This is a genomic window from Staphylococcus hyicus, from assembly GCF_000816085.1.
In the GTDB taxonomy this organism is placed as follows: domain Bacteria; phylum Bacillota; class Bacilli; order Staphylococcales; family Staphylococcaceae; genus Staphylococcus; species Staphylococcus hyicus.
In genome coordinates this window covers 115,344-1,038,089 of the sequence record NZ_CP008747.1, presented here as the reverse complement: position 1 = coordinate 1,038,089, position 922,746 = coordinate 115,344, and the positions used below count along the sequence as shown (strand labels likewise).

Here is a 922,746-nt window from a genome sequence, read left to right as displayed (position 1 = left end):
CTCTACTGGTGGATTACAATATTCAACTCGCAAAGATGAATTATTAGTTATTGGTTTTTATCGCCAAGTTGAACGTTGGCTTAACAGAAAGATACGATTTGGAAATCTAACAGTGAAAAATCAATGGAGAATATCTTTACTTGATGTAACTGGGATGAATGAAGACAGATATCTTGAGCAATTAACAAAATCAGGTACTCTTGGATTTGCTGTACGTGGAAGGATTGCTGCCATGCACGGTCAAGATTATCACACCCTACTTACTTCACTTGAACTTGAAAATGAAGTTTTAGATTTAGACACAAAAATGATTCCTTTAGCAAGTTCACATACAGGTGGTATAAATCAAGCAATCGAAAAACAACAAAAAAATGAAGAATCAAAAGGTGGAAGACCTCAAAAAGATAGTAGTGAATTAACAGACAGTGGCCAAGCAAATAAAGATTCATCTGACGGCAAGGCACCTGATAAGTCAATTAAAGGTGGTGAAAAATCAGATGAATAACTTTTCAAACTCTATTTCTATGTCAACCCAAGTGCTTAATGTATTTGAAGATGCTCAATATGATATTAGATTTACCAAAGTAAAAATATGGTTAATGCATTTAGGCGAGAATAGAAACGGTTCAGTTTTCACTAGAGAAGTAGTTGAGAATGCCATTCCTACCCTAGCCAATACACCAATCATGGGTAGCATCGGTTTAAACAATTATGGAGAAGAAGATTTCTACGGACATGAGTCAGATCTCGAAATTACTGAAGATGGTGAACTTAAGTTTATTAATAAAACTATTCCATTTGGTGTAATTCCTGAAAGTAATAACGCTAAGTTTGAAAAACGTATTGGCGACGACATGATTGAGCGAGAATATCTTACAGTTGAAGGTATTTTATGGAACAAATGGGAAGATGCCATTAATCTCATTCATGGTAAGAATGGCGTGACTGGCCAGTCTATGGAACTTTCTGATAATTATACTGGCTATTTTGACGGTGAATTATTTAAGTTTGATAGCTTTGAATTCTATGGTGCATGTTTATTGGGTGATGATATATTACCAGCTATGAATAATAGCACTGTTGAATTAAAGTATTCAGTTGATACTAAAAATTTCATTGATGAGAAAATAAGAGAGTTCAATACTAAATTTTCATCAATTGAAGGAGGAACAGTATTGGAAAAAAAGAAAACTAATTTCGACAACGAATCTACTGAAGATTTTGGTTTAGATCTAGATAATGTCGAAGAAGGTTTAGAAATTATTGAGAGAAATAAATCAAAAGAAGTCGAAGAGACTAGTGAAAATAGTGACTCAGATAATGAATTAGAAGAGTCAAATCAAGATGAAGAAGAGCAAGACGCTAAAGAAGAATTACATGATGAAGAAACAGAATCAAGCGATGTTGAAGAAGAACAAGTAGAAGAAACTCCTTCTCCAAAAGAAAAGGAAGTTCCAAAGAAAAAACCAACTAAAAAGCAATCTCCTCAAAAACAAGATTCTAAACAAGATACCCCTACTATTTCAGACAAAGTTGTAGAAACTATCAATAACGATGTAGAGACCCTTGATGAACTTGGTAATGTTCATGACAAGATTCGAAAGGCGCAAGAAAATTTACCAAAACCTTCTGAGTTAATTATTGTCGGGGACGCAAAATACTCTGTTGAAGATATTCAGGAATTACTTGAGAAAGCTAAAAAGCTTGATGAAGTTTCACAAGAATTTGCAGCTCTAAAAGAACAAGTTCATACCGAAAAAGTACAATCATTATTTAATAAATATTCAGACCAACTTACTTCTGAAGAAATCAATACTCTTAAAAGTAAATCAAGTGATATCACAATTGAAGAATTAGAAACACAAATTTTTGCTGTGATTGGTAAAAAATCTTTTTCAATTAAATCACATAAAAACAATGAATCTGTTTCAATCTCTAAAATTGGATTAAGTTTTAGCAATGCAAAAGCTAATACTCTAGATGCAATTTTGGAAGAATTATAATATATCAAAAATATCGGAGGAAAAATAAATGGCTAAATTAAATTTAGATCGTGTTTTAGGACACTACGTTGAATCAATTAAGGCTGACAAAGAATATCATAACGGTGCTTTAGTAGGCAAAGGTGATTTAGTTGAAGGTGAAGACCGATTATATACAGCTAAAGAAGCTACTGCTGAAAATCATTATTTAGTATCTACGCCTGAAGTTGATTTTACTAATTCAAGTAAATCTATTGACTTTAAAAATCCTTCTGGTTCTGTAATGCGAGCTCACCAACTTGAAAAAGGTGATACTTTTACAGTTGAGCAAGCTTTACATACAGAATCTTTAGAAGCTAAAGCTCAATTAACTATTGAAGGCGGTAAGTTTGCAGCTGGCGCTGGTGACTATGTATTAGAAGCTGTTACAACAATCGGCGCAGATCGTCGTCCAGCTTATCGTATCCGCAAAGTAAAATAATTTAATCAAATCGGAGGAATACATAAATGACTTTATTAAATGCTGAATTAAAAAAAGTCGCAATCGCTGCTGGCCGTGGTGATGCAACAACTAATTTTTCTAACAATGATTTATCTAATACAATTCGAGAAAAAATGATTGAAGAGTTTGGTACTGATACTCTTGATTATCGCACATACCGTGCACATAAAGTGCAATTATTCGAATTTATCGAAGACACTATTGCACCTGTAGTTAATGACCGTACATCTGAAGTGTTTGGTCAATTTGCAGAATACAAAAACCTCGCTTTTGGGGATACTAATAAATTTATCGTAGAAGATATTCAATTATTCCCTGTAGCTACAATTTCTTTAGGTAACGGTAACGTGTTACGTAAACGTTTGGATACTGATGAATTGGTTGTTCCAATGCATACTATTGGCGCAGGTGTTTATGAAGAATTAGTTCGCTTCTTATCAGGTCGAACTGACTGGGCTAAATTAACAACTCGTTTAGCTGATTCATTTGTTAATGACATCGCTCAACGTATTGCAGAAGCGCTCTATGGATCTGTAGATAAATTAAATTCTACATACAAAGGTAACGTTTCAGGTAAAGATGAAGACGTTAAAGCAAAAGTTATTGAAATTGCTGACCATGTTGAAGCCGCTAACGGACAAGCTATTATCGTAGGTACTAAAGCTGCTTTACGTAAATTAAAACCTGAAGTATCATCAGATCAACAAAAGGGCGACAAAAATGTATCTGGTTACTTTGGCCATGTTGACGGATACGAAACTATCGCTTTACCACAGTTCCATAAAGCTGGTACTGATGACTTCGGTATTAAAAATGATGTTATCTTTATCTTACCAAACACAGATGAAAAGCTTGTAAAAGTTGTTCAAGATGGACATTACATTGTGCGTGAAGAAAATGGTTCTGAAGGTTACCGCACTGATATGCAAGTAAGCTTTGATGTAATTACTCGTGCTGGTGTTGCAGTAATTACTGGAGCTAAATATGGTGCTGTAGAATTAAGCTAATAAAATAAAAACTATACATAATTCAAATTTTTAAGCTCCCTACTCTATGGGAGCTTTCTTTAATTTCAAAGGAGATATAATATGGCTATTCGTAAAAATGAAGATATTGAAGTTGAAGAAGTTAAAGCTACACCTAAAAAAACAACTCGAAAATCAACGACTACTAAACGTGCCACTAAAAACACACGTCCTAAGGTTGATTTATCTAAAGAAGTATTAGTTATTAATATGGCACAAGCTTCATTTACATATGCAGCAAAAAAAGGAAATGGCTACCTTGATTTAGGTGAATATTTAGACTCTGATTATATGACTATTGAAGACTTACAAATCATGAAAAACTCAGCTCGTTCCGTTTTTGAAAAAGGTTGGTTATTTGTTGACGATGAAGAAGCCGTAGAATTTTTAGGTATTAAGAAGTATATGAATAAAATTGTTTTACCTGAAGAATTGGAAAACATTTTTGAAATGAACCCTGCTAATCTTAAAGTTGAATTAGCTAACTTTTCAAGTTCAATTAAAGAAAATATTTATCAAGCAATGAAAAAGCGATATGAACAAGGTGAATTATCAAATGCTCATACTATTAGAGCGATTGAAGACTCATTAAATATTGATTCTAGTTTATCAGTTTTAAACGTTTAAAAGGGTTAGGAGGAATTACTCTTGACTGACTTCAATTTAATTTATGACAAATTTTTATCAAAAATCACAGATTTCTCTTATGCACAACTTGAACAAGAAGTTTTAGAAGAGGATTTGAAGAATAAATTACTACAAGCTCTAGCTTACTTCCCTCAGTTGGATGAAGAAAAAACTGAAACATTTGAGAGTATGTTCGTAAATGAATTAACAAACGTAGAGCAAGAAATTATAGCAAATCTAATGGTTATTAATCACTTGGACAAATTTATAATTTCTGAAGACAACATGAGAATATTATTAAATTCAAAAGACTATAAACAGTATTCTCAAGCGACTTTATTAAAAGAGCTTAAAGCAACTAAATCTGAATATCAGTCTGATGTTGATGCTATGATGAATGCTTATAGTTTTAGAAATAAGTTTAGGATGTCCAAATAATATGAATTATTTTGATAGGTATAAAAAAATTAATACGCCTTATGGTACCACATTAAGCTCTCATGTATTAGAAGCTAGTAAACAAAGTGCATTACGTTCATTCCTATCTTCCCCTACTCTATCGAATGTAGAAGTGAATGGAGAAGAATCTTTGGCGGTAGTTAGCGTTTATCAAAAAGATTTTTATGATAGAACATTCTTATTTAAACCAGATGCAAAAGAAGCAAGAGTTGGAAATTACATCAGTCATCGAGGTTTTACATATTTAACTCTTAAATCAAACGATAACGATATATATCCTAACCTACTTGCCAAATTATGTAACGAGGACTTTAAACTTCCGACAGGTAAGAAGAGAGTTAAGGTAAATGGTAGAAATGGCAGTTTTACTTATCGTGATGAGTATACATTCAAACATATACCTATAGTTGTAGATGTTAAAGGTTACTCAATCGCTGACAATGCAATCTTACCATTAACAGAAGGTCGAGTAATTATTTATTTAAGGTATGAAGAAGACTTCTTAAAATTCTTGAACCTAAACTATGAATTCGAAATATTTAATGATGCTTATAAAATAACTGATATTCAATTAGATAAAGTTATTGACCATGAAGGTTATATTGTACTATCTGCACAGAAAGCAGTTGAGGTTGAACATGCAAATAAAGTATAAGGTATCCAATCGTGGAGACATTAAACAAAAATTTATTAATGTAATGAAGAATGATGAACATCTACTAAGACTACTTCATTACAACCCATTAGATGATAATGAAAATTTTGTTGATTTTACTGATGAGAATTTACCAAATATTACAGAATTACCAGAAGACGAATACGACGAAATCATATTTGACCATATACGTACATCACAAAAAACTGATGATATAGAAGAATATAAGAAAACTGTTGTATTTGTATATTATGGTAAATCAAAAGCTAAATTTGGTAATTATTCTTTAGTCGATCGAGAAATTATATTTCAAATTCTATCTCATAATGACTTTTCTTTTGCAGGTAGAATTGAAGAAATTTGTGATAGATTAGATGCCCTTTTCGTTAACAAAAATATAGCAGGTTTAGGCAAAACAAGGCTTGCAAACTCGTTTCCTCGTGAAGCTCCAAAAGAATATTTAGCTTATGAGCAAAAGTACTTAGTAACAGATAAGGCTTGGTGATTTTATGCTAGATGCCAATATTATCGCCGATAGAGCTGTCTTAGGCTTACCTATAAACACTCCATACGGTGAATTCAAACCGATGTCTATAGAGGAATATATGAGACGTGTTCAATCTGTAGCGATACTATCATACGGAAAAAAGAAACTACTAGCTGAACTTGGTAAAGCATATAAAGCAGAAAACCCTCAAGCTAGTGATGAAGAAATACATAGCATGCTTAAAAATCTATATGAACTCCCCTTCTTGCAACTCATGTCAGAATACTTTACTGAATATTTAATACACTACATCATTCTTTTAAGATTTTGTTTATTTTACGACCTAAATCCTGACAATGACCAAGACAAAGAAGACGAGTGTTTACTTAAGGTGCGTGATTTCATTATAGATTTGTCTAATGAAGACTTTGATGAAATCAGAAAAATTCTTATGACTTTAAATAATCAAACAGAGAAAATAGCATTCTTAAACCCTAAGATACAACGAGGGCAAGATAAGAAAGAAAAATATTTTAGTGGCGGATCTGAAGACGCTCCTAATCTATCGACAATGATTACAACTTGCGTTACATATTCTGGTATTGATTTTAGCGTTGTTGCCAAATGGAACGCATTTCAATTACAACATGCTTTTCAAAGAATTGCACAAATAATTAGTTATGAAACCTCAAGATTGTTTGCCACAGTGGCTACTGACGTTGAAATTGAAAATTGGACTAAAAATATTAGCCTTGAACATGAGGAAAAAAATACAGATAAAGAATTCAACGAGTTCAAAAAACAACTTTCTGGTCTACGCAATTCTAAATAATATATAAAACAATTACATAGGAGGAACATAGTTTATGTACTATATCCAAGACGTTGCTGACGTATTACTTACTCGTAAGAGTGATGGTTTTAAAATTGCTACAGGTACTGCTCAATCTACAAGTATCTCTCAATCTGTAGATGAAGATCAAATCAAAGGCGGTATCGGTAACCGTACATTATACACAATTAAATCTAATAAAGAGTTAGAAATCGAAGTTAAGGACGCCGTATTTAACCCACAATGGTTAGCTGCTACTCAAGGTGTTAAGGTTGAAAACGACCAAACTCTTAAAGTTGAAATGGTAGAAACTGTTGAGATTGGTGCTCAAGGTAAAATTACTATTCAAGATTCTAAATTCACTGGTAAAGGTGTTTTTGTAGATTCTAAAGGTGATAACCATGAGGCAGATATTAAATCAGGTGTTGTTACAATTGATAAAGTAAAAGACCAAGCAGGTAAAGAGGGTCAAATCGTTTATGAAAAAGAACGTAAAGGTAAATCTATCTCTATCCGTGCTGACCGTTTTGCTGAGAAGTATAAAGCTCAACTTAACACAATTATTTATGAAGCTGAAACAGAAGCTATTGTTGAAGACTTATTCGTAGTGTTCCATAACGTAACACCTTCTGCTGAATTTGAATTAGGTTTAGAAGCTGGTGAAGCTTTAGCTCCAGAAATTAAGTTAGTTGCTTCTGCTGATCCTAAGACGAAAGAAATTGGTAACTGGTTCATGTCTCCACATGAAGAAGGAAAAAAGGACTAGAACCGAAGATGGAAGATGAGGAATCGTCACCTTCTGACCAAGATTTAAATGGTGATGACGACTCAGAACCTGAAGTTGAATCTTCGGTAAAAATTCAAGGGAGAGTTAAGACTGTAGTCGTTGATGGAACAGTTCAACTTTCAGTTACACACACTCCTAAAGAAGCTTCAGTAACTTATGATTCTTTACAAAAAGATATTGCTACTGTAAATGAATCTGGTCTCGTTACAGGTGTCAAAGAAGGATTGGCTACTATTACAGCTACTGTTAACGACAAGATAGATAAGATTACAATCAATGTAAAAGCTAAACCTGAGGAAGAGCAAGAAGATCCACATCATGAAGAGCGTTTAGAGGAGAACTTAGCTTCTCACAGTGATTCATCTGATTCTGAGTTAGAGTCTAGTGTATAAATTTTAGGGAGATTAAGTTCTCCCTTTTTTATTTTCAATTTTATAAGGAATAAAAGGAGAGTTTTATCATGAAAAATGCCGATAAAAACACAAAAAATTCAAATAAGAACATCTTAAATATTGCTGAGGTTGTTGATAAAGCATCTAAATATGATGAAATTCAAGATTACACACTAAGTAATGGAAAAGATATTCAATTCTACCCATACTTCTCACGTACAAAAGTTAAAGAGATTATTGAAGAATTTCAATCATACACACAATCAGACGACAAAGATGACCAAGCATTTATGGAACTCATTAACAAAAATGACTTTAGTACAATCCTGTTTTGGTATTTCTTATGCGTTAAAAAATTCACTCACTTCGGTGAACAAATGAAAGAATGTAAGCAAGTTAAAGATTTAGCACCTTATTACAATGCTCTACTTGAAACAGGTGTTTTAGAAGAAATCATTAATGATGTATTTATTTATGATGAATTAAAGAAAATTAACGATATGTTTGCCAATGATTCGGCAATTATGGTTAGTGCGATGGAATTCTTGAATACATATGAAGATAGTCTTGAGGATGCTCGCTCAAAGTTTAAACAACAATTCAATAAATAAGTAGTGATTTGAATGGCTAAAAAAGTTTTTAAAAACCTAAATGATTTAGAACAAGCATTTAAAGCTGCATTAATTGATGTTATTAAAAATGAAGTGTTTGAGGTAATACGTGATGAACTAATTGATGAAGTCGAGAATCGTGTATATTCGACTTACTCCCCTACTAAATATCAACGAAGAGAATCGCAAGGCGGTTTAAGTGATCCTAAAAATTATGCTATAAGTACACCACGAATAACAGATAAAACAGCTAGATTTGTTATTGAAAACATCACAAAAGGTAATGGTTGGGATGAATTTAACGGCAGATTAATCAATGATTTGATTGAAGGAACAAGTGGATTCGCTGGTGACCCAAATACGAACATGCCTGCTAGACCTTATACTGAATATGCTTATGCAAATTTAATATCTTCAGCAAGCAAGAATGAAATGAAACGTGCACTTGTAGACGGACTACGAGTTCATGGATTTAATATAACAATTAAATAATTAGAAATGAGGTTATTTACGTGACTATTGTAAACAAAAATATGTTGCGTGAACGAGCTAAAAAGTTACCTGATATTACAGATGAATTATGGGAAAAAGTAGACCCTGTTTACAAAGAATTAGTTGAAGAATATTTAACTTCTGTAGATTTATCAACTCAATCAAAAAAGCAATATCGTTCCGCTTTAAGACAATTTGGTTTTTTCTTATATGATAGCTTAAATAATAAGCCACTTTATAAAATTAAAAAACGTGACGCTATGCGTTATGTGAACTTTCTTCGAGAGCACAGAAAAATGTCCTCCTCTGGCATTAACCTAAAAAAATCTGCTATTTCTGCTTTTTGCCAATGGATTGAAAACTACATCGCTGATGATTATGAAGATGAAAATGGAGTACTCGTTTTCGAGACTTTTAGAAACTTCATGAAAGGCTTACCCCCTGTTGTTAAGAATCAAGTATATCAAAAGATTAAAATTACATATGATGAATATCGTACTATGATGGAAGCATTAGAAGATGATGAAAATTATCTTGGCATGGCATGGCTAGCTGTGGCATTTAATGTAGGTGCACGACGTGCTGAAATTATTCAGTTTAAAACTGAAATTGTAGATTACGAATTTAATGATGAAGGCGGATATGTTCTTAGTCATAATTTGCGTGGTAAGGGTCGAGGAGAAGACGGTAAAGTTCTTCAATATATGATCAATGAAGAAGCCCTCTTATATCTTAATCTATGGCTCGATAAGCGTGGATATGATAGTGAATACATTTTCACCGTGGGTAATGAAAAACGCAATCGTCTAATGGGCATAACATGGGCTGACTACTTCTGTGAGAATGTCCTATCCCCTATTTTAGGAAGACGTATTAACCCACATATCTTTAAAGCAAGTTGTATTACATACCTTTTAGAAGAAAAAGGTTTAGATATCAAACTAGTTTCTAAATACATAGCTCATCATGAATCTGTAGAAACTACTCAAATATACGATTTACGTGATTTTGAAGACGAGCGCAAAAAGATATTCACCTAATTCTATTTTTGAATTCTCACGACAATATAGTTTTTCGTGAGACTTGAAAGATAGAATTTTTATTTTATGTACGTGATGCAAGGAGTGAAAAAGTAATTGGCAGATTTTAATATAGGAATTTTGTCAACGTTAGATGTTGATTCAAGCTCCTCACAACAGTCGATTAACAAAACACTTAAAGATATCGAAAAGAATATCAATAATATTAGTGTAGGTTTAGAAGTTAATCAAAATAAAGGTACATCTGAGAGTGCTAGAAAAAGCGCAAACTCAGTAGTCGATACAGTTAATAAATCAAGTCAACTCAAGATAATTAAAGTTAATCTTGATGTAAACATTACTCAAAGTAAATCCAACATACGAAAAGCCATCTCGAAAATTTCAAATGAAATGGCTAAACAAAAAGTCAAAGTAAACATTGAAGCGAATGTTGATACCACTTCTGCTAAAAACGCTGGTAAGACTTTAAGTAATGCTGCTCAAATGGGAGCAGATTTAAAAAATAGTTTAGGTAGTTCCTCAACACTTAGTGATGGGCAAGAAAAGTCTAAACTACAAAATTTAAAAGCTACAGTAGTAGATTTAGGTAAATCATACCAAAACGTTGGAGCACTTAAATCTGAAATCAGTAAAATTACAAATGCTAACTTGCGAAGTGAAGTAAAGCAGATTAAAGATGCAGATGGTGCTTTAAAAGCTTATCGTGTCACTTTGCAACAAGTCAGTAATACAGGAAAAGCACTAACCAAACATAATTATGATTTTAAACCTAATGATGATGGTTCTTTAAGTCTACAAAAAATAACTGACCTTAATTCTATAGATAAGGCACGTAAGCAAACACATGACCAAATAGTAAAATCAATTCAGTCCGAAATTGCTGCAATTGATAAACTGAATGCTAAAGCTAAGCTTACTACAGACCAAGCCGATTTGCTAAAAAGCAAATATGCTGAATTAAGTAGATTTAAAAATGCTGGTGGTATTCTCGAGTCTGACCAATTTAATCGTGTAAAAAATGAAGTGAATGGTACTTTAAAAGCATTTGAAGAACAAAATTTAGCTCTTCAACATCAAAAAGCCATTCAAAAAAATATTGCTAAAGAGATAGACCGTATTAATAAGTTAAACACTCAAGGTAAAATCAACTCTTCTCAATCTAAAGAAATCCAAGGACAATTGCAACATCTTGCTAAAATGTCAAAGGTTTCATTTATTGATCCTCAACAATTTGAAAAAGCTAAATCAGAAGTAAACAAACTGACATCTGAGTATTTAAATCAAAATAAATTATTGAGACAGCAAGAATCAATAATGGCTCAAATCGAACGTAGTGAACGTAGACTTGCTGATTCTATAAATAAACGTGCTACTGGCCAACTTAAGAAGGAACTAACTGGATTAAATTCTGGCGGCTTATTTGGTAAAGATGCTGCTTATCAGATGAATAATATTCAAGGGCAAATTAGAACTATAACTGCCGAAGCTGAAAGAGCTACTCGATCTCAAATGGGATTTGTAGAATCATTTAGACAAGCAATGGTAAAATTCCCTATCTGGATGGGAGCCTCTACCCTATTCTTTGGTGCTATCCAAAGTGGTAAAACATTTTTGAGTATAATTACTGACATCGATAGTAAGATGATTACTTTAGCAAAAGTTATGGGTGACGATGCAGACTTAGAATCTGTATTTAATAGAGCAAATGATGCTGCGCAACAATTTGGACAGACAATCAGTGGTGTTCTAGATGCCTATGCAGAATTTGCACGCCAAGGGTATAACGAAAATGACACAGCCATGTTTGGTAATGCAGCTTTAATCGCATCTAATGTTGGTGAAATTGATGCAAAACAAGCTGCAGAGTATTTGACTTCTATGTCGGCTCAGTGGGAAACACAAGCCCATGATGCTATGAGACAAGTTGATTCACTCAACCAAATTTCTAATGAATATGCTACGACTGTCGATAAACTAGCACAAGGTCAAGCTAAAGCAGGTTCTACCGCTAAATCAATGGGGTTAACCTTCCATGAGACTAATGCAATTATAGGTTCATTAACTGCTAAAACTAAACAATCTGGCGACGAAATTGGTAACTTCATGAAAGCAGTTTTACCTAAACTTTATGTAGGTACAGGTAAAAATACTATTGAAGGCTTAGGAATCGACATGAAAGATTCTAATGGCAATTTAAAAAGCGCAATTACATTATTAGAAGAGGTTTCTCAAAAAATAAAAGGTATAGATAAGGATCAACAAGCCGCAATTATTCGTGGATTAGGTGGAACTTATCACTACCAACGTATGCAAGTATTACTTGATGATTTAGGTAAAGCTAATTCGTTATATAAACAGATAAAAAATACTTCTGAAAATAGTGCTGGTTCGGCTATTGCCGAAAACCAGAAATATCTAGAATCTGTCGAAGCTAAAATTAATAAAGCTAAAGTTGCTTTAGAACAGTTTGCACTGGCAATCGGTGACGCTTTTGTTAAAGCTGGTATGTTAGACGGTTTACGTATTTTTACTAACCTACTGACTGGATTAACCCAAGCATTACAAAGTCTAGGTACTACAGCCCCACTTATAGGTACAATTGGTGCAGCATTATCTTTATTTTCTAAAAATGTAAGAAGTGGCTTTGAATCAGCTCGATTAAGTGTAGCAGACTTTATAACTCAAGCAAATGATCTAAAGAAAGTAAGACAAAATATTGATGGTATCTCACAAGTTACTGCGGTACAAGGAGCTAAAGGTAAGTTCGCAGATAACCAAACGGGTGCCGCATCATCATTAGTATTTGATACTGCAGGCAGATATGATAAAAATGCTTCTAAAGCCCAAGCAGCCACAACATCCACCATCGCCTTGTCTAAAGCACAAAAAGATTTATCAATTTCCTCTCTCTTATCTAGTAACGCATTGACAGCTACTAATATTAAAATGACTGCTACTACCGCTGTTTCTAGAGCTGCAACTGCTGCTATAGCTGGATTGAAGATGGCATTTAGAGGTCTCCTAGCTGCTACTGGTATAGGACTAGTAATAACAGGAATATCTTTTGCACTTGAAAAATTAATAGGAAGCGCAGATAAAGCTTCATCTTCTATAGAAAATTTTAAGATGCAACAAGAGACCCTTAAACAATCTATTGAGAGCATGGGTGGCACTACTCAAATTAAAGAATTGATTGATGACTACGACATGCTTCAACAAAAGATGAATAGTGGTAAATCATTTAATACCGAAGAGGCTCAAAAATATAAAGATACAGTTTCCCAACTTAAAAATATATTCCCTGATTTATCATCACGTGAAGGTCAATATGGAACTGTTCTAAACGCTAACAGTAATATTCTAAGACAGCGTATAGATTTAATGCAGCAACAAATGCAAATTGAAAAAGAGCAACTTGATATTAAAAAGCAACAAGAAGCTGTTGAAGCTGCTAAAAATGCACGTGAACAAGCAGATAAATTACAAACTGGTGGTTTTTGGAAACCAAACCTTGAAAACGCACTTCATGCTAAAAACATGACAGTTGGCGGTGCGATACATGGTGATGATGCCGCACTTGATAGTAAAATACAAAAGGTAAAATCATTAACTGATGCTCAAAATGTACTTAAGCAAGTCAATGACAGAGTTGCACAAGCAGAGCGAGATGGCAATTCAAAAGAAGCTAGCCAGTGGAATCAAAAGAAACAATATATACAAGATTATATTAATAAGAAAAATGAAGTAGCAATGCTTGAACGTGTTCAAATTGATGCTGAAGCTACAAAATTTAATACTCATGTTAATAACATGAAAATGAAAAACTATGAGTTAGGTGCATCTGGACAAAGTGTAATGCAGACATTAACTATGTCTGTACAAGGTATGATTACAAGTGGTAAACAAGCTGAATCAGTATTCAATCAATTTACCTCTTCACTTGCTCAAGACAAAGGCTTTATCGCAAAGATGCAAAGTTATGAAAATGCACTTGATAAATTTAAAAATGCCAAGTCTGATGCAGAACGAACAGACAGGCTTCCTCAGCTAGAAGCCGCCTATTCAAAAGTTAGTGCCGCTATTCTAGATGCAGCTAGAAGTGCTAACATGAGCAAGTCAGAAATCAACCAACTTAAGCAATCTCTTGAAGGAAACATTGAAGCAGAAGCAGGTTATAATGCTGAAGTTACAAAAGGCGGTAAAGTTACGCTTGATTTGACTAAGAAAATGAAGCAAAACTCTGGCGCTGTAGATGAAAACTCTCAAGCTAAAATGGATAATGCTGATGCTACTGATAGAATGAAAGAAGCCAATGAGGAAGCTGCTAATGCCATGCAGGAGGCAGCTAATAAACAAGAATTACTTGGAAAAGCACTTGGCGAATTAGATGCGGGTAATCTTGGTTGGGATACAAAAACGGATTTAGTACGTGAGTATGGCAAAGAAGCTGAGCAAGCAATGCTTAATGAAGCGTCTATGCGAGACTTCTTAATGGCTAAATCTGACGAAGAAAAAGAAAAATACATTTCAGACCAACAAGAAAAATATGCCACAAGCGAAGAGTTTTATCAAAAAGTAGCTGGACGAGGCACCGAGCTTCAAAAGCATATGATGGAACAATATGGAATCGATACTACTAACTATGCTGACATGAAAAGTCTTCAAGACGATATTAATAAAATCTATAATGAAGGCACTGCTGAACAACAAGAAAAATTAGTTAATAGTATAGCAGATTCTTACGGAATTGACTTATCAAACTTTGGTACCTTGGGCGAAAAGAAAGATGCACTTGAAAATCAATTAATGCAAGCCCTAGGAAGCAAATGGAATAACTATATTATTGCTATTGCTGAAACTACTGAGGGCATCATGTCATCACTTAAAGATACTGCTTTAGGTATGATTCCAGGGTTCGATAACTTTGCCGATGGTTTAACTGACCGTGTTAAAAGTGCTGCTAACAAATTGCAAATCAATGCTTCTCAATTAATTCTAGATAAAGACGATAAGTGGAAAAAATATGCAGATATCACCGCTGGTAAAAATGGCGGCATAGGTCAAAGTTTAGACGATATTAAAAACAAAGCTTATGGTGCTTCTAGTGGAATGGATGGTTTAGGCCGTAGCGGCTCTGGTGCTGGTAAAGGCTTAGACCGTGCTAAAAAATCAATGGATGATGCATCAAAAGAAGCTGAAAAACTAAATAAAGAAGCTGAAGCTGCAGGCATTACTGTTGAAAAGTTATATAAAACTTTCACTGTTACTACATATGTTGCAGACGAACTACAAATGGCTCTAGATAAGGTTAATCATCAAATTGAAAAACAAAAGTTACACACTCAAAAGTATGCTACTTGGTCACAAAAGTATCGAGATTCTTTAAAAGAAGAAAATAGATTAATCGATGAAAAAACTAAAAAGTTAAATGAACAAATACGCTCTATGCAAGATCAAATTGCAGCTGGCCAAGTTATAGAATATGGGCTAGTTGATTCAAGTGTTGATGTCCCCTACTACCGATATTCTGCAAATGGTTTAAGTGGTGGAGAATATGGTTCTATATCTGGATTATCAGGTTCTTCTAATCAAGCTAAGGTTTGGAATTACCTTAAAGCTAGAGGATTATCAGACCACGCAGTAGCTGGAATTATGGGTAATATTGAGCGTGAATCAAGATTTAATCCCGCTGCTAAAGAGCAAGGTGGTACTGGTATCGGCATAGCACAATGGTCATTTGGACGTGCTAACAACCTAAGAAACTTTGCTAAACGTAAAGGTAAAGCTTGGTCAGATTTAAATACGCAACTAGACTTTTTATGGCATGAATTAACAACTACTGAAACTAATGCACTAAGAGCTTTAAAAAGTTCAGGTTCTGTAGTTGCAGCTGCTGATGCGTTTCAACGTAAATTCGAACGTGCAGGAGTAGTAGCACAAGGTCAACGTAATTCTGCTGCCAAAAAATATTATAACCAATTTAAAGGTACAGGCAGTAATAAAGCTATAAAAGGAATGGCTGGTAAAAGTGTTGTAGCAGATCCTACAGCTTACTTATTTGACTCTACTTTTGGTAGATATACTAAGGGCGGTTTATCAGGTGCTCATTATGGCTTAGATATTACGAGTGCAAATATTAATAATTCAGCAATCCGTGCTGCTAAATCTGGTGTTGTTACATTCAAAGGTTGGACTGGTGGAGGTAACACTATATCAATTTTTGACGGTAAAAATACATATACATATATGCACATGATTAGACCTTCTAAACTAAAAGTAGGTTCTACTGTTCAAGCTGGGCAACATGTAGGTAACGTTGGTTCAACATTTGGCAGAGGTGGACGTAGTACTGGCCCCCACTTACACGTACAAGTTAATAAAGGACGAACTCCTACTGGTACTTTCATGGATACATTCAAAGGTGCTCACGCCGCTATTGATCCTAGATTAGGTGGATATTTGAAAGTATCAGGTGGCGGAAGTATAGATTTCAATAATCTAAGCACTGGCTCAATTGCTACTGGTTCTATTGATGCTGCAATGGCTGATGACCTTAATAGAATTCAAGAAGAACGTTTAGCCGAAATTGAAGCTGCCATAAATGAACATAATGAAGCTGAAAAGATGAAACAAAAAGTTGATGAGCTTCGTAAAAAGCTTATGGACACTCAACTTGAAGCTATCAGAAACTCTCAAGCTAAACGTGAAAATCTGTACAACATACACAAGTCTCACATTGAATCATTCGACCGTTCTAGAGAATTACAAGCTGCTAAATCTGCTAAGTATGAATATCAGCTAAACAAAATTGAGTTTGAAAAAGGCAGAAACACGGCGGCTTGGCGAAAGAAAAATGAAGAATTACAAATTTCTAAAGAATTAGAGCAAAAATGGGAACAAGATAAAATCACTTATATTAATAAGGCTCTCAAAAGCAATAAAGACGGCATTTTCGGTAGTCAAACTGTTTACAGAGATGAAATGGAAAAAGCTAAGCGTGAAGCTGAGCAAAATATTCGAGACATCGCAAATGGTGTTATGAGAGCTAGAGGTGAAATAGCCGCTTCATTAGTAGACCAAATAATTGATGATTATAATGATGATGCTGACAAAATCCAACGTATTATAGATGGCTATAGCAAACAAAAGAGTCATTTAGATGCTATGGATGTAGAACAAGCTACAGAACTTGTTAGGCTTACAACTGAGCAACACAAAGAAGCTAAGAAACGTGCTGACACAACACAGTTCTACATTAGTCAATTAGAGGAACAATCTAAAAAAATTGGTAAAAATGCAGAATTACAAAAGCGTATTAAATCACAATTAAATGAGATGAAGACTGCATATGATGATGCTGCCCTATCGGCACATGAGTTTTTAAAAGAAGCTGCTGAAATAGACATTGAACGTCAATTAACTATTAACTTACGTAGACTTAAGGATTTCCAAAAGGACTTACGTACTTTTGAATATAATGGTGCATTTATTTCTTCTGAATATCAGATTGATTTATTCAGAGATAACCAAGAAAAAATGATTAAAGGTTATGCAAAAGAGCAAGAGGCACTACGTAAGAATAAGAAAGAACTTGAAGACATGTTGGAGCTTTATAAATCTCTTCCTTCTCAAGCTCAGAAAATAAGAGATTCCATTGACGAGGTAACTAATTCGCTTCAAGAAAGTAACAAGGCTTTACACACTGTGCGTTCTGAAATGGCAAATGCGATGATCCAATCAATTAAAACAATTTATCAGAAGCAGCTTGAAGTAGCTACTAAAGCTTATGATGATGAATACAAGCAATTCGAAAAGATGATAAATAAAAAGATTCGATTATTAGATGATGAAGCTAAAGATGAGACCTTCCAAAAAGACGTCAAGGATAAAACAGAAGCTCTCAATAAAATTCGTGAAGAGATTGCTAGTCGCATGGGCGATGACAGTTTAGCTAACCAAAAGAAACTTAAAGACTTGCGTGAACAACTTCAAAAAGGCGAAGAAGAATACGAGGCATATTTAAGAAACAAAAATCGTGAAGATAAGAAACAAGCTTTACAAGATGAATTACAAGACAAGAACGACCAATTACAGCAGCAAAAAGAAGATTTAAATAAAGCCTTTACTGACTTACTTGAAGACACTCGTAAGTACAATGAAATTCAAGAAGAACTTATGAAAGGTCAAGTTGATAAGTATAAAGTTATGGTTACAGACCTATCCAAGTTTGTTTCGGATAATATGAAAGATATCGGTAATTCTATAGGTCAAAACATATTAGACGCTATAAATGAAACATTCAAAAACTTAGTTGATGTAGCAACTATTCTTAATGAAAACAACAGCTCTGGTAATATCCCACTTCCTACATCTAACCTTAAACCGAAGCCATTAAGCGAGGCTACCGCTGCGGCTATTAAACAACTAAACGCATTAGCCCCTTCTGCTATACTGAATGGTTTAAATATTAAAGATGTTATGAAGCCTAAAGATATTAATAAAGCGATATCTAACGTTACAACAAATAACAACACTCAAGCTAAAGCTTTAGTTAACATAGAAAACTTCAATGGATCTCAAAAGGAAGTAGACAATCTTGTTAACAACCTTGAAACCGCCCTACGCAAGAGTGGTACTTTATAATGACAAGGAGATGAGTATTAGTGAGGGATATATACTCAATGGAATACACTGAGTTAAGTAATGCGCCCCACTTCATCTTTAACGGTCAACATACAAAGGATTTCTTTGTAATGAATGTTCAAGCAGACTCAGGTTTGGCAAAAGAGACATTTTTGCCAGACCGAAGCTTAATAGTAGAAAAAACTAGATACAGCGATAAAAGTTACCTGCTTGGTTTCAATGAAGAACCTTTGAAATTTAAAATTAGATTGTTATTCGATGAACATAAATTACGTCAATTAGACTTAATGGCGTTACGTAGATGGTTACACACCTCTACCTACAAAGAATTAAAGTTTGATACCAAAGAGGAAGCCAATATGCATATAGTTGTGTATGCGATGGTTACAGGAGCTTCCGAGCTATCACATAATGTTATAAATGATGGTTATGTTGACTTAGAATTTACTACCAATAGCTCTCGTCGCTATTCGGAAGTAATGGAAGAAGAATATGATTTTACACGTAGCGCATCAGAAAAAATACGTGATGAATATAATAGTGAATTTTCAAGCCTATCATTGACTTCTAATAATATAGGAAAATCTTTAAAACAGTATGTAGCTAGAACAAATTATGCTAACGTTGAAGAATTTTTCAAGGATAAAAATAAAGATAAGTTACCTGATGGCTGGAAATTGGTATATGGAAGCTTAGATGATATTCAGCTCGATGAAAAAGGTAAATTAACGCTTAACAATGTCCAATTGCGAAAGCGATTCAATGGTAATTATAAGCGCAATTATTACATGAGAGCTCATGGTAAAGGTGGAAAAATTCGAATCCATGAGAATGATTACAAGATTGATGATACCCCTGTTCACGAATTTGTATTCAGAAGAAATCTCATGGGACATTCAGGAACTTTTGATTTAGATAGTTCTAAAGATGGCATAGGTGAAGGATGGACTAAAGTCGGTGAAACAGGTTCATTTGAGATAGATAAAGATACTGAATTTCAGTTATTAAAAAACCACGGTAAACTTTCATCCCCTATCAGTATTATAGACGGTGTAAAATACGTCATGATATCTGAAGATAGAAATAAGAATTCATCTATTACAATTGGAGCAAATACTAATACCAACACATCTAGTAGCATTAACAGAATGAAGTTTATTGGTTCCAAATCTGACAACTCTATAATTATATCTTCTAGTAATAATAATGATGCAAAGTTATCTTATATACGTGTATATAGCGTAAATGATAAAGAATATGAAGAATTCGATAACTTAAGTGATGATGAAGTGCTTGTAAAATATCCATACTTTGATTCACATGCTTATATAGAGTTAGATTTTAGAAACACTAAGGGTCACATTGATTATATAGACTTATGGGAATTAAATGACCTTAATAAGTCTAAATTAGATAAAGGCACACCTATTGAAAAACTTGTGTATTTTGAATACGGCGATTATTTAAATATGCTAGAGAAGTACAATGATAAAGTAGTTAACATTTATAATGAACTGCTTGAATCCTTTGACAAACTTAGTAAAGTTGAAGGCATTAACATCTCAGATTTTCAGGATAAAATTGATATTTTATTTAATGATTTGAGGACTGAAATTAGCTCACTAGTCAAAGGTGACAACATGAAATTGTATCAATGGGATGATATACAACCTCATTATAAGCGCTTTTTGGAGTTTGCAGCACGCTCTCAAGAAATTAACAATCAAGTAGCCGATTTTATTGAAAGGAATCATCGCTTAATAGATGGATCATATGAGATAGGCGCTGATAAAATTACAGTTTTCAACTATGGCGACAAAGCTGTATACCCTACTTTCTTATTTGAGTCTAGAGACGGTTCAGATATTATGGTTAGGAATCTAGATACAGGAGAACAAACTATAATTACAGATAATATTAGTGGGGAGCAAATTAAAATGATTGGTTCTTCAGAGCAGATTTATACATCTAGACCAGCACCCTACTATAAATATAATTCACATGATGATAATTTTATCAGACTTAAACGTGGATACAATGACCTAGAGTTTTTTGGAAACTATAGGTTAAAAATTACATATCAATTTGTTTTATTATAGCCATGGCTTTGTGCCGTGGCTTTTTTATATAAAATTAGGAGGAAAAACAAATGGCTTTAAATAAACATTTTACTTATGATTTTGAAGATAGACCTAAACCTAAACTTTGGTTATTAAAGCCAGACTTTACAAGAATTGAGCGCATAAGTGGTATTACCAAGCTTCAAGGTACCTTTAAACATAATAATATTAATCAATTATCATTTCAGGTTGCTCCTGTTATATTCGATGAGTCAGATCATGAGTCAAGAACTAATTCGATATATAACATGATTAAAAACAAATATATAATTGAATATCATTATAACGGGTTCAAGGATTTATTAGTAATTGATGACATAAAGAAAGTTTCTAATGAATCCGATTCTATTCAAGTTGTTGCTGATTCATTATGTACTGAACTTAATAAAAAATCTGTTAACGAGATAGAATTATTAGGTACTGAGCTAAATGAAATGATTAACAAGATATTTGAATCTTATGCCCCTCTCTGGTCTATTAAATACGTTGACCCTAAACTACGTGAAGTTAAGCGAGAATTACAAGCAACTAACTCGACTGTAATGGGGTTAATTGACCAAGTTAATACTCAATTCGACTCTGTAGCTATTTTCAATAATTTGAGTCGTGAAGTCTCGTTTTATCATAAAGATAACGTTGGTACTAACCGTGGTTTACGTATAAGAGAAAATAGTTATTTAAAATCATTTGAAGATCAAACTCTTTCCAAAGATATTATTACAAGACTCTACCCGTTCGGAAATAACGGATTAACTATTCAAGGCGTTAACCCAGCTGGTACAGATTATATAGAAGACTTCTCATATTTTATGCATCCTTTTAAACGTGATGTTAACAGAAATGTTATTAAGCATAGTGATTACATGTCTGATAATTTATGTCATGCTTTATTAGACTATAAAGATTACTATGACTCTAAAAAAGAATATGCAGAACAGCTAACCAAAAAATATAGTGATTTACTTGGAGAATTTACTCAAGAACAATTTAAGTTAAATCAACTAAGCGCTATTCTAGACAGACAAAATCAGCGTAAAGAAATTTTAACACCTAAATCAGAATACATTGACCTGGGCATCAAGAAGCAAAGTTTTGACATCATTGTAGAAAAATCATCTTATTATGTACTTATGATTAAAAATAATGGAAATTTAGCTAGAATCAAGTTTCAAGGTAATAGTTATGACATTCAAAAGAACGACTGGTTATACTTAAAAATAGATTCTGGAGACTTTCAAGATGCTACTAAATACAAAGAAAAATTAACTTACAATATAAAGGCTTTAAGCAGCAATGTAAACTTACACGTTGTTTTAACAAGGTCATCTAAGGAAGATTTTGAAGATGAGAATACTAAACATATCGAAGAAAAGTATAACTATGAAAAGTATAAAGTTCTAGTGTCTAATCAGTCCAAAGCACTAAGCGTTGTTGAAAAACGAATGAAAGTCTTAGAGAATGAGAAAAAATCATTAATAGACTCTATGCACCCTAAAAATTTCTTATCTGAAGAATTATACAAAGAACGTGAGCAGTTTGTTTATGGTGGTATTTGGCAACAAGAAAATCACACTGAAGCTAAAGAACTATATGACGATGCTATTATACAAATGAAGAAGCAGAAAAAACTCAATCGACAATTGACCATAAGTGTTGTTAATTTTATACAATCTCTTGAAGATAAGCACAACTGGGATAAGTTAGTAACTGGAGATATTATTACTTTCTCTAATAAAGTTTTTAATGAAAAACTAAAAGCATATATCACTGATATGACTATTAATTTTGATGACAATAGCGTAACTCTTACTGTTAGTGATGTAATTGATTATAAAGACATGAGTGAAAAAGTATCTGAACTTATCGCTTCAACCGCTTCAAATGCAGGTCAAGTTAACTTTCATAAGCAACAAATACGTGACCAAAAAGGTAAGCTAACTAAGATGAGCAAGCTTATTCAAGGTGAATGGGATGCTAATAAAAAACGTATTATGGCAGGTAATGAAACTGTCGATATTGGCTCGCATGGTGTTAAAGTTGTTTCAAACGAGAACCCTAATGAATACGTAATAATGGTTGGTGGCGTTATTGCAATGACTAAAGATGGTGGTGAAACGTTTAAAACTGGTGTTACCCCTAGCGGTATTAATGCCGAAATGGTCATTGGTTCTATGATTATTGGTGAAACATTGACACTTGAAAATGAGTCTGGAACTGTAAGATTTGATAAAGATGGTTTAACTGCTAACGTTTCTAATTTTAACCTTCTAGCAAATGACGGTAATGATTATTTTGAAACACTGAAAAATCAAATGCGTGAAGAAAATAAAGTTCAAAATGACATAATTAGAGATGAGTTTGCACGTAAAATTGATGAAGCTATCAGTGAAGCAAATGATGTGGATTATATCGTCGAAACAACCTCAAAAGTTCTACAAGAGACCTTTAAAGACGGTATTATAACTGATGTTGAGAAACGCTTAATTGAACAAACATTATCAAATCTCGAGAAAGAAAATGCTGAATATATGCAACAGGTCGATTCGGCCTACAATAGTCCATATATATTACTAGATGACATTGTTAAATTGGATGAAGCTGTACTTATTTACAATGGTTTATACCAATCATTAGTTATGAATATAAACGAGACTGTTAAAGATAAAGAAATAACATCTCAAGAATCTAAAACTGTTAATGAGTCGTTAATTCAGTTCAAAGATGAAGTTAAAGAATTAATGCTATTGGTACAAGAAATTCTTGAACGCACAAAAGAAAACCAATTGAAACAAATAGTAGAAGATTCTAAAAGCTATGCTGAACGTATTCAAGCTGATATGAAAGATGAGATGAGCGATCTCAAAACTTCTATTCAAAAAGCTAACGACTTAATCGAGCAGTCATCAGCCGACAATATTTTTGATTCTATTGAAATTGAAAATATTAAAACAGTACTCATGATAATATCTAGTGAACTTGGTGATATTACTAATAGATATACAACAGTAATTCAAAATAAACAACTTGATAAAGAAGATAAAGCCCCTTTAGAGACAGCATATAATAGTTTATTCAACACCCACAAAGCTTTTATAGAATATGTTGAAGATATGATCGAAGATGGTAAATCTGATGATCAAGAAAAATTTAATTATAAAACTAAGTATCAAAACTACAAAAATCACTTAGCATTATTTGAGGAAAAGTATACTGAAGCCGTTCTTAAAATCTCAGAAAATTATTCTAAAGACAATGAAGGATATATTTTAGGACAATTTAATAGCTTAAAAGAAGAGATTAACAATGACTTAAAGGACTTAAAAGACAATATTGGTGAGATAGAGAATGTTGTGAGCGAATCGTTTAAAGACGGAATAATAACGTTACAAGAAAAATCTAGATTAATGGTACATCTTGATATGTTAGATCGTGAATTTAAAGATGTTGAAGAACAATATGCTACCCTAATGAGCAATAAATATATTAATGATGAAATTCGTCAATTAGTTAGCAATAAGCGTTCAGCATACACCACTACTCACACTAGGCTTAGAGAATTAATTAATAAAGTCATTGCCGATGAAAAGATTGACGCTCAAGAAAAGCAAGATGTAACTCAACTCCTAAACGATTATAATAAAAAACTTAGCGAATACACTTCTGCAATTACAGATAGCTTAGCTATAATGTCAGTAAACGCAGCTAGTGATATTGCAGCCCAACAAGCCGAAAAGTTTAATGCACTTATTTCACAAGTTAATTCAGAAGTTGAATCATTGCAAAAGCAAGTTGATGGTGCTATAGAAACACATTATGTATCACATAAACCAACGCTTAGTAATAAACCTGCTAGTGAATGGACTACTAATGATATAAAGGATGCTCATATTGGGGATTATCTATTGGATACTAAGACTGGGCTAGCTTATAGATTTATAAAAACAGAAAATGATTACACGTGGCAATTAGTAGAAGACCAAATTATAACTAATGCATTAACAAGTGCAAAAAATGCTCAAGATACAGCCGATGGTAAACGACGAGTGTTCGTTAGAGAGCCAAAACCGCCCTATGATCCTGGTGATATATGGACTCAAGGAAGACTTGGTGATATTTTAGTTTGTAAGCAAGCACGTACTTCAGGGCAAGTATATGTTTCAAGCGATTGGATTAAAGCTAGTAAATATACTGATGATACTGTTGCAAATAAAGTACAAGCTGATTTAGACGCTTACAAAGATAAAGTAAGTAAGGATATTGAAGGTTTAAAAAGTTTAACATCTGAAATTGATAAAAAAGTCCTAGATGCATTTGAAGATAGATTAATTTCTATTGAAGAAGACAGCTCTTTAAAAGCTATATTAATGATGTTAAATGTCGAACGCAATCGTATCAATAAACAAGGTGAAACTATTTCTAATAACTCACAATTATCACGAAACCTTAAAACCAAAGTCTCACAGAAATTAAGAGTTTTATTAACTAACCTAAATAATGTTACTAACTTAATTAAGAATTCAATTTCAGACAAAAAAGTAAGTGAAGAAGAAAACGCTTCTGTACAACAATCTTTAGAACTTTATAAGCAATCCATTTCAGATTATGAAGCAACTATTAATGAAGCTCTTCAAGATATTATTGCTAACACTGCAAAACAAGCTGGTCAGATAGTACAAGAAAGATTTGACGAGTGGAAGTCTTCAGAATTCACTACGACAGCAGAACAAATAGCTTCACGAGTTAGCGGTACTCAATGGCGTGATTCATATCTTCCCGAAGTAGAGTCTAAATTACAAGAGCAAAACACTAAAATTGAAGCTAGCAACTCATTTATCCAACAAAACAAAGATAAAATTACTCATGCAGTAAGTAAAAGTGAATTAGATGCTCAATTACAAAAGGTATCTACTTATGAAACTACTTACCAGGTACAAAACAAACAAGCTCAAGTTTTAAGAGAAGTTAATGGAAATGAGTTTAATGATAACTACTCTTATGAAGTAACAGCTAAAACAAGATCCAATACTACTGTCACTGGAGCAACTGCCCTATTTACTAGTAAGGGCACAGGTAAAGGATTTAATTTAACAATTATAGATGAAAAAGGCACGAACACTGTACATCCTCTTTTCGAATTAAATGAGCGTGGTAAACCAACAATAAACCTTTATCAATCTTATAGTAGAACTGCAGATATAGATGTAATCTATACAAAGTATCTAGGTACTACTACTAATTATGAACGTTTAGATTCTAAAATAGACCAAACTTCAAATAATATTACTCTTGAAGTTAAAGAACTTGCTTCTAAAAATCAACTCAACAATTTGATACCTAATACCGACTTTGGTTCAGATGAACTGGGTTGGACTGATAGTTATAGTTCAAGTAGAAATTTTCGTGTACCTAAACTTTCAGAGATGAGTATTAACTCAGATGAAAACCTGCTATTAGATAGTGGATATAGAAGTAACTTAGTTGGATATAATGGCCAAAGTCATATCAACTATAAATTAGCTAAACCATTGGAACCTAATAAGAAATATACATTACAATTTGAATACGAATCTGATGCATACTTGAATGGGTTAACAGTAATGCCATCGGCACCTCAAGGAAATCAAGAGAGAGTAATATTAAATAGAGATGAAAAGAATGTGCTTACATTTACGGCAAATTCTCAAAGCAAAGAATTAAACATATATTTTGGATATATTGGCTCTACTATCTCTAACAGTAAATTATCAATTCTAAGAGCGACTTTAGTAGAAGGTGAAAATGCTCTAGATTATAGAGGTAGTAAATCACATAGAGTTGCAGAAATGACTTTTTCTAATAATAACAGTTATCCTACTTTCTCTACTCCTTTTTCTATGGTTGGTAAAAGTGCTGACTATGCAGTTGGTGATATTTTAACCTTCTCAACATACATCTACGTACCGTCAAGTGCTAAGCCATATTTAAATGGAAATATTTATATTGAAGTAGCAACTTATGAAAATACTAAACAGATAAGTAATCCTTATTTCATGAGAGCTAGCATAGCACCACATGAAGTTAAATATGATGAATGGTTCAGAATCTCTTGCACAGGTACTGTACCTTCACAATCCACAAATGGTGAAACTAAATATTTAAGAGCATTATTAAGATATAACGGAACTTCTTCTTATGCCAATTCAAACTTAAAAATATACTATGGTTTACCTAAATTAGAATTCGGTTCTGTTGCGACTCCATGGGCTAAAAATAAGTCGGATTCATTAGACATGGATCATATAACTTCCAGAATAGCAATTAACCCTGAAAGTATTGAAATGATTACACGTAACCTTAGAATAAACACTGATATGACAGTTATTGAAAATACTAATGGCAACCTCACATTTTCAGGCGATACTCTTTCAATTACTGATAAGAGTAACAACGACTCCCTTACCCTATCACCTAAAGGCATTACACAAATTAAAGATGGAGTTACCAAACTAGAAAATGGTTACGACATGAACTCAGCTAATGTCCAGGCTTATGAACCTCAATTTTATTCTACAAACTATGTTGCAAGCGAACCGACTAACGCTAAATATAATAATAAACCTCATGTAGATATATCTGTATTTACAGGGGTGTATGTATTAGACTGGGGCACTTATGACTATGGTAAAAGACATAAGCAGTTAATAGAAAACGGTGGTACATTATGGGCTCGTGTAAATAGATATACATACGACTATACTAAACGATACTTAATGATTGAATTATCATGTATTAATAATGTTGCTGATGTGACATTACATTTAAGATGGAGAACTACTACAGGTGGTACTACATTGCATGAAGAAAAAATCAAATCAACTTCCTGGGTAACCCCTACTATTGTTATAGATTTAGAGAAAAAATTAGGTATGAAACCTAATAATAAAACTAGAATATTTGAATTACAAGCCGCTCTTACGGGAGCTAAAGCTACCTTTCACGCAGGCACTTTTCGTATTAAACGTACTGTGTTAACAGATATTAAACCATAAGGAGAGATATATTATGACTTTAAAACCTATCAAAACATATGACTCATTAGTAGATCAAGATGGCTATTACATCATGGGTCTCTCAGTACTAGCTATTGGAGTTAATACTATCGATGAAGATGGTCAATTTGGACGTTGTTCAATCGGTACTGATAACATGTTAGAAATCCCTTCTATTACTTTTATTATTGACGATAATATTCATGAGCAGATTGATGATTTACGTGTTAAGTTAATCGATAATAAATTCCACCTTGTCCCTAGAGAAGGATATGAATTTAAAGAACGTGAACTAGAAACACCTGAGCAAAGAAAGATTAGAGAGTTAGAAGAACAACTAGCTTTACTAAGAGCAAAACGATAACAAGGAGATATTTAATTGAAACAACAAACTTCATTAGAACAATTAGAAATGTCTTTAGAATATATGAAAGATAAATATTACAAAGCGCTTGAAACGATTAAAAGACAAACTGACTACACAATCGAATTGGAAATTGAAAATCAGGCTTTAAGTGTGCAATTAAATAAGATTAAAGAACAGTCACAGGACTAATAATCCTGTGGCTTTTCTTAATAATAAGGAGTGTTAAATAGTGCCTAAATTTGATAATACATATGTATTAAAACTTGATGTAAAACAACAGAACCCTAACCCACAAATCAAATTTGTACAATATGACTCAGCTTATTTATATATAGAGTTGTATGATGGTGGAAGAAGAATGGAATTGAAAGAAGGAGAACGTTTTACTGTAAGTATCGAGCATGTTGAAACTGGCACACGTAATACAGGCTTAGCCCATTATGATGGGAAGCAATTTGTAGTTTATGAACTTCGACATGCAGATATGAAACTCACAGGCACATATAAAGCACGATTTGCTTCTTATAAAGATAGAGAAAGAGTTACATCGCTTGTATTTAGATATGAAGTTTACGAGGACTTTGAACAAGTTGGCGATAAAGAAGAGCTAACTATGTTACAGGAATTATTTAATGAAACAGAAGAAAATGGAAGAGTTACACAACGTCAAGGCGAATATGCTGAAGATCGTGGAGACTATGCGAACGCAGCTGGTGACTATGCAAACACTGCTGGCGACAGTCGTATGATGAACTGGATTCCCTATGTAAAAACTATTCAAGAACGTAGTGAGAAATACCCTAATCCAAATAACGGAGATACTTTGTATGTTATTGAAGAAAACAAAGTATTCAGGTATGACGGTATTGATGCTCTAGATTGGGAAGATATAGCTGGCTGGGACACTTCTGTAATACAAGATATATATAAAACTAAAGAAGATAAAGTAGTAGTTAATAAACTAACAGATGATTTAAGAGATGAAATGAGAGCAATTACTGTTGGTGCACGTAATTTACTAGGTGGAACAGAATTCGAAAAAGATTTTAAACTAAAACAGCCTAGTAATGGATTTGATGCATCAACTGATTTAAGTCATAAAACAGTCAATATATCCCCTAACGACTCTTATTTATCAAGCTCTAGTTATTCCCTCGAATTAGAAGAAGAAGTTACACCTGATAGTTATGCTAGTATCACTTTTAAAGCAAAACCTTTAAAAGAAAATGGCACATTTAAGTTTAAAATCGGAAATTCTGAGTGGTCAGAAGAAATTAAATTAGACAATAATACTAATGATTTTAAAAAGTATAAGTTATCGACGTCAACTAAAGGTTTATCTTCAGAAAAGAAAGTTATCCATATTGCCCATAGTGTTGGATTAACTATTCAAGCTAATTCCTTAAAAGTTGAAGAAGGAAATCGTCCTACTACATGGACACCTTCATACAATGATGTTTACCAAAAGATTAAAGATTTAGATGTTAAGCTAACTCAAAAAATTGAAGACAATTCTAAGACTATTAAAAGTAATACAGGCCGAATTCAAATTTTAGAAACAGAAATGAGTACTAATGTTGTAAAGAAATCTCTTTTTGAACAAAATATGAAAGATAATGAAGAAAAGTTCTCAAAAATTACTCAAACAGCTAATGAATTTACATCTGAGGTAGGTAAAAAAGTTGGCGCCGAAGAAGTTAAATCACTGATAAATCAATCAACTGAGCGTATAAAAATTAAAGCAAATAATATCGATTTCAATGGAGCTGTATCATTTAAAAATACATCAAATAAATTAGATCCTAATGCTTTCCTCAGTATTGATAATGGTTCATTGCGTACTCGTGGTTATTATGAAAGACAGTGGCGTGATGGTAAAAATAGAAACCGTATTCAGGAAGTTAACTTGTCAGATGGTATGTTACGTATTAGTGATCCTCAAGGAGCATTAATAGACTACCCAGAATTGGCTGACACTATTAGCCCTGACAATACAACTTCCTCTACATGGAGGTCACTATATTATACATCTGACGGTATTTCAACCTTCCGTGATGGTTCAGGTAAAATTTCTGACCCTCAAGGAAGAGTGATATCTTCTGGTACAATAGAATTCTTTTCACACGCTTACTCAAAAAATCGTGGTGTTACTATCTATTCAGCTGGAGGTGCTATTGGATTACAAGCCACAGGCGGACAAATTCATGTCGACGCTGCTGCTACAGTATTTAATAGATCACGCCAATCTAATGTAGTCATTAAACCACATGAAAACCTTAGAGCTGGCACTAATGAATTCTCATTTGGTGTTAGTACAGATAATTCAGGTAGATTTGTATATGGAGATGAACAGTTAGGATTGGGCTCAGGTTTAAGATTTATGAAGTCTAAGGTGCCTACTATTTACGGCCTAGATGCTAAAGGCGATCCTTCTGCCAACGTAACACTTAATATCGGTAAGATTCAGACCGACAGTATTACCACACGTAATGGTAAGCATTCAGTATATTTCAATGGCTCTGGTGGAGGCACATTAAATACTACGTCAGCCCTTACATCAGGTGGTATTAAATCTAGTGGTCATAATTTTTATGCTGGTGTAGATGGTGAGTTTTGTGTAACTGATAAACGTGGATTTAATAGTGGTAAAAAGATTTCTTATAAACCTATTAAAGCTAGTAAATTAAACTCTGTTTCTTCGAGAAAATACAAAACTAATATTGAAGATTTAAAAGTTAATTCTCTAGAGTTACTCAAGAAAACTGACATCAAACAATATAATTTGAAGTCCGATTTAGAAAATAATATTAAGAAGACTAAATATGGCGTTATCCTTGAAGATGTAGATGAAGTGTTACATGAAGGTGATGCAATCGATGTGTATACTATGACATCTTTATTGTGGGATGCAGTTAAAAAACAACAAGCAAAAATTGAAGAACTTGAAAATGCTATTTCAAAGTAGAGGGATAAACTACTCCCCTCTACTTTTTTAATACATAATTTTAAGGAGGCTAAGCATGTGCAAAGCTTAGAGGTTAGAGTCTCTGTTGTTGAAGATGACATCAGAGACGTCAAATCAGATTTGAAAGAACTCAAAAAAGAAATGTCGGAACAAGATGAAAAGATAGAGAGAAAGATTGATGAAAAATTTAGAGAAATTGAAAATAAAATCGACAGAAATAATGATGTTCAGACCTCTAAAACAGACAAAATAGCTGATGGAATAGATTCAATCAAAGACGCAATGCACAGGCAAGAACTAACTAACCTTGACCTTAATAATAAAGTCAGTGCAATTACGAAAGACCGAAACGATGAGGTGAAGGAACGTAATAAAATGAAATGGGGAATTTACGGGATTGGTTTCTCCTTAGCCAGCTCTTTTATTTTCACGTGGTTGAAAATTACTCTAGGGTTTTAAATAAATTCTTGAACCCCTCTTTAAAGGAGGTGAAGAACAATGTTGAAATTCGCTAACCGTTATTCCCTAATTATGGGCGCAACTTTCTGGACTTGTTTTTGGTTTGGAATTTGTAAGTAATATTACTGGGTGGTTGATTCCACCCTTTTTATTTTGACTAAAATTGGAGTGAATTTAATGGAAAAATCAATGATTATTAGAACTACTCTTTTTATATATGCAGCAGTAAACCAACTTTTACTGACACGTGGCTATAGCCCTCTACCTTTTGTCGAAGGAGATATTGAACAAATTATTAACCTAGTAATAGGAATTTATTCGTCATTTGAAATTTGGCGAAAAAACAATAACTATACTCCCGAAGCTAAGCGTGCTCAAGAAAAATTAAACAAATATAAAGCTGAAGCAAAATACGCAAAAGCTACTGGTGGAACATTGTCTGTTATTAAAGATCAACCACTTGGAGCAGATATTGATATACGTGAAGAAAACTACTAATAAATGCTCGAAAGGTAGATTAAATTGAAGAAATCAAACTTACGTAATAAACTTAACTTCGCAAACAATAATAATTCTACATACTTACAAATTAAACAAGGCGATCTATCACCTATTCTCTTTAATATAGACCAGTTTGTAATTGCTGGGAAAGATAATGTCGAAGCAACTTTATACCTTAAGTCAGCTAAAAGTAAAAGCGTTGCCTATCAAAAAACATATAAGATAACTTCAAGCACACTTGCCGTGATTATCGATGTTGTCCTACCTACAGGAGTATATTTTGTTGAATTAGATATTGAAGGTAGAAAATACCCATCTAATGACTCTATAAAGCTTGTAATTAACCCATCGTCTTCAGTAGCACCAAGTGAGTTACAAGACCTTTTTACTACTGAAAAAATCACTAATAACATTATTAAAGAAGCCCTTGAAAAAATTGACGGAGAAATTAGAACTGCCAAAAAAGAAGTTGCAGTAATGTACATCGATAAAGTTGATACCGATGATGAAAAAACAACTATTAATTTTTCTGGAGGTCGTACAATTGTTATTCCTCATGGGAAAAATGGTACAGATGGAAAAGACGGAGAAAAAGGAATTAATGGTAAAGATGGTAAATCTATTACAATCGTTAAACAGGAACAGAATAGTGACTCAATAAAGCTCACCTTTTCAGATCAAACAGTTGTTACTATACCTAAAGCAAAAGATGGTGAGCGAGGTCTTAAAGGTGAAGATGGTGAATCACTTCGTATTCAACATGTTCAGAATGAAAATAATGGAGACAGAAAAGTATTTTTTAACAATGGAGATTCAGTAATTATACCTAAAGGTGATAAAGGTGATTCCGTTACAATTAAGGCTGCTATTTCTAAAGATGACAGAGTTTCTATTGAATTTTCTGACGGTAATTCTATTGACATTTTATACGGGAAAAATGGTAAAAATGGCGAATCTGCATATGAAATTGCATCAAAATATCATAATTATGATTCTGAAGATGCTTGGTTGAATTCCCTAGTTGGTAAGCAAGGAGAACCTGGTGTCGATGGTAAGGCAGGCGAAAAAGGTTTAGATGGTAAAGATGGAAAGTCAGTAAGCATAAGCTCCGTAGACTATAACTCAGACGAAGATAATGTCAAAGTTATATTCTCTGATCAAACATCAATTAGTATTCCAAAAGGTAAGCAAGGGGCAAAAGGTGAAGAAGGTGCACGTGGGCCTCGTGGATACAAAGGTAAAGATGGAAGTATTGTAACAATTAACCAAGAAACAGGCTTTTGGGAAATTGACGGCGTTCAAACTGAAGTAAAAGCACGAGTAGAATCTGTAGAAAAAATTGAAATCGATGGTGTTAATGGTCTTGAAGAAAGGTTACAACAATTACTTCGTGACGCTAAAGTTCAAATCGAAAGCTTAAAAAACAACGACATAAAATCATTATCACAAAAGCTAGATTCATTTGAACCCAAAGTTAAAGAAGAAAATAAAGCCTATATTGATAAGAAAATCGAAGAATTAATCGATAGTGCTCCCGAAAATCTTAATACATTGAATGAGTTAGCTACTGCTTTGCAAGAAAATCAAAGTTTGAGTGCTTCGGTAGTTCAACAAATATCATCTAAAATTTCTCAAGAAGAATTAAATCAAGGTTTAACAAAAAAAGCAGACAAATCCCATAAACACAATATAAATGAAGTAACTGGCTTGGACGATTGGTTGCAAAACAGTAAAACAATATTAAATGAAGAGTATAATTCTCAACTTCAAAAATTTAAAACTGAAGTTAGTGAATCATATGCTTCAAAAAAACATTCTCATGACAATAAGTACTCTCCCCTTTCACATAGACATGAAATTGATGATATCACAGGATTGGAAGAACGATTACTAAAGATTTCCCAAGGACAAATTGGTAAAGATGGTAAATCAATTACTATACAAAGCAATCTTGTAGATTCTCAAGGAAATACACAAATCACGTTTAGCGACAATACTAAGATCACAATTCCTAAAGGTCAACAAGGTGAACGGGGAGCCACAGGCGAACGTGGTCAAGATGGTGCTAAAGGTGATCGTGGAGAAGATGGTAAATCAGTAACAATCCAAAATGTTGAAGAAACTACCGTAACATCTGGTGGCAGTTGGTGGTGGGGTTCTTCTACTACAACTAAGGTTATGCGTATAACTTTTTCAGATGGTAAAACTGCTGATATTCCATTTGGCCAAGACGGGGCTAAGGGAGAAGCTGGAGCACCAGGTAAATCTGCTTATGACATCGCAAAAGAAAATGGATATTCTGGTAATGTTAGCCAATGGCTACAATCGCTTAAAGGTAAAGATGGTACCGACGGAGTTAAGGGGGAAAATGGTAAGGATGGTACAAGTATAGGTATTTGGACAGGAACACAATCTGAATATAATGAAATATCTTCTAAAGATTTCAATACCTTATACTTAATTAAGGGGTGATAAATTGGAAGCAAATTTTAACGGAGTCCGTAGGCTTATTTATAAAGGGAGAGAATATGACAAAATATACGCTGGAAACGTAAAAATATGGAGTAAACCCATCTCATTTGTTGCAAAACCCCTTCCTAGAGGCCAAACACCTGATAAAAATATAGGTGGTACAGCTCAATGGACAATTACTGGTGTTAGACCAAATAGAACATATCAAGTACAAATAACTGGAGTACAAAATGGTGTGCTAAAAGCCTCACAGGTAAAGCTAGGTGATAGCGAATTAGCTTTAGCTGGTGCAAGTGGTGGCACAGTATTTACAAGTATCACCTTCACTAACCCTGAAGGTATTTTATACATAACTATGAGCAATGTATTTACTGGTAACCCTGAGCTAACAATTTCATAAACTACTAAGTCGACTAATAATTTAGTCGGCTTATTTTTTTACAAGGAGGAAACAAATGAAAACTCAATCTCAAATAAATGATAGACTTAGAGCCTACTTTAATAAAACAGTTGATAGCCCATATAAAGTAACTAAGCCGACAAGTTATGACAAAAGATTTGCTCCTATGGAATATGGAGCTATCGACTTTGATAAACATTACCACGCTCAATGTGCTGATCTAGTTGTAGATTTTGCGTATTGGCACTCTAACGGTAATGTAAGATTACTGGGTGATGCTAGAAATTTAATTAATAATGATTTTAAAGGTTATTTTAAACTTGTGCCAAATACTAAGGAATATCTTCCTCCTGTAGGTGCTATTGCTATTTATAGAGAAGGTACGCCAGGCTATGAAAAGTTTGGTCATACTGGTTTAGTGTATGGTAATGTAACTCAATCCACATATACAATTCTTGAGCAAAACTGGAATAATAAAGCCAACCTCCCCCCTCTTTTGCGTCAAGATAACTATTATGGATGTACTCATTTCATTGTGCCTATCGTTAAAAGTAGCAATGATGGTACTAAAGTATACAAAAAGAGACGTATTTTATTAGTTGCAGGTCATGGACTAGGATATTGGTCAAATGATAGTGGAGCAGCTGCAAACGGCTATACAGAGCGTGATTTCATAAGAAAAAGTATTGTACCTCGTGTAGCTAAACATTTACGTGCATGTGGTCACACGGTTGAGCTATATGGTGGAGAATCTATGAACCAAGATTTATTCCAAGATACACGTTATGGTGATATGGTTGGTAATCATAGAGATTATGGCATGTATTGGGTTGCTAATAAAAGATATGATTCAGTAACTGAATTTCATCTCGACGCAGCAAGTCCACAAGCTTCAGGCGGCCATGTAATCATTGGTTCGGGTCTAGCACCTGATAACTTAGATAAAGCTTTACATAAAACTATTTCACAGTTCGTTGGTACTATTAGAAATATCGATCCACGTAATAACCTTTTAAATGTTAATGTCGCTAAAGCTACAGGTGTAAATTATCGATTAGTTGAACTAGGATTTATAACAAGTTTAAAAGATATGAAAAACATTGTAGACCAAATTGATGGATACTGTTTTGGTATTGCTGAAGATATTCATGGGGGCAAAATTGTTAAATCATCTTCTCCATCCACTTCAAAGCCTAAAAATATTATTAATAAGATTATCCCTTCCAAAGCGAAACCCGCTGGAAAAGCACAACCCGTATCTAAACCTAAACCTAGAACTGAATTTGCTTGGTCAGGAGTATTTACAACATTTGCTAGAAACAGTCAACCAATTGTTGTTCGTAGAGGCGTTGGGTTAAAAGCCACTCAAGTTGATAGTAGCTCTTGGATTTATCCAAATCAATATGTGGATTATGACAGATTGTACAAGAAAGACGGATATTGGTGGATTAGATTTACGTATCCTACTAACCCATCAGCTGGTAATTTCTATATGCCTATAGGCAAGATAGGAGCTACTGAAAAGATTTTAGTGGATAAAACTTTATGGGGAACTTTAAGCGTTAAATCTAAAAAATAAATAATATTAACACATAGCAAAATTGAATAGATTATTAGCGTAAGTAATTACGTATTTAATGTCCTCAATGCATTATTGACATTTAACTCTCCAATAAGAAAAACCCAATTTATTTTTAAATTATAGTAAATTATTTTTCCTAACTATTACTATTAAAATTTTTATAATTTAACTATTTATATTGCACCTAATATATGTTAAAGTATGTTTGGAGGTGCAATATGAATAAAACAATTAAATTCATAACTTTTTCTATAATTTTCTCTTTAGTTTTGACATTCGCAACTTCTGGATTTGTTGAGGCAAAGGAATACCCTACTGAAGATCAATTGAAAAATGATCCTTATACTATTGAGCTTTCTAAAGATGAGATAGCTTCTGAGAAAAATATTGTTTTTGATGACACAGACGAAGCTGTTATGATACCTAGAGCACTACCTTTAATACCTTTTGTTGGTGGTGCTGTCTTTAGTATTTTAGCTAAGCAAGGTGTAAAAACTTTTATCAAACATATTTCGAGGCATGCCCTTGAAAGAGCTGGTCAAAGAGGTATAACTAAGCACATGATGGCTAATACCATCAAAAATGGCGCTAAATACACTGACAGAAAAACAGGGGCAAAAATTTTATATGATAGAAAAACTGGAACTACATTAGTAATTAAAGGCAATAAAATTGTTACTACTTATATACAAAAATCACCTAAAAAAGTGTGGAGAAAGGGTCATTAGTTTTGGATTCTAAAAATATAATTTTAAAAGATGCTTTTTACAGTAATAGCAAAAGCTCTTTAACTTTAAAACCTTTAAGAAATACTACTGACGATGAAGAAAAGATTATTTATTACGAGGTTATTGTAGAATTTGAAAATCAAAAATTTAAAAGTGAATTAGCTATATTCGAAGAAGACATTGAAAACCTAAAAAACTTTGAGTATACATTTCCTATGACTGACTTCTATTTTATTGAGCCAGATATTACTTTCACTATTTTAGATTATGAAAGTGAATACTTAAGCTTGTATGTTAATCTCGATTCCGGATTAAGATATAGTAATGAATGTACTGAATCAGGTTTATCAGTTAGACTAAATGTTACTAAAGAAGATATTGATAGATTCATGAATAAAATTATTACAATAGATAATATATAGAATATAAATCAGGTGAAGATTAACTCCACCTGATTTTTTTGTATTTATTCTACATACATATTCCCTTTTAATTTACGCCCTTCTCGCTCAGACAAGATTAATGCACACGCTGCGTCACCTGTAATATTAACCGCTGTACGAGTCATATCTAACAAGCGATCAATACCTAAAATGATACCTATTGCAGCAGGATTTAACCCAACAGCTGTTAAAACCATCGCTAACATGATAAGACCTACTCCAGGAACACCCGCAGTACCTACAGAGGCAATAACTGCAATTGCAACTACGGTAATTAATTGCAATATAGATAAATCAACACCTGATAATTGTGCAATAAACACTGTTGCAACACCTTGTAAAATGGCTGTGCCGTCCATGTTCACTGTTGCGCCAAGAGGCTGTACGAAACTCGCAATTTCAGGACGAACCCCCATACGTTTCGTACATTCCATAGATACAGGTAATGCGGCGTTTGAGCTTGAACCCCCAAAACCTACTGTAATCGCTGGTAAAAATCCTTTAAAAAATTCCATTGGGCTTTTACGTGCTAGGAATTTAACTGCTCCTCCATAGACAACAAAGAAGTGGATAAATAACGCAGCTAAGACGACGATAAAGTATAATCCGAGTTGTCGTATTGCACCAAACCCTGCTTCTGTAAAAGCATGCGCGACTAAACCAAAAGTACCAATTGGCGCAAAAACGTTCATAATCATAGAAATAATAAACATGAGCACTTCGTTAAATTGTTCAAAGAATTTATGTACAATTTTTCCTTTCTCACCAACCATCATAATTCCAATACCGATAAAGATAGCGAAAGTGATGATTTGAAGCATATTCCCTTCTGTCATAGCTTGTACTGCATTTTTCGGGAAGAAATTGATTAAAGTTTGATCAAAAGTTTGATTCATTGGTGAGTCAGCACCAGCTTTTTGACTGTCCAGTTGCTTTTGATACGTCGCAACTTCTTCGCCTTTTAATAAATCCGAATGTCCTTCACCAGGTTTAACCACTAGAGCAATAATCATTGCTAGAGTAATCGCAAGCGCTGTCGTAGTTAAAAAGAAAATCATTGTTTTTAATCCTATTCCACCTAGTAATTTAGGATCACCCACACCAATTACACCGAGTACAATAGAAACAAATACGACAGGTACAACAAGCATGAAAATTAAATTCAAGAAAATTTGTCCAATTACATTCAGAATATACTTGTCAATTAACTTAACCCATTGTGCCCCTTCAAAAAAGTTTAATAATGAACCTAGTATAATACCTACTACCAAAGCAATAACAATCTTCATTGTTAATCCTTTAAACTTCATAATATATCCCCTCTCTTCTTAATATAGTAATTATAATCTGAAAATTAGGAGAATAGCAATACGAATTTTCTTTGTTTTCGGTTATAATTTATCTTTTTAATATACACTTTTAAACCAAAAATTGAGATAAAATAATACTTTTATCGCTAAAAATCATAAAAAAACACCCCTAAACAGTTAGCTTAGGAATGCTATTATGTATGGTTTTGTCAAAGTTTAATATATTTTTACTTTTTAGAACTTTTGACGGATCATTGAGTTAAGTTTGCTCTCTTCAACTTTTCTAGCAATTATAGATGCACTTTCATTTACAGCAGTTATTTCATTTATGTTAGTTACCTTTAATATTTTTGACTCCCCAAACTTATCCCTTACCATAATCACTACGTCCGCCACATTATATATATCCAGATTATTAAATGTCGTATTATCAAACATACCTTCAATTTTAATTAAGTTTTTCATAAAAGTTTATTCTTTCCCTTCAAAAATAAATTGAAATATATATTCAATACCGCCTGCGAACTTTCTTCTTTTCTCCTAACTATAAACACACTTGTTGAACCCCTTTATAGTCCATTTTTTAATCATGGCAATAGAAGCTATTTATACTCTGGCATTAGAAAAAAATACTCGCTTAGGTAAATCCACATCTTCCAGTTGTATAGTCTTGTTGCTAGTTAAAATTATAGCATAACGCAAGGTAATTGCTAACTATTATTTGACCCATTATATAATTTATTTTATTAGTTGATTCTTTCAAATTGAACATTAACATCTTTAGTGTTTTTCAACACTAAACTCTCTCCATACTGATTCCTAATAATTGTTACAATGTCGAATACGTTACCTTTTTCAAACGAATACTTATCCTTCTCATTTACTGTGTTATCAGTTTTTACTGTAAGTTTATATTGTTTCATAAAGATCCTCCCACCATTAAAACGCGAACGTGTGTTCTATATTTATATCTTACCCTCATACCAAAAAAATGTCAAAGATTTTCTAAAGATTATAGAATATGTAGCTATTTATTGTTATATTTATAATGAGTTGTGCACATAACTGATGCATTTTAATTATTATCTTTAATGTAAAACTACTCATCGGATATTATATTAAAATAATTTCTTTTTGTTGTACGACTGATACATATTAATAAAAAGGGATGGTTTTAAGTGAGGAAATTTTTTCGAGTATTTGTAATCTTATCAATTTGCTTAATTGCTTTGTCAGCATGTGGTAATGACAAATCATCTAAGAAAAAAGAAGACGCTAACAAAGATAAAGATGTTAGAGTGACGCTTGCCGATGTGTTAAATGATAAGTCAGAACGTAAAATCATGCTTGCTCATGATAAAGGATATTATGAAAGTCCAGAAATAATTTGGGCTGGTACCATTGGTAATGGTAAAGTTGAAGCTCATCCTTACACTAATTATGATGGGTTCACGGTTGGCGATGTTATTGATTTATCAATGGACGATTATAAGAAAAAACTTAGTGAGATAGATGAAGAATATCGTCAATATGGAAAGAATCCTAAAAAGAAAATTGATTTCAAACCTGTACCAGCAAAAGTACTTTTACTACAATCATGGGATAAACAAGATAAAGCTAAAGCTGTCGGCCTCTATCATGAAGGTGAATTTTATGATAAAGATGACGAATATGAATTAATAGGTCGTGGATACGATCAAGTTAGAATGGATGTACCTAAAGGTTGGTTAGGATTAGCTATGCAAGAAGAAGATAAGAAACAACCATATTTTCTATATGTGGAAGCTAAAGATAATGAAAGTTCATTCGAACTAGACAATATTGAAAAGACTAAAAAGAAATATAAAGATGTAGAAGTTTATAAAGAGAAATAAATAATAAAGGCTCATTCCATAGTTGGATGAGCCTTTTACTTTTGGGTTTTAATTTATTATGAAGTTTGATAAAGACTGTCACATCAAGGGAATAAGCCATTTAAATATTGTTGCAGACCACTGGGTGTTTAAATCCAGTACCGTCCATATTCACAGTCGCGCCAAGAGGCTGTACGAAACTCGCTATTTCAGGACGGACACCCATACGTTTAGTACATTCCATTGATACGGGTAATGCAGCGTTTGAACTTGAACCTCCAAAACCAACTGTAATTGCTGGTAAAAATCCTTTAAAAAATTCCATTGGACTTTTACGTGCTAGGAATTTGATTGCACCACCATAAACCACGAAGAAATGAATAAACAATGCTGCAAGTACAACGATAAAATATAGACCGAGCTGTCGTATTGCACCAAATCCTGCTTCCGTAAAAGCATGTGCCACTAAACCAAATGTCCCGATGGGTGCGAATACGTTCATAATCATTGAAATAATATACATGAGCACTTCGTTAAATTGTTCAAAGAATTTATGTACAATTTTACCTTTTTCTCCAACCATCATGATTCCTATACCGATAAAGATAGCGAAAGTGATGATTTGAAGCATATTCCCTTCCGTCATAGCTTGTACCGCATTTTTAGGGAAGAAATTGATTAATGTTTGATCAAATGTTTGATTCATTGGTGAATCTGCGCCTGCTTTTTGACTATCGAGTTGCTTTTGATACGTTGCAACTTCTTCACTCTTTAACAAATCAGAATGACCTTCACCTGGTTTTACAATTAACGCTAACACCATTGCTAATGTAATCGCTAGAGCCGTTGTCGTTAAAAAGAAAACCATTGTTTTTAATCCTATTCCACCGAGTAATTTCGGATCACCTACGCCGATTACCCCCAGTACAATAGATACAAAAACAACTGGTACAACAAGCATGAAAATTAAATTCAAGAAAATTTGTCCGATAACATTTAAAATATATTTATTAATAAATGTAACCCATTGTTGACCTTCGAAAAAATTAAAAAGCGACCCCAATGTGATTCCCAAAATTAAGGCAATGACAATTTTCATTGTTAAACCCTTAAACTTCATAATATATCCCCCTTTTCCTAATAAACATATTATAATCAGAAAATTAGCAAAAGAGCAATATAAATTTGATTAAGCATCATTAAAACGCAAACGATAAAATAATGTTATTGTCATAAAAATGATTAATGCGTGATTAAATACTTTATACGGATATGCGCGCAAATATTTTAACCCGATACCGTGCTACATCTATTTATGAAAAATTAAAACGCCATTCATTTAATGGTAAAAACCTAAATATTACTTTTCCAACAATTTGATCCTTTCGTATTAATCCCACACCCTTATCTCTACTATCTACACTGTTTTCTCGATTATCACCTAGGACTAAAAAGTGATTTTTAGGTATCGTACTTCCCTCTGCACCATTTATATCAGATAATATAAAATCATTGGTGAGTTGATTGCCCAATTTATTCTTTTTATTCGTGTCTAAATAAGGTTCTTTGACTTCCTTATTGTTGATATATAAAACATCATCTTTGTAAATAACTGAATCACCTTCTTTAGCAATCACTCGTTTTATAAAATCTTGATGTTTTTTTTGATGAAATACTATAATATCTCCATGTTCAATATGATTAAATGTTTTAGATATTTTACTCACAATTACTCTATCTTTATCATCAAATGTGGGATACATAGACAATCCACTAACATTATAAGTTACGAATAAATATTTCATAATTAAAAATACTGCAAGAACAGCAAGTAGTATTGAAATAATCCACTCAAACGTTTCTTTTTTCATATTTTCACCTTTTGCCTTATCATTGTTGTTAATTTAATAATGATTATGACCTATATGTTTTATAACAATACAAGCCATATGTATAATATCTCGTTTTTTCTATCTACTTTAAAATTTATATTGAATGATATGATGCCCTTGTTTGTATTCCTTTTAAAAGGGATACAAATAATGAAAACACTATTTTCATTATTAATATTTTCTCTATGCCTATACTCTTTTGTTCAAAATTAAATACATAACCAATTTATAATATTATAATTAATGATTATAAAAGTCCATTAAAAATCCCTCTCTATACAAATGTAATTAGAGAGGGATTAATAAGACTTATATCATAAAGCGAAAATCATACTTTTTATTTGTTGGGATGAATGTGTAAAAGCATCTATTTCCACTTACTAATATTAATTTTTAGAATCTTTACGGCGTTTAATAAATGCTGTTAATCCTAAAAATGCTAACAATACGCCTAATAATGTTGTAGGTTCAGTTGATGTTGATTGTCCTGTTTCAGGCAACATTGTATGTCTATTTTTTTCTTTTTCTGCATGAATTGGTCGATGTGGTTTCATCATAGATTGATCTTTAACAGTTGGTGGCGTAATCATATGATGATCCTCTTTCATTTTAGAACCTTTAGACTTTTCAGATTTCATATCCTTTTCTGGCATAGGCATTTTATGCTCTGGTTTTGGCTGTGGTTTCTTCATCTCATCTTTATGTTCTGGTTTTGGCTGTGGTTTCTTCATCTCTTCTTTATGCTCTGGTTTCATATGTTGATTTGAGTCTTTTTCAGGTGTAGGTTTATTCATTTCACCTTGCGGCATTGGTACGTTTTCTTTATCCTTAGGTGTCATTTTGTTGTCATTTTCTGGCTTTGGCTGTTGTTTTTCTTCACCTTTAGGTTGTTCTTTATTTTTTTCCTCTTCCATTTTTGCATCTTTTATGTCTGATGTCGCAGAACCACTACCAGTCACATTATCTTTGAATACATTAATTTGGTTACTCCAAGCAACGTGCGCTACTTTTTCTTCTGTAATTGGATTTTTAAAACCTAATAGTTGCGTTTCAAATTTTATTGTATTCGCATTTTCATTAAACGTACCATTAAATACAATAACATATTGTCTATTTAATGGTGTCATTTCAACATTGTATCCGTGATTACTTTTGAATAATTTTCCATCAAATAAATACGTTACATCTTTAAAGGCAGCACCATTTGAAAGATTATAACTTAAACTTGGATTTACAGTGCCCTTTCCTATATATTCATATATTTTTACAGAAGGATCACCTTTGAACACTTGTCCATGTACTAACATGCCAGATAGCAAGCCACTTTTTGCCGCTTCTGTTTCACTCGTAACAAATGTGATATGTTCAAATGTTTTCTTTTCTGGATTGATATGACTAAAAGTCCCATTCACTTTTACACCTTTTTGTGACACGCCTTGATCATACTTCACATTTATATTGCGTTCTGTTTTCATAGAACCAATCGTTGCAGTTACAGTTTGTTTACCTTCATTCGGTACATTTTGACGATTGATATATAAATCTAAATTTAATGTCGCTTTTATATTTGTGCGTTGCGTTACATAATCTGTAAATGTATATCTAAATTTATGGTTATCAATGAGTTTACCAATTGCTACAATGTTCGTACCTTCTTTGATATTAGGAAGCGTTCGATTATCAACAACTCCTTTAGTATTCACATTTTGAGAGATGTAAACATCTACGTAATCTCCAGATTGAACATCTTTTCCTAATTGCCATTGATATTTTAATTTTAATTTATCGCCTTTATGTGGGTTTACGTGTTTCGTATCGCTTTTGTCCGCATTCGCAGAGTGATCTACCTTGATTTCTGCCGAACGTACGGTAACTTTTGACGAAATATTTCTTTTATCTACAACAGATTGTGATTTTTTTAAAGTGTCTACATTTTTACCGTTGGCTTTAGGTTGACTTGTATTATTTTTTTGTAATTTTGATGAATTAGATATGTTAGATGTAGATGAATGTTGCTTATCTTGTGGTTTTACTTTAGGAGTTGCGTTATCTTTGTTTACATGCGTTGAAGTGTCTGTTGGCTTTGCAGTGTTTGGCATGTTTTGTTCTGTGGTAACTTGATTTTGCGTACTTTTATCAACTTGAGTTGATGTGTTTAAAGCGGGTTGTGATACGGTTTCATTTTTTAAATTTGTATGCATTTCTGTTTTCGAAGTTGGTGATGTTTGCGTATCTTTTTCAACTTCTGCAGCTTGTGCATCACCAGTACCGATGTTAGCTAAAAAGATAATCATTCCTAAAACGACAGATGCTGCACCAATTTTGTATTTTCGAATACTATGTGTGTGTTTAATCTTGTTGTTCATTCGACTTTCCTCCAATTTAAAAAATTTTTTGAGTGTCATTCTGCTTAAAAAAGTACTGCTTAAATAGAACATAACACCTAATTTTATAAATAAATAGTGCTAGATACTATATTTAAGATATTTTAAAATTCTTTTTAGATTACTTATGATAGCCTTAAGGTTTCGATGGTAAATATCCATCTTTATTCTAATTTTACATAGAAATGCCCTAGAGGAGAACTTAAACTAAATAAAATGACTAGCATTTAAATGTTTTTAATAGGATAATAAAAGAACGTTATATTTTTGGAGTGTTGTGTGTGCAAATTGAATATAAACTTTCCCAAGCAAAAAAAGGTGCTTACTTAAGTATTGTGACCTACACTGCTTTAACAATTTTAAAAATTTTATATGGTTGGATCGCTAATAGTCATGGTTTAACAGCTGATGGTATTAATAATGCGACGGATGTGATAAGTTCTGTTGCCATACTGATCGCCTTATACATTTCTCAAAAACCAGTGGATAAAAATCATCCTTATGGGCACTACCGATCAGAATTTATTGCGTCACTGATTGCTGCATTTATTATGTTTGCCGTAAGTATTCAAGTGATTACCACTGGTATTCGTCATTTTTACGAAGGATCATTCCAAGAGCCTAGCCAATCAGCTGTCATTGTCGGTATCTTATCAGCAATCGTAATGTTTGTTGTTTTTATCTATAATCGCAACTTATCGAGACGTGTGAACAGTAGTGCATTAAAAGCTGCAAGCTATGATAATTTGTCAGATGCGTTAGTTTCAATAGGTACAGTAATTGGAATTGTCGGCGTTTATATGGGGATACCTATGTTAGATACGATTGCCGCTATCATTATCGGCTTACTCATAATGAAAACGAGTATCGATATTTTTAAGGAAACAGCCATTACACTTACAGATGGTTATGATGAAGATGCCTTAGATGAAATATACGAAATTATTTCTAAAATTAAAGGTATTTATGAAATTAGAGATATTAAAGCACGGAGTCACGGTGTCATGTCGTTCATCGATGTTACCATATCAGTTAATCCGGACTTGAATGTTGTTGAAAGTCATGAAATTTCAGATTACATCGAATCTGAACTACAACAACACCTAGGAGAAGTTGAAACAATCGTGCATATTGAGCCACATATATCATAAATTTAAGCCCTAACGTTCAAAATGAATGTTAGGGCTTTTTGGTATTTTATATGAAATGATTATTTAGCATTGTATCACTTATGATTTATCTTTTTGTTTACGACGTCTAAAGACTAAAAGTATTCCGAACATTGCTAACAACGTTGCTAAAATTCCTGATGGTTGTTTGGATTGACCCGTTTCTGGTAAGGCATGTTTACCCTTGGTCTCTTTAGCGTGGTGAGATGTGGCCGACTCTTTTGCTTGTGTTGTAGCTTGATTACGATTAAACTCATGTTTCATTTCTGTTTTATCTTCAGTAAGTTGTCGTTCTGAATCGTCATTTTGCATTGACGTTCCTTCACTTGGTGATTGTTTCGTTAGTGGTGTCGTTGTTTCAGTGACATTTGATACATGTTGATCGCTTCTATTTTCCGGTTGTTGAGACGTCGTTATTTCTTCCGTTTGCACCCATGCACTAGGTTGCGCTTGATTGAAATGATTCGGGTTATCAGTTGGTTCATCCTTCCTAACAGTAGAAACTACTTTGTCTTGCTTTGAATCATTAGAAGGTGTTTCATTCATATGATTGTCCATTGCTTCATTTTCAGTAGCTTCTGTAGTAGATTGATCTCTGCTATCAACATGATTCGTTTCCATGACCTCATCGTTCGTTTCAAACGTACCAAGTACATTGTTCTCAAGTGTTACTTCATTCAAAATAGGTTCACTGTCATTCTCTATAGCTAGTGTTTCCTTGGTTTTATTCTCATCAAGGATAGGCGTGTCTAAATCTTTAGAAGTTTCTTCATTTATAACATCATTAAATATAGGTGTATTGAAAAAGTTGAAATGGTTTGAACTGTTTGAGCCAATACCAGTGATACGTGTCATTGGATTAAAATGAATGACGTTATTGAGGCTGAATGATGGCGTAGATGCTTTAGGCGCTTCAGTTATTTCCTCGTCAACTAAAGTCTCCTCAATTTCTTCTGTTACGCCTGTGTTTGACCCTGCCATACCTTCTGGTGTTGTATCTTCTTCGTAGTCGATGACGTTACTTTCTTCAATTTCTTCTGTTACGCCTGTGTTTGACCCTGCCATACCTTCTGGTGTTGTGTCTTCTACGTAGTCGATGACGTTACTTTCTTCAATTTCTTCTGTTACGCCTGTGTTTGACCCTGTCATACCTTCTGGTGTCGTGTCTTCTACGTAGTCGATGACGTTACTTTCTTCAATTTCTTCTGTTACGCCTGTGTTTGATCCTGTCATGCCTTCTGGTGTTGTGTCTTCTACGTAGTCGATGACGTTACTTTCTTCAATTTCTTCTGTTACGCCTGTGTTTGATCCTGTCATGCCTTCTGGTGTTGTGTCTTCTACGTAGTCGATGACGTTACTTTCTTCAATTTCTTCTGTTACGCCTGTGTTTGACCCTGTCATACCTTCTGGTGTCGTGTCTTCTACGTAGTCGATGACGTTACTTTCTTCAATTTCTTCTGTTACGCCTGTGTTTGACCCTGTCATGCCTTCTGGTGTTGTGTCTTCTACGTAGTCGATGACGTTACTTTCTTCAATTTCTTCTGTTACTCCGGTGTTTGATCCTGTCATGCCTTCTGGTGTTGTGTCTTCTACATAATCCACAATATTTGTATCTTCATAAAATTCTACTGCCCCTACATATGAACCTGTTACAGGTTCTGGCACGGTGCTTTCTTCAAATTCAATCGGTGTAGTGTCGGCAATCTCTTCTGTAATCGTTGATTGACTGCCCGTCATGCCATCTGGTATCGTATTTTCTTCATATTGAATTGGGGCACTATCTTCAAATTCTTCAATCACAGTATTATTTACGCCACTAATCGTTTCGGATACAGTATCGTAGCTGATCGACATAGGATTTTCTTCTACTTCAATCATCGAACCATTATATTGACCACTTATCACACCATTGCCAGTGTCTTCTGTAAACACGAAGTTGTTTGATTCGATAATGGGTTGATCTATTCCACTACCTGTTCCTTTATTGCTATAAAATACAACACCATTGTCCCACTTAACTGATGTGTAATAATACGGATATGTTGCAGGATAACCTGCTAATTCAGTTCTAAAATTTAATTCATTCGCATTATTTAAATATTGCCCTTCATACGTAACGACATACGTATTTGAAAGGTCATTCATATCTACGTAATAACCACCACTATTAATAGAAAGTCTATCTTTAAAATCAGAAGTGACATCTTTAAACATACTTGAATTATTGGTATCAACATATACACTTTGATTTAACGACTCAGTACCTAAATATTTATATATTTTAACTGTTGGTTGATTTGTCGTCGGTGCACCATTCATAATATTACCAGTCAATCTAGAATTATAAACGGTATTTTTAGAAGGGTTTACATATGCAATGTGTTTAAATGTATTTTTATTTTTATCTAAATACTCAATTGACCCATTGATGTTTACCCCCCTTAAATTGATGCCTTCTAAATAATCTATATTCACAGTTTTAGTTGTAGTTTGTCCATTCAATGTAGCCGTAATCGTTTGATTACCTTCATGTGTTACAACTTTAGGATCGATAAATAAGTTTAAACTTAAATTACCTATCACATTCACTTTATTATTAATATAATCTGTAAATGTATACCGAATTGTGTTGCCATTAATAAGTTGACCCGTTGCCATCACTAATGAACCATTTTGAATACTCGGTAATTTTCGAGCTGTAGAAATACCAGCAGTGTTCACATTATTCGATAATATAAAATCAAAATAATCACCTTGTTTCATACCATCAGGAAATTTCCAATCATATTTTAAAGTTACGCGCTCAGCATTATGTGGATTAACCGTACTATTCCCTTCAATGGATGAAGAAACAATTTGAACATTTTTTGTGATGTCTGAACCACTAGTTGGCGTCGTCGTAGCGGTTGGTGATGTCGTCAGTGTGTTGTTTGTAGTAGTTGAATACGTTGTTGTCGTCGTAGATGGTTGAGTAGACAGTTGTGCCGATATTGTTTCAGTTGCTGTCATTGAAGTGGTAGCTGTAGATGTATCAGTTTGAGTCGATGTAGGTTCAGTTGAAGTTGTTTCAGTTGATGAATTGGAAGTTGTTGTCGTAGGTGTTGTCGCAGGTGTCGTCGTGTCAGCTGGTTTTGTTAATGTTGCGTCTGACGTATCAGTCACAGAAGCGTCAAACGTAGTTGTATTTGTAGATGTCGTAGTATCGGCTGTATCATTATTCGGTGGCGTGGGATATATTGCGACTTGATTTCCGGATACATCTGTCGCATTCACGCTTGGTTCTGTAGTCGATTGACTGATTGTAGCGGTTGTATCAACACTTCCAGAACTTGTGGAAGCACTTGTACCACTTTGATTCGTTGGAGCACCTTCATTTTTCTTTTTACTTGTTTCGCTCTGTCCAGGTAGTATTTCTGCAGCACTAGCCTTTTCTTCAGTAATAAGTCCAAAAAAGACGAAAAGTCCTAATAATACAGATGATGCCCCCGCCTTATATTTACGGATGCCGTGTTTTTGTTTCATTTTTTTATTCAAATAAATTCCTCCAATATTTCCCTTAATGTTTACGTATTTTTCAGCAGCACTGAGAATCATATCACTTTTGGACATAAAAAAACATCATAAAATTTAATATTTAAGCGAGATTTAAAGTTACACTTTAAAGTGTAGACAACCATAATATTGTTATATTACACCGAAGTTTAAGTCATTTCTATTAATTTGCTCAAAATTATAATATGCACCATAAAATAAGGTTTATGCATAAATGATTTATAGAGATACTTTAATAATATTCATATTTAATATAGGAGACTTCAAATTTACGTTGTTATATACTATTTACCATCATTTTCTCTTTTATAAACCACACTGTCTTGTCAAAAAATAAAAGCGAGACTGAATGAAATCACATACACTTCATCGTCTCACTTTGACATGACTTTATTTAAATCAAGTTATTTTCCATTGCATAAATTGCAGCTTGCGTTCGATCAGAAACTTGTAATTTATTAAAAATATGACTCACATGGGTTTTGATTGTTTTTTCAGATACAAACAAATGTGCCGCAATTTCTTTGTTGGTTTTGCCTTTCACCATTTCTTTTAGCACTTCAGTTTCACGTTTCGATAATTTATTTATATGATGGGGTTTTGTAACAACATTATTCATTACCGCTTCAGCCGCTTTATGGACGACACGTTTTCCAGCTAAAACTTGGTCAATCGCACTAATTAACTGTTCCGCTTCAACATCTTTCATTTGATAGCCATCTGCCCCTTCTTCTAATGCGGACATCACATGTTCATCATCTACATAACTCGTGAGCACTAACACCTTTACGTTTGGATAGTGTTCTTTCAATTCCCGAATTAATTCGATGCCATTCATTTCAGGCATCACTAAATCTACGAGAATTAATTGTGGATTAATATCGTTGGCTTGAAGCGCATCAAGCAAATCTTTACCACGTCCAAAACTTCCAACCACTTCAAAATCATTTTTAGTTGAAATTAAAAATTCTAAGCCTTGTCTTACAATAAAATGATCATCTACAAGTGCTATGGTTTTCATTTACTCACTTCCTTTATGATGTAGTGGAATTTCAATATTTATTTTGACGCCTTGATTTGCTTCAATAGTTAAGCGCCCATTTAATAACGCCACACGTTGTCTAATATGTGATAATCCATGTTGCCCATTATCTGTTACGTCTTGAAGGTCAAATCCTTTTCCTTCATCATAAATTCGAACAACGAGTCGCTCACCATCTTGATTTAAATCTACATACACGATGGTCACGTCTGCATGTTTTTTACTATTATTCATCGCTTCTTGTATCATACGATACGTATGGATTTCAACTTTACGGTCTAAATCAATTAAACCATGTACTTTGATATCGACATCAATATGAATAAGTTGTGCGTATTGCTTAATTGCATGAACCAAACCTTGCTCTAAGCCCGCTGGTTTTAGTTGCCAAATGAGTGCACGCATTTCATTCACAGCATTTTGACTTGTTTGTTCGATTTGATAAAATGCTTTTTTTGATGTCGCTTCTTTTGACATTTGCCCTGCCGCATGCGCCGTCAACTTTAAAGAAAACAACATTTGGTTCACTGAATCATGAAGATCACGCGCAAGGCGATTTCGTTCATTAATAAGGGCGGCTTCTTTTTCTTGATCTGTCAGAAAAATACGCTTAATTGCTGAACCAATTTGAAATGCAACGGACTCAAGCAATTCTAAATCTTCATCAGAATAATGTGTGGTATGTGGTGTCGCTACATTCAACAAACCAAATTGTTCATTTCCAGACCGTAAAGGTACAGTTGCGTGATGTGTAATATCTTCTGTATCGTCAATAAATTCTTGACTAGCCAAATTAATTCTTGAACAATTAATAATGTTTGAAGCTTTAGTTAATTTCTTATTATGATAAGATTGCACACACCAACATGAGCCTTCACTCATATATTTACAATCATGACTCGTTAAAGCACGTGGCAATTGATATTCTGCTTCAAGTGTATGGGTACCTTTATCATCGATAAAAAACACCCACCCTGTTGTAAAATCACTGCCTTGAATTAATGATTTTAGTGCACCATGCAACATGGATTCTAATTCAGTTTCTTCATTTAAAAATTCAGCAATTTCTTTTAGTAATGCGAGACGCGTCGGTTTCTCCATAATATCACTCCAAACTTTCGCTTACCTCTTAGTATACACGTGAATAATTGTCTCGCCAAAGTCAAAGTGTTGCTAAAAAAGAATGGTGTAAAATTTCGGATATAACATTTAATAAATGATAAATTTTAAAATACCTAGCTCATAAATGTGGTATGATGATGAAGATAAGGAGGCTATTATGAAATTTACTGTAGCAGAACCGTTTGATCAAATGTCTTTAAGAGATATCTTTAAATCATTAAAATTACCTAAAAAAGATTTACATTTACTCAATATGTCAAAAGAGATTTTAGTCAATGACACAACAACACAATTGAACCATATTGTACATACTGGAGATATAGTTACGCTCCCATTCCCTATTGAAAAAAGTCAATATGTGCCAAGCTATCGCCATGCACATATCGCGTACGAAGACGATTATTTAGCTGTCGTTTTCAAACCAAAAGGTGTAAAAACACATCCAAATGACTTAAAAGAAAGCAATACATTAATGAATCATGTAATTTATACGTTAAATGTCGATTATGTAGAACCTATTCATCGATTAGATCAAGAAACAATAGGATTATTAATTGTCGCTAAGCATCCCATTGTTAAAAAGATTTTAGATCGTATGTTAGAAGATAATGACATTCATCGTATTTACCGTGCCGAAGTGAATAGTTTACTACCACTCAAACCGCAAACCATCGATCAACCCATCGGTAAAGATAAGTTCCATCCGAATAAACGACGTATTTCGCCGACAGGTCAACGTGCCATCACTCATATTTTAGATTCTAAAATGATTAAAGAAGGCGTATGTGAAGTCCATTTAAAATTAGACACTGGCCGGACGCATCAAATACGTGTGCATTTAGCATCATTAGGATATCCTGTTATTGGCGATCCACTTTATGGAACATCTAAGCTGAGACAACTCAAACTTGAAAGTTTCCAAGTACGTTTCAAGCATCCTATTTTACAACGTGAAATCAATGTTTCTTTAGATGATATTCAATCTTAAAAAACATCTGTCATGTGACTTACATGACAGATGTTCTTTATTATTTCCTATTAAATTTTTTCTTAAAACGATTCACCCAGTTGGATTTCAGCCTCACGGGTTGACCTGTTTCAACAATATTTTCTTTTTTCAAATTCACACCGTATTCAATGGCTTCATTCATGAGTGCTTCTTGAGAATTAATCGGCGGTTGGTCATTTTGCATGTAATGATACACACCATAACGGTCTTGATAACGTCCTTTTTGATTATCTGATAATTGTAATTCAAGATACGTAACAAGACGACGCGCGATTTTTGGATTAAGCACCGGGAACAATATCTCGACGCGTTTAATCATGTTTCGCGTCATCATATCCGCAGAGGATAAATACACTTTTTCATTACCATTATTATAAAAGTAATATATACGAGAATGTTCCAATAGTCTACCTACAATACTGACGACTTCAATATTTTCACTCACTCCTGGAATACCTGGTTTTAAGCAACAAATCCCTCGAATAATCAATTTAATTTTCACACCTGCTTGTGAGGCTTCAAATAACTTTTTAATTAGTGCTTTATCAGTAAGTGAGTTCATTTTCATCATCATTTTACCATTTCCGTGTTTTAAATGACTTTGAACTTCTTCATCTATACGTTCAATGAATAAATCACGTATTTCATATGGAGAGACGTTTAATTGCTGGTAATCCGGTTTGATTGAGTAACCACTTAAATAATTAAAGAAGCTCATCGCATCCTTACCAATATCACTGTTTGTAGTAATAATGCCCATATCTGTGTACAGTTTGGCAGTTTTATCATTGTAGTTCCCTGTACCAAGATGAACAAATGGTACTAACTGTCCTTGAATACGTTTAATAATTAACGTAATTTTACTGTGCGTTTTTAAATGGGTCATCCCATACATAACATGACACCCTGCATCTTCTAACATTCGGGCCCAATGAACATTGTTTTCTTCATCAAATCGTGCTTTCAACTCAACTAATACCGTGACTTGTTTACCATTTTCAGCAGCATTTTTAAGCGCCTCAATGATTGGTGAATCACTGCTTACTCGGTATAATGTCTGTTTGATTGCAATTGTATCTGGATCTTCTGACGCTTCTTTAATAAAGTCAACTATTGGATCAAAAGATTCATATGGATGATGAAAGAATATATCACGTTTCATTGCTAAGTCGAAAATATTATTATCACCCAAAGACTGAGGTACTTGTGGTGTATAACGTTGATATTTTAGATGTTTTAATTTGTTAGACAAATGATCCACTAGTGCAAACACCATCGTTAAATCTAATGGTCCATCTGTTAAATAGACATCTTCCTCTTTTAATTCTAAAATATCAACTAACCAATCTAAATTATTTTCTGGATGGGAACGATGATCTATTTCTAATCGGACCGCTGCGCCACTCTTCCGTTCTTTCAAAAATCGTTCTATTTCAATGAGTAAGTCTTCTGCTCCATCTTCATGAATGGTTAAGTCAGCATTTCTCGTAATACGAAAAGTATACGTGTTTAATATTTCATAACCTTGAAATAAATGACCCATGAAATAACATATTAAGTCTTCAATTAAAATGATGAAATGTTTATTCCCTTCATTAATTGAAATAAATCGTTTTAAAAGTGCAGGTATTTGTACAATGGCAGAATTTATTTCATTGCCAGTATCGATATCAACGAAAATATTTAGTGTTTTATTATTAAGTTTCGGAAATGGCCGATAAGCATCGATGCCTAACGGTGTTAATGTTGGAAGAATTTCATTTAAGAAGATTGTCTCAAGACGTTCAATTAACGTTTCACTTAAATCCTCAGGTTGACTTAAGTAAACATCATACGCTTTTAATTCTTCTATCAATTCATTATATCTTTGATATTGAAATGCAACATTTTTGCGGTTTTTCTTTTCAATCTCAGCTAGTTGTTCTAAAGGTGTCATTTGTGTTTTATTTTCAGGTTTATCAAATCCCATTTTAACTTGGTCTTTTAAACCTGCTACTCTAACCATAAAGAATTCATCTAAGTTAGAACTGCCAATTGCAATAAAATTTAATTGTTCTAACAATGGATTTGAAGGATCGCACGCTTCTTGAAGCACACGATAATTAAAATCTAACCAGCTGACTTCCCTGTTATTGTAGTAACTTGGGTGATTAATGTCTATTTTAGTATTCATATTTGTCACTTGTTCGTTTCACCTCATTAATAAATCCCAAAGGTCTTTTCATATTCAATTTCAGAATAACATATCATGGTTTTCAGTAAACATAGAGCCACGGTTAAGATTTTGTAAAGTTAATTTTTACATTGTCTTTGAGTACTTTTTCTAGATGCTTTTTTTGACGTAATGTTTGGTATGCTTCAGCGATAGGTTCCCCATGATAATAAACATCTAGTTGGAAACCGGCTTTGTCTTTTCTTAGCGTAAGTCGATTCACAGTATTTGTGTTAGAGATATTCATGGCATTCACAAATTTAACAATACCACCTAATGTTTGAATATCGCTTATTTCCTCTGAATCAAACCAACCTGTTTCATCACTGTAAAATTTTAATAACGATTTATTTTTAAAGCTAGCGAGTAACGCCAATGTGACGCGTTCTTTATGTGTTAAACCATTAATGCTAGAATTGGCAATCAAGTAATACGTATGTTGCGAGCTTGAGTCTGAATCTATAAATTTACCAAGGTAGTATAGGTATGCTGCTTCTAAAAATAATTGTTCAAGTGCCTCATCAATATCAAGTTGCTTTAATTTGACTATTTGATCAAATAATGATGATGCGAGTTTAACACGTTGTTTCGCTCCACTTTGTTCAATGTGGTACTCATTCGCAAGATGTTTAAGCGCATCTTGACGCACATGATTTCGAGAAAACTCTCCAGGGTACGCATTGGCAATTTGGTTCATTATAAATCCTTCACGTATCCCTTTTCTAGAAAATGTAAAGGCACTAGCATCAATGATGTCATATAACAGGTTGAATACAGCAACTGCAGGCAAAATGATATCGGCACGATCGCGACTTAATCCATCTAGATGTGTTAAATCATCCCTTGAGGTTTTTTTCAACAATTGATAAACCTCTTTCAATCCTTCATTTGTCATTGTATAACCATGAACGCCTGCGATTGGATATTGATGTGATGATTGGTGAATTCGTGCACAGTTACGTGCAGAACCGCCAATACCTATTAAAGGGACATGTTGTTGATTAATCCATTCTAATTTCCCAAATTCATGTTTCAAGAACTTTTCCATTTTTTTGACTGCTTCTTTATCATTGTGATCTTTATTTTCAAAGAACATTCTAGAAAGTGTCACTACACCAAATGGAAAACTTGTTGCTTGCTTAATTTTACGATTTTCAAAATAAGTAAGCTCAGTTGAACCACCACCAATATCTACTGTAATTCCATGATTGATTCCGGTAGTATGTGTTACGGCATAAGCCCCATAAAAAGCTTCATCCTCTTCTGGAATCATGATGATTTCGAGACCAACTTTTTTCTTTATGTGCTTAATGATGTCTTTTTGATTTGTAGATTGACGAATAGCTGCTGTAGCTATAGGAAACAAATTGTCAACTTTAAATTTGTCAGCCACTTTTTTAAAACTATGCAACGCTTCGGTCAAAACTTGAATACCTTCCTCAGACATTTTTTGCTTTGCATCTAAGTATTGACTGAGTCGCGCAGGTGTTTTAATATTTTGAATTTCATTAAGTCCGGTATCTGGGTGATATTGAAAAATAACGAGACGAATCGTATTCGATCCGATATCGATTAAACCGTTTCGCTCCATTGCTGCAAAAATCCTCCTTAATTACTTAGGATGTACCATATCTTCTGGTTTAATCCATGCATCAAATTGTTCTTCAGTTAAATGGCCAGATTGTATCGCTGCTTCTTTTAAAGTTAAGCCTTCTCTATGTGCTTTTTTAGCAATTGACGCTGCATTTTCATAACCAATATGTGGATTTAATGCAGTTACAAGCATCAGTGAGCGATTTAAATAACGATCGATATTATCTTCAATTGGTTCAATACCAACAGCACAATTTTGATTAAATGTGTTCATACCATCGGCTAATAAATAAATGGATTGAAGGGTGTTATGGAAGATGACCGGTTTAAATACATTGAGTTCAAAATTACCTTGAGAACTTGAGAAACCGACGACAGTGTCATTCCCCATCACTTGTGCTGCGACCATCGTTAACATTTCACATTGCGTTGGATTTACTTTACCTGGCATAATCGATGAGCCTGGTTCATTTTCTGGAATTGAAATTTCCGCAAGTCCTGCACGTGGACCTGAAGCTAACCATCGAATATCATTCGCGATTTTCATTAAATCGCCTGCTAATGCCTTTAAAGAACCATGTAATTGAACCACTTCATCATGTGCTGTTAATGCATGGAATTTATTTTCTGAGGATACGAATGGATAACCAGTATTTTCTGAGATATAATGTGCAACTTTATCACCAAATTCAGGATGCGCATTAATTCCCGTTCCCACTGCCGTTCCTCCAATTGCTAGATTAAGAATATGTTTTTTCGATTCAGAAAGAAGTTGTTCACATACATCTAACATATAACGCCAACCACTAATTTCTTGACCTAATGTAATCGGTGTGGCATCTTGAAGATGCGTTCGACCAATTTTAATAATATCTTTATAGGCATTTTCTTTTTGATAGAATGTTTCTCGTAAACCTTTTAATGCCGGCTCTAATTTAGATTCAATCTCATGATATAATGCCACATGCATCGCTGTTGGAAATGTATCATTCGAACTTTGTGATTTGTTCACGTCATCATTTGGATGGATGTGCTCGTCACTACCATTTTCTTTTAAATATTCATTTGCAACGTAGCTCACAACCTCGTTGACGTTCATATTACTTTGAGTACCGCTTCCAGTTTGCCAAACAACTAATGGAAAATGTTCATCTAATTCGCCTTTTAAAATACGATCACATGCGTGTACAATCGCATCTTTTTTTGCTTCGCTTAATTTACCTAACGCATGGTTTGCTAAGGCAGCACCACGTTTTAACTGTGCAAAACCATATATTACTTCAATAGGCATTTTCTCTTTACCTACTGGAAAATTTTGCTTACTTCGTTGGGTTTGAGCACCCCAATATTTATCTGATGGTACTTCAATTTCACCGAAAGTGTCGTGTTCAATTCTTACTGACATATAAATTCGCTCCCCTTTAATCAATATATATCTTCAATTAAATTATAGCATTAAACAAAAACAAGGTTCAATTGCGTGTATGCTCGCAACGCAAAAAAGATGAAAGCGCTTTTCGCCTTCATCTTAGTTAAGATCAATAATTAAGCATGTCATGTGATTATTGAGAAGCAAATTTTTGCTTAACTGCTTGAACAATTGCAATTGCAGACAGGATGTATAGTATAAAACCAATCGCTAATGTCACTGGGCTAAACATAATTAGATAGCTAAATAGACCTGTTAGCGAAGCATAAAAATCTTTAAGATAGACAAATAATGCAGCAGTAATGGCTGTGCAACATAATACGCTGATAATGATACCCTTTTGGTTGTTATGTATAAATACATTGGCATTCACCTTTTCATCAAACAATCCGTCTGACAGATTCATCTGCATTTGGACAACTTTAAAGAGTATTGGTAAATACAACGTCCCTAACGCAAGTGGAAATCCTTTAATAGATAAAAGATTAATACATGTTGAGGCGATGAGAAGTAGCACCCATTTATGATAAAGTTTCATAGCGCGTCACCTTTCGAAAAATCATTGATGACGTATATTATAATTTATCTTTCTATATAAAACAACGGAACCTCTAACTTATATTTGCGTCACTATAACGTATTAAATAAAAAAATGAGACACTCATGTAAAAGGAGTGTCTCATTTTTAGCGTATTATTGATTTGAACGTCCCTCAGAGTCATGTGATTGGTTCAATTTGTCTTGATCATTTGTTTCAGAAATCTGTTCCATTTCTTTGCCTAATTGCACAAGATCATCGAAATTATCTACCATCTCATTTTCATGTTCGATATGTTTTTCTTCAGACATTACATCACCCCAATTCTTTTATGCATAAAGTGAAGTGAAGTACGCTCTTACATCATCAGGTAACCCTTGCGCAGCAGCTTCATCAAGAATGACATTGACCATACGGTGAGCTTTTAAACTTGAAGGAATAAAGCTTGTATTACCATTGTCTTCATATAATTTTTTAATGACATCCGCTTTTTCACTTCCTGTCACAACAACAAAAATTTCACGTGCAGGCTTTAAACCATTCGTAACAGGAATACCAAATTCACCTTTATTATTGATTGAAACAACTTGCAATGTAAGTTTGCCTTTATTGTCTTTCGTTTTCGCTTTACGTTCAATAAATTTTTCAACTTCATCTTCTTCTGGAATTTCATGAATTTGTTTTTCTGGTACACCTAATGCTTTAAAGTATGATGTTTGTTTATCGTAATCTAAAATATGAATTTGACTAAAATCAACCGCATGATCATCAACATTACGCTTTAAATAATCAAGCACTGGTGCCGCTTCCTCATTTAAATGAAACCCTGCGATCGTTGTTGGATTATTATTGAATTGTTTTCTAATGATATCCGCCGCATAAATCGCTGCAGTATCTTTGTCTTTAAAAACTTTAAAGTTCATTGCCATATTCGTACACTCCTCTATTATGCATTCTTGTCATTAACATTATTAAATACATACCCCATCTTGATTGTTTTTAAAACATTTATATCGTCATCTAAAATAACGATATCCGCGTGTTTACCTTCACGTAAACTTCCTTTTTGATGAAGTATATTTAATGTCTTAGCTTGATTATAACTTGTTACACGCCATAAATCTTCTAAGGACTGTTGGGTGAATTCAATTAAATTTTTTAAGCCTTCATTCATTTTTAATATACTACCTGCAAGTGCCCCATTTTCAAGTCGTGCAGTTCCATTGGTAACAGTCACATTTTGTCCGCCTAAATCGTATACCCCAGGCCCTAATCCTTTAGCACGCATTGCATCAGTGATTAAATACATATGCGATGTGCCTTTCATTTTAAATGCAATATCAACAGAAGCTGGATGAGAGTGTATGCCATCTCCTATGAGTTCACAACGTAAAAATGGGTTTGTCCATGCTGCTCCAAACACACCTGGATTTCGATGCGTATAAGGCGTAGCAGCATTGTACAAATGTGTCACATGTTTAACACCACATTGAACTGCTTCATTTGCTTCATCAAAGGTCGCTACCGAGTGTCCTATAGAAAAAATAATATTTTGACGAAAAGCTTGAATAACGTCATGCGCACCTTCTACTTCAGGAGCAATTGTAATAATTTTAATTAATTGATTCGCCGCTTCTTGAAAAGATTCAATTTGAGCAATCGTAGGACGTTGGACATATTTAGGGTTTTGCGCTCCTACCTTATTTTCTGAAATAAAAGGTCCTTCCAAATGTACACCTAGGATTTCTGCTTCTTGTGCAGTTTGATGTTGTTGATAGTGTGCAATCGTATGTAAAGCATCAATAATAGCATCATTGGATTGCGTCATCGTTGTTGCAAGATAACTTGTTGTCCCTTCCGTCAATAAATTTTTAGATAAGTGTTTTAACCCTTCTTCATTCGCATCCATTGCATCTTGGCCATATCCACCGTGAATGTGAACATCAATAAAACCAGGCAAAATATGACTTCCTGAAACATTAATAACTTCAAGATTACCTTCGTATGGCTCATGACCAATTGACACAATAAGGTGATCTTTAACTTTTATATAACCGTTTTCAATGACACCATCTTCAGTATAAATCTTGCCGCCTTGAATAATGTACTCTACCATAGCCGAACTCCTTTTTTATTGTAAATTAGGATATCCTTGTTGTCTTAAAGCTTCATAAATTAAAATTGCAGCTGTATTTGATAAGTTTAGTGCTCTCACATTATCATTCATAGGAATACGCATTGCAGTGTTTTGATACGTTTCTTTAACCCAGTCTGGTAAACCAGTCGTTTCTTTACCAAATATAAAGTAATGATTTGTTTGTGTGTCAGAAAAATCTAAAGACGTGTGGTTTTTCGAACCAAATTTTGTTAATAAGTAATATTCTCCTTCAGTGGATTCGAAAAAAGCTTCTATACTATCGTGATATGTAATGTTTACAAATTGCCAATAATCTAACCCAGCACGGCGCAACATTTTATCATCCGTACTAAAACCTAACGGGCGAATTAAATGTAAGTGGGTATCTGTAGCTGCACACGTACGTGCAATATTTCCTGTATTTGCAGGTATTTCAGGTTGATATAATACAACATGAATTGTCATTTTTATAGTCTCCTCATTTCTAAACCTTTTTTCATTTCTAATTGAACTTCCTCTAATTCATTATCGTACTGCGACATAATAAAGTCTTTAGCCGCATCCCCCAATATTTGACCAATCGCCCAATAAGCTGTCCCTCTTATCATAGGGCGGGGATCATTTTTGGCAACTTCTTTTAATTCTGGTATAGCAGACGTTTCATTGAAATGTGCTAAAGCTATGATTGCATTACGTTGAATTGGTTTTTTTCCACGCCATGCTCCAGCTAAGTGTCCATACGTCTGTTTAAATTCTTTATTAGACATTTGTAAAAGTGGAACTAATTTAGGTTTCAATATTTCTGGCTCAAGAATAATATCTTCTTGTTCTGTATTAATCCCTCTATTTTTTGGACATACTTGCTGACACGTATCACATCCATAGAGACGATTGCCTATCTTATATCGATATTCATCTTTTAAATAACCTTTTGTTTGGGTTAAAAAGCTAATACATTTTTGACTATTCAATTGACCGTCACCAACCAATGCACCAGTTGGACAACGATCAACACAAATGGTACATGTACCACAACTATCCAAAATTTGCTCATCAGGAGGGAAAGGTAAGTTGATTAACATTTCGCCAAGATACGTCCATGTGCCGAGCTCAGGATTAATGACAAAACCATTTCGACCCGTAAACCCTAAACCAGCACGTTCAGCTACAGCACGATCTGACAAAACGCCAGTATCCACCATAGACATCATTTCTGCTTCAGGGACTTTCGATTGAATAAATAGAGCTAAATCATTTAACCTTCGACGCATTATGGAATGATAGTCTTGACCCCATGAAGCACGCGCAAACATCCCTCTTCGCTCACCCCGAACACTTTTCGGTGCACCTTTAAGCTTATTGGGATAACCCACTGCAATCGCTATAATAGATTGCGCTGAGGACATGGACAACTTAGGATCCACTCTTAATGAAATGTCGGATTCTTCAAAACCAGACGCATACCCTTTCTCATGGTATTCAATCAACTTGTTTTTCAGTTCATCAAATGGATCAGCCGTGGTAAATCCAATATCATCAATGCCAATTTGATGTGCATAGTCTATAATTTCTTGTTTTAACTTAACATAATCCATTTCATTCACCTCACAAAGTCACGCTATTATTTTACCATAATTTTATAAGGTCTCTTCAGAAAAATGTTTTTAATAATTCATAATTACTTCATTAAAGCAAGCTCACTAAAAAAAGTGTTCCTTAGAAAACTCTCATCTAAGAAACACTTGATTTTAGTGCCATATTTACATTACACGTTTTAAGAAATTTTGTGTACGCTCATGTTGTGGCTTTTGAAAAATTGCTTCAGGTGGACCTTCTTCTATTACCACACCATCAGCCATAAAAATAACGCGATCACTGACATTTCTTGCAAAATCCATTTCATGCGTTACCACAACCATTGTCATCCCTTCTTTTGCTAATGATTTCATTACATTTAATACTTCTCCTACAACTTCAGGGTCTAAAGCTGATGTAGGTTCATCAAAAAGCATAACTTTAGGATTCATTGCTAATGCACGTGCAATTGCTACCCGTTGCTTTTGTCCACCAGACAACTGACTCGGATAAGCATTTGCCCTCTCCTTAAGGCCTACTCTATCTAATAAATGTAAAGCCTGCGTATTTAAATTCGATTTCGTTCCCTTTTTAAGAAGACTAGGAGCTAAAATAATATTATCAATTACTTTTTTGTGTGGAAATAAATTGAAATTTTGAAATACCATCCCCATGTCTTGACGTAACATATCAATTTTAGTCCCTTTATCTGTCAAATCTTTATTTTCAAAGATAATACGTCCTTGGGAAGGTGTTTCTAAAAGATTCATGCAACGTAATAGCGTACTTTTCCCACTACCTGATGGACCAATAATGGCTACAACTTCACCTTTATTTATATTTAAGTCTATGCCCTTTAAAACATCTTGTTTACCAAAAGATTTGTATAGTTTTTCTATTTTAATCACTAACTTTCAATCTCCCTTCAAATACATTCATAAGTCTAGACAAAGTAAATGTTAAAATGAAATATAAAATTGCCGCTACTAATAATGGCGTAAATGGATCAAAAGAAGCTCCTTGCACAACTTGTGCATTAAACATAATTTCACTAACACCAATGACTGAGATTATGGAAGATTCCTTAATTACTGTTACGAATTCATTACCTAATGCAGGCAAAATATTTTTAATTGCTTGAGGCATAATGACACTCTTCATCGTTTGAGCATAATTTAAACCTAAACTACGTGATGCTTCCATCTGACCTTTATCGACTGCATTAATACCAGCACGGATAATTTCAGCAATGTATGCTGAGCAATTAATGACTAATGCGATTGCCCCACATATAAAGGCAGAAATGTCTAAGCCTAAAACAGCAGTTGTACCAAAATATACAAGAAAGACTTGAACTAATAATGGTGTTCCTCTAATAAATTCAATATACGCTGAAGCAAACCATTTTAACGGTTTAATAGAACCAATTTTCATTAATGCAAATAATGCACCAAAAACTGCCCCGAATACTACACCGATCAATGAAATTAAAATCGTATTTGTTAAACCTGTAACAAAAAAGTTTCCATATTTTGTAAAAAAGTTCCCTTCATCTTTCATAGCGTCTGCAGCTTTGTCTTCAAATTGAGAAATTAAATTCTTTTCGTCCACTTCTTTAATCGTGCGATTCACCTTATTTAATAACTCAGGTGAATTTTTAGGTACTGCAATCGCAGTTTCCCTCTTAGAATCAGCAAAAGAGGCTTTAGAAAAAGTTAAGTCATCATTTTGTTTTAAATAAGCAGTCCCTACAGCACTATCTAGCACAATAGCATCCAATTTATTACTTTTAAGAGACAATATAACTTCTGGAACACGTGTGAGCGATTGTACCTCCGCATCTTGAATTTCAGAACGTGCTAGCTCTTCTTGTGTAGTCTGTTTTTGTGCTCCAATTCGTTTTCCTTTTAAATCATCTAACGTTTGATATTTCTTTTGATCTTTTTTCCGTATAATTACTTTTTGATCAACAACCATATAAGAATTAGAAAAATCCACTTCTTGTTTACGTTCATCTGTTGGCGTCATACCAGAAATAATGAGATCAATTTTTCCAGTCTTAAGCGCCCCTAGGAGACTATCAAATTGCATATTCACTATTTTTAGTTTTACCCCATTATCATCCGCAATTTTCTTAGCTAGTTCTATATCAATACCGGCATATTCACGTTGACCATTCACTGTTCTTTCAAACTCCATGGGCGCGTAATCAGCTGACAAACCAACACGCAATTCCCCTCTCGCTTTAATTTTATTCCATTGATCATTTTGCGATGCTTGTGATTCTGGAATCAACATCGTTGCGAATAACACCATGATGATAATGACAACAGTGATGCACTTCCCTAAGTATTTCATTGAATAACCTCCCTTTAAATAATATTCATTATTATACATTTATGTGTAAGTTTATGCAATGAAAATTTAAAAAAAGAGATAACGCTTTTTTAACGTTATCCCTAAATATAGTTAGGTTCTAAATATTAAATAAAGATATTTTATTGTTTTGGTATTTCAAAACGATAAATATCATCAGAATAACCTGGTATCCATTTTTTACACACTTGATGTACGAGAAATCCTAAGGTAAAAGGAACAATTAAATAACCAAAAGTTAATAATAAAATATTCATTACTGGATCACCTGTCATACGTGAGAACGCATTAAGCGGACCGACTAAACCAGTATAGCCAAATCCTGCAGACATAGGTGTTCCTTTAATACCTATTAAATATGTGAGTGTCCCAGTGATTGCACCATTAATAGCTAAAGGAACCATAATTATGGGATGCTTTAAATAAACTGGAATCATCATTTTAGCAGCACCAATAAACAGTACGATATTAACACCTAATTTATTAACACCTAATGAGCCAAATATGAATGTTACACATGCAGCAACAATCCCCATATTACCAGCACCACTGCCAAGACCATCTAATGAAATTGCAGTGGCAATGGCTACAACTGAAATTGGTGTAACCATGAGCAATGCAAATGTCATAGAAATAAGAATACACATCATTAAAGGATTTAAATCAGTAAATGATTGAACCATAGCACCTATAGCTTGAGTGACTTTACGCACATGTGGTAAAACTGTTAATCCTACAACACCACTAAGTACAGGAATTAAAACAGGTAAAATTATCATCTCAAGTGAACCAAATTTATCTTTTAAAATTAAAAATAAAAAACAAGCTAATATCACTACTAAAATAATATTAATGATATCACCAATACCTTGAAGAAAAATTTGGCCATTTTTATATTGAATTGCACCTGATCCTAACATCGCGGATATGCCAGTTATCACAACACCAGGACCCGAAAATTTAAACGCATGAGCAGCCAGTGCGCCAATAATAAAAGCCATAAATGATTGTATTATTAATACAAGTTGATACATCAGTTCTAATGTAGGTTGACCTTCTTTAAAAAACTTCAAAAATTCCCCTAGTAAGGCATTAGGCAGCAATGCAATGACGACACCCGCACCAACAGCATTAAGAATATTCGTAAAAAATTGCTTTTTTTCTTGATTTGATTTTGGCAATGTTGCCCCTCCTAAAAAATTAATATATCCATCATAATATATTCAAAGTCTCTTCACAATCACAAGTGTACTATTTCTCTATATTAATTGTAGAATTCCACACCATTAACAAACATATAAAATAAAAGGCGAATAAAAAAAGCCGCAGTAGCTGCGACTTTTAAATAATGGAATACCGGTGGTCGGGGTCGAACCGACACGTCTGTAAAGACACAGGATTTTGAGTCCCGCGCGTCTGCCAATTCCGCCACACCGGCAATGTACAAAAAAACTCCCATTTCTTTGGAAGCAAATTTTGGAGCGGAAGATAGGATTTACACCTATACCTCTTTCCGGGAAGGAAAGTGTTCTGAGAGTTGAACTACTCCCGCATGTTTGATAATTATAAATATTATGGAGCGGAAGACAGGATTTACACCTGTACCTCTTTCCGGGAAGGAAAGTGTTCTGAGAGTTGAACTACTCCCGCATAGTTAGAATTAAAATGGAGGCGGCAACCGGATTTGAACCGGTGAATAGAGGTTTTGCAGACCTCGGCCTTACCACTTGGCTATGCCGCCAAAAGGAACTGGGCTAGCTGGATTCGAACCAGCGAGTGACGGAGTCAAAGTCCGTTGCCTTACCGCTTGGCTATAGCCCATTAATTTAAAATAAAGGGCGGCTGATGGGAATCGAACCCACGAATGTCGGAACCACAATCCGATGCGTTAACCACTTCGCCACAGCCGCCATGGCAGGGGCAGTAGGAATCGAACCCACATCAAAGGTTTTGGAGACCTCTATTCTACCGTTGAACTATGCCCCTATGCATATATGGTGGAGGGGGGCAGATTCGAACTGCCGAACCCGAAGGAGCGGATTTACAGTCCGCCGCGTTTAGCCACTTCGCTACCCCTCCATCATGGTGCCGGCCAGAGGACTTGAACCCCCAACCTACTGATTACAAGTCAGTTGCTCTACCAATTGAGCTAGGCCGGCAAAATAAAAAAGTGGTTCAGGACGGAATCGAACCGCCGACACAAGGATTTTCAGTCCTTTGCTCTACCGACTGAGCTACTGAACCATTTTTTAAATGGCGGTCCCGACGGGAATCGAACCCGCGATCTCCTGCGTGACAGGCAGGCGTGTTAAACCGCTCCACTACGGGACCTAAAAAAATATTGCGGGAGGCGGATTTGAACCACCGACCTTCGGGTTATGAGCCCGACGAGCTACCGAACTGCTCCATCCCGCGTTAATAGAAATGTAAATACAAATGGCGGAGGAAGAGGGATTCGAACCCCCGCGAGCCGTTAAGCCCCTGTCGGTTTTCAAGACCGATCCCTTCAGCCGGACTTGGGTATTCCTCCAAAATTATATGGACCTTGCAGGACTCGAACCTGCGACCGAACGGTTATGAGCCGTTAGCTCTAACCAACTGAGCTAAAGGTCCGAATAATCATTTCTATCAACTAGTAATAGTGGCGGCGGAGGGGATCGAACCCCCGACCTCACGGGTATGAACCGTACGCTCTAGCCAGCTGAGCTACGCCGCCGTAAAAAGTTGGTTGATATTAATTTTAAATGGTGGAGACTAGCGGGATCGAACCGCTGACCTCCTGCGTGCAAAGCAGGCGCTCTCCCAGCTGAGCTAAGCCCCCATATAAGTATTATGATAAGAAGTCGGGAAGACAGGATTTGAACCTGCGACCCCTTGGTCCCAAACCAAGTGCTCTACCAAGCTGAGCTACTTCCCGTAAAGCTATGGTAGCGCGCCCGATAGGAGTCGAACCCATAACCTTTTGATCCGTAGTCAAACGCTCTATCCAATTGAGCTACGGGCGCATATTTAAATCATGGTGCCGAGGACCGGAATCGAACCGGTACGGTGATCTCTCACCGCAGGATTTTAAGTCCTGTGCGTCTGCCAGTTCCGCCACCCCGGCAAAATAATGGAGCAGAAGACGGGATTCGAACCCGCGACCCCAACCTTGGCAAGGTTGTATTCTACCGCTGAACTACTTCTGCTAAATGCGGGTGAAGGGAGTCGAACCCCCACGCCGTAAGGCGCTAGATCCTAAGTCTAGTGCGTCTGCCAATTCCGCCACACCCGCATAAATGGTGAGCCATAGAGGATTCGAACCTCTGACCCTCTGATTAAAAGTCAGATGCTCTACCAACTGAGCTAATGGCTCTCACATGGTGCCGGCCAGAGGACTTGAACCCCCAACCTACTGATTACAAGTCAGTTGCTCTACCAATTGAGCTAGGCCGGCTATTAAAATGGTGGAGAATGACGGGTTCGAACCGCCGACCCTCTGCTTGTAAGGCAGATGCTCTCCCAGCTGAGCTAATTCTCCAATATGTATGCTTGGCAACGTCCTACTCTCGCGGAACGTAAGTCCGACTACCATCGGCGCTAAAGAGCTTAACTTCTGTGTTCGGCATGGGAACAGGTGTGGCCTCTTTGCTATTGTCACCAAACAATGTTTTACTTCGTGTCAAACGTTCGCATTCGTCTTCATCGCTACGTCATCACTCAGTTGTTTACGGTAAGTAAACGCCTTCGATCTTTCTTGCGATTCATAGACTTCAAACGTTTTCACTTCGTAAAATACGGTGTGTTAAACGTTCGTATTCGAACATGTCACTTCGTAAAATGAATGATTATACATTCAAAACTAGATAGTAAGTATTGTTTCACAAGCATCACCTTATGAACTAAATTGATTAAGTCTTCGATCGATTAGTATTCGTCAGCTCCACGTATCGCTACGCTTCCACCTCGAACCTATTAACCTCATCATCTCTGAGGGATCTTATAACCGAAGTTGGGAAATCTCATCTTGAGGGGGGCTTCATGCTTAGATGCTTTCAGCACTTATCCCGTCCATACATAGCTACCCAGCTATGCCGTTGGCACGACAACTGGTACACCAGAGGTATGTCCATCCCGGTCCTCTCGTACTAAGGACAGCTCCTCTCAAATTTCCTACGCCCACGACGGATAGGGACCGAACTGTCTCACGACGTTCTGAACCCAGCTCGCGTACCGCTTTAATGGGCGAACAGCCCAACCCTTGGGACCGACTACAGCCCCAGGATGCGATGAGCCGACATCGAGGTGCCAAACCTCCCCGTCGATGTGAACTCTTGGGGGAGATAAGCCTGTTATCCCCGGGGTAGCTTTTATCCGTTGAGCGATGGCCCTTCCATGCGGAACCACCGGATCACTAAGTCCGTCTTTCGACCCTGCTCGACTTGTAGGTCTCGCAGTCAAGCTCCCTTATGCCTTTACACTCTATGAATGATTTCCAACCATTCTGAGGGAACCTTTGAGCGCCTCCGTTACTCTTTAGGAGGCGACCGCCCCAGTCAAACTGCCCGCCTGACACTGTCTCCCAACTCGATAAGAGTTGCGGGTTAGAAATCCAATACAATTAGGGTAGTATCCCACCAATGCCTCCACGTAAGCTAGCGCTCACGCTTCTAAGGCTCCTACCTATCCTGTACAAACTGTACCGAATTTCAATATCAGGCTACAGTAAAGCTCCACGGGGTCTTTCCGTCCTGTCGCGGGTAACCGGCATCTTCACCGGTACTATGATTTCACCGAGTCTCTCGTTGAGACAGTGCCCAAATCGTTACGCCTTTCGTGCGGGTCGGAACTTACCCGACAAGGAATTTCGCTACCTTAGGACCGTTATAGTTACGGCCGCCGTTTACTGGGGCTTCGATTCGTAGCTTCGCTAATGCTAACCACTCCTCTTAACCTTCCAGCACCGGGCAGGCGTCAGCCCCTATACGTCACCTTACGGTTTAGCAGAGACCTGTGTTTTTGATAAACAGTCGCTTGGGCCTATTCACTGCGGCTCTTCGAAGCGTGAACCTCAAAGAGCACCCCTTCTCCCGAAGTTACGGGGTCATTTTGCCGAGTTCCTTAACGAGAGTTCGCTCGCTCACCTTAGAATTCTCATCTTGACTACCTGTGTCGGTTTGCGGTACGGGCACCAATCTTCTAGCTAGAGGCTTTTCTTGGCAGTGTGAAATCAACGACTCGAAGAAAACATGTTTCTTCTCCCCATCACAGCTTGACCTTAATGAGTGCCGGATTTGCCTAACACTCAGTCTTACTGCTTAGACGTGCACTCCAACAGCACGCTTCGCCTATCCTACTGCGTCCCCCCATCGCTTAAAACGAATCATGGTGGTACAGGAATATCAACCTGTTATCCATCGCCTACGCCTGTCGGCCTCAGCTTAGGACCCGACTAACCCAGAGCGGACGAGCCTTCCTCTGGAAACCTTAGTCAATCGGTGGACGGGATTCTCACCCGTCTTTCGCTACTCACACCGGCATTCTCACTTCTAAGCGCTCCACATGTCCTTGCGATCATGCTTCAACGCCCTTAGAACGCTCTCCTACCATTGTCCTAAAGGACAATCCACAGCTTCGGTAATATGTTTAGCCCCGGTACATTTTCGGCGCAGTGTCACTCGACTAGTGAGCTATTACGCACTCTTTAAATGATGGCTGCTTCTAAGCCAACATCCTAGTTGTCTGGGCAACGCCACATCCTTTTCCACTTAACATATATTTTGGGACCTTAGCTGGTGGTCTGGGCTGTTTCCCTTTCGAACACGGACCTTATCACCCATGTTCTGACTCCCAAGTTAAATTATTTGGCATTCGGAGTTTGTCTGAATTCGGTAACCCGAGAGGGGCCCCTCGTCCAAACAGTGCTCTACCTCCAATAATCATCACTTGAGGCTAGCCCTAAAGCTATTTCGGAGAGAACCAGCTATCTCCAAGTTCGATTGGAATTTCTCCGCTACCCTCAGTTCATCCGCTCACTTTTCAACGTAAGTCGGTTCGGTCCTCCATTCAGTGTTACCTGAACTTCAACCTGACCAAGGGTAGATCACCTGGTTTCGGGTCTACGACCAAATACTCATTCGCCCTATTCAGACTCGCTTTCGCTACGGCTCCACATTTTCTGCTTAACCTTGCATCAGATCGTAACTCGCCGGTTCATTCTACAAAAGGCACGCCATCACCCATTAACGGGCTCTGACTACTTGTAAGCACACGGTTTCAAGTTCTCTTTCACTCCCCTTCCGGGGTACTTTTCACCTTTCCCTCACGGTACTGGTTCACTATCGGTCACTAGAGAGTATTTAGCCTTGGGAGATGGTCCTCCCAGATTCCGACGGAATTTCACGTGCTCCGCCGTACTCAGGATCCACTCAGGAGGGTATATGTTTTCGACTACAGGATTATTACCTTCTATGATTAACCTTTCCAGGTTATTCGTCTAACATATTCCTTTGTAACTCCGTACAGAGTGTCCTACAACCCCAACAAGCAAGCTTGTTGGTTTGGGCTCTTCCCGTTTCGCTCGCCGCTACTCAGGGAATCGATTTTTCTTTCTCTTCCTCCGGGTACTAAGATGTTTCAGTTCTCCGGGTCTACCTTCTCACATGCTATGTATTCACATGCGGATAACACGACATAACTCGTGCTGGGTTCCCCCATTCGGAAATCTCTGGATCACAGCTTACTTACAGCTCCCCAAAGCATATCGTCGTTAGTAACGTCCTTCATCGGCTTCTAGTGCCAAGGCATCCACCGTGCGCCCTTAATAACTTAATCTTTATGATGTTTTGGCAATCGTTTGCATTCGGCTTCATCGCGGCACAAATCACTCAGTTGCTTACGGAAGTAAGCGCCTTCGCTCTTGTTTGCGATTCATAGACTGACAAACGTTTTCAAAACATCTGTCATCCGAAGTAAACATTAACCAACATCCACCAGTTATTAATTATTGTGAGTCGTCTGTCGACGACTAGCGATAATTTTTTGTTTCAAGCTTTTCGCTTGTCACTCGGTTTTGCTTGGTAAAATCTATACTTACTTATCTAGTTTTCAATGTACAATTTAAATGGTGGAGACTAGCGGGATCGAACCGCTGACCTCCTGCGTGCAAAGCAGGCGCTCTCCCAGCTGAGCTAAGCCCCCAAAAATTATTTAAATGGTGGGCCTAAGTGGACTCGAACCACCGACCTCACGCTTATCAGGCGTGCGCTCTAACCAGCTGAGCTATAGGCCCCTGTTAAACAACCATTCAAAACTGAATACAATATGTCTTCGTTATTCCGTATCGCCTAAGGCGATATTCCGTATATTATCCTTAGAAAGGAGGTGATCCAGCCGCACCTTCCGATACGGCTACCTTGTTACGACTTCACCCCAATCATTTGTCCCACCTTCGACGGCTAGCTCCAAAATGGTTACTCCACCGGCTTCGGGTGTTACAAACTCTCGTGGTGTGACGGGCGGTGTGTACAAGACCCGGGAACGTATTCACCGTAGCATGCTGATCTACGATTACTAGCGATTCCAGCTTCATGTAGTCGAGTTGCAGACTACAATCCGAACTGAGAACAACTTTATGGGATTTGCTTGACCTCGCGGTTTTGCTGCCCTTTGTATTGTCCATTGTAGCACGTGTGTAGCCCAAATCATAAGGGGCATGATGATTTGACGTCATCCCCACCTTCCTCCGGTTTGTCACCGGCAGTCAACTTAGAGTGCCCAACTTAATGATGGCAACTAAGCTTAAGGGTTGCGCTCGTTGCGGGACTTAACCCAACATCTCACGACACGAGCTGACGACAACCATGCACCACCTGTCATTTTGTCCTCCGAAGAGGAAAACTCTATCTCTAGAGCGATCAAAAGATGTCAAGATTTGGTAAGGTTCTTCGCGTTGCTTCGAATTAAACCACATGCTCCACCGCTTGTGCGGGTCCCCGTCAATTCCTTTGAGTTTCAGTCTTGCGACCGTACTCCCCAGGCGGAGTGCTTAATGCGTTAGCTGCAGCACTAAGGGGCGGAAACCCCCTAACACTTAGCACTCATCGTTTACGGCGTGGACTACCAGGGTATCTAATCCTGTTTGATCCCCACGCTTTCGCACCTCAGCGTCAGTTACAGACCAGAAAGCCGCCTTCGCCACTGGTGTTCCTCCATATCTCTGCGCATTTCACCGCTACACATGGAATTCCACTTTCCTCTTCTGCACTCAAGTTTTCCAGTTTCCAATGACCCTCCACGGTTGAGCCGTGGGCTTTCACATCAGACTTAAAAAACCGCCTACGCGCGCTTTACGCCCAATAATTCCGGATAACGCTTGCCACCTACGTATTACCGCGGCTGCTGGCACGTAGTTAGCCGTGGCTTTCTGGTTAGGTACCGTCAAGATGTGCACAGTTACTTACACATATGTTCTTCCCTAACAACAGAGCTTTACGATCCGAAGACCTTCATCACTCACGCGGCGTTGCTCCGTCAGGCTTTCGCCCATTGCGGAAGATTCCCTACTGCTGCCTCCCGTAGGAGTCTGGACCGTGTCTCAGTTCCAGTGTGGCCGATCACCCTCTCAGGTCGGCTACGTATCGTCGCCTTGGTAAGCCGTTACCTTACCAACTAGCTAATACGGCGCGGGTCCATCTATAAGTGACAGCAAGACCGTCTTTCACTGTTGAACCATGCGGTTCAACATGTTATCCGGCATTAGCCCCGGTTTCCCGGAGTTATTCCAGTCTTATAGGTAGGTTACCCACGTGTTACTCACCCGTCCGCCGCTAACGTCAAAGGAGCAAGCTCCTCATCTGTTCGCTCGACTTGCATGTATTAGGCACGCCGCCAGCGTTCATCCTGAGCCAGGATCAAACTCTCCATAAAAGAAGTAAGCTTGATATAGCTCGTTGATTGCTTAAGCCAATCACTCTTGAAAGTACGTTACGTACTCAAAATTATTGGAATTAACGTTGACATATTGTCATTCAGTTTTCAATGTTCGTTTATTTCTTTTTAAACCGTTACAATAATCAATTATACTTCGTTTTAAATTCTGTGTCAAGAAAAATTTTAAAACTTTTTAATTGGTTTGTTTTCAGTTTGTTGTTTCAACATTATATATTTTATAATGTTATCTCTAAACTTACAAGCGTTAATTTTACACTTTTAATACTTTTTTCAAAAAGTTAATGCGTGATTAACGTTGTTTGCTTGTCGTATCTTAGCGACTTTTATATCTTACCAACGGATCCCTTTCCCGTCAACATAAAATACCAAGAAAATATACTAAAAATCACTCTAGATTGGAAATGTAACACCAAAAGTGTGAATCATTGTTTTTTTATTGTAAAACTCCTTTACTATATATTAACGAAATAAAAAAGAATCTTAAACGCGTTCCCGTTTAAGATTCTATATGTTTCAATGAACTGCCTATTCATCATTATCTTGACTTTCTTTGCATTCTTGACAAATACCATATATTTCCATTCGATGGTGTGTAATATTAAAATCCGTTACGTGTTGTGCAAGTTTTTCGATTTCACTTAAAGAAGGATAATGGAAATCTACTATTTTGCCGCATTTTTCACAAATAACGTGATAGTGGTTTTGTGTATCGAAATCAAAGCGACTCGATGCATCGCCATAGGTTAACTCTTTAACAATACCAGTCTTTTTAAAAACTTTAAGATTATTATATATGGTTGCAACACTAATATTAGGAAAATCAGGTGATAATGATTGATATATTTCATCAGCAGTTGGATGTGTTTTTGAATGTATCAGAAAATTTAAGATTGCTTGGCGTTGAGGTGTAATGCGGACACCCGCTTCACGCAACGTCGCAAGAGAGTCATTTAACTGATGTTCATAAGTTTCCATTTCTGCAGCCATTGTATTCACCCGTCTTTCTACATAAGAATAATTATTACTTAATATTAATATAATGGTTGCAATTTGCTTATGTCAATGATTTCGTTAATATCCTTTATTTAAATCCACTATATTCTCAATTAGCTCTCCTTTATTGAGAAAATGAGTGAGATTACGCATAAATATATTCGTTGCTTGTTTTTTATTATTATCACTATTTCCTGTAATATGACTTGTCAAAATTACGTTATTTAAATCATATAATTCCGAATGTGATGGCAGTGGTTCTTCTTCAAATACATCTAAATAGGCTTTTCGGATCAAATCCTTTTTCAACGCATGAACAAGTACATCTTCTTTAACAATGCTGCCACGACCTAAATTGATAAATAACGTATGGGGTTGCATCTCCTCAAAATCTCTGGCAGTAAGCAAATATTTCGTTTTTTCTGTTTCTGGTAAAACATTTACGATAATATCAGCTTTTTTGTAACAACCCATTTTTTCATGAATCGCATAGGTTTCATCAAAACCATTCGCTTCATGGCCAGATGTATTTAAACCAATGGTTCTCATGCCAAATTGTTGCGCAATATTAGCTGCTTTTTGTGGGATTACACCTGTCCCTAAAAACAAAATCGTTTGATTTTTAAGCGTTGGTGTCATTCGTTTATGGTTATAAGTTTTATTTTTCTGCTCTTCATACGCTTCTTTTAATGCTTTATAATCATCTAATATAAATGCAAACATAAATTCCGTTAACTGTTGGGCATGCACACCTTTTGCATTCGTGAGTAAAATATCCTTTGATTTCAGTTGCTTCAATGGTAGCGCATTTACTCCCGTCGCATACCACATAATCCATTTCAAGTTTTGCGCACCTTCTAAAAATGCTTCGTTAACATCTGCATGATACGATAACAGCACATCCATTTTCGCTTTGGACTCTTCTGGCAAAAAAGATGGATGTTTATAGAATTCAAAGTTTACATCAGGAAATTGTGTTTTCAATCGCTCCTCTTCCTCACCTAAACGCATTAAGCTAACTACACGCACATCAATCACCCCTCAAGAATAGATTTCAACTTGGCCATTTGTTCTTTGACCTTTACTTTTTCAATCACATCAATCACATCGCCTTTTTCATCAATGACAAAGGTCGTACGTACGATACCCATCGTTTCTTTGCCAAATGTTTTCTTCAATTGATACACGCCCGCTGCTTTTGATAATTCAAAATCCTCATCCACCAACAAATCAAAGGTCAATTGATGTTTCTCAATGAAATTTTGGTGTTTACGTTTAGAATCGCCACTTATACCTAAAACTTTAACATTTAAATCGTTAAAATAACTTAAATTGTCTCTGAAATCGCACGCTTCCGTTGTGCATGTAGGTGTATTGTCACGTGGATAAAAGTAAAGTATTACTTTTTTACCTTTTAATGAAGCTTTTGTAATTTTTTCTCCTTTTTGATTTTCAAGTTCAAACTCTGGAAATTGTTCACCTTTTGTTATCATAATACGCCCTCTTTCTTCAATTGTTTTATTTTATGATACGATATGAAATGAAAATATTAAATAAAAGAGGCTGATAAATTATGAAGTTTACAAATAGTGAAGCTTTGCAACATGAATCAAACGAATATATTTTAGGCGGTGTCAATTCCCCTTCCCGCTCTTATAAAGCAGTCGGAGGTGGCGCCCCTGTGGTTATGAAAAAAGGTGAAGGTGCTTATTTATATGACGTAGATGGCAATCAATATATCGACTACCTACAAGCATATGGTCCTATCATCACCGGTCATGCCCATCCTCATATTACAAAAGCCATTCAAGAGCAAGCAGCTCTCGGTGTACTTTATGGAACACCTACGGAATTAGAAATTACTTTCGCTCGTAAATTGCGTAGTGCTATTCCGTCTCTGGAAAAAATTCGTTTTGTTAACTCTGGAACTGAAGCAGTTATGACCACGATACGTGTGGCACGTGCGTATACAAAACGTAACAAAATCATTAAATTTGCAGGTTGCTATCATGGGCATTCCGATTTGGTATTAGTGGCCGCAGGGAGTGGACCTTCTCAACTCGGCTCTCCCGATTCTGCAGGTGTTCCTAAAAGTGTTGCACAAGAAGTTATTACGGTACCTTTCAATGACATCAACGCATTTAAAGAAGCAATGGCTCATTGGGGCGACCAAGTAGCAGCTGTACTTGTAGAACCAATTGTCGGAAATTTCGGTATGGTAGAACCTCAACCCGGATTTTTACAAAATGTGAATGATATTACGCACGAATATGGCGGTCTAGTCATTTATGATGAAGTTATCACAGCGTTTCGTTTTCATTATGGCGGTGCGCAAGATTTATTAGGTGTTTTTCCAGATCTTACAGCTTTCGGAAAAATCATAGGTGGCGGCCTGCCTATTGGTGGTTACGGTGGCAGACAAGACATAATGGAGCAAGTTGCGCCGTTAGGACCAGCCTATCAAGCAGGTACTATGGCAGGTAATCCATTATCTATGCGTGCAGGAATTGCATTGCTTGAGGTATTAGAGCAAGATGGCGTTTATGAAAAATTGGATCAACTCGGTAAACGTTTAGAAGATGGTCTGCAGGCGGCTATCGATAAATACGCCATCAAAGCGACTATAAACCGTATCCGTGGTGCATTAACAGTCTATTTCACCGATGAAAAAGTAACGCATTATGATCAAGCCGATCAATCAGATGGCGCACAGTTTGCACAATTCTTTAAAGCGATGTTATATCAAGGCATTAATCTTGCCCCTTCTAAATATGAAGCTTGGTTTTTAACGACTGAACACACTGAAGCCGATATTGATAAAACAATTGAAGCAGCTCATAAAGCTTTTCAGCAATTGTCTCGCAAATCACAATAAATTGTAATATGATTTGAATAAGAAAATGATTGACATAGAATAGTCGGTAAACCATCTTACAATAATACAAAGCGTTGTATGTGTCTACTTTAATTTTAAATCTATGTCAATCCTCACATTTATTGTCATAGTATAAGTATTTTGTAAATTTATTGAAACGGACATGATAAACGTCTATGACCATTCCATACATTTGAGTCCGTTACTGTAATGGTACGATTAGTACATGCTGTATAACATCGTCAGTACTTTAACAACTACCTGTGTAAATGATGGTTTTTCAATTGAATACAATTGGCTTTATTATGCAACTATATCGTCTAATTAAAGGAGTGCATAATTTGAAATTAGGTGCAAGAATATTAAAAACCGGAATTGCCATCATTCTTGCAGTCTCAATTGCATCATTACTCCCTTCGTCAGCAGGAATGAAAACCGTAGCCGGTATTGCTGCAGTTGTAGCTATGCAACCTAGTGTTTATCGAACGTTTAAAACGATTGTTGATCAATTTCAAGGGAACATCATTGGTGCATTGTTAGCAGTCACGATGGTCACTATTTTTGGTAATAATATTGTTATTATGGGTGCAACAGTAATTTTACTTATTGCGATTTTATTTAAATTAAACATTGCACATGTAGCCACTTTAGCTACTGTTACAGCATTAATCATTATGGGTCAACACGACGGTTCATTTTACATGTCAGCGTTTTATCGATTTGTACTTGTGATGATTGGCGTATTAAGTTCATTTATTGTAAACTTAACCTTTTTACCCCCAAAATTCGAGACTAAAATATACTACAATTCACTCAATATCACCACAGATATCTTTAAATGGTTTAATTTGGTTCTAAATGATGCGACAGAATTCAACTATGTAAAACAAGACTTGGAACAGTTGCGCCAACGTGTTGTTAAATTAGAACAACTATTTGAAATTTATAAAGAAGAACGCTCTTTAATACCTAAACATGCGCGTGCACAAACACGTAAAAAGATACTATTCAAAGAATTAGTACTTTCCACTCGAGATGCATATGATGTTTTGCGCCGAATGAATCGCTATCAAAATGACTTGTTGAATTTGAGCGAGTCTTTGTTTTTACAAATTAAACTTGAAGTGGATGAATTGAGTCAGTTTCACGAGCAGATTTTAATTAGTATTACAAAAAAAGCTAAATTCGAAAATCCCGAATTCCAAAGTCACGTTACAAATCCTTTAAAAAAAGATTTGCTTACTGCCTACCAAGAAGCGTTTCAATCTAACACTTCTTCCGAACAAAAAGATTTTAATACAAATGTTATTCATGTTATTGCAGCTTTAGAGGAATACCGTTATAACCTTGAGCATTTAAATCGTTTAAGAAGTAGTTATTTTAAATATCATAGCAATGACCCTGACATTGATATTATTAAAGAAGATTTTGATTTATAACTATAAACACCTCGATCATACACATCATAATGTACGATAGAGGTGTTTTTCATGTTTTTCTATGATTGAATGAGTTTCAATTGATAGTCATGTATGGATTGAATCGTCCCGCTTTTATTTTTTATCGTAACATGTTCTGGCCCGATTTCAGTTGGACTGGAAACACCTACTGCAGCAGCAATATTAAATAGCCCTTCATGCAGCGATGTAATATAGTTCGTGACACGATATTCCTTTTCTTCAACGACCAGTGCCCGCTCTTTTTTAGGGTCTGTTGTTGCGACACCAACGGGACATGTATTTTTATGACATTGTCTACTCATGATACAACCTACACTAATCATCATACCACGTGCAATATTTACTAAATCAGCACCTAATGCAAGTGCAATTGCCACTTTATCTGGAGTCACTAGTTTACCTGAAGCGAAGATTTTAACTTTATGACGTATGCCGTTCGCTTTTAAAAGTCCATCTACTATTGGTAAAGCAGTAAATAATGGAAGCCCTACACCGTCTTGAAGTTCTTGAAAGGTTGATCCTGTACCACCTTCACCACCATCAACAGTAATAAAATCAGGGAAAATATCCAGCTCAATCATCGTCATCACTAGTTTTTTCACATCATCGGGATTACCAACGACTATTTTAAAACCAATCGGCTTTTGACTTAAATCACGCAATGTTTCAATCCACTCTAACAAATCTTTTGGGCTATTGATAAAATCAAAGCGGTTTGGTGAATTAATCGTTTCATATGGCCGAACATTTCGTATTTCAGCAACTTCCTCAGTTACTTTTTGACCATCGATATGACCACCTCGTGTTTTAGCACCTTGCGCAAGTTTAATTTCAAACATTTTTATACGTGGATGGTGTGCTTTTTTTAAAAACGCCTCTTTACTAAATGAACCATCATGATGTCTCACACCGAAAAGTCCAGGTCCTATTTGAAAAATAATGTCTGCCTCCCCAGCCAAATGGTATGACGAAAGACCACCTTCTCCTGTATTCATCCATGTGCCTGCACGACCTAAACCTTTTGACAATGCTATTATAGCTTTACTACCTAATGCACCAAAACTCATTCCAGACTGCCCAACGAGACGCTTTGCAAAATAAGGATGTTCGATGTTTCCACCAATTTTTATGTAGTGAGCTTCATCTAAATAATAAGGTGAAATATCAGTAGTTTTTAATGTTTCCTTGCGACTAAAAAGCGATTCTCTTTGAATTTCATAAACAAATGTTGATATTAATGTATCGTTATCAATTGCTAATTCCGTTCTTTGTTTAGGAAACATTGCATTGTTCAAATAAAATCCGTCATCGTAATTTAATTCCGAACCAAAGCTTGTAGCCCTTGCATTATATTTCCCAGCTAAAACAATATGTTGATACTGATCTCTAGAAAACGGCTTATCTTCGTTATCATTTAAAAATAAATATTGACGTAATTCTGGTCCAATGCTTTCAAAAAAATATCTTACACGCGCTAAAACAGGATAATTACGTAATACACTATGTTGTTTTTGTCTCCGATCAAAAATCAAAAACGACACACAGGCGATTGCTATAACCACAAGTATTGTTACAATCAAAATATTTACAATCAGTTGTAATATTGTTAAAAATGTCATGATTTCATCCCCCTTTAATATCACTATACCCCTACACTAATCATTTTATAAGTCATATTACTTCATTTAATTATATTTTAATATTTCGTGTATATAAACAAAAAACCTGTTTAGTAAACTGAAATCAAGTGATTCCAGACTACTAAACAAGTTAAATATTTAACCTATAAATTTTGTATATTGTAAAGCCGTTGATAAGCGCCCTGTTGATTCATTAATGTTTGATGTGTGCCCATTTCTACAATTTGACCATTTTCTATCACAACTATCTTATCTGCATGCGTAATTGTAGATAGCCTGTGTGCGACAATCATCGTAGTGCGATCTTTACTTAAAATATTTAATGCTTCTTGAATAACAGCTTCACTTTCTAAGTCCAGTGCACTTGTCGCTTCATCAAGAATTAAAATAGGCGGATCATTTAAAAATATACGCGCAATAGATAACCGTTGTTTTTGTCCTCCGGATAATTTAACACCTCTTTCTCCGACTTCAGTGTCATAGCCTTTAGGCAATGCCATAATAAAATCATGCGCATTCGCTTTTTTAGCAGCTCTAATTACCTCTTCTTCGGTGGCATCTGGACGTCCCAATAAAATGTTTTCTTTAACAGTGTCGGAAAATAAAATATTATCTTGTTGTACCATGCCAATTTGTCTTCTTAAACAACCGATTTCAAACGATTTAATGTTATGTTGATCAATTAAAATCTCACCTTCTGTAACATCATAAAATCGTGGGATTAGACTAATTAAGGTTGACTTACCTCCACCACTCATACCAACAAATGCGACTGTTTCACCATGATGAATATTTAAGTTAATCTCTTTTAAAACATCACGCTCATCATCATTGTATTTAAATGATACGTCTCGAATTTCAATATTGCCTTGTGTAATAGAAATGTCTTTTGCATCGTCTGCATTTTTTATATCATAAGGCTCATCGAACAACTGAAACACACGGTCCATTGAAGCAAAACTTTGCGTTAAAGTTGTAAACGATGATACTAAACGACGTAATGGTCCATACAATTGCTCTAAATAACTCACAAACGCAGCTAGTGTCCCTACAGTAACAGATCCTGAAATCGCTAAATATGCACCAAAGCCAATCACTATTAAAGGTCCAATATCAGTAACCGTATTTATCGCTGAAAATGAATATGCATTCCATCGTGTATGCATAAAGGCTTTTTGTAAAAAGCCTTTATTGCGTTTATCAAAGTTTTTCGCTTCATTCTCTTCAATCGCAAAACTTTTAATAACAGACATGCCATTGACACGCTCATGCAAAAACCCTTGTGTCTCTGCCAATTTTTGAGATCGTTGTCGTGTTAATGCGCGTAAACGACCAAAAAAGAAATACACTGTTAAAATGTAAAACGGTAAAATGACAATGGCAGCAACAGTTAATTGGACATCTAAGAAAAACATGACGGAAAGTGCAATTATAATAGTGATGCAGTCCAACCAAATATTCATTAAACCTGTCATGATGAAATCTTTTGTTTGTTCTACGTCGTTTATCACACGCGAAATGACTTCGCCTGCTTTATTATTCGCGTAAAAACGCGCACTTAACGCTTGTAAGTGACCATATAGTTTTTTTCGAATGTCATATAAAATTTTATTACTTGTCCATTGCGCCATGTATTGCCTTAAAAATTCAATAGGTGGTCGGACAATAATGAAAATAAATGCTGCAATCAGCATGGCATAAAATAAATACATATATTTGTCTGACAGACTTAACGCACCATTATTAATCACATCATCAATAACAAACTTTATTAACAATGGTATAAGTAATGGAATACCGAATTTTAATATACCTACAAAAATGGTACCTATTATGAGCCATTTATACGGCTTTACGAACTTTAAATAACGTTTAATCACCGTCATATCCCCCTTTCAACATACAAGAAGAGTGAAACAGAAAATGGCATCACCTTTCTCTATCTCACTCACAATTATTAATTTATTTACATGTTGAATTCTTAGTTGTCCATAAGCTCTTTACATTCTATTTCGTAGTTTTTGAAAACGATTACGCCAAACTTTAATAAAGTCTGGTGCAAAAGGTCCTTTTTTGTGTTCAATCCATTGTTGTAGTATATCCACATTTCGTCTTAAAATGACGTCAATATCTTTTGGGTAGTTCATTTGATTCATATGTTGTTCATATTCGTCTTCATCCAATAAATGATATTTCCCATTAGGATACACCTTTATATCTAAATCATAATCAATATATTTCAATGCTTCCTCATCACATGCAAACGGTGACGACAAGTTACAATAGTAATAAACCCCATCTTCTCTGAACATGCAAATTACGTTGAACCAATATTCAGAATGAAAATACACGATTGCTGGTTCGCGTGTAATCCATGTACGCCCATCGCTTTCAGTAACAAGTGTGTGGTCATTACCACCAATAATGACATGATCCGTTCCTTTTAATATTGTTGTTTCAGACCAAACGCGATGGATATTTCCATCATGCTTGTAGGACTGTATTTTAATTGTGTCGCCTTCTTTTGGAATGCATGATTTAACCACTTGTCTCACCCCACTAAAAAATCTCACTTATTTATTATATCATATTCCAAGTGCCCTAATGCGCATTTCGCTTACAAAATGCTTCATAAATTTTAGACATTGAAACTGGAAATGTATATTGGTTCCGATCAAACGGTCCTAACCACTGTGTTTTATCACTTAAAGCAACATCATGTGATGAGACGTTTGCTTTATATATGTTGAGCACCCACGTCATATGCGTAAATTGATGTTTAACTACGCCACTTTTAGTGTTACTAATTTGAAGAGACGCACCATACATCATCTTAAGTTGAGAGACATCTGTATCAGATAAAGCCATCGGGAACTGCCACATTTGGTTCAATAATTTCTCATTTCTTTGTTCAATAAGATATTCTCCATTTTCATTTTCAATGAGATATACATTATAGTGCATGATTTTTTTCTTTGTTTTCTTTGTTTTTACCGGTAACATTAACACCGTTCCTTTGTCATAACTTTCACAATGCGTCTGAATTGGACAAAAGATACACAAGGGTGATTTTGGGGTACATATTAATGCGCCGAGTTCCATCATAGCTTGGTTGAATGTTCCTGAGTCTGTTTTCACATAGGGTAGTAGTTCATGTTCAAAGCGTTTGCGTGTAGCTTGTAACGCGATATCCGTATCATCATTGTTTAATCTCGCCCATACTCGAAACACATTACCATCCACAGTTGGCAAAGGATGATCAAATGCGATACTCATAACAGCCGCTTGTGTATATGGACCCACACCTTTTAATGTTTTAAAAACGCTAGGATTTGAGGGGACGATACTATCATAATTTGCTACCACTTCTTTAGCAGCTGTATGAAAGTTTCGTGCACGACTATAATATCCTAAACCTTCCCAATATTTTAAAACCTCATCGGTTGTTGCATTTGCTAAAGCTTTTACAGTGGGAAAACGTGCTATAAATTTTAAATAATACTCTCTTACCGTATCTACTTGAGTTTGTTGAAGCATCACTTCACTCACCCAAATTTTATACGGATCTTTAGTTTCGCGCCAAGGCATTTGGCGTTGATTATCTTCAAACCAATCAATAAGATCCTTTTTAAAAGTGCTTGGAAAATGCATAAATTTCTCCTTCAAATTGTTGATTGTTTTAGTTCAATTCAATTATAGATTATACTAGATTTAACTTAGTTAGAAATGAGTGACGCTTATGGATACTGCTACACATATCGCTATAGGTGTCGGATTGACGGCAATCGCTATGACTGATCCCGCTTTAAGTCAAAATGTGGGCGCTACAGCTACAATTTTAATAGTTGGTTCGTTAATTCCAGACATCGATACTGTTTTAAAATTAAAAGATAATGCAACTTATATCTCAAATCATAGAGGGATTACACATTCTATACCATTCACATTATTTTGGCCAATACTATTAACTTTACTTGTTTATGGGGTTTTCAATCATTTAGACCCGCTTCATGTATGGTTGTGGGCACAACTCGCAGTGTTTTTACATGTATTCGTCGATATTTTTAATTCATATGGCACGCAAGCGCTTCGGCCAATTTCAAATAAATGGATTCAATTAAGTGTAATTAATACGTTTGATCCTATCATATTTTTTATTCTAATGGTCGGTATTGTCCTTTGGGCAATGGGCATCCATCCTTATATTGTATTTGGTCCTATAGTCTTGATTTTAATCGGCTATTATATCTTAAGATTTGTAATGCAACGTTGGCTTAAAAAACAAGCATTGAACCAAGTTGAACATTTGGGTACCCCTATAAAAGTTTTTGTCGCGCCTACGATTCGTTTTTTTCAATGGCGTATCGCAATTCAGACTGAAAAACATGATTACGTCGGCCGCAGTTATGGGCGTAATATTGTATTTAGCGATAAAGTGGAACGCCAACCTTATCCAAACGAGTATATTATGCAACACGCACAGAACGATCCAAATATTCGTGCATTTCTAGGTTTTTCTTCTATATATCGTTGGCATATTAAACACGTCGATAACAAAACGACAGAATTACGCTTTATAGATTTACGCTACCTTAAAAACGACCACTATCAATTTGTGGCAATCGTACATTTAGATCAACAAATGAAAGTGAAACATTCGTATACCGGTTGGGTCTTTACTGAGGACAAATTAATGAAAAAGTTATATGCCAATTAGACACAAGTTCTATACTACTACAGATAAATATTTTTAAGCCATCAAAATTCTTGTGTAGAAACAATGAATTTTGATGGCTTTTGTACATGTTTTTACGAAAAGAAGAATTAAGCCCCTTTACCGAGGATTGCACTTTCTTAGCATGTTTATTGTATATGTTCATTTGGTCGTAATTGTGAGACGTAATCATTTAATGCAAAAGCGATGACAGAAATAAACCCTAACCAACAAATAAAATAAAAATGATAACCCATATGATTAAATGCTTCAGAACCAACGATAACAGATTCTTGAAATCCATTAACAAGATAATATAGCGGATTCAACATTAAAATATGGACCAAACTGCCGTGTAAAGTTGCACGGATTAGTATAATTGGGAGTAATACAAACGCGATGCCAGCGATAACAAAATATATTTTGTCTAACTTTATATAAATCACACGCACTAATCCAAGTAAATAAGACAATAAGACAATAAATATATATGTCATCACAGTATAAAAAATAACACCTTTGATTAACGTATCCGCATTCACAGGTTTTACACACCCTATTACAGCTAGCAATATACTTAATATTAGGCTATAAACGGCACTTGAAATAAGAATGTGTAACATCGGATTACTATTAAAATGACGTGTCACGTAATAATCTCTGGGAAAGTTTTTATAATTCATCCAAATTGCTATAAATATCACACTAAATGCAATAAGTCCAACGAGACGATACATCATAGTTGCTTGGGTAATTTCTGCCACAGCAAATACATTTAACACGATTTTTAATAAAACAATTAACATCAATGCACTGAATAAAGTCAATAGCAACACCTGACGTTGCTGAACAATGCGATAGCGACTATGTCTCATATGTCTAGGTATGTTTTTGAAAAATATGATCAATTGTTCTAACATAATTTCACCTACAGTTTAATATATATCCATTGGTCATTTTGAACATCAGCTATAAAAAAGCCTTCATCGGATTTTCCTACCCAATATTTTTCATCAGGTTTAAATTTTTTCTTAAATTCCTCCGTTTTAACCATAGGAAAAGTGTAACCGATTAATTTATTACGATCATCATACAACATTGAAATAGGTTGTTGTGTGATAGGTTCAACAAATCGATTTTTCAAACCTGGAACTAAAGTGTCATTAACAGCTTTATGAGACTTATGTAATTCACCATTAAAATAATCCACAGAATTAATGTAGTTTGACTTCATATACGTCGCGATTTGCTCCCGTTCAATGCGGTTATAGAGTGCGGCAGGATTGATATATTTAAATTGTGATTTGGTGGTTGTATACGTCTGTCCGTTGTTTTCAACACGATAAGACGTCTTATTTTCACCAGTAATTGTAGCAACTGCATAACGTGGTAATGTTATATCCTTTTGTCCTGAGGCCCCATTCAGTTTTACATCTTTAGCATCTACAATACCATAGGCGAGTTTTTCAATGTATGGATCTTCATTATTTTTAGCAATAGTATCTTCTGTTGTAACTTTCTGTGTATCTAACTGTCCAAAATTTGTAAATACAAACAAACTCCCTAATATTATGCCTATAAAAAATATAGCCAACCACGTCCAAACACGTGCTAAAAAAGCAGGTGGCTCTGAGTGATGATAACGTTCAATTCTTTTAAAATTATAGGTGAGTTCTGGCATCCTTGAACGATTTCGCTTCCAATCTTCATCGAAATACGCCAATGCTTCTTCGGATTTTATAGATGTACGGTCTTTTTCATGTGATGTATAAGCCGCAATGACTTGCTTGACTGGTCCCTCTTGGCGTAATTGACCATGGGATATCCAAGCAATGTAATTACTTACCGCTTGGATTTTTGCAATATCATTGTCAATCGTCACCCAAGTTAAACCTTCCTCGATATACTCACGTGCCATTAAGGATGCTTTAGCCATAAAGTCTTCATTCAAGTATGATAATATATGGCTTAAAATTATTATTTTAGCTTTTGCAGCGCGTGCGAGACTAAACAATAACTGTGCGTATTGTTCATCTAACAAATTTTGAATTGTGTCATTCGCTTGATCCATTAAATGCGCATACTTTATTATCTGCTCCACTTTATGAGAGGAAACCTCATATTCATATAATTGAATTACATCTTCCACGTAATCACGCACAGACATTGTTTCTACTGTTTTTTGATTCATGTTCGCATAAAATAAAGATGCGGTTCTGACCATACGTCCTTTATCAGGTTTTACTGTCCCCGCTAAAATTTCCCCTACAAGTGATTTCGAGGAATCTGCTTCACCAATAATACCAAGCGCTTCTCCTTGATAAATATGTAATGTAATGTTATTTAATTCAATGTCTTCGGGCTGATAACTAAAAGGTTTTAAGATATTTTGTTTCTTTTGATTACGATAAAAATGTGTCACGTTTATAATCTTAAGGACAATTGCACTCCCCATTCACTTAAACCCCTTTATAATTGTAGTAATGACAGTGGGATACCCTCTTCTTGAGTTGTATCATTTCGGTAACCCCACGCAAAAACACCTTTTAATCTTTCAACTGTAAATGTTGAATGCGATTCATCTTTCAAAGTATAACACTCACCAATGTTAATCTGAGAAGCATCTACGAGATAACTTTCAGCTATAATGATTTTATTTGCATAAACATCATATTCATTCATAATGCCGTTCATCTCAGCTTTACGCATCTTTTCTTTATATTTTTGAATTTCTTGATAAATTTCATGTCTTTCCATCTCACTCAATCGTTTACGATTCATCAATAATACCACTTTCTTCTAATTTTTTTGATATATCATCGTATAAATATCCTTTACGCATCAATGCTTCAACCGTTTTCACTTTCAGATTATAGCCTTCATACTTTCTAACATATTTATTATAGACTTTCTCTAAATCACGTTGCAATAATTGTTCTAACATCTCTTGATCATCTGTAAAATCCAACTCAGATAAAACGATACGAATTGTATCTATCGTATACCCTTTTTGAATTAAAGCTTGATGCACTTGTTGTTGTACCTTTTTAGACGGTCCTTTTTTTCTCATTTTTATCTTATTGGCCAATGTAACGATAGAAGACAGGGATTGCTCTTTTTCATACTGCGCAACACCTTGTTGAATGAGCATGTCTTCGATTCCGGCTTCTATTAACTTTTGCCTAAATATTTCTGGTCCTTTGTCCGTAGTTTGTAATAACGTATTTTTTAGACTCTCAACATAATCTTCATGATCAATCAAACGTTGTTCCTTACAAAATGAAATTGCTACTTCGATGATAGATTCAGGAAAATCTTGTTTTTTTAAATAAATTTCAACTTCTTTTGTAGAACGTTTACGATACGACAAATAATGTAAAGCTTGTTGAATCGCTTGCTGTTGAAATTCTTGATGTTTTATTTTTTGAAGGTCACCAGCAGAAAGGACGTCGCCTTTTTTTAAGTTCAATTTTACTAATGTGTCCTCTGAAACACCAAGCTCAAATTGATCATCAACATAAATATTAAACCGTGACATATTCTTTTTTTGAACTTCAATTTTAGTAATTTTCGGCATAGTTTCACCTCACTTAGATAAAAAAACTGGAAGGCCTTTTTAGACTTCTCCCAGTTCCCTCATATACTATATTATGCCATAGAAATGCTTACCCACCAAGTTGTTGTAATGCTTCAGTATATTGCGCTTCACTAATGTAATTTTCTTGTTTCATTTTTTCTAATGTCATTTTAGTTCGATTAATAAATGAAGGTGACATGTGATGCACATCATATACTGATGGTGCATTGATCTTACTTGCTAACATGGCGCTTTGTAATACCGTGATTTGTGGCAAGGCGGACTGTTGTGTATTTACAGTCGCACCAAAATAATAATTGGCTGCAGATTCAATCGTATAGTTATTATCTCCAAAGTAAATGTTATTCAAATAATAACTTAAAATCTTTTCTTTATCGTATTCATTCTCGACACGTTTGGCCACAAACATTTCTTTTAATTTACGTGTAATGGTTTGTTGATTATCGTAATAATAGTTTTTGACAAGTTGCTGTGTAATGGTACTTCCACCTTGTAGGCGGTCTCGATCTTTTAATGATGCAAAAATGGCACGAATGCTTCCTCTATAGTCCACACCATTGTGATTATAAAAACGTCTATCTTCTAAAGCAATAAACGCTCCCTTCGTATAATTAGGCATGTGCGTCGAGTCAACATAAGTTGATTTTTTCTCGATACTCGATAAATCTGATACATCCGCTTGTTGAGATAAAAAATACATGACACCGATAAATAGCAAAATAATCAGACATGCGATTAAAAGTACCGTTCTAAAAATTTTTCTTGGCCGTTGTTTTCGTGGGGGTTGACCTACTGGTTGATAATACGTGTTGTAATACGGTTCATTCGAAGGAGGTTTTGTGTTGTTGGTTTTATTACGGTCAGTACGTTTCATAAATATGACCCTACTTTCTCATTATAAAATCTTTTAATGAAAGTGTATCAATTCAATTGAAATTTATCTATACGTTTTCATCAAAATCAGTCCACAGCATGAGTGCATGATAAAGAAATTTTGGGGTATAACGTTTAGAATACATATTTAAGAAAGGGTTGAATTATATGGCACGTATGAAAGCAAATTTAGCATTAGTTAAAGCTTTAGAAGCTTGGGATATCGACCATGTTTATGGCATTCCTGGTGATTCCATAGATGCAGTTGTAGACGGTTTAAAATCAGCGGAAGCGCACATCAAATTTATACATGTTCGCCATGAAGAAGTCGCAAGTTTATCTGCAGCAGCATACTCGAAATTAACTGGTAAAATTGGAGTTGCTTTAAGTATAGGAGGACCTGGTGCAATTCATTTATTAAATGGTATGTATGACGCAAAAATGGATAATGTCCCTCAATTAATTTTAGCTGGTCAAGCTGACAGTCATACCTTAGGTACAAAAGCTTTTCAAGAAGTAAATTTGCCACACTTGTTTGAAGATGTTGCTGTCTATAATTATCAATTGAAAGAAAGTGATGCCTCACGTATTTTTGATATAATTGATGAAGCGATTCGTACAGCTTATGCGCAAAAAGGTGTGGCTGTTTTAACGTTACCTAATGATATTTTAAATCAAATAATCGATGTAACACTTCCATCACAAATTAGTCCATTTATACCAAAATCACCTCGTCCAAACATTGTTGACATTCAAAACGCCGCACAATTGTTTGATAAAAGTAAAAACCCAGTGGCTTTAGTAGGTTTAGGCGCACAGCATGCCAAAGAAGAGGTGCGTGCATTTATAGAAAAAGGTAAGGTCCCTACGATGGTGACATTGCCTGCTAAAACCATTATCCCTTATGATCATCCGTATTTACTTGGAAATATTGGCAAAATTGGAACGAAACCTGCTTACTATGCCATGCAAAATGCGGATCTACTGATACTTATCGGCACAAATTATCCCTATGTAGATTATCTACCGCACAAAGATATCCCCGCGATACAAATTGATATCAATGAGAAAAACATAGGTCATCGTTTTAATATAAATGCTCCCATTAATGGAGATAGCCAACAAAGTTTAGAAGCTTTAACCAATGCGATTGAACCTGTATCAGAACGTGACTTTTTAAATACAGTACTAAAACGTAAAGATACATGGGATCAATGGATGATTGATGATAAAAAGAGCAATGCAAAACCGATTCGTCCAGAGCGGTTGATGGATGCGATTAATCAGGTGCTTCACAAAGATACAGTCATAGCTGCAGATGTAGGTACTTCAACAGTTTGGTCAACACGTTATTTAAATTTAGGTATTGACAATAAGTTTATTATTTCAAGTTGGCTCGGTACGATGGGGTGTGCTTTGCCTACTGCAATAGCCTCCCGAATTGCCTATCCAGGTAGACAAGTAGTGGCAATCACTGGTGATGGTGCATTTGAAATGGTGATGCAAGACTTTGCCACTGCTGTACAATATCGTCTGCCGATGGTCATTTTCGTTTTAAATAATCAGGAATTATCATTTATAAAATACGAACAACAAGCCGCTGGAGAATTAGAATATGGCATTGAGTTTAGCGATATGGATTTCGCAAAATTTGCTGAAATATGTGGAGGCGTCGGATTCACGTTGAAAGACCCTAATGAGATAGATGCGGTTGTTCAAACCGCAATGCAACAACATAAGCCGACCATAGTTAATGTTTATGTAGATGTTAATGCCGCTCCCCTCCCAGGTCAAATTGTTCCTGAGGAAGCACGAAATTATGCAAAATTTGCATATCGAAGTTTGACCGAAGAAGGCAAATTTGTCTTTAAAGACATGCCATCATTATCAACTGCGATAAAACGTTTTTTATAATTTTTAATACACGCTAAATTTTTAAATAACCACTTAATAATGCTAAAAAAGAAAAACAATATATGGATATCATTGCTCCTATAAACATACTAAGATTAGCGGTGAGGAATTTTATGACGATAGAATTCTTCACCGCTATTTTTTATAGTGGTAGAGAGAAGTAGATCGTCCAGCTCCTTGGTTAATTAAACCGTACTATAAACTGATCAGCTTCACTCTCCTTTTGAAATTCGTTTAAGTATGTTGGGTTCTTGAAACCGTGTATAGGAAAAAGAGATGAAAAAGGTCATAGTGAAGAGAAACTTCTCAAATCCAAAAATGAGGTGATTTTCTATGCATTATTTAGGGCTTGATGTAAGTAAAAATCAGAGCTACATTGCACATTATGAAGACCAAAAACTAATTAATGAATTCTTGCTCACTCATACGAAACAGTCATTTCAAAAATTTCGAGTTTATATATCTTCGTTAGATAATCCAATCATTATATACGAATCTACAGGTGTCTATTCTAGACCAATTTGTGATTTTTGTACGAATAATCGATTTAAGTTCTACGAATTAAATCCTCTAGAAGCTAATTTTAAAACGAAATCACTCCGAGCTAATAAAACAGATAAAGCGGATGCACATAAATTGGCACTCTTAGGATATAGTTTACCTTCATTAACGTCTAAACATCAAAATCGTGAGCTATATGACGAACTAAAGGAGTATGCTCGCTTTTATTTGGAACTAGAGAAACAAGAAAACGTTCTTAAAGTTCAATTACTTGAAACAATGCATCAAACTTTCCCCTTTTTTGAAAAATTATTTAAAAATAGATATTCAACTATAAGTCTGAATTTAGCTCATGTTTTTCCGCATGCTTCAATGGTGAGTGACTTGACTAAAGAAGAAATCACAGAAGTGATTTCCAATGCTTCCTTAAAGGGTATGAGCGCTATTAAAATTGAAAACTACGGAGACAAGCTTATTCATTTAGCTAATGAAAGTTTTCCGTGCGTATCTAAAGATCATTTTTTAGTTAAAAAAGTAAGATTCGTAGCTAAAAGCCTTTTACATCTTCAAGAAGAAAGAAAACATTACAGTCAAGAAATGATTAATTTAGCCCAACAACTTCCGGAATTCGAAATTCTTCTTTCTATTCCTGGTTTTGGAAGACTAACAACAGCTTTATTTATCGGAGAATTAGGGGATATTAGAAGATTTTCTAGTCATAAAAAATTAAATGCTTACGTTGGTATTGATATTCGTAGATATCAATCAGGACAATCACATTATAAAGATACTATTAACCGTAGAGGAAATAAAAAGGCAAGAAAGTTATTATATTTAATTGTTCTGAATATAATTAGAGGGCAATCTAGATTTCGAAACCACATCAATGATTATTACTATAAATTAAAATCGCAGCCTTATGGAAAGCCCCACAAGACTGCAATAGTAGCGTGTATCAACAAACTACTTAAAACGATTCACTACTTAATTATGAATAATTGTACATATGATTATGAAATGTCACCACATTGATTAATCATACGAACAATTCAAGCATAACACCTTATTAAAATTTTTAAAATAATAAGGTTTATTTGAGTATGCTTAAAATAAGTTGAAAACACTTGACTAATTGTAGGAAATCAAGGGGCTGGGACATAATTCCCAGTCAAAAAAGTGGCTAGGACATAAATTGAAATGATTTATGTCCTAGCCACTTATATGTCGTCTTATCGGTTTAATAAATTTGTAATTTCTCTATTGAAATCATCTAAATCATCTGGAATACGACTTGTGACAATATTTTGATCTACCACTACAGATTCATCTTTGACTGTAGCACCTGCATTACTTAAATCTTTACGGACGTTAAGTACAGCGGTTAACGTTCTGCCTTTTAATTCATCTGTATCAATAAGAATTTGTGGACCGTGACAAATAGCAAAAGTTGGTAAATTTTCAGTTAAGAAATGTTTGGCAAATTTACCGTAACGTCCTTCTTCATCTCCACGTAAATGGTCAGGTGAGAAGCCACCAGGTAACAGTAAACCATCATAATCTTGGGGTTTTGCGTTTGCAATACTCACATCAACTTTAACTTTTTTACCGTGTTTTCCTTCAACTTCTTTATTTTCTTCGTCTCCAATAATCACAATGTCGTGTCCTGCTTTTTCAATAGCCTCTTGTGGGCTTGTTAATTCAATATCTTCAAATTCGTCAGCGAGTAATACTGCGATTTTCTTTGCCATGAATATCACCTTTCTTATTTAAGTGTCTATCTAATGTATATCCGAAAAAGTGATATTTAAACAAAAATTACTTGCGTAGTTGGTTAACTTTCATTTCAAGTTGATCTAAAAGTGATATCCACTCATCTACATCTTTGATATCTACATCATTTGGATTAACTTGGTCGATATCCTCTAAAAATTGCGTTAACCTTTCTTTTACTTGATTCATTGTACGAGGCTCTTCCATAGAATTAAATTCTCCTTTATAATTGCATTTATCAATGCTATCATAACATGATTTTGATATTCCTCAACGTAAAATATCAAATCAAACTTAGTTTTAGAGGAGTCTTATAAAATGATTCATACCAAAAAACAACCTATTTCAATACACAATGATCCATGGGAAGCGCATACAGATGTTGACACATATGGACAACTTACGCTAAGCAATATTGAATTTACAACGACAAATTTATGCAATATGCGTTGTAGCCATTGCGCAGTTGGATATACGCTTCAAACGACTGATCCAATCCACTTACCTATGTCATTAATTACACAGCGACTAGATGAGATTCCACATTTAAAAACGCTCTCTATTACGGGCGGAGAGCCGATGTTTTCAAAAAAATCTATTCGAGAAGTCGTTAAGCCGCTTCTTAAATACGCGCATAAACGTGGCATATATGTTCAAATGAACTCTAATTTAACACTCCCACTTGACCGCTATTTAGACATTGCAGAGTATATTGATGTCATGCATATTTCACATAATTGGGGGACCATTGACACATTTACCTCTGTCGGCTTTGGTGCAATGGAGAAAAAACCCCCATTGAAAGCTAGAGAACGATTATATGAACAAATGATTACTAATGCACGAACTTTAAGTGAACAAGGCATGTTTGTCTCTGCTGAAACCATGTTAAATAAAAGTACTAAGCCACATTTGGCACACATTCATAATGAAGTCGTCAACGACATGAAATGTCAACGTCATGAAATACATCCAATGTATCCTTCAGATTTCGCTAGTCAACTTGAAGTTCTTTCACTCGCCGACATGAAAGCTACAATTCATCACTTACTAGACATACGCAATGAAAACATATGGATGTTATTCGGTACGTTACCTATTTTCCCATGTATTCAAAATGAAGAAGATCAGCAATTAAGGCAAAGGTTATTAAATGCTCCTAACGTTTCACTCCGCAATGACCCTGATGGTCGTAGTCGACTTAATGTGAATGTCTTTACCGGCAATGTCATCGTCACTGATTTCGGTGATGAAACTGGAACAATCTCAAACATTCAACACGATAATTTAAACGATGTATTTGAAAAATGGCTCAAGTCGCCTCTTGCTCAATCATTAAATTGCCATTGTCCTAAATTTCATTGCTTAGGTCCAAATGTTTTAGTTAAAAATATGTATTACCCTAATATTGATTTCAAACAAAAAGAAATTGAGATGCATCATCCATCATAAATGGTTAGCTTTAAAAGTAATTTTCTAATGACGTACAATTTTAAAACGCTATGAAGTTGATAATGGTTTTAGCAATTAACAAAATGTTTCAAGACTAATTCCTTATTCCTTCAATAGCGTTTTAATTTTAACGTTTCGATTTTATGTTTTCTAAAAATGACAGTGTGTTTTTACTTTCAAATCGGCGTTCTTTACGCCTTGCTACACGCGTATGTGCTGTTTCATGAAACCATTTTTCAGTCTCAGATTCAGGAAAAACTTCTGGCACCTGTGTCGGTTTCCCATCGTCATCAAGGGCTACGAAAGTCAAAAAGCTAAGCGCAGCTAAATGTTCTTCATTGTTATAAACATCTTCTAATAAAATTTGAACGCAAACTTCCATAGAGGATGTCCCTGAATAAGTCACCATTGCTACATAATTAACAATATCCCCCGTTTTAATAGGACGAATGAAATCAACGGAATCTGTAGAAGCCGTCACCACTTGTGTATTCGCGTGTTTACATGCGCAGATTGCCGCAACCTCATCTATATTTGCCATCATTGTGCCACCAAATAATGTTCCTAAATGATTGGTATCTTGCGGAAAAACTTGTCGCGATTTATAAGCTTTCGAGTCTTTCATCGATTTTTGAGTTACTTTCATCTTTTACACTCCTCTATACTTCAGCCCAATTTCCATTTTCGAAAATCGCAACTTCTTCACCTTGATCTGTCACACCGTAAATATTTAAATCACTACTTCCAATCATAAAGTCGACGTGTGTTAATGAGTCATTTAAACCATGTGCTTTTAATTCCTCTTCTGACATCTCTGTTCCACCTTTTAAATTAAATGCGTACGCAGAACCTAGAGCAACATGACATGATGCATTTTCATCAAACAAAGTATTATAAAAAATTGTATTACGGTTTGAAATTGGAGAGTCGTGAGGAACGAGTGCCACTTCACCTAATCGTTTTGCACCTTCATCTGTATCAAGTAAGGATTGCAATACTGCTTCCCCTTTTTCTGCACTATAATCCACGACTTTGCCATCTTTAAATGTTAATTTAAAGCCATCAATAATCGTACCATTATAACTCAATGGCAGTGTATTAGAAACATAACCATCTACACGATGTGCATCTGGTGCAGTAAACACCTCTTCAGTTGGAATATTCGCAACAAAAGCTTGACCTTTTTGCGTATAACTTGTTGCATCTTCCCAAATGTGCCCCTTAGGTAAACCGATAATTAAGTCCGTACCTTCGGATTTATAATGTAAAGCAGTAAACGCCTTGGCATTTAGCATATCTGCTTTCTCTTTTAATAAAGCGGTATGTTGTTTCCAATTTTCAACAGGATCATTGCCGTCCACCCTTACGATTTCAAGAATATCATCTAAAAATCGATGAAATGCTATATCTGGATCTAAATCTGGATACACACGTTGTGCCCACGCTTTAGAAGGATAACAAGCTACGAGCCATGGAAACTCATTTTTTTGTGATGCCATCATATAAGGTTTAAATGCCTTACTTCTTTGAATTTGAGCTGCTTTTAATTTTTCAGAATCTATTCCATTTAATAAATCTGGATCTTCTGTAATGAGCGCGAGTGAACAAGCACCGCGTTGCACATAATCCATACGTTCGTCAATATCATATGTTTTCACAGGTTGATTAAAGAACGCCACACCTTCATTTTCATAACGCATGCGTGTTAATATTGGGTCCCCATATTGCACGCGTACATCAGATGCACCTAATTGATATGCTTCTTTAACAATCATTCTAGTAAACTCGACTGCATCTACCGTAGTACGAATGAATACTGGTTGACCTTTTTGAACATTTAACCCTACTGTCACTAACAATTTTGCATACTGTTGTAATTTATCATTTAAATTCAAATTTCTCTCCCCTTTTCTATTTTGGTTGACGTAACGCACCTAATGCTTCTGTAATACCATTCATCTCACTAGGGGTAAAATCTTTTTTCGACATTACAAAGTCATGGATTTCTTCTATTTCTTCATGATGTGACTCACTAAAATTTGCAGGATCAATCAATCCTGGATTTACTAAATTTAATTGCTCTCTAATATCTATTATCATCGTTTCAATATTTTTTGACATTTTTTTCATCCTTTCACTTCTATCATTTTAGCAAAGTCATTCAATTTTTGAAAAATTTTTGTCGAATTCACTTTAGAGTTGTTTAAAAAAGCGATAAAATGGGCATATATACTAAGACATGGAGGGAACAACATGACAACAGTCGCATTTGTATGTCTAGGTAATATCTGTCGTTCTCCAATGGCAGAGGCAATCATGCGTCAACGCCTCAAAGAACGACAAATAACTGACATCGACGTCTTTTCTAGAGGAACTGGTCAATGGAATTTAGGCCAACCCCCTCATAAAGGGACGCAAAACATTTTGACGCAACATCATATTCCTTTTAATAATATGATTAGTGAATTGTTCACAGACCGTGATGATTTTGATTATATTATTGCAATGGACCAAAGTAATGTGGATAATATAAAACAAATCAATCCTCAACTTAAAGGTAAATTATTTAAGTTGCTTGATTTTAGTGATATGGAAGAATCCGATGTTCCGGACCCATATTATACAAATAATTTCGAAGGTGTCTTTGACATGATACAATCATCATGTGACAACTTGATTGATTACATTTTAGAAGATATTAGGAAGGGGTAACAAATCATGCAAAACAAATTAATTCCTGGCGTTTTAATTGGAGCAATTGTTGGAGGTGCGGTTGCACTTATCGACAAAAATACGCGTGCATCTGTAAAGTCACAAGTTCAAAACATTAAATCTGGTCAATCCACTGGTCAAGGTTCTAAAGTTTCTCAACTTACAGATGAGTTCAAATACTGGAAAAACACAATCGAAGAAATTCGTCGTAACAATCCAGAATTAGAACGTTCTTTACGTGATGCAAAAGAAACATTTCAAAAACGTAAAAACAATAGATAAACGCTGAGATCAGTATTTATGATAAAACAATCTAAGCAATTTCGTGGGAAGGCTTGAATTATTTTGCACTCCCCCATTGAGATTGCTTTTTTTATACTAATTTATAGGGGAGTCACAATATGTCAGATAATAAACAACATTCATCTGGGATTGTAAATAAAGCAAAAAACAAATTCCATAATGATGACGCTAATCAAAAAGAGCACGGTCCCAATCCTGACCGCCAAGGTGATGCAAAAGGTGATATTCATGAAGAGCATAACTTCGTAAAACCACAACCTTTCCAATCTAAAGAAGCAAAAAAAGATAATCAAACCTTTTTTGTATCTCGTATTAATAAACCAGCAAAATATACCGATCGTCCAAACTTTTTCACCTATTTACTTTATCGTATCGGTAAAGATGATGCATCTGGTCTAGCAGCACAATTAGCATATTACTTTATGTTATCATTATTCCCAATGCTCATCTTTATTTTGTCATTGATACCATTGTTTAATATCGATCAAAAATCGATCATTAGTCAAATTGAATCAAATGCACCAGCGCAAGCATCGTCCATTATTACAAATATATTAACTGATGTGATGAGTAATGCGAATGGCGGAATCTTATCATTCGGTTTAATTCTTGCGTTGTGGACAGCATCTAATGGTATGACCGCTTTAATGAATTCATTTAATGTAGCTTATGATGTTGAAGATAGTCGTAACTTCTTTATATCAAAGGCGATGGCCATTTTCTTCACATTACTGATTGGTATAACAATGCCTTTAACATTAGTTTTATTTACATTTGGACAACAAATAGGCAATCTATTATTCGGGCCATTAGGTCTTGATGAGGCTGTGAAATGGGTATTTAGCATTATACGTACTGTACTACCTGTTATTGCAATTTTCATTGTTTTTACTTTACTTTATACAATGGCACCAAATGTTAAAATTAAAATGAAATCCGTATTACCAGGTGCGCTATTTGCTACAGTAATTTGGATTTTAGGTACACTTGCATTTGGTTTCTATGTCTCAAATTTTGGGAATTATTCTAAAACTTATGGTAGTATCGGTGGTGTCATTGTTTTAATGTTATGGCTATACATCACTGGCTTTATATTGATATTAGGTGCTGAAGTCAACGCTATTTTCCATCACCGAAAAGTTGCAAAAGGCAAAACACCTGAAGAAATCACATATGATGAAATGGATGCACGTGGAGAAGAAGATTTAGCAGATGCATATAACAATATGGGGGATGAGTCTGAAGCACATCCTAATACTCAAAATCCTAATCACCAAGTGGATTATCAAAATCATAGCCAATACGATTCACCAAAGGCTGTAGAACGTACGAATGAAGGACGTTCTCATCACATTAAAACAAAAAAATAAGTTGAAGTTTACCTGATGATGGAGGATTATATGTATGACTTTGCTAGATAATATTTTAGAATTTAATAAATCTTTTGTTGATAATAAAGAATATGAAGCCTATAAAACAAGTAAGCAACCATCAAAAAAAGCTGTTTTACTTACATGTATGGATACGAGACTTCAAGATTTATCGACTAAAGCACTAGGATTCAATAACGGAGACTTAAAAGTCGTTAAAAATGCAGGAGCTACGATATCTCACCCATACGGGTCTACAATGCGAAGCTTAATCGTAGGGATATATGCATTAGGTGCTGAAGAAATCATTATTATGGGCCATAAAGATTGCGGCATGGGTAATTTAAACGTTGATCATGTTATCGATACGATGAAATCCCGTGGTGTGAATCAACAAGTTTTTGATATCTTAGGTCACTCTGGTATCGATGTCTCGCACTTTTTAAAAGGCTTTGATGATGTCTATGAAAATGTGCGCCAAAATATTCAAATGATTTATGGTCATCCATTATTTGACCTTAAAGTGCCTGTGCACGGTCTAGTTATTGATCCTCACACAGGTGAATTAGAGCTTGTTCATAATGGGTATGCACATTGTGACTAAAAAGTAGTAAATATAAAAAGAAGCGGTGATAACGACGCATGTCGGGTTAATCACCGCTTCTTTTTATTCAATTAAGCCATGTTGAAAGGCATAAATAACTGCTTGTGTACGGTCTTGTACTTCAAGCTTACTTAAAATGTTACTGACATGCGTTTTTACCGTCTTTATCGTAATATGAGAGGCACTCGCAATTTCCTGATTTGAGTAACCTTTGGAAATCAGTAACAATATTTCCATTTCACGTTCCGTTAATAATTCATAAAGTTCTGCTCTTTGTCTCATACGATTTCGCATTTTCACTAGCACTTCAGCTTCAAAAACAGATTCACCTTTATGTGTTTTACGAATTGCTTCGGCTATATCGCTTGCACTTGTTGTTTTTAATATATAACTGTCCACCCCTGCATCTAACGCACGGTAAACTTCTTTATCTTCAATATAGCTTGTAAGCATCACGACTTTAATACGTGGTAAATCTTTTTTAATTTGAGTCGTCGCTTCTACACCATCCATATCTGTCATCACTAAGTCCATTAAAATCAAATCCGGTTGAAGTTCATGCGCCTTCGTAATCGCTTCTTTACCCGATGCTCCTTCACCAACTACTTCAATATCTGGTTGAGTTGAAAGATAACTTGATATTCCAATTCTTACCATTTCATGATCATCCACAAATAATACTTTAATTGTCATTGTGCCCCTCCTTGTCTAATGGTGCTTTCACTTCAATTCTCGTTCCTGAGTCAGGTAAAGATACGATATGAAATGTAGCGCCTATTTCCATTGCGCGCTCACGCATATTTTTCAAGCCATAGCTTTGTTCCATTTTTTCATCAACATTAAAGCCAATACCATCATCTTGAATACGTAACAGTATGTAATCTTCACGTTGTAATAATTCTACGGTCACTTCAGTCCCTTTAGAATGACGTAATGTATTAGAAATGGCTTCTTGGGTAATTCTAAACAAATGATCTTCCATACCTTTTGGAACATCAAACTCACCAATATCTTGCACGACTTTTAAAGGTACCTTACGCTGAAGATCACTAACTAAAGTTTGAATGCCTTCTCCTAATGACTTGTCCTTCAATCCTATAGGTCGTAAATGTAACAAGAGTGCGCGCATTTCAAGTTGTGAATCCTGGACCATTTTTTCAAGTGTCGGTATTTGCTGGTTCAAAGGTGGATCTAAAGGTGTTTCTTTAATTGCTGAAAGCATCATGCTTGCCGCAAATAATTGTTGTGACACGCTATCATGTAATTCTCTAGCAAGGCGATGTCGTTCATCCTCAATAATTTTTTGTACTTTTGAGTCATTCATATTGTAAGACTCATTCGTTAAATTTTGTGTTTTAATGCGCATGCGATGTAATTCTTGATTAAGTGGCACTAATGCTTCATAAAGTTCTAACGTTTCTAGATAAATTTCGATTTGTTGATCATTGACACCTACCGTTTCACCTTCAATGGCACGCTCAATTTGCGCCTTCAACCAATCGCTTTGTTGATTGTTTTTATATGCAAGCACACTTCCTACGATAATACATAAAAATATAGTAATAAGATTTAAAAACAAAAATACTGGAATCCCAAATATTTGCGTATAAAACATGCCTTGGAAAAAAATGATATTTGTGAAAACATTGTCGATAAAAAAGAAAGCTGTAAATAAACTATACACAAGTATTAGCATTGAACCTATCGATCGTACATATTGATTCATCGTGCTATCACCTCAACATCTCCTATAAAGGTTGAGACGAATACATTGACAGTATAGCGATCAGATTTTTCGGCTGATTCTGATTCTAATTTAATATTGTTATTTTCAAGTCTAAGTCGTTGATTTTCGAAATGTACATTCCCATAAAAAGCCGAAACGTTAAGTTTAACGTTATAATTTAGTGGCACAACAACTTGTACTTTCCCTACGATATGGCGTACAACAATGGTATTTTGTGATTTTAAATTAGCCGCTTTCGTCATATCTATATATATGTCACCTATACCATGTTGGATTTGGACATCTTCCCATTTATAAACATAAACAGGTGTTTTTTGTTCGCCAAACCACTTTTGTTTAATAAAAGCTGGTGACGTTTCGATTGCTTCTGTTGACATCACTTTTAAAGGTTTACGTTTATAAATAATGTATCGTATCGCAACAATTATCATAAAAATAAATAAAATCACTAACGTATATTTATTAGATAACAATGTAAATAACACCATTAGTGCGCCAATCCAAAAACATAATAGACCCCGAACTTTATGAAAATAAATATATCCTACATACATTAATATACTTCCTAATAATAAGACGAAAAGGAAACCAATTTTCTCAAAAAATATATAGTAAAAATTGGCTATAATCATTAATGCTGTAAAAATGATTAAAAGCTCAGTCGAAATATATTTCTGTGTCATATTTCCACCTTTCTAGTATGCCAATCTTAAAGTTAATAATAAATCACACTCCTGTTGTGTACACTTGCGCTCATTGTTGAGATGATTTAAAAAACGTTCTAAATGCGCATACTCATATTCAATTTCATTCAAATCTTGTTTCATCATTGTAATGTCTTTATCGTGTATTTTTTCAGGACATTGCATATGTTGTTCATCTAATAAATCGATATATTTATTTTCTAATGCGATGGTCTGTCTGTCAATTAACAACTTTAATTGTGTTTTCTTTTGTTGTAAATAACGTATCATCGCATCAATATCGTGTATTTTTGTATTCAAAGACGTTAAGCATATCCCAATTTGATTCATGTATATCGATTTTAAAACGCGTTCAAAATATAATTTAAGTTGTTTCATAATAGAATCACCTCATTTAACGACTCTATTATAAAATGGTTCCACAACCTTTATAATAGGCTATGGAACCATCTTTTCTTAAGACTAAAGTCCGAAGTTTATTCTATCTCTGATCGTGTTGTTAATAATGGACCATCTTTCGTAACAATCACAGTATGTTCAACTTGTGCAACGTAACTTTTATCTTTTGTTTCAAATGCCCATTCATTTTTACCTTCTGTAACATATGAGGCATTTGAAGAAATAAACGGCTCGACCGCTAACACCATACCCTCTTTCAATAATGTCTTATCTTGAGGTTCATAATAATTCATAATGTGTGCAGGTGCTTCATGTAAAGATAAACCGACCCCGTGACCAGTTAAATTTTTAATGACTTTTAAATTATTTTTACGTGCTGTGGCATGCACTGCTTTACCAATTTGGCTCAGTTTTGAACCTGGCTTAATTTTAGTCATTGCAGCATCAAAAGCTTCTTGAGCTGCGTCACAAACTTTTTGTTTCATAGGTTCATTCGATGTCCCCACTACAAATGAAATACCTGTATCAGCATAATAGCCATTCTTTAAGGCAGAGACATCAATATTGACTAAGTCGCCTTCTTTTATGACACGTTTACCAGGTATGCCATGCGCCACTTCTTCGTTTACACTAATACATGTTTGACCCGGAAAATTTTCATCGTGAATAGGTGCGGAAAGTGCGCCTTCAGCTTCAAACATTTCTTTAGCAATGTTATCTAATTCTTTCGTTGTTACCCCAGGCACTGTAGCCTTAACCATTGTATCTCTAATTTTGGCACATATGGCACCAATTTCTTTTAAAGCCTGAAGTTCTTCATCTGTTTTAACAATCATTTAAAATCCCGTTCCTTTTTTATTTTCTTATTTTACTTTACTATATCATTATTTTTCAAATTTGCCATGCTCTTATCTTGAATAATTTAAGTGTTAATAAAACCGTGTTGAAATGTAATGCGTGTTTCTGTTATTTTGTATCAAATTCATATAAATGCCCGATCACACGTTTTAAACGTACTTAGTCCCGTAAAATGCAACAACACTATTTTATAAAATTGACCAAAATTTCTCGTTTCGCTTTGTGAAAAATTTGTTATACTAAATTTAGCATATTTACAGGAGCATATCAGATGACCGAGACACGCATTAAAAGCGTCATTGGCGCTAGAACAATTAAAACAGGCCTTGCTACATTTTTAACTGCTTTATTTTGTTTATGGCTTAATCTCAATCCTATATTTGCAATTTTATCAGCTGTTGTTACCATCGAGCCGACTGTAAAAGCTTCTATAACAAAAGGATATAAACGTCTTCCTGCAACAGTTATGGGTGCTTTTATTGCTGTTGTGTGTACGTATATCTTTGGAGATGACTCTGCATTAGCCTATGGAATGACAGCAACATTAACCATACTTTTTTGTATTCAATTTAATTTACACGTTGGGATTACAGTAGCAACTTTAACAGCGCTTGCAATGATTCCTGCCATTCATGAAGACTATGTGTTTAACTTCGTTTCTCGTCTCATTACTGCTTTTATTGGATTAGGTACAGCAGGATTGGTAAATTTCATCGTATTACCACCAAAGTATTACACACAAATTGATGCATTAATTGATCAAACTGAATCTCAAATCTATGCGTTATTTACACAGCGGATGAAAGAACTACTTATAGGACAATATCATTCAGACAAAAGTGATAAAGCTGTAGAAAAATTACATATTAACAATGCACGTGTTGAAGAATTATTAGGCTTTCAACGTGATGAATTAAAATATCATAAAGCCAAAAATCGTTCGGAGGAATGGCTCAGAATTAGAAAGCTAACTAACCGTGCTCATGAAAATCGACTTTTAATTACACATCTTTCAAATATCATTTATCTTCCAGAAGACGACCTTATTTTATTTAATGATGATGAAAAGAAAGCTATCATTGCAATCACAAATAAAATAAGTCAAATTAATGTGAAAGGAACATTCGAACCCGAACGAAAAGCCGCGACCACACTGAAAAATTCTGTAAAAGGCTTGAACGAGTTTGATATAAATCAAGTTAAAAGTCACACAATTTATGAAATTTTATTAATATATCGCATTTTACTCTTACGTTTCAAAAAATTACATTTAAATAACCCGCAAAAATCACTTTAAGTGAACATTGCGGGTTATTTTTTAATTCTCTGTATCATTTCAATAAATATATTAACATCTCTCTTGGATGTAAATGAAGTTTCATCAATACTAAGAAGCTACAACTTGGCATTATGATGACTGATTATTTTTACGTGCACGATCAATCAATACTTGTTTGGCTTGCTCTTCAGCCGTATTATCGATATGTTTCGGTTCGAAAGGTATGCCTTTTCGTTTCGCTGCCACTTCTAATAAATAATCTGTCATTTCATGGTTTTTAGGTAAGACAGGACCATGTAAATACGTTCCTAACAGATTTTTATAATGAATCCCTTCTTTTTTGTCCGTCGCATTATTGCCGTAACCATATGTGACATGACCTAACGTATCAAAATGATGATATGTACGTCCGCCATGATTTTCGAAACCAACGATTGTCCCGAATGTTTCACTTTCAATAACGACATCACCGGTTAAACGTTCAGTTTGAGACTCCGTGTAAAAATCGAGGATATTTAATCCTTCTAAAACTTCGCCATCTGGTGTAATATATTTTTTGCCTAAAAATTGGTAACCACCACATATAGTTAACCCTGGCAGCCCATCTTCAATCGCCTCTTTTAACTGTGTTTTTATTTTAGCTAATTCTTTCGTCGCTAATGATTGTTCACGGTCACTGCCACCGCCAATAAAGAAAATATCTGCCTTCGAAAGATCTATGCCATCCGTTTCATTAATATCTATAACATTCACCTTAATGTTGCGTTGTTTTGCTCTGTATTTCAATGCCATAATATTTCCAATATCACTATATAAGTTTAGTTTGTCCGGCATAAAATGAAAAATTGTTAATTCATACATCTATTTCGCCTCCTTAAATGAACGCACAAGTTGGTCCAACATCGGTGTAAGAGACGTATAATTAGGTATAGCTACAGTAAAGCCCTCGAAATCCATCGAACGCGCAGTTGCTTTATAAATATCTTTTTCTAAAATAATAGGGACTTGAATTTCTGCCAATTTAAGTCGAAGTTGTAACTCTTCAGCTCTTGACCCAGTTACGATAATCGCTTCGATATCTTGACTGGCTAATTTTTCAAAATCGGCATCATAAATCCATGATGTATCGCGACCATCTGCTGCAAAATCATTTAGACTCATCACGTATACTTTACGTTCTTGAAGTTTTTCTCCCATTGAAATGGAAGCATTCATACCAGCTGGATTTTTAGCTAAATTAATAAGGGCTTTTTTTGAACCTTGTTCAAAATATTGCATTCGTCCATTATCTGAAGTGTAGGACTCAAACCCTTTACGGATTGAAGCATCATTTAAACCGAGTTCTTTTAAAACGGCATATGCACCAAGCGCATTATACGCATTAAAATCACCAGCAATCTTCATCTTAAATGTCTCATTAGCAAAATGCAAAGTTAGGAATGGGTTAATTTCAAAATGTATAATTTCATATTTCGGAGCCACTCTATTAAAACCGCATTGGCATGTATAATGACCAAGTTGATTATAATGAATGTAATGATAATTCAACATTTTACCGCAGTTTGGACAATAACGACTTTCATTCATCGTTGATTGTTCAAATGGATAGGCATCTTTTGCCATACCATAATAAATCACGTCATCACTTGCTTTTTTCAAACGACTTACGAAAGGATCATCTGTATTTAAAATTAAAGCTATCCCTTTATTTTCAATGGCTGAAATAATATTATTCACCATGATATCAATTTCACCGAAACGGTCCATTTGATCACGGAAAAAATTTGTGAATACCATTTTCGTAGGCGTCATTTCTTTAAGTACTCGTGGAATTGAACCTTCATCAATTTCAATAATTGCCATTTTAGTATTGGCTTTAGATTGAACGATAAACGCAGACGTAATGCCCGCTGCCATATTGGCACCTTCAGTGTTATGAATGATTGGAATATCATTCGCTTTCAAAGTGTGTCCAATCAAGTTCGATGTCGTCGTTTTCCCATTGGTGCCACTTACAAAAACAACTTCATCTACATTCTCAGCTAATTTCCGTAAAATATTTTGGTCTATTTTTCGGGCAACTTGACCTGGTAAGTCAGTCCCTTTTTTACCAATAGCACGACTCGCTTTTCGTGCTAATTTTGCCATATGAATCGCAGTCCATTGTCTCATACCAATTCTCCTTCAATTTTCACTTAGCATATTATACCATGCTCACCATTAATTCAAAATCAAAAGCTTAATCCAGATCTTATTCTTTGCATATTTAATGCCATTGGGTACAATGGACTTGAAGGATGACATCTTTGGAGGGATAATATGTTAGATAAACAATTATTAGAAGCTTTAAATGACCAGATGAATCATGAATATTTTGCCGCTCATGCATATATGGCTATGGCCGCATATTGTGATCATAATGCCTACGAGGGTTTTGCGAATTTCTTTATTCAACAAGCGAAAGAAGAACGTTTCCATGGTAAGAAAATTTATGATTATATAAACGACCGTGGTGAACAAGCCGTTTTTTCATCCCTAGACGCACCTAAAGTCGAATTTAATTCTATTTTAGAAACGTTTGAAGATGGATTAAAACAAGAACAAAATGTAACGCATCGTTTTTATAAACTATCTGAAATTGCCAATGACAAAAAAGACTATGCGACGATTTCTTTCTTAAATTGGTTTTTAGACGAGCAAGTTGAAGAAGAATCCATGTTCGAAAGACATATTGACTACTTAAAACGTATTGGTGATGACTGCAATACGTTATACCTATACGAAAAAGAACTTGCAAGCCGTTCATTTAATGAAGGAGAATAACATCTTCATAAATTGCGCCTCGATATCATTCGATGGCGCTTTTTTTACTGTTATGATAAGATATGTCTTATTTCACACTTAAAGTGAGGCGTTAAAATTGGCTCAAAATAGTTTTGTAGCATTAGACTTTGAAACTGCAAATTATAAACGAACAAGTGTGTGCGCCGTAGGTATGGTTAAAGTTATAGACCATGAACTAACAGAAACATTTTATACGCTTGTAAATCCAAATGATTACTTTTCACCTAAAAATATAGACGTTCATGGCATTCAACCTGAAGACGTTTTAAGCGCTCCAAATTTCAAATATGTTTTTCCATATATGCTTCAATTTATTGATCAAATGCCGCTTGTTGCGCATAATGCTGCTTTTGACATGTCAGTTTTACATGCATGTTTAAAAGCACACCATTTTGAAACACCAGACTTAACTTACTTTTGCTCATGTCAACTCTCAAAAAAGACAGTACCTTCAGAACGCAATGGATTAAAACATATGATGCAATATTATCAATTAGATTTTCACGGTCATCATGACGCCCTGAATGATGCAAAAGCTTGTGCGATGATTACGTACCGTTTACTTCAACATTATCCAAGTTTAGATAATGTATTGCGTATATATGGGAAAAATTTAAAGGATAAGGATTTATTATAGAAAATCATATATTGTCATATTTCGATAAAAAGCATTTTCCAAACCACCGACAGTCACACCAATTAAACGAATAGGTATCTCGGGTGCTTTTAACTCATAATATAAATCATATGCAATGTTGTAAATTGTTTCAGCATCATTAAGTGGTGCTGATAAACTTCTTTGTTTCGAAGCATTTTTATAGTCATTTGTTTTAATTTTCACGGTTACCGTTTTCCCGGCTTGATTAAGCTGATTTAGACGCCGCTCGATGATACGGCTTAATTCTTCTACCTTTCTTAAAATTTGTTCATCATCATTCGTATCTATAGAAAACGTGCGCTCGGCACCAACACTTTTTCGAATTCGTTCTGACTTTACTACCCGATGATCTATACCTCTCGCCCGTTGATATAAGTGTTGTCCTTTTTTTCCAAATAGATAGATTAACTCTCGTTCACTTTTTTGATATAAATCCGCACCCGTAAAAATCCCATTTGCATGCATTTTTTCTTTAGAGGCACTTCCGACTCCTGGAAAAGCTCCAATATCTAAAGTCATAAGGATGTCATGAACATTGTCATAAGTTATGACAGTAAGGCCATTGGGTTTGTTCATACCACTTGCCAACTTAGCTAAAAATTTGTTATAAGAGACACCCGCACTTGCAGTTAAACCCGTCTTTTCATATATATCTCGCCGAATAAATTGCGCAATTTGAGAAGCTGACAAGTCAGGTCTCACGAGGTCTGTAATATCTAAATAAGCTTCATCTAATGAAAGGGGTTCAACGTCATCTGTATAGCTTTTAAATATTGTCATTATCGCATTAGATACGTTTTTGTACAATTCAAAACGAGGTGTGATGTAATAACCGTCTGGACAAAGTTGATGTGCACGAGCCATTGGCATCGCAGAATGAACACCAAATTTTCGCGCCTCGTATGATGCAGTGGCCACGACACCTCTCCCACTCGCTTTGCCACCGACAATCACTGGCTTACCTTTAAGATTAGGTTGCTCTCGTACTTCAACTTGAGCAAAGAAAAAGTCCATATCAATATGAATAATTCTTCTTTCTCCCAATATACACACCTCCACATTTAACCCAATAATTACGATACGTCCTACTCAAAATTTGAAACGATCCATTATTATAGGTTCGTTCCAAAAAATATTGATAACCATTTATATAAAGAAAGGCCGGGACACATGTCCTAGCCTTAAGTCAATTTTACCTACCATACCTCATAGTTCTCAATACTTCCAAATATTAATTCATATGACTCGACTCATCACAACAAATAGATAACCCTTCTTCAGTAAGTTCGACGGACTGTGCTTGCTTATTACTAAATACAAGTATGACAAGATAAACGGATAAAAAAGTATACCCCATATAAAATGAAAAGATAAATATAATATACGTATTCGGTACATTTATAAAAATTAGAAGTAACATCATACTCATCAACATACTTGGTAGTAACATTACCGTGCTAAATGTTTTGCGATTCATTTTGACATCGGGCAAATAACTAAGTACATAACAATAATCGAACTTGTATTTAGGCGTCGCTTTTGTATACAACAATCGTAATAACACATAACGAATCAATTCTTGAATGATGACGACCATAACTAACCCAACAAAACCTACAGTAAGATTCGCAATGATATTTTTTTCCTCTAATCCCGTTAATGCCATCGACCACTTATAACTCAAGACAATAAATACTAATGCGACGATACATTGTGTGAGTAAGAGTCGTTTTCGTATTTTAGAATCCTCAAAAATATTAATGGTATACATCGTAACACACCCTCTTACACCTAGGCTTATTTATAGTATACCGGATTCATGAGAGATAGTGTAGCACTCACGCTTCACACCATTCTCATAATCCATTTTACTTAATGATAGTGATGACCTCTTTAGGTTGGGTGATTTCGATTTTGCCATGACGTGCAAAATCTCCCCACACTTTCTTCATAATTTTTCCAGCATTGTCTATTCTTTCTTGTGGTAATAATGCAAAAAGTGGCGATCTCAAATAAGGTTTAGGATCGAACAATAATCCGAGCTCTGAGCAATGGCCAGCTGCAAAAAAGTGCTCATTTTTTAACCAATTAAAACGATAATAAAAGGCACGCCCTTGATGATTTAAAAAATCCCGATAAAAAGCGTAAGACGGTCGCGCATAAATCAACCGTGTCAAAATATTTACAATTGCTGCAAATATCCACTTTAATACAGGCAGCTCACTCAGTTTGCGTTGAAACGCATTAACATATATAAATACGTTAACCTCTCTATAGGCATGACCTATAAGTAGATCTACATATTTCGCACGTTGTTCAATAATCCTGGAAAGTTCAGATTCATGGGGTAGCGGATATATGCCATAATGTGGTCCAAAAGGCATCAGTTTCATAAATCCTTTGCCTGGATTATGTTCTGTCAAAAACGTTTGCATTGTTTTAAACTCTTTTAAATCAGCATCAAATGAGACTGATTTTAAAATTTCCAACATTTTGGATGTCATTTGATGACGCCCTTTCATGAGTCCAATTGGCGCACTTTGAATAATTGCTCTTTGGAACAATTGCTCGGTCCCTTTAGCTACCAATAACGCTCTAACCGATTCTCCTCCAGCAGATTGACCAAAAATTGTAATATTATTTGGATCACCACCAAAATCCTCGATATAGGCTTTCACCCATTTTAAACCCTCAATTTGATCTAATAAACCTAAGTTGGCAAGTTCACCATTGGAATTATACATGAAACCTAACACACCTAAACGATAGCTTAAATTAACAACGATGACTTGCTCTTGTTTGACTAATGGTGTTGGATCATATTCAGGATTTTCACCACTACCATTCACAAAGGAACCTCCATGAATCCACACCATTACGGGAAGTAATTCCTTATTCGTTGGTTTCGGACGTGTAATAGATAAATATTGTGGAAATTCAGTTTGCGTTTTCGTATCATAATCAGTTCCTAAATAAAAGCGCTCAAAAAAAGACTGTGACTGCCAGGCAATTGGGGCATGCGCTGTCGCTTGAATACTATCATTTTGATATGAATACGGTTCGGGTTGTGCAAATCGACGGGCATGCGCATAGCGTATTCCTAAAAATTTTTGAACATCTTGATCCACTATACCCGTTACTTGTCCGACACGCGTTTTTATATGAACTTCCTTTACAGTCATGCATAAAACTCCTATTCATCATTTTGTTTACGTGTTAACAGTGCTACTGTTTCAACATGCGTGGTATGTGGAAACATGTCTACTGGTGTTATTTCAACTAATTCATATTTATTTAACAAAAGCTGAATATCTCTGAGTTGCGTACTTGGGTTACAAGAGACATATACTATTTTAGCTGGTTCTAATTGATTTAAGGTCTCAATAAATGTAGTGTCACACCCTTTGCGAGGAGGGTCGACTGTGACTACATCTGGGCGAATACCTTGTTTTTGCCATTCTAAAATAACTTTTTCAGCAGAACCAGCAACAAATGTCGTATTCATAAAATGATTTAATTGTGCATTACGTTGTGCATCTTCAATCGCTTCTGGTACAACTTCTACACCATAAACATGTTGCGCTTGGTGTGCCATAGATAACGCGATAGTTCCTATACCGCAATACGCATCTAAAACTATTTCTTTACCCGTCAGTCCCGCATACATGACCGCAGTACGATAAAGTTTTTCTGTTTGTAATACATTAATTTGATAGAATGATTTATCATTAATTTTAAATTGCAATTCACCTAATGTATCTGAAATTGTGTCTTCGCCGTAAAGTGTTTTGCTTTTAGCACCCATGATGACATTAGTCTTTTCTTTGTTAATATTTATTTTAATACTTTTAATTTGAGGGAATGTTGTTACTAATGTATCAATAATCTCTCGTGCATATGGCAGCTCAGTTCCATTAATTACAATAGTCACCATAATCTCATCACTATGGTACCCTTTGCGTATAACGACATGACGCACCAAACCTTTGTGAGACATTTCATGGTAAGGAACAATATCAAATTGATTCAATAAATCTCGCAATAAGACCATAATGCCATTTTGCGCGTGATATTGGATTAAACATTTTTCCATATTAATAATGTCGTGACTACGTTGGCGATAATACCCCATTTCTACATGCTGCGCCTCGCCCCCTACAGGTATTTGAGACTTATTTCGATAAAACCATGGATGATCCATACCTATTGTTGGATGTATCGTCACATGTGACATCTTCCCTTTTCGATGAAAAAGATTTACCACTTGATTGCGTTTCATTTCTAATTGGGCTTCATAACTTAAGTGTTGGAGTTGGCATCCACCACATTTGTTGTAATAATCACATGGTGGCAGTACCCGCGTCTCGCTCGCTTTTTTAATCTCCATTAATTTACCTATAGCGAAATTCTTTTTTACTTTAATAATTTTGTAATTAATGTGTTCACCAATTAGTGCTTGTGGAATAAATATAGGATATGCATCAATTTTAACAACACCATGCCCTTCGTGCGTTAAATCGACCACTTCCCCTTCCAACAACTGATTTTTATGGACTACTGACATCATACTTTCCCCGTTTCTTAAACATTAAATTTGTCATCATAATTGAAGGGAGGAGGTCAACAAGCTTATGCATATACATTACTTGTCGACCTACTCCCTGTTATTCAGATTGCTTAGGTTTGTCTATTAATAACTCATTGTCTTTTTTCGATTGGGAGAACACTTCGATATGACGCACTAGATTTAAGAAGTTTGCAGGTAATTGACCACCATATTCACCGTCAACATTTAAAGCCATATCGCTATAAGATGAAATATTGACGGATTGCGCTTTATAATAGTGCACTTTAGGATGATTAATATGTTCACCTCGTGAGGCTAAAGTCATGATATGCCCCATCTCAGCAAGATTACATTTCTCTACAATTAACAACGTAAAATTACCATCATCTAGCTTTGCATCGGGTACAAGTTTTTCAAAACCAGCCATCGAATTCGTTAAACCTAAGAGAAATAACATAATTTCTCCTTCAAAAACATGCTCATCATATTCGATTCTTACATCTACCGCATGCATCTGCGGCAACATTTCAAAACCTTTAACATAATAAGCAAAAGAACCGATCATTGACTTAAGTTTACTAGGTGCCTCATAGGACACTTCAGTCGGTTTCCCGCCCCCGGCTAAATTAATAAAATAACGGCTGTTCATTTTACCAATATCTACTTGAACGGTTTTCCCTTGTATAATTACATCTACTGCTTCAAAAATATCATTTGGTAAATGTAAGGCACGCCCGAAATCATTAACGGTTCCCATTGGGATTAATCCGAGTTTTGGTCGGTTTGGTTTTTCTGCAATTCCATTGACCACTTCATTTAATGTTCCGTCTCCCCCAGCAACAATGAGTAAATCATAATTTCGATCAATAGCACGGGCCGCTTCTTCTGTCGCATCGCCTATTTTTTGTGTCGCATAAGCACTTGTTTCATAACCAGCTTGTTCTAATTTAATTAAGACATCTGGTAACGCTTTTTTGAACAACTCCTTACCAGACGTTGGATTATAAATTATTCTCGCACTTTTTCTCATTTAGATCCCTCAATTTTTGTATACTCACATTTATATTATAGCAACTTCACTTCTATTAAAAGTTATTTACATTACTATTTTATAATCGAAAGTGATTTTTGTATACACCACTGTTGTACAAGTGTTGGCACTATTTATAAGACAAAAATACCCTTCAAAAGACATCGTTCTAGTGATCGATTCTCTGAAGGGTATGCTTTAAATGATATTGATTAAATTATTTTTGAGTCATGAATGCGATTAAAGTTTGTCTAGTTCTTCTTTTAATAACTTATTCGCAAGTTGTGGGTTCGCTTGACCTTTAGACAATTTCATTATTTGTCCAACTAAGAAGCCCATCGCTTTACCTTTACCATTTTTAAAGTCTTCAACAGATTGAGGATTTTGTTCAATAGCTTGACGCACAAATTCAAGTACTGCACCTTCATCAGAAATTTGAACAAGACCTTTATCTTTCATGATTTGTTTTGCATCTCCACCATTTTTCGCAAGTTCAGGGAAGACTTTTTTTGCAATTTTACTACTCATCGTACCATCTTCAATTAACTTAATCATTCCTGCTAAGTTCTCAGGTGTTAAACCTGTATCTTGAAGCTCAATTTGGTTTTTATTGAGGTACTCATTAACACCACCCATTAACCAGTTTGATGTCATTTTAACATCTGCACCTTCACGTACTGCCGCTTCAAAGAAATCTGACATTTCTTTCGTTAATGTTAAAACGTGTGCATCATATTCTGGAAGGCCGTATTCTTTAACATATTTTTCTTTACGTGCATCTGGAAGTTCAGGAATCGTTTCACGTACACGTGCTTTCCAAGCTTCATCAATGTATAAAGGTACAATATCCGGTTCTGGGAAGTATCTGTAATCATCAGATGCCTCTTTCACACGCATGAGAATTGTTTTTCCAGTTGATTCATCAAAACGACGTGTTTCTTGTAAAATTTGCCCACCGTTTAACAATTCTTCAGCTTGACGTTTAACTTCATATTCAAGCCCTTTTCTCACGTTGTTAAATGAGTTTAAGTTTTTAAGCTCAGCTTTCGTACCAAATTCTTTTTGACCATATGGACGTAAAGAGATATTGGCATCACAACGCAATGAACCTTCTTCCATTTTACCATCAGATACACCTGTATATTGAATAATCGCACGTAGCTTTTCAAGGTAAGCGTACGCTTCTTCAGGAGAACGCATATCTGGTTCTGAAACGATTTCAACTAATGGTGTCCCTTGGCGGTTGAGGTCGACTAACGAATAACCATTTTTATGTGTCGATTTTCCAGCATCTTCTTCCATATGAAGACGAGTAATACCGATACGCTTAGTTTCACCATTCACTTCGATATCGATGTAACCATGCTCACCAATCGGTTGGTCTAACTGAGATATTTGATACGCTTTTGGATTATCTGGATAGAAATAGTTTTTACGGTCAAATTTAGATTCTGTCGCAATCTCCATATTTAAAGCCATTGCTGCGCGCATTGACCAATCTACAGCACGTCGGTTTACAGTTGGTAACACACCCGGATATCCTAAATCGATGACGGATGTATTCGTATTTGGCTCTGCGCCATAGGCAACAGGGGCGTTAGAAAACATTTTCGAATCTGTTTTCAGTTCTACATGGACTTCAAGTCCAATTACGGTTTCAAAATGCATTTATTGCCACTCCTTATAATTTATGATAATGATCATGTAAATTGAATTGCGTTTCAAATTGATATGCCACTCGGTATAATGTTTTTTCATCAAATGGTTTACCGATTAATTGTAATCCGATTGGACGACCATTTTTAGCTAAACCACAAGGAATTGAAATACCCGGTAAACCTGCTAAGTTTACAGGTGTAGTTAATAAGTCGTTCGCATACATTGTTAATGGATCATCAATTTCAGAACCTAAATCAAATGCAACTGTTGGTGTTGTTGGACCAATAACTACATCATAGTTTTCAAAAACATTTTCAAAATCATTTTTAATTAGTGTTCTCACTTTTTGTGCTTTTTTATAATATGCATCATAATAGCCTGAACTTAACACATATGTCCCTAAGAAGATACGTCGTTTAACTTCCTCTCCGAAGCCTTCACTTCGAGACATTTTGTAAAGTTCTTCTAAATTAGTTGCCTCTTTAGAATGGTAACCATAACGAATACCGTCAAATCGCGCTAAATTTGAAGAAGCTTCCGCAGATGCAATAACATAATATGAAGGAATGCCATAAGGCGTACGTGGTAATGACACTTCTTCTACTGTTGCACCTAAAGCTTTAAAAGTCTCAACTGCTTGTAGTACAGATGCTTTAACTTCTTCGTCTACACCATCACCAATGTATTCCTTTGGTAATGCGATTTTCATACCGCTAATATCTCTACCGATATCCGATGTAAAGTAATTTGAAACATCTGGAGCACTTGTAGAATCAAGTTCATCTTCCCCAACGATGGCTTCTAATACGATGGCATTGTCTTTTACGTTACGTGTTAAAGGTCCAATTTGGTCTAATGAAGATGCAAATGCAACAAGTCCAAAACGTGAAACACGACCATAAGTTGGCTTTAACCCTACCACACCGCAATATGCAGCAGGCTGACGAATTGACCCACCTGTATCTGTTCCTAATGTAAACGGCACTAAACCAGCAGCAACCGCAGCAGCTGAACCACCTGAAGAACCACCTGGAACCGCATTATGATCAAATGGGTTTACTGTTTTTTTGAAATATGATGTTTCAGTAGACCCCCCCATGGCAAATTCATCTAAATTAACTTTACCAATTAACACACCATTTTCTGCGTGTAATTTTTTCATTACTGTCGCTTCATATATTGGTACAAAACCTTCTAACATTTTACTCGCACATGTCGTTTCTAAACCTTCAGTAATAATGTTATCTTTAATCCCCATAGGGATACCGAACAATTTACCTTCAATCTCACCTGCAGCTTGCTTTTGATCTAATTCTTCTGCTTTTTTTATTGCTTGCTCTTTATCAAGTGCTAGAAATGATTTAATGTGTGGATCAGTTTCTTCAATTGCTTTATATATATCTTTAACAATTTCTGAAGGCTTAATTTTATTTTCTTTAATTAATGTTTGTAAATTTTCAATTGATTCATAACGGATGCTCATAATTATGCGTCCTCCCCATTCATCACTGCAGGTACTTTAAATTGACCTGCCTCTACCTCTTTGGCATTTGCTAATGCTTTTTCTTGTGGTAAACCTTTATGTGCCACATCATCTCTTAAAACATTTTGCAAATCTAATACGTGATTCGTAGGTTTTACATTTTCTGTATCAACTGAATCAATTTGATGACAAAAATCTAACACACCTGCTAACGTCTCTTGAATTTCTTTTGACTCTTTATCTGACACATTTAAACGTGCAAGGTTAGCAATGTGCTTCACTTGTTCATGTGTTATTTCGGTCATGACTAAATTAGCCTCCTTAAAAATACTCTTTTATCTTAAAATTGTACCAAATTTCAAGTTAAAAATCTAAGTATTTTCTGAAACGGTCAGATGAAAACGCAACACATTTAAGAGATATTTAAAGTTATTATCAATTAAGATTGAAATGCTAACTCTATATATTTGATCCATGTTACTCAAATACACTTTTAAGCTATAAAGTTACACAAGTATGTTATAAACTTGCAAATACTTTCATATCATTCACTTCTTAAAATTTTTTAAAATACAGACATACGTCTCTAAAAATAGCAAAAAGCAACATTAAAACGATAATTAATTAGCAATTTTTAACTTTCGAATAAAAATACACTTTTCAACCCGGGATATTTCTGTATAATTAATTTATGTAACAAAAAGGGGGATATATTTATGTATATTTTTGGGTCTACTTTATCGAGCCAAGTCAACCCAGACTGGCAAACGTACATCATGATAGCCTTATACTTTATTATTTTACTTGGTATTGGTTATTACGGTTATAAACAAGCCACAAGTAACTTAAGTGAGTATATGCTTGGCGGACGTAATATTGGACCATGGGTCACAGCACTTTCAGCCGGTGCATCTGACATGAGTGGTTGGATGATAATGGGGTTGCCGGGTGAAGTTTATTCCACTGGTCTTTCCGCTGCTTGGTTATCTATAGGATTAACATTAGGTGCTTGGATTAACTATTTACTCGTCGCACCTCGATTGCGCTTGCACACTGAAATCGCTGGAGATGCAATTACATTGCCTGACTTTTTCAAAAATCGTTTAGATGATAAATCTAATTTAATAAAAATCATTTCCGGTGGTATTATCGTTATTTTCTTCACGTTATATACACATGCTGGTTTTGTATCAGGTGGTAAGTTATTTGATAGTGCCTTTGGTCTAGATTATCGCTTCGGCCTATTACTTGTTGCTGTGATTGTAATTGCCTATACATTCTTTGGTGGTTATCTCGCTGTTTCAATCACAGACTTTTTCCAAGGTGTTATTATGTTAATTGCGATGATTATGGTGCCAATAGTAGTCATGCTCAAATTAAATGGATTAGATACTTTTCATACTGTTGCAGAACTTAAACCGACAAACTTAGATTTGTTTAGAGGAACAACTGTTGTAGGTATTATTTCATTTTTCGCATGGGGCTTAGGATATTTTGGACAGCCTCACATTCTAGTGCGATTTATGTCCATTCGTTCAATCAAACTTTTCCCATTTACACGACGTATTGGTATTACATGGATGGCAGTTGGTTTGATTGGTGCGGTGTTAGTTGGATTATTAGGTATCGCATTTGTACCTGCTCAAGGGGTTCAAATAAAAGACCCTGAAACACTTTTCATCTTAATGGGACAGATTTTATTCCATCCATTAGTAGGTGGTTTCTTATTAGCCGCGATTTTAGCAGCAATCATGAGCACCATTTCTTCACAATTATTAGTGACATCTAGTTCACTAACTGAAGATTTTTATAAATTAATTCGTGGTGACAAAGCGAATACAAAAAAACACGAAAAAGAATTTGTATTAGTGGGTCGTTTATCCGTAATATTAGTTGCCATCGTAGCTATTGCCATCGCATGGTCGCCTAACGATACCATCTTAAATTTAGTTGGAAATGCGTGGGCTGGTTTTGGAGCAGCATTCGGACCACTTGTCATTTTATCACTTTATTGGAGAAATTTAACACGCACAGGTGCCATTAGTGGTATGATCGCTGGAGCGGCTACTGTAATACTATGGATTATTTTTGCATTACCACTTGGCAAAACATATGAAATTTTTTCTTTATATGAAATTGTTCCAGGTTTTATCATGAGTTTAATTGTAACGATTGTAGTTTCCAAATTCACTAAAAAGCCTGACTCATTCGTTATTGATGATATGAATGAAGTTAAACGTAGATTGGAACTTAATGAATAAATTTTAGAACCATTCGCTTTTTATTTTGATTTTAAAAATAGCCTTCAAAATTCATTTTAAAATGAACTTTGAAGGCTATTTATATATTAATATAAAATTCCTTTACCACACATCACTGCCCTCTCAAAGTGTTATTGATTGTAAATGTGTACTTTAGGATTTCGGTCATCAACAGTTTTAGTGATAAGTGCACGGGGTTCATTGCCATCTTTAATATGTATTTCATATTCTTCGACATCCCCAAAATCTTTTTCAGCCAATTGGGTTACATACTGTGTTATACCTATTAATTCTGCTCTACCATAATAATCAATTGGTAAATCAACAGAGAGAGATTTAATTTTTTTATCTTTGAATTTTGCTTTTCCTACTGCTTGTGTAAAATTTGTAAAGTATGATTGTAAGTTATCATTGAAATCTCGAAATTTTGAATTAAGTTGTTCATTTAATTCAGAAGCTTCACTTGAAGGCATCAGTACAGTTTGTTCTTTTACTCTATTCCATTCTTTCAGTTCAGCACCATTTTCATCTGACGTAGCATAACTCACAAACGCACCTGGTACTATTTGGTCTTTACCCGATTGCATGTATATTGCAAATGTAATAGGAATATCTTTTAACTGATCATTTTCACGTAAACGTGATAACATTTCATCAGCAATTTCTCGGCCTTGTTTTTCAACTTTTTTCTTATCTAAATCAACACTAAAAGTTTCACCGTATTTTTCTTTTTGATAGTAATATACTTGATTCATAGCAAGACCTATCGTCAGCCCTTTTATTTTCTTACCACTTGTATCTCCATTATCATAAAAGTTTTGTTCGAGTATATGTGATAACACTTGTGGTGAACGTTTTGCGATTTTTTCTTCATCTTTTTCGCCATGAACAGAAGGGTTTAAGCCAAGATTTTCAGTAGCTTGTTTATCTTCTTTTTCCTTGTCGCTCATTTTATTTAATTCCTCTTTAGTCAACTTAGGTTTTAAATAGGCTTGAATCGTTTTTTTATCTAAAAACTGACCATCTTGATATAAAAATTCATCAGTAGGATATATATCTTTACTAATTTCAAGTAAACCCGCTTCAAAATCTTCTCCATTAAAATGATTCGACATTTTTTCTTGTGTTAGTCCACGTGCTTGACTTTCTTTAAAAGGTAATATTGTTCTGTAGTTATCACCTTGAACGTTTTTATCCGTCGCAATGTGTTTGACGTTATTTTCTTTTTTTGAAGATGCATCGTTTGAAGATTGGTTTTCTGATTGATTTGGACCACATGCAACTAAAACCAATGATAATCCAACTATGATAAAAGATCTTTTTTTCATAGGCAATCTCCCTTTTTAATTGATTTCCTTTTGTTTATCAATGAATTCTTGTTCATTCCAAATTGGTGTTCCTATCGACTCTGCTTTCGCTAATTTCGAACCAGCATCTTTACCTGCAATAACAAGATCGGTTGATTTTGTAACACTACTTGTCACCTTTGCACCTTGATTTTTTAACCATTGAGACGCTTCAGTTCTAGTCATTTGTTCTAATTTCCCAGTAAGTACGATTGTTTTATTTAAAAATTCAGGATGCCCTTCAATTTGAGATGATTTTTGACCCGTAAATGTCATGTTCACTTGTTGTTGTGCCATTTTTTGAATTAACTTTTGAATATCTTCATTTTTCATATAGGTTACAAATGATTGTGCAAGCTTTTCACCAACATCATATATTTCAATGAGCTCTTCTTCCGTCACTTGCATTAAACGCGCCATAGTCTCATACTTTTCAGCTAAGACTTGACTCGCTTTAACACCTAAATGTCGGATACCTAAACCGAATAAAAGATGTTCTAATGATTGTGTTTTAGATTTTTCTATCGCATTTATAAGATTTTCTACTTTTTTTTCACCCATACGTTCTAACGGTAATAAATCTTCTTTTTTAAGATAAAAAATATCTGCCACGTCTCTAATTAAATGATGATGATAAAGTTGTTCAATAATTTTCGTACCTAACCCATCAATATTCATCGCTTGTCTTGATACAAAATGTTTTAATCCTTCAATAAGTTGCGCTTGGCATTTAGGGTTAATACACCTTAAAGCAACTTCTCCTTCGATACGAACAAGCTCATGATCGCAACTCGGACAATGTGTCGGCATATGATATGGTGTTGTATTTGCTGGACGACGGTCTAAAATCACTTTAACAACTTCTGGTATAATATCTCCAGCTTTTTTCACAACTACCTGATCACCGATTCGAATATCTCTTTCATGAATTAGATCCTCATTGTGTAATGAGGCCCTTGAAACCGTAGTTCCAGCTACGTGAACCGGCGTTAAAATTGCGGTCGGTGTAACAACGCCTGTACGTCCAATACTCAATTCAATATCTTCTAAGGTCGTCACAACTTCCTCTGCCGGAAATTTATAAGCAATTGCCCATCTTGGTGATTTTTGTGTGAAACCCATATCCTCTTGATGCTCAATTGCATTAACTTTAATAACGATTCCATCAATATCATAACTTAATGTCTCGCGCTCTGCTGTCCACTTTTCTATATAATCAAGTACATCTTCTATGGTTTTCACATTCATTCGCTCAGGATTCGTTTTGAATCCTAGTCGATCTAACTCTAATAATGCTTCACTTTGAGAAGTGGCATCGAGCTCTGTGAAATCATTAATACTATATAGAAAAATATCTAATTTACGTGCTGCTGCGAGTTTAGAATCTAATTGACGTAATGAACCTGCAGCGGCATTCCTTGGATTTGCAAACAGTTGCTCACCCTTTTTTTCTTTATCTTCATTTAGCTTCAAAAACGATTTTCGTGGCATAAACGCTTCACCGCGAACTTCAAAAGAAATTGGTTGTTTTAATGTGAGTGGAATCGCGCGAATCGTTTTTAAATTCTCAGTTATATCTTCCCCTGTTGTACCATCTCCACGCGTTAAACCCTGTACTAAACGGCCATCGACATATTTTAACGATACTGCCAATCCATCAATTTTCAACTCACACATGTATTCGACTTCTCCTACAGCATCTCTTACACGTTGATCAAAACGGCGTAAATCTGCCTCATTAAAAGCATTTGATAAACTAAGCATTGGGGTATCATGGCGTACTTTTTCAAATGTCGATTGCGCTTCTCCACCTACACGTACTGTTGGTGAATCTACTGTTTTAAGTTCAGGATGTTGTGATTCAATAGCTATTAATTCATGCAACAATTTATCATATTCACTGTCCGGAACAGTTGGATTATCTTTAACATAATACTCATAATTATATTGATGTAACTGGTCATGTAATACTTTCACACGCGCTTTCAAATCCATATATATTAGTCCTCCTTTTTCTCAATCGGAGCAAATTGCGCCAATAGTCGCTTAGGTCCTTGTGATTTGAATATAATATCTAACTCAACAGACCCATTTTTAACGTTCACATTTGATACCATACCCTCTCCCCAACTTTTATGCGTCACTTTATCTCCTACATTCCATTCGGATGTAGATGGTTTAGCGTTGTTTACCACCGTACGTTGACTGTACCCTCTTTTAGGCGCTGTGCGTTTCTGTCCTATTTGCGTTGTCTGTTTTCGTTCTGGCAATGCTAATAAATCATCGGGAATTTCGTTTAGAAAACGTGAACGTGGATTTGATTGCGAACGTCCGAATAATGTACGCGATGAGGCATGTGTTAAATATAGTTCTTCTTCTGCTCGAGTAATCGCCACATAACTAATACGACGCTCTTCTTCCATTTCATGATCATCATCACTCTTTATAGCTCTAAGATGCGGGAAAATCGATTCTTCCATACCTATTATAAATACAACTGGATATTCCAAACCTTTAGCAGAATGCATTGTCATTAACGTAACACCATCTTCTAAGTTAGCTTCATCAACATCGGCAACGAGAGATAAATCCGTTAAAAAGTTAATGAGTGATTGTTCTTCTAATGGCGTATTTTTTTCGTAATCTTTCGGTACAGACATAAATTCATCTATATTCTCTAATCGGCTACGTGCTTCTAATGTTTGTTCACGCTCTAACATGTCACGATAACCAGACTTAATTAACACTTCTTCAACAATTTCACTTATTTCTAAAAATTCTTGTTCCTGCATTAAATGATTGATTAATTGATAAAATTCAGATGCAGCTTGTGTCACTTTTTTGGATAATCCAATAAAGTCGACCTCAGCTAAAGCTTCAAACATACTGATACTATTTGATGTTGCATAGGCAGCAATTTTATCGACGGATGACGGACCAATACCTCTTTTAGGGATATTAATCACTCGGCGTAAACTAATATCATCTGCACTATTAGCAATCAAACGTAAATAACTCAACACATCTTTAATCTCTTTTCGGTCGTAGAACTTTTGTCCACCTACCATGACATAAGGCACATTCGATTTTAAAAACGTCTCTTCAAGTACACGTGACTGCGCATTGGTACGATACAACACTGCGATATCTTTCAATTTACGTCCCTTTTTTTGCTGTTTAAATATTTCTCGAACCACATATTCAGATTCATCTCGTTCGCTAAACGCTTCGTAATATTTAATTTTTTCTCCGTTGGCATTTGCCGTCCATAGCCCTTTAGGTTTTCTCTCAGTATTGTTTCTGATTACTTCATTCGCAGCATTTAATATCGTTTTTGTTGAACGATAATTTTGTTCGAGAAAAATTGTTCTTGCATTAGGATAGTCTTCTTCAAAAGATAATATGTTTTGAATATCCGCGCCACGCCAACCATAAATAGATTGATCCGAATCACCCACAACACATAAATTTTTGAACTTTTGTGCTATTAAATTTACAAGCGTATATTGCGCTTTGTTAGTATCTTGATACTCGTCAACATGTATGTATTGAAATTTATTTTGATAGTAATCTAATACATCAGGGACACGTTCAAAAAGCTTAATCGTTGTCATGATTAAGTCATCAAAATCTAATGCTTGGTTACGAATGAGCTGTTTTTGATATCCTTCATATACTTTAGCGACCATTTGTGTATAAAAGTCATTTGCCGATTCCAATGCATCTTGCGGTGTTTTTAATTCATTTTTTAAATTGCTAATGGCGCTGATAAACATGCGCGGTTCATAACGTTTTGGATCTATATTTTCACGTTTTAAAACATCTTTAATGACTGATTTTTGGTCAGTTGGGTCTATTATGGTAAAGTTCCGTTCGATGCCTATGCGATCGGCATCACGACGAAGAATACGAACGCACATTGAATGAAAGGTTGACATCCAAATCACTTCTGCTTCTTCACCTACTAGTTTTTGAACACGTTCTTTCATCTCTTTCGCAGCCTTATTTGTAAAGGTTATCGCTAAAATGTTATAAGGAGATACACCTTTTTCATCAAGCAAGTATGCAATACGATGCGTTAATACACGCGTTTTTCCAGATCCAGCACCCGCCATAATTAAAAGCGGTCCTTCAGTCGTGCGTACCGCTTCACTTTGTTCTGTATTCATATGCTTTACAAGTGGATTCATTATGTTCTCTCCTTTATTTTAGTCGTTTGTATCGCTTTTTTGATATCCTCATACACTAAATTACCAACTACAATAGTATCTGCAACAGAAGCATAAGATGAAGCACTTTCATAGCCATCAATGCCACCACCATAAAACAATTGTGTAGTGCTTAAATTTGATTTTGCTGCTTCAACATCTTCAAGGGACCCTTTTGTACCGCTATATTCTAAGTATAAAATTGGTAAGCGATACATCTCGTTCATCATTTGAGCATAAGCTTCGATATCTTCAGTTGTTAAGTCCGTATTCGCTTTCGTATGTTTAGCCACTTTACTTTCGGGGTTCAGTACAACATACCCTTCAAAAAGAATTTCTTCAAAATGCATCATATGTCCATACATTTTAAGTGCTTCAAGTAACAACCCATTATGAAATGAAACATCAGTACTGTTCAGAACTGTCGGGACAAAATAGAAATCAAATCCAGGTACAATACTTTCAATATTTGAAATTTCCAAAACTAATGGTAATGGATAGCGTCTCACACGACTCATTAAATGCAACACATTATCTTCGGTAACGTTATCTGTCCCTCCAATAATGATGGCATCTGTTTGCGACATACATATTTTTTCAAGATCAGAATCAGTTATTGCCTTAGCTGGATCTAATTTAAAAACATGGCGCCATTGTTTTATATCATACATAACCGAATACTCCTTTAAATATCATAGATAATATTATAGCATTTTTAAGGCTGATATTCTAAGTAACACCCTGGGATTTAAAGGAAAAATTACATAAAAAAAGCAAGCGTTAAATGTACGTTTCACGTGCATTTTATCGCTTACTTTTTCACTTTATTTTTAATGTTTCGTCTCAATATCCATTCGTTCTAAAATCATTGTATATGCATCATTACCCCACTGCAGTGAACGTTTCACTCGAGAAATAGTCGCAGTAGACGCGCCGGATTCAGCTTCTATCGTTGCATAAGTGTAGCCTTGCTTAATCATCTTCGCAACTTGCAGGCGTTGCGATAACGACTGAAGTTCATTCACTGTACATAAATCATCAAAAAATTGATAACATTCCTCGCGTGTTTCTAATGTTAATATTGCATCGAACAATTCATCTAATGCTTGTCCACGTAACTTTTCAATTTGCATGGTATACAACCCCTATTTTTATGTGTTTAAGGATATTTTAACGAATTAATACATTAAAGTGTAGTATTTTTATGCTAAACCTACTCTTTTAAATATTGTATCAACTTGATTCAAGTGATGTCTAGGGTCAAAACATGCATTAAGTTCATCTTCTGATAATTTTTCTGTGATTTTCTCATCCGCTTCAACGAGTGTTCTAAATGGCGTTTTTGTTGCCCATGATTCCATTGCTTTTGGTTGAACAGTATCATACGCCTCTTCACGAACCATCCCTTTATCAATCAAAGCTAATAACACACGCTGTGAATAAATAAGGCCAAACGTTTTATTCATGTTTTCTGTCATATTTTCCTCATACACGGTTAAACGATCCACAATATTCGTGAAGCGATTTAACGCATAGTCTAGTGCTATCGTCACATCCGGTAACATAATACGTTCAGCAGATGAATGTGAAATGTCACGCTCATGCCAAAGAGCAACATTTTCATAAGCTGTTGTAATATATCCGCGAATCACACGTGCAATTCCCGTAATATTTTCAGAACCTATTGGATTACGTTTATGTGGCATAGCAGATGACCCTTTTTGCCCTTTTGCGAATGCTTCTTCAACTTCACGCGTTTCTGTTTTTTGTAAGTTTCTAATTTCTACTGCAAATTTTTCAAGCGACGTTGCGATTAAACTAAGTGTTGCAATATAATACGCATGGCGGTCACGTTGCAACGTTTGGGTTGAAATTGGTGCAGTACCAATACCTAAGTGTTTACACACATATGCTTCGATTTCAGGTGGAATATTAGCAAACGTTCCTACTGCGCCACTCATTTTACCCACTTCAATTTCTTCACGTACACGTTTGAAACGTTCTAAATTACGTTGCATTTCTGCATACCATAACGCCATTTTCAAGCCAAATGTTGTGGGTTCAGCATGAACACCGTGCGTACGACCCATCATGAGCGTATATTTATAATTTTTCGCTTTATTCGCTAGGACTTCTATAAAACGTTCCAAGTCTTTTTCGATAATATCATTTGCTTGTTTCACTTGATAGCTTAACGCTGTATCCACAACATCTGTTGACGTAAGACCATAATGCACCCATTTACGTTCTTCACCTAATGTTTCAGATACTTGGCGTGTAAATGCAACTACATCATGACGCGTTTCTAACTCAATCTCTTTTGCACGCGCAACATCCACTCTCGCATGTTCACGAATTTTCTTAACATCTTCTTTAGGAATATCTCCCAACTCGCTCCATGCTTCGCAAGCTAAAATTTCAACCTCTAACCATGCAGCATAGCGATTTTGATCTGTCCAAATATTCGACATTTCTTCTCTTGAATAGCGTTCAATCATTATAAAATCTCCTAACTCGTATTTTAGTATGCTTCCGCTTAAAAAATAAAATCGTATTCAGTCACATTATAGCAAATGAATTTCATATGTACATTAACTATATAAACAGATATATCGTTCGGAATCAATGTGTAATTCGATATTTTTCAAATAACTAACATAAAATAAAGGTCTAAAAACGAACATTAATGGTTTAACCGCCATAAACATACGCTTTTAAGAAGTTAAAAGAGACGTTGACGATAGCGTCAACGCCTTCCTTTATTATGATTCCCGTTCGATTTTCTTTCCAGTAAAGATAATTTCTTGTTTCAAGACGTCAATACTGCCGTCTTTATTTTCTTTAAAGATAGGTTTTTCAAAACGTTTAATAGGCATATAACCTGCCGCTTTCATACGCAATAAACACGCTTGAACCGTTTCATCGTCTTCAACTTTGAATTTCATCTGTATCATACGCCTTCACTTTTTTACTTCGTACACCTTTTACCCAGAATCCACCATGAATGTTACGTGGTTCATAAGCAATAATAAACGCTTTAGGGTCAAGCGCTTTAATGGTATCCATCAGTTTAAGCTCATATCGTTTTGGTGTTAAAATTTGCATCACGAGACGGTCACCATCACGACCATGTGCAGCAAAGTGAGTGACACCATAACCTAAATCTCGAAGTTGTCTAGGGATATCCAATTCATAATCAGCGGTCGTTACATTGACTACCGAATACCCTAACGCTAATTTCTCTTCAATTTTCATGCCAACAATAATACCAACTGAAAAACCTAATGCATAAGCGATAACATTTTGAAATTGATCTAGACCAGACATAACCATACCTAAACCAATGACATATACTAAGACTTCTACAAAACTTAGCGCCGCCGCGTAATATCGATACCCTTTCAAAGTTAAAATCAGCCGCATTGTCAACGCAGTAACATAAGCAACATTTATAAGAAATATTGCCAAAATGAGTAGTAATGGATTGTCATTAATTGCACTCATAGCTTACCTCACTTCTTGAAATTTAGCTCATTGTATCAAGAATCATTTCAAATGTCATTATAATTTTTATTTCGGCCATGTATAACGTGTATATGCTAACTCACGTTTATGAGCATTTTGAATATACAATTTCTCAATACGTTCAGCAGCAGCATGTGAAACAGGCTTTCCTTCTAAATAATCATCAATATCTAAATATGTGACACCTAAAGCCTCTTCATCCGGTAATTGGGGTTTGTCATCTTCTAAATCAGCTGTAGGTGTTTTTTCATATAGGTGCTGAGGTGCTTCTAAATATTGTAACAGTTGTCGCCCTTGACGTTTATTCAAGCCAAATATAGGTGCAATATCCGCAGCTCCATCTCCATATTTTGTAAAAAATCCAGTCACATTTTCCGCAGAATGATCAGTCCCAACTACAATACCACCAGTATTTGACGCAATAGAATATTGTACTTTCATTCTTTCGCGCGCTTTTTCATTACCTTTTTGAAAATCCGTCAATGTAATTCCAGCGTCTTTTAATGAGGCGACGCTTTGATCAACTGCCTCTTTAATATTGACGGTTATAATTTTATCTGGTTGTATAAATGCAAGTGCATCTTCAACTTCATCTGCATCCCGTTGTACACCATAAGGTAATTTTACAGCTATAAATTGATATGTTTTCGTGCTATTTTCATTCAGTTCATTAACGGCAAGTTGTGTTAATTTACCAACTAATGTAGAATCTTGTCCCCCCGAAATTCCCAATACAAGCGTATTAATGAATGGATGTGACGTCACATATTGTTTGATGAATTGTTTAATATCTTCGATTGTTTGAGCAACATCAATATCTGGTTGTACTTTCATTTCATTCACAATGATGGATTGCATTCTACTCATGTTCATGTTCTTCCTCCATTTCTTTCACATGTTCAGCCACTTCAAATATACGTCGTTGTTTATTTTCCCAACATGCCGTACTTAAATCCACAGGATATTCTTCGGGATTTAAATAACGTTTGTTTTCATCCCATAATAACTCCAAATTCTGTTGCAGGAATTGTTTCGCCTCATTCTCACTTGGTATGTTATAGACACACTTACCGTTTACGAAAATATCATGGTGTAAATCAATTGCTTTAAACTTTTTAATGTATTTCATCTTATACGTGTGAATCGGATGAAACATTTTAAGGTTTGCTTCTTCATTTGGATTCTCACTATCTAGCGTGATGTAATCTCCTTCAGACTTGTTTGTTTTAGTGTTAATAATTCGGTATACACGTTTTTTTCCTGGCGTCGTGACTTTTTCAGCATTGTTAGATAACTTAATGCGGTCTACAAGCTCACCATTATCATCTTCAACTGCAACCATTTTATACACGGCACCTAATGCAGGTTGTTGATACGCTGTAATTAATTTCGTACCTACCCCCCAACTGTCAACAGCAGCGCCTTGTGCTTTTAGACTAGAAATCGTTTCTTCATCTAGATCGTTAGACGCAATAATTTTAGCATTAGGAAAGCCTGCTGCATCAAGCATTTTGCGCGCTTCCTTTGATAAATAGGCAATATCTCCTGAATCAAGTCGTATTCCTATAAAATTAATTTTATCCCCTAGTTCTTTTGCGACACGAATCGCATTGGGTACACCCGACTTCAATGTATGGAAAGTATCTACGAGAAAAACACAATTTTTATGACGTTCCGCATATTTTTTAAATGCAATATATTCATCACCATAAGTCTGAACAAAAGCATGCGCATGGGTACCAGATACTGGAATATCAAATAATTTCCCTGCTCTCACGTTACTTGTCGCATCAAAACCACCAATAATTGCAGCTCGCGCGCCCCATAATGCCGCATCTAATTCATGCGCGCGACGTGTGCCAAATTCCATCAATGTATCGTTCGGAGCGACTTGTTTAATTCTGCTCGCTTTCGTAGTAATCAACGTTTGAAAATTAACGATATTCAATAACGCAGTTTCAATTAGCTGTGCTTGAATTAATGGTGCTTCAATACGCATGAGCGGTTCGTTACCAAAGCACAGTTCCCCTTCTTGCATTGAGCGTATATGCCCTGTAAATTTAAGTTCTTTTAAATAATTTAAAAAATCCGCTTCATAACCAATATCTTTCAAATATGCTAAATCAGTATCCGAAAAATGAAGGTGGTTAATATAGTCAATAACTCTCCTCAAACCATTAAAAACCGCATAACCACTTTCAAAGGGCATTTTTCTAAAATAAAGGTCAAATACAGCTGTACGCTCATGAATGCCATCATTCCAATAAGATTCTGCCATATTTATTTGATATAAGTCGTTGTGTAACATTAAGCTATCGTCATGGTATTGATACATATAATTTCTCCTCGTCCTTTTAGTTATACCTCTATGATATAACACTTTTAGCCACTGTTTTCCAACTTTTAATGAGAACATCGACAAAAATATGACAATTTTTACTTTTTTTCTAAAGATTTTTCATTTATACATTATAATTGATATTGAGGTGGTACGATGTTAAAAGAGGCAATTGCATTCATAACGCAATACTATGAAGAAACGAATCAACCTAATAAAAAAAAATTAGAACGGATTCTTGAAATTGAACACGAAATTGAAACACTTGGCTATTATCAACATACATCAGAGGAGTTAATTTATGGCGCCCGTTTAGCTTGGCGTAATTCAAATCGATGTATTGGAAGATTGTTTTGGGAGAGTTTGAAAGTTCAAGATGCAAGACATATCAAAGATGAAAATGCTTTTTTAGACGCAATTACTACTCATATCGATAAAGCGACGAATCATGGTAAAATCGTACCTTACATTACAATTTTCGCCCCTTCAAATGAAGACACACCTAAGATTTTTAATAATCAGTTGATTCGCTATGCAGGTTATAAAGAAAACGGAGATCCAGCAGAAAGACAAATCACTCAACTTGCTGAACATTTAGGTTGGCGTGGAAATAATGGTGACTTTGATGTCTTGCCTCTTATTTATCAACTTCCAAACCAACCTATCAAATATTATGACTACCCTAGCTCCCTTATTTTAGAAGTTCCAATTCAGCATCAGTCATACCCAAAAGTAGCACAATTAAATTTAAAATGGTATGCCGTACCAATTATTTCAAGTATGGATTTGAAAATCGGAGGTATCACGTATCCAACTGCACCATTTAACGGTTGGTACATGGTTAACGAAATTGCGGTACGTAATTTTATTGATCCATATCGATACAATTTAATGGAACCGTTAGCTAAAGCAATGGATTTTAATAATTTAAGAAATAGTAGTTTTAATAAGGATCGCGTATTAGTTGAAATTAATGACGCTGTGTATCAATCGTTTAAAAATAATGGCGTGTCAATGGTCGATCATTTAACAGCTTCAAAACAATTTGAAAAATTTGAAGCTGTGGAGGCAAAAAAAGGGCGCACGGTAACTGGAAAATGGTCATGGCTCGCTCCTCCTTTATCGCCAACACTGACATCTAATTACCATCACGGTTATGATAATACTATGCGTGAAACGAACTTTTATTATAAAAAAAAGGAACCGACTGGGTGTCCTTTTCATTAGATTTGTGTAAAATAAGGACAAACATTCACGAATGAGGTGAGGTTATGTCCTTATTTTACTTGGGACCCAAAGGGACCTTTTCATATTTAGCGGCTTTAAAATATACTAACAATCAAGAAGAATTAGTACCTAAAGAAAACCTTTATGAAGTTATTCAAGCAGTGCATACACATCCGAAATCAACAGCCATTGTACCTATTGAAAATGCAATTGAAGGTACGATTAATGTTGTCGCTGACAATTTAGTAGAACATTCTTTATCAGTCATAGCAGAAGTTCATTTAGATATTGAATTCTCCTTATATGGGCAACACACTACAACTTTAGATGATATTACGCACGTCTACTCTATTGGACCGGCAATTAGTCAAACTCAAAAATTTATTCACAAACATCAGTTGGCATATTCTTATGCGCAAAGTACGGTTGATGCCTTAAAGTATATTAATACAACCACTGCGGCTATCGCTCCTAAAGGAAGTGGTGAAGCTTATGGGTATGTCCCACTTATTGAAAACATTGAGGACTTCCCTCATAATATGACGCGTTTTCTTGTGTTAACGAATGCGGACATACCACCGAGCGATGGTAAACAATGCCTTATGATTATTACTCCTAGCTATGATAAACCGGGTTTATTGGCAAGCATTTTAAATACTTTCGCTTTATTTAATGTGAACTTGAGTTGGATTGAATCTAGACCCTTAAAAACACAACTAGGGATGTATCGATTTTTTGTCCAATGCGCTTATTCAAATGATGAAGACATGCATAAAATCAATAAAATTTTAGAAACACTTGATTTTGAAATACGTCACCTAGGGCGCTTTAATTAATAGATGTGTAAAACTTTTGATTTGTATGTTCAAAGAGGCTAAAATATCAATCAAAATGATATTTTAAATTCCTCACAATTGCCATCCGAGATACTAAATTTATATATAAATATAATCAACAAAATTCATGTACGAAGAATTTTGTTGGTTTTTTTGTGCGATAGGGTAGCTATTGTCCCATACCGCTAACCATAGTATATTTTAAACGTTTTAATGGGTTTCGCTTTAATTTTGAAAAAGGTTTCCAACCGTATTTTGTTTTATATGTGGTAAATTTTCATTATCGTAAATATACACATCATTCGAGCCAGTAATTTGTATCGGATTATTTTCACCTGAAAATGTATTATTTAGTATATTAACGTAGCGATGTGGTGCATCTTTATGACTTCGTATATGCAATGTATCCAATGTTGTTGTATTTTTAATCGTATTATGGATAAACACTAAATGTTTGCCCCCCTCTTTTCCTTCTATACGACCATCTAAGGAAGCCATATGTTTTCCTTTGTATACACCTAAATACCGCAGTACACCTGCACAATTTAAAAACGTATTATAAGCTATCATCACATTTTTAGACTTTAACGGCGTGAGCGCATATTCTTTTGTATTTTCAAAAACGTTATGTTGTATCACTATATTTTCATAAAAATGGAACAGTCGACTCGCATGCGACCCAATCGCTCTATTCCATGGTCCCATTTTCCCTTCACCAGAATTACCAAAATAACATCTTTCTATCACTACATTTTTTGTAATGGTACCATCATTCACTCCAAATTTTGGAAAAGCGCCTTCAATAAACAAATCAAGTTGAATCGCTTCTGAAAACCATCGATCGCCTTCATAATCGGCAAACCCTAAAAATTGACAATCATGAATATGAACGCCATCTAACCCGCAAGCATCGATGCCATGTCCACCTACTATATTTTTAAATGTGACATGTGATACTTCTATTTCACGTGCATGCCCTAAACACATTGCGGTATTATTATACGGATATTCCGTCCCATTCATATCAAACGTACCGCCTTCTATTTTGATAAAGCCATTTCCTTCATATCTGTAATAGTGTTTACGACTGGACCCATTTTTTAATAAAGCGTCACGCCCTTTACGCAATAATACGGCTTCAGGATCTAATTTCAAGGTCGTATTGCGATATATTTTTAAAGCTTTCGCAATGTGATATTCCCCTTTTGGAATATAGACCGTCCCCCCACCTTGTTTAGCGACAACATTTAATGCCCGTTGTATTCCAATCGTATCAAACCATTTATTTTTTGTTTTTGCTCCAAATTTTTTAACATTTTTCAACATAGGTCTAGTATCCTTTCATATTTAGGTTATACTATAAACATCTCTGATTTATAAATAGTATACCCAATTTTAGGAGGACATTATGTCAAAAAAAGCTTTAATCGTAGTTGACTATTCTAATGACTTCATCGCAGACAATGGAAAATTGACTTGTGGGGGCGCTGGTCAAGCCATCGAAGGGTACATTGTAGATCGAATCCAACAGTATCATGAAATGAGAGACAATATTTTTTTTATGATGGATTTACATTTCGAGAACGATCCTACCCACCCAGAGTCTAAAAGTTTTCCTCCACATAACATTATAGGTACTGAAGGACGAAAGTTATATGGTCGTGTAGGTTCTATTTTTCAGAAGATAGAACATGAAGAACATGTTTTTTTTATTGATAAAAGACGCTATGATTCTTTCTTTGGCACACCTTTAGATACTTTATTAAGAGAAAGAAAAATTGATACTTTAGAAATTGTTGGGGTATGTACAGATATCTGTGTCTTACATACAGCTTCAACTGCTTATAATTTAAATTATCAATTAATTATTCCTAAAGATGGCGTAGCTTCATTTAACGAATTAGGACACGAATGGGCACTTGCTCATTTTAAAAATACTTTAGGCGCAACAGTGGAATAACACTGATGTGCCGTGCTAAAATATGAATTAAATTAACAGTAAAGATATAAGGAGTTTATCAAAATGACAACATACATTTTCGGACATCAAAATCCAGATACAGATGCCATTACATCAGCGATTATTATGGCAGACTTCGAACAACTTCACGGCAATAAAGACGCTAAAGCATATCGCTTAGGCGATGTTGCTCCTGAAACGCAATATGCATTAGATTATTTTAAAGTTGAAGCACCTGAGCTTTTAACTGATGATCTCACAAATCAAGAGGTTATTTTAGTCGATCACAACGAATTCCAACAAAGTGCTGAAACGATTAACAAAGCAAATGTCAAACATGTCATTGATCATCATCGTATAGCTAACTTTGAAACAGCTGGTCCACTATACTACCGTGCTGAGCCAGTTGGATGTACGGCGACTATCCTTTACAAAATGTATAATGAACGTGGTTATGAAATCAAACCTGAAATTGCCGGCTTAATGATTTCTGCCATTGTCTCTGACAGTCTTTTATTTAAATCGCCAACATGTACAGAACAAGATGTAAACGCAGCGCGCGCACTAGCAAGCATTGCTAATGTAGACGTTGACCAATATGGTCTTGATATGTTAAAAGCAGGTGCTTCTACAAAAGATAGTACTGAAGCGCAATTACTTAATAAAGATGCAAAATCATTTGACATGGGTGAACGTACCGTACGAATTGCGCAAGTTAATACGGTAGACATCGATGAAGTTATGGCCCGTCAAGAAGCATTAGAAAATGCAATGAATAAAGAAATCGCAGAGCACAATTATACATCATTCATTTTAGTTGTCACTGACATTTTAAATAGTGATTCTAAAATATTAGTGACAGGTGCTGATACTGACAAAATCGCAAATGCTTTTAACACAACGCTAGATAATAACACTGCATTTTTACCAGGTGTCGTTTCACGTAAGAAACAAATTGTTCCTCAAGTTACTGACGCATTATCATAAACGTAGTGAAGGTGATATTATGTCAATTTTAATTAATGAAGGCCATCATAAATTTTACGTCGGAAAAAATGAAACATCCCCCGATGCTGAAATCACTTATACTTTTGTAGATGCGAAAACGATAGATGTAAACCATACCTTTGTAGATCCTTGCTTAAGAGGTCAAGGTGTCGCGAAACAATTGTTTAATGCCATCATTAAAAAAGCACAAGATGAAGATTTAAAAATCATTCCATCTTGTTCATATGTCCACGCACAATTTGAACGTGAACCATCATTATCACACTTAAAAAAAACATAACACGAACGGTTGAGACATAAAGGGTTAAGAAATGTCTCAACCCTTTTTTATAACTTTTAAGGAGGGATAGATTTTGAATTATCAAATGCTTTTTGATGCATCAGAAACTTATTTTAAATCACAAGCAACAAAGCCGCTTGCATTTAGGAAACAAAAATTAAAAGAGTTGAAGAAAAATATAAAACTTCATGAGAAGGCATTGTATCAAGCGTTAAAAGAGGATCTAGGCAAACATTCTGTAGAAGCGTTTGCAACAGAAATTGGTTACATTTTAAACTCAATAAATCATTATCGTAAAGATCTCAAAAAGTGGGCTCGAAAGCGTGCTGTGGAGACACCCTTTTTCTTATTCCCAGCAAAAAGCTTCCTAATGAAAGAACCCTTAGGCACCGTGTTAATTATCGGTCCTTTCAACTACCCTTTCCAACTCGTGATGGAACCATTAATTGGTGCGATTGCTGCTGGCAATACTGCCGTCGTTAAACCCTCAGAGTTAACACCAAATGTATCAAAAGTGATTCAATCCATTATAGAAGCCACTTTTGAAGAAACACACGTGTCAGTGATTCAAGGCGGTAAAGATACCATTCAATCTTTATTAGCTTTACCTTTTGATCACATCTTCTTTACAGGGAGTACGAAAGTGGGTCAAATCGTGTATGAAGCAGCAAGTAAACACCTTACACCCGTCACTTTAGAGTTGGGTGGCAAATCTCCAACAATCATAGATAAAACCGCAAATTTAAAAGTTGCTAGTGAACGTATTTGTTTTGGTAAATTTTTGAACCTTGGTCAAACGTGTGTCGCACCGGACTATGTACTTATTGATGAGTCAATCAAAGATGATTTTATCGATGCCATGCGTACAACACTCAAAGAATTTTATGGTACAAACCCTCAAAAAAGTCACGATTTAGGTCGCATTGTGAATGATCAACATTTCCATCGTCTATCGACATTGTTAGAAACTCATAAAGATCAAATCGTAATTGGTGGCGCTAAAGATCAATCATCAAGATTTATTGAACCCACAATCCTCGATAATATTCATCCATCAGACGACATTATGCAAGAAGAAATTTTTGGACCATTACTGCCAATCGTTACTTATCAATCTTTTGATACTGCATTATCATGGTTACAGTCCCGGCCTAAACCGTTAGCATTGTACGTTTTTACAGAGGACGAAAATTTTTCTACCTTAGTGTTAGACACCCTTTCATTTGGAAGTGGTGCTGTAAATGATACACTTCTACAATTGGCGAACCCTAAGTTACCTTTTGGCGGTGTCGGTGCATCGGGAATAGGTCGTTACCACGGAAAATATACTTTTGACACATTCACTCATGAAAAACCCTATATTTTTAAAACGACAAAGCTTGAAACAGGCATTTTATTTCCACCTTATAAAGGAAAATTTAATATGATTAAGCAACTTTTTACCAAAAACAAATCATGACTCCGAAAAAAGCCTTCAAACTTCACGTTAGATGAACTTTGAAGGCTATTTAAATATGCATTTTCTCAAAATCTATTATTTAATCATCGATTCTGCAATTGCCATTCTGCCACGAAATCATTTATCTAAAACTCACTTCAAAAATTTTACACAAACGCCTTCTTGAGCAGAAGTTGAATCATCACTTTTTGTAAGCATGCCATTCTCTATATTACGTACAAATACAACCACTTGACATTCCTCATCTTGATGCGCAACGACCAGGTGTTGTCCTGTTGGTGAAAGATTAAAGTCTCTAGGAGACACACCCCCTGTTGAAACAATATCCACAAATTTTAAATTAGCACCATCATTTCGTATTTCGAAAATCGCAATACTATCGTGACCACGGTTACTAATATACATAAAACGCTGATCTTCAGAAATGTGCACTGCTGCTAATTTAGTTGGCTGTAAATACGCTTTGGGAATAGTTAAATGGCGTTCCATTTCTTTAAATTGGCCATCATTGTATGCCATCACGACAACAGTATTAGATAATTCATTAACAACATAAGCGTAAGCACCTGTTTTGTGGTAAGCAATATGACGTGGGCCATCTCCAGGTAGCATTTGGGTACGATGTGCGACTTCTAACCCATGCTGCCCATAATGATATGCAACAATTAAATCTGAACCTAAATCCACCGCAACAGCATATTTTTGTTCAGGTGTCACTTCCAAGTAATGTACATGTGATTGATCTTGACGATCAACATTGGGGCCTTTCGGATACTCATGAAACACTTCTTCAATTAATCGAGTGACCTTTTGTGTAGTTTTATCAAATTCATAAATACGCGCAATGCCATCACCATATACCGCTTCAAAAATAAACTCCCCATCTGGCGAGAAGGATACATAGCAACCTGATCCCTTTACAGACTCTAAACATTCGCTTACTTTTTCTAATTGACCATCTTCCTTAATGTTAAATGTAGCGATGCCACTTCGTGTATCATTTTTTGTAATAGCAACAAGTGTATGCTCATAAATGTCAAAATATGTAGATGCATTAATTTCATATGCTGTATCAATGTTTGAAATGCGATTGGCCTTTTCATCTAATTCAAAATAATATAATCCCTTACCCTCTTTTTTCGTATATGAGCCAATATAACCTTTTGAAGCCATACCGTTTCCTCCTTTATTGTAATTAATCCTTGATTATAGTTTATCAAAAAGATGGTAAAGGCGATATTAAGAAGTTAATATTTGTATTTCACCTTGATTGACATGCCATGATCGTCCTGAAGGGGTTACACCTTTCATACCTTCAAAGTATTTTTCTCCCATAGTGTGGAGAAGAGAGTTTGAACAAAGGTTACTTAAACAATATGTTCGAGATGCATCAAAATACTCATTTCGATATAGTCGTTTGAGCAAACGTGAAAAACCTAATGCATTTGAAAAGACAAACCAAAGATCTGGTTCATGTTCAACAAATGCACGCTCAAATTTTTTCATATTTTTGCTATGGTCATTCCAAGTTACAATTTTAACAATGAAAGGATAAGCGCCTTGTTTATGTAAGTAATCTTCCAGCTGCGTTTTAAACCGCTCTGCACTCGATATCATTATAGAATCTTGACTAACACCGATGATAATATTACGCGCATACACATGTGTTTGAAAAATTTGATCAATGACTTTGTTAGGCATTGGTCTTTCTAAATGATGATTTCTAAGTTGGCAATCCAACTCTTTTACTTGCATAGATGTCTGGGCATTTAATTTATAAGAAATTAACACATTTTGACTTTGATACAAAATCATCACCTTACCCTTAAATATGAAATTATTCAACAAAACTCAATCAATGTAGACTAATAATTATGCATTTGAACAAATTTAAAATGAAAAATAAAAAACGAACACATAATTGTGTTCGTTTTAGATTACGTTTGATTAGATTCAATATCTGCAATAATTTGTTTCGTTTTGTTTTCAATATCTTCAAAATCTTTTTTAAATACAAACGCTAATACTGCAGCACCCAAGCCTATGAGCACAGTCATTACAAGCATTAAAGCAAAGAAAACTTTGAAGATACCAGCAATAAATTTACACATAAATTTTCACCTCAAAATCCCAATGTTTAGTCTATCTATGTATGATTATAACATAATCATTATGTCACGATAAACTTATACCCCTTTCTACTATGATTACTCCTAAATGTTCATATCGTATTCGAAATATGTTACATTAAATACAATAATAGTATGAAAGAGGTAACGCCAATGCCTTATATATCATTTCTAAATTCTTGGAAAAACCATGATCTTAAAAGTGTGACAGACATGATTGATGATGCGGTTTCTGCATATTATATCAATGATTTTGGGGATCCCATTGCTTTAAATAAATCACGTCTTATACATTTGTTAGCAACTCGAATGTCAGCCGTTGAAGCTGACCCCCAATTACAGTGGAATTTCGAAATGATTCATCGCGCACACATCCACGGCAATCAAATGATTATGTTTTATACTTACACAAACGAAGATCAAGATTACAAGAAAACGACGAAAACATTAGTAACAGTAACATTTGGCGATAACGCCAGTAAAAACAACCAAATCAAAACCGTTTACATCACACCGAATGTTACAGACGTATAATAAAAAAGATTGTTACCCCACTTGAAACGGTTGCCTCAAGTTTGTAACAATCTTTTTCGTTTACACTGATTTAACTGTAAAAATTGCGATAAAACCATCGCTTCGTCCGTAAATATGCCTCAAGCCACATTATAATCACTCCTTAACCGAGCTATTCAATAATTATAATTGTAGATAATGTTATTATATGAGTGTTTATAAACAATTTCCATTAATGTAGTATTACAACATCGTAACAAATTGTGTTAAATAGATTTCAGAAAGGGTTATGACCAATGCAAGATGTGCATATTGATATACAAACTTTTGAAGGATCTCATTATGAGTATGGCGTTTTCGTTGCACATTGGATGCAACAAACTAAAATGCTAAAAAATAGAGAACAAGAATGGAAAAAACGGGTACCTCGTTTCGACATTGATATAAATGAAACCTATCTCATTTTTCAAAAATACGCTCCAGCCATTTGGGAAGAAATCAAGGGCATTCAAGACACTTTAAATATCTCTACTAAACAAGCTATCTTAAATTTTGCACATTACCGGTTTACAGAGTTACCTGAAAGTGGCTGTACAGTGTTTGTTGGTTCTGATTTCCTTGTTAGAAATTATGATTACCATCCAGCCACATACGATGGTCGCTATCAATTATATCGCCCTTCGGATGGTGGCTATGCACAAATAGGACCGATGTCACGTACGACTGGCCGTATGGATGGTATGAATGAACACGGACTAGTTATGGCATATAATTTTATGCATCGAAAAAAACCAGCAAATGGTTTTGTTTGTTATATGGTTGGTCGTCTCGTTTTAGAAACATGTCGTAACATTGATGAAGGCATTTCATTACTGAAATCCATCCCCCATCGAAGTTCATTCAGTTATATTTTACAAGATCAATCAGGCGCCCATGCTATAGTTGAAGTGACGCCAAGAAATATTGAAGTACGCTACGACCATACATGTACCAATCATTTTAAACTATTAACTCATGAAAACAGAAACTACACTAAAGAGTCTGAAGACAGATTAAACCGACTAGAACAAAACTTACAATCAGCGGTTGATCGTTTTGAAGTGTTCAAACGTTTTAATGACCCAAAATTCGGTATTTATAGTAAATTATTTAAGAGTTGGAGTGGAACCATTCATACCACCATGTATGAACCACAGTCACTTACAGCGTGGATAAGTTTAGGCGAGAATCAAGCGCCGATTGCTATCAATTTTAAAAATTGGCTTCAAGGCGAACCAATCTTATATACACATTTAAAGGGTAAAATAGATACAAATATTCCATTTGCAACACATTAAAACGCTATTCCCAATAACTAATCGAAAAGGAACGCACCCAAACTTTACATGTTGTTTGAGTGCGTTTCTACATACATTAATTTATGTTTATGTCACCATGATTTGTATAAAGTTCGATTAAATGCGTACCTTTACCATTTTTACCTTGATGTAAATGAGATGCATTCACATTTATATTTCCTTTCTCAGGGGTTAACTTCAACATCACGTCTTTAGGTGGCTTTACATAATGCATGGAAATATCCCCGTGATTCACAGACCCTTTAAAATCACATTCTGGTTTCATATTGTTCAGAACCATACTTCCTTCATTCACTTTAAATACACTTTTTCGTACTAGCGTTTGATTGACAGTAATTTTTCCTTTTAAAACTGATATATCAGAATCCGAAAGATTACTATCAGAAATATTTACAAGTGAGTCTTTTGCCTTAATACTATTACGGTCAAAGTAACAGTTATCTATATTTATCTGACCAGTAGATTCATACCAAATCATAACATTTCTACTTTTTACATCATTAATATACGCTTCTCCTACTCGAGTGGTTATATTTAATTCATTGAGTTCTTTATCCGGAATTGTAATTTCTAAGCGCTCTTTCGATTTATTAAATGGATTGACATCTAACATACGTTTTCTAGATGCTTGACTATCAGAGATTTGTAATGTTTCATTTTGTTTGGAAATATTAATTTTGGCTTTACCATCATAATTCACATGAAAATGCTGCCCCTTTTTTATATACACATCTGCATTATTTGCATCGACATTTAATCTTTCAATATTGCCACTCTTATACGCTTTTTCAGTAGTTTGTGTTTGACTATGATGCGCTTCAAACAAAAACCATACGATTGATCCCAATGAAAAAAAGACGAGAAACATTGTTAATCCTGTTAAAAATAATCGTTTCATGATTGAAATGTTCCTTTTTTAATAAAATTTATATTCCATTTTAAATATTTCAATAATGCTTTGCGTAAGAAACACACTATTTTAATAATGATAACTAAAAACATTAATCCTAAACCTGTATACGCAAAGCTAAACAGATAATTACTCAATGAAAATTGTGATAATCCTGAATATATATGCGCTAGAAACACAATAATTGGTGCGAGAATCATCCCCAATGAAATAAACAGTGACATAATAATAAGTAACAGAAGGAAAATTAATGGGACTACTACAAAAAATAATGTAACGATACTCATACCAATTGTTGCGAGAACAGCGCGTCTTAAGTGATCGAAATCAGGTTTGTTTTCTGCATCTGTCACGGCATATTTTGCATATTTTTTCTTCGCAATATGTTTAGGCTTATTAAGTGACAAAATAATCTCACGATCCGTTTTACCTTTTTCATTTTCTTTATAAAAATGCGTTTCATATTGGTTCATAATATCATCAACGACATCATTAGGTAAACGTTTTAGCTGATGCTCTAGTTCATTTAAAAATGTAATTTTATCCATTAATCTCCCCTCCTTTTCAGATAATATTTTCAACACTTAAAATTATAATTTGAGTCAATAAAAATTTAAACCTTGTACCATTATTTGTATTGTAAATGTCACATTCTTAATTTGTTGTAATCTTTTTAATTTTCTTTCAATACTGAGCTTGGTATAATAAATTTAACGAAGGAGGGTGTTTTTTATGGCGCATTTAAAAACGTATTATCAACAAGCTAAACCTATTGATCAATACATTGAAGATATGCATGTTAATAAAGAGGGGTTACTGAGTATCTACAATAGTTTTGATTTACCTAAGGATAGCGAAAGTTTAGAACGTATTAAAAGTAAGGGGTATAAGCATGTACTCATCATAACTGAAGATTGGTGTACGGATGCAATGATGAATAATCCTATATTAAAACATATTTCTGAACAGTTAGATTTAGAGGTGCGTGCCTTTTACCGTGATGAAAACACGGATTTAATAGACCAGTATTTAACGAATGGAAGAGCACGATCAATTCCAATTTATATTTTTATGAATGAAAATTATGAACAGATGGCTGTTTGGGGTCCGAGAGCTTTATCTGTGGAGAAATTCGTAAACGCATTACGTCAAAACTTACCTGATAAATCAAGTGAGTCTTATGACGATAAAGAAAAAGAATTCCATCAAACTATACGTAATCGATATTTAACTGATCATACGTTTTGGAATGATGTTTACACTTCCATTATAAAAACGTTATAAAGATAAATATAATAGCCAACAAAGTTTTGAACATCACCCTTTAAAGTTTTCACTTTTTAAGTGTCTGCTTTACAGGGTGATGTTCATTCATCAATAAGTGAATTTTGTTGGCTTCATTAATTTAAGGCACTGAGTATCTCCGTCACTTTTATAATATTAATCTTTTGTATGCGTAATGACATGCGTATTTTTATTTTTTGCAATCTCCTGAGCACGTTCAATTGCTTCTTTTTTTGAATCAAACGTATCACTCGCTTGTTGTGCTGTCTCCGTTTTAACTTTCCAAACGTTATTTTCATAGTAAACATGTACATCGTGCTCATTTAAATCAGGGTTTGTAGATTGATCATTTTCATGCTGCGTAATATTTTTATGTTGTAGCTCATCTTTCTCTGATTGTGATGCGTTTTTAAACCATTTTTCAGCTTGTGATGTTGCTATTGGTATGACATCTGATTCTTTATAACCTTCTTTCAACATCGCATTACCGATATCAATGGCTTTTTTGCGTTCTAGTGTATCTAAATTTTTCCAACTATTGGGATAATCTGACATCGTCCACGGCATAATATTCACCTCAAACATATTTATTATGTTATACCCTTCGTCATATCACTTTACACTAAAAGGCTTAAAAGAAATACGAAAACAAACCCTGTTACAGAAATAATCGTTTCTACCATTGACCATGTTAAAAATGTTTCTTTAACAGTCAATCCAAAATATTCTTTAAACATCCAAAAACCTGCATCATTCACATGAGAACAAAATACACTACCCGCACCGATTGCTAGAACGACTAACGCTAAATTAACATCAGAGGTTTGCAGTAAGGGAAGTATGATGCCTGTAGTTGAAATTGCTGCAACTGTTGCAGACCCTAGTGCAAGCCTTAATAAAGCTGCGACAAGCCAAGCAAGTAATAAAGGAGACATTTGTGCGCCGACAAAAAAATGTTCTATCGATTTACCCACACCACCATCGATTAAAATCTGCTTAAACGCTCCTCCACCCCCTATAATTAAAATCATCATCCCTATAGGATATATGGCTTGAGTCACTGAATCCATTATATCTGACATGCGTCTTTGTTGTTTTAACCCCATACTATAAATCGCGAATAATACTGCAATAAGCATTGCTGTTCCTGCAGAACCTGTAAAATATAGAAATCTTTCAAACACATTTGTAGCACCTTGCTGATGACCAGAAACAAGTTGCCATATCGTTGTCATTAACATTAAAATCACGGGTAACAACGCTGTAAACGTACTCAATTTAAAACTTGGTAATTCCGTTTTATGAAATGTCTTTGTCGCACCTAATGAAGAAATGTCGCCCTCCCTTTGAAAAGCTTGTGGTGACAAGCGTGGTGCCAATTTCACGAAAAACGGCCCTGCGATGATTGTAACTGGAATCGCTACGATAAATCCATATAACAATACTTCTCCAATATTTGCATTTAATTCTTTGGCAATAACAACCGGACCAGGATGCGGTGGTAAAAATCCATGGGTCACAGATAGCGCTGTTACCATTGGTAAACCAATCATAAGTTGAGATATTTTCATTCTTTTCGCTATAGTAAACACAAGTGGAATTAAAAGCACGAGCCCTACTTCAAAAAACAATGCGATTCCGATAATAAATGATGCGATAACCATGGCCCACATTACATACTTTTGACCTAGTTTATAGATGAGTGTATCCGCTATTTGTGTCGCACCACCACCATCTGCTAACAATTTACCTAACATCGCACCTAAACCAAATATCAATGCAATATGTCCAAGCGTTCCTCCCATACCGGTTTCAATTGTGGCAATAATTTTATCAAGGGGCATGCCTAACAAAATTCCTGTCAGTACAGCTGTAACAATTAATGCAATAAATGTGTTGAGTTTTAGTTTCATAATTAACACTAACAAAAATAATATCCCAATCATAACACTTAATAGTGGCCATATATCATACATCATTACGATCCCTCTTATCTATTGTATTTGTGAATTGTTGTTGCAAAGCGGCAATACTATCATACGTGGGTAATAATCTCTCTTGTATATCCATAAAAATTAAAACAAGTGCTGCATATTGTTTTACATGCTTGTCCTGTGGATAATGACAAAATGTACTACCAACCCAATGCGATAGATTTTGATAAATTTCTTGATAACCTAAAGCTTTCTTACCAAGAATTACAGCACCCAGACACGAGCTTTCATAATCTTCTGGAAAAATAACTTGGCAGTTAAATATGTCTGACATCATTTGTCTCCACAATACATTTTTTGAGAACCCACCTGTCGCTTTAATTACGGTTGGTGTGACATTTGAAATTTGAGAGAGCGTCATGAGAACCGTGTATAAATTAAATAATACCCCTTCCATTACTGCTCTGACTAAATGACCTTGATGATGGGCTAAAGTTAAACCGATAAAAGATCCTTTCGCATTTGAAGACCAAATCGGTGCACGTTCCCCCGATAAATATGGATGAAAGATTAACCCATCTGACCCTATAGGCACAGAATTTGCCTGTTGTAACATGTCCTCATAATTGATGCAGTCATCCATGTGGTGTGGATTGTGAAGCACTTTTTCACCTAGCCATTGTAAAGTAACAGCGCCATTATTTACGGGTCCCCCAATAACATAATGCGATTCATCTAATATGTAACAAAACGTCCGTCCAAGAGGATCAAGCACTGGTCTTTTAACTACTGTTCTAATTGCACCCGACGTGCCAATGGTAACCGCTACCTCACCAGGTTGGATGCTATTGACACCTAAATTTGAAAGTACGCCATCACTAGCACCGATCACAAGTGGAATTGAATCTTGTAAATTTAATACATTTTTGACTTGCTCTGTCAATTTAAGACAATGCGTCGTTGGAACAACATGAGGTAACTTATGACGTTCCAATTCAATAAGACTGAGTGCGTCCTCATCCCATTCTTTATGATGAATATTAAAGAGTCCTGTAGCTGAAGCAATAGACATATCCATGACACACTCTTCGGTTAAGTGATAAATGATATACGTTTTAATATCAATCATTTTATACGCAGATTTGAATAAATCAGGATACGTTTCTTTTAACCACAACAATTTACACAACGGTGACATCGCATGAATTGGCGTCCCAGTATTATGATAGATTTGCATACCTTTTTGATGAATTTTCAATCTTTCAGCACATTGTTTTGCCCGATTATCCGCCCAAGTGATTGATTTTGTAATTGGAGCCATTTTATTATTAACTAATATGAGACTGTGCATTTGTGCACTTAATGCAATAAATGATAATGAGCCAACTTGATGAGACATACGAATTACCTTTATCAATACTGTCTTTACAGCTTCTAAAATATCATCTGGATTTTGTTCCGCGATATCGGAATCTGGAGTTAGAAGCGAATAGGTAGCTTGCGCATGTGCTAACGAACGTCCATTCTCATCATATAACACTGCTTTTGTATTCGTCGTTCCAATATCTACACCTATACTTAATCTATTCACACAATTCTCTCCTTTAATATAATCTCCAAAATGCGCCAATATTATCATTTAAATCACTAAAATTTGCTTTAAATGCTTGATACATTTTCCCGTTATGTCTATCTTTGACTGCTTCAATATACATAAGATGATTGTCAATAATACGGTTAAAATCTTCAATATCTGTTGCCATTCGTGTCGCCATGCTTATATAAACTGTGCAAAGTAACTTTTGACGAATAGACTGCCATATATGCATGAGCGCCTCGTGGTGGCATGCGAAAACAAGATGTTCATGAAATTGTAAATCGTATTCTGCAAATCCAACAGCATCCTTGAATTTCACACAAACACGCATCATTTCGAGCGTTTGATACATATCTTGAAGGAGCACAGTTAAATCTTGTTTCGCAATCACTTTTGTAAACGCAAAAGATTCAATCATCAATCGTATATCAGTTAATTCTTGTCGATGCGTTGTCGTAAATGGCACCACTTCAGCACCCATTCTTTCTAAACGAATGAGGTGCTCTTGATTGAGTAATTTAAAAGCGTCTCGCACTGGTGAACGACTCACTTTAAATTGTTGAGCAATTTGATTTTCTGTTAATACGGTATGTTCAGTATATTGACCATTTATAATATTAAAACGTAAGACACTAGCAATTTTTTCACCTGTGTTTTGTTGATAAAGCCATTTCTCCGGTACATTCATAGCATCACCTCATACTTGTATACAAGTATTCTAATACACAACCATTAATATGTAAACGCTTTCTTGAGTAAATATAAAATTTATTAATGTTACACATGTCTTCAAATGCTTTAAAAGTCAAAAGCCCCCTCCACAATGTAACATCCCAGCACTTGTACCAAAAATAGCCAACAAAATTCATTTATTCATGAACTTTGTTGGCTATTCAAATTAAAGACTATCGACAAGCACTAAGTGGTGTAGGCAAAAGAAAAGTTAAATATATAGTGAATACATTATTTTGATTGATTCCTGAGCTGAGTCTTTTGAGTCATTATGATGAAAAACATCCATTTAGAGATCGTAATCGCATGCTGATCCAGCTCAGAAGACAAATCAACAACTAAATATCTCGTTTTCTAATAATCATAATATTAACGATAAATAACACAATAATAGTCAGTGCATTGATGAACCATTGCCATTTAGTAAAATCTAAATCTGTCTGCATCGACATTTCACTTAAATAACTGAATGGGATATATTTTAACGCATCATTTATATTATCCCCAATTTCAGGAATTAATGGGATAAATGGTTTAATCACTGGTAATATTAATAGGAGTAAAATACCTAATGTATACACTAAAGCGGGTTTTTGCACAAATAAATTGATTAAAAAAAGCACCAGCCCATATATAATAAACAACATGAGATAAAATACAATTAATTCCCAAATGTATTTTGCTTCAAATGATGGCCCTTTTGTTGTCCACGCAATAACGTATGTCATTAATGCGATAACGCCTGTCATCAATAGTGATATAAATAAAATGGATATAAACTTAGCAATAAAATATCTTACACGATTTCTCACATTGTTGATGAAAAGTTGAATAGTTCCTTGGCTAGTATCTCTCGTAATCGTTTTAACGACAAACATGAGTCCAATAAGTGAAAAGAACCATTTTCCGACACTAAACATAATGACTGGATTAACATCTTTATGATTTCCAACATTGATCCCCACCGCTATAAGCACGGGTGCTATGCCTAATACTAGCGCAATATAAGTTAAAGGACTTTTAAAAATACTGATGATATCATATTTAATTAATTGCATTATATTCATGATTGGCCACCTCTTTGATTAATGTTGAAATACGTATCCCTTAGTGAAGCGCGACGTGTTTCGATAAAATGAGGGTAAATATGATGCGTCGCTAACCCTTTTAAAAGAGGTTGATAACTTTGTTGGGCATTTAAAATGATTTCACCATTTTCTTTTATACTTTGTACAACATTGAAGTTCGATTGCAAAAATGCCATGGCTCTGTCAAAATCATTGATGTCTATATGTACAATCGTTTGATCAGATGTTTGGCCATCTGCCATGTTGATATCTTGTACAAAATGACCATCTCTTAGAAAAACAGCACGGTCACAAATTAATTCAATATCTTCGAGCTTATGACTTGATATTAGGATTTTCATATCATACTCATGTACAAGTTTTTCAATGGTTTTTAACACATCTATAGAACCATCTGGATCCATACCATTAGTTGGCTCATCAAGTATTAAATATTTCGGTTTATTCATTAATGACACCGCAATAGCTAACTTTTGTTTCATCCCCATCGAATATTTTCCTACTTTACGTTTTATGTATGTTTCCATACCAAACGCACGTATAATTGATTCTGTGTACGCTTTGTCATAGCCTTTACCTAATACATGTGCAAAGAGTTTTAAGTTATATAACCCGCTTTTATTATCATATAATTTAGGATGTTCGATTAAATAACCAATATTTTCATCTTTACCAATTTGAACTTCTCCAGAATAATTTACAATATTTCCATTCATAATTTTCATGATGGTTGTTTTACCTACACCATTTTTACCAATTAAACCAACGATTTTACTATCATTAAATGCAAAATCTATGGCGTCTAATACAGTTTTATCACCATACCGTTTTGTGATTTTTTTTAATTGCATGTCTCGTGTCCTCCTAATTTTTCTTTTAACGTCCTTATTTTATTTTCAAGCCGTTATCGATGTCTTGAGTGTCAACCAAAACCAAATTATCTAAACATAACCTTATAAATAAAGACCATGTGTACAGCTTATGTCATCTAAAAATAAGACTCATATCATCATAATAAATGGTATTTAGTTGTAATACATTTTGCTGTATTGAGGAAATTCAAATTAAAACTAAATAGAATAACTGTAGTAAACATCCACATAAATAACAATTTTTCACGTCCATAGCACATATCTATCTTGTGTCAATATTTCTACACTGATAACTCCCAAACTATGAAACCAGCAATCAACATCTTGATGATATTTTTTACGAAGTAGCAAGTTCATGACTTCATTGCTTCAAAGCATATAAGAATATTCATACGTTAAAAATAAATTGTTACTAAAAAAAGTTGGTATTTGGTAATCAAGTACCAAGGTAACAATAACAAAGTTATCAAATAAAGCGCAACTGTTCTGAATACAATATAAAGGTTATTTCATTTTAATATCACTGTATTGAACTGGACATATTAAAACCTAAACTTAAATATAATCACCATTACTTTTTCACTAAATCCTCAGACAAAAAATCTTAAAAACAGTGCTTTCATTTTCATCAGGAAAATAAATGTCACTTCATACATTGTATGTTCATTTAAAAAATTCTTTAACCACCCTCTTAATTAAAAATACAAAAGTGCTTAAAAACCATTCGGAAAAATTTGTCATTGCATTATCTCTCTCTTTTACGGTCGTTATGACGACTGATAAATGCACAAATCATAAACATGATGGAGGCTAAAAACAACTTAATTGCTGAAGGTTCTTCCCCTTGATATTGAAAAAACACACCAATAAAAAACACAATAATTGCCAACATCAAAAATATTTTTGTCAGATGTTTAATCATGATTTCACCTCAATTATTTTCAGTATATCAAATTAATGTTTCATAATTCTATCGATTTTTTCAAGTGTGATATTCATTGAATACGCTTTCCATCTCTTTAATTTTTACGTATTTCAAGGTATAGTAGGAGTATCTATAATATGGAAAGGTTGACGTATATGAACCCGCTAGCACTCTCTTTAAATGACGCATTAAATCGTTCAAATCCTATCGTATTAGACATGCTTTCTGATTTAGGTAAAAGTATGTACTACCCTAAAGGGATTTTAACGCAATCAGCCGAGGCGAAATCAGCCGATTATAACGCTACGATAGGTATGGCCACTACAAAAGATGGAAAAATGTATGCAAGTGCTTTGTACGATATGTTTAATGACATGTCGACGGATGAAGTATTCTCTTATGCACCACCGCAAGGATTAGAACAACTCCGACTGTTATGGAAGCAAAAAATGTTGAAAGAAAATCCTGATCTTTCTGAAGACCAAATAAGTACACCAGTAGTGACAAATGCACTTACACATGGGTTATCATTAGTTGGTGATATGTTTGTTAATGAAAATGATACCCTTTTATTACCAAATCATAATTGGGGAAATTATAAACTCGTTTTTGGAGTACGCCACCAAGCTAACATTGAAACATATCCAATATTCACTAATGAAGGTCATTATACAACGGAAGGTTTAGTTAATAAACTTGAACAAGTTGAACAAGTTGATCAAGAAAAAGTGATTTTAATTTTGAATTATCCTAATAATCCTACTGGATATACACCGACACACTCAGAAGTTCAAAATATTGTTAACGCAATTGATAAACTTGCACAACGCGGTGTAAATGTCATTGCTGTAGTTGACGATGCATATTACGGTTTATTTTATGAAGATGTTTATGAACAATCTATTTTTACTGCATTAACTCAACTTCAAAATGAACGTGTTTTACCTATACGTTTAGACGGTGCGACTAAAGAATTTTTTGCATGGGGATTCCGTGTTGGTTTCATGACTTTTGGCTTGTCAGATGATGAGACGAAATCTATTTTAGAAGCTAAATTAAAAGGATTAATTCGAAGTAATATATCAAGTGGCGCCACACCTTCTCAAGCAGCAGTTCAGTATGTATTAGAAAATAACAAAACATTTGATGCACAAATACAAAGCAATATTGAAACATTACGCGAGCGATATAATATTACGAAAGAAATCGTCTATAGAGATGAGTATCAATCATTATGGCAACCATACGACTTTAATTCTGGGTATTTTATGGCCCTCCAAGTATTTGGTGTAGATGCTGAAACATTACGACAATATTTACTCGAAAAATATTCGATTGGTATTATCTCTTTGAATGAGCAAGATATTCGTATCGCATTTAGTTGTATAGTAAAAGACGACATTGAACATGTATTTAGTAAAATTGCATTAGCCATTGAAGAACTACAAGCTTAAGCCAACATAGACGAAACACATATCAGACGACGAGATCAAACAAGCATTTGATTTCGTCGTTTCATATTAAGGAGGCTCTAGCATGGAAATCTCATTTCGACAACCTAAACAATTTCTAACTAAAGCAAGTGGTTTTTTATCCGATTATACCCATACACTAAACCCTTATATGGGTTGTCAATTTGGATGTCATTATTGTTACGTAAGAAAATCTCCTATATCGCTATTTTCAGGTAAAACCTGGGGCGAATGGGTCACCGTTAAAGAAGACATATCTCATCAATTTAAGAAAGAATTACTGCGTACACAACAAAAAGGGCCCACAACAATTTTTATGTCTTCTTCAACTGATCCATATCAACCCATTGAAAAAAAGTATGAAGTTACACGTCAATTATTAAAAGTGATGCGCGAATCACCACCAGATTTTTTATTTATACAAACAAGAGGCACTTTAATTCAACGTGATATTGACATTTTATCAACATATAATGGAAGGTATATAGTGAGTATGACGATAGAAACTGACCGAGAAGACATCGTACGACACTTTACACCGCATGCGCCAAGTATTCAATCGCGATTATTAACGTTGAAAAAATTAAAACAAGCACATATTCCTGTACAAGTGGCAGTAGCACCGGTATTACCTTGTACTAATCAATTCGCTCAAACACTTAAGCCTTATACAAATTTAGTCACTGTGGACGACTATTTTATGGGTGATGGGTCTAATGGGCGGAGAACACAGGCTTTAGGGATTCAATCAATGTACCAACAAATAGGTGAAGATCATTGGTATCATCCAGAAGCATATGTTTATGTTTCAAATTTAATGAAAGAAACTTTTGGTGAAAACCATGTCGCAATCAGTGTTGATGGATTTCGACCGAAAAGTTAAGAGGCACTTTAAATGAAGTTATATTATAAAGATTTTCAAACCCCCTTAGGAGACATGCGCGCCGTTGCAAACGATGACGCAATTGTACTTTTAAGTTTTAAAGATTCAAAAGATTTTCTATCAGCTCAGAATAAAATTCAACAATACTATACGCTCATACAGATATCCAATCATCCTATTATTTCTAAGCTAATATATGAAATTAGTGCTTACTTTTATGGAGAATGCACAACGCTTAAGACACCTATCCAATATGTGTTTGGTACGTCATTTCAACATAGTGTTTGGGACGCCTTACAAAAAGTTAAAACAGGTGAAACAGTTCATTATGCTACAATTGCTGAGTGGATAGGTAAACCAAAAAGTGTACGTGCTGTTGCGACAGCTATTGGTTTAAACCCTTTATCAATTATCATACCGTGTCACCGTGTAATTAGAAAAGATGGAGGCTTAGGTGGCTTTAATAGCGGTTTATATCGCAAAAGACATTTACTTAAACTCGAAACGTATATTAAAACAAAACATCCACCTCTTAAATAGTAGAGTTGGATGTTTTCTAATCCATTTTTGAGTCAAGATATGTATACAAACATTTAAATTCTTCACACACCATAATTTCTGTTTCTGACCATTTTAATCCGTGCAATTTGAATTCTTCAAAGAAAAATTCGTGATGCGCTTTCTTCCAATATTGCAATGATAAATCTCCTTCCCCTTCCTTATAGGCATGGCTTTCGGAAATTTTCGTATAGGGTGATAAATATACGTGTGTTGTAATTATGACACATTGGGGTTCATTGGTGTGATTTAAGACGATACTCAAGTCTCCAATTTGAGGGAGAGGTTCATCGTCAATTCCATACAATTTATACGCACTCGTTGTAGCCGTTTTAACTCCAGTTATAACTAAATCTGCCAAATGACTTGGATTTACACCAAATTGCCAAGCTGTATAAGTATCCCCTTTAAAATCAGGGTATGCTTTGATAAATTGATCCCAAAATGCTTTAATGTCCATCTAAATCCCCTCTTTGTTACTAAGTTGCCAAAATGTATTAATAATTCCATGAATGATTGATCGCACGCTAACCTTTTATCGATTATAAATAATCAATTAATCCAAAAATGGAATGCCAAAAAATAAATAAAAAAAGATTAAAGGACTGATAACTATTAGATTAAATATCGCCAATCCCATACTAAACAGCCAGTCCTCTCTCTTGCTTTTATGAAACACATAGCATACAGCTGATATTATTAATAATATAAGACTTATTTCAAAATGAAAAATACTAATATCACCACCGTCGTAAATATGCATAAAATGCTCTTCATAATAAGGGTTAATAAAAGCAATCACATTGATAATTAAAAAAACGATATATGTACAAATAATATATTTTTTCATTCATCCATTCCCCTAATCTAAATTCAATACATACTGCATAATACAACGACACTTTTATAATAATTTTACTGTGTATGATACCTTGTTATTTCATTATATATTTAAAAAAAGACGTTTTCAATTATTCTTAAATAATCGAAAACGTCTATAAAGATATATTTTTAAATGACTAAACTATGACCATCATTCACTTTTAAAGTTGACTTAACAGTATTTAATACTCTATTTACATCATACCCGGCATGCCACCCATTTGAGGTGCATCATTGCCTTTTTCTTCAGGAATATTAGCAACAACAGCTTCAGTTGTTAAGAACATAGCTGCAACACTTGCTGCATGTTGTAATGCAGAACGCGTTACTTTCGTTGGATCTACAATGCCTGCTTCTAACATGTTTACCCATTCATTAGTAGCCGCATTGAATCCAACACCTGGATCTGCATTTTTCATGCGTTCAACAATAACAGAACCTTCTAATCCAGCATTTTCTGCAATTTGACGTACTGGTGCCTGAAGTGCTTTCAAGACGATATTAATACCTGTTGCTTCATCACCTTCCGCTTCGATATCACTCACATTTTGGTATACATTCATTAAAGCGGTACCACCACCTGCAACGATACCTTCTTCAACTGCAGCACGCGTCGAGTTCAATGCATCCTCAATTCGTAATTTACGTTCTTTAAGTTCTGTTTCTGATGCCGCGCCAACTTTAATTACCGCCACACCGCCAGCAAGTTTAGCTAGGCGTTCTTGTAGCTTTTCACGGTCAAAGTCAGAATCCGTTTCATCGATTTGCGCTTTTAATTGATTTACACGCGCATCAATATTTGTTGGATCACCGTCTCCATCAACAACTGTTGTGTTATCCTTCGTCACTTCTACTTTACTTGCAGTACCTAACATATCAATTGTGGCTTCTTTTAGTTCAAGACCTAAATCATCTGTAATGACTTGAGCACCAGTTAGAATGGCTAAATCTTCTAACATCGCTTTACGACGATCACCAAATCCAGGGGCTTTCACTGCAACAGCTGTAAATGTACCACGCATACGGTTTAATACTAAGTTTGTTAATGCGTCACCCTCTACTTCGTCTGCAACAATAAGAATTGGTCGATTCGATTGAACAATTTGCTCAAGTAAAGGTAAAATATCTTGGAACGAAGAAATTTTCTTATCCGTAATTAAAATATATGGTTTTTCTAATTCCGCTGTCATTTTGTCAGAATCAGTAACCATATACGGAGATTGATAGCCACGATCAAACTGCATTCCTTCTACAACATCTAATTCGGTATTAAATCCGCTAGACTCTTCAATAGAAATAACACCATCATTTCCTACTTTTTCCATAGCTTCAGAAATATAACGACCTACTTCTTCATCTGCTGCTGAAATTGATCCAACTTGTGCAATTTCTTCTTTATTTTCTACTTTTTGAGAAATATTGTGTAACGATTCTATTGCAACAGCTACCGCTTTATCAATTCCTTGACGAATGCCAACTGGATTTGCACCACTTGTAACGTTTTTAAGGCCTTCTTGAATCATGGCTTGTGCAAGGACTGTCGCAGTTGTCGTACCATCACCAGCAATTTCATTCGTTTTGTTTGCGACTTCTTGAACAAGTTTCGCCCCCATATTTTCATAAGGATCTTCTAATTCGATTTCTTTAGCAATAGTTACACCATCGTTTGTAATTAATGGCGCAGTAAATTCTTTATCTAAAACTACATTTCGCCCTTTAGGACCAATGGTTACTTTAACTGCATTCGCAAGTTTGTCAACGCCACGTAACATTGATTGACGTGCATCTTCTGAAAACTTTAATTCTTTAGCCATATTGTCAAACCTCCAAAGTTGATTTCAAATTCATGTACGCTTGGTACATATAAGACTTGCTTTTAAAGCATAATTTATATTATTCTTCTATAATTGCTAAAATATCTTCTTCTGTTAAGACTAAATATGTTGATTCTCCTCGTTTAACTTCAGTACCAGCATATTGTTGAAACACAACACGATCTCCAACATGAACTTCTGGTTCTATGCGTTGACCATTATCAAGAATGCGCCCAGTACCTACAGCGATGACTTCGCCTTCATTAGATTGCTCTTTTGCAGAATCCGTTAATACGATACCGCTTTTAGTTGTTTGTTCTCGTTCTTTCTTTTCAATAACAACGCGGTTTCCAATTGGTTTTAACATGTGTTGTTGCCTCCTTAAATTGATGCATAATTTAGCACTCAGGAGTTCTAAGTGCTAATCTATCATTTATAATAATCAAACTTAGTCAAAACTTCAAGTATAATGATTGCCTTAATTGTAACAAAAGGAAGGATAAGATATGATAATAATACTTAGAAAGGAGGGACATCATGAATCGAATTCTTGTTTCCGTTCTAACTGTTGCACTCTATCTTATCGCTCAATTTGCACCAGCAATTTTGAACAAATTAAATTTATTACCATCAACAACGCATCAGTTAGATGAAATGAAGCAACTTATACATATTCAATTAATAGGATTTGTCATCGTTGCAATACTGATTATCGTCATGCAATTTTTTGTTAGAAACCCATTACAACTTGAATCAGGAAAAAAAGAACCTAAACGTTATATCATTCCTTGGATTCTCGCTGGTTTGGGTATAGTATTTATTGCTCAAATTATTGTTAATGTGATTAGTGTATTTTTACTCGGTAACAATCATGCCAGTGAGAATACATTACGTTTAATTAAAATCGCAAGACAAATGCCTATATTTTTTCTATTAATTACATTTATAGGACCTTTACTTGAAGAATTTGTATTTCGAAAAGTATTGTTTGGTGAATTGTTTCAAATAATTAAAGGATCAAGAGCATTTCGCTTTATTATTGCTAGCGTAATAAGTTCTACTATCTTTGCTGTGGCTCACATGGATTTTTCACATTTCTTACCCTATTTTGTCATGGGCATAATATTCTCAGGATTTTACTGTTACACTAAACGTTTAAGCGTTGCCATCGGCATCCATATGGCTCAAAATGGTATTGTGGCTTTAATTCAGTTCTCACTTCCCGAAAAATTAGTTGAACAATCATTAAAACAAACGCAATTCATTTATCACCTAATAACGCTTTTATAAATCCCTACATTATGATACACGCATAAAACTACAACATTACTTTAAAAAAACGACTCCCCTATTCGAGGGAAGTCGTTTTAATTCATTTTTCTTATTCTTTTCCAAATAATCATACTAAAAACTACAATAAATATGATACTCGCTAGAGCCACACCCATATACTTAATCATGTTTAAATTTCCATGGTTTCCATTATTTTGCTTACCTTGTTGCTGTGATTCCAAATTTTCACCATTTTGATTAATTTCACGTACTTTATCTTCATTATGATGATTTGACATGTACTTATTAAATAATTTTTTTCGATAGTCATTAGAACCCATCTCTCCGGACATGAGTGCTAGCATTTTCCGGTCCAAAATCTGATAGTATTCTTCTGAAAGTAAAAAATAATCATTAACGGCTGTTTTGTCATTACGGGAAGCATTGCTTTGTAAACCTGATAACCATTCATGCTGATATGGATTAAGCATATGATGATCGTTTTCAATTAAATTACCTTGCTTCATATACGTCCCATTTGTGTTATCATTTGACACGTTATTTCCATTATGATTCCCTGGATAATTCGAATCAGGAACGGTAGGTCCAGATTGATTATTATCTCCTGGTTGATGAGGCGGGGCTTGGTCACTTCCCTGATTTGTTCCTCCAGAGCCCCCAGATGATGGGCCATCCGGTTTAGGTGGTTTGGGTGGTTGTTCTGTTGATGGCTCTTCTGTTGACGGTTGTTCTGTCGACGACTCTTCTGTCGATGGCTCTTCTGTCGATGGCTCTTCTGTTGACGGTTCTTCTGTTGATGGTTGTTCTGTCGACGACTCTTCTGTCGACGGCTCTTCTGTTGATGGCTCTTCTGTTGATGGTTGTTCTGTCGACGGCTCTTCTGTTGATGGCTCTTCTGTTGATGGTTGTTCTGTCGACGGCTCTTCTGTTGATGGCTCTTCTGTTGATGGCTCTTCTGTTGATGGCTCTTCTGTTGATGGCTCTTCTGTTGATGGCTCTTCTGTTGATGGCTCTTCTGTTGATGGCTCTTCTGTTGATGGCTCTTCTGTTGATGATACTGCATTCAGTACATTCGAATGTGTAGTTGTAATCGCTATGGACGTATCTGTAAATTCATTCGATATATAATATGCCGAACCGATTGTTATAAAAGTCAAACAAAATCTGCCAAAGATATGCCTCTTTTTTCTTCCTTTCACCCTTAACCCCTCCTTAACTTTTTATCAAACCTAGTATAAACAAATGAAACTTCAAATACCACCCTACATACTTCATGTTATAAAAATCCTTCTGACCTATGCGTGTTTTTGTAACAGTAATGATAATTTAGTACAATAACTATAATACTATCATGGAGGGATGACATGAAAATTCAAATTTTACAATTTAACGTCGAACCGCAATCACCTTCAAAAAATATACATAAAATTCAACGACTGTTTTCTGAACATGTTAGTCATGATACTGATGTAGTGGTTTTACCGGAAATGTGGAATAATGGCTATGCCTTATCCTCTTTAAAACAACTTTCCGATCGAAATTTAAAACAATCACTTGAATGGATCCAAGCTCTTGCGCGTCAATATTCAGTGGACATTATAGCTGGTTCTGTATCGAATCAAGTCGAAGAAAATTTATATAATACCGCATTTGCGGTTGATCAAAACGGTCATAAAATATATGAATATCATAAAATACATTTAGTACCCATGTTAAATGAACCCACTTATTTGGATGCAGGTACGCGTGTTCCTTACACATTTCATTTAAGTGATGGGACACCTGTCTCTCAAATTATTTGTTATGATTTACGCTTTCCAGAATTAACCCGTTATCCGGCAGCGAATGGAACTCAAATCATGTTTTATGTCGCCCAATGGCCAGAAGTTCGTAAAGCGCATTGGCGAAAGCTTTTACAAGCAAGAGCTATTGAAAATGATATGTTCGTAGTCGCTGCGAATACGTGCGGATCTGATGGTGAAACGTCTTTTGCTGGTCATTCCATGATTATTAACCCTAATGGTGAGATTTTAAAAGAAGCCGATCATGAAGAAACAGTATTAACAGTAGACATTAATTTAAATGACGTGCAAAAACAACGTATAAATATCCCAGTATTTGATAACTTACGCCCCGACATATACGAATATTTCAACAAATAAAAAAAGGCGAGCTTGGGAGGGGCTCGCCTTTAAAATTTAATATTAAGGGAATGTTTATTTGTTTACAGTTATTCTATTTAATTAATTGGGGATGTTATTAATTATGAAAAAATTTAGTGAATTTACCGATTATTAAATGTTTACAATAGTTTCAATATAGAAACCTGACTTTTAAGCTTCAATTACTAATGGAAAAAGATTTTTAGCATTTGGGAGAATGATTACTTCTTAGTGAATTTTTGTACAGTTTCAGCAATTAACTTAATGAATGCGATAATTGTGTTAATGATATCTCCTGCCATAGTAAAGCACCTCCTCATTAATAAGTATTCCAAGACTTAAGAGTTGCACTTGTGAAGTAAGCTGAGCGAAGAATACAACACATTGTGCGTGAATAAACACTTAGGTATCACAAGGGCGTAATACCGAACCACTTAATGTGATTATGATTATATTAAAACACGCGCATGGCAATTTGTGTGAAGTAGTGCCTAGATTGTCAATTTGCATGCTTAAATGTAACCTTTCTGTATTAATTTTTGATGAATTCTATATTAAAATTACAGTTAGGAAGGATAATACGACAGTTAGGCAAAAAACAGAATCGTTTTTAAATTGTACTTTATACTATTGAGTAAGGGGGAAAGCCATGAGAATCGTTGATACAGCAATTGATAACTTAGCATTAAAACTCCAAAAGAGACAAAATCTAGATCACATTGATTACCTCAAAGTGCGTTTAGGCATACAAGTGTTCATCATTAATCTCTTCAAAGGCATCGTAACTTACGGTTTGGCAATCCTTCTTAACATCTTTTTATACACACTCACAGTTCACCTAACTTATTTTATTTTACGACGCTATTCACATGGCGCTCATGCAAAAACATCTTTATTATGTCATGTTCAAAATATTATTTTCTTTATATTTTTACCATGGCTAATAGTTAAATATGACATACCATTCTGGTTTATGTTATTCTTAAGTGTACTAGGATGGATGATTGTATTTAAGTACGCTCCAGCAGCTACACGAAAACAACCAATTAAATATGAACGAATAAAGCCTAAAAAAATCATTTCATTACTTGTAATGTCAATTTATATAGTGATGATTTTATTTGTTCCACATCCATTTAATTTTTTAATTGCTTATGGGGCATTTTTACAAACATTAACTTTACTACCAATATTTTTCTCTAAGGAGGAGTAATTATGGCATTTTTTGAATCTCTATTAAACTTATTGACAAGCGTATTTAAGTCGTTAGGTAACTTTGCTAAAATCAACCCTTGTACAGTGTTTTTTGATGAACCTGAAGTACCCAAAGAACTAAGAGAAAGCGAATAATTTACTTAATAAGAGAGTGTGTGTAAAAGTTGGAATTACTTAATTACATTTTCATTGGAACTTTCCAAGCTTTTGTTTTTTTTATAGTTGTTAATATTATTATCATTGAAAAAATCCATTATAAAATTTGGGATTACATCTCTTTTGTGATAGGGATTGTAGTCCCTTCTACTGTTTTATTTATACTTTTTGATAGAAAAAGCTTGTTATTTTTAGTAATTGGATTTTTCATCTTGTTCTATTATAAAAAGAAGATTATTGGGATTATTGCCGTTTTATCTAGTGTATTAATTTTAGTAATTTGTGACTTTTTTGCAACATGGTTTTATTACTATATTAAAGAATTGACTATTCATCCTACAGTACAATATATCATTTATGCATTTGTTTTTACTTTTATAGCTTTCATAATAGCTTTGGTAGTAAGATTACTTATGAGTAAGCTCAAATATACGTGGTTGTACGTTAATAAAATTTACCTTTTCACTTTAATGATTTGCCTTTTAACATTCTTTTTAATAATGTTTTTCTTTTTACCTGATTATGTTGCTTCCGTAGCCGAATTTAAAATTATAGGTCTATTTTACTTTACATTTGTCGCTATTTTTATCGCCATTCTTTTATTAGTAACCATTACGACCTCTCGAGAGATAAACTATAGAAGAAGTCAACGAGAGATTGAAGATTATTATAATTATACGTTACGCGTAGAACAAGTAAACAATCGTATGCGTAAGTTTAGACATGATTATATTAATATTTTATCCACAATGTCAGAGTATTTGCGTGAGGATGATTTAGATGGCCTTAAAGCATATTACAATAAACACATTAGCCCTCTTAAGGATCATTTTGAAGCAAATACGTTGAAGTTAAATGGTGTTGAAAATTTAAAAGTAAAAGAGATAAAAGGCGTTATCACTACAAAAATTTTACAAGCCCAAGAACGTCAAATTGAGATTAGTGTTGAAGTCGCTGATGAAATTAATGAAATCAATATGGAAATGATAGATTTAAGTCGTATTCTCGGTATTATCATGGATAATGCAATTGAGGCGTCAATGCATCTTGAGAACCCGATGATACAAATTGCATTTATTAAAACTGAAAAATCTGTATTAATTATCATTATGAACAAAGCACCCGAACATCTTCCTAAGTTACACACGTTGTATCAAGAAGGATTTTCAACAAAAGGTAAAAATAGAGGATTAGGATTATCGACTTTAAAAGAAATTACAGATAGTAAAAACAATGTATTTTTAGAAACAACGATTGAGAACCATTATTTTATTCAAAAATTAGAAATCATGAATAATGATGAGTAAGGATGTGACGCGTTTGAAGATATTAATTTGTGAGGATGACCCTAAACAAAGAGAGCGAATGGAATCCATCATTCAAAATTATATTATGATTGAAGAAAAGCCCATGGAAATTGAAATTTCTACAAGTGACCCATACGCGTTACTTGAGGCTTCAAAAAACATGACCGATATTGGGTGTTACTTTTTAGATATCCAATTAGAATCTGATATTAATGGCATTAAGCTTGGCAGTGAAATTAGAAAACATGATCCCGTAGGTAATATTATTTTTGTGACAAGCCATAGTGAATTAACGTATTTGACATTCGTTTATAAACTTGCTGCTATGGATTTTATATTCAAAGACGATATTGATGAATTACGAACGCGCATTATTGATTGTCTTGAAACTGCGCTCAAACGGTTGGATTTACTTACTAAAGATAACACTGTAGAAACAATGGAATTAAAACAAGGCAGTAATTCTGTATATGTCAACTATGATGATGTCATGTTTTTTGAATCTTCACCTAAGTCACATCGACTCATAGCTCACTTAGATAATCGACAAATTGAGTTTTATGGTAATTTAAGGGAACTTGCACAAATTGATAGTCGCTTTTTTAGATGCCATAACAGTTTTGTTTTAAATCGTCATAACATCTCTCATGTTGATGCTAAAGAGCGTATTGTTTATTTTAAAAATGATGAGTTTTGCTATGTGTCAGTTAGAAATATAAAAAAAATCAAGAAATAATAATATTACAACAACAAAAAGCCTGAAAAAGTTTTCTACATAAACTTTTTCAGGCTTTTTATATTATGCCTCTATTTGCTTCTCATCTTGGTTAATGTCATACTTCGTCATTTTTAAATAAACTTGACCAGAGTCTGTAACCACTTTGATTTTATTGGCCTCTTTGGAAGGGAAAATTCGTGAAGACAACACTTTTTCACCTTCGTTACAAAATATTTCAATACTTGAAGTATCTACAAAAATCCGTAGTTGTGAAAGGTCTGATTCTAATTGTGCTATTCGCACTGTCCCTTCAACTGGATGAGGTAATTGTCCACTGTCAAATCGATCTAAAATCACTTGTTTAGTATTCGTTTCATATCGAATAACTGTGGCTTCATGTTTCGACGCTCTTAAATGAAATTCGATAGCAGATGCGTCATTTTCTAGTATATCTATTACTAATTCATATTGCTCTCCTTCAAATGGATGGAGCTGTTTAATAAATTTATTCGCATATCCTAATGCTGTCTCTTTATTTTGTCTTAATTTGCGTAAATCCATATGAGGTTTTTGTTTTAATTGACCTGACTCAATCGTTAAAATTCTTGGAACCGTTAAGCAATGCGCCCATCCTTCGTCATCAGTTGGGTATTCGGTCTCAGGTAGTCCCATCCACCCTATTAATACCCGACGCTTTGCTTCATCTAAAAATGTTTGCGGCGCGTAAAAATCAAAACCTTGATCAAGTTCAATAAATGACTCGTGTTCAAATGTGAGTGTTTCAAAATCTAAATGACCTATGAGATAGCCACTTTGATATATATTTTGATAGGTATTGTCTTCTGATTCTATCCCTTGTGGACAAAACAATAAAATATCTTTTCCATTGAGATGAAAGTAATCTGGACATTCCCACATATAACCGAATGTCTTTAATTGGGTTTTAATCTCACCTACAAAATCCCAAGTCCCTACAGGATTCAACGTTTTATATAGCAAAATCGCACCTGTACAATCTGCCCTTTGCGCACCAATCATCGCATAGAATTCGTCATCTTTTTTAAATACTTTTGGATCTCTAAAATGATGCGTATACCCTTCTGGTGGACCAGTAATAGCAGGTGTATTGAATTTCACCACTTCTCCATTATCATTTACTTTGGCTAATAACTGACTACTCCGTCTTTCCCAAGACTGCGTACGATGATTACCCGTATACATATAATAAAGTTGGTTTTGAAATTCAAATGCGCTACCACTGTAGGCACCATGGCTATCATACATCGTGTCTGGTTTTAATATTGGACCCTGAGGTTTTAATGTCACTAATGTATTTCCATTATAGTGGAACCAATATTTCAAACCATGAACTGCACCTAATGGAAACCATTGATGCGATAAATAATACTGACCTTGAAAATAAATCAAACCATTTGGGTCATTTAATAAACCCGTTGGGGGCTGAATATGAAATTTTTGGCGATACAGGGATGCTTGCACACGATTTTTTAATGTATCAAGTGATTTGGTATTCACATCCTCTAACTTTTGGTAACGCTTTTCCCGACTCCATTGCTCCATTCCTTTACATTTCCTCCTTTATAAATTTTTGTAGATAAGATGAATCTAATGCTTCTCGAACCTACTCAACTTGATAAGTCACATAGCGCATATCAAGAACACTATTCAATCTATGTAAATATTAAAGTTGCTATACTTGTATGAATCCTATTTATTAGGCACGCGTTAAAACTTGTGTGGTGGTGATCATACATTAATAAATCGTAAAAAATGAGTCATTTGTGCTTTCATAATCTCTATGTTATTTTATCACACATCGCCACTGATAAATGAAATTTTTTCAATATAAAACCGATCAAACCCTTTCGTCTAAAGGATTTAATCGGCATCAATTGTGCTTAGGCTTTTTGCACAGTTATGGTCCAAGAAGCATCTCCTATTTGTTCATAGTTTGTAACTGGATAACCATTTTCAGCAGCCCAATTAGGAATGGCTTCTGTAGCTTGTGTACAATCAAAATCGATTTTCAGTTCGTCTCCTAATGCTATTTCTTGCATTTTCTTTTGCGCTTCAATAAGTGGAAATGGACAAACCATCCCTACTGTTCCTAAATCATGTATCATTTTGAACCCTCCGTTTGTTATGGATTATGACGCACGCATTGCTTGCGACTGTATTGTTTTCCCCCGTTGTACAGTTCTCATAGGTCGAACAAACATAAAATAACTCATAAACCACGTACCAATAATCATAAAGGCTAGTGCTATCCAACCTTGCCATGATAATGCTGCAGTAGCAACTAATCCATTACCAATGGAGCATCCTCCTGCGACTGCTGCCCCAAAACCCATGAAAGTACCTCCAACAGCACTATTGCGCAGTGTTTTCTTATCCGGTAAACGCCATGCAAATTCTCTTGAGCCTCGCGCTGCAATATATGATCCAAAAAAGATTCCAATAACTAGAAAAACACCCCAGTCTATAGTTGAAACATCACCTGTCGTTAAAAACATGACAATTTTAGAAGAAGGAGTGGTGATTCCTAATCCGCCTTGTCGCCCAGTGGACTCTGACATGGGCCAAGCAATTAACGCTATAAAGCCGACTACAATTGCTGCAACAAAGGGATGGAAACGTTTCTCAAATAAAATGTGACGTAACCCTGTATATCGTTGTTTTAATTGTGGTACTGCTATTTTAGGTTTCGGTTTTCTCAATGTTCTATTGACTAGAAACAGCGTAACACCAACTAAAATAATTAAAAATATCCAACTTGGAATACCTGTCGATTGAGCCATATCTGCATTGGCAACTGTCTTACTATTAATTTTATTCATTAAGGGGGCTAAAACGCCATTTTTAGTAATCGCCGCAAATAATGCATACATTAAAAGGGCTATCCAACTCCCAATCAATCCTTCACCCGCACGGTAATACGTACCAGTAGCACATCCTCCCGCTAAAATGATACCGATACCAAAAATAAATGAGCCAATGATTGTTCCAATTATTGGAAACGTCTCATTTGAAATAGTAATTACCCCAATGGCGTTTAAAAGAAAAATTCCGATAGCTTGAATTGTTATAGCAATAAGTAATGCATAAAACATTTTATTGTTTCTTTGAACATACATATCCCGAAAGCCGCCTGTTAAGCAAAACCGAGTACGTTGCATTACAAAACCTAACAGTCCCCCTACGATTAGCCCACTTATAATTGTCCAAACCATTTAAACATCTCCTATCCCGATTATTATGATAAGAATTATAACAAATAAACTATTTTTATCAAGGGGATATTCCAAAATAAAAAAATCGAAGCACTTACACTTCGATTTTTCATTTATATATTAAGTTGATTCTCATGCATCATACATTCTAACGTTAATGATTAAAAATGTTTTATTGCTTAACCATAGTTTTTCATAAAAAACAATAACGACTGAAGTTCAACGCCTAAATCGATTTGATGTACTTGAACATCATTTGGCACTTGCACTGGTGATGGTGTAAAATTTAAAATTCCTTTTACGCCAGCAGCAACAACTTTGTCTGTAACACTTTGGGCAACCTTAATCGGTGTCGCAATAATAATTACTTCTAACGCTTGATCTTGAATCACTTTTTTCATTTCATCCATTGATTTCACTGTTACATCACCAATTTTTGTACCAACAATATCTGGATCAATATCAAAAGCTTCTGTAATAAACATATCGTCATGTATTGGAAAGTTAAATGAAATTAACGCTTTTCCTAAATGTCCCACACCGACAACACCAATTTTAATTAAATCAGCATCACTCAATTCGGATTTGAAAAACTCTAATAAACTGTCAATATTGTAACCATACCCTTTTTTACCAAGTTCACCGAAGTAAGAAAAATCACGTCTAATTGTAGCAGAATCTATACCAAGACCTTCGCTTATTTCTTTAGAATTAACGCGAGATGTTCCTTTCGATTTGAGACTATTTACAAAGCGATAATATAACGGTAAGCGCTTCAATGTCGCGCGTGGAATTTTATTTAATTCTTTAGTCATTTTCGTTCCTCCATCTTTCACATGCCATTTCAGGCAACAAACTAAGTCATATGTGCTATTGTAGCTTTAAAAATATTTTATAATAAAAAGAATTATCTACTTTATATACTATAAATATCTGTAAATACATTATGACTTAATATTGTTTTGTTAAAAAATTCACCAACTTTTATTCATAATAATTATAACTTAAAACCGGTTTTAAAGGAACATAATCTATTTGATACCCTTTCACTTTGTTGTACAATAATTAAGAATGAAAGGAGCTTGCACATGATACTAATGCAATTAAATCAACTTTCAAAATCATTTGACGGTGAGGAAATTTTCAATAACGTCAATTTTGAAGTACAGACAGGCGAACGTATTGGCATCGTTGGTCGAAATGGTGCTGGAAAATCAACGCTAATGAAAATTATTGCTGGCGTAGACAATTACGATAGCGGGCATATCTCTAAAATTAAAGGTTTGAAGATTGGCTATTTAACCCAACAGATGACACTAGATACCAAAAATACGGTAATCGAGGAAATGTCGAAACCCTTTCAAGAAATCGAGTCAATTGCACAAAAGATGCAATTTGAAACCGATTGGTTGAGTACACATGCAGATGATTATGAAAGTCCCGAATATCAAGAACACTTAAATCGTTATGAATCATTATCTAATCAATTCGAACAAATGGAAGGATACCAATATGAAAGTAAAATTAAAACCGTTTTACATGGCTTAAAATTTACAGTAGAAGATTATGATAGACCAATTAATGATTTCAGTGGTGGCCAAAAAACACGTTTGTCACTTGCACAAATGTTATTAAGTAAACCTGATCTACTCTTATTGGATGAACCGACCAATCACCTTGACATGGAAACCACAGAATGGCTTGAGGAGTATTTAAAATATTTTAATGGCGCGATTGTCATCATCTCCCATGACCGTTTCTTTTTAGACAAAATTGTTACCCAAGTGTATGATGTCGCACTAGGCGAAGTAAAACTTTATAAAGGTAACTATGCAAAATATGTTCAGCTACGTGACCAATATTATGAAAAGCGCATGATTGAATATGAGCGTCAACAATTAGAAATTAAACGCCTTGAAACATTTGTTGATAAAAATATCACACGTGCTTCGACTAGTGGAATGGCTAAAAGTCGACGTAAAATTTTAGAAAAAATGGAACGAATTGAAAAGCCTTTATTAGATGCTAAAAGTGCTAATATTCAATTTGATTTTGACCGAAATACCGGGAATGATGTTATGAATATCAACAACCTTGAAATCGGTTATCACACTCCTATTACAGCCCCTATCACGTTTGAAATTACAAAAGGAGATCATATCGCTGTAATTGGACCGAATGGTATTGGAAAATCGACATTTATTAAAACGTTAGCCAATAAAATTTCGGCGCTTTCAGGACACATTCAAACTGGCTCAAACTTAAAAATCGGGTACTATGACCAAAAACAAGCTGAATTCAAATCTAATAAAACGATTTTAGATTTTGTGTGGGATCAATATCGTCAAATGCCTGAAAAAGATATTCGCGCTGTATTAGGTCGCTTTTTATTTACCCAAGACGAAGTTAAAAAAATAATCAATGATCTGTCGGGTGGCGAAAAGGCTAGATTACAACTTGCACTTCTCATGTTAGAAAGAAATAATGTTTTAATACTTGATGAACCAACCAACCATCTTGACATAAATTCGAAGGAAATGTTAGAGCAAGCTTTATCAGAATTTGATGGTACATTAATATTCGTCTCCCATGATCGCTATTTTATAAATGCTTTAGCAAATAAAATATTTAGTTTGGATTCAGATGGAGGACAGTTTATCCAAGGAAATTATGCCTACTATTTAGAAAAAGTCGCTCAGCAAAAAGCTATAGAGGCGCGACAAGGTGAAACGCAGTTTGATAAACAACCTTCTAGCATAGTATCAAACACGGATTACCAAGATCAAAAAGTCATGCGACGTGAAAAACGTAAAATTGAACGTCAAATCGAAGAACATGAAGCACATATAGCAACTTACGAAGCGCAAATTGAGCAATTAGATATACTAATGGCATCAGAAGAAATTGTAAATGATTATGAAGAGACTGCACGTCTTGCAAACGAACGAAGCACAATCGAACAAAATTTAGAACATTCAATGCTACAATGGGAAGAATTACAACATTTATTAAATGAATATGAAACATAACACTTAATATCGAAGTATAATTTTATACTTCGGTTATTTTTATTTACACACTTTATAGACAGACGCATTGTTTTAAAACCCTTTATATTACAACTGTCCACAAAGATATCCTACTTATCCACAAATAAACACTTAATCGAAACGATACTTATCAACAATATATCCACCCTTTTTTCGGTATTATATCTATTTTTATACACAGGATGTTAACAAGTTGTGCATAAGTACGCATGTTCCCTATTGACTTTTTAATCTCTTTCTTTGGACCTTGTATTAATCTTAATTAATAATTAAAATTGTTTTATATAGATTATTTTATTAAATTAGATTAAGGGAGCTCAACGCACATGGTGAACTTTATTTTTTTCATTGTTTTCATCGCCGTCATTATCACTGTAATGATAGTTACAGAAATATATCAATATATTGTGTTCCGCAAATCAATCGTAGCACATTTAAAGCATCATCATAAGTTCGATCATATGCCTTTTATAATACGTATTATCTTAAATATGCATCATTATGCGAGAACAGTCACCATCCATTGTTTTGGATTGACGATAAAACATGGTCAGATTTAAATATGATAGACATGTTCAAATCTTTGAATTATACGTATACTTCAATAGGCGAAAATCACTTATATCATATTTTAAGACTTCAATCCACACTGTCACATTTAGATCTTTGGGATCATATTAAAAAAGATGTATTATTTCATCAAAAACTCGTTATGTTACTCGCTAAATTAGGAAAACAAACCTATCCTAAATATGATTGGAATGAATATCAATATCGTTTTCACCCTATTTATTATGTGTTACCTTTTCTTCCTATCATAAGTATTCTTTTAAGTTTATGGGATATACCGATAAGTATTTTGGCAGTATTATGTTCTTTGTTAATAAATTTAATTGTAAGTGTACGATTTGATCATTATGTAGATAACGATGTGGAGAGTTTGTTTTTTACTGGCCGTGTTATCCATACAACCAATAAAATCCAAAAATTAAAATTAAGCCCTAAATTTGAGTATAACTTGAGGGAACTCAATCAAGTCAATCGTTGGCGCTTTTTATTAATTAAAGTAAATACCATTCCTGGGTATTTTTTGTTATTAATAAAATATATCTTCTTGATTGATATACATTTATATCACATGTTAATTAAACGTTTTAAAATAAATCATGAAATCATTCATGCATGTTACAGATACATTGGTGAAATTGATGCGTTGTTGGCGGTTGACCAGTGGCGTTATCACCAAGAAATATATACAACGCCTTCAGTCAAAGATTCATTCAAGTTTACTTCATTGATTCATCCATTAGTGGTGGAAGCAGTTGGGAATGATTTTAAATTTGATCACAATATTTTACTAACTGGTTCTAACGCTTCTGGAAAGTCTACGTTTATGAAAGCAGTTGCGATTAATTTAATATTAGCGCAAGCCATCCATATAGTAACGGCAGAGCACTTTGAATTCAAACCTGGCGTTGTAAAAACAACAATGGGAAATGCCGATGATGTGCTGACAGGTGACAGTTATTTCATGGCTGAAATCAAATCATTAAAACGATTATTCAATATTGATCCGCTCACCACACATTATTATTTTATTGATGAGATATTTAAAGGAACGAATACAGCTGAACGCATCGCAGCCTCAACCTCCGTCTTACAATATTTATCTCAATATCAAAACTTAAAATTAATCGCAGCTACTCATGATATAGAACTCACACACAAGTTATATAATAATTTTATAAATTATCACTTTAATGAAGTTATTCATAACGATACCATACATTTTGATTACAAAATAAAACAAGGCCCTGCCAACACTCGTAATGCACTGGAGCTTATTCGAATCATGAAATTTCCTCCTGAAATATATTGCCATGCCAAGCATGATGTTGAAATATTTGAAACATCTAAACAAAACCGCCCTTCAGATTAAAACGAATCTGTAGGACGGTTTTCATTTATCGATACATTTCGATATCCATTTGACTTTTTCCATTTAAATCTAAATCAGCTAAAATCCCTTTTTGATAGATATAATAAGCTGCTGCACCTATCATAGCTGCATTATCCGTACATAACGACGCCTTAGGAATAGTTAAAGTAATCCCTTTTTCGGAAGTTGCTTTCTGTAAGGAAGCCCTTAAACCACGATTGCTTGCTACACCACCTGCGACAATAAGCTGTTTCACTTTGTACGCATCGCATGCTTTTATAGCTTTACCTACAAGCACTTCAACTACACTATTTTGGAAACTTGTTGCGACATTTTCAGGTATTGGCGTTTCCCCTTTTTGCTTCAAATTGTGTAACTTATTAATAACTGCACTTTTTAATCCACTAAAACTAAAATCAAAACTTTCAGCTTCTAGCCACACACGCGGAAGCGCATACGTATCTTCACCTTCTTGTGCAAGACGATCAATATGAGGTCCTCCTGGATAAGGTAGTCCAATAGTTCGTGCGACTTTATCATATGCTTCACCTACTGCATCATCACGTGTCTCACCTATAATTTCAAAATCCAGATGATCCTTCATATAGACTAGTTCTGTGTGCCCACCCGATACGATTAAAGCGATTAAAGGAAATGTTAATTCATTTTCTAACTGATTCGCATACACATGTCCTGCGATATGATGTACAGGAATAAGTGGTTTTTGATGTGCAAATGCCAATGCTTTGGCAGCATTCACTCCTACAAGTAGTGCACCGATTAGACCTGGGCCTTGTGTGACAGCGATTGCATCAATATCATCCATAGAACATGCAGCATGTTGTAATGCATCTTCAATCATAATGGTCATATTTTCAACATGATGACGACTGGCTACTTCAGGTACAACGCCACCAAATCGTTTATGACTATCGATTTGGCTCAATACACGATTACTTATTAATTGTGTGCCATTATCAATGACACCTACACTGGTTTCATCACAACTGGTCTCAATCGCTAAAATTCTAACGTTTTGTGTCATTTTAATTTCACCCACATCACTAAAGCATCTTCTCCTTCTCCATAATAATTTACGCGACGACCTCCAAATTCAAAGCCCAATTTTTGATAAATATGTTGGGCTACGATATTTTCGACACGAACTTCGAGACTCATCATATTCGCAATTTGTGAACTATAAGTCATTACATACTCTAATAATAATTGTCCTAATCCTAAACCACGATAGTTGGGTTTTACAGCAATGGTTGTAATTTGTGCTTGATCCACGACAATCCATACGCCTAGATATGCTATGATTTTTTGCTTGTATTCCATTACAAAATAATGCGCAAAGTTATTTTCACTTAATTCATGATAAAATGCATCTCGGGTCCAAGAACTGTCATTAAAACTCACACGTTCAATATCAAAAACAGCTGTAACATCTTCCACGGTCATCCGACGAATACTTAGCTCTTGTTTGATTGTTGATTCATCCAATTTTGTTCTGCCTCCGATAATTTTAAATAAGATGGGACAAATGCATGAACGTCGACTGGCTGACCTTTTAACTGAAACATTTCATGTGCCTGTGGCAGATTCGGTACTGTTTGATATGATTTAAGCTCCGTTTCAAATACTTGTGTATCCACTCCAACAAATACAACGTTTTGCAAGTTGTCTAGTTTTGAAATTAATGTGTTTACTGAAATATATTGATCTTCAATCACGCAGGTTAATACATCATTTACCCACTGATAAACACCTGCAAAAACAAATCCTCGACGTGCATTAAAAATAGGTACAATCGTTTTTGATTTATCCTTAACTGTAGCAGCCAACGCAGCTAAAGAAGATACGGCAAATAGTGGTATGTTAAGCGTATATGCTAATGTTTTAGCAGTAGTTACACCAATTCTTAATCCTGTATATGATCCAGGTCCTTGAGCCACGATAATTGCATCTATATCCTTAGGTGTTAAATTGATACCATCAAGCAAACTTTTAATAGTTGGTAGCAATTGTATAGAATGATTTTTTTTCTCTGAAACGGTTTTAGATGCTAACACTTCATTATCTTGCATAACTGCAACAGATAGTGGCTGATTGGAACTATCCAATAATAAACTAATCATGTTCAAGCGCCTCCTTAATCTGTTCAAAATGAACCCCAGAAGCATCAAGGTCAATCGTTCTTGTATTTTCATCCATAACATTTATAGTAATACGTAAAAAATGAGATGGTAAATAATCTTGAATAAATTGACTCCACTCAATGAACGTAATGGCGTCATCTTCAAAATATTCTTCAAAACCTAGGTCTTCATCAGAATTTTCTAATCGGTAACAATCCATATGATGAAATGCTAAATTACTACCTTGATATGATTTAATAATATTAAATGTTGGTGAATTAATCGTGCGCCTTACACCTAACAAACGACCAACCATTTGACTTAGCGTCGTTTTACCTGCACCAAGATCGCCCTCTAATAAAACCACATCTCCGGATTTTAAACGTGCGGTCAAATTCACTGCAAACTGTTGTAAGTCATCTAAATTTTTTATTTTAATCATTAGTTCTCTCCTGATTTGATTTACTTGTCTATTGTAACAAATTTTTCTACTACTGACTCTACCGAGTTATTTAAGCATGAGATAAATAAATTTTCAGAAATTTCAAATTTGTTATTGACATCGTTAATCGGATACGGTAAATTAAGTACATGAATTTTTAGATAATTCTATCAATTTAAAACATTGAATATACAAACACTCATTCAAGAAAGGAGCGCAATATCATGTTTTTTACACAATGCACTGTTCAACAACAACAAAATATTATTATTTTATTATTGCGCTCAGGACTGGAGTATTAGTAAGCTGACTTACTAATCACTTAAGTCCTATTTCTACTTGAATGGGACTTAAAAGATGCGTCCCAATTTAAAATTGGGGCGCATTTTTTATTTTTAAAATACGTTTTCACTAATAATTAGGAGGTCTTTTCATGAGAAGCGACATGATAAAAAAAGGTGATCATCAAGCACCCGCTCGGAGTTTACTACATGCTACTGGACAAATTAAATCCCCTACTGATATGAATAAACCCTTTATTGCTATTTGTAATTCTTATATTGATATCGTCCCTGGACATGTTCATTTAAGAGAACTTGGCGATATAGCGAAAGAAGCAATTCGTGAAGCCGGAGGTATTCCATTTGAATTCAATACGATAGGCGTAGATGACGGTATTGCAATGGGACATATCGGCATGCGTTATTCCTTACCTAGTAGAGAAATCATTGCAGATGCTGCTGAAACAGTAGTCAATGCACATTGGTTTGATGGGGTCTTTTATATACCTAATTGTGACAAAATCACACCCGGTATGTTGCTTGCTGCTGTCCGCACAAATGTCCCAGCAATATTTTGTTCCGGCGGCCCGATGAAAGCTGGTCTGTCCTCTCAAGGAAAAGCGTTGACATTATCATCTATGTTTGAGGCCGTGGGCGCATTTAAAGAAGGAAAAATGTCTAAAGAAACTTTTCTAGAAATGGAACAAAATGCGTGTCCGACTTGTGGGTCGTGCTCAGGTATGTTCACCGCTAATTCCATGAACTGCCTTATGGAAGTCCTCGGTCTGGCCTTACCATATAATGGCACTGTGTTAGCTGTCGGTGATGAGCGTCGCACATTAATTCGTAAAGCAGCTAAACAACTTGTAGAAAATGTCAAAAACGACCTTAAACCTAGAGATATCGTAACTAAAGAGGCAATTGATGATGCATTTGCATTAGATATGGCCATGGGTGGATCAACAAATACAGTATTACATACATTAGCAATTGCCAACGAAGCTGGTATCGATTATGACCTTCAACGTATTAATGATATTGCTAAAAAAACACCTTATCTTTCTAAAATTGCACCGAGTTCTTCATATTCAATGGAAGATGTACACAACGCGGGTGGCGTACCTGCAATTATTAATGAATTATTAAAAAAGCCAGGTGTTTTACATCCTGATCGTATCACTATTACAGGACGTACCTTACGTGAAAACTATGAAGGACACGAAATCACTAATACTGAAGTTATTAGACCTCTTCACCATCCTTACGATAGCGAAGGTGGATTATCTATATTATATGGCAACATTGCGCCAGATGGTGCTGTCATTAAAGTTGGCGGTGTTGACCCTTCGATTAAAACTTTTAAAGGTAAGGCTATCTGTTTTGATAGCCATGACGATGCCGTTCAAGCCATTGACAATCATACCGTTCGCACGGGACATGTCGTTGTCATTCGTTATGAAGGTCCAAAAGGTGGTCCAGGTATGCCAGAAATGCTCGCACCTACCTCGTCAATTGTTGGACGCGGTTTAGGTAAAGATGTTGCGTTGATTACTGACGGACGCTTTTCCGGTGCAACGCGTGGTATCGCAGTGGGGCACATTTCTCCAGAAGCAGCGTCAGGAGGCCCAATCGCCTTAATTGAAGATGGTGATGAAATAACGATTGATTTATTAAAACGACATATTGCGTTACATGTTGACGCTAAAACTTTAGAACAACGACAAAACCAATTAAAACCTTTTAAAGCAAAAGTAAAAACTGGTTATCTTGCCCGTTATACCGCTCTTGTTACAAGTGCGAATACAGGTGGCGTGATGCAAGTACCTGAACACTTACTTTAAACATGGAGGGATGATGTATGACGAATGATGAAAAAGTATTAGTATCTGCTCATCGTACATTTCAATCATCAGATTCGAACTTAAAACCTAATATGCCTAGATCAGGATCCGATATATTGATTGATGCGCTATTAGAAGAAAATGTTGAGTATATATTTGGTTACCCTGGCGGTGCCGTACTTCCACTCTATGATTCAATTTATGATGACCGAATTCCACACATTCTTTATAGACACGAGCAAGGCGCTGTACATGCAGCTGAGGGATATGCACGCGTAAGTGGTAAACCAGGCGTTGTGATAGTGACTAGTGGTCCAGGTGCAACGAACACACTTACAGGTATTGCTGATGCGTACAGTGATTCTCTGCCTTTAGTGGTGTTCACTGGCCAAGTAGCAAAGGCAGGCATTGGCAAAGATGCATTCCAAGAAGCAGATTTACTATCGATGACCACACCTATTACGAAACATAATTATCAAGTCAATGACGTAAAAGACATTCCAAAAATTGTGAAAGAAGCGTTTTATATTGCAAATTCAGGTCGTAAAGGGCCTGTAGTAATTGATTTTCCTAAAGATATGGGGATTCTAACAACAGATAAAACACATGATACTACGATCCATACACCAGGGTATGATGTCAATCTTACACCAACAACTGAAGAAATACAGAAAGTTATTGATTTTTTAAATACAGCTGAGAAACCACTTGTTTTAGCAGGGGCAGGCGTCAATTTTTCAAAAGCAAATAGTTTACTACAAACATTTGTAGAACGAAATCATATTCCGGTTGTGACAACGCTACATGGATTGGGTGCAATGCCTTATGAACATCCCCTATTCCTAGGAATGGGTGGCATGCACGGTTCTTATGCAAGTAACATGGCCATTACAGAATGTGATTTACTCATCAATTTTGGTTCAAGATTTGATGATCGCCTTGCGAGTCAACCGAAGACATTTGCTGAAAATGCCACAATTATTCATGTCGATATTGATGCTTCTGAAATTAATAAAGTTATTAACACTCATTTAGGCATCGTAGCTGACGTCAGAAACGTTCTAGAAGCCTTATTAAATCAAACACCGTGTCCGTCTAAACATCGGTCATGGTTAAGGCAAGTTGAACACTACAAAGCAAAGCATCCGTTTAAATATCTCCAAGATGACCATGCATTATTTTGCAGACCACAACGTGCGATTGAATATATCGGAGAAATTACTAATGGCCGCGCTTATGTAGCCACAGATGTTGGGCAACATCAAATGTGGGTCGCCCAATTTTACCCTTTTCGGACACATGGTCAATTCATTACTAGTGGTGGATTAGGAACAATGGGATTTGGTATCCCAGCAGCAATCGGTGCACAATTTGCTAAACCAAAAGAGACGGTCGTGGCTTTCGTTGGTGATGGCGGTTTTCAAATGACAAATCAAGAACTCGCCTTACTAAAGGCATATCAACTTAATATTAAAGTCGTACTCATTAACAACGGGACACTTGGCATGGTGAAACAATGGCAAGATAAATTTTTTAAACAACGTTTTTCACATTCTGTATTTAATGACCAACCCAATTTCGTCAAATTAGTTGAAGCCTATGGTGTGAAAACCTTTTTAATAGATGATCCTAGCCATTTAGAGCGAACGCTTGAAGACGCTTTTAACTACGAAGGTCCTGCTTTTATTGAAATTCGTATCTCACCTGAAGAACCAGTACTTCCAATGGTTCCTAGTGGTAAAGCAAATCACGAAATGGAGGGATTACTATGAAACGTACCTTCAAATTAAAAGTATTTGATAAAGCAGGTACTTTAAACCGTCTTACTAGCATTTTTGTCCGGCGTCAATTCAATATCGTTACCATTGCTGCAAGCCCCACCCGCGATGAAGGATTAACAGAAATCACATTTGTTGCAGAAGTTCCGAACGAAAATGTCACACGCACCATTATTCAGCAATTAAAAAAGCAAATCAATATTTTAACTGTAGAGGATATCACTGATACAAATACATTTAATCGAGAATTGTTACTTATAAAGCTAAAAGCGCCATCAGACATTTCAGTTTTAAACTCTTTACTTGAACCTTATGATACATTAGTTACTATTTTAAAAAATGATAACAATTTTATTTATTTACAAGTCACTGGTCCACAATACACATTAGACCGTCTTTTAGAACACCTCTCATCGTTAGACATCTCTCAAGTTTCACGGTCTGGACCTGCAGGCATTGTTTAATCATTCAACACATATTGTACGAGGAGGAATTTATAATGACAAAAGTTTATTATGATCAAGATATCGAAAATGATGTATTAAAAGGAAAGAAAATTGCAGTTATTGGATATGGCTCTCAAGGACATGCCCATGCACAAAATTTGAAAGATAACGGTTATGACGTCGTGATAGGTATTCGACCAGGACGTTCTTTTGAACAAGCTAAAGAGGATGGCTTTCATGTCTTTTCCGTTAGTGATGCGACAGCGCAAGCAGATGTCGTGATGGTTTTATTGCCAGATGAAATTCAAGGAGCCGTATACCATCAGGAGATTCAACCTAACTTACAACCGCACAATGCACTTGCATTCGCGCATGGCTTTAACATTCATTTTAATGTAATTCAACCACCTACAGACGTTGATGTCTTTTTAGTAGCACCAAAAGGGCCTGGTCACCTTGTTCGACGTACTTTTACAGAAGGTTCTGCGGTCCCTGCATTGTTTGCTGTACATCAAAACGCATCCGGCAAAGCACGTGATATTGCACTCAGTTATGCTAAGGGCATTGGCGCAACGCGTGCAGGTGTACTTGAAACATCTTATAAAGAAGAAACTGAAACAGATTTATTCGGAGAGCAAGCAGTATTATGCGGAGGTGTCACACGCCTTATTCAAAGTGGTTTTGAAGTATTAACTGAAGCTGGGTACCAACCAGAAATTGCCTACTTTGAAGTGTTACATGAGATGAAACTCATTGTCGACTTACTTTATGAAGGTGGATTAGAAAATATGCGTTATTCCATTTCAAATACAGCTGAATTTGGAGACTATGTTTCAGGTCCACGTGTTATTACAGATGAGACTAAAAACAATATGAAAGCTGTTTTAAAGGATATTCAAACAGGTGTATTTAGTGATCAATTTATTCAAGACAACGAAAATGGATTTAAACGATTTAAACAAATGAGACAACAACAAAAAGACCATCCTATTACTCAAGTTGGCCAAGATTTACGGAAAATGATGCCTTTTATTAAAACAAAACAAATTCAAAAGTAAACGAATTATTTAAAGGAGCTGTTCATGATGACAAGTCATATTCAACTATTTGATACCACACTTAGAGACGGAGAACAAACACCTGGCGTAAGCTTTTCATTTGATGAACGTTTGGCAATTGCGAAACAACTTGAACATTGGGGTGTTGATGTGATTGAAGCGGGTTTCCCCGCTTCAACTCAAGGGAGCTTTGACTCTGTAAAAGCCATCGCACAAACGTTAACAAAAACGACTGTGACAGGTTTAGCAAGGTGCAAGAAATCAGATATCGATGCGGTATATGAAGCAACAAAAGATGCTGTGAAACCTTCCATACACGTTTTTATCGCTACAAGTCCAATCCATTTGGAATCAAAACTGAATATGACTGAAAAAGATGTACTGGCTTCCATTACGGAACATGTATCCTACGCAAAAACATTATTTGATGTTGTACAATTTTCACCTGAAGATGCGACGCGTACACCCCTTCCATTTTTAATTCAAAGTGTACAAACTGCTGTAGATGCAGGTGCCACAATAATCAATATCCCTGATACTGTAGGTTATAGTTATCCAACCGAATATGGGCAGATTTTTAAAACATTGAAACAAGAAATCAAATCTAAATCAGAAATCATATATAGTGCACATTGTCATGACGATCTCGGATTAGCTGTCGCAAATAGTATGGCAGCAATAGAAAATGGCGCCACACGTATTGAAGGAACATTAAATGGTATTGGCGAACGTGCAGGTAATACGGCACTAGAAGAAGTTGCGCTTGGGCTTTATGTACGTAAAGATCACTACGGCATCGAAACACACATTCAACTGAATCAAACAAAAGCAACTTCCGATTTAATTGCACGATACACTGGCATTGCCGTACCTCGCAATAAAGCGATAATCGGCAAAAATGCATTTAGTCATGAATCGGGAATACATCAAGATGGATTTCTCAAAAATCCTGAAACTTATGAAATCATGACACCGCAACTGGTCGGTATTAAACAAACTGAATTACCCCTGGGTAAATTGTCTGGTAAACACGCTTTTCAAGAAAAATTGAAACAACTCGGATACGATATCACATCGAATGAACAGAAAGTTCTGTTTAAAGCATTTAAAAATATTGCAGATAAGAAAAAGCAAGTCACTGATCGAGATATTCATGCGTTAATTCAAGGTACAGCTCATGAATTACATTCAAACTATCAATTAACTACATTACAACTTCAATTTGTCTCACACGGTTTACAAAGCGCTGTCGTCGTCATAAAGGATAAAGATGGGCAAACATATCAAGATTCATGCATAGGTACAGGGTCAATCGTCGCTATTTACAATGCAGTTGATCGTATTTTTAATATGAAACCTGAACTTTTAGATTATCGTATTGAAGCCATCACTGAAGGGGCAGATGCGCAAGCTGAAGTGCGCGTTTCTATACGATTAAATAATGTGCAATATGATGGCGTAGGTTTTGACCATGATATTATATATGCATCTTGTAAAGCCTATGTTGAAGCATCATCTAAAGCAATGTCTCATATCAACACAAGTGAGGTGGTTTAACATGACTAAGCGAGTTGTTGCGATAGCTGGTGATGGTATAGGTCCTGAAATCATGTCAGGCACATTAGACGTATTAAAATTGTTAGCTCATAAATTTCATTTTAATTATGAACTTGAAGAACATCTCATGGGTGGATGTGCCATCGATCAATACAATACGCCTTTACCCGAACATACCCTGGCTGCGTGTAAACGTGCGGATGCCATTTTGTTAGGCGCTATAGGCGGTCCTAAATGGCAAAACCATCAAGAAAGACCCGAACAAGGATTATTGAAATTGCGACAATCATTAAGATTATTTGGTAATATACGCCCCACAAAAGTGACGCCATCAATGGTTAAATTATCCCCATTAAAGGCAGTAATCGTGACAAATACTGATTTTATTATCGTACGTGAACTCACAGGCGGCATATACTTTGGTGAACCAAGAGTACTACGAGCGGACTCAGCTATGGATACACTAGTTTATACAAAATCTGAAATCGAACATATCGCACATGTTGCTTTTAAACTCGCACAAAAACGAAAACAACGCGTCACTTCTGTTGATAAAGAAAATGTACTTGCAAGTAGTAAATTATGGCGTCAAACGATGAATGAAGTTGCACAATTCTATCCTGAGGTTCAATTAGAACATCTTCTTGTAGATGCTTGTAGCATGAAACTGCTTCAAAATCCACAACATTTCGATATTATTGTCACGGAAAATTTATTTGGAGATGTATTGAGTGATGAAGCATCCATGTTGCCTGGTTCACTAGGTCTCTCCCCTTCTTTGAGCAGAGGACATGATGGAGTAAGTTTATATGAACCTATTCATGGATCTGCGCCCGATATTGCTGGTCAAAATAAAGCCAATCCATTTGGTATGTTATTATCACTTGCGATGTGTTTAAGAGTAACATTTAACTTACCCGAAGCCGCTAAAATCATTGAATCATGTATCGAACATCTTATAGTTAATGAGTTAACTACTCCAGATATAGGCGGTCGTTATAAAACGAGTGATATTTTTAAATATGTTCAAACGTATATTAAGGAGGCGTAATTATGGGACAAACACTGTTTGATAAAATTTGGCATCATCATGTCATTACAGGTGATGCCGGTGAGCCACAACTACTATATATTGATTTACACCTTATTCACGAAGTCACTTCACCGCAAGCTTTTGAAGGATTACGTATTCAAAATAGGTCCTTACGCCGTCCTGATTTGACATATGCTACTTTAGACCACAACGTACCAACAATAGATATTTATAATATTCAAGACGATGTCGCACTAAACCAAATACAAGCACTTCAACAAAATTGTAAAGATTTCGATGTGACTTTATTTGATATGGGTTCACAAGAACAAGGTATCGTTCATATGGTTGGGCCTGAGCTAGGTTTGACACAACCAGGAAAAACAATTGTATGTGGAGATTCACATACGGCCACACACGGCGCATTTGGTGCAATTGCCTTTGGCATAGGCACAAGTGAAGTAGAACATGTATTTGCGACACAAACGTTATGGCAAATTAAACCCAAAAATTTAAAAATTGAAATCACTGGTTCGTTACCTAAAGGCGTCTATGCGAAGGACATTATCCTTTATTTAATTAATCAGTACGGTGTTGATTTTGGTACAGGGTATGCTATAGAGTTTACTGGCAACACCGTAAAGTCCTTATCTATGGAAGGCAGAATGACGTTATGTAATATGGCAATCGAAGCAGGTGCTAAATATGGTGTGATTCAACCCGATTCGACCACATTTGACTATTTAAAAGGACGTCGCTTTGTTGAAAATTTTGATAAAAAATTAAGTCACTGGCAAACATTATATAGTGACGAAAATGCCTCTTTTGATAAAGTCATTAAAATGGATGTATCACATTTAGAACCTCAAGTGACTTGGGGAACGAGTCCTGAAATGGGTGTCAGTGTCGGAGCGGCGTTTCCAGATATAAAAAACATCAATGATGAGCGCGCTTATCGCTACATGGGATTAAAGCCTGGTCAACGTGCCTCAGATATTCCGCTAGGTTATGTCTTTTTAGGTTCATGTACAAATGCCCGCTTATCTGATCTCATAGAAGCGAGTCGATACATTAAAAATCAAAAGGTTCACCCTAATATCACAGCCATCGTCGTTCCAGGATCAAGACAAGTAAAAAAAGAAGCTGAAACAATGGGATTAGATCGTATTTTTATTGAAGCAGGTTTTGAATGGCGTGAACCAGGATGTAGTATGTGCCTAGGTATGAATCCAGACCAAGTTCCTGATGGCGTTCATTGTGCCTCAACGAGTAATCGTAATTTTGAAGGTCGACAAGGTAAAGGGGCTCGAACACACCTCGTATCCCCTGCAATGGCAGCTGTCGCAGCGATTCATGGTCATTTTATTGACGTAAGAAAGGTGGCGAAAACATTATGATGAAGATTAAACCCTTTACCACTTATACAGGCACTGTCGTTCCTTTATTTCACGATAATATTGATACGGATCAAATCATACCAAAAGTACATCTGAAACGAATCTCAAAAAGTGGATTTGGCCCCTTTCTCTTTGATGAATGGCGTTATTTAAAGAATGGCCAAGATAATCCGGAATTCATCTTAAATCAAGCTCCATACAATAAGGCAACGATTCTCGTTACAGGAGATAATTTTGGGTGTGGCTCAAGTCGTGAACACGCTGCTTGGGCGCTAAAAGATTATGGTTTTCAAGTCATCATTGCTAAAAGCTTCAGTGACATATTTTATATGAATTGCACTAAAAATGCCTTGTTACCTATACGCCTTGACGATGATACAAGGCAAAAAATAGTTGCTGCAAAAAAAATCACAATTGATCTTCCAAGGCAACGAATTATTGTCAAAGATGATATCGTCACTTTTGACATTGAAGAAAGATGGAAACACAAATTTATCAATGGTTTAGACGATATAGGGATGACACTCGCTTTTGAAAAAGAAATAGAAGCTTATGAACGCGGTAAATTAAAGGAGTGAACAGAATGACTGTCACAACACCAACATTAAATATTAATGAAATTGATGATGCATATTTACGGTTAAAAGAGACCGTTAAAACGACCCCTCTTGAATATGATCATTATTTATCTTTAAAATATCAATGCCATGTCTATTTAAAACGAGAAGACCTACAGTGGGTGCGTTCATTTAAATTGCGTGGTGCCTATAATGCGATATCCGTATTATCATCCGAACAAAAATCACAAGGTATTACATGTGCAAGCGCAGGTAATCATGCGCAAGGTGTTGCGTATACTGCACGCCAACTTAATTTAAATGCAGTAATATTTATGCCTGTGACGACACCAAATCAAAAAATCAATCAAGTCAAATTTTTTGGGGATGCCAATGTTGAAATTAAATTGATTGGAGATACATTTGATGATTGCTTAAAAGAAGCATTAATATACACTAAAAATCATCAAATGACCTTTATCGACCCTTTTGATAACATGTATACGATTGCTGGTCAAGGAACAGTGGCAAAAGAAATTTTGACACAAGCCAATGATGCTCAAATACAATTTGATTATGTATTTGGTGCCATTGGCGGTGGTGGATTAATGTCAGGTGTTTCAACATATTTCAAATCACATTCACCTTTTACACAATGCATTGGTGTAGAACCACTTGGCGCAAGCAGTATGTTTCAGTCCGTATCACAAAATCGCATCATTAGTCTTGAAAATATCGACAAATTTGTAGATGGCGCATCCGTTGCTACTGTAGGCAATTTAACGTTCAATATTTGCAAAACTATGATTGATGACTACATACAGGTTGATGAAGGGGCAGTTTGTTCAACAATTTTAGATATGTATTCTAAACAAGCAATCGTAGCTGAACCTGCAGGCGCGCTTAGCGTTAGTGCATTAGAGCACTATCAATCACAAATCAAAGATAAAACTGTCGTATGTATTATTAGTGGTGGTAATAATGATATCAATCGTATGAAAGAAATCGAAGAACGTTCATTACTTTACGAAGAAATGAAACACTATTTTATTTTAAATTTTCCTCAACGACCAGGTGCATTAAAACAATTTGTCAATCACGTCTTAGGACCAAATGATGACATTACTAAGTTTGAATATCTTAAAAAAGCATCACAAAATACAGGAACAGTAATTATTGGCATACAATTAAAAAATCATGAAGATTTAGAAACATTGAAACACCGCATACATCGCTTTGATCCGAAGAATATGTATATCAACGAAAACAAAATGCTCTATTCATTGCTTATTTAATAGGAATACAAAAAACCCCAAGCACATATTGTACTTGGGGTTCATTTGCTTGGCAACGTCCTACTCTCGCGGAACGTAAGTCCGACTACCATCGGCGCTAAAGAGCTTAACTTCTGTGTTCGGCATGGGAACAGGTGTGGCCTCTTTGCTATTGTCACCAAACAATGTTTTACTTCGTGTCAAACGTTTTCACTTCGTAAAATACGGTGTGTTAAACGTTCGTATTCGAACATGTCACTTCGTAAAATGAATGATTATACATTCAAAACTAGATAGTAAGTATTGTTTCACAAGCATCACCTTATGAACTAAATTGATTAAGTCTTCGATCGATTAGTATTCGTCAGCTCCACGTATCGCTACGCTTCCACCTCGAACCTATTAACCTCATCATCTTTGAGGGATCTTATAACCGAAGTTGGGAAATCTCATCTTGAGGGGGGCTTCATGCTTAGATGCTTTCAGCACTTATCCCGTCCATACATAGCTACCCAGCTATGCCGTTGGCACGACAACTGGTACACCAGAGGTATGTCCATCCCGGTCCTCTCGTACTAAGGACAGCTCCTCTCAAATTTCCTACGCCCACGACGGATAGGGACCGAACTGTCTCACGACGTTCTGAACCCAGCTCGCGTACCGCTTTAATGGGCGAACAGCCCAACCCTTGGGACCGACTACAGCCCCAGGATGCGATGAGCCGACATCGAGGTGCCAAACCTCCCCGTCGATGTGAACTCTTGGGGGAGATAAGCCTGTTATCCCCGGGGTAGCTTTTATCCGTTGAGCGATGGCCCTTCCATGCGGAACCACCGGATCACTAAGTCCGTCTTTCGACCCTGCTCGACTTGTAGGTCTCGCAGTCAAGCTCCCTTATGCCTTTACACTCTATGAATGATTTCCAACCATTCTGAGGGAACCTTTGAGCGCCTCCGTTACTCTTTAGGAGGCGACCGCCCCAGTCAAACTGCCCGCCTGACACTGTCTCCCAACTCGATAAGAGTTGCGGGTTAGAAATCCAATACAATTAGGGTAGTATCCCACCAATGCCTCCACGTAAGCTAGCGCTCACGCTTCTAAGGCTCCTACCTATCCTGTACAAACTGTACCGAATTTCAATATCAGGCTACAGTAAAGCTCCACGGGGTCTTTCCGTCCTGTCGCGGGTAACCGGCATCTTCACCGGTACTATGATTTCACCGAGTCTCTCGTTGAGACAGTGCCCAAATCGTTACGCCTTTCGTGCGGGTCGGAACTTACCCGACAAGGAATTTCGCTACCTTAGGACCGTTATAGTTACGGCCGCCGTTTACTGGGGCTTCGATTCGTAGCTTCGCTAATGCTAACCACTCCTCTTAACCTTCCAGCACCGGGCAGGCGTCAGCCCCTATACGTCACCTTACGGTTTAGCAGAGACCTGTGTTTTTGATAAACAGTCGCTTGGGCCTATTCACTGCGGCTCTTCGAAGCGTGAACCTCAAAGAGCACCCCTTCTCCCGAAGTTACGGGGTCATTTTGCCGAGTTCCTTAACGAGAGTTCGCTCGCTCACCTTAGAATTCTCATCTTGACTACCTGTGTCGGTTTGCGGTACGGGCACCAATCTTCTAGCTAGAGGCTTTTCTTGGCAGTGTGAAATCAACGACTCGAAGAAAACATGTTTCTTCTCCCCATCACAGCTTGACCTTAATGAGTGCCGGATTTGCCTAACACTCAGTCTTACTGCTTAGACGTGCACTCCAACAGCACGCTTCGCCTATCCTACTGCGTCCCCCCATCGCTTAAAACGAATCATGGTGGTACAGGAATATCAACCTGTTATCCATCGCCTACGCCTGTCGGCCTCAGCTTAGGACCCGACTAACCCAGAGCGGACGAGCCTTCCTCTGGAAACCTTAGTCAATCGGTGGACGGGATTCTCACCCGTCTTTCGCTACTCACACCGGCATTCTCACTTCTAAGCGCTCCACATGTCCTTGCGATCATGCTTCAACGCCCTTAGAACGCTCTCCTACCATTGTCCTAAAGGACAATCCACAGCTTCGGTAATATGTTTAGCCCCGGTACATTTTCGGCGCAGTGTCACTCGACTAGTGAGCTATTACGCACTCTTTAAATGATGGCTGCTTCTAAGCCAACATCCTAGTTGTCTGGGCAACGCCACATCCTTTTCCACTTAACATATATTTTGGGACCTTAGCTGGTGGTCTGGGCTGTTTCCCTTTCGAACACGGACCTTATCACCCATGTTCTGACTCCCAAGTTAAATTATTTGGCATTCGGAGTTTGTCTGAATTCGGTAACCCGAGAGGGGCCCCTCGTCCAAACAGTGCTCTACCTCCAATAATCATCACTTGAGGCTAGCCCTAAAGCTATTTCGGAGAGAACCAGCTATCTCCAAGTTCGATTGGAATTTCTCCGCTACCCTCAGTTCATCCGCTCACTTTTCAACGTAAGTCGGTTCGGTCCTCCATTCAGTGTTACCTGAACTTCAACCTGACCAAGGGTAGATCACCTGGTTTCGGGTCTACGACCAAATACTCATTCGCCCTATTCAGACTCGCTTTCGCTACGGCTCCACATTTTCTGCTTAACCTTGCATCAGATCGTAACTCGCCGGTTCATTCTACAAAAGGCACGCCATCACCCATTAACGGGCTCTGACTACTTGTAAGCACACGGTTTCAAGTTCTCTTTCACTCCCCTTCCGGGGTACTTTTCACCTTTCCCTCACGGTACTGGTTCACTATCGGTCACTAGAGAGTATTTAGCCTTGGGAGATGGTCCTCCCAGATTCCGACGGAATTTCACGTGCTCCGCCGTACTCAGGATCCACTCAGGAGGGTATACGTTTTCGACTACAGGATTATTACCTTCTATGATTAACCTTTCCAGGTTATTCGTCTAACATATTCCTTTGTAACTCCGTACAGAGTGTCCTACAACCCCAACAAGCAAGCTTGTTGGTTTGGGCTCTTCCCGTTTCGCTCGCCGCTACTCAGGGAATCGATTTTTCTTTCTCTTCCTCCGGGTACTAAGATGTTTCAGTTCTCCGGGTCTACCTTCTCACATGCTATGTATTCACATGCGGATAACACGACATAACTCGTGCTGGGTTCCCCCATTCGGAAATCTCTGGATCACAGCTTACTTACAGCTCCCCAAAGCATATCGTCGTTAGTAACGTCCTTCATCGGCTTCTAGTGCCAAGGCATCCACCGTGCGCCCTTAATAACTTAATCTAAACGTGTTGATAAGCGTTCGCATTCTGCTTCATCACGGCACAAATCGCTCAGTTACTTACAAAAGTAAGCGCCTTCGCTCTTGTTTGTGATTCATAGACTGACAAACGCTTTCAATTCACGTTTATCGTATCTATAACATATGCACTACTTACCATCCACCAGTTATTAATTATTGTGAGTCGTCTGTCGACGACTAGCGATAATTTTTTGTTTCAAGCTTTTCGCTTGTCACTCGGTTTTGCTTGGTAAAATCTATACTTACTTATCTAGTTTTCAATGTACAATGTTGAATCCTCAAAATGAGCATTCAAAACTGAATACAATATGTCTTCGTTATTCCGTATCGCCTAAGGCGATATTCCGTATATTATCCTTAGAAAGGAGGTGATCCAGCCGCACCTTCCGATACGGCTACCTTGTTACGACTTCACCCCAATCATTTGTCCCACCTTCGACGGCTAGCTCCAAAATGGTTACTCCACCGGCTTCGGGTGTTACAAACTCTCGTGGTGTGACGGGCGGTGTGTACAAGACCCGGGAACGTATTCACCGTAGCATGCTGATCTACGATTACTAGCGATTCCAGCTTCATGTAGTCGAGTTGCAGACTACAATCCGAACTGAGAACAACTTTATGGGATTTGCTTGACCTCGCGGTTTTGCTGCCCTTTGTATTGTCCATTGTAGCACGTGTGTAGCCCAAATCATAAGGGGCATGATGATTTGACGTCATCCCCACCTTCCTCCGGTTTGTCACCGGCAGTCAACTTAGAGTGCCCAACTTAATGATGGCAACTAAGCTTAAGGGTTGCGCTCGTTGCGGGACTTAACCCAACATCTCACGACACGAGCTGACGACAACCATGCACCACCTGTCATTTTGTCCTCCGAAGAGGAAAACTCTATCTCTAGAGCGATCAAAAGATGTCAAGATTTGGTAAGGTTCTTCGCGTTGCTTCGAATTAAACCACATGCTCCACCGCTTGTGCGGGTCCCCGTCAATTCCTTTGAGTTTCAGTCTTGCGACCGTACTCCCCAGGCGGAGTGCTTAATGCGTTAGCTGCAGCACTAAGGGGCGGAAACCCCCTAACACTTAGCACTCATCGTTTACGGCGTGGACTACCAGGGTATCTAATCCTGTTTGATCCCCACGCTTTCGCACCTCAGCGTCAGTTACAGACCAGAAAGCCGCCTTCGCCACTGGTGTTCCTCCATATCTCTGCGCATTTCACCGCTACACATGGAATTCCACTTTCCTCTTCTGCACTCAAGTTTTCCAGTTTCCAATGACCCTCCACGGTTGAGCCGTGGGCTTTCACATCAGACTTAAAAAACCGCCTACGCGCGCTTTACGCCCAATAATTCCGGATAACGCTTGCCACCTACGTATTACCGCGGCTGCTGGCACGTAGTTAGCCGTGGCTTTCTGGTTAGGTACCGTCAAGATGTGCACAGTTACTTACACATATGTTCTTCCCTAACAACAGAGCTTTACGATCCGAAGACCTTCATCACTCACGCGGCGTTGCTCCGTCAGGCTTTCGCCCATTGCGGAAGATTCCCTACTGCTGCCTCCCGTAGGAGTCTGGACCGTGTCTCAGTTCCAGTGTGGCCGATCACCCTCTCAGGTCGGCTACGTATCGTCGCCTTGGTAAGCCGTTACCTTACCAACTAGCTAATACGGCGCGGGTCCATCTATAAGTGACAGCAAGACCGTCTTTCACTGTTGAACCATGCGGTTCAACATGTTATCCGGCATTAGCCCCGGTTTCCCGGAGTTATTCCAGTCTTATAGGTAGGTTACCCACGTGTTACTCACCCGTCCGCCGCTAACGTCAAAGGAGCAAGCTCCTCATCTGTTCGCTCGACTTGCATGTATTAGGCACGCCGCCAGTGTTCATCCTGAGCCAGGATCAAACTCTCCATAAAAGAAGTAAGCTTGATATAGCTCGTTGATTGGTTAAGCCAATCACTCTTGAAAGTACGTTACGTACTCAAAATTATTGGAATTAACGTTGACATATTGTCATTCAGTTTTCAATGTTCATGATTAATAATGGAGCGGGTGATGGGAATCGAACCCACAACATCAGCTTGGAAGGCTGAGGTTTTGCCATTAAACTACACCCGCAAATAATTTTAGGTTGATGCGGCCGAGAGGATTTGAACCTCCACGGGAATACTCCCACTAGGCCCTCAACCTAGCGCGTCTGCCGTTCCGCCACGACCGCTCGGTAAAAATCTTTGATTTTTTCGACAAGATTTATTTTACTATCCTCATTAGCTAAAGTCAACACTTTTTTAACAAATTTTTAACATTCGTAAAACACGATTAACTTTTTTGCAACGTATTAAAGCATAAATCATTTTCGTCCTTAAGTCAATACTCTTTTTATAATTAATTGCAATTTATGTGACGACCTGTATTATTATACGTAGCATAGCATTTAAAGTCAATATTATTTCCAATGTGAAAAAGGATAAAAATTCGTCTTTAATAGAATCTTTATCCTTTTAATCATATTTATAAGATAACAACCTTACTTTATTATAAGCGAGAAATCATTTTTAATTCACCGCCACATTGACCACATCTCATTTTTTTAATATTCACCTTGCGAATCCGAAGAAACTTTTGATGACACTTTATACATGTATATTCATAATTCGCGCGCTGGCGATATGAAAGTGTTGGTGTACAGTACCTTGGCGCACATACCTGTTGACTTAACAATTTAAAATCTGCATCTTTATGTTGATACCCTTTACCATCTAAATGTAAGAAATAATGGCAAAGCTCATGTTTAATAATGTTATCAATGGCTTTTTCTCCAAAATGTTCATATTGTTTAGGATTGATTTCAATGTGATGTGTGTTTAGTAGATAGCGGCCACCTGTTGTGCGCAATCGTTCATTAAAATAAATTTGATGACGAAACGAACGCCCAAAATATTTTTTAGCAATATATTCTGCACGCACTTGCAAATATTGGTTATCCATTTGGATCAATCATTGTTAATGAGACTTTTCCTTTATGTTGATCAATCCCATCTACCCACACTTCTACAATATCACCGACACTTACAACATCCATGGGGTGTTTTACAAAACGTTTTGCCAACTTTGAAATATGAACCAAGCCATCTTGTTTTACGCCTACATCTATAAATGCACCAAAATCAACGACATTTCTTACTGTGCCATTTAATTTCATACCTCTAGATAAATCTTCAATAGATAGCACATCTGATTTTAATTGAGGTGTTTCATATTTGTCACGTGGATCACGATGCGGAGCCATAAGTGATTGTACAATATCTTCTAAAGTTGGTATGCCAATGTTTAATTGATGTGCATAAGTTTGGATGTCCAACGTTTTAAATGTGTCGAGATGCGCAGCGCTTCCAAGCGTTGTAACATCAATCTTTAATTCTTCTAATAATTGATAAGTAGCTGAATAACTTTCTGGATGGATAGGTGTATTATCTAGTGGTTCATCCCCATCTACAATCCTTAAGAAACCTATACTTTGTTCAAATGTTTTTGCTCCTAAACGTTTCACTTTTTTTATTTCTTTATGATGTTTGATTGTCCCATTTTCTTCGCGATATTGAATGATATTATTTGCTATCGGTTTAGATAATCCAGCTACATGTTGTAATAAAGTACTTGAAGCTGTATTCACATTAACACCGACTTGGTTTACTGCTGTTTCAACAACAAAATCCAACGCTTCTCCTAATTGCTTTTGATTCACATCGTGTTGATATTGTCCAACACCTATCGATTTCGGGTCAATTTTAACGAGTTCGCTTAATGGATCTTGAACGCGTCGCGCAATGGAAACAGCACTGCGTTCTTCTACTTGAAAATCTGGGAATTCTTGTCTCGCAATATCTGATGCTGAATACACAGATGCGCCTGCTTCATTAACAATAATATATTGTACATTTAAATCATGTGTTTGAATCATATTCGCAACGAACTGTTCTGTTTCTCGACTCGCTGTACCATTACCAATTGCAATTAAATCTATATTGTACGTATTAACTATATCTAAAAACAGGCGTTCTGCTTCTTTCAATTTAGATACGGGTGGGTGCGGGTATATGACAGATTTAGCAATAAACGAACCTAAAGGACTTATTACTGCAAGCTTACATCCCGTTCGATAAGCCGGGTCAATACCTAAAATTTGTTTTTGTTTTAAAGGTGGTTGTAATAATAATTGTTTAAGGTTTTTACTAAAAACTTCAATTGCACTTTCTTCCGCACGTGTCGTTAAATCAGTACGAATTTCACGTTCTATCGAAGGAAAAATTAAACGTTTCATTGCATCATCAATTGCATTTAACACTACGTGTGATAATGCATGATTTGCCTTTATTTCTGCGCGTTTGATGTACTGTAGCAATAACGCTTTATCAACTTCAATTTTAATCGATAATATTTTTTCTTTTTCTCCACGATTCATTGCTAAAATTCTATGATTCGCTAAACGCTTTAATGGTTCCGAATAATCATAATACATGGCATACGTTTCATTTACATCATCTGCATTTTTCTTTTTTGTAGTAACGATCATACCATGATGGCAAGTATCTTTTAAAATACGTTGACGATATTTAGGTTGATCTGCGATGTGTTCTGCAATGATATCTTGTGCTCCTAAAATTGCTTCTTCTATTGTTAAAACTTCTTCATTAACATAATTTTGTGCTTTTTTTTCAATAGGCGTTGTCTCATTTTGCGCATAAATCCAATCCGCTAAGGGTGCGAGTCCTTTTCGTTTCGCTTCTGTGGCTCTCGTTTTTTTCTTTTGTTTAAAAGGACGATATAAATCTTCAACACGTTGGAGCTTAGTTTGTTTTAAAATGTCCTGTTTCAATCCCTCAGTTAACAAACCTTGTTGTTCAATATTGTGTATGACTTCATCTTTACGTTTTTGAAGATTTTGCATATAGTGAAATTCATCTGCAATTTTTTTAATTTCTACTTCATCTAAACCATCCGTCATTTCTTTACGATAACGTGCAATAAATGGAACGGTATTCTTTTCTTCTAAAAGCTTTAACACCGCTTCGATTTGTTTTATAGAAAATTGATATTCATTATGTATCGCTTGAACCAATGTATTTGCCAAGGTGTTCACCACTTTCTTTATAATTACTGTACTATTTTAACATTGTTGTTAAAAGATTTATAACGATGCTCGTAAAAATAGAATAAGCTGAGACATCTCATTGCCTCAGCTCATTCTTGTTCGCTGTAAATCGCCATTTTGAAATTCACTCTTATTTTAAAATATTCCATCACTACTTCAACTTTAAATTGAGATATGATGTATCAATTCAAATTTAAACGATTTTATTTCATTGCTGCCTCTTGCAGTTTTTTTATAGCAGTCCGTTGAAGTCTAGAGACATGCATTTGGCTTAAACCAATACGTTCCCCTGTCTCTTTTTGACTTAATCCATCTATAAATGTACATTGGATAATTTCCCGTTCTCGATCTGAAAGAATAGGAATAATACGCTCTAAAATCATTCGTTTTTCAGTTAAGTCATAATTATCATCTTGGCTCCCCATAATGTCTAACAACGTTACAGTTGAGCCATCTTTATCCGCTTCAATCGAATGGTCGACACTTAATGCGTTATAACTTTGTCCCATTTCCATAGCTTCTAAAACCTCTTCTTCTGTCACTTCTAATCGTTCAGCAATTTCAGAAATGGAAGGTGAGCGTTCAAGTTCATTTGTAAGTTCATCGTTGATTTTTTTAATTCTAGGACCAATTTCTTTAATGCGCCGTGGTACATGTACACTCCACGTTTTGTCACGTAAATACCTTTTAATTTCACCAATCACTGTAGGAACTAAAAATGCTTCAAATTTACGATCAAATGATAAATCAAATCGATTGATTGCACCAATCAGTCCCACCATACCAACTTGTACTAGATCTTCATGATGAGATTGTCCTTTAGAATACTTATATGCTAAAGATTCGATGAGTTTTTCATAATGCATGACAAGTTTTTCTTGAGCAACTTCATCTTGGTGCTCTTGATGTTGCTTAATCCAGTCGTTGATTTGTTCAGGTGAAACAGAATTAGCTGATTTCGACTCTTTCGTCATTGTTTCGCACCTGCTCTTTTTTGATATACTTAATCATACTGATCGTTACACCTGTTTCTTTGTCTACTGTAACTTCATCCATTAACGACTCAATTAAGAATAATCCTAAACCGCCTTCACGTAAGAAATCGATGTTTTCGTTTTCTTTATAGGGTCCAAGTTGTTGTTTCGTCTCTTGATAATTAAAACTTTCACCTTGATCCGACACAATAATTTTAATATGTGTATCACATTTTTCAAATCCAATATTGATATAGCCTTTTTCCTTTTTATCTTTATATGCATGTTTAACCGCATTAGTAACTGCTTCACTCACAGCAATTTTAGCATCCTCAATATCATCATATGACGCACCAGCTTGAGTAAAAACACCTGACAATGTCAATCGAATCAAGCTCACATATTCCGCTGATGCTGGAAGTCTCATTTCAATAAAATCATTATTATGTGGCATAGTTATTCGACCTCCGTCCCTTCATTCACATGCATTAAGTCATTTAATCCCGTAATTTCAAATAATCTTTTAATACGGTCATTGACACCTAGAATATATAATTCTTTATTATTTTGATTTAAAGACTTTAATGTGCCTACAAAGAGACCTAGACCTGTTGAATCCATATAAGATAGGTTTTCTAAATTCACATGAATGTCATGCGTGCCCGCTTGTCTAATCGGTACTAAAACTTTTTCTAATTCAGGTACAGTTGCTACATCCAGCTCTCCACTCACTGCGATATCATAATGTTGTTCGTGTTTTTGTGATTCTATATTAAGGTTCATTATTGTTTACACTCCTACAAATATACTCTACTACGGGATTTTACCCACTTCTATGTTGCTTTAATCTAAATTTATAGAAATTAATTGACTCTTTTAATAATTAATATTGTTAAATCGTCTCGTTTGCCTTCTTTATGTAGGCGCAACAACTTTTCATATAATAGTTGAACTATGTCTTGAGGATGTAATTCCTTATAGCCTTTAATAAATTCAAGAAGTTTATCTTTATTAATAAAATCCCCATCTTCATGACGAATTTCTGTAACACCATCTGTGAATATAATGATTAAATCATTGATGTTTATTTTTATTTCTTTTTGGTCATATCGGATATGTGAACTCACTCCTAAAATACGACCTCTCACATCGATTTCTTCAAATTCATTTTTTTCTGCACGAAAAATATAGCCTGGTTCATGTCCAGCTGAACTACAATATAAAATGTGGTTCATCTCTTCGTATAAACCATAAAACATCGTAATGAACATATTTTGGTTAACATTTTTTTCAACTACACGATTCAATCGTTTCAATCCATCATTTGGCAACTGAGAATGTCCATATGAATCCATACCAAATTTAATCATACTCATCGCCAATGCAGCGGGGATACCTTTTCCAATAACGTCAGCAACAGCAAAACTCATTGTTCCGTCTTTATGGTCAATTAAGTTAAAATAATCCCCACTCACACGTTGTGCTGCTACAGATATCACGCCAATCTGAATACTATCAAACTGAGGGATTTCTGTTTTTAACATCGTCTGTTGAAGGCGAGATGCTACATCTAATTCTTTATCATGAATTTCCATTCGATCAATTAAATTTTTATAATCTGTATAATTGAAACCAAAACTTGATATCACTTTTTCTAATACATCCATACTATCTACAAGTTGCGCATGTGTGAGTTGATGTTCTTCCGCATATTTTTTATGCATTCGGACAATATCTTCTGGTGTAACACCTTTCCCTGTAATATGGTCCGCATAACTCTGTGCCGTTTGAAGTGTTTGGCTTTTATTTTTATCTTTTGTAAATGCATCTACTAAATCAAAGTAGCGCACTTCGTTTTGATGCGTCAAATGGACTTTCCCCCTTTTATCACATGGTAAAAGGCTTTAGGAAAATAAATCCTAAAGCCTATTTATGTTGGTTCATGTGCAATCCTAGACTAATTCCAAGTGCTGCGTTTACTTCTTTCATTTTTTTATCCGAAAGATAGGTCAACTTTTCTTTAAGCCTCTTCTTATCAACTGTCCTTATTTGTTCTAATAAGATAACAGAGTCTTTATCGAGCTTATACTTATGTTTTTCAATTTCAACATGTGTTGGAATTTTAGCTTTATTAATTCGTCCAGTAATTGCAGCAACAATAACAGTTGGACTATACTTGTTGCCAGTATCATTTTGAATGATAACGACAGGTCTGACTCCCCCTTGTTCCGACCCTTGTACTGGCGATAAATCTGCTAAATAAACGTCGCCACGTTTCATTTAGTCATCCTTATTGTTAGAAAGTAAGTGTGATTCATTACAATCACAAGCTTCACATTCAACGGAGTATGCTTCTGTTGCTAGGGAGAGATTTAAATCTGCCATCTGAACATACCCTTCTTTTAACAATTGTTCTAAGCTTTTACCTCTTGTTTGATAGAATGCTGACATAAGTAGGACCTCCATATCGAAAAAACAGATATCATTTCCTTGATTCCATTTTATAATATCAAAAATCCTTTATAATAACCATACTATTTTAGTAATTCGTTGGATATTTCACACAATTGTTGTGTTTTGTATATTCTTGCGACACGTCTACTCAAATTGCATAAAACTTCATAATTTATTGTATTTTGTTGTACAGCAAGTGCTTCAGCCGATTGTGGTGAATGTACAACAGGCTCAATGAGTATAACTTGATCACCTGGCTCAGTCGTTTTTGGAACATGAATTGCAGTTTGATCCATGCTTACACGTCCTACGACTTCACATTGTTGACCATTAACCTTCACATAGCCACCTTGCATGCTACGTAAATATCCATCTGCATATCCTACTGGTAATAATGCAATCGTCATCGGTTGATCAGCCGTAAAAGTTTCACCATAACCTACAGATTCTCCAGGTTCTAAAGTTTTCACCTGTGTCACCGCTGTTGTCCATAGCAACGCCGGTTTTAATTTTGCCGTGACTTTCTCTTTGATAAACGTTGAAGGAAAATAACCATAAAGTGCGATTCCTGGACGAAAAGCATTACAAATAGATGGGTCGAACCTTAAGGCCCCAGCAGAATTTTGTATATGTACGTAGGGTGGCCGTTGCGTACTTTCGACTAATGCTTTAAATCGCTCGTATTGTAATTTAGATGTATCATTATCTTCATCCGCAGATGAAAAATGTGAGAACACACCTTCAAATTTTAAATTAGGATGCTGCGCAATAAGATCAATCACTTCATGATACGTTTCTTTATCTTTAATACCTAAACGATTCATCCCAGTATCTAATTTAATATGCATCCATACATTTTTTGTAGCTTCTTCATCAATATATGAAATAGCCTGTTCAAGCCATTCTTTTGAAGGTACACCTATAGCAACACGATGTTGAATTGCTTTATTTATCGCATGCGGTGGTACACTAGATAAAATTAATATTTTTTCCTTAATGCCGTGCATTCTCAATTCAATCGCTTCATCTAGCGTAGCAACACAAAAAAATTCAGCGCCTAAATTACGTAGATGCGTAGCAATTTGAATACTACCTAATCCATATGCATTCGCCTTAACTACTGGCATTATTAATTTGTTCGGCTGTAATTTAACTAACGTATGATAATTGTCTGTTATCGCATCTAAATCAATGGTTACTTCCGTTGAACGAAAATATTTATCTGACACAATTGTCACCTTCCTAAAATCAATCTCTCATATAAATAAAGCTAGACTTAAAGCCCGTATTAAACCTGACCAACTCAAGCGCGGCCGCTTCTTAAACGCTTATTGCTCTATAATGACTTGACTCATTGCATAATGTTCAGTATGAGATATAGACACATGAACAGTAAAATCTTTATAAGACATTATCGGTTTACCATGTTGATCATTATCACAATGAATGTCTTTAAATGCTATGCTTTCACCGAGACCTGTGCCTAAAGCTTTACTCATCGCTTCTTTACATGCAAAGCGCCCTGCAAGAAATTCAAGCTGCCGTTTTTCCATTTTAAAATTATTATAACGTTCTAACTCTTGTTCTGATAAAATACGCTCTGGAAAACGCGCTTGACGTTTCAATACTTCTTTAATACGGTTTATTTCCACCAAATCTACACCGATACCATATATCATCATTTTTCCTCATTTTCTCAAATCTCTTATTTATTATCATTGGGCTTTAGAATGACTATACATCAAGTTATATAGGTTCATTCTCCTTATGTTCAAATATAGTCTCGCTATTTGAATCATTCTTCTCAATCATACCATGTTGTCTAATAAAAGCATTTAATTTTTGTGCTTCATTTTTATGAATGAGTTTAACAGAAACTAATCCCCCGGCCGTATACATTAAAATATTCGCAAGATGATATCGACGCATCAACCATCCTTCCTCTATTTCAACATTTTGAATGCGATAAAGTGGCACGCGCGTTTGTTTGATAAAAAACAATCCTTTTTGAATAAATATTTTACGTGCGTCATATTGATATTTAAATATTGTATAACGATAGCGTGGCGCCACAATTATAAAATACAATGCTAAAAATATGGTAATCCCAATGCTTACTGCCAGTACAACTTTGAACGCCTTCCATTCTAAAAAATATGCGCTCAATGTGAAGCCTATCGCAAAAAGCATGCCCAGACACGTATATAGTATGCCTCTTATATACAGCACACGTAAGCCTAGTTTATGCATTGTTTTCATCATGTTCACCCCCGTTAATATACCACCTACGATAATTTGTGACTGCCTTTATATCCTGAAAATGCAAGCCAATCGCCTCGTTCGTATCCCCTTTAGCTAGTAAAAACGAAAAATGACTCAAGTTTGCTTTTTGCATCAACGGATGCGCATTTTGATGGTAACCAATCACCTTTTCACGTTTAAAATATGAAGTGCGATAACCAAACATTCTCACTTGCTTTATAGCCATTTGAGCGTCATGGATTACGACACCGGAGGCACGAATCGCTATATAACTATGAAGGATTAAATACCCCACAATTATCATTGTAGGTAACCAAACCCATGGACTATAGTAGACATGACCAAGCATTGCACCAAACATAAGACATACACTAACTATCCAAAAACGGCGATGAAAGCCCCTCCATGGCAAACCAGTTGTGACATGATTAAATTGAAGGTGTGGTGTTATATCTGAAATGATTTGTTGTGCTAATCGATGTTCAATAAATGGTAAAATCATCACTTTACCATTTGAATGTTCATCCTCTTTGTGAGTATGATCGCTCGTAATAATAAATGCATATGCCGTATAACCCAAAAATGTTCTTATAAAAGAACGATCTTCTACCACTGCTTGAACTCGCGTAATAGGAATTGTCATGCGTCGAATATTGAGCAATCCAAATTTTATATGTAAATAATCATCACGGCGATGTAGCGTAAACCCATAAAATTTAATCATCGTGATTATCACACCGATAATATAGCTTAAAACGATAATAGCACTCGCACCAATCATTACAGCATAAACTTGGTGGCTAAACACATGATTCACACTTCCAAACAACCATTTCCAGTTAATGACATTTTGGAATGTACCAATTATGGGGGCTACTGTTGCTAAAGTCACAAGAATTGCACCACTCGTCATAGCCATATACAATAAATTTTTATTTGATAATGTATAAAGGACATCTTCCTCACGTTGTTCTGTGTATACCGGTTCTCCTTTATCATCTTGATTTTGAACTATTTTAGAGAATTGCCCTTTTACTTTTTCGACTTCTTCACGTATACGTTCACTTTGTTGTTTTGTGATTGTATCCAATTCAATACTGTCGCTAGGGGTTTTGAGCTGTAAATTCACTCCACCAATAATTCGATTGACAACGGATTGATTTGCATCGACGGACTGAATCCGTTTGATGTGTAATTCCTTTCGTTCCAAATTAAAAACACCTGTCGTGACAATAAAATAACCGTCTTCAATCCAATAGCGCGTTTTATATACCCGCACAATGTTTATACAAAAACTAATTAAAAAGAAAGAAAAAATGATACCCGGTACAACATAACTCCAAATATCGTACCAATTAAAACTTTTAAGTTGAAAGAAAATAAAAATAATAAAAACAAAAATATTTTGTTTTATAGCCTCTATTAAACCGGTGATATATGAAATGGGATGTAATTTTTGAGGATTATACATCATCCTCCCCCCTTTCTAAAACAGTCATACAAAAATTCGCTATATCATTCGTTTGAGTCTCAGTTAAATAAGGTAATGCAATCTCATGACCAGCCGTTGTAATTTTTAATTTTTTTAGTTTGTAAAATCTCGCTAAAGGATTGGCAACACTTTCTATAAATTGAATCCGCTCCACTTTAATGGCTTGATAGTGTTGAAACCACACATTTTTGTGAATTTCGATAACTGTATTTTGTATGCGATATGTATAAAAATGGAAAGAAATGATTGGATAAACTGTACGCATGATTATATTTAAAATTAAGCATATGATGATGACATATACCCATAATATATGCCATGTAAATAAGTACGCTAAATACAGCAGTATAGATAAAATACAAATCTCGTATACCATTTGAAGGACATTGCTTATAATGTTATAAACTAGTGTAGTTTTAGAAGGTTTTAGCATCAATGCTTTCAACATACATTTCCCCTTTTTCAAATATTATTATGATTATAGCATACGTTAATATTTAAATTGCAGTGAATATTTATCGTATAAATCTACTAAAGCAGCATTATTACTCGGCATGTTAAAAGTGTAAATCGAACAATAAATCACTCAAACATTCTTCCTTCTTAATAAAAAACAAAAATGGCTGAGACATCTATTCGTCTCAGCCACTCGTTATATAAATTAATGCTATCTTTAACAATTGAATGGATTCAAGTTAGGAGAAATTTAAGCACACATTATTTTTGGTGATCAGCGAATGTACGCCCTTTTTTCACTTTAGATTCTCGTTTATCTTTATGTGCATTTCCTTTTTTGTTGAAACCTGATTTGTTACTACGTCTTGATTTCGCATGACGTTTGCCGCCGCCGCCTTTACGATTACCTTTAGGTTGACGGTTTTTACGAGCAAGTGGTTTTTCAAATGTTAGTTGTACTTCAACTTCATCATTTGACTCTACAAGTTCTTGTAAAAGTGCAGTTACCAAATCAGAATGATCGTAAACTTCAAGTAATTGGTGGGCAATGCTTTCAACGCGCGGTTCTTTCGTCGCTGCCATCCAATTTTCCACTTTAGACTTAATTTCTTCTTCACGTGCACGTAACACTTCTTTACGATGCGGTGGACGTAATGCACTCATTTGTCGACGATTGGCTTGTTCAATTTGGCGAATGTAGTCCATTTCAATAGGGTTTACAAATGTAACAGCCATACCTTGTTTTCCTGCGCGGCCTGTACGACCGATACGATGTGTATAACTTTCAGTATCTTGTGGAATGTCGAAGTTATAAACATGGCTGACACCTGAAATGTCTAAACCACGTGCAGCAACATCTGTAGCCACTAAAATATCGATTTGATCATTTTTGAATTTTTTCAAAACTTCTAAACGTTTCGCTTGTGTAATATCTCCGTGTAGTCCTTCTGCTTTATATCCTTTAGATAAAAGTGCACTTGTTAATTCATCCACACGACGTTTCGTACGACCAAATACGATGGCAAGTTCTGGTTGGTGTACATCTAAGAAATTCGTGAATGTATCAAATTTTTCAAGTTCCTTCACGATTGTGTAGTATTCATCAATTTGAGGGTCCGACAATTCGTTGTTCATTGTCTTGATGATTTGTGGCGATTTCATAAATTTTTGAACAAGTTCTTGAATTGCTCTAGGCATTGTTGCCGAGAAAAGCATTGTTTGACGGTTATCAGATGGTAATTTATCCATAATGTAACGCATATCATCGATAAAGCCCATGTTCATCATTTCATCTGCTTCATCTAAAATTAATGTCTCAATATCTTGTGTTTTAAGCGTACGACGATTCAAGTGATCGATGACACGACCAGGTGTACCTACAACAATTTGTGGCCCTCGTTTTAAAGATTTAATTTGACGATCGATTGGCATGCCGCCAAATACCGTCACAACTTGTACTTTTTGTCCGCGACTGAATTCACGTAATTGTTCTGCTACTTGCATTGCAAGTTCACGTGTTGGTGCCAAAATAAGTGCGCGCACGCCTTCTTGGCCCACTACTTTTTCTATTAATGGGATACCAAAAGCACCTGTTTTTCCTGTACCAGTTTGTGCTTGGCCCAAAATATCTAAATTTTTAAGAGCGGATGGAATGCTATCCTTTTGTATCGGTGTAGGTTCCGTAAATCCCATCGACTCTAATGTTTCAGCTGTTCTCTCTGAAACACCTAAGCTTGTAAAATTTTGCAAAGTCATTCTCCTTTTTTGGAATGTTTTTTCTCATAATTTATCTCAATAATGATTTTTCCAACTTCTCCATATTAACACCTGTAAACCAAATGCGCAATAAACCAATCTCAACTCATCACAACGATATTGCATTAAATTTACTTTTAAAATACATCATTTTAATAAATTATCCTTTATAGTTATAGAGACTTACACATGATTTTTAGCTAAATCAAGACGTTTCAACTTCATTTATTCTCAACTCTAATCAATCACATAAAAACATGACATCCTTCTGTCATTTTAGACGTTCAGATGTCATGTTATTGTATACTGTTTATTTTACATCCATAGTAATTAGTCCGTCGACAACTTCTTCTAATTTCATACCACGGGACCCTTTAATCAGCACTACGTCATGTGAGACTAACATTGATTTAACATATTTAATCAGTTGTGATTTATCACTGAAATGTATCGCTTCATGTACATATCGTTTACCCTTTTCATGGATATCACGTGCCGCTTCACCATACGTATAGAGCATATCTATATTTTTATCCTCTAAATAATGTCCTACACCCATATGAAGCGCTTTAGACTGCTCCCCTAATTCTAATACATCACCAAAAATCAATACTTTTCTTCCAGTCATCTGGCTCAGCGTATCAATTGCCGCCTTCATACTTGTAGGACTTGCATTATACGCATCATTAATAACAATCGCACCATTCGGCGCTTCAAATTTTTGCATACGCATTCCTGTGAGTTTTAAGTGATTTAGTTGTGTTTGAATTGTTTCGTAATCAACATTTAACAATGTTGCAATCGTAATGGCAATGGCTGCATTACGCATATTATGTTCACCAATGATTGGTATATGGTATTCCTGTTCATTATTAATTGAAAATGAAACACCATTATCGTCATGCGAAGTAATTTTACAACAAACGTTATTATTTCGATTCAAACCAATACTTATACATTGTGACTCATCTAAAGTATCAACATGTGGTTGAAGTAATGGCTCGTCCCCGTCATATATAAGTTTACCTTGAGACTTCATACCAGAAACGATTTCAAATTTCGCTTGAGCAATGCCCTCTCGTGACCCTAAATCTTGCATATGGGATTCTCCAATGTTTGTAATAACAGCAAAATCTGGTCTCGCGATATTAGATAACAATTCTATTTCATGAAAACCTGACATTCCCATTTCAAGTATAGAAACTTCCGTATCGTGGTCTAACTCTAAAATCGTTAATGGTAAACCAATTTCATTATTATAATTCCCGATTGTTTTTTTTACGCGGTAATTTGCGGATAACGTATTTTCAATCATATCTTTAGTCGTCGTTTTACCGTTAGATCCTGTAACGGCTATAACTTTTGGATTAACTTCTTGTAAATATGCTTTCGCCAATTGTTGTAACGCTACTAATGTGTCCTTTACAAAAATAACGGGCCCATTTTGAGGGACATTTATATTACTACCTATTTGAAAAAACGTTGCGCCAGCCCCATCCGCGAGGGCTTGTTCACAATATTGATGTCCATCGACATTTTCACCTCTAAACGGGATAAAAAGTTGTCCCGGCTGCACGTGTCGAGAGTCAATCGAAACACCTTTAAACTTATGTTTTAAAAATTGCGCATCGATTTCACAATCAATCCACGTTTTAAGTTGTTGTAAGCTTATGTCAATCATCGTGTCACCTTCTAATCAATTTTGTGCTTATTTTTTTGTTTATCTTGGTGACGTTCTTTCGCTAGTGTAATCAGTTTGGTAATTAATTCTGCATAAGAAACGCCCATGTTTTCCCATAATTTCGGATACATGCTGTATGCTGTAAAACCTGGCATCGCATTCGTTTCATTAATGTAAATTTGATCATCATCAGTAACAAAGAAATCAGCACGAAGTATACCTGAACAGTCTGTCGCTTTAAACGCTTCAACTGCCATATTGCGTAACGTCATTTGAACGTCTTCATCTAAATCAGCCGGAATAGACAATTGAACTTTACCGTCTTTATATTTAGATTTATAGTCATAAAATGCAACATCTTTAATCACTTCGCCTGGCCAAGTTGTCTCAGGATAATCATTGCCAAGAACAGCTACTTCTATTTCTCTCGCATTTACACCTTGCTCAATGACAAGCTTACGATCAAATTGAAACGCCTCTTCAATCCCTTTTATTAAATCTGATTCATTTTCACATTTGCTTATTCCAACACTTGAACCTAAATTGGCTGGTTTAACAAACACCGGGAATTTTAACTTATCTTGAACAAGCTTAAGTATATTGTGTTGATATTTTTCATATTCACTACGCAAAAAACTCACATATGGCAGTTGTGGTAATCCACGTTGCGCAAATAATTGTTTCATAACAAGTTTATCCATCGAACTTGAAGCTGCTAGGACACCATTCCCAACATACGGAAGGTCAAGCACTTCAAATAATCCTTGAATCGTTCCATCTTCACCATTTGGCCCGTGTAATAATGGAAAGACAACGTCATAACGGCCGCCTTGACTACTACATGTTAACATTGATGAAATTTCGCCTTCTAATGACGCATCTAAATGTAAAGTATTTAAATCAGTAATTACTTCGGTAATGTTATCTTTTTTTCTCCAAATACCTTCATTCGTAATATAAATAATGTCAATTTGATATTGCTCTTTATCAATAGCATTTAAAACATTTTGTGCAGTTAGTATAGACACATCATGTTCGGCACTTTTACCGCCGTAAATAATACATAAAGCTTCTTTTGACATATGTACGCCTCCAAATCGTATTCTAAACTCCATAATACCATGAGTTTGAATAGAATTGCATGCATTTTCAAATGAATCAAAACTCATGTTAGCAAAATGATGTGAAGTTCTGTACAATCATTATATAATTACTACATGATATTCTTTTCGTAAAGGAGATAGCTATGGCTTCCTCACGTCAACAAACTCAAAAATCTTTACGACATCGCTTAGATTGGAAACTAATCGCGCTTATTTTCATTTTATGTTTAATTAGTGTTTTGACCATTCAATCTGCAATGGGTGGCGGTCAATATAGTATGGATTTCGGAATTAGACAAATTTTTTACTACATACTTGGTGGCATCTTGGCCATAATGATTATGATTGTATCCCCAAAGAAGATACGTAAATATACTTTTATCATCTATTCAATATTTATCATTTTATTAATAGGATTAATCATACTACCTGAAACGTCGATAACTCCCATTATTAACGGCGCCAAAAGTTGGTATCGCTTTGGTCCTATAAGTATTCAACCTTCTGAGTTCATGAAAATTGTAATAATTCTTGCCATATCTAAGGTTGTGGCACAGCATAATCGTTTTACTTTTAACAAGTCACTTGAAACAGATTTGATGCTTATATTAAAAATCATCGGAGTTGCGTTCATTCCATTACTTTTAATATTACTTCAAAACGACTTGGGTACGACCCTTGTGGTGATGGCCATTATTGCTGGTATTATCGTTGTGAGTGGTATTTCATGGAAAATTCTTGCCCCCTTATTTGGTGTTGTCATTGTTTTCGGTGGTAGTCTGATTCTCTCAATTTTATATAAACCTAACTTAATCGAAAATATTGCTGGCATTAAAACGTATCAATTAGGCCGTATCAACTCTTGGTTAGATCCATATACGTATAGTTCTGGAGATGGCTTTCATTTAACAGAATCTATGAAAGCCATCGGTTCTGGTCAGTTGATTGGTAAAGGGTTCAATCAAGGTGAAGTTTATATTCCTGAAAACCATACGGACTTTATATTTTCTGTTATCGGTGAAGAATTCGGTTTTATCGGAGCTGTTATTTTAATAGTCATTTACTTATTATTGTTAATGCATCTTTTGAAAACCGCAGCGCGCACAACGGACTTATTTAATAAATCCTTCATTATTGGATATGTCAGTTTGTTACTCTTTCACATCGTGCAAAATATTGGTATGACGATACAATTGTTACCCATCACGGGTATTCCATTACCATTTATCAGTTATGGTGGAAGTGCATTATGGAGTTTAATGGCCGGTGTAGGTGTCCTTTTAAGCATGCACTTTCATACACCTAAAAAATATAATGCACCTACGAACAGTTCATCCTTATAAATATCTCACCTGACTTATACTTTTAAATAATAGAAAAACAGACTAGGACACTGGCATCCTAGTCTGTTTTATTAACATATTTAAGCATAATCGTGATCATAACGTAAATTCGTGCGTTCACAAATTATGCACTTGGTGACTCTTCGTTATGCTTTTGCTATTTTAATTTCTCTGTTGCAGGTTTTGCATTGGGAAGTGATCGCATAATATCCAATCGTGATTTTGTTTTTTTAACTTTAACCCCAATTGATGATAACATATGGACCACATTTTGAATTCTTTCATTCTGTTTTGCCATATTATCACCCCGCATATGTCTAACTTCTCTTTCATCATACCCTACTTTATTACATATGACTACAATAAATTGAAAATTTTTAATTTATTTTTGAATACGTTTTAAACGTAAAGCGTTCAATACGACAGATACAGAACTAAAGGCCATGGCAGTTCCAGCTACCCAAGGTGCTAGAAATCCAGCCGCAGCAATTGGAATACCAATTATATTATAGCAAAAAGCAAAAAATAAATTTTGTTTAATATTCTTAATAGTTAATTCGCTTAATTTTAATACGTCTGGAATTTGAGAAATATGATTGTGTACTAATGCTACATCTGATGACTCAATGGCAATATCCGTTCCGGATCCCATGGCAATACCAATATCACTTTGCGTTAATGAAGGCGCGTCATTAATCCCATCGCCAACCATCATCACTTTATGGCCTTTTTGTTGCAAAGATTCAATGACTTTAGCTTTTTCATTAGGTTTTACATTTGCAAATGTATGATCAATTCCCAATTCATGTGCAATCGCATTCACTGTAGTTTGACTGTCACCACTTAACATAATGACGTTATAACGTTGACATAGTTGTGCAATCGTTGCTTTCACATTCATTTTAGGTTCATCTCTTAACGCAATCATCATCGTTAATCTTTGATTTATTTGAACCCCTATCACTGTAGCACCTTTAGATTCTAAATATCGTTGTTGGTTTAACATTTTATCAGTCAATGCGATTTCTGTAGCAATAAATGAGATTGATCCGATACGAATTGCATCGCCATTAATGACACCTGAAATCCCATTTCCAATGTGCGTTTTATAATGCTGTACATTTATTATATTCGCATCTTTATAATAGGATACAAGTGCATGAGATAAAGGGTGTTCTGATTGTGCTTCCAAACTTTTGATATAGTCACCAATATGTGGCACTTTTTCAAATTCTATAATATCGACAACTTCAGGTGTACCATGAGTAAGCGTTCCCGTCTTATCAAATACAAGTGTGTCTATGAGGCGGGTTTGTTCTAAACTTTCAGCTGATTTGAAAAGTATGCCTGATTCGGCTGCTCGTCCCGATCCAACCATAATAGACGTCGGTGTCGCTAAACCTAATGCACAAGGGCAAGCAATAACAATAACAGCAATAAAAATTTCAAGTGACCGCGTAAAATCAAATGGTGTCAGCACGACATACCATATGAAAAATGCGAACAGTGCAATCGCAACGACTGTCGGTACAAAAACGTTGGATATTTTATCCGCCAAGCGTTGAATTTGAGGTTTTTTCGTTTGCGCTTCCTCTACGACTTTTATAATTTGATTTAAAACTAAATCATCACCCACATGTGTGACTTTTGCTTTAATAAAATTCACCTGATTGAGTGTACTTCCAATCACTGTGTCACCTACCGTTTTATCTACAGGTAAACTTTCTCCAGTAATCATAGATTCATTGATTGATGTCGAGCCTTCAATAATTTCTGCGTCTAAAGGGATATATGCACCACTTTTAATATGAATAATATCGCCTACTTTGACTTGCGCTATAGGTTTACGAACAGGTTCACCATGATGTTCTACTATAGCATCTTTTACTTGCAATGCCGCAAGTTTTTTTATTGCGTCACTTGCATGTCCTTTTGCTCTTTTTTCAAAATATTTCCCTAATAGAATCAGTGTGATAAGTACTGCACTTGTTTCAAAATAAAGTGGTATTTGCCCATGGTGGCCATGGTATGTGAGCATGATATATATGCTATAAACGTAGGCGGCAGTCGTACCCATTGCGACCAGCACGTCCATATTCGCACTTTTATTTTTCAAAGCGCGCCAAGCGCCGACATAAAACTGTCCACCCAAAATAAATTGTATAGGTGTTGCTAATAAAAATTGAAACCATGGCTGCATGAATAGTTTAGGTACGGGCACAAAACTTAAAAAAGAAAAATGTGCAAACATAGTATATAACAAGGGTAAAGCTAAAATAGCAGAGATGAGAAATTTTCTTTTCTGTAGTTTTAATTCATTACTTTCTCTTTCAGTAGAATGTTCGTTTTTTTCAAGTTGATGTGCTTCAAAACCTATATTAGAAATCTTTTTAAAGATGTCGTCTCTTTGTATTTGTTCCGGATCATACTTAACAGTGGCTTTTTCCAAAACTAAATTAACAGTGGCTTTTTCAATTGCCTCTTCTCGATTAAGTACACGTTCAATACGTGTAGCACACGCTGCACAGTGCATGCCTGAAATTTGATACGTCTCTTCTTTCATTGATATGACCTCCCATACCCACATAGGGTATATGACATACTAAAATGATAGAGGGTAAGACATACGCCTACCCCCTTTTTTTAAATACATACTTCACTTAAAATGCCCAAAATACTGCTAATGAAAAATTATTTCACTTCATATCCCGCATCATAAATACGTTGTTTCACGTCGTGAAGTGCACCATCATCAGTTAACTCTACTTCCACTTGATTCGCATCAGGAGACGCATTTACAGATAATACTTCTTTATTTTCTTTTACTGCATCTTCAACCGCTGCCTTACAGTGTTGACATGTCATACCCTCAACATTAATAGTGTGTTTACTCATTCGTAATCTCTCCTTTTACTGTTCGTAATACTTTAAAACCAGCATCGTAAATTTCTTTTTCTAACGTATTTAAATTCATTGGCGTTTCATATTTAAGTGTTACACATTGTAAGTGACCATCTATACTTACTCCTTTAACCCCTATCATATGATTCAAACGTTGTGTTAAATCTGTTCGTTGTTGTTCCTCATCTAATCCCTCTACAAACACACGATCAATTTGCATAAAAACCTCCGTTTAATCTTTCATTAACTTTTGAAATGTGACCAACAATTCTTCCATTGCTTCAGTTTCATGTCCATCCTCAATTTTCTTTGTAATACAACCTTTCATGTGATAATCGAGTAGCTTTGTAGCAACACTGTTTAATGCAGAACGTGTTGCTCTAATTTGTGTCAATACATCGTCACAATAAACATCTTCATCAATCATGCGATTTATCGCACGAACTTGTCCCTCGATTCTATTCAAACGTGACGTTAAGTTCTTTTTAATCTCTTCAGAATGATGCGCATGGTCATTCATAAGCCACACCTCCAAACATCATTTATAACCACATTATATACCCCTTATGGGTATGTGTCAAATTTGCAATTTTTACGCTCTTACATAAATAAATGATATAATTATTTAAAGTCTCAAATAAAAAAGGAGGATTTAAAATGGAGGATTTAAGCAACGCATACGTCATTGATGGCGGTATGATATTTACTTACATATTTATCGGTTTATTTCTGTTAAATATCTCTTTCGTATTTACAATTATTTTTATGGAACGTCGTAGTGCTGGTTCTATATGGGCTTGGATTTTAGTCTTATCATTATTTCCTATTTTAGGTTTCATATTATATTTGTTATTCGGCCGTCAAATTCAACGTAAATCCATTTTTAAAGTATCAGAAAAAGACCAAAAAGGGTTAACACAACTCGTCAATCAACAGCTTGAAGCTTTGAAAAATGATCATTTTGATCCTGATAATCCACATGTAAAAAATTATAAATCTATGATTCGAGGGCTACTTTATAACAATGCTGCTTTCTATACGAATCAAAATAAGATTGATGTTTTACTAGATGGAAACCAAAAATTCAATCAACTGAAAGCAGACATTCTCAATGCGAAATCGTATATTCATATTCAATATTACATCTTTCGTAACGATGCTTTAGGTAAAAGTATTATAGAATTATTAGAGAAAAAATTAGAAGAAGGTCTAGAAGTGAAAATGTTGTATGATGATATTGGCTCTAAAGGACTTTCGTTTAAAGACTTGAAGGCTTTTAAACAAAAAGGGGGACGTGTTGAAGCGTTTTTCCCATCTAAGTTACCTATCATTAACTTTCGTATGAACAATCGTAATCATCGTAAAATCGTTGTGATTGATGGAAAAATTGGTTACGTTGGTGGATTCAACGTCGGCAACGAATATTTAGGATTGTCTAAGAAATTTGGTAATTGGAGAGATACACATTTAAGAATTGAAGGTGAAGCTGTACATGCATTACAACTACGTTTTATTCTAGATTGGAACTCACAATCATCTCGTCATGATATAGAGCATCATGAGAAATACTTTCCCCAAGTACAACTTAAAAATCATGACAATATCGGCGTTCAAATTGCATCAAGTGGACCTGATGAATTCTGGGAACAAATTAAATATGGCTATTTAAAAATGATCAATATGGCCAAAAAAGACATATATATTCAAACACCATATTTTGTACCAGATCAATCATTTATAGATGCGTTACAAATTGCAGCACTTGGTGGCGTTAATGTCCATTTGATGATTCCAAATAAACCAGATCACCCTTTTGTTTATTGGGCAACATATAAAAATGCCGCATCGTTATTAGACGTAGGTGCAAAGGTTTATTTATATGAAGATGGGTTTTTGCATGCGAAAACCTTAACAATAGATGATAAAATTACAAGTGTAGGGACAACAAACATGGATAATCGTAGTTTCGTATTAAATTTTGAAGTCAATGCATTTGTTTATAATGAAGGGATTGCATCGCAACTTCGTGAAAGCTTTGAAAAAGACTTGAAAAAGTGTTCTGTACTTACACCTGAGCGGTATGCAAAACGGAGTCTTATTATCAAGTTTAAAGAATCTATTAGTCAGCTACTTTCACCAATTTTATAAGGAGATAGGTTATGACAACCACAAAGTGTCAACAAGCACAACTTTATATGGAACACATTCATAAACAAGATACAAGTGGACATGATATCGCTCACGTGCGACGTGTCACTACACTTGCAAAATTGATTGCAGAAGATTATGATGACGTGAATATTTTTGTCATTGAGATGGCTGCCCTTTTACACGACACAATTGACGACAAATTACCTCATGCAGAAGGCGTCTCAACATTGGCGTCATTTCTCAATGATATCGGCGTATCTCTAGAGGAACAAAAACATATAATGTATATTATCAATCATATGAGTTACCGTAAATCAAAGGAAGGGACACCGTTAGAAACAATAGAAGCACAAATTGTTCAAGATGCAGATCGTTTAGATGCAATAGGTGCTATAGGTATCGCGCGAACGTTTCAATTTGCTGGTTATTTCAATGAACCGATGTGGACCGGCGAAGCTACGTATACAGAATTACCTTATATTGACCTCAATACGATTCAACCTTCTGCTGTCAAACATTTTTATGAAAAACTATTAAAACTTAAAGATTTAATGAATACGCCTAAAGGTCGTGCTTTAGCACAAGAACGTCATGCCTTTTTAGAAGTATTTTTAAAACAATTTTTTAAAGAATGGGTATAAAAAATAACCATCCTGCCATATAAAGGTCGGATGGTTATTTTGTATCATTACTTTTTCTTCTTTTTGGAAACAACTTGCGTGTTTTTACCAGTTTTTTTATTCGCTTTGTTCTCTTCTTCAAATTTACGAATCATTGGGGCAACTTCTTCTTTAGCTTTTTTATCATAGACAATGTTAGCAACATAAGTTTGTGCCACTAAGAACGCCGCAGATACTGACCAATATAATCCTAATGCAGCGGCTGAACTAAATGAAATCCACACAATCATAATTGGTGAGATAATCATCATCATCACTGCCATTTGACGTTGTTCTTGAGGCATATGCATACTTGAAACATATGCTTGAATAAAATATAAAATACCGGCGATGATTGTAATCCAAATATCAGGTTTATCTAATTGGAACCATAAAAAATCTGAGAATTCTGTGATACCGCCACCTGACGGATATTTTAGAACGAAGAATAAGGCCATGATAATCGGCATTTGCAAAATAAGTGGCAGACATCCTAACATACTTGCAACTGGGTTCATATCATATTTTTTGTAAACTTGCATCATTTCTTGATTTGCAGCCATTTTATCTTCTTGCGTACGCGCACGTTTCACTTTCTCTTGTGCTGCCGTAATTTCTGGTTTTGCAATTTTCATTTTTTCACGCATCATGTGCATGTTTTTGTAATTCGATAACATAAATGGTAGTAATACGATACGTACCACTAACACGATAATAACGATAGCTAAACCATAATTATTATTTAAATGATCACCTAACCAATGGATTAAATGATCCATTGGTGAAACAAACGTGTTGTAAAAGAAGCCAGTACGGTTTTCAGGCTTACTATAATCACATCCAGCTAATAACAGAACGACCCCTAATAGTGTCGCCAATAGCGCTTTGTTCTTCATTTTTCCACCTCTAAAGATATATTCACATAAATGATATTTTATCACACATCTCAATTGTGTGGAAACATAAACAAAAATAATTACTGATTTAGTTAAAATACTGTAAATATCGCGACACAGTTTTTTCAATATTTGAACTATGTGTAATGGATGAAATTGTAGCGATACCATCAGCGCCGTTCTTTTTCAGTGATGCGACATTTTCTTCTGTAATCCCACCAATTGCCACGATTGGAATCGATTCATCATATGTACGCATGCGACGAATCATTTCCACGCCACCCGGTTGTTTCGCATCTCTTTTTGAAGAAGTTTGATACACTGGTCCAACCCCAATATAATCAACATGTGTTAAATCCGATTCATCATATTCTTGAAAATCACTTATACTTAAACCGATAATTTTATTGTCAGTTTTATGAATAAATGAATCTATTTTCGCATCATTTTGTCCCACATGAATACCATCAGCCCCAATCTTCAATGCTAAATCCACATCATCGTTCACAATAAATGGCACATGATAGGCATTACAAAGCTCCATTAAAGCAATCGCTTCACGTTCTTTAGCTTCTCCTTTTAAAGAAGAGGGGCCTTTTTCACGAAATTGGAACATCGTAATTCCAGCTTCAAGTGCCGCTTTCAATATATCGTACAAGGTACCCTTTTTAACATCTTGAGTACCAGCTATAAAATAAACACGCAATTGTTCCCTTTTAAAATTCATGTTACTTTCACTTCTCTCTTTTTGATTTCTTGGTGATAAGTTGCCTCATCTACTTGATTTAAAGCATTCACAAAAGATACTAAAAATGTCCCTGGTAAATCTGCTCCTTGACTCAATTCTGCATGTTCTGCCGCAATATTAAAAATCGAAACAGCTTCAATTAATACCTCTATACCCGGTTTTTTTTGACTTAATAAGAAAGAAGCAACAACAGCGCCTAATAAGCAACCCGAACCTGTAATCTTAGTCAATAAAGGCGAACCATTTGATAGCTCTATCACTTGATGATTTTGAACAATAACATCTTTTTCTCCAGTTACAATGATTGCTGTATTGTATTTTTTGTATGCCTCACATGCGATTTTGATATGGTCCATGCCAGAATCACTATCTGTACCTTTCATAGTGGTTTGATCATCTACTAAGGTTAATATTTCAGAAGCATTCCCTTTAATAACATCTACATCGACTTGTGCTAGAAATTGTTTACAAAAGTCCTTCCGAAAACGAGAAGCACCTACCGCTACAGGGTCAAATACAATAGGTACACCTAAATCGTTTGCTTGTTTTGCAATTTCTAACATATCTTGTCCTGTTTGACGTGTCAAAGTTCCAATATTAATTAATAATCCATTTGTCACTTTAAAAAAGTCTTTTGCTTCTTCTGGCGCTTCACTCATCGCTGGACTTGCTCCAATTGAAAGCAATCCGTTCGCTGTAAAGTTTTTTACAACATCATTTGTATAACATACAACGAGTGGTTGTGTATATTTAACTTTAGATAAATAACTCATTTCAATCCCAACCTTTCTCTTGTTGATAAGCAAAATGATTTACCGGCCCTCTTCCTTTTCCAATTTCAGGAGTATGTTGAATCGCTTTAGAAATGAAAGCCTTTGCCTTAGATACCGCATCAACGACAGATTTGCCTTTTGCTAATTCTGCAGTAATCACCGCAGAAAATGTACAACCTGTTCCATGTGTATGAAGTGTTGGATAACGTTCGTGTGTGAAAGTCGTGACACCTTCCCTCGTAATAAGGTAATCTGTAGCATCACCACTTAAATGTCCTCCTTTTAATACGACACCTCGCGTTCCAATCTCATCTATAAAAAATTGTCCTGCTTTAAGAATAGATGATTCTGAGTTTAGAGTCATTTGCGTAATTTCTTCTGCTTCAGGAATATTTGGCGTAGCAATATCAGCTAACGGAAGAAGTGTTGCTTTTAATTCTCTGCGTACCTGTTCAGACATTAAAGCATCTCCACTTTTCGCCACCATTACCGGATCTATGACATATGGCATGGTAGTTTTTTTAATGTAAGTTGAAATTAACATCATCATCTCAGAAGTAGGAATCATTCCTGTTTTTATAGCATGTGGAGGGTCATCCATAAAAACACTGTCGAGTTGCTCTTCAAGCCATGACGTTTCTAAATTATGAATATGCTGTACACCTAAAGAATTTTGTGCCACGATACTCGTAATGGCAGCCATACCATAGACACCACAAGCATGAAATGATTTTAAATCCGCCATGACACCAGCCCCCCCTGATGGATCTGTACCAGCAATCGTCAATGCAATGTTTAGCTTATGCATCGTATTCCCCCTTGAAGTCCCATTTTTCTTGCGTATATGCCATCTTAAAGAAGTGACGTTCATGAACAGTGCTTTCTAAAAAATTACGTTTTAATTGTTGACGTTCAGCGGCTGTGGCTTGTTTTGCACATTGGTTTAGCCAATGATCAATATGTAGCATTAAATCATCCATACCTTCTGCATAAAAAGCAAACCATGCGTGAAACGGATGATTAGCTGAAAAATCGTGTTCACGTAAGGCACGCAGCCCAATTTGTTGATAAACATATGGACAAGGCGCCATCGCCGCAATTGTATATGCTATATCATCAAAATGGTACGCATTAAAATACATGTGCTTGATATAGTGATCTGCAGTAGGGTACCATTCACCATCTTGAATAATTTCATTATATGATAAATGCACGTAATCTGCGAGAATATGATGTGCTTCTACTTCTCCAGAAGATGCAAATAAAATCTGGTCAGTTAGGAACTGAATTTCATTGGCCGTACTCACCTTTGGTATTAATAATGCATAAATTTTGGCAAATTCAAATAAATAGCGTGCATCCGCTTTCAAATAATGTTTAATGGCCGCTTTTGTAAGCGTCCCGTTTAACAATCCTTGAATAAAATCATCAGTATAAATTGCATCAATAATGGGTTGTGCTTCTTGCTTAAGTTCTTCAGCAAATAACATATCTTTACCCCTTTCCAATAAAAAAAGACTACTAAAATAGTAGCCTAGTCATCATAAAAGGATTTAATGTCTACGCTACTTCCCTACGTTAGTGTTAACTATATCAGGTTCAAAGGGTCTGAATACAATTCATCTCAGCCATACGGCTCCCCTAGTAGTCTTTGTATTATTTGTTTCAAACGTAACAAAACACGCCTTAAATAGCAATAAAAAAAGCACCGACTGATTGAAAGTCGATGCGTTTATATTTTACCACCATCCGTTAGCTAATCGGAATTGAATTGCACGGTCTACAGAACCGTAACGTGAATTTGCGTAATTAATCATACCTTGAGTTTGCGTAGTAACGCTACCTGTACCCCAAGCTTCTTTCGTTTGTCCTAAACCTCTATATCCAGCTGGACTTACAATATTTGGATTACCACCAGATTCAGGCATTACAATAGAATTCCACATCGCTGCAGTACCGCCAGCATTAATGAATTGTTGATATACAGACCCTGAACCAGCAGTCGTTCTCGGTGCTTGATAACTTGACGTTGTTTGTGTGTGAACATTTGAATATGAAGATGTGTATTGCGCTATAGGTGCATCATACGTTTCATAAGATTGTGATGACGTATATTGCGTAGGTGCTGTGTAATATGCTGCTTCATTGTATGAAGTCGTGTGATATGTAGTTGTGTTGTAACCCGTTGGTAAAACGAACTCTTGAGTTGCATGATAACCATGTGCGGCTGCCACTGCTTCAGTTACGTATAATTTTTCACCTGCAAAAATAAGATCAGACTCTAAGTTATTCCATTTTTTTAATTGTTCCACTGTTACATCATATTTTTTAGCAATTTTATTTAAAGTGTCACCCCATTGAATAAGATGCACACCCTCTTGTAATTGAACGTGTTCTTGATTTGCTGCTTCAGCATTAGTAGCAAATTGTGCCGCTGCTAATAAACCTACTGTTGATGTTGCTAAAAGTAATTTTTTCATTTAGTAATCCTCCAGTAATTGGTATAAAAAATTGTTATGTTCACAAATAATATAGCACCAGTCTTTTTCAATCATATAACAGTAATGTTAAATTAAACACCATTTATGTTACAAAAAGATTACAAAAAGCGCTAATCATGTGACGTGTCAACTCTTAAAATATTACAAAAGATAAAATTCTCATTAAATAAATCGCTTAAAACCCTTAAATAGCAACCCGTCAATTTTAGTGTAAAGTTCTAAATTTTTTCACACGTTCATCAATTTTATAAGCCTTCAAAATTTGTGATACACACAAATTCGAAGGCTTTTGAATACCTGAAAAGGAGAGTATTATCCTTATTTAACTAATGAGTAATAAAAATATACTGCTTTTTTAAATGGGTTACATGTTAATAATGTACGTGTAGAATCACCATTACTTTGTTTTACGTAACTATTAAAAACTTAACCTGTCTAATTTTAGTGTTAATTATCCATTTTAGATTGAGTAAGCTTCCTTTTTGAATATTTTATCATTAAGTAGGGATATAGATAGATGTGTTAGATAAAATGTTTGATGAGTGTTCATGGATTTCACAATAAATATAAAACATTTTCATTGGAATGGTTAAACTTTTGATTAGGAGATTATTTTAAACATTGGGTAGAAGAAAGGTGTTTTATTTGAGCAATGACCAATTCTGTAGTGTACCGCCGTTCACCTTCATAGTCATATCTACGTGATTGAATTTGTCCTATAACTGCGATGAGGTCTTCTTTATGGCATGTTTCATGTATCGCTTGAGCAATCGTACCATAAGCTTTACAATTCAGATAATCAAAAATAGGCTTATCTTTTTTACTTTTGTAATCACGTTCAATTTTAATCGTCAGAGTGATAAATGGGGTGTCATTCGTATCATAATAATTAGGAGATTTTATAATGATACCGATGGCTTGAAACTGGTTTATCGTTGTCACCTCCTCTCTTTATGGCTATAGCATACGTCATCTTATAAACCCATATCAAGGTGGATTTTTTGAAATTTGAACCGTGACCATCGTCAATTTTTTAAAAGATTTTGGAAATTTTTTTAAGAATTAAGTTATAATAAACTACAAATGAACATATTTCGTAAAGTTGAAAAAGTTTTAAGGGGGCTGCATCAATGAAAACATTTAAAGCCGTTCGCTTTCAAATCGTTTCGGAAAACGGCACTGTAACTGAGTATGAATTAAAAGATGGCGTAATTATCAACAAAGAAAATAGTGGAACAGGTTGGTTGTTAGAGATCGTAATTTCAGATATTCATTTGGAGGAAATGGAAGCATATATGAATGCAGAAACCTTATTAGATATAAGAGTTGTCATCACACGTCCGTCAAATGATCCGGCTCTATTTGATGCAACAATTAAACATATTACCCCGCTTGAAGAAACCATTTCTATCGTTTTTGAATGTCATATTTACACATTACGCCAAGTTTATGCTGAAAATTTACTAGAACAACTCGTTGGCGAAGGTCTCGAAGGCGATGCGCTTATAAAAACATTTAACCGTATGATGCAGTCAAAACCAAAACTTAAAGATGAACGCCAAGAAGATTAAATGACCCTGCATTACAATCGTAAAACAAATTAAAAACACAAATGCGGCTATAAACCCATTTGTGTTTTTTTCATCTCAAGTGTATTGTTTTGTCACTAAGTAAAATGCTTCATATTCTCAAATTGATTATTAACACATTGAACTTAAAAGAAATTGATTTCACGTATTAAAATAAATTATATCATCGTATTTGACTTGATAAAAAAAGCGGGACGTTTTGAAAACGGTCCCGCAATATGAATTATTTTGGATCTTGCAAAGCGAAAGTAAGTTCACATTGACAGGCAACTTGACCATCAACTGTTGCTACTGCAGATCCTTTACCGATTGGTCCTTTAATTTTTGTTATTTCAACTTCAAGTTTTAAAGTATCTCCAGGAACCACCTGTTTTTTAAAGCGGCACTTATCAATTCCAGCAAATAACGCAAGTTTGCCTTTATTTTCTTCACTATTTAACATTGCCACTGCTCCAGTTTGCGCAAGTGCTTCTGTAATTAATACCCCTGGCATCACAGCATAATTAGGGAAGTGACCTTGGAAAAACGGTTCATTACCTGAAACCTGCTTAATACCAACACAACGTTGCCCCGGCTCATACTCAACCACTTTATCAATGAGCAAAAATGGCTGACGATGTGGAATAATTTGTTTAATTTCATTGTAGTCGAATATAGTTTCCATTAAGAATTGCCTCCAATTAACGCTTGAAAATCTTCCCAAAATTGTGGATTAAGCGCATTTAAAATATTATCTTGATTGATTAAAAATCCTATCATTAACCCTATAAAAAATAAAACAACTGCTATTAAAATAAATAATGTGAGCTGAATACTTATTGACCGCTGAATAAACATCCACGCTGCTAAGAAATTACTTTTTCGCATTGATTCGTTGAATGTCTGCACCTAAAGCTTTTAGTTTTCCATGGAAATTTACATAACCACGATCTAAATGTTTAAGTTCAGTCACAGTTGTTTCACCTTTAGCTACTAACCCAGCTAAGATAAGTGCAGCTGCAGCTCTTAAATCAGTCGCTTTTACTTGTGCCCCTTGAAGTTCACTTTTACCTTCAATTTTAGCACTGCGGCCTTCTACTGAAATTTGTGCATTCATACGTTTAAACTCACCGACGTGCATAAAGCGATTTTCGAATACCGTTTCAGTAATCACTTTATGTCCTTCAGCCGTAAGAAGTAATGCCATCATTTGAGATTGCATATCAGTTGGAAAACCTGGGTGTGGTAATGTTTTAATGTCAACTGGATTTAATTGTTCTGGTGCTGTCACGCGAATACCATCTTCTTGATATTCCAGTTGAACACCCATCTCTTCAAGCTTATACACGAGACTTGTCATATGTTCATGTATGGCACCTTTCACAAAGACATCACCTCGAGTAATCGCTGCAGCAATCATAAATGTTCCTGCTTCAATACGGTCTGGAATAATCGCATGCTGTACCCCTGTTAATGCATCAACACCGTTAATAATAATTGTGTCGGTGCCAGCACCTTTTATGTCGCCACCCATTTCATTAATGTAATTCGCTAAATCAACAATTTCAGGTTCTCTTGCGACATTTTCTATCACTGTACGTCCTTTGGCTAACGATGCAGCCATCACAATATTTTGAGTCGCACCTACACTTGGAAAGTCTAAATGAATATCGTTTCCAATTAATCCGTGTGGACATTCAGCGTAAATATAGCCCGCTTCTTGGTGAATTTGTGCACCTAACGCTTCAAAACCTTTTAAATGTTGTTCAATAGGTCTAGAACCAATCGCACATCCACCTGGTAATGCAACCTTTGCTTTACCGAGGCGTGCCAATAAAGGTCCCATTACTAAGATGCTTGCACGCATTTTGCTAACATACTCATAAGGTGCTTCTTCTTTCAACTCTTTGGAAGCATCTACTGTGACAGAATGCTTCTTTTCATTGTATTTTACTTTAGCATTAAGTACATTAATGACATTATTAATTGTATCGACATCACTCAAAGCTGGCACATTAATAAGCTCACTTTTACCTTTACTTGCAAGCAAAGATGCAGTAATGATTGGTAAAACCGCATTTTTTGCTCCTTCAACTTGAACTTCCCCTTTTAGGGTATTGCCGCCTTTTACAATAATTTTATCCATGTTATTTACATCCTCCACTATTTACACACTTACATAATTAATTATAAACTTCTTGCAATACACTTAAACTTATCTCATACATTATTTAAATAAGTATTGAATTTGAGTTGAAAATTGTAATAAATCATTTATAAAGTTACTCATACTCGTTCCTAGTAAAATCGCAAAAAATATGAGTGCAACTTGAACTTGTTTTGGGTAACCTTTTTTAAACAGCTGATCCAATCGTAACGCATTAAGACTCCAATACGCAATACAAATACAACCCACATGCAGTACGAGATGTATAATCGCAAATTGTCCTAAATATTCCATTTTAGTTTGCTACCCCTTTAAAGTTAATCTTACTTAATTTTACATGATTTATGTACGAATTCCTAATGTAATCATCTCTTTATATGATGAAGATTGCCCTCATTTTTAAAACTCACATAGATAATATCATACGACTTTTCGAAAGATTTGTATATACAATTAATCAAAATAAAATGATATTTATCAATCTGTTTTTAGGATAAAAACAAGCTAAAACCCACTGGTAATCACCAGTGGGTTTTAATGAAAGTTATTTAAATTTTGCAACCTCGATACGATTTTCTGCTCGCTTTAATGCACGTTCAGCACGTTTAAAGTCTGTATCTTCTTTATCTCCATCAAGATAAAATGTTGCACGTTGTTTTGCAGATTTCGCACGTTCTAAATCGATATCTTCAGCAGATTCCGCTGATTGAACAAGAATATTGACTTTTTCTTGTCGAATTTCTGCAAAACCTTCTGTTACAGCTATATAGTCGGATTGACCATTGCATTTAACTTTAATATGTCCAATGCGTAATGGTGCAACCGTCGGAATGTGACCATACATCACACCCATTTCGCCTGCTGTTGTTTGTAAGACAACAATTTCCACATTGTCTTGTTTATAAACAGAACCATTAGGAGTGACGATATCTAAGGTTAATGTATTCATTATCCAAGCCTCCTAATTGTATTAAACTTCAACACCCATATCTTTTGCTTTTGCAAGCACATCATCAATGCCACCAACAAGGCGGAATGCATCTTCAGGAATATGGTCATATTTACCATCTAAAATGGCTTTGAAGTCTTGTACTGTATTTTTAACCGGTACATAAGATCCCTTTTGACCTGTAAATTGTTCTGCTACGTGGAAGTTTTGTGATAAGAAGAATTGAATACGACGCGCGCGTTCAACTGTTTTCTTATCTTCATCAGAAAGTTCATCCATACCTAAAATCGCAATAATATCTTGTAACTCACGGTATTTTTGTAATGTAGATTGAACTTGACGTGCTACTTCGTAGTGCTCTTGACCCACAATTGTAGGTTCTAATGCACGTGACGTTGAAGCCAATGGATCTACCGCAGGATAAATACCCATTTCACTTAATTTACGCTCTAAGTTTGTAGTTGCATCTAAATGTGCAAACGCTGTAGCTGGTGCTGGGTCAGTATAGTCATCGGCAGGTACGAATACCGCTTGAATTGATGTAACCGAACCTTTGTTTGTTGATGTAATACGTTCTTGTAATTGACCCATTTCTGTAGCTAATGTTGGTTGGTAACCAACGGCTGAAGGCATACGGCCAAGTAGGGCTGATACTTCAGAACCTGCTTGAGTAAATCTGAAAATGTTATCAATGAATAGTAATACGTCCTGGCCTTGTTCGTCACGGAAATATTCTGCCATTGTTAATCCTGAAAGTGCTACACGCATACGTGCACCTGGTGGCTCATTCATTTGACCGAAAACCATCGCAGTTTTCGCAATAACACCACTATCTTTCATTTCATAGTATAAATCGTTACCTTCACGTGTACGTTCACCTACACCGGCGAATACAGAAATACCACCATGTTCTTGCGCGATATTGTTAATTAATTCTTGAATTAATACAGTTTTACCAACTCCGGCACCACCGAATAATCCAATTTTACCACCTTTAATGTATGGTGCTAATAAATCTACGACTTTAATACCCGTTTCTAGAATTTCAACTTCAGTTGATAATTCATCAAATTGCGGTGCTTGACGATGAATTGGATCTCGTCGAACTGACGCATCGATTTCCGGATCAAGGTCAATTTTATCTCCTAATACGTTGAATACGCGTCCTAATGTCGCATCACCAACTGGAACACTAATTGGTGCACCAGTGTCTTTAACTTCAGCACCACGTTGAACACCATCTGTAGAGTCCATCGCAATAGAACGGACCACATCGTCACCTAAATGCAACGCCACTTCTAAAGTAAGTTGTTCTGTCTTACCATCTCTCGTCACATCGATAACAAGTGCGTTGTTAATGTTTGGAATTTCATTATGGTCAAAACGCACGTCAATGACTGGCCCCATGACCTGAGTTACACGGCCTAATCCCATGTTAGTTCCTCCTTATTAATAAACTTATTCTAATGCTGCTGCGCCACCAACAATTTCAGTAATTTGTTGTGTGATCGCCGCTTGTCGCGCACGGTTATATTGTAATGATAAATCGTCAATTAAATCTGTTGCGTTATCTGTAGCATTCTTCATCGCGTTCATACGAGATGCATGCTCACTTGCTTTGGCATCTAAAATTGTTCCATAGATTAAACTCTCAATATATTGTGGTAGAAGCACTTTTAATATTGATTCTTTATCTGGTTCAAATTCATAAGAAGACATTGCACCATGACCTAATGAAGAATCTTCAGGTGATAATGGCAACAGTTTTTTACTTTTTGGTGTGTTTTCAATCACACTGACATAATGGCTATAATAGACGTTTAATTCGTCAATTTCTTCTTCACTGTATAAATCAACGGCACGCGTTGCAATCGATTGAATTGCTTTAAAAGATGGTTGGTCAGGAATATCAGTAAGTCCATTTTCAACCGTGTAACCGCGATTCTCTAAAAATGAAATACCAATTTTACCAAGTACAATTAAACGATATTCATCTTTACTGTTATGACGTTTTTCGATATCACGAATCATTTTCTTTAGCACGTTAGCACTGTATGCCCCTGCTAAACCACTATCACTCGTAATCACCATATAACCAACACGTTTCACGTCACGTTGAATTAACATAGGATGATTTGTTGTTGTATTCGATCCAGCAATGGCCGTAATCGCATCTTCCATTTTCTCCATGTATGGTCGAAACTGCTTAGTGTTGCGTTCTGCTTTACGAAGTTTAGAATTTGAAACCATATTCATCGCACTTGTGATTTGTTTCATCTTTTTAGTTGATTTTATTCGTGAATCTATTTCTTTTAATGAAGCCACTATCTCACCACCTTATCTCATCATATATTTGACATTATTCGGATTTTTTAAAACTTTGTTTGAACGCGTTGATTGCTTTTTCAAATTTCTCATCAGCAGGTAATCCACCTGTTTCACGAATTTCTGTGAAAATGTCATTTGCATTTCCTTTTGTCCACTCGATAATTTCAGCTTCGAAACGTGTAATATCTTCAACTGGAATATCATCTAAGTATCCACGTGTTAATGCATAAATGATTAATACTTGGTGCTCAACTGGAAGCGGCTTGTTTTGGTCTTGTTTTAATACTTCAACCGTACGCTTACCTCTCTCAAGTTTTTTAGCAGTCGCTTCATCTAAATCAGATCCAAACTGCGCGAAAGATTCAAGCTCACGATATGACGCTAAGTCTAAACGTAATGTACCCGCAACTTTTTTCATTGCTTTAATTTGAGCAGAACCTCCAACACGAGATACTGAAAGCCCCGCGTTAATCGCTGGTCGCACACCTGAGAAGAACAAGTCAGATTGTAAGAAAATTTGTCCATCCGTAATTGAGATAACGTTTGTTGGAACGTATGCAGAAATGTCACCTGCTTGTGTTTCAACAAATGGTAAAGCAGTAATTGAACCGCCACCTAAATCATCATTTAACTTTGCAGCACGTTCTAATAAACGGCTATGTAAGTAGAATACATCACCAGGGTATGCTTCACGACCTGGAGGACGACGTAATAATAATGACAATTCACGATATGCAGCTGCTTGTTTCGTTAAATCATCATAAACAACTAATACGTGTTTGCCGTTAAACATAAACTCTTCCGCCATAGAAACACCTGCATATGGTGCGATATATAACATTGGAGAAGGTTGCGCAGCCGATGCCGAAACGACAATCGTATAGTCTAAAGCTCCAGCTTGACGTAACTTCTCAACAGAAGCACGTACCGTTGATTCTTTTTGACCAATTGCGACATACACACAAATCATATCTTGATCTTTTTGATTTAAAATTGTATCAATGGCTACTGTCGTTTTACCAGTTTGACGGTCACCAATGATTAACTCACGTTGACCACGACCAATTGGAACTAACGCATCTATCGCTTTAATACCTGTTTGTAATGGTTCATCTACTGATTTACGAGCCATAACACCCGTTGCTTTCTTCTCGATAGGACGCGTTTTCGTTGTATTTAATGGGCCTTGTCCATCAATAGGTTGACCTAATGGGTTTACGACACGTCCGATTAATTCTTCACCTACTGGTACTTCCATAATACGTCCTGTACGTTTAACTTCAGCACCTTCAGTAATTTCATCGTAAGGTCCTAAAATAACGACACCTACGTTTGTTTCTTCTAAGTTTTGTGCTAATCCAAGAACGCCGTTATGGAATTCTAATAATTCGCCAGCCATAACATCGTTAAGTCCATGAACTAATGCGATACCGTCACCAATTTGGATAACTGTCCCTACATCAGTTACAGACATTTCAGACTCATAATTCTCAATTTGAGAGCGAAGTAATGCACTAATTTCCTCAGCTTTTATGGCCATCTATGTCACTCCTCTTTCATTTCGTATTTAATGTGCGCTACTGAATTTTCTTGCTAATTGTTCGAGATCATTTTGTACACTTCCATCGTATACTTTAGTACCGATTTTAACTTTAACACCGCCGATGAGTGATGTGTCTACTGAAGTTTGCACTTTAAGATCTTTTAATCCTGTACGTTGCACTAACGCTTCTTTTATGTGTTCTACTTCTGCCTCGGATAAAGGGCGTGCAGAAACGATAAATGCATCATCTAACCCATGAAATTCATTGTAATGTTTTTCAAATGCCTTAAACACATCACCTAATAATGATAAGTTACGATGGCTTGCCATAATTTTTAAAGTATTCATCAAATATGGGTGTACGCCATTAAATACATTTGAAACTAATGATTGTCTTTCATCTAAAGTAAGTTTAGGTTCTAAATCAATCACATGTAATTTTGAACCTTCACTTTGAATACTAGTATTAATTTCAGTGAAATCGTGGTAAATCTCTGAAAGCACTTCAGCCTTTATCGCTACGTCAAAAAGGGCTTGGGCATATTTTTGTGCAACTTGTGCCATTATTTATCCCCTACCTCTTTAATGTACTTGTCGATAAGGTCTTTTTGATCTTGCTCAGAAATTTCTTTGCGTAATACTTTAGACGCAATTAACACTGAAAGTTCAGAGACTTGACTATTAATTTCAGCTAATGCACGTTCTTTTTCACTCTTGATTTCACTTTGAGCCGTTTCTATCATGCCATTTGCACGTTGGTTAGCTTCATGAAGAATTTCTTCTTGTTGTCGTTGCGCTTGTACTTTGGCTTCTTCAAGCATCTTATGTACTTGATCTTGAGTTTCTTTTAACGTTTTTCTATTTTCTTCTTCTAGACGCTGTGCATTCATTTTTGCGCGTTCCGCATCATCAATATCTTGATTAATTGAATGTTCACGGTCGTCCATAACCTTTTTAAGTGGGCCCCATGCAAACTTTTTAAGTAGGAAAAGTAAGATAACAAATGTGAAAATAGTCACAAGAATGTCACCAATATTTACACCACCGGCACTAGCTGCAAAGGTTAACATGTTGGTTGTCAATTTGCTGTACACTCCTTTCAATCATTTCATCATAAACTACAAAATGGTTAATCAAACATTCGTACATAGACATGATTGATTGTTAATCGTTGAATGTCTTTCATTTTGCAATTCTTGAACGTGCAAGGTCCTTCTTGCACACATTTATCACAATTTTAAATTCTCAAAAAAAGTACATACCATTTAAAATTAAAATGATATATAAATAAAATTTAGGGCGGGGAATAGCATACGTTTTAACCCCGCTCAGGATACTTCTAATTATTTAGAAACATAATCAATATTAAGATTAGCTAAATAACACGATGAATGTGATAACGACACCAATGATTGGAAGTGCCTCAACTAAACCGATACCGATGAACATGATTGACATTAATTGTGTACGTGCCTCTGGTTGACGTGCTACACCTTCTACTGTTCTAGAAACAATTAAACCGTTACCAATACCTGCACCAAGTGCTGATAAACCAATTGCGATTGCTGCTGCGATTAAACTCATTATATAAATCCTCCTAATTTTTTAAGTTATTATTTTTTATTTAATGGTTGTCTGCCACTTTATGTGACATATAAACCATTGTTAACATGATAAAGATATAAGCTTGGATTGCACCTACAAAGATTGAGAAACCTTGCCATACAATTAAGCCCGGAATACCGATAATCCAACCAAATGCGCTTAATGTAACACCAGCGAGAAGACCTAATAAAATCTCACCTGCAAAGATGTTACCGTAAAGACGAAGTCCTAATGTTAATGTAGAAGCAAATTCTTCAAATACATTAATGATAACTAACAGCGGATATGGTTGAACGTAATTTTGAAGGTATGCTTTTGTACCTCGCATTTTAACGCCATAGTAATGTGTAAGAATGACCATCATCGTAGCAAGAGTTAACGTAACATGAGGATCTGCGGTTGGAGACTTCCACCATAGATAATGGTTAGCCAACAATTGAAATGGTAGACCTAACATATTCGCTACAAAAATAAATAAAATTAATGTAACTGCTAAGAAGTGAAAATGTCCTCCCTTAGACCATGCCATGTTACTTTCAATGATGCCTCGAACAAAATCGAATACCCATTCGATAAAGTTTTGAGCACCTTTAGGTCTTTTCTGAAGATTTCGTGTACATAAGACTGCAATCGTAAACACGATAATAGCTGTGATGATTAACATCATTACCGTCGATAAGTTAAAGTTAATATCTAATCCTAGAAAATGCCAAGTTACTATTGGACTTTTATGACCCATCTAAAATTTCACCTCTTTTCAATTAGAGTTACGTGTGTCCTTCTTAACCAAAGGACGTAAAATGATAAAAACATATGAAACCATAAGCCCTATTAGTACACCGATAATATGTATCTGTTCTTGAAATGCCACCCAAGTTGCACAAGCGAGAATTGCTGTAAAATACCGCCAATTACCACCTGTCGAAATAGATCCTACACGTGTTTGTTTGGCACGATGTAAATAATATTCAAAGATGATTGTATTAAACGTTGAAGCAAATAAACCCACTATTAATCCAAGAACAAAAGCATGGTGTAGCCAAAAATAAAGCATCATGAGGCCTACCCAGAGGCAAATGTAATATGTCAAAAACGGCTGTGTACAATTATAAAAACGTACCATAATGAACCTCTTTTCCACTTTTAGGAACATATATGAAAGCCGTTCCATGCATACAACTTTCATAATAATATAGGGGCAAAAGCGTGTCAATTATGCATTTAACAGGACTGTCATCTATGAATAGAGTTGTCACAAAATTGACACATTTAATACCAGCACTATGCTTTAGGTTTAAAGGGTTCCGGTTTTGATTCCGTTAAACCAAAATAATATTGAATATGATCACATATTCGTTTGGAAGCGTGACCATCTCCATATGGGTTTTGTGCGATACTCATTTTCTTATAGAGCGCTTCATCTGTAAGTAATGCTTTCGTATATTGATAAACATCTTCTTCTTTTGTTCCAGCTAATTTTAATGTACCTGCTTCGACACCTTCCGGACGTTCAGTGGTATCTCTCAATACCAATACTGGCTTACCTAAGGATGGTGCTTCTTCTTGTACTCCGCCAGAATCAGTTAAAATCAAATGCGATTGATGTGCAAAATTATGAAAATCAACTACCTCAAGTGGTTCAATCAGTTCAATACGGTCATGATCACTGAGATGTTTGTAAGCAATATCTCTTACTTTTGGATTTTTATGCATTGGGTAAACAATAACTGCATCTTCAATGTCTTCAACGATACGACGCGCCGCTTTAAAAATATTTTCCATAGGTTCACCAATATTTTCACGACGGTGTGAAGTTAACAAGATGATGCGTTTATCTTGATGACGTTGGATTATGTCTGATTTATACTGTTCATGAATTGTAGTGTGCATCGCATCAATCGCTGTATTACCAGTGACAACGACTGAGTTAGGATTTTTATTTTCATTTAATAAATTCATCTCTGCTTGATGCGTTGGTGCAAAATGAAGGTCTGCCATAATACCAGTCATTTGTCGATTCATCTCTTCAGGAAATGGCGAATATTTTTGCCATGTTCTTAAACCCGCTTCAACGTGACCAATACTTATTTCGTTATAAAAAGCAGCTAAACTTCCTGCAAATGTTGTCGTTGTATCACCATGTACTAAAATCATATCAGGCTTCACTTCTTTAATGACGCCTTCAAGTCCAGTTAGAACACGTGACGTTACTTCAGACAATGTTTGCCCAGGTTTCATCACATTCAAATCGTAATCAGGTACGATATTAAATGTATCTAAAACAGAATCTAACATTTCACGATGTTGCGCCGTTACAACTACAATTGGTTCTAAATTTTCTTCCTTTTTTAATTGTAATACGAGAGGTGCCATTTTAATGGCCTCTGGACGCGTACCAAAAATCGTCATAATCCTTTTCATTGAATAAGCGCTCCTTAATTAAGACATTATTTTGTACCGAACAAACGATCACCAGCATCCCCTAATCCAGGAATGATATACGCATTTTCATCTAACTTCTCGTCTAGAGCTGCAATGAAAATATCTACATCTTCATGTGCTTCTTGAAGCTTTTGAACACCCTCAGGTGCTGCAATAAGACACATAAAGCGAATGTGTTTTGCTCCACGTTTTTTCAATGACGTAATGGCTTCAATTGCTGATGCTCCTGTCGCTAACATTGGATCTACAACAATGATTTCACGTTCTTCAATATCTTGTGGTAACTTCACAAAATATTCAACCGCTTCTAGAGTTTCTGGATCACGATAAAGCCCCACATGTCCAATTCTTGCAGCAGGAACGAGATTTAAAATCCCCTGCGTCATGCCTAAACCAGCACGAAGTATCGGTACAAAGGCTAATTTTTTCCCAGATAAGCGTTTTGCTTTTGCTTTCGTGACTGGTGTTTCTATTTCAACTTCTTGAAGTTCTAAGTTACGTGTAACCTCATATGCCATAAGCATACCGACTTCATCTACAAGTTCACGAAAAGCTTTTGTTCCTGTGTTTACATCTCGAATGAAACTCAGTTTGTGTTGAATTAAAGGATGATCAAATACATGTACTTTACCCATTGGTTTTATGCCTCCAATATTTTATTTATTGTATAATGGGAATTTTCCAGTCAATGTGCGAACACGTTCTTTCGCGTCTTTTAAAACTTGATTATCTTGATGATTCTTCAAAACATCGCTAATAATATGAGCGACTTCTTTAAAGGCTTCCTCATCAAAACCACGCGTTGTTGCAGCAGGTGTACCTAAACGAATGCCACTTGTTACAAATGGTTTTTCTTGATCAAATGGAATCGTATTTTTATTACACGTAATACCGATACTATCAAGTGCTTCTTCAGCATCTTTACCTGTAATACCTACTGAACCTTTTACATCGACTGAAATAAGGTGATTGTCCGTACCACCCGAAACAATTCTGAAGCCATTTTCTTGTAATGTAGCAGCTAATGTTTTCGCATTTTTAATGACTTGTGCTTGATACGTTTTAAATTCAGGTTGTAATGCTTCGCCAAAAGCAACAGCTTTGGCTGCAATTACATGCTCGAGTGGCCCCCCTTGAATACCAGGGAAAATTGTTTTGTCTATGTCTTTTTTATATTTTTCTTTGCATAAAATCATACCACCACGAGGGCCTCTTAAAGTTTTATGCGTAGTCGTTGTCACAAAATCGGCAAATTCTACAGGGTTTTGATGTAAACCAGCAGCAACTAAACCTGCAATATGTGCCATATCCACCATTAATTTTGCATTCACTTCATCAGCGATCTCTTTGAATTTTTTAAAATCAATTTCACGAGAATACGCCGATGCGCCTGCAACAATGAGTTTAGGTTTGTTTTCTTTTGCAAGTCGACGAATTTCCTCGTAATCGATACGCTCTTCGTCTTTTGTAACTTGGTATTCTACAAAATTGTAAAATTTGCCGCTAAAGTTAACAGGTGAACCGTGCGTTAAATGACCACCGTGACTTAAATTCATTCCTAATACAGTATCACCATGTTCAAGAGCAACGAGGTAAACCGCCATATTCGCTTGTGAACCTGAATGTGGTTGAACGTTCACATGTTCAGCATTAAATAGTTGTTTCGCTCTATCAATTGCAAGTTGTTCAGTAATATCGACAAACTCACATCCACCGTAATAACGACGGTTTGGGTAACCTTCTGCATATTTGTTTGTCATGACTGATCCTTGTGCTTCCATGACTGCTTCAGAAACGAAATTTTCAGACGCAATTAATTCGATGTTGTTATTTTGGCGATTAAATTCTTTCTTAATGGCATCTGCGACGGCTTTGTCTTGCTTAAAAATAAATGACATAAACGTTTTCCCTCTTTCCCTATTAAAGTTGATATTTCGCACGTTCACCACCAATTTTTTTAGGTCGTGTCGTTGCCACAGTGACAATCGCTTCACCAATTTTACTTATTGAAGTACGCACAGGTACCGCAACGTGTTTAAGGTGCATACCGATTAACGTTTGGCCAATATCAATCCCTTTGTTTGCTGTGATATACTCTACAACAATCGGTTCTTTCAAATGACGATAAGCATAAGTGGCAAGCGATCCTCCAGCATGCACATCTGGTACAACGCTTACTTCTTCCATTGTTAATGGATTAAAGTCTTCACGCTCTATAGTGAGTGCGCGATTAATATGTTCACACCCTTGATATGCAAATGAAACACCCGTTTCTTCTGAAATGTCGACGAGTGCTTCAAATATATCTTTAGCGATGTCCATGGAGCCTGTAGTGCCTATTTTGTCACCGAGTACCTCTGATGTAGAACAACCAATAACACAGATTTCTCCGTCAACAAAAAACGATTGAGACTTGAGTTCTTCCAATAACTGTTTTAAATCTTCCATGAATAAAACCTCCTAGGATTATGTATGAATACAAAACGAATTATCCAAAGAACATAGAAACGTGCTATATGCCATATATTATAACGTATTTTCTAATGAACTTATACTGATTATATAACTGATTTTCAATCAATTTGTTCTTTAAGTTTAAAAATATCCTTTTCGAGCTGCTCAAAAAGCATTTGATAGTGTTCAAGAGGGCCCCCGAAAGGATCTGGTATATCAGCACTTTGATTAATATAATCTTTAAGTGTATGCACATGTTGTTGCATGCCATATAAACATTCAATATGTTTTTTATGGTCTACTGTCATCGTTAATATTAAATCCGCTGTTAAATCTTCATATTGAAATGGTTGTGCAGAAGTCGGTTGAGGGTAGTTTTTTGTATGCAATACTTCTAGCGTGTGTGATGCAATAGGTTGCCCTTCTATCGCCATTAAACCTCGAGATTCAATTTGATGATGCGGTAATATTTGTGTTGCGATACTTTCGGCCATAGGACTTCGACAAGTGTTTCCTGTGCAAACAAAAATAATTCTCATAAGCGTTCATCCTTTACCACTTGATGATTAACTGCTTTCATCATTCTATTACGTAAAGCTTCCGTATCTTCATTGACTGGATAACCATAAATATATGCACATGATACCGATTTAAGTTCATCTAACTGATGGAGTGCAGCATATAAATGTCGATTTGCAGTTTGAATATCAAATTCGTCTTGGCTCAAAATAATTACCTTAGCTTCTTTCGGAATATATTTTGATAAACTTTCCGGTACAATAAATGCAATTCCCTTCCAATCATCATGTGCACTCCTACGAATATCATTGCCAATATGCTCTATCATAATCAGTGGCGTATCTGGTGCATAATGTTTGTATTTCATGCCTGGCGCAATTGGCTTTTCCGTCATATCAATTACAGTATCATCAATGGAATTTGGTAAAATGTCATTCAACATTTGTCTCGTAATTGTACCTGGACGAGCAATACGATATGGAAATGACGTACAATCTATGACAGTACTTTCTAAACCAGCATCACTAGGGGTAGACTGTATAATACCTTCAACTCTACCATATAAATCATCATACGCGTGTTCAAACGTTGTAGGTGATGGTCGACCACTCATATTTGCACTAGGTGCAGCTATGGGTATGTTTGCTTTTTTCAATATGTACCGCGCCACAGGATGACTTGGCATTCTTACTGCTACTGAATTCAACCCTCCAGTTACGCGTTCGCATAAATATCCTGATTTGAGCGGTAGTATAAATGTAATGGGGCCTGGCCAAAACGCTTCCATTAACTTTAATGTTGTTTCAGATATAGACGTCACAAAATCTTCTAATTGGTCTGTGTCATATATGTGAATAATAAGTGGATTATCAGATGGTCGACCTTTTGCTTCATAAATACCTTTAACCGTTTCTTCATTCAACGCACTGCCGCCAAGCCCATATACAGTTTCAGTTGGTAAAACAATACGTTTCCCCTCGCGGTACATACGTATAATCTCATCAAATTGCGGATACGCATCGAGATGATTTGTATATTCACGAACGTCCCATATTTTAGTGTCTAACACGAGATAACACCTCTTTCTTAATATTATTTTACTCCATAATAAAAAGTTATGCACTCTTGTAAGATACATAACTTTGATATGATAATTATTTAACGCACCACTTAAAACTTAAAATACGGTCATTCCCGTTGATGTCAGCAGTGATGTTGACATCAAGTTGAGGATACATTGCTAAAAGCAAATTTTTCAGTATGGTTCCTTGTTGAAAACCAATCTCAAACACGACTGGAGCACCATGTTTCATTACTTTTGGCAATTGCTCAAATAGAGTGCGATAAATATGCAATCCGTTCTCTTTGGCAAACAACGCGATATGGGGCTCGAAGTTTAATGTACTTTTACTCATGAAACCTTGTTCAGATTGGCAAATATACGGCGGATTCGATATTAACCCATCTAATTGAATGTTTTCGCTTATCAATGGTTTCAAGGTGTCCCCTAATAAAAATCGAATGTCAGCGCCATGACTCTGTGCGTTAAATTCCGCAATATTTAATGCATCTTTCGAAATGTCTGTAGCTAAAACATTCAGGGTTGGCAGTTCTTTTTTCAACGTAATAGCAATGATACCACTTCCAGTACCAATGTCTGCTACATGACCACTTAAATGTACCATTTCCATGAATTTCATGACGACTTCTTCTGTTTCAGGACGTGGTATCAAAACATCTTTTGATACTTTATACTCTCGATTAAAAAAGGCCGCTTTCCCAACGACATACTGTACAGGCTCTCCTTTAATAAGACGTGCCAATCCTTGTTCTAACATGTGATGCGCTTCTATTGTCATTTCTTCTTGTAGATTGAGTAAATAGGTTGTACGAGACCAGTTCAACATATCCATGATAAGCCAATCGATTTGTGCCGGTTCACAATGATTTTCTTCTAAACGTTGACGACCTATTTCCACCCACTGATTAAATTTCACCGTTATTAAGCTCTTTTAACTTTTCAGTTTGTTCGTGCATCGTTAAGGCATCGATCACTTCATCAAGTTTACCTTCCATGATTTGGTCCAATTTTTGCAACGTTAACCCAATACGATGATCTGTAACACGACTTTGTGGGTAGTTATATGTTCGAATACGTTCAGAACGATCTCCAGTCCCTACAGCTGATTTACGTTGAGCAGCATATTTTTGTTGCTCTTCTTGCACTTTCATATCATATAAACGTGCTTTTAACACTTTCATCGCCTTTTCACGGTTTTGAATTTGAGATTTTTCAGAAGATGTGGCAATGACCCCAGTTGGTAAGTGCGTAATACGTACCGCCGAGTCGGTTGTATTGACGTGTTGACCCCCAGCTCCACTTGATCGGTAAGTATCAATTTTCAAATCTTCATTGCGAATTTCAATTTCTACATCTTCAACTTCTGGTAACACTGCTACTGTAGCTGTAGACGTATGAATACGTCCGCCGGATTCTGTTTCAGGAACACGTTGAACACGATGTGCACCATTTTCATATTTCAATTTACTATACGCACCTTCACCTGAAACCGAAAAACTTATTTCTTTATAACCACCGTGGTCACTTTCAGTCGCTTCCACAATTTCAGTTTTAAAGCGATTCGCTTCCGCATATTTGGTATACATTCTAAATAAATCTCCAGCAAAAATGGCTGCTTCATCACCACCAGCAGCAGCTCTCACCTCCACGATAACATCTTTGTCATCATTAGGGTCTTTCGGAATTAATAAAAACTTTAATTCTTCTTCAAATTGTGGAATTTGTGGTTTAAGTGTTGCTGCTTCTTCTTTCAGCATTTCTATTTCATCAGCATCTGTCGTTTCATTTAACATACTATCAATATCATTCAATTCTTCTTTGACTTGTTTATAGTTACGATATACTTCTACTGTTTTTTGCAGTTCCGATTGCTCTTTAGAATATTTTCTTAATTTGTCAGAGTCACTCACTACCTCTGGATCGCTTAGCAATTCATTTAATTGTTCGTATCTTTCTTCTACGATATCTAATTGATCAAACATTACTCATTTTCCTCCTCTTTTGACTCGCTTGGTAGAATGACGTGGTGTGCGCGACAACGTGGTTCATAACTTTCATTGGCACCCACTAATATGATTGGATCATCAACTTTCGCTGGTTTTCCATCTATGAGTCTTTGTGTACGACTAGAAGAAGCGCCGCAAACGGCACATACTGCTTGTAATTTTGTAATATGTTCACTTACTGCTAACATCTCTGGAACAGGATGAAATGGTTCTCCTTTAAAATCCATGTCAAGACCTGCAGTAATCACACGATACCCTCTTTCAGCCAGTGTTTGGGCAATATCAACAACAGTGCGATCGAAAAATTGAATTTCATCTATTCCAATGATATCCACACCTGTTAAATCATGTTGCCATATCTCACTCGCTTCAGTGATGTTTATTGCTTCTATTGCATTACCATTATGTGAAACGATTTTTTCTTTATGGTAACGATCATCTATCGTTGGTTTAAAAACTATCACCTTTTGTTTCGCATAAACACCACGTCGTAAGCGGCGAATGAGTTCTTCAGATTTACCGCTGAACATACTGCCTGTGATGCATTCAATCCATCCTGAATGATACGCTTCGTACATTTTTTATGCCACCTTTTCCAAAACATAATCGCTTCATTATATCATATTTTAATAATGATTTTTAAGATTTCATTAAAAAAAGCACCCTCTTTGATGAGGATGCTTCAAATAGTGAGAAAGCATGCAAAGATGTCCATCTTTACTGCTTTCGGATAACTCGTTAATACGATGATTAGTTGTTTGATTTGAGACCGAATTTCTTGTTGAAACGCTCCACACGACCATCTGCAGCAGCAAATTTTTGACGTCCTGTGTAGAATGGGTGTGAGTCAGAAGAAATATCTAAACGAATAACTGGATACTCGTTACCATCTTCCCATTCCATTGTTTCGCTTGAATACTTCGTAGAACCACTTAAAAACTTAAAGTTCGTTGTAGTATCTAAGAAGATTACTTTACGGTATTCTGGATGAATGCCTTGTTTCATTATTTTCAGCTCCTTTGCCCTGAACCATCTGGAACAGAGTTATTTGTGAGTTTTACCCAATACTTGTACATTATAAAGGGTGCAATTTTAAAAAGCAACCCCACGTCAACATTTCTTTAAATTAAATAATAGGTTTTCCTGTTTTAGTGCTTTCAATCGCACTTTTTTTCAATTCCTCAAAAAAAGCGTCGTTTGTTTTTGTTTTCTTAAGTCGTCGTATAAAGCGTTCTGCAAAGTCTGGTGAATTTGAGAACATATTTCGTAATTGCCATAAACTTTCAAGTTCATTTTTAGGAATGAGCAATTCTTCTTTACGAGTTGAACTTCTTGAAATATCAATCGCTGGGAATATTCTTCGTTCCGATAAACGTCGATCCAAATGCAACTCCATATTCCCTGTACCTTTAAACTCTTCATAAATCATGTCATCCATGCGAGAACCTGTATCTACCAGCGCTGTTGCTAATATAGTTAGACTGCCACCAGCTTCAATATTACGCGCTGCACCGAAAAATGTTTTAGGACCGTGTAAAGAAGCAGGATCTAAACCTCCAGATAATGTACGCCCACTTGGTGGTACGACTAAATTGTACGCACGTGCTAATCGTGTTATAGAGTCCATCAGTACAATCACATCTTCACCGATTTCAACGAGACGTTTTGCTCTTTCAAGTAGTAATTCTGCAACTTTCACGTGATGTTTCGGATGTTCATCAAATGTAGAGTGCACGACTTCCGCTTCTTCAACCGAGCGTTCAATATCTGTCACTTCCTCAGGTCTTTCACCTACAAGTAAAATGAATAATTTAGCATTCGGTTTATTTTTTACAATAGCATTAGCGATTTCTTTTAATAAAGAGGTTTTACCTGCCTTAGGTGGTGCAACGATTAAACCACGTTGTCCTAATCCGATTGGTGTGACTAAATCCATAACACGTGTGGAGTATTTGTCGGGGTCTGTTTCTAATTTGATACGTTCTTCAGGATATAGAGGCGTTAAAGCTTGGAAATGCGGTCGTTTTTTCACTTCTTCTGCATTATGGTCATTGACAAAGTCCACTTGTAATAAGCCGTAATATTTCTCATTTTCTTTAGGTTGTCTTACTTTACCAGTAACCTTATCACCTAACTTAATTTCAAAACGTCTAATTTGTGATGCAGAAATATATATATCTTTTTCACCTTTTGAATAATTTACCGTTCGTAAAAAACCGTAACCATCTGGTTGAATATCGTCTAAAATACCTTCCATATAGTAGTTACCGTCTTTTTCCATTTGTGCTTCCATTATGGCAAGGACAAGTTCTTTTTTATTTAACTTACTATAGTTTGATAGTTTTAAAGATTTGGCTTTTTCAGTCAAAGCTTTGGTCGTGTAGTTTTTATACAATTCATGAAAAGACTCATATTGAGGTGAGGTTCTTTCCCTAGTCGCCATATTTAACACTCATTTCATAATAAATTCTTTAACCGTATTTTTGATACGATAACATCAATACTATAGCAAATTTTAGGGTTAAACACAAAACATGATATAAATTGAAACATAAATCAACCACGTTGTTAAATGTCTGAATTTGATGTTTAGTGACATTAACAACGTGGTTAACTACATTTATTTAAAATATCCTGCGATTGATTTCACTTCTAAAAATTCTTCAATACCATAATCGCCCCATTCGCGGCCGATTCCTGACTGTTTGTAACCCCCGAATGGTAAATCTGGTGTTCTGCCTGATTCATTAATTTCAACTGTACCTGCTTCAATTGAGCGTGCTACTTTTTGCAATGTGTCTTTATTTTGACCGTAAACATATCCTGCTAGACCGTATTTCGTATCATTAGCTATACGAATCGCTTCATCGATATCTTTATACGTAATAACAGACATGACTGGTCCGAATATTTCTTCTTGAGCAATCGTCATTTTGTTATCCACATCTGAGAATATCGTTGGTTTAGCATAGTACCCTTTATCTAATCCTTCAGGAAGGCCTGTACCTCCATAATAAAGGGTTGCGCCTTCTTTGATCCCTTTTCGAATATAGTCTTGAACTTGATCATATTGTTTTTTGCTTATGATAGGGCCCATATCCGTATCTTTACTTTGCGGATCTCCAACTTTAACATTAGACATATATGCTTTGGCTTTTTCTAAGAAATCATCTTTCATTGATTCCGGAATAAGCGTACGGGTACCCGCAGTGCATACTTGACCAGTATTATTCACTACTTTGTTAACAGCAGCCTGTGCTGCACCTTCAATATCAGCGTCATCTAAAATGATATAAGGTGACTTCCCGCCTAACTCTAACGATACTTTCTTGAAATCTTTACTTGCTTTTTCCATAATTTTCGCACCAGTGCCACCTGAGCCTGTAAAGGACATCATACGCACATCAGGATGTTCACTTAATGGATTACCTACACCTTCACCGTCCCCATTCACGAGATTGAATACACCTTTAGGTACTCCTGCAGCTTCAAAAATTTCAGCTAAAATAATTGCAGCAAATGGTGTTTCTTCAGATGGTTTTAATACAACTGGTGAACCAGCAGCAAATGCCGCTGCTAATTTCAGTGATGTTTGGTTCGTTGGAAAGTTCCAAGGTGTAATTAAACCAGCCACACCAATTGCTTCTTTAACAACTAAATTTTCACCACGTTGCTCTTCAAATTGAAAATCATCCAATGCGTCAAATGCTGCTTGAAAATGATTAAGCCCCATTTGATAATGGACATTTTCAGATTTAGTCACTGGTGCCCCTAATTCAAGTGTCATTGCTTCGATTAAATCGTTTTTACGTTTTTTATATTCTTCGACGATACGTCCAAGTAAAGCTTGGCGCTCTTTTACTGGCGTATGTCTAAATTCTAAATAGACATCGTGCGCTGCTTTCACAGCTTGATTTACGTCCGTTTCATCACCTTTTGCAATGCGACCAAATACTTCTTCGGTAGCTGGGTTGATGACATCAATTGTTTCACCACTATGACTGTCTACCCATGCACCATTTATATATTGTTTCGTTTGGTTTCTCATTTTTTGACACTCCTTTTCGAACGTTTCGTCCTAGTTAACGTATTTCCACAAAAGGACATAGTTAAACTATACGCTTCACTTCCTTCACAAGCATGAATTTTGCTTATACCTCGATAAAAAGGGCTGGCATCATAGTCCGACTTTAATCAAAATAACCAACAAAATTCATTTCTCGATGAACTTTGCTGGCTATTAACATAATCAATCATTTAAGTGTATGGGTCTTATTGTGATCTTCTAGTGTCACATGATGATGAGCCCAATCTTCAAGTGGTTTTAATGCATGCGCTAAATCGATACCTTTTTGCGTTAAATGGTAACACACTGAGGGCGGTGTTTCTGATATAACTTGTTTAGTCACAAGTCCTCGCTCAGCAAGTTCAGTGAGTTTTATTGATAGTGCACGATTAGTAATGGGTTGTAAATCTCTTTGCAGTTGTGAAAAATGTGCCTTATGCTCTGAACATGTCGATAAATAATGTAAAATCAGCCCATTCCAACTGCGCCCTAAAATTTTAAATGTTTCTTGTAAATACGGACAAACTTCCACGGCTCTCACCTCTTAACAATACTTGTAAGTCCAATATTTTATAGATTAAGCATCAATGGATTCTGTCCAAATATTAGCACCTAGTTGTTTTAATGTACTTACAATATCTGTATACCCTCTATAAATATGTTTGACATTATAAATCGTTGTTTCTCCTTCAGCAATTAATCCTGCGACAATTAAACATGCGCCTGCACGTAAATCACTTGCATAAACTTCTGCACCTTTTAATTGGGAAGGTTTGATTGTTGCCGTACCCAGATCCGCATTAATTGCACCATTCATTTTTTGTAGTTCAGGTACATGTTTAAAGCGCTCTGGATAAATAGTTTCTTTAACAAAACTTGGTCCTTCAGCTAAGAAAAGTAATGGCGTAATCGGTTGTTGTAAATCAGTGGCAAATCCAGGATACACTAATGTTTTAATATCAACGCTTTTGTATGGATGTCTACTTTGAACCACCATAAAGTCATCGCCAACATCAATTTTTACACCTAGTTCTTTAAGTTTCACTGTTAGCGGCTCAACATGTTTTGGAATGATATTATCAATAACAACTTGTTCACCACTCGCAGCAGCTATACACATATATGTCCCCGCTTCAATGCGGTCAGGAATGATACTGTGTCGACTACCGTGTAAATGAGGAACGCCAACGATTTTAATGGAGCTCGTCCCAGCGCCAGTAACTCTCGCTCCCATACTGTTTAAGAAGTTCGCAACATCGACTACTTCGGGTTCTTTAGCGGCATTTTCAATTATGGTTTGACCTTCAGCACGTGAAGCCGCCAACATGATGTTAATAGTTGCACCAACACTTACAATATCTAAATATATGTTCGCACCAACGAGACGTTCAGCCTCGATTTTCATTGATGTGGTGCTTGACTCATCAATTTTAGCTCCCAATGCTTTAAAACCTTTGATATGCTGATCAATCGGTCTAGGACCTAATGGACATCCCCCCGGAAGACCAATAACACATTTTTTGAAGCGGCCAAGCAATGCCCCCATCATATAATAGGATGCACGTAAAGACTCCACCTTATTATTAGGTAAAGCAGCGTTTCGTATCTCAGTAGGATCAACATGTAACGTTGTGTCATTCAATTCAGTTTTGATGTTAAGATCCTCAAGTAAACTCACTAATGTTTCCACATCTGAAATTTTAGGTAACCCGTCTAACGTGACTGGTTCTTCAGCCAATATTGTAGCAGGAATAATTGCCACAGAGCTATTTTTAGCACCACTTATTTCAACTTTACCTTTAAGCGTTTGGCCACCTTTAATTTTAATTACTTCTTGCGCCATGTGATTGAACTCCTTTTCCCTTGCTCAATTTCTCCATAAAATATCATAATATAGGCATTATAATGTAAAATTTTTCAAAATGCAAAATCGTCATCATCATTCAATGCACTTACTATCGTCTTAAAAATATTGGAATTAATTTTCATTTTACCATTGAACAATGAATGATTACACAAGTTTATTAAAAAAGTACCATATTATAAAAATTTTGTTGGTTTCAAATTCAAAACATACAATATAAATTGCCATTTATACGTTTATACCCATTAAAAAAGCTGAGACAACACATGCGTCTCAGCTTTTTTAATATATGTCTATTTAATCATTAACCTTTAATGTTATCTGCTTTGTTAGAAGTACCAAATTCTCTAATTTTACCAATAACAGTTTCTTTAATCGCTTCACGTGCTGGTCCTAAATATTTACGTGGGTCGTAAACTTCTTTATCAGCATCTAAAACTTCACGAACACGTTTCGCTGAAGCAATTTGGTTTTCAGTGTTTACATTGATTTTAGCAGTACCGAAAGAAATCGCTTTTTTAATGTCGTCAGTTGGGATACCTGTACCACCATGTAATACAAGTGGAAGACCAGTAGATGCACCGATTTCTTCCATTTCTTTAAATCCTAAGTTTGGTAAACCTTTGTAAGGACCATGAACAGAACCCAGTGCAGGTGCTAATGTATCAATACCTGTATCTTTAACTAAATTTTGACATTCGATTGGATCAGCATAAATGACGCCGTCAGCCACAACATCATCTTCTTGACCACCCACTGTTCCTAATTCAGCTTCTACCGATACACCGCGTGCATGTGCGTATTCAACAACTTTTGAAGTGACTTTAACGTTATCTTCGTATGGTTCATGTGATGCGTCAATCATTACTGATGTAAATCCAGCATCAATTGCCTCTTTACATTTTTCAAAGCTTGAACCGTGGTCTAAGTGAATCGCTACTGGGATTGTAATATTGTAGTCGTGCATTAAACCTTCAACCATTTTAACTACTGTATAGAAACCGCCCATGTAACGTGCAGCACCTTCTGACACACCTAAGATTACAGGTGCATTCTCTTCTTGAGAAGCTTGTAAAATAGCTTGTGTGAATTCTAAGTTATTGAGGTTGTATTGACCTACCGCATAACCATTTTCTTTTGCGTCGATTAACATTTCTTTCATTGAAACTAAAGGCATGAAAGTTCCTCCTTGAGTGCGTAACGCACATAAATTTATATTCATATTATAGCAAAATTGTGCTCAAAATGCATAAGGAATCGTGATAAAATGGGATTATTTCACCATTTCGTCAATGAAAGCGCCACCATTTTACTTCTAAAATATTTTGTTGATATTCTTTAAAATGTTAATTAAAATTATACACAATGATTTAAGTGAATGGAGGCTCTAAAATGTCAAAAATGTTAGCCACTCAATTAACAGGCATTTTTAACCGATTAAATGAACAGGAATTAGATATTCAAATGGCAGCACAATGTCTCATTCAAGCAATTGGCGGTGAAGGACATGTTTATGTCAAAGGCTACAATGACCTCAAATGGTTTGAAAACTATATATTAACAAGTGAAGAAAAATTAGCCTCAAGTTTGGCACTAGATGACTTAACTTCTTTTTCTGAATTAGATAGCACTGACCGCATATTACTATTTAGCCCTTATATTACAGATGACCTTACTAAAGATTTGGAGTATTTATTAGACGCGCAACACGAAGTAGTCTTAATCACTAATCCATCTAAATCGTATGTCATTCCTGAACATTTGATTCATTTTATAAATTTATCTACGCCACGCGCTATTGTCATGACAGAAGACTATGATAAGGTAGTTACACCTCACAATATTGCTATGAACTTTATTTACTATGAAATTTATATACAAATGATTGAAATGATTCGTGATTTAGATTTATAAACTACATGATTAGCACGCGCTATTTATTTAAAGAATTGATTTAATACCATTGGATAAAATAAAACACTTTCGTCAAATTCTTACTAAAAAGAATTTTTAACGAAAGTGTTTTTATATATGAATTAACGTGAGGTGTTTTTACGACTAGCCCCTCGCGTTAATCATTATTTAGTTTGTTGTTTAATTGCCGCTTCAATAAATGATTTAAAGATTGGCTGTGGACGATTTGGACGCGATAAAAATTCTGGGTGGAATTGACACGCGAGGAAGAATGGATGATCTTCAATTTCGACCATTTCAACTAAACGTCCATCAGGGCTTGTACCCGAGAAAATCATGCCTGCTTCTTCTAATTTTTCACGATATTCATTATTAAACTCATAACGGTGACGATGACGTTCTTGAATATCACTTTCGCCATAAATACGTTCAGCCAGTGTGCCTGCTTTAATCGTACATGGATATAAACCTAAACGTAACGTACCACCTAAGTCTTCAATATCTTTTTGTTCAGGCAATAAGTCAATCACAGGGTATGGCGTATTAGGATCTAATTCTGCAGAATGCGCATCTGTTAAGCCAACCACGTGACGGGCATATTCAACCGTTGCTAATTGCATACCTAAACAAATACCAAAGAATGGTACGTGATGTTCACGTGCGTATTTAATCGCTGATATTTTACCTTCACTTGCTCGGAATCCGAATCCACCAGGAACTAAAATACCATCTACATCATGGAAATAACTGTCTGCATTTTCATCTGTCACTTCACTAGAATCAATCCATCTAATATCGATATCTTTCATATATGGGTATCCAGCATGTTTCAAAGCTTCCGCAACAGATAAATATGCGTCTTGTAATGCTACATATTTACCGACTAAAGCAATCGTTACTTTACCTTCTAAATTGTTAACAACATTAATCAAATGGTTCCATTCGTCAAGCTGTGTATCGTATTGTGCTTTTAATCCTAAGCGATTGATGACGATATCGTCCATATCTTGGCGGCTTAATTGTAAAGGGATTTCATATAGAGATTCCGCATCACGACATTCAATAACACTCTTCTTATCAATATCACAGAATAAAGCAATTTTGTCTTTTAATTCCTGACTCATTTCATATTCGCTACGTACGACAATTAAATCAGGCTGAATTCCTAGACCACGCAACTCTTTAACACTATGTTGCGTTGGTTTTGTCTTCATTTCACCTGCCGCTTTAATATAAGGCAATAATGTACAATGAACATACATTACATTTTCACGGCCTAGGTCACTGCGAATTTGACGAATTGCTTCAATGAATGGTAGTGATTCGATGTCACCCGTTGTTCCACCAATTTCAGTAATTACTACGTCTGCATTCGTACTTTCCCCTGCTAAAAGTAATCTAGATTTAATCTCATTTGTAATATGAGGAATAACTTGAACGGTTCCTCCAAGATAATCTCCACGACGTTCTTTCTTAAGTACATGCGAATAGACTTTTCCTGCAGTAACATTTGAATATTTATTTAAATTGATATCAATAAAACGCTCGTAATGACCTAAATCTAGATCTGTCTCCGCGCCATCATCCGTCACGAATACTTCCCCATGTTGGTATGGGCTCATTGTTCCTGGATCAACATTTAAATATGGATCAAACTTCTGAATCGTTACAGATAATCCACGGTCTTTCAAAAGACGTCCTAATGATGCTGCAGTAATACCTTTACCTAATGATGATACAACACCACCAGTCACAAAAATAAATTTTGTCATGTGTATTTCCTCCTCATTTCATATCAGATGCATTTACTAAGGGGTAAATCCATTTCAAACAGTAAACATGTTGTTACATTAATCTATAAAATAAAAAAGTCCCCTCTCACAATCATTTCATGTAAGGGGGGAACAAATGAACGTCATTTATATCGTTACGTAACAAGTACGTATATCTCTATTGACGTATGCGTTTTTTCATTGTCCTATTTAAAGGAGCCCGAATAAAATTCTATCATGTTGTCATAAAAAGTCAATAAACTTTATGTCGATTTTACATTTTATCATGTATCACTTAAAGAATTGTAAACAATAAGGACCTATTGAATGGGATGGCCTGTATTATTCTTCCTCGTCTAAAAGATCCTCATCATCTTCATAAGCTTCATCCAACTCTTCTTCATCATCTTCAACGACTAAGTCAGATTCTTCGATTTCATCTTCTACACGCTCATCTTCAGGGTCGTTAAGTTCTTCTTGGTCTTCTGTCACACTAGGGATATTGTCATCACCGTCATTGTCATCTTCACCAAGCAATTTCAAGTTCTTATCTTCTTCATCATCTTCATCAAGAATTTCAAACTTTTGAATCGTTGGTGCGATCTTTTCTTCTATATCATCAACGGAATACCAATCGCGTAATCCCCAAACGTTGTCACCGACACTTAAAAATCGACCATCAGTGTTTAAGTCTGTATAAAATTGAACGACGCGATTTTCAATTTGATCGTCTTCATAATGACCGATTTGCTTAAATTCATCAATAATATCATAAAGATTCATTGTTTCATTCTTTTCAGTTAAAAGCGTATATGCCATATCAATAAACGCTTTTTCATCAACCATTTCTTGTGTGTAATCTTGTAATTTCATTGGCACATCTTCCTTTCAAAGATTCACGTTACTCCTACATTTTAAAGACATCTTGTCTTCTTATATAATATACTATAACAAACATTGATTATAAATGAGTCTTGAATATAACGCAATGTTTAGCAATAGGTTTTTTTGAAATGTGACCAATTTATTTAGTAGTTAATATATTTTTCAAACATCGTATAATTTTCAGTGACGATTGCTTCTACAAAATTACTTTTTTGAAACAATGGTTTAAGTGTATTAGTTGAACCAAATAACATCACTTCAATGACATCGATATTGTCATATTTTTGGCGCACATATGTTGATAATTGTCGCAATGCATTTTGAGCAATACCAGATTCACGATGTTCATCTTCCACAAGAACTGCCCGAATAATCAACCGCGTTTGAAATTGTTCAATGGCTAAAAAGCCTACTTTTTCATCATTAAGCGTTAAATCGATGATATCAACTGGTCCTAAATCAGATTGGTCACTACGACTTAATTTTAAAGAAGAAACGTATTTTGAACTTAAATCTAAATAATAAAGACGTTCTTTTCCAATAGGACCTTCTTCTTTAGTCGCTGTATGCATAAATCCTGCACGCTCATAGACGTTCCATGCCGCTTCATTTTCTGCATCTACTACAAGGAACAAATGTCCAAAATCCGGAAAAACACTTTGTACATATTCAGGAAGATTCATCATTATTTTTGTACCATAACCATGCCCTTGAAAATGTTCATTAATTGATAGCGAACGTATATATACGACTTCTTCTGGCGTATCATACCCTTCATGTTGATAATGTTGATGTAACACGAAAAATCCAACTACGTCCCCATCTTTATTAAGTACAACATTGGCCTCTCGATTCGGATCATTTAGTGCATCATCCAGTACTTCTTTGGGTAATGAAGAATAAGTGCGCTGACGTTCGCTAAGTTTGAACGCATAAAGTGCATCACGGTATTGCTCTTCATACAAATGTATAGTAATATCATCAAAGCGTTTACTTTTTATCATTTTGAATATTCATTCCTTTATTTAATATGGTTTTCGCATTTATAACTATACACTATTTTCTGATTTTTCAAACTTGAAAGGGGATATTATGAAAAAACCTAAACCTACTTTAACCAAAAAGAAAAAGAATCGAAATTTTGTTTATATCGTCTCTTTTTCAATTATCTTGTTATTTACTTTACTTGCAGCCTTGTTTCCAAAAGGATTTGGATTTTATGCACAAAATACATATAATGCAATTGCTTTAAATTTTGGCTGGCTCTTTTTAATTATCGTCTTTGTTTTAGACTTGTTTTTAATCTTTCTCGCCCTCTCTCGTTATGGTCGTTTTAAATTAGGTCATGACGATGAAGAACCTGAATTCTCGTTTATTTCATGGATAGGCATGTTATTCTCTGCAGGCTTAGGGGTTGGTATTGTATTCTGGGGTGTAGCTGAACCTCTCACACATTACTTGCATTCTCCGTTTTCAAATACCAAAGGACAAACGGCAGAGTCTGCACGTTTAGCCATGGGCTATACATTTTTCCACTGGGGCATTTCACAATGGTCTATTTTTGCGATGAGTGGATTAATTGTCGCTTACTTCCAATTTAGAAAACAACGTGACGGTCTTATCTCTACCGCAATGGAGCCCGTTTTCGGAGAAACCTATAAACGCCCTTTCAGAAATATTATTGACATTTTAGCAATTATCGCCACAGTAATGGGTATAGCAACATCTATCGGTCTTGGAATTTTACAAATTGCCGGCGGTTTAAATCATGTGTTTCATGTTCCCAATACGAATGTTACGTTAATAATCATAACGTTAATTATGACATGTATCTTTTTAGGATCCGCTTTATCTGGTCTTAATCGCGGTGTTAAATGGTTAAGTAATTTAAATATAATAATTGGTACTATTTTACTTATTTTTATATTTATAGTTGGAGATTTACGTTTTATCGTGGAAACATTCACGGTATCCCTTGGTGATTACATTTCCCACTTTGTTCAATATAGTTTACGTATGGATCCATATACGGGTGACAATTCATGGATTCAAAAATGGACAGTATTCTATTGGGCATGGGTCATCTCTTGGTCTCCATTCATCGGCGGATTTGTAGCACGTGTTTCGAGAGGAAGAACAATACGTGAATTTGTAGTTGGTGTATTAATCATTCCGCCAATGATTTCATTTACTTGGATTGCAGGCTTTGGTGGTACAGCAATTCATTATGCACTTCAAAAAAAAGATGGTATCGAACATGTTGTAGACAAAGACTACACTGTTGCGCTTTTCGAATTACTGAGTAAATTCCCTTTATATGAAGTGACAAGTGCTTTAGCCATCATTCTTATCTTTACGTTTATTGTAACAAGTGCAGATTCAACCACACATATTGTATCCGGCATGGCAACAGGTGGCGTTGAAAATCCTAAACGCAAACACAAAATGGTTTGGGGTATTCTCATAGGTGCGATTTCAGTAGCATTAACAGTAGCTGGTGGTTTAACAAGTTTACAAACGGCTTCCGTCGTTACGGGTCTCCCATTCTCCATTATTTTACTACTGATGATTTTTGCACTCATGAACGCATTAAGGCGTGAACATACGAAACATTTCCAAATGACACATATTGATGATGAAAAAGACTTTTCTCGTACTATAGAAGAGCGAGAACGAGATAACGAAATGTAATACCGATACATGCGCACCTTGTTACTTGATTTCATTAAAATGCCATCAACATTTAACAGACTGTTGATGGCTTCTTTGTGTTTATTTGATTATTCTTTTACAAAACAATTCATTAACCAATTCACACCGTATCGGTCTTTAACTTGCCCATGAATCGCATTGAAAAATGTTTTGTTTAAGGACATATGTGGATTACCTTGTTCACTTAATGCATCATATATACGTCGTTGCGTCTCCGGATGATCAAACGTTAATAAAATTTGATTTCCATCGTTTTGATTAGCTTTACCGTACGTGTCTGATAAATGTAAAACCACATCAGCTTGAATTTTCAATTCTGCATGAAGCAACTTTCCTTGATGTTCATTTAACTGAATCATTTCTCCACCAAATATATGGTGATAAAAATGTAATGCTTCTTTTACATCTTCAACTAAAATATATGGACTTAACTTCATTTAAATCATCTCCCAATACGTCTTAAAATTAAAATTAAAATTTAAACTTGTATTTTTGTGATTATCATATAGTATATAGTGGTGATAAACAATAATTTTGAGGTGAACAAGCGATGCGAATCGGAATCGACGCTGGTGGTACGCTTATTAAAATTGTGATTGAAGCGCAAGGTCAACGTACTTACCAAACACGTCTAACAACAGATATACAGAACGTAGCAAATTGGTTAAATGAACAAGCGTGTTCAAATATTTGTATAACGGGTGGCAATGCCAAAGTATTAAATGATTTACTACACTGTGACGCTAAACAATTTATTGAATTTGATGCTGCAGATAAAGGTGTTGACCTTTTATTAAAAGAGCAGGGCATTGATTTAGATCGATATATTTTCACTAATGTGGGTACAGGAACATCAATTCATCTCGCAGATGCCAACGGCCAACAACGTGTGGGGGGAATAGGTACTGGTGGTGGTATGATCAGAGGTTTAGGGTACTTACTAACTGAAATTAAAGACTACACTCAGCTTACTGATCTCGCCCAACAAGGTAATCGTGACATTATTGACTTAAAAGTGAAACATATTTATAAAAATGATACACCCCCTATTTCCGGTGAACTCACTGCCGCAAATTTTGGACACGTGTTATTAAATTTAGATAAAACGTTTACATCTGCTGATAAATTAGCATCTTTAATTGGTGTAGTCGGCGAAAGTGTCACGACAGTATCCATTCACGTTGCAAGAGAACATGGCGCAAGTGATGTTGTCTATATCGGCTCATCTTTCCACAATAATCCATTATTACAAAAAGTCGTTACAGATTACACAATTCTTCGTGGTTTCACACCTCATTATTTAAATAACGGTGCGTTCTCAGGCGCTCTTGGCGCATTATATTTATAATTTTAGTTTTATATTTGTCCAACAGAAAATCACGTCACGTTAAAAGCCTTTAACGTTCATTTAAAGATGAATGTTAAAGGCTTTTCTACTTTATGGACCTGTATATTCCAATACGTTTGCCATATTAAAATGTTAATTCATTTGCTAATTTTTGAGCACTTACAATAGTGCCGACCACACCAGGTTTTAAATCAATTGCGACATATCGGTTGTCATCTCGCAATTCATCCAACCATTCAGAAAACACTTCACCTTCAACGTCGATAAGTTCTAACGTTTCAAAGTCTTCTTCGGCTACACGCTTCGCACGCTGACTTAAACTCCATACTGGCATAAAATGCGATTGCTCAAAATTATCATTTTCATCACTTACGACCATGAATTGTTTGGTACCTTGACGCGTCAAGCCATATACCGTGTCGGTTTTAGATACGTCTTCTACAAATTCACGAATGCGCAAACGATCCATGTCCGTCATAATATCATTAAATGCTGATAAAATTTTAATTTCATGCCCTTCTGCATCAATCGTCACGTTAACTACCGCTTCGTCTTCATCATCAAACATATCGTCCAATTCATACGTCGTAAAACGGTCGATATCCATAGCTTTAATTTTATCAAATTCCACATTTAGATTTTCAAGATAAGCTTTCGCAAAACTCTCTCTCGTCCAAAAACAAAATAATTGTTTACCATTATGCAAATGCTTCACAATTTTTTTATCTTTAACAGCGATAAAAAATTGCTCATTTGTCAGAATATCTTTGTAAAAACGTTCATTTTTATACGACATCTTTTTCTCCCTCTCTAAATGAGCTCTTTACGTTGAATATAAACTACTGTCTACATTTCGTCAATGCGACAAAGGCACAAAATAATAGAAGAAGCCCCCTTCATTATTGGTGAATAAAACTAAAATATATGCTTTTATGCGCATATCATAATAAATATGAAACCTTTTACTTTAAACCAGCCTCTTTAAGAAATGCTTGTTCAAGTGTATCTATTTGTTCAAGACAATCTGCATGCCAAATCCCAGCAAAACGTGAACTTACGTCGTGTTCTTTATAATAATCACCGTCATAATATGCTAACGGATAAAGAACACCTTGTTGAACATACTTTTCAATGGCTTTAAAAAATTGTTGTCTCTCCCCTTTAGAAACATAACTATAAAATTTATGATGTTTTCCAGATAAAACATCATCGAGCAATAGCATACTTGTCGAGCCGTTTTGTCTAAAATTCAAATCAATGGCATAAATGTGTTCATCGTTATCTACAAGTAAATCAAATCCCGCAATACCGACAAATCCTTTATCCACACCCATTTTCATGATGTGATATCCAGCATCAATTACAGATTGTGGTACTTGTATAGCATTAATATTGCCATTATAAAACCCATATTTATTTGTAAGTTGTTTCGCAGACCCTAAATAGATGATGCCATTTTCAGGGTGTATTGCATATTGGACACAATAATTATCTGTCGCTTCAACACATTGTTCAATAATGATGGATTGAGTTTCATCTTGAGCGTTCTCAATTCTTTTAACAGCTTGGTCTAAATCATGTTGCGTATAACAAATCATAACCCCATATCCACCTGCAGTTGGTAAATCATCCCCTGGTTTTAATACAAGCGGCAATGACCAATGTTTTAACGCATCATGCAGTGTATGGATCTCAACGACCTCTCTTTTTGGTAGATATTTGCCTCCAGTCCATTCTGGAATTTTTGATTTCGTATTTAAATCAATAAACATTTGTTTGTCCATCGCATACCGTGAATTGTCAATGAGGTTTTCACCATGAACGTATTGTGTGTATATGCGATGATGATTCTCTACCGTTAAATGGTGTAACAAGTGCTCATAACTTTCTTTATCTTTAAATGTATATATATTTGTAGGTATTGTTTGATTCACATATTCAAATAGTCTTTGTAATTTATCTGTTACACTTGCTTCATGCACGATTACTGGCATATCAGCAATTAATAATTCTCTTCCCGTTAAAAAATTTGACTGGTGTTCGTCTGGTTCTAACCAAGGATTTGAAATATATGAAGGGCGTGCTGTGTAAACAATATCATCATCGTATAAGTCTCCCAATTTTAAACGTGGATGGTCAGTCATTTATAATTTCTCCCTTAATAATTGATGTTCCTTTTGAATTGTCGATAATAATTCATCATCTTGTAATAAATTGGCACCCATCAATGCAATAATTTTCGCCCCTTTTATCAATGCTTTATCACCCATAGGACTCGCTGCTGCTTCTCTAAATCGATGCGTGTGACCGACTAAACTACGCGGGCCAATTTTAATATGTGGATGAATTGTCGGAATCACATGACTCACATTTCCCGTATCCGTCGAACCATATCCAAAGTCGTCATGACTGACTTCTTCTCCTAATTCAATAGCATAACGTTCAAATAGTGCATCAAGTTCGGGTGATTTGATAAATTCGTTTACCCCATTTTGTATTGGTCCAAACTCATAATCACACCCAGTTTGAATCGCTGCCCCTTTGGCAATACGATGCACACGCTCCGTTAATATATCAAGTGATTTTCTTGTTGTCGCCCTTGTGTAAAATCGTGCATGGGTATAGTCAGGTATAATATTTGCGGCTTTACCGCCATCTAAAATAACACCATGGACACGTTCTGATTTTCGAATATGTTGTCTTAACTGTGCAATACCATTGAAAAAACTTAACATCGCATCTAAAGCATTCTTGGCATCATGTGCATTTTCTGATGCATGTGCACTTTTACCGTAAAATTGAATATCTAATACGTCTACAGCAAGCGTATGAATCGTAGGATACGTTTCATTCCCCGGATGAATCATTAGCGCCACATCGATGTCATCAAAAAGTCCCTCTTTGACATAAGACGCCTTGGCACTACCATTTTCGCCCCCTTCTTCAGCAGGACAACCAAAAATTACGACGCTCCCCCCGAGTTCGTCAACCACTTGTTTAAGCGCTATCCCTGCAAGGACACTTGCGGTTCCAATAATGTTATGACCACATGCATGACCTAAACCTGGTAGTGCATCATACTCTGCTAAAAATCCAATTGCTGGTCCTGGTGCATCAGCATCATATGAGGCAATAAAGCCCGTCGAATGTCCCGCAATATCTTTTTGAATATTAAAACCATGTTCAGATAAATGATCTATGAGTAATCGTGAGGCAAATAATTCCTCATTCCCCAATTCTGGTCGATCATGTATTTGATGACTCATGTCTAAATAATGTAATCGATGATTATCAATATAATCTAATATGCGTTGTCTCACTGAAACCAAAGTAAAATCTCCCTTCAAAAAACAAAAAGTTATCATACGTGATGTACAATGTTCTCCTATTAATAGTCGTACATCAAACGTTGATAACCATTTGTATGTCATTTATCTATCAATAGTCTTCCACTATTGTTGGATTTCGCACCTTTATCGATTATCGATGAGGTTGCAGGGCTTCGTAGGGCCAATTCCCTCCACCACTCTTGATAAATTTTGATTTAATTATTACTCATTTTATCGGAAATCCGCTCATTTGTCATGCTATTTTCATTATTTTCACAATTTTTCGGGATTTAGCTGAAGTAGCGCCATAGCACTGCTTTATATAAAAATAAGATTAACCCTGATGATATAAAGTTGCCCTTTAAAGCGAGCCTTTAATTTTGACTTCTATGGTATAAAGCTTAACTAAAATGTATATAGCGCACATTGAAATCTGTATTGACGATGTGCTTTTAAACGTTATACACGTTTTAAATCATGCCCTTCATGAAAGTTATAGGTTTTTGAAGCGTTAACGCCTGATATTCCTAACGTCTGTATGTATGGTGCAATGAAGGCATAGAGATATGGGTCATGTGCTCGTGTTAAGGGAGTACCCTTAAAAATCGAGGTTGAAACAGTCACCCATATTAATATTATGGCTATCTACATATCTAAAACAACACAACAATTTACATATAAAATTGTCCATACAATACTTATTTTTAACCTGACAAATTTAGTAAGCGTCCGACTTTAATACGTTGAAAGATATGTTAAAATGAAATCAATAAAGGAGGATGACAATATGCCGAAAATGAACGTAGAAAGTTTTAATTTAGATCACACTAAAGTCGTTGCACCATATGTGCGACTAGCTGGTAAAATGCAAGGTGATAACGGAGATGACATATACAAATATGATATTCGATTCAAACAACCGAATAAAGAACATATGGATATGCCAGGGTTACACAGTTTAGAACATTTAATGGCAGAAAATATCCGAAATCATTCTGATAAAGTTGTAGATTTAAGTCCAATGGGATGTCAAACAGGTTTTTATGTTTCTTTTATCAATCATAAAGATTATGGTGACGTATTAAACATCATTGAAAATACAATTCAAGATGTGTTAAATGCCACGGAAGTGCCAGCTTGTAACGAAGTCCAATGTGGTTGGGCAGCAAGCCATTCATTAGAAGATGCTAAAGTCATCGCTCAAGCATTTTTGGATAAGCGCGATCAATGGCATGATGTGTATGGGGACGGTAATTAATATAACGTTGGTTAAGCTTGTTACACCATTAAAGCAGGCTTAAGAGCTAAACTTGCTTTTCATTTTATAATGCGGTCCTATCCGAAAATCAAACCCGTTCCAATGTGAAGAAGCTTGATTTCGTAATTTGAGGAAGTTTTAAAACAATCTAAAGGATTTAGGATATCAGTCAAAATGATATTTTAAATCCAGCATAAAGACTAAATGTACTAATAAACATAAATAACATCCAACAACGGTCATGTACTCATGAATGTTGTTGGATGTTTTTGCTTCATACTGTGTCCGAGGCCTATTTCTTATATTTATAAGTCACGAATCAATTTCATTAAGTGAAACTGTAAGGGTATTCGTAAATACAATAATGGTTTAGGTAATTGCATGCCTTCTATCTCATCGATGCGTCGCGCCATATAAATATTCGCCGGTAAAACTGCCCATAAAAATGCAATGATGATATGTTTAAATATATAACCAGGGCGCCGTAGTAATAAGGTAACACCGAAAATGATTTCAAACACGCCTGTCACGAACACTGCTAATTTACGAAACGGTAAATAGTAAGGCACAATTTTCCGAAATGTTGTTTCATGCGTAAAGTGTAATATGCCAATAGTCACGAATAAAATACCAAATATCACGCGTTGAAATTGTTTCATGATGAATCACTACTCTGTAATGATTTTATAAATAAGCTTTGGTGTTTCAGCAGAATCAGAAATCGTAATATTGTCATATAATTTCTGTTTAACCGCTTCAACATCCTCTTGGTTCGCGTGAATTGTTAATAAAGATTCCCCTTCTTCAACCTTGTCCCCTATTTTTTTATGAAGCACAAGGCCTACAGCTAAATCAATATCGTCTTCTTTCGTTTGACGACCTGCACCTAACATCATTGAAGCAATACCGATTTCATTTGCCACCATTTCAGATACGACACCTGACGTTTTTGCCGGTAAATCAAATGTATATTTTGCTGTCGGAAGTTTTGATGGATCATCTACAACAGAAGCATCCCCACCCTGATTACTTAAGAAAGTTTTGAACTTTTCAATGGCAGCACCGTTATCAATCACTGCTTGTAATTTTTCGCGTGCTTCTTCTAATGTTTCTGCTTTTTTAGCTAACACTACCATTTGTGCACCCAGTGTTAATACGAGTTCTGTTAAATCTTCAGGTCCATTCCCTTTCAACGTATCAATAGCTTCTTTTAGCTCTAGTGCATTCCCAATACCTAGACCTAAAGGTTGGTTCATATCTGAAATAATCGCCATCGTTTGACGACCGACTTGGTTACCAATTTTAACCATCGCATGCGCTAAAGCCTCTGCATCTTCAACTGTCTGCATAAATGCACCTTTACCCGTTTTAACGTCAAGTACAATGGCGTCAGCACCAGCAGCAATTTTTTTACTCATAATGGATGACGCAATCAATGGAATGGAGTTTACTGTACCAGTGACATCTCGCAATGCATAAATCTTTTTGTCAGCTGGCGTGAGATTACCAGTTTGACCTATTACAGCAATTTTAGCTTCATTAACGAGTTTAATAAATTCTTCTTCAGAAATTTCAACGTGAAAACCTTCAACTGCTTCTAATTTATCAATTGTACCGCCCGTATGACCTAAGCCACGACCGCTCATTTTCGCGACAGGTATATCTAAAGCAGCAACTAGTGGTGCTAATACTAAAGTAGTTGTATCACCTACGCCACCCGTAGAATGCTTATCAACTTTTACACCTTCAATGTCAGATAAATCAATTTGATCTCCTGATTCTACCATAGCCATTGTTAAAGCCGCGCGCTCTTCGTCAGTCATATCTTGGAAATAGATTGCCATGGCTAGACTCGACATTTGATAGTCAGGAATCTCCCCTTTAGTATAACCGTCAATAATAAACTTAATTTCATCAGACGTTAATGCATGTCCATCACGTTTTTTTGAAATCATATCCACCATTCTCATGGCCAATCCCTCTTCTCTTTTTTATAATATATTCCATACTTATTATACACGATATATTCCATTCTATAAATTAAAGACATGTCATTTATACTGAAAAAACAGAGACTGTCACGGGTCTGACAAACATGGCAATCATCGACATTTAAGCTACAATCTGTTATGTTTAAAAGGATACTATTAATAAAAATAAAAGGAGTTGCTTTCGATGACAAAAGGCACACCACATATTCAACCAAATGGTAAAAAAATAGCAAAAACAGTTTTAATGCCTGGTGATCCACTACGTGCTAAATTTATTGCTGAAAATTTCTTAGAAAATGTTGAGCAATTTAACGATGTACGAAATATGTTTGGTTACACAGGAACTTATAAAGGGAAAGAAGTGTCCGTAATGGGCTCCGGAATGGGTATTCCTAGTATTGGTATATACTCTTATGAACTTTATAACTTCTTTGATGTCGACACAATCATTCGTATTGGTTCATGTGGAGCAATGCAAGAACACGTGAATTTGTATGATATTATTATTGGTCAAGGTGCTTCAACAAACTCTAATTTCGTTGATCAATTCCAATTTCCTGGTAATTTCGCGCCACTTGCAGACTTTGATTTAATTGTTAAAGCAAAAGAAGCAGCTGATAAAATTGGCGCAACAACACATGTAGGTAATATTTTATCCTCAGATACATTCTATAATGCGAATGAAAACTTTAACCAAAAGTGGATTGATATGGGGATTTTAGGTGTCGAAATGGAGTCAGCAGGTTTATACTTAAATGCCATTAAAGCTGGTAAAAAAGCACTCGGTATCTTTACTGTAAGTGACCATTTATTAAGAGACGAAGCAACTACAGCTGAAGAGCGACAAAATTCATTCACACAAATGATGGAAGTCGCATTAGAAATCGCAGAATAATTATAAAAGTATTTTCTTATATACGAATAAACAGCCTTCAAAATAAATTTTGAAGGCTGTTATTATACTTTTATTTAAACGGTACACCGTTTAAACTTGTGACAACTTTACACTTTTGTATATTCACACGTTAATTAGAATGTTTTGCTAACCCTTTAACATCGACATACTGTTCTCCGATAAAGTAACTTCTTTCCGTATCACGGATCTTTGCCCAAGTAGTACGCCACATGCGATCGCGGTTCTCAGCAAACAAATGGTACCCCAAATTACGTAGTGGTTTAGGAATCAACCAAACGGCAATCGCTAACCATTTAAATTGTTTTAATTGATAAATTAATTTAACAATGGCTGTGGATTGGTAATACAATGAAGACCCTTCTTGCAAAATCACACTATTATAACGCAACACTTCTGGATGTTCCTGTTGTAACTGTTTACTAACATCACTTTTTAAAGGCACAAACTGATAATTTCTAGGTAAACCATGGCGAATTAACCAAATCACATAATTGTAACAATATATACAACGATCATCATAATACACGATAGGCATTCATATCACCTCTCAATTAAGTATTTATATATAATTGTAAAGTCATTCAATAAGAATTTAAAACGAAATGCCTCTATGTATCACAAGATTAAGCTGTCTTTAAGTTGATATTATGCCAGTGATTCCTGTTGTTTAAAATAAGCTTGTTCTTCTTTTGATAATTTGACAATTTTAAAACCGACAAAGCCATAGATAATCGAAATGATTGGTACGATAATATTCAAAACGGCAAAAGGTGCATATTCAGCAACTGAAACACTTAATGTTGATGCAATAAAAACGCCGCATGTATTCCATGGTACAAACACTGATGTTAACGTTCCCCCATCTTCTAACGCACGTGAAAGATTTTTAGGATGCAATCCTTTATCAATAAATGTAGAAACATACATGCGCGAAGGTACGATAATTGAAATATATTGTTCTGAACATGTGAGGTTTGTGCCAAAGCATGATACGATCACTGATGCAATAAGCGAACCAGTATTTTTAGCAACTTTCAGGACTACACTAATTAACGCTTTAAGCATGCCTGAGTATTCCAATAGACCGCCGAATGTCATCGCTACTAGCGTTAAAGAAATCGTGTAGAACATTGATTCTAAACCACCTCGATTAAACAATTCATCAATGGTTTTATTACCAGAATCAATTTCATACCCCGTTTGTAAAGCTGTAACTGCTGTTACTAGGGCATCACCTTGGACAAAAATTTGGACAAAAAACCCGAGAATAATTCCTACTACAATCGCTGGTAATGCAGGTACTTTTAATGCAACAATAATAATGACGATAAGTGGTACAATAAGTAACCAAGGCGAAATAATAAACGCTTTGTCAATCGCATTCATAATATTGTCTATGCGGCCTTGATTCAGATGATCACTGCCATACATTTGTCCTAGAATAAAAAATACAATTAAACTAATAATCAAACCGGGTATTGTCGTATAAAACATATGGCGTATATGTTCAAATAAGTCCACATTTGTCAGTCCTGAGGCTAAATTGGTAGTATCAGACAAAGGACTCATTTTATCACCGAAATATGCACCAGATATAACTGCACCAGCAACCATTCCCGGTGACAAACCCATACTAATTCCAATCCCCATAGATGCAACACCTACTGTAGCCATTGTAGACCAGCTACTACCAATCGCTAAAGCAACAATACCACATATAATACACACTACCGACAAGAAATATGTTGGCGAAATTAATTTTAAACCATAATAAATCATCGCAGCCACGATGCCACTACCAATCCAAGCACCTATAATAAGACCAACCAACATAATAATGACAACTGCCGGAAGCGCATGACGTATCCCCTTATACATCATTTCTTCCACTTCTTCCCATTTATACCCGTGACACATCGTGATGATGATTGCCACACATGTTCCAATAAGTAATGGAATATGCGGCGCTTGCTCAAGTTCGACTACTGTATAAAGCATAGCCCCAATCATAGCAGCAAGTGTTAACAAGGCATACCACACGCTAATCGGTCGCTTAATTGTTTCCTTATTCATTTTTATCCCTCTCCCTTAGTTGATGTTATCTGAAAATTGAAAACGTTTACGCATATCATACTATTTTCTAAGAACCGCTTCAACCCGTTTAAGCATAAAAAAACAAATCACTATGATTACAGATTCTTATAGGTTTTTCCCCACTATTAAAAATTAAATTGAAACAATGCGAATAACCCAAACATTCTATTATTTAAGCTTTCGTATTTTTAAGGTATGCATAAAAAGGGATATGAAAAAACAATGGAATTACCATCTTAGATTGTTGCCATAGATATGCTTTTCTCTCCCTTCCTAAACCTTGGCGTACCATTAGTGACTATTTCCAAGGTAAACCCAAACGATCCATAAAGGATTTAGGCATCATAAATCCGTACAAAAAGTTTTAAAAGCGCATTCCTTCTTCAGTTAGTTCACGCCTTATATGATAGAACACCTAATTCCTTAGTTTTATCACGCACTCCAAATAACTAATCAGATTCTGTTTAACACCTCAGTAGTCCTTGCCTACGCATTAATCAATATAATCATTTTAATTTCATACTATTGTTATCTTTATTGGCTAAATGGATTTAGAAAGAAAAAAAACAACAAAATTCACTTAACCATGAACTTTGTTGTTTTTTTAGCTTTGTCTGAGCCTCGAGACATCTGTCGTATACATTTTTAAAACCAAATTTCAAACATGATTTAAAAATGTAGTATTCATATCTACTAAGGTTGTTTCACTTGTATTATTCGTGTATATTTTAAAAACTGAGCGGAATAATGTTCTTTTATTTCTTGCGGTGTTAAGTATGTGACACCAACAATATGCCAATTAGGATTAAAATAGTAATATGAGTCTTTATTTAAACTCCATTTCACCATGCTGCCATCTCTTTGGTACCTAGGCAATGTCATTTCATATCCTTCTAACACATTAATGAACATTTGAAATATATCAGGGTCAATACGTTCAAATTGATCAATAACCAGGTAATGACGGTCAGATTTCGGCATAAGTTCAGTGATAAACCCTTCACGGTAATACATCGCCCCTGTCTCATTAGGCAAGTAACGGCCGTATAACATTTCTTCTGAAAAATCAGGATGTCCTGTCGTCATAACAGGTGTGGCGTTGGCTTTTTCTACTAACGATTCTGCAGCCTTTAGCCCCTCTGCTTTATCTTGAGCGAGTAAAAGGATAAATGGTTTCACCTCATCACTTGCACCTTCATTCGTCACTTGACCCACTGTTTCAAACTGACCTTTCATACCACCATTTTTACTCATTTCCATTATCGCTTCAAATTGTGTCGGTGTAAGGCCAGCAATTGCTTGTTTAGCGTTTTCTTGAAGGAAATATAAATTCTTTAATTTCGGATGTTTATTTAATGTCATTAAACTCACGGGTTGAATATCTTCAATGTAACGAATTTCGATGGCTGTACTATTAGTTCGTCCTGCTTCAGGGGGACGTGTATGAATATGATGAGATACTTCTGCTCGACCAATGACAGATTGGTTACTAAATCGGTTATAAATCACAATTTGATCGCCAACTTCTAGTTGCGTATAATTGTGGTAACCATTTCGTTTAATGCCATTAACATTATGTGTGTATATCACATATGTTTCATCGGGTTCAAACGAGGTAGTTTCTGCCATATAGAAATAACGTGGTACACTCACCTCTCCAGTTCCGAGCCCTTTAATTAATTCAAATTCATCATATGAAATTTTATTAAATAAAGATTCCTTCATATGGCTCATACGAAATTCTAACGTTTCACTTCGTTTTAAATACTCCGTAGTTAAAGGTTTAAAAGTTTCGTTAAACTTAAACTGAACGTGAATTTTATTCTGAGCTCCGGTAACGACATTTGTTATTTCACCCCACCCAAGTAAGCCAGCATCGGTTTGAACTTGATAAAAGATAACCTTATCACCGACCTTAGCTTGTTTAAACGCGCGATATCCTTGCGAAGGATTAAATTGCGCTCCTGATTCAAATACAGCGGTTTGACCGACTAAAGGTTCGTGGTGGTTCCAACGGTTATACCCACAGTTCAGCCAAAAGTAATTAGTTTCTGCTGTCATGGCGATTGTGTTCTCCTCCATTTGATTTTTTATACGTTCATTTTATTTTTTATTGTGTTAACGTTACAATACCGACGATAACAGGAAATAAATTCACCATAATTCCCCCAAGCTTTAACATGCCACTAATATTCGGATTAGGCAACGTCCAAAGTGTCGCAATGATGCCAATTAATCCTATAATGACAGGAAATACAAATGAAGGAAATAATGGTGCATTAAAAAAAATTGTCGCTCCTGAGATTAAACCGCATATTAAAGCGATATATAACCCTATTTTCATTTTAAAATGCACCGCCTTTTAATACTTATACGTAACTAATCATGAGCGTGAGCTGACCTTCAAATACATTATCCAAATCTTCAGCTGTTAAAATAAAATGGCTCCCTTTTTGAATTGGATAAATTTCCCCGTCCGCAATTAAGTCACCTTGGCCTTCTAAAACAGAAACTAAGACGAATTCACGGGGTTTCATATAGTTTAGAGTACCGTCGATATCCCATTTTACTACTGTAAAGAAATGGTTTTGCACAAACGTTGTTCGTTTATGAGTCTCAATAACCTCTGTCGTTGGTAATACATTTGGACTTTCATCACCGTATCGAATCACTGATTTACTTTTTTCAATATGAAGTGGTCTTAACTGCCCTTGTTGATCCCGACGATCATAGTCATAAATACGATAAGTTGTATCTGAAGATTGTTGTGTTTCTAATATCATAATTCCTTCTCCGATACCGTGGACTGTTCCAGCTGGTACAAAAAAGAAATCCCCTGCTTTTACTGGGACACGTTTAAAAAGATCATCAAAACGGCGTGTATCAAGTAACGTTTCTAATTCTTCTTTCGTTTGAGCATGCGTGCCATAAATGATTTCAGCACCTGGCTTCGCATCTAAAATATACCAACATTCCGTTTTACCGTATTCTCCATTTTCAAACTCGTATGCAAATGTATCATCTGGATGTACTTGAACAGATAATTTTTGTGTCGCATCTAAAATTTTAGTAAGCAACGGGAACTTTTTTGTCGGAAATTCACCGAATAGTTTTGGGTGCTCAGCCCATACATCATCCAAAGTCATCCCTTTATATGGCCCATTAAGAATTTCATTTGCGCCATGAGGATGTGCAGAAATCCCCCAGACTTCACCTATATGATCGTTAGGTAAATCATAACCAAATTGTGTTAAGTTTGTGCCTCCCCAAAGACGTTCTTGGAAAACTGGTTTTAATATTAAAGGCATGGGGATACCACCTCGCATTCTATATGTAGTTTTCTATGTATCTTCCATTAAATACAAGCTTAGTTATAAAGTGATTGTATCACAATTAAAAACAGCGTGCCTAGGTATCGTCATAGAAAATGACATTATCATCGCTTCCCGTTTGCACACTGTGATTAACTTTGTTATTCGACAATATAATTCTCAACTAATGTTAAGCGTACTTCTTGTAAATGATCTATCATTTTTTGTGCTGCTAATGATTCATTTTGATGTGTAATGGCGTCAAATATGGCAGTATGCTCATTAAAAAGTTTTTCCATGCGTTTTTGGCGACTATATAAATAAATATGACGCGTACCCTTCATCGTTTGTTGAATTTTATCAGCGATATTATTTAATAGATCATACAAATACTGATTACCCGACGCGCGCGCTATTGCAAGGTGAAACTTTAAATCCGCTTCCTCACCAGATGTATCATTTTTAATTGCACGCGCCATCTCACTTAATGCATGTTGCATTTCTTCTAAATCAGCATTTGTTCGCCGTGTAGAAGCAAGACTTGCTGTTTTAACTTCAACTGCTTCACGAAGTTCTAATATATCTTTCACACGTTTTTGCGTCAAAGTTTGATCGTTAAAATCAAACAACAATGGATGCTTTTGTTTCACAAATGTTCCATATCCATGTTTGATTTCTATCAAACCAATCATGCGTAACGCGTTAAGCGCTTCTCTCATAGACGCATTGCTGACACCATACGTTTTAGAAAGCGCTTGAATTGAAGGAAGCCGTTCACCTTCTTGTAACTTCCCCTCATCAATTTGATCAATTAAGTCATTTGCAATTTGCTCATAAATCTTTTGGCTTGAAATCTTCATCCCCCATCTCACCTCTCGTTTATTTTAACAAAATATAGTCTTTCACGCTCAAGAAATTCAATTCAAATCATTCAATCAATCCATATAATTACGATAAAAAAAGATACCCAGACTTCTTAAGTTGGTTTACAATAAAAATAAACTATATTTACCATATTGATTTTCAAAATCAATATATTTTGATATTGTGTAAAGTATTGAAAGGAGTGCTATTCGTTGTTTACATTCACAAAAAAATTCTGGCACAACTCTAAATCACAAAGAGGAACATTATTATTAGCAAACTTCGTAAATTTTTTAATTCTTGCAATCATTGTATCGTTAATCATGATTCCATTTACTGTTGTTTTGCAAAGTTTCTACATGTCCGCAATGATGGGGCAAGCAAGTATCAATAGTATCATCTTCATCATTATCGCATTTTTAGTACTTGGATGCTTACTCTTTATCTTTTTAATGTATCCGCTTTTAACTGGATCGATTCGAACATTTTACAATGCGTATCATCCAGAAAAACAACTTAAATTTACAGATATTTTCAAAACATTTACTGGTGCAAGATGGTTAAAAGCTGTCAAATTAGCCTTATTTGTATTGCTAATTCTTATTTTATCTGTTGTTATTAATGGACTATTTTCAAATTTATTATCTTTTATTTTTCAAAAAACATTAACTTCACCAGATATGTTTAATAATAATCTTATTTTAATAATAGTAGTTGGTTTAGTTGTTTCATTCCTTTTGAGTATGATTACATGGTTTGTTTTAATATTCATTATTAATATGACAACTGCTTATGTCGACAATCCACAACATAAAATAATCGATATCATCAAATTAGGTTGGAGTGGCATATTTAATAAACAAAAAACGTTTTTTAAATTCTTTATTGGTATTCTAATCATTAATTTACTTTTATTATTGATTTCTATACCAGGTAACTACTATCAATTCTTCTTAAAAAATGACCTTTCATTTGAAACAATAAGATATATAGGTATCATCATTTCAATTGTATATGCCTTAATACGCTTCTTATTTTACCTTGTGATGACTGGTATAATTGTTCAATATTTTATGAGTGCTGGCAAAAAAGAAGCCTAAACATATAGATTAAATAAAATCGCAACGCTATGAATCAAAAACATCCAACATTGTACATAAACGATGTTGGATGTTTTTAATCTTTATTATTAAATTTAGTCTTTATAATGAATTTAATATATTATTTTTATCTCCTATTTCTCTATAGCAAATAGGATTTATCTATTTAATTATAAGAAATGTTTTTCTAGGAACAAGGCTGCCCCATCTTCATTATTATCAAATTCTGTTTCGTATTGTGTGAGTGCTTTTATATGAGGCTTCGCATTCTTCATTGCTACCGTATAAGCCCCCACCTCAAACATCGTAAGATCATTATCACTATCGCCCATAACCAGCGTCTGTCCGATGTCGATATTATAATATTCACACATCTCTTTAATTCCTGTTCCTTTATTAATTCCAAGTTTCATTGTCTCAACATTATTATGTGTGGAATTAGAAACTTCAATTTTAAGCGCCTCATGTTGTTCTTGCATGACATCCTTAAAGGCTTTAATCGTTTGAAGTCGAGGGTGAAAAAGGTAGATTTTAGAATATGCTAAACCTTCTGGAATCTCATGTCTCCATGTTAATTTATCTTTAATTGCTTCATGACGTGATAACCATTCACTCTCCGCAACTTGATGCGGCTTTTCACCTTGCACCATGTTTAACATCCAATCTTGATCCTCAGTTAAGGCAAAACGCGGTTCATTAAATGGAAATATCTCATAATAAATACCTGCACTTTTAGCTTTATGCACAATTGATTTTACTGCAGCTTCACTCAAATCATGCTCAAACAAAACGTTTTTTTGAATATGTCCGAGTGTCCCATTAGATGATATGATTCCATCAAATTCTAAACCTTTAGGTATTAACATATAAATTTCTTCATACGCACGCCCCGTGGCTAAAAAAACACGAAATCCTGCGTCTCGAAGCTTAGTAATGACATCGGCTGTTTTGACAGACGCACGATTATTTTCATGTAAAAGTGTGCCATCCATATCTAAAAATATAGCGCTAACATTTTTCATACATACTTTCCTTTCAATGCGATATTACCTATATTGTGTCATGTTTTGCGCAATGAATCAATGCCGCATCACTTGACTTGCTATAAACGTACGATTTGATATCGTTGGTGGTGATGATATACTTTTACTGGCATGTTAAATAATTTAGAAAGGTGATGTCCATTAATGACATCGTCAATCGACCCTTTAGCATGAATTCGACCTTCCTTTAACAAAAGCGCATGCGACACAGTCGAAGAAATTTCTTCAATAAAGTGTGTCACATAAATCATCGCCGTATCTGGGTAATGATAAAACATACGCTTTAAAGTATCTATAAATTGTTCACGCCCTACAAAATCAAGGCCATTTGTTGGTTCATCTAAGACTAACACTTTCGGTTGATTAATAATTGCTCTCGCTAATAACACACGTTGTTGCTCACCAGATGATAATTTACCTAGCGGTTGCATCTCAAATTCAGAAATATTGAGTTGCTCTAAAAGCTGTTTTGCTTTATTTATTTGCACTTCAGTTGGTTCATAATAAAGCCCAATTGTTTGAGGAATGCCACTCAGTACAACATCACGTACTATTTCATTAGGTTCAAACTTAGCCGACAGTTCACATGAAATATATCCCATCTGGGCTCTTATGTCACGTGCTGAATAACCATCCTCCCCTGGACAGTGACCAAATAGATTAACGTCTCCACTCGACGCAAATTCATATGCATTAATGATATTTAATAATGTCGTTTTACCAGCACCATTCAGACCATATACGAGCCAATGCTCACCACGATTAACTTGCCAGTCAATGTGTTTTAAAATCTCTCGCCCTTCTCTTTTTTTCGAAACTTGATTTAATGAAATTAACATCGGCCTCACACCTTACTTAACATATTACACTCATCGTACCAAAATCCTTCTATTTTGCATATAAAAAAGACGGCTAAACGCCGTCTTTATGCATTAAACGTGATTATTCAACTGTAACTGATTTCGCTAAGTTACGTGGTTTATCCACATCTAAATCACGGTGTAATGCCGCATAATATGAAATGAGTTGCAATGTCACAACTGAAACAAGCGGTGTAAGTAAATCATGCACATGAGGAATGACATACGTATCGCCTTCTTTTTCAAGTCCTTCCATTGAAATAATACATGGATGCGCTCCACGTGCAACAACTTCTTTAACATTACCGCGAATTGATAAATTCACGCCTTCTTGAGTAGCCAATGCGATAACCGGTGTACCTTCCTCGATTAATGCAATCGTACCATGTTTCAATTCTCCACCAGCAAATCCTTCAGCTTGAATGTATGATATCTCTTTTAATTTTAATGCGCCTTCAAGACTTACATTGTAGTCAACTGTACGTCCTATAAAGAAAGCATTACGCGTTGTTTCTAAGAAATCTGTCGCGATTTGTTCCATTTTAGGTGCATCATCAACGATTGTTTCAATAGCAGTAGTGACTTTCGCGAGTTCACGTAGTAAGTCAATATCTGCTTCGCGACCGTGTTCTTTCGCAACAACTTGAGAAAGAATAGATAATACTGCGATTTGAGCTGTGTAGGCTTTTGTAGACGCCACAGCAATCTCTGGACCCGCATGTAATAATAAAGTATGGTCTGCTTCACGAGACAACGTAGATCCCGCAACATTTGTGATTGTCAATGATTTATGTCCAAGTTTTGTAGTTTCAACAAGTACCGCACGACTGTCCGCAGTTTCTCCAGATTGTGAAATATAAATAAATAATGGCTTCTCTGATAATAAAGGCATATTATAAACAAATTCTGATGACACATGAACTTCTGTAGGTACGCCTGCCCATTTTTCGATAAACTCTTTACCTACTAATCCAGCATGATAGCTTGTACCTGCTGCAATAATGTAAATACGATCAGCGGCTTGCACATCTTTTATAATTGCAGGATCGATTTTTAAGTTCCCTTGTTCATCTTGATATTCTTGAATAATACGACGCATCACAGCCGGCTGTTCATGAATTTCTTTTAACATATAGTGACTATAAACGCCTTTTTCGGCATCTGACGCATCAATTTCAGCTGTATAGCTGTCACGTTCGATTTTATTGCCATCTAAATCTTTAATTACAACATGATCGCGTTGGACAAGTACGATTTCTTGGTCTTTTAATTCTTTATATTCACTTGTGACTTGTATCATCGCTAATGCGTCTGATGCAATCACATTAAAATCATCACCAATACCTACTAATAAAGGCGACTTGTTTTTAGCAACATAGATAGTATCTTCATCTTCACTGTCTAATAGTCCTAATGCATATGAGCCGTGTAACAAACTAATTACTTTCGTAAATGCATCTTCAGTAGATAATCCTTCATTTGAGAAATGTTCAACGAGTTGAACGATGACTTCTGTATCCGTATCTGACTTTAAATCAACATTGGGAATGTATTGTTGTTTTAACTCTTCATAGTTTTCAATGACCCCGTTATGAACAAGTGTGAAACGCTCACTTGAAGATTGGTGAGGGTGTGAATTCTCATAGCTAGGTACGCCATGTGTCGCCCAACGCGTATGACCGATACCTGTTGCGCCGTCACCAACTTTTTCAGCTTCTTTACGTAATTCAGCAATACGCCCTTGAGCTTTTGTCACAGTGACACCATTGGCATCACGTGTTGCAATACCAGCTGAATCGTAACCACGATATTCTAATTTTTCAAGCCCTCGTAATAAAATTTCTTTCGCATTTTGCGAACCAATATAACCTACAATTCCGCACATAATTATTTTCCTCCACATTGAAATAACGGTGCTTTAATTTATCAATTTTAAGGTCATCATTCTGCTTTAATGATGAGACGTATCATTGAAAATAAAGCATCGTTTTTCTTTTACTGTTTTTAATATAAATGTTTGGCGATCTTATTAACTTTGTCCGAAAAGTCACCTTCTCGCTTTAATTAATAAGCTAACGAATGAGCCACATCCGGGATAGCATCCGCCGAACTAATTCGATCACTATCCTCCTCGTCTACAAGTGAATCATTAACCACAATAATCTTCTGCTATTAAGATCATGTGTTCAGTTAAATTATCAACTTGTGCTGGCGCTTTTATTGTTGTACCCTCTATCCTCCTTCCTAAACAATATAACTTATTTTACACTTTAATCTTTATCCAATGCAAATAATTGTTGGTCGTTTTTTAAAATTCTCTTAAGAAACAATTAAGTCTCATATATATCGCAAGGATAGTGGGTAAAGTCAATATAACTCGTAAAAAAAGTGAGCGCTTTATACGCTCACTTTTTATTATAATCCCATTTTAGCTTCAACTACATCTGCGATTGTTTTCGCAAAGCGTTCTGCATCTTCATCAGTTTTAGCTTCAACCATAACACGCACAAGTGGTTCTGTTCCTGAAGGACGCACTAAAATACGACCTTCACCGTTCATTTCATTTTCAACGTCTTGCATGACAGCTTTAACATCAGCATTTTGTTCAACACCATGTTTATCTGAAACACGTACATTGACTAATGATTGTGGATATTTTTTCATTTGTGCTGCGAGTTCGCTCAAAGATTTTCCTGATCGTTTCACAACTGCTGCTAATTGTATACCTGTTAAAAGACCATCACCCGTCGTATTGTAATCCATCATTACAATATGACCAGACTGTTCTCCGCCTAAATTATAATTGCCTCGACGCATTTCTTCAACGACATAGCGGTCACCCACTTTTGTCTTATTCGACGCAATACCTTCACTTTCTAAAGCTTTATAGAAACCTAAATTACTCATGACTGTGGACACAATCATATTATCATTTAGTTCATGATTTTTAGCCATTTCTTGGCCAATAATAAACATGATTTGATCACCGTCTACAATGTTCCCATATTCGTCTACAGCAATAATACGATCGCCATCGCCATCAAATGCTAAACCAAAATCAGCTTCTGTTTCACGCACTTTTTCAGCAAGCGCTTCTGGATGTGTAGACCCCACACCATCATTTATATTATAACCATCTGGGCTACATCCCATTGTTACAGTATCCGCTTCTAAATCACCGAATAAAAATGGTGCTAAGGAAGCAGTCGAACCATGTGCACCATCAAGCGCAATTTTAAGTCCTTCTAAATTCACATCAACCGTTGACTTTAAATAACTTAAATACTTTTGTGCACCTTCAAAATAATCAGAAGTATGCACAATTTGATTGCCTGTAGGCCTTGGTAAATCAGGATGTTCTTGATCTAAAAGCGTCTCTATTTCATTTTCTTGATCATCAGACAATTTAAATCCGTCAGAGCCAAAAAATTTAATACCATTATCGGCAACTGGATTATGCGATGCAGAAATCATCACACCTAATTCTGCACCCATTTCTTTTGTTAAATAGGCTACACCTGGTGTTGAAATGACACCTAAACGCATCACTTCAGCGCCTATAGATACGAGGCCTGCAATTAATGCATTTTCTAGCATTTCACCTGATACACGTGTGTCTTTACCTACAAGGACACGTGGGTGGTCTTTGTGTTGATTATGTGCTAATACATAGCCACCATAACGTCCTAATTTAAATGCAAGTTCTGGAGTTAATTCTTGGTTGGCAACGCCTCTTACACCGTCTGTACCAAAGTATTTACCCATAATTCATTTCTCCTTTTATATCATCGTTAATTTACTTTAATAGTAGCTTCCACCGTTGAAGGTTTTGCGTGTGTCACACCAGGTGGTAAGTCTAGTTTAACTTCCCTATTTGTCGTTTCTGAAACACCATTCACGTCCACATGTGCTGTGATGTCTTCGATGTCTTCAAGATCTTTACGATTACCATATATTTCAATGGTGTCTTTATTAAGGCTTACATCAGAAATCGTTGCCCCGTCTTGTGGTTCCCCTTTTCGGATCACTTTCACTTTCACTTTTTTATAATATGGTTCCACATCGACCGTTAAATCTACTGAAGAAGGCACAATTTGAACATCTAATTTATTCATATTTTTATCGAAAACTGCCACTTTTGCCTGTCCAGTTGTTTTTTCAGAGATGCCATTATCATTCGTGTAACTTGCCTTTGCAAAAGCGATTCGATCAAGTTGTTCTTTGCCGCCTACAACTTTTACAGTTCTTGGTGACACTGATTCATCTTTAATTTTATAGTTTGGATCCACTGCATATGGACTTGTGTTTGGTTCTACAGTAATCATTCTACTTTCTTTCTTTTCAATTGATAGTGATGCCTCTTTCGGATAGACACGATAATTGATATCTTTATCTAAACCACGCACTTGAAAGTCAACGGTATGCTCTCCTGGACTCGCATCAGAGACGTCTAATGTTACTTTATAATCTTCAATTTTTTGAGCTTGCAAAATTTTAGACTGTGGACCGCTCAATTCAACATCTACACTGTCTGGCGCACCTGATACATATAGATTTTTATTATTATTAATAACCTCAACAGGTACATTTTTAATTGTTTTATTGCCATCATTTGAAATGCGATCCGTATTAAAAGATTCACCAAACACATTATTTACAGAAAGGAAAAGTAATAACGCGAGTATAAATGCAAAAAATCGAAGTCCCCATTTAGATTCAAACATTTAATTCACGCCTTTCTTTGAAAAATGTGATCCAAACCAATGTTCAGTTAAAAGTTCTTCAAATGCTTCAATTGAGATATCTTTACGTAATTTTCCATCAAATGTCACAGAAATAGATCCTGTTTCTTCTGATACAATCACTGTAAAAGCATCGGAGACCTCCGAAATACCCACTGCTGCACGATGTCTTGTTCCTAAACTTTTAGCTATTTTAGGACTATCTGACAAAGGTAAATAACTTGCTGCAGTCGCAATTTTGTCGCCTTGAATGATCATCGCTCCATCATGTAATGGTGTATTTGGAATAAACACATTGATTAATAACTCTTGTGAAATATCAGAGTGCATCGGAATACCTGTTTCTATGTAATCTTGTAATCCGGTCTCTTTTTCAAAAACAATTAAAGCACCAATACGTCGTTTTGCCATGTATTGAACAGATTTAGAAACTGATTCAACAAGTTTTGGCACTTCTACTGAAGATGTCATCGCATATCGTTTGAACAAACTCCCTCTTCCAAGCTGTTCTAACGCACGTCTAATCTCAGGTTGAAAAATAACAATTATTGCAAGGAACCCCCATTGCATGACTAAATCAAATAGTCTTGAAGTCGTCGTCAACTGTAAATATTCACTGATACCTTTACCTACCAATATAAATAAAATTCCCTTTAACAACTGTATTGCTTTAGTTCCTTTAAAAACAGTGATGAGTAGGTAAATGACGTACCATACAATTAATAAATCTAGAATACCAGTAATGACCTCAAGCGTACTCAAGTTTTGAAAGAGGTTAGAAATTTGCATAGCATCTCCTCCGGTAATCTATTCCCATATCCCATATTATACCAAGCAAACTAGTCACTGTCATATCCCAAAATAATGTTCTACCAAATTTCTATAAAAAAAATCATGATAACGTTAACTTCAAAATATCAACATCACCATGATTTTAAGTCACTATTTATTAAGTTATAACAAACTTTCTCCAAAAAATGAACCCAATAATGCCACAGCCTGTTCTGCCGTTTTATTACCTTCATCTAATAAAGGATTTACTTCAACTAGATCCATAGATGTAATTAATCCAGATTTTTGAAGTTGCTCTAACGCGAAATGACTCTCTCTATATGTAAGTCCGCCTAACACTTTAGTCCCTGTTCCTGGTGTTTCTTCTGGGTCTAAAGCATCTACATCTAATGAAAGATGCACACCATCTGTGCGGTCTTTCAAATAATCAATTGTTTCTGAAATAACTGCTTTGATTCCCATTTCATCTATTTCTGCCATAGTATAAGTTTTAATATCATGCTTTTTAATATATTCACGTTCACCATAATCTAAATCACGCATACCAATTAGAACAATATTTTCTGGTTTCACTTTGGGCGCAAAGCCACCGAGTTGTACTAAACCATCCTCGCCTTCACCAGCCAATATTCGAAGCGGCATACCATGAACATTTCCAGATGGTGATTCTTCTGGAAGGTTTAAATCTCCATGTGCATCATACCAAATAATGCCTAATTCTTTATAATTTTCACTGACTCCTGAAATTGAACCAATTGCTAATGAATGATCGCCGCCAAGAATCACTGGAAAATGATGATTTTGAATACTTTCAGAAACTTTATCTTTCAAATGATTTGAAAATGTGAGAATTTCATCATAATTTTGTAGCCCAGGCTGTTTTGATTGAAATTTTTCTAAATCAACTGGTGGTGTATCTACATTACCGCTGTCAATTACGGTATGACCAATGCGTTTTAAACGAGCAACTGCACCAGCATAACGAATTGCATCAGGTCCAAAATTAACCCCCAGTTTTTTTTGACCAAATGTTGTAGGTGCACCAATAATTTCTATCACTTTATTCATATATGTATAACCCCTTCAAAAATTATTGATCGTATTGTATCTTCCCCCATGTAGATCAACACAACCTTATGCCCATCATAAAACTTCATAAACGGTTAATCAAGCGCAATCATTGACCTTCAAAGCATCTTCGATTTATTGATATAACGAATTATGAATGATTATTTACCCAAAAGTATAAAAGTATTTTAATTATGTATAAAAACGACTGAATTTATACAGAATATTTTTATTCATTAACATTTAATAAATATAAAATCCTGTATAGAGAGTTTAGTTTTACAAATGTTACCCAATAAATGATGCTGTCAATCCAATTAATAACTCCAAAGAAAAACAGTTGGTACATAAGCATACCAACCGTTAAACATTTAGAAACAATAAAAAAAGACCTCATCTCAAGATAAGGTCAATAAGTGAGCCATAGAGGATTCGAACCTCTGACCCTCTGATTAAAAGTCAGATGCTCTACCAACTGAGCTAATGGCTCATATGGCTGGGCTAGCTGGATTCGAACCAGCGAGTGACGGAGTCAAAGTCCGTTGCCTTACCGCTTGGCTATAGCCCATTAATGGTGGAGGGGGGCAGATTCGAACTGCCGAACCCGAAGGAGCGGATTTACAGTCCGCCGCGTTTAGCCACTTCGCTACCCCTCCAGATATGCTTTTCAAAAAATGGTGGAGAATGACGGGTTCGAACCGCCGACCCTCTGCTTGTAAGGCAGATGCTCTCCCAGCTGAGCTAATTCTCCATATAATAATGACCCCTACGGGACTCGAACCCGTGTTACCGCCGTGAAAGGGCGGTGTCTTAACCGCTTGACCAAGGGGCCATGGCTCCACAGGTAGGACTCGAACCTACGACCGATCGGTTAACAGCCGATAGCTCTACCACTGAGCTACTGTGGATTAATGTTATGCTTGGCAACGTCCTACTCTCGCGGAACGTAAGTCCGACTACCATCGGCGCTAAAGAGCTTAACTTCTGTGTTCGGCATGGGAACAGGTGTGGCCTCTTTGCTATTGTCACCAAACAATGTTTTACTTCGTGTCAAACGTTCGCATTCGTCTTCATCGCTACGTCATCACTCAGTTGTTTACGGTAAGTAAACGCCTTCGATCTTTCTTGCGATTCATAGACTTCAAACGTTTTCACTTCGTAAAATACGGTGTGTTAAACGTTCGTATTCGAACATGTCACTTCGTAAAATGAATGATTATACATTCAAAACTAGATAGTAAGTATTGTTTCACAAGCATCACCTTATGAACTAAATTGATTAAGTCTTCGATCGATTAGTATTCGTCAGCTCCACGTATCGCTACGCTTCCACCTCGAACCTATTAACCTCATCATCTCTGAGGGATCTTATAACCGAAGTTGGGAAATCTCATCTTGAGGGGGGGTTCATGCTTAGATGCTTTCAGCACTTATCCCGTCCATACATAGCTACCCAGCTATGCCGTTGGCACGACAACTGGTACACCAGAGGTATGTCCATCCCGGTCCTCTCGTACTAAGGACAGCTCCTCTCAAATTTCCTACGCCCACGACGGATAGGGACCGAACTGTCTCACGACGTTCTGAACCCAGCTCGCGTACCGCTTTAATGGGCGAACAGCCCAACCCTTGGGACCGACTACAGCCCCAGGATGCGATGAGCCGACATCGAGGTGCCAAACCTCCCCGTCGATGTGAACTCTTGGGGGAGATAAGCCTGTTATCCCCGGGGTAGCTTTTATCCGTTGAGCGATGGCCCTTCCATGCGGAACCACCGGATCACTAAGTCCGTCTTTCGACCCTGCTCGACTTGTAGGTCTCGCAGTCAAGCTCCCTTATGCCTTTACACTCTATGAATGATTTCCAACCATTCTGAGGGAACCTTTGAGCGCCTCCGTTACTCTTTAGGAGGCGACCGCCCCAGTCAAACTGCCCGCCTGACACTGTCTCCCAACTCGATAAGAGTTGCGGGTTAGAAATCCAATACAATTAGGGTAGTATCCCACCAATGCCTCCACGTAAGCTAGCGCTCACGCTTCTAAGGCTCCTACCTATCCTGTACAAACTGTACCGAATTTCAATATCAGGCTACAGTAAAGCTCCACGGGGTCTTTCCGTCCTGTCGCGGGTAACCGGCATCTTCACCGGTACTATGATTTCACCGAGTCTCTCGTTGAGACAGTGCCCAAATCGTTACGCCTTTCGTGCGGGTCGGAACTTACCCGACAAGGAATTTCGCTACCTTAGGACCGTTATAGTTACGGCCGCCGTTTACTGGGGCTTCGATTCGTAGCTTCGCTAATGCTAACCACTCCTCTTAACCTTCCAGCACCGGGCAGGCGTCAGCCCCTATACGTCACCTTACGGTTTAGCAGAGACCTGTGTTTTTGATAAACAGTCGCTTGGGCCTATTCACTGCGGCTCTTCGAAGCGTGAACCTCAAAGAGCACCCCTTCTCCCGAAGTTACGGGGTCATTTTGCCGAGTTCCTTAACGAGAGTTCGCTCGCTCACCTTAGAATTCTCATCTTGACTACCTGTGTCGGTTTGCGGTACGGGCACCAATCTTCTAGCTAGAGGCTTTTCTTGGCAGTGTGAAATCAACGACTCGAAGAAAACATGTTTCTTCTCCCCATCACAGCTTGACCTTAATGAGTGCCGGATTTGCCTAACACTCAGTCTTACTGCTTAGACGTGCACTCCAACAGCACGCTTCGCCTATCCTACTGCGTCCCCCCATCGCTTAAAACGAATCATGGTGGTACAGGAATATCAACCTGTTATCCATCGCCTACGCCTGTCGGCCTCAGCTTAGGACCCGACTAACCCAGAGCGGACGAGCCTTCCTCTGGAAACCTTAGTCAATCGGTGGACGGGATTCTCACCCGTCTTTCGCTACTCACACCGGCATTCTCACTTCTAAGCGCTCCACATGTCCTTGCGATCATGCTTCAACGCCCTTAGAACGCTCTCCTACCATTGTCCTAAAGGACAATCCACAGCTTCGGTAATATGTTTAGCCCCGGTACATTTTCGGCGCAGTGTCACTCGACTAGTGAGCTATTACGCACTCTTTAAATGATGGCTGCTTCTAAGCCAACATCCTAGTTGTCTGGGCAACGCCACATCCTTTTCCACTTAACATATATTTTGGGACCTTAGCTGGTGGTCTGGGCTGTTTCCCTTTCGAACACGGACCTTATCACCCATGTTCTGACTCCCAAGTTAAATTATTTGGCATTCGGAGTTTGTCTGAATTCGGTAACCCGAGAGGGGCCCCTCGTCCAAACAGTGCTCTACCTCCAATAATCATCACTTGAGGCTAGCCCTAAAGCTATTTCGGAGAGAACCAGCTATCTCCAAGTTCGATTGGAATTTCTCCGCTACCCTCAGTTCATCCGCTCACTTTTCAACGTAAGTCGGTTCGGTCCTCCATTCAGTGTTACCTGAACTTCAACCTGACCAAGGGTAGATCACCTGGTTTCGGGTCTACGACCAAATACTCATTCGCCCTATTCAGACTCGCTTTCGCTACGGCTCCACATTTTCTGCTTAACCTTGCATCAGATCGTAACTCGCCGGTTCATTCTACAAAAGGCACGCCATCACCCATTAACGGGCTCTGACTACTTGTAAGCACACGGTTTCAAGTTCTCTTTCACTCCCCTTCCGGGGTACTTTTCACCTTTCCCTCACGGTACTGGTTCACTATCGGTCACTAGAGAGTATTTAGCCTTGGGAGATGGTCCTCCCAGATTCCGACGGAATTTCACGTGCTCCGCCGTACTCAGGATCCACTCAGGAGGGTATACGTTTTCGACTACAGGATTATTACCTTCTATGATTAACCTTTCCAGGTTATTCGTCTAACATATTCCTTTGTAACTCCGTACAGAGTGTCCTACAACCCCAACAAGCAAGCTTGTTGGTTTGGGCTCTTCCCGTTTCGCTCGCCGCTACTCAGGGAATCGATTTTTCTTTCTCTTCCTCCGGGTACTAAGATGTTTCAGTTCTCCGGGTCTACCTTCTCACATGCTATGTATTCACATGCGGATAACACGACATAACTCGTGCTGGGTTCCCCCATTCGGAAATCTCTGGATCACAGCTTACTTACAGCTCCCCAAAGCATATCGTCGTTAGTAACGTCCTTCATCGGCTTCTAGTGCCAAGGCATCCACCGTGCGCCCTTAATAACTTAATCTAAGCGTGTTGATAAGCGTTCGCATTCTGCTTCATCACGGCACAAATCGCTCAGTTACTTACAAAAGTAAGCGCCTTCGCTCTTGTTTGTGATTCATAGACTGACAAACGCTTTCAATTCACGTTTATCGTATCTATAACATATGCACTACTTACCATCCACCAGTTATTAATTATTGTGAGTCGTCTGTCGACGACTAGCGATAATTTTTTGTTTCAAGCTTTTCGCTTGTCACTCGGTTTTGCTTGGTAAAATCTATACTTACTTATCTAGTTTTCAATGTACAATGTTGAATCCTCAAAATGAGCATTCAAAACTGAATACAATATGTCTTCGTTATTCCGTATCGCCTAAGGCGATATTCCGTATATTATCCTTAGAAAGGAGGTGATCCAGCCGCACCTTCCGATACGGCTACCTTGTTACGACTTCACCCCAATCATTTGTCCCACCTTCGACGGCTAGCTCCAAAATGGTTACTCCACCGGCTTCGGGTGTTACAAACTCTCGTGGTGTGACGGGCGGTGTGTACAAGACCCGGGAACGTATTCACCGTAGCATGCTGATCTACGATTACTAGCGATTCCAGCTTCATGTAGTCGAGTTGCAGACTACAATCCGAACTGAGAACAACTTTATGGGATTTGCTTGACCTCGCGGTTTTGCTGCCCTTTGTATTGTCCATTGTAGCACGTGTGTAGCCCAAATCATAAGGGGCATGATGATTTGACGTCATCCCCACCTTCCTCCGGTTTGTCACCGGCAGTCAACTTAGAGTGCCCAACTTAATGATGGCAACTAAGCTTAAGGGTTGCGCTCGTTGCGGGACTTAACCCAACATCTCACGACACGAGCTGACGACAACCATGCACCACCTGTCATTTTGTCCTCCGAAGAGGAAAACTCTATCTCTAGAGCGATCAAAAGATGTCAAGATTTGGTAAGGTTCTTCGCGTTGCTTCGAATTAAACCACATGCTCCACCGCTTGTGCGGGTCCCCGTCAATTCCTTTGAGTTTCAGTCTTGCGACCGTACTCCCCAGGCGGAGTGCTTAATGCGTTAGCTGCAGCACTAAGGGGCGGAAACCCCCTAACACTTAGCACTCATCGTTTACGGCGTGGACTACCAGGGTATCTAATCCTGTTTGATCCCCACGCTTTCGCACCTCAGCGTCAGTTACAGACCAGAAAGCCGCCTTCGCCACTGGTGTTCCTCCATATCTCTGCGCATTTCACCGCTACACATGGAATTCCACTTTCCTCTTCTGCACTCAAGTTTTCCAGTTTCCAATGACCCTCCACGGTTGAGCCGTGGGCTTTCACATCAGACTTAAAAAACCGCCTACGCGCGCTTTACGCCCAATAATTCCGGATAACGCTTGCCACCTACGTATTACCGCGGCTGCTGGCACGTAGTTAGCCGTGGCTTTCTGGTTAGGTACCGTCAAGATGTGCACAGTTACTTACACATATGTTCTTCCCTAACAACAGAGCTTTACGATCCGAAGACCTTCATCACTCACGCGGCGTTGCTCCGTCAGGCTTTCGCCCATTGCGGAAGATTCCCTACTGCTGCCTCCCGTAGGAGTCTGGACCGTGTCTCAGTTCCAGTGTGGCCGATCACCCTCTCAGGTCGGCTACGTATCGTCGCCTTGGTAAGCCGTTACCTTACCAACTAGCTAATACGGCGCGGGTCCATCTATAAGTGACAGCAAGACCGTCTTTCACTGTTGAACCATGCGGTTCAACATGTTATCCGGCATTAGCCCCGGTTTCCCGGAGTTATTCCAGTCTTATAGGTAGGTTACCCACGTGTTACTCACCCGTCCGCCGCTAACGTCAAAGGAGCAAGCTCCTCGTCAGTTCGCTCGACTTGCATGTATTAGGCACGCCGCCAGCGTTCATCCTGAGCCAGGATCAAACTCTCCATAAAAGAAGTAAGCTTGATATAGCTCGTTGATTGCTTAAGCCAATCACTCTTGAAAGTACGTTACGTACTCAAAATTATTGGAATTAACGTTGACATATTGTCATTCAGTTTTCAATGTTCATTTAGGTATCGAATATCTTATCACAACTTAACGTTCTTAACAAGTTATTTACAAGACTTTTATAATTTTAAAACATTCTTTTTACAATTTCAATAGTAACTTTTACACTATTGAAAATTTATTCTTAAAATGTTTCCGTCGTTTTCAGCGACTTTTATATCTTAGCAAGTTTAACAATCAAAGTCAACAATTATTTTCAACTTTTTTAATCTTTTTTTGCTCAGGCGAGCTTCGTTGTGCTCACAAGAATTTATTTTATCAGGTTCGTTTAAAAGTGCAAGGTTTTTCTTTACACTTATTTCATTCTATTTACACGTATTTTAACTATAGAGCACAAAAAAACAGAGTAGATTTCGAAATCATATAGATTCCTAGCCTACTCTGATGATTTGTAACTCATTTTAGAATGTTTATAAGTTAATTATACTTGTGTTTTCGCTATTATTTTTTGTGCCATATCAAGATATATTTGGCCTAGTTCATCTTCAGGTTGGTATACTGATGGTGAAAAATCAGCCGGTTTCCAAGAGGGCTGTGCTAAAGGAAGTTGGCCTAACAAATCTGTTTGTAGTTCATTAGCTAATTTTTGACCGCCACCTTGACCAAAAATGTATTCTTTGTTTCCTGTTTCTTTACTTTGGAAATAAGACATATTTTCTATAACACCTAATATACTATGATCAGTGTGTTTTGCCATCGCACCTGCTCTAGCTGCTACAAATGCTGCAGTTGGATGTGGTGTAGTAACAATAATTTCTTTACTTGACGGTAACATGGTATGCACATCTAGGGCTACATCCCCTGTTCCAGGAGGTAAATCAAGAATTAAATAGTCGAGTTCTCCCCATTTAACATCTGTGAAGAAATTTGTAAGCATCTTACCTAACATAGGACCACGCCAAATCACGGGTGCATTCTCCTCAACGAAAAACGCCATTGAAATCACTTTAACCCCATGCCGTTCCACAGGTACCACCGATTTCCCTTCAATATTGGGTTTGGTGTCAATACCCATCATATCAGGGACACTGAACCCATATATATCCGCATCTATTAATCCTACACGTTTTCCTTGTCGTGCCAATGCCACAGCTAAATTAACAGAAACTGTTGATTTACCCACGCCTCCTTTACCAGAAGCAATAGCAATAAATTCTAAATCATTGCCCTGCGCTAAAAATTCTTCTATTGTTTGTTGCTTTGAATCATCCGTTTCTTTAAATTTTTGTACTTTCTCATCGGGCAAGGCTTCAAAACGAATACCCACTGTTTTTGCACCATTTTCTTTTAATTTCTCAACAATTGCCATTTGTAAATCAAGCTGGTGCTGTCCCCCTAATTTCGCCATTGCAACTTTTACACTGACATGTGCTTTGTCCTCTTTAATAGAAACTTCTATTAACCCTTCCGTCTCTTTAAGAGGAACGTTAACCGATGGATCAATCATTTCACCTAAGATAGATTTAACTTGCTCTTGTGTTAACACATCCGCCATCTCCTTTAGTAAACATTTTAAATTTATTTTACCAAAGATATCGTTTCAAAATAAGGTATATGCATTATTTTTGGTCACTATTTTAACGCATGCTTACATCGTATTTTTCTTTACTTTAGTACGGTCATGAATGAATAAGCTAATGACCAAGCCAATAAACACCATAAATGAAGCAACATAAAAAGCCGAATCAACTCCAAAAGCCATCGCCTCTTTTTGAATCATCATTTTTGCAATAGTTATGTCTGGTTTGTACCATGATGCTCCAATAGCCATCGCAGTAACCATGATTGCTGTTCCCATAGAGCCTGAAATAGTACGCAAAGCATTCATAATTGCTGTCCCGTGTGACACCATATCGTTTTCAAGCGCATTAATGCCAGCAGTATTTAAAGGCATCATAATGAAAGAAAGTGAGACTAAACGAATAGTAAATACGGTAATAACATACATATACGATGTATGTGCCGTAATTTGACTAAGCATCAACGTTGTGATGAGTAACAGTGTAAATCCTGGAATAATAAGAATGCGTGCACCTACTTTATCATATATTTTACCGTTTACTACAGACATCACGCCGTTAATCATTGCACCGGGTAAGACAACTAAACCAGATAAAAAGGCAGATAATCCAAGTACATTTTGAATATAAATCGGTACTAAAAGCGCTGGACCTACCATTGATGTAAATGCAATCATTGAAGCAATGGACGTTAAAGCAAAAGTACGATTTTTAAACGCTTCTAATCTTAAAATAGGATGATCGATTGAAAGTTGCCGTTTAATAAACCAAAAGATAATGATAAGACTTAGGGATAAGCTAATGATGACAATTGGATGATGGAAACCCATTGTCCCTGCGATACTAAATGCATATAACATCATACCAAACCCTAGTGTTGAAAGTATGACTGATACTTTATCCAACTTTACAGATTTTGTTGTACTAAAATTGTGCATGAATTTAAAGCCAAATATATAACCAATGACTGCCACGACAACCACTACAATTAATGGCACGCGCCATGAAAAATGATCAACGAGCACCCCAGATAACGTAGGTCCGATTGCGGGTGCAAACTGAATCACTAGACCAGAAAGACCCATTGCGAAGCCACGTTGATCTTTTGGAAAGAGTGTAAACATCGTGAATTGACTTAAGGGCATAATAATGCCAGCGCCCATCGCTTGTATCACTCGAGCTATCATTAATATCGCAAAATTTGGTGCCAAAGCCGCGATAAAAGATCCTAAAAGAAAGATGCCCATCGCAATCATATAAAGCGTACGCGTAGGTATCCGATCCATAAAATATGCGGTCAACGGAATCATAATTCCGTTTACTAACATAAATCCTGTTACTAACCATTGAGATGTACTCTCGTCAATGTTTAACCCTTTCATAATGTCTGGTAAAGCTGTATTTAAAAGTGTTTGATTTAGAATTGCTGTGAATGCACTAATTAACATCACTGCTACAATTATATTACGCTCATCTTTCCCAATTTGTTTTGTTGCCATGCCATAAACCTCTTTTCTACAACTCAAAATCCGAACATCATTTTAATATTTAAATTCAAATTGATATGTAGTTTGACCACCATTACTTAATACATGCCTGTATCAATGTTATAAATGACACATCACATTACTCTCTTTCATATAACTCTTTTGTAATTGAATTAACGTTTCATTTGCGATGTACGATTAACACCACGCTGCATCATTCAATAAAGGTTTCACGATGATTACTCATTTCTTTTTTTAATAAATAATTTTGAAGCATTTATGTTATTTTACACTTCTCTTTTACTCCGCTCAAAATGTTTGTTTGAGAAAACAAAAAACTACAAATAATACCCCTTATTTAAAATTTTCTTGTAAAATCAGGGCATTATTTATAGCTTGTATATCATTTGCGATTTTGATATAAATTTTCTGAATCGGGATAAAAAATCTCTTTACACATATAAAGAAATGCAAAAATAATCATTAACACCCAGTACTCAATATGGATATGCGAAAAATGCACATGTACAATGAAATAAAATAAGAAAACGATCATAGTGTAAGTGATGAGGTGAAAAGTCATACCTTGTAAATATGGGTTAGGATGAAGTTTCTTTTTTAACATATCCATCACATATTCAATACAATAAATGAGAAAATAACCCAATAAAATATAACTACCGTAATAGAATAAATTATCGTAAAAACCTTCGTTAAATGTAAATTCTGCGAGATGTAAAAAGATCAATATGCGACTTAGCCCAAACAGACCAAATGCTAGTAATGTTAAAAATATGCCACCTGATATGACAAAAATCATCATAATCACGAGTAACGTAAGGATATTAATTAAATTAAATTTTCGCTTCAAATTCTATCCTCCTCACATCGCATATTGAATCATTCATATCATCATTTAAAGTTTGGGCGCTGTAGTTGCCATATCGCCCATAATAGCGCAAGCATAAGCATCACTAAAGCCATAACATGTTGAATCGGAACATGGATAAAGGATATTGAGATACTATATACCGTTCCCATAATTGCAGAACCAATCGCATTTCCTAAATTACGATTTAACGTAAATAAAGACATCATTTTTTTGAGTTGACCTTGTGAGACCCCTTCTTGAACTAATACACTATCTTTCGTATATGCACTTCCAAAGCCCATACCCGCAAAAAACACAGTAATTGCAATGCATATCGGATGATTAACATTCATCATGACACTCAAACTTGCTAAAAAAAGAAATCCTATCAATGTTAAATAAAACAATTTAATTGATAAACGCTTGTCAACGTAATCCATCATAAAGTTAATAAGTAACCATCCTACAGATAATGGAAAAATAATCAATCCACTTTCTAAGGGCGAAAAATGTAATTCATCTTGTAAATAAGAAGGAATAAACACATTAAAACCAATTAAAATCATAGCAATAAATATATCGGTAATAAAAGCAAGTCGTATTAATGGTGTAAATTCATTAACAGAAATAAATGCATGCATTTTACTTTTAAAATAGCGTTTGAGTCCTAAGCTATATAAAATAAGCAAACCTATGAATATGACATAAAACCAATTCATTTGAAAAGTCATGACAATCCACATTAAAAGACCGATAAAAACATAAAATAGCAATATACCAATGTAATCAACAACGCGTTTTTCTATCGTTTCTGAATTAAACTGGTAACTAATGATTACCAATATAGTGGCAACGGCACCAATTGGCACATTAATGAAAAACAGCCAATGCCATGTTGACCATTCAAGTATCAAACCACCTATAAAAGGGCCAATAATACTTGAAATACCCCAGACACTTCCAACGATTCCCATCACTTTATATCTAAAAGGAATTTCAAAAGCTAACTTCGGAACAATTTGGGCAAGAGACATATTAATCCCTGCACCTACGCCCTGAATAAACCGTGATAATAATAATATTTCAAATGATTTACTAAAACCCGCCAACAGACTACCGCCTATAAAGAAACCCAATCCAACCAATGTAATCGTACGTATTTTAATTCGTGACATCAATTCACTCATAAAGGGAATTGCGACCACAATACCTATAAAGTAAATCGTAAACACAAATGCGATAGAAACATCCGGATGTAGGTCTTTACGCATGGTTGGCAATGCGATAGAGACAATTGTCGTTTCAATAGCTGACATAAACATGATTAACACTAATGATAGTATTACATTAAGTTGCTTCATTTTCATTTCATGCATCCACCTTCCATACCCTTTCAATTACTACTATAAAATAAAATACGTCTTAATAAAAACGAACCACTCTAATATTTTAGAGAGATTCGCTTCCACATAACTATTGATTTTTAAAATAGCGTCTAACCGTTATGATGATGCTAAGGATGATAATTGCAAGTACCAAAGATATGATACCAAGAATTGGTGAGCTATGGTTTACACCTTCACCAAATAAATAATAAAACACAAAGTAGATTTGGAATAGCAGTAATAACAACAATCCAATTATAATTGTTCTATATGTCGAAAACATGTCTCATCCATCTACATAAAATATACAATTCCAATAAAATGAAAAATCGAGGCAATTAAAATAAAGATGTGCCATATCATATGAAAATAAGGTCTATTTTTTTGTGCATAAAACCATGCACCAATCGTATAGGCAAGCCCTCCTAAAATGATAAATATTAAAAATGTCCATGCTTGTTCTTTAAGGATAATTGGGAAATAAATGACACCGACCCATCCCATAAACAAATAGATAAATAAACTCAATTTAGGGTTAACGTGCGTAGATAATGCTTTATATAAAATCCCCCATATGGTGATGCCCCATAATAATATCATCACTGTCCACCCTAGCCATCCACCAACAAGCACTAACGAAATAGGCGTGTAGCTTCCTGAAATTGCAACATAAATCATGCTATGATCGATAATTCGTAATACATATTTATGAGATGACGCTTGTTTCATTGTATGATAAACCGTTGATGATAAAAACATTAAAAACAAACTAATAACGAACACCGATACACTAATAGACATAGTCACACCTGATAAGATATAACTATGCACTGCAGCATAAGGGAGTGCAATAAGCATTAATAAAGCAGCAAACCCGTGTGATACGGCATTTCCAATTTCTTCTCCAAAAGAGAGTGGATTGATTTCCTTAAATGCATTTAATTTACGTTTTGTAATTTTTGTGGCATTCATTTGTGACATCACGCCACCCCTATTCAATAATGTTTAATCGTATTAAGTCATTCGTCGCTGTTTCCACACTATCTTTGCCTTCTTTGTTTTTTAAAGGACTAAATTCTGCTTCGCGTAGCACTTGTAACGTCATGAAAGAATGTGCATATTTAAAAATATCGAAATAAAACAGTTCAAACTTTAATGTAGGACGCGTAACAATCCCAAAATCCTCATCGAGCTGATCGAGTTGTTTAATCGCTAAATGGTACGGTAAAGGTTCATCAACCACACGATCTATAAATGCTGTTTTAAAAGCATGGATGCCAATATTTGCATTCTCAAATTGATGGGCAACTTCAGGGTCAAGCTCAGAATATTCTAACACAGCATCTTTGCCATCTTGATTGACTAAACGCCCAACGCTTTCACCTTCATTAGGTTGTATAGACTTGGACGTCACGTCTTTATCATGATGCGCTGTGAAGCCCGCAAATACCGGATCGAGCACGCGCACAAGTACGTTGTCAATATTATTAACGAAAATATAACGATTTCCACGCGACACCATTTGTTCTAAATAACCAGCACGTTTCAAAGATTTAAAAACCCCACCATTCCCATTCGGTGTTTCCATAATTTGTGCCTCGTGATTAAGTATTAACTGGCCTTTTTCATTTAAAGCAACGATAGTGTCTTGCTTATAGAAATAAATGTGTGAAGGGTCATAACCAAAATAGTCATGTGTTTCGAAAAATTGTCGTGTTTCTTCATCATTAATGTCACTTGTCATAATATACCAATCGACATATGTTCCTGTAAGTTCATGTAATTTTAATAACTGACGGGCTTGCAATTCAAATAAACTTACGCCTTTGATTTTAAACGATCCTTTTGGGCCTTTAAATCCAAGACGTGTACCTTGACCACCAGCCATTAATAAAACCGCAAACTGATGATTACGAATTGCTTCCATCCCTTTATTTTCATATATTTCTATCGTTTCATCATCAAAATCTTCTTTTCTCAAATAATCGACTTCTTGAACTGAAGAAACATCACGTATCGTTTGACGGTTTACGTACACCTCTTCATACAATTTTTGAACCTCAGCCAAGTCTAATGCATTGACACGTTCTTCTAATCGTTCTTTTTCATTTTGACTCATCATCTTTTCATATTCTAATAAGTGTTGTTGGTTGTATTTCTCTAATTTATTTTTTTCAAGCATAACTATACGCTCCTTTAATTCATAAATTCATTATTACTTGTCAACATGCATATAATTATATCCAAGTCATTAGCACGCGTTTTATTGGTATTTCGAATAATATGTATAGTGTTAAAAAACTAAATGCTGAAGCCAAAGATAAATCGACCAGGCCTCCCGTTTTAAAATGAATCGGAAACCGAACGCGTATTGGCAATGGAAATAATAATCGTACACCTCTAGGGGTCAACATATCTAATATTACATGTGAAAGCATACCACAAATAATGCTAATCATATAGTAAAGCGGTGTTTGAATAAGCGTTAATAAATAATAACAAATACTAATGAATAATAACGAATGCGTAAACGTCCGATGACCAAACAAATGTTTGATAATAAAACTTACGAATTTTAAACGTTGACCGATTTTACTTTTCGTGTGGCAAATATCAGGAAAGATACTCGCAATACCAGCAATAACTATCGCTGTCACTGTTTCGAATACATCTAATTCAAAATGGGTGGCTACCATAGCTCCAATGAGCAAACCCGCTGAAGAGTGCGTTTTACCAGTCATTTCCGACTCCTTTCTCGCTCCATTTTTCAATGATATAGTATAGCATAATTAACGCAAAAATACGAACATATTTTCGCGTCTTATTAGTATGTCACATTTATATAAATGTATAACACATTTATCTTGCATTTCTTTAAGAAATCGGTTACACTAATATCATCAATTAGGAAAAGGATGTGTCAGTCAAATGGCTATGACAGTTAAGAAAAACGACAAAGAAGTACAAATCCAATGGAGAGTTGCAGATATCCGTATTCCAAACAACGAAATTAAAAACGTTACTGAGGATCAAGATATTCACGCGTTTCCTAGCACAGAAGAGAAAACAGTTTCTCGTATTGGATCAACATTTGGCAAAACGAACCGTGTTATCATTGATACGGATGACCATCAGTACATTATTTATACGCACAACGACAAAAAAGTTTATAACGAAGTCACTAAATAAATATAAATGTTAACGATTCGTTGACTTTATGAAAAAAGCAATCCTCAGTGGATTGCTTTTTTTATACCCAAATTTTATATTTTAAATGTGTTTCACACATTCATATTACGCCACAAGACGATTTCTATAGACTTGTAAATATTCTTTCATATACATTACACATTTACTTTTCAAACTAACATCAAAAAAATGCCGTCAACGATGACGACATTTCTGCATTTATAATTTACGTAAAACATATAAGAAATACGGTGCACCAATAATAGCAATGAGCACCCCTACTGGAATATCGATTGGTGGTGCAATCGCTCTTGCAAGACCATCGGAAAACACCATCAATACCCCACCTATCAAGCCAGACATCAATACAATATGTAGATGTTTATGACCAACGATACTGCGTGCAATATGAGGTGCAATTAATCCTAAAAAGCTCAAGCCTCCAACAACAGAAATAGAAGCACCAGCAAGCATGACTGCTGTAATGAGTAAAATCATTTTAGTACGGTTTACATGTGTACCTAAACTCGTAGCAACATCTTCTCCTAAATGTAATAAATCTAATTTTCTGCAGTAAATCAGAATTATCGGGATTGCCACGATAAGCCACGGTAAGATTGCAATAATATGTTGGAATGTTCTTCCGAATAAGCTACCAGTTAACCAAACAAGTGCGATATTTGCTTCCATTGGATTTCGTATTAATAAATACTGAACAATTGCCATCGCTATAGCACCAATCGCCATACCTATAAGCGCAAGTTGAGAACCTTTCACACCTTTGTAACTTATTAATAGCGATAAAATGATACTAATGATGATCGCACCTACAAACGATGCAAATGGTAATACGAATAATGGTGCTTTTGGAAATAAGATAATCACAATAACTGCTGCTAGACTAGCACCTTTTGTTATCCCAATGACATCTGGAGAGGCTAAAGGATTTCGGATGACACCTTGAATAACTGCACCTGAAATCGCTAAAGCTGCACCTACCAGAATACCTAAAATCATTCGCGGAATACGGTATTCGTTTAATATAAAGTTCTCTCCCGTCCACATCTCTTTCAACACTTGCATAGGTGTAATCCAAATTGCACCTGCACTTAAACTTAATATGGAAACCAGGATTAAAATGAATCCAACGATAAGATAGCGTTTAGACAAATTTAATTTCATCGCGTTTTCACTCCTCTCATCGTAATCCATAAGAAGTATAACGCACCAATGAATGACGTGACGATACCTACTGGTGATTCAAACGGGAATGCAATTAAACGACTTGCCACATCAGAAATTAAGAGTAGGTTAGCCCCCATAATGATAGAAAGCAAGATTATTAAAAAATAATTCCGATTTAAATAGTATTTCACGATATGCGGTACGATCAGTCCAACAAAACCAATTGGACCAGCTATTGAAACACAGGCCCCTGCAAGAATTACAACAATTAAGCCTGCTATTGCACGAACACGCTGCGTATTTTGACCTAATCCTTTTGCAAGTTCGTCACCTAATTCTAAGATTGCTAGTTGTCTTCCTAATAGTAAAGCCACCACTAAACCTGATACAATCCAAGGTAATATATGAATAATATCCGGCCATTTAATTGTATGTAATGCACCTACCAGCCAAAACATGACTGTTGTCGTAGCGTCCTCATTTAATAATATGATTCCTTGCGTTAAACTCGTGAAAAACAAATGAATGGTCATCCCTGCTAGCGCAAGCTTCACAGGTGTCATCCCTCTAGTAGTGCCAGCTAATACATAGACCGTTAAACCACCGATAAATGCGCCCATAAAAGCATATATGACCGTATGATGCGCAAGTGAAGGTAATAATACCGTAATTAAAACAACGACAAAGGACGCACCGGCATTAACCCCAAAAATTTGAGGCGATGCGAGTGGATTTCGTGTAATAGACTGCATCAATACCCCTGCAACAGCAAGTGCTGCACCGATAAGTATTGCCGCTATCATTCTTGGCATACGCACGTTATGTATCAAAAACGTTTCTTTTGTATCTTTAAGTTGAAACAAGTAATCCAACATAGATTGAAACGAAATTTTAGAAGCACCGATTGCAAGATTAAGATATATTGCAATAATAAGAAAACACACGCTCACAATAAATGTGAGCGCTGTGCGTTTTCCTTGGTGATATTCTTTGAAATTGGTATGTGTTTGCTTAGACATTAGAAATCACCTTTTTATATAAATAACATTGTTAGAACTGCTCAATTACTGTTCGTGTTACTTTTGTTCTTTTTTCGAAATTTCTGCAAGTTCTTTAGCAATTTCTTCTGAAGAAATTAACCCACGGAACTTCGCCCAAGTTTGTCTATCTACGATGTGTACACGATTATCTTTAACCGCTTTCACATCTTTCCAAACTGGATCTTTTTTCATTTTAGCATAATGTGGATCTTTTTCGCCATTGACCATAATAAACATACGTTCAGGGTTAACTTCAGCGAGTTGTTCTGAGTTCATATTTAAGTATGGTGCATTTAAATATTCAGGTAATTGATCCGCAACCTCTTTTGTTAAAGCTTCTTTAAATCCTAGTTCATTTAAAAATTGACCAACATAAGATTTATCTGAATGTGCTAAAAATCCTGATTGAGAAATTACAGCTGGTAATACTTTCAAGTCTTTGTTCATTGTAATTTCTTTTTTGTATTTATCGATGATTTGTTTATGTTCATCTAAGCGTTTATCCGCTTCTTTTTCTTTAGATAATGCTTTTGCGATTGTTTTAAATGCTTCAATGTTTTCTTTATAATCTGCATCTAAACTTGGTAACATAATTGTAGGGGCAATTTTGCTTAATTGCTCATAATTTCCTTTATGACGGTTACTATCGGCAATGATTAAATCTGGTTTTAATTCACTAATCACTTCTAAGTTAGGTTGTTTACGAGCACCCACAGACTTATAGTCGCCTACTTTATCTTTAATCGGTGCGATAATATTTCCTTTTTTACCATCATCTGCAATACCTACTGGTTTGACTCCAAGAGAAACAAGTGCATCTACGAATGAATATTCAAGTGCTACAACTCGTTTAGGTTCCCCTTTCACTGTTGTAGTTCCACCTTCATGCTTTATTTCGACGCCTTTGCCATCACTTTTACTCTTGCTATCTGAATTTCCAGAGTCACTTACGTTACCACATGCAGCAAGAATGATAATGAATGCTACCAATGTGAATAAACTCATTGCTCTTTTAATGTTCACAATGACATTCTCCTTTTCTTATGTAATTCGGCTTACTTCCTACATTTTAGTTGATAATGATTCTCAATGTCAATATCTATTTAAAATTTTATTCTCTTTTGTACATTTCAAATTTTCCAGCATTAATTCTATACCTTTATCGTAAAGATATTGTTTAGACAGTTGAGTCGAGTGCATACTATGGGCGAGTGCACCATATTCTACTTTAAATGTCATCGTATCGCCGATTTGATATCCATGTGTATCTCCTAAGTCGATTAACATTAAGTCACTTGTGCTTCCGACAATTTTCACCTTCGCATCCACAGGGGTTAATTCAGACACGACTGTATCTAAATTACCGATATCCACTAACGCTTGCATATAAGGTTGATGGGTGGATAAATTCAATCGTGGTTTAATTTCAACGATTTGGCCTACAAGCTCAATAGCATCATCATACAAAAATGGTAGCCGTTGATTGTGCGCCGTTTCGTAACCTCTAAAAATTGCCTCACCTATACGTAATTCATTGATTTTACCTAAGTCATGATACATTGCAAGTGTTAACATGCTAGAATTCCCGCCTGAAATCGTTGTAAAATTGAATCCAGTTTCTTGTTCAATACTATTTAAGAAACGCTCAATATAACTAATATCTTCTTCTGTAGGTGGCATCGGTCGATAGCACATAAAATTAAATGCTAAACCTTTTAAAAAGATGTGATCCATGTGCATCATTTCATTCAAGTAATCCACAGTTTCATAAGTTAATAATCCTTCTCTCCCATCTTTCCAATCCACCATCAACAATATATGATGATGTTTGTTTTGCTTATGGGCTTCCGTATTAATCCGTCGTATGATATCCAAGTCTGTTTGAATGCTCATCGATGTATGGGATACGAGCTTGGCAATTTCATTTGGCGTCGCACCTTTTATCATCATATAATTTAGCGATGATGTTGCTTCTGATATGATTTTCAAACGAGATTCCGCCACATGTTGAAATGGTAATTTTTCAAAAAGCTGTGCAATCTCCGAATCCCCTGCCGCACACTTTAACACTGGTACCATTTGAATACCGCGTTCTTCAAGCATATGTTTTAACAGTAATGCATTATATTTTATTTTACTGAGATGAATATTGATATGTGCCACAATTTACACCTCTTTTTGAATTGGGTTTGCTAATTCAATTTGCATATAAGATTTTACTTTTTGATGCATGCGCATATTTAGTAACGCTTTCACCGTCACTGATTGACCAAATAAGATATCATTTAAAACCTCTGCATGTGCCAAATGATTTTTTATCGATTTATCTAAACAGTCAGCTACAATCGCATATAATCGATGTTCTTCAATATGATGAATATGACTGAAATGATCAATTAACGTTCCTAATTGATTTTGAATAACTGCATGTTGAAATTTTGCTACGACCGCTTCAATATTATCAGCGATTAAACTTTGATTTGTTATTGTTAAATCAGGAACCTCTTTTTGAAGTGTAGGAAGATCAATGCGCGACCCACCTAAATCTCTAACAATAAATGAAAATCCTCTTGTTTGTTGGTCGATTTGAAGTATTGTATTTTGTTGGTGTGCTTCAAGCGCAATACCATATGTTTGTATATAAGCTATTAAAGGTGGTATTAACGCATTAGTATAGTCTTTAATAAAACGTTCGATGGTTTCTTCATTCACCGTGTCATATAAAAACTCGATTAAGCTATCTACAGTAATCTGTTCATCCACTGGATTCTCCTGCGTTAAAGCTGCTGTCACAAATTGCAATTTATTTTGATTCGTCGTTGCTGGAGATTGGCGTACAATCATGCCAAATTGACGTGCAATATCTGGCTCCTCTTTTACGTATGCACCATACGGCTCTAAAGCCACTTGCAATGTAGGATAAATATTTAAGAGCCGTTGCAATTGATAGCTCAATTTAGGACCATCGACTGTCGTAACTGTAGACACCGTACGCACTGCACTCGTCGCTTGAACGTTAACTGGCAATTTTATGTGATATGGTTTTTGATCCAAGGCCATTGTTCTAAATGATAGTGTCGCTTTAGCCGGGACTGTGTACGGGGTGGGAATAATACGCAACATTTGAATTCTATGAGCAAATTGAGTCGTAATGACATGCTCATATTGCCATGGATGAACCAACATAATGCGATACTCATTTAACTGACAGCCCAAAGGTTCAAGAAATTGTTTGAGACGACCGTTAAATTCTGGAACAACATGCTCACCGATAAAGCGATCATTACCATCCATCGCTGTAATTGCTAGCTCATCTTGATGCACAAGTACAAGACGCAACAATACGGTTTTCATGAATTCCGGCGCATAAGCACGTATTTCAGATTCATTTAGTGGTAATTTTGTTTTAGTGAGCGGATGTGACGGATGACCTTCCCATACCATCCCTTCTGTATATGAAAGGCTTGTCCATTCATTATTCCCTTGCATATGACTTAGCCATGATACAAAATTAATTTTATCAGGTAAACGCGTCATTTTAAGTGAGTGTTGCATAGCGATTTTTCGTTGTTCGTATTGCTCATAAGTGAGCGTCATTCCGAGACGACTATGTTTCAATTCTTCAGTCAATTGATCATGGAATGGAATATTGAAATACCTTTCTAAATAAAATATTAACGTTTCTAAACAATCCATTTCTTTTTTTATACCGCCAGCTTGATATGTAATTGGACCTTCTAAATGAATTTGAAAAAATGCACTTTGTGTTTGGCATTTAACATGTAACACATGTTGGTGAAATTGTATGTCAATTGACGAGGGATTCATGTTCACATGCGCATCTTCAGGAAATAATGATTCTTTGATACACGCTAGTAACACGCGATATTGTATATTTCTGTCCGCACGTTGATAATTAGTGAGTTTCATTTCTTAGTGGACCTCCATTGATTTTTTGATTCATCACATACCCCATCATTGCGATGCTAACTGTACTGATTCCCATAATTAAAAATGTTGATGTAATGCCTATCCATTCCGTAACCAAACTCATAAGCATGGCACCCAATGGTATCATGCCACGATCCATCATAATTACACTTAAAATTTTTCCCCGATGTTCTGGTTCTGCATCATTTTGGAAAAATATACGGTTAGATGTTCGTGCAAATTGACCAAACAAACCGACAAAAAAGATAACTACAAATAACGTCATCATGTTCGCCATAAATAAGCATAGCAGACCTACTCCAAAACCTATCGAACTTATAAAATACATGTGTTTATTTTTAGTATAGTGGATAACATAAGGAAGTACTAATGTTGCTATCACACCGCCTATGGCACTAATTGTCATAGCAGTACCGAATACAGAGGCATTATTTGGAAAATGTGCATCGGTTAAAATTGGCAACATTGTTGTATAAGAATATCCAGTCGCCATAATCACTAAAGAAGTGAGAAAAATATTTCTCCCTTCAATATGTAGTTTTAAATAACGCTTTGCAACCGCAAATGATAAACCTCGAACGCGTTTGGGTTGTATTGCTTTAAAGTAAAGCGGTAAACTGAATAGCAGCGAAATAAAATAAAACACCGCTTGTAATAGAAAAGCAAATGCACTGCCATATATTGCAATTATAAACCCAGAAATAGCCGGACCAATGGAGCGACATACGTTCAAGATAAATGAATTATAAGATACGGCCTTGGAGACAGATAATCGAGATGATAAATCTGGCAAAACAGCTTGTCTTACAGGAGTTTCAAGCGCACTTAAAGAACCACGTAATAATGCATATCCATATAATACGATTATAGGAACATCGCCTAAGGTAAAGACTAAAATTGTAAGCGTGGTTGTAACGATAAAAGAACTTGCGACACTCAACTTAATAAGCTTACATCTACAATAACGATCAGCTAAACTCCCTGCCCATAAACTAAGCATGAAAATTGGAACTAAACGAAAGAAATTGATTAAAGCTAAATCTATCGCACTATGATTAATTTTAAATGCATACCAATTTAATGCAATCTGGCCAATCCAATTTCCTAAAAAGAGTAAAAAAGTGCTAGAAAAATACCATTTAGCCAAAATACTCACCTTTCTTTAATTGATAACGATTCTCAATTCCGATATTATGGATTATACGAATCATCTATGCATTTGTAAAATAAAAAGAATGAGGTGCACACATGAATTCCGAAAGTAAAGTAAGTTTTAAACCATTTGCGTTAACACGTGAAGAAGAAGAAAGTTACCAACATTTGAAGCAACACTCACCCGAATGGGCCGAGTTGTTTTTACATCATCTTTTAGATGGCCGCGATAAAATCACAGCGCGTTTGATGGGATCACTATATAGAGAAAATCTTGTTGGTGGATATGAAAACAGTCAAATACTGTCTCCTTATCATTTAGAAAATGCCCCTTTCAAAGATAATGATGTGTTATTTATTCACTTTCCAACACAAAATATCACTATATGTGCTGAAGTGACAGGTCGTCACGCATTTAATCGAATTGATGTTCAAGGACCTTTTTATTGGTTTCATGATCATACATATCACCGTGTGTTCCACCCAAATGAATTATTGGATATAATTTTAAAAGTAGACGCTTCTTTAGTGGGAGAGCACAGTCAACAGTTTGAAGATGATTTAGAAAATAGTGCCACACATATGGCTTTAGCATTAAGTTATCACGCTTTTAAATTTAAAGATGATAAAGATTCACTTTTATCTTTTATACAAAAACAACCTGATGCTTATTTGGCATCTGAGCAATCGGTTATCGAAGGACACCCTATTCATCCAGGTGCTAAACTGAGAAAAGGTATGACCCCTAAAGAAACCATCGCCTATACTTCCGAATACGGAAACGCCATTTCATTACAATTTGTATTAATACATGAATCACTGATTAAAACACAAAGTATTGTCAGCACTTATAAAGAAGCAGTTTTTCAAATGTTTAATGGCTTAAAAGATGCGATAGACGAACAAGTCGCTTCATCAATCAATACTAATGAATATGAAGTGATGATTATTCACCCATGGCAATATCAACAAGTTTTAATGAAAGACTATGCCCATGAATTAACATCTAATCATATTATTCCAATCGCATATGAAACGCCCTATTATGCTGGATCATCATTTAGAACATTAATGCCTAAAAAACCGAATATATCACCACATATTAAACTTTCAACTAATGTGCATATTACTGGTGAAATTCGTACATTGTCAGAACAAACGACACATAATGGTCCCTTAATGACGCAAATTCTACGACATATAGAGTCTGAGGACAGATGGTTTAGCAAATTAAATACAAAGACGGTTCCGGAATGGGCAGGTATTCATTTTTATAACCCCCTAGATGACGCGCGCATTCAAGAACAACGCAGTGAACAACTCGGAACGTTATACCGTGAAAACATATACCGTTATGTCAAAGAGGACGAGTTACCATTAATCCCATCAAGTTTGGTGGGTACGCTACCTCATGATACGACACCCCTGGTCATGTCACTCATTAAACGATATCAGCACCATTACCATTTAGATGCGTTCGACAGCATTTTGAAATGGTTTGAAGTGTATGCCGCATCACTTATCGATTATGTCGTACCACTACTTGTAAAATATGGTATAGCGCTTGAGGCGCACCTACAAAATACGATTGCCATTGTAAACAAAGAGACTGGGGCATTAACACAAATGCTTATTCGTGATTTTGAAGGATTACGAATTGATCAAAAACAATTGAACGCATCCGGATACTCAACACACCATTTCCACGAAAAATCACGGATACTTACGGATAGTCAGTCGACTGTTTTTAACAAAGCTTTTTACTCTACAGTACAAAATCATTTAGGCGAGCTTGTTGGATGTATTGCAAAATTTGCCCAAGATAGCACAATAGAACAAGATTTATGGCACATTGTCCGCACTCGTATTCAATATGTAATTGAAGAAATGAAATCAAGCGAAAGTAATGACACACGTATTTCGGCGATTGAAGCAGTCTTTTTTAGTCCTAAGATCGATTATAAATGTGTTACAACGATGCGCTTGTTGGACGAAGCACATGCCTATACGTATATCCAAGTAGACAATCCCCTAAAAATCGACTCATTGTATAAATAAAACGCATATTGTCAGTAACATGTTCATTTATTATATGCCCAAAGTGAATTACCATCGATGTTCATTGAAAAATGAATGTCGATGTTTTTTTGTAAAACTTTTCAATTGTTCAATACTTATTTACGAACAGAGGTTTCGTATTTTACTAAAGTATATTAAAATTGAGCACAGAGACTATAAAAGGAGATATGTCAAATGACTGTCATGCGTACAATTACATTTATGTTAAGCATTTTTATTGTTGGTATGGTTGAACTTGTCGTTGCAGGTATTTTAAGCTTGATGAGTCAAGATCTTCACATTTCAGAAGCATGGATTGGTCAACTCGTGACGATTTATGCCTTTACCTTTGCACTCACCGGCCCAATCTTAGTTAAACTTACCGAACGCTTTTCTCCAAGAACGGTTTTACTATCTACAATACTGGCTTTTATTTTAGGCAACCTCATTATTGCGCTTTCGCCAAATTTCACTTTAATAGTGATTGGCCGCATTATCTCATCAGCTGCTGCGGCCCTTATCGTCGTTAAAATATTAGCAATTACTGTTATTTTAGCAAAACCGCAACATCGTGGACGTATGTTAGGCCTTGTATATACAGGGTTTAGTGGTGCAAATGTCTTTGGAGTACCTATCGGCACGCTTATTGGAGATTGGATTGGGTGGCGTTTTACATTTGGAATGATTATCCTAGTTGCGATTATAGCCGGAATAATGTTAATGCTCTTTTTACCACATCAAATTCAGACACAATATGAAACGAAACAAGACTATCGTATGCGGATAAAGCATAAGTCAGAAATTATTAAATTACTCTCAATAACATTCATTTTCTTGACTGCAAATTCAGCGGCATATATTTATATCAACCCACTCATTCTATCAGGCGGTCATACGATACAATTCGTATCATTAGCACTACTTGTAATAGGTATCGCTGGGGTTGTAGGAACATCTGTAGGTGGATATTTTACAGACATATTATCGTTTAAAAAATGGTTATTAATTAGTGGTACAATCTTTACTATCATGATGTTTGTATTAAACCAATTATGGAGCTATAGCATTCTTTTACTTGGGGCACTTTTTATTTGGCATATTATACAATGGAGTACAAATCCTGCAGTACAATCTGGTCTAATTGAACAAGTAGAAGGAGATCACAGTCAAATTATGAGTTGGAACATGTCAGCACTGAATGCCGGAATTGGGTTTGGCGCTTTGCTGGGCGGTATTGTTGTTGCGCACCTGAATCTTTATGCTACGATTTACGTTGCGATGCTGATAGGAGTGCTTGGATTGATAATCATCATTTTACTAAAAAAACCTGCTCCTAAAATTAAATAACTGTATTTAAATCAACATATACACATTTTGATGAGTCATATTCAAATAGCCTTCAAAGTTCAATTAAACGAACTTTGAAGGCTATTTTGTGTATCATTTAAAAGTTATCCAATGTACGTATTCGTACGTGATAAAGGTTTTTACTTATAGAGATTACTGCATTTCATTTTTACGATGCGCATTCCGTGGGCGCTCTTTTGAGAGGGCTTTAAACAATGACCATATCATAAAAATAATTACAATTGAAAAAGGTAAAGCTGCAATAATCAGCATATTTTGAATGGCCTGTGTCCCACCAGTAATAATCATGATAATTGCAAATAAAGCGAGCATTATCCCCCATGCTACTTTGATATACGCGGCTGGATGATTATCTCCTTTTGTACTCAACATACCAAGTACATAGTTAGCTGAGTCTGCTGAAGTTATAAAAAAGATAAAAATGACAATGAGTGTTAATAAACTTAAAATAAATCCCATCGGAAAGTGCTGATACATCGCAAAAGTGGCAGTTTCAGTTGCTTCCTTTGCTAAATTTGCCACACCATGTCGTTGTTGATCAATGGCAGAAGCACCAAAAACGGCAAAGAAAATAAAACATACAAGTGATGGTACAAACAAGACTCCGATAATAAATTCTTTAATTGTACGACCACGTGAAACGCGCGCAATAAAAATACCTACAAATGGCGCCCATGAAATCCACCATGCCCAATAAAAGATAGTCCAATTATTGACCCATGCCCGTTGTGATTCATTATTTAGTGGGATACGTAGAGACATATCAAAGAAATGTGCAATATAATGACCTAAACCATTTGAAAAGGTATTTAAAATGTACAAAGTTGGTCCTAAAACAAATACAAGTACTAATACCACAAAAGCAAGGATCATATTAAAATTACTCAAATATTTAATACCTTTACTAATTCCAGTCCAACTTGACCACGTAAAGACGATAGCTGAGAAAAGAATGATGAGTAATTGTGCCGTAAATGAAGGTTGCAAGCCAAACATAAAATTTAGCCCTTGATTAATCTGAAGGGCCCCAAATCCAAGTGTCGCAGCAACACCTGTGACGGTAGCAATAATCGCTAAAATATCAAGCAAACTTCCTAGCGGGCCTGACATCAATTTTTCACCAAATAAGGGACGTAGTGTTGCACTAACTAGCCCCGGGTAGCCTTTATGAAAATTAAAATAGGCAATGACTAATGCTACAATTCCATATACCCCCCACGCATGAATACCCCAATGAAAAAAAGCAAATTGGATAGCATCATCAATAGCTTGATTTGAACCAGGACGTGCAATTGGACTTTTCGTATACGCATGACTGAGCGGTTCTGCAGTCGTCCAAAATACAAGCCCCATTCCCATTCCCGCACTAAATAACATCGCAAACCATGATTTAAGGGAAAATTCTGGGGGTTCGCCTTCTTGGCCTAGTGTTATGGTACTGTATCTTGAAAATAATAAATACACACATACAAACAAAATCGCAAGTACAAGTAACAAATAATACCAAGCGAAATTCGTCGCAATAAATGTCGTTATATTTTGCGTTGTTGCCTCTACTTGTTTAGGGAAAAGTGCACCGAGTAACACAAAAAGTGCACAAATTATGAGCGATACCCAAAATACAATACTCACTTTAAACTTTTTCATTTTGCATAGCCACCTTATATCTTTTGTATGCACTTTCCCTTTTCAAATATTTATAATCTCTTATTTTAAATTTAAATGACTTTGATAACGAGCTTTCCGATGCATTGTTGTTGTTCCATTTGTTGATGCGCTTCATACACTGTGTCAACGCTAAGCCCTTGTAATGTTTTTGTCCGTGTCGAAAGATAATGTTGTTTTTCAATTTTATCTGCTACATCTTTTAAATATGTTTGATACTGTCCGATATCGTCATGATGTATGGCTCTCGAAAACATAAATTCATGTGTCAATGTGATACTCTTTTGCTTCAATAGATTCAAATCTTGTTTATTTTGAAACGCCACAATGGTCGCAATATGTCCTCTAGGCTTTACCATATCAATCATTTGTTGATAATAGGCATCTGTGTCATATGTACAAAAAATAAAGTCTGGAGAATCAAGATGATGTTGCTCCCATTCAGATTTCAAATGATATTTATGGTTTAATACGACATCAGCACCTTGCTTTAATGACCATGCTTTCGTTTCTTCACGTCCTGCAGTAGTCACAACGGTAAGTCCATATGCTTTTGCGATTTGCGTCGCAATACTTCCAACACCACCTGCACCATTAATGATAAGTAGCGTTTTATTCTTGTTGTCTTGGGCATTTTTAGAAATTTTAAATACGTCAAACAATGTTTCATATGCTGTGATGGCTGTTAGCGGCAATGCAGCCGCATCTTCATAAGATAATTGTTCAGGCATGTGCGCAATAAAATCTGTTGGTATTGTCTGATAGGTTTGATTAGACCCGGCACGTTGATTCGAACCCGAATAAAAGACACGATCTCCAATTTGAAAATCAGTAACCTGACTCCCAACTTCCACAACTTCCCCTGCCGCATCATAACCTAAAATACGGTATGAATCTTGCAATGGTGATTGTCTTATTTTCGTGTCGACTGGATTCACACCAATCGCATGTACCTTCACTCGGACTTCATTTTGAGCTAATGTCGGTGCATCTATTTGAACTTCTTCAAATAAATTCCCTTCCATTAATTGAAACGGTTGTTTACTAATGATGGCTTTCATGGCTAATTCCTCCTTATTCACAAAACACTTTTTGCACATTTTTAAAACAACGCCATGCACAGACTAATAAATTAAACTCACTATAGCACTTCCATTGAACGACTTCAAATTGTTCTGAATTTTATCAATATAAAATGAGACCTAACACGCTGATACGTGTTAAGTCTCATCACCATTAACCATTATTCAATGATTTGGGTTTCTGCCAGTTTTTTATACCAATATGCGCTCTTTTTCGGATAGCGTTGTTGGGTTTCAAAATCTACATAAAATAATCCGTAACGTTTTTCATAACCGTTTGACCATGAAAATACATCCATGAGTGACCAAATGAAATAGCCTTTTACATTCGCACCATCTTGAATCGCATCAGCAATCACTTCTAAATGCTTTTTAACATAATCGATGCGTGCATCATCTTCAACCGTTTCATTCTTAAACTCATCTTTATAACCAAGACCGTTCTCAGTCACATAGATTTTTTTATAATTGGGATAATCCCGCTTCACGCGCATAATTTGATCGTATAATCCTTGAGGATAAATCATCCAATCCCAATCTGTTCGCGGTACATCAATATCAAATTCACGTTGACCTACCCCTTTTAATTGGTATTTTGAAGCGCCTTTTTCGCCTTTACCATTATGCGTGATTTCACATTCGCCTTCATAGCCACGCATCCAATCACTCATGTAGTAGTTAATGCCTAAAAAGTCATTTAAGTCTTTCGCTGCATCAAGAACTTCAAAATCTTCTTCACGTAAATCTAACTGACCGCCATTCACATTAAGAATGTGTTGGACTCCTTCCATTGTTTCCTTGGAATATTTTCCTAAATAGGTTGCGTCGAGAATAAATTTATTATGAATGATATCTTCAAGTTGTGCAGCACGTACATGTTCTGGATTATTTTTATCAAAAGGATATTTAGTAGGTAAAGCATGTACAACACCTATCTCACCCTTGTATCCTTGATTTTTATATAATGTTACAGCCTTCGCATGTGCCACCATCATGTTATGGTGTGACTGAAATACTTTTTCAAAGTCATATTGAATACCTGGAGGAAACTTACCAACAAGGTATTGACCATCTCCAATTGGACCGATTTCATTAAACGTTGTCCAATATTTTACTTCTTCAAATTCTTTAAAACAAAAAGCAGCATAATTTACGAAATGCTCGATATTCTGTCTATTTAAAAAATCACCGTCAGAATGTAGAGTCTCTGGCGTATCAAAATGATGTAATGTGACGAATGGCTCTACACCACGCTTTAAGCATTCTTTAAATAGATTATGATAAAATTCCACACCTTTAGCGTTTACGTCACCATATCCTGTTGGAAAAATTCGTGACCAAGCGATAGAAATACGTATCCCATTCACACCAAACTTTTCGCTTAGTTCTAAATCTACAGGATAGCGGTTGTAAAAATCACTTGCTGGCTCAGCCGTATACCAATAATTCTCTTCTAAATACGTATCCCATGCGACACGCCCTTTTCCATCTTTTTGTGTAGCACCTTCAGCTTGATACGCTGCAGTCGCACCACCAAAGATAAAATCTTTTGGTAATTTTTTCATCGTTTAAGACTCCTTTTATTTAAATTGGTCTTTCACAAATTGCAATGCACCTTCACCATCACGTGTTAATTTAATGTATTCAGCACCTTGCGTTTTTGCTAATTTAATACCTAAACGGTCAGTATCTTGTTTAATATCTTCATAATTCGAAGCAACTTGCGGCGCTAAAATGACTAAATCGTATTCTTTCATAATGTCCATGTGTGCACCGTAACTTCCCGCTGCAGCCGTAACTGGTTTGTGATGTTCTGCTGCTGCTTGATTTAATGCGTTTGCAAGCAATCCACTTGTTCCACCGCCCGCACATAAAACAAGGACATTCGTTTGTTCCGTGATATCATGATTGTCTGTTTCAGATGATGCAGTTTTGTTTACAGTTGCTGTCCCTACCGATGAAGCAATAACAGCATCTGCTTTTTTCGTATCGAAGTTATCTGATACTTTTGATCGTAATTCATCGGAACCGTCGACACCTTTTAGTTCATCTTCTAAAATTTGTTTATCATAGACTTTGAAAAACGGATAGTACACTAATACGTCCACGACTACTAATGTAACCGCGAGCACAAATGCCCACACTTCAAAACCTGTACCCATTACAAGGCCTAATGGACCAGGTGTTGTCCATGGTAAAACTACACTGAAACTATTCATGCCTAACACGTCAACAAAAAACTTAAAAATCCACACGTTAATAATCGGTGCAGTGATAAATGGAATGAAGAATACTGGGTTTAAGACGATTGGTGCTCCAAATAAAATCGGTTCGTTGACACCAAAGAATGTTGGAACAACAGATGCGCGTCCTATCGCTTTATTACGTTTCGATTTAGATAACCACATGAAGATAAAAGGTACGACAAGTGTTGCACCTGTACCACCCATCGTTACGATAAACATTTGTGTACCAGGTGTTAAAATTTTATCAGCATGTTCGCCTGCTTGTAATAACTTAAAGTTCGTTTCAATATTGGCATAAGTAATTGCAGCAATCGCAGGTTCTACAATTGATGGCCCATGAATTCCCACGAACCAGAATAACGCGAAAGCACCAAAAATGATTGTAATACCTAAATAACCATCGGCTGCCGTAAATAATGGTTCGAAGAATTTTACAATCGCTTCAGCGACATTTGTATTAATTACAGCACGTGATAATAAATCTAAACCATATAAAGCTAAAATTACTAAAGTAAATGGAATTAAATCTTTAAATACTTGAGAAATGTTAGGTGGTACTTCTTTCGGCATCTTAATCGTTACATTATTTTTAACACAGATGTTATAAATAATCACTGTTATAAAGGCTGCTAAGAAAGCCGTTAAAAGCCCTTTTGTTCCCATAAATGCATTGGCAAATCCACCTTCTTCAAGTGGGTTCGCTGCTAAAAATAAGAAACCACAAATTGCTGCAAGCATCGTTGAAATAAAGTTAATTTGATTCGTACTTTCAAGGCGTCGATTGTACGCATCAGTCAACGCTTTCGCTGTAGTACCAGCGACAAGCAAACCTACAATCCCCATTGTATAGCCATAAGGTTTCATAATAGCTGCTTCAATGTGTTTTGGCCATGTGAAACCAAAAATGTTTGGTACATATGCGATCAGTAAAAAGATACTTGAGAATAAGATGACAGGCATTGCGGAAATAAATCCATCACGAATCGCTCTTAAATATATGTTTCGTGAGAGCGTTTCAAAAAATGGTTTCCCCTTTTCAATAAATCCGATTAACTTGTTCATATTAATTAACTCCCCTTTTTGTATAATTCAATGATGTGTTTTAACATATCTTTAAGTAATAACGTTGTCATTAAATGGTCTTGACCATGCATCATTGTTACACTGTACGCAATATCGTCACCTTTCGCTTCTTTTTGTAATAAGGATGTTTGTGCTTTATGCGCATCAACAATACATTGATTTCCCTCTTCAATTAATTGTTCTGCTTTGGCAAAATCCCCTGCTTGTGCCACGTTTAATGCTTCCAAATATTTCGAACGTGCATCACCGGCATAAGCGACGATTTCAAATCCTAACATCGTAACTTCTTCTCTATTCATGGTAAATCCCTCCAACAATTAATGAATTGCAACTTCTGCTTATTTTTTGTATGATACAGCTGTTTCTTTCAATACTTTGTTTAATTCGTTGATATTGTGATAGCCTTCAGTACGCAACCATTCTCGTGCTGCAGCTTCCCCTTTTTCAATGTATGCCTGAACAGATCCTGCCCATGTTGCACGCCCACATAATACACCGTTAAATTGTGCGCCTGCTTTAGCAGCGAAGCGTAATGTTTCTTGGAATAACGCTGCAGATACACCAGCGCTTAAGTAAATGTATGGTAAGTGTGTTGCTTCATCTTGTTGTTTAAAGTATGCAGCCGCTTCTTCTTGTGTATATACCGTTTCACCTTTACCAAAGCCTTCAACATAATTCATATCAACAGGTACTTCGACTTTTAATACGTCAACACCAAAACGGTCTTTAGAAAATACGCGCATCGCTTCGATGACTTTGTGAGGTTTAACTTTTGCGTATTCAGGTCCTTTATTATCAGCGATTGTGTCATCATAAGCTAAAATTTCTAAGAAGAATGGAATATCTTCAGCTTTACATTCGGAACCTATTCGCTCGATATACGCTTCTTTTTGATTATTAATTGCAGCGTCATCATCTACATCGTAGTAAAGTAAAAACTTAACAGCATGTGCACCTGCTTCTTTAATACGTTTTGCAGACCAATCTACTAAACAATCTGGAAGACGCCCTTTTGCATTAACGTCATAGCCTGTTTTTTCATAAGCCAGTAGTAAACCTGCTTCAGAGTGGCGTACTTGTGTTGCTGGTAAACCATATTCTGGGTCTAATAAAATAGATGATGCATATGGTGTTAACTCTTCAGAAACAAGTTTTTTAAGCGTTTCGATATCCTGAACACTTGGTTCACCTGTTTGGTATTTCGCCATCATACGTTTTAAAGCGCCACGTTGGTCAAAAGCAAGTGCAGATATAATTCCGTTGTCATTGCTTACTTGTTCTAAAAATGTTTGTTTTGAGCTCATGTCTTACACCTCATATTAGTTTTGATTTTGGCGATATATGTAAAAGTCAATTTTGCATATATCACACTATTTATCTGAATTTTCAAAAATTAGAATTTGCAATTAATCGTGATATTCGCCTTTATCCCATTTCTCTAAAAATTCATCAAAGAAATGTTCATCTTTTTGTTCTTGGTTGATGGACTCAACTTTCGCAATCTTATCAATAAGTTTTTTGTTTTCTTCTGTTGGTTTATATTCTGCATTAATAAATGCTTCAACGATGTCACAAAGTAATAATTCACCGATAATCTTACCGCCAAATCCAATCACGTTTGCATTTAATTGTTCTTTCGCATAAAGCGCTGATGACATATCTCTAACAAGTGCTGAACGCACACCTGGCACTTTATTAACTGCATTGTTAATACCGACACCTGTACCACAAATACATACACCTAAATCAGCTTCTCCACTAGTAACCGCTTCTCCTACTTTTTTTCCAAAAATCGGATAATGTGTACGCGTAAAATCATACGTGCCACAATCAATCACTTCATGACCGAGTGACTTTAAAAATTGAGACACTTCCATTTTTGTATCTGTAACAATATGGTCGCAACCAATTGCAATTTTCATATTTAAATCCTCCTATTAACACATTTTATTTAACATGTCGACACGTATTTGATGACGGCCACCGTCGTATTTACCTTCAACGAAACCTTTAACAATGTTTATTGCTAATTTTTCGCCGACAAGTGCTGAACCCATCGTAATCATTTTGGAATTATTATGACTACGCGTCATATACGCTGAGCGCTCATCAGAAACTTCTGCTGCGATCATGCCTTTGATTTTTGTTGCTACCATAAAACTGCCAGCTCCAAATTCATCAATGACAATGCCTAAATTGCTTTCGTCCTTTTGAACTTCTTTCGCAACTGCTACGGTTACATCCACAAAATCGGACGTGCTTTCTTCAGTCACATCCAACACATCGTATTGGTTGTCTTTTAAATACGTTTTAATATGGTCTTTTAATGCTAAACCAAATTGATCAGCACCAATAATCACTTTCACACTTATCATCCTTCCTATGATATTGCTATTGTTGAATCAAACATCTAAATAAGCGCTTTCATCTCTTTATGTTTAAATTATAAACGTAAATAAACATATTTACAACATCATTTGTTTACTTTTTGTTTGTTGATGTTAGATTGTTCTAATTTAGACAAAAAAAGAGACAAAGTTTCAACAACTTCATCTCTCTATATAAAAATATTTTATCTCTATATTTTGTTTTATTCAATATTAAGTTTCATATTTAACGTATTTGTCACGTTTTGATCATTAAATCACTTCTATGTAGGGTTGTACCATTTGCGTTTGTTCGTCAGATAACGGATTCGTTACCATTGCCGTTAAATCTGTTAACTCACAAAAAGATACAAAATCTTCTTTACCCAACTTCGAATCATCTACAAGTAAGTATTTTTCATTCGCATGAGCAATGGCTAATTTTTGAGTATACGCTTCCTCATATGATGATGTCATGACGTCATTCGCTTTAATCCCATTGGCACTAAAAAATATTTTAGAAAAACGCATCTTTTCTAACAGTGTATTTGCCATTTCTCCAACAAAAGATTCCGTAATTTCTCGTTGTGTACCACCAATTAAATATACGTTAAAATGCTCTGAACGTTTGCGACATAAAATATGAAAGACAGGCAAACAATTCGTCACTACAGATAATCGTTTATTTTGAATTTCGTTCGCCAACATTTCTACCGTTGTTCCCGGTCCTAAAAAGATATGATTGCCATCTTCTATTAGCTCTGCCGCCTTTTTGGCAATGAGCTGTTTTTCTTCAATTTGCTTCGTATGCTTTTCATGATGTGACATTTCTTTATACTGAAATGCAGCATTACTTCGAGCACCACCATGTATTTTCGTTAATACACCTTGTTCTTCTAATTCAACCAAATCTCTTCGGACAGTCATATCTGACACATTTAAATCATCCACAATATCTTGTATCCGAATCGTCCCTTTTTCATGAACACGTCTTGCAATTTCATCTAAACGTTCATATTTATTCACATAGCTCACATCCTTTTTAATAATCATTAGGCGCAATTTAACACCACAATGATGTCATCTACGATTATGTTCAATTTACTACAAAAACCTATAAAAATAAACAATTGTGATTTTTCATAGCGTTTAATTCAACAAAAATAAACAAAAGGCAAGACACTATGGTGTCCTACCTTTTATTGCTTATCATTCGTCAATTGTTTTCATTGTTTGAACAGGCGTATCAGATTCAACTTTAACTTGACCATATTTTTGATGGAAGTCTTTCATTAAATCGAATAATTTGTCTGTCTTCATTCCTTTGGCCGTATTGGTATCGATAAGAATACCTGCATAACCTATCTTCGCATTGCTTTTTGCAAACATATTTCCAATCACTGTACGTGCATTGTCTGCAATTTCAGGGTGATGGAGTAACACTTGCACATAACGTTTACCACCAAATTCCTTAATGTTAATTTCTTTCACTTCTTTCCAAGGAATTATCGTATCATTCGTCGACATTGCAGTTGAATATTCATAAAATCCATGTTCATCTAAAATCGCAAAACCCTTTTTATTTAACAATGATTTCGTAAAAAACCAAATTCCTAAAGCAAAAAAGAGTGCACATAAAATCATGATAATTTTTAGAAATGTACTTGATGCACCTAGCCCTATCAGTAGCAAAATCAATACCATAATAATGCATAAACTCAAAAGCATCATTTGCTTTCCTTTGGCTTTTTCAATGTGAACCACTTTAGATTCTCCATGATTCATTAAGATCTCTCTCCTCTATGTATCAATTAAAATTTGAATTGTTACACATTAGATTATACATAATTATACTCATTTTACACTAATGTTTTTAAATTTATTAAAACAAAAAATAATTATTAATCGGTAAATTTATACATAATTAAACATTACGTAGTATTATTACTATGTTTGATTTATAAAATCTTTAATATGATACATGAGACCTTTATAATAAGCGTGTTTTGTGACTTCAAATTGTGAAATCATCGATGGATCGGTACTATTACACATTACAAATCGATTATGTAAAAATCTTAAAAATTCCCTATCATTCCCACTGTCTCCAAAACCTAAGACTTGTGATTTAGGTATATCATAAAGTGACATTAAAAATTTTGCAGCATATTTCTTTCCCGCATACTGTGGTAAAAAATCTACATCGTATGCATTCTCAGGGTCTCCTGCACGTGGATTACAGCGGTTGTATCGTACGACATAGCGTTTCGATTGTGCTAATTGAATTAAATCTTCAAGTATACGTACATCTTCCGCTTCATTACCTTGACTATAAAAATAATAATTATAATGCGTATCGCGCAGATGAAATAGTTTTTGTGGGTCAAATGAAACTTGATATTTGTGAGATATCGCCGTTATAAATTGTTGAATTTCAGATAATTCGAATGTGCTTGATAAAACATGATTCTGATATGTTTCATTAATTTCATAGCCTTTGCCATTCCATGTATAAAGTTTAGAACTTAAATCTGTCGCTATATAATGAGGTTTAAAAGTCATGCCTGTTTGAGCCATTTTAGAAAGCACACTTGCTAAAGCACTTCCTGTTAATATCGCAACGATAACCCCTTCTTTTGATAATTGTGTTAATAACTGTTCCAAGTCTTTCATATCTTCAATATCACTAGAAGTTGGTTGATGTTTATAATATGTTTCATCAAAGTCAAATAACAATAATTTACGTGTCATAGTATCCCTCCATTATACGCATCAATACTTTATAAGCATTGGCGCTATTATTTTATAAAGAAACATCAATTATCTTATAATCGTACATTGTTAAATCTCATTTTGATTACCATTCTTTAAAGTTAGCTTCACCTCTCAGTCGGTTTAATCAATTCGTGACTTCATCCATAAATACTTTTCGATTTAAATGACATTTGAATGTTTCTCCGATAAAGATATCTACGAAAAAAGACACTAAAATGAAACTATCTTTTGGTAAGACCTTACCTCATCCATACATAAAAATTGGTACGTACGGACGCTCACGCATTAAATAATAAATACTAGATTTATATTTGGACAATTTTCCAGGTTCTCCACGTGAGCCTTCTTGATATAAAATAATGATACCATTTTTATCTAATTCATCTAATATCGATTGACATATTCCTGTAAAATCACGGGTCATTTTTCGTTCAATCGGAATAATTTTCATTACCTTCGTTGAAAACCATTTTAAAAATGTATTTTTCATAAAATAGTCCCTGCAGCAACCAGTCGTACATGTTTGAAACTGTCTCCTCTTAACAAACTCATCAAAACTAATGTATCTAAATGACTATTATGGTTTGCGATCAACACTATCGGTCCTTGTAATTTTAGTCTTTCACAAATTTCGTATATTGAGTCCTAAAACAATAAAAAAGATAAGACGTACGATATGAAATTATATGGCTTCAATATCGATACAAAATCATGAATTGGCTTATTGTATGGATAACCGTTTATTCGTTTTTCTTTGGCATTCATGGCTTTTGATGTAGAAAGCATCTCTCACTTAAATAAAAGACGCTTTTTAATATATGAATGTATACGTGAAGGTTATGTGACAAACTTGCAATGAAACGCTATTATGCATAAATTTGTGATACTATAATTGATAATCATTATCATTTACAAGGAGTGTAGCGCATGAAGCAAGAGGCTGGCCATACGTTTTTAGCAAAATTAGGTAAAACACGACTGCGACCAGGTGGTAAAAAAGCCACAGATTGGTTAATTAAACAAGGTCAATTTTCAAAAAATAAACGTGTGTTAGAAGTGGCTTGTAATATGTGTACAACATCAATTTATCTCGCTCAGACATATGGTTGTCAGATCGATGCGATTGATTTGAATAAAAAAGCTTTAATGCATGGACAACAAAATGTAAAGAATGCAGGTTTAGAAGATTTGATTCATACACAACAAGCAAATGCCATGAATTTACCGTTTGAAGATGAATCTTTTGATATTGTGTTAAATGAAGCAATGCTGACCATGTTACCTTTAGTTGCCAAGACCCAAGCTTTAAAGGAATATTACCGTGTCCTTAAACCAGGCGGCGTACTACTCACACACGATATCGCGATTATGAATGAACCACAAGCAGAAACCATACGCCATGATTTATCAGAAGCGATTAATGTTAAAGTGACACCATTACCTAAGTCCGAATGGTTAGAACTTTACCATAGCGCGCAATTCCAATTTATAGCTGCGCAACATGGTCCGATGACATTAATGACACCTAAAGGTATGATTTACGATGAAGGTTTCAAAAATACATTTAAAATCATTAAAAATGCATTAAAAAAAGAAAATCGTCCTATGTTTAAACGTATGTATATAATCTTTAAGAAACATAAAAATGATTTAAACTATATCGTCTTTTGTGCACGAAAAACAAGTTAAATGATTATTTAAATGCGAAAAAGCACTTCTCAAATCATCTTGAGAAGTGTTTTTATATTGTTTTAAACATCACGTTTGATTTAAATGATAATTCACGGCGTTAGATATAAAACAAGTGAGGTCAGGTGCATCAAATTTTTTAAAATAATTTTGAAAGCGTACATCATGATGATATGTATTTGTGATACCACATAATACTTCATCATCAAAGTTCGCTAAGGTGTTCATATAATTTTTCCATTTAGTTACCACATAATGAACACATTCACTTTCTATAGGTTGATGAATAACATATTTAAATTCTTCAAAAATAGCATCTAAATCATTTTTAATTTGTGTTTCCGAAAAAATATCATGTGTATTTCTAGTTGAAAATGTTTGATATACATTACTATTACCATATTTGATCTGTGCTTCTTTTTGATATTGATGTGTTACATGCTCATTCAATTCCTCAATCTCAATGATCGGCACACCATTCACATATTGATGGATAGCACGCTTAGTTTGTTGTAATTTTTTAATTTTATCATCTAATACATTTAATTGAGCTCTCATAGACGTGATGAGATGGTCCTCATTCGCTTCCAATAACTTAGCTATAGCTTTAATATTAAAGTCCAACGCTTTTAATAATAATATTTTTTGAAGTTTTACTAAATCTTGTTGCGAATAAATGCGATAATTTCGAGAATCTTTTTTAGGAGACAGTAACCCTATTTCATCATAATAATGTAACGTTCTTTTAGTGATACTTGTAATGTCTATCACATCTTTTATACTGTATTGGTAATCCAAAAATCATCCACCTCTCTTAATATATCATCCGCACTTTTAATTGTTGCCGCTTCAATCGTACATTCTGTTTTTTCTAAGTAATATTTTATTAAATAATACCCACATGTATATCCAGCCGCATGTGGTAATCCTACAGGTTGGCCACCATATGATGTCGTAATCTCATCGCCGTAGAGATAAGGCATGGCCTCAAAACTATTAGAGATTTGGAGGTGTGGTTCTATTATTGATTTTATCTTTTCCTGTTGTTCGCTCCAATTCATTGTCGTCACCCATGGTCCAAGATAATCCTTACCATACAGTTTCTCAACAAAATTTTCAGCTAATCCCTCCGCTACAATTAATTCTGCAAGCGAACCACCATCCCATCGAATATATTGATACCTAAAATTATGGTTCATTTCATGTGCAATAGCACTTTTGACGCGGTCTAATGTATACTCATTTGGTACTAAGGAGATATACACGTATCCAGGGACGCCACCATCGCCCCCGTAATTTTGATTCAAATACATCGACGGTTTCTCCTTATCCCCTAGTAACACTGTAAACGTATATTGATTAATCCGTGATAGGATACCTTTTATCTCAAACTGACTGATCGCATGTGTTAAAGCATGGTGACAATCATTCCAGAATGCATCATCAAACAATGCAACTTCCTTCATATGATTTGTATTAAATGCTTGTGGAGATACATGTGTAGCATTTAATAGTGACAATGCATCAAAATGCTCGCTTTCGTAAGGTATGTTTTGTATTTCAAATTTTTCTTTGTAAAACTTAAGTAGATGATCTCTGAAATATTGGTTTTTAAGTTCGGGATCTTGATTAAGTAATCCCTGATACACGTTATTAGATTTAATGATATGAATATTGTACATTGTTATCCCTCCAAAACCTACGATAAAGGATAACGTAACGTGATATGCAATAGGTATGTGTGCATTTTTTAAAATTAATTTTATCGAATGAGATGTATTAAAACAAAAAAACACTTCTCGACAAGTATCGAGAAGTGTTTTTGATATAAAAACGATATTAACGTTTTGAGAATTGTGGTGAACGACGTGCTTTTTTAAGACCTGGTTTTTTACGTTCTTTCATACGTGGGTCACGAGTAAGTAATCCAGCGCGTTTTAAAGAACCTCTGTACTCAGGATCTGCTTCTAATAATGCACGAGCGATACCATGACGGATAGCTTGTGCTTGTCCAGTGAAACCGCCACCGTGTACGTTAACTAAAACATCGTAGTTACCTTTAGTTTCAGTAACGTCAAATGGTTGGTTTAAGTCTAAGATTAATGATTCAAATGGTAAGTACTCACGTACGTCACGGTCGTTTACTTTAATGTTACCTTCACCTGGTACTAAACGTACACGTGCTACTGAGTTTTTACGACGGCCTGTGCCTCTATATTCAACTTGTGCCAATGTCATTTCCTCCTTCTAATTAACCACGTAACTCGTAGTTTTCTGGTTGTTGTGCAGCGTGTGGGTGTTCAGCGCCACGATAAACGAATAATTTTTTACCTTGTTTTTCACCTAAACGTGAACTTGGTAACATCCCTTTAATTGAGTTTTCTAATAAACGTTCTGGGTTTGTACGTCTTAACTCACCAGCAGTGATTGATTTTAAACCACCTGGGTGATTTGAGTGTCTGTAGTAGATTTTGTCTGTTTCTTTGTTACCAGTGAATTGGATTTTTTCAGCGTTGATAATGATTACGTAATCACCTGTGTCAACGTGTGGTGTATAAGTTACTTTATTTTTACCGCGTAAGATAGATGCTACTTCTGATGATAAACGACCTAATGTTTGGCCTTCAGCATCAACAACATACCATTTGCGCTCAATGTTTGATTCATTTGCCATAAATGTTTGACGCATTTTAAATGTCCTCCTAGTGAATAAATGTTTCTAAGCGTGATTTCAACCAGATTTCGTACACAACCGTGAACGAAAAATTTATTCCGTTAACTGTTGCTCTGTCCTGCTTCTATATCTTGTAACACAATAAGTTTCCGGGGCTTATCGTGGGGTGATATAAAACAATACCGTTAACTATGATATAATTTTTACCCGTTATTGTCAATGTGTTTCAAAGAATTTTGTAATGATTTTTTCTTATGAACTATAATATTAGGACCAAATTTTTTTATTAATTCATCCTCTGATAAATAGATACGTTCTAAATAAAGCCCTTCAGCTGGTGCAGTATGTGGAACGAGGTTACGGTCTTGCGCTTTTAAAAGTGAGGGAACCTCATGCGCTTGACGTTTTCCTTTCCCTACTTCGATCAAAAATGCCATAATGACACGCACCATATTGTATAAAAACCCCGAGCCTGAAATGATAAAGTCTAGCCCTTCATTCGTTTCCACTACGTAACTTTCATAAATGGTGCGTTCTTTACTTTCGACTTCCGTTTTTTGAGAACAAAACGTTGTAAAATTATGAGTTCCAATAAAGTGTTCCGCTGCTTTATTCATGGCGTCAATGTTTAACATCTCAGGGATATGTGTTTTTAAGTGGGCTTGAAATGGATCTTTATGAGCACTTTGATAGATTTTATATCGATACGTTTTACCGACACAATCGTAACGACAATGAAAGTCATTGCTTATCATAGTGACTTCATGCACATAGATATCTTCAGGCAAGGCACGATTCATCGCATATTGCCATTGTGTGGGCTCAATTGATAATTCTGTGTCAAAATGAAAGTACTGTTCAAATGCGTGTACCCCACGGTCTGTACGACTTGATGGATGTATGCGCACATCATGCTTATGCATTCGTTTTAAAATTTTTTCAAAGTAGCCTTGTACCGTTCGCCCTTGATTTTGTATTTGAAACCCTAAAAACTGGCTTCCTTGATAACTTATTTTTACAAGTACCCGTTGCATGCCTGACAACCTTTCTATAAATATGTTCGAATGAGATAAACTACACCGACGATTGGAATAAGCATTAATAGTGTAAGCGTATCTCTTCCATGCCATTCTAAATAGCGAAAACTTGTCCGTTCAAGAGTGGCATCATAGCCTCTCACTTCCATCGCAATTGCTAAATCTTCTGCACGCTTAAAGGCGGATATAAATAAAGGTATGAGCAATGGAATAAAAGCCTTAATTCTATGAAATAAACCTCCAGAATTAAAATCAGAACCTCGAGATTTTTGAGACATCATGATTTTATCTAACTCTTCCATTAATGTGGGGATAAATCGTAATGCAATGGACATCATCATACTTAAAGCAGCTACTGGAATTTTAATATATTTCAATGGCTTTAAAAGTCTCTCAAACGCATCTGTAAGCTCTAGAGGGCTTGTCGTTAACGTCAGTATCGTAGAGGTTATCATAATAAAGGTAAGGCGTAATACAATTAAAGCCCCTTCATTAAGCCCTTGGCTATCGATAGAGATGAAACTCCATTCAAACAGACGCGTGCCTCCTTTTGTTACAAACATGTGCATCACAAAAGTAAAGCCAACAAAAATGAATATCGGCGTCAGTCCTTTAAATAAAAATAATATGGGTAAACGTGCTAATTTTATACCAATCAGTATTAAACATGCCAACCACAAATACGCAATCCAATGGTGGCTTAAAAAGATGATGATAATAAATAGAAAAACAAAAATAAATTTTGCTCTTGGGTCTAGACGGTGAATAATAGAATCTAATGGCAGATAACGACCGATAATCAATTTATCTTTCACGACGACCACCCCACTTTTTATATAAATCAACGAAGGCGTCTTCAGTCAGCGCAATCCCATCAAATGGGACACCTGATTGTCGTTCCAAATCTCTTTGTAAACGTAGTACATCTGGTAAATTTAGATGTAAGGAATGCACCAATGCTTCCTGTTTGAAAAACGTCGCTGTGTCGTATGAACCAACGATATGTCCATGTTTCATCACTTTCACTTCATGTGCATATTGTGCAACATCGTTCATTTCATGCGTTACAAGAATGACGGTTTTGCCTTCTTGCTCGTTTAAATGCTGAATCAGTGTCATCACCTGTTGCTTACTTCTTGGATCCAACCCAGCAGTCGGCTCATCTAACACTAAAACATCTGGATCACTCGCAAGTATTGCTGTTAACGCGACTTTACGCTTTTGACCCCCGGATAGTAAAAAGGGAGACTGTTGCAACAATTGACTAGGATTTTCACCCATCATATCTAAATAGTTACGCCCCTTTTCAAGTGCTTTAGAGAGATCTTGTTTGAAATTATTCGGTCCAAAAAGGATTTCTTTTTCAACAGTTTCTTCAAATAATTGGGATTCTGGAAATTGGAATACCATACCAATTCGTCGTCGGATCGGTTTAAAAGCACGGTCTTTCGTTTTACGATCAACATTTAAATCAAATATTTGCATTCTACCGCGAGATGGCTTTAATAATCCATTTAAATGTTGAATTAGCGTAGATTTACCTGAACCCGTTTTTCCGATTACCGCATAATACATCCCCTCTTTAAAAGTAGTCGTCACAAGATTCAATGCTTGATACGCATATGGGGTATGCTGTTGATAGGTGTATGACACTTCATTAAACTGAATCATAATAATCGCTCCACTAATGCATCATAAGTTACTAGATGTGTGTCTAGTTGTAATTTTTGCGCGATGCGCATCTCGAAGGGTAAATCGAGTCCTAACTGTTTTAAACGTTCTGCTTCATTAAAGATGTTACGTACATCTCCTTCAAGCGCCACTTGTCCTTGATTCATCACAATGACTTTGTCAGAATCAACCACTTCACTCAAATCGTGTGTAATTGACAACACAGTGACGCCCCATTCATGGTTCATTTTCCTCATCATTTTTAAAATTTCTGCCTTACCTTCAGGGTCTAGCATGGATGTGGCTTCATCTAAAATAATGAGCTTCGGATTTAACGCTAACACACCTGCTATCGCGACGCGTTGTTTTTGACCTCCTGATAACGCAGTGGGTTCATGATTTTGTTTATCATACATATCTACATCCTTTAAAGCTTGGGGAACAATTTGTTGCATCTTTTCATATGGTGTACAGCGATTTTCTAATCCAAACGCAACATCATACTTTACCGTAGAACCCACAAATTGATTCTCAGGATTTTGAAATACAACCCCAATATGTTGACGGAATTCGACGGATGCACCCGCATTTACGCGTTTACCATTTAATAAAAGATCACCTTCAAAATCCGTTTCAATGCCAGTGATTAACTTAGTTAACGTTGATTTACCAGATCCATTATGCCCTACGATAGACACCCACTCTCCATGATTTACAGAAAATGTGATATTTTTTAATGTCATCGTGTCGGCAGTATCATATTTAAATGAAACATTTTCAAACGCAATGATCGGTTGCATAATTTATCCTCACTTTTTTAACTTCTTCCCTATTTTACCGAATAAACCCTTTTATGTATACTCACCGAATCGATGAATCCCCGTGTGTACATATATTTAACATTTATCAATAAATATATATTCAACAAAAAAAGGGCAACTCCACATGGTGGAACGCCCGTAGTCAAAAAGACGAAATGCCTGTCGCTTTTCATCATTTCATGTTTTCATCCGACTGCAATAGTATTGTGTCAAATGTGACTGACAAGAAAAAAGCGCGCACCCCATCTAAATTGAGTTCACGCTTTGTCGTCAATATTTAGTTAGATGGGGCACTTTGAGCTAGACAATATTTGTATGTGGCAAACATTATCGTTGCACTCATATGCTTTAAATGTAGTAGTGTGTATTTATTAAACTAATTCGATAATTACTGTTAACGCACCGTCACCTTTACGAGGTGCAACTTTAACAATACGAGTGTATCCGCCTTGACGTTCTTGATAACGTTCAGCGATTTCACCAAATAATTTTTGTAATGCAGTTTGTGTCGTTTCATCTTCGTTTAAGATTTCCACGTTACGTAATGTTTTAGCAGCGTTACGACGAGCAGCTAAATCACCTTTTTTACCTAAAGTGATTAATTTTTCAACGACGCTACGAAGTTCTTTCGCACGTGCTTCTGTAGTTTCAATACGCTCATTAACGATAAGTGAAGTTGCTAAGTCACGCAACATTGCTTTACGTTGATCTGAAGTACGACCTAATTTTCTGTAACCCATGAGTTAACCTCCTTTATCAATCTTCTTTTCTTAGACCTAAACCTAAGTCTTCTAATTTGTATTTAACTTCTTCAAGAGACTTGCGACCTAAGTTACGCACTTTCATCATATCAGCCTCTGATTTGTCAGCGAGTTCTTGTACTGAGTTAATACCAGCACGTTTAAGACAGTTATAAGAACGTACAGATAAGTCTAATTCTTCAATAGACATTTCTAATACTTTTTCTTTTTGATCTTCTTCTTTTTCAATCATGATTTCAGCATTTTGTGCTTCGTCAGTTAAACCAACAAAGATGTTTAAATGCTCAGTCATAATTTTTGCAGCTAATGATACAGCCTCTTGTGGTGTGATTGAACCATCAGTCCATACGTCTAAAGTTAACTTATCAAAGTCAGAACTTTGACCGACACGAGTATTCTCAACAGTATAGTTCACACGTTCAACTGGTGAATATAATGAATCTACTGGGATTACACCGATTGGTAAATCACTAGAGTTGTTTTGATCAGCTAGTGCATATCCGCGACCTTTGTTCGCAACTAATCGCATCTTAAAGTGACCACCTTTAGATACAGTGGCAATTTTAAGGTCAGGATTTAAGATTTCAACATCACTGTCGTGTGTGATATCTTTAGCAGTGACTTCGCCTTCTTCTTTAATATCGATTTCTAATGTTTTTTCTTCTTCAGAGTAAATATTAAGCGCTAGCTTTTTAATATTCATGATAATTGTAGAAACATCTTCTACAACGTTATCGATCGCTGAGAATTCATGTAAAACGCCTTCGATCTCGATATATTTCACAGCCGCACCTGGTAATGATGATAGTAGGATACGACGTAAGGAGTTTCCTAGTGTAGTACCGTAACCACGCTCAAGTGGTTCAACAACAAACTTACCGAATTTAGCATCATCACTAACTTCAATTGTTTCAATTCTAGGTTTCTCGATTTCTATCATTTACATATCCTCCTTAAGTACGTCGACTTGCATAAACTATAAATTTTTAGTGTTAAGTGAATAGTGACAAAACAAAAATTTAATTATACGCGACGACGTTTTGGTGGACGGCAACCATTATGTGGAACTGGAGTAACGTCTTTAATCGCTGTTACTTCTAAACCTGCTGATTGTAATGCACGGATCGCTGATTCACGACCTGGACCAGGTCCTTTTACAGTTACTTCAACTGATTTTAAACCGTGTTCCATTGCAGCTTTTGAAGCTGTTTCTGATGCCATTTGTGCTGCGAATGGTGTTGATTTCTTAGAACCTTTGAAACCTAATGCACCTGCAGATGACCAAGATAAAGCATTTCCGAATTCATCTGTGATAGTTACGATTGTATTATTGAATGTAGAACGGATGTGCGCAACACCGTTTTCGATATTCTTTTTCACTCTACGTTTACGTGATACTTGTTTACGTGCCATAGATTAATTTGCCTCCTTTACCTATTATTTTTTCTTGTTAGCTACAGTTTTAACTGGGCCTTTACGCGTACGCGCATTGTTTTTAGTTTTTTGACCATTAACTGGTAAACCACGACGGTGACGGATACCACGGTATGATGAAATTTCCATTAAACGTTTGATGTTTAAGTTTACTTCACGACGTAAGTCACCTTCAACTTTGTAGCCATCTACAACTTCACGAATACGACCTAATTCGTCATCAGTTAAATCTTTAACACGAGTGTCTTCTGAAACGTTTGCTTCAGATAAGATTTCTTTTGCTGAAGTTTTACCGATACCGTAGATATAAGTTAATGAAATTACTACGCGTTTATCACGTGGGATATCAATTCCTGCAATACGTGCCATATTATTTACACCTCTCTTTTAATTAACCTTGTTTTTGTTTGTGTTTAGGGTTTTCACAAATTACCATTACTTTACCTTTACGTTTAATGACTTTACATTTTTCGCAAATTGGTTTTACTGATGGTCTTACTTTCATTTTTTATACCTCCTTCAATGATGGAGTGACAATTATTTATAACGATATGTGATTCTTCCGCGTGTTAAGTCATACGGAGACATTTCTACTGTTACTTTATCGCCTGGTAAAATACGAATATAGTTCATACGAATCTTGCCACTTACGTGAGCTAAGATTTCGTGACCATTTTCTAATTCTACTTTAAACATTGCGTTAGGTAAAGTGTCTAATACCGTACCTTCAAGTTCGATAACATCTTGTTTTGCCATGAATTAACGCCTCCTTTTCAGTTGTAAGGATCTTAATATATCAACGAGATAATAGTTGGCTTGGTTTACATTGTCAAAGCGTATCGTTATAAGACTTGTCACGAATATTTGATTACAGTTTCAAAGTTAACGACGTGTAAAGTCAAACACTTTAAACCAAGTCGTTATTATTTTAATGATTCTAAAATAGTGATGACGTCTTCTGTAACTTCATTAATATTTTTCGAACCGTCAATATTTTTAAGAACGCCTTTTTGGCTATAGAAATCTAAAATCGGTTTAGATTGCTTTATGTTCACTTCTAAACGATTTGCAACTGTTTCAGGGTTGTCGTCTTCACGTTGGTAAAGTTTACCACCTTCAAGATCACATGTACCTTCAACCTTTGGAGGATTGAAAACAAGATGATACGTTGTGCCACAGATTTCACAAATACGACGTCCAGTAAGACGATTCATAAGTTCTTCCTCAGGCACATCAATGTTAACAACTGCATCGATTTCTCTTCCAAGGTCTTCTAAAATCGAGTTTAAAGCTTCAGCTTGTTCGATTGTACGAGGAAATCCGTCAAGTAAGAAACCTTTCTTAGCATCGTCTTCAGAGATACGTTCTTTTACAATGCCTACTGTAACTTCGTCTGGTACGAGTTCCCCACGATCCATAAACGATTTAGCTTCTTTACCGAGTTCGGTTTCATCTTTAATCGCTTTTCTGAACATATCCCCTGTTGAAATATGTGGAATTGGGTACTTTTTAATAATTTCACTCGCTTGAGTTCCTTTACCAGCACCAGGTAATCCCATTAAGATAATATTCATAAATGCCCTCCTATGAATTATCGTCTACCAAAGCCTTTATATTCTTTTTCATTGACTTGTGCTTCTAAACCTTTCATCGTTTCAATGGCAACACCAATAACGATAAGTAAGCTTGTCCCGCCAAGTTGAATGGCTTGCGGTAAGTTCATAAACTTTGTAGCAATAATCGGAAGAATCGAAATTGCTGCTAAGAAAATTGAACCTGCAAACGTTAAACGATATAAAACTTTAGTAATATATTTTTTCGTTTGTTCGCCAGGACGAATCCCAGGAACATAGCTACCTTGCTTTTTCAGATTTTCTGCCATTTTTTCTGGGTTAACTTGTACAAACGCATAGAAATATGTGAAAGCAATAATGAGTATTACATACACGACCATTCCCATATTGTTTGATGGATCAGCATAATTACCAACTTTTTGAGCCCAATCTGCTTTCGGGAAGAACAATGTTAATGTTCTAGGTAATAAGAAGAATGCCATTGCAAAGATGACAGGAATTACCCCTGCAGAGTTTACTTTTAATGGTAAATATGTTGCCTGTGAACCAAGACGCATATTCGATTGTTTTTTTGCATATTGAATCGGTATTTTACGAATCGCTTGTAAAACGAATACAGCACCTACTGTTAGTAAAATCATACCGACAATAAGACCCATCACTTTTAACCAAGCTAACGTGACATCATCTTGTCCAACGAATTCTTGTTGATAGAATTGCATTAACGCGGACGGCAATGTAGATAAAATACCTGCAAAAATGATAATAGAAATACCATTACCAACACCATATTGCGTAATTTGTTCACCTAACCACATTAAAAATGCAGTACCTGTTGTAAGAACGATTGCAATTAAAAGATATGACCATACGCTTTGAGTTAGGACAAGTGATCCACCAAGGTATGAGTTAAATTGATAAGACATACCGATAGATTGGATGAATGCAAGAACGATAGTAAAATAACGTGTTAAGTTATTTAACTTTCTACGTCCGACCTCACCTTGTTTTGCCCATTCTGTAAACTTAGGCACAATATCCATTTGTAATAATTGCATCACAATGGAAGCAGTAATGTAAGGCATAATCCCCATTGCGAAAATGGAAAAGTTCTTCAAGGCTCCGCCACCAAATGTATTTAACAGATCAGTGACGCCTTGAGAACCTTGTTGATTATCAAATGCTGCTGGATTAACTCCAGGTGCTGGAATATACGTACCAATTTTGAAAATCACTAACATTGCAAGTGTAAAGAAAATCTTGTTACGAACTTCTTTTGTTTTAAAGAAATTCACAAGCGTGTGAAACATTAGATCACCTCGTGAGCTCCGCCCTTCGCTTCAATAGCATCTTTAGCAGAAGCTGAGAATTTGTGTGCTTTAACAGTCAATTTCTTTTCTAATGAACCATTACCTAATACTTTAATGCCAGATTTTTCACTTTTAACTACGCCTGATTCGATTAATAATTCAGGTGTAACCTCAGTACCATCTTCAAATTTGTTAAGTTGGTCTAAGTTAACAATAGCATATTCTTTACGGTTGATGTTAGTGAAACCACGTTTTGGAATACGACGGAATAAAGGTAATTGACCACCTTCAAAACCTGGTCTAACGCCACCACCTGAACGTGCTTTTTGACCTTTTTGACCACGACCACTTGTTTTACCGTTACCAGTAGCCGCACCACGACCTACACGGTTACGTACTTTACGTGAACCTTCTGATGGTTTTAACTCATGTAATTTCATTTCGGCACCTCCTTAATTATTTTTCTTCTACTGTTACTAAGTGACTTACTTTATTGATTTGTCCACGAATCGCATCGTTATCTTCAACAACAACAGATGAGTTAAGTTTTTTCAAACCTAAAGCTTGAACTGTTTTACGTTGTGTTTCCGGACGTCCGATAACGCTTCGAGTGAGGGTAATTTGAATTTTAGCCATTTTAAATGTCTCCCTCCTTAATTATATAATTCTTCTACTGATTTACCACGTAAACGGGCAACATCTTCAGCATTTTTTAAGTTTTGTAAACCGTCAACAGTTGCGCGCACCATGTTAATTGGTGTGTTAGAACCTAATGATTTACTTAAGATATCAGTGATACCTGCAAGTTCTAATACGGCACGAACTGGACCACCCGCGATAACCCCTGTACCAGGAGCAGCTGGTTTCATGAATACACTACCTGAACCATAGCGTCCAGTGATTGTATGTGGTGTTGTACCTTCAACACGTGGAACTGTGATAAGATTTTTCTTCGCAGCCTCAACAGCCTTTTTAATTGCTTCAGGTACCTCTTGTGCTTTACCAGTACCGAAACCAACGCGACCATTTTTGTCACCTACAACTACAAGTGCTGTGAAACGGAAACGACGTCCACCTTTAACAACTTTTGCAACACGGTTAATCGTAACAACGCGTTCTTCAAATTCTTTAACTTCTTCTTCTCTACGAGCCATTTAAATTGTCCCTCCTTTAAATTAAAATTGAAGTCCATTTTCGCGAGCTGCATCTGCTAACGCTTTAACACGTCCGTGGAATAAGTATCCTCCACGATCGAATACAACTGCTTCGATTCCTTTTTCGCTTGCTTTTTTAGCGATTGCTTCACCAACTTTAGTTGCCATTTCAACTTTAGTTACTGATGTGTCAATATCGCTATCTTTAGTAGAAGCTTGAGCTAACGTTACACCTTTAACGTCATCAATGATTTGTGCATAAATATGTTTATTTGAACGGTATACGTTTAGACGTGGCTTTTCGCTAGTACCTGACAATTTCGTACGCACGCGTGCATGTCTTTTTAAACGTACTTTGTTTTTATCAATTTTGCTGATCATGTCAATACTCCTTTCTGTAGAGTTTATTTATTATTTACCAGTTTTACCTTCTTTACGGCGTACGTATTCACCTTGGTAACGGATACCTTTACCTTTATAAGGTTCTGGTGGACGTACATCGCGAATTTTAGATGCTGTAGCACCAACTAATTCTTTGTCGATACCTTCAACTTTTACAGTTGTATTTTTCTCTACTGAGAAAGTAATACCTTCAGCAGCTTCGATTTCAACTGGATGAGAATAACCTACGTTTAATACAAGTTTAGAACCTTGTACTTGTGCACGGTAACCAACACCGATAAGTTCAAGTCCTTTAACGTATCCTTGAGATACACCTTGTACCATATTATTAATTAACGCACGAGTTGTACCATGAATTGTTCTATGTTCTTTAGAATCTGATGGTCTAACAACTTCAAGTGTGTTTTCTTCTTGTTTGTAAGTCATTTCTTCATTAAGTGTTTGTGATAATTCACCTTTAGGTCCTTTAACAGTAACTTTGTTACCTTCGATAGTTACAGTAACGTCACTTGGGATCTCGATAATTTTTTTACCAACACGGCTCATGCTGTGGCACCTCCTTATTTATTTAATGATTACCAAATGTAAGCTAATACTTCGCCACCAACATTACGTTTTCTAGCTTCTTTATCAGTGATAACACCTTCTGAAGTAGATACTAATGCAATACCTAAACCATTTAATACTTTAGGTACTTCGTTTGCTTTAGCATAAACACGTAAACCTGGTTTAGAAATACGTTTTAATCCTGTAATAACACGTTCGTTATTTGAACCATATTTTAAGAATAAACGGATTACACCTTGTTTATCATCTTCGATATATTCTACGTTTTTGATGAAACCTTCGTTTTTAAGGATTTCAGCAATTTCTTTTTTAATGTTTGATGCAGGTAATTCTAATTTTTCGTGACGCACCATGTTTGCGTTTCTTACACGAGTTAACATATCTGCAATTGGATCTGACAATGTCATAGTTTGTTGCCTCCTTTCAAGAGTTAAATTTTTACCAGCTAGCTTTACGTACGCCAGGAATTTGACCTTTATAAGCTAATTCACGGAAACAAATACGGCAAAGTTTAAATTTACGATATACTGAATGCGGACGTCCACATTGTTCACAACGCGTATATTCACGGACTTGGAACTTTTGTTTCTTTTGTTGCTTAGCAACCATTGATTTTTTAGCCACTTAATTAGCCTCCTTTAGAGATTATTTTTGAAATGGCATACCGAATTGTGTTAACAATTCACGAGCTTCCTCGTCAGTGTTAGCAGTAGTTACGATAACGATATCCATTCCACGAACTTTTGATACTTTATCATAATCGATCTCAGGGAAAATTAATTGTTCTTTAACACCTAAAGTGTAGTTACCGCGACCATCAAATGCGTTTTTAGAAACACCACGGAAGTCACGTACACGTGGTAATGATACAGAAATTAATTTATCTAAGAATTCATACATTCTTTCACCACGTAATGTTACTTTAGCACCAATTGGCATACCTTCACGTAAACGGAATGTCGCAACTGATTTTTTAGCTTTAGTGATTAAAGGTTTTTGACCAGTGATTGCTGTTAATTCCTCAACTGCTGTATCTAATACTTTTGAGTTTTGAACTGCATCACCAACACCCATGTTGACTACGATTTTATCGATTTTTGGTACTTCCATTACTGAGCTATAGTTGAATTTTTTTACTAAGTTCTCACTAACTTCAGAGTTGAATTTTTCTTTTAAACGGTTCAAAGTGGATCCTCCTTTCAACTTTTATTATTTATTAGACTTAATTTCTTCGCCTGATTTTTTAGCGATTCTTACTTTTTTACCATCAACAAACTTGTAGCCTACACGTGTAGGTTTGTTAGTTTTAGGGTCTAATAATTGTACGTTAGAAACATGAATTGCTGCTTCAGTTTCTAAGATTCCACCTTCAGGATTGATTTGAGTTGGTTTTTGGTGTTTTTTAACGACGTTTACACCTTCCACAACGACGCGGTCTTTTTTAGGTTCAGTTGCTACAACTTTACCTGTTTTACCTTTGTCTTTACCTGCGATAACGATTACGTTGTCACCTTTTTTGATATGCATGTGGGCACCTCCTTGAATTGTGATTTAGATTTTATAAATTATAGTACTTCTGGTGCAAGAGAAACAATTTTCATAAAGTTTCCTTCACGTAATTCACGCGCTACTGGACCGAAGATACGAGTACCACGTGGTCCTTTGTCGTCACGAATGATAACACATGCATTTTCATCAAATTTGATGTAAGAACCGTCTTTACGACGTACACCTGATTTTGTACGTACAACAACAGCTTTCACAACATCGCCTTTCTTAACAACGCCTCCTGGTGTAGCATTTTTAACAGTTGCTACGATGACGTCACCGATGTTAGCTGTTTTACGGCCAGATCCACCTAATACTTTGATTGTAAGTACTTCACGAGCACCAGAGTTGTCTGCTACTTTTAAGCGTGTTTCTTGTTGGATCATGATTAAACCTCCCTTATCTTTAAATAGTCATTAAATAATTACTGATTCTTCGACAATTTCTACTAAACGGAAACGTTTTGTCGCTGATAAAGGACGAGTTTCTTGAATTTTAACGATATCTCCTAGTTTAGCTGAATTGTTTTCGTCATGTGTTTTATACTTCTTAGAATATTTTACACGTTTACCATATAGTTTGTGCGTTTTGTATGTTTCAACTAAAACAGTCACTGTTTTGTCCATTTTGTCTGAAACGACTTTACCAACGTAAACTTTACGATCATTTCTTTCGCTCACTTTAGTAACCTCCTCTTTCAACTATTATTGGTTAGCTTTTCCTTGTTCTAATTCTCTTTCACGCGCAACAGTTTTAAGACGTGCAATTGTTTTTCTAACAGTTTTGATACGTGCAGTCTCTTCTAATTGACCTGTAGCTAATTGAAAGCGTAGGTTAAAAAGCTCTTCTTTTGATGATTTGATTTGCTCTTCGATTTCAGAAGTGGTTAAGTCTCTAATTTCCTTAGCTTTCATTTGTTTCACCACCCAATTCTTCACGTTTTACAAACTTCGTTTTAACTGGAAGTTTGTGGCTCGCTAAACGTAATGCTTCACGCGCAACTTCTTCAGATACGCCTGCAACTTCAAATAAAATACGACCTGGTTTTACAACTGCGATCCAGCCTTCTACCGCACCTTTACCAGCACCCATACGTACTTCTAAAGGTTTTTTAGTATATGGTGTATGAGGGAAGATTTTAATCCAAACTTTCCCGCCACGTTTCATGTAACGTGTCATAGCGATACGAGCTGATTCGATTTGACGAGAAGTGATCCAAGATGTTGTCGTTGCTTGTAAACCAAATTCGCCAAATGTTACGTAGTTACCGCCTTTAGAACGACCTTTAGTGTCAGGACGATGTTGACGACGATATTTTACACGCTTTGGTAGTAACATAATTATTTTCCTCCTTCACTATTTTTCTTAGTAGGAAGAACTTCACCACGATAGATCCATACTTTAACACCTAACTTACCATAAGTTGTGTCAGCTTCAGCATGTGCATAATCAATGTCAGCACGTAATGTATGAAGTGGTACAGTTCCTTCTGAATATTGTTCAGCACGCGCGATGTCAGCGCCACCTAAACGACCTGATACTTGAGTTTTGATACCTTTAGCACCAAGTTTCATTGCTCTTCCGATTGCTTGTTTTTGTACACGACGGAATGATGCACGGTTTTCTAATTGACGTGCAATGTTTTCAGCTACTAAACGTGCATCTAAATCAACTTTCTTGATTTCAACCACGTTGATGTGTACTTTTTTATCAGTTAATTGGTTTAACTTGTTACGAAGTTTCTCGATTTCTGAACCGCCTTTACCAATTACCATACCTGGTTTACCAGTGTGGATTGCGATGTTGATACGGTTAGCAGCACGTTCGATCTCTACGTGTGATACTGATGCATCTTTTAATGCAGTATCGATAAATTTACGAATTTTTAAGTCTTCGTGTAATAATGATGCGAAATCTTTTTCAGCAAACCATTTTGCTTCCCAGTCGCGGATGATACCAACACGAAGTCCGATTGGATTAATTTTTTGACCCACGGTGTTCCCTCCTTAGTATTTATTAAGCTTCTTGCGCTTCTTCTTTACCGTCACTTACTACGATAGTAATGTGACTTGTTCTTTTGTTAATTGCGCTTGCACGTCCTTGAGCACGTGGACGGAAACGTTTTAAAGTTGGTCCTTCGTTAGCATATGCTTCTTTAACAACTAATTCATCAGTATTCATACCGTAGTTGTGCTCAGCATTAGCTAAAGCGGACATTAATAATTTTTCTACAACTGGAGAAGAAGCTTTGTTTGTTAATTTTAAAATCGCTACAGCTTCTCTTACGTCTTTTCCTCTAATTAGATCTAATACTAATCTAACTTTACGAGGTGCGATTCTGATCGTTCTAGCAACCGCTTTTGCTTCCATTCGTATTTCCTCCTCTACTTACTATTGAGTGATTATCTTCTTGTTTTCTTGTCGTCAGCAGCGTGTCCTTTGAAAGTACGTGTTGGTGCAAATTCACCTAATTTGTGACCAACCATATCTTCAGTTACGTATACAGGTACGTGTTTGCGGCCATCATATACTGCAAATGTGTGTCCAATGAAGTTTGGGAAAATTGTTGAACGACGTGACCATGTTTTGATTACTTGTTTCTTTTCGCTGTCGCCTTGAGCTTCAACTTTTTTCATTAAATGATCATCGACGAAAGGTCCCTTTTTAATACTACGAGCCATAGTGGCGCCTCCTTTCTTATTGTGTGCGTGCAGCTAAGAAGCCGCACACCCAAATAAGCTATTTTTATTTTTTCTTACGTCTACGTACGATAAGTTTGTCTGAATGTTTCTTACCACGACGTGTTTTCTTACCAAGGGTTGGTTTACCCCAAGGTGACATTGGAGATGGACGTCCGATTGGCGCACGACCTTCACCACCACCGTGTGGGTGATCGTTAGGGTTCATTACAGAACCACGAACAGTAGGTCTTTTACCTAACCATCTTGATTTACCAGCTTTACCAACGTTAACAAGTTCATGTTGTAAGTTACCAACTTGACCGATTGTAGCACGGCAAGTTGAAAGAATCATACGTACTTCACCAGAACGAAGTCTTACAAGTACATATTTACCTTCTTTACCTAATACTTGAGCGCTTGCACCAGCTGAACGTGCGATTTGTCCACCACGACCTGGTTTTAATTCGATATTGTGGATAACAGTACCTACAGGAATGTCTTTTAATTGAAGTGCATTACCAACTTTGATGTCAGCTTCAGAACCACTTTCAATTACTTGACCTACTTGTAAACCTTTAGGTGCGATGATGTAACGTTTCTCACCATCTGCGTATACGATTAATGCAATGTTTGCTGATCTGTTTGGATCATATTGAATAGAATCAACTTTACCTGGGATTCCATCTTTATTACGTTTAAAATCAATCACACGGTATTGACGTTTATGTCCGCCACCATGATGACGTACAGTCAATTTACCTTGGTTGTTACGACCCGCTTTTTTCGGTAGCGGTTGTAATAATGACTTTTCTGGTTTTGTTTCAGTGATTTCAGCGAAATCTAGAGTAGTCATATTACGACGACCATTTGTAATTGGCTTATAATGTTTTAATGCCATTGTCGCTTACCTCCTTATTGGTATATTTTTTAATTGAATAAGTCGATTTGACCTTCTTTTAAAGTTACGATAGCTTTACGGCGTTTGTTTGTATAGCCTTGGTAACGGCCCATACGTTTCTTTTTAGGTTTGTAGTTAATGATATTAACATTCGCTACTTTTACATCGAAGATTTCTTCAACAGCAATTTTAACTTGCGTCTTGTTGGCACGTACATCTACATCGAAAGTGTATTTGTCCTCAGCCATTGCTTCAGATGATTTTTCAGTGATTACGGGGCGCTTTAGAATGTCTCTAGCTTCCATTATCCGAGCACCTCCTCAACTTTTTTAGCTGCTTCTTCAGTGATTAAAACACTGTCAGCATGTGTTAAATCTAATACGTTTAGTCCTTCAGGTGTTGTGATTTGAACACCAGGGATATTACGTGCAGATAATTCAACGTTAACATCTTCTCCAAGTGTTACAACTAAAACTTTCTTAGGTAATTCTAAGTTTGTTAATGTTGTTTTGAAATCTTTTGTTTTTGGAGCTTCTAAATTGAAGTTATCAACAATTTTAAGTCCATTTTCTTGAACTTTGTAAGATAATGCAGAACGTAATGCTAAACGACGCATTTTCTTAGGCATTTTGTAGCCGTAGCTTCTTGGTGTAGGACCAAATACTACGCCACCACCACGCCATTGTGGGGCACGGATAGTACCTTGACGCGCACGTCCAGTACCTTTTTGTCTCCATGGTTTACGTCCACCGCCACGAACTGCTGAACGATTTTTAACAGCGTGTGTTCCTTGGCGTAATGAAGCGCGTTGTAAGTTAATCGCTTCGAATAATACTTCATTGTTAGGTTCGATTGCGAATACTGCATCGCTCAGTTCAACTGAACCAGCTTTAGATCCGTCAACTTTTAATACATCATAATTTGCCATTATGCATTTCCTCCTTTCGCTACTTATTATTGATTAGCTTTTACAGCTGTTTGGATTTGAACAAAACCTTTTTTAGGTCCAGGTACATTACCTTTAACTAAAATGACGTTGTTTTCCGTATCAACTGCAACAACTTCTAAGTTTTGAACAGTGACAGTATTACCGCCCATACGGCCTGGTAATTTTTGTCCTTTAAATACGCGTGACGCATCTGACGCCATACCGATTGAACCTGGTGCTCTGTGGAAATGAGAACCATGTGACATAGGTCCACGTGATTGGTTGTGACGCTTGATCGCACCTTGGAAACCTTTACCTTTTGAAGTTCCTGTTACGTCAATGATGTCGCCTGCTACAAATGTATCAACTGAGACTTCTTGACCTACTTCGTATTCATCAACATTAATGTTTCTGAATTCACGAATGAAGCGCTTAGGTGCAACGCCAGCTTTTTTAGCATGACCTTCAGCTGGTTTGTTTGCGTATTTGTTTGATTTGCTATCTTTTTTGTAAGCTAACTTGTCGTCGAAACCGATTTGTACTGCGTTGTAACCATCGATTTCTTCAGTTTTCTTTTGTAATACTACGTTTCCTTTTGCTTCTACAACTGTTACTGGAATTAAGTCTCCGTTTTCACCGAATACTTGAGTCATTCCAATTTTTCTTCCTAAGATTCCTTTGGTCATCGAAAGTCCACCTCCTAAAATTTTCTATTATAATTTAATTTCGATGTCTACACCTGATGGTAAGTTTAAGCCCATTAAAGCATCAACTGTTTTTGGTGTAGGGTTAACAATGTCGATTAAACGTTTGTGTGTACGTTGTTCGAATTGTTCACGAGAATCTTTGTACTTATGCACCGCACGGATGATAGTGTACACTGATTTTTCTGTTGGTAATGGGATTGGTCCTGATACGTCTGCACCAGAACGTTTCGCAGTTTCAACAATTTTCTCAGCTGATTGATCAATAACACGGTGATCGTAAGCTTTTAATCTGATTCTGATTTTTTGTTTTGCCATAATTTACCCTCCTTATTCGTCTTCATTAGTGATAAGACTTCTCCACGAAAACTATCTCACACAACGCCATGGCAAAGCGGCCGGGTGTGTCAGTAACCTTTCGCTTCATCGCATTAAAAAGTCCAACATTAGACATTTTACACGAAATGTTTGAGAAGTTCAACCATTTTATGTAAAATCTTTTGTCTAATTCACATACCCCATTATTTTACTCTAAATACGTGGCTACTTCAACACTTTTTTTGAATTTCTCAAATCTTTTTCTACCTTTAAATATCGTTCCAATGCCTATCTCCTTATAAATCTAGTTTAAAAATACATCTTATTTAAAGTTGGAGAAATGTAGTCGTTTCGAGACCATGTTGTTAAACAAGTTCATGTTTTGATTGTGATTAATGTCTCACCCTTTTATGCACGTATTCTTAAATCTATCAACGCCTTGTCGTCATGGTGTAGGTCAGCCTCCCACCGTTCATTCTCCGATCATAAAAAAACTGTTAATGAACTATGTTCACTAACAGTTTTGACGATTTAACCATGCACAAATACAAAATATAATATAAATATGACTAATAAAGCATACATAATTGGATGAACTTCTCTATGACGTTTCGTCAACACCATTGTTATTGGGTAAAAGATAAAGCCACAAGCGATTCCAGTTGCAATTGAGTACGATAGAGGCATCATGATAATTGTAACAAACGCAGGTACAGCGACTTCAAAGTTTTTCCAGCTAATAGATGCGAGATTAGATGCCATTAAAACACCCACCACCACTAATGCAGGTGTTGTGACTGCTGGCGTCACAACTGCCATAAGTGGACTAAAGAACAAAGCTAATAAGAAACATATACCTGTAATAATACTTGCAAATCCTGTACGCGCTCCAACAGCAACACCGGATGTAGATTCGATGTATGATGTTGTTGTTGTCGTTCCGAATATCGCACCTACCATCGTCGCAAGTGAATCTGAAAATAAAGCACGACCTGCACGTGGTAAACGATTGTTTTTCATGAATCCCGCTTGAGAAGCTACGGCTACGATTGTTCCAGCTGTGTCAAAGAAATCGATGAATAAAAACGTCAAAATGACGATTAAAAATTGAACTGTAAAAAGTTGACCTGGATCTTGAAAAGCTTCAAACGCTGCACCAAACGTCGGTGCAATACTTGGTACTTTACCAATTACGCCTGAAGGAGGTGCAATTTGCTGTGTGACCAAGCCAGCTATTGCTGTGATTACCATACCAATAAAAATCGCACCTGGTACTTTTTTAGCATATAGCACAATTGTAATGACGATACCAAATACAGCTAATAAAACGTGAGGTTCTGTTAATTTCCCTAATGTAACTAATGTTGCATCTTGGTTCGTTATAATTCCTGAACTTTGCAACCCTACAAAAGTAATAAATAGTCCTATACCTGAAGATACGGCCATCTTCATTTCAAAAGGAATGGCGTTAATTATGGTTTCTCGTAATCCTGTTGCAGTCAAAATAGCAAATATAAATCCAGAGAATAGCACGCCAGTCAAACCCGTCTGCCAAGGAATGCCCATCGTTAATACAACTGTAAATGCAAAAAATGCATTGAGTCCCATACCGGGTGCCAGCGCTATTGGATATCTTGCTATAATCCCCATGAATAAGCACCCGACAAAGGCTGCAAGTGCTGTTGCAACAAAGATAGCCCCTTGGTCCATTTTCTGCTCAGAAGGTACGCCATCCACCCCAGCTAAACTTAGCACTTGAGGATTGACCGCTAAAATATACGCCATTGATAAGAATGTTGTTAATCCACCTAATATTTCTCGCTTGAAATTAGTTTGATGTTCATCAAAACGGAAGTATCGCTTCACTTTTATTAGCTCCTTTTATTAAAATACCTACATATTTTAATACGTATACGGTATGATTTCAATACAAAATCCGAACTTTATAACAAAATACATAAATTAAGTTCGATTTTCAGCTACAATTTCAACCCTTTCAATGCATCTTTGAATGGATTATGATCTAATTCATCATCTTTCATATATTTTTTCATATCACGATGAGAGACTTTATCTTTACCTTTAGATTTTAAACGTTGATTCATTTGCGCTTGTGTCTCTGTATGCCCACATACACAGCGATACGTGGCTTGTCCACCAGTACCAAACTTAGTCAGCCTTTTTTTACATTTTGGACAACGCGCTTTCGTTTGTGTTTTAACATCTTTCTTCGTTTTACACGCCGGGTCCTGACAGACAAGCATTGAACCGTGTTTTGTTTTTACTTTTAACATAAATTTGCCACACGTTGGACATTCTGCAGACGTTAAATTATCATGTTTGTATTTCTGGTTGCTATCTTTAATAGTTTGAATCACATCTATCGTGAATTGCTTCATTTCATCAATAAATTGTTGACGTTGATATGTTCCTTTTTCTATTTTCAATAATTTATCTTCCCACTCTGCAGTCAGCATTGGAGACGTTAATGCTTGCGGCGCCAACGATAAAATTTGTGCCCCTTTAGAAGTCACTTTTAACTTCCCATCTTGACTCTCAATCGCATTCATTTTAAATAATTTTTCAATAATATCTGCTCTTGTTGCTACAGTCCCGATACCACCTGTTGCTTTAAGTGTTTCTGCAGAATGTTTATCATTCAAGTTAAAAAACTGATCCGGTCGTTCCATTGCTTTAAGGAGGGTCCCTTCATTGAAATAAGCAGGAGGTGTCGTTTGGTGAGAAAGGATAGAAACATCAGTGACGTCAAAACGCTCACCTTCTGTCATCGATCCTTTTACTTCTGTTGAAGGTAACTCATGATGTAATGCTTTAAAACCTAATTGTTTTGTTTCATTACTTTTATAAATAAATGTAGCTTCCCCAATTTGTCCAATAATTTGACGCTCTATATAAATATGAGGTTCTGATAAAACCTCAAGATATCGTTGTACGACAAGCAAGTAGATCTTTTTTTCATGTGCGCCTAAATCATCCATATATGGTCGCACTTCTGTTGGTATGATGGCATGATGATCTGACACTTTTTGATTATTGATACATGATAATTTTGTTGTAAATTGTTTATGCATAAGCGTTTGGGCATGTGTTTTATATTCCGTTCCCATAACTGCTTGTAAACGTTCTTTAAGCGTACCTACCATATCTGTCGTTAAATAATTAGAGTCAGTACGCGGATACGTTAATACTTTATGACGTTCATATAAACTTTGTAACGCATTCAAAGTTTGTTTCGCACTTATTTTATAGCGTTGATACGCATGTTGTTGTATATCTGTTAAATTATACAAGCGACCAGGATATGATTTTTTCTCTTTTTCTTTAATTGATTCAATCTTAATGGACTGACCTTGAATCGTTTCTGCGAGGTTGTTTAACTTCTGTTTGTCAAACTCACGTTGTGCTTGCACTAATTTAAAAGGTAAGTTATCCACCTTAACTTCCATTGTAAAATATGTTTCAGGTTTGAAATGTTTAATTTCTTCTTGTCGTTGTTGGATTAATTTTATCGTTGGCGTTTGAACACGTCCAAGCGATAATTGTGCATCATACCGTGTCGTTAATGCACGTGTGGCATTAATACCCACAATCCAATCCGCTTCACTGCGCGCTAAAGCCGCTTGATAAAGTGGATAATAATGTTTTGCATCTTTAAGATTGCGAAACCCTTGTTGAATGGCTTTCGGTGTTACTGAACTAATCCATAAGCGTTTGAGCGGCTTTTTAATACGAACTTTATCTAATATTAGCCGTGCGACTAACTCTCCTTCTCTTCCTGCATCCGTAGCGATAATAACCTCTTTAACATCATCTCTTTTTAATAAATGTTGTACGGTGTTAAACTGCTTACGTGTTTTGCCTATCACCACTGTTTTCATTTGTTTAGGTATAATGGGTAAAGCTTCTAATCGCCATTGTTGATAAGATTTGTCATATTGTTCAGGTGTCGCGTTCGTCACTAAATGACCTAACGCCCAAGTAATAATATAGTGTTGATTTTCAATATAGCCATTTTTCGCATTTGTCACGTTTAATGCTTTGGCGATATCTCTACCTACTGAAGGTTTTTCTGCTAATACTAAAGATTTCATGATTTTACTCCTGTTTTAACTTTATAATACTCATATTGTATCATGCCTCTTAAGTGTATACTTTCATTTCCTTATAAAACAACTTATAATTAGCGTAAAGAAACTATTAAGGAGGGGCACTATGAAGGTCAGTCGAGTCACTTCCGTTGATCGTATATTAATTTTTATTAAAGAAAACATCTCAACTTCACAGTCTTATACGAATAAAATTCCTATTCATTATGACGCGGCGTATGACATGTACCTCAAGGAGGCATTAACGACGACAGGTATATATATACTAGAAGAAAATGACGAGATTCAAATGGCGCTCATGTGTATACCTTATATGGAAAACCGTTATAAGGTTATCGGACCCATTACAAAAAAAGACTATATCCCTACAGGTGAGGCATTCAAAAGTTTATTTCACGAAGCAACAAAAGAAAATACGCAAAACGCAACCTATTACTTTTCTTATGCAGCTGAAAATGAACACATTAAAGCCTACATGAAAACTATCGGTGCATCCTATACATTTACAGATTATCATCTATCAACACGCACAGATTTAGGAGAAACCGAAAACATTCATCATATTATCGATTATAAATCAGCTTATTTCAAATCTTTCAAAAAACTTCATGAAGACACATTTTCTCATCACGCCATGCGTGCAGAAGAAATTACGGATACATTAGATGAACATCATCAACTTATGTTATATATGGCAGAAGGATTGCTTAAAGGCTACTTATATTTAATTATTAACCCCACACAAGGTCATGCTGAAATTCGTTATTTTTCTTCACATACGCACTACCGTTTAAAAGGGATTGCTTTCGACCTCATCCAACATGCAATTCACGTCGCCCTTTCTCATGAAGGTATTGATAACGTGTATTTTAAAATACGCAGTAAAAACCATCGCTTAGTTGAACGTTTTCATGAATTCGGTTTTGAAATGACATCAGAATACCGCAAATTCAAACTTGTGCACTAAATCTTTTAGCATTCACCGCATGCAAAAATGAATACACTATTTATTAAAATAGACCGACAACACTTAGGGATACACCAAAGATTTCATTTTAAATTGTTTCTAAACCCTAGCTTGTTTAGGTACTTTATCCCAACGCATTTAGAGAGCGGGCGGAACTTTATGAGGTTTCCGCCCGCTCTCTAAATAGATTGTCGGTTCCGACTTGATACTTTAGAAGTCTCGACTTTTGAATCAATCAAAATGTTATGTTAAATATATCAACTTTCCCATTATAAAGACAAAATGGAGCAATATAGATTAACAACATCCAACATTGTCCATCACTCAATAACTGTTGTTGACTCATTATATTACTAGGAATGCGATGTCCCAATACCGTTACACTTTCCAGCGCTTATGTCACAAGGAAAAAGTGTTGATAAATATATAGGATACAAATGCTAATCACTACAGTCATATTACTTGCCATCGCAATCATCGGTAACGTTCGATATTGAAATTGTACGGCATATGATAAAGCAGCTACACCTACAGGTAAAACCCAAATCAATTGTAATGTTGTTTTAATCATATCGTCGGATACAGGTAAAAAAACATGAACAAGACTACCAAAAACAAGCCCAAGTCCGTAATGCATGCCAATATACTTAAACGTTAACGGCAAAAAACGGCGTTCAATTTTAAAATCTAATAATATCCCTAATAACAACATAGATAGTGGCAAATTTGCTTTACCGAGCAAATCGAAAAACGTTATCGTGTTGGGAGGGAGTTTAATCGCACATAAACTCAGTACTATCATTACGATATAAGTCATTAACGGAATCGATTTTAAGCAGCTCAAAAAAATCGTCTTGACGTTCAATGTGCCTTCCGCATTTTTAAAATATCCTGCGATGAAATAAGTAAGACCGAACATCAACACGGCCCCACCAATATCTGCCATACCAAAATATAATAGACCCTTTTCAGGCCACATTTGCTGTACAAGTGGATATGCAAATATCCCAATATTTAACGAAGCCATTAACATCGCTACGGTACCTCTAACTTCATTGTTATATTTTATAAATAATAAAATAACAATGAGTTTAGTCATTAACCCATAGAGCACCATTAATATAGGTAATAAAGATAGCTCAGGTGTTAATGTAACCCCATTCAAATTAACAATCACGACAGCAGGTAATGTGACATTCAACACAAGTGTCGTGATTACTTTTGCATCTGACCCTTTGACATAGCCTATGCGCTTTAATGTATAACCTAATGCGATAAGTAATAAAATCATTATAAATCGATCTGTCACATATATCCCCCCTTATCATGCGACAAAATAATCAACCCTTTATATGAGACTTTCAGCATATTCGTTTCATTATCAAGAATGAAGCATGTTATAATGTTATAAACAAAAGGAGGCTAGTTTTATGAGTTTAGAAGCCCAATTACAGGAACTTAAATTAGATTATATTCGCATTCAAAGCGATTTAGAAAAACGTGAATCTACGGGCCAACAAGTTGACCCTTTGATAAAACAATTGGAATCTATTGAACATGAAATCTCTAAAGTAAGACAATACATGCGACAAGAGATGGCTTCACAAAAAAATGAGTCGCATCATCAATAGATTTAGAAAGGACTAACTTATGCTTATTTATTTCCTTTTATTACCAATACTGTATTTCATTGTCAGTTACATTAGTATATTTAAAATGCAGTTACGATTTGCGACGGTTCTACGTATTTTCATGGGGATTATTTTAATCATTGTCATTGCCACTTCATTAAAATATCACGCTATGATGACGTGGTGGTTGTTTGTTGTATTACTTTTATTCATTGGAAATGTTGAAACTACTGCATTTAAGCACTTTAAAAATGATAAAAAAGGCGTCAATATATTAAATATGATGACTGCGCTAATTTTTGTCGTTTATGTGATATTAGCCATCGCGCTTATTTAACATGTGTGCATAGCTAATATGTTCACTGTTGTTTTACAATTTGACCTTCAAAGTAGATGCTAAGACATCCACTTTGAAGGTTTTCATTTGTTTAACCTATACGTCTACTACACTTAATCACTTTTGGTATAGTGAGGCAATTGATGCAAGACGTCTAAGGCCTTCTATTAATTGATGCTCGTCTATTGCAAATGATACACGTACATAGCCTTCTCCCTGTTCTCCAAATGGATGCCCTGGGGCAACCAATATAGAACACCTCTGTAATAGATAATTTACAAATTGATCACTCGTATACCCAGGCGGGCACGGTAACCATAAAAATATTCCGCCTTTAATTGGTTCAAAAGGAATCTGCGCTGTTGTTAATGCTTTTTCTATAATATCTCTTCTATTTTTAAATGTATGTGCTTGAAGACGGAGTACATCATCACATTCATTCAAAGCTACTGTACATGCGTCCTGTAACGCACCATACATACCCGCTTGCGTATGTGTGTGATATTTCTTTAATTGTCGTATCATGTGTGCGTTACCAACTGCAAATCCCACACGATACCCTGACATATTATATCCTTTTGAAAATGAAAACACTTCAATCGCACGTGATTTGGCACCTTTTGCAGCAAGTATACTTGGATTCTCCCTATCAAAACCGAATGCTTGATATGCAAAATCATGAACAATCATCGTCTCGGTATCTTTAAAATAGTCTATCGTATCCTGAAAAAATTCAGGGGTGGCGACAGAACCTGTTGGATTATTCGGATACGTTAAATAAATTAACTTTGCTTCTGTTGTATCTATTTGATCCCATTGCGGTAAATACCCGTGTTCTGGATATAATTTCATCGGACGTGGCTGTCCATGCGCTAAAAGGACACCCGCTTCATAATCTGTATACCCAGGATCCGGTAATAACACAATCTCTCCAGGCTCAACAACACATGTTGGTAACGCAACCAAACCATTTTTTGTCCCATAAAATAAACATACTTCTGTTTCAGGATCGAGTGATACATCAAAATGCCGTTTGTAAAAATGAACGATGGCTTGTTTAAATGAGGGTTTTCCTTGAAAAGCCAAATATTTTTGGTTCTCAGGCATTCGTATAGCGTGTGCCAAAGCATCAAGAATACGGTCCGGAGTATTAGCATCCGGTATCCCTACTGCAAGATTAATTAACGGTAATGGACCATGTTCAACAGCTTTCCCCATCGTTTTGCCAAAGTAACTTTCAGGAATACGTTTTAAAATAGATGTCTCTTTCATTAGATGTCCCCCTTTGAAATAACTAAAACTCCTGTCTACATTGTCAACAGTTACTACAAGATGCAAAAAGAGGGAAGAACATAATCTTTTAAAGATGCATTCTTCCCCTCTTATTTTTTCAAACTTTATAATATATCCTTATACAAATGAATTTAAGTACGGAAGCGATATAAAGTGGACGTTGACTTTTAGTATTTCTAATAGCCTACCAAATACATAAGAATTCGTCAATTTGAATTTTTATGACGCATTAATTTCGATTTTAAAGTAAACAAAATTTCATATATAACCGGAACAACGATTAAAGTTAATAACGTGGAAGATAACAATCCACCAATTACTGTCGCCGCTAATCCTTTTGAAATTAATACTGAACTGTTTTGTCCAAAAAGCAAAGGAAACAGGGCACCAATCGTTGCAATTGCTGTCATTAAAATAGGTCGAATACGCGTACCCCCAGCTTCTATTAATGCCGCTTTCATTGACATGCCGGTTTTTTCATTATTGATTACACGATCAATGAGTACAATGGCATTCGTTACGACAATTCCAATTAACATTAATAAACCAATCATACTTGGTACTGATAATGTTTCACCTGTCGCAACTAATGCACAAACCACGCCAATAATTGTATAAGGCAATGAGAATAAAATTGTAAATGGCGCCAAGCCACCCTTAAATGTGAGCACTAATACTAAATAAACGATGATAATAGCAGCCAACATCGCAAGTAATAACTGTGAAAATGCCTCCGTAATATCATCATTTGTTCCTCCGACCGACGTTTTAACATCCTGAGGTGTTTTTATTTTCGACAGTTGATGTGAAACATCTTGCGTAATGCCACCAACATCTTTACCCGAAATGTTACCAGTTATTGTACTCGTATAGTGACCACTTTCTTTTACAAGCGTATTCGGCGTTGTTGTTTGCTTTAATTCTGCAATGTCACTAAGTTTAAGGTTTGGATTTTGTGGAGATGGAATTGATGTATTTTCAAGTTTGTTCTTAGTCCATTGCGTCTCTTTATTTTGTTTAACGACAACATCATATGATTGTTGATCCGCTTTTATTTTCGATATCGTCATTTCTGGTATATTTTGATTCAGTAATAGTGCAAGTTGTCCCGCAGTGATGCCGTTTTCACTTGCGCGTTGATGGTCGACTTTCACTTCATATTGGGCATACGTATCAGTCAAATCTGATTTTACATTAGTTAAACCTTTTGTCTCTCCCATAAGGTGCTCAACTTCTTTGACCGTTCCTTTGATTGCATCTGTAGAAGGACCCGTAACTTGTACTTTTAATTGATGCGAACCCGTACCTGTACTCATATCAAGATTTTGCCAATCTCCTGAATGATGATACGTCGCGATATGTTTTAATACACGTTCTGGTTCAGTATCAAAGTTCGGTGTATCACTGTCGTATTTGACCATTAGCGCAGTACTATTTGTGCTACCCGTAGGATCTGCTGGAGAAGGACCGCCGACAGAGTACTGCACATGTTGCACATGAGATTGATTGTTCAAATACTTTTGTACTTCTTCCGCATTTTTTAATACACGTTCTTTTGTTTCTCCTGGTTTCGGCTTATATGTCAAAGCCATAAATTTGTCTTCACCTGTAGATATAAAACTTGTACCAATCTTTATACTGCCTAGCACGATACTTCCAATTAACAACACTGTACTTAATATTATAACGATCCATTTGTGATCGAGGCTCCAAGATAAGATTTTACGATATCCATGACCTAACTTTCCTAAATGATGTTTCGGTTGTCGCTTCAAGCCATTTTTAAAAAACATTGATCCAAGTACAGGTACAATTGTAATCGAAACAAGCAATGATGCCAGTAAACTAAAAGTCACCGCATAAGCAAAAGGTCTAAACATTTCCCCAACAGACCCCGTTACAAATGCAAGTGGTAAAAAAACAATAATGGTTACTATCGTTGAAGACATAATAGGAATGAATACTTCCTTCGTCGCTTGAATAATTAAATGGTCCCCTGACAGTACCTCATCCTTCTTCGCTAAACGTCTGTATATATTTTCAATAACAACAATTGCGTCATCAATCACACGTCCGACTGCAACAGTTAAAGCACCTAACGTTAATATATTTAAAGATACATCAGTCAATTTTAAAGCAACCATGGCTATAAGTATTGACAACGGAATGGATACTACAGAGATTGCTGTCATTTTTATATTTCTTAAAAATAATAATATCACGATAATCGCAACGATCGCGCCAAGCAATGCTTTTTCAATCATCGTTGACAAAGCATCTTTTATAGGTTTTGCAGTATCCATAATTTTTACTGTTTTAAGATTATCATGCGATTTCACAAAGTCATGAATCGTTTGATCCACTTCATTTGCTACAGCAACCGTATTTGCATCTTGTGCTTTTACAATTTGTACATCCACTGCATCTTCACCGTTTGTTTTAGAAATGGATTTTCGTTCATCCTGGAGCGTAATTCGCGCGAGTGATTTTAAAGGTACTGTTTCATTGTTTGAATTACTGGTAAGTGCTTGTGATGCAGTTAAAGCTGATGATGACATGGACATCCCTTGGCTTTGATCTTGATTCTTGCTGTCATTTTGAGCCGATGTAGCCGGTTGACGTGAGATAGCTAAAGGAACTTCTAAATTTTCAAGGGCATCAATAGAGGTAAATTGCCCATCAATAACGACGGATTTATCTTCGTTACCAAACTGAAACAAACCTAATGGGGTCTCTTTCGAAGCGCCCTTAATATAATCTGAAACTTGCTGTTGATTTAACCCTACTGCTTGTAATTTTTGGTCGTCATACTTCAACGTTGCTTGACGTGTAGTCTGACCATTTACAGTCGCGCGCTGTACGCCTTTAATTTCTTGTAATTTCGGTATTAACTGCTCTTCAACCGCTTTCGTCGTTGCTTTAATATCATTTTTTTGATTTATAAACGAATAGGCTACCACTGGAAAAGCATAAATCGAATTACGTTTAATCTCAGGGTCTTGAACCCCTTCAGCAAATGACATTTTTTGAAGTGTTTTTTGTAATTCTTGTTCTACCTTATCTAAATCAGTTTGATCATCAAATTTCACTGTCACCAATGACGCATTGGCTAACGACTCTGTTTTAACGCTTGTAACATCAGCCATCCCTCTTATTTCTTCATCAATAGGATTACTAACTTCTTTCATTATTGTGTCAGGTGTAGCACCTGGCATAGTCGTTGTAATTGTCATCATCGGCGGTTCGGTATCTGGTAACAATTCTAATTTCATTTTAAAGCTTGCATAAACACCACCTAATATGACAAGCAGTACCATTAACATAATTGCAAATCGATTTGATAGTGAAAAATCTATCAGCTTTTTGACCACCCTTATCGCCCCTTTTTCCATATTATAGCTACATTAACATATTCACTCTTGTATCAGTATCGTTATTTCAATATGAATACTAACCCTCACGGCACCGCCTACAGGATATAAAAAACGATGAAGTTTGAATCATTATGAGGTAACTTCATCGCTTTATCTATCTGTTTTATGAATTTTTCAACTTACGTACAATTTTAATTTTTAATTTTGTCAATTGAGGTTTGAATTGTTCTACCGCTTGATACACAAGTGGATTTAACACAAAATCAAATTCTCCGATTTTTTCACTTAAGTATGTGCCCCAAGCTTTTTTAAACGTCCACAAACCATAATGACTTGACGTTTGATCTGGATTATTATTCGTACCACCAAAATCATACGTTTTAGCCCCTTTGTCTCGTGCATATTGCATCATTTTAAACTGCATATGGTGATTTGGTAAGAAATCACGATGATCGTTTGAAGATGCGCCATATAAATAGTACGATTTATGGCCACAAAACATCAACAGTGCGCCTGATAAATAACGCCCTTCAGGATGTGTACGTTCTAGATTTTCTAAATCATGAATTAAACTTTCTGTCTTTTGTTGCTTATTTTTTAAATCATTAATTTTATTTAGCGTTTTTTTATCTTGCTTTTTAGCTTTGAGTCTCGCTTCTTCTTTGTCTTGTTCTTGTCGCTCTGCTCTTAAGTCTGCTAAAACGGGTTTGGGTTCTAATTTCACTAAGAAAAGTTCCGCATCGCCATCAGCATGTAACGCATCATAAATCGTCTCAAAATAAGAGACATCTCGCGTTAAAAAGCCATCACGCTCGCCTGTTTCCTTCATTAAGTCAGCAAAAATTTTTAAATCTTCACGTCCTTTACGCTCTACTTTTGTGCCACGCTTTAGCGCTAAACGCACTTTAGAACGATTTCGATTGTCAAAACTTTTGATGAGCGCATCATCCGTTTGATCTAAAGGCGTAATCATAGTCATTCGAGGTTGAATGTAATCTTTAGAAAGACCTTCTTTAAAACCTTTATGTTTAAACCCTAATGCTTTCAAATCATTTACCACTGATAATCCGTCTTCCACTTCTACATCAGGGTCAATTTTAATTGTATACGCTTTTTCTTCTTTAGCTATTTTAATCGCTTCGGCTAATAACGTTTTTACTGCTAACGCTTCTGAATAATCCACGACAAAACCACGAGAAGCGTAACATAATGTGAACGGCGTACGTGGTATTTTTTTAAAAAGAAGTTGTGCAACGCCTTTGATTTCTCCATTTTCTCCTACTGCAATACGTTTTCTGTACCATCCCGTTAACTTTTTCGTTTCGCCCCATTTCGTTAGTTGAAGCAAATCACCGTTGGGATGATTTTTCACAAACGCATCATGTTCTTGATCCGTAATATTGATTAATTTCATAGTTTACTGACTCCTTTAAATCTGCTTTACCCATATTAATTTTAACCTAATTCGTATCCTAAATTCTTATGACTATTTATAGATGTGCTATACTGAGGTTGAAATGGGAGGTCACAAAATGAGAAATATTGTTTTAATTATTTTAACACTCATTCAACTTATTGTATTCATGATTTCATTGATTTATATGATGAAAATAGATTTCTTAAGTTTGCGCATAATAGTTGTAGCATTAACGACTGTACTGGCTATTTTCTTCATTCTATTACATGAATCAAAACTCCAGTTATATGTGGCATGGATTGCCCTTATGTTAGCACTCATCCATGTCGGATGGTTAGTACAAACCATCTATTCTGTCATTTATTAAATACTTGGATTAAATTGATAATTCGCACCATGCGTTCTTATTAAAATAGGCGCATCAATCGTCGTATCTGTTAAATAAACTGTATCAATAACGTCTTGACGTCCCTCAGTAATTTTAAATTTCACTTTTTTAGCTGGGCTATATAAAATCGTATGTTTGTCACTGTCTTCAATGATTTCCATATCAAACCAACGTTCCCAGTTATACACCATCGTTTGACGTTGATGGGTTTTGAATTCAACCATATCGATGGTCAAATGTGTTTGAAACGCATCTTTTAAATCCTCATACCTACTTATGTCATCTTTGTTCCATTGAATGAAAAAGGGCATCATCATGTCGTACGCATGATCGTGAACATAAAGTAATTGCCATTCAATAAGGTGTCCTTTTTTATTATATCGCGTCATCTTTACCGGCCCAACTGTTTGCAATCCACGTTTTTGAAATTGTGTTTTTAATAAATGAATATCTTTGGTACGAAAACAAATTTTTTTAAATCCTTGTTTGTATCCATTTTTCATGACCGCAGTCGCAAAAGAAAATTTACCCTCTTGCGTTTTAGATTGATGTTTTATTTTTCCTTTATCGAAAACATCTATAAGTTCAATATACGATAAATCGATTTGAACTAAACGGTTAAATGTCCCTAGTTTTTCATGTTGTCCACCTTTATGAATTTCCAAAAATTCACCTGGAAATTCAAAATGGTTGAGCCCTTTTACATAATGAATGATATGATCCAGCTCGATATCGACCATATGCGCCCCTCCTCAATTACGACTTATATTCTATTTTATCAAAGTTTTACTAGAATATCTCTTGCGCATATCATTCTCTCCTTTTACCTTAAATCTTAATTAGTATCAAAAGCGCTTTTCGATATGCGTGATATAATACGATTAACGTTAATACTGAAAGGAAGTTATATATGAAACCTTCGTTACTTTTTGACAGTTTCACTAAACTTTATCGTCCTTATATTAAAATGGTACAACCTTTAATGACGGAATATGACTTACATCCAGCACAATGGCTGATTCTGAAAGATATTGCAGTCAACATCGATACAACACTGGTACAAATTTCAAAACGCCGTTCCATTGAAAAACCTACAACACGTAAAATATTAAAGGCGCTTGAATCACGCGAATGGATTATTGCAAGAACTGGAGAAGATCGTAGAGAAAAATTGCTTCAACTCTCTCCTAAAGGTCAAGATGTGTATCAGCATATGACATCTAAAATTGCCACTTTACAGCAGCAACATCTCGAAGCTTTAAACATTTCTGAAGCAGAGTATCAGCGTACAGTTGAGATTCTCGATCAACTCTATGATTCAATGATCGCTTATATAAATACACATCATACATAAATATCTTACATGGTTTTTGTTTCATTAATAAAATAGTAGAAGAGGCAATAATGACTTTAATAATAGACGAAAATAAAGCAACAAAATCAGAGACGTTGATTCCTTAAAATGAATGTATGTCCCCGTATGTTAAAACAATTCGACTAAGTTACGTCAATGTAGGTTCCTCACCGTTTTTATTTATGGATACGTGCGACAATGTTGAAATTTGAATGACCTTGTTGCCTCTCTACTTTAAAATTTTAATTTCACAATTTTTTTACCCCTTTTTTACATCTTTTTAATCTAAATCGAAAATCGATACTGATATACTTAAATAAATTAATAAATTGTTAGGAGTGTAATTAATGAAAAAATTATTTGTTTCCTGTCTTTCTATTGGTTTAATAAGTTCTACTTTTGCTTTAACACCCGTTGACGCCCAAAATACCTCAACAAAGCTTCAAATCCATGATATTCAAGGCGATACATATCAATCGAAATATGCCAATAAACATGTTGACGCTATTCAAGGAATTGTAACATTTCAATATTCGTTAAATGGTCAACACTATTTCCATTTACAAACACCGGATCATTTAATCGATGACAACCCTAATACTTCTGAAGGAATCATCGTATTTGCAGGTAAAGAAAAACCACGTGTAAAAGTTGGGGATGCGGTAGAAGTTTCTGGACTCGTCGCTGAATATCCAATTGAAGGTTATAAAGAAAAGCATAAAACCGATCAACCTTTAACCGAAATTGACGCACGATATGAGAAACAAGGTAAAATAAACGTTATTCAATCAAATCAACCTTTACCAAAACCAATTAAAATTAAACGCGTACCTACAAAAATCGCCTCTCCTAATGGTCAATTTAACCCCAAAAAATATGCGTTAGATTACTGGGAGTCCTTAGAAGGCATGCGCGTACAAGTAGACAACGTCCGCAGTGTTGGTCCACAAGAATACGGTGACATCTTCACTGTTCAAGATCACGTTCGAAAAGAAACGATACATGATGGTATTTTGTTAAAAGAAAAAAATGCGAATGGGCAACGTATACCATTTAAAGTCCACGGACCACTTCAACAAACGCGTAACTTTAATGTGTCAACTGGCGATCACTTCAAGGGTCCACTCATCGGCTACGTCAATTACGGGTACCAAAATTACAAAATCAATATAGATTATGACACAATGAAAAAAGCGTATGTGAAAGGACCAGCACAACCAAAAGGAACAACAATAACACCTTCAAAAGATAAGTTGACAATGGCGTCTTATAATTTAGAAAACTTTTCAAATAATCCAGATTCAACATCAAATGACAAAGCTCAAAAGTTAGCCAATGGTATTGTTAGCCATATGAAAAACCCAGATATCGTTGGAGTGACTGAAGTTCAAGACAATGACGGTGCTGGTGTTGGTGGACCAGAAGCAAATGAATCCTATCAACGTCTCATTAATGCGATTAAAAAAGCAGGCGGACCAACCTATGCATATAAAAGTATTGACCCAGAAATGAATCAAGACGGTGGACAACCTAATGCAAATATTCGTGTCGGGTTCCTTTATCGCCCAGATCGTGTATCTTTCAATAAAAAGGTGAAGCCTGGGGACGCTACCACAAGTGTCGCATATAAAAATGGGCATCTCACACATAATCCTGGACGAATTGCACCAACAAATCCAGCATTTAAAAACTCAAGAAAACCACTTGCAGCTGAATTTACATTTAAAGGAAATCAAATTATTGCAATCGTAAATCATTGGAACTCTAAAAACGGAGATGATCCTTTATTTGGTAAAAAACAACCAGCGGAACGTCGAAGTGAAATTCAACGTGTTCAAATGGCTAAAGCAGTAGGTGACTTTGTAGACCAAGTACAAACTCAAAACCCTAAAGCGAATATTATATCTGTGGGTGATTATAACGATTTTCAATGGTCTCAAGCGCTAAAAACATTTGAACGCTACCAAATGGTGAATTTAGTGAACCACGTCCCTTCAACATCGCGCTATTCATATAATTACCAAGGAAATGCTCAAACGTTAGACCATATATTCGTGTCAAAACATTTAAAGGCGCGTTCTAAGTTAGATATGATACATGTAAATAGTGATTTCACGGATATGTCTGGACGTGCAAGTGACCATGATCCTTTATTAGCCCAAATAGACTTTTCAAAAAAATAAATTTCTTTCTCACACGTAAATCATACACAGCAAAAAGCCTTCACAATGCACGAAAATATGCATTGTGAAGGCTTTTGTCAGATTTAAAACAGCCCACTTAGTTAAACAAAAGTACTTCTTTCACACATGGGCAATTTAGCAACACGAGGGCTAACCACCAATATAATTCATATTAATTTTCTTTTTACGTCGATTTTCAACGGTTTGTGCAGTACGTTCGTCTGAATAACGATCATCTCGAACATACCAAAGCTGCTTCAATCGTGCTTCAACCGCGTCATCATCAAGACCGCTTCGTAATAATTTACGAATATCATACCCCTCTGCCGCACTAAACAGACACCCATAGAATTTGCCATCTGATGACAGTCTCGCTCTTGTGCATGTCGAACAAAATGAATCCGAGACACTTGTAATCAAGCCAAATTTAGATGTTGCGCCTTTATGTCTATAATATTTCGCAACTTCCCCAAAATATTTAGGGTGTACAGGTTCAATATCAAAATGGGTTTCAATCATATTTAACATTTCATCTTTCGTTACGACTTTAGAAAAATCCCACCCATTATCATTGCCAACATCCATAAATTCAATAAAACGAATCGTGACATGTTTATCTTTAAAATATTCAATCATCGGTATGATCTGATCATCATTGATTCCTTTTTGTACAACTACATTCACTTTAACTTGAAAACCTATTGAGACCGCATAATCAATTTGTTCTAACACTGTACGCGCTTTTATATTTCGGTTGTTTATGGATTGAAATACCGCGTCATCTATCGCATCTAAACTGACATTGATTCGTCTTAAGCCTGCATCGTACAATTTTTGACCATGTTTTTTTAACAACAGCCCGTTTGTCGTTAAACCAATATCCTCGATGCCATCAATGCGCGTTATCAGTTGTATTAATTGGTCTAAATCTCGACGCAACAAAGGTTCTCCACCAGTAATTCGAACCTTTTTAACCCCTAGGTTTGCATAAATTTTTGTAATGCGTGCAATCTCTTCAAACGTTAAGAGTTGATCTTTAGGTAAAAATACATAGTCGTCTCCGAAAATTTCTTTTGGCATACAATAATCACATCTGAAATTACACCGATCAGTTACGGAAATGCGCAAATCACGTATTGGACGTCCTAATTTATCTAAAATTTGTTCAGTCATTATTGCGCCTCCCCTCTTGTTTATCGATTCATTTCTGTTTTCAATGCTAAAAGTTCTTCTTGATAATTAATATTACGATACCAATAGGATGGACCTTGAATCGCAGTTACATCTAACCAATCCGTAGATACCCTTTCATATACCCGTCGCATACTATAATCATTCCCATTTAATGCTGCTTCAATATGAGGTAATATCGTCTTATGATAAAATGCAATTGTTGGAATTGGTCGACCCTTCACTTGAAATCCAGCCACAACCAATTGCGCTTCAATTAAATTAGCAATTAAAAATTGATACAATTGACTAATCGCTTTGTCTGTAACCATCGGTGTATCGACGGATACTACAAAATATAAATCGTCATCCGTTTGAGACATAACAGAATAAAGTCCGCTTAATGGACCTTTATTTTTATGTTGCGGCACATCCTTAATCACGTGATATCCGCCAAAATGCGGAGCTAATGTATCGTTCGTACTAATAATTATTTCATTAAACATATTCGTCGTCATGAGTGTCTGATATATTTTTTTGAAAAATTTTTCGTTGTTTATTTCTGCAAATGCTTTAGGTGAACCGAAGCGTGTTGATTCGCCTCCCGCTAAAATAATCGCTTTCATTTGAGTAATTTAACCTCCACTTACGGGTGGTATGAGTGCTACCACATCATGTGGCTTGATCACTTCATCAGCTTGTACAAATTCCTCATTCACTGCTACTTGGAATTTTTTTCCTTGAATGACAGGATACGTTTGATATAAATGTGTCTTTAAATCCTCAACAGTCACGCCATAATCAAAATGAAAATGATCTTCTGTACGGTTTAATAATTCTTTAATTTCTGCAAAATATAATATTTTCACGATTGGCCTCCTTGATTGATTGCGTCATCATGATAGCCTCGTTGATGACCCTGCCATTCGGCACCATCTTCCCAAATTTCTTTTTTCCATATCGGCACAATTTCTTTAATACGTTCTATCGCATATTCATTTGCGCGATACGCATCTTTCCGATGTGGTGACGAAACACTAATGACAACTGCAATATCTTTTATATTTAAAGCACCAATACGGTGAGCTATGGCCGTAACTGTTCCTGGCCATCGCACACTAATTTCATCACCAATTTGTGCTAATTTTTTCTCTGCCATAGGAGTATAGGCCTCGTATTCTAGGTATTCCGTCCGAATACCTTTTGTCCATTCACGTACGTGACCAGTGAAAACCACAACAGCACCTTGCTTTTCGTTTAATGTCCATTCCCGATATTTTTCAGGATTTATAGGTTCTGATGTCACTTCAAATTGTTTCAAGTTAACCATCCTTTACTTCTGATAACCACGCTTGTAGCAATCTATCAACTTCACGCATATTTATGTCATCTTCTGTTCGCTTAACGTGATATTTAACGTTCGACAGTTGTGTTAGAGCATGTAATTCTGCTTCGTTACGGTAGATGATCATTTTTTCATAAGGCGCGTTTTTGTAGCCTTCAACCAAAATAATACTGTCATTAATCGTAACACAGTCTTCTATTAAAGTCTTTAAGGCGATTCCCTCATTTTTTTGTATTGTCTCAATAAATTTATGACCTTGTACAATACTTTGATCCGCACCTGCTTCAAAATGCTTCATATGATCAACTGCACGGTGAGGCAACGTAATCTCTTCACCCACATGACCATGATGCTTTATTGTTACAACGGGGTAGCCTTGTGCTTTAAAAAAACGAACAGCATGGGCCACAAGGGTGGTTTTACCACTATTTTTATAGCCTACAATTTGTAAAATCATACGTATATATCCTGTTGATAATATTCTGTTGCTGTTAGCAAGACATCGACAAACTGTCCCGTTGTATAACCGCGTGTTCCACTTGGTAACACCATTATGGCATTACTATGCGCAATCGCTATAACAGCACCAGATTTATTGAATCCTGCTGGCTTAACAGTTGCCTCTTTCCCATTAAATGTAACAGTAGCACGTATAAAACGTGTAAATGGATTTGCTTTTTTAAAATCCTCCATCAATGTTGCTTTGACCATCGCTGGATAAACACGTGTTGCCCCCATCATCCGATAAATAGAAGGTTTAACAAACAATTCGAACCCTGTATAACATGCAGAGGGGTTACCTGAAAGACCAAATAGATACGTTTGTTCTGTCACGGCAACTGTAGTAACACTACCCGGACGCATTGCCACTTTATTAAAAAGCACTGTCGCATCAAGCGCGCGGTAAATATCGGGTAGATAATCATAATCACCTACAGACACCCCACCTGTCGTAACCACAATATCATGTTCTTGAACCGCTTGACGTACAACATTTAAACTACTTTCAAAATCATCCTTTTGAATTTGATACATATGTGATGTAATGGCCTCTTGTCTAAGCAACGCATGAATCATCGGTCCGTTTGAATTACGTATTTTTCCTGGTTCGAGAGCATCTTCAACATCTAACAATTCACTACCTGTTGCAATGATTGCTACAGATGGTTTGACAAATACCGGTACTTGGCGATATCCAAAAGTAGCCAAAACAGCGATAGCTCCTGCATTTATACGTTGTCCTTTTTTTAATACCACGTCACCAGTCGTCGTTTCTTCACCTTTGAGAGATACATTTTCGTGATGTGAAAAAGGTTTACGTATTGTAAAACCGTCCTTTGTTTCAACTGTCTGTTCTAACATAACGACTGCATCGGCACCTTTTGGTATTTCAGCCCCCGTCATAATACGTACCGCTTCACCTTTTGCTAAAGTGGCTTGTGATACTGACCCCGCACCTATGTGGTCAATCACTTTAAACCCAACGCGTTGTTCACCACTTGCGTCAGTACTATCCTCACTTCTAATCGCAAAACCATCATAAGGGGATTTATCGAACCGCGGAATATCATATGTCGCAATAATATCTTCAGCAAGGATATATCCATCTGCTTCATATAAATCAACAGTCGTTTCAGGTAGGTTTATGTCTTGTTTAATACAGCGTTGAATTGCTTCGATTACTGGGATTGGTTGTCTTTTTTCTAGTGTCATCGTTTATACTCCTAACAATTCATGTATTTCATGCTATACTTACCTTGATTTAAAAAGGAGGTATACCATGACGGAATTTACACATATTAATGCACAAGGCAATGCAAAAATGGTGGATGTTTCTGAAAAAGATATCACGAAACGCACTGCCATAGCGCATTCGAGCATTCAAGTCAATGATACAATTTATAATCAAATTATCAATAATACAGCTAAAAAAGGAAATGTTTTAAATACTGCACAAATTGCCGGCATTATGGCTGCAAAACACACTGCCACAATCATCCCGATGTGTCACCCACTCCCATTAACAGGCATAGATATCCAATTTGAATGGCGTCAAGAAGACACTCACTTTACACTGCACATTACAAGTAGTGTATCTACAACTGGCAAAACAGGTGTTGAAATGGAAGCACTCACAGCCGCCTCCGTCACTGCTTTAACTATTTATGATATGTGTAAAGCTGTGGACAAAGGCATGGTCATAGGTGAAACATACCTCATTGAAAAAACGGGTGGTAAATCAGATTATAATCGCGTTTCATCACATTAACTTTCAGCACACATCTTCTACTACAATATGCTCGGGGCGTAAAATCATCCTACACACATTGGATTTTCGCCCCGCTTATTTTCTTTGTGATTCTACTTATTTAATTCATGTATAAGATGATTCAGTTCAGGCAAGATTAATTTTTTCATCCCAAGTGTCACTGCACCAGTAGAACCTGGTAGACAAAATACGAGTTGTGTTCCAATGGAACCGCCTATCGCTCGTGATAATAGCGCTCTACTCCCTACGTCTTCTGCATAACTTAAATATCTAAACAATTCTCCGAAGCCTTCGATTTCTTTTTGTAATAATGGTTTAACCGCTTCAATTGTACAATCACGTTGTGCAATGCCAGTACCTCCAGTTGTAATAATGACTTCGACACCTTCATCTAACCATGTTGTCACTTGTGATTGAATTGCTGAGATGTCGTCTTTCACAATTTTATAGCACGCTTCTGTAACATGCGTGTTGTGTTCACCTAATAATTGTAATACTAATTGACCGCCTTTATCGGTTTCAGTCGTTCTTGTATCTGACACAGTCAAAACTGCACATCTAATCGCTCTACCTATGTTTACATTTGTATGCATCTTTAATCTCCTTTATCCAAATAATTGATTGATTATCGTATACGCTTTATCTCGTTCTTTTAGGCCATGAATTAATATGCGACCATTTTGAAAAGCAATCATTCGACGCTGTTGAAATTGAAACTGCACGATGTATCCATTCGTTTTATATGCAATATTTCGTTGCTCAAGAAATTGTATCAACGTCTCCAAATCTAAATCTGGATGATGATACTGAACAGTATCACGCCCACATAATGTCGCAAAGTGAGGTTGTTGTTGTATTAGAAATGGATATGTTGGATGTTCACCACATGTCTGACATTTGTCACGTTTTAATCTACTGAAACCAAATGTATGATGCGTGCCTTCCCATATATCACCATATGTCAGTTTTGGTTTAAAAGGTGTTTCAGTTAAAATTTTCAGTGCGTCCCTAAGTTGAAAACTTGTGGTCATTGTTACCGCAGGTTGAATCACACCTACCGTATCACACGTTAAATTTATTGAGGGTATTTGAGGAACTAAACATTGAAAGCACGGTGTTTCACCAGGTATAAACGGCGCTTCAATATAAGTACTACGCACCACACCACCATAAATCCACGGAATATCATGTTTAAAAGCGAGGTCATTGATGATCATTCGCGTTTCAAAGTTATCCGTTGCATCCATAATCAAATCGACATCGTCAATCATTGTCTTTAAAATATATGCATCTGCATGATCAATCACAGTTTCAATAATTACATCTGAACGAATTGATTTTAAAACACGTTCTGCCGCAACCACTTTAGGTATTGATTGGCGCGCATCCGTTTCAATAAATAACGTTTGGCGTTGTAAATTTGATGCTTCAATATAATCGCGGTCTATGATTCGTAATTTTTTCACACCCGCACGCACGAGCCCTTCAGCGAGATGAGTACCCAGTGCGCCCATGCCAACAATTAAAACTGTTTTAGAATTTATTTTTTGTTGTCCCTCTTTACCTATACCTTGAAATAAAATTTGTCTTGAATAACGATTTTGCATCTCCATATGTACCTTTCTCACATCATCTATGCCATCTATTATAAAGTGAAGTGACACAGGTCTCAAAGAAATCACTTTATCATAGTGTTCAATGTCTTATATCTTTAATGTATATGATGTAGTGCATATTTTCGAGTCGTAAAAACACGCGATTTAACTCAAAAATTCCCTATAAAATAAAACATACTAAGATTAGCGGTAGAGAGAAGTAGATCGTCCAGGTCCTTCCTACAATTAGTCAAGCGTTTTCAACTAATTGTAGGAAACAGGGGCTGGTACATAAATCATTTCAGTTTTGATTGTTCCTAATGTTTTGCTTTTCTAAGCCTATATGCAATCCAAGACTACTGCCTTATATATTGTAAAAGCCAATAGTCTTGGATTTCTACGCTCAAAATAGATTTACGTTTCGGCTTAATGCCTTAGAAGTCTCAGCTAAGAAAGCAATCAAAGGGATGTTTTAATGCATCAGCCTTCCCGTCATAAATACTAAGTTTATATATAAATATAACCAACAGAGTTCATGTACGAAGAACTTTGTTGGTTTTGTTTCGCGGGGTAAATATGTCGCAGCCCCTTGGACAACAAGCAAATTTTAATTCTTTACTGATATTTTAACGACTTCATCTGCCAACTGTGCCGCTTCATATTTTGAATGCGTTACAAAAATAATTGGAATGTTCCACATATGATACATATGTTTAATCAAAGCGATGCTTTCCGACTTTGTGTCATCATCCAAACTTGAAAAAGGCTCATCTAAAAGTAAAAGTTCCGGTTTTTGACTTAATGCCCGCGCTAAAGCAACGCGTTGTTTTTCTCCACCTGAACATTGATGTGGATAAGCATTTTTTAGATGATTTATTTTTAACGCTTGGCATAGCGCTTCGACATGCGTTGTTTCGGGGTGCATAAAACGAATATTTTGAAGTACAGTCATATGCGGAAACAGTTGATAATCTTGAAATAAATAACCGACATTCCGTTGTTGTGGTGGTAAATTGATATGATTGTTCGTATCAAGAAGAATACGTTCACCAACTTGCACACATCCTGCTTCAGGTGTGCGTATCCCAGCAATCATATTTAGCAAAGTCGTTTTACCTACACCCGAAACACCTTCTAACGCATAAATTTTAGGCGTCAATGCCTGTATATTTAGCTGAATCAAATGATCATTAATATGATGTTTGAGCTGTATATGTAACATTTAATCCCTCTCTTTATACGCATCTTTATTCAATAGATTCATTGTCCCTATAATTGTTATTGAAAATGCCACAAGTACGAGTACCCATAACCATGCTTGATTTTCACGACCTTGTTGTACTAAAAAGTAAATTTCCAAAGGTAACGTATTCGTACGTCCAGGTATATATCCAGCGACCATTAAAGTGGCACCAAATTCTCCTATGGCCCGTGCAAACGCGAGCATCGCTCCGGAAATGAGTGCGCGCTTTGAAAGAGGCAAAATTAATTTAAAAAATATTTTGCCTTCAGATGCGCCCATTGTACGTGCTGCATTTAACATTTGGGCATCGATGCTTCGAAATCCGTGTACAGCATGCTGATACATTAAAGGAAAACTGACAATAATCGATGCGATTGTAGCACCAACGAGAGAAAATACGACCTGTATCCCTAAGGTGTCTGTAAGTAAATGACCGAGTGGCCCCTCAACGGAAAAGACAATTAACAACAAGAAACCTAGTACCGTTGGTGGCAAAATGATAGGTAAAAACACCAGGCTTTCTATTAAGCGTGTCCAAGTATTTTGTTTATTGTATAACCACTTTGCTAACATGATACTTAAAAATACAACAACAATTGTGCTCATCATTGCAATTTTTAAAGAAATCCATAATGGCGTTAAATCAGCCATAACATCACCTATTGTTCAAAATGATATTGCTTTAAAATTGATTGTGCTTGTTTTGATTTCATAAACGTCACCCACGCTTTACTTAATGCATCATCGGATATTCTTCCCATCTCGTATGTAATCGGTTGTTTCAATTGCGCATCTTTTACCTTTTCAACATTTGTATCTTGTGTATTACCAGCGTATAGATCTGTTTGATATACAAAACCATATTGCGCATTACCTTTATCTACGTAGTTCAACACTTCACGTACGTCTTTCGTATAGACCACATGTGGTTCGATTTTTTTCCATAACCCTTGTGATTCCAAGTACATTTTTGCATATTTCCCTGCAGGAACTGATGCCACTTCACCCAAAGCAACGTGCGTGTTTTGCTGTAATTGATCTAAAGATTGCGATGAGACTCCACGTTGTTTAATTAAAATTAATTTGTTATGTGCATATGCGTAAGAGTCTTTAACTTTACCTTTTGTTTTTAATGTTTTAACATCTTTCGTATTCGCCGACATAAAAACATCGACAGGTGCACCTTTTTCAATTTGTTGTCTTAATGCGCCAGACCCACCATAGTTAAATTCGATGACAGCGTTTGGATGTTCTTTTTTAAATGCTTTTTCAAGTTCTTTTGTAACATCTGTTAAACTTGCTGCCGCGGATATTGTTAGATGATTGTTCTCGTCATTTTGTTGTGCTTTATTGCCACATCCAGCCACAAGACATAAAAGACCTATTATCGTTAAACCTAAAAATACAATCCTTTTCATTTAAGACAATCCTTTCTTTATATGTATCTTACTATATTATCCATGAAACATTCCTGAAATGCACGCTAAAACGAGATTGTTCACATTTTTAACCTATGGTTTAATGTTAGCCCTAAATGGTTTTATATTTTTTAATTTAAGCGTAAAATATATATAAATGTGTAAGGGGGACATAGGGGTGAAACAAGATATCCACTACAATCAAAAAATCATGAGGTATGAGGATGGAGAACTTCGGGAAACGTATGATGATTATGTGACTGAATTTCCATTCACAATTATGATTAATGGCGAAGAGTTTGCTACAGTTATTTGTAGCCCAACGCATTTAAAGGAACTCATCTTAGGATTTCTAGCATCTGAAGGTATCATTTTAAAACGTCAAGAAATAAAACAACTCGATATAGATGATAGTAAAGGGTTTGCACACCTTCTTTTAACATATGATGTCAAAGACCGCATTCAACTTTCAAATAAGAGATTAGTCGCTTCATGTTGTGGGAAAAGTCGCGAGTTTTATTTTCAAAATGATGCTGCCATCGCGAAAACGTCGATGTCCAACATTCAAATTCATCCAGAACAAGTGTTAACGATGATGAATCGGCTTCAAGAAGAAAGTGAAACATTTCAAGCAACAGGCGGATTACATAATGCTGCCATAAGTGATGGGAATGCATTTTATATTCACCGCCAAGACATAGGGAGACATAATGCTTTAGACAAGCTTTTTGGTTACTGTATTGAAAATGAAATTTCTGTAAGAGATAAAATTTTGATTTTTAGTGGGCGCATCTCTTCTGAAATTTTAATTAAAGCCGCTAAAATTGGAGTAGGAATGATCATATCTAAATCAGCACCAACCACCTTAGCTGTTCAGCTTGCAAATGATTTAAACATCACTGCGATTGGTTTTGTACGAAACCAACATTTTAATATTTATAGTCATGCCCATCGCATTACAAAACCAAATCATTAACTCATTTGGAAGTATTTTTAAAACGAAACCATATGCCATAGATTAAGATACATGAAAAACACCCGAAAATTTCGCTTTGCCGAATTTTCGGGTGTTTTTGTTCTCTATATCAATTAATCATGCGTTAACAAAGCACTATAGCGAAAATGTAAATACGTGTATCCTTGCTTTACATACATCTCTTTCACCGTATCTTCAGCATCTGCTACTAAAATAACCACGCGATCCTCTGCTAGTTTTCCCACTTGAGCTTGAATCCGACGTCCAATGCCTTTTTGTTGATATTCAGGTTTCACCGCAAAACCATCTAATTCTAATGTCTTTTCACCATAAATTAAATTTAAAATACCTACTGGGATGTCATCTTCATATGCAACATAATACGCCAATTGTCCTTTTTGATATTGAATTTGTTTACGAATATAACTACAAGCTTCTTCGATGTATACAGCACCATAAGGCGCACTGAGTTCACTAAAAATCAAAAGGTAGTCATTGATGTTTTGTAATGTGACCCGTTTTAACGAAATCGCTTCATTTGAAAGTCGCTCTAATTCAGAACCTTCAATCGCATACATTTCCACACAGCCTAATTCAAACCCTTCTTTTCTTAAAAGACGTAACATATCTGTCGATAAATAGGTGTCTGGTGGAAATTCAAAATTAAGATGTTGTGAAGCAGTTTGCGCATGTTGTTGCTGTTGTATAACCATATCATTTTTGAATGTTAACACATCAGGCATTAAATGATATCTCCATTTATTCCCATCATATTTATGAGGATGTTCGGGGGTGTGAAATCGCGTAAAACGCGACTGACTTTCAATAACATGACCATCAGTATAAATTGTATCCATTGATATTTTCATCCTATCCCCCCTTTTTTCTTATGAATGCGTATGTTTTAATACACGTGCTGTTACTGGATTTTTCAACAAAGCAATCGCAAAAAATGAAGCGATAAGTGCTTTTATGACATCTCCCGGGATAAATATTAACGACGTATAGAGAGCCTTAGACACCGGTATATGTGTAATTAAACCCATTACCACAGCACCTACAAAATCTAATAATAAGACACCGATAACCAAAATAATCATAAACACTTTAAACACATTTAAATGTTCAAATTGACGATCTCTTATCCATCCAATTAAAAATGCAACAATCGGATACATAAATAAAAATCCTGCACTCGGACCCATAAACACACCGATACCACCACGTCCTCCAGATAATAAAGGCGCACCACATGCGACTAGTAATAAAAATACAATGACACTTAATGTCCCGTATTTTCGACCTAATAAAATGCCAGCCAAAAAAACGCCTATATTTTGTAGTACAATTGGCACGGGTATAAACGGCAATTGGATTGGCATTACAAACCCCATGATTGCAATCATTGCAGTCATTAACGCAGTATATACTAGTAATTTTGTTTGATTCACTAAATTTCCTCCCTATTGACTTCAAACGTGTTACACCATTTAAAATGACCAACAAAAAAATCGTCATATTTAAAATGATATAGCCATTGCCGTATTATACATGATTGTAAACATTTTTTCTAGCACGTTTACAATTCAGAGACCGCACCAATCAGTGCTGCATCATTTTGTAATTGTGCAGTTTCAATTTTAGCGCAACCATAATGTGGTGGTAAGTAAGCTTTTACGTGTGGTTGTATGTATTTTAATAAGGCGTGTTGTTGTTGAGAAATGCCTCCGCCGATAATGACACACTCTGGATCAAACATAATTTGTACTTCCGCTATACCTCGCGCAACTTCACGCCCCCAAGTATGTAATATCCATTGTGATTTCTCAGCATGACGTGCATCTTCAAATAATTGAGCTACATGATCATGGCCATAAGCTTGTTTTAACATCAATTGTTTTAATGCCCGTGTTGACGCACGTTGTTCATAATTTGTGTGAGTATTAGGATCAAAGAGTAAATGTCCTATCTGATTGGCTCGATGTCGTGCACCAACCATTAATCCACTTTGTTGGTGAAAATAACTACCGCCGATACCTGTACCTAAGGTTAAACAAAATGCACTTTGAACCGGGTATTTCCGGTATGATATTTCCCCTAACATTGCAGCATCTACATCGTTGTAGACATTTACTTGGGTAGAGAATGGACGTAATGCCTGTTTAAAATCCGTACCAGCATAATCCAGTATGTTGTCATTTGCGTATACAATGGTACCCTCAACACAATTAACAGCACCTGCTGTCGAAATACCAATGCTGACATTTTTTAAATGATAGGCATGCACATAATGGTCAATACGGTTAACGACCTCTTTTAAAATGGCTTTATTTTCATTGATTGGAGTAGGGTGTTTTTGATAACCCTCCAGTTGAAATCCAGGTTCTACGATCGCAGATTTTATAAATGTCCCTCCAATATCAATTGCAATTTTCGTCATAAAATTTAGCACCTCGCAATAAATGTTTAGTTAATAATGTTTTCGCTTTAGCATAATGTTTGGCTTTTAAAGCTTCATAAATCGCTTGATGGTCATCAATACTTAATTGATTGTCTCGCTCTGAAGATTTAATAGGTGTTTGATAAAAATACGCATGCACGACCGCACTCATTTGTTTAAATAATGGTACATTTACCGCTTCTAAAATACTTTGATGAAATGCTTTATCATCATCGATAGTAAACGTTTCAGGATTATCTACAAGGATACGTTCAATCGCTTCTAAAGAGGTTTCATCTCGCTCTATAACATCAATCGCTGCAAGTTCAAATGTCAAGCGGAGCATCATTAAATCTTTTAAATTTCCTCGTGACACTTGAAAGCTAAATAAAAAACCTTCTATAAGTGGCGTAATATCATGTGCTTTTACAATTGTTCCCTTACCTTGGACACTTTCTGTTACTCCTGTGTTTTCTAAATAACTTAATGCCTCTCGCACAACTGAGCGACTCACTTGATATTCTTCGGCTAATTTACGTTCTGTGGGTAACTTGTCTCCTGCTGTAAGTTGGGCATCCAAAATATAATTTTTAATATTTTCCACCATTTTCCCCTTTAAACTTTGACGACTGTTCATGTCTTCCATCCTTGTGTACTCCCCCTTTCATAACGATTCAAGTGTATCATAAAACGTCATATTACAATAAAATGCGCTATTGACCTCTTAAATGATAGCGCTTACAATATAAGTATAAATTGGTCTGACCAATATTTCAATAATCAGAGGAGGCAAACCATGAAAAATCATTTAAAAGGCTTATATGCAGCACTATTAGTCCCATTCGATGAGAATGGAAATATTATTGAAAGTGGTTTACGTGACGTCGTGCGCAATGCGATAGACCATCAACAACTAGATGGTTTATACGTCAATGGGAGTTCTGGAGAAAATTTCTTAATGAATACCAATCAAAAGAAAGAGGTTTTCCGTATCGTCAAGGAAGAGGCTCAAGATGACATACGTTTAATCGCACAAGTAGGTTCTTTAGATTTAAATGAAGCCATTCTACTTGGGCAATATGCAACGGCACTAGGTTATGATGCCTTATCGGCAGTCACACCATTTTATTATCCTTTTACATTTGAAGAAATATGTGATTATTACTTTAAAATTATCGAAACAACTGAAAATGACATGATTATTTATGCCATCCCCGGGTTAACAGGTGTCAATCTTTCAATCGAACAATTTGAAGTATTGTTCAAAAATGAACGCATTATCGGTGTTAAATATACTGCCCCTGACTTTTTCTTACTTGAGCGTTTACGTCATGCATTCCCTAATCATTTAATCTTTTCAGGTTTCGATGAAATGCTCGTTCAAGCAGCAATATCTGGAGTTGATGGTGCAATCGGTTCAACGTACAACATCAACGGTGTGCGTGCTCAAGCGATTTTCAAAGCCGCTCAATCAGGAAATATTGAAAAAGCATATGCATTACAACATGAAACCAATGACATTATTGAGCAAGTTTTAAAAATGGGATTATACCCTACACTAAAAGCCATTCTAAAAGAAAAAGGAATAGAAACGGGTTATCCAAAAGCACCTTTCCACCCTTTTAAAGCGGCTTTAAGGCCTCAATTAAAAGCACTTATTCAACAATATCGCTTATAGAGAAGTCATGAAACATATTTGAAGCATTTACCGCATTCACATTGATTGAAAGAGGGGTTAACATTATGAATACAATTGGGTTTGGATTTTGGAATTGGGTTGCATTGATTTTATACTTATTGCTTATGCTAGCAGTTGGTGCATTTTTTACACGTCGCGCTGGAAAAGATACTGAAAGCTTTTTTACTGCAAGTGGTCGTCTCCCATCGTGGGTAGTGGGCTTTTCAATATACGCAACGACTTTAAGTGCGATTACATTTATGTCAACACCTGAAAAATCATTTCTTACAGATTGGTCTTATATTGCTGGGAATATCGCGATTGTTGCTATCATTCCATTATTAATTTATTTCTATATTCCATTTTTTAAAAAATTACATGTAACTTCTGCATATGAATATTTGGAAGCTCGCTTTAACCCTGCAGTGCGCGTAATTGGTTCTTTATTATTCGTCTTATTTCATCTTGGAAGGATCGCTATCGTTATATATTTACCGACGCTAGCAATAACTGCGGTATCTGATATTAATCCATATGTTGTGGCGTGTTTAGTAGGCTTACTCTGTATCATCTATACTTTCTTAGGTGGGTTTGAGGGCGTGGTTTGGAGTGATTTTATACAAGGTGTGATTTTACTTGGCGGTGCCATTATTATTATCATTATGGCAATCAGTCAAGTTGACGGTGGTTTCTCAACTGTTGTCCATGATGCCATTCAAAATAAAAAATTGATTAGTGCAGACAATTGGAAACTAAGTGCTAGCGCTGCAGCTATCCCGATTATTTTTATTGGAAGTGTGTTTAACAATTTACAACAATATACTGCAAGCCAGGACGTTGTCCAACGTTATCAAGCTTCAGAATCAATGAAAGAAACCGCTCAATCGATTTGGACAAATGGTATTTTAGCCTTAATTTCTGCCCCTATCTTTTTCGGTATGGGTACGGCCCTCTATGCATTTTATGAACATCAAATTACCTTACCAAATGACTTTAATACGTCTTCAATCGTTCCTTATTTTATTTTAACGCAAATGCCACCTTTTCTTGGTGGGTTATTAATAGCTGCAATTTTCGCAGCAGCACAATCGACTATCTCATCAAGTCTAAATTCAATTTCCGCATGTATCTCTATCGACATTAAGCAGCGATTTTTTGGAAAACAACATGAAAAAGCTGAAGTGCGTTTTGCGAGATTAACCACAATTGTTGTTGGTTTAATCAGCTTAATAGCCTCACTTTACTTAATCGCTTCTAACTCTAGTGATATGTGGGATTTATTCTTGCTCATCACAGGTTTATTCGGTGTACCACTCGCTGGGATATTTGCTGTAGGTATTTTCACGAAACGCACCCATGGTACAGGTGTGATTGTAGGACTTATCATCACCGTCATTGTTAGTTATTTTCTCCAAGGTGTAGGAGGCGCTGGTTCACCTTTTTATACATCAATCATTGCATTTTTTATTGCATTCGGCACAGCATACCTTTCAAGCTTGATACTTCCAAATACGAAAAAGGACATTACCGGTCTGACCATTTATGAGAAACATAAACATAGTACGTATGTTAGAAAATAACATCTCCACATAACACTTCATTAACGTATCAATCATCTAAGATTTGATGCTTTAAAATTGTAGTCTGAAAGGTCATTAAAAAAAGGGATAAGATATCAATCAAAATGATATTTTAAATTCATCATTAAGACGCAATGTATTAATTAACAAAAATAACATCCAACATCTTTCTTGAATCAATGAATGATGTTGGATGTTATTGTTTCTTAGGTTGCTTTGTCCCCGTCTATGTTTATTGGGAAGATGAGCAACCTCTCTTCACTTGGATTCGTTTAATTTCTTAAAAATTTCTCTTTTAAGTCTTTACGAATGACGTCTAACGAATACGGATCATTGTACCAATAAATACTTGAATCTACATCAAAGACATGATTTTCTTTTACCGGTTTTAAATTAGACCACATCGACGTTCGTGTAAATTCAGGTTGTGCTGCTTTTGGCGCTTTTGCTTTAACTATGTAGTCACCTGAGTATGTTTCTAAGTCTTCTTTAGAAATTTCTTTCCAACCTTCTTTTTGTGTCGCTTTTTCTAATTCAGTAGGCATTTTTAAACCAAATGCCTGATAAATCACTTCACTACCACGCCCCCAATTTTTACCATACGCATAAATTTTCTTCTCAAAATCTTCAATAATTGACACGGTAGCATCTTCACCGATTGCTTGTTTGATGTCTTTGCCATCTTGTTTCGTTTCTTTCAGCCATTTCTCTTTCCAATCTGCAACTTCTTTTTCTTTATTCATAATTTGGCCTAATAATTCTTGTTGCTCAATGTAATTATACATAGCATAATTAATCGCTAAAGTAGGTGCGATTTTTTCAAGTTTTTTCGTATTTTTATCAGTATTATACGTAATAATTAAATCCGGCTTTAAAGATGCCACTTTTTCAACATCATCCGTTCCAACTTTATTAATATCCTTAAAATGTTTTTTCAATATTGGACTTTGATCTACTTGGCTTGAAACACCGACAATGTTGGCATCCAAATATTTCAAACCGCCTGCGTATGTGGGCGCAAGCACTACAATACGCTTGGGCGTTTGCGGTATGTTAATATTTTGTTTTCCCTCTGCTGTTTTAAGTGCTAGCGTCTTTTCATCAGATTGCGCACTTTCTTCTTTTTTATTTGGACCACAAGCAGTTAATAACAACATAAAAACAACAAGTGGAATGAACCATTTTTGCATCTTTTCTTCCTCCAATTGATAATGATTATCATTATTATACACACTTTATTCTGCTAAAGCAATAAAAATTTAGTCGTCCACTTTTCCAAAACATCAATTTACAATTAAAAACGCTCCTAAAACTGAATTATCAAGTCAATTTAGGAACGTTCTTAAACTTAATATTTATATTAAAAAAACAGCACATCAATTCCGTTATTAATGTCCCTGTTTTTCTGGAAGTGTGCGCACCCAAGTAAATAAAACAATAGTTTGAATGATGACCATGATGAAAAGCCCGATTCTAATAATAGGAATCTCCACAGCCCAAATTGAAAAACCTACGACAATATATAAACTAATGAGCAGTTGAATTTTCTTTCTCATTGTGTAGCCTCTATACAATTTAAAATCTTCAACATAAGCTTGGTACACTTTTGTTTGTACGAGCCAATCATGAAACTTTTTCGAACTTTTAGCAAAACATATCACTGCTACAAGTAAAAATGGTGTTGTCGGTAATAATGGTAAAACTGCTCCAGCAAAACCAAGCAACGTAAAAATGACGCCAATAGCTATTAATATATAGCGCATGATGCTCGTCTCCCTCTTTCGTGTTACGTTTCATTATAAAGAGGGATCACATATCTTTCAATGACTTCATTCATAAGTCCGTGTTTAAAGCGTATTCCATGTGTTTATAGCATTATTTGCAATCTGTGAATACGCCATATCTTCCATAGGCGGATTATGCAATCCCGCACGCATATCACGATAATAACGTTGGAGTGGCCGTGTCATTTCTAAACTTTTAGCCCCTACTATGCGCATAGCTAAATCAACAACATCTAAACCTTCATTCATGACAATGACTTTACTTGCACTGATTTCACTTTGAATCGATTGCTCCTGACTTTTATTTTGATAAGCTTGTGCGGTACTCCATAACATATGGCGCGCTGCTAACAATTTTGTATCCATCTTACCCAAATTTTGTTGCACAATGGGTAAGTCAGCAATCGTTCCTTCTATACTATTAGGGCGATATGAAGTGGCAAATTGATAAGCATAATCTCTTGCTGCTTGCGCAATACCAAGATACGTACTAGGTATGTGTAAAAGCCATCCATTTTGAAACGCAGGATTTTGACCCTTTATTTCAACAAGGTGTGATCGTGGGACTTTCACATTCTCAAGGACAATATCATGACTCTCAGTGGCACGCATTCCAATCATATCCCAATTATCTGCAATACTTAACCCTTCACTATCTTGATGCACAAGAAAGAAGCCCACTTGCTCATGTTCAGGCATATAAGCAGCAACGACAATATGTGTTAATGCTGGACTCATTGAAGTAAACGTTTTTACACCATTTATGACGTAACTTTTACCATGTCGTTTCGCATAGGTTTGTGGTTTGCCTCCCCTTGTAGGGCTTCCGGTTTCAGCTTCGCTCACAGCACGATTAATGAGTGCGCCACGTTTTACTGCTTCTGCTAGTGCGATGAGTATCTCATTATCCCACTTTTTAGTTTCAAAAAGCTCACCGATTAAACTTAAATGCCACCCAACTGAAAGTGCTGTTGCGGCATCCATTGAACCAAGTAGAGTTTGTAATACCACCATATCTTCAAGCGTCGCTCCATATCCGCCATGAGTTTTTGGCAATGTTAATCGTGTATACCCATTATCCACCAGCCATTGCACATTTTCATAAGGAAATGTTCTTGATAAATCATTTCGTGATGCATTCGCTTCAAACATAGGGCGTTGTGTTTCTAGCTTTTCAATCCATGTTTTTTGAAGATTAGACTGAATTAAAATAGATTGCATGTTCGCCACTCACTTTCAATTTTATTTCTTAGTTTCTCACTCAACATTATAGTACAAAATAGATATGAATCCTATTTAAGAAGATTAAGAAATAAGACTTTCTGAAAGTAAAGACTTGCCCCCCTACTTTAAAAGACAAAGGATTAGAACGTTTAACATCGCTCTAATCCTTTTATCATCTGGTATATTTAACGCCCTCAACCGTAATTGATTTAATACTTGTCTTCATTTGTTTTCTTTTTTAAAACAAATCGCCCCATCATTAAAATGTAGCTTCAATATTGTGAAATAATTGGTCGATTTTCTCATACTGATCTTTCGAAATTTCAATAATAACCGTACGTTCATCCTGTTCATTTCTCTTTTTTGATAAATAACCATTTTCTTTAAGTTTTTGAAGTGCTTTAGTAATATAGTAAGGCTTAAATTTTGATACTGTGATGATATCTTTCACGTTATACGCTGGCAATCTTTTTTCTTGAACGTGTACAAGAATAAAAAGTTCTTCATATGTTAGCGCATATGCTTGCTTAATATTGTGAGATATTTCTTTAGTTGTGCGGGTAATGGCTATAAACTCTTTCATGTTTTTGACTGGATACTTCATCAATTTAATCACCTCAGTAGTTGCTATCCAAGATGCATACGTAAAGTTCTGTGTTTCTAAAAACTATATTTACTTGGAAATTTAATTTCTTAATAATTGTATTCTAAACCTTTACCGCACTTTTTTCAATTACTTCCTGAAAATATATTCGAAATTTTCTTAAACGCCCACATTTTAAGGGTATGACCCTAATTATAAAAAAAGGAACTATGACACAATAATGTCTTAGCTCCAATAAAAACAGACAATTTATTAATTTTCTTTTAAAATTATTCACTACTTACTATAGTGTCTGCAAGGCTTAAACCTGCCATTGTAACTAAATCAATTGCGTGTTGTGCACCTTCTTTTCCGTGTCCAGCTTCCATATGCTTTTGTATCGCTACGCCCAATACGATAATGGTAATGAACGAACCTACTTGAGATAACTTTTTATTGAATATACTTAACCCGAATAGAACCGCGGCTACACTTTCAGCCACACCAACAACTCGTACCAAATCAGGTGAAAGGTTAAATGATTCAAAAGCATCTCTTAAACCTTGATCGTTTTTTAATTTAGGCTTTGACGCACTGAGTAATTCTTTAGCTAACTTTACATTCGAAATATATCTTAATAGCATCACAAACTCTCTCCTTATTTTTTATTTTTAAAATATTCATCTACAATTGGTTTCACCTTAGTTCCGAATAAACGAATCGCATTTAATGTGCGTTCATGCGGGATTGAACCTATAGGTAAATGTAACATAAAACGTGTTAGCCCTAGAGCTTCCACTGTATCAATGATTTTTTGAGCTACTGTTTCTGGGCTCCCTACATACATTGCACCATTCGGTCCAACTTCACGCATAAAGTGTTCATACGTAAACATTGGCCAACCACGTTCTTTCGCTATAATGTTATGATGGGCTTCGGTTGCAGGCATATACTCTGCTTGCGCTTGTTCATCCGTATCAGCGATATACCCCCACGAATGTGTCGCAATTTTTAAGTCCTCTGGATGATAGCCATTAGATTCAGCTATAGCTTTATACATGGCTACGTTTCTAGCAAAGCGGCGTGGATTTCCTCCTATAATCGCATACGTAATAGGTAATCCAAGTGTACCTGCTTTTAATGATGATTCAGGCGTGCCTCCTGTAGCAAGCCAAATCGGTAATGGTTTTTCAGCTCGTGGATATACCCCTAATCCATCTATATCGGGTCTCAGACTTCCTTTCCAATGAACGATTTCATTTTTATTAATTTCCATTAATAGCTGTATTTTTTCATCAAACAATTCCTCATAATTATTTAGGTCATAACCAAATAATGGAAAGGATTCGATAAATGACCCACGCCCTGCCATTATTTCAGCGCGTCCATGAGAGATTGCATCCACTGTCGAAAATTGTTGATAGATGCGCACTGGATCATCTGAAGATAACACTGTCACTGCTGAGGACAATTTAATACGTTTTGTTATGGATGCTGCTGCAGCCAAAACTGTCGCTGGATTGGAAACCGCATAATCAGGTCGATGATGTTCCCCAAGACCATAGACGTCTAGCCCTACGTCATCTGCCAATTGAATTTCTTCCACAATATTACGAATACGTTCCGCATTAGATAATGCTGGATATACCCCTTTTTCTGTATAAATGTCATGATTATCAGCAAATGATGTTATTCCAAGTTCAATTTTCATTACACACTCACCTCAATTACAGTATAAATTTTATACCAATATTTTATACATGGATTATATCCCTGATTTCAGGCTGCGTCAATCATTTTATTTCGAATTAGAAATATATTTATGATTTGCGTCCATCCCCTTTTTGGAAATGCGCAACATGTATAAATCGTTTCACCTTAATATTTACTAGGTGCGCTTTAAACCTACTTTAAAATATCACAATGCCATAGCAATACTTTAAAATAAAAATCGCTAACACCATTCATTTGAAAATGAACGATGTTAGCGATTATTTTATCTTTTTCATATGGTGGGTTTTAAGGTGTGTACCTAGGATGAAATCAAATAAATGTCTGTCATGCACCTAAGTTGAAGTAAGGTACATAGAAATACGAGGTGCTATGAACAAACAAAAAAACGAATATCGTGTTGTTACGATTCTATTTGTGCTTGAACGTAATCAATAAATGCATCAACATTGCCGTTTTTAATATCTTTCATTGCGACTTTACCAACTTCAAAACCAAACCAAAGAATGCCCGCATCATAAGATACACTGGTGATGTCACCATATGGAATATTGCGATAGTAAAATTGACCATTCATATCGACATTCATGATGAGTCGTTCATTTGTAGCGATATATGCCCCTTCATATTCGCTTTGCCCTTGCACTTCATATTCAATCGTACCAAGCACAGCAGGCCCTTCTTTTTCAGTTGGGAATAAATCTTCTGGATTCACACGGTCAAGTATCATCACAATCCGCCCCTTTATCATAGTCTTATCTTTATTATAACAACTGCTGTAACAAATTACTTGTTATGTGTTTATTTTTAAATTCAATATATTAAATAATATACACTTTCAAACCAACGTAAATTTAGGAATAAAAAATATGATAATACGTCAATTTAGAATGACAATCATATTACAAAATGTTAACAACAATTTTCTAATAAATCTAAATTTTGCCATCTATAGTGTTTAAATGCGATGGAATTCACATTTAAACACTCTTTTTTAACAGTATCAATGATAAAAAATTTTCTTAAAAATTACAAAGTGTTAACACATGACACAAATACATTTTTTTCTGTTAGAGTATTACTCGTTGTAAAAAATGATTAAAACGATTTACACAATTTTATGACGTCAGTTCCTATCGCATATGGTCTAAAATTTATAAATATATAGCATTCTTTTAGGAGGACTTTTTCAAATGAAAAAATTAATCGCTACAACTTCAATCGCTACTGCAGGTGTAGTTGCAATTACTTTGGCACACGGACATGACGCTGATGCTGCAGAATACAACGGTGGGTATAACCCAAATGATCCAACATCATATAGCTACAGCTATACAATCGACCAAAACAATAATTATCACTTCACTTGGCAAGGTAACTGGTCACCAGCGCAATTTAATGGTGGAAATGGCTCAAGCTATTACTACACAACGCAAAACAATTATAATTACACATCTACATCTAACTATCGCTACAACACAACTTCTAATTATAATTACAGTGCAAAAACTACTTCAGCACCAAGAACAATAACTTCTAATCAATCATATTCTACATCAACTACATCAGCTTCACGCACAGTTTCAAAAGGTACATCTGGGGCAAACTTATACACTGCAGGTCAGTGTACGTACTATGTTTTCGACCGTGTTGGGGGCACTATTGGTTCCACTTGGGGCAATGCGAACAACTGGGCATCTGCAGCCGCAGCATCTGGTTATACAGTCAATCACACACCTAAAGCAGGCGCTATTTTACAAACAACTTCTGGTCCATTTGGTCATGTTGCATACGTTGAATCAGTGAATAGTAATGGTTCTATTACGATTTCAGAAATGAACTACGGTCAAGGTCCTGGTGTTGTAACATCACGAACTATTTCAGCTGGAGAAGCTGCAAGTTATAATTACATTCATTAACCATAAAAAGAGGCTTCCGTTTATAACGGTAGGCCTCTTTTTTAAAACCAATATGCTATTGTAATCCAATATCCGAATGCAAATAAATAAAGTAATGGAAAATTTTCCATTTGTTTTGATTTATATTGTCTCCAAACAACATCAGCACCCACGCCTACAAGAAGCGCCGTGAGTATCAAACGGACAATATACATCATCGAAACAACACCGTTGTCATAGTTTGAGATTGTTAAAAAAACCAATATTATCGATAAAACAACGATTATACTAGTATAAACCATTGTATCAATAGACTTACGTAAATGGGAATATACCCATGCCACAATAAAACCAAACAGAGTAACAATCAAAACTTCATGAAGCTTGAAAACAAAAGTAAGGGCTTCAGCTCTATAAAGTACAATCGCTACAAAATACAAAATAAAGCTGAAAACCCATAAAATGATAGAAGGACTTCTTACAACTTGTAAGTCTTTATTGATAAATTGGTGTATCCCAAACCATAATAGAATCATCGCTACAAGACCTATTAAGTAAAATATGGAATCACCTCATTTACACTATTAATATTACCGATTTTTAAATTTTTAAACCTAAATCTAGTATAAAAGTCCATTTTTCTATCACATTATTACGGAAACGTTAACACCATTACGATGATGTGGCTTTTTTAATACTAAATCCCGAAAATCCATATATTAATGCAATGAGGATACATAAATAACATGGAATTGCCCAAATAAAAAAGTCACTAACATTAACACCTAATTGTTGTGTGTAATACACGCCTGAAGTTCCCCAAGGAATAAGTGGTAGCACCATTGTTCCAGAATCTTCTAAGGTGCGAGAAAGATTCACGCGACTATATCCCATTTTGTTGTACATATCCATAAGCAAAACGCCTACCATAATAATAGCTACGGATGCAACGCCTGCCGCAAGAACCATCATTAGCGTTCCAATAATGGTCACTAAAATTAATGAACCTCGTGAATTAACCTTATTTGAAATGGACGCAAGTAATACATCCAAGCACCCTGCTTTCTCAACAATCCCAGCAAAGGCATAGCCACAAAATATTGTTACAATAATTTGAGTCATGCTCATAATACCGCCTTGTTCAATTAACGTTAACGCATGTTTGGATAGGTGACCTACATTCGTAGTTAACATTTGTGGTGTAAAACCCATGAATGTAGCATTAAATCCATCTTGCAGCTTAAAACCATGATTTAACGTACCGACTGCAATTGCAGACGCACTTGATATTAACATTGCAGGGACCGTTGCCATTTTGAATGCTAAACATAGGATAATGACTATGAGAGGCACCCAAATCAACACATTAAGATGATACATCGCCTCGATATCATTTAAAATTTTATTAATATTTTTCGTGTTGGCCTGATGTCCTAATCCAAAGGAAGCAAAATGCCAAACGAGCATGCCGATAATTGACGCAGGAATCGTTGTCCAAATCATATGTTTAATATGGGAAAAAATATTAACGCGCGTCACTAAAGATGCCAAGTTTGTCGTATCAGATAGCGGCGACATTTTATCGCCAAAAACTGCGCCAGATATAATGGCACCCGCTGCCATCCCTGATGGAATATCCATTTGATGTGCGATTGCAATTAAAGCAATACCAGCAGTGGACGCAGAGCCCCAAGCGGTTCCTGTAGCAACAGAACATACGGCTGAAATTAAAAACGCTGATACCAAAAAATACTCAGGACTTAAAAACTTTAGTCCATAATAAATCAATCCGGGTACTGTTCCAGAAAACATCCAAGTCCCGACAATAATTCCTACAGCTAAAATGATGAATATCGCAGGCATTGCTGTTGTCAATCGATGCACAATACCTTCCTCTAAATCTTTCCACTTTAACCCTACCCTCCATGCTATAAAAGCAGCATATGAAGAGGCAATGATAAGTAATGGTTGAACTGGAATTTTAAAAAAAATAAAGCCCACACATACGATAATCATCATAACGAGAATCGTTGAAATCGATTCTAAAAAAGATGGTTTACGCGTCATTCATCCGCTCCCCCTTTAACTTTAATATGACGTTAATCCTACATTTTCACGTCCTAAATCTTCTATTGTAAGACCTTCTTTGTAAAAATCACGTTCTAAAATCGTTGAAGCAATGACGATAATTGCATCAATATTAGGTGTAGGGACACCAATTTCACGTCCTAAACTTGACCACAGAACAAGTCCATAAGCGATATCTTCCGTTAAATAGCGATTATTCACTTGATGTGGCCCTCGAATTTGTGAGAACACTGGGCTATCATTAAATAAATTTTTAAGTGGTTTATCTTCATCTTCTCGTTCTAAATAACCACGTTCTATACGACCTTCTTTTGCTGTTTCAAGTTCAAAGCCTAGTTTACGTCCCAATGTTAAACGTTCCAGTTCCACAGCGTGCAATAATCGGACAGTATGCTTTGTAATTCCTTCTTTATATAGTGCAAAATCACCACTATAATCAATACGGCCTACATTTAAAAGCGTTGGTCCTGGGTGCACTTCAGGATTGCCGTTTTCGAGGTTCGTTCGCCACAAACTTTCTTCTTTAACAAGATATGGATATAACTTTTCCATTTTTTTAAACGTTCCACTTAAATCCGCCTCATTAAATGTTGAAAAATATACTTTACGCACATTTAATGATAGATTAACCACAGCATGCTCAAAATCTACACGTGTCCCATAAGTTAACGTATTAGCCTCCGCAAAAATAGGACGCACATCATTTTTTAATTCTTTTAACACTTTAATAAACCTTGCAGATCCCATTGCAGCAGCCATATTGAAGAAAATAATTTGCTCTTTATGAATATGAGATGCCATCAGTTCTGCATAATATTCAATAAAAGAAGACGGAATAATAAGCATAATGACTTCGGCATCTTCTAAAACGTATGACATATCATCACTAATATTTGTGAATGGCACAAACGTTTCCTGTCCTTCTTCATTAAATTTAAAACCACCTTTAGCTTTAGCTTGATCAAATTTATGAATACTTTGATTTCTACAATATAGACGCACATCGTGACCATTATTTGTCATTTGAACAGCAGCTGTTACTGCACCATTTCCAGATCCTACGATAGCAATTTTCATAAAACACTCTCCCCACTTCAATTTATAAATATGTCTCATAAGCATGTTAACAAAGCTAACGACAAAATGAAATAGATAACTTCACTGCTTCAAAACCTTTTAAACTGTCTTTCAATGGATATTTTAAAAGTGATTGACATGACGTTTTATGTTACGCTAAGTATGAAAACTATACGTAAACTGATGGAGGTTTTGCAATGACACAATCTCATGATGATGTGGCGTACACACAGCCATATTCAGATGTCCCTTATTTTCCTAACGACGATGAACGATTAATGGCCGTCCTTATTTATGTTACATCTTTTTTCGCCCCGATATTAGGACCGCTTTTAATTTGGTTAATCAAACGTGACCAATCCAAATTTGTAGACAAAGCGGGTAAGAATTATTTTAATTTTGAAATTTCGTACACACTATGGGCTGCTATAGGGACGCTACTTATCTTTGTATTAGTCGGATTTCTTATTGTTCCTATTCTTGGATTACTCTATTTTATCTTTAAAATTGTTGCGATTGTTAAAGCATATAATGGAGAAAACTTTCTCCCCTTTTTATCGATACCATTTTTCAAATGATTTCACCTTTTAATTGTTACAAAAAATATTACAAAATGTGTTTAAAATGATGTTATTTTAGTTTTTGTCCTTTTAAGATAATTCCCTTTCACTTGTACAGGGATTATCTTATTTTTCATTTAAAGTCACTAAAAGTAAGTATTGCTCCCTGTCCTCACCCGTTGTCCCATACGTTTTATGCTTAGTGTATCCTTCTTTTTTCTTCTGTCACAACATTACAAAAATCATAGGCACTTTTTACATTTGATTACAAAACCGTAACATTCCACACAAAACAATATTTTTCTGATAGAGTGTGTCTTGTCGTTAAATAAAGCGATTAGAAACCATAAACGCGTATATGCACGCATGTAAGTCTTTAAGCAAATAAGGAATCTATTATAAAAAAATGTTTGGGAGGATTTTTATTATGTTAAAGAAAATCGCTACAGTAACTACATTAACAGCGGGAGTAGGTGCAGCAGCAGTTGGATTAAACCATCACGAAGCAGATGCGGCTGAAGGTAGCTATAATTATTCATGGAGTTACAACTATAATACAAATGGTGGAACGACAAACTACGATTACACATCAAATAATTCTTCATCATATACAAACGGCACAAACACTTCAACAACTTCAACATCTACTCATTCTACAGGTACTGTTTCAGCAGGCAACTTATATACAGCTGGTCAATGTACTTGGTATGTATATGACAAAGTTGGAGGCTCAATTGGTTCAACATGGGGTAACGCAAACAACTGGGCTAGTGCAGCAGCTGCAGCTGGCTACACTGTGAATAACACACCAGAAGCTGGCGCTATCTTACAATCTTCTGAAGGTCCATTCGGTCATGTCGCATATGTAGAATCTGTAAATGATGACGGTTCGATTACTGTTTCTGAAATGAACTATAATGGTGGTCCATTCAACGTAAGTGAACGTACAATCTCAGCTAGTGAAGTAGGTTCTTATAACTTTATTCACGTAAAATAAATAACGTTTAAATATGGGATTAATTTAAGTGCAATTAAATTAATCCTCACCTAAAAGAAGGTATGAGACACCCCTCTCATACCTTCTTTTTTATTTTCAATAGTCTTATCTTGTCACTTAGAAAACGTTTACTTATACTTATAGAGAGAGGTGGGAAAATTATGAAAAAAATATTTGTGGCTGGTCCGATTCCAAAAGTCGGATTAGAGTTATTAGAAGCACACTTTGACGTTAAGATGTATGATGGCAAAGGTATTATTAGTAAAGATGCATTAAAACAAGGGGTTGAAGATGCATTCGGCCTTGTGAGTCTACTCTCTACTCAAGTTGATAAAGACGTGATTGATCATGCGCCACATTTAGAATTCATCGCAAATTATGGTGCGGGTTTTAATAATGTCGATATTGACTATGCAAAATCAAAAGGAATTCATGTTTCCAATACACCAAAAGCTTCCACGAATGCGACGGCGGAATTAACAATGGGAATTTTACTTGCTGTAGCACGACGTATTCCTGAAGGTGATCAATTAATGCGTCATGAAGGCTTTGATGGATGGGCACCTTTATTTTTCCGAGGTCGTGAAGTATCAGGTAAAACCATTGGTATTATCGGTTTAGGAGAAATCGGAAGTGCAGTAGGTCGTCGAGCTAAAGGCTTTGATATGAACATCTTGTACACTGGTCCAAATCGTAAAGAAGACAAAGAACAAACGTTAGATGCAACTTATGTAGACCTTGACACCTTATTACAAAAATCAGATTTCGTTGTCATCAACGCTGCTTACAATCCATCTATGGAGCATATGATTGATCACGCTCAGCTTAAATTAATGAAACCAACAGCGTATTTAATTAACGCCTCACGTGGCCCTATTGTACACGAACAAGCCTTACTTGAAGCATTACAAAATAAAGTCATTGAAGGTGCTGCATTAGATGTGTATGAATTTGAACCTCAAATTACTGAAGGTTTGAAATCATTAGATAATGTTGTAATTACACCACATATCGGTAACGCTACATATGAAGCGCGTGATATGATGGCTAAAATTGTTGCAAATAATTTAATTAAAAAAGCACAAGGTGAAACACCTGATTTCATCGTCAATGCATAAAATAAACACGCGTATAAGCCCTATCCTTAGGTCACTTATACGCGTGTTATAATATTGTCATCATATCAATTCAGTTAACATTATTCACTTTTCGCCTTATTTAAAAATGCCATTTGTTTGATCAACAGTTGATTTGGCGTGAATTGTAATAATTTATTGCGAAATACCCTACTTAATTTCCCATCTTTTTGAGCCATTTTTCCAATTTTTCGAGATTTATGAATCACTTTTGTCGTATGTTTTACTCGCAAGCGATCATATCGCTTTAGAGCTTCTATTAAAGGATATTTTAATAATACATTATTTAATACAATTGCATCTTCCATCGCTTGGCCTGCACCTTGTCCCATATTCGGTGTCGTTGCATGCGCGGCATCTCCAAGTAAAACGATACGTTGGTCAAACACAAATGATTTTAGCGGTTTTAAATCATAAATATCATGATGCAATATTTCAGTTTCCGGCTGTTTATCCAAAATCATACGTACTTTTTCCGGAAAATGATTAAAATACGCTTGAAGATACGGCTTATTAAAGTGTAAATAATTAGGGTCTTTTTCTTTAGCATTAATGGTAGCAAACCAATAGGCTTTTCCGTTAAGCAAAGGTACGATGCCAAAACGCCCTTTTTTGCCCCAATATTCTTCTGCAATATGATCACAAGTATTCATATCTTCAACAACACCTCGAAAACATGTATACCCTTGATAACGTACTTTCGTATCAGGTGCGACAGATTGACGGATTGTTGAATGAATGCCGTCCGCTGCCACTACAAGATCAAAATGTTCGGATTCGTTCGTAGAAAAATCTAACGTTACCCTATTGTTTGAAGCATGGACCCCCGTCACTTCATAGTTAAAATAGATATGTTCTTGATCGACATATGTTGCAATGGTATCCACCAATGATTGACGCAATAATGTTAAATTTGTAGCCGTTTCTGGAAAAGCAACTTGACTCAACGTTTGCCCCTCTTCATCGTGAATACACATAGATTTTAATAACTGTCCTTCATTTTTTATACCTTTGGCGAGGTCATGATCACCAAGTTTTGTAAGAACGTTATCTCCAATCCCAATACCTGCACCTATTTCTTGGATACTTGGTTTTTTTTCATATATACGCACTTCATGATTTTGTTTATTCAACAGCGCTGCAAGTGTCAAACCACCAATACCTGCACCCACAATACCAATCTTCATTTAGATTCACCTCTAATATCATTTCATCTTTTCATTTCATTTTATGCTATCCACTGCTTTTTAACCTTTTAAGTAAAAATCTCTCCGGACATCATCTTTCTTAATACCATATTCATCATAAAAGTGTTGCATCTTTGCAGCAATTTTATCCGGCCATTCAATATCACTCGCATATTGATTTGTCCCTGGGTTTTGAGGATGCCACTTCATTTGATATAAAGAAATTTGGCCATTTTTAAAATATTGCTCACGTACAAAATGCGCACCACCTTTAATGGCTCGTTGTGGAGATGTCCACTTTTCTTGAACCGCATAGCTTTTTCCAGTTTCCACCGCATTACTATCAAAGGCACCTATCCCAAAAAAGTTATAATAGCGTTGTTTATGATGCTTTATCCCATGAGCAAGTTCTGAATGTCCATTACCTGTTTCAATTAAAGCATGACTCACTAAATAAATGACATTCACATCAGTTTCTTTTTGTGCTTCCAAAAATGCCTCCCCTTGATTTTCTAAAACACCTTTACCTTGAAGCATTCGGTTCACTTCATCTTTTGAAAGTTGAACTGGCTCAGAGATGTCCATATATTTTAAATCAGAATCACGTAATTTTACACGCATGGCCTCTTTCACTTCCCTTTCTGATGCTTCTACAAACTGATTGTCACGTGATGTTGTATGAAGGACACCTTGCGTAGTTTGACGTTGTACTGCTTCATCAAATGTCACCGTTTTATCATTCGTAAACAAATGCGTTTCGTTTATAAAGAGTAGAAGGATAAAGATTACTAAAATTACGATGATGAACACCCTAGATGGATGTTTTTTAATCCAAGATTTCATGTTTGACGCCCCTATGTTTAAATCATTTATATCATTTTGAATAGTACTGCTATAACAACGATTAAAACAATGACATAAGCAATGTTAACAGCATTTCTCACCCATTTTTTACCTCTATACATCTTATTAAAAATAAAAAGACTTAATCCTAGCGATAATAAAAAGAACATAATCGCCACAACGGTATGTATAAAAAATAGTGACATTAAACCTAACACCAATAATATGTTCGAAATGATTGCTAACATTTTTATTGTTTTAATATCCATAAGTTCCCTCCTTTTTAATACTTAATATTTTATCATGAATCTATTAGCTCTGCTTTTAATCCTTAAAAAAGTGTGGACGGCACTATCTCATCTCCTTCCAAATTTTTCAATTTATTTGTATTTATTGAAATAGCATACGAATAAAACGCCGTCAAAATTCACTACAACTGAATTTTGACGGCGTTTGAATAGGTGCTAAACGTAAAGTTCTATCTATAAATCATATCTGTTATCTTGACATACCTTTTAAAATATTTAAAAAGTATGTCAAACTTTGGTTCATATCGTCATCTTTTAAGATGCCCATTAAACCTGTAATTGTTGTACGTTGATTTCCGCTTGCTTGATGGGCAACACGCAAACCTTTATTTAATTTATTCATAAGAATCTTTAAATCGTCAGGGTTTAAATCTCCAAGTAAAAATGCCATTTGACCGATATTGTGAATTGCTCCAGCGTATTGGTCTTTATTAAGCTCAGTCACCACTTTTTCTGTAATGACACCACGTTGTTTGATTGCTCCTGTTAACGCATCAAGAATTTTCGCTTCATCTAAAGCTTCAACGAGTTTAATTGCTTTTAAAATACTTTCACTGTTTTCAGCTATGGCATCTGTGACTTTCGTGACACGTTCCGCTTTGATTTCCGCTTCTGATTTTTCAATACGTTTTATTTTAGAAATTCTCTCAGCCATTATTTCATCACCTGATCCCCTGGAAAGATGTAATCCGGTCTTTCCCATTTTTTCTCTACAGCAACACTGTACTGTGGGTTGCGTTTTTGATTACGGAAGTTTGTTGGATTCAGTGGAGACTTGCCACGTTTACTTAGCACTTCCATTCGGCAACAAGTGGATTTATATGCCGGTGTATGTGTTTCTGGGTCAGTCACACTGCTCGTCAAGTAGTTGATGGCCGCAGCATTGTTATCATTAAGTGGTAAATAGATTTGTTTGCCTTTCACTCGGTCTGTAATATGAACATGACCTGTAGCTTCACCTGTTTCAGATGTTAATTTAACCGCTGCTCCTTCGTGAATACTACGTTCTTCAGCAAGCTCTGGCGAAATTTCAATAAATGCAGTTGGCATCTTATACTTAAGTCCAGGCACTTTATATGTCATATTTCCTTCATGGAAGTGTTCAAGAACACGCCCATTATTAACATGTAAATCGTATGTTTCATTCGTCTTATAAAAATTATCAAAAGATAACGGGAAGAACTTTGCTTTGCCGTTATCAAAGTTAAAGCCTTCAGTAAAGAGTAACGGCGAATCTGTACCATCTGCTTCTACAGGCCATTGCAAGCTATTATAACCTTCTAAGCGTTCATATTTTACACCTGCAAACATAGGTGTTAAGCTTGATGCTTCATCCATAATTTCTGAAGGATGTGAATAATTCCAATCAAAACCGAGTTCTTTGGCAATAAGTTGCGTAATTTGCCAATCTGGTTTTGAATCACCTAACGGCTCTAATACTTGATATAAGCGTTGGAAACGACGTTCAGTATTTGTAAATGTACCATCTTTTTCAAGAGATGGACTTGCTGGTAATACGACATCAGCATATTCAGCTGTAAATGTTAAAAATTCATCTTGCACAACTAAAAAATCCACTTTTTCTAATGCTGCTTGAACATAATTGATATTCGAGTCTACGATACCTGTATCCTCACCTAGAATAAATAAACTGTGTACCTCACCTGCATGAATATGATCCATCATTTGATGGTTGTCATATCCAGGTTCACTCGGTAAAGTGACTCCCCATGCTTTTTCATAACGCGCACGCACTTCATCATCCGCCACACCTTGATAGCCTGGGAATTTATCTGGCATACTTCCAAAATCTGAACAGCCTTGTACGTTGTTATGACCACGTAAAGGATAAGACCCTGCCCCTGGTTTCATATAGTTCCCCGTCGCAAGTAACATGTTAGAAATTGCCGTACTTGTATCTGAACCTGTTTCTTGTTGTGTCACACCCATTGCCCAACATACAACAACGGAATTGACACTTACAATTTCTTTAGCTAAGTGAATTAAGCGTTCTTTAGGAATGCCTGTTGTTTCTTCAGCAAACTCCATTGTATAAGGTTCAAGGGATTTGTAATATTCATCTGCATGATCCACCCATTTTTCAATAAATGCTTTGTCATGCCAATCATTGTCAATAATGTATTTTGTCACAGCTGACAACCAAACTAAGTCTGTACCTGGATTTGGTTGATAAAATTCATCTGCACGTTCAGCCATTTCATGTTTACGGATATCAAAAACATGTAATTTTTGACCAAAGAGTTTATGCGAACGTTTAATACGTGATGCAATGACAGGATGTGCCTCTGCTGTATTGGTACCAATCGTAATAACCATTTCAGCATTGCCAATATCATCAATTGAACCAGAGTCTCCACCATGGCCTACGGTACGGAATAAACCTTTTGTCGCAGGTGCTTGGCAATAACGTGAACAGTTATCAATGTTGTTTGTCCCAAATACTTGGCGTGCCATTTTTTGCATTAAATAAGACTCTTCATTTGTAGCTTTTGAAGATGAAATAAATGAAAGTGCTTTTGAACCGTATTTTTCTTTAATATCGTTCATGCGCTTAGCGACATATGGAATCGCTTCTTCCCATTCAACCTCTTCAAATTGATCGCCACGGCGAATGAGTGGTTTCGTTAAACGCTCTTCAGAATTCACATAATCCCAACCGAATTTACCTTTAACGCATGATGATATTTTATTCGCAGGTGAATCATGAGATGGTTGCACTTTTAAAATTTCACGATCTTTCGTCCAAACTTCAAAGCTACAACCTACGCCACAATATGTACATACTGTTTTTGTTTTCTTAATACGTTCTTCTCGCATTGCTGCTTCAGAATCAGATACTGCAAATAATGGACCGTAACCCGTTTCTGCTTTTTTCGTTAAATCAATCATAGAGGCTAAAGAACCTGGCTCAATATCTGTCATATATCCAGCTTTACCCACCATATTATTTTCCATCATCGCATTACATGGACATACCGTTGCACATTGTCCACAACCTACACACGATGATTCGTTGATTGAAACATCATTGTCCCAAATTACTCTTGGCTGTTCACGTTCCCAATCAATCGTTAGTGTTTCGTTGACTTGTACATCTTGACAGACTTCTACACAACGTCCACATAAAATACATTGATTAGGATCATAGCGATAAAATGGACCAAAATCCACTTCGTATGGTTTCGGCTTATATTCATACGTTTGATGTTCAAGACCCCATTCATCCATCGTGTTATGAATTTCACAGTTGCCGTTATTGTAATCACAAACTGTACAATACAGTTGGTGCTTTTCTAAAATACGATCTAATGCTTCTTTTTGCGAATCTTGTACATCTTGACCTTGAGTATTTACGACCATTGAACGATCAATTGTAGTCCCACAAGCGCGTTCAATGCTTCCATCAATTTCAACAGCACATGTATCACATGTTTGAATCGGACCTAATGATTCGTTATAACAAATGGAAGGTACAAATGTTTGTTGTTCTTTAATAAACGCAAGTAAATTTTTACCTGGTTCTACAAGATAATCTTTACCATCCAAAGTTACGATAAGATGTTCTTGCATAGTATCCCCCCTATAAAAACATTTTATATGCCTAAGATGCCCCCACATGCTTAGTCACTTCTATTTTAAACTGTTTATCTCCAAATGTTAACCATTTACCATAAATTTAGCTATTGTTCACTATTTCAAGAAAATAAAATAATAATATTCCTATTTCGACGTTATTTTACACTTAGCTTAACGTACCATACGACGCATCAATGTCTGTATCCTTTTCTGTAACAACACGAATAGCGGTTTCAATGCCCTTCACCATTGTATTTAAAGTCATAGAAGATGCGTGACTGGTTGATTCCACTTGTATTTCTTCATAAGGAAGATGAATAAATCCTGTACGTAAATGTGGATATTGTGTATGAGCGATATGTGCCAATTCATACATTAAATGATTGCAAACAAAGGTACCTGCACTATTAGAAAGCGCACTTGGCACATGCGCTTCCAGCATTGCTTGTACCATTCGTTTCACAGGTAATGTTGAAAAATAGGCAGACGGACCTTGTTGTTGAATAGGACAATCGATAGGTTGATAACCTTTATTATCAGGAATCATAGCATCGTCAATATTAATTGCCACGCGTTCAGGTGTAATGACTGATCTCCCTCCCGCTTGGCCTAATCCGATGACAACATCATACCCTTTCATTCGCAATCGTTGTTTTACGTTGTCAACACATAAGTGAAAAGCAGTTGGAAGGATAAGGGTATCCACTTTATGGCCATTAATGTGAGAAGGTAATTGCCTTGCTACATATTCAGACGGATTCATTTTAGCACCATTAAAAGGTTCAAATGCTGTGATTAGAATATTCATTTTTTACCACTCCTAAACCATTGATAAAGATTAAACATAGTCAGTAACATTGGGCTATTAGATGATGTTACTGAACGCATGATGAGACTATCGTGATGTAATTTTACTTCAAACAATTACATTTATTATATCGCATTAAAAAACTCCGCCCAATTTGGACGGAGTTCACCTATTATAATCCTAAGTTGTCTCGATAACTTTGAATAATTTGTTGTTTACTATTTTCATCTGGGATAAAGTAGTATAAACCATCTTCCCCTGTTGTATCTGAACCTTTTAATTGATGTCTCTCGACAGTCTCATTACCTTCTTTGTAATTACTTCTAAATGCATTTAGTTCACCTAACGTCATATCCGTTGTAACATTATCACTAAGTTGATCCATTAAAGAATTGAAATTCGTTATCGAAGACACACTTGTTAATTTATTCGCAAGACCTTGCAACACAAGTTGTTGGCGTTCTTGACGTCCAAAGTCGCCACCTGCTCCAGATTCTTTACGACTTCTAATAAATGCCATTGCTTGCTCACCATCTAAATGCACTTTTTGACCTTGCGTATATTGTTGCCCATGGACATTGAATGTTGCATTACTGACTACATCAATGCCACCGACAGTATCAATGGTATCTTTCAGTCCATCCATGTCTACTGTTGCATAGTGATCAATTGGCACATTCATTAGCTTTTCCAATGATTTCACTGCCATATCTGGGCCACCGTAGGCATATGCATGATTAATTTTCTCAGTCGTTCCACGCCCTACAATCTCCGCGCGTGTATCCCTAGGAATACTAATGACTTCAGATTTTTTATTATCCGGATTAATCGATAGTAGCATTATCGTATCGCTACGTTGACCATCATGTTGTTGTTGGCGTTTCGCATTAGAATCAATACCAAAAAGTGCAATAGAAATAGGTTCCCCTTTGTTCATATCCACTTGCCCAGAACGTAAGGCTGAGTGTTCACGGTTTAAAGGGTTGTGAATTGCACCTCCTGTCGCAAATATTTTAAAAGCTAAATATGCAACTGCTATGATAGTTAAAATCAATAAAATGCCAATAATCCATAATAAAGCTCTAACGACCGGATTTTTTCGTTTTTTAGATCGTTGGTAGTCCAATGCGCTTTCACTCCATTCTTTTAATTCGTCAACGTACTTTTCTTATGCCTATAATAAACGTATCATATCCCAATTTTAAGATGTTTCAATCAGTCTTGAGACGCACTACTCTTTTGATACCCACCCTTTGCTAATAGTATTTCTAAGATTTCATCATGACATCCAGGGTTACTAATGATAAAAGGTCCTCCTGAGGCAAAATCTATTGCTTCTTTGTTGAAATCCGTCATTTTCAAACCGAGTTCAGATGCAAATAGAAATTGTGCAGCAATATCCCAAGGTTTAGCGTTCGTATGTATGTGGGCACCAAATTGACCCGTACATACACGGATAGAGTCTAGCCCACACGCGCCAATAAGTCGATATGCAAATGATGCATTCAATAAATCATGCATCGTCGTATCGTTTAATACTTTATTATTAAATGACACAATCATCTCACTTAATGGTTGCGGTTCAATAGGATCGAGACGTTTATGATTCACAAAAGCCCCTTCATCTTTTTTAGCATGATATAACGTTTGTCGAGGAAAATCATAAATATAAGATAATGTCGGTACGCCGTCAACGAAGAGTGCTAAAATGATACAAAAATCATTTTGTTGTTTTACTAAATTTGCAGTGCCATCAATAGGATCCATGACCCATGTGTAACCATGTTTTAAATCCGTGGTATCGTGATGGCTTTCTTCTCCATATAACGTATGATCAGGATATAGGTCCTTCAATAAACCTTCAAAGTTAGATTCTAACATTTGATCCACATTTGTAACGAGATCGAAGCGATTCTTTTTAGTATCAGTTTTCATTTGTTTTATGAGTGAAGGAATAAGCAGGGTTAATCCTCGAAACCATGTTTTCACTTCATTATCAATGTCATTTATATCATATTGCGTTACCATATTGATCCCCTCCCATAACGGATTGTATTTATTATACCCTGTAAACCCAATATATACCAACCATAATTAATATAGAAATAAAATTAATTATATCCACAATAAGTTAGTCAAATTATTCATACAAAAAACCGATTGGATAAACCAACCGGCATAGAAAGGAAAGTAAGTAATAAATATTGAAGATGTTTAACTAGCTATAAGTACAACTTATCATGTCAAACTTTACTATCCAAAGATAGTTTACCCCTCGTTTGATGATGCTGCACCATCCCCTAGTAGCTAATTCATACTATAGCACAACGTCACAAAAAATGTAAGCGTTTTCTTACATTTTTTTGAAATTTTTTTCGCTTATTTCATCTAATGTTATCATTTCATACGTTGCGTAATAGAAATCGGATTTATAAAACATATTAATAAGTGTAATGAGACTTATGTGGTAAACTATGGATAAGATTTATCACGTTGCGGAGGTGTGGCAAGTGAATAAAGAAACGCGTCAGTCAAAATTAATTCAACTTATACAAAAACAAAATCAAATATCTGCAGTCGAATTAGCACGTGAACTTCACGTTTCTAAGCGAACCATTCTTCGAGATATCCAAGAATTAGAAGCTAAAGGTGTTCAAATATTAGCGCACGCAGGTAAAAATGGCGGCTACAAAATTCAATCTCACCCTCAAAACGTCAAACTTGAACTCACGGATCACGAGGTAACCGCACTGTATTTAATTTTAAATGAGCGGCTTCATCAAACATCATTGCCTTTTAAAAATGAAATACATCAACTTATACAAAAACTAATGCGGCAACCGAATACGGCATTGAGACGCCATTTAAAACAATTAGATCAATATATTATATTTGATGATGATGCGCCCAAGACACTTCCCACACTTTTTAAAAACCTATTAATCTATTGTTATGAACGAAAAGTAATGGGATTGTATTTTCATCCTTCTGTACGACAACGTCAACAGTTTGCAAATGTTGTATTTATCGGTTTAATATGTAAAAATGCGCAATGGAAAGCTGTCATTTATCATATTGGTGGAGATTACACAGAAATTATTGACATTGCAACAATTGATGATATTGATTATAGTTTCCATAAATCTATTCAAACGAATGACATTACGATGGCCAATTACCATAAGTACTTACAGCCAAAAACATAAGACCATTATAAAATGTCTCCTCTTATTTACATTTAAGAATAGCCTTCAACATTCATCTACATGTAATGTTGAAGGCTTATATATATATTCAGTTTGCCATTATACTAACATACTAATACAATATGAGATTAAATTATTTAGAATATGAAAAGCAAAGGCCACACCTAAATTGCGACCACTTTTCATATAGAGATAGACTAATGGTATTGCAATGATTAAGTAGTCAATGATTTCAAACCAGTTTGAAAAGTCCACTAAATGTATAGCAGAAAACAAAAGTACAGAAACGATACTCATCGCAATAAAGTTAAATTTTTTACCTAACTCACCGATTAAAATATGTCTAAAGAAAATTTCCTCTACAATAGGCCCCGCAATCACGATTAATAGAAAGTTAAAAATCATCAGCTCAGGTATAGATAACATTTCTTCAATCATTTGTTGATTTTGTGTTGTTTCTGTTGTAAATATGTATGGGAATATTTCTTTTAAATTTCCGTAAATCCAAGACAAACCAAACGTAACAATATAAAGACCAATAATCCATAACCAATAGCGCCTCAATCCGTCCCACCATTGTTTCATCCACGTTCGCAACAGATCGATATTTATACAAAAAAATGCAAATATGACCATGATATACGAAAATAATTGTGCGAGAACAATCGCTTCTTCAATATTAACAATTGGTTGATCAGTCAAATTTAACAGAATCTCAAAAATGGCTACATTGACCATTATATAAATCAAACTCGCGATCATTGAAACAAAGAGAATGGGTATGAGCCATAAATTATGCCATCTCACATCACTCCAATAAAATTTACTCATGAAAACCTCCTAATTGATAAAGATATATATATACATATTCAAAATAAATATTTATATGTTATAATACTATATAAAATCAGAAAGGAAAACAACCATGAATCAACAAACTGTTCCAACATTCTACGAGGCTTCGATGATTTTAAACGATTGTCATAAAATGGCCTTATCGTTTCAACTCACCTATTTAAACAACCCCTCTGAGGCACAAACCACCTTGCATCAACTTCATACAAAATTAGCCACGCTTTACAAAACCTTACCTCATCCTGACTCCATCACTCAATGTCCACCTTATGAGTATGCCACTTTTTATCATTGTATTCATCACCTTTATCACAACCCATTAACACAAATCGATGTAGGAAATCAAATGTGTGTCACGCAAAGTTATATTGACGTCATTTTACACACAAAGACACATCTACATTCATAAAGGCCGTTAAATATAAGCTTTTTTATCATTTCTTCTTATATTTGAAAAACATCATGTACCTTCATAATTTGAGACGTTATTCACCTTATTATCACACTATGAGGTAACACTTATTTTTGATACAACCGAATTAGGGATCACACCACAGTTATTTACGAAACTTTCCAACTTCCCACGCTTCAATGTAAGATTCGCATTGATGAAGGGACCTCGCTTTCTTTAGTAACCGACAGGATTATCAAAATTGCATCAATGCTAGCATGATTTCTGAACATTTTCTATATATCATTTAAAGTCATTCACACATCCAACCACATTTAATATACTTGCATAATTATTATCCGCACCTAGAGACAGGATTAAGTCGCGCCTTTTTCAAGAACAAAACGCGTGCATACGTCATTCCCATTCAAAAGCGAACATTGATGCTTTTATCCCGGAAGCATCTTTTTACTGCCCTATTTACGAAGGGTTACTTAGGTATTAGAAAACCCCCGTATTTATGCTCTCACTTTACCAATAGTAACGGCTTGTATCGCTAGCGATATCGGCGGAGCAGATATAGGTGGGATTGGAAACATCTGTGCAGATGCCATTTGCCCTAGTAGTCTCTCTTTACTTCCATTAATTACCCATCATATGTTTCTAGGCTACCTAGCAGTATTACTTGTTGCATATGTCAGTGGCTTTATTCTCAACTATTTATGTGCATCGCCAACAAGTCTTCTCGACCAATTTGGACAATCATCATGCCGTCTTTATTCATTACGTAAACATTAAGAAGCCCCTCAAAATCTGTTAGGCAAACAAACACATTTTGAGGGACTTTTTATATTATTTTAAACACACGCCAATTACATTTATATTTATAGTTTAAACTCTTCTTTACTCAGTTTATGATAACCTCTCATAAAGAAGAAAAGTGCCATAAAACCTAAGAAAACAAAACCAATAATTACAGAGACACGTGTTTCACCATTAATCACCATTCCAATTAAAACAAGTACTAAAAATGCAATTGTTAAGTAATTAGAAAATGGAGCAAATGGCATTTTAAAAGGATGATCTTTTATTTTTTCAGGATATTTTTTTCTAAATTGAATATGACTGAATAAAATCATAAACCATGGAATCATACCCGGTAAAATTGAAGCGCTATACACATATACGAAAATGTTTTCTGCACCATCAATCACTAATGGTAAAACAACATTTAAAATAACTCCTATGAAAATACCGATAGATACAGCAATGACTGTATAAAAAGGAACGCCATTTTTCATAACACGCGTAAAGATTTTAGGTAAATGACCATGTTGTGCTAACGTATAAATCATACGGCTTGAACTAAATATCCCCGCATTACATCCAGACATCGCTGCTGTGATTACGACAAAGTTAATTAATCCAGCAGCAATCGTAATACCTACTTTAGAGAAAGTGGCTACGAAAGGACTACCAATATCTTGTAATTGATCCCAAGGATAAACCGTTACGATGACGAAAATAGCACCAATATAGAAAATTAAGATACGCCAAATGACACCATTCACTGCACGTTTAATATTCTTTTGAGGATTTTTCGTTTCACCAGCTGTAATACCGATTAATTCCACACCTTGATACGAACCAATAACAATAGATAAAGCAAAGAAAAAGCCCATAATACCATTCGGTAAAAAGCCATCGTGCGCCCATAAATTGCTTAACCCAATTGGATTTCCACCATTTCCAAGTCCAAAGAAAATTAAACCGAAACCTGCAATAATCATTAAAATAATTGTGACAATTTTGATTGTTGCAAACCAGAATTCAAATTCTCCAAACGCTTTAACTGACACTGCATTCGCTGCAGCAAGTAAAACAACTACGATGACGCCTGGTATCCACGTTGGTAACTCAGGCCACCAATAATTCATATATTCTCCAACAGCGATAACTTCAGACATCCCTACTACAATCCATTGGAATATGTTTGCCCATGACGTGACATACCCTGCCACAGGATGTATGTAGTCCGTTGCATAGTTCGCAAATGAACCTGTCGTCGGATATAAATAAACCATTTCTCCCATTGCACGCATTACTAAAAATAGGAAAATTCCGGCAATTAAGTATGCGAAAATAACTGCTGGTCCTGTCCATTTAATCGTGCTCGATGCCCCCATGAACAGTCCTACACCAATCGTACCGCCAAGTGCGATCATTTGAATTTGCCTCGAACTCAGCCCTCTGTGTAACTCTTGATTATCTTTCATGATAACTCCCCATCTCCTTAATATTATAAGGGTTTTCTTATTTTTCCGTCATGTCGCTATTATACTACAATTTTGAAAACTGAAAAGTGTATTTTTAATTTTTTGTAAGTGCTTTCACAAAATATATTTTACATTTTGAATCTATACAATATTACAAAGTGATAAAGCTTTGCGCCTTTAAAGCGTCATGAAAACGCTTTTATAAAATATTATTCACTTGCACAACTTCATGTTATGGGATTACTGCCAAAAAAATATTGTGATTATATTCACAAATTTAGTTTGTCCCTTTATAATGTTGAGGTATATCTTATAAAAGGAGTGTGTCTTATGGAGGATAAAAACATAAAATGGGATAAGATTTTTTACGGACGCGCATGGATTGCGAATATTATAGATACAATACAAACGAAAGATATTTTAGAAAGCTTTTATTTTAAACGGTATTTGCTACGTGCGATGATGGCTGGATTCATTATTAGCATTATAAGTGTATTTGTATTAATGGTTAAAACGACATTTGCCCCTGATTTAGGCGTTGGCATTGTGAACATGATCAGCGCTATCGCCTTTAGTTTTGCACTTGTCTTAATTTTATTCACCAATTCAGAACTCTTAACCAGTAACTTTATGTATTTCACAGTTGGTTTATATTATAAACTGATAAAACCTTATCGCGTCGGCCACATTTTTTTATTATGTTTTATAGGAAATGTCATCGGTGCCTTTGTACTTTTTAGTTTAATGCGTGCCAGTGATGTCATCACACCGGAGATGGTTACACTACTCGATAAAATAATAGTGACAAAAATCCATAGCTATTCGTTTCATAATATTTTGGTTCGAGCTATCTTCGCCAACTTTTTCATAAATATTACTTTAGTCATTGCCATGCAAATCGATGATATTTTAGCTAAAATGTTTGTCATGATGTTTGGTGTTACAATATTTGCATTTATGGGATATGAACATGTCATTTATAATGCATGTCTATTTGCTGCAGGTCTTCTGTATCAATTAGACCATATGACGTTATGGCCTGTATTAAAAAATATAGTCGCAGCCTTTATCGGCAATTATATCGGTGGTGGATTAATCATAGGATTATTCTACGCATATTTAAATGATCATGGTCAATTTAAAGCAAATCGCTTCAAGTAAAGCGCCTCATGTCTATGTTATAATGGATTAAAAATCCATTGAAGGAGTATATTATGGAAAAAAGTCGATTCATACGTGGCGCAGTCAGTGCCGTTTTAATAGGTATTTTATTTTTTATCATCAATATGATTCAAAACCATAGTGATTTAGGTAACATACTATTACGTTCACTTTTATTTACTATAATTTTTTATGTTCTATATATCATACTTTTTAGCATTTTAAATTCTGATGAACGCAAGCGCCAGTATGGACCACCTTTAATCATTTGTTTAATCATCGGCCTATTAATAGGTAATATGATACAATTACCCCTCTTAGGTTTCGCTTTAGGCTTGTTACTTGCGTTACTTATTGGCTACTTCATTGGATGGTTTAAAAGGAGATATTAATAATGTCGACACAAACAATAGGTATCTTGATAATTATCATACTTTTACTTAGTTTTGTCCCTAATATCTATATGTTATATAAAGCAAAACAGCACCAAGCACCATCGACACGATACGCACTGATGGTAGGTGTTGACGCGATTCTACTAGTCCTAGTTATTGCCGCACTTGTACTTTTAACTTAATAAAAATAAAAGCCTTCAAATTCCGTAAGCATCCTCGGATTTTGAAGGTTCTTTTTATATTTTTCCTTGCAATAAAAAATAGTAAGCTAATGCTGCGCCCACCGTGTAAAGTAACAATCCAATGATACACGATGTCACATGGACACGCATTGGGATATGACGTTGAAACTTAGGTGCCAACACTAAATTCCCAAAGACGATAATGAGGGGAGCAACAATAAAGAAAAGTATCATTTCTACACTCATGTTGTACCACCTTGAAAATAACGTTTAATAATTTGCGATAAATCAATATCTTTATCCAGAAGTGCTATAGAAGAAAAATCACTCACTTCCGTCATAGGATTGGTGTTCACAATAACATCTAATCCTGCCGTTGCTGCAGCGGTAGCTCCATTCACAGAGTCTTCTATCGCCAAACAATAGGTTGGGCTAAAGTTTAATGCTTGAACGGCACTTAAATATAATTCAGGATCTGGTTTCACCTCTGACACATCTTCTCTTCCCTTAATCACTTTAATATAAGGTTTGATGCCGAGTGCATCTACGATAGGTTCAATATCTGCGCGTGCACTACTTGTGGCAATTGCCATAGGAAAATGACGCGCATGAAGCTGTTCCATTAGCGATTTAATTCCTGGACGTAGCGGTAATTGGCCAGCACGATTGTGATGTACTTGATAAATCTCTCGTACTTTATCATCGCCAAAGATTTCAATTAAATGGTCATGTAATGCGCGTGCACGTCCACCAATATTGGCTCTATAAAACGCTAATGAGACGGGGGTTTCATTCGCTTGAATTAAATGTGCGTTAATAACTTCATAAAGATGTTGTTCTGTATCAATAATCGTGCCATCAAAATCAAAAATAACTGCTCGATACATGTTGCGCCTCCTAGAAAACTGTTTACTTTCAGTGTAGCAAATCTAAACATACGGTTCACGTATCAATTAAATCCTGGTTCCATTGTCGCAAATTCGTATGTGATATAATTGTGTTGATAATATAAAGATTGAAACCATTTACGATCAATGATACCTGAATGATGTCCTGATAAATAATCATGACGTTTTACGAGATCAAACAAATTCGCTTTTGTTGTTGCGAAAGCATGATGATGCACATAGCCTTTGCCTGGTTTGACACTTGAACCTCTTTTTTGTATCACTACAACATCCGTATATAAGCCTTTATCATTTAAGGTATATACATGGTTAGCAATCGTTTCACGTTTGTTAAACCCCAACTGCTTTGTAAGATAGCCCACTGTCGTTGCAATGTCTTCTACATGAATTTCGATGGGTCCTATCCCTATAATAGAGGGATGCCCATTGGATGTAGTTGTATTAGATGTTGTCCAATAAGCCGGCGTTAGGTAATCGTCATTCGCAATCAGTACAAATGAAAGCGATTCGGGATCATCAAAATACAGTGCATCTTGGTTTAAATACGTCCCACGTTTAGTGGATATACCATGATTTTGTAATATGTTATCAAAAGCCTCTAGAACTTCGCTATTTTCTACAAGTAGTCCTATTCTTGCAATCATATTCGTCCCTTTGCGCATTGATCCTGCTTGCGGGATTTCAAAAAACGTCAATAACGTACCAGGATCTCCACTACAATTACCGTAAAAGATATGGGGCATAGTTGTATCATCTTGATTGACAGTTTCTTTAATTAAATTCAATCCTAAAACATCTAAATAAAATGCCTTATTTTGTGATATATTTTTCGTATACATGGAGATATGATGATGACCTATAATTGTAGACAAATGACTCACTCCTTTACATATCATCAAAGTATACTTTTCATGCCCAATTAACGCCAACATTCAATCCTTTTACCTCAGCATCATAAAACACGTCATTCCGATAACAATAATTGACAAAGGGAATGCTAAAGTTTGGACGAATCGCAATTTTCGCATTGATAGTTGTGATTTAAGTAACCATGTTTCAATCAAAAAGTTAACTAAAGTTATAACAATGGTTACTACAATTAATAACATTAAACCATTATCGTATTGATTAATAAAACCGATTGAAAGAATCATCATCGTTAGAAGCAGCGTGAAGGTAATAAAATAATTATGAAATAATTTGGTCACCATATTTTCAAATCCTTTCACGTTGAAATTTGCTAGTAATTTAAAAATATTTTCGCACAACCTAATTCAAAAGTAAAGAAGACCGAAACAAAAGGTATATCCGTTCGAGCTTTTCCTCCAAACAATATACCTTTCATGATTTAATTTAAGTCACATCAATGTTATGCTTTACGATGTTTCAATGGTGTTACATTTTTTTGTCGCTTATCATATTGTGATGACCAATAGCGTGCGAGTGTTGGTCCAGTAATACAATGAACAAAACTAAAAACTGCTCCTGGCACTGCAGCTAAAGGATTAAAATGAACAGTAGCTAATGAGGCTGCTAAACTTGAATTTTGCATCCCCACTTCAATCGATAATGTTTTTTTATCCTCATAGGTTAATTTAAATAATGCTGAAAGTGTGTAGCCGATTAAATAGCCTAATACGTTATGTAAAATCACCACAGCAAAAATAAGTAATCCTGTTTCAATAATTAAAGTCTTGCTACTCGCGACAACCGTACCTAATATAATTGAAATCGCAACGACAGATACTAACGGTAAAATATCGTCTGCTTTTTCAGCAGCTTTATAAAAGACTCTTTGAATGATTAACCCCGCAATGATAGGGATAAGCACCACTTTTGAAACCGATTCAAACATACTCAAAAATGAGACGTCCATCCATTGATGCGCCATCAAAAACATCAGTGACGGTGTTACAAATGGTGATAAAATCGTAGACACTGATGTTACAGCCACTGATAACGCCACATTGGCTTTTGCTAAATAGCTAATGACGTTGCTTGAAGTTCCACCCGGACAGCATCCAACGAGTAAGACTCCAATGGCAACTTCTGGGGATAAATGAAATAATTTTACGATTAAATAAGCTAATAATGGCATAATCGTATATTGTAAGACTACGCCAATGATGACAGGTTTTGGGTACTTAAATACAATTTTAAAATCATCCAATCGAATGGATAACCCCATTCCTAACATAACCACACCTAATAAATAAGGAATCCACGGTGCAAAATGAGTAAATGCGGATGGCACGATAAACCCTAAAAAACTTGTCAGTAGCATCCATACTAAAAATGTTTTTGAAGCAAATTGTCCAATTTGTCGTAGCATTGTTGTCACCTCGTTGTTATTTTAATATTCAGAATATTAACACAACTACAATTGCTTGACAATACAATTCAGTAAATTTATACCGTGTATTTTTAAATGTTTCCGCCTTTAGTCCTAATGCTTTTTAAATTTTAGAATGGTACAATGAATTTAATAAATCATAGTTAAAAGAGGACATGTAATGCTTATTGATAAGTTAGAAAGTTATACCATTCATATTGCAGAGTTAAATCGCCGCAAAAATCGTACGCAATTAAGTCGGCTACTTCAACACGTTAACTTACCATCTTCATTAAAATACGAGTTTACAAAAGTTCAAAAAACATATTTACTTCGCGTACACATTCAAAAACTCGCGCTACCTTATTTACTTAGCTTTTTGGGGTTTCATTACTACACAGTGTATCAAGTTATTCGAACAAAATTTGAACATGAATTGATACCATTTGACCAATTGGCACTCACTGAGCGTCGTTTCGAATTTTATATTGATGGACTTACTGATCCGTTTATAAAAGATAAGGTCATCGAAGTTTTACATCACGGAACAAAGCTCCAATTAAAATATACAGTACGCAAAAATATATTAACATTAACGTGTACGCTTGAAGAAGCCGGTACTACGCTTAGTCTTTTATCACGTCATCATATCGATATTTACCAAGCATACGCCCCTTTACAACCACATGCCCATATCATTCGCATTTCTTAGATTTACATTTTTTATGTTAAACGATAATAAGATCCTTTCGAATGCATGTCAATAAGTCTAAGTCACATAGCAATAGCCATCAAAAGTCGTTCATATCGAATGGCTTTTGATGGCTATTAGTCATTTACTGTTAGTTCTGATTAATCTCTGTTTGTTCTTCAACAAATTTTTGCATCGTATCGAACATATTTTCAAATCCATGTACAGTGTTATCATGGTATGCTTTCTTTTTTTGCTTGTATTCTAATTGCGTCAGACGTCTCTCTTTTGGTATATCGCTTTTATAGTTAAATGTCATTTGTGTAATACCAGGGCTTCGCTCTTCAAAATAAACTGATATGTCATCTTGTTGTTCACTAAAATCCGGCATTTGAATTGTTAGTGCGAGTTCTTCCCCTGGCAATAGCTTTTGATACGTACCTTCAACGCGAATTTTTTTACCTTGACGCTGATCAATAATTTGATAACGACCACCTTCTGTAACGTCACTTGCAAAACTTTTATTCGTCCTGGATGTGGTCATAAACCAATGACGCAACATTTCAGGATCAGTCCACGCCTGATAAAGAAATTCAGGTGATGTTTTAATCAATCGGACGATATTAACTTCGACCCTTTCATTTTGCGTATTATTCATGGCAATTCTCCTCACTTTAAACCCTATTTCTCTTTTTAATGTGTACGTCCTTTTCACTCAGTTAAAATGCCTGACAGACATTGTCCAAACTCACGTATGCCTTGCATCGTTACTTGAAGCATCACTTATGAAAGTTCATTCATTACTTCATTATACCCTTTTGATGTCACTGTTACTACGCATCGCGTTTCAATTTTGGTAAATTAAAGAAAATAGCAATGATTCCACACATTGCCAACATTACAGGATATATGGAATATGGGACTAACATTACAGGAGAAATACCTGCAACTCCAGCTGCCGCAATGAGTTGAGGGCTATATGGTATAAATCCTTGCCACGCACTTCCAAATATATCTAAAATACTCGCAGATTTACGGCGATCAATTTGATATTCATCTGCAATATCTTTTGCTAAAGGACCTGACATAATAATTGATATCGTATTATTCGCTGTAGAAATATCCGCTACACTTACAAGACTGGCTATGCCAAATTCAGCGCCCCGACGGGATTTAATTTTACTTTTAACTTTATGAAGTAGCCAGTTAATTCCCCCGTTGTGCTCAACGAGTCCAATCATTCCTCCAATTAACAGAGCAATAATCGCAATATCTTCCATCCCTATGATACCTTCAGAGATGGCTTTTAAAAATCCAGCTAAATCAAAAGAACGATCAATGATTCCGATGATACCTGAGAGTAGAATCCCACCTAACAACACAATCACAACATTAATCCCAATTAAAGCTAAAATAAGCACAAGTAAGTATGGAATGATTTTAATAAAACTGTAGTCGTAACTTTGGCCATGATTCACGTGATTGCCAAGCGTCAAAACCCATAAAATAATAATCGTAACTATGGCACCCGGTAAAACGATACGAAAATTCACTTTAAATTTATCTGCCATTTGTGTACGCTGTGTTCTCACAGCTGCTATTGTTGTGTCGGAAATCATTGATAAATTATCACCGAACATTGCACCACCAACGACAGTAGCCATTGCCAATGCAGAAGGAATATCAGTCGCTTGACTCAATCCGTAACCTACTGGCGCAATAGCTGCCACAGTTCCTACAGATGTCCCCATAGAAATTGAAACAAACATACATATGATAAACAAACCTACAATAAGTAAATTTTGAGGAATCATAGATAATCCAAAATTGACAATGGATTCCACGCCTCCCATTTTTTCAGCGGTTTTTGAAAACGCACCAGCTAAAATAAAAATAAACATCATTAAAATAATGTTAGGATGCCCCGCACTCTTCGCAAAAACTTCTACTTTACGCGTGAAATTTTCTTTGCGATTCATAAGTAAAGCCACTATCACGCCAATGATTGCAGCTACATTCAATGGCATAAACGTAAAGTCTTGAGTAATGATACCTGCACCTAAAAATATACAAATAAAAATTACTAAAGGAAGTAACGCCCACCCATTCATGTGATTTTTATATTCTTTAGACATGCTTTTCTCCTTAAAATAAATTAAGGTCAAGCCCTAATAGTCTATCATGCGCATAGATACTATTAGGGCTTGACCTGATTTCGTTTCTCGAACTTCTTATCTTCAGCCTTAAAGCTTCTGGAATTGGCACACGCATGACCATGTTGCCGAAGTATCAAAGGGCCAGTCCCTCCACTTCTCTTGATATGAAGTATTTAATTTTACTGTTAAACTTTACATGAAATATTGCCATTCGTCAATCATCTATTATTCATTAAGAAGCAGATGGCTGAATTTTACGAAATAATCCGGTACTTGACGTAACATTTCCTCTTCCGGGTCAAACTTAGGATGATGCAGTGGGTAATCACTATTTGAACCAATCATTGCAAAATAAGTTGGTGCTACACGCTGGTAGCCCGAAAAGTCCTCCCCAATTGTCAATGGCCTTTTTAGTTCATCGACATGATAGCCAGCATCTTTTGCTGCTTGCATTGCAGTTTGATGTAATGACGCTGTATTGTCTACTGCAGCTGTCACTTTCTGGTAATTAAAATCAATTTTGACATCAAATTGAGTAGCAATGCCTTTACATATTTGCGCCATTCGTGTTTCAACTCTATTTTGAATTTCTGCGTCAAACGTACGCACAGTTCCTTCTATAAACGCATCATCGGGAATGACGTTCCACGTTTGACCACAATGTATTTGTCCTACCGTTACTACCGCTTCTTCATAAGATGCAATATTACGACTTACAATACTTTGAAAACTTTGGACCAACTGCGCGATAACAATACTTGGATCTTTGGCATCTTGCGGCATTGCAGCATGTGCTCCTTTAGCCTTGATAATAAGTTTAAAGCGATCAACATTCGACGTCATTACACCAGACTTTGCACGCCATTCTCCTAATTTTAATGTAGGGTCATTGTGAAACCCTATAATCGCTTTAGCATCTCTCAAAATGCCTGTTTCAACAACTTCTATTGCACCATTACCAACTTCTTCCGCTGCTTGGAAGATGATACGCACACGACCGTTCAACTCCGTTTCATACAATTTAAGTTGCATTGCAGTACCTAGAATACTTGCCATATGCAAATCATGCCCGCAAGCATGCATGACGCCATCGACACGCGACTTAAACGCCAACGTCGTCTGTTCTCTAATCGGAAGTGCATCAATGTCTGAACGAATCGCAATCATCGATTTCCCTTTCCCTATTTCAGCAACAATGCCTGTTTTAAGCGGAACGTCAAGAATTGTAATATCCATAGCTTTTAATATGTCTTTTAATGTTTCAGTCGTTTGATATTCGTTATTAGAACACTCTGGATATTTATGGAAATGTCGTCTCCATTCGATACATTGATTAAAACGGTTTGACATAGTACCCCCTCTTTCTTCAAATTGTTATAGGAAAAATCATAATCCTTTTAATTTTAAATACTGTGTATATTCATTATCCCCAAATAAACATCGTATTTCCACCAGGTGTCATTATGAAAATCGGGCTTGGATATAGCTATCCTGTTAATAAAAAAACAACAAAATTCTTCGTACATGAACTTTGTTGGTTATATTAATATATAAATTTAGTCTTTATGAGGATACAGATGGTAAATTAAAAACTCTGATTACTTCCTTAGCTGAGACTTCTAAAGATTTAAGCCGAAAGCGAAAATCCATTTTGAGGTGCGTCGTTTAGAAAAACGAGGCGTTTGGACCAATCAAAATTGAAATGATTTATGTCCATGCCCCGTTATGGAAATGACTAAATTGTCCTTATATTATTGAATGGCCAAATCATGATGGATAATGACTTTGCCATCTTTAATTACGGTTTCTACATGATTAATACCGTAATGGTATGGAATATATTCATGATTTGGCGCATGCCAAATGACTATGTTTGCTTTATCACCTTCATTTATTGTGCCTGCATCTAAATCAATCGCTTTTGCTGCATTGACTGTGACCGCATTCCAAATTTCATTTGGTGATAACTTTAATTTCAAAGCCGCAATTGCCATCACCATTTGTAAGTTATTTGTGACACAACTTCCAGGATTAAAATCTGTAGCAATTGCGATAGCTCCATTATAATCAATCATTCCACGTGCATCCGCGTACTCATTTTTACCTAAGTAAAACGTTGTACCTGGTAATAATACCGCAACTGTATCAGAACCATTTAACTTTGTCTTGTCTTCTTCACTAGAAGCAACAAGATGATCTGCTGAAATGGCTTTTTCGTCAATTGCTAAACCAAGTCCACCTAGAGGATCGATTTCATCTGCATGAATTTTAACTTTAAAACCTTCTTTTTTAGCAGCTTCCATATAGCGTTTTGATTCTTCAATGGTAAATACACCCGTTTCACAGAATATATCTGCAAAATCCGCATATTTTTTAACTTCTGGTAAAAGTTGAATCATATCTTCTAAAAAGGCGTCATTAGATTCTGCATCTTGGGGCACCGCATGTGGTCCTAAAAAGGTATGTCGCATATCTAAATTATATTTTTCTTGTAAACGGCGTGAAACTTTGAGTTGTTTCAATTCATTTTCTTTGTCTAATCCGTAACCACTTTTACTTTCAACCGCCAGTACGCCATGGTGCATCATTGTTAACAAGTCGTGTTCTGCTTTTTGAAACAACGCCTCTTCACTTGTTTGTCTTGTTGCTTTTACTGTTGAAAGTATGCCACCCCCTTGTTCTAAAATTTCAAGATAAGATACCCCTTGACGCTTTAGTGACATTTCATGTTCACGTGAACCTCCATGAACTAAATGGGTATGGGCATCTACAAGAGATGGTGACACAACTTTACCAGTCGCATCAATCGTTTCTTTCGCCTCATAATCGTCTGTATGTGGTCCTGAATATACTATTTTATCACCTTGGATAACAACTGTACCATTTTCTATAATTTTCAGTTCATCTAACTCTGCACCTTTTAAAGGATGTTCTGTCGATTTTGGTAAAATCAATTGTTTAATGTTTTGAATTATTAAATCATTCATTATTTGTCATCACCTTTACCTGTAATCATGGGAATATCCAGACCTTTATTTTTTGCCGTTTCAACCGCAATATCATAACCAGCATCTGCATGTCTTACCACACCCATACCCGGATCTGTCGTTAATACACGTTTTAATCGTCGTTCTGCACGTTCAGAGCCATCTGCTACAACAACCATTCCTGCATGTAAAGAATACCCCATACCGACACCGCCACCATGATGCACAGATATCCATGATCCTCCTGCAGCAGTATTGACTAATGCATTTAAAATCGCCCAATCCCCTACAGCATCTGAACCATCTTTCATAGATTCTGTTTCCCGGTTTGGAGATGCTACTGAACCTGAGTCTAAATGGTCTCGACCGATAACAATCGGTGCAGAAATGTCACCCTTACGTACCAACTCATTGAGTGCGAGTCCCATTTTTGCACGCTCACCATAACCAAGCCATGCAATGCGAGATGGCAGACCCTGGAAAGCAATTTTCTCACTCGCCATATCGAGCCAACGCATTAATTTTTCGTCTTCAGGGAATAATTCTCTCATGAGTTGATCTGCACGTTCAATATCTTTAGGATCGCCTGATAAAGCTGCGAAGCGAAACGGTCCTTTACCTTCACAGAACAACGGGCGAATATACGCAGGTACAAAGCCAGGGAAATCAAATGCTTCTTCTAATCCTTGGTCGTATGCTACTTGTCGAATGTTATTACCATAATCAAACGCAATCGCACCTTGTTCCTGAAATTTCAGCATCGCCTCAACATGTTTTTTCATAGATTGTGATGATAACTGTACATATGTTTCTGGGTCAGACTCTCGTAATTGTGTAGCCGCTTCTAAAGAATACCCTTCAGGTACATAACCATTAAGTGGATCATGCGCCGAAGTTTGGTCTGTGACAATATCAATTTTAAAATGACGCTTTAATATCTCATGGTGAATTTCAGCTGCATTCCCAACTAAACCAATAGATAATGCCTCTCCCTTATTTTTAGCTTCTTCAGCCTTTTCTAATGCTTCATCTAATGAATGTGTCATAATGTCACAATAACGTGTATCGATTCGCTTTTGTATGCGAGATGCATCCACATCGACTCCAATGACAACCCCTTCATTCATTGTGACCGCCAATGGTTGGGCGCCTCCCATTCCACCAAGACCCGCTGTTAACGTAATTGTACCTTTTAATGAGCCGTTAAAATGTTGATTCGCACATTCTGCAAATGTTTCATATGTTCCTTGAACGATGCCTTGAGAACCGATATAAATCCAACTTCCTGCCGTCATTTGCCCGTACATCATCAGTCCTTTTTTATCTAATTCGTGGAAATGGTCCCAATTTGCCCACTTCGGTACAAGAACTGAATTGGATAATAAAACCCGTGGCGCTTCTTCGTGCGTTTTAAATACGGCTACAGGTTTACCTGATTGAACTAACATTGTTTCATCTTTTTCAAGGCGACGTAACGTATCCACAATTGCGTCAAAAGATTCCCAATTACGTGCCGCTTTACCAATGCCTCCGTAGACCACGAGCTTTTCTGGATGTTCTGCAACTTCTGGATCTAAGTTATTATAAAGCATGCGTAAAACAGCTTCTTGTTCCCACCCTTTACATTCAATTTCAAGTCCTTTTTTAGCTTTAATTTCTCTAGACATCGTCCATCTCTCCCTTTGTTCAAAGTATAAGTAACGCAATTGGAATAAAAAAGCACATCACATAGAATTCAATAGTCAAAAACGCCACATTGGGTGTACGCGAGTTCGAGAATTAGATTTTAGTTGAATTATCTCAATACACCCCCTTACATTTATATCCACTCTATGTTTAGACATTATTTAAAATTAATTTCTCCCTTGTGTATAAAGTGGTTGACGTTCCGTACACGACAACTTGCCATATTGTTATTGTAATATGCTAAGATATAAACAACCAATATAAATAAACTAATTATTAATAAACAAAAACTATAAATAGGTGGTAGCATGATGAAAATTGTTCAATTAGAGTATTTTATAGAAGTGGTAAACCAAAATAGCTTTACAAAAGCTGCACGCGCATTGCACATTAGCCAACCTTCACTAACTGCAACGATAAAAAAGATGGAACAACAATTAGGATATGCATTACTTCAACGTACTACAAAAGATATATCTATAACTGAAAAAGGCATTCAATTTTACAATCACGCGAAGCATTTGGTGCATCAATATCATTTAACATTAGAACAAATGTATGATTTAAAAGTCAGTCAGACGCCAAAAATAAAAATTTCAATTTTAGAATCTACTGCACATTGGATTGCTACCATAATAAAGCAACATCAATTAGAACATTTAGATCAGCATTATCAAGTTACTGAAATTTTAGATTTGAATACATTGACTCAACATTTACTAGATTTTGAAATTCATTTTGGAATATCCAATGATAAAATTAAACATGAAGCCATTATATCAATCCCGTTATATACAGAAGATTATGTGGTACTTACACCAAAAGATGCCTTTAAAGGAAAAAAGTCTATGTCTATTCAAGGATTACCGTTAATCGTCCCTATCCGTCCGTACCAAGTACGTAAGCATATAGATGATTATTTTACACATTTACAAGCGCATCCAAATATTGTTATGGAAGTTGAACGCTTTGAAGTGGCGACAAACTTTGTACATCAACATATGGGATATGCGGTTATTCCACGAATTTATTACCAATCATTTAAAACCAGTCATCTCGACGCGATTCCAATTTACCCTAAAATTAACCGGACGATTTATATCAACTTTGCAAAAAATAGACAGTTCACACCACAAATGACCGCACTATTATCCAAAATTCAAACATACTGGTCATTGCAAAACAACGAGTCTCCAATATAAGAAAAGCCTACAAAATACAGTTGTGATGCATTTTGTAGGTTGATTTAAAAACGTATTGATTTAAGAAGCAGTTTTTTTATGAATAGTGTATAAAGTGAGACAAATAATGTCCAATCAGTTTCGCTGTACGCTGGTCTACGTCATAAGTAGGATTCATCTCAGCGATACTTACTGTCGTGACATTGTCAAACTGAAGAATGCGTTTGGCAAGTGATAAAACACAATGGGGTGTTAGGCCTAATACTCCACTTGCACTAACGCCAGGGGCATAGGCACTATCGATAACGTCTATACAAATTGTGAATAAAATCACATCATGGTGCGTTATAAAATGCTCAATTTTGTCTTTAATACGAGGGTCGATGTGATCGACAAGCTCTTCTGCTAATACGTATTGGGTATGGGTATCATCTGCATATTGAAACAAACTTGGCGTATTACCGGGTCTTTGGATGCCTATTACAAAATAATCTAAATTAGCATCTTCTTCTAACATTTGTCGGAAACTTGTACCAGATGTAGATACCTCTTCTTTACGATTATCAAAATGGGCATCTATATTTATCACGCCTATAGATTGATTTGGATAAGCTGTGCGCACTCCTAAATATTGGGCATAAGCAATATCATGTCCGCCTCCTAACAAATAAGTACGTTGATGTGTTTCTATTAGCTGGTGAACATATGTACCAAATACTTTTTGTGTTTCAATCAGTTGCGTATGACTATGCGTTACGTTGCCATAATCAATAATAGGAATGTCGGTCGCTGCCGGAAGACTAGCGAGCGCTTTTTTTATAGCATCAGGTCCCTCTTTGGCTCCTATACGTCCTTTGTTTAATTCAACGCCTTTATCTACCGCATATCCCAATAATGCGACGCCATTTGCGTGCGGTGTAATGTGATGAACGTCGCCGAAATGAATGGTTTGAAAATGGCGAAATGCATCACGTTCAACATCACTATCTAATCGACCTGTCCAAATTTCTCGTTGTGGTGGTTGGTACATTTAAAGTATCCCCTTTCACTACATTGAATGACATGTGCAAAAACAATGTGCCGTATAATGAAATTACGTTGCATATTATGATTTTACGAATCATTATCTAACTTTATTATACCCTGTTCACTTCAGCATAAAAACGCTTTCAAGGTTATACTTTTATTACAATTAGATGATAATTTAACGCATCAATTTATTTATTGTAAATATACCGTTATAATGTAAGCTAGATTCTTATATTAATTTGATATGATTTGGATGTTGTACGCCTCATATCTCAAAAAAAGACAATTTCGCGGACCTTGAATATGGAGGATTAAATATGAACCATTCTCGTATATCTGGCTTTCAATGGGCGATGACGATTTTTATTTTCTTTGTGATTGCATACGCGAGCCCGATAATTTTAAGAGATTTTCAACAAGCATCTGGTTTGAAAAATTTTGTGTTTTCATTAAATAGTTTAGGACCATTTATTGCTGCTATCATTTGTATACTTATCTTCAAGCACAAAAAAGAACAGCTTGAAGGTTTCAAATTAGGATTAAGCTTAAAAGTAATTGAGCGCCTTATTCTTGCTTTAACATTACCTTTAATTATTTTTATTATTGGTATGTATAGTTTTAACACGTATGGAAATAGCTTTATTTTATTACAAGCTAAAGATTTATCTGAAACAATATGGGCGATTTTAATTGGACATCTTTTCATGGCATTCTTTATTGAATTTGGTTTTCGCGCATATTTACTCAATATCGTTGAAAGACGTTTACCGTTTTTATTTGCGAATATTGGTGTGAGTTTGCTTTACTTAATCTGGGATGTGAATACTGCATTTGGGATGCCATATACAATGTACAGTGCCATTTACGTATTCTCATTTTCAATGATTGCTGGTGAACTTGTAAGAGGCACAGGCGGACGTGCCATCTATATTGCCACCCTATTCCATGCAGCCATGTCTTTTGCAAAAGTCTTTTTCTTTAGTGAAGAAATTGGGGATATTTTCTCAATGCAAGTCCTTGCCTATGCGACTGCTGCAGTTGCGGTAATCGTGATTTTATTTAGCTTAATCAAGCGTCTCATTTTACCGCATCATAAAGGAGACGATGATGATACACCTATGTTTTATAATCAAGAGCGTGAAGCGGAAATAGAAGAGGCAGATAGAGCAGCCACTCACCATGAGCAACCTGCCTCTGAGGCACAAGAAACACACACCGAACATGCCGAACCTAGGCATGTCAATGACACGGAACATCAATTAAATGTAAGCGAAGAAACACGTGCACGTGCCATCGTACAAGAAGACGAACCACAAACTTTAAAACGCAAACATAGACATCTACGTCGTTAAGTTATGGATAAAATCGCGTAACATTCTTTAATATTACGTAAACCTTCAAAGATCATTAAATCATGAACTTTGAAGGTTTTTTAATGGGTATTTATCATAAATCTCTTAAGCGACCATAAGATTCATATCATTTCGTTAAAAATTTAACACCAGACTCTGTTCCAACAATAGCCTCATCCGCAACATCTAAAAAGTAACCAGTTTCAAGTACACCAGTTAAATGAATAAGATACTCATGAAAAGCATAAGGATCAATTTGAGATGTCATTTCAATATCTAGAATATAATTGCCGTTATCTGTAATCAAAGGTATATCTTCTTTCATTCGACGACATACCTTTACTGGATAAGCAGCTTCGATTTGTTTCGCGAGTTGATACCAATTAAATTGATCCACTTCTACAGGTAGTTTAAATGTTTCTCCTAAATATGAGACACATTTTGTTTGATCTGCTAAAACGATAAATCGCGTCGCGAATGCATCAATGACTTTTTCTCTAAATAACGCGCCACCCCCACCTTTGATTAAGTTCAAATTAGGATCAATTTCATCCGCACCATCAATAGCTAAATCAATTTTATCCACATCATTAATATCTAATATTGGAATGTTAAGCGACTTAGCTTGAGAAGCTGTGCGTTCTGATGTACAGACGCCTTTGAGATGATAACCTTTTTCGATCAGTTTGGCGATTTCGGGAACTAATAACGCTATCGTACTACCTGTTCCTAAACCTAGAATCATGCCATCTTCAATACGAGCAACAGCATCTTTTAATGTCATTAATTTAAGTTGTTTCGTATCCATCTTTTGACGCTCCCTTTTTAATTTATACTTTTATTTTACATGAATATTCATCATAATGGCACCCACAACAAGACGTTTTACTGCTTTTCCTATACAATAAAAGCACCAACATGTGAGGAGGTTCAATTATGGACTACACAATCAAAGCGATTTGTGCGGGCAAAGTTAAAACGTTACATTATGATAATCAACCTATGAAAAGTGGTATGGATAAAACACCTATAGATGCACCCATCTGGCTTTCTAAGTTAGGATTTGAAGGTGACGAACAAGCCTATCATGGTCATGGTGGCCCTGATAAAGCCGTATGTTTATTCAGTACAGCACACTATTCAATGTGGAAAGATGTGATTTCACCTATACCTGACCATGCTTTTTTTGGGGAGAACATTTCTGTTAATGATATTGATGAAAATGAATTGTACTTTGGAAACCAATATCAAATTGGTGAAGCAATTATAGAAGTATCCGAAATCAGGGAACCTTGTAATAAAATTCAACGTAAATATCAATATAATGGCATCATGAAACGTATGATGGCAACTGGAAAAACAGGATGTTATTTTAGAGTTATTCATGAAGGCATCGTATATCCTAACAGCACATTAAAATTGATTAAAGAGGCTCCTGAAGACACACGTCTCTCTGTTCAAGCTTTAAATGACTTATATTATAATGATAAAAAAAATAAAGCTCAGCTGTCGTATGCGATTCAAAATCCATATATTACTGCAGAACGTCGTTTAAAATTAGAAAAACTTTTGGCTAGATGTTCATAATTCACGCTAGCCATCGACATACCCTCTCTGTTCCCTACCTTTAAACATCACATATATACAAACTGGATAACCATGTGTTGCTTTTAATCACTCACCACTCAAACAACAATAGCCTTCGCATTTCATTTTTAGATGAACTGCGAAGGCTATTCGTAAGAAAGGTTACGCTACTTTGTGCATGTTGTTATAGTTCTTTATCAAATATAAAAACATCTTCTACTTTTTCTCCAAATATACGTGCGATTTTAAACGCCGTTATAATAGAGGGCATAAATTCATTACGTTCAATGAGCGAGACAGTTTGTCTAGATATTCGTGCTTTTTTAGCCAATTCCGTTTGATTGTACCCCTCTCGCGCACGTAATTCTTTTAAGCGTGTGCGCATCGTGTCATCTCCTTTAATGCTCATAATTCATGATATCTTTCATTCAACTTGATAGGATGTCTTCGAATAAAATGGTACATTACCACGCAAAATTGAATGTGCTTTTTCTCCGAACATATGGATATCATTAGGCATACTTTGTGTTTCTAAAGCAATACCTGAATGAGATTTAAAAAGTTGCTTTGGATTTCCAACTTTTTCTGGAGAATTAAACGTATAAATCACAATTTGAGGACGATCTGTAACCACATGCAATTTTAAATGCGAAGTGGCTAAAGTCAATTTCCCTTCGGCCACTTCAAATGGATGATCTAACCCTTTGAATCTCTGTATTTGAGGGGATATTCTAGGATCTTTTGTTTGAAATAAAGCTTGAATTGGAACTTGATTCATACCAAGTGTTTTAATTAAATCAATCGGCTTATTTTGAGGTAAGCGACTATCATTTAATGGGAATAAATGTAATTTATCACTTTTCAACACGTGATTATCAACCGTCCGATTATCTGGATTTAAATTAAAATAAACATGGTTGGAAGGATTAAAAAGTGTATCTTCCGTTGAAGATGCATAGTATTCAATCGTCCATGTATTCGTCATATCATACGTAAAGGCAATACGAATATCCATATTACCCGGGAAATTATCTTCAGAACTTTGTAATTGTGTTGTAAATATCACTTTCACATGATCAATATGTTGTTCTGTTTCATATTCAAATAAACGTGAAGACAATCCATGAGAACCTCCATGTAAATGCTGGCCTCCGGCATTTGTTTCCACTTCATACGTATGATTATTTAACTTGAATGAACCGCTTTCGATTCTTCCTGCATAGCGTCCAATGGTTGCACCAAAATAGTAAGGATCGTTCGGATAAAATTCATCTGCTTCAACTTCATTTCCTAAAACAATATTGTTATGATCGATTTTCCAACTGACAATACGCGCGCCATAATTTGTGAATACGATAGACACTGTTTTATGATGTATTTTTATTAAATCTATGCCATTCGCTTGATGTTCAATCCCAATTTTCATACATTCATCTAACTCCTTTAAATGCACCTCAATCAACCTCTTGACGGAAGCACCATCACTAATACCCCTACAATACAAATGATACCGCCTATAATATCAAATTTATCAGGTGGTTCATGGTCAATCCAATATGCCCATAGCAAGCTTAAAATGATAAATACGCCGCCATATGCAGCATAGACACGTCCAAACGTTGGAAAACTTTGAAACGTTGCTACGATACCATAAAGCATTAAAATGATACCTCCGGCTAATCCTAACCACATAGGCTTTTCATCTCTTAACCACAACCAAATGAGATATCCCCCTCCAATTTCACATAAACCAGCCAAAATGAATATGGCAATGGGATACAAAATGCCCATGTTTCCACCTCGAATACTTTTTATTTATTGTATCAGTTTCGTCTATACTTGTGGATAGAATTTTTGTGTCAATTAGAAAAGCCTTCAAAAACCGTATCTCATCGGCTTTTGAAGACTCGTTGATTTTGCTATTATGTTACCGTTATCGCTATAATATTATTTTTGAATGACGCGTTTAAACGCCTTCCACCATCCTTTTTCAAAGGTTAAAACCGCGTTTTGATACGATTTTGTTGCGAAATAAAATAGGACTAATATGAGCACAAGGTGAATCACGATAGCAATAATTGCTTCGTATGTCGGTGTCTCAGGAATGGATAATCTTGCAAAGGTAACAAATGGCGAGAAAAATGGAACATAGCTTGTGATTTTAATGAAAATGTTATCAGGATTTGTAAGCCCACCAATGTAACCAGTATAAAAACTTGCAATCATTAACATTGTCAATGGCATTAACGTTTGACCCATATCTTCTATTCTTGCTGTTAAGTTACCTAAAATCGCAGCAAATATGACATACGTAAACACCCCTATGATTAAAAAGATAATGCCAAAAATTATTAATCTTGTAATATGTGGTGTGAATACAAAATCTAAGCCTTTTAAAGTTTTTCCAAGATCAAAAAAGAATACACACGCAATCACCGTCAATCCAATTGCGGCAATTTGTGTCAATGCAACACTAAGAACAGCCGTAATTTTTGCAATAATATGTAGCGATGGCTTCACACTTGTAATAATCATTTCAGAAACTCTTGATGTTTTTTCTGTAGCGACTTCCATTGCAATTTGGTTAGCATAATTAATTATGATAAACATCATTAAAAGACTGCCAATCATAACGATAAATGAACTGAAGGCTTTCTCATTTTGATCAATCGATTGTCCTTCACCCACTTTGATTACTTTCGTATCAACGGTACTAGGTGTAAATAGTTCCTTTTGTTCGTTGGGCGTTAAACCCAACTTTTGAGCAACTTTTTGCGATTGAAATTGCGTTAATATCGTTTGTAATTCTTTTTGATCGATTTCAGAAGGTTGTTTACTCGCTTTAATTGTCGCTGATATACGATCACCCTCTGTGTGAATCATATATGCTTGATCAATCGATTCGTCTTTTAAAGCTTGATCCACTTTAGAAGCTGAAAGTTTTTTATAATGTACCCCTTTATGCAGTGATTCATTCGTTTTTTTAATGTATTGAAAAACACGTTCGTCTTTCGTAACCACTGCAATATTGTCTTGTCCATCATCAAACATTTTAATGATTTTATCCGCATTTGCTAATCCAATAATTGCCAACATAAATAAAATCGTTGAAATGATAAATGCTTTTGATTTTAATTTATTGAAATAAGTTAACTTAAACGTTGCTAAAAATTTACGCATGACGATCACCTACTTTCTCAATAAATATCTCTTTAATTGTAGGATCAAGCACTTCAAAATGTTTGACAAAATCAAGGGATTGTATTCGGGCATAGAGTGTTTTCGCAACGTCTTCATTTTCAATAATAAACACATATTTTTGTGGTGTATGTTGCGTATCAACAACGCCAGGGATATCTTCAAAGTCATGTAAATCATATGTCGTTTCAATCACAACACGTTGATATCCACTGTTACGCTTCACCGTTTGGATTGGCCCCTGTACTACCATTTGGCCATTATTTATAATGCATACGTCATCACAAAGTTCTTCAATATGTTCCATACGATGCGAACTAAAAATGATAGTTGTACCTTTTTGATTCAATTCAATAACGGCTTTTTTTAATAGTTCAACATTAACAGGATCAAGTCCGCTGAAAGGTTCATCTAAAATGAGCAACTCCGGTTCATGAATCATACTCGCTAGGAGTTGTACTTTTTGTTGATTCCCTTTTGATAAAGATTCGATCTTTTTATCACGATGTTCTGTAATTTGAAATCGTTCTAACCAATAGTCGATCGCACCTTTAATATCTTTTTTAGACATTCCTTTTAATGTCGCCAAATAGGTCAATTCTTCTTCCACCTTTAATTTGGCATGTAATCCTCGCTCTTCAGGTAAATAACCAATTACGTCATAATGTGATGCCTTTATTTTCTCATCGTTAAAATAGATATCACCTTGTGTAGGTTCTGTTAAACCTAAAATCATTCTGAAAGTTGTCGTTTTACCCGCACCATTTCGTCCTAAAAACCCTAACATTTTGCCAGTTTCGAGCTCGAATGAAATATCATTGACGGCTGTGACATCTTTAAATTTCTTGCTGACATGTGCCACCTTTAATGACATAGCGTATCGCCCTTTCTATATTTGATATTGTAAGTATACTATAACACGTTTTAATTTGACAAATATATTTGTCAAAAAGACTTATATAGTTTACATACAGATGTCACTAATAAAAAAGCAGAATAGCCATCGTAGCGATAGTCGTTCTGCATTATTGGGTATTATCTGTTTTTGTAGTCTGACATCTCTTCCTCTTTATGTGGATACGATGTATCTGCATTAGTGTCTAGATGTTCATTGGCATGTGACATACTGCTTCCTTCATGTGTCATTCCACCATCATTTACACCTTTGTATGGTGTTGCGTTTTGCACATATTTAGGAGAAGGTCCGTATTGGTTCGTCTCTTTTTTACTATCTAACAGACATATCACTAATGTAAAGATCTGCAAACCGAACATGACAAACATAAAAATTATTGCAACAAAAAATGGTATGAAACCGGAATGTGCTGTAATCGTACTGTTTCCAGCTTGATAAACATCTGTCTGTTCTATAAAAATATTTACAATATTACATAAAATACCTATTACCACATTTATAATCGGTATTAACATTGAGAATCCATTATCATGAAAACGTCTCACTGTAAGTGCCAAATTAGGAATCATCGTTGCAAAACAATACAATATTATTATAAAGAAGATGATGAATGCTAATATTGGTGTAATAATGAGTGATATAAAACCTAAAATAACTAATGGCAGAATAATAATTGTATGCCATAACATGACCCACCAATACTCACTACGACGGCTGCGGCCTTTAAAGTTGACATAGTTCAACCAAAAAAGCTTAAAAGCTTCTAAAAAACCAACTTGCTGTGTTGCTATCATAAAAGATAGTCCTCCTTTTCAATTGTAATCTATATAAAACCATATCATAATTATATTAAACTTTAGTTAAAATTTAAATATTGATTTTTAACAATAATAATGCTTATTGTTAAGATTAAAATTGTTCATGTGTTCTTCTTGTACGCAACGGTTGCTTTTCGTTACACTTAGAGTAATGACATATTGGAGGCAGTTCGTTATGGATTTTATACATCGACCAACAATTGAGGTGGCCAAAGATTTACTTGGCGTTAAAATAATTTATGAAAGTGCGCAAACAACGTATACGGGATATATCGTGGAGACGGAAGCGTATTTAGGTTTTGATGATCGAGCAGCACATGGCTATCAAGGAAAGCGTACACCTAAAGTGCGTTCGCTTTATCAATTAGGCGGCACCATTTATGGCCATATGATGCATCGTTACTTACTTATCAATTTTGTCACACAAGCTAAAGGTGTACCTGAAGGGGTATTAATTCGTGCAATCGAACCCGAAGATGGCATCGAAATGATGATTCAAAACCGAGGTAAATCAGGCTACGAGCTTACCAATGGACCTGGTAAATTTACTACTGCCATGCAAATTCCACGTACCATTGATGGCACACGCCTAAATGAAGGCCGTCTTAAAATCGATACAAAAAACCGTAAATATCCAAGAAAAATTGTAGAAAGCCCACGCATCGGTATACCTAATAAAGGTCATTGGACACATAAACCTTTAAGATTTACAGTACAAGGCAATCCCTATGTATCACATCAAAGAAAACGTGATTATATACTTCCAGACGAGACTTGGAAATAGGAAAAGCGCACGCGTTCAATTCTTCGCGTGCGCTTTCTGTTAAGTTGTTTGCTTTCCTTTAAACATGCCTAAATGAATCGATATAAATGTGCATAATATTAAAATAACAGGATAAAATGAATATTGTAAAACTTCTAAGTATGACACGTTACCAAATTGTTCTGCCATTAACATTCCACTATCATGTGGTAACACCATGAGTGCACTCGCAGCGAAGATGTCCAGTATACTTGCCATGCGTTTCGGAGGTATTTTTGATGCATCACCAATTTCTTTAGCGATAGGTGCCGCGATTAATATCGCAACGACATTATTAACTAAAGCTGCTGATAAAATCCCTGATAAAATCCCCATTGCATATTCTGCACTTTTACGGCCACGCGCTTGTTTTTTCATCGTTTCGACAATCCAATCTATGCCACCATAGTAACGAATTAAAGCAACAAGTCCAGAAATTAAAAATGCGACTAAAAATATGCTAAACGTTGATTCCATGCCTTCCCCAACTTTAGCTGTCCATTCAAAGAAATGAAGATGACCCCGAAGCATCCCGATGATACCTGTTAATACAATCCCTGACAGTAAAACAAACATCACATTCATACCTGCAATCGCTGCAATGAGTACGAAAAGATAAGGGATAATATCAAAAATATTAAAGGATAAATCACCTTTAATTTTACCGGTACCTCCCACGATTGCATAAATAAAAAATGTTATTACCGCTGCAGGCAATGCAATCATAAAATTCGCTTTAAATTTGTCTTTCATATTCGCGCCTACACCTGTCGTGGCTGCAATTGTCGTATCAGAAATAATGGATAAATTATCCCCAAAATATGCACCTGCAATTACAGCAGCAGCGGCTGCCGCGACATTTAAATCCGCAGATTGCGCCACCGCAATACCAATAGGTAAAAACGCAGCCTGTGTCCCAGTCGATGTCCCCATTGCAGTGGCCACAAAAGCACTCATCGCAAAAATACCTGGTATTAATAAACTTGGGGGTATGATAGAGAGTCCCATATTGACTAATGCATCTTGCCCTCCTGACGCACTGGCTGCACTTGCAAAAGCCCCTGCAAGTAAGAGAATGAGTCCTAATTCGGCTATACCAGACGAACCGGCATTTTCTGTGAAAATTTTAACTTTTTTTGCCAAAGGGGTACGCCTATCATATGCAAGCCATGCAATGGCAATGGCAATCATAATCGCAACATGACGCGGTAATTGATTAAATGCTTCGTCCTTACCTATGATCGTAAAAAATAATCCTACACCGACATATATGATTAAAAATACGACCAATGGCAGTAACGCTAAGGCCCCATAATGTTTCTGACTTCTTAGTTCGTTTGACATGGGCGACGCTCCTCAATTCATAGTTTTATGATATGAATTATACACCCATATATGAATTTGACAAGTCTAACTTTTTTAGCGACAGAATGTAAGCGTATACAACTCTGTGTTATTGATTCATTACGTAATTTTCCTAAATCGCAATGACTTTTGTAGGATGCTCGGCATGTGTTGTCGGCATAACAAATTTCATCATTAACTCATGCATAATGACTTCGTCTTGCGTTTCAAGCATTAATGTTAAATGGTGTAAATCATTTTCCTCCAATGGGATGGCTTGAAGGTTTAAATGATTTGATTGATCAATATTTATTTCACCTACCGTCAAAGTCTCTCCAAATTGATCTAGCACACTATATGTGATGTAAGGTGCGCCTTCAATATCTTTAATTTCTATTGTAGGTTGTAACATGGCAGTCTCAGAATCATATTGACAAAAAACATCAAAATCTTCAATGCGGTCATATGCACGCGACATAATATATATATCTTCTAATAATGAAGAAGCGTATTGACATGTCGCATCATGACGTTCTTGAAATACCATCATTTTTATTTCATGTATGCCCGATGAAATAAGCGGTGTAATATCAATGCGATGATATGTATAATCAGGTTCTACATAGGAAACAATGGTATTATCAAGCATTAACATCATTGGACATGCAAGCTCATGAATGTAAAGGTGATAATCTTGAAGTTTGTCATAATCCTCTATCTTGAATTGTGCTGTTAATGTCGTGCAGACATATTGAGATTTGGCATTTTCTTTTAACATTTGATGTGACGATGTGTGAAGCAACATTGATGAATAATCTTCAAATTTGCTGATGAATCGAACAGGTATATAGGCTGCTGCTTCTTCCTTGCGCGAAATATTAAAATATTCTTGTTTATTCATAAATGGTGTCATAAGTCTAGGAGATGAAATACGATTTTGATTTTTATAAATATTTATGCGTTTTTTTTCTATATACATAATAGACCTCCAATTAATTAGACTACACTTTTTTGTACTTTCATAATTTAACATACATTTTTCACACGCAATATATCACTATCTTTCTAAAACATGGTAAAATGATTCCATAATAAAGGAGCTGTTTATGTGCAATTATTGTGGAAATTATTTAAAAGGAATCATTTTGAAGCTAATATTGATGAATGCGGTATCGAAATTGGCACACCCAATGTAAGTTATCAGTACACAGTCGTTAAACCTGCTGTATTACATATTATTGTGGCTGGTACAGGCTCGTTTACATATCAACAATCAACGTATCAGTTAAAATCCGGAGATATGTTTTTGTTGCAAGAAGGTATGCATGTACATTACGAAGCGTCGGCCGATGACCCGTGGACATATCATTGGGTTGGTTTTAGCGGTAATCTCGCGATAGACTATTTAAAACGCACTTCACTTATCGACTGCCCTGTCGTCATGAATAAAGACACCTCCGACATTTCTAAAGTGATGTATCAAATATGTGAACGTGCCATTACTTACGAAACAGCTACATCTGATGATATTCACCACTTAAGTGATTTATATAAATTATTATTTTTAATCACACAATGTGCACCTAAGCCTTTTGAAAAGGAGCACAACCAAATATATTCGAGTGTTCAAGACGCTGTGGATTATATGAATCAAAATTATATGTATGCCATTACAATTGATGATATCGCCCAATATGCAAAAGTAAGTCGTAGTTATCTATATAAATTATTTATTAAATGGATGGATCAATCACCTCAACAGTATTTAATCTATTTACGACTATATCATGCCTCTTCAATGCTTAAAACTACGTCGAAGCCCATTCAAGATATTGCGCAAGCTGTCGGTTACAGTGATCCCTTACTATTCTCAAAAGCTTTCCGCAAACATTTTGATATGCCACCTTCAACGTATCGGAAAGTATATAAATAATTTATACATTGCAAAATAATTATTTTACACGTAAACATGTATTAATCTCTTTAACATAAATTTAATATAGATTTTTATATCTCATGTAGTATAATAAACTGACGTGAGCGTATAAAGCGCTCTCATTATTTATACGAGGAGGATAACCCAGCATGATTGAATTAAATGAAATATCAACCTTGTGTCTTGCCGTGTTTCTATTAATTATAGGACATGCCATCGTCAACAGGGTCGCTATATTTAACCGTTTGAGTATCCCGTCCCCGGTAATAGGTGGTTTAATATTTGCAATCTTAGCAGCAATTTTATCTAGCACAGGCATTTTAACAATTAAATTAAACGGAAAATTTTTCCAAGACTTTTTCATGTTAGCCTTTTTCACGACAATTGGTTTGGGCGCTTCATTCAAGCTCCTAAAATTAGGTGGAAAGGTCCTTATTGTTTATTGGATACTTTGTGGTATTCTCGCTACAATGCAAAACGTTATCGGTGTTTCCCTTTCTAAAGTATTAGGGATCGACCCGTTATTGGGGTTAACAGCAGGCGCCATGTCAATGGAAGGTGGCCACGGTAACGCTGCTGCATACGGACAAACCATTCAAAATTTAGGTGTAAACTCAGCTGTAACTGCTGCACTTGCAGCCGCAACACTCGGTCTTGTCGCAGGTGGCCTCATAGGTGGTCCGGTCGTTCGTTATTTAATAAAAAAACATGACTTAGCACCGAAACAACTTGACAACAAACAAAAAGATTACTCTGAAATTGTAGAAAATACACATTTACATAAGCGTTTTGCTTTTTCTGAAGTGTTTTTTATTCAAATTGCAATTTTGCTATTCTGTATGGCAGTCGGCACATATTTAGGGGAATTATTTACTAGCTTAACAGGATTTAGTATTCCATTATATGTTGCAGCAATGTTTATTGCAGTAATTATTCGCAACATTTCAGAATATGGAAATTTAAACTTGATTGATTTAAAATTTACAAATCGTATCGGTGATATTTCACTTGGCGTTTTCTTATCATTAGCACTTATGAGTATTAACATTACAGAAATCTATGATTTAGCGTTACCACTTGTGATTATCGTAATTTGCCAAATTATTTTCGTGGCACTATTCTCAATCTTTATCGTATTCCGATTACTTGGTAAAGATTATGACGCGGCAGTAATGATTGGTGGATTCATTGGCCACGGATTAGGTGCCACACCAAACGCAATGGCAAATTTAGATGCTATTACGAAGAAATTTGGTAACTCACCAAGAGCGTATCTAGTCGTTCCAATAGTAGGTGCATTTTTAGTTGACTTGTTAGGGGTACCTATCATTACAACATTTATTAACATTTTTAGACCATAAATGTAAAAAGGTCTGGCACACAAGCCAGACCTTTTTTATGATTGTCTTACAATTTCCCATTCGTAAGGACTTTTAAATTGAGACCAATCTGCATCAATTTCATGACTGTTTAAAAGACATGCATCTAATGCTTTTTCAATGGCCGCTTTATCTAAATCTATTCCTATAATTACAAGTTGCGTATGTCGATCTCCATATTCAGGATCCCAATCTGCACGAACATCTTCACGTTCTTGTAAAATCGCTGCACGTTCCGCTTTAGGCATTGCTGCAACCCAATATGTTACAGGATGAATGTCCACAGCTGTTCCTGCTTGAGACACTAAACAAGCAACATTGTTATATTGTGCTAGCCAAGCTATCCCTTTCGCCCGCACGATAGATTCAGACATATGCTCTAACCATTCATTGAAGCGTTCAGCATGAAAAGGTAAGCGTCGCTTATATACAAAGGACGAAATACCATACTCTTCTGTTTCTGGTGTATGTGTTTCATGCCCACCTGCTTCTAACTCTTGTAACCAACCCGCAGATTGGCTTGCTTTTTCGAAATCAAATTTACCCGTATTTAGTACTTTATCTAGTGGCACTTCAGAATTGATTGTACGAATAATATCAGCTGAAGGCTGAAGTTTACGCAACATTGCTTCTAAACGATTCGCCTCTTCTTCTGAAACTAAATCAATTTTATTTAAAATCAATACATCACAAAATTCGATTTGATCGATAAGTAAATCCGCAACCGTACGTTCATCTTCTTCTCCAACCGCTTGATTGCGATCTAATAGCATGTCGCCAGACTGATAATCATTGATGAAACGATTGGCATCGACAACAGTTACCATCGTATCTAACTGACAAATTTTAGTTAAATCAATTCCAAGTTCTTCATCTACATACGAGAAGGTTTGTGCCACAGGGACTGGTTCCGAAATTCCAGTCGATTCAATGACAATATGGTCGATTCCACCTTTTTGCACAATACGCTCTACTTCTTTCAATAAATCTTCACGTAAAGTACAACAAATACAACCGTTTGATAATTCTACTAATTTCTCATCTGTGCGTGATAAGCCCCCACCTTCAGCAACAAGATCCTTATCAATATTAACTTCACTCATATCATTTACAATAACTGCGATACGTCGTCCTTCACGCTGATTTAAAATATGATTAAGTAATGTTGTTTTCCCTGAACCGAGATAACCACTTAAAACTGTAACTGGTACTTTCTTCATGATTAGACCCTCCACTATTTAAATCGTAATTGTTACGATTTAAAAGTATACGCCACATTACGAGACATTGCAATAGGGTGAAAAAACTTTGCTAATATAAAAAAATTGTGATTTCTACGACGTTATCGTTTCAATCACAATGTTTTTTATATCTATATTAATAAAGTTGACGCTGTTGAATCCATGATCTTAAATACTCATCTATTATAATAGAAGATTGACGTAACGACGCAATATCTTTAACGTTTAATAACGTCATTATTTTTATCATTTGTTCATGAAAGGCAGTTAAATATTCAATCCCTGCGTCAACCCCTTCTTCTTGAACAATTTGAAGAATATGACGCGACATTCCAATTCCTTCAGCGCCTAAGCGTAAAGCTTTAATTGCATCAAGAGGGTTTCTAATACCACCACTTGCGAGAATATGAATCCGATTATTTAAATTACGTGATTCTAATAATGAAACCACAGTTGACTGCCCCCAGTCTTGCATATAAGACATGTCTTTCAATTTACGTCTTTCGTTTTCAATCGTAGCAAAATTTGTACCGCCTTTACCACTGACATCAACATAAGCAACACCGCATTGAATGAGCGCACGAATGGTTTCATAGCTCATACCAAATCCAACTTCTTTTACGATTACTGGCACATCTACACCTGCTACAATGGACGCAATAGAGGTACGCCAATGTTCAAAATGCCGACTCCCTTCAGGCATGACTAACTCTTGAGGCGCATTCACATGAATTTGTAACGCATTTGCGTCAATCATATCTATTGCGCGTTTGGCTTCTTCAAGTGTTACATCTGCGCTGACATTTGCCCATAAGTCACCTTTAGGATTTTCTTGTCTCACAATTATAAATGACTGTTTTACACCATCATTATTGAGTGCAGCATGCATACTTCCCACGGCCATCGGTATGCCAACTTCACGTGCGACTTGTGCCAGTTTCTGATTAATCTCTAATGTCCATTCTGATCCCCCTGTCATCGCATTAATGTATAACGCTTTGGACAATTGAAAATCTGGAAATTCAGAAGACATTGAAACATCACACGTATTCATACTTGGAATCGCATGATGAACAAAGTGGATGCGATCAAAATCTGATATTGGTAAAGACGATTGTGCTAAAGCTAATTTAACATGTTCATTTTTTCTCATCTCTCTTTTGTTAACCAACCAGCATCCCTCCATATACTCATATTAATTTAACTATATCATATTTTATACAAGCAGAAATGCGTGAATATTGTAAAATAGGTTAATATAGTATAAATGCCAAAAATTGAAGGAGTGTTTCTCTTGTTACAGTACCCTTTTTATCATAGAAATGATGTTCAAGATGCATGGATAGATCGTAATGGTCATATGAATGATGCAGAATATGCGCGTGTATTTAGTTTAGCGATTGATCACTTTCACGATCAGGTCGGCTTAACGAATGAAGAACGTGATGCCCGTCACTATACTGTTTTCACCTTAGAATCTCATATTACTTACTTAAAAGAATTAAAAAAAGGCGTCCCTTTTAAAATAGAAGTTGCTATATATGATTTTGATGAAAAACGAACGCACTTCTTTTTAACATTAATCAATGAAGATACAAACGAAACTTGCGCAACAGCTGAAACGATGATGATGGGAATGAGTCGAGCAACACAAAAACCGGCACCATTTCCAGACGACATTTATGCGATGATTCAAACCTATGCACAATCACAAGGTGAAATTCATTTTCCGAAACAGCTCGGACATCAAATCGGCATTCCTCGAAAAAAATAAAGCGAGACTGCTTTGAAACCATCACCCTCAAACGCTATCTCAAAAAAAGGTGTGCAGTACCACTCATGTTAGTACTGCGCACCTTTCTATGCGTCTACTGCGCCTCGCGCAATCATATCTTGCTTTGTAACAATAGGATAATTTTTGAAAATGAGTGAGCCTACAAATCCCCAAATGGTACCGATTATAGCCATAATTGCCCCGTAAATTAAAACTGTGCTCCAATGATTAAAACCAAACATCACTAAAAATCCTGCAATAGGTGTAGCGGTTCCTGTGGCATCGTTAATCATTCCGCTCATCGCAATCACTAATCCTGCTGATGCACCGCCTAAAAAGTTGGTGATATATACGGGAATTGGATTGGCTGAGACAATATCTGCTTGTGAAAGCGGTTCAATGCTCACTGAAATCGTTGATTTGCGGTCACCTAATTTTAAACGGTGAAATAACGTTCCATTCATAAATGCTGAACTAAAAGCAGCCATTGCGCCAACAGCCATTGGCACACCTGTTAAACCTAACAATGCCGTCAATGCCATAGAACTAAGTGGTGCTGTTCCTACAACAGTAATAATACCACCTAAAATGATACCCATAATAATCGGATTAACATCCATTGAGCTTTTAATAATATCTCCAATTTTTATCAGTGTACTATCTACAACAGGTGTTAAACCAACAGCAATGATTCGTGCTAATGGCGCAATGACAATAACTGCACCTAATAAATCTAATCCATCCGGCACGTATCTTTCTGTATATTTCATCAAATAACCAATGAGGTAGCCTGCAAAAAATCCCGGAAGTAAATCCATACCACCACATGCTGCGGCTATCACAAGTGCATAGACAGGTGAAACCCCAATCGCTAATGCGGTTAAACCAGCGGCTGCAACGCCACCAAGTCCTCCAGCAGCATCACCTAATTGTTCCAAAAATTTTATACCAAAAACCTGTCCACCCACATATTTGTTAAACGCTTCGACTAAAAATGAAGCAATTGCAGCATTAGCCAATGCTCCCATAGCCCGCATCCCACTTGGCGCACGATATGTAAATAATGTAAAAACCACGAGTACTAAAACTAAAAATAATGTTCCTATCAGTAAATCCATGCCAATCCCCTTTCAGTATCACACCTCTCATATTGAGAGGAAGCGCGATGTATGCACTTAGATGTAACGATTAATCATAAATTTTATTTTACTAAAAAAAATACATGATTGCACGGAACAATCACGTATTTCTATATATTCTATTTATGATACGTTCACGAAATTGACTTAATCAATCTAATTGAGTAGGTGTGAACATGTATACCGCTTCAAAATATTATGTAAAAATCAACGTATGTTTAAGGTTGTTGTATCGTTTTACGGATTTGTTTTAAAACTTTACGCGACTCTACAATTGGATATAAAGGGAATGCCGTTACCATATCCTTATATTGGTAAAAATGAATCGGTTGTAACTCAGCTTTAAAGTATGAGTCTAATTTAAGCATATCCGGATAAAATAATTCAATTGTCCCTCCAAACATATAGACTGGTGGCAGTCCACGCACAGGTCCATATAATGGTGAAATTTTTGGATGCTTAATTTCTAAATCATCAGCCCAGACTTTTGCAATAGTTTGTAGACTTGACACATTATGAAGTGGATCTTTCTTTTGAACTTGCTCTGTAATATCTGGATTAGATAAGGATAAATCAAGCCAAGGTGAAATCAGATACACTTGACTTGGCAGTGGTAATTCTTGCTCTTTTAAATGTTTTTGAACAAAACTCAACGCCATGTTAGCGCCTGAACTATCTCCCATAATCACAATATTCGAAGGCTCAGTTTCTTTTAATAAACGACGATACGCCGCTTCGATGGCTTCATGGGTTTCTTTATATGTGTATTCAGGTGCTTTCGGGTAAATTGGTAGCACCACTTCATGTAAGGTTTCATAGGCAAGTTTATCCATAAAACGCCAATGAAACACAGAGGGTTGCAAGACAAAAGTACCACCATATATGTAAAGAATTTTATTCTTTATGTGATGTCCAAAATTGAAACGAAATACTTGCATATCATCAAACATATCTTTGACCAAGTTAGATTTCACATTAATTTGATCCGGTTGTTTATGTTTTTCTTTATTTAAAACTTTTCTTTTTTCAAGAAAAGCATCGATTTCAGCTTGTGATTTAAATTTCATATGACGTTGATGCGATAAATAGCGACCCATCAAGTTACTCATGACATAGCGTTTCAATACAATCCCTCACTTTATTAATAAGTATGAATAGTTCCATTATAATACGTTTTTATCTTGAATGCTTTCATATTTTAGAAATTATTTCAACGGAATATACGATACGAACTTATGATGAGACACCCCCATCAAAAAGGAAACTCCTCCAAACTCGATAAATATCATTTTCGGCGCTTACGGGGTTATCAAGATAATGCGCAATCTATTCTATAAAGAATGTCTATGATTTTATAAATGGATGTACTATAATATGTGATATATTTCAATCTTAACTTTTATCTGAAGAAACTGAAAGGAGTCTTTATGAAAGTTTCAAACGATTCAACTCTAGCATATAGAGATCACTTACAAGATCATACCTTACATAGAAGTCAATTAAATCCAAAAAAACGTCGCTCCTGGGTTAGTTTTATTTTAACGCTCATCGCACTTGTGCTTTCTGTAATCGCTGCATTTCATATGTATTATCATACGTTATTTAAAATACAATTTTTAGATCAAACAGTGAATTACCAACAATTTAAGGATGTCATTCAAAATTTAACGCATCAATCTTTAATAGATACCCACGATTTAGAGAGCAACCTTAATATGTTGCTCACTATGATTAACATTTTTTTCATATTAATTTTTATTAATATCGTACTTGCAATTTTAACACTTGTATTCAATCGTACATTTATTAAATTATTAAACCTCATCATCGCAGTATGCGCCACACTAATTCCAATTGCCATTTTGTATATTGTAAGAGAAGCAGCGAAAGCCTTAGCATCTAAATTCGAACCTTATTTAGGGCATGTGAATCCATCTACACTACTTGTGGAATCAAACGGGTTACACAATGCAATTATTTTCTCAAGTATCGCAACACTTCTTTATTTTGTAAGTTTATTTTTCAGAAATCGACGTCCAAAACGTTAAATCGCGTATAAAATAGGATAGACGTGAAATAGTGACATCATATACATGTCATTATTTCACGTCTATCCTATTTATTTTTTATATGAACGTATGAATTAAAACTTAGAAAATCGATAACGCATTAGTGTTTGATAAATATGATCCATTTTGGCTGCGTCAAATTCAGTATTCGTATCAATGCGCCACTGGTTTAAAGATGAAATGATGGCTGTTTGAACATAGCCAAATACTTCAGATGGAAAGCGTTGATCATGTGGTAATGTGTTGATATGACACTTCACATCTTTATGTACTGTTTGTGTAAAAAATTGAACTAATACTTTATAAAAATTAGCATCATTTTCTTGTGTTTTTAAAATATCTCTAATCGGCGCATTTAACGTCTGTTCAAGACACGTGAATGGTTGAATCATCCTTTTATTAATATCATTTTTAAAATAAGGCTGTGTTGCCGCTTCAAATACATGTATTAACAACTCATTTTTATCTTTGAAATGCTTATAAAACGTCGTTCTATGTACTTTCGCTTCACTACAAATTTGATTAATTGTAATTTTAGAATAGCGCTGCGTTTGAAGTAATGCGACTAAAACTTCAGTCAACTTGGAGATTGTTTTAATAATTCTTAAGTCTTGCTTCTGAATCCTAACCACCCCATTCCCCCTTTAATAAAATTTCATTGAATATGCTTTACATTTCATTATTAAATCATACATTCATTAAAATTGTACTTAATCACAGGATGCATTTATCTACAATCAATCTAATCTGTAGAAAAATTGTGTTTTAATCAACCCTTAAAAACCTAACTTATCCTATAGTAACTGATTCAGTCAATTAATTCTAAAGATATGCATAATTATTATTCCTTTTATATTACATTTTAATCTTCAATCTTTGAAAAAACACAATTTCTAATGCTTTTTGTATGAAACTCTAGATAGAAAGAATTATTTTTCCCCCTTAAACTAAAGAAAGACCTTCAAAATTCATATGCGAATGAATTTTGAAGGTCATATATAAATCAACAAATGAACTGGTTTTATAGTTATTTTAAAATCATAAACAGAATTTAAACCAATATGCTTTGCATATCTTAAAAAACATGTAGCGAGGATTTACGTATATGTACATTGTACCTACAATCACATATTGACGACTTGGACTACACATCGTTCAACGCCTTTTATCGATAGCGTTCGTAGTTCACAATTTTCAACTGATCACCCTCGTTATCACCTTTTAACAAGTAATGCCCTTGTAAATTTCGACCTTGATCGTCTTCATTTTGTACAACAACAGAATAAAATTGGCCATTGCGACTTACATTCATGACATCTGATGTTTTAAAGGTGGGGATACGATCATTTTTCACATTAGCAACCAAATGATTATAATAGGCGCTGTCTTTTAAAACATATTTACCTAATGTTTGAGTCGAATTTGAGTCTTGTGCATCACTTAAAGTTCCAGTATAAGATTTAAAAAAGTCATTGATTTTATTTAAAATTGTATCTTCATGTTCTTTGTTAAAGTCGTTTATTTCAGATGCATTGAAAGATAATGTTACAGCATTAACTGTTTTTAAGTCATTTTTCTTAATCACTTTTTCTTCAGTTTTAAATGTCTTACCGTGACTTTTACCTTCTGCTTGTATCGTTAAATCTTTATTGACAGGAAAAGGTCCAAATCCTTGTTCACTCGTATAAGGCAATTTTTCTCCATTGATGATGACTGTTTTCTTCTCATCTAAACCTGATGTGTTTTTGAGATTAATATCAACTTGTGCAGTATCAAAATCTTCTGTGACTTTCATCACTTCATTGTGACTTGATTTCGAACTGAAGCGTAATTTCCCTTCGAATGTCCCACGATTCGTTTCTTTTTTTGCTGGAATGACATAATCGCCCGGTATGTAATTTCCTAACGACACTGTCTGTCCCTTTTTGACAACAACACTTTTTTGACGGCCATCTGCTTCAAACTGATATGTTGCATCTAAGTTTGCTTTAATTTCTGCTTGTTTTGTAGGTGCTTGGAAACTCAAATTATCAAAAATGAGATATCGTCGCCCATTTTTGCTTATTCGTAAGACATTTATCTGGTCTTTCGTTTTAATATATTGCGCTACAGTGCTATTTTTATCGAGTTGATGTACGGTATGATACACCGATTTTTCAAATTGACGCATCCCAATTTCTTTCTTAATGAATTGGATATATGTCGCCGCTTCTTTTCTACCCACTTTATTCCCTTTAGAACTAAGCAACGTAGACACTCTAGAAGCATCATCATTGTCAATCGCATTAATTAATAATTCTGCTTGTGCTTCTGGAGAATTGTAATTCCTAAGCAATAAAAATAAAATAAATAATAATATAAGAATAAAACCAAAGATTGCAACAGGAATTATTTGTCTTAATTTAATTTGTTTTTCACTTTGTTCAGCTTCTTCTCTCGTTTTCAATTTTGGCGATGGATGCTTCAATGATTGTTTCGAAAATGAAACTTGATAATGGCACTGTGCACATATCATGTCGTCACCAAGTCGTTGATGCTTACAATGTGGACATGGTTTCATTTTGCATTCACACCTCCTTACAGCGGTTAATATCGTATTTATTTTACGTGAAATATCATTTTTTGACCTCAATCATAAGATGTATTTCTCTATGGCCGTTACATTTTTTTCAGATGCGTTTTGACACGTTGATCAATTTGCTCTAATACTGCATGTGTTTGTTCAATTTGATCAATAGGAATATCCGATAACATTTCTGACGCTAAATCTGCAATAATTCGTCTTGACTCTCTGACATAATTGACGCCACTTTCTGTTAAAGCAATATATTTTAAGCGCTTGTCATATGAATATTCTAGATGCACCCATTCAACTAATTTTAATTCTACTAACTTTTTTACACGACGGCTTACTGCTGCTTTGTTGACACCTTGTCTTATTGTAATTTCTGTTAATGTAAGTGCTCTATCATGAGATAGCATTAATAAAACACTGGATTGTTCGTTAGAAATACCGTACTTATTTCGTAAATCTTTCAATAATGTTGCCGTAAGTGCGTTTAAATTCACCATAAATTCGCCCATAAACCCGACATGCATCGACATTTCTTTAGTCATTTTCATTCCACCTCATCATTATACGATTCTTAGTATCACATATTACGATGCCCATTCTAGTTATTTTTTTATTTACAAATCAACATGTATAATAGCGATACATGATTAAACTTGATTCATACATTATTACATCTAAATAACATTTAAACACATTCGTATGATGACTAATAAAACTATCAATTGAAAGGTTAAGGGCATTGCTCATGTTTTTTGTCTCACTTATTATAACATCTCTCATCTTATGTTTGCTTTTTATTATTACAGCAAAACGTAAAATTAATGTTCGTATAGAATTTTTTAATGTGATGTTTATGTTAAACATGATTTTAGTCACATTTATTCAATTTACACAATTTCATCAATCGCGTCAATATAGTATTGCGGTTCTCATCATGTTCTATCTTTTATTTCTCAAACGTCATCATTTTAAAACAAGTCACGGACGTCGTCTCATATTATCTATAGCATGTCATACTTTCGCACTCATTGGTGTGTCTGAAGGACTTTCACTTTTGTGTGAAGTTACACCTTGGTACCTTTCAATACCTTTTCAATTATTACATGCTATCCTGTTAGTATTTATATTGACGTGGCCGATTTATCTCTATTTGACATATTTGCTTTCAATACGCTTACCCAAATTTCAGACTGACATCATCCTCGTGTTAGGTGCTGGCATATATAGCGAAGACGTCACTCCAATGTTAAAAGCACGATTAGATGGTGCGCTAATGCTATATCACAAACATTACCGTAACGCTCAATATATCGTATCTGGGGGACAAGGACCTGATGAACCTATACCAGAAGCCTTAGCAATGTATCGCTACTTAAAACATCACAATGTATCCTCTGACGCTATCATCATGGAAGTACAATCTACAAACACAATAGAAAACTTTAGACTTTCTACGCCTTATATCCCACAGAAACAAGGCATTTGTGTAACGAGTGAATTTCATTTATTGCGTGCGTTACGTATCGCACAACGTGAGCGTTTAACATTTGTAGGGTTCGGCACACCTTCACCAATCACGTTACGTGCAAAAGCGTTAATTCGTGATTATTGTGGCTTAATGTTGCACTATCCTGTGTTATGGTGCACGTATTTAAGTGTGCAAACCATATTAACCCTGTTTTGATGATGGCCATCATGATTTACAAATAGATGTTAACATACATTTAAGTTTGTTATATTCGACCCAATCCATTCATAAGCGACTTGCTTTTAATTACACTTAAATCATTGGATATGAATCGCTACAACTGTCTTTAATGACATATTTGTGTCCCTAAACGTTAGAAAAAGGAGTGAGACCTTGAAATCATTTCGATTTCTGTCTCACTCCTTTTTATGTGACGCACTGAATGACTTTTAATTCGATTTTGTGACTATTTTCCCATCATCTAAGTAAAGCATACGGTCTGCGTATTCAAATAAGCGTTCATCATGCGTTACCATTACCCCTATTGTACCTTTAGATTGTACTTGTTCTTTAATCATTTCAACAACTTCTGTCGCGCGTTTCGCATCTAAACTGGCTGTAGGTTCGTCAGCAAGTAATAATTGTGGTTGATTCATCCACGCACGCATAATGGCAACACGTTGTTTTTCTCCCCCAGATAACATATGTGGATAGGCATCAATACGATGACTTAATCCGATATCATCTAACAATTGTTTAGCGCGTATTTCTGCTTCTTTTTTCGTCATTCCCGCTTCTTTTCCAACTAAAATCAACTGATCTTTTACTTTTAAATAAGGTAATAAATGTGAGGATTGAAAGATAAATCCTATATTTTTTAATCGTTTTGAAGTAAGTGCTTTTTGTGATAATTGACCAAAGTCTTCACCGTTTAAAGACATTTGACCTTCTGTTGGTGATAATAATCCACCCATAATACTTAATAATGTGGATTTACCAGAACCTGAGGCACCATTTAATATAATGAATTCCCCTGGTTGAACCTCAAAATCAATTCCTTTTAGTACTTCTGTTTTAGCGTCGCCTTTACCAAATGTTTTAATTAAATTTTTTACTTTTAAACTCATTAGTTGCCCCCTCCAATCGCTTCAATCGGATCTACTTTAAGCACACGTACGAGTGATAATAATGCCCCTATGATAGCTACTGCGATAAAAACGATGACCATTATAATCATCAAATCAGAAGTCAGATGGAATGGCATTGTGACAGGCATAATAGTTGATAGTAAACTAATAATAGCTAATGCCACCCCAACACCAAAAAGTGTCACAAATAATATTTGAAAGAGGAGTGACCCTAATAAATGCCCTGTTTTAATACCAATGGCTTTTAAAATACCGATTTCAGATGTTTTTTGAATCGTCATCACATAGAAAAATGCCGTTAACACAATCGCAGTTATGACAAATAAGCTTACAATCATCATTGTGAGCGGTGCTTGCTCAGCTTGATAACTTGGAATACCGTCTGTCAAATCTTTATGATTCACCACTTTGACATCTTTAATATCTTTCAAGCTTTGAATATCTTTTTGATTAACATCATTAAGAAAATACATTGACGTTGGCGTATGATTACCTGTCATTTGATCTAATCCTTTTTCAGTGACAAGCGCAAAATCAGTGTGCGCATACATCGCATGATTAAAAAATCCTGTAATTTTGAGTTCTTGGTCTTTCCCTTTAATTTTTATTGAATCTCCAATGTTTAACCCTTCACCTTCTAATTTACTGTTTAAAGCCACTTCATGATTGTTTTGAGGATATTCACCTGATTTTAATGAAGGTTGTTCATTTTCAGGCATTGATCCAAATAATAAATCACTGTTCTTACCTTTATATTCCGCAGTGCCCATACTCGCTTTAAATGGTTCAGTCTTCACAATTTTTTCAATTTCTGTTTGTTTATCTGGACTTATATTCGAACGCTGAATTTGGTTATCCGCATCTTTTTGTATCACGAATTGTCCGGATTTAAATTGATCAATAAGCGAGACATTTTCACGTGCCAAACCTTTTGCTAATCCAGATATAAATAACACCATACTCGCAAGTAACACGACAATAAATGTGATAAGCAAATATTTGAATTTGTAAAATTTCAATTCATTTAATGCTACTTTCATAATTGAACGCCCCTTTTCTTTATCTTGTACACACAGTATAAAAAGGGTTTATGAACTGAATATGAACAAATCACATGTGCTGTTACTTTTTTTTGCAATGAACTACAATATTGTGCAGATATATCTCCTTCATAATTCAAGATATAATGAACCTTCATTTACGCATGACTGGATTACACCTATAATAATATAAGAGAGAATTGAAAAAAGGATGTGATATCCATGGCTGTTACTTGTTTAATTGTTGATGACGATCCAGAAATTTTAGATTATGTAGCTTCACGCGTTGAAAAAGAAGGCTATCACGCTGTAAAAACGCCAAGTGGTGAAGCTGCTGAAGCTTATGTTGCTCAACATGATATTGACATTGCGATAGTGGACATCATGATGGATGAAATGGATGGTTTTGAACTGTGTCAAATTTTAAAATATGACTATCACTATCCTGTCATCATGCTCACTGCACGCGATGCATTAACTGATAAAGAACGTGCTTTCTTAGCGGGTACAGATGATTATGTAACAAAACCTTTTGAAGTTTCTGAACTCATGTTTCGCATTAAAGCTGTGTTACGTCGATACCAAATTCAAACAAACATTCATTTACAATTAGGAAATTTAGAAATTGATCAATCTCAACTAGAAGTTAAAGTGGATAATAAAGGAATGATATTACCAAATAAAGAATTTGCACTGCTCAGTTTGCTTGTGTCGTATCCGAAACAAGTATTTGAAAGAGAAGCATTGATAGAGAAAATATGGGGCTTTGATTATGATGGTGATACACGTACTGTAGATGTACACATTAAACGTTTGCGGGCGCGGTTAAAAAAATTAGGTGCAAATGTACAAATTGAAACCGTACGTGGTATCGGATATAAGGTGACAGACAATGCTTAAATCTCTATATACACGCGTGGCTTTATATACGCTTACAGTCATGATTATTAGTGCTATTGCAAGTTTTCTTTTAAGTAATATTTATTACCACTTTGAACTAAAATCTCAAAATGATGCAAAATTAATGTCAACACTCCAACATGCACATGCTTATGACCGTGCTTCAAACGAGAAGGAACTTCATGAGTATTTTAAACTGTTAGGACATCTAAACTATCAGCTGAAAGTGTATGATACGTCACATCATAGTCGCTTTTATGGTGAGCCTTTTCGAAAAGATAATATTTCATCATCTGCCGTAGACAAAGTACTAAACGGTGAAGATTATCACGGGGTGAAAATGCGACCGTTTAATCCAATTATCACTGGTTTCTTTGATAATGAAACGCAAAATACAGTTGGCACATCTTTTAAAACAAATGATAAAACGTATGCTGTCTTTATGCGCCAAGATGTCGGTCAAGCCCTTGGCGAATTTCGTATTTTTTTATTTGTGTTGTTGCTTTTATTAGTTAGTTTTTCAATTGCACTTGTTATTTGGTCTACCTACTCCATAGTTAAACCCGTGAAACAACTTAAAATTGCCACACAACGTATGATGGATGGAGATTTTAAAACACCTATCGCTAAAACACGAGAAGACGAAATTGGCACACTCCAAGTCCATTTTGATTCTATGCGCCGTGCTTTAAAACAATTAGATGATATGCGTCAGCACTTTGTTCAAAATGTTTCTCATGAAATCAAAACACCATTAACCCATATACACCATATACTCAGTCAACTTCAAGTCGAAACATCTAAATCAAAGCAGTCTCAATATATACAACAAATTTATGATGAAACACATCGCTTAAGCCAACTGACACGTCAATTGCTACTATTATCAGAACTTGATAATGATGAGCATTTAGCATTTGACGACACCGTTCCTTTGAAAGATACAATCTTAGAAATTATTAAACATGAATCGTATAATTTGAATCAAAAAAATATTGTGTTATTACACGACTTGTCCTCACTTCAAGTAAAAGGAAATCAACGTTTATTAACGCAAGCAATAGAAAATGTGATTCGTAATGCCATCAAGTATACGCATCAAGATGGAATGATTGAAGTCACATTAAACCGAAATCCCGAAAATAATGCAGCAATACTTACCATATCTGATGATGGTCCAGGTATATCAGCTAACGCGCAACAACATATTTTTGATCGTTTTTATAAATCGACATCGCATACCGATAGTAATGGATTAGGTTTAGCGATTACTCAAGATATTATCGTACGTCATCGCGGTAACATTACAGTTTCGAGTATTCTTGGTGAAGGTGCTACATTCACTATAAGATTACCGTTAGTATAGATGATACTAGCACAAGACCCTACAACAATCTTTCATTATCAATGTCGCACTGTTTTATGGCATCACAAACAACGCGTGCACATCATAGCATTTTGAATCAAAATAGCCAGCAAAATTCATTTAATCATGAACTTTGTTGGCTATAATATTTAACATTCTTTTTAGACATTAAGTTGTCAAGATATGATGTGAAGATATTATTTTAATTGACGCCTTAGACGAGACTTCTGAAGCATTATGGCGACATCGAAAACCATCTTGTACATGTAGACATCTAGAGTATTCATCGTCTACACTCAAATCACTTTGCGATAAGATGCCTATAAAAACGATGCAAGAGGTATTATCAAAGTAAGCTTAATGATACTAAACCCCGTTTATTTTTTCACTTAATGATGATATGAATTGCGCATTACGTTACCAACCTTTAACTTAATAAACTACCTTCTTCATTAAGTTGTAACTGTTTTGAAATATCATGGTTGAGTGATTTAAATAAATCAATTTCATTTGTCAGTTCTTTACCGAACGAAGGAATCATTTCTTTAATTTTAGGTTCCCATGTTGTAAATTCATGTTTAAATGATTGCTGTAAAATATTTAGCATAACTGCAACTGCCGTTGAAGCGCCTGGTGATGCCCCTAGTAAAGCAGCTAGTGTGCCATCTTTAGATGTGATGACCTCTGTACCAAATTGTAACGTTCCTTTGCCTTTTTCTTTAGTATCTTTAATGACTTGAACACGTTGACCCGCTACAACTACTTCCCATTCGTCTTCTTTTGCATTAGGAATAAATTCTCTGAGTTCTTCTACACGCTCAGAATGACTTAACATGAGCTGCTCGATAAGGTATTTAGTCAAGCCCATTTCTTTTGCACCAGCAGCAAGCATCGTCGTTAAATTGTATGGTTTGACGGATTTAATTAAATCGAAGTATGAGCCTGTCTTCAAGAATTTAGGTGAAAATCCTGCAAAAGGTCCAAATAATAATGCACGTTCTCCATCAATATAGCGCGTGTCTAAATGTGGTACAGACATTGGAGGTGCACCCACTTTTGCTTTACCGTATACTTTTGCTTGATGTTGTTGCACAACATCCGGATTATTACATACAAGGAATAGCCCACTTACTGGGAAGCCACCAATATGTTTTGACTCTGGAATATGCGTCTTTTGTAACAGAGGTAAACTTGCCCCACCTGCACCAATAAAAACAAACTTAGATTCAACAGTAAATGTTTTCTTTTCTTTTAAGTCTTTAATTTGGATACGCCAAGACCCATCTTTATTTTGTTTTAACGTTTGTACCTCGTGTTCGTAATAAATAGCGCCACCTTGATCTTCTAATCGTGTCATTAACTGATTTGTTAACGCACCGAAATTAACGTCAGTGCCTGATTCATCACGTGTTGCTGCGACTATCTCTGAATCTGGACGTCCTTCCATCATGAGCGGCACCCATTTTTTCAAAGTGTCTTTATCTTTTGTAATATCCATACCACTAAACAACACATTTTCTTTAAGGGCTTTAACACGGGCCTCTAAAAATGCGACATTTTTTTCCCCTGTAACAAAACTCATATGTGGTACAGTACGAATAAATGCCCCTGGATTTGTTAATTTTTTTGTTTTAACTAAATAAGACCAAAACTGTTTTGATATTTGAAATTGTTCATTCACTTTAATGGCTTTGTTAATATCCATTGTGCCATCCGGCATTTCGTTTGTGTAATTCAGTTCACATAATGCTGAATGCCCAGTCCCCGCATTGTTCCATACGTTTGAACTTTCCTTACCGCAACGATCTAATCTTTCAAATACATTGATGTCCCACTCTGGTTGTAATTCTTTGAATAATACACCTAATGTAGCGCTCATAATGCCTCCGCCAATCAACACTACATCTGTCTTGTTATGCAAGTTTTCCACAACAATCCAGTCCCCCTTTTTGATTATCATCAAGTATTATTATGACCTATCATTTGTCACGTTTAACACTTAAAAACAGTGTATTTACAAACCATGTCTTTAACAATACGACCATTTTATCACGTGTTACTTATATTATATACCTATAATGCCTAATAAAAAAGACACGCCCTTCATTAAATGTATTTCAACATATTTTAATAACGCTTTATTATCACTAATGAAATTATGCATGATATAATTAACCCAAATAAACAAATTGAGGGATACGTCATGAAGTCTATCACATTTCTAATGCACAATATCTATGCGGTAGGTGGTACGGTTAAAACAATTACGAACTTAGCAAACCAATTGGTACGGCAAGGACATCAAGTTACAATTATATCCATATTTCGTAATAAGACCGATCCTTACTTTCCTCTCGACTCACGCGTGCGTGTGCAATCACTGGTTGACTACCAATTCAAGCTGCGCAATAGTGTGCCTTTAATCGCAAACCGCATACGTAAATTCACCCCGTTTCTAAAACCTAAGCGATTGACCCACCATGAGCCAGGCATCAAGCAATATTCGAGTTATATCGAAAAGAAAATGATTCGTGCGATTCAAAATAATAATAGCGATATTTTAGTAGGGACACGTGCGAGTCACAATATCTTAATCGCACAATATGCGAACAAGAACCAAAAAACCATTGGTATGGAACACATGAATTTAGATGCACACCATGAAGCTTTACGCGAAGAAATAATTAAACAATATCCAAAGTTAGATGCGGTAACTACGCTCACAGAAAAAGATCGGCAACGTTATCAGGCTAATATTGATACCTCAATTTATGTCGTATCGAATATGCTTGATGAGAAGAGATTACAATTGATGAAGGAAAATAAAATTATAGCGGCTGGTCGGTTTGAATATGAAAAAGGGTTTGATTTATTAATTGAAGCTGTCTACCACATTCAAGACGATTTAAGAGATTATGGCTTTACCATAGATATTTATGGTGATGGTAAAGAAAAAGAAGCCCTATCTCAACATATTAGTTACGCACGCTTACAAGATTTAATCTTCTTAAAACCTACGACGAATCAACTTAGTTCTTTTATTGCGATGAGCAAGATTACTGTGGTACCTTCTCGTAATGAAGGATTTGGTATGACCATACTTGAAGCAATGAATCAAGGAAGCATTGTTATTAGTTTTGATGGAAATACAGGCCCTGAGTCGTTAATTACACACGGTCAAAATGGGTTTCTGGTACCTGCAAAGGATACACGTCGTCTAGCCCATCAAATTTTGGAAGTCATTGAAAAGGGACATGCTCGACAAACACAACCAATCATTCATTCTGCTTATCAGACCGTTATGCACTACACGCCTGAACGTATTTATTTACAATTCAAGCAAGTCATTGATGAATTAATGTCATAAAACAACTTACAAATGATGCCATACGTTTTCAAACATTTTATCGCAGTAAAACATATTTAAAAGCCTTCAACATTCATGTTTCCAATGAATATTGAAGGCTTATTATTTGGTGAGAGGTAGTATACCCCCTCTTTAATGAATTAGCTCAAGAAGTAAGATAAGATGAGTGTCCAAATACAGAAGAAGACAAGTAGACCCACACTATATTTTAATGTCATTTTTAATAATACTGATTCTTGACCTACTTCTTTTACTGCTGCTGTTGCAATTGCAATAGATTGTGGTGAAATTAACTTCGCAATTGCACCCCCTGCTGTATTAGCGCCAACGAGTAATGCGCCACTCGTACCTACTTGTGGTGCTACGGATGCTTGAATTGGTGCAAACAATACGTTGTTGTTAACAACCGAACCTGTCATAAACACACCAATCCAACCGAGAATTGGCGATAGGAATGGGAAAATCGTTCCCGTCTTAGCAATGGCTTGACCCATCGCACTTGTTAAACCACCATATGTTGTAAGCTTAGCAATTGCTAAAATAAAGCAAATCGTTAAAATTGGTAACCATAATTCTTTAAATGCTTCTCCTAGCAAACTAAAAGCTTGCTTAAAGTTAACTGTTTTCGATAATAAAATTGTAATAATACCTGCGATTAATAATGCCATACCTGTTTGAGCAATTAAATTGAACGTGAGCATAATCGGTTTGTGTGTCACATCGTTCATCGTACCCGGAATTGGGAATTGCATATTTAAAAATGCTAATGCGCCACCTTCTAAAAATAACCCTTTAAAGAATTTAGAACTCCAGATTAATACTAGAATTGTTAAGATATAAAATGGACTCCAAGCGTAGGCAATCGCTTTAAATGAATGACGCTTTGTCTCTACAATATCTCCTTGACTCAATCTGAAAATATTTTTTGGTTGTACTTTTTTAGAGAATAATGCCAATGCACCCATCGCTGCAAGTGGTGGGATAATATCTACAAGTTCTGGTCCTAAAAATTGGTTGAAGATAATTTGTAAAAGTACGAAAGGAATAACCATTACTAAAATCGCTGGTAATGTTTCTTTAACGCCTTTAAATCCATCAATAATAAATACTAATAAAAACGGTGTAACTAAACTTAATAATGGTAAGCTTAGGTTTAAAGCTTGAGATACACTTAATGCTGTAATGCCACCAGGTAAGTTTAATGTATCCACAACGCCTACTGGGATACCAATCGCACCATACGCACCTGCTGCACCATTAGCTACTAAACACAGCATCGCTGCTTGTAACGGTTTAAACCCAAGTTGTATTAATAACACGGCACAAATGGCAATCGGTACACCAAAACCTGCAACACCTTCTAAAAAGGCATTAAACGCAAAACCAATTAATAACAATTGGAGACGTTGGTCTTCAGAAATTGCCGTAATACTATCTTGAATAATAGAAAATTGACCTGTTGCAGTCGTTAATTTGTATAACCATACCGCCATCATGACGATGAAACCAATTGGTAAAATACCTTGATAAAACCCTTCAGTTATACCGCCTGTTACGATACCTACTGGAAGTTTGAAAATAAATAAAGTTATGACAATTGTAACGCCTAACGTCGTCATTGCCGCATAAATCCCTTTCATTTTAAACAATGTTAAACAGAGTAAAAATAATACGATAGGGATACTTGCAATTAATGCAGATATTGCAAGATTTTGGAATGGATCGTAACTGTGAACTAACATCCTAAATCATCTTCCTTTGTTCTATATTTATATTATCACTTATTTATACATGTGAATTATTTCACAATTAAAATATACCATTGCTTTGTGTACAATTCAATAGGTTGCCGTAATTTTTTTAACACCTTTTACACTAATATTTACCATTCTTTTAAAGTTATAGTTTCATTCAAAAACCATTGTTTTCTATACCATACTTCAATGAATTTTATCTAGACTCATTTTAAAATTATGTATAACCATTGATTGAAAATCCACTCACTGTGATGTCAAAAAAAATTGATGTAGGAATAAGCTGACTTCAAATGATGTTGAAATCAGCTCAATATTTGTCGTTGTACTGTGCTCTATTGACGATACGTTGGATCAACTATTTTAGGTTGACCCATGCGATCAACAGTCACAATCATATACGTTCCAGGTTGTGATTGATTAATGAAACTAAAAATGTAACGATAGTTTCCAGCTTCACCCTGAATTGCATAATCATTATAAGGATTTTGTTGACCGTTCAACTGTGTTACTTCACGTTGTGCAGCATCTAAAGAAGTTTGGAAATTTGGAAGTTGTTTAAGTGCTTGTTGCTGATTAACAGATTGACGTGCAATATTTTGTGCCACTGGGACTACATTTTGTCCGTGATATGGCGCAACGTATGACCCACCTTGTTTCATCGTGCTATTATCATTTTCTTGCACATTGCTTGATGTGTCACCTTGACGCTCATTGTTGTTTGAAGCGTTAGAATTGGAATCTTCACTGGATTGATTTGAATCATCATGAGCTGGAGCTTTGTCTTTTTTAGTTTTTGATGTTTCTTCAGTCGGTTGATCTTTCTTATCGTTAGACGTATGCTTTTCAGTTTTTGATGACTCGTGATTTTTAGATGAATCACCGTCATCATTGCCACATGCAGCAAGAACGAGTGAAAGTATCATAAAACTTGCCATCCACTTTTTCATGATTTGACGCCTCCTTTATTAAACGCTAATAACTACCATCGTTATTATAACATTTTTTTATAGATTTATACGATAAATATTATAATTCAAGTTCCATTGTCCAATCGATATCCACATGATCCCCCATTTTAAACACATGCTCTCCTATTTTTTTCAACCCTTGTTTTTGATAGAACGCGATTGCTGTATCATTCTCTGACCAAACCCCTAACCATAAATAGCGCTTATTTAAATTTTTAGCAAGTTGTGTAACGTAATCAAAGACAAATTGACCGAGCTTTAACCCTTGATATGCATTGTATAAATAAATACGTTGGAGTTCAGCATAATCTGAATTAAATGGTTCCGTTTGAGCAGAACCAATGTTCAATTTGAAATAACCGGCGATTTCATCATCACAAAGTGCAAAATAAAAATGGGATTGTGAATTATGTAATTCATTTGATAGTGTATCAAGTGACATTGCCTCTTCAAAATATTGGTCAAATAACGCTTTATCATAATCTGATGCATATGCTTCTTTAAATGTCTCAATACTCACTTTCCTAAGTAATGCCACATCAGACGTTTGCACTTTACGAATACTAAATTTCATGGTTCATCCCCCCACTTTCTACTTCCCATTACTATATTCCAAACATTTTTATGTTGCAATATCGTTGTCATTCATTATATCTCATGATAAAGTGTGAAAGTAAATTTTTGAGAGGGGTTACTTATGACACATTCATTTAAAGCTTATGTATTGGATGAAAATAAGGGTAATGTTACTGGACAATTTAAGACCTTAACATTAGAAGAATTACCTGAAGGCGACGTAACTGTGAAAGTACATTACTCAAGTTTAAATTATAAAGACATGCTTGCAACACAAGATAATAACAAAATCATTCGACAATATCCGATGATTCCTGGTATCGATTTGGCTGGTGAGGTCATTGAATCTAAGCATCCAACATTTAAAGTAGGCGATGCTGTAATTGCAACGGGTTATGAATTAGGCGTATCACATGCAGGTGGGTTCAGTGAAATCGCACGTGTTAATGGGGATTGGCTTGTGCCCCTTCCTAAAGGATTAACACTAGAAGAGGCAATGATTATCGGGACTGCAGGCTTTACTGCTGCAATATCAATTCAATTATTAGAAGATAATAAAATTACATCTGACGGTGGTCCTGTTTGTGTCCGTGGTGCAACGGGAGGCGTGGGCTCTATGGCGACAATGATGTTACACGCTTTAAAATACAAAGTAACTACAAGTACAGGTCAATTAGATAAAGCGCAGTGGTTAAAAGCATTAGGTGCAAGCGATGTGATAGACCGTTTAGATACTTTAACTGTTAAACCGTTGCAAAAAGGAAAATGGCAAGCGATTATTGATCCTATTGGTGGCGATACTGTTGGTGAATGTTTAAAACACATTCAACCACATGGTGCTGTCGCATTGAGCGGTAATGTGAGTGGGATGACATTTAACAGTACCGTCTTTCCATTTATATTACGTGGTGTAAAATTGTTGGGGGTGGATTCAGTTCAGTTCCCTATGCGTCGCCGACTTTTGTTGTGGCGCCGTTTAGCAACAGATTTAAAACCACATCAGTTACATGAAATAAAAACAGTCGTCCCTTTTGAATCTATTGAGAGCCATATCAAAGCCTTAAAAGATAACCATATTCATGGGAGAATTGTTATTAAAATGATTAAATAATATTGCTGTTTCAACTTAATTAACTTAGCTTTTTATTCCAAAGTTACAAATGTCATAAATTTGATATAAGAAAATAAAAATTATTCTCAAATTATGAAAAATTATAATTTACGAATTATTCCTGAAAGCGTATACTTATATCCATACTTAATCAATGGGAGGTTACCTGATGAATATCAATAAAAAGTTTATTTTCTTTATTGGTGCTTTAGGCGGATTACTGTATGGATATGATATGGGCGTCATCTCTGGTGCATTATTGTATTTACAAAATGATATCCCCCTTACCCCAAAACTACAAGGGATTGTCGTATCTTCAATGTTATTTGGTGCCATTTTTGGTTCAGGGTTTAGCGGACCATTATCTGAAAAGTTAGGCCGTCGTCGTCTTGTTTTTATAATTTCCATCATTTTTATCGTCGGCACACTTGTGTTAGCGTTAGCACCAACCGTTGAAATCGTCGTATTAGGACGTTTCATTATCGGACTTGCTGTCGGTGGTTCTACAGCAATCGTACCTGTATACTTATCTGAGCTTGCACCAACTGATGCTCGTGGTTCATTAAGTTCATTAAACCAATTAATGATTACTATCGGTATACTTTCATCATTCCTTGTTAATTATGCTTTAGCACCTTTTGAGGCATGGCGTTGGATGCTAGGATTAGCAGTTGTACCATCACTTATTTTAATGATTGGTGTGATCTTCATGCCTGAAAGCCCACGTTGGCTATTAGAAAAACGTGGAGAAAAAGCAGCGCGTGATGTCATGAAATTAACATATCCTGAACACGAAATAGATTTAGAAATTGCGAATATGAAAAAGATTAATGCAATCTCTGAAAGTACTTGGGACGTTTTAAAGTCACCTTGGTTACGTACAACAATTATTATTGGCTCCGTTTTCGCGTTATTACAGCAATTAATTGGAATTAACGCAATTATTCACTACGCACCAACGATATTTCATAAAGCAGGACTTGGAGATTCCGCATCTATTTTAAGCACTGTCGGCATCGGTGTGGTGAATGTATTAGTCACGATTGTCGCTATTTTAATCATTGACAAAATTGATCGTAAAAAGCTACTGATGATTGGTAACTTAGGAATGGTCTTTTCACTACTTGCAATGAGCTTATTAATTTGGGCATTAGGCGTTAATGCATCTGTATGGATCATTATTATCTGTTTAGCCTTATTCATTGTATTCTTCGGTATATCTTGGGGACCTGTCTTATGGGTAATGTTGCCTGAGTTATTCCCAATGCGTGCGCGTGGTGCTGCAACAGGAATTGCCGCACTTGTTTTATCAATTGGTAGTTTACTCGTAGCCTACTTTTTCCCTATCATTAGTGATATTTTAAAAGTAGAACAGGTGTTTTTTATCTTTGCAATTATGGGTGTCATTGCTTTCTTCTTTGTGATGATATTCCTACCAGAAACGCGTGGACGTAGTTTAGAACAAATCGAGGCTGATTTGCGCGGACGTTCTGTTAAAGAAAAGCATTAATTTTTACTTTTAGCATCTGACTTACACCACATGTAAGTATCAGATGCTTTTTTCATATTATAATTGATAATGAATATCATTTGTAACATAATAGATGTAAATATAAACGAATTGAGGAATGAAGAATGAAAGATGTCACAATTATTGGGGGCGGCCCTGCCGGACTTTATGCTAGTTTTTATGCTGGATTACGTGGAATGGACGTTCAAATCATTGACGCTCAAGAGAAACTAGGTGGAAAAATGCGCTTATACCCCGAAAAAATAATTTGGGATATTGGGGGTGTGGCACCTAAAACATGTGAAGCCATTACACAAGATATTATTGAACAAGGGCTACATTTCAATCCTGAAGTTATTTTAAAAACAAAAGTCACTGATATAAGAAAAATGGCCGATCATCATTTTGAAGTCGTCACTGAATCTGGGAAAGTTTATACTTCAAAATCTGTCATCATTGCGATTGGTGCTGGGATTATTAAGCCCCAGCGCCTTGAAATTGAACATGCCCATCGATTTGAACTCACGAATTTACACTATGTGGTGCCGCGATATGAGCATTTCAGAGGCAAAAACGTCTTGATTTCTGGAGGAGGCAATACAGCGCTTGATTGGGCAGAAGCACTCGCACCTATCGCACAATCTGTCACATTGGTCTATCGGCGAAACGATGTATCCGGTCATGAAGCAACAATGCAAAATTTGCAATCATTAAATGTGAAATGCTATTCGAATATGATGATTACAGACTTAGAAAGCCCATCAAACGCGTCCCATTTGATTGAGACTGTTACGTTAACGCACTTGTTCACAGAAGAAAAAATAAAAGTACAAGCTGACGAAGTGATTATTAGCCATGGTTTTGATCGCCAACTCGAGTTATTGAACGAGGCTTCACTCAAAATCAATATGTTCGACCACACTTATATTCAAGGGCAAGGGAACTCTAAAACCAATATTGACGGTGTCTTTGCATGTGGCGATATTTTACAACACCCAGCAAAAATACATCTCATCACAAGTGCCTTTAGTGATGCCGGTCATGCAGCGAATAGCGCTAAAAATTATATTAGCCCACAAGACCCAAAAGAAGGTTATGTGTCTAGCCATAACCCTGTTTTCAAACAGGCCAACAAAGCATTTTTACCTAAATAAAGGAGAGGATTAACAATGTCGGTACAGCTTATCCACCACATTCCAATGCCAGAAGATTATTGCGCTTTACGTAAAATATGCGGCCTTAGTGAAAAAAGTCTTGAGGCAGCGGAAATTGGTCTACAACACGCTTGGCATACGGTCACCCTTTATGACGACACTCAACTCATCGGAATGGGACGTGTTATTGGAGATGGTGCCACAGCTTTTCAAATTATCGATATTGCGGTGCATCCCCATTATCAAGGTCACGGTTATGCCAAACAAATTATGCAAGATATTATGCATTATATCGACAACATTAAGCTTCCCGGCACCTATGTTAGCCTCATCGCAGATCATCCAGCAGAACATTTATACGCACAATTTGGCTTTCGCTTGACTGAACCTCTCTCAAGAGGAATGTCTTATCATTATAAATACCATTCTTAAATTTCATCTACTTTCAAAAAAGCGTGGCACATACCTCTTGGATAAGAAGTCTGTGCCACGCTTTCTCATGTTTCATAATTATTTTTTCTTCTTTTTTCGTTTTACGAGAGGTTCGCCGTCACGAGGTTCTGTTAGAATCGCTTGTCTTAATAAAAAGAACAACAAAATAAATCCTGCTGTAATTGTGACATGTCCGATGCCTGCAAAACCAGCAAGGCTTGGTGATATGGTTTGGCGTGAAACTTGCATAAATCCTTTTGTAAACTGCATGCCTACCGTCACAAGTACCCCGATATTATAAATGATGAAAAACCAATTAAACAGATAGTAACTACTGATTTTAAAGAGTTTTTCGATAGGGATTAACATTAAAAACATAAACATCCCTAATGTGAGTAGATGGGTATGCATAACACTCATCTGTGTTTCACCCGTAAAATTATAATGAACTGTAATTTCACGATACGCAAAACCGCTCAGTAAGCCGAGTGTCGTATAAAACATGAATGTGTACAAAATACGTTTCATTTTAGGATTCAACTCCAATCTTATTCACATTCATTATGACGACTCCCCAAAGACGTGTCAATGTCCATTATTTGTCTTTATTTCTAGGTAAATAACGTTTAAATAAGGCTACAAGTGATAAAATTAAGGCTAATATTGAAACGATCCACAGTGCTGGACTAACAGCTTGTGACTGTGCTTTCGTTTCTTCATCATGATGATGTGAATGCCCGCTTCCTTTTTTTACTTCCGTTACGGGAGCTGGATGCTCACTATCTGGATTATCTTCAACCCATTTTACTTGTTTACCATCTTTGTAAGTTTGAATGGCTTTCCATTTAAACTTGCCTTCTTTTTCGGGATTAGCCACAACGATAGGAAAATCGACATATTCATGCTCTCCAATTCCTTTTCCAGTCGCTTCCCATGTCACTTTTTTAATATTGTCTTCTTTGTCCTTTTTAAAAGAGTGTTTAAATCCTGGCACAGGCTCTACCCCTGATAAAGAAAGCCCATCTGGAACTTCTAGTTCAAGTTTCGTCGTTGGCACTGAGCGTTCAACTGGAACACGCACGTTATATTCATCATATGATCCCGGTTCACTTTGGTTTGGATTTAACGTCACATGCGCTTCCGCTTGAGAAAATGTCCCTAATAAAATACTCGCAAAAATAGTACTACCTATCATCTTTAAACTTTTCAATTTGTCCACCTCTTCATTTATAAAATCTCAATTTGACTCATCACAACGCCGACAAGAATTAAAAGTATTCCTAATCCGAGTTCAATATAGAGTAATGGCCCATGTATGGATTTTTTATTTTTCATGACTTTAAACGTTTGGAAGCCTCCAAGTGCCATCATCACAAAAGTCACGATAAGTTTTGTGTACCATAAACCACTATACGTCGAGAAATGGCTTAATAAACGTGGTAAAGACGTTAAATCTAACGTCATAAGTAAACCTGTTAACATAATCGTTGTCACTGCAGTCACGTTGAGTTTAAATAAAATATCTTTCAAAATTAGTACATATGAATGACGATGTCGTGTAAATATGTAAAATACTAAATAGACTAAACTCCCTAACCATAACGCTATTGCAAATAGGTGCAATGAGCGAATAAGAATGGAATATATCGGATACGTTTGCGCCCAAACATGTCCAGAAATCGCCATCGCTATGATGATTAAAATCGGCATCAAATCATACCAAATTTTTTCCATATTCCTTAAAGCGTATAAAATGATGAGTGTCATAAGCGCAACGATTGAAATAATAAATGGAAATTGTTTCCACGTGCCAAAATTAAGCGTCAGAATCTCATTAATCACTTGTTGCGGTAACGTCATTAAATACAAAATTCCTGTGACTAAGGCCACCATAAATAAAATCCACGTCATCGCACGAGATTTGATGGAATAAGTTGGTAATTCTTGTCTTTCCATGAGCCGATTCACAGCATGGAATCCCACAAGTACGAGTAAGAGACTTTGCAAAACAAAACGCATGGCGCCCCACCAAAATATTGTATCCGTTAAAAGCGAAGAGGTCGGCTCAACTGAAGAGGCCGTCTCATGCCCCACTGAAAAGAGGTAGTGTCCTTTCATATCATGCCCATCTTGAGCCACCGTTTCCCACTCCACAAGATAAGTCCCCTCTTGTAATTCCTCTGTAAAAAACGTAATCACCTTGGAAAAGTTTTTTTCATTGGGTTGAATCGCTTTGATTTCTTTTCCTCGATCATTGTACAGCGTTAGATGTGTATAGGTCGTATTGACCGGTTCGCTCATTTCAAGTTTGATTTCTTTTGGTGAAGAAGAGACGACGGCTTTTTCTGACGGCTCTGCATGTTCAAGTGATGCATGCGCGGACGCGACATTGAATTGCCCTCCTATCCCAAAAACGAGCATAAACACAAAAAGCACCCCTTTTATGTACATTTGAATATGCTTCATCTTACCCCCCCTTAAAGTTCACATAAGCACAATTTTATCAAACCCTTTATTGAAAACAACAACTTTTAATAACATTCAAAGAATTGTAAAAAATGGCTCTCTATCAAATCGGAGTGGTAGATTAAATTAAGAAATCATGCAATATTGGAATGTTTAACTCTTTTTTATTGCGGGATAATGCAACCTTGAATATTTATGGCTATTTTAATACTACTTAAATCAGTAAAACTGAGTCGGTAAATTAGACTTTATAACGTTTGTGAATATATATAGCGTATTTGATTGATTCCTAAGCCGAGACTTCTGAGGCATCTAGCCGAAACCGAAAATCCATTTTAAGATTTTGGCTTACTTCAATAAAAACAGTGGCAGTAGCTGACTGGATTGAGCATGCGCTTTTCAAGCTTTCCTCAATGTAAAGGACCACCTATTCACGTATGTTCATAGGTGTACTGAATACGTAACTCATTACATTCGTAACGTCTTCATGCACCGGCAGGCATTACTACGAAATCAAATAGATTTCTGTAATGCTCCCAGAAAAGCGAGGCTTTGTGGAACAATCAAATATATGAAATTATGTATGCACTGGTCCGATTTATTATAGAACCCTAAAAAAGAGACTTGGCCTCACTTTTTGTGAGTCAAGTCTCTTGATATTTTAGATTTCATGTGTCGCAATTTCTTCATCTGTAGGTACGTCATCGTTTAAACCTACTAATGATTCAGAAATATTTCTTGAATGGTAACCGATACGTTCTAATACACCAATCATATCGATATATATTAAACCGCCATCAGTCGAACATTCCCCACGATTCAGACGCTTAATGTGCCCTTTACGCAATTTATGTTCAATGTTAAATGATTCTCGACTGCGCTCGACGATTTCATCTTTTTTCGTTGTGTCATAGACGTCTAGCATTTCAATCGATTTATCAAAAGATTCCGTAACGTGATGCAGTAATTTTTCAACGCCACGTTGCGCATCTTCCGTAAGATGAATTTCTTTTTGATGCTTACGATTAATTTGTTCTACATATTCTTTAATTAAATCAGCAACTTTTAAAATGGAACGATTAACATCAAACATGACTGCTAAACGTTCAACATCCCCTTTATTAATATCTTTTGTCGAAATACGAACAAGATAACTACGAATGCTATCATTGATAGTTTCAACCGCTTGATGTTTTTGCTCTAGCTTTTTCAATAACTTTTTATCAATTTTTGATGTATCTTTAACATCTTCAAACATTGATTCAACAATATTCCCTACATTTTGTAGTTCCTTCTGTGTTTCTTGTAAAGCCACGCCAGGCGCATGGTAAACAAGATCTTTATTTAAATGTTGCGGTTTATAATCTTCAGTAATATCTTTACCAGGAACAATCTTAGTGACAATCCAAGCAAGTACTGCCACAAATGGTAATTGAATTAATGTATTTGTTACATTAAACGCTCCATGTGCAAATGCAATTGCCATAGCTGGTTTTAAGTGCCATATATCTTGTAGCATGCCAACAAGGTGTATCACGATAGGTAAGCACAGCGAAAAGATAATTACACCTATCACATTAAAAATAACATGTACAAACGCAGCACGTTTTGCTGCTAATGACCCTGCTAAACTTGCTAAGACAGCCGTAATCGTTGTTCCAATATTATCTCCCAATAAAACAGGAATGGCTGCATCTAGACTAATCATATTTTGTTGATAAAATTCTTGCAATATACCTATTGTCGCACTTGAACTTTGCACTAATGCCGTTAAAGCAGTACCGACAAAAATACCTAAGAACGGATTAGACGACATATCAAGCATTAATTGTTTGAATCCTTCTAATTCTGCTAAAGGTTTAACTGCACCGCCCATAAACTCTAAACCAAAGAATAAAGAACCGAAACCAAATAAAATACGGCCGATGTTGTTAATTTTAGAACGTTTAAAGAAGAATATTAAAAATGCACCGATGGCAAGAATTGGCATTGCATATTCACCTAAATCAATACCAATAATAAAGGCTGTAACAGTTGTTCCGATGTTCGCTCCCATAATCACACCGATGGCTTGCTTTAATGTCATGAAGCCTGCCGTTACAAGTCCTATTGTAATGACTGTCGTTCCTGAACTACTTTGAATCAATACCGTTACTACAATACCAGCGATAACCCCTAACACTGGATTTGATGTAAACTTATTCAAAATATCACGTAGCCTATCCCCTGCTGAAGCTTGAAGCCCATCTCCCATTACCTTTAGACCGTAAAGAAAAATCCCAAGACCGCCTAAAAAGGAAAAGATGACTTCCATAACCGACATTTCCATTATTTCACCTCTATTAAGCTTTATAGTTCGATTATCGCTTATAAATGTAAATTTAATGTTAAGATTACGTAAAAAATATTTAAAATCATTGCTGTTATTACACTTTGATTGTAAATCAATTCATCTCAAACATTAATTTACTATAAATATGTCACATTATTTGAGTTTACATTAGTTACACGAAATACACAATTGAAAGTGTATTTTAATTCGTCATCCAATGACATAAGTTATAAAGTCCATTATAATAGAGTCACTATGAAATAAAGGGACGACGAGTATGAACCATCAAAACGATTATGAACTATTGTTGTTTTATTATGCATATCAGACTTTTACAAAAACAGCGGATGACCTCATTAAAGAGTACGGTCTTAGCCGCCAACATCACCGATTTTTATTTTTTATTAATAAGCTTCCAGGCATTACAACAAAAAAGCTGTTGGAAAATTTGGAAATATCTAAACAAGGATCTCACGCGACTTTAAAGTTATTAAAAGAGAACGAACTCATTTTTGATGAACCTGATTTAACAGATCGAAGGTTAAAATGTTTATATCCTACTGAAAAAGGTAAAGCATTGATTGCGACGTTAAATCAAGCTCAAAGTGAGTTATTTAAAGAGATAAAAGAAGCTCGTGGTGACAATTGGTATGATTTAATGGAAGGCTTTGCAGAGTCAAGACAAGGTTTTCAAGATATCCGTCACCTTAAACCGAGCGAGGAAGAAGGAGACGACTATGATCACAGCTTATCGTAACAATGAAAATTTAGCGATAATAGAAACGTCAGATTGGTCTACAGCACAGTGGATTAACGTTGTAAAACCAACACAAGAAGAAAGTCAAACGTTATTAGAATTTTTCCCTTTCCCAAAAGACTTTTTAGAAGATGCGCTCGATAGCGAGGAAAGTTCACGTATTGAAAATGATGAAAGTGGCTATTCATTAATTATTAGTGACTTTCCAGTATTAAAGGATGACCATTATGATATTAAAAGTTATCATACGTCTCCATTGGGTATTATTATTGGTAAAGGCGTCATCATTACCATTTGTAGTCAAAGTTTTAACTATTTTGATCACTTACTGTATCAACACGTTAATTTAAAATATAAAAGTCGATTTGCATTAAATGTATTATACGAAATGTCATCAGAATTCAACCGTGCTTTACGCTTATTAAATAAAGAACGTCGTCAAGTTGACATTAAACTTCAAAAACGTGTGACGAATTTAAGACTTTATTTTTTAAGTGAAATTGAAAAAAGTCTCGTATATTTTATTGCATCACTTAAAACAAATGCATCGACACATAGAAAATTATACAGACTTTCCACTTTAAAACGTTTTTCAGAAGATGATGAATTGTTAGAAGACGTTTTAAATGAACATCAACAAGCAATAGAAACAACTGAACTTTATTTACGCATTGTTGAAAGTATGACCAATTCATATGCATCATTACTTTCAAACCAGCTAAATACGACGATGCAGACACTTACAATTTTTACAGTTCTTCTCACGTTACCGACATTGGTATTTAGTTTCTTTGGGATGAACGTACCGTTACCTATCGACGCACAGTCCGGCATCTCATGGATTATCGTAATTGCTATTTCTTTAATACTTGTCGTTCTCACATCGATATTACTTTGGCATAGCAACCGCCTCAAATGACACATATGTCTTACGTAGGGTTTGGAAGACCTTTTAATATTCTGAATCCTACGTGCATTGCTTTAGTTTAAAGACTCATCTTCTTCATTTCCCCATTATCCGCTTCGTTGCACCTACTTTACTTTTTCAATATGTATTCATTTTGTTTCAACACATTTAGCATAACTTTTTAAAACTCTACTTAATTAACAACATATAATAGTAAATTTGTATCAATCCCTCCGTTCAACTCTCTTTTATTTATCATTTTTTCACCTCTCACCACATTAATTAAAAATCATTGTTTGTTATCGTATCATTATATCAATATTTAACATCTAAATTTTAGTTATGTGTCTTTTATTTACTGATAACAACGTATGATATGTCTAATAATATCAAAAAGTAATTAAAAAATTAAAATAAAACGGAAAATATTGTTGCTTATTATATTTAGTTCTATAATACTAATTATTTATCACTGAGTTTCCTTCATACCATTACGACATATAAATTTTTAGTAAGTGAGGTTTCATCCATGCAAGATGTTCATATTGAATTATTAGAACAATTTCATACTGAATCTTATCGTTGTTTTAATGCTGTGGAAATGTATTTCTCTCTCGATGGAAAATTAAAAATTCAACATAATGGTTTAAATAAAGAGTTATATTATCAGGTTGCCATCGTCAACCACAGTGACCTCATAAAAATACATCATGCACAAGCGCTTATTAAAATCACTATCCCCCTCCATATATTAATAGAGACACAGCCTAATTTTATTAATGGTTATTTTGATGATACGAAATTATATTCGCATGAACAATTACGGGATTGTATTCAATCTTTAATCATCCATCATGGTGAAGAACAACAATATAAAACCCTACATACAATGATTCAAATGCTATTGAAAGAATGTTATACCCCTTGCGAAGGGATTTATATGCCCAAAATGCAAGTAGATTCCGACATGTTCGCTAACGTCTTGAACATTATACATAAAGATATTGAACATAAAATTACGCTTCAAGATTTAGCACGCTCATTTTTTGTTTCATCATCATATATCTCTATTTTATTTAACGAACAATTAGGGTTCAATTTCAAAAGCTACACCGTTACCCTGAAGCTTAGCTTATCCCTGCCTCACTTATTATGGAATAATTACTCTATTTATGACATCGCTCAAAGTTATGGTTTTTCTAATTACAGTAATTATTCTAAACAATTTAAAAGTTATATTGGTATGAGTCCTTACACATATAAAAAACATCATTTACAAATTGATACGAAGATTATTGTCCATCATAATAGTTCAAAAATCTTTCAACAATTAAATCAAAACGTTGCTGAAGATCAAAGCGGCGTAACCTTCAAAGTAGATTTGGATGCAGTAACGCCACCATCATTATTTAAGTTACCGCATGTCCGATTAACGCTAACGTATTTAGATGAAATGTTTGCACATGAACACTTTTTTAACGCTTTCAATGATGTCTTACGTCAACAGTGTCATTATTTATATTTTGAAGATAGTTTGAATGTTAAATTAACACATCATACAGGGTGTACACTTGAACAAATGATACGTTTTATGCATCGCTATCATTTACATTTCAGTTTCAAAATCACTTCGTTATATGATTACGACGTGTTAGAAACTAACTTTTTAAATCATATTAAAAAGATAACACGTGTCATACCTGCACTAAAATCTATACTTCCTAATGTCAATATCATTTTTGACTTTAAAAGTTTAACGCTTAAAGATATAGATTATCTATCTGAGCGCTTTCAACATGTTTTTAATTCATGTGCATTCGAACTATTAATGCCACATGATACAAAGCGTAACATTAACCATTATATTCAACAATCTCAACACTTAAAAACAACAATTTCAGGTTATGTCATTGATATTTCAAGTTATGTAGATACTGAAGATTCACATCCATCCATACGTGTTAATCAACATATTATAAAGTACTGGCAAAATTTGGTGATGTCTCATGTTGTTAAAGATCAGCACCTTTCCTTTTCTTTAATTGGTTTGTCACCTAATATTTTTGAACACTATCATCACGCGCATATGATGCATTCACCTCATGCATGGCTTTATTTTTTAACACATTTGACACCGTCATTTCATGCGATAAATATCCCTTTGAACGCACGACATGACTCCACATTCTGTTATGTTAACGCGCGACATTTGAACACTATGTTACCTTTCATCTCTGATTTATTGCGTCCATTCATGCAGCACTATGTTAAAAAACAAAAACATGCGATTGTAAAACAAACCGATGATTATTATGATATTTTACTTTTAACAGATGATTCGGATAAAATGATTGAGGTCCCAGAAGTATGGCACCATTATCAAATCTCAAGTGACTTAATTCGTGACAAACATCTTGTTATCGTACGTACATATGATGATGAAACGATGAATGCACGTAACTTAATTCAATTTGATGCAAACACTTTTATACCGAGCCAACATATCCAAGATGTTAAAAATACACTCCATTTAAGACAACACATCTTAATTCATGATTTTAGTAAAGGTCCTTTAGACATCGACGTTAAGGCCACACAAATCAAATCACTGCAAATCTATAAAACTTCTACATCACTATTAAATGATTTAAATTAATATCCCTTCTAGCTCACTTTAGTATTTCTTCTTAATTTGTACTATAATAAAAGAAATGACAAAGATTGAGCTAGGAGGCTATTTTTTTATGTCAAAAATAAAGAAAGCGATCATCCCAGCTGCGGGTCTAGGGACACGTTTTTTACCTGCAACAAAGGCGATGCCGAAAGAGATGTTGCCTATTCTTGATACCCCAACCATTCAATATATTGTTGAAGAAGCGTCTCGTGCAGGAATTGAAGATATCATTATCGTCACTGGAAAACATAAACGGGCGATTGAAGATCATTTTGACAATCAAAAAGAGTTAGAATCAACATTAAAAGAAAAAGGAAAAATGGACTTATTAGAGAAAGTACAACACTCTACGGACTTAGCGAATATTTTCTATGTACGTCAAAAAGAACAAAAAGGACTTGGTCATGCTATTTGGACGGCACGTCAATTCTTTGGAAATGAACCTTTTGCGGTATTACTTGGAGACGACATTGTTCAATCAGAAACACCGGCCATTCAGCAACTCATTGAGCAATATGAAAAGACGCAAAAATCCGTTATTGGTGTTCAAGAAGTACCTTTTGAAGAGACGCACAGATATGGCATTGTTGAACCACAATCTAAAGACGGACGTCGCTATGAAGTAAAACAATTTATTGAAAAGCCTGCAATAGGTACAGCCCCCTCTAACCTCGCGATTATGGGACGTTATGTTTTAACACCTGAAATTTTTAATTACTTAGATACACAAGATGTGGGTGCTGGTGGTGAAATTCAATTAACGGATGCGATTGAACGTTTAAACCAAGATGATCAAGTTTTTGCATATGAATTCGATGGCACGCGATATGATGTTGGCGAAAAAATCGGATTTGTAAAAACCACATTACATTTCGCGTTAAACGACCCTACCATGAAAGATGAAATCACACATTATATACAATCATTATTAGAACAGCCGTCTTCACTAACTAAATAAGCGTGTGGGAATAGGGAGTCTCAAGGGAACCCCATCCCACACGCTCTATTTTTTTATAAGTTCATCTTCTATCACCGCTGTCGTCGTTGCATAATGACCTGCGATAAATATAATCATCGTCATACCTATAAACATGCTTATTGCTATAGACCATGCATTCGTCCACTCATGGATTGTTCCCATCAAAAACGGGCCGATTGCAGCAATTAAATAGCCTACAGTTTGCCCAAATCCCGATAACTGCATGCTGCCAGTTGTCGTTTTGGCACGGATTGAAAAAAGCGTCATACACAAACTAAAACAAGCCCCTACAGCCATTCCCGAAAAGATCATCGCAAATAATATGATCCAAAATTGATGGCTCCACAATAGTGTGAATCCCAGTCCAAACAACGCTGTAATAATATGAATTAAACGACGTTGATTGCGCATTTTGGATGCAATAATCGGAAAAGTAAATGTCATCGGTAATTGTGCAAACTGATTGAGCATCAACATATAACCAGCTATATCTGGCGCAATTCCTTTACTAATAAGAATTGAGGGGTACCATGCAACAATACAATAGAACGTCATTGATTGAAATGCCATCAAAATGGCGACAGCCCAAGCTAATCTGGATTTAACGATGTTGTATACTGGAGATGTTTGTTGCGGACGCGTTATGGGCTCGGTCTGACTTTTGAGCTGTGGTAACCAACATAATATAGCGATCACGCCAAATAATATCCAAAATGATAATGAGAGGCGATAATCGAGTGTACTGACTGTTGATAATGGAAAACTGAAGCCACCTCCAAGCCCTGCTGTTAAGTTCATCGTTGCACTATATATACCTGTTATCAATCCAATTTGCAACGGAAAATGATTTTTGGCAAATGCTGGAAGTGTCACATTACAAAATGCGATGGCGACACCTAATACAGTTGTACCGACAAAAAAAGGAACCATGCCTCCCACTGTACGGATAAACATACCTGCGATTGTAGCCATAACTGCAATAAATAAAATCCTCGACATATCGTAGCGCGTTATAAAACGTGTCACCCATATGGAAATCACCCCAAAAATGACTAAAGGAATCGTTGTGATTAAGCCTGCAACCATATCATTAATATGTAAGTCTATCTTAATTTGGTGAATGACAGGACCAACAGCCGTCAAAGGCGCTCTTAACGTTGAGGCTATGAATACAATCCCGACGACCAATAGCCATTGTTCTTGAATTTTAATCGATGTTTGTTTCGCCATCCTCATCCCTCCCGATGCCAACATTGCATTATTATTTTAACATAGGATGTTTACGACAATGCATATGTCATAATGTGAGGTGGATGCGCACATATAAAAACACAGAAGTAAGCTAAAGCCTACTTCCGTGTCATGTCAAGATATGTAAGGGTGAAGGCAAGTTTCAATCAACTCGCCTTACCACCATTATAATAACCCTTTGGAATTGGCATATAATTGTAACGCTCGTTTGACCGTCTCAATTATGTTATTATCCACGGTGGTCTCCTTATGAAAATATGCTAGTATATCGTTTGGATGTATTAAATCCCGTGGAAAATCGTTATCATTCATTAAGAACGTTGCCAATTCTCCTAATGGGGTTTCATCTCCATGAAATGCTAACATAAAGTCATAAAAGCTCATATCATCACCTCTTACACTATGAGCTACCTCACATTTTATCACTTTCCAACCACTTTTCAATAAAATTTTTATTACAATTTATTATCATTTATAATTTAAAATGCCGTCACAATTTTGTCAATATATCTCCCCCTTTTGATTTCTATCATAATCTATTACAATAGCATTATATTATGTAAAAGGAGCTTTACTTAACATGAAAAATAAACAAACGCTTGGTTTTATTTTAATTGGACTAATGGTCGTTGCCACTATCATTGTTATTGTTGCAATTATGATGTCTGGTCAAAAAGAAACATATTACGGTTACATGAAAGATCACACGACTGCAGAAAAAGTAATAAGTGAATCTGATAAATCAATCGAAGAAAATGTAAAGATTCCTACAGATCATGATTTTCAACCTAAAAAAGGTGACTTTGTTAAACTCGTGGCAAACAAAGGTGATAAACATGACTATGTTAAAAAAGAAGTCGTATCACACGATGATGTTCCACATGGCTTAATGATGAAAATTCACGATATGAAAATGCATCATTAATCATTAAACATATATCTGAAAGAGCAGATGAGAACTTTAGATGTTCCTTCTGCTCTTTTTATTTTCTCTTTGACAACTTGATATCGATACACTGCTTTTACATTTAATAGCCTTCACTCATTTTTCATAAAATGACTGTTCATCCCCTTAAATGCTCCCCACGTGATTTGAAAAAGTAAGCGCCTTCATGACGCCTACTTACACATATTGTAACGGATATTACACTATCATTTTTTCATAATCGATAAAACAACCACCATGGCGATGATACATACCACGCCGGCAAGTTGCCAATAACCAAAGCCAATTTGAAGCCATACCACCGATGTTAATAGGGCCATTAATGGCTCAATTGTCCCTAATAACCCTGCTTCATGAGGGTATAAATAATGTAAGCTATCAATATAAAACCAAAAGGCAAGCATTGTTCCAAAAATTATCGCAAACCAAAACAAGATATGTGTCTCTACCGTCCATGACGATAGATGTACTTGCCAAGGTGGATGAATGAAACTCAATGCAATACCACCAATCAGCATGGCCCAACCCACAACATTTAAAGAACCCCATCTCGCAAGTAATTTCACTGGATAAATCGTATAGAATGCTAAAGCGATTGCAGACAACAAGCCCCATATTATTGCAGCTTTAGGTACTTGTAAATTTGACACGTGGCCATTGGTTAAAAGTAAAAATGAGCCGACGAGGGCTAATATGATGGCAATGGCTTCTTTTCGACCAAATGTCGTCACTTTTGTTAAAACAAGATAGAATATCATAAAAATTGGACCCAAATATTGTAACAAAGTGGCTACCGCGGCATTACCATGACTAATGGATGACATAAACGTAAATTGCACCGCCAACATCCCTAAAACACCATAAATCACAATTTGAAATGCTGCACGTTTATCCCACCATATTACAAACACCTTTGGGCCTTGGGTAATAAAAGCGATTGCGATTAATAATACCCCTGAGATGATTAAGCGTACGGCTACAAACCAGCCCACTTGCAAGTGTGCATGTTGAAAGAGCCATTGTGAGACAGTACCCCCTACACCCCAAAACGATGCGCCAATGATAACCAACAAATATCCTATCCATCGTTTCTGAGTATGTTGCATCAAAAGCCCTCCTTTACTACTATGTATTGCAATAAATCTAACATGAATTCAAGTTAAATGACAATCATAATTTGTACAAAAAAGAAAGCACACGACTAAAAATGTCATTGTCGTGTACTTCCATTTTGTAATTAAAAACAATCACTGCTTTGTATTAACCTTACCACATAATGTTTTCTACCGTCTCATCGTTTAATGCTTTCACTACTTCAGTTACAAGTTTAACGGCTTGTTGATAATCACCTTGGTGTAAAACAGATACATTTGAATGCATATAACGTAAAGGAACAGAAATACAAATTGACGGTATACCGTCTAATGAAGTATGGATATTCCCGGCATCTGTTCCGCCTCCAGGCATGGTATCAAATTGAAGTGCAATATTATGGTCTTTTGCAACTTTTTTTACATGGCGTATGAATCCAACATGACCGATATTAGACCCGTCTAATGCAATCACTGCTGGTCCTTGTCCAAGTTTAACATCGCCATCTTTTTCCATACCTGGCGAATCATATGCAAGACAAACATCCACTGCAATGGCTAAGTCCGGCTTAATTTTATGTGCTGCTACTTTCGCACCTCGTAGTCCAACCTCTTCTTGCACATTTGCACCCGCAACAACATTTACATTGACAGCAGTATCTTTTAATTCATCTAAAACATCTACCGCTAACGCACACCCATAACGATTGTCAAAGGCTTTTGCAGTCATGTAATTATCGTTTACTAGCGTTTCAAATTCGGAATAAGGTGTAATCATATTCCCTATTTCAATACCTGTAGCTTCTGCCTCTTTTTTATCTTTCGCTCCGATATCGATAAACATGTTTTCAATTTTCACAGGATTTTTACGTTCTTCTGCACCTAAGACATGCGGTGGCTTTGAACCAATCACCCCTCTAATTTTATCCCCTTGATCCGTCGTTATGGTTACTTTTTGAGAAAGCATCACTTGGTTCCACCAACCACCAACTGGTGTAAATTTTATGTATCCATGGTCATCAATTTTTGTTACCATGAAACCTACTTCATCCATATGACCAGCAATCATGATTGTCTTATTACCTGAGTCTGCATGCTTTTTGCCAAACACACCACCAAGATTATCATAAATCATTTCATCACTATTAGGTTCTAATAAGTCGCGCATCGCATGCTTAACATCATATTCATGTCCCGCTATACCATCAATATCTGTTAGTTGTTTCAATAATTGTTTTGTATCTTTCATAAATTTTAACCCCTTTCAATACATTTAATCCTATTATATCAAAAACATATAACACCTTACTCGGTTCATACTTACGTTAAACGATTAAAGTCACAATCATAAGACACGGTGAGCGTGACCATAACTAGACTTCTATGACACAATAAAACTCGAACATCTTTACGTTGTCCGAGTTTTTCACTATCTTATTTCATTTTGTAATTTTCATCAAAAAAGTTATATTTTGCTTTTTTATCGTGCTTTTTCGTTTTAGCATCGAAACCTTGCAAGAATAAACCACGCTTTAAATGTATGGGTTGGGCGATATAAATATTCTTCTCATCACCTTTTAAACGGATTTCTTTGTAAAAAATACCTTTACGTTGATCGTAATCACTTTTTTCGTCAATAATTTTTGATTTTAAATGCTTTTCAGTCAGATATTGATCAATCAATTTATAATTTTGACTTTTTTGGTATCCTTTATATGCAAAGAACCCTGCTGCGACAAGAACGAATAAAAGCACGGCTATTAATACAAAACCCAAAATTTTCTTCGCCATTGATAATCCAACTTTCTCTACAGAGTCATTACGCTTATAGTATCACAGTTTTATTCGTTAGCGATAGTCAGATTGATGACGTCACATAAATTTCATAAAGCCAATCATTCAAAAATAGTTATTGTCTTTAAGATATGAAACCCTTTACAATAACAATTGAATGATATATTTACTGTTATTCAACAAGGGGGATTTAAAAATGAATATGAGATGGCAAACTGCTGCTGATAGAGAAGCTTTACTTAAACAACTTGTTGCACATTCAAGTGTGACACACTCTACAGGTGAATTAGAATTTCCATATATGATTCAAGATGAGCTAATGACTTTAGATTACTTTAAAGCACACCCTAAGCATATACAACTGGTGTCTACAAAAGATAAACGCCATGCTGTTGTGGCATTTTATCAAGCACCAAATGCAAAAGAGACTGTGACACTGATCAGTCACTATGATACTGTTGGAATCGATGATTATGGTCCATTCCAAGGACAAGCCTTTGATATGGATCAATTAACAGCGGCATTTCGTAAAGATACCACTTATTTAGGTGATGTCAGCCGCGCTGATTTAGAATCAGGTGATTATCTTTTTGGTCGCGGTGCTATGGATATGAAACCTGGTTTGATGCTACATATGGCACTTATTGAAAAAGCTAGTATTGAACAATGGGATGTCAATTTAATTTTAATGACAGTACCGGATGAAGAAGTAACCTCAAAAGGGATGCATGCTGCAGTAGAACATGTGAATACCCTTCGTGAACAGCATCAACTCAAAATGGCTTTACACTTAAATAGTGAACCAACATTCCAACAAGCACAAGATGATGACAATCACTATTATTACACAGGATCCATTGGCAAAATTATGCCAAGTGTATTGGTTTATGGTCGCGAAACACACGTCGGAACCCCTTCGAACGGCTTAAGTTCAAACTTCTTAATGAGTTTCATTATTCAAGAAATCGAGTACAGTTTAAATTTTAAAGAGCATTTTGAAGGTGAACAAACGCCGATGCCTGTAAGTTTAAAAGTGACTGATATTAAGGATTATTATGACGTCCAAACACCATTTCGTACTGTGGCGTTGTTTAATTTATTTTTATTCAGAAGTAATGCGAATGACATTTACGATAGGTTTAACTCTGCTGTTAAAAAAGGTGTGCTAAAGGGGATGGAAATTTACGAAACACGGATTAATGCAGAAGACATTGCATTTGATATCGACATAAAGTTCATGACCTATGAAGAACTCTATCAACATGCGGTGCATATTCATGATGAAAGTACCGTTCAACAAATGATTGATGATGTCATCGCACAAGATTCAGCACCGCACACGCAATCGATTACGATAGTGGATATGCTGATGAATATGTGTCGTGATTTAGGCCCAACTGTCGTGACATTCTTTACACCACCCTATTATCCAGCTACGAACGCATCATTTCATCCAATGATAGAAGCTGTAGGGCAGACAATTTGTAAAACATTTAAAGAAACGTTTAATCGAAGTTCAGAACGTATACATTATTTTAATGGCATTAGTGATTTAAGTTATGTCGCACCTTCACCAAACGGTTCGGGTTTTGAAGCATTTGAACAACAAACACCCGTATTTAATCGAACATATAAAATCCCTTTTAAAGATATTGAGGCCATTCAAGCACCATTAATAAACTGTGGCCCCATTGGTAAAGATGCACATAAAGTTACTGAGCGCATCCATAAACAAAGTGCGTTTGTTGAGTTGCCCGTGGTCTTAGAAAGTATCATTAATACCCACTTCTTATCCTAAATATTGTTGCATTGACATAAAACATGATGCTATCGATGATGGGAATATCGCCCACTATCGTTTCCGTCATAGTGCCTATGACGCACCCATAACTTTCAATAGCGCAAATAAAATTAGCGCTAGAACCTATTAATGTAGTTCTAGCGCTAAACATTGTTTATGCTACGTTTTTTTCACGTTTTGATAAATTCATCATAGTGATTAATGCAATAATACCGAAGACACTTAATAATATAAAGGCTAAATGGCTTGTTCCTGTCATTCCCGTTACCGCTGAAATGACAAGTGGTGGAAAGAAACCACCGAGACCTCCCATCATGGAAACGATGCCGTTTGCCACACCCGCTTCGGTTGTAAAGTAATGTGGCACAAGTTTGAAGATGAGTCCATTTCCAATACCTGCACATACACTTACTGTTAAACAGCCAAGTGTGAAGAAGAAAATATTATGAGAAACTCCTAATAAGAATGATCCTACAATCATAATAGAGAAGAAAATTTTCAACATCGTTACTGCGTTAAACTTATCTCCTAACATTCCCCCTACCGGACGTAAGAATGTTGCTAAGGCAATAAATACACCGGTTCTAATTCCAGCATCTACTTTATCAATACCGAAATGCGTCACTAAATAGTTAGGTAAGAATAAACCGAAAGCCACAAAGGCACCAAACGTAATGAAATACCAAAAACTCAAGTAATATAATTTGTAGTTCGCCATCAGCTTACGTGATTGTTCAACGAGTGGTACTTTCACTTTTGGTTCTTTATTGTCTCCTAAGAAGAACATAACAATCGCAAAGACAGCCATTACAATAAGGTATAATTTAATAGTGGATTGCCATCCAATCACACCCGCAATAGGTGGTGCTAGGAATGCAGAAACTGCTGTTCCTAAGTTCCCCATACCGTAAATACCATTTGCTAAACCAACTTTATCTTTAGAAAAATATTTAGGAATCGATGTTACACCTACTGAGAAAATTGCACCGCCCACTCCTAAAAAGAAGCCTGCAAACATCAAAGCTCCAGGAGATGCCGCTTGACTTAATAAAAACACTGGTATCATTAGTACAATGAAACTCGTAAAAAATACCCATTTTGCACCTACAATGTTTGTTAAATATCCAAATGGTACACGAAGGACTGAACCTAAAATAACAGGAATCGCTAAGATGATTGATAACTGTCCACTTGAGATTTTAATATCTTGTGAAATAAATGGCATGAGAGGTGCGATGATACTCCACACCATAAACCCAGCTACAAGGCTTAATGTTTGTAACCCGAGTTGAAGACCGCCTTTTGACTTATTCATTCTCTTTCACCCTTTTTCTTTAAATTTCATTGTGTACCAAAACGTATAGACCTTTTTCCATTGTCTTTCATTTTAATACGTGTTTACTAATTCATACATAGTGTAACGTGCTTGTGAAATTAATAACATAAGGACTTCCCCTATACACATATGGGTGCTTCCCCTAAAAAAGTTAGCATTTTAACATTATTTTTTATTCATTTATACAAAGTCAACAATCATAAAAAAACGTCAGAAATCTTAATCAAGACTTCTAACGTTTATTCTAAAAATCTAATAACTTTTTCTTTAACGCATATTCTACGAGTTCTGGTTTAGATTTTAAGTTTAATTTGTCCATAATACGTGTTTTATGTGCTTCAACTGTCTTCACGGAAACAAATAATTTTTCAGCAATATCTTTATTACCGTAGCCTTTAGCAATAAGTGGTAATATTTCAAGTTCTCGCTTAGATAACACTTTGAACGGGTCATTTGAGTATGAAGCATCATCAGAAGAATGGACAAATTCTTTAACAAGTGATGTTGTCATCTTCGGATCAATAAATGTTTCACCTTTATAAACCGTACGTATTGCGAGTAATAACTGCTCATCAGGCGCATTTTTTAAAATATAACCACTCGCGCCACTTCGTAACACATGGAATAAATATTCCTCATCATCATACATTGTAAGGATTAATATTTTTGTCTTAGGAAAGCTATCTAAAATTTTACTCGTCGCGATTAAACCTGATTCTCCAGGCGGCATGCTTAAATCCATAATCAAAACATCAGGTTCGTATTTCATGACCATTTGATAAGCTTCTACACCATCAGCAGCTGTTCCTACAACTTCCATATCTTCTTGAAAATTTAAAATCATAGAAAAGCCAGTTCGTACCACTGCGTGATCATCTGCTATTACGATTTTCAAGCTCAACGCCCCCAATTTGCTCAATAGGCACTTCTAAAGTGACTAGAGTACCTTTCCCTTTTTCTGTTTTAATATCTAGTTTACCATTAACAAGTTCAGCGCGTTCATTCATACCATATAAGCCTAAACCAGAGCCTTTAGGATGGTCTTTAGGATCAAATCCCACACCTTGGTCTGATACTTCAGCAAATAAACGATTTTTATCTTTTCGAACGTTGACATCTACAACATCTACATCCGCATATTTCATAGCATTAAATACCGCTTCTTGCACGACACGGTATACAACTGTTTCAATCTCACTATCAAAGCGTTGCGGCGGCATATCGAAGTGGTAATTCACCATTAATCCGTAATTGTTTTCAAGCTGTTTAAAGTATGTCTTAAATGCGGCATCTAAACCAAGATCATCTAATGATGACGGTCTTAATTCTGAAGATAAATTCCGTATGTCATCAATTAACTTCGCCATTAACCCTTCAATATTATGCGATTGTTTAATCATACTTTCCATATTTTGTTGGTATTTAAGTAGGCGCATTTCTACATTGACGTTAATCAGTTCTTGAACGACACCATCATGAAGTTCACGTGATATACGCTTTCGTTCATTTTCTTGTGCTGCAATGGTTTTTTGAATCATATGTCGTTGATGAAGCTTTTCATGACGTTCGAGTTGTTGTGTCACATTTTGAAGTGTAAATACTTTAATATCTTGCTCTTTATCTATAGTTTGATACATTGCAGTAAAAGGTTCCACTTTATTCTCACGTGTTTTCATGAACACTTGAAAGGTAGAATTCCCCATTTCTTGTGTTTCTAAAAAACAATTGTAACACGTTTTTAACGCATGTTCTGTCGTATACCCTTCACAACGCCCACATATCGTATTTGATGTTACTGCTTGTAAATTATTATCATCTGAAAGCACACGCTTTGCAGCATTGTTCATAAAAATAACATCCCCAGCACGATCAATAAAGAGAATCATTTCAGTTGTATTTTCATAATGTGATAACAATAACTCATTTAAAACATACGGTTTCGTTTTAGATTTCATTATAATATCACCCTGTCTTCGCTTGTTAATGAACCAATTCCTTTAATATTAATGACGTCGCGTGTCTTATTAGGTAAGGGTTTTCCGTTTCTCTGACCAAATAACAAGACCCCTTTGACACGATGATTGTGCCAAAGCGGTATTGCTACAAGTGCAGTCAACTGCTCACTCAAGAGTATTGGAAAATTAAATAATGATTGTTGTATTTCTTCTTGGTTTGTATCAGCAATAGTCATTGGCTTTCCTGTTTTCATCACAGTACCGGCAATGCCACGTCCATTACGGAGAACGATGCGTTGATATCTATTATTCAGATTACCTGACACGTAACGCCATTTGATTTTCATACCGACATGATCTTCTGTAGGTAATGCAAGTCCTGCAAAATCAAAGCCAAAGCGAAGTCGCAACACTTCAAGCTCCGATTGATAATCATGTTTTGAAAAATCAATTGGGTCCACGGTCATCACCCCATCTTTATTTATACTTTATGTTTGCGGTAAATAATATAACTTCGGCTCGCATATGATAATGGGACACTCCATACATGAACAAGTCTTGTAAATGGCCACAAAGCCATAATAGAAAAGCCTAACAAAACATGTAATTTAAAAGCAAGTGGCACAGCTGTCATTAAGTTTGCATCAGGGCTAAACATGAACAATCCTCTGAACCATATCGAAATTGTTTGACGATAATCAAAATCTGGCGTTGTAGCATTTACAACGAGCGTTGCATAAAGACCCGCAAACACGATGACTAATAATAAAAAGTTGACAAGTATATCTGATGCAGAACTTAAACGACGCACATTTGCTTTTGTTACACGTCTTGCTGTTAATAAAAACATACCGATTAATGTTATTATACCAAATATACTACCAATATACACAGCTCCAATATGATACAGGTGGTTATTTACACCTATCGCTTCTAACCAATGTGCCGGTATCAAAAGACCTACAACGTGTCCAAAGAACACAGGAATAATACCTAAATGAAATAATAAACTTCCCCACTTTAGTTGCTTTTTTTCAATAAATTCACTTGATTTTGCAGTCCATGAAAATTGGTCGAATTTATAGCGCGCAATATGACCAATTATGAAGATTGCAAGACAGAGATATGGGAAGATTACCCATAAAAATTGATTAAACATGTTGTGTCACCTCATTGTCTTGTACGATGCAACGTTTTAACGTTTCTCGTAAACCTCGTATTAAATGACTATATGGATTACCCTTTTCCTCTAAATATTTCATCATTGGATACGTGCCATCTTCAATAATCATAATAAGCAATTGCATATTTTCTTGTGCTCGATCATCGCCATCAATCGGTGCTGCATATAAAAATTCAAGCATTAATGGTAAATAATCAGAGAGCTCTGATGCTGGCATTTCTAGGCCAAACATTTCATATAAAACTTTAAGCTTTGCTAGCATTTGTCCGCGCTCTTTTTGCGTATCAAATTTATTGAAGGTCATATATAACGTTGTTTTCTTATTAAAGTCAAACGTATCCGTGTACAAAGATTTAATTTCAGACAAACTCAATTCATACATACGTTCACGATACGCTTTCACGTGAGGATACGCAGGGTGATCCTCACTGAAAATCGCATCAAATGTTTTAGGATGAAAGGTCAATTTTTCCGGAAAACTTAATTGTTGGCTCAGATAAGCAAATGTCTCTTTGTAATACTTGAGCGTTTCAAGGTTAATCACGGAAGATCCCTCCATAGAAGTTGTCGTTGTATATTTCTTGACCCGTTTTACCACCTGCACCTACAGGTACGCCACAACCGTCACAGTTTGCACCGAAGTGTTCACCACCATAACCTTGGCTACCTTGCGCCGCATACGTGTCCATATATTGTTCTTTGTGTGATGTTGGAATAACGAAGCGGTCTTCATGTTTTGCAATGGCTAACAAACGGTACATGTCTTTTGCTTGACGTTCTGTTAATCCGACACGTTCTAATCGTGACATATCAAAGTCACGCCCCGTATTTTGTGCACGCATATAGCTACGCATCATTGCCATGCGTTGTAAAGACCCTTTTACTGCAGTTGTGTCTCCGGCAGTAAATAATTCAGCAAGATATTGTACAGGCAAACGCATTTCTTCAATAGCCGGAAAAATCGCATCTGGGTTATTTCCTGCATTTTTTCCTTCGAAATAATTCATGATTGGACTGAGCGGTGGACAATACCAAACCATCGGCATTGTACGGTACTCTGGATGTAATGGGAATGCCAATTTATATTCGATTGCAAGTTTATAAATCGGTGAGTTTTGTGCTGCTTCAATCCACTCTTGTGAAATACCATCTTTTTCGGCTTGCTCGATTACAGCTTCATCAAATGGGTTTAAGAATAAGTCGAGTTGTTTTTCATATAAGTCTTGTTCGTTTTCAGCTGTCGCCGCTTCTTGGACACGGTCAGCATCATATAGTAATACACCTAAATAACGCATACGACCTGTACATGTTTCCGAACATACTGTTGGAATTCCAGCTTCAACACGAGGGAAACAGAACGTACATTTTTCAGCTTTATTTGTTTTCCAGTTGAAGTACACTTTTTTATAAGGACAGCCTGTCATGCAGTAACGCCAGCCGCGACATGCTTCTTGGTCTACAAGAACAATGCCGTCTTCATCACGTTTATACATTGCGCCTGATGGACAAGAGGCCACACAGCTCGGATTTAAACAATGTTCACATAAACGAGGTAAATACATCATAAATGTTTGGTCAAAGTTGAATTTAATATCTTCTTCGATTTTTTGAATATTCGGATCCTGTGGTCCGGTAACGTGGCCACCCGCTAAGTCATCTTCCCAGTTCGGTCCCCATTCGATATCCATACGTTGCCCTGTCATTGCTGAATGTGCTTTTGCGACTGGTGAATGTTCTGAGGCTTTTGCTGTTGTTAAATGTTCATAGTTGTATGTCCATGGTTCATAATAATCTTTAATGACTGGCATATCAGGGTTGTAGAAAATTTTACCAAGTGCAATCTTATTGATTCGCGTCCCTGATTTTAATTCTAATTTCCCTTTTTTGTTTAACGTCCAGCCACCTTTATAGTGCTCTTGGTCTTCCCAACGTTTTGGATAACCAATACCTGGTTTTGTCTCTACATTGTTAAACCACATATATTCCGCACCAGGTCGATTGGTCCATGTGCTTTTACATGTCACACTACACGTATGACACCCGATACATTTGTCTAGGTTTAACACCATTGCAACTTGCGCTTTAATCTTCAAGCCAATCCACCTCTTTCATCTTTCTCACCGCAACGTATACATCACGTTGGTTCCCAATTGGTCCATAATAGTTAAACGAATAACTGATTTGTGCATAACCACCCATTAACTGCGTAGGTTTTAAGTGAATACGTGTTGGCGCATTGTGAGAGCCCCCACGTGTACCAGAAATCTCAGATCCTGGTGTTTCAATGTGTTTATCTTGCGCATGATACATAAACATTGTGCCTCGTGGCATACGATGTGAAACAACCGCTCTTGCTGTTACGACACCATTACGGTTATACACTTCTAACCAATCATTATCCTCAATATCATGTTGTGCTGCATCCTCATTTGAAATCCAAACTGTTGGACCACCACGGAATAACGTCAACATGTGTTGGTTATCTTGGTATGTTGAGTGTATATTCCATTTACCATGTGGCGTTAAATAGCGCAGTACGAGTGAATCTTGTCCGCCTTTCACTTGTTTATCTTTTGAACCAAATACCATAGGTGGCAATGTTGGTTTATACACCGGTAATTGCTCACCGAATTGTTGGAATACTTCATGGTCAATATAATAACTTTGACGTCCAGTTAACGTTCTAAATGGGACTAAACGTTCAATATTAGTTGTAAATGGTGAGTATCTGCGCCCTTGTTTGTTTGATCCTGGAAATACTGCTGTTGGGATGACTTCACGTGGCTGTGAAGTGATATTCAAGAATGTGATTTTTTCAGATGCACGTTCACCTGAAATATCTTTTAACTGCATCCCTGTTTGTGCTTCAAGATCTTCATATGATTTTTGAGATACACGACCATTTGTTGCAGAAGATACATTTAAAATCACATCCGCCACTTTTCGAGCAGTATCAATTCTCGGTTTATTATTTTTAACTGTATGATCTTCCCATGTGCCGACCATACTACGAAGTTCGTCATATTGTTCTTTTACAGAGAAGCTCACACCATGGGCACCGACTTTACCATTTTCTAATAATGGCCCTACTGAAATGAACTTATCATGCACATCTGTGTACGTACGATCAACAACTGCAAAGCCTGGCATTGTTTTACCTGGAATTGGCTCAATTTCACCTTTTGTCCAATCATGAACTTTACCATAAGCAAGTGAAATTTCTTGTTTAGAGTCGTGTGCAAGTGGTGCTGTTACTACATCTTTATACGTTCCAGTTAAGTGAACACGTGCCATATCCGAAAAAGTTTTACTAATCGTTTTGAAAATATCCCAATCAGATCGAGATTCCCATAATGGATCAATGGCCGGATTAAATGGATGGATAAATGGATGCATATCCGTTGATGATATATCATGTTTTTCATACCATGTTGCTGCCGGCAACACGATGTCAGAGTATAGTGGTGTCGCAGTCATACGGAAATCTAATGACACAAGTAAGTCTAATTTACCAACCGTATCTTCACGCCAAGTAATCTCTTCAGGTTTCTCAGTTTCATTCGGTTCTGCCATTAATGCAGATTTCGCGCCTAGCAAATGTTTCATGAAATATTCTTGTCCTTTAGCAGAACTTGAAATTAGGTTCGAACGCCATACGAATAATGATTTAGGATGGTTTTTACGTAAATCTGGGTCTTCAATCGCAAATTTTGTTTTACGGGATTTCACATCGTCTAATGCACGTTTTAAAACCGCTTCGTTCGTAAATTCCCCTGCATCTTTTGCTTCTTCGCCCCACATTAAGCTGTTGCGATCAAATTGTGGGTAAGACGGTAACCAACCATTGCGCGCTGCTAAGACATTATAATCAGCAGGGTGTTGCAACTTCACATTTTCAGCCAATGGTGACGCTAAACGGTCTACACCAGATTCTTCGTATTTCCACTGATCTGTAGCGAAATAGAACCAACTTGTGCCGTTTTGTAAACGTGGTGGACCTTGCCAGTCTTTTGCAAATGCAATGGTGCTCCACCCTTCAATCGGACGACATTTTTCTTGACCTACATAGTGCGCCCAACCGCCACCATTAACACCTTGGCAACCACAAAGTACGACTAAGTTCAAAATAGATCGATAAATCATATCAGAGTTAAACCAGTGGTTAATACCTGCGCCCATGATAATCATTGAGCGACCGCCTGTATCAATTGCATTTTGCGCAAATTCACGTGCGACTTGAGTCACTAAATTTGCTTTAACACTTGTCACTTTTTCTTGCCAAGCCGGTGTATAGAATGATTCTGCGTCATTAAAGTCTTTCGATTCTAATGGGTGATTGAATCGTTTAACGCCATATTGACTTGTCATCAAGTCATAAATCGTTGCCGCAAGCACTTCTTCACCGTTTGCCAAAGTGACTTTACGCACTGCAATTGGACGTTCAAACACACCGTTGCCTGCATTATCAAAGTAAGGGAACTGAATCGTTACAATTTCATGTTCGCCAGTCACGACAGACATGCTTGGATCGATTTTTTCGCCTTGTTCATTTTCAAGTTTTAAGTTCCATTGTTTGCCATCTTCCCAACGTTGACCCATAGTACCGTTTGGAACTTGAATGGTGTCTGTTAAAGCATCAATTACAACCGGTTTCCACTCACTATTCGGCGTTGTACTTCCTAAATCACTTGACCGTAAAAAACGCCCTGCTTTGTATCCTTTATCATCTTGATCTAAACGAATGATAAATGGCATATCTGAGTACTGCTTTGCATAGTTAATAAACATTTCTGATGGATTATCTTCATAAAACTCTTGAAGAATGACATGCGTCATCGCTTGTGCAATGGCTGCATCTGTACCGGGATTAGGTGCCATCCAGTTGTCCGCAAACTTAACGTTTTCAGCATAGTCAGGTGCTACCGAAATCACTTTCGCTCCTTTATAACGCACTTCAGTCATAAAGTGCGCATCTGGCGTACGCGTTAAAGGTACGTTAGAGCCCCACATCATAATGTATGACGAGTTATACCAGTCACTTGATTCTGGAACGTCTGTTTGTTCACCCCAAATTTGTGGAGATGCTGGTGGTAAATCTGCGTACCAATCATAGAAACTTAACATTTCTCCACCAAGTAATGAAATGAAGCGGGCACCCGCTGCATAACTGATCATTGACATGGCAGGAATTGGTGTAAACCCAGCGATACGGTCCGGACCATCTTTTTTAATTGTGTAAATTAATTGTGCTGCAATCAGCTGTGACACGTCTTTCCAATTCGCTCGAATGTGTCCACCTTTACCACGTGCAGATTTGTAAATGGTTGCTTTTTCCTCGTCCTCTACTATGGAAGCCCATGCCTTGATTGGATCTTGGTGTTCGTCTAATGCACTTGTCCATAAATCCCATAATTTTCCGCGGACATATGGGTATTTAATACGTAATGGACTGTATTCATACCATGAAAATGATGCACCTCGTGGGCAACCACGCGGCTCAAATTCAGGCATATCAGGTCCGCAACTTGGATAGTCTATTTGTTGATTCTCCCATGTAATGACACCATTTTTAACAAATACTTTCCACGAACATGAGCCCGTACAGTTCACACCATGTGTTGTACGCACCACTTTATCGTGGCTCCAACGTTCTCTATACATCTTTTCCCATTCACGGCTTTTATGTTCTAAAACCGACCAGTTCCCATTGAACTTTTCAGTAGGTTTAAAGAAATTCAATCCAAATTTAACCATGTTCATCCTCCTTAAATACATAGGCTTTCCAACTTAATTCAATTGTATAATTCAACCTTCACACACAACATTAGGGAAATACCTAATTCGATAGTAAAATCCCCTAATGTTAAAAAATTCACATAGTTGATACACAGATATTTTTATCAATCATTGCCATTTAAAAACACTTAAAATGTTCTGTTTTAAAAATCAACGCAAAAAAACGCTCAAAATTCCACGTGGAATTTTGAGCGTTTAATCCTTACACTACGAAAGCTATAGCTTTTTTCTCATCATTTTAAGCAGTGTAACGTCTTGTTAATACCATACCACCCAAGACAAGTAATCCGCCTACCCATATAGGCGTTTGTTCAGAATGTCCTGTATCAGGTAATTGTTGTATCTTTTTAGTCGATAATAAAACATGACTAGTGTGTAATGACACCCATTCACCATTTACTTGTACATAGCCATTTTGACCATTAATAGGAACAAAAGGTGCATCACCTATGATTTTTACACCATTATGAATATGATGCGTTTGTTTCGCATTTATTACTTTCATATTCATTTTAGGAACCATTGATTGTTGAGTCGCACCATTCGATGCACCTTGTTGCGGTTGTTTCGGGAAAGGCACCACTTTATCTTCTTGTGCTTCTAAAACTTCAGGCTTACCATTAATGATTCGAGTTGGCGCTTTAGTATTATATTGTGATACATCCGCTTGTTTTAAATAATCTGCAAACACTTTATCTAATGATAACCCTTCTTCCCTAGGGCCATTTAACATCGTATAACCATCTCCGCCCGAGGCAGTGAAATCATTTGTCGCAACATGATACACACGATTGACATCTAGCGCCTCAAACTTACCTGTTTGCTTATTTAAAATATGAATTGCTTTAATACGTTTTCCAGCTGATTGATTCATATCATAATAAACACGGATAGATTTCGAAACTTGTAATAAACCACCATTCGCAGATAATTGCTTCACGTCATTAACTGTTTCAAGCGGTGCACTTAAACTATGTTCAAATGCTGCTAAAACATCAGACCCTTTGACTTTAATTTGAGAAATCGTATTACCAAATGGCAGTACGGTAATGATGTGATTTAACGTTACCTCGCCTTTGTTGATTGAGGCACGAATGCCACCACTATTCGTCACAGCAAAGTCAGCCGGTTGACTAAAATGGTCTTTACTATATGCTTCCATTGCGTCCGCAATTGCATTACCTAGATTTGTCTCATGACGACGCACGTGATCACGTTCCCCAACAAAGTCAATTTCGTTATTTGGAATCACCACTTCAGACGTTTCTTTTAAGAATGCCTCATTCGCTTTATCTACTTGTGCTTTCACTATTGGATCTGGTTGTATCTGGGCTACATCTTTTACACTGATTAAAGATGCTTTAAGGTCACTTACAGTATTGTTGTTAAAATTAAAATCTATTTTACCGATATTCGCAAGTGCTGTTCCTGTTTGCGCAAGTAAATCACGACCATACATTTGACCATGTTGCATCACTGTATGAGAATGCCCGTCAATAACAATTGTTGGCACTGTGTACTGTGAGCGTTGCTGAATTTGTTGTGTTAAATAATCTGAACGCCACGTTTCTTGTGTTGTTGAATCTACCCCCAAATGAGATAAAATCACAAACGCATCAACTTTACCGTTGAGTGCATCCATTTCACGTAAAACACTTTTAAGCGGGTCATCAAATGTGACGCCTCGAATACCTGTAGGACTTGTTTTCGTTTTTGTTTCAGGTGTCGTTACACCGATAATGCCATAACGCACCCCATTTTTTTCAATGATTGCCGATGGTTTAAAAGCTAATTTGCCATTTTTGTACACATTAGAACTTAAAATTGGAAAATTAAGCATACCTTCTAACTTTTTCAATTGATCAAAACCAAAATCGAATTCATGATTACCTGCAACCATCGCATCATAACCAACGGCATTCATGGCTTTAGCCATTTCTTCACCTTTTGATTGATTTGATAATGGTAACCCTTGAAAAGCATCTCCTGCATCTAACATTAAATCCGGATGATGTTGGTCTTTAATTGTTTTGGTTTTTGCCATGCCGATGACACGTCCCTCTTCTTCAACAAGACGTCCGTGAATATCATTCGTATGTAAAATGGTGTGTGTCTTCGATGACGTTGCCTGTGCCTGTTTAGGCTGTATTGTAGCTCGTGATTGAATCCCTGTTAACGTCGCTCTTTGCGCATTTTGTCCTTCTTTTTGATTTACAGGCGTACTAGACGCTGCTTCAGACGTTACGTTTGACACTTCTGGTTGCACGTGATGTTCTAAAGATTGTGGTTGAGACGCATCAGATGTCGTTGCCATTGGTGTTTGTTTACTTGTGTTGGTCATCGATGGTGACTGCGCGACTGAAGATGATGTATTCGCCGCTACAGGTTCAGATGAATTTTGCTGTACGTTGGTTGTTTTTTCTGACGGTTGTGATATTGTTTCAGCATGTACCGATGTCCCAGACATTAAAATCAGCATACTGACTATCATACCGATCATAAAAATACTATAAAACCCTAATCGCTTCATATGTAACCTCCTTTAAAATGTCGTACACTATCATCCTAGCATAATATCGCTTTACAGTATGAAATAATTATGAAATTTATATGAATTTATGATTAAGACACCAACGTATTATGCGTTATATTACAAAAAACCTTCAAAGCACATCACTACTTGGACTTTGAAGGTTTTAAAGTGATAGATATATGTTACGCTTTGTAGCGAAATAATACATTGATGCTGTAACAATAAGAGAAGGGCTCGTTCTACCCTTCAATTTACCAATAAGGAGAAATAATCCGTGTGCACAAGACATATAATTGAATCGTATTCACTGTCTTACGGGCTGTGACTCAGATAAATACTGTGTGAACGTAGTCGTATCAATGAGTGCGGTTAATATTTCGACTTGTGATGGGTGAATCGATGCGGTTGCTCTATCATCAATAATCGCCCATCCGCCCCTTTCATAAATATCCATGGCTTGCGGCATACATTTGTCACGCGCGCCTTTAATACATACATAATCAACTTTTGCCAAAGCTGGGATTTCTGTCAATATATCTCTGACAACTTTACCAACAATAGTAATGCCAGGCCCTGGACGTTCAGGTAATGCAGCAATTTTTTCAGTAATCGTAGACACATGTCCAGAAATCACTTGTTGATTTACACACGTTGCATTAAAAATAACAGCCACTGGCAAATCATCTGTAATCACCGATTGTACTTCTTTCATTAACTTAGGCAAGCGTTTCACACCCATGTAAATTGCAAGCGTTCCATCATTTTTAAGTGTTGTCATATCAATCGGATTTTCTTCATTGTCTTTAAAATGCCCCGTTGTAAATGTAATATTTCGTGCCACTCCACGCTCAGTCAGTCCGCGATGTAGCTGACTCATTGCAGCACTTGCAGCTGTAATACCAGGTACAACTTCAAAAGAAATGTGATTATTTTTTAAAATATCGACCTCATCGGCAAGACGCCCGAATATAGCGGGGTCTCCACCTTTTAAGCGTACCACCGTATCGTGTGTTTTCGTTTTTTCTATCATTAGCGCATTAATTTCATCTTGTCGCATATACGTAGTGTATGGGGTTTTCCCAACATGTATCCACTCTGTTTCAGGCGAAGACAGTTGTAAGATAAAAGGATTGACAAGTTGATCATAGAGAATCACATCTGCACGTTGAATACACCGCTCTGCTTTTTTCGATAATAATAGCGGATTACCGGGTCCTGCCCCTACAAGATATACTTGTGGCGCATCTATTAGAGACATAAGTATATGTCTCCATCGATGACTTCAACCGTATAGGTTTGAACACACCCTTCATCAGGCTCTTGGACTTGACCTGTTGTTAAGTCGATTTTTTGGTCATGAAGTGGGCAGAATACATAGTGCCCACTGACCGTCCCTTCAGAAAGTGGTCCTTGTTTATGTGGACATACATTATTTATCGCATGGATTGTACCGTCTTCTGTTAAAAATAATCCGATTTGTAAGTCTCCTACAATAACTTTTTTACCAATTAAAGGTTCTAATTCAGAAATATGCGCTACCTTTACTTTTTCATGTGTGATTGCCATCATTACACCTTCTCCACTTCAAAGATTGAACGTTTACGTGCGTCCTCTATCACTGCATGCCATGGCTCATTTTCATATGCTTGTTTGGCATCCATGATGCGATTAAATAGTTCGTCTTGCTTTTCTGGGTCTAAAACAACAGATTTAACTTGATCAAATCCTAAACGTTTTAACCATGGTGCTGTACGTTCAGCATAAATGCCTGTTTCACGGTAATACTGCATATACGCACCACATAATTTTACAACTTCATCTTCTGTTTCGACTGTTGTTAAATGTTCAGCAACGACCACATCTGTACCGCCGTTTCCACCTATATAAATTTGGAATCCATTTTCTACGCCAATGACACCAAAGTCTTTAACACCAGACTCAACACAACTACGTGGACAACCTGAAACACCCATTTTAAATTTGTGTGGCGTATCAATATATTCAAATGTTTTTTCTAATCGAATACCGAGTTTTGTTGTATATTGTGTGCCGAAACGACAAAATTCTTTACCGACACAGCTTTTTACTGAACGTGTTTTCTTGCCATATGCAGAAGCTGAACGCATCTCTAAATCTTCCCATATGTGTGGTAATTCTTCTTTTTTCACACCATATAAACCGATACGTTGTGAGCCGGTCACTTTTACTAATGGAACGTCATATTTTTTCGCCACTTCTCCAAGACGAATCAATTGATCTGCATCCGTCACCCCACCACGCATTTGAGGAATAACAGAGAATGTCCCATCGTTTTGAATGTTGGCATGGTAACGTTCATTCGCAAAACGTGATGCTTGTTCATCTTCATGTTCATGCGGATACACCATGTTCAAATAATAGTTAACGGCTGGACGACATTTTGGACAGCCCCCTTTATCTTTGAAATCTAAAACGTGACGTACTTCTTTTGATGTTTTAAGACCTTTTGCACGTATTTGTGTCACAATTTGATCTCTAGATAAATCTGTACAACCACAAATACCAGTTGGCGCTGCTGCTACGAAATCATCACCAAGTGTGTGTTCTAACAGCTCAGCAATTTGACCTTTACACTTACCACATGAATTCCCTGCTTTTGTCGCTTTCGTAACTTCTGCAACTGATTTTAATCCTTGGTCATGAATGGCATGAACAATTGTTCCTTTAGAAACACCATTACATCCACAAATCGTTTCGTCATCATCCATTTCTGCAACACTGATGGCATCTACTTCACCAGCTTTGTGTAAAATTGAAACAAGTGTATACTCATCAATGGTGTCGCCTTTTTTCATCATGTTGTAGAAGCGATTACCTTCTTCTGTATCTCCGTATAAAACAGCGCCAACAATCGTTTTATCTTTAACAAATACTTTTTTGTAGATATTATCGACACCATTAAATGTTTCAATTCCACGTACGCCATCTGTTTCTGTTATCCAACCTGCACTAAATAAATCACAGCCTGAAACTTTTAAAGAGGTAAATGTCGTTGAACCTTTGTACCCATCCGTAGGGATACCAGTAATATGATCTGCTAACACTTTACCTTGATCATACAGCGGTGCCACTAAGCCGTAAACTTTTGAACGATGTTCTGCACATTCGCCAACCGCATATATGTTAGGGTCACTCGTTTTCATAAAATCATCCACAACAATGCCACGACCAATTTCTAAGCCAGCAGCACGTGCTTCCTTCGTAACTGGACGAATTCCCACTGCCATGACAACCATATCCGCTTCTAATATACGACCATCTGAAAGTCGTATACCTTCGACATGCTGTTCGCCTAAAATTTCTTGTGTATTGGCTTGAAGTTCAAAATGAATGCCTTGTTTTTCAAGGTCTGCTTTTAATAGTTCTCCTGCTTTTCGGTCAAGTTGTACTTCCATTAACCACTCAGCTAAATGCACGACCGTAACGTTCATACCTTGGTCAACGAGACCACGCGCACACTCAAGTCCAAGCAAGCCCCCACCAATTACGATTGCATTTTTCTTTGTTTTTGCAGTTTCTAACATTTTTTCTGTATCATCGATTGTTCTGAAGCCAACAACACCTTCAAGTCGTGAGCCGTCGATTGGTAAAATAAATGAATCAGAGCCTGTTGCGATAATCATTTGATCATAGGAAACAATTTGTCCTTTTTCAGTTTCAACAAGTTGTTGCTCTCGATCAATTTTAACTACTTTATCACCAGTGATGAGATGAATGCCATGTTCTTCATACCATTCATATGGGTTCATAATCGTTTCTTCAACTGTCATTTTGTTTTGAAGAATATTAGATAACATAATTCGGTTGTAGTTAGGATAAGGTTCTTTACCTATAATAGTAATGTCAAAGCGCTCTGGATCACGCTCAAGAATTTCTTCGATTGTACGTACACCAGCCATACCGTTTCCGATCATCAAAAGTTTCGTCTTACTCATGCATATCCTCCTCATCTGCAGTTAAAAATGATTTGATTTTAGCTGCATATCGTTTCGTTCGTTCTATATTTTGCCCGTTTGAACTAATACTAATGGTTAGTTCATCATGTTGAATCGTTAACATGTTAAAAAAATCTGATTGTGTTTTATCCCCTGTATGATTGATCCATTGTGAAGGTGAAGCATCCAGAGCAACTTGATTATTCGTTTGGGGGTCGTTTGTCGCTATTATAATCAAATCAGCATGTTTAAGATGCGATTTATGATAAGGTTCTCGAATCAACCTCAGCCGTTCTGAAGATTGTAAAACTTGAAAAGCATCATGAAATTTTGGACTTACCACATCGACTGTACAAGGCTCTGTAAGAAGGTTTGACAATTTTCGCCAAGCGATTTTGCCACCTCCTATGATCACGACGTGCTTATGTGCAAGATTCAATTGAATGGGATACATAGGAAACCTCCTCACATTCTGCCATCCGTTCTCTAACCACTTCTTCTAAAATCGGATGAAAGTTAATGGCCGGCGTATACACCATATCGTTAGGTAAATTGAGTTCAAGTATGCGGCGTTTCGTCTTATTGACAAGATAACCATCATAAAAGAAGAATGGAATCAACAATAGCTTACGATGCTTTCGTGCAATCTCAGGTAGTGTTTTTGTAAATGCGTAGGCGCCATAAACCATACTGGGGTAACACGGATGTGTAGGCGTTGATAATTTGTCGCAAATTTCAGTCAATGCAACGTCAGGTTCATCAAAACGTGAATTACCATGCGCTAAAACAACTATACCTGTCGATGCATCTATGTTATGTTGATAGTTGGCGATTTGAGATGCAACCCAAGACGTCATGCGTTCATGTGTACCTAAAGGTTTTCCAAGAACCAGTTGCACGTTTGGGTATTTTCTACCGTATATTTCACATAAGACTTTTATATCTTCATAATAATGAGATGCTGAAAATAATAATAATGGAATGAAATGTATACGTCTGTAGCCTGCATTAATCGTAGTTTGAATCACCAGTTCTAAAGACCTTTCTTCACTTTCTAAAAAAGCAACATCATAATCTAACATATGTGCATCAAACGTACGATGAATAAAGTTTACAAGCGTTTCATTTAATTTTCCTTTACGCATCCCATGAACGACTAAAATCGTTTTATACATGCCGACACCCCCTACACGTTTATTGTAAATGAAATCAAAGTATTAATGTGATTAATTTCACAACTTATAATAAATATAGGGAATTCCCCTTCTCAAAAAGTAAGGGAATTCCCTAGCCATTATGCCCCACCTTCATACCATGGTGGTGGGGCCAATAAGTCTTTATTGTATCTTTCAGGGATGAGGACTTTTACCATCATGGCTCCTCGATCACCACTAGATTCTTCCATTTCAAAAAAAGAGTCATAGCCTCTTCGTGTATAGACCTCTTTAAGCCAAGCCATTTTACGAGCAGACGTTCCTAATACCACAGCTGGTGCTTTTAACATATCTCTTAAAATCGTTTCTTCTATATATGTCATCAATTGATCGCCATATCCTTGACCTCCATAGTCAGGATCCGTGGCGAACCACCATATAAATGGGAATTGCGATACTTTATATTTCGGTTCCCACGGAAAACGAATCGAGAGTGTAGACACGATTTTCCCATCTTTTTCTAAAACATAAGCTGCATTATACTTAATATTCTTTTCAATCATGTCAATATCCGCATGTACTGATGGCCAATCGATGCCCGCTTCACGCAACGGTGTAAAAGCACGATACATCAAATCTTGTAATACTTTAGCATCTTGTAATGTCGCCATTCTAATATTTATCTGATTCATAATATCCCCCTTGTATAATTTACTATTTCCTAGCGTAACAGACCTCTTTATATGACAAAACAAAAAAGGGGCATGGCATAAACCATTTCAATTTTGATTATCCCTAACGCCTCGCTTTTCTAGGCACCTTACCACGAGGAGGGAGCATTACAGAAATCTAATTGATTTCGTAGTAATGCCCATCGGTGCATGAAGACGTTAGGAATGCAATGCGTTACGTCTTCAGTCCACCTATGAAGATGCGTGAATAGATGGTATGCGTAAATTGCGAAAAGCTTTCTAACCGCATACGTAATCCAGTCAGCTACCGCCTTATATATTGTAAAAGTCAATAGTCTTGGATTTCTGCGCTCAAAATGGATTTACGGTTTCGGCTTAATCCGTTAGACGTCCCGGCTAAGGAAGCAATCAAAGGGATGTTTTAATTCATCAGCCTTCCCCACATAGAAACTAAATTTATATATAAATATAACCAACAAAGTTCATGTATGAAGAACTTTGTTGGTTTTAATTCACAGGGTAGCTACGTCTTAATCCCTATTACATCTTACGTGTATTTACGGTCACCATTGAAATAAGCATAAAGCAATCCTACTAATAAGCCGCCACCAATATAGTTACCAATATACGCAAATACAATATTTTTTAGCACATCTAACCAAGAGAGCGCATCGATGTTATAAAAAATCATACCGACAAATAAACCTGCATTATAAACAACATGTTCATAACCCATAAATACAAAAATGATTACACCAATAGCGATAAAAAATGTTTTAGACAAACCTTCTTTAAACATCATGGATACGTATATACCAATATTTATAAAAAAGTTCGCAAAAATACCTTTCACTAAAATCGCGTGCCAAGTAGACGTGACAGTTTTAGCATCGACAGTAGCACTCAATGCTTGAATCATTTCCGGTGTCATGACTTTCGTGAAAATCATTAAACCAAATAACACAAATGCACCTAGAATATTTCCTAGAAAACAAATTGTAAATAACCACATCGTTTTTGAAAAAGAAATCGTTTTGTAATACATACCAACTGTCATATACATAAAGTTACTCGTAAGGAGTTCAGAATGTGTAAGAACGATAAAAACTAAAGCCACACTAAATGCCATGGCGCCCATTAAATGAATGACCGCTGGTGGCGCACCTGCTAACTGCGTCTTCATTGCGAGCATAAACACTGTCACAATCGTAAGTAAAAACCCGGACATCATTGATTTTAATAAGTATCTTGTGAACGCACAATCAAGTAACACTTCTTTCATGGCTACTGAATTGACAATGCTTTTCACAATTTCTCTTGAAGCGTATGTATCTTTGAGATCTTTCGTTGGTTTTTCAATCCCCATGGTATGCCTCCTGAAACAAATATTAAATTCCCTTTTATTTTACTAAATTGTATAAAATGATGGTAGTCTGAATAAAATAAAAAAAGCGTTTTGATTTCAATCACTTCAATTTTAGATTAATGACTTACCCTCGGTTTTCTATGCTTCTTACCGCAGTTTGCGCACAAACCAAATATCTATTTAAACGCAATGTCACGCCTACTGCATGATGACATTAGAAATAAAAGGTGGCCTATCTTCAGCCCCTTTTTCAACGTTGATAAATAGGTTGTCATAGAAACACCTTGCCGAATAGTTTCAGGTGCCTCCCCCGCTCGGTCTCCTCCTGTATTAAATATGAATAGCCAACAAACTTCATTCTTCATGAACTTTGTTGGCTATGTGTTTAAAGTGGTGCGAAGACGCACACCTCTAGCATATTGTCTGTTAAAGTGAGACGTTCTTTTGTTGTGACTTCATTATCCACTACTATAACGTGTGATTCACATTACAGCTGCTATCAAGGGTATACACGCTATAATGTAGACCTTCCGTTTTTTTATTTCTCTTTATTTTTAGCACGCGTCAATACTTTTAGTCCATAAGCAAACACACCGTAACCAATTATAGTTTGTGTGAACCATTTAAAGACATGATCTTTATTACACATGCGCGTCGTCATTGCACCCATCGCTGAACTTAAAATGTATAAGCCTAACACTTTTAAATATCTTTGATTCATATTTGTCACCTCTAATTATGTGTATAGAAGTCTGATGTAATATGATGAATCATTGCTTGTTCAATCGTCGCCGAACATCGTACAAACATGCTTTACCATGAAAACCACACAAAACAGCATAAATTGGCGAACGGTCACTTTAAACATAACGCAAAACAATTTAAACAAAATCATTCGATGTACGACCTTTACCGGTTAAAGTAACAATTCCAGGATATCACGCAACTCCTATTTGAAACGTATTGCATCAAAAGCGTAACATCTATTTCTTAAAAAATAATGAAGGAAGTTGCCTAATTCTCATCAGACAACTCCCTTATTTTTATAATAATCCAAGCCATTGCCAATACGTCATACTTAATATGATGACTAAAATATAACCAATAACAGTAATAGGTATACCTACTTTAAGAAAATCTTTGACAGTAAATGTTTCAGTTCCATATGCAAGCATACCTTGTGGTGAGCTTACAGGGAGTAAAAAGCCAAAACTAATGACAAATTGTTGTATTAAAACAAATCCAATTGACATATCGCCTAAGTCTAACGTCATCGTTAAAGAGATGAAAACCGGAATTAAAGCAGAAGCTAAACTCGTAGCACTTGCGAATCCTAAGTGAATTAAAATATTAAACAATGAAATTAATGCAATAGTAGCGATAATCGGCATATGCTGTAAGCCCATTAATCCAAATGTTTGATCACTTAACCATTGCGCTGCTTTAGTTTGAAGGAGTACATTACCTAATGCAATCCCTACCCCAAATACAATAACCGTACCCCAAGGGATTTTACTTTCCGCTTCCTTCCATGTCATCACACCAATCTTAGGTGTTAACATCACCGCTAATGCAAGTAACGTAATCGATGCAGAATCAATCGGATGAAGAATTTTTTCTGTTGACCATAAAATGAGTAATGCAAGAGAGATAATAATTAAACGCCATTCTTTTCCCGTAATCGGACCTAAAGCCTTTAATTGCTGTTGTACCAGTTCTTTACCACCCTCAATTTCGTTTTGTTCTGGTGGTATGACTTTTAACATTACAAAATAAAGTACAATAGACATGATAATCGACCAAGGCGCTGCATATAAAAACCACTCGCCCCATGATACATCATGACCTAATTGACCATTAATAAAATTCACGGCAACAATATTTTGCGCAGCTGCAGTTTTAATCCCAATGTTCCAAATCGAAACAGCTTGTACTGCAGTAATAATTAACAGTGCTGCAAGCTTACTTTGTTTTGCTGCACCAAAAGCTGCAACCATCCCTAATAATATTGGCACGACAGCACCTGCTCTTGCAGTCGCTGAAGGTACAAAGAACGCTAAAATAATTGATACTAAAATTGCACCAATCACGATGCGCTTTGTTTTGTTACCTACTAATGATAATACCCATAACGCTAAACGTTTATGAAGTTGCGTCACTTGCATGGCAGTCGCTAAAAACAGTGCAGCTGCAACAAGTGCCACTGCACTCGTTGAAAATCCACTAAATGCTAATTTCAACGCATTCGCCGTACCGAATAAGTCTGAACCACTTAACACGTCTTTCCCCATTTTAGGGTTACCTAGGGATTCTGTTAAGTTTTGTACTGGACTAAATCCTAAAAGTAAAATGATTAACACAACAATCATCGTCGCTGAAACAGGATAGCTCACTGCTTCTGTTACCCATAAAATTACAGCAAATGCTAGAATGGCTAAAGCACATTTCGCCATGATAGGTAAACTATCTGAAGTTGGCAAAATCAAAATTAAAATCAATGCGATAAAACTTATGCCAAACCAAACCGGTTTAAAGGTCGGTTTTTTCTGAGTTTTTCCAGCTGTTGTCATAGAAAACAACCCCCTTTATTAAAATCACTTTAAGTGTATCAATAAAAGGGGTGGATGCGTCATTTATGTTAAAACATTCACAAATTTTTTACATTTGTTGTATAATTAAAAAGTTTATGTTTTGTGACAGTGATGTTAACCGTAGCAAATTCATTTGAATCGTGACGTGTTAATTACGCGCTTCGACTGTGCGTAACGTTTGATCTCCAGGTTTAATCCATTGACGTTTCGTCATAAAATGATATATCAACCATGTGAGGACAATTGGTAATAAGAAATGAAAAATACCTATTAACACCCACGTATGTAATGAACTTCCCATTGTGTGCACTGTCATTATTTGACCGACAAAGCCACTTGTACCCATGCCAGCACCTGCCGCATTATTTACCATAGGGAAAAATACTGTCATTATCGGCGCTATGAGTGCACTTGCCACTGTCGGCGGGATTAATAGCAGTGGTTTTAAAATGATGTTAGGGACTTGCAGCATACTTGTGCCAATACCAATCGAAATTAAGCCGCTTACCCCATTATCTTTGTAGCCCATGACAGCAAAACCAACCATTTGACATGCACATCCTATTGTAGCCGCACCTGCAGCAAGCCCTGATAAATCGAGCATTAATGCTAATGCAGCACTTGAAATTGGCGCTGTTAGACATAAACCGAAAATAACTGCGACGATTATCCCCATGAGTAAGGGTTGTTGATCTGTTGCAGCAATAATCAGCTTACCTATCGCTTTCATCATTTCATTTAAAATCGGACCTAAAAATTTAGCAACGGCACCACCAATTATTAGTGTAAGCATCGGTGTAACGATAATATCCACTTTTGTTTTACTCGCATACATACGACTCAGTTCTGCGACAATTAAAGTGGCCAAAAAAGCACCGACTGCACCACCTGCAAACGTCGTATATCCCATCATACCTACAATAAGCGCTGAAAAGATGACAAGCGGTTTACATTTAAAACCGTATGCCATAGCTGCACCAATAGCCGCTCCTGTTAGCCCTTTGGCAACATTACCAATTTCTACTAAAAAGTTTAAATCTAACTGTGGAAACAATGTTTGTTTACCTATTGTTTCTAAAATTAAGCCAATAATTAATGAACTAAACAAACCTAGTGTCATATAACTTAAACCTTCGATAAACCAACGATGCAATAATTTTTTCAACTTTCTATGTCTCCCTCGAAGAAAATTTGTATTGTGTCGCTATACACGTTATATATTAACATAGAACACTTTAATAAAGGACGTACTTTTAAATTGAAACAATATTGCAATTGAAATCAAAAACGTGCACTGCGCGGGGACACAGTACACGTTTTAATCAACTTTAGTCCTACTTTCATAAAGGAGGTCTATCAGATAATACTTTAGGGGTGTATGTTTTATCTTAATAGGGATTGAACAGTTATGATTGGGAAATATGTTGGTTAACTGTTCTAACATTACTTTAACCTTTCCTTTAATGATTCACATCGGACGTGAGATTGTTTTTGGTCTAAGACTTAAGATTGACTATGTAGTGAATCGTAATAATTACTGTTTACAAACATCTGAAAACGCTTTATAATGTCAAGAAGGTACATATTTTTGGTTAAAAATTGTATCTCTTAAAGGCATTGTGTCTCACACAATACCTTTATACAGATGAAAGTCAGTCATTTTCAAACATGAGTCTTTCAATTTTTCCCCAATGAAAAGTTGAATAGGAATTAAAACAATATATTCGCGCTATTGTTTAATTCCACCCCATACGAAGCTCCTTTACATCATTGTAGAGGAGCTTTTTTGCGCTAAAAAGCACATGTTGCAAAACGCGCATTCAATAGTGAACATTTTCCGAATAAGTCATATGAGTTTACTCAAAATAATGTTAACGTTAAACTTTTTATTAAGCAAGACCTAATTTTAAATAGATAAATAAAGGGGCTGAAAGTATGTCAATAGTAGTTAAAGATTACATTTCAGAGCAATACGATTTATTCATTAATGGGGAATTTGTGAAACCCGCGTCGGGCGAATACTTAAGTGTACAAAACCCTGCCACGGGTGAAACAATCACGAAAATTGCTAAAGCCAACGAATCAGATGTGGTCAAAGCGGTCAAAGCCGCACAAAACGCCTTTCCTGAATGGTCTCGAAAATCAAAACAAGAACGTTCTGATTTATTGCGTGAAATCAGTCAACGCATTTTAGACAATAAAGACCGTCTAGCAACAATTGAAAGTATTAACACTGGTAAAGCATTACGAGAATCTTCTATGATAGACATTCCATTCGCAGCACGCCATTTTCAATACTTCGCAAGTGTCACTGACTTAGATGAGGGTACAGTCAACCAAATTGATGACAATACATTAAGTTTAATTACACATGAACCAATTGGTGTGGTTGGTGCTGTAGTCGCATGGAACTTCCCGATGTTGCTTGCATCTTGGAAATTAGGTCCAGCACTTGCCGCTGGTAATACAGTTGTGATCCAACCTTCTTCATCAACACCTGTCAGCTTATTAGAAACCGCAAAAATCTTCCAAGACGTGTTACCACCTGGTGTGGTGAACGTGGTTACAGGTAAAGGCTCTGAATCCGGGAATGCTATTTTCAATCATGATGGTGTTGATAAATTGTCGTTCACTGGCTCTACAGAGGTCGGTTACCAAGTCGCTGATGCAGGTGCTAAACGTATCGTTCCTACAACTTTAGAACTTGGTGGTAAAAGTGCGAATATTATTTTAGATGATGCCAATCAAGACGTCGCATTAGAAGGAAGTCAACTCGGCATTCTTTTCAACCAAGGTGAAGTATGTAGTGCTGGCTCACGATTACTTGTACATGAAAAAATATATGATACGTTTGTCTCTAAACTCGTACAAGCCTTTAAAAAGATTAAAGTCGGTGATCCATTAGATATGCGTACACAAATGGGTTCACAAACAGGAAAAGACCAAATAGAAAAGATTGAAAGTTATATCGATTATGCAAAATCACACGATGCCAATATATTAGTAGGCGGTAAACGCATAACAGAAAACGGTATGGATCAAGGCCACTTCTTTCAACCTACAATCATTGAACTTAAAGACAACAATAATAAACTTGCACAAGAAGAAATATTCGGTCCTGTGCTTACAATTATTAAAATAAAAAATGATGAAGAAGCGATTAGGATTGCTAACGATTCTGAATATGGACTTGCAGGCGGCGTATTCTCATCAAATATCAACAGAGCACTTCACATCGCTAAAAATATACGCACAGGGCGCGTATGGATTAACACATATAACCAAGTTCCAGAAGGCGCACCTTTTGGTGGTTATAAAAAATCTGGTATTGGTCGTGAAACATATAAAGACGCGATTGCCAATTACCAACAAATTAAAAATATTTATATCGATATTAGTAATGCACCAAAAGGGTTATATTAATCATTTTATTAAAACGATGTGTAGTATATCGGCGTACGCGCTATGATATCATCACCGCTTCCAACTAAAAATGGCTAGATGCAGTATCGCCATTAATCAACGTAGCCAACAATATTCATTTGTCAGTGAACTTTGTTGGCTATACTTTATATATCATTTTAATCTTGAGAATGTGCGATAACAGTATTAGTTTGATGACATAAACGCATCATGAAAACCACATTGAACGCAAGCGATTCATGACCAATCCTGTAAATAATATCTTTCATCCCACCCTCTATTCCCTCTTTTACGTTCATTTTTAAAAATGATATTGCTATTCTTTTTATAATTCTAATCCTTTCACCCTGAATCAAAATGGAATAAAAAATAATGTAAGTTCAAAACTTTTTGCCCTCCCACCTCCTCCACGCGTAACAATTTACCATTTAAAACGATTTTATTTATTTCAGAAAATTAATATAATTAAAACTTTTAAAGGTCACAAATATGTCATTTTAATAAAAAATATTTTGTTATTTTATTCCTTTAATGTGAAAAAGCGTCGAAGCGTTGCGGTGTGATGGGATTTAACAAGATCATTTTTTCACAATATCTATAAATTCTTTAACAATACTATTCAAAAAGAATAATTAAGCCTAGAAACATCATTTTATCGCTGTTGCATACGCTTTCAAAAAGAGCTAATATTTGATTTGGGAAATAAGCGCGCTTATTAAAAAGCTATTAATGAAAGAAGAGGAAAGATGATGGATTTTATTTTAGGTATTGGAACATTGCTCGTTGTTTTACTCGCTATGACTTTGTTTCTAAAGTTCGCCCCTAATGGCAAAGTCAGCTTACAAGCGTTATCGGGAGCAGCATGTGCTACTTTTTTGCCTGAAGCATTTTTAAAATATGCGATTGGTGGCGTATTCCATATTGATTACTTTACAAAATTAGGAGATATTGCAGGGAGTTTAAGTGGTGTCGCTGTGGGTATTTTGACGTGTTTAAAATTTGGCGTGAATCCTGTATTTGCGGTTTTAACTGGACTTGTCCTGTATGATTTTAAATTACTTCCAGCATTTATTGCAGCATACTTCGTTGGATTTGGAATTAAGTATCTCGAAAAGAAAGTACCTGAAGGTTTAGATTTAATTTTAGTCATTTTATTATCTCCAGCAGTGACGTACGGCATCGCACTTATTGTATCTCCAAGTGTTATCGCAGTACTTAAACAAATTGGTACCGCTGTAACAGCAGTTGGTGACAATAATCCATATGCATTAGCGCTTGTAATTGGTGCTATCGTCCCTGTCGTCGGTATGACACCATTAAGTTCTATGGTGTTTACAAGTTTACTTGGACTCACTGGTATCCCAATGGCAATTGGCGCGCTCGGTTGTATGGGCAGTTCGTTTGTCAATTTCGTCATGTTTAGAAAATTGAAAATCGGTAATCCTGGTAAAGCCTTTGCGGTTGCAATTGAACCGCTCACACAAATTGATATTATTGCGAAATACCCGGTTCAACTATACGGCACGAATGCAATCGTAGGTATGGTCAATGGCCTTTTCATTACGTATATGGGTATCGTTGTTAACCAACCCGGAATGGCAACTCCAATTGCCGGTCCAATCGTCGCTTTAGGATTTAATGATGCCCTGTCTACTGTTATTACAATCGTTGTCGTTGCAATCATCAGTATTGTACTCAGCTATATCATCGGAACATTTATAAACAAAAAACAAATTGGTTTAAATTTAAATACACCTAAACTTTCGAAACAAGTGAATTAAAGGAGTGAAAACTTATGGCACGTACAAAAGATTATCAAAGTGCGTTTGATGTGATTGGCCCAGTTATGATGGGTCCTTCAAGTTCACATACAGCCGGCGCTGTTAAAATTGGACAAGCGGCCCGAGCAGTATTAGGCGATACACCCGACCGTATACGCGTTCATTATTACGAATCATTTGCAGAAACACACAAAGGTCATGGTACCGATTTAGCGATTATTGGTGGTTTATTAGGATTCAGCACTTTTGATGCGCGTATTAAGACTTCTACGACTATCGCACGTGATCAAGATATTCCGTTTGAATTTATAGAAGAAAAAGGAACGAGTCTTGGCGAACATCCAAACTGTGCGCTTATCATTATCGATAAAGGCGACCGTCATGTAGAACTAAATGGAATTTCCATTGGTGGTGGCGCATTTAAAGTAAAAAGCATTCATGTGAATGGAATGTGCATTTTATTATCTCATACACCGAACTTATTAGTGATTGATGGAGAATGCGATATGTCACAAATCAACCATTTAATTAACGACCTTGTCGATAAAAGTGTTGACATAAATGAGGAAATTAAAACGATGAATCAAGGACGTTGCCTGCTCGCTTTACATTTAAATAAAGCAATCAAAAAAGAACTATTAGAAGAAATACGTCAAAAATATACAAATTTACAATTTTCATATATACAATAGTCTGGAGGAATCGACATGTTTGATTCAATGAAGGAATTAATCGAATACGCTGAAACACATTCAAAAACATTTTCAGAAATTATGATTGAACATGAAATGGTCACACGTGGTCTTTCACGTGAAGAAGTATTTGGTTTGATGCAGCTTAATTTAGATACTATGCGTGATGCTGTGGAAAAAGGCTCAACAGGCGAAGGTGTTAAAAGTGTTACAGGTTACACAGGTCAAGATGCCATTAAAGTAGCAAAATATAACGAGACCCATCAAGCACTCTCTGGTCATGATATGATTTCTGCTGTCCAAGGTGCGATTGCTACAAATGAAGTGAATGCAGCTATGGGTATCATTTGTGCAACACCTACAGCCGGTTCATCAGGTACGATTCCGGGCGTCCTATTTAAATTAGAAAAAACACATCATTTAGACAATAATCAAATGATTCAATTTCTATTTGCAGCCTCGATGTGCGGAATGATTATTGCCAATAACGCATCCGTCGCTGGTGCAACAGGAGGCTGTCAAGCAGAAGTCGGTACAGCATCAGCGATTGCCGCTGCTGCTGCCGTAGAAACATTTGGCGGTACGCCTGCACAAGCTGGGCATGCGATAGCCATTAGTTTAAGTAACTTATTAGGTCTCGTTTGTGACCCTGTAGCAGGTTTAGTCGAAATCCCATGTGTCATGCGAAATGCCATCGGTTCAGGAAATGGCTTAATTTCCGCTGACTTAGCATTAGCCGGGGTTGAAAGTCGAATTCCAGTAGACGAAGTAATTATGGCAATGGATAAAGTCGGACGTAACCTTCCTGCATCCTTACGCGAAACTGGTATCGGTGGTTTGGCCGGCACGCCAACAGGTCAAGCTATTAAAGAAAAAATCTTTGGCAGCTCTAGCCAAGAACAAGTTTTCTCATAAAAATAAAAGTACCCGTATGTCGACAAGAGGATGGACATCTCCTAAAGTTGAACGGTGAACGCTAACTTAAAGCGCTCCGTACATGACTGCGGGTACTTTTAATTATTTATCTTTTTTTAGTAAACGATGATTATACGTCTTTTGATGTTGTATATGTGTATGTGGTTGCTCAACATGGTTCTTATCCGTTTGCTGATGCTTTACTGTAAACACGATATAATGATAAATAAAGAAAATAATGATACTTAACGAAATAGATTGCATGAAAAGGTATTGCCACGTACCTGCAATTAAAAGGTTTTCAGCAATCGTTGTCGAAATGACTAAAGCAACAAATAACAATACAAATTTTTTCAGCATCCATTTCACCCCTTATCCCCTTCTTGCCTTATACATGTTATACCACGAAAAATGATGAAAAGATACCTTTTTCAGATAATTCTTACATCTGAAAATGTTCTAATCTCTTTAAATTAATAGAAATTATACATATTTTCGCATATGCGCCTCCTTGTAAACGTCTCAAAGCCATAACTTTTTCTATGTAACCATTAAACACTTTTATCTAACGAGATTCGCTCAAGAAAGATAAAAGTGTTTAACTATATATTATTTTTTAATATTGTTGAAATCAATAACATTACGCTGTTTGTTTCGTTCTTCTTGATCAATCTTATGCATATATTCTTCAAACGTATACCCATGATAAATCCAATTGCGCATCTTCATATAGACTGGTTTCACTTTATTTACAGCTGTTTGTTCGACACGTTTTCGTAAAATACCATCTTGTACCAGTGAATACATGACATCAGCAACCATATTATATTCAATCGCATGTTTCATCATTGTCAGTAATTCGACAGTAAGCCCTTCAACCGTCGCGTTAAGTTTATTATCTTCTCTAATATTTTTTGACAACCATGAGACAAAGTTAAAATAGGTTTCATCATCTAAACCGAACACATGCGTCTGATAATACAACATATCTTTTAACTTTTCTGGCTCATAATATTTTGCATCTTTTAAGAAATGATGATACTCATCTGGTTCGAGTTCCAATCCTACACTCGTAATATATCCTTCGCCTACGATGAAATTTCGGGTATTCGGCATTAAACGCGTCAAACGTCTTAACAACTTCCGAATATCGAGTAATGAATAATCCTTTTCGAGGTACTTGGTCATAACGCGTTGAAGTTGCGAAAGTGAGTATAAACCGTATAGATTAGTTGCCGCCTCAATAAGATCTTGTTCTAATTTAAAATGGTTGAGCATCTCGTTTTGTGTAACCCATTTTTCAACTTGAGTAATGATTTCTTCAGGTATCCATAATAAATGATACCCTCTTTCATCTCGTTCCGTTTCAAAAATTAAAAACGATTCAGGAAAAGAAATATCTGTCTCAATCGATTCTCCATTTTGATTCATCGCTAATGTATGAATGAATAAACGTTGTTGATCCTCGTTCATTTGATGAACGATTTCATTAAAATACGATTCTGTAACGATAGACGTTAAGAGTAAAGAAGCAATGCCTTCTTTTTTTAATGTTGAATAACCTTTAATATGGTGGTTTCTACAAAGTTGCTTCAATTCTTCAACTGTAGGGTCTCCTAATAAATGAATAAATTTATTAGGGCTGTCTTGATCAAGCATTGTATTTAACATATTTTCTAATTGCGCTTGATCTTGAACATTTTGATTTTGTAATAATGCTTTTAACGATTTATCCCAATTAGACATTTTTAATCACCTATTTATATATTCTTAAATTCATTGTACTATTGATACCGCTAAAACAAAATGACAAACGGATGAACATCACACTTCAACATGTGCAGTTAACCTTTAAAATACGCAAAATACCTTCATCGTTCCTCAATCTGAACAATGAAGGTACAAACGTATCATTGAAATATTTGCAAGTCCCTGTACATTATTTATGTTTTTGGCAGCTATTTTTAACGTCTTGATTTAGGGTTTAATGCATCTTTAAGACCTTCTCCAATAAAGTTAATACATAGAATGGTCGTCGTAATGGCTAGCGCTGGCGGCATCCATATCCATGGCTTTCCTCTCAAAATATCCCCTTCTTGCGCATCACTCAACATATTTCCCCATGTGGGAACCGTTTTATCGATACCAAAACCTAAGAAACTCAATCCAGCTTCCGCTACGATTTGAACGGCAAACAACAACGTTGCTTGTACAATAATAACACTTAAAATATTAGGTAATAAATGTTTAAATAAAATTTTAATGACAGGTGTTCCGATAGATTGCGCTGCTAAAAAATACTCATTCTCTTTTTCCTGCATGACTTTACCGCGTACTATACGTGCGACGCCTACCCATGATAAAGCGATTAATACAGCAGCAAGTACGAAAGCTGAGCCATATTGATTTTCGATTTTACCACTAAATGTCGCATTCAATACGACGGCGAATGGAATAAATGGAAACAGCATTACAAATTCAGTAAAACGCATCAGTATGGTATCAACCCAACCACCGTAATATCCAGATATCATTCCAATGAGAACACCGATAATCATTAGACCTATCGTTGTAACGAGTCCAAATAATAAAGAGACACGTCCTGAATATAACAATCGACTTAATATATCACGTCCTCCTGAATCTGTTCCCAACAAGTGTTGCGCGGACATATCACCTTTAATCACTACTAAATTTTGTAAATTAGGATCAAATGGTGCAATGAGTGGTGCAATAAGAGAAATCACGAATATTAACATTAAAATGATACTCGCTGCCATGGCAGGTTTATTTTTCACAAACTTTTGACGTGCAATGGCTAACGGTGAACGATTTTTAACTTTAACTTTTTCAGCCATGGTACCCCTCCTAATTACTCTTAATTCTCGGATCTACAATACTATATGTAATATCCGATATCAGATTTGCTAATAAACCTAAAAATGAGAAAAATAGGAGTAGTGCCATCATAAGTGGATAATCTTTACCGCCTATGGAATCAATTAGTAACTTACCAATTCCAGGGTAAGAAAAAATAGTTTCTGTTATTACTGCACCACCAAAGACAGACAGTACATCTGCACCAAAGAAAGTGACAATAGGTATGACAGAATTACGCAAAATATGCTTATTATATATTGTTGATTCTGAAAGACCTTTTGCACGCGCTGTACGAATATAATCTTTACGTGAATTTTCGATAATATCATTTCTTAAAAACTGAACATAACTTGCAGTTGACAAGAGCCCTAATACTGTCCCAGGCAAAATCGCATGATATAACTTACTCATATAATATTCAAATGAGCCTTCTTCAAGGCCTATCGCCACAGATCCTGAAAAAGGGAACCAGCCGAGTTGAAATGCAAAAATATAGATGGCAAAAACCCCTGCTACGAATGATGGAATCGCAAGCATTAAATAATTCATAAATTGCACACCGTAGTCTAGACCACTGTATGGTTTACGTCCTGATAATATACCAAGCGGAAACGCAACGAGGTAAGTAATGACTATGCTTACGACACCTAGTAACACAGTATTTGGCATACGTTCTTTAATTAAGTCCATCACTGGACGTTTATAACGTATAGAATCTCCGAGTTCACCTTTAAGAACATTCTCTCCCCATTTTGCATATTGCACATGAATCGGGTCGTTTAAACCTAGTTTTTCTCGTTGTTCTTCATAATATTTCGCATCTACTTTAGGATCCATTTGACCCGTGAATGCATCCCCTGGTTGTAATTTAGCAAGAACAAATATAACGATTGACATACCAATTAATAGTGGAATCATTAATAAAAAGCGTCTAATAATTAAAGTTGTCATTTCACCATCACCTCATCTTCTAAAAGAATACACGCTGCATAATGCTCGTTATTCACAGCGCGGTAAGCAGGCTTCTGTTGCGCACATTCCGGCTTGGCAACTGGACACCGCGTATGAAAAGGACAGCCTTTGGGTGGGTCACTCGGTGATGGCAAATCTCCTTGCAACAATATTCGTTCTTTCTTTTGACCGGGTTTAATTTCTGGTATGGCTGAAATTAAAGACTGTGTATACGGATGTTGTGGATGATTATATATATCATCGGCTGGTCCCTGTTCAACGATATGACCTAAATACATTACACATATATAATCACTCACATGTTTCACTACACTTAAATCATGTGCGATAAATAAATAACTCAAACCAAATTCTTCTTGTAGTTCATCCATAATATTTAACACTTGTGACTGAACGGACACATCCAATGCACTCACAGGCTCATCTGCAATAATTAATTTTGGCTTCAACGCTAGCGCACGTGCAATCCCCACACGTTGGCGTTGTCCACCTGAAAACTCATGCGCATATTTATAATATGCTTGTTCATTTAATCCAACACGCAGCAATAAATCTTTTACTTCACCTTCAATCTCTTTTTGTGACTTTTTGTAAAAATTCCGAATCGGTTCTCCAACAATATCACCTACCATTTGCATGGGATTTAATGACGCATATGGATCTTGAAAGACCATTTGAAATCCTTTACGCGCTTCTCGAAGTGCTTTACCACGAAGCTTCGTAATATCTTGACCACAAAAACGTATTTCACCTGATGTCACATTTTGTAAACGTAATATCGTCCGTCCTGCAGACGATTTACCACATCCTGACTCCCCTACAAGCCCTACAGTTTGGCCTTTTTTTACATTAAACGAGATGCCATCCACAGCTTTCACTTCACCAATTTTACGTTGAAACACGCCACCTTTAATAGGATAGTATTGTTTCAAATCTTTTACTTCTAAAACATATTCATTAGACATTCACTTTCCCCTCCTTACGCATCACCGCTTCATCATACAAATGACAGGCCACTTTATGTGCGTCATTAATCACACTTGTTTTAAGGTTGACCTCCGTACATGATGGCATCGCATATGGACAACGATTCGCAAAACTGCAACCAATTTTTGGTAGTTCATCTAAATTGGGTACAGATCCTTTAATCGTTTCTAACCGCTCTCGTTTATCATCTAATCGTGGGATAGCTTTTAACAGTAATTTTGTGTATGGGTGTTTTGGAACATTGAATATATCGTTAACGGTTGCGCGTTCAACAATTTTGCCCGCATACATAACAGCCACTGTATCACACACTTCTGAAATAACGCCTAAATCATGTGAGATAAAAATAATGCCCATATTCGTCTCACTTTGAATTTTTTTTAGCAAATCTAAAATTTGAGCCTGTACCGTTACATCTAACGCTGTCGTTGGCTCATCAGCGATTAATAATTCAGGAGAGCAAGATATCGCCATTGCAATCATCACCCGTTGACGCATGCCGCCCGACAATTGGTGCGGATATTCATGAATCACTTTATCTGCACGTGGAATCCCCACTTGTCTTAACAATTCAATTGCACGTGCTGTCGCTTCTTTTTTAGAAATCTTCAAATGCAAAACCATCATTTCTACTAGTTGATTTCCAATTGTAAATACTGGATTCAATGACGTCATAGGTTCTTGAAATATCATCGCAAGTTCATTGCCACGAATTTTATTTAATTCTGCCATTGGGATGTTATCTATACGCTTGCCTTTATAAAGCACTTCACCTTCATTTATTGTACCGATTTTGTCAGGTAGTAAGCGGAGTATCGACATGCTGAGTATGGATTTTCCCGAACCGGATTCACCAACGATTCCCATGACCTCACCTTGCTTTAACGTCAAACTTACGTTAGATATTGCATTATAATTTTTACCATTTATATCAAAACCTGTACTTAAATTTTTAACTTCTAATAGATGCCTCTCTGCCATCATTAGCCCCCCTATTGTGCAAGTTTTAGCTATGTGTTGCGCATTAGAATGTTTCGATATTTATTTGATGCAGATATACAAATGGATTGAGCGTTCTATACGCCCAATCCGTTTGTTTAGTATTACTTATCCTTTTCTACAGTCCATTCATAAATTGGGTTTGAACCATTTAAACCAACTTCAAAGTTTTTCACTTTATCGCTTACTGCAGTAATGTCTTTTAATTCTGCAATTGGAATCACTGGAACGTCTTCAGCCATAATTTTTTGCCATTCTAAATATTTGGCTTTGCGCTTCTCTTTATCATCTCCGACAACCTTTGTATCAAGTGCTTCTTTTAATAATTTATCCGCTTTTGGATTGTTATAGCGTGATTCATTCCAAAGCGCTGTAGATTTATACAGTCCAGATGGATCAGGATCTGCCCCTTGTTGCCAAGTTCTGAAATACGCTTCCATATCTTTCGTTGAATTTTCTAAGTCTTGCCCAAATTTACCAAATTCGACCATTTCAGTTTTCGTTTTTAAGCCTACTTTTTCCCAATATCCTTTGATAGCAGCCGTACGTGGTTCAAATGTTGGATTTGAACCAGCATAATGTTTTAAGTTTACAACAAATGGTTTACCATCTGGTCCTTCACGCCATCCGTCTTTATCTTTATCCTTATAACCCGCTTCATCTAAAAGCTTTTTCGCTTTTTTAACATCATAGTCATATTCGTGAACGTCACCTTCTTTAGCACCACTCCAATGAGAAGAAGGAATTAAACCATTTAACGGCTTACCATAGCCATAGAAAAATGCATCAATCCACTCTTTACGGTTAATCGCATGTGCCATCGCTTGACGTAATTTTTTATCTTGATATTTCGGACGTTCTTTTCCAATTGTTTGAGTTTTCTTATCATAATCATGTAATACAAAACCGATAATCGCATATGACGTAGATGGCGATTCTAATAAGTTGACCCCTTCAGCACCGTTGTCTTTAATTTCTTTCGCTATAGGAGCTGTAATTTGCGCCATATCAATTTCGCCGTTCTCTAATGCTTGCGTCATCGTCGTTTGTTCAATCACACGTAAATTAACCTTGTCTAGCTTAGGTTCACCTTGCCAATAGTCTTTAAACTTTTCTAACTCAACAGACTCGCCATCAACAATTTTCTTCACTTTGTATGGTCCGATACCAATTGGATTTTTACGTACCGCCTCAGATTTACCCATTTCTTTTACAGGGATATCTTTAAAAATCTTTTCACTTAATGGTGCGCTCGTCCATAATTCAAGTAAATTATTGGCTTTATGTTCTTTAAATTTAATTTCAGCCGTATAGTCATCAATCTTTTTAATTCCCGAAATCGAATTTGCTTCACCCTTATGTTTTGCATCTGCCCCTTCAATGATTTCGACCCCGTTATAACGTGGGCCATCATAATCTGGATCCGCAATTGTTTCTAATGTAAATAGCCAGTCGTTAATTGTAAAATCATTGCCATCATGCCATTTAATACCTTTTTTCACTTTAAACTTATATGTAAGATCGTCACCTTTTTTTTGTTCCCACGACAAAATCTTAGGTTTAATGTTTAATTCTTTGTCAAATTCAACAAGACTATCATTAAAATAACTAATAACATCAGAGTCACTTGTTGAACCTGCAAAAACAGATTGAAAATTCCCTTCAGGTGCTGCAGCCAAACCTACGTTTAGTGTGCCACCTTTTGCATCACTTTTCCCTGTTTTACTCTTTGTCTCACCTGATCCAGAATCACCCTTACCGCACGCACTTAACACTAAAACTAAGCACGCAATAATCATTACAAACAAATTCAGTTTCTCTTTCATTCGCGTTCCCCCTTCTCATATTTGATGTTATTAACATTAATTATCATATTTGTCAGACAATTTTGTCAATAACAATATGCGTGGCGGAACATAATTAAATAAGAATACTAGTGTGTTTTTAATATACAATAAGGGCATGTATATCAGTCGTATCAAGGGATTTAAAGCTATTTAACGCAATAAAGAAATTCAATAAAATTTTTTGAAAAATTGTTGTTTACAGATGGTCATTATCATAAAAAAATACAGAATAGCCTGATGAAGCATAAAAACAATCATCATAGGTTATTCTGTATATACATACATCTTTAGTGTCTTCACAGAAAAGACACTAAGCGTGTATGTTATCTAAAGCTTCTCTCACAGGTTGGTCACCATCAAGAACTTGAAATTCTTTGCCTTGATGTTTTGATTGCGTAATAATTTCAAACAGTACACGTGCTACATTTTCCCGTGAAATTTCGCGTTTATCTGGTTTTTCAAATAATGATGCTATACTTACATTCCCACTGCCTTGCGCGTTTGTTAAGCCACCTGGGTGCACAATTGTCGCTATGAGCTTACTGCGTCTCAAATAATCATCCGCGTAATGTTTCGCAATCGTATATGGCTTTAAATCACCACCCGCATCAATCGCTTCACGGCGAGAATCCCAAGTTGACACCATAATAAAGTGAGAAATGTTAGCGCCTTCACTTGCACGAATCACTTTCACAGCGCCATCTAAATCAACCGCCAGCGTTTTATCAGCGCCTGTTGCCCCTCCAGAACCGACGGAAAACACGACCTGATCGTAACCTGCTAGTTTTTTTTGTATTGTTTCAATACTGTCGTATTCAACATCAATCAACGTAGCTTGAATGCCTTTAGCTTCTAGGGCTTCTTTCTGTGAATCTTTTCGAACACCTGCAGTAAACTCTTGATGATTGTCTTTTAACAATTGCACGAGATAATGACCTACGCCACCATTCGCACCGAGTACAAATGTTTTCACCATATAGATTCCCTCCATTCATTTGATATTGCCATCGTATAACAGTACATAAAGAATCTCACATAAAGTGCTTATAAATTGTCTAAAACCTCGCTCATTTTGTCATAAACCCTCGGGACATGCGCGATTTAATATTACTTTTCAATGAATTGAACTCCTTTTTTCCTATTTAAATGTCCCAAGTCAAAAATTTCAAGATGATTTAAAAGACTCACCTCACTTATTTAGAATTTATGTACATCATAAAAATACAAATAACATTGATTCAAATGAATTGTGGCAGTTTTATATACAAAATATATACAAATAATGACAATGCGCAAACGCTTTCAAAATTTACGTGATATATTTCACATGAATTGATATACTAATTGTGAAATGATGAACAATGGAGGTTTGATCATGATTTATGAAGCAAAAACACAAACAAATGCTTGGAAAGGTTTTAAGACGGGACTTTGGTCACATCGTGTCGATGTCCGTGATTTCATTCAATTAAACTTCACTGGCTACACAGGTGATGACTCATTTTTAGAAGGCCCAACAGAAGCAACAAAACAACTTTGGGACCAAGTCATGACACTCTCAAAAGAAGAACGTGAACGTGGTGGCATGTGGGATATGGATACAAAAATCCCTTCATCGATTACTTCTCATGATGCGGGTTACCTTAATGAATCACTTGAACAAATTGTAGGGGTACAAACTGAAAAACCATTCAAACGTTCTATGCAACCTTTTGGTGGTATTCGTATGGCTAAAGCAGCTTGCGAAGCATACGGTTATGAACTTGACAAAGAAACAGAACGCATCTTTACAGACTATCGTAAAACGCATAACCAAGGTGTATTCGATGCTTATTCAAAAGAAATGCTTGCATGCCGTAAAGCAGGTATTATTACAGGCTTACCAGATGCGTATGGTCGTGGCCGTATTATTGGTGACTACCGTCGTGTAGCATTATATGGTGTCGATTTCTTAATGGCAGAAAAACAAAAAGATTTTGAAAATCTTTCTACAACAATGTCAGAGGATATTATTCGTTTACGTGAAGAATTATCTGAACAATACCGTTCTTTAAAAGAGTTAAAAGAATTAGGTAACATCTATGGTTTCGACTTAAGCCGTCCAGCTGAAAACTTTAAAGAAGCTGTTCAATGGTTATACCTTGCTTATCTTGCTGCAATTAAAGAACAAAACGGTGCTGCGATGAGTCTTGGTCGTACGTCTACTTTCTTAGATATTTATGCTCAACGTGATTTAGACAACGGTACTATGACAGAGTCTGAAGTTCAAGAAATCATCGACCATTTCATTATGAAATTACGTCTTGTAAAATTCGCACGTACACCAGACTACAACGAGTTATTCTCAGGTGATCCAACTTGGGTAACTGAATCAATTGGTGGTGTTGGTTTAGATGGTCGTGCGATGGTAACGAAAAACTCTTTCCGTTTCTTACATTCACTTGATAACTTAGGCCCAGCACCTGAGCCAAACTTAACAGTATTATGGTCAACACGCTTACCAGAAAACTTCAAAAAGTATTGTACGAAAATGAGTATTAAAACAAGCTCAATTCAGTATGAAAATGATGATCTTATGCGTGAAAGCTATGGTGATGACTATGGTATCGCATGTTGTGTATCAGCAATGAGAATTGGTAAACAAATGCAATTCTTCGGTGCACGTGCCAACCTTGCAAAAACATTGTTATATGCGATTAACGGTGGTAAAGATGAAAAGTCAGGTCAACAAGTTGCGCCAAACTTTAAAGCAATAGAATCAGAAGTGTTAGATTATGATGAAGTCTATGCACGTTTTGATGAAATGATGGAATGGTTAGCTGGCGTTTACATTAACTCACTTAACGTCATTCACTACATGCATGATAAGTACAGCTACGAACGTATTGAAATGGCACTTCATGATACAGATGTTCACCGTACAATGGCAACTGGTATTGCGGGTCTTTCTGTGGCTGCTGACTCATTATCAGCCATTAAATACGGCACAGTTAAAACAATACGTGATGAAAATGGTTTAGTTGTTGATTTCGAAACAACAGGAGAATATCCGAAGTACGGTAACAATGATTCACGCGTAGATGATATTGCTGTTCAACTTGTTGAAAGCTTCATGAGAAAATTACGCAAACATAAAACGTATCGTGAATCTGAACATACAATGAGTGTATTAACAATTACCTCTAACGTTGTATATGGTAAGAAAACAGGTAATACACCAGACGGTCGTAAAGCCGGCGAACCATTTGCACCAGGTGCAAACCCTATGCATGGTCGCGATGAACACGGTGCACTCGCTTCATTATCATCTGTAGCAAAATTACCATACGATTGTTGTAAAGATGGTATTTCTAACACATTTAGTATCGTCCCTAAATCATTAGGTAAAGAAGACGATACACAACAACAAAACTTAGTAAGTATTTTAGATGGTTATGCAATGCAACATGGTCATCACTTAAATATTAACGTATTCAACCGTGAAACATTACTCGATGCAATGGAACATCCAGAAGAATACCCTCAACTTACAGTTCGTGTATCTGGTTACGCGGTGAACTTTATTAAACTGACACGTGAGCAACAACTTGATGTCATTTCAAGAACATTCCACGAGTCTATGTAAAACAAACTATTATTAACGCTTTTGAAAACGGGGAGATATCAATGATACAAGGACATATTCATTCAGTAGAAAGTCTAGGAACAGTAGATGGTCCAGGCCTACGCTATATCCTATTTTTGCAAGGATGTTTGCTGCGCTGCTTATACTGTCATAACCCTGACACCTGGAAAGTGAACACCCCCTCACGACGAGCAACAGCAGATGAGCTTATCCATGAGATCACGCCTTATCTTCCCTACTTTCAAAGTTCTGGTGGCGGTGTAACGGTAAGCGGTGGAGAGCCCCTACTCCAAATGCCGTTTATTACAGAGTTGTTTAAATTGTGTCATGAACATGGCATTCATACATGTATTGATACATCATTAGGTTGTGCCAATGATACAGAAGCTTTCAAAAAACATTTTGAAACGTTACGCCAGCACACTGATTTGTTCATGGTCGACATTAAACATATCGATGATGACAAACACCGGCATTTGACAGGAAAGTCTAATCAACCGATCTTAAAATTCATTCAATATTTGAATGAACAGCATCACCCTATTTGGATCCGACATGTACTTGTCCCAGGTCTAACAGATGCCCCTGAAGACCTGAAAAAATTAGGTGCGTTCATAAATTCACTTGATAACGTCGAAAAGTTTGAGATACTCCCATACCATGAGCTCGGCGTACATAAGTGGCAAGCACTTGGTGTTCCATATCAACTCTCATCTGTTGCGCCCCCAACAGATGAAGACGTTCAAAAAGCCTATGATCTTATTCAGTTCAAAGGGACTGCGTCTATGAAATCTTTAGCCAAGTAAATTCATACGCGTCCATAAAAACTAGGAATTACCCTCCCCCTAGTTTGCGTACACAAAAATTAAAATACTAACATCACTCCTTTAATGATTCGCCCGGAAGCATAGACACATGGTTCCGGGCTCTTTTGTATATTAAAACCTTATTTAACTCCTTATAAAGGTCATATCATCAATTCGGATGGCTTTAAATATATACATAAACATCACCTATATTTCGACGCCATTCACATTCACAGATACATATCATTTAAAACGTTATGTGCAAGAAAGAAGTGAGAAGGTTATAGAGGCAATAATAAAAGCGCTGAGATACTGCAGCGCTTTTAATCGAATAGGGGCTACAATATCGCAACCCTATTCATCAATAACCTCCAACATAATCTATGCGTACATGAAAGATGTAGGTTGTTATTTATCTTTATTAATATAAATACTCTCTATGATGGGTATTATAATGAATTTAATGTTTCATTTTTAATTGACTCCTTACCCCATACTTCTAAGGCAATGCGTCTAGAAAAACGAGGCGTTAGGAATAATTAATAAATGCGTTGCTTTGTGCCACAACACCTATATGTCATTATGATTTCGTTTCTTCTGCTGCTAAGAATTTATAAATATCATTCGAGTAAAGCTTCAATACTTTCGTAAACACCATGTTTAATATAAAACCTACCACACCTGGTATAATGACAAATACTAAAGCGACTAAAAAGATATTCATTGCGACTGGACCATCTAACATCTCTATTGCTTTAATTGGTCCAACAAGTCCAACCAAACCAAAGCCAGCCGCTTCTTTCGTACCGACTATTCCAATGATACCACCCGCTGCACCTGCACACGCAGCAGATAAGCCTATAGGCAATAACATAATTGGATAACGAATAACATTGGTCATCATCATTTTCATTGCACCTAAGAGAATCGCAATAGGCACACCAATTTTATTCACTTTCAACGTGCATAAGAATAAAACAATACCCGTTGTTGCTACACCAATTGTTGCTGCGCCTGCTGCCATTCCTGAAATCCCAATCGCTAAACCTACTGCAACGGTAGATACGGGTGAGACGATAATAAATGAAAATAGAACTGCAATTAAAATACACATCAGTACTGGTTGAAGCGTCGTAAACGTATTAATCAATTCTCCGATGGCTAACGTAATTTTACTAATATATGGTAGTGTAAACACACCAAAAAGCCCAGGAATACACCCGACGAGGATAGGTAGTAAAATAATTTTCAAGCTACCTAAACGATCTTCTAACCATAACACAAGTAATACCGCTAAAGCCGCAGTAAGCATCGTATTGATTAAATCACCTATGCCGACGATTTGCCAACCTGTTTCCGTAACTTTCGCCGCACCAGATCCAACATATGATGCAGCACCTACAATCACCGTTGCTAACGCAGATAACTTAAATTGTATGGCGATAAGGACGCCCACCATCATTGGAAGCATAAATTGAATGCCCATTACAACATAAAACAATGTGTTAAAAATATCCGCATACTGACTTAAATACTTAAACAATCCACCTAATACCGCATTCGGTATTAATCCTGCCACGATTGCGACCGCTAAACCATTTAATACATTAAAACTAAAGGTTTTAAAGGTCATCTTTTTCTCCGTTGTTTCCATCTGCATTCCCCTTTCTCATATTCTATGTATTTAGACGCAAACTACTGTCTATTCAATCGTGAATGCATACGATATATACTATGTAGCGTAAAGTAAAATTCATAAAAATTCAATAGACCTTTTGTGAATTTTATCACAAATACTAGAAATAAAAAAGTGTGCCGTTGTAGACACACCTATAGTTTAATATATATGAAGCAACATGCATATTTCTATCAATTAACGACTAATTTGGTTATTAGGCTTTGATGAAAATTTACTATGCACACGCATCATTGATTCAATACGCGCTTCCGCTAAATGTTCTGCTGCTTGTAGCGGCAAAATATCTTGTTCTTTAGCAATAGTAAAAATTTTATCCATTTGATCATAGACACCTTGCACTTTTTTAGTTGCACGTTCACGATGATAACCATTTAACTCATCAGCAACGTTTATCACGCCACCGCTATTGACAACAAAATCTGGAGCATATAGAATGTCACGATCTTTCAACATTTGTCCATGTGTATCTTCTTCTAATAATTGATTGTTCGCACTGCCACAAATCATTTTAACTTTTAATTTTGGGATGGTTTCATTATTAAGGATGCCACCAAGTGCACATGGTGCGAAGATATCTGCATCCACACTATAAATGTCATCTATGTGAACAGCTTTGGCACCAAAGTCATCTACAGCGCGTTGTACCGCGTCTTCGTTAATATCTGTGACGATTAAAGAGGCGCCTTCTTCATGTAAAAATTTGCACATATGATAGGCTACATTACCGACACCTTGAACCGCTACCGTTTTCCCTTTTAAACAATCATCACCATACACCTCTTTTGCTGTGCGTTTCATCGCATAATAGACACCTAAAGCAGTCATTGGACTTGGGTTCCCACTTGAACCATACGATTCACTTACACCACAAACATATGGTGTTTCTTGAAAAATCATATCCATATCTTCAACAGTGGTTCCTACATCTTCCGCAGTAATATAACGTCCATCAAGACTATTGATGTAACGACCTAATGCTCTAAAAAAAGCTTCGGATTTATCTGTTTTAGGGTTACCCATCACTACCGTTTTGGCACCACCTAAATTAAGGCCCGCCGCAGCATTTTTATATGTCATGCCTTTCGCAAGACGCATTACGTCAATTATTGCTTCTTCTTCCGATTGATAATTCCAGAAGCGACACCCTCCTAAGGCAGGTCCAAGTGTAGTGTCATGAATACAAATAATTGCTTTTAAACCGCTCGCTTTATCATGACAAAACACCAATTGCTCGTAATCTGCTTGCGCCATTCGTTCAAAAATCATTTCCATTCCTCCCTTGTTTTATCGCTTATACAACATGCATACATCTCCCGTAAATATTTACATTTCTATATTACCCCTTTAGAAACGATGCAACATCGATATGTAAGCGTTTACAAACCTCTTTCGTTATCTTATCACAACGTCTAATTAAAATCATTCATATTCATTAAAAATTTTAAATTTTACACTATAGACAAACTGTATAACCTCACACGAAATTAGACTTTTCCCACTATAATTATAGACGTTTCCCTAATGGTTCATTTTCTGCTTCGAATATAAAATATAGGTAACACATTGGAGAAAGGAAGATGACTTATGATTCAAGCACATGACCGCGTTGCAGATGTCGTGACTCAACATCCAAAAACTGCAGATGTATTTCGTCAGCACGGTATTGATTTTTGCTGTGGAGGACAAATTTCCATTGAAGAAGCAGTTGCACATACAAAGCGTGTAAAACTACAGGAATTACTTGATAAACTTGAAGCCGCTAGCCATTTACAAGCAGAAGGTATTAATCCTAAGTACTTAGATGTGCCTTCTCTCGTGCAATATATCCAGTCACGTTATCATGAAACGTTAAAAGAAGAGTTTCAACACTTAACACCATACGTAACAAAATTAGCCCGTGTCCACGGTCCAAATCATCCCTACCTCGTTGAATTAAAAGAGGTCTATGATTCCTTTAAAACTGCTATGCTAACACATACTGATGAAGAAGATCATCAAGCATTTCCAAAGCTTGTTGAGGCGCACCAAGGAAAGCACGTCGAACATCTTGATGCAGCAATTCAGTCACTTGTCGATGATCATACAGGTGCGGGTGCTAAATTAGAACACATGCGTCGCCTTACAAATGACTACCAACCTCCTATGGAAGCATGTGGCACATGGCGTTTAGTGTATACGCGTCTTGAAGCGTTAGAAAAAGAAACACATGATCATGTACATTTAGAAAATCATGTATTGTTCCCTAAAGTTCAACAAAGCTAAACTCAATCGAAATGATTGCGCAATCATTAAAAATCGCCTTCAAACGACATCCACTGATGTGTTTTGAAGGCGATTACTTTAGAGTACCATTTGCATATTGAAAAGTTATCAACTAAAGCGAAACGATGATGTTGTTTATGTTTTTAAACTAAGCACCTGAGCCATATCAAATGCCCATCGTTCTAGTAATTCTGGTCCTCTAGATAACGCATCTGACAATGGCATTGGTCGAGACGCAATTGAAAAGACGGCATCGATACCGTGTTCATACACCGCTTCATATCCTTCACCTATCGTCCCTGCCACTGCAATGACTGGCTTATGATGTGCTTGTGCCACCTTAGCAACGCCTATGGGTGTTTTTCCAAAAATGGTTTGGGCATCTATTTTTCCTTCACCAGTAATGACGAGGTCACATTGTTTCACATGTTTCTCAAATTGAGTAGCCGATAGTACGACATCAATCCCTGGCTTAAGTTGAATATTTAAAGTGGCGAGTAAACCTGCACCGAAACCACCTGCTGCACCTGCACCAGGAATCATTGACACATCGCGATGTAAAAATTTTTTGATTATATCGTGATAATGTGACAAGGCACTTTCTAACTGTACACATTGCTTAGAAGTTGCTCCTTTTTGAGGGCCATAAACAAAGGTAGCCCCCTTATCACCTAGCAATGGATTATCCACATCACATGCCACCTCAATTTGAACAGACTTTAGACGCTCATCTAATGATGATAAATCTATGGATGCAAGTTGCTGTAATGCCCCACCTCCAAACGGAATCTCTCTTCCTTTCTCGTCACGTAATCGACCGCCTAAAGCTTGTATACACCCCGCACCACCATCATTCGTTGCACTGCCGCCAATACCCAGAATAATATGCGTAACACCTTCATTTAACGCATCTATTATGAGTTCACCTGTTCCGTATGTCGTTGTCTTTAATGGATTGCGTAAATCAATTGGTACGAGACCGAGACCCGAAGCTTCTGCCATTTCAATCACTGCTGTTTTACCTTGATTTCCAATGCTATACGTAGCATGTACAGGATAACCGAGTGGCCCTGTTACAGTAATTGTTTTCCACCGACCGTTTAATGCATCATGTAATGATTGTGACGTGCCCTCTCCACCATCAGCCATCGGTAGTTTGACACATCGCAAATCTTGATTAAATACACGTTTAAATCCTTGTTCTATCGCATTCGCTGCCTCTAAAGCAGACATGCTTTCCTTAAATGAATCTGGTGCTATGAGTAGTTGCTTCATGTTATTACGCTCCTTTTTATATGAATCATACAAAAAAGGGGTTAAGACCATTCGTCTCACCCCTAATGTCGTATGATTATGCCACTTCTTCTGCAATATAAATACTTCGCTTCAACCACTTACCTGTTTTTTCATCATAATCATCACACGTAATTAATGTCAGTTGCTGCTTTTGTTTTTTCATTTCATTAAGCACTTCAACCGCGTAAGGGTCTACGTCTTTAATTGATGTAATTTTATATTTACGCTTATCTTTACCTACTGTAAATATGACTTCATCTCCTTTTTTAGCATTATGAAGTTTTGTAAACTGATAATTTAAAGAATAGTCTGTATGACCTGCTATTGAGATGTTTTGATCATCCAATGATTCATTTTCTTCAGCAAAACTCACACCACGTTCTAATTGTTGTGGTGTTGCTGGCCCTGGGTACACTGGTTCGTTAATATCTACAGAAGGGATAGACAATACACCTGCAACTTGTGATTTATCTTTTGGAATTTCAATTTGTTGTGGTGCGGTTGCTTTTTTTTGATTACTTTCATATTGTTCTATTTTCTTATCATTTTCTTTTTTAGTAAAGTACGTATCAATTTGTGGTCGAAATGCTAAATATAAACCACCTAAAATAAGTATGACACCTAATAAAGGCATCATCATTCGGGATAATCGCTTCATATGGTAAACGCCTTTCTATGATAGAATCATTTATATTTTACCATATTAAAATGTAAAACGAATCATTTATACATTGACATATCATTAAAAAAGCCGCAATCAGCACATATAGACTAAATTTGTATATAAATAAAACCAACAAAGTTCATGTACGAATGAACTTTATTGGTTTTTGTGATTAATTGGGTAGCTATGTCCTGACCCCAATAATTAGACTTATATTTAATTTGCTTCATCCTGCACTAATGGTTGGTCAGGTTTAACGAAGAACCATAAAATGATTGCTATAACAACGAGTATAAGCATTGAGAGTAATGTTGATTTCCATCCAATACTATCTGCTAAAACAGCCGCAATAATTGGGCTTAACATTGCACCAATGTTCCCCCATAAATTCATCCATCCTGATACAGAACCTGAGAAATTACGTCCAATATCCGTGGCTGACGCCCAACTCATAACCATCGATAAGCCAACACCAGCTAAACATAATGACATCCAGAAAATATTCATAATTAATGACTGGGCATTGACAGCAAAGTATAAAGAAATACCAAACACTACAAATCCAAAAATTGCAATTGTTGCACGTGCAATAAATCGTGATTTACCTGAACTTAAAATTTTATCAGAAATTGCTCCCCCTACCATGATTAACACAAACATGAGTAACCACGGAATACCTGCCAACTTACTCATCGTTAACGTGTCAATTTTATATTGATCAATTAGATATGTTGGATACCAAATTAAGAATAAAGTGATCACAAACTGTACTACAAAATATTGTGCCGCAATTGCATAGAAGCTAAATCTTGCGAAGAAACGTCCCCATGGCGCTGTAGATTTTTCAGTTTGTACCACGTCGCGATTTTCCATAATGTAAAGTTTCTCAGCTTCATTTACCATTTTATGATGTTCTGGTAAATCTTTAGCAATTACTACCCATAGTAGCGCAATAAGAAATCCTATAATACCAAAAATAATGAATACTGCTTGCCAACCAAATGTGTTATAAATCGCAACTGTGATAAATGGTGCAAGCACTGGGCCAAAATACGACCCTGCCAATAAAGCACTTGATGCGCGTCCTTTTTCGTTTTTTGCAAACCAAAACGTATTAAATACAGCATTAGATGGGTACATCGGTGCCTCCCCAACACCAAATAAGAAACGCACTGCGAATAATAAACCGTGATTTTTAATTACCCCAGTTAAAATCGTGAATGCACTCCACCAAACCAATGCAATCGAAAGCATTTTTTTAGGTCCAAATTTTTCAGCTAAAAAACCTGATGGTACTTGCATTAAAGCATAACCAAGCGAGAAAAACGTCGCAAGAAGTGAAAATTGTGTTTTTGATAAGTTTAAATCTTCCATCATTGGTGTCGCGATGTAAGAAATGTTAGCACGGTCCATATATGCAATAACCCCAATTAAGAAAAACATTCCTGCAAACACCCATCGCATATTTGTTCTTTTTTCTTTAAGTTGATTCATGATTTGCCCCCTCTTTTTCATTAGGTCATCAGATGACCAATTCAGTTAGCTTTTTGACTATACCATATCAAGAAAGCGGTTACAATAAAAATTTGAAAATTTTATGAACGAAGTCGCAATAATTAGAAAAATCGTATATCAAAGTAATAATGAATATCTTCTAAAAAATAATAGTTAGTTTCTCTAAATAAGCATTCCAATTATGTTTATATAATATTTTGCTTCATATTAAATTAGTTTTGATTGATAAAACGCCCATGAACACCCCAATAGAGTCCAATACACATCAATATGATGATTGCTGTTAGGGCATACATCGTACTAAAACCGAATGACGATGTGAAAAATCCAAGTAAGAAAGGCCCAAAACCTAATCCAAAATCTAAACCAATATAAAACGTTGAAGTCGCAATTCCGATTTGTGTTTGATGTGACACTTTAATCGCAGCCACATTACACACAGCAGTCATTGCGCCGTATCCTATTCCAAGTAACGCCCCTGAAACTAACAATAACCACCCCGTTTCTTTAGAAAGTACAGCGAGTACCGCTAATCCCAAACTAAAGAGAAATAGTGCCGGATATGCGATTTTATTTTCGTGATAGTAATCCATTATTTTTCCTATTATAGGTCTGGTAATCATAGAAGTCATAGCGTAGGCAATAAAATAGTAACTGGCTACAGTGACTAGATGGAGTTGTTGTGCATAAATTTGAATGAATGATAAAACAGACGCATAACCTAACCCACAAATGAGAATGACACTTGCGATTGGCAAAGCGGGAATAGAGATGAATTGAGAAAGTTTTAATCCCCTATCTTCAGGTGTTAAAGGTTGAATTTCAAAATCGACTTTTAAAATAAAAGCTAAGATAAATGCGCAGAAAGCAAGAATCACACAAAATATAAAAAGTACGTATGTTGAAAAATGTTGAGATAACATTAAGCCCATGAAGGGACCTACCGCTGCCCCTACAACTAAGCTCAAACTAAACAAACTAATGCCTTCTGCACGACGTTCAACTGGCGATAATAATGCAACAATCGTACCCGTCGCTGTCGTAGCAATCGCTAATGCAAAGCCATTAAAAAAACGTACAAACATCAAAAATAATAATGACCCTTCAAAAAAATATAGACACTGTGTGAAAATAAAGGTAATAAGTCCGATGAATAGTATTTTCTTAGGTCCAATAACATTTATCCATCTTCCTGTAAGAAATCGCCCAAATAATGATCCTACAATAAATAGCCCCATCACAAGACCTGCCAGACTATCTGATATATGATATGTCGCAACGGCGTAGTGTGTGATAACCACAATTAATAAATACATCGTTAAATATAATAACAAGCTAATCAAAAAGTTAACGACGTAATTTTTAGTAAATAAACGCGTGGGTGCCATGAAATCCCCCCCTCAAGCAAGTAAGCTTAGCTAACTAATAACCCGTTTATTTTACCCCTTTTATGCTAACGACGCAATCCACACATATGTATTAAATGCGCGATATGCGTGATTCAGAATTTAATTTCCTACACAAATATGATTTAATAGAGTTGGAAGCGCTTAATTTTTTTATACATAATTTGAAATCATAGCCATTAGAAGTTTCAACCTATAAAAGCTTCTATGTTAAATAAAATAGAATTAGAGGTGGCAATTGAATGCAATCGGTACAAGAATCTGAATTAAAAAAACAATATCTTGATTTACTGGCAGAAAAATATGATTCTGAGGAAAAAGTAGCAACAGAAATTATAAGTTTGGAATCTATTCTCGAATTACCTAAAGGGACTGAGCATTTTGTCAGTGATTTACATGGTGAATTCCACGCATTTCAACATGTACTGCGAAACGGATCTGGAAATGTTAAAGCGAAAATTCATGATATTTTTGGCGATCGCTTAACAGTTCAAGAAATGAATCAGCTTACTGCCTTAGTTTATTATCCAGAAGATAAAATTAAGCTGATAAAAAATGAATTCAACTCAAAAAAAGAGCGTGATGCATGGTACGCAGATACAATTCACCAACTTGTAGAACTAATTACATATACATCTTCAAAATATACACGTTCAAAATTACGTAAAGCACTGCCTAAACGCTATGTTTTTATTATCGAAGAGTTGCTATATAAGAGTAATAAATATAACAATAAAAACGTGTATTACAACACAATCATTGAGCAAATTATAAACTTACATCAAGCGGATAAACTGATTATTAGCTTATCAAATACCATTCAACGTCTCGTCGTCGATCATCTCCACGTTGTCGGAGATATTTATGATCGTGGTCCAGACCCAGATAAAATAATGGATACACTCATTGATTACCACTCTGTAGATATACAATGGGGGAACCATGATGCCTTATGGATGGGCGCATATGCTGGTTCACAAGTATGTCTCGCAAACCTTCTTCGTATATGTGCGCGTTACGATAACTTAGATATCATTGAAGATGCTTATGGGATTAATTTAAGGCCTTTACTGACGTTAGCGGAAAAGTATTATGATGATAATCCCGCGTTTCGTCCAAAAAAACACCCTGAAAAAACACCTTCAGAATCAGAAAAATTACAAATCACAAAAATTCATCAAGCTATCGCCATCATTCAATTTAAGTTGGAAGGCCCTATTATCAAACGCCGTCCTGAATTTGAAATGGACAATCGTCTCATATTAGATCGCATTAATTACCGTGATCTTACATTAGATATTAATGGTAAAACTTATCCATTGACGCATACGTGTTTTAAAACGATTGATCCACGAAACCCAACGGCATTATTGGAAGAAGAAAAAGAAGTGATGGATAAGTTAATTATTTCATTTCAAGAATCCGAAAAATTACGTCGCCATATTGATTTCTTAATGAAAAAAGGCAACCTTTATTTACGCTATAACGGAAACTTACTCATTCATGGTTGTATACCAGTAGATGAAGACGGCAATATGGAAGGTATGGAAATTGAAGGAACGTATTATGATGGGCATGAACTCATTGACAAATTTGAATATCATGTACGTAAAGCCTATAACGATATAGAAACACAAGATGACCTCTCAACAGATCTCGTTTGGTATTTATGGACTGGAAAATATTCTTCTTTATTTGGTAAACGTGCAATGACAACGTTTGAACGTTATTTTATAAGTGATAAATCCACACACAAAGAAGTTAAAAATCCATATTATCATTTACGTGAAGATGAAGATATGGTGAAGAAAATGCTTAAAGAGTTTGATATGGATCCTGAAACTGGACGTATTATCAATGGGCATACACCCATCAAAGAACGTGATGGTGAAAACCCAATTAAAGCGAATGGAAAAATGCTTGTCATCGATGGTGGTTTCTCTAAAGCTTATCAAAGTACGACAGGCATTGCTGGATATACATTATTATACAACTCATTTGGTATGCAACTCGTTGCTCACCAACAATTTAATTCTAAAGAAAATGTACTTAAAACCGGTGAAGATGAATTGTCAATTCGTCGTGTTGTCGATAAAGAATTAGAACGTCAGCTGATCCGCAATACGAACAAAGGAGCAGCGCTTCAAGAAGAAATAGACATGCTTAAAGCGCTCATGGCTTATCGTTACATGAAAAAATAATATCTCTTTTAAAAGGTGTGGGCAAAGCCCCGCCTTTTTTCATTTCAAATGATATACGGGTTAAAAAGCAAAAATAAATAAACATTAAAAATAAAAGTTGTAAGCAGTCATGATTTTAAAAGTGTTATTTTTCTCTTTTTTCAAATATAATTGGCAATTTTTATCATATGGGTGTAAAATTTAGTAATGTGAATTTTGATGTCTTCATTGTCACAATGCCGCTATTGGCATATGATAGATGCGCATCATCAACTTTAAACAAGCTTCAAGTCTATCGACATTTGAAACCACACCCCTTTCACATGTCCGTAGCGCTTGAAATGTTTAAAGCATAAATATTAAGAATTTACAGTAGCAAGCAACTATTTTATAATTACGAAAGCGTTTTCTTTAATGAAATCAAATGGAGGGGTTTTTGTGTTAGAAACATTAAATAAAATTAATGCGGTTCTATGGGGTGCGCCGAGTTTAATTTTATTAGTAGGTACAGGATTATTTTTAACGTTCGTCCTCAAGGGCTTACAATTTAGCAAATTAGGTCATGCATTTAAGCTTGCCTTTGTTCCTAATAAAAGAGATACGGATGAAAGTGAAGGTGATATTAGTAATTTTAAAGCCTTAATGACCTCACTTGCAGGTATGATTGGTAACGGGAATATTGCCGGTGTCGCTACTGCTGTAACACTTGGTGGCCCAGGTGCAGTCTTTTGGATGTGGGTTGTTGGTTTACTCGGTATGACAACAAAGTATGCCGAAGCCTTACTTGCTATGAAATATCGTGATAAGAACCCTATAGGTGAATATATTAGTGGTCCGATGTATTACATTGAAAAAGGTTTAGGACCTAAGTTCAAATTTTTTGCCATTGCCTTTGCCATTTTTGGTGCATTTGCTGCTTTAGGTATCGGAAATAGTGTACAATCTAATACTATCGCAGATGTCATGTCTACGAGTTTTAATGTTAGTGGATTTATCACAGGTATTATTTTAGTCATCCTGATTTCATTTATCATTTTTGGTGGAATCAAACGTATTAGTGACGTTGCCGGGTTTTTCGTGCCGATGATGGCCATTTTATACATAGGTGCATCTATTATCATTATCATCATGAATTACGATAAAATCATTCCAGCTTTCGGTTTAATTTTTGAACATGCGTTTACGCCTGTTTCAGCTGCTGGTGGCTTTTCAGGTATTGTAGTCATGCAAGCAGTCCAACACGGCGTCTCTAAAGGTATTTTCTCAAATGAAGCCGGACTTGGTACAGTGGCTCTTATTTCAGGTAACGCGAAGACCAGCCATCCGGTTATCCAAGCCCTTGTTGCAATGACAGGTACGTTCATAGTAACAATTATCGTGTGTACAATGACAGCGCTTGTTTTACTTGTCACAGGATTTTGGGACCCATCGGGCGGCTTACTATCAGGCGTAAGCCATGATCCAGGATTAGAAGCTGGCGCACTCACAAGTAAAGCCTTTGCATCTTCCTTAGGTATTGTTGGAGAATATGTCGTATCACTTTCCGTTATTTTCTTCGGTTTTTCAACAATTATTGCTTGGTTTGTTTACGGGGCGAAATGTTTTGAATACTTATTTGGTGTAAAACTTGTTGTCATTTATGCTGTGGTTTATGTAGCAGCAACATTCGTAGGTACAGTAGCAAACTTACGCTTAGTTTGGGCTTTTGCTGATATGGCTAACGCCTTAATGATGATTCCAAACTTGATTGGTCTATTATTCCTATTTAAGGTCATTAAACAAGAAACAGATGATTACTTTAAACCTTCAACACGTGAATTAAAATAACTCAATCACAAGTTGCGAAACAGAGATGCTCTTTTCGCAACTTGTTTTTATATCTCATTACTCGGGTACATGATAATGAGGTGATATATTAATGAAACAAGAAGTAATTCAAAAAATAAATGACGTCATCGCGCACTCACGTATTGGTGTATTGGCAACCTCTTATCAAGATCAACCGAATAGTCGCTATATGATTTTTTATAATAATGGTTTGGATTTATATACGAAAACAAGTAAACAAACACCTAAAGTTCAAGAAATGAAACATAACCCTAAGGTTCATGTGCTTTTAGGCTATGAGGAAAACCAAACACAGCCCTATGTTGAAATTGAAGGTGTAATTGAATTCGTGACAGATCAAAATCAAATCGATTGGTTGTGGAAGGAACAAGACAAAACATTTTTCGATTCTAAAGATGACCCTAATTTCGTTGTATTGCGTGTCATCCCTAACACAATCACATTACATGCGTCAAAAGGCGGCGACGGCCCTATTGAAATTAATGTCAGCACCCTTTAAAATAATGCAGTATAAACAAAATTCATTGAATCGAAGGAGTCCAATATGATAGCACGATTACAAGAAATAATGTTATATGTGGATGATCAAGAAAATGCGAAACAGTTTTGGACAGAAAAATTAAATTTCCACGTTGTGTCAGACGATGTCATGAACGATATGCGCGTTATCGTGTTAAAACCAACTGCCAATGCTGAAACAGCGATTGTTTTACACGATAGAGCAAAAGTCGAAGCAATGGAAATGGGAGTCAATACTGGGACACCATCATTAATGTTCGTTGCACAAGATATTGACGCCCTTTATGAAGACTTGAAAGCAAAAGGTGTAACAGTCGGTGAAAAAGTCGAGATGAATGGTGGCATTGTCTTTAACTTCGCAGATGATGAAGATCACTATTTTGCGGTTAGAAATTAATTGTATCTGTATACTCAAAAAAGCCTTCAACGTTCATTTTTTAAATGAATTTTGAAGGCTTTTAGTATGCTCATATTGTTCAACATTTGATTTAACACTGAATCAATTTATACACATCCCATTTGCTTCTGTAAAATCAATTACTTTGTTTTACCATTCCGTTGAAGTTGATACATTTTATGATAAATGCCACCCTGTTGAATCAACGAGTCATGTGTACCTCGTTCTACAATTTCACCTTGATGTAAAACAAGGATTAAATCTGCATCTTGAATTGTCGATAAGCGGTGCGCAATTGCTAGTGTTGTTCTTCCATGCCTCATTTTCGTTAAAGATTGCTGAATGAGTTCTTCTGTTTCGGAATCAATATTTGCTGTCGCTTCATCTAAGATTAAAATTTTAGGATCAAGGGCCATAGTACGAGCAAAAGCAATCAATTGTCGTTGACCACTGGATAACGTACTTCCCTTTTCAATGACTTTATGATCATATCCGTCTTTAAACTTCATAATAAAATCATGTGCATAGACAAATTTTGCAGCTGCTTCAATTTGTTCAAAAGTCATAGTAGGATGATACAGTCTAATGTTAGACGCTATTGAGCCATAAAACATAAATGGATCTTGAAGTACTAAACCAATTTTAGACTTTAATTCGTCTTTAGGAATCGTTTTTACCGATTGTCCATCAATTAAAATATCTCCTCGTTCAAATTCATAAAAACGCATAAACAAATTGATAATCGAACTTTTCCCTGATCCTGTATGTCCGACAAGTGCTACTGTTTGACCAGGTTCTGCGGTAAAATGAATATTTTTTAAAACATCATGTTTCCCATCATAACTAAAGGACACGTTCTTAAATTCAATGCGCGCATCAGTAATTTGAGCAGATGTTTGTGGTTGAACTGGTGCTAAATCATTATTGTCCATCATATGAAACACACGACTTGCAGACACGACAGCTTGTTGAAAAATATTTAAGTTTTGACTAACTTGATTGATAGGTTCAAAAAATCGTTGCATATATTGAATAAACGCATAAATTGTCCCGGCAGTAACAGCAGTCTTAAAACTCAACATACCAAAGTACGCTAAAATCGCAACAATAGATAATGTTGAAATCAATGTGATTGCTGGTCTTAATAATAACCCATCAAGCCGTATCGTTTTAAGTGTAAAATCATAATGCTCACGATTAATCTCCTCAAACTCATCTTTAAGACGTCGCTCTTGATTGAAAACTTGTATTATTTTCATTCCTTCAATAGACTCGCCAAGTTTTGCATTTAAATCAGACAATTTACGTCGCGTTTCATAAAAATATATTGACGCATATTTTCGATACAGTGCAAGAACGAATACAATGAATGGGACAAAGCACATCGCAAAAAATGCCATTTTAACGTCTAATACAAACATCATAATAAAACTGCTGATGACCATAAACACAGCAACTAAAAACGTCGCAAGCACGCCGGTAAACATTTCTACAATGGCTTCTGTATCGTTCGTTAATCTCGAGACAATACTCCCACTAGGTGTTTGATCATAAAAGCGCATCCCTAAATTTGAAATATCTCTAAACGCATCAATTCGCAGTTGTTGAATAACCTTTAACGCTAAAAATTCTAAATAGTATAAACTAAAATACGCTGTAAGTGCACCTAAAAACTCCACAACAATGAACAATATAAGAATGAATGTGAGTTCATTTCCCGGGAAATGACGTGGTACAAGGTATTGGTCAATAAAGACTTTAACAATATATGGTATAGCCATACTAGCTGCCGTTGATAATATCAACAGTGACAATGCTAATACAATCAACGTTTTAAATGGGAATGTATATTTAAGGAGACGACCTAATGTTTTCATTTGTTCCTTGGATGTCATTTGAGGTGGTGTTTCACTCATGATTCATCCCCCTTTTGCGTTTGTTGATCTAGTGCTTTGTTCAATCGATTTTCCATGGCTTGTGCTTGAAACGTTTCCGCATACCAACCTTGTTCTTTTATTAAGGTATCATGTGTACCTTGTTCAAGAATCGTTCCGTCGCGCATCACGATAATTAAGTCCGCATGCATGACCGCACTCATACGATGTGCAGTTATAATATTCGTTTTTCCTAAGCGTTCTCTTTTTAAATTTTGTAAAATTTGCGTTTCAGTCTCTGCATCTACAGCAGAAAGGGAATCATCTAAAATGAGCACTTCAGGATTCATTAGTAGTGCACGCGCAATTGAAATACGTTGTTTCTGTCCCCCCGACAATGAGACACCACGTTCACCAACAACAGTCTCATATTGCTCGGGTAACGACATAATGTCTTGGTGAATGCGACTCATCTCACTTACATGGAAGAGTGTCGCATCGTCAATGTCCGGTTGACTAAATGCAATATTCCCGCGAATAGTCGATGAAAATAAAAAATGGTCTTGTGGAACATAACCAAATTGCCCCCGTAACAAATGAATAGGGTATTGGTAAAGCGCATGTCCTCCGTAAGTGATATCTTGTGCGCGCGGAGGATCAAATTCTCTTAATAGGAGCCGAATCAGTAAACTTTTTCCTGAACCTGTACTTCCTACGATACCTATAGTCATGCCTGGTTTAATTGTAAAATGCACATCATGTAAGTGCGGCTTGGCGTCACCTTCAAAGGAAAATTGTTGTAATTGGAACTCGATGTCACCTTCTGGTCTACTATTTAACGTTTTATGTTGATCCGTATCATTAGGTACAGCTAATAAATCTCGTATACGGTCATACGACGCACGACCACGTTGAATAATATTAAAGAAAAATCCTAATGCTAGTAACGGCCAAACCAACATGCCTAAATACGTTGTAAATGTGACCAGTTGACCAATTGTTATTGTGTTCTCTACCACCATAAACGCTCCAAATATAACGCTTAATAAATAACTGGCGCCAATCACGAGTTGAATTGTAGGATCAAACAATGCATCTATTTTCGTCACGGTCAGATTTTTTAATACGACACGATCACTCAATTCACGAAAATCTTCTTCATCGGCACGTTCATATCCAAATGATTTTGTTACTTTAACTCCGGCGATGCTCTCTTGCGTTTTATCATTTAATTCACTAAAAGCTGCTTGGGCCTCTTTAAATCCTTGATGAAGGAGCTTGCCGTAAAATTGGGTTAATAGGACAAGAATTGGGAGCGGCAACATAGCAATGAATGTGAGTTTAGGGCTCACAGTTAATGCCATGATAACGAGAGTCATGCCACCCATAATGACCGCATCAGCAATCGTCATCACTCCGACACCTGCCGTACTTTGAACCGCACGAATATCATTAGTCGCATGTGCCATTAAATCTCCTGTGCGATACTTTTGGAAAAATGATGGGCGCATACTTAAATATTTGTCATAAAGTGCCCCTCTTAACAAACGTCCCAACTTAGCACTAGCGCCAAACAATTGTGTGCGGGAATAAAACCTTAAAATATATACTATTATGCCAGTCAATAAAATAATTGTTAAATACATCATTAATCGACGTGGCGTTAATGTATCCGCTGTAATATGATCAATCACCCGACCAATAATTTGCGGCGGAACTAAACTGCAAAATGCCGTTATTAACATAGCAACTATCGCTGAACTAAACCGCCATTTTTCTTGTTTAAAAAACCACCCGAGCGTGCGAAATACTTTCATAACATCCCTCCTTTTCACGAACATATTGAAATCTATTATACCTTATCTGAAACATTATAAATGTAAATGTTATTGTATATGATCTGTTTTTTACATTGATGCACCTCTCCTTAATGAAACTTCATAATGTGATGCGACATGCTTCAGCAACTACTTCTACCAAGTGTTTTACTTCGATTTGATCTGCTAACCCCTCGCGTTCAACACCCATTTTCATTTGTAAATGACACCCTGGGTTTGAAGTGATTATAACATTCGGTTGTGGTTCTTTGATATGATTCATCTTCTCATCTAAAATTTGCATAGATGCTTCATAATGCACTAAATTATATATACCTGCGGAGCCACAACAATGATGTTGATTTTTAAATGAATGCAGCGTTAATCCAGGAATCGAAGTGAGTACCGACTCAGGATCACGAAAGACGCGTTGAACATTTTCTAAATGACATGAGGGTTGATATACTGCATGAACATTTAATGCCTGTTTAAATGGCAGAGGTTTGCTTGCGATAATTTCAGAGATGTCTCGAACTTTGTTTACAAAAGCTTTAGCACGTTGATGCCATTCTGTGCCCACATCGAATAACTCATCATATTCTTTTAATGCCGCACCACATCCACCAATGGTATTTACAATATAATCAAACTGATATTGCTCATAAGCTGTTATATTCTGTTTCGCAAGTTGCACTGTATCAACCGTCTGTCCTGCATGATGCTGTAGTGCCCCACAGCATGTTTGTGTTTGAATGTTGGAAACCCGAAAACCTTGTGCTTCCATTATGTACATAGCCAATTGATTAATATGACTGAAAAACGCATCCATCATGCATCCTTGGAAGAAGCCTATGGATAAACCGCTCTGCTCTGCCAATGATATTTCAAACTGTTTCTCTGAGGGATGTATCTCAGGCATGATTTTTTGAAAATGGTTATATTTAGGCGCCATTTTTAAGAGGTTTGTTTTTTTAACCACTCGTGCCATACCTGTTTTTTGATATAGACGTAGCCCTTTATTAACTAATCGCAACCTTTTCTTATGTTTAAGTAAACCTTGAAATGCAACGTGGCGAATGATCTTTTCAACTTTAGACTTTGGCCTTTTTTCATATAGCACCTCAACAGCTGAATTTAAAATATCACCATAACGTACATGGGTTGGACAGACCGTTTCACATGCACGACAACCTAAACATAAATCAATACTTTCTCTCATATCTTCTATCGTAATTTTTTCTTCTGCAGCCATTTTCACTAAATTGATACGTCCACGAGGAGAATGTTTTTCGTTTTTAAATGTGACATATGTCGGACAAACAGGTAAGCAATAGCCACACTGCACACAATCAAAAGTGGCTTCATAGTCAAGTTGTGTTTTAAGTTTAGTCATTTTGTAACACCAACCTTGTCTCCCCTTCTTCCGGAAAAATTTTACCTGGGTTTAAGAGATGTTCAGGGTCTAATGCGTGTTTGATAGCTTTTTGAAAGGCAATATCCGCCTCTCCTAATTCTCTTGTCATAAATGCTTTTTTCATCGTTCCAATCCCATGTTCTCCTGAAAGTGTGTCCCCTAAGGCAATAGCGTAATCAAAAATCTCTTCCACCGCACGTTCAACGTTTTTTATAGCCATTTCATCTCGCATATTAGCATTAATTGTCGGATGTAAATTTCCATCCCCCGCATGACCAAAAATGACGATATTCAGTTGATATTTCTCTTTTATTTCAGATATTTTTTTGAACATATGCGGAATTTTACTTAAAGGTACGGTTGCATCTTCTGATATTTTTGTATAACCACTTTCTACAACAGCTGGTGAAACGGCTTTACGCACTTGCCACAAAGCGTTTTCTTCATCTTTAGTTTGTGCAATTTTAATGTTCGTCACTCCAATTCTTTTGAGCGCCTGGTTGATCGTCGCCATTTCTTGCGTCAGAGCTTCAGGCTCTCCATCAACTTCAACCAAAAGAATTGCTGCTGCAGATCTTGGTAAATCTAAGCCAGCGTAATCGACGACTTTATTTATTGCGTGATGATCTAAAATTTCCATTTTAGATGGACGGACACCTGACGTTAAAATACGAGAAATGGATTGACCAGCCTTTTCTAAATTTTCAAAAACAATCATTGCAGTTTGTGTAGCTTTAGGTTTAGGTATTAGTCTTAAAGTGGCTTCCGTAATAATACCTAGTGTCCCTTCAGCACCAACAAGTAATTTCGTTAAATCATATCCTGTTACGTTTTTTATCGTTTGACCACCCGTTTTAATGATATCGCCATGTGCTGTCACAACCTCAAGACCAATCACATAATCTTTCGTCACACCGTATTTTACACCATGAGGTCCACCAGCGTTTTCAGCTAGGTTTCCTCCGATAGTACACACCGCTGATGACGATGGGTCTGGTGGATACATTAATTGATGTTTTTCAGCCATAGCATGAATTTCTGCCGTTTTCACCCCGGGTCGTGTTTTGATTATTAAATCATCTGGATATATGACAGGCGCGTCATTCCACTGTGAAAAATCCATCACAATCCCCCCTTGAACGGGTAACGTCCCCCCTGATAAATTAGTTCCCGCACCCCTCGGATAAATAGGGCATTGATACCGGTTTGCAAGCTTAACGATTGCTTGAACTTCTTTCGTACTACAAGGTTGGGTCACAAATTCGGGCATATATTGACCGAATGAGCCATCATAACCATAAGATACCAATGATGCTTTATCATCAAATAACCGTTCATTCAAAATTGATTTTAAAGCTTGTCTAAGCTTTGCATGTTTCATCAAATCCCCCCTCGTTTGATAACGATTTCATATTTCTATCTATTTTACACGATTCAAAATCGTTTCGCATAGTCTTTAATCGCACTAACGTTGTGAGACGGAAAGGTAAACGAATATTCATTTCATTCTTTTAATGTTTAATTAGCTCCCTGTACGCCACGCTCAAAAAAAGTGGCGAATCGGTCTTGGTCAGACGTCTTTCGCCACTACAATGATATACTATTGATTTTTAACTTTTTTAACATGTAAAAATGCGCGAATTGTCACAACTAAAAGGATCATCACACCTACAGTAAAGATTAAATCCCAAGGCATACGTCCCCACAATAACCAAAATACAGTATCTTGTTGATAAAATTCGGGTAACCGTGCATGCCAATATCCATGTTCAAGGGCATCTTTTAATTGAATATATCCTACTGGTAATAACGTCGCTAAAACCATCCCAGCTAATCCAATATTAAGTAACCAACATGAAATTGAAATCCATTTTTCTGTACGCTGAGTCCAAAATTCTGATTTCGTTATATTTCTTAATACGTAAAGTAATATTGCGATGGAAAACATGCCATAGACACCGGCCATGGAGCCATGTGCGTGTGCTGCAGTCCACTGTGTGCCATGTTCAAAATAGTTAATTGCCGGCGCATTGATTAAAAACCCTAATGCCCCTGCACCAAGCGCATTCCACAATCCTGTAGAAGCTAAGAAGATAAACGTGCCTTTATAAGGGAATTCAATTTTACTAAATTTATATACACGATAATGCGTGTACGCTTCCCAAATGAGTAAACATAATGGTACAACCTCTAATGCAGAAAAACTTGAACCTAATGCGAGCCATATCGAATGGTCCCCTTGCCAATAATAATGGTGTCCCATGCCAACGATACCTGTACCAAGTAAAAGAATTATTTGGAAATATAACGCGCGAATTGTAGAACGAATCGTTGTTAATTTCATATCTACCATTAAAAAGCCGATAAGAATGACCGCAAACGCTTCAAAAATACCTTCTACCCATAAATGCACGATCCACCAACGCCAATAATCAGCAAATGTCACATGTGTATTCGGCATAATAAATAAAGAAGCTAAATAAAATAATGGTATCGCGATTGCCCCGATAAATAACAGGAGAATCAATCGTTTTCGGTGTAAATCCGTACCATCTTTAATAGCAGGAATAAATCCTCGTCCTAAAATAATCATCCATAAAATCATTCCAATGATAAAGAGGATTTGCCAAAACTTACCAAGTTCAATATATTCCCATCCAAAATGACCGAATAACCACCATTTGTCATTAATCCAACCTAAAATATTCCCCCATTCACCTAACATACTACCCACTGCAACGATTAAAAGGGCGATGAATAGAAGGTCTACAAGTTTTCCTTGATGCTTCGGTTCTCTTCCTAGCACTCTCGGTACGACATAAATCCCTGTCGCAAGCCATGTTGTCGCTACCCAGAAAATCACCAATTGCAAATGCCATGTTTTCGCAATATTAAATGGGAATAGTTTTTGTAATGGTATTCCAAAAAACTCATTTTCCACATAATAATGTGCCATCAGTTCACCAAGAAGGATTTGAACTAAAAACAAAATCATGACAATGACAAAATATTTAGCTGTCTTTGCTTGGCTACTTGTAATCGTATCTGGAATTTTAATTTTAGGCAGATGTTTTTCTCCTTCATATGTTGCTTCCATATCAAATTGATAACGTCTTTGGAAATAGATAATGATAGCTACACCCGCTACAAGTAACGCTACAGAAATCGCAGACCATATCAGTGCTTCACTAGGCATTGTATTACCCGCTTGTTCATCAAAGGGCCAGTTATTAGTATATGAGAATTGTCTATCAGGGCGATCTGTAGAGGATAACCAAGCACCCCAAAAGAAGAAATCACTTAAATGTGTAATTTTATTTCCTTCCACCATATAATCGCCGCTAGTAAATTGATCAATCATATTTTGCGGTAATCCTGCTTGTTTAGGATTATTCACAAACTCTTTATGATAATATTCTCTCACATGTTTTAACCCTGCAACTTGGGCATTGGTTAACACAAGTTGATCTTTCTCTTTAGAGTATCGATTGACACGAATTTCTTTTTTTACTTTATCTTCTATCCCTGCCTGTTGAAGCCGCGTCAAATCTTTAAATGATTTTTGATGCAAAGTTTCTGCGTAATATTGATGCATGCCCTGAATATATTGATGCAAAGTTTCCGCAGTATAGTCTGGTCCTAAATAAGACCCATTACCTAAATATGAGCCATAATCTGTTAAACCGTATTTTTCGTAAATGGCTTGTCCACTGATGAGTTCATCTTTAGAAATAATCGTTTTACCGTTTTCATCGACGACTTTAGCCGGTCGCGGTGCCTCATTTTCAAATATTAACCAGCCGCCTAATAACAGTATTGAGAACACCGTTACTAAAATGCCAATTAACACTTTAGACAACGTACGATATGGGGATCCCATTTACCTCACTCCTCACTAGTATATTTTCAATTTCAGAATACGCCTAGTTCAAATGAGAGTAAATATCATTATCAATTAGTTCTTTATATTGTCAAAATTATATTTTTAAATATTTTTCAATACAAAAATTCTTTTAATGCTATTATTCTTTCACTTTATCATTAATCCACTTGATTATTGTTATTGTTTTCATTAGTATTTACAACAATCAATCCCTTAAATTAACCATTAAGCTCCCTAAAGTATTCATGTATGTTCCCTTAATCCCCTTTATCATAATAATTTATATATCTACTAAGATGAAGATTTCCCTCTATACTTTTAAGGGACTTCAACTTATATTATTCAAAAAAGACACTTTGATATGTGTTTACCATTATCATTCATGCGTGCAATACCTTTAAAATATGATGACAACGATACACTTCGAACCACCTCAACATTATGTTATGATACTAAAAAAAGAGGGAGTGGGATTGCTATGGCTAAATTTGATAACGTAAAACCACCAAAAAAATTCGCAAGACATCACAAAACGATTTTAGTGTTACGCCATTATGAGTTTACTGCGGATGCACGCATATTTTTAAGTGAAACCACATTTCATGATTTAAAGGACAACCGCTATCTCATAGATATTGAATTATGGTCAAAAACAGATGATTTAGGGATGGCTGTCGACTTCAGAATCATAGATAACATTTATAAAACACATTTACAACCTAAACTGGACGGCCAATTATTAAACGAAACCTTACCAGATATGAACATCACACTAGAAAACCTAATACACTGGATGTGGGAAACGTTAAGTGTACATTTGCCAGAGGACGTCTCTTTAAATGCCATCGCAATGTATGAAACACCTGAGCAAGGTGTACGTTTTACAAGAGATATCATGGCACAATAACATCAAGAATATGTCCTTATTTTAATACACAGAAATAACCTTCAAAATTCATATACAATTATGAACTTTGAAGGTTATTAATTTATCATTGTAATGTAAACATGTGAGTTACTATCCTCCACTGTTTAATGCTTCATGCCATTCAACTAGCCACATCTCTCTATAGATACATCCTGTAAATACATTAACGGTAAGCAATGCTTTAAAAAGCTAACTATTTACGTTAGGCTTACGCCAAACCTTTATATTTTTTCATTAATCAGTGATTGAATCACTTCAACTAGCGCCTCTTCACTATCTACATAGTAATCTGGTTTGTATCCCTCATGCGTTGCTGAGTGATTGCGTCGATTGAACCAAATGACACGCCATCCTGCATTTAACGCACCGATAACATCATTTTCAAAATTATCTCCTATATAATAAGTATTTTGGGGATTTAAATCTAATTCGTTCACGACTTGTTGAAATAAAGCAACATCTGGTTTTGACATGCCCTCTTCGGCAGAAATAAACATATGTGACTCCGAGATGTAGTGATTTAATCCAAGCGTTTTTATTTTTGAACGCTGATGATGGCTTTCACCATTCGTAATAATGCCACATGGCACACGCTTTGTTTTGAGTTGATATAATAACGTTTTTATCGGATGTGACAACGCAATCCCATTGAGCGCACGCCCATAATCACGTTGAAATGCAATGGCTTTTTTCTCAGGTAAAGCAATGTCAAAATCATTAAGGGCTGCTGTAATACGATAAATATGCATTTCTGTCACCGTCATGCGTCCATCTTGTGTTTGTTCAAAAACAAGATCACTATAATGACGAAAATGACGATACAAGGAAGAGACATCGATATCACTATCTGCAAAATGATAATGATACGCAACGTTAAAAGCTTGAAGTTGATCATATAATGTATCATCTAGGTCAAAAATAAACGTATACGTCATACGCGCCACATCCTTTCATTCTGTTTTATTATCGTTATTATAACGCGTTTGGTAACATTTAACACACCAACTCGCACTAAATATTCCATTTTATTTATATATGTTCAATTGTTTCACAAGGGGCTTGGTTCAAAACATGCCTAATATGCTTCAAGTATAGCTTTGTCTGATGTTGCCCTGTTTCATGAAACCTTTTGACAATTTCACTTCCAATGATGACACCATCTGCTATCCTTATGATATCTTTGATCTGCCTTTCATCACGAATGCCAAATCCCGCCATTATCGGAATTGACGTATATGCTTTTAATTTTTTAATATTGTCTTTTAACTCTGGATGAAAGTCCCCATTTTGCCCCGTCGTTTGATTCATCGTAACAGTATATATAAAACCTTCTGCTTTTTCAGCAATTGCTTTCATACGTGCTTCTGAAGCTGTCATTGCGACGAGTGAAATAAGATGCACCTTACGCTCTGGATAACGTGCTTTTAATTGTTCTGTATATTCAAAAGGCATATCTGGAATAATGACACCGTATATACCAAGCATGTCTATCTCTTCCATAAACGCTGCCTCACCATAAGTTTCAATCATATGTGCATATGTCATTAAAATAAGATTGGTTTTAATTTCATGTCGATGTGCGCGCAGTTGATTTAAAACCTTTTTTAACGTCATCCCTTCTTGAATGGCGCGTTCTCCCGCTGCTTTAATGATGGGTCCATCCGCGACTGGGTCTGAAAATGGTATCCCAATTTCTACATAATCCGCACCAATGTCATCTAGCACTTTTAATTCGTCTATAAATTGTGTGCCTCCCATAATATATGCGACAAATGCTTTACTCATGATAACCACCTTCCTTATTTTTAATATACTGTCGAATCGTTTCCATATCTTTATCACCACGCCCTGAAACAGTGACAACAATGATTTCATCCTTAGCCATTTGTGGTGCAAGTTTTTCCACATAACTTAGTGCATGCGCACTTTCAATTGCCGGTATAATCCCTTCTGCTTTAGAAAATCGAATTAATGCTTCCATCGCTTCGTAATCTGAGGCGGCTTCATACGTCACTCGTCCAATATCATGATAATAACAATGCTCTGGTCCGACACCGGGATAATCTAATCCTGCTGAAATGGAGTGTGCCAATTTGATTTGGTTGTGCTTATCTTGAATTAAATACATTTTCGCACCGTGCAATATTCCAGCTTTACCTTTAGTGATTGCTAACGCATGACGCTCTGTATTAATACCTTCACCAGCCGCTTCAACGCCATATAATTTCACATCATCTTCTATGAATGGATAAAACGTACCAATCGCATTTGATCCCCCACCAACACATGCCACAACTGCATCTGGTAAGCGTTCTGTTTGCGCAAGTATTTGTGCTTTAATTTCGTCTCCTATGACACGTTGGAAATCGCGCACCATTGTTGGAAATGGGGCTGGACCTAGTGCAGAGCCGAGCAAATAATGCGTATCATCGACGTGCGCAACCCAATATTGCAACGCTTTATTCACCGCATCAGAGAGGGTACCTTGACCTTCCTCTACAGAAACGACGGTTGCACCGAGTAACTCCATTCGAAATACATTTAATTGTTGACGTTTAATATCCTCAGCCCCCATAAAGACGACCAATTCCATATCAAATAATGCTGCTACAGTTGCACTGGCCACACCATGCTGACCTGCACCTGTTTCAGCTACAAGTTTCTTTTTGCCCATCCGTTTTGCGAGTAAAGCTTGTCCAAGTGCGTTGTTAATTTTATGGGCACCTGTATGGTTTAAATCTTCACGTTTTAAATAAATTTTGGCTCCCCCTAATGCTTCTGTGTAAGATTCCGCAAATGTTAACGGTGTTTCTCTACCTACATAATCTTTCAAATATGTTTTAAATTCTTCTAAAAAACTTGGATCTGCTTTAGCTTCTTTGTATGCGGCTTTCAATTCTTCTATTGCAGGCATTAAAGTTTCAGGGACGTAGCGTCCACCATAGTCACCAAATAAACCATTTTCATCTGCTTGTAATTGAATGTGTTTCATCATCGTACCCCTTTCACAATCTCAACTATTTGAGTCATTTTTTGTTTATCTTTAATACCTTTCTCTTTTTCAATGGCACTTGCGACATCCACTCCGTCAATTGATGCATGTGTAGCGAACAATCGTGGAAGGTTCGAAATATTTAATCCTCCAGCTACAATTAATGGCGTTGTGGTCACATTTGGTAGGATGTGCCAATCAAACATTTGCCCCGTCCCCCCATACATTGGTGAAGGAGTATCGACTAAAATTTTATCGACATACGGAGCGAATCGTGCAATCTGTAGTGTTAACTGCTCATTTGCCGGTAAAGCTTTAAAAAGTTTAATGTGTGGATGTTTTGCTTTAAGCGTATGGATAAGTGATAAAGGCTCGTCCCCATGAAGTTGAATCGTATTCACTTGCGTTGTTAAAATCATGTGTTTTATCTGTTCATATGGCATATTTACGGTCACTGCCACACGGTCTATTTGACTGGGTACCCGTTCAGACAACTGCGCGAGCGACTCTAAATCAACATACCGTTTACTTTTTGGAAATGTGATAAATCCTAGCGCATCGATATTTAACTGACATGCATCTTTTACATCTTCACACCGTGTAAACCCACATAATTTCAAATACATTGAATTCAACCCCTTTGTATCTTTAATGATTGTATTAATTCACGAGGGGACTCAGATTTCATTAATGCTTCTCCTACGAGCACACCTCGTATACCTGAAGGTTGAATCTTTTCTACATGTGACTGATGCTGTATACCGCTTTCCGAAATATAATGAATGCCCTGTTTTGCATGGGAGAGTATTTCATTGGTATGCGCTACGTTTGTCACAAACCGTTGTAGGTCACGATTATTCACACCTATTAAATTTGGCTGTAAGCGATGGGCACGTGCTAATTCTTCTATACTGTGCACTTCGACTATAACTTCCAGTCCTAACATAGTGGCGTAATCATAAAGTGACTTTAATTGCGTATCCGTTAGAAGGTAAACAATCAGTAAAATAATCGAAGCACCTGCACGTTTAGCTACATCAATTTGACGTTCATCTATAATAAAATCTTTGCACAATACTGGACATGGCGTGAGTGGTGATAACGTTGCAAGTCGTTCAAATGACCCGTGAAAATAGTGTTCATCTGTTAATATTGAAATTGCTGCAGCCCCACCCTCCGTATAGGCTTTCACTTGTTCTTCTAATGATCGATGCGGTATATCATTTACGGTTGGACTTTTCGATTTGATTTCAGCAATGACTTCAATACAATGACTTTGACGCAAACGCTGTTGTAATGTCGGTTTCTGATGTACATCCACGTGCGGCAAGGTTTTAAATTTCTCATCATAATAACCATCTTTCAGCAATTGTTGTTTATATGCGACAATGTCATCCAATATGTTCATGTTCTGCCTCCTTCACCATTTTTAAATACTGACGATACGCTTGACCACTTTGAATTAAATGTGCTGCTTGAATAACGCCATCTTGAAAATTGATAGCTTTCTCTGCGACATAGAGTGCAATGGCCGCATTTAAAATGACTACATCCCGACCGGCTGACGTATGTGTACCTTTTAAAATACTAAGCATAATGGCTTTATTTTCTTCAGGCGTTCCACCTTGAAGTGCATTATTGTCTGCGTAACATAAACCTAGGTCTGTTGCGTTTAATGTGTATGATGTGACTTCACCATTCTTCACTTCGTATATGAGATTATCTCCAGACAGTGTCGCTTCATCCATACCACCTGCACCGTGAACAACAATCGCTCTTTTCCGTCCTAATCGTTGTAACGTTTCAGCAACAATTGCCATGCGATTAGGGTCATAAATGCCCATCACTTGATACGTCAGTTTGAAAGGATTAATCAATGGGCCAACAATGTTAAATATCGTAGGCTTTTGTATATGTTTACGTACCGGTTGTAACCGTTTCATAATGGGATATGCCGTTGTTGCACCAACAAAGGCTAGGTTCGTGCGTGAGACGTGCGTTGGTACATTTTCAATACGTGTTGTTGGAATATCTAACACGTTTAAGAGATCCATACTTCCTGATTGTGATGTGACACTTTTATTGCCGTGTTTAATAATCGGAACACCTGCTGCAGCTACGACAAATGAAACCGTCGTTGAAATATTGAAACTATTCGAACCGTCACCCCCTGTGCCACAGACACACATACTTCCTGCATATTCCGGTTGTGTTTGATACGTCGTTTGAATGAGCGCTGTTGTGAGATGATATAATTCTTCTGCTGTCTCCCCTTTTTCGGTATAAGCTTCAAGAAGTGACACTTTATCATTTAAAGTGATATGTTCTGAAAGCAACGTGTTTACAAACGTATGAATATTGTGTTGCGTGAGTGACTGTCTTTGTTTTAAATCATCAAGTAGTCCCATGATTATTCACTTCCTTTCTTGCCATAGTAATGAAATTTTGTATAACCCTTGAAATGTGCGGGCATGCAAAGGATTCAGGATGATATTGAATACCCACATGACATCGGGACTGATGTTCAAAAGATTGTATCGCGTCTTCCGTCTTGCCAGTAATTTTAAGTGTGCTAGGCAGTGTATTTTCATCACAAACTAATGAATGATACCGCATAATATCAGAATATTCAGATATATTGTGATATAAATATGTCGGTGACTCAAATTGAATTTGGTCTAGCTTTCCATGCATGACACGTTGTCCTACATTTACTGTGCCACCGTAGAAACTATAAAGAGCTTGGGCGCCTAAACATATACCTAATATCGGTAAATGGTTAAAATACTGAATGATGTTAGCTAAATGCTCTGTATCATTTGGGTGCCCTGGACCTGGTGATATGACAACTATATCTGGTGATAGTTGAAATAATGCGTTGTCATCTGGATAAAAAACTTGCACCTGATCGAAAGGATATAATTGGTCTACCAAGTTATAGGTAAACGAGTCATAATTATCTATCACAAGAATCATACCGTCACCTCCAATAAACTTTTAGCTTTAAGTCGTGTTTCCTCAAGTTCTTTTTCTGGTATGGAATCATAAACAACGCCACATCCCGCCTCAACATTCACGTACGTGTTGTCGATGACCATCGTGCGTATCGTTAGTGCGAAATCTAACGCATGATTACAATTGATATAGCCAATCCCACCACTATACGCACCTCTTTTATAAGGATGGTGCTCATATATACGTTGAATCGCTCTTAATTTTGGCGCACCGGACACTGTACCCGTTGGTAATAATGAAGTAATGACATCCATTGGGTTAACTTGAGAATGTAATGTCCCCGTCACTTCACTCACAATATGCATGACATGTTCATACCGTTCAATAGTCATAAGTTTTGGTATGCGTAACGTTCCTGGCTTGGCCACCCTCAAAATATCATTTCGTCCTAAATCAACCAACATACGATGTTCACTCAATTCCTTTTCATCATGTTTGAGTAAAAATTCATGTTCTGCATCTTCCACCTCGTTATGACCGCGACGGATTGTCCCCGCTATTGGATTTGTGACGACTTGATGATGTTTCACTTTAACAAAGCTTTCTGGTGAACTTCCCACCAAAATATCCGCCCCTATGCCGTAATAAAACATATACGGACTCGGGTTTTTACGTTTAAGTTGTTGATACAATTGATAAGATAATGGGCGTTTAAACGTTCCAAAGTGATGCTGATAACGGTAGATTCGAGAAGGTACCACTTGAAACATATCACCTTGTTGAATTAGTTGTTTAAATGTTGCCACACGTTCTTTAAATGCTTCATCTGAAATATTAGCTTCTATTTGTTTATCGTACGTAGCGTGTGGATACTTGTGTTCAAAAAGTTCAACATTATCAAATTCGCGCATCATACTTTCTAAACGTGATGTCAATTCAGCATCAGATACTTCAGAGAAAAAATTCGATGCAATGATATAAATTTGTTCTTTATAATGATCAAATACATACACAGACTCAATCATATGAAATAATACATCATTCGTTTCACCATCGATTGTTTGTTGATTCAATTTTGGGAATGCATGACGCACAAGATCAAAACTACAGTAGCCCATAAAACCTGATATAAACGGAAGTTGCTTTAACCTAGCATCATCAATACGCGCTTTAAATTGATTAACGTAGTTTTTTAATGCATCATATGGACTTTCGGTAATCGTGCGAGACTGGTGTGGTGTTTCAATAGTTAACGCCTCGTCAGTTAACGCACAGTACCCATACGTATCAAAAACAACGATGGAATAACGGCCTTTTGTTTGATCAGTTGTCGCACTTTCAAATACGATTTTTTCTTCTCGATGTCTTGCAAATGTTTCAGGATTCACTGGTGCATGAATCACACGATATTGAATATTCATCACATCACCCCTCTAGTCTAAAAATAAAAAAACACGCATGAATGTCCTCAAAAAGGACGCTTCACGCGCGGTACCACCTTCATTAGCAGTATTGACTGCTCACTCTCACGATGCAATTGGTTGCTTACAGAAAAACCCAATTCATTTCATAAAGGTATGAACTCACATCACCCGTTCATTTTCTGATACTACACTTTTATGAAACTACTTCATTTTCCCTCACAAAATATTAAAGACACCACATTAACGCTTTAAAAAAGGACGCGTTAACGTGGTGCCACCTTTATTAACATGTTCAAAAAACATGTTCACTTTAAACAGTATTCAACTTTAAGCATTCAGATTGCCCAATTCGCGATTGTGTTGTGCTAACTTGCATCACCCGTTAGCTTTCTCTGTGCTACAACGTCAAACGTTACTTATCAATCCGCTTAAGTTATTTGATAATTCATACTATACAGATATCGTATTTGTGTGTCAACACCCTTTTATTTATTTTGAGTTGCGAAGGCTTTCGCAATATTTGTCAACTTTTCAGGTGCATCATGTTTATCCATGAATACTTCTACGACATGCATAGTATGTGGATTGTGATTAATCTTAACCATTGCATCTTTTAATGCTTTAGACGTTGACACTTGATAAGTTGGCGTTTCTTTATGACCAAAAACAGTTGGTAATAGATGGTACTGCCAATTCGAAATATCATTGTAAGGTTGATTTTCACCATGTATTTTACGTTCAACTGTATAGCCATCATTATTAATAATAAAAATTATCGGATGAATGTTTTGACGTAACATAGTTGCCATATCTTGAACTGTTAACTGGAGTGAACCATCTCCGATTAATAAAATGTTGCGACGCTGACGATCTGCAAGCTGTGTCCCTAGCGTAGCAGGGAATGTGTAACCTATTGATCCCCATAATGGTTGACCAATAAACGTTACACCTTGAGGCAAGACTAAATCGTAAGCTCCAAAAAATGATGTCCCTTGTTCAGCAATTAACACATCATTAGGTTCAATAAATTGTTGCATTAATTCAAAATAATGTTGTTGTGTGAGGGGTGCATCATTCACATCGATGTCTCTATTTAAAGGACGTTCACATTGTGGAAATTGTCCTTCAAAATGATAGTTAACGCGTGCCAAGTGTTTCACAATTTCAGGTAATGACAACGTACCAACCGTATCTTCTCCCACTTGAATATTGTGATGATTTAACATCATGATTTGATCATCTGAAAATGCATATGAAAATCCTGCCGTCGCAGAATCAGTTAATTTTGCACCTAAAGTTATAACTAAATCACTGTTATCCACGTAATTCTTAATTGCTTGATGCGCAATGCTGCCATCGTAAATACCCATATAATTGGGGTGTGTTTCATCAAAAGCAGATTTTCCTAAAGATAATTGCGCGACCGGTATATTCCATTGATCTACAAGTGATTTGATGGCATCTTGTAATTTAAAACTATTTATTTCATGTCCTACAATTAACGTCGGTTGTTTCGCTTGTAGTAATTGTTGTTCAAATGTTGTGACCCATTCTAACGAAGGGGTTGCCTCAGTTTTAGAGTCGAGTGGTGTGTCTGGCACATCAATTTCTACCATTGCTGTATCGATAGGCAGGTGAATGTGTACTGGCCGTTTTTCATTTAAAGCTGCCTCAATGACACGTGGGATTTCAGAAGTCGCATTTTCAGGTGTGACATACGTTTGCGCAACCGTAATGTGCTCAAACATTTTTTGATAAGCGTCAAACACACCTTCACCTAAAGAATGATGTACATATTTACCTGCATTTTCAACGACTGTTGTTGGACCGCCAGTAATAGCAATCACTGGTACACGTTCTGCATAAGCCCCAGCAATACCATTAACTGCACTTAATTCTCCAACGCCAAATGTAGTGACCATTGCACTTAAACCTTTTATGCGTGCATAACCATCAGCTGCATACGCCGCATTTAATTCATTCGTATTCCCTACCCATTCTAATTTCGGATGCGCAATAATATCATCTAAAAACGCAAGATTAAAATCTCCTGGAACACCAAATATCGTATCAACACCATGTTGCTCTATTTCATCAAAAATAAATTGACTAATTTTCTTTTTCATTCTCTTCACCTTTTCTTTTTATTTATCACAAGTATAAATGAATGATTTAAAACAGTCAATTATATTGACCTTAAATAGATTTATGTTACATAACATCGTGTGATTTTATCTAACACGACAAAAAATACGCCCTAGAAACGTTGTGACTCTTGATCTTCTTCTGAAAAAAACCCCATGTCTAGGGGACACTATACTTCACACCTCTAAATTTCACAATGGTTGCGGGTACACTATGTTTCAGTCATTGTATGTATAAATGGTTACTATAGCCCCTTCTATAAAAACGGTTAAGATAAAAGCAACACATCGAATGAGCTGTATACTCACAATAAATAAATAAATAAATCATTTTACATGTATTTAAAATTAACGAAAATTTATTTGTTGTTTAAAAAAAGAATGTTTAAACGCAATGTTTTTAGTCTATAAATGCTAATGACACATTAATTTCAACTCCATAATTTTGTGGATTTGCACAAGATATTTCGGGCAAAATACTCAACCTTTTTAAACTTAAATGGTATGATTATCGTATATGCACCTTTACTTTTCACTCTTAAACGAGTAATAATACAACTATATAATTACATGTTACATGTAACACACGAATGATTTACAAAGCATAGATGGGGGATGGAAGTTCAAAATGAGGAAAGAGTATTGGACACAAAAAACGATTAAGAAAACAGCATCTATCATCAAAAAAGATATCCTAATCACAAATCAAAGCGGACAAGTGATTGCTGCTTCAGCGCCAAATTATTTAGGTCAGTCCCATAAAGCCGCACTCCATTCTGTTAATCGTAATCTCCCAATTGAAGTTGAAGATGAAGATATGAAATTTTGGGATGTAGATAGTCCATGTATCGTCGTACCTTTCGAACATCAAAATGTTGCACAAGGTACCGTTATCATCCTCGGTCAACCCGATGAAATCAGAGACTATTCACGTCTATTAAAATTAAATGCAGAATTTATTATTACCCAGGAACAAGAGCGTCTAGACGCACATCAAAGTCAACTTTCACGAACGCAGACTCTGTCCTTTATATTATTTAATCAAGACCGACAAATTCAAAATTACAATCGTAAAGGGATTATTGATCAACTTGGATTAAACGATGATACTGCTGCCGCATTAATTCATATTGAAACAACGAGCAAATCTAAAATTCGCAGTCTACGAGATGCTATAGAAAAATGGAAGCTCCCTAACGATGATATAATTGAAACTTCACCACAAGATTATATTTTTCTGTTCAAATGCAATAAACATCGTGGTACATCATTGAATGAATTAAAAGCATTTATTGAAGCACAGCAAGATGAGGTGTTGAAAAAAACACTCATAACGATTGGTTCGTTTAATAATGGTATTCAAGGACTCATTCAATCATATAACGAAGCCATATCGCTTCAAAAATTAATACGTACACTGCGACATACAGAGGGTGTACACACATATAAGGAATATGAATTAGAGACCATTTGTAATAACATTAGTTATTTCACACCAAGCAATGAAACATCATTAGTGAGCAACTATAAGAAGTTACTCGATTTTGGTGAAGACAAATATTTAAACGAAACGGTAGAAGCGTATTTCCGTAATCATGGAAAGTTAGTAAAAACAGCGAATGATTTGTATATCCATCGGAATACGTTAAATTATCGTATTAAAAAAATTCATGATATCACGGGTTGGGATCCTAATACCATTGATGGCATTGTGTTATTAAGAATTGCGCAAATGCTTTATAAAAAATCGGAATAAATGTGAGCTGAGTTCTGTTTTCACAGTAACTCGGCTTTTTTATGTAAAAAAAGGGGGGCACAAATCAAGCATAAAGTGCTTAAATTCTGAAAGTGCCGAGCATATATATACGTTAAAACCAAACAATATATTTATTTGAATTTAATAATCTTGTCTGTATACACAAAATAAATCACGCTCGATTATTTATATGCACAACTCATTATGAATCATGTATTATTGCTACCCTATTTATTTTTTATTTTAAAATTGTATTGATTTCTTGAAGGAAATATGTCCAAGTGGAGAAATTAAAGTTTTTATAGTAAGCTAAAAAGGAGAAGAAACGAGGTGTGAACCGTTATGTTAAAAAAACTTAAAAACACCATCTACAAAATAATGGATAAACTCGGCTCACGTATAATGAAAATTATTTTTGTATGTGGATTCGTATTATTAATCTTATTTATAGGCTTAGGAACCTTTATTCCCGAATTGAATCGGCATACGTATGAAGGTAAAGTCATTCAAAAATATGCAGAAAATCATAGTGTGACAACAGGTAAAACGTACTATATTGAGCTTCAACAAGGTAAACAATTAGTCAAAATTGAAAATGGTGATATTTTATTACGTCAAAAGTTTAATAGTCGTGATATTCAACAGCACATTAAAGAAGGCCAATCCGTAAAAGTGCACACCATTGGTTTTTATCTACCTCAATGGGGATTATATCCTAATCTCACCCATATTGAACAAGTTAAGAAATAACGAAAAACACGCCCAATAATGTTACATTGGGCGTATCTTTATGTTTCATATTGTTCTATCCAATTTAAAACTGCTGGGGCAATCCGCTGATGATCATCCATATTAACCCAGTCAATGTGCGTAATTTCTGCCGCTATTTCAATTTCTGACCAATTGATTGGGAAAGTTGTCCGAAAACCATGTAATTCGGTTTTTTCATTAGGTTGGGGGTAAGCTGGGCCTGTTACTGAACCAATATATTCAATATCTTCTTCTTTTAACTCAAGTTGTAACTCTTCTTTCACTTCTCGTATTAGCGCTGCTTTTAACCCTTCCCCTTGCTCTAACTTCCCTCCTGGAAAATACATCTTTTTGCGATGCCGTACTTGTACAAGTCGCAATGCATTATCTCGTCGATCAACTAAACATACACAACGTATCATCACACAATCCTCTTTTATAAATGATTTTCCAATCATCATATCTCAAATGAATAAAATTTTCAAAAGTTAACTTGCGATGTGATTCGCTTGTTGGAACACTTCACCAATACGTAATGCCGCTTGACGTCCTCCCATAATATTACGTGCAAACGGTCCGAGTTCGATATCAGCCATCATCCCCGCGACATATAACTGTGGTAACCATTCTAATTGAACGTTCGTTTTTGGAAATTCCTTTACACATCGTGCCCCTTTCATTTGACACAAACGCTTCATTAAAGGCTGTTCCATTACATCGTATTTAAAACCTGTCGCGAGTAATATATGGTCATATTCTACACGTTCAGTTTCTGTAATAATATGATGCGCCTCGCAACGTATGATTGGATTTTGATGAATCACTAGTCGACCTTCTTGTTGATAATGTTTTAATGCCATAATCATATCTCTTGGCATCGATCCCTTGTGACGTTCCTGTTTATTAATCTTTATACGTTCTAATAAATTCGTTTCTTGTTGAAATCCACGCATCTTCTTAGGTCCGAGCCACGCAGGATCTGCATCAAAATCAAACATTTCAAAGTCTTTTTTCATCCATAAATGAATCACCTTTTGTGGATTTTCATGAATAAGTTTAAGTGTTAAATGACCGGAAGAAATACCGCTACCTACAACATGGGAGGCGCGATAGTTGGGTTGAATGTCTGTATCGTGAATATGTGAGACATTTGGAACATTGTTGAATGTTTCTGGGATAAACGGGTGGTGATGCGTACCCATAGCTAAAATAACATGTGCAGCTTGTAACCATTTTCCATTTTTTAAGCATACATGCCATAAATTATCTTCTCGTTTAATATCTATCACAACATCTCGAATATGACACGCTTCTAATTGATACTTTTCTATCCAATAAGCTGTATGATCAAAAAACATATCTAATTGCGGTCTTTGATGACGCCCTTTAAAAGGTTGTGCATAGTCCTCTTCTCGTGCAAAACGTTTTAAATCAAAAGGCGCTGGATGACAATGATGCACAATCGGAGAGCGTAAATACTCCATACCTATCCGTGTCGTTTGATTTTTAAATTGGGCCATTAATTTTTTGTGTGGATCTATTATTTTTAAATGATTATTGGACAATCCTAATGTTCTTAAATGAATTGCAATGGTCGTGGCTTGCACGCCACCACCAATTATTATCCATTGAGACATCTAAACACCTCGTTTTCAAATCGTAATCATTACGCTTTATAAATGATAATGGATTTCAATTAGAATTGCAACTCATAAAAAAAGCACTAGAAACAACGTTACAGTTTCTAGTACCACTTTATATTATAGATTTAACGTCTTTTTCATCACAGCAAAAGTTAATTATCGCACAAGTTTTTAATAAGTGAAATAACTCTTTTCTGTTGATTTTCAGTCATATCTGAACCGGATGGCAGACATATGCCATTCTCAAATAAGCTTTTAGAATTATCATTTGAATCATATATATAATCGTATTGTTTATACAATGGTTGTAAATGCATTGGTTTCCATACAGGTCTTGCTTCTATGTTCTCATCCAATAACTTATCCATAATTTTATTTACTGAAAACCCTGCTTGTTGTGGATTAACTGTTAAAGCGGTTAGCCATCGATTTCCATTAGAATTTGGAAGCTCTGGTTGAAATGAAAAACCTTTAATATTAGAAAATGCCTCTTTATAAGTTTGATATATTTCTCTTCTTCTTTTAACCCTTTGATTTAACACTTCCATTTGACCTCGACCAATACCTGCCGAAATATTACTCAATCTATAATTATATCCCAACTCGCTATGCTGGTAGTGTAAAGCTTTATCCCTAGCTTGAGTAGATAAAAATAAAGCATGATCTAAATTGTGACGATTTGATACAAGCATCCCGCCACCACTTGTAGTAATAATTTTGTTTCCATTGAATGAAAAAATTCCATAATCACCAAATGTACCACTCATTTGATTTTTATAACTAGCTCCTAGTGATTCTGCAGCGTCTTCGATTAATCTAACGCCATATTTATCACATATCGATTGAATTTCATCAATCTTTGCCATTTGACCATATAGATTAACAACTATAACTGCTTTTGGAATAATACCTTTCTCTGAATACTTTTCAAATGCTTTTTTTAATGCTACAGGTGACATATTCCATGTTTCTAAATCAGAATCTATTAGTACTGGCTCAGCTTTTAGATATAAAACTGGATTGGTTGTCGCACAAAATGTTAATGATGAACAAAATACCACATCACCTTCTTCAACACCACTTTCAATTAAGGCTAGATGTATAGCTGCAGTCCCACTACTTAAAGCTACTGCGTTGGGTACATTGATGTAAGACTTAACGGATTTTTCAAATTCATTCACATTTTCACCTAGCGGAGCTATCCAATTCTGTTCGAATGCTCTATCAATATAATGCTTTTCAGTGCCACCCATATGTGGTCTTGATAAAAATATTCTTTCATTTTCCACAACTATCACTCCTTTGGTTTTGCTGGTGTGCCTATTACTGTGGTGTATGGAGCAACATTTTTAACAACAGTTGCTCCAGATCCTACTATAGAATGATTGCCTATTTCAATCAAAGGGTTTACTACTGCACTTGCTCCAATATGCACACTTTCCTTTATATTTACTCCTCCAGTTAGTGTTGCATTCGGTGAAATATGTGCATAATTAGATATTGAATTATCATGTTCTACAATAGCTCCTGTATTAATAATCACATGATTACCGATAATTGAATCAGCGTTTATAACTGCATTTGCCATTACTACAGTTCCATCTCCAATTTTTACACTTGAGCTTATAATTGCAGAAGGATGAATTAACGTAGCATATTGCTTAATAGGAATGTCGCTACTTAAATAAATTTTTTCACGTACATAATTGTTTCCTATCGCTATACAAAAGTAATAGTTATGTCTATATTTATAAATATTCTCTAATGAATCATAAAATAGATTATCTTTTACAAAATACTCATTTATCTTACCATCAAGGTAACCGACTAATTGATATTCTTCACTTAATGAAACAATGTCTCTAATAACTTTTGCATGACCACCATTACCTATTAATATGAGCTTCTTCATTAATTATTACCCCTGAATTTCTCTACTGTGACGTGATTTTCTGCAGAAATGTCCTTTTTTTGAATTACTTTTTGGAAAGTTTTATATAAAATATACAAATCTAATTTAAATGATTGATTTTCAACATACCAAACATCTAATTTAAATTTTTGATCCCATGATATTGTATTGCGTCCATTTATTTGAGCCCAGCCAGTTATTCCAGGTTTGACATCGTGTCTTTTACGTTGTTCTTCATTGTATAAAGGTAAGTACTCCATTAGCAATGGTCTAGGGCCCACTAAACTCAAATCACCTTTTATAACATTCACCAATTGTGGTAATTCATCAATACTTGAACTTCTAATTATTGAACCTAATTTAGTCATTCTTAGGTGGTCTGGCAATAGTTCACCATCAGCAGTTTTAGAATTTGTCATGGTGCGAAATTTATATAACTTAAAAGGGTAACCATTTTTTCCAGGTCTAACTTGTTTAAATAGAACACCTTTACCAATGAATATTCTAATTAAAACACTCGTAAATATAAATAAAGGTAATGAATACATAAATATTAATGAGGCAATTAATAAATCAAAGGTTCTTTTCATTTTGGTACCTCCTAATCTCAGAAATCATTCTGTCTACATTATCCTCTATTTTAAATTCGCGATTAAAAAATGATATAGCATTTTCTGATAATTGTTTATATAACTCTTTATCCGATGTCAGTTTATTAATATTTTTTATAAGCAAATCAGTATTTTTAGAGTTACTTGAAAAACCTACATTGTTTTTTTCTATGTCTGAAGAAATATCAGTGCAATTATCCACGCTTGCTATAACCGGTTTACCTAAGGAAAGATAACTTGTGAGGCGTGACGGATAATTAGGTATTGTAAATCTCTCATCTAAAAATATCATGCCAATGTCACTATGGTTTAACAATGCATCATACTCTCTTTTAGGCAATTGATCTAAAACAAAAACATCCTTAATATTTTTTGCTGCAGCTTTGACATCATTAAATCTAGTCCCACTTCCAATGATAATCAAGTTAGCATTTTTTACTTCATTAAATCTTTTTATAAATGCTATTATGTTTTTATACCCTTGTGGTTCTCCTATATTACCACCATAAATTAAGATTTTTTTATTAATATCGATACCATATTTTGTTAATACACTCCGGTTGCTTGAACTTAAATTCATTTCATAAATAGAATTCCTAAATATATGAATTTTTTCGGGTTTAACATTACTATGTTTGATGATATAATTTTTGTTTTCCTTTGACATAACCCCTATTAAATCAGATACTTTATAAGTATTTAACTCTTTTTTTCGGAAGAATTTATATAAAATGCTATTATTCTTTATCATTTGTATGTCAACGGCATTTTGCGGAAAAATGTCTTTTAACATTAAATACGTTATTGCATTAAAATCTTTCTTAAGCTTTGTAATCAATTTAGAAAATGTAATTGGAGGAGTCGAATATACTATTAAGTCAAATGAAATGTCTTTATAAAAATCTTTAATTGCTTTATTAAATTGAGACTGAAGCTTGAGTTGGTTAATTCCCTTTTTTAACTTTGATGTTTTAGTTACGTTACCTGTTTTCACACGTAATATTTTCACATTATCTTCATCTACTAAATACGTTTCCCTATTTTCTCGGCTTTCAATAGGTGTAACTACAAAAACATTATTCCCTCTTCTAGAGATTTCATTAATAAAATCTTGATAAATTCCCTCTTCGCTTTTCGAATTAATTTTAACCATTGTTAGAAATAAGATGTTCATAGCATAACCTCAAATCGAATTTATTTATAAAAATAACTTACAAAGACTCTCTTAATATCAATAATGCTTTCAATTACAACTTAAAAAGGGGGGTATTACACCAAGAGGTGTGACGAAATTAAAAATCTAATGTTGCTTCTTTATATAATTTATCTTTTTATTGTACTTCATTACTTGTATAGGTATCACAGTCTTTGACTCCTATATAAGTTAGTAAGAATACTTTAATAACATTAGCTATAAGAGTGATAATAAAAAATCCAATCAGCCCATATAAACCTGTTAAAATTAAAGACAAAATTATATAAATAATAGTGTGAATGGTTACATAACTCGTTTGTTTAGTAATAGAAATATACTTCGTATTTAATGATTGAATCATTGTTGCTATTACACCTAGAAATACACCTATATTGCCTAGTATGATAAACGGTCTAACCTCTGAACTATTGTGATGATAAAAATACTCAACTATAAAAAGTGTCGTAGGGTAGGACACTAAAATAATTAATACTGAAAGAATAACTCCATAAACATTAACGATTAAGTAAAGACGCTTTTTATTATTAGTAGCCTTAACAGATATATAGGATAAAATTACGTTATTTATTGGAAACATAAACGTTGCAAAAATTTTCCCTATAAATGTAGCTAAGAATGAAATAGCTACCGCTCCTCCACCAATTATCGGCAATAAAATAATTCTATCAATATATATATTTACATTATTCAAACTATTACTCACTAGTAAATTCAAATAATCTGGGAGTATTTTCTTGGGTTTTATTTGATTATCATTATTAAACTTTAAATATCTCAATGTATAGAGCGTATATAAAACTATACATATCTCACTTAGTAAGAAGATTAATATCCAAAATTTAAAAAACTCGAATAATAAAATACCTATAGCTAATCCTAATACTTGATATATGGCTGCTATCAAGATTTTAGAGAATTGCAACTTCAATCTGAAGTATACATTCAAATATATCCTCAATATCATAAGAACGTTAATAACCAATAAACAAAATATAGTTATTAACTCTATTTTATAAAAATAGAAAAATAAGAAAAATAAAATAATACTTTCTATTAAACAAGAAGTAACTAGTATAAATATGAAATTTCTATATATTAAGTTTTCATTATACTCATTTACATTAATCATTCTAATGTTATTCAGTGTATTTCCTGTCACAACACTAAATATAGTTATAATTGTATAGATACTTAATATTTCACCAAAAGTTTCACTGCCTAACGAATGATTAATTGTTGGATAAGCAAAAAATTGCAAAGAAAAAGCTACAATGATAGTACTAGTTATTGTTTTAAAACTATCCAGTATGAAGTTCTTTTTTTTCATAATTATTTATCTCTTTTCTCCGTGTAAATTTATTATTAAAATGATAAAAAATTAAACTCACTTTATACTTTAGAGATCTTTAATGTATGAAAGTGCTATTATTAACATAATAACAACGTACTTCATTTGTGGTCACTCTCTTCCTAGCTATGAATTGAATAGATATAATGCTTTGAGTTTTTCACTTTCTTTTTGCCAGTTTAATTGATGTGCTGCTTGAATAGCATTGTTTCTAAGAGTTTGATAAAGAGAATGATTTGACTTTAATTCTCTAACCGCTTGTGCTATATTTTCTGGCGTCACTTCGTCAATGACAATCCCCAAATTATACTTATTATTTAAATAAATATGTTCTTTTACTGGCGATAAAATTACTGGCAATCCTGCATGAATACATTCAAAGATTTTGTTAGAAACAGTGTACTCATAATTTATCGATACCGGTTTAGTTAATACTACACCAATATGACTTTCTGTTAATTTAGGTATTAAATCATTTATTTCAACAGCAGAATCAAAAAAACAGTTATTAATATCCTCTTTTTTAACTATTTCTTTTAACTCATGCTCTAGTGGACCGAAGCCACGAATTACAAAGCGTGTATCTTTTTCAATTTTCGCAGCATGAATGAATTCGTCATAACCACGATCTGCAACAATTTGACCTTGGTATACCACTTCAAATAAATCATGTTTGTTTGTTTCTAAGTCAGTATTCATTAACATAGGGGCATTTGTAATTACCTCAGGTTCTTTAGCGTATCCCATATTCTTATAATAGTTTTTAGCAGCATAGCTTACAGTTACAAAGCCATCAACCTTTTTGATAATCTGCTTTTCAATGCTGTGAACTAACTTAGATAATACTTTAATTCTATTTATATTGGAGTTTTTCGAATATATCTCATGCGCATCATAAATCACTTTTGCTTTACGATATCTTGATAAAAACACCATGAATAAAACATCAAAATCATTCGCATGAATGATATCGGGTTGATATTTTCTAATTTCCTTTGAAACGTTAAATGCAAACTTTACTCTATTTATTATCTTAGATATCATTTTTGTATCATCTATATTTTTACCAAGCAATTTAAGATTAAAATTCACATTATTTAGACGCTCATTTGTCGCTCTTTCATTGTTCTTCCCTATTATGAGATACGTATCTGTCATTGATCTGATTGTTTCAATTTGCTTCAATACTCTAGGATCTTGAACGACATTGCTAGATACGATATTTAATATCTTCATATATATCACCTACACATTTAATCAACGGTGAAATGCACTGATTCCAATTCAGTATGCGACTTTAACCACCATTGGCTTTCTTGTAATTTTTTTATAGTTTCATCATCAAAACGCTTTTTCATAAATTGTGCAGGTACTCCACCAACAATGGTATACGGTTCAACATCTTTCGTAACCACTGCGCCAGTAGCGATGACAGCGCCATCCCCGATAGTTACACCATCTTTGACTACCACATTCGCTCCAATCCAAACGTCATTTTTAATGATAGTACGTTGTGGTTGATCATCAAACTTCAAATATGCTGATTTTAACCCGAATGGATTTTGATTAGAATAGAAAACTGGGGAACTGCTAAACAAATGTGTTGGGTGTTTTCCGAGACCAATTTTGACATTAGAAGAAATTGAACAGTAATTTCCAATCTCAACTTGATTAAAATCACTTTCGAAACCGACATAACTATACTTACCAAAGTGACAGTTTCTTATTTTACAAAGGCGATCGATATAGTTATGACCTTCAAATGTGCTGTTATGAATATAAGCCAAACGATTGATTTTTATATTTTTTTCTTTAGACGATTGATTTTTAAAGAGCTTCAAAACTTTTGTTAGACGTTTTATCATAATTTTCTCCACGTATTACGATTAATAATGTCTTTATAGCTTTGAATAATTTTGACAACTTTTATCGAAACATTCGTATCTTTATAATCAATCGCATCAATCATTGGCTCATTATGTTTTTGCATTTCACGTGCCATTTCAACAGATTGTACTAAATTTTCGTATGTGATGCCCCCAATGATAACAGTCCCTTTATCTAAAACTTCGGGGCGCTCTGTAGATGTTCGAATTAACACTCCCGGAAACTTTAACATGGATGATTCTTCTGAAAGCGTACCGCTATCAGAGAGCACGACAAATGCGTTTTTTTGTAATGCATTATAATCAAAAAAACCAAATGGTTTAAGTTGTCGAACTAATGGGTGAAATTTAAAATTGCGTTCCTCAATTTTTTTCCAACTTCTAGGATGTGTTGAATAAATAATTGGCAGTTGGTATTTTTTCGCAATTTCATTAATCGCATTCATTAATGACATAAAATTATCTTCATGATCAATATTTTCTTCGCGATGTGCAGATACTAGTATATATTCTTGTGGTTTTAAGCCAAGTGTGTTCAAAACATCACTATGATTTATTTTATCCGCGTGTTCATCTAACACTTCTTTCATTGGTGAGCCAGTTACGAAAATGTTTTGTTTTTTAAACCCTTCATCTAATAGGTAACGGCGACTATGTTCTGTGTAAGGTAAATTAACGTCACTGACATGGTCTACGATTTTACGGTTAATCTCTTCAGGAACATTTTGGTCGAAACAACGATTTCCTGCTTCCATGTGAAATACTGGGATTTTCAGGCGTTTCGCTGCCACTGCTGATAAACAGCTGTTCGTATCACCTAAAATCAGCAATGCATCTGGTTGTTCTTGTTGAAGCACTTCATATGATTTCGCTATGATGTTTCCCATTGTTTCTCCAAGATGCGCACCCACGGCTTCTAAATAGTAATCTGGAGCACGCAATTGTAAGTCATCGAAAAAGACTTGGTTAAGGGTATAATCATAATTTTGACCTGTATGCACGAGTACTTGATTAAAATAACGATCACATGCTTTAATCGTTGACGATAGACGGATAATTTCAGGTCGTGTACCAACAATAGTCATAAGCTTAAGTTTCGTCATATTTAGACCTCCAAGAAATAGGTGTCAGGATGATTCGGATCAAACATCTCGTTGACCCACATGATTGTCACCATATCTGACTGACCTAAATTTTCAATATTATGTGTATAGCCTACTGGGATATCCACCACTTCTAATTTTTCATCTGATACAAAATATTCTATGATGTCCGATTCACCGGGTTTTCGGAATCGTATTACCCCTTCACCACTGACAACTAAAAATTTTTCATTTTTTGTGTGGTGCCAATGGTTTCCTTTTACGATACCCGGTTTGGAAATATTTACTGATACTTGACCTCGATCTGGTGATTTTATAAATTCAGTAAATGAACCACGCACATCACGATGCATCACCAAATCATAACTAAAAGCATCCTTAGGCAAATAACTTAAATAGGTACTGTATAATGCTTTTTCAAATGCATCATCAAGATTTGGAAGTTCTCGATTAGAACGCGTCGCTTTAAATTTTTGTATCAATTTGGCGATGTCTCCCAACGCCACGTCATGTACATGCGGTACTGTCGGACGATTGTTTTTCATCGTTGGGCGCCCTTCAATTGCACGTTTAAATTCTTCGACAACATCATCAATGTAATTAAGATGAAGCCTTACATCTGGATCATTGACTTGAATCGGCTCATCATGTGCAATGTTATGACAAAATGTTGCGATAACAGAATTGTAGTTGGGTTTACACCACTTTCCGAATAAGTTCGGTAAGCGATAAATAAACACTTCATTACCATGTGCTCTACCAAAAGCTTCAAGTACACTTTCGCCTTCACGTTTACTCATACCGTATGGGTTATCACGTTCTGCTTGAATGGATGACGACAAAATGATACGCGGTTGCTTTGGATTTGATTTGACGATTTTCAACATAGAATCTAAAACAGATACGTTGCCTTCTTTAAATTCTTCCTCATGTTTTGGGCGATTTACGCCGGCTAGATGAACAATTACATCTGCAATTTTAAATGCGTGATCACGGTCATAATCAGACGTTTCACGGGTCACTGATAAAATTTCATGGTCTGTCGTTGCTTTCATATCGTAATATAAGTTTCGACCTACAAAACCGTTTGCACCTGTAATGACTACTTTCATCGTCCATCCCTCCTTTTACGCTCGTTTTTGAAATACTGCAATTTCGTTTCTAACATAGTCAAGAGTGAGTAACTTTTCTTTGATTTCATTTATAGACAGTTGATGTGTATTGTCAGAATTATATTCATATGCTTTTGTTATTTTATGACTGCCTTTTTCATAATATTTGTCATAGTTTAAGTCACGCGCATCTGCAGGTACTCTGAAATAAGCGCCCATATCTTCTGATTGTGCATATTCTTCTCGTGTAAGGAGCGTCTCAGCTTTCTTTTCACCATGACGCGTTCCGATAATTTTAATTTCATTATCTGCATTGAAAAGTTCTAATAATGCTTGGGCCAAATCTCCAACAGTGGAAGCAGGTGCTTTTTGAACCATAATATCTCCTGTATGTGCATGTTTAAATGCGTGAATGACGAGTTCCACCGCTTCTTCTAAACTCATTAAAAAACGCGTCATTTCAGGATCTGTAATCGTTAAGGGTTCTCCATTTTTAATCTTTTCTATAAAGAGTGGTATTACAGAGCCACGAGATGCCATAACATTACCATATCGTGTCCCGCATATTAGCGTTTCTTCGGCATCTACATTTCTTGATTTTGCGACAAACACTTTTTCCATCATTGCTTTAGAAATCCCCATCGCATTAATTGGGTATGCCGCTTTATCGGTAGAGAGACAAATCACTTTTTTTACGTTTTCACGAATAGCTGCTTGTATGACGTTCTCAGTTCCTAGAATGTTCGTTTTAACTGCTTCGATTGGAAAGAATTCACATGATGGCACTTGTTTTAAAGCAGCTGCATGGAAGACAAAATCCACACCGCGTGTCGCTGTTTCCACGCTTAAAGCATCACGCACATCACCTAAGTAAAATTTGAGTTTTGGATTATTATAGTGCTTTCTTAAGTCATCTTGCTTTTTTTCATCCCGTGAAAAAACGCGAATTTCTTTTATATCTGTTTCTAAAAAGCGATTCATTACAGCTTGTCCAAAAGATCCTGTTCCCCCTGTGATTAATATTGTTTTATCTTTAAACATCGACATCACCCTATTTATCATGATTATTTGCAATATCTAAAATACGCTGTTTCGTAAAATGTTGTGTTAATTCATCAATAATTGCATTTATTTCTGTTTGACTAACTTCCTTTACTTTTCCGCGATAAATTTTTTCATAAACTTGTTCCGGGTGTATTTCTTCATCACTTAACAGTTCTTCATACAATTTTTCACCCGGACGAACGCCTGTGAACTCAATGCCAATATCCTCAATACTATAACCGCTAAGTCGAATTAAATTTTTAGCTAAATCAACAATTTTAACCGGTTCGCCCATATCTAAGACAAACACTTCGCCACCTTGTGCAAGCGTTCCAGCTTGTAGCACCAACCTTGAAGCTTCAGGAATGGTCATGAAATAGCGAGTCATATCTGGATGCGTGACTGTCACCGGTCCACCTGCTTCAATTTGTTTTTTAAAAAGCGGTATCACGGATCCTCTTGAACCCAAGACATTACCAAATCGCACAGCAACTAAATCAGTCTTTCCAGAATGATCATTCAGGCTTTGAACAATCATTTCGGCAACCCGTTTACTCGCACCCATAACATTGGGTGGGTTCACCGCCTTATCCGTTGAAATCATCACAAATTTTCTAACTTCATATTGTTTGGCAATTTCCGCCACATTTTTAGTTCCGATGACATTGTTCTTAACAGCCTCACGTGGATTCGCTTCCATTAACGGAACATGTTTATGTGCTGCTGCATGATAAATCACATAAGGTTGATACATCTTAACAATCGTCTCTATACGATCACGGTCTTGCACATCCGCAATAACAGGAACGATGTCTATTCGCTCTTTGTATATCTCTTGAAGTTCTTGGTGAATTAAATAAATACTGTTTTCGCCATGCCCTAATAAAACAATCCGTGCAGGTTCAAACTTACAGACTTGTCGGCATATTTCTGATCCTATCGAACCACCAGCCCCAGTTACTAAAACCGTGCGCCCAGTTAATTCTTTAGAAATCGAAGCCATATCTAATTCCACCGGATCTCGACCTAATAAGTCTTCAACTTCTACTTTTTTCAATTGTTGGACTTCTACTTCCCCAGTCATCACACCTTCAATATTAGGCATGATTAAGACTTCTACTCCTGGATGTTTTGTTATTTTAGTAATTTCTTGAAGCCGTTTATGTGGAAGTGTCGGGATTGCGATAATCACCTTTTTAATTCGAAATCGTTTAATCAATTCGGGAATATCTTGTGTCGTCCCTTGTACTTTAACCCCTTGCGCAATGTGCATATTTTGCTTGCGCGGATCATCATCCACAGCGAGTACAGGTTCCATCCCCATGTAGGGACTGCGATACATTTGATTAATGAGCATCGAGCCCCCCTCACCTGCACCAACTATCATAGTGGCTTTTTTCTTGACATTGTCCGACATAAATACGCGACGATAAACACGCCAAGATAACCTTGATCCACCAATTAAAATTAGATGCATCATCCACGTAATAAAATATAATCTAAAAAAAGGTGGTTTAAATGTAATTAACGGTACGAGTAATGCGGTCACTAAAATCGAAGCTGTTACCGCTTTCACAATAAGCAACAGTTCATTTACGCTCGCATATTCCCATGCGCGATGATATAAATCAAATAACCATGCAAACAGATGATGAGAGCATAGTAGTAGTAATGATGATAATAATAGTACTCTTACAGAATAGCCTGCAAAAAATGGTTCTAGTATGTAGTAACCTATAAATATAGACCCAGTTACAATGATGGAATCTAATAATATTAATAATAAAAACCTATACCGTGCGGGCACCTTAGACATTCGACATTCCCCCTATAACTCCTTACCCCTAAAACAACCCAAACCATTTTTTCTTTTTAAAGTTCATTTCGGGCTGAAGTTTTTCTATCTCTTCTCCATTAAGGACGTGTCTAGCGTTATGTTGTAATTGTTCAATTCGTTCTAAAGTTGATTGATGTAATTTAGCGTCTTGTAACGTTCGGTAATTAAAGGGCCGACGCTCTACATGATGTGCATCAGAAGCAATAAAATGTGCGAGGTGATTGTCTACAATCGTAATCGCTGCTTTTTGAATATTTTTGCCATGTTTTCCTGTTAAAGCGCCGACCGTCACTTGACTTAAAGCCCCCGCTTCAACAAAGTCATATAATAGCGATAAATCTTCTATAATGATTTTGTTACGTTCGGGATGCGCAATAATAGGAACGTAACCTTGTATTTTTAATTCATAAAATAACTCTTGTGTATAATTTGGTATTTGATTTGAAGGAAATTCAATGAGAAGGTATTTCGTATGATTGAGTCCTTGAATTAAACCTTCGTCAAGCGCTTTAAGAAACTGGTCATTAATCCTCACTTCTTGACCAGGATAAATGTGAATGTTGATATTTTCGTTAATCAGTCGTTCATTTAAAGCTTTCACTTGAGGTTCAATTTCTAAAAAAGTGTTATCAAACATTGGATGAAGATGATGCGGTGTGGCAATAATATCTGTGATGCTGTCTTGTTCGGCTTGACGTAACAGTTGAAGTTGATCTTCAACTGTTTTTGGTCCGTCGTCAATGCCATATAAGACGTGCGCATGAATGTCCACAGTCATCGTTCTTCTGCTCCATAATACGCATAATATTCATCACTTTTACCTTTCAATTTATTCAATACCACACCTAGTAGATTTGCGCCTGATTTTTCTAATAAATCTTTAGCGCGTTGAATTTCTTTGCGGTTATTATTATTAACATCAATGACTAATACAACTTGTTTTGAAATTTTTGCAACAAGTTGTGAATCCGTTACAGAATTTACTGGAGGTGTATCAATGACAATGAAATCATAAACATCTAATGCCGATTCAAATACATTGCGAAATGCTTTTGAGTTTAGCATTTCAGAAGGATTCGGTGGAACTGGACCAGATGTCAGTACATCTAAATTGTCAATATGTGTTTGTTTAATCGCAATATCTCCTGAAGATTGTCCAGAAAGCAAACTGGATAATCCTTCTTTATTACTCAATTCAAAAATAAAATGTTGTGTCGGTTTTCGCATATCCGCATCAATGATTAACGTGCGGTAATTTGATTGCGCATACGTAATGGCTAAGTTTGCACTCACTGTAGACTTACCGGAAGATGGACGCGCAGATGTAATGACAACACTTGTTAAATCATCATTCACGTTAGAAAAACTTATATTTGTACGAATGCCTCTAAATTGTTCACTTACAGGTGACTTCGGCGTATGATCCACAATTAATTTCTTTTTATTAGTTGTGGTCTTTTTATGCTTTTTTGATTTAAACATTGATGTTCCATCCTTTCTAGAATCGTTTAATTGAGCCTAAAACTGGTAATTTCAAATGGTCTTCAATATCTTGTTCATCTTTAATACGGGTATCTGTTAGTTCTTTAATGAAAATGAACAACAATGCTAAAATTAATCCAATTAAAAATCCTAATAATAAATTCATTGGTACATTAGGAGAAACTTTTTTAGCAGTATTACTAGCATCAGATAATATACTTACGTTATTAATATCCATAATTTCTGGCATTTCTTTCTTATATACATTAATTAATTTGTTGGCTATTTTTTCTGCTTCACCTTTATTGTCAGCTTTTACATTTACTGTTATAACTTGTGATTGAGCAGAACTTTGTACTTCAACTTTATTTTTTAAATTAGCAACACTATAACTTCCTTTAAGCTTTTTTGACACTTTTTCAAGAATCCTAGGGCTATTTACGATTTCAGCATATGTATTTACTTGTTGTAATGTACCTTGAACGTTTTGTTGTTGTTGTATGGGATCTTGCGCTTTTTCTTGGTTTACTAATATCTGACTACTTGCCTCATATTGTGGTTTTATAAAAACAAAAGTAATAACTAGACTCGCTAAAAAAAACATTAATGGTAATAATACAAGCAACCAAATATATTTCTTTAAAATATGTAAAATTTTGTTAATATCGATAGTATTTTCCATCATTTAACCTCCAACTTAATATCTTTATTTATTTTTTGTAAATAAATTTATATTTAGATAAAACCATTATAAATAGTAATGGAATAAATAAATACATGCATTCCTGCATATTAGTTGCTGTATCTCCTCTTATTGAACCACTTATAAATTGAATCGAAACTAAAACAATGAATATTATATTTAGACTACGTAAACCTTGATCTTTAGTTCTTAAATAACTAATGTAATTATCTATAATGCCGCACATGACACCAAAAAAGATGAACATTATAAATACTCCAATTAGTCCGCCATATAAATGGCTTTCTCCTACAATTCCAGGAGGAATTGACATTCCTTTATCATAATTTAAATTCAAGTTTTCTACTATTGCTTCTGACATAGGACGTGGTTTATCAGGAAAAATAGATCTAGGTACAAAAGATAATATAGGTTTTAAAAGTGTTAAGGGCGTTATTCTAGTATCATAAGCTAATATGACACCAGCTAATGAATATGATGCCGTTACATCTGTACCAATTGATAAATATTGTAAATATTTATCATAGTCCCCAAATAATATATCAGTAAAATTTTTTATACCTTCTTTAAACCCCAAAGTTCTAATACTCATCATCGCAGGTAAAAATACAGTGATAGTTGCTATTGCAAATGTAAGCAATTTCCAAAGACTAGGTACTTTATTTTTTTTAAAAATTATTAATGCAATAATTGCAATAACTGGATAAAGAATCAATCTCCTTCCAAATATAAATACCAAAACACTAAGTATAACTATTATTGATAATAATACATTGACTAAAGTCTCGCGTTTATTTTCACTATAGTAAACTTTTAATAAAGCTGAGTATACAAACCCAATTGTAGTTATACTCTGAAACATTTTTATAATTGGCGGTAATTCTAGTGTGGACGTAGTTCCTGAAATTATTACTTCCGCACCAATAATCATGACCATAATAAAAAACATAAGTAAAAAAATTAAGAAAATTTTATTTATACTCTCCTTATTTAATACATGTGGCTTTAGCATATTGTTATCTATACTTTTGATTTTAAAGAAATTGAAAATAAAGTTAGCTACAATAAAAACTATTAACCCTAACAAATACATCCACTTTAATTTTTCATAGAAGCCATCACTTAGATAAAACATATAGTCAAATTTTATATTTATAATTACTGGTAATAAAAAAGAAGTAGAGTACATTGCTAAAAAAAACAAGCTTACAAACCTAAATTTATTTTTTAATAAAAAAACAGCATAAAAAAAACTTATAAGTATAAAAGTGAGTATTACCAATTCCATCCTCCTTCCATATACTAATAAATCAAAAAAACAAATCATCACAAAATGCCCTTTAACTATAAATGGTCATTTTACGAAAAATTATACATCATAATCCATAATATTAATAGTTAAAATTTAATTTATTTTTAAGAAAGTTTTAAAGTTAAGGTTCTCAAATGATGTAAAGTAAAAACTTTTGATTATTGTCGTTATAACACTAATTGATTTATTTCAAACATCATTCAAAGTGTAATTTAACTTTTTTCGGAACACCCCAATAGGTTTTAAAGATCTCTGTCTTTTTTTCGTCATATGGAGAGGAGTGTTGCATATACGATTCAAACGGCAATCTTTCAACGGTATAAGAAGTAAGCGATGGGTTGTGTTGAATAGCGGTTTCCAGTGATTGAATGCGCTGATATTGCGCAATTGAAATGATACTAAAAATGATAATAAAACTGGTAGCCATCATAGTTGTCAAAATAAGTACGAAACGGTATGGTCTTATATTCACCTTTGATAGTAAGCCCATTGTTATAATCACATAAATGATATATACTGCGTAAAAGTTTCTAGGACCCATCGGTTGTACAATGAGTAAAGGCGCAACCATTACAGGAATAGTCCATAATAAGACGATACAATATCGTTTCATACGTCCTGGCGGTAACACTTTCAATATTGTCATCGATACACTAATAAAAAACAGTCCACCTACTATCACATTCATCAATGCGACACCAGTATCTCCTTGTTTATCTTGAAAATCAAAAGGTATGCGGATGAATAGCGTATAAACAGGTGCTGACATCAGTCCAATCATGTAATACCACTGTTTGAAACGTGAAACGACACGATGACGAACAAATAGCGCTAATAGTACTGCAATGATTGTCAAAATGACAATTGGTTGGAATATGATGTAGTCAGGAAATTTTGAAAGGAGTGTACCCAATACTTTGGATAACATTCCGTGTTGTGCATCAGATATTTTTTGATAATTGGAATGACCTGCTAAAATCTCCATATAATTTGGGTTCAAAAACATAACAGTTGCGCCAATTATTGTTGTAAAAAATAACACAATGGTATCGATTGAAATTGCTTTATATTTAAACCATATCCCGACGATAAATAATGTGACGATGACAACATTAAAGATGGTCATATTTTCCATAAACCATTGACCAATCAGTCCGACGAACAAAGCTCCTCTACGCTCCCAAGAATCGAGCGACCAACCTTCAAGTAACTTCAAATAACATCGCAATAAATATAGGGCACATAACGTAGCAGGTACATAATTATAAAACCCTGCAAACCAACCGTATATTTGACTATATATGGTCGTAGGGATTAATAACATAAATAAAAAAATGAGTAAATATGAAAAACTACGGTCACATTGTTGACGCTTCATATCCGTCGTGAATTGAAATATTAAAGCAATCACACCTACTGCGCATAAACTATAGCTCACATAACGGAAGAAAGGGAAACGTACCGCAACAATTTCTAATGTATTGCCTAAATATCGACCGTTTAGAGACTGAAAACCCTCTTTCAACATTTGAATACCGTAAGCACTTCCCCATTGTAAATCATCATGAATGAGTGGTGTTAAAACACTCATGATGAGGTAATACGTAAAAATCACTAATAGAATCCACTGATAACGATAAATTATTGTCACCATTCAACCCATTCCCTTTACTTAATAATTTGAAAATATTATATTGAAAATTTTTATGAATTTCTAACCCAAAGATATTTTTCAACAATAATTTAATGTTTTCTCAATATTTTCTTCATATTTTTAATAAAAGTAACCTATGGCACCGTGATTAACTTGTGTTGTAATCATCTCTAATGCTTTTCATTTGATAGTTAACTTTGTTTGAAGGTATCTCGACAAAGCATTTGTAGAAAAAATAAAAAGACATATTTACCTAATAAATAGCCTTCAAAGTTCATTAAAAATGATCTTTGAAGGCTTATGTCATATGAAATACTAATGGTGCAATTAAATTTGAAATACTGGTATCAACGGCGTTGATGGCGCATGTGAATTAAAAGTGCTTTATGCCGTATTATCATCCACATTTTATCATTTCCTTAAACGCTCATACACTTAGTTTATTGGTGAGCCGCCTGTAATACCGTACACTTGACCCGTGATGAAACTTGCATTTTCCGAAGCGAGTAGGACATATACGTCCGAAAGTTCTACAGGTTGACCAGCGCGTTGAAGCGGTTCTTTTTTACCAAAGTTAGGAATATTTTCTTGTGGTTGCCCTCCACAAATTTGGAGCGGCGTCCAAACTGGACCAGGCGCAACAGAATTGACACGGATGCCTTTAGGACCAAGTTGCGCTGCGAGTCCTTTCGTCAACGATATGTTACATGATTTCGTCATCGCATAATCCAGTAAATGTGCGCTTGGCTTAACCCCTTGAATAGACGATGTAATAATAATACTTGATCCTGCTTCCATGTAGTTTAATGCCTCTTGAATAGAGTACACATTAGAAAACACATTGATTTCGAACGTATCAGTGAGTTGTTGTGATGATAATTTTTGAATATCATATTCATATTGTTGCATTCCTGCATTGAGCACTAAAATATCGAGTCCTCCAAGTTGGTCATGTGCATCTTTCACCATTTGTTTCGCATAATCTGAATCTCTTAAATCCCCTGGAAGTAACACAGCTTTTCGGCCCGCCTTTTCAATGACGTGTTTGACTTCCTCAGCATCCGATTGTTCGTCCGGATGATAGGCAATCGCAACATCCGCACCTTCTTTGGCATAAGCGATAGCTGCTGCTCTACCGATTCCAGAATCTCCCCCTGTCACAAGCGCTTTTTTGTCCGCCAACTTGTTAGAACCTTGATACGTCTCTTCCCCACAATCAGGAACAGGTGTCATTTCACTTTGAATGCCTGGATATTCTTGTGGTTGTTCCTCATACTTTTCATTGTAAAATTGATTTAATGGATTTTGTTTTGCCATGTCATACCCTCATTTCTTTTTAATTACTAATCATAGTATTCCCACTCCTCTATACGAGAAACGTTGTATCATTCATGTTATAATGCAGATAACAATTTTAATAAATCAATATGTATATAAGGAGTAATATCATGTCAATTAAACAATTTTTTGAAGGTATGATTAATCGTCAATGGACGTTAAAAGAGGTCGTTTTAATCTTAGTGTATACAACCGTAATCAGCATGATTGTGACACCATTCATCGGTATTCCAGTTGGTATCGGCATATTTTATTATTTCAATATTTCTGAAGAAGAAAAACAAGCGATGCGTCATCGCTCACGTTACTAGTACGGGGACGTTAAGAAACGCTTGTGGCTTCGATTCAAACAATTACCTTTTACCGCCTTGGACGTATTGATGATACCGACAATGATTATTATCCCAGTTCAACTTTTTGGAACTTTGATAGCTCTTCTGATCACATGTATTACAATGGAGTTGTATATTACATTGAGAATAACTTTTAATTCATCAGACTGATTTAGGAGGGCATCGTCATGTCTCTAAATGAACTATTACAAAAATTTATGGATTATCGTTGGTCACTTACAGACGTTATTCTACTCATGTTTTTCCCCAGTTTACTTTCAACACTATTTGGACCTTTCATTGGTATCCCGGCGGGTCTCGCATTTTTTATCATCTTATTTATGGTTAATGAGGAAGACGAAGATGAGGAAGATGATCTTGATGAACGTCGTCAAAAGTAACTCACACCATAAATGTCATATCAGATCCTTTTCTTCATTCGACACAACATCATTTCATTTTAAATACAAAAAGCCTTCAACGTCATTTTAACTGATCGTTGAAGGCTATTTTTTGTATTGAACCGTATTATAAAAACGCTATTCTCATTATGATTTATTTTTATAGCCTAATCGGTCTACTATCGCTGAAATGGCACCATCACCCGTCACATTTGTCGCAGTTCCGAAACTATCTTGAGCCATATATAGTGCAATCATTAAACCGATAGCTGCTTCATTAAAACCTAGAATAGAACCTAAGATGCCACTTGCTGCCATAACCGATCCACCAGGAACGCCCGGCGCTGCAATCATAATCACGCCAAGCATGAGTATAAACCCTAACATTGTAGGAATGCTCACAAGCGATAAACTTGGTAACACAATCATCGCCGCAACTGAACAACTCACGAGCGTAATCGTCGAACCCGATAAGTGAATCGTCGCAAGTAACGGTATACTAAAATCCGCTAGTGCTGGCGTGACTTTGTTTGCTTTCGTTTGTTTAAGCGTTACTGGTATTGTCGCCGCACTACTCATCGTACCTACTGCTGTAAAATATGCTGGTAACATTGTTTTCAACATGCTAAAGGGATTGCGTTTGTTTAAAACACCCGCTATTGTATAAAGGATGCATAACCATACCCAATGTAATACGACTGCGATGATGAGCACAAGACCGAAGACTTTTAAAATACTCACAACTGTCCCTTGCGCCGTCATTTCTGCGAAGATTGTTGCGATATATAAAGGTAAAAATGGAATAATTACTTTTTCAATTAGCACTTCAACGATACGCTGTCCTTCATCAATCACTTTGATGATTGTCGTCGCTTGTACCGCATGCGCAATAATTCCAAACGCAAAAGCTGTAATGAGTGCGGTTAATACACCCATCAATGGATCAAATTCAAATGTAAAAAACGGCTTTATTTCCGGAGGCTCCCCTGGTATTTTTCCATTAGACGCAATCATTGGCATCAGCGTATACGCTACTGTTAAGGCAAGTAATCCTGCAATAATTGTCGAAGTATAAGCCACACCTACTGTCATGCCAACAAGGCGTCCTGACCCCTTTCCTAATGATGTGATACCCGCTGCGATAAAAAAGAAGATAATTAATGGAATCATATAATTAATAAATTGACCAAAGACACCCTTAATCGTCACTAAAATGCGATTTAAAATGTCAACATCAAATAATCCAATCACAATCCCCAATATAATCCCTGCTAAAAGTTTGCCTACTAATTTCATGAATGTTAAACCTCCCTTGTGTACAAAACCCCTTAAATGCAATATGTATTCAAAGTTATGCATGATAAGTGCTTTCTACTATTTTGCTACACAAAGTCAAGAAAGGCAACATAATTTTAAGCTACTTTTTATAAAAATTTCAAAATACTTTTCTAACATAATAAATTAAAACCTTAGTGCACTGCGATAATCCCAGTCTTGTCACTAAGGTCATTTTACAAATATTTTATTTTCTTGTTTTCAATATTTTTTCTTGAATCGATTGAAAAGCATGCCAATCCTCATCCGTATAATAGGTGATTTCAAAGTGTTCAAGTTGATGTTGCACGAATGTCCGAACATCATCGGGCATATAATTTAAAACACCAGGATAATACCGTTCATAAAAATCTAAATTGGTGTATGCTACCCATTGTTCGGCTTCTTTAGGAATATCATTTACAAGGTTCGTTGCTACGTCACGACCAAGATGTTTTAATACATATAACGCGAGAAAATCTAATTTTACATTTTGCCCCCATATGATATGAGTTGGGTTTAACATTATCTTATCTAAAGGCAATCCTAATCGATTTCGATCATTTTCAATCATTACTAGTAATTGTTGTTGTGTTACAACTTCTGGTTGGGACACTTTGACAGTCTGAATCGCTGTATTCAACTCGTCTCCCCACTGTCTACATGCAATATGCGTATGCCCTACAGCAGTTAAACCTAATGTATGTGGCAAATTCACCATGCCTGCAATGGCTTGTTCCGCTTCAATCTTTGTCATATTCGCTGTAATAGGATTCAATTGCAATCCTGTGATCATATAGCGTGTATTAAAATAATCTTTATACAAAATCGCACCAATTGCATAGTAGTCAGAGGTAATTAAAGGAAAGTGTGTCTCCATCACATTTGTTTTGACAATTCGACTATTCCAACGATCAAACATGTCATACATATGTATAGACTCTGATCCAAAATCAAGTGACACTTTATTCGTGTCACCAGGTGTAAGCGATAAAGCAGATAAATTTGATACATCACCACTAAAATTAAGTGTTTTAACCTCATTGCTAATCATTTTATTTAAATTCCAAAATCGTAATCCTGTACTACAAATGACTCGCGCGTTCGTTCGTTTTTCGATTTCAGATTTTGTCGGTGCTGATACTTTAAACGCAAATTCAATTTCATCATAATATTGACCACATAAGGCCGCGAAAGCTTCTGCGACAAGGTCATTACGAATATCAATAGGGTCGCTCATTTCAAAACGAATATCCCCCATATGCACGTCATCATAGTAATGCGCTTGTATAAACCCTTCTTGATTTACAATATCATCAAACGTAATTTTCATGACAGACACGTCTCCTTATTCATTCCCCACAATCATTTTAACGTATAGATGTAAATTTTTTATTAACATCACGTGCTCATTTAACGTCGATGCGCCTTTTTTCGTAGACACAATATACACGCTTTTACAAGTAATTTGTGCCCTGCGTTTTAGATGGGCGTTTCAATGGTAAACATACTATGCGTAAACGAAAATATAATGGAAAGGAGTGCGACTAAGATGTCGAACAAAAAAGATCAACATTTAAAATCATTTCGTACAAATAACAATGATAAAGCGATGACGACAAATCAAGGCATAAAAGTATCAGAAGATGAAAATACGTTACGAGCCGGTGAGCGCGGTCCAAGTTTACTCGAAGATTTTCATTTCAGAGAGAAAATGACACACTTTGACCATGAACGTATTCCAGAGCGTATCGTTCATGCACGTGGTTACGGCGCACATGGAGAATTTGAAGTGTATGAAGATTTATCAGATTATACGTATGCTGATTTCTTAACCCACCCTTCTAAGAAGACCCCTGTTTTCGTAAGATTTTCAACAGTACAAGGGTCTAAGGGCTCTTCAGACACGGTTCGTGACGTGAGAGGCTTTGCGACTAAGTTTTATACTGATCAAGGCGTGTTTGACCTTGTTGGGAATAATATCCCTGTTTTCTTTATTCAAGATGCCATGAAATTCCCGGATTTGGTCCATGCTGTCAAACCTGAACCGCATCACGACATGCCTCAAGGTGGTTCTGCACATGATACATTTTGGGACTTTTTTGCGCAAAACCCCGAGTCGACACATACCACAACGTGGGTAATGAGTGACCGCGGCATCCCTAAAAACTTTCGACAAATAGAAGGCTTTGGCGTGCATACATTCCGTTTAATTAATCAAAATGGTGATGCACACTTTGTGAAATTCCATTGGAAACCGAAACAAGGCTTAGAATCTATGGTATGGGATGAAGCTCAAATTGTTGCAGGTAAAAATGCTGATTTCCATCGTCAAGATTTATACGAAGCGATTGCCAAAGGCGATTATCCCGAATGGGAACTTGGACTTCAAATGATTCCAGAAAGCGATGAATTTCTTTTTGATTTCGACATTTTAGATCCAACTAAAATTTGGCCAGAAGATGAGATACCCGTAAAAATCGTTGGTAAAATGACGTTAAACCGCAACGTTGATAATGTTTTTGCTGAAACAGAACAAGTTGCTTTCCACCCTGGCCATATTGTACCTGGATTAGACTTCACGAATGACCCATTACTTCAAGGACGATTATTTTCCTATACTGATACACAAATTTCTAGACTTGGGGGGCCTAACTTTCATCAAATTCCAATCAACCGCCCTGTAAATCCGGTACACAACAATCAACGTGATGGCATGCATCAAATGCATATTCATCAAGGTCAAGTGGCTTATCACAACAATGCGCTTAATCATAATTCGCCGCATACCACTACACCTAAAGAAGGTGGTTTCGAACATTATCAAGAAAAAATTGATGCGCATAAAATCCAAAAACGCAGTGAAAGTTTTAAAGATTACTACACACAAGCACGATTATATTTAAATAGTTTATCTCAGCCAGAATTTGACCATACCGTTTCAGGATTTTCATTTGAACTTGGTAAATGTGTGAACGTCATGATTAAACAAAATGCAGTGAACCAACTGAATAAAGTGTCCCGTACACTCGCAGAACGCGTCGCTGAAAATATCGGCGTATCAGTGCCTGATGTAAATGAGGAAGTACAGCTCAATCAATCGGATAGTCAACTTACTATGGATAAATATGAGCGCCCTCTTAAAGGCCATTCAGTAGGAATCGTTGTAGATGGTAATATTACAACTGACATTTTAAAATCATATACTCAAACCATGGTAGATTCTCAATTAAACTATGCATTTATTTCTGATAAGCCACGCCATATTGAAGAAGATTTTGGTATTACAGAAACATTTGATACTGTACACCCAACATTATTTGATAGTCTCATCGTTTTAACAGACAATGACACAATTTTCGATCAAACAAAAGCATTTGCTGAACTGACTTACCAACATTTTAAACCCCTTATCCTTACTGACAAAGCAGTAACAGCATTGTCAAACAGTCGTGTAGATGCGACACAACCCGGTGTTATCGTATCTAATGATCCTGAAGCTGTGGTACACGCTTTTCTTAAGCCACGATACTGGGATCGACAATTATAACAACTTTATACGAGGTGATTGGGAATGGATTTTAAAAAGTTACATGATGAAATAAAAGGCTATACACAAGATACACAACCTGGATCTGAAAAAGATATGCATCCGAAACCTGTAAGTGAGTTGGATAGTTATAAAGCTGCTGGAAAACTTAAAGGTAAAGTAGCATTAATTACGGGTGGTGATTCAGGTATCGGTCGTGCAGTTGCAATTCTCTTTGCGAAAGAAGGCGCGGATGTTGCGATTGGTTATTTAAACGAGCATATTGATGCTGAAGAGACTGTTAAACGTTTAGAAGAACTTGGTGTAAAAGCCAAAGCCTATGCACATGATTTGCGTCAAATCGATGAATCGAAAGTTTTGATTAATAAAGTAGTCTCAGATTTTGGTGGACTCAATATTTTAGTCAACAATGGTGGCGTTCAATTTCCACAAGATGACTTTTTAGACGTCACTCCAGAACAAATCAAAGCGACGTTTGAAACGAATATTTACGGCATGATGTATTTAACACAAGCAGCGTTACCTCACCTTTCAGAAGGCGATAAAATTATTAATTCAACAAGTGTGACTGCCTATCGTGGCTCTGCACATTTAATCGATTATTCTTCGACAAAAGGTGCGATTGTATCCTTTACACGCTCACTCGCAACGTCATTAATGGAAAAAGGTATTTATGTCAATGCTGTCGCCCCTGGCCCTATTTACACACCACTTATTCCAGCTACATTTGATGCTGATAAAGTTGAAAATCAGGGTAGCGATACGCCTATGGCTCGTCGTGGACAACCAGCTGAACTTGCACCATCCTATGTCTTTTTAGCTTCCACAGATAGTTCTTACATGACTGGCCAAACGTTACATTTAAATGGTGGCGATTTCTTAACATCGTAACCCGATTATATAAAAAGACCTTCAAAATTCATTTTTTTTGATGAATTTTGAAGGTCTTTAATAAATGTACTCATATGGATATATATCTACATCAAAGTATCTTTTTTTATAATTCATCCAACATCACGATATTATACGATGACTTGTCTATCCATAGTGTACTGTAAAATTGGCACATCTTGAGGACGATGGACGTCTCATCTCTTGCTATCACAGTATTTTATTACGCCTTATCTAATGATAATTCTATTTATTTTGATGTCCCTCATATCGCTTAAACAAACTTTTCAACAATGGTACACTTAATAAAATACACCCTAATGCGAGCCCAAATGATTCATTATTATTTCCCGTTTCAGGTAACATACGTGCATGTACGTAATACGTTTGGGCATCATCGCGCATGTTAGTATTTCCATGATTGCCTTGTTGACGTTCCTTTTTCAATACAAATGGCTTTAGTTGTACATCTTTTGTCATCACACTGTGACTCTCATTTCCCTCTACGACAGAATGAATATTCCGACTCAATGATAGCCCTTCTTCCATGACAAGATGTGATGACCAATTTAAATCTATCCCTTCAATCATAGGTGTTATAGACAGGTCTGAGGTGTTCAAAATTGATATGTCATTTGATATTTCCTCCTCTGACATTCGTCCAAATAGCAATGATGGTAAATGTCTAGTCATGACATCTTGAGGTGAAGCTTCTTCTAAAGTGACTTCTGGTAAGATGGGTACATCCACTACATCGTTCGTTTCAACACTCGTTTCAGATGAGGGAAGTATTTGTTCCGCTTCTGAAAGATCTTTTAGAGATGTCAACTGCGGCGTTTCCACGAATTCATCTTCTTGTAGCAAATCAACTTTGGATGGCAAGTCTTGCACAGTTTTGTTTGATTCAGGCAGGGCCTCAACCATTGAAGCAGCTGCTAATGCTTCTCCCTTTTGTTTTTCTGCAAGTTCAGGTGCATCAGCCGTTGTGGGCGCTTTTACTTGTGATTCTTTCACTTCAGGCACGGGTTCGCTTGATTCAGTTGGTGCATCAACCACTAAAGCCCCGTCCACTCCTTCAGTCGTATTTTCTGGTGCCACTGTTTCTGAAACTGATGTTGATATCTCTTCTTGTGGCATTTTCACTTCAGATGCTGGTGCTGAAATAACTGGTTTAGGTATTTCAGGACTTTGTACTTCGACTACATTTACATAGGCGACTTCAGATCGTTGATTTGCAGCATTGTATTCATACACCTGAACCACATCACCTACATTTAACTTCATCTGCGTTTCATATGGTACACCAATCATCCACGTCCGATTTTTCCCAACCTTTGTCCACATCATTTGTCCATCAGGAAACCATGCGACAATCATATTTCGGTACTGATTACCAGTACCCCTAATAATATTTTTACCAATTTCTAAATGCGAAACACCTGGAGGATTAGGTGCTATAGTATCTATCACTTGTGTAGATACGGTTCCTGATTGTTGTCCAATGTTGTCATTCAACCTTATTGATGTTGCACTTTCAGATTGTGAGATTAAATTGGGTGTAGGCACTTTCTGTTCAACTGAAACTTCATTGGTATGGACGTTATCTTTCATATTATGTTCCATTTCATTCTGTAATCCCAAGCTTTTTTTAGGGAGATTCCCCTCTTCTATTTGTGAAGGTATTAACGTTGAAGTCTCTAACACTTCAGCCGCTTGTATTTCTTCCGTTGCACCAAAATAAAACAGTGCCCCAAACATGACTGATGCAAGACCAATATTCAATTTACGAATTGTAAATCGTTGCGCACTTTGTTTAAAATTGTACGTATTTTGATATTTCAAATAGGTTCATTCCTTTATGTTTGATTCAATATAATATTTATAATTATATAGTATCAGAACACAGGTGCGTATAAAAGTAAATTTTGTTGCTTCCTATACATTAATTTCTACTGTCTCGATAGCACACATAATGAATGATGATTAAATCGCTTTTTAAACCATTAGACTTTAATGTTTTACGTATATAAAACATGCATAGGATATAAATTATTTCATTTTTTGATTATCCCTAACGCCTCGCTTTTCTAGGCGCCTTACCTCAAAATGGATTTTCGGTTTCGGCTAAGGAAGCAATCAAAGTGATGTTTTAATACCTTCCCCACATAAAGACTCAATTTATATATAAATATAACCAACAAAGTTCATGTACGAAGAACTTTGTTGGTTTTCTTGAATCATCCCAGCCCCGTTTGGAGGATGAGACATAGCAATTTCTATAATCAAATCAGCCACACACTTCATTTATTCATGAACATTGCTGCCTACACATATGCACATTGATAAACAAGTACTCCATAATGAAGTCATAAAGAGAACATAAAAATACAATAAACTTCATTTGGATTAGGTCTTTAGCCGAAACTTCTGACGTACCCAGAAAAGCAAGGTTTAGCCTACAATTAAAATTGATGCGCTATCCATTAAATGTTATTGAATTTGATGTTTTAAACGATGAAATGTTAAATGACCAATCCCTAACAAAAGCACCACTGTAACCCCTAATACCACACAGTATGGCATTACACTTTCTGGCCCTTGAATACCAATGACCGGTGCAATCGAACTGCCTAAAATAAATTGAAATAAACCTAAAAGGCTTGAAGCACTACCGCTTCCACCAGTTCTCATTTGCATAGCTAAACTAAATGCGATCGGCCCAATTGCTGTAACCGGTGTTACGGTTATAAATAAACTAACGACCAAATAGGCAATCGGTAAATGGCACAAACATACAATTATTGTAAATAATGCACCAACCACTTGAATCATAATAAATAAAGTGAGTACATGCAGTTGTGGCATAAAGCGTAAACAGAGATTAGATACCTGGCTTGATATTATCAATCCAATCCCAATAATGACCATTAATAAACTAAATGATTGCGGCGTCATACCATAAACATTTTGTGTAATAAATGGTGCACCTGCTCCGTAGCTAAAAATCATAATGTACGTGACACCTTGTAAAAACATAGGCAACACAAAAGATGGTGTTTGCAGTAATTGTATAAAGTTTTTAAAAACGACAGAAAGTTTCTCTGCACGTGTTTGACTATATTGAATCGTTTTCATGTGGGGTTGCATTAAAACAGAGATAAATAAAATAAGTCCAATAGCAGCCAATGCAAGAAAGATGTAACGCCAAGTTCCAAATGATAGTAATAATGCATTGGCTAATGGTGCTAAAATCGAAATCATACCATTAACCACCATCAACGCTGTAAAAAAACGGCTGAGATGGGCACCTTTAAAACTTTCCCCAGCAATAGCACGTGCAATAACAATCGCACCGCCCCCTGAAAGACCTTGAATAAACCTTAATACAAGTAAGACATACACAGAATGACTAATCACAATACATAAAGATGCAACGATAAGCATTACTAAAATCATCATCGCTAATGTCCGTCGCGACATGCGATCTGCCATAATACCAAACATAAATTGTCCCATTGCAATCCCGATCATTGCAATGGATAAGGTCAATTGTATTTGTGATGTAGAGGTCATTAAATCTTTTTGAACTAATGGTAACGCAGGACTATACATATCTGATAAAAGTGGTCCGAAAGCAGTCATAGTGCCTAATAAAATAATAAATACTAACGGCATAGACGTTGATTTTTTTTCAATATTTTCCATACATGTTGTGCCTCGATTCTTTATGAAAATCTTTCCCATTGTACCATATCTTTTAAAATATGGTTATGTAGGGTGTATCACTGCACGAATATACGATGCATCTGCACCACTGATTTTTAAAGGCAATCCTATAAATTGATAGGCCCCTGCATCAACATGTGCTAAACGCAAATTTTCAATATTATACATGCCATGTTGTGCAAGTCGATGATGATTTTCAAGAGATTCAGATTCGATAGTATCCACTGAAGGCACATCTACACCAATCACGCGAACACCTATAGAAGCAAGGTAATCAATCGCATCAATACTTAATACAGGTATTGTTTCAGGAAAGACAGAAGGATGGCTTTGTCTTCGGGTTTTCAATAACACGATACTTCCTTGAATAAGGCAATCTCTCAATTGTTCTACATCAATGACTGTTGTATCAAATAGCTCTAACACAGTAGCGGTACCGATAAAATAGTCCACCGGTAACTGATCCACCGTAAGGCCATCGTCATCAAAATGCTTGGGTGCATCAACGTGCGTCGCAATATGTGTGCTCCCTACAATTTCACCAATGTTTACGGAATGTGTCTGTGCTTTCGTCGCAAAATAATTAAGTTGAAATGGTGTATCCCCTGGCCACTCTGCCCAATCTTGTGACAGTGCATGCGTAATATCAATCCACATTTTTATTCTCCTCACATTTAATATAGAAAGTAAAAGGAGTAGAATTAAAATCATTTCGATTCCTACTCTACTCCTTGTTCATTGTGGTTTTATGACAGTTCATTTGATGTTTTCGATTGTGACATATTCAACCAAGCATTAATATTATGTTCAATGCTTCCAATATTGCCGCCACATCCTTTATCTAATACGCGCAAAAAGTCTAAATGCCCGACTTCAGGATAGATAATTGATTTGACTTCCGCATGGCGAGCTTCAAATTTTTCTACAGTCACAGCAGAGTCTTTGTTTGGAAAAATAACATCATCTTCTCCTAATAAAAATAGCACTTTAGGCATATGTTCAATTTTATCTATATCATCTAAATAGTCCGCTTTCAACGTATACATAAGGTCTGTAATCATTGCATCGACAGGTGCTAAATACTCTGTAAAATTAAATTTATCTGAGTGTTTTTTTGAGACACCTTGATCAAGGATAAATTCAGGAATACTCTTTATCATTCCATCCTGGTGATCAGGTTTAATATCCTTGAACACTTCATAAAAGAGTTTTGAAATACGTAATTCTTTATAATCAATTTTAGCTGCACTATTTAAATAAACGAGATGCGTAATTGGTAATGTATTATAACCGGCAATTTTCGTCGCAATCAATCCGCCCATAGAATAACCTATCATTGCCATACGCTTAATGTTGCTATGTGCAATTTCTTGTTCTAACGCTTCATTAATACGTGTCGCATAATCTTCTAAATTATGATCCATTCTTGATAGCGATGTACTCTTTCCACGTCCAGGACAATTGATAAATATTAACTTGGCATGATGAAGATATTTCGCAAATACTGTCATGATCTTATAGTTCATTATAGCCCCGTGCAATAATACTATGGCATTTTCAGAATCATTATCTCCTATTGTGACCATTTCTAATACGTCTCCATCATGATGAGATAACTTAACAGTATACGGCTCGTAGTGATTAAATAACATGAATGCTCCTCAGTCTCTTTTCTAACTTTTCATTTACACAAACATACATGCAAAGTATTTAATTAATATTATAGTAGAAATTCGTCAAAATTGCATAAGTCATAAGCCCTAAATTTTAATAATATTTAACGCCCCATAATCTTTCTTCACATTTTTGTATAATATATTTTAAAACCTCGATACGTGCCGATTTTTTGTGATCAGCTGGTACAATCAGCCAAGGTGCATGCGGCTGTTGTGTCTTTTCTATCATATCGTGACTAGCTTCTAAATATAAATCCCATTTTTCACGATTCCGCCAATCTTCATCTGTAATTTTCCATTGTTTATTCACATTTTCTTCTCTATCTTTAAAGCGCTTCAATTGCTCATCTTTATCTAAAGTGAGGAAGAATTTTAATACTATTGCCCCATCATTAACCCACATTTGTTCAAATGCATTTATTTCATCATATGCTCTAGACCACTCCTCACGAGTGGCAAACCCCTCCACACGTTCTACGAGTACACGCCCATACCAACTACGGTCAAAAATTTCTATGTGGCCGCTTTTAGGCATATCTTTCGCAAAACGCCATAAGTAATGATGGTTTAATTCTACATCTGTCGGGGCACTAATGGCGTTGACTTCATAACCTGTCGGATCTAGATATTCTCTGACACGCTTAATGTTACCCCCTTTACCTGCTGCATCCATGCCTTCATAGACCAGGATCAGTGGGATTTTGCGTTCATATAACGCAAATTGCAATTCTTTGAGGCGAAGTTGTAATGATAAAACCAATGCATCATAATCACTTTTGCGTACTTTTTCAATATCCACATTAAAAATATCAGTTTTAAACTCATCACTAAAAGCGCCGTCAACGTTCTTTTTACGATTGCGGTGTTGGTGGATGGCTTTTTCAAGACGTTCGATCAAGTGTTTATACATATGTTCTATAGCGTGTGCTCTATTCGTATAATCAATCACTTCCCACTCATCGTTGAGTAATAATTGAAATTCATTGCGATATACATCAGACGGAATAACATTTTCATACTCTTGCGCTTTCCAATTTGTTAATGGATTGTCTTTCATTTCATTAATATGTTCTTGACGCTTAGCTTCATCAATTTGAATATAAAATTTAATAATTTCATGGCCATCGTGTTGAAGCATCGTTTCAAATGAATGGATTTCATTTTTTAATTTATCATAACTTTTAAACGTACTTTTTTTAATTTCATGAATTTTGTAGTCAATGTAATGGGCGTACCAACTTCTAAAATATATATTAATCTCGCCTTTAGAAGGAAGTGTATTCCAATAATTTTGTAAAAATTGGTAACGTAAATCGTGTTCTGAAGGGGTTTTTGTAGCAATAAAATGCGTATACTTTGCATCTAAAGTTAATAACAATTCATTTGTTAAACGTGTTTTACCTGAAGCAGGCACCCCTTCAAACACCACCATGACAGGTATCCCTAAAGCATTACTCTCACGTGTCAACTCTGCGGCTTTCAGTTGTAGTATTTCAATCTTCTTATTCATATCTCATCACCTCGGTTAGTCTATTATACGTGTATTAAAAGATAGCAATCAATATCCCGTTGGTAAAATATCCTTTTTTTGTTGTTTTTCACATTTAGTACGATGTAAATTTTGACATATAAATTACAATTCAATGAATTCCTGTAATATTTGTAACATAATGGTATATTTTCTTTATTTTCAGAATTCATCTCTAACGAATGTCGTTATCCTTTCAATTTTATATCTCACTAAGAAATATTCAAATTTCATATCACAAGCACATTACAAATCATCTTTTTGCAATATTCTCGTAATGTTTTGTTATCAATTCGTAATTTACATCATCACATATGCCTGTTAGAGTGTGGTTGTTGAAATTTTTGGTTAAGCAAACTTTTTGAAAATGAAAAAAATTTATTTGGAGGACTTTCAATTATGAAAAAAACATTATTAGCATCATCATTAGCAGTAGCAATCGGTGCGACAGGTGTCGCTGCACATACAACAGACGCTCACGCAAGTGAAGTATCTCAATCTTCAATCGACAAAGCAGCTTTAGCACATAAAGCTTTAAATAACGATCCATCATTAAATCAATCACCTATCCAAGCAGGTGCTTACGATTATAAATTTACTTTCGAAGGTACAAACTTCCACTTCTGGTCAGATGGTACTCACTTCGGTTGGTCATACAATGGTTTTGGTAAAGCAACTGTAGCTCAAACTCATGACGTTTCTGCTCAAGCTTCACAACAATCTGAAACAAACAATGCAGCAGCAGTTCAATCTAACCAACAAGCTTCTACTCAAGCACCAGCTGCAACTCAAGCACCTAAAACAACTCAAACTTCTACAAGTGGTTCAGGTGTAAACAGTCACTTACAATTAATTAAACAACGTGAATCTGGTGGCGACTACTCAGCAGTTAACCCATCATCAGGTGCTGCAGGTGCATACCAATTCTTACCATCAACATGGAACGCTGTAGCGCAACAAGTTGACCCTTCATACGTAGGTGTTAACCCTGCTCAAGCACCAGCTGCAGTTCAAGATAAATTCGCTCAACATTTATATAACACTGGTGGCGCAGGTCACTGGGTAACAGCATAATTCAATGCTACTTTAAAGAGTCCTATGAGGGCTCTTTTTTTATTCATTGAGAATTGATTATTTGTCTTCCTATAATACGTCACTGTTTTATCCTTCTTAATGTAGTATTACCTTAAATAATTTTATATATTCAAAATAGCATCCCTTTTCCTCAAACTTGAAGAGCTATATATCGATGTTTATACGGTACGTACTCGCATTCAAATCCATCATCATCATTAACGTACATACGCATGTTATTTTTTGATATTAACATATGAGCACATCTCCTATTATTTCCATCGTATGATTACCAAAATAGATTTCACATTAAAAGTACGGTGCACATCCTTTATCATCCTCATATTTATAATGATTTCACACATTTTCACAAATAACTTTTCATCTTTTGTACCGCTTTTCTTCTATTATATATGTGTTTTTTTCTATTTACGTGAATTCTTATTAATCACACTAAATTTTAGCCTAACATCATTAGATAAATAATTTAATCATTAAATAAAGCGCTCAATCTTTTAATATTTTTTCTCTTCCTGTCATTCTCCTACTGAAAGTGAATTTAGTGTGACATTTCACACGTTACTACCCAAATTTATCTATCCAAGCTTTATAATTTTTTGTTCCCAAATAACAATTAATGAGTCAAATTGTTATCTTTTATTTCAGTTTTGTTACAGTACGACTTAAAATCGTTTACAACGCTTTACTTATAGTTAATATGTGCTATGATTCTAGAGGATTGCATAAAGCACATAGAAAACGATATTAAAATTTAGATAGGGAGACTTTTTTACAATGAAAAAATTAACTACTGCTACAATCGCTACGTTCGGCTTGGTTACTTTAGGAGTTGCTGCACAAGATGATGCTCAAGCTGCTGAGCAACACACGTCATCATATGCGTATACAACTTATTACTCACAAGAAACTAACGACTATATTACAGTAGATCAATATGGTAACAAACACCATACTTTAGATGGTAACTGGGATCCATCTGCACAATACACTTACTACACATTTGACGCTAACGGTGTGTATGATTTCTATTATTACAACTATAACGGAAGCTATAACTATAGCTATTCTTCACAATATTATACAACAGCAACACCTGCTGCGAGATATAACTATGAAAACACTTCATACACTTATAACTACTCAGCACCAAACTATAATTACAATTATAGCTATAACTATAATGCACAAAGCACTGTTCAAGCACCTGCTGCTTCAACTACAAGCTACAACACAACAACAACTGCTGCGCCAGCACCTTCTAACTCAGGTTACTCAAGCACACCAGTTCGTTTCACATCTCGTGGCGGTGCTAATCTTTACACTGCTGGTCAATGTACGTACTACGTATATAACCGTGTAGGTGGCGGTATCGGTAACACTTGGGGTAACGCTAACAACTGGGCAAGCGCTGCACGTGCTGCTGGTTACACAGTAAACAACACACCTAGAACAGGTGCGATCATGCAAACATCAGTAGGTCCTTACGGCCACGTTGCATACGTTGAAAGTGTAAACAGAAATGGTTCTGTAACAGTTTCAGAAATGAACTACGGCCACGGTGCTGGTGTTGTGACATCACGTACATTATCAGCTAGCCAAGCTGCTACACAAAACTTTATCTACAGATAAGATCATCTATTGAAACACGTTACCTTAATCGGTAGCGTGTTTTTTTGTTATTAAAAGCATGTCATACAATAATTACCCTCCATGCTTTGATATCATCTATGAGCAACTTATTGGCACATTGTGGGCTGTTTGGTTACACTCATTTCAATACTTCTATAAAGGATTGTATCCATGAAAAAAATATCGGTAACATTTTTAAGTGTACTCATCTTAGTAATAATCCCTTTATTGCTCATCATTTATAATACGCATATCCAAAAATTTATCTCTGATATACAAAAAGATGAGCATTTCTCACAAATTTTAAATCAAGATCGACAAACACACGGGTTTGGAACATATGCGCATGGTTTAAAATTCAATGGCGATAATCGTCACTATGGTATTGATTATCGATTACCTGAAAACACAGATGTTCTGGCTGCTACAGACGGCACAGTGACGCGAACATTTAAAAATCAGTTTGGTGGAAATGTACTTGAAATTCAAGAATCCAATCGGCGATATTATCAATGGTATATGCACTTAAATACGTTTAAAGTGAAACCAGGAGATGTGGTAAAAGCTCAAGAAGTTATTGCACAATCGGGTAATACTGGTGAACAAACGACAGGTCCTCATTTACATTTTCAACGTATGAAAGATGGCATCGGCAATCGTTATGCTGAAAATCCAGCCGCTTTCATTGAATCATTGCCACATGGACAACGAAGTTTATACCGTTTAAAATAAAAAAGTGCCGTTTACATCACATCACGTGATTTTACGGCACACTTTTTTTAATGCTCATTAAGTTGATCTTGTTGAATGTTTAAATGAATTCGTTCCATTTTGCGTTCTACATCCCCTATTTCAAGCGCACATTCTCTTAAAGTTTGACGATACATGTCTCTATCACCATTGGTTGATTTATAATGTAATTGATGTTCTAAGCTCGCCCACATATCCATTCCAATCGTTCTTAGCTGTATTTCTACAGGCGCTTCAATCGTTCCATCCGTTAAAAATACTGGAACGGACACGACAATATGCAAACTTTTATAGCCATTTGCTTTAGGGTACTGAATATAATCTTTTCGTTTTAACAGCTTTATGTCTGCTTGTTGCAATAATAGTTGTTCAACGTTATAAATATCATTCATATAGTTACAAACTACTCGGATTCCAGCAATATCCATAATATGTGATTGTGCGGATTGGGCCGAAATTTCGAAGCCTTTTCGCTTCAGCTTTTGTAATAGGCTCGGTATTTTTTTTACACGTCGCTCCATATGATGAATCGGATTATGTGCATTTTTCAACTGAAAATCTTGATCTAAAATATGAAGTTTTGTACTAATTTCTTCTAATGCCGCCCCATAAATATGTTCTAACTTAATAAATTGTACAACTTGTTCGATATTATCCTCAGAATGTATCGCTTTTTGTGTATACGTTGCAACTTCACTTTTTAAATTTTCAATATTAATGGGTATTTTTTTCTCTACAAACATACAGTCACCCCGTACTTTATCTCTTTCATTACTAATGTACTACTTTAGCAACAAATTTGATAGTTATACGGGGTGCTTTTAGTATTAAAATTATTTTTTATGTTTTAGCGAAATGACAATACATCTTCTACCGGTAGACGTACGGATTCACGCCCTTCCACAGCTGCTTTACCCACTGCAATGATCATCACAGGCATGTAGCGTTCTGAATCGAGACCTAGCGCTTCTGCAATAACATCTTTTTCAAAGCCGCCAATCGGATTTGTATCATAACCATAATATCGTGCAATGAGCATAAATTGCATCGCTGCCAAACTACTGTCGATTTTAACAATATCATTCATACCTTGGCGATCTAGGCTTTCATATAGCTCAACAAATTTCGCAACTTGAACATCTTTAACTTCTTGTGGCATGAACCCTTTTTCAACCGCATCATCATATATTTTATCAGCATATTCATAGTTCTTCATATCTCCAAAAATAACAACCATAGCTGCAGATGTATCATTTTGACGCGTGTTAAACTGCACTAACGGGCGTAGTATATCTTTTCCTTCAGGTGTATCAACAACGACAAAACGCCAAGGTTGCATATTTACAGATGATGGTGCTTTCGTAGTAAGTGTGATCATTTCTTCCATTTCTTCTCGCGGAATTTTTACATTCGGATCAAATTGTTTAACCGAACGTCGACTTTCTAATACGGATTTAAAATCTTTCATATAACAACATCCCTCTCTCACCATAATAAATATTATTTTGATTAAATTAAGTTCAATTCAATTATATGTAACCGTTCTGCGTCAATCAAGAAAAAAGTGTTATACTATTACAAAGAGATCAAGGGGGCCAATATGATGACATTAGAACATGATGACTTAAAAAATGAACTATGTTTTTTATTTTATGTTGCTTCTAAAGAAGTCATAAAGAAGTACGCGACACACTTAAAGTCATACGATTTGACGTATACATCATACATCACTTTAAAAGCGATACAGCCTAATGAAGTTGTAAATATTAAAACATTAGGCAATCGTATTTATTTAAATTCAGGTACACTCACACCATTAATAAAAAAGCTTGACCAAAAAGGATTCGTTCAAAAACTTCGTAATGAAGACGATGAACGAAACCTGAATATTTCTTTGACCGAAAAAGGCGTTGAGGTGCGCGACTATTTATTTAAAGTCACGAATGAAGTATACAAAGAATTAAATTTCGAAGGTGACGACATGGAACAATTAGTTCAAGTATTAGAGCGTTTCATTAAAAATAATTTCAACCAAGATTAAAATCATCCTATATAGAGCGTTTGGAATAACACCTTTCTATCAATTTAAAAGCCTTCAAAGTACATGGTTAAATGCACTTTGAAGGCGATTGATATGTATTGAATATTTAACTATTTGATACAAGATGAAGGAATTCCTACATCTATTTAATGGCGTGGATCGCTAAATCGTTAAAAACAAGCCTTTAAAAATTTTAATAGTAATTGAGAGTAATAGGCTTCTCAATTGTTCATTCCCATAAAAAGAGGCTCGGACATTATAGCAACATCCAAACCCCTAAATTGATTTTAGAATTTTATTTATCTAATTTTAATCCTTCTTCAATTTCTTCAATTTGCTTAATTGTCGTTGTTGTTGAACCTGAAGCAAAGTACCAAAGTTTAGGATCTAATTCTAAAACTTTACCATTTTTAACAGCTTTCACATTTTTAATGACATCGTTGCCTAAAACTTGTTTGGCTGTTGATTTTTCACCGATTGCTTTACCACGATCCATCGCGAAGATGATATCTGGATTTTTCTCACTCACATATTCATTTGTCACGTTTTGACCATGACTGCTTTTCTTAATATTATCATCAACTGGTTTGAAACCTAACGTATCGAATACGAGATTACCGAAACGGTCTCCCGCTCCAAAAGTAGATAATTCACCTTCGTTAACAAGTAAATACATTGCTTTTAAATCTAAGTTTTTTGTTTTTGCTTTTACTTCTGCAATCTTTTCATCTAATTCTTTATTTAAAGCTTCTGCTTTCTTCTCAGTATCGTAGATTTTACCAAGAATACTTGTGTCATTTTTCATAGATTCTACGAAATCATCATTTTTAGCACCCATATAAACGATTGGTGCATTCGGTGCTGCTTTTTTCAACTCATCTATATTTTTTTGGTTTGCTGTACGTGCTGATAAATAAATCACATCTGGTTTCACTTTAGCAATGACGTCAAAGTTAATTTCTTTTAGAGAACCTGTGTTTTGGTATTTATCTGATTTAAAATCATCTAAGAAGTCTGGTAACTGCGCGTTACCTTCACCTTTTGGTAAAGCCACAACTTTATCTTTTAAGTCCATCTCTTCTAATGTTTTTAATGCACCGTAGTCAAACACGACTGCTTTTTGCGGATTTTTCGGCACTTTTACAGTATCAGAGTAAGCTTTATCTTCACTGCCATCTTTGGCTTTCCCGCGTAATTTAAAATCATTTTTTACTTCAACAGTTTCTTTAGAATCACCTTTTTTTGATGATTTTTCTTCATCATTACCACATGCGACTAATACAAAGACCATCGCAATCATTAATAATAATCCTAATTTTTTCATGTTGTCCTCCTAATTTAACTCAATACTTTATGAGACATTTGATGATACATACATGGTAGTTCATCAAAATAAATACAAATTTGTTGACCTCGTATCGTTTCAATTTTGACATCCATGTCATAAAGTTGTTTTAACACCGATGCTTCTACTACGTCACGTTTATCGGCAGCTTTAATGACTTTTCCATCTTTTAAAGCGACAATATCGTCCGAATACACAGATGCAAAATTGATATCATGTAAAACAACGACAATGGTTTTATTATGAAAAACAGCGAGCTCACGTAAGGTTTGCATAATTTGAACAGAATGTTTCATATCTAAGTTGTTTAACGGTTCATCTAAAAGAATATACTCCGTATCTTGTGCGATTGTCATCGCGATATACGCGCGTTGACGTTGACCACCTGATAGTGTTTTAAGATAACGGTGTCGTATTTCATCCAACTTTAATAATGCAATCGCTTCATTTACTTTTGCTTTATCTTCTTTTTTTAAATAACCTTTTGAGTATGGAAAACGACCAAAGTTGACCAATTGTTCAACTGTGATATTTAATTCTGTATGGTTCGTTTGTTTTAAAATCGATAATTTTTGAGATAAAGCCTTGGACCCATAGGCATGTAAAGGTGTGCCTTCGATTTCAACACTGCCTTCTTGGAAGTCACGCAAGCGACTGATTGCTGACAATAACGTACTTTTGCCTGCACCGTTTGGTCCAATCAACGATGTGAGTCGGCCTTTTTGAATATCAACACTCACATCCGTGAGTATTTGTTTCTCATCAATAAATTGATTTAAATGTTGAATACGAATCATGTCATTTCCCTCCGCCTCATTAAAAGATAGATAAAGTAAATGCCTCCAATGAGGTTAATTAAAATACTAACTTGTGTTGTTGCTTCAAATAAGTGCTCTACAATCCACTGTGCGACAAATAAACTGATCCAACTGATACATATCGTTGCTGGTAAAATATAACGATGTTCGAAATTTTTAATGAGTTCATGCGCCAAATTAATCGTTAGTAATCCTAAAAATGTAATCGGTCCGACTAATGCTGTTGCCAATGCAACCATTAGTGCTACTAAAATGAGTAGCATCCGTGTCATCTGTGTATAATTCACACCTAGATTAATCGCTTGGGCGCGCCCGAGTAACAATACATCTAGATACGGAAGCATTTTCACTGTTATGAGCATTAAGATGGTTAAAACAATGGCACTTAACGTCACTAACGTAGAATTTGAACCGTCAAAGTTTGCAAACATGGCACTTTGCACCACAAGGAAGTCTTCAGGATTTATAAGTAACTCAAGAAAACCAGTAATACTTCTGAAAAATGTTCCTAATATCACGCCAATTAATAAAATAAAGTACACCGAAAACTGTCCATATTTAAAAATACCTTCAAATAAAATCAATGCGAAAATCACCATTACAACAAGCGTAATTGTAAAATTCATATAAAAATTTGTAATGAAAATCGAACTTGTACCAAAAATAAAAAGAATTAAAACTTTACTAAAAAGATATACAGCATCAAGTCCCATTATGGAAGGCGTTAATAGACGATTTACAGTGATGGCTTGAAAAATGACAGTTGAAGTAGCGATAGCTGCCCCTACGAGGATCATTAAGAAAAGTTTTCTCAAACGACTACTAAACTGATACTCAAAAATTTCAAAATCAAGTCCAATCAACAGATACATGGCACCAATAATTATGGTAGCGACGAATAAAATGATGAGTTTTTTCAAGGACGCATTACGCATAATGACGACGTCCTTTCATCAACATAATAATAAAAATAATTGTCCCGAACATACCAATCGTTAAACCAATATTGATTTCATATGGATAAACCACGACGCGTCCTACAATATCTGAAAACATCACAAAAATGGCGCCGAGCATTGCTGTATGTGGCAAAGCATTTTTCAGATGATCTCCTTTAAAGATAGAAACGATATTGGGTACGATAAGACCTAAAAATGGAAGTGTTCCGACTGTGACAACAACCAGCGCCGTAATTGTAGCAGTTATAAACAAGCCGATGTTTATGATGACATCATAATTCAGCCCTAAATTTTTACTAAAATCACGACCCATACCTGCAATTGTAAATTGATTTGCAAATACATAAGTCAGCACAAGTAACGGTATGCTTAGGTACAAGACCTCATAGCGTCCACTCGTAATAATGGCAAAATTACCATTCATCCAGTTACCTAAACTTTGAACTGCATTCGTTTTCAAAGCGATAAATGTTGAAAAACTGGAGACGATACCACCGAGCATAATACCAATCAGCGGAACAAAAATAACATCTTTAAATCGTATGCGTTGTACCATTTGAACAAATAAAAATGTGCCCGCTACACTTAACAGTACAGCAAACGACAATTTAATTAGGGTATGTTCAGCTGGAAAGAAAATAAGCGAAATTAAAATACCTAACTTCGCCCATTCCATCGTCCCAGCTGTCGTAGGACTTACAAATTTATTTTGCATCATTTGTTGCATAATTAAACCTGCCAATGCAAGTGTACTTCCAGCGATAAGAATACTTACGGTACGGGGAATACGACTTGCGAATAGAACGTTCAGTTGATCATCATTAAGGTTAAGAAGCGCTGTAATCGGAACGCTACTCACCCCAATGAACAAAGAGCACACAGTAAGGATTGTGAGTATGACAAACAACACATAGCCATTCATAAAATAGCGCATCATTCTGTCTCCTTTTCACCCTTACAAACATCGACAATGAAAATCATTATCATTTAAAGTGTAGCACCAAATCATTTCACAAACAATATTCTTTTGAACTAAAAAACAAAAAAATCTCAAAACGCAACAAAATTGCCATGTTTTGAGATTTTTCATTATGTTATTTGTGGTCTTTAAGCTGTTTTCGACTCATTCTCACCATAGAGATTGAAATCCAACTCACCAATAAGGAAGGTAAAATAAAGATATTAATACTGTCTACCGTCAATAAGTTGGCAAATAAATTTTGAACATCGATATCAGCCAATCCTTTTAATTGATTTGCCACGAATTGATACAACGTAAAATAAATTAATAACCATTGAATGAAGTATTCTAAAATTTGTATTAACGTGTCACTTATAACAATTTTACGACTCATGAACCTTAAAAAGATATATTGAATGATTCCACTAAGTAGCATCGTTATAAGGCCAATTTGAAAGATACCATCGGTAATATCAAATAATAACACCATTGGTAACCAAACTACGAATGAACCTATCAAAATGGTAATATAACTCAAGAAAATTAAAAGGGTTCCAATCGCAATGGCTTTAATAAAAACCAATCTTCCTTCTTCGTGTCCTACTAGAAATCCTATAAGTAAGAATAAGATTAAAATAATTATCGTATTAATGAGTAGCATGTGTCACCATCCCGTATAAAATCAAAAGTCCTATCATATTTTAACTTTAAAAGCGCCAATCTTTAAAAAATTTAATGTACTTTTAAACCTTGTAAGATGCGTATAAGAAAAAGATGATACACATTTTATAATCCAATGCATCACCTAATTTATGACATGTATTTAAGAATTTTGTGAGACAATAAACATTAAACTCAGTGATAATACTGTAAGTACTGCACCAATCATCACCCATGTGTTCAGTTGCTTCTTAGCAGCCTCGCCCTCTTTTTTAGAAACCATTACCGCTTTTATCCAAGCAACTACAGAGAGAATGATTAATATGCCAATAATTATAGTCATTATATGGCACACCTCCACTAATATAATTACATATTTATTTTAGCATATTCTATTTTATTCAGTGCATTTTCTATAGGCAAATCATAAAGACGTCACATTTTTCTCCTCATCGACAAATCATTTTGTAAAATATAAAATTAATAAAAATACTTCATTAAGGGGGAATTACATGATTATCGGAGCAATTATTTCACAAGATCAAACATGGCTATTACTGGCTTTTATCATTGGATGGGCTACATTGAGTATTGTTTTAGAACATAAGTTTAAAATTGCTAAAGTCATTTCAGGAGCAATCATTGCTCTCATTGGCGCCATGCTACTTTCAAATTTCAATATTATACCAACACGCGCAGCTGTATATGATATGGTATGGAACTATATCGTTCCATTATCTATTCCGCTTCTCTTATTTCAATCTAACTTAAAAAAAATTTGGAATGAAAGTAAGCGACTATTATGTATCTTTTTAATTGCTAGCGTAGGCACTGTCATAGGTGTAATGGTTGCTTATACTTGTTTACATCCCTACATCCCACATCTCGAAAAAATCGCAGCCATGATGACGGGAAGCTATATTGGAGGTGGTGTTAACTTTGCAGCATTAAGCGCGAAATTGGTACCTCCGAGTGATCTTATTTCATCGACTGTCGTCGCAGATAATAGTGTGATGGCACTCTATTTCATCTTTTTAATCGCATTACCGCAATTTTCTTGGATAAAAAAACATTTTAAATCATCTTACAACCAAAACATTCAGACCTCTGAACACAAAGATTATTGGAAAGCTAAACCAATTCATTTAAATGATATTGCAATCGCATTAGGTCTATCTGTTTGCATCGTTGCCGCCAGTTTCACCCTGTCTGAATGGTTTCAAAGCATTACGCCAAAATCATGGGGCATCGTAAACACACTTTTGACATTTTTGGGGGATCCTTATCTACTCATTACCACCATCACTTTAATACTTGTGATGCGTTTTGAACATTTCTTTGAGAACTTAAATGGTACGAATGAAATAGGTACTTTTATGATTTATATTTTTTTCGTAGTCATTGGCACGCCCGCATCATTTTCAGTTATATTTAAAACTGCACCGCTTCTCTTTATTTTCGTACTGATTATATTAATATGCAATATTAGTTTAACACTTGTTTTGGGACGTCTTTTTAAATTTAATATTGAAGAAATGTTACTTGCCTCAAATGCCACTGCAGGAGGGCCCACGACTGCAGCTGCACTCGCAATAAGTAAAGGATGGCATGGTTTAATTGGCCCAATACTCATTGTTGGCACACTTGGCTATGTGATTGGCAATTATATGGGTACTTTAATCTATCAATTTTTACGTTAATGATTGTTTTTTCGGGGAAAATGATATACAAAGGAGGCATTGAGATGGCAGTTTATATTCAACGCATTTATAGTGCGTCTACTCATAAAGGTGTACGTGTCTTAGTAGACCGCATATGGCCAAGAGGCATTTCAAAAGAAGAAGCACAAGTTGATGTTTGGCTCAAAAACATAGGACCATCAGCATCTTTACGAAAATGGTTTAATCATGATGCAGACAAGTTTGAATCTTTTAAAGCAAAATACATGAAAGAACTGACTAACAACACCGATCAAAATCATGCTTTTGAAGAGTTAAAATCTATTATCAATCATACTGAAGCAGATATCTATTTACTTTATTCAGCAAAAGATACGAAGCATAACCAAGCTGTCGTGTTAAAGTCCCTCCTTACTTAATGTATTACTGTATACGATACTGATCGTTCTTATAAAAGCCCGAATCATTCCTTTACATAAAGAATGATACGGGCTTATTTTGGAAACACTATTAAGCAGTAGTGCTGATTTATGCTACTTTGATACGTCTATGAGAAATATGATCAATCATTAATCCTATACACATACAAATGACAAAAGGCACAAGCCAACCAAGCTGTGATGACGCTAACGGCATGTGCTGGTAGAGTGTCGTTAGTAGTGGGATTGACCATTGAAATGTCAATGCAACTTGAACAATTGATAATATAAGTGTAACCATTGTTGATAAAATATAGGTCCATCTTAAGCGGTATGGAAACACCATATTAACAAGTGATACTAAAACGAGTACAATTGCTACGGGATAAATAAATAACAAAATAGGTTGCGCGATTTTTAAAATGGTATTTAAACCAAACGTTGTAAAAAACAACCCAAAAGTTGAAAAACACAATACCAATCTTTTATAACCTAATTTAGGAACATAATTGATTGTAAAGGATGCACATGCATTAATTAAACCGACACATGTTGTTAAACATGCGAGTAGTACGATTAAAGCAAACAAGTAATGACCAAACATCCCAAACACACGTGTCGATTGATACGTTAAAATAGACGTCCCATTATAAATAGTTTCGGTATGAGGTGTAGTTGCTCCCATCCATGCTAATGCCATATATACTGCGCCTAACAATGTTGCCGCGATAACAGCTGCTTGTAATACACGAATTGTTAGTTGACGTTTCTCTGTCACTCCATGTACTTTAAATTGATTTACCACAACTACCGAAAAAATTAATGCACCTAAAACATCTAATGTAAAATAGCCTTCAAGCACACCATTTAATACGGGTTGTGTAACAAAAGCACCTTTTGACATCGTGGGTGCCTGTTCTGCATTGATAATGGCCAATAGACATAACAGGCCGATTACAAGTAGTAATATTGGCGTTAAATACTTTCCTAATACATCCATGATACGCGTTGGAAACATCGCAAGGAGTGTAACAACCGTAAAAAAACCAATCGCAAAAACGACAAGCGTGACTGTATTATTCACAGGCAAAATAGGTGCTACTCCAATTTCATAAGCAACATTTGATGCCCTTGGAATACCATAAAACGCACCTGCTGTTAAATAAACGATAAAGGCAAATGTTGTCCCAAATATGGGGTGAATACGATTGCCTATACTTTCCACACCTTCATTGTAATAAGCGACAATGATGACTGCCAAACAAGGTAATACAATGCCTGTAATGACAAACCCTGCCATTGCTTGCCAAACATGGTCGCCAGCTGTATGCCCTAACATTGGAGGGAATATTAAATTACCCGCCCCGAAGAATAATGAAAACAACATCAGTCCAGATATAACTACAAATTTATTCACTTGAAATTCCCTTTCCTCAAAATCAACATTATATTTAATTTTCTGAAAATTTTATAAAATTCATTTTCTAAAGTCACTTGTTCATTATATGAAAACACTTTAACAATGTAAAGCGTAAGTCTGATTTTTTAAGGGAATTTAAAACGCCTTCGACATTCATTTCAAGAATGAACGTCGAAGGCATTGGTCTATTAATGACGCTATGGCTAGGAATTTTTTTTAATTGTTGGCGTAGTAGAGATAAATATGTCCAAACCAAAATTACCACGCACTTATTGACTATACTATTTCACAATTAAAACTGGTACATTCACACGTTTTGCGATTTTATGAGTTACGTGGCCTAGTACATGTTTAATATCCATTTCTGCACGTTTATTACTCATTACAACAATATCATAGGCGTAACCTTCAATTTCATTAACAATCTCGTGTGTCGGACTTCCTGTCGTAAATTTAATTTGATATTTTAATCCTTGGTCATCTAATGTGTTTAAAAATGGTCGCATTTCTTCTTTCTTTTCTTCAACAACATCTTCAAAGTGTTTACCTTGATAACGTACATAATTGGCCAGTTCCGTTTCGGAAATAACGTTAAAAATAACAATCTGATACGTTGCAGCGCCTTGTGTTAACTTTTTCAATTGTTCTGGTACATTTTTAAAACTATTTCCAAAATCATAAGGAACGAGTACATTTTCATACATAAAATGTCACCCCTTTTTATTTTTTAGACCTCTCTTTACATCTTTATTTTATCATTTTGATAGCGCTTACTCAACGTTCCATATTAAATATATGATGAAATTAACGTCGGACATAATCAAAATAGCCAACATCATTCGGATGTACGAATTTTGCTAGCTATTCCTATTAGCATTGATAAATAAGTGTTACGTAATAATCAAAAAAAGGAAGGTGAAATTATTGCAAAGGATACATGTTTGTTCATTTAACTTTTACACGTGTTTATGATGCTAATTCGACATCATCAAATGTATGCATCACTCTTTCCGGACATAGTTGATGACCTATGACAACCAAATATGAAGGCATATCGATTTGACAAGGTTTAAGTTCTAGGTGACCCGGTACATATTGCATAATGCAAGGCTGATCAATGCCTTCAACTTCAACAAATCCTTTTACACGATAAATGTGTCCCTCTAATTGTTTCAGTCCTTCAATTAGCGCCGATTGTTTAATAGGTTTGTTAAATTCGTGAAAACATTGTGTCAATGCGCCGTGCGTTGTTGGACGTGATTGTTGCTCAACTACAGCTTGTTCAGGCATTTCATTTAGAGTCACTTCTCCAAACTGCGTCAACACATATGGAACACCTGGATAATCCGTTTCAAGCTTATTCACAACGTTAAGTAATCGCGTTGTATCAATTAAGTCTATTTTATTTAAAATTAAATGACTACAAAATTGTGTTTGTTCTTTTATAAGTGTTTTAATATCTTCAGGATATTCCTCTTTTTTATCATATACAGATGCATCGATAACACCTAACATACGTACACGCTCTACAAGCGGTGTAAGAACTGGTGTTAAACATGCATCATAAACTTCTAATGGATGCGCGAGACCACTACATTCTATAAAAATAATATCAGGTTGATGCTCTAAATAAATGGAATGTAGTTGTGCGGCGACATCGTTTTTAAACGTGCAACAAATACAACCATTAGTCATCGTTTTAATATGTATTGGTTCATGGATAAAATGTTGATCCACATTGCGTTCCCCAAAGTCATTCATAATGACAGCAGGCTTCAAATGATGATCAATTGCATCTTGGATCAGAAAGTTAAGCGTCGATGTTTTTCCGCCACCTAGAAATCCGGTCATAATTACGATTTCCATTAATAGCCACCATCCTTCATCCAGTCTCTGAATACACGACTCCCCGTTGTAGTAGCTTGTCCTTGATATTTACCTGAATAGATCTCATTTGGCGCCGTTTTAGTTTCTGCCAAAACGATTTGACATATCCGTTGGTTCTGTTCGATTTCTAAGGGGAAATCATTTGCATTATATAGTTCTAATGTGATTGCGCCTTCAAATCCGGGATCAACCCATCCTGCATTTTGTATAAATAAACCAGCTCGTCCAATAGAGCTTCTACCTTCCACAAAGCCTGTCAAGTTTTCTGGTAGTTTAATATATTCTTTCGTCGTCGCTAAAATAAAACCATGTGCAGGAACCACTACACTTGTTTGGTGAATTTCTTCATATTGAATAGGTTCGCTTAACTTTTGAGTGCCATTCAATGGCTGTAAAGGTCTTAAAAAGTGATTGGCTAACGTTAAATCAATAGAAGCTGGTTCAACATGAGATGCCTCAAAAGGCGTCACTTTAAGTGCCCCTGATTGTATGTATCCTTTAATATCATTGTCAGATAAAATCATTTGTGCACCTCAATTCTTCACTGAATAAATCGGAATCATTACGTAGTTCAAACATATTTTTAAATGTATCATGTCTAAATTAACTATACAAGACATTCTTTTATTTCTAATTTAACGTTTAAAATGTTGAGTTTTACAATTTCTTATGTTCCGCTATTATGCTAAACGTTTTTTATTACAACTATGTGCAAGTGACAAACACATCTATTAAATCTATATTAAAATATAAAAGCTATCAAAACGTTCAAATATGCTTTGATAGCTTTCCACGAATGAATGCATGTATTACTTTTCTATATGAATCACTTTTTCACCTAATGCTTTAGGTTCTGAATCGTCCCTTTTCGTATGCCCCTTCAGCAATAACTTTACAGGTTCTTTTTTTATAGGATATACGACCATTGCTTTGACATTATCTTTCGGTTTCACTAATAAATCGCCATTTTCTTTTAGCTCACTATATTTTGACCCGTCCTTTGTAGTAACGTAAGTGTCATGTATTCTTTCTTCAGTGTCTTTAGTATCCTTAATGAATTCGAAGTAATGCCCCCATGCTTTTTGGGCGGACATGTTCTCTTTACTTTTATTTGTATATTCGTATTCAAAAACGATATATGGCCCTCGTTTGTCATCCTGATTGAATTGTTCAACAAGTTTCGGTTTTTTTAATTTAAATTCTGCCTCTTTTGTTTTTAATGTATCTGCTTTAAAATAACCATTACCAATATTTTCCTCAGCTTCTTTTTTATCGTCTTTACCGTTACCAATGAGTCCACAGCCACTCAGTAAAAGCGATGATACACACAGTGCACTAAAAATTTTTTTCATATTCTTCTCTCCCCTTAAAACTTACCATCATTAAATGTTTCCAATTTAAATGTTTGTTTACCTAGTGACTCATAATCATCATTAGTTGCCTCAATAATGACTGGGCTTGTTGTATTTTCTAACTTAAATAGAATCATCGCTTTATGTTTACCACCTTTTTTAATCTCTTTATCTGAAAGCATGTCATAGTCACTTTTATGCGAGTCATCTAATAACATCGTTAAGTCTAAATCTTTTTTCTTTCCGTTCACTTCTTGATAAATGTTAAAAGCTTCAATCCATGCGTCAATTGCTGATATTTTTTCATTTGATTTGTTTGTCACTTCATAACCAATCGCAATAGCTTGAATATTTTTATTATCAAAATCTTTCATCTCTATACGAGCCATCTTTTCTAAATTAACCTCAAACTTTTTAGTTTTATATTGCTTGCCGTTAAATTCACCTTCTGGTTTATATTTCTCTGAATCCGCTAATTTTAACGTTTCTGTTGTATTTTCCTTGGTCGGTTTTTCAGTCTTCTCTTTTCCCTTGTCTCCGCCATTCCCACAAGCACTTAGTAGCAAAGTCATCATCATTAATGCGATTCCTTTTTTCATATGTATCAAACACCCCTATTCATTTTTACACATTTTAATTTACCAATTGCAAAACACTTTTTCAATAGCATATTTTATTTTGTAATCCTAATTTAGCGATGTTTTTTATCACTTTTTATTTTCATTTAGAATAAGAAGTAACGCTGTGTTAATGGCAATTCTGTTGCTGCCTTACTCGTGATTTTTTCACCATTTACAAACACTTCATACGTTTCTGGATCTACATCAAGTTGAGGCAGTGCGTCATTGTTCACCATATCTTTTTTAGAAAGATTACGGATGTTTTTAACTGGACGCACATGACGCTTTAAATCTAAAGTACGTCGAATCCCATCTTGATAGGCCGCTTGTGATACAAATGTCAAAGCTGTACTTTGCATATTCCCACCATATTGGCCATACATCGGTCGATATTTAATTGGTTCTGATGTCGGGATAGAGCCATTGGCATCACCGTTGATGGCAACATTGATTAAGCCACCTTTGATTACTAATGTAGGTTTCACACCAAAGAATCGCGGATCCCACATCACTAAATCAGCCAATTTTCCTTCATCTACAGATCCAACGTAGTCTGAAATACCATGCGTAATCGCAGGGTTAATTGTATACTTTGAAATATAACGACGAATGCGGTTATTGTCGTTATGTTCACCATCACCTTCAAGGGGACCACGTTGCGCTTTCATACGATGTGCCACTTGCCACGTACGTGTAATGACCTCACCGACACGACCCATCGCTTGAGAGTCTGAACTAACCATGCCGAACACACCCATGTCTTGGAGTACGTCTTCTGCAGCAATTGTTTCTTTGCGTATACGTGAATCCGCAAATGCCACATCTTCTGGAATAGATGCATTTAAATGATGCGTAATCATGACCATATCTAAATGTTCATCGACCGTGTTATGCGTGTACGGGAGTGTGGGATTCGTTGATGATGGTAAAATATTTGCGTGCGCTGCCGCTTTAATTAAGTCAGGCGCATGACCGCCACCAGCACCTTCTGTATGATACATATGAAGCACTTTATCCCCAATAGCTTTCATCGTATCTTCCATAAAACCTGCTTCGTTAAGCGTATCTGCATGGAGCGCAATTTGAATATCATATTCATCAGCCACTTCTAATGCGTGACGTAATGCTGATGGTGTCGCCCCCCAGTCTTCATGTACTTTAAGTCCTATGACGCCTGCATGGATTTGTTCGACTAATGCGGTATGATTGACCGCTTGACCCTTTCCTGTAAATCCAACATTAACCGGCAAAGCTTCTGCTGCCTGTAGCATACGGTGAACATGCCAAGAACCCGGAGTTACAGTTGTTGCTTTAGTCCCTTCCGTCGCACCTGTACCACCACCAATTTGGGTGGTAATGCCACTTTCTAAAGCAATTTCAGATTGCTCTGGATTAATAAAATGAACATGCGTATCAATACCACCAGCTGTGATAATACTACCTTCTGCTGCAATAATTTCAGTAGAGGCTCCGATAATAATATCCACATTGTTCATAATATCTGGGTTGCCAGCTTTACCGATTTTCATAATATAACCATTTTTCACACCAATATCGGCTTTAATGACTTTATCATGGTCGATAATGACAGCATTCGTAATCACTAAGTCAGCCACTTTTTTGTTATCACGTGTTGCATTCGGATTTTGTCCCATGCCGTCACGGATAGATTTTCCGCCACCAAATGCCACTTCATCCCCATATTGGGCATAATCTTTTTCAACTTTCGCAAAAAGATTTGTATCTCCTAAACGAATAGAATCTCCAACTGTTGGACCGTACAAACTTGTATATTGTGATTCTGTCATTTTAAAACTCATTTGACATCACTTCCTTCTTCCATATTCGGACCTGTAATACGGGATTGATCAAGTGGACCGTCAACTTTGCCATGAAAGCCGTAAATATTTTGCTCACCAGCATAACGTACAAGGCGAATTTCTTTTTCATCTCCCGGCTCAAAACGTACAGCTGCACCTGCAGGGATGTCTAAATGTTTGCCATATGCCTCGTCACGATCAAACGTGAGTGCTGAGTTTGCTTCATAGAAGTGATAATGTGACCCCACTTGAATAGGACGATCCCCACTGTTTTTGACAGTAATTTTAGTAGTTGCACGTCCTTCATTTATCATGATTTCACTTGATTGTACGATGATTTCTCCTGGTTTCATTATTTATCCTCCTAAACAATCGGATGATGAATGGTCACTAGCTTTGTCCCATCTGGAAATGTAGCTTCAATTTCAATATCAGTCACCATAGATTCAACGCCATCCATTACATCGTCTTTATTTAAAATTTCACGCCCGTAGCTCATGAGTTCCGCAACAGATTTACCGTCACGCGCACCTTCTAATATCTCATAGCTGATTAATGCAACTGCCTCAGGATGATTTAGTTTTAAACCGCGCGCTCTGCGTCGTCGTGCCAAATCTGCTGCAACAACGAGCATCAATTTATCCTGCTCACGTTGCGTAAAATTCATCTCACTACTCACTCCCTTTTGTAAAAATAAACTTACATTCAAATTATAATCCTTTAAATGACGCGCTTCAAATGATTATGTTATTATTGAAAAGTATTTTATAGATAGATTCTTTTTAAATAAAGCATTATAAATTATCACAAACTATACCAATATAACTTTTACGGTAATTTATTTAAGTAACATAGTTAAAAATTAAAGGAAAAGAGTGATATGATATGCCTTTACTACTACAAAGTTTTTTGAAGAACATATCTCAAGTCGTTTTACTCGAAAATGTATGGACAGGATTACTCATTCTGCTTGCGTTATGGATTGGAGATTGGAAAGTCGGTTTAGCGGCAATGATTGGAAGTGCGATGAGTTTATTAACCGCTCCTATGTTTGGTTATTCGAGAGCTGAAATTCATGCCGGACTATCAGGGTTCAATAGTGTGCTTGTTGCTATCGCATTGAGTATTTTTATGGTGATGACGTGGCAAACTGTCATGATATGTTTGATTGCAACAATTATCGTTATGCCACTGTCCAAAGCAATGCAAACTGTGTTTCAACGTTATCATTTACCAGAACTCACGGCACCGTTTGTACTGATTACATGGATGATACTACTTATGAATCAACAGTTTAAATTTTTAAGAAGTACTGTAAACGTCTTACCATTAAAGCATGTCGCTAAGATTGATGTATCCCAACCATTACATCCCATTGCCGCATTTTTTAATGGTATCAGCCAAATATTCCTCGTAGAAAATGTAATTTCAGGCATCTTAATCATCATCGCTTTTTTTATCGCTTCAAGATGGGCGGGTATTTTCGTAATCATTGCCAATTTACTAGCAATGACATTTGTATATGTATTAGGCTCTGATATGATGGCATTAAATCATGGTCTCTTTGGCTATAATTTAATTTTAACGGTGATGGCAATGGCAGTTACATTTCGAGCACGCACACATTACAACCGTTATTTGATGTTTATCCTTGTCATCGTGTTAACACCCATGTCATATGGTGCAATTGCCACTTTTTTAGAACCATTCGGCATTCCAATATTGACACTCCCCTTTATTATCGTCACATGGGTATTACTCCTCGCAGGTAAAAATAAATTAGACAAAATGTGACGCGCATACTTTTTCAATCCCCTCATTTTGGATTGTTAATAATCACGAACGCGTATAACATAGAGCATGTGAAAAGCCCTAAAAATTCATCATACTGTGAATTTTTAGGGCTTTTCGTTAATGTTACATGAGACAAACATTGTATCTCATCAAACTTCCTTATTTGATTTCTTCAAAGTACGCTTCATTTAAATGATTCATTTCCAAATGTTCAATTTGAAGCGTTGTATGTGATAAGCCATACTTTTCTTTTAATAAGCGTTCCAACTTATTTATTGTTTCGTAAGCATCTTGACCACTTTTGCTATCAAGTACAACGTGTGCACTTAAAGAATAATGATCCGTTGTGATAGACCATAAATGAAATTCATGTACATCTAAAACTTGATCAACACGTTTCATATCTTCCATAATCTCATCCGTATTTAAATGTTCTGGTACAGACTCCATTAAAATCAATACCGCATTTCGCATAATTTTATATCCGCCACGTAAAATTACTACAGCAATCACCATACTTAAAATAGGGTCAATCATTTGAATTCCTGTAAAGTAGATAAGTACCACTGCTACAATCACACCGACAGAGTTCAATAGGTCACCAATAAAATGCCATAAAGCACTTTGAATGTTGATGTTATTTTCACTTTTAAGTGAGCGCATTAATATTATCGTTAAAACGATATTGACGATTAAACCTATTGTAGCAATAACGAGCATTAAACCACTTTCAACAGGTTTTGGATAAATGATGCGCATAATCGCTTCATAAAAGATCCATATTGAGATGATGGCTAAAGCCAAGCCATTTAAAAATGCAGCTATAATTTCAAAACGTAAATAGCCAAATGTATAGTTCGCAGTCGGTTTACGGCTTGCAAAGTAAATCGCCACCATGGATAAACCAAGTGCAATCACATCACTTAACATATGAAAGGAATCTGAAAGTAAAGCAAGTGAATTAGAAAGTATCCCTCCAACAAACTCTACAATCGTGAAAAATAATGTAATAATTAATGACGCCCATAGCGTCTTTTTAGAACTTTTTTGTAATTTTCGATGTTCAACATGGTGGAAATAATAATTTCTTTGCATCACCTAATCCTCCTTAATTCCCGTACGTAATACTTGCACCTAGATGTCCAGCTACAATTAATAATCCAAATCCAATAATCGTGAAAATCAGTACGCCCCATTTCGAGTAAGTTGCATAAGCTTTAAACCACATACCCCCTAAGTGAATAACCGTTGCAAGACCGTATGCTATTAACGAAAGCATAGCAAACGTCTCATGTAAGTGCACTAAACTTTCTACATGTTGTGGATTAAAATGTTGCATTGCGTATTCCTCACCACTATCACCTAATAAGTAACTCATGACTCCTGATAACATACCAAATATAAGTAAAAGCGCTAATGAAAAAGACAAATCTTTTTTCTTAAGTATCACGTTCAATAACGCAATTAACGTTGCAAAAGATAATAAAGCTATTGGAAAATGGACAAATAATGGATGTAATGGCATTTCTATCTACCCCTTGTTTTCTTTATAGGCTTACTATATATAAGAAAACTGAAATGAAACTGAAATTTTTAAAGTTTTATCAAAAACGTTGTGCCTTTTCCTTCTTTTGAACGTACAGTCACTGTGCCACCATATTGATGTACACGTGCTTGTAACAACGCCAAACCAATACCTGACCCTTTTTGATTTTGGTTCCCCCTGTAAAACCGTTTAAAGATATGCTGTTGTTGGTCGTTTGAAATCCCTACGCCATTATCACTTACCTTTAATTCAATCCCATTGATTGTTTTAGATGCACTAATAGATACGTTTACCTCAGAATCATTATGTTTAATCGCGTTGTCCAATAAAATATTAACGATTTGCTTCAGGTGAAATGGTAAGATGGGATACGTTAAATGTCGTGCATAGAGCCGTTTAACCTTGGTACGATATGCCATTTCAATCGATTGCACCGCTTCATCAAGAATTGGCGCAATCGGAATCTCGTCGATTTCTTTAATCGTCATATCGGTATCTAACAAGGAATCTATGAGTTGTTGCATATACGTAACTTCAGATTTCATTTGCGTCAATGTTTGGCGGCTGGTTACACTCAAATGATCACGATCAAGCATTTCTATATATTGTGTACCAAGTAATAATGATGCGATGGGGGTTTTCATTTCATGTGAGGCATTTTGTATAAACACGCGCTGCTCTTGCATCAATTGTTCATACACTTTAATTGGGCGTTGCGCAAGATAATATGCCAAGCCCATCATTAGTATAAAACCAAATACAAAACATCCGATTAATACTGTTATTAAAAAACCTTTCGTTTCATGAAAATCGTGTACATTCGTTAAACTGTATAACGTTCGTTCATTTGAAAGTGATACGCTTCTAACCTCAAACACCCCATGATTACTTTCATCAATATACGGTGTTTGAGATGCTTGATTAAGAAAACGCGTTTTCAATTCACGCGTAGTAAACGGTGTCATGGCTTCAATAACCTTTCCGTTTTTCACAATGAAATAATCATGAGTTGGATTGACCGATTCGTGATGTTCAAGTGTTGTTTTGACACTTGTGGTTTGTCGTTCAGCCGTCTCATTAATTTCTTGATTCAATTTATAACTAAATAAAATAACAATTATCAAAAACAACACGCTCAATAAGGCAAACAGCATACCCGCATATTTAATAAAAGCAGGCCAAAATCGGTAGTTTGTCATGGCATCACTTCCAATTTGTACCCGACGCCACGGATACTTTTAATGTGAAGTGTGGTGTCCAAGTGCATTAATTTTTTCCTAAGTTGACGAACAAGTGCATCGATATTATTATCTGATACAATTTGATCTAAATACCACACTTTCTCAATAATTAACACGCGTGAAACGACTGCATTCAAAAATAATAATTCCAATAATTGATACTCTTTTTGCGTAAACTCTAGGATGTGACCTTCTTTTATAAAATGATGTTTTTGGAAATCATACGTTACATTTCCAATTGTTTTAACTTGTTTATTTAACGCATGATATCGCTTCATCACCGCAAGCATCCGTGCTTCTAACTCTTCAAACTCAAAGGGTTTCGTCACATAATCGTCTGCCCCAGCAGTAAGTCCCTCCACTTTATCAGCCGTTTGAGACTTGGCAGTTAACATGATAATCGGAATAGCATTGCCACTTTGACGAATGTGATGAATAATATCCACCCCCGTCATATCCGGTAACATCCAGTCTACAAGAATCAAGTCATAATGAATTTGCTCCATATATAATGAGACGTCTTCACCTGATGTTAACCAATCTACTGTATATTGACGCAACTTCAACATATTTAGAAGTAAATCTCCAATCATACGGTTGTCTTCAATGAGTAAGACTTTCATTTCATCACCTCGTGTATTCTAAGTTGTTATGATGCATTGTTATCCTTGCTCATATGATCATCTACGCGATACTGTTGCACTGTTAATATCGCCACACACCACATCACCGCGACACCAATAAATCCCGCCACATAGGCACACATTTTGTAAAATTGTTTCATACGAATGCCTCCTTATAAAAATTTTATCTCTATTATATACCACTTTATTTTAATGAATAACCCGTCCAATTTTATACTCAAAATATATTGCACTTTTTATCTCGTGTCTTATATTTTCACCATATTGAGAAATGAGTGCATAGCGCATATATGTAAAAAAACTGCCAACAAAGTCGTTAGCTTTGTCGACAGTCTGGAATACACACGTTTATTTTTTTCTCTTCGGTTGTTTTAATATATCAAAAAAGACGTGTTTGATTTTGGTTTCATTTAAATTTGATTTGTGGTTTTCATAATTTGTTGCTAAGACAACTGTGTAACGCCCATTAAAATAAGCCGTAAATGTTTGTCCAAAAAACACACCATTCACGCGATTAAAGTCAGGGAATGAATAAAACCCATATCGGTAATTTTCAGGATAACGTGAAGACTTTATTTCATGTATATAGGCCTGTGTTTCTTGTTGTGGAAAAACTTGATTCGTTTGTAATTTTTGAATCATACGCCCCATATCGTAAGGGGACATATATAAATTCCCTGCCCCATAATATTGATCTAAAAATACAGGCTTTTTAAACACAGGAATATGGTCACTTAATTTGTATCCTTTCGCCATATCATTTTGATAACGTACATCATTATAAAATGCACTATGGTTAAGATTATAAGGATTAGCAAAATCTTTGTAATAGTTTTCCGTATAACTTCTTTGTGTCACTTCCTCTACAACTTTAGATAACACAAGATAATTCGCATCGTTGTAAAAATGTTTATGGTATGTTTTAGGGTTGATTCCCTTATCATGAATGGCTTGTACCGCACCATCTAAATCTAATATGTCGCGTGAACCTTCATATTTATAAAGTCCGCTACGATGTAACATTAAATCTTTCAATGTAATTTTCGGGTTTGTTTCAAAATCAGGTAAATAGTCGTCTACAAAGTCATTAAGATTAATTTTATCGTCTAATTCCAGTTTTTTAATCATCATACCTGTAAAAAACTTTTGCGCTGAACCAATGAGAAAAAGTGTATTGGGTCCGTTCGCCTTACCAGCTTCTATATCTTGGAAGCCATACCCTTTATTCATTTTTAACTGACCGTTGTCAAAAATGGCAATCGCACCATTAAAATCAGTCTTTTTTAAGTACTGATCAATCGAGGTATACGCGACGTTTTTTTGATCAACGACTGTTTTTAAGCGTGGAATGTTCTCTGCCTTGATCCCATCTTTCTTATGTTGATTGGAAATATATTCTGTTAAATGTTGATCATGTTCACGTTTTAAGTAACGGTATACACTGGCACTACCTATCAAAACTGCAAAAGCTACTAAACCTATCATCACTTTCTTTAATAAAGCTCTACTTTTATTTTTCACTCTTCATTTTCCCTCTTTTAATCTTTCAACAAAAAAAGAATTTTGTCACTGCTCAGCGACACATACTGACATCATGTGACCTCTGAACTCCGCTAAATACATGATTGTTGCGATGAATTACTGGTCACGTGACGTGTTATTTAATAATATCAATCAATTCTTTCTTAGAAGCTGAGCGTGCCGGAATCCATCCAAATACAACACCGATGAATGACGATACACCAACTGCGAGTAAAACAGAACCAAATGTGACTGAACTGCGTATATAGTCTGGTGTTAAAGCATCCACAATAGATGCTATGCCAATACCAATGACTAATCCAATCACGCCACCAATCAAGCATAGAATAATACTTTCTATGAGAAATTGCAATTCAATATCCCTCCCCTTTGCTCCAAAGGCACGGCGTATCGCAATTTCTTCTGTTCGCTCTGCTACTGAAATGTACATGACATTCATGACGCCAATCCCAGCAATGAAAAGCGAGATACCTGCAACTGCTGCGACAAAATACGTAATCGCATCGAACACTTTATTAATATTTTTCATGAGGGCTTCCATATCTGTATATTGATATGTACCATCACCTACAGCAGATCCATTTTTATTTAATTTTTCTGCAACAGCATTGCCTACATCTTTTTTATTCATCGATGCGCTAAATTTCACCTCTAATTGTGGCGTCGAAGAAGTTAACGTTGGAAGATAACGCTTCACTGTTTTCTCAGGTATTTGAACAAGATTCGGTGTCATCATTTCATCTTGAATAGCGTTAACTGTAAACCCCATACCATCAATATAAATTGTTTTCCCTACCGCATCTCCTTTAAATAAAGCATCTGCAACGTCAGAACTAATGGTTGCCACGCGTTCTGACATGTCATTGTCCTCTTGTGTGAATCCTTTTCCCTTATCCACCTCTTTAGCCGAAGATAATGGTTTTATCGTAATCTCTGATTTTTTATTCGTGCGCGTTGCTTCACTTTTTAACCCCGTCTCATCATTTGATTTAATATTTACTTCTTCCACACCTTTGACTTGGCGAGCCATATCGACATCCGCAGCTGTAAAAGGTTGCGTATTCGCTATTTTGCCCCCTTCTGCCATTTGATTATCCATATAATCTATAAGCACTGTATTTTTAGAGGCACCTGCATCATTAAACTGCTCATTCGCCGTTTTTTTAAACCCATTACCAAGCGCCATAATCGTAATGACCGCTGCGATTCCGATTATAATACCAATCATCGTAAAGATATTACGACGTTTATTTTTCATAATAGAACGCAAGGCAACGTGAATAATATTACTAAAGTTACTCATGCACGTTCACCTCTTCTTTTTGAATACGTCCATCTAAAATATGAATGATACGATCTGCTTGCGCCGCTACTTTCGGATCGTGCGTGACCAAAATCATCGTTGTACCTTGTTCTTTATTGAGCTTTAAAAATAATCTCATTATATCTTGCGACGTTTTTGAATCGAGTGCCCCTGTGGGTTCGTCTGCAATAATAAATTTAGGTTGATTCACAATCGCACGTGCAATCGCAACACGTTGTTGTTGTCCCCCAGATAATTTATTTGGAACAAGGTGTTCTTTATCATAGAGCCCTACTTCATGAAGCATCGCTTTTACGCGTTCTTTGCGTACTTTAGCCGATAAACCCGCATAAAGTAAAGGGATACTCACATTTTCTAAAATGGTATTATTTTGAATGAGCTTAAAGTTTTGAAAAACAAATCCAACTGTACGATTACGAATTTTAGCAAGTTCATTATCTGAACGTTGTTGATAATTATGTTGGTCAAATAAATAATCTCCTTCATAACCGCGATCAATAAAACCTAGAATATTAATAAGCGTACTTTTCCCCGAACCAGATGGCCCCATAATGGCAACAAATTCACCTGAATCAATACGTAAATGAATGTCCTTTAAAATGTGATTCGTTTCATTACCATTTTTAAAATGCCGATTCACATTAACAAGTTCTATCATGATGACACCTCAACTTTTTTACCATCCGAGATACCACTATCAGGTTTTTTAATTAAAATATCACCTTGCTTTAATCCATTTTTTACTACAAGATCGCCATTGTTTTCATCATATTTAATTTTACGTTTGTGTACTACGTGTGTTTTATCAACAACATATACATTGTCATCTTTTGTGAGCACAGATGCTGGGATTTTTAACGTTTTTAATGGGATTTCAGCTTCCACAGAAAAACCATGTCGCACTTCAAAATCCAACTCCCCTATCATCACTGTATATTTAGATGACGCGTGATTGTCTCCACCGCTAGGGTTTTGTTCAGTAGGATTGGAAGCATTCACCGTTTGACCTTCATCTGCTGTGGATTGCATTGAGCCTGCTCCAGATACTTCCGATTGACCAGTGGCTTGCGAATGTTCTTCATAACTTGTTGGCAATTCTGCAATGCTTTTAATTTTCCCTTTACCTTTTTTGCCAGAGCTTGTAACCGTCACATTCACCGTATCACCGACAGAGATTTTATTTAAATCAAATTCTGACACAGTAGTCTTTATTTGTGGTTCCTCTGCAATCAGCTTTAAAATCGGTTCACCCTCAGCCACATGATTCCGTTTAACATTTGAAACAATACCGTTAAACGTTGCATACACGCTATCGTTAACTTGACGATCATAGTGATTGAGTTGTTTCCAAGCTTGATTGATGGCAGCCTGATCCCCTTTAGCTTCAGCTTGACGTACTTGGTCATAGAGTTGACTACGTTTTGCAGGGTCTACCTGATATTGAATTAAAGGTGTGCCTTGCGTGACACGTTGCCCATCATTGACTTGAACACTTACAAATTCCCCTAATTGCACATTGTTTTGATACGTTTTAATAGACTCTGGTGACACTTTACCAGTCACCTTAATCGCACTTTCTGGTTTCACTTCATATGTATCATAGCCTGATGTTTCTTCTTTGTTGTTTCCTGTCATTGCTCTACCAATAAACCCTGCGATAATCAAAAATAAAATACCTACAATAGACAGGACTATTAAACTTTTCTTATTCAATTGATTCGCTCCTCACCCTATATGTTTGACGCGCAAATGATGTTGTTTAACCAAATCGCGTTGTTATTAATTAAGTTGAATATTGGTCACATGATAAACATAACACAACTTAATATGTTTAAGTTTATATGATTTTTCACATACACGAAAGTAAATTAATGCAATTTTTGATTATTTTCTTTAAATTAACATTTGTTAATTCTGAAATTCACATTGATTAATTAAAAAATATATCGTATTGTGATTATAAAGTTGTCAACACATCAGTAATGGGAGGCGTCAAATCATGAAAAACAACTTTTTACATATTGAAGCGTTTGAAAAAGAACGTTCAAATCCTAAAGTATTATTGAAATTCTTATTATTATTTTTATTGTCTTGTATTACTGCTTTTATCTCAATATCTTTGACAGACTATACATCGATTTTAAAAGATTTAGACTTGGCATCTACGGATATAGATTCTGCGTTAACTCTATTCAAAATATTGGGAATCATTATGAGTATCATTATTTATATTTTTATATTTCTCATGTATTTTGTTATTACGTTAATTATCGCGAAAGTCGCTAATTTGAATGTCGAAGTAAAGAGTATCCTTGCTGCAACATTACTTATGTTAATCATTATCTCTTTTATTCAAATCGTCATTTTAAGTATACAATGGATATTTGGCTTACAACTTCCTGATATCAATATAGGGTCTTTAAATGTGCTGTCACCAGGACAACCTATTTTAGGGGCAATCAATATTCAAAATATCTTAACTGCATGGTTGTTCGGTGTAGTCCTTTATTCAACGTGTCACCTTTCAAAAAAATGGGCATGGATCTTTGCGATGATTCATTTGATATTTACAATATTGATTGGTGTTATAGGCTTCTTAGTAGCGTAAACAAAAGGGTTCAGGCATCTCAATCCTATCCATTAAAAAACATCCAACACCATTCATGAGTTCATGAACGATGTTGGATGTTTTGCCTTTTATGAATGCATTTAGTCTTCGTGATTGACATAATGATGCATTTAACATTTCATTTTAATTTATTTCTGCGCCCCTTTTGTTTCAATCCGTATCCTATAACAAGAATGATATAGATACTTACTGAAACAATGGGTAAAATTGTAAAAAACACCGTAATTTTGTGTTCTCCTTGTAAAGCATGGTGTACTAAGTTCATATATAACATCCAAGTTGTTAAATGTAAGATACTAAAGAAACCTGTTATTACGCATTGTTGTGTCTTCACGGACTGTTTTACGCCTAAGACGAGATTCAATAAAGTGGGAAGGGCATTTGAGAAAAGCACGCCTATCACCCATATTACCATAAATGTCACAGGTAACAGCCATAAGCTTACCTTATCCCCGTAGGCATCTGCTTGACCTAAAAGTGTGAAATGTGTGCCTACTTTATTTGGGATGTTGTCATACATGAGGCCTAGATAACTCAGCGCTATCAGCCATATAATGAGACAAAAACCATTTAATATTCGAATGCGGTACCGATTGTAATTCATGATGTGCTCACTCCGTTTTTATTTATATCGTTGTGTCTGTAATAATTTCTTTCATGACTTTACACACACGACCTTCGTACATCGCACCAAATTTCACAAGATGTACTAACAATAAATACAATTCGTAAAATCGAATGCGCTCTCTTGCCCCTTTACTTAAAGGATACGCTTCATGATAAGCGTCATAAAATTCTTGAGAAAAGCCACCAAACACCTTTGTGGCACCTAAATCAAATTCACGATCCCCATATAAAGGTGAAGGATCAAATAAAGCCGGTGTCCCATCTGTTAAAAACATGTAGTTACCTGCCCATAAATCCCCATGCAATAATGACGGACGACTGGTATGTTGTTTTAACGATTGCGACATTATGTCATAAACTTGATCAAACAACGTTAAATCTTTTGCTGATAATAAGTGTTGCGACACAATCCTCTCTTTCAACGGAATTATACGTTGAGCCAAAAAAAGTGTTGCCCAGTCTTTTGTCCATGTATTGTCAAAGCGATGGTCACCCCCTTCATAAGGGAGATGGAACCCAAATTGACCGTTTTCGCTTTCTGTTCGATGTAACGTCGCAACGAGACGTCCTAACTCTTCTTGACGTCCAGAAGTCCCTTCTTCGAGATAACTTAATAATAAATACGCATCGCCATCATTCTCCCCTTGAGCAATAACACGCGGTGCAGTAATACCCGCTTTTTCAAACGCTTTAAGTCCTGCAATCTCTGCCGCATAAAATCGCTCTGATCGATTCGGTTGAACAAGGAGAAAATACGTTTCGTTTAACGTTTCAACCTTATACGCATCGTTTACATCACCACCTGAAACCGGCATGATTGATGTAATATCTTTTAATGGTAATGCAGCACTCCATTGTTCTAAATTCATTTTATCATCCCTTCTTAACCCATTTGCATTTTATTTACCCACAAAAATAACGTTTATGAATAACGCGTGACATACGAAACAGTTCATTTTAAATTAAAGGATATCTTTTTTATACTTTAAGTATGATGACTTAAAAGGAGCGAATATAAAATGAAAGATGTTCAACAACGTATACTTAATGCGTATCACTTTCGCCATGCCATTCGACAATTTAATCCAACAAAAAAAATAAGTGAGAATGACATGCGCACTATTTTAGAAACCGGCCGCTTATCCCCGAGTTCACTTGGTTTAGAGCCTTGGAAATTTCTCGTAATACAAAATAAAGCATTACGTCAAGCACTTAAGCCTTATTGTTGGGGGGCACAGAAACAATTAGATTCAGCCAGTCATTTTGTCCTTATTTTAGCACGTAAAAACGTCCGCCCACAAAATGATTACGTGCGTCATATGTTTGAAGTCATCCATCATATGACACCAGATACAGCACTCCAAAAATTAGATGCCACTTCTAAATTTCAAAATGAAAGTAATGATTTATACCAAAGTGACCGCACATTATTAGATTGGGCTAGCAAACAAACGTATATTCCTCTTGGTAATATGATGACTACAGCTGCAATGTTAGGAATCGACTCTTGTCCAATGGAAGGCTTCTTATATGACGATGTCGCACAACTTTTAAGCGACGATGGCTATATCGATACTGACGAATATTATCCCTCTGTTATGGTCGCATTTGGTTACCGCCTTGAAGCACCTACACGGGAAAAAACACGTCGTTCTTACCATGACGTTGTTCAATGGATTGATTAAACAAACGTCATCTTAGACGAAAACCTTCAAAATTCTGCAGTCTGAATTTTGAAGGTTTTTAAAATGTGCGCATTAAGATAAAGCGTTCATCATTATGTGTTCTTTGTGCTTTCTGCTTTTTCGATACGCATTAAATAATCTGAAATCGAGTCATAAAAGTTTGTTAATTCTATAGCTGAATGTTTTGTATCAAGTGTATCATTTCCAATAAAGTCACTATGATCCCAACCTTTCATGGTCGGCATCACTTGCCATGTGCCTTTATGTAGTTCCGAGTTTTCATCAACACTAATATTTTTTTCATCAGATGGGTGTTGTGATGAAATTTCAGATACCAAGCCATCATTCGGGCGCCATAGTATGTCATCTACGCTCCCAATATAATTGCCAGTTAAAATTTTAGTGAATTCCATAGCTAAATCAGCGATATGTTTGCCCAATTGTGTCTCATGCGTTGCAACACCTGTGTATGTTTTATAGTAAATATTTGGGTTTAACTCTGTTTTTTGATTAATTTTTTCGGCTCCTTCACGCGTTAAGTCATAAAGCCCTGTATCTTCAGAATCCCAAATTTTACTTTCTGCAATACGCTTATTATAATCGGTTAAAGATTCACCATCTTTACGCTTAAACCCCCAGTGGTCCATACCAAAGTCAATCGTTCCTAAATGACTCGACATTTGCGCAAAAGAATATAAAATATTACGAATCGTAGGCGTGTTGCCAATATCATCAGAGGCATGTGTCCCATTATGTGGTGTTGCGATTGTTGTAATTGATGTGACCATATTATCTTGGCCACCTTTAAATAATTCGCTTATGATACCACCGTGTTGTTGTTGATAAGCGATTTCTGCTTTATCACCAAAACGTAAATAATGTTCCAATAAACGAATCGTTTGTCCTCCCATACTATGGCCTATGAAATGGACTGGATGACCTGGTTTCCAATCTTTTAAGACCCCTTCGTATGTCTTACCATAACGCTCGTGACCATATTTTTTAGAATGTGCCGCCCCGTAATCTACACGTCCACCTTTTAAATAATAATAAAGTTCTACCGCACGTTCATGATTGCTCGCAAGCGCACTGACACTCGCTTCATATGTTTCATACCCTGCTTTTCGCAAATGATTTTGTAAGTTCGCTTTCGTTCCACCCCAATAATTTTCACCTTTAGCGGCGACTTCTCCAACAAATCCTGTAAAGCCGTGAACAAACACAAACGGGTCTTTATTTTTAGGGTTTTCTGGATTTTGAACGGCTTCAGGTGCTGCTTTTACTGTTGGTTTTTTGTCGCTCGCTTGTGATGTAAATTTATTTTGTGCCGTTGTATTTTCTTTAGGAGCGTCGACTTGTTTCGGTTGCGCCGTATCTATTCTGTCATCTTTCGGTGAAACGGTGTCTATCGTTTTCGTATCAACATTAACGTTTGTTTGTCCATCCGTTTTTGGATTTACGTGCGCATTATTGATGATTTTATGGCTAAATTCACGGTCCACTGATGGCGGTGTTGTCTCATTAGTCTCCAATCTATCTTCACGTTTTTCCACATTTGAAGCATGATGTTCAACAGGTGACATCTCATTTTCTGTTGCTTTATTTGATTCAACCGACTTTGATGCTATCGTTGACTCTGGTACCGTTTTATCCTTATACGCCGGTTGTTGCTGTGTTTTTTTATGTAACGCAGGTACTTCCTGTGTATGCGATGAAGGTTGAACTGTCACTTCGGTTTTTGGTGACTCTGCTTTTTCAGGTAAAGGTGTTGCTTCTTTAGAGTCATCAACATGTTCAGGTGTTGCAGTATGTAATGATGTAACAGGTGTTTGATGTGTATGTGTTTCTTGCTGCGACGTTTGAGCGACTTCTAGTGGTGTCGTTGTTTGTGTTGTCGAATCATTTGCCTCTGCCACGCCCCCACCGATGACAAATATACATGATGCGACCATAACCGACGCGGCACCATAAGCCGACTTACGGATAGAAAATGTGTGTTGATGTTTTGTTTCTTTCATTAAACCAGTCCCTTCAAAAGTAAAAGTAGATTCCCGCCACGGCGAGTTTAAAAGTAGTCTACCAAATTTCATTTAAAATATTGTAAAGTTGCCTAACTGTTAGATTTGCATGCGTAACTGTTGAAAAACACTATTTTCTCCAAACAGTTACGCATATTTTTTGCCTAACTGTCAAAACACATTTCCTAAGTGTTCAATTGCATGCTAACTTAGCAATTTTAAATATAAACACATAAAGTCAGTGTTTAATGAATCGTATATATTTCTTGTCTTCATAGCTTTGTCACTGATCTGCTTATTGCATAAAATACGTTCAAACATCATTGCCGTTGTTATCTTGCTCCCATTTGATTCTTATACATATTAGATTAATGTCTTCATGCATATTTGATTATCCACAATATTACAAATTTGCATATTTTAACTTATGCCTCTATCTAATTTGAAAGCGCTATTATATAATGATTGTGCTTATCAATTGAGCTTGATAGGAATTCATATTTTAAGAATAGAAGGTGTACATATGCTTAATTTTTTACAACGCATCGGTAGATCTTTAATGCTACCTGTTGCCGTTCTTCCTGCAGCTGCTATTTTAATAGCCATCGCAAACACCATCGCAGCATTTTCGAATAATACGAATGCTGCGTATACATTCTTTTTTAATGCTGGTATGGGGATTATTGGTCAATTAGGATTGCTTTTCGCCATCGGTGTAGGGCTGGGTATGGCTAAGAAAAACGATGGTGCAGTTGCTTTAGCGACTGTTGTTGGTTTTTTCACAGTAACGACGTTGCTCAAACCTGAGAATGTCGCTGCTTACTTAAATATTGCAGTAAAAGATGTAAATGCCGGTTTCACAAATATTAACAATGGAAATGTCTTTATCGGTATTTTAGTCGGTTTAATAGCTGCTTATGCGTATAATAAATTCGCTGCGACTGAACTCCCTACTGCTCTATCTTTTTTCAGCGGTAAACGACTCGTTCCGATAATGACTGCATTATTCAGCGTCCTTTTAGCGGGTATTTTGTTATTTGTATGGCAGTTCGTTTATTCTGGCTTGGTCAATTTTGGGGAATTCATTTTAGGTCTGGGTCCCATTGGTGCTGGTCTTTATGGTTTTTTCAATCGTCTATTGATTCCAACTGGCTTGCACCATGCACTAAATGCTGTATTTTGGTTTGATGTTGCAGGCGTGAACGACATTGCCAATTTCCAAAGTCAAAAAGGAACAGAAGGTATTACCGGACGTTATATGGCTGGTTTTTTCCCGATCATGATGTTTGGTGTACCCGCAGCTGCGCTTGCAATGTATCATACAGCGGACGCTAAAAATAAAAAACAAGTCGCAAGTTTAATGTTGGCAGGTGCGATTTCTGCATTCGTTGTAGGTATTACAGAGCCGATAGAATTTGCATTTATGTTTGTGGCACCTCAGTTATATGTGATTCATGCCTTTTTAACAGGTTTATCATTATTTATCGCAGCAACATTCCAGTGGACGGCAGGATTTTCATTTAGTGCAGGCCTCATTGATTATATTTTATCTTTAATTAACCCTATCGCCCACACACCATTAATGCTCGTTTTGCAAGGTTTAGTGTTTTTCGTCTTGTATTACGCCATTTTCAGGTTCATGATTGTAAAATTCAATATCAAAACACCTGGACGCGGAACAGAAATTCCAGAACCCGAAGTAAATTTAAACGCGCATGAAACTGAAGCCCATGCATCAAAATACTATCAAACCGCTGCAACACTTCTAGAGGGGCTCGGCGGCCAAGATAACATCGTTTCACTCACTAATTGTGCAACACGTTTACGCTTAGAATTAAATGATACACATCTTATGAACGAATCCAAAATCAAATCAGCTGGCGCTGTAGGTATTGTGAAAAATGGACAACATCAAGCTCAAGTCATCATAGGTACACACGTTCAACACGTTGCTGATGAAATGGAGTTACAAATGGAGCAACACCAAAAATAAAAAAACGAGGCGGCTTGCGCATAGCCCATTCTTTAATCAAAAAAGCAAACAAAATTCATTTATTCATGAACTTTGTTTGCTTTTTTATTTATCTTTATACATAGATTTAATCAATAAGGCGTAAAGATATAACCGAAAAAATGAGATAATTTACTCCCCTGGTTTTGAAGATGGGGGGAATTCTATTTTTATACGCTGTGGAATATTGTAGTGTTCTTTAAATATCCTTTTACGAAAGTCTGTTTTAGGTGAAGAACGTTGCATATATGCTTCAAATGGCAAGCGCTTCATATGATACGTCGTTAACTTAGGATTTTCTTCAACGGCACGATGTATTGCAGCCAACCTCATATGATCTGATATCGATATAATTAAAAACATGATGATATATACACTTGCAAATGTTACCGTTAATAAATGAATTATCCAACGAAAAGTTTGCCCTTTAAAATCAATATAACGTATGAGTATAAATGCCACCATAACATAAATTATAAATACCGAGTAAAAATTTCGAGGACCTATCGGTTGCACAATCAGTAATGGCGCTACCATGATAGGAATTGTGAATAATAACATCACGACATAGGATTTTAACCGTGTGGGCATTGATGTGTAATACAAACTTACAATGAGCACCACATAGAACAACATTGCCACAGAAAAATCAAGAAAAGCTACTGATGTATCTTGCAACTTAAATTTAATACCCAATGGTACTCGCAATAAAATTGTATATAATGGCGCAATCGAAAGTCCTACTATAAGTATCACTTTTATTCTTAACGATACACCACTTCGATATACAAGGTGAACCATGAGCCCAGCAATGACGATTAGTATCAAAATACTTTGATAAATAATTTGCTCAGGAAATTGGGTCAATAATGTATTGGCAATTCGACTCATCAAACCTTGATTTTCATTACTCACTTTTTGGTAATCGGATTCCCCACCGAATATTTTGACGTATTGAGGATTCGTAAACATGATTATCGCGCCAACCATTGCACTTGCTAAGGCTATCAATAATTGTTTTAGATGCTTTTGATATTTAATATAATACATAAAAGCAGCAATGATTATCACTGCAATATTGAAAAGCGTCATATTTTCCATAAACAATTGACCCGTAATAGCCGTAATCATCATTATGATCATTTCCCACCACATTAACTTACCATAGCTAATCAACTTCACACAGTAATGCAAAATAACTAATGATGCAATTGTTGCTGGGACGTAATTAAAAAATCCTGCAAACCACCCGTTCGTTTGGCTAAATATCGTGTGCGGAATAAGAAGCGTCAATAAGAATAGAATCAAAATAAAATAATGAGATTGTTCACGCTTGCCCATGATTGAATCCGTACTTTTAATTATGACAAATATAATTAATAAGGAAAATAAAGTATACAACGCATAACGTAACACATTAAATCGCGTCGCAAAGACTTCTAGCGTATTTCCTAAATAACGCCCATTTAATGTTTCATAATGTGATGCAAGCATCTCCATCCCATATGAAGACGCCCATTCAAGATCATCATGGGTTAATGGCATTAGGATACTTAAAACTAAATAAAATAAAAATATCAATAACACGATATGGAATTGCTGAATTTTAGCCCACATGTTCAAAACTCTCTTCCATTTAAATTTCTAAACGGCATATGCCATTTAGGTCAACTTTTACTTAACTATGCGCACGCAACCAAATATCTACTGCACTTTTTTAATTGAAAGATTACCATGTATCGTTGGATAGAACGTTAAATTCCCGATTTCTTTCGTAAATCCATATTTTATATTTATCGCTTTATATTCATCATAAACAACAAACACATTATATAGACCTTTCTTTAAGTTCGTAAACATTGATTTTGGTTGATCAATTGTGATGACGCCATTTGAATATACAAAGTCATCTATGTCTACAGACGCGTCGTATTGATTACGAGATTCTAGCACTAGACCTTTGATGTCCTCTTCAGGAACATTGAAAATATTTAATTGAAGGACAACTCTATTTTTTGTAACTTGCAAATTTAATAAATTGGCATAAGGGACATTCACATGAAATTTATCGTCATAATCCGTTTGTGTTAATACGTGCTTTTTATCTATACGATAGACTTTCGCTTCCTTTTTATACCATCTAAAAAAGTCAACAAACTTTTCAAGATCATCATTCATAATGGCATCTACAGCATCAGAATATTTAGTGTCTATTTTATTAATTAATTTATGCGACACTTTTTTATGCGTATAAACCGCTCTAATAATTTCAAAAGTTTGTTGCTTCTCTTTTTCACTTAACTTTAAAAATACATGGCTATTACAATTATTCAATAAATCATACTCTAGTACTCTTAACATAAATGCTTCTTTAAACTTTCTATCTTTAGCCTTTAACACTGCCTCAAATAATTTAAAATCACTTCGACGTTTCTCTAAGAAGTCCGTACTTCTAACAATAGATTGATTGTCTGTAGAGCGATTAAAAAATGTCACTTCCTTAGTCGTTGTCGTTACTTTTTGAGCATATTTAAATACGTTCATAAAAAATATTTTATCTTCACCGAAATGTGTATCATCTGGGAAAGTAATTTGATGTTTAGTTAACAAGTCTTTTTTAATAAACTTCCCCGCAGGCCCTAAATAATAAAATAAATATGGGATTTTTAAGGGTTTATTATTGATACGATCTTTAATCGACATAAATTTGGCATGTACAGAAGTATTGCCATTTTTGAATTTCAAAACTTTTCCGACGATTACATCACTTTTATGCCATTTTTTTTGCTCGTATATGTGATTTAATATTTCAGAGTGTAACCAATCATCACCATCATGAAAATAAACATATTTACCTTGCGCAAGTTGCAACCCTACATTTCTAGGTTGAGAAGGTCCACCAGTATTACGTTCAAGTCGATGTAATACAATATTGTCTCGCTTGTATTTTTGTAAAATTGACCATGTTTCATCCGTCGAACAATCATCTACAACTATAATTTCATAGTGGCTATTGTCCAACGTCTGATGAATGATAGAATCCAGCGTGCTTTGAATAGAAGTTTCATTGTTATAAGTTGTAACTATAATCGTGAACAGTTTCGATTTATTTAGCATGTAATAACCCTTTCGTGTATAATATACTAATAAATTTCTAATCTAATTAGATACTATTATAGCAATCTTATTGCATGAAAACATCCCAAAAATGGAGGCAACCCAAATGGCAGTAACAAAAATAAAACAAGTTGACTCTAAACTAACAATTTCATTTGAAAATCCAACGAAAACAATCAATAAACTATTTGTAAAAAATGAAGTTGAATCGATTACGTACTTACCTGTTGAACCATTCAAATTTGAAATTGATTTGATTGAAGTCATTCGCCGCTTTAAAAAGCATAACCTTGATAAAATACATCTTATAATAGAAGAAAGTGATGCACTTTTAACAAACCAACATCAACTTAAAGTATCCAATCCATCGACGCACCTCTCACAATTGCAACTTGTGGAAAGTGATGGCGTATCTTTATACCCTTATGTCACGAAAGGTGGGTTTTTAAATTTTACATTTAGCGATACATTGCCTATCAATACATACGTCGCTAGACGACATATTGATAACATGACGTTTAATAATTCACAAGCAAACATTGAAGGTAAATTCACGCTTATCAACTCGACTTTATTAAAAGCCAATATTGTCTTAAGAACTCGATTTAAAGATGATGAACAATATGTTTATTTACCTGTGCGTAAATTTGGCGAAAACATTAAACTAGCCACAACGTCATTTGCATTTCAAATCGATTTATATGAAGATTTAATTCAATTTTTAAAACAAGATTTCAAAACTGGTGATGTTTTAGATTTATTTCTTGAAATAAGTATTCAAGAAAATGCTACCCCTATAAGAGTCAAAATAGGGCAACCAAGGATACTTGCCGAGCGTTTTCTTAAAGGTGAAATAATTACTGACTATAATGATAATATAGTATCCATCACTCCTTATTTAACGATGAAAGGTAAAAACCTCTCATTTAGAATCAATACTTATAGTGTTGAGAGTTATCTCAGTTACATTAAAAGCTTAAAATCTAAGTCTTTACCGTTTAATAAATCTGAACACATTTGGGTGATAGGTGAAAAATCATACAAAGCACAAGACAACGGACTTCACTTCTTTAAATATTTAAGAACACATCACCCTGACATCCCTGCATATTACATCATCGAACATGATTCAAACGAACGATCCAATGTGGAACCTTATGGAAACGTCATTTATTTTCGCTCACCTGAGCATTTTGACATTATGTTAAAAGCAGACTATATATGTTCAACACATCACCCTGAGTTACTCTATCCTACAAATAGTCATGTATATACAAAGAAGGTTAAAGCGACCAAAGTCTTTTTACAACATGGTGTATTAGGCACTAAAAACTTAACGGAAATTAACGGGAATCAACTCCAAGATTTTAATGTCGATTTATTTGTTACAAGTTCTGAACGTGAAAAAGAAATTGTTGTTCGTGATTTAAAGTTTGATGAACAACAAGTTATTGTGACTGGATTATCCCGATTTGATGCGTTATTTGATAAGCAAACCCAAACAAAAAAACAACTTTTGATTATTCCGACTTGGAGAGATTGGTTAACAAGTACATTCACTGTTAAAGATTCTGATTACCTTAAAACATACAATGCTTTACTAAATAATGAAACGTTCAAAAAATTACATGACTTTGGTTATGAAATTTTATTCTGTTTACATCCGAATATGCAACCTTTTATAGATTTATTTAATGTACCTTCTCATATTCAATCTATTAAACAAGGTGATGTTGATGTTCAACAATTAATTAAAGAAAGCAGTTTAATGATTACTGATTACTCAAGTGTAGCCTTCGACTTTAGTTTCTTAGACAAGCCGGTATTATATTACCAATTCGACACATCTCGATTCCTTGGTAAACACCCTTCTCATATCAACCTAATAGAAGAATTACCAGGTGTGATTGTAGATAATGAAGATGAGCTTATCCATGCTTTACAACATTATATTGATACTGACTTTACAGTTCCCGAGTGGCTTAAAGCACGTTCTAGAAAGTTTTACAGCTTTAGAGATCAAAATAACGCCCAACGCATTTATGAAAATATTAACAAAAGATCACAGCTAAGATATTATAAGAACAAAGTTCAATATGATATTTTAAGTCAACATTTCTTTAAACGATTTAGAAAGCACAATAAATATTTCACAGTGATGGATAAATTTAATAGTGCATTAGTTAAGTGGCTGCCTGTCAAAAAGAATTTAGTAGTATTTGAAAGTAATGTAGGCAAATCTGTAAGTGATAGCCCTAAAGTAATATATGATGCATTAACAGCTTATCGAAATGATATGGAGATTGTTTGGGTCAATAATACGCAATACCCATTCACGGATCCAAATGTTAAATCTGTAGAACGACTATCGCCAAGCTATTTTTATTACTTGTCACGTGCCAAGTATTGGGTAAACAATCAAAACTTCCCACACTATATTTCTAAGCCAGCAGCAACGACCTATATACAAACTTGGCATGGCACACCATTAAAGAAAATGTTAAATGATGTCAATGTATTTGAAGGGCGCGATGCAGGTTATAAAGATCGTGTAAATAGTGCGATTCAAAAATGGGATTATTTAATTTCACCAAGTCCATATGCAACGACATGTTTCAAATCAGCATTTAATTTTAAAAAAGAAGTACTTGAAATTGGTTATCCTCGAAATGATATTTTTTATAAAACAAACGATTCAAACCTCGAATTAAAAAAAGAGAATATAAAGAAACAAATTGGTATTCATGATAATCGCAAAGTCATTCTTTATGCGCCAACCTTTAGAGATGATGAAATTAATAAAGCAAAAAAACACATCATTCAACTTCAAATGGATTTACAAAAGATGTATCGAGAATTAGGTCAGGAATACATTTTATTATTACGACCACATATCATCATTAGTAATGCATTACATATTGATGAAAATTTAAAAGATTTTGCTATAAATGTGGGTGATTACAATGAAATCAGTGACTTATATTTAATTTCCGATATTTGTATTACAGACTATTCATCTGTAATGTTCGATTTTGCAAATACACGCAAACCTATTATTTTCTATACGTATGACCTTGATCATTATAAAAACAATCTTCGTGGATTTTATTTTAATTTCGAAAAAGAAGCACCTGGACCACTCATCAAAACGGACGACAAACTTATAGAATGTATTTTAAATATTGATGAAATAACAAAAACGTATAAAGATAAATACGAAAAATTCTATAACCGTTTTTGTACTTTTGAAACAGGTACTTCTGCCCAGCAAATTGTACAACGATTTTTTAAAAAAGATTCTTAATGACATCATCTTAGTTTTAAATTCGGCTACGATAAGATAAAATGATGAAGTTGTTGAAAGTAAGTATGAAAACGTCTTCGTTTAAAAAACGAACTTCAATTTAAGTAATGATAAAGGGAGTGGGATATTGAAATCAATGAGATTTCTATCCCACTTTCTAATCTTTTAAGGTGGTAAACTTATGCAACATCAATTAACTGTGATTATCTCTTTTTACAATGCGTGTAACACAATCGACACGTGTATCAAATCATTAATGGCACAAACGAGTCAAAACTTTGATGTCGTCATCATCAACGATGGATCAACAGATGAGACTGAAAAATGTTTAATGAACAATTACCAAACTTGGATTAATCATCAAACCTATATTAAATTAGAGACCAATCATGGTCATGCATATGCAAAAAACATAGGAATGAAGTATGTTAAAACGCCCTATTTTATGTTTTTAGATGCTGATGATTGGCTCGCACCTTCATCAATCGAAAAATTTACGATGTATATGGGAGAAAATGATATTTTAGCTACACCTATCCACACTTTTAATGAAGCAGAATTAATCAATGAATATGAAACACAATCTGATCAAATCAATACGATTTCACCCCAAGCATTGTTAAAAACATTCATCCGAAGTCAATCTATCAATAGCATTATTTTTAAAAGGGACATCATAATTAAACATCACTTACAATTCAATGAAAATTTAGCAATTTATATAGACCTACCCTTTTTAGTTGATTATTTAGCGTATGTAAATAAATGCATTATGTTAAGCGGAAACTATTACTACTTTAGCGGAGAAATGATTGACCCTTTTGACCCGTATCACTTAAGTGCACGTCCTTTTGATATGAAATTAGAAGATTTAGCGAAATCGACGCAATATGCTATCCATGCTTGTTCTAACAAATCAATCCAACATCGTCTTATCCAACATTTCATCCAATTTATGGATACGCATTTAGAACCAAGCCAATATGATATTAAAACTAAATATCACCATGTCAACATATTGCCACCTTATTTAAAATCATTTAATGCACATAAATTCATAAAGAAAAAGGCATTATTTAAGCTTGAACTATTCCTTATTTCTAAAGGATTGTTTAAATTAGCATTTCGAGTTAATACAGGACGTTACCAATTGCGTTTAGTTAAAAATATCCTTTTAAATAAACCGAGCAAACACTATTCTAAATACAAATTGACTGACCGCCCTTCCAAAGTAAAAGATGATGTCATTGTCTTTGAATCGTTTGGTGGAAAAAATTTCAGTGATAGTCCAAAGGCAATATACAACTATATGGCAAACACGTATCCAAATTTGAAATATTATTGGGTATTTAGTCAACCAGAGGATATAAATGGTATTGGGAACGCACATAAAGTACAAAAAGGATCAAAACAGTATTATGATATTTATCAAAAAGCATCAGTGTGGGTTTCAAACGCAAGACTGCCGTTAATATTGAATAAGAAGCACAACCAAACATATATTCAAACGTGGCACGGCACCCCATTGAAACGTCTTGCAAACGACATGAATACAGTTAGAATGCCGAACACAACGACATCATTATATAAACGTAATTTTTACTACGCGACACGTCGTTGGGATTACCTCATTTCTCCTAATGGTTACTCAACTGAAATTTTTCAATCGGCGTTTTGGATGGAACCGTCTAAAATACTTGAAATTGGATATCCAAGAAACGACATTGTTTATACTCACGCTAAAGATGTGCCGTTTCATGAACAAATTCGTAATGAAATTGGTATACCTAAAAATAAAAAGGTTCTTTTGTATGCGCCAACTTGGAGAGATGATGAATATGATGATATTGGTAAATACACATTCGAACTTAAAATCGATTTACCAAAACTTCAAGCAGCACTTGGAGACGACTATGTAATTTTATTACGTATGCATTATTTGATTGCCAATGCAATTGATTTAAATGGTTACGAAGATTTTGCCATCGATGTATCTCATTATAACGATATCTCTAGACTTTATTTGATTAGTGATGCGTTAATTACGGATTATTCTTCAGTGATGTTTGATTACGGCATATTAAAAAAACCGCAATTTTTCTTTGCCTATGACATTGAAAAATATGGTAAAAGTTTACGCGGTTTCTATATTGATTATCATAAAGATTTACCAGGTCCAATCTATACAAAACCTGATGAGCTCATTCAAGGATTAAAACAATTAGATCACATTAAATCTCAATATGCGCCTAATATTGATGCTTTTTATAATCGCTTTTGCTCCATCGAAAATGGCCAAGCCTCTCAGATTATCGGAGATATGATATATAACGAAATTATGAAAAAAAGCAAATAGACTTGAGTCAAAAAAGGTTAACTACAAATAAAAACGGTTCAAACATCCATTTAGGATATTTTGAACCGTTTTCTTTTCTTTCAAAAAGACGCATTTTAGTTGCTATAACTTGAATTGGTATTTCCAATTCATACGCATATTGTCTATTGGATTAAATAAATGTGTCATTCATAACTGTTGCACTTACTTCTCAATACTTTCTAAGAATTGTTTTGCTTGTTGATTGATTGTTTTAAAGTCAATCCCCTGTTGTTGTGCAGCAAATACGCAACCACAATAACATTGACGGAAAATATCGTACTCTTGGCACATGGTAATTGAACGTTCATATCCTTTATTCTTTTTAAAATCACTAGGTAAATAAAAGACATCATACAATTTTTGAACTTCAAGACCTATGCCATTGATCAATTGTGCATTCTTTTTTGGTGATAATGTAATTGCACTACCAAAATAATCATAGTCAAAGTCTACAGCTGCTTGAGCTACCATATCTAAGCGCATCTCAAAACACGCTGTACATCTTGCTCCACCTTCTGGCGCATCTGTTACACCTTTGTCTTTTGCCATTTTCATAAATTCATGCGGTTTATAAGGCGCTTCAATATATTTCACATTTGCACCTGTACGCTCATTAAAATCGTGAACGAATTGTTCTTGCACTTTCGCACGACGTAAATATTCATTTTTAGGATGTATATTCGGATTCGCAAAATAAATTGCGATATCTGCATACTCCGTTAAAAATTCTAATGTATACGTACTACAAGGTGCACAACAGCTATGGAGCAAAATTTTAGGTCGTACTCCATCGCGTTCCCAATTTTGAATCATTTTTCGCAGTACTTTATCATAATTTATTTTTTGATTTTTCATTTTATCCAATATTTCATTTGCTTCTATCATTATTGATATCCCTTCTTTTTCTATGCCGTATTTATCATTATTTTAACATTTATGTCGTAGAAAAAAATGCGAAAGATCAAATTTTAAGTCAGACGCACGTGTTTCATTTTAGTCGAATTGTTTTTTAAGATACAGACGCATAACAGTTGATATTGTTTTACCTTTCCATACCCATAATTTTTTTAAATCATAACCTATCTTTTGTGATATAATATAATTTGGCTCGTAAATGAGGTGAATTATTTGAGCTTTTATGATTACATGCAAGATTTCTTAGAAGATGATACGCCCTTAGGTGATTTGGCACGGCATATACATGCACACGCTGAGTTCCCTGAAGGACTTCATACGTCTGATGAGATTTTAGCGTGCTTTCGAGAAGCTCAGTGGTATGATCAATCGAATTATGCCGATCTCAAGCGAGCAATTGCATTATATATGCAGTTCGGATCCTTAAAATAGGATCGTATCATTCATTCTAATGAATGACCAACGGGAGTCTCTTCGCGAGGCTCCTTTTTATTATTATTTGATGAAAGTTTCACGATTGTAAATATATTTCAATTCAAGGAAAGTTGTTATAAATATGTAACGAACATTTTTCAATTGCCGTACATTGTAATATAAGATTAACATCTTACGATTTTGGGTATTATTCGCTATACTATAATTAATAAAAAGGCTGATTTAAGGAGGCTACCTCGATAATGAAAAAAATTTTATCTGCCATTGTTCTTTTGCTTCTCGTTATCTCACTCGTCGCGGTTTCAATTAAAGCATTGACGCATGATGCACGCACGGATGAAAGTGCTCAAAAGCAAGAACAAAAGCATCATGATAAAAAGAGAAAAACAACCGAAGCGCCGTCAACTGAAGAAGCAGCTTCAGAGCAATATTATGAACAACCCACACAAGAGTATCACACGACACAACAACCAACTTACCAACCCCCTACACAGCAACCAACACAAAAGCCGCATAAGCCAAAAGAACCATCAACTGAACAGAAACCTAAAAATGATTCAACGCAGGAAAAACCATCCACAGCACCACCTACACAGCCACCTGCAAAATCTGAACAACCTAAAACACAATCACCTCAAACAACACAACCGGCTCCAAATCCTAAAAACAACGGAGCAGATTCGAATCAAAAACAACCCTAATTTAAGGGTAATGGATTCTAGGTTCAATTAAAAAATAAGCCCCCAACATTCATTTAATCATGAACGTTGGGGGCTATTAATATGTGGATTTATAACACATTATGATAAGCGCAATAGAAACTTCATTTTGATTGATGGCTTAAGTGTAACCTTTAAAGCATCATACCACAAACGCATTCACGTGTTGAAGTTATGCTTTTATAAAGTGTCTGTTAATGGTCCTTTTGGGGGCTATTGCCTTACTGTGGTGATTGTCGAAACCTCATAAGGAGGATTTAAATAATTTTGATTGTCCGCGTTTCTCCATTCGCGTTAAATAAGGACGACGTATCCACGGATAAATGACCATGGCCATGATAAAAATAATCAATCCGTATAAACCAAGCCAAGCGGTTTCGACAAATAACACATCATATACGACACCACCTACAGCTTCTCTTAAAATTTTGAAGCTATGATAAAATGGTAAAAACGGTTGAATATGTTGCACAAATAAAGGAGAGACTGTAATTGGAAATAAACCATCTGTCCCAACAAATTGAAATGCAAGCATCAATACGATAATCACTTTTCCTATTTTTCCAAACAACGTAACGATGGCATACATCATTATCATATATATAAAAGCAATATAACTACTCATGCCGATAAACAACAATCGACTTTGCATCGGAATATCCAAAACTACTATTATCGTAACTAAAATGGCAAGCAACTGGATACTACTGATCAACGTATAAAGACCGATTCTACCTAAAAAATGACGTCTTGAACTTAATGTCTCTATTGTAGATGCATATGCATGACGCGTAGGAATCAATAAAGTTGTGAGAACAATACCAAGCCATAGCCCTATAGATGTTATAAAAGGGGTAAGACCACTTTGAAAACTTTCAACTGAAAACATGCTTTGTCGTTCAATATGAATAGGGTTTGATGCGACCCCCGCTTGTTTTTTCAAGTCTGTACGCATCAACTTCACGATATGTTCAAGTGTATTGTCTTTATCTAAAGCTTCAAATGTTTGATTGGCTTTAGCCATATCACTTTGAACAGACGGCACATCTCTTTCTAGCGAATGTGCCAATTCTCTTAGTGCATCACGTGCCCCTGGTTGATGTTGTTCTAATCCTGTTTTCACATTGTCATATTGTTGAAATAACGGAGGTAACGATTGATTCAACTGACCTGTGATGACTGAAATATCGTTTGCTTGACCACTCAAAATAGGGCCATACGTCGCCAAATTTTGATCATGAACTTGATTTAAATTTTGCGTCGCAGCCAATGCCTCATTTTTGTATTGTTCCACTTGTTGTAATGCCACTGTATTTTGATTTAAGGCATTCATCTCTCGATCTAACGCTATGACTGCGTCTCTAAATTGTTCGATTTTAGGCAACGTATCATTTGCGATAGCAATACTGTCACGAATTTTCTGATATGACGGCAATTGGTCTTCGAGGTGGAGACCTTGCTGATTGGCTTCATCTAATAATACTTTCATCACCGTGCGATTAAACGATACGTCTGCTTGTTTAATTGCCTCTCCAATTGTCGCATCCGTTAATTTAGGTGTTATCGCATTGACTTTCTCATTGACGTGATACGTCACCGTTGTTTGTTTCGGTTTTTGACGTATAATCCCAGTCACATCTTGTGAAAACGTTTGAGGTATGTATAATACAGCAACAAAATCGCCTCTTTTAAGAGATTTATCAGCAGTTTGCCGGTCTACAAATTGCCAATCCCACTTTTTCTGCGCCTTTAATTGCCCTTCCACAGCTTTACCAATATTAATTTTGCGTTTTTGAATACGCGTCCCTTGATCCTCATTCACCACTCCAATTTTCATATGTTCTGTATGTTGAAACGGCTCTTTATTCGCATTTAAGTCGTACCATACGAATAGTGCTGGAAGTGATAGTAAGAGCGTCATCACAAGCCAGGCGAATGGACTTTTAATGATTTGTTTCACATCCATCTCAAAAACATCGATGGGTTTCTTCATAATTTCACCTCAAAATGAAAAAGTCTTTATTAATCTATTATAATCATGTAAAATTTGAAATGTATATATTTGAAATTTCTAAACTTTAAAAATTCATTAATTTTTTGTAAAAAGCCTTTAACATCAGTGGTTTTACATGTACATTTTTTATTAGTCGATGAAGCTCATTTTATTAGGAATAAGGAAGGAGCACTTAAGTGAAACGAAATTATGTTGTTCGAACACTCATAGCGACGACACTTGTCGCCCCCTCTTTCACACCTGTCGCGCTTGCGACTTCAGACAAACATACTACTGATGATGCATTACATGCGCAATCGGAATCCCGCGCTTCTCATCATACACCATCAACTGAAGGAATGGATGCGTTTTTCAAAAAATATGGAGAACCATCACAAGATACGTCTCAAAAAGATGTGCCTCAAACGTCACATCAAAAAGACAATCCACAACTCCCATCAAAAGATGATTTAACATCATCACGTGCGCACGCACCGCAACAAGCGTCTGACAAAGCTACAAAACCAATGCGTCAAACCACTGTTTTTCAGACACAACCTGAAAGTGACGCACATCAAACACAATTAAGCGTGATAGAAGATCCAGAAACACGATCATTCATCAATAAAATTGCACCACATGCACATGACATTGCTAAAAAAGAAGGAATATACGCTTCTGTCATGATTGCACAAGCTGTTTTAGAATCAGATTCTGGACGTAGTGATCTAGCAAAAGCACCCAATCACAATCTTTTTGGAATGAAAGGTCAATATCAAGGCGCATCTGTGCCTTTTCAAACATTAGAATCTGATGGCAAACATATGTATCAAATCAATGCTGATTTCCGAAAATATCCAAGCGAGAAAGAATCATTAAATGACTATGCATCACTCATCAAAAATGGCATTGATGGTAATCCTACAATATATAAAAAAGTATGGAAAAGTCAAAGCAATCACTATGAAAAAGCCGTTCAAGGATTAGTAGGCACATATGCGACAGATCCCGACTATGATCAAAAATTGATTCATTTAATCGAAACCTATGACCTTACACGCTATGACAATCCAGAGTTAGCAAGCCCAATTTCGGAAGGTTCAGTTCAAAAACCTGATGCATTAAGAAACGTGAACTTTCAACCTTTTAAAGTAGCAGGAGGAAAAGCAAATTATCCACAAGGTCAATGTACATGGTATGTCTATCATCGCATGGCACAATATAATGCACATATCGCAGCGGATATGGGTAATGCAAGCGATTGGAGCTATCATGCATTGACAAAAGGTTACAAAGTGACTGACACGCCACAGGCACATAATGCCGTTGTATTCCAACCAAATCAATTTGGCGCGGACCGTTATTACGGTCATGTCGCTTTTGTTGAAAAAGTAAACGATGATGGATCTATTGTTATTTCTGAAACAAACGTCAAAGGTTTAGGGATTATCTCTTACCGTACGCTTGATGCACATACCGTTAAACAACTCGATTTTATTACAGGTCAAGCACAATAATCGCTAATATTTTCCTAACGCTATATCATTAAAATAACAAGGAGCCCGGTCACATAAACCAGGCTCCTTATAATGTGTGTGAGGTATTTCATTTTAAAACATCATTTTGGAAAAGTAGTCGTAATGACCATTTTATTGGCAATTTGCTGAAACATAGCATCTTTATGATACTGTTGATATAGTGTGGAGATATTTTGAACTTTGGCGCCTTTTAAGAAATCCTTATACGAAGACGCGCTTTGGGTACCACCAATGACAACTTGAGAATGGCTCACACCTACTATCGTCGCAAAATTACCTTTGGCAGGTAATACTTGATAAAAGACCATATCTTTTGGTGCACCTTTCATCGTTTCAACATTGTCAATCTGTTTAGGTTGTTTCACTAACGTGATTTGCTTTAATGGATACACATGCTTCTCACCATTCATCCATTGCACAGTATACTTACCTTTTTGAATTTCAGAACGTGTAAAAGTATATTGATCATATCCTTGAATATAATATGCTAATGCAACTTTTTGTTGTTGTGTAAGTTGCACATTCGCCTTTGCTGTAGTCACTTGTGACGGTTCTGCTGAAGATGGCATCACCTTTGCATCTATGGAAGGTGCCATGACTCCTAAACTCATCGTGCTTACAATAATAAGTGGTACCGTATATTTACTATATTTTCTCATCATTATCGCACTCCTTATTAAGCCTCACACGTTATATTATCTATTTACCCTTTTCAAATATTTTAAAAATAAAATCGCAAATTTATTATAAGTTTCTTGTACATTTTCTATAACGACATATCGTCTATTTAACGTTCCAACATTTCATGCATTCCTATAGATTTTCTTTAGAAAGATGATTACAATGAGCCCCATGGATACAGCGCACCCTACTAAAGTAAATGTAAATGACAGCGGCAACAAAAAGCCGAACAACATATAAGATAGTGGAACGAGTGCACTCACAAAGCTTTGATTAACCGAAAACACTCGTGATTTGTAGGATTCGTCTACAGTATGTTGTAATAAAATTTGATACGGAATATTTCCTAAAGTGATTGAAAGACCTAACAATAATTGTCCTATTAAAACCGTTCCGTAGACAATGGTCGAAGACAAACCTAATGAAATGACGACGAGATAGAGTATCAGTATTAAAAGCTGTAACATAAGTGCGTATAAATAACTGCGCCTTAACTGATTTTTAAGTGGAATAACTGAAAAGATAAGTGCACTTACGATTAACGATACACCCAACGTACCCTCAGCTACGCCTAAATGTTTTGAACTTAACGAAAGCTGTTGAACGATTAATATGGGAATCCCTACAATAAGTACATTCATAATAAAATTCATAAAAACAGCAATAACTAATAGATATTTTACTTCTGTCATTTGATACAAATACTGTACCCCTGCTTTAAAATCTCCCCAAAACGATTTTCTTTTTTGAGTTGTTTGGCCATTTTTAAATGTTAATAAGAAAATGAATATCAGAGCTATGCCCTCTGTCATGATATTGATGAGCGAGACGTGCTGAATGGATAAAAATGAGATCAAAATACCACCAATGATTGGCGAAGCAAGCATCGAAGAGGATTGAATCAATTGTCTGATTGAGATGACGCGCTCTAAATAGTTTCCTGTAATCCATTTTAAGTTAGATGTTACAATTGTTTTAACTATCACATCTACAACGACAAGAATCATCATTAAAAGAAAAATAAATACATACTGACCATTATAAAATAATGCAAAGCAACTTAAAGCAACAATACTTACAATTTGACCGATGAATAGCATCGTTTTATTATGATGTCGTCCAATTAAATTTCCAATAAACGGCGTGGTGAGCGTATTTACAATCGTCAATAAAGCGAGATACAAACCAAATATCGAACCTGATTCCGTTTGTTGTAATATGTAAAAACTACATGTAAATGTGAAAATGCCTGATCCCAATGTTGATAACGTATCGAAACAAAGTAAATATAAAGATCTTTTCATCTTGTCCCCCCTTATAGTATATTTTATACAAATTCAGAATATTTCGAAAGTAATATTGAGAATATGTTTAAAAAATGGTATACAATTCATTCACATACACCTTTAAAATAAACTACAACCTCCAAAATCCATTTGAATGAATGTTGGAGGTTGTATTGTTTATGTCTATTCATTTTTATTTCATAATGTCTAGCATGTGTTGATACAATTCATCTTCAGTTTGACTTTGGAGGAGTGCTACACGTTTGGCATCATCCATTAAGTGACGCGATAAGTTTTGGAGTGTCTTTAAGTGCATATCGTGACTATGTTCTGGCACTGTAATTAGAAAAACAATTTGAGGAACAGTACCATCTAAACTTTCCCACGTCACGCCTGCGTTATTTTTTACGACTGACACAACTGGTTCTTTAATACCTGCTGATTTCGCATGTGGCATCGCAATGTTCATGCCAAGCGCAGTAGTTGATTCTGCTTCTCGCGCAAAGATATCTCGCGTTAATGTTGCTTTATCTTTAACATAACCATGTTTGTCCAAGTTTGAAACCATGTGTTCGATTGCCTCATCTCGCGTCATCGGTTGTGTTTTTATCATTGTTGTGTTTTTATGAATCAATTGCGTTTGTGACGCATCCGTATTTGTTGTCGCGTCAGCATGCCCTATGTTTTCAGTAGTTTCAATCGATGTTTCCGGTCCACCAGCAGTCGCTACAATAGGTGATCGCTTTTTCAATACAAGCACCAGTGCTGCCGTTACAAGGCTACCTATAATCACCGCGATAAAGAAAATCAACACTTTATCAATCCCACCTAATACCGCAACGATAGGTCCACCGTGCGCTACTCGGTCACCTACACCACCAAGTGCTGCAATCACAGCGGCCACCATCGCTCCTATAATATTCGCAGGAATAATACGTAATGGGTCTTGCGCTGCAAACGGTATAGCGCCTTCGGTAATACCAAATAGTCCCATTGTAAATGAAGCTTTCCCCATTTCAATTTCATTATGGTTAAATTTGCGACGATTAACAAATGTTGCGATACCCAAACCAATAGGAGGCGTACATACCGCCACAGCAACCATACCCATCACACTATAATTGCCTTCTGCGATTAAGGCAGAACCAAATAAGAACGCAACTTTATTAACTGGACCACCCATATCAAATGCAATCATAGCGCCAATGATCATCGCTAAAATCACTATATTCGCACCTTGCATACCTTTAAGCCAAGCCGTTAAACCGGCGAAAACGCCTGCGATTGGGGCACCAATAACGTAAATAAAAATTAAGCCCACAATGACGGAGGAAATAATCGGTATAATTATAATTGGCATAATCGGTGCCATTGCTTTAGGCACTTTCACTTGTTTTATCCATTTCGCTATATACCCTGCAAGAAAACCAGCAACGATACCGCCTAAAAATCCAGCACCCGCATCACTTCCATAGAAACTACCATCCGCGGCAATCGCGCCACCAATCATACCTGGAACAAGGCCTGGTTTATCCGCGATGCTCATCGCAATATATCCTGCAAGAATGGGTACCATAAAACTAAAAGCCAATGCCCCTATTTTTTCAAAAGGCTTCCAAAATGAATCATCTGGTACGACAATTCCATGTGTCGCTGTTTTTTCTCCACCTAGCGATAATGCAATGGCAATTAATAACCCACCTACAACGATAAACGGCACCATAAAAGACACGCCGTTCATTAAATGTTGATACACGTGTTGCATACCTTTATGTTTTTGTTTTTCATCACTAGAAAGTTTTGCATTTTCATCTTGCGTTTCACTTTGATAAACAGAAGCCTTTTTCTGTTGAATACGCTCAATTAAATCTTTCGGATGATGAATCCCTGCGCGTACATTTTCATTAATAAGTAGCTTGCCATGAAAACGCGATAAATCCACTTGTCGATCAGCAGCGATAATGACACCATCTGCCTCTTCAATATCTTTTGCAGTCAACTGATTTTCGACTCCAACGCCACCTTGCGTCTCTACTTTTATATCAATCCCTAATTCATGCGCAGCTTGTTCTAACTTTTCTTGTGCCATATACGTATGCGCGATTCCATTTGGACAAGACGTCACGGCTACAATTTTCATATCAACACTTCCATTCAATGATTTTAAATACATACTCATCATATAGCAGCACATATTAGGAATCAATACGAAATTAAAAGCGCTTACAAATTGAAGTATGCATTATGGATGCGGCACAACATTAATCATGAAATCCTAAACTTTAAAAGAAGTAATACGCATTACCCTGACATTTCAATGCAGATAAAAAAGAGGCGCCTTGATAGCACCTCTTAATAACTACACTTTTTCATGATTTACGACTTCCAAGCAATAGCCTTTGAAGCCACACGCTGGACATGTGAGTTTACGTGTCCGGGGTGTGTGTGGTGCTAACAACCAAGCTTTAAATTCAGGTTTAAATACGTGATGACAAGTGGGACACATGTAACTTACACTATGGTAATAAGTTTGCGTAATATAAGCTGCTGCGGCAATACTGCTTGTGATACCTAGTACTGATGGCCATACTTTTTTACGTTTGTAACTTTGATAATGTGCCATCCATTCAATGAGCGTCGCCCCTGTTGCGATACCTATCGTTTTATAAGTTAAAAATGGATAGTGTCTGTTTGATTTTAAAACGGCATCAATGTCTTTGAGCTTTGAAATAGGAGAGATACTGTCGTCATGAATCATTTTATTCATCGCTTTCATCTCCTTTAATTGTGCTTGTTTTTGATGGATGTCTTGTTCTAGCTGTTCCATATTGTCATCTAGCAACATTTTTACAGTTTTTAATGCATGTTGTTCTTCAACAATTTTAGCAATCGCACTCAATTTAAATCCCAATTTTTTTAGTAAAAGTATCGCTTTCAATTTTTGGACTTCTTCTTCACTATATTCACGATACTGATTGTCTTTCGTGAATGCTGGTTTCAAAATATTTTTTTCATCATAATACTGTAATGTGCGCGCCGATATCCCAAATAATTTGGCAAGTTCCCCTGTAGAATAACGTGCCATCATGTCACCTCCATACTTTGAATGTAATGTATCACGTCGCGTGAGGGTCAATAATTTCTTTCATAATAAATAAAAATTTTTCCGTTTCGTCGACAAAAGGTGCATGTGCGGCGTCTTGAAAGTAGTAGTACCGCTTATATCGAGACCCTAACTTTTCAAAAAAGATACGACTTTCTTCGAGGGTCGTTTGCATATCATGCACACCTTGCATAATGACAATCGGTACCCATATTTCCTGGGCAATATCTAATAAATTTGTACGCGTCATTTCTTGAGAAAGGCGCGGGGATCCAACTAAACCGCTTCGCAAAATATTTAAACGTTCGCGTAATGTATAGTGCGGTGTTTTTAAAATAACTTGAATCATTTTCAACAGCCCATACCCTCTGCTTGAAAAACCAGATTTATAACGTGCTGTGTACCAATCTCGCAATAAACGATAATATTTATTAGTGTGAAAATCATAGTCTAATCGTACTTTTTCTAACAGTTGTAACCCCTCATGGTCGCCTTCTTGGTGCGCAAACATTTTAATTTGATTTAAAATGCGATGTTCATTTTTAAGGACATGGCCTAACTGACCTACACCAATGTATGTCGCAATACATTGAGGGTACTGATGCGCCAGATGCGTACCAATAATCGTGCCAAACGAATGACACATGAGATAGACTTTTGACTGGTGTAATGTTGTCGTTAAATATTGAATTAACTGATGGGCATCTTCAACAAGCGCTTGAATGCTCGGCGCTGTGCGTACCCCGGACATGCCTGTACCCGGTTGATCCCAATACACAACCGTGTAGTATTCTGTTAAATCTACGTGATGGGCACTCATAAAAGGATATAATGGGAACCCTGGTCCTCCGTGAATGATAAGTAAGACGGGGTTTGACCAATCTCTCGATTCCATAATTATTCCATGTCGCTTACGATTAATGGTTAAATATTCTTTTTTCACTTGTTTTGAAGTGTTATGTTTCATGATAGGCTCACCGTTTCTTTTTTCTAATCCATTTTCATTATAGCCCAGAATAAAAAAAGGCGTTATGGAAATGATTCACAAACAAAGAAACCCCTCTAATTGTTATGGACATTCTTAACAATTAGAGGGATCCGATTAGTGTTTACGATATTTGTTAATTTTAATAAAGCACATCGTCATGACGACGACGCCAATGACTACTGGCACGAAGGTAAGTATACTGGAAGAAACTACACGTAATAAAATCGTGATGATGCTAGCCACTAATACACTTAATGCGCCTACGAGCCATAAATTCCATGCGGTTTGAACATGCGCTTTCGGTATTTGAGACATATCAAAATTTGCGACGAGCGCATTACACTTTGTCAAATAAATAATGAGTATCAATATTGCCACAAAAATCATAATCATGATGGATGCAACACTCGCGATATCTATGATGGTCACCTACGTTTCTTTTTTTAGTTGATTCATTTTATAAAATGCGTAGAGAGCAATAGCGGCACATATGAAAGTGAGCACACTATAGACCCATTCGTGATAAAGTATCGATGCAAATAAAAATCCTAAGCCAAAATTAACCTTAATGATATATATATACCAATATGTCCACGCACGATTGCGTGTCGCTTCTGAAAACTGGTTGAAATTCATATTGAATATCATATGATCATTTTTCTTAAGATATGCGATTGTAATATAAGCGATATTTAAAAATAACAGCACAAATACAATCAACTTCAACATGGTATACACTCCTTATGAATACAAATTATTTGATGTTAATTGATAAATATTTTGTTTCTAAATAAGGTTCAATACCTTCTATCGCGCCTTCACGTCCATAGCCACTTTCTTTCATACCACCGAATGGTGCGTTCGCTGCTGATGGCGCACCATCATTCCAACCGATAACACCGTAATCAATTTCATTATATAAATAGAGACCTGTCCGATAATCATTCGTAAAGAAGTAAGCGGCTAAGCCAAATTCGGTATCATTGGCCATTTGAATCGCGTCATCTAAATGTTGATAGCGCATCACTGGGGCAATCGGTCCAAACGTCTCTTCATGCATGCATTTCATCTGTTGATTGGCATGCGTAATAACTACCGGCTTTAAGAAATTGCCTCCGATTTTAATATCATCTAAAGAGCGTGATAACGTGGCACCATGTGTCACTGCATCTTCAATGTGATCTAAAACTTTCTCAACCGCATCTTGATTGATTAACGGTCCGACCGTAACAGAATCATCGAAACCATCGCCTACTTTCAGCGCATGAACTTTTTCGATGAGCTGTGTTTCATATTCATCTGCAATTGCTTCATGAACATAAATGCGGTTGGCACAAATACACGTTTGTCCTGCATTTCTAAACTTGGATGCAATGGTTTGATCTACTGCACGTTCAATGTCCGCATCTTTATGCACAATAATGGGTGCTAAACCACCGAGTTCCATCGTGACATTTTTTACAGTTGCTGCAGCTTGTTCGATTAACTTTTTCCCTACTGGTGTTGACCCTGTAAACGTTACTTTTTTAATATGCGGATGTTCATTAAACAACCGTCCAGCATCTTTACCACTTGCGACAATATAACTGATGACATCTTTTGGAATTCCGGCATCATGTGCGAGTTCCACAAGGCGTTTCGTCGTGAGCGGTGTTTGGACAGCGGGTTTACACACAATGGTACACCCTGCCGCTAACGCTGGAGCCATTTTTCGTGTAATCATGGCCGCAGGAAAATTCCACGGCGTAATCGCACCAACAACACCAATTGGGAATTTATCAATAATGATCTTTTTATCTGGGGTATGCGCTGGTATTGTGCGTCCATAGGTGCGTTTGGCTTCTTCGGCATACCAGTCGACATAAGACACCGCATAGTCGACTTCACCTTGTGCTTCTTTGAGTGGTTTTCCACCCTCTAATGTAATCAGACGTGCCAGTTCATCTTTGTGTTGTTTAATTAAAGATGACCAAGCCCATAATAAACGTGAACGTTCATGCGCATCCACTTTTCTCCAAGATAAAAATGCTTGATGCGCTTTGTCAATTTGCGCATTAATATCTGATTCTTGGGTATAGTCTAGCGTGTCTACGATTTCATTTGTCGATGGATTCAATACTTTTAATGTTGCCATCTCATCACCTTTTTCTTATTAGATTTTATATTGCGATGACGTCGAATACAAAAATCATTTTCATAATATTATAATTTTATCGTAACATTTTCTAAAAATTGATACACACATTTACACCATTCTATGCTAGATTAATAAAGAAACTAAAATTTAAGAAAGTAGGTCATCATTATGACAACTGCGTTACCTAATTGTCCTAGCTGTGGATCAGAATACACATACCAAGATGGCGCTTTGTATGTTTGTCCGATGTGCGCACATGAATGGACACCAGAATCTGTGGCTGAAGCAGAAGAAGCTGCCATCATCCGAGATGCCAATGGCAATGAACTTAAAGATGGGGATACTGTCGCAGTCATTCGCGACTTAAAAGTGAAAGGTGCGTCTAGCACAATTAAACAAGGAACAAAAGTGAAAAACATTAAACTTGTAGATCCTGAAGATGGACATGATATCGACTGTAAAATTCCAGGTTTTGGTCAAATTGGCTTAAAATCAGAAGTTGTTAAAAAGATTAATTAATCCATCGAACTGTCGCTCAATTTACTCCAATAAATACGCCTTCAAAGTCTCAAATGATGCACTTTGAAGGCGTATAATTTCACCTCAATATACACGTCTTTGAATCTATATATCGTTAACCAGTCAAGATCTATAGAATTAACACCTTTGTTTAAGATCGATTGATTAGTTGATATAAGCGGTAACATAGTGGCATGATTGGTTTGACAAAATCACCAATAAACTCTTCAACGTGCGCATTAAATCCTTCTTTAAAACGTTGCACACCGTAATCTTCTGCATTCTCTGAGAAATCGCCCGTAATCCCATAAAAATTATAGCGATTGATGCCATAGTTTTTGGCAAATTGAATCATTTCCCATTGTAAGCGGTATGCCCCCATATACGCATTATATTTAGGGTTTGATCCACTTGAAAGGTAATATACTTCATGGTCATTATAAATATAGACAGCGGCTGCTAAATCGAGCACCTCACCATCTGATGCGATACGCGCTTGTGTCTCTTTTATTTTCTTTTGTTGACTCGCAACCTGTTGTTGCAGTTGTTGATATTTATTTTTCGTTTTTTTCGAATTACTATTTTCTGCTAAAACAACTTCTGCTTCAGTTAGTTGTTGATTTAATTCGTCCAAACGGTCTTCATACGCGGTTAGTAACTTATTCAAATCAATATAAGCTAACTTCAGCATGATGCGCTCACCGTAGATATCTTGTAACTGCTCGAAATATGCCAAATCACGGAACTTAAAGCCGTGTTTTTCTTCAGCCATACGAAATAATTTGAAAAAACGTTCTGTCTCTTCATATGGAAGCGTCATAACTTCGACACCCATTTCATATGTCTTTTTAATGTTACGTCGCGTTTGATAGCCCATTTCTTTTAGTAATGCATCAATTGACTTATCTTTTAAGTCTAGGACCGACAACCACCGGATTTGACTTGAAGTTGAATAGCCTACTGGATAGCCTTGATGTTCATAACCGAGTTTATGCATTACTTGAATGAGTGTTTGGTTATCATAAGATTTTATAATATTCCCTTTCGCATCTCTAATATTTTCTAACCAATACGGGTCAGTCAATACATATAAACAGCGTTGTTTTTTTAAATATGTAGTTAAATGATGATAGAAAAATTGCACAAGTGTAAGGTTATTAAAATCCATGATTGGTCCACGCTGAGTGTAAAAATATTTAAAAAACTTTAAGCATCGTGCTTCTGTTAAAAGACACGCAGCAATAATATTTTGTTGATCATCTTTAACACCAACTAGATGCGCGACCCCTTGTCTTTCTCGGAATAAATAATGTGGCACAGATTGTGTATAATGTGAAAAATGTGCTTGTGCAAATGTTTCGAATTCTTCCGACGTTAACGTAACAAATTGCATCTTTCAAACGTCCCTTCTTTTGATGTTTCCTACGGCATGAAAGTATCTCCCTGGTGTTCAAACCCCTTACCGTTTTACAATATTATAACATTTACAACTTAACATGACACATATATTTATGAGACATTCGAATAATAAATATAATTAATATGTTCACATAGTGAATTATTCAATGGAGTGAATACGTTTTAAGCCTTTTGTTTTCACACTACTATTTCAAGAAAGTCTGAACGATAATTTTTATATTTGTATCACATAAAAAACGGGTTGCATCAACAACCCGTTTCACTCAATCATTATTTATCAAATTCTTCTTTTACCGCTTCAATCGCTTGATCAAAGTCACCGTTCGTCGTTAAGGATACGCTCGCTAGGAAGCTCCCTTCAACGATAGGTGCCGAGACTTTTTCAATGCGATATTGCCCTGCATACATTTCAATCGCCATATCAAGATTCATTTCTGCTGAACCAATATCAAAGAAACACATTGCATCGTTTTCAAGTTGCGCCAACACATCTGATATTGCATCAAATGAAGTTCCAATTTCTCCATCCGCACCGCCAATAGCGACAACATCCACGTCTGGAGACATTTGACCTAACAGCTCTTTCGTACCTTCAGCAATTTTTTCACTATGACTTACTATAATTAAACTCGTCATATTAATCCTCTCCAATCAGCGCGTTTAAGATATAGACACTACTTTGAGCACCCGGATCAACATGGCCTTTAGAATCTTCTTTAAAGTATGCGGCACGCCCTTTTGTTGCCACTAAATCTTTCGTATCATCCGCATAGCTTTGAAGTGTTTCAAGTGTCACTGTCTCACCATTTTCCACTGCTTTTTGTGCTCGATGTATCACATCATACATTGTCTTTTCGCCGCCTGATACTTTTCCACGTGCTGCAATCGCTTCTGAAAATGCCGTTAATAGCGCCACAAGACCTTCATGATCAATATCATCTTTCGCAACTTGTGCCATCTTTACAAAGCTAAAACCATAAAGCGGACCAGAAGCACCGCCAATATTCGACATTAATGTCATACCCGTAGATTTTAAAATGCTTTCGACTGATTGATCGTCCAATTTATCTTTTAACGCTTCAAACCCACGCAACATATTTACACCATGGTCACCGTCACCGATCGCACGATCTAGTTCAGTTAAATGTGCTTCTTCATTTTTGAAAGTTGTTGCTAAGTCAAGTAAACGTGTTTTTAATTGTTGTGCATTCATCTGGATGTCCTCCTTAATTATTAAAATAATGACTCGTAGTTGGTGCGTTTAACGCTTCCACGATGCCTTGATCAAACGGCGCTACTGTAAGTGAAAAGCCTTGCATATCTAGAGACGTCATATAATCGCCAATAAACCAGCGTTTCACTGTTTTCCCTTTTTCTTCAAAAACCTCTGATACATATTTCGTCACAATATTAAGTTCAGACAGTGGCGTGCCTCCCATACCGTTGACCATAACAATTAAATCTGTTGCATCAACTTCAGTCTCTAATTTATTAATTAAACGCGTTACAATGTCCTGAATCGGTTCTACATGCGTACGTTCTAATCCTTTCTCACCGTGAATGCCGATACCAATTTCCATGTCAGTATCGTCTATATCAAAGCCATACTGTCCTGTTGTTGGCACAGCAGGTGGTGTCAGTGCCATGCCAATAGAACGTACACCTTCTAAAAAGGCTTCTACTTTTTCTTTAATATCTGTTAAATTGACACCATTATCAGATAAATAACCGGCATATTTATGAACAAGCACTGTACCCGCTACACCACGACGTTGTTCTACCGTATCTATAGCAATATCATCTCGTACAATGACTGTTTCGACTTGAATTCCTTCCATTTCAGCCATTTCTTGTGCCATTTCGAAGTTCATTACATCGCCTGCATAGTTTTTAACAATTAACAATACGCCATCGCCATTATCAACAGCTTTAATTGCTTCTAACACTTTATCTGGCGTGGGAGACGTAAAGACTTCGCCACATACCGCAGCATCCAACATCCCTTCAGCCACAAAACCAGCATGTGCGGGTTCATGACCACTGCCGCCACCAGAAACTAAAGCGACACCCGATTGTTTTTTAGATTGACGTACAACGACTGTATCCGCCACGATATCCAACTCGGGGTGGGTGATTTTTAAACCGTCGAGCATGTCTTGTAAAAAATGTGTTTTCTCTTGAATCAGTTTTTTCATTATGATCACCTCATTGGGAATAGCGAATCATTCCCAGTTTTGTTAATGTTTCCAAAATCATTATAACGCATAATGAAACCGTAACTCACGCCAAACCCTTTACTATATTTTAAAAGTAAATACACAAGGCGTAATTCAAAAAAGAGACGGTATTATAAAATAATCATCTCTCACTGTATTCAAACCATCTTTCTCACGTTCTAATCGAATTTTAATCCCTTCCTGCATCCCAATCGTTTATTCTGTTAAATTAACAATTCATGTTCATTTTGCGCATTTACCAAATAATCAATCCATCATTTTTAACACTTTGTGTATGTACATCTTTCCATTAGAATAAATACATATTAATGGGCATTAAAAAAATATAATTATTTTAAAAAAGTTTATTGACAATAATATTGCCACTCACTATGATTAAATTACACGTAACCGCTTTCATTTCGTTTGATATAGTTTTTATTTTTTAAATTAGGAGGTAGAATATGGCAAACTTTTTAAAACCCGCTAGACACATTGATCCACTGCCAGCAAATCAAGTCGACGATACATATAAGAAGCTGAGATTTCAAGTCTTTCTTGGAATATTTCTCGGTTACGCGGGCTATTATTTATTAAGAAAAAACTTTTCACTTGCTATGCCGGCATTAATCGAGGAGGGTTTCAGTAAAGCTGAACTTGGCTTCGCACTATCTGCTATCTCCATCGCATACGGTTTTAGTAAATTTGTGATGGGGACAGTCAGTGACCGAAGCAATGCAAGGATATTTTTAACACTTGGACTTGTATTATCCGCTATTGTGAATCTATTAATGGGATTCATTCCTGCTTTAACTTCAAGCATTTCTATTATGTTTATACTATTATTCTTAAACGGATGGTTCCAAGGTATGGGATGGCCACCATCAGGTCGTGTGCTTGTACATTGGTTTAGTGTGAGTGAACGTGGTAGTAAAACCGCTATTTGGAACGTTGCCCATAATGTAGGTGGCGGTTTAATGGCCCCTATCGCACTTGCTGGTGTTGCATTGACAAGCACTTTATCATTTGGCTATTTAAAAGGCTTTGAAGGCGTCTTTATTTATCCAGCACTTATCGCATTAATCGTTGCCTTTTTCTCATATTTACTCGTTCGTGATACCCCTCAATCGATGGGCTTACCCCCAATTGAACATTATCGTCATGACTATCCAAGTCATTCACATGAAACGTTAGAAGTAGAACTGACGACTAAAGAAATCTTATTTCATTACGTCTTAAATAATAAATGGGTGTGGATGATCGCAGTCGCAAACATTTTTGTTTATTTTGTTCGTTACGGCGTTTTAGATTGGGCACCTACATTTTTAAGCGAAGCGAAAGGATTTGATTTAAAAGCATCTGGTTGGGCATATTTCCTTTATGAATGGGCAGGTATTCCTGGGACATTACTATGTGGCTACATTTCAGATAAAGTGTTTAAAGGTCGTCGTGGCCCCGCAGGATTTATTTTTATGTTAGGCGTAACGATAGCCGTTATTGTATATTGGTTAAATCCACCAGGAAATCCATGGATCGACAACATGGCATTAATCGCAATTGGATTCTTAATTTATGGTCCAGTAATGTTAATTGGTCTCCAAGCATTAGATTATGTGCCTAAAAAAGCAGCAGGAACAGCTGCTGGCTTAACTGGATTATTCGGTTATCTAGGCGGTGCAGTAATGGCAAATATCATTATGGGTATTGTCGTTGATGGCTACGGTTGGAATGCTGGCTTCATTTTATTAACCGTTATCAGTATACTCGCTATGGTGAGCTTTATTTTCACTTGGAATAAACGTGGTCAAGAAGTTGTAAAATCTTAATTCACGTTTCCCCTACTTAAACATTAAACGTGTATAACAAAAGCCTTCAACATTCATATCGCGATGAATGTTGAAGGCTATTTTTATGCGCGTACGTCGTGTACGCATCTATGTCTATGATTTTAAATCGTTTAAATAACTGTGACCAAATTCTGGTAGTTTCACGCCGAAGTTATCGGCAATTGTGGCTCCAATTGAACTGAACGTCGTATCGCCATCGAGCGCATGACCTTCTTTGAATTTTGGGCTATACCATAGTACTGGAATGTATTCACGTGTGTGATCTGTACCTTCAGCTGTTGGGTCATTTCCATGGTCTGCTGTAATGATTAATAAATCATCTTCACGCATGTGGCCAAATAATTCAGGTAAGCGATCATCAAAATCTTTTATCGCTTGGGCGTAACCTGGTTTGTCTCGGCGATGACCATATAATGCGTCAAAATCGACTAAGTTTAAAAAGCTTAAACCTTTAAAGTCTTTTTGGACGATTTTCATTAATTGGTCCATACCGTCCATGTTACTTTTCGTACGGACAGCTTCAGTGACCCCTTCGCCATCATAGATGTCATTAATTTTACCAATCGCAATAACGTCATAACCGTCATCTTTCAATGCATTCATGACCGTCGCGCCAAATGGTTTTAACGCATAGTCATGACGGTTACTTGTACGCGTAAAGTTGCCTGGCTCACCCACGTATGGGCGTGCGATAATACGACCGATTAAATATTTCGGATCTTTTGTGAGTTCACGAACTTTTTCGCAAATGTCATACAGTTCTTCTAAAGGAATGATATCTTCGTGTGCTGCGATTTGAAGCACAGGGTCTGCCGACGTATAGACAATTAAGTCTCCTGTCTTCATTTGATGTTCGCCCCACTCATCGATAATTTGTGTACCGGATGCTGGGCGGTTTGCGACTACTTTACGACCTGTCATCGCTTCAATCTCTTGAATAAGTTCCTCTGGAAAACCGTCTGGGTAGACTTTAAACGGCTGCATGATATTTAAACCCATCATTTCCCAGTGCCCTGTCATTGTATCTTTTCCGACTGAGGCTTCACTCAACTTATGATAGTACGCCATTGGATGGTCCACTCGGTCGATGACCGGTAAAGCATCGATGTTACCGAGCCCAAGTTTTTCTAAGTTGGGTAAGGATTGATCAAAACCTTCTAACGTATGACGGAGTGTATGTGACCCTTCGTCACCAAATTTGTGGGCATCAGGCGCTTCACCAATTCCCACAGAGTCCATTACGATTAAATGTACACGGTTAAATGTTGCCATTGTAACCCCTCCTTATGTCTGATGCTTGCTTAGTAATCTGAATCGGATTCTAAACCTTGCATAATTTGAACGCCAGCACTTGCACCGATACGTGTCGCACCTGCATCAATCATTGCTTTAAAATCATCTAAATTACGTACACCGCCGGACGCTTTCACTTCAAGTGCATCGCCTACTGTTTCTTTCATTAACTTTACGTCTGCGACTGTTGCGCCACCCCCTGCGAATCCTGTAGATGTTTTCACAAATGTCGCTTGCGCAGCTTTTGATAATTCACATGCTTTCACTTTCTCGTCATCTGTTAATAATGTCGTCTCAATAATGACTTTAACTGTTTTTCCTTGTGCAGCTTTTACGACAGCTTCGATGTCTTTTTGAACATCATCATAACGACCGTCTTTTAATGCGCCGATGTTGATCACCATATCAATTTCATCAGCCCCATTGTCAATTGCGTTTGTCGTTTCGAACGCTTTTACTTCAGGTGTATTCGCACCTAATGGGAACCCAATAACCGTACATACTAAGACATCTGAATCTGCCAATTTCTCATGGGCATACGCAACATGTGTAGGATTAACGCAAATAGATTTAAAGTGATAATTTTTTGCCTCTTCAATAATGTTGTCGATTTGTGCACGTGTCGACTCCGGTTTTAAAAGTGTATGATCAATATATTTTTCAAAATTCATAAACGTTGCTCCTTTTTCTTTATTTCGTCATATATATTATACAATGCCCACTATTAAAAAACGATTATTTCTACTTTCCATAGGGCGTTAAACATGACTCAATTAAAAGACATGAGAGAATCATTTTTTTATTTTTCAGAAAAGTCATTGAATTTAGATTTATTCCATGCTAGTATGGAAACATCTTTTTAAAAACACTTTAACATGGTAGAGAGTGAAAGCGAGGTGTTTCTATGACAAATGCTGTCATCCAACAAAAAATAAATGAACTTAACTTTTTACAACAAGCCGAAATGCATGGCTTTAAGATTATTGATACTGACTTTATTGAAACGTTAAATTGGACGCAATTATCCAAAGATGACTTGCGACAAATGAACGAACGCTCAGTATGGCAAAATGAAACCACACTTTATGCATTGCGTAATGATTTTACCGATCAATTAAAACGCTATTATTCCATCTATCAAAGGCATCATGATTTAATCGCATATAGTGGTCCTATCGCACGACACCACAGGGTCGTCACCCATCTTGGATTAGAATGTTATGAGCCGACGATTCAACATATTCAACAGGCATATACATTTTTCAAATCTTATATCGAGACCGTTTTACACGAGCGTATCGATTATGTCGTGCTTGGCCATTTTGAATTGATTCAACTCTTGTTAGGTCCAAAAGCTGAAAATCACACATTACTCAATCTATTGGAACAACGCAACATTTCAGAGCTTACATCACAATTAAGTGTGTCACATCCACTTGTTCAATTACTCAATATGCCTACACACGTAGGAATCGATCACTTACACACATTGTATCCTGAAGATCATCGCATTTTGCAAAGTTTAACGCGATGGACAACTTTCTTAAAACAAATAGGGATAGAAGACATTCATCTCGATATCACACCTCAGCCACCACGTTCGTATTATACGGGAACGTTTATTAAAAGTTATTTATCTAGTGGCAAAGTGTTATCAGGTGGTTACTATTGTGACGATCTTGAAGGATTTGGACTCGGACTCACACTAGATGAAAAGGAGGAACATGAATGCTCACGATAGCGCTTGCCAAAGGACGACTGTTGAAAAGTTTTATTGCTTTTTTAGAGGAAAATGGTAATACCACGCTCGCAGAACAATTGAACGCTCGCGGGCGGGCATTACAGCTTGTCACTAAGCATTATCGTTTTTTATTTGTAAAAGGTCCTGACGTGCCGCAATATGTCGAACAAGGTAATGCAGATATTGGCATTACTGGAAGCGACATATTAAATGAAACGTCTTATGATGTGAATCAACTGCTCGCTCTTCCTTTTGGACACTGTCACTTAGCAGTTGCTGCTTTCGATGACACCAACACTTATCGCAAAATCGCAACTTCTTATCCTGTTGCTGCTGCAACGTATTTTAAAGAAACGGGTCGTGATGTTTCGATTATCCAATTATCAGGTTCGATCGAACTGGCGTGTGTGATTGGGATGGTCGATGCAATTGTTGACATCGTTCAAACTGGAAACACCTTAAAGTCAAACGGTTTAGTTGAAAAAGAACATATTCAGGATATTCAAGCACAACTCATTACAAATCGCCAAAGTTTTTTCAAAGTATCTCAAGAAATCGATGCATTTATTCAAATGTTGGGGGTGTCACGTATTGCTTATTAGCGCACAATCTTTTTTACAACAACTGCACTCAAATGATTCATTTAATGAAAATATTCACACTACAGTTTCACGTATATGTGAACACGTTAAACAAGAGGGAGATCGTGCTTTAGAGATTTATACAAAACAGTTTGATGGGCACGTACCTACTTCATGGGAAGTCCCACCACACGAACTAAAAGCTGCGTATGACACACTTGACTCTGATCTACGTCAAGCCCTCGAACATAGCTATGATCGTATTGCACGTTATCAATCCAGTATCCGTTATGCCAATGGTGATGCGTCCCGTGAGATATATGAAACATATCATCCTTTAAAACGGATAGGCATTTACGTTCCAGGTGGCAAAGCAAGTTATCCTTCTACAGTCTTGATGACCGCAACCCTTGCTAAAGTGGCAGGCGTTACTGACATTATCGTTGTTACCCCACCCCAAAATGGCAAAATCGCCAAAAGCGTATTGGCCGCATGTTGGATTACGGGTGTTACACGTGTATTTCAAGTCGGTGGTGCTCAAAGTATCGCCGCACTCGCATATGGCACAGAAACAATTCCTAAAGTCGATAAGATTGTTGGTCCCGGTAATCAATATGTTGCTTACGCCAAAAAATATGTGTACGGTGATGTCGGTATTGATCAAATTGCTGGACCAAGTGAAATTGCCATTATTATCGATACATCCTGCAACTTAGAAGATGTTACGTATGATATTTTCGCGCAAGCAGAACACGATGAATTAGCACGTACATTCGTTATTTCAGAAGATAAAGTCTTACTCAAAGAATTGGAACAGCACATTCAAAATACGTTAACTGGCGCTGCACGGCACACTATTTTATCTGAAAGTTTGAACAAACATCATTACTTAATTCATACAGAAAGCTTTGCAGAGAGTTGTCATGTGTTAAACGAGATTGCGCCCGAACATGCGTCCATACAAACGACGTCACCGAAACAATATGTGCCATATATTCATTATGTCGGCAGTTTATTTTTAGGGCGTTGGTCTCCTGAAGCTATCGGCGATTATATCGCTGGACCAAGTCACGTTTTACCTACTAATGGGACGGCACGATTTCAACACGGTTTAAGTGTCAATGACTTTTTAACTAAACACACAGTCATTCAGTTGACCAAAGAGACATATCATCATACGTACCAAGATGCAGCATTATTAGCGCATGAGGAAGCACTTTTCAACCATCAACGTTCATTATTCATTCGACAAAAGAGGTGATTGCGATGATTCGCATGGACAAAAATGAAAGCCCGATTCAACCGATGTCCCGTGAGACATTGCACAATATCTTAGATCAATGTGCCTACCATCTTTATCCTGATGAGGCATATGACGACTTTAAGTCGGCTTACGTGGAATATTATGGAAATCTTAATGTTGACCAAATCTGTATTGGCAATGGCTCAGATGACCTCATTCAAAAATTAATGTTCGCCATGCCTAATGGTCCTTGTCTCGCCTTACATCCAGACTTTTTTATGTACCAAGACTATGCACGCCAAGTTCAACGCCCGCTTGCCTATGTTGAAGCACGTGAAGACTTGACCTTTTCAATCGATGCCATTATTACACGTATTCATGAGGTCCGCCCTAGTTTCTTTATTTTTAGTAATCCGCACAATCCTACAGGGTATCGATTCAATGAAACAGATGTCATACGTTTACTTGACGCTGTCTCGCAATATGGCGGTTATCTTGTAGTCGATGAAGCGTATGTTGAGTTTTCAAAACCATTGAACATCGACATGTCACCGAACCTTTTACGCATGCGGACATTATCAAAAGCGTTTGCAATTGCAGGGCTTCGCTTAGGGGTATTGATTGGCACAAAAGAGACTATCGATATCGTGAAACACATAGAACACCCCTATCCAATGAGTACCTTCACATTAAAAGTGGGGACGTATCTATTTCGTGAACACGCCCATACAGATAAACTCATCGCACAACAACGTCAACTGAGCACACGGCTCAAATCGATTCTTCAAACTTATGCTGCATCAAAAATGACCGTTTATCCGAGTGACACCAATTTTGTGTTAACTCGAGGCACTGCCGCATTGGCACTCGGAAACCATGTCAAAGCACACGGCTTCCTACCACGTTTTTACAACATTGAAACGGAAAAACCAATGGCCCAATGTGTCCGGTATTCAATTGTTACAAATGAGGCCCTTGATGAATTCGAACGTATTGTAAAAGAATGGAGTGAACAATATGACATATCAAATAAATCGTGAAACGAAAGAAACGAAAATCGCCATAGAGATCACACAATCTGCTGACAGTCATATTGCGACAGGTGTTGGATTTTTAGACCATATGTTGACACTGTTCAGTTTTCATAGCGGTATCGGGCTTCACATCGATGTCGACGGTGATACTTGGGTAGACGATCACCACACGACGGAAGATATTGGGATTGTCCTCGGGCAATTGTTTTTACAGATGATTAAAGAACAACGGCATTTCGAACGATACGGCACACAATACTTACCGATGGATGAGACACTTGCGCGTGCCGTGGTCGACATTAGCGGACGCCCCTATCTCTATTTCAACGCATCATTTAGTAAAGAAAAAGTGGGCACATTCGATACTGAATTGGTGGAAGAATTTTTTAGAGCACTGGTCATTAATGCGCGCCTAACTGTACACATTGATTTACTTCATCAAGGAAATACACACCACGAGATTGAAGCCATATTTAAAGCATTTGCACGTGCATTTAAACAAGCACTCACACCTACAAATGATACACGTATTCCCTCATCGAAAGGGGTTATAGAATGATTGCGATAGTAGATTATGGACTCGGCAATGTTCTAAACGTCAAACGAGCTATTGAACATTTAGGGTATGAGGTGTGTTTAACACATGATGAAGCACTATTAAAACACGCGGATACGCTCATTTTACCAGGCGTCGGTCATTTTAAAGATGCGATGGCAACTATAGAACAGCATCAACTTGACTACTTTTTAAAAACAACGACACAACCTATCATCGGCATTTGTTTAGGCATGCAATTGTTGTATGACTGGAGTGCAGAAGGCAATGTAAAAGGTCTTGGACGCATTCCCGGCAACATTAAAGCGATTCAAACCTCATATACCGTCCCCCACTTAGGTTGGAATACATTACACAGTCATTTAGAGGCACTGCATCAAGATGTTTACTTTATTCATAGTTATCAAGCCCCTATGACAGACGATGTTATTGCTTATGCGGATTATGGTACAGCTATACCTGCAATCGTTCAATATCAACACTATATCGGCATTCAATTTCATCCAGAAAAAAGCGGTGATGATGGCTTAACTATTTTAAAACAAGCACTTGAAGGAGGATGGATACATGATTAAAATATGGCCAGCGATTGATTTAATCGATGGACAAAGTGTGCGATTAACAGAAGGACAATATGAAACGTCTGAAAAAATGGAACGATCGGCTGAAGAAAGTATTGCATTTTATAACCAATATACGTGTGTCGATCGTATTCATATCGTCGACCTCATCGGTGCAAAACAACAATCTACATCTGAAGCATCTTATATCGAAATCCTTATTAAACACAGTAACAAACCCGTGGAAGTTGGCGGTGGCATTCGCAATGAAGAAACACTTCGTGCCTATTTTAATGCTGGTGTAGATTACTGCATCGTTGGAACACAAGCCATACAAAATATTGGTTGGCTTCAAGAGATGAGTACATTATTTCCTGGGAAACTGTATGTTTCTGTTGATGCATACGGTCGCAATATTAAAATAAACGGTTGGTTAGAAAAAACGAATCTCGATTTGATTGCTTTTTCTAAAGAAATCGCTGCTTTACCCATTGGCGGCATCATTTATACGGATATCGCAAAAGATGGTAAACTACAAGGTCCTAACTTTGAAATGACACAACAGCTTGTCCAAGCTGTAAAACTTCCAATTATCGCTTCAGGCGGCATCCGTCACCAAAATGACTTAAACCAATTAGAAGCCATCGGTGTCCATGCCGCTATTGTCGGTAAAGCTGCACACAACCCAGAATTTTGGGAGGGACGCTCATGATCAAAAAACGCATTATCCCTTGCCTAGACGTTAAAGATGGACGTGTCGTTAAAGGGGTTCAATTCAAAGATTTACGTGATATCGGAGACCCTGTTGAGCTCGCACTATACTATAATGCTGAAGGTGCTGATGAACTCGTATTTCTAGACATATCCAAAACTGAAGAAGGACATGATTTAACTTTGGATGTCATTCGACGAACTGCCGAACAACTTTTTATCCCATTAACTGTGGGTGGTGGCATTTCTACATTAGAGGATATCTCTCAGTTATTACAACACGGCGCAGATAAAGTGTCGCTTAATTCCGCAGCATTAAATAACCCTGATCTCATACGTCAAGCAAGTGAAAAATTCGGCAAGCAATGTATTTGTATCGCTATTGATAGTGATTATGATTCTATCGAAAACGATTACTTTTGTTGTACGCATGGTGGTAAACAACGCACCCCCATACGCGTATACGATTGGGTGACACAAGTTGAAGCACTTGGCGCAGGAGAATTACTTGTCACAAGTATGGCCTTTGACGGTATGAAACAAGGCTTTGACATCGACCATTTAAATGGCATTGCCAAGCGTGTTAATATCCCTATTATTGCGTCGGGTGGTGGTGGAAGTGCCACTCACTTTACAGATTTGTTTACACAAACTAACGTTTCCGCAGGACTTGCAGCGAGTATTTTACACGATAAAGAAACAACAATTCGAGCGATTAAAAGTGTACTACGTGAAGGAGGTGTCCCTGTAAGATGACCTTAAATCCTGATTTTTCAAAGGGGTTACTCCCCGTCATATTACAAGATGCGGATACTCATCAAGTACTCATGTTGGGCTATATGAATGAAGTCGCGTTTCAAAAAACAATTGACACGCGTGTCGCTTGGTTCTACTCACGATCCAAGCAACGTCTATGGCAAAAAGGCGAGTCATCCGGACATGTGCAACGCGTCGTCGGAATGCATTTAGACTGCGACGAAGACACTCTGTTATTACTCGTACATCCAGAAGGACCAACCTGCCATAAAGGCACACAAAGTTGTTTTAATACACCCATACCTTTTCATCTCAAACAATTAGAAACGTCAATTCAACAACGCTTGAAAGAGGCTGACACACAATCATATACCCATTATTTAATGACACAAGGACGCGAAAAAATAACTAAGAAATTTGGTGAAGAAGCATTTGAAGTCGTCATAGCGACGATAAATGACAATCAATCAGAAGTCATTGAAGAAAGCGCCGACCTACTTTATCACTTATCTGTGTTATGGCATGAACAAGGTATTTCAATCGATGACGTTGAAGCCAAATTAGCCGAACGGCATCAAACTCAAAACAACTTTAAAGGCGAACGTGCCGATATCGAAACATGGTGAATACCATCAGGTGACTATAAAAATAGGTCTGGGCATAGCTCCCTGTTCATCAAAAAAGCCAACAAAGTTCATGTTCGATGAACTTTGTTGGTTATATTTATGTAGGGAAGGATGGTGAATTAACACATCACTTTGATTGCTTCCTTAGCCGAGACTTCTGAGGCATTAAGCCGAAACCGAAAATTTATTTTAAGCACAGAAATCTCTTGGATTTTACAATATTTAAGGCAGCAGTTGACTGATTTGCGTATGCGCTTAGAAAAGCGAGACGTTAGGAACAATCAAAATTGAAATGATTTATGGACCAGCCCCATTCCTACGGTTAGTCAAATATTTTAAAATACTTCACCTAAAGTTGCAGCAAGTATAGCTTTAATGGAATGTAATCGATTTTCAGCTTGTTCAAAAACTACCGACTGTTCGCAATGAAAAACATCATCTGTGATTTCCATCGCTGTAAGGCCATAATGTTGATGAATGTTTAAAGTAGTCTTAGTTTCTAAATCATGAAACGCTGGTAAACAATGCATCACAATAGTTTTGGGATTGTCGGTAAGCGCCAACATGTCCGCATTCACTTGATATGGTAATAACGCATCAATGCGCGCTCCCCACTCTGACGCATCCGCGCCCATCGATAACCAAACATCTGTATAGATGACATCCGTAAGATGCAGCGCTTCTTGAATGTGATCTGTAATGCGTATTTGAGCACCGCTTTCTTGCGCGTATGATTGTGCCATTTGTTGAATAGCAACACTTGGTTGTAATGACGATGGTGCTGCAATATGAACATTCACCCCTAAGATAGCGCCTGTTACTAACAAATCATGTGCAACATTATTGGTTGCATCACCGACGTAAGTTAATGTTTTACCTTCTAGGGTGCCAAAATGCGCTTTCAATGTCATAAAATCCGCAATCATTTGTGTAGGATGCCACTCATCAGTTAATCCGTTCCATACAGGTACACCTGATGCTTTACTTAACGTTTCAACGTCAGCTTGTTTGTAGCCCCTAAATTCAATACCGTCATACATACGTCCAAACACCTGTGCCGTATCCGCTATAGATTCTTTGACCCCTAAATGAAAATCACCTTCACCATAATAATCGACTTGTGCACCTAAATCCTTCGCAGCTACACTAAAAGCAGCACGCGTACGTGTCGAAGGTTTTTCAAATAGTAATGCGATGTTTTTCCCCTTTAAATAAGGATGTGGTAACTGATGCTTTTTCTTCTGCTTCAGTTCCAATGAAAAATCAATGAGTGTTTCAAGCTCTGTTTTTGAAAAATCAATCGTTTTTAAAAAACTCTTACCTTTAAATGCTGTTATTTGTTTTAAAGTTGTTGTGTACGTCCCATCAAAACCACGTCCTTTTTCGAATGTTTATACAGAATAAATTATATTTATACTATATAGTGTATCATTATACTAGAGTCAATTCAGAAGTCAATACACCATTAAAAAAGACATAACGAACCATGTATGTGCGCTTATATAATTATTGAAAAAAGGTATCATTATTTAAATTTAAGACCTATCCTCGATTACTTTCATTTTGTGATTTTCAACATATACACGTTTCGTATGCACATTGCTCTCCTGGTCCTCATAGAACCAATAATAGTTATTTATTAATATGGATGGCCCATGTACCATTAAAAAACCATCTGTTGACACATGTCACGAGACGCTATACATATCTCAAAAATATCATTATCAAAATGAATACCGATATTATGGTAGGTTACGACATCATTATCAATATAATATGCGGACATCCATAACAAGATGTATTTGTCATACCTATAAAGACATAAAAAAACACGCTTGACCCTTATTAGGTCAGGCGTGCTTATATCTTTATTCAATTGCCCCAGCTGTAGGGTCTGACTTACCATGAATATAATAATCAACATATTCAGGCTCTAACGGTTTTACCCCTTTAATAATATCGGCAGCTTTTTCTGCCAACATTAAAACCGGCGCATGGATATTACCATTTGTCGTCGTAGGCATTACTGACGCATCCACAACGCGTAAGTTTTCCATGCCATGTACTTTCATTGTTAAAGGATCCACGACTGCCATTGGATCTGAGGCTGGTCCCATTTTCGCACTACAAGATGGATGTAACGCTGTTTCAGCATCACGACGCACCCAATCTAAAATCTCTTCGTCAGTTTGAACAGAAGGGCCTGGTGAAATTTCGCCACCATTATATTTATCCATCGATGGTTGTTTTAAAATATTACGTGCGACGCGAATCGCTTCAACCCACTCTTGTCTATCTTCTGGTGTAGATAAATAGTTGAAGACAAACTCTGGTTTTTCATAAGGGTTCGTTGATTTAACTTTTAAATAACCGCGTGAATTAGAATACATTGGACCAACATGAACTTGATAACCATGTGCAGTTGGTGCTTTTTGACCATCATAACGAACAGCTAATGGTAAGAAGTGGAACATTAAGTTTGGATATTTCACCTTGTCGTTTGAGCGTACAAAACCGCCACCTTCAAAGTGATTACTTGCCGCAGCACCGGTACGTCGCGTTAACCATTCAATACCGATAAAAGGCATTTTTAATTTATTTAAGCTTGGTTGCATAGATACTGGTTCTTTACATTTATGCTGTACGTATACTTCTAAATGGTCTTCAAAGTTTTCACCCACACCTGGTAAATGAATACGTGGCTCAATACCGACAGAACGTAAGTGTTCAGAATCACCAATACCAGATAATTGTAATAATTGAGGTGTATTAATTGCACCACCTGATAAGATGACTTCTTGTGCTAACACCTTGTGCAATTTGCCATTACGTTTAAATGTCACACCTGTCACGCGATTACCATCAAAATGTAATTTTTCCACAAACGCGCGTGTTTTTACAGTTAAGTTTGAACGCTTCATCGCTGGACGCAAATACGCACGTGATGCAGATACACGACGACCATTATGAATTTGACTATCAAAAGGACCAAACCCTTCTTGACGATAACCATTCACGTCTTTTGTTTTATGGTACCCTGCATCTACAGCCGCATTAAAGAACGATTCGAACAATGGGTTGTCAGCAGGGCCACGACGCAATTTAATCAGGCCGTTTAACCCACGGATTGGATCATCTTTCTCGGCGCCAAAAGCTGTCTCTAAACGTTTGAAGTATGGTAAACAATGTGCATAATCCCATGTGCCCATGCCTTCTGGTTTACCCCATTTTTCATAATCCAATGGGTTCCCACGTTGGTAAATCATGCCATTGATAGAACTTGATCCGCCAAGGACTTTACCACGTGTATGGAACACTTTTCGGCCACCCATATGTGGTTCTTCAGCCGTTTCATATTTCCAGTCGTATAAACGATTACCTGATGGATACATTAATGCAGCTGGCATTTGAATGAGTAAATCCCAAGGGTAATCACTACGTCCTGCTTCTAATACAAGGACCTTTTTGTCTTTATCTTCACTTAAACGTGCTCCTAAAACAGACCCTGCACTTCCGCCTCCGATAATAATATAATCATACATTTTGTCGTATGCTTTACTCATGCGTGAATTGCCTCCTTTGATTTATTCGTTATTTTGACCAAACCATCCAATTGGTTCTGGATTCGTATTCATTAAAATATGTTTCGTTTCTAAATATTCTTCTAAACCTTCATGACCTAGTTCACGGCCTATACCTGATTGTTTATAGCCACCCCAAGGTGCTTGCGCAAAGTAAGGATGGAAATCATTAATCCAAACCGTTCCCATACGCATTTTTTTGGCGACACGGTTTGCTTTACCGATATCCTTTGTGAATACGCCGCCCGCTAAACCATAGATAGAATCATTTGCGAGACGAACCGCTTCTTCTTCAGTGTCGAAGCCTTCAATCGTGACAACAGGTCCAAAAACTTCTTCTTGAACGATACGCATTGATGTATCGCAATCTGTAATCACTGTTGGTTCAAAGAAGAAACCATTTTTCAAGTCTTCGCGTTCTGGACGGTGTCCCCCTATAGCAATAGTCGCCCCTTCTTCTTTCGCTATAGCCATATAACTTTCTACTTTGTCACGATGCGCAGCTGAAATTAATGGTCCAAGTTCTGTTGATTCATCAAAACCATTGCCCATTTTAATGTTTTTAATACGTTCAATGAGTGCTTTTTCAAAATCCGCTTTAATATTGTTATGCACGATTATGCGAGATCCTGCTGAACATACTTGACCCGCATGGAACAACCCACCATTTAATGCTTGGTCTACCGCTAAATCAAAATCCGCATCATCGAAAATGACATTTGGATTTTTTCCCCCAAGTTCAAGCGCAATGTTTGTTACGTGATCTGCTGCTTGTTTCATAATACGTTTTCCTGTTTGAATGCCGCCTGTGAATGAAACAAGATCAATGTCTTTATGTGTGGACATGATGTCACCTATTTCTGAACCTGCTCCAAGGACAAGGTTCACGACCCCTTTAGGAAAGCCAACTTCTTCCATAAGTTCAAATACACGAATTGTCGTTAGCGGTGTGATTTCACTTGGCTTCATGACAATCGAACATCCTGTTGCGAGTGCTGGCGCAATTTTCCATGACGCTTGAAGTAATGGATAATTCCAAGGTGTAATCTGTGTCACAACACCGACAGGTTCTTTGACGATCTTACTGTCCGTATTCGGAATTGGAGAGTTAATAATTTCGCCACCTACTTTATCCGCTAAACCTGCAAAATACATAAAAACGTTATGAATGTCGTCCATATCAGCACGAGATTCTTCTAAAGTTTTACCTGTATCTAATGTTTCCAATTGTGCCAGTTCTTCACGATGTTCTTTAATTTTATCTGCAATGGCACGTACTTTTTGCCCTTTAACGTCACCTGTTTCATCCGCGTAAACCCCTTCATCAAACGCGCGACGAGCTGCTAAAATGGCACGTTCAACGTCTTTAGTGGTCCCTTCTGCTACCTCTATAATGACTTCCTGATTATAAGGATTGATTATGCTACGCGTTGCTTTGTTACTGCTTTCAACCCATTCACCATCAATAAATTGACGACGTTGTAACTGTTTCACAAATTCCATCAATCGACCCTCCGTTAAGTTTGTTAAGTTTTTATTTAACGAATTTCACAAAGTAAACTTTAACATTACCGCCTTACCTTGTCAACGTTCATACTATGACTTACCCGTATGATTTAAAGGATAAGTCATTAAATACCGCACATTTTCACGAATAAACAGATGCCTATTTTTATATGTCCTTTTGTTAAAAAAGTAATAAATATTTCTAATTTCTTTAATTTTATGGGTATAATGCACATGAATCATGTTAAAATATTACGTGCAAATTGGAGGTGTGCTGTCATGAAAAAACCAAAATCTTATGAAACACAACTTGAAACAGCGAAAGACATAGTGATTAATTCCATTGCAGAAACGATGGATTTGTATGGCATTAACCGTAGTGTGGGCAATTTATATGGCATCATGCTTTTTAAAGACAGCATGACACTGGATGAAATGCGCCAAGAACTCCAAATGAGTAAGCCAAGTATGAGCGCTGGGGTAAAAAAACTACAAGAGTTAGATGTCGTAAAACAACGATTTACACGCGGAAGCCGCAAACAACATTTTGAAGCGGAAAAAGACTTTTTCGACTTTTTCAGTAATTTCTTTACGAAAAAGTGGCAACGTGAATACACAGTCAATTTCGCAGCAGTAAAAGAAGCAGAAAGCATTATCGACCACATCTTAGCAGCCGAAGATGTTGATGACACTACGAGAGAAGAGGCGGAAGAGATAAAGGCACATATGGCACATTCACGCGTCTATTACCACTGGCTTGAAAACATTAGTAATGCGATAAAAACAGGCGAAATTTTTGAGCATTATCCGATTCCGGACCCACAAGAAACAGAAAAATAATTAAAAATGCTATCGCAAAACCTTAAACTGCCTACAGAACTTTCAGCTTTGTGGGCAGTTTTTTATTACGCATGTTTTACGAGATTACAGTTTCAATTTTTTATAGTATGACACTCATTTATTTATAAAATCTTTCAAATAATAAAAGACAAACCCTACTTCAATGGAGTAAGGTTTGTCTTTATTGAAGAGGGTCATCTCTTTTCTTATTTACAAATTATCATCGTTTTCGTCATCTTTTTTTTCAGCGACTTGGACAATCCGTAATGAACGTCGCTCAATCTTTTTAAATCGTTCTGCACGCGATTGCAACGCGATACGATCATTAGATAAAATCATGATAAAAGAAACCATGATGATGACGAAAATAACAATGAGTGGTACACCAGCGACTATCGATGCCGTTTGTAAAATTTCTAGCGCTTTTTCACCGCCAACTAACATAAGTGAAAATGGAAGTAAACATAGCGCAAACGCCCAGAATAAACGGTTCCATTTAAATGGTTCCCCGTCGACTTTCATTTGCGTCGCTGCTGCCACAATGTATGATGCTGAGTCAAACGTCGTCACTAAAAATAGGAAAGCCGACATAATAAACAATACAACGACCACTGTTGAAAATGGCAATTGGCTAATGACTTCAATAATTGTCGCTTCAGTCCCATGTGCATTTAAAAATTTAACGACATTGAATTTTCCAGAAATTTGAAGATATGCCGCATAATTTCCGAAAATACCAAAGAATAATACACATCCAAATGTACCGTATGCAATTGTTCCTAAAATCACTTCTTTCAACGTACGCCCTTTAGAAATACGCGCGATAAATAACCCAATAAATGGCGCATAGACAATCCACCATGCCCAGTAGAATATTGTCCATGTTTGTGGGAAATTCGTCTCTTTTCTACCGCCAATTCCCCCAAACGGTTCAAGCCACGTTGCCATTTGGAAGAAATTTTTCATCATATTTCCAAAGCCCGTTACCGTTGTTTCCATAATAAAAATCGTAGGCCCTGCAATGAAAACAAAGGCAAGTAATACAAACGATAACCATACGTTTAAGTCACTTAATAGTTGAATTCCTTTTTTCAAACCTTGATAAGAACTATAGGCAAACACAGCAGTAATACATAACAACACAATACTTTTAATAATCATACTGTGACCATCGATGCCAAACAATTTCTCTAAACCTGCCGTAATCATAGGTACACCTAATGCGAATGAAGTAGCGGTACCCCCTATAAGTCCAAAAATAAATAAAATATCTACAAGTTTACCTAAAAACTTGTCCGTTTGCCCCTTTAAAATGGGTCGACATGCTTGGCTAATTTTAAAAATAGGTTGTTTTTTAACAAATACGAGATATCCAATTGGTAACGCTGGCAACACGTAGATCGACCATGCGATAGGTCCCCAATGGAACATGCCGTACATTGTCGCATACCCAAGTGCCTCTTCACTCATAGGTTTTGCACCAAATGGTGGACCTTGGAAATAATAAGCCCATTCAATGACGCCCCAATATAAAATATCCGAACCTATACCTGCACAAAAGAGCATAGACGCCCATGCGAAATCACTAAATTCAGGTTTATCGCTTGCACGTCCAAGTGTGACAGATCCATATTTACCAAAAGCGATATATAATACAAACCCAAAAATAGTTAAACCAAGGACTAAATATAATGCCCCAAGTTTAGACGTTACAAAATCATTCATTGCCATGACGACAGATCGACTTTGTTCAGGAAAGACCATCATAGGAATGACAGTAAGTAAAAGCGCTAATGCTGTTCCTATAAAAACGACCCAATCAATCATTTTCCGATTTCGAAGCAATAGAAGCTCCCCCTTTATGTATTCAATCATTTACATTGCTTTTCTTGCTGAAAATCTTTCGATGTGTTTCGTCTTAATACATGCCTAAGGGTATCTAATAATTCATTTTAATGCAAATTTCATACAAACATTTTGTGACAACTTAATGAATATATATAACTTTCTTTTTAAAAAAATATTGTCAAAACGCCTTAATTAGCTACATAAAGAACGTTAAGAATTTACTTAACAAATTATATAACGAATATTTATGCGTATTATATGAATATTTATTTATTTGCGATGCATGTCTATATTTGGACAATTTTAATTACTCAAGTGATTTCAAAATTAATAAAATGTCCCAACCAAACACCGTATGTTTTAAAAATTTTTTTATTTTGAAAATGATGGCTATCCTATGCGTAAAGATAAACTTTTTTCAAAATGGCACTCGCTTTATCCAATGTTTTCAAACTAGGCTTTTTCAAAAGTATTTTAATCAACTTCTTATATTTAAATACGGCATTAAACTATGTAATTTTGTATGTCCATTATCACTATCATTGAAATATAAAAACGTACATGCACATCACTAGAGATGAACATGTACGTTTTTGTTAAACATTTAGTATTGCCACAATTAATAGCACAGTACCCAAAATTAATGTTAACATACCGAGCCATTTTCGTGTTCGTATAGAAATGAGACCTATTGTTAAAATGATAAATGCTTGAAAAGTAAGCTTTAACGATAACTCTAAACGAATGATATGTGCCATATTTAAACACAAAATAACTAAAACAATCGTTCCTAGAATCACAGCCACCCACTCATAAGTTAAAAATATTTTTTTCATGTGTCACCTCATTTTTATAGAAGGTTAAGCAAAGCCATATGGATAATTACTTACTTTTTGACCATACGTTGTTAGCGATGCCCTTCATCTTCTATTTCTGCGCCATCAAATTGATAACCGTGTTTTTCATAAAATTGAATGGTATCAAAATTCATATCAACAACCCAAAGTGAACAATTGTTAACCTATGATTTCATATCATCTTCAGCATGATTCATTAACTCTGTTCCAATGCCTTTATGTTGATATTTCTGTAAAAGATAAATCGTATAAATTTCAAATGTATCTTTTAAATCGTCATCTTTTGAAGGGCCGTACATAATAAAACCTACAATTTGATGGTCCACTTCTGCTATAAGGCAATCTGTATTAAACATTTGATGTTTCTTGAGATAACCTGCTTCTGTTTGACCCTCTAGATGTGCTTCTGGCAAAATCCCTTTCTACGTATGTATATATGATACATAATGGATTTTCACGATTTCTGGAATATCTTTGAGTACTTTACGTCTAATCTTAACCATCCGCTTCACCTTATTTATTTGGATTATAGTAAATATATCATAGTTTTACTTACTAAAATAAAAACGTAATTAGGACCAATTTAGATTGCACCCACAACTGGAATTTGTTTTTTCATTGACATACATCCCCTTTTTCAAAACATTAATTTTATTATAAATGATCTCATAAAATGTTGAAATGACACAAGTTGTTTAAAAATAGGAATTTAAATAGAGGTATAATAAAATATATGAAACTTTGAAGGGGTGTCTTTGTATGCTTTCACATACGATTTATCAACACGGTACATTAGGTGTAATTATGACAGGTTCACTTGAGGGAACAACTTCTATCGGTGAGATGTTACGCTATGGCAATTATGGGATTGGGACGTTAGAAGGCGGCGATGGAGAAGTGATGATACAAGATGGTATCGCGTATCACATTAGTGCTACAGATGAAAAAGTACGCATTTTAGCGGATGATGCCCGCCTCCCCTATGCTAATGTGGTTCAATTTTATGCAGACACTTCATTTGAGTGTCAGTATGATAATGAAAAAACGCTGTATGAGAAAATTCGTCAAATGATGCGAAGTGAAAATTTATTTTCAGTTGTTAAAATCAGTGGTCGTTTTAAACACATGCATGGGCGTGTCATGCCAAAGCAAGATCCACCGTATAGAAAGTTAGTTGAATCCGCACGCCAACAACCTGAATACCAATGCAATCAAGTAGTAGGTACGATTATCGCATTTTATACACCAGACTATTACCATGGTGTAGGTTCAGGTGGTTTTCACGCGCATTTTTTATCACAAGATCAGACATTTTTAGTTCATGTTCTAGACTTTGAAACGATAAATGTACGAGTTGAAATCCAAAATTGTACACAATTTCACCAAATCCTTCCTACAGCATCTTCTTTTTTAGAGAAAGATATAGACTTTGAAAACATATTAGAAGATATTAAAGAAGCGGAGTAAACTTTAAGACCTCCATATCAATAATATTGTATGGAGGTAAATCTATTATTTTAACGTTTTAAAATAACCATAAGATTTTTTAATATAATTATTTCGGTGATAGAAGTGATACGCATTATTTCTCTCTAATTTAATGCCACTATTCAGTGCAATTACATTACAATCTAAACTCTTAGCCAGACTTTCAGATTTATTAATCAAATACGTTCCGTAACCTAATTGTCTATAATTATGGTCTACTACAAATGCCAATATGCGCATGTAATAACCTCTTTTTTCATAAAACATCATTTTACACATGCCACTAAATCCAATTATTTTTTCATCCTTTATTAATAGCAACATATAATAATCTTGATGTTGATAAATTTTTGTTAATTGCTCTTTTATATCCGTAATTGACATTTCATAGCCTAAATCTTTATATAACTTTTGAATGACATTTAAATCTTTAAAATCCCTTCTTTCAATTAATCGAACAAAAACCATATTATCCCCTACTTAAGTTTGTTTTATATATTTATTTTATCAAAGTTTATAAAAACAATGCCCCCATAAAGCGGGGCATTGTTTAATCTGCTTTATTAATTTCCAATCATTTCGAACATTTTCTTGGCGTTATCTGTATTATCGATATTTCCTCGGAAATGTTCAGCGCCTGGTCCGTGCGCATAAATATCAACATCTTCACCTGTATGGCCTGTGGTCGTCCAACCTGTTAATGATTTGTCGTCAATTGGTTTTTGGAGCGCTTCATGAAGTGCTTGGAGTTGTGTTTCATATTTTTCTTTATCTTTGTCTTTATTGATTTTACTTAACTTTTTAGATTCTTTTTTCATTTTCTTCATGTCTTCTTTGCTCACTTCAAAGCCATATCCTGTATTAATGGCTTCTTCTACACTTTTACCTGCTTCAATTTGTTCTACCATCCAACGTCCTGAATGTTTCATTTGACGAATGGGTTCTGGCTTCCAGTTATATTCTCCATCTTTTCCCATTGATAAGCCACCCGTAGAATGATCTGCTGTTGATACCACTAATGTGTCTGGATGTTCATTCGCATATTGAATGGCATGTTTAAATGCTTTTTCATAGCTCTGCATTTCTGACATCACACCTGTCACGTCGTTTGCATGACCCTGTTTGTCAATAGATGCCCCTTCTACCATAAGGAAGAAACCTTTGTCATTTTTAGACAGTTTATTTAATGCCGCTTTTTGCATATCGACAAGTAATGGATTTTTCTCTGGCGCATCAATTTGTAACGGCATATTCTTTTCTGCAAATAAACCAAGAACCTTGTCTTTTTTAGAAGTCGCTAATTGCTGTTTATCTGTGACAACATCATATCCATCTTTTTTAAATTTTTGATCTAAATTACCGTTGTCTTTCCCAAAATATTTAGATCCGCCACCTAACAATACGTCAACTTTATGGTGACCATTGATCCGTTGATCATAAAATTGCTGAGCGATTTCATTCTTTTTATCACGATTATCTACATTCGCAGCAAATGCTGCTGGCGTCGCATCAGTAATTTCTGCTGTTGATACAAGACCTGTAGATTTCCCTTTCGTTTTAGCACGTTCGAGGACTGTTTCTAAATCATTTTTTTGTGTATCTACACCTATGGCGCCATTATACGTTTTGACTCCTGTACTAAATGCTGTACCACCTGCAGCAGAATCAGTTATATTTTCTTTTGGATCATCAGGGTGTGTTTGATGGGCACCTACTAGATAATCATCAAATGTTGTTCTTTCCACTTCTTTCGTATTAGGATTGTCTGCAAAATGACGATACGCTGAATTATAACTTGGCCCTAGACCATCACCAACCATAAAGATGATATTTTTAGGATTTTTAGTATTGCCATATACAGATGCTTTTTCTTTTTTTGATTGTTGTTTATGGGTTGTATTATTTTCATTTGCACTCACCATTGGTGTTGTCGCTAATAAATATGATGCCACAAGGGTACTCACTAATGTCACTTTTGATATCTGTTTTCTATATTTCATTATGTATTTAACTCCTCTACATCAAAATTTAATTCATAGCCATTGTAGAGTGCGATTTTAAAGTTATAGTTAGGTTTTCATTAAAATAAAGTAAATGCCAAACCACTTTATCTTAATAATTGTTTTATATTTATTTTATTTATTATTACGCAAAAACACCGACTTTTAGGCACACACCAAATAAAAAAGACGTTTAAATCATACATGAAATGCATAATCTAAACGTCTCAACTATACAGATGATGAGATGTATTTACTTTTATTCAAAAACAATTAGTTCTTAACATTGTTGCCAAAGAAATCAAAGATATGTGCTGCATTTTCAGTATTATCGATGTTGCCATGCCATAGCTCTGACCCTGGACCATATGCATATGTGTTTACATCTTCGCCAGTATGTCCATAAGTTGTCCAGCCTGTATGTGATTGATCATTGATTGGCTTTTGAACCGCATCTTGAAGTTTTTGAAGTTGCGCTTCATATTTGACTTTATCTTTTTTCTCATCTAACCCTTTTATAGTATATGCCTCTTTTTGAATCGCATTCATTTGTGCTTTTGGCACTTCAAAACCATAGCCGGTTTGGATTGTTTTTGCGACATCTTTACCACTTGCGATTTCTTCTGCCATCCATTTACCAGAGTGTTTCATACTTTGAACAGCTTTAGCGTCCCATTTGTAATCTTTGCCTTTGCCAATCGTTAATCCACCTGTCGAATGGTCAGCTGTTGCGACCACTAGCGTATCTTTGTGTTGCTTTGCATATTTCATTGCATTTTCAAAAGCTGTTTCAAAGCCTGACATTTCAGACATCACACCTGTAATGTCATTCGCATGACCTTGTTTATCAATCGAAGCGCCCTCTACCATTAAGAAAAAACCTTTTTTGTTTTTAGATAATTTGTTTAATGCTGTTTCTTGCATTTCTGAAAGTAATGGGTTTTGTTTAGGTGCATCGATTTGTAAAGGCATGTTTTTATCAGCAAAAAGTCCAAGAACTTGGTCTTTTTTTGATTGAGCTAATTGTTGTTTGTTTTTAACAACATCATAGCCATCTTTTTTAAACTTTTTATCTATATCCCCATTTTCCTTACCAAAATACTTAGCACCGCCACCAAGTAATACATCTACTTTATGTTGACCATTGATACGATCGTTGTAAAATTGTTTGGCAATATCATTCTTTTTATCTCGACTGTCAATGTGTGCAGCATATGCCGCTGGTGTTGCATCCGTGATTTCTGCTGTCGAAACTAAGCCGGTTGATTTTCCTTGAGATTTTGCACGTTCAAGTACAGTTTCTACTGATTTTTTATCCGGTGTGACACCAATCGCACCATTATATGTTTTATGACCCGAACTAAACGCCGTTGCTGCAGCCGCTGAATCTGTAATATTTTCTTTTGGGTCATCTGGATTCGTACGTTGTGTGCCAACTAAATATTGATCGAATGCTGTTTTTTCCAGCGCTTTTGTATTAGGGTTATCTTTAAAATAGCGATACGCCGTATTGTATGATGGTCCCATGCCATCTCCAACCATAAAAATAACATTTTTAGGATTTTTCGTATTCCCATACATCGCCACCTGTTCTTGACTTTTACGATGATTATCTTTTGCCTTGGCATATGTTATTTGTGAGGTGCCTAGTACTGCTGATGCAATTAATGAACTTGCAAGCGATATTTTTGTTAATTTACTAAACATTTTCATATGTATCTTACCCCTCTATATATTATTACTTTCAAACGTATTGTATAGGTATTCTTTAAAGCGCGCGTTTAATACACTATAAATTTAAGTAAAGAGAATCATAATCATTACTTTTTAAAAATAATAATACATACAATGAGAAGCTCAATACGTGAACTTTTCTAGTATTTAGAAATTGATTTCATTATAATAACGGTAAAGAGAGAAAGAAGTGATTTCATGCATAAGTGTAAGCATTGTGGTGCCCCCATCGAACGCTATTCTCGTATATGCCCACATTGTGGTCATTCTCGTTTCGAACCGCCCACACCTCCCCAAAAACCTATAAAACCATTATTTATGTTTCTTGCTTTTTTAATTACTATACTCATTATTGTGACAATTGCCGGTATGGGTTTTCTTGCGATGCGTTTTATGGACGCAGACATCAATTTAGATTTTACATCTCAAAAAGCGACTCAAAATACTGAAAAATCATTACCTTCAACTAAATTACAACATATAAATGTGTTATCTCAGGAATTTAGCGCAAATTATATGAATGTCAGTCGTATAGAAGGGTATCAAGGGTTTAATCATAATCAAACAAAAGATCAAATAGAAAGTCAATTTGGGAAAGCCGACCAAACCTTCAAGCTAGACGGAATGACCCTGCACCAATATGGTGATATCGCAGTGTCATATGACAATCAACGTGTGAATCATGTTTTAATTACACCCCATAACATATCAAATCAAGCTTTCATCGCCGTGCACCATCGCCCAGACGTGGATCATGGATCCTATTGGTATTACGATAAAAATAAACAAAATGGCTATACCATTAAAGTGTATGTAAAAGATGGGCATATCCAAGCGATTGAAAACATTCCACAAATATAAAGAAGACCTGCCACGTTATGCTATAACGTTTCAGGTCTTTTTTTGTTGTTCCACATGAAACAATTTTTTTAATTAGATTTTACTTTTTTACCACGTCGCCACCATCTATAGACAAGATATAAAACAGCTAACGCTAATATGACGATAAATATTTTAGAATATATACCCACATATTGAATAATTTGATGAATATGATCACCTAAAGTCATCCCTAACGTGATTAAGAATATATTCCAAATTGCCGTACCTATTGCGGTAAATAACATAAAATGAAGTAGATTCATGCGCGTTAAACCTGCGGGAATAGAAATAAGCGTTCTTAATATCGGAACTAAACGAGCGAATAAAATCGCCCAGTGGCCGTATTTTTCAAACCACGCAGATGTTTTATCTAAATCCTTGCGTTTAATACGCACATATTTACCATATTTATCAATCCAACGATACAAACGGTCCTCACCAATTAATAAACCAATGTAATATAACACCACTGAACCCGCTGTAGCAGCAACAATCGCAATGAAACATACTACCCAGAAGTTCATATCTGTACGTGTTGTCATATAGCCGGCAAATGTAAGTACAATCTCAGATGGGAAAGGGTGCAAAATATATTCAATAAATATTAATAGAAAAATTCCAAAGTAGCCATAATGGCTCATGACATCAGTAATCCATTGCTCCATGATTTTCACCTGTTTACTATGAGAATATCGTTCATTATAAATTTTACTTACCCATTTTACCATAAATGAATCTTTAGGTTACCTTTTAACATTCCAATATACTTACGAATTTTTTCAATCCATCACTTCTTTAAAAGGTTTATCCAGCTCATAAAATTGTTCGTCATATTCTTCATTCCGATGCTCATACACCGCACGTGGTACAATACTCGTCCGACGTTCTAAGCCATAATTTTCTATATAAATGCCGTTTCGTACTTTCACGTATGGTACGACTTTCGCTTTAAATTTTACCTCGTCGCCAATCATGTTTTGACATCGTTCAAAGTACCGTTCACGTTCATACAACCAGATATGATCTACGTGTATGCCTGATACAGAGACATCTTTCAATAAAATTTTCACATTCCGTTTCCATGGCGCAGCCAAATCTAATTTATTCTTACGGTCGACAGCAGTTATCACACCTGTTACGATTACCTTTCGATTTTTAAACGGTTCTAATTGTTTTCGTTGCATCGGTTCACCACCTTTCGACGCACCCTATTAAATACAAATATACCCTTAATTGTTAGAAAAATACAAAAATTTTCGGTACAGGTGGTTCGAATTTTATCATTTCGCATTTAATTTTAGTTAGGGCAGTCTAACCGAACACTACCCCAAGACATACCGTCAGTCTAAAATACGTGTTTTCCCTAATTGACGCAATCGTACAACATTCATATGATACATACATAGACATATTCAATCCACATTAGAAAGAAGGTATCATCATGTTACTGACTGAATTACAGCTTCAAACGACACGACATGAGTTGCATGCGCATTTTGAAGACGCCACTTTGAGTTTAGAAGCGCTAGCTACTCAATTAGAGACAAGCCCTAAAGAAGCACGCGATATTTTGAATATGAACATGAGCCATATGAATGAAACTTTATTTTATAAACGTTTACAATCACTCATTGAATTGTTAAACAACAATATTACACAAAATGGTGGTACCCCAAAACCGTATACGTATATACATCAAATAAAAATGACTTAAGGATCAATTCCCCTCATTACCTTAGGAAACTCAGAGGTAAAGACATCGCCTTTTGCATTTTTCTATGTATTGGTGTTATAATCTTATTAACAAGGATTCTAATATAGAAGCACCAATCCCCTCACTATGGCCGTAGTGAGGGGATTTTTGGTGTTGGCTAATATCGCCTATTTATGCTTATTGCCACGCATGCGTAGCCAATGCGCAAATAGCGCAACAATACAACCACTGATGATCGTGGTCGTGATGTGAACAAGGATATCTAACATAGAATGCACCTCCTCTCTACGTCAAATTGACGCCTGAGAGATAGGCGACGTTAAAAGTATATCATCTGTAACGTGACATCGCATCCGCTTATTGAACTGTTAAAATATAAAGTTCCATATACTATACACACTTAATTAATTGGCCATTTTTCCATTTTAAATACTTTCCAAATTGTCACAGAAAGGAGCCATGCCAAAATAAACACAATGACTAAGGCATAACCTAACCATCCGATATCCAGCTGTGTTATCCAACCGCCAAAGCCTGTAGACCAATGGCGTTGCTCTCCTATAAGCTGTATGATTTCTAATAGGCCAATAAATAAAGCCGCAATTACCGATATGGAAGTAATCGTAATATTGTAATAAATTTTTCGCATTGGCGTTTCGAAAGCCCAATGATACGCTTCAGTCATTACGATTCCGTCTAACGTATCTAATAAACTCATTCCTGCTGCAAATAAAACCGGTAAAGCAATAATACCGATTAATGGCAATGTCTGTTGTGCTGCACCTGCTGACAACGCTAAAAAGGATACTTCACTTGCTGTGTCAAACCCTAAACCAAATAAAAACCCTAATGGATATACGTGCCAACTTTTGGATATAAATTTAAAAAAAGGTTTGACGAGGTGAATGATTAGTCCTCTAGAATCTAACAACGCATTTAATTGAAACGACGTAATATGTTCACGACGTACTTTTTTAAACAATTGAATGAGCTGAATTAATATGATTAAGTTCATCACACCTATAATAATTAAAAAGACCCCTGACACTAGCGTCCCAATCAAACCACCAGTGTCTTGAAATGTTGGTAAATGTGCTTTTGCCCAATTGACAGCAACACCTAGTAAGATTGCCATTAAAAATACAACCGAAGAATGTCCTAGTGAAAAGTAAAATCCAACACCAGTGGGACTTTCTTTTTGCTCTAATAATTTCCGAACCGTATTATCTATCGCTGCAATGTGGTCAGCATCAAACGCATGTCTTAAACCTAAAGTATAGGCAATAAATCCCATGCCTATTAATACTGGATGTTGCCATCCACTAAAAATTAAACTACTAAAACCAAGGATATGTAATAACAAAACAACACCTAAATAAGGGCCTGCATTTTCAATTTTTCGATTAATTTTCATAAAATCACCATTACTATTTTTGGATAATAAAATGATACACCTTATCCCTTACAAATAAAAGCAAAAGCACAAAAAATATTTTTAAACAAACATAAAAACCCCCGTCCTCTTGACATTTCATTCAAAAGATTAGATTATTAATAGATTTATAGCTACCTTAATAGTAAGAAATGTGCTTAAATGAGTGATAAAGAGAAAAAAAAGAGGTGCAAACATGAGCAACAAAATTTTAATAATTGAAGACGACCTAGATATACAAGCATTGATCCATTTGTCACTCACCTCTCAACACATTGGTGAGGCTGATTGTGCGAGTACGTTTAATGAAGCGCTTAAATATTTGCAATCACATACTTACGATGTGATTTTATTAGATTTAAACTTACATTCTGAAAGTGGTTATGAATTATTAAACGAAGTCGATCAAACACAAACAAAAGTGTTAATCGTAACAGCTAAAGATACAAGCTATGATGTATATCGTGGTTTTGAAGAAGGTGCTGTCGATTATATCAAAAAACCATTCGATCCAATGGAACTTGCTTACCGTGTTAAAATCCATTTAAAACCAAAACGCGATTACATCTATCAATTCAAACATCTCAAAGTGAACTTCCGTACAGCTGAAGTTTGGATTCAAGATGAGCCCGCGAATTTAACAGCACGTGAATATGATTTATTAGAATACTTCATCAGTAATCCAAATCGCATTTTAAGTAAAGAACAATTATATGCACAAGTATGGGGTTATGAAACAGGTGTCGATGACAACACATTAATGGTACATATTCGTACATTACGTAAAAAAGTGGAATTAACACCTAATACACCTGAACTCATTCAAACTGCACGTGGTAAGGGCTATATTTACCGAGGTCAATTGAATGAATAAGCGCTTTATTATTAAATTTGCGAAGTACATGTCGTTATACTTTTTTATAACAACGTTACTGACACTTGTTGGGTTTATATTATTCACATATTTAGCAACAAAGCCGTCACATATTAATAAATTAGACAATATTGAATTGGAGCTTTATCCGCCCTATTCACCTAAACGTGTTGAAGTACCCATGCCTATTTTAGAACTCGCTGAACAAAATAAAGCGGATGTCTTTGTGACAAAACTAAACGGGGACGTTGTGTATCCGCATAATGTCAAAGGAAACATCAAATCACGTTTAATAAAAAACGCATACCAATCACATTCAATTCGGTATAAATATGGTGCAGAACATTATTACTTTGTTTATATTTACCGTAAAGGTGAAAACCCAGTAATAAAAAATGGCAAAGATATTGATGTCCATATGTTACTTGAAAGTATTCGATCTAATGGATTAAATCCATATGAATTCAATATTTCGAATGGAAATTTAACATTTTATGAAAACAGCGGTATTGATCGCACAGATACAACTGTGATTAAGCAATATACAAATACGATATATTTAAGTTGGATTGCAATTATTCTTGCTAACATTATATCGATTTTAATCATTTCGTGGATGATTTCACGTCGAATTTCACAGCCACTCTTCTTCTATTCAAAATGGATTAAAAATTTAAGTGTCGGCCGCTTACATCAACCTGATGCGCGAATTAAAAATCGTGAACATACACGAAAAACTTACCAAGAACTTGACGATGCGATATTTACGTTAAATAAGCAGCTGGTAAAAGATCGCTTTTATCACGATCAAATTCAATATTACAAAACGAAATGGATTTCTCAAATTTCACACGATTTAAAATCACCACTTACATCGATTTACGGCTTTTCTAAGCTTGTTCGTGGTGCAACGGAAATGGATCAGCAACATTTAAAATTGATATCTGAAAAAGCAGACTATATTAGGGAAGTCATTGATAATTTAAGTGCACAATTTAAATACGAAACCGAACAAATGGAATATCATCGCGAAAGTTTTGAAATACAAAGTACAGTTGAACGTGTAAAATCTACAATCGGTTTTGACAAAATTAAAATAGATTTTGATTTCCCACCTGAAACTACGTTTTACGGAAATAAACTCTACTTTGAACGCATGTTATTCAATTTAATTAACAATAGTCTTGATCATAATGCTATCAATCCTGACATCACCATTTCATTTAAATTAGATGCCAAAGATTTATTTATAGACTATAAAGATAATGGTAAAGGGTTACCAAGTTACAAACTTGATGACTTAATTAAAAAATCATATACCTCTAAAAAAGATAAAGGTGAACATGGACTTGGTCTATCAATCATTCGTGATGCCGTAGAATTCCATCAAGGCGAGTTGACACTCGTACCTTCAGATAAAGGGGCACATTTCAAAATTTATCTACCAACATTAACACAAGATCATGAAAATAAATGAAATGTATAAATAATCAAAAACCACCACATACGCATGTGGTGGTTTGATTATGTTAAAACGTAATGATTCAGAAAGATATAACGTATGTAGTTATTCATCATATACTTCTTCCTACAAAAAATAGAAATGATTATCAATACAACAAAAAGTATCCGCGTCAATGGATAACATTGATTAATCGTCCATGCACCTATACATCGAACGACAAGATTAGATTTATCTTTCAAGTTCACGACTCAAAAATGACGTGTTCACTAAAACACGTCACGTCTATGGATGACATTATTATAAAACCCCTGCAAAATATTATTTATTACTTCACTTCTGTAACTACCAATCTCTTCTATTGTTTCTATGAGAATTTCGACGTATAGTTATGCGAACTTTCTCTTTTCTTTGTCATATACATTTGTTATTGTTTTCTATAAATCTTCGTTGACTGTAAGCCATACCAATCCTTTCCAAATCTCACATATCGCACGCTATTGATATACAAGCTAAAGAATCGAATAGTAATACATCATCTTTATACATTCAATACTTTTCAATTATACTTAATTTGATTTTGCAGGATTATCATCTATAATAATATATTATTTTGAATTATTTTAGGTTGTCAAAAACCTTTAAGGCGTACTAAGACCGTTTAAAATGTTGATCATAAAATGAAATGCGATAAGTAAGTTGTCGGTTAACGATATCACATTCAACGATTTCATTAAAAGCTTTAAGATATTTTTTGGATTGAATCCAATTATCGAAAAAATGGGCATCTTTCCACACAGTTACCACTAAATAATGGTCAACCTTGCCAATTGGTTTTAGAAAATAATATGAATGAAAGCCTTCCAAATCCTCCATGCCAGAATCTTTACTTAAACATTCTGTTTCAAATTCATCAGACTTACCAGATAAAATTTTAATATAGTTTAAAACCACATAGCATTTATCTTTAGAATTCCCTACTTTATGCAATGTTTCATAAGCTATCGTTTCGTTGTTTTTATCGATGTACACTGCATCTTCAAATCGAATACGATAATTTTTGTTAATATCTAGTATATGCATAAGCTGCCTCCTTTTCTTTTTCAGTATTCCCACTTTGGAGTGTGACGAAAGCTACATTTAAAAATTTTTATTAATAATATAAAAAACGTCTATATTTTTACTATTATACAAAAGTATTCTTATCGCAATGCTCACCTTCTAAATGAAAAAAGCACTGAACCCTGCCAGTGCTTTTTCCATATCTTTTATAAAATTGGTGAGACAAGTTTGGCGATAGATTGTTTGAACTTCACCCAATTTGAGCGAGATTCGTAGCGCTCTGGCGTCAATTTTTTCGAATCTTCCACATCACGTTCAAAGGCATGGATAAGTTTTTGTGCAATCGCTTTATTATAAATCAAGGCGTTCACCTCAAAATTCAATTGAAAACTACGCTGATCCATATTCGCAGATCCTACTGATGCTACTTCACCATCGATAATCATCATTTTTGAATGGATGAATCCTTTTTCATAAGTATAAACATTTACACCATCGTACATGAGCTGTGCAACCGTCGTTAGTGTTGCCCAGTGCACAAACGGTTGGTCTGGTTTGTTCGGTACGATAAGATGCACATCCACACCAGACTTCGCTGCAATACGCAATGCATTCACAAACCCGATTTCCGGAACAAAATAAGGCGTATGGATGTAAATCGACTTTTTCGCGTTCATGATCATTTTCATATAAGCAAATTCAAGCTGATGCCAATCATTATTCGGACCGCTTAACCCTAGTTGCATGGCAACATGGCCATCTTTACGTGCGTTTTTAGGAAAATAACGTTGATCATAATCCAATTGTCTGTCTTCCTCAACTTGGGAATTCCAATCGTGTATAAAACTTAATTGTAAAGCATCGACACCATCGCCTTGAATGCGTAAATGTGTGTCACGCCAGTAGCCTAACTTTTCATCCAATCCTAAATATTCATCACCTATGTTGAAACCACCGACATACCCGATATCGCCATCGATAATAAGATTTTTACGATGGTTCCGATTATTTACACGGAAGTTAATAAACGGAATAATCTTTGCATGAAAGAAAGCTTCAATAGATACCCCGGCTTCATATAGGCCTTTCATTTTACCTTTACGCAACTGTTTAGACCCTACTGCGTCGTACAACAGTTTTACTTCTAGTCCTTCACGTGCTTTTTCTTTTAAAATCTCAAGTATTTCCGTACCTAACCCATCTAGATTAAGAATGTAAAATTCCATATGAATGTAATGTTTCGCTTCACGCAAATCTTTTTTTACACGATCAAATAGCGCATGTCCATCTGTATAAATATGAACATGATTATTTTCACTTAAAAATGATGCGTCGCGTGTAAGCATCATTTGAACAAGGTCCGCCTGTTTTTCTACTACAGGGTTGCTTGTTTGAAAGGTATGGTTTTCAAATTGTTCTTTTTGATTTTTCACACGTGCACGTGCATCTTCAATTTCACCTGACGATTCTTTACTACTGCTTTTTAATTTCACTGCACGTCCAAAGAATAAGTATAGGAAAAACCCTAGCACTGGCACGACGAATAATAATAACAACCATGCCCACGTAGATGTGGCTTCTCGACGGTCTCTTTCCATAAAAATAATGAAAAATGCTAACACTAAGTTTATGACAAAAAACGAGCCTAGAAACAAGCGGTAAAAAATATTTATGCTTGGATCAAATATCAATTGCATCTCATTCACCTCATCTTCTCTTTATAATGTTTTTATTATACCGAAAAAGTAATGAAGCGTCTTATAAAAACAATATGATGCATAGACGATTTACTTTCACACCTCTACTCCTATATCATCTACGAATGTTTTACTCAAATTAGAAGCATAACTACAGCCTTGATAACGATACAAAGAAAAAGCCCTACACCAGCACAGATGTAGGACTTTTATGGATGGTAATGATCCATGTTTGACTAGATACATCATACCATAGATTTTTAATTCCAATTATTTTCTTAAGCTAATTTTAAAGTTTTTTATAATTTCAGTTAAATTAACAATGGCTTCAAACTCCTTTGATATGTTGATTTAAGTCGTACATCATACTTAGAGGAGTGATAAATAATGAAGTTAATCTTTCGCATGATTATGATGTTGTGTTTGGTTGTAGCGATACCACTCTTTTCTGTTCAAGGTGCATCGCAACAATCTCCCCTTCATATTGCGACGCATAACGTTTATTTGATGCCTCGTGCTTTATATCCAAATTGGGGACAAATGGCACGTGTTAATCTCATTGCTAAAGCCCCTTATATGCAACACAATGAGGTGGTGATACTGAATGAATTATTCGATGAGAAAGCTTCTGCGCAATTAAAGGCAAACCTTCAAGACACATATCCCTATCAAACACCCATTTTAGGTGAAAATCGCTCAGCATGGGATGATGCACATGGGAATATTCCAAATACTAAAATAACAAATGGCGGTGTTGCCATTTTGAGTCGTTATCCAATCATGCAACAAGAGCAACATGTCTATACACAAGGTAGAGGCTCCGATGCAATGGCTAAAAAAGGATTTGTTTATATTAAAATCAATAAAAATGGTCAACCTTATCACATCATTGGCACACATCTTCAGTCTGATAATAGTGAACGTTCCCGTCCTAAAGATGCGGCGGTGAGATCGAGTCAAATGGCTGAAATACAACAGTTCATCCGACAAAAACATATTCCTAAAAATGAAATGGTCATCATTGGTGGAGATATGAATGTCATGAAAGATACAAGTGAATATCACAACATGTTATCTCAATTAAATGTCGCACCACCTTCTTTTTCAGGTCACCCCTATACATGGGATACAGAAAAGAATAGCATTGCGAAGTACAATTATCCTGATTTAAAACCATAATATTTGGATTATATCTTCGTGGAAAAAGCGCATGCGCATCCTGAAAAATGGGATAATACCGTCATCCATTCACAATCTCCCGAATGGTCTGTGACCTCATGGGGCAAGACCTATCGTTATCAAGATTATTCCGACCATTACCCAGTCGTTGCATCTCATTCTCAATAGCGTTACAAAATTTTACTGATTGTTACAATAACAGCATTCACGTAACAATCAGTCTTTTTTTCACACGTAGACATTTTAACTACCGTCATGCCAACATCCACAAGCATTTTAGCTACTCCTAACTAAAAAGTTAACCCCCTCCTGTAAATTACCTATTCACTACTTATTTGCACTTTTTATTTAAGTTCAATTTAAATAAAAAGTTTCATAAAATTGGATAGGTATTTAGACGATTAAATATCAATAATAGCTTATAAATACTGTCATATCAGTATTTTACAACTATCATATACTTGCGCACGTCACTGTAACTTCGCGCTATTTTAGTTACAAAGTATACAAAATATAATCAAGATTGTACAACATGATAAGTTTTAATTATCACAATAGATAATACATTAACATATCCTTAACGATTCAAATCGAATGTATTTTCATAATGTGTGTATTTTTACAAATATACACATTGGTTTTAATTTGTCTATGTGAAAAATCTTTCGTTTTTCTAACTATGCTTGACTATGGGACTGCATCGAGTTAAAGCATTGCTATAAAGTACGCTTTTTTATAAAAAATATATTTAGCGTAATAAACTAAATTAAACTTTTTTGCATTATAAATATAAACAAACTTAAATAAATGTAAATATCATATTTTGTTTTCATATTTGTGATAGCATAGCGAGGTGACAAAATTAAACGAGGTGAAAAAATTGTTTTTGGTAATTTTCTTTACTGCTTTGATTTTAGTTTTGGCCATGAGAGAAATCTATGTCCATAACAAACGCATCAATAGTATTCCTGTTCGAATTAACATCAATGGGATACGTGGTAAATCAACGATTACTCGATTGATTTACGGTATTTTACGTGAAGATCAAATGAAGGTTATCGGTAAAACAACTGGTACAGATGCACGCATGCTTTATTGGTATACAGATGAAGAGTTTCCGGTTGTACGTAAACCTCAAGGACCAAATATAGGGGAACAAAGGGATATTTTGAAAATAGTGAATAAGGAAGGCGCAGAAGCCATCGTCAATGAATGTATGGCTGTAAACCCTGACTATCAAATTATTTTCCAGAAACAACTATTAAAAGCCAATATAGGGGTCATCGTTAACGTAATGGAAGACCATATGGAAACATTAGGTCCTACATTAGACGATGTGGCAGAATCATTTACTGCAACAATTCCATATAATGGAAAACTTGTTGTAATGAAAGATGAATACACAGACTTCTTTAAGAAAGTTGCAGATCAACGTAATACAGAAACAATTGTTGTTGATAAAGATGACATCGATGAAGCGTTATTACGTCGCTTTGATTACATCGTCTTCCCAGACAACGTTGCAATTGCCTTAGGTGTTGCCAAAGCAGTAGGTATTAAAGAAGACAGAATGATTGATGGCATGCTTAACGCCCCACCAGACAGTGGTGCTGTTCGTGTGAAGTACTTCAATAAAAACAATACGCAAAATGTCTTCGTCAACGCGTTTGCCGCAAATGAACCAAAATCAACAAAAGCAATTTTACAAAAAGTTATAGATTATAAATATCCATTCAAAAAGATTGTTATCATTTTAAACTGTCGTGCAGACAGGCTTGATAGAACAAAATTGTTCGCTGAAAATTTCATTACAAATGTAGAATATGACACGCTCATTTGTGTCGGTAAAAGTACACAAGCTGTAACAGAAACAATGAAAAATGAATGTCCAGATAAAAAATATTTAAATTTCGAAGGACGTCCATTTAGTGAAGTCGAACAAGCAATTTTTGAAGAATGTCATGAAGCGTTAATCTTCACTGTCGGAAATATTCACGGTAGTGGTAAACACGTCATCAATTTAATGGAAGGGTTGGATTAATTTTGATAGGTTCAGAGTTATATTTCTCGCTATTCGTAGGTATTGTATTAAGCTTAATCTTTGCCGAAAAATTTGGTATTACCCCTGCTGGACTCGTAGTACCTGGTTATTTAGCACTCATCTTTGATCAGCCAATCATGTTACTTTCAATTTTAGTGATTAGCTGTCTTACATACTTTATCGTTGTACACGGTGTAAGTCGCGTCGCAATTTTATACGGACGCCGTAAATTTGCTGCAATGATTTTAACGGGTATGATACTCAAATTCCTGTTTGATTTGATTTACCCTTTGGCACCTTTTGAAATCGTACAACTTTCAGGTATTGGTATCGTTATTCCTGGAATTATTGCAAACACAATTCAAAAACAAGGTACAATCACTACTTTAGCATCTTGTATGTTATTAACAGGTATCACATATATCATTCTATTTGCTTATAGCTTTATTAAGTAAAAGGGAGCTAGATTATGTCGAAAAAGAACAAATTAAATTTAGAAGAACGGATACTTCGCAATTCGAAAAACCAGAAAAAACATAATTCACTTTTGATGCTTGTCGTTACCGTAATTGCGATTGGCCTACTCGTCTTTTTCATGCTGACTACCAAAACGGAAAGTGTAAAAGTTTTTGGTAAAGAAGATAAAGGACTACATATGACGTATCTAGGCAATATCACATTAAATGAAAACATTCGTCAAAACGATTTGAAAAATATGTTCAGTTCAGTATCTGACATTATTAAAGATAGTGACTATGCTTTAGCAAGTGTAAACGTCAACAACTTTGCGAAAGACCCTAAACGAAACATAGATAAAAACTTAAAAAATATTGGATTCTTAAATCATTTAGGTTTTAGCACCATCAACTTAACGAACAACTCTGTTGATCTTGAACAAATTAAACAAATTACAAGAAAAGCAGATGCCCAACATGGCTATAACTTCACTACAGGTAATGGTTCTAATCCGTTGAACAGTAAAATCACTAAGAAGACAGTTAATGGTAAAAAAGTGGCAAGTGTATCATTCACAGATGTAAGTTCCAAATATATGGACCCACGTAAAGCAACGACATCTATCGCACTTGAACCTAAAATCTTCATGCCTCTCGTTCAAAAACTTAAAAAAGACAATGATGTCGTAATTGTCAATGTCGACTGGGGTATCCCTGACGAACCGAACGTGACAAATCGCCAAAAACAATATGGTCATGCTTTAGTAGATGCTGGCGCAGATGTTGTTGTTGGTCATAATACTGTTGTTCAAGAAATCGAAAAATATAAAGGTTCAAGCATTTTTTACAGCTTAGGTAATGTAACATCCGATAAATTCTTATCAGAAAACAAAAAAGGTATCGCTGTTCAACATACCATTCATGGTGATCAGAGCAAGTTTCAAATCACACCTATTCGCACCACAGGAGACCAAGTCACTCAAGACAATATGAACGCTATAGAAAAGCAAAAATTCTTTAATCGTATTTCAAGCCCATCAATTAAATTAAAAGAAGCCAATGGAGGTTACACATATGAGAACTAAAAATTACATTCTGTATGGTGTTATCGTATTGCTCATTTGCGGGATATTCTTCTTAATCATCAACAGTAATGCAAATGACACTTTAGATAAATATGAGAAACATGATTTAAGACAAGAAAAACATGTATCTTTAGAACAACCGAAAGAAGATTCAACTGAAAACAAACATCATGGTGTACACGTATCTTTAAAAAATGACACATCAAAACAATCAGCGCATACGTCACAAAATAACCAACAGGTTGCCTTAGACGGAGGTCAATCCCATGAGTATTTACAATAAAAAATTACTCGGTGTTATTTTAATTATTATGGTCATCGCATCTGTAGGGTTTTATTACCTCAACCGTGATGAACAAGTCGATAAAGACCAGTTATATGAAAACAAACTCGCATCTCAAGCTACAAATGATAATGCTACAAAATCTTACGGTATCTCTACAAATAATGAAATTGCACGACAAGTTGGTAACAAAATTATCAAAGACGGCGGTAACGCTGCCGATGCCGCATACGGTGTTGCTTATACGTTAGCAGTGACAGAGCCCTTTGCAGCTGGCCTTGGTGGTGAAGGAACAACCCTCTCCTACTCTGGTAAAAAAGGTGAAAAACCAATCGTCTATGATTACAACGCTGTATCATCACACCAATATAAAAATGGTGATAAAATCGGGGTACCTGGCTTTGTAAGCGGTATGTCGCATATGCATGCGAAAGAAGGAAAAATGAGCGAGAAAGATATTCTTAATTATGTTATTCCCCTCGCTGAAGACGGTTTCCAAGTCAATACGGATTTAGAAAAAATGTTACTTAAATACAGTGCCATTGTAGATAAAAAATCACCCTTCGTTAAAGATGGCAAAGTTGTAAAAGCAGGTGACGTTGTTAAGCAACCGAACTTAGCAAATACGTTAAAACATATACGTGATAACGGTGCGGATGGCTTTTATAAAGATCTCGGCCCTAAAATCGCTGAACAAACACGTGGCAACTTAGATGCACAAGACTTCAAAGACTTTAAAACAAAAGAGAAAAAACCAATTTCTACAGAATATTTAGGCAACCAAGTGTACACATCACCGAATCCAACTGGTGGTATTTTCACATTACAATCACTGAAAATCGATCAAATGATCAACGGTGAGTTAGGTGAAGACACACCTCAGTCTTATGTGGATGGTACAGTAAAAGCACGTAATGTAAATTATAAAAATCGTTACATTGTGAATGACGAAAAACCAATCGATCAACAAAAACTCAACGATGCATACCTTTCAAATCATGCAGAAGAATATAAAGATCTTAAAAATAAATTTGATTTACAAGGTGAAGCAAATACTGCTGGTTCCCATTTCGTTGTAATTGACAAAGATGGTAAGATGATGAGCTCAACAAATACATTGAATAACTTCTTTGGTAACGGTCAATATACAGAACAAGGTTTCTTCTTGAATAACGCGCTTGATCGCTTTTCTAAGACGCCTTCAAGTGATAATAAAGGAGGACCTAATAAAACACCACGTTCTTACATCTCACCAATGATTGTTGTTGGTGAAAATTATCACTTCGGTACAGGTACACCTGGTGGGAATAAAGTCCCAACGTTACTTCAGCAAACCATGTCACAATATTTACGTGACAAAGGATCATTGCAACAAATTATTGAAAAACCACGTTTCTATAACGATGGTGATGCCATTTATTATGAAAATGGTATGAAAGATGACGCTATAGAAGAGTTCAAAAAATTAGGGTATAAACCACATAACAGCTCAGATAATCCAAACTACGGTAGTGTCCAAGGTGCAGCCTACTTCAATAAAGATAAAAAAGTTGAAACAGGACATGACGTAGAAGTCAGATAACCCTAAAAGGCGACGCTCATTTGAGTGTCGCCTTTTTTAATTTCAGCTAAAGTTATGAACGCGGTTTACATTTCAACTTTTGAATAAATGAAATACTCGCACATATGATTATCGTCACAACAAGTAATATCATAATGATGCCTGAATTCCCTGTAAATTCGAAACCAACTTCCCATCTATCAGGCGTCACATGAATATAAAATTTGATTATAAGAAGTATGAGTAGCAATAAACTAGCAATAATACCTATCATATCAACGATACGACTTGTCCATGAATACTTTGTGTTGTTCATACTCGTCAGCCCTCTTTTTTAATAATATTATAGCATATAAATTTTATTTTTAATTGCATCTTCAAATAGCTTTTACAATTTTGTAACACATTCATATTATTGATAATTGTGACGATCCTACTCAGGAACTAAATCGCGATTATTCCAAACAAGCATACTACCCTAGGCCAAACTTTCTAGGTAAAAAAAGGAGTGGAACGCTCATGTTAGTGTTCCACTCCTTTTTATTATTTCTTTTTTAAGCGCCTTGCAATAAAAGCGGTATACAGGATACCAGCTATAATACCAATCCCCATTATTATCAGTAATAACACTCTATGCGGCGGTGTATACATCAATTCGATGTGTTCTTGTCCTTTTTTAACAGGAATCACCGTCTGCATGCCATTCCCCTTTTTAACGTCCACAGATTGTCCATCTGCTGTTGCTTCTAATCCATCAACATAAGGTGTGGGTACGACAAGGTAACCAGCGTCACGTTTATTTTTAATAAATGCATAGCCGTCTTTCGTTTCTTTAACCTTTACCTTTTGAACTTCTTTCGCTGCTGATTTCAGTGTTTCGTAGTTTTCACCATATACGCCTTTAAGGTGGTAACGGTATGTGCCTTTTGAAAGTTTTAGTCGTAACGTCTCATCGGCTTTCACACGAAAAGTAATCGGTGTAACCGCACGGCGATACGTATAATTTAAAGAACTGCGACTTTGTTTATATTCGTTCAGTTTTACTTGATGAGCTTTATCTTTCGGTTTGACCATTTCTAAATCCATTTCGACATAAACGTCTTTATTATCTTCAGCAACTGTTTTTGGAACTTTAAGTTCTAACCCCCCCTCATCTTTTTTCACTTTTAAGAAATGGTTTCCCTCTTTAAAATCAGCATCTTTCGTATTAATTTCAATCAGACTTGCGTAATTGGTACTTTCTTGAATTTGACTGTTGGCTTTCGTGCCATCATTTAAGACGATTCCTTGTAACATCGCATGTTCACGGTCTATAGGTGATTTTAAATCTTTAGGGTCAAACACTTTATTTGTAATGTGCGTACTTGGATAATGAATGGTGTCTTTTGAATATTGATATTTATTATCCTTCCCATCAACTATTTTTTCTGGTTCAAACCCATATGGAAGGTTATCATCTTTAGGATTTTTAAAGCGATCTTTCGCATCCCATAACGCCATTAAATTCGCACGATTACCTAATAAACGATGCGTACTGTTTTTATCAATCGGCTGCGCAATTTGCATTGTTTTATCATAATAATCAAGGACATCGCCATTAAACAAACTTGAATAAATCGATAAACCATTATAGCCATAAATCAATGGCGAATTGAGTGCTGATAAAGATAAATATTCAATACGAGAAAATGGATTTCCTTTTTGTTGAATTTGATCGAATTCTTTCTGAAGTGCATCACTGTGATATTTATCTTCAGTCATTGACGCGATAGGACGTTCATAAATTGTCATATGAGATTGATGATAATCGACAATCATCATTACTTGTTGAATGAATACGAGTCCAATCCAGACGTAATACATTGCTGGATGAGCAAGCCATTGACGTTGCCATAATATAACACCCATCACGATGAAGATTAATAGTGTCACCCACATCCAGTTCATTGTGGCATCATATTGTGTATACATCAGCGCCATCACGATTACAGTCGGTATGGCCGTTATCATGAATTGTTTAAGATGTACTTCTGAAAAATAGCGTATAAATAATGCGATAAGCACACTAGAAGATAAACATAAAATATAAATCCAACGTCGTGATGGTAATGAAAAACCATTAAAAAAACTATCAAAATATGGTGTGAGTGAACCTACTAGTAAGATCCACGTTAATATCGCAAATAAACGATAATAATAGTATTTGTATAGATTCACCGCAAATAATGCGATAAATGTCAGTGTTGAAATCGTAATGTAAAAGCCATTAGAGAAAATATGATATTTTTCTGTAAAATCTATAAATAACGTCAAATTAAGATGCGGGTTAATTTCTCTATTATTTTCCATAACCGCGGATACACCTGTAAAAAATCCTGGAAGACTGATTAACAAACTTATGAAGGCAGCAATCGCCAGCATCCATAGTTTTTGAACACGTGAGACCACATCATTAGAATGTGGTACAATGACACGGTACAGAAAATAGAATCCTAAAATAATCATTTCATAGTACGCAAAATAGAAATTCGCAAACAATGTTAATGCAATAGCGATGATGAACAAGCCTATTTTACGCGCTCTGAAAAAACGTTCCATTGCCCATATTGACAATGGCAATAAAATTAACACTTCGCCATAAAATGACCATGTAAAATTAAAGTATATCGTTACGACAGATACGGTATACATGATAGTCGCTAAAATTGCAAATTGACGACGTTCAGGCTGTAAATAACGAAAACAATAGTAACTCACGATGGTTGTTAATAATACACGAATATATGAAATAATGACCTGATTTTTGGCCCAAAACGTCATATCATGTGTTGGCAAATGAAATATCATATCTAAGATGCGAATAATAAAGAAATAGATAATCATCAGTGGGCTTGTTGCATAATAGTATGATAGCCCTTTTGTATAATCGCCACCTAAGCCGAAATCTGTATCATAAAAACTTTTAAACTCTGTATAGTGTTCGTACAAATATTTTTGAAAAGGCATTAATTGACTAAACCCATCCCCTTTTCCGGCAAATGCAATACCATTGACAAAAGTATTGTAGAAAAATGGGATAAATACTAATGTTGTAAGCAAAATACTAAACAAAAATATGTATATAAACCGTTTTGAAAGTTGTTGAAAATGTCGAATTATTCTCGACCTCCTTCTCTATCTTTTAAAGTATGATTTTCAACATAGCAACGATACTATAAAATCAGCATACATGCACTCAAAATCCATCTTTTTAATAATATTTTTAAAACGTCATCTTTTTGATAAGAAACTGAAATTTCTGTAGAATTTTTGTAGGAATTTTGCAATTTTGATGACATCACAAAAGACGAAACGCTCCATAGCGCTTCGCCTTTTTTGTAAAAATTGTCATTATAGGTTGGTTATGATTTTAACGCTTCAGCGACACCATCTGTGAAACGTTCCATCGTATTCGTCCAATTCGCCGCATATATACGTGATACACGACTAGAGTCCCCATTTTTAAAGAAATTATGAATCGTTGAATTAGATACTTCTAGTTGCACGCCTGCTTGTCGTTTGTTCATGTTGGTAATATTTTTAATACCTTCACCTGCAATATTGCCGTTTGCTTCCTTAACGATAAAACCTTTGTGTGTAAGACTATCCATGATTTTGTGTTTAAGCGCGGTATCACGTCCACCGATATACACATCAGCACCCTCGCGTCCTGTTTTATGAATTGTCACTGTGCGCTCAGATTGCCCTATCATTTCACGTGCTTTAGGTTCATCATAGTTAATTGATGTCACGTGTAATTCAGAATTATTTTGAGGTCTAATACCTTGGAACGTATAAAAGCCAGCATTTGCTTTTTTTGCTATACTTCCAGCTATTTCAGTAGTACCTGGTTCGATACCACCTCCATGAGGCGCGACGATTACGGTTGGGTTGTGCTCATCTTTAGTAAAAATTTTCCAATCGACACCTTCTTTTGTAGCTTTCATCAATTGTGTCATTGATCCATAATGATCATTCGCATTACTTGATTTAGAGAAAAATGTTAAATACAGCATATTCGTTATTAGTACACCCGCAATCAGTAAAATAGAAATAATAATTTTTTTCACAATACTTCACCCCACTTTTTAAAATAAATACTTTGGCATATTGCATATTTTACAAACTATTTTGTGACGTTCTTAAAAGTCGTTGTCTTATATGTATATACAAAAAACAAATCATTAATCATAAATCGTTGAATTTAGTAATTAATTTAACAATTAAAACATCAACAAAATAATGTTAAGCCGTGCATGCGCAGACACTTACATCAATGACATAAAATTGTAATTCCACCCCATTGATATGACTATTATTTGGAAAGTTAGTCATGCCCAAACTTTAGCTATCCGCATCATTTCAAGCATTTACACTTTAATGGGAGATTTCATATCCCTGTCCCTTAAATCAATTATATAGAATGTCCCTTCAAAAGTTATGTGAGAATAGTGATGACTTTTACATTTTTTCAAAAGAACTTTGTACAGTAGAAGTCTAATAGCGATTATACGGGAAAATGATTCACTTGTGAAATAAAATATATTTCAAATATATAATTTCTTCTATAAAAATATTTATATTCATCACTATCTTTGAACTTCATCCATCGATATGTTAGTATAATTTATATACTAAAGAAGAAAGGTGATAGTGTATGAATTTTACAAGTAAATGTGTTGCAGTTGGTGCATTAGCTATAGGGGTCGCGTCATTTGCGAGCGGTACTTCCGATGCAGCTGGACTTAGTCAGAAAGAATACAACGATCTCGCTTCTTCTCTCGACTATGATATTCATACAGTGAATGCGCAATCATCAACAGCACAAGAAACGCCTTATAAAGGGTTAAGCCAAGAGGAATATCAAAATTTAGCGACACAATATAGTTAAATTAAAAAAACAGCCGGCCAAATGTAAGATGGTCGGCTGTTTATATTAAGATGTTTTTTAAGCGTTTGAATTACTGTTACTTAAATTGTTATTGCTTGAGTTATTCGAGTTGTTTGAGTTATCATTTCCTGAGTTGTTATTTCCAGAGTTGTTATTAGAACTATTACTGCTTGAAGTACTACTATTATTGTTGGCATTATTACCTGAGTTGTTACTGCTTGAAGTAGATGATGCTTCTCCACCTTTACGCCCTGCTTCCTCATAACTCATATTACCATTTTGATTATTAGATTCTGCTATAATAGTAAACCTCCCTAAGAAATATTGAGCCTTTGTATTGCTCATTCATATCATACCTATTCCAAAGTATGAGAAACATTGTTATTGATTCTATTTTTTTAATGATAATACGCTCTGCAAAGGATATATCCCTATTCAACATAGTTGAATTAAAGTGTTTATCTTAACCTATTTATTCAGAAAAAAATATGAGTCTGTCCTCGCATAAATTCGAAATCGCTTATTTGAAATTCACTCCAATTTCTTATTCATTTGAAACTACACTTCAATCTAAACTTAAAATGCTAACAATTTAAATTTATGGTATCGCTTGAGCTTTTGTAATATAAATGTAATAATGTAATTGAAATGTAATATAAAAAGAAGGTGTTATTATGAAGAAATTGTCAAAGGTTTTACTCGCAAGTACACTTTTGACTGGCGCCCTTATTGGCACTCAAGCATTAACGCCTGAACAACCAGTCGCACACGCTGCGATATCCCCTTGGTATGCATATCATGGACAAACAGCATTTGGTGGTGCCTTTTATCTTGATGGTCATTTTAAAAATGCGGTTCAGCACCGTGGTTTAACGTTTAATGGCTACAAAATTTCTGCACCTTTTAGTAAAAAGAATATTAAATACATCAAAGTTCATGATCAAGGTATTGCTGTGGTCTCTGGAAAAACCGCAAGCAGTATCATGTTTCCAGTTTCAAAAGGCACCTCAATTCAAAAAGTGAAAATGAGCTACGGCAAACCTACAAAAGTATTTGAATCTGCACAAGGTACGGTCTACCGATATCAGTACAAAAAGGCAACCATCGATTTTACAGAAGCACATCACCAAGTCACTATGATTACGGTATCTAATGGACTTTAAACAAAAAAGCCTAGAAGCAATCTTTGCTTCTAGGCTTTTTAACTTGATTCAATTAGTAACGGTCACGTGGGTCACGACGACGTTCGCGACGTTGTTCACGACGCTCTTCAATATCTTCATCTTTAACGTAACTTGATTTTTGTTCCGCTTCACGACGTTCAATTTCACGTTGATCTGCATCAAATTCGCTATGTTCGAATTGATCATGACTATGTGAATGATCTACATGTGTTTGGTCAAAATCTGAGTGATTGTGATTTGTGTAATCATAATTGTCTTGATGATTACCTTGTGCATGATTAGCTTGTTTAGATTTTGAACCAAATAATCCATCATCATAGTTACCATAATCTGGATTACGTTTATCTTCTTCAATACGGTTTGACAAGCTGTTTAATTGCTTTTCAGCAAAGCCACGGCCACCAATACCAAATGCGATAGCAAATGCAACTGCAACCGCACCTAAGATTAATAAGAACGCTACATTAACAATGCTTTGCGCAAAGTTTAATTGATCTAATGTCATAAATACAGCCACAATGATTAATAAGTATTTAACGACTTGCGCAAGTAATGTATGACCTGTTGCACGGCGGACAAGTTTAGCTAAAATGTTACCACCGATAAGACCTAAACCTAAAATGATAATACCTGAAATCACTAATGGTAAATAGCCAATAATTGCTTTACCAATACCATTTAAGATTTCTAAATTTACAGTTGTTAAAGCTTGAACGACGAAGAATAATCCAATTAATGTTGTAATAACCCAACCTGCAGCTTCAGGGATGTCGATCCCTTCTCTAGAGTTGTTTCCAAAGTTCACATAGTGGTTAAAACGACTCACATTTAAACTTGCAAGTAAGTTTTTCACTAATGTACCTAACATTTTAGCAATGAATAAACCTAATACTAAAATGACAATCGCAACAATAATTTTTGGAGCGAATTCAAATACGCTGTTCATCATACCTTTAATCGGTTCTGATACTGATTTCATACCTAACGCATCAAATACCGGCGGTAAGAATAATAAGAATACTAGGAAATACGCTAATTTACCAAGTGTACGAATTAAACCTTCTGATTCAGAACGTTTGCCTTTATGACCGTCATGTGCATGATTATTATTCACTAATCCTTTACGCTCTAGCCATTTATCTACACCTAATGCGTTTAAACCTTTAACGATAATATTTTTTACTACTACAGCAATAATCCATGCGAGTAATAAAAGTAAAATAGCACTAATTAAGTTCGGAATGAAATTGACAATTGTTTCAATAGCACCCTTGAATGTTCCCCATACGTTGTTCATATGTACTGCCTCCTTAAATTTTGATTTACCTAACTCTTGTGTACCCTAGTTAAATCAAAATAATCACAAAATATAAAATTTTTGCATAAACTTTCCGAATAGTGAAGGCATATGAATTTTATTGATATTGGTGAACATACCTCTGACTGATGATATGACTAATGAGCCCCATCGTCAAAATGACACTCGCAAATATAAGCGCTGTTGAATAGCCAACTGTATGAGCGAGTATCACACCCGCTACATATGGGGCCATCATTTGACCAAAGCTATAAATAAATGTCATTAACGAAACAACATGGCCATTACCTGTTTCATAAGCAATTTTTTGACCTTGCGACATAAATAATGTCGTCAAGCCTAAAAACGTACTACCAAATAGCATAGAACTGATCATTAATGCAAACATATTTGATGTGAGGATTGGCATTAATACTGCAATCACTTGAATGACAAAACACATTTGAGTTGCCCGACCATTCCCTATTTTTTCGCCAATAATCGACCACATCACTGTAGAAGGTATCGCACCGAGTCCGACAAACATCCAACTTAATGGCGCATATGGTTCAAGTTCTGGTATTGCTTTTATAAGCGCTACTAGAAAGGTTCCAGTCACGATATACCCTGCCCCTTCACTAAAATAGGCAAGATAATATGTAATATAATACGCACGGGGATATTTACGGCGTTGTGTGTGCGTCGTTTTGTTCTCATTTTGTGTCATGCGCGGTGGTTCTTTTAACATCACCATAACAATACATGCGAGCACAAAGGACACGCCTCCTAAAATCATCCACGTCATATCCCAATTATGTGTATCTGTATAAAAGAAAACAAAAATACTACTTACGAATATACCTGCACCTACTGCACTATAAAGCAACCCACAAATCGCATGTTTACCTGCACGTCGTAACGCCTCTAGTGCGACATTCGATGCCAATACAAAGCCGACACCACTTGCAATGCCATTTAACAACCTTAAAATACTCCACATCCAAAATTCTGTTGTATTACCAAGTAAAAACATCGTAATCACGTTAAGTAACAAATATAACTTTAAATCAAAGACTTTCGAACGTATCAGACAAAACATTGGAATAATGGCACCAATTAAGTAGCCTAAATAGTTGAACGTCGCTAATAATCCGGCATCTTTATCTCCCAAGTGTGTCGCTGCTTGCATATAAGGCATGATTGGTGTATAAGCAAAACGCCCTAACGCAATGACCACAAATAATGTAATCATCCCCATTAAAAGTTGACGATAAGCCAATCTCGTTTCTGTTTTTTCTGTCATCCCCTTCACCTCATTTGTTTCTTCTAGTCATATTTTATGAAATGCATTGTTTCTCCCACCCAAATTTTCAATCTATAAAATATATATTAAAGTATTATGATATATCGCAGAAATATTTTGTCTTAAAATTGTCATAAATTCTAATAAATTTTTATCTCTTTGTAACCCACGACCGTTTTAGAGATGTTAACCTAGGACGCGTAACTTTTTTTATTGAGCGTAAAGTTCCAGAACGCTTGATACTTGAATCAAAACATTCTAGGAGGACAATCAATATGAAAAAAGTACTTATCGCTTCATTAGCAACTGTTTCACTCTCTTTAGGTACAGCAGGTATTGTATCTGAAGTTGAATCGACACATGCTGCTACCCAATCAACTAATGAAGTTTATAAAGCATTTATCCAAGCTGGTGGCACGAAAGCTATGTGGGATAACATCGTTATGCCTGAATCAGGTGGAAATCCAAATGCGGTCAATGAACTTGGCTATCGAGGATTAGGTCAAACGAAAGAAGCTTGGGGCACTGGTTCAGTAGAAACACAAACGAAAGGCATGATTAACTATGCTAAAGCGCGTTATGGCTCTATAGATAAGGCTATTCAATTCAGAATTGCTAACGGTTGGTGGTAAAGAATTATTTCGTTATGATGACCATAAAGCCGAGGACGTCTTCGTATAGCTATGTTACTAAGTTGCATCAACCATCATGCTCACATGTAGCGACTATTGACGCTTGTGTCGGCTACAAATTAAAAAGTAAATTTCCAATAATTTTATTCAATATCGTTATTATAAATATAAAAAACCCTCACAAGCCACTTGCGTGAGGGATTTCTTGTTTATATGCATTTATATTTCAAATAATTTATATGCTTCTCTTTGGTCTCTTAATCCTTTTTGAAATTGACGAACATAATCATTATACGCCTTTACATGCGCTTCAGTTGGTTCTACTTGTTGAACTTCTGAGTCACGAAATACATCATCTAAAAAGTGATGAAGTGATCTTTTCTCCGTTTCTTTCATATAAGCGGCAAGGAGCGCAATACCCCACGCACCGCCTTCATGTGCCGCTGTTCGTACTTGAACGGGCACATTCAATGCTGCGGCTAAGTCGTGGACAACCATTGGCGTTTTAAACATACCGCCATGTGCAGTAATACGCTCAAATGTTAAATGCTCAGCTTCTGCCAGTCGTTCTACACCCATTTTCAACGTTACAAAACTACTATATATATGACTCTTCATAAAATTCGCCAAATTAAAATGACTATCGCGGTGACGTATGAATGTCGGTGTTCCTTGTTTCACATCAGTAATAAACTCACCCGAGACGTAATTATAATTCAGTAAACGCCCTGCATCTTGATCGGCGTTTGATAATGTCGCAAATAAACGTTCATATAAGGTCGACGATTCAACAGATACACCCATCGTTGTTAATACTTCTTCAAATAAATGCATCCATGCATCAAGATCTGACGTGCCGTTATTCGCATGAATCATCGCAACATCATATCCATCAGGCGTACTAACAATATCCACTTCAGGATGAGGGCGAGACATCGGTGCATCTAATACAAACATTGAAAAAATACTTGTTCCGACTGAGACATTTCCTGTTCGTGGTTGAATACTATTTGTAGCTACCATACCCGTGGCAGCATCCCCTTCTGGTGGGCATAATGGAATCCCTGCTTCTAAACAACCTGAAGGATCAATACGTTGAGCACCCGCTTCTGTGAGCATACCGGCACAATCACCGGCTTTTAAAATATGTGGCAACATCGTTTCAATTTTTTGTTCATAACCTTCTTCAACTAACAACCGATCATACCGATCCATTAAATCTGCACGATAATATTGTTTTTCCGTATCAATGGGAAACATGCCTGAAGCATCCCCAATGCCACTTACATGTTCACCTGTTAATTTCCAATGAACATAACCTGCCAAAGTCATTAATTTTGTGACATGATGGGCATGCGGCTCTTTATTCATAATCGCTTGTTCAAATAGCGCAATACTCCAACGTTCTGGCACATTGACTTGAAATTGATAACTTAGCAGTCGACTCGCAAAATTCGCATAATTATTTCGCCACGTCCGAAATGGCACAAGTAATTCGTCATCTTCGTTAAAAGCAAGATAACCATGCATCATCCCGCTAATCCCGAGTGCGTTGATTTTTCTTAATGTACCACCATACTGCTGTTTCACTTGTTCCCTCATTAAGCGGTAACTTTCTTGGATTCCAATCCAAACTTCCTCTAAATCATAGGTCCAATAGCCGTCCCGGTATTGATTTTCCCATTTGTATATGCCAGATGCGAGCGGCCGATAGTTTGGCCCCACCGCTACAGTTTTGATTTGTGTAGAACCTAATTCAATCCCTACAGTAATGGCGCCAGACGTTATCCATCTATTCGTTTGTTGATTTTCCAAGTATTCCACGTCCTTTGATGTACATTTTCTCTTTTTCATATAGGCGTACAACATGCGTCGTTGCATTTTTCATTATCTTTTATTGTAGAACCAAAACACTGTGGTCATCACGATAGTATGCTAAGCCATGCCGTACTATACACCAACAGTCATCAGCCTAACAAGATTAGCCCAATTTCTCAGAACCCCTTTATGACGGTTGTCATACGCCTTCGTACATACAGCTATCCTATCACCTTTTTATCAATTTATGCTAAACATACGCTAACCCATCAAATGTTAATATCTATTTTAAATCATTGATTGGGTTGCAACTATTTTCCAAACTCCTTTGTTTCATTATCGTTTCATGTTTTACTTTACCCATATTTTTACTACCATCGTCATCGCAATTAAAACATTTTTACAATAAATTTTCCGAAAACTCTTAATTTATTACGCAATATGTTTTAAATTATAAGTATACAAGTTTTGGGGTATGGTTAAAAAAATAAACTTTTTCATCACGTGGTGCCACACTTATTAGATACATTTCATATATGTGGGAGATACATAGCGAGACCTTCACTTGATGTAAAAGTTCAAAGGAGTGGGAGAAATATGGATGCGATTGTAGCATTTACAGATTGGTTATGGGGCTTTCCTATCGTTGGATTGTTACTCATTTCAAGTTTATTTCTAACAATTTATTTAAAAGGGGTTCAATTCCGTCATTTTGGTTACATCATGAAACAAACCTTTGGGAGCATCAATAAAACCCCTAAAGGAGAAGGAACGATCACACCAAGGCAAGCGCTAACTTCTGCTTTATCGTCTACAGTTGGTGCTGCTAACATTGTCGGTGTACCGACTGCGATTATGATGGGCGGTCCTGGGGCTGTATTTTGGATGATTATCATTGCCTTTTTAGGTATGGCACTCAAATATAGCGAAAATGTCCTCAGTATTCAGTACCGTGAGAAGAACGCGAAAGGCGAATTCGTTGGGGGCCCAACCTACTATATGAAAAACGGTTTTAAAAATAAAAAGTTAGGTATGATATTTGCTTCAATTTTCGCATTTGCCTTAGCACTTGAAATCATTCCGAGTGTGATGGTTCAGGGGCATTCCGTTGCCAGCACCGTTCACGATACATTTCAAGTGAATGAACTGATTACAGGACTAGTCATTGCTACATTAGCCGCACTTGTTGTATTTGGTGGCGTTAAACGAATTGCAACGTTTACAGAATTTTTAGTGCCAATCATGGTAGGACTCTATTTAATATTAGGATTTATTATCATCATTATGAACATTCAACACTTCCCTAATGTCATCGGTTTAATTGTTGAAAAAGCTTTTAACCCCGATGCAGCTTTAGGTGGGAGTTTTGGTGCTGCACTTGCGACTACGATTCGTTGGGGTTTTGCGCGAGGTATTTATTCGAATGAAGCTGGTTTAGGGACGTCACCGATTGCACACGCCGCAGCCAAAACAGATCACCCTGTGCGCCAAGCATTTTGGGCCGTAAGTGAAATCATTGTAGATACATTAGTCATTTGTACGACAACTGCATTTGTCGTTTTAATGTCCGGTGTTTACACTGCAAATGATGCAAAAGACAAAGCCGCTGCACTGACTGCACGTGCCTACGAAGATGCATTTGGCAGTATCGGTAGTGCAACGATTTCAATTTCGATGATTTTCTTCGTATTTTCAACGATTATCGTTATTATGTATTACGGTTCACGTATGGCTGAATTTTTATTCGGACTATGGGCTGGTACGCTTATGAAAGTTATTTATACTGCTTCAATTATTATCGGCTCTATTGGTGTCGGTACACAGTTATGGAACTTGCTCGATTTAGCCTTAGCAATTGTACTCATACCAAACATTATCGCCGTTGTGATACTTGCACCACAAGTTAAAAAATTAACCCATGATTTCTTTACGAACTATAAAGGGAAACGTGATTAATTTCTATTAGCCTGAACAAAACGTAAATACTTAGTTTAATCACAATGATTGCACGAAGAAAATGACTTTGAAACGTAAATCATTCCACTTATTCTCATAGTTTACGTTATAAAGTCAGACACTTATGTACACGTTTAAGTTGAATAAAATAGCCGACAAAAAACCCCCTCACCACTGGCATAGTGAGGGGATTTATTCATATTATGCACAACCTCTTGTTTACTTAATTGTAACACTAAATTGGGCAGGAAGGATAAAAACAAACAGCCTTCTATTTCTCTATTTGAACACCTTGAGATTTCGGAACTAAAAATGCAACAAGTAAAAATGAAATAAATGCGAGGATGACGTTAAACCATAATCCAAACATCGCTCCAACTTGCATATTAAAAGCGGATGTTCCAATCGCAAAAATCGTTGTAGAAAGTGCAATACCGAATGCGTTACCAAGAGAAGATGACATTTTATATATTCCTGATGCCATGCCAATATGTTCTTCATCCGCATTAGCGATTGCAGTATCCATTGATGGTGTTGCGTATAATCCTAAACCTAAACCATAAATGAAATATCCAATCACGCAAGCGATGACATAAGCAGTCGTAGGTAAAAATGTTAATGAGATTAAAATGATACCGACCATATTAAGTATACTACCGATATACATTGGCTTTTGTGCACCAAGATGTTGTAAGATTTTTTCGCCTACTCGAATTGTAATCAATACCATCACTAAATACGTGATAGAGAGGTACCCTGCTTGCGCAGACGTAAATCCTTTATCTTCTTGAACAAATGTATTTCCAACAATTAACGTACCAGCAACCGCATTCATTAAAAAATTAGAAAGTGTTGCCCCTGTATACCCTTTGTCTTTAAAAACGTCAAAGTCTACTAAAGGGGTTTTGCGTCTCTTCTCTAAAATGACAAAAATCACAATTGAAATAATAAAAAGTGCGATCAAAGATAAAATGATAGGTGAACCTATACCATAATCTGAACTTTGTGTAATGATTAAATTTAAACTTAAAATAAAAATCAAAAACAGTACTAAACCTGCGAAATCAAATTTTTGACGCGCGACGCTTGCTTTACGTGGCACTTCAGGAGTTCCTTTAATTAAAATCATTGCTGCGATGGCAACCATAATTGAAAAAATAAAAATCCAACGCCACCCTAAAAATGTATCGGTAATGCCACCAAAAAATGATGCCACACCACCGCCACCCCATGAGCCGATGGACCAATAACTTAATGCAGCTTGACGATGACGTCCATGGTAGTACCCTTTAATGATAGATAATGTTGCCGGCATGACAAATGCTGCTGACAACCCTTGAATGCCACGCCCGATAATCATTGGCCAAATGTGTGGTGAAACGACAATAATGAGTGAGCCGATTACACTTAACAATAGGCCGACATAAGTCATTTTTACGGGACCGTATTTATCTGCAATCCCTCCAGCGCCAACTACAAACATACCTGAGAAAAGTGACGTCAAACTCACCGCAACATTGATTAAACCAAAATTCGCACCTAACTCTTTATGTAACGTCGGCACAACGTTGACTAAAGATAAGGCAAATAACCAAAATGTAATTACACCTAGAACGATTCCTATGATAAGTCGTCCATTTCCTTCATACTCCGCATTGTGTTCCATTTTTCATCATATCCCTTTAGTTAAGATTTTGAGTGAGGATTCATAAAACGCACGTCATTTCATCCTCATTCTCTTTAACAACGCAAATAAAATATACAAACTATATTAATGTACATACGTCTTTTTTTCAATTTTATAAACAAGTCATCATTCTACCCTATATATCAGAAAGCGTTTACACTACAGACAAATAGAAGAGGTGAACTTAAGTAAAAATACATATACTTAAGTTCCCCTTTCTATACAAAAACCCATCTACCTTATTTTGAAAGATATGTCGTAAATAACGCAACATAATAATCGATAAACTTTAAATAAGAAGTTTTTTTCACACGTTCATCGACTTGATGCGCGCGTTCTCCTGGACCAAACATCATAAATGAGAAATGTTCATCTTTGCCACGTAATAAATTTGAGGCATCCGTAACACCAACCGTTGGCGATACGATAATATCATGCTCAAAATGTTGTTTTGCCGTTTCAACACCTAGACGTACAAGCGCATTGTCTCCTGTTGTAATGACAGGGTCTAAATCAAGATAGACATCTTGTTCAAGATTCGCCCCTTGTTGATTCATTAGCTCTAAATAGTGGTTAAATAATGCTTTTACTTGTTCATTGTCATACTCAGGTACTGTGCGCACATTGAATTCTGCAGTCGCTTGTCCAGGTACGGAGTTAACTTGCGTGCCTCCATTAAATATTGTATTTGTAATCACTAAGCCATAAAGCACACGTGATACATCATCCATATCCATGTTTTCAGATAACATCGGTTTAATGTAATCCAAAAATGTTTCGAAATTTAAACGTTCACAGTTCAACGCTTTCGAAATTTTTTCAAATTCATCATCTATATGTTGAACAAATTGCATCAATGGTTTAATCGCATTTTGACCAATCACTGGCATCGAGCTGTGTGCAGCGCGACCTTTAGACGTGATACGGAAATCCATAGATCCTTTATGCGCATACACTAACATCTTTTCTGACGGTTCTGCAATAACAAGGGCATTAACGTCGTCCATTTCTCCATTTTCATATAACTGTCTCGAACCAAGTTGTTCCATTTCTTCACCAGTTGTAGCCATAAATTTAATTTTACCCTTTTTTAAAGCACCACTTTCATGAATTTCAATCATTGCTATGGCTAAAGCGACAAGTCCAGATTTCATATCTCCAGCGCCACGTCCATATAAGTAACCGTCCGCTTCTGTAAGTGTAAAAGGATCGTACGTCCATTCATCATGATCGCCTTCAGCTACAACATCCATATGGCCAGATATACCAAGTACTGGGGAGCCTTCACCAATTTCAGCTATAAGATTTGCGCGTCGCCCTGCAACCATATCAATACGCGCTGCAATACCGTGTTTTTGAAATAAGTCTTTAAAATAGTGACATACATCTAATTCATTATCATTAACCGTTTTAAAACCTACAACATCTTTTAAAATTTGAACCTTTTCTTCATTTGTAAAAACACCCATAACGTTCATCCTTTCAAAATTAGTCTTATGATTGTGATAACGGGCTTTGTTTTGTTTCACGGATAAAGAGTGATAAAACAAATCCAATAACAATTAATACTGTTGTAAAAATAAATGCGGCATCGACACCGCTAATCGTAGCTTCACGCAACATTTTTGCTGAATGGCCGTGTGCGTCTATAAAGTTTCTTGACACGATAGAAAGAACGGTAATGCTCATTGCAGTTCCCATCGCTCCGGCAATAATACGCAGTGAATTCATAATCGCATTGCCATGTGACACGTCTTTATTATCTAACGCATTTAACCCTGCCGTATTTAACGGCATCATTAATAGCGCCACAGAGAACATGCGAATCGCATAAATCATGACAACATACCAAAATGGCGTTTCTGCCGTTAAGAAAATATGCAATATTGTCATAATGATTAATAAAATAAAACCTGGAATCACAAGCACGCGAACACCGTATTTATCATAAATTTTCCCTGTATATGTCGACATAAACGCATTAACAACAGCCCCCGGTAAAATAACAAGACCTGATAAAAATGCGGACAGTCCGAGACCTGTTTGAACATAAATTGGAATGAGCAACGCGGGTCCAACAATTCCGATATAAATCATCATTGAGGCAAATGCAGATAAAGTAAATGTTCTGTTTTTTAATACCCCCATACTCAAAAGCGGATGATCAATGCGCAATTGACGTACCGTAAATATCACCACAATACCTATACCTAGAATTAAACTGATTATAAATAAAGGTGACAGAGGTCCAACATGTCCTACGATGCTAAATGCATAAAGCATTAAACCAAATCCAACTGTAGAGTAAACAACTGAACGTTTATCAAGTAACGTTGGTTTGGAATCGCCTAAATTCTCAACATAAAATACACCAACGCCAAACGCAATGAGTGAAATGACAGCCACGACGATAAAAGGGGCATGCCAACTTGAAAAGTCAATAAGCACACCTGTTAACGTCGGACCAATCGCTGGAGCTGACTGCGCGACAATACCTGTTAGCCCCATCGCGAATCCTCTTTTTTCAACAGGAAACACCATAAATACGATAAACTGCATTAGCGGTAATAAAATACCTGCGCCGATAGCTTGAATGATACGCGCAATCATTAATACCGCAAAACTCGGTGCCATTGCCGCAATAATGGATCCCATTAAAAAAGCAGCCATCGAAAAGATATACAACTGTCTCGTAGAATATTTATCAATTAAAAAAGCTGTCAACGGAATCATAATTCCATTCACAAGCATAAACCCGGTTATCAGCCATTGTGCGGTAGTTTCAGGTATACCTAAGTCTACAATCATCGCTGGTAACGCTGTATTTAGAATCGTTTGATTCAACATCGCTACAAATGCACTCAATAACATAATGGTAACGATTAAATTTCTTTTCGTTGTCGTCAATCCTTCTGACAAATTGCCAACCTCCATTCATGATTATTTTCACAAAATATATTTTAACGCTTTATGGTTAGCTAAGCAAACCATTTATTCGTAAATCTAATTCCGCAGTATTTTATAAAAATTTTGGTAACTTTTCATACATAAGATTGACATCTTCTTAGTTTAAAATTACGCTAAATATACAAAAACGCAGTCTATCTAAGGAGGAATTAGTATGAAAAAAATTGCGATTGCAGGCGCCGGCGCAATGGGTGGCCGTATCGGTAGTCAATTAAAAAAGGCAGGTTATGATGTGACATTGATTGACTTTTGGGATGAGCACATTAAAGCCATAAATGAGCATGGATTAGAAATTCAAACCGAAACCGATACCCATTACATAAATATTGATGCGTGCAAACCCGAACATACTGAAAAAGCATATGATTTGATCGTTATTTTAACAAAAGCAATGCAGTCAGAAACAATGGTTCAAACATTATTAGATCGTGGTGCCATTCAAGAAAATACCGCTATTCTAACAATGATGAATGGCCTCGGCCATGATGAACGATTCGAAAAAATTGTACCTAAATCTCAAATATTTTTAGCAGTAACGATGTGGACAGCTGGTTTACGTGGCCCAGGTCAAATTTTATTAGAAGGTACCGGACGCATCGATTTACAACGTGCCGATGGTGAAGCAGATGCACGCACGCAATTCATTGCAGATATGTTTAATCAAGCAAACTTAAATGCCTATGTTAGTGAAAATGTCCTTCAAACAGTATGGACAAAAGCAACGTTAAATAGTGTTTTAAATCCTCTATGTACGATTTTAAATAAAACAATTTTTGAATTTGGTGAATATGAATATGCCCGTCAACAAATCGAACCTATCATTAATGAAATTGTTGCGGTTGCAAAAGCAAAAGGTATTGAACTAAATACGCAAACACTTATTGAAAAAATCGAAGGCGCTTACCCTAAAGAAACACAAGGTCTTCACTATCCATCTATGCACCAAGACTTATACCATGGTCGTTTAACAGAAGTAGATTATTTAAACGGACAAATCAGTAAATATGGTCATGCGTTAGGTATTCCAACACCAAACAACGATATGTTGACACATCTTATCCATCAATTAGAAATGACACATGTGAAATAGACATGCGCCCTTAGAGACGCATGAATTAAGGGGATGGGACATAAACCATTTTAATTTTGATTGTGCCAAACGCCTCTCTATTCTAGGCGGCTTACCTCAAAATAGATTTTCGGTTTCAGCTTAATGTCTCAGAAATCTCGGCTAAGGGCGCAATCAAAGTGTTGTTTTAATTCACCACCCTTCCCCTCATAAAGACTAAATTTATATAAATATAACCAACAAAGTTCATGTATGAAGAATTTTGTTGGTTTTTTGATGAGAAGCTAGCTATGTCCCAGTCGTGATTTTATTTTCTTCATCTTAATCACGCATCAAGATATATTTCATTGTGTAGCTTTGAAGTCAATCATCCACGGTATTAAAACGTGTTCTATCGTGTCATAGTTACATGTACCGTCAATCTATGTTTGCGAAATCGCATTCCCCCCATGTCATATCCATCATTTGACTGATGAGTGACGCAATCGTATCTGTATCCGCGCCAATGCCCACTACGTTTACTTCCCCTCCAAAACAAATAATAGTCTATACATACCACATCATTTCTTAATATCTGTTATACACAAAAAACTTTCAAACATATCATCAACATCGAACGCATTTTACGAATTAAATACGATAAAACAAACATTGTTTTTAAATAGCTCGTTTGTTATAGATAAAATTTGGATATACTCACCTTTATTTTTGAGAAAATTCAGTAAAATTATGTTGCTTTTTACACTAAAACTCCTTATAATCAAGTTATAGAAAATATTTAGTGTTGCGATACTTAATTTATGACACAACTCATATTTTCTTAGCAAATGTCATCTTGTTCACATTTAAGTCACTATGGCATCAGGATAAGTCATTTTTAGACCGGTCGTCTCCACGTTATTCAACTTAATCGTAGACGTAATGACGATAACCATAGATGCATACTTCTGACTTCTAGAACGACTGGGCATGTGCCCCTTATCGAAAACCGCTGAATCGACTGCTCAGTAATGATTGATAACCTTAACCCACACCATAGGGCAAGTCATTTCGTGTGTATTTTTCGACATCAATGTTTCATACATCGGACATCAGCATACAACCTACCGTAACAGAACAACACACTCTGCGACACCATCATTGTTGCGCTGTTACGTATGAAACCATTAAGGATGACATCTTGCCGAGCTTTACACCCTGTCATACTGTCGTTCAAATGGCCAAAACATCATGACTTTTTCATTCTCAATGCGCGCATACAATCGGTTAAGTCATCGAAATAGAGAAACAAGAGGCTTTTACAATTAGCGATAGAGACAATGTATAACTCGTTCCTCCCATTGTTGATGCGCTATACTTTTGATCACGGTATATCATTGACACGTGCATATTGACCTTCACCCGTTAAGATTCAAAACTTCAGAAACACCGCCACACGTTTATCTTTTACACGCCTATTTTTATCATTCTAGTGAATTAAGCAATCCCAAGTTTGAAGAAGCGCTTAAAGCATTTGAAATTACTCAACTCAAGGCACAGATGAGGTCTTGTTAACCTGATCCATGAACCTTACTCTTTGTACAAGAAACGTTAGATATGACACCGTTTTGACTTTTAACAGAACCACCTTTTAAGACGCAGTACTGTAATGTAACAATATGCCTATACTCGGTTGTATGCCCTAGTATTATCTGATCACACATCATTTCTAACCCCTTCGTATGGCACTACCACCTCGTGTCATCGAGGGGGTTCAATGATGCCTTCACATTCTAACCTCTTAAATTGTGAATTCTGCGTTTGTTATAGCTACAAATATATTAAAAAAAGTTTCTAATACTAATGCCACACAACATACAACATTATGCATCCGAACATCACATCAATGTCATATATTAAACGATAAAAATGCCTTCAATCGTCACAAATGGACAGTTGAAGGCGTTGATGTGTTTTGAGACATATATCTATATCTAAAGACGACTAACGGTCTTTATAAATTGAAAGCATCATATTAAATGACCTTATCTACTGATCGTCATGAATCTCTCATCACATCAAACGGCCCACTATATGAATAAACCTATGAAATGCATTTTAAAGATTGAATGAAAAGTCGCAAACTAATATAGAGATAAAAATAAAAAGGAGATAGATATAGTGAGCCATTTCATGCGTCAGTAGATATTTTAGTAAAAGTGTGAAGTCAACATACAATATGACAAGATGTGAAAAAAACTATGATGCGATATTATAATTCTGGATATTTTTGATATTCATTGTATAATAGCATGAAGGTTTCAAGCGTAGTTACAGGAACACCTGTATCAGAGGATAATTCATAGATAGATTGATGTTTAAGAAGATCTAAAATTTCTTCAATTTCAAATGGTGTAAAACGGTAACGTCCAAATTGCACAAGTTGTTCATCAATAAAATGACAATATTGATAATATTCATTATTAAAGTAATCAATTAACGTACTCATCATACGTTCAGTTAATGCTTCAGGCTCTATATCTAAGTTGTGTTCAATGACTTTAAAGCGAATATTACGGCGTTGAAACAGTCTCAACACCTCTTCAAATAATTCAACCGAATTACATAACGATGTCAGAGATACCGTCACAACCGTATCGCCATTGTTTAAAGGATGCTTTAAAAAGTCCAAATCATCTAACGTCATGCCCTCATAATAAGCATCGCAATAAGATACATACACTGCTTCACATTGTTGTGCTTTTAATTTTTCATGGTAATGCTTAACCATAGGTAATGAATGTCTTACATAGCTTGTTCCAATAATCATAGGAACACCTCCAAGGGTAAATTTCAAGAATAGGTGTTCACTTAAGAGAACATCGATTCGTCCCCTCAATATCGTATTTTATCTATATCAACAACAAATGGATTCATATTATAAAAAGGTATCTAGAAGAATCACTAAAAAAGAGGAAAAGTAGAAGTCTAAAAAGTAAAGGCTGTTCTTGATGAATTTAATATAACACACTTTTAAGATTTGCACAATACTATTTTAAATAATATACAATTGGATAAATTACTATAATTTATGAAAAAACATGCCGTTCTCCCTCTCAAAAAATGACGTATTTCTGATTATTTATGAAAAAATGAGGGCGAAATTGGTCAAAAAATTTTTATAGAAACTTTAATCATTAGAAGCAATGCTAGGTCGTGGCTACTTATTTAAAGTATATGACATATTCATAATCATAAACTTTATTGACTTTTGTTGTTTTATTTAATATTTTTACCTTATTTATATGATGTACGATTAACATAAAGTTTTTCGTATTCCAATCACATTTGATACACTAGTATTTGTTAGAATTAAACACTCTTTCTTTAAAGTTATATTACATTTACATTTCGATACCTTTACATTTGTACAAATAGTAAAAGTCATATATATTATTCATATGTTCCTATTAATAAGATATAATAATTTAGTAGCACTTAGAGGATATGTGTTTTTTTGGAAATAACATACGAAATGATCCTCACCGCATCGACATACTATACTCTATAAATGTGTTGTTATTCGATGCCTAACTTTAATACGTTTAAGGATGTTATGAATGACACAAAAGGAATTAAAAAGAACAAAACCTATTCATACTCAAAAGTATCTCCCCGGACTCGACGGTTTTAGAGCGATTGCCGTCATCGCAATAATTATCTTTCACTTGAATCCTCTATGGTTACCAGGTGGATTTCTTGGTGTAGATACATTTTTCGTCATTTCTGGTTTTTTAATTACATCGTTGTTGATTGCTGAGTATGATAAAACTGGAAAAATCAATTTACCTGCGTTCTGGCTTCGCCGTGTGAAGCGTTTAATCCCTGCCGTGTTATTTATGTTGGCAGTGGTCTTAACGTATACAGTGGTCTTTGAACCAGATATTATATTGGCGTTGAAAAATGATACACTTGCTGCCATATTTTATGTATCCAACTGGTGGTATATAGCTCAGGATGTCGATTATTTCAATCAATTTTCGATCGCACCTTTAAAACATTTATGGTCGTTAGCAATTGAAGAGCAGTTTTATCTCTTCTTCCCATTCATTTTATACATGATATTTAAATTAAGAAAACGACAATATACATTCATCATATTTTTTGTCATTTCTTTAATTTCGTTAGGATTAATGATGTATTTATCAAGTGTTACAAATAGCACTGCACGTGTATACTTCGGTACAGATACACGCCTTCAAACGTTATTACTAGGAGCTATGTTAGCACTCATATGGCCACCATTTCGTTTGAAAAAACAAGTTGCAATGAAGCTACGCACGTCTATCGATGTCGTCGGCGTATTAAGTTTTGCGTTGGTCGCATATTTTCTTTTTAATGTCAGTGAACATGATAAGTGGATTTATCACGGTGGTTTCTATCTCATTTCTTTTGTTACATTATTTACAATTGCAAGTGTCGTCCACCCTTCAGGATTTTTTGCAAAATTAATGGGTAATCCACTTTTTGTTGCAATCGGTAAACGGTCATACAGTTTATACCTTTGGCATTATCCGGTGATTGTGTTATTACATCGCCATTTCGTGGCAGGGCAAATTCCTGATTACGTGTATATAATTGATGTCGTATTAATGGTTGCCTTTGCAGAGTTGTCATATCGCTTTATTGAAAATCCTATCCGTAAAAATGGTTTCCGTGCTTTCTCATTTAAGCCTCATGCTGTGGCACGTTTTATGAGACTAGCCCTCGTACTGCTCTTAGCAGTGCCATCCATTTTATTACTCAGTGGTCAATTTGATCATCTTGGTAAAGCAAACAGCTCACAAAAAGAAACGGCATTTACAAATAAAACGACGCACAAACCAAAAACAGAACCAACAGATTCAAATGAACAAAACAAGGTAAATACGAAACAGCTCTCACCTCTCCTTATTGGAGACTCTGTTATGGTAGATATTGGTAAGGTCTTCCAAAAAGAAGTGCCAAACGCGACAATTGATGGTAAAGTCGGTCGTCAATTATCAGAAGCAAATGCGCTCATTACCTCCCAATATAAAAGTTTTGCGAAGCCAAATAAAGATGTAGTGATGCAGCTTGGTACCAATGGTGCGTTTACAGAAGATCAAGTCAATGAAATCATTGACGATTTAGGTGATGCACAAATTTATTTTGTGAATACCCGAGTGCCTCGCGATTATGAAAAAAATGTTAATGACAGCTTGAAAAAAGCGGCTGACAAACATAAAAATGTACATCTCATCGATTGGCACAAAGCGTCAGGCGGACATCCTGAATATTTCGCATATGATGGTGTTCATCTAGAATACGCTGGACAAAAGGCTTTAAGTCAGCTCATTATAGATGAATTGAAACAGCAACATGCAAATCACAATAAACAATCATAAAATTAGAAAAGGTGCCAGAACCGTAACAGTTCTGGTGCTTTTTTGTCACTTTTATCGTAATGTGGTAGGATAAAATAAACTCATTACATTTTTTATATGATTCATTATAAATATCGTCATACAAGGCACCTAAACCATTGGAGGGATTCGTGTGAAAAGACAAGAACGTAATCGAGATTATCCAAGAATTGAAAAGATTTTAGATGATGGCACAATTATTGCTTATGACAAGTTTAATCAACTGAATACGGACTTAAATGTCAATACATTAACAGATCAACAACAACATGAGGTGTTTGGCGACATTTTAATTCGTCCACAACATCATAACGCTAACACATATAACGAAAGAGACTATCGTCGCGAACAACTTCAACAAGAAGAAATTACCTCATCCAAACGTAAAAACAAATGGCTTATTTTCTTATTATTTGTCGTGGTCATTGTGTTAGTTGCGTTTATTGTCAAATCATGTGCTGGCACGAATGATAAACACGCGTCGAATGATCCAAATACAACAGATCCGACGAATCAAAACGACGCACAATTGGTTCAACAAAAAAATGAACAACTTCAACAACAGGTTGAAGACACAAAAAAAAGTATTGAAAATAATCAAACTGATACACAAAGTAAAATTGATGCTTTAAAACAAGAAATCGCCTCATTAAAGAACAATATTGATACGCAACAAGCTAATAAAGTTGCTGATGAATACAACAAAACTGCTGATAATTTACAAAATGCAGAAAATGAACGTCAAAACGGAAATAACGATGAAATGCAACGTGAATTGGATAAAGTGAATTCTAAATTACAAGAAATCAAAGATAAAATTACCGAATTCTTTAATAAAAATAAATAAATACAAATTTCTTTTACTGTATGTAAAAACAGAGAGATTTAACCAAAACGTCGCCTTCCGTCATACGGAAGGCGATGTTTATTATGGTAATACAATTTTAAAGTGTGTAATGCACGTATTTTCTTTTCTTCTCTGTATACAACAACCGCACTATCCCTTTTGAGTATGTCAGAGATATACCTTCCTCATAAACTTGCGCCAATTTCAAAATAAAAAATCATGGTAATCATACGTATACAAAAAGTCTGCACTATGGGTTGCGCCATATGTACAGACTACTTCACTAATTATTTTAAAATGATGTCCAAAACTTTTTGAATATAAATTTCTTTTGAAAGATGCTTTTTGTCCTTAGCATAAAAATAAAACTCACTCGTAAAACAGTTTAATAGGATGTGTGTGATAAAATCATCTTCCCGTGGCTCGTCAAATTGTGCGTTTATTCGCTCTGACAATTGATTGTAAAATGGGATTTGTACCATAGTCATTGATTGATTAAACGATGTTTCAATAAATGCTAAAGTATGAAAATTGGCTTCCTTTAACGAGACATATATGTGAAGTATTCCTTCTATACGTTGGTATTCTGAGGCGTCAGAATGTGCTTCTAAAAATTTATCAATATCTTCAAACATCTCTTCAACTTGAGCATCTAGCATCGCAATACATAGTGTGGCTTTATTTTCAAAATGACGATAGAGCGTGCCAACGCCTACACCTGCCAATTGAGCGATATCTGACATTTTCATATCACTGATATTACTCCCTTGTTGAGATAACGATAAAACAGTATTCAAAATTTGTGTTCTATTCTCACGTGCATCTCGCCTTTGCTTATGTTTTTGAGTCGTCATATTATCCTCCTTATTTTTCTAAACGGTGAATGTTAACCTCTAAATTAAAATATTTTTTTAGAAGTTGTTTGTAGTTGTCAGATGTCACTTCTATTTTATGTTTCTGATCTTTTTCAGTAATCGTTAAATGATTTTGAGACATTGTTATACGCCCACTCTTTGTAGGCAAGGTTACGACAAGTCGTTTCACAAAAATAGAATTGGGGTTTGTTTGATTATATTCAATATTATACTCAAAAGATGATAGCGGGCGCGGTGTGATGTCGGCTTCATATTTTGTTTCCCATTCTTCATCGTCTCGTTTTTGAATTTTAAACTGTGTAGGGTCTTCTTCTTGAATCATTGCCCTAAACGTGCCAGTACGATCATGAACAACAGCAATGGCATCCGCTTTACTTAACGGAATTGCTTGAAGGGGTAAATCTCCAAACCCTACATCCGCTATATATTTCATACCATTAATCTCTACAATTGTGGACATATGAGAGCCAGGTAAACTACGACCGCCTCCAGGTGTGTGAATAGTTGCGGATACATTGTACGCATGAAAGCCTTTTTCTATTAAATACGTTTTAAATAACGTATTCAATTCGTAACAAAATCCCCCACGCTCTTTTTTTACGACTTTATCATAAATATCGTCAACATTCACCGATATACGAATGTGATTTTGAACATCAATATTTTCAAAAGGCACTTTTTTCATAAACTGTGCCACATAATAGCTTAGTGCCTCTTTAGACGGCGACTCAAATTGTGTTTCATCGATATTTAAATATGCTTCCAAACCGTTAACATTCATCACGCTCGCTCCTTATATCTATAAAATTCCAGCATCTTAATGGTAATACGAAACACATTCACGTTTCAAACGGAATGCATTCCAAATATTTTTCTAAGATTATTCCGTTTATGATATTACATATTGACTACAGCTATAACAATACAAGAGCACCAAATTTTAGAACTCTCATTTATCACAAGTAACGCAAGTGCAAATACTTAGAAGTTTGTAAAACTCCAAGATTATAATGGGTATATGAAATGAAAAAAGGAGTATCATGTCATGATCAATTTTAAAAATACAGCTTTAATATTAATCGATTTACAAAATGGGATTCTATCTATGGACACAGCGCCACATTCAACAGAGACTGTTTTAAAAAATGCAGAACGTATGATTCAAAATTTCAGAGAAAATGATGGCTTTATCGCGTTCGTCCGTGTTAATTTTCACGATGGCAAAGACGCATTGAAACCACAGCTTGCGGAACAACAACTCCCAGGTAAACCTGACAAAGATTTTGCCAAGTTTCCAGAACGGTTCAATGTGACTGAACAAGATTATATCGTTAATAAACGTGGGTTTAGTGCGTTCTTTGGGACAGATTTAGATTTACAACTTCGCCGTCGTGGTATTGAAAATATTATCATAGGCGGTATTTCTACGCATATGGGTGTGGATACGACTGCACGCGATGCGTATCAATATGGATATGAACAATATTTTGTGGAAGATATGATGGCTGCACCTCAAACAGAACTTCATCAATTTTCCGTACAAAATTCATTCCCACTAATGGGAACGATTACGACGACTGATGCGCTCTTACGCTAAGGAGGGTGTCTATGAAGCAAAAACCAAGTGTTATATTTATACTTGTGATGGCAGGACTTGCGGCGTTTGGACCGCTTTCAATAGATATGTATCTCCCTGCTTTACCACAAGTAGCTACAACATTACACACTTCAACTACACAGACACAACTTACGCTTACATTCTTTATGTTCGGACTTGCCTTAGGTAACATCATCTTTGGAGTCCTTTCAGACCAAACTGGACGTAAACGACCTCTCATTTTTAGTTTAATTCTGTATATCGTCTTTTCATTTATTTGCGCACTGGCGTCACAGGTTGAACTACTCATCATCGCCCGCTTCTTCCAAGGTATCGCCGGCGGTGCGGGGATTGTGCTATCACGCGCCATCGCGAGTGATCAGTATAAAGGCAATGACTTAACGAAATTTCTCGCTATGTTGATGCTTGTCAATGGTGCCGCACCTGTATTTGCGCCTATGATTGGCGGTATACTTACCAACTATGTCAGCTATCATGTCATCTTTTATTGTTTAAGCGCTCTCAGTATTCTTATGCTTCTCGGTGTTTGTTTTAAAGTAGATGAAAGTTTAGCCCTTCAACATAGAAGTTCAACAGGATTTAAACCCGTACTCGAGGATTTTAAACAGTTACTACATCGTAAAACATTTATACTGCCAATTCTTATACAAAGTTTAACGTTTGCGTTATTTTTTAGTTATATGGCCGCTTCACCATTTATCTTACAGAATTTATACGGCTTGACTCCTCAAACATACAGTTATATATTTGCATTCACTGGACTCGGTCTCATAGGTACCGCACAACTTACCGCGCGTTTGGTTGATCAAATCAATCCATTGGTGTTATTTAGAGGCTTTAGCATCATTCAACTTTTAGGAGCTATCATTGTGATTAGCGCACTGATTAATCATTGGACATTACTCATACTCATCCCTGGATTTTTCTTAATCGTAGCCTCGGTATCCGGTGTTGCTACATTAGGATTTTCCATCGCCATGAATGGACAGAAAAAAGCCGTGGGCAGCGCATCTAGCCTGATTGGATTACTTCAATATTTTGTAGGCGCAGCCACTACACCACTCGTTGGACTTATGGGCGATCACAACGCTATACCTTATATCATCGTACTTATCATTACTTTAATCCTTATCTTCACACTCCATGTGATGCATTACAAACACTTAAAAGATGTGCACATAAAAAAGAACCACCCCATTACGTGATTACCTCACAGGGTGGTTCATTTATTTAATTGTATCGAGCTCTTTTTTAACAGCTTCCATTTCCCTTTTCGCCGCATCTAGCCAATCACCTTTGGCATAGTTTTCAAAGTCATTAAGAAATTGCCTCTGACTCGAACTAATCTTATCAAGAAAACCATCTTCTTCTTTATCCAGCTTATCCATACGCTTCACTTTATGGTCCAATGCATTCGGTGCAATGATATCAGTTATCATCATTTTATATGCATTTTTTTGAGATGTTTCAAAAATTGTATGATCATACTTTTTAAAATCATCGATATTCATATCATTATCACCTCAGTTCTAGTTGTCTAATTTCTCGTTGATACGATTGTATCAAAGCATCTCTTTCGATGAATAATTGACGTTCAATACCCTTTAGCTGTTGTTCAAATTCAAATGTTGCTTCATCTATAACACGGTCAAAAGCATGTTGATAATGATGAAGATTGGCATCTCTTTGTTGTAGTTCATGAAAAATGGCATATTTCTTTTCATTCTCTTTATGTAATTGATGTTTATAGTGTTGTATCTTATCAAATTGTTTATCGAACTCTCTTAAAGCGTCACGCTGTTCATCTTCTATTTTTTCAATCTCTTTTTGTAGTTCATTCATGTTGAAAACATCCTTATTTGTTGCGCTAATACTTGATCATTCTGTAGAATTTCATCAATAGCCTCTTGAATCTTATTGATTAATTCATCATACTTCTTTCCAACTTCTTTTAATTTGTCTTTCTTAGTATTTATAGTTTCTTCATTATCTATCACTATAGATTGTTCAGTTGCATTTCCATCGCTCAGTGCTGATAAAATTTCACCTTCTGATAGTTTACCTTGAGATAAATCATCTGCTTGAACTATCGTATCACTCCATAATATATTTAAATCGCCAATCGCATTATCATACTCTTTTAACATCAAGTTTATTTCTGCATCTAATAATTGATTTAAACCTTGTATTAGAGTGAGCGCCGTTTGAGTTTCCAGTAACTTTTCCTGGTTTGAAGAAAGACTGCCACCATTCGCAGAAACTAAATTAGCACGTAAATTATCCACTGAAGAAAGGCGTTTCTTCACATCACGTTGGACTCGTTGATGTGTTTCTTTCACTAATGTAGCATAAGGACGTTTATTTAGAATTTTTTTAATTTCTAATTGGCGTTCATAAGACATCATAGAACTAAGGCCGTGGCCACCGCCTTTAAATACGAAATCTTTTCCATAATAACTGCCACCCATCAAGCTTAAACCAACCGAAACTAAGTCATTATTATTCCTAAAATGGATGATATTGCCTTTATAATTCTGAGCCTTAGCATGTAATAGTAAATAATCCATATAATTTTTTTTGCTTAACTCTAACGGATTACTCGATGGTTTAACCATCCAATCATTGATAGTAGCATGAATTTGTGATCTTCCTTTCAAATCTAACGAAGCGGAATTAAATATAACAATATCGTCAATATTATGTTCAATCCCTAAAACCATTGCATCTCGACCACCTTTAGAGTGACCAGTAAAAGCTTCAATCTCATGCTTCTTTTTAATTTTATTAATGAACTTATGCGTTTCATTAAAATATGGGTCATGTGCATCAACCAAGCTTAAACCAATGTTAAGATCTGCACCAACATCTTTTATCATGTCGCTTGTATTCCCTGACCCCACATTCGTCCCTGCAAAACCAATCGTCACTTTATTCGTATTGTTATCTTTAAATGCAACGCCACTCATCCCCGTTTTCTTATCAAGAAAAGAATCAACATATTGGAGGTTGGGTGGGAATTTATTTTTATTTTTATAATCATTCATTTTGTTTGTAACGCTTTCTTGACTTTCATCATTAAGTAATGATGTTTCAATTGTATATGAAGTATAGGATATAGTACTGTATTTTTCAGAATATGAATTTATAGGACTAATACTATTCATACTTTAACCCTCTTTTTGGAAGGTATATAACTTCAGAATTAACATATCGATCTTTCTTATCATTTAATATATATACAATATTAGCTGATATTTTTGAGTTATTCTTCAATTCTCCATCCCCATATATTTCAAGTCTAGGCTTTTCTCCTACATTTAAACCATAAACAGATTGAATTTGTTTAAGATTTTTATCATTATTTTTTATGTAATAACTCATTAGATAATTTGGTGCTTGATTATTATATATTGCATTTCTTTCTGAATATCTATCTAACTCTTTAAATTCTCCAAATTGTACAAAGAATTTAAAATTCTCTATTTTTCTCTTTATTTCTTCATAACCTTTATATTCTCTTAGTATCAATTTATTATCTTTCATGATTATTGGATACTTCTTTTTAAATTTATTATATTCATATTCACTATCATTTTGAACAAAATAATTCCCTTGACTTTTTCTTGTATTTCTATCAATGAATAAAATGACCCCTTCTGTTCTTAATTTCCCTTCATCATTACGTTTAGCTATAGAGGTATACACTAACCACACACCTTTATCATCTTTACTAAAGTTACTGTCTCTGTATCCTTCTTTATCATAAAAGTCTTCCAAATTCTTTGTCGGATATACAGATAATGGTTCTTTTAACCCTGATTCTATTTTCTCTCTTGTTGACATGCCACAACTACTTAATAAACTCATGGATACCATCACCCCTAATATGATTAGTAAATGTTTAGCTAATTTCATGAAGCCACCACTTTCTAATAGTGTTTTAAATAAATTATACAATATTCTACCATTAACATATATACAATTTACAATAAAATAGATAGAACTATATGTTTTGAGAAATTCATAGATTTTACATTTATGTATTCTAAAGATACGCAAAAAATAATTCTTCACGTGTTTGGCATTGTGATGCTATGTTCAATCCCTAAAACCATTGCATCCCGGCCACCTTTAGAGTGACCAGTAAAGGCTTCAATCTCATGATCCTTTTTAATTTTATTAATGAACTTATGCGTTTCATTAAAATAGGGATCTTGTGCATCAACCAAGCTTAAACCAATGTTAAAATCTGCACCAACATCTTTTATCATGTCGCTTGTATTCCCTGACCCCACATTCGTCCCTGCAAAACCAATCGTCACTTTATTCGTATTGTTATCTTTAAATGCAACGCCACTCATCCCCGTTTTCTTATCAAGAAAAGAATCAACATATTGGAGGTTGGATGGGAATTCATTTTTTAATGCACTATATTCAATTCTGAAATTAATATCTTTTTTCGTTAAATCATTAAGCATATTTGTTTCTATTTCATAAGACTTATAAGTAATAGCACTATTCTTTTCTGAATACTTATTAATCGTAGTAATATTATTCATAATTCACTCCTTTTTTAGGTTTATAACTTACTGAAGTACTAAAGTATTCATTATTTTTATTATCTAGTACAAATTCTATAGTGTCAGAAATTGGTGTGTCACTCTTAAAATTTCCGTCTCCATATATCTCAATTCTAGGTTGTTCTCCAACCTTAACTCCATAATGTTTTTTTAATAAATTCAAATTTTCATCACTTTGATTTAAATAATAGCTTATTGAGTAATTGGGTGCTTTAGTATTATAGTTTGCGTTTCTCAATTTATATCGGTTTAAATCATTTAAATTTCCAAATTGCACAAAAAACTTAAAGCCCTTTACTTTTCTTTGAATGTCTTCGTCTACATTTTTGTCTTTGAGTATTAATTGATTATCTTTCATTACAAGAGGATACTTTTTTCCACCATTTTTGTGTTCATCTTTACTTTCATTATCAATAAAGTAATACCCTTCACTTTTTTTTGTATTTCTATCGATATATAATATTACACCTTCCATCCTCAACTTTCCTTCATCATTGTAATTTCCTATCACTGTTATTATTGACCACACACCTTTATCATCTTTACTAAAGTTACTGTCTCTATATCCTTCTTTATCATAAAAGTCTTCCAAATTCTTTGTCGGATATACAGATAATGGTTCTTTTAACCCTGATTCTATTTTCTCTCTTGTTGACATGCCACAACTACTTAATAAACTCATGGATACCATCACCCCTAACATGATGAGTAAATGTTTAGCTAATTTCATGAAGCCACCACTCTTTAATAGTGTTTTAAATAAATTATACAATATTCTACCATTAACATATATACAATTTACAATTAAATAAATAGAACTATATATTTTGAGGAATACATAGATTTTAAATCTATGTATTCTAAAGATACGTAAAAAATAATTCTTCACGTGTTTGGCATTATAATGCCATGTTCAATCCCTAAAACCATCGCATCTCGACCACCTTTAGAGTGACCAGTAAAGGCTTCAATATCATGATCCTTTTTAATTTTATTAATGAACTTATGCGTTTCATTAAAATATGGGTCATGTGCATCCACCAAGCTTAAACCAATGTTAAGATCTGCACCAACATCTTTTATCATGTCGCTTGTATTCCCTGACCCCACATTCGTCCCTGCAAAACCAATCGTCACTTTATTCGTATGGGTGTCTTTAAATGCAACGCCACTCATCCCCGTTTTCTTATCAAGAAAAGAATCAACATATTGGAGGTTGGGTGGGAAAGTATTACTATCCATTGCATTTTTAACAGAGTTATCTAATACTTCAAATGAAGAATGTCCTTTTAATCTGGACGTTTCGATTTTATAAGATTGATATGAAATTGCGGTGTTTTTCTCAGTATATGCATTAACTGGTGATATATTATTCATAAGTTATACCTCTTTTAGGCTTATAACTAACTACCGAATTATAGAGTCTCCCTACCTTGCCATTTAATTTGTAATTTACCGTGTTTGATTTGAAAGTATCACTTTTGAAATCACCATCTCCATAAATTTTAAGTTCTGGGTTTTCTCCTGCTTTGATACTGTATAGTTTTTGTATTTCTTTCAAATTATCGTCATTTTGATTTAAATGATAACTAATTAAATAGTTAGGGGCTAAGGAATTATAACTCGCATCTTTTTCTTTATATCGATCTAAATCACTCAAATTCCCAAATTGGACAAAAAACTTAAAGTCCTTTACTTTTCTTTGAATGTCTTCGTCTACATTATTGTCTTTAAGTATCAATTGATTATCTTTCATTATAAGTGGATACTTTTTTTCACCATTTTTACGTTCATCCTTACTAGAATTATCGATAAAGTAATACCCTTCACTTGTTCTGGTATTTCTATCGATATATAACTTTACGCCTTCCATCCTAAGTTCGCCTTCTTCATTCCTCTTAGATATCGCTGATATCACCATCCACACACCTTTATCATCTTTACTAAAGTTACTGTCTCTGTACCCTTCTTTATCATAAAAGTCTTCTAAATTTTTTGTCGGATACACAGATAATGGTTCTTTTAATCCTGATTCAATCTTTTGTCTTGTCGTAAAATCACAACTACTTAATAACCCAATCGTCATCATCAATCCTGCGATGATTATAATTTTTTTCATTAATTTCATGGTGTACCTCACTCATTTTTTATCGAAATTCACTTAAATAGAAAATCAATCATTCATGAATTAACCCTCTTTTAGGTTCATAACTTACTGACGAGTTATAGAATCTACCTACCTCGCCTTTTAATTTGTAATTAATCGTGTTTGTATCAATTGCATCACTTTTGAAATCACCATCTCCATAAATTTTAAGTTCTGGGTTTTCTCCTGCTTTGATACTGTATAGTTTCAGTATTTCTTTCAAATTATCGTCATTTTGATTTAAATGATAACTAATTAAATAGTTAGGGGCTAAGGAATTATAACTCGCATCTTTTTCTTTATATCGATCTAAATCACTCAAATTACCAAATTGGACAAAAAATTTAAAGTCCTTTACTTTTCTTTGAATGTCTTCGTCTACATTTTTGTCTTTGAGTATTAATTGATTATTTTTCATTATAAGAGGATACTTTTTTTCACCATTTTTGTGTTCATCTTCACTTTCATTATCAACAAAGTAATAGCCTTCACTTGTTCTGGTATTTCTATCTATATATAACATCACGCCTTCCATTCTTATTTTCCCTTCTTCATTCCTCTTAGATATCGCTGATATCACTGACCACACACCTTTATCACCTTTACTAAAGTTACTGTCTCTATATCCTTCTTTATCATAAAAATCTTCCAAATTCTTTGTTGGATATACAGATAATGGTACTTTTAACCCTGATTCTATTTTTTCTCTTGTTGACATGCCACAACTACTTAACAAACTCATGGATACCATCACCCCTAATATGATTAGTAAATGTTTAGCTAATTTCATGAAGCCACCACTTTCTAATAGTGTTTTAAATAAATCTTACAATATTCTGCCATTAACATATATACAATTTACAATAAAATAGATAGAACTATATGTTTTGAGAAATTCATAGATTTTACATATATGTATTCTAAAGATACGCAAAAAATAATTCTTCACGTGTTTGGCATTGTGATGCTATGTTCAATCCCTAAAACCATTGCATCTCGGCCACCTTTTGAGTGGTCGGTAAAAGCTTCAATCTCATGCTTCTTTTTAATTTTATTAATGAACATATGCGTTTCATTAAAATAGGGATCTTGAGCATCAACCAAGCTTAAACCAATGTTAAGATCTGCACCAACATCTTTTATCATGTCGCTTGTATTCCCTGACCCCACATTCGTCCCTGCAAAACCAATCGTCACTTTATTCGTATTGTTATCTTTAAATGCAACGCCACTCATCCCCGTTTTCTTATCAAGAAAAGAATCAACATATTGGAGGTTGGATGGGAATTCATTGTTTTTATAGTCTTCTTTTAACATATCCTTAATTATATATTTATTATTATTATCAAGCATAGAAGTCTCAATCTCATATGACTTATAAGATATCGCACTGTTTTTTTCAGTGTATTTATTAATTGGAGTTATTGTATTCATTCTTCAAGTCTCCTCTAGATTTGAATTTCACTACAGAGCTGATAGACTGATATCCGTTATCTTCAAATATATACATAACTTTATTAGAAGCTTTTGGAATGCTTTTCAAATCACTATTGCCATATATTCTAAAGCTAGATTTCTTTCCTCCTTTGACTTTGAACACTTTTTCTATTTGCTTTAAATTTTTATCATTCTCTTTTATTTTGTAACTTATCAAATAATTCGGAGCCTCCGAATTATATATTACATTTTTCTCCTCATAATTCCCTAAATTTTTAAAACTTCCATATTGAACTAAGAATTTAAAATTTTCTACCTTTTCTTTTATACGTTTTTCAACATTTTTATCTTTCAAAATCAGTTTATTGTTCTTCATCATAATCGGATATCTTTTATTAAAATTTTTGGAATCTATTTCATCAAAATAATATCCTTCACTTGTTCTTGTTTTTCTATCAATATATAGGATGACGCTTTCTGTTCTAAGTAATCCCTCTTTATCTTTTCTAGAAACTGACGTAAATATTGACCACAAACCTTTATCATTTTTACTAAAATTACTGTCTCTGTATCCTTCTTTGTCATAGAAGTCTTCCAAATTCTTTGTCGGATATACTGACAAAGATTCTTTCAATCCTGTTTCTATTTTCTCTCTTGTTGACATACTACAGCCGCTTGTCATTAATGTTAATATGCATAGACATATGCTGATATAAATTTTCCTCACTGATTAAAGTCCCCTCACCATTTACACACAATGTTTTAAATTTATTATACAGTTTTCTATACTTTAAAATCTATCTTTTTTTTATGATATTTCGCACTTAATCATATCAACAGATTAAACGCTTTCTTTATACATTATTATTCATGTTAAATTTGATGTTTGACTTTTATTATTTGAACGTCTATGACATTTTATGCATACTGTAGATGTACGATATTTTTTAAAGGAGTGAAATTATGAATCAACAACAACTAGATAAAATTAAAAATGGTAAAGGTTTTATTGCGGCTTTAGACCAAAGTGGCGGTAGTACTCCTAAAGCGTTACGTGGTTATGGTGTGAATGAAGATCAATATCATAATGATGATGAAATGTTTAACCTTGTTCACGATATGCGTACACGTATTGTCACATCACCATCTTTTACTTCTGATAAAATCATTGGTGCGATTCTTTTCGAACAAACAATGGATCGTGAAGTCGAAGGCCAACATACAGGTGATTATTTAGCGAATAAAGGGATTGTTCCATTTTTAAAAATAGATAAAGGGCTTGCCGAAGAAAAAGACGGTGTTCAGCTCATGAAACCAATGCCTGAACTTGATGACTTATTAAATCGAGCTACAGAACATAAAATTTTCGGAACTAAAATGCGTTCAAATATTCTTGAGTTCAATAAAGAAGGTATTAACCAAGTCATCGCACAACAATTTGAGGTAGCGAAACAAATTATTGCTAAAGGTTTAGTACCAATTATTGAGCCAGAAGTGAACATTGATGCTGAAGATAAAGCAGGTATCGAGGCTTATTTAACAGAAGTCATTCAATCTCATTTAGATCAATTAAAAGAAGATGAATTGGTGATGCTTAAATTAACGATTCCAACGCATAAAAATCAATTTGAAGCGCTAATTAATCATCCAAATGTCGTGCGTGTTGTTGCTTTATCCGGTGGGTATAGCCGCGAACATGCGAATGAAGTATTAAAAACGAATGATGGGCTCATCGCAAGTTTTTCTCGTGCGTTAATCAATGATTTACGTGTCGGTCAATCAGATGAAGCGTTTGATAAACTCCTAGGTGAAACCATCGATTCTATCTATGACGCTTCTGTAAACAAAGTACAATAACATTAAACGCCACATCCTCATTATGCTGGATGTGGCGCCTTTTTTATTTATTCAATGCTTTTTCAATGTTTTTAATGTTTTCTTTCATTAAAGATTGATATGTTGCATCGTCACTTTGAGATTTTGAAACAGATTCCATATTGTTGAATTTCAATGGTTCTGCATCTGTTTCTTGACGAATGGTATCTGTGACTTTGTTCGATACGTTTTCTTCATATAAAATGTATTTTGTTTTAGAAGATTTGATTGCTTTTACAATGTCTGTAAGTGCTTTTTGTGATGGGTCTTCAGCATTCATATTTTGAACACCTTGTTGTTTGAAACCGTAGTGGTTCGCAAGATACCCTAATGATTCATGAGATACATACACGGTTTCACCTTGATGATCTTTTGTTGCTTTTTTCATCTCTTTGTCGATATCATCTAGTTCTTTTAATAGTTTATCAGCATTTTTCTTATATTCAGCTTTATGATCAGGGTCTTTTTTACTTAATTCATCACGAATGGCTTTTACCATTGTTTCATTCATTTTTGGATCCAACCAAATATGTGGGTCGTACATGCCATGATGATGGCCTTCGTGATCATGACCTTCATGATCGTGATCATCTTCTTTGTGCTCGCCTTCATGATCATGGTCGTGTTCTTTATGGTCTGCATCATGGTCATGTGCTTTATCTCCATGCTCATGGTCATGATCTTCGCCCTCATGATGGTGTGCGTCTTTTAATAAATCTTGTTTGCTTAAATGTTTCTCTAACGACAATTTTTTATTGTCATCTTTGATGGCACCGGCTACTTTTTTCGCAACGGGATCTAAATTATCCCCTGTATAAATAAATAAATCCGATTTACTTGCATCTAAAATATCTTTTTGTGACGGTTCATAACTATGTAAGTCTGTCCCTTTTGGATAAATGGATTCGACGTCAACGTGATCGCCTCCAATTTGCTTCACGAATGATTCTACTGGAAACACAGTTGTTTTCACTTGGAGTTTGTCATTTGAAGATGATTTTTTTCCAGAATCAGATTGTCCGCATGCGACAAGTAAAATACTCACGACTGCGATAGTTAAAAAAGCCAAAATACGTTTCTTCATTTTCGCACAATCTCCTTCTATTCAAATAGTAATTATTACGATTTAAAATTATACCCTACCTCCTTCAAGCTTGCAATACTTTTATATTCACTTTGCTTTTTAAACGGTACGTATCATAGTAAAATAACGATAGATTATGTACGTTCACATTATTATAAGATAATAATAAGTTTAATTTTCAAACAAGGAGGCACCATGATGAAACATCTTCAATCTTTGGGTAAAATCGCTTTAGGCACGACGACAGCATTAACTGCATCGCTTTACACGTTAAATCAACTTACACCCATGCCAGGTGTATTATTATCTAAAGTTTTATTTAATCAACCTTCTAAAATGGCATATATTAAAGACACTGTGCGCCAAGATGCACGTTTTAAACAGGTTCCATCTCGTGTAACTTCTCTTTTCGACGTGGTTTATGACCCTACTGAAAAAACAGGGTTGATGGATGTTTATATGCCGAGTGGAAATCAAGTAACGTATCCGACATTATTTTGGGTCCATGGCGGTGGCTATATGAGTGGCGATAAATCAGATGTCACACCGTACTTACAACTTCTTGCTAGTGAAGGCTATACCGTAATTAATATTAACTATGCTTTGTTCCCCGATGGTCACTATCCAGAACCAATTTATAGTTTGGAAAAAGCGTATAAAACTGTTCAGAAAAATGCACATATGTATAAGGCGGATTTGTCACGAGTTGCTTTTGGCGGTGACTCTGCTGGCGGTCAAATTATTGGTCAGTTTATCAATATTCAAGTGAATAAGTCGTATCGTGACACGACGGCGTTCAAACAAACGGTATCACCTGAAACGATCAAAACCGCCATCTTTTATTCCTCACTTTTAAATACACAACGCATGGATAAAACTGATGACATGATGGCAAACAAACTTTTCAGTCGATTGGCATGGGCATATTTTGATGATAAACATTGGCGCGTAAGTCCTAAAACGATGGAGGCAAGTGTAACGCTTAACATGGATCATCATTTTCCACCGAGCTATATTACAGATGCGAAACATCGCTCTTTTGAGGATCAAGCGCGTCAATTTGTCGCGACGTTGACACACTACGGTATTCCAGTAAAAGGCACATTTCATGATAGTCCACTTTATCATGAGTATCAATTTGATATGTCGCTATATGAATCAAAAGTCAATTATGACCGGTTAATTGATTTTCTCAAACAGCATTTGGCCAAGTAAAAGAAGGATTCGCATCGCGTCAAGACGCATGCGAATCCTTTTGGCGTTCTCGTATTAAAATCATCACAGCAGCCATTAATCCAATAGCCATAATTGCAGCTAAATATAAAAATTGCATTGACCATGCGGGTGTGCGCTGGGTAAAGCCTAATATTAAAGGTGCAACAGCCGTGCCGAAGAATATAACAAATGTATTCAGTGTGATATAAAAACCTTTATGATTATCCACAGATAACACGACTTTAGAAATAAGTGTCGGTAACGCAAAGCCAATGCCTCCGCCAAAAATCACACTTAATATAATATAACCTATAATACTTGTATTCAGTGCCATAAGTATGATTGAAAGTACAGTGACCGTTAATGCCCCAACAAGTACTTTTGTAACCGAATAGTGATTGGATAAACGGCCTGCCATCAAGGAAATGATAATCCCACCAACACCAAAAAACTTACTCACCGCTGCAACGGTTTGAATATGTTGGCCATGTTGGACGAGGACACTCTCTCCTAAAACAACATATACGTTAATAAAGGTCATTAACAACACAAAGCCAATTAAATAGCAAAGCATCAATATTGGGTTTTGAAATATGGATGCAATATCTCGTCCAAAATCTTTGAAATGCACTGCTGTTTCCTGTAATGGGGCTTGAGGTAATAACCAAAGATTTACAACAGCTAGTACAGCATAGCAATTCCCTAATATAAGGAAGACCATACGCCAATCATATGCGTTCGCAATCATTTCACTAATCACTTGTCCGAAAATGCCCGCAAACAAAAAGCCCATTGTCATAAAACTTGTCGCTGTCACACGTTTGTTTTCAGGAAATAAGTCTGAAATGTAAGCAATGATGATCGGCGCATAGGCGGCAGCGGCTAAACCTTGAGCGCCTCTGAATACCACAAGCATCATAAAGGACGTAGAAAAAACGGACAGCAACGTAAAAATAGTATGTGCAATTAAACCATATAACATGATTTGTTTGCGCCCAAATTTATCCGAAAGTATCCCATATATTAAACATCCTAGCGCAAATGTGAACGAAAATGCCATGCTGGCCAATGGTGTATTTGTGACGGGTACGGAAAAGTCTTGCGCAATTGATGCACCTATCGTTATCGTGCTGTATAAACTAAACATGACTAAGAGCCCCGTAATAAATAACACAAAGGTTATCCCATGATAATGGACCCGCTCCATAAATGTCACCCCTCAAAAATATAGCGTTAAGATTAAAAAATATTATGGAATTAGATACTTTATTTTCCCATATTACCTCAGTCGAATGCCATTCGAAACCCTTTTTTGATTTACCGCAATATAAAAAGCAACATCATAAATAAACCATGACGTTGCTTTCAAATCCCTTAATTCATACAAGGAGGCACACCATTATTTCGACGCTAATGCATCTTTAACCGCTTCAGCTACTTTCTTCGCCGATGCTGGATTTTGACCTGTAATCAGATTACCATCCACTTGGATAAACCCTTTCATAGGTACTTTTGATTTCGTATATTGCGCACCTTTAAGTTTCAATTCTGATTCGAGTTCAAAAGGTACTATTTTTTTGCGATTCGCTAATACTTCTTCAGCGTTTGAAAATCCTGTTAATTTTTTCCCGTCGATAAGGAAATAATGATTCGGTCTCTTCGCTTCGAGTAAGGCCGCTGCCCCGTGACATACAGATGCCACGATGCCCCCCTTATCATAAATCGTGTTAATCGCTTGTTGTACATGCGTATTTCCTGGGAAATCATACATCACACCATGGCCTCCTGTAAAATAAATCACGTCGTAAGCGGACGGATCTGCTGTGTCAATACTTGGCGTTAACTTTAATTGATCCATAAACAATTCATTTTCATAATAACTTTTTGTCAGCTTGTCTAATATACCTGGTGTTAAACTGACAGGATCTAAAGGTGTTTCGCCACCTTTAATGTTGTATAAATCGATTTGGTAATCTTCATTACCATGAAAGACATCATAGAAATGGACTAATTCACTTAACCATAAGCCAGTGGGTTTATCTGTGCCGTCAAATTGTGTATGGCTTGTATTGACAATCATAATTTTTTTCATGTCGCATTCACCACTTTTTCAAAGATTTGTGTTCATTATAATGAAGTTTTGGGTTGATGACGAATGATTTGTTTATACTTTGTCTGTACCCTTTTTTAAATTGGGTGCACTCCCCACTTTTAATAGGATTCCTCTGTTTTCATTTTTAATTGAATCGCCTCTTCATATTCTTTTATTTTAGATTCTTTCATCATATGCGCAGCTTTATTGATTGGCACATATACTTGCCATTCCTCTTTTTTGGCTTTCAACGTTTCTAATGTTTGTTTTTGTATCGATGTCACACAGATCCCCCATTTATTTAATCGCAGCAAAACCTTTTGCCAAATCGTTTAAAATATCATCAATATGTTCGAGTCCAATAGAGAGTCGAATGGTTTCCGGTGCTATACCTGCTGCCGCTTGTTCTTCAACCGTTAATTGTTGATGCGTCGTCGAAGCAGGATGAATCACTAACGATTTCGCATCTCCTACATTTGCGAGTAATGAAAATAATTCTAATGCTTCAATAAATTGCTTCCCTGCCTCATAACCGCCTTTGACACCGAATGTAAATACAGCTCCAGCACCTTGAGGCAAATACTTTGTTTTAAGGTCGTAATATGGACTCGTTTCAAGTCCCGCATATTTCACCCACGCAACTTTAGCATGGTTCGATAAATAATGCGCTACTTTTTCCGCGTTTTCAACATGACGTTCCATACGCAATGACAATGTTTCTAACCCTTGTGTTAATTGAAATGCGTTAAATGGTGACAATGCGGCACCTGTATCACGTAATAATGTCGTGCGAATTTTAAAGGCCAGTGCAGCGTCACCAAACTTTTCGCTAAAGATGATGCCATGATACGATGGATCAGGTTCACTTAATCCAGGAAACTTACCATTATTCCAATCGAAGTTCCCACCATCTACAATGACACCACCCATTGATGTCCCATGGCCTCCGATAAATTTGGTCGCGGAATGGACAACGATATTTGCGCCGTATTCAATCGGTCTAAAGAGATACGGTGATGCAAACGTATTATCTACAATGAGTGGAATGCCATAAGATTTTGTGATTGCGCTTATTTTTTCAAAGTCTTCGATGTTGCCTTCAGGGTTACCAATGGTTTCAACAAATAGTGCTTTTGTATTCGCTTTAATGGCCGCAGTTACATTTTGTGGGTCTTTCGTATCAACGAGTGTCACTTCTATTCCAAATTTAGACAGCGTATGTGTGAATAATGTATGCGTCCCACCATATAACGTTTCACATGCGATAATATGGTCACCTGCATGTGCGACAGCTTGAATCGCATACGTGATAGCCGCCATGCCTGAAGCAACAGCCACTCCCGCAATCCCGCCTTCAAGTTCTGCTACTCGGGTTTCAAGTACTGCCGTTGTCGGGTTCATCAGGCGCGTATAAATATTCCCCAATTCTTCTAAACCAAATAAATTGGCTGCATGATCCGTATCGTTAAAATTAAACGACGTCGTTTGATATATCGGAAGTGCGCGTGCATTCGTAGCTGCATCCACTTCTTGTCCGGCGTGCAATTGTCGCGTCTCAAATCGATAATCTTGTGTCATGTTGATTCCCCCTTAAAATTAAAAAACGCCTACCTCGAAAGATAGACGTGACGTAATCAGACTCATCTCTCAGGCATGTCACCTGCAGGAATTAGCACCTAACTTAAAAGGTTGCCTGGCTTCAAAGGGCCTGTCCCTCCACCATTCTGGATAAGTAATATGAAATTAAAACTAGTTTATTATACTCACGTATTGAAGTCAACACAAAATTCTGACAACTTTTATAATTTGGGGTCGCCTACACAAAACTTACAGAAAAATACTTTTAAAAGCACATCGCACATATAATGAAATTTGTAAACTTTTTGAACGTTCTTTTGAAAGCGTTTACATTACGTTGCTGATTTGCTAACCTAAACAAAAGTTTAATAATCAAACTTTTGTTTACTAGGAGGTGCCATAGTGAATAAAAATGAAAAATTAATCCTTGAACGCATTCAAGACAATCCATTCATCTCTCAACAAGAATTAGCGAAAGCTGTTGGACTTTCTCGACCTGCTGTCGCAAATATTATTTCCGGTCTCATTCGAAAAGAATACGTGCTCGGTAAAGCCTACGTTCTCAATGATGACTTTCCAATCGTATGCATTGGTGCTACAAATCTTGACCGTAAATTTTACGTCAATCAAACATTGCAACAAGGAACATCGAACCCAGTCACATCAACGCGCTCAGTTGGAGGTGTCGCACGCAACATTGCTGAGAACCTTGGTCGTTTAGGTGAAAATATTGCTATGCTTTCTGCGAGTGGAAATGATAGTGAATGGGACATGATTAAGCATTTGTCCAGTCCTTTTATGAGTCTTGATCACGTCCAACAAGTTGAGAACGCCAATACAGGATCGTATACGGCTTTAATCGACAAAGATGGCAATATGGAATACGGTCTTGCCGACATGGAAGTGTATAACGAAATGACACCAGAATTCTTAATCAAGCGTACTCACTTACTTCGGAAAGCTAAATGTATCGTTGTCGATCTCAATTTACCAAAAGATTCACTTGATTTCTTATGTGCCTATAGTGAAAAACACAACATTAAACTCGTCGTCATTCCTGTATCGTCACCAAAAATGAAACATATGCCTGATTCCTTACATGCGATTGACTGGCTCATTATTAACCGCGATGAAACGGAAACTTTTTTGAAGATGACAATTAATGATACTGAAGATTTAAAACGCGCTGCCAAACAATTAAATGATCTCGGCATTAGTCACGTGATTATTACGAATGGCACGAAAGAACTGATATATAGTAGTTCAACGCAAACATTTATGAAACAAGTCATTCCATCCTCACACGTTGAAGACGTCACAGGTGCTGGCGACGCTTTCTCAAGTGCGGTGATTTACAGCTGGCTAAAAGGATTCGATATTGAAGATACTTTAAAAGCCGGTTTAGTCAATGCGCGTAAAACAATAGAAACGCAATACACGGTTCGACAAAACTTAGATAAAAAACAATTATTACGAGATATGGAGGAATATCAAAATGAAACAATACATTGAGTTGTCTCAAGAAGTCCAAGATGCAAAATCAAACCACCGACCAATTGTTGCCTTAGAGTCTACTATCATTTCTCACGGGATGCCTTATCCACAAAATGTACAGATGGCAAAAACTGTGGAACAAATCATACGTAATCAAGGCGCAGTACCTGCAACAATCGCATTAATAGATGGCAAGGTCAAAATCGGTTTAGAAGATAATGAGTTAGAATTACTCGCGAAAAGTGACAATGTCGCAAAAGTGTCACGTCGTGATTTAGCAGAAGTTATCGCGCAAAAAAGAATCGGTGCGACAACAGTGGCTTCTACAATGATATGTGCAGCACTTGCAGATATAAAGTTCTTTGTGACAGGTGGCATTGGAGGCGTACACCGTGGTTCTGAAGAAACGATGGATATTTCTGCGGATTTGGATGAACTTTCAAAAACAGATGTCACTGTTATTTGTGCTGGAGCCAAATCGATTTTAGATTTACCAAAAACGATGGAGTATCTTGAAACAAAAGGTGTTCCTGTGATTGGTTATCAAACCGAAGAACTTCCAGCCTTTTTCACACGTAAAAGCGGCGTCAAATTAAATTCAACAGCAAATCATGTCGATGACATCGCTTCGATTTGTAAAGTGAAACATGACCTCCAACTTGAAGGTGGCATGGTGATCGCAAATCCTGTACCTGAAGCTGATCAATTAGACAAAGCGTATATCGATACAATTATTAATGACGCTGTGAAAGAGGCCGAAAAAAAAGGCATTCGAGGCAAAGACTCTACCCCATTTTTATTAAGTAAAATTGTCGAAAAAACGGAAGGTAAGTCCCTTGCAACAAATATTAAACTTGTCGAAAATAATGCAGTCGTTGGCGCACAAATCGCAGTATCATATTCTAAACTGTAGGTGATGTTTATGTCCATACTATTTACGATGACAGGGGTGGTATTTGCATTATTTATCGCCTATATCGTCAGTTTTGATCGCAAACATATTGATTTTAAAAAGACCCTCATTATGCTTGTCATTCAAGTCTTACTGATTTTGTTTATGATGAACACGTCTATCGGTCTCAATATCTTAACAGCACTCGGTAAATTTTTTGAAGGGTTAATGAACATCAGTAAAGCAGGCATCGATTTTGTATTTGGTGATTTAGAAAATAAAGGCGGCTTTACATTTTTTATGCACGTCTTACTCCCTTTAGTTTTTATATCTGTATTAATAGGTATTTTAAATTACTTTAAAATATTACCGTTTATCATTAAATATGTCGGCTTAGTAATTAACAAAATCACGCGAATGGGTCGCTTAGAAAGTTATTTTGCCATCTCAACAAGTATGTTGGGACAACCAGAGGTCTTTTTAACGATTAAAGACCTTATACCGAAACTTTCCAAAGCCAAATTATACACAATTACCACTTCCGCAATGAGTGCTGTAAGTATGGCCATGTTAGGCTCGTATATGCAAATGATAGAACCAAAATATGTCGTAACCGCAGTGATGTTAAACATTTTTAGTGCACTCATCATTGCGAGTGTCATTAATCCATATGAAGCGAACGATGCAGATGTGGACATTGAAAACCTTACTGAAACACCTACAAAGCGCCAATCACGGACACCATTTTTCCAAATGATTGGCGACAGTGCGATAGATGGTTTTAAGATTGCGATTACAGTTGCCATTATGTTATTAGCCTTCATTTCATTAATGGAAGCGATTAATGTCATTTTTAGCGCTGTAGGGCTTAACTTTAAACAACTGATAGGATACATTTTTGCGCCTATCGCCTTCATTATCGGTGTTCCTTGGAGTGAAGCTGTCCAAGCAGGGTCCATTATGGCAACGAAGCTGATTACCAATGAGTTTGTAGCAATGCTAGATTTTAAAGATATGGCAAAAAATTTAAGTGACCGTACTGTCGGTATCATTTCCGTATATTTGGTCAGCTTTGCCAACTTCGGTACAGTAGGTATTATCGTAGGAGCAATTAAAGGCATTAGTAGTGACCAAGGCAATAAGGTAGCTGCCTTCGCGTTAAAATTATTGCTCGGTGCCACGTTAGCTTCTATCATTTCTGCCGCCATGGTTGGATTAGTCTTATAAAATCCTTCATATTCCCAAGTCAATAAAATGTTCAAAATAACATTAAAGTAGCCTTCAAAATTCATTGGTTGATGAACTTTGAAGGCTTCAATATTGAACACATCTTCAGCGTGCTTAATTCATTATGAAATGGTTTTGTTGCTGCGTTTTTGCAAGAGTATCGCGACTGCTGCAATGATGATGATCGCAATACCCACACCCACAACACCTAATGTTTTAACAATATTGCCAAAGACAATACCTACAACTAAGAAGTCTGTATCTGAGAATGTTGTCGCTGCTAAGCCTAAATCGCCTAAAAATGGCAAGAATAATAATGGTAAAAATGTAATCAACAGACCATTCATCATCGCACCAAAAATGGCACCTTTAATGCCACCACGGGCATTACCAAATACACCTGAAGCTGCACCAAGGAAGAAATGAGGCACAACACCTGGAAGAATCACAACACCACCAAGCATAAACATCACAAACATTCCGAGTACGCCCGTTAAAAAGCTTACAAAAAAGCCAATTAATACAGCATTTTGCGCATAAGGGAAAACAATCGGACAGTCTAAGGCTGGCTTAGAGTTGGGAACCAATTTTTCAGAAATTCCTTTGAAAGCAGGTACAATTTCTGCCAGAATAAGACGAACACCTGTCAAAATAATAAATACCCCCGCTGCAAATGTGACCCCTTGAATTAAAGAAAAAACAATAAAGTTTTGGTCATGGCTTATCGTTTTATGGACAAAGTCCACTCCCGCAAAAAGACATGCGATTAAATATAATACCACCATCGTAATCGAAATGCTGATTGTACTTTCGCGTAAAAAACTTAAGCCTTTAGGAAATTGAATGTCTTCCGTAGATTTTGATTTCCCATTAAACAACTTACCTATTTCACCTGCTGCCCAGTAACTGACTGTACCAAAATGCCCAAGGGCAACTTGATCATTCCCTGTTATTTTACGCATCGTTGGTTGTGCCAGCGCTGGAAAGACAGACATGATTAAACCTAAAATCACCGCACCTATCACAATTGTTAGTGTGTTATTGACTTTACCTACCGTTAAAATAATCGCTAAAAAGGCAGCCATATAAAATGTGTGATGCCCAGTAAGGAAAATATATTTTAAATTCGTAAAACGTGCGATAAATATGTTCACTAACATGCCAAATACCATGATTAATGCTGCTGTTGTTCCATATTTTGCTAATGCAATCGAAATAATCGCTTCGTTATTTGGTACTACCCCTTGAACACCAAACGCATGTTGGAAAATTTTTCCAAAGGGTTCAAGTGATTGTACAACCACGCCTGCACCTGCACTTAAAATTAAAAATCCCAATATCGTTTTTATCGTTCCAGACGTTACAACCGAAGCGGGTTTCTTTTGAACCATCAAACCTATAAACGCAATGAGTGCGACTAATATCGCTGGCTGACTTAAAATATCCACAATAAAATCAAGAATGCTTTTCATATGAACACCCCAAACATTAAATTATATTCAATTCTTTTAACTTTGCTGTTAATTTATTTTCTAGTTCTTGTTTGTCTAAAATGTTATCTAAAATTAAAACCTCTCCTAAGCGCGCTGCATTTTCTTCTAAGTCGCGTCCACATATAAATAAGTCAGCCATTTCAGGACTCGCTGTCATAATGTCACTATGTTCAACATCAACTGTAGATTCAAGATTTAACGTTTTCAACACTTCTTGAACATTCATCTCTACCATAAAGCTACTTCCTAATCCGTGACCACAAACAACTAAAATTTTCATATTAATTCTCTCCTTTAAATATTGTAATGATTGCTTTTTTATCTTGAGACTGCATTAAAGCTTCGATATGTTGTGCATCCCCCAATACCTTTGCCAGTTGTTGTAAGATATTTAAATGTGACGTATGATCCGTTGAACAGAAAACAAAAATCAAGGCAGCCTCATGTCCCTTTTCTGAAAAATTGATAGGTTCATCAAGTTTTAATAAACTGATGCCTACCCGCTTCACATTGTCATCTGGTCGTGCGTGCGCAATCGCTACGTTAGGCGCAATGACAATATACGGACCCAACGTCTTGACACTTTCAATCATAGCTTCCACATATCCACGCGCAATATAACCCTGAGCCAACAATGGTTCAGCCGCGATGTATATAGCTTCTTGCCAATCATTCACTTTCTCTTTCATCGTAATTTTGTCTTTCGTTAAGGCATCTAAAGCCACGTTGTTTCTCCCTCCATTTGTTTTATATGTTGTTGAAATTCAGTTAACTTGCCATCAATCAGTTGTTGTCGAATGTCATTATTCGTTAATAATTCTGTAAGTTGTTTTAGCGCTTTTAAGTGCAATTTCGTGTTTTCCGTTGCTAAACATATCACCACATAGATGGGATCATAGTGAGGATGGTTGAATGTGATACCTTTTTCAAAATGACCCAAACTCATGCCAACCCCGTACACATGTGACGTACTTCCATGTATTAAAGCAATGTGCGGACTAATGACCATGTAAGGGCCTAACGACTGCAGTTTATTCATAATTTCTTCTTTGTAGTCGGTACTGACGATGCCATCACGTTCTAGAGGGCGCACACCTTGAGTAATCGCTTGTTGATAAGACATAGATTGATCAATTTTAAACACACGCGTATGTAAAACATCTGTCAAAGATAGCCCACGCATTTCAGGTTGAAGCAACGTCGCAGCCCGTCTTTCATTAACGATAGCATTCAGTACATCAAGGTCATCACGCGTTAATAGTGGTGATATCGTAACTGTTTTAATCGTTTGATATGGTGTCGGTACAGTTGAAATCACTAAATCTACATTCATATTACTCAACTCATCTTCACTGATATCATAAATGGAATAAGCATCTATAATGTCAAATTCCGGATACACATGAGACAACTTCACATTGAGTAATTGTGATGTTCCGACACCCGATCCACATACGACGACAACTTTTAATTTGTGATGGCGTTGTGTCATCAATCGTTCAAAGCTCGACGCAAAATGTAACGTGACATAACTGATTTCATGGGCATGAAATTTTAATTGATAGGCTTCTTCAAGAATTTTGATTTTTTTCACAATCACATCATACAATTCTTGATATTCATGAATGATTTTTTCATGTAATGGATTCGCTTGATAAATATGGTTTTGTAGCCGATACAATGCCGGCGACAAATGAATACAAAGCCCTTGAATGAGCTTACCATCCGTAAAAAATGCCACACCCATCTCCGCGCCAATATGATCTACAAACTTTTCAATAGTCTGATGCATATAAGCTTCGTTGACACGTGTCGAACTTATAGCTGCACGCTTTGAACTCAATAAATGTAGCACCATGACGTCAATTTCAGAATCAGGAAACACAATATTAAAACGTGCTTCAATTTCTAATTTAATTGCTGATGCTACTGTGTAGGAAACGTCATCCTTCTTATCCTCATACGTTTTATTCGGTTCGGGTAAAGGGTTATTTTGTTTCATACGTCTTACAGCAATTAAAAGGTGTAAAATCAAACCTTCAATCGCCGTTTGGACCAACGGATAGTGTTCACGTTTGAGCACACTGATGACACTTTCCCGAATATGTTTCAAATCAGAAGTCGCATTCAATTGTGCAATCATCACATCGTTCATATTGTCATAATACGCATGTAATAATCGCACATATGCATGACGGTAATGGGCTTCATTGCCTTCAACGATATATCCCTTATTGTTAATGTACGTCAGTGTGAGATGATAATGTCGATACCATTTTGAAACATCTTTGATATCCGAAATCATCGTACGTCTACTCACATTTAATTCTTCCGCTAATTGTTTTGTGCTCAAAGGATTTTCATGTTCTAAAAGCATTAATTTTAACAAAGTTTGCCGTTCATCTTTTGAAAAGTGAAATTGACGGCTACGCACATCTGCTTGAACCCATTCATGGGAAGTGTCTGATTCTTTCATTGCTTTAATGCCCATGGTTTTATGCCTAATAATACGATAGCCACCTGTTTCTGCCATTGACTCGATATACTCGACATCGTATTGTATGGTTCTCTCAGAAAGGTGGAACGTTTTTGCGAGTGTACTGATTGTTATAAATTGAGATGCTTCAAGGAGCAATGTCAAAATTTGTTGTTGCCGATTACTTAACACATCCATGCCTCCTATATTCTAATTGTAAGCGGTTTCTATCCTTTGCGGATATGCAATCTATTGCTTATTAAAATCCGCAAAACTTCACATCTAAAATTAATATTGTTAATAATATTCTACAAAAACATTTGACATAAATAGTGCAATTATACATAATTGTAGTTAGAATTATTTGAATATTCTAATATGGAGTGAGTCGATGTCTTCCATTCAGGATACTTTGTTAACTGTGACACCTTTATCGTTAAATGAAATGAAAGAGATTGTACTCGTTTCAAAACAATTACAATTGATTGCCAACGTTAATCAATGTTATGCATTCATTGACTGTCAAAGTGATATCAATCAAAATCTTATTGTCGTTGATGAAGCTTTTCCTGAGACAACTGAATATCCTTTATACCATTCGTCTGTCGTTGGTGCGTCAGTGTTAGAATCATTTGAACCAGCCGTTTATCAGTCGTTTAAAAAAGGTATCACTGTCCATAATCATCGTGGTTTAAACCAGGAAGGCTTGTTAATTGAACAAAATGTAAGTCCTATTATTTATAACGCACGTGTCATTGGTGTACTTGTTTTAGAGAAGAATATACGCAACTTACATATAGAAAATTATAATAGAGACGTCATTAACCGCATGACGTCACTTTACAGCTATGCTGAAACAGTAGGTTCTGAATTTGATATGACTTTGTCTAATATTATTGAAGATGCTGTATTTTGTATCAATGAAGCATCAGAGATGAAGTACTTTAATATTGCTGCAGAAAAGCTATTAAGACAAGTATGCATCGAAAAGAAATCATTTTTAAACTTAAAATTTGATAGGATTTTTCCTGACTTAGAACGTTTTATTCATTCCAAACATTCTATTGAAATGATTGAATTAGAGCTGAATCAACAATTTTATGTCATCAAAAAAATTCATACGTCATTTGGACCGGAAAAACAAATCTTTGTCCTATTTAAAGATGTTTCTAAACTGAGGAATACTGAAAAAGCTTTAACTTCAAAGACAGTAGCAATAAAAGAAGTTCACCATAGAGTAAAAAACAACCTTCAAACGATTGCATCATTAATACGCCTTCAAATGCGACATGACATTCCAGAACACTTGCAAGTTTATTTTAAAGATACGCTCAATCGTATTTTAAGTATTGCATCTGTATACGAAATTATTCTTTATGAATCGTCCAACGACTGTGCTGATGTTGCAATATTACTAAAAAAAATTGGGAATATGATCATGACGACCCTCTCCACACACAGTAATATTAAAATAGACTATCAACTTCAGCCATCGATATTTTTATCATCTAATCAATCGGTCGCATTGGCTATTGTTTATAATGAAGTATTACAAAACTGTCTCAAACATGCATTTCACCATACACAACATGGTGAAATTCGGGTGCAGTTATCCGTTGATGATCAGAATCAAATTATACTCTCTATAGAAGATAACGGGGATGGGATTTCGAAAAGTAGTCAGACATCATTTGGGAGTAAAATCATACAATTAATAGTAGAAAATGACTTGGCAGGCACGCTCAACATCAACTCATGCCAAAAAGGCACTCAAGTCATCGTCATGTTTGACGTACATAAGGGGTGAAATGATGTCTAAAAATGTTCTCGTAGTTGAAGATGAGGCGATTATTAGATTAGATATTATTGAAATGATAAAAGATTTGGGATATAAGGTAATCGGTGCTGTTTCTACTGGTGAAAAAGCAATCGAATTTGTTCATAAAAATCAACCAGATTTAATTTTAATGGATATTAAACTACCACAACTCAATGGCATTAAAGCGAGCAAGATCATTAGTAAAAAGTTTGATATTCCAATATTAATATTGACTGCCTATAGTCAACCTGAATATATTGAAGAAGCAAAAAAAACCAATATAATGGGCTATTTAATTAAACCCATTACAGAATCACAATTGCTACCAGCTATGGAAATTATTTTTTCACAAAGTGCAAAACAGCTTCAATTAAAAAATGAGATTCAACATAAAGATGCAAATTTAAAACATCGTAAATGTATTGAAAAAGCGAAAGGCTTACTGATGGATCATCAACATATCACTGAGCAACAAGCTTACCGTAAAATTCGTAAATTAAGTATGCATCATCAAATGGAAATGTATAAGGTTGCCATACAAATTATTAAGAAGTTGGATCATTAATATTTAAAAGTGAATAAAACCAAGCAACGGCGCTTATTTGAAAATCAAATAGGCGTTTTTATGTTTTTAGGGGGGCATTTTATGGAATTTGTAGGGAACGTCATTATATATATTATTATGATTTGTGCAGTACTTGGTGCATTTGGGGCAATCAAAGATGCAAATAATGGCATCGGAAAAGAATTTATGGAAGGGATTTATACAATTGGACCGATTTTTGCGAACTCAGCTGGAATCATGGCATCCATCCCTTTTATATCAAAATTTATAGAAAACGTTTTTGGGCCATTCTTTGAAAAAATAGGCGCAGATCCTGCTATTGCAGCTACATCTATTTTAGCGACCGATATGGGTGGTTATCAGTTGGCAAATGTATTAAAGATTTCTTATGAAGGATGGATTATGGCCATGATTATTGGTTTTATGGCAGGTGCAACGATTGTTTTTTCTATCCCTTTAGGCTTACCGATGTTGGATAAACGAGACCATAAATATATGGCCCTCGGGATACTTTCAGGTTTACTGGCAATCCCTTTTGGAGCTTTTATATCAACATTTGTCATCATCGTAAGTCATTTAAAGTTTCGGAACGTCATTGAAACAAAAGGAGCTACCGCTAGCGTGTTCGAACTAAGTTTATCGTCTGTATGCATCAATTTATTACCTTTAATCATTTTTGTCGTCATCACAGCGGCTGGCTTATACTTTTTCTCCGATATTATGATTAAATTATTTATCATATTTGGTAAAGTGTTAGATACAGCTATTAAGTTGGTATTTGTGTTTTCAGTCGTTGAAATTTTCACCGGCTTTTTCACACATACATTTGGCGTTTGGGGATTTGATCCTATCATGGCAGATGATAAAGACCGCTTCAGGGCTTTAGAGAATGCTGGAAATATCGCTATTATGTTATCTGGTGCGTTTCCAATGGTTTACTTGATTCGCAAATATTTTACGAATTTCCTCTCTAAATTTGGTAAACTTATTGGTTTAAGTGAAGTAGGCAGTGCAGGATTAATTGCAACTATAGCGAATATTTTAGCCATGTTTAAATTGGTAAAAGATATGCCTCCAAAAGACAAAGTAATTAATATCGCCTTTGGGGTATCTGCAGCGTTTTTATTAGGTGATCACCTATCATATACCGCTAACTTTCAACCATCACTTATTCCTGCGGTAATGATTGGGAAATTATCTGCAGGTATTTTAGGCATTATCTTCGCGTATGTATTATGTGTTCCTAAAGCAAAAAAATTAGAGGAAATTGATCGTAGGCTGGGCATTATTAAAGAAGACGAATATAAAAAATAAATTAGTGTTGCACATTCCATAATAATAGCCTTCAACAATCATCCAATGATGATATTGAAGGCTATTATTATGTGGGTACCATATCCTGACTTATTGGATTGATTAACCCTTCACACATACCACTTCCGTGCATATACTATAATCTCATATTTACGACTAAAAGTAGTTCGACGTAATACCTCCATCTACATTAATGTTTGCGCCATTCGTCCAATCTGATTCATCTGAGGCAAGATAAATGGCACAGTTCACGATGTCTTCCGGTTTACCGAACCTTCCAGAAGGTTGACGCCCTAACCTTACATTCTTCGCTTCTTCATCTGAAACAAGCCATTCCATTAATAGTGGTGTCTCGATAGGCCCAGGACTAATAGCGTTTGTCCGAATGCCTTTAGGTCTAAACTGAATTGCAAGTGATTTTGTGAGTGCTACAACGGCGCCTTTTGAGGCAGTATAGGCATCTTGTGGTACGGAGCATCCCATTTCTGCCACAAAGGATGCAATATTAATGATGGAGCCTGACTGATGCTTTTCCATTTCAGGAATAACATATTTGGTCATAAAGAATATACCTTTGACGTTAATATTCATTACGAGATCCCAAACTTCTTCTGACGTGTCTACAACAGAATGATCCGCGGCCGGCATAACTCCTGCGTTGTTATACAATACATCAATCTTTCCGAAATCAGTGACTACACGTGCGACTGCATCACTTACCTGTTGCTCATTTGAAATATCTACTTCATAAAAACTGGCCTCGCCGCCTTGACGCGTAATTTCTTGCGCAGTTTGCTCACCAGCTTCTTTATTTTTTTCAAAAACTGCCACGCGGGCACCTTCTTTTGCAAACATGACTGCAGCAGTTTTCCCCATACCACCACCTGCACCTGTAATAATACAAACTTTGTCTTTTAATCTCATTTTATCTCACTCCCATACAAATTTATGATTAACTTTGTTCAAAATATCGTTGTCTTTCCCAAGTAGTGACATAAGAATCAAAGTCATTTAATTCGAGTTGTGCTGTATGCAAATAATGTTTCCAAACATCTTCTCCTAGCACTTCTTTAACGACTTCACTCTGTTTCCAATGTTGTATCGCTTCATGTAAGGAAGACGGAATTTGTTTTACAGATTGATTTAAATAGGCATTGCCTTTAAGTTCCTTAGGTAGCTCTAATTGGTGTTCAATGCCATAAAGTCCAGCACCGATTAACGCAGAATAAGCTAAATAAGGATTCATATCTGACCCGGGGATACGTGATTCAAACCGCAGCGCTTGTTGATTACCTACGACACGATAGCCAGCGGAACGATTGTCTCTACTCCATGCGATGCTCACAGGCGCCCAACTGTTAGGTGCAAATCGTTTATACGAGTTCACATGTGGTGCAAAGAGTAAGGAAAACTCTTGTGTATACGTCATCACACCTGCTAAAAAATGTTGCATCGTATCTGACATCGGTTGCGCATCATTACCTGAATAAAAGGCATTCTCTTTTGTTCCTTTTTTCATTAAACTGATATGGATATGCCCACTAGATCCTGTCCATTCTTGAAAAGGTTTAGCCATAAACGTGACAGAATGATCATTTTGAATACAAATTTCTTTCATCCCATGTTTAAATAACACATGTTGGTCTGCAGCTTTTAATGCTTTCGAATACTTTAAATTAATCTCATGTTGACCTTTATACGCTTCTCCTTTAGACGATTCGATAAAAATGTTCATTTTTGACATCAAATGACGGATTTTTTGATACAATGGTTCGTTTTTAGTCCCTTGTAATAAGTTATAATCTTCATTGAGATGCCCCGCTGGATTCAATGTGTTATAACCTCTGTTGTTGATTGCTTCAAAGGTATCTTTAAATAAATAAAATTCCAGTTCACTTGCTAAATAAGGGTCGAAGCCGTATTGACTCGCTTTCTCTAATTGCTTTTTCAGTATGTTCCGAGGTGCAATCGCTATTCGTGTTGTGCCATCTTCAGTGTAGACGTCACATAAAACGAGCGCCGTTTTATCAAACCATGGCACTACTTTCAAGGTATCCCAATCAGGAACAGCAAGATAATCCCCATACCCTTTCTCCCAGTTCATATATTCATATCCATCATTTGTATCCATTTCAAAATTGGTACCGAGTAAATAATTACAAAAATGCGTGCCTTCTGAAATGTCATTTTCTAAACAGTAATCTCCGGTCATACGCTTACCCATGATACGACCTTGCATATCACAAAAACCAAGCATAACGGTATCAATGTCCCCTTTTTAATTGCTGCTAACAATTCATCTTTAGAAATATTTCCTTCTAACGTTTGATTATGATTTGATTCATGTAACATAACCCATCACCCACCTCTATTTGTTTAACGTTAATGATATAAACTTCAATTCCAAATATTCGTCTAAACCGTAATGACCACCTTCTCTGCCAAATCCACTTTCATCTATGCCCCCAAAAGGCGCCTGTGGTAAACTGAGTTGCGTCCCATTTACGCCGACCATTCCAAACGCTAATCGTTCTGCTACGTGATGTACTTTATTAACATCGGAAGTAAAGAAATAGGCTGCTAACCCTTGATGTGTTCGATTAGCGATGTCAATCGCCTCTTCATCTGATTTAAACGTGACGATAGGCGCGACTGGACCAAATATTTCTTGTTCTAAAATGGACATCTCTTTTTTTACACCATCTAAAATCGTAGGCTCAAAAAAGCTTCCTTTTCCATCTATTTTATGTCCACCCAACGTTAGTGTTGCCCCTTGTTTTGTGGCTTCTGAAACAATATGCGCGACATTTTCTTGCGCCTTCGCATTTATGAGCGGTCCAACATTGACGTCTTTTTCATTCCAATGGCCAACTTTAAGTGCGTTAACTTTATCAATCAATTGCGCTAAAAAGTCTGCTTTTAATGCCTCATGGACTAAAATATAATTAATGCCATTACACATTTGACCATTATTTTCAAATTTGTTTTCAACGATATCTGACACTGCTTGCTCTAAGTTAGCATCCTCAAAAACGATTGCTGGGGCATTGCCACCTAATTCTAAAGAAAGTCGATTCAAATTTTGCGCTGATTTTTCGACTAACTCTTTCCCAACTTCAGTAGAACCCGTAAATGAAATTTTTTTAATCATATTGTTTGCTAAAAATGCATCAGAAATCATGCTTGATGATCCAGTTACGATATTTACCACACCATTTGGGATACCTGTCTGGTTGAGTAAATCGATTAATGCAATCGCAATTTGTGGTGTTTCACTTGAAGGTTTCAAAACAAATGCACAACCTGTAGCTAATGCGGGTGCAACTTTCCTTGCTACCATTGCTGCTGGAAAGTTCCAAGGTGTAATCAATGCACATACCCCTACTGGTTGCTTAATGACTGATAATCTTTGATGGGACTTAGAAGGCACCAAAATATCACCATTCATTCGCTTGGCTTCTTCTGCTGACCATCTAATGAATTTTGCACACACTTGTACTTCTCCTAAAGCTTCGTTAAAAGGTTTCCCTTGCTCTTGACTCAATAATTTGGCAAGCCTGTCTTGGTTCTCAAGTATCTTTTCCGCCCATGTCAACATGAATGACTCTCTTTCTTCAGCTGTGTAAGTTGACCAAACTTCAAATCCTTTTTGCGCCGCATGAATGGCTTGTTCAACTTGGTGAGGCGATACTTTCGGCACCTGACCTATGACCGCTTCAGTGGCCGGATTTGTCACAGCCATTGTTTCTGATGCCATCACATGTTGCCCATCGATAATGTTAAAATTAAAATCCATATTTCCCCTCCTTACGCACAAAAAGGCACTAATAGTAGCCTGAACTACTGATTAGCGCCTTTGCTAAACTCTATTCACTTGATAAAATTACTTTGTATGCTAAAACCTTACTAAATTTTCAGAAACTTGTCAATATTCTTTACTTATGGTTAAATGCACTTAAATGTAATCAAGGGGGCATTGACTATGACAGAGACACAACAATTATTGGAACAATTCGTATCAGTAGATAGTTCAAACATTGAAAATACCAACCATCTCATACACATGTGCAGTGCATGGCTACAACAAAATGAGATTGAAACGACCATTTTATCTAATCAAGGTTATGACATTTTAATCGCCAAAATTGGCAAAGGGGACAAAAAAATCATCTTGAATGGTCACTTGGATGTCGTACCTGCGCCACCAAAACTTTTCTCCCCATATATGAAAGATGGTAAAATGTACGGCCGTGGTACGGCTGACATGAAAGGTGGTGTCGTAGGGTTATTATTAGCAATGAAGAGACTCCATCAACTTGATTTAAATACTCAAGTTGAAATACACCTTGTGCCAGATGAGGAAACAGGTGGTCAATTTGGTGCACGTTATTTATGTGAACAAAACATTGATGCGCAGTTAGTCATTTGTAGCGAACCTACAGAATTAGGCATTGGTGTTCAAGCGAAAGGTATTTTACAATTTGATTTAGTCATTAAGGGCAGCGCAGCACATAGTAGTCGACCGTGGGAAGGAGACAATGCTATCACAAAAGCACTCGACATACATCAGCGTCTACTCGACTTGCCATTTGCGAAAGCGTCATCAGAATTGTACACATGCCCTTCTATCAATTTAGCTAAAATTTCAGGAGGCGACGTGTATAATAAAGTACCCGATACTTGCGTAATGTCTTACGATATTCGATATTTACCATCTCAATCAGAAGCCGACATTATTCAACAAATCGAAGCTTTGACGAACATGCAGTTAGACATTCATTTGACTGGCCCCCCTGTGACGAATGATTTAAATAACCCTGACTTTAAGTTGCTACAACAATACATCCTTAAGCACTCCCCTCAATCCACCGCGCCCATGTTTGGACAACATGGGTTTGCAGATACACGCTACTATTCTGCTAAGGGCATACCAGCCATTGAATTTGGACCATCAGGAGCGCATTGGCATGGAGAAGATGAGTATGTCGATTTAAGTTCAATCGACACCTATACAAATATTCTTGTAGACTTTATTCAACATTATCATTAAAGTCACTGATGTTAACACGTCGCCCATCAAAAATAACAGCCAACAAAGTTCATGCGCGCATGAATTTTGTTGGCTGTATTCATTGGACCAAATGTGACGTCGGAGCCGGATGCCATCTGCTTAAAATGTAAATAATAAGTGACCCATGAGTGCGATAATTGGTAAAGCAATGACCGTACGCATTAAGAAAATCGCAAAAAGTTTAGGCAAGCTTACTGGAATTTTTGATCCCAAAATCACGCCACCTACTTCTGACAAATATATTAATTGGCTTACACTCAAGGCGCCAACAACAAAGCGTGTTAAGTCATCTTTAACACCTTCAATCAGTAATGATGGTAAAAACATATCCGCAAAACCAATGAGTACTGTTTCAGATGCCGCTTTTGCCGATGGCACTTGTAATACTTCAAACAATGGTAAGAATGGTAAGCCTAACACACGGAATATAGGTGTATACGTTGCGAGTATTGTGGCAATCGTCCCAATCGTCATCACAACAGGTAACACTGCAAGCCACATATCAATTACTGTTTTACTACCATCTTTAAAAAATTGTTTGATGCCAGGTGCTTTAATACCTTGAACCGTTGCCTGTTCAAATCCGTAAACAACCGGATTTTTATTACCTAAATTGTCTTCTCTTAACGTTTCATGTTTCAAATTGTTTTTAAACGTATCTGGTACACGATTTAATGGCCACAAACGCGGCAAAATAATCGCACATGCTAAACACGCTAAAATAACAGTGAGATAAAAGTAATAAAAGTGCTCAGATAAATGAATCGTTTCCGCAATGACAATGACAAATGTAATCGATACAACACTAAACATCGTCGCAATGGTCGTTGCTTCTCGACGCGTATAATACCCTTGATTATACTGCTCACTAGCAATCATTACACCAATCGTCCCATCGCCTAAGAATGAGGCCAAGTTAATCACTGTTGAGCGTCCAGGTAGTTTAAATAACGGACGCATAATCGGTCTAAAAATGGGTCCAAAAAACTCTAGCAGGCCGTAAGACATTAAAAACGGTAAAAATAATCCTGCAAAAAAGAAAATCGTTACGAGTGTTGGCAGTAAACTACTGAAGACAAGATCACCTGTGTCTGCAGAATAAATAACTTCAGAGCCAACTTTTAAATAAATGAGCCATGCGAAAACAACTGCTAATAATCTTACAATCACCCATAAAGGCCCTACACTAAATGTTTTCGCCATTTGACGTTCGGGGTTCAGCCTATTTTTGTATAATGTACTACATAAAATCGTCAAAATTCCTGATAATGTAATGATTCCTAAAATAATGAAAGGCATTGCATCACCAATGATGCCTTTCATAGCATTGGCTAGCCAAGCAATCGGTAATGTCGTTTCACGTTCTCCCTTTTCATTTGTGACACCGATAGGTAATAAAAATAAAAATATCCCTATAAATGACATCATAATAAATTTCAAACGGCCACGAACAATATCTTTCTTCTGATACGTTGTCATATTGTATTCCCCTTTGCATATGGAATCCCTTCCATCAAGTATTGATTAAAGGGGACTTTCATTGCACAATCTTTAAAACCCAAAAGATTGCGAGTTTTTATATTCATTTCTTTATGTGTATATGTATCATTCACGCGCAAAGCGACTCCTAACATTTACGTATAAATATGCATTAAAACGCTTATTTTCACTTTTATATTTTACATGAATTGCGGGTTAAATGCATCATTTTGTATAATTTAAAATATGTAATTTTTTACTTTCATCTCATTCAAACTATCTATTCGACGCAACGCAACCATCATTTTATCGTATTGAGACACTCAAAAAACGTGCACTAAAAGGGACCAGAATAGAATAGCCTCGTAAATAAAAAACCAATAAAATTCATATTCCCATGAACTTTATTGGCTATGAAATTTATACTTATAAAAGAATGTAACTATTAAGATACATAAATATGATGGCTTTAAAATATCGCTTTAATTACTCCTTAGCCGAGACAACTGAGACATTATATCAAAATCGAAAATCCATTTTGCGCACGAGACACCTAAATATGTTTTAGATTTTCAATATAGAAGAGTGTAGCTTTCTGTAATACTCCTACCCTCAGTTGCTGTGCATATCATAGCGAAAATATGCGTCATTTACAATCTATTTATCTGCTAAAATCTCATTGTAACTAATTTCTTCACGTAGTCTTACCGCAATATCATGTTCTGTAATTTCACCGTTTAATACCATTTCATCCAACACTTCTCGTTGAGTATACACTGCATATAGTTTCATGCGACGCATTTGTTCACTCGCTTGACGTTCTTTTGGTTTTAATCGTGATTGACGATGAATACGTGTAAAATACGATGTATTAATCATCCCTATTTCGAGCATATTATGACTGTTACGCTCTTTAGATAAACGTTCTGAAACGCGACGATAAACTTGATCTAATGTTTTATCTAATGCTTTAATATCGATATCTTTTTTTAGTCTTCCTGTTCGAGCCCGATAACGTAATACAATCATTTTAATCGTCATTTTTAGTTTTTCAATAAAGTCCGCTTCTTTAAACTGTTGTGAATTGTCGACAATGATTCGATATTGTGATAATCCTTGTCTGTCAATTTTACCTTCATCTACAAGTACGCTTAACGTCTCTTGTTCAACTTCTTTCGCAATATCACTTAGTCTGCGAAATTCGCGCGCATCTTTGCGATGACTTTGATTTCTAAGTAAAAACATGTATTCACTGTAATATTCTTGTACTACCGGACCGAAAGATTTTAACGTACATGCTTCTGGTGTCATTTTCATACGATGAATGACTTCGGCTAAAATTTTAATCTTGGCATCGATATAGGAAAGTCCACGATTCGGTTCGACAACTGCCGATTGTGTAATAAATGGTAAAACGACTTGAGCAATAACCAAACTCATTAAAACCATCATCGTGGCAATAAAAATTAAATCATTTCGGAATTCGAATCGCTGTTGTTGGCTTAAATAAACAGGTAACGTTAATGCTAACGAAACTGAAATGGTACCATGTATGCCACACATCGTCATTATAAACGCATAATGCAATCGGTTCATTGGTTCGGGTTGTGACATATTTCCAAATGAAAAACGCGTATTTTTTGGATAGTAAAATGTATTGAAAAATGCATATACCCATATAAAACGACAGACATATATAGCAATTGCGATCATTATCGTCACGCCTAATAAAAACAGTAATTTTTCGGGTTCATTTTGAATGATTTCCACCATTACATTTGGCACGATATAACCTAAAATCACAAACACAAAGCCATTTAACGCATAACTCACCGTGCTCCAAATTTGTCCATAGCTCATTTGAATTTCAGGTTGCGCACGCACGAGTCGTTCTCGCTCAAAGCCATGTATTAGCCCAGCAATCACTACGGCAATAATGCCTGACGCATGCACTAATTCAGCGACAATATATACGACAAAAGGGGTTAATAATTGTATATAAATCAGCGTGTTATTATCTTTCAGCCCTTTAGTTTGCAAAATAATGCGTAACCGCACAACGAGAACCCCTATGATTAACCCAATAAATAAACCTAGTAACGTTGACACGACAAATTTTTCTACTGCTTCAACTGCTGAAAATGTATGTACGATGAGGGCAGTGATAGCGATTTTATAAGAGATAATCCCTGCAGCATCGTTTAATAAAGATTCCCCTTCTAAAATGGTCATGACACCTTTAGGAAGTATCTTCCCTTTCGTCATTGCCTTAACAGCCACAGCATCCGTCGGACATAAAATAGCAGCGATTGCGAAAGCTGCTGCCATTGGTAATTCAGGCCACACCCAGTGTAAGAAAAAGCCGGCACCGATGACTGTCACGAAAACAAGCGCCATCGCCATTAACGAAATCGGCTTCATATACTGTAATAACTTTTCACGATGGATATTCGAGCCTTCAACAAATAATAAAGGCGCGATTACTGCAAGCATAAACACCTCTGAACTAAATTCAAAATGGATAGTAATCGGCACTAAAAAGAGAAACGCACCGAAAAGGATTTGAATGAAAGCTACGGGCACTTTAGGTATTTTTACACTCACAATAGAACTTAAAATTACTGCGACAATGAAAAAGATATACGCTTCTAACAACTGCATTGTGCATCACCCCATTTTAAACATCAATTAAGTTCGTTTAGTTTTTTTATCAACACATTTTTAATGTAATTATTGTATTTTGTTAAACGCGCGAATAATACTACTTTTATTATATAACTTGCTAGTAAGGTACTTATCAAATATACAGTTATGTGAATAATATAGGTTTGATGATGCAAGTAAAATAAAAAAAATAAGAAAACAACATATAAAACTACATCCAAGATAAAGTACCCTATACAATTTTTTATTTTCATTAACCCTAAAGGATTGTATCTTTCAATATATTTAATTTGTCCGTCAATTAACTCTGATTTAACTAATTTAGTAACTACCATATGCTTATCATTTGTATAACGTGGTTTTAAAATACTCCAATCATTTACATTTCTACTATAATAATTAGAATTACCATATACTACAGCATTTTTGATTAAATTATGTTCACCCTTTAATAAAACACTAAACTCATCCTCACCACTATGTTTAAATAATACTAATCTATTAATCATACCTTTTATTAATAATGTATTAAGAAATAAATTCACAATAATCATTACAATTATTATGCCTAATGCCCCTATAATTAGAGATTCTTTGTCTTTAATCACATTTATAAAAACATTCACCGCTATTAATATAGGAAATATATTCAAAACCAAATTCAATACATTGCTAAAATAATATTCAATTAACCTTTCTGATTTGTATAAACTATGTGATTTATTTAGATGTTTAAGAATAATAGCCACAATTATCGGAAAAAACAAACCTTTAACCATTGAAGTAAAAATATTAAATAACTCACTTGGATTAATCAGCAGCTCACCTCATTTCATTTAAAATTAGTTAATAAATAAATGTTTAGGAATGTGACAGTAATCATTTGGAAAGTGATCTAAACGATCTTGATGTTCAGGTGCGCTTGGTACATAGCGCGTAAGTGCACATACTTCTACTTGAATTTTAGGGGCATCCGCCCGTTGCGCAATGAACTGACGTGCCTTTTGAAGATGTGTTTCACACATGCTATAAACTCCTGTACGATATTTCGGGCCTACGTCATCTCCTTGCCGGTTGACTGCATACGGATCAATCACATCAAATAACGCTCCCATAAGCGCTTCAACTGAAGTACGATTCGGATCAAATTCGGTTTTCACACACTCGACATATCCATCATAAGGTCCTTCTAATGACTCCGTAGCACCATTTGCGCGTCCTGCTTCAGTATTAATGACGCCAGGTAATGTTTTCACAAATGCTTGTACGCCCCACAAACATCCCCCAGCAAGATAAATGGTTTCCATATGCATCTCCTTTAACATGTGTTAATTTTATTATACATAACAATCCAACACCTCTACATTTCTCAAAACAAAATTATTTTATCCATATATGAATTATTTCAAATACCCAACGTTTTAACCTTTAATTCCTTCTTCACAAAACGTTCAAATTTCTCTCGAACCACCGTCACAAACTCATATAAAACAACTGTTTCAAGATTATTTTTAGGTTAACCTAACTTTTTATTTTACATGCCAGAAAAATTATGTTATCTTAAAAGTGTTCAAGATGATACCCTTACATTTTGAACACATTTCCCTTCAAAAGTATGAGCTGTGTTTTTTCTGGCATTACATCCTCCAAAAATGCATCGTAATTCAGAAATAACTCACACACGCTCGTCGTCCAAATCTGAAGACCTTAGAGGTAGGTTGGGTCCCCTACATTAACATCCACCTCACCCGTATAAGGTCAACCTAATAGGGTGGTTATTGCGACAAAAGCGATACACACATATGGTTCTCCTAAAAATGCGGTATGTTACATACGGTGTAACAGCCGATACGTTCAACCTATTTTAAAACCCTCAATAATATCCCTGACGTCTGGTCACGTCAGGGATTTGTTGTGGGCGCTCGTGAGATACATTGATAAAAATATGTATCTCACGGCCATACCGCATTATTTAGTTTGTGTTTTTAATTTTAAAGGTATTTTAATTTCTTTATCTACTTTTTTACCGTCCATTAATTTTAAAATCGTTTGGACTGCTTCTTTACCCATAAGATGAGGCTGTTGTGCGACTGTCGCTTCTAATTTATGATTTTGAATCGCTTTCATCGCATCTTCATTTCCATCAAAGCCCACGACAACAATATCTTTATCACCAATGGCTTCGATCGCTCCCAAGGCCATTTCATCATTATGTGCGAAGATTGCTTGAATGTCCGGATGCGCTTGAATCATATTTTGAGTGACGTTCAAACCTTCCGCTCGATCAAATTTGGCACTTTGTTTCGACACGATATTTAATTCTTTATCAGCTATGTCATGGAATCCTTTACCACGTTCACGTGTCGCACTGGCACCAGGTACACCTTCTAATTCTGCCACTTTAGCATGTTTACCTACTTTATCCACGATGTATTGACCGCCCATTTTACCTCCTTCGACATTATCAGAGGCAATAAATGACGCGACATCGCCCTTATCTACGGAACGGTCTAATGTAATAACTGGTATGCCTTCATGATTAGCAGATTCCACTGCACTTGAAATGGCACTTGAATCTGTAGGATTGACGATTAAGTAATCCACCTGTTGTTGCACAAGGTCTTCGATATCGTTCGTTTGTTTAGCAGAGTCATCACGTGCATCTACTACTTTTACGTTCATTCCTTGTTGTTTGGCTTCTTTTTCAATATTGTCTTTTATCGTCACAAAGAATGGATTGTTTAATGTTGAAATACTCACACCAATTGTAATTTCGGATTTTTTCTTCGACGTTTTGCCACTATTATCTTTTTTTACCGGAGATTCTAATGAACATCCTGCCAATACTATCATACAAGCTACGATAAATATGACTACTTTTTTCATTTCTGACGCCCACTTTCTGTTATTTTTTACGATCGATTAATACCGCGATTAAAATTACGACACCTTTAACAACTTGTTGATAGAAGGAAGAGACACCTAGTAAATTCAAACCATTATTTAAAACGCCTATGATAAGTACACCTATCAGCGTTCCAACTATACGTCCTTTTCCACCTGTTAAAGACGTCCCCCCTAACACTACTGCTGCAATCGCATCTAATTCGTATGCAGTACCTGCAGTTGGTTGAGCTGAATTCAAACGTGAAGTTAAAATCGCACCCGCTAGTGCAGCCATTAACCCCGAAATACCATAAATGAATATTTTCACACGATCGACTTTAATACCTGAAATTTTAGAAGCGATTTCATTGCCACCAATCGCATACGTATGACGTCCAAACGTTGTTTTATGTAAAATAACAAAAAGTATGATGAATACGAGTGTCATCGTAACAGCAGGCACTGGTATTCCGAAGAAATAGCCTTTTCCAAACAATTGAAATAGATAATTATCTCCTAGATTAGTAATAGGATTCCCATCTGTTACAACTAGCGTCAGACCTCTGAAAATCGTCATCGTTGCTAAAGTTGCGATAAAAGGTGCCATATTGCCTTTTGTCACAAAAATACCGTTCACTACGCCTAAAATAAATCCAATCACAACACCAATAATTATTGCCAAAATCGGATCCACACCACTTGTAATCAACAACGCAATAAAGGCTGAAGACAGCGCTAAAATTGACCCAACAGATAAATCGATGCCGCCTGTTAAAATAACAAACGTCATTCCAAAAGCAATTAACCCATTAATGGATATTTGTCTCAGTAAGTTTAATAAATTGGATAAATCTAAAAATGCCGGATTAAGTATACTAATCATGGTTATGAGTAAAATAAGTCCTAAAAAAGGAATTAATTTTTCAAGTAATGTCGTTTTAGCGGTTAACTGTTTCATCTAAACGTCCTCCTGTCGCAAGTGTCATAATATTTTCTTCTGTAATGCGTTCACCGACTAAGTCCCCTTGAATATGTCCTTCATGAACAACCATAACACGGTCACTCATGCCTATAATTTCAGGCAATTCTGATGAAATCATAATAATGGAGACACCACGTTCAGTCAGTTCGTTCATAAGTTGATAAATGTCTCGTTTGGCGCCGACATCAATACCTCGTGTCGGTTCGTCAAAAATAATGATACGTGGCGCTGTACCTATCCATTTTGCTAACACCACTTTTTGTTGATTGCCTCCTGATAACGTCGATGCTGGCCGTTGATGTGAGGTTTTAATATTTAAGCGCTTGCGCATAGAATCAACAAATTGATTCGCATCTTTATCTTTTACAAAGCCGTATTTTGAAAAGCTTTTTAAAGAAGGTAATACCATATTGTCACGTATTGAAAAATCTAAAATAAGCCCTTCATCTTTTCGGTTTTCGGTAATCAGTGCAAGACCATGTTTCATCGCATCTTCAGGTGAACGAATGTCAACGTTTTTACCTTCAATTTCAACTTTGCGTTCTCCTTTATCAACACCAAAAAGACTGCGCATCATTTCTGTGCGTCCTGCACCCATTAAGCCACTCACACCTAAAATTTCACCTTTCCGCAAATGGAATGAAATATCTTTAATCTGATGCTTTTCGTTAGAAAGATGTGCCACTTTTAAAATGATGTCTTCAGGTTGATACTGACGCTTTGGATATTGTTCATCTAATTCTCTACCTACCATCGCTTTCACAATATCGTTGTAAGCGGTTTCTTCAACAGGTTTAAAAAATACGTTTTTCCCGTCTCGCATTACCGTAATATCATCCGCAATTTCAAATATTTCAGCCATACGGTGCGAAATGTATACAAATGCCACACCTTTCGCTTTTAAATGGCGAATCATTTTAAACAGTTCAGAAATTTCTTTATCGGTGAGCGTCGCTGTCGGCTCGTCCATCACAATCACTTTTGCATCTGTCATTAATGCTTTCGCAATTTCAATCATTTGTTGTTCACCGATAGAACAATGTTTAGCTACTTTATGTAAAGGTATATTAAAGTGCAATTGTTCAAAAATTGCAGTAGCTTGACGTACCATTTCATTAGTTTTTAACACGCCCCACTTATTTTTAATTTCCTTTCCTATAAACATATTTTCTAAAACCGTTAATTCCGGCCATATGTTTAATTCTTGATGGATAAAGGTCACACCTTCTTGTTCCGCTTCTTTTGGATTTTTAAAAACTTTAGGTTGATCATCAAAGTAAATATCACCTTGGTCTTTTTGATGCATACCTACTAATATTTTCATCAATGTCGATTTTCCTGCACCATTTTCTCCCATTAAGGCATGAACGGTTCCTGTTTTCAATGTGAAATCGACACCTTGTAAAACTTTATTTTCTCCAAATGCTTTATGGATTTGACGCATTGTAATCATGTCGCATTCCTCCTAAAATAAAACCGCACTTTGCAAAATAATATTGGCGTAAGGTGTAGCTTCTCCTGTTCGAATAATTGCTTTTACATGCTGAGATTGTATTTTCAATTCATCGTGGGACACAGTTTTCATATTTGAAAAGTCATTTCTCAAATTTTTAAATAAAACACTATTATGCGTCTTCATTTCTTCCGCCACGATTGCTCCTTCAATAGCCATATGTTTGCACACTTCTGTATAGACGTCCCAAAACGAAGGGTGTCCAAATGTCAGTGCAAGGTCAATGCGCTTAACACCATCAGGAATCGGCAAACCACAATCTGCAATCAAAATTTGATCTGTATGCCCTAATTGGCTTAACACTGTTGAAATGTTACTGTTTAAAGTTCCAGTTTTATACATCGAATTCACCTTCTATCTCTTGCCATGTCGGCATACCACCTTGCGCGCCCATGCCAGTCACTGAAAAACTCGCTGCGAGATTCGCAAGTTCAATGGCTTTATCTAAAGCAAATCCTTTTTGTAATCCTACCGCGAGCGCACCGTTAAACGTGTCTCCTGCCCCAGTAGTATCTTTAACATCACGTTTAAAACTTTGCACTGTGACATGTTTTTCACCATTAAAATAACGCGCGCCTTTATCACCAATTGTGACGATGAGTTTATTTGGATAGCGTTCTAATGCATCATCAAGATCTTCTTTAAATAATGCATCACTTTCTGTTTCATTAGGCGTAAGATAATCTGCATTTTCAATGACCGCCTCATCAATGTCACGATATGGCGCAGGATTTAATATAGAAACCACTCCATGTTGTTTACAATACGCAAGCACACTTGCTACCGTGTCAGCTGGAATTTCTTGTTGAAGTAATACAATATCACCTTTCTCAAGTTGTGCTAATTGGTCTTTGATATTCGCAAACGTCACTTCGTTGTTAGCGGAAGGAACCACTATAATACTATTATCGTTGTCTGCTAACGTAATATGTGCGGTTCCTGTAGTCATATGCGGTACGACATTCAAGTGCGTCACATCCACTTGGTTACGCTTGAAATTTTCAATAATCTCTTGCCCAAAATCATCGTCGCCGACACGACCAATCATATGGACATCATCACCAAGTCGTGCTGCCGCAACAGCTTGATTAGCACCTTTGCCCCCCGGTGTTGTAAAAAATGATTCACCGAGTACCGTTTCACCTTTTTTAGGTACTACCTTTGTTGACACAACCAAATCTATGGATACACTTCCTATAACATAAATTTTTTTCATTTCTTTGACCTCCTCGTTGATTGTCTATGAATTAATGCTACATTTAACTTGGCAGGAGTTTGTGATGCATAACCTTCTAAAGTATTAATTAATTGTTCTGCTGCTTGTTGCCCAAGTTCATAAGCAGGTTGACGGACAGTCGTTAAATTTGGCAAAAACATCTCAGCAAAAGGGATGTCATCATAACCAATAACTTGCACATCATCAGGCACTACTTTACCGAGATTGTGCACCCATTTCATGACTTTTAACGCCATGACATCATTACTACAAATGACACTATCGATGTGACTATCATTGATATAACTTTCAAACTTTTCCACATCTAATTCTGCTTCATCTTCCGTTACAACATGCACATTTTTCTGTTGTAATACGTCTTGTGCTGCTGTAAAACGGGCACGAAACGATGTAAATGATAAATCTTGATGCAATAATAAAACATGCGCCGCACGCCCATTTAATATCGCTTCTGCTTGTAACGCTCCACCTTTCGTATGGTCTGCCTCGATACACGCATCGCCCTCTGAAACACGATCAATTAACACATACGGTGTTTTAAAAGACTTTAGCGTTTGAAAGGCTTTTGATGTTGAAAGTTGTGATGCGATAATGCCACTACATTGATTAACTTTAAACATTGACAAATAATTCAGTTCTTTCGTCTCATCCATCGCACCGTTACCAATCATAATATGATAACCTCGCGCCATCGCTTTATCTTCCACGCCTCTAGCAACGACCGTGAAAAATGGGTTACTCATATCTGGCAACAATAAACCGAGCATTTTCGACGTTTGCATATTTAACGATCGCGCCACTTCATTGGGTTGATAATTCAATTTTTTAATGGCCGCATCAATTTTGTCACGTGTTTCTTTCTTTACATATCCAGTCCCATTTATCGCGCGAGATACTGTCGCCACAGAGACATTTGCATATTTTGCTACTTCTTTAATCGTCGTCATCTTCACACTCCCAACTAATGTGTAAACGTTTACATATACGTTAGCATGCTTTTATCAATTTATCAAATTAATATTTTTAATTCACACCAAAAAAGGCCAAAACGATAGTCTTGACCTTAAATAATAAGTATATTTCATCTTTATACGTTATTTTTGATTGTTTCAGGCATGGCTTGATACCCTTCACGAACGTTTATAATGTGGTGAAAGCCTTTTTGTTCTAAAATTCCAACTGCGATGGAACTTCTGACACCAGATTGACAATGTACATAAAGTGGTGCTGATTTGTCTAAATCTATTGCGGTTTCTAACAATTGACCGTGCGGAATATGCAACGCTCGGTTTAAATGTCCGGCTGCCCATTCTTTGTCATTCCTTACATCAATGACATTGGTTTCCTCACCAGACATGTCACCACTATGAATTGATGTAGTCACCATTTCAAATGTAGGCGCTTTATAACTTTTAACGCGATCAAATCCAATAAGCTGTAATGTTTGAATGGCTTGTTTAATGGTTTCATAGTCTCCAATCAGCTGAATATCTTGGTCATAATTCAAGTACCAACCGATTTGGTTAATAAAGTTTTTATTATACGGCACATTGATAGACCCTAACGTATGTCCACCATGGTATGCTTCTTTCGAACGTAAATCGAATGCTGGTGTGGTCTTATCATTTTCAAGGTATACGCGATAAGGTTGAAATGCTTGTGTGCCCCATTGATTGATACGCTTCATTTCAGCAAAGTGTTTCGGTGGCGCCGGTTGATCTGTCGTTAATGTTTCAATAAAATTCGTTTCATCTTCAATTTGAAACGCCCAATTGTTGATTTTTTCATAACCTAAAGTTGACATCGGAATAGCACCTAACGCTTTACCACATGGGCTACCCGCACCGTGCCCCGGCCAAATTTGAATATAATCAGGATAAGCTTTAATCATTTGAACTGATTCAAACATTTGTTTCGCACCTTTTTCAGTAGATCCTGCCACTTGTACCGCTTTTTCAAGTAAGTCTGGACGTCCAATATCACCAACGAAAAGAAAATCACCACTGAAGAGCCCCATCGGTACGGTTGCGCCTCCACCAAAATCTGTTAACAAGAAACTGATACTCTCTGGGGTATGTCCAGGTGTATGCAATACTTTTAATTCAATATTACCTACACGAATTGTATCCTGATGACCTACAAATACAGTTTGTTCCGGCATATTCCGATAACCAAGACTTTCTTCACCTTCTTTGGACACATAAATGACCGCGTCTAATCGATTGGCTACTTCACGAATACCAGAAGCATAATCCGCATGAATGTGTGTTTCTGCTGCTTTCGTAATTTTGAAACCTTCTTGTTCTGCGAGTGCAACATATTGTGTCAAATCACGTATCGGATCAATTATCATGGCTTCACCCGTACGTTGACAGCCAATTAAATAAGATGCTTGTGATAAATGGTCATTGTAAAACTGTTTAAAAAACATATCAATATCCTCCTAAATAAATAGATTATGTCGTGCCTGTTCTGTGTCACCAATATACGCGCCCACACCACCAAAAGTAACTTCTTCTCTCAATTCTTCTTTCGAAATGCCCATCACGTCCATACTCATCGTACACGCGATTAATTTCACATCTTGCTCAATAGCTTTTTCGATTAATGTAGGTAAGGTTTCAACATTTTTCTTTTTCATAACATAACGCATCATCACATTACCTAATCCAAACATATTCATTTTAGAAATTGGCATATATTCCGGTTGACTTGGCAACATCATATCGAACATTTTTGCAATACCTTTTTTCTTCACAGGTGATTGATTAATTTTTTTCAGTGCATTCAGTCCCCAAAATGTAAAGAAAATACTGACGTCTCGACCTGCTGCTTTCGCGCCATTCGCGATAATAAGTGCCGCTATAGCCTTGTCTAATTCACCGCTAAACAAGACAATCGTCGTGCCATTGCCTTCGTGTGTCACGTCCATAGTTTTGTCTTTAGTTTTTTCAATCACTGCACGAATATGATCCACATTTTCTTCTAACATAACAAGATGGTATCCTCTTTGTTTTACCCAAGCTTGAATATCTTGTTTAAATCCAAAATCAGTGACAGAAACTTCAAGTTGTTCGCCTTCTGACATTTTCGTCATTTCTTTATTGATTTCGACAATGGGTCCTGGACATTGTAAACCACTAAAATCGCGCTTTATACGATTTGCTTTTAATTCATGACTATGAGATATATTTTTATGTGTGTTTGGCGTCTCAATATTTGAAAGTTGTTCTTTTATCGCATCAAATCCACCATCTAAATTTACAACATTGTACCCTTTTTCGGATAAAAACTCTGCTGCTTTTTGACTTCTAGCTCCACTTCTACAATGAATGTAGTACGTGCGATCTTTAGGGAAATCGAATGTTTCTATTTGTTGTACGGGATGTAAAATCGCCCCATTAATATGACCGATTTCATATTCTTCACTCGTTCTTACATCTATCAATTGCTGTTGTTGACCTAATTTTTCTAATTCACTTTGATAAAAATTTGTAATATGCTGTGTTTTAAATTTTGTCATTATTTTCCTCCTCGAAATACCTATAGGGGTATGTTACCAAACCGACTTCACCTTGTCAAATACCGTATGGGGTATTTGACAAATCATTTCTTTCCTTTTATGCTAGGATTACTTTCAAATTTTATGGAGGATTAAACTATGGAATATGATAAAAAATTAGTGAATCGCATAAAGCGTGTTCAAGGGCAATTAAATGGTGTCATTAAAATGATGGAAGAAGATAAAGAGTGTAAAGATATCATCACACAATTGAGCGCATCGAAAGCATCTATTCAACGTTTAATTAGTATTATCATTAGTGAAAATTTAATAGACTGCGTCAAACAAGCTGAAAACAATGATGAAGATGCACAACAACTGATTAATGAAGCTGTAGAATTATTAGTGAAGGTAAAATAACGATGTGGTCTGAAATGTTATTACTATTTGTGATTGGTATCTTTGGTGGCTTTATTTCTGGCTTAGTAGGGATTGGTGGTGCCATTATTATTTATCCTGCGTTATTACTCATTCCACCTCTCTTAGGCTATCCAGTAATGACAGCTTATATCGCTTCTGGATTAACGTCCGCACAAGTATTTTTTAGCACATTAAGCGGTACATTTTCCGCGCGCAAAAAGAAGGAATTTTTACCTCAACTCGTCCTCTATATGGGGGGAGGGATGTTTGTAGGTAGTATTACTGGGGCAGTTATTGCAGATTGGCTTAACGCTTCTTTTGTGACAACAGTTTATATTTTTATCGCAATTCTTGCACTTGTTTTATTATTTTTTAAAGTGACACCGCGTGATGAGACACCGCACTTTAATCGCCTATGGTTAATCATGATTGGGGTTATCATTGGAGCCGTATCAGGGATTGTTGGTGCAGGTGGTGCTTTTATCATAACACCGATACTCCTTGCAATATTTAAATTACCGATGAATACTGTTGTCGCAAATAGTATTGCCATTGCGTTCATCTCATCCGTAGGTGCATTTGTGACAAAAGCCGTTCAAGGCTATATTCCCCTTGACTTGGCATGTGCCATTATATTAGGAAGCATTATTTTTGCACCCATTGGATTAAAAGTCGGACGCCATATTCCAAGTACCGTTCAAAAAGGCATTATTAGTCTATTGATTGTTATCGCCATCACTCAACTCATTTTTTAAACTGAAAAAGCCTACCACGCTCTTGTGGTAGGTTTTCTTATTTTATTCGCGTATGATGTCTATCTATCTTTAAATTTTAAATAAGTCATTAAGAGATTCTGCCATGGTCGGATGCGTGTACATCATATCACGCATCACATCATAGGTAGTACCTTGTTTCATCGCTAAATGAATGAGATTAATCAATTCCTCAGACTGTGCACCGTACAGCGATGCTCCTAATATGAGGTTCGTATTGGCATCAATAACCACTTTAAATAACCCTCGTGGGTCAGCATTAATTTTATGACGTGGTATTTGTTTTACCGGAAGTTGACCTTCTTTAATATTGAACCCTTCTTTTTGCGCCTCTGCGGCTGTTAAACCTATACGGGATAACGGCGGATCGATGAATACCGTATAAGGTATCTCACCACGGTTCTTAGTTGTACGTTGTCTTGTCCCAAATATATGATCATGTATAATGCGAAAATCATCTAAAGAAACATATGTGAACTGTGGTCCTCCTTTGACATCCCCCACTGCATAAATATGAGGCACAGTTGTTTGAAGGTGGGCATTCACTTTAATTTCACCTTTATCACCAAGTGCGATGCCTACGTTTTCTAAGCCAATATCTGTATTCGGTGTTCGACCTGTTGCAACTAATATCGCATCTGCGTGAAATGCGCCATTAGAAGTCTCAATGACCGCTTCTTGTGCAGTGTCACTTATTTTTTCAACCTCTACACTTGTCTCAATACGCACACCTTTGTTCTCTAAATCTTGAATCACTTCTTTAGCGATAGCGTCATCTTCATTGCTGAGCACATGTGTATGACGCTCAAGTACAGTCACTTCTGTACCAAAACTTGCGAAAAGGGAAGCAAATTCTAAGGCAATATAACCGCCACCAATGATTAATAAGCGTTGCGGTTGGGAAGGAAGTGCCATAACTCCCGTAGAATCGTAAACAAATCGAGACGTCTTGATGCCGTCAATTTCTGGTATCACAGGTGTTGCACCGGTATTAATAATCATCACTTCGCCACGAATAGTTGTTTCCGCATTTGTACTTTCAATACGTACCTCATGTTCTGATTGAAATGTTGCTTTTCCATCATACACCTCGATATGAGGATCATCTGCAAGATTAAGATAATTTTTTTGATTTAACGCTTGTACCACTTCCGCTTTACGTGTCATCGCTTCTGTAAATGGCAACGTTTTACTCGCTTGGATTAAGGTTTTAGATGGGATACAGCCAATATTGATACATGTACCACCGTACATTTTAGGGGATTGTTCAATCACTGCGACTTTTTTCCCTTTGCTTGCCGCCGTTTTAGCAAAGGTTTTCCCAGCTTTACCAAATCCAATTACGACAAAATCATATGTTTTCATAGTGTTGACTCCTTTAATATTTTCTCTAAAATTGTGTGTATTGTTTGTCCTTCATAAACTGCTTTTGACCGTGCAAATTCCGCGTCATAATAGGTAGTCATGATGCCTCCTATTTCTCTTGAAATAAGACATGCATTTTCGGATGCTCCGGTTAATAAACGTTGATCAGTCATGTGCTGTGGGACGAACATGTCATACAAAGTTGTAAGTGACGCATTCGCTGTGTGTTGATTGGCTTGATAGCCACCTTGCTTCCCACGATGCGTTTCAATCAGTCCCGCTTCAATTAATTGCGTTGTCACACGACGAATTTGTACAGGGTGTATACAGACAGATTCCGCCAACGCTTTACTGCTCCATCGTTCACCCTTATGTTTCACTAAAAAACACATCACATGAATGGCAATATTAAATTCAAGGTTCATCTTATCACCTCTTAATGTAACTATCTAAATTACATTTAAACACATATCTATTCATTACGCCACTTAATCGCTTTATAATGCTAAAAATTCGAGTTGAACATAGCATCCTTTTAACTTAAAAAAACCGACAAAATCCATTTGTACATGAACTTTGTCGGCCATTCTATTGATTAATAAATGGATAAACATTGTTTTGTATCATCACTACCCCGTACTTCTAAGACATCATGCCCAAACGGAAAATCCATATTGCTCGTTGGATATTAGAAATGTTCACTTATACAACATTGATGGCAGTGCTGAATAGATTACCGATACGCTATGTTATCGTTCTACAACTTCCGTTAATTGACCACCTGTTCACAAACGTTCATAGATGACTTGAAAACATAGCCCATTACTTTCTTAACATCTTTATATTCCAGAGACTAGGGCAAGAGGTCTCTATAATACGACGTTAAGAATAACTTAGAATGGATATGATGTAAGGTCGGTTCTCCTTTTACACAATAATCCAGCGACAATGATTTTTATATTTTTCATGGATGTCATACATTGCGGGGATGCTTTTGTTAGGAAAGTCCCAAATATGCTTAATAAAACTTGGTTCTAATATATCAGGATTTGCGCCTGGGCCTTTCTCTCGAAATTTGTCAGTCACAAAACGATATATCACACGCATGATACACTTCCATTTAGGCGCCCGTAACCAAATCACCAAGTCCGCCCGTTGAATACGCATTTCAAGTGTATCTTTGTAGTTTCCGTCAATAATCCATGTGTCCTTAGAAATGACGTGATTTAAACGTGTTCGAAGTGCTTCTTCAGACGTCGTTTGATTACCTTCCCAAAATAACGCATCCATATGATAGAGTGGTAAGCCTGTATGTTGTGCAATGCGATAGGCAAGTGTCGATTTGCCTGTTCCTGGAGATCCCATAATCACAATACGTTGTACCATTTTCATCACCTCATCTTTGTTCTGTTAAAACACCGTCCTCCATATGAAAAACACGGTCACAATAGTGTGTCAGTCGTTCATCATGTGTCACAATGATACATATTTTGTCACGTTCTGTCGTGAGTTTTTGTAAGATTTGAATGACTTCTAACGCATTTTCAGTATCAAGTGCAGCCGTTGGTTCATCAGCTAATATAATGGCCGGATTTGTGTACAACGCTTTTGCGATAGCAACCCGTTGTTTTTGCCCTCCTGAAACTTCACTCGGTAATTTATTTTCGAGATCCGTTAAGCCCAGTTGATGCATGAGCTGTTGGTAGTCTTTAGGCGGTAAAACATCTTTTTTGGATTTTTTAAGTAATTGAAATTGTTGTTTAACCGTAAGAAATGGGACTAAATTCGTGGATTGTAGCACAAATCCCACTTCATTCATACGCACTTTGGATAACTGTTTTTGGCTCATATTTGTAATGTTTTTATCATTAATAAAAATTTCACCCTGTGTGGGCGTTTGAAGCGCACCTGCCATCGTTAAAAAGGTACTTTTACCAGAACCTGAGGGGCCTACAATCGCAATCAATTCCCCTTTTTGAAATTGAAGCGACGTCGATTTGACCGCTTCTATCGTTTGATTGCCATCTTTAAATGATTTTGTAACGTTTTTAAATACCAACATATGCACACCTCCTATGCGATTGCCTTAAGTGGATCAATTTTTCGAATGCTTAATACCGAGAAAATACTGCCCAATAATGAGACGCCAATGAGCACGATCGCAAAAACGGCTAGCGTGATGGCGTCGAATTTCACTGGTACTGCTGTTGGTAGAAATACCCCTGTAAGCATCGTTAAACCTAATCCGATTAGTGCACCTATACTTGCTAAAATAAAGGTTTGAGCAATGACCATTTTAGCGAGATAGCCATTCGTAAATCCTTGCGCTTTTAAAACACCAAATAGATGCGTTTTTTGCAAGGTCATGACATATAGGAAAATGCCCACTACAGTTGCTGAAATTGCGAATAAAAAAACAATCATAAAGTTTAAAGTCATATTTTGTGCTTGATAGCCCGGTAAATTTTCAATAAATGAACTTATTTTTATAGCTTCTAACTTCGAGTCTAATTTGACGTCTTGCCAATTTGGATCTTTCACCACAATGGCATTCGTGACCGCTTTGGTTAACATTGGATTAATTTTCGCTATAGTCGCATCATTCGCAAACAATACGGGTGAGGCATTAAATTTAGCACTCTCGCTAATACCTACCACCTTTAACGTTTCATCTGATTGAGCTAAATCAACCTTATCGCCTACTTTGAATCCTTTTTCTTTCAATGACGCATCAATTACCACCTCATTCTCTTTTTGAAACGGCTTACCATCAATGATGCGTGGTATTAAAAATGATTGTTGCCCTACACCAAACAGCAAAGCATTTTCTTCCGTTCGCCCATTCGAAGCGATGACAGCGGTTTGTTTTAACGTTGCTTTCTCTTTAAAATCATTGGGTACGTCTGATGTTTTAAATTTTGACTGTTGAATCGTTTGATTCGCATTGTCGTTCATTATGATGGCATCCGCATGCCATTTATCAATGCCTTCTCGGTTCATATTCATTAAACCGTTCGCAAGACCTGACAATAAAAACAACAAATAACTCACCATAATCAGTACACCAACAATAAGACTGAATTTCAGTTTATTACGTTTGATTTCATTCCAAGCTAAAAACATACCTTTCCCCCTCCACGTGTGTCTTCACAAGCATACCATTAAGCGCCATAAGTTGCACACTATGCATATGCTTTATTAATGTTATATTTTAAAATTACCCAATTTATAAATGCGTGATATTTTTACAATTTTGTGACATATGTTATATTTCATGTAAGGGTTTACATTAAATGCAGTGAAACTGATTTAAAGGAGTGATGCCATGAAGCATATCGATAAATCCGAAGTAAAAACTCTAGTACAAGATGGCGATGTCATTGGACTAGCTGCATTAACAGTGTCAAACCTACCTGCCGAAGTGTTACAACTTCTTTTAAGTCAATATGATGATACACAGTCACCTAAAGACCTTACTTTCATATTAGCGAATGATATTAGCAGTGGTGGTTTAACGGTGGAACTTGATGATTTTGTTGAACGTGGCATGATCAAATGCGTCATGATGAGCATCATGACTGCTTCCAAAAAGACGGTTAACGCCATTAAATCAAATGCAATCGAGGCTTACTTTTTACCACAAGGGGTCATTGCGACGCATTACCGACAATCCAATTCGATAACACCGGGTGTATTTACAAAAATTGGACTGCACACAGGTGTGGATCCACTTTATCAAGGGGGTAAAGCGAACGCGCGTACGACTAAAGATATCGTTTCACGCGTCATGCTTCTTGATGAGACGTATCTACATTACAATTTCCCATCCGTTGATGTGGCGATTTTGAGAGGCACCTATGCGGATGCTAAAGGCAATATTTATATGACACACGAAGCACATCTTGGTGAAAGTTACGGTGTCGCTTTAAATGCGAAAGCACATGGTGGCAAGGTCATTGTTCAAGTGAAAGCAATCGTTGATATTTGTCAACAGAACCCAAACGATGTATTTATTCCAGGAACACTCGTTGACTACATTTATATTTCTGAAAATTCACACAATCATCAACAGTTAATTCAAACGTATTATCAACCAGAACTCTCTGGAGAACGTCGTGTGCGTACTTATCCAGAACCCACTTTACCGTTTTCGACGCGTAAACTGATTTTACGTCGTGCTGCACAACTGCTTCGTCATGGGGATACGGTCAGTATTGGTTATGGCATTAACAATGAGCTCACTAACCTCCTGCATGAGGAAGGTGTGGAAGATGCCATTTTGCCTATTATGGATACGGGTATTTTTGGTGGATTTATTGGCAGTCGCAATCATTTTGGTATGAATTACAACACCGAGGCACGTATGCGTCATGATGAAACATGGGATTTTATCTATAACGGTGGCGTGTCCGTTGCCTATATGAGTTTTGCAGAAGTGGATGCGCAAGGTAACGTGAATGTGTCCTTTTTTGGAAACCGGATGAATGGATGCGGTGGCTTTATTGATATTAGTCAATCTGTGAAACGATTGGTATTTTGTGGCGCTTTTGTTGCCGGCGGTCAACTAAAAATCGAAAATGGGCAGCTCCATGCGCATGACACATCACCGATGCACAAATTTGTTTCTAACGTCGATCATATTGATTTTAACGCCGAATACGCAAGAACACTAGGTCAAGAAGTACATGTTGTAACAGATCGCGCAGTATTTGAATTGCGAGACGAAGGATTAACTTTAACTGAAATTGCACCAGGAGTAAATTTACAGAGAGATATTTTACAACATATGGATTTTACCCCAAATATCGCAGAGCCATTAAGTACTATTGATACAAGTATTTATCAGGAGGTATGGGGGAACTTGTCTCAAACACTTTGTAACCAATCACACACGACGTAGAAAGTTATTTCTATTACGATGATTGTGGTAAGCCCTCATCCCTTCCCAATCATCAACTAAAGGGGGTTATACGTGATGAATTTCGATTGGATTAAAACGCGCTCTGATTTTGATATTGAAAAGCCAGCTGTCATCGATCCATTAAAGGGGACACAGTGGACGTACCAGCAACTGAATATTCGCGCAGATCATATGGCACATTATCTCACTGACAAAGGCATTCAAAAAGGTGATGTCGTCGGTGTATTTGCACCCAATGATGTTGCACTTTTAGATTTATTATTTGCTTGTTTTAAAATGGGCGCAGTATTTTTACCTATTAATTGGCGACTCAATCCTAAAGAAATCGCAGCAGTTGTCAAAGATTCCGAACTCAAAATATTATTTTATGCAGAAAAACATTTAAGTTCATTGACCGATGTTGATGAAAAACTTTTGCATATGGACATCGATAGTCCTGAATACGCAAGAATCGTAAATCCAGAACACCATCAACCATTTAAAGCGACTAAAGTAGAGGCAAATGATTTGGCGGCTTTGATATATACAAGTGGCACGACGGGTGAACCTAAAGGCGTGATGTTTTCGTATGACTCATTTGTAAATAATGGTACCAATATTGAATTAACGTATAAATTCAACTCCGACTATACAACCATTATTTCTACACCAATGTTTCATGTTTTAGGTTTCAATGACACAGTACTACCCACATTAATGGCTGGTGGCACACTCGTTTTACAACGCTACTTTAATGGCGAAGCATTGAATGACTTAATTGCACAATATGAACCGAGTTTTATCATTATGATTCCAACGATGTATTATGCAACCATTAAGCAACCTAACTTTAATCCTGAAAACTTTAGAAAAATGAAATATGTCATTCAAGGTGGGTCACAACCTTTGCCAAGTATCCAAGCAGCCTTTAAACAATATGGTGTCAATATCATTAATGGATACGGTTTAACTGAGGCGCCACTCGTTATGGTGAATACACCTGAAAATGCACTAAGAAAACCAATGAGTATCGGAAAATCTGTCATGTTTGTTGAAAGTATCATTCTTGATGATGATAAAAATGAAGTCGGTGTCGGAGAAATCGGAGAACTTGCGATTAAAGCTAAAAATGTGACACCTGGTTATTGGAAAAAACCTGAAGAAACTGCCAAAATTTTTCATGGTCCTTACCTATTAACTGGTGATTTAGCCAAGAAAGATGAAGACGGCGATATTTTTATCATCGATCGCAAAAAAGAACTCATCATTACAGGTGGTGAAAACGTATTACCTTCTGAAGTCGAAACCGCACTCGCTGAACATCCGCTCGTGGATCGCTGTGTAGTGGTTGGATATGATCATCCGAAATATGGTGAATCTATTGCGGCTGCCGTCATCTTAAGGGAGAATGACCCAGATTATGAGCGTAAGCTTGATACATTTATGCGAGACAAACTTGCGGGTTATAAAGTGCCTCGCATGTATCATCCAGTCACGTACATGCCGTTGAACTCGACACAAAAACCCGATAAACGTGCAATTCGTGAAATGATGAATCAAAAAGCTCAAGCATTAAAATAACGAAGCAAAAAATTTTAACACTAAATGTAAGCGGTTACAATAACCGAGGGAGGTTCTAATTATGACAAATCGAGAAACACTTTTAAATACGCTATATCCTGAAGATATTTTAAGCATTGCGAAAGATTTAACAGATGGTGAACTCGAACTGTTGAAACAACTGAATGAATTGTTGGAACAAAAATATCGGAAAGATGTGAATCGTCATTGGGTTAATGCGACAGTGCCAGAAGATTTTTTTGAAGATATTGGTAAGCTTAATTATTTTACAAATCCCCTACTCTTTAAAGGGCGTGAAGGGGCTAAAACCCCAAGCCAATTGTTTCAATTTTTTATGGCATATACACTCGCACGTTTTGATGTATCACTTGCAACACTGTTAGGTGTACATCAAGGTTTAGGTCACAACACATTTTTATTTGGCGGCTCAAAGGAACAAGTAGCCAAATATGTTCCTAAACTTCAGTCACACGAACTACGTACATGTTTTGCATTAACGGAGCCTGATCACGGCTCAGATGTTGCGGGTGGACTTGCGACAACCGCTGAACAAAAAGGAGACGTTTGGATTCTCAATGGTGAGAAGAAATGGATTGGTGGTGCACATGTTTCAGATATTATTCCTGTTTTTGCAGTCAACACAGAAACAGGTAAACCACACTGCTTTATCGTCAAACCAGACCAACAAGGCGTTGAAATTGATGTTCTTCAAGATAAAATCGCATTACGTATCGTTCCAAACGCCCATATTAAACTGACTAATGTTCAAGTGACAGAAGCAGATCGTCTCCAAAATATTACGTCATTTAAAGATATCGCTAAAATTTTATATTCGACGCGTGCAGGCGTAGCCTATATGGCCACAGGTGCCTTAGCCGGTACGTTACGTGCAACGTTAGATTACGTTAAATCCCGTCAACAATTCGGTAAATCCATTAGTAAATATCAACTCGTCCAAGAAAAGGTTTCTATGATACAAGGCAACTTGGCACATGCAATGGCCATAAGTGCAGCATTAGCTCGGAAACAAGCCAATGGTGAATACGATGAAGTTGCGACGTCTACCGCCAAAATGATGAACGCGTTACGTTTGCGTGAATCTGTCGCAATGGGTCGCGGTGTATGTGGCGGAAACGGTATCCTTGCTGGTGACTATGACATCGCACGCTTTTTCTCTGATGCTGAAGCCATTTTCACATATGAAGGTACGCATGAAATCAATGCACTCGTGATTGGTCGCGCTTTAACAGGAGACTCCGCATTTATTTAAGCATGGCATTTTAAAAGGAGGAATAATTATGACAATCAATAAAATCACCGTCCTAGGTGCTGGCACAATGGGCGCACAACTCGCTGCACTTTTCGTTAATGCTGGTCTTAAAGTACAATTACTCGACATTGTCATTGATGAACAAGATCCAAATAAAATTTCGAAAAAAGCATATGATATGATTACAGATAAAAAACGCCCGCTGCTTTTTGACTTACAATATGCGTCGAATTTAACATATGGTAATTTTAACGATGATTTGGCAGATTCAGATGCCGATTTATATATCGAGGCAGTTAAAGAAGATTTAGAAGTCAAACATTCCGTATGGAGAAATGTCGCACAAATTGCTCCTAAAAATGCAGTGTTTGCGACAAATACTTCAGGTATTCCAATCGAAGCCATTGCACAGGTTTTTGATGAAACTGATAAAGCACGCTTTTTTGGCCTTCACTTCTTCAATCCGCCACGTATTATGAAATTGGTAGAAGTGATACCAAACCGTTTAACAGATGCTGCCTATATCGATAAAGTTCAAACGTTTGCGCAAGATGTATTAGGAAAAGGGGTTGTCATTGCAAATGATGTACCTGGATTTGTGGCAAACCGCATCGGAACACAATCTATGAATGACATTATGTATCGTGCAGAACAACATGGCTTTTCAATTACTGATGTAGATGCTTTAACAGGTCAAGCAATTGGACGCCCTAAAACAGGCACATACGCTCTAACAGACTTAGTCGGACTCGATATTGCCGTTTCGGTAATTAAAGGATTACAACAAGTCCCTGAAGAACAACCCTTTTTCAAGGATGTGACGTTGGTGTCTACGTTGTATGACAAAGGTGCACTCGGCAGAAAAACGAAACAAGGCTTTTACAAGAAAGACAAAGCCACAAAATCACGTCTTGTTTTCGATCCAAACACTCAAGATTATGTGCCTGTTGAAAAACCTCAAATCCCTTTATTAGCACAATTTAATAAAGACTTAGCACATAATTTAGACGTTATCTTTAATGCCACTGATGATGCAGGTCGCTTTTTATGGGAAACATTACGTAACAACTTTTATTATGCTGCGCGGAACGTGCCTTATGCGGCAAAAGATTTTAAAGATGTCGATCGTGCGTTGGTTTGGGGATTCAACTGGAAACTTGGTCCTTTCCAATTATGGGATTTAATGGGCTTTGACCGTGTCAAATCACGTATAGAAGATGAACTCGGCAATTTACCAGACTGGCTTCAATCGATTCAAAATGGATTCTATGAAAAAGGTGAATCTATCGAGCGCGTTACACCTGTGTCAAATTGGATTACAGATTCAATCTGGAATCGTGAGGATTCTAAATTAAGTGTAGCCAACGAACAACAACTCTTGTTGAAACTACAAAGCAAAAACAATGTTATTACTGATGGTTTTACAGATGATTTAGTTGAAGCCATTGATTTACTTGAAACACAATCCTATACCAGCATGGTCATTTATGCAGGTGGCAATAACTTTAGCGTTGGCGCAAACCTTTATCAAATGAAACAAGCGCACGAAGACGGTACTGTCGACGATATGGTCGGTGATGCCGTTGAAAAACTCCACAGTAGTTTCAATCGCATAAAATACAGTACAAAACCGATTGTGACAGCAGTTCATGGACGTGCACTAGGTGGTGGATGTGAACTTGTGTTATATTCCCCATTTGTCGTTGCTGCAAGTGAAACATATATTGGTTTAGTTGAAGCTGGTGTCGGTCTATTACCAAGTGCTGGTGGTCTTGCAGAAATGGCTCATCGTATTCTGCACACTTCCCATATGAAAAATGACCACCAAAACAGTATGACGAACCTCCTTATGACTATCGGATTTGCCAAAGTATCTACCAATGCATTTGAAGCGAAACGCTATGGCTTTTTACGTGACACAGATACCATTATTTTCAACACTGAAAAACGCGTAGAAATCGCATTACGCCGTGCACAATATGAAGCAGATACCAATTACCTCCCAGCCCCAAAACAACAGTATTTCGCGCTAGGTTCCGATTTCATTGCACTCGCACAAGGTCAGTTGGATGCTCAAAAAGAAGGACATTTCATTAGTGAACACGATTATAATATCGCATTACGTATTGCTACAGTACTTGCAGGTGGTGATTTGCCAAGAAATACGTTTGTAAACCAACGTTATTTGCAAAAACTGGAAAAACATCACTTCCTCACATTATTGAAAACTGAAAAAACGTATGACCGTATTTGTCATATGCTAAAAACTGGAAAACCATTACGTAACTAACACTAGAAAGGATGAATCTAAATGAGAGAAGCTTATATTGTTGCTTACGGTCGCTCAGCAGCTGCAAAAGCCAAGAACGGTGCCTTATTCCATGAAAGACCTGATGATGTTGCCGCAGCGGTCCTTAAAGGTGTTTTGGATCGCGTAGATGGTGCATTCAAACCTGAAATGATTGATGATGTTATTGTTGGCAATGCCTTTCCAGAAGGTCTTCAAGGGCAGAATATTGCACGAACGATTGCATTACGTGCTGGACTCCCTCATCATGTACCTGGACAAACTGTGAACCGATATTGTTCTTCAGGACTTCAAACGATTGCATTAGCTGCGAATCAAATTCTTGCTAATCAAGGCGATATTATCGTAGCTGGTGGTGTCGAACTGATGAGCGCTGTACCTATGGGCGGTAATGAACCCACTAACAACCCGACATTACAAAATGAGGACGCTGGCGTCTCTTACCCGATGGGGCTGACTGCTGAAAACGTTGCTGAAAAATATAATGTGTCTCGTGAAGCCCAAGATGCTTATGCAGTAGAAAGCCATCAACGTGCTGCCCGAGCACAGGCGTCAGGAAAATTTGATGATGAAATCATAACTATTCCTGTTAAAACTGTCACGTATACTGCACAAGGTCCTAAAGTAGAAACGACACAATTTAATAAAGATGAATTCATTCGTCCTGATACGAATCTCGATACATTAGCGCACTTACCGACTGTGTTCAAGGCAGATGGTACTGTAACAGCTGCGACATCCGCACCTTTATCAGATGGGGCAGGTTTTGTTGTAGTCATGTCTGGCGAAAAAGTAAATGCGTTGGGTGTGACCCCAATCGCTAAATTTATCGCTTACGAAGCTGTCGGTGTAGATCCTAAATTGATGGGCATCGGGCCTGCATACGCCATACCTGAAGTGTTGAAACGTGCGAAATTAAGCATCAACGATATCGATTTGGTCGAACTCAATGAGGCATTTGCCGCACAAACCATCGCATCGATGAATGATGTTGGTTTAGATGCTTCTAAAACAAACGTCAATGGTGGTGCGATTGCACTCGGCCACCCATTAGGTGCTACAGGTGCTATGTTAACTGGGCGTCTCCTTTCAGAAATGAAAAAACGGAGTGATGCACGTTACGGCATGGTGACGATGTGCATCGGTGTTGGCATGGGTGCCGCAGCAATATTTGAATATATTAGAAAATCTTAATAAAAATACCCTCGCGTGTAAGACATGATTTACATGCGAGGGTCTATCATGTTATAACACAATTGAAAACTGTCGTGCTTCGATAGCTTGTCCTGTAATATAAACGTTCCATTGTTCTGCGTCACAATAGACGTCCACCTCAACGAAACCATCTTTCCCTATTTCTTGACCTTGCTCTATACGAAGTGAATACGCTGCGTGATTCGGATTGATATACTTTGCATAATAAGCGCCCATTACGCCAGACGCCGTACCTGTAACAGCATCTTCTATCGTTCCTGCATCAGAAGCCGAAAAGTGCCTCCCATGCATGTCACGGGAAGGATTATAAGTTTCAAGGCAAAACGGATGCACAGAAGCCCCCGGCTCTTCAATTAATATTTCAGCAAACTTTTGATTATGAGGTTTCATTTTGCGACAAACGTCCAGTGACGTCACCGGTACCAACAATGTCCATACACCCGTGTTCCCATACACCATCGGAAAGCGATCATCAATGTCTTCCTCATGAATTCCAAGCGCATGTACAAGCTGATACACAGAGCCTTCAAATGCTTTAAATTGCGGTACGTTCTGCATCATGGTGACACACCAATGTTCCCCTTTTTGTTTTAAAGTCATGCTCAAAGCCCCTACTTTTGTTTCAACTACAATATGACTTTTATCGTTAGGAATAAGATGTTTCGATTTAGCAGCAACAACGGTTGCAATGGTCGCATGTCCACATACATCCACCTCTTTTTGAGGTGTAAAAAAGCGAATTTGGAAGTCAGCATGCGCTGAAGCCATTAAAAATGCAGTTTCGTTATATCCCGCTTCATAGGCGATGGCTTGCATTTCATCAGTCGTAATCATATCTCCATTAAGTACAACACCTGCCGCATTCCCTCTCGTTGGTTCAGTTGTAAACACATCGTATTGATACACTTTTACAGTTTTCATAAGCCATTCCTCTTTAATAGAATTAAGTAAGCTTTAATTTAACATGTTTTCCACTTAGATTCGATGGTTACACACTTTATTACAATATTTCGGTCTGAAGTCCTACACATGATGAAACGCTTTTAATGACACATTACAAAAAAAGCAGTTGTACCATGTCAGTTATAAAATGAAGAGATACGCCTCTCTTCCACAAATGAAAAAAGCCTTCAAAATTCATCGTTCAAATGAATTTCGAAGGCAATTTGAAGCACTATATCGCATGCTCAAATTCTTTTAATTACTGAGTTTTGATATCAATGTTTTGAATCGTTTTACTTCAATTTCTTGTACATGTTGTTTTTGATAAGTATGACGTACTTTAAAGAAGCGTTTTTTCTGTTGAACATCTTTTAATGCAGTTTGAAGGCTGGCTCCCCCATCCGTTTTCGTAAAGCGATTTTCAGGTGCTGTAACACTAATATTATGCGCGATGTCATTGTATGCGAAAATCAACATGTCATAATCAAACGCCATACGTACCGCATTAATAATTTCGCCACCTTCATTAATATCTAAGTAGATATCACACTTTTGATATAACTGTTTCACCGTTTCACGTTCAATCGCTGGAAAAAGTTTTACATTTGAATAGGTATCAAATGCAGTTAAATTTGTCGACATTTCTGTAACCGCACCAATATGGAATGTAGCAAACGGACATGCTTCTACAATTGCGCCCAAATTGTGGATTTGATCAGAATTGGTCATAATGAGTACATCCATTGAATACCCATTCACTTTTTTATAGTCATAAATGTAACCCGCATTATGAACATGTTCCCGTTCTTCTATAGACATACTTTGTGTTAATGTTTCATACTCCGTATAATCAGGAACGACAACGTCAAACTGTCTTTTCAGTTTACCACTCAACATCAACGTCATATTTCCAGGGATATGACCTTGGCACGCTTCTTGCCAAAATAATATGTCATGACCATTCGTATCTAAATAGTACAATACCGCAAAAGGCGTCCCTAAAGAATTTATGATAAATTGCGATAAATCAATATTAAGTGCACGGATAAAAAACAACACGAAGTTCACTTTATCATTGAAGTGATACGATTGCCCTTGCCAATGTAAGATAATAGATTGCACGATAAAATTTTCATATATGACTTCTCGTCCTTGTTGGTCCATATATTTACGCATGATTAGTTTACCTGACGTATCATAAACAGATTGCGCGAAATGGACACCGTGCTGTGTATAGTGGTCTACATATTGTAAACGCCCTTCGCCATCATACCAATCCACATGACTTACAATACGTGGTTTAAGGTTGGGACGATAATTAATTTTGGCACGTTTGACCCCCATATCTTTGACCCACGCAATATCATTATTGCCCTCAATCTCCCAAAATCGCGGGACGTCAACTTCATTAAAATAAAGCGGTTTAGATTGTTTCGGAATGCGGTAATTCGAAAAAAATTGATACGGCGTCACAATGCCTTCAGGTAAAAAACCATCATCTTCCATAACAATGGTTGTCGCATTATGATTTGAAAGGCGTAAAGTATCGTAAAGCGTACGTGCATTTAGGTCAAAACGTTCAAATAAATTAATCATGTGACACCTCTCCTAAACATTGTTTCCATTTAAGTTGAATATCTGATGTAAGGAATGGACGCGCAACATTGTATGACACTTTATGTGCTCCTCTAGGGCCATCATTAAAGAATTTAACTATAGATGCTGCATAACGTTGCACAATTGCTTCAGACGCTTCTTCTTTCGCATTGACAGGTAATAGATAACCATTTTTACCGTCACGAATAAACGTAGGATTTCCATAATTCACATCAAACCCTATCATTCCTAAACCTGATCCGACCGCTTCTAACAATGTTAAACCAAATCCTTCACTCGTAGATGCAGAGACAAACAACTTATATTTTTGATATATATCTTCCAAATGCACATGCCCTTTTAAACGAATATAGTCTCCAGCTTCGTGTTCTCGAATCAGCGTTTCAAGTTGTCCTTTTGCCCCACCTTCACCGTAAATATCAAATTGTAGTGCTGGCACCTCTTTTTTGGCTATAATTGCTGCACGCACTAGCCAATCAATATGTTTTTCATTGGCTAAACGTGATGCACTAATCATTGAATATGGTTGACGTTTTCGTTTAGGCTTTTTAAGTTCATGTATGCTTCCGACAGGAATGGTATACACTTTTGGCGTTCGGTGATGATACTTTTTAAATTGCGCTGTCAAAATATCATTTTGTAATTGTGTTGCCGTAATATAAAAGTCAATTTCATTTGCTTGCATAAATTGATATTCATAATAATTATTCCATAATACATGATGTTCGTCCGTCGCATGTTGACTAAAATGTTCCGCATGGACAACGACTCCCATTTTACTTTGTCCCTTATGTTGCACGAGCGCTTGACCTACTTCACTTGCACGATCTAAAAGAACAATATCTTTAGAAGTTAAATTCAGACACTCCATAAAGTAGGCAATAAATGCTTGTCGGCTATATAGCACTTTATTTTTAAAGCGATACACATTCGTTTGTCCATCTATATATTCGTTATATGCTATTGACCCATCTTCATTATAAAATTGGCGCATATAGATTTTCGCAGCATTCTCATGTGGTGCATAATATTCAGAGAAGATACGTACGTAACTATAAAAATCTTTACGCACCAACTTCCCATCTATGACAAATTCCGCGCGGTCGACAATGTTTTGGTCCAAATTTTTTAAATAACACGTGATAAACGTTTGATTGTCATTCAAAAATAAACGATGAATTTTCCCTTCCGTTTCTTCACGTACTATCGGTTCATAAATTTCTGATTTAAGTTGTTCAAGCGTAAAACTCGAAGGCGCAATTGGAATATCTGTAAAGTATTGATATAACCAAATCACTTCATCATCTTTAAAACCAATATTTTCAGTTAATGTTTGAATGTTTTCTGCATTAATAAAATCTAAAAATACGTATTTTTGAGGGTAATTCAAGCCCCTCAATAATTTGGCGCGATACATTTGCGCATATTCTACACCACTACTTGCCCATCCTATACCAAAATTGATATTGTATAATGTCACGATAAGTCACCTCTTTAATTTGGAAAATGCACGACAAGTTTGCCCTCTTTATCAAAAGCCGTTACACTTTGACAAAGATTGTGAATGATCTGTTCCTTGATATCCGTACTCATCGCTTCAAAAGATTCTAATGCTACTCTATGATATTCAAAAATCGCGTTACGTTGACCATTTTGACGGTTTTGAACGCTACTCTTTAATTGTTGTAAATGATCTACTTGTTGAATCCAATTACTATCAATCGCTTTTAATATTGCTTTTTGAACGAAGCGTGTATAAAAATAATCATCATTTAACGACTGTTTTTGCGCGAGAAGGGTAGATTCAAATTGATGTACTAAAAATGCGACAACATCTTGTTCTTGATGTAACGGCAGTTCTGATAAATCACCTGCAAATTGAAAACTAATGTTTATATATATATAATCAATAACATTTTCCTCAGAATTTAATTTGTGTTGACGGTATGCCGCCTGAAAGACATCACTTGCTATTTGAGATAAGTCTAACGCCCCAATGTCCCATAAATCGAGGACACGATCACGTTCTTTATAAATGAGTTCACGCTGTATACTGATACTTTTCTCATATTCATTCGCCATTTCACGTTGAATGACACCATGTTCTTCTGACACACGTTGTGCACGCGACACAATGTTTTGAACACGTTTTTGAAAGAAGCGACTGTTTTCTAACATCGCACTGTCCACTTGGTTAAGTTTGTCATTTTTAATCATATTCCCTTTACCCCAGCGCTCTACAAGGTAGTCTTCCAGTGAAATATAAATTTGTGAAGAACCAGGATCACCTTGACGACCTGAGCGACCACGCAGTTGGCGATCAACACGACTATTTTCCATATGTTCGCTAATGATGACAGCAAGGCCACCAAGTGCTTTCACACCGTCTTCCAACTTTATATCAGTACCACGGCCAGCCATGCTCGTTGCAACTGTCACTGCACCGAGTTGTCCTGCTTCAGAAATCATTTGCGCTTCTTTCGCAACATTTTGTGCAATCAGTAAATTATTCGGAATGTTTAAGTCGAATAATGCCGTTGAAAAATACTCAGCCACTTCCGCTGTTCGTGTAATTAACAACACAGGACGCTTTGTTTCATTTAATGCTTGGATTCGCTTTAAAATCGCCGCATTTTTATCATCTGCATTTTTAAACACACGATCTTCATAATCTATCCGCTCAATCGGTTTATCCGTAGGAATTTGCACAACGATTTTTGAATACAAATCGAAAAATTCTTTTTCTCCTAATTTACTCGTGGCAGACATACCGGAAAATGCATCAAATTGTCGAAATAAGTTTTGAAATGTGATTGTCGCCATGACACTCATATCTCGAGTTAACTCTACATCTTCTTTAGATTCAATCGCTTGGTGTAATCCTGCTTGTAATTTTGTTCCTGGTAACATCCGTCCAGTAATACGGTCAATTAACACCACTTCACCATCATAGACAAAATAGTCCAAATTGGATTCAAATAAGTGACGTGCGCGTAACGCCAAATTAATATTTCTTACCAAATCAAAATACGATTGGTTGAAAATATTTTGCACTCCAAAATAGGCGTTTGCCGCTGAAATCCCTTCAGGTGTAAGCCATATTTCTTTTTTCGTCTTTTTCATTTTAAAATGGACATCTTCATGTAACGTTTCAACGAATGCTTTCACTATATGAAATAAATTTGATTGTACACGTGGTGCCCCCGAAATGACGAGCGGTGTTTGTGCAGAATCTAAAATAATGGAATCCGCTTCGTCAATAATGCCAAAAAATAATTCAGGCATAAATTTACCTTCTTGTCCGTCAGCTAAGTTATCTATTAAATAATCGAAACCAAGACGCCCATTTGTCGTATAAATAATGTCATGATTATAAATATTTTGTTTTTCACCCGGTGCATATTCATAATCAGGAATATCAACAAACCCTAACGCAATGGTCAAACCTAACCATTCAAATAACGGTTTCATCTCTTCATAATCTCGACGCGCTAAATAATCATTCGTCGTAATTAAATAGGCTCCTTTACCCGTTAAAGCATTCAAGTATAGTGGCATCGTTGCTGTGAGTGTTTTCCCTTCACCCGTTTGCATTTCTGCGATATTCCCTTCGTGAAGGACAATAGCACCGAGCACCTGAACATCTTTCGGATACATCCCTAATACACGCTGGCTTGCTTCACGTAAAACCGCATACGCTTCAGGTAATAAATCTGTTAGGGATACCCCTTGATGTATAGCTTGTTTAAATTCTGCCGTTTTCGCTTGAAGTGCTGTGTCTGACATTTCAGCAAATGTATCACGATAGCGGTTGACTTTTTTTAATATTTTATGAAGGCGTTTGAGACGCATATCATTAATCATTTTCCCAATTTTAGCATTCACGATAGCGCCCTCCATTCAACATATTGATGTCAATATTATTTAAATAACGACTTGGATTCAACAGCTGTTGAACCATAAACGTATGCGCTTGAACATCATGTAACGCTTCTGTATAACGGACAAGTGGTGGAGCTTGTTGTTCGTGATCCGCTGTGTGCTTGAAGTGATGCGTGACAAACGCAGTCCCATTCAACAATGTTGCCATTTCATAAGCTATAGCACTCGATTCTGTACAGTATCCAATACAATTCAGTGTCGCTGTATTTTTAAGATGCGCTAAGGCCTCATAGATCATTTCTAAAGAATAATGTTGCCAATGTTCCACTTTGATAACATTTTTAACTTCACGTATCGCATCGGAAGACAAAGGTTGCGTTTCTGTGAAAACAATATTCAATATCGGTAAAGTCTGAGCTTCATTCATAATAGATGATACAGCTAAGGGAAAAGAAACCGTCTTAATACTCTGTCTTTGAATTGTAATTTTTCGGAAACACACATAGGTAGATGCCGCATTAATCATTTGTAGTTCATATGAAAATGCTTCATATGGATATGTAATAGCAACTTCATTTTGTTGAATGATTCGCATATCCGCTACAGTGCCATTACGACGCTTAAATATGATTTTGAAATAAATACCTGTGTTAGGTTCAACATCGTAATCAAACGAAAAAAGGTACGTTTCCCCTCTTTTTAAAATAGGCAAAGTCGGTATTATTTTTTCTTCAGCATAATCCGTCATCATTTCCCATTCGTGAATCACGATGCCAGATGGCATGAGGCGATTTTTAAAAATCGTTTCATGACTTTTAAATTGTAATCGCGAGCCATACATAAACGTATTAGGAATGATTTGAGTCCAACGAATGGTATAGTTATGATTTTGCACGGTGTGTCACTCTCCCGAACTGGCTTTCCAAAATAATATTGTAAAAATTAACAAACCAACTTGTAATCGTAGGTGAATCATCATTGTGTCTCCCTGGCACACCACGACTCATAACACGCGCATGTTGACGCGTCATAACTGACAACAGCATCTTAAAGGCATGCATGTCGTAATCATCTTGTTCCATATACGCAATCGCAAACGTTGTTCTAGAAAAGTCCGCATTTTCAATCTTATCCCAAAACTTACGATTTAAATGTTCAATATGACTGACCTCTAATCCGCCTTCATTTTTCAAAAGGACATCAAGTGCTGTGCCAAAATCTTCTGGACGTTGTAAGGGCATATTCTGAGCGATAGTACCTACATTAATTAATGGCTTACCTACTACAATGCCAGCAGGATTTAACTGTGCTCCATAATATAATGCACCGAAAGACCCCATAGACAACCCAGATAGTATTAATTCATTACGGTTAAATCCGAGATAATCTAACCCATCTTGTATCACGTTTTTAATCGCTTGTTCAAACGTTTCAGAACCGAGGTAAAATGCGCCACCTTCAATACGTGGATCACCTATTAAAATGAAAGGTGCATTGAACCGATTCATCATAAAATAACCTTCAAATCCCTCTGCCGGACGATACCCACTAAAATACACATTTAGTGGTGGTTTCATATCACCAGGATTAAAATAGTAAATAAACTCATCATGGTTTATATCTGAAAAACGCTTACCACCTAATATAAATTGGCCTAAATCTAAACGCGACCATCGTTTATGCACGGCACCCATATGAAATGTTCCTTGCCCCTTTGCACGTGCGCTTATAATAATATACGCATCATGGGTACGCCTAGGTATTTCTAAAGGCGCATCCCATTCAGTATGATGACGTACATATTCTTCAACGAACGTATCTGCAGTTCCTTGTGTGATTAATCGAAACACAAATTCAACTTCAACATTACCGGTTACAGTAAACTCCGGCCAGATTTGAATCACTTTACCTTCGTCATAAAACAAGTGCTTTTGCCATGATAGGATGGGTGTCATTTCCTTTCCAAAATCCCCCGAGAGTACTAACGCTTTGTTCCCTTCATAATGAGCCTCGCCTTCAAATGACGGACTCACAATACAATACTTTGGAGATACTTTGTCCCCATATTGACCAGGAAACGTAACAGATTTTATTATTTCATATAAATCGTTGGGTGAGTTATAGTAAAGCGGTCGTATCATACGCTCATGAACTAAAGCATGGTTTTCAAAATCTGTATCCCAAAACTGTTTATCAACGTATGTCGTATAAGGTTGACTAACGAGATCCAATGTTCCCATTAATCCTTCAGAAAATGACGTTTGCACAAAAACAAAGTCAAATTTTCCATGCACTTTGATGGTCGTCTTCACCGCATGGGTATAATCGCTAAAATTTTCAAAAACATCAGGATTTAAATAATCCCAATCTGTATGTTTACTGTCTTCGAAATGCGGACCATAATCGTGCCCTCCAATTTGTAATACCCTGAACTTACGCGCCACTGTACTCACCTTCAATCAATTGATCTAATTGTTCTATAATATTTTCAGACGCATACGTTTTAGCAAGCTTTTGCGCATACGCATATGAATAATTCCAATTTTTTAAATGTGCTAAAAAATAATCTAATGACGCTAATACTTCTTTTTCTGAAGCGACAACAATCCCATTAGCCCCATGTTGTACATAATCTGTTTGGCTTTTGTTGATTTGAGGTAGCCCTGCACCCAAACAGCTAATTTGTAAAAATAAATCTGGCTCCTCTGATAAATCAATCATGATACGCAGCGTAGAAATTGCTTCAATAATATCAATTTCGAAAGGAACCCATTTCAACTCCACGTAGGCAATGTCTTCATCCTCTTTCATCAATTCAGCAAATTCCTCTGAAATGTCTGATCTTCCATTAAAACGATCATTAATGATTGTAATTTCATTACGTAACCATTGAGAAATCTGATGCTGAGCCCTCTTTGACATCAAAACAATACGCACTGACTCATTTTCCGTCATATAATGAACAAATTGGGCTAACAATGGTTTCAATTGCGCATCACTCAGGCCATCAATCCATAAACCAATATACGTTTCATGTAGTTGACTACTCATATTTGTCATTACTTGGGCATCAAACGGAGTAATACGCATCACACGTGTCTCTAGTTGTTGTTCTAACACAAATACATCCAACTTACGTTCATTTTCAAGCGTATCTACAATCCAACTTTGTCCTGCTTTCATAGATGTCAAAGTGTCAAAATCCAAATTAGTATTTCGTTGCTTGAAAACCGAATAACATAGATGATGTTGATTAAACGTACGTGCAATAATCGCATTATGACGCACATCAGATGCCACGAAAATTGTGTCTGCTTCGTCCACAATCGCATCACGATTATAGGCTAAATATTCTTCAATCACATTTACCATGGATGCATATTGATGATATTTAAACCGGTGGTAATATTTTTCATGAACGTTAACCGTGCCCTCTTTCATGCACTCTTCTAAAACCCAATCCCCATCACATGTCATGTAGCGTGTATAATCGGGTTTCCCTTCACTGTCGTAGTAAGCCATGCTCGATAAAAAACCACGGTCATCAAATACATAACGACGACACAACACACCAGCCTCATAATCTTCTATCCAAATCAAATAGCCATCTTGACTAAAATAAATATTCGAATACTGGTGCGCACTAACAATCGCACGAATAAGATAAGGTGTGTAAATAAATTCTGTACCGGTAGGCCAATTCAGTTGACGATAATCTACAGATTGTGGTGTTTGATGATTAAAACCTTGAATGTTATCAAATACAGACCAATACGTGGCTTCAAACAAACCATGACGATGTAAAAAAGTACGTAAACATGGATTGTAGTTTAAAACAATAATTTCAAAATGATTGTCATTTTGATAATGCATTGACATTAAACTAATGATGTCGTCAAATTCAGTAATCGTACGCTTACGAAAAAAGGGCTGTGCTTGACATTCCCACCATTGATTACGGCTATACCAAGCCGGTATAAAACGTTTCATAAAACTCTCCTTACCAATATTTAGTCAAAAACTGTTGATATTTATCAAAATACAAATAGGTTCGAATCGTCTCTGCTATATTGATGCTAATGTATACAAGAATAATCAACTGAATCGCAAAGTATATTTGTTGTGAAAGTTGAGGGACAAATAACGTGCAATACAATGGAATTCCTATAATAATACCTACAATCAGAGCGCCCATCCAACATATAATACGTGCTTTATGATTTAGGAAAGTGTCCGTTTCATCGCCAGGATAAACACTTTCAAAATAATTACCATTTTTTAGAAAATCTTTAGCCTTTTGTTTAGTATTAATAAGTAAGCGAGACAATAAATATCCTAAAATAATTTGCATTAGAATATATATAGTAATTCCTTCTACATTTTCAAAACTTAAAAATCTCACATCCAATGACTTACCTGTATAGGCACTGACAATAATATTAATAAGACTATTTAAAAGAATAAACACAGATAAGCTAATCATGATGGAAATACTTCCAGCAGGATTAAGCTTCCATGCTAGATAAGACTTCGAACGTGTATGGGTAATGTGCATAATATCTTGATAGGTCAAACGATATTCGACCAATTCAATCATTAATAAAACCACTAACGCCAAGATAATTAATATGACGATAATCACCAAAATGACTGTGTGTACATGAAGCTCTGGTATCCTTTGATTAAACATAGAGCGCACGATACTTAATAGAACAATCGGCATTGGACCAGCAATCCCATAACGAACATTTTGATCAGCTAACCAAACAAGCATCATCGCCCCAGTCACAATCACTAACAATAAAAGAAATAAATTAACCTCTTTAATGTGATCTTTAGTGACCGACTGATGGATAACAAAATAGCCTTGTAACACACATAAAGCTAACGTTAAAAACTTTTCTTGATAGTGTTTTTCTTTACGTGTTTGTCGCATAGTTTTTTCAATATTGCGATAACGTAACAACATAAGAAAAATCATTGCGGTTAACCACGGTCCGAGACCAAGAGAAAAGATATTTAATGTATGAATGTCTCCACCCATATTTGAGACAGCCAACTTATAAAACGACCCATAATCATGATTCATTTTATCTTGACTAACAATGGATACATGACTTCCAAATATGTATATGAATAATATGAACAATGTATACATGATACGTTTATGTAAAATTTTATATTCGTATTGTCCTAAAATACGAAAAAACAACTGATTCTTCACATTAACCCTCTTTTATAACATGTTGTCAAAGAGGCTAGAAGCACGTGTCTTTGACAATGAATGACATTCATTGAAATTGTGCCTAGCCCCTTCAACCCATGTTGTTTATTTATTATTTGCTAGATTTTCTTACTTTCTTTTGATCTTTTTTTGATCTTTTGAGTAATCCTAATCCAGCAAGCATTGCTCCAACTGCTCCGATCAATCCACCATTATGTGCTGTTTGACCTGTATCAGGTAATGCGTCTTTCTTAGTCACTTGATTATCGTTAGAAGTCATTTTATTTACATCGTTGTTGATAGCAGTACTATCTAATTGTGGTGTTTGAGATTCTGATGTTGTTAATGACGTACTTGTTGACTCTGACGTAACTAAAGAATCACTTACAGAGTGAGACAGACTTGTTGATGCTGATGTGCTCATACTTGTAGAAATTGATTCTGAAGTACTTACTGATTCTGATTCGCTCACTGATGTTGACGTGCTTACTGATTCAGATTCACTTACTGAAGTTGATGTGCTTACTGACTCAGATTCAGACACTGATGTCGATGTGCTCACTGACTCTGATTCGCTTACTGAAGTTGAAGTACTTGCTGACTCAGACTCACTGATCGAAGTTGAAGTACTTACTGATTCCGACTCGCTCACTGATGTTGACGTACTTACTGACTCAGACTCGCTTACTGAAGTCGATGTACTTACTGATTCAGACTCACTCAACGAAGTTGATGTGCTTGTCGACTCTGACTCACTCACTGAAGTCGACGTACTTGTTGATTCTGATTCACTTACTGATGTTGAAGTACTTGTTGACTCAGACTCACTCAACGAAGTTGAAGTACTTTCTGATTCCGACTCACTCACTGACGTTGAAGTACTTGTTGACTCTGATTCACTGATTGAAGTCGACGTGCTTTTTGATTCTGATTCACTTACTGATGTTGAAGTACTTACTGATTCTGATTCACTCACTGAAGTTGATGTGCTTGTTGATTCAGATTCACTGATTGATGTTGAAGTACTTGCTGATTCTGATTCGCTCACTGATGTCGACGTGCTTACTGATTCAGACTCGCTTACTGAAGTCGATGTACTTGCTGATTCAGACTCGCTTACTGATGTTGATGTGCTTGCTGATTCTGATTCGCTCACTGAAGTCGACGTACTTACTGATTCAGATTCGCTTACTGATGTTGAAGTACTTACTGATTCTGACTCACTTACTGATGTTGATGTGCTTACTGACTCAGATTCAGACACTGAAGTCGACGTGCTCGCTGACTCAGACTCGCTTACTGATGTTGACGTACTTACTGATTCTGATTCACTTACTGAAGTCGATGTGCTTGTTGATTCTGATTCACTGATTGATGTTGAAGTACTTGCTGACTCAGACACTGATGTCGACGTGCTTGTTGATTCAGATTCAGACACTGATGTTGATGTGCTTGTTGACTCAGATTCATTGATTGAAGTTGAAGTACTTACTGATTCTGACTCGCTCACTGAAATTGAAGTACTTGTTGACTCTGATTCGCTTACTGATGTTGAAGTACTTACTGATTCCGACTCACTTACTGATGTTGACGTGCTTACTGATTCAGATTCAGACACTGATGTTGATGTGCTTGTTGATTCCGATTCACTCACTGATGCTGAAGTCGATGTGCTCACTGACTCTGATTCGCTTACTGATGTTGACGTACTTACTGATTCTGATTCACTCACTGATGTTGATGTCGATGTACTTACTGATTCAGATTCGCTCACTGAAGTCGATGTACTTACTGATTCTGATTCACTGATTGAAGTTGACGTACTTACTGATTCTGATTCACTTACTGATGTCGATGTGCTTACTGACTCAGACTCGCTCAACGAAGTTGAAGTACTTACTGATTCAGACTCACTTACTGATGTCGATGTGCTTGTTGATTCCGATTCACTCACTGATGCTGAAGTCGATGTGCTCACTGACTCAGATTCGCTTACTGATGTTGATGTGCTTACTGATTCAGATTCACTTACTGATGTTGACGTGCTTACTGATTCAGATTCAGACACTGATGTTGATGTGCTTGTTGATTCCGATTCACTCACTGATGCTGAAATCGATGTGCTCACTGACTCTGATTCGCTTACTGATGTTGATGTGCTTACTGATTCAGATTCACTTACTGATGTTGACGTGCTTGTTGACTCTGACTCACTTACTGATGTCGATATGCTTACTGATTCAGACACTGATGTTGATGTGCTTACTGACTCAGACTCGCTTACTGATGTCGATGTGCTCACTGACTCAGACACTGATGTCGACGTACTTACTGATTCAGATTCAGACACTGATGTTGATGTGCTTGCTGATTCAGATTCGCTTACTGATGTTGAAGTACTTACTGATTCCGACTCACTTACTGAAGTTGAAGTACTTTCTGATTCTGATTCACTCACTGAAGTTGATGTGCTTACTGACTCAGATTCAGACACTGAAGTCGACGTGCTCGCTGACTCAGACTCGCTTACTGATGTTGACGTACTTACTGATTCTGATTCACTTACTGAAGTCGATGTGCTTGTTGATTCAGATTCACTGATTGATGTTGACGTACTTACTGATTCTGATTCACTTACTGATGTTGACGTACTTACTGATTCTGATTCACTCACTGAAGTCGATGTACTTACTGATTCAGATTCGCTCACTGAAGTCGATGTACTTACTGATTCAGATTCACTGATTGAAGTTGACGTACTTACTGATTCAGATTCAGACACTGATGTTGAAGTACTTGCTGATTCTGATTCACTTACTGATGTCGATGTGCTTACTGATTCTGATTCAGACACTGATGTTGATGTGCTTGTTGATTCAGATTCACTCACTGACACTGAAGTCGACGTGCTCGCTGACTCTGACTCGCTTACTGATGTTGATGTGCTTACTGACTCTGACTCACTCACTGAAATCGATGTGCTTGTTGACTCTGACTCGCTCACTGATGTCGATGTACTTACTGATTCAGACTCACTCAACGAAGTTGATGTGCTTGTTGATTCAGATTCACTGATTGATGTTGAAGTACTTGCTGATTCTGATTCGCTCAACGAAGTTGAAGTACTTTCTGATTCCGACTCACTTACTGATGTTGATGTGCTCGCTGACTCTGACTCACTCACTGACGTTGACGTACTTACTGACTCTGACTCGCTCACTGATGTTGATGTACTTGCTGACTCTGATTCAGACACTGATGTTGATGTGCTCGCTGATTCAGACACTGAAGTTGATGTGCTCGCTGACTCAGATTCAGACACTGACGTTGACGTACTTACTGACTCTGATTCACTTACTGAAGTTGATGTGCTTACTGACTCAGATTCAGACACTGATGTCGATGTGCTCACTGAATCTGATTCGCTTACTGATGTTGAAGTACTTACTGATTCAGACTCGCTTACTGATGTTGACGTGCTCGCTGACTCTGACTCGCTTACTGATGTTGATGTGCTCGCTGACTCTGACTCACTCACTGAAGTCGACGTACTTGTTGATTCTGATTCACTTACTGATGTTGAAGTACTTGTTGACTCAGACTCGCTTACTGATGTCGACGTACTTGTTGACTCTGATTCACTTACTGATGTCGACGTGCTTGCTGATTCAGATTCGCTCACTGATGTCGATGTACTTACTGATTCAGACTCGCTTACTGAAGTCGACGTGCTTGCTGATTCAGACACAGATGTTGAAGTACTTGTTGACTCAGACTCACTCAACGAAGTTGAAGTACTTTTTGATTCCGACTCACTCACTGATGTTGACGTACTTACTGATTCAGAATCGCTTACTGAAGTCGACGTGCTTGCTGATTCAGACACAGATGTTGAAGTACTTGTTGACTCAGACTCACTCAACGAAGTTGAAGTACTTTCTGATTCCGACTCACTCACTGATGTTGACGTACTTACTGATTCAGATTCAGACACTGATGTTGATGTGCTTGCTGATTCTGATTCGCTCACTGATGTCGATGTACTTACTGATTCAGAATCGCTTACTGAAGTCGACGTGCTTGCTGATTCAGACACAGATGTTGACGTACTTGTTGATTCTGACTCACTCAACGAAGTTGAAGTACTTACTGATTCTGATTCACTTACTGAAGTCGATGTGCTCACTGATTCTGATTCACTTACTGAAGTTGATGTGCTTACTGACTCAGACTCGCTTACTGATGTTGACGTACTTACTGACTCTGACTCACTCACTGATACTGAAGTCGATGTACTTGTTGACTTACTAGTCGAAGTACTTTGTGATTCACTAACCGATTGACTTGTTGATTCACTTAATGACTTACTAGTCGAAGCACTTTGTGATTCGCTAATCGATTGACTTGTTGATTCACTTAATGACTTTCTAGTCGAAGTACTTTGTGATTCACTAATCGATTGACTTGTTGATTCACTTAATGACTTTCTAGTCGAAGCGCTTTGAGATTCACTAATTGATTGACTTGTTGATTCACTTAATGACTTACTTGTCGAAGCGCTTTGTGATGCACTGATTGAATCACTTAGTGATTGACTTAGTGATTGACTTAGTGATTGACTTAGTGATTGACTTAGTGATGTACTTTGTGACGCACTAATTGAATTGCTTCTAGACGTACTTTGTGATGCGCTTGTTGATGCACTTTTAGAGTTACTAATTGAAGTACTAGTATACGGATCTGTTGCTCTCACACTAGTCGTAAAATAGTTAGAAGCTGAAAAATCTGTTGGTGCTGCATATGGGTTAAATGTCCAGTTTAAATTACCGTTTGGATTCGTAATTGGCACTGTGAATGTAGCCATTAAGGCGTCACCTTTTTGTGCATTCGGAGTATTTAAGAAAGGTTGACTGTCCCAATAATACCCGTTTCCAGTTGGTGACATCGGTCTAATTTGACTATTAACGCCTGTCTCAGGAGTAGTCGTATAACCCCCTTGTGTTACAGATTGTGTAACTGATGATGGTTGACCATAACCGTTTCCTAGAACCAGCATAGTGTATTGATTTAAACCAGCATTTGCAAGGTTTACCTTAGCTGTGCTAGGTGCTTTTTCTATAATTGATGTCTTTGGATTATCATATGATACATAGTATGTAAACTTCATATTCGATCCATCACTTGTCACAATCAATTTATAGTAAACAGGGATATTATTTTTAGTGTCAGTACCTGCACCTGTAAATGTTTGTGTAATCGGTGCTGTCGCAGCTACTGAAGCAAATGTTGTTGGCACGGCTCTTAAACTCAATGAACGTAACGTCGTTTGATTATTCATACTCGTACTATTTAAAGTAGATAAAGACGTTGAATCTGAATCGATTGACGTATTAGATTGACTATTAGTCGTCATTTCTTGAGATGTTACTTCACGCTTACTATCACTTTTTACTGTACTTTCTGAAGCAGTACTTTCACTTGTTGTAGATTTGTCGCTTGTACTCGTACTGTCTTTCGTAGACGCGCTCTGACTTTTTTCCGATGTACTTTGGCTGTTTTCTGAAGTATTACTTTCACTTGCAGTTGACGTCGATGTCTCGCTATCTGTTGATGAAGTACTTTGACTATCCACTGAGGATTGCGATTGTTCGATGACAACAGAAGTTTGATCACCAACAGTTTGGCTCTGTGTAGCCAATTCTGATGTGACAGGTGCTTCGGAAGCAGCGAAAGCATTTTGATCATGCAACATATTAACGGTAAACATACCGCCTGTTAAGGCTGTTGTTTTCAGAGCATTTCGTTTAATAAATCCACCGATAGTTTGAGGACCTTCTACATCCTTTTCAACCTTTTCAGTTAAAAATGGTAAACCCATTAATCGAAGTAATTGAATTTCTTTAATTCCTGCTTTGACCCAGTTTTTACCAGATTTGTACAATTTCACTCTTGCTTTTTCTTGACCAAAACTTCTTTTGAATTCCTTTAATTTCCTTGTCATTGCAAAACTCCCGTTAAATTATTCGGGAAAAACTTTTAACCTTCTATATCTTTCCGAAAAATTCTCCCATTGCTTAAAACATTGAATGTACCTTAATATAATAAACCTCTTAATTCTATTGTGCAACTCTAAATTTAATTCTATATGTTTATCTGTAGATTTTTATTTTCAGATAAAATCAGAATAAGGTTAGAAACTTAATTTTCAACCACTTAAAATTTAATCGTTTTTATTTTCCACACTCTTTAAATGTGACATAAAAAGCTACAATAACAATGGTTTCAAGATTTTCCGGCAACATTCACATCCATCTTATTTGATATACTTTGTAGAAATGCAAAATCACAATTCTTAATTTATTTATTTTTCCATGTTCAGTAACTAATATTAAAAATTATGTTGTTTGTGACTTTGACCTATCTATGGTTTTACATATAAACGTGTCTCTAAATAGAGAGATTTGATAATTGTATAAGAGTGAATACCCTATACGTTCATTTCATACGAAACCACCAAAAGTTTTTTTATTATAATAATTTAGATTTTTAAAGTTTGACCTAGCAAAGAAGTTAAAATTTTATTCGTATAAAAAATGAAATTATGCTTATATACATGTTTTAGTTAACATAGTAGTGTGCCAGTTGACTGAGATTTGTAATATCATTTCAACCTGCTATGTCGCTGTTTCTATTTGCGCAATTCCACATACCCTCTCAAAAAATCGCCCTATTTTTTGGGTTGAAAACTCCCTATTTTGTTTAAAATAAGTATTTTTTATGAATTCGTTTCATTTAATTACAAAATCCTTTCACCTATGGTTGAATAAATTTAGAAAAACGCTTACAATTTGCATATCAATGTCATCTGGTCATCAGATGTCCATTATAAAAATATAAATTATGGGAATTTGAGGTGGAAACCATGTTAATGCTCGTTGCATTAAGTGCAGTTATTGTTCCATTTATTTGTTTAGTTTTATTACGAATGTCAGCATTAGTTGGGATGACTATTAGTGCGATTGTAGTAACTATTCTGGGGATGGTTGCATGGGGTATAGAAGGTGGCGTTATTGCGGCATCATTTTTACAAGGAATACATAAAACACTAACAATTATTTTAATACTTTTCGGGGCACTTACATTGCTTAATACATTACGAGAAACATCTGCAGTTGAGCGAATTAATGCAGGCTTCCAAAATGTATCTGGAGATATGCGTGTCCAAGTCATCATCGTAGCTTTTTTATTCGGATCATTAATTGAAGGGGCATCAGGGTTCGGTACACCTGCAATGGTGACTGCACCATTAATGGTTGCTTTAGGTTTTAAACCTTTAACAAGTGTTGCAACAGCACTCATTGCTGATAGTGTGGCCGTATCTTTTGGAGCTGTGGGTACGCCAGTCATTGTCGGTTTGAGTACATTAAAAGATGCGGACACGGCACTCTTTTCAGAAACGGCTATCCGTATTACAATGTTAGACTTATTAAGCGGTATTTTAATACCAATGATTATTGTTGTGACAATGATTGTCTTCTTTGGAAAAGACAATAAACTCAAATCAATTTTAGAAATTTTACCTTGGACACTTTTAATAGGTGCAACGTATGTTGTATCAGCGTTGATCTATGCTTTACTAACAGGACCTGAGTTTGTATCAATTTTAGGCTCTTTAACAACAATCATTGTGGCAGTATTCACTGCTAAAAAAGGATGGTTAATACCTAAAAACGAGTGGAAAGATGTTTTATCAGAAGTATATGAATCTAAGCCACAAGGTACGCATTCGATGAGTTTACTATCAGCTTGGTCACCATACTTAATTGTGGTTGCATTGCTGTTATTAACACGTGTCGTTAAACCCGTTAAAGATTTCACAACATCTGTGTTCAACTTATCATGGAACAATATTTTAGGATACGAATCTATTTCATCAAGTTGGGAAGTATTATACTCACCAGGAACAATTTTAGTCGTTGCTGCATTATTTGCGGTTATCATTCAAAGAAAATCATTTAAAAACTTCACAAAAGCATGTACAGATTCTATTAAAACCATTCGTATCACTGGCATTACATTAATCGCCACACTTGCAATGGTTCATGTATTCAGTAACTCTGGCATTAACACGAAAGACTTAATCAGTATGCCTGAGTACATTGCGAACGGTATGGCTGCGACATTTGGTCAAATGTGGTTGTTCGTTGCACCATTCTTAGGCGCTTTAGGGTCATTTATTACAGGTAGTGCAACTGTATCAACACTTACATTCGCTCCAGTTCAAGCAAATATTGCTGCTGCAATCGAAGGCAACACTACTACTGTTTTAGCTGCACAAGTCATCGGTGCTGCTGCAGGTAACATGATTTGTGTACACAATGTCGTTGCTGTATGTGCTGTTGTAAATATGGCTGGTAAAGAAGGTAGTGTAATTCGTAAAACTTTAGGACCTGCGCTTCTTTACTGTTTACTTGCAGGTATCAGCGCATATATCTTTACAGTTTTCTTCTTTTAATATGAAAAGCTCATGCCTCGCAGCATGAGCTTTTTTAATATATGACGCATTTAGGTTGTTGTTGACAAAAATATGTAAACGCGTCGATATGAAATTGTTGATTTACAAAAAGCACGCGTCCGCCTTCTCGTGATCCTTTTAATTTCAAGTCATATAAACGATGATATCCTTGATGATTTGCAAAATAACCTGTCGTATAGTTCAAATCATCAGAGACACAAAGTTCTCCTACGACCCCCTCATTTGATTGGAAAATCGTCGCAATCGCGAGTGCATCTTTGATACGTTCATTGTGTATTTTATCTTCTCTTTGCTGTTTAAAACAAAAATGTGTTGCACGACAACCGCGTTCACCAAACTCATCTATACGTTCAGCAGAATATGCATCCAAAATGATGGCACCTCGATAACATGTGTCATTTCTAATATAACGCCAGGCTGCTTCAATGGCGCGTTGTGAAATATGTGAGGATGCTGCGAGTTGTGATAATTTTAATTGTGGATGATCAATGATAGGTAAGGCTTTGATTTGAACGATAGGTAAGCTTACTTTTTCAATTTTAAGATTTAAAAAATCAGGTTCCCCATTTTCATGTTGAAATCCTTTTTGAAAGTATGTCGCAATAATCCGTTCAATATCATTTGCTTCACATATCGTTTCTGCACCACTAATGTGACCTTCATTTTGCGAAGCACGCATTTTAATACTATACAACACCAACACCCCTATCATGCAACATCGACATTAGATGATGAATATCAGCCTTTTCATGACATGAAGACAGTGACATTCTCAACGTGGGTCGTGCAACAGTTGGATGTCGAAAAAAGCTCACCCAAATGCCCGCTTCCATTAATTCCTGATATACTGCATTCGCTTTATGAACATCATCAATAGCAAAGGTTTTAATAGCTGTTGATGTACCCTGATTATCACGAGCATATGCGTTAAAATACGCAATGTTATCATGCAATAAACGTCGAGCGTCCTCTGCTTGTAGCAATGCATCTAATTGACTTTCAATTAAATGTAAATGCATAGTAGGCATACAGTTTGAATAAATGAAAGGTCGCGCAGTATTCACAATCATTTCTTTAACAATCGATGAACATAATATTAGACCACCATGTGCACCTAAACCTTTAGATAAGCTCGTTGATACAATATCGATGTCTTGGTAGTGCATGTCATAACCCAAACCAAATCCATGTGAATCATCTATGACAATCATTGTATTCCCGATGGTTTCCTTGAGTTGTCTTAAACGATTTAAATTTGCGGTATGACCATTTGTTGAAAAAACAGAATCCGTAACAATCACTTTATAATGTTGCGGATATTGTTTCATTTCATGTTCTAGAACGTCATAATTTAAATGTGGAAAAATCACTTTTTGAACTTGAGACAACCGAATGCCATCAATAATGCTCGCATGATTCAAAGCATCTGAAAATACCACCACTTTTTCTTGTTTAAAGATTTGAAATATCGCTAAATTCGCATCGTAACCACTCGTCATTAGTAACGCTTCATCAAATTGATAGTGATCACGAATACGCGCTTCTAAATCAACGTAGTATTTGGAGTGACCACTGACGAGTCTGGAACTCGCAAGATGGGCCCCATACTTGTCAAGACGTTTCTGTAATTGCATCACATCAATGTGACGTTGCCCTAAACCTAAGTAATCGTTTGAGGTGAAGTTAATCCAAGTCTTCCCATCCCTAGAAATCCTTTGTTTATGCGCCGTTGCGACTTCCCTCAATTGACGATATTGTCCTTTTGATTGCAAATCATTTAAATAAGATTCAAATATCATGATTAGGACCCCAAAACATCCGTTAAAACATGTTTAAAAATGGATGTCATTTTTTTAATTTCACGCTTAGACATGCTTAATACAGGCACGAACGTAATCACGTTTTCTAAATTACGAATCATCAATCCTCGATTTTTACATTCTGCAATGATGTGTTCAACAGTCGGTATAGGCAGTGGCGCGTGCTTTTCACAATCTGACACCAGTTCAACACCGTACATTAACCCTCTACCACGTATATGTCCTACATGTGGATGCCCTTCCAATTGTCGCAATTGTTTATCGAGCACTTTTGATGTTTTTTGAATGTGTGGTATTAATTTACGTTCTTTCATCAATTGAATATTTTCCAAAGCCAATGCACACACAACTTGATTCCCTGTATACGTATGACCATGAAAAAATGTTTTTAAACCATGCTGATTACTTAAAAACGCATCATAAATACGTTGAGACGATAGTGTAGCCGCAAGTGGCATATAGCCACCTGTAATCGCTTTTCCTAAGCACATAATATCGGGTTCAACATCTTCGTGATGACACGCAAACCATTCACCCGTACGTCCAAACCCTGTCGCAACTTCATCTACAATAAGTAACACATTGTATTGACGGCACAATTGTTCAACCCCTTTTAGAAACCCTTGAGGATGCACAAATAACCCTGTCGCACCTTGAATTAATGGTTCCATTACAACACCTACAATTTCATCACCACGTGTTTGTAATAAATGATCAATTTGATCGAGTAACGCCTCTCGCAGTTCTTGTTCTGATTCGTATTGACTATGATAAAACGAAGGACAACCCACTTGAATATTTTCAAAAATCAAATCATGGAATATATGATGGAAGGTATCGATACCACCGACGCTCACAGCGCCAATAGTGTCACCATGATATCCATTTTTGAACGTAATAAATTTATTCTTCTTTTTGTACTTCACAGGATCAATATTTTTCCAATATTGATAAGCCATTTTTATCGCAATTTCTACAGCTGCACTACCTGTATCTGAATAAAACACTTTACGTAATGAAGTAGGTGTAATATCCACTAGTTTTTCCGCTAATAGAATAGAAGGTATGTTAGACGAGCCAAGTAAAGTTGAATGTGCGATAGACGATAATTGTTTTTCAACCGCCTTATTTAAACGCTTCTCACCATGTCCATGTACATTGACCCACAAAGATGCATAACCATCTAGATAACGACGCCCTTTCGTATCATAGAGATAACTGCCTTTTCCTTTTTCAATAATGATGGGATCATGTTGACGATAGACGCCCATTTGAGTAAATGGATGCCACACAAATTCTAAATTTTTATCTACAAGCGTTTGATGTTTCATTTAAAATCGCCTCCCTAAAAAGTTTCAAAATATGATCTGGGAAATCTTCAGCACAACCTTGTTCAGGAAAGGTCATTATCCTCTTATTCAAATATTTTTGAAGTGTTTCTAAGTTATCTCGCTCAATGATAGTATCCGTATAACGATTCATTACAATGAGATTCGGTGGACATTGATGTTGTTCAATGTACGCTTGATGCACAATCGTTTCACTGATGGCTCCAAGTTGCGCTGGTACGACACTTAAAACGGCGTCTGCTGTCTCACGAATTAAATCCGTTGTCATAAAATATGACTCTTTTGCAATGTGAATCGGCACTGCTATGCCACCCGCACCTTCAATTAAAATGACGTCATATTGTGCTTCTAAAGCTGACAATTTAGCCGTAACTTTTGATAAATCAAACTGCTGTTCAGGCTCTTGTTTAAATGCTAAATGTGGTGAAACAGGTGCATGAAATTTATAAAGTCCTGTTGTCTGATAATCTAAACCACATTCTGTTTTATAAGCTTCTAAATCAGGATAAACACCTTCTGTAATTTCTTCTGTTTGAAATGGTTTAAAAATCACTGAGGAAATACCTAACTGCGTTAAACGTTGCCATAGTCTGGTAATCACATACGTTTTACCTATGTCTGTATTCGTACCAGTTACAAATATTCTCATCATTATCACCTATATGTATAAAATACGTACACCTAAACATCTTAAATCGTAATACCTAAATTGTAAACCTATTTAAATATTAAGTTTACAATTAGCATATACACATATGATAATCCATTTCTAACCAGTGAGTGCCAAAAAACGACCGTTTAGTCACTTTTTAAATTTTCAAATTCAAAATATGGTTTAATCAAAGTGAAAGGAGCACAAACGATGAAATTGAACCTTATCATTAATGACAAATTTCAAGTACCAAAAATAACAATCGAAGCCCCTAAATTGAACGACAAAATCAAAACGGTTGTGCAGTGTATTGAAGACCTTGATCATGTTGAACAACTCACTGGCTATCATGATGACACCATATCATTTATTCAAGTTAAAAATATTTTGAGTATCAAAACTGAAAACAAGGCCGTCATGGCGATTACTCCTGACGGGCAATATGTCCTTAAATCCAGACTCTATACGCTTGAAAGCACACTTCCTTCGCAATTTATACGTATTTCTAAATCAGAAATCATTAATATCAACCAACTCAAAAAATTAGCGATTGAACCAAATGGCTTAATTAGAATGTGTCTTCATCATGACTATACGACATACTCATCTCGACGTTATTTAAAAACGATAAAGGAGCGATTGGCATTATGAAAAGAATTAAACGTAGCTTTGCAATGGGCGTCATATACGGCTTAGGTATTTCGATTTTTTTTAGCCTTATTAGGGGCACCGGCCACTATTATCCATTATCCCCCGAGTCAACGATGGGACATTGGTATTTGTCACATGTTAATGAAGCTTTCACAATGCTCATTTCCGTCGTCATTTGGGGCTGTATTGGTGTTTTATTCGATCAAGTGAATCGGATTTTTGAAGAAACGGATTGGAGTATCACACGCATGACGTTGATACACTTTGTAATCAGTTATGTAGGTTTTGTACCTTTAGCAATATTAGCTGGGTGGTTTCCACTCCAATTAGGTGCATTTTTCACGTTTACATTTATTTTCGTTTTAATTTATATCGTTATTTGGGTGTATCACTATAAACAAAGCCAAAAAATAGTAGATGAGATTAATCAAAGTATTACTCATAAAGCGGACTAATTATTTCATTTCACTTCTCTATCTTTTTAGCACTTATTTAATATTTTAAAACTAAAAAACCGCCTTCAAAACACACTCTCTTGCATTTTGAAGGCGATACTATATTGATAAGCACAGGGCTATATTATTTGTAATTAAAATCAGGTATCGCATGCCAACGGTTTCTAAAATAATGTGCGATGGCTTTGGGTGCACGTTCGCGTGTGAAAATCCCTTTTTTATTCCCTTTCACGCGAATAATCCCATTACTTGTTTCAAAATCAGCGAAGTTCCATACTTGTTCGCCAATAAAACAATCAAAAGTATCGATTACTTCATGATTGGCCTCATAATATTTCACTTGGTATTCTTCTGTAAATAATTGGTCGTCTATCGCATGAAATCCTGCTAAAGTGTCTGCACCATATTCTGTAAACATCATTGGTTTTCCGGGTTGGCGTTTGGCCCAAGCTTCAAGTTCTTGACGCAACGCAACTTTAGCCGCTTCTAAATCACCCGTTTGCGTATACCACCCGTAATAGCGATTGAGACATAACACATCGACTAAATCTTGAACTTCACAGTTATGTGGTTGTGCCATTAATATCGTCACGATCGTTACAGGGCGCTTTTGCGGATCACATTCACGTGCTAACTGCACTAATGGTTCGAAGTATGCTTTAGCGCCTTTTGCATTAGATTCTGGCTCATTTGCAATCGACCACATGACCACACACGCATGGTTCTTATCACGTTGTATCAAGTCACGAATAACCGCTTCATGTGCCGTCAGCGTTTTGATTTCTTTCCACGTATCGACCGGGTCTGACACATCTCCCAATGCTGCAAAAAAGTTCAAATGAAGCCCAACAGCGGGCGTTTCATCAATAACAACAATACCTTGTTCATCAGCTAAACGCATCATTTCTTCAGAATATGGGTAATGCGATGTTCTGAACGAATTGGCTCCAATCCATTTCATCAGTTCAATATCCATCACATTAGCCGCTTCATTCAAACCACGTCCGTGATAATACGTATCTTCGTGCTTTCCAAAGCCTTTAAAATAAAAGGGTTGATTGTTAATTAAAAACTGTCCATGAGTCACTTCGACACTACGTACACCAAAGCGTTCGTAATACACGTCCAAAAGTTCACCATTATGAAATAATTCTACTTTCAGTTGGTATAGGTAAGCGTTTAAAGGTTGCCATAAATGAACATCTTTAAGTGTCACTGTGCCTGAAAGCGTACTGTGTTCAACACATGTACGTTCAGAAGCATCTAATATCGTCACCCTAACATTGTCAATATCGCTATATGCATTGCCGAGTTCAACTTCATAATGAACGGCTGCTTCAGTTTCATCTATCACCTCAGGAACAATGACAATATCTTTAATATATTGTTTGGGTGTGGAATAAATTTTAACCGGACGATGAAGACCAGCATAGTTAAAGAAATCAAAGTTCGGTGTATTTATTTTTTTAAGCGTCCCATCACTTTGAATCTCTTCAGAATAATTGCCGACCGGTAATGTCGCATGCGTTAAAATATTGTTCACTTTAACAGTTAAACGGTGTGTGCCAACGGTGGCTTGTGTGCTAATATCCGCTTCAAACGGTAAAAATCCTCCTATATGTTCGACGACTTTTTTTCCATCTACATACACTTCCGCGTGATGTGTCGCCGAGCCAAATCTTAAAACGATGCGCTCATCTTTTAAATGTTTAGAAATGGTAAATGTGCGTTCATACCATACATCACCTACATGTTGACGTATCTCTTGAACGACACCCTGGTCATTGTACGAACCAGGAACCGACATCACTTGATCGGTATCTAGTGCTTCTGTGACATCGATTGCGCTATCGTGTGTTGCTAATTTAAACTTCCAAATGCCTGATAAATCTATGACGTGCCTTGTCTCTGTTATGATTGGATATAACATATTAACGCCTCCTCTTTAACGTTACACACCTGAATAAGCATTAAATCCACCATCTACAGGTAACACAACACCATTCACAAAACTTGATGCTGGGGCATACGCTAAAAAAAGTAACGCGCCAATCAATTCATGCGGTTCACCGAATCGTTCCATCGGTGTCGCAGTTAATATTTTTTGAGAACGTTCTGTATAATTTCCGTCTTGATCTAACAATAATGCTTCATTTTGTTGTGTAAGCAAAAACCCAGGCGCAATCGCATTGACACGAATATTTGTTTTTGAAAAGTATACGCTTAGCCATTCAGTAAAGTTACTAACCGCAGATTTCGCACCACTATAAGCTGGAATTTTTGTGAGCGGTTTAAATGCATTCATGGATGAAATATTAATGATTGTGGCCTCACTTTTACCGACCATATCTTGCGCGAACACTTGTGTCGGAATAAATGTGCCTAAAAAGTTCAAATCAAAAACGAAACCGACATCTTTTTCGTTGAGATCAAAGAATGTTTTCGACCCGTGTTGATTGGAATCATAACGCTCATCATCCGTCGTCCCACCAGGCGCATTGCCGCCAGCACCATTAATTAGAATATCTACGGTGCCGAACGTTTCATGAATAGCTTGTCGTATGGCTTCCATATCTACTTTTTGTGTGACATCGCCTATAAACACTTTAACCATACCGCCAACTTCTTCTATCTCTTTCACCAAATCATCCGCAGTATTATTCAAACTCACAATCGCAACGCGTGCACCACTTTTGGCTAAAGCACGCGACATTTCACTACCAATCACACCTGCGCCACCAGTAATCACAACAACTTTATCTTTCAAATCCACTTGAAATGGTAATTCCATTTTTCACACCCCCTATTGATTTTCTTTCGTAATAGCTTCATACAGACCATTTAAATACACAGCACCGAGCGCACGATCATATAAGCCATATCCCGGTTTACCAGTTTCTCCCCAAATCATTCTGCCATGGTCTGGACGTATTGGACCCTTATAGCCAAAGCTATGCATTGCTTTTACAACTTCATACATATCGATAGAACCAGCTTCTGATAAATGTGCAGACTCTTGGAATGATTTTTCACCAACTAATTTGACGTTTCTGGCATGTACAAAGTTCACACGATCTTTTTCACCAAAATACCTTAATATTTCGACAAAATCATTGTGTTTATCTGCACCGAGTGAACCTGAACATAACGTTAATCCGTTCGATTTTGAATCATAAATGTTAATAAAACGCTCTAAATTCTCTTTATTCGTGATAATGCGCGGTAAGCCAAAAATGTTCCAAGGTGGATCATCCGGGTGAATCGCCATTAACATGTTTTCTTCTTCAGCAACGGGCATGATTTTTTGAATAAAATACGTCAAATTGTCCCATAATGTTTCTTCATCAACAGAAGCATAATCATGAAACAATGATGCCAAATCTTCTTTCGTATAGCTCGAATCCCATCCTGGCAACGACAATTCACCACTCAATGGATTCATTTTTTCAACGTCATTTTCATCGTCCGTCACTCCCCCTAAATTAAATTAAAATAATGATAGGCATTGTCATAACATATATTTTCAATCATGCGTTTTAATAACGTGTCATCATTCGGAATTTCACCGTTTTCTACTAATGTTCCAATAAAATTACATAAAATACGTCTAAAATAATCATGACGTGAATAGGAAATAAAACTTCGTGAATCTGTCAACATACCAACAAAATGCATAAGCAGTCCTTGATCTGCGAGTGAGCTCATTTGGTTCAACATGCCACGTTTTGTGTCATTAAACCACCATCCTGCGCCATGTTGAATTTTACTTTTTATCCCTGGTTCTGTTTGAAAGTTTGCGATAGTAGAGCCAACAATATCGTTATAAACCGGGTTTAAATTATAAAGAATCGTTTTCGGTAAATGATTGTCCGCTTCCATCATATTGAGCGTTGCATTTAAATGAGCTGCTAAATTTTCTTGATCTCTTATTGAATCAAAACCTGCATCTGGTCCTAGTTTTGAAAATGCACGCGTATTATTATTACGGATGGCACCAAAATGAATTTGCATCACCCAATTTTTTTCACTATATGCTTTACTCAATTCACGCAAGATAAAGGTTTGAAATTGGAAATATTCTTTTTTAGAAATAGGTTCTTGTTCTAACGCTTTCTCAAAGATTGTATTAATCTCAACCGCATCAAACGCTTCAAAACGAATTTCTTCTAAACCATGATCCGCTAAACGGCCACCTTTTTGATGAAAATAATCAATACGTTGCTTTAAAGCCTTTACGAAGTCCCCACTATCTATGATGGGATGCGTTTGGCTTTCCAATTTTTTTACAAAATCAATAAATTGCGGTGTGCCCACTTTAAACGCATCATCAGGACGAAATGCTGGGAGTACAGCTGTTTTAAATCCATCTTGTGCACGAATGGCATCATGATGCTCAAGAGTATCTGTCGGATTATCAGTCGTACAAATCAGTGCCACATTGGAATCAGAAATGAGCGATTGTGTTGTCACATGATGTGATTTTAAATAGGCGTTTGCACGGTCATATATGTCTTCTGCATTGGTTGCACTTAAGCGGTCGTCAATATCAAAATACATTTTCAACTCCAGATGGGACCAATGATAAAGTGGATTGCCCACTGCGTTGTCTAACGTTTCTGCCCATTTTTTAAATTTTTCTTTAGGTTCTGCCGCACCAGTGATATAGTATTCATCAATGCCTTGCGCACGCATTGCTCGCCATTTATAATGATCACCGCCTAACCAAAGGTCTGTGATGTTATCAAAATGTGTATTCTCACTGATCATTTTAGGATCTAAATGACAATGATAGTCATATATCGGCATAGTTTGGGCATAAGTGTGATATAAGTGACGTGCCGTTTCATTGGTGAGCATAAAATTTTTATGAATAAAAGTCATGAGTCATCCTCCTTCACTAAACTTCTTCTCTTAACGTAAGTTCCTTAACGATTTGTTTATGTTTTCTATCAGTAAGTGGATAGAAGAATAAAAAGATTAATAATGCGATTAAACTTGCACCTGCAGGAATGACAAAAAATAGAAATCTCAATCCATGTAACGTTTCTGCAGCTTGTTGTACATTTGGTTGGTAGCCAATCACCGTTAACGCAACACCAGGAACAAAGCCTGCTAATGCTTGCGATACTTTTCGCGTAAAACTATAGCTTGAATAAATAATACCTTCCGAGCGAATACCAGATTTCCATTGACCGTATTCGACAACGTCAGCAATAAACGCCCATGTCACAGTATTAGGAATGACTAAAAAGAATGAAGAAATGGTGCTAACGATTAAAAATGATACGAGTTGTTCTCCAAAGAAGGCGTAGTTTAAAAATTCAAAGATAATAAAACCGCCGACACCAATTAAAGCAGTAGCTTTCTTGCCAAACTTTTTACTTAGAATCGTTGTTAAGTAAAGTGCTGGGAATAATACTGCAAAGTTTAATGTGCTCACTAACCCCACAAGATTTGGATAACCCATCACGTATTCAAAGTAATAAAGTTGCACAGATTGTTTTAGAAACAGTGCCATAATCGTGAGTAGAGTATAAATTGCTAAAACAGCGAATGCTTCATTTTTTAATAGTCCTAAGAACGCTCTTTTATTTGTCCCTTTCACTTCTTCTCTTTGAACAACATAACGCTCTTTTACTCCTTTATAGCAAATGAGATGTAACGCGACGCCAATCACTGAAAGTACAGCTACAACTATTGGATAACCTACTGTATGATTCGAAAAGCGATCGACCATTGGAATAACGACAATGCCTGCGAAGAAAAGCGCACCTTGAGAACCCATATTACGAAAAACTGAAAGCTGTGTACGGTCTTCAGAATTCAAAGACATTGAAGCTGAAAGTGACCCATAAGGGATATTAACGACTGAATAAGCCATATTAAATAACATATAGGTCGCAAATGCCCAAACTACTTTGCCTGTGTAGGATAAATCAGGAGAAATAAATGACAGGACAGTAAGCAATGCCAGCGGAACCGTTCCGTATAAAATAAATGGTCTAAATTTACCTTTAGGTCCAATGTTACGTCGTGAATCTACAATAGTACCAACACCTGTATCTTCAAATGCATCAAATACTTTCGCGACTAAAAATACTAATCCTCCGTAAAATGCTGAAATACCTAAAATGTCAGTGTAAAATTTCAAAAGATAAATCATACCCATGTCAAACATGAGGCCATTTCCTAAATCGCCAAAACCGTAGGCCAATTTTTCTTTAAATTTCAAAATGGGGGCATCTATTTTTTGAAACTTTTTTAATTTTTTTTGGTCATTTAATGTGATTTGCGATGTCATAGTCTCGCCTTCTTTCTAACGATTTATATCACTGCCGTTGAACTGCATTGATTGAACTTCATCTAAAGTGGCATAACAATAGTCACCATGTATCGTATGTTTGTAGCACATATTTTTTAACCCAAAATTGACTGTCTCTTGAAGCGACCATTGTTGTATCAAACCATACAAAACCCCTACACTAAAGGCGTCTCCCGTACCGACACGCTCTAAAATTTCAACATCGACACAGGGTGATTTAACCATCTCATGTGTGGTAGAAATAAAACTTTGTAAGCGATTTCTTTTATGATTAAAAATTTTTCGTTGTGTAAATGCGATATAGCGAAGATCATAAAGCTCATGGATTTCTTTTAATATCGGACGTAGGTCATCAAGTGATGGATTGCGTGACAACGTATCTTTTTTGTCTTCACCTGTAGCAATATTTATTAAATTGAGTGGCTCATAACCAAAAATAATATCTACATCTGGCAAAAGTTCTGACATTTTATCACGCGCTGTTTGAAAGTCCCACAATTGAGCGCGATAATTCAAATCACAACTGATTGTCATCCCTTGTTGTTTCGCTATGCGTGTAATCTTCTTCATTAATTTGAATAAAGTGTCATTGAGTGCAGGTGTGATTCCAGTGAAATGAAACCAATCATAGTCGTGCAACATCTGCTCTATGTGTATATCTTCTAATGTCATATGATTAAAAACACTATGCTCTCGGTCATATATAATGTTTGGCGCACGTTGACCAAAACCTTCCTCTACAAAATAAAGTCCTAAGCGCCCTTCTTTTTGAAAAACGTTTTTAGTATTTACGTTATATCGATGTAACGTTTGAATGATTATATTTCCTAATGCATTTTTGGGTAGCCCAGTAATCATAGCTGTAGGAATACCAAAACCAGATAATCCTATAGCAACGTTCATTTCAGCACCGCCATAGTGACAGGCTAATGGAGAACATGCTTGAAAACGTTGATGCTGCGTGGTGGATAAGCGCATTAAAATTTCACCTAATGTAATCACAGACATCATATCACCCTACAATTTCGCGATATTTTTTGACAAATTGTTCTGTATTGGAAGCTATAATTTCATCATGACTTGATTGAGCACCTTTCGTTAATGCACTTCCAATACCTACTGCAAATGCGCCTTTTTCAATCCATTCATGTAAATTGTTTAATGCTACGCCACCTGATGGCATCATCTCTATGTGCGGAATCGGTCCGTGCACATTTTTTATAAAGTTTGCACCTAATAAATCGCCAGGAAATAACTTTACTACGTCAACGCCATACGTTAATGCCTCGGTAATTTCAGTAACGGATCCACATCCAGGCAAATAAGGAATACTGTATAAGTTGCACATTTTAGCGATGTCTTTATCGAGATGCGGACTCACGATATATTCCGCACCATTTACTATAGCTAAACGTGCTGTCATCGGATCAAGCACCGTCCCTGCGCCAACAACAATGTCATCCTCACTAAATAAACGCTTTACTTCTGCGATAACGTCATAAGCTTCAGGTGTCGTAAATGTGATTTCAATGTTGCGCATCCCACCATCTATAATGTGCGTCGTAGTGTGAAGTGCGTCCTCTTTAGATTCACCTCGCACAACTGCTACAAGATAGTGATGATGCATGCGTTCCAATATGCGATATTTTTTCATTTTCTCCCTCCTAAACATTCCGCTTTTCCAACTCACTTTCATTATATTTTTGATTGTTGGACAGTCAATTTCACATCCAGAAATCCAGCTTATTCTCTCATTTTCCAAAACAAAAAAACGTTTCCTTCCAAAGCCTGTAAGCCTTGATATGAAAACGTTTTGTATATCTGATTACATTACTATATCTTTTACCTCAATTTTCTGATTGTTCGTAATTTGCTTTGGAATTTCAGCCTTTAATCCTTTATGTTTTTATCAAATTTTTGTCGTTATATTTAAAATATTGAGGTATATCCGCAAAAAAATACACAAATTGAAAATTTTTTTATTTTTTGCCCTTATTTTTTCAGCCACACATGATAGTTTAAAACCAACGAAGAAAGCGTTTACTTTTTTCGTTGTAAGTTTGCTTATATTGAATCGGTGTACATCCATACACCTTTTTAAAACAGTGGCTAAAGTAACTTTGTCGTTTGAAGCCTACATATTGGGCCACATGCTCAATTGGCATCTCTGTTGTTTCAAGTAAGTCACATGCTTTTTTAAGTCTCAGTTCCATAATATATTGAGGGATAGTTTTCCCGATTTCTTGGCTAAATGTGCGAGAAAGATAGGTCGGGGATAATTTAACGCTTTTCGCCAACTCACTCAAAGTCAAAGTTTGATCTAAATACATCTCAATATATTGAATAACTTTATTGATTTTAGGAGTGTGCTTCAATGCATTTACTTTGAGCGCTGTTTCAGCATACTCACGAATCATATCATGCGTTACGATTTCGAGTATCTCAATATTTTCTGCTTCATCAATTAAAGCCGCATACTTTGCAGATAAGACATCAATTGTAAGCAAATTCACTCGGGCTTTTTCAATCGTTTTACGACATAACGTATTTTGTAAATACGCACGATATTTTAAATTCAATAAATCATCTTTTAAACGTTTCAACCCTGATACAAATAAATTTATTTGCGTATGAAGTGCTAATGCTTCATCAATATTCCCATTTTGAATTGCCGCTAGCATTTTATTTTCTAGCTCATACCTATCTTTAATGTCCGTCATCATATAATGATGCTGTAATTTTTGTTCAGCATAACTCACAGATTCTGGATGAAGATTAAAATCAATATGCATCACAGGATAATGGGAAAACTTATTTTTTAAAAAACGGACCGCTAAATGTGCCATTTTTAACGCATCATTATAGTGACATACGGGAACCTTTATCAAGTACTGTTTAAGTGTAGTTAAATTAGAAATGGAAATATTCGCATTCAATAACATCTCATGGCACATTCGTTCATTGGGTCTTTTCTCTAAAAACGGACCAATAATCACGATTTGATTGCATTTTTTATACTTGAACAACACATATTGAACACCAAATAGATTCTTATAATGATAAATCTTACGACTTTCTAATTGCGATATGAAATGTTGAAAATCGATTTTAAACTGTTTACGTTTCACATTAGTGAAAGGTGATTTAAAAATATGGCTCATTTGTTTATAATCCGTTAATTCAAACACGTTCATGTCTAATTTTAATAAATCCAATGCATGTGCTTTTACAATTTCTAGTGTTTTTACATCAATCATTAGGTGTCACCTCACCTGTATTATAGCAATTTTATTTGAAAGGAATGGAGATTATGATATCCGCATTAAGCCAATATACCCCTTCACATACACACCTCATCTGTATTGATTCAGATGGCTGTGGTATGGATACTATGACAATCAAACATGAGTGTGCGTTCGGGCCTGCGATACTAGACATTTGGGATTTAGATGCCCATCGTGAACACATTCTAAAAAGATGGAACACGTTTAATCTCTACGAAATTACTCGAGGTATTAACCGTTTTAAAGGATTAGAAAAAATGTTAACTGAGCTTCACACCCAAGGTATTACTGTAGAAGGTTATGAGGATATTAAACAATGGGTCGATCATACATCCGTATTTTCAAACCCTCAACTAGAGAAAGATATACTACATAACCCTGAGAAAACAGGACTTAAACGTGCGTTAGCGTGGTCCTTACGCGTGAATGAGAAAATCAAACAACTTCCTAGTGTTGGACCATTTTCCCATGTCAAAGTCTCTTTAGAAAAAGTCAGTCAGGTCGCAGATGTTGTCATTGTGTCATCTGCCAATCAGTCTGCCGTCGAAAATGAATGGCAACATCATGGCCTTATGCCTTATATTTCAGGACTGTTCGCCCAAGAAGCCGGAACAAAAGAACATTGTATCAGTAAACTTAAAGCCCACTATCAACCTGAACATATGATCATGATTGGTGATGCAGAAGGCGATTTAAAAGCAGCACAAATCAATAATATCTTTTTTTATCCAATACTTGCCCATCACGAAAATGCATCTTGGAAAAAATTTTATGATGTGTATAGTGATTTATTTATTTCCAATACGTTCTATCAAACAGTTCAAAACAAATTAATTCAAATGTTTTATCAAAACTTTGAAGGAGCGAAATAAACATGCCAAACGTAAACTTAACTGAAAAACCATATTTCTTAAATAATCAACAAATCGCATGGGTGGAGTCGACAATTCAGTCCATGTCAGATGAAGAAAAAATAGGACAGCTCTTTTTTAATTTATTTTCACTTGAAAAAGAAGGTGATTTCAATGAAGGCACCTTGTCTAATCATGAGATTTTAGAGCAGTACCATATCGGTGGCGCGCGTTATCAAGGGGGGAATAAAGATGAAGTTCAAACCCTTTTAAATGATTTACAATCACATAGTAAAATCCCTTTACTCATTGCCGCAAACTGTGATGCTGGTGGGAATGGCGCATGTAATGATGGTACCTATATCGCGTCTGCGGCCCAATGTGAAGCTACACAACAAACACAAGTAGCATTTAATGCCGGCTTTATATCTGGTAAAGAAGCCAAAGCGTTAGGCGTTAATGTGAACTTTGATCCTTGCGTCGACATTGTAGAAAACTGGCGTAATACCATTGTGAACACACGAAGTTATGGTACAAATGCCGAAACAGTGATACGTTATTCCAATGCCTATATAGACGGTTATCGTCAAAATAATGATATGATCACATGCGTGAAACATTTCCCGGGTGATGGCACAGAAGAACGCGATCAACATTTAGTGTTAGGTGTCAATGAACAAACTGTAGCACAGTGGGATGACTCTTTTAGAAAAGTATACGAAAATCATATTGAACGTGGTGTTGAAATGATTATGGCAGGCCATATCGCTCAACCAGCCTACTCAAAATTGTTGAATCCTAAATTAACAGATGCTGATATTTTACCGGCTTCATTATCAAAAGAGTTAATAACCGATTTATTAAAAACCGACCTCAAATTCAATGGTCTAGTCATTACAGACGCAAGCCATATGTTAGGCATGACCGCTTCAATGCGCCGAGAAGATTACGTGCCCCTTTCTATTGCTGCGGGATGTGACATGTTTTTATTTTTCAATGATATTGAAGAAGATTTTAACTTCATGCTTAACGGTTATCGTAACGGCATCATCACTGAAGCGCGTTTACACGATGCCTTACGCCGTATTCTTGGGTTAAAAGCAAAACTCCACCTTCCAGAAAAGCAACAGCAACACACACTTACGCACGCACCTTCTGAATTAGATGTCATAGGTGCAACAGCCCACCTAGAAATGCAACAAGAAGCTGCTGATTTAGGCATTACATTAGTTAAAAATACGTTGAACGAATTGCCAATCAAACCAGATACACATCCAAATATTCGCCTATACATGATTGAAGGTGAAAAAGATGGTATTTATAAAGCAGACCAGTCTGTAACCCAAAATATTATTGATATTTTAGAACGACGTGGCTTTAACGTCACACTCAATGACGGCTCAACGCGCATTAAAGGTAAAACATTGGAATATCGACAACATGTGGATGCTGCACTCGTTTTCGCAAACATCATTGGCTATGCAGCAGAAAATAATTATCGGATTCGATGGTCCACAGCTATGAGTAACGAAATTCCATGGTACGTACACGAAGTGCCAACTGTTTTTGTGTCACTTAACTTTACAACGCATCTTCATGATGCCACGATGGTCAAAACTTATATTAACGCCTATCATTCAAACAAAACAAACCTTGAAGCAGTTATCGATAAAATTACTGGTGTAAGTGATTTTAAAGGCCAAGCCAACGACAACGTATGGACTGAAAAATGGGAAGCTAAACGCTAAATAATTACTATGATAAAAAAGGAATTTACCATCCCCTTAAATCTTAAATAAGGCGGATGGTTATTTCTTTTTTTCACTATTTACACTGATTTATCAACCATTTAATCTTTTTTATAATTTCAACAAGACTTTCGACTTTACACCTTTGCGAATTATTTTATAATAACTTTGTTAGGTTAACCTAAATTTATTATATGGAGGTGCTTAAGGTGAACAAAAGCCTGGAAGAAATCAACAATACAGTCAGTTTTAAAGAACAGGGTTCTTATTTTTCAAGATTATCTAAATTTATAGGCCCTGGATTGTTAGTGGCTGTCGGATACATGGACCCGGGCAATTGGATAACCTCCATGGGTGGTGGCGCAAGCTATGGCTATATCTTATTATTTGTCATCTTAATTTCTAGCTTAAGTGCTATGTTTTTACAATCTATGAGCGCACGCTTAGGGATTGCGAGCGACATGGATTTAGCACAGGTTACCCGGAAAATGATTTCGCAAAAATATGCGATAGTCGCATGGATCATCGCGGAACTCGCCATCATCGCTACAGACATCGCTGAAGTAATTGGCAGTACAATAGCGTTGAATTTATTATTTCATATTCCGCTTATTATTGGCGCTACGATTACCATTGTGGATGTATTCTTATTATTACTAATCATGAAATTTGGTTTCCGAAAAATTGAGGCTATCGTCGGCGTACTCATATTTACGATTTTCATTATTTTCTTATTTGAAGTGTATATGGCAAAGCCGGATACCGCAGCATTATTACAAGGGTTTATTCCTCATCAAGATATTGTTACTAACAACGGAATACTCTACATGTCATTAGGGATTATAGGCGCAACGATAATGCCACACAATTTGTATTTGCACTCCTCTATTGTGCAATCAAGATCATACGATAGACAAAATGATGCCTCAAAAAAAGCAGCGATTCATTTTGCACAATTAGACTCCAATATTCAATTGTCAGTGGCCTTTGTAGTGAATTGTTTATTGTTAATCTTAGGTGCAGCATTATTTTATGGTACGAGCCAGGATCTTGGGCGATTTTATGAATTATATGACGCCTTAAAAACATCACATGTTGCGAATGCCATTGGTGGCGGTGTGACAAGTACATTATTTGCGGTGGCTTTACTTGCGGCAGGACAAAACGCTACCATCACTGGCACATTGTCAGGTCAAATTGTAATGGAAGGCTTTATCCATTTGAAAATGAAACCTTGGGTACGTAGAGTCATTACACGATTAGTTGCCATTTTACCAGTTTTTGTATGTTTGCTGATTTATGGCGCTGACACCCAACGTATAGAAGATTTACTTATATTTACTCAAGTATTTTTAAGCATTGCTTTACCTCTCAGCATCATCCCACTCATCGTAGCAACGAACAACAAGGGCATTATGGGCGCGCCTTTCGTTAATACAAAATTAGTCAACATCATTGGATGGATTTTAACAATCATCTTATGCTTATTAAACATTTATTTAATTATTAGTACCCTCACGGAGATTGTATAACAATATTATGTTTAAACATTTCAAAGCGCCATCAAAACTCACTTTTCAATGAACTTTGATGGCGCTTCATACCATTTATTAAATCTAACTTTTTTCAAAACTTTTAATATATTTCTGTAAAGGCATATTTAATAAATCATATTTAATGTCTAATTCAAAACACTGACCGATATGATTCAAATAAGTAATACCCACATATAAATCAATAGGTTCAAAAAGCATAATACCGCCTAATTTATAATTGGTAACAGTTGGCAGTAATTCTAATTTTTCTTGATATAAGTGTACAAACTTATTTAAACTTTGTTTTATGTCAGTCTCATTGAAGTTTAAAGGTGCATCCCAACATAGCTGATTAATAAAACTAGATGTTAACATCTGTTCCCCATTTCTTAAATAGTTATTATGTTCTAATTCATTACTTAAAAAATGCATTGAACCAGTTAAAACTATTATAGGAACCGCTAAATTTTCCAAACATTTGCGAAAACGTACTTGTTCTTTAGGGCTCAAATTCGCTTCCGGATAAAAATAAATCAATAGTGTTTTTTGACCCGATATTGCATTCATTTCTTCAACTAAAATAGGCAAGATTTTCTCAAGCCTCACTATTAATCGATCATAATCTTCACAAATTTCATAATGAAATTCCAATAATTTTATAAAGGCTTTAAAATCAAACTTTTTTATACAAATAGGCAATTCATTTTTAATCAATGACAAAACATCCTCGTGTAATGCATTGATAGAATTGAAATAACTACCAATTTCTATATGATTTCCTAAATTCCTTAAAATCTTTTTTGTTAAAATAGCATTACTAGCCAATCCATGTTCTCTTTCCACTAATTCGTGATTTAGTATCCAACTTTGATAGGAAGCATAAGACACCGTTTCTTGATTCATATCATCAAAGATAATGACTTCATTTTTATTAGAATTCCTCTTTTGAAAATAATCATTAATGACTTGAAGGATGTCCTCCTCTTTAGTGTCATGTTCATTATAAATTGAAGTATAATGACCTATATTTAAAGATACCCGGTCTAAATCATTACACTTAATGTCCCAAATCATTTCATTCATCGGTTCTGTCCTCCTAGAACAATATCGTCCGATTATCACCTAATAATGCGATGTTTTGATCCTCTTCACCTAATAATATTTGCATTTTTCATATTGCTTTTCAGTAATGATTAAAACACGTACATGACCGTCTGATGGCAAAAACTGCTTTACTTGATTAACACTAAAATGTGCTGCATCTTTATTAGCAACACTCTTTATATATATTGAATACTGCATCATTAAAAAACCATTTTCGAGTAACCTTTTCCTGAACTTACTATAAATGCGCCTTTGTTGCTTAGTTTCAACCGGCAAATCGAACATCAAAATGACACGCATAAATCTATAACTCATAAAACTCGTATTTGCAAAGCTCAGGAAATTTAATTAAATGAGGTTGTCCTTCTCGAAAATATTCGATTATCGATTGAACCATGATATCAATCGCTCGTATAACTGTTTGCATTTTACCATCAATATAAACACGAGCATGTAATAAATTCACTAAATTCAATCGATACTGTTTAGTCATAAAATCATCAGGTGGATTTTTTAATAAATATAAATCTACAATTGGTCGAAACGGTTCAATTAAGTCCGATGCTAAATTAAAATGATTTCGTCCTCCAATGTGGTGTATCCCCATAGCAGGCATTAATCCCTTAGCAACAATCGTACGTGCAATCGCTGAATTTAAAATAGTGTATCCATAATTTAATACAGCATTTTCCAATAAATCATCGTTATCCCTCGTAAAATTGGTAAAGAAGCTATTGAAGTAGTATTTAGCCGCCTGCCCCTCTATATTTTCACGATCAAATAATTTAACAGAAGATTTGAGTTGTAACATTTTTTCAGTTCTTTCTTTATCAATACCATTATGTTCCATACATGCAACTTGATTTTTGATCTTTTGTTGAACAATCATTTTCCATAATGCATCTTTTTCAGATTGTCCCCATGATAGTTGCTCTTTCATTTGACCATACTGGCTATAATGACCTGATATTGGTTGTAACATACATTCAGGTAAATGCTTTTGATTACATAAAATCACTAAAATATTGTAATCTGACAATTCAACTAACAGCCTTGCTGTAAGTGTTACTGTTAAATCTTCAATCACCACCGCAAAAATATCACTCAAGGGGATTTTAACCTCCAAATCCCCTTTTGTGACTTTCAAACTATTTAAGTTCAAAGACATCTTACTAACATCTGAAGCATACACAATTCTCCACGACATTATTCCATACCTCATTTAAAAATGAGTTGCGGCTTTTTAGGTGGAGCAGCTTTATATAGATTGCCTAATATGTCAGTGGTATATTTTTCAATATGCGTTGTTGATTTACCGATGGTTTTGTATATAACGCCAGTTTTTTTAATATTATTCAATTCCATATAATCTTTAATAGATATGTCAATCATATCAAGCTGAATTTTATTTTTTTCAGAATCATTTACACCAATCACTCTATACATTTCACCATTATAATTAATTATATCGTTTTTATAAAAACTTCCGATGAACTTGTAACTATCATCTATTTGTTTATCTTTCTTTTTTTGTTCATATTTTTCTCTCGAAATATAATAATAATTAGATTTTTGTTCTAAATCTATATAACTAATTGTAATCATTTTGTAATTATTTCCATATTGGTAAATATCAAATCTATAAGAATAAATTTTTAATTGGACAATTTTATTTCTACTATTTATATATTTATTTGTTACATCACAATGTCTACCTAATCTTTCTCTAAGGTATTTTATTTTATTAATGTAAGGGCCTTGACCCGTCTTAGAAAATTTTCTAATCTTCTCACCTGTCTCTTCATAGTATTTAGCAAATGGATTTTTTTCACTTTCATATTGTTTAAATACTTTTTCAAACTTTTCAAATGTTTGAGGATCGTTTCTGTACATTAAAAGTCTATGGGGATCTTTTTTGAATTTTGTTTTTACCTTATCATTATTAACAGAGTATATATCTTTAATACTTTCAACTACATATTCGATACCATCTATATTTCTAGTAGAATATAATGTATCGTTAATTAGTTGACGGTTAGGTTTCTTATCTACGCGATGAGAAAATTTACGAATTTCAAACTTTTTAATGGCCTGTGCCTTTTGAGTATCTTCAAATATTTGGTTATATTCATCTTCACTTTGTACAGTCACTCTTTTTTTGTCGACTTCTTTACTAGGAGCATCTAATACTTTATTAATGTTACGCAGCTTTTTGTTATGTTTAAACAGAAAATCGGCATTAGCAATAATCAATGCATCTTCTGCATGATGTTTGTACCCTTTATTTCTATCTTTATCAAACTTCCACACTTTTCTTAAATAATTGGTAAAACTACCATTGATTGTTTTAACTTTAACATCCAAATTATTGGCACTAAAATATGCTTTTAAAAGACTTGTCAATTCTCTTGTCGCATAACGCGTATCTACTAAATTACGATTAATAAACTCTTTTTGCACATCAAATTTATTAATGTCACGTTCTTCTAAAAGATACTCTCTTTTCTTTTTAGTAATACGATCTTTTGTTTTGCTTAAATTTAAAATATGTTGCTTAAATTCATTATATGATAATGAAGATTCACTTGAATTTAAATACTGATACGGTGTTCTATTGCCTTTTTTACTATTTTCATCCGCTCTTACTAACACTTTATTATGCATAGAGTTATCGAATGCCACTGAACGTGGGATAATATGGTCAACTTCATAGTGGTGAGGGTTTCTTAATAAATCTTCAAGAGGAATATCTTTTAAAGAATATAAACACTTACCTTCTTGCATATTATGAAGTTTTATTTTTTGAACGATTCTTTTAGCATTATCATTACCATACTCTCTTAACACCTTTTCAACTTGTTTTCGGGTTTCTTCATTTTGTTTTTGAAGTTGATTTAAAAATTTTCTTCTATCATCACTGTTATTTTCTCTTGCAAGTTCTATAATTATATCCTCAGGTAATCCATACTTATCGATTATGGCATTTACGACTTGAATAGACTGAATGAAGGCACGTTTTACAACAGGAGATAAAATAAAATCATCTACAAGTTTTGAAGGTATTTTATGTTGTTGGCTTAGGTCTATCTTTTTAGGTTTTAAATTCAACTTTGTAAAGAGTTCCATTTGATTTAAAGAACTTTCCCATAGATCATCTAAAAGCAGATTGATACACTTCAAAGATAATCGATGCGTGCCAGAGTATCCAGAGAGCGCACTAATCTTTTCTTTTTCTCTTTCAGAAAGCAATTCTGGTAATTGATTAAGTTCTTTTATAATACTCTCTGCATCTTGGTATATAGTAATTATTTCAGCAATATTATCCATTAATTGTATGTCATTTAAGTACTTTGGATCTTTAAAAATATTTTTCAAATCATGATATAGCTTGAATTGAGTAAATTCGGGTTTACCTGATTTGTTAACACGGTAGCCTTTTATCTCTGTCTCATGAACTCCAATTTCTATAGCGATTTGTTTTAAATTTGGTGTTTTCTTTTGTTTAAAAACATTTTCAATAATCTGAAATTTTTCCCCGTAATTAAGCTTTGCGTCTTCATCACGCGTGATTACTAAATTATTTAAATCATTCAATGCATTGAAAAGCTCTGCACTATACGAATATTTAACACTACGAAGTTCCTCAGGGAAATATGTACAGTGACCCATCATTTGTTCAAACCATTTTTTTATATTACCTTCCCAACCAAAAGGACTCCCCTTGCCAGGACCTTCAAAATATTCACGTCTTGTTTCAATCAATTCTATATAACGCATTATAAATGTTTGATCAATCTCAAAAAACTTTGATTGTGTTTCTAAAAGTTTACGTGCTTCTCTAACGAAATCTTCTGTCTTAAACCTGTTTTTCTCACCACGGACTTTATAATCCTGTTCAAATCGTTCAAGTTGTAATTCACACACATATTTATCTGATAACGCTTTAGCATTCTTTTTTAATTGGTCCTTTGTGGACAGCTCGTTGCCACTATCATTATCATCCATCATTACATTGACATTATGAATGCCACGACGCTTAGCAATATGTAATAATGCGATAACCAATTCATCTTTACTAAGCTTTTCATTAAGACCTTTAACTCTTGTTTGGTAAGGATTCGTACTTTTAGGAATGTTTGTTAAGTCCAACAAATCATATTCTGCGAGTAAATGTTTCACTCTATCAAGTCTATGAATTCGTCTTCTTTTTAAACGTCGCGCTCCCCTTTTACTACGTCTACCTTCATTATTGTCTACATTCGCTTCTGGAAATAAACGTACCCCAGCATCTTTAATTTCACGCGTATCGCTATCTACAATACCGTATCCAACTGAGGTAATACCTATATCGAGTCCTAGTATATAATTATTCATTTATACATTGCCCTCCCTTTTAAATTCTATTATAAAAGAAGAACAAAAAAATTCCCACTAATAAATTAGTGGGATAAACACGACATATAGTCTTGTTTTAGTAGATTCTGTAATTTTAGGTATAAGCACAAATAAGTACTTGTAAATTTATTTTATCATAAGATCCATTTGAGTCAAGAATTTTCTGATATTTTTGTGGAGTGAGTGTTATAACTTCTATCTAAACAACGTTAGTTTCTTTGAGTTAAACAATTTTATGAGGTTACCCCTAAAATAAGTGGATCGCATACATATTTCATGTATAGAACACTTATAAAAATACCTAAAATCACAAAGTACTAAGCTATCTGCGCACAACGCCAATTCTATTCTTTTTTTCACCTATAACTATAATTACAGAGTACTAAAACACAAGGCTTGCTGTGTTTACAAGTATTTCTGTTTCACTTATACCTAAAATTACAGAGTACTAAAACAGGTGACAGTATATTAGAACCTACATATTCGTTTCACTTATACCTAAAATTTCAGAGTACTAAAACCCTCTCTTGTGAAGTAAATGGCTACCAAAGTTTCACTTATACCTAAAATTACAGAGTACTAAAACTAACTTAACAAAGCCCACAGGCGACATGAAGTTTCACTTATACCTAAAATTACAGAGTACTAAAACACCCCTTCATAAAGGTAATGCATAGAAAATGTTTCACTTATACCTAAAATTACAGAGTACTAAAACTGATAAAATCACCTAAACCGAAGTTATCAAGTTTCACTTATACCTAAAATTACAGAGTACTAAAACAGTAAAATATTGTTGAAGTACGTCAAAGTTGTTTCACTTATACCTAAAATTACAGAGTACTAAAACTGCCATTCCATACTGCTATTAAACCATCTTGTTTCACTTATACCTAAAATTACAGAGTACTAAAACAGCAAACAAAAAACGCTTGACCGGGGCATCAGTTTCACTTATACCTAAAATTACAGAGTACTAAAACCGGATAGTAGTTGAGAGTGCCTCTTTAGCGGTTTCACTTATACCTAAAATTACAGAGTACTAAAACCTATCAAATTCACTTGTACGTTGTTTTACCGTTTCACTTATACCTAAAATTACAGAGTACTAAAACAATGGTGATAGTTATAAAAAAGTTGCTAAAGTTTCACTTATACCTAAAATTACAGAGTACTAAAACTAAAGGTCAAATGATTTATTGGGACCCTAAGTTTCACTTATACCTAAAATTACAGAGTACTAAAACCTCTAGCTACAGTATACTATAACTTTTAAGATTGTCTAATCCATTGATATCACTGATCTTTATGTATTTTGGATAAATTTCAATTTACATCAATCACACCACTTTAACCTTGACTAACTTTGACCTTTGTCGTATAATAAGATTGTAAAGGATTAGATGTGACCTTTACCAGTTCAGTTTCTTGATATTTGCGACATTCTAAAATATAAAGGAGCGATGCTTTATGGCATTCCAATTAAAACCATTTAATCATTCTATTTTTGATATGAACTCGAGTGATCTTTTCAAAGATTTTGGGCAAGGTTTAATGCTATCTCAAGCTTTTAAAACAGATATTTCTGAACGTGAAGATGCATATGTTGTCAGCGCTGAACTTCCAGGTATGGCAAAATCAGACATTCACGTTGATTTTGATAACAACATTTTAACTATAGCTGCAGCTCACACTGAAAATAATGAAAAAGAAAATGAAGATGGCGTTATTGTACATCGTGAACGCCGTACTTCAAGCGTGAAACGTCAATTCACATTCAATAACGTTGAACGAGACACCATTCATGCATCTTATGACAATGGTGTGCTTGAAATTACGCTACCTAAACTGCAACATTCTGAGACATCACCGTCTCGAATTCCTATAAATTAATCGAAACTTTTTCGCAGAAGCGCCCCCTCTCGCTTCTGCGTTTTTATATGTTTACATCAACAAAACTTTAACGCACTTGATGCACTTTCTCAGGAACGATATGTACATTTTCAAATGCCCCTACTACGAGCGAACTGCCTAAAACAAACAAAGCTGTTCCAACTATCACTTTATGCATCCATTGCACCTGTTTCCCTTTTTTCATTTGTAAACTCCTTTTTAATAATTCATCGCTATATTACCATTGATGTATGAACACGATGTGATTTTTATTTAAAGTTTTAATGAATTTTGTGAGAATTTTATATTTACTAATGGGGTTAACTTTTGAATCTTATCTTGTTGATATGGGATACTGAAGATAATACAAAGATCGGGGTAACGTTATGCAAAAACACATTCATATTATTGGTGCCGGGTTAAGCGGACTGGTTGCTGCGACGGAGTTGTTAAAGCGTGGGCACCGTGTCACATTGATTGATCAAGAACCTCCTCAAGCAATGGGAGGACAAGCGTATTGGTCATTTGGTGGTCTTTTTTTAGTAAATTCTAAAGTTCAGCGATGTTTAGGCGTTAAAGATAGTTATGACTTAGCACTCAGTGATTGGTTAGGATCAGCAGGATTTGATCGCTTACAGGAGGATGATTACTGGGCGTATCAGTGGGCTAAAGCGTATGTACATTTTGCGACTTATGAGAAAGAAGCGTATTTAAAACACATGGGCATCACATTGACACCGATACTTGGTTGGGCGGAACGTGGTGGACATTCCGCTTCTGGTCATGGTAATTCTGTGCCACGTTTTCACATCACTTGGGGGACAGGACCGGGTCTGGTAAACCCTTTTATCGGGTTTGTTAAGAAATATGAAGCGTCTGGTCAGTTTACATTTTTACCGCGTCATCAAGTGACCGACATTGAAATTGTAGGCGACGCTATTAAAAGTATTTCTGGCAATATACTCGAACAAAGTGATGTCCCAATTGGCGCGCCGTCTTCACGTAAAGCAGTCGATACTTTTCAATTTGAGGTGTCTTACCTCTTGATTACAACAGGTGGCATTGGCGCAAATGAAGCATTAATTCGACAAAATTGGCCCCAACGCCTAGGCGCTGCCCCGAAAACAATGATACAAGGTGTTCCTGATTCGACTGATGGTAAGATGCTTGAAATTAGCGAAGATGCTGGTGTTAATCTCGTGAATAAAGATCGTATGTGGCATTATACTGAAGGCATTCAAAACCATAGTCCCATTTGGAACAAGCACGGCATTCGTATTATTCCAGGACCTTCGTCCATGTGGTTTACTGCGACAGGTAAGCGGATGCGTGCGCCCGACTACCCTGGTTTTGATACGTTGCATACACTCGAAACCATTATGAAAACAGGCTATGATTATTCTTGGTTTATCCTTACAGAAGATATCGTAAAAAAAGAATTTGTGTTATCTGGGTCTGAACAAAACCCTGATTTAACAAATAAAGATATTCGGCGATTAATTAAGGAAAGGCTTGGTAAAAAAGCAACAGGCCCAGTTCAAGCTTTTTTAAATAAAGGCGCTGATTTTGTGATGGCCAATGATTTAAAAACGTTAGTTGAAAAAATGAACGCTTTGACTGGAGAAAATTTAATCGATTACAATCATGTCAAACATGAAATTGAAGCACGAGATTTACAATTAATGAATACGTTCAGTAAAGATCCTCAAGTGACGTTTATTCATAATGCGCGTCACTTTCTAGGTGATAAATTGATTCGTACGGCGAAACCACATCCGATATTAAGTGGTAAAAACGGCAAGCTAATCGCGGTGAAACTTCATATTATTAGTCGTAAAACATTGGGTGGTATTCAAACCGACTTAGACGGTCAAGCGTTTAATCAACATCGTGAGCGCATTAAAGGTCTATATGCGGCAGGTGAAGCATCAGGATTTGGTGGTGGCGGTGTTCACGGGTATCGTGCATTAGAAGGAACATTTTTAGGCGGTTGTATTTTTAGTGGTATACGCGCGGCTGAAGGAATTCACAAAAGCATCCCAACATAATATAAATATGTTATAATGAGGCGAAATATATTTTAGGAGTTTACATCATGGGGACATTGTATAAATGTTTGGCCCTCTCATTCACATTTATATCAACTTGTATGTGTATATGTGCCCTCATTCTACCTACCCTGCCGGCTACATATGCATTATTGATTTGTGCTTGGATTTGCCTTTCATTCATCATTACACTTATTGGAATCATCAAATGCTATAAATATGATGTGCTATATGCGATTTTAACTATCATTAATGTATGCGCATTAATTTATGCTTTCATATCTTTATTCCTAATATAATACTGTGAGCGATATTAAGATTCACAAAAATTGCCTTCAACGTCTTTTTATAACGTTGAAGGCTTTTTGAATACAATTTATATTAACGAAACTAATACACTATGATTGTCTCATATCATTATTTTATATTTCGTCTCTCGCAAATTTTCTTTGTTCAGCTTGACGCAATTCGATGCGACGAATTTTTCCAGAGTTCGTTTTTGGCAAAGTATCTACAAATTCTATAGCTCGTGGATATTTGTACGGTGCGACACTCTCTTTCACAAACTGTTGCATGTTCAAAATGAGTGTGTCACTGCGTTCATATCCTTCTTGTAGTATGACAAACGCTTTAACGATATTGCCTCTTTCAGCATGAGGGCTTGCGACGACTGCACATTCTTTAACTGCTTCATGATGCGTGAGCGCATCCTCCACTTCAAACGGTCCAATCGTATAACCCGAACTAATAATGATGTCATCTTTACGTCCTTCAAACCAAAAATAACCGTCCTCATCTTTTTGAGCTAAGTCTCCTGTAATATGATACCCTGCTAAACGTGCCTCTTCTGTTCGTTCATGGTCATTGAAATAACCCTTGAACAACGCTGGCAATGATAATGGAACGGCGATGTTGCCTTCTTCGTTGCTACCCAGTTCATTACCTTCATCATCAACAATCGTCACCCCTGTACCTGGAATAGCTTTACCCATTGCACCAGGGCGTTTAGGTGTATCTTCTAAAAAGCCGATAAGCAATGTACTCTCGGTTTGACCATAGCCATCGCGCACCGTCAAATTAAAGTGCGTTTCAAATTTATTTACGACATCTTTATTTAATGGTTCGCCAGCTGAAACTGCACTTTTCAAATGAGATAAATCATACTCTGTTAAATTTTGAAGCTTTGCCATCATACGATATTCTGTCGGGGTACAACATAATACGTTAATTTTAAAATCTTGTAACAACTCAAGATAACGCGAGGCTTTAAACTTACCATTATACACAAAAGCTGTGGCGCCAGATCCCATAATTGAAAGAAATGGACTCCATATCCATTTTTGCCATCCTGGTGCGGCTGTCGCCCATACAAGATCATCTTCTTCAATATTTAACCATTGCTTTGGCGCAAGACGCATATGCGCGTACCCCCAGCCATGTGTATGCATCACTGCTTTAGGGTTACCTGTAGTGCCAGAGGTATAAGATAAAATCGCTAAATCATCACGATGCGTTTCTTGTTTGTCACATTGTGTCGGAAATTGTGATTTCTCCGTAGCAATAGTTGTCCAATCGGCATGGTCACCTGTCACGAGCAATTTAATAAGTGCTTCATACTCCGTCACATTTTCAAATTCTTTAATATAGTCTGGGAGTGTAATTACAGCTTTTACATTGGCATGACGAATACGATATTGCAGATCTTTTGTGCGTAACATTTCTGAACTTGGGATAACGGTTAACCCTAGTTTTAACGCTGCTATGTATACTTCATATGTTTCAACCATTCTCGGTAACATAATGAGCACACGATCCCCTTTTTGCAAACCATGAAACTGCATCACATGTGCTACTTGATTCGCATGATGAATCAATGTCTCATAAGTGACCTTTTGGGGTGGATGAAACCCACTTTCGTAAATAAGTGCCAGTTTATCGGATGTTTGTGCATATTTTTCAATTTCATCAACAATATTATAGTGTTCTGGTGCAACGAGCCCTGATAAATTCATAGTTAAACTTCCTTTCTACTTCCTGAAATTCATGTTATCAGAGGAATTCCAGCAACCCAAATCTTTACACTTATAGGGTAAAAAGAATTGACATCAGGTACTAATTTATGTCCGATTAAGTTGATAGGTCATAACAACTCCAAAAAAGTTATTCGAAAAAGTAGAACATACGTTCGTATTGTGTTAGTATACATTTAGACAGGTCGATGGCATAAGATGAAAACAAAACGGGGTGATGCTTATAGAACATAAAAAGAAAAGGGGTAAATTTTAATGACTGATTATCAAATGTTGATGATTGTCTTCACCGTCATGAGTCTAGTTCTCATGACGCAACAAAAAAAATAACCATTCAACACAACGCTGAATGGTTAAATACATGGGAAGTCATTACTGACCTGTCGGGTTGTATGTGGCAGCATACAACCCTTTTTCGTTTTAAATTCATTGATACTATACCAGTATCTGTCCTATAAGTCAAAATATGTGCGCGTGCTATCATTTAAAATCTGTCATCGTCGCAATCATAACCGTATTGTATAGGTCTTATGTAAAATTCAGTAACTTTGACGTAAGAACGCCCTTTCTATCTCATTGTATCTTTCGCTCCCCAACTATCATGTCCCTTACGCTTCACCTTTCATATCTATAACGCTTTAGATATCGATACAACAGTAAAATCAGTGATCGACTTACATGCATAAACACATATAGCCTAAGTCTATAAAGTTAAAAATAAATGTACCCTATTCATTCAAATGTGATCTTCATTCTACTTAAAGCGATGCCTGGTAAAATAAGCACTTCAGTTGCGCGCCAGTCTAGCCGCGCTCTCCCCTCAGACTCCCCTGTGCACTAACTCGCATCAACTCGCTATGATATTAAATCCAAATTCAATACTTTTAACGTGTACTTAAATCCTCTTAAGAATGATTAAATAAAAACAATTTTCAAAAAATTTATGATACAGTTAACTCATCAAATAACTAGGAGTGATTCAAAATGAGTCTAAATAAAATAATTTTATCTGCAGTAACAACAGGAGTTTTAGCCACTGGTATTTTTGCGGCAGTGCCACATCAGCAAGCGGAGGCATCTGTACTTTCTAAAGGCGGTATTATATTACAGGACGATTCACGTATTTTAGAACATGAAGTTGATTATGTTGGTGTTCTTTTAGACAAAAAAACTGACAAAAAAACAAAAGCTGGCATCAGAGCTTACTTCAAATTATTAGGATACAAATCTGCTAAAGATTTTCTTAAAGCTGCAAAAGCACAAGGATTAGATACATCTAAATACGATTATTTATTAAAAAAATAATCCAACCATAACAATATATGTCTAACTTCAAATCTGCGTCATGACCCTGTCATGGCGCTCTGTTTTGTTTATAAATATCTTTTTCGAAGCCGATGACACCCGATCACATCGGCCATTAGTCTGATTTATTACGAATTCGAAATTAATTGTTGATATATTTTGTATACTTGGTACAATATGGTCTGTAGATAAAAACTCAAAAGATAAAACAGAAAAGGAAGCGAACGAACAATGGCAAAATTATTATTTATTACAGCTCACCCTTTAGATGAGTTGGTCTCTAATTCTATGGCAGCAGGTCAAGCCTTTATTAAATCGTATGAAGCGCATCATCCAGATGATGAAATTGTGCATGTAGACTTATTTAAAGAATATGTACCCTATATTGATGGCGATGTCTTCTCTGCATGGGGTAAGGTACAAAATGGCGACGTTTTAACTGCAGAAGAAGAAACAAAAGTGACACGTTTAAATGAGATATTAGAACAATTTGTGAATGCTGATAAATACGTCTTTGTTACACCAATGTGGAACTTATCATTTCCACCAGTCGTAAAAGCATATATTGATGCTGTGGCTGTTGCTGGCCAAACATTTAAATACACCTCTAATGGACCTGTTGGACTATTAACAAATAAAAAAGCGTTACACATTCAGTCACGTGGTGGTTATTATACAGAAGCACCAGCGAATGCATTGGAACATGGCGACAGCTACATTAAAGCAATGATGGGATTCTTTGGCGTACCATCATATGATACGGTTATTATTGAAGGTCACAATAAAGATCCTGAACGTAGCGAAGAAATTAAAGCAGCTGCCATTTTAAAAGCACAATCATTGGGAGAAACATTCTAAAAACATATCTAAATTTAAGCCCAGCGATGGGTCAAAAAAAGCCTTCAAAACTCAGTTTGTCATGAGTTCTGAAGGCTATCGTTATTTTAGCTGTATACAACGTGACCTATTCAATACTTATACATATGAGCATACGATCATTCATAGTATGGCTTGGCTAAAATTAAAAATGCTTCATCAAGTCGTCACATTGATTTTGTAGCGTCGAAGTGACGATCCACGAAAAATAATAATCTTTATTTCATTTGAACAATTTTGTAATATATTGTTGACGTAATCCAATACATAAATCCATAAATTAGAACAACGATGAATGTCACACTCATATAACTCGTTAAAAATAATGAGACATCACTAATCCCTAAAATACCTAATAACTTATAAATGATTTTACCTGCAAAAAGTGTATGAATGACAGCAACCATAATAGGTAATACAAAGACCCACATAATTTGTCGTTGAATCGTTTGTTTGATTAAGCGATAGTCTAACCCGACTTTTTGCATAATATCAAAATTCCGTTTATCCTCATACCCTTCAGATATTTGTTTGTTGTATAACATTAAAAATGTGCCCGAGAGTAACACGATGGATACGACAATGCCCATAAATATTAGCCCGCCATTCAACTCATACAACGATTTTCTAATTTCGTCTTTACTATTTATAGTAACCTGGTGTTTCTTTTGTAATTGAGGCAAAGCTTTATTCAATGCTTCTTTATTATTTTGAACGTTGAAATCGATGGCAGTATTTCCTAGGCTGCCTTCATTCATGTATTGTTTTATTATCTTTTTGAAAGCGTCATTGTCTTTAACAATAATATATACAGAATCACCTACAATTTGATTCCCTATTTCATGATTGTTACTTTGGATAACATTGTATGATTTGCCTGCAATCTTAACATCTTTTATCCCTTTAAACACCGAAGCATCAGAATCAAATACCACTTCATTATCTTTTAAATTGATATGTGCATGTCGTGCTTTGTTATGATCTTTCTGAGTGACAACTACACCGTATAAGAGGTCATTCATATACAAATCAGTTCCTTTTTTAGGTGGTACTAAAGCGTGATTTTTGATTTGAAATGAAATAAATTCACTCCCATAAATACGGTATCGATCCACTGTCGCAATTTGATCGATGTCTTTTTTAAGCGCTTCGACACGCTCTGATGCCTTTTTAGAAAAGTTATAATTCTCAAATACTGTAATTTTATAGTCCTCTGTGATTGAATTTTCAACTTGGTTTTCTAAACCTCGATATGTTGTTAATGTCATTCCCATCGTCACGATTAAAAACGTACATAACATTGTGATACTAGCTAACCCGACGACATTCACTTTCATCCGTGATAATAAACCCGATATTGAGAAGAAATTTCTAGGTCGATAATAAATTTTAGGAACGCGTTGTAATCCCTGTAAGAATAATAAGCTCAACGACATAAATAACGCATACGTGCCAACCATCACAAAGAAAATCGCTGCAAAGATCGTTTTAAAAGAGCTTGCTACAGTTTGTGTGGATAGCGCCAAGTAGTAACCATATCCTAAACAGAGCGCACCAATGATACATAGCGGAATAAGAATCCATTTACGTGTTCTTTTCTCCCCTGCGTGACTTTCATTCATTAATTTAATCGGACTTCTCGTGCTTGTATGAATAATATTAATGAAAAATAAAACAATAAATAAAACCGTGCCCATCACTAACGTGATGACCATCGCTTTAACACTAAAAGGATAATGCATAATGGATATTGGCGTTTGGCTTACTAATTTGTTTAAAAATAAAAAGAGGAGATTTCCAAATAAATATCCACCTACAATACTTAGTACACTGACGACGATAAACTGCATACATAATTCTATAAATGATATAATGTGTAAATGTTTTTTCTCTAAACCTAACACCATTTGTAACGCGTATTCTTTTCTACGCCGTTTCATTATAAAGCTATTTGCATAGATAATGAAAATGACTGATAAAATCATAATAATCACATTGACGTACATTAACAATCCTGGTAAAAGTCCATGTCGTCGTACAATGTAATCATTAGTAATAATAGACAGTAAAATATATTCTAACCCTATCATGATACTTGCCGTCAAAATAAATGGAATAAACAACGATTTTAATGCAACAAAATTTCGTTTAACAAGTTTTAATAAGAGCTTAAGTGTCATACTAGACACCTCTTCCATTTAATAATGCTAAACTGTCCGAAATACGTTTTTGAAACGCTTGTTGTGATTCATCGCCACGATACAACTCATGATATAAACCGCCATCTTTAATGAATAAAATACGATTCGCAAAAGACGCATCCTGAATGGAATGTGTCACCATTAAAATGGTTTGGTTCCGCTCATTTATGTCTTTAAACATTGTCATAATTTCTTGAGAGGTTTTAGAATCAAGTGCTCCTGTTGGTTCATCCGCAAGCAATAACTGCGGTTCATTAATGAGTGCACGTGCAATCGCTACACGTTGACGTTGACCTCCCGACACTTGGTAAGGATATTTATCAAGTAACCTTTCGATGCCCAGTTGTTGCGTCACTTTTGTCAGGCGCTTTTGCATTGTTTTTACATTAATATTTGAAAGGACTAAAGGCATCAAAATATTATCTTTATTACTCATTGTGTCTAAAACATTGAAATCTTGAAACACAAATCCTAATTCATCTCGACGAAAACGTGAAATTGCTTTATTTCTCAATTGTCCTATATCTTGTTGATTGATTGTAATTGCTCCTTCTGTAGGACGATCAAATGTCGCGATGAGATTGAGTAACGTTGATTTCCCCGAACCCGACTCTCCCATGATTGCAACAAATTCCCCTTCTTGAACGTTGAAGCTCATCTCATTTAATGCCGTAACTTTATTAATCCCTTTACCATATACTTTTTTAAGATGTCTTACATTGAGTAACATCGTGTTGCCCTCCTTATTTTCTTTAAATTCAGTGTAAATGATAAAGAAAACAGCAACATTTATAATTGCTTACAAAAGTTGCTGTAAACCTTACATAATTGTAAGATGAGACGTTTTAGGGAACTGAATCGTAAATTGTGTTAAAACGCCTAATTCTGATTGAACGGTAATCGGATGCTGAAGTTTCTCTGATATTTCTTTCACGATAAACAATCCTATCCCGCTAGATTTGTCATTTAGGCGCCCGTTCGTCCCAGAATATCCTTTTTCAAATATTTTGGGTAAATCTGCTTTACTAATCCCCATACCATTATCTTTAATGGTGAGTTGTTGTTTGTGTGCATCAAACTCAATCCAGATGTCTCCACCTTTCGCATATTTCAGAGCATTGTTTAAAATTTGTTCAATCATAATTTTAGTCCATTGTGCATCTGTAGTGACCGTACAATGTAAATGTTCAGTATGAATGCGTGTGCGATGTTCAATAAAATGTAACGCATAACGTTGAATGAGCGGTTTCACGATGTCATCAAGTGCGACTTTTTGAACAACCATATCGGTTTCATGACTTAATAGTTTTAAATAATTCAACGCCAAATTCGTATAATTCTCAATTTCTGTAATTTCTTGACGCACGCGATTTACCATCCCCGCTTCATTACGCTCTAACAAGAGTTTGGATGCAGTTATGGGTGTTTTAATTTGATGCACCCAAGTTAAAAAGTAATGTTCCAAATCTCGTTGATAGGCACGATGCATCATTTTTACGTGTTGCAATTCAGATGCCAAACGCTCATTAGTTTGTTTTAATGTTTCTTGTTTTTTAAAATAGGTCCACTTCACTATGATATACAAACTAAACACAAAGAGTGATACGGATAACGTTAAAATATAGGCTTCCGTTTCGAAGTCATAGATTAATGATATAAATAAAAACAACATTAACATGAGTACATAAATACAAACATCACTTAAAATATGGTTATAAAAGCGCACAGACATCACCTTCTTTATACTTTGTATCCTACATTCTTTTTCGTTTGTATAAAATCCACTAAACCTAGTTCTTTTAACTTCTTACGTATACGAGACATATTTACTGCTAACGTATTGTCATCAATGAAATTTTCAGATTGCCAACAGTGCTCAATTAATGTATTACGATTCACAAAATGTCCTTCATTTATAAATAATTGTTGTAAAATTTGTAACTCTGTTAGCGTTAGCGACAGCGTTTGATCTTGATATATCAATAAAGCTTTATCAACAATTAACGCACACCCTTTTACGTGTAACTGAGATTGTTCCACTTTAAAGTCATAAGATCGCCTCAATAACGCTTGAATTTTCATAATTGTTAACTTTAAATTAAACGGCTTTTCTATAAAATCATCAGCCCCCATTTGGATGGCCATCATTTGATTCATATTATCCGAAGCCGAACTAATAAATATAATAGGTACTTGAGATTTTTGCCGTATTTCCTGACACCAATGAAAGCCATTAAGATGTGGAAGGTTGATATCTAAAAGAACGAGGTGAGGTTGAAGCGTTTGGAATTTTTCAGCTATATGATAATAATCTTGCACATTTACCGCTTCGTGATTCCATTTTTGAAGTTCTTTGACTAAACTTTCTGCAATTGTAAAATCATCCTCAACAATCATAATCTTCATACGACCACTCTCCTTTTTTTATCATAGTACCATAAGTTGCAATATAGAATTTATTTCTTCACATCTTGTCCAGTAATTTTCTAATCGGGTATACTAGTGGAAAGACATTACTCAAAAAGGATGATTCAATATGATTAAATCGGTTTCATATTTTAATTTTGCTAATGCACTAGAGGCTTTAACATTTTATGAGACAAAATTTGGCGCTGAAATTGTTTCAAAAACAATGGGTGACGATGACATGTTTAAAGATTTACCAAGTGAATACAAAATGCCAGATGACGTCGCAAAACGATTCGTTATGAATGCTGAATTTAAAATTTTAGGGGAAACATTTATGATGAGTTCCACACGTGGAGAACAGCCTATAAGTAATGAAGGTACAAATATCTGTTTTACTTTTGATGGAAACAATGAAAAAGAACTGAACGAAGCAACTGAATTTTTTAAACGTGCCATTGATGCTGGTTGCAACGAAGTAATGTCTTTAGGTGCAACAGAGTGGTCAAAACTTTATGGTATGTTTCAGGATCCGTATGGTGTAACCTGGATGATTAATGCGTGTTAAGTCTTTACCCGTAACTACAGATAACTATCGTAAACTATTTATTATGAGTCGATGTCCTTCATAACTTTGAATTATAACGACGCATCATATGTTCAAAATCATAAAGGACTACGACATAGCTACCCTGTTAATCAAAAACCAATCAAGTTCTCGTACATGAACTTTGTTGGTTTAATTTATATATCAATTTAGTCTTTATAGGGGAAGGATGATGCTTTAAAACATCACTTTGATTGGTTTCTTAGCCGAAACTTCTGAGGCATTAAGCCGAAACCGAAAATCCATTTTGAGATAAGTCACCTAAAAGCAAGGCGTTAGCAACAATTAAAACTGAAATGATTTATGTCTTAGCCCTTCTCATCTATCGCCGCTTTAGTGGTCTTTTTTTCACCATCTTCACTTCTCAAATTACACTGTGTGTTTTCATTACATTTAAATGATGATATATAAGTACGTTTATCTCCTTTATTAAAAAAAACAGCCAGTCATAAACGACTCGCCGTTAAACGTATAAAATTTAAATCAAGCACTCTCTTTGCAACCTGTATCGTGATGAACACGTCGTTTCCACATTAAACATAATGTTTCACGTGACACATGCCGTATCACGCTTAAGTGTCAATCGCATTTCAAACATAGGTTGATTAAACTGAATCGAAGCGTCTCCTTGCTGACGCAACATTAAAGTTTTAACAATATACAATCCGACACCCGTTTGTTGCTGCGTGCGGCTTTCATCAAGTGTATACGAGCGCTCAAACAAATGACTTAATTGCTCTGTCCTCAAGTCTAACATTGTGTCATTTTGAATACATACGATTAAATCATCTTGAAGCTCCTGTATGCTTACATTAACGATATTATTCCCATATCGCAATGAATTTTGAATCACATTATCTAATACTCTAATCATTGATTCATGGTGGATAAAGGCACAGTATGAAGTCGGCATATGAAATGTGACAACCATGCCTTTTTCGTGAAACTGATTGAAGTAGGACATAAATTGTTCTTGGACAAAATCATTAATCACGTATGACTCCAATTCAAGTTCATAATCAAGCGCATTCATATATGTAAGCTCATGAAAAAGGTTAACACTATGAATTAAATGTGCCGCTTTCGCACCAACACACTTTTATAGAAAAATATGCATAAAAAAGGAACCTCCTCATCGAGATTCCTTTCCTATGTTCAATTAATATTTATATGGGTCTTGTTGAATGTCTTTTGAACGCTGTGCTTCTGCATCGGAACGAAAATGTGCATCTTCACGTGATTCAGCGTTATTCATCTCGTACCCTTGTTCAGCTTTATCATTTTCAGTACGTGGTGAGTGCTGTTGCGCTTGACGGTTTACAGGATTGTGGTTCTCAACGTGATGTGATGCATCCGGATTTACGGAGTGGTTCGCATTTGATGTTGTATAAGACGTCATCTGTTGTGAGTTCGTTGGTACTGGTTTTCTAACAAGTAACATAATACCAGCGACTAACCATAGAATACCTGAGATAGAATAAAAAATGCTTATCACACCTGCGATAATAAGTAAAATTCCTGCAAGTTTCACTTTTTTATTCATCATTACACCTGCGATAATCGCAAGTATCAATGTAATAATGCCAAAAATTAATGCAAAATTCACAATGAAATGATACATCATCATGATAAATTGTGCTTCCTCTACTGTAGTTGTGCCATCTTCAAGAAGGGCTGTTTCAATTTCACCGCTGTTCGCCCCTATGATAATCGCAAGAAATGCCCAGAATAAGACTACAATTACTTGAAGACCAACACCAATCCAAGTTAAAAGTTTTTCCGTTGTTCGTTTAATCATTATCGCTATCTCCTTGTTGTTTTCTATAATGTTAAATGAAATTAATACCTAGTTCAATACAAACATGAAAATATTATCTCAATATGAGGTTTTATTTTAAATATCATAATCTAAGACATATGATTTTTTAGATTGTTGTCGTTGTGCCACAAACACTAAAATAATGGCAGCTAATGTTAACAACGCACCAAGATTCATGATAAAGCTTTGAACAATGAATGTCAGGATAATAAAAACCTTCCATTTTTTAGACCCTACTTTCTGAAAAACCGTTACAATTCCAAGTGTTAAAGCAGCAAAATATTGAAAAATGCTCAGAAGATAATGTATATAAATAAAGCTTTCTGAGTTACTATCGATGGCCATCTTAATCCATATTGTCCACACTGATCCATGAAGTAAACTATCAAAACTTGATAAATGGGCACTAATAATCGGTTGTTCAATTAAAATCATATATGTCGATAACACACTTAAAATAGGAGCGCTTCCTACCAATATGACACTAACAATCATTAAACGCTGTCCCCATAACGCGACATTAAATTGATTTTGATAGTTTGCAGCAATCAAAAACCACAAAATCCCCCCTAAAGGATTGGTGATGAAACTCACTAATCCTAAGCCACATACATGGTGCGCTTTAACAGCCCCCTTTTTTAAATAAATATAATAAATAAAACATCCGAAAGCAAAAATCACACTATTGATGATGAGACCTAAGCTATACAGTGACATTGATGCATACAAATACATCACTTGATCTAAAGAACTCAAGGCTTTCATTTCGCTAGAATAAATCATCTCATAATCAATACGCTTCAAATTAAATAAATTAATAAGTACTATGATCAATTGTAATATGAGGGTCAACCCCATCATGATTGTCGTTAAATCTTTCTTTTTCAATCTCAACACGCCTCTGTATCTGTATTTTCAATGTATTCAAATTCTATTTATAATGCTTGCGACTTTCTGATAACCTCTAAATGAGGCTTTTCTCTTTCTTTCTAATACTGTATGTATCCAATAAACATGCTTATGCGCAAAAAAGCGTCGCTAAAGCACAAAATCATGCACGTTTATTTAAAATTCTATAGCTCATTTAAAGACTGGAAACATCTTTTCTACTTGCAAATTATTTTTTAAATGGTCATCACAAAACCTAATAATCTTCCGACAAAAGCCAACAACTTATAATATTCTCATCACCGCACCAAGTTTCCATCCCAATGTAGCCATTAAAATTAATAAACGCCCATAAATAAATACTTTGATTGACTTTATAAATGATGTGGGGACACCTACTGTAAAATAAACAACTGCACCTTATATTGTATACCTTATTTTAAAATGGGTATGAATACGATGATACATGCCCTACAAAGTAAAGTATGGCCAAAATAGGACATATGATGGTTGGATGTTTTTATCAAATGTATCATTACATAACTAAAAAGTGATGTGATAGTTCATCTAAAGAACATATACATCCTAATAATGAGGCGATTCACTTATAATTTTGGCGTTTTTAAATTAACTCTCATTTTGCTTTTCTTTATCCTCACGCGTCTCCTTAGTCATTTTAATACATTTTCCTCGCTTAATTTTGTCAAATATCCGACAAATTCATGTATTTTACTCTGAATTTATTACTTTTTCGTAATCGCCATTATGAATTATTGATTCTGCATTATATTTTCTTTACAACACACATCATAAAACGTATAGCTACGAGTTTAAACAGTGACGCAACGCAGAATATCAATTTACTCACAATGCATAAAAATACAATCGTGTTACTTCATTTTGTACTAAATCACTATACAAACGTACACATCGCACTATAGGAGGACAACATTTCCTCTTGTATTGCTTCACACATCCGCTAATAGTCTCTCCCATACATGAGGTAATGTCGCGTATCCTTCTCTATACACATCATATTGAAGCCACTAAAAAAGTAATGCTCTTAGTAAATATAGATGGGAAACTTTATCACATCGTCACCTTAATGGTCATTTAATACAAGAATAACATTTCTATAAGAAGACACAATATGATTTTTTGATTTAATATTAAATATTTTTATTAGCGTTTTCATCATGCAAACGCCATTCATAATAAATCGCAATACATTGTATAATTTTATATCTTGAAAACTTTTATAAAAAAGCAAAACACTGTATACATTTCATTTTAAACGTACGCATTCGTCATTTTTGCACAAAAACAATCACATTGTGAACGATATGAATTCCGTTAATTTGTAAGCGTTTACACACCTGTGAGTAGAAGGATATTTCGATTTATTATGTTAAAAACAAAAATCGCCCATCATTAAATACATTATATTTATATATTGTCTCAAGTGATTTCACCATTACATCCAAAAATATTTTTGCGAATTGTTGTTATTTTCAGAAAATGGTTATAAAATACTCACATACCTCAAAGTGACGCATACTTTGACTTCTTTTTTACTTTAGCAATACAAAGGGGCGCAATCGTACACAAAGGGGAAATACTTCACTTTAAAGTGATGGGAGAGAACAATATGACAAATGAATTAAAAAGAGAATTGAGCAATCGTCACATTCAATTAATTGCCATTGGTGGTGCCATCGGGACAGGGCTATTTTTTGGTTCTGGTAATACCATTTCCAAAGCTGGTCCTTCGATATTATTTACCTATATCATTGTAGGCTTTTTTCTATTTATGTTTATGCGTGCAATGGGAGAGATTTTGTTAGCAAAAACAAAGTTCAAATCGTTTCCAGAAATTGCCCATGAATATTTAGGACCATTTGCAGGATTTATCGTCGGTTGGTCTTATTGGATGTCTTGGGTTATTACTGTCATGGCAGACGTTACAGCCATCTCACAGTACATTAAATACTTTAATGAGAATATTCCAACGTGGTTAACTTGTTTTGCGATTATTCTATTGTTACTTACTTTGAATTTAACAAGTACAAAATTATTTGGGGAATTAGAGTTTTGGTTTGCAATTATTAAAGTGGTGACGATTATTGCTTTAATCGTTGTCGGAGCTGTAATGGTATTTTTAGCGTTTAAATCACCATCTGGTACCGCAAGCGTATCGAACTTATGGAGTCATGAAGGCATGTTTCCGTTCGGTTTAGCCGGCTTTTTAACATCGTTCCAAATGGCCGTATTTGCGTTTACGGGCATCGAATTTATAGGGATTACTGCTGGAGAAACTAAAAATCCCGAAAAAACGTTACCGCGTGCCATTAATAGTGTACCGTTACGTATAATTATTTTTTACGTCGGAGCACTTGCAGTAATAATGATGATTGTACCTTGGAATCACATTAATCCAGCGAACAGCCCATTTGTCGGTTTATTCGCATTAGCAGGTATCCCTTTTGCAGCCGGATTTATCAACTTTGTTGTATTAACAGCTGCAGCATCATCGGCAAATAGTGGAATCTTTGCAAATAGTCGTGTATTGTTTTCACTTGGTGATAAAAAACAAGCACCTGAAGCAATGCACCGTCTTTCAAGTCGTGGTGTTCCCCGTAATGCTTTACTGGTAACATGTGGCTTAATTTCAATCACAGTCATTCTCAACTTAATCATTCCAAATGCGGAGACTGTATTTGTATATATTACTTCCGTAGCGACTTCCATCACCGTTGTCGTTTGGGCTTTGATTGTCGTTGCATATATTAGTTATTACCGTAAGGATCATGCATTGCATAAAGCAAGTACCTTCAAATTACCAGGCGGGGTCTTTACCGCTTATGCCGTACTCGCATTTTTCGCCTTTATTTTGGTGCTATTATTGATAGAACCTGATACACGCGTTGGCTTTATTTTATCTCCAATTTGGTACGGTGCCCTCACATTTATTTATTGGCGTCACCGCACAACCATAAAAAAACATGCCGATATTGCGAAACATGCATAAGATTTAACGTAAGTGTTTTATAAATAAAAGCCTTCGAAATCGTCACAGATTTGGAAGGCTTTTGATTTAATGAGGCGTCACAATTTTTAAATCATCCTTTATATTCCTATGGTTTAACTCAAATTAAAGCTAGATTTAAGTTTGATTTAATGGTTTTATCCCCCGCCTCACCATACAATATAACTACAATGCGATACCGACGTGATACCCGTAGATGGCAACCAAGATCTCTCACCATTATCACGTTGGATTGCATTTTTTTATTCTATAAAAGAAAGAGATGACGCATTATGGTTTTAACATTGTTAGCCGCTTTTTTCGTTATTCGTTTGTACAGTTTATACATATCTATTAACAACGCTAAAGCACTCATTGCTGAAGGTGCAAAAGAATATGGTCAAGCAAACTCAAAAGGTTTAGCTGCGACACATATTCTTATTTATGTTGGAGCCGCTTTAGAGGCATGGATACAACACACAACTATAGGTACAATCAACGTGTTTGGACTCATCTTACTTGTGTTGAGTTACTTCGTGTTATTTCATGTCATTCGTACATTAGGACGCATTTGGACATTAAAAATATTTATCTTACCACACCACCCTATCGTGAAATCAGGACTTTATAAAATAACTAAGCATCCGAACTATTTCTTAAATATTATTCCCGAATTAATCGGTGTATTATTACTCACAAGTGCAACATATACATGGTTTTTACTTTTACCTTACGCATACTTTTTAATAAAGCGTATCAAACAAGAAGAAAAATTAATGGAATCCTTCAATTAATAGCGTATAATACCGTATTTATCCCTAACTTTTCTAAGGTTATGCCATACAATTTAAAATTTCTTTATCTGTGCAATTCCATAATAAAAGTAAATGTAATATAATTAGAGCATATCGTTTAAATATAAGCTTATGCTAATGGTTATAACTAAATTTGAAAGGTGATAAATATGTCTAATCAGTCAGAACCTAGAAACATCATTGTTGTTGGTGCTGGTGTACTGAGTACTACGTTTAGTTCAATGATTAAAGAACTTGAACCAAACTGGAACATCAAGTTATATGAACGCTTAGATCGTCCAGGCCTTGAAAGTTCTAATGAACGTCACAACGCTGGTACAGGTCATGCTGCACTATGTGAGTTGAACTATACGGTATTACAACCAGATGGTTCAATCGACATCGAGAAAGCGAAACACATTAACGAGGAGTTTGAAATTTCAAAACAATTCTGGGGCTTCCTAGTAAAAAATAAAAACATTTCAAACCCACGTGAATTTATCAATCCATTACCTCATATTAGTTTCGTACGTGGTGTAAATAATCGTAAGTTCTTGAAAGATCGTTACGAAGCAATGAAACAATCACCGATGTTCGACAACATCGAATATACAGAAGATATCGAAGTAATGCGTAAATGGATGCCATTAATGATGAAAGGCCGCGATGCGAGCGACATTATGGCTGCAAGTAAAATCGATGAAGGTACAGATGTTAACTTCGGTGAATTAACACGCAAAATGACTTCTAATATTGAAGCTCATGACAATGCTGAAGTGAAATACAACCACGAAGTAATCGACTTTATGCAACGTGAAGATAAAAAATGGGAAGTTAAAATCCGTAACCGTAATAGCGGCAAAGTCTTCACTGAAATTGCACACCACGTCTTTATTGGCGCTGGCGGTGGCGCAATTCCATTACTTCAAAAAACTGGTATTCCTGAAAGTAAAAACTTAGGTGGATTCCCGATTACAGGTCAATTCTTAACATGTACAAACCCAGAAGTTGTTGAAGAACACGGTGTTAAAGTATATGGTAAAGAGCCACCTGGTACACCACCAATGACAGTACCTCACTTAGACACACGTTATATTAATGGTGAGAAAACATTATTATTCGGTCCATTCGCAAGTGTAGGTCCTAAATTCTTGAAAAATGGTTCTAACTTAGACTTATTCCGTTCAGTTAAGCCATACAACATCATGACTTTACTTGCATCAGCAGCGAAAAACTTACCTTTAATCAAGTACTCATTCGACCAAATTTTAATGACAAAAGAAGGTTGTATGAACCATTTACGTACATTCTACCCAGAAGCACGTGATGAAGATTGGGAATTATACACTGCTGGTAAACGTGTTCAAGTTATTAAAGATACTGAAGAATACGGTAAAGGTTTCATCCAATTCGGTACTGAAGTGGTTAACTCACAAGACCATACAGTTATCGCATTATTAGGTGAATCACCAGGAGCGTCTACTTCTGTATCTGTTGCATTAGAAGTACTTGAAAAGAACTTCCCAGAATTAACTTCTGAATGGACGCCAAAAATTCAAAAAATGATTCCATCATATGGTAAATCATTAATTGAAGACGAGGCGTTAATGCGTAAAACACGTAAACAAACATCTAAAGATCTTGAATTAAACTATTACGAATAAAAAGGAGTCGTTGCGGCATGAAAGCACTCGTTACATTAACAGTCGTAGTTGGCGTCCTTGGCGGCGCATTTGCTGCTTTAAAACGTTATCAACAACACGTTAACAAAGCACCAAATATCGAATACTAAAGCCCAAAAAGCACGTATCATCAATTGTGATGATACGTGTTTTTTCTATATATAATATGTTTTTAAGCTTTAGTTGCTCTAACTTTCCACATATGTCAAAGTAACCGAAATGGTGACGCATCCTTATGTCATGAGGTGTTTTCATATACACCATCTCCCAATATTGTGAACACCTTCTAGTCATAACTCTCTTTGAAATCATTGTAATTTGTGCATTTGGTAAACCTTGCCCGAGCTACGCTGAGCTATCGTGTCCATAGCGTTTGCAAAATAGCATATAGACCCCCTTTCACATAACGTAAACGATGATATGTTTACGACCTTTATTCTCGAATTATAACGTCACTTTCTTTTGTCACAACTTCGTAAAAATCCTTAATTATAACGCCTTTAACATAGATTTTTGACATTTTTACACTAAAAATGAATACTATTATTTTTGCTTTAATTTGAAGAACTTGTTAATAATATTTATTGGATAGTTGATGTATAAAGCGGTCAGCGGACTAATTTAGGAGGTGCTAAAAATGAAACGCGAAGAAAGACAAAAATTTATCGAGATCATTGTTCAACATAACTGTATTACATCAAAGCAAGATGTGATCGATATTATAGAAGCTCGATTTGGCATTCATTTTAGCCTAACGACCATTGCAAATGATTTTTTACAGTTAAATATACATAAAGTCCCTTCCCAACATCATCGATCACGCTATCAATTGATCTCCAATGATAAACCAAAATATCTGGAAATGCTAAAAAAGCTATACACTGATGACATCCAACGTATTACTGTCATAAACCATTGTATTTTAATTCAATCCTCTCCAGGATTTGGTCAAACGATAAATTTTTATATTGATGCATTAAACCTACCTGACATTATCGGCACGGTTAGTGGGAATGATACAACAATGATTATGACCCGTTCGACAGAGGTTGCACGTTGCGTCGTAACGACGCTCTTCCCTGCGCATCAACTTTAGCATGTTTATGCATTAGAATGTATCAACGACAAATTGACACTTGATGTATACACAAATATTCATTCATTATCCAATTCGTACCGCAATAAAACACGTATGACATGTAAAAAAATAAATTTTTGTGCATAGACCTATCTTTAAAACAAGAAATATTCCTCTTTATATTTGTGAAATAAATCACGATGTTAACGTTTTCAAACCTTTATAGTGAAGACATCACCACATAAAGGAGGAAAATCGACATGAAACGTACGATTAAAGTGAACAGTGAAATTGGTCGTTTAAAAACCGTTTTACTTAAACGCCCTGGTAAAGAACTTGAAAATCTCGTTCCAGATTATTTAGATGGCTTGCTTTTTGATGACATTCCTTATTTAAAAGTCGCACAACGTGAACATGATTATTTTGCAGAAGTTTTACGAAATGAAGGTGTAGAAGTGCTATACCTTGAAAAACTGACGGCAGAAAGTTTAACTGAACCTCAAGTTCGTGCACAATTTATCGATGAAATTTTAGCAGAATCTCGTAAAACAGTTCTTGGGCATGAAGCAGAAATTAAAGCCCTCTTTTCAAAACTCGATAATCAAAGTTTAGTCGACAAAATTATGGCTGGGGTTCGAAAAGAAGAAATTAATTTAAAAACGACACATCTCGTTGAATATATGGATGATAAATACCCATTCTATCTTGATCCAATGCCAAACCTTTATTTCACACGCGACCCTCAAGCGTCGGTTGGAAATGGCGTTACAATTAACCGCATGTATTGGCGCGCACGTCGCCGTGAATCAATATTCATGCAATATATCTTGAACCATCACCCCGACTTTAAAGAGAGTGACATTCCTGTTTGGGTTGATCGTGATAGTCCATTCAACATTGAAGGTGGCGATGAGCTTGTCTTATCTAAAGAGGTACTTGCTATTGGTATTTCAGAACGAACATCAGCACAAGCAATCGAACGCTTAGCGCGTAGCATTTTCAGCAACCCTGCATCGACGTTCAAAAAAATCATTGCGATTGAAATTCCGACAAGTCGTACATTTATGCATTTAGATACGGTATTTACGATGATTGATTACGATAAATTTACAATGCATGCTGCCATACTTAAATCTGAAGGTCATATGAATATCTTTACGATTGAGCCATGTAACGGTGATGACAACATTAAAATCACCCATTCTAACCAACTAAAACAAACTTTAGAAGATGCGTTAAACATCGATAATATTGAATTCATTCCTACAGGTAATGGCGATACAATCGATGGTCCACGTGAACAATGGAATGATGGGTCGAATACACTTTGTATCCGTCCTGGCGTTGTTGTGACATATGACAGAAACTATGTCTCTAACACCTTACTACGTGAAAAAGGCTTGAAAGTCATTGAAATTCCTGGTGGTGAACTTGTACGCGGTCGTGGAGGCCCACGTTGTATGAGTCAACCTTTATATCGTGAAGACATTTAAAGACATTGAGGAGGAAAAAAAGAATGATGGAATTACACAAACCAGTCGCTTTAAAAGGACGTTCATTATTAAAAGAAAACGATTTTACGAAAGCAGAATTTGAAGCATTAATTGATTTTGCGATTACATTAAAATCTTACAAACAAGATGGTATCCAACATCGTTATTTAGATGGTAAAAATATTGCATTACTTTTTGAAAAAACGTCAACACGTACGCGTGCTGCTTTCACAGTTGCATCAATTGATCTCGGCGCACATCCGGAATTTTTAGGAAAAAATGATATTCAACTGGGTAAAAAAGAATCGGTTGAAGACACTGCGAAAGTACTCGGTCGTATGTTCGATGGGATTGAGTTCCGAGGATTTTCTCAAGACGTGGTCGAAGCACTAGCCGAACATTCCGGCGTCCCTGTATGGAACGGTTTAACAGACATTTGGCATCCGACTCAAATGCTCGCAGATTACATGACAGTTAAAGAAAATTTTGGGCATTTAGAAGGTATCACGCTTACTTATATTGGTGATGGCCGTAACAACATGGCACACTCACTGATGGTTGCAGGCGCGATGCTCGGCGTAAATGTGCGCATTTGTACACCAAAGGCCCTCTTCCCGAACGAAACTTACGTCAACATGGCTAAAAAACGAGGCGATATCGATGGTGGTTCTGTTGTCGTTACAGATAATATTGAAGAAGCCGTTAAAGGTGCGCACGTGATTTACACAGACGTATGGGTCTCCATGGGTGAAGAAAGTGAATTCGAAACACGTATCAATTTATTAAAAGATTATCAAGTTAATTCGTCTTTAATGCAAAAAACAGGTCGCGATGACACCATTTTCTTGCACTGTCTACCGGCGTTCCATGATACAAATACAATGTATGGTAAAGATATCGAAGAAAAATACGGCATTCGTGAAATGGAAGTAACTGATGACGTATTTAGAAGTCCTCAATCAAAAGTGTTTGACCAAGCAGAAAACCGTATGCATACGATCAAATCTGTGATGGCGTCAACACTCGCATAACTAAAGTGATGGGCTAGACGTAACAACAATTTTATATGTATGAATCACGCACTAGCCCTTCCCTTTTCATGATAAGGAGATGAAACACGTGGAAAATGAACACCAACAAAAATTAAATAAATCTTCACTCATTGGCCTTGTGATAGGTTCTATGATTGGAGGTGGTGCGTTTAATATCATCTCTGATATGGGAAGCCAGGCAGGTGGCCTTGCCCTCATGATCGGTTGGGGTATTACCGCTGTTGGCATGATTGCACTCGCTTTTGTATTCCAAACATTAACAAATGCGCGTCCAGACTTAGATGGCGGCATTTACAGTTATGCACAAGCTGGATTCGGTGACTTTATCGGCTTTTGTAGTGCTTGGGGATACTGGTTCGCGGCATTTTTAGGTAATGTTGCCTATGCTACATTGCTCATGTCTGCAGTTGGAAATTTTTTCCCGATTTTCCAAAAAGGTAATACGTTACCAAGTATCATCGTCGCCTCAATCTTACTTTGGGGTGTGCATTTCTTAATTTTAAAAGGTGTAGAAACCGCCGCATTTATTAATAGTATCGTTACAGTCGCTAAATTAATCCCTATTTTTCTTGTCATCGTCTGTATGATGGTTGTATTTAACTTTGATACATTCATGGCAGGGTTTAGCGGGACATCATCCAACCACATAGAATGGTCCTCTATTTTGTTGCAAGTAAAAAGTATTATGCTCGTAACTGTGTGGATATTTACAGGTATTGAAGGTGCAGTTGTATTTTCTAGCCGTGCAAAACGTAAAAAAGATGTGGGTACAGCCACGGTTATTGGACTCACTTCCGTGCTTATCATTTACTTTTTAATGACGGTACTCGCACAAGGTGTCATTCAACAAAATCATATCTCAGAATTAGGTAATCCTTCAATGTCACACGTGTTAGCACACATTGTAGGCCCTTGGGGTGCCGTATTTGTCAACATCGGACTCATCATCTCCGTGCTCGGTGCGTGGCTTGGTTGGACTTTACTTGCAGGAGAATTGCCGTATGTCGTTGCGAAAAACAACCTTTTCCCGAAATGGTTTGCGAAAGAAAATCGTAACGGTGCACCAATCAATTCATTATTAATTACGAATATTTTAGTCCAACTTTTCTTAATCAGTATGTTATTTACGGAAAGTGCATATCAATTTGCGTTTTCACTCGCATCAAGTGCGATTTTAATCCCTTATATGTTTAGCGCATTTTACCTTGTAAAGTATAACTATTTACAACAAAGCACTTCAGTGACGAAATGGACGATTGGCTGTATCGCATCAATCTATGCACTTTGGTTAATCTATGCGGCAGGCTTGGAATATTTATTACTCACTATGATTTTGTATATTCCAGGCGTCATCGTATTTATTAAAGTACAACACAATCTTAATAAAAAACCGAAAGCTATCGAATGGATTGTCATTGGTTTTATTTTAGTCTTCGCACTTATTGGTATTGTCAAACTGATGACCCACTCCATTACCGTGATATAAGTCAGGAGAGATATTTATGCCTAAAACAATCGTTATCGCATTAGGAGGTAACGCGATTCAAAATAAAGAAGCAACCGCATCAAGTCAACAAGCTGCAATTCGTGAAACGCTTGAAAAACTTGAACCCTTATTCCAATCGGATGCCTCTATTGTGTTTTCACATGGCAATGGACCTCAAATTGGCAATTTGTTGATTCAACAAGCAAAATCTAATAGTTCTGAAACACCAGCCATGCCACTAGATGTATGTGGCGCAATGACGCAAGGTATGATTGGATACTGGCTAGAAACTGAAACGACGCGTGTGCTTCGAAAAGTTGAAAGTAAAAAACAAGTCGCTACGGTCGTAACACGTGTTGAAGTCGATGCACATGACCCCCATCTACTTCATCCGACAAAACCGATAGGACCGTTTTACACGAAAGAAGAAGCAGAAAAATTACAACGGATTGATTCAAAGAGTGTCTATAAAGAAGATGCTGGCCGAGGGTTTCGAAAAGTCGTGCCGTCCCCGCTTCCTGTATCTATTTTAGAACATGAGATGATTAAAACATTACTCGACAACGATAATATCGTCATTGCGTGTGGCGGAGGTGGTATTCCAGTCGTTAAAAAAGAGGACAGTTATGAAGGTATTGAAGCAGTTATTGACAAAGACTTCGCAAGTGAAACCTTAGCAGAATTGATAGAAGCGGACACACTCATGATTTTAACGGCCGTTCCAAATGTATATGTGAACTATCAAACGCCAACCGAAACGATGCTCACATCCGTTGACGTCGCAACATTAAAAACATATATTGAAGATGGACAATTCGCAGAAGGTTCCATGTTACCTAAAATTGAAGCTGCGATTAAATTTATTGGAAATCATCCAAATAGAGAAGTTATTATAACAGATTTAGACAACGCCTACGCGGCAATTGAGAGGGGAACAGGCACGCATATCCATTTATAAATAAAGGACGTTATTTCAAATGAATACGCATTATAAAACGTTAGATACAAAAGACTTAAAAGTTGCGATCCAAACATTTGCGCATTATATTCATGTGTCACCCACACAATTACAAATTTTCGCAGAAGACTTTATTCTGCGTCATTACGATAAAAACCAAGTAATCTATTATGACACCACTGAAATGACGCACCTCAAATTTATCATGCATGGCATCGTATTGAGAGAAGCATTTGCCGATAATGGTGCGCATTACAAATGGCTGAATCGCGCGTATCATTGCTTTCCACTCAACAAACTATTTCGTACACCCTCAGTCGATGAATCATGCATCGCATTAACAGATTGCGACATATTGAGTGTGCCACTATTTTTAATCGAAAAGTTATCAAAACACGATACAGAAGTACTGTCTCGATTTTACGAGTTAATCATTTTAAGTAAAGATCAACACGTTCAGCATAATATGATTTTAAATTGTAAAAATGCGCGTGAAAAAGTCATTCATTTAATCCGTTTGCTATGCGAAAATGTAGGATCAAATCATGAATCCTATTATGAATTAACCCACGCCATTACGATACAATTGCTTGCCGATTTAATTGGTATGTCACGCGAACGCGTAAGTCATATTGTACATTCCTTAATGATAGAGAACTACATTTTTAAAGATAAACATACTTGGATGATTTGTAAAAAGCTATTTCAAACATAAATCATCATCCTCCATTACATTTTGACACTTATAAAACAAGAAGACATTATATTAAACATTCAAACTCTGATGGGTACCCTAGCCTCGCTTTTATAGGCGCGTTACCTTTAAATCTAGAGCGTTACAGAAACCTTTTTGATTTCATGTAATGCTGTAGCAATGAATGCGTAATTCATAGTTTAAATGGCAGAAAGCTGACTAAGCGCGTGCGTTTAGTCAGCTCTGCTTTTTATTTTTAAATACGCTCAAAAATTTCTAGTTATCTTGCTCTCAAAATAGATTTTCGGTTTCGTCTAAGTGAGTTATTGTGCCTTCGCCAAATACATGTGGCTATTAATGCGCTACTTTTACGATAGTGTTATCAGGACATCCCACAATTTTAATAATCCAAACAATGCACATACGATACCTAATGATGTGGCCATTTGTTTGAGTATCAATTTCCCCGCTAACTTTCCACCAAGTTGACGCGCTATCATTGTCATTGTCACAGAACATGATGTCATAGTTGACGCTAGAAATACCACCATTAATAATTGTAACGGCGATAAACTTTGAATTAATGTACCATGACCTGTATTAAACAACAACATACCATCTTTACGTATGATAGAGAAAAAGATGCCCGTCGCAAATTCTGTTGGCAATTGTAAAAGTTGTAATATCGGGGCGAAGACTTTTGCGAGCCAATCTAAAATTGTCGTCAATGATAATAAACTCACTGCAAAACATATACCTAGAAAAATCGGCAACGCTTGTGTCAAAAACATGCGAATACTTACGATGACTTGTTTCATAAATGCATACGTGAGTGGCGATCGCAATGACGCCTGACGATATGTTGGTGCAATGTTAAACGTTGGTTGGGCACGATACCATAAACGGTTATGGATGACGCCTCCTATAAATACGAGCAATAAATAAGGTACAAATAGCCAGCTTACATGCGCCGTATTAAAAATGGACAATGTTGCGCCAATTTGATAACTACAAGATGTTCCGAAGCCAATTAAACTTATACATCGTGCCTGAGTACATTGACTGCACTGATGACCTGCTTCAGCCACCGCCGCAGCGTTACATCCAAAACCTTCTAATACAGGCACGATATCCGTGCCATTCAATCCAATTCGTCGCATTGACGGCTCTATTGACCATATGACAAACTGTTTTAAACCTGAATGGTCTAAAAGTGCGGTAGAAATACTAATAAAAACCACCACAGGCAATGCCCATACAAAAGAATAAGTTCCGAGGGATAAAATACCGTAATCACCAAATAAAATATGTTGTATCCATGGTATTTGAAGCCAATGCGCCCCACTTAACATATCAATAAGTGGCGAAAAGACCGTGTTTTCCAACCACCCTGATAAGTGATATGCAAGAAAGATTGGGATCGCAAACATAAGCACTATCACACCCCATCCATAACAGATGTGTTGCCATTTCGGTGCGTGTTTTTGCTTTTCCTTTACATAGTGTTGGAGTTTGTCGACAACATAACGGGTCTCTTCTGGTGTAGATAGCGCTGGTGTTTTTATGCCAATTTCAAGGCGTTCTGAGATGATTAACCGTCGTAATGTTGCCAGTTCATCACTTGTAAGCCGATGTGTCTGACTTAATCTCAACTGATGAGGACCATCAGGAATCGGCGTTACCTCACCTGTAACAATGTTAAACGTCACTTCTAACATGTGCAATCCACTTCACAACATGCGTAATCATCTAAATACATATTGTTAGCTTTAAAGGATTCAATCGTCGCATCATCCACTGGCAACGCTTCTCGCTTCATCACAATTTCAGCTAGGACAGCAAAGCGTGCGCGAAACTTATAAATATAACACAATATCGCTTCTTCATGACGCACAGTCGCCCCTATTAAAAATACATTAGGATAACGTGTGGATTCGTCTAATTGAGACAATTTCACTTCACCATCTTGAAGCGTAAACAATTGTTGCACCAATGGATTTTGTGTGACATCAAAACCCGTTGCCAAAATTGGAATATTCGGTGTAACAACTGTGTCACCGTTGGCCAGTAAAATGTGATACCCATCGTCATCTTCTCTTGTATCAATCACTTCATGACCGACATGCATTTCGATGTCATGCCCCGCTTCCACTACATCTTTTAACCTTTGATGTGTATAAGGTGATAAACGTACACTAGGATCCGCGTCTTCTTCACCAAATCCCGTTGAAGTGGTATACATTTCAACACTGGCACCATTTTTGGCAAGTTGGATTGCCGCATCGAAACCACTCTCATTGCCTCCAATCACGACATAATGATCTCCTGAAAATGACGTAAAATCATCAATTTCGCTATAATGGCAGCCTACAGTGAAAGGCTGGTTTGGAAACGCATAATCACCAGTTGCCACAAATATATAATCCGAAGTAAACTTACCTCTAGACGTCTCAATTTCATAAATACCGTCTACCAATTGTACACCTGTTACCGTTGTCTCTGTTTCAACGTGTACGCCATAATGGTCGGCCACAATATTAAGATATTCTGCATATGTCTCACCTGACACATGTTCTTCATTAAAAGTAAATGCCGGTGACGTGTCTAATGAAATTGCATTCATATCTGGCATGCCAAAACCGTTTGACGTAAATGATGGTGTAATCGTACGTGTCGATTTTGGCCATTGTTTAAAAGAATGACCAATTGTATTTTTCTCAATAATACAAACTTCTTCCATATTTAACGTTTTGAAAGTGACTGCCATCCCAATTCCCGCTGCACCCGCGCCAATAATCACAACTCGGTGATGTTGGGTCATATATAAAACCTCACTTTATAAATCGTAATAATTACGATTTAATATTATAGACCTTCATCATTCGATTTGCAATGTTTATCAATGTATGACAAATAAAATTAAAAACGCGTCCATTTATGGCTAACCATAGTGAACGCGTTCCTATTATTCCGTTTCTGTCATAAACATTTCAATAATTGTTTTAATTGCTTTATCCCAATAGGCATAATCATGCTCACCCGCATTTGCAATAAATCGGCTCGGGATGTGGCGTTTAGAAATATAGTCATAAAATTGAGCATTACTTTCATATAGTGGGTCTTCAGTGCCACACATCATGACAATTTCCGGAACCACTTTGTCATTTGCAATCGCTTCTTCTACTAGATGATATGGGTCATATTCTGTACCAATAGGATGGTAATCATCACCGGCAATCGCTGCAGGTTTAAAATCAGGGTACACAAACTCGTATACTTGTGAAACATCTATCGCCGAAGATAGAGGCGCTGCCTTGGCGAAACGTTCTCCTGCAGTGAATGCATAACGGAGTGCGCCATAACCCCCCATTGAATGACCTGCAATAAAATGATCCTTTCTTTCTTGTGATAATGGTAATACTTGATGCACATAATCCCACACCTCTAGCACATAGTCATAATAGCTATGACCATACTTCATGTTCGTATAAAAACTATGATCTGCACTCGGCATAATAATCGCTAATTGATGTTTATTCGCATAACGTTCAATACTTGTATAACGCACATAAGACGCGTGATCACTTGATATGCCGTGTAACAATAACAGCGATTTTAATAATTTAGGCTTACAACTCAGATTAAAATAACTGTCGTCTTCTGGCAAAATCACCGTAAATGATTGATGCATACCGAGCGTTTTAGATTTATAATTCATTTCGATTAACGCCACGAAACGTCACTCCTTTTAACTTGATGTCATTGTATTTTTCGTTCGACGATTCAGAGGATCTAACTTCTTCTCTAGCATACGCAAAAGTATATCGACTATCAACACTATAAGTACAATGGGTAATGCACCGGCTAAAATAAAGAGCGTGCCATCGGTCGCATTCGTACCTCGTATAATTAAATCGCCTAGTGTAGGTGCACCGATAAAAGACCCTACTGCAACGACACCGATAGCCACTACGAGCGCAATACGTAATCCCCCTATAATAACGGATAACGAAAGAGGTAACTCTATCATGCGAAGCACTTGATTGCGTGTCATCCCCATGCCTTTACCTGCATCTTTTATGTTAGCGTCAACACCTTGTATTCCTGTATACGTATTTTTAATTATCGGTAATAGTGCATATAAAAAGACGGCAAAAATCACGGTATTCATCCCTAATCCAATGCCTAACATTAAGATTGCTAGCATCGCAATGACAGGAACCGTTTGAATCACATTCGCGAGTGTAATTACCGCAGTCGATAATTTCCCATAGCGCGCGATGATGATACCTAATGGGATACCTACAAGTGCTGCAAATAACACTCCATAAATCGACATTAAAAGATGATTCATAAAAAGTTCCCATAAATAGCCAAAGTTCGTTTGATAATACGACCAAAGTTGTTGTAAAAGATGACCATTCATTATTTTTGGCCTCCTTTGTCATCATCAAAGTAATGATGTTTTTCTAAAAATTTTTGTGCAACAATGGCAGGCTCTTGACCTTGTCCATCTGCTTGATAATTTAAATGTTGCATGTCTTTTGTAGAAATTTTACCTTCTAATTTTTTAATAATCCCTTTAAGCTCTGGACGCTTTTTCAATAATTCATCTGATGCTAAAGGACTTGCGTCATAAGGCGGGAAAAAGTGTTTATCATCTTTTAATACCTTTAAATGATATGCCGCAATACGGCCATCTGTAGAATACCCTACCGCCACATCTAAACTGCCATTTTGAAGTGCATCATAAACGAGTCCAATCTGCATTGGGCGACTATCTCCAAATTTAAACCCATATTTCCGTTGAAATGCTGGATAACCATCTACTTCGCGGTTTTGCCACGTCGTATCCATGCCAAGTCTTAAATCTTTCGCATGTTTTTCAAGATCCGACACTGTTTCTAAATGATATTTTTTTGCGGTTTCTTGTGTCACCATAAGCGCAAATGTATTATCGAAGCCATAAGAATTAAAAAATGTTTGATGGTATTTGTCTTTAAAACCTTTTTGCGTCGCGGCCATTGCTTTTTTTGAATCAATAATTGGCTTCATTTGAAGTGTCCCTGTTAAATCAGTACCGGTATAACGTGTGCCCGACATGTTTGCTTGACCATTCACGATGGCATTATGTTGAATCGTACTTGAGCCCAAGTTATTAATAATTGTCGGCTTAATTTTACCTTTTGTATCATGTTCAATTAATAATCGCACCATATGCGACATGATTTGAGATTCTGACGTTGATAGTGCTGTGATTTGAACTTCATCCGGTGCCGATGCATTTTTCAAGCCTGGCAAACTGCATCCAGATAACACCATGAGACACAGCACAACAACTGCTAAATATTTTTGATAACGTGTCATCATATCCCCTCCAATGTTTATCTAGATACCTTTAAACCTTTAGGCACAATCCACTTTTCAATACGCGACAAACAAAAATCGACAAGTAACGCGAGTGCGGTAATTAAGATGGTCGCCGTAATGATCATATTCGCATCATATAAGTTTAATCCGTTGAAAATGTAATCACCGAGACCGCCTGCACCGATAAAACTCGCAAGTGTCGCCCAACTAATCACGTATACAGACGACAAGCGAATACCACTTAAAATCATAGGTAATGCTAGTGGAAGTTCTACACCTTTCATGAGTTGAAATTCCGTCATTCCCATACTTTTTCCAGCTTCACGTACATTTTTATCAATGCTTTCCACCCCAATGATTGTATTATTTAAAATGGGTAATAACACATAGAAAAATAGCGCGACAATGGCTGGCACCTTCCCCACACCAAATAAAGGTATCATCAACGCTAACACTGCTAATGTCGGTATCGTTTGAAGTACACTGGCAATCGTTAATGAAACTTTTGCCAAACGTTTCGTACGGGTTAATAAAATACCCAGCGAGACGGAGAAAATGATTGCGAGAATGAGCGCAATAACAGAAATATACAAATGTTCCATCGTTTTATTTAATAAATCATTCGCATTATTTACAATAAAATCCATCATTCGCGCTCAACTCCGTCCTTGGTAGAAGTTGTGATGTCTTCGTTTTCGATGTTGTCTCCGTCTGCTTCACCCCATATACTGTCATATACAATATCAACGAGATTCGCACGTGTAATGAGTCCTACGATATGATGACCTTCATCAACAACAGGCACATTACGTACATTTCTTTTTAAAATCGTGCGCACAGAATCTTGTAATTTACTATCAAGTGGCACAGTATATACATCGCGTTGAATGACATCAATGAGCTCTGCGCGTGCACGTAATCCTTGATTAATATCTTCAATGTCTAAAAAGCCTAATAATTTATGTTGATGGTTAACGACAAATAATGTGTCGATACGTTTTCGACGCATCAATTCAACTGCATCATTTAAAGATTGATCCGCCGTTATCGTAATTGGCGTAATCATCGCATCTTCTACAGAACGCAAATTAGGACGGTCTTGAATCAAGCGGTTTTGGCCAATGAAATCACGGACAAAATCATTTGCCGGATGTCTTAAAATATTGTCAGGTGTATCAAACTGAATCACTTTCCCATGAGACATGATGCAGATTTTATCAGCTAACTTAATCGCTTCGTCCATGTCATGTGTCACAAATATAAATGTTTTGCCTAATTGTTGTTGAAGCTTCTTCACTAAGTCTTGTAGCGTATCACGTGTAATCGGGTCTAACGCCCCGAACGGCTCATCCATTAAGATAATATCTTGTTCTGCGGCAAGTGCTCTTACCACACCAATACGTTGTTGTTGGCCACCAGACAATTCAGAAGGATAACGATCCAAATACTCTTCCGGTAAATCTACAAGTTTAATGAGTTCACGTGCCTTCTCATCCTTTTTCTCTTGCGACCACTTTAACAACTTAGGTACAAGTACTATATTTTCTCTTACCGTCATATGTGGCATAAGGCCAATTTGTTGAATCACATACCCAATACTGCGCCGTAATTGCACCGGATTCATTTGGCGCACATCCTTACCGTTAATCATAATTTGACCTTCTGTTGCTTCGATCATGCGGTTAATCATTCGGAGTGCGGTTGTTTTACCACTACCACTCGTACCAATAAATGCGACAAACTCCCCTTGCTGAATGTCTATCGTCATATTGTCTACAGCTTTTTTATTCCCAGCATAGACTTTTGATAAGTTTTTAATACTTAACATATGTCCATTCCTTCCCTTTTTTAAATTTAAATACAAAAAAAGACCCCTTGTGAATGTCATACAAAGCGTACTTAGTAAAAACAAGGCACAACAAGTCCCTAATCATTTATATTTACGATTATTAAGAAAGCACATAACCCAAAACCACCTGATGTATGCACTAAGAAGAAAGATTCCAAATGTGATGTGCCCGTCTTATGTAAACAGTTCACGCTTTAACTATACCAATCGGTTCATTTTTATTCAAATGTTACACAAATATAAAACCAAATCATGCACATTTGCACAATTTGGCTTTAACAATACATATATTTTTTAACATTTAAATATTGGAATAATTGAATGCATGCGTGTGTTGTGAATATGACTTCAGCCGATGCCATACCGCTTTAAATATGTAACCCATCTCGTGCATTTTTACCATGCACATGATATAAATGATTGGCATATTACACAAATGCTTTGATTAAACTAACTTGAGAATTAAACTGATGACACAAGCCACTTTTTCTGATGACTGCACATTTTTATTTGTAGTATTTACGTAATTTTAACAAGTATCCGAGCGAATTATATATAAATAATAAAATGACTATTAACAAACTAAATGATTGGTTGAGATCAAACGTAATCGAAAATAAAAATATGAGCAGAATTGCTAAAAAAAGCCCTATAACATTAAACTGATAGATTTTAAACATAGATAATAATGTAATATGTCTTTCACCTTCATCTTTAATCTCTAATATTTTTTTAGTGTAATCTTTCTCCCCTATTTTAGGATAATTAACATTATATTTTCTATAAAAATAGCCTGATTTGATTGAAGGGATGAAAATGATATACAACGGTACAAAAACGTATAAGATATTTGTTTCTCCCCCGAAACCTCCTATTAAAAGAAATAAGATATAGAGCGCGACGATGATGAGTTGACTATAAAATATAATTTCTGACTTGTTGTACTGTAAGTCTGCTTTAGCAATCAAATCATCTTGTGAGGCATCATTCCCCATCTCACTTTTACGTTTTAACCTCAAAGCATCATTTTGAATCATGAATTGATATAGAATTAACGCAACCAGTAATAATGTCACAGCGATACAAGAAATCATTAAAAAATTAGCTGATTTTGCATAACGTAACTCACTAAAAAAAGCGCGTACAAAATCACTTTCAAAAATAACGCCTACAATACCACCAAAAATGGTTGCCAATATAATTTGTAACGTATACCTACCTTTTTTCATAGATCTCCCTCCTCGATGATAAATACATTTTCGACCGTTTCATTAAATACACGTGCGATACTCACAGCTGTTTTTATGGATGGCATAAACTCATTACGTTCAATCAATGAAATCGTTTGTCTAGATACACCTGCTTTTTTAGCAAGTTGCGTTTGATTATAGCCATCTCGAGCACGTAATTCTTTAAGTCGATTTTTCATACGCATCCACTCCTCACCTGAAATATACACTATTATAGTCAAAATGACAACTATATTTGTCATTGAATTGTATAAAAAAGCTTGGGACTTGTAGCACAGTTGCACTCATAAACCTTTCACCGGTCTCTCATAAAGCAACATTTTGTCCCAAAGCTTTTCATTTAGTTAAACATTTACATCCAACCTTTTAACATGCCATACCAATACATCCGTGGCAATATATCTTTTTTTAACATGTACATACTACGTCGCGGTTTGGCTTGATTAAAAGGCATCGTTTCTTTCGTTTCATGATTGTAATCAAATTCTGCCAAAATAAGTTGATTGTACCCTGTCACAATCGGACAAGACGTATATCCGTCATAATGATGTGTTAACATTTGCCCTTGCATCGCTTGGAGTAAATTGGAGGCTACCACGGGTGCTTGTTTTCTAATTGCTGCGCCTGTTTTAGACGTTGGTGCATTTGATGCGTCTCCTAACGCGAAGACATTTTTAAATTGTGTATGTTGTAAAGTCGATGGATTTACATCAATCCACCCCGCTTCATCGGTTAATGCGCTCTCTTTCACAAATGTCAATGGCCCCATTGGCGGTGTCACATGTAACATATCAAAATGACATGTTTTTTGTTCTCCTGTATCTATATTTTCAAAAGTGGCCAATTGATTTTCCCCATCTATTTCTATTAAATTTGATTTATAATTCACATCTATTCCACGTTGTTGTACTAACTTTTCAAGTTCATTCGAATACTTTTTAACATCAAATAATACTGCTTTAGACGTTTCAAATACTACATTTGTGTGTGCCCTCATCCCATGTTTTCTAAAATAATCCTCTGCTAAAAACATAATTTTCATCGGTGCACCACCACACTTTATCGGTGTGTTCGGATGCGTAAATATAGCCGTACCTTCTTTAAAATTGGCGATTTGATGCCACGTTTCGTTCACGTATTCAGGAGAATAATTAGAACAAACGCCATGTTTACCTATAGTCTGTGGCAATCCTTTAACGTGTGACCAATTCAGTTGCAGTCCAGGACAAACGACTAAATACGTATACGTGATGTCTTCATCATTTTGTAAATATACCTTATTTTCATTAGGTGCCATCCGTTTAACAGCTTGCCGAATCCAGTTCACCCCTTGTGGGATAACGTCTCCCATGGGCTTTCGCGTTGCTTCTAATTTTGATACACCTGCACCAACCAACGTCCATAACGGTTGATAATAATGATTGGCGGCAGGATCAATAATAACAACACTCCCTTTTAATTCAGGATTTTGTCGAACTAATCTTGATGTCACCATTATCCCTGCTGTCCCACCACCAATGACAACGACTTCAAAATGTTGGCTCATCATTTCACATCCTTATATTATAATAATGAATTCATATTACGCTATTACCCTTTTTCAAAATGATTGACACGTTTTGCGTTGGGTATATCATGAAAGACGTAAGCGTAATAAGGAGGTGTCACAATGAATCATTGGGATGAAAAATATCAAGGTGAAACGTATATTTATGGCAAAGATGCCAACATCTATCTCACATCCATGTTTAAAAACCACACTGATACCCATGAAAAGGTAGTGTTATTTGCTGAAGGTGAAGGCCGTAATGCGGTGTATCTTGCTGAACTGGGATATGACGTTACCACATATGATACGTCTAAAGTGGGAATTGAAAAGCAACAGCGATTAGCGGCAGAAAAACAAGTTAAAATCCATGCTATGTATGGCGATATTACTCAAGAAACTGACATTCCTCATGAAACATTCGATTATAGCGTGAATATATTTGGTCATGTCCCTAGTGAAGGAAAGAAGATGATGTTTTATAACCTGGTAAACGCGCTCGTTTCAGGTGGACATAGTTATTTTGAATTTTACGCAAAAGCGCAACTTCAACTGGACACAGGTGGCCCTAAAGATAAAGACATGTTATATGATGAAGCTGAAGTACGCGCAATATTAAAGCAATTGCCAGTTCGTGTACACTTCTTGGCAGAGCGAAAAGTAATCTGGCACGAAGGTACAAAACATAAAGGAGTCGGCATCGTCATTCAAGGTCATATTGAAAAAACGTAGTACGCCTTGTGCTACGCTTTTTCATCTTCACACAATGATTTAAATACCGTCATCACACGGTCACGCGCCGCCTTATGATCAACAATGACCTCTGGATAGTCTTCTCCAATTGTGATGTGATAGGTATCGTTTAATACCTCTCGATACGCTGATGGATTATGAATATATTTGGCGGGAACAGTGTCAAATAACGGGAATTCTGATTTAACAAAATTGCCTTGTGCGTCAAAACGTTCGCTTTGACGTACCGGATTAAACATTCTAAAATACGGCACCGCATCCGTTCCTGTTGATGCAGACCATTGCCAACCATGAACATTAGAGGCATTGTCATAATCTATCAGTTGTTCTCGAAAATAAGCTTCTCCCCATGTCCAATTAATCAAAAGATGTTTTGTTAAAAATTGTGCAACCACCATACGCAATCGATTATGCATGCAACCTGTACGACGTAATTTCTTCATTGCAGCATCCACAATGGGATAGCCTGTCTCGCCAAGCTTCCACTTTTCAAACGCCACTTCATCATTAGACCACGGTAAATGACGATATTTTTCATTAAAGGCATGTCGCGCCGTCTGCGGATAAGCGACCATTAATACATAGTAAAATTCTCTAAATATCAGTTCTCTTATATACGCCTCATATTGAGATGGTGACGCCTCGTACCCTTCTAAAAGATCACTCAAGACTTCATGAATATCCATTAACCCATACGCTAAATAACGACTCATACCGCTCACATAAGTATGTGTTAGGTTTTGGGTCAATTGCTTATATTTTACGATATCGTGCTGTAAGAAATCATTCCAGTGCGCACGTGCTGTCGCTTCCATATCCTCGGCATCATTGTAGTAAAGGTTGTATGCATTGTCTCCCTTTTCAACGACATGGCTTAACGCTTTGAGCGTATAATTGGGTGTACGGATATGCACAATTTTTGACCGATGCGCTTTATAAAAATGGGTAAATACTTTATACGGTTCCCCTTGCTTATTTGTCGTTTGGCGCGGATTAAAATAATGATTTGCCCGAAGCCCAATGACGTCAATACCACGCTGTTCAAATGCGCGTTGAACGTGCGGAAAGTCATAATTCTCATGGTGATAACTCATCGTATCACTTGCTAATAAAATGTGTGTGACACCGATAGATTCCGCTAAATCTCCAAGCGCTTCATACGGCACAATATGCGGCGCAATATTGTTCTGTTTTAACTGATTTAAAAATCCCTTTACTACAGCCATATAGTCGTTAAACTTTATTCGTGACGCATCCGACATTTCTTCAATGGGAATAATAAAGTGAACGGTTTCATACTTGTCATGATGGTCATACACATATTGCAATAATGGATTCTGTTTCACACGGTACACACGATTTAAAATGACACCTAACTTCATTCAAAGGCCTCCCTAGACGACTAATATGTTGATTGATTTTTATTTAAACTATAACTCCCTGTTGTAATGTATGAGGCAAACGCACACCAAGCAACATAAGGTAAAAACAACACGCCTGCAATCTGAGATTTTCTAAAAAACTGTACCGTTGTAACCATGACAGCACCGAGTAACAGAAAGCTTTCGATCACCGCAACACCACGCCACTTCAACCTGAAATAGATGAATGCCCATGCATAGTTTAAAGCCAACTGAGTATAATACAGGAAAGACGTTACATAAGAACGGTGTTTTTGCGATACGAGCGCATGCGCAATACCCATTGAAGTATATAACACAGACCAAACAATTGGAAAGACAAAGCCAGGTGGTGAAAAAGGCGGCGTTTTCGTTTCAGCATAATCATCTCGTGCATTTCGAACGATAATACCTCCTATCATTTGCCCCCCTAATAAAGGGCTGACGCCTCTCATGAACTGTTTAAGATTCCTATATTTTGACATCGTCATCTTCCTTTCTTCCATACATTTCCCGGGAAACACTTCATATTTTATGATTTTTTCCTCGCATCACTTTCACGCACCAAACGCGCTTTTGCATCGTACGAAAGCTTCAACTTTAATTTAAATGCATTCATAACGGCTTTATGCACTTTCGCTTGGGTGAATTTATAAAACCACCACGGCAACGTCGGTTGATACTCTTGAAGCGCTATGATACAGTCCTCAGAATCTGGCAATCTTCTAAATTCTAAACGCGCATTGCCCCCATTATCCGCTAGCGCAAAATCTCCTCCTACGATATGAAACATAACTTTATCAAAATGGGAGGCGTTTTTATCTTTTTTCAGACACAATAATGTTTTATTTAAAAATGGAACTTGAATTGTAAATACATCGTCTTCCAAGCGACTATGCACGAGGTAGAACGTAATGGTATTTAAAAATTCTGCATACGTTGTCGCGAGCACATTCATATCTACTGATTGCGGTAATGAAACCCTTGATATGGACCGCACATCTTTAATTTTTAATTGACTTGAAGGTGACTTTTTAGACTTCGCTTTTTGCGCTTTTTGTTCCTCTTCTAATGCTTGACGTACACTTTCTTTGAAATCAATACGACCGATTGAAATTCCTTCTACACTATTTTTATCATGACGCGTCATATCATGAACCAAACTATCCATTAACGGATACACCATCTCTTTAGGCACACCGGAAATCAGTTTTACCCAAAATTTACTTAACCAAATGGGAATAATAGGTAAATCAGCCATGGGGAGACGCTTACCGAGCACTTCTGCCGTTTGACGAAATAAATCTTTATACGTCATATGCGTTGGACCACCAATATCTATTGCTTCATTTTGTTGCGGCTGTCGTTTCACGAGTGCGTTTAACCCATGTATGACGTCATCTATCGCTACAGGCAACGTAGTATGGTACGCCCACTTAGGTAGAAGCAAACCAGGTAAACGTTCTACCAATGTTTTTAAAATCGGGTACGAACTCCCTTTTGATCCTATAATTAGACCTGCACGCAGTGTACTCACAGGTACCCCATACGATCCTAAAATACGTTCGCACTCAAGACGGCTTCTTAAATGTGGCGATAATTTTTCATCTTCTGGAATGAGACCGCTCATATAGATGATATGTTTTACATTATTGGCACGTGCTGCTTGTGCAAAATTATCCGCTAACAACGCATCCATATCTTCGAAACTTGCTTGTGTTAATTTTGCAGAAGGCATCATTGAATGCACCAAATAAATCGCAATATCGACACCTTCCATTACCTCTGTGATTTCCTCAATATCAAATAAATCCGCTGATTTCCAAGTCACATTCGCCTCATTTTCTTTATTCTCGATATGACGCGAAATGGCTACAATCTCGTAATCGTTTTTTAATCTATGCATTAAATGGCCACCGATATAACCAGAGGCCCCGGTTAATAATACTTTAGTCATGACTTTCACCAACTTTTGTTTAGTAAAAAATTGAGTAGGACACACTTTCCATACTCACTTTAAGTTTTATCTATCGTATATATTAGTTTTAATTGTTCATGCTGCTCTACTACCCTTTTCTATTGAAAGCAAACCTTCTCACATGCGAAAAAGCCTAATGGAATCCTTTCACCATTAAGCTCATTTTAAAGCAATATCTATGAAACGTGTGACGTTTTTGTGTTTTGCATCATACTTGCAGTACCATCATTTCCATATTGGTTCGGTGCAGTGTTTCCTCTTGAAGCCATAAGAATGAAAGTGTAGAATAACAATCCGATTAACGCGATACCGCTGATAAATACAAATATGATGAGAATACTTTCTGCAAAAGGACTTGTTACAACCCCTGTTGGCACTAAGATAAAGATAAAAAATAAAAATGTTCCAATATAACTCGCAGCGTTAAATATAATCGCTAAGAACATCGTACGGTCCACGTCATGTAAACGGCGCGTCATCACTGCCAAGTTCGGTATAAAAATCATCAAACTAAAGATATAGCTAGATCGTTCAGAAACTAACAATGACAATAACGTCATAATGACCGCATTAATCCATAAAGGATGCCAAAATTCTTTACGTGTCGAACGTCCCTTAATATCAAAAAGGCGTGTCCAAAATAGCTTGTAACATGATACAACAGTCTGTGGCTGGTTCATAGTAGCACTCCTCACTATATATAATTTTCTTATAAATCTTATATATATTTTATCATGTCACGTATCTAGGTCACATTAAGGCTATATTAATTAAAATTAAATCAATATAAGGTATGGTGAATAAAAAGAAATATAAAAAATCCCGATGAATGATTAATCTGATTCATTGGGATTTTTGAAATATCATTTATTAGTAGTTGTAGAATTTAATAAACCGCACGTACCATCGGCACCATACTTGTTTGGGTTTTCGTCACCTTTAATACACATCAAAATAAGTGAATAAATCGTCATAATAAGCAAAATAACGATAAAAATAATGATGACCACAAAATAGCCGCTTCCCATTGGCAATGCATCGTCAGACATAAAGCTCAATGACACATTCATCAACTCCGCGATCGTCACTATTAAAGTGAAAGCATTAAGCACAATGGCCAAGAACATCGTGTGATTCGTATCATGTAAACGCCTTGCCATAACTGTTAACATCGGTATAAAAATAATTAAAGAGAATATATCAACTACAACTTCGTGCGCAATTTTTTCTAATAGAAAGATCAATACTAAATTAATCCATAAAGGATGCCAAAATTCTTTACGTGTTGCGCGTCCACGAAAATCAAATGCGCGTGTCCAAAAAAGCTTATAACAAGATAATACATTTTGTGTTTGATTCATCGTTGCACCTCTTTTGTAATAATATCTTTGTTTTTAAAAATAATAACACAATAATTTAATAATTCATACAATATGACATTAAAATGTCATACATATTTGATTAATGTTTTTAGCACTTCTAAAATGAAGATATCAAAAGCGTTTACCGGAGGGATTTTTTTGAACGATAACGTAACTCAACTTAAACAAATCATTGCCCAATCTAGCAAAATCGTCTTTTTTACAGGCGCTGGTATCTCAGTTGCCAGTGGCATACCCGATTTTCGTTCAGTTGGAGGAATTAATGAGAAGATTGCTAAAACAGGACATGCGCCTGAATATATATTAAGCGTCGATTATTTAAACGATGACCCTCAAGGTTTTATGTCTTTTTGCTTTGACTATTTGTTATTTGCAGATAAAACACCCAATATTGTGCATAACTGGATTGCACAACTTGAGAGAGAAGGACGCAGTTTAGGTGTGGTGACGCAAAATATTGATAGCTTACATTCTGATGCTGGCAGTCACAAAGTTGATGAATTACACGGAACGATGAATCGCTTTTACTGCACACATTGTCATGCACAGTATACAAAATCAAATGTTTTAGCCCATCATCTTCACCAATGCGACCAATGTGGCGGGCACATTCGCCCTGCCATTGTGTTATATGGTGAGATGTTAGACCAAGAAACGTTAATGCGTGCCATGTACAAAATTAGCGATGCTGATACATTGATTGTGCTAGGGTCATCACTCATTGTCCAACCTGCAGCTGGGCTCGTTTCGAATTTTGCTGGCAAACACCTTGTGATTATAAATCAGGATCCAACACCGTATGATAATCAAGCTGACCTTGTTATTCATGAGGATATGGTTAACATCATCCAGGAACTTAACCCATAGAAATATGGCTACGACATAGCTACCCTGTTAATCAAAAAAACCAACAAAATTCTTCGTACATGAACTTTGTTGGTTATATTTAGTCTTTATGAGGGGAAGCGTGATGAATTAAAATACCACCTTGATTGCTTCCTTAGTCGAAACCGAAAATCCATTTTGAGGTAAGACGTCTAGAAATGCGGGACGCTAGGAGCAATTAAAAAATGAAATGATTTATGTCCCTGCTCCTTTCCTACAATTAGTCAAGTGTTTTCAACTTATTTTAAGCATACTCAAATAAACCTTATTATTTTAAAAATTTTAATAAGGTGTTATGCTTGAATTGTTCGTATGATTAATCAATGTGGTGACATTTCATAATCATATGTACAATTATTCATAATTAAGTAGTGAATCGTTTTAAGTAGTTTGTTGATACACGCTACTATTGCAGTCTTGTGGGGCTTTCCATAAGGCTGCGATTTTAATTTATAGTAATAATCATTGATGTGGTTTCGAAATCTAGATTGCCCTCTAATTATATTCAGAACAATTAAATATAATAACTTTCTTGCCTTTTTATTTCCTCTACGGTTAATAGTATCTTTATAATGTGATTGTCCTGATTGATATCTACGAATATCAATACCAACGTAAGCATTTAATTTTTTATGACTAGAAAATCTTCTAATATCCCCTAATTCTCCGATAAATAAAGCTGTTGTTAGTCTTCCAAAACCAGGAATAGAAAGAAGAATTTCGAATTCCGGAAGTTGTTGGGCTAAATTAATCATTTCTTGACTGTAATGTTTTCTTTCTTCTTGAAGATGTAAAAGGCTTTTAGCTACGAATCTTACTTTTTTAACTAAAAAATGATCTTTAGATACGCACGGAAAACTTTCATTAGCTAAATGAATAAGCTTGTCTCCGTAGTTTTCAATTTTAATAGCGCTCATACCCTTTAAGGAAGCATTGGAAATCACTTCTGTGATTTCTTCTTTAGTCAAGTCACTCACCATTGAAGCATGCGGAAAAACATGAGCTAAATTCAGACTTATAGTTGAATATCTATTTTTAAATAATTTTTCAAAAAAGGGGAAAGTTTGATGCATTGTTTCAAGTAATTGAACTTTAAGAACGTTTTCTTGTTTCTCTAGTTCCAAATAAAAGCGAGCATACTCCTTTAGTTCGTCATATAGCTCACGATTTTGATGTTTAGACGTTAATGAAGGTAAACTATATCCTAAGAGTGCCAATTTATGTGCATCCGCTTTATCTGTTTTATTAGCTCGGAGTGATTTCGTTTTAAAATTAGCTTCTAGAGGATTTAATTCGTAGAACTTAAATCGATTATTCGTACAAAAATCACAAATTGGTCTAGAATAGACACCTGTAGATTCGTATATAATGATTGGATTATCTAACGAAGATATATAAACTCGAAATTTTTGAAATGACTGTTTCGTATGAGTGAGCAAGAATTCATTAATTAGTTTTTGGTCTTCATAATGTGCAATGTAGCTCTGATTTTTACTTACATCAAGCCCTAAATAATGCATAGAAAATCACCTCATTTTTGGATTTGAGAAGTTTCTCTTCACTATGACCTTTTTCATCTCTTTTTCCTATACACGGTTTCAAGAACCCAACATACTTAAACGAATTTCAAAAGGAGAGTGAAGCTGATCAGTTTATAGTACGGTTTAATTAACCAAGGAGCTGGACGATCTACTTCTCTCTACCACTATAAAAAATAGCGGTGAAGAATTCTATCGTCATAAAATTCCTCACCGCTAATCTTAGTATGTTTATTTCCCCCATAAAAAGGGAAGGATATCGTTGGCAACATCTGGATTGTCATGTATCGCAGAATGTTCCGCATCTTCCCCTTCATACTTGAGTTCCTGATAGCGTTTAGGGCTATCGCCTAACAAATATTTCAAAGACTTTGACGAGCTTGCTGAAACGATGCCATCAGAATGTGTGCCATCCAAGATATCTCCATAAATGTTTAATACTTCAATGTCTTTCCCTTTATAGACATCTTTTAGCTTACGAAACCCTTGATAAGGCGGAATCATACGACTGGGCTTACCATTTTGATCCACTTTCACTTCGTTGATATCTTCATTTTGACCGAGAACACCATTATATGTGCCTGCAATATTTACTTCTTTCTTCAGTTGAGGTAACGATGTGTCATTGCCATAATTTAGCATATATTGGGCAAATGACGTATTACCCATAGAATGACCCACAAAATTAAAGTGTTTAAACTGATACTGATTTTGGAGTTGTGTTAACACATTTTTAATCCATTTGGCATTGGCATTTAAGTCCATATTGTCGTTATCTTCTAATTCAATTTGTACGATAGGGTTTACCGCATTTTTGGAAAGTACACCCTCAAACGTCACTGCACCATTACTTGCCACATGTGCAACGATGACATCTTGTGTGACCCCTCTATTTTGTGCTTGTTGAATTAAATAGCTCAGTGAATTTAATGTGCCACTTGTGCCGTGCAAAAACAATGTCGGTGTATGATCATTGATATAATTGGCATGCGCATTTTCATAACGTGTTGCATCTTTATGAATAGCAATAAAACCCACAACAATTGCAAGCACGATCACTGTAATGACACCACTTATCCATATTTTTATTTTTTTCACACACGTAACCTCGATTCTCCCAAATAACTTAATTTTCATTCCCCTGTGTTGCGCATCGATTGCATAGTACTATACCCGTTTTTTACTCATAATAAAATACACGAGATAAGAAGTCACGACTTTTTTAGTCTGCACTTATCTCGTGTAACATTGTTTTATTTTAAATCGTTTAAATAACTGTGACCAAATTCTGGTAGTTTCACGCCGAAGTTATCGGCAATTGTGGCTCCAATTGAACTGAACGTCGTATCGCCATCGAGCGCATGGCCTTCTTTGAATTTTGGGCTATACCATAGTACTGGAATGTATTCACGTGTGTGATCTGTACCTTCAGCTGTTGGGTCATTTCCATGGTCTGCTGTAATGATTAATAAATCATCTTCACGCATGTGGCCAAATAATTCAGGTAAGCGATTATCAAAATCTTTTATCGCTTGGGCGTAACCTGGTTTGTCACGGCGATGACCATATAATGCGTCAAAATCGACTAAGTTTAAAAAACTTAAACCTTTAAAGTCTTTTTGGACGATTTTCATTAATTGGTCCATACCGTCCATGTTACTCTTCGTACGGACAGCTTCAGTGACCCCTTCGCCATCATAGATGTCATTAATTTTACCAATCGCAATAACGTCATAACCGTCATCTTTCAAAGCATTCATGACCGTCGCGCCAAATGGTTTTAACGCATAGTCATGACGGTTACTTGTACGCGTAAAGTTGCCTGGCTCACCCACGTATGGGCGTGCGATAATACGACCGATTAAATATTTCGGATCTTTTGTGAGTTCACGAACTTTTTCGCAAATGTCATACAGCTCTTCTAAAGGAATGATATCTTCGTGTGCTGCGATTTGAAGCACAGGGTCTGCCGACGTATAGACAATTAAGTCTCCTGTCTTCATTTGATGTTCGCCCCACTCATCGATAATTTGTGTACCAGATGCTGGGCGGTTTGCGACCACTTTACGACCTGTCATCGCTTCAATCTCTTGAATAAGTTCCTCTGGAAAACCGTCTGGGTAGACTTTAAACGGCTGCATGATATTTAAACCCATCATTTCCCAGTGTCCTGTCATTGTATCTTTTCCGACTGAGGCTTCACTCAACTTATGATAGTACGCCATTGGATGGTCCACTCGGTCGATGACCGGTAAAGCATCGATGTTACCGAGCCCAAGTTTTTCTAAGTTGGGTAATGATTGATCAAAACCTTCTAACGTATGACGGAGTGTATGTGACCCTTCGTCACCAAATTTGTGGGCATCAGGCGCTTCACCAATTCCCACAGAGTCCATTACGATTAAATGTACACGGTTAAATGTTGCCATTGTAACCCCTCCTTATGTCTGATGCTTGCTTAGTAATCTGAATCGGATTCTAAACCTTGCATAATTTGAACGCCAGCACTTGCACCGATACGTGTCGCACCTGCATCAATCATTGCTTTAAAATCATCTAAATTACGTACACCGCCGGACGCTTTCACTTCAAGTGCATCGCCTACTGTTTCTTTCATTAACTTCACGTCCGCGACTGTTGCGCCACCCCCTGCGAATCCTGTAGATGTTTTCACAAATGTCGCTTGTGCTGCTTTTGATAATTCACATGCTTTCACTTTCTCGTCATCTGTTAATAATGTCGTCTCAATAATGACTTTAACTGTTTTTCCTTGTGCAGCTTTTACGACAGCTTCGATGTCTTTTTGAACATCATCATAACGACCGTCTTTTAATGCGCCGATGTTGATCACCATATCAATTTCATCAGCCCCATTGTCAATTGCGTTTGTCGTTTCGAACGCTTTTACTTCAGGTGTATTCGCACCTAATGGGAACCCAATAACCGTACATACTAAGACATCTGAATCTGCCAATTTCTCATGGGCATACGCAACATGTGTAGGATTAACGCAAATAGATTTAAAGTGATAATTTTTTGCCTCTTCAATAATGTTGTCGATTTGTGCACGTGTCGACTCCGGTTTTAAAAGTGTATGATCAATATATTTTTCAAAATTCATATTCAAACTCCTTTAACTTTCTTTACTAACTTCCGATTTTGTCCATCTATTCAATATTATAAATAATGCTAGACCCACCAAACTCATCAAACCAAGTATAAACAAGATAACGCCAAAATGCGTTTCAACAGCATTATTTCCAGGGAAATTCAACGCTTTTAAATCAATTAAAGCAGCTGCGATTGCTATTCCGACTGAAACTGCCACGTTAATAATTAAATTGTAGAATCCAATTGCGACACCTGTCATATGAATATCAATAGTGCGAATCGTTTCGTTCAATAATGGTGCATACATTAACGCAAAGCTACCTGCAAAGAAGATCATCGAAATCACAAATATTGAGACGTGTTGACCTACAGTAAATGATGGTAAGAATAGGCTGAGTGCAATGAGAACAATTGCTGTAATCGTTGCTTGTTTGGATGTTAAGTAATTACCAATTTTCCCACTCAATGCCCCTGTAACCACTGCAACTAAATAACCTGGAATTAATAAGAGTGACGTTGTATCTAATTCAAAATGATAAATTTGTTGCATGATAAATGGGAATGTAAAAATATAGCCCAATTGAATCGCATACATGACAAATACAATAAATAAGAATGATGCATAGCGTTTGTTTTGGAAAAATGATTTATCCACTAGTGGATGTTTGGCATTTTTAATGTATAACGCAAATACTGCTATGGCAATCAATGCGCCAATCATATATAACCAATTAAAGTTGGTGATAAATAACATCACTGTTGTCGCAATAGTTGCTACTAAAATCAATCCAATAAAGTCCAAATGGGCTTTATTTGTATTATTTTCTTTTGGTAATAATTTAAATAAAAATGGCAATGTAAATATCACAATTAATGCGATGAGAAACATGTTTGTCCAATGTAAATACGTTGAAATAAATCCACCAGACAATGTCCCAATAACAAGTGATAAGGAATAGCTACTCGTACTCAATCCAAGATATGTTTTCTGATCATCTTTAGATAAATACTTTGCGACATAAATGACATATAACGTTTCTGCTGCAGCAAGTCCTGCTGTTTGGATAATACGGCCTGCCAATACGAGCGCAAATTGATGTTGGAAAATATAGCCAATAATTGACCCGATAATAATTAAAAATACACCATAAATAAATAATGTACGAATGCTAATGGCATCAGATAAAGACGCATATACCACTGCACCGATCCCAATTACTAGACCCGCAAGTGTCGCTTGCCAACTCACGGTCGTCACTGAAATATTTAAATCATCAGCAATTGCAACTGAAATGAGCTTAAATGAATTATCAATGACTAAACTGAAAACGAATAAAAATAGTAATATTGGTACAGCTCTTTTAACTTTGACATAATCCATCATGACTCACCTCTTATGCTAAAGAAAGTGCAATTTCAATCATATCCGTAAACGCACGTTCTCTTTCTTCTGGAGTCGTAAATTCTTCTCGAATTAAGTGATCGCTCACGGTAAAAATACCTAAAGCTTCAACGCCCGCATACGTCGCATTCATATAAAGTGCTGCAGATTCCATTTCAACACCTAAAATACCCATGCGCATCCAACGTTTTGATGCTGTCTCATCTGCGTTGTAGAAAATGTCGCTCGATAAAATATTCCCTACATGATATGTTGTTCCGTTGTCACGTGCTTTAGCTACGGCTTTTTCAAGTAAATGATATGATGCAATTGGTGAAAAATGACCTGGTAATTGATACTGATTAACATAATTTGAATCCGTAGACGCGCCTTGCGCAATGATCACATCATACAAGTTAATATTTTCTTGCATCGCTCCGCAAGAACCTACACGGATTAATTTTTTACAGCCAAATGTATGAATTAACTCATAAGAGTAGATGCCTATAGACGGAATCCCCATGCCTGAGCCCATCACAGACACTTTCTTGCCTTTGTACGTTCCCGTATATCCATACATATTACGTACCGTATTAAATTGTTGTACGTCTTCTAAATACGTTTCAGCAATAAATTTTGCGCGTAATGGGTCCCCTGGTAATAACACCGTTTCGGCGATTTCCACGTCGTTCATCGGTTTAATATGTGGTGTTGCTTTCATAATAAAAACCCCCAATAATTTGTCTATATATTTGTCTATTTGTCTAACCACTTATATAATACATGATGTAGATAGCGCTTTCAATATGTAAAATATGACAACTTTTAGAACAACCTTCTCACTGTGTGCTGTCCTACACCTAGCCTTAGACTACACAAAAAAGCCACACTGCTATTGCAGTATCGCTTCTTCATATTCCTTATTTATTTTATCCAAGAACATTGTCTAATTTGTATGATCTGTTCTCACACGTGAGACGATGATTTCAAAACGTTCTTGCGGTAAATACCATTTATTAACTAAAATTGGACTCGTGTGATTACCATATACATTTTCAACGACAAGCCAACATGAAGCGCCGCCTTCAAAAATATGCTTATGATTTTTAAAGATAGGTGCTTTTGTAATCGAGTATTTCAAATCAGATTGGTATGCATTCATATAAACTGTTTCTTCTACAAATTGACGCATTTGACGTTCACTTTGAGTATTAATTTTAAAAGTATCAATGACATTCACTGGAATAAATGTAAAACACAGTGCATCTGCATGGTTACTTTCATTATCTTTTTCAAAATAATAACGCTCCATTGCAATGACAGCAGAAGGATGATCTGTAAATAGATGGTTCGTATACTCACTTTCTAAATCTACACGATAGTTCAATGAACCTAACGTCATAGCGTGGCGTGACATTTGATGTAGCGGGTGTTCTAACAATGTCACACTTGATGCGTGATGTACCCTCATTTGCGGAATGACAATGTGACCTTTACCACGAATACTTTCAATCACACCATCTTCAACGAGAATTTTAATCGCTTGACGTAATGTCATCCGACTCACACCAAAACGCTCACACAATACTTTCTCAGTTGGGAGTGCTTGCCCTCCTGGAAACTTTCCCATTTGAATCTCTTCGAACAACGTATTATAAATGTTTAAAAACTTTGGCTGCGATTGTGTCACAAAACAACCTCCAATATTTTAACGTTTCCCTTTTTATCATACAATAAGATGATTCCAAATGGCATACATGTTTACAGAAAATCAATGATTTCTAAAAGTCTATACCCAAAATGCAAAAGTCATTCATCCTAAAAAGAAACCTGAATCCACACATCAAACGTGACTTTAATGACAATCGTGGCATTTACAGTATTTAAAAAGGCTTCAAGATTCATTAAAAGAATCCCAAAACCTTTATTAAACGTAATATTTGATTTTATAACATCTTGCCGACCATATCAGATATATCCATGAATGCCTATGGCTTTTCTGGGTTTTCTTCTATCTTTCTACCGAAAGGCGGCATTTTAATCATGTGAACTAATAATATCGCCGTAACAATATACAATGAGTATTCAATCACATTTAAAAATTGTTGTGCATATTTAAACGCATCGTATACATTTGAGATAAAAATATAGTCCCAAAACATGTGAAACAATATTGGGAAAATAATTTGTCGAGTATAGACGTAGAGTACACCTAAGAAGAGTCCAATAGGAATCGTTGTCACAGCTTGTAAAGTTGCATCAGGTAATGGCAAGCCACCTACGACATTCTTCAAATGTAATAGCGCAAAAAGGAGTGCTGAAATCAAGACCGCGTAGATTGGTTTCATATGACGTGCAAGTCCCCCAAGTAAAATCCCTCTGAATGCGCCTTCTTCCGCAATACCTATAATTAATGAAGTCACGAGTGGAAACAAATAAAGCGGTGTGAAACTAAACGTTGCACTTGCTGTAATGAGTGCCAAAACCGTCAATGTTACAAAGGGAATAAATGGTAAGAAGTAAAAAAATGTTTTCTCTGGTTTCGGCGTTTGCATTGAAAATGACGCTCTATAACGTAAACCATAAATACTAGCCATCAGAGCTAAAATCACAAGTACTGCAATATAGGAGAATAGGAAATTCTCAGTACCATATTCGATACCCAGCCCAAAGTTCATAATACTCATACCTAAACCTGAGACAATAAAATATGCGATGATGAACTTAGTGTGTTTTTCCATACGAACCACTCACTTTCTCTCTATAAATTTTTTGGTCTTGCTCTATTGGGAGATCCAGAACATGCATGACTCGAATCAAACAAGACTTACTCATTTACATTATAAAACATTTATTTTTTATATATTAAAAAATTAAGATAGATTTAAAATTAATCTTAAATGGTCCCCTAAATTAGCAAAACGACAATTCAACTAAAAAACAACCCTATATTGATTAATCACTAAAGTTTATTTAGCAACAAATGATAATAATGGTGACTTTCAAGTGATTATAAACAATTTAAATAGCAAAAAAATGAATAGAAGCACAAAATATTCACAAAAATTTTTCTCAAAACACCCTTTTGTAAAACGCTTTCAGAAAATATTTTTTCTTATTTTCATCATTATTACACTTAAAAGCAAAAATTTAACGTAATGACTACACATCTCAACTTAATATCCAAATTCAAGTTTGCACAACCATATTTCGCATAACATGATTTTGGGCTTTTTTTGTTATACAAAATAAGTAATTATAATTTATAAACCCTTAAAAATAAACAACATCAAAACGCTTAAAGATTTTATTTTTAGAAATTGCACTAGATTTTTATTTCTAAATATTGTAGCCTTAAATTGAGCTTTTTAATATTTTATTTAAAAGGGGATGTCTCCATGGAAAACAAACAATTTTTTAGTATTCGTAAATTCTCTGTAGGTGTCGGTTCATGTTTAATAGCAAGTTCTTTATTACTTGGATCTACTACCTTAGCTGCTGAAGAAACAAGCCCAGTTGATGCACAACAAAATGCATTCTATGAAATCGTAAATTTACCGAACCTAACTGACGAACAGCGTAACGGCTATATTCAAAGTCTTAAGGATGATCCAAGTGTAAGCGCAAACATTTTACAACAAGCTCAAGCTACTAATGCAAATCAAGCGCCTGCTCAACCAGCACCTAACTTTGATGCTGCACAACAAAACGCGTTTTATGAAATCGTAAATTTACCGAACCTAACTGACGAACAGCGTAACGGCTATATTCAAAGTCTTAAAGATGATCCGAGTGTAAGCGCTGATATTTTACAACAAGCTCAAGCTACTAATGCAAATCAAGCGCCTGCTCAACCAGCACCTAACTTTGATGCTGCACAACAAAATGCATTTTATGAAATTTTAAATTTACCATACTTATCTGAAGAACAACGCAATGGTTTTATCCAATCTCTTAAAGATGACCCAAGTGTAAGTAATGATATTCTTGCGGAAGCTAAAAAAGCAAATGACGCACAAGCACCTCAACCAGAAAATAACTTTAATGAGGCTCAACAAAACGCATTTTACGAAATTTTACACTTGCCATATTTAACTGAAGAACAACGCAACGGGTTTATTCAATCTCTTAAAGATGATCCAAGTGTAAGTAATGATATTCTTGCTGAAGCTAAAAAATTGAATGACAGTCAAGCACCTCAAACTGAAGATAACAACAACTCTTCTGAAGATAATAGTAACGGCAAAACGACACCACAAGACAAAAATGACAATTCAAAAGTAGACAGTACGGATAAAAATAATGACACTAGCACTACTCCTAAGCAAGATAAAGCATCCACAACGCAAACAGGTAAAGATTCGTATGTAGTTCAAAAAGGGGATACATTAGAATCGATTGCTAAAAAACGTGGCACTTCAGTTGATCAATTAGTTAAAGACAATCAATTAGCTGACAAAAATATGATTCTACCTGGTCAAAAACTAGTAGTGAACCACGTTGAATCTCCAAAAAATGCATCATCAAAAGCATTAAAAACTTTACCAGAAACAGGTTCTACTGGTCATGAAGACTTATTCGGCACGACACTTGCAGGCGGTTTAAGTTTAGCATTAGGTGCATTGTTATTAGGACGTCATCGAAAAACTAACTAAAAATTTATTTAAATTCCTCTAGACATAATCAATAACCCGTTCATTACATTGGGAGCGTAATGAACGGGTTATTTGTATTTAATGTTTGATAGAGGTGTCGCCACTTTTCGGCATAAGCGTTTGTACATTTCTCATTTTCCAAAGAATCCAAACGATAACGATAACTTCTAATACTACTGTGCCAATAAATAACATTGGTGCAAAGGATACGGAACCTAATCCGTTATTTAAGAAAACATAATCCCAAATGAAATGGAAGAAAATTGGGTATAAAATGTTTCGTGTATAAATATACACAGCTCCTAAAAAGATACCCATCAATAACGTTGATAGCATTTGGTTCAAGACATCGCTAAACGTCACACCACCAAGAACATTTAATAAGTGCAACGCAGCAAATAAAACAGCTGATAAAAATACAGCATAAATAGGTTTCATGCGTCGTGCCAATCCACCTAAAATAATACCTCTAAACGCGCCTTCTTCTGCAATACCAATCAATATCGCATCAATCATTGGCAATACAAACATTAAATCTGCATTGGCATTTTCTACTAAAGTGAATATACCAAGTAGCGTAATAGTAATAAATGGTAAAATGAATAACCATCCGTGCCCACTTGCTGGCGCTAACACGAGTGATGATTTATGACGCAATCCATAAATGACAGTCATTATAGCAAGTATTGCCATGAACGGCAAAAAGGTTTGTCCAAAATGTGCTGATTCATATGACGTATTGAACACGTGTTTTGTAATAATCAAACCCAAACCCATGACAAACATATAAAGCGCTAAAAATAAATAATGCTTTTTCATGTGCATCCCTCTTTCTTATTTTGTAATTATTTTAAATATGTGATTTTACGCCATAACCATTCAAGTGGCCCCATCTTATAGAATTTCATATATATATTACATGCGACAATTTGCAGTACAACCACACCGATAATTAGAAGATAAACCTGACTTATCGTCATCATACCGTATAATCTTAAAATGTAAAATACAAAGAACAAAATGACACTTTGCGTAATATATACTGTGAATCCTAATTTACCAACAGCCACCATAGGGTTTAACGCTTTTGCTGATTTTGGAAGCTGGCATAATAGCGTCACGAGGCAGAAATAGCCAATAGCCATAAACGTTCCACCGACAAACACAATTTGTGGTGCAATTGCAGAGCCTATCACATCAAATGATTGCATTTTAATGAAAATACCGATGGCTAAGGCCATCACACTAATCACCGAAATAACCTTCAAATGACGACGCATTTTATCGAACAACTCGAATCGATATGCCCATGTACCTAGCATAATAAATGGAAAAACGGTTAAAATACCTGCAAAGAAATTACCTACACTTAACATCGTGTTAACTTGGTTAAACTCATTCATATTCCATTTAATGATTTCCAAAATGTGTCCGCTTTGCAAAATTTCTGTCGTATGTGGATTGCGATTGAATGGAATTAACTTCGTCGCCTGCTCATTGAATAGCGATGACACGTACAGTAAGAAATTCAAAAGTAATAAGCCTATAGATATCATCAACGCATAACGACGATGAATAAATAAAAATGGTATAATGACTAATCCAAGCGTAGCATATGTGTGTAAAATATCACCATTATATAAGAAATAACCGTGAATGAGCCCAAATGCTAGCATCGCAATAATACGCCGATATAATACGATACCTGGTTTCATGCCTTTATTGACCATATTGGTATACATAATCGCTAGCCCTACACCAAATAAAAAGGCAAATATAGGATAGAAAGCGTTCTGTATAAACACTAAATTAAGTTGATATAAAAATTGACTCCAGGAATCTTTGTAGTAATGGAAAGGTTCATCAAAAACTGTAAAATAATGAACACCTAAAGCATTCATAAATAATATTCCCATTAAACTAATTCCTCGCATAACATCTAAGCTAAGAATTCTCTGTTTAATATAAATCATCTCTCTTTTTAATTAATTATTGAAATCATTACTTCAAATCGTAACAATTACGGATTATACAACAAACCTTTTCCTTTCACAAACATTCATGAATTTAGAGAGACGAAACGGCATTGCAACTTCTGCCTAAATGATATAAAGTTCCACCAGCATGTCATTGTACGACTACTTGCAATCCCTCTTTAAACGTACAAGGCATATATGTCATTCGCGTTGACTAAGCTTTGGTTTAAGTATGCGTTAAGCTAATTGGTACGCAGTAAAACCATTGGACTTACGATGATAATCCCTAGCTCACTATTAGTATAAAGTGTGAACTGACTTTAATAAAAAAAATTAAGGGGAATTTAAAATTAAATCTCCCTTAAATTAAATGCTTTTTGTAATTTCATTTTATCATAAATAACTGAGCAAACTTAGAAAATACGATTCAACTTTGCGCTAAAAACATTCAAATGGTATTGCGCATTTGAGTGTTAAGCATATGTTTTTAATAAAACCAATTCATCTTTTATAGGAATGCCCGACTCACTCAATTTTGGAATGTCAGGCTTTTTAGCTCTAGCAGTTTCTACAGCATTTGGTATCACATTGACAATCCTAAACCCCCGCTTTTGATAAAATCGTAATGCATCCAAATTGTCATTTGTGGTAATCACTTTTAACTTATGTTTTTGATATTGTTTTACAACATCATCCATCATATTAATGAGACGTGTGCCTACCCCTTTATTTTGCTCTGAACAATGTAGAGATATGATTTCTACATGGGCCTCAAACACTAAAAAAGTTAATATACCGATAATTTCATCACCTTCTATTGCAGCTAGGCCAGGTAATATATTCAAGTCATAATCTCCGGAAGATACCACCATCCTGCTCCCCCCACAATAAAAATGAAAAAATGCATGTTTATCTTCTTGGCTTAACGTATTTGTCTTGACGATATTCATGTTACACCTCACTTATTGGTGAATTCCTATTGCTATATCATTTCCCTCTTTGAAATCATTTAATAGAAGGAATATAAAATTGCGCATTGTGTTGATCGAAAACAATTTGACTATAATCGAATGGCACACCCGTCTTTGTATAGAAAACTTGTTCATATCTAAGGGTGGGATCGCCTGTTTTATGATGCAGTAAATCCGCTTCTTCTTCCGTCAATGTGTCTACATGAAAATAAATATCTGAATAGCCAATCTTTATTTTCAAATTGTCTTCCAAATATTGAAAGATTGATCCTTTAGCGATATCTTCACTCATATAGGGCACTAATTTTTGACTAAAATAGGCATGTTCGATGCACAAAACTACCCCATCGATATAGCGGACTCTTTTAACATAATAAACCGCATCATGCTCATTTAAATGCAATTGGTGCCGAATCTCTTCATTAGGATGTTTAATGTTTTGAACCTCAAGTACTTGGCTCGTAACAGTATGATGTTTTAAATCGTCTGTAAAACCATTACTTGTAAATAAATTAATGTACCCTGACCTTTTGGGACTTCTAACAAATATACCACTTCCACGAGACTGATAGATATAGCCGTTTTTCTCTAACGTTTCAAGTGCTTTAATCACTGTACTCTTACTGACGCAATATTTCATTTTTAATTGTTCGATATTAGGTAGACGGTCACCCGCTTGGTAAACGCCGTCTTCTAACATGCTACGAATCTGCTGTGCAATTTCTTCATACTTTAACATCAATATGCCTCACTCTTATTCATTTCTATATATTATATCATTAAAAACATCCGTTTCATCATTGAACATGATTTTACAAATTATACCGGTACAATTATAATGTATATGAACAAATATATTTGTAATGCTTAGATTTCAACATGAAAGGATGACGATGATGTCACAATTACCAAACAATTTTTTATGGGGTGGCGCGCTCGCAGCAAACCAATTTGAGGGCGGATACGATCAAGATGGCAAAGGACTAAGTGTGATTGATGTAATGACTGCAGGCAGCCCGCATCACCCTCGTCAAATCACACAATCTATAGAACCCCATCAATATTATCCCAATCATGACGCCATTGATTTTTATAACCGCTATCCATCAGACATCGCATTATTTGCTGATATGCATTTGAAATGTCTTCGCACTTCTATCGCGTGGTCACGTATTTTCCCTAAAGGCGATGAACTCACACCTAACGAAGAAGGACTTCGTTTTTATGACAAAGTGATTGATGAACTACTCAAACATCATATTGAACCTATCATCACCCTTTCTCACTTCGAAATGCCCTTGCACCTTGCACATCACTACGGGGGTTTTAGAAGTAGAAAGGTCGTCGATGCATTTGTAAAATTTGCTGAAGTGGTTTTCAAGCGCTATCGACACAAAGTCAAATATTGGATGACATTTAATGAAATTAACAATCAAATGGACACGAGTAACCCTCTATTTTTATGGACGAATGCAGGCGTTTTGTTGAACGATGATGAGGATGCTGAAGACGTATTATATCAAGTCGCCCATCATCAACTTATTGCAAGCGCCCTCGCAGTAAAAGTGGGAAAATCCATTAACCCTAACTTTAAAATTGGCAATATGATATCTCACGTTCCGATTTATCCATATTCTTGTCATCCGGAAGATATAATGGAAGCAGAAATAAGTAATAGGCAGCGCTTTTTCTTCCCTGACGTTCAAGTGAGAGGATATTATCCAAATTATGCTAAAAAGATGTTTGAACAAAAACAACTAAATATCGGAATACGCGATGGTGATGAAGCGATATTAGCTCAAGGTACCGTAGACTTTATCGGCTTTAGTTACTATATGTCTACAACAGTGAAACATAGAGACGATGGCCACTTTAATCACAATCCTGTTTTTGGCAGTTTACCAAGCTCCATAGAAAACCCTTACCTTGAAAAAAGTGATTGGTCTTGGGCTATTGACCCCATAGGATTACGCTATACACTCAATACACTCTATAATCGTTATCAACTGCCCCTATTTATCGTAGAAAATGGTTTAGGTGCCGTCGATACAATCGATGCACACGGTGAAATACAGGATGACTACCGTATTCATTATTTAAAACAACATATCGAAGCTATGATTCAAGCAATTGACGAAGATGGTGTTGACGTCATAGGATACACACCGTGGGGCATCATAGACAGTGTGTCTTTTACTACAGGAGAAATGAGAAAACGCTATGGTCTCATACATGTAGACCGTGATAATCACGGTAATGGGACATTAAAGCGAACAAAGAAAAAATCATTCTACTGGTATAAAAAAGTCATTGATTCTAACGGATCTGTATTAGACTAGAATTTAAACACAAGAAGGCAAAAGGTTCATATATCTTCCCATTTAAAAAAAGGAATTCTAAGCGCTTTCCTGTTCTAGGTGACTGACCTCAACATATCTAAAAAATTAGACATTAATAGCCAACAAAGTTTACTATCAAATAATCTTTGTTGGCTTCTTGTATAGGGCGACGTCTCAGCCCATCACTATTTATTTTTAACATGTTCTATGATATCCCCAGGTTGACACTCTAAATAAGCGCAAATTGCTTCTAATGTACTAAAACGAATGGCTTTAGCTTTTCCGGTCTTTAAAATGGATAAATTGGCTATCGTGATGTCTACTGCTTCTGATAATTCTGTTAATGATATGTTTTTTTCTTTCAGTACTTCGTCTAATTTTATTTTAATCATCTGTATAACCTCAAATTGTCAAATCATGTTCGGCTTTAATTTTTTGAGATTTTTCATAAACTGCTGCGAGGATTAAAATTGTTATACCAATAATCGTAATGAGCGCATGACTCATATCGCTTGTATTTAATACGCCCTTATAGCTTTCTCCAATTGTCATAAACGCTTGAAAGTTTGGAAGCACCCCATAAATGAATAAACACATGGCAATACCCGTAATCTTCGTATGATTCGCATCTGAAAAATCAAAGCCTTTAAAAATCTTAAAGAATAAATTTAAAGTTAAAATCCCCACGATAATAAACATGACATATTGCAAGATATAAATAAGCGCATAAGCATGATACTTCATTTCAATATCTACAAAATCCAAGTCAAATAGCGCATAATAATTCATAAGAGACTTAATAGCTACAACAACACTAAAAAATAAAAGCAACACCAACATTAACATCGTTATTCTAAATATCGCTTTCATAATCCGCACCTCTTTTTTATCGTTTTTCAATAAAATCATATCATCTATTTTATCGAATATCAATAAAAATTATTGATTTTCGATAAAAAAAACACCCCCACTACGCTGATAGTGGAGGTGTATGCCATTTTAAGCGTGATATCTGCCAATAATAACACTTGTCACGTCATTGCCATTATACACAAAGCTGATTTTTTTTACCATTCACATTATATGTCATACCTCTGTGTATTGAATCATGAGCCATAGGATAATTTGCATATGCTTTTTTCACATCTGAAACTTTTAATGATTTGTTTGTTACTGAAAATGTAATAGCAGTCGGTTTATGATTGATGTATTCAATTACTTGGTCATATTTCTTTTTAAAATAATATGGATCAGTCGCTTTGTATTTTGGATCTCTCGCGTCTACTTTGACATTGTTTATCGTCACATTATTAAACTTTAATGCTTGAATAAACGTTTTGTTAGTGACAAACTTTGCATTCTGTCCTGCGTAACCTGTATATGTGTAATATGGCGTTACTGCTGCTTGAGCGACACTTGATTCCGTTGGCAATGCGTTAAAAGATACTCCAGTTAATAAAATACTCGTAGCTAAAACGACTTTAGACATTTTGAACATCATATCAACTCCTGTATATTGTTAAATTACACTTTTATATTACAATAACATTACGAATGTATCAACAGTATTACAAAAAATATATATTTATTTCTTTCAAAATAATGGTAAACACTTGTAAAACAGTATATTTATCATATTCAAAATTAAAAAATGCATATATAGACAATAGAGTTTACCTCACCCACTTGCCACATATGCATATCGTTCATTTACTGCTATTTAGACCATAAAAACCGTATCATATCATTTGCGACTTCAGGATTATGATGGAGCGCACTATGTTGTGCCTCATCTCCTTCATATTTGAGTTCTTTATAACGTTTAGGGCTGTCACCTAGCAAGTATTTCAATGATTTCGAAGAGCTATTGGATACACGCGAATCTGAATGCGTACCGTCTAAGACATCACCAAATATATTCAAAACCTCAATTTGCTTTCCTTTATAAACGGATTTTAACTGCATAAATTCTTGATACGGTGGATTCATCCGTGACGGTTTACCGTTACGGTCGACTTGAATTTCATTGAATTCTTCATTTAAGCCAATCACCCCGTTAAACGTGCCCGCAATATTGACTTGCTTTTTTAACTGCGGTAATGTGCGGTCACTACCGTAATCTAGCATATATTGCGCAAAGGAGACATTTCCCATAGAATGCGCCACAACGTTAAAATCCTTAATATGATATTTCTGTTGCAACTTTTCAATGACATTGCGAATCCAAAGTGCATTTTCGTTTAAATCTACTTGGGTATTATCTTCTAAAACGACTTGAATGATAGGGTTTATCGCATTCTTTGACATTTTTCCTTCAAAGGTCACGTCGCCGTCACGGTTCACATATGCGATCACCACATCTTGAGTCACCCTATGATCTTCAGCTACATTTACCAAATATTTCATAGAATTGATAGTGCCACTATAGCCATGTAAAAAAAGCGTGGGGGTTCTATCTTGTACGAATTGTTGTTGTGCTTGTTCTACTTGTCGATCTTGAAACTGAATGTACAAAACACGAATCGTGATGGCAACTAAAATGATTGCCAGTATCCCTACGCTCCAAAAGATTCCTTTTCTCACAAACGTATCCTCACTTCATTGTTTTTGCCCCTATTATATCGAATGTTTTTTCAAATTACCTTGTATTGAACTTATTAAATTTAAAAAATATCCCCAATAAAAGCACAATCATGACTAAATAACCCATTATAGAAATAATCGATGTTTCAATTCCATACTGTCCGCCTGTTATCCATAAATCGTGAACATTCATCCGATATTGAAGAAATTCTGACCGACTTAAATCTGTAGTCAATGAAATTAATTGAAATAAATTCCAAAAAAGGTGCACCGTTATACTTGCCCATACTGATTTAAAAATAAATGTTAATAAACCAAACATAACACCGACTAATGTGCCACTGATTAATAACCTTAAAATATCTACCGCACTCGATACACCATTAAGTAAATGTATGGTAGCAAAAAAGATTGCAGTGGTAACAATTGCAATTTGAATGTTAAATTGGCTCTCAATATATCCCATTAGTACACCTCGTAGTACAAACTCTTCAACTATAGCAGCTGCCAAAGCATTAACAAAAAGAGTAAAACTAATTTGATTGATAATAGCATTAGGTGATTGAGACAAATCCACGAAAAATTCACCAGGGATAAATAGAAAATAAAAGGTATAGACACATAAAGGTAATAAAAGAGCCAATATAAGAACTGGTCTATCTATCTTCACCTTTGTAATACGATAGTTGTTCAACGTGCTTTTCAAGCCTCGTCTTACCCATAATCGAATCAATACATATGCAACACTGATATAGGTCAACCCAAACAATATGTTTCCAAGACCAAAGTTGGGTAATATCTCTTCCCATAGTGCTCCGATACCTTGACTAAAAACCATAATTAAAAGTCCAATAATAAAAACGCCAATTACTTTTATGTGTGTCATGAAAACCTCCTACTGTTCACTTTATACACTCTCAAATTTTACACTATACACCACTGATATGTTTAACACTTGTACTTTTGATTTAGAATACTATGTTTTAATAACGCAAGCGTGTTAAAGAGCATTGTCATACGTTCACGGATTCTTTCAGCATCAGGGGTAGTCTTCCTTCAGTGTGCCGTCACGCTCCCCTCCTGACATTATATCGATTTTTTCTTTTCAATTTTTGAAAAAGGCTACTTATCTTAGGAAAATAGTTTAAAAATTTTATTGACTAAAAGATAAATATCTATCATAATAATTCTGAGAATGATTCTCATTATCAACTTAGAGGAGGCTTCCATACTCGATGAAGCATTTATACCAACTGTTGATGCTGTCTCTTGCGGTTGTACTTGTACTTTCCGCTTGTGGAAATGATTCCAAAACAGCATCACAAAATAAGAGTGGCGACACCGTTTCAATAAAACATGCCCTCGGCACGACGGATGTTCCTAAACATCCTAAACGTATTGTCACATTGTATCAAGGTGCAACGGATGTAGCAGTCGCCCTTGGTGTTGAACCCGTTGGTGCTGTTGAATCTTGGAAACAACAACCGAAGTACGATTATTTAAAAGATAAACTAAAAAACACTAAAATCGTAGGTCAAGAACCAGCGCCAAATTTAGAAGAGATTTCGAAATTGAAACCAGACTTAATCATTGCATCAAAAGTACGTAATGAAAAAGTGTATGATCAATTGTCGAAAATTGCCCCAACAGTGAGTCACGAAACTGTATATAAGTTTAAAGACACTACTGAATTAATGGGTAAAGCACTCGGTAAAGAAAAAGAAGCACAAGATTTACTGAAAAAATATGATGAGAAAGTAAACGCATTTAAAAAAGATGCGAAAGCAAAATATGGTGATCAATGGCCAATCTCAGCTTCAGTTGTCAACTTTCGTGCTGGTAACACACGTATTTATTCAGGTGGATATGCTGGCGATATTTTACAAGATTTAGGCTTCAAACGTCCGGATGCGCAACAAAAAGAAGTCGATAAAGGTAAAGATATTATCGAACTAGCTTCTAAAGAAAGCATTCCGTTAATCAATGCAGACCAAATTTTCATTTTCAAATCAGACCCACATGCGGCTGATGCTAAATTAGTATCGAAAACTGAAAAAGATTGGACGTCTAGTCGCGAATGGCAAAATTTAGACGCTGTTAAAAAAGGTCATGTCGTGAATAATGTTGATGAAATCACATGGAACTTAGCAGGTGGTTATCACTCAGCGTTAGAATTAATTGATCAATTATATAAAGAATTGGACATTCAAAAAGTCACAAAATAAGGAGCCACGCTATGAAAGTTAAACCGACGCAGCAACTTATAATAGCCGGTTTATGTCTTATCGTTGTGACAATATTAAGTTTTATGATAGGAATAACGTTTGTATCCTTCCCTTCTTTGATACAAGCGTTATTCCATTTTGATTCAAACAACGATATACATACACTTATTTCAGGTACGCGCGCCTCACGTACAATTATTGCGATGCTTACAGGAGCCGCATTATCTGTGTCTGGACTTTTAATGCAAGCCCTTACGCGTAATCCGATTGCGTCGCCTGGTTTATTTGGAGTAAATGCTGGCGCCGTCTTTTTTATTGTTTTTAGTATTACCTTCATTCAAATCGGATCATTTGAAATATTAACAATCATCGCATTTTTAGGTGCCATTTTAGTAACATTACTCGTTGTTGCACTTGGGATGTTTCGACAAACACAATTTTCACCGCAACGTGTCATTTTGGCAGGGGCTTCAATATCGATGTTATTTACCGCATTTACACAAGGGATTTTGATTATGAATGAAACGAACTTACAAGGACTTTTGTTTTGGCTTTCAGGTTCCGTTGCATTACGTAATATATGGGATACCACTTGGGTCATTCCATTGTTTCCTGTACTTTTCATCATTGCATTTTTTATGTCTACAAGAATTAATATTTTAATGACAAATGACGACATCGCTATTGGATTAGGACAAAACATTAAAATTACAAAATGGATATTGATATTGTTGATTAGTAGTTTAGCGGGTTTATCCGTTGCTTTAGTAGGGTCTGTCGTGTTTATAGGTTTAATTGTCCCTAATATCAGTAAAAAACTCTTGCCCCCTAACTATAAATATCTTATCCCTCATTCTGCTATGTTAGGTGCGATTTTAATGTTAAGTGCAGATATTATTGCGAGAGTTATCATTCAGCCTTCAGAGCTTCCGGTAGGCGTCATAACAGCGGTGCTAGGAGCGAGCGTCTTAATCTACTTAATGCGAAAAGGAGTTTATCGCCTATGATAATTAAAATGTCGCTTAAAGAGACACTTTGGGTGTTATTAACTATGGGTTTACTTCTTTTAGTCATTATATTAAGCATGATGTTGGGTACTTCCTTTATTACTTTATCTGAAATCATCGCATATTTTATGCACCCTTCAGAAAGTGTGAATCAATTCACACTGGAAGTGCTTCGACTACCGAGAATCTCGCTCGCCCTTTTAACTGGTATGGCTTTTGGTATCAGTGGGTTATTACTTCAAAATGTACTCAAAAATCCTATTGCGTCACCAGATATTATAGGTGTCACGGGTGGTGCAAGCTTATGTGCTGTTAGCGTGATCACACTTTTCAACAGTATTAGTATTCACATGTTGCCATTATTTGCGATATTAGGTGGGACATTAGCAATGATGTGTTTGTTATTATTCCAATTTCGCACACCTATACGTCCTTCCACGTTAATAATTATAGGCATCGCTTTGCAGACGCTCTTCATTGCTCTTACGCATGGGCTAATGGTAACTTCTAAAGAATTTGCGGCCTCTAAAGCGTATACTTGGTTAGTGGGAAGTTTATATGGTAGCGCATTTGAAGATACGCTTGCCGTCTTAATCACGATAATCGCCATTATCCCAATACTTATCCTTCTTATCCCAAGAATGAAGGTTGCTGCCTTAGATGATGATATTGGTCGCGCTTTAGGGTTACATTTAAAACAAACAAAATTATTACAACTCATTGTTGCAACGCTACTTGTATCCGTATCTGTAAGTTACGTTGGCAACATTGGGTTTGTGGGCTTAATTGCGCCTCACATTGCTAAAACTTTGATTAAACAAAGTACGTTGAAGCAAGTGATGATGTCTGCTTGTATTGGCGCCCTTTCTATTTTATTAGCTGATTTGGTTGGACGTACTTTGTTTTTACCTAAAGAAATTCCTGCTGGGGTCTTTATCGCAGCGTTTGGTGCACCTTTTTTCATCTACTTATTACTCACAGTAAAAAAAATGTAGATACGCTTTATTATTCCTTTTTTAATCGCACCGCCATACTTATAGGGACACAAAGTCTTGACGATACTATCCGTATCGAATTCACTTCAGAAGACATATAAAAACGCCTTCAAAGTTCATTTATGCATGAATTTTGAAGGCGCTTTAACGATGATTTACTTATGAAAATGCTTGGTATCAATGATTAAAATCAATCAAATGCATCGATGTGTAATCATACCCAATTGGATTGTGTCCCAAATTATGACTTTTAAGCATTATGAAGAAAAGCATCTACTTTGAGAGAAGCCTTATTACGCTTATCTCATATATATCGTTAATGTGCTAACATCTCTTCTTTTATTTCTTTTTCACTTAAGTGTGACGGATAATATGTTGGCCAATTCTCCATTTCTTTCAATAACGCTTCACGATCATTCCCCATAAATATATGGAAATGGCCTGTTTTTGTAGGCGCAATATTATGGTCACTAAACTGCACGTATTTCGGTAAATCTTTAGAACCCGTTCCAACTAACTTAAACGTGTACCGTACGCCTCTATTTCCTTTTTCATATTTAAGAATATCTTTACCGTCATATTCATATTGTCCTGTTACAGACTGTCCATTTTTCATAAATGTAATGGTACCATTTGAAATCGTAATATTGTTGATATCTGTTTGATACCCCACATTGTAATACGCTTTATACGCTTTTGCGGATTTATCCCCTTTTTGCTTCGCTTTATGTTCAAACACTTCATCAAGCGCTCCCGCTTTTAATAGTGGGTAGACTGACTGCCATTCTCCTTCATAATCTGACAATGCGCGATCTTTAACTTGACTGTCTTTGAAATAACCGTCATAAATGGCTTTGGCATGTTTCTGAGTATCATTGTCATCCTTAGTATCCAATGTCACCTTATCATTTAATGCTTTTTCAATATGTTGAATATTTTCATTCATCAAACTTTGATATGTGGCGTCTTTAGCCTGTGATTTGGAAACAGACTCCATATTGTTAAAGCGAAGTGGTTCTGCACGCGTTTCTTGTCGTACAGTTTCTGTAACTTTATTCGAAAGATTGTCTTCGTACAGAATGTACTTTGCTTTCGTTTCATTGATGTCTTGGACAATGGCTTGAAGCTGTTTTTGTGAAGGGTCTTCTGCATTTAAGCTTTGAATCCCTACTTGTTTAAAGCCATAGCGATTGGCAAGATAACCTAACGATTCATGAGAAATAAAGACTGCATGTCCTTTATGGTTTTGTGTTGCTTTTTCTAACTTTTTATCTATATTTTCCACGTCTTTAAGTAGCTGTTTGGCGTTCTTTTCATAAGTATTTTTATGACTCGGATCTTTTTTTACAAGTTCATCACGAATCGATTCAATAAATTTTTCATTGAATTTTGGATCTAACCAAACGTGAGGATCATATCCACCGTGATGATGCCCTGTTTCATGATGATGCTCATCCGCTTCGTGCTCATGTGTATCTGTTAACAATTCAGACTTATCGATATGATTTTCTAATGACAATTTTTTATCATCCGCTTTAATAGCCGATGCCACTTTTTTGGCTACAGGATCTAAATTATCCCCTGTGTAGATAAATAAATCGGATTGACTGGCATTGATGATGTCTTTTTGAGAGGGCTCAAAATGATGTAAATCTGCTCCAGCAGGATAAAGCGTATTCACTTTAACATGCGCTCCCCCAATTTGTTTCACAAATGATTGTAAAGGAAAAACAGTTGTCGTTACACTCAACTTATCATCATTTTTATCTTTGTCCTCTTGTGGACCGCAGCCAACTAACACAGCGCAACTACACGCTAACCCTAATAAAATTTTTAAATGCTTTTTCATATGTGATTTCCTTCTGTAAATAGTAATGATTACTATTTCCAATTATACAGTGTGACACGTCTTAATTTCAATACTATCTTTTATCTCATTAAATCACATTTTTCTTTTTATGTATTCGCGGATAAGATCGCTTTTCAAATCAACTCCGAATTGTTAAAAATGCTATATTATCAGTATTTAATGATTTAAGTTAAGCATTTGTTTAATTTAGTTAATGAATGCTTTTCATTTATTTAAGCTTCGTTTAATTCCAATACCCATGTCCGCGTGCTAAACTTCTAATTGCTTGGGATGATTATTTTACACACAGAGGAGACAACATCATGAGAAAACAGAACATTTCGAGATTATTAATTGGAGCAGCAACACTTACACTTGCAACAATGGTTGCTAATGGAGAAGCAAAAGCTTCAGAACACACTACACATCAACAATCTACGCATCATTACCAAACACATCAACAGCATGCGCCTCAACAACAAGCGCGTCAAAATGATCATAAAGATGTGCAACGTGCCTACTATCACTTAATCCATTTAAAAGGAATTGATGAAGCACAACGTGGCCGATTCTTAAAACAATTACATGACAATCCAACAAAAGAAACGGCACAAAATGTATTTTCTGAATCAACAAAAGACGTCAACAATCCTGAGCGTCGATTAGCACAACGTAACGCTTACTTTTCAGTTGTAAACAATCCAAACCTTTCATCTGCTGATCGTGAACGTTACATCGATAAAATAATTGAGAACCCAGATCATAGTCAACAAACTTGGATTGAATCTAACAGAGTTCCAAGCCAAAACAAAGATAACTCAGCTACTGAAGAAGAACTTCATAAATTAATAAATACACAACAACAGACACAACAAACAAAACAAACTAAACACGCAAACGATAATACTTTAACAGATGATTTATATAATAAACTTTACCTCCCAACTACAAATGCAGGTAAAGCAGACACAACAGGCTACAAAGCAACAGATAATGGTCATAAACCATCAGTACAAGACCTTAAAGCAAAACAAGAAGAGCAACATGTTGTCCAAAAAGCCTTCCAATTTCTTTTACAATTAAAAGGTTTAGATGAAAAACAACGTAGTGAATTCTTAAAACAATTACATGAAAATCCAACTAAAGAAACAGCGCAAAACGTTTTTTCTGAAGCATCAAAAGACGTGACCAACCCTGAGCGTCGAGTCGCACAACGTAAAGCGTACATTAATTTATTAGAAAACAATAAATTACCAATTGGTGACCTTGAACGTTTAGTGAAAGAACTTCACAAAAACCCTGACCATGCACAACAAATTTGGATTGAATCACATCGTCTTTCAAACGCCAACACACAAAGTAAAGTGTCAGAACACGAATTTAATCGTTTAGTTAAACCTACTCAAAAAGATTTTGATAGACGTGACGATTTCCTTAAAAGTAATGAATTAAAAGCTTTACAAGGATCTAACAGTGGAAATACGGCATCTGTAGATGAATTCCAAAGATTCACTCAAGATAGCGTAATTGACCTTGAAAACAACAAACAAAAATTAGATTACTTATTAAGCTCAAATAAAGATAACACTGTTAGCGCTGAACAATTTAGAAATATTCATTTACCAAATATTTCAGTACCATCTGAAAAAGATTCTCTTGAATATTTAACAAATTCAAACAGAGATAATACATTAACAGATGATCAATTACCAAACATTATTAATTCATTTCCAATTATTCCAGTAGCGCAAGACGCAACGATTCAGCCAAGAGCTAAAGCATCACACAAACGACATGCACATAAATCAAGCTATGTTAAAGAAAGAGGTATTACTTACCCGCTTTTAGAAAACTTTGGCACTCAAATTAAAGAAAGAGGTATTACTTACCCACTTTTAGAAAACTTTGGCACTCAAATTAAAGAAAGAGGTACTACGTACCCGCTTTTAGAAAACTCTGATGCTCAAAACAAATTTATTGAAGAATTGTTAGGACCTAATGGGACGAAAAACTTAACACTTGAACAATTAGAAAAGTTATTCCCTGCTATCCCAGTTACAAAAGATAAAGCATCACACAAACGACATGGGCATAAATCAACTCATGTTAAAGAAAGAGGTATTACTTACCCGCTTTTAGAAAACTCTGATGCTCAAAATAAATTCATTGAAGAATTATTAGGGCCTAACGGGACGAAAAACTTAACACTTGAACAATTAGAAAAGTTATTCCCTGCTATCCCAGTTACAAAAGATAAAGCATCACACAAACAACATGCGCATAAATCAACTCATGTTAAAGAAAGAGGTATTACTTACCCGCTTTTAGAAAACTCTGATGCTCAAAATAAATTCATCGAAGAATTATTAGGGCCTAACGGGACGAAAAACTTAACACTTGAACAATTAGAAAAGTTATTCCCTGCTATCCCAGTTACAAAAGAAACAATGGAAGCACGTCAAAATGATCGCATTGCATCTGCAAACAAAGCATTAGTGGCATTAAACAAAGATTATTCAGTAAACAGCCACCGCTTTGCACAACGTGAAGTGAACAAAGCACCTCACCACGTTCAAGCGCAATTACAAAAACAACTTGATGGCATTCTTACAACACATCGTGAAAAAGCAGAAAAAGAACGTCTTCAAAAACATGAAACAAACAAAACATCACATAAGGCATCAACATCAAAAGCGGATACACAAACTAAAATAACGCAAACTAAAACAACGCAAACTAAAACAACACAATCAAAAGCAACGCAAACAACTAAATCCGAACAACAGACAACAACATCAAGCTACTACAAATCATTGAAAAATTATTTTACTCAAGGCTATCATAATGTTGCACAATCACACCAAGGATTTAAAGCGAAATATGAACAAGCAAAATATTATTTCAACACGTACTTTAAACATAAAAGTACAATCGATAAACTTGTTTTAGCGGCACTTGGCAATGGTTCAAAAACACACATTAAACCACTTGATATTAAACCGAACGGAAACGTATTTTATAACACGTATGCGCATGCAAGAAATTATGCTACTGAAGCATTAAATACAGGAAAAGTGTTATACGCACTTTACCAAAATCCAAAAACAGTGAAAACAGCCATTGCAGCAGCAGACACTGTATCATCATTCTCTCATTCACTTTCAAACTTTTTCGCTTCAATTATGAAGTAATCTCATTAATGTTATTGAGCGGAGCGGTTAAATGACATTAAGAAAAGGACACGTCCTATCTCATTCGGATAGGCGCGTGTCCTTTTTATGTTGCATCATTTATAATAAATGATACGTTTTAAGTAATGTTTCGATATAAGTGCCTTTGATTTTGCGTTTTATCCCTTTGAAAAGCGTCCGCTGAACTTTGTTCGTTTTCGTTATTTCTGAGAGTCCTTTACGATCATTTAGGTGATACATGGCCTTCATCAATTCTCGAACGTCGAATTCTGTGCCAATCGTTTCAGGTACACCTCTGTCAATGTTTAACAGTTGATACACAGCTTCCATAGCGGTTCTCACTGAATACTCCGTCGTAAATACTGTGTCGCGTTCTGTTTCAGCAAAATTACCAATAAATGCAAGGTTACGAGATTGATGTGGTACTACACGTGGACGATCACCTAATGCGCGTGGCATAAAGTAAGCTGTAATATATGGCATGTAAACAGGGATTGTGTTAATTTCATCTTTTGCGAGTTGCTCAATTTGATCTTCAGGCATTCCCATATGATACAACCATTCTTGGCATATTTCATGACCACTACATTCTGTGATGGGCTTTTTAATATAATCGCCTTTCACGTCTGAATATAATGCGTAAATCCAAGTACTCACTTGATCTTCAGGCTGTGATTTAAATTGTTGTTGTCGGTTGACCGTAAAACTTAATTGCCATGAAGAGTCGTGTACAGTTATAATCCCTCCTGTGACCGTTTTACCTGCTAGCGGATCACGTTTACACAATGTTTCGATTTGACGTATTACCTTTTCATGATTCGTCGTTGCAGTCGCCGAAACGAACCAACTTTTTGGAGGGATATTTTTGAAAAATTTCTCTGGATTCCCAAATTCAGGGCTTTGTTTAGCCAGATTCTGCCATAATTTCCAACTCCCCCCCAATTCATGTGAAGGAGGTGCTGGTGTAAAATTATCTCCATACGTAGAACTTTCTGTAATACTACCATTTGTCACAAAAACGAGATCATCCGGCGTTAACTTCAGTGTTTCACGCTGACCATCACGTTTAATAAGTAATTCCCTTGCGACTTTTTGAGAAGTGGTTACATCAACCTTAATATCTTCAACTTCCACATTATAGTCAAACTGCACTTGATGTGCTCTTAAATAATGAATCATCGGCATCACCAACGACTCATATTGATTATATTTCGTAAATTTTAGTGAACTGAAATCTGCTAATCCATTAATATGATGTATAAAACGTAATAAATAACGGCGCATTTCCATAGCTGAATGCCACGGTTCAAACGCAAACATCGTTTTCCAATAAATCCAAAAATTCGAGTCAAAAAAACCTTTAGAAAATACCTCTGTAATGCTTACATCATCTAAATCCGCTTCATTTGTTAAACATAATTTAACGATTTCTTTCAATGCTGTCGGTGTTAACGTAAAATCACCATCCGTGGCCAAACGCTGCCCTCTCTTTTCGATGACACGACATCGAGAATAATTAGGATCTTCCTTGTTTAACCAATAAAATTCATCTAACACTGATGCACCTTTAACCTCTAGAGAAGGAATCGATCTGAATAAATCCCACAAACATTCAAAATGATTTTCCATTTCTCGTCCACCACGAACGACATATCCTTTGACTGGCAAATAATCCCCATCTAGACTGCCGCCTGGCTTAGACATTTCTTCTAAAATATGGATTTGTGTTCCTTCCATTTGTCCATCACGAATTAAAAAACAGGCTGCTGCGAGTGAAGCAAGCCCTGAGCCGACAAGGTATGCGGATTTCTTTTCAACATTTTCTGGCTTCTTAGGTCGCGCAAATGCTTCGTAATTACCTTTACTATAATACATTGTTAACACTTCCTTTTTTCACTCAAAAATACGATAATAATGACTGTATCGTCCTTTCACATTAGATTGTAACGCCTTGTGAAATAGAGTTGGGCGTCAATTCAGCACTTTTGTCGCATAAGCGACACATCTTTATAAATGTTCGATAAACGGGGGTTAAACGATGAATAAACAAGACTTACGTGTACTCAAAACCCAAAAAGCATTCATGCATGCATTTACTGAACTTTTAAAAACTAAAGCATTCGACCGTATTACTGTTCAAGATTTATGTGATCGCGCACTCGTACAGCGTTCAACTTTTTATAGACATTATAAAGACAAATATCATCTCCTCGCTTGTGCAACAGAGCACGCCCTCACGCGCATTACTCAAGAACACGTGTCCGCGATACGTAGCGACAATGCGACGTTACGTCTAGAACAATATATCGATAATTTATTAACATATGTTTACGACAATCAAGTCATATTACGCCATGTCATCTCTCATTATATGCATGATGAAGTCACATCTATTATTTATAAACAAGTGTATTTAGCCGTCCGGCAACAAACCCATGCAGAGCTCCTCTCTGGAAAACGGTTAGACATTGACACCGACGTATTCAATCATTTTATTGCTGGTGGTCTTATTAGTATTATGCTCAACTGGAGTAACCAAAACGATACAACGCGTACAATTGAGAACCTGAAAACAGACATCGTGACACTGATTGATCGCGTACGTACTACACACCTTAAATCAATTTAATACATACAAAAGCCTTATAACATTGAATCCACGTTCAACGTTATAAGGCTTCATGTTATTCCATCACGTCACTTTTTTCAGCGCGTGCTGCAATTTTTCGCATTATTGGGTCAGTAATCGGTTTTAAAATAATACCTACAATTAAGGATCCGACACCAAATGCAATCAAGGTAACGATTTTGCGTGTTAATATCACTGGGACATAGCCGCCTACTGCTTCCCTTAATGCGTCAATAGCATATGAGAATGGGATAAATGGATGCAGTTTTTGGAAAAATTCTGGTGTGACTTCAATTGGGAATGTACCTCCACCACCGGCAATTTGTAAAACCAATAATATAATAGCTAATGCTTTACCTGGGTTACCAAGTAGTGACACAAGCGTGTATACAATCGTCACAAACACTAACGAAGATAACACTGTAATCCCTATAAACCATGGTACACTTTCAACTTGCGCATGTAATATCACTATGTCTCCTATAGAGACTATCAATGCTTGAATGATGCCAATAATATAAAACAGGCCGAGTTTCCCTAAATAAATTTCACGTTTCGACAAGTAGTCTAACGCTTTATGTTTATTATCTGTTGTTAATAAACTAACCATTAAGAGTGCCCCCACCCATACCGCAAGCGCTGTATAGAATGGCGTACTTGCAGAACCATAATCTTTCACTGGGAAGATATCTTCTTGGTTAATTTTTATCGGATTCGCAATCACATCCGCCTGTTTTTTCAAATCATTTTTCAATAAGTCCACTAATTTATTTACTGTATCGTCTTTATCAATTTCTTTAAATAATTTGTCCGCTTTCGCTAAATCCTTTTCAACGCCTGGCAAATCGTTGCGTATAAATTCAGCCAGTTGGTGTAAGTCTCGTTTCGCTTGTGGTTGGTTTTCATTGAGTAAACGGACGAGTTGATCATAACGACTAAATAAATTCGGTACATTTTGATTCACCGTTGCCGTTGTATCTGCTAAACGCTGTTCTAATGCTGGCAAGTCATTTCTTACAAACGCGGCAGCTTTCGCAACATCGTTTTCAAGTTGTGGGAAATAGCGTTGTGCGATGGACATCGCGTCAATATAACGTTGTTCGATGAGTGGCAATTCACTTTGAATCACATTTAATCGAGACTTCGCATTTTGTAAAATTGACTGACCATTATCTATGATTTGATGAATCGTGTTTAATTTGGATTGCAGTGTGGATAGCGAGATATGTCCATTATTTAAAGATGCAATGATTGTTTGAGCCACGTCAGACAATTTTTGATTTAAGTCTTGTTGGATGAATTGACTTAATTCTTCTAAACTCGCATTCACTTTTGATAATTGTTTCAATAAATCTATAGCTTCAGCCTTACCCGAACTGCCATTTGATAATGCCGTGCTTAGTTGATTGATTTTCTTAATTGTGTTATTCACATTGTTGTTTGTTGCTTCTAACGTTTTAATTTCTGAAGAAAGGTCTACGCCTTCTTTATTTTCAAGCTCTGTTAACGTATCGATCAATTGTTGATTGGATTTGCTTGTAAGTTCTAATCTCGATTTTAAATGGTCTAACGTTGGTACAAAATCTTTCGGTTGGTTTGACGCCATGACACCATACAACACATTTTCTAATGCTTTGATATCTTGTTGGCTACTTTGTACTTGTTGATCCGCTTGATTCGACATCGATAATAATGCTTGTGACAACGCCGAAGCCATCGCATTCGTGTCATTGGCATCATAAACCCCATTTGAAGGCGTTTGACCGGCCGTACTCAACTGAGTCGTTTGAATATGCCCACGATTCATTGGCGCACTTTGTGGTGCTGTTTGAATATGCTTTTGCGTGTTTGCTTGTGGCGTGTTTTGTCGTTGATTGTTGACATGCCCCACACGTTGATCAATATCATTTAAAAAGCGCTCTGCTTCATTTAAACCTTGTAAACCTTGGTCAACGCCTTGACTCGCTATATCGACACCACGATTAATTTTCGGAAATGCTTGTGGCACATCATTTGCCGCAACATTCAATGCTTGCTTAATGTTCGGCATATACGCATTCAAAGCAAGAATCAATTTGGCCCGCTCATTGAGGGCTGGCACCGCATTGTTCACCTGATTCAATTTATCGACCGCATCTAAAACGTCACCTTTATAACGCCCTAAATTTCTAAATTCATTCGCTTTTTGATCGATTTCATTTTGATGTTCGTCTAAATATAAAATCTTTTTAGCAACTTCATTTACTTTCGGCACAGCATTATTAGCTGTCTCAACGGCTTCTTTAATTTTATTAATGGTTGGTATTTCGTTTTCTAACTTAATACCTAAACGATTGGCTTCTTTTAACAATGCTTTCGTCACAGTTTCATTAAATTTATCATTCGCTTTTTGAACAATCGCACTTGTCCCTGCATTCGTCATTTTTGGCGCAATCGCATTTAATTTTTGGTTGACTTTATATTCGATGTTCGCACGTTCCGGTTTTTTACGAAGAGTACCGGTAATTTGATGGGTGAACGCCTTAGGTATGTATATCGCCGCATAGTATTTACCCATTCGTAAATCGTGATCCGCTTTTTCACGACTGACGAACTCCCAATCGAAATGGTCATCCTTTTTCAATTGTTCCACCACAGTATCGCCTACATTCAACGATTTGCCTCTCACTTTATCTCCTTCGTCCTCATTAACGACCGCAACTTTAATATTTTTTGTATTTCCATAAGGATCCCAGTTGGCGTCTAAGTTAAACCATGCATAAAAAGAAGGGAGAAGTGCGAGCCCTGCAAGAATGACGAACACTGCTGGTGCTTTAACTATTTTTTTCAAATCCATCTTAAATAATTTTATCGCATTTTTCATTTTGCACCTCAAGCTTATTCTATATTTCTTATGCATATTATTCAAATTATCATTTGTATATTTCTAATAAATTGATATAATGGTCTCGTTACGTTGTTTAGTAAATAAGGTTGATGTTCATCAACCTTATTGGCAAGTATTCACATTTTAACAATTTCAACCATCACTTGTACATAGATAAAGATTAAATTTTAAAGAGAGGTAGCGCTATGAAGTCACATAAATTACTTATCTGTATGCTTTCAACTACGCTAGTATTTCCTTCATACTCTGTCAGTACGATTCATGCAGCAACTGATAAAACGTCATCTGAAACATCGACATTAGAAGGCACCTCTTCAGAGACGTCTATCGATAAAAATGGAAATGATGAAACGCCTAAAGATGAGAAAGAAAAGGCGGAGAAACAACAAACATCGTCTCAAACTAAAAAAGAAAAAACTAAAAAGACGACACCTTCGTCATCATTACCATCATGGATAAATACGTTGAATCATCCTTTAGGCATATTCAACCCTACAATAGAACATTCGACGCACTTTTGGGACAATTGGCTCACTTTAGACCCACCTTCAAATACGATTTCTAAAGACGCTAACACATCAGAAAACGACGCTAACCTGTCACAAACAACACCATCAACTACGCATTCAGACGTTGATCCTACTACGAATGAAACGACAACAACAGAGGCGCCTTCATCAGAACATAATGCATCTACGTCAGAAGCAACAACTGAACCATCAAGAGATAACAGTCATCTCTCTGAAGGAGACCAAGCAGTAGCGAATGAACTCGACAACATTACGGATAAGATTCAGTCTAACCAACCGAGTGATAAGGACACATCTTCAGAAACGCCTGATAGCAAGCACGATGACACGACTTCTAATGAAGCACCAACTTCAGAAGACAAACATATTGAAGGTCAAGATGCTGAAAACAATGAGACATCATCAACGGCCAATAACCACATTGACGATGCGCTCATCGATGCCTATGGCAAAGATAAGAAAACGACACCTGATACAAAGACAACCCAAGTGGACGCTAAAAAAGGCAACTCACCTAAACATTCAAACGAAACGAATACACAGTTACCGTCTGAAAAAGAAATCAAACATAGTGAAACACCAAAACAATCCTTTGAAGACGGTGTGAAAGCATCCAACTTCAGATCAAGAGCAACATTCGAGACATTACCTGATACTTCAGACGCTTCATCTGCGTCTAACGCTTACATCGTTACAGAAAATAAAGATACACGTGCATTTATTAAATCCATCGCAAAAGATGCGCATAATATCGGACAGAAAGAAAATATTTACGCATCTGTGATGATTGCTCAAGCCATATTAGAATCAGATTCAGGTAACAGCGCATTGGCACGTGCGCCTCACTACAACTTGTTTGGGATTAAAGGTGCATATCACGGGCACTCGGCTACATTTAATACGTTAGAAGATAACGGAGATGCATTATATCAAATTTCAGCATCTTTCCGGAGCTATCCAGATGAAAAAGCTTCCCTTCAGGACTACGCAGATTTAATTAAAAACGGCATTGATGGAAATCCATACATCTACAAACCAGCTTGGAAAAGTGACGCTGCAACTTATAAAGATGCCACAGCACATCTTGCGACAACTTACGCGACAGATTCGCATTATGCAGATAAGTTAAATAGTATTATTAAACATTACAACTTAACACAATTTGATCATACTTCCATGCCTAATTTGTCCAACTTTACACCAATTCGTGAGGCTTCATCTTCAGATTTCAAACCATTTACTGAAACTGCTAGTCACGCAGCGTACCCTCAAGGACAATGTACATGGTATGTTTACAACCGTATGGCGCAATTTGGTCTTCATATCGGTAGTCATTTAGGTGATGCCCGCGATTGGGATCAACACGCGGCCAATGATGGTTACAGTGTCCGTTCCATTCCATCTGAACACAGCGCTGTCGTCTTCGAACCTGGTCAACTTGGCGCTGATGCATACTATGGACACGTGGCTTTCGTTGAAAAAGTCAATTCAGACGGTTCTATCGTCATTTCAGAATCCAATGTTAAAGGATTGGGTGTGATTTCTTACCGCACCATTGATGCATCCGATGCAGAATCTTTAACATACATTAAAGGTAAATAAACATTAAAAAGACTCCAGAAGCACCGCATTACGCTCTGGAGTCTTTATTCTTTTTAGATTTACGGCGGTGAGTAATCCAAATGATAAAACCACCTATAATGACGAGCACTATCCCTAATGGCAATAGCGTTTGTTTCGCCACTTGACCCGCAGCAGGTAAATCAAAATTACCTTCATGGTCAAACAAACCACTTAAAAAGTCGTCTGAGGGCTCAATGAGTGACAATGCACGACCTTGTTTGGGATTCGGAATGTCAGGAATACGGTCTAAAATACTTTTACCGCTCAACGCACGGTCAAATAAACCAAAGGGATTTAACAGGTGAGACTGCCCTCCGCGTAAATGGTCATTTAAAACGCCATCCATGCCTTTTAAAAATCCTATCATTTTATCGATTTGTACTTTTATGCGGTCAAGGTCATTTTTCGCTTTAATGATATCATTAAGACGTCCATCCGCATCAGACTTTAATTGTTTTAACAGCGCTGTACGAGAATCTGTCTTATCCGCAATACGTTGTGCAAGCGCACGTGCTGTGTCGTCATTAAACTGTGACCCGAGTATCGTTTCAAGGGCTTGACGTTTATCATGCGCTTGATCTAACACATTTTCTAAAATGTCATCGCCTGTCATGTGTGGTCCGTAGCGTTGTTTTAAACGATTTACAATTTGCGCGCTATTCGGATGTCCTTTTAAAATGTCAGACGCTATTTTAGTCGCTTCGATTGAATCGTAACGTGTAGAAAGCAACGCCTCAAGCAACTCTTGACGTCCTGACGTATGGTCAAACATCGCCCGTAATACATCATCACTAGAACGTGCCGATAAGCGATCAAACTCACTGACCAACTGGTTTGCGATTTGCGCATCCGTCTTCCCTTTCATTTGAACACGTTTTAAAATCGCGTCCGCTTCTTTGTCATTAAACGTTTGTCTGATTAAAGACGTCACCGCTTGTGATTTATGGTCGGTTGACTTCAATCGCTTGAGCACGAGATCATTTTGCGTATTTAATTGATGTTTTATCGCATCAATTTCTTTTGACAATAACGCTTTACGCTCCTCTGATAAATTCGATTGTTGCGCAAGTTTTGCCTCAAAAGCTTGTAAAGTCTCTTCCTTCGTTGAGACATAATTATCAAGTGCTGCGGTCCTATTCGGTAATGCTAACAATTGTTGAATATCTGTTTTAATATCACTGCTTTTAGGATCTTTTTGATTCAATTCATCTAGCAAATGACGTGCAGATGTCGTAGTATCGAGGTTCACATCATTTAGTTTACCCCCCTCAACTTTATTACCTGAGTGATTGAGTTCTGCAAAAAAACGGTCCATATTGTTGTTCAATTGTTCACGTATCACACGTGCCTCTTCTAATTGACGGGTATTTTGCGTCGAAGTTGACTTAACCTCATTTAATAAACGATCAATCGCATCAATACTTTTCGCCTGACTCAACTCTGATGTCAATTGCGATTTTTGTTGATCGGTTAACGTGCGCCACTGCTTCACTTCAGCTTGACGTTGTCGAATATATGTTTCCAGAGATGGTTGTTGATTCACATGTGTAACATTTTGTGCATTCACATTGGGAGAAATATGATTACCCATCAAGCCCGTTGAGATAACCAATACAGCACTGGACACTTTAAAAGAACGGTTTAACAAGTTACGACTATGCCAATGTTTGTTTCTCACCTTTTTCATAAACTTCACCTTTCTAATTTGACTCATTCACATTATAGACGGAAATGACAATAAATCATAGAGAAAGAATTTGAGAAATTTAATAAAAGGTAGATGAAAGAGGGATGCCTTGTGTTATACCAGGCATTAGGTTTATATTGGACAATCAACGCAGGATTTCTCATCATACAAATCGTGTTAACGCATCGTTACTATCTAAAAAATTCTACAAATGAGTCTCTTGATATAAACTAGATGATTCATAAAGTTAAACAGTAATTGGATAGAAAGAGGTCATAAAATCGCATCAATTATTCAAGATTAGTAGGGAAGTGCTTTGAATCTTTAATTTTATTTATTTTGTTTTTTATTTTATTTGTATTTAATTTGTTATAATTTGCATTTTCAATCTCATAGCTAATAAGAGAAATTGCACTTGTTTCTTCAGTTTTGCCTTTTATATTAGACGATGTAATTTTATATTCATATTCACTCATTTTAATCCCTGCTTGGTTGTAAGTTTACTAAATCATTAAAATAAATTTTTCTATTTTTTCTAGCTTCAAATTGTATTTTAAGTTGCTGATACCCTATAGAAGATCCCTTGAATTCACCTATACCTTTGAGTAACAGTTTTGGTGCGTGTTTAGAAGGTATGTCATAACGCTTCCTCAATTGTTTAACATTATAATCATCATTTGATAATTGATATTCTGCTGAATAACTCGGCACATTTGGGTTATAATCAAAATCACCTTGGCCGTAGGAATTTAAATCTTTAAAATTTGCATATTGTACAAAAAATCTAAAATCTTCTATCTCTTTTAGTACCTTCTTATCTTTTATCGGTTCTTTTGGGGTAATATGATTGTTCACCATTTTAACAGGATATTTCTTCTCACTTTTATTATTTCCTGTAGTTCTAATGATATATTCTCCCTCCGACGTTCTTGTGTTTCTATTAATACGTAGTAGTATTCCTTTGAATGTTAAATCTTCATCTCCACTAGTTTGTATTGCCATTAGGGAATATAAATACCATGTCCCTTTATCATTCTTATCAAACCCCTCATCCCTAAAGCCCTCTTTGTCGTAGAAGTCTTCTAAGTTTTTAATAGGATACATACTAAGCTTTTCTTCAAAGCTCTCTTTAATTTCGTTCTTTTTACTCATTAAACCACATCCTCCCATCATTATTGTAATTACTACTAAAGTAATACATAGACTTATTTTTTTTATATGTATCATAGTTACCCCCGTGTCTTACGTTGTGTCGTTGAACCTTTTATACTAAAGTATTTCTTTGTATACATTTATTTAATTTTTAGATGCGGTCGAATATTCTGATGTTTCTTATTAAACTAAAATATTCATTACACTCTAATAATACTAAAAATTGATTGTGCAATCCATATATTTTTTCATTAATTTTAAGCTTTATAAGTACTTATTTATAAAGGCATTTCATGTTTTAATTTTTCTTGTTTAACTTCTTCATCCATTTCTATACACCAAAAATCCCTCTCAATCATCGTTTATTGAAAGGGATTTTACATACTTTGGGTTTATGTTTGATTGTCATACTATCAATGTATATTGATGTCTTTACCTTATGTATGATAATTTGCATTTTCAATCTCATAGCTAATAGAGATATTGCACTTGTTTCTTCAGTTACTGATTTTATATTATTAGATTTTATTCTATATTCTTCTTTAAGCATCACTTTTAATCCTTACTTGGTTGAAAATTTACAAAATCATTAAAAAAAATATTTCTATTTTTACTTTCTTCAAACTGAATTTCAAGATCCTGATATCCGATAGATGATCCTTTGAATTCACCTGTACCTTTTAGTAATAGTTTTGGTGCGTGTTTAGATGGGATGTCATAACGCTTCCTCAATTGTTTTACATTATAATCATCATTTGATAATTGATATTCTGCTGAATAGCTCGGTACATTCGGATTATAATCAAAATGACCTTGGCCATATGAATTTAAATCTTTAAAATTCGCATATTGTACAAAGAATCTAAAGTTTTCTATTTCTTTTTCAACTTTTTTATTTTCTATAGATTCTGCAGGAATAATTTTATTATTTACCATTTTCACCGGATATTTTTCCTCTTTATGTCTACTATTCCTAAAGCGGCTAATAAAATATTCTCCTTCTGCTTGCCTTGTATTTCTATTAATACGTAATACCATTCCTTTAGATATTAAATCTTCATCTCCATTAGTTTGTATTGCCATTTCAGAATTTAATACCCAAGTCCCTTTATCATTCTTATCAAATTCCCCATCTCTAAAGCCTTCTTTATCATAGAAGTCTTCCAAGTTTTTAATTGGATACATACTAAGCTTTTCTTCAAAGCTCTCTTTAATCTCGTTTTTATTACTCATAAGACCACAACTTGAACTAAAAATCATTATTATGATTAAACTCATACCTAGGTATATTTTTTTCATAACCCCTCTGACATTCACATAGGATTCATAAAATGATTCAACTTTATTGATTATTTTAGTAATACTAATTTTATATTTCTGTTTAGACATTAATTCACATCCTCACTGGGTTTAAAATCAGTTAAATCAGTATAGAATATACTCGATTCTTCATTCTCTTCAAACTCAACTTGAACCCTCTTATATCCAACCGTTGAACTTTCAATTTTACCTTTCCCATCTAATATCAATTTAGGAGCCTTATTCGTTGGAATGTCATATCGCTTCCTCAATTGTTTTACATTATAATCATTATTTGATAATTGATATTCAGCTGAATAACTTGGCACATTGGGATTATAATCAAAATGACCTTGGCCATATGAATTTAGATCATTAAAATTCGCATATTGTACAAAGAATCTAAAGTCTTCTATCTCCTTTTTGATATTTTCATCTTTAATATCTTCTTTAGGTACAATTTTATTATTTATCAAAACTACCGGATATTTTTCTTCATTACTCTCTAAATTACCTTTATTATTCTTTCTAACTTTTGCAATAATATATTCTCCCGAAGACTGTCTACTATTCCTATTTATATGTAACACCATGGCTTTTCTAATTAATGCATCACCTTTATTTCGTTGTATAGACATTCCCGAATATAAGACCCAGGTCCCTTTGTCATTCTTATTGAATTCTCCATCTCGAAAACCTTCCATATCATAGAAGTCTTCCAGATTTTTAATCTGATACATTTCTAATGATTTATTGAAGCTTTGTTTAATCTTTTTTTCGGAACGTGTTTCTTCACTATTTTCATTATCTATAAAGCCACAACTTGAAAGAGCCACTATTAATAAAATCAAAACCATACTTAAAGATATTTTCTTCATAACGACGTTTCCATAAAATTTATTAAACTTTTTACTTTTATCGGCCATTTTAGTAATGATAATTTCACACTTCTGTTTAGACATTAATCCCCATCCTCACTAGGCTTTAAATCAATACTATCTGCGAAATGAATTCTTCTTCCATTCTTATCTTCAAAATTTATCTCTAGATTTTTATATCCTATAGAAGATCTCTTAAATTCTCCAACACCCTTTAAAATCAATTTAGGTGCTTTATCTGTTGGAATATCATACCTTTTTCTCAATTGTTTTACGTTATAATCATCATTCGTTAATTGATATTCTGCAGAATAACTTGGTACATTCGGATTGTAGTCAAAATCACCTGAACTATATAAATCTAAATCTTTAAAATTCGCATATTGCACAAAAAATCTAAAATCTTCTATTTCCCTTCTAATTTTTTCATCTTCAATAGGTTTTTTAGGGATTATTTTATTATTTGTTAATGTAACTGGATAGTTCTTTTCTCTATCTCTAATTACACCTTTTTTATCTTCATATTTGTTTATAACAAAATATTCTCCTTCAGACTTCCTAGTGTTTCTGTTTATAGTCAATAACATGCCTTTAATTGTATAATTATCATAATGATTACGTTTAATGGCCATTGATGAATACAAATTCCATGTCCCTTTATCATTCTTTTTAAATTCAGCATCTCTAAGGCCTTCTTTATCATAGAAATCTTCTAAATTTTTAATAGGGTACATTTCTAATGATTTATTAAAACTTTGTTTAATCTTTTTTTCAGAACGTGTTTCTTCACTATTTTCATTATCTATAAACCCACAACTTGAGCTAACTATCATTATAATAATTAACATAATGCTTAAAAATAGCTTCTTGAAGGTGCGTACTGAGTGGTATTTCTCATATTGACAAGATAAACTTGTCACTTTATTTTCATCTTTACAAAAATTTTTCATTGGCACGGATTTATCATTTATTTTATTAGCACTGAGTTTGAATTCTTCTTTTCTCATTTATATACATTCCTACTAGATTTATAACTAACAGTATCTGTAAAGTAGATACTCTTTTCTTTATTTTTCTCAAATTCAATTTCAAGCCTTTTATATCCTAATGAAGACTCTTTGAACTCACCTATCCCCTTTAATATCATTTTTGGCGCCTTATCTGTCGGAATATTATATCGTTTCCTCAATTGTTTTACATTATAATCATCATTTGATAATTGATATTCAGCGGAATAACTCGGCACATTGGGATTACAATCCAAATTACCTTGGCCATATGAATTGAGATCTTTAAAATTCGCATATTGGATAAAAAATCTAAAATCGCCTATTTCTTTTCTGATTTCTTCATCTTTTATAGGTTTTGAAGGAACAATTTTATTGTTTTCTAATCTAATAGGATAATTTGTTTCATTTTTTTCTACTTCTCCTTTTTCATTTTCTTTATATGTTTCAGTGTAATACTCTCCGTCAGCTAGTTTTGTATTTCTATTTATACGTAAGACCATACCTTTGACCTTAAGCGCATCATCTTTTGATTCTCTTATAGCCATTTTTGATTTTATTATCCATGTCCCTTTATCATTCTTATCAAATTCCGAATCTCTAAAGCCTTCCTTATCATAAAAGTCTGCTAAGTTTTTAATAGGGTACATACTAAGCTTTTCTTCAAAACTCTCTTTAATCTTGTTTTTATTACTCATGAGACCACAACTTGAACTTATAATTACTATTGTAATCAAAATTATACTTAACGATATTTTCTTCATAATACAATTTCCATTTAAAGGTATTATATTTTTTAATTTCATGAATTTAAAAATATTAGTTGTTACATTAGAACTATCCGCTTTTATTTCGGAGTCATCTTTACACATTTTCATCACTCTCTACTTGGTTGATAGTCTACCGTATCACCGTAATAAATAGCTTCATCCTCATTTTGCTCAAATACTATTTCTAAATTTTTATAACCTATAGATGATCCTTTGAATTCTCCAACACCCTTTAAAATCAATTTAGGTGCTCTATCTGACGGAATATCATACTGATTTCTCAATTGTTTTACATTTTCATCCTCATTCGATAATTGATATTCTGCAGAATAACTTAGCACATTCGGATTGTAATCAAAATGACCTTGGCCATATGAATTTAGATCTTTAAAATTCGCATATTGTACAAAAAATTTAAAATTCTCTATTTCATCTAATATTTTTTTATCTTTAATAACTTTGGTTGGAACAATTTTATTATTAACCATTTTAACCGGATAGCTTTCTTCATAGTTATCTTTATAAGACTCTTCACCTATATAACTTATAAAATATTTTCCCTCAGATGTTCTCGTGTTTCTGTTGATATTCAATACCATCCCTTTAACTATGAGCTTGTCATCTGTTTTACGTTTAATTACCATTCTCGAATTTAAGAGCCACGTCCCTTTATCATTCTTATCAAATTCCCCATCTCTAAAGCCTTCTTTATCATAGAAGTCTTCTAAATTTTTAATGGGATACATACTAAGCTTTTCTTCAAAGCTCTCTTTAATTTCGTTTTTCTTACTCCCAAATACGCAAGCCGTTAATGTAATCATGACAATTATCAAGATTAAATATATATAACTTTTGTATGTATTTCAAAGTTTCACCACGCAATTCTAAAGGCCGTCGATTTCAAATTGATTGCCTTCTTTTTAATAGAAAAGACCTTTTAAAGACAGTGCTTTAAAAGTTCCTTAGTATGGATAAAAATTTATATTGTCACAGTTATTCCTTCTTTACTTATCCGAATATTCAAAACACTTTAATTAAATTAATACTAGTTATTCAGCGATACTTTTCAAATTGGTGTTTATTTGACTTAATTCTTCCATTGCACTTTTCGTCCAATCCCCTTTAGCAACACCATCAAATTCTTTATTAAATGCTGAACAGTGAGAATTAATAATATCAATTAAATTAGATTCTTGATCTTCTAACGTTTTTTTTATTTCTGTATGTCTTTTATTGTGTTCTGGTGAAATGATGTAAGTAATTTTCATTTTTTGAAATTCTTTTTTTAGCCCATTAACAATATCTACATCAATTATTATTTCTCCTGATAGGTTCACTAATCATCACCTTCTTATCAAATTGTCAGAATGTCTTAAATATGCTTTTTTAAGTTTATCTTGATACTCTAGGATTTCTCTTTCAGTACGTCTCACATAACTATCTACCTCAGAGTCGAATTCTTCCATTAAATTTAACATTTTTTTGTTAGATTCTTCGCTATAATTCATTTTTTGCTTTAAATATAAAAATGCGTCATAACTACGTTCATTTTCCATTCTCAACTGATGTTTAAAATCATGGAGTTCTTCAAATTTTTTAGCTATCTGCTTTTTTTCATACTCATAAGCATCTTCCAACGTTTTTATGTCATTAATATCTTTAAATATCATAGTAATCCACCTATTTGATTTGCTAACATTTGATCATTATTAATAATTTCATCAATACTATCTTCAACTTTAGTAATAAATTCACGATACTGTGTAGCAGTTGCATTTAATTTCTTTAACTTCTCAGAAATCTTTTCGAAAGGAATCGTTACCAATTTATCTTCATAGACACCTCCTTCGTATAAAGCATCCATAATTTCTTGAGAAGAAAGGTTACTACCCATAGTCTCTCCTGATTCTAAGGCATCTTCCCAATTATTTTTAAAGGTGTCTTTAATCTCCTCATACATTTTATTCAATTGCTCGATATCACTTGTAAGTTGTTGACTTAACCCCTTAACTATCACTAATGCAGTAACATATTCTAACAATTTTTGTTGTGACGAGGATAATGCGCCACCCCCATTTTGCATAACCATTGCATTTTTGATGTCGTTGATTTCATTTAATTTACTTTTAGTGTAATTGTTATTCTTTTTAAAAGATTTTTTCATCTCATTTTTAAATTCATTTGGCTTATTTAAACTATTTGTGATAATCATTTGTTCATATTTACTTAAAAATCCGCCCATAGAATGATTTTTACCATTAGGTATTATAATTCGTTTTCCTGGTAAAACATGTGTGAACTGATTAACAACCCCATTTAATTCATCTTCATCAGAAATAAAATGAGTAATCTTCCCATCATAATTATTTATCATGTTTTCTATGTTATCGTCTCTAGCGGCTTCAGTTAATGTTAATAATGGTACTAGTATTCTTATACTTTTAACATTAATAGGAGCAGTATTGTATGTAATGATGTTATCTATATCATTACTCATTCCCAAAATCATTGCATCTCTTCCACCCAATGAATGCCCGGTAATAGTATCTATATCATGCTCTTTTTTTAAGTCTTTAATAAAATTTTGAGTGCTCATAAAATGAAGGTCAGTATCTGAAACACTATGTGTAGAGATATTAATATCCGCACCGATATCTTGTATGGTACCTAAAGTATCAATATAGTTTTGACGCTTCGATTTGAGATAAGTTAAATAATCATCAGGATTTTTTTTAATTAAAGATATCGCATTTAGTGATTCTTTAAAACCCCAAAGTCCAGCACTTACTGGATTTGTAAAATTGATTAAATCATCATGAGTTGCTTTAGCCTCTTCCATGTGCACATTTGTTCCTGCCATTCCAACAATTACTTTTCCAGTATCGGTATTTTCAAATGCTGCAACAGTAGTACCTGTAATTGGGTCCGTATGACTATCCACATATTCAAGGTTTTTAGGGAAATCTTTATTGACTTTAAGTTGATCTATTTGTCCATAAATTTCATGTTTATTTAACCCTTTATAATTGGCGTTTTCAATTTCATAACTAATTAAAGAGACTGCAGTTGATTCTTCAGTATTATATTTTATTTTATTAGCGCTAATTTTGTATTCTTGTTTAGACATTATTCTTCTACCCTACTTGGCTTATAACTTACTGTATCACTAAAGTTGGTGCTTTTTTCTTCATTTTGTTCGAATTCCATTTTAAGGTTCTTATAACCAACTGAAGATCCTTTAAACTCACCTACTCCTGTTAATATCAATTTAGGAGCTTTATTCGTTGATATGTTATATCGCTTCCTTAATTGTTTTACATTATAATCATTATTTGATAATTGATATTCTGCTGAATAACTCGGCACATTCGGGTTGTAGTCAAAATTACCTTGGCCATATGAATTTAAATCTTTGAAATTCGCATATTGTACAAAAAATCTAAAATCTTCTATTTCTTTTCTGATTTTTTCATCATTTATTGGTTTTAAAGGCACTATCTTATTGTTTTCTAATTTAACAGGATAATTTTTCTCTTGTTTATAAATTCTACCCTTACTATCCTCCTTAATTGTTTTGTAATAATATTGACCTTTAGATATTTTCGTATTTCGATTAATATCTAGTACCATGCCTTTGACATTTAAATCACCATCTTTACTTTCTCTTACAGCGATACTCGAGTTTAATATCCATGTCCCTTTATCATTCTTATCAAATTCCCCATCTCTGAAGCCTTCTTTATCATAAAAGTCTTCTAAGTTTTTAATTGGATACATACTAAGCTTTTCTTCAAAGCTCTCTTTAATTTCGTTTTTTTTACTCATTAAACCACATCCTCCCATCATTATTGTAAGTACTACTAAACCAATGCATAGACTTAATTTTTTTATATGTATCATAGTTACCCCCGTGTCATAAGTTTGTGTAATTGAACCTTTATACTAAAGCATTTCTTTGAATACATTTATTTAATTTTTAAATGTGGTCGAATATTCTGATGTTTCTTATTAAAATAAAATATTCATTACACTCTAATAATACTAAAAATTGATTGTGTAATCCATGTATTTTTTCATTACTTTTAAGCTTTATAACTTCTTATTTATAAACGTATTTCATGTTTTAAATTTACTTGTTTTACTTCTTTATCTATTTCTATAAAACTAAAAATCCCTCTCAATCATTATTTATTGAAAGGGATTTAACATATTTTGTAGTTAAGTTTCATTGTAAATCTACTTTAAGGCTTTCTTGATAGTTTCTGTTTACGTTAACTGTAATCAATCAAATCATCATATGCTTCGCTCCAATGATAGGGTTGAAGTGTTTTTAGTGGTTTGTATATTAATTTACTGTCTGGATTTGTCACCGCAACTTTGACATCGTCTCCCCAATAACGGAGACGTTCTTGACAAATACCACACGGGGTTAAAATTTTAAAATCACTATGTTCATCACCTCTTACTACGCAAATGCTATGCGTAATGACGTCCTCATTTTTATGCGCTTCTAAAATCGCACCTGTTTCTATACATAGCGCTGTGCCAGCATTTATAATCTCAGGCGCTACTGAAATATAAATTTGACCTTGTTTAGAATACATTGCAGCTGCACCACCCCAGCCTGTAGGGTACCTGTGTTGAATAAACTTCACAGCTTCTTCATATAATTGCTTTTCAATAGTCATATAAATGCTCCTTTAAAAAGGTAATTTGTTAAATAACCAAATACTTATAAATGTAATGAGTAAAAACACTCCCACGACACATGTCACAATAAAAACTGTTTCTAACCCATTTTTATACTTGTGTTTTTCTATTGATTTTGTTTTCTTACCATTTTCCATATAATCGACGATTTCTTTATACGTTTTAACATCATGTTTCTTCTTAATTTTATCTACTTTTATTGCACTATACATGGAAATTAACCAAATTACAAAAGGACCCAAAAATCCAAACCATCCTTCACTATACTTGAGTGCTGCCGCAAAGGAAACTGCGGTTAAAAACATACTTATCAGCATGATATTGCCATAACGATCCATATTTGATCTATCAATGTTATGTTTCATTTCTTCTACATCTCCTCTAACAAGTTGATCTAAGGAAATGTTGAACACTTCAGATAGGTAAATTAAATTTTGTAAATCCGGATAACTTCTTTCGTTCTCCCAATTCGAGATGGTTTGCGTCGATACATAAATCCTCTCAGCTAAGTCACTTTGAGATAACTGCATCGCTGTTCGATATGCTTTAATATGATGACCTACTTCCATGTTCAATCGCTCCTTGAATTCAATCTAACTTATCCATGACAGTCATACCATCAACACTTTTTATAAAACAAGAAAACAGCACTATAAAAGTCTTTATAGCTTCTCATTTCCCAGGAAATAATACTTGTATTAGACATCGATTCATCTCATCACCTCATTGTGGATTGATTCAACATGAACGGCTGTGTATCAACCGTGATTTATATATCATGAAAGTATGGTGTAGTGTTCCATGACCAACTCGCGCTAAACGTGTTTTATATCCCGTGAGTGATAGATCACTACTTCCTATTTAAGGGACAACGTTTTTATTTCTCAGCGCGTGTGAACTTGAATCATTTATAGTGCAAATGACTCATTTTTTCTATTATCACATATTAATTCCTTTAAAAAAACGCCGTATAAACGCATATTTTTACTTAAAGACATTTTTAAAATATCTTTAAAAAATAAAAATTTTGAATCTATTGAATTCCCTAAATATTCTGCTATACTGATTTATGCGTTACTCGTCTTTTTTAAAACAGAAATAAAATATCATATCAAATAGCCGTGCGATTCATATTGTACACATTTTGACCATATTTATACATTATTCGAGTAACTATTAAAATATACTATTGTAAACAAATGGGGGAATTACATGAAGAAATACGATTTTCTTCCGAATAGACAAAATCGGTACGCAGTTCGAAAATTCACTGTAGGTACTGCTTCTATTCTATTGGGGACATTTTTATTAATGGGATCGAATGAAGAGGCAAAAGCGGCTGAAAGTACTGCGAGTACCGCACCAAATACCACGTCTTCTACATCGTCTCCAACAACGAGTTCTACATCGACAAACACGACATCAACCACAAATCAATCAAATTCAAATCCTACAACGCTACCAGACACAACAACGTCTACTGCCAATGCAACAGATACTTCCACATCAACGGCCACTGCTACTACAGTAAGTTCTACAAATACCTCAACATCAACGACAACGACAGCTCCAGCAACATCAACGACAACGACAGCTCCAGCAACATCAAGTACGACGACAGACACTTCCACTTCAGCATCTTCGCCAAATACAAATACAACAGTAACAGACACGACACATACGACAACATCAAATTCGAACACTTCACCACAAAGCACCTCGACAACGGCTACTTCTGAGACCAACACTTCAACTGCTAGCACGACAAGTTCATCCACATCAACGTCTAACACTGCTTCTGTCAATGCCATGCCAACACAACCAAATAATACAGTTACTGCTGCAGAACCAACTTCAGCGACTTCGTTATCAAATCCAGTGACGACAGGCCCATCTTCAAGCAATAATGGTCCGACTACAATAGCGACAACTGCTGAGACGACACCGACATTACGTTCATTTAGTTTAATGACCGCTTCTCCTACTGTCACGACTTTAGCCGCAACATCGGGAGCAAACGTAAATCAATTAGTCACTGTAACAAACCCTAAAATTTCTAAAACAACCATCGACCCAAACCAAAGTGGTAATTTCCGCTTAACTGCTGATTATGTCGTCAATGGAAAAGTAAACGGAGGGGACTATTTTACAATTCAAATGCCCACTTACGCTAATCTCAATGGAGAATTAGATTTCTCAGCATCTAACAATCAATTTCCAATTGATTTGTACTCTCCTGCAGGTTATGTCATTGCGAATGGCGTCTATGATACCAATACCAAAACATTGACTTATACGTTTACAGATTGGGTGAATGACAAAGAAAACATTTCCGGAACCTTTAACTTAGCACAATTTGCCGATCGTAAAACCGCACAAAAATCAGGCACGTATCCATTGAACTATAATTTAGCTGGAGAACCTTTCTCTACATCCATTACTTACACATACGACAATCATGATTATGGAGTCTATCCATCTTCTGTCGATACGATGATTACCCGTGTAGACGGAACAGAAAAAAACAACACGTTTACAGAAGTTATTTACGTAAACCCTAAAAATGTAGACTTAAGCGCTGCACGGTTAATTATGGGGAAAGATACACCTAATAGTAATGCCTTAATTGATTACAACACTACCAACTTTCACATTTATCAAGTGCCTGATCCAAGTGTGTTAACAGACAGTTACTATTTTAATCCTGCAGGCTATCAAGATTTAGCTCCAGAATTTTATCAAAACGGTTGGATTTATACGAATCTTGACGGCAACTTAGAAATCGATTTTGGTGCAATCCGCACACCTTTTGTTGTGGTGATGGACGCTCATTTTGATCCTAACCACAGCAATGATTTATCAACAAGAGCCACACTCATTGCGACAGATCAAAAGAACTATACCTCAAATTATAATTTTGATAATGGCTTTTTGGTCGAAACGAGCTCTGGTACCGGTGATGGCACGGTAAAAACGTATCGTTTAGGAGACTATGTATGGAATGATGCGAATCAAAACGGCATTCAAGATGAAGGTGAAGACCCGATTGAAGACGTCGTCGTAACACTTAGAAACAGCAACGGTGATGTTGTAAAAACAGGTGTGACAGACAAGTACGGAAACTACTTATTTACTGGTTTGCCGAATGGTACCTATACAATTGAATTTGTTCCTCCAGAAGGATATCTTCCTACAGCGGTGGGGTCAGGTACGGATAGAACGATTGATTCCAATGGTGAGACTGTAGACGTAACGATCAACGGAGCGGATAATTTTACGATTGACTCTGGCTTTTATCAACCAACTCCTGAACCAACGCCAGTCCCTGCTACGTATGAGCTCGGTGACTATGTCTGGAATGATTCCAATAAGGACGGCATTCAAAATTCCAATGAAGTCGGCATTGCCGGTGTCACGGTCACATTAACTAAGCCCGATGGTTCTACTGTGACAACGACAACGAATGCTTCTGGGAAATATGTCTTTACCGGCCTTGAAAACGGCACATATACGGTGACGTTTACTACCCCAGCGGGATTTGAACCGACCAAGACAAATATCGGCGATAGTCGTTTAGATTCTAATGGTTTATCAACGACCGCAACCATTAACAACAACGACAATTATTCTGTGGACTCTGGATTCTATCAACCTACTGTCGAACCGACACCCGTACCCGCTACTTACGAACTCGGCGACTATGTCTGGTATGATTCCAATAAGGATGGAATCCAAAATTCTAATGAAGTCGGGATTTCTGGCGTCACAGTCACATTAACCAAACCCGATGGTTCAACGGTTACCACAACGACGGATGCCACTGGAAAATATGTGTTTAAAGGACTTCAAAATGGCACGTATACGGTAACGTTTAAGACACCGGCAGGATTTGAGCCGACCGCATCGCATATTGGTGATAATCGTCTTGATTCTGATGGCTTGTCTACAACTGCTATAATTCAAAACGCAGACAATTTCACCATCGATTCGGGATTTTATCAACTTACAAGCACGCCAGCACCCGTGCCTGCCACATACGAGATCGGGGATTACGTTTGGAACGACTCTAACAACGATGGTATCCAAAACTCCAATGAAGTCGGTATCGCTGGCGTTGTCGTCACACTCACAAAACCAGATGGTACCACAGAAACGACAACGACCGATGCGTCTGGGAAATATTTATTTACTGGCTTAGATAACGGTGAGTATACTGTGACCTTTACCACACCACATGGATTAGAACCAACGTTAACCAATGTCGGTGACGACCGCTTAGATTCAAATGGTTTATCAACAACCGCAACCATCGATAATGCGGATAACTTATCAATTGATTCCGGATTCTATCAACCTGTGGAGGAACCGACACCCGTGCCTGCGACATACAAATTAGGAGATTACGTTTGGAACGATTCTAACAATGACGGCATTCAAAATTCGAATGAAGTGGGTATTGCAGGCGTGATTGTGACATTAACCAAACCGGATGGTTCAACGGTAACAACCACAACCGATGCGTCTGGGAAATATGTCTTTAACGGTCTGGAAAACGGCGAATACACCGTCACTTTTACCACACCACAAGGCTATGTGCCAACAGCAATTAATGTCGGCGATGCACGTTTAGATTCCAATGGGGTTTCAACGACAGCTATTATAGATAATGCCGACAACGTCACAATCGATTCCGGGTTCCACAAACCTGTGACACCACCGACACCCGTGCCTGCCACATATACGTTAGGCTATTACGTTTGGAATGATACGAATAAAGACGGCATCCAAAATTCCAATGAACATGGCATTGCCGACGTGACTGTAACATTAACAAAACCGGACGGCTCGACGGTAACAACGACGACCGATGCCTCTGGAAAATATGTCTTTAACGGTCTAGAAAATGGTGACTATACGATTACCTTTACGACACCAGATGGCTATGAACCTACAAAAATTAATGTCGGGGATGATCGTTTGGACTCTAATGGATTATCCACAACAGCCACAATCAATAACGCTGACAATATGTCCGTTGATTCCGGATTCTATCAACCCGCTTCACAACCAACACCGGTCCCTGCGACTTATGAACTCGGGGATTATGTGTGGAATGATACGAATAAAGATGGCATCCAAAATTCTAATGAACACGGGATTGCCGGTGTCACTGTGACACTCACAAAACCAGATGGCTCGACAGAAACGACGACAACCGACGCCTCTGGCAAATATGTTTTCAAAGGATTGGAAAATGGTGACTATACAATTACCTTTACGACACCAGATGGCTATGTCCCAACTCAAATTAACGTCGGTGACAACCGTTTAGATTCGAATGGGATCTCTACAACCGCAACAATTCATGACAATGACAACTACACTGTAGATTCTGGCTTTTATCAACCAACGACAGAACCGACACCGGTCCCTGCCACTTATGAACTCGGCGACTATGTTTGGAATGATACGAATAAAGACGGGATTCAAAATTCTAATGAACATGGTATTGCTGGCGTCACTGTGACACTCACAACACCAGATGGCTCGACAGAAACGACGACAACCGACGCTTCTGGCAAATATGTTTTCAAAGGATTGGAAAATGGAGAATACACCGTTACCTTTACAACACCTCAAGGTTACGAACCGACACAATCCCATGTCGGAAATCACTACTTAGATTCAAACGGTGTTTCTACCAAAGCAACGATTAATGACGGGGATAACTTCACCATCGATTCTGGTTTTTATCAACCGACAATAGAACCGACACCGGTGCCTGCCACTTATGAACTCGGTGACTATGTTTGGGACGATTCTAATAAAGACGGCATCCAAAATTCGAATGAACACGGCATTGCCGGTGTCACTGTAACACTGACAAAACCAGATGGCACGACAGAAACAACGACAACCGACGCTTCTGGCAAATATGTTTTCAAAGGATTGGAAAATGGGGAATATACCGTTACCTTTACAACACCAAACGGCTATAAACCGACACAATCCCATGTGGGTGACCACCATTTAGATTCAGATGGTTTAACTTCGAAAGTCATGATTAATAATAGCGATAACTTTACTGTCGACTCTGGATTCTATCAACCAACGGTAACTCCGGATCCAACACCAGAACCAACGCCTGAGCCGACACCAGAACCGACACCGGAACCAACACCGGAACCAACACCGGAGCCAACGCCTGAGCCGACACCAGAACCGACACCAGCACCGGAAGCTATGCCAAAATCATCAGTGGTGCCAAAATCATCAGTGGTGCCAAACGTCACACACACAACGTCACAAGCAGTTTCTAGCGAACACAAACATACCACAACACATAAAACAACATTACCTGATACAGGCCATAAAGACATGAACAGTGGTCTTATAGGTACATTACTTGCCGGACTTGGGGCACTCTTCTTATTCAGAAGAAACAAACGTACGCCTAAAGACTTGCGCAAATAAAAGACACATCCCTTAAGTGAGATACACTTAGGGGATGTTTTTTACTTCTACCACCATCTCCCCCACTAGGCGCCTACTTTCTTAAAAGATTCAACATCTACTTCACCTTGCATGTTATTCGCATGCTACTTGTTTTAGAACATCATTTTAAATACATGACCGCCCTAGACAACACACTGAAAACATTGATAAGGCGGTATTTTGTCTTTTCTAATATTAATTCCTGGAAAAGATACTCCTTTAGTAGTAATTACGCACTAAAGCAGTCATATTTATAACATAATTAATAAACGTTAAAGTTAAGTTAAGCAATATTTAATTTTAACGTTTAACTTTCAGGTCTATAATAAGTTTGATTGTTAGTATTACGTAATCACCGATAATCAATTACTTTGGGAAATAGAAAAAAAGGAGCAATGACAATGAAATTATCTACGATTGCTAAAACAAGTTTAGCATTAGGAATTTTAACAACAGGAGTAATGACAACATACGCTCAATCAGCAGATGCGGAAGTACAAGCTAGTGTTCAAACTAAAATTAGTACTGAAGATTTAAAAACGTACTATACTAAAACCCCATTTGAGTTAAGAAATGTCAATGGTGAAAGAGAAGGAGACAATGTCAAGGTTATTGATGGCGTTCAACTAACTAATGTCAAACTTACCGGGGAAGATCGTAAAAAGTTAGATAAATCATACCTACCAAATATAGATGTATTCGTAGTTAGGGAAGATTCTAATAGAGGCGCTGAAAATTATTCTATTGGCGGAATCACAACAACTAATAAATTAAACCGCATTGATCAATTTAAAACGGTTTCTCTAAAAATAAAGACTAAGAGTGGGGAATTTTTTGTAACAAATGATAATCCATATAACATATACAAAGAACAAATTTCACTTAAGGAATTGGACTTCAAATTAAGAAAACAACTAATTGAAAAATACGGCTTATACAAAGGTGATAAAAAAGGCGGCACAATCGTAGTAAAAATGAACGGTGCTGAAAAAGATAAATACACTTTTGAATTAGACAAAAAATTACAAGATCACCGTATGGGCGATGTTGTCGATTCTAAAAACATTAAAGAAATAATTGTTGAAATGAAATAAAAAAATAAATTTTAGGAGTTTATGATGAGAGAGAATTTTAAGCTACGTAAAAAGAAAGTCGGCTTGGTTTCGGTTGCCATCGCTGCGATGTATATAACTATGCAAGGACAGGCGGAAGCTTCTGAAAATACGGCTGAAGTCCCTCAGCCAACAAGCATTCAAAATATTGAGGACAAACAAGTTGAACCTAAACGTCAACTTGTAACTGAATCACCAACAAATCCAGTTGTTAAACCTACTGAAGCGGTAGAGACAAAACAAACAGATACAAAAGAGAACGTACAGGAGAACTACGTTAAATTAGATAAAGTAACGCCTGGTGATACTAAAATCACGGGAAAAACGTTACCTAATCAAATCGTTTCATTAACTATTGATGGCAAAAGTTTAGGTTCTGTTGAAGGTGGAGATGGCGGTTTCGCAGAATCTGATGATAACGGCGCATTTACTTTTGATTTGAATGACAGAAACATTGTGTTTAATCAAAAGGTTGATGTGATTTCATCAAATTTAAATTTTGATATTGAATCTGAAGAAGGTTCAGAAGAATCTATGCTAGAAGAAGAAGGTGCAGAGGCGACAGATACGACAACAACAGGTCGTTACGATAAAGCCTACGCGATTCCTACGAAACAATTAGAGAAACAAAATGGTCATCACCAAGTACTCGTAGAACCGATTCTTAAAGATTCTGGCATTATTAAAGGCCACACATCTGTGAAAGGTCGTGTAGCTCTTGCGATTAATAATAAGTTTATTAATTTAGGTTACGATGATTTTGACAAAAACACACCATTAGCGCAGGCAAAAGCACGTAACGAAGGTATTTGGAAATTCATTGATGATAAAGGGTATTTTGAATTTGATTTCAAACGTACACCTTTTGAAAGTCATCAAATCAACAAAGATGACTTAATCTCGATTACATTCAAACCAGATGATGAGGAAGAAGCACTCATTCCTTTAATTTTCAACCTTAAAGCCAGTGACTTTGCTAATGTTGCTACTGCTACAACATCATATTCCCCTAATGATGTAAAAAAAGTCGCAACGTTAAACAATGGCGCAGCTGATTTAGAAGTTGAAGATATTCATGGTTTTGTGTATGAAAGCGATCGTGGCATCGACAAACCTGTCGATAGCAGTCAAGGTACAAGAGAAATCAAAGGTAAAACAAAGTTTGCCAATTCAGTGGTTAATATTAATTCAAGCCTAGGCGAAGGTAATGAATTCCCAGATTTACAAGTGAATGAAAAAGGTGAATTTTCATTTAATGCTTCAGAAGTCGGCATCCGTTTAAATAATGGCGAAAAACTTCATTTCACAGTTGTTGATCCATTAACGGGTGCGATTTTAAGCAACCTTGTCACAAAAGAAATTACAGTAGCTGAAACGGAAGAAGAGAAAAAAGAAAGAACGTTGAATGAGTTACTAGATATTACCCCTGCGTATTACCGCCTTGTAGGTGATGAAATTAGAGGTTACGACATTCATGGTAACGTGCTTGATTATTTCAATGCTAATGACAAGGAAGAAATTGCACGTCATTTTAAAAGCCTTGGAATAGATCAACCTAATTTTAATCTATTACCAGGATGGCCAACAGAAACAAAGTCTGCAACAATGACTGATTCTAAACCGGCTCTATCTGTTGCATCAAACACAACAGCGATGCCTAAAGTAAGCGTACAGGCGCCATCTGAGGTTAAATCCGTGACATCACCTGAAGCATCATTAGAAACACGTTCAAAGACAACACCTAAGACAAAGACAGAACCAACAACTATAGCAAAGTCAGCATCTCGTCCGAATACTGCATCTCAACTAAGTACAACAGCTGAAACGACACCAGCGTCACAAACTATCCCTGTAACGACACTCGGTGTAGCTTCAATGAATCAAACAATGATGCAGTCATCAAGCGCCCCAACTCCGGTATCAACTAACGTTGTATCACATGCTAAAACAACACAAGCGAAAGCTTTACCTGAAACAGGTCATGAAAAAACACATGCCGGATTGCTTGGTACATTTTTATTAGGACTCGGTGCATTGTTCCTATTAGGTAGAAAACGTAAATCAAATTAATTGATGCATTTTAATTCAAAATAATTAACACAATATATTAAGCGTGATTTCTTAAATTCCCAGCAATGTCCCTATTGTTGGGAATTTGAGGTAACGCGTCATTAAAAAGATGACTTTACTTTTAAACCCAACACATCACCCATCCAAAAAGTATAGACGTTAAAGTGACCCCAAATAAGATTAAAGACATATTGAAAAATGTGAAATAGAGTTTAGGAGTTTATAATGAGAGAGAAATTCAAATTACGTAAAATGAAAGTCGGCTTGGTCTCAATCGCCATGGCAGCGATGTATATCACAATTCAAGGACAAGCAGACGCTTCTGAACATGTTTCTGATGTAAGTCAGTCAACAAATTATAGTAGTGACCAAAGACACGTTGCATTGAGCCCCCAACAAACAACTGAAGGTCACACAAATACACACGTTCAAGCCCCGGAACGAGGAAATGAAAAACAAACCGTTGTGAATAAAGAAACACCTAAAAATTTCGTGGAACTAAATGAAATAAAACCAGGTGACAATCAGATAACAGGTAGAACATTGCCTAATCAAACAATTTTACTAAATATTGATAAAAAGAGCGTAGATTCCGTAGAAGGTGACCTCGTAAAATCTGATAGCAATGGGAATTTCACTTATAATTTAAACGATAGAAAAATCGTTTATAATCAAGAAGTAGAAATAACATCGTCAAATTTCAATTTAGAGCTAGATATTGAGTCTGAAAATGAAGAAAATGCTATGGAAGAAGAGAGTAATGACTTAAGTAAAAGTGTTAAAACCGGTCGTTACGATAAGACCTATTCGGTTCCCACTAGACAATTAGAAAGAAATAAAGGCCATCACCAAATTTTTGTAGAACCTATTCTTAAAGACTCTGGCATTATTAAAGGACACACGTCTGTAAAAGGCCGTGTCGCACTCGCAATTAATAATAAGTTTGTTAATTTAAGTGATAGTAGCGAATATGAAAAAGCCATGTCAAATGCTGATGCTAAATCTCGTGTAGATGGCATTTGGAAACATATCGATGATAAAGGCTACTTTGAGTTTGATTTTAAACGCAAACCATTAGAAAACTTTAATTTAAAAGATAATGATTTAGTATCAATTGCTTTTAAACCTAATAATGAAGAAGAAGCGCTAATTCCATTAATATTTAATGTGAGAGTCACTAATTTTGATAATATAAATAACGCTGTCACATCTTATTCTCCTGAAAAAGTAAAAAAAGTTGCTACTATCAATACGATTACTGATGATTTACAAATAGATGATATAAAAGGCTTTGATTATGTTAGTGACCGCGGTATAGACGTACCTACTAAAAATGGTCAAGGCACTAAAGTAATAGAAGGCAAAACGAAATTTGCGAATGCGGTTGTCAATGTGACGTCTAGTCTTGGAGAAGGCAACGAATTCCCAGATTTACAAGTGGATAAAGATGGTAAGTTTTCATTTAACGCATCTGATGCAGGATTTCGTTTGAATAATGGAGAAAAACTACATTTTGTCGTTGTAGACCCATTGTCTGGTAAAGTTTTAAGTAAACTCGTGACGAAAGAAATTAAAGTCGCAGAAACTGAAGCACAAAGAAAAGAACGCGAATTTGATGAATTAATTGAAGTTACCCCTGCTTATTTCAAATTAGCAGGTAACGAAATAAGAGGCTATGATATTCATGGTTATATCCTCACTTATTTCAATGCATATGATAAAAAAGAATTAGAACGCCATATTTATAAAGGTTAATAATGATTTAAGAACAGCTTTATCGCTTTGATAAAAACGCTAATTTATCATTTCGATAAGCTGTTTTTAATGCCTAATTTATGGGGATATTTCCCGTTTTTATGATTAAAGATTATTTAGTATTGAAGGAGTTATAGATATGAAATTATCTACAATCGCTAAAGCCAGTTTAGCATTAAGTATTTTAACAACAGGTGTCGCTACGACAAATACACAAACTGTAGAGGCAGCACCATACAATTATGGGAGCTCATCTTATTATGGACCATCATTTAATTATGAAAAATATTTCCAACATAAAGATAATGATATCGATAATTTGTATACGTACTATTCGAAACATAGTTTTGATTTCAAATATCAAAAAGGCTATGGTGATGGTCGTGAAGTAGATGTTCAAGATCCCTATTCACATCAATTTAATACCATCTCATTAGTAGGTCAAAATAAGGATAGATACCAACAAAGAGAAATTCCAAATATCGATGTGTTTATAGTCGGTGAAGGCTATGGTTATCAAGCTACAAATTATTCTGTTGGCGGTATTACGAAATCAAATAGCCGTTACTATGCAGGTCCTGTTGTAAGTCCACAATTGTCAATTAAAAATGGCAATCATTCATCTTTAGTCAATTTTAATATTTACAAAGAAGAAATTTCACTTAAACAAATTGATTTCAAAATTAGACATCAGTTAATTAAACATTATGGACTTTATCAAAATGGCAAAAAATCAGGAAGTATCATTATAAATATGAAGGATAGTTCTCCACATCATATTGACCTAAACTCTAAATTGCCTACTGAAAAAATGGGTAATGTGATCGATTCAAGAAATATTAAAGACATTAAAATCGAGATGAAACACTATTAATGCGTGTGATTTTCATACGTTCTTTTCAACATAAATTGAATTAAAATGTACAGCTTTTCAGATTATCTTATGAAATATTCTGTTAAGCTGTTTTTGATTTATTGTAAAAAAAATTTTTATTTCTTCTTCAATCGTGAGGATACAAGGGGTCCTAAAGACAGACAATTATATAAATATTAATTTCAATTAAATTTTTGAACCCTGAATTATATAATCAATTGAACTTTCAGAATATTTTGCTATACTAAGTAATGCATTGTCTATTTTATTGTTTTAAATAAAGTATTGCATATCTTTGTGGCGCAATTTTATGCGTTGTTACAGTTTGTTGGACAACTAAATCTTATATCATATGGAGGATTTTTATGGAGAACCAAAATTTCTTACCAAATAAGCAAAACAAGTATGCCATTCGTAAGTATACGGTGGGTACGGCATCGATTTTATTAGGTTCGATTTTATTCATGGGCCATCACGAGGAGGTTAAAGCGGCAGAAAGTACACCAACATCTACGGCTGATACGTCGTCAACATCTCAAAACACATCGTCTAATACGACGTCTTCTCCAAGTACAATCGCATCACCTACAACGAATACGACTGAAATGCCAAAGACAGCGACGGCTACAACTCCAAATGCGACTTCTAATGCGACTACTTCTGAGACATCGCCTTCTACAAATGCCTCTACTTCTGAGTCATCAACTACTACTAATCCAACTACGGTAAACTACTTCTTCTGATCAATCCACACAACCTACAACGTCCCAGTCTATACCGAGTACGGATAGTCAATCATCAACGTCTTCGAATACTACTTCTACTGATAATACAACAACGCCTAAATCTACGTCTGAGACAACTTCCCAAGCGTCTACATCAGACTCACAATCAACAGCTAATACTACGTCAACTCATACACCTACTGAAACAACAGTATCATCAACCGTTGATAACACTACACCGTTAAATGCTGTTACACCAGATACGACGACTGGCATTACGTCTTCAGATCAATCTAAACCTACAAATACAGTCACAGCACAAGATGCAAGCCCAGCCACTGTGTCTAATACAAATACAGATAATACTTCTTTATACGCATTATTAAAAGAATCTTTTGACAATAAAGATGCGAATACTGTAACGACTACAGCTGAAACGACACCGACATTACGTTCCATTAGCACTTCTACACAACCTACACGCATCTCAAGAGCTACAGCTACAGGCACAAACGTGAATGATTTAGTCACAGTTTCAAACGCATCAATCTCTCAAAATGCCATAGACCCTAACCAAAGTGGGAACTTCCGTTTAAAAGCAGATTATGCGGTGAATGGTAAAGTTAAAAGTGGTGATTACTTTACACTTCAAATGCCAACATATGCAAATGTAGATGGCGAGCTTGACTATTCGGCAAATAATAATCAATTCCCTATAGATTTATACTCCCCGTCAGGCTATGTGGTCGCAAATGGCGTTTATGACACTACAACGAAGACATTAACGTATACATTTACAGATTGGGTGAATGATAAGGAAAATATCTCAGGTAGCTTTGACTTAAGTCAATTCGCTGATCGTACAACGGCTCAAAAAGCTGGTACGTATACATTAAATTACAATTTAGCGGGTGAAACGTATACTACACCAATCACCTATAACTATAATCGTCATGATTATGGCTTAGATCCCGCTTCAGTCGATTCATTAATTACAAGTGTGGACGCGACAGGCAAAACCAATGACTTCACAGAAATCGTTTACGTGAATCCACAAGATAAAAACTTGAGTTCAGCACAGTTAATACTTGCCCCGAAAGACGCGAATAGTAATGCGATTATCGATTTAAACACGACGAATTTGCATATTTATAAAGTACCAGACCCGAGTCAACTTACTGATAGTTATGATTTTAATGCAGCAGGGTATCAAGATTTAGCTCAAAACTTCTATCAAAATGGCAGCATTTACACAAATGCGAATGGTCAATTAGAAATAAACTTTGGTGCCATCGACGGTCCTTATGTTGTCGTTATGGATTCTAAATTTGATCCTACTCTGGGGTCTGAGTTAACGACAAGAGCTACCCTTAATGCGACAGACTCTTATGGGAAATCATCAAGTTTCTATTTCGATAATGGCTTTACTGTTGAAACAAGTACCGGTTCTGGTGATGGTACGGCACAAACATATCGTTTAGGCGACTATGTATGGGAAGATACGAATCAAAATGGTGTACAAGACGCAGGTGAAACCCCTATTCCGAATGCCGTCGTAACTTTAAAAGATAGTCAGGGAACTGTACTTGATACCGCAGTCACAGATGAATATGGTAACTATTTATTCTCTGGATTGCCTAATGGAGATTATACGGTAGAGTTTGTGACACCAGATGGCTATACACCAACCGTGGTTAATGCAGGTGGGAATGATGCGACGGATTCTGACGGCGGTACAGTACCTGTGACGATTAATGGCGCGGGTAACCTTACAATTGACTCTGGATTTTATAAGCCAGCACCTGAACCAACACCTGTTCCTGCCAAATATAATTTAGGTGACTATGTGTGGAATGACTCGAATCATGATGGTATTCAAAATTCAAATGAAGTTGGTATTGAGGGTGTTGTGGTCACACTTACTAAACCAGATGGGTCGATTGTTACAACGACGACAGATGCTTCTGGTAAGTATGTATTTAATGACCTTGAAAATGGCGATTATACTGTGACATTTACGCCACCTGATGGCTTTGAGCCAACGCTCACAAATGTCGGCGATAACCGTCTAGATTCAAATGGCATTACAACAACTGCGACAATCAATAATGCCGATAATATGACAGTTGATTCTGGATTCTTCAAACCAACTATTGACCCTACACCAGAACCAAATCCTAACCCGACACCTGAGCCTAACGCTAACCCAACACCAAGATCTACATCCGTACACACGACATCGAAACAACCAACACCTATGCCAACTCAAAAATCAACAACATCTAACTCACAAGAAAAACCAGCTAAGTCTAATGCTTTACCTGATACAGGTAAAGAAACGACACATACTGGTTTAATTGGAACATTATTCGCAGCACTTGGAACACTTTTCATTTTTGGAAGACGTAAGCGTTCTAATATAAAATAATAAAAATGTTTATAGGGTGGCACTGATGTGTCCCCCTTTTCATATGTGTCGATATTGCTACAACAAAAGTTGTGCATAGTCAACTAAATTTTATTCATAAAATATTGATACATCAGTTTTTATTTTTATAATAATATCGCTCTATAGCCCACAAATGCCGTCATAACAACTTTTTAGATAGCTATTTTATCTTTAAACAGCTCTTTATTTTTTTGTTTTTTATATAAAGATTATGCAAATACATAATCTATTAACTTCTCACTCCCTACCGCCCATCTTTTAAAATCCTCACTATCCTTTGTCCTACGCGCGTTGTCTATACATGTCTTGACAGTTTGGAAACTTAAATAATTTATTAGATATTAAAAACCTTAAAAATTGATTGTATTTTTACAATCGTTTGATATACTGATTTAAGCGTTGCTCATTTGTTTAAATATATTAATTATGTTTTATGTATCATTTAGCGCCTTAAATTTTATATAGCTCGAAATCATATAGACTATACAATGAGCAATATACTTAATTTTTATTTACGAACTACGGGGGAATAAAATGAAAAAATTAGATTTTTTACCGAACACACAAAACAAATATGGAATTCGCAAGTTTACAGTGGGAACAGCTTCAATTTTATTAGGAACATTATTATTAATTGGGACGAATAATGATGTTAAAGCAGCAGAAGATACTGCGACAGCAACAAATACAACATCAAATACAAATGTTACAGATTCTACAAACACATCCAATTCACCAACTGAAAATACTGCTACGACATCTGATATCACTACAACGAATACAACAGATGCCACAACAAACACTGCATCAAGTAATACAGCAACACCAGATAGCACAACGTCTGAAGCTACATCGTCAACAGATAGTACACCTGTTGCAACGGACAACGCATCATCTGTTGACACATCAGTTTCATCAATCAATGATACAGCGACAGTGTCAGCACAACCTGAAACAGTGAATACAATAACAGCTGAAAGTACAGCAGCCCCATCACTAGACAGTACGACTACAGATACGTCTAACAACAGTCCTGATACTATTGCGACAACAGCAGAGCCAACACCGACGTTACGTTCAATAAGTTTGACGTCACAACCTACAACGACCACTTTTGCGACTGCAACTGGTAAGAGTACAAATGTGAATAATTTAGTCACAGTCACAAATCCAACAATATCTAAAACAGCCATTGATCCAAACCAAAGCGGTAATTTCCGTTTAACGGCAAATTATACAGTTGATGGAAAAGTTCAAGGTGGCGATTATTTTACAATTGAAATGCCAACGTATGCCAACATCAATGGTGAGCTCGATTTCTCTGCTAGCAACAACCAATTTCCTATCAACCTTTACTCTCCAGCAGGCTATGTAGTCGCAAATGGTGTATATGACACAACAACAAAAACATTAACGTACACATTTACGGACTGGGTGAATGATAAAGAAAACATTTCAGGTAGCTTTAACCTTGCCCAATTTGCAGATCGTAAAACAGCGCTCAACTCAGGGACATATGACTTAAGCTATAACTTAGCGGGTGAAACTTATAACACACAAATTACGTATAATTATGACAAACATGATTATGGGATTTACCCTGCATCCGTCGATACTATGATTACAAGTGTAGATGGAACTGAAACAACAAACACATTTAAAGAAACGATTTATGTCAATCCAAAAGACGTTGATTTAAGTGGTGCACGCTTGCTATTAGGTACTGACACACCTAATAGCAACGCCATTATTAATTACGATACAACGAAATTGCATATTTACCGTGTGTCAGATCCGAACCAATTAACAGATAGTTATTACTTTGATCCAACCGGATATCCTGATTTAGCTCAAAGTTTTTATGATAGTAAACGAATTTATATGAATTCTGATGGTAATTTAGAAGTTAATTTTGGTGGTATTGATACGCCTTATGTTGTCATTATGGAATCTCAATTTAATCCTAATCATAGTAATGATTTATCTACTCGCGCTACACTCATCGCCACTGATTTAAATAATTATACTGCTAAGTATTATTTTGATAATGGCTTTTTAGTAGAAACAAGTTCTGGATCTGGTGACGGTGTTGCTAAAACGTATAGTCTAGGTGACTACGTTTGGGAAGACTCAAACCAAAACGGTATTCAAGATGCAGGCGAAACACCAATTTCAGGTGTAGTCGTTACGCTAAGAGACAGCAATGGATATGTCGTTAAAACATCGGTAACTGATAAATATGGTAACTATTTATTTTCAGGTCTAAAAAATGGTACTTATACGGTCGACTTTGTCACACCTGATGGCTATGTACCGACTGTTGAGAAAGCAGGGACTGATACGACTGACGATTCAGATGGCACAAGCGTTCCAGTAACCATTGATGGCGCGGATAATTTCACCATTGATTCTGGTTTTTATAAACCGACACCAGAACCAACACCTGTACCTGCAACTTACAATTTAGGCGATTATGTGTGGAACGACTCAAACAAAGACGGCATTCAAAACTCAAATGAAGTCGGTATCGAAGGTGTGACTGTCACATTGACAAAAGCTGATGGTACAACAGTTACGACAACGACGGATGCTTCTGGTAAGTACGTTTTTACAGGCCTTGAAAATGGTGAGTACACAATCACTTTCACGAAACCTGAAGGCTTTGAACCAACTTTAACAAATGTTGACGATTACCGTTTAGATTCAAATGGGTTATCAACGTCAGCTACGATCAACAATGCAGACAATATGTCAGTTGATTCTGGCTTCTATCAACCTATTGTTGAGCCAACACCTGTTCCAGCGACATACAATTTAGGAGACTATGTGTGGCATGACTCTAACAAAGACGGCATTCAAAACTCAAATGAAGTCGGTATCGAAGGCGTTATCGTAACACTCACTAAGCCTGATGGTACGACGGTCACAACGACAACAGATGCTTCTGGTAAATATGTCTTCAATGATCTTGAAAATGACGAGTACACAGTAACATTTACGACACCTGAGGGCTTTGAACCTACGCTAACTAACGTTGGAGATAATCAATTAGATTCTGACGGGTTATCTACTAAAGTAACGATTAACAACGCCGATAATATGTCAGTTGACTCTGGGTTCTATCAGCCAACGGTTGAACCAACACCTGTTCCAGCAAAGTACAATTTAGGCGATTATGTGTGGAATGATTCAAACAAAGACGGTATTCAAAACTCAAATGAAGTTGGTATCGAAGGTGTTGTCGTAACACTCACTAAGCCTGATGATACGACGGTTACAACGACAACAGATGCTTCTGGTAAATATGTCTTCAATGATCTTGAAAATGGCGAGTACACAGTGACATTTACGACACCTGAAGGCTTTGAACCTACGCTAACTAACGTTGGAGATAATCAATTAGATTCTGACGGATTGACGACTAAAGTAACGATTAATAACGCAGACAATATGTCGGTTGACTCTGGGTTCTATCAACCTACTGTTGAGCCGACTCCGGAACCAACACCTGAGCCAACTCCAGAACCAACACCTGAGCCAACTCCAGAACCAACACCTGAGCCAACTCCGGAACCAACGCCTGAGCCGACTCCGGAACCAACACCTGAGCCGACTCCAGAACCAACGCCTGAGCCGACTCCGGAACCAACACCTGAGCCGACTCCAGAACCAACGCCTGAGCCGACTCCAGAACCAACGCCTGAGCCGACTCCAGAACCAACGCCTGAGCCGACTCCAGAACCAACGCCTGAGCCGACTCCGGAGCCAACGCCTGAGCCAACTCCGGAACCAACGCCTGAGCCAACTCCGGAACCAACGCCTGAGCCAACTCCGGAACCAACGCCTGAGCCGACTCCGGAACCAACGCCTGAGCCGACTCCAGAACCAACGCCTGAGCCGACTCCGGAGCCAATGTCTCATATGACTCAGTCACACCATGCTGTACACGTTCAAATGGTAAAACCTGTAAGCCATAAATCTCAAGCCTCTCCTAAAGCGGCTTTACCAGAAACAGGCCATGAAAGCACTCATTCTGGCCTCATCGGCACATTACTTGCTGGGCTTGGTGCAATGTTTTTCATCCGTAGAAAACGTACATCTCAACAAAAATAATTATTCAAAATGTAAAGAAAAAAAGAAACAACGACATGTGAAAACACGTCGTTGTTTTTTTATCTCCGTTACTCTATCAATCATCTTTTTGGACTCTCATTAATACCACTCAACTAACCTTTTATAACTTATTAACATGTTATTAATTGGTATTTAATTCTATAAAATGATGCTCCTCCTTATAATGAAAGTAATGATTTGTATTACGTAATCAATAATCATCATAATTTTAAATAAAAGGAGCAATAGACATGAAATTATCTACAATCGCTAAATCAAGTTTAGCCTTAGGTATTTTAACAACAGGAATCATAACAACACATGCTCAATCAGCCAAT

At 35.9% G+C, this 922,746-nt stretch carries 840 protein-coding genes, 34 tRNA genes, 9 rRNA genes, 13 pseudogenes, 1 CRISPR repeat array and 4 riboswitches (2 of these 901 running past the window's edge); of the genes and pseudogenes, 264 read left to right on the top strand and 632 right to left on the bottom strand.

Translation table 11 applies throughout. The features are described 5' to 3' along the window. From SHYC_RS04815 to SHYC_RS04690, 27 genes are all read left to right on the top strand, one after another. On the top strand, window positions 1–505 hold the 3' end of the coding sequence (locus tag SHYC_RS04815; protein WP_039644946.1) for a hypothetical protein. The gene continues 1,046 nt to the left of window position 1, outside the view; 505 of the gene's 1,551 nt are visible here — the last part of the coding sequence; its start codon lies beyond the left edge, outside the window; it ends in the stop codon at window positions 503–505. After that, complete coding sequence (locus SHYC_RS04810) at window positions 498–2,003, top strand: NOC3 family protein (protein ID WP_039644945.1); 1,506 nt, start codon at window positions 498–500, stop codon at window positions 2,001–2,003. The genes SHYC_RS04815 and SHYC_RS04810 overlap by 8 nt, the downstream gene beginning before the upstream one ends. A gap of 28 nt (window positions 2,004–2,031) precedes the next feature. Next, window positions 2,032–2,463, top strand: coding sequence for a hypothetical protein (locus SHYC_RS04805; protein WP_039644944.1), 432 nt, complete (start codon window positions 2,032–2,034; stop codon window positions 2,461–2,463). Between the two features lie 26 nt (window positions 2,464–2,489). Further along, window positions 2,490–3,491 carry a hypothetical protein gene (locus SHYC_RS04800; protein WP_039644943.1) on the top strand — a complete coding sequence of 334 codons (1,002 nt, stop codon included), beginning with the start codon at window positions 2,490–2,492 and terminating at the stop codon, window positions 3,489–3,491. An 81-nt stretch (window positions 3,492–3,572) separates the two neighbouring features. Further along, entirely contained in the window at window positions 3,573–4,136 is a 564-nt protein-coding gene (locus tag SHYC_RS04795; RefSeq protein WP_039644942.1) for a hypothetical protein, read from the top strand. A gap of 21 nt (window positions 4,137–4,157) precedes the next feature. Beyond that, window positions 4,158–4,574, top strand: a complete 417-nt coding sequence (locus tag SHYC_RS04790; RefSeq protein WP_039644938.1) for a hypothetical protein — start codon at window positions 4,158–4,160, stop codon at window positions 4,572–4,574. A gap of 1 nt (window position 4,575) precedes the next feature. Then, window positions 4,576–5,250, top strand: a complete 675-nt coding sequence (locus SHYC_RS04785) for a hypothetical protein (protein WP_039644937.1) — start codon at window positions 4,576–4,578, stop codon at window positions 5,248–5,250. Then, entirely contained in the window at window positions 5,234–5,755 is a 522-nt protein-coding gene (locus tag SHYC_RS04780) for a hypothetical protein (protein ID WP_039644936.1), read from the top strand. The genes SHYC_RS04785 and SHYC_RS04780 overlap by 17 nt, the downstream gene beginning before the upstream one ends. 4 nt (window positions 5,756–5,759) lie before the next feature. Then, the gene (locus SHYC_RS04775; RefSeq protein WP_039644935.1) at window positions 5,760–6,569 is read left to right on the top strand and encodes a hypothetical protein; all 810 of its coding nucleotides are present in this window, start codon (window positions 5,760–5,762) and stop codon (window positions 6,567–6,569) included. A 34-nt stretch (window positions 6,570–6,603) separates the two neighbouring features. Next, entirely contained in the window at window positions 6,604–7,335 is a 732-nt protein-coding gene (locus tag SHYC_RS04770) for a hypothetical protein (protein ID WP_052257811.1), read from the top strand. Between the two features lie 8 nt (window positions 7,336–7,343). Continuing rightward, the gene (locus SHYC_RS11830) at window positions 7,344–7,748 is read left to right on the top strand and encodes an Ig-like domain-containing protein (RefSeq protein WP_052257810.1); all 405 of its coding nucleotides are present in this window, start codon (window positions 7,344–7,346) and stop codon (window positions 7,746–7,748) included. Window positions 7,749–7,816: 68 nt separating this feature from the next. Beyond that, window positions 7,817–8,359, top strand: coding sequence for a hypothetical protein (locus SHYC_RS04760; protein WP_039644934.1), 543 nt, complete (start codon window positions 7,817–7,819; stop codon window positions 8,357–8,359). 12 nt (window positions 8,360–8,371) lie between these two features. Next, window positions 8,372–8,851: a hypothetical protein gene (locus tag SHYC_RS04755; RefSeq protein ID WP_052257809.1), complete on the top strand. Its 480-nt coding sequence runs from the start codon at window positions 8,372–8,374 to the stop codon at window positions 8,849–8,851. A gap of 41 nt (window positions 8,852–8,892) precedes the next feature. Beyond that, window positions 8,893–9,891 (top strand): tyrosine-type recombinase/integrase, encoded by a 999-nt coding sequence (locus tag SHYC_RS04750; protein ID WP_039647563.1) that lies wholly within the window; start codon window positions 8,893–8,895, stop codon window positions 9,889–9,891. 96 nt (window positions 9,892–9,987) lie between these two features. Next, a complete protein-coding gene (locus tag SHYC_RS04745) occupies window positions 9,988–18,534 on the top strand; it encodes a phage tail tape measure protein (RefSeq protein ID WP_039644928.1) in 8,547 nt (2,848 codons plus the stop codon). Between the two features lie 110 nt (window positions 18,535–18,644). Next, on the top strand, window positions 18,645–20,633 hold the full coding sequence (locus SHYC_RS04740; protein WP_231912803.1) for a hypothetical protein: 1,989 nt from the start codon (window positions 18,645–18,647) through the stop codon (window positions 20,631–20,633). 50 nt (window positions 20,634–20,683) lie between these two features. Further along, on the top strand, window positions 20,684–27,682 hold the full coding sequence (locus tag SHYC_RS04735; protein WP_052257808.1) for a hypothetical protein: 6,999 nt from the start codon (window positions 20,684–20,686) through the stop codon (window positions 27,680–27,682). A 13-nt stretch (window positions 27,683–27,695) separates the two neighbouring features. Then, window positions 27,696–28,046 (top strand): hypothetical protein, encoded by a 351-nt coding sequence (locus tag SHYC_RS04730; RefSeq protein WP_039644909.1) that lies wholly within the window; start codon window positions 27,696–27,698, stop codon window positions 28,044–28,046. Between the two features lie 15 nt (window positions 28,047–28,061). Further along, entirely contained in the window at window positions 28,062–28,238 is a 177-nt protein-coding gene (locus SHYC_RS12265) for a hypothetical protein (RefSeq protein WP_158484638.1), read from the top strand. Window positions 28,239–28,278: 40 nt separating this feature from the next. Continuing rightward, window positions 28,279–31,014, top strand: a complete 2,736-nt coding sequence (locus SHYC_RS04725) for a tail fiber domain-containing protein (RefSeq protein ID WP_039644902.1) — start codon at window positions 28,279–28,281, stop codon at window positions 31,012–31,014. Window positions 31,015–31,071: 57 nt separating this feature from the next. Further along, on the top strand, window positions 31,072–31,473 hold the full coding sequence (locus SHYC_RS04720) for a guided entry of tail-anchored proteins factor 1 (protein ID WP_039644900.1): 402 nt from the start codon (window positions 31,072–31,074) through the stop codon (window positions 31,471–31,473). 177 nt (window positions 31,474–31,650) lie between these two features. Beyond that, window positions 31,651–31,971, top strand: coding sequence for a phage holin (locus tag SHYC_RS04715; protein WP_039644898.1), 321 nt, complete (start codon window positions 31,651–31,653; stop codon window positions 31,969–31,971). A gap of 24 nt (window positions 31,972–31,995) precedes the next feature. After that, window positions 31,996–34,446 carry a phage upper tail fiber protein gene (locus tag SHYC_RS12695; protein ID WP_052257807.1) on the top strand — a complete coding sequence of 817 codons (2,451 nt, stop codon included), beginning with the start codon at window positions 31,996–31,998 and terminating at the stop codon, window positions 34,444–34,446. 4 nt (window positions 34,447–34,450) lie between these two features. Continuing rightward, on the top strand, window positions 34,451–34,846 hold the full coding sequence (locus SHYC_RS04705) for a hypothetical protein (RefSeq protein WP_039644896.1): 396 nt from the start codon (window positions 34,451–34,453) through the stop codon (window positions 34,844–34,846). Window positions 34,847–34,901: 55 nt separating this feature from the next. Then, window positions 34,902–36,425 (top strand): N-acetylmuramoyl-L-alanine amidase, encoded by a 1,524-nt coding sequence (locus SHYC_RS04700; RefSeq protein ID WP_039644894.1) that lies wholly within the window; start codon window positions 34,902–34,904, stop codon window positions 36,423–36,425. Window positions 36,426–36,646: 221 nt separating this feature from the next. After that, window positions 36,647–37,156 carry a DUF4258 domain-containing protein gene (locus SHYC_RS04695; RefSeq protein ID WP_039644892.1) on the top strand — a complete coding sequence of 170 codons (510 nt, stop codon included), beginning with the start codon at window positions 36,647–36,649 and terminating at the stop codon, window positions 37,154–37,156. A gap of 2 nt (window positions 37,157–37,158) precedes the next feature. Beyond that, window positions 37,159–37,578 (top strand): hypothetical protein, encoded by a 420-nt coding sequence (locus tag SHYC_RS04690; protein ID WP_039644891.1) that lies wholly within the window; start codon window positions 37,159–37,161, stop codon window positions 37,576–37,578. A 44-nt stretch (window positions 37,579–37,622) separates the two neighbouring features. Here SHYC_RS04690 and SHYC_RS04685 read toward each other — a convergent pair whose 3' ends face one another. From SHYC_RS04685 to SHYC_RS12260, 3 genes are all read right to left on the bottom strand, one after another. Beyond that, the gene (locus SHYC_RS04685) at window positions 37,623–38,909 is read right to left on the bottom strand and encodes a dicarboxylate/amino acid:cation symporter (RefSeq protein WP_039644889.1); all 1,287 of its coding nucleotides are present in this window, start codon (window positions 38,907–38,909) and stop codon (window positions 37,623–37,625) included. 234 nt (window positions 38,910–39,143) lie between these two features. Next, window positions 39,144–39,374 (bottom strand): hypothetical protein, encoded by a 231-nt coding sequence (locus SHYC_RS04680; RefSeq protein WP_039644885.1) that lies wholly within the window; start codon window positions 39,372–39,374, stop codon window positions 39,144–39,146. A gap of 281 nt (window positions 39,375–39,655) precedes the next feature. Next, on the bottom strand, window positions 39,656–39,832 hold the full coding sequence (locus SHYC_RS12260) for a hypothetical protein (RefSeq protein ID WP_158484636.1): 177 nt from the start codon (window positions 39,830–39,832) through the stop codon (window positions 39,656–39,658). A 255-nt stretch (window positions 39,833–40,087) separates the two neighbouring features. Between SHYC_RS12260 and SHYC_RS04675 the strand changes: the two genes are divergently transcribed. Next, on the top strand, window positions 40,088–40,783 hold the full coding sequence (locus SHYC_RS04675) for a hypothetical protein (RefSeq protein ID WP_039644884.1): 696 nt from the start codon (window positions 40,088–40,090) through the stop codon (window positions 40,781–40,783). A 118-nt stretch (window positions 40,784–40,901) separates the two neighbouring features. Here SHYC_RS04675 and SHYC_RS04670 read toward each other — a convergent pair. The 3 genes and pseudogenes from SHYC_RS04670 to SHYC_RS04660 form a co-directional block, all read right to left on the bottom strand. After that, window positions 40,902–41,882 (bottom strand): annotated as a pseudogene (locus SHYC_RS04670) (dicarboxylate/amino acid:cation symporter); the annotation flags it as partial. A gap of 193 nt (window positions 41,883–42,075) precedes the next feature. Next, window positions 42,076–42,633, bottom strand: coding sequence for a signal peptidase I (gene lepB / locus SHYC_RS04665; RefSeq protein WP_039644883.1), 558 nt, complete (start codon window positions 42,631–42,633; stop codon window positions 42,076–42,078). 407 nt (window positions 42,634–43,040) lie between these two features. Continuing rightward, entirely contained in the window at window positions 43,041–45,020 is a 1,980-nt protein-coding gene (locus SHYC_RS04660) for an Ig-like domain-containing protein (protein WP_039644882.1), read from the bottom strand. A gap of 299 nt (window positions 45,021–45,319) precedes the next feature. On the opposite strand from SHYC_RS04660, the gene SHYC_RS04655 reads away from it, so the two are divergent. Next, window positions 45,320–46,189: a cation diffusion facilitator family transporter gene (locus SHYC_RS04655; RefSeq protein ID WP_039644880.1), complete on the top strand. Its 870-nt coding sequence runs from the start codon at window positions 45,320–45,322 to the stop codon at window positions 46,187–46,189. Between the two features lie 78 nt (window positions 46,190–46,267). Here the strand turns inward: SHYC_RS04655 and SHYC_RS04650 are convergent, their stop codons facing one another. The 3 genes from SHYC_RS04650 to SHYC_RS04640 all read right to left on the bottom strand — a co-directional run bounded on the left by SHYC_RS04650 (window position 46,268) and on the right by SHYC_RS04640 (window position 51,902). Continuing rightward, complete coding sequence (locus SHYC_RS04650) at window positions 46,268–49,741, bottom strand: fibronectin-binding protein FnbA (protein ID WP_158484634.1); 3,474 nt, start codon at window positions 49,739–49,741, stop codon at window positions 46,268–46,270. 412 nt (window positions 49,742–50,153) lie between these two features. Next, complete coding sequence (locus SHYC_RS04645; RefSeq protein WP_039644876.1) at window positions 50,154–50,780, bottom strand: response regulator; 627 nt, start codon at window positions 50,778–50,780, stop codon at window positions 50,154–50,156. Next, window positions 50,781–51,902, bottom strand: coding sequence for a GAF domain-containing sensor histidine kinase (locus SHYC_RS04640; RefSeq protein ID WP_039644870.1), 1,122 nt, complete (start codon window positions 51,900–51,902; stop codon window positions 50,781–50,783). It abuts the gene before it with no gap. Window positions 51,903–52,080: 178 nt separating this feature from the next. Here SHYC_RS04640 and SHYC_RS04635 point away from each other — a divergent pair, with 178 nt between their 5' ends. Continuing rightward, window positions 52,081–52,911 (top strand): RluA family pseudouridine synthase, encoded by an 831-nt coding sequence (locus SHYC_RS04635; RefSeq protein WP_039644868.1) that lies wholly within the window; start codon window positions 52,081–52,083, stop codon window positions 52,909–52,911. Between the two features lie 40 nt (window positions 52,912–52,951). Here the strand turns inward: SHYC_RS04635 and SHYC_RS04630 are convergent, their stop codons facing one another. From SHYC_RS04630 to bcp, 44 genes are all read right to left on the bottom strand, one after another. Continuing rightward, complete coding sequence (locus tag SHYC_RS04630; protein ID WP_039647557.1) at window positions 52,952–55,105, bottom strand: RNA degradosome polyphosphate kinase; 2,154 nt, start codon at window positions 55,103–55,105, stop codon at window positions 52,952–52,954. A gap of 103 nt (window positions 55,106–55,208) precedes the next feature. Beyond that, window positions 55,209–56,735: an exopolyphosphatase gene (ppx, locus tag SHYC_RS04625; RefSeq protein WP_039644866.1), complete on the bottom strand. Its 1,527-nt coding sequence runs from the start codon at window positions 56,733–56,735 to the stop codon at window positions 55,209–55,211. A 21-nt stretch (window positions 56,736–56,756) separates the two neighbouring features. Beyond that, window positions 56,757–58,142, bottom strand: coding sequence for a class II fumarate hydratase (fumC, locus tag SHYC_RS04620; protein ID WP_039644862.1), 1,386 nt, complete (start codon window positions 58,140–58,142; stop codon window positions 56,757–56,759). 157 nt (window positions 58,143–58,299) lie between these two features. Next, complete coding sequence (locus SHYC_RS04615) at window positions 58,300–58,704, bottom strand: hypothetical protein (protein ID WP_039644859.1); 405 nt, start codon at window positions 58,702–58,704, stop codon at window positions 58,300–58,302. A 155-nt stretch (window positions 58,705–58,859) separates the two neighbouring features. Next, the gene (locus tag SHYC_RS12350; RefSeq protein WP_167693803.1) at window positions 58,860–59,015 is read right to left on the bottom strand and encodes an SAS053 family DNA gyrase inhibitor; all 156 of its coding nucleotides are present in this window, start codon (window positions 59,013–59,015) and stop codon (window positions 58,860–58,862) included. Window positions 59,016–59,033: 18 nt separating this feature from the next. Then, entirely contained in the window at window positions 59,034–59,633 is a 600-nt protein-coding gene (locus SHYC_RS04610) for a 6-phosphogluconolactonase (RefSeq protein ID WP_039644857.1), read from the bottom strand. A 17-nt stretch (window positions 59,634–59,650) separates the two neighbouring features. Beyond that, complete coding sequence (nagA, locus tag SHYC_RS04605) at window positions 59,651–60,820, bottom strand: N-acetylglucosamine-6-phosphate deacetylase (RefSeq protein WP_039644856.1); 1,170 nt, start codon at window positions 60,818–60,820, stop codon at window positions 59,651–59,653. A gap of 15 nt (window positions 60,821–60,835) precedes the next feature. Then, window positions 60,836–61,306: a tRNA (uridine(34)/cytosine(34)/5-carboxymethylaminomethyluridine(34)-2'-O)-methyltransferase TrmL gene (trmL, locus tag SHYC_RS04600; protein WP_039644854.1), complete on the bottom strand. Its 471-nt coding sequence runs from the start codon at window positions 61,304–61,306 to the stop codon at window positions 60,836–60,838. A 2-nt stretch (window positions 61,307–61,308) separates the two neighbouring features. Beyond that, window positions 61,309–62,436, bottom strand: a complete 1,128-nt coding sequence (gene queG / locus SHYC_RS04595) for a tRNA epoxyqueuosine(34) reductase QueG (protein WP_039644853.1) — start codon at window positions 62,434–62,436, stop codon at window positions 61,309–61,311. 165 nt (window positions 62,437–62,601) lie between these two features. Beyond that, window positions 62,602–63,324, bottom strand: coding sequence for an amino acid ABC transporter ATP-binding protein (locus SHYC_RS04590; protein WP_039644852.1), 723 nt, complete (start codon window positions 63,322–63,324; stop codon window positions 62,602–62,604). Next, the gene (locus SHYC_RS04585; RefSeq protein ID WP_039644850.1) at window positions 63,317–64,774 is read right to left on the bottom strand and encodes an ABC transporter substrate-binding protein/permease; all 1,458 of its coding nucleotides are present in this window, start codon (window positions 64,772–64,774) and stop codon (window positions 63,317–63,319) included. Before SHYC_RS04585 ends, SHYC_RS04590 begins: the two co-directional genes overlap by 8 nt. Window positions 64,775–64,914: 140 nt before the next feature. Continuing rightward, entirely contained in the window at window positions 64,915–65,973 is a 1,059-nt protein-coding gene (locus SHYC_RS04580) for a PTS sugar transporter subunit IIC (RefSeq protein WP_039644849.1), read from the bottom strand. Between the two features lie 173 nt (window positions 65,974–66,146). Further along, a tRNA-Leu gene (locus SHYC_RS04575) sits at window positions 66,147–66,230 on the bottom strand. A gap of 39 nt (window positions 66,231–66,269) precedes the next feature. Then, a tRNA-Gly gene (locus SHYC_RS12200) sits at window positions 66,270–66,344 on the bottom strand. A gap of 23 nt (window positions 66,345–66,367) precedes the next feature. After that, a tRNA-Gly gene (locus SHYC_RS12195) sits at window positions 66,368–66,442 on the bottom strand. A gap of 16 nt (window positions 66,443–66,458) precedes the next feature. Further along, window positions 66,459–66,533: transfer RNA gene (locus tag SHYC_RS04565), tRNA-Cys, on the bottom strand. A gap of 8 nt (window positions 66,534–66,541) precedes the next feature. Continuing rightward, window positions 66,542–66,613, bottom strand: a tRNA-Gln gene (locus SHYC_RS04560). Between the two features lie 16 nt (window positions 66,614–66,629). Further along, window positions 66,630–66,702: transfer RNA gene (locus SHYC_RS04555), tRNA-His, on the bottom strand. 2 nt (window positions 66,703–66,704) lie between these two features. Then, window positions 66,705–66,778 (bottom strand) — tRNA-Trp (locus SHYC_RS04550). Window positions 66,779–66,787: 9 nt separating this feature from the next. Next, a tRNA-Tyr gene (locus tag SHYC_RS04545) sits at window positions 66,788–66,871 on the bottom strand. A gap of 4 nt (window positions 66,872–66,875) precedes the next feature. Continuing rightward, window positions 66,876–66,951: transfer RNA gene (locus SHYC_RS04540), tRNA-Thr, on the bottom strand. 12 nt (window positions 66,952–66,963) lie between these two features. Further along, window positions 66,964–67,036 (bottom strand) — tRNA-Phe (locus SHYC_RS04535). Window positions 67,037–67,046: 10 nt separating this feature from the next. Next, window positions 67,047–67,123, bottom strand: a tRNA-Asp gene (locus SHYC_RS04530). 10 nt (window positions 67,124–67,133) lie between these two features. Then, window positions 67,134–67,207 (bottom strand) — tRNA-Met (locus SHYC_RS04525). Window positions 67,208–67,229: 22 nt separating this feature from the next. Continuing rightward, window positions 67,230–67,322 (bottom strand) — tRNA-Ser (locus tag SHYC_RS04520). A 9-nt stretch (window positions 67,323–67,331) separates the two neighbouring features. Next, window positions 67,332–67,405, bottom strand: a tRNA-Ile gene (locus SHYC_RS04515). A 29-nt stretch (window positions 67,406–67,434) separates the two neighbouring features. Further along, window positions 67,435–67,508 (bottom strand) — tRNA-Met (locus SHYC_RS04510). Between the two features lie 29 nt (window positions 67,509–67,537). Then, window positions 67,538–67,613: transfer RNA gene (locus SHYC_RS04505), tRNA-Ala, on the bottom strand. Window positions 67,614–67,635: 22 nt separating this feature from the next. Then, window positions 67,636–67,709, bottom strand: a tRNA-Pro gene (locus tag SHYC_RS04500). A gap of 14 nt (window positions 67,710–67,723) precedes the next feature. Beyond that, a tRNA-Arg gene (locus SHYC_RS04495) sits at window positions 67,724–67,797 on the bottom strand. 12 nt (window positions 67,798–67,809) lie between these two features. Then, a tRNA-Leu gene (locus SHYC_RS04490) sits at window positions 67,810–67,898 on the bottom strand. Between the two features lie 7 nt (window positions 67,899–67,905). After that, window positions 67,906–67,980 (bottom strand) — tRNA-Gly (locus SHYC_RS04485). Window positions 67,981–67,984: 4 nt separating this feature from the next. Beyond that, window positions 67,985–68,066 (bottom strand) — tRNA-Leu (locus SHYC_RS04480). Between the two features lie 5 nt (window positions 68,067–68,071). Next, a tRNA-Lys gene (locus tag SHYC_RS04475) sits at window positions 68,072–68,147 on the bottom strand. Window positions 68,148–68,152: 5 nt separating this feature from the next. Further along, window positions 68,153–68,228 (bottom strand) — tRNA-Thr (locus tag SHYC_RS04470). 8 nt (window positions 68,229–68,236) lie between these two features. After that, a tRNA-Val gene (locus SHYC_RS04465) sits at window positions 68,237–68,312 on the bottom strand. A gap of 9 nt (window positions 68,313–68,321) precedes the next feature. After that, window positions 68,322–68,436 (bottom strand): 5S ribosomal RNA (gene rrf, locus SHYC_RS04460). Window positions 68,437–68,678: 242 nt separating this feature from the next. Further along, a 23S ribosomal RNA gene (locus SHYC_RS04455) occupies window positions 68,679–71,605 on the bottom strand. A 290-nt stretch (window positions 71,606–71,895) separates the two neighbouring features. Beyond that, window positions 71,896–71,971, bottom strand: a tRNA-Ala gene (locus SHYC_RS04450). A 14-nt stretch (window positions 71,972–71,985) separates the two neighbouring features. After that, window positions 71,986–72,062, bottom strand: a tRNA-Ile gene (locus tag SHYC_RS04445). 85 nt (window positions 72,063–72,147) lie between these two features. Continuing rightward, window positions 72,148–73,699, bottom strand: a 16S ribosomal RNA gene (locus SHYC_RS04440). The 16S, 23S and 5S rRNA genes sit together here with 26 tRNA genes alongside, the layout of an rRNA operon. 549 nt (window positions 73,700–74,248) lie before the next feature. Continuing rightward, entirely contained in the window at window positions 74,249–74,710 is a 462-nt protein-coding gene (gene perR / locus SHYC_RS04435) for a peroxide-responsive transcriptional repressor PerR (RefSeq protein ID WP_039644847.1), read from the bottom strand. An 84-nt stretch (window positions 74,711–74,794) separates the two neighbouring features. Then, entirely contained in the window at window positions 74,795–75,745 is a 951-nt protein-coding gene (locus tag SHYC_RS04430) for a phosphoglycerate dehydrogenase (RefSeq protein ID WP_039644844.1), read from the bottom strand. 5 nt (window positions 75,746–75,750) lie between these two features. Further along, window positions 75,751–76,209 (bottom strand): thioredoxin-dependent thiol peroxidase, encoded by a 459-nt coding sequence (bcp, locus tag SHYC_RS04425; protein ID WP_039644842.1) that lies wholly within the window; start codon window positions 76,207–76,209, stop codon window positions 75,751–75,753. 80 nt (window positions 76,210–76,289) lie between these two features. On the opposite strand from bcp, the gene SHYC_RS04420 reads away from it, so the two are divergent. Together SHYC_RS04420 and SHYC_RS04415 are read left to right on the top strand one after the other, a co-directional pair. Continuing rightward, window positions 76,290–77,591, top strand: coding sequence for a glutamate-1-semialdehyde 2,1-aminomutase (locus tag SHYC_RS04420; RefSeq protein ID WP_039644839.1), 1,302 nt, complete (start codon window positions 76,290–76,292; stop codon window positions 77,589–77,591). 341 nt (window positions 77,592–77,932) lie between these two features. After that, window positions 77,933–79,030 carry an FUSC family protein gene (locus SHYC_RS04415; protein WP_039644836.1) on the top strand — a complete coding sequence of 366 codons (1,098 nt, stop codon included), beginning with the start codon at window positions 77,933–77,935 and terminating at the stop codon, window positions 79,028–79,030. 59 nt (window positions 79,031–79,089) lie between these two features. On the opposite strand, the gene SHYC_RS04410 is transcribed toward SHYC_RS04415, so the two are convergent. The 4 genes from SHYC_RS04410 to mutY all read right to left on the bottom strand — a co-directional run bounded on the left by SHYC_RS04410 (window position 79,090) and on the right by mutY (window position 84,342). Beyond that, window positions 79,090–80,670 carry an FMN-binding glutamate synthase family protein gene (locus SHYC_RS04410; protein WP_039644835.1) on the bottom strand — a complete coding sequence of 527 codons (1,581 nt, stop codon included), beginning with the start codon at window positions 80,668–80,670 and terminating at the stop codon, window positions 79,090–79,092. A 164-nt stretch (window positions 80,671–80,834) separates the two neighbouring features. Beyond that, window positions 80,835–82,571 carry an ABC transporter ATP-binding protein gene (locus SHYC_RS04405; protein ID WP_039644833.1) on the bottom strand — a complete coding sequence of 579 codons (1,737 nt, stop codon included), beginning with the start codon at window positions 82,569–82,571 and terminating at the stop codon, window positions 80,835–80,837. 120 nt (window positions 82,572–82,691) lie between these two features. Next, on the bottom strand, window positions 82,692–83,237 hold the full coding sequence (gene ntdP, locus SHYC_RS04400) for a nucleoside tri-diphosphate phosphatase (RefSeq protein WP_039644831.1): 546 nt from the start codon (window positions 83,235–83,237) through the stop codon (window positions 82,692–82,694). A gap of 55 nt (window positions 83,238–83,292) precedes the next feature. Further along, window positions 83,293–84,342: an A/G-specific adenine glycosylase gene (mutY, locus tag SHYC_RS04395; protein ID WP_039644829.1), complete on the bottom strand. Its 1,050-nt coding sequence runs from the start codon at window positions 84,340–84,342 to the stop codon at window positions 83,293–83,295. 88 nt (window positions 84,343–84,430) lie between these two features. On the opposite strand from mutY, the gene SHYC_RS04390 reads away from it, so the two are divergent. After that, window positions 84,431–85,408, top strand: a complete 978-nt coding sequence (locus SHYC_RS04390; protein WP_039644827.1) for a metal-dependent hydrolase — start codon at window positions 84,431–84,433, stop codon at window positions 85,406–85,408. A gap of 146 nt (window positions 85,409–85,554) precedes the next feature. Here SHYC_RS04390 and SHYC_RS04385 read toward each other — a convergent pair whose 3' ends face one another. The 5 genes from SHYC_RS04385 to sgtB form a co-directional block, all read right to left on the bottom strand. Beyond that, a complete protein-coding gene (locus tag SHYC_RS04385; protein ID WP_039644826.1) occupies window positions 85,555–86,325 on the bottom strand; it encodes a teichoic acid translocation permease in 771 nt (256 codons plus the stop codon). 8 nt (window positions 86,326–86,333) lie between these two features. Next, window positions 86,334–87,860, bottom strand: coding sequence for an ATP-binding cassette domain-containing protein (locus SHYC_RS04380; protein WP_039644822.1), 1,527 nt, complete (start codon window positions 87,858–87,860; stop codon window positions 86,334–86,336). Between the two features lie 14 nt (window positions 87,861–87,874). Next, window positions 87,875–88,186: a YfhH family protein gene (locus tag SHYC_RS04375; RefSeq protein WP_039644820.1), complete on the bottom strand. Its 312-nt coding sequence runs from the start codon at window positions 88,184–88,186 to the stop codon at window positions 87,875–87,877. Beyond that, window positions 88,176–88,982, bottom strand: a complete 807-nt coding sequence (recX, locus tag SHYC_RS04370; RefSeq protein ID WP_039644818.1) for a recombination regulator RecX — start codon at window positions 88,980–88,982, stop codon at window positions 88,176–88,178. The genes SHYC_RS04375 and recX overlap by 11 nt, the downstream gene beginning before the upstream one ends. 88 nt (window positions 88,983–89,070) lie before the next feature. After that, window positions 89,071–89,877 carry a monofunctional peptidoglycan glycosyltransferase SgtB gene (gene sgtB / locus SHYC_RS04365; RefSeq protein ID WP_039644816.1) on the bottom strand — a complete coding sequence of 269 codons (807 nt, stop codon included), beginning with the start codon at window positions 89,875–89,877 and terminating at the stop codon, window positions 89,071–89,073. A gap of 167 nt (window positions 89,878–90,044) precedes the next feature. Between sgtB and SHYC_RS04360 the strand changes: the two genes are divergently transcribed. Both SHYC_RS04360 and SHYC_RS04355 read left to right on the top strand, forming a co-directional pair. Then, window positions 90,045–91,790: a pyruvate oxidase gene (locus SHYC_RS04360; RefSeq protein WP_039644814.1), complete on the top strand. Its 1,746-nt coding sequence runs from the start codon at window positions 90,045–90,047 to the stop codon at window positions 91,788–91,790. A 333-nt stretch (window positions 91,791–92,123) separates the two neighbouring features. Continuing rightward, window positions 92,124–93,323: an IS110 family RNA-guided transposase gene (locus SHYC_RS04355; protein WP_039643616.1), complete on the top strand. Its 1,200-nt coding sequence runs from the start codon at window positions 92,124–92,126 to the stop codon at window positions 93,321–93,323. Between the two features lie 197 nt (window positions 93,324–93,520). Here SHYC_RS04355 and SHYC_RS04350 read toward each other — a convergent pair whose 3' ends face one another. Beyond that, window positions 93,521–94,039 carry a type 1 glutamine amidotransferase domain-containing protein gene (locus tag SHYC_RS04350; protein WP_039644812.1) on the bottom strand — a complete coding sequence of 173 codons (519 nt, stop codon included), beginning with the start codon at window positions 94,037–94,039 and terminating at the stop codon, window positions 93,521–93,523. A gap of 67 nt (window positions 94,040–94,106) precedes the next feature. Next, a complete protein-coding gene (locus SHYC_RS12345) occupies window positions 94,107–94,268 on the bottom strand; it encodes an SE1561 family protein (RefSeq protein ID WP_167694559.1) in 162 nt (53 codons plus the stop codon). A gap of 111 nt (window positions 94,269–94,379) precedes the next feature. On the opposite strand from SHYC_RS12345, the gene yfkAB reads away from it, so the two are divergent. Continuing rightward, on the top strand, window positions 94,380–95,513 hold the full coding sequence (gene yfkAB, locus SHYC_RS04345) for a radical SAM/CxCxxxxC motif protein YfkAB (RefSeq protein ID WP_039644810.1): 1,134 nt from the start codon (window positions 94,380–94,382) through the stop codon (window positions 95,511–95,513). A 127-nt stretch (window positions 95,514–95,640) separates the two neighbouring features. On the opposite strand, the gene SHYC_RS04340 is transcribed toward yfkAB, so the two are convergent. Genes SHYC_RS04340 through SHYC_RS04330 form a run of 3 tightly spaced genes read right to left on the bottom strand, consistent with a single transcriptional unit; the run spans window position 95,641 to window position 97,634 of the window. Beyond that, complete coding sequence (locus SHYC_RS04340) at window positions 95,641–96,159, bottom strand: acyl-CoA thioesterase (RefSeq protein ID WP_039644807.1); 519 nt, start codon at window positions 96,157–96,159, stop codon at window positions 95,641–95,643. A gap of 13 nt (window positions 96,160–96,172) precedes the next feature. Next, window positions 96,173–97,408 (bottom strand): aminopeptidase, encoded by a 1,236-nt coding sequence (locus SHYC_RS04335; RefSeq protein WP_039644805.1) that lies wholly within the window; start codon window positions 97,406–97,408, stop codon window positions 96,173–96,175. Between the two features lie 16 nt (window positions 97,409–97,424). Beyond that, window positions 97,425–97,634 (bottom strand): DUF1128 family protein, encoded by a 210-nt coding sequence (locus SHYC_RS04330; protein WP_039644804.1) that lies wholly within the window; start codon window positions 97,632–97,634, stop codon window positions 97,425–97,427. Window positions 97,635–97,766: 132 nt separating this feature from the next. Here SHYC_RS04330 and SHYC_RS04325 point away from each other — a divergent pair, with 132 nt between their 5' ends. The 4 genes from SHYC_RS04325 to SHYC_RS04310 all read left to right on the top strand — a co-directional run bounded on the left by SHYC_RS04325 (window position 97,767) and on the right by SHYC_RS04310 (window position 100,502). Beyond that, window positions 97,767–98,225 carry a low molecular weight protein-tyrosine-phosphatase gene (locus SHYC_RS04325; RefSeq protein ID WP_039644802.1) on the top strand — a complete coding sequence of 153 codons (459 nt, stop codon included), beginning with the start codon at window positions 97,767–97,769 and terminating at the stop codon, window positions 98,223–98,225. 6 nt (window positions 98,226–98,231) lie between these two features. Next, window positions 98,232–98,507 (top strand): hypothetical protein, encoded by a 276-nt coding sequence (locus SHYC_RS04320; RefSeq protein ID WP_039644801.1) that lies wholly within the window; start codon window positions 98,232–98,234, stop codon window positions 98,505–98,507. Between the two features lie 119 nt (window positions 98,508–98,626). Further along, window positions 98,627–99,898: a YihY/virulence factor BrkB family protein gene (locus SHYC_RS04315; RefSeq protein ID WP_039644798.1), complete on the top strand. Its 1,272-nt coding sequence runs from the start codon at window positions 98,627–98,629 to the stop codon at window positions 99,896–99,898. A 34-nt stretch (window positions 99,899–99,932) separates the two neighbouring features. Next, on the top strand, window positions 99,933–100,502 hold the full coding sequence (locus SHYC_RS04310) for a beta-class carbonic anhydrase (RefSeq protein WP_039644796.1): 570 nt from the start codon (window positions 99,933–99,935) through the stop codon (window positions 100,500–100,502). Window positions 100,503–100,565: 63 nt separating this feature from the next. Here SHYC_RS04310 and vraR read toward each other — a convergent pair whose 3' ends face one another. The 5 genes from vraR to map form a co-directional block, all read right to left on the bottom strand. Beyond that, window positions 100,566–101,195, bottom strand: a complete 630-nt coding sequence (gene vraR, locus SHYC_RS04305) for a response regulator transcription factor VraR (protein WP_039644795.1) — start codon at window positions 101,193–101,195, stop codon at window positions 100,566–100,568. Further along, complete coding sequence (locus SHYC_RS04300) at window positions 101,185–102,228, bottom strand: sensor histidine kinase (RefSeq protein WP_039644794.1); 1,044 nt, start codon at window positions 102,226–102,228, stop codon at window positions 101,185–101,187. Before SHYC_RS04300 ends, vraR begins: the two co-directional genes overlap by 11 nt. Then, complete coding sequence (vraT, locus tag SHYC_RS04295) at window positions 102,225–102,932, bottom strand: cell wall-active antibiotics response protein VraT (RefSeq protein WP_039644793.1); 708 nt, start codon at window positions 102,930–102,932, stop codon at window positions 102,225–102,227. The genes SHYC_RS04300 and vraT overlap by 4 nt, the downstream gene beginning before the upstream one ends. Before the next feature lie 12 nt (window positions 102,933–102,944). Further along, on the bottom strand, window positions 102,945–103,331 hold the full coding sequence (locus SHYC_RS04290) for a hypothetical protein (RefSeq protein ID WP_052257806.1): 387 nt from the start codon (window positions 103,329–103,331) through the stop codon (window positions 102,945–102,947). Between the two features lie 98 nt (window positions 103,332–103,429). After that, on the bottom strand, window positions 103,430–104,188 hold the full coding sequence (map, locus tag SHYC_RS04285; RefSeq protein ID WP_039644790.1) for a type I methionyl aminopeptidase: 759 nt from the start codon (window positions 104,186–104,188) through the stop codon (window positions 103,430–103,432). 293 nt (window positions 104,189–104,481) lie between these two features. Between map and SHYC_RS04280 the strand changes: the two genes are divergently transcribed. Next, window positions 104,482–105,507 (top strand): FUSC family protein, encoded by a 1,026-nt coding sequence (locus SHYC_RS04280; RefSeq protein WP_039644788.1) that lies wholly within the window; start codon window positions 104,482–104,484, stop codon window positions 105,505–105,507. Window positions 105,508–105,618: 111 nt separating this feature from the next. Here the strand turns inward: SHYC_RS04280 and gatD are convergent, their stop codons facing one another. Then, window positions 105,619–106,350, bottom strand: coding sequence for a lipid II isoglutaminyl synthase subunit GatD (gatD, locus tag SHYC_RS04275; RefSeq protein ID WP_039644786.1), 732 nt, complete (start codon window positions 106,348–106,350; stop codon window positions 105,619–105,621). Then, a complete protein-coding gene (murT, locus tag SHYC_RS04270) occupies window positions 106,351–107,661 on the bottom strand; it encodes a lipid II isoglutaminyl synthase subunit MurT (RefSeq protein ID WP_039644784.1) in 1,311 nt (436 codons plus the stop codon). It lies immediately after the preceding gene. 147 nt (window positions 107,662–107,808) lie between these two features. Between murT and SHYC_RS04265 the strand changes: the two genes are divergently transcribed. Both SHYC_RS04265 and SHYC_RS04260 read left to right on the top strand, forming a co-directional pair. Then, on the top strand, window positions 107,809–108,312 hold the full coding sequence (locus tag SHYC_RS04265; protein ID WP_039644783.1) for a ferritin: 504 nt from the start codon (window positions 107,809–107,811) through the stop codon (window positions 108,310–108,312). Between the two features lie 97 nt (window positions 108,313–108,409). Continuing rightward, window positions 108,410–108,970 (top strand): 3'-5' exonuclease, encoded by a 561-nt coding sequence (locus tag SHYC_RS04260; RefSeq protein ID WP_039644782.1) that lies wholly within the window; start codon window positions 108,410–108,412, stop codon window positions 108,968–108,970. On the opposite strand, the gene dinB is transcribed toward SHYC_RS04260, so the two are convergent. The 8 genes from dinB to gatC all read right to left on the bottom strand — a co-directional run bounded on the left by dinB (window position 108,965) and on the right by gatC (window position 118,035). Further along, window positions 108,965–110,035 (bottom strand): DNA polymerase IV, encoded by a 1,071-nt coding sequence (gene dinB, locus SHYC_RS04255; protein WP_039644781.1) that lies wholly within the window; start codon window positions 110,033–110,035, stop codon window positions 108,965–108,967. The two genes, SHYC_RS04260 and dinB, sit on opposite strands and share 6 nt — an antisense overlap. Window positions 110,036–110,222: 187 nt before the next feature. Continuing rightward, on the bottom strand, window positions 110,223–110,762 hold the full coding sequence (locus SHYC_RS04250) for a metalloprotease family protein (protein WP_039644780.1): 540 nt from the start codon (window positions 110,760–110,762) through the stop codon (window positions 110,223–110,225). 97 nt (window positions 110,763–110,859) lie between these two features. After that, on the bottom strand, window positions 110,860–112,173 hold the full coding sequence (locus SHYC_RS04245) for a carboxylesterase family protein (RefSeq protein ID WP_052257805.1): 1,314 nt from the start codon (window positions 112,171–112,173) through the stop codon (window positions 110,860–110,862). Between the two features lie 11 nt (window positions 112,174–112,184). Further along, window positions 112,185–113,555: a 23S rRNA (uracil(1939)-C(5))-methyltransferase RlmD gene (gene rlmD, locus SHYC_RS04240; RefSeq protein ID WP_039644779.1), complete on the bottom strand. Its 1,371-nt coding sequence runs from the start codon at window positions 113,553–113,555 to the stop codon at window positions 112,185–112,187. A gap of 100 nt (window positions 113,556–113,655) precedes the next feature. After that, on the bottom strand, window positions 113,656–114,588 hold the full coding sequence (locus SHYC_RS04235) for a diacylglycerol kinase (protein ID WP_039644778.1): 933 nt from the start codon (window positions 114,586–114,588) through the stop codon (window positions 113,656–113,658). Window positions 114,589–114,828: 240 nt separating this feature from the next. Further along, on the bottom strand, window positions 114,829–116,256 hold the full coding sequence (gene gatB / locus SHYC_RS04230; protein ID WP_039644777.1) for an Asp-tRNA(Asn)/Glu-tRNA(Gln) amidotransferase subunit GatB: 1,428 nt from the start codon (window positions 116,254–116,256) through the stop codon (window positions 114,829–114,831). Between the two features lie 13 nt (window positions 116,257–116,269). Then, on the bottom strand, window positions 116,270–117,730 hold the full coding sequence (gene gatA, locus SHYC_RS04225; protein WP_039644775.1) for an Asp-tRNA(Asn)/Glu-tRNA(Gln) amidotransferase subunit GatA: 1,461 nt from the start codon (window positions 117,728–117,730) through the stop codon (window positions 116,270–116,272). A gap of 2 nt (window positions 117,731–117,732) precedes the next feature. Beyond that, window positions 117,733–118,035, bottom strand: coding sequence for an Asp-tRNA(Asn)/Glu-tRNA(Gln) amidotransferase subunit GatC (gene gatC, locus SHYC_RS04220; protein ID WP_037566951.1), 303 nt, complete (start codon window positions 118,033–118,035; stop codon window positions 117,733–117,735). A gap of 411 nt (window positions 118,036–118,446) precedes the next feature. Between gatC and putP the strand changes: the two genes are divergently transcribed. Then, window positions 118,447–119,991: a sodium/proline symporter PutP gene (gene putP / locus SHYC_RS04215; protein WP_039644773.1), complete on the top strand. Its 1,545-nt coding sequence runs from the start codon at window positions 118,447–118,449 to the stop codon at window positions 119,989–119,991. A 131-nt stretch (window positions 119,992–120,122) separates the two neighbouring features. On the opposite strand, the gene SHYC_RS04210 is transcribed toward putP, so the two are convergent. The 10 genes from SHYC_RS04210 to SHYC_RS04165 all read right to left on the bottom strand — a co-directional run bounded on the left by SHYC_RS04210 (window position 120,123) and on the right by SHYC_RS04165 (window position 131,405). Further along, the gene (locus tag SHYC_RS04210; RefSeq protein ID WP_039644772.1) at window positions 120,123–121,319 is read right to left on the bottom strand and encodes a CamS family sex pheromone protein; all 1,197 of its coding nucleotides are present in this window, start codon (window positions 121,317–121,319) and stop codon (window positions 120,123–120,125) included. A 15-nt stretch (window positions 121,320–121,334) separates the two neighbouring features. Continuing rightward, on the bottom strand, window positions 121,335–123,332 hold the full coding sequence (gene ligA, locus SHYC_RS04205) for an NAD-dependent DNA ligase LigA (protein ID WP_039644771.1): 1,998 nt from the start codon (window positions 123,330–123,332) through the stop codon (window positions 121,335–121,337). A gap of 5 nt (window positions 123,333–123,337) precedes the next feature. Next, window positions 123,338–125,527: a DNA helicase PcrA gene (gene pcrA / locus SHYC_RS04200; protein WP_039644769.1), complete on the bottom strand. Its 2,190-nt coding sequence runs from the start codon at window positions 125,525–125,527 to the stop codon at window positions 123,338–123,340. Then, a complete protein-coding gene (gene pcrB / locus SHYC_RS04195) occupies window positions 125,527–126,216 on the bottom strand; it encodes a heptaprenylglyceryl phosphate synthase (protein ID WP_039644767.1) in 690 nt (229 codons plus the stop codon). Before pcrB ends, pcrA begins: the two co-directional genes overlap by 1 nt. Window positions 126,217–126,375: 159 nt before the next feature. Then, window positions 126,376–126,678, bottom strand: a complete 303-nt coding sequence (locus SHYC_RS04190) for a YerC/YecD family TrpR-related protein (protein WP_037566960.1) — start codon at window positions 126,676–126,678, stop codon at window positions 126,376–126,378. 69 nt (window positions 126,679–126,747) lie between these two features. Then, window positions 126,748–128,043: an adenylosuccinate lyase gene (gene purB / locus SHYC_RS04185; protein WP_039644766.1), complete on the bottom strand. Its 1,296-nt coding sequence runs from the start codon at window positions 128,041–128,043 to the stop codon at window positions 126,748–126,750. A 264-nt stretch (window positions 128,044–128,307) separates the two neighbouring features. Further along, on the bottom strand, window positions 128,308–128,490 hold the full coding sequence (locus SHYC_RS04180) for an NETI motif-containing protein (protein ID WP_039644765.1): 183 nt from the start codon (window positions 128,488–128,490) through the stop codon (window positions 128,308–128,310). Then, a complete protein-coding gene (locus tag SHYC_RS04175) occupies window positions 128,474–129,049 on the bottom strand; it encodes a DUF2179 domain-containing protein (RefSeq protein ID WP_039644763.1) in 576 nt (191 codons plus the stop codon). Before SHYC_RS04175 ends, SHYC_RS04180 begins: the two co-directional genes overlap by 17 nt. Before the next feature lie 66 nt (window positions 129,050–129,115). Then, window positions 129,116–129,937 carry an ammonia-dependent NAD(+) synthetase gene (nadE, locus tag SHYC_RS04170; protein WP_039647554.1) on the bottom strand — a complete coding sequence of 274 codons (822 nt, stop codon included), beginning with the start codon at window positions 129,935–129,937 and terminating at the stop codon, window positions 129,116–129,118. Beyond that, entirely contained in the window at window positions 129,930–131,405 is a 1,476-nt protein-coding gene (locus tag SHYC_RS04165; protein WP_039644761.1) for a nicotinate phosphoribosyltransferase, read from the bottom strand. Before SHYC_RS04165 ends, nadE begins: the two co-directional genes overlap by 8 nt. 159 nt (window positions 131,406–131,564) lie before the next feature. Between SHYC_RS04165 and SHYC_RS04160 the strand changes: the two genes are divergently transcribed. Next, window positions 131,565–132,635: a nitric oxide synthase oxygenase gene (locus tag SHYC_RS04160; protein WP_039644759.1), complete on the top strand. Its 1,071-nt coding sequence runs from the start codon at window positions 131,565–131,567 to the stop codon at window positions 132,633–132,635. A gap of 44 nt (window positions 132,636–132,679) precedes the next feature. After that, window positions 132,680–133,471, top strand: coding sequence for a prephenate dehydratase (locus tag SHYC_RS04155; protein WP_039644756.1), 792 nt, complete (start codon window positions 132,680–132,682; stop codon window positions 133,469–133,471). A 225-nt stretch (window positions 133,472–133,696) separates the two neighbouring features. Here the strand turns inward: SHYC_RS04155 and SHYC_RS04150 are convergent, their stop codons facing one another. Continuing rightward, window positions 133,697–134,797 carry a glycosyl hydrolase family 28-related protein gene (locus SHYC_RS04150; RefSeq protein WP_039644755.1) on the bottom strand — a complete coding sequence of 367 codons (1,101 nt, stop codon included), beginning with the start codon at window positions 134,795–134,797 and terminating at the stop codon, window positions 133,697–133,699. Between the two features lie 82 nt (window positions 134,798–134,879). Here SHYC_RS04150 and SHYC_RS04145 point away from each other — a divergent pair, with 82 nt between their 5' ends. The 4 genes from SHYC_RS04145 to SHYC_RS04130 all read left to right on the top strand — a co-directional run bounded on the left by SHYC_RS04145 (window position 134,880) and on the right by SHYC_RS04130 (window position 138,178). Next, window positions 134,880–135,431 (top strand): cysteine hydrolase family protein, encoded by a 552-nt coding sequence (locus tag SHYC_RS04145; RefSeq protein WP_039644754.1) that lies wholly within the window; start codon window positions 134,880–134,882, stop codon window positions 135,429–135,431. 63 nt (window positions 135,432–135,494) lie between these two features. After that, window positions 135,495–136,418, top strand: coding sequence for a manganese-dependent inorganic pyrophosphatase (locus tag SHYC_RS04140; RefSeq protein ID WP_039644752.1), 924 nt, complete (start codon window positions 135,495–135,497; stop codon window positions 136,416–136,418). Between the two features lie 19 nt (window positions 136,419–136,437). After that, a complete protein-coding gene (locus SHYC_RS04135; protein ID WP_039644750.1) occupies window positions 136,438–136,719 on the top strand; it encodes a GNAT family N-acetyltransferase in 282 nt (93 codons plus the stop codon). A 70-nt stretch (window positions 136,720–136,789) separates the two neighbouring features. After that, window positions 136,790–138,178, top strand: a complete 1,389-nt coding sequence (locus SHYC_RS04130; RefSeq protein WP_371129331.1) for an aldehyde dehydrogenase — start codon at window positions 136,790–136,792, stop codon at window positions 138,176–138,178. A 132-nt stretch (window positions 138,179–138,310) separates the two neighbouring features. On the opposite strand, the gene pglS is transcribed toward SHYC_RS04130, so the two are convergent. The 3 genes from pglS to SHYC_RS12340 form a co-directional block, all read right to left on the bottom strand. Next, complete coding sequence (gene pglS / locus SHYC_RS04125) at window positions 138,311–139,351, bottom strand: 6-phosphogluconolactonase (RefSeq protein WP_039644747.1); 1,041 nt, start codon at window positions 139,349–139,351, stop codon at window positions 138,311–138,313. A gap of 66 nt (window positions 139,352–139,417) precedes the next feature. Next, window positions 139,418–139,969 carry a hypothetical protein gene (locus SHYC_RS04120; RefSeq protein ID WP_158484631.1) on the bottom strand — a complete coding sequence of 184 codons (552 nt, stop codon included), beginning with the start codon at window positions 139,967–139,969 and terminating at the stop codon, window positions 139,418–139,420. Between the two features lie 146 nt (window positions 139,970–140,115). Then, window positions 140,116–140,289, bottom strand: a complete 174-nt coding sequence (locus tag SHYC_RS12340; RefSeq protein ID WP_167694569.1) for a hypothetical protein — start codon at window positions 140,287–140,289, stop codon at window positions 140,116–140,118. A gap of 171 nt (window positions 140,290–140,460) precedes the next feature. On the opposite strand from SHYC_RS12340, the gene SHYC_RS04115 reads away from it, so the two are divergent. Both SHYC_RS04115 and SHYC_RS04110 read left to right on the top strand, forming a co-directional pair. Continuing rightward, window positions 140,461–140,841 carry a hypothetical protein gene (locus SHYC_RS04115; RefSeq protein WP_039644745.1) on the top strand — a complete coding sequence of 127 codons (381 nt, stop codon included), beginning with the start codon at window positions 140,461–140,463 and terminating at the stop codon, window positions 140,839–140,841. A gap of 275 nt (window positions 140,842–141,116) precedes the next feature. Then, on the top strand, window positions 141,117–142,157 hold the full coding sequence (locus SHYC_RS04110) for a C45 family autoproteolytic acyltransferase/hydrolase (RefSeq protein WP_039644743.1): 1,041 nt from the start codon (window positions 141,117–141,119) through the stop codon (window positions 142,155–142,157). Window positions 142,158–142,233: 76 nt separating this feature from the next. Here SHYC_RS04110 and SHYC_RS04105 read toward each other — a convergent pair whose 3' ends face one another. Together SHYC_RS04105 and SHYC_RS04100 are read right to left on the bottom strand one after the other, a co-directional pair. Then, the gene (locus SHYC_RS04105; RefSeq protein WP_039644741.1) at window positions 142,234–143,076 is read right to left on the bottom strand and encodes a DUF4097 family beta strand repeat-containing protein; all 843 of its coding nucleotides are present in this window, start codon (window positions 143,074–143,076) and stop codon (window positions 142,234–142,236) included. Then, complete coding sequence (locus SHYC_RS04100; protein ID WP_039644739.1) at window positions 143,073–143,636, bottom strand: HAAS signaling domain-containing protein; 564 nt, start codon at window positions 143,634–143,636, stop codon at window positions 143,073–143,075. Before SHYC_RS04100 ends, SHYC_RS04105 begins: the two co-directional genes overlap by 4 nt. 184 nt (window positions 143,637–143,820) lie before the next feature. On the opposite strand from SHYC_RS04100, the gene SHYC_RS04095 reads away from it, so the two are divergent. Further along, on the top strand, window positions 143,821–144,372 hold the full coding sequence (locus tag SHYC_RS04095) for a thioredoxin family protein (RefSeq protein WP_039644737.1): 552 nt from the start codon (window positions 143,821–143,823) through the stop codon (window positions 144,370–144,372). A gap of 156 nt (window positions 144,373–144,528) precedes the next feature. On the opposite strand, the gene SHYC_RS04090 is transcribed toward SHYC_RS04095, so the two are convergent. The 7 genes from SHYC_RS04090 to SHYC_RS12255 all read right to left on the bottom strand — a co-directional run bounded on the left by SHYC_RS04090 (window position 144,529) and on the right by SHYC_RS12255 (window position 151,514). Continuing rightward, window positions 144,529–144,939 (bottom strand): DUF2188 domain-containing protein, encoded by a 411-nt coding sequence (locus SHYC_RS04090; protein ID WP_039644735.1) that lies wholly within the window; start codon window positions 144,937–144,939, stop codon window positions 144,529–144,531. A 50-nt stretch (window positions 144,940–144,989) separates the two neighbouring features. After that, window positions 144,990–146,351, bottom strand: a complete 1,362-nt coding sequence (locus SHYC_RS04085; protein ID WP_039644733.1) for a gluconate:H+ symporter — start codon at window positions 146,349–146,351, stop codon at window positions 144,990–144,992. Next, window positions 146,341–147,897, bottom strand: coding sequence for a gluconokinase (locus SHYC_RS04080; RefSeq protein ID WP_039644732.1), 1,557 nt, complete (start codon window positions 147,895–147,897; stop codon window positions 146,341–146,343). The genes SHYC_RS04085 and SHYC_RS04080 overlap by 11 nt, the downstream gene beginning before the upstream one ends. 13 nt (window positions 147,898–147,910) lie before the next feature. After that, window positions 147,911–148,591, bottom strand: coding sequence for a GntR family transcriptional regulator (locus SHYC_RS04075; RefSeq protein WP_039644730.1), 681 nt, complete (start codon window positions 148,589–148,591; stop codon window positions 147,911–147,913). A gap of 382 nt (window positions 148,592–148,973) precedes the next feature. Continuing rightward, complete coding sequence (gene pmtD / locus SHYC_RS04070; RefSeq protein WP_039644729.1) at window positions 148,974–149,702, bottom strand: phenol-soluble modulin export ABC transporter permease subunit PmtD; 729 nt, start codon at window positions 149,700–149,702, stop codon at window positions 148,974–148,976. Next, window positions 149,699–150,574: a phenol-soluble modulin export ABC transporter ATP-binding protein PmtC gene (gene pmtC, locus SHYC_RS04065; protein WP_039644728.1), complete on the bottom strand. Its 876-nt coding sequence runs from the start codon at window positions 150,572–150,574 to the stop codon at window positions 149,699–149,701. Before pmtC ends, pmtD begins: the two co-directional genes overlap by 4 nt. 766 nt (window positions 150,575–151,340) lie before the next feature. Further along, window positions 151,341–151,514, bottom strand: coding sequence for an SE1626 family protein (locus SHYC_RS12255; RefSeq protein WP_371130648.1), 174 nt, complete (start codon window positions 151,512–151,514; stop codon window positions 151,341–151,343). A 161-nt stretch (window positions 151,515–151,675) separates the two neighbouring features. Between SHYC_RS12255 and SHYC_RS04055 the strand changes: the two genes are divergently transcribed. From SHYC_RS04055 to SHYC_RS04045, 3 genes are all read left to right on the top strand, one after another. Continuing rightward, entirely contained in the window at window positions 151,676–152,974 is a 1,299-nt protein-coding gene (locus SHYC_RS04055; RefSeq protein WP_039647550.1) for an aminotransferase class I/II-fold pyridoxal phosphate-dependent enzyme, read from the top strand. Window positions 152,975–153,056: 82 nt separating this feature from the next. Then, on the top strand, window positions 153,057–153,875 hold the full coding sequence (locus SHYC_RS04050; RefSeq protein WP_039644725.1) for an SPL family radical SAM protein: 819 nt from the start codon (window positions 153,057–153,059) through the stop codon (window positions 153,873–153,875). Between the two features lie 12 nt (window positions 153,876–153,887). Continuing rightward, window positions 153,888–154,415, top strand: coding sequence for a methylated-DNA--[protein]-cysteine S-methyltransferase (locus SHYC_RS04045; RefSeq protein ID WP_039644723.1), 528 nt, complete (start codon window positions 153,888–153,890; stop codon window positions 154,413–154,415). 16 nt (window positions 154,416–154,431) lie between these two features. Here SHYC_RS04045 and SHYC_RS04040 read toward each other — a convergent pair whose 3' ends face one another. The 4 genes from SHYC_RS04040 to groES all read right to left on the bottom strand — a co-directional run bounded on the left by SHYC_RS04040 (window position 154,432) and on the right by groES (window position 157,496). Then, window positions 154,432–154,893 carry an ASCH domain-containing protein gene (locus SHYC_RS04040; RefSeq protein WP_039644721.1) on the bottom strand — a complete coding sequence of 154 codons (462 nt, stop codon included), beginning with the start codon at window positions 154,891–154,893 and terminating at the stop codon, window positions 154,432–154,434. 96 nt (window positions 154,894–154,989) lie between these two features. Further along, a complete protein-coding gene (locus SHYC_RS04035; RefSeq protein WP_039644720.1) occupies window positions 154,990–155,283 on the bottom strand; it encodes a hypothetical protein in 294 nt (97 codons plus the stop codon). A 226-nt stretch (window positions 155,284–155,509) separates the two neighbouring features. Continuing rightward, the gene (gene groL / locus SHYC_RS04030) at window positions 155,510–157,129 is read right to left on the bottom strand and encodes a chaperonin GroEL (protein WP_039644719.1); all 1,620 of its coding nucleotides are present in this window, start codon (window positions 157,127–157,129) and stop codon (window positions 155,510–155,512) included. Window positions 157,130–157,208: 79 nt separating this feature from the next. Then, window positions 157,209–157,496, bottom strand: a complete 288-nt coding sequence (gene groES / locus SHYC_RS04025) for a co-chaperone GroES (protein WP_039644718.1) — start codon at window positions 157,494–157,496, stop codon at window positions 157,209–157,211. 170 nt (window positions 157,497–157,666) lie between these two features. Between groES and mroQ the strand changes: the two genes are divergently transcribed. Then, window positions 157,667–158,419: an intramembrane glutamic endopeptidase MroQ gene (gene mroQ, locus SHYC_RS04020; protein ID WP_039644716.1), complete on the top strand. Its 753-nt coding sequence runs from the start codon at window positions 157,667–157,669 to the stop codon at window positions 158,417–158,419. 77 nt (window positions 158,420–158,496) lie between these two features. On the opposite strand, the gene SHYC_RS12415 is transcribed toward mroQ, so the two are convergent. Continuing rightward, window positions 158,497–159,621, bottom strand: a complete 1,125-nt coding sequence (locus SHYC_RS12415) for a hypothetical protein (RefSeq protein ID WP_052257803.1) — start codon at window positions 159,619–159,621, stop codon at window positions 158,497–158,499. Between the two features lie 165 nt (window positions 159,622–159,786). Here SHYC_RS12415 and SHYC_RS04010 point away from each other — a divergent pair, with 165 nt between their 5' ends. The 5 genes from SHYC_RS04010 to agrA all read left to right on the top strand — a co-directional run bounded on the left by SHYC_RS04010 (window position 159,787) and on the right by agrA (window position 163,998). After that, the gene (locus tag SHYC_RS04010; RefSeq protein WP_039644715.1) at window positions 159,787–160,584 is read left to right on the top strand and encodes a carbon-nitrogen family hydrolase; all 798 of its coding nucleotides are present in this window, start codon (window positions 159,787–159,789) and stop codon (window positions 160,582–160,584) included. Window positions 160,585–161,233: 649 nt separating this feature from the next. Continuing rightward, window positions 161,234–161,797: an accessory gene regulator AgrB gene (locus SHYC_RS04005; protein WP_039644714.1), complete on the top strand. Its 564-nt coding sequence runs from the start codon at window positions 161,234–161,236 to the stop codon at window positions 161,795–161,797. Window positions 161,798–161,799: 2 nt separating this feature from the next. Then, window positions 161,800–161,934 (top strand): cyclic lactone autoinducer peptide AgrD, encoded by a 135-nt coding sequence (agrD, locus tag SHYC_RS04000; RefSeq protein ID WP_039644712.1) that lies wholly within the window; start codon window positions 161,800–161,802, stop codon window positions 161,932–161,934. A 29-nt stretch (window positions 161,935–161,963) separates the two neighbouring features. Continuing rightward, window positions 161,964–163,262 carry a quorum-sensing sensor histidine kinase AgrC gene (agrC, locus tag SHYC_RS03995; protein ID WP_039644710.1) on the top strand — a complete coding sequence of 433 codons (1,299 nt, stop codon included), beginning with the start codon at window positions 161,964–161,966 and terminating at the stop codon, window positions 163,260–163,262. Between the two features lie 13 nt (window positions 163,263–163,275). Continuing rightward, window positions 163,276–163,998, top strand: coding sequence for a quorum-sensing response regulator AgrA (gene agrA / locus SHYC_RS03990; protein WP_039644708.1), 723 nt, complete (start codon window positions 163,276–163,278; stop codon window positions 163,996–163,998). Window positions 163,999–164,061: 63 nt separating this feature from the next. Here agrA and SHYC_RS03985 read toward each other — a convergent pair whose 3' ends face one another. From SHYC_RS03985 to SHYC_RS03970, 4 genes are all read right to left on the bottom strand, one after another. After that, window positions 164,062–165,561 (bottom strand): sucrose-6-phosphate hydrolase, encoded by a 1,500-nt coding sequence (locus tag SHYC_RS03985; RefSeq protein ID WP_039644707.1) that lies wholly within the window; start codon window positions 165,559–165,561, stop codon window positions 164,062–164,064. 338 nt (window positions 165,562–165,899) lie between these two features. Continuing rightward, window positions 165,900–166,124: a sulfurtransferase TusA family protein gene (locus SHYC_RS03980; protein WP_039644706.1), complete on the bottom strand. Its 225-nt coding sequence runs from the start codon at window positions 166,122–166,124 to the stop codon at window positions 165,900–165,902. 24 nt (window positions 166,125–166,148) lie between these two features. Continuing rightward, entirely contained in the window at window positions 166,149–167,231 is a 1,083-nt protein-coding gene (locus SHYC_RS03975) for a YeeE/YedE family protein (protein WP_039644704.1), read from the bottom strand. A 179-nt stretch (window positions 167,232–167,410) separates the two neighbouring features. After that, window positions 167,411–168,046 (bottom strand): redox-sensing transcriptional repressor Rex, encoded by a 636-nt coding sequence (locus tag SHYC_RS03970; RefSeq protein ID WP_039644703.1) that lies wholly within the window; start codon window positions 168,044–168,046, stop codon window positions 167,411–167,413. Window positions 168,047–168,319: 273 nt separating this feature from the next. Between SHYC_RS03970 and SHYC_RS03965 the strand changes: the two genes are divergently transcribed. The 3 genes from SHYC_RS03965 (at window position 168,320) to SHYC_RS03955 (ending at window position 172,220) form a co-directional block, all read left to right on the top strand. Beyond that, the gene (locus SHYC_RS03965; protein ID WP_039644701.1) at window positions 168,320–170,260 is read left to right on the top strand and encodes an ABC-F family ATP-binding cassette domain-containing protein; all 1,941 of its coding nucleotides are present in this window, start codon (window positions 168,320–168,322) and stop codon (window positions 170,258–170,260) included. Between the two features lie 347 nt (window positions 170,261–170,607). Beyond that, complete coding sequence (locus tag SHYC_RS12250) at window positions 170,608–170,841, top strand: hypothetical protein (protein WP_039644699.1); 234 nt, start codon at window positions 170,608–170,610, stop codon at window positions 170,839–170,841. Then, entirely contained in the window at window positions 170,805–172,220 is a 1,416-nt protein-coding gene (locus tag SHYC_RS03955) for a MutS-related protein (RefSeq protein WP_126564120.1), read from the top strand. The genes SHYC_RS12250 and SHYC_RS03955 overlap by 37 nt, the downstream gene beginning before the upstream one ends. A gap of 25 nt (window positions 172,221–172,245) precedes the next feature. Here SHYC_RS03955 and tsaD read toward each other — a convergent pair whose 3' ends face one another. Genes tsaD through tsaE form a run of 4 tightly spaced genes read right to left on the bottom strand, consistent with a single transcriptional unit; the run spans window position 172,246 to window position 174,803 of the window. After that, a complete protein-coding gene (gene tsaD, locus SHYC_RS03950) occupies window positions 172,246–173,265 on the bottom strand; it encodes a tRNA (adenosine(37)-N6)-threonylcarbamoyltransferase complex transferase subunit TsaD (protein ID WP_039647544.1) in 1,020 nt (339 codons plus the stop codon). Further along, the gene (gene rimI, locus SHYC_RS03945; protein WP_052257870.1) at window positions 173,262–173,684 is read right to left on the bottom strand and encodes a ribosomal protein S18-alanine N-acetyltransferase; all 423 of its coding nucleotides are present in this window, start codon (window positions 173,682–173,684) and stop codon (window positions 173,262–173,264) included. Before rimI ends, tsaD begins: the two co-directional genes overlap by 4 nt. Window positions 173,685–173,695: 11 nt before the next feature. Further along, window positions 173,696–174,361: a tRNA (adenosine(37)-N6)-threonylcarbamoyltransferase complex dimerization subunit type 1 TsaB gene (gene tsaB, locus SHYC_RS03940; RefSeq protein ID WP_039644696.1), complete on the bottom strand. Its 666-nt coding sequence runs from the start codon at window positions 174,359–174,361 to the stop codon at window positions 173,696–173,698. Next, window positions 174,354–174,803, bottom strand: coding sequence for a tRNA (adenosine(37)-N6)-threonylcarbamoyltransferase complex ATPase subunit type 1 TsaE (gene tsaE / locus SHYC_RS03935; RefSeq protein ID WP_039644695.1), 450 nt, complete (start codon window positions 174,801–174,803; stop codon window positions 174,354–174,356). Before tsaE ends, tsaB begins: the two co-directional genes overlap by 8 nt. 433 nt (window positions 174,804–175,236) lie before the next feature. Here tsaE and ilvD point away from each other — a divergent pair, with 433 nt between their 5' ends. The 9 genes from ilvD to ilvA all read left to right on the top strand — a co-directional run bounded on the left by ilvD (window position 175,237) and on the right by ilvA (window position 186,046). Further along, window positions 175,237–176,925: a dihydroxy-acid dehydratase gene (gene ilvD / locus SHYC_RS03930; RefSeq protein WP_039644694.1), complete on the top strand. Its 1,689-nt coding sequence runs from the start codon at window positions 175,237–175,239 to the stop codon at window positions 176,923–176,925. A gap of 92 nt (window positions 176,926–177,017) precedes the next feature. Continuing rightward, complete coding sequence (gene ilvB / locus SHYC_RS03925; protein WP_371664997.1) at window positions 177,018–178,697, top strand: biosynthetic-type acetolactate synthase large subunit; 1,680 nt, start codon at window positions 177,018–177,020, stop codon at window positions 178,695–178,697. Next, entirely contained in the window at window positions 178,694–179,167 is a 474-nt protein-coding gene (ilvN, locus tag SHYC_RS03920; RefSeq protein WP_039644691.1) for an acetolactate synthase small subunit, read from the top strand. The genes ilvB and ilvN overlap by 4 nt, the downstream gene beginning before the upstream one ends. A gap of 35 nt (window positions 179,168–179,202) precedes the next feature. Then, on the top strand, window positions 179,203–180,207 hold the full coding sequence (gene ilvC, locus SHYC_RS03915) for a ketol-acid reductoisomerase (protein WP_039644690.1): 1,005 nt from the start codon (window positions 179,203–179,205) through the stop codon (window positions 180,205–180,207). Window positions 180,208–180,234: 27 nt separating this feature from the next. Then, window positions 180,235–181,764, top strand: a complete 1,530-nt coding sequence (locus SHYC_RS03910; RefSeq protein ID WP_039644688.1) for a 2-isopropylmalate synthase — start codon at window positions 180,235–180,237, stop codon at window positions 181,762–181,764. A 1-nt stretch (window position 181,765) separates the two neighbouring features. Then, a complete protein-coding gene (gene leuB / locus SHYC_RS03905; protein ID WP_039644687.1) occupies window positions 181,766–182,815 on the top strand; it encodes a 3-isopropylmalate dehydrogenase in 1,050 nt (349 codons plus the stop codon). A gap of 2 nt (window positions 182,816–182,817) precedes the next feature. Continuing rightward, complete coding sequence (gene leuC / locus SHYC_RS03900) at window positions 182,818–184,194, top strand: 3-isopropylmalate dehydratase large subunit (RefSeq protein WP_039644686.1); 1,377 nt, start codon at window positions 182,818–182,820, stop codon at window positions 184,192–184,194. Then, complete coding sequence (gene leuD / locus SHYC_RS03895; protein WP_039647542.1) at window positions 184,194–184,772, top strand: 3-isopropylmalate dehydratase small subunit; 579 nt, start codon at window positions 184,194–184,196, stop codon at window positions 184,770–184,772. Before leuC ends, leuD begins: the two co-directional genes overlap by 1 nt. Before the next feature lie 5 nt (window positions 184,773–184,777). Then, entirely contained in the window at window positions 184,778–186,046 is a 1,269-nt protein-coding gene (ilvA, locus tag SHYC_RS03890; RefSeq protein WP_039644685.1) for a threonine ammonia-lyase IlvA, read from the top strand. Window positions 186,047–186,093: 47 nt separating this feature from the next. Here ilvA and rrf (SHYC_RS03885) read toward each other — a convergent pair. The 21 genes from rrf (SHYC_RS03885) to SHYC_RS03785 form a co-directional block, all read right to left on the bottom strand. Then, window positions 186,094–186,208 (bottom strand): 5S ribosomal RNA (gene rrf, locus SHYC_RS03885). Between the two features lie 151 nt (window positions 186,209–186,359). Further along, window positions 186,360–189,286 (bottom strand): 23S ribosomal RNA (locus SHYC_RS03880). A 380-nt stretch (window positions 189,287–189,666) separates the two neighbouring features. After that, window positions 189,667–191,218, bottom strand: a 16S ribosomal RNA gene (locus SHYC_RS03875). A 128-nt stretch (window positions 191,219–191,346) separates the two neighbouring features. Beyond that, window positions 191,347–191,420: transfer RNA gene (locus SHYC_RS03870), tRNA-Gly, on the bottom strand. Between the two features lie 17 nt (window positions 191,421–191,437). Continuing rightward, window positions 191,438–191,520, bottom strand: a tRNA-Leu gene (locus SHYC_RS03865). Window positions 191,521–191,837: 317 nt separating this feature from the next. Beyond that, on the bottom strand, window positions 191,838–192,290 hold the full coding sequence (locus SHYC_RS03860) for a SprT family protein (protein WP_039644683.1): 453 nt from the start codon (window positions 192,288–192,290) through the stop codon (window positions 191,838–191,840). Continuing rightward, on the bottom strand, window positions 192,283–194,433 hold the full coding sequence (locus SHYC_RS03855) for a Tex family protein (protein WP_039644682.1): 2,151 nt from the start codon (window positions 194,431–194,433) through the stop codon (window positions 192,283–192,285). Before SHYC_RS03855 ends, SHYC_RS03860 begins: the two co-directional genes overlap by 8 nt. A gap of 224 nt (window positions 194,434–194,657) precedes the next feature. Beyond that, window positions 194,658–195,428, bottom strand: coding sequence for an RNA polymerase sigma factor SigB (gene sigB / locus SHYC_RS03850; protein WP_039644680.1), 771 nt, complete (start codon window positions 195,426–195,428; stop codon window positions 194,658–194,660). Then, the gene (gene rsbW / locus SHYC_RS03845) at window positions 195,403–195,882 is read right to left on the bottom strand and encodes an anti-sigma B factor RsbW (RefSeq protein WP_039644678.1); all 480 of its coding nucleotides are present in this window, start codon (window positions 195,880–195,882) and stop codon (window positions 195,403–195,405) included. The genes sigB and rsbW overlap by 26 nt, the downstream gene beginning before the upstream one ends. A 2-nt stretch (window positions 195,883–195,884) precedes the next feature. After that, window positions 195,885–196,211: an anti-sigma factor antagonist gene (locus SHYC_RS03840; RefSeq protein WP_039644676.1), complete on the bottom strand. Its 327-nt coding sequence runs from the start codon at window positions 196,209–196,211 to the stop codon at window positions 195,885–195,887. Between the two features lie 80 nt (window positions 196,212–196,291). Next, window positions 196,292–197,296: a SpoIIE family protein phosphatase gene (locus tag SHYC_RS03835; protein WP_039644675.1), complete on the bottom strand. Its 1,005-nt coding sequence runs from the start codon at window positions 197,294–197,296 to the stop codon at window positions 196,292–196,294. Window positions 197,297–197,354: 58 nt separating this feature from the next. Continuing rightward, window positions 197,355–197,708: a type II toxin-antitoxin system PemK/MazF family toxin gene (locus tag SHYC_RS03830; RefSeq protein WP_037567539.1), complete on the bottom strand. Its 354-nt coding sequence runs from the start codon at window positions 197,706–197,708 to the stop codon at window positions 197,355–197,357. Continuing rightward, window positions 197,709–197,879 (bottom strand): type II toxin-antitoxin system antitoxin MazE, encoded by a 171-nt coding sequence (gene mazE / locus SHYC_RS03825; protein WP_039644674.1) that lies wholly within the window; start codon window positions 197,877–197,879, stop codon window positions 197,709–197,711. It abuts the gene before it with no gap. A gap of 83 nt (window positions 197,880–197,962) precedes the next feature. After that, window positions 197,963–199,111: an alanine racemase gene (gene alr, locus SHYC_RS03820; protein WP_039644673.1), complete on the bottom strand. Its 1,149-nt coding sequence runs from the start codon at window positions 199,109–199,111 to the stop codon at window positions 197,963–197,965. A gap of 99 nt (window positions 199,112–199,210) precedes the next feature. Continuing rightward, window positions 199,211–199,561, bottom strand: a complete 351-nt coding sequence (gene acpS / locus SHYC_RS03815; RefSeq protein WP_039644672.1) for a holo-ACP synthase — start codon at window positions 199,559–199,561, stop codon at window positions 199,211–199,213. A 67-nt stretch (window positions 199,562–199,628) separates the two neighbouring features. Continuing rightward, window positions 199,629–200,144 (bottom strand): PH domain-containing protein, encoded by a 516-nt coding sequence (locus SHYC_RS03810; protein ID WP_082021528.1) that lies wholly within the window; start codon window positions 200,142–200,144, stop codon window positions 199,629–199,631. Next, window positions 200,125–201,615, bottom strand: coding sequence for a PH domain-containing protein (locus SHYC_RS03805; RefSeq protein ID WP_039644671.1), 1,491 nt, complete (start codon window positions 201,613–201,615; stop codon window positions 200,125–200,127). The genes SHYC_RS03810 and SHYC_RS03805 overlap by 20 nt, the downstream gene beginning before the upstream one ends. Beyond that, window positions 201,608–202,084: a PH domain-containing protein gene (locus SHYC_RS11815; RefSeq protein WP_052257801.1), complete on the bottom strand. Its 477-nt coding sequence runs from the start codon at window positions 202,082–202,084 to the stop codon at window positions 201,608–201,610. The genes SHYC_RS03805 and SHYC_RS11815 overlap by 8 nt, the downstream gene beginning before the upstream one ends. A 269-nt stretch (window positions 202,085–202,353) precedes the next feature. Further along, window positions 202,354–203,841, bottom strand: a complete 1,488-nt coding sequence (gene cshA, locus SHYC_RS03795; protein WP_039644670.1) for a degradosome RNA helicase CshA — start codon at window positions 203,839–203,841, stop codon at window positions 202,354–202,356. 316 nt (window positions 203,842–204,157) lie between these two features. Further along, window positions 204,158–205,528 carry a UDP-N-acetylmuramoyl-tripeptide--D-alanyl-D-alanine ligase gene (locus SHYC_RS03790; protein WP_039644668.1) on the bottom strand — a complete coding sequence of 457 codons (1,371 nt, stop codon included), beginning with the start codon at window positions 205,526–205,528 and terminating at the stop codon, window positions 204,158–204,160. Window positions 205,529–205,539: 11 nt separating this feature from the next. Beyond that, complete coding sequence (locus SHYC_RS03785; protein ID WP_039644666.1) at window positions 205,540–206,610, bottom strand: D-alanine--D-alanine ligase; 1,071 nt, start codon at window positions 206,608–206,610, stop codon at window positions 205,540–205,542. Between the two features lie 164 nt (window positions 206,611–206,774). Here SHYC_RS03785 and SHYC_RS03780 point away from each other — a divergent pair, with 164 nt between their 5' ends. Beyond that, complete coding sequence (locus tag SHYC_RS03780) at window positions 206,775–207,974, top strand: FtsW/RodA/SpoVE family cell cycle protein (RefSeq protein ID WP_039644664.1); 1,200 nt, start codon at window positions 206,775–206,777, stop codon at window positions 207,972–207,974. A 157-nt stretch (window positions 207,975–208,131) separates the two neighbouring features. Here SHYC_RS03780 and SHYC_RS12335 read toward each other — a convergent pair whose 3' ends face one another. The 5 genes from SHYC_RS12335 to csoR form a co-directional block, all read right to left on the bottom strand. After that, window positions 208,132–208,272, bottom strand: coding sequence for an Lmo0850 family protein (locus SHYC_RS12335; RefSeq protein ID WP_086375151.1), 141 nt, complete (start codon window positions 208,270–208,272; stop codon window positions 208,132–208,134). An 84-nt stretch (window positions 208,273–208,356) separates the two neighbouring features. Next, window positions 208,357–210,537, bottom strand: a complete 2,181-nt coding sequence (locus tag SHYC_RS03775; protein WP_039644662.1) for a heavy metal translocating P-type ATPase — start codon at window positions 210,535–210,537, stop codon at window positions 208,357–208,359. Between the two features lie 128 nt (window positions 210,538–210,665). Further along, entirely contained in the window at window positions 210,666–210,869 is a 204-nt protein-coding gene (locus SHYC_RS03770) for a heavy-metal-associated domain-containing protein (protein ID WP_039644660.1), read from the bottom strand. Then, window positions 210,862–211,095: a putative copper chaperone CsoZ gene (gene csoZ / locus SHYC_RS03765; RefSeq protein WP_039644659.1), complete on the bottom strand. Its 234-nt coding sequence runs from the start codon at window positions 211,093–211,095 to the stop codon at window positions 210,862–210,864. The genes SHYC_RS03770 and csoZ overlap by 8 nt, the downstream gene beginning before the upstream one ends. A 12-nt stretch (window positions 211,096–211,107) precedes the next feature. After that, entirely contained in the window at window positions 211,108–211,395 is a 288-nt protein-coding gene (gene csoR, locus SHYC_RS03760; RefSeq protein ID WP_039644657.1) for a copper-sensing transcriptional repressor CsoR, read from the bottom strand. A 137-nt stretch (window positions 211,396–211,532) separates the two neighbouring features. Here csoR and cls (SHYC_RS03755) point away from each other — a divergent pair, with 137 nt between their 5' ends. Continuing rightward, complete coding sequence (cls, locus tag SHYC_RS03755) at window positions 211,533–213,023, top strand: cardiolipin synthase (protein WP_039644655.1); 1,491 nt, start codon at window positions 211,533–211,535, stop codon at window positions 213,021–213,023. 11 nt (window positions 213,024–213,034) lie between these two features. After that, window positions 213,035–213,667, top strand: coding sequence for an HD domain-containing protein (locus SHYC_RS03750; RefSeq protein ID WP_039644653.1), 633 nt, complete (start codon window positions 213,035–213,037; stop codon window positions 213,665–213,667). A 47-nt stretch (window positions 213,668–213,714) separates the two neighbouring features. Here SHYC_RS03750 and yidC read toward each other — a convergent pair whose 3' ends face one another. From yidC to SHYC_RS03715, 7 genes are all read right to left on the bottom strand, one after another. Further along, window positions 213,715–214,581: a membrane protein insertase YidC gene (gene yidC, locus SHYC_RS03745; RefSeq protein ID WP_039644652.1), complete on the bottom strand. Its 867-nt coding sequence runs from the start codon at window positions 214,579–214,581 to the stop codon at window positions 213,715–213,717. An 88-nt stretch (window positions 214,582–214,669) separates the two neighbouring features. Then, entirely contained in the window at window positions 214,670–215,308 is a 639-nt protein-coding gene (gene thiE, locus SHYC_RS03740; protein WP_039644650.1) for a thiamine phosphate synthase, read from the bottom strand. Further along, window positions 215,305–216,102, bottom strand: a complete 798-nt coding sequence (gene thiM, locus SHYC_RS03735; RefSeq protein ID WP_039644648.1) for a hydroxyethylthiazole kinase — start codon at window positions 216,100–216,102, stop codon at window positions 215,305–215,307. Before thiM ends, thiE begins: the two co-directional genes overlap by 4 nt. Window position 216,103: 1 nt before the next feature. Then, window positions 216,104–216,910: a bifunctional hydroxymethylpyrimidine kinase/phosphomethylpyrimidine kinase gene (thiD, locus tag SHYC_RS03730; RefSeq protein ID WP_039644646.1), complete on the bottom strand. Its 807-nt coding sequence runs from the start codon at window positions 216,908–216,910 to the stop codon at window positions 216,104–216,106. After that, window positions 216,903–217,592: a thiaminase II gene (gene tenA / locus SHYC_RS03725; RefSeq protein WP_039644644.1), complete on the bottom strand. Its 690-nt coding sequence runs from the start codon at window positions 217,590–217,592 to the stop codon at window positions 216,903–216,905. Before tenA ends, thiD begins: the two co-directional genes overlap by 8 nt. A 63-nt stretch (window positions 217,593–217,655) precedes the next feature. Then, window positions 217,656–217,755: riboswitch (TPP riboswitch) on the bottom strand. A gap of 86 nt (window positions 217,756–217,841) precedes the next feature. Next, window positions 217,842–218,582 carry a LysM peptidoglycan-binding domain-containing protein gene (locus SHYC_RS03720; protein ID WP_039644642.1) on the bottom strand — a complete coding sequence of 247 codons (741 nt, stop codon included), beginning with the start codon at window positions 218,580–218,582 and terminating at the stop codon, window positions 217,842–217,844. A 630-nt stretch (window positions 218,583–219,212) separates the two neighbouring features. Then, window positions 219,213–219,545: a single-stranded DNA-binding protein gene (locus SHYC_RS03715; RefSeq protein WP_039644639.1), complete on the bottom strand. Its 333-nt coding sequence runs from the start codon at window positions 219,543–219,545 to the stop codon at window positions 219,213–219,215. Window positions 219,546–219,733: 188 nt separating this feature from the next. On the opposite strand from SHYC_RS03715, the gene SHYC_RS03710 reads away from it, so the two are divergent. Continuing rightward, window positions 219,734–220,174: a YwpF-like family protein gene (locus tag SHYC_RS03710; RefSeq protein ID WP_039644638.1), complete on the top strand. Its 441-nt coding sequence runs from the start codon at window positions 219,734–219,736 to the stop codon at window positions 220,172–220,174. Window positions 220,175–220,415: 241 nt separating this feature from the next. Here SHYC_RS03710 and fabZ read toward each other — a convergent pair whose 3' ends face one another. From fabZ to fdaB, 28 genes are all read right to left on the bottom strand, one after another. Further along, complete coding sequence (gene fabZ, locus SHYC_RS03705) at window positions 220,416–220,856, bottom strand: 3-hydroxyacyl-ACP dehydratase FabZ (protein ID WP_039644636.1); 441 nt, start codon at window positions 220,854–220,856, stop codon at window positions 220,416–220,418. Continuing rightward, window positions 220,856–221,059: a DNA-directed RNA polymerase subunit beta gene (locus SHYC_RS03700; protein ID WP_039644634.1), complete on the bottom strand. Its 204-nt coding sequence runs from the start codon at window positions 221,057–221,059 to the stop codon at window positions 220,856–220,858. The genes fabZ and SHYC_RS03700 overlap by 1 nt, the downstream gene beginning before the upstream one ends. Next, window positions 221,046–222,317: a UDP-N-acetylglucosamine 1-carboxyvinyltransferase gene (murA, locus tag SHYC_RS03695; RefSeq protein ID WP_039644632.1), complete on the bottom strand. Its 1,272-nt coding sequence runs from the start codon at window positions 222,315–222,317 to the stop codon at window positions 221,046–221,048. Before murA ends, SHYC_RS03700 begins: the two co-directional genes overlap by 14 nt. Before the next feature lie 81 nt (window positions 222,318–222,398). After that, window positions 222,399–222,632: a DUF1146 family protein gene (locus SHYC_RS03690; protein WP_039644630.1), complete on the bottom strand. Its 234-nt coding sequence runs from the start codon at window positions 222,630–222,632 to the stop codon at window positions 222,399–222,401. A gap of 250 nt (window positions 222,633–222,882) precedes the next feature. Beyond that, on the bottom strand, window positions 222,883–223,287 hold the full coding sequence (locus SHYC_RS03685; protein WP_039644628.1) for a F0F1 ATP synthase subunit epsilon: 405 nt from the start codon (window positions 223,285–223,287) through the stop codon (window positions 222,883–222,885). Between the two features lie 21 nt (window positions 223,288–223,308). Then, a complete protein-coding gene (atpD, locus tag SHYC_RS03680) occupies window positions 223,309–224,721 on the bottom strand; it encodes a F0F1 ATP synthase subunit beta (protein WP_037567485.1) in 1,413 nt (470 codons plus the stop codon). A 24-nt stretch (window positions 224,722–224,745) separates the two neighbouring features. Beyond that, window positions 224,746–225,612: an ATP synthase F1 subunit gamma gene (atpG, locus tag SHYC_RS03675; protein ID WP_039644626.1), complete on the bottom strand. Its 867-nt coding sequence runs from the start codon at window positions 225,610–225,612 to the stop codon at window positions 224,746–224,748. Window positions 225,613–225,646: 34 nt separating this feature from the next. Continuing rightward, window positions 225,647–227,155, bottom strand: a complete 1,509-nt coding sequence (atpA, locus tag SHYC_RS03670; protein ID WP_037576611.1) for a F0F1 ATP synthase subunit alpha — start codon at window positions 227,153–227,155, stop codon at window positions 225,647–225,649. Between the two features lie 27 nt (window positions 227,156–227,182). Beyond that, a complete protein-coding gene (locus tag SHYC_RS03665; RefSeq protein WP_039644623.1) occupies window positions 227,183–227,722 on the bottom strand; it encodes a F0F1 ATP synthase subunit delta in 540 nt (179 codons plus the stop codon). After that, window positions 227,722–228,228 (bottom strand): F0F1 ATP synthase subunit B, encoded by a 507-nt coding sequence (locus SHYC_RS03660; protein ID WP_037567555.1) that lies wholly within the window; start codon window positions 228,226–228,228, stop codon window positions 227,722–227,724. Before SHYC_RS03660 ends, SHYC_RS03665 begins: the two co-directional genes overlap by 1 nt. A gap of 301 nt (window positions 228,229–228,529) precedes the next feature. Further along, a complete protein-coding gene (atpE, locus tag SHYC_RS03655; RefSeq protein ID WP_037567480.1) occupies window positions 228,530–228,742 on the bottom strand; it encodes a F0F1 ATP synthase subunit C in 213 nt (70 codons plus the stop codon). 40 nt (window positions 228,743–228,782) lie between these two features. Continuing rightward, complete coding sequence (gene atpB, locus SHYC_RS03650) at window positions 228,783–229,502, bottom strand: F0F1 ATP synthase subunit A (protein WP_039644621.1); 720 nt, start codon at window positions 229,500–229,502, stop codon at window positions 228,783–228,785. 18 nt (window positions 229,503–229,520) lie between these two features. Next, window positions 229,521–229,886 (bottom strand): ATP synthase subunit I, encoded by a 366-nt coding sequence (locus tag SHYC_RS03645; protein ID WP_039644619.1) that lies wholly within the window; start codon window positions 229,884–229,886, stop codon window positions 229,521–229,523. 158 nt (window positions 229,887–230,044) lie between these two features. Continuing rightward, window positions 230,045–231,184 carry a non-hydrolyzing UDP-N-acetylglucosamine 2-epimerase gene (gene wecB, locus SHYC_RS03640; RefSeq protein WP_039644617.1) on the bottom strand — a complete coding sequence of 380 codons (1,140 nt, stop codon included), beginning with the start codon at window positions 231,182–231,184 and terminating at the stop codon, window positions 230,045–230,047. Between the two features lie 26 nt (window positions 231,185–231,210). Further along, complete coding sequence (gene upp, locus SHYC_RS03635) at window positions 231,211–231,840, bottom strand: uracil phosphoribosyltransferase (protein ID WP_039644615.1); 630 nt, start codon at window positions 231,838–231,840, stop codon at window positions 231,211–231,213. 21 nt (window positions 231,841–231,861) lie between these two features. Continuing rightward, window positions 231,862–233,103: a serine hydroxymethyltransferase gene (glyA, locus tag SHYC_RS03630; RefSeq protein WP_039644613.1), complete on the bottom strand. Its 1,242-nt coding sequence runs from the start codon at window positions 233,101–233,103 to the stop codon at window positions 231,862–231,864. A gap of 22 nt (window positions 233,104–233,125) precedes the next feature. Continuing rightward, window positions 233,126–233,653, bottom strand: coding sequence for a TIGR01440 family protein (locus tag SHYC_RS03625; RefSeq protein ID WP_039644611.1), 528 nt, complete (start codon window positions 233,651–233,653; stop codon window positions 233,126–233,128). A gap of 125 nt (window positions 233,654–233,778) precedes the next feature. After that, window positions 233,779–234,198 carry a low molecular weight protein arginine phosphatase gene (locus SHYC_RS03620; protein ID WP_039644609.1) on the bottom strand — a complete coding sequence of 140 codons (420 nt, stop codon included), beginning with the start codon at window positions 234,196–234,198 and terminating at the stop codon, window positions 233,779–233,781. Then, entirely contained in the window at window positions 234,195–235,247 is a 1,053-nt protein-coding gene (locus SHYC_RS03615) for an L-threonylcarbamoyladenylate synthase (RefSeq protein ID WP_039644608.1), read from the bottom strand. Before SHYC_RS03615 ends, SHYC_RS03620 begins: the two co-directional genes overlap by 4 nt. Window positions 235,248–235,332: 85 nt before the next feature. Further along, complete coding sequence (gene prmC, locus SHYC_RS03610; RefSeq protein WP_052257800.1) at window positions 235,333–236,175, bottom strand: peptide chain release factor N(5)-glutamine methyltransferase; 843 nt, start codon at window positions 236,173–236,175, stop codon at window positions 235,333–235,335. Further along, complete coding sequence (gene prfA, locus SHYC_RS03605) at window positions 236,165–237,241, bottom strand: peptide chain release factor 1 (RefSeq protein WP_039644605.1); 1,077 nt, start codon at window positions 237,239–237,241, stop codon at window positions 236,165–236,167. Before prfA ends, prmC begins: the two co-directional genes overlap by 11 nt. Next, on the bottom strand, window positions 237,241–237,843 hold the full coding sequence (locus SHYC_RS03600) for a thymidine kinase (RefSeq protein ID WP_039644603.1): 603 nt from the start codon (window positions 237,841–237,843) through the stop codon (window positions 237,241–237,243). Before SHYC_RS03600 ends, prfA begins: the two co-directional genes overlap by 1 nt. A gap of 172 nt (window positions 237,844–238,015) precedes the next feature. After that, a complete protein-coding gene (locus tag SHYC_RS03595) occupies window positions 238,016–238,270 on the bottom strand; it encodes a type B 50S ribosomal protein L31 (RefSeq protein ID WP_037567459.1) in 255 nt (84 codons plus the stop codon). A gap of 121 nt (window positions 238,271–238,391) precedes the next feature. Then, window positions 238,392–239,708 (bottom strand): transcription termination factor Rho, encoded by a 1,317-nt coding sequence (gene rho / locus SHYC_RS03590; protein WP_039644600.1) that lies wholly within the window; start codon window positions 239,706–239,708, stop codon window positions 238,392–238,394. A gap of 177 nt (window positions 239,709–239,885) precedes the next feature. Beyond that, the gene (locus tag SHYC_RS03585) at window positions 239,886–241,313 is read right to left on the bottom strand and encodes an aldehyde dehydrogenase family protein (RefSeq protein ID WP_039644599.1); all 1,428 of its coding nucleotides are present in this window, start codon (window positions 241,311–241,313) and stop codon (window positions 239,886–239,888) included. A gap of 205 nt (window positions 241,314–241,518) precedes the next feature. Beyond that, window positions 241,519–241,863: a winged helix-turn-helix transcriptional regulator gene (locus SHYC_RS03580; RefSeq protein WP_039644597.1), complete on the bottom strand. Its 345-nt coding sequence runs from the start codon at window positions 241,861–241,863 to the stop codon at window positions 241,519–241,521. A 45-nt stretch (window positions 241,864–241,908) separates the two neighbouring features. Beyond that, window positions 241,909–243,174, bottom strand: coding sequence for a UDP-N-acetylglucosamine 1-carboxyvinyltransferase (locus SHYC_RS03575; RefSeq protein ID WP_039644596.1), 1,266 nt, complete (start codon window positions 243,172–243,174; stop codon window positions 241,909–241,911). 325 nt (window positions 243,175–243,499) lie between these two features. Further along, a complete protein-coding gene (gene fdaB, locus SHYC_RS03570) occupies window positions 243,500–244,372 on the bottom strand; it encodes a class IIb fructose-bisphosphate aldolase FdaB (RefSeq protein WP_039644594.1) in 873 nt (290 codons plus the stop codon). Window positions 244,373–244,587: 215 nt separating this feature from the next. Between fdaB and SHYC_RS03565 the strand changes: the two genes are divergently transcribed. Next, on the top strand, window positions 244,588–245,109 hold the full coding sequence (locus tag SHYC_RS03565; protein WP_039644592.1) for a DUF2529 family protein: 522 nt from the start codon (window positions 244,588–244,590) through the stop codon (window positions 245,107–245,109). A 164-nt stretch (window positions 245,110–245,273) separates the two neighbouring features. Here SHYC_RS03565 and SHYC_RS03560 read toward each other — a convergent pair whose 3' ends face one another. The 3 genes from SHYC_RS03560 to SHYC_RS03550 all read right to left on the bottom strand — a co-directional run bounded on the left by SHYC_RS03560 (window position 245,274) and on the right by SHYC_RS03550 (window position 248,770). After that, window positions 245,274–246,881, bottom strand: coding sequence for a CTP synthase (locus tag SHYC_RS03560; protein WP_039644590.1), 1,608 nt, complete (start codon window positions 246,879–246,881; stop codon window positions 245,274–245,276). A 342-nt stretch (window positions 246,882–247,223) separates the two neighbouring features. After that, a complete protein-coding gene (gene rpoE / locus SHYC_RS03555; protein WP_039644588.1) occupies window positions 247,224–247,754 on the bottom strand; it encodes a DNA-directed RNA polymerase subunit delta in 531 nt (176 codons plus the stop codon). A 155-nt stretch (window positions 247,755–247,909) separates the two neighbouring features. Then, on the bottom strand, window positions 247,910–248,770 hold the full coding sequence (locus SHYC_RS03550) for a GNAT family N-acetyltransferase (protein WP_039644586.1): 861 nt from the start codon (window positions 248,768–248,770) through the stop codon (window positions 247,910–247,912). A gap of 88 nt (window positions 248,771–248,858) precedes the next feature. Here SHYC_RS03550 and SHYC_RS03545 point away from each other — a divergent pair, with 88 nt between their 5' ends. Beyond that, on the top strand, window positions 248,859–250,457 hold the full coding sequence (locus tag SHYC_RS03545; protein WP_039644584.1) for a BCCT family transporter: 1,599 nt from the start codon (window positions 248,859–248,861) through the stop codon (window positions 250,455–250,457). A gap of 89 nt (window positions 250,458–250,546) precedes the next feature. On the opposite strand, the gene SHYC_RS03540 is transcribed toward SHYC_RS03545, so the two are convergent. Continuing rightward, on the bottom strand, window positions 250,547–250,915 hold the full coding sequence (locus SHYC_RS03540) for a VOC family protein (RefSeq protein WP_039644582.1): 369 nt from the start codon (window positions 250,913–250,915) through the stop codon (window positions 250,547–250,549). A 113-nt stretch (window positions 250,916–251,028) separates the two neighbouring features. Between SHYC_RS03540 and coaW the strand changes: the two genes are divergently transcribed. Further along, the gene (coaW, locus tag SHYC_RS03535) at window positions 251,029–251,826 is read left to right on the top strand and encodes a type II pantothenate kinase (protein ID WP_039644580.1); all 798 of its coding nucleotides are present in this window, start codon (window positions 251,029–251,031) and stop codon (window positions 251,824–251,826) included. A gap of 124 nt (window positions 251,827–251,950) precedes the next feature. On the opposite strand, the gene SHYC_RS03530 is transcribed toward coaW, so the two are convergent. The 3 genes from SHYC_RS03530 to SHYC_RS03520 form a co-directional block, all read right to left on the bottom strand. Further along, on the bottom strand, window positions 251,951–252,622 hold the full coding sequence (locus SHYC_RS03530; RefSeq protein ID WP_039644578.1) for a DUF2750 domain-containing protein: 672 nt from the start codon (window positions 252,620–252,622) through the stop codon (window positions 251,951–251,953). Between the two features lie 166 nt (window positions 252,623–252,788). Beyond that, complete coding sequence (gene ldmS, locus SHYC_RS03525; RefSeq protein WP_039644577.1) at window positions 252,789–253,970, bottom strand: L-aspartate--L-methionine ligase LdmS; 1,182 nt, start codon at window positions 253,968–253,970, stop codon at window positions 252,789–252,791. Next, a complete protein-coding gene (locus SHYC_RS03520) occupies window positions 253,971–255,191 on the bottom strand; it encodes a M20 family metallopeptidase (RefSeq protein ID WP_052257799.1) in 1,221 nt (406 codons plus the stop codon). A 63-nt stretch (window positions 255,192–255,254) separates the two neighbouring features. Next, window positions 255,255–255,365, bottom strand: a riboswitch (SAM riboswitch). Between the two features lie 577 nt (window positions 255,366–255,942). On the opposite strand from SHYC_RS03520, the gene SHYC_RS03515 reads away from it, so the two are divergent. Continuing rightward, entirely contained in the window at window positions 255,943–256,413 is a 471-nt protein-coding gene (locus tag SHYC_RS03515) for an S-ribosylhomocysteine lyase (RefSeq protein WP_039644573.1), read from the top strand. A gap of 305 nt (window positions 256,414–256,718) precedes the next feature. Here SHYC_RS03515 and SHYC_RS03510 read toward each other — a convergent pair whose 3' ends face one another. Next, on the bottom strand, window positions 256,719–257,072 hold the full coding sequence (locus tag SHYC_RS03510) for a DoxX family protein (RefSeq protein ID WP_039644571.1): 354 nt from the start codon (window positions 257,070–257,072) through the stop codon (window positions 256,719–256,721). A gap of 9 nt (window positions 257,073–257,081) precedes the next feature. Continuing rightward, window positions 257,082–258,383, bottom strand: a complete 1,302-nt coding sequence (locus SHYC_RS03505; protein WP_039644569.1) for a pyrimidine-nucleoside phosphorylase — start codon at window positions 258,381–258,383, stop codon at window positions 257,082–257,084. A gap of 205 nt (window positions 258,384–258,588) precedes the next feature. Here SHYC_RS03505 and deoD (SHYC_RS03500) point away from each other — a divergent pair, with 205 nt between their 5' ends. After that, complete coding sequence (gene deoD, locus SHYC_RS03500) at window positions 258,589–259,299, top strand: purine-nucleoside phosphorylase (RefSeq protein ID WP_039644566.1); 711 nt, start codon at window positions 258,589–258,591, stop codon at window positions 259,297–259,299. Between the two features lie 130 nt (window positions 259,300–259,429). On the opposite strand, the gene SHYC_RS03495 is transcribed toward deoD (SHYC_RS03500), so the two are convergent. The 6 genes from SHYC_RS03495 to SHYC_RS03470 all read right to left on the bottom strand — a co-directional run bounded on the left by SHYC_RS03495 (window position 259,430) and on the right by SHYC_RS03470 (window position 265,585). Then, window positions 259,430–259,855, bottom strand: a complete 426-nt coding sequence (locus SHYC_RS03495) for a thiol-disulfide oxidoreductase DCC family protein (RefSeq protein WP_039644565.1) — start codon at window positions 259,853–259,855, stop codon at window positions 259,430–259,432. Window positions 259,856–259,965: 110 nt separating this feature from the next. Further along, window positions 259,966–261,393: a Na+/H+ antiporter NhaC gene (gene nhaC / locus SHYC_RS03490; RefSeq protein ID WP_039644563.1), complete on the bottom strand. Its 1,428-nt coding sequence runs from the start codon at window positions 261,391–261,393 to the stop codon at window positions 259,966–259,968. Between the two features lie 714 nt (window positions 261,394–262,107). After that, window positions 262,108–263,475: an EVE domain-containing protein gene (locus tag SHYC_RS03485; RefSeq protein WP_039644561.1), complete on the bottom strand. Its 1,368-nt coding sequence runs from the start codon at window positions 263,473–263,475 to the stop codon at window positions 262,108–262,110. Window positions 263,476–263,524: 49 nt separating this feature from the next. After that, window positions 263,525–263,758, bottom strand: a complete 234-nt coding sequence (locus tag SHYC_RS03480; RefSeq protein ID WP_039644558.1) for a hypothetical protein — start codon at window positions 263,756–263,758, stop codon at window positions 263,525–263,527. Window positions 263,759–263,783: 25 nt separating this feature from the next. Next, the gene (gene manA, locus SHYC_RS03475; protein ID WP_039644557.1) at window positions 263,784–264,722 is read right to left on the bottom strand and encodes a mannose-6-phosphate isomerase, class I; all 939 of its coding nucleotides are present in this window, start codon (window positions 264,720–264,722) and stop codon (window positions 263,784–263,786) included. Between the two features lie 164 nt (window positions 264,723–264,886). Then, window positions 264,887–265,585 (bottom strand): FadR/GntR family transcriptional regulator, encoded by a 699-nt coding sequence (locus tag SHYC_RS03470; protein WP_039644554.1) that lies wholly within the window; start codon window positions 265,583–265,585, stop codon window positions 264,887–264,889. Between the two features lie 216 nt (window positions 265,586–265,801). Here SHYC_RS03470 and SHYC_RS03465 point away from each other — a divergent pair, with 216 nt between their 5' ends. After that, window positions 265,802–266,689: a hypothetical protein gene (locus SHYC_RS03465; protein WP_039644552.1), complete on the top strand. Its 888-nt coding sequence runs from the start codon at window positions 265,802–265,804 to the stop codon at window positions 266,687–266,689. A 170-nt stretch (window positions 266,690–266,859) separates the two neighbouring features. On the opposite strand, the gene SHYC_RS03460 is transcribed toward SHYC_RS03465, so the two are convergent. The 23 genes from SHYC_RS03460 to SHYC_RS03350 form a co-directional block, all read right to left on the bottom strand. After that, on the bottom strand, window positions 266,860–267,711 hold the full coding sequence (locus SHYC_RS03460; RefSeq protein WP_039644550.1) for an HAD family hydrolase: 852 nt from the start codon (window positions 267,709–267,711) through the stop codon (window positions 266,860–266,862). A gap of 80 nt (window positions 267,712–267,791) precedes the next feature. Further along, window positions 267,792–268,571, bottom strand: a complete 780-nt coding sequence (locus SHYC_RS03455) for an ABC transporter ATP-binding protein (RefSeq protein WP_039644548.1) — start codon at window positions 268,569–268,571, stop codon at window positions 267,792–267,794. Between the two features lie 103 nt (window positions 268,572–268,674). Then, the gene (gene glmS, locus SHYC_RS03450; protein WP_039644546.1) at window positions 268,675–270,477 is read right to left on the bottom strand and encodes a glutamine--fructose-6-phosphate transaminase (isomerizing); all 1,803 of its coding nucleotides are present in this window, start codon (window positions 270,475–270,477) and stop codon (window positions 268,675–268,677) included. A gap of 530 nt (window positions 270,478–271,007) precedes the next feature. Continuing rightward, window positions 271,008–272,357, bottom strand: coding sequence for a phosphoglucosamine mutase (glmM, locus tag SHYC_RS03445; protein ID WP_039644543.1), 1,350 nt, complete (start codon window positions 272,355–272,357; stop codon window positions 271,008–271,010). A 26-nt stretch (window positions 272,358–272,383) separates the two neighbouring features. After that, window positions 272,384–273,316 (bottom strand): CdaR family protein, encoded by a 933-nt coding sequence (locus tag SHYC_RS03440; RefSeq protein ID WP_039644541.1) that lies wholly within the window; start codon window positions 273,314–273,316, stop codon window positions 272,384–272,386. Further along, window positions 273,317–274,123, bottom strand: a complete 807-nt coding sequence (gene cdaA / locus SHYC_RS03435) for a diadenylate cyclase CdaA (protein ID WP_039644539.1) — start codon at window positions 274,121–274,123, stop codon at window positions 273,317–273,319. 165 nt (window positions 274,124–274,288) lie between these two features. Continuing rightward, window positions 274,289–275,194 carry an arginase gene (gene rocF, locus SHYC_RS03430; protein WP_039644537.1) on the bottom strand — a complete coding sequence of 302 codons (906 nt, stop codon included), beginning with the start codon at window positions 275,192–275,194 and terminating at the stop codon, window positions 274,289–274,291. Between the two features lie 417 nt (window positions 275,195–275,611). Further along, window positions 275,612–275,684: transfer RNA gene (locus tag SHYC_RS03425), tRNA-Lys, on the bottom strand. Between the two features lie 3 nt (window positions 275,685–275,687). Beyond that, a tRNA-Gln gene (locus SHYC_RS03420) sits at window positions 275,688–275,762 on the bottom strand. A gap of 4 nt (window positions 275,763–275,766) precedes the next feature. Beyond that, window positions 275,767–275,850: transfer RNA gene (locus SHYC_RS03415), tRNA-Tyr, on the bottom strand. Window positions 275,851–275,869: 19 nt separating this feature from the next. Further along, window positions 275,870–275,945 (bottom strand) — tRNA-Val (locus SHYC_RS03410). A gap of 9 nt (window positions 275,946–275,954) precedes the next feature. Continuing rightward, window positions 275,955–276,026 (bottom strand) — tRNA-Glu (locus SHYC_RS03405). A 1-nt stretch (window position 276,027) separates the two neighbouring features. Next, window positions 276,028–276,102: transfer RNA gene (locus tag SHYC_RS03400), tRNA-Asn, on the bottom strand. 10 nt (window positions 276,103–276,112) lie between these two features. Then, window positions 276,113–276,227: ribosomal RNA gene (gene rrf, locus SHYC_RS03395) — 5S ribosomal RNA — on the bottom strand. A 242-nt stretch (window positions 276,228–276,469) separates the two neighbouring features. Continuing rightward, a 23S ribosomal RNA gene (locus tag SHYC_RS03390) occupies window positions 276,470–279,396 on the bottom strand. A gap of 380 nt (window positions 279,397–279,776) precedes the next feature. Next, window positions 279,777–281,328 (bottom strand): 16S ribosomal RNA (locus SHYC_RS03385). Window positions 281,329–281,867: 539 nt separating this feature from the next. Beyond that, entirely contained in the window at window positions 281,868–282,932 is a 1,065-nt protein-coding gene (locus tag SHYC_RS03380) for an Mrp/NBP35 family ATP-binding protein (protein ID WP_039644536.1), read from the bottom strand. A 102-nt stretch (window positions 282,933–283,034) separates the two neighbouring features. After that, window positions 283,035–284,465: an MDR family MFS transporter gene (locus tag SHYC_RS03375; RefSeq protein ID WP_039644534.1), complete on the bottom strand. Its 1,431-nt coding sequence runs from the start codon at window positions 284,463–284,465 to the stop codon at window positions 283,035–283,037. 391 nt (window positions 284,466–284,856) lie between these two features. Further along, complete coding sequence (locus SHYC_RS03370; RefSeq protein ID WP_039644532.1) at window positions 284,857–285,324, bottom strand: SepA family multidrug efflux transporter; 468 nt, start codon at window positions 285,322–285,324, stop codon at window positions 284,857–284,859. Window positions 285,325–285,365: 41 nt separating this feature from the next. Then, complete coding sequence (gene sdrM / locus SHYC_RS03365; RefSeq protein ID WP_039644531.1) at window positions 285,366–286,691, bottom strand: multidrug efflux MFS transporter SdrM; 1,326 nt, start codon at window positions 286,689–286,691, stop codon at window positions 285,366–285,368. A gap of 312 nt (window positions 286,692–287,003) precedes the next feature. Further along, window positions 287,004–287,690 (bottom strand): PAQR family membrane homeostasis protein TrhA, encoded by a 687-nt coding sequence (trhA, locus tag SHYC_RS03360; RefSeq protein WP_052257798.1) that lies wholly within the window; start codon window positions 287,688–287,690, stop codon window positions 287,004–287,006. Between the two features lie 10 nt (window positions 287,691–287,700). Beyond that, window positions 287,701–288,891: a UTP--glucose-1-phosphate uridylyltransferase gene (locus SHYC_RS03355; protein ID WP_039644529.1), complete on the bottom strand. Its 1,191-nt coding sequence runs from the start codon at window positions 288,889–288,891 to the stop codon at window positions 287,701–287,703. A gap of 55 nt (window positions 288,892–288,946) precedes the next feature. Further along, window positions 288,947–289,450: a metal-dependent hydrolase gene (locus SHYC_RS03350; protein ID WP_039644527.1), complete on the bottom strand. Its 504-nt coding sequence runs from the start codon at window positions 289,448–289,450 to the stop codon at window positions 288,947–288,949. A 187-nt stretch (window positions 289,451–289,637) separates the two neighbouring features. Between SHYC_RS03350 and SHYC_RS03345 the strand changes: the two genes are divergently transcribed. After that, complete coding sequence (locus tag SHYC_RS03345) at window positions 289,638–289,898, top strand: SunI/YnzG family protein (RefSeq protein WP_039644525.1); 261 nt, start codon at window positions 289,638–289,640, stop codon at window positions 289,896–289,898. Window positions 289,899–290,117: 219 nt separating this feature from the next. Here the strand turns inward: SHYC_RS03345 and SHYC_RS03340 are convergent, their stop codons facing one another. The 6 genes from SHYC_RS03340 to SHYC_RS03315 form a co-directional block, all read right to left on the bottom strand. Next, the gene (locus tag SHYC_RS03340; RefSeq protein ID WP_039644523.1) at window positions 290,118–291,080 is read right to left on the bottom strand and encodes a FecCD family ABC transporter permease; all 963 of its coding nucleotides are present in this window, start codon (window positions 291,078–291,080) and stop codon (window positions 290,118–290,120) included. Then, the gene (locus SHYC_RS03335; protein WP_039644521.1) at window positions 291,077–292,102 is read right to left on the bottom strand and encodes a FecCD family ABC transporter permease; all 1,026 of its coding nucleotides are present in this window, start codon (window positions 292,100–292,102) and stop codon (window positions 291,077–291,079) included. The genes SHYC_RS03340 and SHYC_RS03335 overlap by 4 nt, the downstream gene beginning before the upstream one ends. A 57-nt stretch (window positions 292,103–292,159) precedes the next feature. Then, window positions 292,160–293,128 carry an ABC transporter substrate-binding protein gene (locus SHYC_RS03330; protein WP_039647530.1) on the bottom strand — a complete coding sequence of 323 codons (969 nt, stop codon included), beginning with the start codon at window positions 293,126–293,128 and terminating at the stop codon, window positions 292,160–292,162. Window positions 293,129–293,215: 87 nt separating this feature from the next. Next, on the bottom strand, window positions 293,216–294,286 hold the full coding sequence (locus tag SHYC_RS03325) for an alanine racemase (RefSeq protein WP_039644519.1): 1,071 nt from the start codon (window positions 294,284–294,286) through the stop codon (window positions 293,216–293,218). 3 nt (window positions 294,287–294,289) lie between these two features. Continuing rightward, window positions 294,290–296,053, bottom strand: coding sequence for an IucA/IucC family protein (locus tag SHYC_RS03320; protein ID WP_039644517.1), 1,764 nt, complete (start codon window positions 296,051–296,053; stop codon window positions 294,290–294,292). After that, window positions 296,040–297,221 carry an MFS transporter gene (locus tag SHYC_RS03315; protein ID WP_039644515.1) on the bottom strand — a complete coding sequence of 394 codons (1,182 nt, stop codon included), beginning with the start codon at window positions 297,219–297,221 and terminating at the stop codon, window positions 296,040–296,042. The genes SHYC_RS03320 and SHYC_RS03315 overlap by 14 nt, the downstream gene beginning before the upstream one ends. 101 nt (window positions 297,222–297,322) lie before the next feature. On the opposite strand from SHYC_RS03315, the gene SHYC_RS03310 reads away from it, so the two are divergent. Together SHYC_RS03310 and SHYC_RS03305 are read left to right on the top strand one after the other, a co-directional pair. After that, a complete protein-coding gene (locus SHYC_RS03310) occupies window positions 297,323–299,284 on the top strand; it encodes an IucA/IucC family protein (protein WP_039644513.1) in 1,962 nt (653 codons plus the stop codon). A 195-nt stretch (window positions 299,285–299,479) separates the two neighbouring features. Beyond that, window positions 299,480–300,631, top strand: coding sequence for an MFS transporter (locus SHYC_RS03305; RefSeq protein ID WP_039644512.1), 1,152 nt, complete (start codon window positions 299,480–299,482; stop codon window positions 300,629–300,631). Window positions 300,632–300,784: 153 nt separating this feature from the next. On the opposite strand, the gene SHYC_RS03300 is transcribed toward SHYC_RS03305, so the two are convergent. The 13 genes from SHYC_RS03300 to SHYC_RS12520 all read right to left on the bottom strand — a co-directional run bounded on the left by SHYC_RS03300 (window position 300,785) and on the right by SHYC_RS12520 (window position 312,466). Beyond that, window positions 300,785–302,299 (bottom strand): BCCT family transporter, encoded by a 1,515-nt coding sequence (locus tag SHYC_RS03300; protein WP_039644510.1) that lies wholly within the window; start codon window positions 302,297–302,299, stop codon window positions 300,785–300,787. A 71-nt stretch (window positions 302,300–302,370) separates the two neighbouring features. Further along, window positions 302,371–303,378: a zinc-binding alcohol dehydrogenase family protein gene (locus tag SHYC_RS03295; protein ID WP_039644508.1), complete on the bottom strand. Its 1,008-nt coding sequence runs from the start codon at window positions 303,376–303,378 to the stop codon at window positions 302,371–302,373. Between the two features lie 182 nt (window positions 303,379–303,560). Next, on the bottom strand, window positions 303,561–304,964 hold the full coding sequence (gene lacG / locus SHYC_RS03290; protein ID WP_039644506.1) for a 6-phospho-beta-galactosidase: 1,404 nt from the start codon (window positions 304,962–304,964) through the stop codon (window positions 303,561–303,563). A 15-nt stretch (window positions 304,965–304,979) separates the two neighbouring features. Then, window positions 304,980–306,707, bottom strand: a complete 1,728-nt coding sequence (locus tag SHYC_RS03285) for a lactose-specific PTS transporter subunit EIIC (RefSeq protein ID WP_039644504.1) — start codon at window positions 306,705–306,707, stop codon at window positions 304,980–304,982. 5 nt (window positions 306,708–306,712) lie between these two features. Further along, window positions 306,713–307,027 (bottom strand): PTS lactose/cellobiose transporter subunit IIA, encoded by a 315-nt coding sequence (locus SHYC_RS03280; RefSeq protein ID WP_039644502.1) that lies wholly within the window; start codon window positions 307,025–307,027, stop codon window positions 306,713–306,715. A 39-nt stretch (window positions 307,028–307,066) separates the two neighbouring features. Continuing rightward, window positions 307,067–308,032 carry a tagatose-bisphosphate aldolase gene (lacD, locus tag SHYC_RS03275; RefSeq protein WP_039644500.1) on the bottom strand — a complete coding sequence of 322 codons (966 nt, stop codon included), beginning with the start codon at window positions 308,030–308,032 and terminating at the stop codon, window positions 307,067–307,069. A gap of 102 nt (window positions 308,033–308,134) precedes the next feature. After that, window positions 308,135–308,650, bottom strand: coding sequence for a galactose-6-phosphate isomerase subunit LacB (lacB, locus tag SHYC_RS03270; RefSeq protein WP_039644499.1), 516 nt, complete (start codon window positions 308,648–308,650; stop codon window positions 308,135–308,137). Between the two features lie 15 nt (window positions 308,651–308,665). Beyond that, window positions 308,666–309,094: a galactose-6-phosphate isomerase subunit LacA gene (gene lacA, locus SHYC_RS03265; RefSeq protein ID WP_039644497.1), complete on the bottom strand. Its 429-nt coding sequence runs from the start codon at window positions 309,092–309,094 to the stop codon at window positions 308,666–308,668. A 273-nt stretch (window positions 309,095–309,367) separates the two neighbouring features. After that, window positions 309,368–310,120: a DeoR/GlpR family DNA-binding transcription regulator gene (locus SHYC_RS03260; RefSeq protein WP_039644495.1), complete on the bottom strand. Its 753-nt coding sequence runs from the start codon at window positions 310,118–310,120 to the stop codon at window positions 309,368–309,370. 183 nt (window positions 310,121–310,303) lie between these two features. Then, window positions 310,304–310,879: an STM3941 family protein gene (locus SHYC_RS03255; protein WP_039644493.1), complete on the bottom strand. Its 576-nt coding sequence runs from the start codon at window positions 310,877–310,879 to the stop codon at window positions 310,304–310,306. 162 nt (window positions 310,880–311,041) lie between these two features. Next, window positions 311,042–311,845, bottom strand: a complete 804-nt coding sequence (locus tag SHYC_RS03250) for an HAD-IIB family hydrolase (protein WP_039644491.1) — start codon at window positions 311,843–311,845, stop codon at window positions 311,042–311,044. Window positions 311,846–312,113: 268 nt separating this feature from the next. Beyond that, window positions 312,114–312,359, bottom strand: a complete 246-nt coding sequence (locus SHYC_RS12480; protein WP_082021526.1) for a lysophospholipid acyltransferase family protein — start codon at window positions 312,357–312,359, stop codon at window positions 312,114–312,116. Beyond that, complete coding sequence (locus tag SHYC_RS12520; RefSeq protein ID WP_257053741.1) at window positions 312,356–312,466, bottom strand: hypothetical protein; 111 nt, start codon at window positions 312,464–312,466, stop codon at window positions 312,356–312,358. Before SHYC_RS12520 ends, SHYC_RS12480 begins: the two co-directional genes overlap by 4 nt. A 330-nt stretch (window positions 312,467–312,796) precedes the next feature. On the opposite strand from SHYC_RS12520, the gene SHYC_RS03240 reads away from it, so the two are divergent. Next, entirely contained in the window at window positions 312,797–313,558 is a 762-nt protein-coding gene (locus tag SHYC_RS03240) for a class I SAM-dependent methyltransferase (RefSeq protein ID WP_039644489.1), read from the top strand. Between the two features lie 69 nt (window positions 313,559–313,627). On the opposite strand, the gene SHYC_RS03235 is transcribed toward SHYC_RS03240, so the two are convergent. The 39 genes from SHYC_RS03235 to SHYC_RS03045 all read right to left on the bottom strand — a co-directional run bounded on the left by SHYC_RS03235 (window position 313,628) and on the right by SHYC_RS03045 (window position 338,152). Then, window positions 313,628–314,356, bottom strand: a complete 729-nt coding sequence (locus tag SHYC_RS03235) for a MerR family transcriptional regulator (protein ID WP_039644487.1) — start codon at window positions 314,354–314,356, stop codon at window positions 313,628–313,630. After that, the gene (locus tag SHYC_RS03230; protein WP_039644485.1) at window positions 314,335–315,240 is read right to left on the bottom strand and encodes a DUF2268 domain-containing putative Zn-dependent protease; all 906 of its coding nucleotides are present in this window, start codon (window positions 315,238–315,240) and stop codon (window positions 314,335–314,337) included. Before SHYC_RS03230 ends, SHYC_RS03235 begins: the two co-directional genes overlap by 22 nt. A gap of 157 nt (window positions 315,241–315,397) precedes the next feature. After that, on the bottom strand, window positions 315,398–315,790 hold the full coding sequence (rpsI, locus tag SHYC_RS03225; protein WP_037542446.1) for a 30S ribosomal protein S9: 393 nt from the start codon (window positions 315,788–315,790) through the stop codon (window positions 315,398–315,400). Between the two features lie 19 nt (window positions 315,791–315,809). Further along, entirely contained in the window at window positions 315,810–316,247 is a 438-nt protein-coding gene (rplM, locus tag SHYC_RS03220) for a 50S ribosomal protein L13 (protein ID WP_037567156.1), read from the bottom strand. 188 nt (window positions 316,248–316,435) lie between these two features. Next, window positions 316,436–317,266: a tRNA pseudouridine(38-40) synthase TruA gene (gene truA / locus SHYC_RS03215; RefSeq protein ID WP_039644483.1), complete on the bottom strand. Its 831-nt coding sequence runs from the start codon at window positions 317,264–317,266 to the stop codon at window positions 316,436–316,438. 14 nt (window positions 317,267–317,280) lie between these two features. Then, the gene (locus tag SHYC_RS03210) at window positions 317,281–318,084 is read right to left on the bottom strand and encodes an energy-coupling factor transporter transmembrane component T family protein (RefSeq protein ID WP_039644481.1); all 804 of its coding nucleotides are present in this window, start codon (window positions 318,082–318,084) and stop codon (window positions 317,281–317,283) included. Further along, window positions 318,074–318,940 (bottom strand): energy-coupling factor transporter ATPase, encoded by an 867-nt coding sequence (locus SHYC_RS03205; protein WP_082021524.1) that lies wholly within the window; start codon window positions 318,938–318,940, stop codon window positions 318,074–318,076. Before SHYC_RS03205 ends, SHYC_RS03210 begins: the two co-directional genes overlap by 11 nt. After that, window positions 318,937–319,740, bottom strand: a complete 804-nt coding sequence (locus SHYC_RS03200) for an energy-coupling factor transporter ATPase (protein ID WP_039644477.1) — start codon at window positions 319,738–319,740, stop codon at window positions 318,937–318,939. Before SHYC_RS03200 ends, SHYC_RS03205 begins: the two co-directional genes overlap by 4 nt. A gap of 392 nt (window positions 319,741–320,132) precedes the next feature. Continuing rightward, window positions 320,133–320,501, bottom strand: coding sequence for a 50S ribosomal protein L17 (gene rplQ / locus SHYC_RS03195; RefSeq protein WP_039644475.1), 369 nt, complete (start codon window positions 320,499–320,501; stop codon window positions 320,133–320,135). A 16-nt stretch (window positions 320,502–320,517) separates the two neighbouring features. Continuing rightward, entirely contained in the window at window positions 320,518–321,462 is a 945-nt protein-coding gene (locus tag SHYC_RS03190) for a DNA-directed RNA polymerase subunit alpha (RefSeq protein ID WP_037567143.1), read from the bottom strand. An 83-nt stretch (window positions 321,463–321,545) separates the two neighbouring features. After that, a complete protein-coding gene (gene rpsK, locus SHYC_RS03185) occupies window positions 321,546–321,935 on the bottom strand; it encodes a 30S ribosomal protein S11 (protein ID WP_014613235.1) in 390 nt (129 codons plus the stop codon). 24 nt (window positions 321,936–321,959) lie between these two features. Continuing rightward, window positions 321,960–322,325 (bottom strand): 30S ribosomal protein S13, encoded by a 366-nt coding sequence (rpsM, locus tag SHYC_RS03180; protein ID WP_037567140.1) that lies wholly within the window; start codon window positions 322,323–322,325, stop codon window positions 321,960–321,962. Window positions 322,326–322,347: 22 nt separating this feature from the next. Then, window positions 322,348–322,461, bottom strand: coding sequence for a 50S ribosomal protein L36 (gene rpmJ, locus SHYC_RS03175; RefSeq protein ID WP_002509257.1), 114 nt, complete (start codon window positions 322,459–322,461; stop codon window positions 322,348–322,350). A 32-nt stretch (window positions 322,462–322,493) separates the two neighbouring features. Then, the gene (gene infA / locus SHYC_RS03170) at window positions 322,494–322,712 is read right to left on the bottom strand and encodes a translation initiation factor IF-1 (protein ID WP_001118443.1); all 219 of its coding nucleotides are present in this window, start codon (window positions 322,710–322,712) and stop codon (window positions 322,494–322,496) included. 167 nt (window positions 322,713–322,879) lie between these two features. Further along, window positions 322,880–323,530, bottom strand: a complete 651-nt coding sequence (locus SHYC_RS03165; protein WP_039644470.1) for an adenylate kinase — start codon at window positions 323,528–323,530, stop codon at window positions 322,880–322,882. Between the two features lie 17 nt (window positions 323,531–323,547). Beyond that, window positions 323,548–324,840 carry a preprotein translocase subunit SecY gene (secY, locus tag SHYC_RS03160; RefSeq protein WP_039644469.1) on the bottom strand — a complete coding sequence of 431 codons (1,293 nt, stop codon included), beginning with the start codon at window positions 324,838–324,840 and terminating at the stop codon, window positions 323,548–323,550. Further along, a complete protein-coding gene (gene rplO, locus SHYC_RS03155) occupies window positions 324,840–325,280 on the bottom strand; it encodes a 50S ribosomal protein L15 (RefSeq protein WP_037567130.1) in 441 nt (146 codons plus the stop codon). Before rplO ends, secY begins: the two co-directional genes overlap by 1 nt. 16 nt (window positions 325,281–325,296) lie before the next feature. Beyond that, window positions 325,297–325,476, bottom strand: coding sequence for a 50S ribosomal protein L30 (gene rpmD, locus SHYC_RS03150; RefSeq protein ID WP_039644465.1), 180 nt, complete (start codon window positions 325,474–325,476; stop codon window positions 325,297–325,299). 17 nt (window positions 325,477–325,493) lie between these two features. Next, window positions 325,494–325,994 (bottom strand): 30S ribosomal protein S5, encoded by a 501-nt coding sequence (gene rpsE, locus SHYC_RS03145; protein ID WP_037567127.1) that lies wholly within the window; start codon window positions 325,992–325,994, stop codon window positions 325,494–325,496. A gap of 21 nt (window positions 325,995–326,015) precedes the next feature. Further along, the gene (gene rplR / locus SHYC_RS03140) at window positions 326,016–326,375 is read right to left on the bottom strand and encodes a 50S ribosomal protein L18 (protein ID WP_039644463.1); all 360 of its coding nucleotides are present in this window, start codon (window positions 326,373–326,375) and stop codon (window positions 326,016–326,018) included. A 30-nt stretch (window positions 326,376–326,405) separates the two neighbouring features. Then, window positions 326,406–326,942, bottom strand: a complete 537-nt coding sequence (rplF, locus tag SHYC_RS03135) for a 50S ribosomal protein L6 (protein WP_037567123.1) — start codon at window positions 326,940–326,942, stop codon at window positions 326,406–326,408. Between the two features lie 29 nt (window positions 326,943–326,971). Next, window positions 326,972–327,370, bottom strand: coding sequence for a 30S ribosomal protein S8 (rpsH, locus tag SHYC_RS03130; RefSeq protein ID WP_014613226.1), 399 nt, complete (start codon window positions 327,368–327,370; stop codon window positions 326,972–326,974). A 31-nt stretch (window positions 327,371–327,401) separates the two neighbouring features. Continuing rightward, window positions 327,402–327,587: a type Z 30S ribosomal protein S14 gene (locus SHYC_RS03125; RefSeq protein WP_037567121.1), complete on the bottom strand. Its 186-nt coding sequence runs from the start codon at window positions 327,585–327,587 to the stop codon at window positions 327,402–327,404. Between the two features lie 21 nt (window positions 327,588–327,608). Further along, window positions 327,609–328,148 carry a 50S ribosomal protein L5 gene (gene rplE, locus SHYC_RS03120; RefSeq protein ID WP_037567119.1) on the bottom strand — a complete coding sequence of 180 codons (540 nt, stop codon included), beginning with the start codon at window positions 328,146–328,148 and terminating at the stop codon, window positions 327,609–327,611. Window positions 328,149–328,172: 24 nt separating this feature from the next. Then, the gene (gene rplX, locus SHYC_RS03115; RefSeq protein WP_037567116.1) at window positions 328,173–328,490 is read right to left on the bottom strand and encodes a 50S ribosomal protein L24; all 318 of its coding nucleotides are present in this window, start codon (window positions 328,488–328,490) and stop codon (window positions 328,173–328,175) included. A 38-nt stretch (window positions 328,491–328,528) separates the two neighbouring features. Then, entirely contained in the window at window positions 328,529–328,897 is a 369-nt protein-coding gene (gene rplN, locus SHYC_RS03110) for a 50S ribosomal protein L14 (protein WP_014613222.1), read from the bottom strand. A 30-nt stretch (window positions 328,898–328,927) separates the two neighbouring features. Continuing rightward, a complete protein-coding gene (gene rpsQ, locus SHYC_RS03105) occupies window positions 328,928–329,191 on the bottom strand; it encodes a 30S ribosomal protein S17 (protein WP_037567114.1) in 264 nt (87 codons plus the stop codon). 24 nt (window positions 329,192–329,215) lie between these two features. Beyond that, window positions 329,216–329,425, bottom strand: coding sequence for a 50S ribosomal protein L29 (rpmC, locus tag SHYC_RS03100; RefSeq protein WP_014613220.1), 210 nt, complete (start codon window positions 329,423–329,425; stop codon window positions 329,216–329,218). Further along, on the bottom strand, window positions 329,415–329,849 hold the full coding sequence (gene rplP / locus SHYC_RS03095; RefSeq protein ID WP_037567112.1) for a 50S ribosomal protein L16: 435 nt from the start codon (window positions 329,847–329,849) through the stop codon (window positions 329,415–329,417). Before rplP ends, rpmC begins: the two co-directional genes overlap by 11 nt. A gap of 2 nt (window positions 329,850–329,851) precedes the next feature. Then, window positions 329,852–330,505, bottom strand: coding sequence for a 30S ribosomal protein S3 (rpsC, locus tag SHYC_RS03090; RefSeq protein ID WP_039644459.1), 654 nt, complete (start codon window positions 330,503–330,505; stop codon window positions 329,852–329,854). A 22-nt stretch (window positions 330,506–330,527) separates the two neighbouring features. Further along, the gene (rplV, locus tag SHYC_RS03085) at window positions 330,528–330,881 is read right to left on the bottom strand and encodes a 50S ribosomal protein L22 (protein ID WP_016426354.1); all 354 of its coding nucleotides are present in this window, start codon (window positions 330,879–330,881) and stop codon (window positions 330,528–330,530) included. 32 nt (window positions 330,882–330,913) lie between these two features. Continuing rightward, window positions 330,914–331,192: a 30S ribosomal protein S19 gene (gene rpsS, locus SHYC_RS03080; RefSeq protein WP_014613216.1), complete on the bottom strand. Its 279-nt coding sequence runs from the start codon at window positions 331,190–331,192 to the stop codon at window positions 330,914–330,916. 64 nt (window positions 331,193–331,256) lie between these two features. After that, window positions 331,257–332,090, bottom strand: a complete 834-nt coding sequence (gene rplB / locus SHYC_RS03075; RefSeq protein WP_039644454.1) for a 50S ribosomal protein L2 — start codon at window positions 332,088–332,090, stop codon at window positions 331,257–331,259. A gap of 29 nt (window positions 332,091–332,119) precedes the next feature. Next, a complete protein-coding gene (rplW, locus tag SHYC_RS03070) occupies window positions 332,120–332,395 on the bottom strand; it encodes a 50S ribosomal protein L23 (RefSeq protein WP_037567103.1) in 276 nt (91 codons plus the stop codon). Next, window positions 332,395–333,018 (bottom strand): 50S ribosomal protein L4, encoded by a 624-nt coding sequence (gene rplD, locus SHYC_RS03065; RefSeq protein WP_039644451.1) that lies wholly within the window; start codon window positions 333,016–333,018, stop codon window positions 332,395–332,397. Before rplD ends, rplW begins: the two co-directional genes overlap by 1 nt. Before the next feature lie 26 nt (window positions 333,019–333,044). After that, on the bottom strand, window positions 333,045–333,704 hold the full coding sequence (rplC, locus tag SHYC_RS03060; protein WP_039644449.1) for a 50S ribosomal protein L3: 660 nt from the start codon (window positions 333,702–333,704) through the stop codon (window positions 333,045–333,047). 27 nt (window positions 333,705–333,731) lie between these two features. Next, the gene (gene rpsJ / locus SHYC_RS03055) at window positions 333,732–334,040 is read right to left on the bottom strand and encodes a 30S ribosomal protein S10 (RefSeq protein WP_001118667.1); all 309 of its coding nucleotides are present in this window, start codon (window positions 334,038–334,040) and stop codon (window positions 333,732–333,734) included. Window positions 334,041–334,571: 531 nt separating this feature from the next. After that, window positions 334,572–335,906: an NCS2 family permease gene (locus SHYC_RS03050; RefSeq protein ID WP_039644440.1), complete on the bottom strand. Its 1,335-nt coding sequence runs from the start codon at window positions 335,904–335,906 to the stop codon at window positions 334,572–334,574. 113 nt (window positions 335,907–336,019) lie between these two features. Further along, entirely contained in the window at window positions 336,020–338,152 is a 2,133-nt protein-coding gene (locus tag SHYC_RS03045; RefSeq protein WP_039644438.1) for a DNA topoisomerase III, read from the bottom strand. A 121-nt stretch (window positions 338,153–338,273) separates the two neighbouring features. Here SHYC_RS03045 and SHYC_RS03040 point away from each other — a divergent pair, with 121 nt between their 5' ends. Next, on the top strand, window positions 338,274–339,134 hold the full coding sequence (locus SHYC_RS03040; RefSeq protein ID WP_039644436.1) for a GNAT family N-acetyltransferase: 861 nt from the start codon (window positions 338,274–338,276) through the stop codon (window positions 339,132–339,134). 394 nt (window positions 339,135–339,528) lie between these two features. Here the strand turns inward: SHYC_RS03040 and SHYC_RS03035 are convergent, their stop codons facing one another. After that, window positions 339,529–340,443 (bottom strand): AEC family transporter, encoded by a 915-nt coding sequence (locus tag SHYC_RS03035; protein ID WP_039644434.1) that lies wholly within the window; start codon window positions 340,441–340,443, stop codon window positions 339,529–339,531. 121 nt (window positions 340,444–340,564) lie between these two features. On the opposite strand from SHYC_RS03035, the gene SHYC_RS03030 reads away from it, so the two are divergent. Beyond that, window positions 340,565–340,765, top strand: a complete 201-nt coding sequence (locus SHYC_RS03030; protein ID WP_039644432.1) for an SE1832 family protein — start codon at window positions 340,565–340,567, stop codon at window positions 340,763–340,765. Between the two features lie 19 nt (window positions 340,766–340,784). Further along, complete coding sequence (gene mspA, locus SHYC_RS03025) at window positions 340,785–341,102, top strand: membrane stabilizing protein MspA (RefSeq protein WP_039644430.1); 318 nt, start codon at window positions 340,785–340,787, stop codon at window positions 341,100–341,102. Window positions 341,103–341,219: 117 nt separating this feature from the next. On the opposite strand, the gene SHYC_RS03020 is transcribed toward mspA, so the two are convergent. From SHYC_RS03020 to SHYC_RS03010, 3 genes are all read right to left on the bottom strand, one after another. Then, entirely contained in the window at window positions 341,220–342,374 is a 1,155-nt protein-coding gene (locus SHYC_RS03020; protein ID WP_039644428.1) for an aminotransferase class I/II-fold pyridoxal phosphate-dependent enzyme, read from the bottom strand. A gap of 227 nt (window positions 342,375–342,601) precedes the next feature. After that, window positions 342,602–345,766 carry an efflux RND transporter permease subunit gene (locus SHYC_RS03015; RefSeq protein WP_039644427.1) on the bottom strand — a complete coding sequence of 1,055 codons (3,165 nt, stop codon included), beginning with the start codon at window positions 345,764–345,766 and terminating at the stop codon, window positions 342,602–342,604. A 166-nt stretch (window positions 345,767–345,932) separates the two neighbouring features. Further along, window positions 345,933–347,183, bottom strand: coding sequence for a lipid II:glycine glycyltransferase FemX (locus tag SHYC_RS03010; protein ID WP_039644425.1), 1,251 nt, complete (start codon window positions 347,181–347,183; stop codon window positions 345,933–345,935). Between the two features lie 118 nt (window positions 347,184–347,301). Here SHYC_RS03010 and SHYC_RS03005 point away from each other — a divergent pair, with 118 nt between their 5' ends. Beyond that, window positions 347,302–347,553, top strand: a complete 252-nt coding sequence (locus SHYC_RS03005; protein ID WP_039644424.1) for a hypothetical protein — start codon at window positions 347,302–347,304, stop codon at window positions 347,551–347,553. Here SHYC_RS03005 and SHYC_RS03000 read toward each other — a convergent pair. Continuing rightward, window positions 347,550–348,314 carry a VOC family protein gene (locus SHYC_RS03000; RefSeq protein ID WP_039644423.1) on the bottom strand — a complete coding sequence of 255 codons (765 nt, stop codon included), beginning with the start codon at window positions 348,312–348,314 and terminating at the stop codon, window positions 347,550–347,552. The two genes, SHYC_RS03005 and SHYC_RS03000, sit on opposite strands and share 4 nt — an antisense overlap. 170 nt (window positions 348,315–348,484) lie before the next feature. On the opposite strand from SHYC_RS03000, the gene SHYC_RS02995 reads away from it, so the two are divergent. Together SHYC_RS02995 and SHYC_RS02990 are read left to right on the top strand one after the other, a co-directional pair. Then, window positions 348,485–348,928, top strand: coding sequence for a MarR family winged helix-turn-helix transcriptional regulator (locus SHYC_RS02995; RefSeq protein WP_039644422.1), 444 nt, complete (start codon window positions 348,485–348,487; stop codon window positions 348,926–348,928). Window positions 348,929–349,275: 347 nt separating this feature from the next. Next, complete coding sequence (locus SHYC_RS02990) at window positions 349,276–351,111, top strand: endonuclease/exonuclease/phosphatase family protein (RefSeq protein ID WP_039644413.1); 1,836 nt, start codon at window positions 349,276–349,278, stop codon at window positions 351,109–351,111. Window positions 351,112–351,261: 150 nt separating this feature from the next. On the opposite strand, the gene moaA is transcribed toward SHYC_RS02990, so the two are convergent. From moaA to SHYC_RS02960, 6 genes are read right to left on the bottom strand one after another with little or no spacing between them, the layout of a single operon-like run. Continuing rightward, a complete protein-coding gene (moaA, locus tag SHYC_RS02985; RefSeq protein WP_039644411.1) occupies window positions 351,262–352,284 on the bottom strand; it encodes a GTP 3',8-cyclase MoaA in 1,023 nt (340 codons plus the stop codon). 20 nt (window positions 352,285–352,304) lie between these two features. Further along, on the bottom strand, window positions 352,305–352,907 hold the full coding sequence (mobA, locus tag SHYC_RS02980) for a molybdenum cofactor guanylyltransferase MobA (protein WP_039644410.1): 603 nt from the start codon (window positions 352,905–352,907) through the stop codon (window positions 352,305–352,307). Between the two features lie 9 nt (window positions 352,908–352,916). Next, window positions 352,917–353,150 carry a molybdopterin converting factor subunit 1 gene (gene moaD, locus SHYC_RS02975; RefSeq protein WP_039644409.1) on the bottom strand — a complete coding sequence of 78 codons (234 nt, stop codon included), beginning with the start codon at window positions 353,148–353,150 and terminating at the stop codon, window positions 352,917–352,919. Beyond that, window positions 353,147–353,602: a molybdenum cofactor biosynthesis protein MoaE gene (locus SHYC_RS02970; RefSeq protein ID WP_039644408.1), complete on the bottom strand. Its 456-nt coding sequence runs from the start codon at window positions 353,600–353,602 to the stop codon at window positions 353,147–353,149. Before SHYC_RS02970 ends, moaD begins: the two co-directional genes overlap by 4 nt. Window position 353,603: 1 nt before the next feature. After that, entirely contained in the window at window positions 353,604–354,083 is a 480-nt protein-coding gene (gene mobB, locus SHYC_RS02965) for a molybdopterin-guanine dinucleotide biosynthesis protein B (protein ID WP_039644407.1), read from the bottom strand. Continuing rightward, window positions 354,080–355,339, bottom strand: coding sequence for a molybdopterin molybdotransferase MoeA (locus SHYC_RS02960; protein ID WP_039644406.1), 1,260 nt, complete (start codon window positions 355,337–355,339; stop codon window positions 354,080–354,082). Before SHYC_RS02960 ends, mobB begins: the two co-directional genes overlap by 4 nt. A gap of 67 nt (window positions 355,340–355,406) precedes the next feature. Between SHYC_RS02960 and moaC the strand changes: the two genes are divergently transcribed. Next, window positions 355,407–355,895: a cyclic pyranopterin monophosphate synthase MoaC gene (moaC, locus tag SHYC_RS02955; RefSeq protein ID WP_039644405.1), complete on the top strand. Its 489-nt coding sequence runs from the start codon at window positions 355,407–355,409 to the stop codon at window positions 355,893–355,895. A 92-nt stretch (window positions 355,896–355,987) separates the two neighbouring features. Here the strand turns inward: moaC and SHYC_RS02950 are convergent, their stop codons facing one another. The 5 genes from SHYC_RS02950 to modA form a co-directional block, all read right to left on the bottom strand. Beyond that, the gene (locus SHYC_RS02950; protein WP_039644403.1) at window positions 355,988–356,488 is read right to left on the bottom strand and encodes a MogA/MoaB family molybdenum cofactor biosynthesis protein; all 501 of its coding nucleotides are present in this window, start codon (window positions 356,486–356,488) and stop codon (window positions 355,988–355,990) included. Between the two features lie 12 nt (window positions 356,489–356,500). Beyond that, the gene (locus tag SHYC_RS02945; protein ID WP_039647528.1) at window positions 356,501–357,502 is read right to left on the bottom strand and encodes a ThiF family adenylyltransferase; all 1,002 of its coding nucleotides are present in this window, start codon (window positions 357,500–357,502) and stop codon (window positions 356,501–356,503) included. Window positions 357,503–358,097: 595 nt separating this feature from the next. Then, window positions 358,098–358,712, bottom strand: a complete 615-nt coding sequence (locus SHYC_RS02940) for an ATP-binding cassette domain-containing protein (protein ID WP_039644402.1) — start codon at window positions 358,710–358,712, stop codon at window positions 358,098–358,100. Continuing rightward, window positions 358,713–359,384, bottom strand: a complete 672-nt coding sequence (gene modB / locus SHYC_RS02935; protein WP_039644401.1) for a molybdate ABC transporter permease subunit — start codon at window positions 359,382–359,384, stop codon at window positions 358,713–358,715. Between the two features lie 8 nt (window positions 359,385–359,392). Continuing rightward, on the bottom strand, window positions 359,393–360,151 hold the full coding sequence (gene modA, locus SHYC_RS02930; RefSeq protein WP_039644400.1) for a molybdate ABC transporter substrate-binding protein: 759 nt from the start codon (window positions 360,149–360,151) through the stop codon (window positions 359,393–359,395). A gap of 211 nt (window positions 360,152–360,362) precedes the next feature. On the opposite strand from modA, the gene fdhD reads away from it, so the two are divergent. Continuing rightward, window positions 360,363–361,127: a formate dehydrogenase accessory sulfurtransferase FdhD gene (gene fdhD, locus SHYC_RS02925; protein WP_039647526.1), complete on the top strand. Its 765-nt coding sequence runs from the start codon at window positions 360,363–360,365 to the stop codon at window positions 361,125–361,127. Between the two features lie 113 nt (window positions 361,128–361,240). On the opposite strand, the gene SHYC_RS02920 is transcribed toward fdhD, so the two are convergent. The 4 genes from SHYC_RS02920 to SHYC_RS02905 all read right to left on the bottom strand — a co-directional run bounded on the left by SHYC_RS02920 (window position 361,241) and on the right by SHYC_RS02905 (window position 364,213). Then, window positions 361,241–361,996, bottom strand: coding sequence for a GNAT family N-acetyltransferase (locus SHYC_RS02920; protein WP_039644398.1), 756 nt, complete (start codon window positions 361,994–361,996; stop codon window positions 361,241–361,243). Between the two features lie 18 nt (window positions 361,997–362,014). Beyond that, on the bottom strand, window positions 362,015–362,578 hold the full coding sequence (locus tag SHYC_RS02915) for a biotin transporter BioY (RefSeq protein WP_257053710.1): 564 nt from the start codon (window positions 362,576–362,578) through the stop codon (window positions 362,015–362,017). Between the two features lie 128 nt (window positions 362,579–362,706). Beyond that, the gene (locus SHYC_RS02910) at window positions 362,707–363,567 is read right to left on the bottom strand and encodes an ROK family protein (protein WP_039644396.1); all 861 of its coding nucleotides are present in this window, start codon (window positions 363,565–363,567) and stop codon (window positions 362,707–362,709) included. Then, window positions 363,548–364,213, bottom strand: coding sequence for a FadR/GntR family transcriptional regulator (locus tag SHYC_RS02905; protein ID WP_039644394.1), 666 nt, complete (start codon window positions 364,211–364,213; stop codon window positions 363,548–363,550). The genes SHYC_RS02910 and SHYC_RS02905 overlap by 20 nt, the downstream gene beginning before the upstream one ends. Window positions 364,214–364,363: 150 nt before the next feature. On the opposite strand from SHYC_RS02905, the gene SHYC_RS02900 reads away from it, so the two are divergent. Then, a complete protein-coding gene (locus tag SHYC_RS02900) occupies window positions 364,364–365,245 on the top strand; it encodes an N-acetylneuraminate lyase (RefSeq protein ID WP_039644392.1) in 882 nt (293 codons plus the stop codon). Window positions 365,246–365,310: 65 nt separating this feature from the next. Next, on the top strand, window positions 365,311–366,825 hold the full coding sequence (locus SHYC_RS02895) for a sodium:solute symporter family protein (protein WP_039644390.1): 1,515 nt from the start codon (window positions 365,311–365,313) through the stop codon (window positions 366,823–366,825). A 272-nt stretch (window positions 366,826–367,097) separates the two neighbouring features. Here the strand turns inward: SHYC_RS02895 and SHYC_RS02890 are convergent, their stop codons facing one another. The 7 genes from SHYC_RS02890 to SHYC_RS02860 all read right to left on the bottom strand — a co-directional run bounded on the left by SHYC_RS02890 (window position 367,098) and on the right by SHYC_RS02860 (window position 372,877). Continuing rightward, window positions 367,098–368,015: an ABC transporter substrate-binding protein gene (locus SHYC_RS02890; RefSeq protein WP_039644388.1), complete on the bottom strand. Its 918-nt coding sequence runs from the start codon at window positions 368,013–368,015 to the stop codon at window positions 367,098–367,100. A 198-nt stretch (window positions 368,016–368,213) separates the two neighbouring features. Then, the gene (locus tag SHYC_RS02885) at window positions 368,214–368,588 is read right to left on the bottom strand and encodes a YbaN family protein (protein ID WP_039644387.1); all 375 of its coding nucleotides are present in this window, start codon (window positions 368,586–368,588) and stop codon (window positions 368,214–368,216) included. A gap of 84 nt (window positions 368,589–368,672) precedes the next feature. Continuing rightward, the gene (locus SHYC_RS02880) at window positions 368,673–369,830 is read right to left on the bottom strand and encodes an acyl-CoA dehydrogenase family protein (protein ID WP_039644385.1); all 1,158 of its coding nucleotides are present in this window, start codon (window positions 369,828–369,830) and stop codon (window positions 368,673–368,675) included. 262 nt (window positions 369,831–370,092) lie between these two features. Beyond that, complete coding sequence (locus SHYC_RS02875; protein ID WP_039644382.1) at window positions 370,093–370,437, bottom strand: transcriptional regulator, SarA/Rot family; 345 nt, start codon at window positions 370,435–370,437, stop codon at window positions 370,093–370,095. Window positions 370,438–370,706: 269 nt separating this feature from the next. Beyond that, window positions 370,707–371,060 carry a DoxX family protein gene (locus tag SHYC_RS02870; protein ID WP_039644380.1) on the bottom strand — a complete coding sequence of 118 codons (354 nt, stop codon included), beginning with the start codon at window positions 371,058–371,060 and terminating at the stop codon, window positions 370,707–370,709. A 14-nt stretch (window positions 371,061–371,074) separates the two neighbouring features. Then, window positions 371,075–372,127 carry an LLM class flavin-dependent oxidoreductase gene (locus SHYC_RS02865; protein WP_039644379.1) on the bottom strand — a complete coding sequence of 351 codons (1,053 nt, stop codon included), beginning with the start codon at window positions 372,125–372,127 and terminating at the stop codon, window positions 371,075–371,077. Window positions 372,128–372,550: 423 nt separating this feature from the next. Next, window positions 372,551–372,877 carry a PH domain-containing protein gene (locus tag SHYC_RS02860; RefSeq protein WP_039644376.1) on the bottom strand — a complete coding sequence of 109 codons (327 nt, stop codon included), beginning with the start codon at window positions 372,875–372,877 and terminating at the stop codon, window positions 372,551–372,553. 871 nt (window positions 372,878–373,748) lie between these two features. On the opposite strand from SHYC_RS02860, the pseudogene SHYC_RS12615 reads away from it, so the two are divergent. Then, window positions 373,749–374,066 (top strand): annotated as a pseudogene (locus SHYC_RS12615) (CHAP domain-containing protein); the annotation flags it as partial. 41 nt (window positions 374,067–374,107) lie between these two features. Here SHYC_RS12615 and SHYC_RS02850 read toward each other — a convergent pair. The 3 genes from SHYC_RS02850 to SHYC_RS02840 form a co-directional block, all read right to left on the bottom strand. Continuing rightward, window positions 374,108–374,581 (bottom strand): hypothetical protein, encoded by a 474-nt coding sequence (locus SHYC_RS02850; RefSeq protein ID WP_039644372.1) that lies wholly within the window; start codon window positions 374,579–374,581, stop codon window positions 374,108–374,110. A gap of 136 nt (window positions 374,582–374,717) precedes the next feature. Continuing rightward, complete coding sequence (gene nhaC / locus SHYC_RS02845) at window positions 374,718–376,112, bottom strand: Na+/H+ antiporter NhaC (protein ID WP_039644370.1); 1,395 nt, start codon at window positions 376,110–376,112, stop codon at window positions 374,718–374,720. Between the two features lie 21 nt (window positions 376,113–376,133). Further along, complete coding sequence (locus SHYC_RS02840; RefSeq protein ID WP_039644368.1) at window positions 376,134–377,210, bottom strand: NAD/NADP-dependent octopine/nopaline dehydrogenase family protein; 1,077 nt, start codon at window positions 377,208–377,210, stop codon at window positions 376,134–376,136. 197 nt (window positions 377,211–377,407) lie between these two features. Here SHYC_RS02840 and SHYC_RS02835 point away from each other — a divergent pair, with 197 nt between their 5' ends. From SHYC_RS02835 to SHYC_RS02825, 3 genes are all read left to right on the top strand, one after another. Next, on the top strand, window positions 377,408–377,788 hold the full coding sequence (locus SHYC_RS02835) for a DUF4870 domain-containing protein (RefSeq protein ID WP_039644366.1): 381 nt from the start codon (window positions 377,408–377,410) through the stop codon (window positions 377,786–377,788). A gap of 409 nt (window positions 377,789–378,197) precedes the next feature. Then, on the top strand, window positions 378,198–378,767 hold the full coding sequence (locus SHYC_RS02830; protein ID WP_039644364.1) for a CHAP domain-containing protein: 570 nt from the start codon (window positions 378,198–378,200) through the stop codon (window positions 378,765–378,767). 161 nt (window positions 378,768–378,928) lie between these two features. After that, window positions 378,929–379,885 carry a 2-hydroxyacid dehydrogenase family protein gene (locus SHYC_RS02825; protein ID WP_039644362.1) on the top strand — a complete coding sequence of 319 codons (957 nt, stop codon included), beginning with the start codon at window positions 378,929–378,931 and terminating at the stop codon, window positions 379,883–379,885. Window positions 379,886–379,965: 80 nt separating this feature from the next. Here SHYC_RS02825 and SHYC_RS02820 read toward each other — a convergent pair whose 3' ends face one another. The 8 genes from SHYC_RS02820 to SHYC_RS02785 all read right to left on the bottom strand — a co-directional run bounded on the left by SHYC_RS02820 (window position 379,966) and on the right by SHYC_RS02785 (window position 388,674). Then, window positions 379,966–381,090 (bottom strand): FAD-dependent monooxygenase, encoded by a 1,125-nt coding sequence (locus SHYC_RS02820; RefSeq protein WP_039644360.1) that lies wholly within the window; start codon window positions 381,088–381,090, stop codon window positions 379,966–379,968. A gap of 60 nt (window positions 381,091–381,150) precedes the next feature. Further along, complete coding sequence (locus SHYC_RS02815; protein ID WP_039644357.1) at window positions 381,151–381,933, bottom strand: N-acetylglucosaminidase; 783 nt, start codon at window positions 381,931–381,933, stop codon at window positions 381,151–381,153. 26 nt (window positions 381,934–381,959) lie between these two features. After that, entirely contained in the window at window positions 381,960–382,202 is a 243-nt protein-coding gene (locus tag SHYC_RS02810) for a hypothetical protein (protein WP_039644355.1), read from the bottom strand. A gap of 229 nt (window positions 382,203–382,431) precedes the next feature. Further along, the gene (locus SHYC_RS02805; RefSeq protein WP_039644353.1) at window positions 382,432–382,896 is read right to left on the bottom strand and encodes a helical membrane plugin domain-containing protein; all 465 of its coding nucleotides are present in this window, start codon (window positions 382,894–382,896) and stop codon (window positions 382,432–382,434) included. Then, a complete protein-coding gene (gene fdhF, locus SHYC_RS02800; RefSeq protein ID WP_039644351.1) occupies window positions 382,896–385,832 on the bottom strand; it encodes a formate dehydrogenase subunit alpha in 2,937 nt (978 codons plus the stop codon). The genes SHYC_RS02805 and fdhF overlap by 1 nt, the downstream gene beginning before the upstream one ends. Before the next feature lie 172 nt (window positions 385,833–386,004). After that, entirely contained in the window at window positions 386,005–386,646 is a 642-nt protein-coding gene (gene pcp / locus SHYC_RS02795) for a pyroglutamyl-peptidase I (RefSeq protein WP_039644349.1), read from the bottom strand. A 172-nt stretch (window positions 386,647–386,818) separates the two neighbouring features. After that, window positions 386,819–387,772, bottom strand: coding sequence for an LCP family protein (locus SHYC_RS02790; protein ID WP_039644347.1), 954 nt, complete (start codon window positions 387,770–387,772; stop codon window positions 386,819–386,821). An 89-nt stretch (window positions 387,773–387,861) separates the two neighbouring features. Continuing rightward, window positions 387,862–388,674, bottom strand: a complete 813-nt coding sequence (locus tag SHYC_RS02785) for an inositol monophosphatase family protein (protein ID WP_039644345.1) — start codon at window positions 388,672–388,674, stop codon at window positions 387,862–387,864. Window positions 388,675–389,120: 446 nt separating this feature from the next. On the opposite strand from SHYC_RS02785, the gene SHYC_RS02780 reads away from it, so the two are divergent. Beyond that, window positions 389,121–389,852, top strand: a complete 732-nt coding sequence (locus SHYC_RS02780; RefSeq protein WP_267921822.1) for a helix-turn-helix transcriptional regulator — start codon at window positions 389,121–389,123, stop codon at window positions 389,850–389,852. A 99-nt stretch (window positions 389,853–389,951) separates the two neighbouring features. On the opposite strand, the gene SHYC_RS02775 is transcribed toward SHYC_RS02780, so the two are convergent. After that, window positions 389,952–390,683: a CPBP family intramembrane glutamic endopeptidase gene (locus tag SHYC_RS02775; RefSeq protein WP_039644343.1), complete on the bottom strand. Its 732-nt coding sequence runs from the start codon at window positions 390,681–390,683 to the stop codon at window positions 389,952–389,954. Between the two features lie 94 nt (window positions 390,684–390,777). Here SHYC_RS02775 and SHYC_RS02770 point away from each other — a divergent pair, with 94 nt between their 5' ends. The 3 genes and pseudogenes from SHYC_RS02770 to SHYC_RS12475 form a co-directional block, all read left to right on the top strand. Continuing rightward, window positions 390,778–391,116 (top strand): hypothetical protein, encoded by a 339-nt coding sequence (locus tag SHYC_RS02770; protein ID WP_039644342.1) that lies wholly within the window; start codon window positions 390,778–390,780, stop codon window positions 391,114–391,116. 305 nt (window positions 391,117–391,421) lie between these two features. Continuing rightward, a complete protein-coding gene (locus SHYC_RS12610) occupies window positions 391,422–391,658 on the top strand; it encodes a MupG family TIM beta-alpha barrel fold protein (protein WP_111725038.1) in 237 nt (78 codons plus the stop codon). Then, window positions 391,609–391,896 (top strand): annotated as a pseudogene (locus tag SHYC_RS12475) (hypothetical protein); the annotation flags it as partial. The gene SHYC_RS12610 and the pseudogene SHYC_RS12475, both read left to right, overlap by 50 nt. A gap of 86 nt (window positions 391,897–391,982) precedes the next feature. Here SHYC_RS12475 and SHYC_RS02765 read toward each other — a convergent pair. After that, window positions 391,983–393,374: an amino acid permease gene (locus tag SHYC_RS02765; protein WP_039644340.1), complete on the bottom strand. Its 1,392-nt coding sequence runs from the start codon at window positions 393,372–393,374 to the stop codon at window positions 391,983–391,985. Window positions 393,375–393,704: 330 nt separating this feature from the next. Between SHYC_RS02765 and SHYC_RS02760 the strand changes: the two genes are divergently transcribed. The 3 genes from SHYC_RS02760 to SHYC_RS02750 are packed head-to-tail and all read left to right on the top strand — an operon-like array spanning window position 393,705 to window position 395,112. Continuing rightward, window positions 393,705–394,535, top strand: a complete 831-nt coding sequence (locus SHYC_RS02760; protein WP_039644338.1) for a formate/nitrite transporter family protein — start codon at window positions 393,705–393,707, stop codon at window positions 394,533–394,535. Window positions 394,536–394,588: 53 nt separating this feature from the next. Beyond that, window positions 394,589–394,927 carry a hypothetical protein gene (locus tag SHYC_RS02755; protein ID WP_039644336.1) on the top strand — a complete coding sequence of 113 codons (339 nt, stop codon included), beginning with the start codon at window positions 394,589–394,591 and terminating at the stop codon, window positions 394,925–394,927. 2 nt (window positions 394,928–394,929) lie between these two features. Beyond that, window positions 394,930–395,112: a hypothetical protein gene (locus SHYC_RS02750; RefSeq protein WP_039644334.1), complete on the top strand. Its 183-nt coding sequence runs from the start codon at window positions 394,930–394,932 to the stop codon at window positions 395,110–395,112. Window positions 395,113–395,166: 54 nt separating this feature from the next. Here the strand turns inward: SHYC_RS02750 and SHYC_RS02745 are convergent, their stop codons facing one another. From SHYC_RS02745 to SHYC_RS02725, 5 genes are all read right to left on the bottom strand, one after another. Next, window positions 395,167–395,358, bottom strand: coding sequence for a hypothetical protein (locus SHYC_RS02745; protein ID WP_039644332.1), 192 nt, complete (start codon window positions 395,356–395,358; stop codon window positions 395,167–395,169). Next, complete coding sequence (locus SHYC_RS02740) at window positions 395,355–395,999, bottom strand: HAD-IA family hydrolase (protein ID WP_039644330.1); 645 nt, start codon at window positions 395,997–395,999, stop codon at window positions 395,355–395,357. The genes SHYC_RS02745 and SHYC_RS02740 overlap by 4 nt, the downstream gene beginning before the upstream one ends. 62 nt (window positions 396,000–396,061) lie before the next feature. Beyond that, window positions 396,062–396,892: a VOC family protein gene (locus tag SHYC_RS02735; RefSeq protein ID WP_231912802.1), complete on the bottom strand. Its 831-nt coding sequence runs from the start codon at window positions 396,890–396,892 to the stop codon at window positions 396,062–396,064. A 69-nt stretch (window positions 396,893–396,961) separates the two neighbouring features. Next, window positions 396,962–397,231 (bottom strand): hypothetical protein, encoded by a 270-nt coding sequence (locus SHYC_RS02730; RefSeq protein WP_039644328.1) that lies wholly within the window; start codon window positions 397,229–397,231, stop codon window positions 396,962–396,964. Between the two features lie 158 nt (window positions 397,232–397,389). Next, the gene (locus SHYC_RS02725) at window positions 397,390–398,352 is read right to left on the bottom strand and encodes a bile acid:sodium symporter family protein (RefSeq protein WP_039644326.1); all 963 of its coding nucleotides are present in this window, start codon (window positions 398,350–398,352) and stop codon (window positions 397,390–397,392) included. A 181-nt stretch (window positions 398,353–398,533) separates the two neighbouring features. On the opposite strand from SHYC_RS02725, the gene SHYC_RS02720 reads away from it, so the two are divergent. Then, window positions 398,534–399,064, top strand: coding sequence for a hypothetical protein (locus SHYC_RS02720; RefSeq protein ID WP_039644324.1), 531 nt, complete (start codon window positions 398,534–398,536; stop codon window positions 399,062–399,064). Between the two features lie 130 nt (window positions 399,065–399,194). On the opposite strand, the gene SHYC_RS02715 is transcribed toward SHYC_RS02720, so the two are convergent. From SHYC_RS02715 to hutU, 5 genes are all read right to left on the bottom strand, one after another. Next, complete coding sequence (locus tag SHYC_RS02715) at window positions 399,195–399,707, bottom strand: SRPBCC family protein (RefSeq protein ID WP_197708983.1); 513 nt, start codon at window positions 399,705–399,707, stop codon at window positions 399,195–399,197. 169 nt (window positions 399,708–399,876) lie between these two features. After that, entirely contained in the window at window positions 399,877–401,178 is a 1,302-nt protein-coding gene (locus SHYC_RS02710) for a Na+/H+ antiporter NhaC family protein (protein ID WP_039644320.1), read from the bottom strand. A gap of 93 nt (window positions 401,179–401,271) precedes the next feature. After that, a riboswitch (SAM riboswitch) is annotated at window positions 401,272–401,368 on the bottom strand. Between the two features lie 56 nt (window positions 401,369–401,424). Then, window positions 401,425–402,549, bottom strand: a complete 1,125-nt coding sequence (locus SHYC_RS02705; RefSeq protein WP_039644319.1) for an amidohydrolase — start codon at window positions 402,547–402,549, stop codon at window positions 401,425–401,427. 401 nt (window positions 402,550–402,950) lie between these two features. After that, window positions 402,951–404,186: an imidazolonepropionase gene (gene hutI, locus SHYC_RS02700; RefSeq protein ID WP_039644317.1), complete on the bottom strand. Its 1,236-nt coding sequence runs from the start codon at window positions 404,184–404,186 to the stop codon at window positions 402,951–402,953. Next, complete coding sequence (hutU, locus tag SHYC_RS02695; RefSeq protein WP_039644315.1) at window positions 404,186–405,853, bottom strand: urocanate hydratase; 1,668 nt, start codon at window positions 405,851–405,853, stop codon at window positions 404,186–404,188. Before hutU ends, hutI begins: the two co-directional genes overlap by 1 nt. 330 nt (window positions 405,854–406,183) lie before the next feature. Here hutU and SHYC_RS02690 point away from each other — a divergent pair, with 330 nt between their 5' ends. After that, complete coding sequence (locus SHYC_RS02690; protein WP_039644312.1) at window positions 406,184–407,074, top strand: LysR family transcriptional regulator; 891 nt, start codon at window positions 406,184–406,186, stop codon at window positions 407,072–407,074. A 76-nt stretch (window positions 407,075–407,150) separates the two neighbouring features. Here the strand turns inward: SHYC_RS02690 and hutG are convergent, their stop codons facing one another. Continuing rightward, window positions 407,151–408,083: a formimidoylglutamase gene (gene hutG, locus SHYC_RS02685; RefSeq protein WP_039644310.1), complete on the bottom strand. Its 933-nt coding sequence runs from the start codon at window positions 408,081–408,083 to the stop codon at window positions 407,151–407,153. A 316-nt stretch (window positions 408,084–408,399) separates the two neighbouring features. Between hutG and SHYC_RS02680 the strand changes: the two genes are divergently transcribed. Beyond that, complete coding sequence (locus SHYC_RS02680) at window positions 408,400–409,434, top strand: peptidoglycan release complex CPBP-like subunit SdpC (protein ID WP_052257795.1); 1,035 nt, start codon at window positions 408,400–408,402, stop codon at window positions 409,432–409,434. 127 nt (window positions 409,435–409,561) lie between these two features. On the opposite strand, the gene SHYC_RS02675 is transcribed toward SHYC_RS02680, so the two are convergent. Then, window positions 409,562–410,242 (bottom strand): ribose 5-phosphate isomerase A, encoded by a 681-nt coding sequence (locus SHYC_RS02675; RefSeq protein WP_039644308.1) that lies wholly within the window; start codon window positions 410,240–410,242, stop codon window positions 409,562–409,564. A gap of 128 nt (window positions 410,243–410,370) precedes the next feature. Between SHYC_RS02675 and SHYC_RS02670 the strand changes: the two genes are divergently transcribed. Beyond that, window positions 410,371–411,021 carry an MOSC domain-containing protein gene (locus SHYC_RS02670; protein WP_039644306.1) on the top strand — a complete coding sequence of 217 codons (651 nt, stop codon included), beginning with the start codon at window positions 410,371–410,373 and terminating at the stop codon, window positions 411,019–411,021. A 184-nt stretch (window positions 411,022–411,205) separates the two neighbouring features. Here SHYC_RS02670 and SHYC_RS02665 read toward each other — a convergent pair whose 3' ends face one another. From SHYC_RS02665 to SHYC_RS02640, 6 genes are all read right to left on the bottom strand, one after another. Then, entirely contained in the window at window positions 411,206–411,406 is a 201-nt protein-coding gene (locus tag SHYC_RS02665; RefSeq protein WP_039644304.1) for a helix-turn-helix transcriptional regulator, read from the bottom strand. 39 nt (window positions 411,407–411,445) lie between these two features. After that, window positions 411,446–412,447 carry an aldose epimerase family protein gene (locus SHYC_RS02660; protein WP_039644301.1) on the bottom strand — a complete coding sequence of 334 codons (1,002 nt, stop codon included), beginning with the start codon at window positions 412,445–412,447 and terminating at the stop codon, window positions 411,446–411,448. 32 nt (window positions 412,448–412,479) lie between these two features. After that, complete coding sequence (locus SHYC_RS02655; RefSeq protein ID WP_107632912.1) at window positions 412,480–412,806, bottom strand: YnfA family protein; 327 nt, start codon at window positions 412,804–412,806, stop codon at window positions 412,480–412,482. A gap of 162 nt (window positions 412,807–412,968) precedes the next feature. Then, window positions 412,969–414,201: an ABC transporter permease gene (locus tag SHYC_RS02650; RefSeq protein ID WP_039644297.1), complete on the bottom strand. Its 1,233-nt coding sequence runs from the start codon at window positions 414,199–414,201 to the stop codon at window positions 412,969–412,971. Continuing rightward, window positions 414,194–415,093 carry an ABC transporter ATP-binding protein gene (locus SHYC_RS02645; RefSeq protein ID WP_039644295.1) on the bottom strand — a complete coding sequence of 300 codons (900 nt, stop codon included), beginning with the start codon at window positions 415,091–415,093 and terminating at the stop codon, window positions 414,194–414,196. The genes SHYC_RS02650 and SHYC_RS02645 overlap by 8 nt, the downstream gene beginning before the upstream one ends. 161 nt (window positions 415,094–415,254) lie before the next feature. Next, window positions 415,255–415,929 carry a DUF805 domain-containing protein gene (locus SHYC_RS02640; protein WP_052257794.1) on the bottom strand — a complete coding sequence of 225 codons (675 nt, stop codon included), beginning with the start codon at window positions 415,927–415,929 and terminating at the stop codon, window positions 415,255–415,257. Window positions 415,930–416,128: 199 nt separating this feature from the next. Here SHYC_RS02640 and SHYC_RS02635 point away from each other — a divergent pair, with 199 nt between their 5' ends. Next, window positions 416,129–416,737 (top strand): DNA-3-methyladenine glycosylase, encoded by a 609-nt coding sequence (locus tag SHYC_RS02635; protein WP_039644293.1) that lies wholly within the window; start codon window positions 416,129–416,131, stop codon window positions 416,735–416,737. A 39-nt stretch (window positions 416,738–416,776) separates the two neighbouring features. Here SHYC_RS02635 and SHYC_RS02630 read toward each other — a convergent pair whose 3' ends face one another. Continuing rightward, on the bottom strand, window positions 416,777–418,099 hold the full coding sequence (locus tag SHYC_RS02630) for a Na+/H+ antiporter NhaC family protein (protein WP_039644291.1): 1,323 nt from the start codon (window positions 418,097–418,099) through the stop codon (window positions 416,777–416,779). A 133-nt stretch (window positions 418,100–418,232) separates the two neighbouring features. Beyond that, a complete protein-coding gene (locus SHYC_RS02625; RefSeq protein WP_039644289.1) occupies window positions 418,233–419,078 on the bottom strand; it encodes a glycoside hydrolase family 2 protein in 846 nt (281 codons plus the stop codon). A 129-nt stretch (window positions 419,079–419,207) separates the two neighbouring features. Between SHYC_RS02625 and SHYC_RS02620 the strand changes: the two genes are divergently transcribed. After that, a complete protein-coding gene (locus tag SHYC_RS02620) occupies window positions 419,208–420,032 on the top strand; it encodes an AraC family transcriptional regulator (RefSeq protein ID WP_039644287.1) in 825 nt (274 codons plus the stop codon). A 152-nt stretch (window positions 420,033–420,184) separates the two neighbouring features. Beyond that, window positions 420,185–421,396, top strand: a complete 1,212-nt coding sequence (gltS, locus tag SHYC_RS02615) for a sodium/glutamate symporter (protein ID WP_039644285.1) — start codon at window positions 420,185–420,187, stop codon at window positions 421,394–421,396. A 35-nt stretch (window positions 421,397–421,431) separates the two neighbouring features. On the opposite strand, the gene SHYC_RS02610 is transcribed toward gltS, so the two are convergent. Both SHYC_RS02610 and fni read right to left on the bottom strand, forming a co-directional pair. Continuing rightward, window positions 421,432–422,634: a GTP-binding protein gene (locus tag SHYC_RS02610; RefSeq protein WP_039644283.1), complete on the bottom strand. Its 1,203-nt coding sequence runs from the start codon at window positions 422,632–422,634 to the stop codon at window positions 421,432–421,434. Between the two features lie 157 nt (window positions 422,635–422,791). Beyond that, window positions 422,792–423,808, bottom strand: a complete 1,017-nt coding sequence (gene fni / locus SHYC_RS02605; RefSeq protein ID WP_231912815.1) for a type 2 isopentenyl-diphosphate Delta-isomerase — start codon at window positions 423,806–423,808, stop codon at window positions 422,792–422,794. Window positions 423,809–423,922: 114 nt separating this feature from the next. Here fni and SHYC_RS02600 point away from each other — a divergent pair, with 114 nt between their 5' ends. After that, window positions 423,923–424,429, top strand: coding sequence for a thioesterase family protein (locus tag SHYC_RS02600; protein ID WP_052257793.1), 507 nt, complete (start codon window positions 423,923–423,925; stop codon window positions 424,427–424,429). 86 nt (window positions 424,430–424,515) lie between these two features. Here the strand turns inward: SHYC_RS02600 and SHYC_RS02595 are convergent, their stop codons facing one another. Together SHYC_RS02595 and SHYC_RS02590 are read right to left on the bottom strand one after the other, a co-directional pair. After that, window positions 424,516–425,547, bottom strand: a complete 1,032-nt coding sequence (locus tag SHYC_RS02595) for a PTS sugar transporter subunit IIC (protein ID WP_039644277.1) — start codon at window positions 425,545–425,547, stop codon at window positions 424,516–424,518. 239 nt (window positions 425,548–425,786) lie between these two features. Next, window positions 425,787–426,692 carry an alpha/beta hydrolase fold domain-containing protein gene (locus SHYC_RS02590; RefSeq protein WP_039644275.1) on the bottom strand — a complete coding sequence of 302 codons (906 nt, stop codon included), beginning with the start codon at window positions 426,690–426,692 and terminating at the stop codon, window positions 425,787–425,789. Between the two features lie 303 nt (window positions 426,693–426,995). Between SHYC_RS02590 and SHYC_RS02585 the strand changes: the two genes are divergently transcribed. Beyond that, on the top strand, window positions 426,996–427,616 hold the full coding sequence (locus tag SHYC_RS02585; RefSeq protein WP_039644274.1) for a hypothetical protein: 621 nt from the start codon (window positions 426,996–426,998) through the stop codon (window positions 427,614–427,616). Window positions 427,617–427,711: 95 nt separating this feature from the next. Here the strand turns inward: SHYC_RS02585 and SHYC_RS02580 are convergent, their stop codons facing one another. The 3 genes from SHYC_RS02580 to SHYC_RS02570 form a co-directional block, all read right to left on the bottom strand. Then, window positions 427,712–428,269: a TetR/AcrR family transcriptional regulator gene (locus SHYC_RS02580; protein ID WP_052257792.1), complete on the bottom strand. Its 558-nt coding sequence runs from the start codon at window positions 428,267–428,269 to the stop codon at window positions 427,712–427,714. A gap of 533 nt (window positions 428,270–428,802) precedes the next feature. Then, window positions 428,803–430,197, bottom strand: coding sequence for a membrane-associated protein TcaA (locus SHYC_RS02575; protein WP_039644271.1), 1,395 nt, complete (start codon window positions 430,195–430,197; stop codon window positions 428,803–428,805). Between the two features lie 98 nt (window positions 430,198–430,295). Continuing rightward, window positions 430,296–430,754: a MarR family transcriptional regulator TcaR gene (locus SHYC_RS02570; protein ID WP_107632828.1), complete on the bottom strand. Its 459-nt coding sequence runs from the start codon at window positions 430,752–430,754 to the stop codon at window positions 430,296–430,298. 320 nt (window positions 430,755–431,074) lie between these two features. Here SHYC_RS02570 and SHYC_RS02565 point away from each other — a divergent pair, with 320 nt between their 5' ends. Then, window positions 431,075–431,896 (top strand): YdcF family protein, encoded by an 822-nt coding sequence (locus tag SHYC_RS02565; RefSeq protein WP_052257866.1) that lies wholly within the window; start codon window positions 431,075–431,077, stop codon window positions 431,894–431,896. Window positions 431,897–432,129: 233 nt separating this feature from the next. Here SHYC_RS02565 and SHYC_RS02560 read toward each other — a convergent pair whose 3' ends face one another. Together SHYC_RS02560 and SHYC_RS02555 are read right to left on the bottom strand one after the other, a co-directional pair. After that, window positions 432,130–432,807, bottom strand: coding sequence for an ABC transporter ATP-binding protein (locus SHYC_RS02560; RefSeq protein ID WP_039644266.1), 678 nt, complete (start codon window positions 432,805–432,807; stop codon window positions 432,130–432,132). Beyond that, window positions 432,807–433,868: an ABC transporter permease gene (locus tag SHYC_RS02555; RefSeq protein WP_039644264.1), complete on the bottom strand. Its 1,062-nt coding sequence runs from the start codon at window positions 433,866–433,868 to the stop codon at window positions 432,807–432,809. Before SHYC_RS02555 ends, SHYC_RS02560 begins: the two co-directional genes overlap by 1 nt. A 222-nt stretch (window positions 433,869–434,090) precedes the next feature. Here SHYC_RS02555 and SHYC_RS02550 point away from each other — a divergent pair, with 222 nt between their 5' ends. Next, window positions 434,091–434,768, top strand: a complete 678-nt coding sequence (locus SHYC_RS02550; RefSeq protein ID WP_039644262.1) for a response regulator transcription factor — start codon at window positions 434,091–434,093, stop codon at window positions 434,766–434,768. Next, complete coding sequence (locus SHYC_RS02545; protein ID WP_039644260.1) at window positions 434,761–436,134, top strand: sensor histidine kinase; 1,374 nt, start codon at window positions 434,761–434,763, stop codon at window positions 436,132–436,134. Before SHYC_RS02550 ends, SHYC_RS02545 begins: the two co-directional genes overlap by 8 nt. Before the next feature lie 427 nt (window positions 436,135–436,561). Here the strand turns inward: SHYC_RS02545 and mqo are convergent, their stop codons facing one another. Then, window positions 436,562–438,064, bottom strand: a complete 1,503-nt coding sequence (gene mqo, locus SHYC_RS02540) for a malate dehydrogenase (quinone) (protein ID WP_039644258.1) — start codon at window positions 438,062–438,064, stop codon at window positions 436,562–436,564. Window positions 438,065–438,337: 273 nt separating this feature from the next. Here mqo and SHYC_RS02535 point away from each other — a divergent pair, with 273 nt between their 5' ends. After that, entirely contained in the window at window positions 438,338–439,501 is a 1,164-nt protein-coding gene (locus SHYC_RS02535) for a glycosyltransferase family 4 protein (protein ID WP_039644256.1), read from the top strand. A 140-nt stretch (window positions 439,502–439,641) separates the two neighbouring features. On the opposite strand, the gene SHYC_RS02530 is transcribed toward SHYC_RS02535, so the two are convergent. The 3 genes from SHYC_RS02530 to SHYC_RS02520 form a co-directional block, all read right to left on the bottom strand. Continuing rightward, window positions 439,642–441,243 carry an L-lactate permease gene (locus SHYC_RS02530; protein WP_039644254.1) on the bottom strand — a complete coding sequence of 534 codons (1,602 nt, stop codon included), beginning with the start codon at window positions 441,241–441,243 and terminating at the stop codon, window positions 439,642–439,644. 347 nt (window positions 441,244–441,590) lie between these two features. Next, complete coding sequence (locus SHYC_RS02525; protein WP_039644252.1) at window positions 441,591–442,205, bottom strand: hypothetical protein; 615 nt, start codon at window positions 442,203–442,205, stop codon at window positions 441,591–441,593. 79 nt (window positions 442,206–442,284) lie between these two features. Continuing rightward, window positions 442,285–442,800 (bottom strand): GNAT family N-acetyltransferase, encoded by a 516-nt coding sequence (locus SHYC_RS02520; protein WP_039644251.1) that lies wholly within the window; start codon window positions 442,798–442,800, stop codon window positions 442,285–442,287. A gap of 123 nt (window positions 442,801–442,923) precedes the next feature. Between SHYC_RS02520 and SHYC_RS02515 the strand changes: the two genes are divergently transcribed. The 4 genes from SHYC_RS02515 to SHYC_RS02500 all read left to right on the top strand — a co-directional run bounded on the left by SHYC_RS02515 (window position 442,924) and on the right by SHYC_RS02500 (window position 447,009). Beyond that, entirely contained in the window at window positions 442,924–443,913 is a 990-nt protein-coding gene (locus SHYC_RS02515) for an acrylyl-CoA reductase family protein (protein ID WP_039644249.1), read from the top strand. A gap of 169 nt (window positions 443,914–444,082) precedes the next feature. Continuing rightward, window positions 444,083–445,423 carry a glucose transporter GlcP gene (gene glcP, locus SHYC_RS02510; protein WP_039644247.1) on the top strand — a complete coding sequence of 447 codons (1,341 nt, stop codon included), beginning with the start codon at window positions 444,083–444,085 and terminating at the stop codon, window positions 445,421–445,423. A 125-nt stretch (window positions 445,424–445,548) separates the two neighbouring features. Further along, the gene (locus tag SHYC_RS02505; protein ID WP_039644245.1) at window positions 445,549–446,577 is read left to right on the top strand and encodes an NAD(P)/FAD-dependent oxidoreductase; all 1,029 of its coding nucleotides are present in this window, start codon (window positions 445,549–445,551) and stop codon (window positions 446,575–446,577) included. Window positions 446,578–446,622: 45 nt separating this feature from the next. Further along, window positions 446,623–447,009 carry a GNAT family N-acetyltransferase gene (locus tag SHYC_RS02500; protein ID WP_407696127.1) on the top strand — a complete coding sequence of 129 codons (387 nt, stop codon included), beginning with the start codon at window positions 446,623–446,625 and terminating at the stop codon, window positions 447,007–447,009. A 78-nt stretch (window positions 447,010–447,087) separates the two neighbouring features. Here SHYC_RS02500 and SHYC_RS02495 read toward each other — a convergent pair whose 3' ends face one another. The 4 genes from SHYC_RS02495 to SHYC_RS02480 form a co-directional block, all read right to left on the bottom strand. Further along, window positions 447,088–447,537, bottom strand: a complete 450-nt coding sequence (locus SHYC_RS02495; RefSeq protein WP_039644241.1) for a DUF2871 domain-containing protein — start codon at window positions 447,535–447,537, stop codon at window positions 447,088–447,090. A 67-nt stretch (window positions 447,538–447,604) separates the two neighbouring features. Next, window positions 447,605–448,204: a YcnI family protein gene (locus tag SHYC_RS02490; RefSeq protein WP_039647506.1), complete on the bottom strand. Its 600-nt coding sequence runs from the start codon at window positions 448,202–448,204 to the stop codon at window positions 447,605–447,607. Between the two features lie 32 nt (window positions 448,205–448,236). Then, a complete protein-coding gene (locus tag SHYC_RS02485) occupies window positions 448,237–449,475 on the bottom strand; it encodes a copper resistance CopC/CopD family protein (RefSeq protein ID WP_039644238.1) in 1,239 nt (412 codons plus the stop codon). Window positions 449,476–450,136: 661 nt separating this feature from the next. Beyond that, on the bottom strand, window positions 450,137–451,798 hold the full coding sequence (locus SHYC_RS02480; protein ID WP_107632910.1) for a Na/Pi cotransporter family protein: 1,662 nt from the start codon (window positions 451,796–451,798) through the stop codon (window positions 450,137–450,139). A gap of 286 nt (window positions 451,799–452,084) precedes the next feature. On the opposite strand from SHYC_RS02480, the gene SHYC_RS02475 reads away from it, so the two are divergent. The 4 genes from SHYC_RS02475 (at window position 452,085) to galU (ending at window position 457,103) form a co-directional block, all read left to right on the top strand. Then, window positions 452,085–452,564 carry a MarR family winged helix-turn-helix transcriptional regulator gene (locus tag SHYC_RS02475; protein WP_039644234.1) on the top strand — a complete coding sequence of 160 codons (480 nt, stop codon included), beginning with the start codon at window positions 452,085–452,087 and terminating at the stop codon, window positions 452,562–452,564. Then, the gene (locus SHYC_RS02470) at window positions 452,545–453,483 is read left to right on the top strand and encodes a magnesium transporter CorA family protein (RefSeq protein ID WP_039644232.1); all 939 of its coding nucleotides are present in this window, start codon (window positions 452,545–452,547) and stop codon (window positions 453,481–453,483) included. The genes SHYC_RS02475 and SHYC_RS02470 overlap by 20 nt, the downstream gene beginning before the upstream one ends. Window positions 453,484–454,000: 517 nt before the next feature. After that, complete coding sequence (locus SHYC_RS02465; RefSeq protein WP_039644230.1) at window positions 454,001–456,127, top strand: helix-turn-helix domain-containing protein; 2,127 nt, start codon at window positions 454,001–454,003, stop codon at window positions 456,125–456,127. Window positions 456,128–456,215: 88 nt separating this feature from the next. Further along, window positions 456,216–457,103, top strand: coding sequence for a UTP--glucose-1-phosphate uridylyltransferase GalU (galU, locus tag SHYC_RS02460; RefSeq protein ID WP_039644228.1), 888 nt, complete (start codon window positions 456,216–456,218; stop codon window positions 457,101–457,103). A 45-nt stretch (window positions 457,104–457,148) separates the two neighbouring features. On the opposite strand, the gene SHYC_RS02455 is transcribed toward galU, so the two are convergent. Beyond that, window positions 457,149–458,354 carry a CynX/NimT family MFS transporter gene (locus SHYC_RS02455; protein ID WP_039644226.1) on the bottom strand — a complete coding sequence of 402 codons (1,206 nt, stop codon included), beginning with the start codon at window positions 458,352–458,354 and terminating at the stop codon, window positions 457,149–457,151. A gap of 186 nt (window positions 458,355–458,540) precedes the next feature. Then, window positions 458,541–458,759, bottom strand: a complete 219-nt coding sequence (locus tag SHYC_RS02450; RefSeq protein WP_039647504.1) for a YozE family protein — start codon at window positions 458,757–458,759, stop codon at window positions 458,541–458,543. Window positions 458,760–458,955: 196 nt separating this feature from the next. Here SHYC_RS02450 and SHYC_RS02445 point away from each other — a divergent pair, with 196 nt between their 5' ends. Beyond that, window positions 458,956–459,300 (top strand): DUF4889 domain-containing protein, encoded by a 345-nt coding sequence (locus SHYC_RS02445; RefSeq protein ID WP_039644224.1) that lies wholly within the window; start codon window positions 458,956–458,958, stop codon window positions 459,298–459,300. 227 nt (window positions 459,301–459,527) lie between these two features. On the opposite strand, the gene SHYC_RS02440 is transcribed toward SHYC_RS02445, so the two are convergent. The 3 genes from SHYC_RS02440 to SHYC_RS02430 all read right to left on the bottom strand — a co-directional run bounded on the left by SHYC_RS02440 (window position 459,528) and on the right by SHYC_RS02430 (window position 462,203). Beyond that, the gene (locus SHYC_RS02440; RefSeq protein WP_039644222.1) at window positions 459,528–460,430 is read right to left on the bottom strand and encodes an EamA family transporter; all 903 of its coding nucleotides are present in this window, start codon (window positions 460,428–460,430) and stop codon (window positions 459,528–459,530) included. A 157-nt stretch (window positions 460,431–460,587) separates the two neighbouring features. Next, window positions 460,588–461,661, bottom strand: a complete 1,074-nt coding sequence (locus SHYC_RS02435) for a M42 family metallopeptidase (protein ID WP_039644220.1) — start codon at window positions 461,659–461,661, stop codon at window positions 460,588–460,590. 185 nt (window positions 461,662–461,846) lie between these two features. Continuing rightward, window positions 461,847–462,203 carry a DUF3139 domain-containing protein gene (locus SHYC_RS02430; RefSeq protein WP_039644217.1) on the bottom strand — a complete coding sequence of 119 codons (357 nt, stop codon included), beginning with the start codon at window positions 462,201–462,203 and terminating at the stop codon, window positions 461,847–461,849. Between the two features lie 199 nt (window positions 462,204–462,402). Here SHYC_RS02430 and SHYC_RS02425 point away from each other — a divergent pair, with 199 nt between their 5' ends. Further along, complete coding sequence (locus SHYC_RS02425; protein ID WP_039644215.1) at window positions 462,403–464,004, top strand: M20/M25/M40 family metallo-hydrolase; 1,602 nt, start codon at window positions 462,403–462,405, stop codon at window positions 464,002–464,004. 157 nt (window positions 464,005–464,161) lie between these two features. Here the strand turns inward: SHYC_RS02425 and SHYC_RS02420 are convergent, their stop codons facing one another. The 19 genes from SHYC_RS02420 to SHYC_RS02330 all read right to left on the bottom strand — a co-directional run bounded on the left by SHYC_RS02420 (window position 464,162) and on the right by SHYC_RS02330 (window position 487,752). Further along, window positions 464,162–465,322, bottom strand: a complete 1,161-nt coding sequence (locus SHYC_RS02420; protein WP_039644214.1) for a nitrate/nitrite transporter — start codon at window positions 465,320–465,322, stop codon at window positions 464,162–464,164. A gap of 265 nt (window positions 465,323–465,587) precedes the next feature. Then, window positions 465,588–466,238: a nitrate respiration regulation response regulator NreC gene (gene nreC, locus SHYC_RS02415; protein ID WP_037566539.1), complete on the bottom strand. Its 651-nt coding sequence runs from the start codon at window positions 466,236–466,238 to the stop codon at window positions 465,588–465,590. Next, the gene (locus tag SHYC_RS02410) at window positions 466,216–467,298 is read right to left on the bottom strand and encodes a sensor histidine kinase (RefSeq protein ID WP_039644212.1); all 1,083 of its coding nucleotides are present in this window, start codon (window positions 467,296–467,298) and stop codon (window positions 466,216–466,218) included. Before SHYC_RS02410 ends, nreC begins: the two co-directional genes overlap by 23 nt. Next, the gene (nreA, locus tag SHYC_RS02405) at window positions 467,298–467,759 is read right to left on the bottom strand and encodes a nitrate respiration regulation accessory nitrate sensor NreA (RefSeq protein ID WP_039644211.1); all 462 of its coding nucleotides are present in this window, start codon (window positions 467,757–467,759) and stop codon (window positions 467,298–467,300) included. Before nreA ends, SHYC_RS02410 begins: the two co-directional genes overlap by 1 nt. Window positions 467,760–467,779: 20 nt before the next feature. Beyond that, a complete protein-coding gene (gene narI / locus SHYC_RS02400; protein WP_039644209.1) occupies window positions 467,780–468,457 on the bottom strand; it encodes a respiratory nitrate reductase subunit gamma in 678 nt (225 codons plus the stop codon). Continuing rightward, window positions 468,450–469,025 carry a nitrate reductase molybdenum cofactor assembly chaperone gene (gene narJ / locus SHYC_RS02395; protein ID WP_039644207.1) on the bottom strand — a complete coding sequence of 192 codons (576 nt, stop codon included), beginning with the start codon at window positions 469,023–469,025 and terminating at the stop codon, window positions 468,450–468,452. The genes narI and narJ overlap by 8 nt, the downstream gene beginning before the upstream one ends. Further along, on the bottom strand, window positions 469,018–470,574 hold the full coding sequence (gene narH / locus SHYC_RS02390; RefSeq protein ID WP_039644205.1) for a nitrate reductase subunit beta: 1,557 nt from the start codon (window positions 470,572–470,574) through the stop codon (window positions 469,018–469,020). Before narH ends, narJ begins: the two co-directional genes overlap by 8 nt. Further along, complete coding sequence (locus SHYC_RS02385; RefSeq protein WP_039644203.1) at window positions 470,564–474,235, bottom strand: nitrate reductase subunit alpha; 3,672 nt, start codon at window positions 474,233–474,235, stop codon at window positions 470,564–470,566. Before SHYC_RS02385 ends, narH begins: the two co-directional genes overlap by 11 nt. 280 nt (window positions 474,236–474,515) lie before the next feature. Continuing rightward, window positions 474,516–476,807, bottom strand: a complete 2,292-nt coding sequence (locus SHYC_RS02380) for a 5'-nucleotidase C-terminal domain-containing protein (RefSeq protein WP_039644201.1) — start codon at window positions 476,805–476,807, stop codon at window positions 474,516–474,518. 307 nt (window positions 476,808–477,114) lie between these two features. Further along, complete coding sequence (gene cobA / locus SHYC_RS02375; protein WP_039644199.1) at window positions 477,115–478,068, bottom strand: uroporphyrinogen-III C-methyltransferase; 954 nt, start codon at window positions 478,066–478,068, stop codon at window positions 477,115–477,117. Next, window positions 478,059–478,376: a nitrite reductase small subunit NirD gene (gene nirD, locus SHYC_RS02370; RefSeq protein WP_162474607.1), complete on the bottom strand. Its 318-nt coding sequence runs from the start codon at window positions 478,374–478,376 to the stop codon at window positions 478,059–478,061. Before nirD ends, cobA begins: the two co-directional genes overlap by 10 nt. Window positions 478,377–478,378: 2 nt before the next feature. Continuing rightward, on the bottom strand, window positions 478,379–480,784 hold the full coding sequence (gene nirB / locus SHYC_RS02365) for a nitrite reductase large subunit NirB (protein ID WP_039644194.1): 2,406 nt from the start codon (window positions 480,782–480,784) through the stop codon (window positions 478,379–478,381). Further along, window positions 480,777–481,238: a precorrin-2 dehydrogenase/sirohydrochlorin ferrochelatase family protein gene (locus tag SHYC_RS02360; RefSeq protein WP_039644192.1), complete on the bottom strand. Its 462-nt coding sequence runs from the start codon at window positions 481,236–481,238 to the stop codon at window positions 480,777–480,779. The genes nirB and SHYC_RS02360 overlap by 8 nt, the downstream gene beginning before the upstream one ends. Continuing rightward, the gene (locus tag SHYC_RS02355; protein ID WP_039644190.1) at window positions 481,207–481,959 is read right to left on the bottom strand and encodes a sirohydrochlorin chelatase; all 753 of its coding nucleotides are present in this window, start codon (window positions 481,957–481,959) and stop codon (window positions 481,207–481,209) included. Before SHYC_RS02355 ends, SHYC_RS02360 begins: the two co-directional genes overlap by 32 nt. 119 nt (window positions 481,960–482,078) lie before the next feature. Next, entirely contained in the window at window positions 482,079–482,630 is a 552-nt protein-coding gene (locus SHYC_RS02350; protein WP_039644188.1) for a GNAT family N-acetyltransferase, read from the bottom strand. A gap of 547 nt (window positions 482,631–483,177) precedes the next feature. Beyond that, window positions 483,178–483,996, bottom strand: coding sequence for a formate/nitrite transporter family protein (locus tag SHYC_RS02345; protein WP_039644187.1), 819 nt, complete (start codon window positions 483,994–483,996; stop codon window positions 483,178–483,180). Window positions 483,997–484,534: 538 nt separating this feature from the next. Continuing rightward, the gene (locus SHYC_RS02340) at window positions 484,535–484,717 is read right to left on the bottom strand and encodes a hypothetical protein (protein WP_039644185.1); all 183 of its coding nucleotides are present in this window, start codon (window positions 484,715–484,717) and stop codon (window positions 484,535–484,537) included. A gap of 322 nt (window positions 484,718–485,039) precedes the next feature. Beyond that, complete coding sequence (locus tag SHYC_RS02335) at window positions 485,040–486,566, bottom strand: SLC13 family permease (protein WP_039644183.1); 1,527 nt, start codon at window positions 486,564–486,566, stop codon at window positions 485,040–485,042. Between the two features lie 169 nt (window positions 486,567–486,735). Next, window positions 486,736–487,752 carry a PTS sugar transporter subunit IIC gene (locus tag SHYC_RS02330; RefSeq protein WP_039644181.1) on the bottom strand — a complete coding sequence of 339 codons (1,017 nt, stop codon included), beginning with the start codon at window positions 487,750–487,752 and terminating at the stop codon, window positions 486,736–486,738. A 770-nt stretch (window positions 487,753–488,522) separates the two neighbouring features. On the opposite strand from SHYC_RS02330, the gene SHYC_RS02325 reads away from it, so the two are divergent. Further along, window positions 488,523–490,010 carry an aldehyde dehydrogenase family protein gene (locus tag SHYC_RS02325; protein WP_039644179.1) on the top strand — a complete coding sequence of 496 codons (1,488 nt, stop codon included), beginning with the start codon at window positions 488,523–488,525 and terminating at the stop codon, window positions 490,008–490,010. 158 nt (window positions 490,011–490,168) lie between these two features. Here SHYC_RS02325 and SHYC_RS12245 read toward each other — a convergent pair whose 3' ends face one another. Beyond that, a complete protein-coding gene (locus SHYC_RS12245) occupies window positions 490,169–490,309 on the bottom strand; it encodes a hypothetical protein (RefSeq protein WP_158484629.1) in 141 nt (46 codons plus the stop codon). Window positions 490,310–490,759: 450 nt separating this feature from the next. Here SHYC_RS12245 and SHYC_RS02320 point away from each other — a divergent pair, with 450 nt between their 5' ends. Genes SHYC_RS02320 through sdaAA form a run of 3 tightly spaced genes read left to right on the top strand, consistent with a single transcriptional unit; the run spans window position 490,760 to window position 493,398 of the window. Then, window positions 490,760–491,791, top strand: a complete 1,032-nt coding sequence (locus SHYC_RS02320) for a PTS sugar transporter subunit IIC (RefSeq protein ID WP_039644177.1) — start codon at window positions 490,760–490,762, stop codon at window positions 491,789–491,791. 14 nt (window positions 491,792–491,805) lie between these two features. After that, window positions 491,806–492,483: an L-serine ammonia-lyase, iron-sulfur-dependent subunit beta gene (gene sdaAB, locus SHYC_RS02315; protein WP_039644175.1), complete on the top strand. Its 678-nt coding sequence runs from the start codon at window positions 491,806–491,808 to the stop codon at window positions 492,481–492,483. Window positions 492,484–492,498: 15 nt separating this feature from the next. After that, on the top strand, window positions 492,499–493,398 hold the full coding sequence (gene sdaAA, locus SHYC_RS02310) for an L-serine ammonia-lyase, iron-sulfur-dependent, subunit alpha (protein ID WP_039644173.1): 900 nt from the start codon (window positions 492,499–492,501) through the stop codon (window positions 493,396–493,398). Window positions 493,399–493,500: 102 nt separating this feature from the next. Here sdaAA and SHYC_RS02305 read toward each other — a convergent pair whose 3' ends face one another. The 8 genes from SHYC_RS02305 to SHYC_RS02270 form a co-directional block, all read right to left on the bottom strand. Beyond that, window positions 493,501–493,758: a hypothetical protein gene (locus SHYC_RS02305; RefSeq protein ID WP_039644171.1), complete on the bottom strand. Its 258-nt coding sequence runs from the start codon at window positions 493,756–493,758 to the stop codon at window positions 493,501–493,503. 249 nt (window positions 493,759–494,007) lie between these two features. Continuing rightward, window positions 494,008–495,144 carry a hypothetical protein gene (locus SHYC_RS02300; RefSeq protein WP_039644169.1) on the bottom strand — a complete coding sequence of 379 codons (1,137 nt, stop codon included), beginning with the start codon at window positions 495,142–495,144 and terminating at the stop codon, window positions 494,008–494,010. 218 nt (window positions 495,145–495,362) lie between these two features. Then, the gene (gene opp4C, locus SHYC_RS02295; RefSeq protein WP_039644167.1) at window positions 495,363–496,256 is read right to left on the bottom strand and encodes an oligopeptide ABC transporter permease; all 894 of its coding nucleotides are present in this window, start codon (window positions 496,254–496,256) and stop codon (window positions 495,363–495,365) included. A 10-nt stretch (window positions 496,257–496,266) separates the two neighbouring features. Beyond that, on the bottom strand, window positions 496,267–497,229 hold the full coding sequence (opp4B, locus tag SHYC_RS02290) for an oligopeptide ABC transporter permease (protein WP_039644164.1): 963 nt from the start codon (window positions 497,227–497,229) through the stop codon (window positions 496,267–496,269). Next, a complete protein-coding gene (locus SHYC_RS02285; RefSeq protein WP_039644162.1) occupies window positions 497,226–498,215 on the bottom strand; it encodes an ABC transporter ATP-binding protein in 990 nt (329 codons plus the stop codon). The genes opp4B and SHYC_RS02285 overlap by 4 nt, the downstream gene beginning before the upstream one ends. Beyond that, on the bottom strand, window positions 498,208–499,218 hold the full coding sequence (locus SHYC_RS02280) for an ABC transporter ATP-binding protein (RefSeq protein WP_039644160.1): 1,011 nt from the start codon (window positions 499,216–499,218) through the stop codon (window positions 498,208–498,210). The genes SHYC_RS02285 and SHYC_RS02280 overlap by 8 nt, the downstream gene beginning before the upstream one ends. Before the next feature lie 122 nt (window positions 499,219–499,340). Next, on the bottom strand, window positions 499,341–501,062 hold the full coding sequence (gene opp4A / locus SHYC_RS02275) for an oligopeptide ABC transporter substrate-binding protein (RefSeq protein ID WP_039644158.1): 1,722 nt from the start codon (window positions 501,060–501,062) through the stop codon (window positions 499,341–499,343). Window positions 501,063–501,393: 331 nt separating this feature from the next. Beyond that, window positions 501,394–502,056, bottom strand: a complete 663-nt coding sequence (locus SHYC_RS02270; protein ID WP_167706485.1) for an SDR family oxidoreductase — start codon at window positions 502,054–502,056, stop codon at window positions 501,394–501,396. Window positions 502,057–502,458: 402 nt separating this feature from the next. On the opposite strand from SHYC_RS02270, the gene pflB reads away from it, so the two are divergent. Continuing rightward, window positions 502,459–504,708 carry a formate C-acetyltransferase gene (pflB, locus tag SHYC_RS02265; protein ID WP_039644154.1) on the top strand — a complete coding sequence of 750 codons (2,250 nt, stop codon included), beginning with the start codon at window positions 502,459–502,461 and terminating at the stop codon, window positions 504,706–504,708. Between the two features lie 41 nt (window positions 504,709–504,749). Beyond that, complete coding sequence (pflA, locus tag SHYC_RS02260) at window positions 504,750–505,514, top strand: pyruvate formate-lyase-activating protein (protein WP_039644152.1); 765 nt, start codon at window positions 504,750–504,752, stop codon at window positions 505,512–505,514. A gap of 580 nt (window positions 505,515–506,094) precedes the next feature. Here pflA and SHYC_RS02255 read toward each other — a convergent pair. Continuing rightward, window positions 506,095–507,168 carry a PTS sugar transporter subunit IIC gene (locus tag SHYC_RS02255; protein WP_039644150.1) on the bottom strand — a complete coding sequence of 358 codons (1,074 nt, stop codon included), beginning with the start codon at window positions 507,166–507,168 and terminating at the stop codon, window positions 506,095–506,097. 219 nt (window positions 507,169–507,387) lie between these two features. After that, entirely contained in the window at window positions 507,388–508,479 is a 1,092-nt protein-coding gene (locus SHYC_RS02250) for a Glu/Leu/Phe/Val family dehydrogenase (protein ID WP_039644147.1), read from the bottom strand. Window positions 508,480–508,797: 318 nt separating this feature from the next. On the opposite strand from SHYC_RS02250, the gene scdA reads away from it, so the two are divergent. Continuing rightward, window positions 508,798–509,475: an iron-sulfur cluster repair di-iron protein ScdA gene (gene scdA / locus SHYC_RS02245; RefSeq protein ID WP_039644146.1), complete on the top strand. Its 678-nt coding sequence runs from the start codon at window positions 508,798–508,800 to the stop codon at window positions 509,473–509,475. A 135-nt stretch (window positions 509,476–509,610) separates the two neighbouring features. Here the strand turns inward: scdA and SHYC_RS02240 are convergent, their stop codons facing one another. From SHYC_RS02240 to SHYC_RS02225, 4 genes are all read right to left on the bottom strand, one after another. Beyond that, complete coding sequence (locus tag SHYC_RS02240) at window positions 509,611–510,750, bottom strand: glycerate kinase (RefSeq protein WP_039647502.1); 1,140 nt, start codon at window positions 510,748–510,750, stop codon at window positions 509,611–509,613. Between the two features lie 76 nt (window positions 510,751–510,826). Beyond that, a complete protein-coding gene (gene srtA / locus SHYC_RS02235) occupies window positions 510,827–511,429 on the bottom strand; it encodes a class A sortase SrtA (RefSeq protein WP_039644144.1) in 603 nt (200 codons plus the stop codon). Window positions 511,430–511,651: 222 nt separating this feature from the next. Beyond that, the gene (locus SHYC_RS02230; RefSeq protein ID WP_039644142.1) at window positions 511,652–512,929 is read right to left on the bottom strand and encodes a pyruvate MFS transporter; all 1,278 of its coding nucleotides are present in this window, start codon (window positions 512,927–512,929) and stop codon (window positions 511,652–511,654) included. A gap of 233 nt (window positions 512,930–513,162) precedes the next feature. Further along, complete coding sequence (locus SHYC_RS02225; RefSeq protein ID WP_039644140.1) at window positions 513,163–514,338, bottom strand: MFS transporter; 1,176 nt, start codon at window positions 514,336–514,338, stop codon at window positions 513,163–513,165. Window positions 514,339–514,598: 260 nt separating this feature from the next. Here SHYC_RS02225 and SHYC_RS02220 point away from each other — a divergent pair, with 260 nt between their 5' ends. The 4 genes from SHYC_RS02220 to SHYC_RS02205 all read left to right on the top strand — a co-directional run bounded on the left by SHYC_RS02220 (window position 514,599) and on the right by SHYC_RS02205 (window position 519,300). Further along, complete coding sequence (locus SHYC_RS02220; RefSeq protein WP_039644138.1) at window positions 514,599–516,557, top strand: fructose-bisphosphatase class III; 1,959 nt, start codon at window positions 514,599–514,601, stop codon at window positions 516,555–516,557. A 393-nt stretch (window positions 516,558–516,950) separates the two neighbouring features. After that, on the top strand, window positions 516,951–518,363 hold the full coding sequence (locus SHYC_RS02215) for an alanine/glycine:cation symporter family protein (protein ID WP_407696126.1): 1,413 nt from the start codon (window positions 516,951–516,953) through the stop codon (window positions 518,361–518,363). A gap of 91 nt (window positions 518,364–518,454) precedes the next feature. Beyond that, window positions 518,455–518,883: a pyridoxamine 5'-phosphate oxidase family protein gene (locus SHYC_RS02210; RefSeq protein ID WP_039644134.1), complete on the top strand. Its 429-nt coding sequence runs from the start codon at window positions 518,455–518,457 to the stop codon at window positions 518,881–518,883. 45 nt (window positions 518,884–518,928) lie between these two features. Beyond that, on the top strand, window positions 518,929–519,300 hold the full coding sequence (locus tag SHYC_RS02205) for a VOC family protein (protein WP_039644132.1): 372 nt from the start codon (window positions 518,929–518,931) through the stop codon (window positions 519,298–519,300). Window positions 519,301–519,440: 140 nt separating this feature from the next. Here the strand turns inward: SHYC_RS02205 and SHYC_RS02200 are convergent, their stop codons facing one another. From SHYC_RS02200 to SHYC_RS02180, 5 genes are all read right to left on the bottom strand, one after another. Continuing rightward, window positions 519,441–521,216: an ABC transporter ATP-binding protein gene (locus tag SHYC_RS02200; protein WP_039644130.1), complete on the bottom strand. Its 1,776-nt coding sequence runs from the start codon at window positions 521,214–521,216 to the stop codon at window positions 519,441–519,443. After that, window positions 521,213–522,991, bottom strand: coding sequence for an ABC transporter ATP-binding protein (locus tag SHYC_RS02195; RefSeq protein ID WP_039644128.1), 1,779 nt, complete (start codon window positions 522,989–522,991; stop codon window positions 521,213–521,215). The genes SHYC_RS02200 and SHYC_RS02195 overlap by 4 nt, the downstream gene beginning before the upstream one ends. Before the next feature lie 121 nt (window positions 522,992–523,112). Further along, on the bottom strand, window positions 523,113–524,384 hold the full coding sequence (locus SHYC_RS02190; RefSeq protein WP_039644126.1) for a (Fe-S)-binding protein: 1,272 nt from the start codon (window positions 524,382–524,384) through the stop codon (window positions 523,113–523,115). Then, complete coding sequence (locus SHYC_RS02185) at window positions 524,377–525,786, bottom strand: FAD-binding oxidoreductase (protein ID WP_039644124.1); 1,410 nt, start codon at window positions 525,784–525,786, stop codon at window positions 524,377–524,379. The genes SHYC_RS02190 and SHYC_RS02185 overlap by 8 nt, the downstream gene beginning before the upstream one ends. A 219-nt stretch (window positions 525,787–526,005) precedes the next feature. Continuing rightward, a complete protein-coding gene (locus SHYC_RS02180) occupies window positions 526,006–528,285 on the bottom strand; it encodes a nitric-oxide reductase large subunit (protein WP_039644122.1) in 2,280 nt (759 codons plus the stop codon). A 481-nt stretch (window positions 528,286–528,766) separates the two neighbouring features. Between SHYC_RS02180 and SHYC_RS02175 the strand changes: the two genes are divergently transcribed. Next, window positions 528,767–529,195, top strand: a complete 429-nt coding sequence (locus tag SHYC_RS02175) for a 6-pyruvoyl trahydropterin synthase family protein (RefSeq protein ID WP_039644120.1) — start codon at window positions 528,767–528,769, stop codon at window positions 529,193–529,195. Between the two features lie 242 nt (window positions 529,196–529,437). On the opposite strand, the gene SHYC_RS02170 is transcribed toward SHYC_RS02175, so the two are convergent. The 9 genes from SHYC_RS02170 to SHYC_RS02130 form a co-directional block, all read right to left on the bottom strand. After that, window positions 529,438–530,151 (bottom strand): HAD family hydrolase, encoded by a 714-nt coding sequence (locus SHYC_RS02170; RefSeq protein ID WP_039644117.1) that lies wholly within the window; start codon window positions 530,149–530,151, stop codon window positions 529,438–529,440. Window positions 530,152–530,245: 94 nt separating this feature from the next. After that, a complete protein-coding gene (trpA, locus tag SHYC_RS02165; protein ID WP_039644115.1) occupies window positions 530,246–531,001 on the bottom strand; it encodes a tryptophan synthase subunit alpha in 756 nt (251 codons plus the stop codon). After that, complete coding sequence (gene trpB, locus SHYC_RS02160; protein ID WP_162474604.1) at window positions 530,994–532,211, bottom strand: tryptophan synthase subunit beta; 1,218 nt, start codon at window positions 532,209–532,211, stop codon at window positions 530,994–530,996. Before trpB ends, trpA begins: the two co-directional genes overlap by 8 nt. After that, entirely contained in the window at window positions 532,208–532,834 is a 627-nt protein-coding gene (gene trpF / locus SHYC_RS02155) for a phosphoribosylanthranilate isomerase (RefSeq protein WP_039644111.1), read from the bottom strand. Before trpF ends, trpB begins: the two co-directional genes overlap by 4 nt. Before the next feature lie 5 nt (window positions 532,835–532,839). Further along, complete coding sequence (trpC, locus tag SHYC_RS02150) at window positions 532,840–533,616, bottom strand: indole-3-glycerol phosphate synthase TrpC (protein WP_039644109.1); 777 nt, start codon at window positions 533,614–533,616, stop codon at window positions 532,840–532,842. Next, window positions 533,600–534,616, bottom strand: a complete 1,017-nt coding sequence (gene trpD, locus SHYC_RS02145) for an anthranilate phosphoribosyltransferase (RefSeq protein ID WP_039644107.1) — start codon at window positions 534,614–534,616, stop codon at window positions 533,600–533,602. Before trpD ends, trpC begins: the two co-directional genes overlap by 17 nt. Beyond that, entirely contained in the window at window positions 534,603–535,184 is a 582-nt protein-coding gene (locus tag SHYC_RS02140) for an anthranilate synthase component II (protein ID WP_039644105.1), read from the bottom strand. The genes trpD and SHYC_RS02140 overlap by 14 nt, the downstream gene beginning before the upstream one ends. Continuing rightward, window positions 535,181–536,584: an anthranilate synthase component I gene (locus tag SHYC_RS02135; protein WP_039644103.1), complete on the bottom strand. Its 1,404-nt coding sequence runs from the start codon at window positions 536,582–536,584 to the stop codon at window positions 535,181–535,183. The genes SHYC_RS02140 and SHYC_RS02135 overlap by 4 nt, the downstream gene beginning before the upstream one ends. Before the next feature lie 488 nt (window positions 536,585–537,072). Next, window positions 537,073–538,713: an alpha-keto acid decarboxylase family protein gene (locus tag SHYC_RS02130; RefSeq protein WP_039644101.1), complete on the bottom strand. Its 1,641-nt coding sequence runs from the start codon at window positions 538,711–538,713 to the stop codon at window positions 537,073–537,075. Window positions 538,714–539,359: 646 nt separating this feature from the next. Here SHYC_RS02130 and SHYC_RS02125 point away from each other — a divergent pair. Continuing rightward, window positions 539,360–540,487 carry a PucR family transcriptional regulator gene (locus SHYC_RS02125; protein WP_039644099.1) on the top strand — a complete coding sequence of 376 codons (1,128 nt, stop codon included), beginning with the start codon at window positions 539,360–539,362 and terminating at the stop codon, window positions 540,485–540,487. Between the two features lie 342 nt (window positions 540,488–540,829). Then, complete coding sequence (locus SHYC_RS02120; protein WP_231912800.1) at window positions 540,830–541,237, top strand: hypothetical protein; 408 nt, start codon at window positions 540,830–540,832, stop codon at window positions 541,235–541,237. A gap of 38 nt (window positions 541,238–541,275) precedes the next feature. Here the strand turns inward: SHYC_RS02120 and SHYC_RS02115 are convergent, their stop codons facing one another. The 19 genes from SHYC_RS02115 to SHYC_RS02025 all read right to left on the bottom strand — a co-directional run bounded on the left by SHYC_RS02115 (window position 541,276) and on the right by SHYC_RS02025 (window position 561,417). Then, on the bottom strand, window positions 541,276–541,659 hold the full coding sequence (locus SHYC_RS02115; protein ID WP_039644097.1) for an NUDIX domain-containing protein: 384 nt from the start codon (window positions 541,657–541,659) through the stop codon (window positions 541,276–541,278). A 66-nt stretch (window positions 541,660–541,725) separates the two neighbouring features. Beyond that, a complete protein-coding gene (locus SHYC_RS02110) occupies window positions 541,726–542,874 on the bottom strand; it encodes an FAD/NAD(P)-binding protein (RefSeq protein ID WP_039644095.1) in 1,149 nt (382 codons plus the stop codon). 158 nt (window positions 542,875–543,032) lie between these two features. Continuing rightward, window positions 543,033–544,169, bottom strand: coding sequence for an aminotransferase class V-fold PLP-dependent enzyme (locus SHYC_RS02105; protein ID WP_039644092.1), 1,137 nt, complete (start codon window positions 544,167–544,169; stop codon window positions 543,033–543,035). Window positions 544,170–544,174: 5 nt separating this feature from the next. Next, window positions 544,175–544,792: an acetyltransferase gene (locus SHYC_RS02100; protein WP_039644090.1), complete on the bottom strand. Its 618-nt coding sequence runs from the start codon at window positions 544,790–544,792 to the stop codon at window positions 544,175–544,177. Further along, a complete protein-coding gene (locus tag SHYC_RS02095; protein ID WP_039644088.1) occupies window positions 544,792–545,382 on the bottom strand; it encodes a sugar transferase in 591 nt (196 codons plus the stop codon). Before SHYC_RS02095 ends, SHYC_RS02100 begins: the two co-directional genes overlap by 1 nt. Next, window positions 545,366–546,556: a glycosyltransferase family 4 protein gene (locus SHYC_RS02090; protein WP_158484627.1), complete on the bottom strand. Its 1,191-nt coding sequence runs from the start codon at window positions 546,554–546,556 to the stop codon at window positions 545,366–545,368. The genes SHYC_RS02095 and SHYC_RS02090 overlap by 17 nt, the downstream gene beginning before the upstream one ends. A 178-nt stretch (window positions 546,557–546,734) precedes the next feature. Beyond that, the gene (locus tag SHYC_RS02085) at window positions 546,735–547,946 is read right to left on the bottom strand and encodes a polysaccharide biosynthesis protein (RefSeq protein ID WP_052257790.1); all 1,212 of its coding nucleotides are present in this window, start codon (window positions 547,944–547,946) and stop codon (window positions 546,735–546,737) included. Window positions 547,947–548,093: 147 nt separating this feature from the next. Further along, window positions 548,094–549,203, bottom strand: a complete 1,110-nt coding sequence (locus SHYC_RS02080) for a glycosyltransferase (protein WP_039644084.1) — start codon at window positions 549,201–549,203, stop codon at window positions 548,094–548,096. A gap of 17 nt (window positions 549,204–549,220) precedes the next feature. After that, window positions 549,221–549,832: a CatB-related O-acetyltransferase gene (locus SHYC_RS02075; RefSeq protein WP_039644083.1), complete on the bottom strand. Its 612-nt coding sequence runs from the start codon at window positions 549,830–549,832 to the stop codon at window positions 549,221–549,223. Next, the gene (wecB, locus tag SHYC_RS02070) at window positions 549,829–550,956 is read right to left on the bottom strand and encodes a non-hydrolyzing UDP-N-acetylglucosamine 2-epimerase (RefSeq protein ID WP_039644081.1); all 1,128 of its coding nucleotides are present in this window, start codon (window positions 550,954–550,956) and stop codon (window positions 549,829–549,831) included. The genes SHYC_RS02075 and wecB (SHYC_RS02070) overlap by 4 nt, the downstream gene beginning before the upstream one ends. Before the next feature lie 2 nt (window positions 550,957–550,958). Further along, window positions 550,959–552,068 carry a capsular polysaccharide biosynthesis protein CapF gene (locus tag SHYC_RS02065; RefSeq protein WP_039644079.1) on the bottom strand — a complete coding sequence of 370 codons (1,110 nt, stop codon included), beginning with the start codon at window positions 552,066–552,068 and terminating at the stop codon, window positions 550,959–550,961. A gap of 15 nt (window positions 552,069–552,083) precedes the next feature. Continuing rightward, a complete protein-coding gene (locus SHYC_RS02060; protein WP_039644077.1) occupies window positions 552,084–553,109 on the bottom strand; it encodes a polysaccharide biosynthesis protein in 1,026 nt (341 codons plus the stop codon). A 10-nt stretch (window positions 553,110–553,119) separates the two neighbouring features. Continuing rightward, window positions 553,120–554,928, bottom strand: a complete 1,809-nt coding sequence (locus tag SHYC_RS02055; RefSeq protein ID WP_039644074.1) for a polysaccharide biosynthesis protein — start codon at window positions 554,926–554,928, stop codon at window positions 553,120–553,122. A gap of 28 nt (window positions 554,929–554,956) precedes the next feature. Then, window positions 554,957–555,727 carry a tyrosine-protein phosphatase gene (locus tag SHYC_RS02050; RefSeq protein WP_039644072.1) on the bottom strand — a complete coding sequence of 257 codons (771 nt, stop codon included), beginning with the start codon at window positions 555,725–555,727 and terminating at the stop codon, window positions 554,957–554,959. Beyond that, on the bottom strand, window positions 555,724–556,431 hold the full coding sequence (locus SHYC_RS02045) for a polysaccharide biosynthesis tyrosine autokinase (RefSeq protein WP_052257789.1): 708 nt from the start codon (window positions 556,429–556,431) through the stop codon (window positions 555,724–555,726). The genes SHYC_RS02050 and SHYC_RS02045 overlap by 4 nt, the downstream gene beginning before the upstream one ends. A 16-nt stretch (window positions 556,432–556,447) precedes the next feature. Next, complete coding sequence (locus SHYC_RS02040; RefSeq protein ID WP_039644070.1) at window positions 556,448–557,113, bottom strand: YveK family protein; 666 nt, start codon at window positions 557,111–557,113, stop codon at window positions 556,448–556,450. Between the two features lie 28 nt (window positions 557,114–557,141). Then, entirely contained in the window at window positions 557,142–558,416 is a 1,275-nt protein-coding gene (locus tag SHYC_RS02035) for an O-antigen polymerase (protein ID WP_039647495.1), read from the bottom strand. 226 nt (window positions 558,417–558,642) lie between these two features. Beyond that, entirely contained in the window at window positions 558,643–560,100 is a 1,458-nt protein-coding gene (locus SHYC_RS02030; protein ID WP_039644068.1) for a DUF6056 family protein, read from the bottom strand. A gap of 435 nt (window positions 560,101–560,535) precedes the next feature. Continuing rightward, the gene (locus SHYC_RS02025; RefSeq protein WP_039644066.1) at window positions 560,536–561,417 is read right to left on the bottom strand and encodes an SDR family oxidoreductase; all 882 of its coding nucleotides are present in this window, start codon (window positions 561,415–561,417) and stop codon (window positions 560,536–560,538) included. A gap of 131 nt (window positions 561,418–561,548) precedes the next feature. Between SHYC_RS02025 and SHYC_RS02020 the strand changes: the two genes are divergently transcribed. Together SHYC_RS02020 and SHYC_RS02015 are read left to right on the top strand one after the other, a co-directional pair. Further along, on the top strand, window positions 561,549–561,749 hold the full coding sequence (locus SHYC_RS02020; RefSeq protein ID WP_039644064.1) for a VraH family peptide resistance protein: 201 nt from the start codon (window positions 561,549–561,551) through the stop codon (window positions 561,747–561,749). A 209-nt stretch (window positions 561,750–561,958) separates the two neighbouring features. Further along, window positions 561,959–562,171, top strand: a complete 213-nt coding sequence (locus SHYC_RS02015; protein ID WP_039644062.1) for a hypothetical protein — start codon at window positions 561,959–561,961, stop codon at window positions 562,169–562,171. Window positions 562,172–562,318: 147 nt separating this feature from the next. On the opposite strand, the gene SHYC_RS02010 is transcribed toward SHYC_RS02015, so the two are convergent. After that, window positions 562,319–563,467: a dicarboxylate/amino acid:cation symporter gene (locus tag SHYC_RS02010; RefSeq protein ID WP_039644060.1), complete on the bottom strand. Its 1,149-nt coding sequence runs from the start codon at window positions 563,465–563,467 to the stop codon at window positions 562,319–562,321. A 226-nt stretch (window positions 563,468–563,693) separates the two neighbouring features. After that, window positions 563,694–564,818, bottom strand: coding sequence for a hypothetical protein (locus SHYC_RS02005; RefSeq protein WP_039644058.1), 1,125 nt, complete (start codon window positions 564,816–564,818; stop codon window positions 563,694–563,696). A gap of 219 nt (window positions 564,819–565,037) precedes the next feature. Here SHYC_RS02005 and SHYC_RS02000 point away from each other — a divergent pair, with 219 nt between their 5' ends. Then, window positions 565,038–567,035: a catalase gene (locus SHYC_RS02000; protein WP_039644056.1), complete on the top strand. Its 1,998-nt coding sequence runs from the start codon at window positions 565,038–565,040 to the stop codon at window positions 567,033–567,035. Window positions 567,036–567,059: 24 nt separating this feature from the next. After that, window positions 567,060–567,926: an SDR family oxidoreductase gene (locus SHYC_RS01995; RefSeq protein ID WP_039644054.1), complete on the top strand. Its 867-nt coding sequence runs from the start codon at window positions 567,060–567,062 to the stop codon at window positions 567,924–567,926. A gap of 246 nt (window positions 567,927–568,172) precedes the next feature. Here SHYC_RS01995 and SHYC_RS01990 read toward each other — a convergent pair whose 3' ends face one another. The 5 genes from SHYC_RS01990 to SHYC_RS01970 all read right to left on the bottom strand — a co-directional run bounded on the left by SHYC_RS01990 (window position 568,173) and on the right by SHYC_RS01970 (window position 574,838). Then, window positions 568,173–569,768 carry a YSIRK-type signal peptide-containing protein gene (locus SHYC_RS01990; RefSeq protein ID WP_039644052.1) on the bottom strand — a complete coding sequence of 532 codons (1,596 nt, stop codon included), beginning with the start codon at window positions 569,766–569,768 and terminating at the stop codon, window positions 568,173–568,175. Between the two features lie 648 nt (window positions 569,769–570,416). After that, window positions 570,417–571,631 carry a Bcr/CflA family efflux MFS transporter gene (locus tag SHYC_RS01985; protein WP_039644050.1) on the bottom strand — a complete coding sequence of 405 codons (1,215 nt, stop codon included), beginning with the start codon at window positions 571,629–571,631 and terminating at the stop codon, window positions 570,417–570,419. Between the two features lie 63 nt (window positions 571,632–571,694). After that, window positions 571,695–572,309 carry a cyclase family protein gene (locus SHYC_RS01980; protein ID WP_039644048.1) on the bottom strand — a complete coding sequence of 205 codons (615 nt, stop codon included), beginning with the start codon at window positions 572,307–572,309 and terminating at the stop codon, window positions 571,695–571,697. Between the two features lie 89 nt (window positions 572,310–572,398). Further along, a complete protein-coding gene (locus SHYC_RS01975; RefSeq protein ID WP_052257788.1) occupies window positions 572,399–573,304 on the bottom strand; it encodes an alpha/beta fold hydrolase in 906 nt (301 codons plus the stop codon). Window positions 573,305–573,419: 115 nt separating this feature from the next. Then, window positions 573,420–574,838, bottom strand: coding sequence for a phosphate--AMP phosphotransferase (locus SHYC_RS01970; protein ID WP_039644046.1), 1,419 nt, complete (start codon window positions 574,836–574,838; stop codon window positions 573,420–573,422). A 417-nt stretch (window positions 574,839–575,255) separates the two neighbouring features. On the opposite strand from SHYC_RS01970, the gene SHYC_RS01965 reads away from it, so the two are divergent. The 3 genes from SHYC_RS01965 to SHYC_RS01955 all read left to right on the top strand — a co-directional run bounded on the left by SHYC_RS01965 (window position 575,256) and on the right by SHYC_RS01955 (window position 578,312). Next, window positions 575,256–575,930 (top strand): transglycosylase family protein, encoded by a 675-nt coding sequence (locus SHYC_RS01965; RefSeq protein ID WP_039644044.1) that lies wholly within the window; start codon window positions 575,256–575,258, stop codon window positions 575,928–575,930. Window positions 575,931–576,725: 795 nt separating this feature from the next. Next, on the top strand, window positions 576,726–577,580 hold the full coding sequence (locus SHYC_RS01960) for a CHAP domain-containing protein (RefSeq protein WP_039644041.1): 855 nt from the start codon (window positions 576,726–576,728) through the stop codon (window positions 577,578–577,580). 171 nt (window positions 577,581–577,751) lie between these two features. After that, window positions 577,752–578,312 carry a M23 family metallopeptidase gene (locus tag SHYC_RS01955; RefSeq protein WP_039644039.1) on the top strand — a complete coding sequence of 187 codons (561 nt, stop codon included), beginning with the start codon at window positions 577,752–577,754 and terminating at the stop codon, window positions 578,310–578,312. Between the two features lie 47 nt (window positions 578,313–578,359). Here the strand turns inward: SHYC_RS01955 and SHYC_RS01950 are convergent, their stop codons facing one another. Both SHYC_RS01950 and SHYC_RS01945 read right to left on the bottom strand, forming a co-directional pair. Further along, entirely contained in the window at window positions 578,360–579,073 is a 714-nt protein-coding gene (locus tag SHYC_RS01950) for a GTP pyrophosphokinase (RefSeq protein WP_039644037.1), read from the bottom strand. 104 nt (window positions 579,074–579,177) lie between these two features. Beyond that, window positions 579,178–579,798, bottom strand: a complete 621-nt coding sequence (locus SHYC_RS01945; protein WP_039644035.1) for a nitroreductase family protein — start codon at window positions 579,796–579,798, stop codon at window positions 579,178–579,180. Window positions 579,799–579,933: 135 nt separating this feature from the next. Between SHYC_RS01945 and SHYC_RS01940 the strand changes: the two genes are divergently transcribed. Further along, entirely contained in the window at window positions 579,934–580,371 is a 438-nt protein-coding gene (locus SHYC_RS01940) for a MarR family winged helix-turn-helix transcriptional regulator (RefSeq protein ID WP_039644033.1), read from the top strand. Between the two features lie 295 nt (window positions 580,372–580,666). Here SHYC_RS01940 and SHYC_RS01935 read toward each other — a convergent pair whose 3' ends face one another. The 6 genes from SHYC_RS01935 to SHYC_RS01910 form a co-directional block, all read right to left on the bottom strand. Then, the gene (locus SHYC_RS01935; protein ID WP_039644032.1) at window positions 580,667–581,695 is read right to left on the bottom strand and encodes a ferrated catecholamine ABC transporter substrate-binding lipoprotein SstD; all 1,029 of its coding nucleotides are present in this window, start codon (window positions 581,693–581,695) and stop codon (window positions 580,667–580,669) included. Between the two features lie 14 nt (window positions 581,696–581,709). After that, complete coding sequence (locus tag SHYC_RS01930) at window positions 581,710–582,513, bottom strand: iron ABC transporter ATP-binding protein (protein WP_039644029.1); 804 nt, start codon at window positions 582,511–582,513, stop codon at window positions 581,710–581,712. Then, the gene (locus SHYC_RS01925) at window positions 582,510–583,469 is read right to left on the bottom strand and encodes an iron chelate uptake ABC transporter family permease subunit (protein ID WP_039644027.1); all 960 of its coding nucleotides are present in this window, start codon (window positions 583,467–583,469) and stop codon (window positions 582,510–582,512) included. The genes SHYC_RS01930 and SHYC_RS01925 overlap by 4 nt, the downstream gene beginning before the upstream one ends. Continuing rightward, the gene (locus SHYC_RS01920) at window positions 583,462–584,427 is read right to left on the bottom strand and encodes an ABC transporter permease (RefSeq protein WP_039644025.1); all 966 of its coding nucleotides are present in this window, start codon (window positions 584,425–584,427) and stop codon (window positions 583,462–583,464) included. The genes SHYC_RS01925 and SHYC_RS01920 overlap by 8 nt, the downstream gene beginning before the upstream one ends. Before the next feature lie 160 nt (window positions 584,428–584,587). Next, window positions 584,588–585,115, bottom strand: coding sequence for an SA1002 family membrane protein (locus SHYC_RS01915; protein ID WP_039644023.1), 528 nt, complete (start codon window positions 585,113–585,115; stop codon window positions 584,588–584,590). Window positions 585,116–585,277: 162 nt separating this feature from the next. After that, window positions 585,278–585,457, bottom strand: a complete 180-nt coding sequence (locus tag SHYC_RS01910) for a hypothetical protein (protein WP_039644021.1) — start codon at window positions 585,455–585,457, stop codon at window positions 585,278–585,280. Between the two features lie 169 nt (window positions 585,458–585,626). Here SHYC_RS01910 and SHYC_RS01905 point away from each other — a divergent pair, with 169 nt between their 5' ends. Further along, a complete protein-coding gene (locus SHYC_RS01905; RefSeq protein WP_039644019.1) occupies window positions 585,627–586,814 on the top strand; it encodes a DUF819 family protein in 1,188 nt (395 codons plus the stop codon). Between the two features lie 44 nt (window positions 586,815–586,858). Next, entirely contained in the window at window positions 586,859–587,212 is a 354-nt protein-coding gene (locus tag SHYC_RS01900; RefSeq protein WP_039644017.1) for a DUF488 domain-containing protein, read from the top strand. Between the two features lie 109 nt (window positions 587,213–587,321). On the opposite strand, the gene brnQ is transcribed toward SHYC_RS01900, so the two are convergent. The 9 genes from brnQ to SHYC_RS01855 all read right to left on the bottom strand — a co-directional run bounded on the left by brnQ (window position 587,322) and on the right by SHYC_RS01855 (window position 594,978). Continuing rightward, window positions 587,322–588,629: a branched-chain amino acid transport system II carrier protein gene (gene brnQ, locus SHYC_RS01895; RefSeq protein WP_039644015.1), complete on the bottom strand. Its 1,308-nt coding sequence runs from the start codon at window positions 588,627–588,629 to the stop codon at window positions 587,322–587,324. Window positions 588,630–588,913: 284 nt separating this feature from the next. Further along, window positions 588,914–589,336 carry a universal stress protein gene (locus tag SHYC_RS01890; RefSeq protein WP_039644013.1) on the bottom strand — a complete coding sequence of 141 codons (423 nt, stop codon included), beginning with the start codon at window positions 589,334–589,336 and terminating at the stop codon, window positions 588,914–588,916. 262 nt (window positions 589,337–589,598) lie between these two features. Beyond that, window positions 589,599–590,498, bottom strand: a complete 900-nt coding sequence (locus SHYC_RS01885) for a CobW family GTP-binding protein (RefSeq protein ID WP_039644011.1) — start codon at window positions 590,496–590,498, stop codon at window positions 589,599–589,601. Then, window positions 590,498–591,043: a dCTP deaminase gene (dcd, locus tag SHYC_RS01880; protein WP_039644009.1), complete on the bottom strand. Its 546-nt coding sequence runs from the start codon at window positions 591,041–591,043 to the stop codon at window positions 590,498–590,500. The genes SHYC_RS01885 and dcd overlap by 1 nt, the downstream gene beginning before the upstream one ends. Before the next feature lie 285 nt (window positions 591,044–591,328). Continuing rightward, window positions 591,329–591,871 (bottom strand): DUF5067 domain-containing protein, encoded by a 543-nt coding sequence (locus SHYC_RS01875; protein WP_039644007.1) that lies wholly within the window; start codon window positions 591,869–591,871, stop codon window positions 591,329–591,331. Window positions 591,872–591,885: 14 nt separating this feature from the next. Continuing rightward, entirely contained in the window at window positions 591,886–592,470 is a 585-nt protein-coding gene (locus SHYC_RS01870) for a DUF5067 domain-containing protein (protein WP_039644005.1), read from the bottom strand. Between the two features lie 125 nt (window positions 592,471–592,595). After that, window positions 592,596–594,311, bottom strand: coding sequence for an urease subunit alpha (ureC, locus tag SHYC_RS01865; RefSeq protein ID WP_039644003.1), 1,716 nt, complete (start codon window positions 594,309–594,311; stop codon window positions 592,596–592,598). Further along, window positions 594,308–594,664, bottom strand: a complete 357-nt coding sequence (locus SHYC_RS01860) for an urease subunit beta (RefSeq protein WP_039644001.1) — start codon at window positions 594,662–594,664, stop codon at window positions 594,308–594,310. The genes ureC and SHYC_RS01860 overlap by 4 nt, the downstream gene beginning before the upstream one ends. An 11-nt stretch (window positions 594,665–594,675) precedes the next feature. Further along, window positions 594,676–594,978, bottom strand: coding sequence for an urease subunit gamma (locus SHYC_RS01855; protein WP_039643999.1), 303 nt, complete (start codon window positions 594,976–594,978; stop codon window positions 594,676–594,678). 242 nt (window positions 594,979–595,220) lie between these two features. On the opposite strand from SHYC_RS01855, the gene yut reads away from it, so the two are divergent. Then, complete coding sequence (gene yut, locus SHYC_RS01850; RefSeq protein WP_231912798.1) at window positions 595,221–596,105, top strand: urea transporter; 885 nt, start codon at window positions 595,221–595,223, stop codon at window positions 596,103–596,105. Between the two features lie 159 nt (window positions 596,106–596,264). Here the strand turns inward: yut and SHYC_RS01845 are convergent, their stop codons facing one another. From SHYC_RS01845 to SHYC_RS01810, 9 genes are all read right to left on the bottom strand, one after another. Continuing rightward, entirely contained in the window at window positions 596,265–597,200 is a 936-nt protein-coding gene (locus SHYC_RS01845; RefSeq protein ID WP_039643994.1) for a cation diffusion facilitator family transporter, read from the bottom strand. Between the two features lie 13 nt (window positions 597,201–597,213). Then, window positions 597,214–597,630 carry a DUF2231 domain-containing protein gene (locus SHYC_RS01840; protein ID WP_039643993.1) on the bottom strand — a complete coding sequence of 139 codons (417 nt, stop codon included), beginning with the start codon at window positions 597,628–597,630 and terminating at the stop codon, window positions 597,214–597,216. A gap of 68 nt (window positions 597,631–597,698) precedes the next feature. Next, window positions 597,699–598,850, bottom strand: coding sequence for a sensor histidine kinase (locus SHYC_RS01835; RefSeq protein ID WP_039643991.1), 1,152 nt, complete (start codon window positions 598,848–598,850; stop codon window positions 597,699–597,701). Beyond that, window positions 598,847–599,515: a response regulator transcription factor gene (locus SHYC_RS01830; RefSeq protein WP_039643989.1), complete on the bottom strand. Its 669-nt coding sequence runs from the start codon at window positions 599,513–599,515 to the stop codon at window positions 598,847–598,849. Before SHYC_RS01830 ends, SHYC_RS01835 begins: the two co-directional genes overlap by 4 nt. Window positions 599,516–599,541: 26 nt before the next feature. Continuing rightward, window positions 599,542–599,676, bottom strand: coding sequence for a hypothetical protein (locus tag SHYC_RS12515; protein ID WP_257053540.1), 135 nt, complete (start codon window positions 599,674–599,676; stop codon window positions 599,542–599,544). A 208-nt stretch (window positions 599,677–599,884) separates the two neighbouring features. Further along, a complete protein-coding gene (locus SHYC_RS01825) occupies window positions 599,885–601,057 on the bottom strand; it encodes a serine hydrolase domain-containing protein (RefSeq protein ID WP_039643987.1) in 1,173 nt (390 codons plus the stop codon). A gap of 136 nt (window positions 601,058–601,193) precedes the next feature. Further along, window positions 601,194–602,381: an ABC transporter permease gene (locus SHYC_RS01820; protein ID WP_039643985.1), complete on the bottom strand. Its 1,188-nt coding sequence runs from the start codon at window positions 602,379–602,381 to the stop codon at window positions 601,194–601,196. Next, window positions 602,374–603,060, bottom strand: a complete 687-nt coding sequence (locus tag SHYC_RS01815) for an ABC transporter ATP-binding protein (protein WP_039643983.1) — start codon at window positions 603,058–603,060, stop codon at window positions 602,374–602,376. The genes SHYC_RS01820 and SHYC_RS01815 overlap by 8 nt, the downstream gene beginning before the upstream one ends. After that, entirely contained in the window at window positions 603,057–604,115 is a 1,059-nt protein-coding gene (locus SHYC_RS01810) for an efflux RND transporter periplasmic adaptor subunit (RefSeq protein ID WP_039643980.1), read from the bottom strand. Before SHYC_RS01810 ends, SHYC_RS01815 begins: the two co-directional genes overlap by 4 nt. Before the next feature lie 286 nt (window positions 604,116–604,401). Between SHYC_RS01810 and SHYC_RS01805 the strand changes: the two genes are divergently transcribed. Continuing rightward, window positions 604,402–605,010, top strand: coding sequence for a hypothetical protein (locus SHYC_RS01805; protein ID WP_039643979.1), 609 nt, complete (start codon window positions 604,402–604,404; stop codon window positions 605,008–605,010). Between the two features lie 139 nt (window positions 605,011–605,149). Here the strand turns inward: SHYC_RS01805 and SHYC_RS01800 are convergent, their stop codons facing one another. Both SHYC_RS01800 and SHYC_RS01795 read right to left on the bottom strand, forming a co-directional pair. Next, a complete protein-coding gene (locus SHYC_RS01800) occupies window positions 605,150–605,635 on the bottom strand; it encodes a DUF1648 domain-containing protein (RefSeq protein ID WP_039643977.1) in 486 nt (161 codons plus the stop codon). Between the two features lie 22 nt (window positions 605,636–605,657). Further along, window positions 605,658–606,527, bottom strand: coding sequence for a fructosamine kinase family protein (locus tag SHYC_RS01795; protein WP_039643975.1), 870 nt, complete (start codon window positions 606,525–606,527; stop codon window positions 605,658–605,660). A gap of 150 nt (window positions 606,528–606,677) precedes the next feature. On the opposite strand from SHYC_RS01795, the gene SHYC_RS01790 reads away from it, so the two are divergent. Then, on the top strand, window positions 606,678–607,343 hold the full coding sequence (locus SHYC_RS01790) for an NAD(P)H-dependent oxidoreductase (protein ID WP_039643973.1): 666 nt from the start codon (window positions 606,678–606,680) through the stop codon (window positions 607,341–607,343). A gap of 92 nt (window positions 607,344–607,435) precedes the next feature. Here the strand turns inward: SHYC_RS01790 and lip are convergent, their stop codons facing one another. Then, on the bottom strand, window positions 607,436–609,433 hold the full coding sequence (gene lip, locus SHYC_RS01785; protein ID WP_082021520.1) for a YSIRK-targeted triacylglycerol lipase: 1,998 nt from the start codon (window positions 609,431–609,433) through the stop codon (window positions 607,436–607,438). Window positions 609,434–609,884: 451 nt separating this feature from the next. Here lip and nagE point away from each other — a divergent pair, with 451 nt between their 5' ends. Beyond that, window positions 609,885–611,354 carry an N-acetylglucosamine-specific PTS transporter subunit IIBC gene (gene nagE / locus SHYC_RS01780; RefSeq protein ID WP_039643970.1) on the top strand — a complete coding sequence of 490 codons (1,470 nt, stop codon included), beginning with the start codon at window positions 609,885–609,887 and terminating at the stop codon, window positions 611,352–611,354. A gap of 150 nt (window positions 611,355–611,504) precedes the next feature. On the opposite strand, the gene SHYC_RS01775 is transcribed toward nagE, so the two are convergent. Together SHYC_RS01775 and SHYC_RS01770 are read right to left on the bottom strand one after the other, a co-directional pair. Beyond that, the gene (locus tag SHYC_RS01775; RefSeq protein ID WP_039643968.1) at window positions 611,505–612,989 is read right to left on the bottom strand and encodes a DUF6056 family protein; all 1,485 of its coding nucleotides are present in this window, start codon (window positions 612,987–612,989) and stop codon (window positions 611,505–611,507) included. An 87-nt stretch (window positions 612,990–613,076) separates the two neighbouring features. After that, window positions 613,077–614,489 carry a glycosyltransferase family 2 protein gene (locus tag SHYC_RS01770; RefSeq protein WP_039643966.1) on the bottom strand — a complete coding sequence of 471 codons (1,413 nt, stop codon included), beginning with the start codon at window positions 614,487–614,489 and terminating at the stop codon, window positions 613,077–613,079. Window positions 614,490–614,595: 106 nt separating this feature from the next. Here SHYC_RS01770 and SHYC_RS01765 point away from each other — a divergent pair, with 106 nt between their 5' ends. Further along, window positions 614,596–617,793: a CDP-glycerol--glycerophosphate glycerophosphotransferase gene (locus tag SHYC_RS01765; protein ID WP_039643964.1), complete on the top strand. Its 3,198-nt coding sequence runs from the start codon at window positions 614,596–614,598 to the stop codon at window positions 617,791–617,793. 181 nt (window positions 617,794–617,974) lie between these two features. Next, window positions 617,975–620,149 carry a bifunctional glycosyltransferase family 2 protein/CDP-glycerol:glycerophosphate glycerophosphotransferase gene (locus tag SHYC_RS11980; protein ID WP_082021519.1) on the top strand — a complete coding sequence of 725 codons (2,175 nt, stop codon included), beginning with the start codon at window positions 617,975–617,977 and terminating at the stop codon, window positions 620,147–620,149. Between the two features lie 183 nt (window positions 620,150–620,332). On the opposite strand, the gene SHYC_RS01755 is transcribed toward SHYC_RS11980, so the two are convergent. After that, window positions 620,333–621,055 (bottom strand): epoxyqueuosine reductase QueH, encoded by a 723-nt coding sequence (locus SHYC_RS01755; protein WP_039643962.1) that lies wholly within the window; start codon window positions 621,053–621,055, stop codon window positions 620,333–620,335. Between the two features lie 234 nt (window positions 621,056–621,289). Here SHYC_RS01755 and SHYC_RS01750 point away from each other — a divergent pair, with 234 nt between their 5' ends. Further along, on the top strand, window positions 621,290–621,517 hold the full coding sequence (locus SHYC_RS01750) for a YozE family protein (RefSeq protein WP_158484625.1): 228 nt from the start codon (window positions 621,290–621,292) through the stop codon (window positions 621,515–621,517). A gap of 245 nt (window positions 621,518–621,762) precedes the next feature. Then, entirely contained in the window at window positions 621,763–622,221 is a 459-nt protein-coding gene (locus SHYC_RS01745) for a hypothetical protein (protein ID WP_039643958.1), read from the top strand. Window positions 622,222–622,483: 262 nt separating this feature from the next. Here SHYC_RS01745 and SHYC_RS01740 read toward each other — a convergent pair whose 3' ends face one another. Beyond that, a complete protein-coding gene (locus SHYC_RS01740) occupies window positions 622,484–624,232 on the bottom strand; it encodes a YhgE/Pip domain-containing protein (RefSeq protein WP_039643956.1) in 1,749 nt (582 codons plus the stop codon). A 197-nt stretch (window positions 624,233–624,429) separates the two neighbouring features. Between SHYC_RS01740 and SHYC_RS01735 the strand changes: the two genes are divergently transcribed. Continuing rightward, window positions 624,430–625,749 carry a glucosaminidase domain-containing protein gene (locus SHYC_RS01735; protein WP_052257787.1) on the top strand — a complete coding sequence of 440 codons (1,320 nt, stop codon included), beginning with the start codon at window positions 624,430–624,432 and terminating at the stop codon, window positions 625,747–625,749. Window positions 625,750–625,850: 101 nt separating this feature from the next. On the opposite strand, the gene SHYC_RS01730 is transcribed toward SHYC_RS01735, so the two are convergent. From SHYC_RS01730 to SHYC_RS01695, 8 genes are all read right to left on the bottom strand, one after another. Then, on the bottom strand, window positions 625,851–626,432 hold the full coding sequence (locus SHYC_RS01730; RefSeq protein ID WP_052257786.1) for a hypothetical protein: 582 nt from the start codon (window positions 626,430–626,432) through the stop codon (window positions 625,851–625,853). Window positions 626,433–626,573: 141 nt separating this feature from the next. Then, window positions 626,574–627,755 carry an MFS transporter gene (locus SHYC_RS01725; RefSeq protein ID WP_039643954.1) on the bottom strand — a complete coding sequence of 394 codons (1,182 nt, stop codon included), beginning with the start codon at window positions 627,753–627,755 and terminating at the stop codon, window positions 626,574–626,576. 175 nt (window positions 627,756–627,930) lie between these two features. Next, window positions 627,931–629,877 (bottom strand): fructose-specific PTS transporter subunit EIIC, encoded by a 1,947-nt coding sequence (locus SHYC_RS01720; protein ID WP_039647486.1) that lies wholly within the window; start codon window positions 629,875–629,877, stop codon window positions 627,931–627,933. A gap of 219 nt (window positions 629,878–630,096) precedes the next feature. Beyond that, entirely contained in the window at window positions 630,097–630,822 is a 726-nt protein-coding gene (locus SHYC_RS01715; protein WP_039643951.1) for a MerR family transcriptional regulator, read from the bottom strand. Between the two features lie 31 nt (window positions 630,823–630,853). Further along, window positions 630,854–631,807, bottom strand: a complete 954-nt coding sequence (locus SHYC_RS01710) for an alpha/beta hydrolase (protein ID WP_039643949.1) — start codon at window positions 631,805–631,807, stop codon at window positions 630,854–630,856. 135 nt (window positions 631,808–631,942) lie between these two features. Beyond that, window positions 631,943–632,221: a hypothetical protein gene (locus SHYC_RS01705; RefSeq protein ID WP_158484623.1), complete on the bottom strand. Its 279-nt coding sequence runs from the start codon at window positions 632,219–632,221 to the stop codon at window positions 631,943–631,945. Between the two features lie 36 nt (window positions 632,222–632,257). Beyond that, window positions 632,258–632,557, bottom strand: coding sequence for a hypothetical protein (locus tag SHYC_RS01700; RefSeq protein ID WP_039643944.1), 300 nt, complete (start codon window positions 632,555–632,557; stop codon window positions 632,258–632,260). 25 nt (window positions 632,558–632,582) lie between these two features. Beyond that, window positions 632,583–633,962, bottom strand: coding sequence for an NAD-dependent succinate-semialdehyde dehydrogenase (locus SHYC_RS01695; RefSeq protein WP_039643942.1), 1,380 nt, complete (start codon window positions 633,960–633,962; stop codon window positions 632,583–632,585). A 171-nt stretch (window positions 633,963–634,133) separates the two neighbouring features. Between SHYC_RS01695 and SHYC_RS01690 the strand changes: the two genes are divergently transcribed. Continuing rightward, on the top strand, window positions 634,134–634,484 hold the full coding sequence (locus tag SHYC_RS01690; RefSeq protein ID WP_039643940.1) for a zinc ribbon domain-containing protein YjdM: 351 nt from the start codon (window positions 634,134–634,136) through the stop codon (window positions 634,482–634,484). A 151-nt stretch (window positions 634,485–634,635) separates the two neighbouring features. Here SHYC_RS01690 and SHYC_RS01685 read toward each other — a convergent pair whose 3' ends face one another. The 4 genes from SHYC_RS01685 to dhaK all read right to left on the bottom strand — a co-directional run bounded on the left by SHYC_RS01685 (window position 634,636) and on the right by dhaK (window position 638,098). Beyond that, window positions 634,636–635,877 carry an aminoacyltransferase gene (locus tag SHYC_RS01685; RefSeq protein ID WP_039643939.1) on the bottom strand — a complete coding sequence of 414 codons (1,242 nt, stop codon included), beginning with the start codon at window positions 635,875–635,877 and terminating at the stop codon, window positions 634,636–634,638. A gap of 296 nt (window positions 635,878–636,173) precedes the next feature. Further along, window positions 636,174–636,539 (bottom strand): dihydroxyacetone kinase phosphoryl donor subunit DhaM, encoded by a 366-nt coding sequence (dhaM, locus tag SHYC_RS01680; RefSeq protein WP_039643937.1) that lies wholly within the window; start codon window positions 636,537–636,539, stop codon window positions 636,174–636,176. A gap of 1 nt (window position 636,540) precedes the next feature. Next, on the bottom strand, window positions 636,541–637,116 hold the full coding sequence (gene dhaL, locus SHYC_RS01675; protein ID WP_039643934.1) for a dihydroxyacetone kinase subunit DhaL: 576 nt from the start codon (window positions 637,114–637,116) through the stop codon (window positions 636,541–636,543). Between the two features lie 13 nt (window positions 637,117–637,129). Next, the gene (gene dhaK / locus SHYC_RS01670; protein WP_039643932.1) at window positions 637,130–638,098 is read right to left on the bottom strand and encodes a dihydroxyacetone kinase subunit DhaK; all 969 of its coding nucleotides are present in this window, start codon (window positions 638,096–638,098) and stop codon (window positions 637,130–637,132) included. Window positions 638,099–638,583: 485 nt separating this feature from the next. On the opposite strand from dhaK, the gene glpT reads away from it, so the two are divergent. Further along, on the top strand, window positions 638,584–639,945 hold the full coding sequence (glpT, locus tag SHYC_RS01665) for a glycerol-3-phosphate transporter (protein WP_039643930.1): 1,362 nt from the start codon (window positions 638,584–638,586) through the stop codon (window positions 639,943–639,945). A gap of 114 nt (window positions 639,946–640,059) precedes the next feature. On the opposite strand, the gene deoB (SHYC_RS01660) is transcribed toward glpT, so the two are convergent. Both deoB (SHYC_RS01660) and deoC (SHYC_RS01655) read right to left on the bottom strand, forming a co-directional pair. Continuing rightward, window positions 640,060–641,238 carry a phosphopentomutase gene (gene deoB, locus SHYC_RS01660; RefSeq protein ID WP_039643928.1) on the bottom strand — a complete coding sequence of 393 codons (1,179 nt, stop codon included), beginning with the start codon at window positions 641,236–641,238 and terminating at the stop codon, window positions 640,060–640,062. Between the two features lie 29 nt (window positions 641,239–641,267). Continuing rightward, a complete protein-coding gene (gene deoC / locus SHYC_RS01655; RefSeq protein ID WP_039643612.1) occupies window positions 641,268–641,930 on the bottom strand; it encodes a deoxyribose-phosphate aldolase in 663 nt (220 codons plus the stop codon). A gap of 233 nt (window positions 641,931–642,163) precedes the next feature. Here deoC (SHYC_RS01655) and SHYC_RS01650 point away from each other — a divergent pair, with 233 nt between their 5' ends. From SHYC_RS01650 to hisIE, 9 genes are read left to right on the top strand one after another with little or no spacing between them, the layout of a single operon-like run. Further along, entirely contained in the window at window positions 642,164–643,000 is an 837-nt protein-coding gene (locus SHYC_RS01650) for an ATP phosphoribosyltransferase regulatory subunit (RefSeq protein ID WP_039643926.1), read from the top strand. Continuing rightward, entirely contained in the window at window positions 642,988–643,602 is a 615-nt protein-coding gene (gene hisG, locus SHYC_RS01645; RefSeq protein ID WP_039643924.1) for an ATP phosphoribosyltransferase, read from the top strand. Before SHYC_RS01650 ends, hisG begins: the two co-directional genes overlap by 13 nt. Further along, window positions 643,559–644,842: a histidinol dehydrogenase gene (gene hisD / locus SHYC_RS01640; RefSeq protein WP_197708978.1), complete on the top strand. Its 1,284-nt coding sequence runs from the start codon at window positions 643,559–643,561 to the stop codon at window positions 644,840–644,842. The genes hisG and hisD overlap by 44 nt, the downstream gene beginning before the upstream one ends. Before the next feature lie 5 nt (window positions 644,843–644,847). Then, on the top strand, window positions 644,848–645,864 hold the full coding sequence (locus SHYC_RS01635) for a pyridoxal phosphate-dependent aminotransferase (protein ID WP_039643919.1): 1,017 nt from the start codon (window positions 644,848–644,850) through the stop codon (window positions 645,862–645,864). Further along, window positions 645,842–646,417 (top strand): imidazoleglycerol-phosphate dehydratase HisB, encoded by a 576-nt coding sequence (gene hisB, locus SHYC_RS01630; RefSeq protein WP_039643918.1) that lies wholly within the window; start codon window positions 645,842–645,844, stop codon window positions 646,415–646,417. Before SHYC_RS01635 ends, hisB begins: the two co-directional genes overlap by 23 nt. After that, window positions 646,414–646,989 (top strand): imidazole glycerol phosphate synthase subunit HisH, encoded by a 576-nt coding sequence (gene hisH, locus SHYC_RS01625; RefSeq protein WP_039643916.1) that lies wholly within the window; start codon window positions 646,414–646,416, stop codon window positions 646,987–646,989. Before hisB ends, hisH begins: the two co-directional genes overlap by 4 nt. After that, entirely contained in the window at window positions 646,982–647,686 is a 705-nt protein-coding gene (hisA, locus tag SHYC_RS01620; RefSeq protein ID WP_039643914.1) for a 1-(5-phosphoribosyl)-5-((5-phosphoribosylamino)methylideneamino)imidazole-4-carboxamide isomerase, read from the top strand. Before hisH ends, hisA begins: the two co-directional genes overlap by 8 nt. Further along, on the top strand, window positions 647,683–648,441 hold the full coding sequence (gene hisF, locus SHYC_RS01615; RefSeq protein ID WP_039643912.1) for an imidazole glycerol phosphate synthase subunit HisF: 759 nt from the start codon (window positions 647,683–647,685) through the stop codon (window positions 648,439–648,441). Before hisA ends, hisF begins: the two co-directional genes overlap by 4 nt. Next, the gene (hisIE, locus tag SHYC_RS01610) at window positions 648,438–649,067 is read left to right on the top strand and encodes a bifunctional phosphoribosyl-AMP cyclohydrolase/phosphoribosyl-ATP diphosphatase HisIE (RefSeq protein WP_039643910.1); all 630 of its coding nucleotides are present in this window, start codon (window positions 648,438–648,440) and stop codon (window positions 649,065–649,067) included. The genes hisF and hisIE overlap by 4 nt, the downstream gene beginning before the upstream one ends. Before the next feature lie 335 nt (window positions 649,068–649,402). Here hisIE and argF (SHYC_RS01605) read toward each other — a convergent pair whose 3' ends face one another. Then, window positions 649,403–650,368 (bottom strand): ornithine carbamoyltransferase, encoded by a 966-nt coding sequence (gene argF, locus SHYC_RS01605; protein ID WP_231912813.1) that lies wholly within the window; start codon window positions 650,366–650,368, stop codon window positions 649,403–649,405. On the opposite strand from argF (SHYC_RS01605), the gene SHYC_RS12465 reads away from it, so the two are divergent. Next, window positions 650,334–650,471 carry a hypothetical protein gene (locus tag SHYC_RS12465; protein ID WP_231912797.1) on the top strand — a complete coding sequence of 46 codons (138 nt, stop codon included), beginning with the start codon at window positions 650,334–650,336 and terminating at the stop codon, window positions 650,469–650,471. The two genes, argF (SHYC_RS01605) and SHYC_RS12465, sit on opposite strands and share 35 nt — an antisense overlap. A 464-nt stretch (window positions 650,472–650,935) precedes the next feature. Here SHYC_RS12465 and betA read toward each other — a convergent pair whose 3' ends face one another. Both betA and betB read right to left on the bottom strand, forming a co-directional pair. Further along, complete coding sequence (betA, locus tag SHYC_RS01600; protein ID WP_039643906.1) at window positions 650,936–652,630, bottom strand: choline dehydrogenase; 1,695 nt, start codon at window positions 652,628–652,630, stop codon at window positions 650,936–650,938. A gap of 21 nt (window positions 652,631–652,651) precedes the next feature. Further along, a complete protein-coding gene (betB, locus tag SHYC_RS01595) occupies window positions 652,652–654,151 on the bottom strand; it encodes a betaine-aldehyde dehydrogenase (RefSeq protein ID WP_039643905.1) in 1,500 nt (499 codons plus the stop codon). 282 nt (window positions 654,152–654,433) lie between these two features. Here betB and cudC point away from each other — a divergent pair, with 282 nt between their 5' ends. After that, window positions 654,434–654,994 (top strand): choline uptake/conversion transcriptional regulator CudC, encoded by a 561-nt coding sequence (cudC, locus tag SHYC_RS01590; protein WP_039643903.1) that lies wholly within the window; start codon window positions 654,434–654,436, stop codon window positions 654,992–654,994. Between the two features lie 210 nt (window positions 654,995–655,204). Here the strand turns inward: cudC and SHYC_RS01585 are convergent, their stop codons facing one another. The 3 genes from SHYC_RS01585 to SHYC_RS01575 form a co-directional block, all read right to left on the bottom strand. Beyond that, entirely contained in the window at window positions 655,205–656,821 is a 1,617-nt protein-coding gene (locus SHYC_RS01585) for a BCCT family transporter (RefSeq protein WP_257214162.1), read from the bottom strand. Between the two features lie 617 nt (window positions 656,822–657,438). Further along, on the bottom strand, window positions 657,439–657,678 hold the full coding sequence (locus SHYC_RS01580) for a hypothetical protein (RefSeq protein WP_039643899.1): 240 nt from the start codon (window positions 657,676–657,678) through the stop codon (window positions 657,439–657,441). 185 nt (window positions 657,679–657,863) lie between these two features. After that, entirely contained in the window at window positions 657,864–658,112 is a 249-nt protein-coding gene (locus SHYC_RS01575; protein ID WP_039643896.1) for a GNAT family N-acetyltransferase, read from the bottom strand. Window positions 658,113–658,458: 346 nt separating this feature from the next. Here SHYC_RS01575 and budA point away from each other — a divergent pair, with 346 nt between their 5' ends. Continuing rightward, window positions 658,459–659,166 carry an acetolactate decarboxylase gene (budA, locus tag SHYC_RS01570; protein WP_039643894.1) on the top strand — a complete coding sequence of 236 codons (708 nt, stop codon included), beginning with the start codon at window positions 658,459–658,461 and terminating at the stop codon, window positions 659,164–659,166. Between the two features lie 45 nt (window positions 659,167–659,211). Here the strand turns inward: budA and SHYC_RS01565 are convergent, their stop codons facing one another. The 3 genes from SHYC_RS01565 to SHYC_RS01555 form a co-directional block, all read right to left on the bottom strand. Next, a complete protein-coding gene (locus SHYC_RS01565) occupies window positions 659,212–659,655 on the bottom strand; it encodes a GNAT family N-acetyltransferase (protein ID WP_039643892.1) in 444 nt (147 codons plus the stop codon). 95 nt (window positions 659,656–659,750) lie between these two features. Next, entirely contained in the window at window positions 659,751–661,187 is a 1,437-nt protein-coding gene (locus SHYC_RS01560) for an alkaline phosphatase (protein WP_039643890.1), read from the bottom strand. A 273-nt stretch (window positions 661,188–661,460) separates the two neighbouring features. Then, window positions 661,461–662,900 (bottom strand): alkaline phosphatase, encoded by a 1,440-nt coding sequence (locus SHYC_RS01555; RefSeq protein ID WP_039643888.1) that lies wholly within the window; start codon window positions 662,898–662,900, stop codon window positions 661,461–661,463. 219 nt (window positions 662,901–663,119) lie between these two features. Here SHYC_RS01555 and SHYC_RS01550 point away from each other — a divergent pair, with 219 nt between their 5' ends. Beyond that, on the top strand, window positions 663,120–663,782 hold the full coding sequence (locus tag SHYC_RS01550; protein ID WP_039643886.1) for a TFIIB-type zinc ribbon-containing protein: 663 nt from the start codon (window positions 663,120–663,122) through the stop codon (window positions 663,780–663,782). Window positions 663,783–663,850: 68 nt separating this feature from the next. Here SHYC_RS01550 and SHYC_RS01545 read toward each other — a convergent pair whose 3' ends face one another. Then, entirely contained in the window at window positions 663,851–664,468 is a 618-nt protein-coding gene (locus SHYC_RS01545) for a DedA family protein (RefSeq protein ID WP_039643884.1), read from the bottom strand. 114 nt (window positions 664,469–664,582) lie between these two features. Then, window positions 664,583–664,987 carry a hypothetical protein gene (locus SHYC_RS01540; RefSeq protein WP_039643882.1) on the bottom strand — a complete coding sequence of 135 codons (405 nt, stop codon included), beginning with the start codon at window positions 664,985–664,987 and terminating at the stop codon, window positions 664,583–664,585. Window positions 664,988–665,244: 257 nt separating this feature from the next. On the opposite strand from SHYC_RS01540, the gene SHYC_RS01535 reads away from it, so the two are divergent. Then, window positions 665,245–665,517, top strand: a complete 273-nt coding sequence (locus tag SHYC_RS01535) for a DUF2316 family protein (RefSeq protein WP_039643880.1) — start codon at window positions 665,245–665,247, stop codon at window positions 665,515–665,517. A 167-nt stretch (window positions 665,518–665,684) separates the two neighbouring features. Here the strand turns inward: SHYC_RS01535 and SHYC_RS12095 are convergent, their stop codons facing one another. Both SHYC_RS12095 and SHYC_RS01530 read right to left on the bottom strand, forming a co-directional pair. Next, window positions 665,685–665,786: a type I toxin-antitoxin system Fst family toxin gene (locus SHYC_RS12095; protein ID WP_107633361.1), complete on the bottom strand. Its 102-nt coding sequence runs from the start codon at window positions 665,784–665,786 to the stop codon at window positions 665,685–665,687. A 131-nt stretch (window positions 665,787–665,917) separates the two neighbouring features. Next, window positions 665,918–666,931: a HoxN/HupN/NixA family nickel/cobalt transporter gene (locus SHYC_RS01530; RefSeq protein WP_039643878.1), complete on the bottom strand. Its 1,014-nt coding sequence runs from the start codon at window positions 666,929–666,931 to the stop codon at window positions 665,918–665,920. 214 nt (window positions 666,932–667,145) lie between these two features. On the opposite strand from SHYC_RS01530, the gene SHYC_RS01525 reads away from it, so the two are divergent. After that, window positions 667,146–667,823, top strand: a complete 678-nt coding sequence (locus SHYC_RS01525) for a response regulator transcription factor (RefSeq protein WP_039643877.1) — start codon at window positions 667,146–667,148, stop codon at window positions 667,821–667,823. Between the two features lie 28 nt (window positions 667,824–667,851). Further along, window positions 667,852–669,300, top strand: coding sequence for a sensor histidine kinase (locus SHYC_RS01520; RefSeq protein ID WP_158484621.1), 1,449 nt, complete (start codon window positions 667,852–667,854; stop codon window positions 669,298–669,300). Between the two features lie 636 nt (window positions 669,301–669,936). On the opposite strand, the gene SHYC_RS01515 is transcribed toward SHYC_RS01520, so the two are convergent. Then, a complete protein-coding gene (locus tag SHYC_RS01515) occupies window positions 669,937–670,368 on the bottom strand; it encodes an antibiotic biosynthesis monooxygenase family protein (protein ID WP_039643873.1) in 432 nt (143 codons plus the stop codon). 185 nt (window positions 670,369–670,553) lie between these two features. Beyond that, window positions 670,554–672,044 (bottom strand): cardiolipin synthase, encoded by a 1,491-nt coding sequence (cls, locus tag SHYC_RS01510; protein ID WP_039643871.1) that lies wholly within the window; start codon window positions 672,042–672,044, stop codon window positions 670,554–670,556. Between the two features lie 387 nt (window positions 672,045–672,431). On the opposite strand from cls (SHYC_RS01510), the gene sph reads away from it, so the two are divergent. From sph to SHYC_RS01480, 7 genes are all read left to right on the top strand, one after another. After that, window positions 672,432–673,223, top strand: a complete 792-nt coding sequence (gene sph / locus SHYC_RS01505) for a sphingomyelin phosphodiesterase (RefSeq protein WP_111725035.1) — start codon at window positions 672,432–672,434, stop codon at window positions 673,221–673,223. A 3-nt stretch (window positions 673,224–673,226) separates the two neighbouring features. After that, window positions 673,227–673,391 (top strand): hypothetical protein, encoded by a 165-nt coding sequence (locus tag SHYC_RS12240; RefSeq protein WP_158484619.1) that lies wholly within the window; start codon window positions 673,227–673,229, stop codon window positions 673,389–673,391. 712 nt (window positions 673,392–674,103) lie between these two features. After that, on the top strand, window positions 674,104–675,264 hold the full coding sequence (gene pgsB / locus SHYC_RS01500) for a poly-gamma-glutamate synthase PgsB (protein ID WP_039643870.1): 1,161 nt from the start codon (window positions 674,104–674,106) through the stop codon (window positions 675,262–675,264). 2 nt (window positions 675,265–675,266) lie between these two features. Then, window positions 675,267–675,719, top strand: a complete 453-nt coding sequence (pgsC, locus tag SHYC_RS01495) for a poly-gamma-glutamate biosynthesis protein PgsC (RefSeq protein WP_039643868.1) — start codon at window positions 675,267–675,269, stop codon at window positions 675,717–675,719. 14 nt (window positions 675,720–675,733) lie between these two features. Next, a complete protein-coding gene (locus SHYC_RS01490) occupies window positions 675,734–676,804 on the top strand; it encodes a CapA family protein (protein ID WP_039643866.1) in 1,071 nt (356 codons plus the stop codon). After that, on the top strand, window positions 676,794–677,087 hold the full coding sequence (locus SHYC_RS01485) for a hypothetical protein (protein ID WP_039643864.1): 294 nt from the start codon (window positions 676,794–676,796) through the stop codon (window positions 677,085–677,087). Before SHYC_RS01490 ends, SHYC_RS01485 begins: the two co-directional genes overlap by 11 nt. Next, window positions 677,071–678,669, top strand: a complete 1,599-nt coding sequence (locus tag SHYC_RS01480) for a gamma-glutamyltransferase (protein ID WP_039643862.1) — start codon at window positions 677,071–677,073, stop codon at window positions 678,667–678,669. The genes SHYC_RS01485 and SHYC_RS01480 overlap by 17 nt, the downstream gene beginning before the upstream one ends. 52 nt (window positions 678,670–678,721) lie before the next feature. Here SHYC_RS01480 and SHYC_RS01475 read toward each other — a convergent pair whose 3' ends face one another. The 3 genes from SHYC_RS01475 to SHYC_RS01465 all read right to left on the bottom strand — a co-directional run bounded on the left by SHYC_RS01475 (window position 678,722) and on the right by SHYC_RS01465 (window position 682,757). Continuing rightward, entirely contained in the window at window positions 678,722–678,964 is a 243-nt protein-coding gene (locus SHYC_RS01475) for a hypothetical protein (RefSeq protein ID WP_039643861.1), read from the bottom strand. A gap of 227 nt (window positions 678,965–679,191) precedes the next feature. Then, complete coding sequence (locus SHYC_RS01470) at window positions 679,192–681,747, bottom strand: YfhO family protein (RefSeq protein WP_231912796.1); 2,556 nt, start codon at window positions 681,745–681,747, stop codon at window positions 679,192–679,194. A gap of 302 nt (window positions 681,748–682,049) precedes the next feature. Then, window positions 682,050–682,757: a poly-gamma-glutamate hydrolase family protein gene (locus SHYC_RS01465; protein ID WP_052257784.1), complete on the bottom strand. Its 708-nt coding sequence runs from the start codon at window positions 682,755–682,757 to the stop codon at window positions 682,050–682,052. A 587-nt stretch (window positions 682,758–683,344) separates the two neighbouring features. Here SHYC_RS01465 and SHYC_RS01460 point away from each other — a divergent pair. The 3 genes from SHYC_RS01460 (at window position 683,345) to isaB (SHYC_RS11810) (ending at window position 684,741) form a co-directional block, all read left to right on the top strand. Next, complete coding sequence (locus SHYC_RS01460) at window positions 683,345–683,578, top strand: hypothetical protein (protein WP_039643855.1); 234 nt, start codon at window positions 683,345–683,347, stop codon at window positions 683,576–683,578. 91 nt (window positions 683,579–683,669) lie between these two features. Beyond that, complete coding sequence (locus SHYC_RS12235) at window positions 683,670–683,843, top strand: hypothetical protein (protein ID WP_158484617.1); 174 nt, start codon at window positions 683,670–683,672, stop codon at window positions 683,841–683,843. A gap of 409 nt (window positions 683,844–684,252) precedes the next feature. Beyond that, window positions 684,253–684,741 (top strand): immunodominant staphylococcal antigen IsaB family protein, encoded by a 489-nt coding sequence (gene isaB / locus SHYC_RS11810; RefSeq protein ID WP_052257783.1) that lies wholly within the window; start codon window positions 684,253–684,255, stop codon window positions 684,739–684,741. Window positions 684,742–684,793: 52 nt separating this feature from the next. On the opposite strand, the gene SHYC_RS01445 is transcribed toward isaB (SHYC_RS11810), so the two are convergent. Together SHYC_RS01445 and SHYC_RS01440 are read right to left on the bottom strand one after the other, a co-directional pair. After that, complete coding sequence (locus tag SHYC_RS01445; RefSeq protein ID WP_082021517.1) at window positions 684,794–686,059, bottom strand: mechanosensitive ion channel; 1,266 nt, start codon at window positions 686,057–686,059, stop codon at window positions 684,794–684,796. A 118-nt stretch (window positions 686,060–686,177) separates the two neighbouring features. Beyond that, window positions 686,178–687,362, bottom strand: a complete 1,185-nt coding sequence (locus SHYC_RS01440; protein ID WP_039643851.1) for a YbfB/YjiJ family MFS transporter — start codon at window positions 687,360–687,362, stop codon at window positions 686,178–686,180. Window positions 687,363–687,637: 275 nt separating this feature from the next. Here SHYC_RS01440 and SHYC_RS01435 point away from each other — a divergent pair, with 275 nt between their 5' ends. Then, entirely contained in the window at window positions 687,638–687,994 is a 357-nt protein-coding gene (locus SHYC_RS01435; protein WP_039643849.1) for an aggregation-promoting factor C-terminal-like domain-containing protein, read from the top strand. Between the two features lie 219 nt (window positions 687,995–688,213). Here SHYC_RS01435 and SHYC_RS01430 read toward each other — a convergent pair whose 3' ends face one another. Beyond that, entirely contained in the window at window positions 688,214–689,809 is a 1,596-nt protein-coding gene (locus SHYC_RS01430) for a xylulokinase (protein ID WP_039643847.1), read from the bottom strand. Window positions 689,810–690,409: 600 nt separating this feature from the next. Here SHYC_RS01430 and SHYC_RS01425 point away from each other — a divergent pair. After that, window positions 690,410–691,768 carry an alanine/glycine:cation symporter family protein gene (locus SHYC_RS01425; protein ID WP_039643845.1) on the top strand — a complete coding sequence of 453 codons (1,359 nt, stop codon included), beginning with the start codon at window positions 690,410–690,412 and terminating at the stop codon, window positions 691,766–691,768. Window positions 691,769–692,039: 271 nt separating this feature from the next. Here the strand turns inward: SHYC_RS01425 and SHYC_RS01420 are convergent, their stop codons facing one another. The 3 genes from SHYC_RS01420 to SHYC_RS01410 all read right to left on the bottom strand — a co-directional run bounded on the left by SHYC_RS01420 (window position 692,040) and on the right by SHYC_RS01410 (window position 696,326). Continuing rightward, on the bottom strand, window positions 692,040–693,434 hold the full coding sequence (locus tag SHYC_RS01420) for an MFS transporter (RefSeq protein WP_039643843.1): 1,395 nt from the start codon (window positions 693,432–693,434) through the stop codon (window positions 692,040–692,042). Between the two features lie 260 nt (window positions 693,435–693,694). Then, on the bottom strand, window positions 693,695–694,924 hold the full coding sequence (locus SHYC_RS01415) for an ArgE/DapE family deacylase (RefSeq protein WP_039643841.1): 1,230 nt from the start codon (window positions 694,922–694,924) through the stop codon (window positions 693,695–693,697). Window positions 694,925–694,949: 25 nt separating this feature from the next. Then, window positions 694,950–696,326: an MDR family MFS transporter gene (locus SHYC_RS01410; RefSeq protein WP_082021568.1), complete on the bottom strand. Its 1,377-nt coding sequence runs from the start codon at window positions 696,324–696,326 to the stop codon at window positions 694,950–694,952. A 250-nt stretch (window positions 696,327–696,576) separates the two neighbouring features. Here SHYC_RS01410 and SHYC_RS01405 point away from each other — a divergent pair, with 250 nt between their 5' ends. From SHYC_RS01405 to SHYC_RS12225, 3 genes are all read left to right on the top strand, one after another. Next, window positions 696,577–697,512 (top strand): ketopantoate reductase family protein, encoded by a 936-nt coding sequence (locus tag SHYC_RS01405; RefSeq protein WP_039643837.1) that lies wholly within the window; start codon window positions 696,577–696,579, stop codon window positions 697,510–697,512. 1,051 nt (window positions 697,513–698,563) lie between these two features. Continuing rightward, the gene (locus SHYC_RS12230; protein WP_158484615.1) at window positions 698,564–698,725 is read left to right on the top strand and encodes a hypothetical protein; all 162 of its coding nucleotides are present in this window, start codon (window positions 698,564–698,566) and stop codon (window positions 698,723–698,725) included. Window positions 698,726–699,278: 553 nt separating this feature from the next. Further along, on the top strand, window positions 699,279–699,449 hold the full coding sequence (locus tag SHYC_RS12225) for a hypothetical protein (RefSeq protein WP_158484613.1): 171 nt from the start codon (window positions 699,279–699,281) through the stop codon (window positions 699,447–699,449). A gap of 293 nt (window positions 699,450–699,742) precedes the next feature. Here the strand turns inward: SHYC_RS12225 and SHYC_RS01400 are convergent, their stop codons facing one another. Beyond that, a complete protein-coding gene (locus SHYC_RS01400) occupies window positions 699,743–700,300 on the bottom strand; it encodes a serine integrase family protein (protein ID WP_039643835.1) in 558 nt (185 codons plus the stop codon). A 790-nt stretch (window positions 700,301–701,090) separates the two neighbouring features. On the opposite strand from SHYC_RS01400, the gene SHYC_RS01395 reads away from it, so the two are divergent. Together SHYC_RS01395 and SHYC_RS01390 are read left to right on the top strand one after the other, a co-directional pair. Continuing rightward, window positions 701,091–702,896, top strand: coding sequence for an acyltransferase family protein (locus tag SHYC_RS01395; protein ID WP_039643833.1), 1,806 nt, complete (start codon window positions 701,091–701,093; stop codon window positions 702,894–702,896). Window positions 702,897–703,047: 151 nt separating this feature from the next. Further along, window positions 703,048–703,761, top strand: coding sequence for a hypothetical protein (locus tag SHYC_RS01390; RefSeq protein ID WP_039643831.1), 714 nt, complete (start codon window positions 703,048–703,050; stop codon window positions 703,759–703,761). A 287-nt stretch (window positions 703,762–704,048) separates the two neighbouring features. On the opposite strand, the gene SHYC_RS01385 is transcribed toward SHYC_RS01390, so the two are convergent. Beyond that, a complete protein-coding gene (locus SHYC_RS01385) occupies window positions 704,049–704,615 on the bottom strand; it encodes a TetR/AcrR family transcriptional regulator (RefSeq protein WP_039643829.1) in 567 nt (188 codons plus the stop codon). A 10-nt stretch (window positions 704,616–704,625) separates the two neighbouring features. Next, a complete protein-coding gene (locus SHYC_RS01380) occupies window positions 704,626–705,417 on the bottom strand; it encodes an arylamine N-acetyltransferase family protein (protein WP_039643827.1) in 792 nt (263 codons plus the stop codon). Window positions 705,418–705,681: 264 nt separating this feature from the next. Here SHYC_RS01380 and SHYC_RS01375 point away from each other — a divergent pair, with 264 nt between their 5' ends. Together SHYC_RS01375 and SHYC_RS01370 are read left to right on the top strand one after the other, a co-directional pair. Next, window positions 705,682–706,233, top strand: coding sequence for an isochorismatase family protein (locus SHYC_RS01375; protein ID WP_039643825.1), 552 nt, complete (start codon window positions 705,682–705,684; stop codon window positions 706,231–706,233). 11 nt (window positions 706,234–706,244) lie between these two features. Further along, on the top strand, window positions 706,245–707,459 hold the full coding sequence (locus tag SHYC_RS01370; RefSeq protein ID WP_052257782.1) for a putative multidrug effflux MFS transporter TcaB: 1,215 nt from the start codon (window positions 706,245–706,247) through the stop codon (window positions 707,457–707,459). 21 nt (window positions 707,460–707,480) lie between these two features. Here the strand turns inward: SHYC_RS01370 and SHYC_RS01365 are convergent, their stop codons facing one another. From SHYC_RS01365 to SHYC_RS01315, 11 genes are all read right to left on the bottom strand, one after another. After that, the gene (locus tag SHYC_RS01365) at window positions 707,481–707,765 is read right to left on the bottom strand and encodes a hypothetical protein (RefSeq protein WP_039643823.1); all 285 of its coding nucleotides are present in this window, start codon (window positions 707,763–707,765) and stop codon (window positions 707,481–707,483) included. Between the two features lie 7 nt (window positions 707,766–707,772). Then, complete coding sequence (locus SHYC_RS01360) at window positions 707,773–708,096, bottom strand: hypothetical protein (RefSeq protein WP_039643821.1); 324 nt, start codon at window positions 708,094–708,096, stop codon at window positions 707,773–707,775. Next, window positions 708,093–709,418 (bottom strand): hypothetical protein, encoded by a 1,326-nt coding sequence (locus SHYC_RS01355; protein WP_039643819.1) that lies wholly within the window; start codon window positions 709,416–709,418, stop codon window positions 708,093–708,095. Before SHYC_RS01355 ends, SHYC_RS01360 begins: the two co-directional genes overlap by 4 nt. Beyond that, the gene (locus SHYC_RS01350) at window positions 709,411–710,169 is read right to left on the bottom strand and encodes a tandem-type lipoprotein (RefSeq protein WP_052257781.1); all 759 of its coding nucleotides are present in this window, start codon (window positions 710,167–710,169) and stop codon (window positions 709,411–709,413) included. Before SHYC_RS01350 ends, SHYC_RS01355 begins: the two co-directional genes overlap by 8 nt. 155 nt (window positions 710,170–710,324) lie before the next feature. After that, on the bottom strand, window positions 710,325–710,813 hold the full coding sequence (locus SHYC_RS01345) for a hypothetical protein (protein WP_052257780.1): 489 nt from the start codon (window positions 710,811–710,813) through the stop codon (window positions 710,325–710,327). Further along, window positions 710,806–711,564, bottom strand: coding sequence for a tandem-type lipoprotein (locus SHYC_RS01340; protein ID WP_039643817.1), 759 nt, complete (start codon window positions 711,562–711,564; stop codon window positions 710,806–710,808). The genes SHYC_RS01345 and SHYC_RS01340 overlap by 8 nt, the downstream gene beginning before the upstream one ends. 155 nt (window positions 711,565–711,719) lie before the next feature. Further along, window positions 711,720–712,211 (bottom strand): hypothetical protein, encoded by a 492-nt coding sequence (locus SHYC_RS01335; RefSeq protein ID WP_052257779.1) that lies wholly within the window; start codon window positions 712,209–712,211, stop codon window positions 711,720–711,722. Beyond that, on the bottom strand, window positions 712,204–712,962 hold the full coding sequence (locus SHYC_RS01330; protein ID WP_052257778.1) for a tandem-type lipoprotein: 759 nt from the start codon (window positions 712,960–712,962) through the stop codon (window positions 712,204–712,206). Before SHYC_RS01330 ends, SHYC_RS01335 begins: the two co-directional genes overlap by 8 nt. 49 nt (window positions 712,963–713,011) lie before the next feature. Next, complete coding sequence (locus tag SHYC_RS01325; protein ID WP_052257777.1) at window positions 713,012–713,770, bottom strand: tandem-type lipoprotein; 759 nt, start codon at window positions 713,768–713,770, stop codon at window positions 713,012–713,014. Between the two features lie 155 nt (window positions 713,771–713,925). Beyond that, window positions 713,926–714,414, bottom strand: a complete 489-nt coding sequence (locus SHYC_RS01320; protein WP_052257776.1) for a hypothetical protein — start codon at window positions 714,412–714,414, stop codon at window positions 713,926–713,928. Next, window positions 714,392–715,144, bottom strand: a complete 753-nt coding sequence (locus SHYC_RS01315; protein ID WP_082021516.1) for a tandem-type lipoprotein — start codon at window positions 715,142–715,144, stop codon at window positions 714,392–714,394. Before SHYC_RS01315 ends, SHYC_RS01320 begins: the two co-directional genes overlap by 23 nt. A gap of 236 nt (window positions 715,145–715,380) precedes the next feature. Here SHYC_RS01315 and SHYC_RS01310 point away from each other — a divergent pair, with 236 nt between their 5' ends. Then, a complete protein-coding gene (locus SHYC_RS01310) occupies window positions 715,381–716,274 on the top strand; it encodes a fructose bisphosphate aldolase (protein WP_039643815.1) in 894 nt (297 codons plus the stop codon). A gap of 43 nt (window positions 716,275–716,317) precedes the next feature. Here SHYC_RS01310 and SHYC_RS01305 read toward each other — a convergent pair whose 3' ends face one another. Beyond that, complete coding sequence (locus tag SHYC_RS01305; RefSeq protein ID WP_039643813.1) at window positions 716,318–717,376, bottom strand: metal ABC transporter solute-binding protein, Zn/Mn family; 1,059 nt, start codon at window positions 717,374–717,376, stop codon at window positions 716,318–716,320. A 198-nt stretch (window positions 717,377–717,574) separates the two neighbouring features. Here SHYC_RS01305 and SHYC_RS01300 point away from each other — a divergent pair, with 198 nt between their 5' ends. Then, window positions 717,575–718,591, top strand: a complete 1,017-nt coding sequence (locus tag SHYC_RS01300) for an alpha/beta hydrolase (protein WP_039643811.1) — start codon at window positions 717,575–717,577, stop codon at window positions 718,589–718,591. A gap of 19 nt (window positions 718,592–718,610) precedes the next feature. Here SHYC_RS01300 and SHYC_RS01295 read toward each other — a convergent pair whose 3' ends face one another. The 4 genes from SHYC_RS01295 to SHYC_RS01285 all read right to left on the bottom strand — a co-directional run bounded on the left by SHYC_RS01295 (window position 718,611) and on the right by SHYC_RS01285 (window position 722,261). Continuing rightward, complete coding sequence (locus SHYC_RS01295; RefSeq protein WP_158484611.1) at window positions 718,611–719,765, bottom strand: MFS transporter; 1,155 nt, start codon at window positions 719,763–719,765, stop codon at window positions 718,611–718,613. Between the two features lie 225 nt (window positions 719,766–719,990). Next, complete coding sequence (locus SHYC_RS01290) at window positions 719,991–720,683, bottom strand: type 1 glutamine amidotransferase domain-containing protein (protein ID WP_039643810.1); 693 nt, start codon at window positions 720,681–720,683, stop codon at window positions 719,991–719,993. Between the two features lie 119 nt (window positions 720,684–720,802). Further along, the gene (locus SHYC_RS12220) at window positions 720,803–720,967 is read right to left on the bottom strand and encodes a hypothetical protein (RefSeq protein WP_158484609.1); all 165 of its coding nucleotides are present in this window, start codon (window positions 720,965–720,967) and stop codon (window positions 720,803–720,805) included. Window positions 720,968–720,980: 13 nt separating this feature from the next. Next, complete coding sequence (locus SHYC_RS01285; RefSeq protein WP_039643808.1) at window positions 720,981–722,261, bottom strand: O-acetylhomoserine aminocarboxypropyltransferase/cysteine synthase family protein; 1,281 nt, start codon at window positions 722,259–722,261, stop codon at window positions 720,981–720,983. A gap of 59 nt (window positions 722,262–722,320) precedes the next feature. Continuing rightward, window positions 722,321–722,418, bottom strand: a riboswitch (SAM riboswitch). A 245-nt stretch (window positions 722,419–722,663) separates the two neighbouring features. On the opposite strand from SHYC_RS01285, the gene SHYC_RS01280 reads away from it, so the two are divergent. Genes SHYC_RS01280 through SHYC_RS01270 form a run of 3 tightly spaced genes read left to right on the top strand, consistent with a single transcriptional unit; the run spans window position 722,664 to window position 725,874 of the window. Continuing rightward, complete coding sequence (locus SHYC_RS01280; RefSeq protein WP_039643806.1) at window positions 722,664–723,773, top strand: carbohydrate kinase; 1,110 nt, start codon at window positions 722,664–722,666, stop codon at window positions 723,771–723,773. Further along, a complete protein-coding gene (locus tag SHYC_RS01275) occupies window positions 723,757–724,668 on the top strand; it encodes a pseudouridine-5'-phosphate glycosidase (protein WP_039643804.1) in 912 nt (303 codons plus the stop codon). Before SHYC_RS01280 ends, SHYC_RS01275 begins: the two co-directional genes overlap by 17 nt. Window positions 724,669–724,677: 9 nt before the next feature. Further along, window positions 724,678–725,874, top strand: coding sequence for a NupC/NupG family nucleoside CNT transporter (locus tag SHYC_RS01270; RefSeq protein ID WP_039643802.1), 1,197 nt, complete (start codon window positions 724,678–724,680; stop codon window positions 725,872–725,874). A gap of 122 nt (window positions 725,875–725,996) precedes the next feature. Here SHYC_RS01270 and SHYC_RS01265 read toward each other — a convergent pair whose 3' ends face one another. The 4 genes from SHYC_RS01265 to SHYC_RS01250 are packed head-to-tail and all read right to left on the bottom strand — an operon-like array spanning window position 725,997 to window position 730,035. Next, window positions 725,997–727,346 carry a PTS ascorbate transporter subunit IIC gene (locus tag SHYC_RS01265; RefSeq protein WP_039643800.1) on the bottom strand — a complete coding sequence of 450 codons (1,350 nt, stop codon included), beginning with the start codon at window positions 727,344–727,346 and terminating at the stop codon, window positions 725,997–725,999. Window positions 727,347–727,362: 16 nt separating this feature from the next. Beyond that, window positions 727,363–727,647, bottom strand: coding sequence for a PTS sugar transporter subunit IIB (locus SHYC_RS01260; protein ID WP_039643799.1), 285 nt, complete (start codon window positions 727,645–727,647; stop codon window positions 727,363–727,365). Between the two features lies 1 nt (window position 727,648). Beyond that, on the bottom strand, window positions 727,649–728,092 hold the full coding sequence (locus SHYC_RS01255) for a PTS sugar transporter subunit IIA (protein ID WP_039643796.1): 444 nt from the start codon (window positions 728,090–728,092) through the stop codon (window positions 727,649–727,651). After that, window positions 728,083–730,035 (bottom strand): BglG family transcription antiterminator, encoded by a 1,953-nt coding sequence (locus SHYC_RS01250; protein WP_039643794.1) that lies wholly within the window; start codon window positions 730,033–730,035, stop codon window positions 728,083–728,085. The genes SHYC_RS01255 and SHYC_RS01250 overlap by 10 nt, the downstream gene beginning before the upstream one ends. A 199-nt stretch (window positions 730,036–730,234) precedes the next feature. On the opposite strand from SHYC_RS01250, the gene SHYC_RS01245 reads away from it, so the two are divergent. The 3 genes from SHYC_RS01245 (at window position 730,235) to eutH (ending at window position 733,541) form a co-directional block, all read left to right on the top strand. Beyond that, window positions 730,235–731,650, top strand: coding sequence for a sensor histidine kinase (locus tag SHYC_RS01245; RefSeq protein ID WP_052257773.1), 1,416 nt, complete (start codon window positions 730,235–730,237; stop codon window positions 731,648–731,650). Between the two features lie 4 nt (window positions 731,651–731,654). After that, window positions 731,655–732,227, top strand: a complete 573-nt coding sequence (locus SHYC_RS01240; protein WP_039643792.1) for an ANTAR domain-containing response regulator — start codon at window positions 731,655–731,657, stop codon at window positions 732,225–732,227. Window positions 732,228–732,308: 81 nt separating this feature from the next. Beyond that, the gene (gene eutH / locus SHYC_RS01235; protein WP_039643790.1) at window positions 732,309–733,541 is read left to right on the top strand and encodes an ethanolamine utilization protein EutH; all 1,233 of its coding nucleotides are present in this window, start codon (window positions 732,309–732,311) and stop codon (window positions 733,539–733,541) included. Window positions 733,542–733,697: 156 nt separating this feature from the next. On the opposite strand, the gene SHYC_RS01230 is transcribed toward eutH, so the two are convergent. Genes SHYC_RS01230 through SHYC_RS01220 form a run of 4 tightly spaced genes read right to left on the bottom strand, consistent with a single transcriptional unit; the run spans window position 733,698 to window position 737,337 of the window. Continuing rightward, window positions 733,698–734,465 carry an SDR family NAD(P)-dependent oxidoreductase gene (locus tag SHYC_RS01230; protein ID WP_039643788.1) on the bottom strand — a complete coding sequence of 256 codons (768 nt, stop codon included), beginning with the start codon at window positions 734,463–734,465 and terminating at the stop codon, window positions 733,698–733,700. Between the two features lie 28 nt (window positions 734,466–734,493). Then, complete coding sequence (locus tag SHYC_RS01225; protein ID WP_231912795.1) at window positions 734,494–735,765, bottom strand: glutamine synthetase family protein; 1,272 nt, start codon at window positions 735,763–735,765, stop codon at window positions 734,494–734,496. After that, window positions 735,750–735,893 carry a hypothetical protein gene (locus tag SHYC_RS12460; protein WP_231912794.1) on the bottom strand — a complete coding sequence of 48 codons (144 nt, stop codon included), beginning with the start codon at window positions 735,891–735,893 and terminating at the stop codon, window positions 735,750–735,752. The genes SHYC_RS01225 and SHYC_RS12460 overlap by 16 nt, the downstream gene beginning before the upstream one ends. A gap of 16 nt (window positions 735,894–735,909) precedes the next feature. After that, window positions 735,910–737,337: an NAD-dependent succinate-semialdehyde dehydrogenase gene (locus SHYC_RS01220; RefSeq protein WP_039643786.1), complete on the bottom strand. Its 1,428-nt coding sequence runs from the start codon at window positions 737,335–737,337 to the stop codon at window positions 735,910–735,912. A gap of 186 nt (window positions 737,338–737,523) precedes the next feature. Between SHYC_RS01220 and SHYC_RS01215 the strand changes: the two genes are divergently transcribed. Further along, window positions 737,524–738,591, top strand: coding sequence for a M20 family metallopeptidase (locus SHYC_RS01215; RefSeq protein WP_039643785.1), 1,068 nt, complete (start codon window positions 737,524–737,526; stop codon window positions 738,589–738,591). A 120-nt stretch (window positions 738,592–738,711) separates the two neighbouring features. On the opposite strand, the gene SHYC_RS01210 is transcribed toward SHYC_RS01215, so the two are convergent. The 12 genes from SHYC_RS01210 to SHYC_RS01155 form a co-directional block, all read right to left on the bottom strand. Continuing rightward, a complete protein-coding gene (locus tag SHYC_RS01210; protein WP_039643783.1) occupies window positions 738,712–740,091 on the bottom strand; it encodes a YjiH family protein in 1,380 nt (459 codons plus the stop codon). Between the two features lie 657 nt (window positions 740,092–740,748). Beyond that, complete coding sequence (locus tag SHYC_RS01205) at window positions 740,749–742,752, bottom strand: cation:proton antiporter (protein WP_039643781.1); 2,004 nt, start codon at window positions 742,750–742,752, stop codon at window positions 740,749–740,751. Between the two features lie 23 nt (window positions 742,753–742,775). After that, window positions 742,776–743,534, bottom strand: coding sequence for a hypothetical protein (locus SHYC_RS01200; RefSeq protein ID WP_039643779.1), 759 nt, complete (start codon window positions 743,532–743,534; stop codon window positions 742,776–742,778). Between the two features lie 63 nt (window positions 743,535–743,597). Further along, window positions 743,598–744,062 (bottom strand): peptide-methionine (S)-S-oxide reductase, encoded by a 465-nt coding sequence (locus SHYC_RS01195; protein WP_039643778.1) that lies wholly within the window; start codon window positions 744,060–744,062, stop codon window positions 743,598–743,600. A gap of 661 nt (window positions 744,063–744,723) precedes the next feature. Continuing rightward, complete coding sequence (locus SHYC_RS01190) at window positions 744,724–745,641, bottom strand: D-ribose ABC transporter substrate-binding protein (RefSeq protein WP_039643776.1); 918 nt, start codon at window positions 745,639–745,641, stop codon at window positions 744,724–744,726. 19 nt (window positions 745,642–745,660) lie between these two features. Further along, the gene (locus SHYC_RS01185; RefSeq protein WP_039643773.1) at window positions 745,661–746,599 is read right to left on the bottom strand and encodes an ABC transporter permease subunit; all 939 of its coding nucleotides are present in this window, start codon (window positions 746,597–746,599) and stop codon (window positions 745,661–745,663) included. Beyond that, window positions 746,580–748,076 carry a sugar ABC transporter ATP-binding protein gene (locus SHYC_RS01180; protein WP_039643771.1) on the bottom strand — a complete coding sequence of 499 codons (1,497 nt, stop codon included), beginning with the start codon at window positions 748,074–748,076 and terminating at the stop codon, window positions 746,580–746,582. The genes SHYC_RS01185 and SHYC_RS01180 overlap by 20 nt, the downstream gene beginning before the upstream one ends. Before the next feature lie 12 nt (window positions 748,077–748,088). After that, on the bottom strand, window positions 748,089–748,478 hold the full coding sequence (gene rbsD, locus SHYC_RS01175; RefSeq protein ID WP_039643769.1) for a D-ribose pyranase: 390 nt from the start codon (window positions 748,476–748,478) through the stop codon (window positions 748,089–748,091). Next, window positions 748,471–749,352, bottom strand: a complete 882-nt coding sequence (rbsK, locus tag SHYC_RS01170; protein WP_039643767.1) for a ribokinase — start codon at window positions 749,350–749,352, stop codon at window positions 748,471–748,473. The genes rbsD and rbsK overlap by 8 nt, the downstream gene beginning before the upstream one ends. Next, window positions 749,349–750,320: a LacI family DNA-binding transcriptional regulator gene (locus SHYC_RS01165; protein ID WP_039643764.1), complete on the bottom strand. Its 972-nt coding sequence runs from the start codon at window positions 750,318–750,320 to the stop codon at window positions 749,349–749,351. The genes rbsK and SHYC_RS01165 overlap by 4 nt, the downstream gene beginning before the upstream one ends. A gap of 140 nt (window positions 750,321–750,460) precedes the next feature. After that, window positions 750,461–751,804, bottom strand: coding sequence for a persulfide dioxygenase-sulfurtransferase CstB (gene cstB, locus SHYC_RS01160; RefSeq protein ID WP_039643763.1), 1,344 nt, complete (start codon window positions 751,802–751,804; stop codon window positions 750,461–750,463). Between the two features lie 12 nt (window positions 751,805–751,816). Further along, window positions 751,817–752,896: a DsrE/DsrF/DrsH-like family protein gene (locus SHYC_RS01155; RefSeq protein ID WP_039643761.1), complete on the bottom strand. Its 1,080-nt coding sequence runs from the start codon at window positions 752,894–752,896 to the stop codon at window positions 751,817–751,819. A 138-nt stretch (window positions 752,897–753,034) separates the two neighbouring features. On the opposite strand from SHYC_RS01155, the gene cstR reads away from it, so the two are divergent. Further along, on the top strand, window positions 753,035–753,295 hold the full coding sequence (cstR, locus tag SHYC_RS01150; RefSeq protein ID WP_039643759.1) for a persulfide-sensing transcriptional repressor CstR: 261 nt from the start codon (window positions 753,035–753,037) through the stop codon (window positions 753,293–753,295). A 14-nt stretch (window positions 753,296–753,309) separates the two neighbouring features. Further along, entirely contained in the window at window positions 753,310–754,050 is a 741-nt protein-coding gene (locus SHYC_RS01145) for a sulfite exporter TauE/SafE family protein (protein ID WP_231912793.1), read from the top strand. A 69-nt stretch (window positions 754,051–754,119) separates the two neighbouring features. On the opposite strand, the gene merA is transcribed toward SHYC_RS01145, so the two are convergent. The 5 genes from merA to SHYC_RS01120 all read right to left on the bottom strand — a co-directional run bounded on the left by merA (window position 754,120) and on the right by SHYC_RS01120 (window position 758,556). Continuing rightward, window positions 754,120–755,433, bottom strand: coding sequence for a hypothiocyanous acid reductase MerA (merA, locus tag SHYC_RS01140; RefSeq protein WP_039643754.1), 1,314 nt, complete (start codon window positions 755,431–755,433; stop codon window positions 754,120–754,122). After that, window positions 755,430–755,858 carry a redox-sensitive transcriptional regulator HypR gene (hypR, locus tag SHYC_RS01135; RefSeq protein ID WP_039643753.1) on the bottom strand — a complete coding sequence of 143 codons (429 nt, stop codon included), beginning with the start codon at window positions 755,856–755,858 and terminating at the stop codon, window positions 755,430–755,432. The genes merA and hypR overlap by 4 nt, the downstream gene beginning before the upstream one ends. Window positions 755,859–756,360: 502 nt before the next feature. Beyond that, on the bottom strand, window positions 756,361–756,819 hold the full coding sequence (locus tag SHYC_RS01130; protein ID WP_039643751.1) for an AAA family ATPase: 459 nt from the start codon (window positions 756,817–756,819) through the stop codon (window positions 756,361–756,363). A 10-nt stretch (window positions 756,820–756,829) separates the two neighbouring features. After that, window positions 756,830–757,495, bottom strand: coding sequence for an ABC transporter ATP-binding protein (locus SHYC_RS01125; protein WP_039643749.1), 666 nt, complete (start codon window positions 757,493–757,495; stop codon window positions 756,830–756,832). Window positions 757,496–757,506: 11 nt separating this feature from the next. Then, window positions 757,507–758,556 (bottom strand): ABC transporter permease, encoded by a 1,050-nt coding sequence (locus SHYC_RS01120; RefSeq protein ID WP_039643747.1) that lies wholly within the window; start codon window positions 758,554–758,556, stop codon window positions 757,507–757,509. A gap of 202 nt (window positions 758,557–758,758) precedes the next feature. Between SHYC_RS01120 and fadX the strand changes: the two genes are divergently transcribed. The 5 genes from fadX to SHYC_RS01095 all read left to right on the top strand — a co-directional run bounded on the left by fadX (window position 758,759) and on the right by SHYC_RS01095 (window position 766,686). Then, a complete protein-coding gene (gene fadX / locus SHYC_RS01115) occupies window positions 758,759–760,333 on the top strand; it encodes a fatty acid degradation protein FadX (RefSeq protein WP_039643745.1) in 1,575 nt (524 codons plus the stop codon). A 75-nt stretch (window positions 760,334–760,408) separates the two neighbouring features. Further along, entirely contained in the window at window positions 760,409–761,914 is a 1,506-nt protein-coding gene (gene fadD, locus SHYC_RS01110) for a long-chain-fatty-acid--CoA ligase FadD (RefSeq protein ID WP_039643743.1), read from the top strand. 61 nt (window positions 761,915–761,975) lie between these two features. Further along, the gene (gene fadE / locus SHYC_RS01105; RefSeq protein ID WP_039643741.1) at window positions 761,976–763,184 is read left to right on the top strand and encodes an acyl-CoA dehydrogenase FadE; all 1,209 of its coding nucleotides are present in this window, start codon (window positions 761,976–761,978) and stop codon (window positions 763,182–763,184) included. A 28-nt stretch (window positions 763,185–763,212) separates the two neighbouring features. Next, complete coding sequence (gene fadB, locus SHYC_RS01100) at window positions 763,213–765,474, top strand: 3-hydroxyacyl-CoA dehydrogenase/crotonase FadB (protein ID WP_039643739.1); 2,262 nt, start codon at window positions 763,213–763,215, stop codon at window positions 765,472–765,474. A gap of 21 nt (window positions 765,475–765,495) precedes the next feature. Then, on the top strand, window positions 765,496–766,686 hold the full coding sequence (locus tag SHYC_RS01095; RefSeq protein WP_039643736.1) for a thiolase family protein: 1,191 nt from the start codon (window positions 765,496–765,498) through the stop codon (window positions 766,684–766,686). Between the two features lie 51 nt (window positions 766,687–766,737). Here SHYC_RS01095 and SHYC_RS01090 read toward each other — a convergent pair whose 3' ends face one another. The 11 genes and pseudogenes from SHYC_RS01090 to SHYC_RS12555 form a co-directional block, all read right to left on the bottom strand. After that, window positions 766,738–767,628 (bottom strand): PhzF family phenazine biosynthesis protein, encoded by an 891-nt coding sequence (locus tag SHYC_RS01090; protein WP_039643735.1) that lies wholly within the window; start codon window positions 767,626–767,628, stop codon window positions 766,738–766,740. Between the two features lie 276 nt (window positions 767,629–767,904). After that, window positions 767,905–769,245, bottom strand: a complete 1,341-nt coding sequence (gene gtfB / locus SHYC_RS01085; RefSeq protein WP_039643733.1) for an accessory Sec system glycosylation chaperone GtfB — start codon at window positions 769,243–769,245, stop codon at window positions 767,905–767,907. After that, the gene (gtfA, locus tag SHYC_RS01080) at window positions 769,238–770,746 is read right to left on the bottom strand and encodes an accessory Sec system glycosyltransferase GtfA (RefSeq protein ID WP_039643730.1); all 1,509 of its coding nucleotides are present in this window, start codon (window positions 770,744–770,746) and stop codon (window positions 769,238–769,240) included. Before gtfA ends, gtfB begins: the two co-directional genes overlap by 8 nt. A 14-nt stretch (window positions 770,747–770,760) precedes the next feature. Further along, window positions 770,761–773,151, bottom strand: a complete 2,391-nt coding sequence (gene secA2, locus SHYC_RS01075) for an accessory Sec system translocase SecA2 (protein WP_170121164.1) — start codon at window positions 773,149–773,151, stop codon at window positions 770,761–770,763. Beyond that, the gene (asp3, locus tag SHYC_RS01070) at window positions 773,141–774,043 is read right to left on the bottom strand and encodes an accessory Sec system protein Asp3 (protein WP_039643726.1); all 903 of its coding nucleotides are present in this window, start codon (window positions 774,041–774,043) and stop codon (window positions 773,141–773,143) included. The genes secA2 and asp3 overlap by 11 nt, the downstream gene beginning before the upstream one ends. Continuing rightward, complete coding sequence (gene asp2, locus SHYC_RS01065) at window positions 774,030–775,592, bottom strand: accessory Sec system protein Asp2 (protein WP_039643724.1); 1,563 nt, start codon at window positions 775,590–775,592, stop codon at window positions 774,030–774,032. Before asp2 ends, asp3 begins: the two co-directional genes overlap by 14 nt. Continuing rightward, entirely contained in the window at window positions 775,582–777,138 is a 1,557-nt protein-coding gene (gene asp1 / locus SHYC_RS01060) for an accessory Sec system protein Asp1 (protein ID WP_039643722.1), read from the bottom strand. The genes asp2 and asp1 overlap by 11 nt, the downstream gene beginning before the upstream one ends. A gap of 10 nt (window positions 777,139–777,148) precedes the next feature. Then, window positions 777,149–778,372 (bottom strand): accessory Sec system protein translocase subunit SecY2, encoded by a 1,224-nt coding sequence (secY2, locus tag SHYC_RS01055; RefSeq protein WP_039643720.1) that lies wholly within the window; start codon window positions 778,370–778,372, stop codon window positions 777,149–777,151. 112 nt (window positions 778,373–778,484) lie between these two features. Then, window positions 778,485–778,796: an LPXTG cell wall anchor domain-containing protein gene (locus tag SHYC_RS12690; protein WP_052257772.1), complete on the bottom strand. Its 312-nt coding sequence runs from the start codon at window positions 778,794–778,796 to the stop codon at window positions 778,485–778,487. A gap of 744 nt (window positions 778,797–779,540) precedes the next feature. Next, window positions 779,541–782,939: pseudogene (locus SHYC_RS12605) on the bottom strand (adhesin); the annotation flags it as partial. Window positions 782,940–784,238: 1,299 nt separating this feature from the next. Continuing rightward, window positions 784,239–784,373: pseudogene (locus SHYC_RS12555) on the bottom strand (KxYKxGKxW signal peptide domain-containing protein); the annotation flags it as partial. 921 nt (window positions 784,374–785,294) lie between these two features. Here SHYC_RS12555 and SHYC_RS01045 point away from each other — a divergent pair. Further along, window positions 785,295–786,887: an L-lactate permease gene (locus tag SHYC_RS01045; RefSeq protein WP_039643718.1), complete on the top strand. Its 1,593-nt coding sequence runs from the start codon at window positions 785,295–785,297 to the stop codon at window positions 786,885–786,887. Between the two features lie 34 nt (window positions 786,888–786,921). On the opposite strand, the gene SHYC_RS01040 is transcribed toward SHYC_RS01045, so the two are convergent. Genes SHYC_RS01040 through bioD form a run of 4 tightly spaced genes read right to left on the bottom strand, consistent with a single transcriptional unit; the run spans window position 786,922 to window position 790,726 of the window. Beyond that, the gene (locus tag SHYC_RS01040; protein ID WP_039643716.1) at window positions 786,922–787,602 is read right to left on the bottom strand and encodes a 6-carboxyhexanoate--CoA ligase; all 681 of its coding nucleotides are present in this window, start codon (window positions 787,600–787,602) and stop codon (window positions 786,922–786,924) included. After that, a complete protein-coding gene (locus SHYC_RS01035; protein WP_039643714.1) occupies window positions 787,595–788,707 on the bottom strand; it encodes an aminotransferase class I/II-fold pyridoxal phosphate-dependent enzyme in 1,113 nt (370 codons plus the stop codon). The genes SHYC_RS01040 and SHYC_RS01035 overlap by 8 nt, the downstream gene beginning before the upstream one ends. Window positions 788,708–788,709: 2 nt before the next feature. Then, window positions 788,710–790,059, bottom strand: coding sequence for an adenosylmethionine--8-amino-7-oxononanoate transaminase (gene bioA / locus SHYC_RS01030; RefSeq protein WP_039643711.1), 1,350 nt, complete (start codon window positions 790,057–790,059; stop codon window positions 788,710–788,712). Continuing rightward, a complete protein-coding gene (gene bioD, locus SHYC_RS01025) occupies window positions 790,034–790,726 on the bottom strand; it encodes a dethiobiotin synthase (RefSeq protein ID WP_039643709.1) in 693 nt (230 codons plus the stop codon). Before bioD ends, bioA begins: the two co-directional genes overlap by 26 nt. A 213-nt stretch (window positions 790,727–790,939) precedes the next feature. Here bioD and SHYC_RS01020 point away from each other — a divergent pair, with 213 nt between their 5' ends. Further along, window positions 790,940–791,380, top strand: coding sequence for a LytTR family DNA-binding domain-containing protein (locus SHYC_RS01020; RefSeq protein WP_039643707.1), 441 nt, complete (start codon window positions 790,940–790,942; stop codon window positions 791,378–791,380). Further along, window positions 791,377–791,835 carry a DUF3021 domain-containing protein gene (locus SHYC_RS01015; protein ID WP_039643705.1) on the top strand — a complete coding sequence of 153 codons (459 nt, stop codon included), beginning with the start codon at window positions 791,377–791,379 and terminating at the stop codon, window positions 791,833–791,835. The genes SHYC_RS01020 and SHYC_RS01015 overlap by 4 nt, the downstream gene beginning before the upstream one ends. 124 nt (window positions 791,836–791,959) lie before the next feature. Here the strand turns inward: SHYC_RS01015 and uidA are convergent, their stop codons facing one another. From uidA to SHYC_RS00975, 8 genes and pseudogenes are all read right to left on the bottom strand, one after another. After that, window positions 791,960–793,765: a beta-glucuronidase gene (gene uidA / locus SHYC_RS01010; protein WP_039643703.1), complete on the bottom strand. Its 1,806-nt coding sequence runs from the start codon at window positions 793,763–793,765 to the stop codon at window positions 791,960–791,962. A 21-nt stretch (window positions 793,766–793,786) separates the two neighbouring features. Continuing rightward, window positions 793,787–794,626 carry an SDR family oxidoreductase gene (locus SHYC_RS01005; protein WP_039643701.1) on the bottom strand — a complete coding sequence of 280 codons (840 nt, stop codon included), beginning with the start codon at window positions 794,624–794,626 and terminating at the stop codon, window positions 793,787–793,789. A 12-nt stretch (window positions 794,627–794,638) separates the two neighbouring features. After that, a pseudogene (gene uxuA / locus SHYC_RS01000) lies at window positions 794,639–795,298 on the bottom strand (mannonate dehydratase); the annotation flags it as partial. 14 nt (window positions 795,299–795,312) lie between these two features. Next, complete coding sequence (gene uxaC / locus SHYC_RS00995) at window positions 795,313–796,716, bottom strand: glucuronate isomerase (protein WP_039643699.1); 1,404 nt, start codon at window positions 796,714–796,716, stop codon at window positions 795,313–795,315. A gap of 16 nt (window positions 796,717–796,732) precedes the next feature. Then, complete coding sequence (locus SHYC_RS00990) at window positions 796,733–798,136, bottom strand: glycoside-pentoside-hexuronide (GPH):cation symporter (protein WP_039643697.1); 1,404 nt, start codon at window positions 798,134–798,136, stop codon at window positions 796,733–796,735. A gap of 15 nt (window positions 798,137–798,151) precedes the next feature. Then, entirely contained in the window at window positions 798,152–799,165 is a 1,014-nt protein-coding gene (locus SHYC_RS00985; protein ID WP_039643695.1) for a sugar kinase, read from the bottom strand. 4 nt (window positions 799,166–799,169) lie between these two features. After that, the gene (locus tag SHYC_RS00980; protein ID WP_039643693.1) at window positions 799,170–799,811 is read right to left on the bottom strand and encodes a bifunctional 2-keto-4-hydroxyglutarate aldolase/2-keto-3-deoxy-6-phosphogluconate aldolase; all 642 of its coding nucleotides are present in this window, start codon (window positions 799,809–799,811) and stop codon (window positions 799,170–799,172) included. Window positions 799,812–800,175: 364 nt separating this feature from the next. Beyond that, complete coding sequence (locus tag SHYC_RS00975) at window positions 800,176–801,414, bottom strand: helix-turn-helix domain-containing protein (protein WP_039643691.1); 1,239 nt, start codon at window positions 801,412–801,414, stop codon at window positions 800,176–800,178. Window positions 801,415–801,467: 53 nt separating this feature from the next. Between SHYC_RS00975 and SHYC_RS00970 the strand changes: the two genes are divergently transcribed. The 3 genes from SHYC_RS00970 to SHYC_RS00960 all read left to right on the top strand — a co-directional run bounded on the left by SHYC_RS00970 (window position 801,468) and on the right by SHYC_RS00960 (window position 805,572). After that, entirely contained in the window at window positions 801,468–802,313 is an 846-nt protein-coding gene (locus SHYC_RS00970; RefSeq protein ID WP_039643689.1) for an HAD family hydrolase, read from the top strand. A gap of 2 nt (window positions 802,314–802,315) precedes the next feature. Next, window positions 802,316–804,040 carry a glycoside hydrolase family 3 protein gene (locus SHYC_RS00965; protein WP_039643687.1) on the top strand — a complete coding sequence of 575 codons (1,725 nt, stop codon included), beginning with the start codon at window positions 802,316–802,318 and terminating at the stop codon, window positions 804,038–804,040. Between the two features lie 194 nt (window positions 804,041–804,234). After that, window positions 804,235–805,572 (top strand): Nramp family divalent metal transporter, encoded by a 1,338-nt coding sequence (locus SHYC_RS00960; protein WP_039643685.1) that lies wholly within the window; start codon window positions 804,235–804,237, stop codon window positions 805,570–805,572. Between the two features lie 84 nt (window positions 805,573–805,656). Here the strand turns inward: SHYC_RS00960 and SHYC_RS00955 are convergent, their stop codons facing one another. The 4 genes from SHYC_RS00955 to cas9 form a co-directional block, all read right to left on the bottom strand. Then, complete coding sequence (locus tag SHYC_RS00955) at window positions 805,657–806,658, bottom strand: hypothetical protein (protein ID WP_039643683.1); 1,002 nt, start codon at window positions 806,656–806,658, stop codon at window positions 805,657–805,659. Between the two features lie 69 nt (window positions 806,659–806,727). Further along, the gene (gene cas2, locus SHYC_RS00950) at window positions 806,728–806,994 is read right to left on the bottom strand and encodes a CRISPR-associated endonuclease Cas2 (protein ID WP_231912791.1); all 267 of its coding nucleotides are present in this window, start codon (window positions 806,992–806,994) and stop codon (window positions 806,728–806,730) included. Further along, window positions 806,984–807,886 (bottom strand): type II CRISPR-associated endonuclease Cas1, encoded by a 903-nt coding sequence (gene cas1, locus SHYC_RS00945; protein ID WP_039643681.1) that lies wholly within the window; start codon window positions 807,884–807,886, stop codon window positions 806,984–806,986. Before cas1 ends, cas2 begins: the two co-directional genes overlap by 11 nt. Before the next feature lie 11 nt (window positions 807,887–807,897). Continuing rightward, complete coding sequence (gene cas9 / locus SHYC_RS00940; protein ID WP_039643679.1) at window positions 807,898–811,053, bottom strand: type II CRISPR RNA-guided endonuclease Cas9; 3,156 nt, start codon at window positions 811,051–811,053, stop codon at window positions 807,898–807,900. A 374-nt stretch (window positions 811,054–811,427) separates the two neighbouring features. Next, window positions 811,428–812,321: direct repeats of the CRISPR family, unit length 36 nt; unit sequence GTTTCACTTATACCTAAAATTACAGAGTACTAAAAC. Between the two features lie 223 nt (window positions 812,322–812,544). On the opposite strand from cas9, the gene SHYC_RS00935 reads away from it, so the two are divergent. Next, a complete protein-coding gene (locus SHYC_RS00935) occupies window positions 812,545–812,967 on the top strand; it encodes an Hsp20/alpha crystallin family protein (protein ID WP_039643677.1) in 423 nt (140 codons plus the stop codon). A gap of 67 nt (window positions 812,968–813,034) precedes the next feature. Here SHYC_RS00935 and SHYC_RS12215 read toward each other — a convergent pair whose 3' ends face one another. Beyond that, window positions 813,035–813,172 carry a hypothetical protein gene (locus tag SHYC_RS12215; protein WP_158484607.1) on the bottom strand — a complete coding sequence of 46 codons (138 nt, stop codon included), beginning with the start codon at window positions 813,170–813,172 and terminating at the stop codon, window positions 813,035–813,037. Between the two features lie 181 nt (window positions 813,173–813,353). Here SHYC_RS12215 and SHYC_RS00930 point away from each other — a divergent pair, with 181 nt between their 5' ends. Then, window positions 813,354–815,015, top strand: a complete 1,662-nt coding sequence (locus SHYC_RS00930; protein ID WP_039643675.1) for an FAD-binding dehydrogenase — start codon at window positions 813,354–813,356, stop codon at window positions 815,013–815,015. A gap of 422 nt (window positions 815,016–815,437) precedes the next feature. Here SHYC_RS00930 and mbcS read toward each other — a convergent pair whose 3' ends face one another. Then, window positions 815,438–817,027 (bottom strand): acyl-CoA synthetase MbcS, encoded by a 1,590-nt coding sequence (mbcS, locus tag SHYC_RS00925; protein ID WP_039643672.1) that lies wholly within the window; start codon window positions 817,025–817,027, stop codon window positions 815,438–815,440. A gap of 1,002 nt (window positions 817,028–818,029) precedes the next feature. Here mbcS and spn point away from each other — a divergent pair. Further along, window positions 818,030–818,350, top strand: coding sequence for an SPIN family peroxidase inhibitor (gene spn, locus SHYC_RS00920; protein WP_039643670.1), 321 nt, complete (start codon window positions 818,030–818,032; stop codon window positions 818,348–818,350). Window positions 818,351–818,581: 231 nt separating this feature from the next. Next, on the top strand, window positions 818,582–819,208 hold the full coding sequence (locus SHYC_RS00915) for an FMN-dependent NADH-azoreductase (RefSeq protein WP_039643669.1): 627 nt from the start codon (window positions 818,582–818,584) through the stop codon (window positions 819,206–819,208). A gap of 236 nt (window positions 819,209–819,444) precedes the next feature. On the opposite strand, the gene SHYC_RS00910 is transcribed toward SHYC_RS00915, so the two are convergent. The 4 genes from SHYC_RS00910 to SHYC_RS00895 form a co-directional block, all read right to left on the bottom strand. Continuing rightward, on the bottom strand, window positions 819,445–821,406 hold the full coding sequence (locus tag SHYC_RS00910; protein ID WP_039643667.1) for an ABC transporter permease: 1,962 nt from the start codon (window positions 821,404–821,406) through the stop codon (window positions 819,445–819,447). A 1-nt stretch (window position 821,407) separates the two neighbouring features. Continuing rightward, window positions 821,408–822,157, bottom strand: coding sequence for an ABC transporter ATP-binding protein (locus tag SHYC_RS00905; RefSeq protein WP_039643665.1), 750 nt, complete (start codon window positions 822,155–822,157; stop codon window positions 821,408–821,410). A gap of 90 nt (window positions 822,158–822,247) precedes the next feature. Beyond that, window positions 822,248–823,159, bottom strand: coding sequence for a sensor histidine kinase (locus SHYC_RS00900; RefSeq protein ID WP_039643664.1), 912 nt, complete (start codon window positions 823,157–823,159; stop codon window positions 822,248–822,250). An 8-nt stretch (window positions 823,160–823,167) separates the two neighbouring features. Further along, a complete protein-coding gene (locus SHYC_RS00895) occupies window positions 823,168–823,833 on the bottom strand; it encodes a response regulator transcription factor (protein ID WP_039643662.1) in 666 nt (221 codons plus the stop codon). A gap of 130 nt (window positions 823,834–823,963) precedes the next feature. Between SHYC_RS00895 and SHYC_RS00890 the strand changes: the two genes are divergently transcribed. Next, the gene (locus tag SHYC_RS00890) at window positions 823,964–824,401 is read left to right on the top strand and encodes a VOC family protein (RefSeq protein ID WP_231912790.1); all 438 of its coding nucleotides are present in this window, start codon (window positions 823,964–823,966) and stop codon (window positions 824,399–824,401) included. A 586-nt stretch (window positions 824,402–824,987) separates the two neighbouring features. Here SHYC_RS00890 and SHYC_RS00885 read toward each other — a convergent pair. From SHYC_RS00885 to SHYC_RS00875, 3 genes are all read right to left on the bottom strand, one after another. Then, the gene (locus SHYC_RS00885; RefSeq protein ID WP_052257768.1) at window positions 824,988–825,473 is read right to left on the bottom strand and encodes a sensor histidine kinase; all 486 of its coding nucleotides are present in this window, start codon (window positions 825,471–825,473) and stop codon (window positions 824,988–824,990) included. A 126-nt stretch (window positions 825,474–825,599) separates the two neighbouring features. Beyond that, on the bottom strand, window positions 825,600–826,238 hold the full coding sequence (locus tag SHYC_RS11790; RefSeq protein ID WP_052257767.1) for a DUF4064 domain-containing protein: 639 nt from the start codon (window positions 826,236–826,238) through the stop codon (window positions 825,600–825,602). A gap of 96 nt (window positions 826,239–826,334) precedes the next feature. Further along, entirely contained in the window at window positions 826,335–827,147 is an 813-nt protein-coding gene (locus SHYC_RS00875; RefSeq protein WP_039643660.1) for a hypothetical protein, read from the bottom strand. A gap of 1,648 nt (window positions 827,148–828,795) precedes the next feature. Here SHYC_RS00875 and SHYC_RS00870 point away from each other — a divergent pair. The 10 genes from SHYC_RS00870 (at window position 828,796) to SHYC_RS00830 (ending at window position 839,430) form a co-directional block, all read left to right on the top strand. Beyond that, window positions 828,796–830,175, top strand: a complete 1,380-nt coding sequence (locus tag SHYC_RS00870; RefSeq protein WP_039643658.1) for an amino acid permease — start codon at window positions 828,796–828,798, stop codon at window positions 830,173–830,175. 290 nt (window positions 830,176–830,465) lie between these two features. Further along, window positions 830,466–830,966 carry an isoprenylcysteine carboxyl methyltransferase family protein gene (locus tag SHYC_RS00865; protein ID WP_039643656.1) on the top strand — a complete coding sequence of 167 codons (501 nt, stop codon included), beginning with the start codon at window positions 830,466–830,468 and terminating at the stop codon, window positions 830,964–830,966. Between the two features lie 170 nt (window positions 830,967–831,136). Continuing rightward, window positions 831,137–832,630, top strand: a complete 1,494-nt coding sequence (gene lqo, locus SHYC_RS00860) for an L-lactate dehydrogenase (quinone) (RefSeq protein ID WP_039643654.1) — start codon at window positions 831,137–831,139, stop codon at window positions 832,628–832,630. Window positions 832,631–832,647: 17 nt separating this feature from the next. Then, entirely contained in the window at window positions 832,648–832,758 is a 111-nt protein-coding gene (locus SHYC_RS11970) for an SE2200 family small protein (RefSeq protein WP_081858189.1), read from the top strand. 527 nt (window positions 832,759–833,285) lie between these two features. Continuing rightward, the gene (locus tag SHYC_RS00855; RefSeq protein WP_039643652.1) at window positions 833,286–833,744 is read left to right on the top strand and encodes an arginine repressor; all 459 of its coding nucleotides are present in this window, start codon (window positions 833,286–833,288) and stop codon (window positions 833,742–833,744) included. Window positions 833,745–833,986: 242 nt separating this feature from the next. Then, entirely contained in the window at window positions 833,987–835,219 is a 1,233-nt protein-coding gene (arcA, locus tag SHYC_RS00850; RefSeq protein ID WP_039643650.1) for an arginine deiminase, read from the top strand. A gap of 23 nt (window positions 835,220–835,242) precedes the next feature. Continuing rightward, window positions 835,243–836,250, top strand: coding sequence for an ornithine carbamoyltransferase (gene argF / locus SHYC_RS00845; protein ID WP_039643648.1), 1,008 nt, complete (start codon window positions 835,243–835,245; stop codon window positions 836,248–836,250). 151 nt (window positions 836,251–836,401) lie between these two features. Continuing rightward, window positions 836,402–837,757, top strand: a complete 1,356-nt coding sequence (arcD, locus tag SHYC_RS00840; RefSeq protein ID WP_231912811.1) for an arginine-ornithine antiporter — start codon at window positions 836,402–836,404, stop codon at window positions 837,755–837,757. Between the two features lie 16 nt (window positions 837,758–837,773). Further along, window positions 837,774–838,715: a carbamate kinase gene (arcC, locus tag SHYC_RS00835; protein WP_039643644.1), complete on the top strand. Its 942-nt coding sequence runs from the start codon at window positions 837,774–837,776 to the stop codon at window positions 838,713–838,715. A 19-nt stretch (window positions 838,716–838,734) separates the two neighbouring features. After that, the gene (locus SHYC_RS00830; RefSeq protein WP_052257766.1) at window positions 838,735–839,430 is read left to right on the top strand and encodes a Crp/Fnr family transcriptional regulator; all 696 of its coding nucleotides are present in this window, start codon (window positions 838,735–838,737) and stop codon (window positions 839,428–839,430) included. Window positions 839,431–839,777: 347 nt separating this feature from the next. Here SHYC_RS00830 and SHYC_RS00825 read toward each other — a convergent pair whose 3' ends face one another. The 10 genes from SHYC_RS00825 to SHYC_RS00780 form a co-directional block, all read right to left on the bottom strand. Continuing rightward, the gene (locus SHYC_RS00825) at window positions 839,778–841,127 is read right to left on the bottom strand and encodes a nucleoside recognition domain-containing protein (RefSeq protein ID WP_039643642.1); all 1,350 of its coding nucleotides are present in this window, start codon (window positions 841,125–841,127) and stop codon (window positions 839,778–839,780) included. Beyond that, window positions 841,121–842,230 (bottom strand): NAD(P)/FAD-dependent oxidoreductase, encoded by a 1,110-nt coding sequence (locus tag SHYC_RS00820; protein WP_039643641.1) that lies wholly within the window; start codon window positions 842,228–842,230, stop codon window positions 841,121–841,123. The genes SHYC_RS00825 and SHYC_RS00820 overlap by 7 nt, the downstream gene beginning before the upstream one ends. Window positions 842,231–842,374: 144 nt before the next feature. Further along, complete coding sequence (locus SHYC_RS00815; protein WP_039643639.1) at window positions 842,375–843,142, bottom strand: alpha/beta hydrolase; 768 nt, start codon at window positions 843,140–843,142, stop codon at window positions 842,375–842,377. 15 nt (window positions 843,143–843,157) lie between these two features. Then, entirely contained in the window at window positions 843,158–843,835 is a 678-nt protein-coding gene (locus tag SHYC_RS00810) for an ABC transporter permease (RefSeq protein WP_039643636.1), read from the bottom strand. Further along, window positions 843,835–844,776, bottom strand: coding sequence for an osmoprotectant ABC transporter substrate-binding protein (locus SHYC_RS00805; protein WP_039643635.1), 942 nt, complete (start codon window positions 844,774–844,776; stop codon window positions 843,835–843,837). The genes SHYC_RS00810 and SHYC_RS00805 overlap by 1 nt, the downstream gene beginning before the upstream one ends. 17 nt (window positions 844,777–844,793) lie before the next feature. Beyond that, a complete protein-coding gene (locus SHYC_RS00800; protein WP_039643633.1) occupies window positions 844,794–845,429 on the bottom strand; it encodes an ABC transporter permease in 636 nt (211 codons plus the stop codon). Continuing rightward, window positions 845,426–846,607, bottom strand: a complete 1,182-nt coding sequence (locus tag SHYC_RS00795) for a betaine/proline/choline family ABC transporter ATP-binding protein (protein ID WP_039647453.1) — start codon at window positions 846,605–846,607, stop codon at window positions 845,426–845,428. Before SHYC_RS00795 ends, SHYC_RS00800 begins: the two co-directional genes overlap by 4 nt. A 527-nt stretch (window positions 846,608–847,134) precedes the next feature. After that, complete coding sequence (locus SHYC_RS00790) at window positions 847,135–847,857, bottom strand: DUF3169 family protein (RefSeq protein ID WP_039643630.1); 723 nt, start codon at window positions 847,855–847,857, stop codon at window positions 847,135–847,137. After that, on the bottom strand, window positions 847,854–848,057 hold the full coding sequence (locus SHYC_RS00785; RefSeq protein WP_039647445.1) for a helix-turn-helix transcriptional regulator: 204 nt from the start codon (window positions 848,055–848,057) through the stop codon (window positions 847,854–847,856). Before SHYC_RS00785 ends, SHYC_RS00790 begins: the two co-directional genes overlap by 4 nt. Window positions 848,058–848,230: 173 nt before the next feature. Then, window positions 848,231–849,424 (bottom strand): FAD/NAD(P)-binding oxidoreductase, encoded by a 1,194-nt coding sequence (locus tag SHYC_RS00780; protein WP_039643628.1) that lies wholly within the window; start codon window positions 849,422–849,424, stop codon window positions 848,231–848,233. A gap of 123 nt (window positions 849,425–849,547) precedes the next feature. Here SHYC_RS00780 and SHYC_RS00775 point away from each other — a divergent pair, with 123 nt between their 5' ends. Continuing rightward, window positions 849,548–850,156 (top strand): class I SAM-dependent methyltransferase, encoded by a 609-nt coding sequence (locus tag SHYC_RS00775; protein ID WP_039643626.1) that lies wholly within the window; start codon window positions 849,548–849,550, stop codon window positions 850,154–850,156. A gap of 11 nt (window positions 850,157–850,167) precedes the next feature. On the opposite strand, the gene SHYC_RS00770 is transcribed toward SHYC_RS00775, so the two are convergent. The 5 genes from SHYC_RS00770 to SHYC_RS00750 all read right to left on the bottom strand — a co-directional run bounded on the left by SHYC_RS00770 (window position 850,168) and on the right by SHYC_RS00750 (window position 854,916). Next, window positions 850,168–851,559, bottom strand: a complete 1,392-nt coding sequence (locus SHYC_RS00770) for a cryptochrome/photolyase family protein (protein WP_039643624.1) — start codon at window positions 851,557–851,559, stop codon at window positions 850,168–850,170. Window positions 851,560–851,579: 20 nt separating this feature from the next. Then, complete coding sequence (locus SHYC_RS00765) at window positions 851,580–852,032, bottom strand: TspO/MBR family protein (RefSeq protein WP_327083178.1); 453 nt, start codon at window positions 852,030–852,032, stop codon at window positions 851,580–851,582. Between the two features lie 77 nt (window positions 852,033–852,109). Then, entirely contained in the window at window positions 852,110–853,534 is a 1,425-nt protein-coding gene (locus SHYC_RS00760; protein WP_052257765.1) for an NAD(P)H-binding protein, read from the bottom strand. A 197-nt stretch (window positions 853,535–853,731) separates the two neighbouring features. Continuing rightward, on the bottom strand, window positions 853,732–854,235 hold the full coding sequence (locus SHYC_RS00755; RefSeq protein ID WP_052257764.1) for a DUF805 domain-containing protein: 504 nt from the start codon (window positions 854,233–854,235) through the stop codon (window positions 853,732–853,734). Window positions 854,236–854,418: 183 nt separating this feature from the next. Next, window positions 854,419–854,916, bottom strand: a complete 498-nt coding sequence (locus SHYC_RS00750; RefSeq protein ID WP_039643621.1) for a DUF805 domain-containing protein — start codon at window positions 854,914–854,916, stop codon at window positions 854,419–854,421. 159 nt (window positions 854,917–855,075) lie between these two features. Here SHYC_RS00750 and SHYC_RS00745 point away from each other — a divergent pair, with 159 nt between their 5' ends. Further along, window positions 855,076–855,804, top strand: coding sequence for an NAD-dependent protein deacylase (locus tag SHYC_RS00745; RefSeq protein ID WP_039643618.1), 729 nt, complete (start codon window positions 855,076–855,078; stop codon window positions 855,802–855,804). 338 nt (window positions 855,805–856,142) lie between these two features. On the opposite strand, the gene SHYC_RS00740 is transcribed toward SHYC_RS00745, so the two are convergent. The 8 genes from SHYC_RS00740 to SHYC_RS00705 all read right to left on the bottom strand — a co-directional run bounded on the left by SHYC_RS00740 (window position 856,143) and on the right by SHYC_RS00705 (window position 864,593). Beyond that, window positions 856,143–857,342: an IS110 family RNA-guided transposase gene (locus SHYC_RS00740; protein WP_039643616.1), complete on the bottom strand. Its 1,200-nt coding sequence runs from the start codon at window positions 857,340–857,342 to the stop codon at window positions 856,143–856,145. Between the two features lie 249 nt (window positions 857,343–857,591). After that, the gene (locus SHYC_RS00735; protein ID WP_039647439.1) at window positions 857,592–858,458 is read right to left on the bottom strand and encodes an alpha/beta hydrolase; all 867 of its coding nucleotides are present in this window, start codon (window positions 858,456–858,458) and stop codon (window positions 857,592–857,594) included. A 155-nt stretch (window positions 858,459–858,613) separates the two neighbouring features. After that, a complete protein-coding gene (gene deoB, locus SHYC_RS00730) occupies window positions 858,614–859,789 on the bottom strand; it encodes a phosphopentomutase (RefSeq protein ID WP_039643614.1) in 1,176 nt (391 codons plus the stop codon). Between the two features lie 29 nt (window positions 859,790–859,818). Next, window positions 859,819–860,481 (bottom strand): deoxyribose-phosphate aldolase, encoded by a 663-nt coding sequence (deoC, locus tag SHYC_RS00725; RefSeq protein ID WP_039643612.1) that lies wholly within the window; start codon window positions 860,479–860,481, stop codon window positions 859,819–859,821. A gap of 12 nt (window positions 860,482–860,493) precedes the next feature. Further along, window positions 860,494–861,855 (bottom strand): tetracycline resistance MFS efflux pump, encoded by a 1,362-nt coding sequence (locus SHYC_RS00720; protein ID WP_039643610.1) that lies wholly within the window; start codon window positions 861,853–861,855, stop codon window positions 860,494–860,496. Between the two features lie 10 nt (window positions 861,856–861,865). Further along, window positions 861,866–862,573, bottom strand: coding sequence for a purine-nucleoside phosphorylase (gene deoD / locus SHYC_RS00715; protein WP_039643608.1), 708 nt, complete (start codon window positions 862,571–862,573; stop codon window positions 861,866–861,868). Between the two features lie 225 nt (window positions 862,574–862,798). After that, entirely contained in the window at window positions 862,799–863,542 is a 744-nt protein-coding gene (locus SHYC_RS00710; protein WP_039643606.1) for a GntR family transcriptional regulator, read from the bottom strand. A 298-nt stretch (window positions 863,543–863,840) separates the two neighbouring features. After that, window positions 863,841–864,593 (bottom strand): CPBP family intramembrane glutamic endopeptidase, encoded by a 753-nt coding sequence (locus SHYC_RS00705; RefSeq protein ID WP_039643604.1) that lies wholly within the window; start codon window positions 864,591–864,593, stop codon window positions 863,841–863,843. 657 nt (window positions 864,594–865,250) lie between these two features. On the opposite strand from SHYC_RS00705, the pseudogene spa reads away from it, so the two are divergent. Both spa and SHYC_RS12680 read left to right on the top strand, forming a co-directional pair. Beyond that, window positions 865,251–866,048: pseudogene (gene spa, locus SHYC_RS12685) on the top strand (staphylococcal protein A); the annotation flags it as partial. A 267-nt stretch (window positions 866,049–866,315) separates the two neighbouring features. Next, on the top strand, window positions 866,316–866,507 hold the full coding sequence (locus SHYC_RS12680) for a hypothetical protein (protein ID WP_442538124.1): 192 nt from the start codon (window positions 866,316–866,318) through the stop codon (window positions 866,505–866,507). Between the two features lie 78 nt (window positions 866,508–866,585). Here SHYC_RS12680 and SHYC_RS00695 read toward each other — a convergent pair whose 3' ends face one another. The 4 genes from SHYC_RS00695 to SHYC_RS00680 all read right to left on the bottom strand — a co-directional run bounded on the left by SHYC_RS00695 (window position 866,586) and on the right by SHYC_RS00680 (window position 870,193). After that, on the bottom strand, window positions 866,586–867,326 hold the full coding sequence (locus SHYC_RS00695; protein WP_052257763.1) for a CPBP family intramembrane glutamic endopeptidase: 741 nt from the start codon (window positions 867,324–867,326) through the stop codon (window positions 866,586–866,588). Window positions 867,327–867,352: 26 nt separating this feature from the next. Next, on the bottom strand, window positions 867,353–868,423 hold the full coding sequence (locus tag SHYC_RS00690; protein ID WP_039643600.1) for a DUF418 domain-containing protein: 1,071 nt from the start codon (window positions 868,421–868,423) through the stop codon (window positions 867,353–867,355). A 533-nt stretch (window positions 868,424–868,956) separates the two neighbouring features. Then, window positions 868,957–869,355 carry a GNAT family N-acetyltransferase gene (locus SHYC_RS00685; protein WP_052257762.1) on the bottom strand — a complete coding sequence of 133 codons (399 nt, stop codon included), beginning with the start codon at window positions 869,353–869,355 and terminating at the stop codon, window positions 868,957–868,959. Between the two features lie 133 nt (window positions 869,356–869,488). Next, window positions 869,489–870,193: a GntR family transcriptional regulator gene (locus SHYC_RS00680; protein ID WP_039643596.1), complete on the bottom strand. Its 705-nt coding sequence runs from the start codon at window positions 870,191–870,193 to the stop codon at window positions 869,489–869,491. A gap of 157 nt (window positions 870,194–870,350) precedes the next feature. Here SHYC_RS00680 and SHYC_RS00675 point away from each other — a divergent pair, with 157 nt between their 5' ends. Further along, window positions 870,351–871,793 (top strand): 6-phospho-beta-glucosidase, encoded by a 1,443-nt coding sequence (locus SHYC_RS00675; protein WP_039643594.1) that lies wholly within the window; start codon window positions 870,351–870,353, stop codon window positions 871,791–871,793. A gap of 185 nt (window positions 871,794–871,978) precedes the next feature. Here SHYC_RS00675 and SHYC_RS00670 read toward each other — a convergent pair whose 3' ends face one another. The 5 genes from SHYC_RS00670 to SHYC_RS00650 form a co-directional block, all read right to left on the bottom strand. Next, window positions 871,979–872,185: a helix-turn-helix domain-containing protein gene (locus tag SHYC_RS00670; RefSeq protein ID WP_039643593.1), complete on the bottom strand. Its 207-nt coding sequence runs from the start codon at window positions 872,183–872,185 to the stop codon at window positions 871,979–871,981. Between the two features lie 10 nt (window positions 872,186–872,195). Then, window positions 872,196–872,663: a DUF2975 domain-containing protein gene (locus tag SHYC_RS11965; RefSeq protein ID WP_231912788.1), complete on the bottom strand. Its 468-nt coding sequence runs from the start codon at window positions 872,661–872,663 to the stop codon at window positions 872,196–872,198. A gap of 175 nt (window positions 872,664–872,838) precedes the next feature. Beyond that, window positions 872,839–873,291: an immunodominant staphylococcal antigen IsaB family protein gene (isaB, locus tag SHYC_RS11785; RefSeq protein WP_052257761.1), complete on the bottom strand. Its 453-nt coding sequence runs from the start codon at window positions 873,289–873,291 to the stop codon at window positions 872,839–872,841. Window positions 873,292–873,509: 218 nt separating this feature from the next. Continuing rightward, complete coding sequence (locus SHYC_RS00655) at window positions 873,510–874,376, bottom strand: alpha/beta hydrolase (protein ID WP_039643591.1); 867 nt, start codon at window positions 874,374–874,376, stop codon at window positions 873,510–873,512. A gap of 55 nt (window positions 874,377–874,431) precedes the next feature. After that, entirely contained in the window at window positions 874,432–875,262 is an 831-nt protein-coding gene (locus SHYC_RS00650; RefSeq protein WP_039643589.1) for a CPBP family intramembrane glutamic endopeptidase, read from the bottom strand. Between the two features lie 349 nt (window positions 875,263–875,611). On the opposite strand from SHYC_RS00650, the gene SHYC_RS00645 reads away from it, so the two are divergent. Genes SHYC_RS00645 through SHYC_RS00635 form a run of 3 tightly spaced genes read left to right on the top strand, consistent with a single transcriptional unit; the run spans window position 875,612 to window position 878,603 of the window. After that, a complete protein-coding gene (locus SHYC_RS00645) occupies window positions 875,612–876,601 on the top strand; it encodes an ABC transporter substrate-binding protein (RefSeq protein ID WP_039643587.1) in 990 nt (329 codons plus the stop codon). A gap of 11 nt (window positions 876,602–876,612) precedes the next feature. After that, complete coding sequence (locus SHYC_RS00640) at window positions 876,613–877,608, top strand: FecCD family ABC transporter permease (RefSeq protein WP_039643585.1); 996 nt, start codon at window positions 876,613–876,615, stop codon at window positions 877,606–877,608. Further along, the gene (locus tag SHYC_RS00635) at window positions 877,605–878,603 is read left to right on the top strand and encodes a FecCD family ABC transporter permease (protein ID WP_039643583.1); all 999 of its coding nucleotides are present in this window, start codon (window positions 877,605–877,607) and stop codon (window positions 878,601–878,603) included. Before SHYC_RS00640 ends, SHYC_RS00635 begins: the two co-directional genes overlap by 4 nt. A 316-nt stretch (window positions 878,604–878,919) precedes the next feature. Here the strand turns inward: SHYC_RS00635 and adcA are convergent, their stop codons facing one another. Beyond that, the gene (gene adcA / locus SHYC_RS00630) at window positions 878,920–880,452 is read right to left on the bottom strand and encodes a zinc ABC transporter substrate-binding lipoprotein AdcA (RefSeq protein ID WP_039643581.1); all 1,533 of its coding nucleotides are present in this window, start codon (window positions 880,450–880,452) and stop codon (window positions 878,920–878,922) included. Between the two features lie 323 nt (window positions 880,453–880,775). Here adcA and SHYC_RS00625 point away from each other — a divergent pair, with 323 nt between their 5' ends. Next, window positions 880,776–883,643, top strand: a complete 2,868-nt coding sequence (locus SHYC_RS00625) for a B domain-containing protein (RefSeq protein ID WP_039643580.1) — start codon at window positions 880,776–880,778, stop codon at window positions 883,641–883,643. A gap of 99 nt (window positions 883,644–883,742) precedes the next feature. Here the strand turns inward: SHYC_RS00625 and SHYC_RS00620 are convergent, their stop codons facing one another. Continuing rightward, window positions 883,743–885,518, bottom strand: coding sequence for an oleate hydratase (locus SHYC_RS00620; protein ID WP_039643577.1), 1,776 nt, complete (start codon window positions 885,516–885,518; stop codon window positions 883,743–883,745). 163 nt (window positions 885,519–885,681) lie between these two features. On the opposite strand from SHYC_RS00620, the gene SHYC_RS00615 reads away from it, so the two are divergent. Then, window positions 885,682–886,272 (top strand): TetR/AcrR family transcriptional regulator, encoded by a 591-nt coding sequence (locus tag SHYC_RS00615; protein WP_039643575.1) that lies wholly within the window; start codon window positions 885,682–885,684, stop codon window positions 886,270–886,272. 55 nt (window positions 886,273–886,327) lie between these two features. Here the strand turns inward: SHYC_RS00615 and SHYC_RS00610 are convergent, their stop codons facing one another. Then, a complete protein-coding gene (locus tag SHYC_RS00610) occupies window positions 886,328–889,135 on the bottom strand; it encodes a YhgE/Pip domain-containing protein (protein WP_039643573.1) in 2,808 nt (935 codons plus the stop codon). 209 nt (window positions 889,136–889,344) lie between these two features. On the opposite strand from SHYC_RS00610, the gene SHYC_RS00605 reads away from it, so the two are divergent. Continuing rightward, the gene (locus tag SHYC_RS00605) at window positions 889,345–891,291 is read left to right on the top strand and encodes an amidase domain-containing protein (RefSeq protein ID WP_039643572.1); all 1,947 of its coding nucleotides are present in this window, start codon (window positions 889,345–889,347) and stop codon (window positions 891,289–891,291) included. A gap of 28 nt (window positions 891,292–891,319) precedes the next feature. Here SHYC_RS00605 and SHYC_RS00600 read toward each other — a convergent pair whose 3' ends face one another. The 14 genes from SHYC_RS00600 to SHYC_RS00530 form a co-directional block, all read right to left on the bottom strand. Beyond that, window positions 891,320–892,999, bottom strand: a complete 1,680-nt coding sequence (locus SHYC_RS00600; protein WP_052257760.1) for a coiled-coil domain-containing protein — start codon at window positions 892,997–892,999, stop codon at window positions 891,320–891,322. 290 nt (window positions 893,000–893,289) lie between these two features. Beyond that, entirely contained in the window at window positions 893,290–893,475 is a 186-nt protein-coding gene (locus tag SHYC_RS00595; RefSeq protein WP_039643570.1) for a hypothetical protein, read from the bottom strand. 1 nt (window position 893,476) lies between these two features. Beyond that, a complete protein-coding gene (locus SHYC_RS00590; protein ID WP_039643568.1) occupies window positions 893,477–894,226 on the bottom strand; it encodes a tandem-type lipoprotein in 750 nt (249 codons plus the stop codon). 480 nt (window positions 894,227–894,706) lie between these two features. Continuing rightward, window positions 894,707–895,450 carry a tandem-type lipoprotein gene (locus SHYC_RS00580; protein WP_039647429.1) on the bottom strand — a complete coding sequence of 248 codons (744 nt, stop codon included), beginning with the start codon at window positions 895,448–895,450 and terminating at the stop codon, window positions 894,707–894,709. A gap of 89 nt (window positions 895,451–895,539) precedes the next feature. Further along, on the bottom strand, window positions 895,540–896,328 hold the full coding sequence (locus tag SHYC_RS00575) for a tandem-type lipoprotein (RefSeq protein ID WP_039647428.1): 789 nt from the start codon (window positions 896,326–896,328) through the stop codon (window positions 895,540–895,542). Window positions 896,329–896,411: 83 nt separating this feature from the next. Next, window positions 896,412–897,335, bottom strand: a complete 924-nt coding sequence (locus tag SHYC_RS00570; RefSeq protein WP_257214149.1) for a tandem-type lipoprotein — start codon at window positions 897,333–897,335, stop codon at window positions 896,412–896,414. Then, complete coding sequence (locus SHYC_RS00565; RefSeq protein WP_269459136.1) at window positions 897,332–898,141, bottom strand: tandem-type lipoprotein; 810 nt, start codon at window positions 898,139–898,141, stop codon at window positions 897,332–897,334. The genes SHYC_RS00570 and SHYC_RS00565 overlap by 4 nt, the downstream gene beginning before the upstream one ends. Window positions 898,142–898,212: 71 nt before the next feature. Beyond that, window positions 898,213–898,950: a tandem-type lipoprotein gene (locus tag SHYC_RS00560; protein WP_257214150.1), complete on the bottom strand. Its 738-nt coding sequence runs from the start codon at window positions 898,948–898,950 to the stop codon at window positions 898,213–898,215. 204 nt (window positions 898,951–899,154) lie between these two features. Continuing rightward, window positions 899,155–899,442: a hypothetical protein gene (locus SHYC_RS00555; RefSeq protein WP_039643564.1), complete on the bottom strand. Its 288-nt coding sequence runs from the start codon at window positions 899,440–899,442 to the stop codon at window positions 899,155–899,157. Between the two features lie 6 nt (window positions 899,443–899,448). Beyond that, window positions 899,449–899,775: a hypothetical protein gene (locus SHYC_RS00550; RefSeq protein WP_039643562.1), complete on the bottom strand. Its 327-nt coding sequence runs from the start codon at window positions 899,773–899,775 to the stop codon at window positions 899,449–899,451. Then, on the bottom strand, window positions 899,772–901,232 hold the full coding sequence (locus tag SHYC_RS00545; RefSeq protein ID WP_039643560.1) for a hypothetical protein: 1,461 nt from the start codon (window positions 901,230–901,232) through the stop codon (window positions 899,772–899,774). Before SHYC_RS00545 ends, SHYC_RS00550 begins: the two co-directional genes overlap by 4 nt. Beyond that, window positions 901,232–902,005 (bottom strand): tandem-type lipoprotein, encoded by a 774-nt coding sequence (locus SHYC_RS00540; RefSeq protein WP_039643558.1) that lies wholly within the window; start codon window positions 902,003–902,005, stop codon window positions 901,232–901,234. Before SHYC_RS00540 ends, SHYC_RS00545 begins: the two co-directional genes overlap by 1 nt. A 371-nt stretch (window positions 902,006–902,376) precedes the next feature. Next, window positions 902,377–902,793, bottom strand: a complete 417-nt coding sequence (locus SHYC_RS00535) for a cytidine deaminase (RefSeq protein ID WP_039643556.1) — start codon at window positions 902,791–902,793, stop codon at window positions 902,377–902,379. A gap of 12 nt (window positions 902,794–902,805) precedes the next feature. Continuing rightward, a complete protein-coding gene (locus tag SHYC_RS00530; protein WP_039643554.1) occupies window positions 902,806–903,384 on the bottom strand; it encodes a helix-turn-helix domain-containing protein in 579 nt (192 codons plus the stop codon). Window positions 903,385–904,027: 643 nt separating this feature from the next. Between SHYC_RS00530 and SHYC_RS12600 the strand changes: the two are divergent. After that, window positions 904,028–904,105: pseudogene (locus SHYC_RS12600) on the top strand (YSIRK-type signal peptide-containing protein); the annotation flags it as partial. Between the two features lie 143 nt (window positions 904,106–904,248). On the opposite strand, the gene SHYC_RS12450 reads toward SHYC_RS12600, so the two are convergent. Beyond that, window positions 904,249–904,806 carry a hypothetical protein gene (locus tag SHYC_RS12450; protein ID WP_039643550.1) on the bottom strand — a complete coding sequence of 186 codons (558 nt, stop codon included), beginning with the start codon at window positions 904,804–904,806 and terminating at the stop codon, window positions 904,249–904,251. Here SHYC_RS12450 and SHYC_RS12595 point away from each other — a divergent pair. The 13 genes and pseudogenes from SHYC_RS12595 to SHYC_RS00470 all read left to right on the top strand — a co-directional run. After that, window positions 904,784–905,728, top strand: a pseudogene (locus SHYC_RS12595) (Ig-like domain-containing protein); the annotation flags it as partial. The gene SHYC_RS12450 and the pseudogene SHYC_RS12595 sit on opposite strands and share 23 nt — an antisense overlap. 63 nt (window positions 905,729–905,791) lie before the next feature. After that, a pseudogene (locus tag SHYC_RS12590) lies at window positions 905,792–906,796 on the top strand (SdrD B-like domain-containing protein); the annotation flags it as partial. A gap of 42 nt (window positions 906,797–906,838) precedes the next feature. Next, a complete protein-coding gene (locus tag SHYC_RS12585) occupies window positions 906,839–909,289 on the top strand; it encodes an SdrD B-like domain-containing protein (RefSeq protein ID WP_407696130.1) in 2,451 nt (816 codons plus the stop codon). A 422-nt stretch (window positions 909,290–909,711) separates the two neighbouring features. Then, complete coding sequence (locus SHYC_RS00505; protein ID WP_039643546.1) at window positions 909,712–910,404, top strand: exotoxin beta-grasp domain-containing protein; 693 nt, start codon at window positions 909,712–909,714, stop codon at window positions 910,402–910,404. Between the two features lie 24 nt (window positions 910,405–910,428). Then, complete coding sequence (locus tag SHYC_RS00500; RefSeq protein WP_082021511.1) at window positions 910,429–912,492, top strand: LPXTG cell wall anchor domain-containing protein; 2,064 nt, start codon at window positions 910,429–910,431, stop codon at window positions 912,490–912,492. Window positions 912,493–912,717: 225 nt separating this feature from the next. Continuing rightward, window positions 912,718–914,247, top strand: coding sequence for a hypothetical protein (locus tag SHYC_RS00495; protein ID WP_039643545.1), 1,530 nt, complete (start codon window positions 912,718–912,720; stop codon window positions 914,245–914,247). Window positions 914,248–914,386: 139 nt separating this feature from the next. Continuing rightward, window positions 914,387–915,121: an exotoxin beta-grasp domain-containing protein gene (locus SHYC_RS00490; RefSeq protein ID WP_039643541.1), complete on the top strand. Its 735-nt coding sequence runs from the start codon at window positions 914,387–914,389 to the stop codon at window positions 915,119–915,121. Between the two features lie 365 nt (window positions 915,122–915,486). Next, window positions 915,487–915,864 carry a YSIRK-type signal peptide-containing protein gene (locus tag SHYC_RS12545; protein WP_052257757.1) on the top strand — a complete coding sequence of 126 codons (378 nt, stop codon included), beginning with the start codon at window positions 915,487–915,489 and terminating at the stop codon, window positions 915,862–915,864. A gap of 322 nt (window positions 915,865–916,186) precedes the next feature. Further along, window positions 916,187–917,248 (top strand): annotated as a pseudogene (locus SHYC_RS12675) (fibrinogen-binding adhesin SdrG C-terminal domain-containing protein); the annotation flags it as partial. A gap of 69 nt (window positions 917,249–917,317) precedes the next feature. Further along, window positions 917,318–917,992 (top strand): annotated as a pseudogene (locus SHYC_RS12670) (SdrD B-like domain-containing protein); the annotation flags it as partial. Continuing rightward, window positions 917,966–918,274: an LPXTG cell wall anchor domain-containing protein gene (locus SHYC_RS12665; protein ID WP_306437997.1), complete on the top strand. Its 309-nt coding sequence runs from the start codon at window positions 917,966–917,968 to the stop codon at window positions 918,272–918,274. The pseudogene SHYC_RS12670 and the gene SHYC_RS12665, both read left to right, overlap by 27 nt. 555 nt (window positions 918,275–918,829) lie before the next feature. Beyond that, window positions 918,830–922,381 (top strand): annotated as a pseudogene (locus tag SHYC_RS12435) (SdrD B-like domain-containing protein); the annotation flags it as partial. A gap of 278 nt (window positions 922,382–922,659) precedes the next feature. Then, window positions 922,660–922,746 carry the 5' end (the start) of an exotoxin beta-grasp domain-containing protein gene (locus SHYC_RS00470; protein ID WP_039643540.1) on the top strand. It continues 600 nt past the right edge of the window, so the window shows 87 of its 687 coding nt (coding positions 1–87); it begins with the start codon at window positions 922,660–922,662; the stop codon falls past the right edge of the window.

Excerpts from the sequence above, each read along its gene's own strand:
- SHYC_RS03250 (WP_039644491.1), bottom strand. The coding sequence starts at position 311,845 with ATGACACGTAAATTATTGTTATTTGACTTTGATGAAACATATTATAAA.
- SHYC_RS03355 (WP_039644529.1), bottom strand. The coding sequence starts at position 288,891 with ATGCTTGAAAAAAATAAATTAGAGAAATACAACCAACAACACTTATTA.
- SHYC_RS02185 (WP_039644124.1), bottom strand. The coding sequence starts at position 525,786 with ATGAAACATGCAAAGCTTAGACAAGCTTTAAAATCAATTTTGAATGAA.
- pglS (WP_039644747.1), bottom strand. The coding sequence starts at position 139,351 with ATGGCTTCAAAAGGTTATATTGGCTCATATACGAAAAAAGAGGGTAAG.
- fadB (WP_039643739.1), top strand. The coding sequence starts at position 763,213 with ATGACAATCAATAAAATCACCGTCCTAGGTGCTGGCACAATGGGCGCA.
- SHYC_RS02710 (WP_039644320.1), bottom strand. The coding sequence starts at position 401,178 with ATGTCTAAAGAATATAAAAATCACATGAATGGGTGGGCGTTACTTCCT.
- SHYC_RS00960 (WP_039643685.1), top strand. The coding sequence starts at position 804,235 with ATGGAGGTGCTTAAGGTGAACAAAAGCCTGGAAGAAATCAACAATACA.
- deoB (WP_039643928.1), bottom strand. The coding sequence starts at position 641,238 with ATGGCAACATTTAACCGTGTACATTTAATCGTAATGGACTCTGTGGGA.
- SHYC_RS00620 (WP_039643577.1), bottom strand. The coding sequence starts at position 885,518 with ATGTATTATAGTAAAGGTAATTACGAAGCATTTGCGCGACCTAAGAAG.
- SHYC_RS02765 (WP_039644340.1), bottom strand. The coding sequence starts at position 393,374 with ATGAAAGATAATCAAGAGTTACACAGAGGGCTGAGTTCGAGGCAAATT.
- SHYC_RS02130 (WP_039644101.1), bottom strand. The coding sequence starts at position 538,713 with ATGAAAAAGAAAATTAGTCAATTTATTTTTGATGAAATAGAGCAACAT.
- SHYC_RS04385 (WP_039644826.1), bottom strand. The coding sequence starts at position 86,325 with ATGTTAGAACAATTGATCATATTTTTCAAAAACATACCTAGACATATG.
- SHYC_RS02535 (WP_039644256.1), top strand. The coding sequence starts at position 438,338 with ATGAAGTCTATCACATTTCTAATGCACAATATCTATGCGGTAGGTGGT.
- SHYC_RS12465 (WP_231912797.1), top strand. The coding sequence starts at position 650,334 with ATGAGTGTTTCAAGCTCTGTTTTTGAAAAATCAATCGTTTTTAAAAAA.
- SHYC_RS00775 (WP_039643626.1), top strand. The coding sequence starts at position 849,548 with ATGAATCATTGGGATGAAAAATATCAAGGTGAAACGTATATTTATGGC.
- SHYC_RS03375 (WP_039644534.1), bottom strand. The coding sequence starts at position 284,465 with ATGGCAACAAAACAAATTGGGAAAGATGAGCGTAATATAATTGTAGCA.
- SHYC_RS00610 (WP_039643573.1), bottom strand. The coding sequence starts at position 889,135 with ATGAAAAATGCGATAAAATTATTTAAGATGGATTTGAAAAAAATAGTT.
- fadD (WP_039643743.1), top strand. The coding sequence starts at position 760,409 with ATGAATTTCGATTGGATTAAAACGCGCTCTGATTTTGATATTGAAAAG.
- SHYC_RS02215 (WP_407696126.1), top strand. The coding sequence starts at position 516,951 with ATGAAATCAAATGGAGGGGTTTTTGTGTTAGAAACATTAAATAAAATT.
- SHYC_RS02210 (WP_039644134.1), top strand. The coding sequence starts at position 518,455 with ATGAAACAAGAAGTAATTCAAAAAATAAATGACGTCATCGCGCACTCA.
- SHYC_RS00530 (WP_039643554.1), bottom strand. The coding sequence starts at position 903,384 with ATGGAAGTAGGTCATCATATTAAAGCATATCGAACAGCGATGCAGTTA.
- SHYC_RS03975 (WP_039644704.1), bottom strand. The coding sequence starts at position 167,231 with ATGGTTTGGACAATTATAAGTGGGCTAATCGTAGGGGGACTGTTAGGT.
- SHYC_RS02905 (WP_039644394.1), bottom strand. The coding sequence starts at position 364,213 with ATGGAAGACATGAACAGTCGTCAAAGTTTAAAGGGGAAAATGGTGGAA.
- putP (WP_039644773.1), top strand. The coding sequence starts at position 118,447 with ATGTATATTTTTGGGTCTACTTTATCGAGCCAAGTCAACCCAGACTGG.
- rplO (WP_037567130.1), bottom strand. The coding sequence starts at position 325,280 with ATGAAATTACATGAGTTAAAACCATCAGAAGGTTCACGTAAAGTACGT.
- rplB (WP_039644454.1), bottom strand. The coding sequence starts at position 332,090 with ATGGCATTAAAACATTATAAGCCAATTACAAATGGTCGTCGTAATATG.
- SHYC_RS02095 (WP_039644088.1), bottom strand. The coding sequence starts at position 545,382 with ATGAAAAGAACCTTTGATTTATTAATTGCCTCATTAATATTTATGTAT.
- SHYC_RS03750 (WP_039644653.1), top strand. The coding sequence starts at position 213,035 with ATGACAACCACAAAGTGTCAACAAGCACAACTTTATATGGAACACATT.
- vraR (WP_039644795.1), bottom strand. The coding sequence starts at position 101,195 with ATGACAATTAAAGTATTATTTGTGGATGATCATGAAATGGTAAGAATT.
- SHYC_RS02040 (WP_039644070.1), bottom strand. The coding sequence starts at position 557,113 with ATGGAAAATACTATCGATATTAACAAAATTTTACATATTTTAAAGAAA.
- SHYC_RS03190 (WP_037567143.1), bottom strand. The coding sequence starts at position 321,462 with ATGATAGAAATCGAGAAACCTAGAATTGAAACAATTGAAGTTAGTGAT.
- SHYC_RS03330 (WP_039647530.1), bottom strand. The coding sequence starts at position 293,128 with ATGAGTTTATTCACATTGGTAGCATTCATTATCATTCTTGCTGCATGT.
- SHYC_RS02730 (WP_039644328.1), bottom strand. The coding sequence starts at position 397,231 with ATGGTGACCAAATTATTTCATAATTATTTTATTACCTTCACGCTGCTT.
- cas2 (WP_231912791.1), bottom strand. The coding sequence starts at position 806,994 with ATGAGTTATAGATTTATGCGTGTCATTTTGATGTTCGATTTGCCGGTT.
- SHYC_RS03980 (WP_039644706.1), bottom strand. The coding sequence starts at position 166,124 with ATGATACATGATTTAGGAACAGTAGGGATGGTTTGTCCATTTCCACTT.
- SHYC_RS02625 (WP_039644289.1), bottom strand. The coding sequence starts at position 419,078 with ATGTATATAGAAAAAAAACGCATAAATATTTATAAAAATCAAAATCGT.
- ppx (WP_039644866.1), bottom strand. The coding sequence starts at position 56,735 with ATGGAGCGAAACGGTTTAATCGATATCGGATCGAATACGATTCGTCTC.
- SHYC_RS02005 (WP_039644058.1), bottom strand. The coding sequence starts at position 564,818 with ATGAAAATTACGTTTGATGATATTGTAAATCAAGAAGGGTTTATACAA.
- SHYC_RS01375 (WP_039643825.1), top strand. The coding sequence starts at position 705,682 with ATGATCAATTTTAAAAATACAGCTTTAATATTAATCGATTTACAAAAT.
- SHYC_RS01445 (WP_082021517.1), bottom strand. The coding sequence starts at position 686,059 with ATGAACAACGTATGGGGAACATTCAAGGGTGCTATTGAAACAATTGTC.
- SHYC_RS01800 (WP_039643977.1), bottom strand. The coding sequence starts at position 605,635 with ATGAATTACAATCGGTACCGCATTCGAATATTAAATGGTTTTTGTCTC.
- SHYC_RS02675 (WP_039644308.1), bottom strand. The coding sequence starts at position 410,242 with ATGGATACGAAACAACTTAAATTAATGACATTAAAAGATGCTGTTGCT.
- mobA (WP_039644410.1), bottom strand. The coding sequence starts at position 352,907 with ATGAAAGCGATTATTTTAGCGGGAGGCGAATCAACACGCTTCGGTTCA.
- SHYC_RS01185 (WP_039643773.1), bottom strand. The coding sequence starts at position 746,599 with ATGAAACAGTTAACCGCTAAAACGACATTACTTGAAAAATTAATTCCT.
- SHYC_RS03200 (WP_039644477.1), bottom strand. The coding sequence starts at position 319,740 with ATGCAACCGATCATTGCGTTTGAAAATGTTTCATTTAAATATGATACT.
- SHYC_RS04800 (WP_039644943.1), top strand. The coding sequence starts at position 2,490 with ATGACTTTATTAAATGCTGAATTAAAAAAAGTCGCAATCGCTGCTGGC.
- SHYC_RS02610 (WP_039644283.1), bottom strand. The coding sequence starts at position 422,634 with ATGAAGAAAGTACCAGTTACAGTTTTAAGTGGTTATCTCGGTTCAGGG.
- rho (WP_039644600.1), bottom strand. The coding sequence starts at position 239,708 with ATGGCGACTAGGGAAAGAACCTCACCTCAATATGAGTCTTTTCATGAA.
- SHYC_RS01300 (WP_039643811.1), top strand. The coding sequence starts at position 717,575 with ATGAAACATCTTCAATCTTTGGGTAAAATCGCTTTAGGCACGACGACA.
- SHYC_RS02755 (WP_039644336.1), top strand. The coding sequence starts at position 394,589 with ATGGAAAAAAGTCGATTCATACGTGGCGCAGTCAGTGCCGTTTTAATA.
- SHYC_RS02115 (WP_039644097.1), bottom strand. The coding sequence starts at position 541,659 with ATGATACGTTGTGTATGTTTAGTTGATCGACGAGATAATGCATTGCGA.
- SHYC_RS01875 (WP_039644007.1), bottom strand. The coding sequence starts at position 591,871 with ATGAAAAAAATTTTTAGTGCACTGTGTGTATCATCGCTTTTACTGAGT.
- SHYC_RS01905 (WP_039644019.1), top strand. The coding sequence starts at position 585,627 with ATGATTATCGGAGCAATTATTTCACAAGATCAAACATGGCTATTACTG.
- SHYC_RS04735 (WP_052257808.1), top strand. The coding sequence starts at position 20,684 with ATGGCTTTAAATAAACATTTTACTTATGATTTTGAAGATAGACCTAAA.
- SHYC_RS04330 (WP_039644804.1), bottom strand. The coding sequence starts at position 97,634 with ATGTCAAAAAATATTGAAACGATGATAATAGATATTAGAGAGCAATTA.
- SHYC_RS01205 (WP_039643781.1), bottom strand. The coding sequence starts at position 742,752 with ATGCAGTTGTTAGAAGCGTATATCTTTTTCATTGTCGCAGTAATTTTA.
- SHYC_RS00670 (WP_039643593.1), bottom strand. The coding sequence starts at position 872,185 with ATGATTAAAATAAAATTAGACGAAGTACTGAAAGAAAAAAACATATCA.
- SHYC_RS00935 (WP_039643677.1), top strand. The coding sequence starts at position 812,545 with ATGGCATTCCAATTAAAACCATTTAATCATTCTATTTTTGATATGAAC.
- sgtB (WP_039644816.1), bottom strand. The coding sequence starts at position 89,877 with ATGAAACGTACTGACCGTAATAAAACCAACAACACAAAACCTCCTTCG.
- SHYC_RS00915 (WP_039643669.1), top strand. The coding sequence starts at position 818,582 with ATGGCAAAATTATTATTTATTACAGCTCACCCTTTAGATGAGTTGGTC.
- scdA (WP_039644146.1), top strand. The coding sequence starts at position 508,798 with ATGATTCAAGCACATGACCGCGTTGCAGATGTCGTGACTCAACATCCA.
- SHYC_RS01440 (WP_039643851.1), bottom strand. The coding sequence starts at position 687,362 with ATGACAGAAAAAACAGAAACGAGATTGGCTTATCGTCAACTTTTAATG.
- SHYC_RS03620 (WP_039644609.1), bottom strand. The coding sequence starts at position 234,198 with ATGAGAATTATTTTTGTTTGCACAGGAAACACTTGTCGAAGTCCTATG.
- SHYC_RS01705 (WP_158484623.1), bottom strand. The coding sequence starts at position 632,221 with ATGATTATGATTTTTGTGGCAATATTGATACTCATTATTTATTTGACA.
- arcD (WP_231912811.1), top strand. The coding sequence starts at position 836,402 with ATGATTGGAGGTGGTGCGTTTAATATCATCTCTGATATGGGAAGCCAG.
- pcp (WP_039644349.1), bottom strand. The coding sequence starts at position 386,646 with ATGAATATTCTAATCACAGCATTTGAACCTTTTAATGGTGCTAAAATG.
- SHYC_RS02840 (WP_039644368.1), bottom strand. The coding sequence starts at position 377,210 with ATGAAAATTGCTATCGTAGGATCTGGAAATGGTGCAGTAACAGCTGCT.
- SHYC_RS02080 (WP_039644084.1), bottom strand. The coding sequence starts at position 549,203 with ATGAAGATATTAAATATCGTATCTAGCAATGTCGTTCAAGATCCTAGA.
- SHYC_RS04630 (WP_039647557.1), bottom strand. The coding sequence starts at position 55,105 with ATGAATACTAAAATAGACATTAATCACCCAAGTTACTACAATAACAGG.
- SHYC_RS01325 (WP_052257777.1), bottom strand. The coding sequence starts at position 713,770 with ATGAAATTAGCTAAACATTTACTAATCATATTAGGGGTGATGGTATCC.
- SHYC_RS03345 (WP_039644525.1), top strand. The coding sequence starts at position 289,638 with ATGGCTATGACAGTTAAGAAAAACGACAAAGAAGTACAAATCCAATGG.
- SHYC_RS00900 (WP_039643664.1), bottom strand. The coding sequence starts at position 823,159 with ATGTCTGTGCGCTTTTATAACCATATTTTAAGTGATGTTTGTATTTAT.
- SHYC_RS03285 (WP_039644504.1), bottom strand. The coding sequence starts at position 306,707 with ATGAACAAGTTAATCGGATTTATTGAAAAGGGGAAACCATTTTTTGAA.
- SHYC_RS02520 (WP_039644251.1), bottom strand. The coding sequence starts at position 442,800 with ATGAAATTTAGTATTCGTAAAGTGCAAACGTCTGATGTGGCATTACTT.
- SHYC_RS04635 (WP_039644868.1), top strand. The coding sequence starts at position 52,081 with ATGAAATTTACTGTAGCAGAACCGTTTGATCAAATGTCTTTAAGAGAT.
- SHYC_RS02890 (WP_039644388.1), bottom strand. The coding sequence starts at position 368,015 with ATGCAAAAATGGTTCATTCCACTTGTTGTTTTTATGTTGTTATTAACT.
- SHYC_RS01805 (WP_039643979.1), top strand. The coding sequence starts at position 604,402 with ATGAAAAACAACTTTTTACATATTGAAGCGTTTGAAAAAGAACGTTCA.
- SHYC_RS01530 (WP_039643878.1), bottom strand. The coding sequence starts at position 666,931 with ATGAAAATTAATCGAAAAATTGAAAATGCAGGCCCTTATTTAGGTGTT.
- SHYC_RS04695 (WP_039644892.1), top strand. The coding sequence starts at position 36,647 with ATGAATAAAACAATTAAATTCATAACTTTTTCTATAATTTTCTCTTTA.
- SHYC_RS01925 (WP_039644027.1), bottom strand. The coding sequence starts at position 583,469 with ATGCGTAATGCGTCCTTGAAAAAACTCATCATTTTATTCGTCGCTACC.
- SHYC_RS01490 (WP_039643866.1), top strand. The coding sequence starts at position 675,734 with ATGTCGAAAAAGAACAAATTAAATTTAGAAGAACGGATACTTCGCAAT.
- SHYC_RS01460 (WP_039643855.1), top strand. The coding sequence starts at position 683,345 with ATGAATTTTACAAGTAAATGTGTTGCAGTTGGTGCATTAGCTATAGGG.
- SHYC_RS02090 (WP_158484627.1), bottom strand. The coding sequence starts at position 546,556 with ATGGTTAAAATTAATTCGAAAAGCGAAGAGGGAATTTATCAAGATTTT.
- fadX (WP_039643745.1), top strand. The coding sequence starts at position 758,759 with ATGAAGCATATCGATAAATCCGAAGTAAAAACTCTAGTACAAGATGGC.
- SHYC_RS04805 (WP_039644944.1), top strand. The coding sequence starts at position 2,032 with ATGGCTAAATTAAATTTAGATCGTGTTTTAGGACACTACGTTGAATCA.
- SHYC_RS01845 (WP_039643994.1), bottom strand. The coding sequence starts at position 597,200 with ATGCAAAGAAATTATTATTTCCACCATGTTGAACATCGAAAATTACAA.
- perR (WP_039644847.1), bottom strand. The coding sequence starts at position 74,710 with ATGGCTGCAGAAATGGAAACTTATGAACATCAGTTAAATGACTCTCTT.
- SHYC_RS01145 (WP_231912793.1), top strand. The coding sequence starts at position 753,310 with ATGTTATTACTATTTGTGATTGGTATCTTTGGTGGCTTTATTTCTGGC.
- SHYC_RS04005 (WP_039644714.1), top strand. The coding sequence starts at position 161,234 with ATGAGAATCGTTGATACAGCAATTGATAACTTAGCATTAAAACTCCAA.
- SHYC_RS04740 (WP_231912803.1), top strand. The coding sequence starts at position 18,645 with ATGAATGTTCAAGCAGACTCAGGTTTGGCAAAAGAGACATTTTTGCCA.
- SHYC_RS04760 (WP_039644934.1), top strand. The coding sequence starts at position 7,817 with ATGAAAAATGCCGATAAAAACACAAAAAATTCAAATAAGAACATCTTA.
- SHYC_RS02050 (WP_039644072.1), bottom strand. The coding sequence starts at position 555,727 with ATGACTGTGGACATTCATGCGCACGTCTTATATGGCATTGACGACGGA.
- SHYC_RS00975 (WP_039643691.1), bottom strand. The coding sequence starts at position 801,414 with ATGATTGATGTAAAAACACTAGAAATTGTAAAAGCACATGCATTGGAT.
- SHYC_RS04190 (WP_037566960.1), bottom strand. The coding sequence starts at position 126,678 with ATGCAAATTGAAAAGTTACGTGGACAAGCATTAGATGAATTGTTCGAT.
- cdaA (WP_039644539.1), bottom strand. The coding sequence starts at position 274,123 with ATGCAAATTTCTAACCTCTTTCAAAACTTGAGTACGCTTGAGGTCATT.
- rplR (WP_039644463.1), bottom strand. The coding sequence starts at position 326,375 with ATGATCAGCAAAATTGATAAAAACAAAGTACGTTTAAAAAGACATGCA.
- SHYC_RS04700 (WP_039644894.1), top strand. The coding sequence starts at position 34,902 with ATGAAAACTCAATCTCAAATAAATGATAGACTTAGAGCCTACTTTAAT.
- trpC (WP_039644109.1), bottom strand. The coding sequence starts at position 533,616 with ATGAACATATTGGATGACATTGTCGCATATAAACAACAATTGCTGAAA.
- SHYC_RS01920 (WP_039644025.1), bottom strand. The coding sequence starts at position 584,427 with ATGCGCTATTTTATGAATGGCTATGTGTTGTTTGTCATACTCACAATC.
- deoC (WP_039643612.1), bottom strand. The coding sequence starts at position 641,930 with ATGAATTTTGAAAAATATATTGATCATACACTTTTAAAACCGGAGTCG.
- SHYC_RS02670 (WP_039644306.1), top strand. The coding sequence starts at position 410,371 with ATGGACTACACAATCAAAGCGATTTGTGCGGGCAAAGTTAAAACGTTA.
- SHYC_RS04140 (WP_039644752.1), top strand. The coding sequence starts at position 135,495 with ATGACAACATACATTTTCGGACATCAAAATCCAGATACAGATGCCATT.
- SHYC_RS02410 (WP_039644212.1), bottom strand. The coding sequence starts at position 467,298 with ATGAAATCTAAAACGAAACCGTATGTTTTAAATGAGTTATTGTTATCA.
- SHYC_RS12350 (WP_167693803.1), bottom strand. The coding sequence starts at position 59,015 with ATGTCTGAAGAAAAACATATCGAACATGAAAATGAGATGGTAGATAAT.
- hisD (WP_197708978.1), top strand. The coding sequence starts at position 643,559 with ATGCATTTATTCAAATGTTGGGGGTGTCACGTATTGCTTATTAGCGCA.
- leuB (WP_039644687.1), top strand. The coding sequence starts at position 181,766 with ATGACTAAGCGAGTTGTTGCGATAGCTGGTGATGGTATAGGTCCTGAA.
- SHYC_RS03030 (WP_039644432.1), top strand. The coding sequence starts at position 340,565 with ATGAGTTTAGAAGCCCAATTACAGGAACTTAAATTAGATTATATTCGC.
- SHYC_RS04325 (WP_039644802.1), top strand. The coding sequence starts at position 97,767 with ATGACAACAGTCGCATTTGTATGTCTAGGTAATATCTGTCGTTCTCCA.
- betA (WP_039643906.1), bottom strand. The coding sequence starts at position 652,630 with ATGAGTAAAGCATACGACAAAATGTATGATTATATTATTATCGGAGGC.
- SHYC_RS01540 (WP_039643882.1), bottom strand. The coding sequence starts at position 664,987 with ATGCAACGAAAACAATTAGAACCGTTTAAAAATCGAAAGGTAATCGTA.
- SHYC_RS04360 (WP_039644814.1), top strand. The coding sequence starts at position 90,045 with ATGGCACGTATGAAAGCAAATTTAGCATTAGTTAAAGCTTTAGAAGCT.
- SHYC_RS03440 (WP_039644541.1), bottom strand. The coding sequence starts at position 273,316 with ATGTTTGAATCTAAATGGGGACTTCGATTTTTTGCATTTATACTCGCG.
- trpB (WP_162474604.1), bottom strand. The coding sequence starts at position 532,211 with ATGATGAAACACATTCAATTACAAGCAGATGAAAATGGTTTATTTGGT.
- SHYC_RS02575 (WP_039644271.1), bottom strand. The coding sequence starts at position 430,197 with ATGAAACCATGTCCACATTGTAAGCATCAACGACTTGGTGACGACATG.
- SHYC_RS01200 (WP_039643779.1), bottom strand. The coding sequence starts at position 743,534 with ATGGTTAAAGGTTTGTTTTTTCCGATAATTGTGGCTATTATTCTTAAA.
- SHYC_RS02860 (WP_039644376.1), bottom strand. The coding sequence starts at position 372,877 with ATGATACTTGACCGTGTGAATCCAGAAGATTTATTCCCAACTGAAAAA.
- SHYC_RS00720 (WP_039643610.1), bottom strand. The coding sequence starts at position 861,855 with ATGATGGATTATGTCAAAGTTAAAAGAGCTGTACCAATATTACTATTT.
- leuC (WP_039644686.1), top strand. The coding sequence starts at position 182,818 with ATGGGACAAACACTGTTTGATAAAATTTGGCATCATCATGTCATTACA.
- SHYC_RS03470 (WP_039644554.1), bottom strand. The coding sequence starts at position 265,585 with ATGAAGATTTCAAGCCAAAAGATTTATGAGCAAATTGCAAATGACTTA.
- opp4A (WP_039644158.1), bottom strand. The coding sequence starts at position 501,062 with ATGAAAGAGAAACTGAATTTGTTTGTAATGATTATTGCGTGCTTAGTT.
- csoR (WP_039644657.1), bottom strand. The coding sequence starts at position 211,395 with ATGAATGACCATGCGCATCATTCTGAAGAGATTAAAAAGAACTTAACG.
- SHYC_RS01435 (WP_039643849.1), top strand. The coding sequence starts at position 687,638 with ATGAAAAAAGTACTTATCGCTTCATTAGCAACTGTTTCACTCTCTTTA.
- SHYC_RS03020 (WP_039644428.1), bottom strand. The coding sequence starts at position 342,374 with ATGAAAGAGACATCTATTTTAAAACGTATTCCTGAAAGTTACTTTGGC.
- SHYC_RS12515 (WP_257053540.1), bottom strand. The coding sequence starts at position 599,676 with ATGAAACAATTTTACAAAATGTGTGCCTATGTGGCGGGATTTATTGGT.
- SHYC_RS03335 (WP_039644521.1), bottom strand. The coding sequence starts at position 292,102 with ATGTCTAAGCAAACACATACCAATTTCAAAGAATATCACCAAGGAAAA.
- SHYC_RS01635 (WP_039643919.1), top strand. The coding sequence starts at position 644,848 with ATGATTCGCATGGACAAAAATGAAAGCCCGATTCAACCGATGTCCCGT.
- SHYC_RS01985 (WP_039644050.1), bottom strand. The coding sequence starts at position 571,631 with ATGGAAAATATTGAAAAAAAATCAACGTCTATGCCGTTAGTATTTATT.
- rbsD (WP_039643769.1), bottom strand. The coding sequence starts at position 748,478 with ATGTATAAAACTGGAACTTTAAACAGTAACATTTCAACAGTGTTAAGC.
- SHYC_RS00675 (WP_039643594.1), top strand. The coding sequence starts at position 870,351 with ATGTCACAATTACCAAACAATTTTTTATGGGGTGGCGCGCTCGCAGCA.
- arcA (WP_039643650.1), top strand. The coding sequence starts at position 833,987 with ATGAAACGTACGATTAAAGTGAACAGTGAAATTGGTCGTTTAAAAACC.
- SHYC_RS03690 (WP_039644630.1), bottom strand. The coding sequence starts at position 222,632 with ATGGAATATTTAGGACAATTTGCGATTATACATCTCGTACTGCATGTG.
- SHYC_RS01475 (WP_039643861.1), bottom strand. The coding sequence starts at position 678,964 with ATGAACAACACAAAGTATTCATGGACAAGTCGTATCGTTGATATGATA.
- SHYC_RS00970 (WP_039643689.1), top strand. The coding sequence starts at position 801,468 with ATGATATCCGCATTAAGCCAATATACCCCTTCACATACACACCTCATC.
- SHYC_RS01975 (WP_052257788.1), bottom strand. The coding sequence starts at position 573,304 with ATGTTATTTAATCACTACGAGCCGTATACTGTTAAGTTATCTCATCAT.
- SHYC_RS01945 (WP_039644035.1), bottom strand. The coding sequence starts at position 579,798 with ATGAAAGATTTTAAATCCGTATTAGAAAGTCGACGTTCGGTTAAACAA.
- lacD (WP_039644500.1), bottom strand. The coding sequence starts at position 308,032 with ATGAGCTCAAAACAAACATTTTTAGAACAAGTAAGCAATGACAACGGA.
- SHYC_RS02805 (WP_039644353.1), bottom strand. The coding sequence starts at position 382,896 with ATGGCTGAGAGAATTTCTAAAATAAAACGTATTGAAAAATCAGAAGCG.
- SHYC_RS02910 (WP_039644396.1), bottom strand. The coding sequence starts at position 363,567 with ATGACGAAAATTGCAATTGATATTGGAGGGACATTTATAAAATCTGCG.
- SHYC_RS03310 (WP_039644513.1), top strand. The coding sequence starts at position 297,323 with ATGAATTCCGAAAGTAAAGTAAGTTTTAAACCATTTGCGTTAACACGT.
- SHYC_RS01515 (WP_039643873.1), bottom strand. The coding sequence starts at position 670,368 with ATGCATATACTAGATATTAACAAAAATTATCGTATTCGATTTGAAGAT.
- SHYC_RS04115 (WP_039644745.1), top strand. The coding sequence starts at position 140,461 with ATGCCTTATATATCATTTCTAAATTCTTGGAAAAACCATGATCTTAAA.
- SHYC_RS02420 (WP_039644214.1), bottom strand. The coding sequence starts at position 465,322 with ATGAATAAGTCAAAAGGCGGTCTTCAACTCGGGTTACAAACATTAAGC.
- SHYC_RS04095 (WP_039644737.1), top strand. The coding sequence starts at position 143,821 with ATGGCGCATTTAAAAACGTATTATCAACAAGCTAAACCTATTGATCAA.
- SHYC_RS04660 (WP_039644882.1), bottom strand. The coding sequence starts at position 45,020 with ATGAACAACAAGATTAAACACACACATAGTATTCGAAAATACAAAATT.
- SHYC_RS01870 (WP_039644005.1), bottom strand. The coding sequence starts at position 592,470 with ATGAAAAAAGGAATCGCATTAATGATGATGACTTTGCTACTAAGTGCT.
- SHYC_RS00750 (WP_039643621.1), bottom strand. The coding sequence starts at position 854,916 with ATGAATCAAACACAAAATGTATTATCTTGTTATAAGCTTTTTTGGACA.
- SHYC_RS01275 (WP_039643804.1), top strand. The coding sequence starts at position 723,757 with ATGAAACAATACATTGAGTTGTCTCAAGAAGTCCAAGATGCAAAATCA.
- SHYC_RS02335 (WP_039644183.1), bottom strand. The coding sequence starts at position 486,566 with ATGACAACAGCTGGAAAAACTCAGAAAAAACCGACCTTTAAACCGGTT.
- SHYC_RS04175 (WP_039644763.1), bottom strand. The coding sequence starts at position 129,049 with ATGAGTGCAATTAATGACAATCCATTACTACTCATTTTGGCAATATTT.
- SHYC_RS02665 (WP_039644304.1), bottom strand. The coding sequence starts at position 411,406 with ATGCGCACACGCTTAAAAGAATTACGTGCGCGAGAGGGGTACAATCAA.
- betB (WP_039643905.1), bottom strand. The coding sequence starts at position 654,151 with ATGGAATTTGTGAAACAGTTACAACGTCGTCAATTTATTGATGGTGAA.
- SHYC_RS04615 (WP_039644859.1), bottom strand. The coding sequence starts at position 58,704 with ATGAAACTTTATCATAAATGGGTGCTACTTCTCATCGCCTCAACATGT.
- SHYC_RS02450 (WP_039647504.1), bottom strand. The coding sequence starts at position 458,759 with ATGAGCTTTTATGACTTTATGTTAGCATTTCATGGAGATGAAACCCCA.
- ligA (WP_039644771.1), bottom strand. The coding sequence starts at position 123,332 with ATGGATTTGAAAGCGCGTGTGAAAGTATTACATGACCAGTTACATCAA.
- SHYC_RS02500 (WP_407696127.1), top strand. The coding sequence starts at position 446,623 with ATGCCAGAAGATTATTGCGCTTTACGTAAAATATGCGGCCTTAGTGAA.
- cls (WP_039644655.1), top strand. The coding sequence starts at position 211,533 with ATGGAGGATTTAAGCAACGCATACGTCATTGATGGCGGTATGATATTT.
- SHYC_RS02075 (WP_039644083.1), bottom strand. The coding sequence starts at position 549,832 with ATGATAAAACGTCTAACAAAAGTTTTGAAGCTCTTTAAAAATCAATCG.
- SHYC_RS02125 (WP_039644099.1), top strand. The coding sequence starts at position 539,360 with ATGAGGAAAGAGTATTGGACACAAAAAACGATTAAGAAAACAGCATCT.
- hisG (WP_039643924.1), top strand. The coding sequence starts at position 642,988 with ATGCTCACGATAGCGCTTGCCAAAGGACGACTGTTGAAAAGTTTTATT.
- SHYC_RS04715 (WP_039644898.1), top strand. The coding sequence starts at position 31,651 with ATGGAAAAATCAATGATTATTAGAACTACTCTTTTTATATATGCAGCA.
- SHYC_RS12245 (WP_158484629.1), bottom strand. The coding sequence starts at position 490,309 with ATGAACGTAAAAGAGGGAATAGAGGGTGGGATGAAAGATATTATTTAC.
- ilvD (WP_039644694.1), top strand. The coding sequence starts at position 175,237 with ATGAGAAGCGACATGATAAAAAAAGGTGATCATCAAGCACCCGCTCGG.
- fabZ (WP_039644636.1), bottom strand. The coding sequence starts at position 220,856 with ATGGAAACTATATTCGACTACAATGAAATTAAACAAATTATTCCACAT.
- SHYC_RS02325 (WP_039644179.1), top strand. The coding sequence starts at position 488,523 with ATGTCAATAGTAGTTAAAGATTACATTTCAGAGCAATACGATTTATTC.
- SHYC_RS01400 (WP_039643835.1), bottom strand. The coding sequence starts at position 700,300 with ATGATTATTGGAACAAGCTATGTAAGACATTCATTACCTATGGTTAAG.
- wecB (WP_039644617.1), bottom strand. The coding sequence starts at position 231,184 with ATGAAAAGGATTATGACGATTTTTGGTACGCGTCCAGAGGCCATTAAA.
- ilvC (WP_039644690.1), top strand. The coding sequence starts at position 179,203 with ATGACAAAAGTTTATTATGATCAAGATATCGAAAATGATGTATTAAAA.
- SHYC_RS01340 (WP_039643817.1), bottom strand. The coding sequence starts at position 711,564 with ATGAAATTAGCTAAACATTTACTCATCATGTTAGGGGTGATGGTATCC.
- pmtD (WP_039644729.1), bottom strand. The coding sequence starts at position 149,702 with ATGAATATAATGCAATTAATTAAATATGATATCATCAGTATTTTTAAA.
- SHYC_RS02900 (WP_039644392.1), top strand. The coding sequence starts at position 364,364 with ATGAAAAATCATTTAAAAGGCTTATATGCAGCACTATTAGTCCCATTC.
- SHYC_RS04350 (WP_039644812.1), bottom strand. The coding sequence starts at position 94,039 with ATGGCAAAGAAAATCGCAGTATTACTCGCTGACGAATTTGAAGATATT.
- SHYC_RS02385 (WP_039644203.1), bottom strand. The coding sequence starts at position 474,235 with ATGGTTAAATTTGGATTGAATTTCTTTAAACCTACTGAAAAGTTCAAT.
- nhaC (WP_039644370.1), bottom strand. The coding sequence starts at position 376,112 with ATGACGCGTAAACCATCTTTTTTAGAATCGATTTCAACGATTCTCGTT.
- nadE (WP_039647554.1), bottom strand. The coding sequence starts at position 129,937 with ATGAGTAGAATGCAATCCATCATTGTGAATGAAATGAAAGTACAACCA.
- SHYC_RS04045 (WP_039644723.1), top strand. The coding sequence starts at position 153,888 with ATGAAGTTATATTATAAAGATTTTCAAACCCCCTTAGGAGACATGCGC.
- csoZ (WP_039644659.1), bottom strand. The coding sequence starts at position 211,095 with ATGCAAATTGATCGTGTGTTTGTAGAGGGATTAGATGAGGAACAACAA.
- SHYC_RS01270 (WP_039643802.1), top strand. The coding sequence starts at position 724,678 with ATGTCCATACTATTTACGATGACAGGGGTGGTATTTGCATTATTTATC.
- SHYC_RS03540 (WP_039644582.1), bottom strand. The coding sequence starts at position 250,915 with ATGAAGTTAAGTCCATATATTTTAGTTGAAGATGTAAAAGAAGCATTA.
- SHYC_RS01565 (WP_039643892.1), bottom strand. The coding sequence starts at position 659,655 with ATGGTTTTTGTTCGATTAATTGAAAGAAGGGATTTTAAAGATTTAAAT.
- ilvN (WP_039644691.1), top strand. The coding sequence starts at position 178,694 with ATGAAACGTACCTTCAAATTAAAAGTATTTGATAAAGCAGGTACTTTA.
- rplQ (WP_039644475.1), bottom strand. The coding sequence starts at position 320,501 with ATGGGTTACAGAAAATTAGGTCGTACTTCAGATCAACGTAAAGCAATG.
- SHYC_RS00680 (WP_039643596.1), bottom strand. The coding sequence starts at position 870,193 with ATGTTAAAGTATGAAGAAATTGCACAGCAGATTCGTAGCATGTTAGAA.
- SHYC_RS01755 (WP_039643962.1), bottom strand. The coding sequence starts at position 621,055 with ATGATAGAAGCAAATGAAATATTGGATAAAATGAAAAATCAAAAAATA.
- SHYC_RS01550 (WP_039643886.1), top strand. The coding sequence starts at position 663,120 with ATGCATAAGTGTAAGCATTGTGGTGCCCCCATCGAACGCTATTCTCGT.
- SHYC_RS03770 (WP_039644660.1), bottom strand. The coding sequence starts at position 210,869 with ATGAGTAAACACACTATTAATGTTGAGGGTATGACATGTCAACACTGT.
- SHYC_RS03230 (WP_039644485.1), bottom strand. The coding sequence starts at position 315,240 with ATGTACAATATTCATATCATTAAATCTAATAACGTGTATCAGGGATTA.
- SHYC_RS00705 (WP_039643604.1), bottom strand. The coding sequence starts at position 864,593 with ATGGAAAAACACACTAAGTTCATCATCGCATATTTTATTGTCTCAGGT.
- SHYC_RS02815 (WP_039644357.1), bottom strand. The coding sequence starts at position 381,933 with ATGAAATCTTGGATTAAAAAACATCCATCTAGGGTGTTCATCATCGTA.
- SHYC_RS02600 (WP_052257793.1), top strand. The coding sequence starts at position 423,923 with ATGCCAAAAATTGAAGGAGTGTTTCTCTTGTTACAGTACCCTTTTTAT.
- SHYC_RS02760 (WP_039644338.1), top strand. The coding sequence starts at position 393,705 with ATGGAGGATAAAAACATAAAATGGGATAAGATTTTTTACGGACGCGCA.
- SHYC_RS02430 (WP_039644217.1), bottom strand. The coding sequence starts at position 462,203 with ATGGCGAAGAAAATTTTGGGTTTTGTATTAATAGCCGTGCTTTTATTC.
- SHYC_RS01730 (WP_052257786.1), bottom strand. The coding sequence starts at position 626,432 with ATGATGAGAAAATATAGTAAATATACGGTACCACTTATTATTGTAAGC.
- SHYC_RS04035 (WP_039644720.1), bottom strand. The coding sequence starts at position 155,283 with ATGAAAAAATATATTATTTGTACATATATCGTTTTTTTAATTATCAAT.
- SHYC_RS03965 (WP_039644701.1), top strand. The coding sequence starts at position 168,320 with ATGATACTAATGCAATTAAATCAACTTTCAAAATCATTTGACGGTGAG.
- SHYC_RS01525 (WP_039643877.1), top strand. The coding sequence starts at position 667,146 with ATGAGCAACAAAATTTTAATAATTGAAGACGACCTAGATATACAAGCA.
- lepB (WP_039644883.1), bottom strand. The coding sequence starts at position 42,633 with ATGAAAAAAGAAACGTTTGAGTGGATTATTTCAATACTACTTGCTGTT.
- SHYC_RS01420 (WP_039643843.1), bottom strand. The coding sequence starts at position 693,434 with ATGGAACACAATGCGGAGTATGAAGGAAATGGACGACTTATCATAGGA.
- cobA (WP_039644199.1), bottom strand. The coding sequence starts at position 478,068 with ATGTCTCTAATAGATGCGCCACAAGTATATCTTGTAGGGGCAGGACCC.
- SHYC_RS01970 (WP_039644046.1), bottom strand. The coding sequence starts at position 574,838 with ATGAATAAGAAGATTGAAATACTACAACTGAAAGCCGCAGAGTTGACA.
- rplF (WP_037567123.1), bottom strand. The coding sequence starts at position 326,942 with ATGAGCCGTGTTGGTAAAAAAATTATCGAGATCCCAAGTGACGTTACT.
- SHYC_RS01230 (WP_039643788.1), bottom strand. The coding sequence starts at position 734,465 with ATGAGATTAAAAGACAAAGTTTGTATTATTACAGGTGCAGGTGGTGGT.
- SHYC_RS03585 (WP_039644599.1), bottom strand. The coding sequence starts at position 241,313 with ATGAGAAACCAAACGAAACAATATATAAATGGTGCATGGGTAGACAGT.
- SHYC_RS03280 (WP_039644502.1), bottom strand. The coding sequence starts at position 307,027 with ATGAATAGAGAAGAAGTTACGATGTTAGGATTTGAAATCGTCGCTTAT.
- atpD (WP_037567485.1), bottom strand. The coding sequence starts at position 224,721 with ATGGGATTAGGCCGTGTAACTCAGGTCATGGGGCCAGTCATTGACGTG.
- SHYC_RS03805 (WP_039644671.1), bottom strand. The coding sequence starts at position 201,615 with ATGTATAATCCTCAAAAATTACATCCCATTTCATATATCACCGGTTTA.
- pflB (WP_039644154.1), top strand. The coding sequence starts at position 502,459 with ATGATTTATGAAGCAAAAACACAAACAAATGCTTGGAAAGGTTTTAAG.
- SHYC_RS03495 (WP_039644565.1), bottom strand. The coding sequence starts at position 259,855 with ATGCCTATCGTGTATTATGATGATCGTTGTATATATTGTTACAATTAT.
- map (WP_039644790.1), bottom strand. The coding sequence starts at position 104,188 with ATGATTGTTAAAACAGATGAAGAACTTCAGGCTTTAAAAGAAATTGGT.
- rpmJ (WP_002509257.1), bottom strand. The coding sequence starts at position 322,461 with ATGAAAGTAAGACCATCAGTAAAACCAATTTGCGAAAAATGTAAAGTC.
- SHYC_RS03790 (WP_039644668.1), bottom strand. The coding sequence starts at position 205,528 with ATGATTGACATAAGCTTACAACAACTTAAAACGTGGATTGATTGTGAA.
- SHYC_RS02720 (WP_039644324.1), top strand. The coding sequence starts at position 398,534 with ATGCTTATTGATAAGTTAGAAAGTTATACCATTCATATTGCAGAGTTA.
- SHYC_RS00685 (WP_052257762.1), bottom strand. The coding sequence starts at position 869,355 with ATGGTGGTATCTTCCGGAGATTATGACTTGAATATATTACCTGGCCTA.
- acpS (WP_039644672.1), bottom strand. The coding sequence starts at position 199,561 with ATGATATATGGTATCGGTGTAGATTTGGTGGAAATAAACCGTATTAAA.
- SHYC_RS04755 (WP_052257809.1), top strand. The coding sequence starts at position 8,372 with ATGGCTAAAAAAGTTTTTAAAAACCTAAATGATTTAGAACAAGCATTT.
- SHYC_RS01560 (WP_039643890.1), bottom strand. The coding sequence starts at position 661,187 with ATGAAATATAGAAAACAGATATCAAAAGTGACATTAGTGAGTACCCTT.
- mazE (WP_039644674.1), bottom strand. The coding sequence starts at position 197,879 with ATGTCAGCATTCTATCAAACAAGAGGTAAAAGCTTAGAACAATTGTTA.
- SHYC_RS00605 (WP_039643572.1), top strand. The coding sequence starts at position 889,345 with ATGAAGTCACATAAATTACTTATCTGTATGCTTTCAACTACGCTAGTA.
- SHYC_RS02770 (WP_039644342.1), top strand. The coding sequence starts at position 390,778 with ATGAATCAACAAACTGTTCCAACATTCTACGAGGCTTCGATGATTTTA.
- SHYC_RS01355 (WP_039643819.1), bottom strand. The coding sequence starts at position 709,418 with ATGAATAGTATTAGTCCTATAAATTCATATTCTGAAAAATACAGTACT.
- SHYC_RS02280 (WP_039644160.1), bottom strand. The coding sequence starts at position 499,218 with ATGGCAGAGAGGCATCTATTAGAAGTTAAAAATTTAAGTACAGGTTTT.
- SHYC_RS00810 (WP_039643636.1), bottom strand. The coding sequence starts at position 843,835 with ATGAATGGTCATCTTTTACAACAACTTTGGTCGTATTATCAAACGAAC.
- hisA (WP_039643914.1), top strand. The coding sequence starts at position 646,982 with ATGATTAAAATATGGCCAGCGATTGATTTAATCGATGGACAAAGTGTG.
- SHYC_RS02135 (WP_039644103.1), bottom strand. The coding sequence starts at position 536,584 with ATGAATATTCAATATCGTGTGATTCATGCACCAGTGAATCCTGAAACA.
- gatC (WP_037566951.1), bottom strand. The coding sequence starts at position 118,035 with ATGACCGAAATAACACATGAACAAGTGAAGCACATTGCTAACCTTGCA.
- SHYC_RS03860 (WP_039644683.1), bottom strand. The coding sequence starts at position 192,290 with ATGGATAACCAATATTTGCAAGTGCGTGCAGAATATATTGCTAAAAAA.
- nirB (WP_039644194.1), bottom strand. The coding sequence starts at position 480,784 with ATGAGTAAGACGAAACTTTTGATGATCGGAAACGGTATGGCTGGTGTA.
- rlmD (WP_039644779.1), bottom strand. The coding sequence starts at position 113,555 with ATGTCAGTAGTCCATAAAAATCAGTTGTTGGAAGGGGAAGTGGTCGAT.
- groL (WP_039644719.1), bottom strand. The coding sequence starts at position 157,129 with ATGGCTAAAGAATTAAAGTTTTCAGAAGATGCACGTCAATCAATGTTA.
- SHYC_RS03240 (WP_039644489.1), top strand. The coding sequence starts at position 312,797 with ATGAAGCAAGAGGCTGGCCATACGTTTTTAGCAAAATTAGGTAAAACA.
- SHYC_RS02140 (WP_039644105.1), bottom strand. The coding sequence starts at position 535,184 with ATGATTCTTGTGATAGATAATTATGACTCGTTTACCTATAACTTGGTA.
- cas1 (WP_039643681.1), bottom strand. The coding sequence starts at position 807,886 with ATGTCGTGGAGAATTGTGTATGCTTCAGATGTTAGTAAGATGTCTTTG.
- gltS (WP_039644285.1), top strand. The coding sequence starts at position 420,185 with ATGATTGAATTAAATGAAATATCAACCTTGTGTCTTGCCGTGTTTCTA.
- modA (WP_039644400.1), bottom strand. The coding sequence starts at position 360,151 with ATGAAAAGGATTGTATTTTTAGGTTTAACGATAATAGGTCTTTTATGT.
- sdrM (WP_039644531.1), bottom strand. The coding sequence starts at position 286,691 with ATGAAAATGAAGCAACTTAATGTAATACTATCATTAGTGTTAATCATG.
- SHYC_RS04075 (WP_039644730.1), bottom strand. The coding sequence starts at position 148,591 with ATGAATGTACCGGAGAAATGGCTTTATCAACAAAACACAGGTGAAAAA.
- SHYC_RS02360 (WP_039644192.1), bottom strand. The coding sequence starts at position 481,238 with ATGTATCCCATTCAATTGAATCTTGCACATAAGCACGTCGTGATCATA.
- SHYC_RS00635 (WP_039643583.1), top strand. The coding sequence starts at position 877,605 with ATGATAATTAAAATGTCGCTTAAAGAGACACTTTGGGTGTTATTAACT.
- SHYC_RS04300 (WP_039644794.1), bottom strand. The coding sequence starts at position 102,228 with ATGAATCAATATGTACGATCGATAGGTTCAATGCTAATACTTGTGTAT.
- SHYC_RS01765 (WP_039643964.1), top strand. The coding sequence starts at position 614,596 with ATGGCAGTAACAAAAATAAAACAAGTTGACTCTAAACTAACAATTTCA.
- SHYC_RS02595 (WP_039644277.1), bottom strand. The coding sequence starts at position 425,547 with ATGGATTTACTGATAGGAACATTATTTTTAGTTTTAGTACTCGTGGTT.
- tsaD (WP_039647544.1), bottom strand. The coding sequence starts at position 173,265 with ATGACACAAAACGTTAGAATTTTAGCGATTGAGACCAGTTGTGATGAA.
- SHYC_RS01285 (WP_039643808.1), bottom strand. The coding sequence starts at position 722,261 with ATGACACAAGATTATCGATTTGAGACGCGACAATTGCACGCCGGACAA.
- SHYC_RS00830 (WP_052257766.1), top strand. The coding sequence starts at position 838,735 with ATGAATACGCATTATAAAACGTTAGATACAAAAGACTTAAAAGTTGCG.
- SHYC_RS01890 (WP_039644013.1), bottom strand. The coding sequence starts at position 589,336 with ATGTATGAAAATGTACTCGTTCCTTATGATTTTGGAAATAGTTTTAAA.
- SHYC_RS00955 (WP_039643683.1), bottom strand. The coding sequence starts at position 806,658 with ATGAATGAAATGATTTGGGACATTAAGTGTAATGATTTAGACCGGGTA.
- SHYC_RS02120 (WP_231912800.1), top strand. The coding sequence starts at position 540,830 with ATGTTAAAAAAACTTAAAAACACCATCTACAAAATAATGGATAAACTC.
- SHYC_RS02865 (WP_039644379.1), bottom strand. The coding sequence starts at position 372,127 with ATGAAAATTGAACTTGGAATAACATCATTTGCTGATAATCATGACATT.
- SHYC_RS02475 (WP_039644234.1), top strand. The coding sequence starts at position 452,085 with ATGAACCATCAAAACGATTATGAACTATTGTTGTTTTATTATGCATAT.
- SHYC_RS04780 (WP_039644936.1), top strand. The coding sequence starts at position 5,234 with ATGCAAATAAAGTATAAGGTATCCAATCGTGGAGACATTAAACAAAAA.
- pcrB (WP_039644767.1), bottom strand. The coding sequence starts at position 126,216 with ATGTATGATATAAAACAATGGCGCCATGTTTTTAAATTAGATCCAGCT.
- thiM (WP_039644648.1), bottom strand. The coding sequence starts at position 216,102 with ATGAGTTATTTATCTAAAGTTAAATATACACAACCACTCGTTGTATGT.
- SHYC_RS04055 (WP_039647550.1), top strand. The coding sequence starts at position 151,676 with ATGAACCCGCTAGCACTCTCTTTAAATGACGCATTAAATCGTTCAAAT.
- merA (WP_039643754.1), bottom strand. The coding sequence starts at position 755,433 with ATGAAAACATATGATTTTGTCGTAATTGGATTTGGTAAAGCTGGGAAA.
- thiE (WP_039644650.1), bottom strand. The coding sequence starts at position 215,308 with ATGAATTTTAAAAGGGAACAATTGCGTGTTTATTTTATAGCTGGTACT.
- queG (WP_039644853.1), bottom strand. The coding sequence starts at position 62,436 with ATGGATTATGTTAAGTTAAAACAAGAAATTATAGACTATGCACATCAA.
- SHYC_RS01395 (WP_039643833.1), top strand. The coding sequence starts at position 701,091 with ATGACACAAAAGGAATTAAAAAGAACAAAACCTATTCATACTCAAAAG.
- SHYC_RS04040 (WP_039644721.1), bottom strand. The coding sequence starts at position 154,893 with ATGGACATTAAAGCATTTTGGGATCAATTTATCAAAGCATACCCTGAT.
- fdaB (WP_039644594.1), bottom strand. The coding sequence starts at position 244,372 with ATGCCTTTAGTTTCAATGAAAGAAATGTTAATCGACGCAAAAGAAAAT.
- SHYC_RS04315 (WP_039644798.1), top strand. The coding sequence starts at position 98,627 with ATGTCAGATAATAAACAACATTCATCTGGGATTGTAAATAAAGCAAAA.
- SHYC_RS03340 (WP_039644523.1), bottom strand. The coding sequence starts at position 291,080 with ATGAAATTAAATTTGTCTAAACGCTATCTTATCGTTGGATTCATTTTA.
- SHYC_RS12690 (WP_052257772.1), bottom strand. The coding sequence starts at position 778,796 with ATGAGCACATCAGCATCAACAAGTCTGTCTCACTCTGTAAGTGATTCT.
- SHYC_RS00870 (WP_039643658.1), top strand. The coding sequence starts at position 828,796 with ATGACAAATGAATTAAAAAGAGAATTGAGCAATCGTCACATTCAATTA.
- SHYC_RS02645 (WP_039644295.1), bottom strand. The coding sequence starts at position 415,093 with ATGTCATTAAAGGTGGCACATGTCAGCAAGAAATTTAAAGATGTCACA.
- SHYC_RS02170 (WP_039644117.1), bottom strand. The coding sequence starts at position 530,151 with ATGACGTATACGTTTATTTTTGACCTAGATGATACATTATATGATCAA.
- hisB (WP_039643918.1), top strand. The coding sequence starts at position 645,842 with ATGACATATCAAATAAATCGTGAAACGAAAGAAACGAAAATCGCCATA.
- SHYC_RS01815 (WP_039643983.1), bottom strand. The coding sequence starts at position 603,060 with ATGATAGAACTTGTTAATGTGAATCGGCATTTTAAAAATGGTAATGAA.
- SHYC_RS02180 (WP_039644122.1), bottom strand. The coding sequence starts at position 528,285 with ATGGGATCCCCATATCGTACGTTGTCTAAAGTGTTAATTGGCATTTTA.
- SHYC_RS01480 (WP_039643862.1), top strand. The coding sequence starts at position 677,071 with ATGAGTATTTACAATAAAAAATTACTCGGTGTTATTTTAATTATTATG.
- SHYC_RS01335 (WP_052257779.1), bottom strand. The coding sequence starts at position 712,211 with ATGAATAATATATCACCAGTTAATGCATATACTGAGAAAAACACCGCA.
- SHYC_RS02225 (WP_039644140.1), bottom strand. The coding sequence starts at position 514,338 with ATGGCACCCACGCGTTTATTTACTAAAAATTACGTCGTTAACTTTTTG.
- SHYC_RS00565 (WP_269459136.1), bottom strand. The coding sequence starts at position 898,141 with ATGAAATTAAAAAATATAATACCTTTAAATGGAAATTGTATTATGAAG.
- SHYC_RS02870 (WP_039644380.1), bottom strand. The coding sequence starts at position 371,060 with ATGCTATTAAGATATATTTCGAATGTAAAGTTAGCTAAAGAATTACTC.
- SHYC_RS00765 (WP_327083178.1), bottom strand. The coding sequence starts at position 852,032 with ATGAGAGGCGTCAGCCCTTTATTAGGGGGGCAAATGATAGGAGGTATT.
- SHYC_RS02205 (WP_039644132.1), top strand. The coding sequence starts at position 518,929 with ATGATAGCACGATTACAAGAAATAATGTTATATGTGGATGATCAAGAA.
- SHYC_RS02705 (WP_039644319.1), bottom strand. The coding sequence starts at position 402,549 with ATGTCAAACCGTTTTAATCAATGTATCGAATGGAGACGACATTTCCAT.
- SHYC_RS00740 (WP_039643616.1), bottom strand. The coding sequence starts at position 857,342 with ATGCATTATTTAGGGCTTGATGTAAGTAAAAATCAGAGCTACATTGCA.
- SHYC_RS04640 (WP_039644870.1), bottom strand. The coding sequence starts at position 51,902 with ATGGAGAAACCGACGCGTCTCGCATTACTAAAAGAAATTGCTGAATTT.
- SHYC_RS04775 (WP_039644935.1), top strand. The coding sequence starts at position 5,760 with ATGCTAGATGCCAATATTATCGCCGATAGAGCTGTCTTAGGCTTACCT.
- uxaC (WP_039643699.1), bottom strand. The coding sequence starts at position 796,716 with ATGACTTTTATTCATAAAAATTTTATGCTCACCAATGAAACGGCACGT.
- gtfB (WP_039643733.1), bottom strand. The coding sequence starts at position 769,245 with ATGATTAATTTATTTGAACGTTTTGACCTAAATGCACGTACGCTTTAC.
- SHYC_RS01915 (WP_039644023.1), bottom strand. The coding sequence starts at position 585,115 with ATGCTACTCATTAATACGATAATTATTTTAATCTTATTCTTACTTATA.
- deoD (WP_039643608.1), bottom strand. The coding sequence starts at position 862,573 with ATGAAAGCAACACCACATATTAAACCGATGAACGACGTGGAAATCGCC.
- SHYC_RS03305 (WP_039644512.1), top strand. The coding sequence starts at position 299,480 with ATGACTGTCATGCGTACAATTACATTTATGTTAAGCATTTTTATTGTT.
- SHYC_RS02785 (WP_039644345.1), bottom strand. The coding sequence starts at position 388,674 with ATGGTAACGCAATATGATATAAATGACATTGATAATGAAGTGAAAACA.
- SHYC_RS12545 (WP_052257757.1), top strand. The coding sequence starts at position 915,487 with ATGGAGAACCAAAATTTCTTACCAAATAAGCAAAACAAGTATGCCATT.
- rpsS (WP_014613216.1), bottom strand. The coding sequence starts at position 331,192 with ATGGCTCGTAGTATTAAAAAGGGACCTTTCGTCGATGATCATTTAATG.
- SHYC_RS11980 (WP_082021519.1), top strand. The coding sequence starts at position 617,975 with ATGCAACATCAATTAACTGTGATTATCTCTTTTTACAATGCGTGTAAC.
- SHYC_RS01965 (WP_039644044.1), top strand. The coding sequence starts at position 575,256 with ATGAAAAAAACATTATTAGCATCATCATTAGCAGTAGCAATCGGTGCG.
- narI (WP_039644209.1), bottom strand. The coding sequence starts at position 468,457 with ATGTTTAATCAATTTTTATGGGTAATCTTCCCATATCTCTGTCTTGCA.
- SHYC_RS03560 (WP_039644590.1), bottom strand. The coding sequence starts at position 246,881 with ATGACAAAATTTATTTTTGTGACTGGTGGTGTTGTATCATCATTAGGT.
- SHYC_RS00910 (WP_039643667.1), bottom strand. The coding sequence starts at position 821,406 with ATGACACTTAAGCTCTTATTAAAACTTGTTAAACGAAATTTTGTTGCA.
- SHYC_RS04245 (WP_052257805.1), bottom strand. The coding sequence starts at position 112,173 with ATGACTGTAAAGGAAGTTCATATAAAAACGCGTGTCGGACAAGTAACG.
- SHYC_RS02455 (WP_039644226.1), bottom strand. The coding sequence starts at position 458,354 with ATGGCGAAACAAACATCGATTAAAATTCAAGAACAATGGCTATTGGTC.
- hisF (WP_039643912.1), top strand. The coding sequence starts at position 647,683 with ATGATCAAAAAACGCATTATCCCTTGCCTAGACGTTAAAGATGGACGT.
- glpT (WP_039643930.1), top strand. The coding sequence starts at position 638,584 with ATGGCAAACTTTTTAAAACCCGCTAGACACATTGATCCACTGCCAGCA.
- SHYC_RS01215 (WP_039643785.1), top strand. The coding sequence starts at position 737,524 with ATGACAGAGACACAACAATTATTGGAACAATTCGTATCAGTAGATAGT.
- eutH (WP_039643790.1), top strand. The coding sequence starts at position 732,309 with ATGGAATTTGTAGGGAACGTCATTATATATATTATTATGATTTGTGCA.
- tenA (WP_039644644.1), bottom strand. The coding sequence starts at position 217,592 with ATGTTATTTGCTGAAGAACTTAAGCAAGAAGCACAACCCATTATTGAT.
- SHYC_RS12345 (WP_167694559.1), bottom strand. The coding sequence starts at position 94,268 with ATGGAAGAGCCTCGTACAATGAATCAAGTAAAAGAAAGGTTAACGCAA.
- infA (WP_001118443.1), bottom strand. The coding sequence starts at position 322,712 with ATGGCAAAACAAGATGTTATCGAACTTGAAGGTACGGTATTAGACACT.
- SHYC_RS01950 (WP_039644037.1), bottom strand. The coding sequence starts at position 579,073 with ATGTTTGTAGAGAAAAAAATACCCATTAATATTGAAAATTTAAAAAGT.
- nhaC (WP_039644563.1), bottom strand. The coding sequence starts at position 261,393 with ATGAATAAGGAAACAATTAAGCGACCGATTAGCGTGTGGTATGCCTTG.
- SHYC_RS12095 (WP_107633361.1), bottom strand. The coding sequence starts at position 665,786 with ATGTTAGATATCCTTGTTCACATCACGACCACGATCATCAGTGGTTGT.
- SHYC_RS02320 (WP_039644177.1), top strand. The coding sequence starts at position 490,760 with ATGGATTTTATTTTAGGTATTGGAACATTGCTCGTTGTTTTACTCGCT.
- SHYC_RS02045 (WP_052257789.1), bottom strand. The coding sequence starts at position 556,431 with ATGTTTAAATCAAAAAAGCATAAAAAGACCACAACTAATAAAAAGAAA.
- mspA (WP_039644430.1), top strand. The coding sequence starts at position 340,785 with ATGCTTATTTATTTCCTTTTATTACCAATACTGTATTTCATTGTCAGT.
- rocF (WP_039644537.1), bottom strand. The coding sequence starts at position 275,194 with ATGAATAAAGTGATAGAAATTATTGGTGCACCTACAACATTTGGTCAA.
- SHYC_RS03455 (WP_039644548.1), bottom strand. The coding sequence starts at position 268,571 with ATGTTAATTTCATTAAATCAAGTTTCGAAAAAAAGAGAAGGGCGAGAG.
- SHYC_RS00640 (WP_039643585.1), top strand. The coding sequence starts at position 876,613 with ATGAAAGTTAAACCGACGCAGCAACTTATAATAGCCGGTTTATGTCTT.
- SHYC_RS01955 (WP_039644039.1), top strand. The coding sequence starts at position 577,752 with ATGAAAAAAATATCGGTAACATTTTTAAGTGTACTCATCTTAGTAATA.
- SHYC_RS00895 (WP_039643662.1), bottom strand. The coding sequence starts at position 823,833 with ATGAAGATTATGATTGTTGAGGATGATTTTACAATTGCAGAAAGTTTA.
- SHYC_RS00695 (WP_052257763.1), bottom strand. The coding sequence starts at position 867,326 with ATGAAAAAGCATTATTTATTTTTAGCGCTTTATATGTTTGTCATGGGT.
- SHYC_RS04380 (WP_039644822.1), bottom strand. The coding sequence starts at position 87,860 with ATGGGGAGTGCAATTGTCCTTAAGATTATAAACGTGACACATTTTTAT.
- SHYC_RS04785 (WP_039644937.1), top strand. The coding sequence starts at position 4,576 with ATGAATTATTTTGATAGGTATAAAAAAATTAATACGCCTTATGGTACC.
- SHYC_RS00500 (WP_082021511.1), top strand. The coding sequence starts at position 910,429 with ATGAGAGAGAATTTTAAGCTACGTAAAAAGAAAGTCGGCTTGGTTTCG.
- SHYC_RS04235 (WP_039644778.1), bottom strand. The coding sequence starts at position 114,588 with ATGAGAAAAAGTGCGAGAATAATTTATAATCCAACGTCTGGTAAGGAG.
- SHYC_RS02250 (WP_039644147.1), bottom strand. The coding sequence starts at position 508,479 with ATGATTTTTGAACGAATGGCGCAAGCAGATTACGAGCAATTGGTGTTT.
- SHYC_RS03910 (WP_039644688.1), top strand. The coding sequence starts at position 180,235 with ATGACAAGTCATATTCAACTATTTGATACCACACTTAGAGACGGAGAA.
- rpmC (WP_014613220.1), bottom strand. The coding sequence starts at position 329,425 with ATGAAAGCTAAGGAAATTAGAGACTTAACCACTTCTGAAATCGAAGAG.
- isaB (WP_052257761.1), bottom strand. The coding sequence starts at position 873,291 with ATGTTCAAAATGTCTAAAGTCGTTTTAGCTACGAGTATTTTATTAACT.
- SHYC_RS04750 (WP_039647563.1), top strand. The coding sequence starts at position 8,893 with ATGTTGCGTGAACGAGCTAAAAAGTTACCTGATATTACAGATGAATTA.
- rpsM (WP_037567140.1), bottom strand. The coding sequence starts at position 322,325 with ATGGCACGTATTGCAGGAATTGATATCCCACGTGATAAACGCGTAGTA.
- SHYC_RS01415 (WP_039643841.1), bottom strand. The coding sequence starts at position 694,924 with ATGGGTGTTTTTACAAATGAAGAAAAGGTTCAAATTTTAAAAGATGTT.
- SHYC_RS00550 (WP_039643562.1), bottom strand. The coding sequence starts at position 899,775 with ATGATATTTAAAGATATTAATGACATAAAAACGTTGGAAGATGCTTAT.
- SHYC_RS00905 (WP_039643665.1), bottom strand. The coding sequence starts at position 822,157 with ATGTTACTCAATGTAAGACATCTTAAAAAAGTATATGGTAAAGGGATT.
- hypR (WP_039643753.1), bottom strand. The coding sequence starts at position 755,858 with ATGAACCTTGAATTTAATATTGCCATTCATGTGATGTGTTTTTTAGTG.
- yfkAB (WP_039644810.1), top strand. The coding sequence starts at position 94,380 with ATGATTCATACCAAAAAACAACCTATTTCAATACACAATGATCCATGG.
- SHYC_RS03545 (WP_039644584.1), top strand. The coding sequence starts at position 248,859 with ATGAAAAAACCTAAACCTACTTTAACCAAAAAGAAAAAGAATCGAAAT.
- deoC (WP_039643612.1), bottom strand. The coding sequence starts at position 860,481 with ATGAATTTTGAAAAATATATTGATCATACACTTTTAAAACCGGAGTCG.
- SHYC_RS01310 (WP_039643815.1), top strand. The coding sequence starts at position 715,381 with ATGAATCAACAACAACTAGATAAAATTAAAAATGGTAAAGGTTTTATT.
- SHYC_RS04680 (WP_039644885.1), bottom strand. The coding sequence starts at position 39,374 with ATGAAAAACTTAATTAAAATTGAAGGTATGTTTGATAATACGACATTT.
- SHYC_RS02995 (WP_039644422.1), top strand. The coding sequence starts at position 348,485 with ATGAAACCTTCGTTACTTTTTGACAGTTTCACTAAACTTTATCGTCCT.
- SHYC_RS00650 (WP_039643589.1), bottom strand. The coding sequence starts at position 875,262 with ATGACACACATAAAAGTAATTGGCGTTTTTATTATTGGACTTTTAATT.
- moaC (WP_039644405.1), top strand. The coding sequence starts at position 355,407 with ATGACGGAATTTACACATATTAATGCACAAGGCAATGCAAAAATGGTG.
- SHYC_RS00580 (WP_039647429.1), bottom strand. The coding sequence starts at position 895,450 with ATGAAAAAAATATACCTAGGTATGAGTTTAATCATAATAATGATTTTT.
- SHYC_RS01320 (WP_052257776.1), bottom strand. The coding sequence starts at position 714,414 with ATGAATACAATAACTCCAATTAATAAATACACTGAAAAAAACAGTGCG.
- SHYC_RS04410 (WP_039644835.1), bottom strand. The coding sequence starts at position 80,670 with ATGACATTTTTAACAATATTACAACTGATTGTAAATATTTTGATTGTA.
- mutY (WP_039644829.1), bottom strand. The coding sequence starts at position 84,342 with ATGCATTTTCCAAGCACTTTTAAAAAGGATCTTATTGATTGGTTTGAA.
- SHYC_RS03710 (WP_039644638.1), top strand. The coding sequence starts at position 219,734 with ATGAAAACATTTAAAGCCGTTCGCTTTCAAATCGTTTCGGAAAACGGC.
- SHYC_RS00645 (WP_039643587.1), top strand. The coding sequence starts at position 875,612 with ATGAAGCATTTATACCAACTGTTGATGCTGTCTCTTGCGGTTGTACTT.
- SHYC_RS02555 (WP_039644264.1), bottom strand. The coding sequence starts at position 433,868 with ATGAAAGTAGCATTAAATGAATTGAAATTTTACAAATTCAAATATTTG.
- SHYC_RS03700 (WP_039644634.1), bottom strand. The coding sequence starts at position 221,059 with ATGCGAAAAAGTAATTTCTTAGCAGCGTGGATGTTTATTCAGCGGTCA.
- SHYC_RS03505 (WP_039644569.1), bottom strand. The coding sequence starts at position 258,383 with ATGAGAATGGTGGATATGATTTCAAAAAAACGTGATGGACATGCATTA.
- SHYC_RS02640 (WP_052257794.1), bottom strand. The coding sequence starts at position 415,929 with ATGATAGCAACACAGCAAGTTGGTTTTTTAGAAGCTTTTAAGCTTTTT.
- SHYC_RS12215 (WP_158484607.1), bottom strand. The coding sequence starts at position 813,172 with ATGAAAAAAGGGAAACAGGTGCAATGGATGCATAAAGTGATAGTTGGA.
- SHYC_RS03645 (WP_039644619.1), bottom strand. The coding sequence starts at position 229,886 with ATGGTACGTTTTTATAATTGTACACAGCCGTTTTTGACATATTACATT.
- SHYC_RS04795 (WP_039644942.1), top strand. The coding sequence starts at position 3,573 with ATGGCTATTCGTAAAAATGAAGATATTGAAGTTGAAGAAGTTAAAGCT.
- SHYC_RS12460 (WP_231912794.1), bottom strand. The coding sequence starts at position 735,893 with ATGTTACATGAATCAAATCATAATCAAACGTTAGAAGGAAATATTTCT.
- trpF (WP_039644111.1), bottom strand. The coding sequence starts at position 532,834 with ATGTATTTGAAATTATGTGGGTTTACACGGTGTGAAGATGTAAAAGAT.
- SHYC_RS04610 (WP_039644857.1), bottom strand. The coding sequence starts at position 59,633 with ATGGCAATGAACTTTAAAGTTTTTAAAGACAAAGATACTGCAGCGATT.
- SHYC_RS01855 (WP_039643999.1), bottom strand. The coding sequence starts at position 594,978 with ATGAATTTTACGCAACGTGAGCAGGATAAATTGATGCTCGTTGTTGCA.
- SHYC_RS02560 (WP_039644266.1), bottom strand. The coding sequence starts at position 432,807 with ATGAGTTTAAAAGTAAAAAATTTAATTAAAACATTTGGTAAAGGCGAC.
- SHYC_RS01220 (WP_039643786.1), bottom strand. The coding sequence starts at position 737,337 with ATGGATTTTAATTTTAACATTATCGATGGGCAACATGTGATGGCATCA.
- SHYC_RS01545 (WP_039643884.1), bottom strand. The coding sequence starts at position 664,468 with ATGGAGCAATGGATTACTGATGTCATGAGCCATTATGGCTACTTTGGA.
- SHYC_RS02000 (WP_039644056.1), top strand. The coding sequence starts at position 565,038 with ATGTCGAACAAAAAAGATCAACATTTAAAATCATTTCGTACAAATAAC.
- prfA (WP_039644605.1), bottom strand. The coding sequence starts at position 237,241 with ATGTTTGATCAATTAGATATCGTAGAAGAAAGATACGAACAATTAAAT.
- SHYC_RS03320 (WP_039644517.1), bottom strand. The coding sequence starts at position 296,053 with ATGAAACTCACTAATTATCAACGTGCGGACAGAAATATACAATATCGC.
- opp4C (WP_039644167.1), bottom strand. The coding sequence starts at position 496,256 with ATGGCTGAAAAAGTTAAAGTTAAAAATCGTTCACCGTTAGCCATTGCA.
- rpmD (WP_039644465.1), bottom strand. The coding sequence starts at position 325,476 with ATGGCTAAAATTCAAATTACCCTCACTCGAAGCGTTATCGGACGTCCG.
- cstB (WP_039643763.1), bottom strand. The coding sequence starts at position 751,804 with ATGTTTTTTAAACAGTTTTACAATGACCATTTATCACAAGCATCTTAT.
- SHYC_RS00785 (WP_039647445.1), bottom strand. The coding sequence starts at position 848,057 with ATGAAAAATCGACTTAAAGAATTACGTGCTCGAGATGGCTATAATCAA.
- SHYC_RS03660 (WP_037567555.1), bottom strand. The coding sequence starts at position 228,228 with ATGTTAACCTTTGCAGCTAGTGCCGGTGGTGTAAATATTGGTGACATT.
- SHYC_RS02495 (WP_039644241.1), bottom strand. The coding sequence starts at position 447,537 with ATGAAACGTATTTTGTACACATTCATGTTTTATACGACACTCGGCTTA.
- SHYC_RS01365 (WP_039643823.1), bottom strand. The coding sequence starts at position 707,765 with ATGAATATCGATGATTTTAAAAAGTATGATCATACAATTTTTGAAACA.
- SHYC_RS02525 (WP_039644252.1), bottom strand. The coding sequence starts at position 442,205 with ATGAAAAAGTGGATGGCAAGTTTTATGATACTTTCACTCGTTCTTGCT.
- mbcS (WP_039643672.1), bottom strand. The coding sequence starts at position 817,027 with ATGAATTTATCAGGGCTCGTTGCACCAGAACACTATAATATTGTTGAT.
- rplC (WP_039644449.1), bottom strand. The coding sequence starts at position 333,704 with ATGACCAAAGGAATCTTAGGAAGAAAAATTGGAATGACTCAAGTATTC.
- SHYC_RS11815 (WP_052257801.1), bottom strand. The coding sequence starts at position 202,084 with ATGTTGAAAGCATTGATGCTAAAACCTTCTAAAACTACACTAGTTTAT.
- SHYC_RS11965 (WP_231912788.1), bottom strand. The coding sequence starts at position 872,663 with ATGAAAGCGATATTTAGAATAACGATGTTAATGTTGGTGTTGCTTTTA.
- SHYC_RS02745 (WP_039644332.1), bottom strand. The coding sequence starts at position 395,358 with ATGAGTGTAGAAATGATACTTTTCTTTATTGTTGCTCCCCTCATTATC.
- SHYC_RS00625 (WP_039643580.1), top strand. The coding sequence starts at position 880,776 with ATGAGAAAACAGAACATTTCGAGATTATTAATTGGAGCAGCAACACTT.
- rpsH (WP_014613226.1), bottom strand. The coding sequence starts at position 327,370 with ATGACATTGTCAGATCCAATTGCAGATATGTTAACTCGTGTAAGAAAC.
- SHYC_RS02740 (WP_039644330.1), bottom strand. The coding sequence starts at position 395,999 with ATGTATCGAGCAGTTATTTTTGATTTTGATGGCACGATTATTGATACA.
- purB (WP_039644766.1), bottom strand. The coding sequence starts at position 128,043 with ATGATTGAACGCTATTCAAGAGAAGAAATGTCGAATATTTGGACAGAT.
- SHYC_RS04375 (WP_039644820.1), bottom strand. The coding sequence starts at position 88,186 with ATGAATCGTAAACGATTGAGTGAGATGGAAAGACATGAAATTTATCAA.
- SHYC_RS00490 (WP_039643541.1), top strand. The coding sequence starts at position 914,387 with ATGAAATTATCTACAATCGCTAAAGCCAGTTTAGCATTAAGTATTTTA.
- SHYC_RS03480 (WP_039644558.1), bottom strand. The coding sequence starts at position 263,758 with ATGAAAATAGGGTTATATATCGCTTTAATATGCGGTTTAATCTCAGGA.
- SHYC_RS01830 (WP_039643989.1), bottom strand. The coding sequence starts at position 599,515 with ATGAAAGTCTTACTCATTGAAGACAACCGTATGATTGGAGATTTACTT.
- SHYC_RS02570 (WP_107632828.1), bottom strand. The coding sequence starts at position 430,754 with ATGACTAAAGAAATGTCGATGCATGTCGGGTTTATGGGCGAATTTATG.
- SHYC_RS01380 (WP_039643827.1), bottom strand. The coding sequence starts at position 705,417 with ATGAATGTTAACGGTTTGGAAGCATATTTAAATATCGATGAAACACAA.
- SHYC_RS12260 (WP_158484636.1), bottom strand. The coding sequence starts at position 39,832 with ATGAAACAATATAAACTTACAGTAAAAACTGATAACACAGTAAATGAG.
- SHYC_RS12335 (WP_086375151.1), bottom strand. The coding sequence starts at position 208,272 with ATGGCAAAACAGAATGAAAGAATTCAAAATGTGGTCCATATGTTATCA.
- SHYC_RS03550 (WP_039644586.1), bottom strand. The coding sequence starts at position 248,770 with ATGATAAAAAGTAAACGCTTTGATGATATTACTATACATTTGTATGAA.
- SHYC_RS02445 (WP_039644224.1), top strand. The coding sequence starts at position 458,956 with ATGAAAAATAAACAAACGCTTGGTTTTATTTTAATTGGACTAATGGTC.
- SHYC_RS04585 (WP_039644850.1), bottom strand. The coding sequence starts at position 64,774 with ATGAAATACTTAGGGAAGTGCATCACTGTTGTCATTATCATCATGGTG.
- SHYC_RS03295 (WP_039644508.1), bottom strand. The coding sequence starts at position 303,378 with ATGAAAGCCATCATTAGTAAACAACCGTTTCAATTAATGGAAGGGAAT.
- SHYC_RS02750 (WP_039644334.1), top strand. The coding sequence starts at position 394,930 with ATGTCGACACAAACAATAGGTATCTTGATAATTATCATACTTTTACTT.
- SHYC_RS00795 (WP_039647453.1), bottom strand. The coding sequence starts at position 846,607 with ATGTTAAGTATTAAAAACTTATCAAAAGTCTATGCTGGGAATAAAAAA.
- SHYC_RS02690 (WP_039644312.1), top strand. The coding sequence starts at position 406,184 with ATGAAAATTGTTCAATTAGAGTATTTTATAGAAGTGGTAAACCAAAAT.
- SHYC_RS03300 (WP_039644510.1), bottom strand. The coding sequence starts at position 302,299 with ATGAAAAAGTTTAAAGTGAGTATTGTATTTTGGGTATCGCTCATAATT.
- SHYC_RS03005 (WP_039644424.1), top strand. The coding sequence starts at position 347,302 with ATGAGAAATATTGTTTTAATTATTTTAACACTCATTCAACTTATTGTA.
- SHYC_RS01405 (WP_039643837.1), top strand. The coding sequence starts at position 696,577 with ATGAAAAAAATTGCGATTGCAGGCGCCGGCGCAATGGGTGGCCGTATC.
- SHYC_RS03575 (WP_039644596.1), bottom strand. The coding sequence starts at position 243,174 with ATGGCGCAAGAAGTAATTAAAATTAAAGGTGGCCAAACGCTTAAAGGT.
- ureC (WP_039644003.1), bottom strand. The coding sequence starts at position 594,311 with ATGAGTTTTAAAATGACAGAATCACAATATACAAGTTTGTACGGTCCA.
- SHYC_RS04310 (WP_039644796.1), top strand. The coding sequence starts at position 99,933 with ATGACTTTGCTAGATAATATTTTAGAATTTAATAAATCTTTTGTTGAT.
- rpoE (WP_039644588.1), bottom strand. The coding sequence starts at position 247,754 with ATGAAATTACAAGATTACACACAAGAAATGGTTGATGAAAAAGCGTTT.
- glcP (WP_039644247.1), top strand. The coding sequence starts at position 444,083 with ATGAATATCAATAAAAAGTTTATTTTCTTTATTGGTGCTTTAGGCGGA.
- SHYC_RS01360 (WP_039643821.1), bottom strand. The coding sequence starts at position 708,096 with ATGAATGAACTACAAAAAGAGATTGAAAAAATAGAAGATGAACAGCGT.
- dhaM (WP_039643937.1), bottom strand. The coding sequence starts at position 636,539 with ATGACGAGTTTAATTATAGTAAGTCATAGTGAAAAAATTGCTGAAGGT.
- SHYC_RS03720 (WP_039644642.1), bottom strand. The coding sequence starts at position 218,582 with ATGAAAAAATTACTTTTAGCAACATCAACAGTAGGTTTATTAGCAGCG.
- ilvA (WP_039644685.1), top strand. The coding sequence starts at position 184,778 with ATGACTGTCACAACACCAACATTAAATATTAATGAAATTGATGATGCA.
- SHYC_RS02920 (WP_039644398.1), bottom strand. The coding sequence starts at position 361,996 with ATGAAAATATCAATGGATACAATTTATACTGATGGTCATGTTATTGAA.
- SHYC_RS01725 (WP_039643954.1), bottom strand. The coding sequence starts at position 627,755 with ATGAAAAGATCTTTATATTTACTTTGTTTCGATACGTTATCAACATTG.
- SHYC_RS03985 (WP_039644707.1), bottom strand. The coding sequence starts at position 165,561 with ATGGAGCAATGGAGTCGGGAAAAGCGTTACCAAAAGTTAGAGGATGTG.
- SHYC_RS03000 (WP_039644423.1), bottom strand. The coding sequence starts at position 348,314 with ATGGTCGATATCGAGCTGGATCATATCATTCATTATGTAAAAGGGCTC.
- SHYC_RS01045 (WP_039643718.1), top strand. The coding sequence starts at position 785,295 with ATGTTAATGCTCGTTGCATTAAGTGCAGTTATTGTTCCATTTATTTGT.
- gatB (WP_039644777.1), bottom strand. The coding sequence starts at position 116,256 with ATGCATTTTGAAACCGTAATTGGACTTGAAGTCCATGTAGAACTGAAA.
- SHYC_RS01180 (WP_039643771.1), bottom strand. The coding sequence starts at position 748,076 with ATGATTACAATGCGTCAAATCCATAAAGCATTTGGAGAAAATAAAGTT.
- SHYC_RS01710 (WP_039643949.1), bottom strand. The coding sequence starts at position 631,807 with ATGAAACATAACACTTCAAAACAAGTGAAAAAAGAATATTTAACCATT.
- cudC (WP_039643903.1), top strand. The coding sequence starts at position 654,434 with ATGAAAAAACCAAAATCTTATGAAACACAACTTGAAACAGCGAAAGAC.
- SHYC_RS01120 (WP_039643747.1), bottom strand. The coding sequence starts at position 758,556 with ATGTTTTTAGCTTGGAATGAAATCAAACGTAATAAACTGAAATTCAGT.
- ilvB (WP_371664997.1), top strand. The coding sequence starts at position 177,018 with ATGCCTAGATCAGGATCCGATATATTGATTGATGCGCTATTAGAAGAA.
- dhaK (WP_039643932.1), bottom strand. The coding sequence starts at position 638,098 with ATGAAAAAACTGATTCAAGAGAAAACACATTTTTTACAAGACATGCTC.
- SHYC_RS04105 (WP_039644741.1), bottom strand. The coding sequence starts at position 143,076 with ATGAAACGATTATTTTTAACAGGATTAACAATGTTTCTCGTCTTTTTT.
- SHYC_RS02190 (WP_039644126.1), bottom strand. The coding sequence starts at position 524,384 with ATGACTAAACTTAAAACACAACTTGACTATGAAGCCACTTTTGATTGT.
- SHYC_RS01370 (WP_052257782.1), top strand. The coding sequence starts at position 706,245 with ATGAAGCAAAAACCAAGTGTTATATTTATACTTGTGATGGCAGGACTT.
- SHYC_RS02945 (WP_039647528.1), bottom strand. The coding sequence starts at position 357,502 with ATGCAAAATCGTTATTCAAGACAAATTTTATTTCAAGGTATAGGTAAA.
- SHYC_RS03515 (WP_039644573.1), top strand. The coding sequence starts at position 255,943 with ATGCCGAAAATGAACGTAGAAAGTTTTAATTTAGATCACACTAAAGTC.
- deoB (WP_039643614.1), bottom strand. The coding sequence starts at position 859,789 with ATGGCAACATTTAACCGTGTACATTTAATCGTAATGGACTCTGTGGGA.
- lacG (WP_039644506.1), bottom strand. The coding sequence starts at position 304,964 with ATGAAAAAATTACCAAAAGATTTTATCTTTGGTGGTGCGACTGCAGCG.
- SHYC_RS02820 (WP_039644360.1), bottom strand. The coding sequence starts at position 381,090 with ATGAAGATTGGTATTGTGGGTGCAGGTATTGGTGGTTTGACACTTGCA.
- SHYC_RS03565 (WP_039644592.1), top strand. The coding sequence starts at position 244,588 with ATGTCAAAAATGTTAGCCACTCAATTAACAGGCATTTTTAACCGATTA.
- hutU (WP_039644315.1), bottom strand. The coding sequence starts at position 405,853 with ATGTCTAGAGAAATTAAAGCTAAAAAAGGACTTGAAATTGAATGTAAA.
- SHYC_RS01980 (WP_039644048.1), bottom strand. The coding sequence starts at position 572,309 with ATGTGGATTGATATTACGCATGCACTGTCACAAGATTGGGCAGAGTGG.
- rplX (WP_037567116.1), bottom strand. The coding sequence starts at position 328,490 with ATGCATATCAAAAAAGGTGACAACGTAATCGTTATCGCAGGTAAAGAC.
- SHYC_RS01410 (WP_082021568.1), bottom strand. The coding sequence starts at position 696,326 with ATGTTATTGAGTGCATTTGTAGCGATGTTGAATCAAACGATTCTAAAT.
- SHYC_RS03780 (WP_039644664.1), top strand. The coding sequence starts at position 206,775 with ATGGCTTCCTCACGTCAACAAACTCAAAAATCTTTACGACATCGCTTA.
- SHYC_RS02850 (WP_039644372.1), bottom strand. The coding sequence starts at position 374,581 with ATGATTCTATTATGGTTTGGGATACACCAATTTATCAATAAAGACTTA.
- rpsJ (WP_001118667.1), bottom strand. The coding sequence starts at position 334,040 with ATGGCAAAACAAAAAATCAGAATCAGATTAAAAGCTTACGATCACCGT.
- SHYC_RS01840 (WP_039643993.1), bottom strand. The coding sequence starts at position 597,630 with ATGCCATTACATCCATTATTTGTCCATTTTCCAATAGCTTTATTATCT.
- glmM (WP_039644543.1), bottom strand. The coding sequence starts at position 272,357 with ATGGGTAAATACTTTGGTACAGACGGTGTAAGAGGCGTTGCCAACCAA.
- SHYC_RS12250 (WP_039644699.1), top strand. The coding sequence starts at position 170,608 with ATGGTGAACTTTATTTTTTTCATTGTTTTCATCGCCGTCATTATCACT.
- fumC (WP_039644862.1), bottom strand. The coding sequence starts at position 58,142 with ATGTCAGTAAGAATTGAACACGACACTTTCGGTGAAATTGAAGTACCA.
- bioA (WP_039643711.1), bottom strand. The coding sequence starts at position 790,059 with ATGAAACATCAAACGCTTGTAGATAAAAATTTAGAATTTGTGTGGCAT.
- SHYC_RS03045 (WP_039644438.1), bottom strand. The coding sequence starts at position 338,152 with ATGAAATCTTTAGTATTAGCAGAAAAACCTTCAGTAGGTAGAGATATC.
- SHYC_RS01555 (WP_039643888.1), bottom strand. The coding sequence starts at position 662,900 with ATGAAAATGTTTAGTAAATTAACAAAAATATCGCTTGCAAGTTCATTA.
- SHYC_RS04730 (WP_039644909.1), top strand. The coding sequence starts at position 27,696 with ATGACTTTAAAACCTATCAAAACATATGACTCATTAGTAGATCAAGAT.
- SHYC_RS02285 (WP_039644162.1), bottom strand. The coding sequence starts at position 498,215 with ATGTCTAATGAATATGTTTTAGAAGTAAAAGATTTGAAACAATACTAT.
- SHYC_RS04090 (WP_039644735.1), bottom strand. The coding sequence starts at position 144,939 with ATGCCGTGGACGATGTCAGATTATCCCAATAGTTGGAAAAATTTAGAT.
- SHYC_RS02085 (WP_052257790.1), bottom strand. The coding sequence starts at position 547,946 with ATGAAAAAAAAGAACTTCATACTGGATAGTTTTAAAACAATAACTAGT.
- SHYC_RS03510 (WP_039644571.1), bottom strand. The coding sequence starts at position 257,072 with ATGAAACAATTTCAACGCGTGATATTTGGTATTTTATTCGTGACTATT.
- SHYC_RS11790 (WP_052257767.1), bottom strand. The coding sequence starts at position 826,238 with ATGATTAAACGAACAACGGAAAAACTTTTAACTTGGATTGGTGTTGGT.
- SHYC_RS01700 (WP_039643944.1), bottom strand. The coding sequence starts at position 632,557 with ATGTTGAAGTTGATTGTATTTGTGCTGTTATTTTTAAATATCGCTTAT.
- SHYC_RS01960 (WP_039644041.1), top strand. The coding sequence starts at position 576,726 with ATGAAAAAATTAACTACTGCTACAATCGCTACGTTCGGCTTGGTTACT.
- SHYC_RS04145 (WP_039644754.1), top strand. The coding sequence starts at position 134,880 with ATGTCAAAAAAAGCTTTAATCGTAGTTGACTATTCTAATGACTTCATC.
- yidC (WP_039644652.1), bottom strand. The coding sequence starts at position 214,581 with ATGAAGAACAAAGCGCTATTGGCGACACTATTAGGGGTCGTTCTGTTA.
- thiD (WP_039644646.1), bottom strand. The coding sequence starts at position 216,910 with ATGCATAAGCTAAACATTGCATTGACGATTGCTGGTACAGATCCATCA.
- nagE (WP_039643970.1), top strand. The coding sequence starts at position 609,885 with ATGCTTAATTTTTTACAACGCATCGGTAGATCTTTAATGCTACCTGTT.
- SHYC_RS02255 (WP_039644150.1), bottom strand. The coding sequence starts at position 507,168 with ATGGAAACAACGGAGAAAAAGATGACCTTTAAAACCTTTAGTTTTAAT.
- SHYC_RS00790 (WP_039643630.1), bottom strand. The coding sequence starts at position 847,857 with ATGAAAAAAGGTAGGTATACGTTACAAATTATATTGGCAACCATTTTT.
- SHYC_RS01715 (WP_039643951.1), bottom strand. The coding sequence starts at position 630,822 with ATGGCACGTTATTCTACAGGGGAACTTGCCAAATTATTTGGGATATCG.
- SHYC_RS02725 (WP_039644326.1), bottom strand. The coding sequence starts at position 398,352 with ATGCTACGACAAATTGGACAATTTGCTTCAAAAACATTTTTAGTATGG.
- SHYC_RS03810 (WP_082021528.1), bottom strand. The coding sequence starts at position 200,144 with ATGATGAAAACAATGCATAAACTAGGCTTACGTGTGCTGTATATAAGA.
- spn (WP_039643670.1), top strand. The coding sequence starts at position 818,030 with ATGAGTCTAAATAAAATAATTTTATCTGCAGTAACAACAGGAGTTTTA.
- atpB (WP_039644621.1), bottom strand. The coding sequence starts at position 229,502 with ATGGGTCATAAAAGTCCAATAGTAACTTGGCATTTTCTAGGATTAGAT.
- SHYC_RS12665 (WP_306437997.1), top strand. The coding sequence starts at position 917,966 with ATGACAGTTGATTCTGGATTCTTCAAACCAACTATTGACCCTACACCA.
- SHYC_RS02110 (WP_039644095.1), bottom strand. The coding sequence starts at position 542,874 with ATGTCTCAATGGATAATAATTGGTGGTGGCGTGCAAGCCACGACCATT.
- SHYC_RS00855 (WP_039643652.1), top strand. The coding sequence starts at position 833,286 with ATGAAACGCGAAGAAAGACAAAAATTTATCGAGATCATTGTTCAACAT.
- SHYC_RS02020 (WP_039644064.1), top strand. The coding sequence starts at position 561,549 with ATGTCAATTAAACAATTTTTTGAAGGTATGATTAATCGTCAATGGACG.
- SHYC_RS01385 (WP_039643829.1), bottom strand. The coding sequence starts at position 704,615 with ATGACGACTCAAAAACATAAGCAAAGGCGAGATGCACGTGAGAATAGA.
- SHYC_RS02465 (WP_039644230.1), top strand. The coding sequence starts at position 454,001 with ATGCAAGATGTTCATATTGAATTATTAGAACAATTTCATACTGAATCT.
- SHYC_RS00825 (WP_039643642.1), bottom strand. The coding sequence starts at position 841,127 with ATGTTAGAAGTGACGTTTAACATTGTTACAGGTGAGGTAACGCCGATT.
- SHYC_RS02875 (WP_039644382.1), bottom strand. The coding sequence starts at position 370,437 with ATGAAGTATCCAGTCAAAAACATGAAAGAGTTTATAGCCATTACCCGC.
- deoD (WP_039644566.1), top strand. The coding sequence starts at position 258,589 with ATGACAAAAGGCACACCACATATTCAACCAAATGGTAAAAAAATAGCA.
- SHYC_RS02300 (WP_039644169.1), bottom strand. The coding sequence starts at position 495,144 with ATGTCTAATTGGGATAAATCGTTAAAAGCATTATTACAAAATCAAAAT.
- pmtC (WP_039644728.1), bottom strand. The coding sequence starts at position 150,574 with ATGCAATTAAAAAAAATCACAAAACGGTATGGTGATAAAACTGTATTA.
- modB (WP_039644401.1), bottom strand. The coding sequence starts at position 359,384 with ATGGCTGATTTAACGCCATTATGGATTTCTTTAAAAATTGCAATGATG.
- lqo (WP_039643654.1), top strand. The coding sequence starts at position 831,137 with ATGTCTAATCAGTCAGAACCTAGAAACATCATTGTTGTTGGTGCTGGT.
- SHYC_RS02810 (WP_039644355.1), bottom strand. The coding sequence starts at position 382,202 with ATGGATATTAAAACAATAAAAATGTTAGCAATCATTTCGAACATATTA.
- SHYC_RS02030 (WP_039644068.1), bottom strand. The coding sequence starts at position 560,100 with ATGGTGACAATAATTTATCGTTATCAGTGGATTCTATTAGTGATTTTT.
- SHYC_RS02885 (WP_039644387.1), bottom strand. The coding sequence starts at position 368,588 with ATGCGCTATATATTAATAGCTATTGGCGTCATTTTTACGTTGCTTGGT.
- fdhF (WP_039644351.1), bottom strand. The coding sequence starts at position 385,832 with ATGCAAGAACATCTTATCGTAACTTTGGATGGTAAAGATTATCTTGTA.
- SHYC_RS02960 (WP_039644406.1), bottom strand. The coding sequence starts at position 355,339 with ATGACACTAGAAAAAAGACAACCAATCCCAGTAATCGAAGCAATTCAA.
- SHYC_RS01650 (WP_039643926.1), top strand. The coding sequence starts at position 642,164 with ATGACAAATGCTGTCATCCAACAAAAAATAAATGAACTTAACTTTTTA.
- SHYC_RS02060 (WP_039644077.1), bottom strand. The coding sequence starts at position 553,109 with ATGTTTAAAGATAAAACAATATTAATCACAGGGGGAACAGGATCTTTT.
- SHYC_RS02635 (WP_039644293.1), top strand. The coding sequence starts at position 416,129 with ATGGATTTTATACATCGACCAACAATTGAGGTGGCCAAAGATTTACTT.
- SHYC_RS01685 (WP_039643939.1), bottom strand. The coding sequence starts at position 635,877 with ATGCAATTTGTTACGTTAACGTCGGAAGAATTCGAAACATTTGCACAA.
- SHYC_RS01240 (WP_039643792.1), top strand. The coding sequence starts at position 731,655 with ATGTCTAAAAATGTTCTCGTAGTTGAAGATGAGGCGATTATTAGATTA.
- SHYC_RS02065 (WP_039644079.1), bottom strand. The coding sequence starts at position 552,068 with ATGAAAGTAGTCATTACAGGTGCAAACGGTTTTGTAGGTCGAAACTTA.
- SHYC_RS00600 (WP_052257760.1), bottom strand. The coding sequence starts at position 892,999 with ATGAAAAAGGTGAGAAACAAACATTGGCATAGTCGTAACTTGTTAAAC.
- SHYC_RS01020 (WP_039643707.1), top strand. The coding sequence starts at position 790,940 with ATGAAATTGAACCTTATCATTAATGACAAATTTCAAGTACCAAAAATA.
- SHYC_RS02470 (WP_039644232.1), top strand. The coding sequence starts at position 452,545 with ATGATCACAGCTTATCGTAACAATGAAAATTTAGCGATAATAGAAACG.
- SHYC_RS12230 (WP_158484615.1), top strand. The coding sequence starts at position 698,564 with ATGTTTCATACATCGGACATCAGCATACAACCTACCGTAACAGAACAA.
- truA (WP_039644483.1), bottom strand. The coding sequence starts at position 317,266 with ATGCAACGGGTACTTGTAAAAATAAGTTATCAAGGAAGCCAGTTTTTA.
- SHYC_RS02345 (WP_039644187.1), bottom strand. The coding sequence starts at position 483,996 with ATGGGGATTGAAAAACCAACGAAAGATCTCAAAGATACATACGCTTCA.
- atpA (WP_037576611.1), bottom strand. The coding sequence starts at position 227,155 with ATGGCCATAAAAGCTGAGGAAATTAGTGCATTACTTCGCTCTCAAATT.
- SHYC_RS04100 (WP_039644739.1), bottom strand. The coding sequence starts at position 143,636 with ATGGATAAAATTACATTTTTAAATGAACTAGAGCATCAGCTAAAACGT.
- SHYC_RS02680 (WP_052257795.1), top strand. The coding sequence starts at position 408,400 with ATGAACCATTCTCGTATATCTGGCTTTCAATGGGCGATGACGATTTTT.
- SHYC_RS02830 (WP_039644364.1), top strand. The coding sequence starts at position 378,198 with ATGTTAAAGAAAATCGCTACAGTAACTACATTAACAGCGGGAGTAGGT.
- SHYC_RS01795 (WP_039643975.1), bottom strand. The coding sequence starts at position 606,527 with ATGAATTTAGAACAATGGAGTGCTGCATTACCATTAAAAGATATTACA.
- SHYC_RS04390 (WP_039644827.1), top strand. The coding sequence starts at position 84,431 with ATGGATACTGCTACACATATCGCTATAGGTGTCGGATTGACGGCAATC.
- bcp (WP_039644842.1), bottom strand. The coding sequence starts at position 76,209 with ATGATAACAAAAGGTGAACAATTTCCAGAGTTTGAACTTGAAAATCAA.
- SHYC_RS01005 (WP_039643701.1), bottom strand. The coding sequence starts at position 794,626 with ATGGAATTACCATTTCAAGTGGATTTGAAAGATAAAGTTGTTGTGATT.
- SHYC_RS00535 (WP_039643556.1), bottom strand. The coding sequence starts at position 902,793 with ATGACTATTGAAAAGCAATTATATGAAGAAGCTGTGAAGTTTATTCAA.
- arcC (WP_039643644.1), top strand. The coding sequence starts at position 837,774 with ATGCCTAAAACAATCGTTATCGCATTAGGAGGTAACGCGATTCAAAAT.
- SHYC_RS01690 (WP_039643940.1), top strand. The coding sequence starts at position 634,134 with ATGACAACTGCGTTACCTAATTGTCCTAGCTGTGGATCAGAATACACA.
- SHYC_RS02435 (WP_039644220.1), bottom strand. The coding sequence starts at position 461,661 with ATGAAAGATACAAAACAATTATTGAAACAACTAACAGATATTGATGGT.
- SHYC_RS03600 (WP_039644603.1), bottom strand. The coding sequence starts at position 237,843 with ATGTACGAAGCGTATCATTCAGGATGGATTGAATGCATCACAGGCAGT.
- SHYC_RS02530 (WP_039644254.1), bottom strand. The coding sequence starts at position 441,243 with ATGTTAGTTCACAGTTACGATCCATTCCAAAATCTTGCAATATCTGCA.
- sph (WP_111725035.1), top strand. The coding sequence starts at position 672,432 with ATGAAGTTAATCTTTCGCATGATTATGATGTTGTGTTTGGTTGTAGCG.
- SHYC_RS04685 (WP_039644889.1), bottom strand. The coding sequence starts at position 38,909 with ATGAAGTTTAAAGGATTAACAATGAAGATTGTTATTGCTTTGGTAGTA.
- secY (WP_039644469.1), bottom strand. The coding sequence starts at position 324,840 with ATGTTTCACACGCTTGTGAATTTCTTTAAAACAAAAGAAGTTCGTAAC.
- SHYC_RS04165 (WP_039644761.1), bottom strand. The coding sequence starts at position 131,405 with ATGTATCAATACCATGACGATAGCTTAATGTTACACAACGACTTATAT.
- trpA (WP_039644115.1), bottom strand. The coding sequence starts at position 531,001 with ATGAGTAAAGCATTTGTCGCATATATTATGGGAGGCACACAATTTATA.
- pcrA (WP_039644769.1), bottom strand. The coding sequence starts at position 125,527 with ATGAATCCACTTGTAAAGCATATGAATACAGAACAAAGTGAAGCGGTA.
- SHYC_RS12340 (WP_167694569.1), bottom strand. The coding sequence starts at position 140,289 with ATGTGTAAATTTATTGCTGGTATCTTCAAAGTTTTCTTTGCTTTAATG.
- SHYC_RS01155 (WP_039643761.1), bottom strand. The coding sequence starts at position 752,896 with ATGACAAAATTTAAAACACAGCATATTACAAATTTTTATCAAAGTGAA.
- cls (WP_039643871.1), bottom strand. The coding sequence starts at position 672,044 with ATGCAATTGATATTTGATCCAAGCATAAATATTTTTTACCGCTTGTTT.
- SHYC_RS01995 (WP_039644054.1), top strand. The coding sequence starts at position 567,060 with ATGGATTTTAAAAAGTTACATGATGAAATAAAAGGCTATACACAAGAT.
- SHYC_RS02950 (WP_039644403.1), bottom strand. The coding sequence starts at position 356,488 with ATGCATACAAATGTAAACATAGGTAGAGCGATTAGATGTGCAGTTTTG.
- SHYC_RS01245 (WP_052257773.1), top strand. The coding sequence starts at position 730,235 with ATGTCTTCCATTCAGGATACTTTGTTAACTGTGACACCTTTATCGTTA.
- lip (WP_082021520.1), bottom strand. The coding sequence starts at position 609,433 with ATGAAATTTGGTAGACTACTTTTAAACTCGCCGTGGCGGGAATCTACT.
- pflA (WP_039644152.1), top strand. The coding sequence starts at position 504,750 with ATGATACAAGGACATATTCATTCAGTAGAAAGTCTAGGAACAGTAGAT.
- SHYC_RS01090 (WP_039643735.1), bottom strand. The coding sequence starts at position 767,628 with ATGAAAACTGTAAAAGTGTATCAATACGATGTGTTTACAACTGAACCA.
- SHYC_RS01425 (WP_039643845.1), top strand. The coding sequence starts at position 690,410 with ATGGATGCGATTGTAGCATTTACAGATTGGTTATGGGGCTTTCCTATC.
- SHYC_RS04150 (WP_039644755.1), bottom strand. The coding sequence starts at position 134,797 with ATGTTGAAAAATGTTAAAAAATTTGGAGCAAAAACAAAAAATAAATGG.
- SHYC_RS02355 (WP_039644190.1), bottom strand. The coding sequence starts at position 481,959 with ATGTATAAAACGATTTTAGTCGTTCATGGGATGCGTAAAGGAAAATTA.
- SHYC_RS04770 (WP_052257811.1), top strand. The coding sequence starts at position 6,604 with ATGTACTATATCCAAGACGTTGCTGACGTATTACTTACTCGTAAGAGT.
- SHYC_RS04645 (WP_039644876.1), bottom strand. The coding sequence starts at position 50,780 with ATGAAAACCATAGCACTTGTAGATGATCATTTTATTGTAAGACAAGGC.
- SHYC_RS01345 (WP_052257780.1), bottom strand. The coding sequence starts at position 710,813 with ATGAATAATATTACTACGATTAATAAGTATTCAGAAAAGAATAGTGCT.
- SHYC_RS02545 (WP_039644260.1), top strand. The coding sequence starts at position 434,761 with ATGCTTAAATCTCTATATACACGCGTGGCTTTATATACGCTTACAGTC.
- SHYC_RS02550 (WP_039644262.1), top strand. The coding sequence starts at position 434,091 with ATGGCTGTTACTTGTTTAATTGTTGATGACGATCCAGAAATTTTAGAT.
- coaW (WP_039644580.1), top strand. The coding sequence starts at position 251,029 with ATGCGAATCGGAATCGACGCTGGTGGTACGCTTATTAAAATTGTGATT.
- SHYC_RS02220 (WP_039644138.1), top strand. The coding sequence starts at position 514,599 with ATGCAATCGGTACAAGAATCTGAATTAAAAAAACAATATCTTGATTTA.
- SHYC_RS01330 (WP_052257778.1), bottom strand. The coding sequence starts at position 712,962 with ATGAAATTAATGAAAAAAATTATAATCATCGCAGGATTGATGATGACG.
- SHYC_RS02660 (WP_039644301.1), bottom strand. The coding sequence starts at position 412,447 with ATGAAAATTGGGATTGAACATCAAGCGAATGGCATAGATTTAATAAAA.
- SHYC_RS01165 (WP_039643764.1), bottom strand. The coding sequence starts at position 750,320 with ATGACGACGATTAAAGAAGTAGCAAAATATGCAAATGTCTCTGTGGCG.
- SHYC_RS03775 (WP_039644662.1), bottom strand. The coding sequence starts at position 210,537 with ATGAAAGAAGAGACGTATCAAATTTCAGGCATGCACTGTGCAGCGTGT.
- SHYC_RS00965 (WP_039643687.1), top strand. The coding sequence starts at position 802,316 with ATGCCAAACGTAAACTTAACTGAAAAACCATATTTCTTAAATAATCAA.
- SHYC_RS01770 (WP_039643966.1), bottom strand. The coding sequence starts at position 614,489 with ATGCTAAATAAATCGAAACTGTTCACGATTATAGTTACAACTTATAAC.
- nirD (WP_162474607.1), bottom strand. The coding sequence starts at position 478,376 with ATGGCAATCACACATGAAAAAGTAAAGGTAGCGCATATTTCTGAATTA.
- SHYC_RS01125 (WP_039643749.1), bottom strand. The coding sequence starts at position 757,495 with ATGTTGGTATTTAAAAACGTTACAAAATCATTTAAAGATGGCAATCAA.
- SHYC_RS04160 (WP_039644759.1), top strand. The coding sequence starts at position 131,565 with ATGTTAAAAGAGGCAATTGCATTCATAACGCAATACTATGAAGAAACG.
- SHYC_RS01290 (WP_039643810.1), bottom strand. The coding sequence starts at position 720,683 with ATGAAAAAAATTATGATTGTCAATACAAGCCATACACAATTTGACGGC.
- hisH (WP_039643916.1), top strand. The coding sequence starts at position 646,414 with ATGATTGCGATAGTAGATTATGGACTCGGCAATGTTCTAAACGTCAAA.
- SHYC_RS01900 (WP_039644017.1), top strand. The coding sequence starts at position 586,859 with ATGGCAGTTTATATTCAACGCATTTATAGTGCGTCTACTCATAAAGGT.
- rpsE (WP_037567127.1), bottom strand. The coding sequence starts at position 325,994 with ATGGCTCGTAGAGAAGAAGAAGTTAAAGAATTTGAAGAACGCGTTGTT.
- SHYC_RS03460 (WP_039644550.1), bottom strand. The coding sequence starts at position 267,711 with ATGAAAAATGTTAGCGCTATATTTTTAGATATGGATGGCACACTTTTA.
- SHYC_RS03685 (WP_039644628.1), bottom strand. The coding sequence starts at position 223,287 with ATGAATACATTAACCTTAGATATCGTCACTCCTAATGGTTCTGTTTAT.
- SHYC_RS02340 (WP_039644185.1), bottom strand. The coding sequence starts at position 484,717 with ATGAATCAAAGATATTTAAAAGTGTTAGGCTTATACATTTTAAGTTCA.
- fdhD (WP_039647526.1), top strand. The coding sequence starts at position 360,363 with ATGAGGTATGAGGATGGAGAACTTCGGGAAACGTATGATGATTATGTG.
- glmS (WP_039644546.1), bottom strand. The coding sequence starts at position 270,477 with ATGTGCGGAATTGTAGGTTATATTGGTTCGCAAAATGCGAAAGAAATT.
- SHYC_RS03485 (WP_039644561.1), bottom strand. The coding sequence starts at position 263,475 with ATGACAGCAGAAACTAATTACTTTTGGCTGAACTGTGGGTATAACCGT.
- SHYC_RS04320 (WP_039644801.1), top strand. The coding sequence starts at position 98,232 with ATGCAAAACAAATTAATTCCTGGCGTTTTAATTGGAGCAATTGTTGGA.
- rplM (WP_037567156.1), bottom strand. The coding sequence starts at position 316,247 with ATGCGTCAAACATTTATGGCAAATGAATCAAACATTGAGCGCAAATGG.
- fadE (WP_039643741.1), top strand. The coding sequence starts at position 761,976 with ATGACAAATCGAGAAACACTTTTAAATACGCTATATCCTGAAGATATT.
- SHYC_RS02200 (WP_039644130.1), bottom strand. The coding sequence starts at position 521,216 with ATGAGTGAAACACCACCTCAAATGACATCCAAGGAACAAATGAAAACA.
- SHYC_RS00780 (WP_039643628.1), bottom strand. The coding sequence starts at position 849,424 with ATGAGCCAACATTTTGAAGTCGTTGTCATTGGTGGTGGGACAGCAGGG.
- SHYC_RS04340 (WP_039644807.1), bottom strand. The coding sequence starts at position 96,159 with ATGAAAGTAACTCAAAAATCGATGAAAGACTCGAAAGCTTATAAATCG.
- isaB (WP_052257783.1), top strand. The coding sequence starts at position 684,253 with ATGAAGAAATTGTCAAAGGTTTTACTCGCAAGTACACTTTTGACTGGC.
- dcd (WP_039644009.1), bottom strand. The coding sequence starts at position 591,043 with ATGATTTTATCTGACAATGATATTAAAGGATACATACAATCAGGGGCA.
- SHYC_RS02780 (WP_267921822.1), top strand. The coding sequence starts at position 389,121 with ATGGATAAGATTTATCACGTTGCGGAGGTGTGGCAAGTGAATAAAGAA.
- hutG (WP_039644310.1), bottom strand. The coding sequence starts at position 408,083 with ATGTACCAACCACCACAACGAGAAATTTGGACAGGTCGATTAGATAGT.
- SHYC_RS03350 (WP_039644527.1), bottom strand. The coding sequence starts at position 289,450 with ATGACTGGTAAAACGCACTCTTCAGCGGGTTTGCTCATTGGAGCTATG.
- SHYC_RS01585 (WP_257214162.1), bottom strand. The coding sequence starts at position 656,821 with ATGATTGATTGGGTCGTTTTTATAGGAACAGCATTAGCGCTTTTACTT.
- SHYC_RS01835 (WP_039643991.1), bottom strand. The coding sequence starts at position 598,850 with ATGACAAACTACCGATTTTGGCCTGCTTTTATTAAATATGCGGGTATG.
- SHYC_RS03970 (WP_039644703.1), bottom strand. The coding sequence starts at position 168,046 with ATGACTAAAGAATTAAATAAAATTCCACGCGCGACATTGAAGCGCTTA.
- SHYC_RS02895 (WP_039644390.1), top strand. The coding sequence starts at position 365,311 with ATGAATACAATTGGGTTTGGATTTTGGAATTGGGTTGCATTGATTTTA.
- nagA (WP_039644856.1), bottom strand. The coding sequence starts at position 60,820 with ATGGTAGAGTACATTATTCAAGGCGGCAAGATTTATACTGAAGATGGT.
- SHYC_RS01740 (WP_039643956.1), bottom strand. The coding sequence starts at position 624,232 with ATGAAGAAACCCATCGATGTTTTTGAGATGGATGTGAAACAAATCATT.
- galU (WP_039644228.1), top strand. The coding sequence starts at position 456,216 with ATGTCAAAAATAAAGAAAGCGATCATCCCAGCTGCGGGTCTAGGGACA.
- SHYC_RS00595 (WP_039643570.1), bottom strand. The coding sequence starts at position 893,475 with ATGAGTGAATATGAATATAAAATTACATCGTCTAATATAAAAGGCAAA.
- SHYC_RS00770 (WP_039643624.1), bottom strand. The coding sequence starts at position 851,559 with ATGAAGTTAGGTGTCATTTTAAATCGTGTGTACCGTGTGAAACAGAAT.
- SHYC_RS00540 (WP_039643558.1), bottom strand. The coding sequence starts at position 902,005 with ATGATACATATAAAAAAATTAAGTCTATGCATTGGTTTAGTAGTACTT.
- SHYC_RS04810 (WP_039644945.1), top strand. The coding sequence starts at position 498 with ATGAATAACTTTTCAAACTCTATTTCTATGTCAACCCAAGTGCTTAAT.
- lacB (WP_039644499.1), bottom strand. The coding sequence starts at position 308,650 with ATGAAAATTGCAATTGGTTGCGACCATATTGTTACAGATACAAAAATG.
- SHYC_RS02240 (WP_039647502.1), bottom strand. The coding sequence starts at position 510,750 with ATGAAGCAACTACTCATAGCACCAGATTCATTTAAGGAAAGCATGTCT.
- cstR (WP_039643759.1), top strand. The coding sequence starts at position 753,035 with ATGGAATATGATAAAAAATTAGTGAATCGCATAAAGCGTGTTCAAGGG.
- SHYC_RS00980 (WP_039643693.1), bottom strand. The coding sequence starts at position 799,811 with ATGAAAAAATATCGCATATTGGAACGCATGCATCATCACTATCTTGTA.
- SHYC_RS12680 (WP_442538124.1), top strand. The coding sequence starts at position 866,316 with ATGATTCTACCTGGTCAAAAACTAGTAGTGAACCACGTTGAATCTCCA.
- SHYC_RS11830 (WP_052257810.1), top strand. The coding sequence starts at position 7,344 with ATGGAAGATGAGGAATCGTCACCTTCTGACCAAGATTTAAATGGTGAT.
- SHYC_RS02485 (WP_039644238.1), bottom strand. The coding sequence starts at position 449,475 with ATGAAGCATATTCAAATGTACATAAAAGGGGTGCTTTTTGTGTTTATG.
- SHYC_RS03530 (WP_039644578.1), bottom strand. The coding sequence starts at position 252,622 with ATGTCGTATAAAAATGAACGTTTTTACAAAGATATTCTGACAAATGAG.
- SHYC_RS02565 (WP_052257866.1), top strand. The coding sequence starts at position 431,075 with ATGATTTTAGTCACATTTATTCAATTTACACAATTTCATCAATCGCGT.
- groES (WP_039644718.1), bottom strand. The coding sequence starts at position 157,496 with ATGTTAAAACCAATTGGAAACCGCGTTGTTATTGAAAAGAAAGAACGA.
- argF (WP_039643648.1), top strand. The coding sequence starts at position 835,243 with ATGATGGAATTACACAAACCAGTCGCTTTAAAAGGACGTTCATTATTA.
- SHYC_RS02015 (WP_039644062.1), top strand. The coding sequence starts at position 561,959 with ATGTCTCTAAATGAACTATTACAAAAATTTATGGATTATCGTTGGTCA.
- SHYC_RS00690 (WP_039643600.1), bottom strand. The coding sequence starts at position 868,423 with ATGGGAATATTATTTATGAATGCTTTAGGTGTTCATTATTTTACAGTT.
- mobB (WP_039644407.1), bottom strand. The coding sequence starts at position 354,083 with ATGATTTTACAAATTGTAGGCTATAAAAATAGTGGTAAAACCACCCTT.
- recX (WP_039644818.1), bottom strand. The coding sequence starts at position 88,982 with ATGCCGAAAATTACTAAAATTGAAGTTCAAAAAAAGAATATGTCACGG.
- SHYC_RS00885 (WP_052257768.1), bottom strand. The coding sequence starts at position 825,473 with ATGAATGCGCTTGATTATGAACTTGAATTGGAGTCATACGTGATTAAT.
- bioD (WP_039643709.1), bottom strand. The coding sequence starts at position 790,726 with ATGAGAATATTTGTAACTGGTACGAATACAGACATAGGTAAAACGTAT.
- moaA (WP_039644411.1), bottom strand. The coding sequence starts at position 352,284 with ATGACTGAACAAATTTTAGATAAATTAGGACGTCCAATACGTGATTTG.
- cas9 (WP_039643679.1), bottom strand. The coding sequence starts at position 811,053 with ATGAATAATTATATACTAGGACTCGATATAGGTATTACCTCAGTTGGA.
- mroQ (WP_039644716.1), top strand. The coding sequence starts at position 157,667 with ATGAATCGAATTCTTGTTTCCGTTCTAACTGTTGCACTCTATCTTATC.
- SHYC_RS00865 (WP_039643656.1), top strand. The coding sequence starts at position 830,466 with ATGGTTTTAACATTGTTAGCCGCTTTTTTCGTTATTCGTTTGTACAGT.
- SHYC_RS04265 (WP_039644783.1), top strand. The coding sequence starts at position 107,809 with ATGTTAGATAAACAATTATTAGAAGCTTTAAATGACCAGATGAATCAT.
- SHYC_RS03040 (WP_039644436.1), top strand. The coding sequence starts at position 338,274 with ATGAAGGTCAGTCGAGTCACTTCCGTTGATCGTATATTAATTTTTATT.
- rplP (WP_037567112.1), bottom strand. The coding sequence starts at position 329,849 with ATGTTACTACCAAAGCGTGTAAAATATCGTCGTCAACATCGTCCTGAC.
- SHYC_RS01485 (WP_039643864.1), top strand. The coding sequence starts at position 676,794 with ATGAGAACTAAAAATTACATTCTGTATGGTGTTATCGTATTGCTCATT.
- glyA (WP_039644613.1), bottom strand. The coding sequence starts at position 233,103 with ATGTCATTTATTTTTAAGCAAGACAAAGCCGTCGCAGATGCCATTAAG.
- SHYC_RS01930 (WP_039644029.1), bottom strand. The coding sequence starts at position 582,513 with ATGATTCGTATTCAACATTTAAATCAATTTATTGATGAGAAACAAATA.
- SHYC_RS04210 (WP_039644772.1), bottom strand. The coding sequence starts at position 121,319 with ATGAAAAAAAGATCTTTTATCATAGTTGGATTATCATTGGTTTTAGTT.
- SHYC_RS03010 (WP_039644425.1), bottom strand. The coding sequence starts at position 347,183 with ATGAAATTAATCAATATTACGGATCAAGAACATGATGCGTTTGTGAAA.
- sigB (WP_039644680.1), bottom strand. The coding sequence starts at position 195,428 with ATGACGAAAGAGTCGAAATCAGCTAATTCTGTTTCACCTGAACAAATC.
- SHYC_RS02380 (WP_039644201.1), bottom strand. The coding sequence starts at position 476,807 with ATGAAGCGATTAGGGTTTTATAGTATTTTTATGATCGGTATGATAGTC.
- SHYC_RS01775 (WP_039643968.1), bottom strand. The coding sequence starts at position 612,989 with ATGTGGGCTAAAATTCAGCAATTCCATATCGTGTTATTGATATTTTTA.
- SHYC_RS02425 (WP_039644215.1), top strand. The coding sequence starts at position 462,403 with ATGAATATGAGATGGCAAACTGCTGCTGATAGAGAAGCTTTACTTAAA.
- rbsK (WP_039643767.1), bottom strand. The coding sequence starts at position 749,352 with ATGAAAAAAATTTATGTTATAGGAAGTGTATCCATAGATTTGGTTGTG.
- leuD (WP_039647542.1), top strand. The coding sequence starts at position 184,194 with ATGAAGATTAAACCCTTTACCACTTATACAGGCACTGTCGTTCCTTTA.
- SHYC_RS04135 (WP_039644750.1), top strand. The coding sequence starts at position 136,438 with ATGTCAATTTTAATTAATGAAGGCCATCATAAATTTTACGTCGGAAAA.
- SHYC_RS01940 (WP_039644033.1), top strand. The coding sequence starts at position 579,934 with ATGACATTAGAACATGATGACTTAAAAAATGAACTATGTTTTTTATTT.
- SHYC_RS02010 (WP_039644060.1), bottom strand. The coding sequence starts at position 563,467 with ATGAAATTAGTAGGCAAACTTTTAGCAGGGATTATATTGGGGATTGTG.
- SHYC_RS01035 (WP_039643714.1), bottom strand. The coding sequence starts at position 788,707 with ATGATATTTGAATCTTATTTAAATGATTTGCAATCAAAAGGACAATAT.
- SHYC_RS02490 (WP_039647506.1), bottom strand. The coding sequence starts at position 448,204 with ATGATAGGTAGTACTATTTTTGCGAGTATTTTATTAGGGACATTTTCT.
- SHYC_RS03165 (WP_039644470.1), bottom strand. The coding sequence starts at position 323,530 with ATGAATATTATCTTAATGGGATTACCTGGTGCTGGTAAAGGAACTCAA.
- murA (WP_039644632.1), bottom strand. The coding sequence starts at position 222,317 with ATGGATAAAATTATTGTAAAAGGCGGCAATACCCTAAAAGGGGAAGTT.
- budA (WP_039643894.1), top strand. The coding sequence starts at position 658,459 with ATGCTTTCACATACGATTTATCAACACGGTACATTAGGTGTAATTATG.
- wecB (WP_039644081.1), bottom strand. The coding sequence starts at position 550,956 with ATGACGAAACTTAAGCTTATGACTATTGTTGGTACACGACCTGAAATT.
- SHYC_RS03665 (WP_039644623.1), bottom strand. The coding sequence starts at position 227,722 with ATGGCACAAGTTGCACAAAAATATGCCCAAGCCCTTTTTGACGTAGCG.
- SHYC_RS02195 (WP_039644128.1), bottom strand. The coding sequence starts at position 522,991 with ATGAAAGTATTTCGCACGCTCGGGTGGTTTTTTAAACAAGAAAAATGG.
- SHYC_RS01190 (WP_039643776.1), bottom strand. The coding sequence starts at position 745,641 with ATGAAAAAAGTAGTCATATTTATCGTAGCTTGTATGATAGTATTGGCA.
- SHYC_RS01265 (WP_039643800.1), bottom strand. The coding sequence starts at position 727,346 with ATGAAAAGCATTCTTGATTTTATTGTGGATATTTTAAGTCAGCCAGCG.
- SHYC_RS02175 (WP_039644120.1), top strand. The coding sequence starts at position 528,767 with ATGGCTAAATTTGATAACGTAAAACCACCAAAAAAATTCGCAAGACAT.
- SHYC_RS04250 (WP_039644780.1), bottom strand. The coding sequence starts at position 110,762 with ATGTATACCATTAATATTTTTGAGGATTCTAAAATACGAAAACGACTC.
- SHYC_RS01195 (WP_039643778.1), bottom strand. The coding sequence starts at position 744,062 with ATGGAAACCATTTATCTTGCTGGGGGATGTTTGTGGGGCGTACAAGCA.
- fni (WP_231912815.1), bottom strand. The coding sequence starts at position 423,808 with ATGAGAAAAAATGAACATGTTAAATTAGCTTTAGCACAATCGTCTTTA.
- SHYC_RS03840 (WP_039644676.1), bottom strand. The coding sequence starts at position 196,211 with ATGAACCTTAATATAGAATCACAAAAACACGAACAACATTATGATATC.
- SHYC_RS04355 (WP_039643616.1), top strand. The coding sequence starts at position 92,124 with ATGCATTATTTAGGGCTTGATGTAAGTAAAAATCAGAGCTACATTGCA.
- gatA (WP_039644775.1), bottom strand. The coding sequence starts at position 117,730 with ATGAGCATCCGTTATGAATCAATTGAAAATTTACAAACATTAATTAAA.
- SHYC_RS03785 (WP_039644666.1), bottom strand. The coding sequence starts at position 206,610 with ATGTCAAAAGAAGCTTTATGTATTATTTACGGCGGTAAAAGTGCCGAA.
- gatD (WP_039644786.1), bottom strand. The coding sequence starts at position 106,350 with ATGTATGAATTAACAATTTTTCATTTTATGCCGGACAAACTAAACTTA.
- SHYC_RS00495 (WP_039643545.1), top strand. The coding sequence starts at position 912,718 with ATGAGAGAGAAATTCAAATTACGTAAAATGAAAGTCGGCTTGGTCTCA.
- SHYC_RS00805 (WP_039643635.1), bottom strand. The coding sequence starts at position 844,776 with ATGACACGTTATCAAAAATATTTAGCAGTTGTTGTGCTGTGTCTCATG.
- SHYC_RS00760 (WP_052257765.1), bottom strand. The coding sequence starts at position 853,534 with ATGACTAAAGTATTATTAACCGGGGCCTCTGGTTATATCGGTGGCCAT.
- SHYC_RS01935 (WP_039644032.1), bottom strand. The coding sequence starts at position 581,695 with ATGAAAAAATTAGGATTATTATTAATGATTGCGATGGTCTTTGTATTA.
- SHYC_RS03520 (WP_052257799.1), bottom strand. The coding sequence starts at position 255,191 with ATGATAACTTTTTGTTTTTTGAAGGGAGATTTTACTTTGGTTTCAGTG.
- dhaL (WP_039643934.1), bottom strand. The coding sequence starts at position 637,116 with ATGAATGCACAACAATTAAAAACACGTTTACTTGACTTAGCAACAACT.
- SHYC_RS03595 (WP_037567459.1), bottom strand. The coding sequence starts at position 238,270 with ATGAAACAAGGCATTCATCCAGAATACCGTAAAGTAATCTTCTTAGAT.
- SHYC_RS00800 (WP_039643633.1), bottom strand. The coding sequence starts at position 845,429 with ATGATGGATTTTATTGTAAATAATGCGAATGATTTATTAAATAAAACG.
- SHYC_RS02505 (WP_039644245.1), top strand. The coding sequence starts at position 445,549 with ATGAAAGATGTCACAATTATTGGGGGCGGCCCTGCCGGACTTTATGCT.
- trpD (WP_039644107.1), bottom strand. The coding sequence starts at position 534,616 with ATGGGACTACTTGATGATTTAAAACAAAGACAGTCACTCACGCAACAC.
- SHYC_RS02880 (WP_039644385.1), bottom strand. The coding sequence starts at position 369,830 with ATGCAATCTATTTTAATTCAGTCTAATCTTCAAAAAACATGGATTGAA.
- agrD (WP_039644712.1), top strand. The coding sequence starts at position 161,800 with ATGGCATTTTTTGAATCTCTATTAAACTTATTGACAAGCGTATTTAAG.
- tsaB (WP_039644696.1), bottom strand. The coding sequence starts at position 174,361 with ATGATTAGTTTATTATTGGATAGTTCCAATCAGCCACTATCTGTTGCA.
- SHYC_RS01860 (WP_039644001.1), bottom strand. The coding sequence starts at position 594,664 with ATGAAACCAGGAGAAATCATCGTACAATCAAGTGAAATCATGATAAAT.
- SHYC_RS01015 (WP_039643705.1), top strand. The coding sequence starts at position 791,377 with ATGAAAAGAATTAAACGTAGCTTTGCAATGGGCGTCATATACGGCTTA.
- manA (WP_039644557.1), bottom strand. The coding sequence starts at position 264,722 with ATGCCTTTAATATTAAAACCAGTTTTCCAAGAACGTCTTTGGGGAGGC.
- opp4B (WP_039644164.1), bottom strand. The coding sequence starts at position 497,229 with ATGACAACTTTAATTATTAGACGCTTTTTATTAATGATTCCACTATTA.
- trmL (WP_039644854.1), bottom strand. The coding sequence starts at position 61,306 with ATGACAATTCATGTTGTATTATATCAACCTGAAATACCTGCAAATACA.
- rimI (WP_052257870.1), bottom strand. The coding sequence starts at position 173,684 with ATGACCGTGGAAGATGTTACAGCTGTTTTTGATATTGAACGTGTGAGT.
- SHYC_RS00575 (WP_039647428.1), bottom strand. The coding sequence starts at position 896,328 with ATGAAGAAAATATCTTTAAGTATGGTTTTGATTTTATTAATAGTGGCT.
- SHYC_RS00505 (WP_039643546.1), top strand. The coding sequence starts at position 909,712 with ATGAAATTATCTACGATTGCTAAAACAAGTTTAGCATTAGGAATTTTA.
- hutI (WP_039644317.1), bottom strand. The coding sequence starts at position 404,186 with ATGAATGATTTAATAATTCAAAACATTAAACAATTGATTTTACCAAAA.
- SHYC_RS02230 (WP_039644142.1), bottom strand. The coding sequence starts at position 512,929 with ATGAATCAACTTAAAGAAAAAAGAACAAATATGCGATGGGTGTTTGCA.
- trhA (WP_052257798.1), bottom strand. The coding sequence starts at position 287,690 with ATGTCACAAATGAATGCCACAAAAATTACAAAACGTAAATTAAATGCA.
- vraT (WP_039644793.1), bottom strand. The coding sequence starts at position 102,932 with ATGACACAGAAATATATTTCGACTGAGCTTTTAATCATTTTTACAGCA.
- rplN (WP_014613222.1), bottom strand. The coding sequence starts at position 328,897 with ATGATCCAACAAGAAACACGCTTAAAAGTAGCAGACAACTCTGGTGCT.
- SHYC_RS04420 (WP_039644839.1), top strand. The coding sequence starts at position 76,290 with ATGAAGTTTACAAATAGTGAAGCTTTGCAACATGAATCAAACGAATAT.
- SHYC_RS01910 (WP_039644021.1), bottom strand. The coding sequence starts at position 585,457 with ATGACTATAATTATTGGCATATTAATCATTCTCTCTGTAGTTGCTTGG.
- SHYC_RS02990 (WP_039644413.1), top strand. The coding sequence starts at position 349,276 with ATGAAAAAATTATTTGTTTCCTGTCTTTCTATTGGTTTAATAAGTTCT.
- SHYC_RS01885 (WP_039644011.1), bottom strand. The coding sequence starts at position 590,498 with ATGGAAATCGTAATTATGACCGGATTTCTAGGTGGCGGAAAAACATCG.
- SHYC_RS00590 (WP_039643568.1), bottom strand. The coding sequence starts at position 894,226 with ATGATACATATAAAAAAAATAAGTCTATGTATTACTTTAGTAGTAATT.
- murT (WP_039644784.1), bottom strand. The coding sequence starts at position 107,661 with ATGAGACAATGGACTGCGATTCATATGGCAAAATTAGCACGAAAAGCG.
- SHYC_RS01720 (WP_039647486.1), bottom strand. The coding sequence starts at position 629,877 with ATGAAAATTGTAGCCGTGACGTCTTGTCCAAATGGAATCGCGCATACG.
- SHYC_RS04280 (WP_039644788.1), top strand. The coding sequence starts at position 104,482 with ATGACCGAGACACGCATTAAAAGCGTCATTGGCGCTAGAACAATTAAA.
- tsaE (WP_039644695.1), bottom strand. The coding sequence starts at position 174,803 with ATGATTAAAATAAAAAATTTAGATGACTTACAACAGTTTGCAGTGAAT.
- SHYC_RS01520 (WP_158484621.1), top strand. The coding sequence starts at position 667,852 with ATGTCGTTATACTTTTTTATAACAACGTTACTGACACTTGTTGGGTTT.
- SHYC_RS01095 (WP_039643736.1), top strand. The coding sequence starts at position 765,496 with ATGAGAGAAGCTTATATTGTTGCTTACGGTCGCTCAGCAGCTGCAAAA.
- SHYC_RS03255 (WP_039644493.1), bottom strand. The coding sequence starts at position 310,879 with ATGAATCATGGAGAATCTAAAGTGGTTCACATTGAAAAAGCCAAAGGA.
- srtA (WP_039644144.1), bottom strand. The coding sequence starts at position 511,429 with ATGAAGCGATTATCCCGAATGATGATGCCTTTATTAGGTGTCATACTT.
- SHYC_RS02585 (WP_039644274.1), top strand. The coding sequence starts at position 426,996 with ATGAAAGTTTCAAACGATTCAACTCTAGCATATAGAGATCACTTACAA.
- upp (WP_039644615.1), bottom strand. The coding sequence starts at position 231,840 with ATGGGTAAAGTACATGTATTTGATCATCCTTTAATTCAACACAAACTG.
- SHYC_RS03830 (WP_037567539.1), bottom strand. The coding sequence starts at position 197,708 with ATGAAACGTGGCGACGTTTATTTAGCAGATTTATCGCCAGTACAAGGG.
- SHYC_RS00930 (WP_039643675.1), top strand. The coding sequence starts at position 813,354 with ATGCAAAAACACATTCATATTATTGGTGCCGGGTTAAGCGGACTGGTT.
- SHYC_RS02025 (WP_039644066.1), bottom strand. The coding sequence starts at position 561,417 with ATGGCAAAACAAAATCCATTAAATCAATTTTACAATGAAAAGTATGAG.
- SHYC_RS00545 (WP_039643560.1), bottom strand. The coding sequence starts at position 901,232 with ATGTCTAAACAAGAATACAAAATTAGCGCTAATAAAATAAAATATAAT.
- SHYC_RS01305 (WP_039643813.1), bottom strand. The coding sequence starts at position 717,376 with ATGAAGAAACGTATTTTGGCTTTTTTAACTATCGCAGTCGTGAGTATT.
- SHYC_RS02650 (WP_039644297.1), bottom strand. The coding sequence starts at position 414,201 with ATGCGTAAATTTTTAGCAACGTTTAAGTTAACTTATTTCAATAAATTA.
- SHYC_RS02055 (WP_039644074.1), bottom strand. The coding sequence starts at position 554,928 with ATGTCTAAGGTGCCCGCACGGTATAGGTTTTTATTATTAATATTATTA.
- SHYC_RS04085 (WP_039644733.1), bottom strand. The coding sequence starts at position 146,351 with ATGATGTATGATATATGGCCACTATTAAGTGTTATGATTGGGATATTA.
- hisIE (WP_039643910.1), top strand. The coding sequence starts at position 648,438 with ATGACCTTAAATCCTGATTTTTCAAAGGGGTTACTCCCCGTCATATTA.
- SHYC_RS04155 (WP_039644756.1), top strand. The coding sequence starts at position 132,680 with ATGTCCTTATTTTACTTGGGACCCAAAGGGACCTTTTCATATTTAGCG.
- SHYC_RS02480 (WP_107632910.1), bottom strand. The coding sequence starts at position 451,798 with ATGTCGGTTATGGAAGTCATCTTTTCCTTTTTAGGCGGTCTTGGGATT.
- SHYC_RS02825 (WP_039644362.1), top strand. The coding sequence starts at position 378,929 with ATGAAAAAAATATTTGTGGCTGGTCCGATTCCAAAAGTCGGATTAGAG.
- rplD (WP_039644451.1), bottom strand. The coding sequence starts at position 333,018 with ATGGCAAATTATGATGTATTAAAAGTTGACGGATCTAAAGCTGGTTCA.
- SHYC_RS01580 (WP_039643899.1), bottom strand. The coding sequence starts at position 657,678 with ATGAAAAAAATATTTTTAACTTATGAGTGGGTGGCTGTGATTCTAGGA.
- SHYC_RS00985 (WP_039643695.1), bottom strand. The coding sequence starts at position 799,165 with ATGTCTGTGATTACATTAGGTGAAATTTTAATGCGCTTATCCACCACG.
- SHYC_RS11970 (WP_081858189.1), top strand. The coding sequence starts at position 832,648 with ATGAAAGCACTCGTTACATTAACAGTCGTAGTTGGCGTCCTTGGCGGC.
- SHYC_RS01790 (WP_039643973.1), top strand. The coding sequence starts at position 606,678 with ATGAAAGATGTTCAACAACGTATACTTAATGCGTATCACTTTCGCCAT.
- SHYC_RS04290 (WP_052257806.1), bottom strand. The coding sequence starts at position 103,331 with ATGAAACAACTTAAATTATATTTTGAACGCGTTTTAAAATCGATATAC.
- SHYC_RS01350 (WP_052257781.1), bottom strand. The coding sequence starts at position 710,169 with ATGAAATTAGCTAAACATTTACTAATCATATTAGGGGTGATGGTATCC.
- rsbW (WP_039644678.1), bottom strand. The coding sequence starts at position 195,882 with ATGCCACATAATAATGATTTTATTGAAATGAGACTTCCAGCATCAGCG.
- SHYC_RS00990 (WP_039643697.1), bottom strand. The coding sequence starts at position 798,136 with ATGACATCGCAAATCACATTAAATGACCAAAAAAAATTAAAAAAGTTT.
- SHYC_RS04010 (WP_039644715.1), top strand. The coding sequence starts at position 159,787 with ATGAAAATTCAAATTTTACAATTTAACGTCGAACCGCAATCACCTTCA.
- SHYC_RS01695 (WP_039643942.1), bottom strand. The coding sequence starts at position 633,962 with ATGGCAACATTAAAAGTATTGAATCCATCGACAAATGAAATCGTAGAC.
- SHYC_RS03625 (WP_039644611.1), bottom strand. The coding sequence starts at position 233,653 with ATGGAAGATTTAAAACAGTTATTGGAAGAACTCAAGTCTCAATCGTTT.
- rplW (WP_037567103.1), bottom strand. The coding sequence starts at position 332,395 with ATGGAAGCTAGAGACATTCTAAAGCGCCCCGTAATCACTGAAAAATCA.
- SHYC_RS00570 (WP_257214149.1), bottom strand. The coding sequence starts at position 897,335 with ATGAGAAAAGAAGAATTCAAACTCAGTGCTAATAAAATAAATGATAAA.
- SHYC_RS02835 (WP_039644366.1), top strand. The coding sequence starts at position 377,408 with ATGACACAATCTCATGATGATGTGGCGTACACACAGCCATATTCAGAT.
- SHYC_RS03205 (WP_082021524.1), bottom strand. The coding sequence starts at position 318,940 with ATGATTCAGTTTAATGAAGTGTCATACACCTATCAACAGCATACCCCA.
- asp1 (WP_039643722.1), bottom strand. The coding sequence starts at position 777,138 with ATGAAACGTTTTATACCGGCTTGGTATAGCCGTAATCAATGGTGGGAA.
- sdaAA (WP_039644173.1), top strand. The coding sequence starts at position 492,499 with ATGTTTGATTCAATGAAGGAATTAATCGAATACGCTGAAACACATTCA.
- SHYC_RS02940 (WP_039644402.1), bottom strand. The coding sequence starts at position 358,712 with ATGTTACATATACAGCTCAAACATCATATTAATGATCATTTGATTCAG.
- SHYC_RS04110 (WP_039644743.1), top strand. The coding sequence starts at position 141,117 with ATGCAAGATGTGCATATTGATATACAAACTTTTGAAGGATCTCATTAT.
- ldmS (WP_039644577.1), bottom strand. The coding sequence starts at position 253,970 with ATGACTGACCATCCACGTTTAAAATTGGGAGACTTATACGATGATGAT.
- SHYC_RS04180 (WP_039644765.1), bottom strand. The coding sequence starts at position 128,490 with ATGAAATTCAAAGTTGAAGACGATGAAACGGTTCAAGCGTGTTTATTG.
- SHYC_RS00755 (WP_052257764.1), bottom strand. The coding sequence starts at position 854,235 with ATGAACCAGCCACAGACTGTTGTATCATGTTACAAGCTATTTTGGACA.
- SHYC_RS00820 (WP_039643641.1), bottom strand. The coding sequence starts at position 842,230 with ATGACCCAACATCACCGAGTTGTGATTATTGGCGCGGGTGCAGCGGGA.
- SHYC_RS01745 (WP_039643958.1), top strand. The coding sequence starts at position 621,763 with ATGAAAAAAATTTTATCTGCCATTGTTCTTTTGCTTCTCGTTATCTCA.
- SHYC_RS02350 (WP_039644188.1), bottom strand. The coding sequence starts at position 482,630 with ATGAATCAGATAAATATTAGAATGGCGACATTACAAGATGCTAAAGTA.
- SHYC_RS02775 (WP_039644343.1), bottom strand. The coding sequence starts at position 390,683 with ATGAGTAAATTTTATTGGAGTGATGTGAGATGGCATAATTTATGGCTC.
- rplV (WP_016426354.1), bottom strand. The coding sequence starts at position 330,881 with ATGGAAGCAAAAGCGGTTGCTAGAACGATCAGAATCGCACCTCGTAAA.
- SHYC_RS01820 (WP_039643985.1), bottom strand. The coding sequence starts at position 602,381 with ATGAGTAACTTTAGTAATATTATTCACGTTGCCTTGCGTTCTATTATG.
- SHYC_RS04050 (WP_039644725.1), top strand. The coding sequence starts at position 153,057 with ATGGAAATCTCATTTCGACAACCTAAACAATTTCTAACTAAAGCAAGT.
- atpE (WP_037567480.1), bottom strand. The coding sequence starts at position 228,742 with ATGAGTTTAATCGCAGCAGCAATCGCAATTGGTTTATCAGCACTTGGT.
- SHYC_RS01535 (WP_039643880.1), top strand. The coding sequence starts at position 665,245 with ATGTTACTGACTGAATTACAGCTTCAAACGACACGACATGAGTTGCAT.
- SHYC_RS02305 (WP_039644171.1), bottom strand. The coding sequence starts at position 493,758 with ATGCTGAAAAAATTTGTATTGTTATTTGTTGCTTTAGTCATTTCGACA.
- SHYC_RS00890 (WP_231912790.1), top strand. The coding sequence starts at position 823,964 with ATGATTAAATCGGTTTCATATTTTAATTTTGCTAATGCACTAGAGGCT.
- SHYC_RS01130 (WP_039643751.1), bottom strand. The coding sequence starts at position 756,819 with ATGGTACAACGTATTGTGATTATGGGATCTCCAGGAACAGGCAAATCG.
- SHYC_RS00615 (WP_039643575.1), top strand. The coding sequence starts at position 885,682 with ATGAATAAACAAGACTTACGTGTACTCAAAACCCAAAAAGCATTCATG.
- sdaAB (WP_039644175.1), top strand. The coding sequence starts at position 491,806 with ATGGCACGTACAAAAGATTATCAAAGTGCGTTTGATGTGATTGGCCCA.
- SHYC_RS12480 (WP_082021526.1), bottom strand. The coding sequence starts at position 312,359 with ATGAAAAATACATTTTTAAAATGGTTTTCAACGAAGGTAATGAAAATT.
- SHYC_RS01210 (WP_039643783.1), bottom strand. The coding sequence starts at position 740,091 with ATGACAACGTATCAGAAGAAAGATATTGTTCGTGGCCGTTTGAAATTT.
- SHYC_RS01260 (WP_039643799.1), bottom strand. The coding sequence starts at position 727,647 with ATGAAAATTTTAGTTGTTTGTGGTCACGGATTAGGAAGTAGCTTTATG.
- rpsK (WP_014613235.1), bottom strand. The coding sequence starts at position 321,935 with ATGGCACGTAAACAAGTATCACGTAAACGTAGAGTGAAAAAGAATATC.
- SHYC_RS02100 (WP_039644090.1), bottom strand. The coding sequence starts at position 544,792 with ATGAAGAAGCTCATATTAATAGGTAATGGTGGTCATGCAAAAGTTATT.
- SHYC_RS01225 (WP_231912795.1), bottom strand. The coding sequence starts at position 735,765 with ATGGGTAAGCGTATGACCGGAGATTACTGTTTAGAAAATGACATTTCA.
- adcA (WP_039643581.1), bottom strand. The coding sequence starts at position 880,452 with ATGAAAAAGCATTTAAAAATTTTATTAGGGTTAGCGTGTAGTTGCGCT.
- SHYC_RS02630 (WP_039644291.1), bottom strand. The coding sequence starts at position 418,099 with ATGTCAAACGAACTAAGAAGTCAGAAACATTATGGGGCCTTAGCGTTA.
- uidA (WP_039643703.1), bottom strand. The coding sequence starts at position 793,765 with ATGTTATATCCAATCATAACAGAGACAAGGCACGTCATAGATTTATCA.
- SHYC_RS02515 (WP_039644249.1), top strand. The coding sequence starts at position 442,924 with ATGACACATTCATTTAAAGCTTATGTATTGGATGAAAATAAGGGTAAT.